Here is a 910,599-nt window from a genome sequence, read left to right as displayed (position 1 = left end):
CATCGGCCGCCCAGGCGGGGGCGTTCTGCGCCACCGTGCCCGAAGCCGACTTCTGCGGCTTGGCATCAACCGGATCGGGTTCGACCTCTTCGCCCCGCATCACCGCGTCGAATTGCGGCTCTCCTGGCAGCACTACATTGGCCAGCTTGTTCCTGGCGCGGAATTTGGGATCGGAGGGAGGCTCAACCATGATGCGGGCGACGAAGACGATGCCGTCCAATTGTTTCAAGCCCTGGATCACCCGCTTGGCCTTGGCCGCCTCGCTCATATCCTTGGGGTTGAGGCCCAGCGCGCTGTCGACCATGGCGCGGAATGATGCCTTCGAGATGTTCCAGCCCTTGCTCTGGCCCTTGTCGTCCAGCTTGCCGCCCGAGACGGTGAAGTTCTGCCAGAATTTGCGGCGCACGAACCGCCCCTCGACCACGGTGAATTCGCAATCGAGCATTTTGGCGTCGCTGTCCGCCGAGGCCTTGAGCAGGCCGGCATCCATGGGGGCCGAGCCGTTGGTGCCGCCGGGGCGGATGGTCATGCGGATCTTGGCGAAGGTGCCATCGGGGATCACTTCTCCCTGGGGCATCATCTGGGGTTGGGCATCGTTAAAATCGTAGGTCATGGGGAAATCTCCTCTCGGTCAGGCGGGGATACGGTTGATCTTGGCCAGCAAGGCGCCGAGATCGGGGGCCTCGGTCACCTCCAGGCGGCCGGAGCGGTCCTTGGCAGGCAGGCCGTAGGGATTGCCGGAGCGGCAAACGAGGCGGCGCTCGGTCGCCTTTTCGTCCAGCAGCCAGTTGCCCTCGGCATCCTGGGAGAACAGGTGCATGGAGATGACCTGATCGACGATGCCGGGCAGTTCGCGCCCCGCCTTCGATCCCTCCATCTGCGGCTGCCAACTGGTAGCGTTGAACTCGTCGGTGACCTTTTCCAGCACGCCGACGAAGATCACCGTCTTGCCGGGGGCATGCTGCAGGTGCTTCAGCGCCTGGATCACTTCGCGGCCCAGCAGGCCATAGGCGCCACGGATATCGGGCTTGCCGGTGCGATCCGAAAATGCCTCGGGTTGCTGCTTGGCGAAGGCCATGGCCTGGCGAGTGAGGTCGGTGATGGAATCGACGAAGATCACCGGCATGGTGGCGAGGAATTCCTCGACTCCCGATCCGGCATAGAGCGAGCGCACATGCTGGTGGTGCTGGGCGCTGTAGAAGGCGTTGGGATCGACCGCCGGATCGGGGCCGCCGATCAGCACCACCAGATCGCGGAAGTCGCCGAAGCTGCGCACCGGAATGCTGGCGCCGGGCCAGTCCTGCACCGACTTCATGCCGGCCTCCAGGTCGAGGCAGACGGTCTGGCCGGGCGGCAGGGTTTTCAGCAGCGAGGTCTTGCCACAACCAGGCGGGCCGAAGATGGCCACCGAGGTTTTATTGCCGGCGGACGAAAGGCGTTCATCGGCAGTGATGATGCGAATGGCCATGGGGAGATTCTCCAATTCAGAGCGGGGACGACGGGGCTTTGACCGGGCGCCGAAGGGATACCTGCCCGCCCTTGCGGTACGGGCTGCCCCGTCGTTGTCTCAGGGGGCGATGGGTTTCAGCACGAAGCTGGGCTTGCCGGTCTTCACCGTGCGGGCGGCCTGGAAGGCAGTTCGGATGTGGGCTGGCCAGGCGGCGTATTTTCGCTCCGGCACCTTGAAGGCGAGATCGACGTATTCGGCCGGATCGTCACCGGCGGCGCGGATGCGTTCGACGGTGGCCGCCAGTTGCTCCTGATCCCAGTCCACCTTCTTGGGCAGATCAACCGCCACGGTGACGGCGCCATCATCGAAACGCACCGTGCCGGTGTCCTTGCCCTCGCGGCTCCGCAACTCGGCGGCGATGGTGCCGTATTTCCTGTCCAGCGCTCCATCGAGCCGGTCCTTGACGGCCTTGGCCCGACGCAGGGACTCGTCGACCTCCTCCTGGAGCATGGCCAGCATCTCGGCCGGCAGGGTGGCGACATCACCGACCGGCATGCCGAACAGATCGCCGAGGCTGGGGCGGTTGGGGATGGTCATTGAGCGATCCTCCGGCAACCGGCACCGTCAGTGTTGTGCTTTTGTTCGGCAAGGTAATCGCGCAGGCGGACCGCCATGGCGAAGGTCAGTCGGCGGCGGCCCTGCTCGATATGGCGCAGCAGGTTGGGATCGTTGACCGCCTTCTTGCAGAACATGGTCGGCGCGGTCCCCGTTTCCGCCAGCCAGTCATCGACCTCTCGCTGGACATCGGCGATGAAGGTGCTGACGTGGTCGGCGATATCGGCTTTGCAGGTGTCCATTCGGTCCCCCTCTGTTTCGATTGAGGGAAATCTATCAAGCTTGACACAGTTAGGACGAATCCTATTTTATGGTCCCGCACAAACCCGAGGAGACTCCATGACCACGACCCTGGCCGACCGCATGCGTGCGCGGATGAAGGAACTGGAGTTACGGCCCCTGCATGTGGCCGAGGCCGCCGGCGTCGGCCGCTCTTTCGTCTACGACATCCTGCGCGGTCGTTCCGCCGACCCTTCCAGCGAGAAGCTCACCCGCGTCGCCGCCGTTCTCCAGATGCCGATCGAGGCCCTGCTCTATGACGAGGACGGTAAACAGGCTCCAGCCGTCACCACCCCGTCCAGGCGCGATTACGTCGCTGTACCGTTCGTCGACGTCGAGGCCGACATGGGAGGCGGGGCCGTGGCGGAAAGCGAGGAAGAAGGCGCTCCCTGGCACTTTCCGAAGTCCTGGCTGCGTGGCGTCCTGCGTCTCAGGCCGGCAGGGTTGAGGCTCATCCGTGTGCGCGGCGACAGCATGGAGCCGACCCTGCTTGGCGGTGACGTGGTGATGCTCGACACCACCCAGACCATCCCCAACCCCACCGGCATCTTCGTTCTGCACGACGGGTTCGGGCTGGTCGCCAAGCGGCTGGAGCGCCTTGCCGGAGGCGAAATCCCCTCTGTCCGCATCATCTCCGACAACAGCCGCTATTCCCCCTACGACCGCAGCGGCGAGGAGATCCGCATCATCGGCCGTATCGTCTGGTTTGCGCGGAATCTGTCCTGAAATTCGGATTAGACCTAATACGTGCGACTGCGCCATAAGAGAACAATCAGAAAACGTTCTCTTGTGGGTGCGCCCATGTCCATTGCCCTTCATCCCGACCACATGACCGCCGCCGAGCGCCTCGACGAAATCGCCGAGATTCTGGCGACCGGGGCCATGCGCCTGATGGCGCGGAAGTCCAGCCGTTTATCTGCTGACAGCGGAGACAGTTCCGTCGACTTCACCGCCAGCCGGAGCGTGTATGGCGTGGAGAACAAACGAAGGAACTCCCGCCCATGACGACCGCGATCCTCACCCAGGTGGCCGAATTGCCGACCTTGCCGACGCCCAAATTGAAGGCCATGTGGCGGGAGCTGACCGGCACCGAGCCGCCGCCCTACAACCGCACCTTCCTGGTCAAACGACTGGCTTACCGAATCCAGGAACTGGCCTTCGGCGGATTATCGATGCAGGCCGAACGCCGCCTCGACGATCTGGTCGATGAGCTGGACGGCAAGAAGAAGCCGAAGCCCAAGGACATGACCGCCCCCATCGTCGGCACCAAGCTGATACGGGAATGGCAGGGCGTGCTGCAGGAAGTGACCGCCCTGGCCGACGGCTTCGAATGGCAGGGCCGCCGCTACCAGAGCCTGTCGGCGGTGGCGCGCGCCATCACCGGCACCCGCTGGAATGGGCCGCTGTTCTTCGGGTTGCGCAAGCATGGCAAGCTGGAGGCCGCCCGATGACCCCGCCCAAACCCATCCGCAAGGTCCGCTGCGCCATCTATACCCGCAAGTCCTCGGAAGAGGGCCTTGAGATGGAATTCAACAGCCTCGACGCCCAGCGGGAATCCTGCGAGGCCTACATCGCCAGCCAGAAGGCCGAGGGCTGGGTGCCGGTGCCCGACCATTACGATGACGGCGGTTTCTCCGGCGGCAACCTGGAACGCCCTGCGCTGAAGCGCCTGCTGGCCGACATCGAGTCCGGCCTGATCGATGTGGTGGTGGTCTACAAGATCGACCGCTTGAGCCGCTCGTTGATGGATTTCTCCAAGCTGGTCGAGGTGTTCGACCGCAACGCCGTCACCTTCGTCTCGGTGACGCAGTCGTTCAACACCACCACCTCCATGGGGCGGCTCACGCTCAACATCCTGCTCAGCTTCGCCCAGTTCGAGCGGGAAGTGATCGGCGAACGCATCCGCGACAAATTCGCCGCCTCGCGCCGCAAGGGCATGTGGATGGGCGGGGTGCCGCCGCTCGGCTACGATGTGGTCGCCCGCAAGCTGGTGGTCAACCAGCCCGAGGCAGATCTGGTCCGCCACATCTTCGACCGCTTCCTCAAACTCGGCTCCGCCACCCTGCTGGTGAAGGAGTTGAACGCCGCAGGCCACCATACCAAGTCCTGGACCACCCAGGACGGCAAGACCCGCGATGGCATGCCTATCACCAAGAACTTCCTCTACAAGCTGCTCGACAACCGGGTCTATCTCGGCGAGGCGGTCCACAAGGGCGAAGCCCATGCTGGCGAGCATCCCGCCATCATCGACCGCGCCACCTGGGACAAGGTGGTGGCGGTGAAGACCGACAATGCGCCTCGGAAGCGGGCCAACGCGGTGCGATCCTCGACCCCGGCGCCGCTGAAGGGGCTGATCCACTGCGCCCATTGCGGTCGGGCCATGACGCCGAGCTCGACCCGCAAGAAGGGGCGGCTGTACCGCTACTATACCTGCATGAAGGCGATCCATTCCGGCCACGAGTCCTGCCCGGTACGCAGCATCGCCGCCGGTGAGATCGAGGCGGCCGTCATCGGACAAGTCCGGGCATTGTTGCGCGCCCCCGAGATCCGGGCGCGGGCCGAACGGATGGCCCCGTCCATGGCGCCCGCCGATCTGCATGTGGCACTCGACCGCTTCGAGGTACTCTGGGACGAGTTGTTCCCGGCCGAACAGGCCCGTATCCTCCAGCTTCTGGTCGAGAAAGTGGCCATCGCCCCAGACGGCGCCGAGGTCCGCCTCCGCGCCGAGGGACTGGCCAGCGTCATCGCCGACATCACCGCCCAGACCGGCGACAGGAGCGCGGCATGACCGCCGGCATCCGGATCGACACCCTGACCATCCGCGTGCCGCTGACCCTGCGGCGATATGGTGGCCGCAAACTGGTGATCGTGCCGGAGGGCGAAGGCGTTCCGGTACGCGCCAAACCCACCCCCGACGACACGCTGCTGAAGGCGTTGGCCCGCGCCCATCGCTGGAAACGCATGCTGGAATCCGGGCAGGTGGCATCCCTGAACGAATTGTCTGAAGCCGAGAAGATCAGTCCATCCTACATGACCCGAATCTACCGCCTGACCTTGCTGGCCCCCGACATCGTCGAAACCATCCTCGACGGCCGCCAGCCGCGCACCCTTCAACTGGCCGATCTGATGGACGACATGCCGGTGGAATGGCACCGGCAGCGGGAAAGATTCGGGATGGCGGCGCGGTGACCGGGCGTATGAATCCCGGCGGGACCATGCATATTGACAAAAGAACGAAATAGAAACACCCTGCGGTGGTCGCCCTTGCCGCAGGAATACCGCCATGGCCCTCGAAACCTTGTTCATCTGCCAGCCGTACATCCTCGGCAAAAGGGGTGGACTGAAACCTCAGCCCCCCATTTCCTACAAGACCGAACCACAGGCCCTGCAACGCGCCAGCCGCATGATGGAGGGTGGCAGCGTTGCCGGCGTGGATGTCGTCCGGCAGACCGCCGATCCTGAAATGGGCGATTATGACGAGCCTGAGTTTCTGCAGCGTCTGGGGTCCGTGCCGAAGGCCGAAAACTGAATTGTGATTGGCCATCCTGCCTTTGCCGGCTGGGTGGTCGTTGTATGCAATTGTTCACGGACGAGCGGACGGATGCAGTGTAGACATCAGGCGTCGTCGAGAATAGCAGACCTTGGGAGGGGCAAATGCGGGCGCAAGACTTCGGGCTTGATCGGTGGATATGGGAGCCGTCGCTGGACGATCTCCTCGACGATCCAACCATGCATGCCTTTCTGCTGCGGGATCGCCTTTCCGTCGATCATGTGCGGACCCTCGTCAGGGAAGTCAGGCAGCGTCTCGCCCGCGCGGCGTAACGGCGATGATCTGCCGGTAGAATGGGACCGGCGGTGATGAGAGTGGTAAGAGCACGGCGCTTGATTCTCCGCGCCCCACAACCGCACCTCATTGCCTCGTCTACCGCTGTTTCAACAGGCCGATTTCAATGGCGCCGGCGATCACGACATTGGCCATAGGCTCTCGCACTTCCTCCGGAAGGGTGATCGCCGTCTGCCATTCGCCATTGGGCGCACGGTAGCGCGGCAAGGCAATTTCCGTCTTGTCGCCATCGGCTCTTACCTGAACCCCGTGGATGACGAGGGCCACGCCATCTATGACGGTCTCCACATCAGCCAGGGCGAGAAGCTTGCCGGCATTCTTGATCGGGGTGATGCGCTGCACGGTAATGGTGGCGATGGTGGTATCCATGAGTGGAACAGTAGCAGAGCCGATCCAGGCACGGCACGGGAGATTGGCGCGCAAGTCCCCTTGGGCCCGTGCGACACCGCGGGGCGCCAAGACGGCTGTTGACCGCCGATTCCACTCCCAGACTCTTTCCGGCGCCAGCAAAAACTGCGAAAAGGTCAACAGCTTTTGGCGCCGCAACTCTTTGAATTACTTGCAACTTTAAAACCCGTACCGTTTGGTGACGGTCAACAGCTTCCAGAGAAACAGGGCGGGAGAGAAGAGAAAATTGGTTAAGAATGCGCAGCCACAAGACCAGAAGGTCAACAGCTACTGGCCTAAAACGGCGCAGAGCCTTGGGCTTTCGCCCAAGGCTCTATGCGTCAGAGAATCTATTCTTTGGAAGTAGTGGCGGAGGGGGTGGGATTCGAACCCACGATGAGCTTGCACCCATACCGGTTTTCGAGACCGGCGCATTCGACCACTCTGCCACCCCTCCACAGGGTCGCTGATCCCCTGGTCGGTGGGGAGGCGCGGAAAATAGCGTAAAGCCTTCCGCTCCGCAACCCGCTTTACGCGGGCGCGGAAACTAAAGTCGGAGAGCCCGGCGAAGCCTACTTCGCCGAGATCACCATGACCATCTGACGGCCTTCCATTTTGGGAACCTGCTCGACCTTGCCCAGATCTTCCAGGTCGTCGCGCACCTTCTCCAGCACCTTCATACCCAGGTCCTGGTGCGCCAGTTCGCGGCCGCGGAAGCGCAGAGTGACCTTCACCTTGTCGCCTTCCTCGAGGAACTTGCGCATGCTGCGCATCTTGACGCCGTAGTCGTGGTCATCGATGTTCGGGCGGAGCTTGATCTCCTTGACCTCGATCACCTTCTGCTTCTTGCGGGCGGCATTCTTTTTCTTCTGGTCTTCGTACTTGAACTTTCCGAAGTCCAGTATCTTACAGACGGGCGGATCGGCGTTGGGGGAGACCTCGACCAGGTCGAGCCCGGCTTCCTCGGCCATCACCAGACCCTCGCGCAGGGTCACGACTCCGATCATTTCTCCGTCGGCGCCCACCAAACGGATGGAACGCACATCGATCTCGCGGTTGACGCGCGGCCCATCGTTCTTGGGCGGCGTCTGCATCGGGGGCCTAGCTATAGAACAATCTCCATCGTTTCGAGTACACCTAGTGCCCGGGCGCGTTCAATGCGGGGCCGGGCCGTCGGTTCCATGGGCGCCCACCGTCACGCGGGCGGGGTCGCCTCTGCGGCAAGTGTAGCGACTGCTTGATCCAGCGCAACAATTTCTTGGTTTTGGCTGCCTAAGCGGCGGATAGCGACCTGGCGACTTTCTGCCTCGCGCTTACCCACCACCAGCATCACCGGCACCTTGGCCACCGAGTGTTCGCGGACCTTGTAGTTGATCTTTTCGTTGCGCAAGTCCAACTCGACCCGGATCCCGGCGGCCTTAAGTGTAGCCGCCACCTCGGTCGCGAAGACGTCTGCCTCGGACACGATGGTGGCGACCACCACCTGGACGGGGGCCAGCCACACCGGGAAGCGCCCGGCGAAATTCTCGATCAGGATGCCGAGGAAGCGCTCGAACGAACCCAGGATGGCCCGGTGCAGCATCACGGGGCGCTTCTTGGCGCCGTCCTCGGCCACATAGGCCGCGTCCAGGCGTTCGGGCAGGACGAAGTCCACCTGCAGCGTGCCGCATTGCCAGTCACGGCCGATGGCGTCTCTGAGCACGAATTCCAGCTTGGGACCATAGAAGGCGCCCTCGCCCGGATTGAGCACGGTCTCGAGACCGGCGGCCTTGGAGGCCTCCAGCAGCGCGGATTCCGCCTTGTCCCAGGTCTCGTCCGAGCCCGCCCGCTTGGCCGGACGGTCCGAGAACTTGACCCGGACATCGGTGAAGCCGAAATCGGTGTAGACCTCCTTCAGCAACTGGCAGAAAGCGATGGTTTCCGAGGTGATCTGGTCCTCGGTGCAGAAGATATGGGCGTCGTCCTGGGTGAAGGCCCTGACCCGCATGATGCCGTGCAGCGCGCCCGAGGGCTCGTAGCGGTGACACGAGCCGAACTCGGCCATGCGCAGCGGCAGATCGCGATAGCTCTTGATGCCCTGGCGGAAGATTTGCACATGGCAGGGGCAGTTCATGGGCTTGACCGCCAGATGGCGCTCGTCCTGGGTCCTGATGGTGAACATGGACTCGGAGAACTTGTCGGCGTGGCCCGACGCCTCCCACAAGGAGAAGTCCACCAGTTGCGGCGTCTTCACTTCCTGGTAGTCGTTGGCCTCGAGACGGCGGCGCATATAGGACTCGACGGCCCGATAGAGCGTCCAGCCCTTCTTGTGCCAGAACACCGAACCGGCGGCCTCTTCCTGCTGATGGAACAGTTCCATCTCGCGGCCCAGGCGGCGGTGGTCGCGCTTTTCCGCCTCTTCCAGCATGTGGAGATAGGCGTCCAGCTCCTTCTTATCGAACCAGGCGGTGCCGTAGATGCGCTGAAGCATCTCGTTCCTGGAATCGCCGCGCCAATAGGCCCCGGCCAGCTTCATCAGCTTGAAGGCCTTGCCCAGCTTGGCGGTGCTGGGCAGATGGGGGCCACGGCACAGATCGATGAAATTGCCCTGGCGGTAAAGGCCGATCTTCTGGTCGGCGGGAATGGAGGCGATGATCTCCGCCTTGTACGTCTCTCCCGCATCCAGAAAGAACTGCACCGCCGTGTCGCGGTCCCATTCCTCGCGCGTGATGGCCTCGTCGCGATCGACGATCTCGGCCATGCGCTTTTCGATCTTCTCCAGATCGTCGGGCGTGAAGGGGGTGGGACGGGCGAAGTCGTAGTAGAAGCCGTTCTCGATGGAGGGGCCGATGGTCACCTGGGTCTCGGGATACAGCTCCTTGACCGCCTCGGCCATGACGTGGGCGGCGTCGTGGCGCAGCAGTTCCAGCGCGTCGGCCCCGCTTTTGGCGGTGATGATGGACAGATTCACGTCGCGCGTGATCAGCGTGGCAAGATCCTTCATCTCGCCATCGATGGTGATGGCCAGCGCCGCCTTGGCCAGACCGGGGCCGATATCCTTGGCCACGTCCAGACCCGTCACCGGATGATCAAATTGGCGGACCTTGCCGTCGGGCAGGGTGATGGCGACCATGACGCTCTCTTTCACGCTTTGGGAACAAATCAGGGGGAGGACTCTACGGCCAAATGGCCCCAAGTCAAGCCGTGGGCAACATCCCATCCAGGGCCACCTCGACCTCGGTCTCGCCCAATTCGGCGAGCGACGGACGGCGCAACACCGTGACATTGCCGCGCGGCGCGCAAAGGGCCGGGTCGGAATCATGGGAGAACAGCACCACCGATGGGCATCCGCCCGCGACGATCAGATGCATGGGGCCGGTATCGTTGCCCAAGGCCGCCTCGGCGCGGCGCGCCAGGGCGATGATATCGGGGAAGCTGGTCTGCTCCGCCAGATCCACCGCCTGCGGGCAGGTGGCGCGGATGGAATCGATCTCGGACCGCTCCTTGTTGGTCCCCAGCAGGACCGGGGTAAAGCCGTGTCCCACCAGCCACAGAGCCAACCGCGCGAAACGTTCCACCGGCCAGCGCTTTGCCGGACGGTGTGGCGCGCCACCAGGCACCAGCAGCACGAAACGGCCAGGAATGTCGAAACGGCCCGGCACGGCCTCGGCCCAGGCCAGATCGGGCGGCGGCACCTTTGGGATACCGGCCATGGCCAGCTGCTCGCGCTGGCGCTCGATGGTGTGCATGAAATCCCGCCGCGCATTGGCATGGAGATGCGAGCAGCCCTTGGCGATGCCCGACCATTCCACCCCTTTGCCCATCAGGCGGAAATACCAGGACGAGCGGTCCGATGTCTGAAGATCATAGACCCGCTCGAAACGCCCCCCCCGCAGACGGGCGGCCAGGGCCGCCACCTTGTCCAGACGCCACAAGGGCGGCTTTTCGTCCAGCCATACCTCGTCGAACCAGGGGCAGGCCTCGGCCAGTTCGGCGAAGGGCCGGGTGGTGAGCAAGGTGATGTGGGCCGAGGCGTGATGAGCCCGGATGGCGGCGAAGGGGCCCATGGCCTGGACGAAATCGCCCAAGGCGCCGAGCTTGATGACCAGAATGCGGGAGAGACTCACCATGTCACCCCGAGCGCAAGCGAGGGATCTCCGCCTGAACCGACGTCATGACACCGGGAAGGCTCTGCCAGGATGAGATCCTTCGGTCGCAGGCTCCCTCGGGATGACAGGCAAGACCTCGCCATCCCGCCCTCTCATTCATCCGAAGCAGGTTGGGAGATTCCCAGCACCTCGCGATAGACGCCGAGAGTGCTGGCGCACATGCTCTCCTTGGAGAACCGGGAACGCACGAAATCCATGGCGTCATGGGCCATCAGGTCGCGCTCCTCGGGCGAAAGCGCCAGGAAGCGGTCCAGGGCCTGGGCCAGCGCCGCCGGATCGCCGGGCGCGGTCAGCCAGCCGGTGCGGCCGGGCAGCACCGTCTCGTCCGTGGCGCCGTGGGCGGTGGCGATCACCGGACGGCCCATGGCCTGGCCCTCGACGGCGATGCGGCCGAAGGCCTCCGGGTCGGTGGAGGCCGAAACCACCACATCGGTCAGCATATAGGCGGCGGGCATGTCGTTGCACTCGTCCACCAGATGAACCACATCGGTGAGGTCGCGCCGCTTGATCAGTTCCACCAGCTCTTCGCGATAGCCGGTCCGCCCTTGGTCCGAACCCACCAGCAGGCAGCGCACGTCGTGGCGGCCCAGCAGGGCCAGAGCCTCGATCAACACGGCTTGGCCCTTCCAGCGGGTCAGACGGCCGGGCAGCATGATGACCTGATAACCGTCGGGCAGGCGCCATTTCTGGGCCAACTGGATGATGCGTTCGGGGCTGACCCTGGTGGGGTCGAAGCGCGTCATATCGATGCCGCGATGCACCACCCGGACCCGGTCAGCATCCAATCCGTAAATGCGCCGCGCATGTTCGGCGATGAAATCGGAGATGGCGATCACCTTCTCGCCCCGTGTCATCACGGCGTTATACTTCTGCTTCAAGCCGAACCAGCCGAGATTATAGGTCCCGTGGAAGGTGGTGAGGTAATGGGCCCCGGTGGCCTGGGCGGCGATCCAGGCGCTCCAGGCCGGGGCGCGCGACCGGGCATGGACGATATCCACCCCGTGGGCGGTGATGATATCGGCCAGTTTCAGGGCATTGGCGCGGATGGTCAGCGGATTTTTGGAGGCCAGGGGCAAGGTGATGTGCTCGGCCCCGGCGCGGGTCAGTTCACGCACCATGGGACCGCCCTCGGAGACGACCAGAGCCTTCCATCCGGCTTCGGCCAGGGCGACGGCCATGTCGACCGTACCGCGCTCGACGCCGCCGGTGACCAGGGCAGGCAGCACCTGCAAGACGACCGGTTGACGAATGGCCGCCGAAGGCGCTTCGATGGGGGCAACGTGATCCATGGGTTTCCGAACAGCGATGACCAAGAATTCCGAGACAGGACATATATCCGAAGGGGGCGGGATACTAACACGCCCCGACGATGCGACAATCGCTTACCGCAGGCTGGAAGGCAAGACTCCCGGCGTCGTGTTCCTGCACGGCTTCCATTCCGATATGGAAGGGAGCAAGGCCCTGGCTCTGGAGGCGATGTGCCAGGCCCAGGGCCGTGCCTTCCTCCGCTTCGACTATTTCGGCCATGGCAAATCGTCGGGCGATGTGGCCCTTGGCACCATCGGGCGCTGGGCCGCCGACGCCGTGGCCGTCATCGGGGAACTGACCAAGGGGCCGCAGATTCTGGTGGGATCGAGCCTTGGCGGCTGGATCGCCTTGCTGGCCGCGCTGGAGATGAAGGACAAGGTGGCCGGACTGGTAGGCGTCGCCGCCGCCCCCGACTTCACAGAAGACCTCATGTGGCAGGACTTCACCTTCGAACAGCGCCGCACCCTGATGGAAACCGGCGAACTGGAACTGCCCAATTGCCATGAGCCGGACAATCCCTGGCGCATTCACCGTTCGCTGATCGAGGATGGACGCAATCATCTTCTGCTGCGCGACCTGATCCAGATCCATTGCCCGGTCTGGCTGATTCAGGGACAAAAGGACGAGGACGTGCCGTGGCAAACCGCGTTGCGTCTGGCCGACTGCCTGGCCTCGGAACAGGTGGAGATCGTCCTGGTCAAGGACGGCGATCACCGCCTGTCGCGTGACGGAGACCTGATCCGCCTGACCAATATGGTCGCCGCCATGCTGGGCATGATCCAAGAGTTATAATGTGAAAACCTTAGTTCCGTTCCAATGCAAACCGGGTTAGGCTTTCTCCGGTCTGTATCGGAAATCCCATGCGATTGCTTGTCATCCTTTCGTTGGCGCTGACCCTGGGGGCCTGCTCCCTGGTCACTCCCGACCGCAGCGCCGAGGAAGCGCGCGCCAATGCCGATATCCGGGTCGGCCTGCACACCGCCATGACACCGGCCAATGCCTGTCCGAAAGTGGCGCGCATGCTGTCGTGGTGCGCGCGCGGGCCCAACTACCATTATCGCTGCAACACCACCCCCAATGGCAGCCGTGCCGAACTGGTGGGCGAACTCGAGGCGGTGTTCCGTACCGAGACCTTCCTGGTGGTGGATTTCATCCGCAAGGGCAACGAGACCGATGTCGCCGTGCAACAGCGCCAAAGCCGCCTGATCTACGACTATCCGCCGCTGATCGAGAAGCATCTGGCTGGCAGCCTGGATTGCCGCCCCCCCTGATTCGGGCGCTGAGTCAGGCGCTGCGCCGGACGAAATTGTCGGGATCGAGCAGCATGTCCGCCGCCACCGTCATGGTGCGTCCGCTGCCCTGATCGATGAGCCGGACATGACGCGGAATATCGGCATAGTCGAAAATCCGCTCCACCATCCAGACGCTGCCATAGGTTCCAAGCTTGTGAAAAACGTCGCCGGGCTCGATCCGGGGACCGCCCTTGCCTCGCGAAAACAACATCTTTTGCCCCAACACGGCCTTATCCCCGTCCCACTCTCCCTTTACACGGGCGGAGCGGAAGAAGTCGAGCCCTCCATGCATATTTTTTGTATCGATATAACCTGATCTAACCATTTGGCCCTCGGCCCGGGGCTTGGCATGATGGGCCATGCCCAATTCATCCACAGACGCCGAATCCGCCCACCATCTCGACCTGATCGTCGAGATGACCGGCGATTTCGCCCATTCCCTGGATATCGAGGCCGCTCTGCGCCTCGGTCTGGACCGCATCGCCCAGCGGGTGGGAGCCCAGGCCGCCTCTCTCTTCCTCGTCGATGAGGAGACCGGCGAACTGGTGTGCCGGGCCAATATGGGGCCGGTGGACGTCACCGGTTTGCGCCTGCCGCCTGGCACCGGCATCGTCGGGCGCACCATCGATCTTGGCGCGCCACAACTGGTCAAGGACACCCGCAGGGACCCGGACTTCGCCCGCGCCATCGACGCCGCCACCGGCTTCGAGACCCGGTCCATCCTGTGCGCCCCCATGACGGTGCGCGGCACAAGGCTGGGTGCCATCGAGCTGTTCAACAAGAAGGACGGCAACGCCTTTTCCCAGACGGATTCCCGGCTGCTTCAGGCCCTGGCCGCCAGTTCCGCCCTGGCCCTGATCAATGCCCGCCTGGTGGCCGACATGGCGGTGCAGCAGGGCTTGAAGCGCGAACTGGAACTGGCGTCCGAGATTCAGCGGGCCATGCTGCCCGGACGCCAGCCCGACGAATCGCCCATTCACGGCATCAACCTGCCCGCCCAGGGGGTATCGGGGGATTTCTTCGAGATCATGCCCCTGGCCGATGGCCGGTTGGCTTTCGCCATCGGCGACGTGTCGGGCAAGGGCATGAAGGCCTCGCTCCTGATGTCCAAGACCGCCAGCCTGTTCCGCTGTCTGGTCAAGCGCGAAGCCGGGCCGGGACACGTCTTGGCCGCCATCAATTCCGAACTTCTGGAAACCCGCATGCCCGGCATGTTCGTCACCATGGTCGCCGGGCTGTTTCACCCCGATACGGGAAAGGTGGTGCTGGCCATCGCCGGTCACGAGCCGCCGCTTTTGCTCAAGGACGGCATCTTCATCCCCATCGAGGGCGAGATGCCGCCGCTGGGCATCGCCGTCGAACTGTTCGCCGATGGCTGCCCGGAGACCGAGATCGCCCTGGGCGGCGGCTCCCTCTATCTCTTCACCGACGGTCTGACCGAGGCCCGTACCCGCCAAGACGCCATGCTGGAGGATGCGGGCGCCCGCGCCCTGATCCAAAGCTTCACCGGCCTGCCTGCGGGTGAACGCCTGCGGGCCCTGGTCCAGTCCCTGGAAGAAAGCGGCGGCCTGCGCGACGACGTCACCGTGATGGTGATCGAGGACCGGCGGAACGCCCCGCCCGGTTTCGAGCGCCGTTATGCCGCCCGGCCCGAGGAACTGGCGGCCATCCGCGGCGCCGTGGGCGAAAACGCGCGGCTTCTTGGCTGCCCCCAAGCCGTCATCGGCGATGTGGTCCTGGCGGTGGACGAAGCCTGTCAGAACATCATCCGTCATGCCTATCAGGGAGGGGACGGCGACATCGTCCTTCAGCTTGATCGCGAGAATGATCGTCTCGTCATACGACTTATGGATTTCGCTCCCGCCGTGGATGTGGCTAAAATCCAGCCGAGGCCGCTGGACGAGGTGCGGCCCGGGGGATTGGGGACCCATCTGATGCGCTCGATCATGGATAGCGTCGAATTTCTGCCGCCACCGGCCGGAATCGGCAATCTGCTGCAAATGGTGAAACGGATCGAACCCACATGAAGATTGAAACGCGCGCCGCTGGCGCCTCCACCATCATGACCCTGTCGGGTGAGGTGGACCTGCGCCACTCACCCACTCTGCGCAAGGCGCTGATGGATCTGATGCTGGAAAAGCGCCCTGTCGCCGTGGACCTCTCGCGGGTGGAATATATCGACAGTTCGGGCATCGCGGGCCTGGTCGAGGCCTATCAGATGGCCCGCAAGAACGATACCCGCTTCGTTCTGGCCGCCATCAGCGATCCGGTGCGCCGGGTGCTGCAACTGTCCCGCCTGGACCGGGTCTTCACCATCGCCGACACCCTTGATTCGGCCCTTGAGGGATGATGCGGTGAGCGCCGAGGCCGAACCTCAGGGATTTATCGGCTTTCTCGACCGGCTGGGACGCCGGGCGGCGGCGGCAATCGCCGAGTTCGGCTTCGGCGCCACGCTGCTGGGTGAAAGCCTCTACTGGCTGGGCATGGGAAAAAAGCGCCGCCAGCCGGTGCGCCTCGCCCCCGTGGTGGCCCAGGCCATGGAAATCGGCATCGGCGCCCTGCCCATCGTCACCGTTTTGTCGGCCACCATCGGCATCATGCTGGCCATCCAGGGCATCTATACGCTGCGCCTGTTCGGCGCGGAATCCCGCGTCTCGCTGGGCGTCGCCATGAGCGTGGTGCGCGAATTCGGGCCGCTGATCACCGGTATTCTGGTGGCGGGCCGGTCGGGCTCGGCGCTGGCGGCGCGGCTGGGCACCATGCGCATCAACCAGGAGATCGACGCCCTGACCGTCATGGGCGTCTCGCCGGTGCGCTTCCTGGTGGTGCCGCCCCTGCTGGCCATGATGGTGATGCTGCCCGCCCTGACCCTGTGGTCCGATCTGGTGGGATTGTTCGCCGCCGGTCTTTACATCGCGCCGCAACTGGGCAGCTCCATGGGCGCCTATGTGGACGAGATGACCGATCTGGTGCGCCTCAATGACGTCTGGCACGGCCTGGGCAAAAGCGCCATCTTCTCCGTGCTGATCACCCTGGTGGGCGTGGTCAACGGCGCCTCGGTCACCGGGGGCGCCGAAGGGGTCGGCCGCCTGACCACCCGGTCGGTGGTGCACGCCATCTCGGCCATCGTGGTCACCGACATGATCTTCGTCTTCATGGTGACCCGCTGATGGCCGCCCCCCCCGATAGCGCCAAGGGTAACAGCATCGAGGTCAGCAACCTCGTCACCCATTACGGCAGCCGCCAGATCCTGCACAATGTGTCGCTCACCGTGGGCAAGGGCGAGATCATGGTGATCATGGGCGGCTCGGGCTCGGGCAAGACCACCTTGCTCAGCCACCTCCTGGGCCTGAAGAAGCCCAGTTCGGGCACGGTGCGCATTTTGGGTCACGACATCGCCAAGCTGTCGCCCATCGCGCTTCAGCGTCTGCGCACCCGCACCGGCGTGGCGTTCCAGTCGGGTGCCCTGTTCAGTTCCATGACCGTGGGCGATAACATCGCCCTGCCGCTGCGCGAACATACCGAACTGGACGAAACCACCATCGGCATCGTGACGCGGCTCAAGCTGGAAGTGGTCAGCCTGGCCGGGTTTGAAAACCTGAAGCCCGCCGAATTGTCGGGCGGCATGATCAAGCGCGCCGCCCTGGCGCGCGCCATCGTCATGGACCCCGATCTACTGTTCTGCGACGAGCCCTCGGCGGGGCTGGACCCGGTGGTGGCGTCCTCCATCGACGACCTGATCCTGCGCTTGCGCGACGCCATGGGCATGAGCATCGTGGTGGTGACCCATGATCTCGATTCCACCTTCAAGATCGCCGACCGCATCTGCGTTCTGGACCGGGGCCATGTCCTGGCGCTGGACACCGTGGACGCCATCCGCGCCAGCACCGATCCACGCATCCAGAACCTGCTGAACCGCCGCACCGAAGAAGCCGAGCCCGACGCAGAATCCTATCTGCGGCGGCTGACCGGCGGCCCCGCTCCCACCCAAACCCGGACCCGCAGCTCATGAAGGATTCCCGCATCAATTACGCCATGGTGGGCGGCTTCGTGCTGGCCATGCTGGTCTCGCTGGTGGTGGTGGTGGTGGTGCTGACGGGACGGACCGGCGCCACGGAAAACTACTACACCCGGCTGGCCAATGTGGCCGGCATCAAATACGGCACAAAGGTCACCTTCGAGGGCTTCCCGGTGGGGCAAGTGGAGAAGATATCGCCGGTGCACGAAGGCAATACCACCGCCTTCCGCCTGGAGGTCTCGGTGGCCAGCGACTGGCGCATCCCCAAGGATTCCCTGGCCCGCGTCGCCGCTTCGGGCCTGCTGGCGGCGGTGACGTTGGACATCAAGGGCGGCACCTCGCCCGAGATGCTGGCGCCCGGCGCGGATATCCCCTCGGGCCCCGCCGCCAATATCTTCGCCGCCATGAACGACATGGCGGGCCAGATCACCGACCTTAACCAGACGGCCTTGAAGCCGCTGCTGTTCAGCCTGACCCAGCAGGTGGGCAGCCTGGGCGTCATCATGGAAAAGCACGCCCCCGAACTGATGGCCAATCTGCTGGCGGTCACCCAGGATCTGGCCGCCAAGACGCCCAGAATCACCGCCGATGTGGAAAAGATGACCGGCACCTTGTCGGGCAAGGTGGTCACCGACGCCAATGCCGAGCGCATCAAGGAGACCTTGAACAACGCCGCCCAGTTGTCGGCGGGGCTGCAAGACAGCCGCAAGAAGGTCGATGCCATGCTGACCTCGCTGGACAAAAGCATCACCGGCAACCAGGACAATATCGATCAAAGCATCAAGGATCTGCGCCATACCCTTCAGGCGGTGTCGCGCTCCATCGATTCGGTCACCTACAATCTGGACGGCACGACCCGGAACCTGCACGAATTCTCGCGCCAGATCCGCGACAATCCCGGCGTGCTGATCGGCGGCAACAAACGGGGCGAGGACGGCCCGGGACGGAAATGAGAGCCATGGTCATGCGCAACACGGTTACGGCAGCCCTCCTACTATTCGTGCTGACCGCCTGCACCGGACCGGCGGCGCCGCCCGACGCCTTCTACCGCATCGAGGTGGCAGCGCCCGCCCAGCGCTTGCCCAAGCCGGTCCTGCCCGGAGTGCTGGAGGTCAACCGGCTGACCTCGGACGGCGTGGCGGCCGAGCGGGCCGTGGCTTTCGCCAGAACCGAAGGCGGAGCCCTGGCCCATTACAAATACGACTTCTGGAGCGAACCGCCCGGCATTCTGCTGCAGGACCGCCTGGAACATTACCTGTCCGAATCCGGTCTGGCCGGGCGGGTGGTGACGCCCGAACTCCGCGTTCTGTCCGACTGGGTGCTGCGCGGCAAGGTGCGGCGCTTCGAGCAGATCGCCGACCGCTCCGAAGTGGTTGCCGACCTGGAACTGGCGGTGGTCGGCGCCCGTGACGGACGGTTGGTCCTGCTGGAGACCTACGCCGTGCGCATTCCCGCCGCCTCGGACCGGGTGGAGGACGCCGCCCGCGCCATGGAGAAGGCAGTAAACGAGATCTTCGCCCGTTTCCTGGCCGATCTGGCCCGGGCCTCGGCCTCCATTCCGCTCCGATGAGAAAGCCCCGCAGGGCCCCGCCGCGCACCAACCGCAACACCGTTCAGCCCCGCACCGTGGAACTGGTGGTGGACTCGGTGGGAACTCGCGGCGACGGAATCGCCCGCCTGGACGGCGAAGCGGTATTCGTCCCCTTCACCGTCGCCGGGGACCGGGTCCTGGCCCGCATCGAAGCCCGACGCGGCGACGGATTGACCGCCGCGCTGATCGAGGTTCTGGAGCCGGGACCGGGCCGCGCCATGCCGCCCTGCGCCCATTACGGCCGGTGTGGCGGCTGCTCGCTTCAGCACATGGAGGATGACCTCTATGCCGCGTGGAAGCGCGATCTGCTGATCACCCAACTGGCGCGGCACGGGCTGGCCGACGCGGTAGTCGAGCCGCTGGTGCGGGTGCCCCCCGCTTCGCGCCGCCGGGCAGCCTTTGCCTTCACACGGGCCAAGGGCGCCATCGTCCTGGGCTTCAATGGACGGTCCAGCCACACCATCATCGATATCGAACGCTGCCCGCTTCTGGATCCTGCCCTGGGGGCGGCCCTTCCCGGTCTGCGCAAGATGCTGGCCGGGATCGCCGTCGAAGGCGGCGGCGATCTGATCATGACCCTGACCGAGAATGGGCTGGACGTGCTGGTGGAATCCCCCGCCCGCCTGGATCTGTTCGAACGGGAGAGCCTGGCGGCCGCCGCCGAAGGCCTGGATCTGGCCCGTCTGCACTGGCGCCGCCCCGGCATCGGCGCGGCAGGCGGTTTCATCGAGCCCATCGCCCGGCGCCGGGCAGCCCTGGTGCATTTCGGCGGCATCGCGGTGGAACCCGCCCCCGGCGCCTTCCTTCAGCCGACCAAGGGGGGTGAACTGGCCATCGCCGAGGCCATCGTCTCGGCCATACCCGAAGGGGTGCCGGTGGCCGATCTCTATTGTGGCTGCGGCAGCTTCAGCCTGCCCCTGGCACTACGCGGCCCGGTCCACGCGGTCGAGGGAGAACAAGGACCCGTGGCGGCCCTGGATGCCGCCGCCCGGCGCGAAGGCCTGGCGCTTTCCACCGAAGTGCGCGACCTGGCCCGCCGTCCCCTGGCCGTCCACGAATTGAAGGCCTACCGCGCCGTCATCCTCGACCCACCCCGCGCCGGAGCCGCCGCCCAGGCCGCCGAACTGGCCCGCCCCAATCCCGCAGGACCGGCCACCATCGCCATGGTGTCATGCAACCCGGCGACCCTGGCCCGCGATCTTCGCACCCTTTGTGATGGCGGCTGGCACATCGAACATATCGTTCCCATTGATCAGTTCCCGTGGTCCACCCATCTCGAGGCCGTCACAATCCTTCGCTTGTGACATATTAAATATGCCGATAGTATGATTATGTACCATAGGTGAAATCCCGGATACTCTCACCCATGAGCCCGACCCTCGATACAAAGCTCTCAGAGCTTCTCTGCGCCCGTCTGTGCCACGATCTTGCCAGCCCCCTGGGCGCCGCTTCGGCCGGCATGGAATTGCTGGAAGACGGCGACGACCCGGAAACCCTCGCCCTGGTCTCGGCCAGCATGGCGGCGGCCACGGCACGGCTGAAATTCCTGCGGGCCGCCCTGGGACCGGCCAATGACATGCCGCACACGCCGAAATCCCTGGGCGACCTGATCCGTGCCTATCTCAATGGAGCGGTGACCGGCGGCATCACCCTGGACTGGTCCAGCGATCGTCCGGAAATGGACGGAGAGACGGCAAGGCTGCTGCTCAATCCGGTTCTGATCGCCCGCGACGCCCTGCCGCGCGGCGGCCGGATCTCGGCCCGCTGCGAATCGTCCCAAGGGGGCGGCGACGCCGGTTTGCGGGTCATTGCCTCCGGAGAGGGCCTGGGGCTGACCGCCGAGGCCCGCCTTGTGTTGCTCGACGACGCCCCGCCTTCCGGGCCACGCGGCGCCCAGGCCTGGTTCGCCCTGCACCTCGCCCGAGGCAAGGGCTTGAAAATCAGGCTCGATCACGGGCCGATGGAGATTTCGATCATGGCCTGACAGGCAATGTGGGAAAAATCGTTTCGCAAGCGGATTTACCCTGTTCTGGGTTCTTCTAAAGACATCCTCGCCGTGCTATTAGTCGGCATGGCCTGTCCGGTTCGGATGGGGGGAGAGGTAGTTTTGGTGCCGCCTGCGCGTACTGAAACAGGACCGTATGGAGTCGATCATGGATGATCTCCTCAGTGAATTTCTGACTGAGACATCGGAAAGTCTTTCCGTTCTTGACATTGCCCTGGTGAATCTGGAGCAAAACCCCAACGACCCACAGATTCTGGGCAATATCTTTCGTCTGGTCCACACCATCAAGGGCACCTGCGGCTTCCTCGGATTGCCGCGCCTGGAACATGTGGCCCATGCGGGCGAGAACGTGCTGGGCAAGTTCCGCGATGGGGAACTGGAAGTCACCCCCGATGCCGTGACTCTGATCCTGCAGTCCATCGACCGCATCAAGCTGATCCTGGGCCATCTCGAGCAAAACGAGTGTGAGCCCGAGGGCAGCGACGAAGATCTGATCGAGCGCCTCAACGCCATGGCCGAAGGACGCGCCGTCGGCGCGCCGTCCGCTCCGCCGCCGCCCTCGCCGCCCATGCCGGAATTCGAACCGGTCTTCGCCGGAACCCCCGCCGCGCCGGAACCCGCCGCCGCCGCGCCCGCCCCGGCCCCCGAGCCCGAACCGGAACACGAGCACGAGCCGGAGCACGAGCCGGTCAAGGCCAGCGTCCCCGCCACCACGGCCCAGCCGTCGGCTCCCACCGCGCCGCCGGTTCCCGCTGGCGAGGCCAAGGAATCCGCCGTCGCCGCCCAGACCATCCGCGTCAATGTGGAGCTTCTGGAAAACCTGATGACCCTGGTGTCGGAACTGGTGCTGACCCGCAACCAGCTCCTCCAGATGGTGCGCGGCAAGGATGACAGCGAATTCGCCACGCCGCTGCAGCGCTTGAGCCACATCACCACCGACCTTCAGGAAGGTGTGATGAAGACCCGCATGCAGCCCATCGGCAATGCCTGGGCCAAGCTGCCGCGTATCGTCCGTGACCTCGCGGTCGAAATGAACAAGAAGATCGACCTCCAGATGCTCGGCGCCGAGACCGAACTGGACCGCCAGGTTCTGGAGTTGATCAAGGACCCGCTGACCCACATGGTGCGCAACTCGGCCGATCATGGTCTGGAAGGCACCGAGGAACGCAAGAAGGTCGGCAAGCCCGAAGTGGGCAAGATCGTGCTGAACGCCTTCCACGAGGGCGGCCACATCATCATCGAAATCTCCGACGATGGACGCGGCCTCAATCTGGACCGCATCAAGCAGAAGGCCATCCAGAACGGCATCGCCACCGAATCTGAACTGGATGCGCTGACGCCGCAGCAGATTTACCAGTTCATCTTCAAGGCGGGCTTCTCCACCGCCGAGAAGGTCACCAGCGTGTCGGGCCGTGGCGTCGGCATGGACGTGGTGCGCACCAATATCGAAAAGATCGGCGGCACGGTCGAGTTGAAGAGCCAGCCCGGCAAGGGCTCCTCCTTCATCATCAAGATCCCGCTGACGCTGGCCATCGTCTCGGCCCTGATCGTCGAATGCGCCGTCGAGCGCTTCGCCATTCCGCAGATCAGCGTTCTGGAACTGGTGCGCGTCACCAATAATTCCGAACACGGCATCGAGATGATCAACAACGCGCCGGTGCTGCGCCTGCGTGATCGCCTTCTGCCCCTGGTCTCGCTCAAGCGTCTGCTCAAGCTGGCCGAGAGCGAGGAGGAGCAGCAGGAAACCTTCATCGTCGTCACCCAGGTGGGCACCTACACCTTCGGCATCATCGTCGATCGGGTGTTCGACACCGAGGAAATCGTGGTCAAGCCCGTGGCGCCGATCCTGCGTCACATCTCCATGTTCTCGGGCAACACCATCCTGGGCGACGGTTCGGTGATCATGATCCTCGACCCCAACGGCATCGCTGGCGCGACCGGCGAATCGGGCATGATGGGCGCGGGCACCCGCGACGCCGAGGCCCAGACGGTGCGCGAGAGCCATGCCGATCTCAAGACCTCGCTGCTGGTGTTCCGCGCCGGTGGCGACGATCTCAAGGCGGTGCCGCTGGCCCTGGTGGCGCGCCTCGAGGAGATCGAGGTCGGCGAGATCGAACACAGCCATGGCAAGCCCATGGTCCAGTACCGTGGCCATCTGATGCCGCTGATCGCCATCGACGGCATCATGAACTTCCGCGACGAGGGCCGTCAGCCGGTGCTGGTGTTCTCGGACAAGGATCACACCATGGGCCTGGTGGTCGACGAGATCGTCGATATCGTCGAGGACCGCCTGAAGGTGGAACTCTCGGCCGACAATCCCGGCGTCATCGGAACCGCCGTCATCGCGGGCAAGGCCACCACCATCATCGATGCTGGCTACTACCTGCCGCAGGCCTTCGGCGACTGGTTCGGACGCAACGACAAGGAATACGGCAATGCCGACTTCCATCCGCCGCGCGTCCTGCTGGTGGACGACTCGCCGTTCTTCCGCAACCTGCTGACGCCGTTGCTGTCGGTGGCTGGCTACGAGGTCATCTCGGTGGACGGCGCCGACAAGGCCCTGCAACTGCGCGAGCGTGGCGACGAATTCGACGCCATCATCAGCGATATCGAGATGCCGGGCATGAGCGGCTTTGACTTCGCCACCGCGGTTCGCGCCGACGGCCGCTGGGGCACCATCCCGATGGTGGCCCTGTCGTCGCACGCCACGGAAAAGGACTTCGAGCGCGGCCGTCAGGTCGGCTTCAACGACTACATCGCCAAATTCGACCGCGATGCGTTGTTGCAGACCCTGGCTTCCACCATCGCAGCCTCCAAAGGTGCCGCATGAATCAGTTAGTTCCCGCCGGAAAGCGCCCTGGAACGGAGCTTGCCGCTCCCGAGACCCAGGACTTCGTGACCATGTTCATCGAAGGCCAGTTGTTCGGAATCCCCGTGCTGACCGTTCAGGACGTCCTGGGTCCGCAGAAGATCACCCGCATTCCCCTGGCGCCCCGCGAAGTGGCGGGGTCCTTGAATCTGCGCGGCCGCATCGTCACCGCCATCGACGTGCGGCTCCGCCTCGGCCTGAAGAAGCGGGCCGAGGACAAGAAGGGCATGAGCGTGGTGGTGGACCAGTCGGGCGAGCTATACTCCCTGATGGTCGATCAGGTGGGCGAGGTCCTGTCGCTGCCCGCGGCCAAGTTCGAGCGCAATCCGCCGACACTGGATCCCCATTGGCGCGACTTTTCCATCGGCATCTACCGTTTGGATGATAAGCTGCTGGTGGTGCTTGATGTCGGCAAGCTGCTGGATTTCACGCGGAACGAATAGTATAGGCATGGGGTAAGGGACCACGAAGGGGTGGCACCCCCCTCGAGGGGAATAAGACCGCCCTTCCATCGGAGGCAAGCTTGGGCATGAAGTCCTGTCTGATCGTTGACGACTCGAAGGTCATCCGTATGGTGGCCAAGAAGATCCTGCACGAGTTGAGTTTCAAGACCGAGGAGGCCGAGGACGGCGCCGCGGCGCTTGAAGCCTGCAAGCGCGCCATGCCGGATGCGGTGCTGCTCGACTGGAACATGCCGGTCATGAACGGCATCGAGTTCCTGCGTGCCATGCGCCAGCTTCCCGGCGGAGATCATCCCATCGTGGTGTTCTGCACCACCGAGAATGATATCGAACACATTCAGGAAGCCATCACGGCGGGCGCCAACGAGTACATCATGAAGCCCTTCGACAGCGAAATCCTTCAGGCGAAATTCTCGCAAGTCGGACTGCTGTAGCCCCTGTTCCGGTGATTTAAACCCATGGCCATTGATTCCTCCTCTCCGGCCGCCGACTCTATCCGGGTCATGCTGGTCGACGATTCCGCAGTGGTCCGCGGTCTCGTCACCCGCATCCTGGAAGGTGAAGCTGGCATTCAGGTCGTCGCCTCGGTCGGAAACGGCCAGATGGCGCTGGCCTCGCTGGAGCGCAACGAGATCGACGTGGTCATTCTCGATATCGAGATGCCGGTGATGGACGGTCTGACGGCTTTGCCCAAGCTGCTGCAGATCGACCCCGGCCTCAAAGTCATCATGCAGTCGACCCTGACGCTCAAGGGTGCCGACGTTTCCTTGCGCGCCATGCAGATGGGCGCCGCCGACTATATCCCCAAGCCCACCTCCACCCGCGATCTGGCGGGCGGCGTGGACTTCAAGTCGGAACTGGTCGGCAAGATCCGTGCCCTCGGTCAGGCGCGGCGCGCAGGCGCCCGCCCGGCCCGTCCCGGCGGCCCGCCCGCGACCCGCCCCGTCACCTCGCCCGCCACGCCGCGCAGCCCGGTCGCCATCCATCCGCCAGGACCGCTGCAATTGCGCAGCAATACCCCGGAACCGCCGGACATCATCGCCATCGGGTCCTCCACCGGCGGCCCGCAGGCCCTGTTCACCCTGCTGGGGACCATGAAGGCGGGAACCGTCCGCCAGCCCATCGTCATCACCCAGCACATGCCCGCCACCTTCACCACCATCCTGGCCGAACATATCAGCCGCGTCTCGGGCTGGGAGGCCCGCGAAGCCCAGGATGGCGAAGTGATCCACAGCGGGCGCGTCTATATCGCGCCGGGCGACTTCCACATGGTGGTCGAAACCAAGGGTACCGACAAAGTGCTGCGATTGAACAAAAATCCCCCTGAAAACTTCTGTCGTCCCGCCGTCGATCCCATGCTCCGGTCCATCGCCGCTGCCTATGGCAAGCGTGTTCTGGCCTGCATCCTGACGGGAATGGGCGCGGATGGCATGAAGGGTGGTCAGGCGGTGGTCGCCTCGGGCGGTACGGTTATCGCCCAGGACGAGCCCACCTCGGTTGTGTGGGGCATGCCGGGGGCAGCGGCGACGGCGGGCATCTGCTCGGCCGTCCTGCCGCTGCCGGAAATCGCCCCTTGGATCATGAAACTGGCGGCGAGGCGCTAAACCCATGCGGCCCGAAGATTTCGATTTCGTCGCCAAGTTGCTCAAGGACCGGTCCGGTCTGGTCATCACGCGCGACAAGGCCTATCTGCTGGAAAGCCGGCTCACCCCCGTGGCGCGCAAGCGCGGCCTGAAGGGTCTGGATGATCTCGTTTCGGGCCTGCGGTCCGCGGGCGAGGATCTGCTGCGCGAAGTTACCGAGGCCATGACGACCAACGAGTCGTTCTTCTTCCGTGACATCAAGCCCTTCGACCAGTTCAAGAATGTCGTTCTGCCCCATCTGCTGGCCACCCGCGCCGCCAAGAAGTCGTTCCGCATCTGGTCGGCGGCGTCCAGTTCGGGCCAGGAAGCCTATACCCTGGCCATGGTGCTGAAGGAAGAAGGCGCCAAGCTGGCCGGATGGAAGATCGAGATCGTCGGCACCGACATCTCCACCGAAATGCTGGAAAAGGCCAAGGCGGGCCTTTACTCCCAGTTCGAGGTGCAACGCGGCCTGCCCATCCAATTGCTGGTCAAATACTTCAAGAAGACCGCCGAGATGTGGCAGATCGACCCCGCCATCCGCGGCATGGTCCAATACCGCGAATACAACCTGCTGCACGACCTGAAGCCCTTGGGCCAGTTCGACGTGGTGTTTTGCCGCAACGTGCTGATCTATTTCGACCAGCCCACCAAGACCCGCGTCCTGGACAATATGAGCCGGGTCATGCCCGATGACGGCTTCCTGTATCTGGGCGGCGCCGAAACGGTGCTGGGCATCTCCGACAAGTTCAAGCCCATCCCCGATCAGCGCGGCGTCTACTCCACCACCCGCGCCCCGGCCGGTATCGGCACCACCAAGTAGCGCTTCGTCCCTTTGGACGGCGCAAAGCCCCTTCCGGGACACCGGGAGGGGCTTTTTCGTGGCGTGTCACCAATCCCCGGAAAGATTCACCACGAAGGCACGAAGGCATGAAGCAAAGAGACGAGATAACCTCTTCTCCGTGATCCTTCGTGCCTCCGAGCCTTCGTGGTGAATCACGCCGCCTGCCCATCAGAAACACCAAAAGGGCCCGTGGTTGCCCACGGACCCTTTCGACGTATTTACCCAGCGAAGCCTTAGGCCGCGGCGGTGTCCTGCTTGGACGCCAGAGCGCGCTCGATGCGCTTCTTCAGGCGACGAGCCTCGGCGCTCAGCTTGGTGGTCGCCACCGAGAGCAGGAAGGAGTCGATGCCGCCATTGTGCTCGATGGTCTTCAGACCATTGGTCGAGATGCGCAGGCGCACCGCGTGACCCAGAGCGTCGGACAGCAGCGAGGCTTCCTGGAGGTTGGGCAGGAACCGACGCCGGGTCTTGTTGTTGGCGTGGCTGACGTTGTTGCCGGTCAAAACGCCCTTGCCGGTGATGGCGCAGCGACGTGCCATGGTAAAATCCTCGCTTCAAGTCGTTCGCCGGATCGCCGGTTCGGCCAATGCCGAGGCTATCCGTGGAAAATTGGCCCGATCTTCCGATCGGAGGAAGCCGCGTTTTTAAGGTGGCGGAGCCCCGCCGTCAAGCGCGGAATCCGATTCGATCCAATTCCTTATGGACTCTACCTCACCCAACGCCCGAGATAGTTCTGAATCAGCTGGGCCATTTGCTGGTCGATATCCTTGGCCAGGCTTTCGCTGATGTCGTAGAGGACGCGGTCGCGCTCGTTCAGGGTCAGGCCCTCGGCCACGGTGCGCGAACGGGTGGCCCGCGCCATGGTCTCGCCCTGGACCATGCCGCGCTGGTCGAGAATCTGCAGCGCCACATCCAAGGCGGCGTCGTAGCGCAGTTCCTGTTCCTTCTTGAAGGCGCCAGACAGGCCCTTGTCGATGGCAAGAGGCACCTCCACCACCTTGGCGTCCTTGATGATCACGCGAGCCGTTCCGATGCGGCCCACCGGCTTCAGGCGGTCCTGGGCCCAGCGCTGGGCGGCGCCCTCGGGCGAGACGGGCATCAGATGCTCGATATTGGGGCTGCGGCCGGTGGCCACGAATTCCGAGACGATCTCCAACTGGCCGACATCAAGCTGGAAGGGCCGCAGATTGGCGAAGCTGATTTCAGGCAGCTTCTGCATGGGCGGCTTGGTGTTTTGGCAGGCGCTGGCCGTAAGGGCGGCGACCAGGGCCGCCACCAGGCGGAAATGCCGTGCGATCATCGGAGAAAATCCTCTTGGCTGGCAAACATCTGGGCTCAATATCGGTGCGGTATACCGGGCCGTCAAGCCGACTGCAACTCGGTCAACCGGAAGACATGGTCGGTACGGCAAAATTCGCACGTCACCACGATCTGCCCCTCCGGGTCGGCCACCGAGGCCAGTTCGGTGACGGGAAGCGACCGAAGCGTCGCCTCCACGCGATCACGGGAACAGCGGCAACGGGCCCGCATGGCCTTGGCCTCGAAGACCTGAAGCTGTTCGGCGTGGTACAGGCGGTACAGCAACTGGTCCGGGGACAGGGCGGAATCGACCAGTTCATCGCCCTTGACGCTGGCCAGCAGGATCTCGGCACGGCGCCAGGTTTCCTCGGCCTCCTCGGCTACCAGAATGGGGGCACTGCCGCTGCCTGCGGGCATGCGCTGGATCATCAGAGCGCTGGCCGCCCAGCCCTGTCCCCCGGATGGCGGGCGGATGGCGGCCTCGATGGCGGTGTCCAACTGCTCCGACTGCTTGAAATAGGCCCGCGCGCAGTCTTCGAGAGTAGGACCTTCCAACTCGACAATGCCCTGGTAACGGTCGGTGTCGGGGCCCTGATCCACGGTGAAGGCCAGATAGCCCTTGCCCAGCAGCGCAGGCACCGAGGCCCGCGACGCCACGGGCACCTGATCCAGGCGGGCGGCGTCGAAACGGGCATGGGCACGCACGTCGCCGCCACTGGTCACGTCGGCCACCAGCAGCGAGACCGGGCCGTTGCCCTGGGCCTGCAAGGTGAAGATACCGTCGAACTTCATGGAGGTGGCCAGCACGGCGGCCAGCGCCATGGTTTCGGCCAGCAGGGCGGCCACCGGCACCGGATAGGCGTGCTGGTCGCCTAAAATGGTGTCCAGCGCGCCCTCAAGCCGGGCCAGACGGCCGCGCACCGCGCCGCCCATCACCGAGAAGGGCAGGACGGAATCGGTCAAGCCAGGCACCAGGTCAGAATTCCCTTCTGGACATGCATGCGGTTTTCCGCCTCGTCCCACACCACCGACTGGTGCCCGTCCATGATGGCATCGGTCACTTCCTCTCCGCGATGGGCGGGCAGGCAGTGCATGAACAGGGCGTCGGGCGAGGCCTTGGCCATCAGCGCCTCGTTGACCTGATAGGGTTCCAGCAATTCGTGGCGATTGTCGTCCTGGCAGCCCATGGATACCCAGGTATCGGTCAGCACCAGATGGGCGCCCGCCACCGCCTCGGCCGGATGGGTGGTCAGAACCACGCTGGTGCCCCTGGCCCGCGCCCAGTCCACCGCCTTACGCGACGGCATCAGACTCTCGGGGCAGGCCAGCCGGATCTCGCAGCCGAAGTGACCGGCGGCATGTATCCAACTGGCGGCCACGTTGTTGCCGTCACCCACCCAGGCCACCACCTTGCCCTTCAAGGAACCGCGATGCTCCTCGAAGGTCATGACGTCGGCCATAACCTGGCAGGGATGGGATTCGTCGGTCAGGCCGTTGATCACCGGCACGTCGGCGTATTTGGCCAGCTCGGTCATCTTTTCCGGCAGATTGGTGCGGATCATCACCACATCGACGAAGCGCGAGAGTACGCGGGCGGTATCGGCGATGGTCTCGCCCCGGCCCAGTTGAGTGTCGCCCGCCGCCAGCATGATGACGTCGCCGCCCAGCTGCTTCATGCCCACCTCGAAGGAGACGCGGGTGCGGGTCGAGGGCTTCTCGAAGATCATGGCCAGCATCTTGCCCGCCAGGGGCGCCTTGGGTCCCTTGCCCTGCTTGTAGGCCAGCCCGAGATCCAGGATATGGCGCAGCGTCGCCGTATCGAATTCATTCAGGTCGAGGAAGTGGCGCCGCGCGCCCGTTGCGTTGACAGAGTTCATTTCACCTCGCCGAAGGTGCGGGCCAGGATGCCCACCGCTTCGTCCACTTGGGCGTCATTGATGATCAAGGGCGGCAACAGCCGCACCATATTGTCTCCGGCCCCCACACTCAGCAGGCCGTTGGCGGCCAGACGGGCCACCATGTCGGTATTGGGCATGCGGGGCTTGAAACCCAGCATCAGGCCTAAGCCGCGCACCTCCTCGATCACGTCAGGGAAGCGCGACGCGGCCTCTTCAACGCCAGTGCGCAGCTTTTGCGCCACGGCCCGGACGTGGTCCAGGAAGCCCGGCTCGGCCATGATGGTCATGACCTCGTCGGCCACCGCCATGGCCAGGGGATTGCCGCCGAAGGTGGAGCCGTGAGTGCCGGGCACCATGCCCGAGGCCGCCTTGGCCGTCGCCAGGCAGGCGCCCACCGGAAAGCCGCCGCCCAACCCCTTGGCCAGACCCATGATATCGGGAGCGATCCCCGCCTGTTCATGGGCGAACAAGGTGCCGGTGCGTCCCATTCCGGTCTGCACCTCGTCGAAAATCAGCAGCAGGCCGAACTCGTCGGCGGTGGCGCGCAGGCGCCGCAGATAGTCGGGATCGCCGGGAACGATGCCGCCCTCGCCCTGAACGGGCTCCACCAGGATGGCGGCACTCTCTTCGGTGATGGCGGCCCGCAACGCGTTGAGATTGCCGAAGGGCACATGGTCGAAACCATCCACCGCCGGGGCGAATCCTTCCAGATGCTTCTTCTGACCGCCCGCCGCCACGGTGGCCAGCGTCCGGCCGTGAAAGGCGCCCTCGGCGCAGATGATGCGGGTGCGCTGGGGGTTGCCAGCGGCGAAGTGATAGCGCCGGGCCATTTTGATGCAGCATTCCAGCGCCTCGGCGCCGGAATTGCAAAAGAACACCGTGTCGGCGAAGCTCTGCCCCACAAGCTTGGCGGCGACACTTTCCTGGCCCGGGACCCGGTAGAGATTGGAGGTGTGCCAGACCTTGGCGGCCTGCCCGGCCAGGGCCTTGACCAGACGCGGATGGCAATGCCCCAGGGCGTTGACCGCCACGCCAGATGCGAAATCCAGAAAGCGGCGACCATCCATGGTGAACAGATAAGCGCCCTCGCCCCGCTCGAAAGCGAGGTCGGAACGCGCATAGGTCGGCATCACCACTGGTATCACAAACGCTCTCCCGAGAATGCCTGGCGGTCTCGCGAATGCGAGCGAAAAGGCCAGTGCGCTCATGGAAAGCGGCAGAATATCGGTTGAAAACCCTCGAATGTCAACCCGCGAGCGGGTTTTCTCAGCTTCTGAGCTTGTAGCCACTGTCCAGCATGCGCCAGGTGATGAGCAGCAAGACCAGATCGGCCATGGCCATGGCCATCACGCCGAGAGCCACCGATCCGTCGCTCACTCCGATGAATCCGGCCCTGAACCCGTCAATCATATAGAAGAAGGGATTGGCCAGGGCCACCGTGTGAAAGGCCGGGGGCAGGCGGTCGATGGAGTAGAAGGTGCCCGACAGGAAGGACAGCGGCGTCACGATGAAATTGGTGACGGCGGCCATGTGATCGAACTTGTCGGCCCAGATGCCGCCCATCATGCCCAGCAGCGACAGCATCAGCGAACCCATTACCGCGTGATAGACGATCAGTGCGGGATTGTGCACCGGCATGGGGACGAACAGGGCCATGGCGAGTCCCACGGCGATGCCAACCGCCAGCCCGCGCGCCACACCGCCCAGGGCCACGGCGGCGGTCTGTTCGGCCCCCGTGAGCGGCGGCATCAGCATATCGACGATATTGCCCTGGACCTTGGCGATGATGATGGAGGACGAGGTATTGGCGAAGGCGTTCTGGACGATGGCCATCATGATCAGGCCGGGGGCCAGGAACTGGACGAAGGGCACGCCCTTGACCTGGGCCGCCACGGGCCCCAAAGCCAGGGCGAAGACCGAGAGGAACAGCAAGGTGGTGACCACGGGCGCGATGATGGTCTGGAAATAGACCTTGAGAAAGCGCCGCACCTCCTTCATCAGAAGGGTCCAGGCGCCCAGCCAGTTGACCCGGCCATAAGAGCGGGGGACGGGCGGCAGGATGCTTTGATCGTCTCTCATGCTACACTTGCTTTCCATGACCGACCCCATTTCCGAGACATCAAGGCGCCCCCCGCCCAAGATCACGCCAGCATACATCGAGAATGCAGCGCTGCATTATCTCGAACGCTATTCCTCGTCCAGGGCCAATCTTCGCCGGGTTCTCATGCGGAAAGTCGATCGCTCCCTGGCCCATTGGGGCGGCGAGAGGGACGAGGCCATGTCCTTGGTCGAAGCGGTGATCGGAAAACTGGCCGGTCTCGGCTATCTCGACGACGCGGCCTATGCCGAAATCAAGGTCCGCGGTTTACGGCGCAAGGGTGCCAGCACACGCCTGATTTGCGCCACCCTGGCCGCCAAAGGCGTCGAAGCCGAGACCACCGCCGCCGCCCTGTCCGAGCAGGATGGCGACGCCGAGATGAATGCCGCCCTTACCCTGGCGCGACGCCGCCGGATCGGCCCGTTCCGCGCCCAAGACAAGCGCGCAGAGTTCCGCGCCAAGGACCTTGCCACATTGGGCCGCGCGGGATTCTCATGGGAGATCGCCCGCGCGGTGGTGGAATCCGATCCCGAAATCGGCGGCTAGAGCATGATGCAATCACATTGAATCATGCTCCTGAGCCCGAGCGGCGTTTAAGCCCGGAAAAAACGGAGCTTTTTCCGCCTCAGGCCTAGCTAGACCGTTCGCGTATGAACGCGAAACGGTCTAGACCGCCACCATGCCGACCCCGAGTTTCTTCAGCCTCCGGCTCTCCTCGATCAGCATCAGGGACAGAATCGTCACATAGGGGGCCAGGGCGTCCACCCGTTCCGGAGTGAAGTATTCCGGTTCGGAAGAATTGGCGAACAGGAATCCGACCAGTAACTCCTCGTGACGTATGGGAAAGGTAAGGCTGGACCGGATGCCGCTCTTGATGAGTTCGGCGGAATGGTCGCGGGCGCCGTCGTAGACGTCGACCACGTCATCGACCCGGCGATACGAGCGTGCTTTGGCCAACTGCACCAGGGACGGCACCTGGCGTAACGGGATGGCCATGCTCTTCACGTTGAGGGAGGCGTTGTTGGAAAAGGCCAGGGTTCGGACCATGCCCGACACACCGTCATGCAGGGCCAGCGAGACCCGGCATATGGCCGCGCATTGGGGCAGAGCTTTCAGGTGGGAATGGACGAGGGCAATCCGGCTTCCCAGGCTCCCGGTCATCTCCACCACATCGAAAACTGGAAACATGGCCGTCCTCCCTGGCAAACCGGCCCTTCCGGCAATCGGATACTTCTAAGATAGGCACCACGCCCGCGCCCAACAACATTGGAGACGCGCGAAAGGCGCGTCTTATCCAGGAACGACCCTCTGGGCCTGGGGCGAGCTCATATGGATACCCGCCGCGTCGAAGCGCTGTTTCAGGCGGCGGTGGAATTCGCGGATCAAGGTGACGCGGTCGCCCGGCGTGGTCTTGATGCGGACTCTCAAGACCACCGAGGCGGAATCGAAGCGTTCGATGCCCTGCACCTCCACCGGATCAATCATCATGGCCCCCCAGACGGCCTCGCCGCGCATTTCGGCGCCGAGAGCGATGATCACCTCGGCCGCCTTGTCGGTATCCACCTCATAGGCCACCGGTACGTCCATGGCGGCGTAATTGAAGCCCCGGCTGGAATTGATCACCGTGGAGACGGCGCCGAACGGCACGGTGTGCAGCGCGCCGTTGCCGTCCCTGATCTTGATGGCGCGGATGGAGATGGCCTCCACAGTGCCCACATGCTCGCCCACCTTGACGGCATCGCCGACGGCGATGGTGTCTTCGAACAGAACGAAGGCGCCGGTGATGATGTCCTGGACCAGCTTTTGCGACCCGAAACCGATGGCGATGCCCAACACACCGGCCCCGGCCAGCAACGGGGCGATATTGACGCCTAGTTCCGACAGCACGATCAGCCCCACCGACACCACCAGAAGGAAGAACGCGGCATTGCGTACCAGGGGCAGCAAGGTGCGCACCCGGCCCGAGCGCTGCAACTGGTTGCCGTCAGAATCGGTGGCCGACAGATAGCGTTCGATGGCGGCGCGCAGGATCTCCCAGATCACCACGGCCAGGGCCAGGACCAGGATGATGTTGATCAGGCCCGAAAGGATGCGGCGGCCCCATTCCGAACCCACCACCGCCAGAGCGTCGTAAATTCCCAGCGACTGGATGATCACCAGTCCCACGGCGGCGCCCAGGCCGAACAGCAGGATGCGGCGCAGCCAGGCGAGGCGGTGACGGATGCGGTTGCGCTGTTCGTCGGAAAGCTTGCGCCCGGCGAAGCGGTGCCAAGCCCCTCGGGACAGGCGGTCGGCGCCGAACGCCACGAAAAGGGTGAGAACGACGATGACCGCCGTATGCCCCCACTGGTCGCGGCCCGAATGATCGGCCAGCTTCTGCACCACCACATCGGCGGCCTTGTCGCCGATGGCGTTGATCTGGCCGGGCAATTCGGGACTGGCAGCAACGGACGGCGGCGGCGGAGCTGTAACGGGCGGCGGTGCCGCAGTCTGGGCCAGGACGCCCCCATTCAGACTGATCAGCAACAACACGGTGGCGAGCAGGCGCCCCAAGACGCCATTATGGGCAACAGCACTCATCGTCTTTAACCGCTTTCGAAGGGTCGAGGCATGTCCGATCAGGTCACCATCTATCACAACCCGCGCTGCGGCAAGTCGCGCGATACGCTGAAGCTGATCGAGGACAAGGGGATCAGCCCGAAAATCGTGGAATACCTGAAGGAACCGCCCTCGGCCGCCGAACTCGCCCGCATCCTTGGCTTGCTGGGCAAGCGTCCCGCCGAGATCCTGCGCAAGAAGGAGGCCGCCGAGGCGGGCATCGATCCGGCCAAACTGGACGATTCGGCCCTGATCCAGGCCATGGTCGCCAACCCCATCGTCATCGAACGCCCCATCGTGGTGGCGGATGCCAAGGCGGCGCTGGGCCGTCCTCCGGAAAGCGTGCTGGCGATTCTGTAAGAGCGGCCTTCACCGAAACGCAACCCTCCGCCCCTTGGCGGACAGGTTGGAATCGGTATAGATTGCCGAAACGGGCCGTCTCCTCCTCGTCAGGGAAGACAGGCTTTGGGCGAGGGAGCCGGCCGTTTCCCCGGATGGCTCCCTCGCCTTTTATTTTTCAGCCTCAGGCCTGGGGGAAAAACTGGTCAGCCCGAGCGCCCTTGAACTATGAAGAATCGGAAGATTTTTCATATGGCATCTTGCTCTAGAATCGAATGCCCAGGGACGCGGAAATCCGTTCGTTCATATCGCTGTCACCATACAAACGCCCCATGATCGACCCCTCGGACACCCAGGCATGGCTGGCAATTTCGCCATCCAGTCGCAGGAAGATTCCCGCGATCTCGTCCTTTCCCAGGAAGTCGTACTGATAGCCAGCCCGGAGCCGCGACCCGAAATAGGAAATGCCGCGGGGGTAGAGATTGATGGAGCTGTTGGTCACGCGCACGTCATTGTCGATGCCGATATCGATGCCCGCCCCGAAATAAGCAGACCACTGCTGCCCCTTCCCCGAAAATTCGGCGTCCAGCATCATACCTCGGCTCCGGAACGTCGTATCGAACAGATAGTAGCGCCACCCTGCTCCGCATGTGTTGCAGACGAAGTAGTCGGCACCGGCATGTCCATTGACGGTCGGACGGCGGTACTTTGTGTCGAAATATCCGATGCGGAAGGAGGCATCAGTGCCGTCCGTCTTCTTCGGTACGCTCCCCGCCAGGAGATCGACGGATGCACGCACCGACTCGAAATTGGTTCGAAATGACATGGCCTGGCCGGGATTGAGCGCCGTGACCCCTCCCGTGAGTATATTTCCCTGTTGTGTCGCCCCCGCTCCAATGATGGCGATATTGCTGTGGGCCTGCGCCAAACCGAAGAAGTGCTGGAATTGATAGGACGGCTTGAAGGAGCCGATGGTCCGGAACAGATAGGGGCCGAAACCGGACTTAGCGGGCCCGAACAGCCAGTCAGCCGCAAGCCCCATATGCTTGGTCATTTCCAGGGCGACATTGAATTGCTCCATGCCTGTCGGCGACGACGTCCCGCCAGCGCGCATGAGCTCTCTTTGCCGCGACGTGCCGTCGAAAGGAGCGCGATAGCTTGCCGATAGAATGGGAGCCCCGTCCATAAGGCCGAAGCTGGCGCTCAGGCTGTACCCTTTGAAACCGGTGGTGTCGTAGTCGACGATTCTTATGCCACTCGCATTGGGCTGCCAAAAATTGGCTTCGGCTCCGGCGTCGAGTTTCAGGAACGGCCCCCAAAGACTCTGCAGAGACTTGAAGGGGGCGCAGCCATCCTTCGTCTGCCCCGAGGCATTGCTGGCGACGACATCGGACGCGATCTGGGCGGCGCAGTCCTTGGCGGTATTTCGCACCTTATCGGCGGACGGCTTGGTGTGGAATCCTCCGCCACCATCCTCACCGAATTTCCACTGACGAGGCTCTGGTGGCGTCGTGTATCGATCCAGCTTATCAACCGCGCCCTCAGCCAAAGCCGACGAAATACCCGTGATAAGGGCAACAGCAAAGACAGCAACCCCTCGGCAATAACTCATGACCCCCCCGAATTCCAGCCACTTAAGGCTATGCGCAATTGCGCATTCAATACCGTTGGGGATCATTTCATGGTTTTTAACTCGTTACGAGTCAAAATATAACGACATATTGCGCCTTTTACGTGCTTTCGATTGTTCCCCCTATGCAGCGGAAGCCGAGGAGATGCAGGTCAGTGCCTGTCGGCCAAAACGCATTCGTAAAGAAAATGGCGAAATTCGTAAAGAAAATGGCGAAAAAAGAGCGCGCGAGACAAAACCGTCCCGCGCGCCCTTTTACCCAACCTTTCCGCCTTACGCCGCCTTGGGCGAGGCGTCCAGCAGGGCGACGATGTCGCCCATGATGGCGGTGATGTCGTAATCCTTGGGCGTATAGATGCGGGCGCAGCCGGCGGCCAGCAGCACCTTCTCGTCCTCGGGCGGAATGATGCCGCCCGCCACCACCGGAATATCACCCAGACCCGCCGCCTTCATGCGCTCGAGAACTTCGGTGACCAGCGGCACATGGCTGCCCGACAGGATGCTTAGCCCCACCACATGGACGCCCTCTTCCAGGGCGGCGTTAACGATCTGGGCGGGGGTGAGGCGGATACCCTCATAGACCACTTCCATCCCGGCGTCGCGGGCGCGCACGGCGATCTGTTCGGCGCCGTTGGAATGGCCGTCCAGACCGGGCTTGCCCACCAGGATCTTGACCCGGCGGCCCAGCTTGGCGGAGACCGCCTCCACACGCTGGCGCACGGCGCCCATCTTCTCGCCCTTGATCTCGGCGGCAGCCCGCGCCACGCCGGTGGGGGCGCGGTACTCACCGAACACATCGCGCAAGGCCTGGGCCCACTCGCCGGTGGTGACGCCCGCATGGGCGCAGGCGATGGAGGGCTCCATCACATTGCGCCCCTCTTGCGCGGCCGAACGCAGATCGGCCATGGCGGCAGCGACGGCCTTGGCGTCGCGCGACGCGCGGAAGGCCGCCAAGCGCTCGATCTGCTCGGCCTCGGCCTTGGGATCGACGGTCATGATGGATCCCTCGCCGGTGGTGAGCGGGCTGGGCTCGGTCTCGGTCCACTTGTTGACGCCGACCACGATCTGCTCGCCCGATTCGATGGCGCCGATACGCCGTGCATTGGATTCCACCAGCTTCTGCTTCATGTAGCTGGATTCCACCGCCGAGACGGCGCCACCCATGGCGTCGATGCGGGCCAATTCCTCGCGGGCGCCTTCCTTGAGGGATTCGACCTTACGGGTGATCTCGTGCGAGCCGTCGAAGATGTCGCCGAATTCCAGCAGATCGGACTCGTAGGCCATGATCTGCTGCAGGCGCAGCGACCATTGCTGGTCCCAGGGACGCGGCAGGCCCAAGGCCTCGTTCCAGGCGGGAAGCTGCACGGCGCGGGCCCGCGCGTTCTTGGACAGAACCACGGCCAGCATTTCCATGACGATGCGGTAGACGTTGTTCTCGGGCTGCTGCTCGGTCAGGCCCAGCGAATTGACCTGGACGCCATAGCGGAAGCGCCGGGCCTTCTCGTCCTTGACGCCATAGCGGTTGACGCAGATCTCGTCCCACAATTCGGTGAAGGCGCGCATCTTGCACAATTCGGTGACGAAGCGGATGCCGGCATTGACGAAGAAGCTGATGCGGCTGACCACCTGCTCGAAATCGGCCGCCGGAACGGTGGGGCGCACGGTGTCGAGCACGGCGATGGCGGTGGCCAGGGCATAGGCCAGTTCCTGCTCCGGCGTGGCACCGGCTTCCTGCAGATGGTAGGAGCAGACATTCATGGGGTTCCACTTGGGAACCTCGCGATAGGTAAACGCGATGACGTCGCTGGTCAGCTTCAAGCTGGGCTGCGGCGCGAAGATATAGGTGCCGCGCGACAGATATTCCTTGATCACGTCGTTCTGGGTGGTGCCGTTCAGGACCGAACGATGGGCGCCTTGGCGTTCCGCCGCCGCGATATACAAGGACAAAAGCCAGGCCGCCGGAGCGTTGATGGTCATGGAGGTATTCATCTTTTCGAGCGGGATCCCCTCGAAAAGCGTCATCATGTCGCCAATATGACAGACGGGAACGCCCACCTTGCCCACTTCGCCCTTGGCCAGGGCATGGTCGCTGTCATAGCCGGTCTGGGTCGGCAGATCGAAGGCGATGGACAGGCCGGTCTGACCCTTGGTCAGATTGGTACGGTACAGTTTGTTGGATTCGGCCGCCGAGGAATGGCCCGAATAGGTGCGGAACAGCCAGGGCTTCTCACGCGACGGGGTGGCGGCTTCGCGGGCGGTCTTGTCGGTCATCGGGCGCTCCAGACTGAATCCATTCAAAAAAATGCAACTTTGCCAGGGCTTAGGGGTGGTCTGCGACCTAAAATTTCCCATTTCCCCAACTTCGCGAAACAAACTATCATTTTGTGCATTGCGAAGAAAGCGACAAAACGCTAAAAGGCGGTGTACCGAGCGCCGAGGCTGGCCGCGTCGGGGAAGTGTCGTCCAGTGGGTCAAGGAGTTCTAGGATGAGCGAGCAGGTGGTCAAGGATCTCTACGAGCTGGGTGAGATTCCGCCGATCGGACATGTGCCGAAGCAGATGTACGCCTGGGCGATCCGGCGCGAGCGCCATGGCAATCCCGACTCCGCCATGCAGGTGGAGGTGGTCGATACCCCCGATATCGATCCCCATGAAGTGCTGATCATGGTGATGGCGGCGGGCGTCAACTACAACGGCGTCTGGGCCTGTCTGGGCAAGCCCATCTCGCCCTTCGACTATCACAAGGCCGATTATCACATCGCCGGTTCCGACGCTTCGGGCATCATCTACAAGGTGGGCTCCAAGGTGAAGCGCTGGAAGGTCGGCGACGAGGTGGTGGTTCACTGCAACCAGACCGACGGCGACGACGAAGAGTGCAATGGCGGCGACCCCATGAACTCCGCCACCCAGCGCATCTGGGGCTATGAGACCCCCGACGGCTCCTTCGCCCAGTTCGCCCGCGTCCAGGCGCAGCAGGTCATGGCGCGCCCCAAGCACCTGACCTGGGAAGAGAGCGCCTGTTACACCCTGACGCTGGCCACCGCCTATCGCATGCTGTTCGGCCATCGTCCGCATGTGCTGCGTCCCGGCCACAACGTCCTGGTCTGGGGCGCCGCTGGCGGCCTGGGCTCCATGGCCATCCAGCTGGTGGCCGTGTCGGGCGGCAACGCCATCGGCGTGGTGTCCGAGGAGGACAAGCGTGAATTCGTCCTCGGCCTGGGCGCCAAGGGCGTCATCAACCGCAAGGACTTCGACTGCTGGGGCCAGCTGCCCGACGTGGACGGCGATCCCAAGGTCTTCAGCGACTACATGAAGAAGACCCGCGAGTTCGGCAAGGCCATCTGGGACATCACCGGCAAGGGCAACGACGTCGATTTCGTGTTCGAGCATCCCGGCGAATCCACCTTCCCGGTGTCGTGCAACGTGGTCAAGCGCGGCGGCATGGTCGTGTTCTGCGCCGGCACCACCGGCTATAACCTGACCTTCGACGCCCGCTTCGTGTGGATGCGCCAGAAGCGCATCCAGGGCAGCCACTTCGCCAACCTGCTGCAGGCCTCCCAGGCCAACCAGCTGGTTATCGAACGCCGCATCGATCCGTGCATGTCCGAGGTCTATGCCTGGAACGACATCCCGCATGCCCACATGCAGATGCTGAAGAACCTGCACAAACCCGGCAACATGGCGGTGCTGGTCCAGGCCCACAAGCCCGGCCGCTACACTGTCGAGGACTGCATCGAGGGTTAATCCTTGAGTGAAAACCCTCTCCCGGCACCGGGAGAGGGTTTTTTTCTTATTCAATCGCCTTGAGGACGCCGCCATGACCGCCATCCTGATCACCGATCTGATCCCCACCTGCGAAGCCGCACTCGCGGTTCTCGACAAGCTGCGGCTGACCGCCAAGGCCAATGTCACCGCCATGGTCAGCAAGGATGGCAAGGTCAACGGCGCCCTGTTCGACGCCAACCAGACCGCCGCCCACGGCTATGCCTGGCTGGCCACCTATGTGGCGGCGCTGCAGCAGATGCTGGGCTGGGCCAAGCGTCTTGACGCCGAGGGCAAGCTGGGCGAGCTGGAGACCCTGATGCTGCAGGCGGCCTTCGGCGAATACACCGCCCAGATCTTCGGCGGCATCCCCATGAGCCAGGGCGAGATGGTGCGCCCCGGCGATCTGGGCCTGGATTCCAAGGCGGTCCACGAATTCGCCACCACCGCCACCTCCACGCTCCGCCGTCAGGGCTGTACGGCGGCCGTGCGCGACCGCATCGCCGAACTGATCAAGGACGGCCACCATTTCGGCGAGCCGGGCCTGGAAGACGAGACCCTGATCCTCATCCGCGACCAGTTCCGCAGCTTCGCCGAGAACGAGGTCATCCCCCACGCCCATGAATGGCACCTCAAGGACGAGCTGATCCCCATCGAGGTGGTCGATCATGTGGCCGAGATGGGCGTGTTCGGTCTGACGCTCCCTGAGGAATACGGCGGGCTGGGCCTGGGCAAGATGTCCATGTGCGTGGTGACGGAAGAACTGTCGCGCGGCTATATCGGCGTGGGCTCGCTCGGCACCCGTTCCGAGATCGCTGGCGAGCTGATCCGTTTGGGCGGCACCGAAGAGCAGAAGCAGGAATGGCTGCCCAAGATCGCCTCGGGCGAGATTCTGCCCACCGCCGTGTTCACCGAGCCCAATACCGGCTCTGACCTGGGGTCCTTGCGCACCCGCGCCGTGAAACAGGGCGACGAATACGTGGTGACCGGCAACAAGACCTGGATCACCCACGCGGCGCGCACCGATGTGATGACCCTCCTGGTCCGCACCAATCCCGACACCAAGGATTGGAAGGGCCTGTCCATGATGATCGCGCCCAAGCCGCGCGGCACCGAAGCCAATCCCTTCCCCGCCGAAGGCATGACCGGCGGCGAGATCAAGGTTCTCGGCTATCGTGGCATGAAGGAATACGAGCTGGGCTTCGACGGCTTCAAGGTCCCCGCCGCCAACCTGCTGGGCGGCGTCGAGGGCCAGGGCTTCAAGCAACTGATGGAGACCTTCGAATCGGCCCGTATCCAGACCGCGGCCCGCGCCGTGGGCGTGGCCCAGTGCGCCATGGAAGTGGGCCTGAAATACGCCAATGAACGCGTCCAGTTCGGTAAGCCCATCTACCAGTTCCCCCGCGTCGGCGGCAAGATCGCCTGGATGGCGGTGGAAACCATGATCGCCCGCCAGCTCACCTATTTCTCGGCGCGCGAGAAGGACGAGGGCCACCGCTGCGACATCGAGGCTGGCATGGCCAAGCTGCTGGCGGCCCGCGTCGCCTGGGCCAATGCCGACAACGCGCTGCAGGTCCATGGCGGCAACGGCTATGCCGAGGAATACCCCATCTCGCGCATCCTGTGCGACGCCCGCATCCTCAACATCTTCGAGGGTGCCGCCGAGATCCAGGCCCAGGTCATCGCGCGCGGCCTGCTGTCGGGTGCGCGGGACTAGCGGTTGCCGAGCCGCCTTCATTTTGCCGTCACCCCCGGGCTTGTCCCGGGGGTCCATGGATGGCCGGGTCAAGCCCGGCCATGACGGCCGATGGTATGGAGCACCCGTGCTCCGCCCAGCAATTTGTTGATCTATGGTGACGAATCGCATATCAGCCTGGGCAAGTGATTGGTCTTACCTCTTCTGGAGAGCCGCCCTTGGCCGGACATTTCCGCCACCGCTTGCTGGCGTTGAAGGACGCCGAGCAGGCGTTGCGCCTCGAATTGCTGCAATCGGGCGAGCCAGTGGGCGGCTACCCCCTCGGCTTGCGCCAACTGCATGAAGCCAATGCCCGCGAACTGGAACTGATCGTCGACGACGAGGGCTGGCCCACCGTCGATGCCGCCGCCGCCGACGGGGCCGAAGCCGCCTGGCTGGTGGCCATGCATGCCGTCTCGCGCCCCAGCTTCATGCGCCGCTGTCTTGGTCTCTTGAAATCCGCCGCCAACCGCGACGAAGTGCCCAAGCGCCACGCCGCCATGCTGGAGGACCGCATCCGGGCGCTCGAAGGCCGCCCGCAGAAATACGGCACCCAATTGGATTGGCAAGGCGGCCGCCTCTCGCCGCTCCCCATCGAGGACGAAGCCGAGGTTGATGCCCGCCGCGCCGCCGTGGGCCTCTCGCCTTTGGCCGAAACCATCGCCACGGCCCGCGCCGCCGCCCAATCCGACGGCGCGCCTCCCCCTGAGGAATGGGAGGCGTCCAGTTCGGTCCTGGAAGCCTTGGCCCGTGAAGTGGGCTGGCGGACGTAACGCCAACCCACGATGACAGCCGCTCGAGACATTCAGGACCTTGGCTTGAGGGGGCGAGGGACCACAGCCCCCCGCCCCCATCCGCCCTAACGATTAAGGCGCGTTCTTCTCCACGATCCAGAACGTTCCCGTTCCGGGGCGATAGAGCGCGATATGATCGCTCTTACCGCTGTGATCGTAATCGAAGGCGAAGGCCGCATCGGCTGTGCTATGCAAATCATAGCCGCCGATCCCATTTCCCGGATCACCCTCGTTGTAGACCGGACTGAAGATACCCTTCAGGTTCCGCACGACCCAGAACGTGCCGGTTCCAGGACGGTAAAGCGCAATATGGTCCTTCTTACCGCTATTTTCGAAATCGAAGGCGAAGGCGCGGTCGTTGCCGCTATGCAGATCATAACCGCCGATGCCATTACCGGGATCGCCCTGCTGGTAGACCGGCGAGAAGGCGCCGCCGTCGTTCTTCAAAATCCAGAACGTGCCGGTGCCGGGACGGTAAAGCGCGATATGATCTTGCTTGCCGCTATGGTCGTAATCGAAGGCGAAGGCGCGGTCGTTGCCGCTATGCAGATCGTAACCGCCGATGCCATTGCCCGGATCGCCCTGCTGGTAGACCGGCGTGAAAGTGCCGCCGTTGTTCTTCAAAATCCAGAACGTGCCGGTGCCGGGACGGTAAAGCGCGATATGATCTAGCTTGCCGCTGTGGTCGTAATCGAAGGCGAAGGCGCGGTCGTTGCCGCTATGCAGATCGTAACCGCCGATGCCATTGCCCGGATCACCCTGCTGGTAGACCGGCGTGAAAGTCCCGCCGTCGTTCTTCAAAATCCAGAACGTGCCGGTGCCGGGACGGTAAAGCGCGATGTGATCTTGCTTGCCGCTATGGTCGTAATCGAAGGCGAAGGCGAGGTCGTTGCCGCTATGCAGATCGTAACCGCCGATGCCATTGCCCGGATCGCCCTGCTGGTAGACCGGCGTGAAAGTGCCGCCGTCGTTCTTCAAAATCCAGAACGTGCCGGTGGCGGGGCGGTAAAGAGCGATATGGTCCGTCTTACCGCTGTGGTCGTAATCAAAGGCGAAGGCCCGGTCGTTACCGCTATGCAGATCATAGCCGCCGATGCCGTTGCCCGGATCGCCCTGCTGATAGACGGCGTGGTAACGGGGCTTGGGGTAGATGGAGGCGGCGAAATCGGCATCCACCTTGTCAATATCCACGCCGCCGACAACGGGCTCACCGTTCTTCATGATCGAGCCTGGCAGCCAATAACACATAATGGAGGTACGATCGGCGTCAGCCGTGGCGTTCAAGTCAGCGTCTTGGAGCGGCGTCAGGACCTGACTAATGACCTTCTCACGGGTCCAACCTTGACTGGCCATGAAATAGGCGACAGCCTTCTCGAAGTCGATCTGATCGACGATTTCCTTGCGCCTATGCTCGTGGGGAAAGCCCAGCGTATGCCCGGTTTCATGACGGACCACCCGATAGAATTCCGAATCCCGAGTATTCATGGTGAATGAATCGAGATTCATGGTCGCCTTGTCAGCCCCAATGGTAAGCACGTCTGTGCCGAGATACGACCAGTAACCATCTCCGGCGGTTCGTGAGATGCGCACCTGCGGATCGACATTGCTTTCGGCAAAGTGGGTATTGGCGTAAGTGCCCCACGCATTCATATGCGCCAAGATCCGCGCGCGCAGGTCGGCGGGCGGATTGTCCAGGAAGCCCACGGTCAGCGTGACTCCGTTCTTGCCCCAGTATTTATTGGTCAGAACCGCCAAATGTTCCGGCGGAAGAACCACATCATCAGGTGCCATGGCCATGAGATGCCGAGACGGCGCGTTGGCTGGATTGATCGCGACCGCCCTGGCTGCCGCGGCGACCAGCAACGACGGATCAACGGTCTTGATCGTGCATGTGCAGGCGAGGTCATTGAGGTGATCGGTGGCATTGCAAGATGTCGCCATGTCTTTGCTCTCCTTGATCCGAAGCTGGTTCGGATGGGTTTTCGACATGGGGACGGATCTCAACACCACGTCCACTATTTATACGTGTTGTATAATTTTAATATGCATCCATCCCCTGTTTATTGGCTATCACAGCAACCTTTAGCTCAAGACTCGCATTGTAACTATTCTCTTTGTAATATGACTAGCAGCAAGAACACTTTAATAGTTTCACACCCTTCCCCCTTGCCCCCACCGGCCCCACCATGTTCTATGGGCAGCGCAACAGCAGGTGAGCCGGCATGTACAGTGACGATGATCTCGACGCGGCCAGTGCCGCCGGAATCCTGACGCCCGAAACGGCCATAGCGTTCCGGGACTTTGTCGCGAAGCGGCAGAATGCCCATGAGGCGGACGAGGAGAGCGTGCGCCTCGTCACCAGCTTCAACGATATTTTCGTCACCATCGCCGCCGTTTTGCTGCTGTGGGCCTTGGGTTGGCTGGCGGGCAAGGTCAGCCCCATTCTGGGGGGCGCCGCGGGTGCCGCCGCCGCCTGGGCCTTCGCCGAGTACTTTACCCGCAAGCGCCGCATGGCCCTGCCCAGCCTGGCCCTGTTGCTGGCCTTCGTCTGGGGCGTGTTCTCCACCGGGCTCGGCGTGGTGGGGGTGGAGGATTTCGCCAGGGGCGGCTATGGCGTCGCCGCTTCGGCCGCCATCGCCGCCCTGGCCGCCTGGGCGCACTGGCGCCGCTTCATGGTGCCCATCACCATCGCCGCCGGAGCCGTCACCGGAGCCGGAGCCGTGCTGGCCCTAGGCCTCGCCCTCGTCCCGGCACTGCGGGAGTTCTTCCTGCCATTGGTCTTCATCGCCGGGCTGGCGCTGTTTGCCCTGGCTCTACGCTGGGATGCGGGTGATCTGGCGCGCAAGACACGGCGTTCGGACGTGGCCTTCTGGCTGCATCTGGCCGCCGCCCCCATGATCGTCCACCCGGTCTTTTCCCTGCTGGGCGCCGGAGGTGCCACCATCGCCGGAGCCGTGGGAGCGGTGGTCCTCTATGCCGTCCTCGCCCTGGTGGCCCTGGCGGTAGACCGCCGCGCCCTGCTGGTTTCGGCCCTGGCCTATGTGCTGTATGCCGCCACCACCTTGTTCGAGGCGGCAGGGTCTTCGACCGCGGCCTTCGCGCTGACCGCCCTGGTGATCGGCTCGGTGCTGCTTAGCCTGTCGGCCTTCTGGCACCATGCCCGCAGGCTGGTCCTGGCGCCGCTGCCTGAAGGTTTGAAGAACAGACTGCCCGCTGCCTAGAACTGGCGGGAAAGCCTGAATAAGGATAAGGTGCGGGCCATAAGCGTTTCCTTGCCATTACAGGTCCGCCCGCCATGTCCAATGCTTCCCCCCGCCGCCCCCGTCCTGTCGTTCTGTGCATCCTGGACGGCTGGGGCTGGCGCGAAGATTCCGCCGACAACGCCATCACCCAGGCCGACACCCCCAATTGGGACCGGTTCCTGGCCAGCTATCCCCATTCGCTGCTGCAATCCTCCGGTTTGCAGGTGGGACTGCCCGATGGCCAGATGGGCAATTCCGAGGTGGGGCACATGAATCTGGGCGCTGGCCGTGTGGTGATGCAGGATCTGCCCCGCATCGACACCGCCGTGGCCGATGGTTCGCTGGCCGCCAATCCCGAACTGACCAAGGCCATCGCGGCGGTCAAGGCCAGGGGAGGCGCCATGCATCTGATGGGGCTGCTCAGCCCCGGCGGCGTGCATTCCCATCAGGATCATCTGGCTGCCCTGGCCCGGACCATCGCCGATGCGGGCGTCACGGTTCAGGTCCACGCCTTCCTCGACGGCCGCGATACGCCGCCCAGCAGCGCCAAGGGCTTCATGGAGCGCTTCCTGGCCGCCGTGAAGGGCCACGACGTTCATCTCGCCACCGTCTCGGGCCGCTATTACGCCATGGACCGCGACAAGCGCTGGGACCGCGTCTCGCTGGCCTGGAACGCCATGGTGGAGGCCAAGGGCGTGGCCGGGGCCGATCCCCTGGCCGCCATCGCCGCCTCCTATGCGGATTCCAAGACCGACGAATTCATGCTTCCCGCCGTGATCGGTTCTTACGCGGGCATGAAGGACGGCGACGGGCTCTTGATGGGCAATTTCCGCGCCGACCGGGCGCGCGAGATCCTGGACTGCCTGGTCAACCCGGCCTTCGACGGCTTTGCCCGTGCCCGTCAGGTGAGCTTCGCCGCCCGCCTGGGGCTGACCGAATATTCCAAGGACCTCAACGCCTTCCTTGGCACCCTGTTCGGGCCCGAGACCCTGGACAACATCCTGGGCGAGGTGCTGAGCCGCGCTGGACTCAAGCAGCTGCGCATCGCCGAGACCGAGAAATACGCCCATGTGACCTTCTTCTTCAATGGCGGGCGCGAGATGGTGTTTCCGGGCGAGGAGCGCATCCTGGTCCCCAGCCCCAAGGTCGCCACCTATGACCTGCAGCCGGAGATGAGCGCGGCGGAAGTCACCGACAAGCTGATCGCCGCCATCGAGGGCGGCACCTTCGACGTGATCGTCGTCAACTACGCCAATGGCGACATGGTGGGCCATACCGGCTTCATGAAGGCCGCCATCGCCGCCGCTCAGACGGTGGATGCCTGCCTGGGCCGACTGGAGACGGCCGTGAAGACGGCGGGCGGCACCATGCTGGTCACCGCCGATCACGGCAATGCCGAGCAGATGAAGGACCCCGTGACGGGCGAGCCACACACCGCCCACACCACCGGCCCGGTTCCCGCCGTGCTGGTCGCCCCGCCCGCCGGAATCGATGGCATCGGCGACGGCCGTCTGGCCGATGTGGCGCCCACCCTGCTGGCCCTGCTGGGACTGCCCCAGCCAGCCGAGATGGGCGGCCAATCCCTGCTGCGCCAGTCCCTCCGTGCGGCGGGTTAAGGGAGCCCTCTTCGCAACGGCGCTGCTCCTTGCCGGGGCGGCGCCCGCATTGGCCACCTGGGACCGTCCGGTGGATGCGGGCGAGCGTCTCAAGGAACTGGAAGGCCAACTGGAACGCTCGCGCGCCGAGCACGAGGATGTGCGGCGCAAGGCCGAGGAACTCTCCGCCGAAACGGCGCGGCTGCGCACCGACATGGTCAAGGCCGCCCGTGCCGCCCAGGAAAGCGAGGACCTGCTGTCCGACCTGGAGAGCCAGTTCGAGGAGTTGAGAAAGCGCGAGATCAGCCGCTCCGACGCCCTGGAACGGCGCTCGCGCCAGATGGTGGGCGTACTCACCGCCCTGCAACGGCTGGCCTGGCGCCCCACCGAGGCCCTGCTGGCCCAGCCGCAAAGCCCCGCCGATACGGTGCGCTCGGCCATTTTGCTGCGCGCCGCCGTGCCCCAGATCGAGCAATCAGCCCGCGAACTGCGCGTCGAGATCGACGGCGTCGCGAAACTGCGCACCGAAATCGGCGAGCAGCGCAAGCTGATCGCCAGCACCACCTCCCAGTTGGAACGCGAGCATGTCCGCATCAAGGACATGTTCGAACGCAAGTTCCAGGTCCAGAACGCCACCGAGCAGGAGCGCCGCGCCCTGGAGGCCCGCCTTCAGGATCTGGGCAGCCAGGCCGAGGATCTGCGCGATCTGCTGTCCCGCCTGGACCAGGAGCGCGAGCGCCGGATCGCCGAGGCCGCCGCCAAGGCCGCCGCCGAAAAGATCGCCCGCGAAACCGAGGCCACGGCCCGGCGCCTGGCCCGCGAAGCTGAACTGGCCGCCCAGAAAGCGGCGCGCGACGCCGAACTGGCTGCCCAAAAAGCCGCGCAACAGGCCGTCGCCGAGGCCCGTGCCCGCGACGAGGCAGCCAGCAAGGCGGCCCAGCAGGCCGCCGCCGAGGCCCGCATCCGCGAGGATGCCGCCGCCCGCGCCGCCCAGGAAGCCGAGTTGAAGGCCCAGGCCGAAGCCAAGGAAAAGCAGCTGGCAGCCGAAAAGGCCACCCATGAGGCGGAACAAGCCTCGCGCGAGGCCGCCGCCACCCGCCCGGTAAAGAACGACAAACCGTTCAGCCAGGCCCAGGGCCGCCTGCCCTATCCCGCCCGCGGCCGCATCATCGAAACCTACGGCCAGCCCAACGATGTGGGCCAGGTGGCCAAGGGCATCACCATCAACACCCGCAAGGCCGCCCAGGTCATCGCGCCCTATGACGGACATGTGGCTTTTGCCGGTCCGTTCCGGGGTTACGGCCTTCTCTTGATCATCGAACACAGCGAAGGCTATCATACGCTGCTGGCGGGAATGGCGCAGATCGATTGTACCGTCGGCCAGAAGCTGTTGACGGGCGAACCCGTCGGTGTCATGGGGCAGGACGACAGCAAGCCCAACCTTTATGTAGAGCTGCGCCGCAATGGCCAGCCGGTCAACCCGTTGCCTTGGCTCATGGCACAAAAAAGTAAGGCCAGTGGATGATTCGCAAGATCCTGATCGCGGCGGGTACCTTCGCCCTGCTGTCGACGACCGCCCTCACCCCCGTTTCCGCCGCCGAGCGCAAGGAAACCTACAAGCTTCTCGACCTGTTCGGCGAAGTGCTGGAAAAGGTGCGCAGCGAGTATGTGGAGCCCGTCAATGACGAGGACCTGATCGAGGCGGCGCTGAATGGCATGCTGGCCTCGCTGGATCCCCATTCCAGCTATCTCAACCCCAAGAACTCCAAGGACATGGACATCCAGACCCGTGGCGAGTTCGGCGGGCTGGGCCTGGAAGTGACCATGGAGAACGGCTGGGTCAAGGTGGTGTCGCCCATCGACGACACCCCGGCCTATCGCGCGGGCATGCAGCCCGGCGATTTCGTCACCCATCTGGACGGCGAGCAGGTCCAGGGTCTGTCCCTGTCGGAAGCGGTGGATCGCATGCGCGGCACCGTCAATACCGACATCAAGCTGACCGTGCGCCGCGCCGGGGTGGAACAGCCCTTCGACATCAAGCTGACCCGCGCCGTCATCAAGGTGCAGACCGTCAAGGGCCAGACCCACGGCGATATCGGCTATATCCGCATCTCCCAGTTCAGCGCCACCACCCACGCCGATCTGGTGCGCATCATGGCCCAGTTGAAGAAGGATATCGGCAAGACGCCGACCGGCTTCGTCATTGATCTGCGCAACAATCCCGGCGGCCTGCTGGACCAGGCGGTGGCGGTGTCCGACGACTTCCTGGACAAGGGCGAGATCGTATCGACCCGTTCGCGCCGTCCCGAGGATACCCAGCGCTTCAACGCCCGGCCCGGCGACATCGCCGACGGCCTGCCGCTGGTGGTGCTGATCAATGACGGCTCGGCCTCGGCCTCGGAGATCGTCGCCGGTGCGCTGCAGGATCACAAGCGCGCCGTGCTGCTGGGCACCCGCTCGTTCGGCAAGGGCTCGGTCCAGACCCTGATGCCGCTGCATGGCCACGGCTCCTTGCGTCTGACCACGGCGCGGTACTACACGCCATCGGGCCGCTCCATCCAGGCGGTGGGCATCGAACCCGACATCAAGGCCGCCCAGTCCAAGGTCGAGCCGGTGGCGGGCGCCGTGGTGGAGCGCCGCTCGGAAGCGTCCTTGCGCAAGGCCCTGCCCAATCCCAATGGGGAAAAGGCCAAGCCCGCCGAAAAGGAAAAAGCCGAGGAAACCAAGGCCCCCGAACAGCCCAAGGGCGAAGGCGGCAAGGCCGAGGCTCCGGCGCCCATCAAGTTGGGCGATCCGGCCCAGGACTACCAGCTGGCCCGCGCCCTGGATCTGTTGCGCGGCCTGTCGCTGTACCGTCCGGCCCAGCGGTAAGCGGGGCTCGGACTCCACGACATGGCTGACGATACCCACTTCGATCTCGAGGAACTGGACGAGGATCCAGTCCCCGAGATCGTCGTCGAGGAGATCAAGCCCGAACGCAAGCCACTGAACCTCAAGCCGATCCTCATCGGCCTGGGGATTTTAGTGGCGGGCGGCAGTCTGGGCGGCGTGGCCTATCTGTTCACCGCGTTTGAAACCCGCGACGTGATCGGCCTGATGGATGTGGGCGAGAATCCGCCCAAGCTGTCTTTCGATCTGCCCGGCCGGGGCGAGCCGCCCAAACCGGGGACCGGAAGCGGATTGCTCACTCCTCCCGTAGCGCCGGGCGCGGCCGTGCCCGGTAATGGCGAAATTCTCAAGGCCCTGCCCGACGACACGCCGTCGCCCGATTCTCTGCCGCCCGCACTGGCCCCCGCCAATGCCCCCGCCAATGCCAGCCTGCCCCCGGCCGAGGCCAAGCCGGACACCAAGACCGCGGCGCTGCCCCCCGGCGATTACGTGGCCGAGCCGGAATCCCCGGTCTCCAAGGCCTTCGCGCCCAAGCCGCCGCCTGCGGTGGATTCCTCGGGCATGCCCACCCAGCCCAATCCGCGCGCCGCCGACAAGCCGCCCAGCTATGAGGGGCTGCCCGAGCGCAAGGGCGAGGTCAAGGCCCTGCCGCCCGCGCCCAACAAGGAAATGCAAAAGCGCACCGCCATCGGCGATTTGCCGGTGCCGTCGCCCGACGGCAAGCAGCCGTGGCAGGTCTATGCCCGCCCGTGGTCCGGCCCCGCCGATCGCGGCAAGGTGGCCGTGGTGGTCATGGATATGGGTCTGGACAAGGTCGCCACCGAGGCCGCCATCGCCAAGCTGCCGCCCGAGGTGACCCTGGCCTTCAGCCCTTATGCCCAGGGTCTGGACAAATGGGTGAAGAAGGCCCGCGATTATGGCCATGAAGTGATGATGGTCCTGCCCGCTGATTCCAACGGCACCCAGCCCCGCGACCCCGGCCCGCTGGGCATGACCAATTCCGTGCCGCCGGAAAGCAATCTGGCCCGCCTGGAAGGCGTGATGAGCCGAGGCGCGGCCTATACCGGCCTGATCTCGCTGGGCGACAAATTCGCCGCCTCGGAACAGGTGGTCCAGATGCTGGGCCAGTTGCGCGACCGCGGTCTGCTTTACGTGGGACCGGGGGCCGCGCCCGCCGACCGCACCCCGGCCCTGGCCCCTGTCACGGCGGTGGCCGATGCCGATCTGTTCCGCGAAGCCATCGAAATGCGCCTCAATCAGGTCTCCATCGCGGCGCGGACCAAGGGCAAGGCCCTGGTGGTGATCAATCCCCGGCCGCTGTCCTTCGACCGCCTGCTGCCCTGGCTGAACGATTTCGACGGCCAGAAACTGGTGATCGTGCCGGTCTCCACCCTGGTCCAGCCCCCGCCCGCCCCCGGAAAGTCATGAGCAAGAAGAAGCACAAGGCCCCGCTGCCCTATGACCAGCGCCCCTACCGTCCCGGGATCGGGCTGGTTCTGCTCAATACCCAAGGGCTGGCCTTCGTCGCCCAGCGGGTGGACACGCCCGGCACTGCCTGGCAATTCCCCCAGGGCGGCATCGACGAGGGCGAGGACCCGCGCGCCACCGTCCTGCGCGAAATGGAGGAGGAGATCGGCACAGCCAAGGCCGAGATCATCGCCGAAAGCCGTGACTGGATTTCCTACGACCTGCCGCCCGACATCGCCGACAAGAGCTGGAAGGGACGCTTCCGCGGCCAGACCCAGAAGTGGTTCTGCGCCCGCTTCACCGGCAGTGACGCGGACATCAATCTGGAAACCGAGCACCCGGAATTTTGCCGCTGGCGCTGGATGGCGCTGGAAGAGATCCCGCCGCTGATCATTCCATTCAAGCGGGTGCTCTACGACAAGGTGGTCGCTGAATTCCTGCCCATCGCCCAGGCCATGGCGTCAAAGTGAAGCGGGGCCTTCTCGTCGCGGCCGCCACCCTGTGCGCCGTCGAACTGATTTTCGGCCAGTGGCTGGGGCCCAATTACGGCTCGCTCGGCATTCCGCGCCATTTCGACCGTCTGTTCGATGTGAGGAATCTCTACGCGAATGGCGGCATCGCCCATGTCACCACCGACGAAAACGGTCTGCGCGGGGACTTCGGCGCGCCCGACCAGATCCGCCTTCTGGTCATGGGCAACGGCACCGTCTTCGAGCAATATGTGGACGATGCCCAGACCATGCCCGCCCGGCTTGGCGCCCGTTTCGCCGAAGCCGGATGCCCCCGGCCCACCGCCGCTTCCGGATTGAACGGCCAATCCACCCGCGGCATGATCCGCCGCTTCGATGAATGGTTTCCCCTGATCCCCGGCCTAAAGCCCCAGGCCGTGCTGATCTATGTGGGCAGCAACGAGGACCTGACCGAGGCCCAGGACATGGCCGATACGGGCCGCCCGCCCACGGCCTGGAAGCGCTTCACTCAAGTACTGGCCAATAACAGCGCCTTGGCAAGATGGGGCAACACCGCCCTGCGCCATCTGCGCCCGCTCAAACCCACACCAATCGGCGAGGCTGGAAGCGCACCCCAATGGGGGGAGATTGCGGCCAAGCCGCCTCTTCCCCCCATGAACTCGGCCTATTACGCTCCGTTTGGCGCTCGCCTCGCCCAATTGGTCGAGCGGGTCAAGGCCATGGGGGCCCTGCCCATCATCGCGACCCAGCATGCGGGATGGTATTTCGAGAAGGAGGGCAAGTTGTTCGGCGTGGTCGAGAACGGCCAGCCCACCGCCCCCCGGCTGGAAGAGGCCCGCCTTCAGGCCCGCGCCACCATGGAGGCTTGCCGGACCACCGGCGCGTTGTGCATCGACGTGGTCGACGGCATGATGCCCGCTCAGGGTGACTTCTACGATCATGTGCACACCGCGCCCGCTGGCGATCAGCACATTGCCGATTTCCTGTTTCCCCGCATCCGGGGCGCCCTGGGATGCCAGGAACCTAAATAACCATCTTCAGCTTCTGACCCGGCTTGAGGGGCTGGTTTTCCGCCAGCCCGTTGAGCAGCCGGAACCGCTCGACCTTGTGGTCCTCATAGGGAAGTTGCTCGGCCAGCTTTTCCACCGTGTCACCCGCGCGGGCGGTGATGATCTTCAGTCGCAGCGGCTTCATGGCCGACTTCTCCGCCTCGGAAAGCTTGCGTAAGCTGAGGCCGGAGGTCTTGAACTCCTGGGCATGGGCATTGGTCACGCCGGGAGGGGTAAGGTAAAGGAAACGATAGGTGGACTTGCCGTTCTTGACCGCCAGAAGACGCGCATCCATGGCGCCCTTGTTGGTATTGAGCCGGGTCACGCCCGTGGCGGCGGCCAGACCGTTGATCTCCAGCGCCTCGATGGAGGACAGCCGGGCGCCCTTGGCCCATTGGCTCTGGAGGTAGTTGGTCATGTCGCCATGGGCCTCGGCGCCCATGTCGAAGCGGATCGCCGAACCGTCCTTGTGGGTCGCCATCACCGCCTTGGGACCGTTGACCAGCCGGAAGCCAGCAGGAACCTCGTAGCGGATGCCCAGCCCGGCATGGGAGAATACCCGGCCACGCACCACGCCTTCGTCGGGATCATCGCCAACCAGCAGGCCTTCCACATGGGCCAGATACTGCTCGCGCCCGATGGCGCCGCTATGGTCAGCACCCTTGGCGAGATTGGCGGCGTCCCTCACCCGGTCGATGGTGCGGGGATGGCTGGCGAACAGACTGGCCTCGTCCACCTCGTCGGGAGAACGCCCGGCCAGCACCGCGTCCAGTCGTGATTGGTCACGCAGTTTGCTCAAGAAAGTGGTCATGCCGTCGGGGTTCCAGCCGCTGGTCGTCATGTAGCGGATACCCAGTTCGTCGGCCTCGCTCTCATTCTCGCGGGAATAGCCCTGAATATAGGCCGCCGCGCCCAACTGGGCGATATCGCCCAGCCCGGACACGCCGGTCACCGCGCCCAAGACAGCCCCCAGCACCCCGGTCGCCACATTGGCGGCCATGGCCTGGCTGTAGCGCTGGGCGGTATGGCGGCCGGTGACATGGCCGATCTCGTGACCCACCACACCGGCCAGTTCCGCCTCGTCATCGGCCAGGGCCAGCAGTCCGCGCGTGACATAGACATAGCCGCCCGGCAGGGCGAAAGCGTTGACGATATGGCTGTTCAGCACCGTGAAGCGGAAGGTTGCGGCCGGCGTTTCGGTATGGCTCAACAGCCGCTTGCCCACCCCCGCCACATAGGCCTGAACCTGGGGGTCGTCATAGGTTCCGCCGAATTCCTTGAGCACGTCGGGATGGGCTTCGGCGCCCATCTTCTGCTCTTCCTCGGCCGACATGATGTTGAAGTTGCTCTTGCCCGTCCCCGGCGCCACCTGGCAGGAGGTCAGCACGGTCGAAGCCAGCAGGACGGCAAGCAAGGTGGCGGTGCGGCGCATATTTCCCTCGAAGCGAACGGAACCGTGAGGGAGAAATGATACGACGTCCACGGGTGGGAGCAAGCGTCGGCTTAAACCATCTTCTTGCCATAGCCCCGAGGCGTGTAGGTCCAAGTCTTCTGACCGGCGGCGAAACTGCGGGTCTCGCTGGAGCCCACCACCACCATGGTCAGCATGTCCACCTTGTCGGCGTCCAGATCGGCCAAACGGATCACCTCCACCGTCTCGCCCGCGCGGCCCAACTGGCGGGCCAGGATCACCGGCGTGTCGGGGCCACGGCCCGAAAGCAGGATGTCGCGGGCGCGCGGCAACTGGTCGCGGCGGCGCTGGGAGACGGGATTGTAGAAGCAGACCACGAAATCGGCCATGGCGGCGGCCTTCAGCCGGGTCTCGATGCTCTCCCACGGCGTCAGCAGGTCGGACAGCGAGATGGTGCAGAAATCGTGATTGACTGGCGCACCCGCCCGCGCGGCGGCCGCCTGCAGAGCCGAGATGCCGGGCACCACCACCACCTCCACCCGGTTCCAGTCGGCGCGCTTCTTGCGGTCCAGCAGTTCGAAGACCAGGGTGGCCAGGGCATAGATGCCGGGATCACCGGAACAGACCAGACTGACATTGCGGCCTTCGGCGGCCAGGTCCAGGGCCTTGGCGGCGCGGGCCTCCTCGGCGCCCAGCGCGCTTTCGTGGCGCGCCTTGCCGTGCACCGCATGGCCCAGCAGGTCGAGATACAGGCCATAGCCCACCAGATCGCTGCTGGCCTCGATGGCGGCCGAGGCCTCGGGCGAGCGCCACTGGGGCGTACCGGGGCCGATGCCCACCACGAACAGCTTGCCGCGTGCCCGGCCTTTGCCTTGTGCGTCGATGGCACGGGGCGAGCGGGCCAGGGCCATGGTGGTGCGCGCCCCTTTGACCTTGGGAACGATCAGGACGCCGTCGGCACCGGCCACCGCCAGGGCGGCGCCTTCCGCCACGCCATGGCAGCCCGTCTCGGCGAAGACCACATCGGAGGGACTGGCCAGACGCGGCGTCTCGGCCTCCAGTTCGGCGGCGCTGAAGAAGCGGGCGGGAACACCCAGCTCGGCGGCCAAGTCATGCACCGCCCCTTCGTCCGCCTTGAGATCGATACTGGCGACGCAGGCGATGGATTTGGGCGACAGGGCCTCCTGGGCCATCACATCCTTTACCAGACTGATCAGCTCGGCGGCCGGGGCATTGCGCTCGCAGCCCACCCCCAGAACCAGGGTCGGGGGGTGCAGCACCAGTTCGTGGTCGTCGAATTCCACCGAACGGTCGGTGATACGGATGGCGTGATCAGCCTTCTCCACGAAGGGCAGTCCGTTCAGCCATTGACCGTCGCCGGTTTCCACTTCCAGCGCCACGGGCTCCTCGGCCAGCAGGGCGGCGGTCACCGACTTGGCCGCCTGCGGATTGCCCACCCGCCAGCCGGTCGGCGGATCATCAAGCGCCACGCCCAGGGCCAGTTCCCCGGCGGTGGTAAGAGCGGGCGGCACGTCGAGGACCCGTCCGATCTCGCGCGCCAGAGCATTGCCGCCGTGATGCCCGCCCAGCAGCGGCACCACCGAGGACCCGTCCACGCCCACCGCCAGGACCGGCGGTTCGGACTGCTTGTCGCCCAGAACCGGGCCCAGGGAACGGATCAGGATTCCGGCGGCGCAGATGCCGATGATGGGCGTGCGGGCGGCGAACAAGGCGCGCAGATGGGCGCTTGTATCCAAGAAGCCCACATCGCCTTCAACCCGGCCCGCAAGGCCATGGATGGAGGCGCCGGGCAGCACGGCTTTGAGGGCGCGGGCGGTTTCCAGTCCGGCGGGGGTCACCACCACCAGGGCAATTTCTACAGCCATGCGTTTCCTCTGCGGTGCACCAGGATGAGGGAGAAATAGGGAAGCTCGGTGATGGTCGTCGGATCGTGACGTTTACGTCCCGGCAGTCCGACACGCTCGACGATACGGGCCTTTTCCCACAGGCCGAGGCGTTGCAGCACGGCTTTGACCTTGGGCAGGTGGCGGCCCACCTTCATGATCACGGCGGCATCGGAGGCAGCCAGGGCCGCCTCGATCTCGGACTCGCTGCGGGTGGCCGGAATGATCGCCACGCCGTCATCCCAGGCGCAAAGCGGCGCCTGAAGATCGGCGGCGGCGGCCATGATGGACGACACACCCGGCACCACCTCCACGCCAAAGCGCGGCGACAGCCGGGCAAAGAGATAGATGAACGAGCCGAAGAAGAACGGGTCACCCTCGCACAACACCGCCACGTCGCGGCCCGCTTCCAGATGGGCGGCAATCTCTTGCGCCGCCCGGTCATAGGCCGCCTCGGTGCCCGCCCGGTCCACGGTAAAGCCCATGCGAATGGCGATCTCGGTCTTGCCCGCAGGAATGTGCGGGGCGGCGATACTGCGCGCCAGCCCCTCGCCCTCCAACGGCGCGGGCCAGGCCAGCACCGGCACGTCGCGGATCAGACGCACCGCCTTCAAGGTCAGCAGTTCCGCGTCACCGGGGCCGATGCCGATGCCATAGAGGGTCCCGGTCACTTCTTCCACCCCACATAACGGGTCACCGGCATGGCGGGATGCCAGGCGTGGAAGCCGCCCACCCGGTCGAGATGGGCCACCGACAGCCGGGTCATCTCGCCGCCATGCAGGCCGAACAGGGCGACCAGGGCCGCCTCGCCTTCCAGGGTCACAGCATTGGCCACCAGCCGCCCGCCGCGCCCCAGCGCCGACCAGCAGATATCCAGCAGCCCGGCCTCGGAGACGCCGCCGCCCACGAAGATGGCGTCGGGGGGCTCGCGGTCGAGCGGCAGGGTATCGGGAACACGGCCCGCGATGATCTCAAGTCCGGGAACCCCCAGGCGCGCCGCGTTGCGGGCGATGCGCTCCAGGCGTTCCGGGCGGCTTTCCAGGGCGATGGCCCGGCCGCCCGCCCGCATCCACTCGATGGCGATGGAGCCGCAGCCCGCCCCCACGTCCCACAGCACCTGACCGGGCAACGGCGCAAGGGCGGCCAGGGTGGCGGCGCGGATGTCGCGCTTGGTCAACTGCCCATCATGCTCGAAGGCTTCGTCGGGCAGGCCGGGCACCGTGGAGAGAGGGCGAACACCCCGGTCCAGACGACACTCCACCGCCACGACATTGAGATCCGAGGCGCAGCCCTCGGGATCGGTGATGCGCTCTTTCGCTCCGCCCAAATTCTCCAGCACTGTAATCGTGCTGGCGCCATATCCGTGGGAACGCAGCAAAGCCGCCACATGGGCCGGACTGGTGCGATCCTCGGCCAGGATCAGCAGGCGGCGCCCCGGCGCCAGATGCAGGGCCAGGGCGTCAATGGGCCGCCCGTGAATGGTGAGGAACAGGCAATCCTGCATGGCCCAGCCCAGACGGGCGCAAGCCAGGGAGAAGGCGCCGGGATGGGGAACCACGCTCACCTTATCGGCACCGAACCAGCTTATCAGAGTGGCGGCGGCACCGAACCACAGGGGCTCGCCGCTGGCCAGGACGACAACGCGGTTAGTCGTGCGGGCCTCCAACAGGGCACGGCTGTCAGCGAAGGGCGAAGCCCATTCCAGCCGTTCGGCCCCATTGGACGGGACCATGGCCAGATGGCGGGCACCGCCCACCAGCACCTCGGCGGTATCGAGCAATGTCCGGGCGGCGGGCGACAGCCCGTCCAGACCGTCCTCGCCAATGCCGATGACGGTGATCATTTCAATCCCCCCGCCAGGGCATTGACCGCCGCCGCCGCCATGGCGCTGCCGCCGCGGCGGCCTTTCAACGCCACATGGGGCTGGCCCGAGGCGATGAGCGCGTCCTTGCTTTCCATCGCGCCGACGAAGCCCACGGCGAAGCCCAGGATCAGGGCGGGGCGGGGCGCCCCCGCTTCGATCAGTTCCAGCAGGTGGAACAGGGCAGTCGGCGCATTGCCCACCGCCACCACTGCGCCATCCAGATGGGGTAGCCACTTCTCCACGGCCAGGGCCGAACGGGTGGTCGCCGCCGCCTTGGCCTCGGCCTGGGACACCTCGTTCAGGGTGCAGATCACCCGATTGGCGGCGGGCAGATTGCGGCGGATGATGCCGTGGGCCACCATCTCGGCGTCCACCAGAATGGGAGCGCCGCGCGACAAAGCCTCGGTCCCGGTCTTGCCCGCCCCCTCGGTCCAGGCCAGATCGGCCGCGATATCGGTCATGCCGCAGGCATGGATGACGCGGACCGCCAGATCGGCCAGATCGGCGGGCATGCGCGCCAGATCAGCCTCGGCCCGGATGGTGGCGAAGCTTTGTCGGTAGATTTCGGCGGGGTCCGCGATCCAGGCGCTCACCGCACCACCTCAGTCGTGACGGTGGGGGCGGTAGGCGTGGCCGTGGTGATGACCATGATCATGACCGTGATCATGGCCGTGGTCATGGTGGTGGTGATCCTCGTCGGTGCCGATGCCGCGCACATGGTGGTGATGACCGGCCTGAACCGCACCGACAGAGGCCTCGTAGCCCACCACCTGTTCGCGGTATTTGCACAAGCTGCAGTTCATGGCGGGCGAGCCCTCGAGGATTTCCCCCACCCTTTCGACAAAGCTGTCGATCACCAGGGGATGGTCGTTGAGATAGGGAGCCTTGAGGAACTCGACGCCCGGATGGGCCGCCGCCGCCTGATCGGTCCAGTCGTAGATGCGCTTGACCAGAATGCCGGTGAACAGGAAATACGGGAAGACGATGACCCGCTTATAGCCAAGCTTGGTCACCCGCTCGAGGGCCTGATCCACCAGGGGATAGGCCACGCCGGAAAAGGCGATCTCGGCCCAGCCGAAGCCCATGCCTTCCCACAGCATGCGCGCCACCTTGGCGATGTTGGAATTGGCATCCGGGTCGTTGGTGCCGCGTCCCACCACCAGCAGCAGGGTGTCCTTGCGATCGATAGCGGCTAAGGACGCGGCCTCGGCCTCCTCGATGCGGGCGCGCGCGGCGGCCAACAGCTTGGTATCCACGGCCAGCTCACGCCCGAAGGCAATGGTCATGCCGGGATTCTCGGCGGCGAACGAATTGATCTCCCAGGGCAGGTCGTTCTTGACGTGACCGGCCGCGAACAGCATGCCCGGCACCGCCAGGATGCGCGACACGCCCTTGGCCTTCAGCGCGTCCAGGCTGGTGCGGATGATGGGCGTGGCGAATTCCAAAAAGCCCGAATCCACCTCGTATTGGGGCAGGCGCTGGGTCAGATGCCCGGCCAAAGCCTGGAATTCCCGGATGGCATCCACATCGCGGCTGCCGTGGCCGCACAACATCACACCGATCTTCTCGCTCATCTCGCCCTGGTCCTTGCCTTCGAGCCACCCGGCTGGTCCCTGCCTCCGGCCGGTTTGAAACGCGGACTATAGGCGGGAGCACCGGAATGATTCCAGCCAAATCATCCCGGTTGACGGAGCCCCCCCGTCCCGACAATCTTGCCCCCATGTTTCCGCTGTTCATGCATTCCGCGCACGCGCCCGAAGGGCTGATGCTGCTGTTCATGGCCATCGCCCTCGATGCCGCGCTGGGCGAGATGGGTCCGCTGTTTCGCATCCTGCCCCATCCGGTGGTGCTGATCGGCCGCGTCATCGGCCTGCTCGACCGCCGCCTCAACCGGGCGGAACGCACCGGTCCTGAGCGGCGGTTCAGGGGCGTGGCCGTGGCCTTGGGCCTCAGCCTGGGTGCCTTGGGAATCGGCGCGGTGATCATTTTCCTGGCCCGAACGCTTCCCCATGCCTGGCTGTTCGAAGTCTTCGTGGCCGCCACCTTGCTGGCGCAGCGCTCCTTGTTCGAGCATGTGCACGACGTGGCCAGCGCCCTGAAGGACAGCGGGTTGGAGGCCGGGCGCTATGCGGTGTCGCGCATCGTGGGCCGCGATCCCCAAAGCCTGGATTCCCATGGCGTGGTCCGCGCCGCCATCGAAAGTCTGGCCGAGAATTTCGCCGATGGTGTGGTGGCGCCGGTCTTCTGGTACGCAATCCTCGGCCTGCCCGGCCTGTTGCTCTACAAGACCATCAATACCGCCGATTCCATGATCGGCCATCTAAACGACAAATACCGGGATTTCGGCATGGCCTCGGCGCGCCTCGACGATGTCTTGAACCTTGTTCCCGCCCGTCTGGCCGGGCTGTTGCTGGTCCTGGCCGCGCCCTTCGTGCCGAAGGGCAAGCCGGTCAAAGCCCTGGTCACCATGATCCGCGATTCCGGCCACCACCGCTCCCCCAATTCCGGCTGGCCCGAAGCGGCGGCGGCAGGCGCTTTGGATCTGGCCTTAGGGGGACCGCGCAAATATCCCGGCCTCACCGTGGACGAGAAATGGCTGGGAACGGGCCGGGCGCGGGCCGAGGTCTCGGACATCCATCGGGCTCTGCACCTTTACACCGTGGCCTGCCTGATCCAGGTGGGGCTGGTCATCGGATGTCTGTGGCTACAGGCCTGACAGACCCCGCAACGCATCCATATCCAGATGCCGTTCCAGATGGTCGGCAAGGCGGTCCAGCACGCAATCCACCATGGGCTCGTATTCCAGTCCGCTGTCTTGGCCCAGCAGGGCGGCGCGGAAGGCATCGGAGCCGAACAGGCCGTGCAGATAGCAGCCCATGACGCGGCCATCCGCCGAGACCGCGCCATCGGGGCGACCTTCCAGGGTGAGGAAGGGCCGGGCGCTATCGGGACCGGTGCTGCGGCCCATATGCATTTCGTAACCCGTCACCCCATGGCCCGCGGCATCGCGGCCGGTGACACGGCGCAGCACCTTGTCGCCCTCCATCACCGTCTCCACGTCGAGCAGGCCCAGACCAGCCGCGACGCCCCCCGCAGGGCCTTCGACGCCCAGGGGATCGGAAACGCTTTTGCCCAGCATCTGGAATCCGGCACAGATGCCCAGAACCCGCCCGCCACGGCGGGCATGGGCCAGGATGTCGATGTCCCAGCCCTGGGCCCGCAGGAAATCCAGATCGGCGATGGTGGATTTGGAACCGGGCAGGATGATCAGATCGGCATCACGCGGCAAGGGGCGGCCTGGCTCCACCATGTCCAGACTGACCCCGGGCTCGGCGGCCAGGGGATCGAAATCGTCGAAATTGGCGATGCGCGACAAACGCGGCACGGCGATCTTCAAGCCCCCGCCTCCCGCCCTGCCTCGGCCCAGCGAAGCCGAATCCTCGGCGGGCAGCAGGGCAGCGTCGGCGAACCAGGGGACGATGCCGAGACAATTCAGGCCGGTCTTCTCGCGGATGATGTCCAGCGCCGGAATGAACAGCGCCGGATCGCCGCGAAAGCGGTTGATGACATAGCCCTTGAGCCTGGCCCGCTCCGCCTCGGGCAGAATGACCCAGGTGCCGATGATGGATGCGATGACACCGCCCCGGTCGATATCGGCGACCAGCACCACGGGCAGATCGGCGGCCTCGGCAAAGCCCATATTGGCGATATCGGCGGCACGCAAATTGACTTCGGCGGCGCTGCCCGCGCCTTCCACCACCATCAGATCGGCTTCGGCCGCGAGGCGGTCATAGCTTTCCAGCACGCGCGGCAACAAGGTGGGTTTGAGCCCGTGATAATCCCTGGCCGTAGCGCTGGCCACCACCTTGCCTTGGACCACCACCTGGGCGCCGGTCTCGCTTTGCGGTTTCAACAGCACAGGATTCATGTCCGAGCGGGGCTCTACCCCCGCCGCGCGGGCCTGCAGCGCCTGGGCGCGGCCGATTTCGCCGCCATCCGTCGTCACGGCGGCATTGTTGGACATGTTCTGCGGCTTGAAGGGACGGACCACCAGCCCCTGGCGCGCGAACAGACGGCACAGGCCCGCCGCCACCAGCGACTTGCCCACATCCGAGCCGGTACCTTGCAGCATGATGGCGGGTGTCTTCGTCATGGACCGGACTGTCGCAGACCCGGCGCATGGGAGCAAGACCGACACCCAACACTTGTCTCTTTCGCCCCGATCACGATATGAGGGGCCATGGCTCATGCTTTTCTTCTCCACCTCCAGGGGCGCAGCTTGCCCATCGCCATCAAGCGGTCGGGCCGGGCGCGCAATATGAGCCTGCGCCTCGATTCCGGCGGCGGATCATTGGTGGTGGTGCTGCCCGACGGCGTGCCGGAGAAGGAGGCCCTGCGCTTTGCGCAAGCCCAAAGCACCTGGATCGAAAGCCGCCTCGCCGTTCTGCCCGGCCCGGTCCCCTTCAGGGATGGCGGCGAGGTGCCCCTGCTGGGCTTGGCCCATGTCATCGCCCACCAGCCCCAGGCGCGGCGCGGCGTCTGGGCCGAGGCGGGCGTGATCCACGTCTCGGGTCAGGCCGAGCATCTGCCCCGCCGGGTGGAAGAGTTCCTGCGGGGCGAGGCCCGCGTGGTCATGGCCCATCACGCCCGAGACCTTGCCACTCAATTGGGCCGCAAGCCGGGGCGCATCTCGGTACGCGACACATCATCGCGCTGGGGCAGTTGCTCGGCCCATGGCGATCTGTCCTTTTCCTGGCGGCTGGTGATGGCGCCCGACTGGGTGGGGCGTTATGTGGCCGCCCACGAAGTCGCCCATCTAGCGGAAATGAATCACGGTCCCGATTTCTGGGCGCTGGTGGAAAAGCTGGCCGGAGATTATAAGGCTCCGCGCGCTTGGCTAAAGCGGCACGGTCCGCAATTGCATCGATATGGGGCCCCTTGTGAGTAACGAAACGCCTTCGCGGCGCATGGCGGTCCTGTTGACCCTTCTGGTGGCGTTCGGGCCGGTCTGCACCGATCTCTATCTCGCCTCGCTGCCCGACATGGCCCGCGATCTGGCCACCACCACCACCATGGTGCAGTTGACGCTGTCGGCCTTTGTCGGCGGCTTCGCGGTGATGCAGTTGGTCTATGGCCCGCTGTCCGACCGCTTCGGACGCCGCCCGCTGCTGCTGGGCGGCATCCTTATCTACGTGGCGGCCAGCATCTATTGCGTCTTCGCCCCCAGCATCGAGGCCCTGATCGCCGGACGGTTCGTCCAGGCGGTGGGAGCCTGCTGCGGCCCCGTCCTGGGCCGGGCCGTGGTGCGCGATCTGTTCGCCCGCGAGCAGGCGGCCAAGGTGATGAGCTACATGGCCTCGGCCATGGCGCTGGCGCCCTTGGTGGCGCCCACCATCGGCGGCTGGTTCCACACATGGTTCGGCTGGCGCTCCAATTTCCTTCTGCTGGCCCTGTTCGGAGTCCTGTTGCTGGCCCTGGTCTGGCGCATGCTGGGCGAGACCAACCAGCACAAGGACCCGCAAGCCATGGATCTCGGCCGCATGGCGGAGAACTACCGCGAGATCCTGACCCATCGGCTGTTCCTGGGCTATGTGCTGACCATGACGGCGGCCTTCGGCGGGCTGTTCAGCTTCATCTCGGCATCCAGCTTCGTGATGATCGACGTCATGGGGATGGAGCCCCGCTTCTTCGGTCTGGCCTTCGCCTTCGCCTCGGCGGGATTCGTGGTGGGCGGATTCGCCGGAGCCCGGATCACCCATGGCAAGGGCATCGAGCGCACCGTGTTTCTCGGCACACTGGGTTGCGCCCTGGCCGGACTGGCCCTGGCCGGGCTGGTCTGGTCGGGACTGGCCAGGCCGGGCGGTCTGGCGGGCATCGTCATGATCATGGGGCCGGTGATGGCGTTCTTCGCCTCCTGCGCCCTGATCATGCCCAATGCCACGGCGGGCGCCATCGCGCCCTTCCCACGCGCCGCCGGAGCCGCCTCCTCGGCCATGGGCTTCATCCAGATGAGCGGCGGCGCGGTGGCGGGCTGGCTGGTGGGACGGCTTTATGATGGCTCGGCGCGGCCGCTGGCCACCATGGTGGCGGTCATGGGGCTGATGTCGCTGCTGGTCTATCTCGGACTGGTGCGGCGGGCAGCCACACGGTGAAGGTCGAGCCTTCGCCCATGCGGCTATCGATGGTCAGCAGGCCGCGATGGCGGTTGACGATGTGCTTGACGATGGCCAGACCCAGACCGGTGCCGCCCATCTTGCGCGAGCGCGCCGTGTCCACCCGGTAGAAGCGCTCGGTCAGGCGAGGAATATGCTCCGCCGGAATACCCTCGCCGTGATCCTTGACCGCCAGCCGGACCACCGGACCCGCACGCAGCGCCGTCCCCGCCCCCGAGGGCGCGCTGTCGGCCAAGGCGACGCTGACTTCCACGGCACTGCCGTCATTGCCATACTTGACCGCGTTTTCCATCAAGTTCTGAAGCAACTGCGCCAGTTGGTCCGACTGGCCGGTCACCGGAGGCAGACCGTCGGCGATCTCGACAACCAGTTCCATGCCGCGCGGACTGGCCAGGGGGCGCAGCGCCTCGGCGGCACTGGTCGCCAGCCGGGCCAGATCCACCGTTTCGCCGGGCTGCGAATGTTCGTCCAGTTCGATGCGCGACAGCGACAGGAGATCGGCCACCAGCCGACTCATGCGGCCCGATTGCTCGGCCATGATGCCTAAGAACTTTTCCCGCGCTTCTTCGTCATCGCGGGCCGGGCCCTGCAAGGTCTCGATGAAGCCCGAGAGAGCCGCCAGCGGCGTGCGCAATTCGTGACTGGCATTGGCGACGAAATCGGCCCGCATGCGCTCCATGCGTCGGATGGCGGTCAGTTCGTGCAAGGTGAGCAGGGCGATGGCCGCCTCGAAGGCAGGCTGGCCGTCCAGACGTTCGATGCGCGCCGCGAAAAAGCGCTCCACCGGAATGGCCTGGGTGAACTCGCATTCGCGAAATGGCGCAGCGCCTGACACCACCGCCTGCACCGCCTCGGTAACGGTGGGATCGCGCAGCACGGCGGCCAGATCACTGCCCGCCGGATCACGGCCGAACAGGCGGGTGGCGGCCCGGTTGGCGCGGACCACCCGGCGGCCCGAATCCAGCAGGAGCAAGGGATCGGGAAGATTCTCCAGCAGGCTGGCATTCCAGCGCGCCGTCTCGGCCAGTTCGGCGGAACGGTGCTGCCACAGGCGGCGCAGCGCCGCCACCGCCGCCGCGATCTCGGCCAGAGCCATGCCGTCCTTGCCCGGAGCGGTGGCGATGTCGCCACCATGGGCCAGGGTGCGCACCCAATTGGCCAGACCCGACAACTCGCCCAGATGGGAGCGGACCAAGGGCAGCAACAGCGAGGTCACCATCACCCAGGTGCCGATGGCGGGCCAGATATCGAGACGCCCCGCCCCGGCCAGCACCACCAGCATGATGGCGGTGGGGCTGGACAGGAACAGGGCGACCAGCAGGACGCGGCGCGGGGTGACGGTTCCTCTGATCATTCCGTCCGCTCAGTATCAGCGGACGGCATCATAGCTGGCCAGGACGGCCATGTTGACGATGTCATTGGCGGTGGCATCCATGGAGGTGATCTGCACCGGCTTGGACAGGCCCACCAGAATGGGGCCGATGACGCTGACCCCGCCCAGCTTCTGCAGCAGCTTGGAGGCGATGGTGGCGGAGTAAAGACCCGGCATCACCAGCACATTGGCCGGTTCCTTCAGGCGGCAGAACGGGAAATGGCTGAGCAGATCCGGGTCAAGCGCCACATCGGCGGCCATTTCGCCGTCATAGACGAAGTCCACCTTGCGGCTGTCCAGAATGCCCACCGCCTCGCGCACCCGGTCGGCGCGCTCGTTGCTGGGATTTCCGAAATTGGAATAGCTGATCATGGCGACGCGGGGTTCGTGGCCCATCTGACGCGCCTTGTGGGCGGTCTGCACCGCGATATCGGCCAGTTGCTGCGGCGTGGGCGTTTCCATCACCGTGGTATCGGCCATGAAGACCAGCTTGCCCTTGACCACGAAGACCGTCATGCCGAACAGCAATTCGCCCGGGGTGGGGTCGATGACCTTCTTGATCTCCTCGAAGGCCTGCCAGTAATTGCGGGTGAGGCCAGTCACCATGGCGTCGGCGTCGCCCGACTGCACCATCAGCGAGCCGAAAATGTTGCGCTCCTGGTTGACCAGACGCTGGACGTCGCGATACAGCGCCCCCCGGCGCTGCAGCCGCGCATAGAGCATATCCGTATAGGCCTTGGTGCGCGGCGAGATGCGCGAATTGATGATGTCCAGCGATTCGGCCGCTGGCAGGCCGATATTCTTCATGGTCTCGCGGATGCGGTCCTCGCGCCCCAGCAAGATGGGGTGACCCAGGCCCGCATTGGCGAAGGCCACGGCGGCGCGGATCTGCTTTTCCTCCTCGCCCTCGGCGAAGACCACCCGCTTCGGGTTTGCCTTGACCGCCTCGGTGATGGTCTGCATCCCAGCGCTGGCCGGATCCAGGCGGGCGGACAATTCCCGCTTATAGGCGCCCATGTCGATGATGGGCTTTCGCGCCACGCCCGAATCCATGGCCGCCTTGGCCACGGCGGGCGGGATGGAGGCGATCAGGCGCGGATCGAAGGGCACCGGGATGATGTAGTCGGGGCCATAGCGCAGGCGGCGTCCGGAATAGGCGGCATCCACCTCGTCGGGAACATCCTCGCGGGCCAGGGCGGCGATGGCCCGGGCGGCGGCGATCTTCATGGAATCGTTGATGGTGCTGGCCCGCACGTCCAGCGCGCCCCGGAAGATATAGGGAAAGCCCAAGACATTGTTGATCTGATTGGGATAGTCCGAGCGCCCGGTGGCGACGATGGCGTCGGACCGCACCGACTTCACCTCTTCCGGCGTGATCTCGGGATCGGGATTGGCCATGGCGAAGATGATGGGCCGGGGCGCCATGGAGGCGACCATCTCGGGCGTTACCGCTCCCTTGACCGACAGGCCGTAGAACACGTCGGCGCCCTCTAAGGCCTCGGCCAGGGTGCGAGCCTTGGTGGGAACCGCATGGGCCGATTTCCACTGGTTCATGCCCTCGGTCCGGCCCTGATAGATGGTGCCCTTGGTGTCGCACAAGGTGACATTCTCGTGGCGCACGCCCATGGCCTTGGCCAGTTCGATACAGGCGATGCCCGCTGCGCCCGCGCCATTGACCACCACCTTGACCGTGGAGATGTCACGGCCCGTAAGGTCCAGCGCGTTGATCAGACCGGCCGCCGAAATGATCGCCGTACCGTGCTGGTCGTCATGGAACACCGGAATGGGCATCAGCTCGCGCAGGCGCTGCTCGATGATGAAGCATTCCGGCGCCTTGATGTCTTCCAGATTGATGCCGCCGAAGCTGGGGCCGAGATAGCGCACGGCGGCGATGAATTCCTCCACGTCGCGTGTATCGACTTCAAGATCGATGGAATCCACATCGGCGAAGCGCTTGAACAGCACCGCCTTGCCTTCCATCACCGGCTTGGACGCCAGGGCGCCGAGATCACCAAGACCCAGCACGGCGGTGCCATTGGAGATCACCGCCACCAGATTGCCCTTGGCGGTATAGTCATAGGCCAGCGAGGGATCGCGGGCGATATGCAGACAGGGAAAGGCGACGCCCGGCGAATAGGCCAGGGACAGGTCGCGCTGGGTGGCCAGCGGCTTGGTGGGGACCACCTCGATCTTGCCGGGGCGGCCCGAGGAATGCATCAGAAGGGTGTCGCGTTCCAGGGCATCGGTACCCTTGGAATCGGCGTTGCGCGATACCTCGGAGTGGAAATTGCTGGCCATGTCTTGTTGTTTCCCCTGATCTCACCGGATGGCGGGGCGTTGGCCGCCCCGTCTCGTCTTGGCATTAAAGCGTCGAGAAGTATGAACCGTCTGCCCCCGGATATCCGTCAATGACGGGTGCCTTTGGCGCGTTCGAAAATATGGATATTGCCGCCGCCCGCATCGGCCAGCAGGGCGCGGACCTTGGCCTCCTCCTCCTGGGAATCGGTGGCGACCCACAAGATCACGCTGCCCGCCGCCAAAGCCCGGACGAAACCGTCGGAATCGGGAATGGCCGCCACTTCGTCCAGCACCTCCTTGACCGCCACGCTGCCCACACCCGCGGCCACCAGACCCGCGATCACCGCGCCCACCGGACCGGCGGCCAGCGCAATCAGACCGGCCGCCACCAGGGGACCTTCGAACTTCAGCTCGCCCATCACGGCGATCAGACCGTCGCGCCATTTGCGCGCCTTGGCCCCCGCGGGCCCCTCGGCGGCGTCCAGGGAATCGTGGGAGGTCAGAACCGACAGCTTGTCGCGGCCGAATCCCTCGGCCAGCAGAGCGGAGACCGCGGCCTCGAAATGGCTGCGGTCAGCGAAGGTGCCCACCACTTCGCGAAGGGCACCGGGACGGGTTTGAAGGGCGGCTGTCATGGGATTCTCCTCGTGTCGGCCTGATGATCCCATTGTGCGCCGAAAGCGGGACTCTGCAAAGGGGGGCTGGCATTTGCGCGTGATGACGTCCGTGCTACTGTGCCGACGGTTTCCCATTGCCGCGATTGACCTGCCGTGACCGCCCCGACGCCCGCCATTCCCGATGACGCCACGCCCATGATGGCTCAATATCTGGCCATCAAGCATGCCCATCCCGATTGCCTGCTGTTCTATCGCATGGGCGATTTCTACGAGCTGTTCTTCGATGACGCGGTCAAGGCCTCCGCCGCGCTGGACATCGCGCTGACCAAGCGGGGCAAGCATGCGGGGGATGATATCCCCATGTGCGGCGTGCCCGTGCGCGCCTACGAGGCTTATCTCGCCAAGCTGGTGCGCTCGGGCTTCAAGGTGGCCATCGGCGAGCAGATGGAAGACCCCGCCGAGGCCAAGAAGCGCGGCTCCAAATCCGTGGTGGCCCGCGATGTGGTGCGCGTCATCACGGCGGGCACGCTGACCGAGGACACCCTTCTCGACGCGCGGTCCCACAATTACCTGGCGGCGGTGGCCGAGGCGCAAGGCACGCTGGGTCTGGCCTGGGTGGATGTGTCCACCGGCGATTTCGCCATGCAGGCCATTAGCCCGAAGACTCTGGCCGCCGCCCTGGCGCGCCTCGAGCCCGGCGAGTTGCTGGTCTCCGACCGCCTGCTGGGCAATGCCGAGTTTCATGAGGTCTGGGCCGAGTGGCGCAATGTTGTGTCGCCGCTGCCCACCGCCCGCTTTGATTCCGAGAATTCCAGGCGGCGCCTGGAAGCCCTGTACGGCGTCGGCGCGCTGGACGGGTTCGGGGCCTTCACGCGGGCCGAACTGGCCGCTGGCGGCGCCTTGGTGGATTACGTCGAGCTGACCCAGAAGGGAAGACTGCCCCGTCTGTCACTGCCTAAGCGCCTCGCCGAGGGCGCGGTGATGGAGATCGACGCGGCGACGCGGCGCAATCTGGAACTGACCGAGACCTTGTCGGGCGAACGCCGGGGCTCGTTGCTGGCCACCATCGACCGCACGGTGACCGGGGCGGGGGCGCGCCTGCTGGCCGCCCAACTGGCGGCGCCGTTGACCGATCCCCAGGCCATCGAATACCGCCTGGACATGGTGGGCTTCTTCGTCGAGCACGAAAGCATCCGGGATCAGTTGCGCGAGACGCTGAAGCGTTGCCCCGATGTGGAGCGCGCCCTGTCGCGCCTGTCCCTGGGGCGTGGCGGCCCGCGTGATCTGGCCAATGTCAGGGATGCCCTGAAGGAGATTCCCAGCCTTCGCACCCTGGTCACCCAATCCCATCTGGACACGCCGCCCGGCATCGGCCAATGCGCCCGCGAATTGGGCGAACATTCGGGTCTGGTGGACCGGCTGACCCGCGCGCTGGCCCCCGACCTGCCGCTCAATGCGCGGGACGGCGGCTTCATCGCCCAGGGCTTCCACGAGGGCCTGGACGAGCTGAAATCCCTAAAGACCGAGGGCAAGGGCGCGCTGATGCGCCTTCAGGTCCGTTATGCCGAGGAAACCGGCGTCACGGCGCTGAAAATCAGCCACAACAACATCATCGGCTATCATATCGAGGTCTCGTCCAAGCAGGCCGACAAGCTGGGCGAGGGCTTCATCCACCGCCAGACCATGGCGAATACGGCGCGCTATACCACCACCGACCTGATCGAGCTGGCGGGCAAGATCACCGGGGCGGACGATCGGGCCCTGGCCCTGGAAATGGAACTGCTGGCCGAGCTGATCGGCGAGGTCACGGCCAAAGCCGCCGAGATCGCCCTGGCGGCGTCGGCCCTGGCCGGTCTCGACTGCGCCTCGGCCTTGGGCGAGATGGCGTCCGCGGCACGCTGGTCGCGGCCCAGGGTGGATGACAGCACCGCCTTCGATATCAAGGGCGCACGCCACCCGGTGGTGGAAGCGGCGCTGGAGGCCGCGCATTCCGGCCCCTTCGTCGCCAATGACTGCGATCTGGCCGATGCGCAGCGGCTATGGCTGGTTACCGGCCCCAATATGGCGGGTAAAAGCACCTTCCTGCGCCAGAACGCGGTGATCGCCATCCTGGCCCAGATGGGGTCCTTCGTGCCTGCCGAATCCGTGCATATGGGCGTGGTCGACCGGCTGTTTTCCCGCGTCGGCGCCGCCGATGATCTGGCGCGCGGGCGGTCCACCTTCATGGTGGAGATGGTGGAGACCGCCGCCATCCTCAATCAGGCGGGACCTCGGGCCCTGGTGATCCTGGACGAGATCGGACGCGGCACCGCCACCTTCGACGGTCTGTCCATCGCCTGGGCGGTGGTCGAGCATCTGCACGAGGTCAACCGCTGCCGCGCCCTGTTCGCCACCCATTATCATGAGCTGACGCGGCTGACCTCGCGGCTTTCGGCCCTGTCGTGCCACATGATGCGGGTCAAGGAATGGCAGGGCGACGTGGTCTTTCTGCACGAAGTGGGGGCAGGCGCCGCCGACCGCTCCTATGGCATCCATGTGGCGCGTCTGGCCGGGCTGCCGGGCGCCGTGCTGACCCGCGCCGAGGAAGTTCTGGGCATTTTGGAAAAATCGGATCAGGCGTCGGGCATGGCGCGTCTGGCCGATGATCTGCCGCTTTTCGCGGCCCTGGCCAAGCCCAAGCCGGTAGCGGCCAGTGCCGCGCCCCAGGTATCGGCCCTGGAAGAGGCCTTGAAGGCGGTCAATCCCGACGATCTTTCGGCGCGCCAGGCCTTGGATCTGGTCTATGAACTGAAGCGATTGTTGTGAACAGCCTGATCACCATCATCCTGCCCGCCGGGCGCTCGGCCATCGAACTGTCGCTGTTCGTGCTGTTGCCGGTCATGGTGGTGATGCTGACCATCATGCGACTGCTGGAGGCCTGGGGCGTCCTGGACTGGGTGGTGGCCAAGCTTGCCCCCATCCTGCGCCCCTTCGGCCTGACCGGGCTGGGGGTCTTCGCCGCCCTGCAAGTCAGTCTGGTCAGCTTCGCCGCCCCGGTGGCGACGCTGGCCATGATGGAGCAGCGCGGCACCTCGGACCGCCATCTGGCCGCCACCTTCGCCATGGTGCTGGCCATGGCCCAGGCCAATGCCGTCTTTCCCATGGGCGCGCTCGGCCTGCATGTGGCCCCGGTGATGGGGATTTCGCTGCTGGGCGGGCTGGTGGCGGCGGCGGCCGCCTATCATCTGGCCGGGCGCTCGCTATCGGCCGACGAACACGACGTGGACGAGACGCTGCGCCATCCCGTGGCCGAGACCGCCAAGGGCGTGCTCGACGTCATCAACCGGGCCGGGGCCGAGGCCTTCAAGATCGCCGTCGGCACCATTCCCATGCTGGTCCTGGCGCTGACCGTGGTTACCGCGCTGCGCCAGGGCGGCGCCATCCAGGCGCTGACGCAAGCCCTGCCCTTCCTCGATCCCGCCCTGATCCTGCCCGCCGTCACCAAATATCTGGCGGGCGGCACCGCCATGCTGGGCGTGGTCGACGAGCAGGTTCGCAGCGGCCAGCTTCTCGCGCCCCAGCTCAATGCCTGGGCGGGGGTGCTGATCCATCCCCTGGACCTGCCGGGGGTGGCGGTGCTGATGGCCGCCGGTCCCCGGGTGGCCAGAGTGTGGAGGCCCGCCGTACTGGGTTCCCTGGCCGGTATCGCGTTAAGGAGCGTGCTGCATCTGGTGCTGGCTTAGCCCCTTAACCCCGCTTGGCGTAGGCTGCGGTCGATCCAGGCCTTGGACAGCTTTTCCGAGGCCGAATTCTGGCCCAGGCGCTCGGCCAGACTGGCGAAGTCCACCTTGTCCAGGGCTTGATCCTGGTCGAAGCAGGTGAACACCACCTTCTCCTCGCCGGTAACCGGGTCCTTGTGCTTTTGCAGGCACTGGGCGCAAACCTCTTTGAGCATGCATTGCATGGGCGAGTTGATGGAGCCGATGCCCTGATGCTCGCGCTTGATGAAGGGGGCAAGGCGGTCGTGACGGGCCTTGGCCACCGCCGCCATCATGCGGTCCGAGCCGATGGCGATGATGCGGTCCACATGGGTGATGGGAATGACCTGCTCGCCCAGGCGGCCCTCGCCATAGGCCACCATGGCCTCGACGATATTGCCGACGAAGGTCCGGTCCTGGGGACGGTTGGGGGCAAAGCCCTCGCCGCCGTCCACGCACCACACCACCACATCGGCGGCGGCCTCGATATCGGCCACCTTGAAGCGGTCATGGGCGTTCTTGTAGCCCGCGAAGTACAGCACCTTGGACCCCGCGCTTCGGAAGGCGCCGCCGATGGAGAACAGCACGGCATTGCCCAAGCCGCCACCGGCCAGCAAGACGGTCTCCGAGCCGCAGACATGGGTGGGAGCGCCCGTGGGCCCCATGAGGACCACCGGCTCGCCCGGCGTGAGATGGGCGCAAAGATCGCTTGATCCGCCCATTTCCAGGACGATCAGCCCGACCAGCCCCTGCTCCTTGTCCACCCAGGCTCCGGTCAGGGCCAAGCCTTCCATGGCCAGCGAGGTGTTGCCCAGCTTGGCCGCCAGCATCTCGAAATTCTGCAGGCGGAAGAACTGGCCGGGGCGGAATGCCTGGGCCGCCGCAGGGGCCCTCACCACCACCTCGATGATGGTCGGCGTCAGGCGGTTGACCGCATGGACGCGGGCGCGCAGCCGGTCGTTCAGGGTCTCGAACAGCTTGGCCGCCGGAACCGGATTGGCCGGGCGGCGTTCCATGGCCCGCGTCACCACCGGATGGCCCTGCTTGGCCGAGGCCATGGCCGAGACCACATTGCCCGCATAGGACGGGTGCAGGTCGCCGAAGAAGCTGATGGTGCGGTCGAAACCGTCCACATGCATCAGCACCTGGGGAATGTTGGGCTTGGCGAGGCGTTCGGGACTGACCGGCTGGCCGTCCTCGTCCACCGCCTGGAAGAACTTGCCGTCCAGGGTGATATCCGTGCGCTCGCGGGCCAAGGTTGTGTTGGGCACGGTGCCCGCCGCCACCAGCACGGCGCGGGCGGGCAGTCGGTGGGGCTGGCCGTCCCGGTCCTTGAACTGCACGCCGTTGGCCGAGCCGAAATCATCGGTCTCCACCGCCACCGGAGTGACGCCTTCGACAAAGCGGATGCCTTCCTCCAGGGCCTTGGAGATTTCCTCGTGATTGCGGTAAGCCGGGCTGTCGGTCAGGCCCCGGCGATAGGCCACGGTGGCGCCCCCCCAGGATTGCAGCAGTTCGAGGATGCGCGGCGCCCTGCCCTCGGCCCCAGCGGCGCGACGCTCGGTGCGGATGGCCTGGGCATGGGTGATGAACTCGTCGGCGATGGCGTGGTCTTCCTCGGACCAGTGGGCACGCACCGCATGCTCGCCCCGCTCGGCCACCAGAAGCTCGTAGCGCGACAGGAACTTTTCCACCTGGATGGGGTAATAGGCCATGGCCTCGGTGCAGGTGTCGATGGCAGTCAGCCCTCCGCCGATCACCACCACCGGCAGGCGAAGCTGGAGATTGGCCAGGGTGCCCGAGCGCGCCGCGCCGGTCAGTTGCAGGGCCATCAGGAAGTCCGAGGCCTGGCGCACGCCGCGCGCCAGGCTGCCCGGCATGTCGAGGATGGTGGGCTTGCCCGCCCCCGTGGCCAGGGCCACATGGTCGAAGCCCAGCTCGAACGCCTCGTCGAGCGTCAGATTGCCGCCGAAGCGCACGCCGCCGAACAGGGCGAATTCGCTTCTGCGTTCCAGCAGCAGACGGATGACGTCGAGGAAATTCTTGTCCCAGCGAACCGTGATGCCGTATTCGGCCACGCCGCCAAAGCCGCCCATGATGCGCTCGCCCAGGGGCTGCCACAGGCTGCGGATGTCGCGGACGGGACGGAAGGCCACACGCTGGCCGTGAGGGTCGATGCCCGAGAGATCGGCGGCCAGAGGCTCGATCTTCAAACCGTCCACCGCCACCACATGGTGGCCATCCTGCATCAGGTGATGGGAGAGCGTGTAGCCTGCCGGGCCCATGCCCACCACCAGCACCTTGCGCCCCGAATCGGGACGGGGCAGCGGACGGCGGATATTGGCCGGGTTCCAGCGGGTCAGCAGGGAATAGATCTCAAAGCCCCAGGGCAGTTCCAGCACATCCTTCAGGGTGCGGGTCTCGGCCTCGGGCACGTTGACCGGGTCACGGTTCTGGTTCTGGTAGACGCAGGCCGTCATGCAGTCGTTGCAGATGCGATGCCCGGTGCCCGCCGCCATGGGGTTGTCGACCACGATGATGGCCAGCGCCGCCAGGGCATGACCGGCGGCCTTGACCTCGTGCATCTCGGAGATCTTCTCTTCCAGCGGGCAGCCTTCCATGACCACGCCCAGCGCGGTCTTGGCGGTCTCGCCGGTCTTCTTGTCCTTCATGCCCTTGGAGCAGGAATCCCGGCCCTGGTGATGGCAGAGGATGCAGTAATTGATCTCGTCCAGCGCGCCCTTCAGGTCGGTGCCAGAATCGGTGAGGTTGAAACCCTCGCGGCGGCGCAGGCGTCCGGCTTCGAATTCCAGGGCGGGCACGCCGCACAGTTCGGTGGGGACCACCGGGACCTCGTGCAAGGGGTCGTGCTTGGCCGGAACCTTGAACAGCACGCCTTCGGGATGATAGGCGCTGTCATGGGCGGCCACCTTGGCGGCGGCCAGACGGGTGACCAGGGCCAGTTCTTCGCCATGGGCGGCCTCATCGTCCATCCAGGCCAGGACGCGCCGGGCAAAGCCCAATTCCGAGAAGGGCTCGCCCACCTTCAGCGCATATTCCATCTCCAGCCCGTGGGCGTCCAGGGTGGCCGCCTCTTCCGGCTTGATGGCCTTGAGTGCCCGGCGCTGCACGAACAGGCGCTTGGCCTGATAGAGCGGCGCAAGGCCGTCCTGGCGGGCTCGCAATTCGGACTGGGCGGCTCGGATGGCGAAGAGTTCGGCCAGAAAGTCGTCCAGATGGGGCGCCAGATCGACCAGTAGCGCGGCTTCATCCTTGGAAGACAATGCATCGGGCGCGGCGCGGGCGGCGCCTAGACGCGCGGCCAGGGCGCCATCGGCCTCGGTCAGGGCGGTCAGAAAAGCCCGGTCCACGCGCTCCAGGCCGGAACGCTGATACAGGTCGTTGAAGGAAAGGCCATGGCCAAGGGCCGGATGCGTCATGTCCACACTCATTGTCTGAAAAGCCTCGAGATCACCGGAAAGCCCCACTCGTCAACCTCATATGGCATTGTGTAGAATTATTCACAACGACAAATTTTTTGTGGGAAATCCGGGTAACCGCTCATTAACATGCGGCTGATATCCTGTATTCGGGGTAAAGGGCTGCAGGACGGACAGGATGGATCTTCCCGTGGAGACGCCAGCGACACCCGAGGAGCAGGAGGCCCTGTTCCAGGCCATCATCCTGAAAATGTCCAGCGTCGCCAACCCGGCCAAGTTGGAGCAGCTTTCCCTGCTGGCGCTGGACCTGATGCTGCGCCGCCCCTTCGACCAGGATCTTCGCGGCGCGCTCCGGCGCCGGGTGGGCGAGGTCATCGCCGAGGTCAAGCCCGAGCATTCTTCCGACGTCCAGCGCAACGAGATGCGTTCGGCGGCACGCGGCTGCATCGAGGTGCTGCGCGCCGCCAAGGAACAGCGTCTGCCACGCTCGGTCACCGACAATTGGGCCCAGCACAAGGACGGCAAGTTTCATTTGCCCCCCCACCATGTCACCGAAGAGGAGAAGGAGGAAGGGCGCGGCCTGAAGATCGCCGTGGCGGTTCTGGTGCTGCTGACCCTTTCGGTCGGCGGCTATATCCTGTGGACCCGCTCCCAGACTCCCGTGGAAAATACCGGCAGCGAAGCCGACCGCTTCGTGGCCCAGATAGTGGATTCCGCCCAGGGCAATCCGCCGCCCTCCCACTTGTTCGGCGGCCCCATCCGGGTCACCTCCATGAATGGCGTGCCGGTGGTGATCGCCGAGCAGGTTCCGCCGCGCATCTGCTCGGCATCGGGCATGAAGCTGGTGAAGAAGGGCCTGCTCAGCGTCAACGGCAATACCCCCACCCGCGTCTCCTCGGCCATCATCACCGAATTGTGCAACAAGGAAGGGGGCGGCGATGCCACGCTCATGTGGGCGCCGAAATAGCCTCCTCTCCTTTGTGTTTTCCCTCATCTGGATCGCGACCGCCCAGGCCCAGACCGTTCTCGGCGGCCATATGGAACAGGGCGGGCTGGTGGTGGGCCGCACCGAGCCCGGCGCCAAGGTCAGCCTCGATGACCGCCCCGTGCCGGTCGATGAGCTTGGCCGATTTCTGCTGGGCTTCGGCCGCGACGCCCCGCCCACCGCCGCGTTACGCATCATCCGCGCCAACGGAACCGAGGAAAACAGGGCCCTGGCCATATCCCGAAGGGACTGGCCCATCCAGCGCATCGAAGGCCTGCCGCGCGAAAAGACCGAGCCCGACGCCGCGTCCCTGGCCCGCCTGAAGGCCGAGACGGCCATGATCCGCGCCATCCGCGACCGCGTCAGCCTGGAACCCCATTTTCTGGACGGACTCCAGCGCCCGGCGGAAGGCCCTGTCTCGGGCGTGTTCGGCAGCCAGCGAGTCTATAACGGCAACGGCGGAGCGCCTCATTCCGGCCTGGACATTGCCGCCCCCGCGGGCGCGCCGGTCCGCGCCTGTGCCGACGGCATTGTGGTCCTGGCGGCGCCCGATCTGTTCCTCACGGGGCGCACGGTGATGATCGATCACGGCCTGGGCCTGATCTCCAGCTATGCCCATCTGTCGCGCCAGGACGTCACCGCCGGAAGCAAGATCCGCAAAGGCGATCTGATCGGCGCCATCGGCGCCACCGGACTGGCGACCGGCCCCCATCTGCACTGGGGGCTGTCGTGGCTGGATGTCCGCCTTGACCCCGAGAGAGCGGAAATTTCGCTCCGAGACTTATACCTTGGTATAGAATTGGAGAATCAGAAGTAGACTTATTACACTATAGTATGGTAATCATACCTCAAGGATAGGTGCTGTGGGGATGTCATGCATATGCAGCATACCGTCATGGGTGGAAACGGCACCTTTGACGAGGACATCGTGGACGAGTTGGAGGGCGAGGCTCTGGTGATCCTGGAGCATCCCGAGCAACACGCCGCCATCACCGTGAACATGGCCCGCAAGACGCTGGAGATCATCCGGCGCATCCGCGAGAGGCCGGTTTCGGACGCCATCGGACAGATGGCCTGAGGCTTCCCCTTCCCTGCCCCCGGAACATGGCGTAATAATCCCGCCTCCCGCTTTCGCGCGTTCCGAGGTTGCCATGAAGTCCCTGTGGTCCGATTCAGATGCCGAATCCTTCATCGCGCGCTATGCGCCGCAAGGGGTCAACCGCGACCTGGCCCTGCGTGTCTACACCACCCGGCTTTTAGGCGGAGATCCCCGCCTGGTGCTGCATGGCGGCGGCAACACATCGTGCAAGACCACCACCACCGATCTGCTGGGCGAAGCGGTCGATGTGCTGTGCGTCAAGGGTTCGGGCTGGGACATGGGCGATATCGAGCCCGCTGGCCTGCCCGCCGTGCGCCTTGCCCCCCTGCTGAAGCTGAGAGCGCTGGAGCGCCTGTCCGACGAGGACATGGTGGACTATCAGCGCGGCAATCTGATGAACTCCGCCTCGCCCAATCCGTCGGTGGAAACGCTGCTGCACGCCTTCCTGCCGCACAAATTCATCGACCACACCCATTCCACCGCCGTGCTGTCCGTGGTCGACCAGCCCGATGGCGAGGCCCTGGCGCGCGAGATCTACGGCACCCGCATGGGCTATGTGCCCTATATCATGCCCGGCTTCGCCCTGGCCAAGAAGGCGGCCGAGGTTTACGAACAGGACCCCTCGGTGGAGGGCCTGATCCTGGTCAAGCATGGCATCTTCACCTTCGGCCCCGACGTGCGGAGCGCCTATGAGCTGATGATCGAGATGGTCACCTTGGCCGAGCAGCGCCTGGAGAAGGGCCGCAAGACCCTGGTGCCCGCCAAGGGCTTGGCCCAGACCCCCGCCCCCCTGGCCGAGGTGGCGCCCGTCCTGCGCGGCCTGCTGGCCGGCGGGGGTAAGCGCCGCATCCTCGACTTCCGCACCAGCGCGGCCATCCGCGCCTATGTGGACGGGGCCGAGGTCGGTCGCTATTCCCAGCAGGGCGTGGTGACCCCGGACCACACCATCCGCACCAAGAACTGGCCGGTGGTTCTGCCCGCGCCCGAGGCCGGGAAGATGTTTTTGTGGGCCGATGCCGCCCGCGCCGCCATCGAAAATTTCGAGGCCAAGTACCACGCCTATTTCAGCCGCAACAACCAGCGCCTGGGCGGCATCAAGACCGAGCTCGATCCCAAGCCCTGCGTCGCCCTGGTTCCCGGACTGGGCCTGTTCGGTATCGGCGCCAGCGCCAAGGATGCGGCCATCGCCGCCGATATCGCCGTCAACACGGTGGAAAGCATCAGTGATGCTGAGGCCATCGGCCGCTTCGAGCCGGTGGGCGAAGCCGATCTGTTCGATCTGGAATACTGGTCCTTGGAACAGGCCAAGCTGGGCAAGGGATCGGAAAAGCCCCTGGCCCGCCAGGTGGTCGTTGTCACCGGCGGCGGCTCCGGCATCGGCGCCGCCACCGCCAAGGCCTTTGCCAAGGATGGCGCCGAAGTGGCCGTGCTCGACCGCGACGAAGACGCCGCCCTCAAATCCGCCAAGGCCTGCGGCGGCAAGGCCATCGGCGTCGCCTGCGACGTCACCGACCCGGCTTCGGTCCAGGCCGCCTTTAACCGCGTGGCCGAGCGCTTCGGCGGTGTCGACGTGGTGGTCAGCAATGCCGGGGCCGCCTGGCAGGGCGCGGTGGGAGAGGTCGACGACGCGACACTGCGCGCCTCGTTCGAATTGAACTTCTTCGGCCATCAATGCGTGGCGCAAAATGCCGTGCGCGTCTTCAAGGCCCAGGACACCGGCGGCGTTTTGCTGTTCAACGCCTCCAAGCAGGCCGTCAATCCGGGCAAGAATTTCGGCCCATATGGATTACCGAAGGCGGCAACCCTGTTCCTGATGAAGCAATACGCCCTGGATCACGGCAAGGACGGCATCCGCTCCAACGCGGTCAATGCCGACCGCATCCGCTCCGGCCTGCTCACCGACGACATGATCAAGAGCCGATCCACGGCGCGTGGCCTGACCGAACAGGACTATATGGGGGGCAATCTTTTGGGCCGGGAAGTGACGGCCGAGGATGTGGCCGACGCCTTCTTATGGCTGGCCAAGGCCTCCAAGGTCACCGCCTGCACCGTCACCGTGGACGGCGGCAATATCGAGGCGAGCCTGAGATAGGCCCCCGGGCGGGGCCGAAACCCCGCCCGGGACAAGCGCGGCTTACTTCCAGCCGGCTTCCTTCTCGCAAGCATTCATCTCGGCCTTGTGGGTCTTTTCCCAGGTGCTGATGGACTGGGTCTCGTTGTCGTCCATCTTGTTGTTCATGCAGGTGCAGTACTTGGCGACGATCTCGACGGAAACCTTGGCGTCGGAATTGTCGCTGACGCACTTGGCGACCCACTTGGTGTCGTCGGCCCCGGCGAAAGCAGCGCCGCTGACCAGAAGGGACAGAGCCATACAGGCCGCACCGATCGTAAACTTCATGGTTTTCTCCCTAATCGAGCCCCCAGATCCGACCAATCGGCCGGGCAGCCGTGGACTCAGGTTAGACCAAGCCTAAACATTCGGCGAGTCGAGTTTGTATGAATTTGGTCAACAGACCGGACAGCGGACCATGGGCAGATCGCGCTTGATCCAGCCCGGACCGGCTCCCGATCCCGCCATTCCTTCCGAAACATCGAGGATATGGGTGAAGCCCGCATCCGACAGAGCCCTGGCCGTGCTGCCCGAGCGGTTGCCAGTGCGGCAGATCAGAGCGATGGGCGCTGTGCGGTCGCCCTTGGCGGCGGCCAGAAGATCGCGCACGAACCCGGCCCCACCCTCGGGGTGGCGCATGGGAATGAGCCGGGCGCCGTCCGGCACCCCGGTCTGTTTCCATTCCTCGGGCTGACGGATATCGACCAGCACCACTTCGCCCGCCGTCACGGCCCGCAGGGCCTCGGGCGCCGAGATGGTCTTGATCTCTCCCGCCAGGGCAGGAAAGGCCAGAATCATCATCGCGGCCAGGGCAACCAGACGTGCCGTCATAATGCCGTTTCCTTCGTTCGTCCAACCAGGGCCAGGGCCTCTTCGCGCGTTTTCACCCCCAGTTCCAGCAGCAATGGCGGCTCCAGTCCGCACATGGCCAGGCCGGAACGCTGGGACAGCACCGCCCCCGCCTCGCCCTGGGCGATAACCGCACCATTTTGAAACAGCGCCACCCTCTCGGCAAAGCCATAGGCCAGATCCACGTCATGGGTGGTAAAGACCAGGGTGGTCCCTGCCCGCGCCAGGGCGTCCAGCGCCGCCAAAAGGCGCTTGGCGCCCTGATGGTCGAGACCGGCCAGCGGCTCGTCCAGCAGCAGCACCTCGGGTTCCATGGCCAGGGCTCCGGCGATGGCGACGCGCTTTTTCTGGCCGAAGGACAGCATATGGGTGGCCCGCCCTGCCAGATCGGAGATTCCCAGCGCGTCGAGCGCCGCCTCCACCCTTTGCCGGGCCTCGGCCTCGGACAGGCCAAGATTGAGCGGCCCGAAGGACACGTCCTCGGCCACCGTGGCGGCGAACAGCTGGTCGTCGGGCTCTTGCAGCACCAGCCCGACCCGCTTGCGCCAGCCGGTGAGCGCGGCGCGCGAATACCCCATGACCTCGCCGTCAAGGCGGACGGCTCCGCCCGAAGGCCGCAACGTGCCGTTCAGATGCAGCAGCAAGGTGGTCTTGCCCGCGCCATTGGGCCCCAGCACCGCCAGACGCCGCCCCCGCTCCACGGCAAGGTCGAGACCGGCCAGCGCGGCGACCCCGCCGGGATAGAAATAGTTCAGGCCCACCGCCTCGAGGATCAGGCCAGCCATAGGCTTACCCCCGCCAGCAGAATCTCGGCCCCAACGATCAGGGCCAGAACCTTGCCCGAGGCCGGACGGGCGAATGACATCATGGGCAGGGAGCCGTTAAAGCCCCTGGCCGCCAACCCCACCTCCAGCCGTCTTGCCCGCTCCATGGCGCGCGGCAGCAATTGAGCGATCAGCATTCCTAAGGACCGGATCTGCCGCCCGTGCCCAAACCAACCGAGCCGCGCCTCCTGGGCGGTGTGGATGGCGGCGGCCTGGTCTTGCAGCAGGAACAGGAAATGCCAGGACAGCAGCATGATCTCGGCAATCTCCGCCGACAGACCCAGACGGCGCAGCCCCCGCACCAGATCCGGCGCGGGCGTGGTGGCCGCCAGCAGCAGCAAGGCCGAGACGGCGGCCGAGGCGCGCAGCACCACCTGAACCGCCCGCAGACCCTGGTCGGCAGCCAGATGCAGACCCTGGGCATCCACATCCACCGCCAGGGTCAGGGCGCCGGTCAGCACGAAGCCCAAGGGCATCGCGTTGAGCCTCAGCCAATCGACCAAGGCAATCCGCGCCCCGCCCAGGGCCAAGGCCCAGGCGGCGACCAGAACCAGGGCCCCGCCCGGCCAGGGCGGCAGAACCAGGGCCAGGGCCAGCAGCCCGAAGGCAAGCACGGCCTTCTCGGCCAAGGCCCGCTCGCGCCACGGCCCCGACTGGGACAAACGATCGATGGCAAGGCTCATGGGCCTGTCATCCCGACGACCATCGGGAGGAGGGATCTCCGCCTGGGCCATTGGTGCCGGTACGGCATCACCCGTCCAAGCGGAGATTCCTCGCTGCCGCTCGGAATGACAACATTGCGGCTCATTTGCCGGAACGACCGTGCCTACGCCCGATGACATAGCCCAGCAGCCCTGCCCCAAAGGCGGCCTGAAGCGCGAAGAGCAACCCCTCCATCTCCTTGGAGGGCTGCCACAGCGGCCCGGTCCACTTCTCATAGGCGGGATGGCTGGAGGTCACCACCTCGCTGGCGGCGTCATCGGTGCCGCCGAACTGGCCGGTGGGATTGAGGATCAGCGGCGCGGCAATGATCAGCGCCGCCAGACCCAGCAGCAGGGAATTGGCGCGCGCGCTCATGCCTTGGCTCCTTCCACCTGAACGTTGCGGGCTTGCAGGGCATTCATCACCACCACGGTGACCAGCCCCTCGGCCACGGCCAGGGGCAGTTGGGTGATGGCGAAGATGCCCGCGAACTTGGCGAACGCGCCGCCAAAGCCGCTCTGGGCATCGGGGAAAGCCAGGGCCAACTGGAACGACGTCACCAGATAGGTGGAAAGATCGCCGAGAAAGGCCGACAGGAATACCGCCAGGGCAGCCGGAGCGCCAAGCCGCCCGGCCAGCTTCCACACGCCGAAGGCCACCCAAGGCCCGGCGATGGCCATGGAAAAGATATTGGCGCCCAGTGTGGACAGGCCGCCATGGGCCAGCAACAGTGCCTGGAACAACAGCACGATGGCGCCGATCACCGCCATGATGCCGGGGCCGAACTGCATGGCGCCCAAGGCCGTGCCGGTGGGATGCGAGCACGAACCGCTGACGCTGGGCAGTTTCAGGGCCGACAGCACGAAGGTGAACCCGGCCGAAGCCGCGATATTCAGGCGCGCCTCGGGCCTTTCGGCCAGGATCCGCTTCATCGAGCGGGCGCCCAGCACCACGAAGGGGGCGGACACGCAGGTCCAGGCCAGGGCATGCCCGGCGGGAAGAAAACCTTCCATGATATGCATGATAAACGGACTCCGTTCGTCGAGAGACTTTCCTCGTCGCCGCGAAACGGAAAACTGACCCGACGGCACACCCCGGCCGAACAGGCTCGCAAGCGACTCTCGATGATGGCAGGTCTCCTGACTCGCGGGTCGTTGGGTCCGGCATAGCCTTCCCAGCCCCATTTCAGGGCCAGTGGCGTCTCTAACGGCCGGAACCTCTCCGCCTACAGTTGCGGGGGCAGTCGCGGAATTGGCCCCCTTTTCGGGCGCCGCACCACGTTCCCATTTTCACCCCTTGCCCTAAGCGGACGCGGGGAACCATCACCCGGCACTATAATTTCGCCATGATTGGGATGCAATCCATTCCGGGACTTGTCTTCGGATGCCATCCCGAGGAGCATGGCGACGAGGAATGACAGGTCACTTGCAAAGGGGTTCAGCCGTGTCCCATACCATCGCCCTGGTCGATGACGACCGCAACATCCTGACTTCGGTCTCGATGGCGCTGGAGGCCGAGGGCTTCAAGGTGCGCACCTATACCGACGGGGCCGAGGCCCTGCGCGGCCTGACCAATCAGCCCGCCGACCTGGCCGTGCTCGATATCAAGATGCCGCGCATGGACGGCATGGAACTGCTGCAGCGGCTGCGCAAGCAATCGGCCATTCCGGTGATCTTCCTCACCTCCAAGGATGACGAGATCGACGAATTGCTGGGCCTGCGCATGGGCGCCGACGACTACATCAAGAAGCCCTTTTCGCAAAAGCTGCTGATCGAGCGCATCCGCACCCTGATCCGCCGCCTGGAAGCCAACGCCGAAGGCGCGGAAGGCGGCGGAGAGACCCTGGTGCGCGGCCTGCTGGTGCTTGATCCCGGCCGCCATATCTGCACCTGGAAGGGCAAGCCCGTCGACCTTACCGTCACCGAGTTCCTGCTGCTCAAATCCCTGGCGCTCCGCCCCGGCCACGTCAAGAACCGCGACCAGTTGATCGACGCCGCCTATGGCGAATCCATCTATGTGGACGACCGCACCATCGACAGCCACATCAAACGGCTGCGCAAGAAATTCCGCGAAGTGGACGATGACTTCGCCCAGATCGAAACCCTTTACGGCGTCGGCTACCGTTATCGTGACGAGTGAGGCCGCCACCCCGTCGCGACGGCGCCTGCCCCGCTGGCGGCTGCTGGCTTCGCCGCTGACCCGGCGCATCCTGGCGGTCAATCTGCTGGCCCCCGTCGTGCTGGTGGCTGGCGTGATGTATCTCGACCGCTACAAACAGGGCCTGATCCGCGCCGAACTGGACGGGCTGGGCACCCAGGCCGAGATGGTGGCGGGCGCCATCGGCGAAGGCGCCGTCTTCGAAGAGGATGCGGGCTTCTTCGAGATCAACCCGGCCATGGCCCAGCAGATGGTCCGCCGCCTGTCCGAGCCCGCCAAGTTCCGCGCCCGCCTGTTCGGTACGGTGGGCGAACTGGCCGCCGATTCCCGCGTGGTAGGCGGCGCCAAAGGCTCCATCTATATCGAGGAACTGCCACCACCCACGCCGCCGCAATGGACCGACCGTCTGGCGCGTCAATGGGACCGCTGGGCCCGCTGGATGCCCCGCGACAAGTCCCTGCCGCTCTACCGCGAACACCCCAATGCGCGGGCCGATGATTTCGAGGAAGTGATGAGCGCCATGGCAGGAAGAACCGCCTGGGCGGTGCGCTCGCGCCTGAACGGCACCTTGATGCTCTCCGTGGCCGTGCCGGTCCAGCGCTACAAGCAGGTGGTGGGCGCCCTGTTGATCACCGCCGACGGCGCCAATATCGCCCGCTCGCTGTTCCAGGTGCGCGTCGCCATCCTGGAAGCCTTCGCCATTTCCCTGGCGCTGACCATCGGCGTGTCGCTCTACATGGCGGGCACCATCGCCCGGCCCATCCGCCGCCTGGCCCTGGCCGCCGAGCGGGTGCGTCACGGCCAGGGCCGCGTCCACGCCATTCCCGACCTGTCATCGCGCAAGGACGAGATCGGCGAATTGTCCCTGGCCTTGAAGGAAATGACCGAGGCCCTGTGGCGGCGCATGGACGCCATCGAGGCCTTCGCCGCCGATGTGGCCCATGAGATCAAGAACCCGCTGACCTCGCTGCGTTCCGCCGTCGAGACCGCGGCGCGTATCGAGGACCCGGAAAAGCGCGCCCGCCTGATGGCCATCGTCCTCGACGATGTGGGGCGCTTGGACCGGCTGATCAGCGACATTTCCGATGCCTCGCGCATCGATGCCGAGATGAGCCGGGCAGAAACCGGACCCGTCGCCCTGGCCGCCATGCTCGACACCCTGGCCGAGATCTATCGCGGCACCTGCGCGGCCCAAGGTCTGGCCTTCGCGGTCGAGCGGCCCGAAGGCGACACCCTGACCATCCAGGGTATCGAATCCCGTCTGGTCCAGGTTCTGCGCAATCTGATCGCCAATGCCGCGTCTTTCAGCCCTCAGGGCGGGCTCATCCGTCTTGCCGCCCGGCGCGAGGCCGCCCGCATCACTCTGGTTGTCGAGGATCAGGGGCCGGGCATCCCGCCCAACAAGCTGGACGCCATCTTCGAGCGCTTCTATTCCGAGCGGCCCGAGGGAGAGAAGTTCGGAACCCATTCCGGCCTGGGCCTGTCCATCTCGCGACAGATCATCGAGGCCCATGGCGGCACCATCCGCGCCGAAAACCGAGACGAGGGCGGAGCGCGCTTCATCATCGATCTGCCCGCCGCCCCATGATCGCCACTCCTCGATCTTTTTTCCGCCGCAATGGCATGGCCAGATAACAAAACCGATTTCTTGGGGAGTACACCGTCATGAACAAGACCTTGATCGCCCTGATCGCCGCCCTGCCTATGCTGACCGCTTTGCCTGCATCTGCCCAGCAAGGCGATATTCGCAAGGATCACCAGGAGATCAACCGGGACAATCGCGAACTCCGCAAGGACCATCGCGAGATGCGTGAGGACCGCGAGAAGCTGCGCGAAGACCGAAAGGCTGGCGACAAGGACGCCGTCGCCAAGGACCGCGCCGAATTGCGTAAGGACCGCAAGGAGATGAAGGACGATCAGCGCGAACGCCGCCACGATCGCAAGGACCTTAATGACGACCGCAAGGAGCGCCACGAGGAGCGCCGGGACCGCTGATCACCGCGACAGAATATCCCTCAGCCTGTCGGCCTGGCGCGAATCCACGCTGCGGCTGAACAAGATGTCCTCGGGCGTCGGATTGCCGCCGTAGTAGGCGGCATTCCACGAATGGCGGGGCAGGATGCCTGCTCCGTCCAGGGTGGCGCCGCCATACAGGCCCACGGCGCGCGAGAAGGCGTAGATATCGGCGCCCACATTGGTGGTGGTGTTGGCCGAGGCGCCCGCGCCGACCACCGCCACCGCCACGCCCGCTTCGGCCCCGGCCTTGAACTGGTTTTCCACCACGGCCTTGAGGCCGCCCTCGTTCATGATGACATAGACCGCCTCGGCATCCTGCAAGCCCAGTTGCAGCCCGACGCTGCCCGCCGCGATGGAGTAGAAGGCCGGTCCGCTCCAGCGCCCAGAGCCGTCGCGCGCCAGCAGCACGCCCGTTCCATATTGGGCGCCCAGGATGAACCCGCCCTTGACCAGATCGGGCACAACCAGCACCGCCCGCGCCCGACCCAGCAGATTGGCCATCTGGGAACTGAAATTGGGATCGGCGCGCAGCCGCTCCACCACGGTGACGGCCTTGCCCACCATCATGGTCTGGTCGGTGACCTGCTGCGCCCCGGCGCCACCCGCCATAAGCAACAGCGCAACAACCATGGTGATCAGTCTCGGCATCGTGGACTCCCTTGCGAAACCGTGCCTTCACCACTCCAACCACAAACGTGGTTAGGATTTTGTTAATACTTGCCCGCCCCTTCCATTGGGGGTAAGCCTGGAAGCCTTCCAGAGGCGGAAGATGAGGTGATGGCCGATGTTCTCACTGATCATCAACGGCGAGCGGCACAAAGTGGATGCCGCCCCCGATACGCCGCTTCTTTGGGTATTGCGCGACCTGTTGGGGCTTACCGCCGTCCGCTATGGCTGCGGCCAGGGCCTGTGCGGCGCCTGTTCCATCCTGGTGGGCTCAGAGCCCGTCCGGGCCTGCCAGCTTCCCGTGTCCGAGGTGGGCGGGCGGCGCGTCGTGACGCTGACCGGCCAGGACGACGCCGTCTCCACCCAACTGCGCGCTGCCTGGATCGAATTGGACGTACCCCAGTGCGGCTATTGCCAGTCGGGCCAGCTGATCAGCGCGGGCGCCCTGCTGCGCCGCAATCCCAAGCCTTCCGACGCCGATATCGATGCCGCCATGAGCGGCAATCTCTGCCGCTGCGGCACCTATCAGCGCATCCGCGCCGCCATCCATCTGGCCGCCAGGCGGCTGCGGGGGGCGTCATGAAGCGCCGGACCTTCCTGAAGACCGCCATGGGCACCGGACTGGTTCTGGCCGTGGGCGAATCCAGGGCCGAGAGCGAAACAGGCGATGGGGTCATCAACGCCTTCGTCGCCATCGGGACCGACGGCAAGGTGACCGTGACGGTCAAGCATCTGGAAATGGGCCAGGGCGTCGCCACCGGCCTGCCGGTACTGGTGGCCGAGGAATTGGAGGTAGACCCCGCCCAGATCAGCGTGGCCTTCGCGCCCGCCGATGCCAAGCGCTACAACAATCTGCTCTGGGGTCCCAGTCAGGGAACCGGCGGCTCGACCGCCACCGCCAATTCCTGGGAGCAGTTACGACTGGCGGGCGCTGCGGCCCGCGAGATGCTGATCACGGCGGCGGCTGGAATTCTGCGGGTCGATGCCGCCACGCTCGTAGCGTTGAACGGCGGCGTGGTCCACATGCCCAGCGGGCGGCGCGTCGGCTATGGCGAACTGGTTACCGCCGCGGCAAAGCTGACGCCGCCAAAGGCACCGGCCTTGAAGCCAGCCTCGGAGTTCCGCCTGATCGGCAAGACCGGGATCAAACGCACCGATTCCCGCGCCAAAAGCGACGGCAGCATCCAATACGGTGCCGATATCCGCCTGCCCGGCATGCTGACCGCCCTGGTGGCCCGCCCGCCCGTCTGGGGGGCGCGCGTCGAATCCTATGACCGCAGGGCCGCCCTGGCCGTGCCGGGGGTGGCGGCGGTGTTTCCCATCTCTTCCGGGCTGGCCGTGGCGGCCAGTTCCTTCTGGGCGGCGGCCAAGGGCCGCGAAGCCCTGAATGTCCGCTGGGCCGAGCCAGCCGAGAAGATCTCCACCGAGTCTTTGCGGCGCGACTGGACCGCCCTTCTGGCCAAGGCGGGACGACCGGCTGCCGCGCGCGGCGATGCCGAGTCCGCCCTGGGACGCGCCCCGCAGCGCCTTGCCGCCACCTATGAGCTGCCTTATCTGGCCCATGCGCCCATGGAGCCGCTCAACTGCGTGGTGCGTCTTACTCCGTCCAAATGCGAGATCTGGACCGGCTGCCAGTTCCAGACCCATGACCAGGCCATGGCCGCCAAGGCGGCGGGATTGAAGCCCGATCAGGTGGAGATTCACACCTTGCCCGCCGGGGGCAGTTTCGGCAGGCGCGCCAATCCCGCGTCCGACTACATCGTCGAGGGCGTCGAGGTGGCCCGGCAGGCCAATGCCCCGGTACGCCTGATGTGGACGCGCGAAGACGACATCGCGGGGGGCTATTACCGCCCCATGGCGCTGCACGGATTCGAAGCGGCGCTGGACGAGAAGGGAATGCCCCTGGCCTGGCGTCACCGCATCGTCTGCCAGTCCATCTTGGACGGCGGCCCCTTCGCCGCCATGGTCAAGGACGGCATCGACCCGGTCTCGGTGGAGGGTGCGGCCAATCTTCCCTACGCCATCCCCCATCTGGCCGTGGACCTGCATTCGCCCAAAGTGCCGGTGCCGGTCCTGTGGTGGCGCTCGGTGGGGTCCAGCCACACCGCCTTCGCCACGGAATGCTTCCTGGACGAACTGGCCCAGGCGGGCGCCAAGGACCCGCTGGAGCTTCGCCGCACCCTGCTGGCCGACCAGCCCCGCCATCTGGCCGTCCTCGAACTGGCCGCCGCCAAGGCTGGTTGGGGCAGCCCGCTGCCGCCTGGCAAAGGCAGAGGCATCGCCGTGCATGAAAGCTTCCACTCCTTCGTCGCCCAGGTGGTGGAGGTGAGCATCGGGCCCAAGGGCGAGATCAAGGTGGACCGCGTGGTGTGCGCGGTGGATTGCGGCGTGGCCGTCACCCCCGACATCGTCAGGGCCCAGATGGAAGGCGGCATCGCCTTCGCCCTGTCCGCCGCCCTGTTCGGCGAGATCACGCTGAAGGACGGCCGGGCCGAACAGTCCAACTTCCACGACTACCGCTGCCTGCGCATGAACGAGATGCCGGTGGTCGAGGTTCATATCGTGCCGTCTGTTGCGCCCCCCACCGGCGTGGGCGAGCCCGGCGTGCCGCCCCTGGCGCCCGCCCTAGCCAACGCCATCTTCGCCGCGACCGGCAAACGGGTCAGGAAGTTGCCCATGGGGGAGCGTGTTGCTGTTTGACATGAACTTTTGTTCACCGTCCCTTCGTTCGACTCCGCTGGAAAAGCGGCGGGAACGGCGGTAAGAAGGGGCGCCATGCATCGCTTCGCCAATCCCGCCCGCTTCCTGCGTCTCGCCAAGGTGATCCTGCCCTGGTCCAACGCCGTCGCCGCCCTCTGTCTGGGGGCAGGTCTTTACTTCGCCCTGCTCGGCTCGCCCGCCGATTACCAGCAGGGCGACAGCGTGCGGATCATGTATGTGCACGTGCCGTCCGCCTGGATGGGCATGTTCTGCTATGTGTCCATGGCGGCGCTCTCGGCCATGGCCCTGATCTGGAAGCATCCCCTGGCCGATCTCCTGGCCAAGGCCACCGCGCCGGTGGGCGCCGCCTTCACCTTTTTGTGCCTGCTGACCGGATCCTTGTGGGGCAAGCCCATGTGGGGAACGTGGTGGGCCTGGGACGCGCGGCTGACCAGCATGCTGATCCTGCTGTTCCTTTATCTTGGCTATATGGCCCTGGTGAACGCCTTCGACGACCCCGAGCGCGGCCACAAGGCCGCCGCCATTCTGGCCCTGGTGGGTGCCGTCAACATCCCCGTCATCAAATGGTCGGTGGATTGGTGGAACACGCTGCACCAGCCCGCCAGCGTGGTGAAGATGGGCGGTCCGGCCATCGACAAGACCATGCTGATCCCGTTGCTGCTGATGGCGGTGGGCTTCAAGGCCTACTGGATCTCCATCCTGATTTTGCGGGGCCGCGCCGAGATCGCGTCCCAGAAGATCCGCGTCATCCGCATGGCGCAGATCCACGCCGCGGCCCAAGGGGAGTGACCAACGTCATGGAATCCTTCCAGGCAATGCTGCATATGGGCGGCTATGGCGGCTATGTGTGGCCCGCCTATGGCGTCGGCGTCGTCGTGCTGGCCCTGGTGCTGATCCTCTCGCTGTCGTCGGCCCACAAGGCCGAGGCCGAGTTGGAGGTGCTGCAGCAGGCCCGGCGCGCGAGGCGCGCTCGTGACTCGGAGAGCCAAGAGTGACCCGCAAGCAACGCAGGCTGTATTTCGTCCTTCTCGGCATGCTGGCGCTGGGCGGCGCCGTGGCGCTGGTGCTGACCGCCATCTCGGACAGTCTGGTCTATTTCTATTCCCCCACCGACATCGTCGGCCAGCGCATCCCGGAAGGGCGGCGCATGCGCATCGGCGGTCTGGTGGAAAACGATTCCGTGATCAAGGACGGCAAGACCGTGACCTTCAAGATCACCGATGTGACCAACACCGTCCCGGTGGTCTATACCGGCGTGCTGCCCGACCTGTTCCGCGAAGGCCAGGGCGTGGTGGTGGAAGGCCGCATGGAGGCGGCGGGCCATTTCAAGGCCTCCGAGGTGCTGGCCAAGCACGACGAGAACTACATGCCCAAGGAAGTGGCCGAGGCCCTGAAAAAATCCGGCCAGTGGAACGACGGCAAGAAGAAGTAGCGTTGTTGGGTTTGCGTCTTGCCCCGGCATGACGAGGAAAAGGACCACATCCATGATCGCCGAGATCGGCCATTTCGCCCTGGTGCTGGCTCTGTGCGTCGCCCTGGTGCAGGCGATTGTCCCGCTGATCGGGGCAAAGCGCGGCAATATGGCCTGGATGAACCTGTCCGGTCCCGCCGCCACCTTGCAGTTCCTGTTCATCGCCCTGGCCTTCGGGGCGCTGACCAACGCCTATGTGACCAGCGATTTCTCGGTCATGAACGTGGCCCAGAATAGTCACACCGACAAGCCCATGCTCTACAAGGTGGCGGGTGTCTGGGGCAATCACGAGGGCTCGCTGCTCTTGTGGATCACCATTTTGTCGCTGTTCGGTTTCGCGGTGACCCTGTTCGGGCGCAATCTGCCGCCGGGCCTCAAATCGCGCGCCCTGGCCGTGCAGTCCATGATTGCCGTGGGCTTCCTGGCCTTCATCCTTCTGACCTCCAATCCCTTCGCCCGTCTCGAGCCGCCACCGGTCAACGGCCAGGGTCTCAATCCCATGCTGCAGGACCCCGGCCTGGCCTTCCATCCGCCCTTCCTCTATCTGGGCTATGTGGGCTTCTCCATGGCCTTCTCGTTTGCCATCGCCGCCCTGCTGGAAGGCCGCGTCGACGCCGCCTGGGCCCGCTGGGTGCGTCCCTGGACCCTGGCCGCCTGGGTGTTCCTCACCTGTGGCATCGTGCTGGGCTCGTGGTGGGCCTATTACACGCTCGGCTGGGGCGGCTGGTGGTACTGGGACCCGGTGGAGAACGCCTCCTTCATGCCCTGGCTGGCGGGCACCGCGCTGCTGCATTCCGCCATCGTGGTGGAAAAGCGCGACGCGCTGAAAAGCTGGACCATCCTGCTGGCCATCGTCACCTTCGGCCTGTCGCTGCTGGGCACCTTCCTGGTGCGTTCGGGCGTTCTGACCAGCGTGCACGCCTTCGCCACCGATCCGGCCAGGGGCGTCTTCATTCTGCTGTTGCTGTGCGGCGCGGTGGGCGGTTCGCTGGCCCTGTACGCCGCCCGCGCGCCCTCCATGAAGATGGGCGGATTGTTCTCCCCCATCTCGCGCGAAGGCGCGCTTCTCCTCAACAACGTGCTGATGGCCACCGGAGCGGCCACCGTTCTGCTGGGCACGCTTTACCCCCTGATCGCCGATGCGCTCAATCTGGGCAAGGTCTCGGTGGGGCCGCCCTTCTTCAACGCGGTGTTCCTGCCCCTGATGGCGCCCATGGTCCTCGTGATGGCCACCGCGCCCATGATGAACTGGAAGCGCGGCGATCTGGCCGGGGTGCTGGGGCGGTTGAAATTCATCGGTGCCCTGGCGCTGGGCGTGGCCATGCTGGTGTGGTTCCTCCAAGGTGGTTCCGCCGGTCCGTGGTGGACCGCCGCCGGTTTTGCGCTGGCCGTGTGGCTGGGACTCGGAACCCTGTGGGATCTGGCCGAGCGCATCGGCCTGTTCGCGCGGCCCAGTCAGGCTTTGGCCCGCGCCGCCAAGCTGCCCAATTCGGCCTGGGGCATGGTGCTGGCCCATTTCGGCCTGGCGGTGTTCATCGTCGGCCTCACCGCCTCGTCGGCCTGGACCACCGAGCGCATCCAGACCCAGAAGCTGGGCGAGACGGTCATTGTGGCCGGTTACGGCATCACGCTGAAGAGCGTCGAGGAGGTTCCCGGTCCCAATTACACCGCGTCCAGGGCCACGTTCGAGATTTCCAAGGGGGGCGAGGTCATCGGCCTGATGGCCCCGGAAAAGCGCATGTACCGCCAGCCGCCGCGCCCCACCACCACGGCGGCCATCCGGTCCGGCTTCACCGGCGACCTCTACGTGGTGATCGGCGATCCCGACCCCAACAAGGGCGGCTGGGTGACCCGGCTTTACTTCAATCCCTGCATTCCCTGGCTGTGGGCCGGAGGGTTGCTGCTGGTGGTGGGCGGGCTGATAAGTTTGGCCGACCGCCGCCACCGCATTGGCGCGCCAGCGCGGGCCGCCCAATCCGCCGCCAAGGCTTGAGGCGAGGAGACGATCATGCGCCGCTTCCTCTATGTCCTTCCCGTCGCGGTCTTCGCCATCCTGGCCCTGTTCTTCCTCAAGGGGCTGACGCTCAATCCCCGCGACATTCCCTCGGTTCTCATCAACAGGCCAGTGCCCGAGATGAGCCTTGCCCCCCTGCCGGGGCGCGGCGACACATCGGGGCTTGCCACCGAGAACCTCAAGGGCCGGGTCTCCCTGGTCAATATCTACGGCTCTTGGTGCATCTCCTGCGTGCAGGAGCATCCCATCCTGATGGAGATCAAGAAGCGCGGCGACGCGCCCATCCACGCCGTGGACTGGCGCGATGATCCGGTCCTGGGCGCCGCCTGGCTGAAAAAGAACGGCGATCCTTACGAGCGCGTCGGCATCGACCCTCCGCCGGGCCGTACCGCCGTTGATTTCGGCGTCACAGGTGCGCCGGAAAGCTTCATCGTCGATAAGGCCGGCATCATCCGCTACAAGCATGTGGGCCCCATTTCCAGGGAGATCTGGGCCAAGACCCTGCTGCCCATCATCCGCGAGTTGGAGAAACAGGGATGAAGCGGCTTCTCGTTCTCCTCTTCGTCCTCGCCACCCCGGCCTTGGCGGTCAATCCCGACGAGATGCTGAAAGACCCGGCCCAGGAACACCGCGCCCGCGAACTGGGCAAGGATCTGCGCTGCCTGGTCTGCCAGAATCAGTCCATCGACGATTCCGACGCCGATCTGGCCAAGGATCTGCGCGTCATCGTGCGCGAGCGCATCGCCAAGGGCGACAGCGATGATCAGGTCAAGTCCTTCGTGGTCGATCGCTATGGCGATTACGTCCTACTGAAGCCCCCCTTCAAGGCCACCACGCTGGCCCTGTGGCTGGGGCCGCTGGCCCTGTTCGCCGGAGCCCTGTGGGCGGTGCTGGCCTTTTACCGCCGCCGCCCGGCGGAAAAGGCTGCGCCGCCCCCGCCACCTCTGTCGGCCGAGGAAAGCCGCAGGCTGGACAAGCTGTTGAAGGAGACCGAGCGGTGATCTGGATCGTTTTCGCCGCTATGGTGGCCTTGGCCCTGATGGTGCTGCTGCGTCCGCTGCTGTCCGCCCCCTTAGCCGCCGCCGACCGCTCGGACTATGATCTGATGGTCTACAAGGACCAGTTGGGGGAACTGGCCCGCGACGTGGAGCGCGGACTGGTGAACAAGGATCAGGCCGAGGCGGCGCGCACCGAGATTCAACGTCGCATGCTGGCGGCAAGCGATGGCGACAAGGGAGCCGTCGCCGCCAAGTCGGGCAAGCTTGCCCCTATCCTCATCGCCGTGCTGCTGCCGCTTTTGGCCGTGATGCTTTATCTGCCGCTGGGCGCCCCGGAATTGCCCGATCGCCCCTATGCGGGCCGTGCCGCCCAGATTGCCGAGATGCAGGACAAGGCCGCCACCATCCAGGCCATGGTCACCCGTCTGGCCGAACGCCTCCGCCAAGACCCGTCCGACGGCAAGGGCTGGGCCATGCTGGGCCGATCGTACCGGGCGCTGGGCCGGGCGGAGGAGGCCAAGGAGGCCTATCGCAAGGCCGTCACGCTGCTGCCCGCCGACACCCAGACCCGCCTCGAACTGGCGATCATGCTGCTGGAAGAGGCCGAGGGCGATTCCTTGCCCGACGAAGCCATCAGCCGCTTGGAAGAGGTTCTGGCCCTGTCCCCCGACCAGCCCGACGCCCTGTATTTCACCGGGCTGTCGGCGGCCATGAAGGGCGATAGCGCGCGTGCCAAGGCCCGCTGGAACCGCCTGCTGATGGTCCTGCCCGCCGAGTCTCCGGCCCGCGCTCAGGTGGAAAAGGACATGGCGCGCTTAGGGGGATGATTACTCCAGCGCCTGCCTGAGCGCGGCGGCGCTGGCCCAGGGTGCCAGCACCAGGGCGGCGGCCAGCATGGCCGAGAGGATCAGCAAATGGGGCTTGGCCGACATGCCCTGCACGGCGGCGTCGATGGCGCCCACCCCGAAAATCAGCACCGGCACATAAAGCGGCAGGATCAGAAGCGACAGCAGCACGCCGCCCCGCCTTGCCCCCAGCACCAGCGCAGCGCCGATTCCGCCCACCAGGGACAGGACCGGCGTGCCCAGCGCCATGGCGGCCAGCAGGGTGAGGAATCCGTCCTCGTGCATGTGCAGCAGTACGGCCAGAACAGGGGCCGCGACCATCAGCGGCAAGCCGGTGGTCAGCCAGTGGGCCAGCATCTTGGCGGCCACCACCACGCCCAAGGGCGCGGGCGTCAGCACCAGCAGCTCCAGCGAACCATCCTCGTAATCGGCCTGGAACAAACGGTCCAGCGACAGCATGGAGGCCAGCAGCGCGGTGACCATCAGTACGCCCGCCGCGACACGCTCCAACACATTGGCTTCCGGCCCGATGCCGAAGGGAAACAGCACCACGGTCAGCACGAAGAAGGTCACCACCATGACGCTGTCCGAGCCTTGGCGCAGCGCCAGACGCAGGTCGCGGCGAACCACTTCCAGGAAACGGTTCATATTCTTTGCCCCTCAATCGCCGGGCGCGGGCCTCCGCCCGCTTGGCTCCCGCGCCATAAGGCGCGCGCGCTCAACGCGCCACCTCCGAGCCATCGGCTAAGGCCGCTGGCTCGTCGAATTCCTCGGCCACCGAAAAGCGGTCCAGATGCAGTTCCTGGGCGCCGGGCATGTTGATATCAGCATGGGTGGACAACACCACCATGCCGCCATTTGCCCGATGCTCGGCCAGCACGTCTTCGAGGACCTTGATGGAGGCCTTGTCCAGGGCGGTGGTGGGCTCGTCCAGCAGCCAGAGCGGGCTGGGCGCCGCCAGCAGGCGGGCCAGATTGGTGCGGCGCTTTTGTCCCGCCGACAGCATTTTGCCGGGAATGCTGGCCAGCCGGGCCAGACCGAAGCGGGAAAGCGCCGAATCCACGGCGCGTCCGGCGCGCTCGGCATGGGGGTCATGCAGATGGGCCCAGAACCGCAAATTCTCGGCCACCGACAGCACTGGCTTCACCGCGTCGTGATGGCCGAGATAATGGGTGCGCGCCGCATGGGCCTCGGGGTCCTCGGCCAGGGCTTGGCCATTCCAGGCCAACAGGCCATGGGCGGGCTTGAGCAGCCCGGCCAGAACGCGCAGCAGCGAGGACTTGCCCGAGCCGTTGGGCCCCAAGAGGACCAGGGCACCGCCCGAGGTCAGGCTAAAGCCCAGCCCGGCGAACACCACGCGCCCGCCGCGCACACAGGCCAGTTCCTTTGCCAAGAAGGTCGAATCGCTCATGGCCCGCACCATGGCAAAAATCGACGCGCTTGACGAGGGATGATTGCCCCTTGTTTTTTCCTGCCGCCGACCGATCATGGAGAGCATGAGAGTGATCGGAAGGATGCTTTGGGGGCATGAGATCCGGCGGCGCCATGTGGTGATGGCGGCGGCGGGTGCCGTCGCCCTCGTCCTGACCATCGCCTGGGACCTTCTGCCCGAGGCGGGCTTCCGCTGGGGTGTCGCTAAGGCCCTGCGCTCGCTCGGCATGGTCGAGGTCAGTATCGACGACACCGACATCTCCTTGTTCGGCGGCCGGCTGACAGTGCGCAAGATGCTGGCGCAGCCCGCCCTGGGCAAGGCGCTGGGCATCGGGGATTTCGACCTGAAATTTCGCTGGCGTCCTTTGCTGGACCGCCGTCTGGTCCTGGACCGGGTCGCGGTCGAGGGCATCGATATCGAGCTGAAGCGCGAAGGCGATGGCTTCGTCCTCAACGGCCTGCCCCTGGCCGTGGCCGCCACGCCGCCCTCGGCCAAGGATTCCTCCGCCTCGCCGCCCTGGGGTATCGACGTGGCGGGGCTGGAACTGACCAATTCCCGCCTGCACATCACCGATGGCGATTTCATCGCCGATATCGCCGTGGAGCGGTTGCTGGTGGAGAACGTCAACAGTCTCGACCCACGCCGGGCGGTTTCCTTCACCCTCAAGGGCAGCCTGAACGGCGCCGCCATCGCCCTGTCGGGGACCATGCGCCCCTTCGCCGCCGAACCCTCCTTTGCCGCCGCCGCCCATGTGCAGAGTCTGGCCCTGGCTGATTTCACCGTCCTGGCCGCACGGGGCGGACTTACCGAATTGAGCGGACGGGCCGATCTGTCTCTTTCGGCGGAAGGATCGCTGCTTGGCACGGGACCGGCCATCAAGACAAACGGCCGCGTCACCTTCGATTCACCCAGTCTCACCGGGTTCATCGCCGCCAGGACCGCGAAGCTGGACCTGGAGATCGCCCGTCTGGCCTGGGACGGGACCAATCTCGATCTGGCCTCCACGCTCCACACCGAGGCCTTGGAGGTGAAAGCCGCGGGAGTGTCGGCCACCGCCGGGCGTCTTGACCTGGATCTGGGCAGCCTGGCCTGGGACGGCGCCAAGGCCGGGCTGACGGGTGTCAAATTCACCACGGAAGCTCTGGCGGTCAGCGCGCCGGGCGGCAAGGGCTCGGCGGGCAAGCTGTCCCTGGACCTTAAGACCCTCAATTGGGATGGCGCCAAGGCCAGTATTTCCGGCCGCTTCGATGGCGCGACCCTGGCGGGCAAGGGTGAAGGCGGCGAAGGTTCCGCCGCCGCGCTGGGCCTGGATATGGATCGCCTCGACTGGGACGGCCGCCGGATCGGCTGGCAGGGCGGGCTGAAGGGTTCGGCCATCCGCGTCGCCGTGGCGGGCCATGACGCAGCGCCCGAGGCCGTGGACTGGTCGGGCCGCTTCGACCTCGACACCGCCGATCTGGCGGGCAAGGCCGAGGGCAAGGTGGTGTTGGGGCCGCTGCGCCTGGGCGTCGGCGACATCCGCACCGCACTTCGCGCCGCCGAGGCCCAGGGCAAGGTGGCGTTCGGCAAGGCGGTGGAGGTGGACCTGTCCAAGGCCCGCATCGACGGCCTGTCGGTCCAGGACGCGGCCCATAAGAGCGATCTGGCCGCCGTGGAGCGCGTGGATGCGGAAGCGCTGCAACTGGCCCGCGATGGTGGCGTCTCGGTCGCCCATCTCAATGCCGAGGGCGTGAATGCCTTAAGGAAGGAGGGCCAGACCGGCTATCCCTGGCGCCTGGAGACCAAGCATCTTCGCCTTGACCACGCTGCCCGCGAGACCGATGGCGATGTCTCGGTGGACGAGGCGCGCATCGACGGAATGCTGGCCCGCATCAACCGCACACCCGAGGGGTTCATCGGCTTCATCTCCGAGGACAAGCCCCCCAAAGAGACCAAGCCCGCCAAACCTAAGGACGAGGACACCCCCGATATCCGCATCGGGCGTCTGGTGGTGGGCGGCGACAGCCGCATCAATCTGCGCGACCGCACCATGAGCGAGACCATGCGCATCGACGTGACGCCGCTGGATTTTTCCATCGCCAATCTGGACAGCGAAACCCCCGACCGCGATTCCCCCTTCGAGATCAAGGCCGGGGCCGGGCGCGGCCTGATCGTCGCCTCGGGCAGTATCCGTCCCTTCGCCGAAAAGATTTCCGGCCGCATCGACGGCAAGATCACCGCCTTTGAACTGCCGCCGCTGTCGCCTTATCTGGCCGAGGCCCTGGGGGTCAATCTGCAATCGGGGCATTTCGACGGCACGCTGGGTATCGGCATCGACAAGGGCAAACTGTCAGGCGCCCTGGACGTGGCGCTGTCCAATCTGTTCATCGCGCCGCCCGACCCCAATGTTCCGCCCAAGCCGGGCAAGGTGGACATGCCCATCGCCACCGTCCTCGACCTGCTGCGCGATGGCGACGACCTCATCCACCTGTCCCTGCCCATCCGGGGCGACACCGCCAATCCCGATGTGGATATCAGCGACGCGGTGGCCCAGGCGGTGGGGGGTGCGCTCAAATCCACCCTTTTCACCACATTGAAGCTGGCCTTCCCGGTGGCGGCCCTGATCGAACTGGCCATGGATGCCGACGACCAGTCCCGTCTGGCCCTGCCGCCGCTCAGCTTCGCCCCCGGCGCCGACACGCTCTCTGGCGAACAGGAGAAAACCCTGGGAAGCGTCGCCGAACTGGTCAAAGCCCGCGCCGGGCTCAAGCTCACCTTATGCGGCAAGGCCGATGACAGCGACTGGCCCGTGGTGGCCGCCAAGCGCCGCAGCGCCGACAAGCCGCTGCTGTCCAAGCTGGAATCTTTGGTCGGCTTCGAACGCCCTGCCGATTTCTACGGCCCGCCCGACCACAACCTGCTCTCCGCCCTGGCCCAGCGCCGCACCAACGCGGTGCGCGACTTCCTGGCCGACAAGGGCGGCGTGGACCCCGGCCGCCTGTTCGGCTGCCGCCCCATGGTGGAAACGGCCGAGAAGGGGCCGAGGGTCGAGTTGCTGCTGTAAGGTACACCCACAAACAAGAAGGGCGACCCGAGGGTCGCCCTTTTCGTTTAGTCGTTCTTGGCGGCGCGGTCGGCCTTCTTGCGCTCGTTGGGATCGAGCAGGCGCTTGCGCAAGCGGATGGACTTGGGCGTCACTTCCACCAGTTCATCGTCCTCGATATAGGCGATGGCCTGTTCCAGGCTCATCTTGCGCGGCGGGGTCAGCTTGACCGCCTCGTCCTTGCCAGCGGCGCGGATATTGGTGAGCTGCTTGGCCTTGAGGGCATTGACCTCGAGATCATTGGGGCGGTTGTGTTCGCCGATGATCATGCCCTCGTAGATCTTGACGTTGCCGGTGATGAACATGGAGCCGCGATCTTCCAGGTTCCACAGGGCATAGGTGACCGCATCGCCCTGACCATTGGAGATCAGAACGCCGTTGCGGCGGCCCTCGATGGCGCCCTTGTAGGGGGCATAGCCATGGAACATACGGTTCATCAGGCCGGTGCCGCGCGTATCGGTGAGGAATTCGCCGTGATAGCCGATCAGGCCGCGGGCGGGCGCCAGGAAGGTGACGCGGGTCTTGCCGCCGCCCGAGGGACGCATGCCGGTGAGTTCAGCCTTCCTGAGGCTCATCTTCTCGACCACGACGCCGGAATATTCGTCGTCCACGTCGATGAACACTTCCTCGATGGGCTCGAGGCGCTTGCCGTGTTCGTCGGTCTGGAACAAAACGCGGGGACGCGAGATGGAGAGTTCAAAGCCCTCGCGGCGCATCTGCTCGATGAGCACGCCCAACTGAAGCTCGCCACGGCCCGACACCTCGAAAGCGTCCTTGCCAGCGGTCTCGCGGATATGGATGGCGACGTTGGACTCGGCTTCACGGGCCAGACGGGCACCGATCATGCGCGACGTGACCTTGTCGCCTTCCTGGCCCGCCAGCGGGCTGTCATTGACCGAGAAGGTCATGGCCAGCGTCGGCGGATCGATGGGATTGGCCTTCAAGGGCTCGGTGACCTCGGGCACGCAGATGGTGTCGGCCACGGTGGGCTTGGTCATGCCAGCGATGGCGATGATGTCGCCCGCCTCGGCGCTTTCCACCGGAATGCGCTCGATGCCACGGAAGGCCAGCAGCTTGGACAGGCGGAACTGTTCCAGCACCTTGCCGTCATGGGACAGGCCCTTGACCTGCATGTTCAGCTTGGCGGTACCGGAATAGATGCGGCCCGTCAGAACGCGGCCCAGATAGGGATCGGCTTCCAGCGTGGTGGCCAGCATGGAGAACGGAGCGTCCAGGTCGCGCTTGGGCGGCGGCACATGGGCGACGATCAGGTCGAACAGCGCGGCCAGATCCTTGCGCGGACCCTCCAACGAATCGTCGGCCCAGCCGTCACGGCCCACGGCGAACAGAGTGGGGAAGTCCAGCTGATCGTCATCGGCATCCAGGGCGGCGAACAGGTCGAAGCATTCGTCGTGCACTTCATGGGGCCGCGCGTCGCCGCGATCCACCTTGTTGACCACCACGATGGGGCGCAGACCCAGGCCCAGCGCCTTGCCGGTGACGAACTTGGTCTGGGGCATGGGGCCCTCGGCCGCGTCCACCAGAACCACGACGCCGTCCACCATGGACAAGATGCGCTCCACCTCGCCGCCGAAATCGGCGTGGCCGGGGGTGTCGACGATATTGATGCGCACGCCCTTCCACTCGACCGAGGTGCACTTGGCCAGAATGGTGATGCCGCGTTCTTTTTCCAGATCGTTGGAATCCATCACGCGTTCAGCCACCTGCTGATTTTCGCGGAAGGTTCCGGATTGCCGCAGCATGGCATCCACCAAAGTGGTCTTGCCGTGGTCGACGTGGGCGATAATAGCGATGTTGCGCAGTTCCATGGGACTCGTCTTACCGGAGATTTTCGAGGATATGGGGACCCAGTTTGGCGCGGACCAGATCCTTGAGCGATCGCTCGGGCCGGGCGCCGTAATGGGAGATGACTTCGCCAGCGGCAATGCCGCCCAGCATGGCACAGGTGGCGAGATCACGCCCCTGGGTAAAGCCGAACAGGAAACCGGCAGCATAAAGATCGCCAGCCCCGGTGGTGTCCACCAGTTGTTCGATTTCGTCGGCGGCGACCACCTGGGTCTCGTCCTCGGTCACCACCACCGAACCCTTGTCGCCCCGCGTCACGGCGGCGACGCGGCAATGACCGCGCACGGCCCGCACCGCTTCATCGAAGGACTCGGTCTTGTACAGCGAGCACAGCTCGGACTCGTTGGCGAACAGAATGTCCACATGACCGGCGACCAGATCCAGGAAGGCGTCGCGGTGACGGTCGACGCAGAAGGGGTCGGACAGCGACAGCGAAACCAGACGTCCGGCGCCATGGGCCACGGTGGCGGCCTTGAGGAAGGCGCGCTTGGCCTCGGGCGGATCGTAGAGATAGCCTTCGAGATAGGTGATTTCGGCCCCGGTGATCAGGCCGATATCCACGTCGTCGGGCCCCAGTTCCACGCAGGCGCCCAGATAGGTGAGCATGGTGCGTTGGGCATCGGGAGTGACCAGGACGAAACAGCGCGCCGTGGACGGGCCGCCATCATCGGCTTCGGTCTCGAAATGGACGCCCATATTGCGGATGTCATGGCGGAAGACCTGGCCCAACTGGTCGCTCTTGACCTTGCCCACATAGGCGGCGCGGCCGCCCAGAGCGGCGATCCCGGCGATGGTGTTGGCCGCCGAACCGCCCGAGCATTCGATGCCGGGAGGAAGCTGGGCATAGATGGACTCGGCCTGCTCGGCATCGATCAAGGTCATCACGCCCTTGGTGAGACCGAGACGATGCAGCAGCAGGTCATCGGCATGCACCAGCACATCAACGATCGCGTTGCCGATACCGGCGACGTGGATGGTCTTGTCCGCCATGGTCGAATACGAGCCTTCTCGCAAGGAAAGTCAGCGCCCCGGCGTGCGTCCTGCGCCTAATCCGGAGGCATTTTGCGGCGCAGTATAGCCAGGAAGCCGCCATAAACAACAAAAACCGCCTTTGGCCTTGGCGAATGGCGCGGAGCATGCTTGAATCCGTGGTTTCCCCACATGCTCCATGGAGCCCCATGACCATCCCCAAAGCCCTGTTCAGGGCCTTCGCCCAACTGAGCGATCCGGGCCTGCGCCGCATTCTGCTGATCGGCATCGCGGCGGCCCTGGCCTGCTGGGGCGGGCTGGCGCTGGGCGCCGCGGCGCTGCTGCGCCAGATCCACTGGTTCGACAACCAGTTGGCCGATATCAGCACAAGCGTGATTCTGGGCGTCACCTCCATCGCGCTGCCCATCTTGTTCTTCTCGGCCCTGGCCACCTTCGTCATGAGCTTCTGGTTGGACGACGTGGCCGATGTGGTCGAGGCCCGGCACTATCCCCAACTGGGACCGGCGCGTTCCATGGGCTGGGCCGAGATCCTGAAAGGGTCGCTCCGCTTCCTGCTGGTCATGGTGCTGATCACCGCTTTGGCGGCACCGTTCTATCTGGCGCTCCTGTTCCTGGGCTTCGGCATCATTCTCAACTATGCGGTCAACGGCTATCTGCTGGGCCGGGAATATTTCGAGGTGGTGGCGGCGCGCAGGATGGAGCCCGAAGCCATGCGCCTGACGTTCCGCAACAATCTCGGGCGGCTGTGGCTGTGCGGCGCGGTGATCAATCTCGTGTTTCAGATTCCGCTGCTGAACCTCACCGCCCCGGTGGTGGCCACCTCCTTCATGGTCCACATCTTCCAGTCCCTGAGGACCCAATGATCAAGCGCCTCGCCTCGGCTTCACTCCTGCTCCTGCTGGCCGCCTGCAATGGGGCGGGGAACTCGGCCACCAGCGGCGGCGTGGCGACTGGCCCGTCCAGCCGGGGCAAGGACGAGCAGACGGCCCTGATGGCCCCTCCCGCCCCTGGCACCATGGCGCCCTCGGCGCTGAAGGGCCTGAGCGCCGCCAATGCGGAGCGCGCCCTGGGCAAGCCCGCCTTCGTGCGCCGCGATCCGCCCGCCGAGATCTGGCAGTACCGGGTCAAGGTCTGCACCCTGGACCTGTTTCTGTATGACGAGGACGGCCGCATGACCGTGTCCCATTACGCGGTGCGGACTCCAGGCGGCACCTCCATGGGCGATGCCGCCTGTCTGGATGAAGTCCTGGCGCGCCGCGACGGCACGCCGACCAGCTAGGTCATTTGTGTTGTGGGCTCCGCCCACGCCCCTTACGCCCCCGTCAGGCTTTGGGCGATGCGGCGGATATGGGCGCGGATTTCGCGTTCGGCGGTATCACCGTCGCCCCGGGCCACCGCCTCGACCATGCGGGCGTGCTCGTCCACCCGCTCGTCCATCAGAGCAGGGCGAAGATCGGGGCGGATGCACATGGCGGTGGTGCGCGCCCACAGCCGTTCGATGATCTCGACCATCACCTTATTGCCCGAGGCCTCGGCCATCATCTTGTGAAAGCGGGCCACCTCGGCGGCATAGGCCTCGCGGGCATTGCCCGCCACCGCGGCGCGCTGGGCGGCGATGGAGGCGCGCAGATCCTGCACCTCTTCGGGCGAAATCTTCTCGGCGGCCAGACGGGCGGCGGCACCTTCCAGCACCTCGCGGGTCTGCAAGATGTCCATCAGCCGCGCCTTGTCGAAGCCCACGAAGAACACGCCATGGCGCGGCCAGACCTCGACGATGCCGTCGGCCTCCAGCCGGGCGATGGCGTTCCACACCGGCGAGCGGCTGACGCCAAGCTGCCGCGCCAGATCCTCGACGCTGATCTTGTCGCCGGGCATGAAGTGCTTGCCCGCCAGCAGCATCTCGTGCAGCGCCGTATAGGCCTGATCCGCCAGATTGGTCTTTTGCAGCTTCACACCCGCCCTCCCATCTCTAATTCCGATGATGCACCAACTGGACTCTGGGGGCAAATACGAATAATGTATCACGTAACATGAAACACGAGGTGGCGTGATGAGCCTGTCCCTGTTCCGTATGCCGCTGCCCCGCGCCCTGGCCTGGGCGGCCTTGATCATCGGCGCCGCCATCGTCGTTATCGACCCCCTGCCGGGGACGGAAGGGCGCGTCTTAGGGCTGGCGGTGGCCTTCATCGGATTATGGGCCACGGCGGTGATCCCCGAGCCCATGACCGCCGTGTTCTTCTTCACCACGGCCATGCTGTTGAAGGCGGCGCCGGCGGGCACCGTGTTCGGTGGCTTCTCCTCGGCGGCCCTGTGGCTGATCTTCGGCGGGCTGATCATGGGCATCGCGTTCCGCTCCACCGGGTTGGGCGAGCGACTGGGGGCACGCCTCAGCCACGCCTTCGGCTCCAGCTATTGGGGGGTGATCAGCGGAGTGACCCTGGTCGGTCTGGCCCTGGGTTTCCTGATGCCGTCCTCAATGGGCCGCGCCATCATGCTGATGCCCATCGCCGTGGGATTGGCCGAGCGCTATGGCTTCGCGCCGGGCACCAACGGCCGGATCGGGGTGGTGCTGGCCGCCGCCTTCGGCTGCCACGTCCCCACCTTCTCCATCCTGCCCGCCAATCTGCCCAATCTGGTGCTGGTGGGCGCGGCCGAGACGCTATGGCACTACACGCCCCATTACGGCGAGTATTTCCTGCTGCATTTCCCCATCCTGGGCTTTCTCAAGACCGCCATCATGATTCCGCTGATCGTCTGGCTGTGGCCCGACACCCCCCAGCCGGAAGCCGCCACCCGTCCCCTCGGCCCCATGAAGCGCCAGGAGGGGCAGCTCGCCCTGCTGCTGGCCTGCGCCCTGGTGCTGTGGGCCACCGATTTCCTCCACCATGTCAGCCCGGCCTGGATCAGCATGGCGGCGGGCGCCCTGCTGCTGCTGCCCGGCATCGGGCTGGTGGACCGCAAGGCCTTCAACGAGCAGATCAATTACGGCTCCATGTTCTATGTGGCCGCCATCATGGGATTGGGCGCCATCGTGGACCAGTCGGGACTGGGCGCAAGGCTGGCCCATGCGGTTCTGGATGTGCTGCCGCTGTCGCCCGGCCATGCGGCCACCAATTTCGCCTCCTTGTCGGTGCTGTCCACCCTGGTCAGCCTGCTGACCACCCTGCCCGGCGCTCCGGCGGTGCTGACCCCCATGGCCGGTCAGATGGCCGAGGCCTCGGGAATGTCGGTGGAAGCGGTGCTGATGAGTCAGGTCCTGGGCTTTTCCAACCCCATCATGCCCTACCAGTCGGCCCCCATGGTGGTGGCCATGCAGTTGGGCGGCGAGCGTTTGGGCCCCGCCCAGACGCTGTGCCTGTGGCTGGCGGGCATCACCATCCTTGTCCTGCTGCCGCTGGACTTTTTGTGGTGGCGCTTGCTGGGCTGGATCTAGAACAGGGCGTACTGGTTGACCGGAAGTCCGGCCTTGCTCCGCCTTGTGCCAACAGTGGGCGGCGGCGGAGCGCTGGTGCGGCGGGGGGCCGGGTCGGCGCGCAGCACTGGCGCCGGGGCCGGAGGCGCTGCCACCGGTGGCAGGGGATGGTTGCGGTCGGCCAGACGCTCGTCCAGTTCACCCTTCAAGGCGGCGGCCACCAGACTGAGGCGGCGATTCTCGGCCTCCAGCCGGTCGGCGCGGCCCTTCAGGTTTTCGAACTGGGTGGTCAAATGCTCGACCATCTCGAAAGCCTGGGTCAGATCGGCGTGCAGGGCCTGTTCGGCCGCCTGGGCGGCATCGGCGCGGCGCTTCTCGGCGCCCAGTGTCTCGCGCAGATCGTCAAGCTCGGCTTTCAGGCGAATGGTTTGCGCCACGTCCTGGGCGGCATTTGCCAGCCCTCCCGCCGCGCCGGGGCCGGTCTGGCGCAGCTTCTCGTTTTCGGACCGCAGATGACGGATTTCGTTGCGAAGATCGAAGACGGTGTCCTCCAGATCCTCCAGCCGGGTGGAACTGACCACCGGCCCGCTTTCGGCCAGCCGGGAGGCCAGGGCGACGAAGTCCAGCCCGGCGCCTTCCAGCAGGCGCCCGGCTGTGCGTAGCGCGTGCAGCGCCTCGGAATCGTTGTCCGAAGCGGCGAGCGCCAGCACTTTGGCGAGTCGTTGAACGTCCATGAACCCTCTATCCCCCGAGAACGAGGGATTCTGTCAAAAGCCGAGTCCGGGAGCAAACCATATTTTGTGGTTCAGCTACCGACCCCCCCACCAATGCCAGCTATCTCCGCCCTTTGGTGACTTAGTCACAAGACATCGCGGCGGGCATTTAATATAGTGTCCGCCTAATATAAATTCCCGGAGACCGAAGCCATGGACACCAAGCCCGCCGTACCGGCCTTGCCGCTGCACAAAGGCGAGGTGCCGGTCTACATGGAGACCGGCAAGGCCCAGCCCCGCGCGGTGAGCGGCACGTTCCGCTCGTGGAAATGGTGGGCCATGGTGATCACCCTGGCCTGGTGGCATCTGGGACCGTTCTTGCGCTGGGACCGGGGACCGGGGGCGCCCGATCAGGCCATCCTCATCGACATGCCCGGCCGGCGGGCCTATTTCCTGTTCCTGGAGATCTGGCCGCAGGAAATCTACTACCTGACCGGTATTCTGCTGCTCTCGGCCATCTTGCTGTTTCTGATGAGCGCGGTGGCCGGGCGCGTGTGGTGCGGCTTCATCTGCTGGCAGACGGTCTATACCGACCTGTTCGTGACGGTGGAACGCCTGGTGATCGGCGACCGCAGCCAGCGCATCGCCTTCGAGCGCCAGCCCTTCTCGGTCGAAAAGCTGGCCCGCAAGGCGGCGGTCAACCTGATCTGGCTGGTCATCTCGGCGGCCTGCGGCATCGGCTTCACCCTGTGGTTTGGCGACGCCTTTCAGCAGTTGAAGGATATCTTCACCCTTGAGGCCAGTCCGCCCACCTATGTGTTCATCGCCATCCTGGGCGGCTTCTGCTTCTTGCTGGCGGGCTATGCACGCGAACGGGTCTGCGTCTATCTCTGCCCCTATTCGCGCTTTCAGTCGGCCATGTTCGACGAGCATTCCCTGATCGTCACCTACGAAGCATGGCGAGGCGAACCCGGCGGCGCGGCCCGCAAGGGGCAAAGCTTCGAAGGACGCGGCCATTGCGTCGATTGCCGGTCCTGCGTCCAGGCCTGCCCCACTGGCATCGATATCCGTCGGGGCAACCAACTGGCCTGTATCGGCTGCGCGCTGTGCATCGATGCCTGCAATCAGGTGATGGACCGCTACGGCCTGCCCCGCGGCCTGATCCGCTACGATTCCAGCCACAATATCGAGGCCCGCAAATGCGGCGCCCCCACCAGCCTGCGCATCATCCGGCCGCGCACCCTGATCTATGGCGGCATCATGGCCCTGGCCGCCTCGGTGATGCTGTTCCGCCTGACCACGCGGCCCGATGTGGACGTCAACGTTCTGCACGAGCGCGCACCGCTCTTCGTGCAGATGTCGGACGGCTCCATCCGCAACGGCTATGTCTACAAGGTGCTGAACATGAAGGCCGAAGACCGCAGCTTCGGTCTGCGCCTGGAAGGCGCCGAGGGCGCGGTCATCGACGTGGTGGGCGGAGAAAGCGGCGCGGCCACCGCCGAATTGCGCGTGCCCCGCGATTCAGTGGGCACGTTCCGGCTCTATGTCACGGTTCCGGCGGCCAAGGCGGCATCCAAGAGCATGCCGGTAACCTTCGTCCTCGACGGGTCCAGCCGTCAGGTGCGCACGCCCACCATCTTCGCCGGGCCGGAAAAGTAGGACGAGGCGTCTTACCCGTTACCGATGATCGCAACCGATCATCGGGATCGCCCTCAATCGCCGGGCGCCGCCGTGGCGGCTTGGCTCCCGCCGCATAAGCGGCGCGGCCCCTTGGGCCTAACCAAATCCCGATGAGTCCGGCTCATCGGGATTTGGCATCAGAACACGTCCTTGCGCCGCCGGAGTTCCGCGAAAACCTGGGCGGGGTCGGCGCCCGGTTCCATCCCCACGGCGCGGGCCACACTGGCCGTGTCGGCGCGCAGGAAGGGGTTGACGGCACGCTCCTCGGCCAGACGGACCGGCACGGTGGGGCGGTTGCCCGCCCGCAGACGTTCCACCTCGTCCAGCCGGGCTTTCAGCGCCTGATTGTCGCGCTCCACCAATTTGGCGAAGCGGCCATTGGCGGCGGTGTATTCATGGGCGGGATAGGCCATGGTGTCGGACGGCAGGTCGCGCAGCTTCTTCAAGCTGGCCCACATCTCCTCGGCCGAACCCTCGAACAGACGCCCGCAGCCCAACGAGAACAGGGTATCGCCACAAAACAGCACATGGCTGTCGGCGAACCAATAGGCCACATGCCCCGATGTGTGACCGGGAACGTCCAGCACCGTGACGGCGGCATGTCCCAGCATGAAGGTCTCACCGTCGGAGACCTCCAAAGTGATGCCGGGAATTCGCCCGGAATCGCGCGCAGCCCCCACCACCGCGCAACCCGTGCGCCGCGCCAGATCGAGATTGGCCCCGGTGTGGTCGCCGTGATGATGGGTGTTGAGGATATGGGTGAGCGTCCAGCCCCGCGCGGCCAGACGTTCCAGCACCGGCTCGGACACCGCCGGATCAATGGCCGCCGTGACGCCGCCCAGCGGCTCATGGGCCAGATAGACGTAATTGTCCGACAGCACCGGAATCTGCTCGACGATAATCTTGGCCATTGCCGTCTCGCCCTTTTTCTGTTGCTCCGGTTGTAGCACCAACCGCCCAAAACGCCTATCCTCGAGCCATGAACGGAGACTTGTCCTATCCCGCCATGTGGACCGATGTGGTCGATCTGCGCGACTTCTACAGCGGCAGCCTGGGCCAGACGGCCCAGCGGCTGATCCGCCGGCAGTTGCGCGCCCTGTGGCCCGATGTCACCGGCCAGCGGGTTCTGGGCCTGGGCTTCGCCACCCCTTATCTGCGCATCTTCCTGGCCGAGGCCGAACGGGTGATCGCCGCCATGCCCGCCAGCCAGGGCGTGCTGCCCTGGCCATCGGAAGGCCCCGGCCTCACCACCTTGGTGGACGAGACCGACCTGCCGCTGCCTGACCGCTCCATCGACCGCATGCTGCTGGTCCATGCCCTGGAATCCACCGAACAGGTACGCGCCATGATGCGCGAAGCCTGGCGGGTGCTAGCCGATGGCGGGCGTCTGGTGGTGGTGGCGCCCAACCGAAGAGGCATCTGGGCCCGGCTGGAACGCACCCCCTTCGGCAATGGCAGGCCTTACACAATGGGGCAGTTGAACCGCCTGCTGCGCGACAACATGTTCACCCCCGTCAACAAGGCCTCGGCCCTGTTCCTGCCGCCCACCACATCCCGGATGCTGCTGCGTTCCGCCCCGGCGGTGGAGCAGATCGGCCAGCGCTGGTTCGAGACCTTCGGCGGCGTCGTCATGGTCGAGGCTGCCAAGCAGATCTATGCGGGCAGCGCGGTGCGCGAGGCCAAGGGCAAGCGCCGTTCCTATCTGCCGGTGGCGGAAGGATTCTCGCGGGTGATGAAGTAGGCTTGACCACGTTGCGCCGGTTCGAAGAGGCGTAAATGGCTGTTGAACCACGAAGGCGCGCTTCCGGACGTCGTTCAGTGCTGCTCGCGCGTGGCGGTGAAGCGGATCTTCTCGAAATCCTGCTGGGCGCGGTTCAACTGCCAGGAATTACGCGCCAGATAGACCATGGCGCCGTCGCGGTCCTCGGCCATGTTGGACTTGTTGCCATCCATGAAGCGCTTCATCTCGGCCTCGGTCTCGGCGGCCACCCAGCGGGCGGTGACGAAGCCGCCGTCTTCAAATCCGGCCTTGATGTTGTATTCGGACTCGATGCGGGTGGTCAGCACGTCGAACTGCAACGGGCCCACCACGCCGACGATCCAGGTGGAACCGTCGAGCGGCTTGAACACCTGGGAGACGCCTTCCTCGGCCAGATCTTCCAGGGCCTTCTTCAACTGCTTGGCCTTCATGGGATCGTCGAGCCGCACCCGGCGCAGCACTTCCGGCGCGAAGGTGGGAATGCCGAGGAAGTTCATGTCCTCGGATTCAGACAGCGTGTCGCCGATGCGCAACTGGCCGTGATTGGGAATGCCCATGATGTCGCCGGGGAAGGCCTCTTCCGCCAGTTCGCGGTCGCGGGCCAGAAAGAACACCGGATTGACCAGGGCCATCACCTTGCCCGAACGCACATGTTTCAGCTTCATGCCGCGCTTGAAGCGGCCCGAACAGATGCGGAAGAAGGCGATGCGGTCACGGTGGTTGGGGTCCATATTGGCCTGGACCTTGAAGACGAAGCCGCTGACCTTGGTCTCCTCGGGTTCGACGGTGCGGGTGTCGGCCTTGCGCGAGATGGGCGGCGGCGCCAGACGGCCGATGCCTTTCAGCAATTCCGCCACGCCGAAGGTCTTCAAGGCGCTGCCAAAGAACACCGGCGTCAGGTGACCGGCCAGAAAGCTTTCCAGGTCGAATTCGGGATAGCCGCCACGGACCAGCTCCACCTCTTCACGCAGACGGTCGGCGGCGGCCTTGCCCACCGCTTCGTCCAGCTTGGGGCTGTCCAGCGAGGCGTCGACGCTGATCTCGGCGATATGATCGCCCCGGCCGGGATCGAACATGATGACGCGGTCATTGACCAGATCGTAGACGCCCTTTAAGTCCCGGCCCATGCCGATGGGCCAGGTCACGGGCGAAACGTCCAGCGCCAGGGTCTTTTCCACTTCGTGCAGCAGGTCGAAGGTCTCGCGGCCCTCGCGGTCCACCTTGTTGACGAAGGTGATGATGGGCACGTCGCGCAACCGGCAGACCTCGAACAGCTTCAAGGTCTGGGTCTCGATGCCCTTGGCGGCGTCCAGAACCATGACGGCCGAATCAACGGCGGTGAGCGTGCGGTAGGTATCTTCGGAAAAGTCCTCGTGGCCAGGCGTGTCCAGCAGGTTGAAGGACAGGCCGCCATATTCGAAGCTCATCACCGAGGCGCTGACCGAGATGCCGCGCTCCTTCTCGATGGCCATCCAGTCCGAACGGGTGCGACGCTGCTCACCCCTGGCGCGCACGGCACCCGCCATCTGGATAGCGCCGCCGAACATCAGCAGCTTCTCCGTCAGCGTGGTCTTGCCGGCGTCGGGGTGGGAGATGATGGCGAAAGTGCGCCGCAGCGCGATGGCGTCGGAGAGTATGCTCATGGGGCTGGGTTTTCGCCTCCCTTGATGCAAGAATCAAGAGGTTTGGAACGGAGTCCCTCCCAATGCGCATCGACCTCGATCTCGATCTGGCGTCCCGCCTCTATCAGGTGGCGCGGCAATTGGGCCGCGACCCGGCCGAATGCGCCCGTTCGGCCATCCTGGCTTTCGTGAAGGATTGCGAGGATGCCGCAACCTTGCGCGCCCGCCTGGGCGGCGGCGGCGACACCTGGGGCAGAGACGATGGCTGGGGCGATTGAGAGAAAATTCTGGAGTCTGTCCGACTTAGGCTGAAACACTTTGCCTCGTCATCCCGGCCTTGAGCCGGGATCCAGGGGGAGCCACATCTAGCGTCAACGCTTGTGACTCCTGGGTCCCGGCTCAAGGCCGGGATGACGATGGAATGGTGTTGATCCAGCTTGGTCCAGACAAGTTCTAGCCGCCGCAGGTGCCGCAGCAGGTGTCGCTGTCATAGGTGAGGCGCGCCACCAGATGGCGATGTCCGTCGCGGGCGGGAAAGAAATGCATGAACACCATGGCAAGGCCCTTGGGCAGCGGTGCCTTCAGACCGGTCATGCGCGCCGAGCGCGACGAACCGTAGTGATAGTCGTCGGATTCATCGCACAGGCGGAAGGCGGCGGGCAGCAGTTCGGCGCAGGCCGACAGCGAGAGCCGGTGGGCATCGACCACCGTACCCGTGGCCAGGGTCTCGATCACCGCCCCATCCCCTTCGATCCGCACCTGTACCACATTGGCATGGGCGGCAACGGCGTTTTCCAGCAGGCTCAGCATTTCAATCTGGGCATCCAGGGCGGGGGTGATCACATTCATGGCGAGGCTCCTTGGGCGAAGGGTTCATAAAAAGCAGCTTTGCGCCACCCGCCACATTGAGCCCGGTCAAGCATCCCCCCTTCCGGCCCTCCTGCAACCGTGGTTAAATATTCCCATGGAGTGTCGTCCATGACAGGTGAAACCAGCATTCGTGTCCTGATCGAAGGCCGGGTCCAGGGTGTCTGGTTCCGCGGCTGGACCGTCGAGCAGGCCACGAGCCGCAAGCTGTCGGGCTGGGTGCGCAATCTGGTGGATGGCCGCGTCGAGGCTCTGTTCCACGGCCCCTCGCATCTGGTCCGTGACATGGTCGAGGCCTGCCACAAGGGCCCGCCCGCCGCCCTGGTCACCAGGGTGGAGACCGAAGCTTCGTCGGAACATCCTTCGCCGGGCTTTCACCAACGTCCCACCGCCTGATCATGAAACTTTCCCGCCGCCAAATCCTAGCCGGAGCCGCCGCCATGACCATCGCCAAAGCAGCCGATGCCGCCCCCAAGGGCGGCCGCCAGTTCCCCAAGGATTTCTTCTGGGGGGCGTCGACCGCCGCCTACCAGATCGAAGGCGCCTATGACACCGACGGGCGCGGCATGACCATCTGGGACAAGTTCACCGCCGACGGCAAGATCATGGACGGATCCAGCGCCAAGGTGGCCTGCGATCATTACCACCGCTACCCCGAAGACATCGCCCTGATGAAGGCGGCGGGATTCAACGCCTACCGCTTTTCGCTGGCCTGGCCGCGCATCATTCCGGCAGGCACCGGGGCGATCAATCCCAAGGGCCTGGATTTCTATGACCGGCTGGTGGACAAGATCCTCGAGGCTGGCATCAAGCCCATGGCCTGTCTCTACCACTGGGACCTTCCCCAGCCCTTGGAGGACAAGGGCGGCTGGCAGGGCCGCGACATCGTCGGCCCCTTCGCCGAATACGCCCGCATCGCCACCAAGCGGTTGGGCGACCGGGTCAAGGACTGGTACATGCTGAACGAGCCCAATGTGGTGGCCATCATCGGCTACGGCATCGGCGAGCACGCGCCCGGCTATAAACTGGGCGAGGACGGCATCCTCAAGGCGCTGCACCACCAGAACCTGGCCCAGGGCACCGCGCTGCGCGCCATTCGGGCCGAGCATTCCGACGCGGTGCTAGGCACGGTGATCAACCTGCAGCCCTGCCGCTCCGAAGATGACGACCCCAAGAACCGGGCGGCGGCCATCCGCTGGGACGCGGTGTGGAACCGGGTGCCGCTGGACGGCGTCATGAGGGGCGCCATTCCCGATGTGCTGGCCGAGAAGATGAAGCATATCGTCAAGCCCGGCGATCTGGAGACCATCAAGTTCCCCATCGACATGCTGGGCATCAATTACTATTCCCGCATGACCATGAAGCACGAGGAAGGCCACCCCTTCGACGTCTTCTGGGGCGACGCCCATTGCGACCGCTGGACGGCCATGGCCTGGCCGGTGCAGCCCGACGGGCTTTACGATCTGCTGCGCGAGTTCAAGGAGCTTTACGGCAATCCGGCGGTGTTCATCGCCGAGAACGGCGCCGCCTATGACGACGTGGTTGCGCCTGACGGCCAAGTTCACGATGCCGAGCGCGTCGCCTTCCTGAAAGACCACGTCTCCGAGGTGGCCCGCGCCGTCAAGGACGGCTGCAACGTCAAGGGCTATCTGGCCTGGTCGCTGTTGGACAATTTCGAATGGGCCTATGGCCTGTCCAAGCGTTTCGGCCTGGTGCGCGTCGATTACGACACCCTGAAGCGCACGCCCAAGGACAGCTACAAATGGTTCGCCGAGGTCATCAAGTCCGGCCGGGTGGATTAGAAAGCAACGGGGCGGAGGATCATTCCTCCGCCCCGCTTGACATCAGGCGACAGCCTTATCGTCGCGCACCTCGGACAGGAAACGCCCGACCTCGGCCCGCAGATATTCCGCCTGCCGGGACAAGTCATCGGCGGATTCGTGGATCTGCTCTGCGGCGCCGCCGGTTTCGCGGGCGGCCTGTTCCACGGACACGATATTGCTGGATACTTCCGAAGTTCCGGCCGCCGCCTGTTCCACATTGCGGGCGATCTCGCTGGTGGCCGAGGTCTGCTCCTGGACGGCGGAGGCGACCGAGGCGCTGATCTCACCCATTTCGGTGATCACCTTGGTGATGGCGCTGATGGCGTTCACCGCATTGCTGGTGCCTTCCTGCACCGCCTTGATCTGCTGGGCGATCTCGTCGGTGGCCTTGGCGGTCTGGTTGGCGAGGTTCTTGACCTCGTTGGCCACCACGGCGAAGCCCTTGCCCGCTTCACCGGCCCGCGCCGCCTCGATGGTGGCGTTCAAGGCCAGCAAATTAGTCTGGGACGCAATATCGGTGATCAGGCCCAGCACGTCGCCGATCCGGCCGACATTTTCGGACAGGGTGCGGACCTGATCGGTGGTGAACTGCGCCTCCTGCTCCGCCCGGGTGGAAACCTCGCGCGAGCGCTCCACCTGACGGGCGATCTCGGAGATGGAGGACGACAATTCCTCGGTGGCGGCGGCCACGGTTTCCACATTGGCCGAGGCCTGTTGCGCGGCGGAAGCCACGGTGGTCGCCTGGGCGGCGGTTTCATGGGCGGTGCCCGCCATCTGACTCGACGCGCCCTGCAGCTGGGTCGCCGCCGAGGTCACGGTCTGCACCACCTTGCCGACGCTGGATTCGAAGGTGTCCGCCATCAGGCGCAAGGCCGCCTTGCGCTCGGCGTCGGCCTTGACCTTCTGCGCCTCCTGCTCGGCCTGCATCCGGTCCATCTTCAGGGTGTTTTGCAAAAAAATCTCCATGGCGGCGGCCATGGCGCCGATCTCGTCCTGGCGCTCGCGCGCCGGAATTTCGATGGATTTGTTGCCCTTTGACAACTCGGTCATGGCAAGCGTCATGCCCGAGAGCGGCCCGACGATGGAGCGCGCGATCAGCCAGGACAGGATCACCCCCAGGACCAGGGCGACCGCGGAACCGCTCCAGGTTGCGGTATTGCTGCGCGCCATGCCAGCCTCGGTTTCCGCCTTCTGTTGATCCATGGTCTCGTCCTGGGAATGGACGGTCTGGGCGGCGAGATCGGCGAATTGAGCGGCGATGCCCGCCATGTCCTTGAAGACCAGTTTGGCCAGATCCTGGCTTACCGCCACGACCGAGACGAAGGCGTCGCGATATTCCTTGGCGCCTTTCTCCGCATCGGCGGCCAAACGCTTGCGCTCGGGGCTCCGCAGGCGCTTGACCAGCGCCTCGGCCTCCTCGACGAATTTCGCGGCATTGGCCAGAGCTTGCTGGGCCAGGTTCTCGTTAGGCTCGGCCAGGAATTTCAGGGCGTTGATCCGGGTCAGCATCAGGGCTTCCTCGGCGATTCCGGCCAGGGCGGCGGCTTCGAAATCGCCATCCGCCATGGCGCCCTGCACCACTTCGCTCAATTCCCTGCGAGCCGAGACACCGGCCACATTCAGGCGTTTCTCGACCAAATCTTCCTTGGAATCGCGTAGGGCGGCGACCTTGTTGAAGCCGCTCATATAGGCATCGAACAACGTCTGCATCTGGGCAAGGGACGCCTTGCGGCCCGGATGGGTCGTGTGGGCAGCCGCTTCGGACAGATCCTTGCGCAGACGGGTCTCCGCCGCCTTTACCGCTTCCAGGGCCTTGTGATCGCCCATTTCGGCAAAGATCACCACATTGCGACGGATTTCGGAAAAGCCGCCATTGATCCGAAGCACCCGCTGGGCGTTATCGGAAACATCGGCATAACTCTCCATGCGCGCGCCGGAACTGCCCAACGTGCTGATCGACAACCCGGCCAACGCCACAAGCAGCAGCAGAACCAGCCCGAATCCCACATAAATTCTCGTTGAGACGCCTAAAGCGAGCATGATGAGGCTCCTTTCCGGCATATGAGCCACCAATGATTTGGTAGTACTTATACTTAGTAACGCATATGATTATACCAAGTATCATGCACTAGACTCATTGATCTAATGTCATAGGGAGCCATTCAATTTGTAATTGTGTATGACCTATTGCGATGAAGTTTGTGGCGCATCCCCCCCTGATGACCCGCGAGGGCCCGTCAAAGCGAGGCAGGCAGGTCAATGTGAAAAGGCGCCGGTTTCATCGGCGCCTTTTCACATGGTGGTGTTCGAACGTGACTATGCGGGGAAGATCGCAAGGCCAGGGGGCGGAAGGGACCGGCCTTCCGCCCCGTCAGCGTCAGGCGACGCTCTTCTTGTCCTTCAGGAAGGCCGCGATCTTGCCGTCCTCGTAGTGGATATGATCCTTCAGCCAAGTGGCGGCGAACTGGAACAACGCTCCGCTCGCCCCATCTTTTCCGGCTTCCACCGCCCGCTTGTGACTCTCGAAGGCGTCGAGGAATTCGCGGTGACGTCCGCGATGTTCGTCGATGCCGGGATAGCCACGGCGGGACATCAGATCCTCCTCCTCCTTGAAATGGGGAACGAAGGTGGTGGGAACCAGCGATAGGATGCCCTGGACGGCGACATCGCCATTGCCGCTCATCATCTCGCCGTAATAGCGGTTGACCTGATCGAACATTTCACGGTGATGCCGGTCGATGGACGACTCGCCGGTGTTCAAAGCGTTGTCCCATACCAGGATCTTCATATCGTTCTTGTCGGCACGCACCTGATGGAGGAAACGGCTGACCTCGGCGCGCAGATATTCCGCTTGGCGAGACAGGTCGGTGGCCGATTCGCTGATCTGCTCGGCGGCATGGCCGGTTTCGCGGGCCGCCTGCTCCACCGAATTGATGTTGCTGGAAACCTCGGCGGTGCCTGCGGCGGCCTGTTCCACATTGCGGGCGATTTCGCCGGTGGCGGCGGTCTGTTCCTGCACAGCGGAGGCGACCGAGGCGCTGATCTCGCCCATTTCCGAGATGACCTTGGAGATGGTGTCGATGGCCTTCACCGCATTGCCGGTGCCTTCCTGCACCGCCTTGATCTGGCTGGCGATTTCATCGGTGGCCTTGGCGGTCTGGTTGGCGAGATTCTTGACCTCGTTGGCCACCACGGCGAAGCCCTTGCCCGCATCACCGGCCCGCGCCGCCTCGATGGTGGCGTTCAAGGCCAGAAGATTGGTCTGGGCGGCGATGTCATTGATCAGCACCACCACCTCCCCGATGCGGCCCACATTCTCGGACAGGGCGCGCACTTGATTGGTGGTGTTTTCGGCCTCCTCCTCGGCGCGGTTGGCCACCACCTGCGAGCGTTCCACCTGCTTGGCGATCTCGGAAATGGAGGCGGCCAGTTCCTCGGTGGCGGCGGCCACGGTCTCCACATTGGCCGAGGCCTGGGTCGCCGCCGAGGCGACGGTGGTGGCCTGGGCGCTGGTCTCGTGCGCGGTGCTGGCCATCTGGCTGGACGCGCCCTGCAATTCGGTGGCCGCCGAGGTGACGGTCTGGACCACCTTGCCGACGCTTTCCTCGAAAGTGTCGGCCATATGGTGCAGCGCCGCCTTGCGGTCGGCCTCGGCACGAAGCTTCTGGGCTTCCTGCTCGGCCTGCAGCTTGTCCATCTTCAGGGTGTTTTCCTTGAAGATCTCCATGGCCTTTGCCATTGCGCCGATCTCGTCGGTGCGGTCGCGCGCCGGAATGTCCACGGTCTTGTTGCCCTTGGACAGTTCGGTCATAGCCCCGGTCATGGCCGAAAGCGGCGTGACGATGGAGCGCGCGATCAGCCAGGACAGCAGAACGGCCAGGCCCAGAGCGACGATGGCACCGGTCCAGGTCGCGGCGCTGCTGCGCTCCATTCCGGCTTCCGTATCGGTCTTTTGCTGGTCCATGGCCTGATCCTGGGAGTGGACGGTCTGGTCAGCCAGATCGGCGAACTGGGCGGCCTGGGCGGCCATATCCTTGAAGACCAGCTTGTCGAGGGCATGGGTCGCGGCGGCGACCTGGGCGAAGGCATCGGCATAGGCTTTGGCATTGCCCTCGGCCTCGAGCGCCAGGCGCTTGCGCTCGGGATTGCGCAGACGCTTGGTCAGGGCCTCGGACTCGGCGACGAATTGCTTGATATTGTTTTCTGTTTCCTTGGTGAAGTCGTCCGAGGGATCGGCGAGAAACTTGACGGCATTGAGGCGGGCCAGCATCAGGTTTTCCATGGCGTCGCCCGCCTGGGCGGAAGCCTCGAAGTCACCGTCGGCCTTGGCCGTCTCCATGATGGACGAAATCGCCTTGCGGGCACCAACACCCAACACGTTCATACGCTTTTCGACCAGCTCCATCTTGGTCTTGCGCAACTCGGCAACCTTGTCGAATCCGGCCATATAGGCGGTGAACAGATCCTGCATCTTGGTCAGGTTGGCCTTACGGGTAGGGTCGGTGGTGGCGGCGACAGCCTCGGGAAGGACCTTGGCGATGCGGGGCTGAATCTTGCGGATCTGCTCCAGCGCCTTGGGATCGGCACTGTCGGTGAAGATGATGACATTGCGGCGGATATTGGCGAAATCGCCCTTCAGGCTCAGCACCCGCTGGGCGTTGTCAGAAACTCCGGCATATTTGTCGATCTGGTGCTTCGATGTCCCCAGGGTAAGGATGGACTGCCCGGCGAGCACCAGCAGCAGCGCGACGATCAAGCCGAACCCGGCATAAATTCGTCCAGAGACGTTGAGATTGAACATGATCGACCCCCAAGCGGGCGCGCCTGCCGAATTGCATATGCGCGCCAAATGAAACCTAGGACTTCAGTATTAACCTTAAGGGGCGAGAGTGTAATCCGTACAACTGCATAGTTTTTGATTATTCTAATTTTGTAAAAATGGATATTCCGACCATTTTCACTTCAAGGCGCCGCTAAACGCCATCCCCGGGACCGGGTGTGCTTCAAGCGATCGAGGAGGGGGGGGGCCTTGGCCGCTATTGGCAGCCGAGACTATTCTCGGATGTCGGGCCGACCCGTTGAGACACCAAGGAGACCACGAGAACGTTCCCGTATGCCGTCATGACCGGACCTGATCCACGGCTGTCCTGTTTAAAATTCCATGAGAGCCCCGAATGGCAAAGCCAATGCGGGTTTCATCTGGTCATGGAACACGGATGGACACGGATGCCGCTTCGCGGCCACGAATGATCACGGATTATCAAAATCCCATATGGTCATCCTGGGGCCAAGGTCGGGGAAATGGCCGGAAACAAGAACGTTTCCGTATTAATCCGTGAGCGGTGCGATGCACCGCATCCGTGATATCCGTGTCTCATGACTCCACGTCTGCCGCCTCAAATTAAATCGGACAGCCGTAGACTTGATCCGGGCATCCACCGAACTCATCGCTTCCGAGGATGGTCAGACCGCGCCCAGCCGGTGGCCGGGACAAGCGCCGCCATGGCGGTGGCGGGGCACAAGGGGCGAGACCGGAGCGGCGGGCGAATTCACCGCCGCTCCGTCCCGGATCACTCCGCCGCTGGCTTGGCCTGCTGCTGTGCCTGGACGGGTTCGGTGTGATAGATCTCGGCGCCGTCATGGACGAACTTCTCGCTCATCTCGGCCATGCCCTGTTCGGCGGCGGCGAAGTCGCGCACCTCCTGGCTGATCTTCATGGAGCAGAATTTCGGCCCGCACATGGAGCAGAAATGGGCGAGCTTCGCCCCTTCCGCGGGCAGGTGCTGGTCGTGGAAGGCCAGGGCCTTTTCCGGGTCCAGCGACAGGTTGAACTGATCCTTCCAGCGGAATTCGAAGCGGGCACGCGACAGGGCGTTGTCGCGGACCTGGGCGCCGGGATGGCCCTTGGCCAGATCGGCGGCATGGGCGGCCAGCTTGTAGGTGACCACGCCTTCACGCACGTCCTGCTTGTCGGGCAGCCCCAGATGCTCCTTGGGCGTCACATAGCACAGCATCGCGGTGCCGAACCAGCCGATCATGGCGGCGCCGATGGCGCTGGTGATGTGGTCGTAGCCCGGCGCGATGTCGGTGACCAGCGGCCCGAGCGTGTAGAAGGGGGCTTCGCCGCACAGCTCGATCTGCTTCTCGACGTTCTTCTTGATCTTGTGCATGGGCACATGACCGGGGCCTTCGATGATCACCTGGCAGTCATGGGCCCAGGCCTTGTGGGTCAACTCGCCCAGGGTCTCCAACTCGCCGAACTGGGCGGCGTCGTTGGCGTCGGCGATGGAGCCGGGACGCAATCCGTCGCCCAAGCTGAAGCCCACGTCATAGGCCTTCAGCAGCTCGCAGATGTCCTCGAAATGGGTATAGAGGAAATTCTCCTTGTGGTGCGCCAGACACCACTTGGCCATGATCGAACCGCCGCGCGACACGATGCCGGTGGTCCGCTTGGCGGTCAGCGGGATATAACGCAGCAGCACGCCCGCATGGATGGTGAAATAGTCCACGCCCTGCTCGGCCTGTTCGATCAAGGTATCGCGGAAGATTTCCCAGGTCAGGTCCTCGGCCTTGCCGTCCACCTTCTCCAGCGCCTGATAGATGGGCACGGTGCCGATGGGAACGGGGCTGTTGCGGATGATCCATTCGCGCGTGGCGTGGATGTGCCGCCCGGTGGACAGATCCATGACCGTGTCGGCGCCCCAGCGGGTGGCCCACACCATCTTCTCCACCTCCTCATCCACCGAGGAGGCCACGGCGGAATTGCCGATATTGGCGTTGATCTTGGTGAGGAAGTTGCGCCCGATGATCATGGGCTCGGCTTCGGGGTGATTGACGTTGGCGGGCAGCACGGCCCGGCCGCGCGCGATCTCGGCGCGCACGAATTCGGGCGTCACCTCGTCGGGAATGTCGGCGCCGAAATCCTCGCCGTCGCGGACGATGGCGGCATGCAGTTCGGCCCGCTTCATGTTCTCGCGGATGGCCACGTATTCCATTTCGGGCGTAATGATCCCGGCGCGGGCATAGGCCAGCTGGGTCGGCGCCTTGCCCGGCTTGGCGCGCAAGGGGCGCAAGCCCTGCGCGGCGCGGTCGAACACCGGAACGCCGATCACCTCGCCCGGCTTTAAGCCGTCATCCTCGGGCTTGTGGGCGCGGCCATCGTAATGTTCCACGTCGCCACGCTCCAAGATCCACTGCTCGCGCAGGCGCGGCACGCCCTTGGTGATGTCGACTTGCATGGAAGGGTCGGTATAGGGGCCGGAACAGTCATAGACCCGCACCGGCGCCTCGCCCGAACCCGGCGTCAGATCGATTTCGCGCATGGCCACCCGCACATCGGGGCGCGAGCCCTCGACGTAAATCTTGCGCGATCCCGGCAGGGGACCGGTGGTGATCTTCAGGGTGGTCTCGGACATGGTCGTGCTTCCTCGCTCAAGCGGCGGGCAGGGTCCGGACGAAGGAAAGGCGGAAGCACCGATTGGTTCCGATCCCTTCGCCGGAATGACCCGGATCAGGTTCCAAGGGTCGCCGGCTCTGATGACCGGCCTCTCAGCCCCTCGATCGGGGCTCCCCTTCGGAAAGATGCCAAAGAGTGGGCTTTTCCTTGCCCGGAAGTCAAGCTTTGCAAGACCTTAAAAATCGAATGGCCTCAGCGGGTCCGGGACCAGCACGACATGCCCTTGGCCTGGGCCGAGGCGCAGAAGGCCTCCACCGCCTGGGCCGGTCCCACCGCCACCAGCCGGTACCACAGACCCTTGCCTTCCACCCGGTTGGCGATGATCTCGGGTGTCAGCCCTTTCAGGCGAAGCCGTTTCCACTCCTGTTCGGCGGCGGCCCGGGTGCGGTAGGAACCGATCTGCATGCGCAGGGGCGAGGGTTCCGAAACGGCGGGAGGCGCAGGTGCGGGCGGGGGCGCAGGAGCGGTCTCGGCCACGGTGGGCGCGGGGGTGGCGACGGGCGGAGCCGGCGCGGCGGCCAGACGCTCCAGTTCCGCCTTGGCAGGCGGGAAGCCCGCCTGGGCCGCCTTGCCCAGCCGCTTCAGCCCTTCATCGGGGTCGGGAGGCAGGCCGGGGCCGCCCCTCATATAGAGCATGCCCAGATTGTAGTCGGCGCTGATCACCCCCGCATCGGCGGCCACCTGATACCAGGCGGCGGCGATATGACCGTCGGCTTCGACGCCCAATCCCTGGCGGTAGAGATGGCCCAGATTACGGGCCGCCTCGCCATCGCCCAATTCGGCGGCGCGTTGCCATTGACGGGCCGCCTCGGCATGCATGTCCTCGTGGAACGCCGCCAGACCGCCATAGAAATAGTGATCGCGGATGGTCTGCTCGGCGGGAGGCGTCGCCGAGCAAGCGGCCAAGAGGCCGAGGACGATCACGGACACCATGGAGAGAACATGTCTGCGTTGTGTGCAAGGATTCACAGATGCCATCCGTTGAAAGGAATAACCTGTAATTGAGGGCCCTTTGGGACCTTCGAACGAGTTCCTAGGATGCGGCAATGCCACTAGACCTTACCGATTGGGCGACGTTGTTGGAAGTTCTCGACGGGATCAAGGCTCCGTTTCCGCCCCTGTCCGTTCTGGCGGCGGCGCACCCCCGCGCGGGCGAGAACCTCCGGGTCGTCTCCTTCATGCCCCCGCCCCCCACTCACCGGACGGCCTGCTCGGTCAGTCCCCGGTCCCAATAGGGTTCCGGACCGAACGTGGCCGCCAGATGGTCCACGAAGGCGCGGACCTTGGGCGACAGGTGGCGTCCGTGGGGGTAAACCACGTTGAGGGAGGAATCCAGCGGAACGTATTTCTCCAGCAAGGGCACCAGACGACCGGCCCGGATGCCGTCTCCGAGAAAAAAACTGGGCAGCAGCACGATGCCCAACCCGGCCATGGCCATATCGCGCAGCACATCGCCGTTATCGGAATCGAAGCGCCCCTTCACCTCCACCTGAATCGGCTTGCCGTCCTCACCGGTGAAGCGCCATTCCGAATGAACCCGGCCACCATGGGTCAGGCAGTCATGACCTGACAACTCGCTGGGATGAACGGGGGTGCCGCGCCGCGCCACATAGTCGGGCGACGCCGCCGCCAGCCGCCGGATGGGCGCCAGGCGGCGAACGATCAGGGAGGAATCCGCCAGCCGCCCGATGCGCACCGCCAGATCCCATCCCTCTTCCACCAGATCCACATGCCGGTCGGTGAAGCCCATCTCCAGTTCGATCTCGGGATAGCGCGCCAGAAAGCCGGGCAGGCTTTCCGCCAGATGGCCGATGCCGAAGGACAGCGGCGCGCTGACCCGCAGCCGCCCGCGCGGCACCGCCTGCAGGTGGCTGACCAGAAGATTGGCCTCGTCCAGATCGGCCAGGATGCGCTGGCAGCGCTCGAGATAGGCGCGCCCGGCCTCGGTGGGCGACAGCGACCGCGTGGTCCGGTGCAAAAGGCGGACCCCCAGATCGGCCTCCAGCGCCGAGACCTGACGGCTGATCATGGATTTCGACAGGTTCAAACGCCGCGCCGCTTCGGAGAAGCTGCCGGTCTCCGCCACCCGGACGAAGGCGATGATCGTATCGAAACGCGGATTCATCGATACCTCACAGACAACAATGTGTTGCGATCATCCTGCATTGTTGCGGCCGCGCCGGAAAGCGTATTCTTTCCCCCATCCAAAGGAGAGATCATGGACTTCACCACTCTGTTCCTGTCCCACGGCTCACCCATGATGGTGCTGGAGGATACGCCGACCCGGCGGTTCCTGATGGATTTGGGGCGGACCATGCCCCGTCCGCGCGCCGTGATCTGCGTATCGGCCCACTGGCAGACGGCCGATCCGGTGCTGGGCTTCGCCGCCTGGCCTGACAAGATCAACGACATCTACGGTTTCCCGCCCGAGCTTTACCAGTTGGATTATGCGCCGCCCGGCGCACCCGATGTGGCGGCCTGGGCAGCCGACCGCCTGGGCGCCACCTGCCGCCGCGATCCCGGCGCGGGCATCGACCATTCCATCTGGTCGGTGATGAGCCTGATATGGCCCGAGGCCGATGTGCCGGTGGTGCCCCTGTCGGTGCAGCCCCAGGCTGGCGCGGCGCATCACTATTTTCTGGGGCGCAGGCTGGCCCCGCTGGTGGCGGACGGAATCCTGGTGATCGGTTCGGGTGCCGCCACCCATAACCTGGGGGATTATTTCCGCCGCAAAGTGGCCGAGGCCGTCGAACCCGAAGTGGCGGAGTTCACCTCCTGGCTGGCCGAAACGGCGGAGCGGGGCGATGTGGCGGCACTTTTGGACTACCGCGCCCGCGCGCCCCATGCGGAACACAACCACCCGACCGAGGAGCATCTCCTGCCCCTCTTCACCGCGCTCGGCGCCGCCGCCCACGGCGAGGCCCGGCGGCTGCACCACGACGTGGATTCCGGCATCCTGGCCATGGATGCCTATGGGTTCCGGTAAAGACCTGATTCATGCTAGGCTTGACCGAAGTCAAACAGGGGATCTCGGCATGGCCTATCTGCAGTGGACGGAAAACTTGAGCGTCGGAATCGCGCGCATGGACGAGCATCACAAGAAGCTGGTCGATCTGATCAATCAGGTCTTTGACGCCATGAGCGGCGATGCCTCCGCCGCAGTGGACAGCGTTCTGGCCGATCTGCTGGATTACACCCGCTATCACTTCGCCGAGGAAGAAAAGCTGCTGGCCGCCTGCGCCTTTCCCGACCTGGAGGAGCACCAGGCGGTGCACCGCTCCATGGTCAAGGAAGTGATGGAGATGCGCAGCCGCCACCTTGCCGATCCCGCCTCGGTGACCGCCTCGGAAACCCTGGACTTCCTGTCCAAATGGCTGATGCGCCACATCATCGGCAAGGATCTGCGCTACCGGCCCTTCGCCGAGAACCACTCCGCCATCTGAGGGCTAGGGACGATCAGCCCTTCCCGTCCGGCTCGTAAAGCTGGCGGATGATGAACAGCGGGCGGCCCTTGACCTCGTCGAAGACCCGGCCGAGATAGTCGCCGATGATGCCCAGCGTCAGCAATTGGATGCCGCCCAGAAACAGGACCGACATCAGGGTCGATTCGTAGCCGGGCACGTCGATGCCCCAGATCATGGTGCGGATCAGACGGAAGACGATGTAAAGGAAGGCCAGCGACGAAACCGTAGCCCCGACCCAGCTCCAGACCCGCAGGGGAAAGTTGGAAAACGAGGTCAGGCCGTCGAAGGCGAAGCGCAGGAGTTTCCAGGAATTGAACTTGGTGGTCCCCGCCGCCCGCTCGCCCTGGCGATAGACGATCTCGGCATGGCGGTAACCCACCCAGGCGAAGATGCCCTTCATGAAGCGCGAACGTTCGGGCATCTGGTTGATGGTATCGACCACCTTGCGGTCCATCAGACGGAAATCGCCCACTTCGCGCGGCAAATGCACGTCGGACAGATGGTCGAACACCCAGTAAAAGGCCCTGGCGAACAGCTTTTCCGACAGGGTCTGCCCCGTACGGGCGTCGCGCCGGGCGAAGACCACCTCGAAACCTTCGCGCCACTTGGCGATCATGTCGGCGATGGCCTCGGGCGGGTGCTGCAGATCGGCATCCATGGGTACCACCGCTTGGCCCCGGCTGTGGAACAGCCCGGCCGACAGCGCCTTTTCCTTGCCGAAATTGCGTGACAGGTCGATGACCCGAAGGCACGGCTCGCCTTTTTGCACATCCAGCAGGCGGCCAAGCGTGTCGTCCTTGGACCCGTCATTGATGCAGATCACCTCGAAGGACACGTCCAGCCCGTTCAGCACGGGCAGAAGCCGGCCGAACAGCAGGGCGATATTGTCCCCTTCGTTGTAACAGGGAATGACCACCGACAGGGTGGGAAGGCTAAGCTGGCTGGAAACCGCGGTCATGGATATCCGTCCGGTGTGATCGACGCCTGTAAGCATGGCACCATGGACCGGTTCGGGCAACGCAGCTTTGCAGTAATTCCAGGCTCTGCGGACTTGCCCGCAAAGCTGGTCCGTGGCAGGGTCCGTTCCACATTCTCGACCGCTCCGGGACCTTCGTCCGATGATCAAGTCCGTGCTGTTGCCGCTGATGGTGGCCTTTGGGCTGCTTGCCGCCTCCGAGGCGCGCGCCCATGCCGTGTTGCTGGAATCCACCCCGCCCGCCGAGGCCGAGGTGGTGGGCGACAAGGTGGAGTTCCACCTGAAATACAACAGCCGCATCGATGCCCGGCGGTCCCGCCTGTCCCTCAAGGGACCCGGTGGGGACAGGACCATCGCCCCGCGGCAAGGCGGTAACGAGGCCGAACTGGTCGCCCGCGTCGAGGGTCTGGCCCCTGGCCGTTATACCTTGTTCTGGGACGTGCTGTCAGTGGACGGCCATGTCAGCCGGGGCCAGGTTCCCTTTCTCGCCATCGCGCCGTAAGGGAGGCCTTTCATGCTGACCACTCTGCCTCCCGACATCCTTGCCTTCTTCGCGGTCATCCTGCGCGGTCTTCAACTGACCGCCCAGTCGATCATCCTGGGCGGCGTGCTCTTCACCCTGGGCTTCACCCGGCCCATGGCCATGAAACTGGGCAGCCGCGCCGCTAGCCTCGAGCGCACCGGCCTCGATTGGACCGCCAAGGCGGGCCTTGCCCTGGCCGTGGTGGCGGGCCTGGCCATTTTCGCCACCCTGGCCCAACTGGTGGCGGGGCTGGAAATTCATCCCATGGAGGCCCTGGGCGCCGACTTCGTGCAGTGGACCATGATCATGGCCATAGCCGCTCTGGCCCTGGCGGCGACGGCGCATATGGGCGCCAATCCCGCCCAGGTGCCGTGCATGGCCTTGCTGGCGGTGGTGATCCTGGGCGCGTCGGTGATGTCCAGCCACGCCTTCGCCCGCGTGGAGGAGCGCGATTACTATATCCTGGCCGATGCCCTGCATCAGGCCGGGGCCTCGTTCTGGATCGGCGGCATTCCCTTCATGCTGCTGGCTCTCGCCCGTGTGAGCGAGTCCAAGGACCGCCTGATGGTGGGAATGCGCTTCTCGCATCTGTTCACCGGAGCCGTGGGCCTGTTGCTTTTGGGCGCCGCCATGCTGGCCTGGGGCTATATCGCCACGCCGGGCGCCCTGATCGGCACCGCCTACGGCATCATGACCGGGGCCAAGATCACCTTGCTTCTGGTCCTGCTGCTGTTGGCCGCCCTGAACCGCAAGTCCACCCGTTCCGAGGCCGAGGACAAGGGGCAGTTCCGCCTGCGCCGCTTTGCCGAGGTGGAAATCGGCATCGGCATCACCGTGCTGATGATCGCCGCTTCCATGGCCTCGCAGCCGCCCGCCGCCGACCAGACCCGGCATCAGGCGACCATCATGGAGATCGTCGAGCGCATGGCGCCCACCCGGCCGCCGCGCCTGGTCAGCCCGGATTCGGCCACCCTCACCCAGGTGGGCATGGAACGGTCGGGCGCCACGGAAGTGGCCGACAAGATGTGGTCCGAGTTCAACCACAACTGGGCAGGCATCTTCGTTCTGGTCATGGGCCTGGGCGCCATGGCCAACCGCATGGGCGTGAAGTCGGCCCGGCATTGGCCCTTGCTGTTTCTGGTGATCGGCGGCGCCATCATCATCCGCTCGGACCCGGAAAGCTGGCCCATCGGCCCCAATGGCTTCTTCGAGTCCCTGGCCGACCCGGAGGTGTTCCAGCACCGGGTGGTGGGGTTGCTGCTCTTTCCCTTCGGCCTGTTCGAATGGGCGGTGCGCACCGGACGCCTGAAAAGCGAGCGCGCCGCGCTGATCTTCCCCATCCTATGCGCTGTGGGGGCGGGTCTGCTGTTGGTCCACAACCACACGCTCACCGACGTCAAGGAGCGCTTCCTGATCGAGTTCAGCCATATCCCCATGGGCCTGTTCGGGGTCATGTCGGGCTGGCTGCGCTGGCTGGAGATCAGGGGCAATGGCCGCGCCCGGCAGATTGCCGGCCTGTTGTGGCCGGTCTGCTTCTCCATGGTCGGATTGCTGCTGATATTCTATCGCGAACTGCCGTAACACGGCTGGCGAGGGGCAGGCTTCATGCGCAACCGCACCAAGATTCTGCTTCTCGCCCTGCTGACCCTGGCCCTGACCGGTCTGGTGGTGGGAATGGCGGGTTATTGGTACTACAAGCCCGCCACCGTCACCATCGCCGTGGGGCCGGAAAGCTCGCCCGAACACCGCTTCGCCCGCAAGCTGGCGGAGCTTCTGGCCAATAACCGCGCCTCCATCCGTCTGCGACTGCTGACCACCGAGGCGGCGTCGCTGAATCTGTCGCGCTTCGCCCAGCATGAGGCCGATCTGGTGATCTTGCGCACCGACGAGCGCCGCATTCCATCCAGCGCCAGGGCCCTGGCCGTTCTGGAAGAAGAAGTGGTGCTGCTGATCACCCCTCCCAAGAGCAAGTTCAAATCCCTGGCCGATATGGAGCGCCGACGCACCGTGGTGGTGGGGCGAGACGGCCGCAACGAGGCCTTCGTCCGCCGCCTGTTGGAGCAGTACAAGCACGATCCCAAGCTCATCGACATCCGCACCGTGCCGCCCGGCGTGCCCCTGGCCCAGCTGCTTGGCCCTGGCGGCAGCGCGGATCTGGCGGTGGTTGTCGAGCCGCTGTCGCGCCTGTCCGGCGCCGAAGATTTCCAGGATCTGGCCCTGACCCTGAAGGGCTTCACCGTCCACACCATCGCCGATTCCAAGGCGCTGGAGCGCAAGCTGCCGGGCCTTTACGCCGAGACCATCGAAGCGGGACTGCTGGTGGGTTCGCCACGCATTCCCGAGGAGGAACTGGAGACCGTGGCGTTGCAGCGCATCCTGGTCGCCCGCGCCAAGATGCCAGAAACCCAGGTGGTGGATCTGATGAGCGCCCTGTTCGAGAACGGCCGGCAACTGGCCATCGAACAGAATTTCGCCACCCGCATCGAACCGCCCTCCACCGAAAAGGGGGCCCTGATCGCCATCCATCCCGGCGCCGACCAGTATGTGGCCAGCGAGGTGAAGACCTTCTTCGACCGCTATTCCGATCTGCTTTATGTGGGCCTGTCGGCTGCCGGTATTCTGGGCTCGGGCGCGGCGGCCCTTTACGGCACGGTGTTTCGCCGTGCCCCCATCCATGCCGGACGCCGCGCAAAGACCCTGATGGAGTTGCGCGACCGGGCCCGCACCGCCCGCGGCAAGGAGGATCTGGACGCGGTGGAGACGGAGTTGGACGCGGTTCTCGACGAGGTGCTGATCGGCCTGGCCGACGGCACCATCTCGTCACGCGGCCTGGACGCCTTCCGGCTGGCCTATGACGGGGCGCGCGAGGCGCTCAACCTGGCGCGAGGGTGGAATTACCCCACCACATAGCTGAGGCGGACCACGCCGTTGATATAGGTCTTGGCGCCCAGCAAGGTCATGCGGCCGCAACGGTCGGTGGGCTCGAACAGCTTGCGCCCCCGGCCCAGCAGAACCGGCATGACGAACAGGTCGAAATGGTCGATGGCGCCGAGATCGAGGAAGGCGCGCAGAGCCTTGGCGCCGCCCGCCACCCAGACATCCCCGGCGGTCGAGGTCTTCAAATCGGCCACCAATTGGGCCAGATCGCCCAACCAGGGCTCCACATTGTCGGGAGCCGTCTCCATGGAACGCGAGGTCACCACGATGCAGCGCTTGTCGCCATGGGGCCAACGACCCATGGCGCGCAGATGCTCGTAGGTGGTGCGCCCCATCACCACCGTGCCGATATGTTCCATGAAACCGTCAAAGCCGTAATCGACCGAATCGAAGGGCTTCATCCAGGCGATGGAGCCATCCGCATCAGCGATATAACCGTCCAGGCTGGCCGAAATATAGGCGCGAAATCCCGCAGCCATCCCCTACTGCGCCGCCTTGGGCAGATAGACCGAGATGTCCACCGCATCGACCTGATCGGGGCGCAGATACTTCTCGGCATAGTCCTTCCAGACGCCCGAGGTCAGGAACAGTTCCCACAAATCCCGGTCGATATGCTGGTCCTTGACCATGAAGGACATGATCTTGAGGGATTCCGACAGGGTCTTGGGCTTTTTGTAAGGGCGGTCGGCGGCGGTCAGGGCCTCGAAGATATCGGCCACCGCCATCATGCGGGCGGGCAGAGACATTTCGTCGCGCTTCAAGCCCTTGGGATAGCCGGTCCCATCCATCTTCTCGTGATGGCCGCCAGCCCATTCGGCGACGCGCGACAAATTCTTGGGGAAGGGCAGGGCCTTCAGCATGAAGATGGTCTGGACGATGTGGTCGTTGATCTTGAACCGGTCCTCGGCGGTCAGCGTGCCGCGTCCGATGGCCAGATTATAAAGCTCGCCCAGATTGTAGCGGTGTTCCAGGGGCTTCATCTTGAAGCCCTCGGCATCATAGCGCGCGGTGTCCACGTTGATCTCGTGGGGGATCACATGCCAGTCCTTGTCGGCCAGCAACTTTTCCACCACCGGCGGCTTGGGCTCGTCGCCCGAGCGGCGGCGGGTCTCGTCCAGGGACAGGCCCAGCGTGTCGTCCAGGGTGCGGACCCAGGTGCGACCGGCGATGGCTTTCAGCCGTTCGACCTTGTCGGGCGCCATGAATTCGCCGCCCACATTGCTCTCGGCCACGAAGGCGAAATCGGAATCCAACTGGGCGAGTTCCTCGTCCATGCGGGCCTTGAGGACTTCGGCCTTTTCCTCGCCTGCGACGAGGCCTTCCAGATAGGTGATCACGGCGTCGCGCTTGGCCACCTCGAACCGCATGCGCACTTCGTGGATACGGTTATAGATGGTCTCCAGCTTGGTGGCCTTATCGACGATGTATTCCGGCGTGGTGACCTTGCCGCAATCGTGCAGGCCGCCCGCCACTTCCAGTTCGTACCACTCATCCTCGGTCAGGCTGAAATCGGCGAAGGGACCCTCGGTCTGCTCGCAGGCCGCCTGGGCCAGCATGAAGGTGACGGCGGGGACCCGATGACAGTGGCCGCCGGTATAGGGGCTCTTGGCGTCGATGGAGCCCGCGATCACCTGAATGAAGCTCTTGAACAGGTTCTTCTGGGCTTCGATCAGGCGCTGATTGTCCAGGGCCACCGCCGCCTGGGAGGCCAGGGCCTCGATCAGCGGCGTGATGTCGGGACCAAAGGAAACAATGCGGTTGCGGCCGTCACGGGCGTTGATCAGCTGAATGACGCCGATCACCTCGCCCTCGTAATTCTTCAACGGCACGGTGAGGAAGGACTTGGAACGGTAGCCGGTCTTGGTGTCGAAGGCCTTGGTGCCGCTGAAGTCGTATTTGTCCACGTCATAGGCGTCGACGATATTGACCGTCTGGGCGGTCAGGGCGCAGGAACTGGACACGTTCTTGTGATTGGGATGGCCCTGGTCGTCGTGCAGGCGCAACGGCGGAAACGGTATGGGCTTGCCCGTGGTGCCGCCCATGGCGATGTTCAGGGTATCGTTCAGCATGATCTCGAAGCGCAGGCCGTCCTTGGCCTCGGTCATCAGGTAGAGCGTGCCGCCATCGGCGTTGCACATGCCCTTGGCGCCCTGAAGAATCTTCTCCATCAGCCGGTTGTGATTTCGCTCGGCCGAGAGCGCGATTCCAAGCTCGATCAGCGTCCGGTAGCGTTCTTCTTTCTTCTGAACCGAAGCCATAAGCCGTCATCCCCTTTCGGGACCGTCACGCGCCAACCCTACGCCGAAAACGATCCTGACCTGAAGTCAGGTGCCTATATTACAAAAGATCACAAGTACGATCGAATCTAATCTGGAATATCTCGGCCTTGACGGCAAGCCGGGTTCGTACTCCCCTGTCGGGCGTCATCACGGAGAGCGGCCATGCCCTATGAATCCCTGCGCGACTTCATCGCCCGCCTGGAAAAGGCGGGGCGGCTGAAACGGGTCAGCGCGCCGGTCTCGCCCCATCTCGAGATGACCGAGATCCAGACCCGCCTTCTGGCCGAGAATGGACCGGCGGTTCTGTTCGAGAATGTGGTGCGCCCCGACGGCTCGAAATATTCCATGCCGGTCCTGGTCAACCTGTTCGGCACGGTGGAACGCGTCGCCTGGGGCATGGACCGCGAACCCTCCCAGTTGCGCGAGGTGGGCGAGACCCTGGCCTTCCTGAAACAGCCCGAGCCGCCCGGCGGTTGGCGCGAAGCGCTGGACATGCTGCCGCTGGCACGGACCGTGATGGCCATGCGGCCCAAGACGGTGAGCAGTGCGCCTTGCCAGCAGGTGGTGCTGAAGGGCGATGACATCGACCTGTCCCAGCTTCCCATCCAAGGCTGCTGGCCGGGCGAGCCCGCGCCGCTGATCACCTGGCCGCTGGTGGTGACCCAAGGACCCAATCCCGAGGGCGACAAGCGCGACAATTTCAACCTGGGCATCTACCGCATGCAGGTGACGGGGCGGAACACCACCTTGATGCGCTGGCTGAAGCATCGAGGCGGCGCCCAGCACTTCCAGCGCTGGGGCAAGGAAAAGCGCGAACCCATGCCAGCGGCCGTGGTCATCGGTGCCGATCCCGGCACCATCATCGCCGCCGTGACCCCGGTGCCCGAGACCTTGAGCGAATACCAGTTCGCCGGTCTGCTGCGCGGCAAGAAGCTGGAATTGGTCGATTGCAAGACGGTGCCGCTCAAGGTCCCCGCCGAGGCCGAGATCGTCCTGGAAGGCCATGTCATGCTGGACGAGCACGGCCCCGAAGGCCCCTATGGCGATCACACCGGCTATTACAATTCGGTGGAGGAGTTTCCGGTCTTTCGCATCTCGGCCATCACCATGCGCCGTGACCCCATCTATCTGTCCACCTTCACAGGCCGCCCACCGGACGAGCCCAGCGTGCTGGGCGAGGCCCTGAACGAGGTGTTCATCCCGCTTTTAGCGCAGCAATTCCCCGAAATCGTCGATTTCTGGCTGCCGCCCGAGGGGTGTTCGTACCGAATTGCGGTGGTATCCATCAAGAAAGCCTATCCGGGCCATGCCAAGCGGGTGATGTTCGGCATCTGGAGCTTCTTGAAGCAGTTCATGTACACCAAATTCGTCATCGTGGTCGATGATGACATCGATGCCCGTAACTGGAAGGACGTGATGTGGGCCATCTCGACCCGCATGGACCCGGCCCGCGACATCACCGTGGTGGAGGGCACCCCCATCGACTATCTCGACTTCGCCAGCCCGGAAAGCGGCCTGGGCGGCAAGCTGGGTCTGGACGCCACCAACAAATGGCCGCCGGAAACCCACCGCGAATGGGGCGAGAAGATCAAGATGAGCGAGGAGGTGGTGGACTCGGTCACCAAACGCTGGGCCGAATACGGCCTGCCAGGATCGGGCAAGCCCATCTGGCGGTGAGAGGTTTTCGTGCCAATTGCGTATTGGATGCAATTGCATGATATGTTTCGCTATTTGATTAACGATGCCAGGATCAATTGGGGGAGATGGTTTCATGCGCCGCGCTTCGATTCTGGCGGTGTTCGCCGCTTTTTTCATGCTGGCTGGCCAGGCCTTCGCCGATTGCACTGCGCCTGATATCCGTTCCGACATCGCGGCGCAGTGGAAGGACGGCAGCGGCAATCTGCGCTGGCCGCCCAATGACGGGGCGGCGGGCGCCATCACCCCGGTGGTGTTGACGCCCGGCATGGTCATCGACCGCTATGGCTGCGAGTGGGGAAATTTCTTCAGCCCCAGAGGCGCCGCCTTCGCGGCCCGCGCCCTGCCCTATGTCTGCGCCACGTCGCCCTATTTCACCTATCGCGTTGTCCGGCCAGTGGTGGCCTGGACCGCCAAGGCCGCGCCGTGGTTCGACCAGAAAGGCGGCGCCACCCAGTTCCAAACCGATGCCAGCGTGTCCCAGCTTCTGGCCGATGGCGTGATCGAAACGGTGGCCGCCGAGCGGCCCGCCTGCGGGTAGTAAAGCCTTAGCGCCGCTCTGCGAAGAACACCCGCAGCAGTTCGGCGCTCCGGCGCTCCTCCAGCCCGCCATAGACTTCGGGCCGATGGTGGCAGGTGGCATGGTCGAAGACTTTTGATCCGTGTTCCACGCCGCCGCTCTTGGGGTCATAGGCGCCGAAATAAAGGCGGCGGATACGGGCCAGCGAAATGGCCGCCGCACACATGGGGCAAGGCTCCAAGGTGACGTAGAGGTCGCAATCCTCCAACCGCTTGTCGCCCAACACCGTCGCGGCGCGGATGGCCAGCATCTCGGCATGCGCCGTGGGATCGCCCAGTTCCTCCACCCGGTTGCCCGCCCGCGCGATGATCCGGCCATCCTGGACGACCACCGCGCCCACCGGCACTTCGCCCCGCGCGCCGGCCGCCTCGGCCTCGGCCAGAGCCTGGGCCATGAAGGCCGACATCAGCGCTTGGCCGCAACCAGATCGCTGCGCGCGATGCGGCGCAAGCTGACTTCCAGCCTGGCATCGGCCTTGGAGATTTCCATCAGGGCGTCGCGGGTGAAGTCGATATGAGCCTCGGCGGCGGCCTTGGCGGCATCGGGGTCACCGGCCATCACCGTCTGATAGACGGCGCGGTGCTGTTCCAGCAGCAATTCGCGCACGCCCTGACGCTGATACAGCTTGGCGCGGTTATAAAACACGTCCTTGCGCAGCATGTCCGATAGCGAGCGCATGATGTGCAGCATCACCAGATTGTGGGACGCCTCGTAGACCGCCAGATGGAAATCGGCATCCGCATCGGCCTCGTCGCTGGAATCGTCTTGGCCGTGGGCCGCCTCCATCTTCTCGAAGCATTCGCGGATCAGATCGCGGTCCACATCGGTGCCGCGCAGCGCCGCGAAATAGGCGGCCGAACCCTCGACGAAACGGCGGAATTCCAGATAGTCGAAGGTGGTCTCGGGCCGGGACGCCAGGGCGGAATACAAAGGCTCGGTGAACCCCTCGCCCAGCAGAGGGGCGACGAAGGTGGCCCCGCCACGGCCCGACTTCAGCAGGCCCCGCTTCTCCAGCTTCTCCAACGCCTCACGCAAGGATGGGCGCGACACGTCGAAGCGCAGCGCCAACTCACGCTCGGCCAGCAGGCGCTCGCCCGGCTTCAGGCTGCCCTCCAGGATCAATTGCTCCAGATGATCCGCGATGGTGTCCGCCAGTTTGGCGGGGCGTATGGGTTCGGTCATGGCATGCCCTCGATCTTCCTGCCCTGTCTAGCCACCCTTCCGGGTCGTGTAAAGAAGCCTGTGATGCATGGTAGCGTGACGGAGGCTGTTTACAACAGTGGTAAAAAGTTTTATCCACCGATCAGACGCCGATAAAAAGGATGACCCATGATTCCCTCCGCCCCTGGCAAGCCCCCTTTCGCCAAGCTTCTGGTCGCCAATCGCGGCGAGATCGCCATCCGCATCTGCCGCGCCGCCACCGAGCTGGGGCTGGGCACCGTGGCGGTCTATTCCACCGAGGACCGTTTTGCCCTGCACCGCTTCAAGGCCGATGAGAGCTATCTGATCGGCAAGGGAAGCGGGCCCATCGAGGCCTATTTGTCCATCGAGGAGATGATCCGGGTCGGTCTCGAGGCGGGCTGCGATGCCGTGCATCCGGGCTACGGCTTCCTGTCCGAGAATCCCGATTTCGCCGATGCGGTGCGCGCCGCGGGCATGGTCTTTGTCGGCCCCTCGTCGGACGTCATGCGTCTGCTGGGCAACAAGGTGGCTGCCCGCGCCCTGGCGGAGAAGGCCGGGGTGCCGGTGATGCCCGCCACCGGACCACTGCCCGCCGATCTGGCCGAGTGCAAGCGGCTGGCGGCTGCTGTGGGCTATCCCCTGATGCTCAAGGCCAGTTGGGGCGGTGGCGGGCGCGGCATGCGGGTGATCGAAGCCGAAAACGAGCTGGAGGAATTGCTGGCGGTGGCGCGGCGCGAAGCCAAGGCCGCTTTCGGCAATGACGAGGTCTATCTGGAAAAGCTGGTGCGCCGGGCGCGCCATGTGGAGGTGCAGATCCTGGGCGATTCCCAGGGCAATCTGGTTCATCTCTATGAACGCGACTGCTCGGTCCAGCGCCGCAATCAGAAGGTCGTCGAACGCGCGCCCGCCCCCTATCTCGGCGGCCAGCAGCGGCTTGAACTGTGCGAGACGGCGGTGCGTCTGGCCCGCGCGGCCCATTACGAGAATGCTGGCACCGTCGAATTCCTGATGGATATGGAGACCGGCTCCTTCTATTTCATCGAGGTCAATCCCCGCGTCCAGGTGGAGCACACGGTGACCGAGGTGGTCACCGGCATCGACATCGTCAAGGCGCAGATCAGGATCGCGGGCGGCGCGCCCATCGGCGCGCCCGGCTCCGACGTGCCCAAGCAGTCCGATATTCCGCTGAACGGCCACGCCATCCAGTGCCGCATCACCACCGAGGACCCGTCCAACAATTTCATTCCCGATTACGGTCGTATCACCGCCTATCGCGGCGCCGCCGGTTTCGGCATCCGCCTGGACGGCGGCACCGCATTCTCCGGCGCTCTGATCACGCGGCATTACGATTCCCTGCTGGAAAAGGTCACCGCCTGGGCCCCCACCCCGGAAGAGGCCATCTCGCGCATGGACCGTGCGCTGCGCGAATTCCGCATTCGGGGCGTGGCCACCAATCTCACCTTCCTGGAAGCGGTGATCGAGCATCCCAAATTCGTGGGCTGCGCCTATACCACCCGCTTCATCGACGAGACGCCGGAACTGTTCGCCCGCCAGGACCGCCGCGACCGCGCCACCAAGGTTCTGTCTTTCGTGGGCGACGTCATGGTCAACGGCAATTCGGATGTGGCCGGGCTGAAGCGTCCGCTCATCGGCCACCGGCCCGATCTACCGCCCGTCCCCGTGGGCGAACCGCCCGCAGGGACCAAGCAATTGCTGGATCGGCTCGGCGCGGATGGCCTGGCCAAGTGGATGCGCGAGCAAAAGCGGGTGCTGATCACCGACACCACCATGCGCGACGCCCACCAGTCGCTGTTCGCCACCCGCATGCGCAGCTACGACATGCTGGCGGCGGCACCGGCCTATGCCCGCCTGTTGCCCGGCCTGTTCTCCATGGAATGCTGGGGCGGCGCCACCTTCGACGTAGCCATGCGCTTTCTGAGAGAAGACCCCTGGGAGCGTCTGAAGGCTTTGCGCGCCGCCATGCCCAATCTGCTGCTGCAGATGCTGCTGCGTTCGGCCAATGCGGTGGGCTACACCAATTATCCCGACAATGTGGTCAAGCAGTTCGTGGCCCAGGCCGCCGCCAATGGCGTCGATGTCTTCCGGGTCTTCGACTCGCTCAACTGGGTCGGCAACATGCATGTGGCCATGGACGCGGTGAGGGAAAGCGGCAAGGTCTGCGAGGCGGCCATCTGCTATACCGGCGACATCTTCGATGCCGCCCGGCCCAAATACGATCTCAAATACTATGTCTCCATGGCGCGTGAGCTGGAGAAGGCGGGCGCCCATATCCTGGGGATCAAGGACATGGCGGGCCTCGCCCGTCCGCGCGCCATCGCCGCCCTGGTCAGCGCCTTGAAACAGGAAGTGGGTCTGCCCATCCATTTCCACACCCACGACACATCGGGCCTGTCGGCGGCCAGCGTGCTGGCGGCGGTGGATGCCGGGGTGGATGCGGTGGATGCGGCCATGGATTCCTTGAGTGGATTGACCAGTCAGCCGCCTTTGGGCTCCATCTGCGCCGCGCTTTCGGGCCATGAGCGCGATCCCGGCCTGGACCAGCCCACCCTGAACGCCATATCGCGTTACTGGGAAGGGGTCCGCGCCCTTTACGCCCCCTTCGAGGCCGATATCCGCTCGGGCACCGCCGAGGTCTATCTCCACGAAATGCCGGGCGGCCAGTACACCAATCTGCGCGCCCAGGCGCGGTCGCTGGGCGTCGAGCAGCACTGGGACTGGGTGTCACAGGCCTATGCCGACGTGAATAAGATGTTCGGCGACGTGGTCAAGGTGACGCCCACCAGCAAGGTGGTGGGCGACATGGCCCTGATGATGGTGACCAGCAATCTGTCGCCCGCCGACGTGCTTGATCCGGACAAGGAGATCGCCTTCCCCGAATCGGTGGTGTCGTTCTTCAAGGGTGATCTGGGCCAGCCCACCGGCGGCTTCCCCGAAGCGCTGCAAAAGAAGGTTTTGGGTGCGGCCAAGCCCATCACCGTGCGGCCCGGCGCGGTCCTGCCGCCCGCCGATCTGGCCGCCCTGCGCGAGGAGGCGGAGAAGAAGACCGGGCGCAAGCTGTCCGAAGCCGAACTGGCCTCCTATCTGATGTATCCCAAGGTGTTCACCGACTTCGCCGCCCATCTGCGGCAATATGGCGACGTCGAGCGGCTTCCCACCGAGGTGTTCTTCTGGGGCATGCAGCCGGGCCAGGAAATCAGCATCGACCTGGAAAAGGGCAAGAGCCTGATCGTGCGCTATCTGGCCACGGCGGAAGCCGAGGAAGACGGCTCGCGCAAGGTGTTCTTCGAACTGAACGGCCAACCGCGCACCGTGCGCGTCTTTGACCGCAAGGTGGCACCCGCCAGGGCGGCTAGGCCCAAGGCCGAAGCGGGCAATGCCGATCATGTGGGCGCGCCCATGCCCGGTCTGGTGGTTTCCGTCGCCGTCCATGCCGGACAGATAGTGGAAAAGGGCGACCTGCTGGTCTCCATCGAAGCCATGAAGATGGAAACGGCGGTCCGCGCCGAAAGGGCCGGAACCATCGCCTCGGTCGCCGTAACCCCAGGTGTCCAGGTTGAAGCAAAAGATCTACTGGTGGTTATGGCGGGATAATATCTCTCTTGCGCCCCCCCCGTTTCGTGGCACCCCCGCTCCCGAGGGCGAATCCGTTGGGAGCGGGGGAGCGGTTTTGCAAGGACACAGATTTCTGACGGGTGCCGCGCGGCGGCCCTACCGGCTGACCGTTTTGGCCCTGACGGGCCTGGCGGTGCTATTGCTCGTCTATCCCCTGGTCCGCATGTTCTGGGATTTCGAGATCGACAATACCGAGGGCTGGAATGCCTTCCTGCAATTGCGCGCCATTGCTGGACTGCCCATCTACGACACCGGTTCGCCCTATTTCTTCAATAACTATCCGCCGCTTTCCTTCTATCTGGTCGGCGCGCTGTCCAAGCTGGTGGGCGATGTCAATCTGGCGGGGCGCCTGGTGTCCTTTGCCGCCACCCTTTCCCTGTGCGGATCGGTCGCCGCCATCGTGCGGTCCAGTGGCGGCTCGCGTCTGGATTCCCTGTTTGCCGCCACCACTTGCGCCCTGTTTTTTGCCTGCCTGCTGACCGACCATATCGGCAAGAACAATCCCCAGATGCTGGCCCACGCCCTGGTGACCGGCGGCTTTGCCGTCCATCTCAGGGAGGGGCCCGCGGTCCGGCGGGCGGCGCTTTCCGCCCTGCTATTCGCCGCGGGCATTCTGGTCAAGCATAGTCTGGTTCCCCTGCTGCTGGTGGTGTCCTTCGATGTCCTGCGGCGCGGCCCCCATCCAGCGCGCATCGCCTTTTTCGGCACGGGAACCGCCATCGCCGCCCTGGCGGGCGGGTTGCTGTGGTGGCTGGCCGGGCCGGTCTTCTTCCAGCAATTGCTGGCGTCGCGCATCTGGGACATCACGCGGGCCTTCTTGTTCACGGTGGAGATCATGGGCCAGTTCCAGGCTCCGCTGGCGCTGGTGGGCCTCGGTCTGGTGGTGGCGCGGCGGACCCGCCCGGCAGCGCTGGTTCTGGCCTATCTGTTGCTGTCCCTGGCGGTCGGCGCCTTCTTCCTTGGCGGCTCGGGAACCGATCTCAACGTCTTCTTCGACGTGTTCATTGCCTTATCCATCGGAGCCGGGTTGCTGATCCATCTGGCCCCCTTTCCCCGGCTGTTGCCTGTCCTGGCCCTGACCGTCAATGCTGGCGTGATGTTCTATGCCCCCGCCGCGCTGGGCCGCATGGGCGTGGAATTGCTGGGCGAACTGGCGGGGCGCCAGACGATGTTCCATGACGACGTGGCCTATCTGCGCGCCATCGAAGGCAAGGCCCTGTGCCAGTCGCACCTGCTGTGTCTTAGGGCAGGCAAGCCCGCCTTCTACGACCCCATCAATATGCTCCAAGCCATGGCCATGGGCCGTCTGCCCGCCGATACGCTGACCGGCATGCTGCGCCGTCACGAGATCGCCGTGGTCGAACTGGTGGACCCGCCCAAGCATATGGAAGACGACAACCCCGGCGCCCTGGTCCCCCCCGCCCGCTGGCAGGATTTCCAAGACGAGGTCTTTCCGGTGCTGCTGCAGGAATACGAGTTGGACCGGGTCAGCCTGTCGGGCCGCTTCTACCGGCCGAAAAAGGGTAGCTGACTCCGGTCAGGCAAAGCCCGGCGGCGGGGGCGGTCGGGCCGCCCTTGGTGCGGTCGCAAGCCGCCAGCGCGCGGGCCATGTCGTCGGGGCTCCATTTTCCCTCGCCCACCAGCTTCAGCGTGCCGACCATGTTGCGCACTTGATGGTGCAGGAAGGAGCGCGCCTCGGCGATGATGCGAATCTCTTCGCCCACGCGCGTCACGTCCAGCACGTCCAGGGTCTTCATGGGGCTTTTCGCCTGGCATTCCGAGGCGCGGAAGGTGGTGAAGTCGTGATGGCCCAGCAGCCGCCGCGCCCCTTCGGCCATGGCCTCGGCGTCCAGCGATACCGGCACCCACCAGGCGCGGTGCTGGTCAAGGGCCAAAGGCGCGCGGCGGTTGACGATGCGGTAGAGATAGCTGCGCCCCACCGCCGAGAAGCGGGCATGGAAGTCGTCGCCGACCAGTTCGGCGGCCACCACCGCCACCGGCTTGGGCTTCATGTGGTAGTTCAGCGCGTCGCGCACCGTATCGGCGGGATAATCCCTGGGCAGATCCACATGAGCCACCTGCCCGGTGGCGTGCACCCCGGCATCGGTGCGCCCGGCCGCGTTGATGGTGCAAGGAGAGCCGGTCAGCTTCTCTACCGCCTGTTCCAGCACGCCCTGAACCGAGAGGCCCTTGTCCTGGCGCTGCCAGCCGTTGAAGGGGGTGCCGTCATATTCGACGAGAAGCCGATAGCGGGGCATCAGCCCAGCACCGTGCCCTTGGGGATGGCATGGCCGCGCAGCATTTCGCCAGTGGTCATGACGCCCTTGCCCGCCCGCTGGACCTTGAGCGGGCGTAGCGCGAACTTGCCGCAGGCCACGGTCATCTGATCGTCAAGCACGGTGCCAGGCTGACCCGAACCGGGCAGGACCGCCGCTTCCCAAACCTTGATGCGTTCGCCCGCCATTTCGAACCATACGCCGGGCCAGGGATTGAGCGCCCGGACCTTGCGGTCGAGTTCCACGGCGGATTGGCGCCAATCCAGCAGCCCCTCCTCCTTGGCCAGCTTGTGGGCATAGGTGACGCCCTCGGCGGGCTGGGGCGTGGCGGTCACAACCTCGTCGTCCGCCAGCCTGCCCAGCACCTCGGCCATCATGCGCGCCCCCATGGCGGCCAGCATGTCGTGCAGCCAGGGCGCCGTGGTATCGGGCGCCAGGACGATGCTTTCACGGGCCAGCATGGCGCCGGTATCCAGTCCGGCATCCATCTGCATGATGGTGATTCCCGTCTCGGCATCCCCGGCCAGGATGGCCCGCTGGATGGGAGCGGCGCCCCGCCAGCGCGGCAACAGCGAGGCATGGACGTTGAGACAGCCCAATCGCGGCGCGTCGAGAACCGCCTGGGGCAGGATCAGGCCATAGGCGGCGACCACGGCGATATCGGCATCCAGGGCGGCGAACTCGGCTTGAGCCTCCGGCGATTTCAGGCTTTTCGGGGTGCGCACGGCAATGCCCCGCTCATGGGCGAAGGCATGGACCGGGGTCAATTGTTCCTTGTGGCCGCGCCCGGCGGGCCGCGGCGGCTGGGAATAGACGCAAACCACCTGATGCCCGGCCTCGATCAGGGAGCCGAGAATGGGGACCGAAAAGTCCGGCGTCCCCATGAACACCAGTTTCATTCCGCTTCCTTCCGGGCCTTGAGCAGCTTGCGCAGGATCATGTTGCGCTTGAGCGACGACAGGTGGTCGATGAACAGAACGCCGTCCAGATGGTCCATCTCGTGCTGGACCACGGTGGCCAGCAGGCCCTCGGCGAGGAGTTCCTGTTTGGCGCCGGTCTCGTCGAGATAGCGGACCTTGACCGAGGCGGGACGCACCACGTTGGAATAATGCTCGGGCACCGACAGGCAACCCTCCTCGTAGGTGTTGTCTTCGTCCGACGCCCAGATGATCTCGGGATTGACCATGCGGATGGGGGCGCGGTCCTCTTCCTTGCGGCCGATATCCATGACGATCACCCGTTCCAGCACCCCGATCTGCGGGGCGGCGAGTCCGATACCGGGCGCGTGGTACATGGTTTCCAGCATGTCGGCCAGCAGGGCGCGGATGCGGTCGTCCACGGCGGCGACGGGCTTGGACTTGGATTTGAGCACCGGATCGGGCGCGGTGAGGATGGGCAGCACGGCCATGACGGAACCTTCGACGAAAATCTCGTCCGTCCGACATAGGCCGGGTCGAGGGCGAGGTCAAGCACGCTTCCCCAATGGAAGCCGTCGGCGTAAAAGGAAGCCATGAGCGACACCACGTCCCGGCCCCGTTTCCGCCTCTTCGTCGACGCCCCTCTCTCGGAGGGCGTGGCCGTGGCGCTGACCCGCGACCAGACCCATTACCTGGCCTCGGTGATGCGCGCCGAACTGGGTGAGATGGTGTTGCTGTTCAACGGAACCGACGGCGAGTGGGCGGCGCGGATCGCAGCACTGCCCAAGGCGGGCGCCGCCCTGGTGCCGGAGCGCCAGACCCGGCCCCAGGCCCCCGAACCCGATTTGTGGCTGCTGGCCGCGCCCTTGAAGAAAGACCGCACCGATCTGGTGGTGGAAAAGGCGGCGGAGCTGGGCGTGTCATTGCTTATGCCCGTCTTTACCCGGCGCACCAATGCGGGACGGGTCAATACCGACCGGCTGCGCGCCCATCTGATCGAGGCGGCCGAGCAGTGCGAGCGCCTGAGCGTGCCGCAACTGTCCGAACCCTGTCCTCTGGACAAGGTGTTGGCCGACTGGCCCACCGACCGCATTTTGCTGTTTCTGGATGAAGGTGGAAGCGGAATCCCCCTGGCCCATGTGCTGAACGGCATGCCGGGCGAAAAGCTGGCGCTGCTGGTCGGCCCCGAGGGGGGATTCGACGCGGAGGAGCGTCGCCTGATCGGCTCGAAATCCTTTGCCCGCGCCGTGGGATTGGGGCCGAGAATCCTCAGGGCCGAAACCGCCGCCATCGCCGCCCTGGCCGTGGTCCAGGCGCTGACGGGCGACTGGCAGGCCCCGCCCCGTTCTTCGCCGTGACGCCAAGTCACGGTGAATGAACTCATTCGACGCCACAAGCAATTTCAATTGATAGAATTTCTATGAACATGCAATCAAAATTGCGTGTGAACATGTCTTCCCGGTGAATTGCGGATAATAGAGTCCCATTAATGCAACAGGCGCCGCCATAACCATGGAAATATGAGATTTTGACAGAAGTATTAAATTTTCTATTCCATTGATTCTTTACGTTGAAATTTGCCTATTTTTTGATACAACCCCACCGCCTAATCCTTAGGCTTTGTATCTGATTAAATTTTGGGCGCCCGCGCGCCCACCAATGATCCCGTTCCCGGAGACCAGGAATGCCGAGTTTCGTCACGCTCAAGGGCAAGCTGACCGCCCTTGCCTTTACCATTGCCATCGTGCTGGCGGGAATTTCCCTGGCCTGGGGAATGGTCCTGGGCGAACTCAAGGTCAATGGGCCGGTTTATGGCCGCATCGTCCAGGTCAAGGATCTGGTGGCCGACATCCTTCCTCCGCCCGAATACATCCTTGAATCCTATCTGGTCGCCTCACAGGCACTGACCGCCACCCCCGCCGAACTGGCCGAGTTCAAGACGGCCATGACCCGCCTGCGCAAGGATTACGACGACCGCCATCAGTACTGGCAGGCCCAGGATCTGGATGTCTCGGTGAAGGACGGGCTGCTGGTGGAGTCCTACAAACCCGCCCTCCGCTTCTACGATCAGGTCTTCGGCACCTATTTCCCCGCCCTGGAACGGGGCGATCTGGCCGCGGCCCAGGCGTCCTTCAAAAGCCTCAGCGCCGACTACGCCGCCCATCGGGCGGCCATTGATACCGTGGTGACCCGCTCCGACGCTTTGTCCAAGGCGGTGGAAGCCCAGGCCGCCGACAGCGAAGCCACCTACAAGATCCTGGTGACGGCCATCACTCTCGTCTTCGCCCTGGCAACCATGGCCTTGGTGGCGGGCATGTCGCGGGCGATCATCGCGCCCCTGGCGCGCCTGGGCGAAGCCGTGGGCCGTTTGGGCGGCGGCGCGCTTGACGCCAAGGTGCCCGAAACCCATCGCACGGACGAGGTCGGCCCCCTGGCCCGCGCCCTGGACGGCTGGCGCCAGGGTCTGATCGAGGCCGAGGCCCGCCGCCTGGCCGAGCATGACGACCAGGCGCGGCTTCAAGCCCGCCAGCAGCGGATCGAGGCCGCCACGCGGCGCTTTGACCAGGCGGTGATCGCCATGTTGGGACGGATCAAGGAGTCCGCCGAGAAACTGCATTCCGCTTCGGAAAACCTGTCGGCCAATGCCCAGCAGACGCACGCCCAGGGCGCCGCCGTCTCGGCCGCCACCGAGCAATCGGCGGCCAGCGTGGAAAGCGTGGCCTCGGCGGGCAGCCAACTCTCCGCTTCCATCGAGGAGATTTCCTCCCAGGTCCGTCAATCCACCACCATCGTCGAAGCGGCATCGCGCGAGGCCGAGGCCGCCAATGGCCGCATCTCCGGCCTGACCGAGGCGGTGGAGCGGATCGGTCAGGTTCTCAGCCTGATCAACGATATCGCCAGCCAGACCAATCTGCTGGCCTTGAACGCCACCATCGAATCGGCCCGCGCTGGCGAGGCGGGCAAGGGATTTGCCGTGGTGGCCCACGAGGTGAAGAATCTGGCGGGCCAGACCTCGCGCGCCACCGAGGATATCGCGCGCCAGATCGCCGCCGTAAGGGAAGAAACGGGTACAGCCGTGGCCGCCCTGGCCGGAATCGCCCAGACTATCGCCCATATCAACGAGATGTCTGCTTCCATCGCGGGCGCCGTGGAGCAGCAGGGCGCCGCAGCCTCCGAGATCTCGCGCAATGTGGAACACGCCGCCGCGGGCACGCGCGAGGTGGTGCACAACATCACCGGCGTAGTGGGCGCGGCCAGCGAGACCGGCGCCATGGCCCGGACCGTATTCGCCGCCGCCGATCAGCTGCGCAGCCAAAGCAGTGAACTGGAACGGGAAGTCTCGGCCTTTCTGCGTGAAATCGCCGCCTGATCGCCAGTCTTGCGGCAAGGACTCTTGGAATCGGGGGGCGGCAGGTGCCATGATGCCGCCCCCCAATCCCCTTGAGGAGTCGACGCCCATGCCGCCCCGCGCCAATCCCTTGAAGCTCAATGCGCTGCAATTGAAGACCCTGGTCCTGTTCCAGGAACTGGCCCGCCATCCCGAGACCTCGACCCGTACCGAAAGCGGCGAGGTCTTCTTGTCGGCGCTGCCCCATCCCCATGGCAACCACTTCCACGTCGGCCGCAAGGTGGTGATGAGCAAGGACGCTTCGGGCCTGGCCAATGGCGCGGTCTGGGTGGCGCTGGAGCGCAAGGGCCTGATCCGCGCCAGCTTTCCCATGGCGGTGACCCTGACGCCTGCCGGGCTGGACTACGAGACCGGCATCACCGACGAAATTCTCCACGGCTCGGATCACTGATTTTATTAGCCCCTCGCCGGGCGGGCGCTCCCGCGCCCTTGGCCGCCGCCGCAATGGCGGCAGGAGACCGGCGGCACCAAAGGATCGCCGGTCTCATGTCCTACACCGTCCGCGAAATCTTCCACTCCTTGCAGGGCGAAGGCGTCCAGGCGGGCCGCGCGGCGGTCTTCCTGCGCTTTTCCGGCTGCAATTTGTGGAGCGGACGCCAGGAAGACCGCGCCAAGGCCGTCTGCCGTTTCTGCGACACCGACTTCGTCGGCGGCGTAAAATATTCCGATGCCCAAAGCCTGGCCGAGGCGGTGAAAGCCGTGGGCGGCTCCACCCGCTATGTGGTGGTGACCGGCGGCGAGCCGGGCCTGCAACTGGACGAGACGCTGATCCATGCGCTGCACGGCCTGGGCTTTTCGGTGGCGGTGGAAACCAACGGCACATTGGGTCTGCCCTCCGGCCTGGACTGGGTCTGCGTCAGCCCCAAGGCCGGGACAGAGCTGATGGTGACCAGGGGCGACGAGTTGAAACTGGTCTTCCCCCAGGACGGCGCGGCGCCCGAAGCTTTCGAGCATCTGGACTTCGCCCATTTCCTGCTCCAGCCCATGGACGGGCCGGATCGGGCCGCCAATACCGCCGCCGCCATCGCCCATTGCTTGACTCATCCGCGCTGGCGGCTCAGCCTGCAGACCCACAAGATCGTTGGAATACCTTAGATGTCCACCTTCCGCGTCCGCCGCCGCATCGAGATCGATGCCGGACACCGCATCATGACCCACGGCTCCAAATGCCGGAACCTGCACGGCCACCGCTATGTGATCGAGGTGGAGTGCGAGGCGTCGCACCTGCATCCCAGCGGCGAGCAGACCGACATGGTGGTGGATTTCGGCTTTCTCAAGGACGAGATGATGCGTCTCATCGACGCGCCGTGCGATCACGGCTTCATCGCCTCTTCGGCCGATGGGGAACTGTTGGCCCTGTTCGCGCCCCAAGGCGCGGTGGGGTGGGCCGAATCCATCCTGGCCGAGGTCAAGGAGAAGGGCGCGGCGCTGACCACCAGCACGCGCATGGGCACCAAGCTATATGTGGTGCCCTTCCAACCCACCGCCGAATGCCTGGCCAAGCACTGGTTCGAGGTGCTGGTCGCCCCGGTGCGCAAACGCTCCGACGCCACCGCCCGGCTGGTGGCGGTCCGCGTCTGGGAGACTCCCAACTGCATGGCGGAATACGCCCCGGCCTGACGAGGGCGCCCATGAACCTCAAACAGCTGGAATATTTCGTGCGCGTCGCCGAGCTGGGCAGCTTCAGCAAGGCGGCCATGGTGCTTGATATCGCCCAGCCCGCGCTGTCGCGCCAAGTGCGGCTGCTGGAAACCGATCTGCGCGCCAATCTGCTGCACCGTACCGGGCGCGGCGTGGCCCTGACCGAGGCCGGACAAAAGCTGTTCGACCATGCGGTGGGCATTTTGCAATCGGTGGAACGCGCCACCGAGGATCTGGAATCGGCGCGCGGCGAACCGGCGGGCCGCATCGTCATCGGATTGCCGCCCAGCATCGGACGGCGCTTGATCCTGCCTTTGGTGGAACGCTTCCGCACCACCTTGCCCAAGGCGCGTCTGGCCATCGTCGAGGGCCTGTCCACCCATGTCACCGAATGGATCGCCACTGGCCGCGTCGATCTGGGCCTGGTCCACAATCCCGAGCCCAACCCGGCCATCGAGGTGACCCGCCTCACTGACGAGCCGCTGGGTTTGGTGGGACCGGCCGACGAGAGTTCCGCCCCTCTGCGCTGGTCGGAATTGGGGGCCTATCCCCTGATCCTGCCCGAACGCGGCCACGCCATGCGCCGTCTTCTGGAGGCCCAGGCGGGTTTTGCCGGGGTGCGCCTCAAAGTGGTGATGGAAGTGTCCTCCATCCCCTCCATCCTGGATCTGGTGGCAGCTGGCTATGGCCATGCGGTGCTGACCGAGACAGCCCTGGCCTCCTGGCGCCGCGCCGGAACCTTCAGCCTGCGCCGACTGGTGGACCCTTCCGTGTCCAGCACCTTGTTCATGGCCGTTTCCGCCCACAAACCCATCACGCCGCTGGGGCGCCGCGCCATGGCCCTGTTGCAGGATCTGGTGAAAACAGAAATGGACTAAAACCATTCCAGTTATAACAATCTGCTATAGCTGAAAGTGCCCCAGGGGGGCTTGGTGAACCGGCGCGGATTTGTCACCATGACAAAGTCGAATGCTGGGAGGCCCGACGTCATGCAGACCCCGATCCCTTGCCTGTTCATGCGCGGCGGCACATCGCGCGGGCCGTTCTTTGTGGAGAGCGACCTGCCGTCCGATGTCGCCCTGCGGGACAAGGTGCTGCTGGCCGTCATGGGCTCGCCCCATGCCCGCCAGATCGACGGGTTGGGCGGGGGCCATCCCCTGACCAGCAAAGTGGGCATCGTGCGGCCCAGCACAACGGACGGAATCGATCTCGACTTCCTGTTCGCCCAGTTGCAGCCCAATTCCGACACCGTCGACACCACGCCCAATTGCGGCAATATGCTGGCCGCCGTGGTGCCCTTCGCCCTGGAGCGCGGCATCGTCAAACCTCAAGGCGAAACCACCACCCTGCGCGTGCTGACGCTTAATACCCATATGGCCTGCGACATCACGGTCCAGACCCCCGGCGGCCGCGTGAACTACGAAGGCGAGGCCCGTATCGACGGGGTGCCCGGCAGTTCTGCCCCCATCGCCATCAACTTCCTCGACACCGCCGGATCGGTCTGTTCCGGCCTGCTGCCCACGGGCCGGGTCAAGGACGTCATCGACGGGCTGGAAATCACCTGTATCGACAACGGCATGCCCATGGTGCTGTTCCGGGCCGCCGACATGGGCCGCAACGGCTCGGAAAGCGTCGAGGCCATGAATGCCGATGCCGAACTCAAGGCCCGCATCGAGACCCTGCGAATCAAGGCAGGCCACCTGATGGGCCTGGGCGACGTGACGCCCAAGAACTATCCCAAGATGTGTCTGGTGGCGCCGCCCTCGACCGGAGGCGCGGTGGGAACCCGCTGCTTCATTCCCCATGTCTGTCATGACGCCATCGGCGTGCTGGCCGCCGTTACCGTGGCCACCGCCTGTGTTCTGAAAGGCTCGGTCACCGAGGGACTGGCCAGCGTGCCCGATGGCCGCATCAAGACCGTCGCCGTCGAGCACCCCACGGGCGAGTTCAGCGTCGAGTTGGAACTGGACCCGCAAGACCCCGAGAAAGTCATTCGTGCCGCGCTGCTGCGCACCGCACGACTGTTGATGAAGGGCGAGGTGATGATCCCCGCCGCGATCTGGGAAGGAAAATCCGCATGATCATCGATATCCACGGCCATTACACCACGGCGCCCAAGGCGCTGGAGGAGTGGCGCAACCGCCAGATCGCCGGATTGAAGGACCCAAGCCAGACCCCAAAGGTCTCGGAGCTGAAGATCAGCGACGATGATCTGCGCGAGACCATCATCACCAACCAGTTGGCCAAGATGAAGGAGCGGGGTTCCGACCTCACCATCTTCTCTCCCCGCGCCAGCTTCATGGCGCATCATATCGGTGATTTCCAGACCAGTTCCACCTGGGCCGCCATCTGCAACGAGCTGTGCGCCCGCGTGGCCGGGCTGTTTCCCGACAATTTCATCGGCGCGGCCATGCTGCCGCAAAGTCCTGGCGTCGATCCCAAGACCTGTATCCCTGAGATCGAGAAGTGCGTGAAGGATTACGGCTTCGTCGCCATCAACCTCAATCCCGATCCTTCGGGCGGGCACTGGACCTCGCCGCCGCTTTCGGACCGCTCGTGGTATCCCATCTACGAGGCCATGGTGGAATACGAACTGCCCGCCATGGTGCATGTCTCCACATCGTGCAATTCATGTTTCCACACCACCGGCGCCCATTACCTCAACGCCGACACCACCGCCTTCATGCAGTGCCTGACCTCGGATCTGTTCAAAGACTTTCCGACCCTCAAGTTCATCATTCCGCACGGCGGCGGCGCGGTTCCCTATCACTGGGGCCGCTTCCGGGGGCTGGCCCAGGAACTGAAGAAGCCGTTGCTGCGCGACCATCTGCTGAACAACATCTTCTTCGACACCTGCGTCTATCACCAGCCGGGCATCGACCTGCTGACCAAGGTGATCCCGGTGGACAACATCTTGTTCGCCTCCGAGATGATCGGCGCGGTCAGGGGCATCGACCCCGAGACCGGCCACTATTACGACGACACCAAGCGCTACATCGAGGCCACGCTGAATCTCTCGGAGGAAGACCGGTTCAAGGTCTACGAGGGCAATGCGCGGCGCGTCTATCCCCGCCTGGACCGGGCGCTCAAGGCCAAGGGGCTCTGACCATGAACAATCTCGGTATCGTCAAACGCAACATCACCCGCGCCGACAAGGCCGCGGTGGACAAGCTCTCCAAATTCGGCGTCGCCACCATCCACGAGGCCATGGGCCGGGTCGGGCTGATGAAGCCCACTATGCGCCCCATCTATACCGGCGCGCATCTGTGCGGCACGGCGGTGACCGTGCTGCTGCACCCCGGCGACAACTGGATGATGCATGTGGCGGCCGAGCAGATTCAGCCCGGTGACGTGGTGATCGCGGCGGTGACCGCCGACTGCACCGACGGCTTCTTCGGCGACCTGCTGGCCACTTCGTTCCGGGCGCGGGGCGCGGTGGGTCTGGTGATCGACGCGGGCGTGAGGGACGTCAAAGACCTCACCGCCATGAACTTCCCCGTCTTCTCCAAGGCCATCAGTGCCAAGGGCACCATCAAGGCGACGCTGGGATCGGTCAATATCCCGGTCGTCTGCGCCGGAGCCCTGGTGAATCCGGGCGATGTGGTGGTGGCCGACGACGACGGCGTGGTGGTGGTCCCCGCCGCCGTGGCCCAGGCCGCCGCCGACGCGGCGCAGGCGCGGGAAGACAACGAAGCGGCCAAGCGCGCCCGCCTCGCCGCCGGTGAACTGGGCCTCGACATGTACAAGATGCGCGACGCCCTGGCCGCAGCGGGGTTGAAGTATGTGGATTAGTCCGATGATGTCACCGCCCCCCGGCTTCGTCACCCCCGCGAAAGCGGGGGGCCAGGAGTCGCGGAGAAATCGGCGACGCACCCCCTGGATCCCCGCTTTCGCGGGGATGACGGAGAAAGGCCCGTCATGACTCCGCCCGACAACCCTCTTCACTGCTCCATCGGTCTGATCGGCTATGGCGAGGTGGGCCGCATCCTCGCCGAGGATCTGCGCGCCCAAGGCGTGACCGTCGCCGCCTACGACATCAAATTGGGCGGCGCGGCCGAGAGCGAGTTGCGTGAACACGCGGCGCGCTTCGGGGTGGAACTGGTGTCGAACCACGCCGCCCTGGCCGCCATGTCGGGCCTGGTGATCTCGGCGGTGACCGCGTCCCAGGCGGTCGCGGTGGCCGGGTCTTGCGCGCCGGGGCTCAAGGCCGGGACCTGGTATCTGGATTTCAACTCGGCCTCGCCCAAGGCCAAGACTCAGGCCGCCAGTTTGGTGACCGGGGCGCAAGGGCGCTTCGTCGAGGGCGCGGTGATGACCTCGGTGCCGCCTTATCGCATCAAGGTGCCGCTGCTGCTGGGCGGCCCGGAGGCGGGCGCGCTGGAACCCTTGCTCAACGGTCTGGGCTTCGCCGCCAAACTGGCATCGGACACGCTGGGCGTGGCCTCGGCCACCAAGATGTGCCGGTCCATCATGATCAAGGGCCTGGAGTCCATGGTCATCGAAAGCTTCACCACCGCCCGGGCCTATGGCGTGGAAGACGCGGTGATCGCCTCGCTGGTGGAAACCTTTCCCGGCATGGAGTGGGAGAAGCTGGGCGCCTATTTCTTCCAGCGGGTGATCTTGCACGGGCGGCGCCGCGCCGAGGAAGTGCGCGAAGTGGCCCAGACGGTGCGCGAGGTCGGGCTTGATCCCTTCTCGGCCAGCGGCACCGCCGAGCGTCAGGCCCAGATCGCCGATTGGGCCGATGCGGGCGTCTTCGGCGCCAAATCCGCCGCCGGTTTCGCCAAATCGGGCGATTGGCGGATCGAGGCCGACCGCATCCTGGCCGCCATCAAGCAAGGGGACCCGTCATGACCTTCGAGAAGACTCCTGGCTGGCTCGACTGGTATGCCGGTCCCTCCAAACCCGCTTTCGTGCCGCCGCCCGGCGCCGTCGACGCCCATTGCCATGTCTTCGGCCCCGGCCACCTGTTCCCCTTCGCGCCCGAGCGCAAATACACCCCCTGCGACGCGTCCAAGGACCAGCTTTTCGCCCTCAGGGACCATCTGGGCTTTGCCCGCAACGTCATCGTCCAGGCCACCTGCCACGGTGCCGATAACCGCGCCATGGTCGATGCCCTGAAGGCCTCCAATGGAAAAGCGCGCGGCGTGGCCACGGTGAAGCGCTCGGTCAGCGATGCCGAACTGGCCGAGATGCATGCGGCGGGCGTACGGGGCGTGCGCTTCAATTTCGTGAAGCGTCTGGTGGACTTCACGCCTAAGGACGAGTTGATGGAGATCGCGGCCCGCATCGCGCCCTTGGGCTGGCATGTGGTGATCTATTTCGAGGCCGTCGATCTGCCCGAATTATGGGACTTCTTCACCGCCCTTCCCACCACCGTGGTGGTCGATCATATGGGCCGCCCGGACGTCACCAAGCCGGTGGATGGGCCCGAGTTCGAGCTGTTCGTCAAGTTCATGCGCGACTATCCCAATGTGTGGAGCAAGGTCAGTTGCCCCGAGCGCCTGTCGCTCAGCGGCCCCAAGGCCCTGGACGGCGAACGGGCCGCCTACCGCGACGTGGTGCCCTTCGCCAAGGCCATCGTCGAGACCTTCCCCGACCGGGTGCTGTGGGGCACCGACTGGCCCCATCCCAATCTGAAGGACCACATGCCCGATGACGGGCTGCTGGTGGATTTCATCCCCCATATCGCGTCCACGCCCGAACTGCGGCGCAAGCTGCTGGTGGACAATCCCATGCGGCTTTATTGGCCGGAAGAAAGGACCTGATCGTCATGAGCAAGCCCGTCAACATCGCCCTGATCGGTGCCGGAGCCTTCGGCGTCAAGCATCTGGACGCGCTGAAAGTGATCGATGGCGTCCAGGTGGTCTCCCTGGTCAGCCGGGCCGAAGACAAGCCCGAGGAGATCGCCGCCAAATACGGCATTGCCCATGTGGCCCATGATCTGGCCGAGTCCCTGGCCCTAGCGCAGGTGGATGCCGTCATCCTGACCACGCCCACCCAGCTTCACGCCTCCCAGGCCATGGCCTGCCTCAAGGCGGGCAAGCATGTGATGGTGGAGATCCCCATGGCCGACAATCTGGCCGATGCGGAAAGCCTGGTAATGCTGCAACAGCAGACCGGCAAGGTCGCCATGTGCGGCCATACCAGGCGCTTCAACCCCAGCCATCAATGGGTCCACAACAAGGTCACATCCGGCGCGTTCGCCATCCAGCAGATGGATGTGCAGACCTATTTCTTCCGCCGCACCAATATCAACGCCCTGGGCCAGCCGCGTTGCTGGACCGATCATCTTTTGTGGCACCACGCCGCCCATACCGTGGATCTGTTCGCCTATCAGGCAGGCGGCGAGATCGTCGCCGCCAATATCCTGCAAGGCCCCATCCACCCCGAACTGGGCATCGCCATGGATATGTCCATTCAGCTGAAGTCCAGCACCGGGGCCATCTGCACCTTGTCCTTGTCTTTCAATAACGAGGGACCGCTGGGGACCTTCTTCCGCTATATCGGCGACACGGGCACCTATATCGCCCGCTACGATGATCTGTTCGACGGCAAGGACCAGCCCATCGACGTCACCAAGGTGGACGTCTCCATGAACGGCATCGAATTGCAGGACCGCGAATTCCTGGCCGCCATCCGCGAGGGGCGCGAGCCCAATGCCAGCGTGGCCAAGGTTCTGCCCTGCTATCGGACTCTGCATCGCCTTGAACAGCAGTTGAAGCAGGCCCTGTGATGGAAAAGCGCCGCATCGGTCCCTTCAACGCCACCGCCCTCACCCTGGGCTGCATGAACTTGAGCCACGCCTACGGCACGCCCCCGGGGCGCGAAGCGGCGGAGGCCTTGCTGCGGCGTGCCCTGGAGGCGGGCGTCGATTTCTTCGACACGGCGGCGCTGTACGGCTTCGGCTCCAACGAAAGCTTGGTCGGCGCGGTGCTCAAACCTCACCGCCAGCACATCACGCTGGCCAGCAAATGCGGCATGACCGGAGTGGACGGCAAGAAGGTCATCGACGGACGGCCCGAGACCATCTTACGCACTTGCGAGGAAAGTCTGACCCGGCTGGGAACCGATGTGATCGATCTTTATTACCTGCACCGCCGCGATTTCCAGGTCCCCATCGAGGAAAGCGTCGGCGCCCTGGCCCGGCTGGTGGAACAGGGCAAGGTCAGGACCATCGGCCTGTCCGAGGTTTCCGCCGCGACGTTACGCCGCGCCCATGCCGAACACCCCATCACGGCGGTGCAAAGCGAATATTCCCTGTGGACCCGCAATCCCGAGATCGGGGTGCTGGACGCCTGCCGCGAACTGGGGGCGGCCTTTGTGGCCTTCAGTCCGCTGGCGCGCGGCTTCCTCACGGGCAATCTGACCGATCCGGCGACCCAGCTCGAACCTAAGGACATCCGTTGCCAGATGCCGCGCTTCGAGCCCGAAAATTACGCCCGCAATCTCAAATTGCTGGACGACTACAAGGCCATCGCCATTGAGACCGGCTGCACCCCCGCCCAACTGGGCCTGGCCTGGCTGCTGGCCCAGGGCGACAACATTTTCGCCCTTTTTGGCACCAAATCCATCGACCACCTGGACGAGAATCTGGGTGCCGACGGCCTCAAGCTTCCGCCGGAGACGATCTCGCGGCTGGATGATCTCATCAACCAAACCACCGTGTCGGGGGCTAGGTACAGCCCGGCCATCCAGAGCGAAATCGACACGGAAGATTATTAGACAGGAGGTATCTCGTGGCATCTAAAACCAAACGGGTCATCCCCGGCACAACCCTGTTCGACGGCGATATGGCCCGCAAAGGCTATGCCCTGAACAAAATGTGCTTCTCGTTCAACTCCGAGGAAAACCGCCAGGAATTCCTCAAGGACCCCGCCGCCTATTGCGACAAGTTCGGCCTGAACGAGCAGCAGAAGAAGGCCGTGATCAGCCTTCAGGTGCTGGACATGCTGGACGCGGGCGGCAACGCCTATTTCATCGCCAAGCTGGGCGGCATCTACAAGCTGGACATGCAAGACGTCGGCGCGCAGCAGACGGGCGTCACCAAGGCAGAATTCCAGGCGAAGCTGGTCGCCGCGGGGAGAGAGTAATCATGGCCAAGATCGTCGGCGGCATCAACGTCACCCATGTGCCCTATATCGGGCGCGCCATCGCGGGCAACCTGCAGCAGGACGCCTATTGGAAACCCTTCTTCGACGGCTTCCCCCCGGTCCATGACTGGCTGGACAAGGTCAAGCCGGACGTGGCCGTGGTGGTCTATAACGACCACGGGCTGAACTTCTTCCTCGACAAGATGCCCACCTTCTCCATCGGCGCGGCCCCCCAATACAACAATGCCGACGAGGGTTGGGGCATTCCCACCGTGGCGCCTTTCAAGGGCGACCAGGACCTGTCCTGGCACCTGATCGACCGGCTGATCGAGGCCGAGTTCGACCTGACCACCTGTCAGGAAATGCTGGTCGACCACGCTTTCACCCTGCCGCTGGAATTGCTGTGGCCCAAGCGCAACGCGGCCTTGCGCACCATTCCCATCTGCCAGAACACCGTGCAATTCCCCCTGCCCTCGGCCAAGCGTTGCCTGGCTTTCGGCCGCGCCATCGGCAAGGCCATCGAATCCTGGGACTCCGACGCCCGCGTCGTGGTGCTGGGGACCGGCGGCCTGTCGCATCAGTTGGAGGGGAAGCGGGCGGGCTTCATCAACAAGAAGTTCGACCTGGAATTCATGGACAAGCTGGTTACCGACCCCGACTGGGTGACCCAGTATTCCAACGAGGATCTGGTGGAACTGACCGGCACCCAGGGCATCGAACTGCTGAACTGGCTGACCTGCCGCGGCGCGCTTGGCGACAAGGTCAAGACGGTGCACACCAACTACCACATTCCCATCTCCAACACCGCGGCGGGCCTGATGGCCATGGAAACACTCGGATAGGGAGGGCATCAGCATGCGCGTCCAAGTCGCCATCATCGGCGCCGGTCCATCCGGACTCATCCTTGGCCAACTCCTGGCCAAGGCCGGAATCGACGCCGTCATCCTCGAGGCCCAGACCGGTGACTACGTCCTGGGCCGCATCCGGGCCGGGGTGTTGGAGCAGGTCTGCGTCGATCTGCTCGACGAGGCCGGTGTAGGGGCGCGCATGCATGCCGAGGGGCTGCCCCATGGCGGTTTCGAACTGTTGGTGGACGGCACCCGCCACCGCATCGACCTGGCGGGCCTCACCGGTGGCAAGCAGGTGATGGTCTATGGCCAGACCGAACTGACCCGCGACCTGATGCAAGCCCGCCAGGCCGCAGGCCTCAAAACCGTCTACGAGGCCAAGGACGTGGCGGTGTCGGATTACGACACCGACCACCCCCGCGTCAGCTATCTCAAGGACGGGGTACGCCATGAGATCACTTGCGACTTCATCGCCGGTTGCGACGGTTTCCACGGCGTGTGCCGCGCCTCGGTGCCCAAGGGCTCCATCCGTAATTTCGAGCGGGTCTATCCCTTCGGCTGGCTGGGCCTCTTGTCCGACACGCCGCCGGTCCATCACGAACTGATCTATGCCAAGAGCGAGGGCGGCTTCGCCCTGTGCTCCCAGCGCTCGCATACGCGGTCGCGCTATTACCTCCAGGTGCCGCTGAGCGAAAAGGTGGAGGACTGGTCCGACGAACGCTTCTGGGGCGAATTGCGCCAACGTCTCGACGGCCCGGCCAATGACGCCTTGATCACCGGCCCGTCCCTGGAAAAGAGCATCGCGCCCTTGCGCAGCTTCGTGGCCGAGCCCATGCGGTTCGGACGTCTCTTCCTGGCTGGCGACGCCGCCCATATCGTGCCGCCCACGGGGGCCAAGGGCCTCAATCTGGCGGCATCGGACGTGCGCATTCTCGGTCACGCCCTGATCGAGTTCTATGGCCGCAGCACTAAAGGCATCGACCGCTATTCCGAACGCTGCCTGCGCCGCATCTGGAAGGCCGAACGCTTCTCGTGGTGGATGACCAATCTGCTGCACCGCTTCCCTGACACGCCGCCCTTCGAGCAGCGGGCCCTGGAGGCCGAACTGGACTATGTGGTCCATTCCCTGGCCGGGCGAACCACCATCGCCGAGAATTATGTGGGGCTGCCCTTCGAGGACTGACCCCCTTTTCCGACAAGCAGTGAATTCAAGGGCCCGATAGAGGCCCAACGCCCCCCTCATGCCCGGTTTCGGGCAGAAGACTGGACGGAACCCAAGAGATGACTCAGACCAACACGCTGAATATCCAGACTTTTCTCAATGAAAGCCGATTCTCGCCCTATCAGTGGGCGGTCTTCGCGCTGTGCTTCTTCGTGGTGCTGCTGGACGGATTCGACACCGCCGCCATCGGCTATATCGCGCCCTCCCTGCTCAAGGAATGGGGGATCGCCAAGCCCGCGCTCGGCCCCGTTCTGTCCGCCGCCCTGTTCGGTCTGGCAGCAGGCGCCCTGTCCGCCGGGCCGTTGGCCGACCGCTTCGGCCGCCGTTTGGTCCTGACCGGCGCGACCCTGCTCTTCGCCTTGGCCAGCCTGGGCTCGTCCTATGCGGGCAGCCTGGACGCACTGACCGTGCTGCGCTTCGTTACCGGTATCGGTCTGGGCGCCGCCATGCCCAATGCGGTGACCTTGATCAGCGAATACTGCCCCGACCAGCGGCGCTCTCTTCTGACCAATGCCATGTTCGCGGGCTTTCCCCTGGGCGCGGCCCTGGGCGGCTTCCTCGCCGCCTGGATGATTCCGCAATGGGGCTGGCGTTCGGTGCTGGTGCTGGGCGGCATCGCGCCCCTGGCCCTGGTGGTTCTGATGCTAACGGCCTTGCCGGAATCTATCCGCTACATGGTGGCCCGCAAGAAGCCCACCGAGCATATCCGTAAAGTCCTGGCCCGCATTTCCGCCGCCGCCGCCGCCGCCCAGGACTTCGTCATGACCGAGACGGCGGCCAAGACACCCGCTGGCAAGGCCGGGCTGGGCGTGGTTCTGTCCAGGAGCTATCTGGTGGGCTCGATGATGATGTGGCTGGCCTATTTCATGGGCCTGGTCATCTTCTACGGCCTGATCAACTGGATGCCCCTGCTGCTCAAGGACGCCGGTCTCGATCCCAAGAGCGCCACACTGATCTCGGCCCTGTTCCCCTTAGGGGGCGTCGGAGCCATCTTCTTCGGATGGCTGATGGATCGCGCCAACGGCAACAAGGTGATCGCCGCGGGCTATGTCCTGACCGCCTTGCTCATCTTCGGCATCGGCCAGGCGGTGGGCAATGTGGGAATTCTGGTGGCCCTGGTCCTGGTGGCGGGCACCTTGATGAACACCGCCCAATCCTCCATGCCCGCCCTGGCCGCCGGGTTCTATCCCACCTCGGGCCGCGCCACCGGTGTGGCCTGGATGCTGGGCATGGGACGCTTCGGCGGCATCGCCGGTTCCACCTTGGTGGCGGAACTGTCGCGGCGCCAGATGAGCTTTTCCGAGATGTTCACCATCATCGCCATCCCCGGCCTGATCGCCGCGGCTGGCCTGATCATCAAGCAGATGGCCCATCCCGAGACCCCCGCCGAGCATGACGTGGCGGTGAGCGAAGCCCATGAACACGCCCAGGAAGCACAATTGGGAGGGCATTGAGACGAAAGGCGCCCGCTTCGGCGGGCGCCTTTTTAGTCCACCAGTTTCTTATCCCTGTCGAACCGCACCCGCACATCGATGCCGCGCGCCGTCAGCAGGGAATAGAGCGCCACACTGACCATGGCGCCCAGCCAGGCCCCCGCCACCGCATCCGAAAGGAAATGCACGGTGGTCAGCACCCGGCTCAAGGCCACCAGCAGGGCGATGGTGATGAAGGCCAGATCGTAGCGCGGAAAGATCAAGGCGAGCGCGGTCATGGCGGCAAAGGCCGCCTGGGAATGGCCCGAGGGGAAGGAATTGGTGAGATAGCCCCGCGTCAGGGGCACGAAGTCATAGAGATTGCTGTCGAACAGGGCGGCGGGCCTTGTCCGGCCCACCAGCATCTTGATGATGTTGCCGGCGATGCCCGAAATGGCCATGGACAGGAACAGGAAGCCCGGCACCCAGGCGGCGCGGCGCAGCCGGGCGCGTTTCTCCAGCCCCGGCGCCGCCAGGGAGGACAGGATCAGGCCGAGCGTCAGCAGACCGGCGGGAATCATCCAGACGCCGCCCAGCCCCAGATAGGTGATGGTCTTCCAGAATCCCTCGAAATCACCGCTCACATGGGCCTTCAGCCAGCGAGCCAACGGCCGGTCCAGGAGGAAATAGCCGATCACCACCGCCAGGGCACAATAAAGTGTGGCCCAGGTCCGGGGCCGCGCCATGGTGCGCGCCCATTGCCCGGCGCTGAACGATCGGAACCCGGCCAGTTCCTCCCAGATCAGGGTGATGCGGTCGCCGCCCCTGTCCCATTGGCGCAGGATGAGGTCCAGCAGCTTCATGGCGCTTTGCCCTCCACGGCATAGGCGGTCAGCGTCACCTTGCGGCCGCGCGAATAGTTGAAGCCCTTGACCATACCCACCACCACCGGCCTGACGCCCAGCGTGGCCGCGGCGGCGAAGAACTTCTCCTCCTCGCGGTCGGAGACCAGACTGAGCGCGGCGGGTCCCTTGGTCAGGTGCTGGGCCGCGTTCTCACCGCTGGTCAGCACCGTGTCAGTGCCCAGCAGGAAGACCAGACTGGGCTCGGCATAGCCCGCCACCACCACGGCGCCGCTATGGGGGCGGCTGGCCACCAGCTCGGCGGCCTGACGGCTGACGAACAGGTAATCCAGGCTGGGCAGCACGCCTTCGAACACCACCTGGAAGCTGGTCACCGCCGTCAGCACCAGGGCCATGACCGCCGGGAGCATCCGCTCCTTTACGGCCAGCCAGGCGGCGGCCAGCACCGCGCCCGCGATCATGAGGGCCGAGGGAATGCTCATGACGGGAAGGGATGGCGCGAACTGGTAGGGGACGATCACCACCGCCGCCGCCAGGGCCAGACCGATCGCGCACCACAGCCAGTACCAGATCTTGGCGGGCTTGGAGCGCAGATCGGGCGCTCGCCCCACCACGGCTACCGCCATCAACAGCGCCAGGGCGGGAAAGGTGGGCAGCACGTAATGGGGCAGCTTGGTGGGCACGATCTCGAACATCACCCAGGCCGGGATGATCCAGGCGAGGCAGAAGCGGATCTCGGGGCGCAGGCGCACCTTCCAGGCCGCACTCAACGCGGGCCACAGCAACAGCGAGCCGGGCCACAAGATCACCGCCGCCAGGGCGAGATAAGTGCCGGGCCAGCCGCCATGGCTTTCCTGGGCGCCCAGCAGCTTGGGCAGCAGGTCGCCTTTGACCGCCTCGCCGACGAAGGCGCCGCCCGTGGCGTTGGAGATGGCCACGAACCACGGCGCGGCGATGGATGCCGCCACGATCATGCCCGTGAAGGGCCGCAGGCCCACCAGCCACGCCCATTGCCGGTCGGCGAATCCCAGCGCCAGGATGGTAAGGATGGAGATGGCCGGAATCACCGGCCCCTTGACCAGGACCGAGACTCCCATGGCCACCCAGAAGACCAGAGCCACCAGGGCACCCGGTATGGCCGCCTGGCCCCTGGCGCCAAGATAGAAGCGCGCCAGGGCGCCTTGGGCCGCCACGGTGCAGGCCAGCATGATGGCGTCGGTCTTGGCCTGATGGCCTTCCGAGACCAGCATCAGCGACGAAGCCAGCAAGGCGGCGCCGATCAGCGCGGTTTGACGCCCGAACAGGTATTGCCCGAAGGCGAAGGTCATCAGCACCGCACCCCAAGCCGCCAGGGCCGAGGGCAGGCGATAGGGCCAGACCTCGCGCGTGGCCTTGTCGGACAACAGGCTGACCGAGGCGGCCTGAAGCCAATAGGCCCCCACCGGCTTCTTGGCGCGCATCTCCTGCTGGAACTGGATGCGGATGTAATCGCCGGTCTCCAGCATCTGGCGGGTGGCCTGGACAAAACGCGACTCGTCGCGGTCCATGGGCGGAAGAGCCACCAGACCCGGCAGATACAAAAACAGCGACAGCAACGACAGCAGGAGATAGGGGCGGATACCGCCGGTCAGTCTGTCCACGTTGGGGCATTCCGTGAAGGGCAAGGTAGAGGCATCAACAGCATGAAGCGGGCCGCGCGGTCAAGGCCCGGCAGGACCGAAACGGGGATCGGCGAATCCATGCGCGCGGAAATTCGGAAGCAGACATGCACAATCGCCGTCCATTCGTTTCATCTCGAATGACGCAGTGCAGCATAAGCCCGTTTAGAGTCTCTCCTGCTTCGAGGCACAGCAGAATGCGCGCCGCCATTGAATGCCCGATGCCGCCAAAGGTGGCTTGCGGGCTGGGAAAATGTCGAACGAGGAACCGCATGATGCTTGGAAACCTTAGGATCGCCGCCCGATTGATGGTTGGATTCGGGCTTCTTGTCCTTCTGATCGCAGGCTTGTCGGGCTATGGAATCTATTCGGGCAAGGCCACGGAAAAGGCCTTCTCGCGGGCTATCCGGCTGGTGAGCAACCAGGCCCTGGTCGAGCAGATTGAAAAGGAAATGTTCCAGGGGCGCATGCGGATCTGGGCCGCCCTGGCGACCGGCGACGAAGCCAAGATGACCGCCGCCCGCGCCAGCTTTGCCACGGCCCGCGAGGATCTGGGCAAATTACGCGCGCAAACCTTCGCGCCAGAGCGCATCATTCGGGTCGAGGAACTGAAGCGTCTGCTCGACGACTATGACCGCGAAATCTCCAAGGTGAAGATCGCCGACGGCCACGCCCCGTCCCTGGACAGCGCAGAAACCGCCGCCTCCGCGCCCATCGCCGCCGCCATCGCCAACAAGCTCGATGTGGCGGGGGAGGATTTGGCGACGAATTTCCGCGACATTTCCGTCGAGGTCCAGACCGGCGCCGAGCAGCAGATCAATACCGCTATCGATACCTCGATCCTGATCGGATCAGTGTCCGTAATCCTCGGGCTGATCCTGTCCTTCGTCATCAGCAGTTCCATCAGCAGGCCGGTGATCGCCATGACCGGGGCCATGGAGACCCTGGCCGGAGGCGACACTTCCATCCAGATCCCGGCCATCGGCAACAAGGACGAGATCGGCGAGATGGCCAAGGCCGTTCAGGTCTTCAAGGACAACGCCATCCGCGTCGCCGCCCTCAAAAAGGAGCAGGAGGAGGCCAAGGCCAGGACCGAGCTTGAGCGCCGCCGCGCCATGCTGGCCATGGCCGATTCCTTCGAAGCCAGCGTGATGGGCCTGGTCAAGGGCGTCTCGGCCCAGGCCACCCAGATGGAAGCCGCCTCCCAGGGCATGTCGGCCGCCGCCGAACAGTCCCAGGCCCAGGCCTCCACCATCGCTTCGGCCGCCGGGCAGGCCACCTCCAATGTGGAAACCGTCGCCGCCGCCGCCGAGGAGCTTTCTTCCTCCATCACCGAGATCAGCCGTCAGGTTACCGAAGCCGCCGCCATTTCCCGCCAGGCCGCCGAGGAGACCGAGCGCACCAACGAGATGGTGCAGGGCTTGGCGGATGCGGCGGCCCGCATCGATCAGGTGGTCGGCCTGATTACCGATATCGCATCCCAGACCAACCTGCTGGCCTTGAACGCCACCATCGAAGCGGCGCGGGCCGGTGAGGCGGGAAAAGGCTTTGCCGTGGTGGCGGGCGAGGTCAAAAATCTCGCCAACCAGACCGCCAGGGCTACCGAGGAAATCAGCACCCAGATCGGCGCCGTCCAAAACGAGACCCGCCAGGCCGTGGACGCCATCCGCAATATCGGCAAGGTGATCGATCAGGTGCGCCAGATTTCGTCGGGCATCGCCGGAGCGGTGGAGGAGCAGGGCGCCGCCACCTCAGAAATCGCCCGCAATGTCCTGGAGGCGGTACAGGGAACCCGCGAAGTCTCCACCAATGTGGCGGGCGTGTCGGAAGCGGCGGGCGCCACCGGGGCGGCATCGCGCCAGGTTCTGGCCGGAGCCGGTCAACTGGCCGACGATTCCGCCCATCTGCGCGACGAGGTGGTGCGCTTCCTCGATGGCGTTCGCGCCGGGTGAGTCAGCGGGCGGCGGGCGCATCCTCGTCCAGGGCTTCCTTGAATTGGGAGGAAGCCTTGAGACGGTCCAGATAGCGGATGTCGCGGCGGCTGGTCAGGGGAAAGGAGGTGCCGGTAAAGGTACCTCTGGCCCCGCAGCCATAGGCGCGGCAATGACCATCCTTGTCGTCGAGAATCAGCTTGCCGTCCCGGCTGCGCAGGCTGAGTTCGCACCCCTCGCCCGACCGCCCGTTGGAACGGTGCACCAGCGAGTCCCCCGCCACGTGGACGACGCCCCAGAAGCTGCAGGAATGGCCGTTGAAGAAATTCAGCGCCAGGCGGAGATAGGCGCGGTCGGGAGCGAGTTTGACAATCTCCATGATGTCCTCGCTGACATACTTGTCGCCGTCCACCGAACCGTTCTGAAATTTGTGCTTATAGACCCCGGCCAGGGAATCGATGTCGAGGTTCTGCGCCATGGCGGGCAGGGCCGTCAGCAGCACTGCGATAACGGCAGGCAATACCCTCATGACCCGTTCTCCCGATCCCACATGCGAGATCGCAAGGCTAAGTCATTCCGCCGCCGCCTGCCAGACCCCCATCTCGAAGGGCCGCAGATTGTCGAGGAATTGCAAGGTGCAGGCCTCCCAGGAGAAGGTCAGGGCATGAGCCCGGCACAGGGCCGGATCGATCCTGAGGGCGGCCTCGGCGGCAAGCCCCAGATCCTCGTCCAGCACACCAGCGGGCGAGGTGCCGATGACGTCGTTGGGGCCGGGCACCGGATAGGCCGCCACCGGAAGGCCCGAGGCCAAGGCTTCGAGCAGCACCAAACCGAATGTGTCGGTGCGCGACGGAAAGACGAAGACATCGGCGGCGGCATAGTGGCGCGCCAGATCCTCGCCGAAACGGGCCCCCGCGAAATGAACCTCGGGAAAGCGGCGCTTCATCTCGTCGGCTTGGGGCCCATCGCCCACCACGGCCTTCGAACCGGGAAGGTCCAGGGCCAGAAAGGCCTCGATGTTCTTCTCCACCGCCACCCGGCCCACATAGAGGAAAATCGGCCCGGCCAGATGGGCAAAGGGACCGTCCGCGCCCCTGACCTCGGGCCGCGGGCGGAACAGTTCGGTATCCACCCCCCGGGACCAGCGGGCGATATTGCTGAAGCCCCGCCCCGCCAGTTCACTTTCGATTCCCTGGGTCGCCACCATCACCCGCGACGAGGCGTCGTGAAAACGGCGCATCACGGCATAGGAAATGGGCAAGGGCACGCCGAAGCGGGCCTTGATGTATTCCGGGAATTTGGTGTGATAGGCGCTGGTAAAGGGAATCTTGCGGCGCAAGCAATAGCGCCGGGCGGCCCAGCCCAGGGGCCCTTCGGTGGCAATGTGGATGGCGCAGGGTTGCGCCGCCTCGATCATGGCCGCCAGTTTGCGCCCCGGCTTGAAGGCCAGGCGGATTTCCGGATAGGTCGGGCAGGGAAGACTGCGGAAGCGGTCGGGGGTGACCATCACCACCTGATGGCCGGTACGCTCCAACTCGGCCCTTAAGGTGTCGAGGGTGCGGACGACGCCGTTGACTTGAGGGAGCCATGCATCGGTGACGACGAGTATGCGCATGTGTTTTCCTCGACCTCCAGCCAGCGGATGATTTCCAAAGATCCGTCGAAATTCTCCGCCAGGGCGGTACAGCTTTCGACCCAGTCGCCGTCATTGCAGTAAAGGACACCGTTCACGTCGCGCTTCTCGGCGTGGTGGATATGGCCGCAGACCACGCCGTCGGCGCCATGGCGGCGCGCCTCCTCGGCCATGGCGTCTTCGAAACTGGCGATGTACTGGACGGCATTCTTGACCTTGTGCTTCAGATAGGCCGACAACGACCAATAGGGAAAGCCCAGGGCGCGGCGCACCACGTTCAGCCAATGGTTCAGCGCCAGCGCCATGGTATAGGCGCTGTCTCCCAGATGGGCCAGCCACCGGGCATGCTTGACCACCCCGTCGAAAGCGTCCCCGTGCAGGACCAGCAGGCGCTTGCCGTCGGCGGTGTCGTGCAGAATGGTCGTCACCACCTGGATATCGCCGAACAGCAGGCCGTGATAGTCGCGGGCGAATTCATCGTGATTGCCGGGAACGAACACGACGCGGGTCCCCTTGCGCGCCTTGCGCAACAGCTTTTGCACCACGTCGTTATGGCTTTGCGGCCAGTACCACGAGCGCCTAAGCCGCCATCCGTCGATGATGTCGCCCACCAGATAGAGGGTTTCTGACTCGGTGACTTTCAGGAATTCCAGCAGGTCGTCAGCTTTGCAGCCACGCGTGCCCAAGTGAATATCGGAAATCCAGATGGTCCTGTAACGCCTCTTGATATGGAGACTGGCGTTCATCGGGCTATCATCCGAAGAAGTGTTGATATGCTCTGATGCCTTACATATGACACTCACCAATAATATTCATGTGTATTTTAACAAACCTTCAGATATTTCATTGAACTGAAGCATAGCCGTAACAAATAATTCACCGCGCCAGGCATCCTGGCGCGCTATACACAGCCCCCATGACCGTCGATCTCGCTGCCTGCACGACCGCTACAGATCCCCTTGCCGCCATGGCGCCGCGGCGGATCTTGGTGATTCACAATCCCACCGCCGGGCGGCGGCGCATCCGGCAGTTGGAACAGGTGGTGGCCGCCGCCCAAGCCCTGGGGGCGAAGGTGACCTGCCGCGAGACGGGGCGCCGGGGCGATGCCGAAGACTTCGCCGCCCTGGCCAGCGCCGATGATTTCGATGCGGTGATCGCGGCGGGCGGCGACGGCACGGTCAACGAGGTTCTCAACGGCCTGGGCGCGGGGCGGCACAGTCTGGCGCTAGGCGTGATTCCGCTGGGCACCGCCAATGTTCTGGCCTGCGAGATCGGGCTTGATCCCGACGACGTGGATCTGGTGGCCCGCACGATTGCCTTCGGCCCGACGCGGCGCATCCATGTGGGGCTGGTCAACCGGCGGCGTTTCCTTTTGATGGCGGGCGCCGGTCTCGACGCTCATGTGGTGGAATGCGTCAGCACGGCCTTAAAGCGCCGCGCGGGCAAGCTGGCCTATGTGGTGGAAAGCCTGCGTCAGGCGGTGGGCTACGACTTCCCCAAATTGACCATCCGCGCCGATGGGGTGGAATACGAGGCCCGCATGGTGGTGGCCTGCAAGGGCCGCTTTTACGGCGGCCCCTTCATCGCCGCCCCCGACGCCGATCTGACCTCCCCCATGCTGGAATTGTGCATCCTGCCCAATGCGGGCATGGCGGGCATGTTGCGCTATGGTCTGGCCCTGCCGCTGGGCAAGTTGCCCGGACTGCCCGAAGTGCGGGTGGTCTCGGCCCGCAATATCCTGATCACCGGGCCGCGCGGCGCCCCGGTCCAGGGCGACGGCGACATCGTCGCCCGCCTGCCCGCCGAAATCTCCATCGCCGAAGAGACCGTGGACCTCATCTGCCCCTAATGGCGGCATGCGGTCCTAATCATCCAGGTCGTCGTGCTCCAGCGCCCGGCGGCGTTCTTCCGCCAGGGAATGCTGGCTGGCGAACTCACCCGCCATGTCCAGGATCAGGATGGCCCCGGCCAGCCGCCCCCAGGCCTCGGTCTGGTCGGGATTGCGCGGCCGCAGCCGGGCCCGCAGATCCACCAGCAGGCGCATCAGCGTCCGTCCCGGCATCAAGGCGATGGGAACATCGGGAAGCGCGGCGATGCCGAAAGCCTCCTGCACCGCTGAAAGTCCCGCGCGGATATAGTCCTGATCCCCCTGATCCAGGGGCAGGATGCGATCGGGGGTCTTGCGGACCAGCCGTTCACCGGCCAGATCGGTGGGAGGGGGAGCGGTCATAATTCACGGCACTCGGGGGTGTTACGGCCTGTATTCTTTCCAATATATGGTGTGCCGTGAAGTGGGGAAAGATGGGCATGAGCGAAGTTTTGGACCAGATTGCCGCCTATCACACCCGCACCAAGCATTTCAGCCGCCGCTACGCCCGTGGACCGGGATTTCTCGACTGGGAGACTCAGCCCGATCCATTCCGGTCCTTCGATGGCGCCCGACGGGTGGACCTACCGCTGCGCCTGGACGCCGAGACTCCGCCCCTCGCCGCACTGGAAGGGCGAGAACCCGCCCCCCTGACCCCCGACGGACTGGGCCTGTTCCTGGAACTGGCTTTGGGCCTGTCGGCCTGGAAGGAGGCGGGCGGCACCCGCTGGGCGCTACGCAACAATCCCAGCAGCGGCAACCTCCACCCCACCGAGGGGTGGGTGATCCTGCCGCCAGTGGACGGCGTCGGTGAGGGGCCAGGGCTTTATCACTACGCCCCGTTCCATCACGCCCTGGAAGAGCGCTGCCGGTTAGATGACCTTCCGTCCGCGTTGCCGGCCGGCGCTTTCTTGCTGGCGCTCTCCTCCATCCCCTGGCGGGAATCCTGGAAATACGGCGAGCGCGCCTATCGCTATTGCCAGCATGATTGCGGCCATGCCCTGGCCGCCGCATCCTATGCCGCCGCCTGCCTGGGCTGGCATCTGCGGGTCCTGACCGCGCCGGGCGACGAGCAATTGGCGGCGCTGCTGGGCCTGGAGCGCGCCGAGTCCTGCCATCGATACGAGCCGGAACATCCCGACCTGATCGCCGTTGTCTCACCCATCCCTCTGCCCGAGCCGGAATTACAGCCAGTGACGGGACACTGGACGGGCACGGCCAATGCGTTGAGTTCCGACCACGAGGTCTGGGAAGTGATCGGCCAGGCCCTGGCCCTATCGGAAAAGCCCGCCACCGCCCCCGCCGCGCCGCCGCCCTCGGTCGCCATGCCGCCCCTGGGGGGAAGCTCCGAGCCCACCGGGTCCATCATCCGCCGCCGCCGCAGCGCCCAGGCCATGGACGGCGTCACCGGCATGGGGCTGGACGCCTTTACGCGCCTGCTGGCCGCCACTTTGGCCGATCAGGGGAGAGTGCCCTGGCGGTCTTGGCCATGGGCTTCGCGTCTGTCGCTGATTCTGTTCGTTCACCGGGTGGAGGGACTGACGCCAGGCCTTTACGCCCTGATCCGCGACCCGCAATCCCTGGACCGGCTACGGGCCGATTGCCATACTCATTTCCTCTGGGAGAAGTCCGTCTCCAACCTGCCGCTCTTCCGCCTTGCCGAGGGGGATTTCACCTGGGCGGCCACCGAACTGTCCTGCACCCAGAACATCGCCGGACGCGGCGCCTTCAGCCTGGGCATGCTGGCCGATTTCACGCGCAGTCTGGCCGAGGACGGGGCCTGGGCCTATCGCCGCCTGTTCTGGGAAGCCGGGATGATCGGCCAGGTTCTCTATCTGGAAGCCACCGCCGCGGGCCTGTCGGGCACCGGCATCGGCTGCTACCACGATGACGAGGTGCACGACCTGCTGGGCCTGACGCCCGGCGGCGGGAACTGGCAGTCCCTCTACCACTTCACCGTAGGCGGCGCGGTGGAGGACCAGCGCATCTCCACCCTTCCGGCCTATGGACATCTGAAGCGTTGATGGGGATCACCCCGCCTTCTTGTGCTCGGGCTTCGGGCCCACCGGCCCGCCCGCTTCCTTCCAGCCCTTGAACCCGCCCTCCACATGGGCGACGGGGGCCAGGCCCATATCCTGCACCGCCTTTGTCGCCAGGGCCGAACGCCAGGCCGACTGGCAGTAGAAGACGAAGCGTTTGGCCTGGCCGAACACGTCCTTGTAATAGGGGCTGGTGGGATCGACCCAGAATTCCAGCATGCCGCGCGGCGCGTGGAAAGCGCCGGGGATCATGCCTTCACGCTCCAACTCGCGCACGTCGCGGATATCGACGAAGACCACGCCGGGATCGCCGTGAAGGGCGATGGCGTCCTGGGTGCCGATGGTGGTGATCAGGGCATTGGCCTCGTCGATCAGCTGACGGTGCGTCTTGATCAGGGTCATGTGGTTTTCCTCATCCAGCGTTTGAGCATTGCCTTCAATTCGGTGCGGCTTTGAAAGACCGGCAGCCGGGGGGCGTCGATACGGGTGGGCTCCACCGCCAGCCCGATCTCGGAGATCCGGTCGTCCCAATCCAGGGCCCGCACGATCAGTTCCACCTCGCCCAGGGCGGCGCGGTCGCCAATGCCCGGCTCGTGCCCCAGTTCGCGCACCAGCCAATTGGCCGCCGACATGTCGTAATCGGCCTCATCCACTGGCAGGCCGTAAAGCAGGGCCAGATCCTTCATATGGGCGCCGGGTTCCAGGGCGAAATCGCCGAAGAAGCGCGAATCGGCTTCGGCCGCCGGAGCCGCCGAGGCGAAGAGCCGGTCCAGATGGGGCACCCGCTCGGGCCGGGCGAACAGAAAGACCGTGTCGCCAGGCTTCAACCCCTTGGCGGCATGGTTGGAATAGGACTTCTTGTCCCTGACCACCAGGGAAGGTTCGGCCCAGCGGGGCAGGCGATGACCGCGCGCCACCAGGGAATCGGCCACGATGCGGTACGACACCAGTTCGTGGCGCGCGCCGGGAATTTCCAATTCCATGCGTTCCACCGGGCCGATGCGCTTTGGCACGATCTGGCTGAGAAAGCGGGCCACCGCGCCGATGGTCCAGCCCTGCAGACCAAGGCTGAGCAGCACCACCAGGAAGGCCAGGATGAAATAGTCCCGTCCATGGGGCAGCCCCACCACCATGGGCACGATGGACAGCAGGACCGAGACCGAACCGCGTAATCCCACCCAGGCGACGAAGGCCGTTTCATTGCGGTTGAAGCCGTAGGGAAACAGGCAGATCCAGGCGGCCAGGGGCCGCGCCACGAAGATCAGCACGGCGGCCACCATCAAGGACTGCCAGGCGAAAGCCGGAAATTCCGAGGGCGTCGCCAACAGACCCAAGGTCAGGAACATGACGATCTGGGCCAGCCAGGTCAGCCCGTCTTGAAAGCGGCGCATGGTCTCGGGCGCATTGATGCGGGCATTGCCCGCCACCAGCCCAGCGATATAGACCGCCAGAAAGCCGCTGCCGTGCAGTTCTTCCGTCGCGGCGAACAGCACCATGGCCAGGCTGATGGCTGCCAGGGGCTGCAATCCCCGCTCGAAGCCCATCTTGTTGACCGCCAGCACGATCAGTCCGCCGCCGAACATGCCAGCGGCAGCGCCGATGCCGAATTTGGTGATGAACTCCATGCCGATGGACACCGGCGAGATGGGGCCCTTGGCCACCAAAAGCCCCACCAGGGCCATGGTCAGGAAGATGGCCATGGGGTCGTTGCTGCCCGATTCCACTTCCAGGGTCGAACGCACGCGGTCGCGCACATGGATGCCGCCGACGCGCAGCAGGAAGAACACCGCCGCCGCATCGGTGGAACTGAGAATGGCGCCCATCAACCCCGCTTCCAGCCAGTCGAAGCCCAGCAGATAATGCACCGGCACAGCCACCACGGCGGTCGTCACCACCACACCGCCCGTGGCCATGGCCATGGCGGGCCACAAGGCGGCGCGGAAGGCCTTGAGGCTGGTGTGAAAGCCCGAATCGAACAGAATGATGGCCAGTGCGATGCTGCCGATCATATAGGCGGCCCGCACATCGTCGAACTTGATGCGGCCCAGGCCGTTTTCGCCCGCCACCAGCCCGACGCATAAAAACACCAGCAGCAGCGGCGCGCCGATGCGAAACGATAGCAGGCTGGAGAAGATGCTGAGCGCCACAAGCCCCGAGACGATCAGGATGGCGAAATTCATGGACTCGATCATTCCCCTAGGATAGGGACCGGTGCCGCCCACGACAACCTGCCATGTGTGGTAAAACCTTGCGCAATGCTGGACTTGAGGCGCCCAGGCCCCATATAACGCCATCATGAGCGAGAGAGCCTGGCCATTCCTGAAGATGCACGGTCTGGGGAACGACTTCGTCGTCCTCGATGCCCGCGCGCATGCCATTGACCTGACCCCCGAACGGGTGCGCGCCATCGCCTCGCGCGGCACCGGGGTGGGCTGCGACCAGTTGGTGGTGATGACCCAGGCCACCGATTCTTGCGCCGACGCCCAGATGCTGATCTACAACGCCGATGGCTCGGAAGTGGCGGCCTGCGGCAATGCGTCGCGCTGCGTCGCCTGGCTCTTGATGAAGGAAATCGCCGCCGACAAGGTGGTGTTCCAGACCAAGGCCGGGCTGCTGGACGCCGAATCGCGCGGCCCCCATCAGGTGGCCGTGGATATGGGACCGGCGCGGCTGGACTGGCGCGAGATCCCTTTGGCCGAGGCCATGGACACCTTGCATCTGGGCATTACCGCCGGGCCGCTTTCCGATCCGGTGGGGGTCAGTATGGGCAATCCCCATGCGGTATTTTTCGTAGACGACGCCGAGGCGGTGCCCCTTGCCCAATTGGGCCGGGGGCTAGAGCACCACGCCCTGTTCCCCGAACGCGCCAATATCGAGGTGGCCCAGGTCCTCAGCCCCCCCGATGCGGACATGGGCCGCATCCGCATGCGGGTGTGGGAGCGCAGCGCGGGCATCACCATGGCCTGCGGCACCGGCGCCTGCGCCACATTGGTGGCCGCCGCCCGGCGCGGCCTTAGCCCCCGCAAGGCCGAGATCATCCTGGACGGCGGCTCGCTCACCATCGAATGGCTGAAGGACGGCCATGTGCTGATGACCGGCCCGGTGGCCGTGGCCTTTACCGGGGTGCTGGATTCCAGCCTGCTTCCATGAATACCAAGCCGCCAGAGGTCCTGACCTTCGGTTGCCGACTCAATGCCTATGAGTCCGAGGTGATGAAGGAGCATGCGCGGGCCACGGAAAGCGGCGTGGAGACGGTCATCGTCAACACCTGCGCGGTCACAGCCGAGGCCGAGCGTCAGGCGCGCCAGGCCATCCGCAAGATCAGGCGCGAGCGCCCCAACGCCCGCATCGTGGTCACCGGCTGCGCCGCCCAGGCCCATCCAGAGACCTTCGACGCCATGCCGGAGATCGACCAGATCCTCGGCAATGCCGAGAAGATGCAGCCCGGCATCTTCGCCGAACCGCCCGCCCAACGCATCGTGGTGGGCGACATCATGGAGGTGCGCGAAGTCGCCTCCCATCTGGTCTCGGGCTTCGAAGGCCGGGCGCGGGCCTTTGTCGAAGTGCAGCAGGGCTGCGACCACCGCTGCACCTTCTGCATCATCCCCTTCGGGCGCGGCCCCAACCGCTCGGTGCCCATGGGCCGCATCGTCGAGCAGATCAAGGAACTGGTGGCGGGCGGCTTCAACGAAGTCGTTCTGACCGGCGTGGACGTCACCGCCTATGGCGCCGATCTGCCGGGCAAGCCGGGGCTAGGGCAACTGGTGCGCCGCCTGCTGGCCGCATTGCCGGAGCTTCCCCGTCTGCGCCTGTCGTCGCTCGACCCCGTCGAGGTGGACGAGGAATTGCTGACCGCCATGGCGTCCGAGCCGCGCCTGCTGCCCCATTTCCATCTGTCGGTTCAGGCGGGCGACGACACGATTCTAAAGCGCATGAAACGCCGCCATCTCAGGAGCGACGTTATCGCCCTGGCGGCGCGCATACGTGCGCTTCGCCCCGATGCGGTGCTGGGCGCCGACATCATCGCAGGCTTTCCCACCGAGGACGAGGCGATGTTCGGCCGTTCCCTGGAACTGGTGGATGAGGCGGGGCTCACCCATCTGCACGTCTTCCCCTTCTCGGCGCGGCCCGGTACCCCTGCGGCCCGCATGCCCAAGGTCAAGGGCGACGTGGTCAAGGAGCGCGCCGCCCGCCTGCGCGCCAAAGGCGCCGCCGCCATGGAAGCCTTCCTCGCGACCCGGATCGGAAGCGAGGAAAGCGTTCTGATCGAAAAAGACGGTAAGGGCCATTCCGCCCATTACCTTCCCGTGCGGGTGGCGGGTTGCACGGCAGAGCCGGGAACGATATTGAACGTGCGCATCACCTCGGTGGAGGGGGATGAGCTGGTGGGGGAGTTGGCATGAGCATCTTCGGTTTCGGCAAGAAGAAGGACGCGGCTCCCGCACCCGCTCCCGATCCCGTCCCCGCCGAGGAAACCGCCTCCTGGTTCGGCCGCCTCAAATCCGGTCTCGCCAAGTCGTCGTCCAAGCTGACCCAGGGCCTGGGCGACCTGTTCACCAAGCGCAAGCTGGATGACGAGGCGCTGGAAGACTTGGAAGACCTGCTGATCACCGCCGATCTGGGGGTCGCCACCGCTGCCCGCGTCACCAAGCATCTGGCCAAGACCCGCTTCGGCCAGGATGTCACCTCCGACGAGATCAAGGCGACCCTGGCCGAGGAGATCACCCGCATCCTGGCCCCCGTGGCCCGGCCCCTGGCGATCGACCCCAATCGCAAGCCCCATGTGGTGCTGGTGGTCGGCGTCAATGGCTCGGGCAAGACCACCACCATCGGCAAGATGGCCAAGACCTACAAGGATGCGGGTCTGTCCGTCACCTTGGCGGCGGGCGACACCTTCCGCGCCGCTGCCGTCGAGCAGTTGAAGGTCTGGGGCGAGCGCACCAACTGCCCCGTCATCGCGCGCGAAACCGGTGCCGATGCCGCGGGCCTCGCCTATGACGCCGTCGAGCAATCGCGGGCCAGGGGTGACGATCTGCTGTTCATCGACACCGCCGGGCGGCTGCAGAACAAGGCCGATCTCATGGCCGAACTGGCCAAGCTGGTGCGCTCCATCAAGAAGGTGGACGAGACCGCGCCCCATTCGGTGCTGCTGGTCCTCGACGCCACGGTGGGCCAGAACGCCCATTCCCAGGTGGAAATCTTCAAGGACATGGTGGCCGTCTCCGGCCTGGTCCTGACCAAGCTGGACGGCACCGCCAGGGGCGGCGTTCTGGTGGCGCTCGCCGAAAAATTCGGCCTGCCGGTCCATGCCATCGGTGTCGGCGAAAAGGCCGAGGATTTGCGGCCCTTCGAGGCAGACGCCTTCGCCAAGTCCCTGGTGGGGATGGAATAGGACGCTTTTGGCCAATTTTCACCACGAAGGCGCTAAGACACGAAGGAACACGAAGAAGAGGAAATCTCTTCTCGTTCCTTCATCCCTTCGTGCCTTCGTGTTTCAATTCACCGTTTCAGCAAGATAATCGCCTAAAGCAGAGACCCCTGCCGACCATCAGGCGTCGTCGGCTTGCGATGAGGCTTGGGCGCTGGCGGCACAGAACTGCCCTCGACCCGCACACCCACCTTGCCATCGGCGAACTCAACGGCCAGGGCCGTGCCCGGCTTGGCGGCCTCCACCGAGGTGACCGGCACGCCGTGTTCGTCCCTGACCACGGCGAAGCCGCGCTCCAGGACCTTGCGGTAGGAGAAGCTTTCCAGCAACTGACCCGCATGGGCGACGCGCTTGGCTTTTTCGTCCAGCAAACGCGGCAGGGCCTGGATCAGGCGGGCGGCCGACTGCTCCAACTGAAGCGAGCGGCGCTCATTGGCGGCACGCTCAGCCGCCGTCACCGTCTTCATGGCATGGTCGAGGCGGGTGGACAGCGCCGCCAGCCTGTGCCCCGCCTCGGCCAGTTGTTCGCGCGGATGGCGCAGCCGGGCGGCCAGACGGTCCAACTCGGCGCGGCGGCGCTCCAGCAGCAGGCGCGGCGCGTTGTGCAATCGCTCGGCCCGCTCGTCCAGACGCCTGGCGCAATCCTCCATCACCCGGCGGGGATGGGGCAGCGCCCGGAAGGTATGGCCCAGGCGATTGCGCCGTTCCTCCAGCCCGCGCTGCATGGCGCCGATCATCCGCGACCCCATCTCGGCCACGGTGGCGACCAGTTCGGCACGCACCGGGACCGCCTTCTCGGCGGCGGCGGTGGGCGTGGGGGCGCGCAGATCGGAGGCGAAGTCGATCAGCGTGGTATCGGTCTCGTGCCCCACCGCCGAGATCAGCGGAATCGCGGATTGGGCGGCGGCGCGCACCACGATTTCCTCGTTGAAGGCCATCAGGTCTTCCAGCGAACCGCCGCCCCTGGCCACGATCAGCACATCGGGGCGCGGCACCGCACCACCGGGCTCCAGGGCATTGAAGCCCCGGATGGCGGCGGCCACCTGGGCTGCCGCGCCGTCTCCTTGCACCGCCACCGGCCACAGCAGGACACGGCGGGGAAAACGCTCGGCCAGACGATGAAGGATATCGCGGATCACCGCGCCGGTGGGCGAGGTGACCACCCCGATCACCTCGGGCAGGAAGGGAATGGGGCGTTTCTTGGCCGTATCGAACAGCCCCTCGGCCATCAACCGCTTCTTGCGGTCCTCCAGCATCTTCAGCAGGGCGCCCTGGCCCGCCAGTTCCATGCGCTCGACCACCATCTGGTATTTGGAGCGTCCGGGATAGGTGGTCAGACGCCCGGTGGCCACCACCTCCATGCCGTCCTCTGGCCCAATGGAAAGCTTGCCCGCCGATCCACGCCAGCACACCGCGTCCAGCACCGCATCGGCATCCTTCAAGGCGAAATAGAGGTGCCCCGACGAATGGCGCTTGAACCCCGATATCTCGCCTCTGACGCGGACGAAGGAGAATGCGTCCTCCACGGTCTTGCGCAAGGAACCGGACAGTTCCGAGACCGAATATTCCGGGACGTTGGATGGGGCGGGGCGCTCTTCGTTCATGGCGGGATGATGGCCTTTTGCAATCACGGGCGGAAGTGCTAAAACGCCGCCAATCGAGTGACGGAGGCGGACATGAAGGTTCTGGTGGTCGGTTCGGGCGGGCGCGAGCATGCGCTGTGCTGGAAGCTCAAGTCCTCGCCCCTGCTCACCAGGCTGTGGTGCGCGCCGGGCAATGCCGGGATCGCCGATTCCGCCGAATGCGTCGCCATCGGGGCGGAGAAGGTGGACGAGCTTCTGGCCTTCGCCAAGGCCAATGCCGTGGATCTGGTGGTGGTGGGGCCTGAGGCGCCCCTCGTCCTCGGCCTCGCCGACAAGTGCCGTGCCGCCGGGATCAAGGTCTTCGGCCCCTCGGCGGCAGCCGCCGAACTCGAGGGCTCCAAAGGCTTCATGAAGGATGTGGCGGCCAAGGCCGGCATCCCCACCGCCTGGTATGGCCGCTTCACCAACATGGAGAAGGCCAAGGACTTCATCCGCCAAAAGGGCGCCCCCATCGTGGTCAAGACCGATGGGCTGGCAGCCGGCAAGGGCGTGGTGGTGGCCATGACTCTCGAGGAGGCGCTTTCCGCCGTCGACATGATGATGGGCGAGCGTGTCTTTGGTGACGCGGGCAACGAACTGGTCATCGAGGAGTTCCTGGACGGCGAGGAATGCTCGTTCTTCGCGCTGTGCGACGGAAGCACGGCGCTGCCCCTGGTGGCCGCCCAGGACCACAAGCGGGTGGGCGACGGCGATACCGGCCCCAATACGGGCGGCATGGGCGCCTATTCCCCCGCCCCCGTGGTCACCGATGCCATCCAGGCTGAGATCATGGAGCGCTCCATCCTACCCCTGGTCAAGACCATGGCCGAGATGGGCAAGCCCTATACCGGCGTGCTGTTCGCCGGAATCATGGTGACGTCGGCCGGGCCGAAGCTGCTGGAATACAATGTGCGCTTCGGCGATCCCGAATGTCAGGTCCTGATGGCGCGCCTCGACTCCGATCTGCTGCCGGTGCTGGCGGCGGGTGCCGAGGGCAAGCTGGCGGGCGTCAACCTCCAATGGTCCGACGATGTCGCCCTGGTGGTGGTCATGGCCGCCAAGGGCTATCCCGGCACTTACGAGAAGAACACGGTGATCGGCGGTCTGGACCGCGCGGCCCAGGTCGAAGGCGTCACGGTGCTGCACGCCGGAACCGCGCTGAAGGATGGCCAGGTGGTCGCCACTGGCGGCCGGGTGCTGGGCATCACCGCCAAGGGCGCCACGGTGGCCGAAGCGCGCGAACGCGCCTACAAGGCGGTGGACGCGCTGGACTGGCCGGGCGGCTTCTGCCGCCGCGACATCGCCTGGCGGGCCCTTGCCCGCGATTAGAGCCGCCGTCGCGGTCGTTTATCCCACATCGCAACCGGGATAGCGGTCGCGCAATTCCTGGTACCGCTTGGCTTCATCGGCGGTGAAGCGCTTGCGGATGACGGCCTGAGCCTTGCGCAGGGCTGGCGTGTTGAAGCGCTTGCCGCAGTCCCACATATCCCACACGTCGCCGGTCCAGGGGTTGACGGCAAAAAAGCCGAAAGTGACCGAGCCCTCTCTTTCGGAATCTGGATTAACACCTTGAAAAATATAAAATCCACTCCTTGGCGACAATTCGCCCTCGAAGCTTCCTCCCGTATTGGAGAGGGCCAGCGATGCCAGCATCGCGGCCTCCTCCTTCCCAACTTTTATCGCGGCATCCTGGGCGAAAGCCGCGTTGACGCACACGAGAAACAATACCGCCCAGGGTAAAATCGACACTCGCTGACCCCTTGTCATGATGCGCCCCGCCGCCTCGCCAATCGATTCTTGAAGCCTGTGATTGTGCCTGCGACGCCACCAACATAGCTCGGCACTTTCGAACCATCCCTGTTTATGCCAAATAGCCCGGCATTCTGAAGCCTTTTTGCAAACTCTCGCGGATCTTGGACCCCTTGAACAAGATGCCCAAATTTGTCGGCAAAGGCGTTCGCAGAAGCCGCATAATCTGGGTATTTTGCCACCTTCACAGCCCCATCGGTGGTGAGGAGATACCCGGACGCATGGGGGTCATCCTTATTGTAATGCAGTCCGAAGTAGTTGTTTCCTTCTGCCGCAAAGCGGCCATTTATGCCCCAGCCTCCCTCAAGTGCTGACAGTCCGAGAATATTCTCGACAGGAACGTTCAGCCGGTCCGCCACCTTTTGAGCGTCGGCGAGATGCTCGTCCGCAAATCTTTCCTTCATGGCCGGAGTAATCTCCTGCCGATCTCCTATGGCGCTCCCGCCACTGGACGCGACAGGAATGCGGGAGTTAAGCAGCCCCCGCATGGTGCCGGGCGACGAACCGCCACTTCTTTCGTGCGCCGCGACTTCCACCACCTGGCCATTGACGGTGCGGGTGTAGCTGCGGACCCGGATGGTGCCGTCGGCGACCTTGGTTCCATCGGAGGCATAGATATGCCCGTCGGCTCCCTGGTGCCGGTCCAGTTGGTCGGTGTGGTCGCCGCGCAAGGCGTCGTCGGGGTAAAGGGTGGCGAAGCCTTTCGACACCATATCGCGCCACGACTTGTATTCCGGGTGGCGGGAATTGGTGTAGCGCGGATCGGTCATCGCCGTCTTGAGGTTGCCCTCGGTGAGGGGAAGGGTGGACATGGCTGATCTCCTTGGACAAAAGAAAACGCCCGGAGCCTTATCCGGGCTCCGGGCGGCCTTGCGCCCGCCCTCTTGGGTGGTTATGATTCTGGCCTCCTCGCCATAAGACGAGATGATGAGGGCCGGAAAACCGGCCCCGCGCACGGGGGATTCACGGGAGGCGATGACCATGTCCTGCGACAGAGCCCAGGGGCCGCACAGCCGATGCTGATTGCCGCCGCCCTTTCCGCGCTTCTTGCCCTCGCCGTGCTTGGCGTGGCGGCTGGTGCGGAAATGTGGCGGCACAGAATGGTCTATTTCTGCTGCATGATTGCTTCCCTGGCCCTGCTGGCCGGAGGGATCAAGCATCTGGGCCAGACGCCCGGCACCGGCCCGGCCATCATCCTGCCCATCGGCCTGCCTTGGCTGGCCGCCCATTTCCGCCTGGACAACCTGTCGGCCCTGTTCATGGTGGTGGTCAATCTGGCCAGTGCCGCGGCTTCAGCCTATGGCATCGGCTATTGCTCGCATCTGCCCGAGCCGCGTCGGGTGACGCCCTTCTATCCCCTGTTCCTGTTCGGCATGAACACGGTTCTGATCGCCGATGACGCCTTCATGTTCCTGGTGGCCTGGGAGTTCATGTCACTGTCGTCCTGGCTTCTGGTCCTCGCCGACCACAAGAATGCCGAGAACCGCCGCGCCGCCTTCGTCTATCTGGTGATGGCCTGTTTCGGCACCTTTTGCCTGCTGACCTGTTTCGGCCTGATGGCCGGGGGCGAGGGGGCCTATTCCTTCTCCGCCATGCGCGCCGCCAAACTGGACGGTATCGCCGGATTCCTGGTGGTGCTGCTGGCCTTGCTGGGCGCTGGGTCCAAGGCCGGCCTGGTGCCGCTGCACGCCTGGCTGCCGCTGGCCCATCCGGCGGCGCCCAGCCATGTCTCCGCCCTGATGAGCGGCGTGATGACCAAGGTGGCGCTCTACGGCCTGATCCGCATCCTGTTCGACCTGCACGGCCATGTGAACTGGGCCTGGGGCGCGGCCATGATGGTCATCGGCGGCATCACCGCGGTGATGGGCGTGCTTTACGCCATCTTGCAAGACGACCTGAAGAAGCTGCTGGCCTATTCCACGGTGGAGAATATCGGCGTGGTGGTGATCGGCCTGGGCCTGGCCATCGCCTTCAAGGGCAGCGGCGAGAAGACCCTGGCCGCCCTGGCCCTGGTGGCCGGGCTTTACCACATCGTCAACCATTCCATCTTCAAGACCCTGTGGTTCCTGTCGGCGGGCGCGGTGATCACCGCCACCGGCGAGCGCGACCTGGGCAAGCTGGGGGGGCTGACCAAACGCATGCCCTGGAACGGCGTCGCCGCCCTGGTGGGCGCCATCGCCATCTCGGCCCTGCCGCCCTTGAACGGCTTCGTCTCGGAATGGCTGATCTTCCAGTCCCTGTTCAAGGGGCCGAGCCTGCCCCATTGGGCCATGAAGTTCGGCGTGCCGGTGGTGGGCGCCATGCTGGCCCTGGCCGCCGCCCTGGCCGCCGCCTGCTTCGTGCGTGCCTATGGCATCGCCTTTTTGGGCAGGCCCCGCTCGGAGGCCGCCGCCCAGGCCCATCAGGTCCCCGCCACCATGCGCTGGACCGTGGCCCTGCTGGCCGTGCTGTGCGTGGTGCTGGGCGCCATTCCGGTGACCATCACCGACGCCCTGTCCCATGTTGTGACGCCCCTGACCGGGGTAAGCTTCGCCGTCTCCGCCGATCTGGGCTGGCCGTGGCTGAGCCCTGTCAGTTCCACCCGCGGATCTTATTCCGGCACGGTTCTGGTGATGACCGGGGCGGGCCTGTGCGCCATCACCTTGCTGCTGGTGCACGGCTTTGGCACCACCAGGGTGCGGCGCGCCGACGCCTGGGATTGCGGCCATAAGGAAAGCATCCCGGAAAGCCAGTATACCGGGCAAAGCTTCTCGCAGCCGCTGCGGCGCGTCTTCTGCGCCTCCATCTTCGCCGCCCGGGAAAGCGTCGACATGCCCGATCCCGGCGACAACCGTCCGGCGGAGATGAAGGTCCGCATCATCGATCCCATCTGGGTCGGGCTTTACGCCGGAATCGGCCGGGTGGTGGATTTCATCGCCGATCTGGTCAACCGCATCCAGTATCTGACCGTGCGGCGCTATCTGCTGATGATGTTCGCCACTTTGGTCTTCATGCTGCTGATCGTCGCGGTGAGGCAAAATCAATGAGCGAGACGACGGCAGAATATCTGACCGGTCATCCCGACGACCATCGGGAGGAGGGATCTCGTCCTGGCGCGACGGTTCAGAACCGGCACCGTCCTGCCAAGCGGAGATTCTTCGCTTTCGCTCGGGATCACAGGCCGAGGAGAACGGCCCCATGAGCGCCATCCTCTGGCAATTGCTGCAGATCATCCTGGTGGTGGCCATCAGCCCGCTGATCACCGGCTGGGTGCGGCTGGTCAAGTCGCGGCTGAACGGGCGTATCGGCGCCTCGCCCTTCCAGCCCTATCGCGATATCTACCGGCTTTTGCAGAAAGAAGCCGTGGTCGCCCATTCCGCCTCCTGGGTGTTCCGAGTCGCGCCTTATGTCACTTTCGGCGCGGTATGGCTGGCCGCAAGCATCGTGCCCGCCTTCACTACCCATCTCTTCCTGGCCCAGGCCGCCGATCTGATCGCCCTGGTGGCGCTGTTGGGCGTGGCGCGGTTCTGGACGGCCCTGGCGGGCATGGATGTGGGGACCAGCTTCGGCGGGTTGGGGGCCAGCCGCGAGATGATGATTTCCAGTCTGGCCGAACCGGCCATGCTGATGGTCACCTTCTCCCTGTCGCTGATATCGGGGACCACGGCGCCCGCCCAGATCATCGCCTTCGTCCTGTCGGGCGGCGTGGGTATCGAAGTGTCGCTGGGTCTGGCGCTGGCCGCCCTGGTGATGGTGGCTATCGCCGAGAACGGCCGCATCCCCATCGACAATCCCGCCACCCATCTGGAACTGACCATGGTGCATGAGGCCATGGTGCTGGAATATTCCGGCCGCCATCTGGCCCTGATGGAGGGTGCGGGCATGGTGCGCCTCACCTTGTTCATGGCGCTGATCGGCGGCCTCTTCGCGCCTTGGGGCATGGCCCAGTCCGAGGGCGGCGCCCTGGCTTTAGCCGTCGGGCTGGCCGCCTTCCTGGCCAAGTGCTTTGTCCTGGCCACGGCTTTGGGCGTGTTCGAGACCTCCATCGCCAAGATGCGGGTATTCCGCTATGCCGATTTCTTAGGGGGAGCCCTGCTGCTGGGCCTGTTGGCCACCATCTTCCTCTATGTGTCGGAGGCGGTGTGATGGGCGCGCAGATTTCCTATGATATCGCCCATCTGATCGGCGCCACGGTGCTGATGGCCGGATTCCAGCTTCTGTACCAGCGCCGCCTGTTCGCCGTGCTCAACACCTTCGCCTTCCAGGCCCTGGCCCTGGCGGCGGCGGCGGCGTGGCAGGCCCATATCCAGCACGCGCCGCATCTTTACGTCACCGCCGGTATCGCCCTGGTGTTCAAGGCGATCATCGTGCCCATCGCGCTGCACTGGCTGGTGGAGCAGTTGGGCATCCATAAGAACGTCGAGACCGCCATGTCCATCGGCTGGACCATGATGGCCGGGGTCGCCCTGGTGACGCTGTCCATCCTTCTGGTCCTGCCCGTTACCGCCAATGCGGCGGCGCTCACGCGGGAAAGCCTGGCTCTGGCCATGAGCGTGGTCCTGCTGGGCCTCCTCATGATGATCACCCGGCACAATGCCGTCACCCAGGTGGTGGGTTTCATGGCGTTGGAGAACGGATTGATCCTGGCCGCCGTGTCGGCCAAGGGCATGCCCCTGGTGGTGGAGATCTCGGTGGCCTTCTCGGTGCTGGTGGCCATGACCTTGTTCGGCATCTTCTTCTTTCGCATCCGAGAGCGCTTTGACACCTTGGACCTGGCCGATCTGGAAACCCACCGGGGGGACCGCTGATGTTCGGCATAGTCTCCATGCTTCCCGGCTTCGACAATCCGCTGCTGTGGATTTTGGGCGTGCCCTTGGGCTCGGCGGGATTCCTGGCGGTGCTGAAGGACTGGCGGGTGGCGGCCTGGGTCAATGTGCTGGCCTCCGTCATCACGTTTGGCTCATCCCTGATGCTGATCCATGTGCGGCCCGAGCCGACGCGGCTGCTGTTCATCGATGATTTCAACGTCTATCTGGTGGTGCTGACCGCCTTCGTGGGGCTGAGCACTTCGATCTTCTCGGCGGCCTATATCGCGCGCGAAAGCGAGGCGCAGCGTCTCTCCGACCTGCATCTGCGCTTCTACCACTCCATGTACCAGGCCTTTCTGTTCACCATGCTGCTGGCCTTGTGCGCCAATAATACCGGCGTGATGTGGGTGGCGGTGGAGGCGGCGACGCTGACCACCGTGCTGATGGTCAGCCTCTATCGCACGCGCGAAGCCATCGAGGCGGCGTGGAAATACTTCATCCTGTGCTCGGTGGGCATTGGCCTCGCCCTGTTCGGCACCACATTGGTCTATCTGGCCGCCCAGCCGGTGATGGGCGACGGCGCCGACGCCATGGCCTGGACCCTGATGATCAAGCAGGCCCATCGCTTCCAGCCTGATCTGTTGAATCTGGCCTTCGTCTTCGTGCTGGTGGGCTATGGCACCAAGGTGGGCCTCGCGCCCCTGCATGCCTGGCTGCCCGATGCCCATGCGGAAGGTCCCACCCCCATCTCGGCGGTGCTGTCGGGCCTGCTGCTCAATGTGGCGCTCTATGCCCTGCTGCGCTTCAAGATGGTTATCGCCGCCAACGGAGCCACGCTGACGCCGGGGCCGCTGCTGATCGTCATGGGGCTGTCGAGTCTGTTCCTGTCGGCCTTCATGCTGTACCGCAGGGGCGACATCAAACGCCTCTTCGCCTATTCCTCCATCGAGCATATGGGGGTGATCACCTTCGCCTTCGGCATGGGCGGCGCGGTGGCGAATTTTGCCGGTCTGCTGCACATGACCATGCATTCCCTGACCAAGTCGGCCATCTTCTTCGCGGTCGGCATCATCAGCCAGAATCTGGGCACCAAGCGCATCGCCTCCATCAAGGGCCTCACCCAGTCCCATCCGGTTCTGGGCTGGGGCTTCGTCCTGGCGGTGCTGGCCATCGCCGGCCTGCCCCCCATGGGGGTGTTCATGAGCGAGTTCCTGGTGCTGAGCTCCACCTTCGCCCGCGCTCCGCTGCTGGCCATTCCGCTGGCCATCGGGCTGCTGCTGGCTTTCGGCGCCCTGGTGGCCCGCCTGCAAGGCATGGCCTTCGGCGAGCCGCCGCCCCACGCCCACGCCCACGGCCATGCCGGGCCGCTGTCCATGGCCCTGGCGCTGACCCCCCTTTGGGTCCATATGCTGCTGGTCTTGGTGGCGGGGCTGTATCTGCCCAAGGAACTGGTGGCCTGGTTCCAAAGCGTGGCGAGGATCCTGGGATGATGGGCGACGTCACCCTGCTGGAGTTTCTCAGCCTCGGCCAGCGGGTCGAGGGGCACCGGCCATGGCCGCGCTTCGTCCTTGATCTCAGAGGCTGGCGCCTGCTCATCGACCGCCTGCGGGTGGCGGAATGGTCGGTGATGGCCCAATGGGCCGAGCGCGACCACATCCATGTGGCGCTGAGGGACGAGACCAGCGGCGATATCGCCGTGGCGTCCCATTACTGCGACGACCGCCGCTTTCCCGCCCTAGGCAATGTGCGGCCCGGCGTCATCCGCATCGAGCGCGCCATCCACGACGTCTGGGGCCTGACCCCGGTGGGGCTGGAGGACCGGCGTCCCTGGCTCGATCATGGGCGCTGGCCGAGCCGCATGCCGCTGGCCGCCCAGCCCATGGCGCCGCCCTCCCAGCCCGATGGCTATTCCTTTCTCCAGGCCGTCGGCGAAGGCCTGCACCAGATTCCCGTGGGACCGGTCCATGCCGGAGTGATCGAGCCGGGACATTTCCGCTTTCATTGCCAGGGCGAGGCGGTGGTCCGGCTGGAAGAGCGTCTGGGCTATCAGCACAAGGGCATCGAGGGATTGCTGCAAGGCGCCCCCTTGGACAAGGCCCAGCGTATCGCCGCCAGGGTGTCGGGCGATTCCACCGTGGCCTATTCCCTGGCCTTTGCCCGCGCGGTCGAGGCGGCCACGGGCTGCGAGGTTCCGCCCCGCGCCCACTGGGTCCGGGGTTTGATGGCCGAGATGGAGCGGGTGGCCAACCACGTCTTCGATATCGGCGCGGTCTGCAACGACGCCGCCTTCGCGGTAATGCTGTCCCATATGGGCGTGCTGCGCGAAAAGATCCTGCGCGCCAACGACGCCCTGTTCGGCCATCGCCTCAACATGGACCGCATCGTGCCAGGCGGCGTTGACCGCGACCTGTCCGAGGAGGGGGCCGAGGCGCTGAAGCATCTGTTGTACGGCTTCGGCAAGATGCTCGCCAAAGGTTACAAGCTCTACGAGAACACGCCGTCGCTGTCGGACCGCACCGTATCCACCGGCATCGTCCAGACCTCCCTGATTCACCGCTTCGGCGCGGGCGGTTTTGTGGGGCGGGCTTCGGGGCGCGGTCAGGATACCCGCGAGACGCCCAGCTATCCGCCCTATGACAAGCTTGACATGACCGTGCCGGTCCTCACCGAAGGCGACGTCAACGCCCGTGTTCTGGTCCGTTTCGCCGAGGCCAAGGAATCGCTGCACCTCATCAACCGTATCCTGCATGAAATGCCCGAAGGCGCCTTCCGCGTTCCGGTCCCCGAAGTGGCGGGTGAAGGCCTGGGCGTGGTTGAAAGCTTCCGGGGCGAGGTGGTGGTCTGGCTGCGCATCAGCGCTGGCCATGTGGTGGAGCGCTGCCACACCCACGACCCGTCATGGTTCCAGTGGCCCCTTCTCGAGGCCGCCATCGAGGGCAACATCGTCGCCGACTTTCCGTTGTGCAACAAGTCGTTCAACTGCTCCTACTCAGGGCATGACCTATGATTGACCCTCGCCGGGCGCTCGCCTCCGCTCGCTTGGCCGCCGCCTCAATGGCGGCTGGAGGCCGGCGCGCCCCCATGACTGAAGGCGCCCCGGCATGATCCCGCCCATCGCCAAAATGCTGGCCCGCCATCTGCTCAAGGGCCCACACACCATGAAGGACGCTCCGCGTCCCGATCCCGACGGCGTCGCCGAACTGGCCGAGGCGCTGGGGCGGCGCGCCAGGGCAAGACTGGGTCGTTCCCTGTCCATCCGCGAGGTTGATGCGGGGTCGTGCAATGGCTGCGAGCTGGAGATTCACGCCGTCAACCACCCCATCTACGACCTGGAGCGTTTCGGCATCCGCTTTGTCGCCAGCCCGCGCCACGCCGATGTGCTGCTGGTCACCGGGCCGGTGACGCGCAACATGGAAGAGGCCCTGCGGCGCACGGTCGAAGCCACGCCCGAGCCCCGCTGGATCGTCGCCATGGGCGATTGCGGGAAGGACGGCGGCTGCTTCGCCGGGTCCTATGCGGTGGTGGGGGGAGTCTCCGACGTGGTGCCAGTGGACCTGCACATCCCCGGTTGCCCGCCCAGCCCGCGCCAAATTCTGGCCGGACTGCTGGCCCTGCTGGATGCGGCGGACGGCAGGTTAGGGTAGCAGGGCCTTGCCCCGGACCCCACCGGGAGGAAAACCTCCCGGACCCTCCTCTATTTTTGAAAATAAAGGGGGTTTGGGGCATCGCCCCAAATGGGTGCGGGCGATAGCCCGATTATGCCCTCAATGCTGTCCCGCCATGGGGCAGCCACCGCAGCCCATGGGCGTGCCGCAAGACGGCGGCGGCGTGGCCGCCGCGCGAGCCTTACCCACATTGGGGGCCATGATGGCCTTGCCCACCTCCTTGTCGCCGCATTCGGGACAGGAGAGCGCGCCCGCATCCTTCTTGGTGTCGTAATCGCCGCTGTTGTCGAACCACTCCTCGAAGTGGTGGTCGTGGGAACAGCGGAGCGTGTAGAGGATCATGTCGGGCTCTCGATAACAAGGAAACCGCCCCCGTTATAAGGGAGCGGTTTCCGCCGTTGCAATGGTATTGCGTCTAGAAACTGTCGTCGCCACCGCCCACGTCGTAGCCGGGGTCGAAATCGGCATAGCCCTGGTCGTCGGCGATGGAAGTGTCATAGCCGACCTGGGGCGCCTCGCCACCGGCTGGCGGAGTCTGCGAGCCGTAGTAATTGTTGATGGTGGTGTTCTCGGTGATGGTCTCCGAAGTGGGCTGGCCGCCGCCGCCCCAGGGCGAACCGCCCGCATGGCCGCCCGCGAACATGGAGGAGATGCCGTTGGCCAGCAGCATGCCGCCCGCCACGCCCACCGCCGCGCCCGCCGCCGTGCGCAGAAAACTGCCGCCCGCCGAGGGCTGCCCGCCCCAGGGAGAGGGCTGGGCATATTGCTGCTGGGGAGGGGGCGCGTATTGCTGTTGCTGGACCTGCTGCTGCGGGGGCTGGGTGCTGGGCACCGAGCCGCGTCCGCCGCCCCAGGGATTGCCCGGCTGACCAAAGCCGCCGCCACCACCTTGTTGCGACCGTCCGGCCAGCTGAGCCTCGAGATCGCGGATGCGGGCCTCGTTCTCCTTGATGGCCATTTCCTGCACCACCACCGCCTCCACCAGATTATAGGCGGAATCGGGCACGGCGCGCATGCGCTCGAGAATCAGGGCCTCGGCCTCGCGATCCTTGTTGCCGCCCGCCAGTTTGGCCAGACGGTCGAACACGCTTAGAATCAGGTCACGTTCAGAGGGAGTCATGGATCTTCATCCCGTACAAGAAACCGGTGCCCACTATGTAAGGGCAATTTGCGGCAAGTCCATGGCAGAATTTTATCATTACAAATCATTAAGTTGGCCGACCGCGCCCGGAAATTTCACCTGATCTTGCTTGACTCTCTCCCAGACCCCCCCTAGATGGTTGGCACTCGTCGCCGGAGAGTGCTAACAGCGCCCCGGCTGGATCGAAGCGTCTTACGGAGGTTAATTCCAAAATGAAGTTCAGACCGCTCCATGATCGCGTGCTGGTGAAGCGCCTCGACGCGGAAGAGAAGACCGCTGGCGGCATCATCATCCCCGACACCGCCAAGGAAAAGCCCATGCAGGGTGAAGTCGTGGCCGTCGGCTCCGGCACCCGTGGCGATGACGGCAAGCTGGTCGCTCTCGACGTCAAGGCCGGTGATCGCGTGCTGTTCGGCAAGTGGTCCGGCACCGAGGTCAAGATCGACGGCGTCGATCTGCTGATCATGAAGGAATCCGACATTCTCGGCATTCTCGCCTAACCCAAGAATTCTATAGAGGTTAAGACAAATGGCTGCCAAGGAAGTCAAGTTCTCCACCGACGCCCGCACCCGTATGCTGCGCGGCGTCGACATTCTCGCCGATGCGGTGAAGGTCACTTTGGGCCCCAAGGGCCGTAACGTTGTGATCGAGAAGTCGTTCGGCGCTCCGCGCATCACCAAGGACGGCGTCACCGTCGCCAAGGAGATCGAGCTGGCCGACAAGTTCGAGAACATGGGCGCCCAGATGGTGCGCGAAGTGGCCTCGAAGACCGCCGATCTGGCCGGTGACGGCACCACCACCGCCACCGTTCTGGCCCAGGCCATCGTCCGCGAGGGCGTCAAGGCTGTCGCCGCTGGCCTCAATCCGATGGATCTGAAGCGCGGCGTCGATCTGGCCGTGGCCGCCGTGGTCGCCGACGTCAAGTCGCGCTCGCGCAAGGTCGCCACCAATGCCGAGATCGCCCAGGTCGGCACCATCTCCGCCAATGGCGAGAAGGAAATCGGCGACATGATCGCCAAGGCCATGGAAAAGGTCGGCAACGAGGGTGTCATCACCGTCGAGGAAGCCAAGGGCCTGGACACCGAGCTGGACGTGGTCGAGGGCATGCAGTTCGACCGTGGCTATACCAGCCCGTATTTCGTGACCAATGCCGAGAAGATGACCGTCGAGCTGGATAACCCCTATATCCTGCTGCACGAGAAGAAGCTGTCGGGTCTGCAGCCCCTGCTGCCGGTGCTCGAGCAGGTGGTCCAGTCGGGCCGTCCGCTGGTGATCATCGCCGAGGATATCGAGGGCGAGGCCCTGGCCACCCTGGTGGTCAACAAGCTGCGCGGCGGCCTGAAGGTCGCGGCCGTGAAGGCTCCGGGCTTCGGCGATCGCCGCAAGGCCATGCTGGAAGACATCGCCATCCTGACCGGTGGCCAGGTCATCAGCGAAGACCTGGGCATCAAGCTGGAAAGCGTCAACCTGGAGATGCTGGGCACGTCCAAGCGCATCACCATCACCAAGGAAGACACCACCATCGTCGACGGCTCGGGCGACAAGTCCGCCATCGACGCCCGCTGCAAGCAGATCCGCGCGCAGGTCGAGGAAACCACCTCGGACTACGACCGCGAGAAGCTGCAGGAGCGTCTGGCCAAGCTGGCTGGCGGCGTGGCCGTCATCAAGGTCGGCGGCGCCTCCGAGATCGAGGTGAAGGAGCGCAAGGATCGCGTCGATGACGCCCTGCACGCCACCCGCGCCGCGGTCGAGGAAGGCATCATCCCGGGCGGCGGCGTCGCCCTGCTGCATGCCGTCAAGGCCCTGGAAGGCCTGAAGTCCGGCAATGCCGATCAGGAAGTCGGCATCAGCATCGTGCGTCGCGCCCTGCAGGCCCCCGTGCGTCAGATCGCCGAAAACGCCGGTCATGACGGCGCCGTGGTTGCTGGCAAGATCGGCGAGTCCAAGGATCTGGCCTTCGGCTTCGACGCTCAGACCGGCGTCTATACCGACATGATCAAGGCCGGCATCATCGACCCGACCAAGGTCGTGCGTACCGCCCTGCAGGACGCCGCTTCGGTGGCCGGTCTGCTGATCACCACCGAAGCCATGATCGCCGAGCGTCCCAAGAAGGACGCCGGTGGCATGCCCGGCGGCGACATGGGCGGCATGGGCGGCATGGGTGGCATGGGCGGCATGGACTTCTAAGTCCCGCCAACCAACGCTTACCTGCGTTAAAGGAAACCCCTCTCCCGGCAACGGGAGGGGGTTTTTCTTTTGGGCCGACTCCCCCCTTGCACCCCCGCCCCGCACCCGCTACGCTTAACCACACAACGCCACCGTATTTTTTTGAGGCTTCACAGTGCTGGATGGCAGGCGGGTTCTTCTCATCATCTCGGGCGGCATCGCCGCCTATAAGTCGCTGGAGCTGATCCGCCGCCTCAAGGACCGGGGCTGTTCGGTGCGCAGCATCCTGACCAAGGGCGGGGCCAATTTCGTGACGCCGCTTTCCGTCGCGGCGCTTTCGGGCGACAAGGTCTATCAGGAGACCTTCTCGCTGACCGACGAGGCCGAGATGGGCCATATCCGCCTATCGCGCGAGGCCGATCTGGTTGTGGTCGCGCCCGCCACCGCCAATCTCCTGGCCAAGATGGCGGCCGGTATCGCCGATGATCTGGCCTCGACCGCGCTACTGGCCACCGACAAACCGGTCCTGGTGGCGCCCGCCATGAACACCATGATGTGGGAGCATCCCGCCACAAGGGCCAACATGGCGACGCTGGAAGCGCGCGGCGTGACGCGTATCGGCCCTGGCGCTGGGGATCTGGCCTGCGGCGAGGTGGGTGCGGGCCGCATGGCCGAACCCGCCGAGATCCTGGCCGCCATCGAATCCCAGCTCTCCGACGGCCCCTTGAAGGGGGTGAAGGCCATCGTCACCAGCGGCCCGACCCGTGAGGCCATCGACCCGGTGCGCTTCATCGCCAACCGTTCCTCGGGCAAGCAGGGCCACGCCATCGCCTCGGCCCTGGCGGCGCTGGGCGCCGAGGTCACCCTGGTCAGCGGCCCCGTATCCATTCCCGATCCAACCGGCCTCGCCGTGGTCAAGGTGGAAAGCGCCGTGCAGATGCTGAACGCGGTGCGGTCCCGCCTGCCCGCCCATGTGGTGGTCTGCGCGGCGGCCGTGGCCGACTGGACGGTGGCCAACCGCGCAACCGAGAAGCGCAAGAAAAAGGTGGGCGACCCGCCGCCCACCATCGAACTGACTCCCAATCCCGATATCCTGATGACCGTCTCCAAGGCCGAAGGCCCCTTGCGCCCCACTCTGGTGGTGGGCTTCGCCGCCGAGACGGAAAAGCTGATGGAACACGCCGCCGACAAGCTGGCGCGAAAGGGCTGCGACTGGATCGTCGCCAACGATGTGTCCGAGGGAACCGGCACATTCGGCGGCGACGCCAATACGGTGCATGTCTTAGATAGCGACGGAGTCGAATCCTGGCCCGCCATGGGCAAGGAGGAGGTGGCGCGCAAACTGGCCGAACGCATCGCCAAGGCCTTGGGGAAAGCATGATGGCCGAAGTTCTGATAAAGCGCCTGGACCACGCCGCCGACCTGCCCCTGCCCGCCTATGAGACGGCGCATGCGGCGGGCATGGACCTGATGGCCTGTCTTCCCGCCGATATCCTGATGGCGCCGGGCGAGCGCGCCCTGGTTCCCACCGGCTTTTCCATCGCCCTGCCCGAGGGTTATGAGGCGCAGGTGCGGCCCCGGTCGGGACTGGCCATCAAACACGGCATCACCGTGCTGAACGCGCCAGGCACCATCGACGCCGATTACCGCGGCGAGGTGGGCGTGATCCTCATCAATCTGGGCCAGACCGCCTTCGCCATTTCGCGCGGCATGCGCATCGCCCAGATGGTGATCGCCCCCGTGGCGCGGGCCGTCTGGCGCGAGACGGACAGTTTGGACGACACCCAAAGGGGGACCGGGGGCTTTGGCTCCACGGGAACGGGAAAGAAGGGCTAGACCACATGCTTCGGCCTTCCAAGAAAATGCTGTTCGCCATCGAGGCGGTTCTCGACATCGCCTATCACGCTGGCGGCGAACCGGTGCAAAGCCGCGAGATCACACGCCGCCAGGGCATTCCGCGCCGCTATCTGGAACAGACCCTGCAGCAGATGGTCCGGGCCGGTATCCTGGTGGGCGTGCGCGGGCCCCGGGGCGGCTATCGCCTGGCCCGCGAGCGCCGCCGCATTTCGGTGGGCGAGGTGGTCCGCGTTGTCCGCGCCCTGGAAACCGCCGAGGATCCTTATCAGGACATGCCCGCCTCGGAACTGGGCAAGCAGGTCATCCGCCCCATGTGGGGCGATCTCACCGAGGAAATCATGGCCCGCCTGGACGCCATCTCCATCGACGAGCTGTGCATGCGCGCCTACAAGGACGGCATCCCCAGCGAGGCGCATCAGAAGTTGGACTTCATCATCTAACCTTGATACTATGTAGTTATGCGATGTACTACAAACTTTTTGTGGGGAATATGAGATGAGCGCTTCCACCCCCGCTTTCCGCGGCAAGATTTACGACAGCATCATCGACACGATCGGCGCCACGCCGTTGGTGCGCTTCAAGCGCCTGGCCGCTGAATCCGGTGCCAAGGCCGATATCCTGGGCAAGCTGGAATTCTTCAATCCGCTGGCCTCGGTCAAGGACCGCATCGGCTTTGCCATGATCGAGGCGGCCGAGCAGTCGGGCCAGTTGAAGCCGGGCGGCACCATCATTGAGCCGACCTCGGGCAATACCGGCATCGCCCTGGCCTTCGTGGCCGCCGCCAAGGGCTACAAGCTGATCCTCTGCATGCCCGAAAGCATGTCGCTGGAGCGCCGCAAGATGCTGCAGCTCCTGGGCGCCGAAATCGTGCTGACCCCGGCGTCCAAGGGCATGACCGGCGCGGTGCGCCAGGCGGAAGAGCTTCTGGCCTCCACGCCGGGCGCCATCATGCCGCAGCAGTTCAAGAATGCCGCCAACCCGGCCATCCACGAGCGCACCACCGCCGAGGAGATCTGGAACGACACCGACGGCAAGGTGGATATCATCGTCTCGGGCGTCGGCACCGGCGGCACCATTTCCGGCATCGGCCGCGTTCTGAAGGCCCGCAAGCCCGGCCTCAAGATGGTGGCCGTCGAGCCCGAGGACAGCCCCGTGCTTTCCGGCGGCGCCCCCGGCCCCCACAAGATCCAGGGCATCGGCGCGGGCTTCGTGCCCGACATCCTGGACCGTGGCGTGATCGACGAAATCCTGCAGATCGGCAACGAGACGGCGCTGTCCACGGCGCGCAAGGCCGCCAAGCTGGAAGGCGTTCCGGTGGGCATCTCCTCGGGTGCGGCCATCGCCGCCGCCCTGGAACTGGGCTCGCGTCCCGAGAATGCGGGCAAGGTGATCGTCGCCATTATCCCCAGCTTCGCCGAGCGCTATCTGTCGACTGCCCTGTTCGATCAGGTCTAGGGCTGGGGCGGTACCTTCTTGTATATTCGTCACCCCCGGATCATCTCCGGGGGTGACTTTTATTTAGGGACCACCTTATGGACTTCACCGAGGAGCAGATCCACCGATACGCCCGCCACATCATCCTGCCGGAGGTGGGCGGTATCGGACAGGCCAAGCTTCTCGGCTCCTCCGCCCTGGTGATCGGGGCGGGCGGTTTGGGCTCGCCGGTGATCCTCTATCTGGCCGCCGCCGGAGTGGGCACCATCGGGGTGATCGACGACGACGACGTGGAACTGTCCAACCTGCAGCGCCAGATTATCCACCGCACCTCTAACGTCGGAATGGCCAAGGTGGCCAGTGCGGCATCGGCCGTGGCTGACATCAATCCCGATGTGCGTGTGGTGCCCATCCGGGCGCGCCTCGACAAGGATAATGCGCGGGAAATCTTCCGCGACTTCCAGGTGGTGGCCGACGGCTCCGACAACTTCCCCACCCGCTTCCTGGTCAACGATGCGGCGCGGCTGGAGGGCAAGACCCTGGTCTCGGCGGCCATCCTTCGCTTTGACGGACAGCTTGCCACCTACAAGCCGGGGGGGCCCTGCTATCGCTGCATCTACCGCGAAGCCCCGCCCGAAGGCCATGTGCCCACCTGTTCCAGCGCCGGTGTCCTGGGCGCCATCGCTGGCACAATGGGGGCCATGCAGGCCACCGAGGTGATCAAGGAATTGCTGGGCATCGGCGAGTCGCTGGCGGGCAAGCTGGTGATCTACGACGCCTTGTCGGTGGCATGGCGCACGGTGCGGGTGCCGCGTGATCCGGGCTGCCCCTTATGCGGCGACCACCCCACCATCACCGATTTGTCGGCCCATGGGAGCACCAGTAATGTCTGCGGCTGAGCGCAATTCGCCTGACAAGCTGTCCATCGTGGTGTTTTCCGGCGATTTCGACCGTATCCACTACGCCCTGGTGATGGCGGCCGCGGCCATTGCGTCGAATACGCCCGTGACCTTGTTCTTCACCATGTGGGCGGGCCGCGCCCTGGAAAAGCCCCTTCCCGACTCCCAGCCCGCCTGGACGCGGCTCAAATGCTCGGATGGGCGCGCCGCCAAATGGGTCGACGACAGCTTCAAGGCCAAGGGTGTGGGCCGCTTCGAGGAATTGCTGGAAGCCTGCGTGGCGTTGGGCGTCACTTTCATGGTCTGCGAAATGGGTCTGAAGGCCCTGGGCATGGACCCCGACGGATTGCGCCCCGATGTGCCGGTGACCAAGGGCGGCGTGGTCACCTTCCTGGCCGATGCGTCCAAGACCGGAGCCATGCTGTTCATCTAACCGTCACGACCCTCCCCACGATCACGGGTTAGACTTCTGTCCTTACCGTAAGGGGGCGCCATGACCCGAGTGCTGCTTCTCGTCTTCGCCATCCTGGCCGCCGTTCCGGCCCAGGCGGCTTCCGGGGGCGTGGAGAAGATCAACCACATCGTGGTGATCTATCTGGAAAACCGCAGCTTCGACAACATGTTCGGACGCTTCCCCGGCGCCGATGGACTGGAGGCCGCCAAAGGCGCCCCTGTTCAGGTCGACAGAGAGGGCAAGCCCTATACCGTGCTCCCCCCCATTCTGGACGAAAAGACCAAACAGCCCGACCCGCGCTTTCCCGCCCAAATAGCCAACGCCCCGTTCGACATCGGGCCCCATGTGGGGCAGAGCGAAAAGCACAGGGATCTGGTCCACCGCTTCTACCAGAACATGGAACAGATCAATGGCGGCCGGAACGACAAATTCGCCGCCTGGTCCGATGCCGGTGGCCTGGTTATGGGCACTTACGACACCTCGAACACCCGGCTATGGGCACTGGCCCGCGAGTTCACCCTGGCCGACAATTTCTTTCAGGCGGCCTTCGGCGGTTCGTTCCTGAACCACTTCTGGCTGATCTGCGCCTGCACCCCGCAATATGAGGCGGCTCCGGCCTCCATCCGCGCCCAACTCGATGGCGACGGCCATCTGGTCAAAGACGGCGCGGTTACCCCCGACGGCTATCCGGTCAACACTATCTTCTCGTTCTATCCGCCCTATCCGCCTTCGGCCACCGATCTTGCCAAGCGCCTGCCGCCCCAAACCGCCCCCAATATCGGCGACCGGCTGAGCGGCAAGAATGTGTCATGGGCCTGGTATTCCGGCGGCTATGCTGCCGCCCTGGAAGGGCGCAACCAAGGCAACTTCCAGTACCATCACCAGCCCTTCGTCTATTTCGCCAGCACCGGCGAGGGAACCAAAGCCAAGGCCAGGCACCTGAAGGACGAGGCCCCTTTGTTCGAATCCGTCGCCGCGGGCAGACTGGAAAGCGTCGTCTTCTACAAGCCGGTGGGCGATGAGAACCAGCATCCCGGTTATGCCGATCTGGCCAGCGGCGATGCCAAGGCGGCCCGTCTGGTGGACGCCATCCGCGCCAGTGCCTTGTGGAAGGACACCGCCATCATCATCACCTATGACGAGAATGGCGGATTCTGGGACCATGTGGCCCCGCCCAAGGGGGACCGTTGGGGTCCCGGCACCCGCATCCCCGCCCTCATCATTTCGCCCTATGCAAAACGCGGCTTCGTCGATCACACCGTCTACGACACCACCTCGATCCTCAAGCTGATCGAGACCCGCTTCGGGCTGCCCCCCCTGGGCCGCCGCGATGCGGTAGCCAACGACCTGACCGCTGCCTTCGATTTCACCTCGGAGCGGCGGTAACGTTACCCTCTGTTACCAAGAGCCCGACCAAGCGACATTCTGGAGTTACCCGGCCCCTGTAGAACGGAGTCATTGCAATTCACCCGTTCACAGGTGCCCCATGAGCCGCATTACCATTCTGACCGCATCCGTCGCCATCGCACTTGGCCTTGCCGCCCTGGTGAACGTGGCGCGCGCCGCCGATCCCGCACCGCGTTCCACCGCCGTCGAGCGCATGAGCAGCCTGTGCGGCGACATGGACGCCCGTATGGCGGCCCATATGGCCTATACCGAAGCGAAGCTGAAGCTCTCCGAATCCCAGAAGACCGAGTTCAAGCAACTGACCGAGACCTTGAAGGAAGCATCCCTTCCCATGCGCAAGGTCTGTGACGACAAGACCGATCCGTCAAAGCTGTCCACCATGCCCGAGCGCATGGGCCGCATGCAGCAGGTCGCCGAGGCCCGCGCCGATGTCTTGCGCAAAATGGTCCCGGCCATGACCGCCTTCTACGCCTCGCTCAGCCTGGAACAGCAGAAGATCGCCGACGATCTGATGCCCGGAATGGGCGGCAGGAGCGGCCATGGCCCCATGACCATGCATCACTGAAGATCCGGTTTTCATGAAAAACCCCCCGAAGCCGCGGCTTCGGGGGGGTTCTGCTTGAGACCTGTCTAGGCATGCCTGGGGCGGATACTCCGCTTTCTCAGGGCTCCACCCCGATATTGTCGATCAGCCGGGTCTTGCCCAGGCGGGCGGCGGCAAGAATGCGAAGAGGGCGGTCCAGGAGATCGGCGGGCCCCAGGGTGGCGGCGTCGCGCACTTCGATGTAATCCACCGAATCGAACCCTGCCCTGAGCAGCCCCGAGGCGGCCATGGGGCAGAGATCCTCGGCCTTGGCCCCGGCCCTCAGGCCGTCGGCGATACCGGTCAAGGCCCGGATCAGCCAAGGGGCGATGGTGCGCTGTTCCGGCGACATATAGGCGTTGCGCGACGACATGGCGAGGCCGTCATCCTCGCGCAGCGTGGGCACGCCCTCGATGCGCACGGGAATGTCGAGATCGCGGGCAAAGCGGCGGATCACCGCCAGTTGCTGGTAGTCCTTCTCGCCGAACAACGCCACATCGGGTAGGCATTGCAGCAACAGCTTGGTCACCACCGTGGCCACACCGGCGAAGTGGCCGGGGCGCACCGCGCCGCACAGCCCTTCCGAGACGCCGCTCACCGAAACCGTGGTGGCGAAGCCTTCCGGGTACATTTCGGCCACATCGGGTGCGAACAGCAAATGGCATCCGGCCGAGGTCAGGGCGGCGGCGTCCAGTTCCTCCTGGCGGGGATAGCGGGCGAAATCCTCGTTGGGACCGAACTGAGTGGGATTGACGAAGACCGAGGCGACGACGCGGTCAGCCAGTTCCAGTCCGCGCCGGACCAGGGACAGATGCCCCTCGTGCAGCGCCCCCATGGTGGGAACCAGGGCGACCGAGAGTTTCTGGTCGCGCCAGCCGCCCATCTGGGCGCGCAAGGCCGCGACGCTACGGACGATGGTCACGGGCGCTTTCATTTCTTCGGCATTCCAAAGCAGTGCTCAGGGCCGGGAAAGCTGCGGGCCTTGACCTCGGCGGCATAGCGCTGGGCCGCCTCGGTGATGAGGGGCCGCAGATCGGCATAGCGCTTGACGAATTTAGGGGTGAAGTCGTCGAACAGCCCTACCAGATCGTCGATGACCAGCACCTGCCCGTCACAGGCGGGCGAGGCGCCGATGCCGATGGTGGGAATGCTGATTTCCGCCGACAGGGCGCGCGATACAGGCTCGACCGTGCCCTCCACCACCACGGCGAAAGCACCGGCCTCGGTGATGGCGCGGGCATCGTCGCGGATGGCCTCGGCCTCGGCTTCCAGGCGGCCCTGGGCACGGAAACCGCCCGCGGCATGCACAGCCTGGGGCTTGAGGCCGATATGGGCCAACACCGGAATGCCCCGATCCACCAGAAAGCGGATGGTCTCGGCCAGTTCGCGGCCACCTTCCAGCTTGACGGCGGCGCAGCCCGTTTCCGCCATCACCCGCGCGCAATTGCGGAAGGCCTGTTCCCGGCTCTCCTGGTAGGAGCCGAAGGGCATGTCCACCACCACGCAGGCCTTGGACGACGAGCGCACCACGGCGGCGCCGTGATTGATCATCATGTCGAGCGTGACGCCCAGCGTGGTCTCCATGCCGTAAACCACCATGCCGAGCGAATCGCCCACCAGCAAGATATCGCAGATGGGATCAAGCAGCCGGGCGATGGGGGCGGTATAAGCGGTCAGCACCACCAGCGGCTCGGCCCCCTTGCGGGCGCGGATGTCGCGCGTGGTGATGCGTTTGATCCTGACTTCGGTGCTCACCGGAGGGCCTCTTTCGCTTGGGGGCAGTGTAAAGGATAGGTGGGGGCTCAGCCGCCTTCGGCCAACTCGCGCAGCGCTTCCCAGTCATTGACGATGCAATGACCCGATGCTGGCAATCCGATGATGCCGTCGCGCTTGAGCTGAGTGAAGGTGCGGCTGACCGTTTCGATGGTCAGGCCGAGATAATCGGCGATGTCGGCACGGCTCATGGGCAGCGCCACCGGGCTGGGCGGCAAGCCCATCTGAATGGAACGCCGCGACAGCCGCAGCAGGAAGGTGGCGACCTTTTCCCGCGCCGTCTTGCGCCCCAGCAACAGCATCTGGTCCTGGGCCGAGACGAGATCCTTGACCGCCATGGTGAACATGCGGCGCTCGAGCCTCGGGATCTCGGCGATCAGGGAATCCAACTTGCGGTGGGTGAAGCGGCACAGATGGGTCGGTGTGATGGTCTCGGCGGTGTAGCAATAGCCGCCATCGATGCCTAAGCCGAACAGGTCGCCCGAAAACAGGAAGCCGATAATCTGGCGCCGTCCGTCGGGCATCAGCTTGTACAGCTTCACCGCCCCGGCGGAGATGGAATAAACGTGATCGACCTCGTCGCCTTCACGGAACACCGTGAAGCTGGCGGGCAGCGCCGCATGACATCGCACGGTGGCCAGACGCTTGACCTCGTCCGGGGAGAGATCGGCGCAAAAGGCGATCTCGCGCACGATGTCGCAGTTGCGGCACTGGGGCGAGCGCAAGTCGGCGATATGCGGTGTCTTTTGGGCGTCGAAGTCGAGGGGCGGCATGTTCAGGCTACCCATTCCCCTCAGGCCCCGGTCTTGGGCTGTTCGTCGTCATCGAAAAGAATGCGGTGCGCCGCCCCGTCCAGGTCATCGAACTGACCAGACTTCAAAGCCCACAGGAATCCGAGCAACCCCACGAAGCCCAAACCCAGGGCCACGGGAATCAGCATCAACAGATTGTCCACTAACCTCTCCGGCGCGAAAGACGCAGGGCGTTTCCAATTACTACCAGTGACGAGGTGGACATGGCAATCGCGGCGATGAGCGGCGTCACCAATCCGGCCACGGCCAGGGGCACGGTGAAGAGGTTATAGCCCAGCGCCAGTACGAAATTCTGCTTCACCAGAATGCGCGACAGGCGGGCCACCTCAAGGGTTTCAATGACCGGAGCCAGGCGTCCGCCCTGAAACACCACGTCGGCGGCGGTCTGGCTGACATCCACGGCCGAGGACGGCGACATGGAGACATGGGCGGCGGCCAGGGCCGGTGCATCGTTGAGACCGTCGCCGATCATCAGGACCTTGCGGCCCTGCTCCGCCAATTCGGCCAGACGGGTGCATTTGTCGCCCGGCGTGCATCCCGCCCGCCATTCGGTCAGACCCAAGGCCTCGGCCACTTTGGCGGCAGCCGCCGGGCGGTCGCCCGACAGCAGTTCCAGGGACAGCCCCATACGGCGCAGTTCGGCCACCACGGCAACGGCATCGGCGCGCAAGGCGTCGGAGAAGGAAAAGCGCACCGGCGCCCGACCCGGACGCGACAGCCACAATTCCGGGCCGTCCCCGGCAGCATCGTCAGCCACACCCACGAATTTGCGGCTGCCCAGGCGGATGCCTTGGGCCGGGACCTCTAGCCCCATGCCGGGCACTTCCAGCACGCCTTCGGCCAGTGGGGCGGTGGGGCAGGCCGCCGTGATGGCGCGGGCCAAGGGATGACGGGAGGCGGGCGTCAGACCGGCTGCCGCCGCCAGATCATCGCGGGTCCAGGCGCCGTCCTCGGTCAGGCTGGGCTTGCCCAGGGTCAGGGTGCCGGTCTTGTCGAACACCACCGTGTCCACATCGGCAAAGCGTTCCAGCGCGGTGGCCGATTTAACCAGCACACCCTGGCGCATGAGACGGCCCGAGGCGATGACCTGGACCACCGGAACGGCCAGGGCCAGGGCGCAGGGACAGGTGATGATCAGCACCGCCACGGCATAAAGCAAGGCTTCCTGCCAGGGCGTATTGGTGAAGACGGTCCAGCCGGTGAAGGTCAGCAGGGCGGCCACATGCACCACGGGGGCGTACCAGCGCGACACCCGGTCGGCCAGGGCGACATAACGGGCGCGGCCCTGTTCGGCCACCTCCATCATGCGCACGATCTCGGCCAGCAAGGTGCGCTCGCCCACCGCCGAGACTTCCAGGCGCAGTGGGGCCGACAGATTGATGGTCCCGGCGAAGACCTGGGCACCCACCGTAACCGGCACGGGCAAGCTCTCGCCGGTCAGCAGGCTGGTATCCACATCCGAGCGGCCGTCATAGATGCGGCCATCGACGCCGATTCGCTCGCCCGCAGTCACCAGAATCTTGGAGCCGGGCGCCACTTTATGCGGCGGCAGCATGCGCTGGCTGCCGTCGGGTTCCAGCACGGTGACCGCCACGGCGTCCAGCGCCAGCAGATGCTCCACCGTGGTCCGCGCCTTGCCCCGCGCCCTGGAATCCAGATAGCGGCCGATCAGCAGGAAGAACAGCAAGGTGATGGCCGAGTCGAAATAGGCGTATTCGCCGCTGTGAATGGTCTCCCACAGGCTCATCAAACTGGCGAGCGTCACACCGATGGTGATGGGCACATCCATATTGGTGCGCCCGGCCCGAAGCGCGGCAACGGCCGAGCGGGCGAAGGGCCGCACGCACCAGGCCACGGCGGGCAGGACGATCAGCGCGGAGATCCAGTGCATCAGGTCGCGGGTCGCCGGACCCATATAGGAAAAGTGCCCGGCCCAGACCGAGACCGACAGCAGCATGACGTTGCTGGCGGCAAAGCCGGCAATGGCCATGGCGCGCAGCAATTCCTTTTCCTGGCGCTGGGTTTCCAGACCCAATCGCTCGGGATCGAAAGGCACCAGGCGATAGCCCACGCCGATCACCGGGGCCAGAAGGGTGCCGGGCTCGGTCTCATCGGGCCGCCAGCGCACCACCAGGCGCCGGGTGGTCATGTTGACCCGCGCCCAGGTCACGCCCTTTTGCTTGTTCAGCAGGGATTCGATCAGCCAGATGCAGGCGCCGCAATGCAGCCCCTCGATCATCAGATGAAGGCCAGCCTCGCCCTTGGCCTCGTCGAAGCTGACATGGGCGGAAAAGTCGTGGTAGTTCCCGGCGTCATCGTCGGGACGCAGGGGCCGCGCCGCCGGATCGGTGCTTCGGCGGGCGTAATACTGTTCGAGCCCCAGGCCTTCGACCAGATGATAGGCGCCCTCACAGCCCCGGCAGCAGAACGCCCCGGCCAAATCGGCTGGCATGGGTCCCCCGCAATGGCGACAAAGCGCAGCCTCGGTCACGGCACCACGATACGGCGCAGGATCGAGTAGGGGATCTCCTTGCCAGTGGCCAGCAGGGTCAGATCCCAGACCCCGGCCAGGGGCAGTTCCTGATGGGTGGCATAGGTGCCGGGCCCCACGGGCGCAAGGCGCACCTCGCGGTCATGGCCCTTGGCGGTGGGACGCACGAACAGGGCCTTCACCTCCATGCCGTCGATGCCATGACCGGCGGCGTCCTTATAGGTGATGGTGATATGGGCGCCGTGATTGGCGGCGGGCTCCACCTGCACATCGACCGCCCAGTTCAGCGCTTCTTGCTTGCGGGCCATTTCCAGGGTCTGGTTGAAGGCCAGACCCTTTTCATAGGGCCGCTCGGTGGAGATGCCCGAGAAGGTGCTGTTGGCGAAATAGGCCATGGTGAGATTCACCATCAGCACCACCATGAAGCCGCCGACGAAGATATAGGGGTACCACCAGCCGGGCTTACGCTGTTCGGTCATGTCCATCTATCTCTCCGGGCTGGCGAACAGGGATTCGAGACGGTTGGAGCCACCCTTGGCCGTCTCGCGCAGGATAAAGTACAGTGGGGTGCGCTTGGCCTGCAACTTGTCTGCGGGGATGGTCACGAAGATGTTATAGGTGCCCACCGCATCGGGGTCCACCTTGAGGGTGGCCTTGCCGCCCGAGGCCGCGCCGCCGACAACGTCGAGGGACGCGCCGTCGATGCCCGACAGGCTCAGTTCAAACTCGCGGTTCTCACGCACCATGTTGAGGATCTTGACGGTATAGCCGTTGCGGATGGAACCGTTCGACAACTGGACGAAGAGCGGCGCGCGTTCGTGCAAGACATTGATATCGAACGTCTTGCGCGACGACAGACCGAAGATCATCAGCGCGCCGACAGCAGAAAGAATGGCCATATAGACGATGGTGCGCGGGCGGATCAGACGGATACGGGTCTTGTCACCCTTGGCGCGCGCTTCGAGATTGGCCGAAGAATCCCAGGTCACCAAGCCGCGCGGCAGCTTGTACTTGTCCATCATGGTGTCGCAGGCATCGATGCACAGCGCACAGCCGATACAGGCCATCTGGATGCCGTCGCGGATGTCGATGCCGGTGGGGCAGGCGGCGACGCACATCCTGCAGTCGATGCAGTGGCCGCGGCCCTCGAAGCTTTCACCCTTGCGGATGGGCTTCCTCGGTTCGCCGCGCCATTCCTCATAGGTGATGATCAGCGAATGTTCGTCGAACATGGCCGACTGGAAGCGCGAATAGGGGCACATATACAGGCAGACCTGCTCGCGGGCATAACCGGCCAGCAGGAAACAGCCGCCGCCGACCACGGCGATGGCGCCATAGACGGCGGTGCTTTCCCGACCGGCGAAAATGTCGCGCAGCATGGTGGGCGCATCGCCGAAATACAGGGTGAAGCCGATGCCGCAGGACGCGGCGATCACCAGCCAGACGGCGTTGATGATGGTCTTCTTGACCAGCTTGTCACCGCTCCACTTGGCGCGGTCGAGCGCCATGCGCTTGGCCCGATCGCCCACCACCAGACGTTCGACGAACATGAACAGGTCGGTATAGACCGTCTGGAAGCAGAAAAATCCGCACCAGATACGGCCCGCCAGCGAGCTCATGAAGAACAGGGCGATGGCCGCCATGAACAGCAGGCCGGTGATGTAGTAGACCTCCTGCGGCCAGATCTCCAGGAAGAAGAAGTAACCGCGCCGCCCGGCCATGTCGGCCAGAATGGCCTGGCTGGGTGCGTCGGGCCCGCGATCCCAGCGCAGGAAAGGCGCGATGTGATAGACCGCCAGCAAGACGACCATGGCCGCCCATTTCCAGTTCCTGAAAACGCCCTTCACCGTTCGCGGATGAATCATCACCGTCTCGGCATAGGCCGGGCCGTCGCCGTCACCGGCGGTTGTCTTCAGGGTCGGATCAATCTTCGGGGAGGCCATGATATGCAAACGCTCTACTGCGAAAGGGGCCAGACGGCGGGGTGAGGGGCGTGGTTCACGACCGCTCCCCCTGGTGCGGCCATTCTGATGTTTCCAGCATATTGGGAACTTCAGAATAGCCGCACGATTCAATTACTTAGCAGCCTGCTTATGCTCTTGATCCATGGCTTGGATTGCAAGGGCAGGTCACTACGCGGCTGTGATACTCCAAAATCGTCGAATCTAGAATGCTTGTTTTGTCACGCTTACCCTGCGTCTCCGCAGGTGGGTCGAACCGGGAGCCAGATATGCCGATGGGGTGCGCACCTGTTTCCAGGCACACACCCCATCAGTCCCCCCACTTACACTCTTACTTGCCGCCGCCCAGATTGTGGACGTAGACAGCCAGCATCTTGATGGTGCTGGCATCCAGGCGCTCGGACCAAGCGGGCATGGAGCCGTGCTTGGGCTTGGTCACCTGGGCGACAATGGCGTCCTTGGTCCCCTTGTACAACCAGATCTGGTTGTTCAGGGCAGGAGCACCCACCGCGGCCATACCCGAGCCATCCTCGGCGTGGCAAACGGCGCAGTTTTCAGCGTAGACGGTCTCGCCCGCCGAGCCCTTGGCCGGAGCCTTGGACGCCAGCGACAGCACGTAGTCGGCGACGGAAGAGATCTGCTCGGGCTTGAGCACACCGTCGACACCGAACTTCGGCATCTCGCTCTGACGCGAGTTGGCGTTGGCGTTACGGACACCGAACTTGATGGTCTGTTCGATGTCGGCCAGGGTACCGCCCCACAGCCATTCATCGTCGGCCAGGGTCGGATAGCCATAGGCACCGACGCCGCCGACACCGTGGCAAGCACCGCAGTTCTCGTTGAACGCGATCTTGCCGCCGGCCATGGCATAGCGCAGCAGGTCCTTGTCCTTTTCGATGACGGCCACGTCGGACGCCTCGATCTTGGACAGCCAGGCCGAACGGCTCTTCTTCTGAGCCGCCAGCTCGTTGTCGAGCTCACCGCGGGACGAATAGCCCAGCAAGCCCTTGGTGAAACCGTTGGCCAGCGGCCAAGCCGGGTAAGCCACCCAGTAGCCGACGGCCCACACGACGGTGGCCCAGAAAACGTAGACCCACCACTTCGGCAGAGGAGTATTCAACTCCTTGATGCCGTCCCACTCGTGACCGGTAGTGTTCTGACCGGACACCGAGTCCTTTTCAATGGTCGCCATTGTTAGCGCTCCTCATTGTCGTCCCTCAACGGGATGTTTCCGTAGTCTTCAAGCCGACTTTTGTTCTTCGGCCAGTAGGCATAGAAAACAACCCCGGTGAAGATCATCATCACCCACAAGACCCAGAAGGGCCGGAGTATATTGTCGACGAAAGCGACGAACAAACTCCGTACTCCTCTAGCGGCGGATTGCCTCGGGCTTCACGGTCGAGAAATCGACCATGGTACCCAGCACTTGCAGATAGGCGACCAAGGCGTCCATTTCGGTGACCTTGGCATTCCCGGTGGCCGAACCAATCTTGGCCTTGGGATAGCTGGCGGCAACGGCCGGCTTGGCAGCCGGATCCGCAAACACCTGCTCTTCCAGGTCCTTCTTGGCGTTGGCGATCTGCGCGTCCGTATAGGGCACGCCGACAACTCGCAGAGCCTTCATGTTGGCCTGGATGTCGGAGTAGTCCAGCGGACGAGCCAAGTGCCTATAGCCCGGCATGATGGATCCGGGGACCACGTCACGCGGGTTGGTGAGGTGACGGACCTGCCAATCGTCGGTGTACTTGCCACCCACGCGGGCCAGATCGGGACCGGTACGCTTCGAGCCCCACTGGAAGGGGTGATCGTACTTGGACTCGGCCGCGAGGCTGTAATGGCCATAGCGTTCGACCTCGTCCTTGAACGGACGGATCATCTGGCTGTGGCAGTTGTAGCAGCCTTCGCGGATATAGATGTCGCGGCCCTTCTGCTCCAGGGGAGAATAGGGACGGACGCCATCCACCTTCTCGATCGTCGATTCGATCGAGAACAGCGGCACGACTTCAACCAGGCCACCGACGACGATCGTGAGAAGGATGCCGACAGCCAGGAAGAAGATGTTGGTTTCGAGCTTTGCGTGATGCTTGAACATGGGTCGGGTCTCCTCAACGAGCCGCGCCGGCGGGGGAGGCAACAGCCTCGTCCGCAGCGACGTCACCCTTGATGGTCTTGATAACGTTGTAGACCATCACCAGCGAGCCGAGGACGAAGAGCAAGCCGCCCAGAGCACGGATCATGTAGTACGGACGCATGGCCTCGACAGTCTCGATGAACGAGTACTGCAAGAAACCGAGGCTGTCGTACGCACGCCACATGAGGCCCTGCATGATGCCGGAGATCCACATGGCAGTGATGTAGAAGACGATACCCACGGTAGCGATCCAGAAATGGACGCCCACCAGCTTCAGCGAGTACAGCTCCTTACGGCCCCACAGCTTGGGAACCAGATAGTACAGAGCGCCGAAGGAAACGAAGGCAACCCAGCCCAGAGCACCAGAGTGCACATGGCCAATGCCCCAGTCGGTGTAGTGCGACAGCGAGTTCACCGCCTTGATCGACATCATCGGACCTTCGAAGGTCGACATGCCGTAGAACGCCACCGAGGAGACCAGGAAGCGCATGACCGGGTCGGTCCGGAGCTTGTCCCAGGCGCCCGAGAGCGTCATCAGGCCGTTGATCATGCCGCTCCAGGAGGGCATCCACAGCATCACCGAGAAGGTCATGCCCAGAGTCTGCGCCCAATCGGGCAGAGCGGTGTAGTGCAGGTGGTGCGGACCAGCCCAGATATACAGGAAGATCAGCGCCCAGAAGTGCACGATGGACAGACGGTAGGAGTAGACCGGACGCTCGGCCCGCTTCGGCACGAAGTAGTACATGATGCCGAGGAAGCCGGCGGTCAGGAAGAAGCCCACCGCATTATGGCCGTACCACCACTGGGTCATGGCGTTCTGAACGCCACCGAAGACGTTGTAGCTCTTCATCCAGCTGCCGCCGAAGATGACGGCGGGAACGGCAATGTTGTTGCCCAGATGCAGCATCGCGATGGTCAGGATCATGGCGAAGAAGAACCAGTTGGCCACATAAATGTGGGGTTCCTTCCGCTTCATGATGGTGCCGGCGAAAGCGATCAGATAGGCCACCCAAATGACGGTGAGCCACAGATCGATCCACCACTCCGGCTCCGCATATTCCTGACCCTGGCTGAAGCCCAGCACATAGGTCAGAGCGGCGACGACGATCAGCGCCTGGAAGTTGAAGAAAATGAAGTTGCCCAAGCCAGCGCCGCCAAACAGGCTGGCACGGCAGGTGCGCTGCACGATGTACAGGGAAGTGGAGAAAAGAACGTTACCGCCGAACGCGAAGATCACGGCAGACGTGTGAACGGGACGCAGGCGCCCGAACGAGGTCCACTCGAGATCGAGGTTCAGAACGGGAAAGGCCAACTGCAGGGCGATGAAATCGCCCGCCAGGAAGCCCACGACGCCCCAGAAAATCGCGGCGATCGTGAACTTCTTGATCACGTCGTCGCGATAGGGCGTGGCTTCAGTGTTGATGCTCATGCCGAACTCCTGTTTCGACCGGAAAAGGGTCCACCCGAAGCATCCGGCCGGTCCATGGCAACACCATGCCCCCGGGGCCGATGGCGGCCGGTTGGTTCTTTGCTTCAAGTGTGCGCACTATGCCGACGGACGACAGGGCCGCCATTGACATATATCAAAGTATGGCGATTTTCAGGTGGTCCAAGCCCTTGGCTATAACGATTCCCGGACGTAGAGTGCCCGCCATGACACAAATTCATCCCGACCAGCCCGCCGCCCGTCCCGTGATCCGCCTGGCCAAGGGGCGCTCGAAGCGCCTACGGGCCGGTCATCCCTGGGTCTTTTCCAACGAGATCGAGATGGGCGCCGAGGCCAAGGCGCTGCCGCCCGGCAGCCTCGTCACCCTGATGGATGCGGGCGACGAGCGCCTGGGCGTGGCCACCTTCAACCCCCATTCGCTGATCGCCGCGCGCGTGCTGTCGCGCCGGGCCGCCGACACGGTGGATTCCTTGTTTCTGGCCGAACGGCTGAGCGCCGCCCTGGCCTTGCGCCAGAGCCTGTTCGAGACCCCCCATTACCGGCTGGTCCATTCCGAGGCCGACCGGCTGCCCGGCCTCATTATCGACCGCTACGGCGATGTGTTGGCGGTGCAGACCAATACCGCGGGCATGGAGAGTCTGCTGCCCGCTTTGCTCGACGCCCTGAAGACGGTCTTGGCGCCTCGCGCCGTGGTCCTGGTCAATGACAGCCCGGTGCGCAAGCTCGAAGGCCTGGAACAGCATCACGAGGTCGTCCTCGGCCAGGTGGATGGTCCGGTGGAACTGATGGAAAACGGCTGCCGCTTCGTCGCCGACCTGACCGGCGGCCAGAAGACCGGATGGTTCTTCGACCAGCGCGACAACCGCGCCTTTGTCGCCCGTCTGGCCAAAGGCCGCCGGGTACTCGACGTCTATACTTATGCGGGCGGCTTCGCCGTGCAGGCGGCCATGGCCGGTGCGGCCGAGACCGTCGCCGTGGACCGTTCCGAGCATTCCCTGGCCCTGGCCGATCAGGCGGCGCGCCTTAATGGTGTTGAAGTCCGCACCGTGCGCGCCGAGGCCTTCGCCGAAATGGAACGCATGGCCCTGGCGGGCGAGCGTTTCGGAGTAGTGGTCGCCGACCCGCCCGCCTTCGTCAAATCGCGCAAGGATCTAGGCGCCGGAGCCAAGGGCTACCGCAAGATGGCCCGCCTGGCCGCCGCCCTGGTGGAACCGGGCGGCTTCCTTCTCTGCGCCTCCTGCTCCCACCATATGCCAGCGGACACCTTCGCCGAGGAAATCGGCCATGGGCTGCATCTGGCCGGACGATCGGGCCGCATCCTGCGCAGTGCCGGAGCCGCCCCCGATCATCCCGTCCATCCCTGGCTACCCGAAAGCGCCTATCTCAAGGCTCAGCTTTTCCAGTTGGATTGAATAGCAGCGACCCAAAGCAAATAGCCAGCAGGCCTAACCTTAAGGCATACAGTAACCTTATCAATCGAAATCGGATGCCAAAGGGTGGGTTTAGAGCACATCCATTGGGTCTTCCCAGCACAGCCACCTCCAAACGGTTGTCAAATAGATAGAGTTTGAATCCGGGTGTGTGTATGTCGGGCTTACTTGTTGGTTTTTCCATTATTTCGGGCGATCTTTCCCCCTTGCCTTTGTGAAATTACTAGAGCAAGTATTGGGCGCTTCATGGATCAGAGGGAAACATGCCGCGCAGAAAGGCAAATCGAGGCCGCACACCGGCCGGGGCGCCCAATCCGATTGATGTCCATGTGGGCTCTCGCATGCGCCTGCGCCGGACGTTGCTGGGTCTCAGCCAGGAAAAACTTGGCGAGATGATCGGTCTTACCTTCCAGCAGGTGCAGAAATACGAACGCGGTGCCAATCGGATCAGCTGTTCGCGACTGTTCGATCTGTCGCGCTCGCTCGAGGTGACGATTTCCTATTTCTTCGAAGACATGGCCGAGGAGACCAAGGGGTTGTCGCCCGTGCAGATGGTGCGCGAGCCTCCCAAGGAGGAGCCCGCCGCCGCCGAGGCCGATCCCCGCCTGCGCCGCGAAACCCTGGAACTGGTGCGCAATTACTACAGCATCACTGATCCCGACGTGCGCCGCCGCATCTATGATCTGGCCAAGGCCCTATCCGATCGCGGCGGTTCAGAAGAGTAACCGTCAGCCGCCGCCCGCCGGATCCTGGATGGGCAGCGGATAGATCGCCCGAGGCGGCAGGCGGTGAATCAGCACGGCCACCGCCACCAAGGTGACCGCCCCGGCCAGCACCGGCAAAAGCAGAAATCCCCATCCCGGATGGCTCAGCATGACCACCAGCGGGTCGGCACCGGCTGGCGGATGGGTCAGCCGCAGGCCTGCCAGCACCACCATCACCACCGCCACCGAAAAGACCATGCTGATCCAGCCGCCCGGCAGGAATTGATCGAACAGCAATCCGATGGACGTGGCGATCAGGTGGCTGCCGATCACGCTGGCGGGTTGCGACAACGGTGATTCCGGCATTCCGAAGACCAGCACCGCCGAAGCGCCCAATGGGGCGGCCAGAAGCGGAGCCCCGCCCGCCTGATCCAGAAAGGCCACCACTCCCAAGGCCAGGACCACACCCAGACCGGCCTTGGCCCAACAGGGCAGGCACTGACGCGACTGATGGCGATGGATGAAGCGACGGGGCATGGGGTCTCCCTCTGGCCGGTTCGAAAAAGAGGGGCGAAAATACAACTTTATTCCCGAACTCTTCCATGATGAGGGTCAAGGGTGATGTCGATTCCGGAAAGCAAGGGATATGGAACCATGCTGGAACGCCTGTTTCATCTGTCCGGGCACCGGACCAGTCTTCGCACCGAGGCGCTGGCCGGGGCGACGACCTTTCTGACCATGGCCTATATCATCTTCGTCAATCCGGCCATGCTGGCCGAGACGGGTATGGACAAGGGGGCGGTCTTCGTCGCGACCTGTCTGGCGGCGGCGCTGGGCAGCATAGCCATGGGGCTACTGGCCAATTACCCCATCGCCCTGGCGCCTGGCATGGGGCTCAATGCCTATTTCACCTATGGCGTGGTCATCGGCATGGGCGTGCCCTGGCCGGTGGCGCTGGGCGCGGTCTTCGTCTCGGGCGTTCTGTTCCTGATCCTGGCGCTGACCAAGGTGCGCGAAGCCATCATCAATGCCGTGCCGCAATCCCTGAAACTGGCCATCTCGGCGGGAATCGGCCTGTTCCTGGGGCTGATCGCCTTTGAGAATGCGGGGCTGATCGAGGGCCATAAGGCAACGCTGATCACGCTGGGCCATCTCAACCGGCCCGAGCCCTTGCTAGCGGTGTGTGGCTTTATGGTGATGGTGGGTCTCGAGGCCCGCAAGGTGCCGGGCGCCATCATGATCGGCATTCTGGGCACGGCCGCGGCGGGCATGGCGCTGGGGGTCACGCCGTTCGGCGGCATCGCCGCCTGGCCGCCTTCCCTGGCCCCCACCTTCCTCAAGATGGATGTGGCGGGCGCGTTGAATCTGGGGCTGGTGACCATCGTCTTCGCCCTTCTGTTCGTGGATCTGTTCGACAATGCCGGAACCCTGATCGGCCTGGCCCATCGGGCGGGCATGCTGGACGAGCGGGGAAGGCTTCCACGCCTGGGCCGCGCCCTGATCGCCGATTCACTGGCGGCCATGGCGGGCGGGATCCTCGGCACCTCGACGACGACCAGCTATATCGAAAGCGCTTCGGGGATCAATGCCGGAGGCCGCTCCGGGCTTGCCGCCGTGGTCACGGGCCTCTTCTTCGTGGCCGCCCTGTTCCTGGCCCCCTTGGCGGCGGCCATTCCGGCCTATGCCACCGCACCGGCCCTGCTGTTCGTGGCCTGCCTGATGGCCCGTTCCCTGGCCGATATCGCCTGGGACGACATCACCGAGGCGGTGCCCGCCCTGGTAACGGCCCTGGCCATGCCCTTCACCTTTTCCATCGCCCACGGCATCAGTTTCGGCTTCATCACCTATGCGGCGGTCAAACTTCTGGGCGGCAAAGCGCGCGATGTCGGCCCGGCTGTATGGCTGCTGGCTGGGGCTTTCGTGCTGAAGTTCGTGCTGCTGGGCAGCGTTTAGGGATTATTCATGGAACACGGATGGACTCGGAGGCCGCTACGCGGCAGCACGGATGAACACGGACTTTTGAATAATCCTGTTCATCCGTGACGGCGCGATAGCGCCGCCTCCGTGTCCATCCGTGTGAATTGACGCGACCTAAGCCGTTCCGCCTCACCCAGCCTTGATCAGCGTGCCCACGCCGTGGGGGGTGAACAGTTCCAGCAAGATGGCGTGAGGAACACGCCCGTCCAGGATGACGGCGCCGTCCACGCCCTGATTGACCGCGTCCAGGCAGGTCTCCACCTTGGGGATCATGCCGCCCGAAATGGTGCCGTCGGCGATATAGGCATGGACCTGGGCGGCGGTCATTTCCGGGATCAGATTGCCCGACTTGTCCAGCACGCCCGCCACGTCGGTCAGCATGAGGAGACGCTTGGCGTTGGTGGCGCCCGCAATGGCGCCAGCGGCGGTGTCGGCGTTGATGTTATAGGTCTCGCCCGCGCCGCCCATGCCCACCGGAGCGATCACCGGGATGGTGTCGGACGTCTTGAACTGGTTGAGGATATGGGGATTGATCTCGGCGGGCTCACCCACAAAGCCCAGATCCAGGACCTTCTCGATATTGGAATCCGGGTCCTTCTTGGTGCGGCGCAGCTTGCGCGCCCGGATCAGATGACCATCCTTGCCCGACAGGCCCACGGCGAAACCGCCCGCCTCGTTGATGGCCGAGACGATCTGCTTGTTGATCTTGCCCGCCAGGATCATCTCCACCACCTCGACGGTGGCCTCGTCGGTATAGCGCAGGCCATCGACACGCGGCGTCTGGATATTCAGGCGCTTGAGCATGGCGTCGATCTGCGGACCGCCACCATGGACCACCACCGGATTGATGCCCACCTGCTTCAACAGCACCACGTCACGGGCGAAGAGGCGCGCCAGGTCGTCGGATTCCATGGCATGGCCGCCGAACTTGATGACCAGGGTCTCGTCATTGAACTGGCGCATGAAGGGCAGCGCCTCGGACAAGGTCTTGGCGCGGTCCAGCCAGGCCTTGCGGTCATGCAGGATATCGGCGGAGTCGGTGGTGCTCATGGAATCTGGCTCCTCAGGCGAGAGAGGCGAGTTCGGCGCGCAGTTCGGGGATGCCGGTTCCTTTTTCCGAACTGGTGACGATCAGGGAGGGATGGGCGGCGACGCGGGACTTGATTTCCTCGAGCGTCCTGGCCTGGACGGCGTCCAATTCGGAGGCCTTCAGCTTGTCGGCCTTGGTCAGGACCACCTGATAGACCACGGCGGCCTTGTCGAGCATCTTCATCATGTCGCGGTCGCTGTCTTTGAGCCCGTGGCGGGAATCCACCAGCACCACGGCGCGGCGTAGGACCGAGCGGCCCTTGAGGAAACCGTTGACCAGCCGGGTCCACTTCTCCACCAGCCCCTTGGGCGCCTGGGCGAAGCCATAGCCCGGCATGTCCACCAGCACCAGCCGTCCGCCCAGATTGAAGAAGTTCAGTTCCTGGGTGCGGCCCGGCGTGTTGGAGGTCCGCGCCAGGGTATTGCGGCCCGTGAGCGCGTTGATCAGCGAGGACTTGCCCACATTGGAGCGCCCGGCGAAGGCCACTTCGGTCAGCGTGGCGGCGGGAAGATGATCCAGGCCCGACGCACCCTGCATGAAGGTGCATTCACGCGCGAACAGCAAGCGGCCAGCCTCGATGAGGCTGGCCTTCTCGTTGTCGTCGCTGATGAGAGCGTCGCTCAGGGCTATTTCTCCTCGGCGCGCTTCATGATCACCCATTGCTGGAGGATCGACAGCGTATTGCTCCATGCCCAGTAGATCACCAGACCCGAGGCGAAATTGGCCAGCAGGAAGGTGAAGATCAGGGGCAGGAACTGCATCATCTTGGCCTGCACCGGATCGGTGGGCTGGGGATTGAGCTTCTGCTGCAAATACATGGTGATGCCCATGATCAGCGGCCAGACGCCCAGATGCATGATGTGGGGCGGCGTCCAGGGAATCAGGCCGAACAGGGTGAAGATGTTGGTGGGATCCTGGGCCGACAGGTCGCTGATCCAGCCGTAGAACGGCGCGTGGCGCATCTCGATGGTGACGAACAGCACCTTGTACAGCGCGAAGAACACCGGAATCTGCACCATGATGGGCAGGCAGCCCGAGACGGGATTGACCTTCTCGGCCTTATAAAGCGCCATCATCTCCTGCTGCAGACGCATCTTGTCGTCGGCGTAGCGGGCCTGGAGTTCCTGCACCTTGGGCTGCAGCTTCTTCATCTTGCCCATGGCCACATAGGACTTGTTGGCCAGCGGGAACATGGCGAGCTTCAAGATCACGGTCAGCGCCAGAATGGCCAGCCCCATATTGCCCAGCGCGCTGTGCAGCATCTGGAGCAGATAGAAGAAGGGCTTGGTCAGGAAGTAGAACCAGCCGAAATCGATGGCGAGGTCGAAACGGTCGATGCCGAACTTTTCGCCATAACCGTCCAGCAGGCTGACCTGCTTGGCGCCCGTGAACAGATGGAACCCGGCTTCCTCGGTCTTGCCCGCCTCGATCACGCGGGCCGGAGCCAGATAATCCACCTGATAGCGGTCGGCATTGCCCAGACGCTGATGCACGAAACGGCCAGTGATTTCGGTCTTGGCCGGGGGCACCAGGGCGGTCAGCCAGTACTTGTCGGTGATGCCCGCCCAGCCGCCGGTGGTCTTGTAGCGGGCCGAGCCTTCCTTCTTGAGGTCGTCGTACTTCATCTCCTTCAAGGTGCCGTCGAACACGCCGAGCGGGCCTTCGTGAAGGATATACATGCCCGCCACATGCGGCGTGCCGGTGCGGGCCAGCAGGGCATAAGGGTGAAGCGACGCCGCCTTGGTGCCGTAATTCTCGACGCGCTGGGTGACGCCGAACATATAGTTCTCGTCCACGGTATAGGTACGCACGAAGCGCAGTCCCTCGCCGTTGTCCCAGGTCAGAACCACGGGCGAAGCCTGGGTCAGCGGACCAGTGCCCTGGGCCTGCCACACGGATTCGGGCCCCGGAACCTTGACATTGGCATCGGTGGCGACCCAGCCGAACTCGGCCCAGTAGGGCTCGGGCGATTCGGCGGGCGACATCAGGTCGATCTCGGCGGAATCGGCGGCCGGGGTCTCGCGGTACTTGACCAGGGTGATGTCGTCGATGCGCGCGCCGGTCAGCGCGATGGAGCCATGCATGGACGGGGTCTGGATGGCGATGCGGCGGCTCTTGCCCAGCGCCTCGTTGCGCGAGGCGCCGGTCTGGGCGGCGGCGGCGGGCGTACCGGGCACCTGGGCCGGGCTGGATGCCGTGGCCGGGCTGGGCACATTGGCCGGAGCCGAAGCCTTGACCTCGGCGGCCTGCTGTTGCGCGGCCTGCTCCACCGGCGGCTTGGCCGTCGGGAAGAAGTACTGCCAGCCGATCAGGATGGCGACCGAAATGGCGATGGCGACGAAGAGATTGCGCTGGTCGTTCATGTCATCCTATTCCGGCAGTCGCGACGGACACAAAGTGCCGCCTCTTTCGGTATGAGCGGGAGGAACGGGGTCATAGCCGCCGTCGTTCCAGGGGTGGCAGCGGCAGATACGTTTCAGGCCAAGCCAGGAGCCGCCCACGGGTCCGTGGTCACGGATGGCCTGCATAGCATAGGCGGAGCATGACGGCGTGAACCGGCAGCTGGCCGGCAGCACCGGGCTCAGCAGCAGCTGGTACAGGCGGATCAGGCCGCGCATCACCAGACCGATGGGGTTCATGTTTCCGCCTGCTCTGTTACGGGCGCCACTTTTTGCAGCGCGCCGACACGTTTTAACGCCGCCAGCAAATCCTGCAAGAGAAGAGAATATGGCCGTTCCAGCGTCTCCTTGCGCCCGATCACCACGTAATCGAGGCCAGCAACGGCATGAGCCGGAAAAACCTGGGCCACCGCTTCCCGAAGCCTGCGTCTGGCCCGGTTACGGCATACCGAATTGCCCACCTTCTTGGAAACGGTGAAGCCGACCCTGATCGAGTCGGCTTGCAGATCCGTTCCGGATGCGGGCGCGGCCTGAAGAATCAGACCCGGCGCCGCCCACTTTCGTCTCAAGGCCGCGACACGCAGGAAATCGGCCCGTTTCTTCAGCCGATCAAGCCGCGCGGCCATGTAAGACCTAAGCAGACAGCTTCTTGCGGCCCTGGCGGCGGCGGTTGGCGATGACCTTGCGGCCACCGACAGTGGCCATACGAGCGCGGAAGCCGTGGCGGCGGGCGCGGACGAGCTTGCTCGGCTGATAGGTACGCTTCACGGGAGGTACTCCAAACTGAACGGACTTGAAAATGAGCGGACGTGTATAAGCTGGGCGAACCGAAGAGTCAACGCCGGGTTTGTACCGGTTGAAGTGGCCGCGCATCCCGCTACACTGCTGGGGTTCGGAAATGCAGGAGCAGCCGCCATGGCCTGGGACCCCGCCATTTATTCCGCCTTCGCCCAGCCACGCCTGCGCCCGGCGCTCGACCTGATGGCGCGCATCGATCTGGCCGATGCGCGCCGCGTGGTGGATCTGGGCTGCGGCACCGGCAATGTGACCCGCATCCTCAAGGAGCGCTGGGCCGAAGCCGATGTCATCGGCATCGATTCCTCACCCGAAATGCTGATGACGGCGCGCGATCACGGCGGCGCGGTGCGCTATCTCCTCACCGACGCCGCATCCTGGGCGGACAGTGGCGGCGAGGTGGATATCCTGTTCTCCAACGCCGCTCTGCACTGGCTGGACGGGCACGAGACCCTGTTTCCCAAGCTGATGGAACGGGTGAGTCCGGGCGGCGTGCTGGCGGTGCAGATGCCGCACAACCACTACGCCGCGTCGCACACCATCATGGCCGAGGCCGCCGCCGCCGGGCCATGGGCCGAGACGTTGGCTCCTCTCGCCGCCCGCTTTCCCGTGGGCGAGCCCTCCTTTTATTACGACCTGCTGGCCCCTCATTCAGCCCAGATCGACATCTGGGAGACCGAGTATCTGCATGTGCTCGAAGGCGACAACCCGGTGGTGACCTGGACCAAGGGCACCGCGCTGCGCCCGCTGATGGATGCCGTGGAGGGCGCCTGGGCCACCGGCTTTCTGGCCGAATACGCCAAACGTATCCAGGCCGCCTATCCGCCGCGCGCCGACGGCCGGACCCTTCTGCCCTTCCGCCGCCTGTTCATGGTGGCGCATAAGGGCTAAGGCGATGGGTTTTGCCGTGTTCCCGCCCCGGCTGGTCGCCAATTATTTCCCCCCGAACCCCGCCAGGGCACGAACCTCGTGCGGCGTGCGGCCTGCCTCGCGCAGGGCCTTCAGCGTCAGCGAACGGTCGCGCTTGGCATAGCGCCGCCCGCTCTCGTCGGTAAGCAGGCGGTGATGGCGATAGTCGGGCACGGCCAGACCGAGCAGAGACTGCAGCAGCCGGTGCACATGGGTGGCCTCGAACAGATCCTGGCCCCGCGTCACCAGGGTGACCCCTTGCAGTGCATCGTCCACGGTCACCGCCAGATGATAGCTGGCCGGAATGTCCTTGCGCGCCAGCACCACATCGCCGAACAACTCTGGCCGGGCGATCTGCTCGCCCTGGTCCCGATCATGCCAGACCAGGGGCCCGGCACGGCGCACCGCCTCGGCCATGTCCAAGCGCAGGGCGAAGGATTGCCCCGATTCCCGCCGCGCCGTCCGCTCGGCTTGGGAAAGAAGGCGGCAATGACCGGGATAGAGCGGGCCATCGGGGCCGTGGGGGGCGTTACCGGCGCCTTCGACCTCGCGGGCGATGTCCTTGCGCGTGCAAAAGCAGGGATAGAGCAGACCCATGGCGTCGATTCGGTCCAGGGCGGCGCGATAGTCCTCGAAATGCTCTGACTGAATACGCACCGGCTCTTCCCAGTCCAGGCCCAGCCAGGAAAGATCGGCGCGGATTGCTTGGGTGAATTCGGGGCGGCAGCGGGTGCGGTCGATATCTTCGATGCGCAACAAGAATCGTCCCCTCGCTCCCTGTGCCTCGGCGAAGGCGAACAGGGCGGAATGGGCGTGGCCCAGATGCAGTTCTCCGGTGGGAGAGGGGGCGAAGCGGGTAATGGTCACACTAAGGCGTCAGCTTTGACGGGACAGTTGCGGTGAACCATACCATAATGACTCCAAATCGTGACGTCAGGAGCCAATATGTCCAGTCCGTCTCCCGTGAAACTGTCCGGTCCCTCGGTGGAGCCCGCCTCGGGCGGACCCGCCGCCCAGCTGGTGGTCCTGTTGCATGGCGTGGGGGTCGATGGTTCCGACCTCATTGAACTGGCGCCGTTCTTCGCCACCATCCTGCCCGATGCGGCTTTCGTGGCTCCCGACGCGCCCTTCGCCTTTGACATGGCGCCGTTCGGCCGCCAGTGGTTCAGCCTTCAGGACCGCGCCATTCCCGCCATTTCGGCTGGCGTCCGGGCCACCGCCCCCATCCTCGAAGCCTATATCGACGAACAGACCGCCCTGTGGGGCGTGCAGCCCTCGGACGTGGCGCTGATCGGCTTCAGCCAGGGGACCATGATGGCGTTGCATGTCGCGCTGCGCCGCGCCGTTGCCCCTGCGGCGGTGGTGGGCTTCTCCGGCGCCCTGGTCGATCCCGACACCCTGGCCAAGGAGATCACCGCCCGGCCCCGCACCCTGCTGATTCACGGCGAGGATGACGAGGTGGTCAATCCCAACTGTCTGAAGGCCGCCGAACAGGCCCTGGCCGCCGTCGGCGTGCCAGTCCTGACCGAGTTGCGGCCCGGTTTGGGCCACGGCATCGATGGTCCCGGCGCCCAGATGGCGCTGGGCTTCCTGGGCCAGGTCTTCGGCATTTCCTGAACACCTACGTAACCCAACCATCACGAAAAGGGGTATGGAACAACAATAGCGGATACTATATTTTGTGAATGTCTCTCGTTGAAAGGGAGAAGGGTTTGCTTGCTTTTGACAGCCATCCTTCCCTGACGCCCGCGGCTCCCCGCCGGGGAGGTTCACCGTGAGCCATCTCGGCCTGCCTGGGTTGAAGACCCTTGTCCTCAACGCCGATATGCAGCCCCTGAGCTGGGGACCGCTGTCGGTGTGGTCGTGGCAGGATGCCCTGGTCGCCGTCCTCAAGGACCGCGTCCATCAGGTCTGCGCCTATGAACTGGTGGTGAGATCGGCCAGCCGGTCGTTCCAGATCCCCTCGGTGGTGGCGCTCAAGGATTATCATCGCCGCAAAAGCGTCTCGTTCACGCGCTATCACGTCTTTCTGAGGGACGGATTTCGCTGTCAGTACTGCGGCAAGGTCTTCGATACCCGCGACCTCACCTTCGACCATGTGATCCCCCGGTCCAAGGGCGGCAAGACCACCTGGGACAACATCGTCACCTGCTGCGCCGCCGACAATCTGCGCAAGGGCGCCAAATCCCTGCGCGAGGCGGGCATGCATCTGAACCGCAGGCCCTTCACCCCCACGCCCTACCAGATGGATGTGGCGGCCAAGCACTGCGCCCATGTGAAGGACGAGCTTCACGAGACCTGGATGGATTTCCTCTACTGGGACGCGGCCCTCGAGGAATAGGGCCTGAAGGCCAATGCCCTCAATCGCCGGGCGCGCCCTCCGGGTCGCTTGGCTTCCGCCGCATAAGCGGCGCGGCCCTTTGGGCCTATCCGACCTGCGATGAGTTTCACTCATCTCAAGTCGGCCTCAGGGCACCGCGAATTGCCAGCCGAACCAGCGCCAGCGCCCCTCCAGGGCGGGAACGGTGCAGTTCAGCCGCCCCCGGCCCGAGGGAATGGGCTTGGACATGCGCACTTCCACGCGCGGCCCCAGGCGCTCCACCTTGACCTGACCCTGATGGGAGGCAAAGCACGACAGCCCGTCGATGCCGGGCACGTCCTCGGCCAGGGTAAAGCCGAAGGCGGGCGGATTGACCTTGATGGCGGGATCTTCCGGGGTGATGTCCACCGCGGGCAGGGGCAGCGAGCGCACCGACAGCCGGAAGCGCTGCATATCGCCATAGGCCGAGCTTTGGACGAAGCGCGGCAGGAAGAACGGATCGCCCTTGGCCCAGGCGGCGCCCGAATGCTGGCCGAAGGCAGCGGCGATGCCAGAGCGGCGCAGCACATCCTCGGCCTCGGCGCTGGCCTCGCCCCAGGGCCAGGCGAACAGTTCGGTGGACTTGCCCAGTTCCTTGTCCAGGCGGGCCTTGGCGCGGACCAGATCGGCGGAGATCTGTTCGCTTGAAACCTTGGACATGCGCAGCCGCGCCGCGCCCTGCACGCCGATCTCCACGCCAGCCGCCGCGAGGTCGCGAATTTGACCCCAGGTCATCACCTCGGGCCCGCCGCGATCCACCTCGTCAGTGGCCAGGAACAAGGTGACGGGCAGACCCGCCTTCTTCAGCAGCGGCCATGCCCCGGCATAAAACCCCGCCGAAGCTTCGTCCACGGTAATGGCCACCGCCTTGTCCGGCAGGGCGCGGCCAGCGCGCAGGGCCGAGACCATCTCGGCCAGGGGCAGCACCGCATAGCCTCCGGATTTCAACTCGGCCACATGGGCGGCCAACAACTCGGTGGTGGTGTTCAGCGCCGGGACCCGGTCGTCGTCAAAGCGGTGATAGGCCAGCACCACGGCGGACTCGGCCGCCCTTGCGGCGGAATTGGGAACCAGCGATGCCAGGCACAGCAACAACGCCAAGACAACAGACTGTTTCAAAATAACCCCCTGTTTGGCCCCCCTCTCGGAGCCTACATTGTGGATGTTTGCCCCATTCGCGGGTGAAACTTCAAGAGGAGAGGCGGATATGAGCGGTGATCTCGATCAGGCGACCATGGACAGGCTGTTCGCCAAGGCCCGCACCTACTCGAAATTCACGAAGGCTCCGGTCTCCGACGATCTGCTGCGCCAAGCCTGGGATCTGGCCCGCATGGGGCCCACCAGCGTCAACTGCCAGCCCATGCGTGTCGTCTTCGTGCGCTCATCCGCAGCCAAGGAACGGCTGAAGCCCGCCCTGGCGCCCGGCAATCTGGACAAGACCATGGCCGCTCCGGTCACCGCCATCATCGCCCATGACATGGAGTTCTACGAGCAACTCCCCAAGCTGTTCCCCCATGCGGATGCGCGGGCGTGGTTCGTGGGCAACGAGGCCATGATCCAGTCCACCGCCTTCCGGAATGGAACATTGCAGGGCGCCTATTTCATCCTGGCGCTGCGCGCAATCGGCCTGGATTGCGGCCCCATGAGCGGCTTCGACAACGCCAAGCTGGACGAAGCCTTCTTCAAGGGCACCACACTGCGCTCCAACTTCCTGGTCAATATCGGCCATGGCGATGCCGCCGGACTGTATCCCAGGGGCCCGCGCCTGGATTTCGACGAGGCATGCCGGGTGGAGTGAACGGCGCGAACCGTCTGCGGCTCAGCCCAAAGGAGAGACAAGCGCTAAGGCGCCAGATAGCCTCGCCGCACCGCCTCGTCCACCAGGGCGCGGGCATAGGCGCCCAATCTCTTTGAGCCTGCCTCGATGCGGGGCAGAAGCTTGTCCACCTTGGCCCGCGTGACGCCATGGGGCTTCCAGGTGCCGCCCTCGGTCTCGAAATTGTGAAGCAGCGGCTGGAGACGGTCCAGCGCGTCGGCGAAGCGGGCATCCGCCGTCTCCCGCGCTTCGTATTCCTGCCACAGGGCAGAGTATTCGGCGGCCTGATCGGGGGGCAGCAGGCCGAACAGGCGCGCTGCCGCCTTGCGCTCCCGCTCCTCCTTGTCCTCATTCCCGGCCTCGTCATGAATAAAGGTGTCGCCGGCATCGATCTCGACGATGTCGTGGATCAGCAGCATGCGGGCCACCCGGCCGATCTGCACTGCCTCGTCGGCATATTCGGCCAACAGGAAGGCCATGGTGGCGATGTGCCAGGAATGCTCGGCATCGTTTTCCCTGCGCGACGAATCGGTGAGAAGGGTCTGGCGCAGGATGGTCTTCAGCTTGTCGATCTCGACCACGAAGCTCATCTGGGCGGCAAGGCGGGACTCGGGGAAAGGGATCATGCTCCGCTCCGGGGCAATTCGAACTTCAGCAAGGCGGGAAAGCGCCACGCCCACAGCCCCGCCACCACCAGGCAACCCACGCCGCCCAATACCACGGCGGGCACGGTGCCCAGCAGGGCGGCGGCCACACCGGATTCGAACTCGCCCAGTTCGTTGGAGGCGGTGATGAAGACCAGATTGACGGCGCTGACCCGGCCGCGCATGTCGTCGGGGGTGTTGATCTGCACCAAGGTCTGACGCAGCACCACGCTGACCATATCGGCGGCGCCCAACACTGCCAGGGCAGCCATGGACAGCGGAAAACTGGTGGACAGGCCGAAGACCACGGTGCCCAGCCCGAACAGCGCCACGGCGATGAACAGCTTGTGCCCCGCATGGCGTTCGGGCGGGCGATGGGCCAGCCAGAGGGCGGAGAGCGCCGCCCCCGCCGCCGGGGCGCTGCGCAACAGGCCCAGGCCCAGCGGCCCGGTCATCAATATGTCGCGGGCATAGATGGGCAGCAAGGCGGTGGCGCCGCCCAGCAGCACGGCGAACAGGTCCAGCGAGATGGAGCCCAGAATCTCGGGACGGCTTTTCACGAAGCGGATGCCGTCGAAGATATGGCTCCGCTCGCCCCTTTCCTGCGCGGGCATGGGATCGAGCAGAAAGGCGGCGATGCTGGCCCCGGCCAGCAGGAGGGTGGCGGTGGCGAACACCGCCGCCGGGCCCAGGGCGTAAAGCAGGCCGCCGATGGCCGGGCCGACGATCACCGAGATCTGCCAGACCGTGGAGTTCAGCGCCACGGCGCGGCTGAGCAGGTGGCGGTCGACCAGCATGGCGGTCATGGATTGGCCCGCCGGAGCCCAGAAGGCCCGCACCGCGCCCAGCAGGGCCATCACAGCGAAGATGGCATGCAGGCCGGGCCTGCCCGAAAGGCTGAGTGCCAATAGACCACCCATGGCCAGCATGGTGAGCAACGTGGCCGAGAGCAGGATAAGGCGGCGGTCAACCCGGTCGGCCAGATGGCCGCCGGGCAAGGTGAGCCCCAGGGCGGGAACGAACTGGGCCAGTCCGACCAGACCCAGTTGCAGCGGATCGTTGGAAATATCATAGACCAGCCATCCCACCGCCACCGTGGCCATCTGCTGGGCCAGGGACGATAACAGCCGGGCCAAGAGGAACCACCGGAACCGCCTCAGCGCCAGGACGTCGCGCGCCGACCCCGTCATCGCGGACGGCTGAAATCGAAGGGTGGGAAGGCAAGAGTCATGGGCTCGACCTTAAATCAGCGGAACGAAAGGAGTCTAGATACCCTTGCCAACCGGGCGCAACCGGTGTAAACGACCCGCTTCCGCGTGGCACCCCTGGAGGCCGCGCTCATATACGTTTGTCAGGAGAGAACAATGTCCGAAGCAATCGCCATCGCCGCCGAGCTGCGCGACGGAAGCGGAAAGGGGGCCGCCCGTGCCACTCGTCGTGCCGGTAAGGTTCCCGGTGTCATCTATGGTGACAAGAAGGCCGCCATCTGCATTCAGATGGACCCCCGCGTGGTTTGGGCCCAGATCAGCAAGACTGGTTTCTTCACCCAGCTGTTCAATGTCGATCTCGGCAAGGACGGCAAGCATCTGTGCCTGGCCCGCGACGTCCAGATGCATCCGGTGTCCGACCAGCCGATCCATGTGGACTTCATGCGCGTCTCGGCTGACCACGCCATCCATGTGAAGGTGCCGGTCCACTTCACCAACGAAGCCAAGTCCCCGGGCATCAAGAAGGGCGGCGTGCTGAACGTCGAGCTGCACGAAATCGAGATTACCTGCAGCCCCGAAGACATCCCGCACGAGATCCTCATCGATCTCGACGGCATGGAGATCGGCGCTTCGGTCCATCTGAAGGATCTGAAGCTGCCCGCCGGCGCCAAGCCCTACCATGTGGCGAGCGGCGCCACCGTGGCCTCTATCGCGGCTCCCACCGTTGCCCGCGCCGAGACCACCGAGACCGAGGCTGCCGACTAAATGATCCTGCTGGTCGGACTGGGCAATCCCGGCTCCGACTATGCCAGGAATCGGCACAATATCGGGTTCATGGCGGCGGACGTGATCGTCCGCCGCCATTCCTTTGGGCCGTGGCGCGCCAAGTTTCAGGGCGAAGTGGCCGAAGGAGTCATCGAAGGCCGGAAGGTCATCGCCTTGAAGCCCCAGACCTATATGAATCTGTCGGGCCAGTCGGTGGCGGCGGCTTCGCGCTTTCTCAAGGTGCCGGTGGATGACATCGTCGTGCTACATGACGAGCTGGACATCGCGCCGGGCCGTCTCAAGGTCAAGCGCGGCGGCGGCGCGGGCGGCCATAACGGGCTGAAAAGCATCGACTCCCATCTGGGGCAGAATTACCGCCGGGTCCGCATGGGCATCGGCCATCCCGGCGACCGCGATCTGGTGTCGGGTTACGTCCTGCACGACTTTGCCAAGGCGGACGAGGCCTGGTTGATCCCCGTTCTCGACGCGGTGGCCGATACATTTCCCATGCTGGTCTCGGGCGACGATACCGGCTTCATGACCCGCGTGGCCCATCTCACCGCGCCGCCCAAACCGAAAAAGGAAAAGCCCGCCGCCGAGGCGGCGCCTGCCTCCGCTCCGGCATCCGTTTCCCCCCCGCCGTCCGCAGGCAGCCTCGCCGAGGCGCTGAAGGCGGCCATGATCAAGATCACCAGGAAGGACTGAGTCCATGGGTTTCAATTGCGGTATCGTCGGCCTGCCCAATGTGGGCAAGAGCACCTTGTTCAACGCGCTGACCTCCACGGCGGCGGCGCAGGCGGCCAACTACCCCTTCTGCACCATCGAGCCCAATGTGGGCCGCGTGGCGGTGCCCGATCCCCGCCTGGACCGGCTGGTGGTCATCGGCAAGAGCCAGAAGGAAATCCCCACCCAACTGGAATTCGTCGATATCGCCGGTCTGGTGCGCGGCGCCTCCAAGGGCGAAGGCCTGGGCAACCAGTTCCTGGCCAATATCCGCGAGGTGGACGCCATCGTCCATGTGCTGCGCTGTTTCGAAGACGGCGACATCACCCATGTGGAAGGCAGCGTCGATCCGGTCAGGGATGCCGAGACCATCGAGACCGAGCTGATGCTGGCCGATCTCGACAGCCTGGAGCGCCGTATCGTTCCCCTGGAAAAGAAGGCCAAGAACGGCGACAAGGAAGCCAAGGCCCAGGTCGATGTCATGGCCCCGCTGCTGGCCGTATTGCGTGAGGGCAAGCCCGCCCGCACCGTCACCTTCGACTCGGAAGAAGAGCGCCGCATCGCCAAGACGCTGGGCCTGATGACCGTCAAGCCGGTGGTCTATGCCTGTAACGTGGACGAGGCCAGCGCCGCCACCGGCAACAAGTTCTCCGAAGCCGTGGCCAAGTTCGCCGCCGCCGAGGGCAACAGCTCGGTGGTGATCTCGGCCGCCATCGAATCCGAAGTGGCCCAGCTAGCCTCGGAAGACGAGCGCAAGGAATTCCTCGAAACCCTGGGCCTGGAGGAGACGGGCCTGGCCCGCGTCATCCGCGCCGGTTACGAGCTTCTCCACCTCATCACCTTCTTCACCGTCGGGCCCAAGGAGGCCCGCGCCTGGACGCTCCAGAAGGGTTGCAAGGCCCCCCAGGCCGCAGGCGTCATCCACACCGATTTCGAACGCGGCTTCATCCGCGCCGAGACCATCGCCTATGACGACTTCATCGCCTGTAACGGCGAAGCGGGCGCCAAGGAAGCGGGCAAGATGCGCCTGGAGGGCAAGGAATACGTCGTCAATGACGGCGATATCTTCCACTTCCTGTTCAACGTGTAATTCGGGATTGCGGATATAGGGCTATCGCCCAAACCTATCCGGGGCGAATGCCCCGGACCCCCTTTTGATTCATAAATAACGGGTGGGTTCGGGAGGCCGGGCCTCCCGATTGGGGCCCGGGGCGAAAGCCCCGCCTATCCCAGGAACGCCGCCCCCGCCAGGCTCAGTCCCCCCAGCAGGTGAATCCCCAGCGTGATGCGGATGGCGGCCAACTGGCCCGCCCGTCCGCCCGCCATCAGCAAGGTGGCGGCCAGGGCGGCCAGCATGGCCAGCAAGGGCGGCACCACCACCCAGGGCGGCAACTGCGCCAGCCAGCCCAGCGCCAGCATCAGGGCCGAAGCCACCGCCTGGACAGAGAGATAGAGCGAGGGCGCTCCCTTGATCCCCAAGCGCACCACCAGAGTGCGCTTGCCCGCCTGGGCGTCGGCGGCCAGATCGGGCACCTCGTTGACGATCAGGATGGCGGCGGTCCAGCCGCCGGTGATGGCCGAACACAGCAGCGCCTCCAACCCGATTCCGCCGCTTTGCAGCCAGACACAGGCGGCTACCGGCAGGCCGAAGCCCAGCGCCACCGCCACCTCGCCCAGTCCGCGCGATGCCAGGCTGAACGGCGGAAGGGAATAAGCCAGGGCCAGGGTGCAGCCCACCAGCCCGAAGGCCAGGACTCCCTGGCCCTTGGTCAGGCTGAGAACGCCGCCCAGCCCGCCCGCCGCCAGCAGCAGCACCACACCCCAGACCGCCATGGCCTTAAGGCCGAGACTGCCGTCCTGAATAAAGCGAGAGCCGCCGGTGAAGGGGGCGATGCGGTCGTGATTGAGGCGGTCGGCGCCATTCAGCTCGTCGCCCACGTCGTTGATCACATTGGCGCCCGCATGCAGACAGGCCATGGCCATCGCCGCCAGGGCCAGGGCCGCAGGATCGAGGGAATGGGCGCGGTGCACGCCCCATGCGCTTCCCACCACCACCGGAATCAGAGCAGCGGGCAGGAACATGGGCCGGGTGGCGAGAAACAGGGTTCGGGGCAGGCCGGACATGGACCCAACCTGACTCTTGGGATCATCCGTCGCGTTGACGCGGGTCAAGACGGGGACCTCCTACCCATCCAGGGACACGGGAGCACACGATACGCAGTTTCCGGCCAATGATCCATGGATGGCTGAAACTGGTCCGAAGCCCGTTCCTGTGGTACCAGTAGGGCGTGGCAAGTGTGAGGTTCCATGCGTGATCTGGTTGCGAAAGTGATGGATTCCCGGCTGTCCGACCTGCTGGCTCTGTGGCGCAAGCACGAGACGGCGGGCGGCGATCCAGCCCTGCGTTTCGCTCCCCATGCCGATCATCTGCTGGTTATCGAGGCCGAAGACGGCGCCAACCGCTATGCCCATTATGGCCGGGCCTTCGCCGCTTGCTTCGGCCAGGACCTGACGGGCGAGGTCATCGACCTGCTGCCCGCCCATATCCTGCCCGCCGACCGGCGTTTCATGCTGGAATTCGAATACGGCTTCGTGCGCCGCACCAACCGCCCCCTGTGGCGCTCCTACACCGCCCTGTTCGGCCAGGACCTGCCCCAGACCTGGCAGCGTCTGGTCCTGCCCGCCAAAGATGGCCGCCTGGTGGTGGGAGCCTATCCAGTGGACTCTCCGCCACCCGCCCAAGGGCCCGAGGCGCTGCTGCGTCTGGTCATCGACCGGGTGCCCGTGGTGCTGGCGCCCGATGGCGGTATCGAGGATCTGGCCCTGTCGCTGGGCGCCTTCTGCGATACCAGCCGCCATATGGCCGAGCTGGAGGAACTGGCCAGCCGCGACTCTCTGACCCAAACCGCCAATCGCCGCCATTTCGAGCATCTGGCCGGGCTGGAACTGGACCATGCCAGGCGCATGGGCCGCTCCTTCGCCCTGCTGGCGCTCGATATCGATCATTTCAAGCGCATCAACGACACCTGGGGCCATGCCGCAGGCGACGAGGCCCTTAAGGCCTTCGCCAATGCCTGCCGTCTATCCTTGCGCGAATACGACATCCTGGGCCGCATCGGCGGCGAGGAATTCGCCGTGGCCCTGCCCAATACCGGCCCCGACGGCGCCCGCGTCATCGCCGAACGCCTGCGCGCCGCCGTCGCGGAACTGGTGGTCCGCCCCGCCAAGGGCGAACTGTTCGAGCTCACCGTCAGCATCGGCGTCGCCCAATTGCGCGAAGGCGATCTGACCATCGACACCCTGCTGGAACGCGCCGATCAGGCCCTCTACCGCGCCAAACACGCGGGCCGGAATCGGGTGGTGGCGGAGGAATAGGGATGCGCGAAGGGACGAGTCCCTTCGCACTTTTCCTTCACTTTACCCCAGCAACCCTTTTTCCATGACCGACACCATGCGCCGGGCGAAGGCGGCCGGGTCGGCGGGGGGTTCACCTTCGATGATGCGGGCCTGATCGAGCAGCAGGAAGGCGGCGTCTTCCAGGCCGGAATCGGTGCCGCCGGTCTTGACGCGGGCGGCGAGGCCCTTGATCAGGGCGTGGCGGGGGTTGATTTCCAGGATGCGGGGACGTTCGCCCGGCGACTGGTTGTGGGCGCGCAGCATCTTTTCCAGATGCATGCTCATCTCGCCTTCGGCGGCCACCAGGCAGACGGCGGATTCGGTCAGGCGTTCAGACGCCCGCACATCCTTGATGCGTTCGCCCAGGGCCAGCTTGACCGCCTCGATCAAGGTGGTGAGTTCGTCGGCGGGGGCTTCGTCTTCCTTCTTGTCCTCCGCGCCCTCGGGCGCCTTGACCTTGGAGAGATCGGCGCCCGCGGCGGCCACCGAGCGGAACTCCTTCTCGGCATAGGCGTGCACCGCCGAGACCCAGAACTCGTCGATGGGATCGGTAAGCAGCAGCACCTCGACGCCCTTGGCCTTGAAGCCTTCCAGCTGCGGGCTCTTCTTCAACTGCTCGAGATCGTCGCCGGTGATGGTGTAGATGGCGTCCTGGCCTTCCTTCATGCGGGCCACGTAATCGGCGAGCGTGGTCAGGCCCTCGCCATGGGTGGAGCGGAAGCGGCACAGTTCCAGGATATCGGTCTTGCGCTCGAAATCCTCGTAGATGCCTTCCTTCAGCACCGGGCCGAAGGCGGCCCAGAACTCGTCATACTTGCCGTCCGCATCCTCGGACTTCTTCTTCAGCTCGCCCAGGATGCGCTTGACCAGACCGCTGCGGATCTTGGACAGGACGGGATTGTGCTGCAGCATCTCGCGGCTGACGTTCAGGGGCAGGTCCTGGCTGTCCACCACGCCACGGACGAAACGTAGGTAAGGGGGCAGCAATTCCTCGCAATCATCGGTGATGAAGACGCGGCGCACATAAAGCTTCACATGCTGCTTGCGGTCAGGGTGGAAGATGTCCATGGGCTTGGACGACGGGATGAACAACAGGCCGGTATATTCGATGGCGCCTTCGGCCTTGTAGTGCAGGGTGCTCCACGGCTCGTCGAAGGCATGGGCGACGTGGTGGTAGAATTCCTTGTACTGCTCCGGGGTGATCTCAGATTTGGAGCGCGTCCAGAGCGCGCTGGCCGCGTTGATGGTCTCCTCGACCTTTTCGCCGTCCTTCAGGCTCACCGGAATGGCGATGTGGTCGGAGTAGCGTTTGACGATGGATTTGAGGCGGAAGGCGTCGAGGAACTCCGTCTCGCCGTCGCGCAGCTTGAGGGTCAGCGAAGCGCCGCGCGGCGCGTCGTCGGCGGGCGAGACGGTGAATTCGCCCTTGCCGTCGGACACCCATTTCCAGCCCTTGGCCTCGCCAGCCTTGCGCGAGATGACGGTGACCTCCTCGGCGACCATGAAGGCGGAATAGAAGCCGACGCCGAACTGGCCGATCAGGCTGACATCCTTCTTGGCGTCGCCGGTCAGGCGCGACAGGAATTCCGACGTGCCCGACTTGGCGATGGTGCCCAGATTGGCGATCAGCTCATCGTGGCTCATGCCAAGGCCGTTATCGACGATGGTGAGCGTGCCCGCGTCCTTATTGGGGATCAGGCGGATGCGGAATTCGGAGTCTCCGGCCATCAGATCGGGCTCGGTGATGGCGGCATAGCGCAGCCGATCGCATGAATCCGAGGCGTTGGAGATCAGCTCGCGCAGGAAAATCTCCTTGTTGGAGTAGAGCGAGTGAACAACGATGTCGAGCAGCTTGCCGACTTCTGCCTGGAATTGACGCTTTTCTTCGGCCATGACGGTTCCATCTCCCGGAAGTGAGGGGTTGCATGAATGGGCGCTCTGATATGAGGGGAGCTGCGCCAGCTTGCAAGTGCCGCGATTCTCCGAGACAATGAAGGTTCGCTCCGGACGTTGCCAAGGCCATTGTAAATGGCTATGTATGGCGCCCCGAGCTTCAAGGTCCCGCCCAGACGGCGGGATTTATAAAGGAACCGAGTCGCCCGGCCGCCGCCCATAAAGCCCGGCAAGGGCGAACCGAGAGAATGGAGACGTTGATGCAGATTCCCCTCCAGATCACCTTTCACGGTGTCGATCATTCCGATGCTGTCGAAACCCGCATCCGCGAAAAGGTGGCCAAACTGGAGCATCTCTTCGATCGCATCACCAGCTGCCGCGTGGTGATCGAGCAGCACCACAAGAACACCTCGAACCTGCACCACAAGGGCGAGCCCTTCCATATCCGTCTCGCCCTGACGGTCCCCGGTGACGAACTGGTGGTGAAGCGCGATCCCAAGGACAGCCATGTCAATGAGGATATCTATGTGGCGCTGCGCGAGGCGTTTGCCGGCATGGAGCGCCAGTTGAAGGAATATGTCGACCGCAGCCGCGGTAACGTCAAGGCTCGGGCGAACGCCTAAGCCATTCCTGCCTGCATGGGTGGGCGATCCCCACCCATGCATCAAACTTTCCGATTACAGACCGCGAGCTAGTTGAACTTCTCGCGCGGTTCAGATAAAACGCTGCCATCTATTGCAGTGCAGCATCGTGCTGCCCTCGTTCCGGCCGCACTATGAATATCGATCTCGCCCGCACCTTCCTGGAAATCGTCGACACCGGCAACTTCAACAAGGCCGCCGAACGCCTCTCGGTGACCCAGTCGACGGTCAGCATGCGCATCAAGGCGCTGGAAGACGAATTGGGGCGGCCTTTGTTCGTGCGTTCCAAGTCGGGCACCCAGTTGACCGCCGCTGGCATGCAGTTTCGCCGCTACGCCACCACCATGGTCCGGGTCTGGGAACAGGCGCGCCAGGAACTGGCACTGCCCGCGGGCTTTCGCACCGTGCTGAATGTGGGCGGCCAGTTCTCCTTGTGGGACCGCCTGCTGGTCCAGTGGATTCCGTGGATGCGTACCGCCATGCCCGACGTGGCGCTGAAGGCCGAGGTGGGAAGCTCGGATCAGCTGATGCGCCAGTTGATCGAGGGTATGCTCGATCTGGGCGTCATGTATTCGCCCCTGTCGCGGCCCGGCCTGCATATCGAAAAGCTGCTGGAAGAGCGCTTGGTCCTGGTCTCGACCCGGCGCCGCGCCGTATCGGATTGGGACGAGGATTATGTGCTCGTGGATTGGGGTCCGGAATTCCGCGCCGCCCACAGCCAAGCCTTTCCCGATATGAAAACGCCTGCCGTCCAGGTGGGGCTGGGGGCCTTGGGGCTGCAGCATGTCCTGGCCTATGGCGGCACCGGCTATTTCCCCATGCGGGTGGTGCGTTCCTATCTGTCGGCGGGCCGCCTGTTCGAAGTGACCGGAGCGCCGGAATTCCGCCGCCCGGCCTATCTGGTCCATGCCGAGGACGAAACCCGCGAAGACTGGTTCGACACCGCGCTGGACGGGTTGCGCTACGTCGCCTCGTTGGAAAACGAGGACTAAGTCCAAACCCCATCAATGCTCGTGATCATGACCGCCGAGCTCGTCATCGGCGTGCTTGTGCTCGTGCGGCTTCCAGGCGTGCTTGGCAGGCTCGTGATCGTGGCCGTGGCTACCGTCAACCTCATGCCCATGGGGATGGGAGTGCTGGTGCAGGTGTTCATGCGCATGGCTATGGGCGTGCGCATGGCTATGGGTCACGTCCGCGTGGGAATGGGGATGAGCATGAACGTGACTGTGTTCGTGGGCATGCTGATGTTTGTGCTCATGCCCGCGGTCGTCGTCGTGATGATGGCCGCCGTGCATCTGCCTCTCCCGCTGCTGTGACGAGCCCCCATTCTACTCCGTCGCGCTGAGAATCGGAACGGCGGACGGGAAATTATAGGAAGCATAAATAATAAAATTAGATAAAATTTTATTCAAACTTTGTGTCATGTATTCATAAAATTATCGCCCAACATACCTAAGGGATATTAATTATCATCCAATTAAGTTGGTTGAAATTGCATGATTATGAGCGTAGCGTGAACCGAATGTGAATGTATTGACTTGAGATGTGAACGATATGTCTGGGCGCAAAGAGACGAGCAAAGGGAATTCCAGCCCCAGTACGCAGTGGTCCAATGCCGATCCTGGCATCGAGGCCATTCGGGCCGCGCTGGAAGGACCGGTCATCGGCGTTCTGCGCAATGAAGTCCTGGCGCTCAAGGGACTGCCGCGCAACGCCGCCTATGACAAGGCCATGAACGATCCCAAGATGCTGGACGAGTGCCTGCGCCTGTTCAGAACCCGCCCCGAACTGTTCGCCCATGTGGTCACCGACGCCCAAAAGCGGCCCATCACCCAGGATAAGGACGTCCTGGCCTGCGGCCGCACCCTGGCCGAGGCGGTGGCCTTGGTGGTGCGGGCCTCGGCGCGCCGCTATTTCCGCGCCAAGCTGGACTTCCGCGCCAGGTTCCAGATTCCGCCGCCCAAGCAATCGGTCATGAATCGCATGGCCGTCGCCCTGGGGCTGGCCCATCCGCCGCCGCCGAAAAAGCCCGCGGCCAAGCCCCACGCCCGGTCCGAAGCCCTGTACCAGGTCATCCGCGATTATCTGCGCTTTGATTGGCAGGTGATGCTGATCCCCCATTACACGCCCATGAGCCCCTCGGTAGTCAGCGATCTGGGCTCGCGCCTGCTCGATATCCGCGAGGCCGCCGAGTTGCAGGCGCTGAGCGCGCCAGGCAACATCCCGCGCGATGGGCGGGTGCCGCTGCTGCTCGACGACGCCAGACGCCTGCTGGTGGCTGGCAAGGATGAGGTGGAGCCCGAGATGCTGTGGCGGGTGGTCCAGCAGATGGATCTGGCCCGTCTGTTCCCCAAATCTGAAACGTCCCAGGTTCGCCGCGCCGTTTCTCAGGTGGCGGCCACCCATGTGGACGTGATCCGCGCGCTGCTGCCGGTGCTGGGCGGCGATATCCGCCGCTTCACCGCCTTCCTGATGATCGCCTTCACCACTTTGGGCGAACAGCGCTTCAAACAGGATTTCTGCCAGAGCGGCCAGGTCCACGCCGCCCGCAAGCTGGCCGACCGCCTGACCAACGCGGAAACGCCGCCCCCTTGCCTGGATGACATGAAGCGGGTCTATTCCGCCTTGCTGTCCACCGCCTATGTGGGCGGCGTCGAGGCCGGAGCGGCGCGCCTCGACTCGCAGCCCCGCCTGAAGAAGGCGTTGGACGCTCTGGGCCCGACCTCCAAGCCGGTTTCCATTTCAGGTTAGAATCCCACGCTCCAGGCTCACCCGCCGCGTGGCCAGATGCTCGATCACCTCGCGGTCGTGGGAGACGATGACCATGGCCTGGGGCAGCCCGGCCAGGATGTCGAGCAGCCTTGCCCGCGTCGCCTCGTCCAAAGCATTGGTCGGCTCGTCCAGCAGCAAGGCCTCGGGCTCCATGGCCAGCACGGCGGCCAGGGAAACCAGACGCTTTTGCCCACCCGACAATTTGTGGGTGACCCGGTTCTCCAGGGCCGCAAGGCCCAGCTGGTCGAGTACCGCATGGACGATATGGCGCGCCTCGGCCTTGCTCTTGCCCAGATTGAGCGGACCGAAGGCCACGTCCTCGGCCACGGTGGGGCAGAACAACTGGTCGTCGGCATCTTGGAACAACAGCCCGGCCTTGGCGCGGACCTCGACGAAATCGGATTCGGCGCGGCGTTCGCGCCCAAAGGCATGAACCCGCCCGGATTGGGGCCGGATCAGACCGACCATGACATGCAAAAGCGTGGTCTTGCCGCTGCCATTGGCGCCCAGCAAAGCCACCCTCTCCCCGGAATCCAGGGAGAAATCCACGCCGTCCAGCACCGGATGGGCTGCGTCGAAGGCATGCGAAACAGTTTCGAGACGGATCAGCGTCACACCATCCCCACGGCGATGACCAGGGCCAGCCCAACCGCCGATGCCGCACCGAAGCCCAGATCCACACGGCCCGGCCCCGCCTCGACATCGTCCTCCAGGGTGGGAAAGCGGCCCGTGAATCCTCGGCACCGCATGGCGGCATCGATACGCTCGGCCCGCTCAAGGGACCGCACCATCAGCATGCCGAACAGATAGCCGATGGAGCGCCAGCAATGCAGGCCCGTGCGCGGGCGAAAGGCCCTGGCCCGCATGGCAAGGCGCAGACGGCGGTATTCCTCCTCCATCACCGACAAATAGCGGGTGGTGAACAAGAACAGATGGACGAAACGCCCGCTCACTCCCAGACGGCCAAGCGCGCGGCCCAGGACCGGCATCTCCATGGCGCCCAGAAGGGCGAACAGCGCCACCGCCACGGCATTGGCCTTGATGGCGATCCCGGCGGCACGGAGCAGCCCCTCTTGCGACGCGTCCAGCCCCCACAGGCTGAATAGCGGCTGGCCCGGCACCGTGAAAGGCAGCATAACCAGCGCCACGGCCATGAAGCCTTCCAGGCCGAGCAGACGGCGCAGGGTGGCGCCCAAAGGCAGGCGCGCCGCCAGGGCGGCGGTCACGGCCAGCCCCAATCCGGCGCATTGGGCCGCCAGGGAAGGCACCAGAACCTCTGCCAAGGCGAAGAGCAGGGCCGCCACCAGACGGGTGCGGGGATCGAGGCGTTCCATCAGGCTCATGATCCCCTCCGCCGCGATTGCAGCCAGGCCCAGCAGCCGAACAGGCCGAAAATCATGCCGATTCCGCCCATCACGTCATGCAGGCGGGTCCGCGATTCATAAGCGTCCAACTGCTCGCGCAAGGGACGGATCTGCCGAGCGATGGCCGCTTCAATCTGGGACGTCTCGGGCAGCGCGGCCATCAGCTTGCCCTCGGGCAGGGAGGGCGGCAAGTCCTCGGCGCGGATGATGAACCGGGCGGCATGGCCGTCCTCGGATTCCACCGAGATGGTGTGATCCATGCGCGCCATCACGCCCAGGCGAAAGCCGCCGTCGGGTCCGGTGGTAAAGGCCAGCGGCGGCGATCCGTCGGCACCCTCGATGCGGCCGGGAACACCGGCGGCCTTATCACCGCCGACGAAATAGGCCGAGCCGACGATGTCGTTTCCTTCCACCGAGGCGAAGAGCTTCAGCTTGTGGGCCTGGGAGGGCGCGGCCCAAAGCAGCAGAACGAGAATGGCGGCCAGTCTTCTCATGCCAGCGCCTCCGGCTTGACCCGCGCCAAGAGGCCGATGGCGGCGGAGGCAAAGACCGCCTCGATCCCCATCACCGGCAGATGGGACAACACCACCAGCCGCGCCGCGGCCTCGAATTCGCGACCCGAAGCCGCCAGGGACCCCGCCACCATCACGCCCGTCAGCAGCACGGCCCCGCCCGAGCATAGGGCGGCGATCATGGCGATTCGGCGCGTCGACGCATCCTTGGCCAAGCGGCGGAAGATCAGCCCGGCCAGGACGGCGGGCGCCGCCATGTTAACCGTGTTGACGCCCAGCACCAGCAAGCCGCCGAACCCGAACAGCACCGCCTGCAACAGCAAGGCGGCCAGCAGGGCGGGAAAGGCGGCCCAGCCCAGCATGATCCCAGCCATACCGTTGAGCAGCAGATGCACCGAGGCCGGACCGGCGGGCAGATGGATCAGCGAGGCCACGAACATCACCGCCGAGAGCATGGCCACCTTGGGAATCCGCTCCGGCTCCAATTCCTTCAGCCCGCGCGCCACCCCGACCGCGGCAAGGATTCCCCCCGCCACCAGCACCGGACCGGACAACACGCCATCGGGAATATGGGCCAAGTGTTGGTTTCTCCCCTACTTCATATCCTGGGCGCGCACCCAGATCAGGCCGCCCAGTTCGGTCTTGGCGGGCTTGCCCTCTGGGCTCTTGGCCGGTTTCTCGCTTTCCACCAGGGCCGCGAAGCCCCACCATCCGGCGCGCGGCAGGCCATAGGCGAACTGGCCCGAGGCATCGGCCTTGATCACCTGCGTGATGAAGGGATCGGACGGGGCCTTGACCGAACCGTCATTGCGCCACTCCACCTCGATTTCAGCGAAGGGAACGGGCTTGCCGTTCCTGCGCACGATTCCCCGGAACAAATTGCCGGTCCACAGGCCATAGGGCCGGACCAGGGGCTCGATCTCCACCGGCAGCCCGACCAGCTTGTCCCAGCCGCCGCCGCCCGCGAAATCCACCACCACCTTGGCGTAATGGATGATCCACTTGCCCTCCGCCTTTTCCCAATAGGGTGCGGGCTCCACATAGAAGACATGATCACCGGGCTGTTCGAAACGGAACTCGGCCCCGAATACCGTCTTGCCATCCCGCTTGGCGGGCTTGAGATCCGCTTTTAGATCGCGGGCCTTGCCGCCGCTCAAGACGCCGAACCGCACCGGCAGCGCCATCTCCATCACCGGCCCCATCTCCATGGGGTGGGTGAAGGCCAGGTCCAGGCGGATGTCGCGGGAGCCCTGCTCTGCCACGATGTCGGAAGACGGAATCAGCTCCTGGAAATGGGCCCCGGCCCCCGTGGGAAGACATCCCAGGGCACAGGCGATCACCATGGCGGAAAAGGGCTTTGGCACTACTCCCTCCGACAAAAGATTATGCGACTTCGTTGTGTCTCAGCCAGAGCATACGCGGGCCAGGCCGGTGGGCCAAGGAGATTGTGTCTATTTCCCGCCGCGTCTGAGCACGTAAAGCCCGGACCCCACGACCACCAGGGCGCCGGTCAGGGTGTTGAGGCTTGGAATCTCAGCGAAAAGCAACCAGCCCAGGCTGGCCGACATGATGATGTGGAAATAGTCGAAGGGCGCCACCACCGAGGCCGGGGCCAGACGCACGGCACGGGCCATCAGCAGTTGGGCCACGCCGCCCAGGATTCCGGCTGCGGCGAACAGGCCCCAGGCCTGGGCGTCGGGCGCCCGCCACACCAGGGGAAGCGCCGCCCCCGTCAGCACAATGGTCAGGATGGAGAACCAGAATACCGTGGTTACCGCCGCCTCGGTGCGCCCCATATCGCGCATCAGCACCATGGCCAGGGCGTAGAGAAAGGTCCCGGCCAAGGCCAGCGCCGCCCCGGCCCCCAGCAGATCTCCGCTCCAGGCATCGGGACCGGCCACAATGAGAATACCGCCAAATCCCACCGCCACCGCCAGCCAGTGGCCGAGGGCGACGCGCTCCTTCAGAAGCGGAACCGAAAGCGCGGTGATCAGCAACGGCGCGGCAAAGCCGATGGCGGTGACCTGGGCCAGGGGCAAACGGTGAATGGCCAGAAAGAAGCAGCTGACCGCCACCAGGGCGATGCCCGACCGCGCCACATGCGCCCAGGGCCGGGCGGTGACGATGACGCCCATGCCGCCGCGCCACAAAAGGGGTATCAGCGCAATCAAGCCGAATCCGGCCCGGAAAAACAGCACCTGAATAACCGAATACTCGGCCATCAGCAGCTTGGCCATCGCATCCATGCCGGCAAACAGCGAGGTGGCGGCCAGCATGGCGGCGATACCGGCCCCGTGATGGGAGCGCGCAAGGCCGGGACTGTTAAAATCCGATGACACCGTGACCGCACCTTCTTGATAACCCGAGCGCGCCATCCCATATGATGTGCTTCTGGATCAGTCCATATCAGATAGTTATTGCGCCGCAGCAATACTTGCCGCACTGCGATCGTTTACATAAAAGTAAAATAATTGATACCAAAGTGACTCTGTAAATTCTTCGGCAACTACTGTATAGTCCGTCTTGTGTTGAAATCCGGAAATAGGGGGCTGCCATGCTGTCAGGCGCGTACAGATCCACCCCGCAACCGGCCGAGTTCCGTGGCGTGCGCCGTCTTGGCCCCGCGCCCGGCGGTCGCTCCGCCCTTGCCATCGCCTATTACGAAGGCTGCGCGGAACCGACCTTGGACGAAGTCATGGCCGACCCCATCATCCATCGCCTGATGGATCGCGACGGCGTGGCCCTCGAATCCCTGACAACCTTGATCGCCGAGGTGCGCGGACGCCTCTTATAAGGCTGGCACATCTTGGCCGATTGCGAAAAGCCCCCCTTTGGGGGCTTTTTTGCTGCGCCGTCTCAGCGCTTGGGCGGAGGCAGTTGTTCCGAACGGATCGAGCTTGAAGGCGCCGAGCGCGGTGCCGGGGCAGATTCAAAGCTTCCGCCGCCATCCGATTGCTTGGGCGCCACCGTGACCGAAACCAGGGAACCGTAAACGGTGCGCCGTTCCACCTGCACGGTTGCGGCACGGTCGCCGCGCACATAGGTCAGCACGCTGGTCTCGGCGGTGACGCTCATCATGGGCTGCCAGCCGAAATTGGGCATCTGCTGCTGGTAGAAGGCGGTGACTTCATTGGCGGAATTGTACAGCGTCATCACCACCCGACCGGTCCATCGGTCGCGGTCCGACAGGATCAGCGAGCGCTCGTTATCCATGGTGGCGCCCGAGGGAATGGGAATATCGGTGACCAGCTGAAAATTGGCGGGCTGCTCGCCATTGGCATTGGCCGCCGAGGAGGGCGGCAATTGCGTGCCGCGCGTACAGGCCGCCGCCCCGAGAGCGACGGCAAGGCACAGCGCAATGCGGAAAGGCGATCCGATCATGGCTTTGAAAATACTGTGAAGACTGGCCTTGAACAAGGGAATGTTTGCGTTTTGCCACTTCGACCCAAGATGTGGGCCTACCCCAGGGGGTAATGTTCCAAGGCATCGTAATGGGCACCCTGACGGCCAAGGGTCGAGCGGAACAGGGTGAACCGCTCCACCGCCACCAGCTCTTCACGGAAAGGACCGCTGGCGTCGATGAAATCCTGGAGGCGTCCCGACGGGGTGTCTTTCAGGCGGGCCAGGGTGACATGGGGATTGAATTTGCGCGGCTCGGGCGAGGCACCCGCCCGAACCACGGCGGATTCGATACGCGAGGCCAGGCGAGACAGGGCGTCCGAGCGCTCCACCCCCACCCACAGCGTGTGGGCCCGATGGCGGTCGCCGAACAGGCCCAGCCCGCTCAGAGTCAAGGCGAAGGGCGGTTCGGCCAGGGCGGCGAGTCCCAGGTGAATTTCCTCGGCCAGATCCTCGGCCACCTCGCCGATGAAGCGCAGCGTCAGATGCAGATCGGCGGGATCGACCCAACGCGCACCCGGCAGGCCCCGCTGCAAGGCGGCCATACGCGCGCTCAGTTCCTCGTCGAACCCGATCCCCACGAACAGGCGGATCACGGTCTGGGTCCCGGAAGCAGGGTCAGCACGCCGGTGAAACCATAGAGATGGTCGCGGCTGATCTCGCCATTTGCGAAAAAGCCGATCAGGGGGAAATCGCCCAGCACCTCGTGCAGCAATTCCGGTTCGGCGTCCTTATGGCCGAACATGTATTCGCCGCGCCCGGTGCACGAGACGTAAAGCCCCGCCCGGATGGGGCGGCCGTCCAGCCGCTCCTTCAGACCGATCAGCATGCGGCGCAGATCGGCGCGGGCGGCGTTGGCGTCACGGCGCACGAAGATCAGTCGGCCGCCTTCCTCCACATGCTCGCCGATGGCGATCCAGCCCTGGCCGGGATCGATGCCGATCAGGGTGCGGACCTGATAATCATGGCTGTCGTCGCCCTCGGCGGGCAGGCCCACATGGATGTAGCCCGCGATGCGGCGCAGATCGCGGGCCAGCAATTCGCCCACCTCCTCCTTCAGCACGTCAAGCGCCGGGCGGCCGTCCAGGGCCATGACCACGCCCTGCCAGGATTCGGTGACGGTGTGAACTTCCCCTAAGGGCGAGCAGCCCTGGGTCATACCGGTCAGCACCTCTATCCCTGAACCCAGAAGCACACCGGCCAGACCGCCATCGGTGGCGATCCCGGCCAGTTGGGCGGCCGGGCCCGATGCCGACATCAGGCCCCCGGCCAGAAAACCGGCCTCGGCGGCCAGATCGGTGACGGCCTTGGGGACATCCGGGTCGCGCGGATCGCCATGGACCAGCCCGACACAGGGAAAATGGCGCTTGGCCCAATCGGCGGCATCGCCGATGAAGACGCGGAACTGGTCGGGGGGAAGATGGCCGATCATGGCGGCCACGGCGCCTTCATCGCGGATCTCCGCATCCTCGACGCATAGGCCGGGCGCCACACCGCCCACCCAATGCTCGATACGGGTGGTCTCGCGCAGGAAGGTCAGCATGGAGGAGAGATTGAGGGCGAAGGCCTCGGTGGCGTAGAGAAAGCCAAAATTGGCGCCCGGCGGAATCGGTGTCAAACGGTCGAGGCAGGCCTTGGCGGCGATGCCCCAATGATCGGCCTTGGCGTAGGCGACGCGGAAGGGATCGGCGGGATCGGCAGTCACGGCTTTACCCTTTCCAGCAATTTGCGCACCGAGGGAAGGATGCGCTCGACGATGAGATCGACGCCCCTGGCATTGGGATGCAAGCCGTCGGGCAGGCAAAGACGCGCCTCGCCCGCCACGCCGTCCAGGAAGAAAGGGTAGAAGACCACGTCATGGGAGGCGGCCAGATGGGTGAAGACCGATTTGAACTCGGCCTCAAAAGTCTTGCCGTAATTGGGCGGGGCCAGCATGCCAGCCAACAGAACCGGAATCCCCGCCGCCTCCAGACGCTTCAAGATGAAATCGAGATTGGCCCGCGTCAGGGCGGGATCGAGACGGCGCAGCCCGTCATTGGCCCCCAGTTCAAGGATGGCCAGATCGGGCTTGGCGGCCAGGGCCCAGTCCAGACGGGCCTTGCCCCCCGCCGTGGTGTCGCCCGAGACACCGGCATTGATCAGGGTGACGTCGCGGCCCTCGGCCCGCAAGGCGCGCTCCAGCCGGGCGGGAAAGGCCTCTTCGGGGGCCAGGCCGAACCCGGCGGTGAGCGAATCTCCCAGGGCCAGGATGCGTTTTGTGGTCGCGGCACGGGCCATGGCGCCTCCTCCCAGTAGATTGACAAGAGTCAGGACGGCCCCATATCGCAAGACCCAGCGCCTGTTGCGGTTTATTCTGCCCAACTTGCCCCGATTGCCCAAGAGAGTCGCCCCCGCATGCATCAGCGTCCCATCAACGGCCTTCCCCTGGTTTCGCTGGAGGCCATCAGTCTCAACTTGGCGAGCCTGGCGGGCGAGGTCAATGTCCTCGATGCCATCGACCTGCAGGTGGCGGCGGGCGAGACCCTGGGCGTGGTCGGCCCCTCGGGCTCGGGCAAGTCCACCTTGCTGATGATCATGGCCGGGCTGGAACGCCCCTCTTCCGGCAAGGTGGTGGTGGAAGGCCAGGATTTCGGCCCCATGGACGAGGACGCTCTGGCGCGCTTTCGCCGTGATACGATCGGCATCGTCTTTCAAAGCTTTCACCTGATTCCCACCATGACCGCCCTGGAGAATGTGGCGGTGCCCCTGGAACTGGCCGGACATGCCGATCCTTTCGGGGCGGCGGCGGAAGAACTGGGCCGGGTCGGACTGGCACATAGGACAACCCACTATCCCGGCCAGCTATCGGGCGGCGAGCAGCAGCGCGTCGCCCTGGCCCGCGCCTTCGCGCCACGTCCCAAACTGCTGCTGGCCGACGAGCCCACCGGCAATCTGGACGGCGTCACGGGCCGCGCCGTGATGGATCTATTGTTCGATCTCAACGCCCGCTTCGGCACCGCCCTGGTGCTGGTCACCCATGACGACACCCTGGCGGCGCGGTGCTCGCGGGTGGTCCGGGTCGAGGACGGGAAGATCAAGCCGTGATCCGTCTTGCGCTAACCTTTGCGCGGCGGGAATTGCGCGGCGGGTTGAAGGGCTTCCGGGTGCTGGTCGCCTGTCTCGCCCTGGGGGTGGCGGCCATTGCCGGAGCAGGCAGCTTGCGCGCCGCCTTCGATGCGGCGCTGGCCGAGGACTCCCGCGCCATGCTGGGCGGTGATCTGGATATCCGCCAGACGCACCAGCCCTTTGCTCCCGACATGCTGGAGGTTCTTTCGGGCCTGGGAAAGGTCACCCAAGGACTCGAGATGCGGGCCATGATTCAGGTGGACGGCAATACGCGCCGCTCCCTGGTGGAACTGAAGGGCGTCGATGAAACCTATCCCCTGGTGGGGAGATTGGAGTTGGCCCCCTCCCCCCCGCTGCGCGGGTCCCTCCCTCCCCCAGCAGAGCTGGAGGAGGGGCGGGGTGAGGGCATCTTCGCTTTCCACGACGGCGCATGGGGTGCTGCGGCCGAGGCCAATCTGCTGGACCGCCTGGGGCTGAAGCTTGGCGACCGGGTTGCTGTGGGTGATGCCGTCTTTCGCATCACCGCCGTCATCGTCAAGGAACCCGATCGCATCGCCACGGCCCTGTCCTTCGGCCCCCGGCTGATGGTGGACAAGCGGGCGGTGGAGGCCACCGGCCTGATCCGCCCCGGCTCCCTGGTGCGTTACACCTTGCGCCTTCTCCTGCCCGATCCGAGCGGGACGCCCGCCGCAAAGGCCGAACTGGCCCGGCGCTTTCCCGAGGCGCCCTGGCAGATGCGCGACGCCGCCGAGGCCGCGCCGGGCGTGGGCCGCTTCCTCGATATCCTGGCGTCCTTCCTGGCCCTGGTGGGGCTGACCGCCCTACTGGTGGGCGGGATCGGCGTGGCCAATGCGGTCAAAGCCTATCTGGACGGGCGTATCGGCACCATCGCCACCCTGAAATGCCTGGGCGCGCCGTCCAATCTGATCTTCGCCACCTATTTCCTGCTGGTGGGCCTGCTGGCCGCGATCGGTATCCTGCTGGGGCTGGCGGCGGGTGCCGGTTTGGTGCCCCTGGTGGCGGAACTAGGCGCCGAGCGCATTCCCCTGGCACTCAAGGTCGGGCTTTATCCCCGCCCGCTGATGATCGCCGCCGGGTTCGGTGCGCTCTCCGCCCTGGTCTTCACCCTGTGGCCCCTGGCGCGTGCCAAGGCAATTCCGGCGGCCGTGCTGTTCCGCCGTCTGGTGGCGCCCGAGCCGGGACGGATCGGCAAACCCGTCCTGGCCGCGCTGGTCCTGGCCGCAGGCGGGCTGGCCGGGCTGGCGGTTGTGTCGGCCGCCAACCGCCCCCTGGCCGCTTGGTTCGTGGGCGCGGCGGCGGCCACATTGGTGCTGTTTCGCGCCCTGGCCTGGGCCTTGTCCAAGGCGGCGGCGGTCCTGGCGGCCCGGCATGGAAAGAAAGCCGGACCCACCTGGCGCATGGCCCTGGCCAATCTGCACCGCCCCGGTTCGGCGGTGGTGGGCATGGTGTTGTCCCTGGGTCTGGGGCTTTCCGTGCTGGTGACCATCGCCCTGGTGGAGGGCAATCTGGCCGCCCAGTTCGGCGAAAGACTGCCTGAACAGGCGCCGTCCTTCTATTTCATCGATATCCAGCCCGATCAGATCGACATGTTGGAGCGGGTGGTGAGCCAGACCGATCCGGCCTCAATCCTGTCCAAGGCCGCCTTGGTGCGGGGCCGCATTTCCTCCATTGGCGGCGTACCGGTGGGACAGGCGAGTATCGCGCCCGAGACGCAGTGGGCGGCCAGGGGCGATCGCGGCCTGTCCATGGCGGCATCACCTCCCCCCGGCGCGCGCATCGTGGCGGGCCAGTGGTGGCCCGAGGATTACCGGGGCGCGCCGCTGGCCTCGGTGGACGCCGCCGTGGCCAAGGGCTTTGGGCTCAAGGTTGGCGACCGGCTGGGGCTCAATGTGCTGGGCCGCGAGATCGAGGTTGAGGTCGCCAATCTGCGCCAGATCGACTGGTCCAACCTCACCATGAACTTCGCCTTCCTGCTGTCGCCGGGCACCCTGGAGGGCGCGCCCCACACCTACATCGCCAGCCTGCGTACCGCCCCCGACATGGATTCCATGGTGGAAAAGGCGGTCACCGACCATTTGCCCAATGTTTCCTCCATCCGGGTCAAGGAGGTGCTGGACGCCGCCAAGTCCATCATCGCCGAGGCCGATCTGGCGGTGCGCCTTGCCGGTCTGGTGACCCTGGCGGCGGGGGCCCTGGTGCTGGCAGGCGCCGTGATGGCCGGGCACCGCCGCCGGGTGTGGGAAGCGGTGGTCCTCAAAGTGCTGGGCGCCACCCGCGGCCAGCTATGGCGGGCCCATCTGGCCGAATTCGCCCTGATCGGCCTGGTCACCGGTCTGGCCGCCGCCCTGGTGGGGTCCATGGCGGCGCGCGCCATTTTGCTCTACGTCATGAAGACCGATTGGGTGTTCCTGCCCGGCGCCACGGCGGCGACGCTGGCGGCCTGCGTCACCGCCAGTCTGCTGGCAGGCTTCATCGGGACCTGGAAGGCGTTGGGGGCCAAGGCGGCGCCGTTGCTAAGAAACGAGTGAAAATCCGGTAACTTGATTCTTTCGGGAACTGCCTCATATTGGTGGGCAGGTTCAACTGAGTGTTCAAAGGAACGACCATGGCTTTCGGATCAGACCGTAGATACATGAGTGCCGCCCAGGCGGAGGCGTCTCAGATCGACGTGGGTCTGCGGCAGTACATGCTGAGTGTGTACAACTACATGGCCTCGGCCCTGGCTCTCACCGGCATCGTCGCCTGGGTGATCGCCAGCGTTCCTGCCCTGACCGCCATCGCCGTCTACTCGCCACTCAAATGGGTGTTCATGCTGGCTCCGCTGGGTCTGGTGTTCTTCATGAGCGCCAAGATCGACAGCATGCGCGCTTCGACCGCCTCGACCCTGTTCTGGGTCTATGCCGGTCTGATGGGTGCTTCGCTGGCTTCGGTGTTCCTGGTGTTCACCGGCGCCTCGGTGGCCCGCGTGTTCTTCATCACCGCGGCGGCCTTCGCGGGCCTCAGCCTCTATGGCTACACCACCAAGAAGGACCTGTCGGGCTTCGGCAGCTTCCTGATCATGGGCGTGTGGGGCCTGATGATCGCCGGCATCGTCAACATCTTCCTGGCCAGCCCCATGCTGCACTTCGTGATGAGTGCCGCGGGCGTGCTGATCTTCGCGGGTCTCACCGCCTACGACACCCAGAACATCAAGCAGATGTACTGGGAGGGCGACGACAGCGAAGTCGCCTCGAAGAAGGCGGTGTTCGGCGCCTTGCAGCTCTACATGGACTTCATCAATCTGTTCATGTTCTTGCTGCAGTTCATGGGCGTGCGCCGCGACGAGTAGCCGCCGGCCACGATGAAACGAACGAGCCCGCCCCCAGAAGGGGCGGGCTTTTTCATGATGAGCAGCCTTGGGTCTTAATCCGCCAGCACTTCCATGGCCTGGTTGAGCTGGCTCATGCGGTGGTGATTGCCGTGATTGCTGTCCGGATGGTGGATGGTGGCCAGCATGCGGAACTTGGCCCGCACCATGCGCCGGTCAGGGGTTGCGCCGGGCGGGAAGCCCAGGATGTGAAGCGCGTCGGCCCGCGTCATCACGCCGCCCGGCAAGGGCTCGAAAGACAGCACGTTGATGATGGCGCGCAGGCGCTCGATTTCCTCGTTGGCGCTGGCGATGGCGGTGGCCTGCTCGCGCACGCCCCGGCGGCGTTCCACCTTGGGAAAGGCGGGCTCGGCCTGGGAAGGCGGCGGCGGCGGAGGAGGAGGAGGAGGAGGAGGAGGAGGAGCGGCAGTGACCTCTTCGCCCGGCCGTTCGACTCTCAACCGCACATCGCCCTGGGCCAAGGCCAGGGCCATGGCCAGGGCCCGGCGAATGGCCTCGACACTGTAGCCCGGCGCCATGCGCACCTGAAGACGGGGCTTGCGCCGCCAGGGGCGTCCCTCGGCCGGACCGGATTTGAGGATGACGGTCTCGCGGTCCTCGGGCTCGGGCTCGCCGGGATCGGGATAGGCGGCGATGGTCTCGGGTGGCACCACCAGCAGGACCGAGCGGGCGATATCGCCCACATTGACCCGCCGACGCAGGGCAAGCTTGTCCACCGCGTCGCGGAAAGCGCTGGCGCAGGGGATGGTGTAGGAATGCTTCACCGGATTGGCGGCGGCGGTCGCGCTATGATCTTTCATGGCCCGGATTCGACGGTCGGAACGGGTGCCCTCACCCACCCGAAATGAATAGGGCGAAACGATCAATTCCGTCAACTGCCAATGTTGGCCGTTGATAAGATGCACGAGGTAGTGTGCCGTATCTATCTGAAATTATGACGTTTCTAAGATCTAAGCGTCAACGGTAAGACGCTCCGGATTCGGCATCTTCAGACGCCGCCCCTCGGCCAGCAGGGCGCGCATGCCCTCGGCGGGCAGTGGGCGGCTGAAGAAATAACCCTGGATCTGGTCGCATCCCAGATTGCGCAGGAAATCCAGATGCGCCTGATGCTCGACGCCTTCGGCCACCACTTTGAGCCGCAGCGCCTTGGCCATGGCGATGATGGCGTCGACGATGGCGGCGTCGTTGGGGTCGGTGGTGACGTCCAGAACGAAGGAACGGTCGATCTTCAGCTTGGCGATGGGAAAACGCTTCAGGACCGAGAGCGAGGAATAGCCGGTGCCGAAATCGTCGATGGAGCAGGCGATGCCCATCTCCTTCAGCTGATTGACCACGACGATGGCGTTGTCGGCGTCGCGCATGGCTGAGCTTTCGGTCAGTTCCACTTCCAGCCAGCGGCTGTCCAGATGGTTATCCACCAGGGCCCTCTCGCAGGCCGACAGCAGGCGCCGGGCATACTGGAACTGCCGGCCCGAGACGTTGACCGCCACGGGGATGGCCGACAATCCCTCGGTCTGCCATTGCTTGTTCTGGCGCGTGCATTCCCACAGCATGAATTCGCAGATGCCGTCGATCAGGCCGGATTCCTCGGCCACCGGGATGAAATCGACGGGCGAGACCATACCCAGATCCGGACTGTTCCAGCGGACCAGGGCCTCCATGCCCACCACATTACCGCCCGCCAGGTCCACCTGGGGCTGGTAATGGGCGGTCAGCTCGCCATGCTCGATGGCGCGGCGCAGGCGGGTCTGCAGCGACAGGGTCTTGGCGGCTCGCGCGCTGATTTCCTTGGTGAACATCTGAAAAGAGGCTGGTCCCTGCGCCTTGGCCAATTGCAGGGCGGCATCGGCGTTCTTGATCAGGGTCTCGGGATCCTCGCCGTCTCGGGGATAGAGCGCCGCACCCATGGCGGCGGAAACATCGAAATCCTGTCCGGCCGCAGCCACCGTGGCATGGGCCGAGCCCCGCAGGCGGTCCAGGGCGTCCATGGCCTCGCGCTTGGAGCCCAGCCCGGTGATCAGCACCAAGAAGCGGTCGCCCGAAGTCCGAGCGATGACGTCGTTGGGCGACAGGGCGGCACGCAGCAGATCGCCTGCCGCCATCAGCACCTGATCACCGATGCCGTGGCCCATGGTGGCGTTGATGATGCCCAGCCGATCGAGGCCGACGCTGACCACGGCCAGCATGGTCTGGTCGCGGGCGGCGGTTTCGCGGGCGGCGGCGAAGCGCTCCAGGAAGGCGGTGCGGTTGGGCAGCCGGGTCAGGGGATCGAAATAGGCCAGGAAGGACAGACGCTGTTCCGCCAGCTTGCTGTCGGTGACGTCCAGCATCACCCCATCCCAGACCACATTGCCGCCGGCCCGCAGGGTCGGGCGCGACTGGCCGCGCAGCCAGCGGCGGCGGCCATCGCTTCCGGGGACGGCCATTTCCTCGTCGAAAGGCTCCATGGTCCGGGCCGAGCGGCCCAGCCCGGCATAAAAGCTTTGCCGCTCGTCCTCGGGAATCAGCGCCAGAAACAACTGCGGATTGTCCATCAACTGTTCTGGTCCCAGGCCTAAGATGGCGCGGCAGCCCTCGCTCACATAGGAGAAGGAAAGACTACCATCGGGGCGCAGCTCTCGCTGAAAGACCATGCCGGGGACATTGGCGGCGATGGCGCGCAGCCTTTCCTCGGATTCGCGCAGCGCCGCCTCGGTCAATTTGCGCTCGGTGATGTCGCGGCCGATGCCGATGAACAGGCGCTGGCCTTCCAGCCGGACCTCGGTGGTGGACAGTTCCAGGGGGAAGGTGGAGCCGTCCTTGCGCAATCCCATGAGTTCGCGCGCGCCGCCGCCCACAATACCGCCCGCCGAAACCTCGGCGGATTCCAGCAGATCGTCGTGATGCAGCGATTGCGGCAGCAAGGTGTTGAAGGGGCGGCCCGCCAGCTCCGCCATGGTCCAGCCGAACAAGGCCTCGGCGGCGGCATTGACGCTGTCGATGGTGCCGTCGGTTTCCACCACGATGAGCGAATCACCGGCATGGTCCATCAGCATTTCCAGGCGCAGCTCGGCGCGGCGTCCGTCGGTGACATCCACCATCACCCCGTCCCAGAGGACGGAACCGTCCTCCTGACGCCGGGGTTCGGCGGCGCCTTTCAGCCAGCGGACCTCGCCATGGGCGGTAATGGCGCGGAATTCCTCGCGGCAAGTGTCCAGATCCGCGGCGGAACGGCGGATCTCGGCCAGATGGGCATCGCGGTCGGCCCAATGGACGGCATGCAGGCAGCCCTGGGAATTGACGCCCATGGCCTCGGCGGCAAAGCCCAGCACCGCCCGGATGCTGGCGCTGAACCAGGGATAGTGTATGGCCCCATCGCTGGAAAGAATGCGCTGGAAGGCGAAGCCGGGCAGGTTGGCGGTCAATCCGTCCAGGCGCGCCTCGGCCTCGGCCAGGCGCGGCAGCGCCTCACTCGGAGCGCAGGGCGCCCGATCGGCCAAACCCCCATCTTGGGCCGAGTCCTTGCTTTTCGTCACCCCAGGTCCCTCTTTTCGGACGGGAATATGCAAAACATGTATTCGCCGCAATGGTATAGGGGGTTTCGGCCGCGGTCAAAACCCAAATGCCTCGGCCAAGGTTACTCGGAATTAAGGGTTCGGGGCGTGGACTCGCGGCCCGAATCCCGTACATTCCCTTCAGTCCAAGCAATCTCGAGGATGATCATGATCATGGCCTGGATCTCGGATCCCGAAATATGGATCAGTCTGACGACCCTGGCGCTGCTCGAAATCGTGCTGGGCATCGACAATCTGGTCTATCTGGCCATCATCTCCAACCGCCTGCCCGAGCATCAGCGTCCCCTGGGGCGGCGCCTCGGCCTGGCCTTCGCGGTCCTGACCCGCCTGGGACTTCTGGCCTCGCTCAGCTGGATCGTCGGGCTGGTCGATCCGGTCTTCATGGTCTGGGATCACCCGGTCAGCTGGCGCGACATCATCCTGATCGGCGGCGGCACCTTCCTGGTGGCCAAGGCCACCCACGAAATCCACGGCAGCCTGGAAGGCGAGGAGCAGCATGCCCCGTCCGATGGCGCGGCGACGGCTTCGGCGGGCCTGGCGGCGGTGATCGCCCAGATCGCCGTTCTCGACATCGTCTTCTCTCTGGACTCGGTGATCACCGCCGTGGGCATGGCCCGCGACCTGTGGGTGATGGTGGCCGCCGTCATCCTGGCCTCGGTGGTGATGGTGGCGTCCGCCAATCCGCTGTCGGCCCTGATCGCGCGCCATCCCACCATCAAGATGCTGGCGCTGTCCTTCCTGCTGCTGATCGGCGCGACCCTGGTGGCCGACGGTACGGGCTTCCACATGCCCAAGGGCTATATCTACTTCGCCATGGCCTTTTCCCTAGGGATCGAGATCCTCAACCTCATTGCCCGGCGCGGCAAGCGGACGCCGGTCAGGCTGCGCAATCCGGTTCCGTGAAATGACCCTAGCCCCGCCAGGGTTGAGCCTGGAGGGTGACTGTGATATCGCTTCCGCCGGATTTTGTTCCGCCGCAGGCAATCCTTGCCCGCCGCATCACGGTTTCAAGGGATATTGGAGAACGACATGGCTTACGTCGTCACCGAGAATTGCATCAAGTGCAAGTATCAGGACTGCGTCGAAGTTTGCCCGGTGGATTGCTTCTACGAGGGTGAGAACTTCCTGGTGATCAACCCCGACGAATGCATCGACTGCGGCGTCTGCGAGCCGGAATGCCCGGCCGAGGCCATTTTCCCGGATTCCGATCCCGCCGCCGCCGCCTGGACCGACACCAATCGCCAGTATTCCAGCGAATGGCCCAACATCACCCGCAAGGGCGATGCTCCCGCCGATGCCGACGACTGGAAGGGCAAGCCCGACAAGGCCAAGCTGCTGTCGCCCAAGCCGGGCCGCTGATCCTCTTCGCAAGATATTGTAGCGGGCGCCGCGCCAAGACCCAGAGGGTCGTGGCGCGGCGTTTGCGCATGGAGAGACGGCGCAAACGCAGGCCTTTGGGGAATTTTCCTGTTCTTCACGGAAGGCGCCTGTGCTATAAGGGCAAGTCCGTCGAACTGTGCCGACGGACACCTTATTGGCAAAGCCATCGGGGCGGGAGTTCGCCCACCAAGACAAGCTGCGAGATTTGAACCAGCCCGTCAAGGGCGAGGCTGGCGAACATCTTTCGTCTCTGTGTGGGCGTATCGGGCGCTTTTGCCGGATCCGGACCTTCTGTCGAGGGAATTGTTGAAGATGACGATCGTTTCTTTCACCCAGGGCGACTATGTGGTTTACCCCACCCACGGCGTGGGCCAGGTGGTGGCCGTTGAGACCCAGGAAATCGGCGGCATGAAGCTGCAATTGTTCGTCATTACCTTCGACCGCGACCGCATGACGCTGCGCGTGCCGGTGACCAAGGCCCAGAAGTCGGGCCTGCGCAAGCTGTCTTCGCGCTCGGTCATGGATACCGCGCTCTCCACCCTCAAGGGCCGCGCCAAGGTCAAGCGCACCATGTGGAGCCGCCGCGCCCAGGAATACGAGGCCAAGATCAATTCCGGCGATCCCGTTTCCATCGCCGAGGTGGTCCGCGACCTGCACCGCAATGCCAACCAGCCCGACCAGTCCTATTCCGAGCGCCAGATTTACGAGGCCGCGCTCGAACGGCTGGCGTCGGAACTGGCGGCGGTGGAGCGCATCGACACCCAGGCGGCGACCGAGAAGCTGCAGGGCCTGCTCGAAGCGGCTTGATGTTTGCCTCGGTGACTGCGACCATGTCGTCCGGTTGCAAAACCCGAGCGGATATATGAACGTCGAAGCCGACCGGCCGTCCACGACTCTGGCTGATTCCAACGTCTTCGCCACCTTGCGGGGCGGCGCCCGTATCTGGGCCGTCGCCGCCGTCAGGGGCGAGCATGCCCGGCTGTGCGCCCTTCATGCCCGCCTTGCCCAGGAAATGCGGCCGGGGGACCAGTTGGTCTATCTCGGCGATTACCTGGGCTGCGGTGCCCCGGTGCTGCAGACCATCGACGAATTGCTGACCTTCCGCCGCTCCTTCATCGCCCAGCCCGGCGTCGAGGTCGAGGATGTGGTCTATCTGCGCGGCACCCAGGAAGAGATGTGGCAGAAGCTGCTGCAATTGCAGTTCGCCCCCAATCCCGCGGAAGTACTGCGCTGGATGGTCGATCACGGCATCGCGCCCACCATCGCCGCCTATGGCGGCTCGGTGGAAGAGGGCAGCAACGCCATCCGCGAGGGCATCCTGGCGCTGACCCGCTGGACCAGCCAGTTGCGCCAGACCATGCGTAATTACGACGGCCACACCACGCTGATGAGCGTGCTGAAGCATGCCGCCTTCACCGACGACAACGTGCTGTTGTTCACCCATGCCGGTCTCGATCCCACAAGGCCGCTTTCGGCCCAGGTGGACGCCTTCTGGTGGGGCTCCAGCCTGTTCGCCGGTCTGGACGAGCCTTATTCCGGCTTCAAACTGGTGGTGCGCGGCGCCGACCGCCGCAAGGGCGGCGCGACCTTCGGTCCCTTCTCCGCCACCCTTGATTCCGGTTCAGGCCAGGGGGGCACCCTGACCGCCGCCTGCTTCGGTGCCGACGGCACCATCTTGCAAATTCTGGAGGCCTGAGAATGAGCCCGTTCGCCAAGACCGCGTGCATGACTGCCGCGGCCGTGATGTTTTGCGCCTCCCCGGCCCTCGCCCAGGGCAGCCTGATGGATATGGGCAAGGGCCTGGTCAAGCAGGAGTTGGAACAACGGGTGGGAGGCTCGTCCGCTTCGTCCGGCGCCACGGCGGGCTCGTCGCTGTCCACCTCGGAGATCGGTTCGGGCCTCAAGGAGGCGCTGCGCGTCGCCGCCGACAAGGTCACCGGCCAATTGGGGCGCTCCGACGGCTTCAACAGCGATCCGGCGGTCCATATTCCGCTGCCCGACACACTGGCCAAGGTCCGCCAAGGCCTGGCCCTGGTGGGCAAGTCGCAGATGGCCGACGATCTGGAACTGAAGCTCAACCGCGCCGCCGAGGCCGCCACGCCCAAGGCCAAGCAGATTTTCTGGGACGCGGTGCAGAAGATGACGCTCGATGATGCCCGGGGCATCCTGAACGGCCCCCAGGACGCCGCCACCTCGTACTTCAAGCGCAGCATGACCCCCGATCTGCGCACCGCCATGCGCCCTGTGGTGGACAATACCGTGTCGCAATCAGGTGCGGTGCAGTCCTATTCCAACATGGCCGGAGCCGCCCAGACCCTGCCCATGGTGGGCGATGCGCTGAAATCCGGCCCGTCCATGTTGACCGACCATGTGCTCGATTACGCGCTGTCGGGCATCTTCAAATATCTCGGCCAGGAAGAGGCCGCCATCCGCACCAACCCGGCCAGCCGCTCCACCGATCTTCTCAAGAAGGTCTTCGGCGGCTGAGGATTCCGGGGCGGCGGCTAAGCGCTCCTGGTTGAAAAACCTCCGTCCCTGGTCCTGGCCGGGCATTGCCCGGCCATTCACGGACTCAGGAATCAAACCCGAGGGTGCCAAGACGAAAGATTGATTTCCGCCAAAGCCGGAAATTTCAATCCTACGCCAACCCCTCGGCCTTCAGCACCGCCTGGGTGGCGGGACGGGTTCTGATACGCTCGCACAAAGCCGCCACATGGGGCCAGGCCGCCGTGTCGATTTTCAGGCGCGGCAGCCACGAGAACACCGTGAACAGGTAGAAATCCGCCACGGTGATGCGCTCGCCCATCAGGAATGGCCCCTTGCCCAGAGCCTTGTCGAGATAGTCGAGACGGCGGCCCAGGATGGTCTTCAGCACGGCCTTGCCGTCCTCGGGCATGGCCGGATTGAACTGGGTGCCGGCGGGCTTGTGCAGTTCGGTGGCGATGAACACCAGCCATTCCACCAGCTTCATGTAATCCTGGGTGCCCACCGCCGGAGCCAGGCCCTTTTCCGGCGCCATGGCGGCGATGCGCAGCAAAATGGCCACACCCTCGGTCAGCACCACGCCGTCATCAATGACCAGGGCGGGGATATAGCCCTTGGGATTGATGGCCAGGAAATCGCTGCCCGATTCGGTCTTCTTGGCCACCAGATCGACGGCCTCCACCGCATAGGGGATACCGGCCTCTTCCAAGGCGATGTGCGACGCCAGCGAGCAGGCGCCCGCCTTGTAATAGAGCTTCATGGGTAATCTCCTTAAGCGTCCGGCGGCAACTCGTTGAGCGAATCGCAACCGGCACAACGGTAGACCAGATTGACCTTCATGGTCCGGATGGGAACCTCGTGCATCATCTCACGGCCACAGACGCCGCAGTGAACATTGTCTCCCCCCAACCCCATCATGAGGACACCCGTATCCATGACCTCGCGCCCGTTGATGCGGTCCTCGGGAACGTGTTTCAGCACAATGGTACCCATCTGATCCTGATCCTCTCGTCAAAATGCCGCCACCACGCCATCGGCGCGGGGATCGGCGGCTCCTTCCAGCAGGCCGTCGGCGCGGCGCAGCACCGCGCCAGCATGGCCCAGCAGCGAATTCCAGTCTCCCACCATTTGGACAGAGTGACCCACCTCTTCAAGGCGGCGGATCACCTGGGGATCGACGCGGCTTTCCACTTGAATCCCGGCAGGAGCGGCAGAACCGTCCAGGGCGCGGGCCAGACACCAGCGCGGCGCCGAGACCGCCTGTTGCAACCCCTGGCCGTAGAGCGCCACACGGGTAAAGACTTCCGCCTGGACCAGGGGCTGGGCGTCGCCGCCCATGGTCCCGTAGACCATGGTGCGGCCATCCTTGAGGCGCGCCAGACCAGGCGACAGGGTGTGGAAGGGCCGCCGCCGGGGCTCGAGCGCGTTGCGGTGCTCCGGGTCCAGGCTGAAGGAACAGCCCCGGTTCTGCCAGACCAGCCCCACCTCGGGCAGGACCACGCCGGAGCCGAAGGCGTGAAACAGGCTCTGGATGAAGCTGACGGCGCGGCCCTGGCCGTCGATCACCCCCAGCCAGACCGTATCGCCCTCGGCGCCCGCACCGGGTAGCGGACTGGCCTTGGCCTTGTCGATCTCCCAGGCCATGCGGTCGAGAATGCCGTCCGACAGATAGGTGGTGGCGTGAATGGACATGCGCGCCGGATCGGTAACATGGGCATCGCGGATGCGATAGGCCAGCTTGGCGGCCTCCACCAGACCGTGGATATGATCGAAACCGTCGGCCTCGGCGACCTCAAGGCGCTGATACAGCCCCAGCAGGATCAGCGAGGCCAGCCCCTGGGTGGGCGGCGCGGTGTTGAACAGATGCCCGCAAGGCAGGTTGAGGGATAAGGGCCGGCGGCGCATGCCGCGATGGCGCGCCATGTCCTCGGCGCGCAGGGGCGAACCCGCCGCCTGCAGTCCGGCGGCCACGGCGCGGGCCACCTCGCCGCGATAGAAATCGTCCAGCCCGGCATTGGCAAGACGCTCCAGCGTATCGGCCAGGGCGGGCAGGCGCAGCATCGCGCCGGGAACAGGCGCCTTGCGCTTGGCCAGAAAGGTCTCGGCAAAGCCCGGCTCACGCTTCAGATCGTTCAACCCGCGCAAAGTGGCGGCGGCCTGGTGCCCTGTCACGGCAAAACCTTCGCGCGCCGCGAAAACCGCATCCTCGAACAGACGGCGCAGCGGCAGACGCCCCCCCCAATGGCCCGATACGTCCAGCGCCAGTTGCCAGCTGGACACGGCGCCCGCCACCGTATTGGCGGCAAGGGGGCCGCGCGTCGGGATGCGTTTGTGGCCCGCCTTGCGATAAAGCTCCAAATCCACCTTGGCCCCGGCGGCGCCCGACCCGTCGATGGAAACGGGCGGCTTGCCCGGCTCGGCGATCAGCCAGAAAGCGTCGCCGCCCAATCCGGTCATATGGGGATAGACCACGCCGAGCATGGCGGCGGTGGCAATGGCCGCCTCGATGGCGGTGCCGCCCTCGCGCAGGACCGCGAGCCCCGCCTGGGAGGCGAGGTGGTGGGGCGAGGTGACCATGCCCCGGCGGGCCATGGGAGAATTGAGCATCGGGCGGCTGATCCTAAAGGTGGCTGGGCGATTGTTGCGAAAATGCCGCCCGCCGTCCAGAGTGGCGACACCACTCACCACGCGATCAATGCCCGATGACCCTCGATCCCGCCTTTTCCCACACCCGTTCCCTGTCCTGGGACGAAATTCATGCCGTCACGCGGCAACTGGCCCGGCGCCTTCAAGGCAAAGGCCCCTTCGACGGCATCATCGCCATCGCCCGGGGCGGGCTGGTCCCCGCCGCCATCCTGGCCATCGAACTGAACATCCGCAAAGTGGACACCGTGTGCATCGCCGGTTACGACGAAAGCACCCGCCACGACCTGGAAGTCCTGAAGCGCATTTCCGGCGACGGGGCGGGCTGGCTGGTGGTCGATGATCTGGTCGATACCGGGCGCACCGCCCAGGTGGTGCGCGACATGCTGCCCGGCGGCCATTACGCCACTCTCTACGCCAAGCCCTCGGGGCGGCCCATGGTTCATACCCATGTGGAAGACGTGGAGCAGGAGACCTGGCTGATCTTTCCCTGGGAAGCCGTCGAACAGATTTGAGCGATATATGCCCCCGCTCAAGATGAGCTATGGAAACCTGTAATGGGCATAACCATGTATGGGATATGGATCTTATGGCTAAGTCCTTAATACCAAAGCCCTAACTCCCATAAAATGTGGTGTTAAGGACTTTGTTTTTCGAACGACTCCATGTTAGCGTTGCGCTGGATCAATTTGACCCTCTCACACCCCGAAATGGCGGCTGCCACCATGACCACGATCACCGTTCGCCCCTACAGCCACGCCTTGGACCGGCTTCGCGCCGTGGGCCTTCGCCCCACCCGCCAGCGCCTGGCCCTGGCCCGCCTGCTGTTCGATGGCTGCGACCGTCACATCTCGGCCGAGCAACTGCACACCGAGGCGCTGTCGACCAGCATCCGGGTCTCCCTGGCCACGGTCTACAACACGCTGCACCAGTTCACCGATGCGGGCCTGCTGCGCGAGATCGTGGTGGATGCCGGCCGGTCCTATTTCGACACCAATACCAGCGACCACCACCACTTCTTCTATGAGAAGAGCGGCAAGCTGTGCGACATCCCCGCCGATCTGATCGCCGTCTCCAAGGTGCCCAATGCGCCCGAGGGGCTGAACATCAGCCGGGTCGAGGTGATCGTCCGGGTGGACGGCTGAGTGTCTTTTTGAACGTCCCTCGTCTCGAAGGGAACGAACCGGCTCAGGGCCGCTTTCTTCAAAGAAAGCGGCCCTGAGTCGTTTTCCGAGGATTGGGGCGGCTCAGATGATGCCCTTGGCGCCCAACCGCCCCAGTTCATCGGTGTCGAGACCCAGCAACGTGGTCAGCACTTCGGAGCTGTCCGCTCCCAGACTGGGCGGCGCCCGGTCATAGGCCACCGGGGTTTCGGACATCTTGATGGGATTGGCCACCAAGGTGACCTCGCCCGCCTGGGGATGCGCCATATTGACCGCCATGCCGCGATGGCGGACCTGGGGATCGGCGAAGACCTGATCCAGGGTGTTGATGGGCCCGCAGGGCACGCCCGCCTGCTCCAGCTCATCGATCCAACGGGCGCTGGGGCGCTGGGCGATCAGTTCTTCCAGAATGGGAACCAGTTGGGCGCGGTTGCGCACCCGGTCCACATTGGCCGCAAAGAGGGGATCGGTCCCCAGTTCGGGCCGTCCCGCCACCTGGGTGAAACGGCGGAACTGGCCGTCATTGCCCACCGCCAGAATGATATGCCCGTCTTTGGTGGCGAAGGCCTGATAGGGCACGATGTTGGGATGGGCATTGCCCAACCGGTTGGGCACCTTGCCTCCCACCAGATAATTGGTCGCCTGATTGGCCAGAACCGCCACCTGCACGTCCAGCAGGGACAGATCGATATGCTGCCCCACGCCGGTGCGGTCGCGATGGGCCAGGGCGGCCAGCACCGCCGTCGAAGCATACATGCCGGTGAAGATATCGGTGAGCGCCACGCCCACCTTCATGGGCTGGCCGCCGGGCTCTCCGGTCAGGCTCATCAGCCCACCCATGCCCTGGATCAGGAAGTCGTATCCCGCCCGCTGGGCATAGGGGCCGTCCTGGCCAAAGCCGGTGATGGAGCAATAGATGATGTCGGGCTTGACCGCCTTCAGCCCGGCATAGTCCAGGCCGTATTTGGCCAGGCCACCCAACTTGAAATTCTCCAGCACGATGTCGGACTTGGCGGCCAGACGGCGCACCAGTTCCTGGCCCTCGGGCTGGGTGAAGTCGATGGTGACAGAGCGCTTGCCCCGGTTGGTGGAGAGGTAATAGGCGCTCTCGGCGGTGTCCTTGCCGTCCTTGTCCTTGAGGAAGGGCGGCCCCCAGCCCCGCGTGTCGTCGCCCTCGCCGGGGCGCTCCACCTTGATGACCTCGGCGCCCAGATCGGCCAGCAATTGACCGGACCACGGACCGGCCAGAACCCGGCTGAGATCGAGGACGCGAAGATGGGACAAGGGACCGGCCATGGTGTTTCCTCTATGCAATGGACTGATGAGAACCGATCGGTTCGGCCTTGGACAGGCGGGGTTTGCTCACTGCGCCGCCTCCTTGATGCCGCCCAGGCAGAGATATTTGATCTCGAGGAAATCCTCGATTCCATATTTGCTGCCTTCGCGGCCGATGCCGGATTCCTTGACGCCGCCGAAGGGCGCCACTTCGGTGGAGATGATGCCGTCATTGATGCCGACCATACCGTATTCCAGCTTCTCCGCCACCCGCCAGACGCGGGCGATATTGCCAGCATAGAAATAGGCGGCCAGTCCGAATTCCGTGTCATTGGCCATGGCGATGGCCTCGGCTTCGGTCTTGAAGCGGAACAGCGGCGCCACGGGGCCGAAAATCTCTTCGCGCGCCATGGACATAGTGGACGTGACATTGGTGACGATGGTGGGCTCGAAGAAGGTGCGGCCGAGCGCGTGACGCTTGCCGCCGCAGACGATGGTGGCCCCCTTGGACACGGCGTCGGCCAGCATGCGCTCGACCTTCTCCACCGCCTTGGCATTGATCAAGGGGCCCTGATTGGCGTCACTGGCCAGGCCGTCGCCGACTTTCAGCTGCGACACCGCCTTGGCCAAACGGCGGGCGAACTCGTCATAGACGCCGTCTTGGACCAGCATCCGGTTGGCGCAGACACAGGTCTGACCGGCATTGCGGTATTTGGACGCCATGGCGCCCGCCACGGCGGCATCCAGATCGGCGTCGTCAAAGACGATGAAGGGCGCGTTGCCGCCCAGTTCCAGGCTGACCTTCTTCACCGTGGCGGCGCACTGGCTCATCAGCAGCTTGCCCACCTGGGTGGAGCCGGTGAAGGACAGCTTGCGCACCAGCGGATTGCCGCTCAACTCGCCGCCCACCAACGCGCCGTGACGCGCCGTGACGATGTTGAAGATGCCCGCCGGAATACCGGCGCGGACGGCCAGTTCGGCCAGGGCCAGGGCGGAGAGCGGCGTGTCCTCGGCAGGCTTGACCACCACCGGGCAGCCCACCGCCAGGGCGGGGGCGCATTTGCGGGTAATCATGGCATTGGGGAAATTCCAGGGCGTTATCGCCGCCACCACGCCGATGGGCTCCTTGACCACCACGATGCGCTTGTCGGGGGCATGGCCGGGAATGGTGTCGCCATAGACCCGCTTGGCCTCTTCCGCGAACCATTCGATGAAGCTGGCGCCATAGGCGATCTCGCCGCGGGCCTCGGCCAGGGGCTTGCCCTGCTCGGCGGTCAAGAGGACTGCCAGATCCTCCTGATGGGCCATGATCAGGTTGAACCAGTTGCGCAAGATGGCGCCCCGTTCCTTGCCGGTCTTGGCCTTCCAGGCGGGCCAGGCGGCATTGGCCGCCTCGATGGCGCGCCGCGCCTCGGCGGCGCCCATATCGGGAACCGAGGCAAGGATTTCGCCGGTGGCGGGGTTGAGGACGTCGAAGGTGGCGCCGTTATCGGCATCCGTCCAGGCGCCGTTCACGAAGGCCCGCGACTTGAGCAGGGAGGAATCTTTCAAGATCATGGCGGCAGGCCCTTTTCGAGTCGGGATTGTTGATCGGCAGATGCCGCTCCTTCATGCCGTCTCCGCCCATCATGGGCAAGCCCTTCTCGGAAATTTTCCGTGTCCGGCCGCCGTTGCTTCACAGGTATTCCTGCTTCATCTGGCGTCCTGCCACCCGCCGCGGCACGGCTCGTCATGCGGATTAGGCTGGAATTTTCGCGCCGCCAACCTTATGACTTGCGCCCCCTCGGGCCCATGGCACACAGGACCTCCCCATGTTCGTCGGAATGGATTTCGGCACCACCAACAGCGCCGTCGCCCTGGCTGGCGCCGATGGAAGCGTGGAGGTGCTGAACTTCGCCGCCGCCACCGGCGCAGCTTCGACGCTGCGCTCGGTCCTGGCCTTCGAGAACGCCCGGCGCGACGCCCAGCGGCGCATCCTGCCCCTGGCCGGTCACGAGGCCATCGAGGCCTATCTGCACGGTGACGGGGACTGCCGCTTCCTGCAATCCTTCAAGTCCTATCTGACCAGCCGCTCGTTTACCAGCACCGCCATCTATGGGGCGCCCTACTCCCTGGAAGAACTGGTGGCCCTCATCATCGCCCAATTGCGCCGCACCGCAGAGGCGGCGGGCGCCAAGGTCGAGCGGGTGGTGGCGGGCCGCCCGGTGCGCTTCGTCGCCGAGGGCGGCGAGGAAGAGGATGCCTATGCCACCGGGCGTCTGGTCGAGGCCTTCGCCAAGGCCGGAATCACCGATGTGGTGTTCGAATACGAACCCATCGCCGCCGCCTATTATTATGAAAGCACGCTCACCCGCGACCAGACCGTGCTGGTGGCCGATTTCGGCGGCGGCACCAGTGATTTCTGCCTGATCCGCCTGGGGCCGGGACGCGCCGGACTGGCCCGGCCCGAAGACGCCATCATCGGCACCGCCGGTGTGGGCATCGCGGGCGACGCCTTCGACCGCCGCATTGTCGAGCACGGCCTGTCCGGGCATTTTGGCAAGTACACCACCTATGTCAGCGACGGCAAGGTCCTGCCCATGCCCGCCTGGGTCTATGCCAAGCTGGAACGCTGGCACCACGTCGCCTTCCTCAACACGCCCTCGACCATGCGCCTGCTGCGCGATCTGCTGCGCCAGGTGGAGCACCCCGATCAGGTGGAGCAGCTGCTGGCGCTGATCGAGCACAATCTCGGCTACCACCTCTATCGCGCGGTGGAACAGGCCAAGCGCGACCTGTCCTCTGCGGACGAAACCGTGCTGCGCTTCGACCACGACCCCGTCGTGGTGGAACGCCGCGTCACCCGCGCCGAGTTCGAAAGCTGGATCGGCAAGGAGCTGAGCGCCATCGAATCTTGCGTCGATGGCTTGCTGGACGGCACCGGCACCGCACTGGCCCAGGTGGACCGGGTCTTCCTCACCGGCGGCTCGTCCCTGGTGCCAGCGGTGCGCGCCATTTTCGCCAACCGCTTCGGCGAGGATCGCCTGAGTGCTGGCGGCGAGTTCATCTCGGTCGCCACCGGCCTTGCCCAACGCGCCCGTGAGATGGGGTGAATGAGCCGCATGGCGGGCTACCGCCCGCGCCCGCTCGGGGCGGACCCCGAACCCCCTTTGATTTTATAGATGGAAATAATGAAGGGCCGGGGCGATAGCCCCGTTCACCCCCGCTTGCGCCGCACCATGCCCCGGATCTCGCCCAGGCTGAGCGCGCCCAGCATCTGGGCCGCCGCCAGGAAGGCTATGGCTCCCAGGACCACCAGTCCGGCCAGAATCCCCACCGCCATCAACTGCCCCTGGGCCAGGGGCCACAGAGCCAGCTTGCCCCCCCACAGCACGCCACCCATGACGGCGCAGGCGGCAAGGATGCGGGGCGCCTTGGATTTCAGGCGCTCATCCATCGTGAAATAGCCGCGCCGAGCCAGCAGCACGGCTAAGATGGCCACATTGGCCCAGGCGGCGATGGCGGTGGCCAGCGCCATGCCCACATGGCCCAACGGCTTGGCCAGGGACAGATTGAGGACCACGTTCAGCACCATTGCCACGCCCGCCACCTTGACCGGCGTGCCAGTATCCTCGCGAGCAAAAAAGCCGGGGACCAGAACCTTGACCAGCACATAGGCGGGCAGGCCGATGGCGAAGGCCACCAGGGCGGACGCCGTGGCCGCCGTCTCGTTAGGCCCGAAGGAACCGCGCTCGAACAGCACCCGGATCACCGGAGCGGCGATAACCATCAGGGCGACGGCGGCGGGCAGGGTCAGCGCCAGACCAAGCTCCATGGCGCGGTTCTGGCTGGTGCGCGCCGCATCGGCCTCGCCCGCCTTCAACTGTCGGGAAAGCGTGGGCAGCAAGGCGGTGCCGATGGCGATGCCCACCACACCCAGCGGCAATTGGTTCACCCGGTCGGCGTAATTGAGATAGCTGACCGCGCCGTCGGCCACGGTCGAGGCGATCATGGTGTTGATCACCAGATTGACCTGATAGACCCCGGCGCCCACCGCGCCCGGCACGATGCGCTTGAACAGCAGCCTGACCTCGGGCGTAAGCTTGGGGGCCACCAGACCCAGCCCCATTCCGGCGCGCCGCGCCGAACGGGCCAGCCAGGTGAACTGCACCACCCCGGCGGCGAAGGTGCCCCAGGCCATGGCGTGACCGGCGGTCTCGGTATAGGGCACCAGGAACCATAGCCCGGCCATGGATGTGAGGTTGAGCAGGACCGGCGTGGCGGCGGCCGCCGCGAAACGCCCCATCGAATTCAGCACCCCGGCCTGCAGGCTGACCAGGGAGATGAACAGCAGATAGGGAAAGCAGATGCGCGAGAATTCGGTGGCCAGGGCCATCTTGCCCGGCACCGACTCGAAGCCCGGCGCCAGGCCGTAGATGGCCCAAGGCATGGCCAGTTCCATCACCGCCACGAACAGGGCGAGCGCCAGACCCAGCACGGCGAAGGCCTGCTCGGCGAAGCGCCGCGCCGCCTCGGTCCCCTCGGCGGTCATCTTGCCGGTAAACAGCGGCACGAAGGCGGCATTGAAGGCGCCTTCGGCGAACAGCGAGCGGAACAGATTGGGAAAGCGGAAGGCCACGAAGAAGGCGTCGGCCACGGCGCCCGCGCCCAGGAAATGGGCGATCATCATCTCGCGCATCAGGCCGGTGACGCGCGAAGCCATGGTGAAGCCGCCGACCGTGGCGATGGAACGAAACAAACTCATGGCGGCACTATTGAGGCAAGCCTTCGCCGACGCAAGGGGATCCGGCAAGCTGCAGCTGAAAGCATTGCTCGGTCACCGGCTTGCCCCAGGTCTCGCCGGTCATTTCCTGGGTCAGCACGAAGCCCCTGGCCTCGTAGAGCCGCCGGGCCGCATGCAGCCCGGCGAAGGTCCACAGATGGACCGAGGCGAACCCCTTTTCGCGGCAAAACGCCAGGGCACCGTCCAGCAGGCGCGAGCCCGCCCCCATGCCCTGGCGGTTGGGATCGACCATGAACCAGCGCAGATGCGCCCCGGCCTGGAGTCCCTTGGCGCCGTCGATGGCCGCCGAGCCCACCATGCGGTCACGGGAATCCACGGCGCACCACAACTGGCTTTCGAAGCGATGGCGGTCGCGCACGAAACCCGCCAGTTCCGAGGCCAGCTTGGCCTCGAAATAGGGTCCGAAATTCCAGTGAAGGGCGAAATATCGTGAATGCATGGCCACGATGTCGCCGATGGCGCCTGGCTGCCATCCCGCGATAATGCCAACCTCGTCACGCATGCCATTCCTCCCGCCGTGCCAGACGATTCTGGCACGGCGGAACGGTGATGACTACAAAAGCAGAAGGCCGAGAAGCCAGTAGCTGCTGCCGGGCAGGGCCGCGATCAAAAGATTCGTGGACAGACTGTTCATGGCCGCCTCCATGATACGGGTCGAAAGACCACATTCTAGCTGCGGTTATTTAGCACCCTCAGCCGCTCGAAATGCCATGGCTCATCCGTATTAAGGTGTTTACCGGGCGATGATCACACCCTTGGCCGTGGCCTCGTGGTATTCGCCGACAAAGGGGTATTCGCCGGGTTCGACCTTGCCCAGGACCACTCTGATCTCGGTGCCGGGAAAGACGATCTTCTCGCGGCGCAGCGGCACGCATTCGAATTCCTCGGCCTCGGCATCCTCGTTCCTGACCAGAAGGATCACCTTGGTCCTGGCCGGGATCTCCAGCCGATCGGGGGTGAAGCGATGATCCTTGATGGTCAACTTGACCAATACCTCCTCGGCGGCCTTGGCGGGCGGACTGCACAGGGCAAGGAAGATGGCGGCAAGGCTCAGACGGAGAAGGGCGGACATGGTGATCCTTTCAGTATGAGAACGTTTATCATTCTCATACGCAAGATCTAGCCCTTTGTCCAGACCGGGATTGTGGGAATAATGGTTACATCCCATAACTAACTGTTTTCATTCTTGTTTTACAGATTTTTAGACCGGGCTGGGGCAGGGGGCGAGAACCCGTGATTAAATTGTGGCTGTTGACAGGAGCGTGCGAAATGGCTAGGACTGCTATTGCGAGTCACTTGCATTTGCATCCATTCTCCCCTCAGAGGCCCCCATGATCAATCGCCAGACCCTACTTCCCACCCTCGGCCTCCTGGCCGGATTCTCCGCCGCCTGCGGCCCCGCCCTGGCGGTGGAATATCCCATCGGCGCCCCGGAAAGCCGTTACGGCATGGAAATCGGCGCCGTCTATCTTCAGGCGGTGCGCATGGAGCCGGACGGCATGATGGCCCAGCCCGAGCAGTCGGACATCCATATTGAAGCCGATATCAAGGCGTTGCAGGGCAATCCCAACGGCTATCCCGAAGGATCGTGGATTCCCTATCTGCTGGTCGGCTACGAACTGGTCAAGGTCGATACCGGCGAAGTGATCAAGGGCGAGATGATGCCCATGGTCGCCAATGACGGCCCCCATTACGGCGACAACGTCAAGATGAAGGGACCCGGCAAGTACAAGGTCACCTACACCATCTATCCGCCCAATGCCCCCGAGAACGCGTCGGGCAAGCATTACGGCCGCCACACCGACCGCGCCACGGGCGTGCGTCCCTGGTTCCCCGCCTTCAAGCTGAATTACGAATTCGTCTTCGCCGGAGTGGGCAAGAAGGGCGGCTACTGATGCGCGCCCGTTCCGTGATCTCGGTGGCGGCCATCGGCTTGCTGGCCGCCAGCCCCGTCCTCGCCGCCGCCCCCAAGGAGCCCGGCACCGCCGAACTTCTCGCCGAGATCCGCCGCCTGGCCAGCCGGGTGGAAGAGCTCGAGCGCGCCAAGACGGCCCAGGCCCCCATCGAGCAGCGCATCGAGAAGCTGGAAAACCATAACGCCGCCATGGAAAAGGCCATGGACCAGGACACGATCAGCGAGACCGAGCCTCAGATCGCCGCCCGCCTGAAGGCGGCCGAGAACGATATCTTGTCCTACAAGAAGGGCTCCAAGACCATCGACGTGCTGGGCGGTATCAAGGTGGGCGCGGGCATGACCGTGGTCGGCCAGAACCTGATCGGCCAGTCGCAGGAAAAGGACGGCCAGCTCAACTGGCGCGGCGACGTCACCCTGACCATCCCCGCGGGCACCGTCGGCGACAACCGGGGCACCATCTTCACCCATCTGCGCATGGGCCAGGGCCGGGGCTTAAGCAATGTCAGCAACTCCTTGGCCTCGGTCAACGGGACGGCCTTCCAGCGTTCCGGCGCCGACAATACCGACGCCGCCATCGGTCTGGTGGAAGCCTGGTACCAGTTGGACGTGCCGTTCGGCGGCGACATGAAGACGGCCAAGCATCACATGGAGATCACCGCGGGCAAGATGGATCCCTTCGGCTTCTTCGACAAGAACGCCGTGGCCAATGACGAGACCATCTATTTCATGAACTCCACCCTGGTCCATAACGCGCTGCTGGACGCGGGCGGTGATGTGGGAGTCGACCCCTTCGGCTTCTCGCCCGGTTTGCGTCTTGCCTATGTCAGCGATGCCGACAAGTGGAAGGTGCAGGCCGCCGTCTTCGAAACCGGTACCGGGGCGTCGTTTCAGGGTTCCAACGAATTCCCCTTCCGCATCGTTCAGGCCGAGACCACCGAACGCTTCTTCGACGGACTGGAAGGCACGTACCGCGTCTATGGCTGGACCAACGACCGGGCGACGGACTTCGACAACAAGCGGGGCAGACATGCCGGTGTCGGACTGTCCCTGGACCAGAAGGTGGATGATTACGTCACCCTGTTCGGCCGCTACGGCTATCAGTTGAAGGGCAAGACCCGCTTTGACCAGAGTGTCAGCGCGGGCGGCGAGGTCAACGGCTCGTACTGGGGACGTGGGGCCGACGGACTGGGTCTCGGTCTGGTGGCCAACCATGTGTCCAAGACGTACCGCGACAAATCGGCGAGACTCGACAACGACAATGACGGCACCCCCGACCTGGGCTACAAGGCGACCGCCTTCGAGCAAAGTGCCGAGCTATACTACCGCTATCGCGTCATGCCCCGCTTCGACCTCACACCCGATTTCCAACTTATCCGCCATCCCGGTGGAAATCCGTCGGGCGAGGTGGCCTATGCCTTGGGGCTGAGGGGGCAATTGACATATTGATGGATGCGAATAACTCTGCGTTGCAATATTAATAACAGCCATGCCCCGCCCTCGTGGGGCATGGTTGCGTCCCTTGAGGTTTGCCATGACCGCCATGCTTTTGCGCTTTCATCCGCTCGCCTCCGCCGGTCACTGGCTGGCGCGCCATTCCCGGCCGATCCAGGCGGCACAGTGGCTGATGGTGGTCATCTATCTTTTCCTGGTCACCGCCCCGGCCTTTCTGCCGGTCCCCGATGATTCCAAACATATCTGGGACGATCTGGTGCTGTTTGCCCAATTCGCTTTCTGGGGGGTGTGGTGGCCCTTCGTCATGGTCAGCATGGTGGTAATGGGCCGGGCCTGGTGCGGGCTGTTCTGTCCCGAAGGCACCATGACCGAATGGGTCAGCCGCCACGGCCTGGGCCGCGCCATTCCCGCCTGGCTGCGCTGGAAGGGCTGGCCCTTCGTGGCCTTCGTCTGCACCACAATCTACGGCCAGATGATCACCGTCTATGAATACCCCAAGGCGGCCTTGCTGATCCTTGGCGCCTCCACCGTGATGGCGCTGGGCATCGGTTTGGTCTATGGCCGGGGCAAGCGGGTGTGGTGCCGCTATCTCTGCCCGGCCAGCGGCGTATTCTCGCTGCTGTCGCGTCTGGCGCCCGTCCATTTCCGGGTCGATGCCGAGACCTGGAAGACGGCGCCGCGCGCCCATGCGGTCAACTGCGCCACCTTGGTGGATGTGCGCGCCATGACCGGCGGCGGCTCGTGCCATATGTGCGGCCGCTGTTCCGGCCACCGAGGCGCGGTGGAGCTGGCGCCGCGCCTGCCCGGCGCCGAGATCGCCGCCCTGCCCGCCCGCGAAGTCTCGCCCTGGGACATCGTCTTGCTGCTGTTCGGGGTGATGGGGGTGGCCAGCGGAGCCTTCCAGTGGTCGGCCTCGCCGGTGTTCATCGCGCTCAAGCAGGGGCTGGCGGCCATGCTGGTGGAGGCTGGCATCACCTTTCCCATGACCGAGACCCTGCCCTGGTGGCTGCTGACCAATTCCGACGAGACCGGCGAAGTGTTCACCTTGCTCGATGGCTTTTGCATCCTGGCCTATATGGGCGGCGCGTCGCTGCTGTTCGGTGGAATCGGGCTGGCCGGACTGGCCGCCGCCGCACGTCTCCTGGGCCAGCCCCGCCTGTTGTGGCGGCTGGGCTATGGGCTGGTGCCCGCCGGGGCGGTGGGGCTGATCATCGGCCTGTCGGCCATGACGCTGACCCAACTCACCGCCGAGGGCGTGTTTCTGGCCTGGGTTCCCGACGCCCGCGCCGGGCTGCTGATCCTGGGCCTGGTCTGGAGCGCGGTGCTGATGTGGCGCTCGCTGCCTGGTGCCGTCCTGGCCCGCCGCCTGGGGGCCTGGCTTCTGGGGCTGGCTGGCGCTTTCGCCCAGATCGGCATGTGGGGGGTGTTCTTCTTCATCTGGTAGGGTATAGGATTCCACCCCTGAGCATGATGGTTTCAGGGGGAGATGGAGATGGTGCATCCGGTTGGGCTTCCCGCCTGGAAGGATTTGGCAGCGCTGGCCGCCACCACCGGGCAAAAGCCCATGCGCGATATGTTCGCCGCCGATCCCGGCCGTTTCGGCCGCTTCTCGGCCCGTCTGGGCGATCTCTTGCTGGACTACTCCAAGAACCGCATCGACGCCGAGGTGATGGCCGCCCTGATCCGCCTCGCCCGACAGGCTGGTCTGGCGGAGGCCCGCGACGCCATGTTCGGCGGCGAGACATTCAATATCACCGAGCGCCGCGCCGTGCTGCACACCGCGCTGAGAAACCGTTCCGAGCGGCCGGTGATGGTGGACGGCCAGGACGTGATGCCCGAGATCCGTGCCGTGTTGGCCCGCATGAAGACATTCGCCGAGCAGGTGCGCTCTGGGGAATGGAAGGGCGCCACCGGGCGGGCCATCCAAAGCGTGGTCAATATCGGCATCGGCGGCTCGGATCTGGGACCGGTCATGGTCACCGAGGCCTTGAAGCCCTATCAGCGGGACGACCTTGCCGTCCGCTTCATCTCCAATGTGGACGGCAGCCACGCCGCCGAGGTGCTGAAGCTCTGCGATCCCGAGACCACCTTGTTCATCGTGGCGTCCAAGACCTTCACCACCCAGGAAACCATCGCCAATGCCAAGACTTGCCGGGCTTGGACGGTTGACAAACTGGGCGAGGCCGCCATTCCCAACCACTTCGTGGCCCTGTCCACCAATGCCCGTGCGGTGGCCGATTTCGGCATCGACACCGCCAATATGTTCGAGTTCTGGGATTGGGTGGGGGGGCGCTATTCCCTGTGGTCGGCCATCGGCCTGTCCATCGCCGTGGCGGTGGGTTTCGGGCGGTTCGAAGAGCTCTTGGCTGGCGGGCACGCCATGGACGAGCACTTCCGCGAGAGCCCGCTGGAAGCCAATCTGCCGGTGATCCTGGCCCTGATCGGTATCTGGAACGCCAACTTCCTGGGCGCCGATGCCTATGCGGTGCTGCCCTACGACCAGTATCTGCACCGCCTGCCCGCCTATCTCCAGCAGTTGGACATGGAAAGCAACGGCAAGGGAACCGCCAGGGATGGCGCCATGGTCGGCTGGGGCACCGGCCCCATGGTCTTCGGCGAGCCCGGCACCAACGGCCAACACGCCTTCTACCAGTTGATCCACCAGGGAACCCGCCTGATTCCCTGCGACTTCCTGGCTGCCGCCCAGACCCACAACCCCTTGGGCGAGCACCACCTGATGCTGCTGTCCAACGTCTTTGCCCAGGCCGAGGCCCTGATGAGGGGCAAGACCGAGGCCGAGGCCCGCGCCGAGCTGGAAAAGGCGGGGATGAGCACGGCCGAGATCGCGTTCCAGCTACCCCACCGGGTGTTCCCCGGCAACCGCCCCAGCAATACCCTGCTTTACCCCCGCCTCGACCCCTTCATGCTGGGCCAGTTGATCGCGCTCTACGAACACAAGGTCTTCGTCCAGGGCGTGATCTGGGACGTCAACAGCTTCGACCAATGGGGCGTCGAACTTGGCAAGGTGCTGGCCAAGGCCATCTTGCCGGAATTGTCGTCGTCCGCGCCCGTCACCAATCATGATTCCTCCACCACCGGGCTGATCGAGGCGGTGCGGGCGCTGCGCCGGTAATTTTTCGATCACTTCCACGGTGTGACTGGCATGATCCCCTGCAAATGGCTATACCCATAATTAAGCCTTGAGATGGGGATCTCAGGGGCTCCACCCTGGTACAGGTGTGCATCATGGGGTCGCGGGAAACGCCAGCCGAACGTCGGCGCAAGGGGCCGAGATTCGGCGCCAATTTCATGAGCGTGCTGGAAGTCTCGCGCGAGCTCGTCTGCCTGTGCGGTGAAGGGCTGGTCATCGACATCAACAGCGCGGGCATCGCCATGCTGGGCGCCGAGAATGGCGAACAGGTGGTTGGCCGCGCCTTTCGCAATCTGGTGGGCGGCGATTACGCCGGGGTCATCGACGACCTGCTGCACCTCAAGGAAATCGAGGATTCGGCCTTCCCCATCAAGATCGTCCATCTGGACGGCGGCACCTTCGAAGCCGAGCTTCAGATCCACCCCGCCCGCGAACTGGGTCCGGCCTATGCCGTGGTCACGGCGCGCGACATTTCCCGCCAGGGCCACCTCGCCCGCACCGCCCGCCACAGCGAGGACCGTTTCCAGGCTTTGGTCGAGCGGTCCATGCATCTGGTCCTGCTCTGCCATGGCGGACGCATCGGCTATATCAATGCCACCGGCGTAAAGGTGCTGGGCGGCAATGATCCCAGCCAGTTCGTCGGCATTCCCGTCTCCGAGATCTTCGCTGGCGAATACCGCGAGATCGTCGCCTCGGACCTGCCCGCCCTGCTGGACGAGGGCGGGGTCGTGCCCATGCGCCTCGCCCGTCTGGACGGCTCGGCCTTCGACGCCCAGATCAAGGCCACCCCATTGCCGTCGCGGGGCGCGGCGCCGGAATACATGGTTGAAGCCCGCGACATCACCGGCCAGATCCGGGCCGTGGCGGCACTGCGCCACATGAACGACACCCTGGAACAGCAGGTGGTGGCCCGCACCCACGAACTGGCCGAGGAACGTTTCCGCGCCGTCGAGGCCCGCGCCTTCGTGGAAAGCCTGCTGGAGGCCGTGCCCAACCCCCTGTGGTGGAAGGATATCGACGGCCGCTATCTCGGCTATAACGGCGCCTTTCGCGAGCTTCATCAGATCAGCGCCACCGACTGGGTGGGGCGTACCACCGCCGAAATGGTCAATGCCGAATTCGCCGCCATATCGGCCAAGGCCGATGTGAAGGCTCTGGCCGATACCGGGCGCATCCAGTTCGAGGCCCATCTGGAAGTCGCGCCGGAAAAGGCCCTGGACGTGGTGGTCAACAAGACCGTCTGGCGCGCCCGCGACAAACGGCCAGAAGGCGTGATCGGCGTCATGCTCGACATCACCGAGCGTAAGCGCATGGAGGCCGAACTGCGCCGTCTGGCCACCACCGACGTGCTGACCGGCATCTTCAACCGCCGCCATTTCATGGAAATGGCACGCAACGAAGTGGACCGGGCGCGCCGCCATGGCCGGCCCATGGTGGCGCTGATGCTCGATATCGACCATTTCAAGCGCATCAACGACACTTACGGCCATCCGGTGGGAGATGTGGCCATCAAGGCCCTGGCCGATGTCTGCACCGAAATCGTCCGTCACGAGGATGTGCTGGGCCGCTTAGGTGGCGAGGAATTCGCCATCGTCCTGACCGAGACCGATCTGGACGGCGCCCTTTTGGTCGCCGAGCGTCTGCGTCTGGCGGTGGCCGCCATCCGCATTCCGGCCGAACAGGGAATCGTCGCCTTCACCACCAGTATCGGCGTCGCCGAACGCCTGGAGACCGACACCACCATCGATTCCATGCTGTCGCGGGCCGATATGGCGCTTTATTCCGCCAAGCGGTCGGGCCGCAACAAGGTCGCGGTGGGCTGACGCGGCCACGCATGTCCATCCGCCTCCTCCCCCCCACCCTGGTCAACCAGATCGCCGCTGGCGAGGTCGTGGAGCGTCCCGCTTCGGCGGTCAAGGAACTGGTGGAAAACGCCATTGATGCCGGGGCGACGCGCATCGACGTGGTGCTGGCCGAAGGCGGCCAATCGCTGATCGCGGTCAGCGATGACGGCTGCGGCATGGCGCCTGACGAGATGATGCTGGCGGTCGAGCGCCACGCCACCTCCAAGCTGCCCGATGACGATCTGGTCCGCATCAACTTCCTGGGCTTTCGCGGCGAGGCGCTGCCCTCCATCGGCTCGGTGGCGCGCCTGACGCTGACCAGCCGCCCCAGGGGCGCCGAATCCGCCTGGAGCCTAAGCGTCGAAGGCGGCGTCAAGGGGCGACCGGTCCCCGCCGCCCATCCCTTTGGGACCCGCATCGAGGTGCGCGACCTGTTCTACGCCACCCCGGCCCGCCTCAAATTCCTCAAGGCGGCCCGCACCGAACTTGCCCATGCCTGCGATGTGATCGAGCGTCTTGGCATGGCCCATCCCGGTATCGCCTTCTCCCTGTCCGACGGCGGACGCAAGGTGCTGGATCTGGCGGCCAAACGGGGCGAACCGGAAGCCGCCCGCCTGGCCCGCATCGCCCAGGTGGTGGGACGCGAATTCGAGCCCAATGCCCTGGCCCTGGACGCCCTTCGCGACGGGGTCAGGCTGACCGGCTGGGCCGGGTTGCCCACCTATAACCGCGCCACCTCGGCGGCCCAGTATCTCTACGTCAATGGCCGCCCGGTGAAGGATCGCCTGGTGATCGGCGCGGTGCGGGGCGCCTATCAGGACGTGCTGGCCCGCGACCGCCATCCGGTGGTGGCGCTGTTCCTTGATCTGGAGCCCGATCAGGTGGACGTCAACGTCCATCCCGCCAAGGCCGAAGTGCGTTTCCGCGATTCCGGGCTGGTGCGCGGGTTGATCGTCGGCGCCATCCGCCACGCCCTGGCCGGAGCCGGGCACCGCGCCAGTTCCACTCTGACCGGCGTAGCCTTGGGCGCGCTGGGCAGTCCGTCTCAGCCCCCCTCCTCCTTCTTCGGCCATCATCCGCCGCCGCGTCCGTCACTCCCGCTGGTCCGCGCCGCCATTGAGGCCCAATCCCCCTTCGGTCTGGCCGAGCAGAGCCTCAGCCTCGACCTGCCGCCTGCTGCTCCCGTAACCGAGACCGAAGAATTCACCACCGACTATCCCCTGGGCGCCGCCAAGGCCCAGCTGCACGACACCTATATCGTCGCCGAGACCAAAGACGGATTGGTGATCGTCGACCAGCACGCCGCTCACGAGCGTCTGGTCTTCGAGCGCCTGAAACTGGGCCTGGAGGACGGCAGGGTGGCACGCCAGGGCCTGCTGCTGCCCGAAGTTGTGGATTTGGGCGAGGCCGGGGCCGCCCGTGTCGCCGAACGGGCCCCGGATCTCGCCCGCCTGGGTCTGGTGGTCGAGCCCTTCGGCCCCGGCGCCGTGGTGGTGCGCGAGGTTCCCGCCCTGCTGGGCGAAGGCGATGTCCAGGGGCTGGTGCGCGATCTTGCCGACGAACTGGCCGAATGGGGGGCCAGTACGGCGCTGGAGGAACGCCTGCTGCATGTCTGCGCCACCATGGCCTGCCATGGCTCGGTGCGGGCGGGCCGCCGCTTGGGCATCCCCGAAATGAACGCCCTGCTGCGCCGCATGGAGGCCACGCCTCTGTCAGGCCAGTGCAATCACGGGCGGCCGACCCATATAAGCCTCAGCCTCGCCGATATCGAGAAGCTGTTCGGACGGCGCTGATACGCTGGACGGCCCCGGCTTGATCACCGTCAAGTACCATAGCTCGTTACTTGGTTATTCTTGTCTCAGATGAGAGATAGCAAGGAATATAGCCATGCGCAAGACTGAGCATTTCCGTAAACACCACGACGATCTGCGGCGCATCGTGTCCCGATTGGAGCCCATGCTGGACCCCAAAAGCGTTGCCGCCGATCCGGCCTCGGTGTCCCGGGTGGTCCTCGACCTGTTCGGCAAATTCTCCATCCATCTGGCCATCGAGGATGGAACGCTCTACCCCAAATGCGCCGCCCATGCCGACCCGGCCTTGCGGCGCACCGCCGCCGAATTTCAGTCGGAAATGGGCAGCCTTTCCCTGCGCTTCGATACCTACAAGAAGGCCTGGGCCGGGCCGCTGGCCATCGGTCGCGACCCCGGCGGCTTCGTGACGGCGACGCGGGAAATTCTCGGCCTGCTGAAAGCACGGGTGGAGCGCGAGGAAGGCCGTCTCTACGACCTGTTCGACAAGGCGGCGTGAGGGGGGCTCCCCCCTCATTCCCCGTAGCGGATGGCCACAACCTCGATCATTTCGGTCCCGGAAGGGGTGCGGACGGGCACGGTATCGCCCTCGGACGCCTTCAGCAGGGCGCGGGCCACGGGCGAGATCCAGCTGATCAGGCCACGCTCCAGATCGGCCTCGTCGATGCCGACGATGGTGACGGTGATCTCCTCGTCCCTGGCATTGGCATAGGTGACGGTGGCGCCGAAGAACACTTGATCGCGGTTCTTCTGCTGGTCGGGATCGACCACATGGGCCGATTCCATGCGCTTGGTGAGAAAGCGGATGCGGCGGTCGATCTCGCGCAGGCGCTTCTTGCCATAGAGGTAATCACCGTTTTCCGAGCGGTCGCCATTGCCCGCCGCCCAGGACACCACCTCGACCACTTTGGGCCGCTCCACCTTGTGCAGATGGGACAGTTCGGCCTTCAGCGCCGCGAAGCCCTGGGGCCGCATATAGTTCTTGGCGCCCGGCGGCAGGCCCTGGGGCAGGTCTTCCGCGTCCTCGTCGCCGTCGGATTCCTTGGTGAAGGCCTTGCTCACGCCTTGGCTCCCTTACGCGCATTGGGATCCAGGGGCCAGCGCGGACGCGGCGCGAAGGAAAGATCGTCGCATTGGCCCAGGCGCAGACGCTCGATCCCCGCCCAGGCGATCATGGCGGCATTGTCGGTGCACAGCTTCAGCGGCGGAGCAAGAAATTCAAGCCCCGTTTCGGCTCCGATCCGAACCAGGATCTGGCGCAGCGCCGTATTGGCGGCGACACCGCCCGCCACCACCAGATGGCGGGTAGCAGGCCAGCGGGTCTTCATCTCGCGCACGCCCCGGCGCACCCGGTCGGCCATGGAATCGGCCACCGCGTCCTGAAAGGCGCGGGCCACGTCGGCCTGATCTTGCGCCGAAAGCGGCTGGGGCAGGCTTTCGATCAGCAGGCGGGCGGCATTCTTCAGGCCTGAAAAGCTGAAATCACAGCCGGGCTTGCCCTTCAGGGGCCGGGGCAGGGTAAAGCGGGCCGGATCGCCACCGGCGGCCGCGGCTTCCACCGCCGGACCGCCGGGATAGCCGAGCGCGGCCATCTTGGCCAGCTTGTCAAAGGCCTCGCCCGCCGCGTCGTCGATGGTGGTGCCGAGACGGGTGTATTGACCCACCCCTTCCACCGCCAGCAACTGGCAATGCCCGCCCGAGGCCAGCAGCAGCAGATAGGGAAAGGCGATGTCGTGGGTGAGACGCGCCGTCAGCGCATGGCCTTCCAGATGGTTGATGGCCAGAAAGGGCTTGCCCGAGGCCAGCGCAATGGCCTTGCCGGTCATCACGCCCACCATGACGCCGCCGATCAGGCCGGGGCCGCCGGTGGCCGCCACCGCGTCGAGATCGGCAAAGCCCGCACCGGCCCGGCGCATGGCCTCGGCCACCAGCCGGTCCAGATGGGTGAGATGGGAGCGCGCGGCGATTTCCGGCACCACACCGCCAAAGGGGCGGTGCTCGTCCAGTTGCGACAAGACCACCTCGCCCAGGATCTCGCGATGGTCGTTGACCAATGCGGCGGCGGTTTCGTCACAGGAGCTTTCGATGCCCAAAACAAGCAAAATACAAATCCCTTTGCAGAGCGGCGTCCGACTTACTACAACAACCGGACCATGACCGCAAAACTTCCCATCCTTCGCATCGGCACCCGCGGCTCGCCCCTGGCCCTGGCCCAGACCCATGAGACCCGCGACCGCCTCGCCGCCGCCTGGGCCCCTTTGGGCCAAGAGGGCGCCATCGACATCGAGGTCATCAAGACCACCGGCGACCTGATCCAGGACCGCCCGCTGGCCGAGATCGGCGGCAAGGGCCTGTTCACCAAGGAACTGGACGAGGCCATGCTTTCGGGCCGCATCCATCTGGCCGTCCATTCCATGAAGGATGTGCCGACCCTGTTGCCCGACGGCATCGTCCTGCCCTGCATTCTGCCACGCGAGGATGTGCGCGACGCCTTCATCAGCCTCAAGGCGGCCTCGCTCGCCGATCTGCCCCAGGGCGCGGTGGTGGGAACCTCGTCCTTGCGCCGTGGTGCCCAGATCCTGCACCGGCGCCCCGATCTCAAGGTGGTGAATTTCCGCGGCAACGTCCAGACCCGGCTGCGAAAGCTGGACGAAGGCGTGGTGGACGCCACCATGCTGGCCATGGCCGGGCTGCGGCGTCTAGGGCTGGCGGGCCACGTCACCTCGGCGCTGTCCGAAGACGACATGCTGCCCGCCGTGGCCCAGGGCGCCATCGGCATCACCTGCCGCGCCGATGACGAGGCGGCCCATGCTTTTCTCGCGGCGCTCAACTGCCCGGATTCCTTCGTCCGCGTCGCGGCGGAACGGGCCTTTCTCACCCGCCTGGACGGTTCGTGCCGCACCCCCATCGCCGCCCTGGCCGTGTTGGACGGCGATCATTTGTCGTTCCGCGGCCTGATCGTCAGCCCCGACGGCACGGCCATCCATGCCACGTCGCGCAGCGGCAGCCGCTCCGACGCCGAAGCCATGGGCAAGGATGCCGCCGAGGAACTGATCAAGGTGGCCGGGCCGGGCTTCTTCGACCTCATCAAGCCGCACTGAGCCATGCGCGCCCTGGTCACCCGCCCCAAGGAGGATTCCGAAGGCGTGGCACGGGCCTTGGGCCAGCGCGGCCTTGACGTCATGATCGAGCCGCTGCTCGACATCGCAGCCGTCGAGGACGCCCAGGTGGAGACCGAGGGCGCCCAGGGCATCTTAGTGACCAGCGCCAACGGCATCCGCGCCCTGGCCCGTCTATGCCCCCGCCGGGATCTGGCGGTGTGGGCGGTGGGCGATTCCTCGGCGCGGGCGGCGCGCGAGATGGGCTTTTCCGCCGTGGAAAGCGCCGGGGGCGATGTGGACTCCCTGGCCGAACTGGTGGCGGCCCGCGTCAATCCCCAATCTGGTGCCCTGCTGCATGCCGCTGGAACGGTGGTTGCGGGCGATTTGTCGGGACGTCTCGAAGCCAAGGGATTCCAGGTGCGGCGTCAGGTCCTGTATCAGGCGGTAACCGCCACCCGCCTGTCCGACGGGCTCTGCCGGGCGCTCGTGGACGGCACCATCCATCTGGCCCTGTTTTTCTCTCCCCGCACCGCCAAAACCTTTGCTACCTTGGCGGTCGAAGCGGGAGTGCAGGACCAACTTCGCACCATCGCCGCCTATGGTCTGTCGGCCAATGTTTCGGCCGAACTGGCGCGGGTGCCCTGGCGGGTGCTGCGCCAGGCCTTTGAACCGACCCAGGCCGCCTTGCTGGCCGCCATCGACGACGATCTCAACCGGGGATTTTAGCCCATGACGTCAGAGCCCGCGCCCATGCCCGCCCCCGCCCCGGAGGCGCCGACCCAGGGAGCGCCCAGCCGATCATCGGGCCGCCTGATGCTCATCCTCGCCCTGCTGGCGCTGGGCGGCGGGGCCTATGGCAGCTTTCCCCTGTGGCGCGCCCAGATCGGAATGCCCGTGGCGTCCGAAGGCTTCGAGGTGGAGAATTTGCGGGCCGAACTGTCGGCGGCCACCAATCGCATCGCCCAGTTGGAGGCCAAGGGACCGACCAGCAATCCCGACGCCGCCCGCCTGGAACGGTTGGAGGAGACGGTAAAAGCCGCCCCGGCCCATGCAAGCGCCCCCATGGCCGAGATCGAATCGCTGGCAAAACAGATTGCCGAGCTCAAGCGCAGCTCGGCCGAGGCCAGCGCCGTCCTGCGCCTTTCCGAGCGTCTGGAGCAATTGGACCAGAATGTGCGCGAGCTTCAGTCCAAGCGCTCCTCGGCCGCCGCCCTCCTTCTGGCCGTCGGACAGTTGCGCGAAGCCGCCGCCGCCGGGCGGAGCTTCGAGTCCGAATGGCGCGCCGCCCGCGTCCTGGCGGGCGAGGACAGCGAAAGCCTCGCCCTGCTCGACGGGCTGAAGCCCTTTGCGGGCACGGGCATCGCCAGCCGCGCCACCCTGGCGCAACGCTTCGAGACCCTGGCCCCCGCCCTGATCCGCGCCGAAATCCTGCCCGAAGGCGACGGCTGGTGGCGTCGTACCCTGGACCGGCTGCTGTCTCTGGTCACCATCCGCCGCGAGGACGGCGCGGCCCTGGGCCAGAACGCCGCCGCCATCATCGGCCGCGCCCAGGCGGCCATCAGCCGCGACGATCCGGCCGGTGCCCTGGCCGAGCTGGAAGGCTTGAGCGCAGGCCCGGCCCAGGCCGCTCAAAGCTGGATCACCGAGGCGCGGGCGCGCCAGAGTGCCGACAAGGCCCTGTCGCAATTGACCGCCCAGGCTTTGGCCCTGGCCGGAGCCAAGCCATGAGGCGCTTCCTCGCCTTCCTGGTCCTCACCGGGCTGGCGGTGGCCGGTGCCGTCTGGCTGGCCGACCGGCCGGGCGAGGTCACCATCCGCTGGCAGGGCTGGCGCGCCGACACCTCCGTTCCGGTGCTGCTGGCCGTTCTCGCCCTGCTGCTGCTGGCGCTCTCGGTCCTGATTCGCCTGATCCGGCTGGTGTTCGGCGCGCCCAAGCGCTGGCTGGCGGCACTGCGGTTGAGCCGTCAGCGCAAGGGCTATGCGGCGCTGTCCGATGGACTGGCCGCGGCCGCGTCGGGCGATGCGGCCCGCGCCGCCAAGCTCGCGCGCAAGGCCGACAAGTTGCTGCACGACCCAGCCATCACCGGATTACTGAGTTCCCAGGCCGCCCGTCTCAGCGGCGATGACCATCAACTGGCCGAGCGTTTCCGCGCCATGACCGAACGCAAGGAAACCGCCTTCCTGGGCCATCAGGGGCTGGCCGAACTGGCCGTGAAGGCCGGGGACCGGACCACCGCCCGCGCCGAGGCCGCCAAGGCCTTCGATATTTCGCCCACCGCCCCGGATCTGTCCGTCCTGCTGCTGGACCTGCATATGGAAGCGGGAGCCTGGGCCGAGGCCGAGCAGGTCGCCCGTCTGGCGCGCCGCCACGGCAGCCTGTCCGAGGCGGATTTCACCCGCCGCCGCGCCCTGATCCTGCTGGGCCGGGCCGAGGACTCCATGGCGGCCGGTGACGAGGCCCAGGCCCTGGACTGGGCCCAGGATTCCCGCGATGCCGACCCGCAGTTTACCCCCGCCGTGGCGCTCGCCGCCGATCTTCTGCGCCGACGCGGCAAGGGGCGCAAGGCGGCCTCCTTGCTCAAATCCGCTTTCAAGACCCATGCCCATCCATTGCTGATCGCCAAATGGCTGACGCTGGGCGAGGGCGAGAGCGCGCTGGACCGGGTCAAGCGCCTTCAGGACCTGTCCCAGGCCAATCCCGCCTCGCCCGAGGGCCATGTGGCCCTGGCCGAAGCCGCCCTGGCCGCCCAGTTATGGGGACTGGCCCGCAGCCATCTGGAAAAGGCCCTGACCCAGCGGCCCACCCGCACAGTGTTCCAGCTTCTGGCCCAGGTCGAGCGCGACGAGCGCAAGGACGAGACCGCCGCCCATGGCTGGCTGATGAAGGCCGGAACCGATTCGGTACCGGAACCAGCCTGGGTCTGCGGCGGCTGCGGCCACCACAGCCCGGACTTTGCCCTGTGCTGCCCCGCCTGCGGCGCAGCGGGGCGTCTGGAGTGGACATGACCAGACTGGGCGTCGCCCTGGCCATTCTGGCTGGCTTTTCCGCCGCCCAGGCCCTGGCCGATGACGGCAAGGCGCTGTTCGCCGCCAAGGGCTGCACCGCCTGCCATGGCGAAAGCGGCGCCAAGCCCATTGCCGGTTCTCCCGTTCTTGCCAGCCAGAACGCCGACTATCTGGCCCGCCAGATGACCGAGATCGCCGATGGCACCCGCGCCTCCGGCCCGGTCAAGGTGATGAAACCGGTCATCGCCAAGACCAGCCCCGAGGAGCGCAAGGCCCTGGCCCAATGGCTGGCCGGGCAAAAGCCCGCCGATCCCCAGACCGGCGACAAGGCCAAGGCGGAAAAAGGCGCTGATCTGTTCGAGGAAAACGGCTGTATCGGCTGCCACGGCGCCGATGGCCTGAAGCCCTTGGCCGACTATCCCTTCCTGGCCGCCCAACGCCGGGATTACCTGATGGTCCAGATCAAGGCCATCCGCGACGAAATCCGCTCGACCCGGCGTGCCCGGTTGATGGTCGCCAATGTGCGCAAGCTCTCCGATGCCCAGATCGAGCAGGTCGCCGAGTTTCTTTCGCAAACAAAACGGAAATAGGCCGCAGGGATGAACGCACTTCCCCCCTCCACACTGGTCCTGGGCGGTGCCCGCTCGGGCAAATCCGCCTATGCCGAATCCCTGTTCGGCGAGGCTCCGGCCCTCTATCTCGCCACCGGCCAGGCGCTCGACGGTGAAATGGCCGAGCGCATCGACCATCACCGCCGCAGGCGGGGAGCGGGCTGGAGCACGCTGGAAGAGCCTCTGGATCTGGCCGACGCCCTGGACAACGTCATGCGCCCCGACCGGCCAGTCCTGGTGGATTGCCTGACCATGTGGCTGTCCAACCTGATGCATGCGGGCCGCGACATCGACCGCTGCCTCGACCGGCTGTGCGAGGTTCTGTCCGCCCCCAACGGGCCGGTTGTGCTGGTCTCCAACGAGGTGGGCATGGGGCTGGTGCCGGAAACCAGCCTGGGCCGCGCTTTTCGCGACCATCAGGGCCGGGTCAACCAACGGGTCGCCGCCCAATGCCGCCGGGTGGTGTTCGTCGCCGCCGGTCTTCCCCTGATTCTCAAGGACGTTTCCTGATATGCGCAAGATTCCCGTCACCGTCATCACCGGCTTTCTGGGCGCGGGCAAGACCACCCTGGTCCGCCATCTCCTGGCCCATAACCAGGGACGGCGCATCGCGCTGATCGTCAACGAATTCGGCGATATCGGGGTGGACGGCCAATTGCTGGCCGCCTGCGGCGTGGCGGGATGTACCGAAGACGACATCATCGAACTGGCCAATGGCTGCCTGTGCTGCACCGTGGCCGACGAGTTCCTGCCCACCATGCAGGCCTTGCTGGACCGGCCCAACCCTCCCGACCATATCGTCATCGAGACCTCGGGTCTGGCCCTGCCCAAACCCCTGGTCAAGGCCTTCCACTGGCCGGAAATCCGCTCGCGCGTCACCGTGGACGGCGTGGTGGCGGTGGTGGATGCCCCGGCTGCCGCGGCGGGCCGCTTCGCCTCCACGCCGGAGGAAATGGCCCGGCCCGACCACGACAATCCCTTGGAGGAAGTGTTCGAGGACCAGTTGGCCTGCGCCGATCTGATCCTTTTGAACAAATCTGACCTGCTGGAGACGGGCGCGCTTGAGGCCCTGCGGGCCGGTATCGCGGCGCGCCTGCGCCCCGGCGTCAAGACCTTGGCCACCCATATGTCGGCGGTGGACCCGCTGGTGGTCCTCGGCCTTTCGGCCGCCGCCGAGGAAGACCTGGCGGCGCGCCCCTCCCACCACGATGCCGAGGACGGCCACGACCACGACGATTTCGAAAGCTTCGCATTGCATCTGCCCATGGTCGACGACCCGGCCATGGTGGAGTCCCGCGCCGTGGCCGCCATCGCCGCCCACGACATTTTACGCCTCAAAGGCTTCCTGGCGGTGACGGGAAAGCCCGCCCGCCATGTGATCCAGGCGGTCGGTACGAGGGTGGAACGATATTTCGACCGCCCCTGGAAGGCCGATGAGGAGCGTGTCGGCACCCTGGTGGTGATCGGCCGCACCGGCCTCGACCGCGCGGCGATCGAGGCTGCGATCAAGGGCCTCTGATGCACCTTCTCGCCGCCCAGCCCGGCACCATTTCCGACGGCACCGAGGCCGTGGATCTTTGCCAGAGCCCCGCCGATCTGGTGGTGCTGTCGGCGGCCGATACGGAACTGGCCGCCCTGGCCGCCGCCTATGGCACTTGGGGAGATGCGCCGGTCGGCCTGCGTCTGGCCAATCTCACCCGTCTGGCCCATCACATGTCGGTGGACCTCTATGTGGAGCAGGTCATCGCCCATGCCCGGCTGGTGGTGGTGCGGCTGCTGGGCGGACGCTCCTACTGGCCCTATGGCATCGAGCAGATCGTGGATGCCTGCCGCCGCTTTGGCATTGCCCTGGCCCTGCTGCCCGGCGCCGATCAGCCCGATCCCGATCTGATGGCCGATTCCACCGTGGAGCCCCAATCGGTCGAACGGCTGTGGGCCTATCTGCTGCATGGTGGGCCGGAGAATTGCCGCTCCTTCCTGGCCCATGCCGCCAATCTTCTTGGTCATGGCACCGAATGGCTGGAACCCCGGCCGCTGCCCCAGGCAGGCCTCTACGGCGAGGCCGATGCCGGGGACGGACGGCCTCAAGCCCTGGTGGTGTTCTACCGCGCCCTGGTCCTGGCTGGCGACACCGCCCCGGTGGATGCCCTGATAGCTGGGCTGCGCGGGCAAGGGCTGGCGGCTTCGGCCCTGTTCGTCCACAGCCTGAAGGACCCGGTCAGCGCGGCGCTCACCCGCACCCTGCTGACCGAGACGCCGCCCGACGTGATCGTCAACGCCACCGGTTTCGCAGTCTCTTCGCCGGGAAAGGCCGAGACCGGCCCCTTCGACGCCGCCGATTGCCCGGTGCTGCAGGTGATCCTGGCCTCGGGCACCGAGGAGGCCTGGAAAGCGGGCACCCAAGGTCTGGGCCCGCGCGATATCGCCATGAATGTGGCCCTGCCCGAGGTGGACGGGCGCATCATCACCCGCGCCATTTCCTTCAAGCAGGCAAGGCGCGACGCGGCCACCCAATGCGATCTGGCCATACACGCCCCCGTGGCGGACCGTATCCAGTTCGTCACAAGGCTTGCCGCCAACTGGGCGAAACTGCGCCGCAAGGCGCCGGAACAGCGGCGCATCGCCCTGGTCCTGGCCAATTACCCCAACCGCGACGGCCGCATCGGCAACGGCGTCGGCCTGGACACCCCTGCCGCGACCATTCAAGTGCTACGGGCTCTTGACGCGGCGGGCTATGGGGTCGGCGATATCCCCGAAAGCGGCAACGCGCTGATCGAGTTAATTCAGGCGGGCGCTACCAATGACTGGCGGGCGCTGGCCCATCGGGAAAGGCGTGAAACCCTGGCCCTGCCCGATTACCTCGCCTGGTTCCAGTCCCAGCCCCGCGCCCTGCAAGACAAGGTGACGGCCCGCTGGGGCGCGCCCGAGGCAGATCCCTTTTTCGCCAAGGGCGAACTGACCTGCGGCGATTTCATCCTGCCCGCCACCCGTTTCGGTTTCGTTACGGTGGCTGTGCAGCCTGCGCGCGGCTATAATATCGACCCGGCCAGCAGCTATCACGACCCCGATCTGGTGCCGCCCCATAATTACCTCGCCTTCTATGCCTGGATGCAGGACGGCTTTCGGGCTGACGCCGTTGTCCATATGGGCAAGCACGGCAATCTGGAATGGCTGCCGGGCAAGGCCCTGGCGCTCTCGGCGGAGTGCTTTTCCGAAGCGGCGCTCGGGCCGCTACCCCATCTTTATCCCTTCATCGTCAATGATCCGGGCGAGGGAACGCAGGCCAAGCGCCGCGCAAGCGCCGTGATCATCGACCACCTGACCCCGCCGCTGACCCGGGCCGAAAGCTATGGCCCCCTGCGAGAGCTGGAGCGTCTGGTGGACGAATATTACGAAGCGGCGGGCGTCGATCCCCGCCGCCTTGGCCTGCTGCGGCGCGAGATCCTGACCCTGTCGGCGGCGGCCGGGCTGGACGAGGATCTGGGCATCAGTCGCGACGACGCGCCGGACGAGGCCCTGAAAAAGCTGGACAACCATCTGTGCGAGCTGAAGGAGTTGCAGATCCGCGACGGGCTGCACATTTTCGGCCTCTCGCCCATGGGCGACCAGCTGACCGATCTGCTGGTGGCCCTGGCCCGCGTGCCCAGGGGAAGTGCCCCGGAAGGCGCCTCCCTGCCGCGCGCCCTGGCCGGTGATCTGGGCCTCGATTTCGATCCCTTGGACTGCGTGCCGGGCGATGATTGGACCGGCCCCCGCCCGCAAGCCTTGGGCGGCGACGCCCCGTGGCGCAGCCATGGCGACGCGGTCGAGCGCCTCGAAGTCCTGTCGCGCGCCCTGATCGCCGGGGAACGCCAGCCCGAGCCCGGCTGGGCCAAGACGATTCCGGTGCTGCAATGGATCGAAACCCATCTGCGGCCCACGGTCGAGGCCTGTGGCGGGGCCGAGATCCAAGGACTGCTCAAGGGCCTTGCCGGGCACTTCGTTGCCCCCGGTCCTTCGGGCGCGCCCACGCGGGGTCGTCCCGACGTGCTGCCCACCGGGCGCAATTTCTATTCCGTCGATACCAGAGCGGTGCCGACGCCCGCGGCCTGGAGCCTGGGCTGGAAATCGGCGCAATTGCTGCTGGAACGCCATCTGCAGGAGCATGGCGACTGGCCCAAGGCCCTGGCGCTGACCGCCTGGGGCACCTCCAATATGCGGACGGGGGGCGACGACATCGCCCAAGGCCTGGCCCTGATGGGGGTGAAGCCCCGCTGGGATGTGGGCTCCAACCGGGTGTCAGGGTTCGAGATCCTGCCCGCCACGGTGTTGGACCGCCCCCGAATCGATGTGACGCTCAGGGTCTCGGGTTTCTTCCGCGACGCCTTCCCCGGCCTGATCGATCTGTTCGATTCGGCGTCGCGCGCCGTGGCCGCCCTGGACGAGCCCGCCGAGATCAATCCCCTGGCTGAACGCGTCCGGGCCGAACGCACCCGGCTGGAAGGCGAGGGCGCTTCGCCGGAACAGGCGGCGCGTCAGGCGGGGTTTAGGGTCTTCGGCTCCATGCCGGGAGCCTATGGCGCCGGGCTCCAGGCCCTGATCGACGAGAAGGGCTGGGCGACGCGGGCCGATCTGGCCGAATCCTACATGGCCTGGGGCGGCTGGGCCTATGGCGCGGGCGCCGAGGGCGAGGCCGGACACGGCCTGTTCCGCCAGCGCCTGTCCAAGGTGGAAGCCGTGGTCCAGAACCAGGACAACCGCGAGCACGACCTGCTGGATTCCGACGATTACTACCAGTTCGAAGGCGGTCTTGCGGCGGCGGTGGAAACCGCCTCGGGCCGTGCACCCACCGTCTGGCACGCCGATCATTCCCGACCCGAAACGCCCCGCATCCGCACTCTGGATGACGAGATCGCCCGCATCGTCCGTGCCCGGGTGGTCAATCCCAAATGGATCAAGGGCGTCATGCGCCACGGCTATAAGGGCGCCTTCGAGATGGCGGCCAGCGTGGATTACCTGTTCGCCTTCGCCGCCACTACCAAGGCGGTCAAGGACCATCACTTCGATCTGGTGGCCGAGGCCTATCTGGGCGACGAGGAGGTGCTGGACTTCCTCGAGGCCAACAACCCCGCCGCCCTGGCTGATATCCGCACCCGGCTCAACGAGGCCATCGAACGCGGCCTGTGGCAGCCGCGCCGCAACTCCACCCACCGTCTCCTGGAGGCCGACCCGAAATGATGAGCCGACGCGCCCTTATCCTGGCGCTTCTCGCCTTTGTGGGAACCGTCGGAAGCTATCTGCTGTCGCGGGGTCTTCTCTTACACTGAGATTCCCACGTTGCACGCTTCCCATACCGCCCTATATAACGCCGATGGGACGGATTTGGGTCGTTCCCTAACATTTGATGGATGCAACCCGAATGGGGATCCCTTGGGCCGGCTGCTGAAGCTTCAGGGCCGCCGGGATCTGCCGAACAGGAAAGAGGACAGTCATGAGCAAGGTTATCGGCATCGACCTGGGCACCACGAATTCGTGCGTCGCCGTGATGGAAGGCAAGAACGCCAAGGTCATCGAAAACGCCGAAGGCATGCGGACCACGCCCTCCATGACGGCGTTCACCGAATCGGGCGAGCGTCTGGTCGGCCAGCCGGCCAAGCGCCAGGCGGTGACCAATCCCACCAGCACCCTGTTCGCCATCAAGCGCCTGATCGGGCGCCGCTTCGACGACCCGATCACCAAGAAGGACATGAACCTCGTCCCCTACCACATCGTGGCGGGCGACAACGGCGACGCCTGGGTCGAGGCCCGCGACGCCAAGTACAGCCCCAGCCAAGTCTCGGCCTTCATCCTGCAGAAGATGAAGGAAACCGCCGAAGGCTATCTGGGCGAGAAGGTCACCCAGGCGGTGATCACCGTCCCGGCCTATTTCAACGACGCCCAGCGTCAGGCCACCAAGGACGCGGGCCGCATCGCCGGTCTGGAGGTGCTGCGCATCATCAACGAGCCCACCGCGGCCGCCCTGGCCTATGGCCTGGAGAAGAAGAGCGCAGGCACCATCGCCGTCTATGACCTGGGCGGCGGCACCTTCGACGTCTCGGTGCTGGAAATCGGCGACGGCGTGTTCGAGGTGAAGTCCACCAACGGCGACACCTTCCTGGGCGGCGAAGACTTTGACGCCCGCATCATGGATTACCTGGCCGACGAGTTCAAAAAGGAGCAGGGCATCGACCTGCGCAAGGACCGTCTGGCCCTGCAGCGCCTGAAGGAAGCCGCCGAGAAGGCCAAGATCGAGCTGTCGTCCTCCATGCAGACCGAGGTGAACCTGCCGTTCATCACCGCCGACGCCTCGGGGCCCAAGCACCTCAACATCAAGCTGACCCGCTCCAAGCTGGAAGCCCTGGTCGAGGATCTGGTCGCCCGCACCGTCGAGCCCTGCAAGGCGGCCTTGAAGGACGCCGGCGTCAAGGCCAGCGAAATCGACGAAGTCATTCTGGTGGGCGGCATGACCCGCATGCCCAAGATCCAGGAAGTGGTGAAGGAATTCTTCGGCCGCGAGCCCCATAAGGGCGTCAACCCCGATGAAGTGGTCGCCATCGGCGCCGCCATCCAGGGCGGCGTGCTGAAGGGCGAGGTCAAGGACGTCCTGCTGCTCGACGTCACCCCGCTCTCGCTCGGCATCGAGACCCTGGGCGGCGTCTTCACCCGCCTGATCGACCGCAACACCACCATCCCCACCCGCAAGTCCCAGGTGTTCTCCACCGCCGAGGATAACCAGACCGCCGTCACCATCCGCGTCTTCCAGGGCGAGCGCGAAATGGCCGCCGACAACAAGGTGCTGGGCCAGTTCGATCTGGTGGGCATTCCCCCGGCGCCGCGCGGCGTGCCCCAGGTGGAAGTGACCTTCGACATCGACGCCAACGGCCTGGTCAATGTCAGCGCCAAGGACAAGGCCACCGGCAAGGAGCAGCAGATCCGCATCCAGGCCTCGGGCGGCCTGTCCGATACCGACATCGAGAAGATGGTCAAGGAAGCCGAGATCCACGCCGCCGAGGACAAGAAGCGCAAGGAGCTGATCGAGGCGCGCAACCACGCCGACGGCCTGATCCACACCACGGAAAAGAGCCTCAAGGAATTCGGCGACAAGGCCGGGGCCGAGCTCACCGGCGCCATCGAAAAGGAAATCACGGCCCTCAAGGCCGTCATGGAAAAGGACGATGTCGAGGCCATCAAGGCCAAGACCGAAGACCTGATGCAGGCCTCCATGAAGCTGGGCGAGGCCATGTACAAGGCCCAGGAAGCCGCTGGCGGCTCCGAAGCCGAGGCTGCGGCCGGTGGCGGTGCCCATGGCGGAGCCTCGGGCGGCCATGACGACAAGGTGGTCGACGCCGACTTCGAGGAAGTCGACGGCGACAAGAAGGGCAAGTAACAGCCCCTGTTTGTTGATCCAGGGACCGGCGGCGATCACTCGCCGCCGGCCTCATGTGGGATGCTAGACGCATGAGCAAGCAGGACTATTACGATCTTCTGGGGGTCGAAAAGGGCGCCTCGCCCGACGACATCAAGAAGGCCTACCGCAAACAGGCCATGCAGTTCCATCCGGACCGCAATCCTGGCAATGCCGAGGCCGAGCAGAAGTTCAAGGAAATCAACGAAGCCTACGACGTCCTCAAGGACGAGCAGAAGCGCGCCGCCTATGACCGCTTCGGCCACGCCGCCTTCGAACAGGGCGGCCCCGGCGGCGGGGGCGGCGGCGGTTTCGGCGGCTTTGGCGGCGGCGGCTTCTCCGACATCTTCGACGAGATGTTCGGCGAGTTCATGGGCGGCGGACGCCGGGGCCAGTCAACGGGCCGCGGCGCCGATCTGCGCTACAACATGGATATCAGCCTGGAAGACGCCTTCGCGGGCAAGACCACCACGGTCAAGGTGCCCTCGTCGGCGCCTTGCGAGGATTGCAAGGGCACCGGCGGCAAGGACGGCGCCGCCCCGGTCACCTGCTCGGCCTGCCACGGCCACGGCAAGATCCGCCAGCAGCAGGGCTTCTTCACCATCGAACGCACCTGCCCCACCTGCCAGGGCATGGGCAAGATCATCAAGGACCCATGCCGGTCTTGCGGCGGATCGGGCCGCACCCGCAAGGAAAAGACCCTCCAGGTCAATATCCCCGCCGGTGTCGAGGACGGAACCCGTATCCGCCTGGCGGGGGAGGGCGAGGCCGGAATGCGCGGCGCGCCACCGGGCGACCTCTATATCTTCCTGTCCATCGCCGCGCACCGCATCTTCCAGCGCGACGGCGCCAATATCTTCTGCCGCGTGCCCATCCCCATGACCACGGCGGTCCTCGGCGGCACCATCGAGGTCCCCACCATCGACGGCTCCAAGGCCAAGGTCACCATCCCCGAAGGCACCCAGACCGGAAACCAGTTCCGCCTGCGGAGCAAAGGCATGAGCGTTCTGCGTTCCCCCGCCCGCGGCGACATGTTCATCCAGGCCGTGGTCGAAACCCCCGTCAACCTCACCAAGCGCCAAAAAGAACTCCTCCACGAGTTCAACGAAGCCGGCGAAGGCGAAAAAGCCAAGAATTCCCCGGAAAGCCAAGGCTTCTTCGCCAAGGTCAAGGAACTCTGGGAAGACTTGAAGGAAGGCTGACAGCCTCTCCGATCCCTCACCCCGCCCCTCTCCCGCTTGCGGGAGAGGGGCGGGGTGAGGGCCTTTTTTGCGAAGGGACTCGTCCCTTCGCGCATCCCTGTTCCCTTAAATCGTGTGGTTGTTGGTCGATATGTCGACCAAAGACCGATATCAAGATATAGTCATTGCACTGAATGGCTTCGCTGAGCGTCGAGATGGATAAGCCGAAACGGGCAAAACCGAAGGCCGAAAAACTTCTTTCGATGGCACAATCCCAATCTCTGTCACGAGGTTTGTCGGCTGCCGCCGCTGAATTGATAACCAAGGCCTTGGCCCCAGCCGCCAGCCATCTTGGAAGTCTGCTCGGTGACCAGATGGCACATTTCCGTGCACGCAATTTGAACAGATTGGCAGACTATTGGCGTGATGAAGTCCAGAGGCGCGAGGTAAACCCCGATGCCCTGGCAGCACTCCCGTTCGCGAAGGCCCATCGTCTATTCGATGATGCGTCGATGGAAGATGATGATGATGTCCTGAAACTCTGGGCGGCTTTACTGGCGGGTGCGATGACCCCCGGAATAGACATCCAGGCGCACAAGATGCTTTGCGGAATATTGAAGGATCTTGAGGGGCCAGATGCTATTTTACTTGAATTGCTATGGAGCAGTTATCGGTATCGGCAAAAAAATAATTCAGAGGTAAATTATAATGTCGATATTTCAATAGCTGCCAGTTGGGAAAATTTAAATAATTTTGCCCGCAAGACCGCCGTCCTCAATGTAATCCGGCTGGGATGTGCAGCGCTACCAAGCGATTCACTTAGCAATTACGGCCTAGATTTTGTTCGAGGCATTCAACTATCCCCAATGTCAAATTTCCCAAATCCCCCCCCAGATCCTCTGGTGCGAGCATTGGATTTGGTCGAGCGCGGCATTTCCTCTGCCATAAACCTTTCTAAGGGCGTACACACCCCGGTTACCTTCCATAGCAGAGGGTCGACAACCGACTTCCGATGTGCGCAGGACATCCTTACTCTGACATTACTTGGGCGAACTTTGATGGAAACTTGCCGAGCGCCTAGCTGACAAGGCAGACCTTACCGTCAGCATGACCAAGCGACCAGGGATGCGCGAAGGGACGAGTCCCTTCGCAAAGAAGGGCCCTCACCCCAACCCTCTCCCGCTCGCGGGAGAGGGAGTTACCGGGGGGAGCAGCCCCGCCACGGGTTGCCCCGTCGTCCAAGCCGTGTCATCTTCGGGCGGTTCGGGAGGAGCACCGTGCGGCATCGCCCTCGTGGGGAAAACATCATCCGGTTCGACAGTGTCGGGCTGCGCTACGGGCTTGGGCCCGAAGTCTTGCAGGACGTCACCTTCAAGCTGCCGGCCGGGTCTTTTCATTTCCTGACCGGGCCCTCGGGCGCGGGCAAATCCTCTTTGCTGCGTTTGATGTATCTGGGCCTGCGCCCCACGCGCGGGCGGGTCGTGCTGTTCGACCGCGACATCGCCGCGACCAAGCGTTACGAGCTTCCGGCGCTGCGCCGTCGTATCGGGGTGGTGTTCCAGGATTTCCGCCTGCTTGACCACATGACCGCCTTGGACAATGTGGCGCTGCCCTTGCGGGTGCGCGGCGTCAAGGAATCCGAGATCCGGCGCCATGTGCCGGAACTATTGTCCTGGGTGGGTCTGGCCGACCATCTGGGGGCCAAGCCTTCGACGCTCTCGGGCGGGCAGAAGCAGCGCGTGGCCATCGCGCGGGCGGTGATCGGGCGTCCCGACCTTCTTCTCGCCGACGAGCCCACCGGTAACGTGGACGATCACATCGCCATGCGGCTGATGTATCTGTTCGAGGAGTTGAACAAGCTGGGCACCACCATCGTGGTGGCGACCCACAACGAGCTGCTGGTGCGGCGCTTCGCCCATCTTCCCCGCCTGCATATCGAGCACGGCATGGTGACGACCTTGCACCATGAACCGGCGGCGGACGATCTGGAGACGGAGTGATGCTGTTTCGCCGCCGCCATTCCGATCTGCCCCTGGCCGGTGACGCCACGTCACGGTTTTTGCCCTGGCTGGTGGCGCTGATGGTGTTTCTGTCCTCCATGGCGGTGGCCGGGGCCTTTGTCATTGGCTCGGTGATGGAGCGCTGGGACCGCGACGTGTCGGGCACGCTGACCGTTCAGGTTCTTCCGGCGGGCGGCGAAAATGCCGATGCGGTGACCGAGGAGCGGGTTCATTCGGCCATCGACGTGATGCGCAAGGTGCCGGGCGTGCTGGCGGTCAAGGCCTTCGACAAGAAGCGCACCCTGGCGCTGTTGGAGCCCTGGCTGGGCAATACCGAGATGGTCCAGGACATGCCGCTGCCCCGCCTGATCGACGTCACCATCGACCCGGAATCGCGCATCGATTTAACCGAGGTGGCGCTGCGTCTGTCGCGCGCCGTGCCCGGCGCCTCGCTGGACGATCACCGGGTCTGGCTGTCACGTCTGATCAATCTGTCGCGCACCATGCAATGGCTGGCCATTCTGGTGGTTGTGCTGATCGGCATGGTGACCTCGGCCACGGTGGTCTATGCCACCCGCACCGGCATGGCGGTGCATCACGGCATCATCGAGGTTTTGCATCTGATCGGCGCCCATGACGATTACGTGGCCCGGCAATTCGCCGATCGCGCCTTTGCCTTGGGCATCGGCGGCGGGCTGATGGGGCTGGGGCTGGCGGTGCCTGCGCTGACGGCCATCGGCTGGGCGGCCAAGAGGCTGGAAGGCGGCTTTCTGCCCAGCCTCAGCCTGCCGGTTCTGGGCTATGTGGCCATCGGCCTGCTGCCGTTGCTGGCCGCGCTTCTTGCCATGCTGACGGCGCGGCTCACCGTCCACGGCACCCTGGCCAAGATGCCATGAGCCGGGCCGCGTTGCGCCGCCTGGCCATCGGATTCATGGTGGCGGCGGGCACCCTGTTCGGTGCCTGGGGCGGTGGGCTGATTTGGTTCGCCGCCGATCTGGGCATCAGGGCGGAGGACGACGCCACCGTCACCGATGCGGTTGTGGTGCTGACCGGAGGGGCCGAGCGGCTGAATTCCGGCCTGGCGCTTCTTGAGGCGGGCCGGGGCCGCATGCTGTTCGTCTCGGGCGTGCACAAGGGCGTCGATCTGGCCGATTTGCTGCGTCAGGCCCATGTTTCGCCCGAGCGGGTGCGGTGCTGCATCACCTTGGGGCATGCCGCCGACGACACGGTGGGCAATGCCGTCGAGACCGCCGCGTGGATGCGGCGTGAGGGGTTCTCGTCGCTGCGGCTGGTGACGGCGGCCTATCACATGCGCCGAGCCTTGCTGGAACTGCGCCGCGCCCTGCCCGAGGCCCAGATCATCGCCCACCCGGTCTTTCCCGACGCCTTCAAGCGCGACCAGTGGTGGCGCTGGCCCGGCACCGCCCATCTGCTGGCGGTGGAATACACCAAATATCTGGCGGCGCTGGCCCGGCCGCTGTTTATCCCTAAGAAATCCGAGAGGAAGCCGTGACCGTTCTCCGCTCCGCCCTGTTCATCCTCTTCACCTGGGTCTGGACCCTGGTTCTGTCCCTGCTCTACCTGCCGCTGCTGGCCATGCCCCGCAAGGCCATGCGACCGGCGGTGCGCCTGTGGCTCAAGGGCATGCTCGGCGCGCTGCGCCTGATCGCTGGCCTGTCCTGGGAGCTGCGCGGTGCGGGGAACCTGCCCACGGGACCGCTGATCATCGCGTCCAAGCACCAGTCGGCCTTCGAGACCTTCGTTTTCCACCTGCTGCTGAACGACCCGGCCTATATCCTCAAGCGCGAGCTGTTGTGGATACCTTTCTTCGGCTGGTACCTGGGCAAGTCGGGCGTGATCGCCATCGACCGCTCGGCGGGCACCAAGGCGCTGAAGGCCATGGTCAAGGGCGCCGAGGAGGCGGTGGCCGAAGGCCGCCCGGTGGTGATCTTCCCCGAAGGCACCCGCGCCGCCCCGGGCGCCAAGCTGCCCTACCATTCGGGCGTGGCCATGCTGTATGGCGCGCTGAAGGTACCGGTCATACCAATTGCCTTGAATTCCGGGCTGTTCTGGCGCCGCCGCGGCTTTGCCAAGAAGCCCGGCACATTGACCCTGGAGGCGCTGGAACCCATCGCGCCGGGCATGGACCGCAAGGCCTTCATGGCCGAGCTGGAGAGCCGCATCGAGACCGCCAGCGACCGCCTGATCGCCGAGGCGCGGGAACGCCATCCCGGCCTGTGACCCACAAGACCGGGGGGAGGGAAAGTCCCGCCCTCTGTGGATAAGTCTGTGGATGGGGATGAGGCTGAAAATCAGCCCCCAGGCCGTGTCTCTGTGCATAACGGGGATAAGTGCCGCCACAGCCAGCATTGCTTGATCTGACGGGGCGCGGCATCGGGATAAGCCTGTTAGTACAAAAAAAGAACGCTTTCCATTGATTCCCCCCGCCCCGAAGCCCTAAAATCAGCGCGGTGAGCCCTGATAAAAGGGCGGGAGAGGAAAGACGGGTCCATGACGCAGGTGGCATCCATTTCCCAGCAGATCTGGGACATGAAGTATCGGTTGAAGTCCGCCGAGGGAACGGCGCTGGACGGCACCATCGAGGACACCTGGCGGCGCGTGGCGCGCAGTCTGGCGGCGACCGAGGCCGAGCCCGCCGTCTGGGAACAGCGCTTCTTCGAATCCATGGAGGATTTCAAGGTCCTGCCCGCTGGCCGCATCATCTCGGGCGCGGGGACCGACCGCAAGGTGACGCTGTTCAACTGCTTCGTCATGGGCGACATCCCCGACGACATGGCGGGCATCTTCGAGCACCTGAAAGAGGCCGCCCTGACCATGCAGCAGGGCGGCGGCATCGGTTACGACTTCTCGACGCTGCGTCCCAAGGGCGCTCCGGTCAAGGGCGTGGGCGCCGACGCCTCGGGCCCGCTCTCCTTCATGGATGTGTGGGACGCCATGTGCCGCACCATCATGAGCGCGGGCTCGCGCCGCGGCGCCATGATGGCCACCATGCGCTGCGACCATCCCGATATCGAGGCCTTCATCGACGCCAAGCGCGAAGCCGGGCGGCTTCGCATGTTCAACCTCTCGGTCCTGGTCACCGACCCCTTCATGCAGGCGGTCAAGGAAGACGGCCCGTGGGAGCTGACCTTCAAGGGCGTCACCTATAAAAGCCTGCCAGCGCGCGAACTGTGGAACAAGATCATGCGCGCCACCTATTCCTATGCCGAGCCGGGCGTGATCTTCATCGACCGCATCAACCGGCTGAACAATCTCTCCTATTGCGAGGACATCCACGCCACCAATCCTTGCGGCGAACAGCCCCTTCCCGCCTATGGCGTCTGCCTGCTGGGCTCGCTCAATCTGGCCCGCCTGGTGGACCGGCCCTTCGAGGACGGGGCAAGGCTGGATCTCGATAAGCTGGACCGGCTGGTGCGCGTTGCCGTGCGCATGATGGACAACGTCATCGACGTGTCCAACTACCCCCTCGATCGTCACCGTCACGAAGCCTTGTCCAAGCGCCGCATCGGGCTGGGCATCACCGGTCTGGCCGATGCCCTGATTCTGTGCGGAGCGCGTTATGGCGGGCGCGAAGCCATCCGCCTGACCGAGACCTGGATGGCGGCCATCCGCCGCTCGGCCTATCTGGCTTCGGCCGAACTGGCGCGTGAGAAGGGCGCCTTCCCGCTTTATGATGCCGAGAAGTATCTGGCGGGCGAGACCATCCAGGGGCTGGATTCCGATGTCATCGAGGCCATCCGCACCCATGGCATCCGTAACGCCCTGCTGACCTCCATCGCGCCCACCGGCACCATCTCGCTATTCGCCGACAATGTGTCGTCGGGCCTCGAGCCGGTCTTCGCCTTCACCTATACCCGCGGCGTGCTGCAGCGTGACGGCACGCGACGCGAGGAGGAGGTCAGCGACTACGCCTATCGCCTGTTCCGCCGTCTGCGGGGCGAGAACGCGCCGCTGCCCACCTATTTCGTCGACGCCCTGTCACTCACCCCCGGCGATCATGTGGTGATGCAGGCCGCCGTGCAGAAATACGTGGACTCCTCCATCTCCAAGACCATCAACGTGCCCGAGGATATCTCCTTCGACGCCTTCAAGGACGTCTACACCCAGGCCTATGAACTGGGCTGCAAGGGCTGCACCACCTACCGCCCCAACGACATCACCGGCTCGGTGCTGGAGGTCAAGAAGGAGGCCAGGCCCGAGGACGATGCCGAGCCCGAACTGCCGCTGGAGAAGACCCGCACCCGCTACACCGATCCCCTGGATTCCGGCATCGTCCACCTGACCCAGCCGCTCGACCGGCCCGAGGCGCTGCCCGGCTCCACCTACAAGGTGCGCTGGCCCGATTCCGACCATGCCATGTACATCACGCTGAACGACATCATCCAGGACGGACGGCGGCGGCCCTTCGAGGTGTTCATCAATTCCAAGAACATGGAGCACTTCGCCTGGACGGTGGCGCTGACCCGCATGATCTCGGCGGTGTTCCGCAGGGGCGGCGACGTGGCTTTCGTGGTCGAGGAACTGAAGGCGGTGTTCGATCCCAGAGGCGGCCAATGGGTGGGCGGACGCTATGTCCCCTCGCTGCTGGCCGCCATCGGCGAAGTCATCGAGCGCCACATGATCGCCATCGGCTTCCTGCCCGACCCCAAGGCGGCGCGCGAACCGGTAGAGGCCCGCGACGACCGCTATGGCGAGGAGCGCAAGGTGGTCAACGGCGAGACGCGGCTGCGCCACTGCCCCAAATGCAACCAGCCCGCCCTGCTGCGCTCGGAAGGCTGCGATACCTGCACATCCTGCGGCTATTCCAAGTGCGGATGAGGACGAGATGCGGGGCTCCCGCCCCGCGGCCCCGGTTGGAGGCGATGCCTCCAAACCTCCCTTTTGATTAAAAGGGGCGTCTGGATGGAAACCTCCATCCGCCTCGACAAATGGCTGTTCTTCTGCCGTTTCTTCAAGTCGCGCGCTCTGGCTGCAAACGTGGTTGAGAGCGGCGCGGTGCGCCTCAACGGCGCTCCTGTCACCAAGCCCGCCCATGGGGTCAGGCCCGGCGACCGGGTGGCCTTTCCCGCAGGACCCTATATCCGCACCGTGGAGGTGCTGGCTCCGGGCACCCGCCGCGGCCCCGCCCCCGAAGCGCAGGGGCTTTACCGGGATCTGGGGAAGGAAAGGGCGCCGGAAGAGTAACGGGGCTTTCGCCCCGACCCCAACCGGGAGGCAGAAGCCTCCCGGACCCTCCATCACTTCATTGACATTTAAAATGGTGGTTCGGAGGCTTTTGCCTCCGATGGGTGCGGGCCAAGCCCGCTCGCGCAGCGAAATCTACCCGAACAGCAGCCTGGACGCCGCCGCTGGACCGGCACCGGCCTTGACCTTGTCGCCCAACACGCCTTCCAGGGCGGTAAGGCAGGTGATGACGTGTTTGGGAGTGGCGCTTTGGCCCATCAGGCCGATGCGCCACACCTTACCCGCAAGGGCGCCGAGGCCCGCGCCGATTTCCAGGCCGAAGCGAGCCAGCAATTGGGCACGCACAGTGGCCTCGTCCACGCCGTCTGGCACGGTGACGGCGTTGAGCTGGGGCAGACGGGATTTTTCGGCGACCAGCAGGCCCAGACCCATGGCCTCGAGCCCCGCGCGCAGGGCCTCGTGCATGGCGCGGTGACGCGCCCAGGCGGCGTCGAGGCCTTCCTCGTGCAGCATGACCAGGGATTCGTGCAGACCGTAGAGCGCATTGACCGGGGCGGTATGGTGATAGGTCCTCTTAGCCCCGCCGCCCCAATAGGCGGTGAGCAGGGTAAGATCGAGGAACCAGCTTTGCACCTTGGTCTTGCGCGCCTTCAGCGCTTCGACGGCGCGGGGCGAGAAGGTGACCGGCGACAGGCCGGGCGGCGCCGACAGGCATTTCTGGCTGCCGGAATAGACGGCATCGGCGCCCCACTGGTCCACCAGGACCGGAATACCGCCCAGCGAGGTGACGGCATCGACGATGGTCAGGGCCCCATGGGCATGGGCCAGGGCGCACAGAATGGCCGCGTCGGATTCGACGCCGGTGGAAGTTTCGGCATGCACGAAGGCCAGGGCCTTGGCGCCTGGATTGGCGGCGAGGGCCTCTTCCACCTTGCCCGCATCGACGGGGGTGCCCCAGGCATCCTCGACCACCACGGCGCGGGCGCCGCAGCGTTCCACATTCTCCTTCATGCGCCCGCCGAACACGCCATTGACGCAGACCACCACCGTGTCGCCCGGCTCGATCAGATTGACGAAGCAGGCCTCCATGCCCGCCGAACCGGGGCCGGACACCGCGAAGGTCATCTCGTTGGCAGTGCGAAAGGCGGCCTGCAACAGGCCCTTCAGTTCATCCATCATGCCGACGAAGGCGGGATCGAGATGGCCGATGGTGGGACGCGCCTGGGCGGCCAGCACCCTGGGATGGACGTCGGAGGGGCCGGGCCCCATCAGGATGCGCAAGGGGGGCTGAAACGACTGGACGGGCAGATTGCTCATGGGGGCGGGGCTCCGGGTCCGGGGGGAGTGATGGGCAAGGGCGGCAGCCGGAGAAGCTTTACCTGCCCGGCATAGAGATCGCCATCTTGCACCGTGACGGAAAGGGTCAGGGTGGGGCGTCCCTGGGGATCGGGACGCGCCAGAATGGCCAGAAGGATTTCAGCGGCCGAGGCCATGCCCGGCTCCATCAGCTTGGCTTCCACCAGGCGGCTCACCACCTCTTTCCAGCCGCGGATGCGGGCCGTGGTGGCGATGAGAGGCTGAAGCATGGGGTCGAAGGCGAAGGTCCCGTCGGCTTCCAGGCTGAGCGGCGCCCAGTCCACCGCCAGCTTGTCCAGTTCCACGGTGCCGCCAGCATTGCTCCAGGCGGCCAGGGCGGAAAGCGGGGCCGTATCGGGAATGGTGCCCATGATGCGCCCCTCCACCCGCACCAGATCCAGGCGGCGGTTGAAGGGCAGATCGGCGGGCAGGCCCATCTCCACGCCCTGGGCGTTCAGGGCGAAACCGGCCGAGGGTTTCTCATGGCCGGGATCGGGAGGGTTCAGCCATTCATAGCGAATGGCAAGACGCTCGGCCGTCAACGGCCCCGCGCCGGGCTGTTCCAGCGCCAGGCGGCCCGCCTCGAATGCGAAATCGTGCAGATCGCCGTCGCCATCCACCCGAAGCCGCACCGTCGCCCCGGTGGTGGTGACGATGCCGCGCCACTCGTTTCCCATGGCCAGAGTATGGCTGGTCCCCAGATCCAGAACCGGCCCCATCGGGTCGAGGCCGGGCAGCCGCAGACGCACGCCGTCGCTGCTCCAGGCCAGCCCGGAAGGCGTGGAGAGATTGAGCGCGCCCAAATCCAGACCGATCTGGCCGGGAAAGCCGAACAGCGCGACGGGGCCGTAATCCAGATGCCAGCCATCGGCGCGGCGCGATGCGGCGAAGTCCTCTATCCCCTTGCGCAACTGCCCCGCCACATGGAACCAATAGGCCGTATAGCCGCCGCACCCGGCCAGGGCCAGGAATGCGGCGATCAGGGCGGCAAGACGGAAACGGACGGGCATGGGCATCGCGACTCCAGAACCGGTCACAAGGTCTAACCCGACAGCGGGCTGGAGGCAAGGCACCGACCTATGGGTCTTCGCCTATGGCTCGCTCATGTGGAACCCGGACTTCGAACACGAGGAAACCCGCACCGCCCAAATTTCGGGCTATCACCGCGCCATGTGCATCTTGTCCTTTCTCTGGCGCGGCACGGCGGAAAGGCCCGGTCTGGTCATGGGCCTGGACCGGGGCGGGTCGTGCCGGGGCCGGGCCTTCCGGGTGGCGGCCATCAAGGTGCCCGAGGTCATGGCCCGCATCTATTCGCGCGAAATGCCCACAGGCGTCTACGAGCCCCGCTTCCTTCCCGCCGTCCTGGACGATAGACGCAAGGTCCAAGCTTGGGCCTTCGTCGCCCGGCGCGACCATCCCCAATACCTGGCCCAAGCCACGCCAGATCAACGCGCCGCCCTGATCCGCCAGGGCCACGGCACCGCTGGCCCCTGCCGCGACTATCTGGCCAATACCATCACCCAGTTGGAGATGCTGGGCCTGGGCAGCGAGGGGCTGAAGCGCCTGCTGGCGCTGGTGGATGAGGGGTAACAGGTTTGCGAAGTGACTCGTCCCTTCGCGCATCCCTGATCCATGGAAATGCGCCCCGGTTTTGCCGTAATCGGAACAAAACTCCGCCGTTTTGGGGCGCGATGATCCCCGTCATCGCAACCTCTCTCTTGAAGAGACCCCGAAATGATCCGCAAAGCCGTTCTTCCCGTTGCCGGTATGGGCACCCGCGTTCTGCCCGCCACCAAGGTGCTGCCCAAGGAATTGCTGCCGGTGGTGGACAAGCCCTTGATCCAGTATGCCGTGGAGGAAGCCGCCGAGGCGGGCATCACCGAGATCGTCCTGGTCACCGCCCGTGGCAAGGAGATGCTGGCCGACCATTTCGACCGCAATGCCGAGCTGGAGCGCTCGCTGGAGGCCCGGGGCAAGACCGAGCTGCTGGACATCGCGCGCGGCACCTGCCCCAAGGGGGTGAGCATCACCTGCGTGCGCCAGCCCGCGCCGCTGGGCCTCGGTCATGCGGTGCTGTGCGCCCGCCCCGTCATCGGTGACGAACCCTTCGCCGTCTTGCTGCCCGACGACCTGATCCTCGGCAAGCCCGGCTGCCTGAAGCAGCTGGTGGATGTGTGGAGCGAAACCCGGGGCCATGTGATCGCCGTGGAAAACGTTCCCGCCGATCAGGTGGACCGCTACGGCATCCTGGACGTCATCGAGGAAAAGGGCCGTCTGATCCGGGCGCGGGGCATGGTGGAAAAGCCCAAACCCGCCGAGGCGCCCTCCACCTTGTCGGTGATCGGCCGCTATATCCTCGACGCCTCGGTCTTCGATGCCCTGGAGCGCAGAGAACGCGGCGCGGGCGGCGAGATCCAGCTGACCGACGCCATCGCCCGGACTTTGGGAGAGGTAAGCCTGCACGGCGCCCGTTTCCTCGGCACCCGCTACGACTGCGGAAATAAGGCCGGTTATGTGGCGGCGATCATCGACGCCGCCCTGGCACATCCGGAAACTGCCTCCGCCGTTCTTGCCCATCTTGAGGCCTTGTCCGGACGCCGGGCGGCCTGAGCAGCAATACGAGAAAAACTTTTGGCCAAACCGTCTTTTGTGGCGGCGCGGCCAAAAGTATACAACTTTCATGAATTGCAAAGATCGCGGCGAAACTGCACCATCAGTGGATAATTTATTCTCGATGAGGTTCGTCGATGATCATCAAAAGATTATTTTTTCTCGTATTCGCTGCTGTCGCCTTGGCAGCCGCGAATTTTTCCGCCCATGCCGAACCCCTGGCCTGCAAGGGCCAGGGCGGGGTCAAGGAACTGCCCTATGAAACGGCGGTTCCCGCCGGTTATGACCATGACCGCTTCGCCACCTGGCCGCGCAGCCTGATGTTTTCCTATGGCGCCTTCACCTCGTCCTTCGAGACCAGGCAGGACCACGACACGCCCGATTCCCCCTATAAGGGCATTCCCAAATGGGTGTCCTACGAGATGCACGCCATGATGGGCGCCGACGGCAAGCCCATCCATCCCCAGGGCGCCAAGCGCCCGGTCAAATGGTACGAGTTGGAAGCCACCGACTTCTTGTGGACCGAGCCCAAGCTGAAGCCCGGCATCGACGCGTCGTACCGGGGCTTCGCCGTCCTGTGGAACCGGGGCCATATGGCGGCGCGCAACCATGCCAACCGCATCTCGTGGCAGGAGGGCTGCAACACCCACACCTTCATCAATGCCCTGCCGCAATTCGCCGATATGAATCAGGGCGACTGGCTGGCACTGGAGAATTACGCCATCGCGGCGGCCAACAAATTCGGGCGCGTCTGGACCATCGCAGGCCCGGTCTTCGAGCCCGAGCGCGAAATCGACACCATCGGCAAGGAGGGCGTCACCGTGCCCGTGGCCATTCCCCACGCCCTGTTCAAGATCCTGGTGATCGAGACCAAGGGTAAGGTGGAAGCTCGCGCCTTCCTCTTCCATCAGGCCGATGAGGACCAGCGGGGCGGCTACCGCAAATGCGCCGGCACGCCCCAGTCCAAATACGACCTGACCATTTATTCCACCTCCCTTACGGCGTTGGAAAAGGCCACGGGGCTGAAATTCCTCACCAATCTTTCGGATTCTGACCGCAAGGCGGCGGATGCGGTCTCGGCCAAGGCGCCCTGGCCCATCGAGGCCAAATACTGGGACGACAAGTGCGGCGGCGATGACGAAGAGGATGACGTCTAAATCCTGATCCCTACTTTACGCCGAAGCCAAAGACGGCTTGGATAGGGGGCATGGAATCGGGCGAAGCGGATATCATCTGGACTCAGTTCATCCTGGCGGCGGCGCTGACCCGCGTCGCCCACCGGGTGGCGGAGACGCATGACGAGGAGGCGGAAGCGCCGCGCTTCTCCTATGCCGATACCCATGCGGGCGGCGGCAGACTTTTACCGCCCGCCCTCTTGCCCGCCGTCCTGGCCCATAGAGGCGAATTCCACTCCCGAAGCTGGCTTGACGCCGTGGTGGCCGGGAAGAGCTATCCCGGTTCGTGGGTCCTGGCCGGACGGGTCATCAATGCCCTGGGCGGCCTGGATTTCGAAGCCGACGTCAACGATATCGACCTCGGCGTCATCGAGGCGGCCAAGGGCAACCGCGAGGGCGGCTGGGTTCGGTTCTGGAGCCATGACTGGTTCTCCTTCCTGCGCCATCGCTTCGTGCTGGAGCCCCGGCCCCATTTCGTCTTCATCGATCCGCCGCCCGATGATCCGCGCGGCCCCGGCTATGCCATGGACGCGGCCATCCTGCTCGACACACTCGACACGCCCTATATGGTTTCCTATCCGGTGGACCACACGTCCCAGAACGTCATCGACCAGATCGGGCGGTCTGGGCTGGAATTACGGGGCGGCGGATTGGGGCGGGGCGTCTTGCTGGGCGGCGGTGCCGAGACGGTGGTCCTTGATATCCTTGCCGATCTGCGCCTGTTGGCCGGATTGTTGGGGGGCGAGCTTTCGGTCCGGCTGCCCCGCGCCCCTGTCGACGATTACTGCATCTAGATCATGGCGCGCCATGATCTAGCTTTATGTTTGTCCCTCGCCGGGCGCGACCGTCCGGTCGCTTGGCCGCCGCCTCAATGGCGGCTGATCGCGGCATACGCCGGGTTTGGGGCATGCCGCTCTAAATTAAAGGGGTTCTTTCCATGAGCAACGCCGCTTCTATCGGCGATCTGGCGAAACGGGCGCGGTGGCGCATTCCGGGCTTCGCCTTCGGTTTCCTGGACGGCGGTTCGGGCGAAGAGGACGGATTGCGCCGCAATCGGGACCGCCTGGAAGCGGTGATCCTGGCGCCCAAGGCCTGCACCGGGGCCAAGCCCGACACCACGGCCACATTGTTCGGCCGGGACTACCGGCTGCCCTTCGGCGCCGCCCCGGTGGGCATGGGCAATCTGCTGTGGCCGGGCGCCGATCTGATGGTGGCGCGCCAAGCGGCGCGGCTGGGCTTTCCCGTGGTGGCATCGACCGTCGCCACCACCGCCCTGGAAGACATCGCAAAGGCCGCCGACGGCAACGCCTGGTTCCAGCTTTACGTCTCGCGCGAGGAGCGCATCAACCGCGACCTGCTGGCGCGGGCCTGGGCGGCAGGAATCCGCGAATTGGTGGTCACCGTGGATGTACCGGTGGCGGGCGACCGCCGCCGCGACCTGCGCAACCGCTTCGTCCTGCCCTTCAAGCCGGGGGCGCGCTTTGTCGCCCAACTGGCCATGGCGCCGTTCTGGGCGCTGTCCACGCTGAAACACGGCTCACCCGGCTTTCCCAATCTGGCCCGCTATGTGGGCGAGGTGGATGGAAAGACCCTGGCCGGATTCATCTCGTCCCAGATCAAGGACGACCTTACCTGGGACGACCTCAAATCCTTGCGCGACCAGTGGCAGGGCAGAATGCTGGTCAAGGGAATCATGACCGCCTCCGATGCCAAGACGGCGCTTGGGCTAGGCGCCGATGGCATCTGGGTGTCCAATCACGGCGGCCGCCAGTTGGACAGCGCGCCTGCGGCCATCGATTCGCTCTCCGCCATCCGCGCCGCGCTTGGGCCCGATCCTGTGGTGGTCATGGATGGCGGCATCCGCTCGGGAGAAGACGTGGTCCGCGCCGGGGCCACGGGCGCCGATTTCGTCTTCTGCGGCCGCGCCTTCTATTACGGCGCGGCGGCGGCGGGCGAAGCGGGAGCGGCGCGCGCCGCCGATCTGCTGGCCGCTGACCTCAAACGCACTCTCATTCAGATCGGCTGTCCGTCATGGTCGGTATTGGATGACGGGTGGCTGTGGCGATAAATCGGGCTGCCGCCCGAACCCGCCCGGAGGCTTGCGCCTCCGGATCTCCCCTGATTTTATCGATGGAATCAATGGGGGTCTGGGGCCATGGCCCCAGATAGGTTTGGGCGATAGCCCAAAAGGGCCTCAACCCATCATCCTGTCCGCCCCCAGCACCGTATCGGACAGCAGGGGAAAGCGGGCCGCGTCATGCATCTGGTAGTGCCACCACTCATTGCCATAGAAGTCCCAGCCCGCCGCGTTCATCAGCCCCAACAGCAGCAGACGGTTGCGCTGCGCCTCGACGCTAACCCCGGTAACCCCATGATGAGACAGCGGCGTGAAGGCGTCGAAGGCGGTGCCCATGTCCAGCGCCACGCCCGTGGCCGCATCCAGCAGGTCCAGGTCCAACGCCACGCCGCGCGAATGGGTGGAGCCCCGGCGCGGATCGGCGAGGAATTCAGGATCAGGCGTGTGGTTCCACAATGCCCATTGCGCCTCGGTTGGGCGATAGGCGTCGAGGATTCGCAAGGTGAGCCCCAGGGGCCGGGCCAGTTCCACCGCTTTCTTCAGCAGCGGCGCGGCTTGGGCGTGCAGCCAGCAACCGGCGGCGGGCGCGTAGACCGGACGATTCGTGAAATTGTCGGGGGTGGCATAGGCCAGAAGAATCTCGACGCCGAAGCCTTCGGCGGTCACGGGAATCAGGGGATGCATCTTCCTGCTTTCATTTCCATCGGCAGGGAAGTATAGCGGCGAGATGATTGTTCTCGCCATGGATAGCTCGACCTCCGCCTGTTCCGCCGCTCTGTGGTCGGATGGGCACGTATTGGCGCACCGCCTGTCGGTCATGGTTCGCGGCCAGAGCGAGGCGCTGATGCCCATGGTGGCCGAGGTGATGGCCGAGGCTGGGCTCGCCTTCGCCGATCTCGGCCTGCTGGCGGTCACCGTGGGACCGGGCGCTTTCACCGGCCTGCGCATCGGTCTGGCGGCGGCGCGCGGCCTGGCCCTGGCCAGCGGCCTGCCCCTGGCTGGCGTGACCACCACCGCGGCGGTGGCGGCGGGCGTAACCGAGGCCGAGCGGCAAGGCCGCAATATTCTGGTCGCCGTGGACTCGCGCCGCGACGAGAAATGGCTGCAACTCTTCAATTCCGCCCCGGCCCCTCTGTCCGAAATCCGCGCCTTGCGTCCCGATCAGGCCGGAGAGCTGGGCCAAGGCCCGGTGGTGGTGGCGGGCGACGCCGCCCCCGACATTCTGCCCCATCTGCCCGAAGCGATTCTTGCCGCCGCGGCCGGTTTTCCCGATGCCGCCCTGGTGGCCGCCCTGGCCGCCCATGGTTGGAGCCGGGGGCAATGCCTGCCGCCCGAGCCCCTCTATCTTCGGGACGCCGACGTCACCATGCCGGGAAAACGGGTGTGATCGACCTGATCCCCGCCGGGCTGGTCCATGCCGATTTGCTGGGCGGCATGCACCGCATCTGCTTCGCCGAACCCTGGAATCCCAAGTCCATGGCCGAAGTCCTGGCCTTGGCCGGAACCGAGGGGCTGATTGCCGTGGACGGAAAATCCCTCGCCCCCGCCACTGAACCGCCAGGACCGGCCGGGCTGATTTTGTGGCGGCGGATTTTCGACGAGGCGGAGATTCTCACCATCGCCGTCCTACCCCCCTGGCGCCGCCGGGGTGTCGGGGCTCGCCTGTTGGATGCCGCCATGGAGAACGCGGCCCGCGCCGGGGCCCTGACCATGTTCCTGGAAGCCGCCGCCGACAACGAAGCGGCCCTGGCCCTCTATGAATCCCGAAAATTTAACCGCGTTGGGCTGCGTAAGGGCTATTACGGAGCTATTGACGGCGTCACCATGAGTTGCCGACTGGACGAAACTTCAGTCTCGTCGTGAACTACGCCAATATCCATACTCGATAAGTGGACTTATTTCTTACGCACGACAAGGTGATGAATACCCGTCGTTCCTTCACCGGGCTCTGGCCGGAGCGAGAGGATTTCATGCCCCAGCTCGGCGAGAGAACGCGGCACGTTTCCCAGAGGTTCCGCACCTTTCAGCCGCACTTCAACGATCTCTCCCGACGCCATGCGCTCCACAAGTAACTTGGTTTTGACGAAGGTCATCGGACAGACTTCGCCGGTTATGTCAAGGCTGTAGTTAGGCTTCTCAGTCATGCGAATTGTGTCACTTTCATTTGTTGCAATGGATATTGCCAGCTTTGTACGAAGGATTTATATAAGGGCCCACTGAATAAAATTGGAGGGCTGCTCTCTATGTCGGAGCATTCGAACAGCGGCGACCTGCTGGGCCTGACCACGGAAATCGTGGCTGCGCATGTCGCCAATAATAGCGTCGCGGTTGCCGATCTTCCTCATCTGATTCAGGAAGTCTACCGCACCCTGGCCTCGGTCGGCAGCGCGCCCGCCGCGCCTGAGCGTCCTCAGCCCGCCGTGAACGTGAAGAAGTCGGTCACCCCCGACTACATCATCTGCCTCGAGGACGGCAAGAAGCTGAAGATGCTGAAGCGCCATCTCAAGACGGCGTACAATATGAGCCCCGAGGAATACCGGGACCGTTGGGGTCTCCCGGCTGATTACCCCATGGTGGCTCCCAATTACGCGCAGCACCGCTCCAGCCTGGCCAAGAAGATCGGCCTGGGCACCAAGCCGCGCAAGCGCAAGCGCACCGTCTGAGGACGCCCAACCGTCAGGTAAGACTCGTCTTCTCGACAAGTGAGGGAGTTCCGGGCATGATCCCGGAATCCCGGCCTGACGGGGCGCCATCAGCGTCCCATTCGCGGCGGGACCCGTCGGCTACCGGATCGCGGCAATGATTTCACGCATCGAGCAACGCTGCATCGACAAGAGCATGAAGATGACCGACCAGCGTCGGGTTATCGCGCGTGTTCTGTCCGAATCCTCCGACCACCCCGATGTGGAAGAGGTCTATCGCCGCGCCACCGCCATCGATCCCCATATTTCCATCGCCACCGTCTACCGCACCGTGCGGCTGTTCGAGGAAGCCGATATCCTGGAACGCCACGATTTCGGCGACGGCCGCGCCCGTTACGAGGAATCGGCGGGGGACCATCACGATCACCTGATCGACATGCAGTCGGGCAATGTGATCGAGTTCACCAGCACCGAAATCGAAGCCCTGCAGCGCGAGATCGCGCGGCGCTATGGCTACCGTCTGGTGGGGCATCGCCTTGAACTTTATGGAGTTCCGTTGACTTCCGGTGATAAACCGGAAGACAAATAGGCTTTGCGGTCGAACCCGCGCCGCAAAGGACGGAACCAGAGGGATCATGCAATCCGTGTCCGAGACACGCGAGCTCAGCGACAGGCTTGAGGTCCGCCTTGCCGAAAGCGCGGCCGAGATCGCCGCCGCCCAGGCCTTGCGCTATCGCGTCTTCTATCAGGAGATGGGGGCCAAGCCCACCCAGGCCATGCGTGACCGCCTGGCCGATTTCGACGATTTCGATCCCGTCTGCGATCATCTGCTGGTCATCGACCGGACGCAGGGCGCCGGAGCGGCTGGCGTGGTTGGAACCTACCGTCTGATGCGCCGCGCGCCGGGCGAGGCCTTCGGCCGGTTCTACACCGCGGGCGAATACGACATTTCCAAGATCCTGGCCAATGGCGGCCGTTTCATGGAACTGGGCCGTTCCTGCGTCGATTCCGGTTACCGCAACGGCGGCACCATGAAGAAGCTGTGGGACGGCATCGCCGCCTATGTCTTTGAAAACGGCGTCGAGCTGATGTTCGGCTGCGCCAGCCTGCCCGGCACCGATATCGAGGCTCTGGCCGGTCATCTGTCCTATCTCTACCACCATCATCTGGCGCCCGAATCCCTGCGTCCCCGCGCCCTGCCCCATCTGCGCGTCGACATGGCGCTCCGGCCCAAGGATGCACTCCAGCCGCGCCGGGCCATGGCCGAATTGCCGCCCCTGATCAAAGGTTACCTGCGTCTGGGCGGTTTTGTCGGAGACGGCGCGGTGATCGACCACCAGTTCAACACCACCGATGTTTGCGTCATGGTCAAAACCGACTTGGTCACCGCCAAGTACCGGGCTCATTACGACCGCACCATTCCCGGCTGGTCCGAGGAATAGGCCCCCATGATCTCCACTCCCATCGCCATTTTGCGCTTCCTCGGCTTCGTGCTGTGGACCCTGCTCCTGCTGCCGCCCTTTCTGGTGCTGCGCCTTGCGGCGCGTCCGCGCATGCCGACTTACACCCGCTTCTACTGGAAGGGAGTCATGGCCATCATCGGCTATGACGTGGTGGTCCATGGCCGCCCGCTGGAAGACGGATCACCGGTGCTTTACGTGGCCAACCACGCCAGCTATCTCGACATCATCGTGTTGGGCAGCCTGCTGCATGCCTATTTCGTCGCCAAGAACGAGGTTGCGGGCTGGGCCGGTTTCGGCTTCCTGGCCCGCATTTCGCGCACCGTGTTCATCGAGCGCAGCCGCGGCGCCACGGCGCGGGAAAAGAACGGCCTGCTCGACCGCTTTGATCTGGGCGAGTCGCTGATCCTGTTCGCCGAGGGCACGTCGAACGACGGCAATCACGTCATGCCGTTCAAAAGCTCGTTCTTCTCGGTGGCAGAAGGCGAGGTGCGGGGCGCCGACGGGATGCCGCGCGCCGTTTCGGTGCAGCCAGTCTCGGTGGCCTATGCCAGGCTGGACGGCCTGCCCATCACCCGCGCGCTTCGCCCCTTTCTGGCCTGGTACGGCGATATGACCCTGGCCGGGCATCTGGTGGGCGCGCTGGGCATGGGACGCATCACCGTGGAGGTGGAGTTCCATCCGCCGGTCACCGTAGCCGAATTCGGCTCGCGCAAGGTGCTGTCGGCCCATTGCCACAAGGTGATCAGCCACGGTGTGACCCGCCTTCTGGCCGGGCGCCCTGCTGCGAATCCTTGACTCGTGACGCCCGGCTCCCTGACCATGAATTTCCTGGACGCGTAAGACATTGGCAAAGCGACTTTTCGTCAAAACCTATGGCTGTCAGATGAATGTCTATGACTCCGCCCGCATGGCGGATGTCCTGGCGCCGCTGGGTTACGGCCCGGCCGATCACGCCGAGGAGGCCGACATGGTCATCCTCAACACCTGCCATATCCGTGAAAAGGCCGCCGAGAAGGTGTTCTCCGAACTGGGCCGCTTGCGCAAGATCAAGACCGCGAGGGCCGAAGCCGGGCAGCGCATGATCCTGGCGGTGGCCGGTTGCGTCGCCCAGGCCGAGGGCGAGGAGATCCTGCGCCGCGCTCCCTTCGTCGACATCGTGCTGGGGCCCCAGACCTATCACCGCCTGCCCGAGATGGTGGCCCAGGCAGCCCGCGCGGGCGGCGCCGTGCTCGATACCGAATTTCCGGCAGAGCCCAAATTCGACTTCCTGCCCGAACCCCTGGCCCAGGGCTCCAGCGCCTTCCTTTCGGTGCAGGAGGGCTGCGACAAGTTCTGCACCTTCTGCGTGGTGCCCTATACCCGAGGCGCCGAGTATTCGCGGCCCGCCACCGCCATCCTGGCCGAGGCCGCCAAGCTGGCCCAAGGCGGCGTGCGCGAGATCACCCTGCTGGGCCAGAACGTCAATGGCTGGCACGGGGATGAAGGCTGGGGTTTGGGCCGCCTGATCCGCGCCCTGGCCGAGGTTCCGGGCGTCGAGCGTCTGCGCTACACCACGTCGCATCCCCGCGACATGGATGACGAACTGATCCGCGCCCATGCCGAACTGCCCCAGCTGATGCCCTTCCTGCATCTGCCGGTGCAATCGGGCTCGGACCGCATCCTGGCCGCCATGAATCGCGGCCATGACCGCGATACCTATCTGCGGCTGGTGGACCGCTTGAAGAGCGTCTGTCCCGATCTGGCCCTGTCCTCGGACTTCATCGTGGGCTTTCCCGGCGAAAGCGATGCCGATTTCGAGGCCAGCATGGACCTGATCCGCCAGGTGGGCTTCGTGCAGACCTATTCCTTCAAATACAGCCCGCGCCCCGGCACGCCTGCCGCCGCCATGGACCAGCAGGTCCCCGAACCGGTGAAGGACGAGCGTCTGGCCCAGGTCCAGGCGTTGCTGATGGAGCAAACCACCCGCTTCAACCATTCTTGCGTCGGGCGCGAGATGCGCGTCCTGCTGGACCGTCCCGGCCGCCATGCCGGTCAGTTGCTGGGCCGCTCGCCCTATATGCAGCCGGTCCATGTCAAGGCCGCCGCCCATCTGATCGGCACCGTGGTCAACTTGCGCATCACCAAGGTACATCCCAACAGCCTGGAGGCCATACCCGCGTGAGCCCCGGCGACACCTCGATCGTGCGCGAATTTCCCGACAACGCCCTGGCCCAGGTGCTGTTCGGCCCCCACAACGCCAATCTCGACCGGATCGAGGGCCATCTGGGCGTGGCGCTCGATGTGCGCGGCAATACGGTGACCGTTTCGGGCACCCCGGATTCCGCCGCCGAAGCCGCCCGCATTCTCGACAGCCTCTATCAGACGACCAAGCGCCAGGGCCATCTCGAGACCGCCGACGTGGATAGCGCGGTTCGCATGGTGCGGCACGAGGATTCGGCCGGGGATCTGGTCATCCGCACCCGCAAGCGCCACATCGCGGCGCGCACCCCCGTTCAGGCCGCGTATATCCGGGCCATGGGCGAGGCGCCACTGACCTTCGGCCTTGGCCCCGCGGGCACCGGCAAGACCTATCTGGCGGTGGCAAAGGCGGTCTCCATGATGGTGGCGGGCGAGGTGGACCGCATCATTTTGTCGCGACCTGCGGTGGAGGCGGGCGAGCGCTTAGGGTTTCTGCCCGGCGATCTCAAGGACAAGGTGGACCCTTATCTGCGGCCGCTCTACGACGCGCTTCACGACATGCTGCCCGGCGATCAGGTGGCCAAGAAGCTGTTGGGCGGCGAGATCGAGGTGGCGCCGCTGGCCTTCATGCGCGGACGCACCCTGGCCAATTCCTTCATCATCCTCGACGAGGCCCAGAACACCACCGCCATGCAGATGCGCATGTTCCTCACCCGCATGGGCGAGAATTCCCGCATGGTGGTGACCGGCGATGTCAGCCAGATCGACCTGCCGCCCGGCACACGTTCGGGGCTGGTGGACGCCGTCCACATCCTGGACGGCGTCGAGGGCGTGCGTTTCGTGCGTTTTAGCGACAAGGACGTGGTACGCCACGATCTGGTGACCCGCATCGTGCGCGCCTATGACAAGGCCGACCGCGAATCCAAGGAAAAGAAGGCCGAGTCATGACCGTAACCATCGACATCGCCGTCGACATTCAATACCCGGCCTGGACTGACGTCCTGCCCGATGCCGAGGCCCGCTGCGGGCGTCTGGCCGCCACCGCGCTGGGTGCCGTCGATCTGCCCGAAGGCGTGGTGGAATTGTCCATCGTGCTGGCCGACGATGCCACGGTGCAGGGTCTCAATCGCGACTGGCGCGGCAAGGACCAGCCCACCAACGTTCTGTCTTTCGCCTCCCTGGACGACGAGGACGCGCCACTGGTGCCCGGCGCGCCGCTGCTCTTGGGCGACGTCATCCTGGCCTATGAGACCTGCGCCGCCGAGGCCAAGGATCAGGGCAAGACTCTCGCCGATCATTTTGGTCATCTTGTTGTCCATGGCGTCCTGCATCTGTTGGGTTATGATCACATGGACGATGAGGAGGCCGCCGAGATGGAATCCTTGGAAACCACCCTGCTGGCGGCGCTCGGCATCGCCGACCCTTATGGAGAGCAATAAAGGTCCATGAACGACCCTGGCAGTAGCCCGCCCCGCGAAGGCGGGGCAAACACCAAGAGATCGGGCGAAAGCCCGCCCCGCGACGGCGGGGCAACTCAGCGCAAGGCAGGCGATGATTCGCTGTTCGGTGCCATGCGCGGCTGGCTGAAGGGCCGCCGCCGCCCCAAGGGCGCCGAGACCGTGCGCGACGCCCTGGAAGAGCTGATCGAGGATCGCGACAGCGCCGAAATCCCCATCGACGAACACGAGCGCCAGCTGCTCGGCAACATCTTGCATCTGCGCGACGTCACCGCCTACGACGTCATGGTGCCGCGCGCCGATATCGTGGCGGTGGAAGCCAAGATATCCCTGGAAGGGCTGATCGCCCTGTTCATCGATTGCGGCCATTCCCGCCTGCCGGTCTATCGCCGGTCGCTGGACGACGTCATCGGCATGATCCACATCAAGGATCTGCTGGAGGTGATGGGAGAGGGCAAGGCGTTCAACCTGCCCCGCCTGGCGCGCCGCGTCCAGTTCGTGGCGCCCAGCATGCGGGTCACCGATCTATTGCTTGAGATGCGGCTCAAACGTTCGCATCTGGCTCTGGTGGTGGATGAATACGGCGGCATCGACGGTCTGGTCACCATCGAGGATCTGGTGGAACAGATCGTCGGCGAGATCGAGGACGAACACGACCAGGACGAAGAGCCGGAACTGACGCTCTGCGACGACGGCACCGTCGAGGCCGACGGCCGCACCCCCATCGCCGAATTCGAGGACCGCATGGGCGCGGTGCTGACCGAGGAAGAGCGCGAAGAGGTGGAAACCTTGGGCGGTCTGGTCTCCTTCGTGGCCGGACGGGTGCCGTCGCGCGGCGAGCTGATCACCCATTCCGCCGGACTGGAATTCGAGGTCCTGGACGCCGATCCGCGCCGGGTCAAGCGGGTAAGGGTGCGCCGGGTGGCAAGCCTGGAGCCAGCGGCCACGGAATAATATCTTGCCCCTCTCCCGCCTGCGGGAGAGGGTGGCGAGCCTTTAGCGAGCCGGGTGAGGGTGCGTCCGTGGCCGTCACCCCCCTCACCTCGACCCTCTCCCCCCGCAAGCGGGTGGCGAGGGAGAATCAAAGAAGCACAAGCCCATGACCTTGATCTGCGTGCATTCCCTGTCCAGCCGTTTCCAGGCGCTCACTGGCTGGCGGCGGCGATTTGCCCTCATGGCTGCGGGAATCCTGGCGGCCAGCGCCCTGCCGCCCACCCATGTGCTGCCCGTTCTGCTGATCGCCTTTCCCGCCATGGCCTGGAGCCTGGATAGTGCAGCCACGCGGCGCGAAGCCTTCGGCGCCGGATTCTGGTGGTCCACCGGCTGGTTTGCCGTGGGGCTTTACTGGATTTCCAACGCCCTGCTGGTGGATGCGCTCCGCTTCGGCTGGATGATCCCCTTCGCGGTGTTCGGCCTGTCCTCGTTGCTGGCCGCCTTCAACGGTCTGGCCACTTTGGCCGTGCACATGGCCCGCCTGGGCCGGATCGCCCGCATACCCGCCCTGGCCGCGACGCTGACCCTGTCGGAATGGCTGCGCTCCTGGGTGATGAGCGGCCTGCCCTGGAACCCGGTCGGGTCGGTCTGGGATATCAGTCTACCCATGCTGCAATTCGGGGCGTTGGGCGGCATTTGGGGCCTGTCCCTGCTGACCTATCTGGTGGTGCTGGCCCCGGCCCTGGTCACCCGGCCCGGCCAGGGCCGCACGGTGGCCGCCCTGGTCCTGGGCCTGCCCGCCCTGATATGGATCGGCGGCACCTGGCGGCTGGCCCTGAACCCTGAGGCCAATGTCCCCGATGTCACCTTACGCCTTGTCCAGGCCGCCGTGCCCCAGGGCAACAAATGGCGCGACGAACAGCGCGAAGCCCATCTGCGCGACCATGTGACACTGTCGCGGGGACCGGGTTTCGAAAAGATCAGTGCCGTGATCTGGCCGGAAACCGCCGTGGCCTATTTCCTCGATCTCGACCGTCTGCACCGCCAGATGGCGGCGGCGGCGGTGCCGCCGGGCGGGCTGCTGCTGACCGGCGCGCCGCGCATCACGCCCAGGGGCGTCGAGCCCTTCCAGATCTGGAACTCGCTGATGGTGGTCACCGGATCGTCGGAAATCGCGGCCATCTATGACAAGGTCCATCTGGTGCCCTGGGGCGAATACGTGCCCCTACGCTCCATCCTGCCCATCGACAAGATCACCCATGGCAGCACCGACTTTTCGGCGGGACCGGGACCGGTCACCCTGGCCCTGCCCGGCTTGCCCGCCATGGCGCCCATGATCTGCTACGAGGCGATCTTTCCCGGCGCCTTCCTGGCCAAGGACCAGCCCCGTCCCGGCTGGATCGTCAATGTCACCAATGACGGCTGGTTCGGAATTTCCTCGGGACCGCATCAGCATCTGGCGGCGGCGCGCATGCGTTCCATCGAGGAGGGCTTGCCCCAGGCCCGTGCCGCCAATACCGGCATCTCGGCGGTCGTGGATCCGGTGGGCCGCGTCATTGCCCACCTGCCCCTGGGAGAGAGGGGAATCCTCGACGCCCCTCTGCCCCAGTCCCTGCCCGGCACGGTTTATGGCCGATTGGGCGATCTGGTTCCCGGACTGATGATCCTGTTGACCTGTATCGCAGTTTTTTTTCTGCGTCGGTTGAATTAGAAATTTACCAACCATACATTAGGTATATGATAATAGTGCTATGCGCCTCCCGTGTAGCGTGTTGACTGTATGCAATCACGCCCCTATGGTAACGACACAACTGTCGGTACTTTTACTCCGCCCACCTAAGACCTATTAGGACGCAGCCATGGTCAAGAGCAAACGCACTTCCGCCCCTACCCACCGCGGCTCGTCCAGAGGCCGCCTCCCCTCTGGCCTTCCCAATCCGGTGGATATTCATGTGGGTGGACGGGTCCGGCTGCGCCGCACCCTGATGGGGATGAGCCAGGAGAAGCTGGGAGAGTCCATCGGGCTGACCTTCCAGCAGGTGCAGAAATACGAGCGCGGCGCCAACCGGATCGGCGCCTCGCGCCTCTTCGACCTGTCGCGCGTTCTGGACGTGCCCGTGTCGTTCTTCTTCGACGACATGGCCGAAACCGTCCAGGAGCAAAGCCCGGTGGCGGTTTCGCGCGGTGCCTCCGGCCTCTCCGAGGAGCCCGCCAGTTTCGAGGCCGATCCCATGACCAAGCGCGAAACGCTGGAACTGGTCCGGGCTTATTACGCCATCATCGACCCTCAGGTCCGCCGCCGTGTCTATGACTTGGCCAAGGCCCTGGCCGCGACCGGCGAAACCAAGAAATAACCCTTTGAAATCCAGGATTTTAGCCGAGGGGCGATTCGTCTTGACGAGTCGCCCCTCGGCCTGTCAGAAGAACGACCCGGAGGGGTGTTGCCGCTCCCGTGGAGATTTTGACCGCTTGCCGCCACGCTGATTTCGGCTAAGTGGGTGCATCACGATGGCGCTGTTCTCGCGTGCTGATGCCCCAGGTCCCAATTTTGGTTGGATCTAGGAGGGTAAGCCCCGTGTCCAAAAAGAATTTCCTCTTCACCAGTGAATCCGTGTCCGAAGGCCATCCCGACAAGGTTGCCGACCGGATCTCCGATGCCGTCGTCGATGCGTTCCTTGGCGCCGATCCCTATGCCCGCGTGGCGGTGGAGACCCTGGTCACCACCAACCTGATCGTCATGGCCGGCGAAGTGCGCGGCCCGGCCTCGGTCAACGCCGCCCTGATGGACGAGTTGGCCCGCCACGCCGTCAAGGATATCGGCTACGAGCAGGAAGGCTTCCACTGGAAGCATGCCGAGATCATCAACCGCGTCCATGCCCAGTCGGCCGACATCGCCCAGGGCGTCGATTCCGGCGCCGACAAGGATGAAGGCGCGGGCGACCAGGGCATCATGTTCGGCTATGCCTGCAACGAGACCCCGGTCCTCATGCCGGCGCCCATCTACTACTCGCACGAGATCCTGAAAAGCCTGGCCGAGGCCCGCCATTCCGGCGCCGCTCCTCAGCTACTGCCCGATTCCAAGAGCCAGGTCACCCTGGAATACCGCGACGGCAAGCCGGTCCGCGCCACCTCCGTGGTGGTCTCGCACCAGCATGTGGACGGCCTCACCCAGGCCGACATCAAGGAAATCGTCCGCCCGCATGTGAAGAACGTGCTGCCCGAGGGCTGGTTCCCGCCCGAGGATCAGTTCTACGTCAACCCCACCGGCCGTTTCGTCATCGGCGGTCCCGACGGCGATACCGGCCTGACGGGCCGCAAGATCATCGTCGACACCTATGGTGGCGCTGCGCCCCATGGCGGCGGTGCCTTCTCGGGCAAGGACCCGACCAAGGTTGACCGTTCGGCCGCCTATGCGTCGCGCTATCTGGCCAAGAACGTGGTCGCCGCCGGTTTGGCCGACAAATGCGTGATCCAGCTTTCCTACGCCATCGGCGTGTCCAAGCCCCTGTCGGTCTATGTGGACACTTCGGGCACCTGCAAGGTGGACGAGGACAAGCTGGCCCTGGTGCTGCAGCAGCTGGTGGATCTTTCCCCCCGCGGCATCCGCACCCATCTGGGCCTCAACAAGCCCATCTATGCCCGCACCGCGGCTTATGGCCATTTCGGCCGCAGCCCGGACGCCGATGGCGGCTTCTCCTGGGAGAAGACCGACCTGGTGGAGCAGCTCAAGAAGGCCTTCTAAGCTTTTCATGAGCAAACATGCTGAAAAGGGAAACGCGGCCGCCGAGCGGCCGCGTTTTTTCGGTCGGCGCAAGGGCAAGGCCCTGCGCCGCAACGCCCTTGGGCTGATCGAGGACTTGCTGCCCCGGCTGAGCCTGGCGATCCCGCAGCCGGGCGAAATCCTTGAACCCGGCCTCCTGTTTCCCGGCGCGGTCCGCTCGGTCTGGCTGGAAGTGGGATTCGGCGGCGGCGAGCATCTGGCCGAACTGGCCGAAACCAATCCCGATCTCGGCCTGATCGGCTGCGAAGTGTTCAAGAACGGCATCGCCAGCCTGCTGGGCCATGTTCAGACCCGGCACTTGGGCAATGTGCGGATCTTCCCCGAGGATGCGCGCCTGTTGCTGCCCGCCCTGCCCGACGGCGCGCTGGGGCGGGCCTTCGTGCTGTTTCCCGATCCCTGGCCCAAGACCCGGCACGCCTATCGCCGCTTCATCTCGCCCGAGAATTTGGACGCCCTGGCCCGTGTGCTGGAAGACGGCGGAGAACTGCGGGTGGCCAGCGATGATCCCGTCTATGTGGCCTGGGCCGCCCACCAGTTGGACGCCCATCCGGATTTCGAGAAGGTCCTGGCCACCACCGACCGGGCAGGGGTGCCCGCCGACTGGCCTGCCACCCGCTACGAGCAGAAATGCATCACCGGACGGGCCCCCACCTTTTTCCTGTACCGCCGGCGGGCTAGGTAGTCTCCCGACTCGATACGGCGTGTCATCTTTCAGTCACATGTGCTATTGAGGCGGCGAAAGTCGTAACTGCCCAAAGGTTCCCCCATGTTTTTCCGCATGTTCCGTGCCTTGATGCCCAAGGAAGAGGAATTCGTCGGGCTGTTCGCCCAGCACGCGGAGAAGATTCACGCGGCCGCCAAGGAATTGGAGGCCATGATGGGCGACGGCGCCGACATCGATCTGCATTTCAAGCAGATCTGCCTCTATGAGGGCGAGGCCGACCTCATCACCCGCGAGACGCTGCAGGCGCTGCACCGCTCGTTCATCACGCCTTTCGACCGCGACCAGATCCATCGGCTGATCACCACCATGGACGACGCGGTGGACACCATCGAGGAGGTTGCCCAGCGGGTCGACCTTTATGGCGTCAAGGAATTCTCCCCCGATATGCGGGCCCTGGCCACTGGCATCACCGAATGCGCCCATCTGCTGACCAAGGCCATTCCCATGATGCGCGAGGTCACCCGCAACGCGGCGGCCATCAACGAACTGTGCGACGCCATCGGCCGCCAGGAAAGCGCCGCCGACAAGCGCCAGCATGAAGGCCTGCGCGCCCTGTTCGCCACCGAGAAGGACCCGGTCAAGCTGATCACCCGCAAGGAGATCTATCAGCGGCTGGAAAAGGTCTCCGACCGCTTCGACGACGTGGCCAACGTCATCGAGACGGTGGTCATCGAACAGGTTTAGGACCCCCCGATGGAATCCGTCGCCTTTCCCATCATCGTCGCCCTGGTTATCACGGCGCTGGTGTTCGACTTCCTGAACGGCCTGCACGACGCCGCCAATTCCATCGCCACGGTGGTGTCGACCCGCGTGCTGTCGCCCAAATACGCGGTGGCCTGGGCGGCGTTCTTCAACACCATCGCCCTGGTCTTCTTCACCACCAGCGTGGCCAAGACCATTGGCACCGGCATCGTCGAACCCGGATTGGTGGACACCCATGTGATCTTCGGCGCCCTGATGGGGGCCATCGCCTGGAACGTCATCACCTGGGGCCTCGGCATTCCCTCGTCCAGTTCCCACGCTCTGATCGGCGGCATCGCCGGAGCGGGCATCGCCAAGGGCGGCCTGTCCGCCCTGGTCCCCGCCGGGTTCATCAAGACCGGCTCGGCCATCGTGCTGTCGCCGATGATCGGTCTGGTCCTGGCCATGAGCCTGATCCTGGTGGTGTCGTGGATGTGCCGACGCACCGCGCCCTTCACCGTCGACCGGCGCTTCCGCATCTTGCAATTCTTCTCGGCGGCCATGTATTCCCTGGGCCATGGCGGCAACGACGCCCAAAAGACCATGGGCATCATCACCGCCCTGCTGTTCAGCCAGGGCATGTTGGGCGGCGAGTTCCACGTTCCCATCTGGGTGGCCGTGCTGTGCCAGATCGCCATGGGCCTGGGCACATTGTTCGGCGGCTGGCGTATCGTCAAGACCATGGGATCGCGCATCACCGACATGAAGCAGATCGACGGCTTTTGCGCCAACGCCGCCGGTGCCGCCACGCTGTTCGGAGCCACATGGCTGGGTATTCCGGTCTCGACCACCCACACCATCACCGGCGCCATCATCGGCGTCGGCTCGGCGCGCAAGGTGTCCGGCGTGCGCTGGGGCATCGCTGGCAACATCATCGTCGCCTGGGTGATCACCATTCCGGCGGCGGGTTCGGTCGCCGCCCTGTTCTACGGACTGTCCACCTATTTCTGGTAGGCGGTGGCCGTCTCCTACTGCGGATCGGCGCCCACCAGGGATGAATCGTCCTTCTTGACCCGCTCTTGCAGACCGGCTCGGCCAAGAATACGGAAATGGGCCAGTTCGGCGATATTGGTGGCGTGGTCGCCGATGCGTTCGAGATTCTTGGCGATGAACATCAGGTGCGAACAGGGCGTGATGTTGCGCGGGTCCTCCATCATATAGGTGAGGATTTCGCGAAACAGCGAGGCATAGACGTCGTCCAGCTCCTGATCGCGGTCGCGCGCCGCCAGGGCTCGCCCGGCGTCATGGGCCAGATGGGCGTCCATCACTTCCTTGACCAGCCCCAGGGCCAGCCTGCCCAGACGCAGCAGCGAGCGCATGGGCTCCACCGGCGGCAGGCGGTTCAGGACCAGAGAACGCTTGGCGGCATTGGCGGCCAGATCGGCAATGCGTTCGATCTCGCCCGCGATTTTCAGCGCCGCCACAACGGTGCGCAGATCATCGGCGACGGGGGCGCGTAGCGCCAGGACGCGGACGGTCTGCTCGTTGATGAAGGCCTCAAGCTCGTCGACCTTGACGTCGGCCCCCACCACCTTGGCGGCCAGATCGCTGTCGCGCCGCTCCAGGGCGTCCAGCGCCGAAACCAGCTGGGCCTCGGCCAGACCGCCCATACGGGCCAGGGAATCGTCCAGACGGGCCAGTTCGGAATCGTAGGACTTGACGATATGGGGCTCGCCGATGGTGGTCATAGCGGTAACTCCTCTTTCATACTGCCCCTCAAGCGCCGGGCGGCGGACCTCGGGTCCGCCTTGGCTTCCACCGCATAAGCGGCGCGGCCCCTTGGGCCTAGCCGAGCCTGAAAGGAGGCTCGGCCTCAGCCGAACCGGCCGGTGATATAGCCCTGGGTCAGCGCATTGGCGGGTGCGGTGAATATCTGTTCGGTAGCGCCCACCTCGATGATCTCGCCCAGATGGAAGAAGGCGGTGGTCTGCGACACGCGGGCCGCCTGCTGCATGGAATGGGTGACGATGACGATGGTGAAGGCCTCGCAGAGCTCGTCGATCAGCTCCTCGATGCGCGCCGTGGCGATGGGGTCCAGCGCCGAACAGGGCTCGTCCATCAAGATCACTTCGGGGCTGACCGCGATGGCGCGGGCGATGCACAGGCGTTGCTGCTGGCCGCCCGACAGGCCGGTACCCTGGCCGTCCAGCACATCCTTGACCTCTTTCCACAACCCGGCCCGCTCGAGACTGCGGCGGACCAGCGTATCCATCTCGTCGCCCTCGGCCGCCAAGCCGTGCAGGCGGGGCCCGAAGGCCACATTGTCGTAGATGGATTTGGGAAAGGGATTGGGACGCTGGAACACCATGCCCACCCGGGCGCGCAGCAGCACCGGATCCATACCCGCGGGGCCGTAGAGTTCTTCCCCATCCAGGGAGACGCTTCCGCTGACACGGGCGGCGGGAATGGTGTCGTTCATGCGGTTGAGACAGCGCAGAAAGGTGGACTTGCCGCAGCCAGACGGACCGATCAGCGCGGTGACTTCGCCTGCCGCCACATCCAGATCGACGCCCTTCAGGGCTGGCTTGCCGCCATAATGGACGGCCAAGGCCCGGGCCGTCATTTTTGGCTGGACCGGTTGTTCTGCCATGTCACCCTTCCAATGATCCGCAGGGCTTATACCCCTGGACGCCGAGTCAAAAACGTGAAGGATTTGTTTCAGTCTTGAAGCCTGGACCCCCGACGCCATCTATGGCGGACCCCCGCTTCTTGCCGGAGAGATCATGACCGAAGAAAACGACCAGCGCCACCGCGAGAAAATGGCCAAGAAAAAGGCCTCCCGCGACAAGATGATGGCCAGGAAGACCGGCGCGCGCGGCGTGGTGATCGTCCATACCGGCGCGGGCAAGGGCAAGTCCACCGCCGCTTTCGGCATGGCTATCCGCTGCGTCGGCCACGGCATGAAGGTGGGCATCGTCCAGTTCATCAAGGGCGCCTGGGATACCGCCGAGCGCCGGGTGATGGAAGGCTTCGGCGATCTGGTCACCTTCCGCGCCATGGGCGAGGGCTTCACCTGGGAAACCCAGGACCGCGCCCGCGACGTCGCCGCCGCCGCGCGGGCCTGGGACCTGGCCGCCGCCATGTTGGCCGACCCTGACTACAAGATGGTCATTCTCGACGAGATCAACGTGGCGCTGCGCTACGACTATCTGCCCCTGGATAAGGTTCTCGACGCCGTCAAGGCGAGGCCAGAGGGCCAGCACGCGGTGCTGACGGGCCGCAACGCCCTGCCCCCCCTGATCGAAGCCGCCGATCTGGTCACCGAGATGACCATGGTGAAGCATCCCTTCAAGGACGGCATCAAGGCCCAGGCAGGGGTGGAGTTTTGATGCCCATTTGACAGGCAGTCCGGTCCGCATGCCCAATCCGCATCCGAAGGGACTGGCGGCGGGCCGCTTCCGGCCTCTATAATCTCCGCCTCGATTTCCTGCGGTGACGGCACCCGACCATGAGCAAGATCAAAGGCCAGCGCGCCATCATCAACCGCAAGGCGATTATCGCCCGGCTGGACGAACTTGCGGACGAGGACTTGCCCAAGAACAAGCGGCGCATGAAGGCGTTGGACGTCTTCAAGCAGGTCCTGGCCTCGGGGCGCGCCGAAGTGCGGGCCCGCTTCGACGTCCACGGCGATGGCACCAGTACGGTGCAGGAAAACTGCTTCCTGATCGACCAGCTGGTCCGCCTGGTCCACGACTATGCCTGCGACCGCGAATTTCCCCAAGGTGTGCGCACCTCGGGCGAGACCATGAGTCTGGTGGCGGTGGGCGGCTATGGTCGTGGCGAATTGTCGCCTCATTCCGATATCGATCTGTTATTCCTGCTGCCCTATAAGCGCATGCCCTATCACGAACAGGTGGTGGAGTTCATCCTCTACATGCTGTGGGACATGGGCCTCAAAGTGGGCCATTCCACCCGCTCGGCCGAGGATTGCATCCGCAACGCCAAGGCCGACCTGACCATCCGTACGGCATTGCTGGAAATGCGCTGGCTGTGGGGCGACCGGGCGCTGTTCGACGATCTGTGGACCCGCTACACGGCCGAGATCATGACCGGCACCGCCGAAGCCTTCGTGGAATCCAAGTTGGCCGAGCGCGATTCCCGGCATTCGAGCATGGGCGATTCCCGCTATGTGCTGGAACCCAATGTCAAGGAGGGCAAGGGGGGCTTGCGGGACCTGCACACCCTCTACTGGATCGCCAAATACGTCTACCGGGTCGAGGACGTGGCCGAACTGGCGGAAAAAGGCATCATCTCGCGCCCGGCGGCGCGGCGTTTCGCCAAGGCCCAGGCCTTCTTATGGGCGGTGCGCTGCCACCTGCACTACCTGACCGACCGGCCCGAGGACCGCCTCACCTTCGACGTCCAGCCCGAGATCGCCGTGCGCATGCATTACGCCGACCGCGCCTGTTCCAGGGGTGTCGAGCGCTTCATGAAGCACTATTTCCTCATCGCCAAGGATGTGGGCGACCTGACCCGGCTGTTCTGCGCGCTGAGCGAGGAGACCTTCAAGAGCAAGCCGAGACGGCTGCAACTGGGCCGCCTGTTCTCGCGCCGCACGCAAGTGGCCGGATTCTCGCTGGAAGGCGGCCGTCTCGACGTCGCCACCCCCGACCAGTTCGAGACCGATCCGGTGGCCATGATCCGCCTGTTCCATACGGCCCTGGCGCAGGGTGTGGATATCCACCCCCACGCGCTCGATCTGGTGCATCGCAACTTGAAGCGCATCGACAAGCCGCTGCGCGAAGATCCCACCGCCAACCGGCTGTTCGTGGAGATGCTGACCAGCCGCAAGAATCCGGAAGTGGCGCTGCGCCACATGAACGAGGCCGGAGTGCTGGGCCGCTTCATCCCCGATTTCGGCCGCGTCGTCGCCCAGATGCAATACGACATGTACCATGTCTATACCGTCGACGAGCACACGGTGCAGGCCCTGGGCATCCTGCATGCCATCGAACACGGCGACCTCAAGGAAGAAGCGCCGACCTCGTCCGAGGTGATCCATCAGGTGGTGTCGCGCCGCGCCTTGTTCGTCGCCACCTTCTGCCACGATATCGCCAAGGGCCGCGGCGGCGATCACTCCTCCTTGGGCGCCGATGTGGTGATGAAGCTGGGACCGCGCTTCGGCCTGACCGACGAGGAGACCGAATCCGCCGCCTGGCTGGTGCGCGAACACCTGTCCATGAGCCGGGTGGCCTTCAAGCGCGACATCGACGATTCCAAGACCATTTCCGACTTTGTCGCCCTGGTCCAGTCGCCCGAGCGCCTTCGTCTGCTGTTGTGCCTCACCGTGGCCGATATCCGCGCCGTGGGGCCCACCGTATGGAATGCCTGGAAGGCCGGTCTGCTGCGCGAATTATATTCCCGCGCCCTGGAAGTGATGACCGGCGGCCTGTCGGGCACGGCGCGCGCCGCCCGCGTCAAGGCCGCCCAGGACGCGCTGCGCTCGGAACTGTTCAAGCTGTCCTGGCCGCCCGAGGATATCGAGGCCCATGTGGCGCGGGGCTATTCCACCTATTGGACCACCTTCGACACGCCCATCCATCTGCGCCACGCCCGCCTGGTGCGCGAGGCCGAAGCGGTCGGCGCGCCGCTCACCGTCGAGCCCAGGGTGGACAGCCACCGCGCCGTCACCGAGATCATCGTCTATACCGGCGACCATCCCGGCCTGTTCTCCCAGATCGCCGGGGCCATGGCCGTCTCGGGCGCCAATATCGTCGATGCCAAGATCATTACGCTCGCCAACGGCATGGCGTTGGACACCTTCTGCATTCAGGATTCCGACGGTGGCGCCTTCGACAGCCCGGCCAAGCTGGCCAAGCTGTCGAGCTGCGTCGAACAGGTCCTGTCCGGGCGCACACGCCTCGACCGCGAACTGGCCGCCCGGAAAGGCAAGCTGCCGTCGCGCGCCCATGTCTTCAAGGTGCCGCCCCGCGTCCTGGTCGATAACGTGCCGTCGCGCTCCCACACCGTGGTCGAGGTCAATGGCCGCGACCGGCCGGGCCTGCTTTACGACATCACCAGCGCCATGACCAATGTGGGGCTGCAGATCTCCTCGGCCCATATCTCCACCTATGGCGAGCGGGTGGTGGACGTGTTCTACGTCAAGGATGTGTTCGGCCATAAGGTCGAACACGGTCGCAAGCTCGAGCAGATCAAGGCCGCCCTCCTGGCCGCCCTGGAAGACCCCGCCGCCAAGGCCGCCGGGACCAAGGCGGCGGAGTAGAGCGGTTAGCGGGGCTTCCGCCCCGGTCCCCGATCGGGAGGTACGCCTCCCGAACCCTCTTCTTTATTTTCAATAAAATGGAGGTTCGGAGGCTTCCTCCGAGTGGGTATGGGCGGCAGCCCGTTCGCGCAAGCGAGATTATCCCACCAGTTCGCGCACCACCGCCCATACCGCATCGGTAGAAATGTCGGCGACGCAGGGGAAGGCATCCTGGGGACCGGCTCGCTTGGGGCAGCGCCACAGGCAGTGGTAGCACTCCATGGGAGTGTTGAGGAACCGAACCCTTGGCGGGCGGATTTCCTCGGGGTAGGGCACGAAGCAACCGAAATGGCCGCCGCCCGCCAGCAGCAGGGTCGGCGCCCCCACGCCGATGGCCAGATGGCCGGGGCCGGAATCATTGCCGACCACGCAGGCCGCGTGCTTCATCACATCCACGGTCTGGCCCAGCTTCAGCGCGCCGATGGCGTCGATCAGTCCCGGATGGCCGATTTCCGCCAGAATCGGCTTGGCATAGGCCTCTTGCGGCCCGCCCACGAACACCACCCGCAGACCCGTCTCGAGGGCTTGTTTCGCAACGATAATGAATTTTTCCAGGGGCCAGCGCCGCCCCGGCTCGTTAGAGCCGATGAACATCACCACATAAGGCGCGCCCTCGGGCAGGGCGGGCTTGCGGTCGGGCCAGGCAATGGCGGGAATTTCCGCTGGCATGCGGGTGCCCGACAGGGCCTGGAGAAAGGTGAAGTGGCGCAGCCCCTCATGGGTGGGGTAGGGGCCGGTATCGATCACCCGCGTGGCCTTAGCCAGATACCAGGCGTATTCCGCTTTGGTCCGCTCGGTGATGAAGGGTGTGCAAACGATGCGCTCAGGCGCCCGGCTGGCCCAGACCAGGGTGTCGGCGGTCAGCGTCTTTCGCATAAACATGTCGCACAGAGCCGTCTTGAAGCCCCGGCGGCGGATCCACAGCGCGATCTTCAGGCGATAAAACCACTTCTTCTCGAAGGCGTGTTCGTCGATGGTCACCACGGTGAAGCCGTCGAACACCTCGTCGATGACCGCTTTCCAGGAATGGCAGCCCAGAACGGTAATCTCGGATTTGGGCAGGCCCAGCACCGCCGGATAATGTTCCAGGGCGGCGCGGAACATCACCATGTCGCCAATGCCGTCCATGCGCACCACCACGGCGCCCTTCGGGATGCGGGGGGCGGGCCACAGGGCGATCAGGGCGTCGATGGGACGAAACATCCACCAACGCCGCCGCATGCCGCGTGGAAACAGGGTCGACAGCAGGCTCATGAAAGATGGTCTTCCCACTCGGCCACCGACATCGTCGGATCAACGATGGTCTTTCACCACGAAGGCGCGAAGGCACGAAGGAAATAGGGAAATCCCTTCTTCCCTTCACTTCGTGCCTTCGTGCCTTCGTGGTGAATCATTTGATTTCTAGAAAACGCCCCGGGCCACCGAGTCGCGCACGAAGGCCAGCACCTGATCGGTGTCGATTTCGTTGACGCATTTGTACATGCCGTCTTCCAGCGGGAACTTGCAGCGGCCGAGACAGCCCTGGCATTCCATGGGGATGTAGACGAACTGCACATTGCCGGGAACCACCCGCTCGTCATAGGGCACACCGGCGCCCACATAGGCGGCGCTGGCCATGCACAGGGTGGGTGCCCCCAGCAGCACCGCCAGATGCAAACCGGCGGTATCGACGCCAATGACCAGCTTGGAGCCCAGCAGGATGGAGGCCAGCCTTTCGAATCCGGAGGTTTCCATCCTGACATTGGGCTGGGTCAGCAGGGACATGTAGTCGGGATGCTTGTCGAAGTCGTTCTTATGCCCGGCCACCAGCACCTGCCAGTTGGGCGGCACCAGATCGGCCAGTTGGCGCCAGACCTCGGCGGGCAGCATGCGCTGCTTCACGCCCGAGAAAGGCAGCAGCACGATGGTCGGCGCGGCCAGGGCCTCGGCATTGGGCAGCTGGCTGTCTTCCAGCAAAGCCAGGACGGGGGGCTGGCGGTCGTCCAAGACCTCGTCGGCAAAGCGCGACCAGCGGACGATCTTGTCCTGGCGCACTGGCCCTGAATCGAACAGCAGGTCGAAGACTTTTTCGCTCTCTTCCAGGCGCTGATGAAAGTTGCGCTTGAAGGGCGGCGGCACCATGCCCGCCGTCTCCGCCGGATCGGCGGTGATGATCAGGGCCTCGTCCTGGTCATGCTCGCGCACATAGTCCAAGGAGACGATCAGGCGGTAATGTTGGGAGAACAGGTCGGTAAAGGCGCTCCAGCGATATTCCAGCTCGTCGAGACGGCGGAAATCAATGCGGCGCAGCTTCAGCGTACGGGGAAACAGGAAGGCCATGCCCGCCGCATCGGCGCGGCACAGCAGGGTGACGCTCTCGTCCAGCTTGGCCAGGCGCATGAAGCGGGGCAGCACGGCCGACAGGAAGACCATCTCGGCCGGTCCGCGTGAACTGACCAGCAACACGCCTTCGGCCCGCCGCCGGCGCTTCTTATAGCGCAGCAGCAGCCGCAACACCGGGTCCAGCAGGGCGGCGATCCTCATGATCTTCCCTCCACCATCCTGGCAATGTCCGTCAAAATCGCGTCGGAGTCGAGAGCCGCCACGCAAGGAAACATGGAATTCACGGTTGGAATGCGGCAATCGCCCAGGCAGCCCGCGCAATCCATGGGCTGGTACAACACTTTGAGGTTGCCGGGCATCACGTCCTCGGCATAGGGCACGATCTCACCGACAAAGCCCGCCGAAGCAAGGCACAGGGTGGGAACCCCCAGGGCCGCTGCCAGATGCATGCAGGCCGTATCCACCGAGACCACCAGGACGGCCCCGCGCAGAATACCCGCCAGTTCCGAAAATGGCGCGGGCTCGAACGAAACATTGGGCAGGTCCAACAGCGCCCGGTAATCGGGGTTCTTATCCAGATCGCTGGGATGGCCTGCAATACGCATGCTCCAGCCCGACGGAAGAGATGCCGCGATGCGGCCATAGAGCGCGGGTGGACTCTGCTTTTCGCGCACCGCCGAGAAGGGCTGGACGATCACCGTGGGGCCGGGCAGCTTGACTGGCGGCGGCATCTGGGCGGAAGACAGCGCCACGCGGGGCGGGGCCACGTTCCGGCCCGTCAGTTCGTTAGCGAAACGAGACCAGCGCACCACCTTGTCCTGCAGCGCGGCGCCACTATCGACCAGCTTTGTCCAGCGCTTTGCATTGGCATCGAGGCGGCTTTGATATTTGGCCCAGGGCCGGGCGGCCATGGCGGCGGATTCGGGCGCCGCGCAGGCGAAGGCCAGGGCCTCGTCCAGATCGGGATGGCGCTTGAAGTCCGTAGAGACCACCAAACGGTAATGGGCGCGGAAAAGATCGTCGAACACGGTGCCGCGATAGGCCGTATCCTTGCCCAGACGGCCGAAATCCACCTTGATCACAGCGATTTCAGGGGGAAAGAGAAAGGCCATCTTCGCGCCATCGGAGCGCAGCAGCACCGTGACCTTTTCCCCACCCTGGGCCAATTCCATGAAGCGCGGCAGAACCAGGGCGAACAGCACGGTATCACCCAGCCCGCCCGCCGAAATCAGCAGGACGCCCGAGGCCTTCCCTGGCCGAGGCGGTCGGGGCCGCAGGCGGCGCAGGCCATCAAAGATCAGGCGCTTGAGCTTCACGGCGTCCTCACCCTTATCGAATCCCGATGACCGTAACCGATCATCGGGATCGCCCTCAGGCGGCGGGCGGGCGCTGTGCGCCCTTGCCTTCCGCGGCACAAGCCGCGCGTCGCCTTGCTCCTAACCAAATGCCGATGAAATCCTTTCATCTGCATTTGGTATTAGTAGGGAGCGTACGACTTTTCCTCGATCAATGCCGAGCCCAACAGGTCGTTGACCTTGCGTTTGGCCGCCGCCCGCTCGTCATTGGTGAAGTAGACGGCGCGGGCCAGTTCCACGAATTTCGGCCCGAAATCCTTGGCGCGCTCGCAATCGCGGATATCGTCCTCGATCACCCAAAGCTTTTCATTGATGGCCTTGAGCTCGGCCGACAAGGCCGCCAGACCGGCATGACGCGGAAATTCACGCTCGCGCACCGCGACCAGTTCGTCCAGTTCCTTGGTGACATTGGCGATCTTGGCGGCGTCGGCCAGACGCTCGGCCTTGATCTCGAGAATGGTGATCTTGTCGATGATCTCGCCCCATGACTGGGGAACCAGAACGGACATGGCAAACCTTCATCTAGCGGGAAACCCTGCCGGTCTTAACAGATTTATCCGATCAGCGCATCTCGATCGTGACCAGTCCCGGCAGGTCGGCGAAATCCACCAGGATGCGCCGGACCCTTTCCTGCCAAAGCCCGGCGAAGCGGGCATGATCTTCCCCATCCCGGCTGCCGGCCAGGACGCGTTGCAGCCTTTCGCGCATCTCGGGATCGGCGGGCACCAGTTCCGGATGATAACGGGCCAGGGCCTCCGCGCCGGTATCGACGCGGCGAAGGGCCAGTTCTGCGCCAATTCCGGCTTCGAAGCGCAGCAGATCCTTGCGGCCGAACCGCCCCGCTATCCCTTTGAACCCGCCCGGCCCGGCAGCGCCGGTGACCAGACCGGCGACGGCGGCCATGACGCCGGTGACGCCGTCATCCTGGGACTCGTCCATCAAAAGAAGGCAGGCTCCGCGCTCGGGCATGGAATCGGGCCACAGTCGGCGCAGCGCCTTGATGGTCATCAGCCAGGCTCCGGCCACGGTGGGGCAGGAATGACCGGCCAGACGCACCGCATCTTCGTAGCGATAGGTGATCATGCCGTCGTAAGGCGCGCCCAGAAATCCCGCCAGAGGATCTTGCAGCGTGATGGCGGGGGCATCGGCAAAGAAGGCGGGAAACGGCATGGCGGCATCCTGTCACGGCGAAAACCGTACTGTGCCCCGCGCCGGAAAAAGCGATCCTTGAGCTTGGTCAGGTGAAAATATGTCCCATCTGTAAATGAGTTCACAGATTGCTCATCATTTGGCCGCTAGGGTCGATGTTAAGACAGTCTGTCCACCCACCGGGGATTATCGGGTGATATCATGATGTTCGCCTCACGCCTGCTATGTTTCATCGCGATTGTGGTCATGTGCGCCGCACCGCTGGCCGCCGAGGAGATCGGCAGCGTTTCCACGGTGTTCAAGGCGTTGGGGCCCAACGACAAGATCGTGGTGGAGGCCTTCGACGATCCCAAGGTGGCAGGCGTCACCTGCTATCTGTCGCGGGCCAAGACCGGCGGCATCAAGGGCGGCGTCGGACTGGCGGAAGACACTTCGGACGCTTCAGTGGCCTGCCGCCAAGTAGGGCCCATCCATATAGATGGAAAATTGAAGGACGGAGAGGTCGTATTCAAAAAGGACCTATCCATGGACTTCAAGACCATGCAGGTGGTGCGCTTTCACGACCGCAAGCGAGATGTGCTGGTCTATCTGGTCTACAGCGACAAGATCATCGACGGCTCGCCCAAGAATTCGGTCTCGGCGGTGGCCATCGAGAAGAATTGGAAGCCGTGATGAACGCCCCCCTCCCCGCCGACCAGCGCCTGCTTCTCGACGATGTCCTGTCCCGGCTGGCCAAGGTGGAGGATTCCCCCGGTCTGCTGCGTTTCATGGCCGGGATGCTGAAGACCTTGCTGCGCCGCCAGGGCGATGCCCAATTCCTGGCCACAATTCAAGACGCCTTCGCCGCCGGGCTGCCCGGTTTGGATTTCACCGGGCAGAAGGAACTGGCCGCCGAGGTTCTTCAGGTGGTCATCACCAAGCGGCCCGAAATCGCCCTGGCCTGGCAAAAGATCCATGGCGCGCCCCCCCGGCCCGCCCCGGTTCAAGCCCCGGTTCCCGAACCGGCGGCCCCGCCCCATCGCCGGGCCGCCGATCTGCCCATGGAGATGCCGCCGCCCCTGCCCCCCGAAGCCGATGATTACGCCTTCGCCGAGGCCGAGGCCTTCATCGCCACCCAAATGGGCGAGGCCCTGGACAAGCGTCTTGCCCTGATGCGCGTGCCGCTGCCTGCCATTCCCTCGGTGGCCTGGTGCCTGGATCAGCCCTTCTTCCTGTTCGTGCCGCAATTCGCCGCCATCGCCAAGGCCTTCATCACCGGCCCCATCCTGCGCCGCTGCCGCGACGGGCTGGAAAAGCGGGTCCTGTCGCGTGTCGATTACGAGATCCTGACCAAACCGGATCGCCAGGCCGCCTTCTGGGGTGACGTGCGTGAACTGGTGCTCAAGGCGGTGGACGAGTCCCTGACCAAGCTGGCCACCCATCTCAAGACGGCCGAAGCCAAGCAGGCGGCCATCGCGCGCACCGGCAACGAGGGCAAGGAAGGCTTCAAGCTGGTCAATAAGGCGGTCACCAAGCCGCGCAACTACAACATTCTCGGCGTCGAATTCGCCCTGGGCCAGGTCACCACCACCGAACAGGTGAAGGTCAAGGTGCCGCCGCCCTATAAGCTGGAGCCCAATGAGATCGAGGCCCAGGAACTGATGGGGAAATTCCGCACCGGTGCCGCCCATGCCGGGGTGAAACTGCCCGATTCCGCCGATTTCCAGTTCCTGCGCACCTTGCTGAATTTCAATACCCGCCTGTTCATTCAAAGCCGCGACGAATTGATCGGTCTGGCCGCCCATGAAGACACCACCGCCGGTTTCCTGAGCGAGCGTCTGCGGGCCGCCGACAAATCCTTCACCAATTACCTCACCGATGTCCTGGTGATGATGATGTTCACCCGGTGCGGCGACACCAGCTTCCGTCTGGCCCAGTTCCATGCGGTCTGCGTCGGTTCGGCGCGCGACAAGAGCGCCATGGTCGCCATGCGCCCGTTTATTCCCGCGGAACTGGCGCGCCGTCCCCATGAACTGGCGGTACAGGTGCGCGAAGCCCTGCGCCGCCGACTTCACCTGGACGCCGTCCTGGGTTCGGTGGAACGTCTGCTCGATTGCTACAAGGTGATGGGCCGCAACCTGTTCGGGCACGAACTGGAAGAGGCCAGGGCGGTGATCGCCGCCTTCCCCATGGTCTTCGCCGCCGATGGAGAGGTTGCCGCCTATTCCACCATCGCCAAGCTGATCCTGGCCACCATCTCGGGCGAACAGCCCGACCGCTCCATCTGCCTGATGCGGGTCGGCCAGGCCTATGACCGCATCGGCCGCAAAGCGGCGGCGACGGCTTAAAGTGTGATGCCTTAAATATGCATCACGCTTTAGTTTCATTTGTTTTGCCCTCTGCCTTAGCGGGCGACTCCGCGCCCTTGGCCGCTCGCTCAATGCTCGCATCAGCGCCGCGCCTCATATTTGAGGCTCGGCACTCTAAAAACAAAACCGCCGCCCCCGGACAAGTCCGAGGGCGGCGGCGATGCCGGGCCGTCTTGCCCTATTTCTTCTTCGGCTTGGCCGCGATGGCGCGGTCGATGGATTCCTGGATGATCTGGCCGGCGCGCTCGGGCCCGCCCCAGCCCTTCAGCTGGACCCACTTGCCCACTTCCAGGTCCTTGTAGTGGACGAAGAAGTGCTCGATCTGCTGCACCAGGATCTTGGGCAGGTCCTCGTAGCTGTTCACGCCGTCATAGAACGGATGCAGCTTGGCATGGGGAACGGCCAGGATCTTCTCGTCCATGCCGGCCTCGTCTTCCATCAGCAGAACGCCAATGGGACGCGAGCGCATCACCGAGCCCACCGCCACCGGAATGCGGCCCACCACCATGACGTCCACGGGATCACCGTCGGCCGACAAGGTGTGCGGCACGAAGCCGTAATTGACCGGATAGTACATGGCGGTGTTAAGGAAGCGGTCCACGAACATGGCCCCCGATTCCTTACAGATCTCGTACTTCACCGGATCGCCGCGCAGCGGAATTTCGATGACGACGTTGACGTCGCGGGGCGGGTTCTTACCGATTGGGATCTTCTTGAGGTCCATTTTTGCTTTGTTTCCCTTATGGAGAAGATAGGGCTGTCTCGGGCGCCACATGGGCATATCCGAGGTCCCGGGCCACGGCGGCGTGGGTGACGCTGCCATGGTGAATGTTGAGACCCGCGCGGAAATGCGGATCGATGGACAGTGCCTGGACCAGACCCTTGTCGGCCAGGGCCAGCACGAATGGCAGCGTGGCGTTGTTCAACGCGAAGGCCGAGGTGCGCGCCACCGCGCCCGGCATATTGGTGACGCAGTAATGTACCACACCTTGCTCGAGATAGGTGGGAGCGGCATGGGTGGTCGGACGCGCCGTGGCGATACAGCCCCCCTGGTCGATGGCCACATCCACCACCACCGAACCGGGGCGCATGGCGCCCACCAGTTCGCGGCTGACCAGACGGGGCGCGGAGGCGCCCGGCACCAGCACGGCGCCGATCAGCAGATCGGCTTCCAGCACATGGTGCTCGATATTATCCATGGTGGCGTAGGCGGTTTCCACCGTATTGAGCAGCAATTCGTCGATCTGGGCCAGACGGGTGAGCGAGCGGTCGAGAACCACCACCCGCGCTCCCAGACCCACCGCCATGCGCGTCGCGTTGGAGCCGACCACGCCGCCGCCCAGCACCACCACCTTGGCCGGGGCCACGCCGGGCACGCCGCCCAGCAGCACGCCCGATCCGCCCTGCTCCTTTTCCAGGCAATGGGCGCCCACCTGGATGGACATGCGCCCCGCTACCTCGGACATGGGCGCCAGCAAGGGCAGCCGGCCATTGGCATCGGTCACCGTCTCATAGGCAATGGCCGAAACGCCCGAATCCACCAGCGCCCTGGTCTGTTCGGGATCGGGCGCCAGATGAAGATAGGTGAAGAGGATTTGGCCCGCGCGCAGCAGGGGGAACTCCACCGGTTGGGGCTCCTTGACCTTGACCACCAGATCGGCGAAGGCGAAAACCTCGGCGGCCGAGGTGGCGATCTCGGCCCCGGCGGCGCGGTAGGCGGCATCGGAACAACCGATTCCCATCCCGGCCCCCGTCTCCACCAGCACCTGATGGCCGTGATGGACGAGCTCGCGCGCCGAGCCGGGCGTCAGCCCAACCCGGTATTCATGGCTTTTGATTTCCTTGGGAACGCCGATGCGCATTCCACCCTCAACCCTTGGAACCATTCCTAAAAGCTGACAATGAGGCTTTGGCCGTACAGTTTCAACAGGGCTTGGACGCAACCCGGCCCTGCTGCTTCATGATCCAGGGCAGAATCAGCAGGGCGGGCAGGGTCACCACCGTGGTCAGCAGGAAAAAATCCACCCACCCCAACGCATCGGCCAGCCAGCCGCTGGTGGAGGCGAAGACCGTGCGGCCCAGGGCGGTCAGCGACGACAGCAGGGCATATTGGGTGGCGGTATAGGCCTGGTTGCACAGGCCCGACAGATAGGTCACCAGGGCCGAGGCCGCCATGCCCGCCGTCAGATTCTCGGCCGCCACGCACAGCGCCAGGGCCCAAAGGTCGTGACCGGCCACGGCCTGCCAGACATAGGCGAGATTGCCTAAGGACTGCAGCACGCCGAACAACAGCAGCGCCCGCATGACGCCCAGCCGCGTCACCAGCGCTCCGCCCGCCAGGATACCGATCATGGTGGCGCCAAAGCCGAAGATCTTGCTGACATAGGCGATCTCGGCCAGGGAAAAGCCCATCTTGATGTAAAGGGGATTGGCCATGGCGCCCGCCATGGCCTCACCCATCTTGTAGCCGATGATGAACAGCAGCACCGCCCACCAGACCGGCCGCGTCATGAAATCAGCGAAGGGGCAGACCACGGCTCCGTAAAGCCAGGCCACCACCTTGGCCCGCATCCCTCCCAGATGGGGCCGCGCCGCCAGATAGTCCGCGGCCCGGCGCTCGCGCTCCTGGGTGGCGGCCGAGACCTTGACCTGGGGCTCGGGCCCCAGCAGCAGCACCACCATGCCCAGACCCAGCAAGGCCGCCATCAGCCCATAGGCCGCGAACCAGCCGAAACTCTGGGCGCACAGCATGGCGCCTGCCCCCGAGGCCAGCATGGCCAAACGATAGCCCGCCTGCACCGCCCCGGCGCCCGGCCCCTGCTGGTCATCGTCGAGGATCTCCACCCGGTAGGCATCGAGCACGATGTCCTGACTGGCCGAGAGAAAAGCCACCGCCAAGGCCAAGGCGGCGGTCAACCCGATCTCACGCACCGGATCGGTGGAGCCCAAGCCGAGAATGGCGGCGATCAGCAAAGCCTGTATCAGCACCCCCCAGGACCGCCGCCGCCCCAATAGCCGGGTAAGACCGGGAAGCGGCAGCCGGTCGATCAAGGGCGACCACAGGAATTTGAGGGCGTAAGGCGTGCCCACCAGGGCGAACAGACCGATGGCCTTGCGGCTGATCCCTTCGGCCGCCAGCCAGGCCGACAGCGTGGAAAAGGTCAGCGCCAAGGGCAAGCCGCTGGCAAAGCCCAGCAACAACACCATCACCACCCGCCTCTCGGCATAGGCTTTGAACCCGGACACCCAGGAAGACGTCATGAACAGGCCATGGTGTTGGAGAGGGACATGGGGGACCACAAGATGTTGAGGTATTCGCACTCTACCCCTTGATTGCGCCCCCGACAAAGCCCTGTTCTCTTCCAGCCCCGGCCCGAAGGGTGTAGGTTGGCGCGGTTTTCTTCACTCGCGCAGTCACCAGGGCTTTCATGACCGACACCAACCAGACCAAGGCCGCATCCTCCATGTGGGGTGGGCGGTTCGCGGGCGGCCCCGCCGCCATCATGCAGCGGATCAACGCCTCCATCGATTTTGATAAGCGGCTTTATGCCCAGGATATCCGAGGCTCCAAGGCCCATTGCCGCATGCTGGTCAAGCAGGCGATCCTAACGCAAGCCGATGGCGCGTTGATCCTGGATGGTCTGGACAAGGTGCTGGCCGAGATCGAGGCGGGCGACTTCCCCTTCAGCCACGCGCTGGAAGACATCCACATGAATGTGGAATCCCGTCTGGCCGAGCTGATCGGCGAGGCGGCGGGGCGTCTGCATACGGCCCGGTCCAGAAACGATCAGGTCGCCACCGATTTCCGCCTGTGGGTGCGTGACGCCGTCGACGGCATGGAGACCGCCCTTAAGGACTTGGTCGCCGCCCTGCTGGACCGCGCCGAGGAGCACGCCGCCACGGTGATGCCCGGCTTCACCCATCTGCAGACCGCCCAGCCGGTGACCTTCGGTCATCACATGATGGCCTATGTGGAGATGATTTCGCGCGACCGTTCGCGTCTGGCCGATGCGCGTCGGCGCCTCAACGAATGCCCGCTGGGCTCGGCCGCCCTGGCCGGGACCTCGTTTCCCATCGACCGCGAGGCCACGGCCAAGGATCTGGGCTTCGCCGGTCCCATGCGCAATTCCCTGGACGGCGTGTCGGACCGCGATTTCGCCCTGGAATTCATGTCGGCCAGCGCCATCTGCGCCGTGCATCTGTCGCGCCTGGCCGAGGAGCTGGTGATCTGGACCTCGTCCCAGTTCCGCTTCATTACCCTGTCGGACGCCTTCACCACCGGCTCGTCCATCATGCCGCAGAAGCGCAACCCCGACGCCGCCGAGCTGATCCGCGCCAAGACTGGACGGGTGATCGGTGATCTCAACGCCCTGCTGATCGTCATGAAGGGCCTGCCGCTGGCCTATTCCAAGGACATGCAGGACGACAAGGAACCGGTTTTCGAGGTGGCCGACACCATGGAACTGGCCATCGCCGCCATGACCGGCATGGTTCAGGACATGAAGGTCAATGTCGAGATCCTGCGCGCCGCCGCCGGGGCGGGCTATACCACCGCCACCGACATCGCCGATTGGTGCGTGCGCACCCTCAAAATGCCCTTCCGCCGCGCCCACCATGTGGCGGGCTCTCTGGTCAAGCTGGCCGAGGGCAAGGCTTGCGGCCTGGAGGACCTGAGTCTGGCCGAAATGCAGGAAATCGAGCCGGGCATCACCGAGGAAGCCCGCTCCGTCCTGTCGGTGGATTCCTCGGTCAACAGCCGCACCAGCCTGGGCGGCACGGCCCCAGTCCGGGTCCGCGAAGCGGTCGCGGCGGCCCGTAACCGCCTGAAGGAGGGCGTCTCATGATGATCCGCTCCATCCTAGTCCTGGCCCTGGTTCTGGGCGTTGCCGCCTGCGGCCGCAAGGGTATGCCCGAATGGCCCGATGACGTGATCTATCCCCGCGACTATCCCTATACGCCGCTGCCGAACGAGCCGAAGGCGAAGAAGCCCGATCTGAACACCAATTCCGGCTACTGACCGGCATCCAGGATCCAGCATGAACCACTTCCACTATTCGAACGGCACGCTGTTCGCCGAGGACGTCGCCATCGCCCGCATCGCCCGCGAGGTCGGCACACCGTTCTACTGCTACTCCACCGCCACCTTGGAGCGGCATTACACCGTGTTCGCCGAGGCTCTGAAGTCGGCCGGGCTGGACGCCACCATCTGCTTCGCGGCCAAGGCCAATCCCAATATGGCGGTGATCCGCACCTTCGCCCAATTGGGAGCCGGTGCCGACGTGGTCAGCGAAGGCGAACTGCGCCAGGCCCTGGCCGCCGGCGTGCCTGCCGCCCGCATCGTCTTTTCCGGCGTGGGCAAGACCCGCCACGAACTGGAATTCGCCGTGGCCAAGGGCATCTTCCAGATCAATGTGGAATCCGAGCCGGAACTGGAAATGCTGTCCGAGGTGGCGGCGGCGCGCGGGCTGGTCATGCCCATCGCCATCCGGGTCAATCCGGACGTGGATGCCGGAACCCACGCCAAGATCACCACCGGCAAGAAAGAGAACAAGTTCGGCATCGAATGGACGCGGGCCCGCGAGGTCTATGCCCGGGCCAAGGCGCTGCCCGGTGTCGAGCCGGTGTCCATCGCCTGCCATATCGGCTCGCAGTTGACCGAGCTTGACCCTTTCCGTGAGGCCTTCCTCAGGGTGCGCGATCTGGTGGCCATGCTGCGCGCCGACGGCATCGACATTCGCCGCCTGGATCTGGGCGGCGGTCTGGGCGTGCCCTATGACGACGAGACCCCGCCCGAGCCCAAGGCCTATGCCGAGGTGATCAAGGCCAGTCTGGGTGATCTGGGCTGCCGCTTCATCTTCGAGCCTGGCCGCCTGCTGGTGGGCAATGCCGGTATCCTGGTTTCCTCCATCATCCGGGTGAAGGAGGGCAGCACGCGCACCTTCCTCATCGTCGATGCCGCCATGAACGATTTGGCGCGGCCCTCGCTCTACGACGCCTATCATTCCATCTTCCCGGTGGCCGAGCCTAAGGCGGGCGCGCCCCTGGCCGAGGTGGACGTGGTGGGCCCGGTCTGCGAGACCGGCGACACCTTCGCGCGCCAGCGCCGCCTGCCGCCCATGCGGGCCGGTGACCTGTTGGCGCTCGGCACCGCCGGGGCCTATGGTGCCGCCATGTCGTCCACCTACAACACCCGGCCGCTGATTCCGGAAGTCCTCGTCAAGGGCGCCGACTATGCCGTCATCCGCGCCCGACCCAGTTACGAGGATATGCGGTCGTTGGAGAGTCTTCCCGGCTGGCTGAGTGATGACTGATTGGGCTGCCGCCCCAATTTTCAAAAGAAGGGAGGGCTCGGGAGGCCCCGCCTCCCGATTGGGGTCTGGGGCGAAAGCCCCGATGGCCGCCTAACCATGCTCGCCCTCTCCCACAAGCTGCGCCTGACGTGCCTCGCGCTGCTGTGGGAGAGAGCGTGGCCGCCTTTGGCTGCGGCTTTATCCCTGCTGGCCCTGTTCCTGGCGCTGGCCCTGTTCGATGCGGCTCCGCTGCTGCCCTTCTGGCTGCATGCCGCCCTTGCGCCGGTTTTCGCATTGGCCATTGCCGTCCTGCTGTGGAAAGCCTGGAGGGTGGAGCGCCCCTCCGCCGAAGAGGTGGCGCGGCGGCTGGAACGGGACTCCCACGTCGCTCACCGCCCCCTGGCCATGCTGGCCGATCGTCTGGCGACCGGCGACGGGACCCTGTGGCAGGCTCACCGCGCCCGCATGGAGCGCGAAGCCCTGGGCCTGCGCCCCGGTTGGCCCGACCCGGTCCTTCCCGCCCGTGATCCCCTGGGCCTGCGCTTCGCCGTGCTGCTGCTGCTGATCATCGCCGCAGCCGGGGCAAGGTCTGATCTGTCCGAACGGCTGGCCCGCGCCGTCGATCCCTATTCCCATCGCCCGGCTCTCGACTCCGACACTCTCGAAGTGTGGATCGTGCCCCCCGCTTATACCGGTTTGGGCCAGACCCTGCTGAAACCCGGCCAGGGCGCCGTCACCGTCCCGGCAGGCAGCCGGGCCCGTGCCGTCACCTCGTGGCGCGGCTGGACCGGCTCGGCCCTGTCGGCGGGCGGCGACGCCGCGCTGTTCGCCGAGGATGGCCGCGCCGAACTGGTCCTGAAATCGGGTCCCAGCCTGGATGTGCGCCTTGGTCTGCGCATGGCCGCCTCCTGGCCCATCACGCTGCAAGCCGATCAGCCACCCTCCATCGCCATCACCCAGCCGCCCAAGGGCGACGAGCGGGGCCGTCTGCTGGCCGAGGTGGAAGCCAGCGACGATTATGGACTGACGCGGGCCTGGATCGAAATTCTCCCCGTCGAAGGCCGGGCCGAGCCGCTGCGCCTCGACCTCACCCTTCCCCGCGACAGACCGCGACAGGCCCGGCTGAGCTTGCGCGCCGATCTGGCCGACCACGACTGGGCGGGCGCCAAGGTGCGCCTGACGTTCAAGGCCGAAGACGGCGCGGGCCAGGTGGGCGAGACCGCCCCGGTGGAGACCGTCCTGCCCGAGCGAGAATTCCGCAATGTTCTGGCCCGCGCCCTGATCTCCTGGCGCAAGCAATTGAGCGCCGCGCCGCGCCAAGGGCCGGAAATCGCCGAGGAACTGCGCCAGATCCTTGGCCAGCCCGACGCCTTCGGCGGCGATGAGCGGGTCTTCCTTGCCCTCTCGGTCACCCGCCACATGCTGATGGGAGACGATTTCGAGCGCGACCGCATGCGGTCCCTGCTGTGGTACGCCGCCACCCGTTTGGAAGACGGCGGCCTGCCCGCCGCCGAGAAGACTCTGGAGGAAGCCCGCGACCGTCTGGATCGCGCCCTGGCCGACAAGGCCGATCCGGCCGAACTGGCGCGTCTGGTGGAGCAATTGCGGGCCGCCATGGAACAGTGGATGGAGGCCCTGGCCGAACTGGGCCTGGAGGAGTCGATCATACCGCCCGATGGCGGTACCCCCGCCGCCGATCTGGCCGAGATGCTCGACCATCTGCGCGGTCTGGCCGAGACTGGCAACCGCGAGGGCCTGCGCCACAGGCTGGAACAGCTGTCGCGGATGCTGGCCGAGATGGGCACGCCCCGCAAAGGCCGGGGCGCCGACCCGGCCGCCGCCGAAGCCATGCGCCGCCTGCGTGATCTCACCCAGCGCCAGCAGGATCTGCTGGACCGCAGTTTCCGCAAGGCCCCCCCGCCCGACGATCAGATGGCGCCCGACGAGGATATGCCCATGCCTCGACGCAAGCCATCGGCCCGCGAAACCGCCGAAGCCCGCAAGGACGCGGCCGAGCAAAAGGCGCTGCGTCAGGCTCTTGAACAGCTGGCCAAATCCATGCCCCAGCCCCCCGATTCCCTTGCAGAAGCGCAACGATCCATGCGGGGCGCCGAATCCAGTCTGTCCGAAGGGGAATGGGGCGATGCCGCCGAGCAGCAGGCCGAGGCGGTCAAGCGTCTGCAGGATGGCGCCCGCCAGATGATGGAACGCATGGAAGCCGCCCAGGGCAAGGGCTCTCCCGGCCTTGTGCCCCGCGATCCCTTCGGCCGGGCCCTTAACGGCTCCAGCTTCGCCGATGACGGCCGCACCAAGGTGCCGGGCCGATCCGACACCATGCGGGCGCGGGAAATCTTGCAGGAATTGCGGCGCAGATCCGGCGACACCGGCCGGCCGGAACCGGAGCGCGATTACCTCAAACGTCTGCTCAAGCCGTACTGAGGCCGACTACTTGGCCGCAGCGGGCGGCGGGGCCGGAGCCGCGGGGGAAGCAACCGGGGCAGCCGAAGGCGCGGGAGGCGCGGTCTCGGCAGGCACAGCCGGAATTGCGGGCGCGGGCGGAACGGCAGCAGGCGCTTCGACGACGGGAGCCGCCGGAGCCGGAGCGGGCGGCGGAGCCGGAGCCATGGGGACCGGCGGAGGGACGGCGGCCGATTTGGCCTCGCCCACATCCACGAAGACCACCACCACCTCGACGGCGTTGGGATCGGGCCGTTCCAGCATGATCTTGAAGCTGGCCGTGCCGTTGGGGGCCAGTTCGGCCACCGGCGCCTGGGACAGCTTTTCCTGCACCGCCTGCTTGTTGCGGTCCATGAGCACCAGCTTCATGGTCGGAACCGGGCGAGTGCGGTCGGTGATATTGGCAATGATGCCGCGCACCACCAGCACGTCGGTATCGTTGTGAACGAAGCGTTCCGGCGTTCCGGCCTTGCGCAGTTCCAGCCCGGCACCGGGCTTTTCCCGGCGAAGCCCGGCCTGGCCCAGCAATTCCCCGGCCTCGGGCACCGCCTCGACCAGTTGGTCCTGGAAGTAATATCCGGCACCGCCCAATCCGCCAAGAATCAGCAGAACCAGCAGGACCCACAGGACACCGGTCCCCTTCTTGCCCTCATGGGATGCCGTGGAGAACAGGTCGGGCACCGGCTGGGGCTCGTCGTCCATCAAATCGATTTCGCTGGGCCGCTCCATGCCCTCTTCGGGCGGCATGCGGTTGGCGAAGGTGGGAACCGGCGGCGCATCCAGATCGAAATCGTCGTCCGCGGCGGTGGGCGCGGGCGCGCGGGCGGCGGGGCGCGGCGCGTCGAAGACCGAATCGTCGCGGACGGGATTGAATCCCGACACCTTGCTGAAATCGGGAATTTCCGGCCCGGGCGGCGCGAAGGACGGCCCGGCCAGATCCAGGTCGGTATCGTCGTCATCCTCCGGCAGCAGCGGCGCCTGAAACCACTTATGGGCGCATTTGGCGCATTTCAGCTTGCGCCCAGTGGCTCCGAGCGCGCTGTCGGGGATGGAGAAGTTGGTTCCACAGGCGGGACAGGTGATCAGCATGGTCTGCAAGCACCGGAAAAGATTTACTTCTTATAGGCTGGAGCCGGGATCAACACAAGCGGCTACAGATTCCGGTGTTTAAGACGTTGGAACCGCGTGCGTCAAATCTGACGCGCGTCGTGACTTGCGGCCATTGAGGCCGCGGCCAAGCAGGCGAAGCCTGCGCCCGGCAAGGGCAAAACCAAGGTTTAGAACGTGATGCGGATTGTCTGCATCGCGTTCTAAAGACGGATCAATCCTTCCGGATTGGAGAGCAATGCGGCGAAGGTGGCGGCATTGACCGGACGCGAGAACAGGAAACCCTGCATCACCGGACAGCCGCGCGCCGCCAGGAAGGCAGCCTGATCGCGGGTTTCCACCCCTTCGGCGATAACCGAAAAGCCCAGATTGCCCGCCAGGGCGATGACCGAGGCGATGATGGCGCCATCCTTGGCATTGCCGGGCAATTCCGTGACGAAGGCGCGGTCGATCTTCAGCGTGGAGACGGGAAACAGCTTGAGATAGGCCAAAGAGGAATAGCCGGTGCCGAAATCGTCCAGCGACACCCGCACGCCCAGCGCACTCAGCTGGCCCAGAATCTCAATGGCCCGGTCCACATCGCTGGCCATCATGGTCTCGGTGATCTCGAGTTCGAGAACCGAGGGCGACAGGCCCGAATCGGCCAGCGCCGCCTTGACCTTGTCCTTCAACCGCCCGTCATGGAACTGGGCGGGCGACAGATTGACGCTGATGGACGGCAGATTCAGCCCCGCCGCCCGCCATTCGGCCACCTGACGGCAGGCTTCCACCAGAACCCAATCGTCGATGGCCCCGATCAGCCCGGCGCGCTCGGCCACGGGAATGAACAGACCGGGCGAGACATCGGACCGCATCGGATGACGCCAGCGGATCAGCGCCTCGGCGCCCACGATGGCACCCGACAGGGCATCGACCTTGGGCTGGTAGACCAGACGGAACTGATCCTCGCCCAAAGCCAGGCGCAGATCGTTCTCCAGACTGACCCGCTCGGCCACCTGGCGGTCCATTTCTATATCGAAACAGCTATAGGGCAGTCCGCCGCGCTTGGCGTGGTACATGGCGGCATCGGCCCGCGACAGCAGGCTTTCGGCCCCGTCGGCATCGTCGGGATATAAGGCGATGCCGATGCTGGTTCCGGCGAAGAGTTGCAGCCCTTCCATGTCGAAAGGCTCGGCGAAGGCATAAAGCACCTTGTTGGCGCAGGCCTGGGCCGCCGAATGATCGCCGACACTGGGCAGCAGCATGACGAATTCGTCGCCGCCCAGGCGGCCGATGACGTCGCTGGCCCGCACGCAGGATTTCAGACGCCTGGCCACCTGGCGCAGCAACTCGTCGCCCACGCCATGGCCGTAGCTGTCGTTGATATCCTTGAAGCGGTTGACGTCGAGATACAGAACGGCCAGGCGTTCGCCGGTCTGATCCGCCCGGACGATGGACTCGCCCAAGGCTTCCATCACCGTATGGCGGTTGGGCAGGCGGGTCAGGGCGTCGTGGCTGGCATGAAAGCGGATGCGCTGCTCGTCACGGCGCTTGCGGGTGATGTCGCGCAGCAGCAGCACGAAGCGCCCATCAATCCCCTGGTCCACCGCGGTCAGGGCCAGGGCGGCGGGAAAGGGCTCGGATTCCTTGCGGCGCGTCCAGGTCTCACCCGACCACTGGCCGGTCCCGGCGGCCAGTCGCCACATCTCGTCCACCTCGCGCAGGCCGATCATCTCGACGGCCAGCAGATCGCAGGATTGGCCGACCATTTCGGCGGCGCTCCATCCGGTCATGCGTTCGAAGGCGTCATTGACCGCCAGGATACGCCGCTGGCCATCGGTGACAACGATGGCCTCGCCCACCGTCTCGAACACCGTGGCGGCCAGACGCAGGGATTCCTCGGCCTGCTTGCGTGCCGTAATGTTCTGGACCGTGCCTTCGTAACAGACCAGACGGTCGCGGCCGTCAGTGACGGCCCGCGCATTCTCGGCGATCCAGATGATCTCACCGCTGCGCGTCCTGACCCTGGCTTCGAAATTGCTCACCACCGAGTCGCGGGCCAGAATCTCGCGGAACCGGTCGCGGTCGGCAGGATCGACGTAAAGCCCACGGGCGATATCGGTCAGTCCGGCGATCAGTTCCGCCGGGTCCTTGTAGCCGTAGATGCGGGCCAGGGCCGGATTGGCGTCCAGGTAACGCCCGTCGGGCGTGGTGCGGTAGATGCCCTCGACCGCGTTCTCGAACAGCGAGCGATAGCCGCCGAGATCGTCGTTCTTTCGGGCCATCACCAGCACATCTCCACTCATGGCGTCCGAATCCGTTGGACCACTTCCAACTGGGACAGTGCCACTGTCAGTTTATGCACCGCAACACAATCCGGTGCTCACCTGACTTTTGTCTCTCTATGCTGGATTTCCCGGCACCGTGACCTTATGAAGATAGGCCAGTTTTGAAAAGGGATCAGGCCATGAGGATCGGAATCGTCGGGTGCAATGGGCGCATGGGCCGGATGCTGATGGAGGCGGTGCTGGCCGCCGGAGGCTGCACCCTGTCGGGCGGCACGGAACGGGCCGGGGCCGAGGTCCTGGGCCGTGATCTCGGCACCCTGCTGGGCCGCGAGCCGGTGGGCGCCCTGGTGGGCGCCGATGCGCGGGCCCTGTTCCAGGCTTCCGATGCGGTCATCGACTTCACCGCGCCCGCCGCCACCCTGGCCCACGCCGCCATGGCCGCCGAAACGGGCAAGGTTCTGGTGGTGGGCACCACCGGCCTGTCCAAGGACGACGAGGCCAGGCTGGCCGAGGCCGCCAAGGCCGCCCCCATGGTCTACGCCCCCAATTTCAGCGTCGGCGTCAATCTGCTGATGGCGCTGACCGAGCGCGCCGCCGCCATTCTGGGCGAGGATTACGATATCGAAATCGTCGAGATGCATCATCGCCACAAGGTGGATGCGCCCAGCGGCACGGCGCTCGGCCTGGGCCGCTCCGCCGCTTTGGGGCGTCAGGTGGCCCTGGACAGCCGGTGGTGCAAGAGCCGCGACGGCCATACCGGGGCGCGCCCCAAGGGCGAGATCGGTTTCGCGACCTTACGCGGCGGCGATGTGGTGGGCGACCATACGGTGATGTTCGCAGCCGAAGGCGAGCGGGTGGAACTGACCCACAAGGCATCGTCGCGCACCGTCTTCGCCAAGGGCGCGGTGCGCGCCGCCCAGTGGGCCGCGACGCAAAGCCCGGGGCTTTATTCCATGCGCGACGTCCTGGGGCTGTGATCCATGAGCGATGAACACCACCAGCCCGCGCCACCCCCCACCGGCCGCCGCTACAAGGCCTGGGAGCACAGCTCGCCCGAGGAAGTGGCGTTCTCGCGCAAGATTTTCTACGGCATGATGATCGCCCTGGCCATCTTGCTGGGTGCGCTGACCTATGGGGCCCTAAGATAGCTTATTGGGCTATCGCCCAAACCCATCCGGGGCGAACCCCGGCCCCCCTTTCTTTTTATGGATAAAATAAAGGGAGGTTTGGAGGTTCACCTCCAACCGGGGCCGGGGCGGGAACCCCGCGTCGATGACCCGCCTGACTTAGACGTTGGTGTCCACGTTACCGCCGCCGCCCTTGGGGCCGCCCTTGGCGACACCCACCAAAGCAGGGCGCAGCAGACGGTCATGCAGGGTGTAGCCCGCCTGCATGACCAGCACCACGGTGCCCTCGATCTGGCTGGGATCTTCCATTTCCATCATGGCCTGATGCAGGTTGGGGTCGAACTTGGCGCCCTGCGCCTCCACCATCTTGATGCCGTAGCGTTCGAAGGTGGCCAGCAATTCGCGCTCGGTCATCTCGACGCCGGTGGTCAACGCGGTGAGCGATTCATTGCCTTCCCGGGCCGCCTGGGGCACGGAATCCAGGGCGCGGCGCAGATTGTCGGCCACGCCCAGCACATCCTTGGCGATATTGGAGATGGCGTATTTGCCGCGATCCTCGGCCTGCTGCTCCAGGCGGCGGCGCGTATTCTCGGTCTCGGCCTTGGCATAGAGCACGTCGTTCTTGAGTTTGGCGATTTCCGCCTCCAGCTCCTTGATGCGCTCGGATTCGGCGGGTGCCGCGGCGGCGGATTCGGCGGCCGGGCCCTGATCGGCGCTTTGATCGGCGCTTTCGGCGGCGGGCGTCTGCTCGGCGGTCTGATCCTGGGTCATAATAAGGCTCTCTCGATATCTTGAGGTTAGGGTCAGGCGGGCGGCCCGATCAGGCGGCCGATGACCTTGGCGGTATAATCGACCATGGGAATGATGCGGGCGTAATTGATGCGTTGCGGGCCGATCACGCCGATGGCGCCGATGATGCGTTCGCGCGCGTCGCGATAAGGCGCCACCACCATGGAACAGCCGGTGACGCCGAACAGATCGCTTTCGGCGCCGATGAAGATCTGCACCCCGTCGGCCACCTGGGTGAGATCCACCAGACGGAGGAACTGCTCGGAGGTCTCCAGCGCCTCGAACAGGCCCCGGATGCGCTCCAAGTCCTCAACGGCGGTGACGTCTTCCAAGAGATGGGACTGGCCGCGCACGATGAGGGCGGAATGATTGTCGCCCCCCGCCCAAGTGGCCAGCCCGGCCTCGATCACCCGCTTGGTCAGCGAATCCAGCAGGCTGCGTTGCTGCTCCAGCTCGGCGGTGATGACGTCCTTGACCTCGTCCAGCGAGCGCCCGGCCAGACGGGCGTTAAGGTAATTGCCCGCCTCGACCAGGGTGGACATCTCGACGCCATCGGGCAGATCAAGCAGGCGGTTTTCCACCATGCCGTCCTCGGTGACCAGCACCACCAGGGCGCGGTTGCGGCCCAGCCAGACGAATTCCACATGTTTGAGCATGCGCTGAATCTTGGGCGCCACCACCACGCCGGCGCAGCGGCTCAACCCCGACAGAGCGCCCAGCGCCTCGCCCAGCACCTGTTCCATGGAGCGTCCCGCCGCCCGGCATTGGGCATCGATGGCCGAGCGCTCCTCTTCGGCCATGCGGCCCACTTCCAGCAATCCGTTGACGAACAGGCGCATGCCCGCCTGGGTGGGCAGCCGCCCGGCCGAGGTGTGGGGCGCGTAAAGCAGGCCGAAATCTTCCAGATCGGCCATGACGTTGCGGATGGTGGCGGGCGAGAGCGACAAGGTCAGGCGCCGCGACAGGGTGCGCGAGCCGATGGGCTCGCCCGTTTCCACATAGGCTTCCACGATCTGGCGGAAGATTTCCCGCGATCTCTCATTCAGCTCGGTGATGACGGGACCCTTGGTCCGAGGCATATGGCATTCTCCGGTGCGGCGAAAATCTAGTGGCGCCTTGCCCCCTCGTCAATGTCGGGGGGTCGAGATTGTGGACGGCACCCACCATATGGAGGTAGCTTGCCGCCTCTTCACCTTCGAGAGGACCATATTAAGCATGAGACCGTCCGGCCGCGCCCCCGACCAGCTTCGCACCGTCATTTTGGAAACCGGCGTGTCGCGCCATGCCGAGGGCTCGTGCATCGCCAAATTCGGCGACACCCATGTGCTGTGCACCGCCTCGGTGGAAGAGAAGGTGCCGCCCTTCCTGCGCAATACCGGCAAGGGCTGGGTCACCGCCGAATACGGCATGCTGCCGCGCTCGACCCATACCCGCACCGACCGCGAAGCCGCCAAGGGCAAGCAATCGGGCCGCACCCACGAGATTCAGCGCCTGATCGGTCGTTCGTTGCGTTCGGTCACCGACCTTGTCGCCATGGGCGAGCGCCAGATCAAGATCGATTGCGACGTGTTGCAGGCCGATGGCGGCACGCGCACCGCCTCCATCACCGGCGCCTTCGTGGCCCTGCATCTGGCCTTCCAGCGTCTGGTACGGCTGGAACTGTTGAAGGCGATTCCGCTGACCGACCATGTCGCCGCCATTTCCTGCGGCATCTATGAGGGCACCGCCGTCCTTGATCTCGATTACCCGGAAGATTCCAACGCCCAGGCCGATGCCAATTTCGTCATGACCGGCAACGGCGGCATCGTCGAGATTCAAGGCACCGCCGAGGAGCGCCCCTTCTCGCGCGCTCAGTTCCTGGAACTCACCGATCTGGCCGAAGCGGGCATCCGCCAACTGGTCGAGGCCCAGAAGAAAGCCCTGGGGCTGTCATGACCGCGCGCCGGTTCCAGGGTGGCCGTCTGGTCATCGCCAGCCACAATGCCGGCAAGGTCCGCGAGATCGGCGAATTGTTGGCCCCCTTCGGCACCGAAGTGGTCTCGGCTGGCGCATTGGGCCTGCCCGAACCCGAAGAAACCGGCGACACCTTCGTCGCCAATGCCGAGCTGAAGGCCCGCGCGGCGGCCGCCGCCTCGGGCCTGCCGTCGCTGGCCGACGATTCTGGTCTGGCGGTAAATGCCCTGGCGGGCGCGCCCGGCATCTATTCCGCCCGCTGGGCCGGGCAAGCCAAGGATTTCGCCTTTGCCATGGCCAAGGTCCAGTCGGCGCTGGGCGAGGAAAAGGACCGCAGCGCCCGCTTCGTCTGCGCCCTGGCTCTGGCATGGCCCGACGGCCATTGCGAGACCTTCGAAGGCGTGGTGGAAGGCGATATCGTCTGGCCGCCCAAGGGCGAGAACGGCTTCGGCTACGATCCCATCTTCCTGCCCAAGGACGGAATCCTCACCTTCGGCGAGATGGATGCGGCGGCCAAGCACGCCATCAGCCATCGGGCCGATGCCTTCACCAAGCTGGTCGCGGCGTGTTTCGGGGTTGGGAACTAATTGGGCACTCGCCCATGACCTCTCCCGGCTTCGGCATCTATATCCACTGGCCGTTCTGCCTGTCCAAATGCCCTTATTGCGACTTCAACAGCCATGCGGGCCTCGCCGTGGATCATGGGCGCTGGCGCAAGGCCCTGTTGGCCGAACTGGATCATTTCGCAGCCCAAACGCCTGACCGCACCCCCACCAGCGTGTTTTTCGGCGGCGGCACGCCGTCGCTGATGGAGCCTGAAACGGCGGGCGCCCTGATCGCCATGGTGAAAAGCCGCTGGGCCTCAGGCCCCGATCTGGAAGTGACGCTGGAGGCCAATCCCACCAGCGTGGAGGCCGACCGCTTCCGCGCTTTCCGCGACGCAGGCGTCAACCGTCTGTCCTTGGGGATTCAGGCGCTGGACCCGGAGTCCCTGGCCTTTTTAGGGCGGCGCCATTCGGTGGACGAGGCCCTGGCGGCCTTGAGCCTGGCCCAAGCCACCTTTCCCCGCGTCTCCTTCGACCTGATCTATTCGCGCCCCGGCCAGACGCAAGCGCAGTGGCGGGCCGAGCTGGCCCGCGCCCTCGATCTGGCGGGCGAGCATCTGTCGCTCTACCAGCTGACCATCGAGGACGGCACCGCCTTTGCCCCCCTTCATGCCCGTGGCGGTTTCGCCCTGCCCGACGAGGACGAGGCCACGGCCCAGTTCGAACTCACCCAGGAGATGTGCGAACGGGCCGGGCTGCCCGCCTATGAGATCTCCAACCACGCCCGAGCGAACGCCCAATGCCGCCATAACCTCACCTATTGGCAGGGCGGCGCGTGGCTGGGCATCGGCCCCGGCGCCCATGGCCGCTTTGGCGGCGAGGCTTTGGCCCAAACCCGTTCGCCCGGTCCCTGGCTGGCCCAGGTGGAGTCGCAAGGCCACGCCACCGAAACCCGCTACGTCCTCGACCCCGCCGAGCGGCTGTCCGAACTGGTGCTGATGGGATTACGGCTGCGAAACGGCCTTGGGCCCGCCTTGCTGGCCGAGGTGCGTCAGGTATTGGATGCCGAAGGCCTGGCCCGCATGATCGCGGACGGCTTCCTGGTGCAAGACGCACGGGGCCTGCGCACCACCGACCGAGGACGGCTGGTGCTCAATGCCGTCTTGGGCCAGCTACTGGCCTGAGCTACTGAAACGAACTCGGCGCCGCGCCCACTTCGCGCGATCCGGTGGGCGCGATCTCCTTGATGGTCAGGCCGCGTTCGGCGATGCCGTTGGCGCCCAGGCGGAAGATCCCATCCACCCCGGCAAAGCCGCTGGGGCTTTGCAGCCGGGCCGAGCCATAATCGCCGGTGCCGTTGCGGGCCAGGGCGGCGGCGAGCGCGGTGGAATCATAGGCGATGCCCGCAAGACCGCTGAGGCGGGGCGGCAGGGCGCCGAAGGCCTTGGCATAGCGCTGCTCGAACTCCATATGCGCGGCCGCGGGCGGCGCGGGATACCAACCCCCGGCCAGGGCGGGCTCGGAGGCCAGCTTGGGATCGTCCCACAGCAAGGTGCCCAGCAGGCGCGGCACCTGGGCCCCGCCTTCGCTCATATAGTAAGACAGCAGCGACGCGATATTCCTGAGCCGCACCCCGTCATCGGGCAGCAGCACCGCGTCATAGGCCGAGCCGGTGACGCCCTTGGAGCTGATCCCCTTGCGCGCCGAGAAGCGCTTGACCACCTGGGTGAAGTCGGTGGCGGCGGGGTCGTAATACTCCACGGCCACCAGTTCCAGGCCCTGAAGCGCGGTAGCCTCCTTGGCGGCATCGGCCACGGCGCGGCCGTAATCGTCGGAGCGGGCCAATACGCCGATGCGGCGCAGTCCCTGTTCGCGGGCATGGGCCAGGACACGCGCCACCTGGGGACCGGGCAGGAAACCCAGGGCATAGACCCCGGACCCGGCCACGCTGCGGTCGGTGGTATAGGCCAGGAGCGGAATGGCTTGATCCCGCAGCACCGGAGCCACCGCCTTGACCTCATAGCTGAACACCGGGCCCAGCACGATATCGGCGCCTTGGGTCATGGCCGTCTGGGCCGCCGCCGCGGCACCCTCGGCAGTTCCCTTGGTGTCGAGCGGAATCAGATTGAACTTGGCATCGGATATTTCGAACAGCGCCAGCTGGGCGGCATTGGACAGCGCCTGGCCGATGGCCCCTTGCGGTCCCGACAGGGGCAGCAGCAGGGCGGCGCGCACCTCGCCCTGATGGGACGATTTGGCCGGAGCGGCGCCGTGCATCGCCTCGGCGGCGGGAGGCAGAGTGGCGGTCTGGGCCTGCGGCTCGGCGGCGGGAGCGGGAGCAGGGGCCGGGACAGGGGTGGGTGCGGCAACCGGCGCAGCGGCCGGAGCCGGAGCGGGCTTGGGGGCCGGAACCGCCTTGGCCGAAGCCGAAGCCGGAGGAGGAGGCGAGGGCAAAGGCGCGGGCTGCGCCTGGGGAGCGGGCTTGGTTCCGCCCGCCCAAGGTGGTAACTCTGACGCTTGTTGACAGCCCGACACCATCAGCATGGCGGCAAGCAATGGCAGGACAACGGCACAGTGCCGGAAAGAGCCGCGACGGCGCAAGGGAACCCTCCTCCTCGGACGATGGCCCCGGAGCCATGGAGCCCGGCGGCGAGACCGACGCAAAAAGTAGACCTTGGGCACGCGGAAGTAAACCAAGCGCCGGGCTTTATCTGGTCGCCACCCCCATCGGCAATCTGGGCGACATCACGCTGCGCGCCCTGGAGGTGCTGGGCCATGCCGATCTGGTGGCCTGCGAGGATACCCGCGTCACCGGCCGCCTGATGCAGCTTCTCGGGCTCAAAAGCCCGCTTACGCCCTATCATGACCACAATGCCGACAAGGCGCGGCCCGCCCTGCTGGCCCGCCTGGGCCGGGGCGAGGTGGTGGCCCTGGTTTCCGATGCCGGGACCCCCATGGTCTCCGATCCCGGATTCAAGCTGGTTCGGGATTGTATCGAATCGAATATCCCGGTCACCGCCCTGCCGGGTGCCTCGGCGGTGCTGACGGCTTTGCAACTATCAGGCATTGCCGCCGAGCGTTTCCTGTTCGCGGGCTTCCTGCCCTCCAAGGGCACCGCCCGCCGGGCCGCGCTGCAGGAACTGGCCCAGGTCCCGGCCAGTCTGGTCTTTTACGAATCCCCCCATCGAACGGGCGAGTCCCTGGCCGACATGCTCACCGTATTGGGGAATCGCGAAGCGGCCGTCACCCGTGAACTGACCAAGCTGCATGAAGAGGTGGTCCGGGGCGTCTTGTCCGATCTTGCCCCCCGCTTTGCCCAAACGCCGCCCAGGGGCGAGGTGGCCATCGTGGTCGGCGCCCCCGGCAACACTGCCGGCACGCCCCAGGATATCGAGGGCAGATTACGCGCCGAAAGAGAAAATGGTCTTTCCGTCAAGGATGCCAGCGCCCTGGTGGCGGCGGAAACCGGTCATCCCAGGCGCGATGTCTATGCCACGGCGCTGCGACTGTTCCGAGGGGGCAACGAGGAATGAATGCCTATGGCCCCTCGGCCTCCCGTCAGGCGGCTCAACGGCGCGGTAAGGCGGCGGAGAGACTGGCGGCCTTTTGGCTGCGACTCAAAGGTTATGTAATCCTGGCCCAAGGGCTGAAATCCGGCCGGGGATCGGGGGCGGGTGAGGTGGATCTGGTGGCAAGGCGCGGCGATCTGGTGGCCTTTGTCGAGGTCAAGAGCCGTGCGACCATGGACCAAGCCATTGAATCCCTTAGCCCTTTCCAAAGACAGAGGATCGAGCGCAGCGCCGCTGCCTTCCTGGCGCGGCGCCCCGAACTGTCCGGCTGCGGCATGCGCTTCGATATGGTGCTGATCGCCCCTTGGCGTCTGCCCCGCCATATCCCCGACGCTTGGAGAATTGATTAGAGAGTCTTCTCGGCCTTACACTGCCGCAGACATATCGCCGTCTTGAGAGGGAGTTACCCGTGCGTCCGCTGCTCAATGTCCTGATCCTGGCCGCCATGGGCGGCCTGATGTCCGGCTGCGCCGCCACCGTGGTGGGCGCGGGCGCCTCGGCGGGTGTGGCCGCCGCCGAGGAGCGCGGCCTCGACGGCGCTGTCGACGACCTGAAGATCCGCACAGAAATCAATCACTTGTGGTTCCAGAAGGATGTGGAGATGTACCGCAAGGTCAATCTCAACATCTCGGAAGGCCGGGTGATGCTGACCGGCGTGGTCGCCACGGATCAGGCCCGCGCCGATGCGGTGCGCCTGTCCTGGCAGGCCACCGGGGTCAAGGAAGTCCTGAACGAGATCCAGGTGGTCGCAGCGGGCGAGTCGGGCTGGGATCAGGCCAATGATCTTTGGATTCAGAACAAGCTCAAGGCCCGCCTGCTCACCGATTCCGACGTGAGGAACATCAACTACGTCATCGACGTCACCGATTCCGTGGTCTATCTGCTGGGCATCGCCCAGAGCAGCGCCGAGCTTGACCGGGTCATCGCCCATGCCCGCGACGTCAGCGGGGTGAAACGGGTGATCAACCATGTGCGCCTGAAGACCGATCCCAGGCGGAACGGGGGCTGATCCATGAGCGAAGCCGCCATCTTGGTCCGCGACCGCCTGACGGCCCTTGGCCGGATGGAGGATTGTGACCTGGACCCGGCGGAATCTCTGCTGTTGCTGGCCGCCCTAGGGCGGGCGGGCAGCAGCAGCCTTCTCGATGTCACCCCCTATCTCGCCCGGCTGGACGGCATGGCCGCTGAATTACGGGCCGAGGCCATGGATTGCCCCGACGCGGCAAGTCTGGCGGCCAGGCTGTTCCATCTGCTGGGCCGCCGCCACCGTTTTCAGGGCGACGAGCGCGACGACGACGATCTTGGCGATCTCGACCTGCTGACCGTCATGGATCAACGGCGCGGCGGCAACGACGCGCTGGGCCTACTGGCGCTGACCATTGCCCGGCGGGCCGGGATGGTGGCCGAGGGCCTGGCCTTTCCCGCCCATTTCCTGCTGCGTCTTGGCCTTCCCAGCGGAAGCCGGGCCATCGTCGATCCCCTGGGCGGCGGCCTGGTCCTCACCCCTCCCGATCTGCGCGCCATGCTGAAAGCCGCGGCCGGACTGGAAGCCGAACTGGAACCCGCCCATTACACCGCCATGAGCAACCGCGATCTGCTGCTGCGTCTGGGCAATGCCGCCAAATTGCGGCTGCTGCGCCTGGGCCATGTGGAACGCGCCCTGTCCATGGTTGAATCCCTGCTGCTGGTGGCGCCCGACACCTGCCTGCTGTGGCGGGAAGCCGGGCTGATGCACATGCGCCTAGACCACACGGCCCAGGCGGTGGCGGCCCTGGAACAATTCCTCGGCCGCACACCCAACGCCCAGGCCAAGGCCCGCACCCTGGCCCTGTTGGCCGAGCTGAAACGCCGGATACACTGAACAAAGGTCCCCCCGATGAGCCTTAACGTCGCCATTCAGATGGATCCCATCGAGTCCATCGACATCGATGCCGATTCCACCTTCGTCCTGGCGCTGGAGGCCCAGAAGCGCGGCCATACCCTGTTCCATTACCTGCCCAGGGATCTGGCGCTGCGCAATGGCCGCGTCCTGGCCCGTATCAGGCCGCTCAGCGTGCGGCGCGCCAAAGGGGATCACTTCACGCTCGGAGAGGCCCGGCTGGTGGATCTGGCCAGCATGGACGTGGTGTTGATGCGCCAGGACCCGCCCTTCGACATGGCCTATATCACCGCCACCCATCTTCTGGACCACATCCATCCCCACACCCTGGTGGTCAACGACCCCACCCATGTGCGCAATTCGCCGGAAAAGCTGCTGGTCACCCATTTCGGCGATCTGATGCCGCCCACCCTGATCACCTCGGACCGCGAGCAGATCATGGATTTCCGGGAAGAGCACAAGGACATCATCGTCAAGCCGCTGTTCGGCAATGGCGGGGCGGGCGTCTTCCATCTGGTTCCGGGCGACGAGAATCTCAATTCCCTGCTGGAGATGTTCACCCAGATCTACCGCGAGCCGGTGATGGTCCAGCGCTATCTCCCCGAAGTGCGCCAAGGCGACAAGCGCATCATTCTTGTGGACGGCGTGGCGGTGGGCGCGGTCAACCGCGTCCCGGCCGAAGGCGAGGCCCGCTCCAACCTTCATGTGGGCGGCACCGCCAAACCTTCGACCCTGACCGAGCGCGAGCGCGAGATTTGCGCCGCCATCGGCCCGACGCTCAAGGAGCGCGGCCTGATTTTCGTGGGTATCGACGTCATCGGCGACTACCTCACCGAGATCAACGTGACCTCACCCACCGGTATCCAGCAGATCGATCGGTTCGATGGCGTGTGTATCGAGGGTCTGATCTGGGACGCCATCGAGCTTCGCAGAGCGGTTTAGCACTGTCGGACAACAGGCTGAGAATCCTTTATTTATCCTGAAAGGCACCAACAAATGCAGTTGCGGCGCACCGTGTCGGCCGTCTGCGACTGCATTTGTGGTTGGGAGATTCGCCCCTCGCGCCCCACTCAACTGCATTTGCGGTTGGGGCCGCCGGGACATTTTCCCCTGGCATTTCTTCGACCCAAACACGGTTGAAGGCTCCTTGCCCAGCTAGCGGTATAATTTCCTACTCTCCATGCCCGCCCGGTCCAAAAGGCACGTCTGGCATCGGCAAGGATGAAACCTCGCCATAAAGGCCGCGATCGGAGCGCCACTTCTTTTCGGCGATCGAAGGGATTTTTGGGTAGGCGACCTCTGCGCGCCGGTGCGTCCCAAAGCCTTGTCCCATCGCCCTGTCACGACCCCTCCTGGTCCCGAGGCCGGACGTGACTGGCCAGGAAAGCCCATGACGCCTGCCCGCCTGGCTTGAATAGTGTGGCCCCTGACCACCGCGGCCAGGTGGTCGCTGGCTCTCTACTTCCGAACGAAGCTTTAAAAGCGGTCCGGCCCGACCTTTCGAGACTGCTGCGCGGAGGGATAAAGACCCCCATCCGCCCATCCGGACTTCCCCTGATCCCGCGGGCGAAATGAACCTGCCGTCCAGACGTACCGACCAGTCGGTCAAGTTAATGCACTCGCCGACAGGTTGTCTTCGGATCAATCCGCGCTTAGGAGAAGAGCTTGCCGCTCGGCAAGGCGTGCGGGGCGACTGCCACCTCGCCATGCTCGCCCACCACCGGACCTGAGAACAGCTCGAACCCTAAATCCACCGCCCGCTTGACGTTGTTGGGCACCGTGGAATTCCACAGGCAGTGTTGAAATCCCAGGCCACGGGTCTCGTGGGCGAAGACGGTGGCGAGAGCCAGAATGGCCGAAGGCGTCAGGCCCGCCATGCGGATCTGCGCCACGTTGAGACAGAGGAAATTCACACCGCACTTGGCCAGGAATTTGGCGGTGTCCACGTCGGGCACGGTTCGCACCGCCACCTTGGCGCCGCAATCCAGGATCGTGGCGATGGTTTGCCGCAAACGCCCGTGAGCGATGGAAGCGACCGCACCGGCCAGTTCGATGACCAGAGGCCCCTTGCGCAACTCGACCATGGGCCGGATCTGGGCGGCAATCTGGACGACGTCGGTCATGGCGTGATCGTTGATGGCCTGGGGAAGAAACAGCACCCCGCCGATCCTGGCCAGATGACTGGCCGAGCGAAGCAGAACCGCATCGCCGTCCACGGCCAGGGGATCTTGCTCTCCACCGAACAGCACGGCGTTCTCGAACATGTCCTGACCATTGAAATGACGCCGGATGCGGGCCCGGTTCCCGACGACTTCCTGCCGGGACGCGCTCCATACCGGCTGATACACAACGTCAAGATCGATGCCGTTATGAAGGCTATGCCGGGTCAGCACATTGTCCATCGCCTCGGCGGCGGTGACGGCGCCGCGTTGTTGGAGACGGGTCAGGGGAAGCACCTTGGCCGTGACATCGATCCCGCCGCCGGTTTCACCGAACAGGCGTCCCTTGATCTCGCTGGCGATAGCAACGGCACGGACCAGCCCTTCCTGCTCGGACATGCTGGGAAACAGCATCATGTACTGTCCCTGTCCGATTTTTAGGCAGACATCATCGTGGGAAAGCCGCGAGCCGATGATGCTTTCCGCGATCATGGCGGCCTTGGGCAGGATGCGCGCCCATTCGGCCTCATTATCGCCGTGATCGACGGTCACCACATGCAGCTTGCCGAAACTGCCCGATGGATTGGATTTCAGTAATGAGGCCGCCAAGGTCTCGAAAGCGTGACGATCCGTGAAGATGCTCTTGCTCATCCGCGCCCGACTGCCTCTCAGATCGCGGCCGCTTTCATTTGCCGCCCAAGGTATCGGGGCGAAGGGCCGTTACTCTTATGGCACTAAATAGGCAATTTAGATACGGGTACTAGTTGCAGTAAATACCTACAAGCCCCCAGCCCACCTTGTAAGACGACAGAAACGAGAGCGGGCGGCAGAGTACGATTTTTCCATCCCAACCCCGCACGCGGCCCTTCCTCGGCTTGCCGGTTGCGGCGGGTTGTGGCACTTCGGGTGTCCTTGTCTCCCGCAACAGGGGGTCTCCCGCAACAGGGGGATCATCCCGAGGTCACGTCATGAAGATCGAAGGCAATGTCGTCGTCACCTTACGCTTGAAGGTCACCAGCCTGGATGGTGTCATTCTCGACCAAGGGGCCGAGCCCATACGCTATCTGCATGGCGGACACGGCGGACTCTTACCCAAGCTGGAAGCGGCCCTCGACGGCAAGAGTGTCGGCGAGTGCATTCAGGTGACGCTGGCACCCGAGGACGGTTTCGGAACCTATGACGCCGCCCTGGTCACGGCCGTGTCGCCAGATTGCGTCGAGGCGCCTGCCAAGGTCGGCGAAACGCTGGAGCGAGAGTATGAGGGCGTCGCCCTGCCATACCGTGTGATCGCGGTCGATGACCGGAACATCCAGTTGGACGCCAATCATCCCTTGGCGGGCAAGACATTGGTCTTTTCCGCGACGGTGATGGACGTGCGCTCGGCCACCCCCGAAGAGATCGCCGCCGAAATCGCTGCCCTGAACCAGGCCATGCGGGACGTGATGGTGAAGAACCGGGCCATCGCCCAATCCAAGGCCGAAGCGGAAAGCGCGGCGGAAGCGGCCATCCTGGCCGAGGCCGAAGCCGCGGGTTTGGTCGAAAGTACCTATCTGCCTCAGCTCGGCACCCGTCTGCGCTTCGTCTTCCGTTCCCAGACCCACAAGCTGTGCTGGCTGGCACCCTTGTTCCTGTTACCCGCCGTCGCGGCTTGGCTTGGCTATCACGGCTGGGAGATAAGCTGCGGCGTCATCGTCGCGCTGTGGATCGCCTGGAGCTTCGCCGCGCCATCGGTCATCGGCAAGGCGATCAAACGCTGGGGTTACCAATTCCTGTTCTTCGACTTTTCGCCCAATCTGAATCCCAGCCGCCTTGAAAACGCCATTTCCTTCGGCGGTGGGCTCCTTTCGGTCCTCGCGGTCCTCGTCTATACCGTGGTCGCCCTGTTTCACATGGAGCGCCTGTCCGATCTGTTGACGATCATAGGCTTGGATTTGGCGATTCTCTTCGCCCTGGGCATCCCGCTGATGGTTTTGTTGCCCTTCCTGGTGATGGTCCTGACCGCATTCCGGGTCCGACCGGTCGTCGACAAGGATCTGAAAGGTCTGTCCTTATCGCCAGAAGCCGGGAAATAGCAGGGTCGGGGCCTCGTAACTGAATTGCCCGGCCCCGCCGAACCCGGTGGCAGCCATTGCATACAAAGGGTATGATCCCCTGCTCTTTTTGGGGGAAGCTGCCTGCTTATGACCACCCGTACCAATACGGTCGCCTTTTCCGGCATCGACTGCCTGGACATCGACGTCCAGGTGCAGGTGGCCGCGGGCCTGCCCGCCTTCACCCTGGTGGGGCTGCCCGATAAGGCGGTGGGAGAAAGCCGCGAGCGGGTGCGGGCCGCCTTCAACGCCATCGGGCTGGCTCTGCCGCCAAAGCGCATCACCGTCAATCTGGCGCCCGCCGATCTGTTGAAGGAAGGCAGCCATTTCGATCTGCCCATCGCGCTGGGGCTGCTGGGGGCCATGGGGGTTCTGCCCGCCGACGAGCTCATGGGTTATGTGGCGCTGGGCGAGTTGGGCCTGGACGGCTCCATCGCCCCCGTGGCCGGGGTTCTGCCCGCCGCCATCGCCGCCAATGCCTCGGATCGCGGCCTGATCTGCCCCCAGTCCCAGGGCTCCGAAGCCGCCTGGGCAGGCGAGGTGGAGGTGTTGGCCGCCCCTTCCCTGTTGGGCCTGATCAATCACTTCAAGGGCAGCCAGATCCTGGCCCGTCCCGCCCCCCGGCGCATGGAGGACGAGGGCAAGCTGCTGGACTTGATGGACATCAAGGGCCAGGAATCCGCCAAGCGCGCCCTGGAAGTGGCCGCCGCCGGGGCCCATAACCTGTTGATGATGGGCCCGCCCGGCTCGGGCAAGTCCATGCTAGCCGCCCGCCTGCCCGGATTGCTGCCGCCGCTCGAGCCCGCCGAGGCCCTGGAGGTCAGCATGATCCACTCGGTGGCGGGGCAACTGGCTGAGGGCCGCCTGCTGACCCGGCGCCCTTTTCGTGACCCTCATCATTCCGCTTCCGTACCATCCCTGGTGGGCGGCGGGCTGCGTGCCCGTCCGGGCGAGGTCTCCCTTGCTCATAACGGCGTTCTGTTCCTCGACGAATTGCCCGAATTCCAGCGCGGCGCCCTGGAAGCGCTGCGCCAGCCCCTGGAATCAGGGCGCGCCGTGGTGGCGCGCGCCAATGCCCATGTCACCTATCCCGCCCGCATCCAGCTGGTGGCGGCCATGAATCCCTGCCGCTGCGGTCATCTGGGCGACCCGGCCCTGGCCTGCAACAAGGCGCCCAAATGCGGCCAGGATTATCAGTCCAAGATCTCCGGCCCCCTTTTCGACCGCATCGACCTGCATGTGGAGGTCCCGGCGGTCAGTCCCGCCGATCTCTCCTTGCCGCCGCCCGCCGAGGGCAGCGCCGAGGTGGCGGCCCGCGTCGCCGCCGCCCGTGCCCTGCAGCTGGATCGCTACCGCGACACCAATATCCGCACCAATGCCGAGGCCGATGGCGAATTGCTGATGCAGGTAGCCTCTCCCGACGAAGCTGGGCGCCGCTTATTGACCGAGGCGGCCGAGCGCATGCGCCTGTCGGCGCGCGGCTGGCACCGGGTGCTGCGCGTCGCCCGCACCCTGGCCGACCTTCAGGGGGTGGAAACCATCGGGCGCTTGCAGGTGGCCGAGGCCCTCTCATACCGACGGCTGATGCCGGGTCGTCCGGGCTGAGACTTATAGCCCTATGACTTCTGTGGGTATTGCGCCTTTTGCGTGCCCGGCCCCATGCTCCAACAGCCGGTGGGAAATGGGGTTAAGACCCGATGAATGCCTGTGCGCAATCCAGGGATAAGCGGCGTTGCCATGACATGGCGATGATCGTCACCGATGTGATCATGACCTTGGCCCGGGAAAAGGCCGAGGATGACCGTGTTTCGCTGCATGATCTTGAACGCATCGCCGCCCTGATCTGTGGCGGCAGCATGGTTCTGGACGCCGCCTATATCCGCCAGGAAGAATCCTGCCGTAAATTCCACCAGCTGCCCAAGGGCAATGTGGGAGCCCGCTCGAACCCTTTCCACCGCCTGATGGTCCGGCCCTTCGAGCATTTGCTGACCGGCGACGGCATGGTGCTGCAGCGCGACTACCTGCCCAACTATTTCGAATTCCTGGGCCATGCCCTGGAAAAGCGTCTGGATGCCTTCGAGCGCCATTGCCGCACCATCATCCAGGCCCTGATGGTGGTGCACGGCAACAATCTGACCTGGGACCAGTTCTATGCCGATCTGCGCACCGTCAAGACCCTTCAAGGCGCGCTGAAACTGCTGCGCGCCTATCTGGAAGGCCCCGAGGGCCAGCGGGTCTGGCACGGCTGCATGATGCGGCCCGTGGGCGATCTGCCCCAGCCCTCGGTCGGCCAGGTCAATCATATCCGCCAGGTCCTTCTGGAAACGGCGCGCGGTCTGGAAGCGGCGGAATAACTGGCTCGTTTCGGTTTGATATATGGGCTGCCGCCCATTCCCGCCCGGAGGCAAGCCTCCGGACCCCCCCCCCTTGTTTCTTAAAATAAAAAGAGGGTTCGGGAGGCATGCCTCCCGATGGGGCCGGGGCAAAGCCCCGTATCGGCCCTTAAGCCCCGGTGCGGGGCAGCATATGGCCCAGCTTGCAGCCGCCGAAGATATGGATGTGCAGATGGGGCACTTCCTGATGGCCGTTCTCGCCGATATTGCTCAGCATGCGCCAGCCATCGGCGGTAACCCCGGCCATTTCAGCCACCTTGCCCACGGCGCGAACCAGACCGGCGATCTCGGCATCACTGGCGCGGGCCGAGAAATCGTTCATGGAGACATAGGCGCCCTTGGGGATCACCAGGATATGAACCGGCGCCTGGGGATTGATGTCGTGGAAGGCCAGGGTATGGTCGTCCTCGTGCACCTTCTTGCAGGGAATTTCGCCCCGGAGAATGCGGGCGAAGATATTGTTGGAATCGTAGGCCATGGCTTTCTCCCTCGCAGGAAAGGTCACTTCTTGGCGCGCGACTTCTTTTCGTCAATGCCAGAAGTCCCGGTGCGCCGGGCCAGTTCCGCCCAGACCTTGGCTGGCTCGACGCCGCAATCGGCCCATAGCACCAGCAGATGATAGAGGGTATCGGCGCTTTCGCCCACCAGCTCGTCCTTGCCCTCGGACAAGGCGGCGACCACGGTTTCCACCGCCTCCTCGCCGAACTTCTGGGCGATCTTGCCGCGCCCGCGGGCGAACAGCTTGGCGGTATAGGACTTGTCGGGATCGGTGCCCTTGCGGCTGGCGATCACCGTGTACAGTTCCTCGAGAATATTGCTGTCCTGCGCCACGGCACCCTCTCTTTATAAAGCTTCCAGACCGTCATCTTTCCTGGGGGTGGTACTAGCAGATGGACACCGGCCTGTCACGCCCTTCACGGACGGACGGGAATTCCCGCAGCCCGCATATGGGCCTTGGCCTCGGCGATGGTATAGGTTCCGAAATGAAAGATGGAGGCGGCCAGCACGGCGGTGGCGTGGCCGTCGCGGATGCCCTCCACCAGATGATCGAGATTGCCCACCCCGCCCGAGGCGATCACCGGCACGGTGACGGCATCGGCCACGGCGCGGGTCAGCGCGATGTTGAAGCCCTGCTTGGTCCCGTCACGGTCCATGGATGTGAGCAGGATTTCGCCTGCCCCGTACTCGGTCATGCGCTTTGCCCATTCCACCGCGTCGATGCCGGTGGGATTGCGGCCGCCATGGGTGAAGATTTCGAACTTGTCGGGACCCGTCTGCTTGGCGTCGATGGCCACGACGATGCACTGCCGGCCGAACTTCTCGGCCGCCTCGCTGACGAATTCGGGACGGTGCACGGCCGCCGTATTGATGGAGACCTTGTCGGCCCCGGCCAGCAACAGCTTGCGGATATCCTCATTGACCCGCACCCCGCCGCCCACGGTCAGCGGCATGAAGCATTGCTCCGCCGTGCGGCGCACCACGTCATAGATGGTGTCGCGGTTATCAACACTGGCGGTGATGTCGAGGAAGGTCAGTTCGTCGGCTCCGGCCCGGTCATAAAGCTTGGCCTGCTCCACCGGATCACCGGCATCGATGAGATCGACGAAGTTGACTCCCTTGACCACGCGGCCGTCCTTGACGTCCAGGCAGGGGATGATGCGCATCTTGAGCATGGGCTCAGGCCTTCAACAGGGCGATGGCCTGGGCCACGTCGATGCGCCCGTCATAGATGGCGCGGCCCGAGATGACGCCTTCCAGCTTGGGGTAAGCCTTCAGCGCCCGCAAATCGTCCAGGCTCGACACCCCGCCCGAGGCGATCACCGGAATGGAAATGGCATCGGCCAGGGCGGCGGTGGCCGCCACATTGGGTCCGGCCAGAACGCCATCACGGTCGATATCGGTGTAGATCAGGGCGGCGACGCCGCAATCTTCGAATTTGCGCGCCAATTCCAGCACGGTGAGATCCGAGGTCTCGGCCCAACCTTCCACCGCCACCTTGCCGCCCTTGGCGTCGATGCCCACAGCCACCCGGCCGGGAAAGCACTTGCAGGCCTCCTTGACCAGGGCCGGGTTCTTCAGCGCCACGGTGCCGAGGATCACCCGGCGGATGCCGCGCGCCAGCCAATCCTCGATGGTGGCCATCTCGCGGATGCCGCCGCCCAACTGAACCGGAACCGAAACGGATTTGAGGATGCTGTCCACTGCGGCGCCGTTGACCGGCTTGCCAGCGAAGGCGCCGTTGAGATCGACCACATGGATCCACTCGGCACCGGCAGCGGCGAAGTCGCGGGCCTGGGCGCCAGGATCGGTGTTAAACACCGTGGACTCTTCCATCAAGCCCAGTTTGAGCCGGACACAGGCGCCGTCCTTGAGGTCGATGGCGGGGAACAGAAACATCTTATGGCTTCCACGTCAGGAAGTTGGAAATCACCTTGAGCCCCGTGATCTGGGACTTCTCGGGATGGAATTGGGTGCCGACCATATTGTCGCGCCCGACCACGGCGGTCACCGCTCCGCCATAGTCCACATGGGCGAGGCGATGGGCCGGATTGGCGGTCTCGAACTTGTAGGAATGGACGAAATAGGCATGGGACTCGGATTCCAGCCCCGCCAGCAGCGGATGGGACAATCCGTCGGGAACCAACTGGTTCCAGCCCATATGCGGCACTTTGAGGCCCTGGGATTCAACGCCCAGCGGCACCACCTCGCCCGCGATCCAGCCCAATCCGGCATGCAGGCCATGCTCGCGCCCGATACTGGCCATCAGCTGCATGCCGACACAGATGCCGAAGAACGGCGTGCCCTGAGCCAGCACCCGCTCGGTCAGCGTCTCGGCCATGCCCGGCAGGGCCAGAAGACCGGCGCGGCAATCGGCGAAGGCGCCGACGCCGGGCAGAACGATGCGATCGGCGCTTTCCACCACCTTGGGATCATTGGTGACGGCCACCTCGAGATTGAGGCTGGCCTCGGCCACCACCCGCTCGAAGGCCTTGGCCGCCGAGCGCAGATTGCCCGAGCCGTAATCGATGATGGCGACGATGCCGCTCACAAAGATCCTCCCCCGCGACGCGACGCGGCGCTCAAAGCGAGCCTCCCAGCGTCCCCTTGGTGGACGGCACGGCATCGGCCTTGCGCGGGTCGATCTCCACCGCCTCGCGAAGCGCGCGGGCCAGGGCCTTGAAACAGCTTTCCACGATATGGTGGTCGTTATCGCCGTACAGGCTTTCCACATGCAAGGTCGCGCCCGCCGCCTGAGCGAAAGCCTGGAACCATTCCTTGAACAGCTCGGTGTCCATGGTGCCCAGCTTGTCGCCGCCGAAGGCCACCTTCCAGATCAGATAGGGACGGTTGGACAGATCCAGCGCCACGCGGGTCAGCGCCTCGTCCATGGGCACATAGGCCGAACCATAGCGGCGGATGCCCTTGCGGTCGCCCAAAGCCTGGGCTACGGCCTGGCCGATACTGATCCCCACATCCTCGGTGGTGTGATGGGCATCGATGTGCAGGTCGCCCTTGGCCTCCACCTCCAGATCCATCAGGGAATGCCGGGACAGTTGCTCCAGCATGTGGTCGAGGAAACCCACCCCGGTCTTCACGGCGTATTTGCCGCTGCCGTCCAGATCGACGGCAACCTTGATGCTGGTCTCGGTGGTATTGCGCGTGATGGCAGCCTTGCGCATGGGAGCCTCCATAATCTGCCCCGTTTAGTATCAGGAATGCGGCCCGCATGCCAGTGCGAGCGTCCGCAAGCAATAAGACTTCCCGGCGGGTATAACTTCCGCCTCGGATTGCCGAATACCCGCCTCGCCTGTAAGATGTCAGCATTCGTTCTTGTGATCGGATGCAGGGGGCATCGTTATGAAACTTGGATTCCGTATGACCGCCATCATGATGGTGGCGGCGCTGGGCGCTTGCGCCACGCCCGACTATCCTAAAACCGCCGCCGAGGCCCCAGCCGCTCCGGCCGTTCAGCGCCAGGCCCAGCAGCAGCAAGCCGCGCCGACCGAGTCCGCGAAAGTCTTGAAGCGCAAGATCGCCATCGGCCGTTTCAGCAACGAGACCCGCTATGGCCGCACTTTCGTGCGCAGCGATAACGGCGATCCCTTGGGCAAACAAACATCCGACATGCTGGCGGCCCGACTGGTGGAGTCCGGCTCCTTCCTGGTGTTCGAGCGCCCCGACCTCGACAAATTGGTCAAGGAACAGGCCTTGAGCGGCGGCGGCGATATTGTCGGCGTCGATACCTTGATCCTCGGCTCATTGACCGAGTTCGGCCGCTCCACCGTGACGCGGGGCGGTCTGCTCAGTTCCACCAAGCAGCAAAAAGTGGATGCCAAGGTGGAGATCCGTCTGGCCGATCCCAAGACCGGTCACGTCTTCTTCTCGGCCTCGGGCCGAGGCAGCAGTTCGTCGGAAGCCGGTGAGGTCTTCGGCTTCGGCTCCCAAGCCGATTACGATGCCAGTCTCAACGACAAGGCCATCGGCGCCGCCGTTTCCGACGTGATGAACGCCCTGGTGGTCAAATTGAAGGAGCGGCCCTGGCGCACGGATATCCTCAAAGTCGAGGGTTCGCGCCTGTTCATCAGCGGAGGCGCCCGTCAGGGTCTCAAGATCGGCGACCTTTTGACGGTCATGCGACCGGGCGAAAAGATCAAAAGCGGCCAGTCCGGCTTCAACATCTCCCTGCCCTCCGCCGAAATCGCCACCATCCGGGTGATCGCCCAATTCGGCGAGAGCGAGACCGACGAAGGCTCGGTGGCCGAACTGGTATCGGGTTCTCTGGCTGGCCAGTCCGCGGCCTCGCTGTTCATTTCCGAACGCAAGGGGGGCTGAGCTATGAGGCGCTTACTTTCCGTCCTCGCCATGGCCGCCATGGTCGCAGCCTGCGCACCGGCCGAACGCACCGAGACCGTCGACGACCGCCCCTCCCTGGAAGTGGTGGGCGCCGTCTCCGGGGCGCGATTGTTCATCGACGGCCTCGACATGGGTGTGGTGGATCAGCCTCTATTGCTGGAACCCGGCACCCATGTGGTGAAGGTGGTCGGACCCAAGGGTGGCATTTATACAGAGAAGGTCTTCGTCAGCGGCCGTGGTCTGCGCAAACTGGCCGTACCGGCGGGAGCGGCACAATGAAACGACTCTCGCCTTGTGCCGCCCTGGCAGCGATTTGCACCCTGACCGCTTGCGTCCAGCCACAGGGAACCTTCGAGTGGGGGACTTATGATCAGTCCCTGCTGGAGTACTACGAGGATTCCGGCAACATGGACAAGCTGGTCAGCGAACTGGAACGTCTGTCCGTCGCCTATGGTGATGCCAATGTCCCCGAATTGGGTGAGGTGCTGACGCGGGCATCGTCGGATGACCGCGACACCCGCCGCCGGGCGGTGTTCGAGGCGGAACAGGCCTTCAAGCCGTTGGATGTGGGACCTGTTTCCCGGCTTGCTCCAGGTTTGATCGCCGAACTGGGATATCTCTACCTGCAGGCGGGCAATCCCGAAAAAGCGCTTACCCTGTTCAAGCGGGAAAAGCGCAACTGGCCCGAATCCGCCTATTTCATGGATGTGATGATCCGCGTCGCGGAAGGACCGAAGAAGGACGAAAAGGGGGATTCCAAGGCCATCGAAACGGAAGCCGCCCGTCTGCGCGATGCCGAAAAAGCCCGAGGAGCCCGCAAATGATCCGCCGCCTCGCCTCCGCCCTGGTGTTGATGATTGGCCTGTCCGCCTGCGCGGTGCCCCCGCCCAAGAACTATGATGCCTTCGGCGCGGCCCAACCCTATTCCATTCTGGTGCCGCCTCCCATCAACCGCAGCACCGATGCCCTGGCCGGGGAATATCTGTCAACCACCATCGCCAAACCCCTGGCCAATCGCGGATACTACGTCTTCCCCATCAATCTGGTCCGCAGAGTGCTGGAGGATGACGGCCTGCCCGATCCGGAAATGGTTCATGCCGCGGACCCGACCCATCTGGGCCAGTTGTTCGGCGCCGATACCATTCTCTACGTCACCATCGAGAAATGGGCCGCCGAGTATATCGTGCTCGATACCATCGTGACGGTGGACGTCTCCTATATCTTGAAGGAAACGGCGGGAGGAACCACCATCTGGGAACACCGGCAGCAGGCCAAGTATAATGCCAATGCTGGCGACGCTGGCGGAGGGGGGATCGCTGGACTTCTCGTCAAGGTGGTCGCCGCAGCCATCACCAAGGCCAAACCCGATTACATCCGCATGTCGCGCCAAGCCAATACGGCCGCCTTCGGAACGCCACAGCAAGGTCTGCCCCCCGGTCCCCATTTCCGTGACCGGGCGACCGAAAAGGATCTGAGCAAGCCCTGAATTTTACGACTCGGCGTGGGGCGGGCCTTTGCTATGATGCCCGCCCCTCGTCTGTCCGGGTCCGCTTCATGTCCGAATCCTCCCTTCCTTCCTGGCACGGCACCACCATTTTATGCCTGCGCAAATCGGGCCGCGTCGTCATCGCTGGCGACGGCCAGGTCAGCCTGGGTGCCACCGTGATCAAGGGCAATGCCCGCAAGGTGCGCAAGGTGGGCAATGATTCCATCCTGGTGGGTTTCGCCGGGGCCACCGCCGACGCCTTCACCCTGCTGGAACGCCTGGAAGCCAAGCTGGAAAAGCATCCCGGCCAATTGACCCGGGCCTGCGTGGAACTGGCCAAGGACTGGCGCACCGACCGCTATCTGCGGCGCCTGGAAGCCATGATGGCGGTGGCCGACAAGGACGTGTCTCTGGTCCTGACCGGCCAGGGCGACGTGCTGGAGCCCGAGGATGGCATCATCGGCATCGGTTCGGGTGGCAATTATGCCCTGGCCGCCGCCCGCGCCCTCATTGACATCGAAGGCCTGGATGCCGAAACCATCGCCCGCAAGGCCATGGCGATCGCAGCGGGCATCTGCGTCTACACCAATGGCAACATGATCGTGGAAAGCCTATGAGCGCCGCCGCCTTTTCCCCCCGCGAGATCGTTTCCGAACTGGACCGCTTCATCGTCGGCCAGAATGACGCCAAGCGCGCCGTGGCCATCGCGCTCAGGAACCGTTGGCGCCGTCAGCAGTTGTCCGAGTCCTTGCGCGAAGAAGTCCTGCCCAAGAATATCCTGATGATCGGGCCCACCGGCGTGGGCAAGACCGAGATCGCAAGGCGCCTCGCCCGCCTCGCCCAGGCTCCTTTCCTCAAGGTGGAGGCCACCAAGTTCACCGAAGTGGGCTATGTGGGCCGCGACGTGGAGCAGATCGTCCGCGATCTGGTGGAAGTGGCCATCCTCATGACCCGCGAACGCCTGCGCAAACAGGTCACCGCCAAGGCCGAGATCAATGCCGAAGAGCGCCTGCTCGACGCCCTGGTCGGTGAAACCGCCGCAGCCGAGACCCGCCAGAAGTTCCGCAAGATGCTCAGAGAAGGCGCCCTGGATTCCAAGGAAGTTGAGATCCAGGTGGCCGATACCGGCGGCGCGGGCCTGCCCAGCTTCGACATTCCCGGTATGCCCGGCTCCCAGGTCGGCATGATCAATCTCTCGGACATGCTGGGCAAGGCCCTGGGCGGCGGGCGAACCAAGCCCCGCAAACTGCCGGTTCCCGAAGCCTTGGCGGCCCTGACCGCCGAGGAATCCGACAAGCTGCTGGACCAGGACAAGGTGGTCAAGGACGCCATCTGGGCGGTGGAAAATCACGGCATCGTCTTCATCGACGAGATCGACAAGATCTGCGCCCGCTCCTCCGAGCACCATGTGGGCGGCGATGTCTCGCGCGAAGGGGTGCAGCGCGACCTGCTGCCCCTCATCGAGGGCACCACGGTGGCCACCAAGCACGGCTCGGTGAAGACCGACCATGTGCTGTTCATCGCGTCCGGCGCCTTCCATCTGGCCAAGCCATCGGATCTGCTGCCCGAGCTTCAGGGCCGCCTGCCCATCCGCGTCGAGCTGAAGGCGCTGTCGCGCGACGATTTGGTGCGCATCCTCACCGAGCCCGAAGCCAGCCTGCTGAAGCAATACGAGGCCCTGCTGGCCACCGAGGAGGTGATCCTCGATTTCGAGCCCGGCTCGGTCGAGGCCATCGCCGATCTGGCCGCCGAGATCAACTCCACCGTGGAGAATATCGGCGCGCGGCGCCTGCAAACCGTCATGGAGCGCCTGCTGGAAGACATCAGCTTCACCGCCCCCGACCAGCCCCCCGGCACCAAGGTGACCATTACCGCCGAGATGGTGCGCGACAGGGTCGGCGCCCTGGCCAAGACGGCGGATTTGGCCAAGTTCATTCTGTAGGGATTATTGGGCTGCCGCCCAAGCCCGCCCGGAGGGGACCTCCGGACCTCCCTTTGTTTTTTCCATATGCTATGATTCTGATCATAGTATGAGGGAGGGTTATGGAAGACTGGACTAGGATTCTCGGCGGCATCCGCGCCGCCAGCCGCGACCTGAAAACCGGCGAAGCCCTGTTTCGCGAAGGCGACGAGGCCCGTGCCATATTCCAGGTGGAACGGGGGCGGATACGTCTTGGCTGCCATGGCGTCACCTCGCATCTGGCCCAGGCCGGTTCGCTGTGCGCGGAAACCTCTCTCTTCGCCTCCCATTATCCCTGTGACGCCGTGGCGGAAACGCCCAGCCGGGTGCGGGTATTCCCCAAGGCGGCGGTACTGCTGTTCTTGCGCGCCCACCCGGATCTCAACTTGGCTTTCTCCGCCGCCCTCGCCCGCGAAGTGCAAACTCTGCGCAGTGGCCAGGAGGTGATGCGGCTGCCCGGCGCACGCGACCGGGTGGTGGCCTGGCTGACCCTGTTGGGCGCCGCCGATGGCGCCGTCACCCTGGACCAGCCGCTTTCAGCCGCGGCCCATGATATGGGCCTGACCCACGAGGCGCTTTACCGCAGTCTGGCCGCCCTGGTGAAGGAGGGACGGCTGGACCGGCCAGCGAAGCGAACATTTCGATTGAAATAAAGGGAGGGTTCGGGAGGTTCTCCTCCCGATGGGGTGCGGGGCAAAGCCCCGCTATTTCTCCCCCAACACCTCCAGCAACCGCGCCACCCTCTCATCGGACAGATCACGGATAGCGCGGCCCAGGCGATTGGCCAATTCCGTATGGGCGGGGGTAAGGCCCGACGTGTCCAAGGTCACCTTGGGCTGCGACAGCTCGGCCAGAGCCTTCAGCTCCTCGGCCTCGTCCCAGATACAGCCCAGATAACCGCAGATCTGCATGACCAGACCGGGTGCCGGGCGGCCGCGATGGCCATGCTCCATGGCCGAGAGATAAGCGGCGGAAATATGCAGATCGGCGGCCATCTGGCGCAACTGAATGCCCTTGGCGTCGCGCAGCGCCCGTATCCGCGCGCCGAACGGGGTCATGCGCGCTGCCTGCGGATCAACACATACAAGGCCCCGTCACCGCCATGGCGCGGCTGGGCATAGGAAAAGCCCAGGATACGTTCGCGCAAGGGGGACTGGTTCAGCCAGCGCGGCACCTGGGCGCGGAGAATGCCGAAGCCCTGGGCGCCCTTGCCGGTGACCACCACCACGCAGCGCCGCTGGGCGATCCAGCAGCGCTGGATGAAGGCGATCAGCCGGGCGTGGGCCATGTCCTGGGTCAGGCCGTGCAGGTCCAAGGTGGCCTCGATCTCCATCTCGCCCTTCTTCAACCGTTCGGCGGAGCGACGGTCCAGGCCGGGAGAATTGCCGTGATGCAGCTCACCGTGACCGGTACGGGGCGGCGTGGGAGGATGGGCCGAAGGACGCACCGGCGGCTTGCCGGGCGGCGGCGGCGGCGAGGACACCGGTTCGGGAAGCGCGGCGGTTTCAGGAGAGGGATCGGCGGGCGGCAAGCGGCCGGGCAGTGGCTTGGCCTCGGCCACCACCGCCTTCCAAACCCGGATCTCATCGGCACTCACCACCCGGCGTCGGGGCTGGCGCGGCTCGATCAGACGGGCTCGGCTCATGATTTGGGCCAGCTCATGACTTGGGCAAGACCTCGTCGTGCGGGACCTCTTCATCGGCGATGGAGGCCCAGCGATCACCCGGCTTGGGGCTGGGCGGAGCCATCATGATCTCGCTTTCCGGCTCGGCGACAGGAGGTGGCGGTGGTGGTGGCGCGGGCTGCAGCGCGTCGGCCAGGGGGGCGGTCTCCATGACCACCGGGGCCGCAACCGGCTCGGGCTGCACAGGGGGCGGCGGGGCGACGGGCTGGGCCGGGGGCGCGGTCATGCGCGGACCGGCGGGAACCGGGGCATTAGCCATGGACTGGGCCGGGGATTCGCCTTCGCCCAGATTGCGGCGGATGAATTTGCGCCAATCGCCCTTGGGCGCCAGGCAGGGCGCCTCGTTGACCCCCTTGATCACCAGGGCGATGCCGCCCAGCTGCCACAGGGTGACGAATTGCGTATAGCCCGTGGTAAGATAGGCATGGGCGCGCATCTTCAGGCGCCAGGCCACGTAATATTTATTGCCGTAAAGATGAGCCAGCACGCACAGCGTCATGGCGACGATGCCGGTGGCGATGCCCGTGGCCAGCAGGATGATCAGCGCCAGGGTCGCCTCGACGGTCAACGGCAACAGATGGTCCCAGTGCTGGTGCACGGGCGAGCCTTGGAAATCCAGCAGGCGGGGATCGGTATAGACCTGGACCTGTCCGGCACGAACGGCGGCGCAGAGCTGCTCGTGCAGCTGCTCCTCCTCGCGTCCCTTGCGTTCCTTCCATTCGGCCAGCAACCGGCTCATCGCCGCCATCCAATCCACATCAGAGGTGTAATGGAACGGAGCATGGACAAGAGGGGCGCAGAAGGCAACCCCTACCTCTCGGCCAGCCTGGGCGAACGGGCCCTGGGCAGGAAGATCACCAAGCGGCCGGGGCTTTTCATCTTGCCCGCGATCTGAAAGGCGGATTCGCCCGCTCCCCAGAACACATCGCCGCGCACCGGGCCCTTGATGGCGGCGCCGGTATCCTGGGCCATCATCAGACGGCGCAGCGGCTTGCCCGAGGGATCGGCGCTATCCACCCAGACCGGCGCACCCAGCGGCACGAAACGCGGGTCCACGGCCAGGGAACGCTCGGGCGTCAGCGCCACGCCCTCGGTGCCCATGGGCCCGTCCGTGCCCGCATTGACGCCATAGAAGATATAGCGGGGATTGCGGCCCAGCAGGGTGCGGCCCTCTTCGGGATGGGCTTTGAGCCAAGAGCGGATGGCGGGCATGGAGGTATCGGCGCCCAGTTTGCCCTCGTCCTTCAGCACCTTGCCGATGCCGACGAATTTGTGGCCGTTGCTGCCCGCCACGCCCAGGCGGATCACCGAGCCATCATCCAGGCGGACCCGGCCCGACCCTTGTATCTGCATGATGGCCAGATCCACCGCGTCATCGGTCCAGGCCAATATGGCGGCCTTGCCGTCCAGGGCGCCCTTATCGATTTCGGCACGGCTGTGATAGGGAACCAGACGGCCGTTTTCCACCCGCCCAACCAGTTGCTCGGGGGCGAGATCGGGGCGGAACTTGCCCAGATCGGCGATGACCAGATCATTGGGCTTGCCGAAGATGGGTTGGGTATAGGGCCCCCTGCGCAGGCGCGAGCCCTTGATCTCCGGCTCGAAATAACCGGTGAACATGCCGTCGGCCCGGCCGTCATTGGTGACCTGCCAGGGGGTGAACCAGGTCTCGAACAGATCCCGCACCGCCTTATGGTCACCTTCGGGCACCCGCGATGCGGCGGCACAGGGCGCATACCAGTCGGCGGCGGTGCCGCCCACGCCCTCGAAGCCCACCGATTTGTCCAGCAGCAGTTTGGCGATTCGGCCGCAAGATTTCAGCAAAGCGGGCAGCACCTGGGCCGAGTCGTCCTCGGACCAGCCAGCCAATTGGCTGAAGGTCAGGGGCTGCAGCACCATGTGGTCGGGTCCGCCTGGTGCGGGCGCCGGTTCCGGGGTGGCGCAGGCGGCCAGCGAAGCGGCCACCAATAGGGCGGCGGCTTTGATCCTCATGGGTCGGGCGTATGGGTGGCGGTCAGCGCCCAGTTGGGATCAGGGGAGCGGGTATCGCGGCGGAACGTCCACAGGTCGATCACATCGATCACCCGTTCGGGATTGCCTTCCACCACTTCGCCCTTGGCATCGCGCAGCGCGTTCACCTGCTCGCTGACAAATTTGATGGTCAAGGCGGCAAAGCGGCCGTCCATCCCCGCTTCCACCAATTCGGCGGAGCGGATGCCCACCAGTTCGGTCTGCAGCGTCTCGCCATGCTGACGGCGCGCATCGATGGCTTCGCTGAAGTGACGATAGACGTCGGGGGCCAGAAGCGGCTGCAGCGTCGCCTTGTCACCATGGGCGAAGGCGATGACGATCATTTCGAACGCCGCCTTGGCGCCGCCCAGAAAGCCGTCCAGGTCAAACCCCCGGTCGGCGGCGCGGATAGCGGCCAGACCCTGACCCAGGGGCGTCTCGGCGGGAGGCTCGGACGCCGAGCGGCGGACGCTTTGCAGATCCACCACATTATCGGCGGGGGCCTCGACCGGGCTCCATTTCTCGGGCGGACGCTCGGTTCCGGTGCGCTTGCCCAGCACGCTGCGCAGCCGCAACACCAGGAAGGCGGCGACCATGGCGAAAAAAACGATGTCGAGAAAATGATAGCCGTCGTTCATCGGGCCAGTCCAAGGTAGGCTGCTTGTCCAGTCAAAGACATAAGACGGGTTGGGAGAAAGAGCAAGCATGGCATGGGCATTCCTGGTTGGCCTGCTGACATTGCCGGTGGCAGAGATCATGGTGTGGATCAAGGTATCTGAGTCCATTGGCGGGCTGGCCACCGTGGGCCTCACCATCCTGGCCATTCTGGCGGGCTCGGCCCTGCTGCGCCATGGACGGCTGGGCGTGGCGCTGGACCTCAAATCCAGGCTGGAGCGGGGCGACCCGCCCGGCCCGGCGGTCTTCGACGGAATCTGCCTGACCCTGGCCGGTGTCTTGCTGATGCTGCCCGGCTTCATCAGCGATGGTTTCGCGTTGCTGCTGCTGCTGCCCCCGGTGCGCGCCCTGCTGCTGCAAGCCATCGTCGCACGCGCCGTGGTGATCGGCGCCCAGGCTCCGGCCTCTTCATCCGGCCCCACCGTCATCGACGGGGATTACCAGATCATCACGCCCGAATCCGAGCCCAAGCCGCCCACGGATCACAAGCGGCTTGAGCCGTGAAGGTGTCCGTGCTACGCCCCTTACCAGCTTTTAATAGATGTCTTCCCACCCGGAGAACACCATGACCGACGCCCAGACGCCCGCCGAGGACCTGCCCCAGTTGCAGGTCAACATGCAGTATATCAAGGACCTGTCCTTCGAGATTCCGGGCGCGCCCCATTCCTTCATCGAAATGCAGGGCAAGAACCCCGAGATTCCGATCCATGTGGACGTCAATGTGGGCAATGTGGGCGCCAACGCCTATGAAGTGGTCCTCCACCTCAAGGTCGAGGCCCTGCTGGAAGGCAAGGCCCTGTTCATCCTGGAACTGGCCTATGCTGGCGTCTTCACCCTGAACCTGCCGGAAGAGCAGATCCATCCGGTGCTGCTCATCGAGTGCCCGCGCCTGCTGTTCCCCTTCGCCCGCAATATCGTTGCCGACATGACCCGCGACGGCGGCCTGCCGCCGCTGCTGCTCCAGCCCCTGGACTTCGTCGAGCTCTACCGTGCCCGCGCGGCCGAGATGAGCGCCCAGCAGGGTCAGGCGTAAGTCCTTCGAAATATTGATGGGCTGCCGCCCACACCCGCTTGGGGCCATAGGCCCCAAACCCCGTTAATTGAAAAGGGGGTCCGGGGCATTTGCCCCGGATGGGTTTGGGCGATAGCCCAATCTGGTATTTCTACTCCCGCAGCCACACGGCGTTCTTGAGCTTGGCCACGAAGGCCGTGTGAGCGGCGGTTTCCTCCTCGGTCGGTCCGTGGGGCCGGGGCTCGCGGAAATCCCGCTTCACCTCTTGGGTCGAGGCACTGGCGGCGCTGCCAGCGCCATTGCCCTTGCCGCCGCCCAGTTCCAAGCCCGGCTGACGCCCGCCGATGAGCTGCAGATAGACTTCGGCCAGCAATTCGGAATCCAGCAATGCCCCGTGCTTGGTGCGGTGCGTGTTGTCGATCTCGAAGCGGCGGCACAGCGCATCCAGATTGGCCTGGGCGCCGGGAAACTTCTTGCGCGCCATCATCACCGTGTCGATGGACCGGCTCATGGGCAAAGCGGGAAAGCCCAGCCGCGCCAGTTCGGCATTGATAAAGCGCATGTCGAATTCAGCGTTGTGGATGACCAGCGGCGCATCGCCGATGAACTCCAGAAAGTCGGCGACGATCTCGGCGAAGAGCGGCTTGTCCGACAGGAACTCCACCGACAGGCCGTGCACCTTGAAGGCCTCTTCCGGCATGTCGCGCTCGGGGTTGCAGTAGCGGTGAAACACCTCGCCGGTGGGCAGGTGATTGAACAGCTCGACACAGCCGATTTCCACCAGTCGGTGGCCGCTCAACGGATCAAAGCCGGTCGTTTCCGTATCAAGCACGATCTCGCGCATGGGAACTGCCTTTCCAAGCAAATCATGGGCTATCGCCCAAACCCATCTGGGGCTTATGCCCCAGACCCCCTTTTTATTCATCAATAAAAGGGAGGGCGGGGGCCCCGCATTTTCTGAACCAAGGCCTTGAGCCGCTTCAATGCCGGGCCCTTCCCCAATCCGGTGGGAATCACCACATCGGCTTTGCGCCGCTTTTGCCCGTCGGGCATCTGCTTGGCCAGCACCGCCTCCAGGCGCGCCCGCGTCATGCCGGGCCGGGCCAGCACACGGGCCGCCTGAAGGAAGGAAGGCGCGCTGACCACCGCCACCAGATCGCAGCGCTTCTCGCCCTGGGTCTCGAAGAGAAGGGGGATATCGAGTACCACCAGGGGCGTATGGGCGCGGCGATGGCGGGCGAGGAAATCGCGCTCGGCGGCGCGCACCAGGGGATGGACGATGGCTTCCAGACGCTTCAGCGCCGCGTCGTCGCCAAACACCTGGGCGCCCAGGGCGGTGCGATCCACCGCACCGTCCTTGACCACGCCGGGAAAGGCGGCCTCCACCGGGGCCGCCGCCTTGCCGCCGGGGCCGAACAGGGCATGCACCGTGGCATCGGCATCGTGCACCGGCACGCCCAGGCGGCGCAGCATGGCGGCCGCCGTGCTTTTGCCCATGCCGATGGAGCCGGTAAGACCCAGGATCTTCATGACAGGACGAAGGCCCTCAATTCATGGGAAACCTGGGGCTTTTGGCCGAACCAGGCCTCGAAGCCGGGTACCGCCTGATGTAGCAGCATGCCCAAACCGTCGACGGTTGCATTGCCCCGCGCCCTGGCGCGGACCAGCAGATCAGTTTCCAGCGGCACATAGACGATGTCGTTAACCACGGCCGTGGTTGGCAAGGCGGCCAGGTCCAAATCCAAGTCCGACTGACCGGTCATCCCCAGCGTGGTGGTGTTGACCAGCAGGGCGCAGCCGTCGAGCATTCCGGCGCGTTCGGACCACTCCACCACCTTGACCGGACCGCCCAGATCGGCGGCCAGAGCTTCGGCCCGCTCACGCGACCGGTTGGCCAGCCTGATCTCGGGCACGCCCGCATCGGCCAGGGCCGCCACCACGGCGCGCGCCGCGCCGCCCGCGCCGATCACCGCGGCCGGACCGGACGAGGCTGTCCACGCCGGGCAGCCCTGACGCAGATTCTCGAAAAAGCCGTAAGCGTCGGTATTGCGGCCTTCCAGCGATCCGTCGTCCCTCACCACCAGGGTATTGACCGCGCCGATCCGCCGGGCCAGGGGATCGAGATGGTCCACCAGCCTCATCACCGCCTCCTTATGGGGCACGGTGACATTGGCGCCACGAAAGCCCATACGGGGCAGGGCGCGGATGACGCATTCCAGATTCTCGGGCGCCACGGCCAGGGGCAGATAGGCGCCGTCGATTCCCCATTGCTTCAGCCAGAAGCCGTGCAGGCGGGGCGAGCGGGAATGGGATACCGGCCAGCCCAGCACCCCGGCCAGCCTGGCTTTACCGGACACGATCATGGAACCAGCTCTCCGTTTTCACGCAGGAAGTCCATCAGAGCCAACAATGGCAGGCCCAGAATGGTGAAGAAGTCCCCTTCGACGGTAAGGAACAATTGGGCGCCCAGGCCTTCCAGTTGATAGGCGCCCACCGAGGACAAGACCGCATCACCCGCCTGATCCAGGTAGCGGTCCAGGAAAGCGTCGGAGAAATTGCGCATGGTAAGCAGCGCCGATTGGTTATGGTGCCACAGCCGGATTCCGTCACGGACCACCACCACGGCGCTGGTCAGTCGATGGGTCTTGTGCCGCAGTGACTGTAACTGCCGCCGCGCTTCGTCACGGCTGGCGGGCTTGTCGAACCACCGCCCGTCCTGGTCCAGCATCTGATCGGCCCCGACCACCAAGGTGCCGGGATGATGGGCCGAGACGCGCACCGCCTTCAACTCGGCCAGGATCTCGGCGACGCGGGCGGGATTGCGGGTTTCGGCGGCCAGGGATTGCTTGACCGCCGCTTCGTCCACGGCGGCCACCCGGACGGTGAAAGAAACTCCCGCCTGCTCCAGCATTTGGGCCCTGGCGGCGCTGCCCGAAGCCAGCACGATCATGACGGCGTGGTCTCCGCCTTGAGCCCGCGCTTTTCCAGATGGCGTTCATAAAGCTGGATGATGGTGGCCGAGGCCTCCTCGATGGAACGGCGCGTCACGTCCACCACCGGCCAGCCCAGACGCGAGAAGATGCGCCGTGCCTGCTGCACCTCTTCCTTGACCTTCTCGAACTGGGCGTAATCGGCTTCCTCTTCCTGATTCAACAGGCGCAGCCGGGCCCGGCGAATATCGGACAAGCTCTTTGGGTCCTTGGTCAGTCCGACGATCAGCGGCTTTTTCGCCCGTTCCAGTTCGGGCGGCAAAGGCACGCCTGGCACCAGGGGATAATTGGCGCATTTGATGCCGCGATTGGCGATATACATGCTGGTGGGAGTCTTGGACGACCGCGATACGCCCACCAGCACGACATCGGCCTGATCCACCAGTTCGATCAACTGGCCGTCGTCATGGGCCAGGGTGAATTGCATGGCGTCGATACGGCGGAAATACTCGGCATCCAGCTGATACTGGCGGCCGGGCAGGGCGCTGACCTCCACATTGAGGAAAGCCGACAGCCCGGCCATCACCGGGTCCAGCAGCGAGATGCAGGGAATGTTGCGATGGCGGCAGGCCTCTTCCAGCAGACCGCGCACCGCGCCGTCCACCAGGGTAAAGAACACCAGGCCGGGATTGTCCTCGATTCCGGCGATGACCCGTTCCACTTGGCCCTGGGTGCGCACCAGCCACCAGTTATGCTGGATGGGCTGCACGCCTTCGAACTGGACGAGACAGGCCCGTGCCACCGAGGTGACCGTCTCGCCGGTGGCGTCGGAGACGAGATGAAGGTGAAAATTCTTCATTCCTGTGGATAACCCGCAAGTCCGTGGATAAAGGGGGGGTCGGACGAAGGGGGTGAATTTCGCTCCCCACTGACCCCAATTCCATGGAGGCACATCCCCCCATGTCCAAAACTTTTCCGCTGATCCCAACAATAGCGTGAATCATCGCCCGCCACATCCGATTTCCCCATTTTCCCCAGGAGATGAAGGCGTGAAAAAACAACGCTCTGACCCGGTTCCGTCCCGATCATCCACAAGCGGGTGTCCGAGACGCGAAGGTCCGGACAAGCCTGTGGAGGATTTCGCCAAAACCTCCAATCCCCGTTTTCCACAGGCACCCTCTAACCACAGCAACCTTTTCTCTAAACCTTAAAGTCTGTAAGAGAGAGCCATCCCCAGCCTGCGAGGCAACATCCGTGTCCAGCCCGTCCAAGCCTTTCCTCCGCGCCCTCGCCGGCGAGACTCTCACTCCCCCGCCCTTCTGGCTGATGCGCCAGGCCGGACGCTATCTGCCCGAATACCGCGCCACCCGCGCCGAAGCGGGAAGCTTCCTCGATCTGTGCTACAATTCCGATCTGGCCTGTGAAGTCACCCTGCAGCCTCTCCGGCGCTATGGCTTCGACGCTGCCATCTTGTTTTCCGACATTCTGGTGGTTCCCGACGCGTTGCGGCAGCATGTTGCCTTCAAGGAAGGCGAAGGTCCGGTATTGACGCCCATTCGCTCAGCAGAGGATCTGAGTGGTCTCGACATCTCGGGCCTGCACGATCATCTCGCGCCGGTCTACGACACGGTCAAGAAACTGTCCGCCGCCATCCCCAAGACCACCGCATTGATCGGTTTTGCCGGTGCGCCCTGGACGGTGGCCACCTATATGATCGAGGGCAGCGGATCCAAGGACTTCGCCAAGGCCAAGACCATGATGTTCGGCCAGCCGGAGCTGTTCGCCCGCCTGATGGATCTCTTGGTCCGGGCCACCGGGGATTATCTCATCCGCCAGATCGATAACGGCGCCGAGGCCATCCAGATTTTCGACACCTGGGCCGGGGCCCTGCCCGAGGACATGTTCGAGCGCTGGGTCATCGGCCCGACGCGGGCCCTGGTGGAGCGCATCCGCGCCGAGCGCCCCGGCATTCCGGTGATCGGTTTTCCCCGTGGGGCCGGTATTCTCTACAAGCGCTATGTCACCGAGACCAAGGTCAGCGGCGTTTCGCTCGACCCCTCGGTGCCGCTGGATTGGGCGGCCGCCGAGTTGCAGCCGCTCTGCACGGTCCAGGGCAATCTTGATCCGCTGCTGCTGGTGGCGGGCGGCGAGGCGCTGGATTCTGGTATCGATCGGATCTTGAAGGTGCTGTCCAAGGGGCCGTTCATCTTCAATCTCGGCCATGGCATCACGCCGCCCACACCGCCGGACAACGTGGCGCGGTTGGCCGAGCGGGTGAAGGGCTGGAAGGGATAATTTCCACCATGAGCAAGACGGGAACCACCAAAACCGCCGTCGTGCTGTTCAATCTGGGCGGGCCCGATTCGCTGGACGCGGTGAAGCCATTCCTGTTCAACCTGTTTTCCGATCCGGCCATCCTTGGGGTTCCGGCCCCTATCCGCTGGTTTTTGGCCCGCTATATTTCGGCCAAGCGGGCGCCCACGGCGCGTGGCATCTACCAGTTGTTGGGCGGGCGTTCGCCCCTGGTTCCCGAGACCGAGGCCCAGGGCCGCGCCCTGGAACATGTGTTGGGTCATGGTTTCAAATGCTTTATCGCCATGCGCTACTGGCATCCCTTCACCCGTGAAGCGGTGGCTGCCATCAAGGAATGGGGCGCCGATGAAGTGATTCTGCTGCCGCTCTATCCGCAGTTTTCCACCACCACCACCGGCTCGTCGCTCAAAGAATGGCACAAGCAGGCCAAGGCGCTGGGCCTGACCGTGCCGACCCGTTTCGCCTGCTGCTATCCCACCGAGCCGGGCCTGATTGCCGCTATGGCCGATCTGGCCAAGGCGGGATATGACGAGGCACGGGCGGCGGGCAAGCCGCGCATCCTGTTTTCCGCCCATGGCTTGCCCAAATCGGTGATCGACAAGGGTGATCCCTATCAGGCTCAGATCGAACTGACCGCATCCAGCGTGGCGCGGGAAACCGGTATCGGGGATCTGGACTGGGCCATCTGCTATCAAAGCCGGGTCGGCCCTCAGGAATGGATCGGTCCCAGCACCGAGGACGAACTGGACCGCGCCGCCCGGGATGGGGTGCCGGTGGTGATCGTGCCGGTGGCCTTCGTTTCCGAACATTCGGAAACCCTGGTGGAACTGGATATCGAATATCGCCACAAGGCCGATCAGTTGGGCATTCCGGCTTATGTCCGGGTTCCGGCGCTGGGCTGTCATCCCGCCTTCATCCGGGGGCTGGCCGATGTGGTTCACCGGCCCCAGGCCTTTACGGGGCAAGCCTGTAAGCTTTTAGGGCGGAGTTGTTCGGCATGCTGAGCGGAACGGCCTATCTGTGGGTCAAGGCGGTGCATGTCATCGCCATCATCTCGTGGATGGCGGGATTGCTCTATCTGCCCCGGCTGTTCGTTTATCACTGCACGGTCAAGCCGCGCTCCGAGGCGTCGGAAACCTTCAAGATCATGGAACGCCGCCTGATCAAGGCCATCATGACTCCGGCCATGGTGCTGGCTTGGGGCTTAGGATTGTTCATGGCGGTGGAAGGCGGGTTGTTTTCCCATGGCTGGTTCCACATCAAGCTAACCGGCGCGGTTGCCATGACTGGCGCTCACTTTTTTCTGGCGCGGTGCAAGGATGACTTCGCCGGAGATCGCAATACCCGGTCGGAGAAGTTCTATCGCGTCATCAATGAAGTCCCCACCCTGCTGATGATCGTCATGGTCATCGTGGTGATCGTGAAGCCGTTTTGAAGTTGAGGTTTGACAGCGCCCCCGGCTTTGGCTAATGCTCTAGCGAAATTCCCGACGGCGGCCAATACGCCCGATTCCCACCATCCCCCTCCCGCGCCGGATCATTCGCATCCGTTCCTGATCGGCAGCCGGTCCGACTTTCAGTTCGGACCCGTCCTACCTTCAAGCCGATCGATAGCGCTGGATATCCATCTGTACGGATCTCTCCCATGCATTTGCAGGACCTGAAGAAGAAGACCCCGGCCGAACTCCTGGCCTTTGCCGAAGAGCTGGAAGTGGAAAACGCCAGCACGTTGCGCAAGCAGGACATGATGTTCGCCATCCTGAAGCAGCTGGCCGACAACGATACGCCCATCTATGGCGACGGCGTGCTGGAGATCCTGCAAGACGGGTTCGGCTTCCTCAGAAGCCCCGAGGCCAATTATCTTCCCGGTCCCGACGACATCTATGTCAGCCCCAGCCAGGTGCGGCGCTTCGGCCTGCGCACCGGCGACACGGTGGACGGCCAGATCTGCTCGCCCAAGGACGGCGAACGCTATTTCGCCCTGCTCAAGGTCAACAACATCAATTTCGAAGACCCGGAAAAGGTCCGTCACCGCATCAACTTCGACAATCTGACGCCGCTTTATCCCGACGAGAAGCTGAAGCTGGAGATCGAGGACCCCACCCGCAAGGATCTCACCACCCGCGTGATCGATCTGGTGGCGCCCATCGGCAAAGGCCAGCGCGCTTTGATCGTCGCTCCGCCGCGCACCGGCAAGACCGTGATGCTGCAGAACATGGCCCACGCCATTTCTCTCAATCACCCCGAGGTCTATCTGATCGTCCTGCTCATCGACGAGCGGCCCGAGGAAGTGACCGACATGGCCCGCTCGGTGAAGGGCGAAGTCATCAGCTCCACCTTCGACGAGCCGGCCTCGCGCCACGTCCAGGTCACCGAGATGGTGCTGGAGAAGGCCAAGCGTCTGGTCGAGCATAAGCGCGACGTGGTCATCTTGCTGGATTCCATTACCCGTCTGGCGCGCGCCTACAACACCGTGGTGCCCTCCTCGGGCAAGGTGCTGACCGGCGGCGTGGACGCCAATGCCCTGCAGCGCCCCAAGCGCTTCTTCGGCGCGGCCCGCAATATCGAAGAGGGCGGCTCGCTGTCCATCATCGCCACCGCCCTGATCGATACCGGCTCGCGCATGGACGAAGTGATCTTCGAAGAGTTCAAGGGCACCGGCAATTCGGAAATCATCCTGGACCGCAAGCTGTCGGACAAGCGCACCTTCCCGGCCATCGACATCACCAAGTCGGGCACCCGCAAGGAAGAACTGTTGGTCGACAAGGGCATTCTGTCCAAGATGTGGGTACTGCGCCGCATCCTGATGCCCATGGGCGTGGTCGATGCCATGGAATTCCTGGTGGACAAGCTGAAGCACTCGAAGAACAACGGCGATTTCTTCGAAGCGATGAATTCCTAAGGGGAATCAAGGCGAAGGGACTTGTCCCTTCGCGCATCCCTTATCCCATTGAATCTAAAAGGGGGTCCGGGGCAAAAGCTCCGGGCGGGGGTTTGGGGGCGAAGGCCCCCAATATCTTCAATTATGCCCAGACGTCCGGCGCCGGTGATGGCGGCGATGGCTTTGGCTCAGCAGATCATCGGACGGGCTGTCGTCATAAGACCGGCGGCGCCACAGATGGATGCCGCCCGCCAGCAGCATGGGCGGCACCACCACGATGGCGATGCGGCCCAGCATGTTGAAGAAGGAATTGCGGTCGGTATCGATGACCACCTGATTCTTGCATTCATAGCGCTGCTTGAAAGTACCCGAGCAATCGCGCAGCCGTTCCTTGACCGTATCCGAGGAATGGTTTTCCACCGTTCCGTCCGGAAGATTGGCGAACTGGTTCCAGCCCGCCCAGGCCATCCAGACCAGACTGACCGTCGTCACCATTACACTGCCGATCTTGGACAAAGCCTTCCTCCGACCCGGGTCCGCTCTTGATCCGAGAATCCAATATTCTTTCGGATGAGGCTCTACGGCAAGAGAAGAGTCGAACCGGTGGTCTTGCGGGCTTCCAGATCACGATGGGCCTGGGCAGCGTCCTTCAAGGAATAGGTCTGGTTGATCTCTACCTTGACCACGCCCTTACCCACCACCTCGAACAATTCACTGGCCGAGGCGACCATGTCCGAACGCTTGGCGGTATAGGCCATCAGGCTGGGACGGGTGAGAAACAGCGAGCCCTTGGCGCCCAGCAATCCGGTATCGAAAGGCTCGACCTTGCCCGAGCTTTGGCCGAACAACACCATCATGCCCAGTGGGCGCAGGCAGTCGAGCGAGTTCAGGAAGGTGTCCTTGCCCACGGAATCATAGACCACCGGCACGCCTTCGCCCTTGGTGATCTCCTTCACGCGAGCCACGAAATCCTCGGATTTGTAGAGGATGGTGTGGTCGCAGCCATGGGCCTTGGCCAGCGCCGCCTTTTCCTCGGAGCCCACCGTACCGATCACGGTGGCGCCCAGATGCTTAGCCCACTGGCAGACCAGCAGTCCGACACCGCCAGCGGCGGCGTGAATGAGGATGGTATCGCCAGGCTGCACGCGGTAGGTCCGCCGCAACAGATACTGGGCGGTCATGCCCTGGAGCATCATGGCGGCGGCAGTGCGGTCATGAATGTGATCGGGAAGCTTGACCAGCCGGTCGGCAGGCATGAGGCGCGATACTGAATAGGCGCCCAGCGGCGGATTGGCATAGGCCACCCGGTCGCCTGCTTTGAGTTCGGTCACGCCATCGCCCACCGCTTCGACGATTCCGGCGCCTTCCAGGCCGGGCGTGAAAGGCAGGGGGGCGGGATAAAGTCCGGTGCGGTGATAGACATCGATATAGTTGAGCCCCACGGCGGTGTGGCGCAGCAGCACCTGACCGGCACCGGGGGCGGCAAGATCGACCTCTTCCCAGACCATGACCTCGGGGCCGCCGGGCTGGTGGATGCGGATGGCGTTGGTCTTCACTTGGAAAGCACTCCCTTAGAAAATTGTCCCTCAAGCGGCGGGCGGGCGCGAGCGCCCTTGCCTTCCGCCGCATAAGCGGCGCGGCCCTTTGGGCCTAGCCATTCCATGGAAATCATGGAATGGCGACTCCTTCATGACGCAGCAGGAATTCCTTGGTCTCGATTCCGTCGATGCCGGAATAGCCGCCCATGGCTCCCTTGGCGCCCAGCACACGGTGGCAGGGGATGATCACCGGAATGGGATTGCGGCCGCAAGCACCGCCCAGAGCGCGCGGCGCGGTGCCCAATTGCTCGGCCAGTTCGCCATAGCTTTTGGTCTGGCCGAAGGGAATCTTGGCCAGGGCGGCCCAGACTTTCTGCTGGAAGGCGGTACCGTGAGGAGCCAGGGGCAGGTCGAAGCTGGTGCGCTTGCCGTCGAAATACTCCTCCAGCTGATCGCGGGCTTTGAGCAGCAAAGGCGTCTCGTCGTTTTCGGGCAGGAATCCCCAATCAAGCGCGACGATGGCGCCATCGGCCTCGAACAGGGCCAGCGGCCCGATGGGGGAATTGAAGGCAAGCTGCGGCATGGCAATGGTTACTTTTCGCAAAGCTGGGCCATCAGCCGGTCCGAATCCGTGACCGGCGCCCGGCAGGTGGAGCCTCGGCAAATATAGGCCGCCGCACATCCATCCACCAGAGACTTGCCATGGGCGGGATGCCCCACGGGTAGGGCGTTGCCGTCTTGCACCCGCAGCAGGGAGGCGGGAGGCAGGCTGGTGGCGGCGAAGGCCCGCAGCAGGGCCAGACCACCCGGATCATCCAGGGGGCCGACGATCACCACCTGCAATGGCTCGGCCAGGATGGCGAAGGCGTCCAGCAGCGAGGTCATATGGGGAATCTGTTCCGGCATGGCGGCACCAAAGGCGTCGATCACCGCCTGGGCTCTTTCCCTCCATCTTTCCTCGCCGGTGACCAGCCATAGCCGGGCCAGAACCTCGGCCATGACACCATTGCCGCTGGGAACCGCCGAATCGAAGGCGGGCTTGGTGCGAATCACCACATCGGTGGCGTCGTCGGCCGAGAGGAAATAGCCGCCGCCCTGTCCGTCCCAATGATGGGCATGAACCTGTTCGGCCCAGGCGATGGCCTGGTCCAGATATTCCGGCCCGGTGGTGGTCTCGTACAGGGTCAGCGCCGCAAATATTGCCCAGGCATAATCGTCGAGGACGGCATTGGTCTCGGCCCGGCCCCGGCACAGGGAATGGGCAGGGCGGCCGTCGGGACGGACCATACGGGTGGTGATGACCTGGAAGGCATGTTCGGCGGCGGCCAGCCAGTCGGGACGGTCGAAGGTCAGCGCCGCCTCGGCCAGGGCGGTGATCATCATGGCGTTCCAATCGGCCAGCACCTTGTCGTCGCGGCCCGGCCAGATGCGCTTGTCGCGCTCGGCCAGCAGCACCATTTTGGCTTCGGCCAGATCGTGATCGTCACCGCCGCCCCTTGGATGGTTGCGGTGAAGGATGTTGCGCCCCTCCCAATTGCCGTGGGCCTGCACGCCGTAGAGATGGCCGAAGCGGGTGGCGGTCTCGATGTCCAGCAGGGCGGAGAGTTCCTCCGAGGTCCAGGTATAGAACAGGCCTTCCTCGCCCTCGCTGTCGGCGTCCAGCGCCGCGGCGAAGGCGCCGCCTTCGGCCATCATGTCGCGCAGCAGCCAGCCCACCGTCTCGAAGATGCGGGCGCGGTAAAGGGGCGAACCCGTCTGCTTCCACACCTTGGTCAGCAGCGATACCAGCTGGGCATTGTCGTAGAGCATCTTCTCGAAATGGGGCACCAGCCAGGTCTCATCGGTGGAATAACGCATGAAGCCGCCACCCAGATGATCATAGATGCCGCCCTGGCAGATATGGTCCAGGGTCACGGTGACCGCGTCCTTGAGGCTGGAATTGCCGGTGCGCAAGTAAGAATGCCACAGGAAGCGGAACAGACCGGGCTGGGGGAATTTGGGCGCGCCCACCGTGCCGCCATCCTCGAAATCGATCAGGCGCAGGCATTGGGCGGCGCCCAGATCGACCACTTCCATATCCAAACTCAGGGGTCCGGGCGAGCGCGCCATCTGTTCCAGGCTTTCCCTGATGCGCGCCACGTTATGGCCGATCTTGTCCGGGTCCTTGTGGAAGGAATGGGAAATGCCTTCCAGCACATCGGGGAAGGCGGCCCGGCCATAGCGCGCCTGGGCGGGAAAATAGGTGCCGCCCCAGAAGGGCTCGGCGTCGGGGGTGAGGAACATGGTCAGCGGCCAGCCGCCATGCTGGCCTATCAGGCCCAGGGCGTTCTGATAGAGCGCATCCAGATCGGGTCGTTCCTCGCGGTCGACCTTGATGTTGATGAACAGATCGTTCATCAACCCGGCGATGCCCTCGTCTTCGAAACTCTCATGGGCCATGACGTGGCACCAATGGCAGGCGGAATACCCCACCGACAGCAGGATCGGCTTGTTGGCGGCCTTGGCCGCGGCCAGGGCCTCGGGCCCCCAGGCCCACCAATGAACCGGATTATGGGCGTGCTGCAGCAGATAGGGGCTGGTCTCGGCGGCCAGTCGATTGTGGGACATTCCCTTGATCCTTCGGCGGAACGTTGCGTCATGCGGGGCTAAAGCTTAGTTTGGGTGAGTAAGGGCTCAGCGCAAGGCGAGGACAGCATGAAGATTACCGTGGATGTGGACTGTACCCCGGACGAGGCCCGGACCTTTCTCGGCCTGCCCGACGTCAAGCCCATGCAGCAAGCCATGATGAAGCAGATTCAGGACCAGATGGCCGCCAATCTGCACGCCATGGAGCCGGAAACCATGTTGAAGGTCTGGCTGCCTGCCGGTGTCCAGGGCATGGAGCATTTGCAAAAGATGTTCTGGTCCCAGTTCGCGTCGGGCGCCAGCCGTCCCAAGGAGAAGTGATTTTGAGCCGCCTGCCCAGCGATCCCCCCGATTATTTTCGGGTTCATGTGTTCATCTGCACCAACCGTCGCCCCGACGACAACAAGCGCGGCTCCTGCGCTCAGAAGGGGTCCGAGGCGTTGCGCGAGCATATGAAGGATGCGCAAAAACGTCTGGGTCTCAAGGATGTGCGCATCAATTCCGCGGGCTGTCTCGATCGCTGCGGCAAAGGTCCGGTGATGGTGATCTATCCCGAGGGCGTCTGGTACAGCTTTCATAGCGTTGCCGATATCGACGAGATTCTTGATACCCATATCGTCAAGGGGGGCCGGGTCGATCGCCTGATGCTCGCCCCCGACGCCTGATCTTCCTTCCATGGCCGAGACCATCTATGCCCTCGCCAGTGCCGCCGGTCGGTCGGGCGTAGCCGTGTGGCGGCTGTCGGGGGAGGGGAGCGCCGCCGCTCTGACCGCGCTTACCGGCCAGCTCTTGCCCGAACCCCGCAAGGCGGTCCGGGCCCGTCTGCGCGATGGAATTGGCGAGGTCATCGACGACGGTCTGGTCCTGTGGTTTCCCGCGCCCCATTCCTTTACCGGAGAGGACGTGGCCGAACTGCACCTGCATGGAGGCCGCGCGGTGGCCGCCGCCCTGACCGCAAGGCTGGGCGAACTGGGTCTGCGTCCGGCCGAACCCGGCGAGTTTTCCCGCCGCGCCTTTCTCAATGGCAAGCTGGACCTGACGCGGGCCGAGGCCATCGCCGATCTGGTGGATGCCGAGACCTCTGCCCAGCGGCGTCAGGCCTTGCGGCAACTGGACGGCGGTCTGGCCGGACTGGTGGAGACCTGGCGCACTGGCCTCATCCGCGCCATGGCTCATCTGGAAGCGGTGATCGACTTCGCCGACGAGGATATTCCCGACACTTTGCTGGACCAGTCGGTGGCCGAAGTTCGATCGCTTCGGGCCGAGATGGGCGGCCATCTGGACGAGAGGCGCAGCGGCGAGCGGCTGAGGGACGGCATCCACATGGCCATCCTGGGCGCGCCCAATGCCGGTAAGTCGAGTCTCTTGAACCGGCTGGCCGGGCGCGACGCCGCCATCGTCTCGTCCCAGGCGGGAACCACCCGCGACGTGATCGAGGTGCATCTGGATCTGGCGGGCTGGCCGGTGATCCTGGCCGACACCGCCGGGCTGCGCGATAGCCATTGCGAAATCGAGAGCGAAGGGGTGCGCCGCGCCGAGGCCAGGGCTGCCCAAGCCGATCTCAGGCTCTGTGTCTTCGACGGGGCGCTTTACCCAAATCTGGACGCGGCGACGCGGGAGATGATAGACGACGCCAGTCTGGTGGTGCTGAACAAGCGCGATCTGATGGGGCCGGATATTCCCGACACCATCATGGGCCGTCCGGTTTTGGCCCTGTCGGCCAAGGGCGGTGAGGGTATGGATGATCTGGTCGCCGCACTGCAGGCGATGGTGGAGAGCCGCTTTGCCGTGGGGGCCGCTCCGGTGCTGACCCGCGAACGCCATAGGGTGGCGGTGGCCGAGGCGGTGCTTGCCTTGACCCGCTTCGACCCTGGTATGGGAGTGGAGATGGCGGCCGAGGACCTCCGCCTTGCTGCCCGCTCTTTGGGCCGCATCACCGGGCGGGTCGATGTGGATGAAATTCTGGACGTCATCTTCCACGAGTTCTGTATCGGAAAATGAGTCCCCCAACATATGGTATGTTTCACGTGAAACAGACAAGCTCTTGCGATGTGGTGGTGATCGGGGCGGGCCATGCTGGCTGTGAAGCGGCGGCGGCGGCGGCGCGCTTCGGGGCGCGCACCGTGCTGGTTACCCAGCGTCTGGAAACCATTGGCGAGATGTCGTGCAACCCGGCCATCGGTGGTCTGGCCAAGGGTCAGCTGGTGCGTGAGATCGATGCTCTGGACGGGCTGATGGGCCGGGTCATCGACCGCGCCGGTATTCAGTTCCGCATCCTCAACCGCAGCAAGGGACCGGCGGTGCAGGGGCCGCGGGCCCAGGCCGACCGCAAGCTCTATCGTCTGGCCATGCGGGCCGCGCTGGACGAGACCGAGACTCTGACATTGCTGGAAGGCTCGGCCGAGGATCTGGTGATCGAGGACGGGCGGGTCGCCGGGGTGGTTCTGGCCGACGGGTCGACGCTCACCTGCGGGGCCGTGGTCATCACCACCGGCACCTTTCTGCGCGGCCTGATCCATCTGGGCGAGAAGACATGGCCGGCGGGAAGGGTGGGGGATGCGCCCTCATTGGGCCTGTCCCTGGCGCTGGAACGGGCGGGGCTTCCCTTGGGCCGTCTCAAGACCGGCACCCCGGCTCGTCTCGACGGGCGCACCATCGACTGGGAGTCGCTCGACCGGCAGGATGGCGACGACCCGCCGGTGCCGTTTTCGTATTTGACGCACAGCATTACCACGCCGCAGGTGGCCTGCGGCATCACCGCCACCACGCCCGAAACCCATGCCATCATCCGCGCCAATCTGGAACGCGCCCCCATGTATTCGGGCCAGATCCAGAGCACCGGGCCGCGCTATTGCCCCAGCATCGAGGACAAGGTGGTGCGCTTCGCCGACCGCGAGCGCCACCAGATTTTCCTCGAGCCCGAGGGGCTGGACGACGACACGGTCTATCCCAACGGCATCTCCACCTCGTTGCCCGAGGATGTGCAGCGGGCCATGATCGCCACCATCCCCGGCCTGGAACACTGCCGGGTGATCCGTCCCGGCTATGCCATCGAATATGACTTCGTGGATCCCCGCGCGCTGAATCGGTCCCTGGAGACCAAGATAGTGGGCGGGCTGTTCCTGGCAGGCCAGATCAACGGCACCACTGGCTATGAGGAAGCGGGGGGCCAAGGCCTGATGGCCGGACTCAACGCGGCGCGCAAATGCGCGGGTTCGGCGCCGCTGATCCTGGATCGGGCCGATGCCTATCTCGGCGTGATGATCGACGATCTGGTCAGCCTGGGCACCACCGAGCCCTACCGCATGTTCACCTCGCGGGCCGAGTACCGGCTGCTGCTGCGCGCCGACAATGCCGATACCCGCCTTAGCCCTAAGGGCCGGGAAGCGGGATGCGTGGGTTCGGAGCGCTGGGCATCCTTCGTGGTCAAGGCCGCCGGGTTGGAGCGGGGGAGGGTGCTGCTGCAATCGCTGAAAGGCTCGCCTGACATGCTGCGGCGCCATGGGCTGGAGATCAACCGTGACGGGGTGGTGCGCTCGGCCTGGGACTTGCTGTCCTATCCCGACCTTGATCTGAAGCGCTTGTCAGATGTTTGGCCCGAGCTTGGCGGACTGAGCGGAGCGGTGGCGGAGCAGTTGCAGATCGAGGGCAAGTATGCCAGCTATCTCGACCGGCAAGAGGCCGATATCCGCGACTATCGCCGGGAAGAGGGGCTGGCCCTGCCCATGGATCTGGACTATGACGCCATCGGCTCGTTGTCCAATGAAGTGCGGCAGAAGTTCAAGACGGTGCGCCCCGAGACTCTGGCGGCGGCGGCCCGCATTCCCGGCATCACCCCGGCAGCGGTGACCGCGCTGTTGGGGCATGTGAAGCGGACCGCCTAGATTTGGTGTTTCACGTGAAACAAACCACAGGATGGAGAGTCTGATTGTGGGCCCGGAAGAGTTCCTAACAAAATCTGGTGTTTCACGTGAAACATTGGACCGTCTGCGCCTTTATGCCGATCTGCTGGTCAAATGGCAGGCGCGCATCAATCTGGTCGGTCCCGATACGCTGCCCGATTTGTGGTCGCGGCATTTTCTCGATTCCGCCCAGCTCTTTCCTCTGATCAAACCGAGGGCTAAGCGGCTGGTGGATCTGGGCAGCGGGGCCGGTTTTCCCGGTCTGGTCCTGGCCATCATGGGCGCGCCCGATGTCCATCTGGTGGAGAGCGATTCGCGCAAATGCGCCTTCCTGCGGGAAGTGGCGCGGGTCGCCGAAACCCGGGTTACGGTGGTCAACAAGCGCATCGAACAGCTGGCCCCTTTGGCCGCCGATGTGGTGACGGCCCGCGCCCTGGCGCCGCTTGATCGGTTGTTGGGATGGGCCACTCCCCACCTCGCGCCGGGGGGAGAATGTCTCTTCCTGAAGGGTAGGGGGGCGGAAGACGAATTGACCGCAAGTGCGAAAGAATGGAATATCACGGCGAGCCGGGTTTCCTCCCTGTCCGATCCCGGCGGTCTTGTCCTTCATCTGCGTGAGGTATCCCGTGGCCGAGCCCAGCCGTAGCAGCGCCCGCGTCATCGCCGTCGCCAACCAGAAGGGCGGTGTGGGCAAGACCACCACCGCCATCAATCTGGCCACCGCCATGGCGGCGACCAAGAAGACCGTGCTGATCATCGATCTCGACCCCCAGGGCAATGCCAGCACCGGGCTGGGCATCGACCGGGGCGCGCGCGAGGTCAATTCCTATCATGTGATGCTGGGCGAGGCTGCCCTGGCCGACGCGGTGATCAGCACCTCCATTCCCGGCCTGTCCGTGGTGCCGTCGGGCGTCGACCTGTCGGGCGCCGAGATCGAGCTGGTGGAGTTCGAGCGCCGCGAGCATCGCCTCAAGGAATCCCTGGTGGGGTCCCTGGGCGCCTATGACTATGTGCTGATCGACTGCCCGCCTTCGCTGAACCTGCTGACGCTCAACGCCCTGGTGGCGGCCCATGCGGTGATGGTGCCGCTGCAGTGCGAGTTCTTCGCCCTGGAAGGCGTCAGCCATCTGATCAAGACCATCGAGCGGGTGCGGCAGGCCTTCAATCCCGGTCTGGAATTGCAGGGCATCATCCTCACCATGTTCGACAAGCGCAATAACCTGTCCGATCAGGTGGCCGCCGATGTGCGCGAGTATTTCGGCGACAAGGTCTACAAGACGGTGATTCCGCGCAATGTCCGGGTATCCGAGGCCCCCAGCCACGGCAAGCCGGTCTTGCTCTATGACATGAAGTGCACGGGGGCCGAGGCCTATATCAATCTGGCCTCGGAAGTGCTGAAACGCGAACGGCAGTTGAGGGCCTAAAAATTGGCTGAAGAAAAGAAGAAGGGCCTGGGGCGCGGACTGTCCGCCTTGCTGGGCGATCATGCGGCTTCGGCCATCGCGGCGGTGACCAGCGCGGCGGCAGCCGGGCCGGAAGGCCAGGCGGCCATCAAGGGTCTGCGCATCATGCCGCTGGAACATCTCCAGCCGGGCAAGTTCCAGCCGCGCCGTACCTTCGACGAGGACCGCATCGCCGATCTGGTGGAATCGGTGCGCGAAAAGGGCATCCTCCAGCCGCTGCTGGTGCGTCCTCTGCCCGACAATCCCAATCGCTTCGAGATCATCGCCGGCGAGCGGCGCTGGCGGGCGGCCCAGGGCGCCAAGCTGCACGAAGTGCCGGTCATCGTCCGCGAGCTTTCCGACCGCGAGGCCCTGGAAGTGGCCCTGGTCGAGAACCTTCAGCGCCAGGACCTGTCGCCTTTGGAAGAGGCCGACGGTTATCGCCGCCTGATGGACGAGTTTTCCCACACCCAGGAGGAACTGGCCAAGGCGGTGGGCAAGTCCCGTTCCCATGTGGCCAATATGATCCGTCTGCTGGCCCTGCCCGATCCGGTGAAGGTCATGCTGGAAAAGGGCGAGCTGACCGCCGGTCACGCCCGCGCTTTGCTGACGGCGGCCGATCCGCTGCGTCTGGCCCGCGACGTGGTGTCGCGCGCGCTCAACGTGCGCCAGACGGAAAAGCTGGTCAATGACGAGGGCAAGGCCAAGCCCACCAATGGCGGCCGCCCGGCAGGCGGCGGCAAGGACCCGGATATCGCGGCCCTGGAACGCGACCTCACCTCGCAATTGGGCTGCAAGGTGGGCATCCGTTCCCTGGGCAAGGGGGGCGAGCTGACCATTTCCTATGGCTCGCTGGAGCAGCTGGATGACATCCTGGCGCGGCTGTCGCGTAATCCCGACCGCACGATCGAGGATCTGGACACGGTGTAAGCGGGCTTTCGGGAGGAAACAGACTCCCTCTATGAAGGACACGCCCTCCTTTGTACAATAACGGCGGGTGGCTGGAAGTATCCGTGCCCTGACCGGGGGATAGAGGATGGCGAATACCGAAGAGAATGCATCGCTCGACGCATTGCTGGCCAATTTACCTGATGACGTGATCGAGTCGTTCACGCCCGATCAGCGGGCCGCGCTGTGGAATGCCGCCAAACCGGTGAGCTGGCGCAAGCACCCCATCAATATCCGCATCACCTTTCCCTTTTTCGGTGGGCGGCATTTCGTCACCATCGTGGGCGGATACGAGCGCCGCTCGCTGGAGCGCATCGATCGCGACCGCCACATGCATCCCTTGCGCACCGCGGGCAATATCTTGTTCATGCTGGGCGTGGGCGGCGCTTTCTATCTTGCCGCCGTGGTCGGCATCTTCACCTTCTCCAACCTGATCGAGTTCTGAATGACCCTTTGTCCCTGTGGCTCCGGCCAGCCTTACGATTCCTGCTGCGAACCCTTCATTTCGGGCAAGGCCGTGGCGCCCACGCCCGAAGCGCTGATGCGCTCGCGCTATGCCGCCTTCACGGTGGCGGCCATCGATTATCTGCACGACACCCTGGCCCCTGACGAGCGCGGCGACTTTCATCGCGAAGAGACGGAAAAATGGGCGAAGTCGTCCCAGTGGCTGGGTCTGACCATTCACGCCACCAGCGGCGGCGGGGATGGCGATGACGAAGGCACGGTGGACTTCACCGCCCGTTTTCGCATGGACAACAAGAACGAGGCCCATCGCGAACTCTCCACCTTCCGTCGCGAAGAGGGCCGTTGGTACTACGTGGCGGGCCGCATCGGCGGGGCTCCGGTGGAACAGCGCCGCGTCGCCGTCAAGGCGGGGCGCAACGATCCCTGTCCCTGCGGTTCGGGCAAGAAATTCAAGAAGTGCTGCGGCGGCTGAACGGAGCCGCGGATGGGGCCTGAACGATTCAGGCCCCTTTTCCCCGATTCACTCTGAATCATAAGCGCCCTTCGCCCCTGGAATTGGAGAAGGAAGCGCCCAATTTAGGTGAGGAGATTTTTTCGTCGGGGGGATAAGCATGCAGTTCCACAAAAACGGGTTTCATCCCGGCGATCCCCGTTTCGCCGATCCCCAGGACAGGGTGATACCGCCGCCCATCAAACGCCCCCTGCCCGCGGAAGTGGACGTGATGATCGTCGGCTGCGGCCCGGCCGGGCTCAATCTCGCCGCCCAATTATCGAAGTTTCCCAAGATCAGGACCTGCATCGCCGATATGAAGGATGATCGGCTGCTGGTGGGCCAAGCCGACGGCATGGCTTGCCGCACCCTGGAGATGTTTCAGGCCTACGGCTTCGCCGATCAGATCATCCAGGAAGCCTATGGCGTGAACGAGGTCACCTTCTGGAAGCCCAATCCCCAAGCGCCGACGGAAATCATGCGCAGCGACCGCATCCAGGATGTGGAGGATGATCTGTCGGAAATGCCGCATGTCATCATCAATCAAGCGCGCGTTCATGATATGTTTCTTGACGTCATGCGCCAGGGCCCGGCCAAGATCGAACCATTTTATTCACGGCGGCTGGCCGGTCTGAGCGTGGATCGGAGCGAACCGGATTACCCGGTGAGCTTGACTTTCGAGCGGGCCGTTACCCATTCCCAGACCTCCAAGACCCTGGAAACCGTCCGGACCCGCTATGTGGTGGGCTGCGATGGTGCGCGCAGCACGGTGCGCCAGGCCATCGGGCGGGAATTGGTCGGCGATGCGCTCAACCAGGCCTGGGGCGTGATGGATGTGCTGGTGGTGACCGACTTTCCCGATATCCGGCTGAAGGCGGTGATTCACTCCAATAACGAGGGCAACATGCTCATCATTCCGCGTGAGGGCGGATACATGGTGCGCCTCTATATCGAACTGGACAAACTGAAGGAAAATCAGCGCATTTCACGCGACGACATATCGTCGGACTATCTGATCGCGGCGGCCAAACGCATCATCGCGCCCTATGATCTGGACGTGAAGGAAGTGGCCTGGTGGAGCGTCTACGAGATCGGCCAGCGTCTGACCACGGCCTTCGATGATTCCGAGCCGGGCCGGGCACCGCGCGTGTTTCTCGCCGGCGATGCCTGCCATACCCACAGCCCCAAGGCGGGGCAGGGCCTGAACACTTCGGTCAACGACACCTGGAATCTCGGCTGGAAATTGGCCCATGTGCTGGACGGGCGCGCCCCTGCCGAGTTGTTGCTCTCCTATTCGTCCGAGCGCCAGGACATCGCCAGACAGCTCATCGATTTTGACCGCGAACTGGCTCGGATGTTCAGCGCCAAGCCCAAATCACCGGACAATCCCGACGGCGTCGACCCGGCCGAATTTCAGCGCTACTTCACCCAATTCGGTCGTTTCACTGCCGGAACGGCCATCCGCTATCAGCCCTCCGCCCTGGTGGGGGAGGGAAAGCATCAGGATCTCGCCAAGGGCCAGGTGCTCGGCATGCGCTTTCATTCGGCCCCGGTCATCCGGCTGGCCGATGCCAAACCCATGCAATTGGGCCATTGCATTGAGGCCGATGGCCGCTGGCATGTCTTTGCCTTCGCCGGCCAAGCCGCGCCCATGTCCTCGGACTGCGGTATCCGTGCCTTGTGCAACGTCCTGGACGGCCACGAGGCCTCGCCCCTTCGGCGCCACACCCCCGAGGGCAGCGACATCGACGCCGTCATCGATCTGCGCGCCGTGTTTCAGACTCCCCATCGGGATATGCGGCTTGAAACCCTTCACCCCCTGCTGGTTCCGCCCAAGGGCCGGTACGGCCTGAAGGATTACGAGAAAGTGTTCTGTCCCGATTTCAAAGGCGCCAGACATATCTACGACATGCGGGGAATCGACCGGGCTCGGGGCTGCCTGATCGTGGTTCGTCCCGATCAGTATGTGGCCGAGATCCTGCCCTTGGATGATCACGAAGGACTCAGCCGGTTCTTTGCCCGCGTGCTGAAAACCGTCTGAGCATTTCGTCGTTGGCCGGGAAAAGCAAAAAGCCGCGGTTTCCCGCGGCTTTTTGGCTGGTCCGATTGGAGCGGGCGAAGGGATTCGAACCCTCGACCCCAACCTTGGCAAGGTTGTGCTCTACCCCTGAGCTACGCCCGCTCTGATCGGCGTTTCCGCTGCCTCTCGGCTGCGGAGGCCCGGATAATACGAAAAGAATTGGCCGACGCAAGCACTTTTTCGCATGGTTTCTCCCCGACCGTTTTCCGGTGGGGTTTGGACTTGCCAGACAAGCGGCAACGGTCCATCTATTGCGGGTCAAAACCGCGACCATCGGGACGGAAACTGCCATGGACCTGATCTTCAATTCCGGCGCCAAAGGAGCCCCCGGCGCCGCCCAGGGCGTGCCGGGCGAACTGATCAAGGACACCACCACCGCCACCTTCGTGGCCGATGTCATCGAGATGTCCCAGAAGGTGCCGGTGATCGTCGATTTCTGGGCGACCTGGTGCGGCCCCTGCAAGACTCTGGGTCCCGCCCTGGAAAAGGTGGTGCGCGAGGCCCGGGGCGCGGTGCGCATGGTCAAGGTGGATGTGGACAAGAACCAGGACCTGGCGGCGCAGTTGCGCATCCAGTCGGTTCCCACCGTCTATGCCTTCAAGGGCGGCCGACCCGTGGACGCCTTCACCGGCGCCCAGCCGGAAAGCCAGCTTAAGTCCTTCGTCAAGAAGCTGATCGCCGGTGGCAATGCCGGGCCGACCATCGACGACTATATCGCCGAGGCCAGGCAGGTGCTGGAAGAGGGCGACCCCCAGACCGCCGCCGGAATCTTCAATCAGATTTTGCAAGAAGCCCCCGACAACGCTTCGGCCATGGCCGGGCTGCTGCGCTGCCTGATCGCGGTGGGACAGACCGAGCAGGCGGAATCCATGCTGAAGCGGCTGGCTCCCGAAATCGCGCGGCATGCGGATATCATGGCCGTGGCCACCGCTCTGGAACTGGCCCGTCATGCCGGTGGAGTGGGCGAGGCCGCCGAGCTGCGCCGCCGTCTGGCCGCCAATGCCGACGATCATCAGGCGCGCTATGACCTGGCCCTGGCCTATTACGCCGGGGGCGAGACCGAGGCGGCGGTGGACGAGCTTCTGGACCTGTTCAAGCGCGACCGCGCCTGGAACGAGGACGCGGCGCGCAAGCAGCTGGTCAAGATCTTCGAGGTCCTGGGATTTGCCCATCCCCTGGCCAAGTCGGGCCGCGCCCGGCTGTCCACCTTGCTGTTTTCCTAAACGCCTGGCCATGCAATCCGACCGCAAGCTGCGCATGGACGATCTGCCCCGCGACCTGCCGGTCTTCGCGGTGTCGGGGGCCATCTTGCTGCCCAAGGGCAGCAGCCCGTTCATGGTGTTCGAGCCGCGCTATCTGGCCATGGTCGATGATGCGCTGGGCATGGGCCGCATGTTCGCCCTGGTCCAGCCCAGGGATGAGAGGGATAAGAGCGGAACGGTCAAGGGGCTCTACGATGTCGGGTGCCTGGGACGGATCACCGCTTTCGGCGAAACCGGCGATGGCCGCTACCTGATCACCGCCGCGGGTGTTTGCCGCTTCCGCCTGTCGGGCGAGATGGAAGGCCGCGCCGGGTATCGCCGGGTCAGGGCCGATTACACGCCCTTTAGCGCCGATCTGGATGGCAGTGATTGCGGCCCGGTGGACCGCCGGGGTCTGTTGTCCATCGTTCGCGCCTATCTGGGGGGGCTTGGCATGAGCGCCGACATTGCCCAATTGGAAAAGGCCGACGACGCCGATCTCACAGTGCGTCTGGCCATGGCCTGCCCCTTTGCTCCGGCCGAGAAGCAGGCCCTGCTCGAAGCGGCCAGTCATGCCGAGCGCTGTCAGCTGATGACTGGCTTGATACAACGGGAATTGCTGAACGAAACCGGCGGTTCCTCCATTCACTAGGAGTGGTTTTCCATGCCCGAGCGTGTTTCGGCCTTCGATACCAAGCTGCTGGACATCCTGGTGGCGCCCGGCACCCACGCACCCTTGCGCTATGACGCGGCCGCCCAGGAGTTGGTGGACGACAAGGGCGGTCTGGCCTATCCCATCCGCGACGGCATTCCCATCATGCTGGCGGACGAGGCCCGCTCCATCGAGGGAGACCGGTCATGAGCCTGCCCGCCGAGCGGCCCTGGCCCGAGGAGATCAAGGTGGACAAGGCGGCCCGTACGCTGCGCGTCGCCTTCTCCGACGGCAAGACCTTCGTCCTTCCCGCCGAATTGCTGCGGGTGGAAAGCCCCTCGGCCGAGGTTCAGGGTCACTCTCCCGACCAAAGACAGGTGGTCTCGGGCCGCATGCATGTGGGAATCATCGGCGTCGAGCCGGTGGGCAATTACGCCATCAAGCTGGTCTTCGACGATCTGCATGACAGCGGCATCTATTCATGGGACTACCTCTATGGCCTGGGCGCCAACCAGGACGCCATCTGGGCCGATTATCTCGCCGAGTTGGAAGCCCTGGGCCTGTCGCGCGACCCGGCTCTGACCAAGGCTCCGGCCCCCAAGGCCCATGGTTGCGGCGGCGGTGGCGGGGCCAAGTCGGGCGGCTGCGGCTGTAGCTGACCACCATGTCCAAGACGACGCGGGCAACCCAAGCCCTGGACAAGGCAGGCGTTGCCTATGAAACATGCACCTATGCCTATGATCCGGATGCCGACAAAATAGGCATGCAGGCTGCCCAGTCCCTGGGCGTCAGCCCTTCCATGGTGCTGAAGACCCTGATGGTCCTGGCCGATTCCAAGCCCGCCTGCGTGGTGGTGCCCTCCGATTGCGAGGTCTCCATGAAGAAACTGGCCGCCGCCCTGGCGGCCAAATCGGCCCAGATGATGAAACCCGCCGATGCCGAGCGCCTGACCGGCTTCGTGGTGGGCGGCATCTCGCCCTTCGGCCAGAAGCGCGCCGTTCCCACTGTGATGGAACAAGCCGCCCTGGCCCATCCCCAAGTGTTCATCAATGGCGGCCAGCGGGGCTTGCAGGTCAAGCTGGCTCCCGCCGATGCCCTGAAGGCCCTGGGCGCCAAGGCTGCCGCCGTGGTGGCGTGATGCGCCTCTGGAATTCGATTCACCACGAAGGCACGAAGCAAAAGAAGGTAAGGGAAGGAGGAAGGCCTTTCTTCGCGAGCCTTCGTGCCTTCGAGCCTTCGTGGTGAAATTCGGCGTGATGCCGCCGATCTACAGCGCCTCGCCTTTCATCAGGCGGGGCAGATCGCCCACCAGGCCCATGGCGTGGCGCATGAAGAAGCGCTTGGTGTGGCCCAGCTGGTGGACGCCCGCCAAGCCGAGGCGCCGCGCATGCTTCAGCAGTTCCACATCATTGGAGAACAGCCTGTCCAGCCCGTCGGTGAGGCCCAGCATCAGCATGGTGTCGAAGCGGCGCCAGCGCTGGTAGCGCTCCAGCACGTCCGGCCCGCCGGGATCGAGGCCGAGCCGCAGGGCATCGGCGATCACCTCGGCCAGGGCGGCCACGTCGCGGATGCCCATATTCATGCCTTGACCGGCTATTGGGTGCATGCCGTGGGCGGCGTCGCCGATCAGGGCGAGGCGGTGGTCGATCATGGTTTCGGCGAATTGCAGGGTGAGCGGGTGGTGAAAGCGCGGACCCTCGACATGGATCTCGCCCAGGAAACCGCCCACTTTGGCGGCCAGCTCGGCGCGGAAGGCCTCGTCATCCTGGGCGCAGATGGCGGCGGCCACATGGTTGCTCTCGGTCCATACGATGCCGCTGCGGTTTCCCGCCAGGGGCAGGATGGCGAAGGGTCCGGCGGGCAGGAAGCGCTCATGGGCAATGCCCTGATGGGGCTTTTCATGCGCCATGATGCAGACGATGCCGCTCTCATGGTAGTCGCGCCGCGTCACCTTGATGCCCGCCTGTTGCCGCAGGACCGAGCCGCGCCCGTCGGCGGCCACCGCCAGGGCGGCGTGGATGACGCGGCCGTCTTCCAGTTCCGCCTCGACCCGGTGGGGCAGGCGCTCGAGCCGCTTCAATCGGGCAGGCGCCAGCAAGGTAACATCCGGCACCCGCGCCAGGGCACCCAGCAATTCGCGGCGGATGGCGGGATTGGGGACGATCCAGCCCAGGGGCTCGTCGCCGATATCCTGGTGGTCATAGTGCAAGAACAGGGGCGAACCGTCGTCGGTGACGCGGATCTCAAGGATTTCGCCCGCCTCGTCCTTCATACCCTCCCAGGCCCCGGTGGCGGCGATGACCTTGCGCGCCGTATAGGCGATGGCGATGGCCCTGGCATCCGAACCGGGGCGGGCGAGAATCTCGGGCGGGGCCGTCTCGATCACCGCCACGCGGATTCCGACCCGGCCCAGAAGCGTGGCCAGCAGAGCGCCGACCGGGCCGCCACCATTGATCAAGACATCGACGCGCAGGGGGGAAGGGCTGTTCATGAGACCTGTTCTGCCACCCTTGGCCGGTGGGTGCAAGCGGGGTATGCCCATAAGAATCGCCGAGGAAACAGGCAAATGAGGGTAAAAGGCGCTCAAGATTCGTGCGGATGATTTGAGGTGGCCCGCCCCAACACCTTGGGAAAGCGGCATTTTCCACTTATTTCAGATGAGGGCCTGATTTCGGCATGCCGCTTGAATGGGAAAGGGCAGCGGAACATTCGCAAGAAGGCTTGCGACCGATCAACTGTGATCCGTCTTTCGGCCCGCCTCAGGTATCGGCGGACTCCGCACCGGGACGACGGATCCCTGGAATTGCATGGGGACCCCAAGATGAAGCTGATCATGGCCATCATCAAGCCCTTCAAGCTCGACGAGGTTCGCGAGGCCCTGACGCCGTTGGGCGTCCAAGGCCTGACCGTGAGCGAAGTCAAGGGCTTCGGCCGCCAGAAGGGACAAACCGAAATCTATCGCGGCGCCGAATACGTGGTGAACTTCCTGCCCAAGGTGAAGATCGAGGTCGCCGTCAACGACGATCTGGTCGACCGCGTGGTGGAAGCCATCCAGACCGCTGCCCGCACCGGCAAGATCGGTGACGGCAAGGTGTTCGTCACCGAGATCCAGCAGGCCTACCGCATCCGCACCGGCGAAAGCAACGCGGAAGCGCTCTGACATTCTGCTTGGGCGATCCTCCCCAGACGCTTGGGTTCCAAGCGTCTGGATCAGGGGATCCGCCGCCAGCGGTGCAAGCCCTCAAGCCCGGAAGACCAAGGTCTTCCGGGCTTTTGTTTTGTCCGTTTTCACGTCCTTCACCTGGCGATTCTTCGGCGATAGGAGTATTTCCGGCACAATATTGGCCCAGCACAAAATTTGACCATGCCCTGATTTTGCTGCCCAAAACTTCATCATGGCGACGGCCATCCGAGGATCATCCTTGCTCCCTGGAAAAGGGAATCGCGTAAATCCGCGCCTTTGCGGCACTTGGCACGGTTCTTGTTAATGAACAGGCAGCCGATCGTGCCGAGGATCATAAATGGCCGGTCACATTCATTCGCTGAGCCGCTTCGGGGGTAAACATGAGCAATCGTTTGAAGTCCGTTCTGTTAAGCGTAGGCCCCGCGCTCGGCCTTACGCTTCTCGCCTCGGTGGCGGGTGCTGAAGAGGCCGCCGCTCCGGCCGCCGCGGCCGCTCCGGTGGTGCTCGATACCGGCGCCACCGCCTGGATGCTCACCTCCACCGCCCTGGTGCTGATGATGACCATCCCCGGCCTGGCCCTGTTCTATGCTGGCATGGTTCGCAAGAAGAACGTGCTGGGCACCATGATGCAGAGCTTCGCCATCACCTGCGTCGTCACCCTGCTGTGGGTGATCATCGGTTACTCCCTGGCCTTCACCGGCGAGGGTCCGTTCATCGGCGGTCTGGACCGCTTTCTGCTGAACGGTCTGGACAAGGCCGCCCTGGCCCTGCCGAACCCGGTTCCCGAATCGGTGTTCATGATGTTCCAGATGACCTTTGCCATCATCACCCCGGCCCTGATCACCGGCGCTTTCGCCGACCGCATGAAGTTCTCCTCCATGCTGGTGTTCATGAGCCTGTGGCTGCTGGTCGTCTACGCGCCCATCTGCCATTGGGTGTGGATGCTCGACGAGAAGGGTGGCGCCGTTGGTTTCCTGGCCAAGCTGGGCGTGCTCGACTTCGCTGGCGGCACCGTGGTGCACATCAATGCCGGTATCGCCGGTCTGGTCGCCTGCTTGATCCTGGGGCCGCGCAAGGGCTATGGCACCGACAACATGGCTCCCCATAACCTGTCGCTGTCCATCATCGGCGCCTCGCTGCTGTGGGTGGGCTGGTTCGGCTTCAACGCCGGTTCCGCCGTGGCCGCCGATGGCCGTGCGGGCATGGCCATGGCCGTGACCCAGGTGGGTGCCGCCGCCGCCGCCGTCTCCTGGATGCTGGCCGAGTGGGTGCTGCGCAAGAAGCCCTCCGCTCTGGGCATCATCTCGGGTGCCGTGGCCGGTCTGGTCGCCATCACTCCCGCTTCCGGCTTCGTGGACGTCAAGGGCGCCCTGGTCATCGGCCTGGTTGCTGGCGTGCTCTGCTACTGGGGCGCCACTGGCCTCAAGCATGCCCTGAAGTACGACGACTCCCTGGACGCCTTCGGCGTGCACGGTATCGGCGGCATCATCGGCGCCATCCTGACCGGTGTCTTCGCGGTCGAGAAGATCGGCGGCACCGCCGGTCTGCTGGAAGGCAACGGCGCTCAGGTCATGACCCAGGTCTATGGCGTGCTGACCACCCTGGTCTACACCGCCGTGGTGTCGTTCATCCTGCTCAAGGCCATCGACATGGTCATGGGTCTGCGGGTCACCGCCGAGGAAGAGCGTGAAGGTCTGGACATCGCCCTGCACGGCGAAACCGTCCACTGATCTTAAAAAGGCCTCGACCCGTCGCCGCGGGAGAGAGGTTGAGGAGAGCGTCGGGGAAACCCGGCGCTCTTTTCTTTTATGTGTCCCTCAGTCGCCGGGCGGGTTTCCGGCGAAACCCTTGGCTCTCGCGGCATAAGCCGCGCGGCCCCTTGGGCCTAACCGGCCCTGGGCAGGCCGGTGGATTGTTCTTGTCCCTCAGTCGCCGGGCGCGGATGTCGGGCCAACGAAAGTTTCTTGTGGGCTCCGCCCTGCGGCATAAGCGGCGCGGTTCAACTTCCCCCTGGGGCGAGAGCGGGGAATAGGGTAATACTCCAATGTTCTGCCAACGTTTGCCTCGGCCCGCGCAAAAGACATGACCATCGCTCCCCATCTCGACGCCCGTCTCGACGGTCTGCCCGACTATCCCTTCGCCCGTTTGGCCAAGCTGCTGGGCGGTCCCGCCCGGCCCGATTCCATCGTCATGTCCATCGGCGAGCCCCAGCACCGCCCGCCCGCCCTGGTGGCCGAGGTCCTGGCGGCCAATGCCTCGCTGTGGGGCAAATATCCCCCGGCCAACGGCCCGGCCGAACTGCGCCAAGCGGTGGCGGACTGGGCCGGGCGCCGTTACGGCCTGCCCCAAGGGTTGATCGATCCGGAAAAGGCGGTCCTGCCAGTGGCTGGCACCCGCGAGGCCCTGTATCTGATCGCCCAGACCGTGTGCGGCGACCGTGGCGGCCAACGGCCCCTGGTGCTGCTGCCCAATCCCTTCTATCAGGTCTATGCCGGTGCGGCGGTGATGGCGGGCGCCGATCCCGTCTTCGTGCCCGGCGCCGATGGCCCGGCCAGCCAGCCCGACTTTTCCACTCTGCCCCCCGATATCCTGGACCGCACCGCCCTGGCCTATGTGTGCAGTCCGGCCAATCCCCAAGGCTCGGTGGCCGATGCCGCTCTGCTGGAGCGTCAGGTTCAGACCGCACGGCGCCACGGTTTCGTCCTGGCGGTGGACGAGTGCTATTCCGAGATCTGGGACAAGGCACCGCCGCCCGGAGTTCTGTCCATCTGCGCCGCCCTGGGCGAGGGGCTCGGCAATGTCTTGATGTTCAATTCACTATCGAAACGGTCAAGCGTGCCTGGGCTGCGCTCTGGGATCGTGGTCGGGGATGAAAAGGTCATCCACGCCTTTGCCCGCCTGCGCTCCTATGGCGGGGCCGCCACGCCGCTGCCCATCGCCGCCGTTGCCGCCGCTTTGTGGCGCGACGAAGCCCATGTGAGGGAGAGCGGCGATCTTTACCGCGCCAAGCTGGATGTGGCCGAGCGTATCCTTGGCCAGCGTTTCGGTTTTTACCGCCCGGCTGGCGGCTTTTTCCTGTGGCTGGATGTGGGCGACGGCGAGGCGGCGGCGGTCAAGCTGTGGCGAGAGGGCGATATGCGGGTCCTGCCCGGCGCCTATCTGGCGGCCGAGGATTCCGAAGAGGGCAATCCGGGCAGCCGGTTCATCCGCGTTGCCCTGGTCCATGATCTGGCCACCACCGAGGCGGCGCTGGCCCGCCTTGCGGCCATTTTGGGGGGTTAAACGGAAAGATGGCGGCTCCATCGCGCAAAACCATGCCGTCGGGCGGGTTCCTGCCGCGCGGAACCGTGGATTTTCTGCGCCGCCGCCTGACCCAGTTGGGCGGTCTGGCCATGCTGGCCTTAGGCGCGGCCGGTCTGGCCGCCCTGGTTACCGCCGACCCCCATGATTCCAGTTTCGATACCGTCACCAGCGATCCGGTGATCAACGCCCTGGGCCGTCCTGGGGCCTGGTTCGCCGATTTTCTGTTCCAGGCGGTGGGCTGGGGCGGGGCCATTCTGGCCCTGACCTGGGTGGTCTGGGGTCTATTGGTGCTGATCAGGGTACGTCTGCCCGGTCGCTGGGCGCTGCGCCTGATGATATTGCCGCCCACCATGGTGGTTTGGGGGCTGGCCCTGGCGGCCCTGCCGCTTCCGGCCATGCCATCGCTTCCCGCCGGTCCCGGCGGTGCCTTGGGGCAGATTCTGGTCAAGGGCCTGGGTCTGGTGCTGCCGCCCGAATTCGCCTGGATCGCCGGTCCCGCCGCCCTGCTGGCCGGTCTGGGGGCCAGTGTCTTCGTGCTGGGCCTGACGGCTGCCGAATGGGCCGGATTGGGGCGGCGTTCCCTGGATATGGCCAGCGCTGCCGGTCAAGCGGCCTCGGCCCTGCGCGCCCATCCCTTCGCCGAGCAAGAGCCGGGCATCCGCCGCGTGGATCCGGTGCTGCGCCCGGTTCCGGCGCGGGCGCAGCCGGTGCCCATGCCGCCGCTGGCCGACGAGGACGAGGATGACGACGATCCCTTCGTCCCGCCACCCCTGGACTCCATGGCCGAGCCGCCGCCGCCCGCCGGTTCCCTGGTCCAGCCCAAGCGGCCGCCGGTGACGCCGGGCAAGCGCGAGCGCGCCGCCCGCCAGGGCACGCTGGATCTCGGGGCGCCGCCACCCGGTTCGGGCTATCAAGTGCCGCCGCTCACTCTGCTGGCGCCTGCGCCAGAGCAGGGCCAGACGCGCATCAACCAGGACGGCCTGGCCCAGAACGCCCGCCTTCTGGAAGAGGTGCTGTCCGATTTCGGCGTCAACGGCAAGGTGGTGAAGGTCCGGCCCGGCCCGGTGGTGACGCTTTACGAGCTGGAACCGGCGCCGGGGACCAAGACCAGCCGGGTGATCGGTCTGGCCGATGATATCGCGCGGTCCATGAGCGCGCTCTCGGTGCGCATCGCCACGGTTCCGGGGCGCAGCGTCATCGGCATCGAATTGCCCAACCAGAAGCGGGAAACGGTCTATTTGCGCGAGCTTTTGGCCGCCGAGCAGTTCGAGAAGGCCTCGGCCAAGCTGACTCTCGTGCTGGGCAAGGATATCGGCGGCGCGCCGGTGATGGTCGATCTGGCCCGCATGCCCCATCTGCTGATCGCTGGCACCACCGGCTCGGGCAAGTCGGTGGCCATCAACACCATGATCCTGTCCCTGCTCTACCGCCTGACGCCGGAAGAGTGCCGGATCATCATGATCGATCCCAAGATGCTGGAACTCTCCGTCTATGACGGCATTCCCCATCTGCTGGCCCCGGTGGTCACCGAGCCGGGCAAGGCGGTGGTGGCCCTGAAATGGGCGGTGCGCGAGATGGAAGACCGCTACCGCGCCATGAGCCAGTTGGGCGTGCGTAACATCGCTGGCTACAACCACCGTCTGGCCGAGGCCCGCGACCGGGGCGAGGTGCTGACCCGTACGGTGCAGACCGGCTTTGACCCCGATACCGGCAAGCCGCTCTACGAGGAACAGACCCTGGCGCTGGAGCCGCTGCCCTTCATCGTGGTCATCGTCGATGAGATGGCCGATCTGATGCTGGTGGCGGGCAAGGATATCGAAGCCGCCGTTCAGCGTCTGGCCCAGATGGCGCGCGCCGCCGGAATTCATATCCTGATGGCCACCCAGCGCCCCTCGGTGGATGTCATCACCGGCACCATCAAGGCCAATTTCCCCACCCGCATCTCCTTCCAGGTAACCAGCAAGATCGACAGCCGCACCATTCTGGGCGAGCAGGGCGCCGAGCAGCTGCTGGGTCAGGGCGACATGCTGTACATGGCCTCGGGCGGCCGCGTGACCCGCGTTCACGGCCCCTTTGTCTCCGACGACGAGGTGGAGAAGGTGGTCGAACATCTGCGCTCCCAGGGCGAGCCGTCCTATGTGGAGGCGGTGACCGAGGAAGAGCAGACGGAATTCGGCCAAGGCGGCGGCGAAGGCGGCGGGTCGGGCGATGATCTCTATGATCAGGCCGTGGCCCTGGTCTGCCGCGAGAACAAGGCGTCCACCTCCTTCGTGCAGCGTCATCTTCAGATCGGCTATAACCGCGCCGCCCGCCTGATCGAGCGCATGGAATCGGAAGGCGTGGTGGGCAAGCCCAATCATGTGGGCAAACGCGAAGTCCTGGCCCGCACCGGGGTCGAGTATTAAAAAATTTTCACCCCGAAGGCGCGAAGGCACGAAGGGAAGAACGAAGACCATATTTCTTCCATATTCTTCGTGCCTTCGTGGCGACTCACGATGACGGCGGCACAGGACTGAATGGGAACGAGAGACGATGGGTGGATTTAGATTCAGCGTGGCTGCGGTGTTGTGCAGCCTTCTTCTGACCACGGCCCAGGCCGCCCAACCGGCGCGCCTGCCCCTGTCCGCCCAGGACAAGGCCGATATCGAGCGGGCCGAGGACTATCTCAACGGCGTCACCACCTTGAAGGCCCGCTTTCTTCAGGTCTCGCCCAACGGCGCCTCGGTGGAGGGCGATGCCTATCTGTCGCGGCCGGGCAAGTTGCGGCTGCAATATGATCCGCCCAGCCCGCTGCTGGTGGTGGCCGATGGCAGCTTTCTCATCGTCCATGACCAGCAATTGGGCGAGCCCAGCTATATCCCGCTGGGCTCCACCCCGGCTGGTATCCTGGTGCGGCCCAATGTCCGGCTGAACGGTGGCGACGTGGCGGTGACCCGGGTGGTCCGCCTGCCCGGCGTGGTGCGCATCTCGGTGGTGGAAGCCGAAGACCCGGCCTCGGGTGAGATCACCCTGGTCTTCTCCGACAAGCCCTTCGCGCTGCGCCAGTGGCAGGTCAAGGATGCCCAGCATCAGGTGACCACGGTTTCGCTTTATCAGGCGCAAAGCGGCCTGACCCTGGATGCCAAGCTGTTCGAGTTCAAGAATCCCAAGTTCACCGCGCCGACTCTCAATACCGGCAACTGAGACATGCTTGTAGCGCATGGCGGCCATGCGTTACTGGCGCCTGTGAAGGGGGAAACGACTCCCCAGATTCCATGGAGCGCGGCCGAGACTGCAATGGTCCGGCCCTCGCGGGGTTGGTTTCCCCTGCCACCCCGCCGCTCCACACGGAGCAATAGGGCGCCCGGTTACCCCCCTGACCGGGCGCCCTTTTCGTTTGCTATGTCCCTCAGTCGCCGGGCGCGGCCTTGCAGGCCGCTTGGCTTTCGCGCCATAAGGCGCGACGGCCCTTGGCCTTGCCTCCTCGCCTCAAGGGCTCGTCGGAATTCATCTCATCCGTCTAAACCGGAGTAGCCTCGATTGCGCCTCGTCACCTGGAACATCAATTCAATCCGCCTTCGCATCGATCTCCTGAGCCAGGTGGCGTCGGTGATGAATCCCGATATCATCTGCTTGCAGGAGATCAAGGTCGACGACCCCTTATTCCCCTTGGACCAATGCCGGGAGATGGGGTTCGGGCACATCGCCTTCCACGGTATGAAGGGCTATAACGGCGTGGCCATCCTGTCGCGCCTGCCCATCGCCGAGTGGCGGCCAATGTCGCGCTGCGGCCGCGACGACCGCCGCCATTTGATGGCGCGCCTGGAAAACGGTGTGCAAATCCATTGCCTCTATATCCCGGCTGGCGGCGACATCCCCGATCCCGAGACCAATGACAAATTTGCGCACAAGCTGGACTTCGTGCGCGAAATCACCGCCTGGGCCGCCGCCGAAATCAGGCCCGAGGACAAGGTGATCCTGGCTGGCGACTTCAACATCGCACCGCTGGAGAACGATGTCTGGTCGCACAAGCAGATGCTGAAGGTGATCAGCCATACGCCAGCCGAGGTGGATCTGCTCAACGCCTTCCTGGCTTCGGTGCCCTTCGTCGATGCCATGCGCCATTTCGTGCCGCCCGAGGACAAGCTGTACACCTGGTGGAGCTACCGCTCTCCCGACTGGCAGAAGAACGACCGGGGCCGCCGCCTCGACCATGTCTGGGTCACTCCCGCCCTGGCGCCCAGTCTGCGCGGCATGCTGGTGGCGCGCGAGGCCCGCGCCTGGACCCAGCCCTCCGATCATGTGCCGGTGATGGTGGATTTCGATCTGTAGGACGCCAGCTTATCCCGATGACAGCCGGTAGCCGCCGCTCTCGCTGAGCAGCACACCGGCCCCCAGTTTGCGCCGCAGCTTGTAGATATGGGTTTCCAGGGTGTGGGTATCGATGCCCGCGCCATAGCCCCATACTTCGTCCAGCAAGGTCTCGCGCGCCACCACCTGCCCGGTGGCGCCGTGAAGACGCGATAGAATGGCTGATTCCTTGGCGGTCAGGCGGAGCAGGGCCCCCCCCTCGCCATCGAGGACCGAGCGCGTTTCATCGAAACGCCAGCGGCCGATCCTGACGCCTTGGGCGGCGCGGGCGAGGATCTCTTGAATGCGCGATGCCAGGGCGGGCAGCCGCAGCGGCTTGGTTACCACCCCTTCCACGCCGCAGCAGCGCGGAAGGGTCAGCGGACCCAGCAGAAGCATGGGCAGGACGATTCCATCAGCGCGCAGGTTGAGGCACAGGGCGGGGCCGTCCAGGGATTCATCCACGACCGCCAGATCCTGGCCGGGTGCGCTTTTCCTCGCCTCCGCCAGATCGGCGGCCTCGGTCACCGTCCAATTGGCGGTACCGCGCAGATGATCGGCGACGCTCCGGCGCAGGGGAGCATCGGCAATGGCGAGGAGAATGCGGGGCGGTGCGTTCATGTTCGGCCTTTCCGATAGCCACCCTATATCACACGGCAATGTGTTCTGGCGATGAAGGCAAAGGGGCGGAACTGTGGCGGGGGATGAACACAACGGCTTTTCCTTTTTCCAGGCGGAAAAAAGGCTGTATGGTCCCAGCCGGTCGAAAAACAAAGCCTGTCCATGACCCGAAGTCTCGATACCACGCCCAAGCCGGAAGCCTTGGCCACCCCGTCCCTCGTCGCCGTCGATCGCGCCATCGCGGAACTGCGCCGTGGCGGGCTGGTGCTGGTCGGGCATGCCGAGGGTGCGGCGCTGATGATGGCGGCCGAGGCGGTGTCCGATGAAAGCCTGGCTCAATTGGCGGCGGCGGCGGGATCGCCGACCCTGTTGGCGCTTACCGGGCGGCGCGCCGGTGTGCTGGGCCTGGGCGACACCGAAAGCGGGGTGTTCCGGGTGAGTTCCGGGCATGGTTTTGACGGCGAAACAATCGCATGGCTGGCCGATCCCGGTGCCCGCTCTCTGCCCATGCCGGTGTTTTCCGGCCTGGATGCCCGCCGCGCTGGCGGTCTGGACGAAGCCTGTGTCGCCCTGGCCAAGCTGGCCCGTCTGCTGCCCGCGGCGGTGCTGGCCCTGGTCGTGTCGGCCGCTCCTGAAGCGGTGCGGGTGGAGGCCGCCCAGATCACCGGCTATCAGGAAAACGCCGCCCGTTCCCTGCGCCAGGTCAGCGCCGCCCGCGTGCCGTTGGAGAATGCCGAGAACGCCCGCATCGTGGCCTTCCGGCCCTCAGATGGCGGAATCGAGCATCTGGCCATCGTCATCGGCGACCCCGATCCTGACCAGCCGGTCCTGGCCCGTCTGCATTCCGAGTGTTTTACCGGCGATCTGCTGGGCAGTCTTCGTTGCGATTGCGGCGACCAGTTGCGGGGCGCCATCGCCGAGATCGCCCAGACCGGCAGCGGCGTCCTGCTCTATCTCGCCCAGGAGGGGCGTGGCATCGGCCTGGTCAACAAACTGCGGGCCTATGAGCTGCAAGATTCCGGCTTCGACACCCTGGACGCCAATCTCCAGCTGGGATTCGACGATGACGAGCGCATCTATCTGCCTGCCGCCCAGATGCTGCGGCTATTGGGCATCAGCCGGGTCCGGCTGCTGACCAACAATCCGCTCAAGGTCGATGCCCTGGCGCGTCACGGGATCGAAGTGACCGAGCGCGTGCCGCACGTCTTTCCCTCCAATGACCACAATCAGGGTTATCTGCGCACCAAAGCGACACGAAGCGGCCATCTGTTCTAATGGGCAGAATTTGCCGTCCGGTTTTTGCCGCAAGACCGGTTCTGCCGGGCGCGCCAATTAAATTCTTTAAATAAATCAACATGATAAAACTGGCACCATGGTTGCAGTGATGAAGGCGTTCTTCATCCGAGGTGCGCCATGTCGCTTTCCGCCGTGTCTTCCTACCAGCTTTCGGCCATGCCCGATTCGCTGGTGCCGACGCTTCCCACCGAAAATGCGGTGACGGCGGCGGAAGCCTCGAAGGCTGCAAAATCGTCCCCGGATGTGAAGCAGCTCAGCATGTTCGCCGAGGGCGATGACGCGCCGTCCTTCTGGGACCTGCTCGATGTGATCAACCCGCTGCAGCACATTCCGATCATCAACAATCTCTACCGCGAAGCCACCGGCGACAAGATCGGCGTGGCCGCCCGTCTGGTGGGGGGAACCCTGTTCGGCGGGCCGATCGGTCTGATCGCCTCGGCGGCCAATTGCATCTTGGAAGAATCCACGGGCGAGGATGCGGGTGGGCATGTGCTGGCCCTGTTCCGCGACGATGATCCCGCCAAGGGAACCGGTACGGCGCTGGCTTCGGCCGAGGAGAAGGCGCCTGCCGCCGACGCTCAATTGGCGCGGATGGAGGAGTCCCCGGTGCAGCAGAGCCAGATCCTGGCTGCTGCCGCCGCGGCCAAGGCTCCCGAGCCAAAATTGCCCGAACCCAAATCCGCCGACGATGCCAAGGCTCAGCCGCTGATCATGGGCGATCTGGTGGGCGGCGATACTCCGGCTTCGGCTCCGGTGGTCAAGCCGGTGGCCTCCCCGTCCGCCGCCGCTCCGGTCCCGACCGCCACCGAACAGGTGGCGTCAGCTGCCAACCGTCCCATGCCCCTGGGCCGTGAACCCCGCCTGATGCCCATTCCGGGTCGTAACACGCCCTTGGCCACCCAATCGCCGCCCGCCATCGGCACCACCGTGTCCAGCAATGGCTTCCGCTCCAATGCCCCGGTCACGGGATATCGCCCCAGCGCACAGCGGGCCGCCGCCGCCGCCACGGCTCAGCAAATGGCCGCCGCCCAGGCCGAAAGCTCGGGCGCCCTGACGACTCCCGGCCTTTCCGGGGGGCAGTCGGGCGACTGGTTCTCGGCCTCCATGATGCAAGCCATGGACAAATACGAGAAAAGCTCGCGCCTGGGAACGGGCGGAGCCTCAACCGTTACGGCCCAGTAATCATTAGAGTGCCGAGCCTCAAATATGAGGCGCGGTGCTGATGCGAACATTGAGCGAGCGGTCAAGGGCGCGGAGGCGCCTGCTAAGGCAGAGGGCAAAACAAATAAAGCTAAAGCGTGATGCATATTTAAGGCATCACGCTTTAGACACGATGGCCGAAAATGGCCGATCCCACCCGCACATGGGTGGCGCCCTCGGTGATGGCCGTCTCGAAATCGCCGCTCATTCCCATGCTGATCACGTCCAGGCCATGACGCCGCGCCATGTCGGCCAGCAGGCGGAAATGGGGCGCGGGGTCGTCCTCGGCCGGGGGAATGCACATCAAACCGGCCAGGGGCAGCTTGTACTCATTGCGGCAGATGGCGACCATGGCGTCCAACTGGTCGGGGTCCACACCGGCCTTTTGAGCTTCGCGGCCGGTATTGACCTGGATCAGAATGCGGGGACGCCGTCCCGTGCGTTCCATTTCATCGGCCAGGGCGCGGGCCAGTTTGGGGCGGTCGACGGTTTCGATGACGTCGAACAGGGCGATCGCGTCCCGCACCTTGTTGGTCTGCAATGGACCGATCAGGTGAAGCTCCAAGTCAGGATAGCCGCCCCGTAAATCGGGGAACTTGGCCTTGGCCTCCTGCACCCGGTTCTCGCCGAACACCCGCTGTCCGGCGGCCAGGGCTTGGGCCACGGCTTCGGCGGAGTGGGTCTTACTGACCGCCACCAGGGTGACGGATCGCTCCGGTGATGCGGCGCGAATGCGGGCGAGAATGGCGCTAAGGCCTGCGGCGATGGCGGACAAAGGGGGGGAGACTCCGTTAGAATGCGGCCATGACCCTAGCAAACCGCCGCGTTCGACTCAACAAACCGCCCCGAGCGGCGCAGCCCTGGCTGGTGCTGGTCAGCGACGAGGCGCGCCTGCCCGATCCGCGGGAGGCCATGGGCCGACTGCCGCCGGGTGCAGGGGTCATCCTGCGTCATTACGGGTCCGAGAAGCGTCAGCCCCTGGCCAAGGCGGTGGCCGCGCTGGCGCGGCAGCGCCGTCTCGTCCTGCTGGTGGCGGGGGATTGGCGTCTGGCGGCGGAGTTGGGGGCTGACGGCCTGCATCTTCCCGAGGGAATGGCCCGGCACGGGCTGTTGGCCGGAGCCTTGGGCTGGGTCTGGCGGCGCAAACGGCTGTTGCTGGTGGCCTGTCACGGCACCATGGCCTTGGGACGGGCACAAGATCTCGGCGCCCATGGGGCCTTGCTGTCGCCGGTTTTTCCCACCGCCAGCCATCCGGGGGCCGCGACCATCGGACCTGTGCGTTTTCGGCTGTGGGCCAGGCGGTCCCGAGTGCCGGTCATTGCTTTGGGCGGCATGACGCGGCATCGCCTGCGCCATCTGCCGGGCGCGGCGGGGATGGCGGCGATCGGGTCTCTGATGCCATAAAGCGGGCTGCTGCCCGCACCCGCCCGGGGCCAATGCCCCGGATCCCATTTTCATTTGAAAATGAAATGGAGGTTTGGAGGCATAGCCTCCAACCAGGGCATGGGGCGGGAGCCCCATGATGGGTCACAACTGACCTATAGCCTTGACGATCGCCGCCGCCACCGGGCGCCAATCGCCCACGGCGGGCTGGCGGAACAGGCGTGCCGTCGGGTACCAGGGCGAATCCTCGCGCCGGTCCAGCCAGCGCCATTCGGGATAGGCCGAGGCCATCAGCCAGAGGGGGCAGCCCAAGGCGCCTGCCAGATGGGCGGTGGAGGTGTCCGACGAAATCACCAGATCGCAGGCCTTCATCAGGGCGGCCGTGCCGAGAAATGCGCCGCCCGCATCGCAATCCTTGGGCAAGGGATTGAGGGGGAAGGGGGCTTCTTCCACCCGTTCGTCGCCGCCGTGGACGCTGAAGAAATCCACCCGATCGGCCAGTTCGGCCAGGGGTGCCAGATGGGCGATGGGCACCGAGCGGAAATGATCCAGATCATAACCCGGATTGCCCTGCCAGTTGATGGCCACCGCCAGCCTGCCGGGGCGGCGGATCCGGCCGCGCCAATCCTCCACTGCGGCCTCTGGCGCTCGAAGATAGGGAACGCGCCCGGCGCCGAAGGGTTCGGTGGGCCAGAGCAGCAGGGGCAGGCTGGCGATGCCCACCTTATGGTCATGGGCGGGTTCGGGCGTGCCCAGGGCGTGGTACGCAAGCCGCGGATGGGAGACGAAGCACACACGCAGCATGGCGTTCAGACGGGCGGGCAGCGAAAGGATGATACGGGCGCCACGCTCCAGAAGGGGCAGAACGAAGCGAATATATTGGAACGTATCGCCTGCGTATTGATCCTGGTCGACCAGGATGGTGGTCCCTTCCAGACGCTCGGGCAGGGTGGCGAAGCTCCTGTCGTGACGGGCCTCGTAATCGGCCCAGCCGATGGCGAAATCCTCGGCCCGCAGGGCGGCGAAACCACGATTGAAGCGGGCCAGCTTGTTGTCGGGGGCCAGCGCCACCGCCTGATCGAGGGCGGCACGGGCGGCGGCGACGTCGCCTTTCAGCAAATTGGCGTTGCCCCGGTTGATCCAGGCGCCCACATGGCCGGGATTGGCGGCCAGAACCTGATCGCACAGGGACAGGGCCTGGTCGGCTTCGCCCGCCAGATGCAGGGCTGAGGCCAGGGTGGCGGCGATGTCGGGATGGGCGGGAGCAAGGGCCAAAGCCTGGCGCAATTCGGCAACCGCCTCGGGGTAACGTCGGTCAGCCTGAAGAATCTCGGCCAGGGTCAGGCGGAAGGACAGATCATTTGGTCCGGCGGCGATGGCGCAGCGGATGGATGCTTCCGCGTCCTTTCGTTCGGCGGCACTGTTCTTGGCCAGCAGCGCACGGGCAAGATTGGCATGGGTGGCGGGATTGGAGGCGTCGAGGGAGACCGAGTGACGGATCGTCCGAATGGCCTCATCCACCTGGCCCAGCTGAAGACGGGCGCAGCCCAGCAGATGCCAAAGGCGGGCATTTCCCGGCTGGGTGGACAGCAGTGCTTCGGCGGTCCCGGCGGCGTCGGCCGGGCGGCCTTGGCTCATGAACTGCACGGCCTGTTCGAAACTGGGCTGAGTCATCATGGGCTCGCAAAAAGAAAGAGGGCGGCCGAAGCCGCCCTCCCCATGTCGAGATATCGACGACCTATTAGAAGGTCAGCGACAGACCGGTCATGGCAGTCCAACCGGAGTTGGAGTACATGCTGTTCTGGTTGGCGGTCAGGCCAGCCAGACCATCGCGCTGGTCCTTGTACTCGATCCAGCCAACCGAAGCCAGAACGTCCACGCCCGGGCCGAGGTTGTACTTGCCCGAAACCTGGTAGGCCTCGATGGTGTCGTCCTTGCCGTTACGCAGGGTGGTGTTGGACAGACCAACGACCGACGACTTGAAGTAAGCCAGCGACACGGCATACGGGCCGGAAGCGTACTGCAGACCCACGTCATAGGCGATACCGCCGAAGTCGAGGTCGCCGCCCGAACCGCCCTTGCCGCCGTAGGTGCCGGCCTGCGAGGTGCCGGACAGCACGGCGCTGGTCACGCCGCCCTGCTTGCGGTCGTCAGAGGCGCGCTGCACCGAACCACCCAGGGTGAAGCCAGCATAGGACAGCTGAGCGCCGTAGGTCTGCTGGGTCAGGGCCTTCTCGGCGCCGCCAGTGGCGGTCAGGTCGACCCACACATAGCCGGCCGAAGCCTTCACGCCCACCGGGCCGAAGGTGTTGGCGTACAGAGCACCACCGCCCCAAGCGCCGAGACGATCGGTACCGTTGGCACGGCTGTGAGCGCCGAGGCTGGTGGCGCCGACGCCGGCACCGGTACGAACGACGTTCGGGATGTACGAAGCGCCGAGGGTCAAACCGTAGAAGGACGGAGCAACGTAGGTCAGCTTCTCAGCCTTGTCGTCGGCCAGAGCCTGAGTGGAGTTGGCCGAAACGGTGTAACCAACGCGCTGGTTCATGCCCATCACGCCAGCCGGCTTGGTGATGGCCCAGTTGCCCAGCATCACGCCGCCGGAACCGAAGTTGTTGGCGGCATCGGGAGCCTGCACATGCAGCAGGGCGGTGCCGTTGTTGTGGATACCGGCCAGAACCTTACCGAAACCACCCTCGACCCAGGCGAAGCTGTTGTCGATGACGTCGGTGACGCTGTCGGAGTGACCACCGGCCATGACGGTGAACATGACGCCGACCTTCAGGCCGTTGTCCAGAGCGGTCGAACCAGAGAATTCGAGCTGGTTGAAGCCCTTGACGTCGACGTTCTGACGCTGGGAACCGGCAGCGCTCGCGCCGTTGGCGGAGGCGCCGATGGTGCCGGTGGTGCCGTTCTGGAAGCCCTTGTCCTGCCAGGCACCGACGACCCACCACTTGGAGAAGCCGCCGACATTGATCTTGATCTTCTCAGCAGCGGAGGCGGCGCCGGCGCTCAGCATGCCGGCGGCGACCAGCGCGGTGCTGGTCATAAGAATCTTCTTCATGGTATCTCCTCTCTTTGGCCTTGCGAAGACGACCCCCAATGGCCGCAACCGCTATCCAAATGAACGAACGGACGACATCAAGCCATGAGGGACGGCTAGGGTCAAGCGAGGGAGGCAGGGTCTTGTATCGAAAACCCCGCACTGTGGCACGGATGCAACACAATGGGGTTCCAGGGGCGTTCGACGGCACATCGGCGTTACCGCTTGCAGGGGACGCGCCTCTCGTAGCATTGTTGCCTGTCACGACGGCGGGTCCCTGCCGTCGGAGATATTTGGCGTGCCAACAGGCCGTATGTCGGCGTGGCGGGGTGAAGACGGTGATGACGAGGAAAATTTCGGTTGGCGCCCTGGGCGCCCTGATGCTGATGGGCGCGACCCTGGTGATGTCCGGTTGCAGCGAGACGCAGGCGGTCTATCCCACCAAGGATAAGGGCGAATCGGCGCCGCGCATGTCTAACGAAAAGCGCGAAACCATCTTCGGGCCGGAAGGTCTGTTCGGCAAGTCCAAGCCCGAGGGCGAGGGCGTGGGCATCGGCGTTAACGCCTTCTTGTGGCGGGCCTCGCTCGACACTGTCTCCTTCATGCCCATCACCACCGCCGACGCGTTCGGGGGCACCATCATCACCGACTGGTATCAGCTGCCCGAGACCCCCAGCGAGCGATACAAGGTCAATGTGTTCATCCTGGACCGCACCCTGCGGGCCGATGGCGTCAAGGTCTCGCTGTTCAAACAGGTCCGCGACGGCTCGGGCAATTGGGTGGATGTGCGCGTCGATCCCAAGATGACGGCCGATATGGAAAATTCGATCCTGACCCGCGCCCGCCAGCTGCGGATCGTCTCGACCGAATAAATCCGGTGTCCGGGCGGCCCAGAACTGCCGCCCGGCTCCAACCCTTGAAGATTCCACCTCAAAGCAATGGACGGCCCCATGTCGCGCCCGGATGGCATCAGCGGCGACCGCTACAACGTCAAGGAAACCGAAGCCCGCTGGCAGCAGGTCTGGGAGGAGAAGCGCTGCTTCGAGGCCGAGATCGCGCCGGGCAAGCCCAAATACTATGTCCTGGAGATGTTCCCCTATCCGTCGGGGCGCATCCATATGGGCCATGTGCGCAACTATACCCTGGGCGACGTGGTGGCGCGCTATAAGCGGGCCAAGGGTTTCAACGTCCTGCATCCCATGGGCTGGGACGCTTTCGGCCTGCCCGCCGAGAACGCCGCCATCTCCAACAACGTGCACCCGGCCAAATGGACGCGCGAGAACATCGCCGCCATGCGCGAGCAGCTCAAATCCATGGGCCTGTCTTATGACTGGCGCCGCGAAGTGGCCACCTGCGAGCCCCAATATTACCGCCACGAACAGAAGATGTTCCTGGATTTCCTTAAAAACGGGCTGGTCTACCGCAAGGAATCCTGGGTCAACTGGGACCCGGTGGAAAACACCGTCCTGGCCAACGAGCAGGTGATCGACGGCCACGGCTGGCGCTCGGGCGCCCTGGTGGAAAAGCGCCTGCTCTCCCAGTGGTTCCTCAAGATCACCGCCTATGCCCAGGATCTGCTGGACAGTCTGGCGACACTGGAGCGCTGGCCCGAGCGGGTCCGCCTGATGCAGGAGAACTGGATCGGCCGGTCCGAGGGCGCGCGGCTGATGTTCGATCTGGCAGGCCGTTCCGATCAGCTCGAGATCTTCACCACCCGTCCCGACACCTTGTTCGGCGCCAAATTCGTGGCCATCGCCGCCAACCATCCCCTGGCCGCCGAATTGGCGGCGGGCAATGCGGGTCTGGCCGAGTTCATCGGTGAATGCAACCGCATGGGCACGTCGGAAGCCGCCATCGAGACCGCCGAGAAGAAGGGTTTCGACACCGGTCTGAAGGCCGTGCATCCCTTCGATCCCACCTGGACGCTGCCTATCTATGTGGCCAATTTCGTACTGATGGATTACGGCTCGGGCGCCATTTTCGGCTGTCCCGCCCATGATCAGCGCGATCTGGATTTCGCCAACAAATACGGCTTGGGCTGGACTCAGGTGGTCGAAGCGGCCGCTGACCGCGAGGCGGTGACCGCCGCCATCGCCAAGGGCGAGGCCTATACCGGCGACGGCAAGGCCATCAATTCCCAGTTTCTCGACGGTCTGGCCGTGGACGAGGCCAAGGCCGAGGCCATCCGCCGCATCGAGGCGATGGGCCGCGGCGAGCGCACCATCAATTACCGCCTGCGTGACTGGGGCGTGTCGCGCCAGCGCTATTGGGGCTGTCCCATCCCGGTGATCCATTGCGAGTCCTGTGGCACCGTCCCAGTGCCCGCCGAGCAATTGCCCGTGGAACTGCCCGAGGATGTCAGCTTCGACAAGCCCGGCAATCCGCTGGACCACCATCCCACCTGGAAGCACGTGAACTGCCCGGTCTGCGGCAAGCCCGCCCGGCGCGAGACCGATACCTTCGACACCTTCTTCGAATCCAGCTGGTATTTCGCCCGCTATACCTCGCCCGACCGCCAAGATGTGGCTTTCGACCGCGCGGCGGCGGATTACTGGATGAGCGTCGACCAATATATCGGCGGCATCGAGCATGCGGTCCTGCACCTGCTCTATTCCCGCTTCTTCACCCGCGCGCTGAAGGATTGCGGCTATCTCGGGGTCAAGGAGCCTTTCGCCGGTCTGCTGACCCAGGGCATGATCTGCCACGAGACCTACAAGTCGGCGGACGGTGCCTGGCTGTTTCCCACCGATGTGGTTTCCGGTCCCGATGGCAAGCTGGTCCATGCCGTGACCGGGGCGCCGGTCACCGGTGGCCGTTCCGAGAAGATGAGCAAGTCCAAGAAGAACGTGGTGGACCCGGCAGGGATCATCGACGGCTACGGGGCCGACACGGCGCGGCTGTTCATGCTGTCGGATTCTCCGCCCGAGCGCGACCTGGACTGGACCGAGGCCGGTATCGACGGCGCCTGGCGCTATGTCAACCGGCTGTGGCGCATGGTGGCCTCGGCGGAGTTGCCCGCCGCTGGCACGCCCATGCCGGAACTGTCGACGGAGACTCTCAAGATCCGTCGTCTGCTGCACAAGACCATTGCCCAGGTGGGCGAGGATCTGGAGCGTTTCCACTTCAACAAGGCGGTGGCTCGTATCCGCGAGATGACCAACGGCCTGGGCGAACTGCCCGCCGGTGACGCGGGGGCCGCCTGGGTGCTGCGCGAGGGCCTTGAAGCCACCGCCCGGCTGATCGGGCCCATGATGCCCCATCTGGCCGAGGAGATGTGGCAGACCTTAGGCGGCGCCGGATTGCTGGCCGAAGCGTCCTGGCCGGTGGCCGACCCCGCCCTTCTGGTCGAAGACAGCGTCACCGTCGCGGTCCAGGTCAATGGCAAGCTGCGCGCCACTATCGAACTGCCCAAGGATGCCGATGCGGCCCTGGCGGAACAGACAGCCCTTGCGCAACCCCCGGTGATTTCGGCAATGTCAGGCAAACCCGCGCGCAAGGTCGTGGTCGTACCCAATCGGATCGTCAATGTGGTGGTCTAGAGCGCTTCTCCTGTTCGTTGTGATGACGCTGGGCCCGGCGGGCTGCGGCTTCAGGCCCATGTACGGCACGCCCAGCGGCGCGGCGACCGGCATGGACGCCGATCTGGCCGCCATCCGCATCGAACCCATCAAGGACAGAATCGGCCAACAGCTTCGTAACGCCATGTTGCAGCGCCTGTCGCCGCGGGGCGAAGCGGCCGACTACACCTACCGGCTTGAGATCAAATTGACCGAATCCGTCAGCAATCTGGGATTCCGCAAGGATACCTTTGCCACGGTCGCCAATCTTTCCATGTCCGCCCAGGTCTTGCTGGGTACCAATGGGGCATCGATTCTGGCGGATAATGTCACGACCACCGTCTATTTCGACCATTTGGGGCCGCGTTATGCCAGTGTCGCCGCCGAGCGCGATGCCGAGGAGCGGGCACTCAACCAGTTGGCCGACGACATCCGTAATCGTATCGCCGTAGCGATTCAGCGCTATCAGGCCAATCCCAATGACGAGCGTTACCGCCAGCGGCGCTCCATCTTCAGGGACGATCGCGTCGAGGACCGCCAGTGAAGCTGACCGGGTCGAGGATCGAGGCCTTCCTCAAGGCCCCTGATCCGGCCATGCGCGCCGTTCTGGTCTTTGGTCCCGATCTGGGGCTGGTGCGCGAAAGGGTACAGCGGCTTATCCGCTCGGTAGTGCCCGACACTTCCGATCCCTTCCGGGTTGCTGAATTGACTCCTGCCGCGCTGAAGGACATTCCGTCCCGTCTTGCCGATGAAGCCGCCGCCATGGCACTGGGTGGCGGGCGGCGCGTGGTGGTGCTGCGCGATGCCGGTGACGGCCAGAGCGGCGCGGTGTCATCCTTTCTGGCGCGGCCCATGGGCGATGCCCTGGTGGTGATCGAAGGCGGTGAATTGGGGCCGCGCTCCTCCTTGCGCAAACTGTTCGAAGGCGCCGACAACGCCGCCGCCCTGGCCTGTTATGGCGACGAGGGCGGCTCGTTGGCCGGGGTCATCCAGGAGGAATTGAAGTCTGCCGGGCTGATGGCCGAGCCCGATGCCATGGCCTATCTCACCGAACATCTGGGCGGCGATCGTCGTCTGACCAGGGCCGAGCTGGGCAAGCTGGCCCTCTATATGGGCGGGCCGGGCCGGGTGCATCTGGAGGATGCGGTGGCTTGCGTCGGCGATACCGCCGCTTTGGGCCTGGACGATCTGGCCCTGTCCACCGCCGATGGCGACCATGCCGGAGCGCAACGGGTGCTGGACCGTCTGCTGCGCGAGGGTAGTCAGCCAGTGGGCATGCTGCGCTCGGTGGCGCGGCATTTCCAGCGCCTGCATCTGGCGGCCGGGCTGATGGCCCAGGGCAAGTCCACCGATCAGGCCATGGCGGCCTTGAAGCCGCCGGTAATCTTCAAGGCCGCCGACCGCTTCAAGCGCCAGCTGTCGCGCTGGCCCGCCGACCGGCTGGGCAAGGCGCTGGACCTGCTGACGGAGGCCGAGGTGGATTGCAAGACAACAGGCATGCCCGCGGCCGAAATCGCCTCGCGGGCCTTGATGATGATCGCCCGCGCGGCGGCGAGACGATGATGACTGATAGCGGCCAACCTTTGAAACGACTCGTTGGCCGGTATCTGGCCGCCATTGCGGCGGCGGCCAAGCGGGCGGAGGCCCGCGCCCGGCGAGGGACAATAAAACAGGTCAATTCATTGGCCGGTTGGTATGACATGGCGGCGCGGCGATGATCAGAATTCTCGGAATTAATGCGGCTATCCTGCTGGCGGGGCTGGTCATCGCCGAGCTGATCTTCGGCAGCTGGATCTTCGGCCCCAGCTGGGGAACCATGAACATTCCCCGCGACGTGCGGCGGATTTTCGATGTCAGCGGCCTCTATGGCGGACCCCAGGATGCCGTCTATACCCGCGACCACTGGGGGTTGCGCGGGTCCTACAAGGATCTCGGCGCCATCGACATCCTGACCATCGGCGGCTCCACCACCGATCAGCGCTTTGTCGGCGACGGCCAGACCTGGCAGGACTACCTGGCCCAAGATCTGGGCGGTAAGGTGGTGGTCAATGCCGGTATCGACGGTCAGTCGACCGTGGGCCATCTCAGAGCGTTCGATCGCTGGCTGTCACAGATTCCGGGCCTCAAGCCCCGCTTCGTCCTGGCCTATATCGGCGTCAACGACGCTCATCTCCAGGGTCAGCAGCAGTGGGACGACATGGCCTCGCCCTCCCTGGGGCGCCGGGTGGAACGCTACATCACCAATCATTCCGCCCTGGTGCAGGTGGTCTCCACCATCCAGGGGACGCTCAAGGCCCATAAGGCCCATGTGGTTCATGGCGGGACCGATGTGCCGCGCGGCCCCTGGATCGCCGGTCATCCTCCCGCTCTGGACAAGACAGGCGATGTTGCCTTGCTGGACGCCTATGAGCAGCGGGTCGCGGCCCTGATGGGGCGTATCCGGGCCATGGGCGCCCAGGCCGTCATCGTGACCCAAAGCCGCTCGGACTATCGGGTGACCAGCACGGGCGAGCCCTTGGGCCGGGGAGCCTCGCCGCAATCGGTGGATTTCGGGTCCTGGGCCATGCAGACGGCCTTTAATCACCGTGCCATGGCGGCCTGCCGCCGCGAAGGCGGCATTTGCCTCGACCTGGGCAGCGGGCTCACCTTCGAGGACGGGGATTTCTACGACTGGGTGCACACCACGCCTCCGGGAAATCGCCGCATCGCCGCCTGGCTGGCGCCACGTCTGGCGCCGGTAGTGGGGCAGTAATCGCCTGAGGCCGAAGACTATTTGCACCCATCCCTGTCTTGTATAAGTCGGGGAACGGCCCCATTCTCCCTTGGGTAAGGCATGCACAGACATTGCCGTTGGAGGGGGCTGGGCCATGGAAATCTCCGCATATCTGGACCGGCGCATCGCCGAACTGTCCGAACCCTTGGCTAAGGCGGGGGCGGAACGCCTGATCCGCGCCTATGCCGCCGGTATTCCTCTGGCGGACCTGGCCGAGGCCGATCCGGAACTGGTCTACGGCGCGGCGCTGGGCCTCTTGGCCTTCATGCGCGAGCGCAAGCCCGGCACCCCTTCGATCCGGGTATTCGATCCCGATCTCGATCGCCACGGCTGGGTTTCCAGCCATTCGGTGGTGGAGATCATCAACGACGACATGCCGTTTCTGGTGGATTCGGTGGCCATGGAACTGGCACGCCGTGGCATCAAGGTGCATCTGCTGGTCCATCCCGTGGTGCGGGTGGACCGCGAGGAGTCCGGAACCCTGGGCCAGATCGCGGCCAATGGGGGCGGCTCTTCGCAAGAATCGGTCATGCATGTGGAGATCGACCGACAGCCCGCCGAGATCCAGGCGCAGCTGGCCGATTCCCTTGCCCAAATCTTAGGGCAGGTGCGCCATGCGGTGGCCGACTGGCGGCGCATGCTGGAAACCCTGTGGGCGGGGGTCACCGAATTCGAAGGCGCGTCCACCAAGGTCGCGGCTGAGGAGAAGCAGGAGACCCTGGCTTTTCTCGAATGGCTGGCCGACAACCACTTCACCTTTCTGGGCTATCGCCGCTTCGACCTGTCCAAGGGGGTGGTGGCCGATCCGGCCAGCAGCCTGGGCATCTTGTCCGACGCCCAGGCCCATGTGTTCGACGACACCGTGACCCTGGCCGACATGCCCGCCGAGTTGCGCGCCTTCGTGAGCCGCCCCGATCCCCTGATGGTCACCAAATCGGCCCGTCATTCGGTGATCCATCGCCCGGTGCGCATGGATATCATCGGGTTGAAGCAATTCGACGCCAAGGGACGGGTGGTGGGGCTGCACGCCTTTCTCGGCCTGTTCACCTCGTCGGCTTATAACGACCGCCCGGCCCAGATCCCCCTGCTGCGCCGCAAGATCGCCCAGGTGGAGGCGCGCGCCGGTTTCAACAAGTCGGGCCACGACGCCAAGGCCTTGGTCAATATCTTGGAGACCTATCCCAGGGACGAGCTATTCCAGGTCTCCGAGGATGCCTTGTTCGAGACCAGTATCGGCATCCTGCATCTCCAGGACCGCCAGCGGGTGGCGGTTTTTCTCAGAAATGACGAGTTCGAGCGCTTCGTCTCCTGTCTGGTCTTCGTGCCGCGCGACCGCTACGACACGCCGCTGCGCTTGAGCATCACCATTATGCTGGAAGAAGCCCTGGGCGGAACCCTGGACGCCTTCTACACCCAGGTGGCGGATCTGCCGCTGGCCCGGCTGCATTTCATCATCCGCACCACGCCTGGCCATTTGCCCAAGGTGGATGCCCCCGCGCTGGAAGCGCGCATCGCCGATGTGGCGCGGACCTGGTACGAGCATTTGCAAGATGCCCTGATCCAGACCCATGGCGAGGCGGCGGGGCTGGCCCTGGCGCGGCGCTGGGGCAAGGGCTTTCCCGTCTCCTACCGCGAGGGCCACAGCGCCCTGGCGGCGGTGGCCGATGTGGGGCGCATCCAGACGGCGTCGGGCGGCGATATCGTGCTCAACCTTTACCGGCCGGTGGAGGCCGAGCCCCATCAGGGCCGCCTGAAGCTTTACCGTTCGGGCCATCCGGTGCCGCTGTCGGGCATCCTGCCCATGTTGGAGGCCATGGGACTGGTGGTCATCGCCGAGGTCCCCTACGAGATCACGCCTGAATCCGGTGATGGAACGGTGTGGATTCACGATTTCGAGGTGGAAAGCGCCGATGGCTCCGCCCTGGATGTGGCGGAGCGGCGCGAGTTGTTCCACGACGCCCTGGCGGCGGTATGGCGGGGCGATTCGGAAAGCGACGGCTTCAACCGGCTGGTCCTGTCGGCGGGATTGTCCTGGCGCGAGATCATGGTGCTTCGCGCCTATACCAAATATCTTCGCCAGACCGGCATCACCTATTCCCAGGCCTATATCGAGCAGGCCCTGGGCGGCAATGCCCAGATGGCGGCCTGTCTGGTACGCCTGTTTCTGGCCAGTTTCGACCCTGACGCAACCTTCAGCGAGGCCAATACCGCCGAGGCGGGGTTGCTGGCGGGACTGGACAAGGTGGTCAGCGCCGATGACGACCGTATCTTGCGCCGTTTCCTCAATCTGGTCCGTTCCACTTTGCGAACGAATTATTTTCAGACCGATGCGGCGGGTAAGCCCAAGGCCTATCTATCCTTCAAGCTGGATTCCAAACAGGTGGATGACCTGCCTGCGCCTCGGCCCATGGTCGAGGTCTTCGTCTACAGCCCGCGGGTGGAGGCCATCCATTTGCGCGGCGGCAAGGTGGCGCGTGGCGGCATCCGCTGGTCCGACCGGCGCGAGGATTTCCGCACCGAGATCCTGGGTCTGATGAAGGCCCAGATGGTGAAGAACGCGGTGATCGTGCCAGTGGGCGCCAAGGGCGGCTTTGTGGTGAAACGGCCGCCCACCACCGGCGGGCGCGAGGCTTATCTGGCCGAAGGCATCGAGTGCTACAAGATTCTGATGCGCGGCTTGTTGGATCTTACCGACAATCTCACCCCTGAAGGGGTCAAGCCGCCTCGCGCCGTGCTGCGTCGGGACGGCGACGACGCCTATCTGGTGGTAGCCGCCGACAAGGGCACCGCCACCTTCTCCGACATCGCCAATTCGGTCTCGCTGGATTACGGCCACTGGCTGGGCGATGCCTTTGCCTCGGGCGGGTCCCAGGGTTACGACCACAAGAAGATGGGCATCACCGCCAAGGGCGCCTGGGTGGCGGTGGAGCGTCATTTCCGCGAAATGGGCATCGATACCCGCACCGAGGCATTCACGGTGATCGGGGTGGGCGACATGTCGGGCGACGTGTTCGGCAACGGCCTGCTGCGCTCGCCCCATGCCAGGCTGGTGGCCGCCTTCAACCACGCCCACATCTTCCTCGATCCCGATCCCGACCCGGCTAAGACATTCGCCGAGCGCGAAAGGCTGTTTAATGCGGTCAAGGCCTGGCCCGATTACGACACCTCCACCATCTCCAAGGGCGGCGGCATTTGGCCGCGCACCGCCAAGACCATTCCCATCAGCCCGCAAGCCAAGGCCCGTTTCGGTATCGAAGCGGATACCTTGACGCCCACCGAACTGATCCGCACCCTTTTGAAGGCGCAGGTGGATCTGCTGTTCCTGGGCGGTATCGGTACTTATGTGAAGGCATCGACCGAAAGCAACGCCGATGCCGGTGACCGCGCCAACGATTCCTTGCGCATCAACGGCTCGGAGATTGGGGCCAAGGTGGTGGGCGAGGGCGCCAATCTGGGCTTTACCCAACTGGGCCGCATCGAATACGCCCTCAGTGGGGCGGGGGGCGCAGGCGGGCGTATCGACACCGACGCCATCGACAATTCCGCCGGGGTGGATTGCTCGGATCACGAGGTCAATATCAAGATCCTGGTCAACGATCTGGTGGCGGCGGGCGATCTTACGCCCAAGCAACGCGACAAACTTTTGGCCGAGATGACCGAGGAAGTGGGCGCCCTGGTCTTACGAGACAATTACCTCCAGACCCAGGCCATCTCCATGCTTCAGGCCCAGGGCGCCGATCTTCTGGACGCCGAGGCGCGCTTCATGCGCCTGTTGGAAAAGAGCGGCCGCCTGGACCGGGCCATCGAATTCCTGCCCACCGACGAGACCCTGACCGAACGCGCCGCCAGGAAGCAGGGCTTCACCCGGCCTGAACTGGCGGTGCTGCTGGCCTATGGCAAGATCTGGCTCTATGACCACATCCTGGCCTCGGAACTGCCCGATGACCCCTTCATGGCCATCGACCTCACCAACTATTTTCCCACCCAATTGCGAGACCGTTTCGGAAGTGAAATACAACGTCACCGGCTGCGGCGAGAGATCATCGCCACGGTGGTGACCAATTCCATCGTCAATAGGGTGGGCGGAGCCTTCGTCTCGGAACTGATGGAGACCACAGGCCATCCCCCGGCCCAGGTGGCCAGGGCCTATATCGTGGCGCGCGATGCTTTTCGTATGCGCGAAGTTTGGCGAGCCATCGAGGAACTGGATGGCAAGGTCTCGGCCACGGCCCAGACCGCCATGCAGAACGAGGCCAACCGGCTGGTGGAACGCGCTACCTTGTGGGTGTTGCGCTCCATGCCCTCGCCCTTCGCCCTGGGGGCGGGAATCGCCGAATTGTCGCCGGGGGTGCGTGCCCTGGAAGGTGCGGTGCCCGGCATTCTGCCGCCCGATGCGGCGGCGGCCGTGCTGGCGCGCATCGAGCATTTCGTCGGCCAGGGCGTGCCCCACGATCTGGCCCAGCGGGTGGGCAATCTGATCGTTTTAGCCTCGGCCGCCGATATCTTGCGCATCGCCACCCGCCAGGACATGTCCATCGAGGCAGCCGGGCGGCTGTATTTCGCCGTGGGGGCCCGCTTCTCGCTGGGCTGGCTGCGGGCTTCGGCGGAAAAGCTGTCGGGGCGCGGCCATTGGCTGAAGCTCGCGGCGGCGGCGGCCATCGAGGATCTCTACGGCCATCAGCGCGACATCACCAGCGTGGTGGCGGCGTCCTATCCCGGCCTGGATTCCGATGCGGCGGTGCAATCCTGGCTGGAGGCCAACCGGGCGGCGGTGGAGCGTGCCGAGACCCTGCTGGCCGAGTTGAAGGCGGCGTCCCATATCGACCTGTCCATGATCATGGTTGCCAACCGGCAATTGCGCACGCTCACCGAGTCGGGTGTTGCGGCGGCGGGCGGGAACGGATAAGGAGGTTCATTCCACCGTGAGGACCGCGCCATGAAATACGCCGCCTTTCTCGATCATCAGATCGCGGAACATGCCGAGACCCTGGCCGTGACCGGAGCGGCGGTGCGCGAGCCATTCCAACGTCTGGTCCAGGCCTGTGTCGAGTCCCTGGCGGCGGGCGGCAAGATCTTGTTCTTCGGCAATGGCGGGTCCGCCGCCGACGCCCAGCATCTGGCCGCCGAACTGGTGATTCGCTACCGCTATAACCGCAAGGCCCTGGCGGCCCTGGCTCTCACCACCGACACCTCGACGCTGACCGCCTGCGCCAACGACTTCTCCTATGAAGAGATTTTCTCGCGCCAGATCGAGGCCCTGGGCCGACCGGGGGATGTCGCCATCGGCATCACCACCTCGGGCAATAGCCCGAATGTGTTGACCGCCCTGGCCGTGGCCCGCGACATGGGTCTGGTGGCGGCGGGCTTCTCGGGCCGCGATGGCGGCAAGATGGTGGGGCTGGCCGATCCGCTACTGATCGTGCCGTCCAATGTCACCGCCCGAGTCCAGGAGATGCACATCCTGATCGGCCATGCGCTTTGCGATCAGGTGGAAGCCGTGGCGGCGCCCCGGTCTGAGTGATTTGCCCCGACGGCATTGGCTATGGTAGAAGTCCGGCAACTTTTATCGAGCGGATCAGAATTCCGGTATGAGCAAGTCACAGGGAGCCATCGACGGCGGGTCACATGCCCGCAAGGTCGAGATGGGGTCGGACCGGTCCTTCGGTTTGGTCTTCGCGGCGGTCTTCGCCATCGTCGCACTTCTGCCGCTGAAGGATGGCGGCGAGCCCCGGCTGTGGGCGGGGGTGGTCGCCGCATTGTTTCTGCTGGTGGCCTTTGTCTATCCCAAGGCTTTGAAGCCGCTCAACAAGCTGTGGTTCCTGGTCGGCATGGCGCTGCACCATGTGGTGACGCCGCTGGTCATGGGGCTGCTGTTCTTTCTGACCGTGACGCCAATTGCGCTGATCATGCGCGCTCTGGGCAAGGATCCGCTGGGCCTGAAGCGCGACGATGCCTGCGCCAGCTATTGGATCGTCCGCACACCGCCGGGCCCCGCGCCCGAAAGCATGCGGCGCCAGTTCTAGGAGATCGAGTTTTGAGCTTTCTGATCGAACTTTGGCAATTCCTGCGCGAGCGCAAGAAGTTCTGGCTGCTGCCCATCCTGATCATGATGGTGGTGTTCGGCGGCCTGATCGTGCTGTCTCAGGGGTCCGCTGTGGCGCCCTTCATCTACACTCTGTTCTAAAGGCTCAGCCCTTGCGCATCCTCGGCCTTTCCGCCCTGTACCACGACAGCGCCGCCGCCCTGGTCGAGGACGGCCGCATCGTCGCGGCGGCCCAAGAAGAGCGCTTCACCCGCAAGAAGCACGACGCCGCGTTTCCCGAAAACGCCATCGCCTATTGTTTGGCGCAAGCGGGAATCGGTCTGAATGACGTGGACTTCGTGGTGTTCTACGACAAGCCGTTCCTCAAATTCGAGCGGCTGCTGGAAACCTATGTGTCCTTCGCGCCCAAGGGTTTCTCGTCGTTTAAGACAGCCATTCCGGTCTGGCTGAAGGAAAAGCTGTTCCAGAAGGACCTGCTGGCCCGCGAGTTCAAGCGCTTCACGCCTGATTTCGACTGGATGAACAAGCTGCTGTTCGCCGAGCACCATCTCAGCCACGCGGCCAGCGCCTTCTTTCCGTCTCCCTTCGAGGATGCGGCGGTGCTGACCATGGACGGCGTGGGCGAGTGGACCACCACGTCGCTGGCCATGGGCTCGGGCAACCGGCTTGAAATCCACAAGGAATTGCACTTCCCCCATTCCCTGGGGCTGCTCTATTCCGCCTTCACCTACTATACCGGCTTCAAGGTCAATTCCGGCGAGTACAAGCTGATGGGCCTGGCGCCCTATGGCGAGCCGAAATACACCAAGCTGATTCTCGACAATCTGGTGGATCTGAAGGAAGACGGCTCCTTCCGCCTGGACCAGTCCTATTTCGACTACTGCACCGGGCTCACCATGACCAACGACCGCTTCGCGGCGTTGTTCGGTCAGCCCGTGCGAAGGGCGGACAAGGACCAGCTGACCCAGTTCCACATGGATATCGCGGCGTCCATTCAGGACGTCACCGAGATTATCGTTTCCAAGCTGTGCCACGGCATCAAGAAGGAGACGGGGGCGAAGAATCTCTGTCTGGCGGGTGGCGTGGCGCTCAACTGCGTGTCCAACGGCAAGATTTTGCGCGAAGGCATCTTCGACAATATCTGGATCCAGCCTGCGGCTGGCGATGCCGGTGGCGCCCTGGGCGCCGCCCTGGCGGGCTATCACATCCATAAGGGCCAGCCGCGGCATGTGACCCCGGGCAAGGATGCCATGAAGGGCTCCTATCTGGGACCAGTGTTCGAGCAGGCCGATATCGAGTCCCGCTTGGCCGCGGCCGGTGCCAAGTTCGAGGTGATGGGCCCAGAGGCCATGATCGAGGCCACCGCTCAGGCCCTGGCCGAGGAGAAGGCGGTGGGCTGGATGCAGGGCCGCATGGAATTCGGGCCGCGCGCTCTGGGCGGCCGTTCCATCCTGGGCGATCCCCGTTCGCCCTCCATGCAAAAGACGCTCAACCTCAAGGTCAAGTACCGGGAAAGCTTCCGCCCCTTCGCGCCCAGCGTGTTGCGCGAAGACGTGGCCGAGTGGTTCGATCTGGACGGCGATTCGCCCTATATGCTTTTGGTGGCTCCGGTCTCGGAATCGCGGCGCCGCGCCATGACCGCCGATGAGGAAAAGCTGTTTGGCATCGAGAAGCTGAACGTGCCGCGCTCAAGCATTCCGGCGGTGACCCATGTGGATTACTCGGCGCGCGTCCAGACCATCCATGCCGACACCAATCCGCGCTATCACGCCCTGATCTCGGCGTTCAAGGCGCGGACGGGCTGTGGCGTGGTGGTCAATACCAGCTTCAATGTGCGTGGCGAGCCCATCGTCTGCACCCCGGAAGACGCCTTCCGCTGCTTCATGGGCAGCGAGATCGAGGTCCTGGTGGTGGGCAACTGCTTCTTGCGCAAAGAGGAGCAGGACCCCGCGCTGAAACTGGATTATAAGAACGCCTTCGAACTGGATTAGCCGTGGGCGGGGGGTCCGCTGCGGTCCGGTGATCTGATCGGGCTTTGATCCTTCATGCTGACATCCCTTGTCCGCAAGGCACGTCAATTGGCCGCCGATCCGGTGCTGCGCCGCTGGATCGTGCTTCGCGCGCTTCGCCTGACCCCCGGCGAGCCGCCCTATGACGCCCATCGCCCGCCTTATCTGGGGGGCGGATGGTCAAGCCTTCCCGCAGAAACGCCCCGTGCAACATTTGCCGCAGCCCCGCCCGGTGCGCCCTCCGGGCCGCTAAGGCTCCGTCTGGCGGGGCAAACCGTCACCCTCGAGCCGGGCGGCGAGGCGGAGCTGATCGTCCGAAACTTTGGCGATATCGAGACCCAGCTCAGCCTGCACCGCTTCGCCTGGGTGCCGCTGATGGGGAAGAATGACGATCCCCGCTGGGTGGATGCGGTGTGGTCGGCCTGGATGGAGCGCTTCGGCACGCCCGATTCATCCTGGGCCTGGCATCCCTATACGGCCGCCGAGCGGGCCATCAATCTTCTGGCCTTCGCGCGGCGCCATGGCCTGCCGAAAGCCGCCGCGGAATGCCTGGCAGCCCATGCTCCAGCCATTGCCGCCAGTCTGGAATATTTCGGCGATCACCACAGCTCCAACCACTTGGCCAATAACGGCCGGGGGCTGTATCTGCTGGGTCTGGCCTTAGGCTTGCCCCAGGCCACCGAAACGGGCGCTCGCATTCTGGTGGAGGAGGGGCGGCGCATCTTCCGGCCTTGCGGAGTACTGCGCGAAGGCTCGACCCATTACCATCTGCTGTTGACCCGCTCCTGGGCGGAAGTCTGGCTGGCGGCCCATGCCGCTGGGCGGCCCGAGGCGGAAGAGTTCGGGCGGGTGCTCGATTGCGCCCTAAGCGTGCTGCCCCATTTCGCCTTGGCCGGGCGCTTTCCCCTGATGGGCGACGTGTCGCCTGATTGTCCGCCGTCGGATCTGTTCGGCCTGCTGCCGGGGGCAAGCCGTGAAACGGGGTGGATGGGGCGTCTGGAGGCCTCGGACCGCGATCTGTTGCTGGCTCGGCTGGGTGGGGCGGTTGACGGGGAGGTCCTGGCCGCCGACGGCTGGCGTCGGTTCGACCTGGGAGACTGGAGTGGGCTGTGGCATGCCGATCCCGATGGATTCAGCCATATGCCCGGTCACGGGCACCAAGATTGCGGCTCGTTCGAGCTGCATTACCGCTCCCGGCCTCTGTTCATCGATCCGGGGCGGGGCTCCTATGCCATCGCTGGGGAGGCGGAGGAGTATGTTTCCGCCCGCGCCCATAACGGTCTGACGGTTGACGGGGCCGACCCTTACGCCGCCAACAAGCCCTATTTCGCCCCCGCCTTCCGCCGCCGCATGGCGGGGCCGCCGCCCCGGCTGGAGCGGCGTGACGACGGGCTTATACTGGAAAGCCACGGCTTTGTCCGCCTGGGCGGCGTAGGAATCTGGCGGCGGAGCTGGAGCTTTACCGGGCCGCGATTGATCCTGGGCGATGAAATTGCCGGGCGGGGCCGCCACCGGGTCGTGCGCCGTCTGCAAACCACCATGGAAGTTGAGCGGAACGGGGAGGGCCTGATCCTGCGTGGCGCTGACGGTTCACGAGTTTTGGTGACGGCGCCCGGTGCCCAGGTGAGCGTGGTTCCGGCCTTGTCCTGGCAGGCCTATGGCGAGGGCGAGCCCGCGTCACGCATCGAGATCAGTGTCGAGACGGCTTTGCCCTGGCGGGGCGAGATCACGGTGGAGGGGCTCTGAGATGACCGGTTTCGCCGATGTCTCGGTGGTAATGCCCGCCTTCAACAACGCAGACACGGTGGGCCGTGCCCTGGCCTCCATCGCCGCTCAGACTCTGCGGCCCATGGAAGTCATCGTGGTCGATGACGGTTCCACCGATGAAACGGCCCAGGCAGTACGGGCCATGGCGGGAAGGATGAACGGCATCCGTCTGCGCCTGTTCCGCCAGCCCAACCAGGGGGCGGGCGCGGCGCGCAACAGGGCGGTGGCGGCGGCGCAAAGCACCTGGCTGGCCTTTCTCGATGCCGATGACGAGTGGCTGAGTCCCAAGATCGAGCGGTCCATGGCGGTGCTGGCGGCGGGCGATCTGGTCATGTGTTCCCACAACCTGTTCAATGTGGGGCCCGAGAGCGAGGTCTTGAACGACAGCCGGGCGCGCTGGCTGCGCAACCCCGCCGATCCTTACCGGTCCTTGTTCCTGCGCGGTTTCATTTCGTCCTCCACCGTGGTGGTGCGCCGTGACGCGGTCCTGGCGGTGGGCGGTTTCGACGTAGATCTGCGCTCGGCTCAGGATTACGAATTGTGGCTGGCGGTGCTGGCCCAGGCGGGGGGGCGGTTCGAGACCTTCGCCGATCCGCTGCTGCGCTATACCCTGGCGCCCGAGGGCATCACCAGCCGTATTGGCCGCAAAGTGGCCTGTTCACTGGCTATCCTGCGTCGCCATATGGGAATCCTGCGCCATTTGCCCGGCCCTGTCCTGGGGCTGGTGGTGCTGCGCACCATCATCATCCATTATGAGGCGGTGATGGGACACAAGGCGCGCGGAGAGTGGAGCGCGGCGCTGGGCCAGGGGGTATTGCTGCCGCTGCGGCTGGCCGAGATGTTGGTTCGTCTGCCGTTCAGCACCGGCAAGCGGCCCGATTTCATTGCTCGGCTGGGTCCGGCGGCCGAGGAGAGTTTGTGATGGGAGATGGAATCAGGTCCAACGGCAAGATCCGGGTGATCATCAACGCCTTGCACGCCAAGAGCGGAGGCGGCGTCACGTATTTGCGCAACATCCTGGCGCCACTGGTGAAGGCCGAGGATCTGGAGTTTCATCTCTTCTTGCATGTGGACCAGTACGAGCTGTTCGGCGAGCCGCCCGAGGGTATCCGGCTCCATTTGCTGGATTTCAGGGCCACCTTCTTGCGTCTGCTGGCCTGGGAGCAGATCGCGCTGCCCGTCCTGGCCCATGAGATGGGTGCCGATGTCACCTTTTCGCCCGCCAATTACGGTCCGCTGCTGGCACCCAATCCGGTGATCGTGCTGCGCAATTCCCTGGCGGTGGTCCAGCGCGAGCGGCGCATGGCCAAGCGTCTGTATTGGGTCGGGCTGGCCCTGGCCACCATGGTGTCGCTGTTGGGCTGCCGTCGGGCGGTGGCGGTGTCGGATTATGCCCGTAAGGCGCTCGGCTTCGGCCTACCCGGTTGGTTTGGCCGCAAGATTGAAGTGATTCACCACGGTGTGGACGTCCGCTTCACCCCCGACCCGTCCGTGCGCCGGGTGCCGGGCAAGCTTCTGGCGGTATCCGACGTCTATGTGCAGAAGAACCTCCACACCCTGATCGCCGCCCTTCCGGCCATTCGCGCCGTCTATCCCGAGGTGCGTCTGGTGGTGGCGGGGCGGCTGGTGGATGCGGAGTATCATGGCGAACTGATGGAGGTTATCCGCCGTCATGGCCTGGAAGACGCGGTAGAATTCCTGGGTGGGGTGTCGCCGTCCCGGCTAGTGGAATTGTATCGCTGCTGCTCGTTGTTCGTCTTTCCGTCCACGGTGGAAACCTTCGGCAATCCGCTGGTGGAAGCCATGGCCTGCGGCGCGCCGGTGCTCTGCTCCAATATCGCGGCCATGCCCGAAGTGGCGGGAGATGGCGTCCAGTATTTCGCCCCCCTGGACGTGGACGCCATGGCCCAGAGGGTGATCACCTTGCTGGGTGACGAGGCGGCGCGTGATGACCTGGGACGGCGGGGTTTGGCGCGGGCTGGGAATTTCTCGTGGGATATCACAGCGAAGCGGACCGCCGATCTCTTACGCGAGGCGGCCCGATGATACCAGCGGTCGAAACCTTCGACCGCTGGACGGTCGCAAGCGCGGCCGCGCGCCTTATGGCACGGGAGCCAAGGGCGCTCGCGCCCGCCCGGCGATTGAGGGCGCCATCATGAGTCTTCCAGTCCGCCTTTTGTATCTCGTCAGTCATCCCATTCAGTACCAAGCGCCGCTGCTCGCCCGCCTGGCTGCCGAACCCGGCATCGCGCTGAGGGTGGTGTTCGGGCGGACCGACACCGAGGGCGGATATTTCGATTCCGGGTTCGGGGTGCGGTTGGCCTGGGACGTTCCGTTGCGCCAGGGTTATGACAGTGTCGCCCTGGCCGAGACCGATCTTCGGACGGAAATCCTCAAGGCCGATGTGGTCTGGTTGCACGGTTGGGGCTCGTCCATGCTGTTGCGTGCCCTGGCCCTGGCCAAGGTGGAAGGCCGCCCGGTGCTGATGCGCGGCGAGAACCAGGATCAGGCCATGCCCGATGGCAAAGGGTTACGCGGCTGGGCCAAGCGGCGCTTCCTGAATTGGGTGTTTGCGCGCACGGCGGCTTTTCTCGCCATCGGTTCGGCCAACCGCGACTATTATCTGCGGCGTGGTGTGGCGCCCGAGCAGGTGTTTCACGTTCCCTATGCCGTGGATAACGCGGCCTTCGCCGCCGGTGCTGCGGCGGCTGACCTTGCCGGGTTGCGCCGTGAGTTGGGCATTCCCGAGGATTCCCAGGTGGTGTTGTTCGCGGGCAAGTTCCAGCGGCGCAAGCGTCCCGATCTGTTGCTGGACGCCTGGGAAAGGATGGCTGCTCCCCGTCCGGTTTTGCTGATGGTGGGCGATGGCGAGATGCGGGCCGAGCTGGAGGCGCGCCGCGCCACGGGGATCGTCTTCGCTGGCTTTCGCAACCAGAGTGAATTGCCAGCGCTTTATGCCATGGCCGATGCCTTCGTCCTGCCGTCGGAATCCGAGCCCTGGGGCCTGGCGGTCAACGAGGCCATGGCCTGCGGCACCGCAATCGTGGTCAGCGATCAGGTGGGCGCCGCCCGCGATCTGGTGGATGCGGGCTGCGGCGCGGTGTTTCCTGCCGGTGACGCCCAAGCCTTGGCCCAGGCGTTGAGCCGGGTTCTGGCGCACTCCCAGGAGATGGGCCGCGCGGCGGCGTCGCGCATTGCCACCTGGGATTTCGAAGCCGATCTGGCCGGTCTGCGCGAGGCATTGGCCCATGTGCGCTGAGATCATCCTGGTGGGCCAGACCATCACCGGCAGCCGTACGCCCCAGCGGGCCCGCGCTCTATCCGAACTGGGCCACCGGGTGACCATGATCCCCATCAACCGGCCAGGCGCCACCTATGAGGACCGGCCCAGCCTGATGGATCGCCTGCGTTACCGCCTGCGCCGTCCCGCCGATCCGGTCGACGCGAATAAGGGCCTTGTGCGGGCCGCGGAGCGGGGCTGCGACGTGGTGTGGATCGAGGCCGCGCCCATGATCACGGCGTCCACCTTACGGCGGGTCAAAGCGGTTTGCGCCTCGGCCCGGCTGGTCTGGTATGCCGAGGACGACATGATGAACCCGGTGCACCGCTCGCGGCAGATCGAGGGCGCGCTGCCCCTGTTCGACCTGTGGGTCACCACCAAGAGCTTCAACGCCCGCCCCGAGGAGATGCCCTCCCTGGGGGTGGGCCGTATCCTGTTCGTGGACAATTCCTTCGATCCCCATCTCCATCGCCCCATGGATCTGTCCGAGGACGAGCGACGGGCATTTAAAGCCGATATCGCCTTTGTCGGCACCTATGAGGGGCCGCGCGCCCAAAGCCTGCTGGCCCTGGCCCAGGTTGGACTGGAGGTTCGGGTGTGGGGCAATGGCTGGCAGGGTCTGGCCGGAGCCCATGCCAATCTCAAGGTCGAGGCCCGCCCGGTCTATGACGAAGACTATGCCCGCGTTGTCTCGGCCAGCCGCATCAATCTGGGCTTTCTGCGCAAGGGTAACCGCGACCTGCAGACTTGCCGCACGGTGGAGATTCCCGCCTGCGGCGGGTTTATGCTGCACGAACGCTCGGCCGAGGCGGAGCGCCTGCTGGCCCCCGATCACCAGGCGGCGTTCTTCTCCGATGATGGGGAACTGATCGCCCAGTGCCGTCGATGGTTGGCGGACGAATCCGCCCGCTCCGCCGCCGCCGCCGCTGGACGCCGCCGGGTTCTGGCCGATGGCCATGACCATCCGACCCGCCTGAAGACCATTCTCGGCCATCTGGCCGGGCAGGAGCCGACCCCATGAAGATTCTGGTCAACGCCATTTCGGCCCGCATGGGCGGCATCGTCACCTATACCCGCAATCTGCTGGCCAGTTTCAACGAGCGGCGGGTGAAGTCCACTTTCGCGGTCTCGGCCCGTTTTCCCGATGAGGGGCCGGGGGTGTTGCGTCTGGCCGCCTCGGATCTCAGGCCACTGCGGCGCTTCGCCTGGGAACAGACCATTTGGCGCGAGACGGTTCGGCGCATTGCGCCCGACGTCTTGTTCTCCTCGGCTAATTTCGGTCTGTTCCGCTCGCCGGTGCCCCAGGTTCTGCTGGTGCGCGAAGGCGGGCTGTTCGATCCCTTCTATCTGGCCAATTGCACACCGGAACAGGGACCGGTGGCCGGATTTCAGCGCGGCATCCGCCGCCGCCTGATCATCGGCTCGGCGCGCAGTTCTGATCTGGTGATCACGCCCACCGCCACCATGCGCGACATGCTGCTGGCCTGGGCGCCCGACCTGGAGGGCAAGGTCGAGGTCAATTCCTACGGAACATTGAGCGATGCTTTCGCGCCGCCCTGTGGGGCATCTCGGCCGTGGCGCGGTGACGGTACTCTTCGGCTGCTCTATGTGTCGGTCTATTATCCCCACAAGCAGCCCGGCTTGGTCTGCCAAGCGGTGCGCGGCCTGCTGGCCGAGGGAATCGAGACACGGGCGACCATTACCATGTCGCGGGCCGAGACCCGCGACTTTCTGGGCGGCATCCACGACCATATCCTCCTGGAACAGGCCGAAACCGACGGTTTGGTGGAGTTGGGACGGCGGCGCTATGAGGATCTGCCGGGCCTTTATCACGGCCATGACGTTTTCGTCTTTCCCTCCATCTCCGAGACCTTCGGCCATCCCATGGTGGAGGCGCTGAGCAGCGGCCTTCCGGTGGTCGCCGCCGACACCCCGGTCAATCGGGAAGTGTGCGGCGATGCGGCGCTGTATTTCGATCCCCTGCGCCCTTCGGCCTTGGTAGAGTGCATCCGGCGTCTCGACGGCGATGCGGAACTGCGGGGCAAGATGGTGCGGATGGGGCGCGAGAGGGTGGTGCAGGCCTTTACCTGGGCATCCCATGTGGATCGTCTGATCGGCATGTTCGAGCGCGTGGCGGCCGGGCGGCGCCCATGAGGCTGTGGCGGACGCTTCAGTATCTGCGGCTTTCCCAGGTGGCGTACCGCCTGTGGTACCGGGCCCGGCTGCCCTGGTTTTGCACCTCTCTTGCCTCGGCGCGCCTGGGTGACGGCAGTGGCGCCCCCATTTGGGCGCCGCCGCCGCCCAAAACCGGCGATAGCGGCAATGGCGGGCTGATCCTGAGCGGCCGTATCCGGCTGGTGGGGATTGAGGGCCCCGCCGAAGGCTGGGCGGATGCCTCGATGCCCCTGCTGTGGCGCTTTACCTTGCACTATTTCGAGTGGCTGGCCGACCTGGAGGCTTTGGGCGGCGAGGGGCGGGAACCGGCCCGTACCCTGGTGGCCCGGTGGCTGGCCCGCTTCGAGCGCTTTGATCCGGTGGCCTGGCATCCCTATCCTCTGTCGCTGCGTCTGGTGTCATGGCTGGCCCATGCCCGGTTCTTGTGCGAGGGCGCATCGCCGGATTTCGTCTCGGCCTTCCATCGCTCCTTGCACCGTCAGGCCCGCCATCTGAATCGGGTGTGGGAACGTGACGTGGGCGGCAACCATCTGATCAAGAATCTCAAGGCCGCCATCGCCTGTGCCCTGTGCCTACCTGGCCACGAAACGGGATTGGACCGCGCGCTGACGGAACTGGACCGGCAGTTGAACCGCCAGATCCTGTCCGATGGCTGCCATTACGAGCGTTCGCCCAGCTACCATTTCCAGGTTCTGTCCGACCTGGAAGAGCTTTGCGTGCTGTTCAGCGAAGCCGGGAAAGTGGTTCCGGGCTTCCTGTCGGACGCGGTGGAGCGCATGCGTCCGGCGGCGGCCTTCTTTCTGATGGCTCCCGGCAAGCTGGCCCAGTTCAACGATGGCACCGTCGATGGGCCTGAACGAGTAGAGGCGGTGGCGCCGCCCGCCCTGCCTCGTGCGGGATACTGGCGGCTGGAGGCGGGAAGCGCCCGGCTGATGGTCGATTGCGGCCCTTGTTGCCCCGACGATCTGCCCGCCCATGCCCATGCCGATACCTTGTCGTTCGAGCTTTACGACGGGGGGGTGCCGCTGATCGCCAATTGCGGCACCTATGCCTATCAGGATCTTGATTGGCGCAACCGCTTCCGGGGGACGGCCTTCCACTCCACCCTGACGGTGGATGATCAAGACAGTGCCGAGGTTTATGGCGCCTTCCGTCTGGGTCGGCGGCCCCGGCATTTCGCGGCGTCCGTGGAAAAGGGGCGGTTTCGCGGCGAGTTCGACGGCTGGACGCGCTTTGGGCTGATCCATCGCCGCTCGCTGGAATTGGGGGCTTCCGGTCTGGCCGGGCGGGACGAGGTGGCGCGCGCCGCACCCGGCCCCCGCCACGGCCTTGCCATCCGCTTTCACCTGCATCCTTCGGTGACGGCTGTTGCCGAGGGCGAGGGGGTGCGTCTTTCCTTGCCGGGAAGGGCTGTCTGGCGGTTCAAGGCCCAGGGCCTGACGGTGAGCCTGGACGATTCCGTCTATTCTCCCCGCTTTCACGAGATGTGTCCGACCCGTTGTCTTAAGGTGGAGGCCCCTTTGAGCGGGGAACGGATGACGCTGGACTGGCGCTTCGAGAGGATCACCTGAGATGGCCGGGCTGCGGCAGCTCTCTCTCAGCGGCGCCTATCTGGTGGGCGGAACCATCATCCAAGCGCTGATCGCCTTTGCCGCCAATCTGGTCCTGGTCCGCCATCTCGATCCCGCTGATTTCGGCCGTTTCGCCGTGGTCCAGGCGGGGGCCGGGCTGGTGCTGTCGCTGATCTCGCTCAGGGTCGGCACCCAGGTGCTGGGCGCGCCCGAGGCCGAGATGACCCTGGAAGTTCGCCGCCGCCTGTTCTCGGTTCTGGGCATCGAGACCCTGGCGGCGGGGCTGATCACCGTGCTGTGGCTGGCTACCAACGATGTCTGGCATTGGTCGGACCTGTTGCTGGTGGCGGCGGTGCTGATCGTGCATTGGAGCACCCATGACCGCACCTTCTTCGAACGCTCCATGCGCTATGGCCTCCTGGCCCTGATCGAGACCGGCACCAGCGTGGCCGGGCATGTGTTGGCCATCGCCCTCGTCTTGGGCGGAGCCGGGGTGGCGACAATCTATATCCGCGAGCTGTTCATCGCCCTGGCTGGCCTTGCCGTTCTTGGCGGTATGGGAACGCTGAGCTTCTATCGCCCTCATTGGCCGTCCTGGATGGAGTGGCGTCAGGTGCTGCGCAATGTGCGGGGCATCTGGCTGGACAGCGTGCTGGAAGGCAGCTTCCAGCGCCTCGTCCTGCTGGTGGTCAGCGCGGTCGGCGGGCTGACCGGCGCGGGGCTGTTCTATCAGGCCAACCGTCTGGCGGTGGTACCGCAGCAATTCCTTCAGCCCGTGACCTCGCGGGTGCTGTTCACCTGGCTGGCGCGCCAGGACGATGAGAGTGTGCGCCGGGCGGGATGCCGCAAGGCCCTGCTGTTGTTGGCGTTGCCACTCGGCGTGGCGGCGCTGGTGGTCTGGCTGTGGGCCGATCCCCTGGTTCCCATGATCTTCGGTCCCGCCTGGGCGCCCGCCGCCGCCATCCTGGCCGCCCTGGTCGGGGTCATCCTGGCGGTGTTGCCCTTCGAGGTCCTGCGCTCCTATGCGGTGGCGGCGCGCCGGGTGCGGCTGCTGCTGGTGGCGCGTCTGGTTCAGTATGCGGCATTCCTGCTGCCCTTAGCGCCGTTCTGGTGGAGCGGGGCTTGGGAGGTGCAGCCGGTGGCTTGGGCGCTGTCGGCGTCCTGCGTGGCCGCTTTTCTGGCCCTGGCCGTCCTGGTCCTGCGGCGGAGGGGCTGAGATGCGGGTCACAATCGCCGTGCACGGGCGCTTTCATGGCTTTGATCTGGCCCGCGAATTATGGGGCAGGGGCCGGTTGGAGCGGCTGATCACCACCTATCCCGCCTTTGCCGTTCGCCGGTTTCTGCCCGCCGATCTGCCGGTGCGGACCATTGCTTGGCTGGAGGCCTTGCGGCGTCTGCCCCTTGTTCCGTCGCCCGATCTCTTTATCGGCAAGGCCTTCGCCCGTTTCGTTGCCGCCAATCTGCCCGAGGAGCCGGGCATCCTGGTGGGTTGGAGCGGCGCCACCCTGGAAGCCATGGACCCGGCGCGCGCACGGGGGTTCCGGGTGGTGATCGAGCGTGGCTCCAGCCATATCCGCCATCAGGCCGAGGTTCTTGCGGCGGAGGCGAAACGCTTTGGCTTGGCCTCGGCCGGGGTCGATCCCCGCATGATCGAGCGCGAGGAGGCGGAATACGTCCTTGCCGATCTGATCTCGGTTCCGACCGGCTTTGCCCGCGATACCTTTCTGGCGCGAGGAGTGGCGGCGGAAAAGCTGGTGGTCAATCCCTACGGGGTCGATCTGGCGGGCTTTGCCCCTGCGGCCCATCGTCGGGAGTCCGAGGCGCCCCGCATCCTGTTCGTCGGCCGGGTGGGCCTGCGCAAGGGCGTCCCCACTCTGCTGGAGGCCGGGCGGCGGCTGAAAGGCGCCTGCGAAGTGCGTCTTGTGGGGCCTGTGGAGGCGGGCATGGACACCTTACTTGGTGCAGGCGGCGCCCATGTGGCGGGGCCGAAGCCGGGTGCGGCGCTTCCCGGCGAATACGCCGAGGCCGACATCTTCTGCCTGCCGTCACTGGAGGAAGGGCTGCCGTTGACCCTCTTGCAGGCCATGGCCTCTGGCCTTCCGGTGGTGGCGACACCCGAGACCGGGGCTGCCGACCTGATCACCCACGGTGTCGAGGGACTGATCGTGCCGTCGCATGACCCGGAGGCGTTGACGGCGGCATTGCGGGGCCTGGCCGCCGATCCCGAACGCCGCCGCGCCATGGGCGAAGCGGCCCGGCGACGGGTGGAGGCCGGATTCGGCTGGTCCGACTATGGAGAGCGGGCGGTGGCGGCCTATGACCGCTTGGTTCAGCGCCCGTAATCGTCCTCGACGCGGACGATATCGTCCTCGCCCACATATTCGCCCGACTGCACTTCGATCAGACGCAGCGGCACCTTGCCTGGGTTTTCCAGCCGGTGATTGGTGCCAGCGGGGATGAAGGTGGATTCGTTTTCGCGCAGCACGAAGGACGTGTCGCCGCAGGTGACCAGCGCCGTTCCCTTGACCACCACCCAGTGTTCCGAGCGGTGCCAGTGCTTTTGCAGGGAAAGTTTCGCCCCCGGATCGACGTGGATCTGCTTCACCTTGAAGCGCTCGCCCTGCTCGATGGTCTTGTACCAGCCCCAGGGACGCCAGCCGCGCGTGCCTTGGGTCGCCTCGGGGCGGCCCTCGCGCTTCAAGGCTTCGACCACCGCCTTGACCTCCTGGTCGCGGCTTTTGTCGGCCACCAGCACGGCATCGTCGGTGGCGATGACCACAAGGTTGCTCACCCCCACCGTGGCCACCAGATGGTCCTGGCTGCGCAGATAGCAATCGGTGGAATCCACCGCCAGCACATCGCCCAGGATGACGTTGCCGTCGGCATTGCGCGGGCTTTCCTGCCACAGCGCCGACCACGAGCCGATATCGGACCAGCCCATGTCGACGGGGACTACGGCTACTTTGTCCGAGGGCTCCATCACCGCGTAATCGATGGAGCGGCCCTCGATAGCGGCAAAGGTCGTCTCGTCCAAGCGGAAGAAGAACAGGTCGCGCTGGCCCTTGGCCAGGGCTTCGGCAGAGCCCGTCTTGATTCCGGGGGCGAATCGATCAAGTTCGGCCAGAAACAGGCCGACGGGCAGCAGGAAGATGCCGCTGTTCCAGGTGTACTTGCCAGAGGCCACATAGCTTTCCGCAGTGGCCAGATCGGGCTTTTCGACAAAGCGCTCGACCATGAAGCCGCCGTCCAGAGCCGCCCCGCGCTTGATGTAGCCGTAACCGGTATTGGGGCCGGTGGGCGTGATGCCGAAGGTCACCATGCACCCCTGGCGGGCCAGCGGCACGGCGATATCCACCGCGCGGCGGAAGGCCCCGGTATCGGCGATCAGGTGGTCCGACGGCATCAGCAGCATCAGGGCGTCGGGGTCACTTTCCGCCAGCATCAGGGCGGCCACCGCCGCTGCCGGGGCGGTGTTGCGGCCCACCGGCTCGATCACCACGGCACGGGGCTCGATGCCTTCTTCCCGCAACTGCTCGGCGACGATGAAGCGGTGCTCGAAATTGCACACCACCACCGGGGGGGCGCCTAGGCGCAGCGCGGTCTCCTGCAACAACGTGCGCTCACCCGTCAACTTGAGCAATTGCTTGGGCATCAGCTCGCGCGACAGAGGCCACAGGCGCGTCCCCGCGCCGCCGGACAGAATCACCGGAATGGGGCCGCTCATGAGGTTTTCTCCTTGTTGCGCCACCAATGGGCGGTGGCGTCCAGTCCCTCGTCCAGGGTCATGGGCGCCGACCAGCCGATCATAGCGGCCATAGTGCCGGACTCCACCTCCAACGAGGCGGTCAGGCGCTGTACGGCGGAGGTCTTGCCGGCCAGTCTTCCGGCGAAACGCATCAGGCCGACCGGAACGGGCAGCAGCCGGGCGGGACGCCCCAGGGCGCGGGCCAGGCGGCGGACCAGATCGGGCGAGGATAAGGCTTCGCCGTCGGCCAGGGTGAAGACCCGGCACTGCCCGGCGCCCGGAGGCTGGTCCAGGCAGGCGCGGATGGCGTCGGTGAGGTTGCCCAGTCCGATCAGCGAGCGGCGGTTATGGATGGCGCCCAGGGGCAGGGGAACGCCCCTGTCCACCAGCCCGATCAGGGAACGGAAATTGCCTTTTACCCCCGGCCCATAGACCAGGGGAGGACGCAGCACCGTCACCGCCAGACCGGTGCGCGCCGCGATCTCGGCCAACCCCCGCTCGGCTTCCAGTTTGGAGATGCCGTAGGGGTCCACCGGCGCGGCATTGTCGGGGCCGAAGGGGGTGCCGAAGGTTTCCTCGCCATTGGCCTTGATGGACGACAGGAACACCAGATGGCCGAGCCCCGCCGCCGCCGCCTGCTCGGCCAGACGCAGGGTTCCCGCCACATTGGCTGCACGGAACTCGGCTAGGGGATCGGTCGAGGTGTCGTGCATGACGTGAACGCGGGCCGCCAGATGGACCACGGCCTCGCAGCCGGTCACGGCGGGGTTCCAGTCCCCCGATGCCGACAAATGGGCAGCGGGCCGCGCCTCGATCCCCGGCGCCAGAGGGGCATTGGGCCGAATCGCTCCGCAGACGCAATGACCTGCCTCCAGCAGACGCAGGCCCAAAGCCTTACCGACGAAACCATTGGCGCCGGTGATCAGGACCTTCATCGCACAATGCCTCCGGCCCAGCGGGTGAACAGGGTCAAAAGCCCGCCGACCACCAGGATGGCCATCAGGCTTGCCGCCATTGGAAGCCCTGCCGCCGCCAGACAGGCGCAGCCGATCAGCAGCAGATTGCAAATCGCCACGGCGCTCGACACATGGGCGTGGCTTTTCCCGCCGCGCACGGCGCGCTGGTAGAAATGGCGGCGATGGGCCTGCCAAATCTTTTCGCCGTCTTTCAGGCGCCAAAGCAAAGTGATGGTGGCGTCGGCGAGATAATAGCCGGGCAGGATCAGGGCGGCGGCCAACTGGCCTTGCGCAGCCAGAGACAGAAGCAGCCCGCCCAGCACGAAACCGAGCGGAATGGACCCCGAATCGCCCATGAAGATCTTGGCCGGATGCCAGTTCCACACCAAAAAGCCCAACCCGCATGCCGCCACGATCAGGGCGGGGGGAATCAGGGCGCCATCGCCGGTGATGGCGGCCACCAGGGCCAGCCCCAGGCCGATTCCGGCGCTTTCCACGCCCGTTATGCCGTCGATGCCGTCCATGAAATTGTAGAGATTGACGAACCACAGCCAAGCCAACCCCACCAGAACCCGATCGGCCCATAGGGGCAGGGGCAGGATCACCGTGCCGCCCAAGCCCATCAGGGCGGCGGCGATAACGGCGGCCTGGACGGCGAAGCGGGGGCCGGGCGCTAGGCCCTTGCGGTCATCCAGCCAGGAGATGGCCATCAGGATCAGGGCGCCGGCGGCCAGCAGCACGGTCTCGCCGGGCACCGCATAGGCCACCATGATCAGGGCCAGGGCCAGAACCGGGGTCAGGCCGATCCCGCCGCCACGCGGCGTGGGCAGGCTATGACTGGACCGCTCATTGGGATGGTCGAGGATCTGCTTGTGGCGCAGCCAGGCCAGGACCAGCCGGGTGGAGGCGATACTGGCCGCGAATGTGGCCAGACCGGCCACCATTCCCGCCTGCCACGCCTCGGCCATATCCTAGTCCTCCAGGCTGATCCGCCGGCCCTCGGCCAGCGAATCCAGCACGGCGATGGTGGCCAGGGAGGTCTCGATCAGTTCGGCCTCGTCAACGGGGGCGGCGCCGCCCGAAGCCACGGCGCCCACGAAGGCGGCCAGTTCGGCCCGGTGGCCCTTGTCCTGCCCCAGGCTCTTTTCCACCTTTGTGGCGCCGCCCTTGGTGGTGGACAGCGACAGAAAATTATCGATGGTGACGATAGTTCCGCCAGCGAAACACTCGAAGCGTTCCTTGGACAGGGAGGTGTCGCCCTGGGCGGTGTAGATGATGGTGGCCAGAGATCCATCTGCGAAGGTCAGCGATACGGAGAGATCGTCGCAGACCCCGTGGGTGACGCGGGCGGCATCGGCCTGCACCGTCTTGATGGGCGCGCCGATCAGGGCACGGGCCAGATCCACGAAGTGGCAGACCTCGCCCAGGATGCGCCCGCCGCCCTCTTCGGCGGCATTGACCCAGCTTTCGGCGGGCAGGGCCCCGGCATTGACGCGCAGCACCGCCACTTTGGGGCCAAGATGGCGGGCCAGATGGGCGGCGGCCTTTTGGGCCATGGGGGCGAAGCGGCGGTTGAAGCCGACGGTGAAGAAGCCGTTGGAGGCTTGCCGCGCCGTGATCACCTGATTCAATTGGGCGCGGTCCAGCGCCAGGGGCTTTTCCACCAGCACCGATTTGCCAGCGGAAAGGCACCGCGCCACCATCTCGGCATGGTTGCCGTGGCGGGTGGCCACCAGCACCGCGTTGATGGACGTGTCGTTCAGCACGGCGTCCACGTCGGTGGTGGCATTGGCGAAGCCGAAGGTCTGCTGCCCGTGCTCAGCGGTCTGGCCGCGCTGGGTGCAGATGGTGCGCATCTCCACGCCGGGCAGCCGGGCCAGTTCGGGCAGCAGAACGGTGCGGGCGAAATTACCGGCGCCGATAACGCCCAGCACGCATTTGCCCGTGGCGGCGGCGGCAGGAGCGGCGAAAGCGGGGGCGGTGCAAACCCGCTCGGCATAATGCAGCACCACGCCCAGGGAGGGTTGCTGGCCGCCGGTGACCAGAGCATAGGCCTCCTCGGCCTGATCGAAATCGAAGCGGTGGCTGATCAGGGCGCCCACATCCAGGCGACGGGGCAGGGACGGGCTCATCAGGCGGACCACTTCGCGCAAGTTTTCGGTCTCGGTCCAACGCACCCAGCCCACCGGGTATTTGACGCCGCGTCCTTCGAATTCCTCGTCATAGCGGCCAGGGCCATAGGAGCGCGACACCGAAAGGGTCAGCTCCTTCTTCATATAGGCAGCGTAGTCGAATTCGGTGCCGGTCTTGCCAACCAGCACCACGCGGGCGCGGTCGCGGGCCAGTTCGGCGGCCAGGGCCAGTGGCTCGGAGGAATCGGTGGCCGCCGCGATCAGCACGGAATCGCAGCCCACGCCGCCCGACAGGGCGGCAACCGCCTCGGTAAGGCCGGGCTCGCCCAAGGTCCAGGTGAGTTCGGCGCCCATGGATTTGGCCAGGGCCAGGCGGTCGGGATTGACGTCCAGGGCGATGACCCGGGCCCCTTGCAAGGCCAGCAACTGCACCGCCATCTGGCCCACCAGCCCGACGCCCAGCACGGCGACCAGATCGCCCAACTGCGCGCCCAAGGACCGCACACCGGCCAGGGCGATGGCGCCCACCGTGCCGAAGGCCGCTTCCTCGTCGGGGACATCGTCGGGGATGGGCGCGGCCAGATTGCGCGGCACCACATTGAGCTCGGCATGATTGGCCAGACCGGCTCCGGCCATGGCGACCCGCTGGCCCATGGTGAAGGTGCCTTCCAGGCCACCGCCCACGGCGCTCACCGTTCCGGCAGCGGAATAACCCAGGGGCAGCGGCTCGTCGAGGCGCGCCATCACCGCCTTGAAGGTAGCCAGGATGCCGTCGCGCCGCGCCTTGTCCACCACCTTGCGCACCAGATCGGGCCGCGCCTTGGCCTTGGCGGCCAGACTCTTCTTGGCGAAATCGATGACCATGCGCTCGGTCCCGGCGCTGATCAGCGAGGCGCGGGTGGCGACCAGAAGGTGGCCGGTGCGCACGCGGGGCTCGGGGACCTGTTTCAGCGACAGCTTGCCGGATTTGGCGCTTTGGATGATCTGCTTCATGGCTTCTTCTTAACTCCGATCGGCCATGGCGTCGAGTATGCGCCGCTGCTTGCGGTACAAGACGTCGAGACCGCCCTCGACCGCCAGCCCCCGCCAGGCCTCGCCAGTCCCCAGATCGATATTGTCTCCGCGCAGGGCGAGCGGCGGCGTTGCCTTACTGTTGGGGCCCCGAACACCAGAGCGGCAATAGCGGTGATGCCGTCCGATCTCGGCCAGACTGGCGGCATCGATGGAGTCGATATCGCCGAAGGTGTAGGCGAACCAGTCCGGAATCTTGCCTAGCCGTTCGGTCAGGAGACGGGCGGCCCCGCCGATCTCCTCGGCGCGCTGATCGGGCGACAGCGTGGTCAGGCGCAGATGATGGCTGGTATGGCTGCCCATGGTGTGGCCCAGCGCCGCCAGCCGTTCGATGCCGTCCCAGCCCAGCAGCGGCTCGGGCGCCGGTCTTTGTCCGCGCAGGATATTGGCGGTGGCGGCGGCCGCGCGGGCCTCGGGTTCCAGCCCGATCAGGCCGGGGCAGACGAAGAACAGCGCCTTGATCCCCAGGGGGGCCAGGATGGTCTCGGCCACATCCAGATTGGAGGCGAAGCCATCGTCGAAGCTGAGCAGAACCGGCGATGGGCCCGGCGGCACCGGCCCACCGGCCAGGATGGCTTCGGCCTCGACTGGGGTGATCAGGCGTCGGGCCATGGTCAGATTCTGGACGAGGCGGGCAAAGACATCTCGTTTCGAGGTGGGAACGTCATGGAGAAGCAGGATGCGGAAGGTGTTCTCTTCGCCCAGGACTGGCCGAACCAACCGCCAGCCGGCCAGGGCCAGGGGGGCGATGGCGTCACGCAGGCTCACGGCTTGCGCCCCCAGGCCAGACCGGGGGCGGAAGCGACCTCGTCAACGCCCAGGCCGCGCAGCAGATCCGCCACTTCCCGGTGGTCCTGGCAGATCTCGTAATGGGGATTGAGCCAGTCGAAGGTATCCAACACCGTCCACTCGTATTGCTGTTCGGTGGTCAGTTCGGGTGGATGGGTGGCGCAGATGGGGGCGAAGCGGGTGAAGAAGCGGACCTTGGGAATGCGGCTCATCCAACGGGTCAGCGGGAAGAACAGCTTCACCAGGGTCTCGCACAGGGCCAGCAGCCGCTTTTGCTCCCAGCCGGGAGTGATGCGGCGCAGCGCGTATTTCACCACTTCCAGGCGGCGCAGCGGGTTCTTCTCGTAGAAATTATAGGCCAGCCGCCCCCCGGATTTGAGCAAGGGGGGAAGGGCGCGCATCACCGCGGGCGGATCGGGGGTGTGCTGGATTACCCCCATGCAATAGACCGCGTCGAAGACGCCGGGGCGGAATGGCAGGTTCAGCAGGTTGGCCTGGACCCAGGCCACTTCGCCGCGCTCGGGGGCCTTGCCCTGGGGCTCGTCGCAATTGGCGTGACAGGCGTCGATGGCGCGGCTTAAGTCACAGGCCACCACGCGGGCCCCCAATTGCGCCGCCACATCGGTGAAGCGACCCGCGCCGCAACCGGCGTCCAGGATCAGCTTGCCCTTGATCCAGGCGGGGTCCCAGCGGGAATCGGCCAGAAAGCGGCGCTCGGACAGGGGATGCCCCGCCAGCCGATCCACCTGCAGAGCGCGCCAGCGCGTCCATTGCCAGCCGAAACCCTCGGCATAGTTCTCGGAGGCCGCAACGAAACGGGGGATGCCGTTGACCACCGGCACCGACTGGCCGCAAGCAGGGCAGGCTAGGCCATCACCCTCGTGAACCAGCCTCGACTCGGCGTGACAGGAGGGGCATTGCAGCAAGTCAAGCAGCCAGGGCGTCATCACAGGGTCTCTTCGCAAAGGGCGGCATGGACCCGCTTGGCCCAGCCGCGCAAGGAGCTCTCGCCCAGCCATTGGGCCACGGGCACGAAAAAGCCGGTCTTGGGCCGCTCGAGGATGGCGGTGGGCAGGCCGGGATCGGCGCATGCCGCCATGTCTGCCTTACCCGGAGTCCTTCCTGCGGCGCGTAGGTCCAGCACGGCGTCCAGCAGATGCGTATCCACCAGGGGCACCCGGATTTCCAGGGAATGGGCCATGCCCGCCCAATCGGCGTCGCGCAGCAGCTGGTTGCGCATGTAGAACTGCATCTCCAGGGCGGAGATGGCGGCAACATCGTCGCCCAGACCGGCGGCGGCCCGTTTCAAATGCAGGCGAGGCGCCAGAGCTTCCAGGCCAATGCGCGCCATGTCCGCATCCATCACCTGGGGCAGTTCCCAAGGCATGAACAGACCGCGCCGCAACAGATAGGCGTCGGGTAGGGTGGTGCCAAGCTCCAGCAATCCGGCCAGTTTGGGCCGCACGAAATGACCGGCCAGCGCTCTGAAGCCCCGACCAAGGCCGGGAATGGCCCCTGACGGACCCAACACGGACACTATACGGGGAATGGTGGTGAAATTGTCGTAGCCAGCGAACAATTCGTCGCCGCCCAGGCCCGACAGCGCCACTTTCAGCCCCGATTCCCGCGCCGCACGGGCCACGAACCACACATTGACCCCGTCGATGGTCGGCTGATCCATGTCAGCCAGGATCTGATCGCGACACGCCGCGAAATCACCGCCCGGAATGCGCCGGGTGATGTGTTCGGTTGCGTAATGACGCGCGGCCAGCTCGGCCAGGGGGGCCTCGTCCTTGGGCGTTCCGGCGAATTCCTCGAAAGCCAGGGTGACGCTTTTGACTTTTCCCGTGCCCAGTTTGGCTGCCATGGCGGCGAGCGTGGTGGAATCGCGGCCAGCCGACAGGAAGACCCCCACCGGCACATCAGCCACTAGATGATGGGCCACGGAGTCTTCCAAGGCGGATTTGAGATCGGCGCGGGGGGCTTGGCGCGGGCGGCGCAGTTCGGCGCCCAAATCAAAGAAAGCGCCCGAATCTCGGCGGCCATCCAGGCCCCACCTCTCCCAGGTGCCGGGCTTTAAGGCCCGGATGGAGCGGTAGAGGGTGTGGGGTTCGGGCACATGGCCCCACAGGAAGAATCCAGCATGCCCGGCCGGGTCGGGGGCGGTCTCGATGCCGCCACCGGCCAGCAGGGCCTTGACCTGGGAGGCGAGGCGCACTGTCCGCCCGTCATCGGCAACATACAGTGGTTTGATGCCCAGCCCGTCGCGAGCCGCCAGTATGCCACCCCGTTCCCCATCCCAGATCGCCAGGGCGAACATACCTCGCAATTGGGCAAGAATGTCCGGCCCCAGAAGGCGGTAGCCCTCCAGGATCACTTCAGTATCGGAATGGGAGCGCAAGCGGACGCCCTGCTGCTCGAGGCGCAGGCGCAGTGCACGGTAGTTATAGATCTCGCCGTTGAAGACGATGGCGGTCTTGCCGTCATCGGCAATCATGGGTTGGGCGCCGGGCTCTCCCAGCTCGATGATGGACAGGCGGCGGTGGCCCAGCCGGACCCGCCCTTCTGCTCCGCTCCACACGCCCTCGCCATCGGGGCCGCGCCGGGTCATGGCGCCGGTCATGCGTGCCAGTTCGGCCGCGTCCGGGGGTGGCGCGTCGGCTCGGTAACTGAAAAGCGCGGCCAGACCACACATTGCTTCGAAGGTTCCGCTAATGAGATGCCGCCAGTCCTAGCCGATTTTTGATTCTTGTTCCAGGGCGGCAAGACAAGCTTTCGGCTTGGAGCGGCGGGCCGCGTCGGCTAAGTATGGGGCACATCTGGCAAGCCCGAGCGGGGAATGAAGGAAAAGCTGTCGCGCGCCCATATCGCTTTCGTCCATGACGTGGTCATGGCGGCGGTCTCATTCTGGGCGGCGCTCAACCTGCGTCTCGGCGAAGACATGTGGCTGCTATGGAAAAGCGGCGATCTGGCGGCCGGAACCATCCTGTTCGTGGCTATCGCCATTCCTGTGTTCATTTCCCAGCGCCTCTACCGTGGCGTCTGGCGCTATGCCTCGGTCAACGACATGGCTGCCCTGGTGCGGGCCAGCACGCTGACCGTGCTGATTTTCATGGCTCTGCTGTTCCTGATCACCCGGCTCGAGGCCCTGCCGCGTTCGGTTCTGATCATCAACTGGTTCGTGCTGTTGGCCCTGCTGGGTGGGCCGCGCTTCCTTTACCGGACCTTCAAGGACAAGGTGCAGGCCAGCCGCCTGCTGCGCAGCGACGCCATTCCGGTCCTGCTGGTGGGCGCCGGTGACGAGGCGGAGTTGTTCATCCGCGCCACTCGCTCGACCGATGCCGAATATCGCGCCGTCGGCTTGGTCAGTGAACGCGGCGGTCGGGTGGGCCGCAACATCCACGGCATCGATGTGCTGGGGTCCACCGATGAGCTGGAACAGGTGGTGGCTGCGCTGAAATCCAGGGGCGAGGCGCCGCAGCGCCTGATCATCACCGATCACCGCCTGGACGGCTCGGTGGTGCGCGAGATGCTGGACGCCGCCGATCGTTTGGGCATGACCCTGGCCCGTATTCCCCGTCTGACCGACCTCAAGGACGGGTTGGCCGAGCATCTGACGCTCCGGCCCATTGCCGTCGAGGATCTCCTGGGACGGCCGCAGATGGCGCTCGACCGCGCCGGAATGGAGGCCCTGATCAAGGGCCGCCGGGTGATGGTTACCGGGGCGGGTGGTTCCATCGGCTCGGAACTGGTGCGCCAGATCGCCGATTTCGGACCGTCGCTGCTGGTGCTGTTCGAGGCCTGCGAGTTCAACCTGTATTCCATCGACCAGGAACTATCCCAGCGCGATGGCGGCCCCGAGCATGTGCCGGTCCTGGGCGATGTGCGCGACGCGGTGCGGGTGCGTTCGGTGATGGCGATCCACCAGCCGGAACTGGTGTTCCACGCCGCCGCGCTGAAGCATGTGCCCATGGTCGAGTACAACCCGGAGGAAGGTGTTCTCACCAATGCCGTGGGCACCCGGATCGTCGTCGACGCCTGCATCGAGGCGGGTGTGGCGCTGATGGTGCAGATCTCCACTGATAAGGCAGTCAATCCCACCAATGTCATGGGCGCGTCCAAGCGGGTGGCCGAGATGTATGCCCAGGCCCTTGATCTGGCCGCAGGCGCAAGGGAAGACGGCACGCGCTTTGTCACGGTGCGTTTCGGTAATGTGCTGGGCTCCACCGGCTCGGTGGTGCCGCTATTTCAGAAGCAACTGGCGGCTGGCGGCCCCATCACCGTCACCCATCCCGACATGACCCGGTACTTCATGACGGTCAGGGAAGCGGTGGAACTGGTGCTGCAGGCCTCGGCCTTCGGGGTCGGACATCCCGATTACCGCGGCAAGATCTTCGTTCTCGACATGGGCGAACCGGTGAAGATCGTCCATTTGGCCCGACAGATGATCCGTCTGGCCGGTCTGCGTCCCGACAAGGATGTGGAGATCGTCTTCACTGGCCTCAGGCCCGGCGAAAAGTTGTTCGAGGAAATCTTTCACGGTGCCGAGCCGCCGGTGCAGACCGGCCAGCCCGGCGTGCTGGTCGCGGCGCCCCGGGCCGTTGACGCAGAGGAGTTGGGGATTGCCATCGCCGATCTGGCAGAGGCATGCCGCGCCCACCAACCCGAGCGGGCAATGGCCGTTGTGCGTCGTCTGGTGCCGGAGTATTCCCCGGCAAGCTGAGCTTTAGAATTTTCGGGCGGTGATCAAGTCACGGCTCATGCGGCCCATTCGAACGAATTGGGCCAGGACGTGCATCAAGGATTGGTGCACATCCTCGATCACCCCATAATTATCGGAAGTCACATGCAGGCTCACATCGGCCAGTCTGGACGAGCGGCCGCCGGAAAAGCCGGTCATGGCGAGGGTGCGGACTCCGTTGTCCTTGGCCCATTGAATGGCGCGGACCACGTTTTCGGAATCGCCTGACGAGCTGATGGTGATCAGAAGGTCGCCGGGGCGCGCAAAGCTCTGCAACTGGTAACAAAAGACCTCGGCATAGGAGATGTCATTGGCGATGGCCGTGATCATCTCGATGGTGGAAGAGAGAGAATGGACGCGGGGCTTGAAGTCGGTATCCGTCTGGATGCCCTTCACATGGTCGCAAACCAAATGATTGGAGATGGCCGCCGATCCGCCATTGCCGCAGCAATACACATGCGCGTCGGCCTCAACCGCTTCGCGCAGAAGGATTTCGGCGGCGGCAAGGGCGCTTCTGGGAACCGAGGCCATGGCCTTTCCCACCTGTTCCGCATAGGCTTCGAAATAGGTCGTGATGCTGCCGAATGGCTTATCGGGAAACGACATGGCTGTCCTTGGAGCTTTAGTAAACTGGGTCGTTGTAGCGTCTAGCCCTGACGATTTCCATCAGGTTCGACAATATCGCTGTGGCCTGCGGCCACTGCCATGGCCAAGGCCGCCGCAAGCCACACGGAACAAAGCCACCAGCTCTGCCAGACACCGTAGCTGACACTGGACACCACAATCCCGACGACGATGCCCTGGGCGGTGACCGCTGCATCCAGCGGGTTTCGGACGGTGGTGATCCTGCGGGCCAAAACAATGATCAGGCTGCAAAGCATGACAACTCCAACGGCACCCAGCTCAAGCCAAATCTGACCTGGACCCGAATGAGGATGGAGCGGAAGCAGCTGTTCGTTCAAAGGTACCCCATCAGGACCGGCGCCGTAGGGGACATTAAACCGACGCATCACCAGCACGTTCTCCTCCGCGCCGGGGATGTTGCGCGAGCCGTCCAAACCCCATCCACGCAGCGGATGCTCGAGAATCCTGGTCGCGGTAAAGTTCCATATGGTCAGGCGATGATGGGCCGAGTTGGGCAACAAGGACAGCCGGTCCATGGTTTCCTGCGGAGGCGGAACCATGGAAAGCAAGGGGAAGGCCAAAATTACCGCAATACTTCCGCCCATGGTAAGTCGGGCGCAGAGTCCAGGGTTGCGGATCACTCCCCATATGACCAGGGGGGCCAGTAGAATCGGCAGTTTGGCGGCCAGGGAATGGCCGCCGAAGATGGCGAAGGCCGCCAACAAGGCCATGGCGATGGTCAGACGGGGCCGTCCAAGCCGCCAAGCGGCAATCAAGGCTGGCCCGATTAGCAGGGCCGAAACGGTCAATCCCCGGCTGATGCGGCCGTTGAAGGCTTGGTCCAGGTGGCTGCGCTGGGGATGGAGAAAGCTCCCCGGTCCGATCTTGATCACTTCCGCCGCGGCAAGGCCGAGCCCGACGAGCACTCCCAGCACCAGGGCGATGCGGACACGCTTGCGCCCGGCGTCGTCCAATCGGCCAGCGGCGGCAACGACCAACGGCCCTCCGGAAAACAGCAGGATCAAACCCGTCAGGGTCTTCAGGGCTTGCAAGACATCAAGCGCCCAAAGCAATCCGATGGTCATCCAGATCAGCGCGCAACCAAGAATCAGCAATCCCGGCCGCCATACCGCGGTCCAAGGCTTGCTGCGCCATTCCAGAACCAGGACCGCTACGCCGACCAGGATGAAGAGCGGCGCCATGCCAAGGGGAGCATAGATCGCCACGGTCGGCGCGAAGATGGCCCCGAAAGCAAGCGCATGGGACGCATTGATCGATTTCATGTCTCAGGAAAACCTTTCCAGGACAGCGACGATTCGTTTGGCCGCCTGTCCATCCCACATCTCGGGGATTCGCCCGGCCTTGCCACCTGTTGTGCCGATCTCGCGGACCAAAGCGAGAATCCGCCCGGGATCACGACCGACCAGGGTATTGGTGCCACATTCGACAGTGATGGGCCGTTCGGTGTTGTCGCGCAGGGTCAGGCAGGGCACGCCGAGCGCGGTGGTCTCCTCTTGAATGCCGCCGGAATCGGTCAGGACCAGCTTGGCCGACTTCATCATGCCGAGCATGGACAGGTAGCCCAACGGCCCCAGCGGCAGAATCAGCCGGTTGTCGAGCATGCCCGAGAGCCCGGCCGCCTCGATACGGGCTCGGGTGCGCGGGTGCAAGGGCATGACGACCGGCAGATCCCGGCCGATTTCCGCAAGGCATCCCAGAAGCGTGGCCAGCATGCCGGGCTCGTCCACATTGGATGGTCGGTGCAAGGTGGCCAAAGAAAAGCGCTCCGGCAATTCCAGTCCCGCCTCGGCCAGGGTGACGCTTGGCTGGATGGCGCGCGGCAAATTGGCCATCAGCGTGTCGATCATCACATTGCCGACGAAATGAACCCGCTCGGCGGCGATCCCCTCCGCCGTCAGATTGCCCAGCGCGGAGCGTTCGGTGGTGAACAGCAGATCGGAAATCTGGTCGGTGAGGACCCGGTTGATTTCCTCGGGCATGGTGCGGTCGCGCGATCGCAGGCCCGCCTCCACATGCACCACCGGAATGCCTTTCTTGGCGGCCACCAAGGCACAGGCTATGGTTGAGTTCACATCGCCGACCACCAGCACGATGGGGGCGATGGCCTGATCCAAGACAGGCTCGAAACGGATCATCACCTGAGCGGTCTGCACGGCGTGGCTGGCGGAGCCGACTTCGAGATTGGCATCGGGGGCGGGCATGCCCAGTTCCGAGAAGAACCGCTCGTTCATATCCGGATCATAGTGCTGGCCGGTATGGATCAGCACAGGGGACAGACAGGACGAACGGCCAAGCTCCGCCGCGATGGGCGCGACCTTCATATAGTTGGGCCGGGCGCCGACAACGCATACGACCGTTCTCAGGCGATGATTCATCGGGGCGGCGTTCTTTCGGAGAGGAATGGCACCGAATATATAGCCGCCGGACATTCCTTAATCCAGCGATGAAATTGGGACCTTTCCTGGGGCTTCGGCTGTGCTATATCCCCCTGGAAATCCTGATCAGACGGAGAGCCCGATCCATGTCCGACCTGTCCCCTATCCGCCGCGCCCTGTTTTCCGTTTCGGACAAGACGGGACTGGTCGAGTTCGGCCGTTTCCTGGCTGGCAAGGGCGTCGAAATCCTGTCTACGGGCGGTACCTGTAAGGCACTGCGCGATGCCGGCATCAAGGTTACCGAAGTGGCGGATCACACCGGTTTTCCCGAGATGCTTGATGGCCGCGTCAAGACTCTGCACCCCAAGGTTCATGGCGGGCTGCTGGGTATCCGCGGCAATGCCGAGCACGAGAAGGCCATGGCCGAGCACGGTATCGCCCCCATCGATCTGCTGGTGGTCAACCTCTATCCGTTCGAGAGCACGGTGGCCAAGGGCGCCGAGTACGACGACTGTGTCGAGAACATCGACATCGGCGGCCCCGCCATGATCCGCGCTGCCTCCAAGAATCACGCCGCCGTCGCCGTGGTGGTGGATGTGGAGGATTATGCCGTGGTCCAAGCCGAGATGGAGGCCAATAACGGCGCCACCACCTTGGCCCTCAGGAAGCGTTTGGCCGCCACGGCCTATGCCCGCACCGGCGCCTATGACGCCGCCATCAGCCAGTGGTTCGCGCGTGAACTGGGCGACACCTTCCCGCGCCGCGTCGTGGTGGCGGGCGAGTTGAAGCAGTCGCTGCGCTATGGCGAGAACCCGCATCAGGCCGCAGCCTTCTATGTCACAGGTCACCAGCGCCCCGGCGTCTCCTCCGCACGCCAGCTTCAGGGCAAGGAACTCAGCTACAACAACCTCAACGACACCGACGCCGCCTATGAGCTGGTGGCCGAGTTCGACGAACCCGCCGTGGCCATCATCAAGCACGCCAACCCTTGTGGCGTGGCGGTGGGCAAGGACATCGTCTCGGCTTACAAGGCGGCGCTGGCCACCGATCCGGTCTCGGCCTTCGGCGGCATCGTCGCCATCAACCGCAAGCTGGACGGCGCCACCGCCGAGGAAATCGCCAAGCTCTTCACCGAAGTTGTGATCGCCCCGGAAGCTGATGACGCTGCCGTGGCCGCCTTCGCCGCCAAGAAGAATTTGCGCCTGCTGGTCACCGGCGGCATGCCCGACCCCTCGGAAGCCGGGATGACGTTGCGCCCGGTGGCGGGCGGCTATCTCTTCCAGACCAAGGATAACGGCCGCATCATGCTGCCCGACCTCAAGGTGGTGACCAAGCGCGCCCCCACCGAGCAGGAGCTCAAAGACCTGCTGCTGGCCTTCCGCATCTGCAAGCACGTCAAGTCCAACGCCATCATCTATGTGAAGGACGGGGCCACTGTCGGCATCGGTGCCGGCCAGATGAGCCGCGTGGACAGTTCGCGCATCGCCGCCTGGAAGTCGCAGGAGGCGGCGACCGCCGCCGGTCTGGCCCAGCCGGGCACCATCGGCTCGGTGGTGGCCTCGGACGCCTTTTTCCCCTTCGCGGACGGATTGCTGGCGGCGGCGGCGGCGGGCGCCACGGCGGTGATTCAGCCAGGCGGCTCCATGCGTGACGCAGAGGTGATCGCCGCTGCCGACGAGAAGGGGCTGGCCATGGTGTTCACCGGAATGCGTCACTTCCGGCATTAGAAGGGGAGCGTCGGGCCGACGGCTCGGCCCGACGCTTTCAATTTCCGGCTCTCAGATAGATGTCGAGGCCCGCGCAGCCGCGCCGGTCGAGGCGGTAGCGTTCCGCAAGGGGCGTGCCATCTATTTCGGCGGGCATGCCCGTTGGAAGAACAACGGAGGCGAAGTAGCCCTCTCCCACCAGCCCGCCTATACCGCCGCGTTCGAAGCTTCGCCCGGCGGCACGCTCCATGGCGTATTGGTAGGCCAGAACGAAATACGGCCCGTCGGCATGCATCCAGGGCAGCGCCAGATAGGGGTCGAAGGCATACATGGGCGATGGCAGTTGGGCGACGCAGGGGCGTTGCTCGCCATAGCGCCGATCCAGGTGGGAAACGCCGTTAGAGCCTGTCACGCCGCCGATGACCAGGGCGCAGGCGACCATCTCGGCGCCCCAGGCCGCCGCCAGGACCAGGCTGGGCAGCCGGGGCCAGTGACGCCGGTCCAGCTCCGCCACGCCGCGCGCTCCGAGAAGAGCGAGGAAAAAGACCAGCGGAAAGAAATAGTTCTCGGCGGCGCCGACCTTGGCCGCCGCGGGGATGATCGGGGCCGTGGCGATCAGGCCGCACAGCCCTAGAAGCAGAGGCGTGTCGGCTGCCAAGGCCCGCCGGTTCAGCATCAGCGGCGCGGCCAAGGCCGCCGCAACGGCCACTGGCAGGATTTTCACTCCGACATTGAGCAGGTTCCGGCTCAACTGCCAAAGGGCGAAATCCGAACCCCGCCAGGCCAGCATCATGGCCCGGTATTCCGGACTGCCGAAACCCAGTGTTGCCGCGAGTCCCGCCAGATGCAGGACGACAGCCAAGGCGATGCCGCGCCAATCGCGGCGAATCAGCAGGAACAACCCCATGGCCATGGGGGCGAAGATATAGGACTGCTTGAAACTCCAGGCCGCCAGGGAGAGCAGGCTGGCGGCCGCCACCGCTCCCAGCCGGTTGCGCTCATAGGCGATCATCATCACCAGCATGGCGGCCATGGTGCACAGATGGGCCCAGAGTTCGACATTGATGGAGATCGCCCAGTAGCCGACCAGCGGACCGATACTCAGCCATGCCGTCAGCGCGGCATTGTGCAGGCGGACCGGCACCGAACAGCCGGGAGCCACGCGGGTGATGGCGGCGCTCGCGACCAGACCGCAGGCGAAGGTGGCGAGCAGGCTGAGGAACCGTCCCGCCGTGGTCGCCCAGTCGATGCCCAGGCCGAACATGGCCAAGACCATCCGGATGAAGGCGGCATAAAGGTCGTAGAACGCCCAATTATAGTAGGTTGCCGCGAACGGGATGCGGGCGGTGTCCACATAGGCCTGGCCGTCCATGGCCCGCAAGACGCCCAGGATGGCCTCCTCCTCGGCACCGCTGGTCACCACCAGCAGGGGCCGGGCGAGCGAAATGGCGGATTCCACTCTCAGGCCCAGCAATACCGCCGCCGCCGCCGCGGCAAAAGCGGCGGCCACGGTCGGAATGACTGCCTGTCGGTTCACCGACCGGCCTTGCGCAGGTAGTCGCCGCGCGACAACAGCTTCTCGATCAGGCAGTAGAGCACGATAAAGAGATATCGTGAGCCCATCTCGCGGATTTTCAGCTTGGAGACGCCGGTCTTGCGGTTATGCCAGGAGATGGGCACCACGGCATAGGAATAGCCCCGTATGATGGCCTTCAGCGGCAGTTCCACCGTCAGATTGAAATGGTGGGCGAGGAAGGGCTGCACTCCGGCGATCACATCGCGGCGAAAGCATTTGAAGGCGTTGGTGGTGTCGTTGAGACCCAGCCCGAACAGCACCCTTATGAACGTGTTGGCCAGCCGGTTCAGGGCAAGCTTATGGGGCGGGTAATCGACCACTTTGCCGCCCTTGATGAAGCGGGAACCGAAGACGCAGTCGTAGCCCTCGTTCAGCTTGTGCCAGTACCGCACCAGATCGTCGGGTGAATCGGAAAGGTCCGCCATGACGATGGCCACCGCCTCTCCCTTGAATTCGGCCAGTCCGCGCCTGACGGCAAAACCGAATCCGTTGGGCGGCGTGTTGTCCACATGGCGCAGTTTGGGGAAGCGGGCTTCGAGCCCCCGCAACTCGGCCACGGTGCCGTCGGTGGAATTGTCATTGACCACCACGATCTCGTAATCGATTCCGGCCGCTTCCAGAGCGGCGACCAGGGCAGGGACCGTCTCGATGAGGTTACCTTCCTCGTTATGGGCGGGAATCACCACGCTTAGCAGGCCCGGAATGCCGGCTTCGACCCAATCGGCCAGAGAGCGCAAGGGGGATTCGCTCACCGGCCGAACCTCTTGGTCATGGCGTCGTGAATCTCGGCCAGAATGGCGCGCATGTCGTAGCGATAGGACCATTCGGGATAGTGGGACCGGAAACGGCGCACATCGCTGATCCACCAGATGTGGTCGCCAGCCCGGTTGCCTTCGGCATAGCTCCAGTTCATGGGCCGCCCGGTCAGCTCCTCGCAGACCGCGATGGCTTCCAGCATGGAACAATTGGAGTGGCGCGATCCGCCCATATTATAGACCTCGGCCGAACGCGGTTTCTGAAACACATGCCAGAAGGCGTTGACCAGATCCCAGGCGTGGATGTTGTCCCTGACCTGCTTGCCCTTGTAGCCGAACACCGTATAGGCGTCACCGGTCACCGCACATTTGACCAGATAGCTGAGAAAGCCGTGCAACTGGGCGCCCGAGTGATTGGGCCCCGTCAGGCAGCCGCCCCGGAAGCAGGCGGTCTTCATACCGAAATAGCGGCCGTATTCCTGCACCATCAGGTCCGAGGACGCCTTTGACACCCCGAACAGGGAATGCATGCAGCCGTCGATGCTCATGCTTTCATCGATGCCGTGCTCGGCATAGGGATGGGACGGATCCAACTCCCAACGGCTCTCGCGCTCCACCAGCGGCAGCCGGTTCGGTGTGTCGCCATAGACCTTGTTGGTGGAGCAGTGAATGAAGGGCGCGTCGGGGCAATATTTGCGCGCCGCCTCAAGCAGCGCCAGGGTGCCGTTGGCGTTGACCGTGAAGTCGGTGTGGGGATCGCTGGCCGCCCAATCATGGGAGGGCTGCGCCGCCGTGTGGATCACCACGGCAATGGACTTGCCATAGCGGGCGAACAACGATTCGACTGCACCGATATCGCGGATGTCCAGGCTCTCGTGGCGGTAATTGGGCAGATCGCGGGCCAGTTCGCCCACCGACCAGGCGGTGCTGGCCCCTTCCCCGAAGAACGTCTTGCGCATGTCGTTGTCGATGCCGACCACGTCCAGCCCCTTGGCGTGGAAAAAGCGGGCGGCTTCGGACCCGATGAGACCGGCCGAACCGGTGACGATGGCGACGCTCATGACCAATCCTTAGCGTAAAACAGGTTCAAGCCTGGCCCGGTTGTCGGCCAGCCAACGACAGATATCATCCACCAGTCCGGGGACTCCTCGCTTCGGAGCCCAGCCGGTGGCGGCGGTGACCCGGCCGTTGTCGGTCACGTAATAGGGAATATCGGCATCGCGGGTTTCCGGCGTGCTGCCCATGACGACGGTCTTGCCGGTGGCGGCCTCGCACAACGCGGTCAGTTCGCGCAAGCTGACCGCGTTGGCGGCACCGCCGCCCGCATTGAACAGCGACCCGTTCCAGCGGTCGAGATCGCCCAGTTGCAGAGCCAGAAGCTCGTAAAAATCATCCACATGAAGCACGTCTCGGACCTGATGCCCGTGGCCGCCGAAGCCCATATAGCCAAGACTGCCGCCATAAAGGTGACGGGCGGCCCACAAGACCAAGAAGCCCTGGTCCACCTTGCCCATCTGCCACGGTCCAGCCAGCACACCGCAACGATAGGTCAGCGTCTTGATGCCATAGGTGGCCCGATACTCCTCCACCAGCAACTCGGAGGCCAGCTTGGTGGTGCCGTAAAGGGACCGGGCGCCGGTCAGTGGGAAGTCCTCGGAAATGCCCGCTTCGGACCAGCCGGGGCCAGCGGCGCCTGCCGGCAGCACAAGGCGATCACCCGAAGGTGAAAGCGGCAGGGCGCGCAAGGCGGCGATGGGATAGACCCGGCTGGTGGAAATGAAGGCAAAGGCCGCCCCGTGCCGCCGGGCGTGCTCCAGGCAGTTCAGGGTGCCCATCAGGTTGGTGTTGATCAGATAGGCTGGCGAGCCGCCATAGCCAGCGTGGACACTGGGCTCCGCCGAACATTCCAAGATGAGGTCACAGGGTCCTGCGGCATCCAGGTCCTCGGCACTACGAATGTCGCCGTGGACGAAATCGACCCCTCCGGCGCGCAACCGCTCCAGCGCCAACTCGCTACCGCGGCGCTTTAGGTTGTCGACGGCGACGATAGCCCGATCCGGGTGGTCGCGTTTCATGGACAAGGCGAGGGACGACCCGACGAAGCCGGCGCCTCCGGTGACGATGACCTTTCCTGCCAAGATCCTTGCTCCGGGTTCGGGTGGATGGCGCTACCCATTAGTTCAAATCGGCTAGGGGCGCAACAGTCAAGGGATTGGCAGGGCTGTCAAGGCTGGGCTATGTTGACCCCGGCAATGGGTCCCAGGTGGTTCAGTCGAATGCGGATGCCTTTACAGGGGCGGGGAAACCTCCGCCGCGGGGTGGCGGTCATCGTGGCGGCCGTCATCGGGTCGGGAGTGCTTCTGGCCCTGCGTTCCGAGCGTCTTACCCTTGAAGGCGCGCTGTGTGCCTGCGCAGCCCTGATTGTCGCGGTATTGCCGATGGCGGCCCGTCTGGCGGAGGACCGGCCCGGGCCGCTTCCCATCCTGCCGCTGGCCGCGCTGTTCTACGTTCCCTTCTTCATTCTGCCGCCCCTGCTGCTTGACGTGACCTGGCCGAACGGACAGCCGATCCGGCTTTACAGCGACGCCCCGGAGCTGGAATTCATCGGCGCCGGTACCACCGGCACCATTCTCGCCGGGCTCATCATGCTGGTGGCGGGCATGGCGCTGTCGCGGCGGTTCCGGCCCGTGGACGCCGTCCGATTGCCCACGTCATCGCCCCGGCGTCTGGCCATGATCGCTTATGGCGCAATGGCGGTGCACGCTGTCTTGCTGCTTTATCCGCCCTTGGCCGGGGCGGCGTCGGTCGGTCAATTGCTGCGCCCCACTGGCCTGCTTGCCGGGTCCCTGGCTGTCGCCGCCATGGTTTCCGGGGGTTTCAGTCGGCTGGAGATCGTCCTGATTTTGCTGGTGCTGCTTCCCGCCCGCCTGGTTGCCGGTCTTGCCACCGGGTCCCTCAACAACAGCCTGATCCTTGTCGCCTGCATCGCCCTCGTTCTTGCCGCTCTTCGGCGCCGGGCTATCTTGCCCATGCTGGCCGTCGTCGCAGTGGCCGCCTGCCTCTATACGCCGATGCAGTATTTCCGGATGGTGACCTGGGGACCCAAATCCGAGTCTCTCAATCTCAGGGATAAGGTGGCTGCTTTCGCCGAGGGTTTTAGCAGGAACCAGTTTCAGCCTGGGGGATTGTGGGGCGCCGCGACATCCAATGCCCAATGGCACCCCTATAGCAACACACTGGGCCAACTGGTATGGCCCCTTCTGAAGAGGGTGGATCAGGCATCGATTCTGGCCGTTGTGGTACAGCGGACTCCCGGCGAAATCCCGTCGTGGGACGGCCATTCCCTGAAGCATCTGCCTCTGGCCTCCGTTCCGCGCGCCCTTTGGCGGGACAAGCCGGAGGAGCGGTTCGGAAACGAATTCGGCCGCCGCTACCAGATCCTGCAGCCGGGCGACACGACCATGTCGGTGAACCTGCCATGGTTGACCGAACTGTATGCCAACTTTCTGATGCCTGGAGTGGTCGTCGGCATGTTCCTTGTGGGGCTGGGGTTGGGCCTGATCGAGATATCCCTCAACCGCCCCGATGCCCGTCCCGCGGAGGTCGCCCTATGCGCCACCTTGCTGGTTCCCTTGCTGGTTCCCGAGTCCAATATCACCCTCATGATCGGCAATCTGCCGACCATGGGGCTGGTCCTATGGGGCGGCCTCCGGCTTGGGCTATGGGGTGGTTCGGCCTCTTTCATTGACAAATCCGCCAAAATTCAATAACCGGAGCGGGCCTTCAGGTCGGAGGCGCCAACCCGCGAGGACCCCCAAGTGGCCGATAACATCCCTCTCGTCGATCTCAAGGCTCAGTTCCGCTCCATCGAGGCGGATGTCAACGCCGCCATCGCCGCCGTGCTGGCGCGGGGCGATTTCATTCTGGGCAAGGACGTTGACGGTTTTGAGAAGGAATTCGCGGCATTTTCGGGGGCGTCCCACTCGGTGGGCTGCGCCAACGGCACCGATGCGCTGCAGCTGGCCATGATGGCGCTGGATATCGGTCCGGGCGACGAGGTGATCGTTCCGGCCATGACCTTCATCGCCACCGCGCTGGGCGTCAGTCTGGCGGGAGCCACGCCGGTTCTGGTGGACGTGGAGGCCGAGACCGGCCTGCTGGACCCAGCCAAGGCCGAGGCGGCCATCACGCCGAAGACCAAGGCCATCCTGCCGGTGCACCTGTTCGGCCAGATGGCAAATCTCAAGGCGCTGAAGGCTATCTGCGACAAGCATAAGCTGTATCTGGTGGAAGATGCGGCGCAAGCCCATGGCGCCAGCCGTGACGGGCTGAAGGCTGGCACGGTGGGGTCCATCGGCTGCTTCTCGTTCTATCCCGGCAAGAATCTCGGCGCCTATGGTGATGCCGGTGGTCTGCTGACCAACGACCCTGCCCTGGCCCAGAAGCTTTTCCTGCTGCGCCATTTGGGTTCATCCAAGAAGTACCACCACGAGATCATCGGCCCCAATTCGCGCCTGGACACCATCCAGGCCGCCATTCTGCGGGTCAAGCTGCCCCATCTGGCTGGCTGGAACGACGCGCGCCGCAAGCATGCCAAGCGTTACGACGCGGCCCTGGCCGACATCAAGGGTGTGCGCCTGACCAAGAGCGATCCGGGCAGCGTCTATCATCTTTACGTTATCCGCGTGGAAGAGCGCGACCGGGTGCTGAAGGCCCTGAACGAAGCTGGCATCGGCGCGGGCATCCACTATCCCTTCGCCCTGCACGAGCTGGAGGCCTATGCTTCCCTGGGCCATAAGCCCGGCGCCTTCCCCATGGCCGAGGACTGGGCGCACCACTGCATCAGCCTGCCCATCTACGCCGAACTGCCCGATGATGCCGCTTCGCGCGCTGCCGCCGTGCTGCGCCAGGTGATCTGAGATGATCGATGTCGCACTGATCGGCACCGGCTATTGGGGTCCCAACGTCGCCAATTCCTTCGTCGCCACCGAGAAGGCCCGAGTCGCCGGGCTGTGCGATCTGGACCCGGCGCGCCTCACCGCGTTCTCCCAGCGCTATCCCCAGGCCAAGGCCACCAACCGGCTGGCCGACATCCTGGAAGACAAGTCCATTACCGCGGTGGCGGTTGCCACCCCCACCAACACCCATTTCGCCATCGCCAAGGCCGCCCTGGAGGCGGGCAAGCATGTGCTGGTGGAAAAGCCGCTGACGCTCACCACGGCGGAAAGCTTGGAACTGGGCGCGCTCGCCGACAAGATGGGCCGGGTTCTGATGGTCGGCCACGTCTTCCTTTACAACAACACCATCCGGGTGTTGAAAGACCTGATCGACAAGGGCGAGTTGGGCGACGTCCACGCCATGAGCTTCGTACGCACCAATCTGGGTCCGGTGCGCACCGATGTGAACGCGCTGTGGGATCTGGCCACCCACGACATCTCCATCATGAGTTATCTGATGGACGCCGAGCCGGTCTCGGTGTCGGCGGTGGGCCAGAGCTTCCTCAACAAGGGCGTGGAAGACGTGGTCTTCGCCACCTTCACCTTCCCCAATGGCGCCCTGGCCAATGTTCATGCCAGCTGGCTGAACCCTCAGAAGGTCCGCACGCTGACCATCACCGGCAGTCAGAAGATGGCCGTGTGGAACGATCTCGAGATCAAGGAGCCGGTGCTGGTCTATGACAAGCGAGTCGATCTGCCCAGCGCCCAGGAGCTCAAGGGCGACTTCATGGAATACAAGACGCTGTGCGTCGATGGCGGCCACGCCTCGGTACCGGTCAAGCTGAACCGCCCGCTGCAAAGCGAGTGCGAGCACTTCCTCGACTGCATCGCGACGGGCTCCCGCCCGCTGACCGATGCCGCCAACGGCGCCGCCGTGGTGCGTGCCCTGGAAGCCGCCACCCGCTCCATCGCCCAGGGCGGCACGCCGGTCGAGATCCGCTGACATGGCCGAAGCCGCCAACGTCTTCGTCCATCCCAACGCCCTGTGCGAAAGCACCGAGATCGGCGCTGGCACCCGTGTCTGGGCCTTCGCCCATGTGATGAAGGGAGCCCGGATCGGTTCGGGCTGCAATATCGGCGACCATGCCTTCATCGAGGGCGGCGCGGTGTTGGGCGACCGGGTCACCGTCAAGAATCAGGTGATGGTGTGGGAAGGAGTCACGGTCGGCGACGACGTTTTCCTCGGTCCCGGCATGGCCTTCACCAATGACCGCCATCCGCGCAGCCCGCGCATGGAAGGCGTGGCGGCCGTGGCGGCGCGCTATGCCGACAAGGCCGGTTGGCTGGCCTCCACCGTGGTCGAGAAGGGTGTGTCCATCGGCGCCCGCGCGGTGATCTGCCCCGGCATTTCCATTGGCGCCTATGCCATGGTGGCCGCCGGAGCGGTGGTGACCCGCGACGTGCCCGCCCATGCCATGGTGGCTGGTAATCCCGCCGAGCAGAAGAGCTGGGTCTGCTCCTGCGGGCGGCCCATGGAATCCAAGCCCGCCAACGGCGTTTCCTGCACCTGCGCAAAGGGCTGAGGCCATGTATAAGGGCCGCCGCGTCATCCTGATCGCTCCCGCCTATAACGAGGAGGTCAAGATCGCCGAGGTGGTGCGCCGGGCGCCGCGCGACATCATCGACACCGTGCTGGTGGTCGATGACGGCTCTACCGACGGCACCGCGAGCGCGGCGCGCGACAAGGGCGCCGTGGTGATCAGCCTGGGCGCCGTGCTGGGCGTGGGCGCGGCCATCCGTACCGGCTTCGACAAGGCCAAAGCCGAGGGCTTCGACATCGCCGTGGTCATCGCCGGCAACAACAAGGACGCGCCGGAAGAGATCACCCGCCTGCTGGACCCCATCTGCGACGACAACATGGACTTCGTCATGGGCTCACGCTGGCGCGAAGGCGGGCGTCACGGCGGCGACATGCCCTTCTACCGCAAGATTGCCACCCGCCTGCATCCCATGCTGGTGGGCTTCTTTTGTGGAAAGCGCATCACGGAAAGCACCAATGGCTACCGCGCCATGAAGGTCTCGGTACTGGACGACAAGCGCATCGATTTGCGCCAGGCTTGGCTGGACCGCTACGAGTTGGAGGTCTATCTGCTGATGAAGGTGCTGCGCCTGGGCTATCGCTGTACCGAAGTGCCAGTCAGCAAGATCTATCCCCCCAAGGCCATCGGTAACACCAAGATGAAGCCGGGCATCGACTGGTGGCGCATGCTGCGCCCCATCTTCCTTATCGGCCTGGGTCTGAGGAAATAAGCCACATGCGCCACGCCGAGGCGATCCTGTCCTGGCTGTGGGCGGTGCTGGCCCTGGCGGCGTTCCTCTATCAGTTCAGATCCCTGATCGGGCCGATCCTGGCCCGGGTTGGTCTGGCATGACGACGACTCTCGTCCTCGCCCTGATGGGTGGCGGCATGCTCGGCTGGGGATTGATGCTTGATCGTCTGCTGGGCTGCGGCGGTTTGGCGGCCGAGCGACTGAGCCGCTCCCTGGTGTTGGGATTCGGCGTTCTGGGTTGGCTGGCCTTTTTTCCCGCGCTTTTTCATCATCTGGACGCTGTCGTTCTGGCAGCCGTGCCGGGTGCGGGCCTGCCGGGTCTGTGGCTATTGCGCGGCTTTTCTCCGCCAAAGGGGGAGCGCCTTACGGTCTGGACCTGGACCCTGGGGGGCCTGATCGCCGCCTTGGCCTTTGGGGATTTTCTGGAGGGGCTGTCGCCGCCCGCCGACGCCGATTCCTTGGCCTATCATTTCGCAAACCCCAAGTTATTCCTCGAAAATGGCGGAATGGTCTTCATTCCCCGCGCTTCGGACGGCGCCGCGCCGCTCTTGCCGCAGATGACATATATGCTGGCGCTCGGTCTGGGCGGCGAGCGGGCCTTGACCCTGTGGTGCATGCTGACCGGCTGGTTGTTGCCCATTGCGGTTTTTGGAGTCGCCAGACGGTATCTCGACCGCGATTGGTCTTTGGCGGCGGGCGCCCTGACCCTGTCGCTTCCCACCATTATCTATTCCGCTGGCACCGGTCAGGTGGAGGTAAGAACCGCGGCCTTCGTCCTGGTGGCGGCGTCGGCCGCCGCGGACAGCCTGGGAAAGCGTTCCCTGCGTGCCGCCGGGCTGGCGGGCATCGCCGCCGGTCTGTTTCTGGGGTCCAAATACACCGCCCTGATGTTTATCGCCGCCATGGGATTGGTCCTGCTGGCCGGGCGGGGCTGGTTCCTGCGGTGTGCCGTTTTCGGTCTGGCGACACTGGCCGCCGGCGGTCAATGGTATCTGTGGAACTACTGGAATACCGGCGACCCGGTCTATCCCATGCTGTTCAGCCTCTTGCCCTATCGTGACGGGGTTCCGTGGAGCGCGGCTCAGGCCGCCTATATGCGCGAGGCGTTCTTCGGCAGCGAGATCCTTCTGCCCCAAACGCTGTGGTGGTGGCTGGCCTATCCTTTCCGGGTTCTGGTGGATGGCCATCCGGGCTTCGAGGCGGGTCGAACCGGCCTGGGGCCCTTTCCCCTGCTGGCCTTGCCCTTTGCCATCGCCGGTGCCTGGCGGCAGCGCCGGTCTCTGGCGGCTTCGCCGCTGACACCGATGCTGGCCATCGCGGCGCTGTTTTATGCCGCGTGGTTCTTCTTCGGAACATCGCAGCGCATCCGCCATTACGTTCCCATCGTACCGATTGTGCTCATTGTTCTGATGGTGGCTTCGGAAAGAGCCACCCGGGGGCGCTCGTCCCGTTTGGCCCTGGGCGCGGGCCTCGCCATGTCCTTGATTCTCCAACTGGGAGCCCAGGGGCTGGTGGCGTCCAATCACGCCAGACGGCTGCTGACCGGGGAAGGCCGGGACGCCTTCCTGCTGCGCAATACCCCCGCCTTCGGTGCCGTGCAGTGGGTGGATGGCATGCTGCGGCCCACGGACAAGGTCCTGACTCTTCGTCGGGAGCTGATCTACCTGTTCGAAACCCCGGTATTCTACGCCCATCCCCATGTGGAAGCGCGGGTAGAAACCCGGCCGGACAACGACGATCCGGCCCATTATCTCGCCCAATTGCGGCGTCAGGGCGTGACGCATATCCTGGTGGGACCCAGCAGCGTGAAAACCTATTCGGCCGACAGCAGCGGCATGATGGCCGAGGCTTTGATCAGTCGTGGCTGTGCTCGTGAACTGGGCATGCACCGGACCGGGTCGCTATACGGTTCGCGCACCTTGGACGGCCCCAGTCCCACCATCTCCTGGTACTGGTATCTGATTGCGATAGCACCGGCGCCTTGCCCCCTGGACCCATGACACGCAACCCCCCTGCCTTGTCCGGAGAGATCGTGATATGAGTATGGCCGCCCCTGGACCCGGATCGGTGAAGACGCCCATGAGCCCCAAAAAGATCCTCGTGACCGGCGCCGACGGCTTCATCGGTTCTCATCTGACCGAGGCGCTGGTTCGCCGGGGTCACGATGTCCGGGCCATGGTGTGCTACAACTCCTTCAATTCCTGGGGCTGGCTTGATCACTCCGAGCCGGAGATCAAGCGTTCGCTCGACGTCTTTTCAGGTGATATCCGCGACCCGTTCGGCGTGCGCGAGGCAGTCAAGGGATGTGACGCCGTGTTGCATCTGGCGGCGCTGATCGCCATTCCGTTCTCGTATCACTCGCCCGCCACCTATGTGGACACCAATGTGACCGGGACTCTCAACGTATTGCAGGCGGTGCGTGACCTCGGCGTGGGGCGGCTGGTTCACACCTCCACCAGCGAGGTTTACGGGACGGCCCGCTTCGTGCCCATCACGGAAGACCACCCGCTGGTCGGGCAGTCTCCCTATTCGGCGAGCAAGATCGGTGCGGACCAGATGGCCGAGGCGTTCTGGCGTTCTTTCGCAACTCCGGTCACCATCTTGCGGCCGTTCAACACATTCGGCCCCCGGCAATCGGCGCGGGCGGTGATTCCCACCATCATCACCCAGCTTCTGGCCGGACGGAGAAAGATCAAGCTGGGCGCCGTCCATCCCACCCGCGACTTCAATTACGTCGCCGATACCGTGCGGGCCTTCATTGCCGCCATGGAGGCCGAGGGCATCGAGGGCGAGACCATCAATGCGGCGTCGAATTTCGAAATTTCCATCGGCGATACGGCGCGGGCCATCGCACGGGCGGTTGGCTGCGACGTGGAGATCGAATGCGAGGAGGCGCGCCTGCGCCCGGAAAAGAGCGAGGTCGAACGGTTGTGGGGTGACAATGCCAAGGCGGCCCGGCTGCTGGGCTGGTCACCGCGATACGGCGGTGGCGACGGTTTTGATCGTGCCCTGGCCGAAACGGTGGAGTGGTTCCGCGATCCGGCCAATCTCGGTTTCTACAAAGCCGACCGTTACAATATCTGAGCGCCATGCATAACGAGATCATCTGCCGCCTTGAAGCCGTATGGCGCCGGACCCTACGGGTTGACGGCCCGGTGCCCTTGCATGCTCCGGTCTTCGAGGGCCACGAATGGGAGTACGTCAAGGACTGCCTCGACACTGGCTGGGTGTCGTCGGTGGGGGCCTATGTCGATCGCTTCGAGGCCATGCTGGCCGACATCACCGGGGCGCACCATGCGGTCGCCACGGTCAACGGGAGCGCCGCGCTGGAGGTCTGCCTGCATCTGGCTGGCGTTGGGGCGGGTGATGACGTCGTCTTACCGTCCCTCACCTTCATCGCCACAGCCAATGCGGTCAGCCATCTCGGCGCCTCCTGCCGGTTCGTGGATGTGGATGAGGCGACCCTGGGTCTCGACCCGGCCCGGCTTGACGATCATCTCGCGCGCCATGGGGACCGGCCGATCAAGGCGGTGGTGGTCATGCACACATTCGGCCATGCCGCCGACCTGGATGGTCTGATGCAGGTTTGCGCCCGGCATGGGGTTCCCCTGATCGAGGATGCCGCAGAATCCCTGGGCAGTTATAGCGGCGGTCGCCACACGGGAACGAGCGGTCTGCTGTCGGCGCTTAGTTTCAACGGCAATAAGATCGTCACCACCGGCGGCGGCGGAGCCGTCTTGACCAACGATCCCGACCTGGCGCGTCGGGCCAAGCATCTGACCACCACGGCCAAGCTTTCCCACCCCTATCGCTTCGACCATGACGAGGTGGGCTGGAACTATCGTCTTCCCAACCTGAACGCGGCCCTGGGCTGCGCGCAATTGGAAGCCCTGCCCGCCTATCTCGGCCGCAAGCGTAGGCTGGCCAGCCTCTACCAGGAGGCCTTTGCCGATTTGCCCGGCGTGAAGGTGGTGGCGGACCGCGCCGGATGCGCCGGGAATTTCTGGCTGAATGCCTTGATCCTCGATCGGCCAGACCGCGATCTTGTGGCGCAAGTGATCGAGGGAGCCGCCGCTCGGGGTCTTCAGTGTCGGCCCATCTGGACGCCCATGCACCGCCTGCCCATGTATCGGTACTGTCCGCGCGACGATCTGGCGGTGACCGAGGCACTGGAAGACCGGCTGATCAATATTCCATCCAGCCCAAGCCCGGTTCTTGACGCCGTCATATCCGCCGGGGCGGGATTATGACCGGTCGGTCTGCTTTTTCGCCCCTGCCACTGGATGCGCCTTTGCCAGCGGGTGGGTTCAAGACCCTGGTTCTGCTGTCGCATCCCCGCCATATTGCCGCCGCCCGGCGGGTCGAGGGTGCGCTTGTCGTCTCCACCGACTGGATGGTGTGGCAGGACCTTGCCCGAGCCGATTGTCCGGCTGTGTTCATCGATCAGTTCCTGCTAGATGATTTCCGCCCGCCCGCCGACGTCTATGTCCGCTACGGCAACTGGTGTAGGGATCTGCCCCCCGATCTGGCCGAGATTGCCGCGACTTTCAATCGTGAACTGGAAATCCTGCTGTTCGGCGTGGATCGGCTGAGCCATGCCCTTGAAAGTCTGTGCCGCCGCTACCCGGTGGAGCGCATCGTCTTGCTCGATGCGCGCACCGAGTACGGCTTGCTTGATGACGAGAGCAAGCAGATCGTGGTGCGCGATGCGGCGCGGCGTCACGGTGCGGTGTTCGAGAACCAACTGGATTCTCCGAGCCGCGATGACCCTTATTTTCCCGATGAACTGGGCTATGGCCGTGCTCCCAAGACCCCGCCCAGGTTCAGGTCGCTGATAATCCGGCTGGCCTGCGCCATCGCCGAGGGCATTACTTGCCTGGCCACGGCCCGGACGGTTCATCGGGTCTTGCTGTTTCTCAATCCCATGATGGAGCAGGGCCTGATCGCCCATAATCGGCCTGGCGATACTCCCGTGCTGATCGTTGGGCGGTCGCCAAAGACGCCGGCCTTCGTGCTGAAGTGTCTGCGCCGGGGTGTTCGCCTGGGCGGCCTTCGCGCCGCCCGATCGACTGCGCTCGAAATCGCCCGCGTGGATGCGGCCATCACGGAATTGCGCAGCCGATGGAGAGCCGTGCCGCCCGCCGACGTCACTGATGCGGTGCGACGCCATTATGTGGAGAACTCGGTTCTGGGTCGCGGGCGGCTGCATGCGGCCTTGGCCGAATTCGCGGCGTTATGCCTCTTGCTCCGTCGCAACCGTATCGTCAAGGTTGTGGTCGGCGACGCCACCAATCCCACCGCGCGGCTGTTGTCTCTGGCGGCTCGCCGGGAGGGGGCGGAGGTGGACGAGCTGCTGAACGGCATGTTTGTTCACGACTACGTCTCCGACACCCGTTGTGCCGTGGAGGGTCAGCGGCCGGGCGTTGATCGAATGTTGACCTGGGGTCGGCAGCAGGAGCTATGGCTACGGGCCATTGGGTCGCCACTTCCCTGTGTCAGGGTCGGCTATCCCGGACTGGATCCCATTTCCGTCCGGGGCGACCATAGACCCTACGGTCTGCCGCCCGTCGGCTCGGGCAACGTCCTGCTCTTGCCCATCGTACCTGCCGGCGGGAATTTGCGTGCCATCAAGAGCCAGGCCTATCCTGCCATCGTGGCGGTGGCCAGGATGCTGGCCGGTCTGGGCTATGGCCGGATTCGGCTGAAGCTGCATCCGGGCTATTCTCCCAACTATTATCACCGCCTGAATGCCGAATTCGGACTTGGTCTGGAGATCGTCGAGGCCGGGCTGGTTCCGGATCATCTGTCCTGGGCGGATCTGGTCATAGGTCCCGTCGACTCGGGAGCCCTGGTGGAGACACTGGCATTTGGCCGTCCTTATTTCGCCCTGGCGCCGCGGCCCCATTCCCTGGTCATGGACTGCATCGGTCCGCTTTGCGTCTATAGTGACGCCGAGGCGTTGGGGGCGGATCTGGCGGCGGGGCGGGCTCCTGACAGGGAGGCAATTCTCGATCACTTTTGTGGCGGTGGATGGCCCGGTGCCGCCTCGGAAACATTCTGGCGGCGGACCGGCGCCTCAGCGGAGGCCGAGGATTGAATTCGATCCTCAGCTCGGCTATGGGTTAGGTCATGAAGAACTGGGACCAGATCCTGGTTGGCCCAACGGTGCCGATCCTGGACGTCATCAAGATTCTCGACCGCTTCGCCGCCCAGATCGTCCTGGTGGTGGATTCCGACCGCAGGTTGCTTGGAACCATCACCGACGGCGATATCAGGCGCGGCATTCTGCGCGGCCTGGTGCTGGACGAGCCGGCCACGGCGATCATGAACCCCAAGCCGCTGACCGCTCTGCCCTCTTCCTCGCCGCAGGAGAGGCTGGCACTGATCCGCAGCAGGCGTCTTCGTCACCTTCCGGTGGTGGATGCGGGCGGCGTGCTTGTCGGCCTGGAGACCGAGAGTGAACTGCTGGCCGGGGAGGAACTGCCCAACTGGGTGATTCTGATGGTCGGAGGGCTGGGTGAGCGGTTGCGGCCGCTGACCGCGACGACACCCAAACCTTTGCTGCCGGTGGGCGGGCGTCCCCTACTGGAGACCATTCTGCTGCAACTGGCCGCAAGCGGATTTCGCCGCGTGTTCCTGGCGGTCAACTACATGGCCGAGAAGTTCGAGGAAGCCTTCGGGGACGGCTCGCGTTTGGGCCTCGACATCCGCTATCTGCGTGAAGACGGCAAGTTGGGCACCGCGGGCGCGCTGGGTCTGCTGCCCGAGATGCCGTCAGGTCCGGTCGTCGTGATGAACGGCGATGTCCTGACCTCCGTCAACTACAGGGCTTTGCTCGATTTCCACGCCGAGCAAGCCGCCGCCGCGACCATGTGCGTGCGCGAATACGATATCGAGGTGCCCTATGGGGTGGTCGAAGTGGAGAATTCGCGGGTGCGCGGCTTGAAGGAAAAGCCCGTTTTGACCCATTTCATCAATGCGGGCATCTATGTCCTCGATCCGGTGGTGCTCGGCCATCTGGAGACCGGCCAGCCTTGCGACATGCCGGGCCTGCTCACCAAGATGATGGCGCAAGAGCGGCCGGTCGTCGCCTTCCCCATCCGTGAATACTGGCTCGACATTGGGCGGCTGGACGATTTCGCCAAGGCCAATGGCGATTATGATCATGTTTTCCGAGGCACCGATGGCTGATCCCCGTCCGGTTCTCATCGCCGGCGGGGCGGGCTATATCGGCAGTCATGTGGCCCTGGCGCTGGCCGATGCTGGCCGTCCCGTGGTGATTCTCGACGATCTGTCCACGGGCAGGCAAGCCCTGGTGCCGGAGGGTGCCGTCTTCGTGCGGGGCGATATGGGTGACCGCGCCCTGGTCCGCCGTCTTCTGGCCGAACATGGCTGTAGCGGCGTGATGATGTTCGCCGGTTCCATCATCGTTTCCGAATCCTTCCGCGAGCCCCTGCCCTACTGGCGCAACAATGCCGGAAGCGGACTTGCCTTTGTGGAAACATGTGTCGAAGCCGGAATCCGACATTTCGTCTATTCCTCGACCGCTGCCGTATACGGCACGCCAGACACGCTGCCCATCTCGGAAAGCGCGGCCCTGCGCCCCATCAGCCCCTATGGGCGTTCCAAGCTGGCGGTGGAGTGGGCGCTGTCCGACATCTGTGAAACGGCGCCCACGCGGTTTGCGGCGCTGCGTTACTTCAATGTGGCTGGGGCGGATCATCGGGGGCGTAGCGGCCAGGTCTCTCCCGTGGCGACTCACCTGATCAAGATCGCCGTCGAGGCGGCATTGGGCCGCCGAGAGGGCATGGCCATCTATGGCGACGATTATCCGACCGCCGACGGGACCTGTATCCGCGACTACATCCACGTCACCGATCTGGCGGAAGCCCATGTTCTGGCGCTTGCCCATCTGGAACGGGGGGGAGAGTCGCTGATCGCCAATTGCGGCTACGGTCACGGCTTTTCCGTGCGCGAGGTCATCGACGTCGTCCGCCGCGTGTCGGGGCGCGACTTCCCCGTTCACAGTTCCGAGCGCCGGCGTGGCGACCCTCCGGCATTGGTGGCGGATTCCGGCCTGCTGAAGGCAAAACTCGGTTGGGTGGCACGGCGCGACGATCTGGAACTGATGGTTCGTTCGGCGCTGGAATGGGAAGCTAAGCAGCAGCCATGATCAGGCGCTTCGACCTGACCCTTCCTTTCGGCGCCGGTGTGCCCGCCTGGCCCGGCGAGCCTCTTCCCATCCTTACCCGCCTTTCCGACATGGATAATGGGGACGCCTGCAACGTCACGCGTCTGAATTTCGCCGTGCATTACGGCACCCATCTGGACGCGCCGATTCATTTTATTCGAGACGGCGCCGATGTTGCCTCCCTTGCCCTTGATGTTCTGATGGGGCCTTGCTCGGTCGTCCATGTGCCCGACCATGTCGCCGAGATCGGCCCGGCGGAGCTTGAGGCGCTGGCCGTTCCGCCCGGTTGCGAGCGTTTGCTGCTTGCCACGCGCAATTCCGCCCTGTGGAATCAGCCCAACCATCCCTTCTTCACCGATTTCATCGCATTTACTCCGGCGGGGGCGCAATGGTTGGTGGAGCGTGGGATCAAGTTGGTTGGAATCGACTATCTGTCGGTGCAACGATTCGCCGATGCCGAACCGACCACTCATCGCGTTTTGCTGGGGGCCGGAATCGTGGCGGTCGAGGGTCTGGACATGCGTGGCATCGATCCCGGTGAATACGAACTGGTCTGCCTGCCGTTGAAGCTGATCGGCGCCGACGGCTCGCCGTGCCGGGTGGTGCTGACGCGCAATTCTTGACGCACGGGCGCCAAAGGGCGAGAAAGACGGGCACGACCGTCGCTTCGGAGTCACCATGACCTGGCAAGTCCTGATTAGCGCCCCCTACATGATCCCGGTGATCGACCGCTTCCGCCCCTGGTTCGCCGAGCACGACATCGAGATCACCGTGGCCGATGTGCAGGAGCGCCTGGAAGAGGCCGACCTGCTGCCGATCATCGCCAAGTACCATGGCATCGTCTGCGGCGACGACCGCATCACCAAGACGGTGATCGATGCGGCCGCCAATCTCAAGGTCATCTCCAAATGGGGCACCGGCATCGATTCCATCGATTCCGCCTATGCCGCCACCAAGGGCATCCCCACGGGGCGCACGCTCGACGCCTTCACCCAGCCGGTGGCCGACACGGCACTGGGCTACATTTTGTCCTTCGCCCGCAATCTGCCGTGGATGGACAAGATGATGAAGGCCGGTATCTGGGACAAGATCCCCGGTCGCGCCTTGAACGAATCCACCATCGGCGTGGTGGGCGTGGGCTGCATGGGCTCGGCCGTGCTGCGCCGGGCCAAGCCCTTCGGGGCGCGGCTGCTGGGCAACGACATCCGCACCATCGACCCGGCCTTCGTCGCCGAAGTGGGTGTGGAGATGATGGACCTGGACTCGCTGCTGGAGCAGTCGGACTTTGTCTCGGTATGCTGTGATCTCAACCCCACCTCCTATCTGCTGTTCAACGACGAGCGCTTCAAGCGCATGAAGGCGGGTTCGGTGCTGGTCAACACGGCGCGCGGCCCGGTGGTGCAGGAAGAGGCCCTGGTGCGCGCCCTGCAATCGGGCAAGATCGTTGGCTGCGCACTCGACGTCTTCGAGCACGAGCCGCTGCCCAAGACCAGCGCTCTGCTGGGTATGGACAACGTCATGCTGGCGCCCCACAACAGCAATTCCAGCCCCAAGGCCTGGGAGCGCATCCACCATTCCACCTTGAAGAATCTGTTGGACGGTCTGCGTGGCTGAGCCTTCGAGCGTCGAAACCTCGGTCATCATCCGCTGTTTCAACGAGCAGAAATACCTGCCCGGCCTGTTCGACGCGCTGGACCGCCAGAGCTACCGCGATTTCGAGGTGATCATCGTCGATTCCGGTTCTTTCGACCGCACGCGCGAGATCGCCGAGGCCCGTGCCGATCAGGTGCTGCGCATCTCCAGCCACGACTTCACCTTCGGCTATTCCCTTAACGCGGGTATCCGTGAAGCAAGGGGCCGGTTCATCGCCATCGCCTCGGCCCATACGGAACCCTGCGACGAGCATTGGCTCGCCAATCTGGTCGAGCCGCTCAGGGACGACACGGTGGCCATGAGCTATGGCCGCCAATTGGGCAAGGCCTGCTCCAAGTTCTCCGAGGCCGAGGATTTCGATCGGACCTTTGGCCCCCATGGCCGCGAGGAAAGCCCGGCACGCTGGTGCGTCAACAACGCCAATTCGGCCATCCGCAAGGATCTGTGGGAACAGTATGGCTTCGACGAGGAATTGACGGGCCTGGAGGATATCGGCTGGGCGCGTCATTGGATGGACAAGGGCTTTCGCGTGGTCTACCGCCCTGATGCCCGGCTTTATCACCTGCATGAGGAAAGCTGGCGCCAGATCCGGCGGCGCTATTACCGCGAAGCGGTGGCGGCGCGGCGCATGGGGATCAAGGGGCCCAATACGGTGCTGGGCGAGACATGGGCGGAGTTACGCAACACCGCCAGCGATCTGATCAATGCCTTCAACCCCAAAGACAATCCAGTGGCGGCGCGGCTCACACTGGGCCAGCGCTTGCGCGAAGTGGTCTATTTCCGCGTCAACCGCAATATCGGCACCTTCAAGGGTCTGCTGGAGGCCCATCCTCTGGAGACCCGCCAGGAGCAGGAGGACGCCCTGTTCGACCGCTCCACCCGTGCCGTGGTGATCCACGGCCCCGGCAAGGTGGCGCTGGAAGAGATGGAAATGCCCGAGTGCAAGCCCGGCGACGTGGTCATCGCCACGGCCCATGTGGGCGTCTGCGCCACCGATCTGGAAATTCTTTCGGGGGCGCTGGGCTATTACAAGAACGGCATGGCCAAGTACCCCATCGTGCCCGGCCACGAATTCTCGGGCCACGTCGTGTCCATGGGCCAGAACGTCACCGCCTTCAAGGAAGGCGATCCGGTGGTGGTGGAGTGCATTCAAAGCTGCGGCAGCTGCGCCGAGTGCCGGGCCGGCAATTTCATCGGCTGCGCCGAGCGCACCGAGCTGGGGGTGTTCCGCCGAAACGGCGCCTATGCCGATTTCGTCACCGTTCCCGCCCGCTTCGTCCACAAGCTGGCCGCGGGCACCGACATGGCCCAGGCCGCTCTGTGCGAGCCCCTGGCCGTGGTGCTGAAGGGCATGCGCCGTCTGATGCCCGCCCTGGCCGCCGCACCCGGCGGGGCCAAGCGCGCCGCCGTGACGGGGGCGGGCTGTATCGGCCATATCTGCGCTGTGGAACTGGCGCGGCGCGGCTTCCCCGTCACCATTTTTGACCGCAATCAGTCCCGGCTGGACGTATTCAAAGGCCGCGACAGTATCGAGACCAGCACCGACCTGGACCGCCTGGGCGAGTTCAATGTGGTGGTCGAGGCCACCGGCCACCCGGAAGTTCTGGACAAGGCGCTGCATGCCGCCCCGGCGGGCGCTACTTTGCTGCTGCTCGGGCTGCCCTATGCCCGCAAGGAATTCTCCTTCGAGGCCATCGCCGCCTATGACAAGACCGTGGTGGGCTCGGTGGGCTCCACCGCCGAGGATTTCGAAGAAGCCATCCGCCTGATGCCGTCGCTTGACCTGTCGCCGCTCTTGGCCTGCCACCTGCCGCTGGAGCGCTTCGCGGAAGGCTGGGAGCTGGCGCGCGGCGGCTCTAGGCTCAAGATCATCCTTGATGTCGGGGATCACCCATGACCCCGGCCTTGAAAATCTACCTGGGCGATCTGCGCTATTTTACCGGCGGGACCTGCTTTCCCCTGGGGATCGGCTATCTTGCTGCCTATGCTCGCCAGCGCTTCGGCGCCCGGGTCGAGATCTCCATGTTCATCGATCCGACCGAACTGGCCGAAACCATCCGGCGGGCGCCCCCCGACCTTCTCGGTTTGGCCAATTATTCCTGGAACCGCAACATCAACATTCAGCTTGCGGCGCATGCGCGAGAGTGCTCGCCCGAGAGCGTGGTCGTTATGGGCGGGCCATGCTTCGCCCGCGACGATCAGCCCTGGCTGGACGAGTTCTTCGCGCGGGCCGCAGGCATGGATGCCTATGTCGCGGGAGCTGGCGAGTTCGCCTTTGCCGAATTGATCGAGCTGATGTTGGCATCGGCTCCTGGCACCTGTCGTCAGGCCGTGTACGAAGGCGCCTTTCCCGGATTGTTCATCCGTACTCCCGCCGGTGTGCGGGAAGGCGGGCGGACGGTGGACGCCCTGCTGCGCCGGTCGAAGGACCTGGACGAATTGCCGTCTCCCTATCTGACCGGCCTGATGGATCCCTATTTCAAGATCGCCAATCTGGGGCCCATGGTGGAGACGGTTCGCGGTTGTCCCTATGCCTGCACTTTCTGCTGCTGGGGCAGCCGTCTGCTCAACAAGGTCAGCAGCTTCTCCGTCGGCCGGGCCATCGCCGAGATCGACTATATCGCCCAGCGGTCCGCCAATTCGTCCCGCCTGTTCTTCGGCGACGCCAATTTCGGTTTGCTGCCCCGGGACGTGGAGATCGCCCGGCATGTCCACGACATGCGCGAGCGCACCGGATGGCCCGACAAGCTCTATCTCTACTTCGCCAAGAATTCCGGTGACCGGGTGATCGACGTCGCCCGCCTGCTGCGCGATATGACCAAGGTCTCCTTAGCCCGCCAGTCCATGACCGAGGCGGTGCTGGCCAACACCAAGCGGGCCAATCTCGACGATGAGACATATGCCCGGATACAAGTCGAATTGGGGGCTGGCAACGTCGAGTCGATGGTGGAGATCATCTATCCCCTGCCGGGCGAGACCCGGCAGAGTTTCATCCAGGGTCTGGACCGCATCTTCCGCCAGGCCGACCCGCTGCGGACCGAGATCCGCCTCTATCCCACCGAATTGCTGCCTGGATCGGAGCTGGCCTCGACGGAGAGTCGGGAAAAATACGGCCTCAAGACCGGCTGGCGCCGGTTGTGGGGCCAGTCGGGGATCTTCGCTGGCATCCCCGCCTGCGAGTATCAGGAAATCGTGGTGGCAACCGATGATTTCACCATGGAAGACCAGGCCTATGTGCGGAAGCTGCATTTCCTGGTCGGCGTCTTCCTGACCTATCGTCTGTTCGACGATGTCACCGTCCTCTATGACCGGGTCTGCGGGGATCGCGGCATCATGGCCCTGTTCGACCGCCTGGCCGAGATGGACGATCCCGATTTGCGGCCCCTGCTGCAGGCTTTCGAGCACGATACCGCCGGGGAGTTCGTCTTTGGTCCCCAGCCTTCCGCCGATGGGCGGCGCATGGGCACGGACGGCAGGCCCGAAGGCGACAGTCTGGCGGGATCCATCGACCAGCAAAAGCGCTACAATATCCATTACGCCATCGCACTGTTCTTTGAGCGTGGAGGGATTTACCGAGCGGCCATGGGTCGGGCGTTGCGGCGGATCATGGTTGAAGAGATGGGTGTCGCCGCCACCGTTTTCGATGCCGCCCTGGCCGCGGTCGAGGCCAAGATCATCGACTATCCCGCCATCGCGGCGGCCTTGGGCTCCCATACCGATCTCCAGGAGACGCGGCGTCATCCCGCCATCGATGCCTTCGTCGAAAATTATGACGGCGACGTCGTATCAAGCCTCTACGGAATTTATGGTTCGGTTGGGGCGGGCAGCCTCGATGCTCTTCTGCTCGACCGGACCCGGGCCGCTTCGCCGCCCGCCACCCCTCCCCACCTTTCTTGACCTTGGACGCCGAGGACAGCAGATGACTCTCCGCACCATCGCCATCGTTCCCGCCCGCATGAATTCCGGCCGCTTTCCCGGCAAGCCGCTGAAGACCATCGACGGCATGTCCATGGTGGGCCATTGCACTCTGCGCACCCGCCTGTGCAAGACGCTCACCAAGGTGGTGGTCGCCACCCCCAATGAGGAGGTGGCCGCCGACATTCGCTCCTTGGGTGGCGAGGTGGTTGTTACGCCTGAATTCGACATGTGCAACGACCGCATCGCCTGGGCCTATGAAGAGGTGGCCAAGACCGATGGTCCCTATGACTTGGTGATCAACGTCCAGGGCGACCAGCCGCTGGTCCACCCCGACATGCTGGATCAGATCATCGCCGCCCATGCCGCCGATCCGGGGCTGGAATCCTCGACCCTGGTGGAGCCCCTGACCCTGATCGAAGAGTTTCACGACCTCAACCGCGTCAAGGTGCTGTTCCGCGATAGCGACGGCGGACTGATCTACATGTCGCGCGCCCCCATCCCCAGCCCCAAGAAGCACGGCGTACTGCCCGAGCGCGTGTACAAGCATACGGCCATCATCGCCTTCAAGCCCGCCTTCCTGAAGGAGTTCCTGGCCTTCGGCATGACCTATAACGAAGAGGTCGAGGGCATCGACTATAACCGGGTCATCGAGATGGGCCGTTCCATGAAAGTGCTGGTTACCCCCATCGTCTCGGACACCGTGGACAATGCCGAGGATCTGGCCCGGGTCACCAAGACCATGGCGACCGATCCTCTCTGGAACGCCAAGGCTTATGGGCGCTCCTGATCGCCAGTGCCGCAAATCATCACGATGCTGCTGAAGGGAATGCGCAGCAGGTCGTGAAGAATCTCCACCGTTACCGCTGGCAGGGCGGTCTCGGCCAGGCTGCGGTAACCCTCGGGGCTGCGCACGAACCGGCCCCGGTCATTGGCGGCGATCCAGCGGGCCATGGCCGACTGGCCATCGACGAAGACCGGATCAAGCGTGATCAGCCGCCCGCCCGGTCGCAGCCGCTGGCTGACCGCCGTCATTACGGCACGGGCGCCATCGTCGTCCACATGGTGAAGCAGGCCGAATGCCATCACCAGATCGAAGCTCCGCTCGGCCGCGGGCAGGTCGGTGACGTCCTGCTCCAGAAAGGTCCCGCGCGAGCCGTAGCGGCGCCGCGCCTCCTCGATGTAGCTGGAATTGCGGTCGAGACCCAGATAGGACACGCCCTCGGGCATGACGTCGAGGATGGTGCCCGGCCCGCAGCCGATATCGAGGATCGCCGCTCCGGGCCATGGCCGCACATAGCGATCGACCATCCGGCTCCAGGTGTCCGGGCGGTTGGCCAAGGCCTGATAGAGTCTGTAGACCCAGGGGGCTCCTAGGATGCGGCGCAGGCCGCCGGTTCGCTCGCTCATGTCCACTCTCGTCGGAAATTCGCCGCCATAATCGGGGAGTGAGCGCCCTTCGGCAAGGCTCCTTGAGGAAAGTGACGAGGGTTGTATCGGAATTGCCCTGCGTATACTCTGCCGCCCGGTCGTGGGCGTTCCAAACCATGACGGCATCAACCAGGGCGACGAAGGCATGGACGCTACTATCCGCCGCGAGACGGCTATCCTTGCCGCGGTGCCGGCGCTTGCCGGTCTCTTCGGTTTCGTCCTCCTGATCCTTACCATCCGATACGGATTCTTCTTCTTCAGTGATGAAGCCTGGTATCTGTGGGGGATCAATCACCCGGAATCACTGATGCTGCCCACCGGCATGAGCTGGGTAATCAGGCCTTTCATGGAGCTGTTCGCTGGCAGTGCGCTGCTGCCCCGGGTGATGTCGCTGGTCCTGCATGCGGCAGGGTCGTACTGCCTTGCCCGCGGTGTCCATCGCTTCGTGACGGAGCGGATCGGTTGGCCCGCCAGTCTGCCCGCCCTTTTCGGCTTCGCTCTGGCGGGGGCGGTCTACAGCTTCACCGGCAAGAATGTTCTGACCCTCAATTATTATCTGATGTGCGCGGTCGCCATCAACGTGGCGGCGGGTGGGGCGTTGATGGCTTCGGTCGCGTCATCTCGTGTCCAGGGGCTTGCCCATGCGGGCTTGGCAGGACTCGGAATCGCGGCGGGTGTGGCCGCGCGATTGCCCAGCGGGCTGGTCTGCCTTGGCATTGCCAGCGCCATCTTGCTATTGGGCAGGCCCTGGTCGCAGAGGGGAGAAATCGTCCGCCAATGGGGTGTGATGCTGGCCGTCGCCCTGGCGGTGCCCGCTGCCTGGGGAGCGGTGTTCGGTGATTTCAGCCGTTATCGCACGGTCATGGGGATCGTTATCGACAGCGCTCCGTTCCACTCGGTGGTCTTTCAGCTTTTCGTCCAGGGGGCGGCCTGGGTGGATTTTCTTTGGCATGCGGTGCGCAGCAAGCTGTTCTGGCTGGTCATGCCGCTGCTGCCCTTCACGCTGCTTCTGGCCTGGCGGCCGCGCAGTTGGTCCTGGCCACTGTGGGGAGCCGTCGGAATTCTGGGAATCGGCGCTCTCGCCCATCTGGGTGTGGTGAGCTATGCCCGCGATCTCTACATGCAGCAGATCATCGCCGTGGCTCTCCTGGCCGGGCTGCTTGTTTGGGCCCGATATGGTCGGGCCGTTGCCGCCAACGGCCGGAATTGGCTTTTGCTGACGGTTCTGCTGGTGGTCATGCCCTGCGTCACCGAGGCGGGATCACTGGGATCGTGGATCCAGTTCGCCGCCAACAATATCGGTCCCTGGATGGTTCTTCTGGGGGCGGTCTTCGGCCTCTTTTCGTTGGAATCGTCTCTCGGTCTGCGGCGGGCAGGTATGGTTGCCACGGCTCTGTTCGCCATGGTGCCCGTTGCCAGTCTGACCATGAACCGGATCCCATTTCTGGCGGATCGTTTTTCGCCCAGGGGGGACTTCGCCGATTTCGAAGGCATTCCCGCCCTTCAGGGTCTGCGCCCCGTCCTGGCGGAGAAGCTTTATGCCGATGGCTTGCGCGACCTGTTGCGGCAGGGCGACATTGCCAGCGCTCCCAACCGGCGGATTTTCGCCTATCGCACCATGGCTGGAGAGGCTCTGATTGCCGGGGTGCCTGGTTTCGGAGAAATGTTCCAGTTCCCCACCTTCGTGATCAAGAACAAGTACGAGGCGGTTCTGGACTACACCCGCTCCAACGATGATGCCACCTGCCGGTATTTTCCGCTGAACCCGCTGCAACCGGGCGAACGGCTTATTGTTCTGGCCAATGCTGGTTTCTCTGAAGCCCTGACGGCTTGCCTCAAGCCATACGGCGTCTTCTTTCCCGAGGGATTCACCAAAGTCGGCGAGGTGCCGTCGGTCATGTGGCGCAGCGCGGACGATTACGTGAAGGCCCGGGCGGATGGCCGGGACGCTCCAGGTGTGGGGACTCCCCGGATGCGTAATGTCGGCGTCTATCTGCAGCGGTGACGGTATCGGTCATCCAGGTCCGATCGGGGAAATTGCCATGTCCGTCATCCTTGAAACCCGGAATATGATCCTTCGTCCCTTCGACCCATCGGTCGATGTGGCGGTGTTCCAGCGCATCTATGGCGATCCAGTGACCATGGAACACATGAACGGCGCCAAATCCGCCGAGGCGGCACGGCTGTCGGTGGAGCGCAAGGCGGCCAAGTGGGCCAGCCAGGGCTACGGTCTGTGGTGTGTCATCGACCGGGCCAGCGGTGCGGCCATCGGCCATTGTGGTCTCGACCTGCTGGAACCTCTGGGCGAGGTGGAGGTGGCCTATCTCATCGACCGCCCGTTCTGGGGCCGGGGTCTGGCCACCGAGGCGGTTCGGGCCTCCATCGAATGGGGTTTCGCCCAACTCGGGCTTGATCATATCATCGCCATCTCCGAGCCCGAGAACCCCGCCTCCATGGCGGTTATGGCCAAGGCTGGCATGCGCCGCGCCAATCAGGTCACGGTCTGGGGCCGTCCATTCATCCGTTGGGTCATTACGTCGAAAGAGGAAGCGCAATCGTGAATCCGTCCGTCGCTCTCGTTACCGGTGCCGCTGGCTTTCTCGGCAGCCACACTATCGAGGCCCTGTTGGCCCAAGGCCATCGGGTTCGGGGCCTCGATCTGCCCGGCGCCCGGTTTGAAGACAGCCTGGGCGCGCTGCTCGATCATCCCGGCCTGTCCCTGGATAAGCGCGACCTGCTCGACATTCCCGCCGACGATCCCATCTTCGCCGGGGTGGATGTCATCTATCACTGCGCTGGGATCGCCGACCATGTGCCCTCACTGCAGGTGCCCGAGCGCTACATGCAGGCCAATGTGATGGCGGTGGTCCGGGTGCTGGAGGCGGCCCGCCATCACAAGGTGCGCAAGGTGATCAACGCTTCGTCGGCGGCGGTCTATGGCATCGCGGCGGCTCCGACCGCCGAGGATCATCCCATCAATCCGGTCAATCCCTACGGCCTGACCAAGTGGATGGCCGAGGAGGCATGCGCCCACTGGTCCAAGGTGTTCGGCGTGGCGACCTTGAGCTTCCGTATCTTCAATTGCTATGGCCCGCGCGCCACCGCCAGTGGCCCCATCGGCTTCTTCCTGAAGAAGGCTGCCGCTGGCGAGGCGCTGACCGTGACCGGTGACGGCACCCAGGAGCGCGACTTCATTCATGTGAGCGACGTGGTCGCCGCCTTTCTGGCCGGGGCGGCGAGCGAGAAGAGCAGCGCCGCCTACAATCTCGGGTCGGGTCGGCCCGAGACCGTCAACCGCCTGGCCGAGCTGGTGGGGGGCGCCATCACCTATATTCCCGCCCGACCGGGCGAGCCCAAGGTCATTCTGGCCGACACCACCCGCATCCGGGCCGAACTCGGCTGGGAGCCCAAGGTCTCCCTGGCCGCGGGGATCGCCGCCCTGAAGACGGTGGGTTAACCCGCCGTCTTCCAGCCCGAAGCGGTACTTTCGAACACCGCGACGAAATCATCAAGGACCCGGCCCAGTTGGGCCTCGGTGATGATATAGCCCGGGGTGAAGGAAACCCTGTGCCACTTGGCATTGATGACGGTGGCGTGCTCGTCCAGCATGCGCTTCGCCAGGGTCATACCGAAACCGTTCTTGTCCGCGCAATCGTATTCGAAGCTTTGCAGCAGACCGCGGCCGCGCACTTCCTTGAAGAAGGGATGGCCGCCCAGCCGGGTGGTGATGGTATCGACGATCTGGCGGCCACGCGCCTGGATATGGTCGAGCATGGCATCGGTGTGGACGATCCTCTGCACCGCCAGGGCGGCGGCGACGCCAAGGGAATAGCCCTGGTGGGTGTGGCCGTGCTGGATGCGGCCCTGGCCCTTGGCGATGATGTCCTCGACCCGGTGGTTGGTGACCACCGCCGACAGAGGAGCATGGCCAGCGGCCAAATTCTTACCGATGCACACGAAGTCCGGGACGATTCCATCCCAGTCGCAGCAATAGATCCGCCCCGAGCGACCCAAGCCGCAATAGATCTCGTCCAGGATCAGATGGACGTCATAGCGGTCGCAGACCTCGCGGATCAGTTTCCAATAACCCGGTGCCGGGGGCACGTCGCCCACCAGGGAGCCCAGCATGGTCTCGCCGATGAAAGCGCCGACCTTGTCGGGGCCGATTTCCAGGATCTTGTCCTCCAGTTCCTTGGCCGAGCGCCTGGCGTAGTCCTCCATGGACTCGCCGGGCAGGCGGTTGAGGGACGGATTGTGCTGGGCGATCTTGGACCGGCCATCGGGCAGCAAAGGCTCGTAGAAGGCCAGGATGGGAAGTTCGGAGATGGAGATGCCGTGCAGGGTGGCGCCGTGAAAGCTTTGCAGCCGGGCGATGTAATGGGTCTTGCCCGGTTTGCCCGAATCGTGATGGACGTGATAGCTGAGCTTCATGGCCGCTTCCATGGCCTCCGAGCCCGAATTGCCCGGAAAATAGACCTTGTCCAGGCCCCTGGGCGCCCGCGACAGAAGCAGGGCCGCGAGTTCTTCCAGATTGGGATCGACCCAGGTGTTGTAATCGATGTGGCAGAACTTCCCCATCTGCGCCTGCATGGCCGCCAGGACTTCGGGGTGGCTGTAGCCCAACACGCCGAAGGTGGTGGTGCCCGCCGTCATGTCCAGCAGCTTGCGGCCGTCTTCTGTGTGGATGTAAAGCCCCTCGGCCTTGACGACGCGTGGCTTGGCCGGATCGTTGGGGAACTTGCGCAGGATGTGGGACATGGTCCGGTTTCTCCTCGGAATCAACCTTCGATGAGGTGACGGTATTTCAATGCGAAGCGGCCCCCGATATCGGGCATCAGGGCCATGTCGGGAACATGGGAGAAGAAGCGCGCCTTGTAGTGCGCTTGAAGCCGGGCGGCCTCGGGGTCGGGGGCGATGCCGTCGAGGCGGTCGAACATGTCGCGGCACAGATCGAGGATGTCGTCCTCGCCATTCTCTTGCAGGTGCAGCCCCTGGCGTTCGAGATTGCCGGGATATTGCCACAGCTTCAGCGCGGCAGGGTCGGTATAGCTGTAGCCTCCCAGGGCCTGGCAGCGGCTGAAGCTCAGCACCGGCCCGCCCTCGCCTTCGCGGATCAGCTTGGGAATGTAAAGCCCGTTGGCGCCCACCGGGGTGGGGCGCAGCGGCATCATATTGGCCTTGGCCACCGGTATGCCGAACAGCGGCGGCACGGATTCGGTGCCGGTGCCGCAGGCAAGGAGGAAGCGGCACTTTCCCAGCAGGTAAATATCGCCGAAATCGCTGCGATGGCGAGCGGCGTAATCGATGACATGGGGATCACCGTTTGCTGGCAGAGGGCGTTCGACCGCCGCGCCCATGCGCAGCGCCCAGCCGCCGCGGGCGGTCACCCAGGCTGCCGCCGCCAGATAGTTCTCGACCCGGCAATTGCGGTGGGCGCCGCTGTCGCCGAAGCCGCGGGTTTCGTGATAGAGGGGATCGCGGGCCTGGAAGCAGATCCACCAATCCGCCGGACTCATGCCCATCTCGGCCAACAGCCCGGCACCGCGGGCTTCATCCTCGGCATTGAAGGATAGTACCGGTTGGACGTGGATGGCCCGATGATTGTCGAACTCGTCGGGAATCGGGGCGAAAAAACGGCGACTGCTTAAGGTCGTGCCGCAATAGTGATAGAAGGCCGACAAGGCCCGGCTCTCGACGATGGGCAGCACCCGCTTCCACATGGCGAAAAGCTGGCAATTGGCTGGCTGGGCGCCGAAAAACAGCCGGGTGGTGCGCCGTTCCGGTCCTTCGAGGCGGCGCTTTGCCACCCACAAATGGGTGCTGTAGGCCAGTGGGCCGAAGCGGGCGCACCACAGATGGGTAAAACGCAGTCGCCAGAACGGCTCGACCAGCCAGAGCACCGCCATCAGGCCAAGGGCGACAAATTTGCAGGCGATACGCAGGCCCAGACGAAGCATCTCTCTGATCACCACAGGGGATAGAGATCGTCGTCCACCCGGCCCTTGCTACGGATTCGGCGGGTCAGCGCCATGATCTCCGCCGGGTGGCGCAGGAAGCGCAGGGCCAGGGGCAACAGCCATCGCGCTAGCGAGGGCTGTTGCCCGGCCTGGGGAAAGGCTGCTGTGATCAGGGCGCGGAGCATGAAGCTTCCTTTACATCCGTGGCGCCAGCTGGGCGACAAGAGCCTGGGCGATGCGATCGGCCATAGCCCGCGTGTAATGGCATACGTCGAGATAAGCCACTGCGTCCAGCCCCTTTCCCGCCTCGCTGAGATCGACGAAATCAGGGGCGTCGCCCATGCCGGGAAAACCGTTGGTATGCAGCCAGTGATAGACCGGGGCGCAAAAGGCTCCGGCCCGGAACAGGCGGTGCAGCGGGTCGAGAATGCGTTGGCCGGGCTCGGTGGCGAAGAATGGCACCGGCTGCCAGGCGAAGACAACCGGAATCCGATGGCGCAAGGCGGCGGCGCGGATCATGGCGACGCTGTCGCCGTAGCGGTCCCACACTAGTCCGGCGACCCGGGCGCCGGGCGCGCCAAAAGCGGTGTCATCGGCTGGGCGGCTGCTGGCCGCCAACGCCGCCTCGACCGCGTCCCAGGTGATCAGGGGCGCGGCAAAGGCGCTATCGCCAGCGGAATAGTCTGCGACCGACGGCATCCGGCCCGAGCGGACCGTCCGGGCCTCGCGCCAATAATCCGCGACGGCGCTCAGCAGGCCCATCCGGCGCCGGCGCTTTTCCCCCTGGTACAGGCCGTCCAGGGCCTCCACCAGCCGGGGATTGCCGAAGGCGTAGAAGGAATCGTTGTAACCGTCGAGGAACAGGGCCATGTCCGGTCTGATACCCTGGTCCAGCAGAGCCAGGAAGCGCAACATCTCGTGGCGACTTGTGTAGCTGCCGCTGCCGAAATTGTAGACCTCCCAGCCGTCGAGCCCGGCCTCGCTCAGCCGTGCCCCCAGGCGGGCGGGCACGGTATCGCCATCGGACACATTGAAGCCGAAGGTGGTGGAGCCGCCGAACACGAATAGCCGCCGGATGCCGTCCCGATTCGGCCATGCTTGGCCGCTGCCGTCGTCGCGAAAGCCTGCGGGGTGGACGTTGAGGGTGGCGGTGCGGCAGGGGTGCACGCCCAGCAGGCCATAGGCCATCACCGGCCTGCTGAGCGCCAGGGCGCCGTCCCGCAGGACCTCGTCGATTTGCTCCGCGCTCAGTCCGGGATAGGCGGGCAGAAGATCATCGAGCCGGGCGCCGACTGCCTCGATCTGGCCGACCAGGGTGTTGGGATGGCCACTCACGGGGCTGGCGGGTCCCGATAACAGGAGTTGCAGACTTCGGGAATCCGCCCCTCCAGATGGGCGCGGCGGAATTCGGCCATGCGCTCTCCCGTCCACACGCCGGTGAGGTCGCGGGCATCGCCCATGTCCAGCACGTCCGGGTTGGCGATCATGCAGCAGGGCACCACCCGCATGTCCGAAGCGATATAGGCGCGTTCGAACGGCCATGGGCAGAGCTTGGCGGGGTCGGACCAGTCATATTTGGAATCGATGGCCCAGAAGGTGACCTCGACGCCCAGACGCTTGCCCTCCTCGACCAGGGCCCAGGCCTTTTCCACTGGCAGCAGGTCGTGGGCATCCAGCGCTTCGTTGTTGCGCTCCCAGGTCTCTTGGCCCCAGGAGGTCAGGTCCAGCGACAGGGTCAGGCGTTTGAAGCCCATCTCGGCCGCGGCTTTGGGCAGCAGGTCGAGATCGGCCAGATTACCCTGCTGCACCACGACCCACATGCGGGTGCGCTCGCGCCCGTCCTGGGCGGCATGGGCGTTGAGCAGGCGGCAATTTTCGGCCACGCGTTCGAATTTGCCGCCACGGCGGATAGCCTCGTAGGTCTCGGGCCGGGCACCGTCGATGGAAACCTGGATCTCGCAGATGTCGGATTCCACCAGACCCTTATAATTCTCCTTGATATGGAGCAGGGAGCCGTTGGTGGTGGCCCGCACCCAGATGTGCCGCTCTCGGGCGTGGCGGATCATCTCGAAGAACGATTCGGCGGCCAGCAGCGGCTCGCCCATGCCCTGAAGCTTGATCTCGACCACGCCGATCTGCTGTTCCAGCAGGGATTTGAAGTCGCCCACGGTCATGTCGGCGGCCCGCGTCATCTTCGGCCAGTCGCTGACCTGGCACATCGTGCAGCGGTAGTTGCAGCGGCTGACATGCTCGACGTCGAGCTTGACCGGCAGGTAGTCGAGCCGCTCGCCCCGCTGGGCCGCCTTGAAGCGGCGCCAATTGGCCAGCCGCTCGGGAAAGGCGGTGAAGCCCGCCTCCATGATCGACTGGTAGAGCGCCGTATCGGCGCTGGGGGCGGGAAGCCCGTGGACTGTCACTTCAGTTTCTCCACCGAGTCCATGGCCTGGGCGATGCAGTCGTCCACGTCCACCCGATACTGATAGCTGCCGCAGCGGCCGATGGAGAACACGTTCTCGCCCATGGCGTCGAAATACTTCTGGGCCCGCTCGTATTCCGTCTTGAGCGGCAGCGGGTAGTAGCGGCCGTTCTTGGACGGGATCTCCATGCCGATGATGGTCGATTCGGCGTCGTAATTGATTCGGGTGAACTGCTTGTATTCCACCAGGCGGGTGAAGGGCTCGTCGCTGGCGTAGTACAGGAAGTACACGTCCTTGGGGAAGGCATGGGCGATGGGCAGCACGAATTTGATGAAATCACGGCCGATATAGGGCAGCTCGCCAAAGGCGTTGTCCATGACCAGATCGGGCGAGGCGGTATTGATGATGGCGTCGTAGGTCCGCTTCTCGCCGTCGATCACCACCGTCTTGTTGGGCAGATCGTACTGCTCGATCGTGGTCCACAGGACCTTGACGCCCTCGGCCCTGGTGGCGATCTCGAAATAGTCGTCATAGCCGTTGGGGGCGATGGGATAGGCCGAGATGGCGGTATCCCAGGCCTGGCGCGGACCTTCCTTCAGGGCGACGCCCTTGGGCGACCAGGAGAAATCGTCCATCACCTTGTTGTCGTCCAACATCCACATTTTCTTGGAGTAGGTGTTGACGAACTTGTCGTAGAGGGTGCGGCCGATGGAGGCCAGCCAATATTCCTCGAAATCCTTGGCGGCACCGGCACCGTTGAGTTGCTTGGCCTCGGTCAGTTCCTTGTTGATCTGATCCTTTTCCGGCATACGGGCGACGTCGTCGATGTGGATCGGATAATTATAGAACTGAGCGTCCTTTTCCACATAGGTCAGGAACACATGGTCGTTGCAGCGGCGCAGCGGGCAGTACTTGTTGAGGTAGTCGAATACGGGCACGTTCTGGGTCAGGAAGTGCCGCGGTCCGAAAGTGTAGGGATGGCCGCCATACCACAGGGTCTTGCAGCCGCCACCCAGCCAGGGACCACTTTCGACCACGGTGATGTCCCAGCCGCCCTGCAGCGACAATAGATGGGCCGCGCTGCATCCGGCGAAGCCGCCGCCGATGACCAGAGCCTTCTTCATACTGGCAAAACTCCCGAAAACTCAGCGACCGACCAGCTTCAGCAGGCCGTCGCGAAACTTCAAATAGGCCTCCTTGTCGTCGGCGGGCGGCGAAAAGGGGGCGAAGGTGTGATCCGACTTGCCGAGGAACGGCCCCAGCGTGCTCTCGTGATGCACGACATAAGGGGTGAGCGGCACGTCGGTGTGGAAGAGATTGGCGCCGACCCGATAGATCAGGTTAGTGGTGGTGTTGACGATCTGGGCGTCGATCACCTCGCCGTCATCGGCGAAGACGAATACCGCCATCTCACCCTCGATCATATGGAACGACTTGGGGCGGATATGCTTTTTCGGCCGGTAGTACTGATCCCGATGCTGGAAGATGATCATCTCGTGGAAGTCATCCTCGGGGCCGGTATGCAGCGACAGCCGGCAATTGACCCCGCTGTCCAGGGCGGTGCGCTTGATCTGTTCGACCACGTCGCGGGTCAGGCAGATCTGCTGGTGCCTGGCGAAAAAACCCGTGGATTTTGCGTTGGGATCTTTCCAGCAGGTTTCGGGGTCGTCGAGGGAAACATAGGAGGCGGAACGGGTCATCGACTTCCTCTGAAACGCGGGTCACCGTGGGCCGGGAGGGTGCCTGAAATCACCGGTAAAGTCCACCAGTACCGCCCGCGATCAGCCCTCTCCGCCCCTTAAATCGGCGGGTTCGGCCTTGCCCGCGGTGTCCTCGACGATGTAGCGGGGGCGGCGGCGGCCTTCGTCCAGTGTCCGCCAGAGATATTCTCCCAAGATGCCCAGCATCATCATCTGCATTCCGCCGAGCACCAGCACGACGAACATCAGCGAGGACCATCCCGGGACAACGCGGTCGAACAGGCTCATGACGAAAACCAGACCGGCGTATAGAAATCCGCCGCAGGCGACTCCAACCCCGATCAGGGACATCCAGCGGATGGGGACGTAACTGAACGACGTCACCGAATCGATGGCCAGCTTGATCTTCTTGGCCAGGGTCCAGCCCGAGCTTCCATGGTGGCGGGGCTGCTTGTCATAGACCATGAAGGCCTGGTCGAATCCCATCCAAAGCAGCAGGGCGATCACGTTGAGATTGCGCTCGGGAAAGCGGGCCAGGGCGTCCAATACGACGCGGTCGGCCAGGAAGCAGTCGGTACCGCTGGCTGGCATTTCCTTCATGCCCATGACGTGGCGGAGAATGAAGTAGAACGCTCCGGCAAAGAACAAGGTCGAGCGGGTTTGAGCCAGCCGCCGGCCGCGGACGCCCCAGACGATCTTGGCCTTATCCTCGCGCCACTTGGCCACCAGTTGCGGAACCAGTTCGGGCGGATCCTCCAGGTCGGCGGCCAGGACGACGGCACATTCGCCCCGGGCGTGGTGCAGGCCGCACAGGATGGCGGTATGCGAGCCCTGGTTACGGGCGAAGCGCAGGCCTCGCACCCGAGGATCGCGGGCGGCCAGTTCCGAAACCACGGCAAAGGTTTCGTCGATGGAGCGGTCATCGACGATGATCAGTTCCCATTCTCCGTCCAAAGGTTCCATTGCCGCGCTGAGGCGACGATGGAATTCACCGATATTGCCCGCCTCGCAATAGGCGGGCACGACGATGGAATAGGTTATGGTTCCGGCAAGCTCGGTGTGCATCACGACCTCAAGGCTTTGATCCGGTGCTGTTTGTGCCGCTTTTTGGGGCAGGTCGTCAACCATCGGCCGGGATCAGCAGCCGAGACAGTCCTTCACGTAGATCGATCCGTGGAGCCCAATTCAGTCGGCGGCAACTGGCCTCGACCTCGCCCGCGTGCCGGGGGTCGGGCGGAGCGCCCGAGGAATGCAGCAATGGCGTGCGCCCACATAATTCACCTGCCAGCCGCAAGAGCGCGCCGAGGCGGAGGAATTCCCGGCCGCCCAGGTTGAACAGGCCGGTCTGCTCGCCTTCCGCCAGCCGGGCGATCGCCTGGCCGAGATCGTCGATCCAAATGGGGTTGACGAGGATGCCGTCGGTTCCTTCCAGGCGGATTTCCTCGCCCGCCTCGACCTTGCGTAAAAGACGGTTGATCAGGAACCGCTCTCCGTTGGGGCCGTAGGGGTGATAGATGCGTAAGATCGCGGGAGACAAAATGTCGCCATAGGCCTGGGTCAGAACTTCGGCGCAAATTTTGCTGCTGCCGTAGAAATTCCGGGGGGCGTAACCGGTGTCGCCATCAGGGGCCAGTTCAGATTCAGGCGCCAGGACGTCACCGGTCGAAGCCAGTAGGAAGCGGCGGACGCCGTGGCGGCGGGACGCTTCGAGCAAGGCGAAGGTCGCTTGGACATTGACGGCATAAAGTGCCGCCGCCCGATCCGGAAAGGGGGAAAGCTGGCGCGGGACGGCCAGATGGCAAACGGCATCGATGCCGTCCCACTCCATTGGGGGAAGCGTCGTCGTCTCGGCGTCCCAGCCCACCCAGTCCAGACCCTCAGCGGTCAGGGGTGGCGTGCCGGGACGGGTGGTGGTGGCGGTCACCCGGCGACCAGCGGCCAGCAGGGCCTTGACCGCGGCCAGTCCGACAAAACCGGATCCCCCGGTCACCAGCACGCGGGGCGATACGCTCATGATTCAATCCCCCTCGGCGATGAGGAAGCGAAAGCCGTCCACGTCTTCCACTTCCCGATAACGGGCCAGAAGGCCGGAGATGGGCGGGTTTGTCAGGAAGCGGGTCAATTCAGGCTCCTCGTCGCGGCGCAGTACCGCCAGACGGGGACGATATCGCTGAAAATCCTCGACGACCGCCTGTTCCAATGCCCGGTGGACGGAGCCCTCGACCGGACCTCGGCGCGCTTCCACCGCCGCCAGTGAATCGATGAACCAGAAGGTGTTGAAACGCGACGCATAAATCAGGCCGGTCCGCACCAGGATGGGGTAAAGCGGCCAATGATCCGTCGAGACAAGCAGAAACGGACGATCACCCGCATGGCGCAGAACGGCGGCTTCCAGTTGTCGGATCTGGTTCAGTGCCGCATGCTCGTCGCGCAGCTTGGTCTGGCCACGCCAGCCCGCCAGGACGATGAAGGCAGCCACCAGCAGCGCGGTCGCGGTCCGTCGGCGGCCTGGGGGAGAAACGCCAGCGGCGTGCACTGAGGCCAGCAGGGCGAAGGCGGTTGCCGGCAGAAAGTGGTAATCCACTCCCTTTTGCTGCACCAAGGCGGCGCCGAGGGCTCCAAGCCAGAGAATCGGCCAGAGATCGGTGCCGAAATCAGTCCGTCTGAAGAGCCGTGCCGTCATCCAGGCCCCCGCCGTTCCCACCCAGAGAAGGCTGTACTTGCGAAAGATCATCTCGCTGAATGGATGGTAGAAGTATGCCTGATTGAGCTGAACCGCCAATTGCCGGTTGGGATCGGAGGCCATGGTGGACAGGGCCCAGCCGTAATAGGCCGACGAGGTGATGGCGATGGCCAGGACCACGCGGTTGAACGGTGCCCGCCACTTGCCTTCGCGCCAGGCGGCGACAATTTCAGCGGCGGCTGGCGCGAAGACGAAATGGGGCTTGATCAGAATGGCAAGGACGGTGCAGGCGATCACCGCCGGGGAAGCAAAGGCGGCATCCGGCCCGTCCAGCCGTTTCATCATGTACACGGCATAGGGGACCAGCAGCAGGAAGAAGAAGTGTTCCCGCTGGCCGAACATGTCGATGGGAAAGACGAACGCCATGACGGCCAGGGCGCTGGTCATGGCCATGGCCAGGGGCTGCCGCCCGGTTTGGCTGTAGTGGCGGTACAGAGCCAAGCCCGCGGGAGCGAACATGGCGAAAACATAGGTGAAGAGGGCTGCCTGGGCATTCACCCCCATGGCGACCAGGGCGGAAACCGGCGCGTAGAGGATGAAGTTCGATACCATCAGGCCGGTGAAATAAAGCGGGGCATCGGCTCCCACCACCTGCTGTCCGGCCAGCATGCGCGCGTTGTTGTAGATGAAATAGGCGATGTCGCGGCTGATGGCGACCTGGGATTGCAGGGCGGCGCCGGTCACAATGACCAAGGCCACCGCCGCGAATGTGGCAAAGCGAAAGGATGGCGCCTGATGGCTCATCCGGCGGGCTGCTCGAAGCGGGCCCGCTCGGTCCGCCACCAGTCCACCAGGCCGCGAAGGCCGTCTTCGAGGTTGACGCGAGGTTCAAAGCCCAGCAGGGCCCGGGCCTTGGAGATATCGGCCAGGCGGCGCGGCACGGGATTGACAGAGCGTTCTGGGCCGTATTCGGGCTCGAGACCTTCGCGTCCCATGACCTTGCACAGCAGATCGGCCAATTGGCGCAGGCTGGTCTCGGTCTGGCTGGCGACGTTGAAGGCGTCCTCGACGCAGTCGGACTTGGCGGCCAGGATATTGGCCCTGGCGATGTCGTCCACATGAACGAAGTCCATGGTTTGGAGCCCGTCGCCGAAGATCAGCGGCTTTTGCCCGCCGTCGATGCGTTCCATCCAGCGGATCAGCACTTCGGTATATTTGCCGTGAATGTCCATGCGCGGGCCATAGGCGTTGAAATAACGCATGGCGCAATACCGGATGCCGTACATATCGGCGAACGACTTGAGCAGACCTTCATTGAAGGCCTTGGCGGCGCCGTAGAGGGTGCGGTTGTCGTAGGGGTTTTCCGCCTCGGTGGTGGGGAAGTGCGAGGCCAGACCGTAGATGGAGGCCGACGAGGCCGCCACGATCTTTTCGACCTTGTGCTTGACCGCCAGTTCCAGCAGGTCGAAGACCGAATCCACCATCACTTCCAGCGCCAGCCTCGGTTCGGCGGCGCAATGGGTGATGCGCAGGGCGGCCATGTGGAAGATCAGGTCGCTTCCCGCCACCAGACCATCCATCAGGGAGCGGTCGCGGATATCGCCGTCCACCAGCCGGACATTGCCGCGCGCCAGGGCCGCGTCAAGGTTCTCCTTCCTGCCGCGCACGAAATTATCCACCGCCACGATCTCAGAGCAGCCTTCGGTCGCCAGTTGATCGATAATGGCCGAGCCGATGAAGCCGGCTCCTCCCGTGACCAGGATGCGCTTGCCCGCCAGATCCATATTCAATGCTCTCCTACAGATCGACCGGCTGGCCGCGCAATGCCATGGACTGACTGGCGGCGGCAAGGATTTCTACGACTCCGAGGCCCATGGCGCCATCGGTGACGGGCTGGGTCTTGCCCTTGATGCAATCGATGAAGTGGCGGGTTTCAAGGGACAGTGCCTCGGTTCCGGCCAGTTGGGGAGCCCACATGTCGCCCGAGCGGTAGCCGACCAGCATCTGGTAGATCTGCTCCGGGCTGGGTGTGGTGGTAATACCCTTGTCGTAGACCTTGAGCTTCTCGGACGGCTCCAAATCATCATAGACCGCCATCTTGCGGCTGCCGCCCAACAGGGTCTTGCGCACCTTCACCGGGGCCAGCCAGTTGACGTTGACATGGGCGATGAACGGGCTGTCGTAGAAGACGGTGATATAGGCGAGGTTCTCGGGTGTTCCGGGGACATGGCTCATGCCGACCGCCGAAACGGCAAGGGGCTTGTGCGGCACCACGAATTCCAGGATCGACAGGTCGTGCACCGCCAGATCCCAGATGACGTTGACGTCATGCTGGAACAGGCCAAGATTGACCCGCAGGGAATCATAATAATAGAGGTCGCCCAGTTCGCCCGTCTCGACCATCTCCTTCATTTTCCGGACGGCGCCGGTGTAGCAGAAGGTGTGGTCGACCATCAGGGTCAGGCCGCGCTTTTCGGCCTCTTCGATCAGGTGGCGGGCCTGGGCGGCATCGGCCGTCATGGGCTTTTCCACCAAGACATGCTTTCCCGCCCGCAGGGCCGCCAGGGCCAGTTCGTAGTGGGAGCCCACCGGGGTGGCGATGGCCACGGCGTCGATATCGGTGGCGGCGAAGATCTCGCGGGCGTCGCGAGTGGCGCGGATTCCGGGATAGCGACGCTCGACCAAGGCGCGCTTGTCGTCGCGAAGGTCGCTGACGGCTACCAATTGAGCTCCAGGGGTTTCCGCGAAATTCCGGACGATGTTGGGTCCCCAATAGCCGTAACCCACTACACCGATCTTGACCGTCATGACGCTACTCCCTGGGAACCGCGGGCGGGCGGCCTGTTGGCTTGGGGGCCGACCGCGGATGGGCGACCGGAACCGGGCCTACGTTGTAAACCTGTCCAGAGGCAGGCGGCAAGGGCTGGTATGCGGGCTGGCCGTCAGTCGCTTCCGCGTCGCGGCTCGCTGTAAAGCAGAGTGCATTCGCCGCAGCCCTTGAGGAGGGCTTTGCGTCCGGCCAGATGCAGCCGCCGCATGGCCCGCAGGCGTTCGGAATTGAAGACCTGAATGGGGTCCTGGTCACCGATCTTGCCGAAGCCGTAAGCGGGCTCCAGGATATCCTCGGAGCACAGCGGAATGGAGCCGTCGGCCAGGATCGTCAGCTTGTCGAAGGCATGGTGGCAGGGCAGGCGCTCCACCATCTCGTCGCGCTGTTGTTCGCCGCCGATGACATCGTCCTTGTTGGCCACCTGGCCGCCCCAGGTATGCATGTCGTAAGACGTCACCACGTCGTTGCGGTCGGGGGAAATCCGGCTGGACCAGAAGGCCTTGTACTCTTCCCACTCATGTCGGTTCTTGGCCTGGCGAACGAAGCGGACCACGAAGCGTGTCTTAAAGTCGCCCTGGTCGCGTTCGCGGATGACCGCCTGAACATTTTCCATGACCTTGTCGAAATTCACGCGTTCGCGGATGGATTCGTGGGTGGCCTTGGTAATGCCGTCGATGCTGAAAATGACGGTGTCGATGCCGCTTTCCAAGAGGTCGCGGCGCTTGGCGGCGGTCAGGAGATGGGCGTTGGTGGCAAAGGCCAAACGGCGGAATCCCTTGGCCTTGACATAGCGGATACGTTCGAACAGATGGGTATCGATCAGGGGTTCGCCGAGGGCGAAGAAATCCATCATCTCGATACGATCCCGGTAGGGGACTAGTTTATCGACGATCGCCTTGAACTGCTCCAAGGGCATGGTGCCCTTGGGGCGTTCGGTGGGCTGATCGATGACGCACATGCCGCAGCGCGCGTTGCAGCCGAACACGGTTTCGATGGTCACCCTCTTGGGAATAACCAGATCGGCGGCGAAGCCGGGGTTATCGCGCAAGAAATCCTGCACCACGCTTTCGCTGGAAATCTCCAAGGTCTTGGCGATTTCGAACCAGTCCTCGCCGGTAACGGTGACGGGGCGTCGGGCGGAAACCTGGTTCACGGCAAGCTCCACGCGGCGTGAGCGGGAGGTGGGGACGGCGCCGCGACCGTCTTGTACATGACCAGATCGTCATTGAGGTTCTGGCGATAGGCCGGAGTGACGGGCAGGGCGCGGGTTTCCTTGCCGACGTCGGAAATCAGGGCGTAATAGTGCTTGAGCAGTTCGTCGGGCATGTTGGTCATGTTGACCATCAGCTCCCAATATAGATTGCCCAAGGTGCGGACATATTCGAATTCGGGCTTGCCTAGCTTGTTGCGGCTCTTGGCGTCTTCATAAAGGCGGGTGGCGGGCAGCGGGGTCAGATATGACAGCTTCACCGTGCCGCGCAGGTCGTTGCGTTCGATGAATTCGAGCATGGCCTTATAATCGTCCTCGCTCTCCCACTCGAATCCGATGATCAGGTTCACATGGGGGCGGATGCCGTACTGACGCAGAAGCTTGACCGCCCGCTCGGCATCCTCGATGTCGATACGTTTGTCGATGGCGTTCAGCGTCGCCTGGTTGACCGATTCAACGCCGGTGGTCAGCGCGGTCAGTCCGTGTTCCTTGGCGATGCTGATGCGTTCTTCATCAATCTCATCGATGCGCGATGAGGCGATAAACGTAAAGTTTAGGCCGCGGTTTTTCTTCTCCTCAAGGAAAGAGTAGAAGTACTTCTTGATCTGCATGAAATTTTCGTCAACGAAGTAAAACTTCGTGATGCCGTAATTTTCCATGATGTACTGGATTTCATCCAGTACCTCGCCGACCTCACGCAGGCCGATGCCGTCACCCATGAATTTGTAGCAGAACGAGCAGTGGGCCTTGCAGCCGCGCGAGGCCATGATTTCCCAGCTCAGGCCCACTTCCTTGAAGTAGCCGGAATAGAAATCCATGTCGAACAGGCTGTAATTCTGGCGCGAAAGGTGATCAAGCCGGCGCATGCGCTTGGCCTTTGTGCCGACCACTTGACCGTCGGCGCCCTTGTAAAAGATGCCGGGACCTTCGGGGAAGCTCTCCCCCTCGCGCAGGGCCTTGACGAAGGCCGGGAACACCACCTCGCCCTCGCCATGGATGACAAAGTCGCACTCGCAGTTTTCGACCAGCAGTTCGGGGACCGACGAGGGCAGTGATCCGCCATAGACCACGATGCTGTCGGGGCTGTGCTCCTTGATCAGGCGGGCATAATGCTCGGCATGATCAAGGTGGAAATTGCCGATCATCATGCTGAAGCCGTAAATGGCGGGCTCCTTCGGCATGGTGCGCAAAAAGTAGTCGATTCGCTGGTCGGGCATGACCGGGATCAGGTCGATGATCTGGGGCGTGATGTCGTGGTGCAGCAGGGCGTTCGCAACCACGCTCAACCCCATGGGGAACGAGATTGCATTGGTATTGCGCGATACATTGACCAGAACGACGGGATAGGTCATAGGCTTGCCCTTCCTTTCAGGGAGCTTTCCGGGTGGCGGCGGAAAGTCCGGGAACTTCAATGCGCGTGGGGAGGCGCAGACTTGGCCGGAGATATTGGCCGAACTTTATAATGCGAATTGATCGCAAATTACCAGAACTCCAACCACTGATCGGTTCTTTTCTGGTCCAGCCCCGTCCAGACCTTGGTAAAATCGGCAGATGGTCCCTGATGGTGGCTTTGCCAAGGGTTTGCCGCCGATTTCTTGGCGCAGGCCGAGTCCGTCATGTCAATCTCCCCCGGCCACGGCGATGATCTGGCCGGTGATGAAGCCGCCGTCACCAGACGCCAAATGGGTCACCATGGCGGCGATCTCGTCGGGGCGTCCAGCCCGGCCCAAGGGGACCAGCGCCGTGCGTTTGGCGTAGCGTTCCTCGGTATAGCCAGCGATCTTGCGGTAATTGCCGGTATCGGTCAGTCCCGGCCGGACGACGTTGACCAGGATGTTGTGCCGGGCACCTTCCTTGGCCAGGGTCAGGCTCATGGTTTCCAGGGCTGCCTTTGCCGCCACATAGTGGATTCCGTTGACGCTGCCGCCATATCCCACCGCGGCGGAACTGATGTTGATAATGCGTCCCGACCGGGCCTCGACCATGGCAGGCCAGACGGCCCGAATCAGCCATAGAGGGGCCTGAGCGTTGACGGTCATGGCCTGGTTCCAGGATTCCTCGGTCAGATCCAGGAAGTCCGGGTAATCTCCGATCCCTCCGGCATTGTTGACCAGGATATCGATTCCGCCGACGGCCTCCAGGAATTCGCGGCCCAGACGGGTGACCTGGGTCGGATCGGCCAAATCAGCCTTGAAGCACAGGGCGCGCGAGCCAGAGGCCTCGATCTCGGCGGCGACGGCCAGCACCTTGTCGGGCTCTCCCCGGTGATGCAGCCCGACCAGCGCTCCCTGACGACCGAAGGCACTGGCGATGGCCGCTCCGATCCCCGACCCTGCGCCTGTCACCAGGACCCGCTTATGCCGCAGCGAAGGTATGATCGATTCTGTCACTCTGCGCGGTTTTCAGTACATCGAGGGTGGCGCACGGAAGAGGCGCCCAGGAAAACGCGGCGTACACTAGCGAGATTTTCCGAAAATGTCACCAAAATCGGCCTCAAGCCGAGGCCTTGGCCAGGACCATCAGGGTGTAGTGGCCGCGAATGGTGCGGATTCTCGCCAGTTGCAGTGCCTCGAAACCGGTCCGGGCCAGCAGCGCCAGCAGGCTGACCGGGTCGAACAGCCACAAATGGCAGGAATTGAAGATATCGTCCTCGGCCGGTTTGCGGCCAAAGGCCAGGGCGTCGGGCACTTCGATGAAGACCAGACCGTCGGGTGCCAGGCCCGAGGCGACATCGCGCAGCGCCTGTTCCGGGTCGCGCAGATGTTCAAGCACATAGACAAGGCTGGCCATCTGCACCGGCGCGTCCAGCAGACCGGCCCGGAAAGGAGCTTGGATATAAGGGATGCCGTAGGCTTCGACGAAGCGGCCTTCGGGCGCCGGATCGACCACATGGGGCAGCCATTGGGAATCGCGGAACTCGTAGGCCATGATGCCGGTGGCGCCGCCCACATCGACCATGCGCCATGGCGCGGCCGGCCAGTGGATCAGGTCGGCCCCTTGGGCCTGGGCGATGCCCTGCTTGATCCAGCGGATACGGGCGCGGGTCTCGGACTGGTCGTCGGGCAGGGCGATGACCTTGCGGAAGACCTCTTCGGTGGTGGCGCCGCGCCAGGCGGCGGCGGCATCGCGATAGCCATCCTCGTAGAGGCGGTCCAGGATCTGAGGATCGCGGGAATAACGCGAATAATGAAAGCCACAGCCGGTACAGCGAACCCAGGCGCGGGCAAAGCCATCCTCCGTCACCCCGACCCGTCTTTCGTAGGAATCAGGCTGGTCGGCGGCCAGGAGCAGTTGCGCATCGGGTGCGCCGCAGATCAGGCAGCGATCGGGTCGGGTCATGGCGATTCTCCGTCATTTCCGGAGGACTTCGGAAGGGACTCGGCGGCAAGCAGTTCGGCCAGGCGGAAATCCAGGGCGGTATCGATATCCACCGAACGCTCAGCGGGCATGACATGGCCGACGCTGCCCTCGCCGAGAAATTTCCGCTGCTCCAGCAACCAGGGAACGCGGACGGCATAAACGGCGCCGTTGGCGACGAACACCTTGGGCAGGTCCTGACGCCGGCTGGCATCCAGCGGCTCGAGCAATCGGGTCAGGGTACCGGCCTCATCCATGCGCAGCATCCACCATGGCGATTTGGCCGCTTCGCACACCGAGACGCAGGACGGCGCCCGGTTGTCCACCAGCTGGCGCAGGCAGGCGTCGATATCGGCGGTATGACGGAGCGGCGATGTGGGCTGCAAGAGCACCAGGATGTCATATGCGCCATCGATGGCCTCCAGGGCATGAACAGCCACCTCAACCGAAGAGGCGGTGTCCGAGGCCAGCTCCGCGGGGCGTATGAACGGCGCCTCGCAGCCCGCGGCCGTGGCGGCCTGGACGATCTCGGGATCGTCGGACGAGATCACCACCCGGTCGACCAGGGCCGAGGCCCGCGCCTGCGCCACGCTCCAGGCCACCAGGGGCCGGCCCGCCAGCGGTCGGACATTCTTGCCCGGCAGCCCCTTGGAGCCACCCCGCGCGGTGATCAGCGCCAGAACCGAAAGACCGTCGATCATGTCCGATACCTGTAGCACAAAAGGCGGCGGCCGAACCGTTCCACCAGATGGGGAAAGCGCAGCGACCATTCGGCGCGGATCGCCTCATGGCGTGCGCCGTCGGCAATGAAGGTGCCGAAGCGAAAGCAGGCCCGTTCGGGGGAATAGCCAGCTTTGAAGCGGAGCAGGCTGTCGGCCGGGTCGCCGCTGAGGCCTCCACCGTAATGCAGGCGCTCCCGGCCGCTGTTCAGAAGGTCCATGGTCACCGCGTGACGAAGCAGGTTGTTGGGCGCCAGGGCGGCATGGGCCCGCAATGACGATGACAGATGGTAATGGGCGAAGCGCCGTGACAGCAGCACCAGGGCGCCGCCAATGTCCATTCCGTCGTACTGGGCCAGATAGACCCGCCAATTGCCATCCCCCAAAGTCTGAATGGCATTGAAATAGTCTTCGCCAAAAAGGTAGTCCTCGTGGGCACCCAATTCGGCCATATGCTCCGCATAGAGGTGGGCGAAGCGTTCGAGCCCGTTGCAATCGGTGCGAACCGCGACATTGACACCGGTCTTTTCCGCCTTGCGCACCTTGTTTCGGGTCTCGCGGGCATAGGCGGTGGTTACGCTTTCCGGGGATTGACCCAGGCTCAGGACGACGGTCTGGCGGTCATCCACCACACCAACCAGGGAGGGATCGGCCCAGCGATGGTTATCCAGCAGAGGATGGAAACGCAAGAATCCGCAGATGATACCCCGCTGGCGGCAATGCTCGGTCAAAGCCTCCCACGCGGCGGTGATGAAGGCGGGGTCGTCGCTGGTGCTGAGTGGGCCGCCATAGCCGTAGGGGGTTTCGAAATCGAAGGCGGGTCCTCCCGGTGTGTCGGTCTCGATGGCCCGAACCACCCAGGGCAACAGGAAGATCTGATCATCGTGCTCGAAGGTGAAGGCCTCGATCGAGTCGCCCGGCCGGGCGTAAAGCGCGGCATAGGCCGGACGGAAATAGATGTCGTCGAGGCCGAAAGCATCCAGTCGCTTCAGCAAAACGGTCCAGGCCGCCGTATCGGTGACGGCGGTGGAGGTCATTTTACGTCGTCCCAGGACAACGGCTCGTCTTCCGCCAGATCGCGGCGGAGGGTAAAGCCGGCCAAGCGGTCGAGATCTTCGGGTTCGATGCCGCCGCCGGGGCGTTTGCAGACCAGCATCGTGGTGTCGAGAATGGTTCCGGCGGCAAGATTACGGGCCGCGACCACCCCCCGGCGGATCCCGTTCATATTGGCCAGTTCGGTAGCGGTCGGCCGTTTGATTTGGTCGCCCAGCATGGCCTCGACCCGGCGGATGGCGGCGACGAAGGCGGCCAGCCCCTGGGGATCGAGCGAGGCTTGGTGATCGGGGCCGGGCAGCGAGCGGTCCAGGGTGAAGTGCTTCTCGATGATCACCGCGCCTAACGCGATGGCGGCCAGGGCCGCCTCTCCCCCCAGGGAATGGTCGGATAGTCCCACCGGCAGGCCGAAGGCTCGGCCCAGGGTGGTCATGGCCCGCAGATTCATCTGAGAATCGGGGGCGGGATATTCCGAGGTGCAATGAAGCAGGGCCAGAGGCCCGACCCCGCCACGGCGCAGCGCCGCCACCGCCTTTTCCACCTCGCCCAGAGTGGACAGTCCGGTGGACAGGATGGCCGGGCGGCCAGTCCGGCCGATGGCTTCCAGATATTGGGGGTGGGTGACCTCGGTGGAGCCGATCTTGACGATGGGCATGTCCAATTCGCCGACCAGAAAGGCCAGACTGTCAAAACCGTCCGGGGTGGACAGGAACAAAATTCCCCGTGCCTCGCAATGGCTTTTCAGTTCCCGGAACACCGGATAGGGCAGGGCCAGACGGCACGACAGTTCATAGCGGCTTTCCGCCTGCTCGGTGGTGGCTTCGAGATAATTGACCTTGTAGGCGAAGCGGCCGGTGATCTCGCCTGGGCGCCAAGTCTGGAACTTGACCGCGTCGGCCTGGGCTTCGGCCGCCACGTCGATCAGACGCTTGGCCCGTTGGATATCGCCGTCGTGGTTGACACCAGCTTCGGCGATGATGAAGGCGCGGCCCGGCTGGGCATAGGGCAGAATCTGGGTCATGGCAGGTCCACGAAGCCTTTGCGGATGAGGCCGTCCAGGGGGTGTGCGGCGAGTACGTCCAAGATCCGCTCCGAGGCATGGCCATCACCGAACGGATTAACCACGCTCCGTGCCATGGCCTGGAATTCGGGCGACAGCAGCCGGGTCAGGGCGTCGGCGATGGACTCGGCGAGGATGGGGCAATCGATGATGCTGGCGGCGCGCAGGCGCCCCTTCTGGCGATCACCGATATTGACGGTGCCGATGCCGAAGGACGGCACCTCGATCAGCCCCGACGAGGAATTGCCCACCACGCCTTGGACCTGGGCCAGGGCGGAAAGATAGCCCTGCTGCCCGAGGGAAGCCACCAAGACGGAACGACCGGGACGCCTGGCGACGAACTCCTCCACCGCCCGGGTGATGGCGCGGCCGCCGGCATCGGCATTGGCCATGGTGAAGATCAGGCGGACATCGTCGTCGAGCCCGCCCAAGGCGCTCAGCATCTCGGTGATCTGGGCTTCGGGCGGCAACGGCGACAGGGTCTCGGGATGGAAGGTGACCATCAGCGAGCGCTCACCCAGGGTCATGCCCAGCCGGGCCTCGACTTCGGCGCGGCCAAGGCGCGGGCGCAGGCGGATGGCGTCGAGGCCGGTGGAGCCGACGGTGAACACCCGCTCCGGCGCCTCGCCCAGTTGCAGGATGCGGCGGCGGTAGGGTTCGATGGCGGTGAAGTGCAGATGGGCCAGCTTGGTGATGGCGTGGCGGATGGCATCGTCCACCGCGCCTTCGGTCAATTGACCTCCCGCGATATGGGCGAGAGGCAGCCTGAGCGCCATGGCGGCACTGGCTGCGGCCAGCATCTCGTACCGATCGCCGAAAACCACGACCAGGTCGGGCTTTTGCCGCCCCAGGGCTTCGGCCAGACCGATCACCGCCAAACCCAGCGACTTGGCCATGCCCAGGCCACTATCGTCGGCCTGCACGCACTCAACCCGTTCGGCGATGGCGACGCCGTCGGCCTCGATCTCGCCCACGGTCAGTCCGAAATCCGCCACCAGATGGCTGCCGGTCACAATCAGGCGGGGTTCGGTCCGAGGGTCATCCGCCAACAGCTGGATCAACCGGGACTGCAGACCGTAATCGGCCCGTGACCCGGTAATCACGCAGATGCGGCGGGGCTTGGTCATCGGAACGATACCAGCTCTTTCACGTCCAGACGCTGATCAAGATAGCGGTGCTTTCCGATCTTGGTCTTGGGAATGTCGTCGACCAGGGTAATAGAAATACGGAATCCGGCCAGGATGGCGCCGATACGCTGCTCCAGCACGGCCTTGGAGCCAGCGGGATCGGCGGCCAACTCGGCTTCGAGGACGATCAGGATGGTCAATTCGCCGGGCGTGTCCTGGATGACCTTGAACTCCTTGATGCCCTTCCAGTCCATGTCGTTGTAATTGAACACGGCGGGTGCCAGTGGAGTCGGGTTGCCAGCGGCATCTATGACATAATCCTGCAGTCGGCCCTCGATGCCCTTCAGCATTTGATAGTGGCGGCCGCAGCGGCAACCACCTTCGCCCAGATAGGCGACGTCGCCGGTGCGGTAGCGGATCAGCGGCATCACCGGGTTGTTGAAGCCGGTGACCACCAGTTCGCCGCGTCCGCCGGGCTCGGTGACGTCCCGTCCCTGCTCGTCCAGCAACTCGGTGACGCCCACCTGGGGCATCAGGTGCAGCCCGTCGGAATGATGGCAGGGATGGCCGACAACGCAGGCCTCGGTATGGCCGTAGATGTTGTAGAGCCGTCCCTGGAAGGCGCGCTCGATGACGGCGCGCTGGCCGTCGGTGAGATACTCGCCGTCACTGACGATGGTGCGGATGGGATCGAGCGCCAGACCGTCTTGCAAGATGTACTTGGCCAGGGGCAGGATCGAGGACGGCCGGGTATGGATGTAGCGCGGGCGGAAACGGTTGAGCTCGGCCACGTAGGCCGGCGCGGTTTCGTGGGTGATGTGATAGCACGACATCACCAGCCTGCGGCCGTCCACCAGCTTCCAATAGCGCCCGGTATCGGTGATCTCGGGATCGATCTTGTCACCGTAGAGCCGGATGGACTTCCAGGTGAAAATGTCGAGGCCGATGGCCCGCATGTAATGTTCGGTATTGGCCTTATCGCGGGCCAGAAGGTCGCCGTCGAACCACACGGTGAGCGGCGTGCCGGTGCTGCCTCCGGTGGTGCGGTGGAGCAAGGTGGCGCGGTCGCTGCCATCGGCGAGGAAGGCCTCCGGCTGGGCCTGGATCACTTTCTTGTCGATGATGGGAAAGCGCTTGATATCCTCGATGGAGAGGATGTCCTCGGGGCGGATTCCCGAGGCTGCCATGAAGTCGCGGTAGAACGGGACATGGGCGGCGACGTGGTGGACCAGGCGTCTGAGCGAGCGCAGCTGATAGACGGCGTGGCGCTCCGCCGGCCAGTACTGGCTTGATTCCAGGAATTCGACCCGTTCGCTGAAGAGGGGATTTTCGAACCACTGCATAACGCTATCTCTCGGATGGAGTGCCGATGAGCCGGGGTCACACGCCGCCGGAGGTGGGCGCTTCACGCCCTCGCGGCGAAACGGTGGTGCGTTCCCAGTCGATGATGAAAGTCGGACGCATCATGCCGTTCTTATAAATCCGAGCCATGTAGATGGAGAGGAAAATCACGGCATAGACCAGCAAGCTCTGATTGGCGATGGCCAGGGCGCCGGAAGCGCCCGGTCCCCAGGGCGAGACCAGACCGGCAAGCAGGCAGATCATATTGACGAGAAGCAAAGGTACACCGACATAGCCCACGACCCGGAGCGGGAAGGTTGAAGCGGTCAGGATGAATGCGACGGCACCGGCGAACAGCGACAGCGCATTGTAATGGGTCTGGCCCGCGATGCGGGGTTCGCGGGTATAGGGAATGCCCTTGCGGCTGAAGCCAACATAGGCGATGTCGTTGCGGATGAACGGAAAGGAGTTGGCGATCTTGATGACTTCATCGCGGACTCTGCGGGTCATCAGCAGGAATTCCGCCATGTCGAGAATGAAGTCGTTGTCGGCGATCAGTCGAGTGAAGCGATAAAACGCCTTGCGCCCCTTGACCAGAATATCGGGTTCCGCCCGCTTGTCGCGCAGGCCATAGACCACGTCGTAACCTTCTTCCCATCCCTCGATGAAACGGGCGATCAGTTCCGGCGGGTCCTCGCCATCGGAATCGATGTTGATCACCGCATCGCCGCGGGCATGGGTGAGGCCCGACAGCACCGAAGCCACATAGCCGAAATTGCGGGTCAGGGTGATCAGATGGATGTTGGGATCGCTTTCGCGCCAGCCCAGGATCAACTCACGGGTGCGGTCGGTGGAGCAGTTGTTGGTGAAAATGAATTCGATGTCGTAGCGTTCGCGCGCTGGCGCTACCGCCTTTTGCAGGCGCTCGAAGAAGATCGGCAGGACCTCCTGCTCATTATAGACCGGGACGATGATGCTGATGAGCTTGCGGGCGGAGCTGGTCATTGCTTGTGGCATTCCATCAGATGCACGCTCACTGGCAGGAACCAGAGATCGTGGCGAACGGCGTGATCGACCTTGGTGAAGGCCGAGGTGGCCAGGGTCATATAGGCATCCGGAGTACGCACCGCATCGCCACGGTCCCAATCGCCGATCTTGCGCGCGAACCAGTGCTGGCCCTCGGCATAGCAGGGATCAAAGGTGATGTAACGGCCACCGGGCTTCAACATGGCCGAGGCCATTTCGAAGACGTGGCGGCAACGATCATCGTCGATGTGGTGCAGCATTCCGAAGGAATAGATGATGTCGAAGGTCTCGCCGGTGGCGCAGAGCGAGGCCGCATCCATCACCTGGAACCGCCCCCTGTCGCCGTAATTGGCCTTGGCGCTGGCGATATAATCCGGGGACAGATCGATACCGGTGTAATCGATGTCGCGCGGCAGCATTTCGATCAGGCTTGCCGGACCGCAACCGAGATCAAGAATACGGGCGCCAGCGAAGGGGCGGACATAATCCTTGATGAACACGCGGCGCATATGGCCGGTTCCCAGCAGGGTCTGCAGCAGCTCATACGCCCAGGGCTGGCTGAGAATGGCGCGAAGGCCGGTGGTCGTCTGGGCCATGGGATGAACCCCCTTGGGTCAAAGGCCGAGTTTGCCCCGAACGGCGGCGAAAGGCGGGGCATCACGATGTTCCGCCTTCATCACCACCTCGGTGTCGGCCAGCAGCGGCCAGTCGATGGCGAAGGTCGGGTCGTTCCAGGCGATGCTGACACCGTGGTCGGGCGAATAGTCGTTATCGGCGCAGATGAGAAGATTGACGTGGTCGCTCAGCGTCAGGCAGCCATGGGCGAAGCCACGGGAAACGTAGAGCGAATTGCGCTTGTCGGCATCGAGAACGGCACCGCCCCATTGGCCGAATGTCGGGCTTTCATGGCGCAGATCCACCGACACCCAGAAGCAACGCCCCTCGATGGGGGCGATCAGCTTGGCCTCCAGAAAGGGCTCCGCCTGATGGTGGAGACCCTTCAGGGTGTTCTTATGCTCGGTGAACTGGACGATCACCTGCCGCCACTCGGCCGTCAAACCGGCGGCTGCGAACGGGCGGGCGTCGAAGGGCTTGATCAACCAGCCGCGATGATCGGCGGCCGGATCAAGCTCGACGTCGAAGATCCCCTTGATCGCCCGTTCGGTGATGCGCATCAGACGATCTTGACCTCCGGCACCGGCAGGATGAACTTGCCGCCGCGGGCGCGGTACTCGGCCTGCTCCACCAGGATTTCATCGGCGAAGTTCCAGGCCAGAAGCAAGACGTAATCGGGCTGGTCGGCCAGCAGGCGCTCGGGCCCCACCACTGGAATATGGGTGCCGGGGGTGACGCGGCCTTGCTTCAAAGGGCTCTTGTCGGCGATATAGGCCAACTGCTCGGGACCGAAGCCGATATAGCTGAGCAGGGTGTTGCCCTTGGCCGGGGCGCCATAGCCCACCACGGTTTTGCCAGCCGCCTTGAAACCGGCGAAGGCGGCGTGCAGCTCTTCGCGAATGGCCTCGACCCGCTTGGCGAAGGCGCGATAGCACTCGATGCCGGTCATGCCGCGCTTGACCTCTTCGGCCAGCAGGGTGGCGACGGCGGCGGTGGGCTGACCCTCGCCCTTGCGCATGGCGAACAGGCGCAACTGGCCGTGATGGATGGGCAGGCGCTGGATGTCCACCACTTCGAAGCCATGGCGCTGGAACATGTATTGGGCGGCGTGCAGCGACCAGTACGAGCAGTGCTCGTGATAAACGGTGTCGAAGGCGCAGGCGTCGAGCAGGTCGCCCAGGTAATGGGCTTCGGCGACAAACACGCCGCCGGGCTTGAGCACCACGTCCAGACCCTTGACCAGATCGTCCAGCACCGGAATATGCGGGAAGACGTTGGTGGCGGTGACCACCGAGGCCTTGCCGTGCTCGGCCACCACCTTGGCGGCGGTTTCGGTGCCGAAGAAGGCGACCAGGGTATCGACTCCGTTCTTCTTGGCCAGCGGCGCCAGATTCTTGGCCGGATCGATGCCCAGGATGCGCACGCCGCGCCGCTTGGCCTCCGACAGCAAGGTGCCGTCGTTGCAGCCCACGTCGATGAACAGATCGTCGGCGCCCAGCTTGAAGCGTTCGATCACCGTGGCGGCCAGTCCGTGCAGGTGGCCGACCAGGGTCTTGGACAGCGAGGAGATGTAGAGGTAATCCTCGAACATCGCCGCAGGCGGCACCAGATGGGTCAGCTGCACATGACTGCATTCGGGGCAGAAGCCGACCACCAGGGGATGGCGGGGCTCCACCGCCCCGATTTCCTCGGGGGCCAGGAACTTATTGGCCAGGGTGGTTTCGTGCAGGTCCAGGAAGGGTTCGACCTTGGTCGAACCGCAGGCGATGCAAACGGTCATCGGAAAGCTTTCTCACGTCAGGTCAGGCGGCGCGCCAAATCGGCATTGGTGGTAAACCAGCCGACTGTGCGCGTCAATCCTTCCCTGAGGGAAGTGGTGGGCTGCCAGCCGAATTCGGCCTTGGCGCGCGAGATGTCGGCGGTCATCTCCATGATCTCGTCGGGGCGGGTGGGAATGGCGCCGAACAGCCCTTCCACCGGATTGCCCATCAGCTCCAGCACCGTCGAGACGATGGTGCGCACCGGCACGCCTTCGCCCGCTCCGGCATTATAGGCGCGCCAGCCGTCCCGGGGCTTGTCCACCGCCAGCTCCAGCAGATCGATCAGATCGTCGGCATAGAGATAATCGCGGGTCTGACGGCCCTCGGTGGTGCGGATGGGCTTGCCGTCCAGCGCCGAGAAGATGATCTGGGGGATCAGCCGGGTGATGCGCTCCCAGGGGCCGAAAGGGGTGTAGATACGGAACTCGGTGATGGGCCTGCCGGTCATGCGGGCATGGGCGGCGAACAGCAGCGAGGCGGATGCCTTGCTGGCCCCCAGCCAGGTGGCGGGGGCCGGCGCCTGATCCTCGGGGGCACGGTTGGCGTTGCCGTAGATGGCGGCGGTGCTGGCATAGATGATCTGGGTACGGGGCAGGGCTTCCAGCGCTTCGATCAGATTGGCGGCGCCCGACACATTGGTCGACAGATGGGTTGCCAGGGTCGGCGGCGGGTTGAACACCGAACTGGACAGGTGAAAGACCACGTCGGGCCGGGCCGCCTCGACCGCCGCCTTGAGAGAGGCGGCATCGGAGACGTCGGCTTCCAGCCGGGTGATGCGATCGCCCAGATCCTCCAGCCGCAGGGCATGGCCGCCCCGGCGCACCAGCGAAAACACTCGGTGCCCCTGATCGGCGAGACGGCGGGCCAGCAGGCTGCCGAGATGGCCGGCGCCGCCGGTCAGCAGGAACGACTTGGTCATGATCAATGTCCCAGGGGAATGAGGACGCGGGTGCCGGAGGCTTCGTAGCGGACCGGCAGGCGGTCGAGTTCGGCCAGCGCCTCGGCCACAGCCGGTTGCCGCTCGGGCGGCACGATCAGCAGCAGGAAGCCGCCGCCGCCAGCCCCGGCGATCTTGCCGCCGGTCGCACCCGCCGCCATGGCGGCGTCATACCACTGGTCGATCTGGCCGTTGCTGATGGCGTCGGTGATGCTGCGCTTTTGCTGCCAGGTCTGGTCCAGCACTTCACCCAGGGCGGCGGGGTTGAAATCGCCGTTGAGCAGGCGGCGGACCTCTTCGCAATGGCCCTTGATGGCGCGCAGATTGGCCATGCGCTCGTCGATGGCCTGGCGCTGCTTGGTCAAAATCTCGGTGGCCGAGCGGGTGGTGTTGGTCCAAAACAGCATCAGGTGGTCGAATAGGGTGCGGATCTTCTCGGCGGAGATCACCTGGGGCTCCAACACCACCCGGCCGTCGGTCTCGAACCGCATGCAGTTCATGCCGCCGAACGCCGCCGCATACTGGTCCTGCTTGCCGATGGGCTGCTTCAGGACGTTGATCTCGATATGGCAGGCCTCTTCCGCCAGTTGGCCCAGCGATACCCGGTCGCCGCGCATGACATGCAGAGCATGCAGCAGCCCAACCGCGAAGGAACTGGACGAGCCAAGCCCCGAAGATGACGGAACGTCGGCCACGGTGCTGACGTAAAGCGGCGGCTCCACCGGCACCAGGCGCAGGCATTCGCGCATGATGTCGTTGCGGATGCTGTCGAGATCGGGGGCATGCTCCGCGTTGTAATAGTTGAGCCGATAGGGCTCGCGGTACAGCGTTCCATGCTGCTTGACCGTGACATAGACGAATTTATCGATGGTGGTGCTGAGAACGGCCCCGCCTTCCTTGAGATAGTAATCGGCGATGTCGGTACCTCCGCCCGCGAAGGACAGGCGCAGGGGCACGGCGGTCATCACGATTCGGGGCGTGTTGCTCAGTCTGGGCATTTTCCAGTCACCGGATTCGAGTGATCGGCCGCAAGCAGATCGTGGACGGCGTCGAGCAGACTATAGCTCTCGGTCACCTGAAGGAAGGGCGCGCCTGCCGCTTGGGCCGCCTCTCCGTCCCGGTCGTCGTCGCCAATGAAGGTCACCCGCGACAGGTCCAGATGAAAGTCGCGCTGCGCTTGGAATAGCATGCCGGGCCGCGGCTTGCGGCAATCACAGCCCTCGTCCCAATTATGCGGGCAGTAATAGATGTGATCGATTCGCCCGCCAGCGGCTTGCGTTTCCTCGATCATGCGCCCATGGATGGCATCCAGAGCCGCCTGATCCAGGGCGCCGCGGGCCAGGCCGGGCTGGTTAGTGATCAAGATGATGCGATAATCGGCGCGCGCCAGTTCCGCCAGGGCCTCACGGGCGCCAGGCAGCCACTGCCAGTCGGCCCAGGAGCGGACGTATTCGGCCCTCGGCATGCGAAGGTTCAAGGTGCCGTCGCGGTCGAGCAGCACCGTCTTGTTGCGGGCCAGGAAGGCCTCGGTCAGGGGCAGGCGCTCATGGCTGCCGACGCTGTAATAGCGATGGTCGGTCTCGAACGCGGCCAACTGCCTGCGTTCCACCAGCACGGGATAGACCGACTTCTCGAAGGAGGGATTGCCGCCCTCGGGAATGAGGTCGATGACCGCGCGGGTCAGAATGAAAAAGCCGATATCGACGCCAGCCAGACCAGGCGCTGTGCGCGACTTGTCGTAAAGGGCCAGCAGGCCGTCGTCATCCACCCGCAGATTGTCGCGGGTATAGCCGTCGCGGTTGCGGTAAACGGTGACCATGGCCTCGACGCCCAGGCGGCAATACCGTTCCCACATGGCCGCGAAGGGCATGGGCCAGTAATTGTCGCAATAGAGCAGGACGAAGATGTCGTCGAGACGGTCCTTGACCCGGCGCAACCGGGTGCCGGTCTCGTCCTCGACCGGAGAGACGGCGTACTCGATCTCGACGCCAAAGCGCGAGCCGTCGCCGAAATGCTCCGTCACCTTGTCGGGGAGATAGCCCAACAGGAAGAGAATACGGCGGAACCCCTGGCCGCGCAGCATCTCGACCAGATATTCGGCGAAGGGCCGGTCATGAAAGGGAATCATCGGTTTGGGCGTGTGGTCGGTCAGGGGGCGCAGCCGCGTCCCCTGACCCCCAGCAAGAATAACCGCCTGTCGCGGTCGGTCCACCCTGTCCGCCATCAACCGTGCTTCACATCCCAATTATAGGGAATGTCGTTATTGAAGGGATCGATATAGATCAGCTCGTTGGGATCGTGGGGCATGGAGGCGCAATTGACCAGCATGGCCAGCTTGTCGCCATAGGCCTTGTAGCCGTTGCTGATGCCCGGCGGAATCTTGACCTGGATGTAGTTATCCTCGCCCATGAAGCATTCCATCAGGTTGCCCTTGGTCGGCGAGCCGTCGCGGCCATCGAACAACACCAGCTTCATCATGCCGACGATGCAGGTGTTGTTGAGGGTCATTTCCTTGTGGATATGCCAGGCCTTGACGATGCCGGGATAGCCCGAGGAGATGTAGACCTCGCCGAATTCGGTGAATTGCGGGTCGGTCTTCTTCATCAGGTGCATGATCTTGCCGCGCTCGTCGCAGATGCGGCGCATGGGAGTCACGGTGACGCCCTCGATCCAGTTGCCCTTGATGCCGTCGATACGGGGAGTGCTCATCGTTCGCTTTCCTCAGGCGGTGCCGAGACGGACGCGCTCGCGCCAGTAGTCGAGCGTTTCGGACAGAATGGTTTGGAACGAAATCTTCGGTTCCCAGCCGGTGTCGTCGCGGAATTTCTTGGTGTCGGCGATCAGGCGGGGCACCTGGGTCGGGCGCACATACTGGGGGTCGGTCTCGTGGCGGATGCCCTTGACCGTGGACATGCCGATCAGCATCTCGAGGGCCTGGCGGAAGGTGTAGATGGTTTCCGGGGCCTCGGACCCGACCAGATACAGCTCGCCCGGCCGGCACTTGGTGCTGGCGATCCAATAGGCCTCGACCATGTCGCGGACATGGGTGAAGTTGCGTCGGTCGTCGATATGGCCGACCTTCAGCAGCGGGTCCATCTTGCCAGCCTCGACCATGGCTACCTGATAGGCATACCACGGAATGCCGAACACCTTGTCGCGGCGCGGCCCTTCGTGATTGAAGGCGCGGGTGCGGATGACGTTGATGCCGTAGGACTTGTGGTAGACGAAGCCGATCAGATCCTGGGCGATCTTGGTCACCGCGTAAGGATTGACCGGCAGCAGCACGGTTTCCGGGGTGATGGGCAGCTTGTCCTCGGGGATGTCGCCGTATTCCTCACCCGAACCGGGGATATGGAAGGGTGCGCTCGACTTGTTCTGATGCAGCCAGTCCAGAAGATTGACGGTGGCGTTGTAGTTCATCGCCATGTAGCGCTGCGGATTCTTCCACGACGGGCTGACGAAGCTTTCGGCGGCACAGTGGAAGATACGGTCGGGCTTGGCGATGTTCATCATCTCGCGCGTCGAGATGGGATCGGTCAGATCGCAATCGATCCAGGTGATGCGGTCCTGGATGTGGCGGACATTGTCCATGCGCGACAGATGCCAGCGCTTGGTGCCGATCACCTGATACTTGCCGTCCAGGGATAAGACGTAATCCGCAAGGTGCGAACCCACAAAGCCGGTGATGCCCGTGATCAGGATGCGCTCAGACATTCGCGAACTCTCTTTCGGTAGTTGGCGGCCCCTGATCGGGAACGCCGCATTGCTCGGCAGTGATTACACGTCCAGGCGATCAGGGTCAAACCTTCGATACGCCCTGCCGCTACGCAAGGCCTAGCTCGGCCAGAACTCGGCCGGGCTCGACCGCCAGCATGTCGGGATTGGGCGAGAGCATGTCCAGGGTGAAGTCCCGGCAGACCCGCGACACCTTGATGTCGCCGAGGCTGCGATAGGCCTCCAGCAGCAGCCGGTCGCTGCTGCGGTTTTCGCTCTTGGAATCGTCGATGATCACCAGCCGCCGCGTCCGGGCCAGATCGGCCAGGATCAGATCCCAATCGGTCGGCAGGATGGCGGGCACCGAGAACAGCGAGGACTTGCGGCCGCCCAGGCCCAGGGAGGCCCACAGTCCTTGGGCCTGGGGAAAGGCGAAGTTGAAGGCGACGACGGTGGCGTCGTTGCCCTCGGCATAGCGGAGAATGTCGCCGGACCGATCGGGGCTCGCCGTCAGGTCCTCGCCCAGCAGTTCGGTGCCGAACAAGCGCTGGGATACCCCGATCAGGCGGCAACCCGGTGCCACCAGATGGCGGCCGATCACAAGATCGGCATCGTGGCGATTGGTGATGGCGTAGCCCGGCAGGTGGGCCATGGAGCAGAAGTCGCTGAAATTGTTGAGGCTGGATTGCGGCCCCTCGAATCCGCTGTCGACGATGATGCTGACCACCGAGAACGAGGCGGTGGGATCGGTCCGCCGCACCAGATTATAGGTATTGACCAGATGATCGAGGCCCAGCAGCAGAAAATCCTGCTGCTTCATGAAATAGATGGCGTTGATGCCTCGCAGCATCATGCCGAACCCGGCGCCGACCAGGGTGTTTTCCACATTGGGGGTATCGATGATCCGCCCGTCCGGGCCACAGGTCAGGCCGCGGGTCAGACCCGACAGGCACGAACCGGCGGTGATGTTCTGGCCATAGGTGACCAGCCGGGGGGTCGCGGCGATTTTGGCCCGGATCAGGCCGTTGACATAGCCGATATAGTTCACGCCAGTTCCTCCCTGAGCGAGGTCAGCAGGGCGGCGGATTGGCCCCTGAGCCAGTCGGCATCGTGGCGCTGCGTCAAGACGAAGACCGGGTCCTCGGCATTATCGCGGATGACCGGCCAGTCGCTGGGCGTTACCTCGGGGGCGGCTCCGTGGTGGTAGTTGATGTACTTTCCGGCGGGAAAATCCGGGTGCGGCATCAGCCAGTCGCCCAAGGTGGCCAGATCCACTTCGACCACCACCGGGCGGCGCCGGGCCAGTGCCTCGCCGCGCAGACGGATCAGCTCGGCGGCGTAGGTGGCGACGTCGTTGCCGCTCAACCGGCCATAGGGCAGGTCGAAAGCGGCGGCCACCCGGTCCACATGGATGGGGCAACGCCGTTCCTCGATGCGGGTGGCCAAGGACCAGCCGTTGTTTTCCACCACCACAACCAGGGGGGCGTCGCCGCTGCGGGCCAGTTCCAGGCTCTCGAAAAACACGCCTTCCTCGAGGGCGCCGTCGCCGGTGACCACGAAAGGCACCGCGCCCGAGCCCAGAACCGTCTCGGCCATGGCGGCACCGGCGGCGACGCACAAATCATTGCCGAGGATGCTGGAGGTATAGATCAGCCCCCGTCCGGGATTGCTCATATTCATGGAGCCGAGGCGGCCGCCAGCCAGGCCGTCGGGGCGCAGCGCCAGTTCGGACACCTCGGCGGCCAGGGATGTGGCCCGCGCGATGTTGTAGTGGATGTTGCGATGGGTGAGGAACAGGCTGTCGCCCTCGGCCATGGCGGCTCCAACCGCCACGGCGATGGCTTCATGCCCCAGGGCCAGATGTACCGGCACCCGGAACTTCTTGGCCTTCAGCGCTTCGTTGATCAGCATCTGGGCAAGGCGGACCCGAAGCACCTGGCGTGCCAGCGCCTCGGCGGTATTGTCGCGGCCATCGGTCATTTGCGTGGGATTCCCAGGAAGTCGATGATGCCGCTCAGGCCCTGGTCCAGGGTGATGCGCGGCCGCCAGCCCAACAGACGGGCGGCCTTCTCGCCGGAGACGGAGCGGATGGAGGGTTCGGCGGGATTGGTCTCTTCCACGGTGACGCTCCGGCCCAGCAGGCGTGCCGAACAGTCCACCACCTCGCCCAAGGAGATCAGGCTGGCACCCTGGATGTTGATGATCTCATAGCCGGGCAGGCCGACCGAAGCCAGAATGGCCTCGGCGATATCACTGACATGGATGAAGCGCCGCGCCGTGGCGCGGGCGCCGATCTTCACCGTCTCTCCCTTGGCGACGGTGTTCAGCAAGGCTTCCACCGCCGACCAGTTGCCGGGGCGCGGGCCGTAAATGATGCCGAAGCGCAGGCAGGTCGTCGGAGCATGGCCGTGGCTCACCCTCTGGCGCAGGGCGTTTTCGGCCACCAGCTTGGACAGGGCGTATTCCGAACTCAGGCGGGCGAGGTCGATGACGTCGTCCTCGGTCTTTTCCTGGCCAGGGGGGAAGCTGTCATAGACCCATTCGCTCGAGGCGAAAATGAACTGCTTGGCCCCACGCAGGTCCCCGGCTTCGGCCAGATTCAGGGTCCCCATGACATTGGCGTCGAAACAGGCATGCGCCTTGTCCCGGCAATCGGGGTCCCGCGACAGAGCCGCCAGATGGATGATCGCGTCGCAGCCCTCGGGGATCAGCCGGGCCACGTCCGTGTCGCGGATGTCGGCCACATGACAGTCGGGGCGGTCCACCGGCACCATATCGATGCCGGTGACGGTGATGCCGCGCTGATCCAACAGCCGAATCAGTTCCTTGCCGATGAAGCTGGCGGCGCCGGTGACGAACAGGTGCACGGGATATTCCTCTCGTTAGGAGCGGCTCAGGCCAGCGCGGTGCGTACCGTCGTGGCGATCTGCTCGGCCTTGAGGCCATAGGTCTCGAACATGGAATCCTGCGAGCCGTATTCCTTGGTGAAGGAATCGGGCAGGCCCAGGCGCTTGACCTTGGGCAAAGTGACGCCGCAATCCACCAGGCATTCCAGGATGGCCGAACCCAGGCCACCCGCCAGCAGATGCTCTTCCACCGTAACCAGCAGGTCGCGGCCCGGCACCAGGGCCTTCAAGGCCTCGCAATCCAGCGGCTTGACCGTATGCATGTGCAACACACCGGCAGTGATGCCCGCTTCGGCCAGGATATCGGCGGCCTTGAGGCAGCGCTCGGTGGTGGCCCCCGTCGACACCATCAGCACCCGGCCGGGTTCGCGGCGCAGGATGGCCTTGCCGATCTTGAAGTCGTCGGTGGGCTGGGAAATAACCGGATCACCGCCCTTGGCCAGACGGATATAGATGGGGCCCTTCCAATCGAGGGAAGCATCCATCAGGCGCTTCATCTCCTCGGCATCGGACACCGCCACCACCGCCATATTGGGCAGGGCCCGCATGATGGCGAAATCCTCGATGGCCAGATGGGTCGGGCCCAGGGGCGCATAGACCACGCCGCCGCCATTGGCGATGAGGCGGACCGGCAGGTTGTGGACGCAGACATCCACCGCCACTTGTTCGTAGCAGCGCCGGGTGATGAAGGGGGCGATGGTGTTGACGTAGGGGATCAGGCCGTCCATGGCCATTCCGGCGGCCATGCCGATGACGTTCTGCTCGGCGACGCCTTCCATGAAGAAGCGTTCGGGCATCTCGGCCTTCATGGCTTTCAGCGTGCCGACGCCCAGGTCGGAGCCGATGAACACCACGCGGGAATCCTTTTGGGCCAGCTCATGGACCTTATTCAGGCTGGTATTGCGCATCAGGCATCCTCCAGCGCGGCGGCAATGGCGCGCACTTCCTCGTCGGTGAACTTGTTCTTGTGGTGCCAGGACGGCTGGTGCTCGGCAAACGGCACGCCGCGCCCCTTGACGGTGTGGGCGATGATGGCGGTGGGCTTGTCGCCGTCATAGCGCAGCTCGCGGAACAGCTTGGACAGCGCCTCGACGTCGTGGCCGTCCACCTCGATGGCGTCAAAGCCGAAAGCCGCCCATTTCTCCGGCAGGGGATCCAGCGGCTGGACCTCGTCGGTGAAGGCGTAGGACTGGATCTTGTTGTAATCGACGATGGCCACCAGATTGCTTAAGCGATGCTTGCCAGCGCTCATGGCCGCTTCCCAGACGCTGCCCTCGTTGATTTCGCCGTCGCCCATGACCACGAAGACGCGGGAGTCGCGCTTTTGCACCCTGGCCGCCAGGGCCATGCCGACGCCGATGGACAATCCGTGGCCCAATGCGCCGGTGGAGGCCTCGACGCCGGGAATCTTGTTGGCTTCCGGGTGGCCGCCCAGGATGGAGTCCTTCTTGCAGAAGGTGCCCAGGGTCTCGCGGGCGATAAAGCCCTTGTCCACCAGCAGGGCGTATTGGGCCAGACAGCCATGGCCCTTGGACAGGATGAAGCGGTCGCGCCCGGTCCATTTGGGCTGGGCCGGATCGAAGCGCATCACCTCGTCATAAAGCACCCGCAGGATCTCGATGGGCGACATGCTTGATCCGATATGGCCGCGCCCGCCGCCCAGCAGGCCTTCGACCACCAGCCGCCGCAGATGTTTCGAGCGGTTGTCAAGGGGCCGGGCCTCGGCCTGACGTGCCGCCTGTCGGATTGCGGACTCTTGGCTCATCACTCACTCACCTTTCCCAGCAGAATGCGGGCCTTGTCCAGTTGCCGCAGCCGGGCGGCCCCGGCATCGGTCTCTCCCGCCGCCGCCCGTCGCGCCCAGCGCTCGGGCAGGAACTCGTTCAGCACGATCAGCGCCCAGCGCGCCGCCAGCAGCGGCCGCAAAGCCGTCCACCGGGCCGCGAATCCGGGCACGTCCTCATACACCGCCTTGATACCCTCGCGCCAGTGCGTCGAGAGGGGCGGGGACAGGCTCATGCCCGGATGAAGATCGAACTCGGCGGCCAGCTTGACCGGATCGTCCCAGCCGAAATACTCGAAATCGATGAAGACCAGACCGCCGCCAGCCATACGCAGCGCATTATGAAAGCCGAAATCGGCGGGTGACAGGGTGCGTTGGTCTTTGGCCAGTTCACCGATGGCCGCAGCGCGGGCGCGGCAGGCTTCGATGGCGGCGGCGATGGCGTCCAGAACCTCGGCCAAGCCATCATGATCGGCGGCCACCTGCCGCAGGCGGGCCAGTCGCTGATCCACCTGCCGCAACATCTCAGACCCTGAAGTGCAGGCTTCCGAGGCCCAGGCCAGACTTTCCGCCCCTTCCGCGTGCCGCAGCCCATGCAGCCGGGCGGCGAAGGCGATGGCCGCGTCCAGATCGGCGGGAGTGGGGTCGGCTACCGCCTCGCCCTCGATCCACTGATACAGCGCGTGGTCGCCCTCATGGGCCAGTGCCGCCGGAACCTCGGCCACGCCGTGGCGGGCCAGGAAGGCCAGCGCCGCGAATTCGGCGCCCAGGCGGTCGCGGGTATCATTGGGGGTACGGGGATAGGATTTCAGCGCGAAGACCGCGCCATCCTCGCATTCCACCCGATAGAGACGGTTATTGCCGCCCCGGCCCCCCGGCGTGACGGAGCGTACCGGAATGCGGGCCAGGCGGGCGGCCAGTTCAGCCCAGGCGCTGGAGCAGGTCTCGGCCAAGGCTTTGCCAATCGCTGAAGGGAAGGAAATCGCCACGGGGCAGCGGCGTGCCGGGGTGATAGAGGTAGCGGGCCACGCCCTCGGGAAAGCCCGGCTCGTTGAACACTTCCTCCAGATCGTCGACGAAGGCGGCACAATCGAGTTCGGCGATCTTGGCGATCTTCTCGGCACGGGTGGCGCGGAAATGAACGTCGGCGCGGTCGAGACCGAATCCGGTGGCGGAAAAGAAGCCTTTGGCCTCCATCCAGTCCAGCGCCGCGTCACGCAGATTGATGCCCAGGGGATCGTAGGGCGCCGTTTCGGTCTTGTGGCTGACGATGCTGATCGTCCAGTTGCGGCGGCGGCATTCGGCCAGGAATTCGGCAACGCCGCCGATCAGTTCGGCCTCGGGCATGCGCCTCGCATAGACCTCGGCCTGAAGCCGCTGCCAGGCGATGTCGCCCTCGGCCGAGAGGCGCACCAGATCGCGCACCTCCTTCTTGGTGGGTGCGCGGGCGGCCTCGGCGAACCCCGCCGTCAGGGCCGCGTCGCGAAAGACGCGGTCGTAGCCGGCCAGGGTGTTGTCGAAGTCGAGGCCGATGCGCACCTGGCGCGCCCTCTTAAGTGAGCTTTACCTGCTGCATCAACTTGATATTGAAGTAGTCGGGATTGTTCAGCGGATCCTTGAGCTTGCCCGACTTCATGGCGTCGGCCAGACCGCGCACCGCGTCCTCGATGGTGTATTTCAGCTCGAAGCCGATCTCTTCCCGGATCTTGCGGCCCGACACCTGATATGAGCGCGGATCGTTGGTGGGAACCGTCTCGATCTCCACATGCTCGCCCACCACTTTGCGGACGATCTCGGCCAGCTGGCTGATGGGATAGTTGGTGTCGCCAGCATTCCAGATCTTGCCGTCAATGGCGGAATCTTCTTGGCTCAACAGGTGCTGATAGACGCGGACCATGTCCTGGATATGGATGTTGGGACGCTTCTGCGGCCCGCCGGTGACGCGGATCTTGCCGTTGTTCACCGCCTGATTGGTGAAGATGTTGACCACCACGTCCAGGCGCTGGCGACGGCCATAGCCGCAGACGGTGGAGGGACGGATGGTGCAGACGGTGAAGCCCGGCGCGCGCTCGGCCAGCAGTTCCTGCTCGCACAGGGCCTTGAACTTGGAATAGTCGGTGAGCGGCTCCAGGCTCAGATCCTCGTGGACCTCGGGGTCATCCTTGACGCCGTAGACCGAGGACGACGAGGCATAGATGAAGCGCTTCACCCCGGCGGCCTTGGAGGCGCGCACCAGGGGCAGGAAGGCGTCGTGATTGATGGACTTGCCCAGCGCCGGATCGAGATCGTAGCTGGGATCGTTGGAGATGCAGGCCAGGTGGATGACGCAGTCGCAGCCCGAAAGCGCGTCCTTGACCACCTTGATGTCGCGCAGGTCGCCCTTGACCTCGCGCAGATTGGCATTGCCCTTCAGATCCTCGAACACCTCGCCGTAGAGATAGAGGTCGAGCACGGTGACCTTGTGGCCCTCGGCGATCAGAGCGGGGATCAGTTCGCTGCCCACATAACCGGCGCCGCCGGTGACCAGGACATTCCAGAGCTTCTTGGCCAAGGCCGATCTCCTACTTCAGCAGGGTGGTGATGAACTTCATGAGGGCGACCTTGTCCACCGACGAGCGGTGGCCGATGATGCCGACCTTGATGGCGCCAGCGGCATTGCCGACGAAACCCACCTGATGCATGGGACAGCCAGCGGCGACCAGCGGAGCCGTCACCGCCAGCAAGGCGTCGCCGGCGCCGACCGTGTCCACCACCTGTTTGGTGAAGGCCGGCACCCTCTGGACCGAACCCCCGCGCTCATAGGACAGGCAGCCGTGGAAGCCGGAGGTGACGATCAGCTTCTCGCAGTCGATCAGGGCCGGAATCTTCTCGCCCACCAGGACGGCGACGTCGGAATACTTGTCGGCGGTGGTGAAGCGGGCCTCGCGGTGATCGATGCACAGATAGTCGGCTCGCCGGTATTTGGTGGCGAAATTGAAGCCCAGATTGCCAGCATTGGTCTGGGTATTGACCGTCAGGAACTTTGAACGTTCTTGCAGCAGGTTGATGGTGCTGGGGGTCAGCATGCCGTGACCGAAATCGGTCACCACGACCACGTCGGCCTCGGGCAGACGCTCGGCCAGGACGGAATCGAGGCGCTCCACCACATCGGCGGCGTAGGGCCGGTCATCCATGTGGTAGACCTCGAACAGCTTGCGCACATAGGTGGGCTCAATGAAGCGGGTCTTGCGGGTGGTCGGCGCCTCGGGGCGATAAAGGATGGTCAGCTTGACGTTGGGTTTGACGCTGGCGCGCACCAGATCTTCCCAGGTGTCGTCCTCGCCCAGCACGGTGACGACCTCGACCTCGCGCACCAGATCGGCGACGTGGTTGGCGGTGGCGATGATGCCGCCAGCGAAGACTTCGCGGCTCTTGAACAGGGTTGCGACCAACTGCTCCTTGGACGAGCGCTCCATGCCTTCGACGTAATTGTATTCGTCGATGATGGTGTCGCCGACCATCAGGATCTTGTAGTCCTTGATCTTGTCCAGATAGGCGGCGATGGAGGCGCCAGCGTCCTCCTGACGCAGCTCGTCCAGGAAATCTCTGAGCGGCGGATCATAGACGTCGAGGTAACGGTTGATCAGGGTGGACGAGCTGAAGGTGATGTCCTTGGTGAACACCAGCTTGCCGCCGTGCTTCTCCACCGCGTCCTTTTCGGCGCGGATCTTGCCGGTGATGTCCTCTTCCGGGTTCTCGTAGTCGGAACCCTTGACATAGACCGACGGGCGCACGGTATCGAGCACGTTCTCGGCGGTCGGCGCGTGGTTGACGGCCACCCAATCCACATACTGGCAGGCGGCCAGCATCTCGGCGCGAAGGCCCTCGGGAAAGATGGGGCGCCCCGGCCCCTTATTGACGAAGCGGTCGCCGGTCAGCGTCACGCACAGCTTGGTGCCTTCGCGCCGCGCCGCTTCCAGATGGCGGACATGGCCCATATGCAGCAGATCGAAGACGCCATGACACAGCACCACCTGCTCGCCCGCCTCGCGCGCCTCGCGCACGATCTCGCCCATGGCGTCAAGCGTGACGATCTTGTCCCGCGCGGTCGGAAACTCGCCGCCGTTCTCCGCCGAACTCATTTGCCATCGGCTCCCAGATACTTGAACCAATCCTTGGTGGCATCGGCGATGGAATCGGGCGTCCACACGGGGGCCTCGCGCCAATAGTCGATATTGTCCAGGATGATCTTCACCCCCTCCTCCAGGCTGACCTTGGCCTTCCAGCCCAGCAGGTCATGGATGCGAGTGGTATCGGCGAAGGTGATGTCGGGCTCGCCTGGGCGCTTTGGGATATAGGTTTTGTCGCCGCCCAGCAGTTCGACCAGCCGGTTGACGCTATAATGCCCGCCCGAGCCCACATTCATGACCACATTCGTGAGATTGGATTCCGATGCGGTGAAGAAGGCGTCGGCCACATCGGTGACGAAGGTGAAGTCGCGGCTTTGGTTGCCATCGCCGACGATGGTGTAGGGCTTGCCCGCCAGCTTCTGGGCCAGGAACACCCCGAACACGGCGCCATAGGTCCCCGAGGTGCGCGACCGTGGGCCATAGACGTTGAACAGGCGCAAGGACACCACGGGCAGGCCGTAACATTGAGCCCAATGCATGGCGTAGAACTCGCCAGCCATCTTGGTCAGGGCATAAGGATACATCGGCCGCATCTCGGCCGTTTCCGGTGTCGGGGTGACGTCGGGGATACCGTAACAGGACGACGACGCCGTGTAGATGAAGCGCTTCACTCCGGCGTGGCGCGCCGCCTCCAGCACCGCGAAGGTTCCGTCCACATTGGCGTGGTGGTAGTCGGTGGCGTTTTGGATGGATGGCACGATGTCCGCCAGCGCGGCCAGATGGAATACCCGGTCAACACCCTGAAACAGCGGTCCGATGGCATCGCGGTCGTTGATGTCGAGCCAATGGGCCGACAACATCGGATGACCCTTGACGTGATCCAAATTCTGCGGCCGTCCGGTTGAGCAATTGTCGATAACGGTAACCCGGTGGCCTTCGGCCAGGAGGCGATCAACCAGATGGCTGCCGATGAAACCGGCGCCGCCGGTAATCAGGCTATGAGTGGGGGTCACTGTCATGTGCGCTACCGCGATCCTGAAATGCAAACTCGGAGGCCAAAGGGAACTCGAGCCTCTTCCGAAAACCGGACACTAGTGGCCCGTGGAGGTGGGGTCAATGACGGTGTTGTCATGGGCTGTTGCCATGACGGCGAAGCGATTGTATTCCGCCCGCAGCAGCCTGTTATAGGCCCGGCCCAGGGGGTCGTCGGCCACCGTGGTGGTCCCGGCATGGGCCGCGATCTTGGATTCCAGCCAGGCTTCGTCGGCAATGCCCGCCAGGGGGCTATCCGGTGCCCTGGCCATGGCCAGGGTCATGCGCATATAGGTCACCTCGCCACCATGGACCGCGTCGTAGAACTCCCGATCATCGAGGGAGACCGTGGCGGGATCGTGAAAGTCGAAAAAAATGCCGGGGAACTGCTCGCTCATGGCCCTGCGCCAGGCTTCCACATAGGCGAAGGCTTGGGGGTGGCGGCGCATGGCGGCCATGGCGGCATGGGAAACTGGCGGAGCCACCAGTATCACCGGGATGCCCTCGGCCCGCATGCGCTCGACGAAGGCATGGGTTTCCAGCATGGCCTGACGGTTGAGGGTGCCGCCATAAGTGTAGGTTCCGGCATCGATCCCCGCGACGATCTCGGCGGAGCGCTCGGATGGGTCTTGTCGCAGCAGAGCGGGCAGAGCGCCGAAGTTGTAATAGGAGCCGTCAGGCCCAAAGCCGAGGTCACGCAAGACGGCGGTGAGTCCGATCCGGGGCACGCCTTCCACATCGGCTGCGATCGCGCCAGACGCCAGGGCGACGGCCTCCGCCCAGCTGATGCGGCCGTCGCCGAGCAGGTGCAGCGCCAGGGTCAGGCGGTTGACCCCGCCCAGCCCGGCATGGCCGCCGAAGGGGCGCAGCCGGGGCTCGGGCTCATTGGGCAATTCACGCCGGAAATTCCAATAATCGAGATTAAGGATGACCAGCTTGGGCTTTTCCGCCAGCAACAGCCGGTCGGCCAGAGCCAGGGCCTGGGCCGGCGACACGATCAGGCCGCCCAGATTGTAGAATGACCGGGTGAAGAAATGGGCGCGGTAGGGAAACGAGCGCGAGGTTCCCAACACGGCGACCTCCGGCCGCACGGCGCGGTAGCGGGCGTATTTGTACTCGGCCAGGCTTTGGCCCAAGGCGTTGTAGAGCCCGTGACCGGCCAGCTGGCGCTCGATCATGGCGTCAAGCGTCCCGTTTTCGCCCGCGCCGCGCATGACCAGCAGATTGGCCAGCAGCAGCAGGCAACCTGCCGCGAAGCCAGCGGCGAACAACAAGGTGAAGCGGCGATATGCGGGAGAGGGCGGGCGCATCAGAACTGGAAATAGATGAATTGAACGGTATTGGCCTGGCGATCCACCGCCCAGGCCGTCAGCAGAACCAGCGCTGCCGACCATAGCAGGGCTGGCTTCCAGCGCAACCAGCCGGGCAGGCCCATGGCCATGGCCGGAGTCCAGGTCAGCGCCGGAAGCGGGCGACCGATCCACTGATAGACGTTGGGTGCCGTGGCGGCGATGATGACCGCCGCCGCCAGCCAGCCGAAGGCCGAGCCGCCCGCCCCTTCCATCAGGGCGATCAGCGCCTGGCTGCCGACGGTGATACCCGCTTGCCGCAATATCTCGCCCAGCGGTCCCAACAGGGTCAGCAGACCGGCGGGCAGGGCCAGCCCGTTGACCCCGGCCAGGGCGGCCCAGATCTCCACGGTCCCCGACAGACTGGCGGCGCGGAACGGCACCCAGGCCAGCAGGACCGCCAGCATGGTCAGGGGCCAGGCCAGACCGCCGGGCAGGCGCAATCCCCGGGCGCGCCACAGATGATTCGCCACCAGGCACAGCCCGTGAATACCGCCCCAGGTCACGAAGGTCCAGCCAGCCCCGTGCCACAATCCGCCCAGGAGCATCACCACCACCAGATTGGCGTATTTGAAGGCAGCGCCCCGGCGATTGCCGCCCAGCGGGATGTAGAGATAGTCACGCAGGAAGAATGACAAGGTGATGTGCCAGCGCCGCCAGAACTCGATGATGCTGCGCGACTTGTAGGGTGAAAAGAAATTGATGGGCAGCACCAGACCGAACATCCGCGCCAGTCCCACCGCCATGTCGCAATAGCCCGAGAAGTCGAAATAGATCTGCATTGTGTAGGCCAGGGCGCCGATCCAGGCTTCGAGCATGGCGACCTTGGCCCCGCCATCGGCGGCGTCGAAGACCGGATCGGCCAGGGGTCCGACGGAATCGGCGATCAGGATCTTCTTGCCCAGGCCGACGGCGAAGATGGTGATGCCAACGGCGAGATCGACCCAGACCCGCTGCGGGCGATAGCGCAGGCGCTCGCTTTGGGGGACCAGATCGCGCCAATGCAGGATCGGCCCGGCGATCAGTTGGGGGAAGAACACCACGAACAGGCTGTAATCCAGCAGCGAGCATTTCTTCGCCCGACCGGAATGACAATCGACCAGATAGGCGATCTTCTGGAAGGTGATGAAGGAAATGCCCAGGGGCAGCACGACTGAAATGGCGGTGTGGGGGCCGCCGAACAGGGCCTCCAGATTGGCCAGCAGGAAGTTGGTGTACTTGAAATAGGCCAGGGCCGCCAAGTTGAGGCTGATGCCCAGCGCCAGCAGCCCCCTAGACTTGTCCGTCAAAAGCCGCTGGCCGATCATGTAGTTGCCGGCGATGGTGACGATGATGACGTAGAGATTGCGGGGCTCGTACCAACCGTAAAAGAACAGACAGGCCGCGACCAGCCAGCTCAGTGCGGCCCGGCGCCCGGCCAGGGCCATGGCGGCATGGAACACCACCAGGGTTACCGGCAGAAAGGCGAACAGGAATACCGTCGATTGGAACAGCATTCAAAGCTCCCTACGCCACAGCGGCGACCGGCGGCACCGGCAGGCCCATGCCTTGGCAGACCTGATCGTAATAGGGCTGGCGGGTGAGTGCCACAAGGGCGGAGAAGCGGCTGGGGTCGTAGGATTCCTCGCCCGAAATCCAGCGCCGCAATTGGGCGACGGTTTCTTCGGCCGACGAGACGCAAAGACCGGGGAATTCGTGGAAGATGGAGGTCTTGGTATCGGGCATGATATCGAGGTTAAGCACCGGCGTGCCCAACTGGATGGTCTCGACCACGATGGTCGAGGGATCGGAAATGACATAGTCGGCCCTGGAAATCAGGTCGTAAACCGGCTCGGTGGTATAGACCACATTGGCCAGTCCGTGACTGCATTCCTCGATAAAGGCGGCGATCTGGGCGTCATGGGGATAGCCGCGCTTGATCTGGACCAAAATGGTGCGCTCGGGAAAGGCCTCGGCCGTCATGCGTACGGTGCGGACGAATTCCGGGTTGCCGATGACGAAGCGGGCCATGATCAGGATATCGCGTGAGCTGCGGTGCTGTCGCGCCAGGTATTCGCGGGTGAAGGCGAAGGCGCCGATGGAACGCAGTTCCATGTCGGCGGGCCAGCTATCACGGTAATGGCGGTGAAAAGCGGTGCCGATGGTGTAATAGACATCCATGGAAACCCAGCGCAAATGGGGCACCACGATGCCGATGCCCTGGGCGGCGTGGTTGAGGCCGTGCTGCTGGGCGCCAAAGCGGTGCAGTTCCTGACGACGAAGAACATGCTCGACGTTGTAGTCGTCGCGCGACCAGAAATAGCGGGGCCGCCAACGGTTGAACAGGGCGCGCTGCACCAGCCGCCGCCAGGGCAGCAAGGCGACGGTGGCGTACAGGCTGGGGGCCAAAACGCCCCAGCGCCGCCAGATGGCCCAGCTGTCCCTGATGGCCTGGGCGGCGGCCTGGAGTGCGTCGGCGGGATCGAATACCCCATCCCCAGGCAGGCATTGACGCCAAGTCTTGCCCCGCTTGGCGGCGTCCTTGCGGATCTCGGCGTTGCGCATCACCACCACCAGTTCGCCACCCTGGCCCAAGGCCTCGTAAAGGGCGTCATCGCGCCAGTCGCCGTTATGATCGGCCATGACGAAGACCGGTTCGCGCGGCGCATGGCGGCGCAGGCGGGTGAGGGTGAAGACCAGCGCCGCCGCCAGACCGAACAGGGCGACGGCCACATTGATCAGGCGATTGGGTCGCCATCTCGCGGTCACGCCCGCCAAGGTGTCGGGTCCGTACCATGCACGGGTCAGGCCGAGGATTTCCGGGGGAATCTCCAGGTCCTCGGGCTTGACCGCCGGGTCGGCGGCATGCCGGTGAAGCAGGAAAGCCGAGGAATAGCGGAAATAGGTGTGCATGGTGGCCAACAGCTTGACCGCGAAGCCGTAATCGGAATCCCCGTCGGCCAAATCGAAGCGATGATGGCTGTTTTGCCAGGGTTCGATGATGGTGAAGAGATCGGTGGTCATCAGCAGTTTGGGATAGGCCCATTCGGCGGCGCATTCGGGATGGTCGTCGATGAGTTCGGCGGCGCCGCGACCCTTGGCCCAGGCCAGCAGCTTTTCCAACGGGCGTTTCAGCGGCGGCAGGATGGGATCGACCAGCAGTACCCGCGGTGTTTCGCCTCTCCAGGTTCGCCAGACCAGCAATGGGGCCGACAGTTCATCGAGAATTATCACGCGCGGGGACATGGGAAGCCGATTTTGTGGTGTCGAAGGGGCGGCAACGTAGCACAGGCGGACGTCCTGGGCTATAAACGCTGCTGGTTCCGCCCGATACAGGACTGCCCGCGTGAAGTTCGCCGTTTCCAATATCGCTCTTCCGGCCTTTGACCATCTTTCCGCCTTCCCCGTCCTGCGTGGATATGGATTTACCGGGTTGGAGGTGGCCCCCAGCCGCGTTTGGCACGGAAGCTGGGATGCTGCCGGTGTCGCGGCCTATCGCCGCGCGGCGGAGTCGGCGGGCCTCGCCGTCGTCGGGCTGCACTCCTTGTTTTTCGACCGGCCGGAATTGGGGCTGTTCAAGCCCGCCGAGACCCGATTGGCCACTCTCGACTTCATGACGGGTCTCTCGGCCCTGTGCCGTGATCTCGGCGGTCGCACCCTGATCTATGGCGGCGGGCGGCGGCGCGGCGAGATGCCGGTGGCGCAGGCCATGGACGAGACGCGGAGATTCTTATCCGAATTGCTGCCTCGCATGGAGGCGCACGGCACCATGCTCTGTTTCGAGCCACTCGGCCCCAAGGACAGCGATTTCCTTAATTCTGCCGCCGAATGCCGGGCTTTGGCCGACGAGTTCGCCCATCCCGCCCTGGGGCTGCAGCTGGATGCCAAGGCCCTGGTGGAAAACGGCGAAACGGGCGAGGAAACCTTCCGGGCGGTCAAGGGACGGCTGGCCCATTTTCACGCCAATGATCCCGGCCTGGTCGTTCCCGGAAGTACGGGGATTGTAGATCACGCCGTTTTGGGGGCGCGGCTGCGCGCTATCGGCTATGACGGTTGGGTTTCCTCCGAACAGCGCATGCTGTCCGAAGCCGGGGCGCTGGCCGATGCCGAGGCCGGAGGCCGAACCCTGCTGCGCTGCTACGGATCCTAGATGCTGTTCAACAGCTACATCTTTTTGTTCGCCTACCTGCCGGTGGTCTGGGCCGGGTTTTTCGTCCTTGGCCGCCGCTCTCCGCCAGTGGCCGCGGCATGGCTGGCCGTTGCGTCTGTCGTTTTCTATGGCTGGTGGAACTGGGCTTTCGTGCCCTTGCTGCTGGTCTCGGCGGCGTTCAACTACGGCATGGGCCTCGTCATCGTCCGTAGCGATCAGGCGCGGCGCGGGATCGTTCTGGGCCTTGGCGTCGGCGTCAACCTCGCCTTGCTGGGCTATTTCAAATATGCGGGTTTTCTGGTGGGCAACGCCGATGCTCTGTTCGGCACGACCTGGACGATTCCCGATATCGTTCTGCCCATCGGCATTTCGTTCTTCACCTTCACTCAGATCGCCTTCCTGGTGGATTGCAGGCGTGGCCTCGCGCGCGAGGTCCATGCGGTCCATTACCTTCTGTTCGTCAGCTATTTCCCCCATCTGATCGCCGGCCCGGTCATTCATCACGCGGACCTGATGCCTCAATTCGCCTTGCGCGAGATCTATCGGCCGCAATGGGAGAACGTGGCGCGTGGCTTGACCCTGCTGTCGCTGGGGCTGTTCAAGAAATGCATCATCGCCGATTCCCTGGCCGGAACCGCCGATGCGACCTTCGCCGCCGCCGCCGCCGGTGCCCCGGTTGGAGGCTTGGCCGCCTGGGGTGGGGCGCTGGCTTATACCTTCCAGATCTATTTCGATTTTTCCGGATATTCCGATATGGCCCTGGGGTTGTCCTGGATGTTCGGCATCCGCCTGCCGGTGAATTTCAATTCACCGTATCAGGCGGTCGGCGTGATCGATTTCTGGCGGCGCTGGCACATGACGCTGTCGCGGTTTCTCCGCGATTACCTCTATATCCCCCTGGGGGGAAACCGCAGGGGGAGTATGCGGCGGCACCTCAATCTGCTGATTACCATGGTGCTGGGTGGGCTGTGGCATGGGGCGAACTGGACCTTCGTCGCCTGGGGGGCGTTGCACGGTCTTTATCTCGGCATCAATCATTTCTGGCACTGGCTGCTGCCAGCCCTGGGGATCAGGCGTTCTTTCGGTTGGCCCGGCCGCCTCTGCGCCCAGGCCCTGACCTTTGCCGCGGTGGTTGTCGCCTGGGTTTTCTTCCGGGCGGCCGATATGGATGCGGCTTTGCGGGTGCTGCGCGGCATGGCGGGGTGGAACGGAGCGGGGGTCTCGCCCGGAACCGTGCCGGCGGCGATCATTCTTGTTGCCGCCGTGATTGCGTTCCTGCTTCCCAACGCCAACCGGATCGTCGGGATTTGCGGGCCGTTGCCAAGATGGCGCATTCTGGTCTGGCAGATCAGTCCGGCCTGGGCCGCCTTCGGCGCCGGGGCGTTGGTTGCCGCGTTGATGGCCATGCAGCGGCCATCGGCATTCCTTTACTTCAACTTCTGAGCCGGGCGAGGAATGAACGACCGTCGCTACCTCGTCTGGTTTCTGATTTCCGCGCTGGTCTGGGGCGTCATGGCCCTGGCGGTGGTCGAGGCCTATGATCCCTATGGCGAGAACGCGTCAAGGATCTGGTCGGACAAGCCCCGCTATGCCGTGCGCGTGCTGACGGCTCGCCGTCTGGCCGCCAAGCTGGAGGAAGGTCCCTATGACATTGTGTTCGGCACGTCGCGCTCGGCCATGCTGTCACGGGACGCGACCGATCGGCCGACCCTGAATTTCTATCCCGTCTACGGCAATCCCCGCATGGTGATGGATGTGCTCGAGCATCTCGGGCCTCGCCAGGCGGGTCATGTGGGAACCATCTACTACGCCCTTGATCTGCCGACCTTCTGCGAGAGCTGCGGCGTCGAGGATACACGATGGCGCTCCGACATCTGGACGGCGGTGTATAAGCTGGCCCATCTGCCCGAGGCGGTTTCCCGCCTGCCGCTGGACGTGGTCCGCAACCTGCGGGGCAATACCGGAACCTGGGTGGATAACGGGGCGGTGCTGGATTTGCGGCCCGAATCCGGGAACGGTGCCTGGCTGGACCGCGGTGCGGTCGCTCCCATGGTGATGCCCGTCGAAGACGCCACTCTTGACAGGCTGGCCGTGCTGGACCGCCTGATCAGACAGAAAGGGTGGCGGGTCGAGTATTTCACTCCGCCGTTACCGGTGGCGACCCTGGCGGTCAGTGACCGCGCCGTTCTCGCCGACCTCAAGCGCAGGCTGTTGGAGCGCATTCCCCAACTGCATGATTTGACCTATCTGCCGGGCGTTTCGGAGAATCCTCGTCTGTTCGCCGATGCGACGCATCTCAACCCGCGGGGCGGCCGGGCGGCGATCTGCGCCATCCGCAGCCGGTTATACCTTGTCGGGGCTGAAAATTCCGTGTCCCAGGATCCCGCCCTGGGGCACCCCGTCAATCGGCCCCCCCTGCCCGAAGACTGCCTGACCTCGCCACCGGAGAGAACGCCATGACCGAGCCCAGAAGCCCTTTCATCCGTCCGGATTGGCAGCCAAGCGTGCCCAAGGGGCAGCGAATCCTGATCACCGGGGCGACGGGGGGCTTGGGGCGCGCCCTGGTCGCCATGCTGCGCGAGGCTTCCGACTGTGTCATCGGAGCCCATGGGGCAGGCCAATCCTACGAGGCGGGCGATGGCTTGATCCCCATCCGCCGCAGCTTCGAGGGCGACGCTGACTGCCGCGCCGTGGTCGATGAGTTTGCCCAGCGTGCCGGAGGTATCGACGCGCTGGTGGTGCTGTCCGGCTCCATCCTCTATACCGGCCACTGGAAGGATATCGGCGAGGCCGAATGGCGGCGTGAGCAGGCGGTCAACCTGGATCAGCCCTTTTTTCTCGCCAGGGCCGCCATGGAGCGGATGACGGCGCAGGGCGGAGGGGGGCGAATCCTGCTCACCGGAACCGAATCGGCCATCCATGGCGGCTCCCCGACCTCGTTTCCCTATGCGGTGGCCAAGCGTGGCACGGAATGCATGGTCCAGGGTCTGGCGCGGGAGGGCGCGCCTCATTCCATTCTGGTCAACGGGCTGCGATTCGGATTCATCGAATCGGGCTTTCATCAGCGATGGCATAACCGCTCGCAGGCCCAGATGGAAGAGCGCGCCGCCCTGGTGCCCTTGAAGCGCGGCGGACATGTGGATGAGGCGGCGGCACTGATGATCTGGCTGCTCTCAGGCTGGTCGTCCTTCATGACCGGGCAGATGATTCCGCTCACCGGCGGCGATTGGCTCTGAAGCCCAATCCGACCTTGGCGAGGCGTGGGAATTTGATTAGGTTGGCGCCGCAGCTGGGCTACGAAATGTCATGATCCCCAAGACCTATTGCCTGATCTTCGCCGCGTGTTTGGGCGCTTTGGTTTCGGTTAACGCGTTCTCCGTTCCGGTCTTCGATCCGGCCGGATCCGCCACCATGTGCAACGGCGCCTCCATCGGGTTCGAGTCAAAGCTGCGCCATATCGCCGAGAATCCGTCGGTGGATGTCATGCTGTTCGGCAATAGCCGGATCATCGCCGTCGGGACCGAGGAGATCGGCCTGCCGGGGGTGACGGTGTTCAATACCGGTTCAGGCGGCACCTCATTCCGTCAGAGCGTGGCGACGCTGGAACGGGTTATCGCCACCGGCAAGCCGCCCAAGGTGGCGGTGCTGTCCTTTGACCACGTTTCGCTTCTCTATGCCCAGGGAGCGGTGGACTGGCCGCCAGCACCCGCGCGCTGGCCATTGGTCGCTGGCGATGCCCTGGCCTTGATCTCCGCGCCCTACCGGGTGGGGCCAGATATCAGAGCCTTCAGCAAAGCCGTGTTCGGCGCCGAGCTCAATCATGTGGCGAAACTGGCCAACGTCAAACTTCTGTGGTCGCGTCTCAAGGTCATGGCGGGCGAGATGGCGCCGTGTCAGGCCGGTTATCGCGCCGATGGCAGCCGTCCTTGGTCGAAGCCCGCCAAGATCGACCTCAACGGCAGCGCGCTTCCCGTCTACACTCCCCTGGATGCGCGGTATCCGTTGCTGGAACACGATCTCGACCGGTTGGCGGCGATTCAGGCCAAAGGAGTCAAGGTGGTGGTCTATGAAAGTCCCCTGCATCCCAGGCTGGACGAGGTGGTGGAGCCTCTGTTGCCCGATGAGCAGAGGCGTCAGCGGGTGCGGTTGCGCGACGGCGCTCTCGCCCGGGGCCTGACCTATCACGCCGCTCCGGTCATCTGGGGATCGGAGCGCGATGGATTCTGGCACGACCCTGACCATGCCCCGGCGCGGGCACTGGGGCGCTTTATCGCCGGTTTGGTCGCCCCCCTGTTGTCGCCACCGCCGAGGTCCGCGTCATGATTTTCAATTCACCCGGCTTTCTCCTGGTGTTCTTTCCGGTGGCGATGTTGCTGTTTCTCAGCGCCCGCCTGCGGCCGTGGCGTCTTTTGTTGTTGCTGGTGGGATCCCTGGTCTTTTACCAGCTTTCCGCGGGAAGCGGCCAACTGGTGCTGCTGCTGCTTTGTATCGGCTGGGTGCATTTCTGGTCCGGGGCGCCTGCGGCGGTGGGCAACGGCCGCCGTCTGGCGCTATCCATGGCGGTTCCGGCCATGGTGCTCATTTATTTCAAGTACGCGGCCTTCCTGCTGTCCAGCGTCGGCCTTGATGGGCGCCTGCCGACCTTCAAGGGGGGGTTGCCGGCCGGCATCTCCTTCTACGTCTTTCACATGATATCCTTCGCCATCGACCGCTATCGCGGCGATCTGCCCCTGGTGCCGTCCCGTCTGCAATTCGCCACCTATGTGGCCTATTTTCCGCAATTGGTCGCAGGCCCCATCACCCGCTTTCGCCAGGTGGGCGACAGCATCCGCCGGATCACCGATTTCCGGCCGACCGAGGGGTCGGTTTGGTCGGGGCTATCCATGCTGTCCGTGGGATTGGCCGCCAAACTACTGTTGGCCGATCCGCTGGCCGAGCTTCTCGCCCCGCTGCTCAAATCGGCGACCAGCCTGGATCGGGCTTCGGCCGCCTATGTGTTCCTGGCCTACAGCTTCCGCATCTATTTCGATTTCTATGGCTACTCGATGATGGCCATGGGCCTTGGAACCCTGTTCGGCATCGTCTTGCCGCGCAATTTCGACCGCCCCTATCTGTCGCTCAATCCCAAGGAATTCTGGCGGCGCTGGCACATGACGCTGTCATTTTGGATTCGCGACTACCTGTATCTGCCGCTGGGCGGGAACCGCCACTATGTGCGCAACATCCTGATCGTCTTCGGCGCCTGCGGCCTGTGGCATGGCGCGGGCTGGAACTTCGTGGTCTGGGGCCTGTATCACGGCGTGCTGATCCTGCTTTATTCGGCGACGCGCGGAGCCTGGGACCGGTTGCCGAAGGGGGCGTGCATCGCCCTTACCTTCCTGCTGGTCACGGCCGGGTGGCCGCTCTTCGCCCTGGACCTCACGTCCTTTGCCGCCATGACGGCCAATCTGATCCAAGGCGGCGGCGTGGCGGCGGATATCCCGACGGTGGGCTGGGGGCTGGTGGCGCTGGCGGCCGTGGTGACCTTCGGCGTCGATACCGACAAGGTCACCGAGGTCAGCGTTCCGCAACAGCCTTGGTATCGCCTGCGCCAAGCCATTCTGGCGGTTCTCGCCGTGGCCGCGGTGTCCATGGTCGAGGGCAGCCAGCCCTTCATCTATTTCCAATTCTAGCCGAGGAGCCTGCCATGCCGGTGACCGAAGACGTCGTTCTGGGCCGTGACGTGCGGATCTTCCAGAAGGATCTGGTCAATATCTACGGCTGCACCATCGGTGACGAGACCAAGGTGGGCGCCTTCGTCGAAATCCAGCGCGGCGCGGTGATCGGGGCACGCTGCAAGGTGTCGTCGCATAGCTTCATCTGCGACGGCGTCACCCTTGAAGACGGAGTCTTCGTCGGCCACGGGGTGATGTTCACCAACGATCTCTACCCTCGCGCCGTCAATGCCGATGGTTCGCTTCAAGGTGCCGAAGACTGGGTGACGGTACCGACCCTGGTCAAGGCGCGCGCCTCCATCGGCAGCAACGCCACCATCGTCTGCGGCATCACCATCGGCGAAGGCGCCATGATCGCTGCCGGTGCCGTGGTCACCCGCGACGTCCCCGACCACGCCCTGGTGGCCGGGGTGCCCGCCCGGGTGGTGGGCGATTGCCGCGACCGCTGATCTAAAGACCAGCCTTCTTGTAGACGGCGTAATAGTCGCCCTGGAACTTGAAGATTTCCACCACGGTACGGCCCGCTTCCAGCATCACCTGGTGGCGGCCGGGCGCCGAGGCGTTTTCATCGACGTTCCAGATGACGAAATCGGCGTTCGTGTCGGGAATGTCCATGTCGTACATGACGGTCTGGGGGAACAGCACCATCAATGTCGGCGGCATCAGCACGGTATGGCCAGCGGTCATGGTCCGGATGCGCTCCATCTGGGCGCGGTAGGGGGTGTTGGCCCCGGTCACGGTCTGGACCGCCTGCATGAAGGCGTTGCTTTGCCCGAACACCGACTTGGCCAGTACACTTTCCTGGATCAAGACCAGCATGGCCAGCGCCGCCACCACCGCGCTGGCTTGGCGGGCGTAATGGCATAGGGCGGCGGCGGTGAGGAGAATCAGCGGCGGGAAATAGACGCTGGTATAGACCGGCCATTTAGAGGGATAGAACAGCAGCATCAGAGCCAGCGTGGCTGGCACCACCAGCAGGAAGCGCCGGGCCGGGGCGGGCAGGGCGGCGCGGGTGCCGGGCAGCAGGGCCGCCCCGGCCATGGCCAGCAGCGACCAGAAGAACAGCGGATTGGTGCGGAACAAGAACCAATAGCGATTGAGCTCATAGGCGATGCCGCGCGAATGCTCGACATCGATCTCCGACCAGTGGCGCTGCAGGGCGAGGAACTCGGACGGGCTCAGATTCCAGATCAGCAGCCGCAGACCGATGGCGGTGGCGACCGCGCCGATGGCGATGCCGAGCGCAATGGTGCGGCGGTCAAGCCGGGGCAGCACGAAAATCAGGGCGATTACATAAACCAGCACGGCGGCGACAACCATGTGGTGGTTGGGCATCAACAGCGGCACCAGACCGGTGACCAAGAGCAGCGGCCGGGCATCTTGGCGCAGCAGGACCGCCAGGGCGGCATAAATGACCGCCGTCTCGGCCAGGACATAAATGACGTCGAACCGAGCCCAGACCATGTAGCTGGCGGCCAGCATGACGAAGAGCAGCGCCGTCGCCGCCATGGCCGCTGGCCGACCCAGGCCCAGCATCAAGACGCTGCGCGACAGGAACCACCAGGCCGCCACGGCCATCAGCGTCGAGGGCAGGCGCAGCAGGACATAGAGCGCGCCCTGGCGGGTCAGGGGATAGATCTGGGCATGGACCCACATCAGCGGCTTCATGAAGGTGATTTCCAGGTCGCCGAGATGGAAGCCCAGGCTGAAGCGATGCTTGGCGAAGGAGTGGATCAGCATGTAGAGCTGCCAGCCCTCATCAAGGAAGAATGGTGTCAGGGCCATGGCCGCCAGCAGTGCGGCGATGACGGCCACGTCCACCACCGACTGACGGCCGCATAAGCGGGCGGCAAGGCCTGGGGCTTGGTGGTCTTGGGGTTCGCGCATGGGATCGACCTTGCCTATGAAACCTTGTTGCGGATTGGCGAGCGTGCTAAATGGAACCCGTCGCCGGAGCGCAATATGGCGCCGCGCCCGGCTCGTTCCAAGCGCTATATACTGGGAAGGGTCCATCCGTGTCCCCGGAGATTTCTCCCGTGCGGTCGCCTGTCGCCACCATGACCGACTCCTTGCTGTTGTCCTTGCTGCGTTGTCCGAGAAGCGGTGAGCCCCTGCGTGCCGAGGGCGAGACAGCCCTGGTGGCCGAGCCCTCGGGCCGGCGCTATCGCGTTTCCGGCGGGGTGCCGCTGCTGGCCGAGGACGGAATCGGACACGATGCCCAGGTCCAGCAGCAGCATTACGATGGTGTCGCCGCCGCCTATGTGGAGAATCTGTCCTATCCCCATACCCAGGAATATCTGGCCTATCTCGACCAGATGCTGGAGACGGTGGTCGAAGGGCGGCCCATCGGCATCGCCGCCGAGATCTGCTGCGGCAGCGGTGAGGCCTTCCGCCAGTTCGGCGAGCGCATGGCCCAGGGCATCGGCATCGATATTTCCGCCAATATGCTGGGCGCGGCCCGGGCCAGCTTTCCCGATCCCCGCTTTCTGTTCGTTCAGGGTGACGCCAACCGCTTGCCCCTGGCCGATTCCTGCCTCGACACCGTGTTCATGGTCGGCGGCGTCCACCACATCAACGACCGTCGCGCCCTGTTTTCGGAAATCCATAGGGTGCTCAAGCCCGGCGGGCGCTTCTATTGGCGCGAGCCGGTGAGCGATTTCCTGCCCTGGCGCATGATCCGCTGGGTGATCTACCGCCTTGCTCCGGCCCTGGACCATCTTACCGAGCGGCCTTTGCGTTATCACGATACCGTGCCTTTGCTGAAAGAGCTGGGCTTCGGGGTCGAGGCCTGGAAGACGTGCGGGTTTCTCGGATTTTGCTTCCTGATGAACAGCGACGTGCTGGTGTTTAATCGGCTGTTCCGCTTCCTGCCCAATATCCGGGATCTGTCGCGGGCCCTGATTCGTCTGGATCACGCCATGACGTCGACACGGTTGTTGAGCCGTCAGGGGCTGATCGTGGTCGGTGCCGCCGCCAAGCCCGAGGGATCGTCATGACCGAGAGCCACAAGTCCGAGCGCATCCGTCCGCTGGTTCAGGTGATTGGCGAGGTTCCCGCCTCGACCGGTCCCAAGGCCAAGGTCGCCCTGGTGCGCGGCCCGGTGGTGATGACCGCCAATGCGCTGAACAACGAGGCCGTGCCCGCCCTCGGCCTGGCCTATGTTGCTGGTTTCCTGCGCGCCCATGGCTATGATCCCTTGTTCCTCGACGGTATCGCCGAGGGACTGAACCGTACCTATCCTCTGGATAATTATCCCGGTTATTGGGCCCAGGGCCTGACCATCGACGAGATCGTGGCGCGGATTCCCGAAGATACGGAGGTCATCGGCTTCTCGGTGATGTTCTCGGGCGAGTGGCCGGTGCAGCGCGATCTGATTCGCGCCGTCCGCATCCGTTTCCCTCACGCCTTCCTGGTGGGCGGTGGCGAGCACATCACCGCGCTTACCGAATATTCCATCCGTGATTCGGGTCTCGACGCCTGCGTTCTGGGCGAGGGCGAGTTCACCTTCTATCGCCTGCTGGAGGCTCGCTCTGCCGGTGAGGATCTTTCGGTGGTGGGCTCCATTGCCTATCTTGATGCCGAGGGCCGTTTCGTCGTCACCTCCGAGCCGACCCGGGTGCGTGATATCGACAATATCCCCTGGCCCTGGTGGCCCGAGGGTTATCTCGAGGGCTTTTGGACGGCGGGCAAGTCCTATGGCGTCCAGACCGCCCGCGACATGCCGATGATGATTTCGCGCGGCTGTCCGTTCCAGTGCACCTTCTGCTCCAATCCCCGCATGTGGACCACCCGTTATTCCTTGCGTGCTGTGGACGATGTCATCGCCGAGATGAAGCACTATATCGCCCATTACGGCGCTACCGCCTTCCAGCTTTACGACCTCACCGCCATCGTCAAGAAGGATTGGGCGGTGGATCTGTGCCAGCGGATGATCGACGAGGGCATCGCGGTCAAATGGTCGCTGCCGTCGGGTACCCGCAGCGAGGCGCTGGATGAGGAGGTCTTGACCCTGTTGCGCCAGACCGGTTGCAACTATCTGGTCTATGCCCCGGAGAGCGGTTCACCACGCACGCTGGAGCGGATCAAGAAGAAGATCTCGCTCGATAAGCTGACGGAGTCGGCCCTGATTGCCAAGAAGGTGGGGCTGGTCATCCGTTGCAACCTGATCATCGGGTTTCCGCACGAGACCCGGCGCGACGTGTTCGATACCGTGCGCTACGGCCTCTATCTGGCGTTCAAGGGTGCCGACGAGGTCTCCATCAACATCTTCTCGCCCTATCCCGGCAGCGAACTGTTCCGCGAATTGGATGAGGCCGGGCGGATGATTGTCAATGACGGCTATTTTCTGTCGCTGACCTCGCTCAACAGCGACTACACCCGCTTCAACCCGCTGACCTTCAACACCAATATGGGGGCGGCCGAGCTGGCGCTGTACCGCATCACCTTCATGCTGGGCAATTATATCGTCGGCTATCTTCGCCATCCGTCGCGCATCTGGCGGACCATCCGCAATGCCTTTCTCGGCAAGGGCACCAGCACCACCGTGCTGGAACACCGGCTGAAAGACGCCATGGCCCGGCGCCGCGCCCGCAAGCAGGCTGAACGCGGCTAGAGGCTCTTCGGGGGCGGGTTCGGGCGATCGCCGGAAGCCGCTCAATTCACCGTGGAAAAACGCCGTTCCAGCGCCAGCCAGCACCACAGGCCATGGCGGCAATCCTGGCGCTTGGTCCGATGGCGCTCCCAGCGCTGACGCAGCCAGGCATCGTCGAGCAGGGGCGTGCCCGCGGTGGGCGGATCCATATCGCGCAGCCAGCGGGCCAGGGGAATGCCGAAGCCTTTCTTGGGCCGGTCGATCAACGCGTCGGGGACCAGTCCGCGCACGGCCTTCTTCAGCAGCACCTTGCGCTGTCCACCCGCGACCTTGAAGCGGCTGGGCAGGCGGCGGGCGAAATCGGCGACGTCGTTGTCGAGGAAAGGGGCGCGCACCTCCAGGGCGACCTGCATGCTGGCGCGGTCTGACTTGGTCAAGATGCCGTCCTGGAGATAAAAGGCGGTGAAATAGTCCAGAGCCCGGTCGATGGGGTCGGGGGAGGCGCAGGCTTCCCAGCGCTCGATGGCCTCGCTGTAGAGCTCTTCCGGGGCGAGGCGCGAGCCGAACACCTGGTCGATCTCGGAGGGTGACAGGGCGCCCATCCAGCCGGGCAGCCACATGGAGGGTTCCCGGCCGACGCCGCGCAACCAGCGCTGAATCTTGAAATCCAGGCTCATATTGGCGTCCGATGGTGGCAAAAGCCCGGCCAGGGCCTCGATGGCGGGATGGACAGCACCCGGCACCAGGGCGCGATAGCGTCGCGAGGCGGCCAAGGCGGTCAGAGGATCGTATCCGCCGAACAATTCGTCGCCGCCGTCGCCACTGAGCGCCACCGTCACCGAACGCCGGGCGAAGCGGCAGAGCAGGCTGGTCGGCAGGATGGAAGGATCGCCGCTGGGCTCGTCCAGCCGGGCGAGCAGGTCGGGAAGGTCGCGCCGCGCCGCGTCCAGGTCGCAGGTCTCCACATGGTGGCGGCAGCCCACTTCGGCGGCCATGCGGCGCGCAAAGGCGCTTTCGTCGAAGGAGGCCTCGGTGAACCCGATGGAGAATCCGTCAAGGCTGGCGGCGGGGCGATGGCGGGCGGCCAGGGCCAGCATGGCGCTGGAATCAATGCCGCCCGAAAGGAAGATGCCCAGCGGCACGTCGCTTTCCAACCGGTCGCGGACGGAGGCGTCCAGCAGGGCGCGCAGTTCCTCGGCCAGTTCGGTCTCGCTCCGGCCGGTTTCCTCCGGCTCGATGGCGAAGCGCCAATAGCAGCCGCGCTCGGTGGTCAGGCCGGACAGCGAAAGTTCCAGCCAATGGCCAGCTGGCAATTTGGCGATGGCCTTGAACGGCGTATGGGGGGCGGGGAACAGGCAATAGGCGAAGAATTTGCGGATTGCCAGCGCATCGGCCTCGGCTGGCACGCCGGGATGGCGCAGCAGGGCGGAAATCTCCGAGGCGAAGGCGAACAGGCCGGGTCGCTCGACCACATAAAGCGGCTTCTCGCCAAAGCGGTCGCGGGCCAGGAACAGGCTGCCCCGTTCGCGGTCGTGAATGGCGAAGGCGAACATGCCGTTCAGCCGCCCCGGCAGGTCACGGCCCCATTGCCGCCAGCCATGAATCAGGACCTCGGTGTCGGAATGATCGGAGGCGAAGACGTGGCCCAGGGACTCCAAATCGCGGCGAAGGGCGCGGTGGTTGTAGATCTCACCGTTGAAGACCACGCCGATGCGGCCGTCGCCGCTCCACATGGGCTGGGCGCCGCCTTCGAGATCGATTACCGCCAACCGGCGATGGGCAAGATGGACCGCCCGCTCGGGGTCGATCCACAATCCTTCGCCGTCGGGGCCGCGATGGGCGATGGCCCCGGCCATGGCGGCCAGGATGTCCCTATCGCCGTCGCCGACAAAGCCGGCGATGCCGCACATCAGCTATCCTCGTCGAGGTTCAGCTTCTCGCGGATGAAATAGGTAGGCCGGTCCTGGGATTCGTAATAGACCCGCACCATCATTTCGGCCAGCAGTCCCAGTAATACGCACATGATGCCGGTAACAAAAGTCATCACCGACAGCAGCGGCAACGGGGTCTGGATCAGATAGATGCCTTCGAACAGCTTCAGCCACAGGGCGAACAGTCCGCTGGCCATGGATACCGCGATGCACAGGGCGCCAAACAGGCCGAAGACGTAAATGGGCTTGGTGTTGTAGTCCTCGAGGAACTTCACCACGATCAGGTCCAGCACCACCTTCAGGATACGGTTGAGGCCGTATTTGGACTTGCCGTGGATGCGGGCGTGGTGGCGAACCGGGATCTCGGTGACATTGGCGCCGTGCCAGCTGGCATAGATAGGGATGAAGCGGTGCATCTCGCCGTAAAGGCGGACATCCTCGATCACCGAGCGGCGATAGGCCTTCATGGTGCAGCCGTAGTCGTGCAGGTGCACCCCGGAGATGTGGGAGATCAGGCGGTTGGCGATGATGCTGGGCAGGCGGCGGCGCAGGGCGGCATCCTGGCGTTCCACCCGCCAGCCCGAGACCACGCTGTAGCCTTCTTCCAGCTTGGCGACCAGTTTGGGGATGTCGCCTGGCTCGTTTTGCAGATCGCCGTCCATGGGCACGATGATCTCGCCCTTGGCGTGGTCGAAGCCAGCCATGATCGCGGCGGTCTGGCCGTGATTGCGGCGGAAGCTGATGACCTTGATCCGCGTGTCGGCGGCGGCGATTCCGGCCAGTCGCGCCTGGGTGCCGTCACGGCTGCCGTCATTGACGCAGATGACTTCGAAGGGGCGTCCGAACTCGACAAGGACCGGAACGAGGCGGTCGATCAGCGGTGCGACGTTGTCTTCCTCATTGTAGAATGGGATGACCACGGAAATGGCGATTTCGACCGTCATGCGACTGACTTCCTTGACCTGGGATCTGGGCGAGCATTACCCCAGATCGCCATTCGGTTCAATGCTGGCCTACGTCTTCGCCGCGGCCAAGAAGGTCAGGCCAGGGCCTTGCGGAGCAAGACATCGATGGCGTCTTCCGGGTTCATCATGGTCATGCCGGTGGCGGCGATCAGCTTTTCGGCGCGCATGGAGACATCCTTGGGTCGGCGTTCCGGCAGGTTGAAGTCGTCGATGGAGCAAGGCTCCACGGCAATGCGCGGGTAGCCTCGCCGCACCAGGGCGGCCAGGGTCATTTCCAGCAATTCCAGGCGATTAAAACGCTGGTTGCCCGAAAGATGGTAGATACCCCCGAGATCGCGTTCGGCTACTCGCAGAATCGCCTCGCCCACATCGCCCACATGAACGGGCGAGAACACCTGATCGGCGGCGCAGCGCATGGCTGTGGCGCCACCCAGGGCCTGAGCGATCCAGGCGCTGAACAAGGTGCCGTCGCCGGGCTCGGTGCCGTAGACCTTGGCGAAGCGCAGAATGGCGTGAGGCTTGCCCGATGCCAGGAGGAAATCCTCCACCTCCTTCTTCTGGCGGCCGTAAAGCAGGATGGGCCGCGCCTCGTCGGTCTCCACATAGTCGCCCTTGACCCCGTCGAAGACGAATTCGGTGGAGGCGAAGATGGGGGTGATGCCCAGGCCCCACAAATCCTCCACCAGCCGGGTCATGGCGACGACGTTGAGCCGGTGTGAGACCTGCGGGTCCTTGACGCAGGAATCGGGCTGGGGATCGGCCAGCAGGATGACGGCATGGCTGGACTCGCCCGGGCGAATCACTTGGGCGATGGATTGGGTCACCGAATCAAAGCGACGGCCACCGGCCAGTTCATGCGAGCGATAGGTGCCGATGGCCTGATCCGGTCCCAGCCGGGTCCAGAGATGGCGACCGACCGAGGAAGAGGCGCCGAGGATGAGGAGCTTGGTCATTGGAAATAGATGAATCCGTGATCGCCGGTATAACCGGCTTGGTCATACACCCACCGCCAGCCTTCGGGCCGGTGGAAGCTCTCGCAGGTTAACTGCCAGTACAGCAGGTTGGCCTTCTCGCTTTCGTCGCGATAGGACTCGACGCAGATATAGCCGCGCCCCGTGCTCACCCGCTGCATCTCGCGCACCGCCTGATCCAATTCGTGAATCTGCAGATTGTGGAAGGTGTTGATGGAGATCACCAGATCGAAATGGCGGTCGGGCCAAGGCAGGCGGGTGGCGTTGCCGAGAGTCAGGAATGGCCGTACCTCCTCCTTGGCATTGTTGATGCCGTATTCGGAGATGTCGAGACCGGCGACGGTCAAACCGGGACAGGCGCGGGTCATTTCGTAGAGCAGGAACGCCTTGCCGCAGCCGATATCGAGAACCTTGTCTCCGGCCTTGAGCCCATAATGGCGGACCAGATCCTCGGCCAGGGGCAGCCAGCGGCCATCATAGCGCATGCCGCCAAAACCATGGCGGCGGTCACCATCCCAGTAATCGAAGCCCCATTGCTTGGCGGTCGCGGCGCATTCGGCTTTGTCGTACTCCACCACCCGCTGGACATAATCCCGCTTGGTGGCGTTGTGGTAGCGCCCGATGAAATCGATCTCGGCCATTATCCCTCCCCTGCGGTCGCCGACGGTAATTGCGACAATTCGGTCATGCGGCGGAAATCATCATTGCCGCTGATCATGTCGTCATAGCTGCCCCGTCCGGCCACCACTCCGTCCTTGAGCAGGATGATCTCCGAGCATTTGTGCAGTGTGCTCAGCCGGTGGGCGATCAGGATGACGGTTTTTTCTCCACTCAGCGCCTCGATGGCGCGCGAGACCTCTCGCTCGGTTTCGGAATCCAGCGACGAGGTCGCCTCGTCGAAGATCAGCAGTTCCGGTTCGTTGTAGAGAGCGCGGGCGACGCCGATACGCTGGCGCTGGCCCCCCGACAGATTGATGCCGCGCTCGCCCAGGCGGGTGTCGAGCCCCTGGGGCAGTACCGCCACGACATCGTCGAGCTGGGCCAGGGATATTGCCCGACGAATGCACTCGTCGTCGATTTCACCATCGGGTATGCCCAGCGCGATATTGCGGCGCAAGGTGTCGTCGGTGAGGTAGATCACCTGAGGCACATAGCCGATCTTACGCTGCCAGGCGCGAGGGTCCGCCGCAATGTCGACGCCGTCCACCAGCACCCGACCGCCGGTCGGAGACAGCAGGCCCAGCACCACGTCGATCAGCGTGCTTTTGCCTGCACCGGTGGTCCCGGCAATGCCGATGGAGGAGCCGCGCCGGACGGTCAGCGTCACCCCTTTGAGGATTTCACGGTCGCCGCCAGGATAAGTGTAGCGCACCGCGTCCAGCTCAAGCTGGCGGGTGAAGTCCAGCGGCGCCGGATGGCTGAGTGGCGCCGCGGCAAGCCGCAGCCTTTGCCAGTCGCCGCTGATGCTCTGGGTTGCCGCCGCCCCCTTGCGGATGTTGTTGAAGTACAAGACGATACGGTTGAGCGAAGGCTGCAGCCGGAAGCCTGCATAGCCGAACAGGGCCAGGGTCGGCAGCACCGCTTCGCGTCGGTCGGCGCCCAGCACCACCAAGGTGATGACCAGGACCATCCCCGCGACCATCAGGGTCTCCATGGCCAGACGCGGCATCTGCTGCAGGACCGAGGCGCGGCAGAGATATTGGCTTCTCTCCCGGTACAGGCCGCCATAGCGATCGGCGAAGAAATCCTCGCGCCCCAGGACCTTGGCCTCCTTGACCGCGCCCAGGGCCTGTTGCATGGCCTGGATCACCTGGGCCTGCAAAACTTGGATCCGGGCGCCCATGGCCGAGAAGGCCCTGCGCGTCGCCGTCAAGGTGCCCAGCATCAGCAGGCCAAGAACCAGGGCGGTCACCAGTGAGATTTTGGGCTCGCTGACCAGGAGGACCGTGACGATGCCCATGGCCACGAGTATTTCCGACACCATGATCACCGCTGACAGCAAGGCGCTGCGGAAACTGTCATCGACGGCATATTCCAGGGTCTGGATCAACTGGGCGGAATTGCGCCGGAAATGGAAGGTGTAATCCACCTGGAGATAGCCGCGCAGCAAGGTATCGGAAACAATGCTCGTGGTGTCGAAGCCGGTCTTTTCCTGATTGTAGATCTGAAAATACAAATAGCAGTTCTTGGCCACGAAAAAGACGACCACGGCAAGGCCAAGCACCACCAGGGTCATGGCCTGATTTTGGCGGGCCAATTCGGACAGCTGCGGCCCCAGGACGGGGAGGCGGGCAAGGATTTCGATGTCGTTGACGACGCTGATCAGGCCGAACACGACGCCGGTGCCGATGGTTTCCAACAGGGCGGCCCCTGCCGCCAGCACCACCAGCCCGGCCCAGCGCAGCCGCAGCGGCGGGTCCAGCATGGCGATGCAGGCGCGTATGGTGGTCCAGGGCAAGGCGTTCATACAAAAAGGCCGTGCTCGGAATCGATGGACAGATACTGCATTATGGCCTGATTCTTCGAATGCGAAACGCAGTGATGCCGACATAGCCGCGAGGGATCGAATTCGGCCATGCGCTGCCGGTTCTCCTCGGAGAACCAGTAGTCCCGGAACGAGCGCCCGCGGATGGAGCCCAAGGTGCCTTCCTTGGTATAGGCCTTGTCCTGGCAGGTGTAGACGGTCTGGTCCGCCCCGATCACCGTGAGGAACTGAAGGAAGGGGCAGCGGTGATAGTCCTTCTCGAAGCGGCTTTCCATTTCATGGAAATGGTCGAGGACGGAAAAGCCATCACCGCTCAGCGCCTTGGCCCGCTCGATCTCCGCCCTGGCCCCTTCGGCGAATTCACGGTGATAGCGGTTGTTCTCGTCCACGGAATTGCCGACCACGGCGGCCGAAAGCTTGACGTGATTGACTCCGATCGCCTTGAAGCGGGCGCAAACCTCGCTCAGGCGGTGGTAATTGTCCTTGCCTGCAATGAAAGAGACGCCCAGCACGCATTTGGTGCCGGTTTCAACGAAGGCCTTCATGTTCTCCAGCAGCTTGGTGAACTCGCCAGCCTTGGCGCCCCGGCTGCTGACATAGGAGTCGTCGTCCCAGGCATCGACCGAGACCCGCACCCAGGTGGCGTGACGGGCCAGGGACTGTGCCACCTTGCCCTTGAGATTGGCGCCATTGGTCAAGGTCGCCACCCGGACTCCGCCAGCCGCCAGGCGGTCGATCACTTCGGGCAGGGGCTTATAGAGCAGCGGCTCGCCGCCGCCGGAAAAGGTCACCGCCTTGACTCCCATGGCGACAATGTCGTCGGCGATCTCCATCATCTTGGCTTCGGGGATCAGGTCGGACTCGTCCATGTCCTCGCCCAGCTTCAAATCATCGGTGCGATAGGCGCAGTACCAGCACTTGTGATTGCAGCGGTTGGTCGGCTTGATGCGGATGTGGACAGGCGGAGCGACCGTACCTCCGGCCAGGGCGTCGAGCTGGTCCTTGAACCGCAGGAATTTGAGATTGGAATACAGAACGGCGCTCATGAAAGCTCTTTCGGGCAGAATGGCAGGGCCTGGCGCACCAGGGTGATGTCTTCCCAGCGGCGGAGATCGTCGCCGCTGGCCAATTTCAGGTCTTCCAACGCGGCATGGAGAACGCCGCCGCTGGCCAGCGCCCGCTCCAGAATATCACGGCGCCGGGCGCGGTCATCGGGCAATTGGGCCAGGGAATACAAGATGGCGCCGCCAAGCCCGGCCATCTCGTCGAGCACCTGTTCCAGCATCATGGTGCAGTCGGGCATGGCATATTCAGTGGCCGACAACAGGAAATCCAGCCCTCGGCGCCGAGCATAGTCGCGGACTGTCAGATTCTGTACCGCCTGCGGCACCCGGTCGCCGCCGATGGGGCGCGAACTGATATAGCCGCGATAGCCGAAGCGGAGTTCGGTCATGGCGGGTTTCCGCCTGGCAGGCGATACTCCAGGCCGACACGGCTGGCAGGACGGAGCGTGATGGGCTCGAAGAATTCGCCGATTCGTTTGTCCGCATAGGGAGTGAACACGCCCTTGAAACGGCAATTCATGGACCAGCGGGTCTCGGCCTCGGCATTGACGCGATTACCGTGCATCAGGGTCTGGTTGAAGACCAGGACTTGGCCGTAGGAAATGTCGAGGAAGGAGAGATCGGTCCGGGCGGCCTGGAAGAGTTCCTCGGTGGAGCGGAACTCGGCCAGGCGCGGCGCCCAACGGATATTGGCCTCGGGCGAGGCGATGAACATGGACTTGGTCGCTCGGCAATCCACCAAGGGCAGCCAGACCACCACCTCATAGGGCGAATCGCCCGACCACACGTCGGAATGCAGAGGCAACAGTGACGAGGCATCGCCGGGGAGCTGGATCGACAGGTTGAGACGGCGCTGCATGGCCAGTTCGCTGCCCACCAGGGCGTAGAGCGCGGACCGCGCCAGCCGGAAATAGAGCGGTCGCGACCAGGGTGCGGCATTAACCGCATCGATTGCCGCCAACCGCAGGTCGTTCAGCCGGGCGGGATCGACGTGGTTGTGGACGGAATCGAGAAAAACGCCAGCCTCGCTGGGGGCTGGCAGGCCGAGATGGGCGGCGGCGGCCAGGGCGATGTGACTGCGCAGCCGATCAAGCCCTTCACGGTCTTCGACTGGCAGCACAACCCGCCCCTGGACCAGGAAGTGTTGGGCCAGATCATGTTCCTCGGCGGTCAAGAAGTCGGAGGACACCCCGTTAATTCTCCCGGAATCAGGCCGCCTTAAAGCGCTTGCGCACCATGAACAGGATATAGGACAGCACCCGGCCGATACCGTAATACCGGGCGAAATAGACGATCGATGACGGCTTGCGCAGGTAGAGATAAATCTGTTCGCGCAAGGCCAGCAGGTTGAGGTTCACGTCCTTCAGGGTCGCGGGGGTATAGGTCCCCAGCCCGGCTTCCGAGGCGGTGACGTATTCGAACACTTGGCCGGGGATGTGATCGGCGGAAATCTCGCCATCCGCCACCATCTGATTGAAGATGGGGGTGCCGGGAATGGGCAGGAAACGGCCGATATTAAAGGTATCGAAATCGCATCTGCGGATCAGGCCGATGGTCTCGTCGATATCTTCCCGTGTCTCGCCGGGAAAGCCGAAGATGAAGAATCCGCGCACGCCCAGGCCGGCGGCCTTGATGCGGCGGACCACGTCGGGGACGATATCGGGATCGAGCGACTTCTTGATTTGCTTGAGCACCCGGCGCGAGCCGCTTTCCGGGGCAATGGTCAGACCCTGCCAGCCAGCTTCCTTCATCAGCCGCAGCAACTCGTCGTCGAGCTTTTCCATGCGGGTGCCGTTGGGCGAGGTGAAATAGATCGGCTCGGCCCAATGGCCCTTGCGGCGCAGATCGATGATGGTGCGGCAGAATTGCTTCGGAATGTCCGGAAATACGGTCAGGCCATCATCGATGAAGGCGAACTGGCGGATACCGTACTGGTGATAGAGATGGTCGATCCATTCCACCATGTAATCCATGGAATGGTGACGCACTTTCTTTCCGGTGATCAGATAGGCCGAGCAGAAGGTGCAGGCGAAGGGGCAGCCGCGCGTGAACCAGATGGGCGCGCTACGACCGTAAAGACCGCCGTAGCTATAGTCATGGGCGATGTATTTTTCCAACCCCATGACGTCGTAATCGGGCCTGCGCAGGGTGTCGAGCTCGGCATTCAGGTCCAGCGGGTTTTTGACGATGTCGTCGCCCCGTCGATAGACCAGACCGGCGACGTCTTCGAATCCGGTGCCGTCGGCAAGGGCATCGACGAAGCGTGGAAACGAGCGCTCGGCCTCGCCGCACATCAGGTAGTCGATCTCGCGATCGGTGGTGATGATGCGGTCGGGATAGATGCTGGGATGGGCGCCGCCCATGATCGTGATGATGTCTGGCGACACCGCCTTTGCGGTCTTCAGCGCCATGACCGCGTAGTTATAGGTCACATAGGTGGCGCTGGAACCCACCATATCGGGGGCGAAATCGCGGATGATCTGGCGAAATTCCTCCGAATCTTCCGGGATTTGGTCGGCAGAGCAGTCCACCACCTTGACGGTATGTCGTTCCGAAAGATTGGCGGCGAGATAGGCTAGGCTGATCGGCAAAACGTAGAAGGGCATGTTGCCCCTCGGCCAAACCAAGAGAATTCGCATGTCCCTCAAAGCCTCCGCCGCGCGATCCAGCCGGAACTTTCGGCGGCGTTTGCCACCGGATACCGCCAGATGTGGGCTCGCCATCGAGCCGGATCAAGCACTCGTGCACGCAATACACCAGCCTCGTCGCAACGGTCAAGCAAAGGAGGCTCAAGGGGCCAGCAGTGGCCGGGCTAGGTCAGCGATAAACCGTCCTAGGGCCGGAGCCGGAGCATGATTGGTGTCGTTCCAGTAGCCGTCGGCGGGATTGCCAGCCAGGACAGGGGCGCGATGGCACCGCAATCTCCGTTCGATACAGCCTTCCATCAGACGGCGACGCTGGGTCCGGTGCTCTTCGGTCAGCAGGGGCTCTATCGCCTCGGTCATGGCGGGCAGGAGCGGGCTTTCATAGACCACTATGTTAACCCCTCGATCTTGCATTGATTTCAAGCGATCGAGATCGTGTTCGAGCAAGGGGTAGCGTGCCTCGGTAACGGCATAGGGGGGCAGAGGGCCACCCCCCAGATCAGCCTTCGGCGGCGCCGACCAGGGGCGGCTGCCATCGGGGCGATAGCCTTTTTGACAGGGATGTTCCTGTCCGAAGATGACCATCAGACGCGGCCACAGCAGCTTTATATTGGCCAGCTTGGCAGTGAAGCTGATTTCCTGATCCAGCAGGCCCAGATTGTAAGAGCGCAGGTCGGCGCGGATGCGGTGTGGCGCGGTCGGCAGGGCCAGGATATCGCGCAGGGTGATAGCCCAGCGAGCCGGGGCCGGGGGCCAGTCGATACCGTTCTGAGCGTAAGCCAGCGTGACGTTGTCGAAGGACAGGACCGCTACTTTGGGCGCCTTGCCCGCCGCCAGGACCTGTTCCAGCACAGTCACGCTTTGGCGAAACGACGTGCCGCCCGAGCCAGTGTTGAAGACCGTGACGCCGGGCAGACCGATCTCCTCGGTTCCGACTGCGATGATCCGGCTGTTGCCGAACAGCATGATGTCCACCGGCGGAATTTCGGCGATATGGCGCATCTTGGATTCGAACCCGATGGAAGCCCCGTTGCACATGGTGGCGGGGCCGGCGGGGTCGAAGGATGGAACCGGGATGGCATTGACGGACAGCAATGCACCAAGGCAGATGGCAAAGGTCAGGCAGTAGACTCTTGGCAATATGAGGTTCCGTTGGCGGCCGGGGCGCAGGCGGCTCGGGAGGTGCGTCCCCATCATGCTTGGGCGATGGCACTATGCCACAAGCATCGAGATACTGACCATCCCGCTTCGCGCTGATGATATGCTTGCTCTCCGGCTAGTCGGCCTTTATTACCGGTCGGATGACTCCCTTTACGGGTGGCGATGGGCCGCAGGAGCCGACATGTCTTTGAAATCCAGCCTTTTGGAACTGCTGAACCACCCGGTGATCGGCCGGGCCGCGGGTTTGCTTGGTGGTTTTACCGCGGGGCAGGAAAAGTTGGGTGGACTGACCAACCCATTCTACGTGGCTGATTATCTGGTCGAGAACGACGACGGCATCGCCTATCACGCCCCGGCCGGATCCTACCTCGCCACCCGCACCCGGCCGCGCCGCCGTGTTGGCTTCATCTCGCGCGAATACGAGCCCGAGGTGCAGTTCCTGATGCGCAAGCTGGTGCGCCCCGATCACATCGTTCTCGACATCGGCGCCAATGTGGGGGTGCACACCACCCTGCTGGCCCGCCTGGCCCATCAGGGGCACGTCTACGCCTTCGAGCCGGTGGACGAGATGGCCGAGCGCAATTCGCTCAATTGCTCTCTCAACGGTATCCGCAATGTCACCCTGGTGCGCTGCGGCCTGGGCGACACCGACGGCGAGTTGGAGATGAACGTCAACGTGTCGGGGGGCGGTTACGAGGGAACCTCGAGCTTCCTGGCCACCTCGCACATAGCGGAGCGGCCCGCCGATTATGTGTCGCGCAAGTTGCCGGTCCGTCGTCTGGACGATGTGGTCGCCGAACTGGGCATCACCGGGCGGATCGGCTTCATCAAGATGGATACCGAGGGTTTCGAGCCGCTGATCATCGATGGCGGCCGCCGAACCCTGGCGGAACATCGACCCGCTCTGATCGTCGAGGCTCATTCGACCCGGTTGGCGCGGTTGGGCCGCAGCTTCGGCTGGTACCGCGAGGTCTTTCCGGACTATCACATTCTTCTGGCGCCGGAGCCCACACCCGCCAACCCCTCTCTCCAACTGATTCCGCTGGATGGCGAGCCTCCCGAGACTTGCGTCAATCTGCTGTTATTGCCGCGCATCCCCTCGGTGATTCCGGCCGCCCCGTGAGCCTGCTGCTGCGCATCTCGGCCGACCGACCTGCCGTAAATGCCTGGCGGTGGTGGCTGGCCGTCACCGATACCGCTGCCGATGGTCTTGATCCCACCGCCCGTTTGCCCGATCTGGCCCATCGTCTGGAGCAGGCCTTCGACCAGAGCCGGGACGATTGGTGGGAGACGGCGCGCCGGTTGGGCGGCACGCCATCGGCGGAGTTGTCCCACAGCGTGGCCTGCGGAGCCTTCGGATCCGATTTCGGTCTGATGCTGGCCTGGCGCCGTCTGGCGGCGGAACTGGCGGCGGGGTCCGAGTCTGTGCTGATGCTGTGCGACGACCCCTGGCTGTTCCGCGAGATCGCCGGGCTGCCCGGAGTCGAGGCCGGAAAGCCTCCGGGCCTGCTGAAGCCGACCCTGCGGCTTGGCCTGCGCGGTCTGGCGGCGCGCTGCGCGCTGGCGCTTCGTCTGGTCCGGGCGGTCCTGGCGACCCGTCGCCTGAAGACCAATATTCCCGCCGAAGCGCCGATCCTGCTGGTCTATGGCCATCCCCAGAGCAGGCCCGACGGCACCGATGCCTATTTCGGTTCTCTGATGAAGGCCTTGCCGCAGCTGCGCCGCCTGCTGCATGCCGACGCCCCTCCGACAAGGGCTTCTGAACTGGCCGCCGACGGACGCAGCGCCTCCATCCATGCCTGGGGCTCGGCCCTGTTCGCCCTGACCTTGCCCCTGGTGGCGTGGCGGCCCAGTCCGGCCGAAAAGGGCGGCCGGTTCGGCATGCTGATCCGCCGGGCGGCCGTAAACGAGAACGGCGGCGGCGGTCCGGCCATGAACCGTTGGCAGATCCATTGCCAGCGCCGCTTTCTGGCCGAGCGGCGGCCGTCGGTGATGTGCTGGCCATGGGAGAACCATTGCTGGGAAAAGGATCTGTGCCGCGCCGCCACTGCGGCCGGAATCGCGACAATCGGTTACCAGCATACTGTGGTGGGGCGCCATCAGATCAACCAGTCACCCCGTGCCAACCCCGATGGGCTTGCCGCCATTCCCTGGGTGATGGTCGCCAATGGCCCCGAATATCGTCAGCAGATGATCGACTGGGACATCCCCGAGCAACGCATCGTTACCGGCGGAGCGTTCCGCCTGACCGAGCCGAAGGGGCGGCCCTATGACCAGACTGCGCCAGTCTTCGTGCCGCTATCGGCCAATCCATCCATCGCGGCATTGCAACTGGACGCCGCGCGGCGTATTGCCGCCACCGGGCGGCGGGTTCTGGTCAAGGACCATCCCATGTATCCTCAGGCTTTCACCGAGGGCGGCGGGCTGGAACGAACTCAAGTCCCCATGACCGAGCAACCAGCCCTGTCGGCGGTGGTCTATTCCACCGGCACCACCGGGCTGGAGGGGTTGCTGCTGGGCCTGCCCACCTTCCGTCTGCTGCCCGAGGACCGGGTTGCCATCGAAATCCTGCCCGATGCCGTCCGGCCTGTCACCGTGACGCTTGACGAACTGGTGCCAGCCATGGACCGCATCGAGCCGCCGTCCCGGTTGCCCTTCGGACGCCTGTTCTCTCCCGTGGATATGGGAGTCTGGAAAAACCTGCTGATCGGTGGTATTGAGCGCCCAGCCACGGATGGGGAAGAATCGCCTTGCGCACCAACACCGTAAAAGTCGCCCTGGTGGGCTGTGGCCGCATCGCCGGGCACCATGCCCGCTCCATCGTCGCCACCGACGGAGTCCAATTGGCCGCCGTCTGCGATCTGGCCGAGGACAAGGCCCTGGCCTATTCCAATGAATTCGGCGTCCCCAGCTATACCGATTATCGGCGTATGCTGGCGGAACATCCCGAGATTTCCGTGGTGGCGGTGATCACGCCGTCGGGCATGCATTCCGAACACGGACTGGAGATGATGGAGCGCTTCGGCAAGCACATCATCTTGGAAAAGCCCACCATGATGCGGCCGGAACAACTGGTGCACGCCTGGGGCGTGGCCGACCGGCTGAATCTCTCCATCTTCCCGGTGTTCCAGAATCGCCACAACAAGGCGGTGACACGGGTGCGTCAGGCTCTGGCTGCCGGTGAACTGGGCGAGATTCGTATCATGAGCGTGCGGGTGCGCTGGTGCCGCCCGCAGCGATACTACGATCTGGCGCCCTGGCGCGGCACCTTTAGTCACGATGGCGGGGCACTCACCAATCAGGGCATCCACCATGTGGACCTGCTGCGCCATCTGGGCGGCGAGGTGGATCAGGTCTCGGCCACCATGCGCACGCTGGGTGCCGATATCGAGGTGGAGGACACCGTGGTCGCCACCATGCGCTATCGCAGCCAGGCGGTTGGCGTCCTGGAAGTGACCACGGCGGCGCGGCCCGACGATTTCGAGGCCTCCATCTCCATCGTCGGCGAGAAGGGTCTGGCTCAGATCGGTGGCATCGCCGTCAACGAGCTGCAGGTCTTCACCCCCGACCCTGCCGCTTGCGCCGCCAATTCCGAGGACTTCAAGAGCTTCGAAGGGAACGGCGCCGTTTACGGCTTCGGCCATTCCCAGATGTACCGGGACATCGCCGCCCACTTCCATCAGGGCAAGGCCTATCCGGTCAGCCGCGAGGATTGCCTGGGCACGCTGAAGCTGCTGCACGCCTTCTACCGCTCGGACGAGGCGGCGGGCGGTTGGGTGGACGTGGATTCGCCCGAGCAGTCCACTCGGCTGGGTCGTCCCGACGATGCCATCTCCAACCTCTACCGGACGCCGCTTCATGGCTGAACCGCTGCGCGTCGGCATCGCCGGCTACGGCGTGGTGGGAAGCCGACGCCGTCAGGTGATCGATCAGCATCCCGATCTGGTGGCGGTGGGGGTATGCGACCGCCGTCTGGACGGCGAAGGGGTGTTCGCCGACGGCGTGCGCCACTATCAGACCTATCAGCGTCTGCTGGAGGCTGAGGCGCTGGATGTTCTGTTCGTCTGCCTGACCAACGATATCGCCGCCGAGGTGACCATCGCAGGCTTGGACAAAGGCCTGCACGTCTTCTGCGAAAAGCCGCCGGGGCGTGACGTGGCCGATATCGCCCGCGTCATCGCCTGCGAGAGGACTCATCCGGGCCTGAAGCTCAAATACGGCTTCAACCATCGCTATCATGATTCGGTGCGGGATGCCCTGGCCTTGGTGCAGTCCGGCGAGTTGGGGCGGGTGCTGAATTTGCGCGGCGTGTACGGCAAGTCCACCATCATCGACTTCCGCTCTCCGGATCATTGGCGGACCAACCGCGCCGTGGCTGGCGGCGGCATCCTACTGGACCAGGGCATCCACATGGTGGACCTGATCCGGCTGTTCGGCGGTGAATTCGACGAGGTGCATGCCTTCATCTCCAACGACTTCTGGCATCACGACGTGGAAGACAACGCCTATGCGCTGATGCGGTCCAAGGCGGGCGTGGTGGCCATGCTGCACTCGACAGCCACCCAATGGCGGCACCGCTTCAATCTGGAGATCACCCTGTCCAAGGGCATGATCGTGTTGTCGGGCATTCTGTCGGGCTCAAAATCCTATGGCGCCGAGACCCTGACCGTGGCCTGGGCCGATCCCCATGACGGCGGCGATCCCAAGGAGCAGACCACCCGCTACAACCAGGACCCCAGTTGGTCGGATGAAGTGGCGGAATTTGTCGAGGCGGTGCGTTCCGGCAAGCCCATCGTCAACGGTTCGTCGGACGAGGCGCTGAAGACCATGGAGATGGTCTATCGCATCTACTGCGCCGATCCAGCCTGGCGGCGGCAGTGGAACTTGTCCGATCAGGCCTTGGCCGAGGTTTAGTATGGCTCCGGTTCCGCCCGACCTTTCCTCAACGCCCATGAACCAGGAGCTCCGCCAATGACCCGCATCGTCGGCCTCGTCCCTGCCCGTATGGCGGCCAGCCGTTTTCCCGGAAAGCCGCTGTTTCCCCTGTGTGGGCGGCCCATGCTGGAACATTGCTTCCTCAGGGGCCGGATGTTTCCCCATTGGGACGCCCTGGCGGTGTGCACCTGTGATGCCGAGATCAGGGACTTCGCCGTATCCAAGGGCTGGCCGGTAATCTGGACCAAGGACACCCATACCAGGGCTCTCGACCGCGTGGCCGAGGCCGCTGGCAAATGCGGCATCGAGCTTGCCGATGACGACATCGTGGTCTGCGTCCAGGGCGACGAGCCCATGCTGCATCCCGACATGATCAAGGCGGTGGTGGCGCCGTTCAGTCAGGAGCCGGAGGTCAAGGGCACCATGCTGGGCGTGCACATCACCGACGAGGCCATGTGGCGGAACCCGGATATCGTTAAGATCATCTCCGACCTGAAGGGCAACGTGCTCTACACGTCGCGGGCGCCGATCCCCTACGCCAAGACCTTTTCCCCTGAACTTGGGGCACGCCGGGTGGGCGGCATCTTCGCATTTCGCTGGGCGGCGCTGCGCTGGTTCACCGAGACGCCGGAATCGCCGTTGGAGAAAAAGGAATCCTGCGATTCCAACCGCATTCCTGATAATGGCTGGTTCCAGCGCCTGGCCCCTTATCCGGCGGTGACCTACTATTCTGTGGACAGCCCCGCCGATGCCGGACTGGTGGAAGCGGCCATGAAGGCCGATCCCCTGTGGGGCAAGTATTAGAGATGGCGCTGGCCGTCGTCTTCGACCTGGATGGAACCCTGATCGACAGCGCTCCCGATGTGCGCGCCGCCCTGAACCGCTTGCTGGCGGAGGAGGGGCGGCCGCAATTGACGCTTCCCCAGGTCCAGGAATTGGTGGGGGAGGGTGCCAGGCCCTTGATCGAACGCGCCTGGGCCGCCACCGGCGAATCGGCGGCGGCGGATGCTGTGTCCGGGCTAATCGAGCGTTATCTCGGCCATTACCGCGCCCATCCCGCCGATCATACCCATATCTATGACGGCGTGGTCGCCTTGCTGGAGGGGCTGCGGGCCCAGGGTGCCCTGTTGGGCATCTGCACCAACAAGCCCAGCGGCATGACCGGCATCGTTCTGGACGCACTCGATCTTACCCGGCATTTCCGGGCGGTGGTCGGCGGCGACCACCCCCGGCGCAAGCCCGACGGCGATCATATCCTCGAGACATTGCGGCGGATGGATGCGAAGCCTGAAGACGCCGTCTATGTGGGCGATTCCATCACCGACGTCCAGGCGGCCCGCCATGCAGGCATTCCAGTGGTGGCGGTGGACTGGGGCTATGCCCGCATGCCTGTGGAGAAGTTGAGAGCGGACAGGCTGATCAGCCATTTCCGCGACCTGACGGCCGCTATTGGGGAGTTGCGCCCATGAAGATTGCCGTGGCCTCCCGCTCGTTCTCCAAGCATCCGGTGCTGCGCGCCGAGTTGTTGGAGCGCTTTTCCGACGCGACCTTCAATGACGCCGGCGTCAGCCTGTCGGGCGAGGCGCTTGTCGCCTTCCTTGATGGTCACGACGGCGCCATTACCGCGCTGGAGCGCCTGGACGGCCCCCTATTCGATGCTTTGCCGCGTCTCAAGCTGATTGGCAAATACGGGGTGGGCCTCGACATGCTCGATCTCGAAGCCATGAGAAGCCGGGGTGTTCGTCTGGGCTGGACGGGAGGCGTCAACCGGCGCTCGGTGTCGGAGTTGGTGATCTGCATGGCCATAGCCCTGCTGCGCCATGTGCCCAAGGGCAATCTGGAGGTTCGGGCCGGTGGTTGGCGCCAGTTGCAGGGCCGCCATCTCTCGGAGCGAACGGTCGGTATCATCGGCTGCGGCCATATCGGCAAGGATCTGACTTTGCTGCTGAAGGCGTTCGGCTGCCGGGTGCTGGCTCATGATATCCGCGATTTCTCCGAATTCTATGCCGCCCACGGGGTGGAAAAGGTGGGGCTGGAGGATCTGCTGGCCCAGGCCGACGTGGTAACCCTGCATCTGCCCTTCGACGCGACCACGGCCAATATCTTGTCGGCCGAGCGACTTGCCCTCATGCGCCCCGATGCCGTGCTGATCAATTGCGCCCGGGGTGGACTGGTGGACGAGGCGGCTTTGAAGGCCATGCTGACCGAGGGCAGGCTGGCCGCGGCCGGGCTCGACGTTTTCAATGGCGAGCCCCCTACCGACCGCGAATTGTTGAATTTGCCCAACTTCCTGGCCACGCCCCATATCGGTGGCAGCGCCGAGGAGGCGGTTCTGGCCATGGGCCGCGCCGCCATCGCCGGATTGTCCCAGGCCGAAATCCCCGAGGCGGGTTCAGAGGTTTGGCGGGCGGCGGGGTTGGCCTGATGTGCGGCCTCGCCGGACTGTTTCTGCCCCGTCATGCGGCGCTCGCCGAGGCCGACATTGCCGCCATGCTACGGGTGATGCGCCATCGCGGCCCCGACGGGACGGGCATCCATCTTTCTGACGATCGCCGCTTCCAGGCGGGATTTACCCGGCTGGCCATCATTGATCTGGCTACCGGCGACCAGCCGCTGGTCAGGAATGGCGGCGAGACCGTGCTGCTGGGCAATGGCGAGGTCTATAACTACCGCGAATTGCGCGCCGAACTGGCCGCCAAGGGCCACACGTTCCTCACCCAGGGCGACATGGAAGCCGCGCTGGAAAGCTTCATGGCCAAGGGCCGCGACTTCGTCCATGACCTCAACGGCATGTATGCCCTGGCCATCCTTGAGCGCGACGACCATCGTCTGACCCTGGTGCTCGACCGCTTAGGCATCAAGCCGCTCTATTGGGCGCGCCTGGGCAATGGCGGGATCCTGTTCGCCTCGGAGATCAAGGCGCTGTTCGCCTCGGGCCTGCTGCGGCCCCTGGTAGACGAGGTATCGGTGGCCGCCTATCTCGCCCATGGCTATGTTCCGGCGCCCGCCACGCTTTACAAGGGCGTTTCCAAGCTGCCGCCCGGCTCGATCATGAGCGTGGACGCGAGCGGCGAGGTGCAAATCGAACGCTATTGGCGCGCCGCCGCCGCCACGGATCTTCCCGGCGACGAGGCGGGCATCCGCGCCCATCTGGTCAGCATCCTCGACGATGCGGTGGGGCTGCAATTGCGTTCGGACGTGCCGGTGGGGGCCATGCTGTCGGGCGGCCTGGATTCCGGCCTGCTGGTGGCTCTGGCGGCCCGGCGTCTGGATCGGCCACTCAAGACCTATACGGTACGTTTCCTGGGCGCTCGGGTGGACGAGACGCCGCTGGCCGCCCAGGTGGCTGAGCGCTACGGCACCGACCACACCGTGTTCGAGCTGGAAACCGGCAGCGCGGCCCAGTTACTGCCCCGGCTGGTCTGGCATGCGGACGAGCCCCTGGCCGACGCCTCGCTGTTGCCCAATCACCTGATCAATGAGGTGATCGGCAAGGAAACTCGGGTGGTGCTGAATGGCACCGGCGGCGACGAGCTGTTCGGCGGCTATGGCCGCTATTTCCAATTGCCGGTGGAGGCCCGCTGGCTGAGGCTGCCACGCCCCTTGCGCAAGGCGGCCGAAGCCATGATCGGCCTGGGCAACCCCTTCCTGGCCTGGCAACTGGCCCGCGCCGAAAAGTTCGGGCGCGATAGGGGCGGCTATCTCCACGACCATTGCGCCCTGTTCCCGCCGCCCATGGCCAAGCTGCTGGGCTGTACTCTGCCTTGGCCCATCCCGGCGCAAGCCGCCTTCGCCGACGAGTATGCCGGGCCTCTGGACAGCGCCGCGCTTTATGCCGAGCTGAACACCTATTTGCCGGAAGACCTGCTGACCCTTCTGGACCGAACCACCATGGCCCATTCGGTGGAAGGCCGGGTGCCGTTGCTGGATCACCGCATGGTGGAGGCGGCCTTGGCCGTGCCGCCCCATATCCGCAATCCCGGCGGGCGGCAAAAGGCGCTGGAGCGGGCCATCGCCGCCGAATATCTGCCCGATTCGCTGCTCTCGGCGCCCAAGCAGGGCTTCGCCTCGCCGGTGCCCGCCTGGTTCGAGAGTGGTGGGCTGGCGCCCCTGGCGCGGCGTCTGCTGACCTCGCGCCGGGCTCTTGAGCGCGGCTGGTGGAGCCGAGAGGGTGTCGAGCGCCTGCTGGCCCAGCCCGGTCGCCATGCCTTCCGCCTGTACTCGTTGCTGGTGCTGGAACTGACCGTGCGCATCCATGTGGAAGGCGCCTTCGCCGAGGCCCCCGCTTTCGGTCTGGCCGAGATGGCCGAGGGGGAGGATGCGCCATGTGCGGCATAGCCGGCCTGTCGGCGGCCAGGCCGGAGATCCTGGATGAGATGGTCCGCCGCCTCGCCCATCGCGGCCCCGACGGCCACGGTACTTTCGTGTGCGAGCGCACCGGATTCGGCCTCGCCCATGCCCGGCTGGCGGTGATCGACCTGACCGAGGGCGGACGCCAGCCCATGCATTCGCCCTGCGGCCGCTGGACCATCGCCTTCAACGGCGAGATCTACAACCACGCCGAACTACGTTTGGAGTTGGAAGGGCGCGGCCACACTTTCCGCTCGTCCAGCGATACCGAGGTGTTGCTGGCCCTGCTGGCGGAAAAGGGTGAGGCGGCGCTGGAGCGGCTGGTGGGCATGTTCGCTCTGGCGCTGTTGGATCGTGCCGACGGCTCGGTGCTGCTGGCCCGCGACCGGGTGGGGATCAAGCCCCTGGTCTGGGCCGGGCTGCCCGGCGGCGGGCTGGCCTTCGCCTCGGAGATCAAGGCGCTGAAGGCGGTGCCGGGTGTCGACCTTTCCCTCGACCGCGAAGCCCTGTCCCAGTTTCTGGCCTGCCTCTATGTCCCGGCGCCCTATTCCATCCATGCCGGAATCCGCAAACTGGCGCCCGGCCATCTGCTGCGCTGGAAGCCGGGTGCCGCGCCCGAGATCGCCTGCTGGTGGCGGCCCGCCTTTACGGCGGAGCGGGCGCTGTCGGTGGACGACGCCACCGAGGAACTGATGCCCGCCCTGCGGGACGCGGTGCGGTCCTGCATGGTGGCCGATGTGCCGGTGGGCTGCTTTTTGTCGGGTGGCATCGATTCCTCGGTGATCGCCGCCCTGATGGCCGAGGCGCGCCGCGAGCAAGGCGCTTCGGCGCCGGCCAGCTTCACCATGACCTTCGATGAAGCCGCTTATGACGAGCGCGTAGCGGCCCGCGCCGTCTCTGATCATGTGGGAACGCTCCATACCGAGCTTCCCGCCTCGGCCCGGCTGGTGGATGGGCTGGAGCGCATGATCGCCGCCTTCGGCGAGCCCTTCGGCAACCCCACCGCCCTGCTGATCGGCGATCTGTCGGCCAAGGCCCGCCAACACGTCACCGTGGCCCTGGTGGGCGATGGCGGCGACGAGGTGTTCGGCGGCTATCCCCGCTATCAGGGCGGGTTGCTGGCGGCCAAATGGCGCAAGATTCCGGCTTTCCTGCGCAATGGACTGATCGAGCCCATTGTGGCGCTGTTGCCGGAAAGCACGTCGGGCCGCCACACTTGGCGGCGCATCCGCGAATTCGTGGCCGGAGCCGGGCTGTCCGACGCCGAGATGTATGCCTCCTGGGTGGAGTATTTCGATCCCGCCCAGCGCCGCGCCCTCTTGGGGGGAGGCACGCCGCCCCGGCCCGTGGCCGACATCTACCGCGCCACCGGGCGGGTCCATCCCCTGGACGCCATGCAGGAGACGGATCTTCTGTCTTTCCTGCCCGGCAATCTCATGGCCTATGGCGATGCCATGAGCATGATGCATGCCCTGGAGCTGCGCCTGCCGCTGCTGGACCACCGCCTGATCGAGCGGGTTCAGGCCATCAGCGCCGCCACCCGTTTCCAGGCGGGCAAGAAGACCCTGCTGAAGGCGGCGGCGCGGCGTCTGCTGCCCGCCGAGATCGTCGACCGGCCTAAGCTGGGCTTCAACCCGCCCATGGGGTTGTGGCTGAAGAACGAACTGGCCCCTATGGTGGCCGAGCGCCTCATTCCCGCCCGCATGGCCGATCTCGGCCTGGAGTGGAAAGGGGTCGAGGCCTTGCTGGCCGAACACCGGGCCGGGCGGCGTGACCTATCGCTGCCGGTCTGGGCGCTGCTGGTGCTGGAACGCTGGCAAGGATTGGAGGCGTCGGCATGATCACCACCGCGCCCCTGCCCTGTTGGAGTCATCTGCTCCGCGCCCTGTGGGCCGACCCGGTGGGCAATGTGTCGCCCTGGCTGCGACCTTGGGATACGGGTTGGGTCATGGGGCGCTCGGCTTGGTCCCTGGCCGCCGTCGCCCAGGCCGTGGCCAAGGCCAAGGGCCGCGCGCCGAGGGTGCTGCTGCCCGGCTGGATCTGCAACCAGTCCCTCTGGCCCTTGCGGCAGTTGGGGGCCGAACTGGTCTTCCTGCCGGTCGGCATCGACGGCCATGTGGAATGGCGCAAGGCCCCCGCTCTGGGGCCGGTGGATATGGTGGTGGTGGTCCACAGCTTTGGCCGTCCCGCGCCCCTGGCCGAAGCCCGCGCCTTGGCCGATAAACACGGCGCCTTGCTGGTGGAGGATGCCGCCCATGCCCTGGCGCCGGTGCCGGGTATCGGCGAGGCGGGCGACGTCGTTCTTTATTCCCCTCACAAGCTGCTGGCCCTGCCCGATGGCGCGGTGGTGGTGGTGCGCCCACGCGCCGAGGAGGATTGGGCGGCGGAGATCTTCGCCGCCCGGGCGGACTCGCCCCAGCATGCCGGGAAATGGCTGGCGCGGCGTCTGATCCAGAAGCTTCTGCCCGATGGCTTGCGCCCTCTCCTGCCCCAGGGCGGACAGGTGGACTTCCTCTCCGACCCGTCCAGCGGAGCGCTGCCACCGCCCTGCCGTCCGACCGCCTTGTCGCGGCGCCTGATGGGCTCGGCCGATCTGACTGAGGAGGCTAAGCGGCGCAAGGCCAATTTCGCCGCCCTGGCCAGACTGGCGCCTGCCTGGTTCGAACCGGGTGAGGCGGCCCCCTACCGTTTCGTCTTCGCCCCCGAACGGCCTGCAGAGGTCTATGCCCGCATCCGCGCCGCCCGTCTGCCGGTGGAAAGCTGGCCCGACCTGCCGCCCGAGGTGATGGCCGATCCGGGTCATGCCGAAGGCGCCGTGGCCTTGCGGCGCTCGCTGCTGCTGTTGCCGGTGCACGGGGCGTTGGAGTCCGCCGCCTTGGCGCGCGCCTATGCCAAGGTGCTGTCATGAGCCCGGTCGTTACCTGGGACGGCATGACCCGCGAGGAGTGGGAAACCGCCTTCGCGTCCGCCGGGCGTTCCACCCTGGTGCAAAGCTGGGCCTATGGTGAGGCCAAGCGCGCCGAGGGCGGCTGGGTGCCGCGCCGTGCCGTGATTTCCCAGGAGGGCAAGCTGGTGGCTCTGGCCCAGGTGCTGGAAAAGCGGATCGGCGGCCTCGTGCGGGTGGGACGGCTCAACCGGGGGCCGGTCTGGCTGGCGGAACTGTCTCTCGACCAGAAACTGGCGGTGATCGCCGCCCTGCGCTCCCCCTGGCGGGTCTGGCGGCTGGGGGCCTTGTCCCTGGCTCCCGAACTGTCCGAGGGCAGTGCCGTGCCCGGCTTTTTCGCCCGCAAGGCCGATCATTGGTGCTCGGCCTGGGTGGATCTGTCCTTTGGGGCGGAAGTCTTGCGCAAGCGGTTGGACGGCAAGTGGCGCAACATGCTGAACGCTTCGGAGCGGGCCGGGCTGACCATCGAGGCCTCGCCCGATCTGCTGCCCTGGATGTTGGATCGTTACCGCTCCTTGCTGGCCGAGCGCGGCTTCGGCGCCACGCCGCCCGAGCTGGTTCAGGCCCTGGCCGATCAGGCTTTCCGTCCCGACGATCTGCTGGTGCTGCGTGCCGTTGCCGAGAGCGGAGAGGCGGTGGCCGGCATTCTGACCGCCCGCCACGGCGATGCCGCCACCTATCTGATCGGCTGGAACGGCGACGAGGGGCGCAAGCGCAAGGCCAACAACGCCCTGTTATGGGCCGCCATGGTGGAATTGCCCCGCCGCGGCGTGCGGTTCCTCGATCTGGGTGGCATCGACGACCGCCTGACGCCCGGCATCGCCGCCTTCAAGCGCGGCATCAACGGCGAGGAATACCGGCTGGCAGGCGAATTTCTATCGGCCTGAAGACACCAAGGCATTCTCTCAGTGGCCGACACGCTCGCGGAAATAGGCGATGGTCCGTGCCAAACCCTCTTCGAGAGGAATGGTCGGCTGCCAGCCCAGCACCTGCTTCGCCAGGGTGATGTTGGGCTGACGCTGCTTCGGATCGTCGGCGGGCAGGGGCATGAAGACCAGCTTGGACTTGGAACCGGTCAGGCGCAGCACCGTCTCGGCCAGTTCCAGCATGGTGAACTCGCCGGGATTGCCCAGATTGATGGGGCCGGTGACGTCGTCGCCCGAATTCATCAGGCGGATGAAGCCCTCGATCAGGTCGGAGCAGAAGCAGAACGAGCGGGTCTGGCTGCCATCGCCATAGATGGTAATGTCGCGGCCTTCCAGGGCCTGGACGATGAAGTTGGACACGACGCGCCCGTCATTGGGATGCATGCGCGGGCCATAGGTGTTGAAGATGCGGGCCACCTTGATGCGCAAGGCATGCTGGCGCCAGTAGTCGAAGAACAAGGTCTCGGCGCAGCGCTTGCCTTCGTCATAGCAGGCGCGCGGGCCGATCGTGTTGACGGAGCCGCGGTAATCCTCGGGCTGGGGATGGACTTCCGGGTCGCCATAGACCTCGGAGGTGGAGGCCTGGAAAATCTTGGCGCCGACGCGCTTGGCCAGGCCCAGCATGTTTATGGCGCCGTGCACGGAGGTCTTGGTGGTCTGGACGGGATCGCGCTGATAGTGGATGGGCGACGCCGGACAGGCCAGATTGAAGATCTCGTCCACCTCCACATAAAGCGGGAAGGTGACGTCGTGGCGGATCAGCTCGAAATAGGGATTGCCGATCAGATGCGCGATATTCTCCTTCGTGCCGGTGAAGAAGTTGTCCACGCACAAGACGTCGCAATTTTCGGCCAGCAGGCGTTCGCACAGATGCGATCCCAGGAATCCGGCTCCGCCCGTCACCAGTACCCGCTTGCGACCATAGCTCATGAAACTCGTCCTTGGCTGTTCTGCCGTTCCCAGTGAGGCGGCGGATGTAGATGACAACAAACGGGCCCTAGCTGCAAGCCCCCAAAACCCTGACCACCCGAAGGCCTAATTCCAGCGGGCTCGGCCCCGGCTCTGGCTGGCGCACGGCCCCGGCGAACAGGCGGACGGCGCGGGTCAGCGGCATCTCGTCTGTCACCGTCAGCGCATGGCCCTGCCCGACGGGCCAATTCCCGTCCGGTTGCGGAGGATGGAGGGTGAGCTTGTCCGTCGCCCGGTCGTCCATGACCAGAGTTCCGGCCTCGCCGAATACCGCCAAGCGGCGGCACTTATCCATGGTATTGCACAGGCGGATATGCGCTTCTACGGTGCTGAATGCCAGAGTCAGGGTGACGTCTCCGGCCTCGCCGCCGTCTTTCTCGCCCCGTGCCGCCCAACTGGCGGAGGTGGAATCTGGATCGCGGCCCATCAGGTCCAGCACCATGGAAACGTCATGCGCCCCCCAATCCCATAACATGGGAACGCCGCCCGGCCGATAAGGGCCGTGATTGCCCGCTTCCGAGCGGACGGCCAGGATGGGGCCGATGGAGGTAAGATCGGCCTTCAGCGCTTCCCAGGCCGGATTGAACAGCTGGGTATGCTCGACCCAGACCATCACGCCCGTGGCCTTGGCGGCGGCGGCAACGGCCTCGGCTTCGGCCAGATCCAGTGTCAGAGGCTTTTCCACCAGCACCGCCTTGCCCGAGGCGATGGCGGCCAGGGTGATTTCGGCATGGGTGGCGGGGGGTGTGGCGATGATCACCGCTTCCACCTCAGGGGCGGAGACGACCGAGCGCCAGTCACTTTCGATCACGCAACCGGGCGGCACCAGGGCAAGGTTGTCCGGGTTGGAACTGGCCAGCCGCACCAGCGCCGCGCCGGGCAGCCCGGCGATGGTGCGGATGTAATTCTTCCCCCAGCGCCCGGCCCCGATCAGGGCGAGGCGGACGGGGCTATTGTTCGCCGGTATAGACACCGTCGGCCCATGTCAGGAAGCGGCGCAGGCCTTCGTTCAACTCGACACTGGGCTCGAACTTGAGCTGCAGCTTGGCCTTGCGGATGTCGGGGCAGCGGCGGTTGGGCTCGTCGGCGGGATAGGAATCCGGGTATTCGATGATGTTGTGGTTGACCGGCTTGCCGATGACCTCGGAGATGCGGTTGACCAGATCCACCATGGAGATTTCCGGCTTGGGATTGCCGATATTGTAGGCCTCGCCCGGCACGCCGCGCAAAATCACCAACAGGAAGCCGACCATGGCGTCGGTGATGTAGCAGAAGGTTCGCGTCTGATTGCCCGAGCCATAGACATTGAGCGGATGGCCGCCCTTGATGCGGTTGGCGAAGTTGGGCAGGACGCGGTAATCAGTCTCCTGCATGCCGGGGCCGAAGACGTTGAAGGGGCGGATGGTGTTGGTCTTGGTGCCGTGCTCGCCGTGGAAGATGTAGCAGAGCGTCTCGCCGACCCGCTTGGACTCGTCATAGCAGGCGCGCGGTCCCTGGCAAGATACATGGCCGCGATAGCTTTCCGGGGTGGGAACATGCTTGGGATCGGGATCGCCGTAGATCTCCGAGCTTGAGAAGAAGGTGAAACGGGCGCCGTGCTCCTGGGCCAGTTCCAGCATGCGCCGCGTGCCGGTGATGGCCACCTCCAGCGTGGCCAGGGGATGGGCGCGGTAATAGAACGGGCTGGCGATACCGGCGGCGTGGATGACGTAGTCGAGCCCGCCCTTCCACTTCAGGGGCTGGATGACGTCGTGATTGAGGAAGGTGGTGTGCGGATATTCGGTGATCTGCGCCCCTTCCTTGCCCGCCGTGATCAGGTTGTCGGCGGCCACCAGCTTGACCGGCTTCTTCAGGACATGCTGGTTGAGATGGGCGAAGATCTCCATGAAATAGCGGCCGAGAAAGCCGCGCCCGCCGGTCAGCAGCACGGTCTTGCCAGCGAAGTCCTGGGCGGTGTCGCCCAGGCGCTCGCAGATTTCAGCGATATCGGATTTCAGCAGAAACTCGGCCATCAGACGACCTCGACCTTAGGGATAGGGATGATGAACTTGCCGCCCGCGTCACGGAAGGCGGCGTTCTTATCGACGATGGCCTTGGCGAAGTTCCAGGCCAGGATCACCAGATAATCGGGCTTTTGGGCAAAGCCGTCGGCCGAGGACACCACCGGAATATGCATGCCGGGCGAATAGAGGCCCTGCTTCAGCGGGCTGTCGTCGATGATGAAATCCACCAGATCCGGCCCGATGCCGAAATGGTACATCAGCGTGGTGGCCTTGGCAGGCGCCCCGAAACCGCCGATACGCTTGCCCTGGGCTTTGAGTGTCTTCAACAGCCCGTTCAACTCGGCGCCCAGCGCCTCGATATCGGCGGCGAATTTGGCGAGTGTGGCGGCCTTGTCCAGGCCCAGCTTTTGCTCCAAGGCCAGTGCCTCGGCCACCGAGGACCCCACCTTGTGCGGACCATTCTTCAATTGGGCGATGCCGCGCAAGGACCCGCCGTGGGAGCCCACCCGGATGGCCTCCACCAGTTCCATTCCCTTGGCGGCGAAGAAACGGACCAGGGGACCCACCGAGTGATAATCCAGATGCTCGTGATAGATGGTGTCGAACAGGGTGTTCTCGAACACATCCACCAGATAGGACACCTCGAAGACGAAGACGCCGCTGGGGCTCAGCAATCCGCGCACTCCGTCCACCACGCCCGACAGATCGTCGATATGGGCGAAGACGTTGTTGGCGGTAATCACCTCGGTCTTGCCGTGGCTGGCCGCGATTTCTGCGCCCTTATCGGCCCCGAAGAAGCCGCAGATGGTGGGGATGCCACGCGACGTGGCCTCGGCCGAGATTTCCTGGGCGGGATCGATGCCCAGCACCCGCATGCCCGCCTTTTGGAAGAAGGACAAAAGCGTGCCGTCATTGGATCCGATATCCAGGACCAGTCCGCCGGAAACGGGCTTGAAGCGCTCCATGACGAAGGCGGCGTAATCCTCGAAATGCTTCACGAAGACCGGCGACGTGCCCGAGACATAGACGTAATGCTCGAACAGAACCCGAGGATCGACCACGTCGAGCAACTGCACATGGGCGCAGTCCTCGCAGAAGAACACGTCGAGGGGAAAGCGCTCCTGCGCCGTGTCCAGCTCCAAGGCGGGAACGAAGGCGTTGGCGGGCGGCGTGGGGGCCAGCTTGACCACTTCGGTCAGATGCGCTGACCCGCACAGACGGCAAGTGTCGCGGCGATGGTGGGACCCGGCCATGATCTTACTTGTCGCCCGGTTTCCAAGACGTCAGGCCGTCGGTGGCCAGCAGGTCGATGCGCACCACATCGGCCTCGTAGGCCGCCTGATCGCGGGAATTGCGCGACAGAGTCAGGAAGGTGCAGTCCTCGGGAAAGACCATGCCGTGATCGACCATGGGGGGCGTGAACATCATCTCGCCCGCCTTGACGATCATGCGGGTGGGCTCCTCGGTGCTGCCCGTGGGGCGGTGCCAGTATTCGATGGAGCCTGACACCACATAGCAATAATGCCAGTCGGTCTTGTGATAGTGGTTGGCGCGAAGGCTGCCCTTCTTGGACTCGATCAGCACCGCGCTCTTCATCAGGCGATCGACCAGGGGCTGGATGGTGCCGCGGGCATCGGTGAAGGCCTTCTCCAGCTTGACCACGCGATCGAAGGCGGGCCAGGTCAGCTTCTCTTCCTCGGTCACCGGTTCGATGTCGTGGTAGTGGTCGTGGGACATGCAATCGGTCTCCTTAGCGGACGAAGCGTTCGCGGATGATGGTGGCGAACACGGCGATGATGTGGTGGGCCTTGATCTTCTTGCCCTCGGCATAGGTGCGGCCGTGATACGAGATGGGGGTCTCGTAGAAGACGGTTCCCGCCGCCACGGCCTTGGACAAGATCTCGGCATGCTGCTCCCAGCCCTGGGTGCGCAAGCCGCTGCCGTCCACCAGCGAGCGGCGGTAGCACAGATAGCAGGAATAGATGTCGGAAAACGTAGTGTTGTTCAACACGTTGAACAGGAAGGTGATCGCCCAGTTGCCGATCTTGTGCCAGAAATAGAACACCCTGGTGTATTCCGGCGCGGCAAAGCGCGAACCCATCACCACATCGGCGCCGAAGTCGCGGATGGGCTTTAACAGGCGGGCGTAATCATCGGGGTCGTATTCCAGATCGGCATCCTGGAACAGCACGAAATCGCCGGTTGCCGCACCGAGCGCCGTCTTGACCGCCGCGCCCTTACCGCCGTTTTCCTGATGGACCACCCGGTCGTAAAGCTCGGGCCGGGCATCGAGTATCTCGCGCGTGCGGTCTCGGGAGCCGTCATTGACCACGACGATTTCCAGCTCGATGCCGGGGATGGCTTGGGCGCGCACCCGCTCGAGCACCTGGGCGATGGTCTTCTCTTCGTTATAGGCGGGAACGACGACGCTGACCCGAATGGGGGCGGAGGGCTCGGACAAGGAATACCTCTGGCGACAATAGGGTCGGCGGACGGCCCTTCTAAGCCACAGGTGGTGCGCGAATGCAAGCGGTTAGGGCTCTTCGCCCCAACACTCGGCCCAGGCCTGGGAAAGAATGGCCGCGAATTTCTGGTGGGAATAGCGGCTCTCGGCCAGTCTGCGGGCATTGGCGCCAAGCTGGGCGCGCAAGGGACGATCAGCGGCGAGGCGGGCCAAGATCGCCGCCATCTCCGCCGCGTCGTCTGCCAAAAAGCCGGTCTCGCCGGGGGTGACGTAATCCTCGGGGCCGCCGCAGCGGGTGGAGACCACTGGCAGGCCAGACGCCATAGCCTCCATGCCGACGATGCCGAAGCCTTCCTGGTGCGACGGGATGGCGAAGAGATCGAGACCGGCATAAAAGCCGGGCAATTGGTCCAGGGACAATTCGCCCGCCAACTCCACCCGACCCTTTAGCCGGGGATCATTCAGCCGCGCCGCCAGTTCGCCCTGCGGCGTGTCTCCGGCCAAGCGCAGGCGCAGATCGGCGCCGCCGGCCACGGCGTCGATCAAGAGGCCGAGATTCTTGCGTGGGTCGTTGAGGCGAGCGGCAAAGCCCACCACACCGGCCGGGGCGGGCTGGGCGGGCGGGCGAAACCGCTCGCAATCCACGGGAATGGGCATCACCGGGCAAGGCCCGGCGCCCATGGATTGGAACAGCCGCGCCGTGTGGCCGCTGACCGGGCGGATACGGCCTTGGTCCGCCAGGATGAGGCGTTCCATGCGCGCCTGAACCGGGCCGATCAAGCCTTGGTCCACCAGACGGCGCGGCCAGGGCATGGCGCGGCGGCGGTCCTGGCGGTCCTCGATCATGGTGGCGGCGCACCAGGTGATGTGCGGCACCCCGGCCACCACCAGGGGATAGGAGGCCAGCACGGTGCCGCCCACCGCGATGTGGCGGTCATGGGCCTTGATCAGGCGGGTCCAGCGTTCCGACGGCAGATAATAGGGAAACTCAAGTTCGGGGAAGCGGCAGCCCACCGCCACGGCGGGAACGCCGTTCCAGATGGTTCGCTCCAGGGTGCTGGGGCGGCGCCAGGGCTTCCATGAGGGTGCCACCAGATCGGGATGGTCGGACAGGGTGGCGTAATAGGCCACCGTCACCTCGTGGCCTTTGGAGCGCAGATGGTCGACCAGGATGCGGCACTTGGCGGGCACCCCTCCGGCGAAGGGGGGAAGGGTGATGACCAGGACGCGGCTCATGCCCGGCCTCCGGCCATGAGGCCAGCGGCGGCTTCGGCCACCTTGTCCACGTCCAGGTCGAGCATCAGACAGTCGGGGCGGCGATGGTTGAAATCGGGGGCGTGGCAGATGTCTTCGAAGCTGCGGGCCCCGCGCACCGCGGCGCAAAGGGGGCCGAAGGGGCCGTAGAACACTTCCGATGACGGGCCGAACAGGCCCAGCGTGGGGACATGCGATGCGGCGGCGATGTGCATCAGGCCGGAATCATTGCCCACATACAGGCTGGCCCGCTTGAGGCAGGCGTGAATTGTGGCCAGATCGACGCGCCCGATCAGGTCAAGACGCCTTTCGATCGGAACGGCCTCGATCAGCGCATGAAGGGAGGGCCGTTCGCTCTCGGCTCCGAACAGCGCCACCTTGGCTCCAGCCAGGATGCCGCCGTCACCGGTCAGCCGCCCGGCCAACTGGGCGAAGCGTTCGGCGGGCCATTGCTTGGGCGTCCAATTGGCGCCGGGGCCGAGCGCCAGGATGGGGCCCTCGCCCATCAGCCGCGCCGCTTGCGCCTCCTGGTCGGGGGTGGACCACAGAACGGGGGGCAACGGGTGGTCGAGGCCCAGCAGGGCGGACAGATGCAACAGCCGGTGCTTGGGTTCCCACGAGGATTTGATGATCTTGCGGCTCATGGTCGGCACCAGCCAGCCCAGGGCGGAGCCGCGCAGATCGATCACCTGATGCCAGAATATGCCGGCGGTCTGGCGCCACAACTCGATCCAGTGGCCGGCGCGCCTGCGCTTGACCATGGGGATGACCTTGTCCACGAAGGGGGCCGATTGGAACAATCCCGCCGCCGCTTGTCCGCAGGCCACCGTGAAGCGGGCCTTGGGGTATCTCTCCGCCAGATGGGCCAGCAGACCGGTGGACAGTACCGCATCACCGATGCGGCTGGCGGTGACGAACAGGATGCGCAATGGGGCTACAACCGCCAGAGGCGCAGAGATTCGGGAATATCCATGCCGCGCCACATGCCCTTGACGTCGGCCACCAGCCCGCCGTCGCGGACCAAGGTGGTGAAGTTCTCGCCCGAGAAGGCCACATAGGACTGGTGGGGCACGGCGCCCAGCAGGCAGTCATAGCCACGCGCTCCGTCCAGGCTGGGCATCAGGGTCTCGGAATATTCGTGCGCCGCCTCGGCCGGGTCGGCGAAGGGGTCGTGAACATCCACGGTATGGCCCCTGTTGCGCAACGCCCGAATCACGTCCACCACCTTGGAATTTCTGAGATCCGGGACGTTCTCCTTGAAGGTCAGGCCCAGAACCAGGATGCGCGAGCCTGCCGTCAACTGGGCCGAGACCCGGTCGGCGATCCATTCGCCCATGCCGTCGTTGATGCGTCGTCCCGACAGGATGATTTCCGGATGGTGGCCGTTATCCTGGGCGCATTGGGCCAGATAGAAGGGATCAACGCCGATGCAGTGGCCGCCCACCAGACCTGGCTTGAAATTGAGGAAGTTCCACTTGGTGGACGAGGCGTCCAGCACGTCGTAGACCGAGATCCCCAGCTTCTGGAAGATCATGGTGATCTCGTTGATGAAGGCGATGTTGATGTCGCGCTGGGCGTTCTCGATCACCTTGGCGGCTTCGGCCACCCGGATGGAGGCGGCGGGAAAGACGCCGCCCGTGGTCACCGAGCCGTAGACGCGGGTCAGCAGGGCCGTCACTTCGGGGGTCTGACCGGCGATCACCTTGGTGATGCGGTCCACGGTGTGTTCGCGGTCGCCGGGATTGATGCGCTCGGGGCTGTAGCCCAGGAAGAAGTCGGTGCCGCATTTAAGGCCGGAATGCTTTTCCAGCTCGGGCCCGCAGATATCTTCGGTAACGCCGGGATAGACGGTGCTTTCGAACACCACCACGGCGCCCTTCTTCATGGCCTGGCCGACGCTGCGGCAGGCCGACAGGACGGGCTTGAGGTCCGGGCGGTTATCGGAATCCACCGGGGTGGGCACGGTGACGATGTAGACGTCCTGGCCGATGATGTCCTCGGCCTTGGCCGACAGGCGCATGGTGCTGGCTCTGAGGCGCGACGCCTCCACCTCGCCGGTGCGGTCGAAGCCCTTGTGCAACTCGCCGATGCGGCCCTGATCGATGTCGAACCCGATGGTGGGGAAGTGGCGGGCGATGGCCACGGCCAGCGGCAGGCCGACATAGCCCAGGCCGATGACGGCGATCCGCGACGACGGGGTGGACATGGAACGAGGCTCCTCAAACACTTGCCAGGGGGTTGTGGACAAAGCCGCCCCTCCCCGTCAACGAAAAGATGATGGGCTCAGCCCTCGATGGCGCCAGCTTCGGTGGGGCCGCGCCCGGCAACCACCTTTTCCAGCACTTGGATGAACAGTTCCGCCTGACGCTGGCGGGTATGGGACGAGGCGGCGGCCAGACTGGCTACGGCCAGGGTCTTGCGCTCCTCGACCTCATCGGCCATACGCCGCGCGGCAGCGGCCAGGGCGTCCGGGTCGGCGGCGGGGACGAACAGCCCGGCCCTGTCGGCCTCGACGATATGCGACGCCTCGCCCCTGGGTGCGACCAGCAGCAGGGGCAGGCCCATTCCCATGGCCTCGAACATCTTGGACGGGATCACCTCGGCGAAGGCGGGGGAATCCTTCAGATGGATCAGCGCCACATCGCACAGCGACCATACGGCGGGCATGCGCTCCTTGGGCTGGGAGGGGCCGAACACCACATTGGTGAGGTCACGGCGCCCCGCATCTTGCATCAGCATCTGGCGCTCGGCGCCGTTGCCCACCAGAAGAAAGCGGATATGGGGCGCGGTCTCTTTCAGGCGTTCCGCCGCGTCCAGCACATTGATCAGGCCATGGGCCATGCCGTGGGTGCCCACATAGCCGATGACGAACTTATCCTTGAGCCCCCATTCGGCCTCCAAGGCCTCGTCGCGCGGCCTTGGCGCATAGCGGGGCAGGTCGACGCCGTTGATCACCACGGCGATCTTTTCGCCCGGAATGCGGCGCGCGATAAGGTCGGCCTTGAAGGCCCGGGTCAGCGCCACCACGGCGGCCGAGCGGCGGTAGAGGAACAGTTCCAATGCCTCGATGGCGCGGATGACGGGGCTGTCCTTCATGGCGCCCACGGCGGTGATGGAGCGCGGCCACAGATCGCCCAGTTCGAAGACGAAGGGAACGCGGCGCGCGGCGGCCAGGGCCCAGCCGCCCACGGCGGCAAAGAATTGCGGGCTGGTGGAGACCACCACGTCGGGCCGCGCTTCGAACAGTCCGGCGACGAAGGCCGAAACCATGAAGGACAGGAAGTCGAGGATGCGCTTGGCGAAGCCCTCATTGGGGGCGATATAGGTCTTGACGCGGACCACCCGGATGCCGTCCACCTCCGAGACTTGGCGCCAGGAATTGCGCCAGCCGTCGAACAGCTTGCCGCCGGGGAAATTGGGGGCCGAGGTCAGCACCGTGACCTGATGCCCGGCCTTGATCCAATAGGCCGCGCGCTCGGACACACGGGTGGCGGCGGCATTGGTTTCCGGCGGATAGTTTTCGGTCAGGAAGAGGATGCGCATGCCAGCAGCTTCTCGATGACGGCGACGGCCTGGGGCAGGTCGTCGACCACGTAATCGGCCTTGGTGCCTTCGACGAATTTGGGGCCGTGGCCGGTGCGCACCAGGATGCTGACGGCGCCCACCGCATGGCCCAGTTCCACGTCCACTTCCTTGTCGCCGATCATGAAGGATTGGGCCGGGTCGAAATGATGCTCGGCCACCGCCTGGCTCACCATGCCCGGCAGCGGCTTGCGGCAGGCGCAGTCGTCGTCGGGGCCATGCGGACAGATATAAAGCCCGTCCACCATGGCGCCCTCGGACTCCAGAAGCGTGTAGAGGCGGTTGTGAATCTGGTCGAGACGTTCCAGATCGAAATAGCCGCGCGCGATGCCGGACTGATTGGTGACCACGGCCACGCCGAGGCCCAGCATGTTCAGCCGCCGGATGGCGCGGCCCACGCCGGGATAAAGCTCCAACTGGTCCGGATCGGACAGGTAATGCTTTTCGACGTTGATGGTGCCGTCGCGGTCGATGAGGACGAAGCGCTTCATGACATCTTCTCCAAACGCGCCGCGAAGAATGCATCCATGCCGCCCAGTTCGGCAAGATGGCAGGGCAGGGTGCGCAGATCGCCGTCAGCGGTGATCAGTTGGGCGAGCCCGCCCACCTCCTCGGCCCGGATGGGAACGCGCTTGAGCGGTGCGCCCTCGGCCAGCAGGGCGGCGATCTGCTCCGGCCCTTCCTCGGGCTCCAGGGAACAGGTGCAGTAGACCAGGGTGCCGCCCGGTTTGAGCATGGGCAGCGCGGCGCGCAGCAGGCGGGCCTGAACCCCGGCCAGCTTCATCACCTCGGCGGGGTTCTTGTGGCGCGCCACATCGGGGTGGCGGCGCAGCGTGCCGGTGGCCGAACACGGCGCGTCCAGCAGAATGGCGTCGAAAGGCGCGGGTGGACTCCAGGCCCCGGCATCGGCTTCCACCACCTTGGCCTTCAGGCCCAGACGCTTCAGGTTATCGGTGAATCGCACCAGCCGCTTGGCCGAACGGTCGAGCGCAGTGAGCTCGGCTCCCGCCACGGCCAATTGCAGCGCCTTGCCGCCCGGTGCGGCGCACAGATCGGCCACGGCCTTGCCCCTGACGTCGCCCAGCAGGCGGGCGGGCAGGGCGGCGGCGGCGTCTTGAATCCACCACGCCGCCTCGTTGAAACCGGGGAGTGCGGCGATGGAGCCGCCGCCCGCGCGGCGCAGCGAGCCGGTGGCCAAGATGGAGGCCTCCAGCCGCTCGGCCCACAAAGCGGGATCGGCGGCCACGGTGATATCCACGGGCGCCTCGATGAGATGGGCCTGGGCGATGGCCCGCGCGCCGTCTTCGCCATAGGCCCGGACCCAGGAGCGCCACAGCCATTCCGGTGTGTTGAGCAGCCCGGCATCCTGCTCGGTCACCAGTTCGCGGCCTTCACGGTCCAGGCGGCGCAGCACGGCGTTCAACAGCTTGGCGAAACCGGCCAGCTTGGAGCCCTTGACCAGATCCACCGTGGTGGAAATGGCGGCATGGGGCGCCACGTCGAGGAACAGCAACTGGCAGATTCCTAGGCGCAGCGCATGTTCCGCCCCGGCGGCCCCGGCTCGCATGGGTTTTTCCACGCAATGCTCGATCAGGGCGTCGATCTGGCCCAGGCGCCTCAGCGTGGTGCCCAGCAGCATGCGCACGAAGCCCCGGTCGCGCTCTTCCAGCTTCGACAGGCGAGAATCGTCGAGCACGTCGTCGAGCAGGCGGGCCTTGTCCAACACCATGGACAGCAGGTCGACGGCGATGGCGCGGGGGTTGTCGGTATGGGCGGCGCGTTTCATGGCCCAACCCTTACCCCATCCCCGCTCTGGGGGCAATTGGAAGGCCGCTTGCGCCGTTCAGGGGGCTGGAGTACATGGGACCTTACGGCAACGGGGATGGCGTTAGCAGATGTGCGGTATCGCAGGCATTGTCGCCGACCGGCCGGTGAGTCCCGGAGCCGTCGAGGCCATGACCGGTCGTCTGGTCCACCGGGGACCCGACGACCAGGGAATCTGGCGCTCCGATGACGGCTGCGCCGTGCTGGGCCACCGGCGGCTGTCCATCCTCGACACTTCCGCCGCGGGCCATCAGCCCATGGAGCGGGACGGCCTGGTCACCGTCTTCAATGGCGAGATCTATAACTTCGTCGAGGTGCGGGCCGAACTGGTGGGGCTGGGCGAGGTCTTTCACACCAACAGCGACACCGAGGTGCTGCTGGCCGCCTATGATCGTTGGGGGCCAGAGTGCTTCGCCCGCTTCAACGGCATGTTCGCCCTGGCCATCCTTGACCGCCGCCGCAAGGTCCTGGTCTGCGCCCGCGACCGTTTCGGGGAAAAGCCCTTTCTGTTCGCCGCGCGGCCCGGCCTGTTCGCCTTTGCCTCGGAATACAAGGCATTGCTGGCCATGGCCGAGATCGGGCGCGATTTCGATCCGGTGCCGCTGCTGCGTTTTGCCCATCGGCCCGCCACCGGCCTGGACGACGAACGCGCCACCTTGTTTCCCGCCATCCTTCAATTGCTGCCGGGCGAGCGCCTGGAACTGGACCTGTCCACTTTGGACACCCGCATCGACCGCTATTGGACTTTGGCGCGCGATCCGGCCTTGGGCGCGCTTGGCATGGGCGAGGCGGCGGAGCGGTTCCGCGATCTCTTGACCGATTCCATCCGCCTGCGGCTGCGGTCCGACGTTGCGGTGGGGTCGTGCCTGTCGGGCGGGCTGGATTCGGGCTCGATCATCATGCTGGCCCGGCGCCTGCTGGGTGATGACGCGCCCTATCATGTGTTCACCGGGCGCTTTCCCGGCACCAGGGCCGATGAGTGGGACTATGCCCGCCATACATCGCAAGCGGCGGGCGCCATCGTCCATCAGGTGGAGCCCAGTGCCGCCGGGCTGCTGGCCGATCTGCCCGACTTTCTGTGGGCCAACGAATTGCCGGTGGGCAGCGCCAGCCAGTATGCCCAGTACTGCGTCTTCCGTCTGGCCAAGGAGCAAGGGGTCACCGTGCTGCTGGACGGCCAGGGCGCCGACGAGATCCTGGGTGGTTACGAGCAATATTTCGCCCGCTATCTCGCCGGTTTGCCAGGGCCTGAGCGCGGGGCCGAGGAGGCGGCCATCCGCGCCCGCTATCCCGGCGCTCTGGATAGCCCGCGTCAGGCCCTGTCCAAGGCCTTGCCTCCCCGCCTGCGCCATTGGCTGGCGCAGATCAGCGGCAAAGGCAGCGATCTTTTGTTCGGCCTCTCCCCCGATCTGGCCGAACAGGTGGCGAAGGCCAATGCCCCGCCGGTGGTGCCCCAGGGCTGGTCGCCCCTGGCCGCCGAACTGATGCGTGATTCGTTTTCCACCCATCTGCCAGTGCTGCTGCGCTATGGCGACCGCAATTCCATGGCCCATTCGCGCGAGGTGCGGCTGCCGTTCTGCGATCACCGCATCGCCGAATTCGCCCTGTCGCTGGATCCGAAACTGCTGATGGGCGAGGCCCAGACCAAGCGGCTGCTGCGCGAAGCGGTGAAGGGCATCTTGCCGGAACAAGTGCGCACCCGCTGGAACAAGCAGGGCTTCTTGCCGCCCCAGGACATCTGGTTCGCTCAGGGGCTGATCGACGAGGCGGAACGGGTGATCGAGGACCCGTCCTTCGCCAGGGCCGGTTACTGGAATGTCTCGTGGTGGCGCTGCGCCATCCGCCGCTTCCGGGCGGGTGAGACTCATCTGGGCTGGGTGCTGTGGCGGCCCTTGATGCTGGAATCCTGGCGCAGGCATTTCCTGGAGCGCATCACGGCCCAACCGGGTGTGGAGGCGCTTCCCTGATGCGCGCCGTCCTGGTCAACCACTGCCATCCCGACACGCCCCATGTCTGCGCCACCCGCATGGCCCGCTTCGCCGAAGCCCTGGCGGCGCGGGGGCATCAGGTGGTGCTGCTGACAGAGACGCTGGAGGGCCATCCCGCCGATTACCGGCCCGAGGATCTGGCGGCGGCGCTGGGGCGTCATGACTGGGCCTCGCCCTTCCGGCTGGCCATCGCGCCGCGCCGCGACCGCCTGCTTTCGGCCTTTCGCGAAGGGCATCTGCCCGCCGTTTTGCGCAAGGCGGTGGCGGCGGGCTATTACCTTATCCGTGGCGGGGTGTTCAGTGATTGGCGCGACGGCAGCCGCCCCTTCTGGCCCGTGCTGGCAAAAGCCTTCCGCCCCCAAGTGGTGTGGGCGACCTTCGGCAATACCGATGCCCTGGCCATCGGGCGCGGCATCGCCGCCTTGGCCGGTTGCCCCTGGGTGATGGATGTCAAGGATCCGTGGAGCGTCTTTATTCCGGCGCCCATCCGGGGTCTGCTGGCCCGGCGCTTCGGCGATTTCGCAGCGCTGACCGCGCTTTCGCCCGATCATGCCGAGGATGCGGTGCCCTGGTTCGGGACGGGGGCCAGGGTTGTTCACAGCGGTATCGGCGACGGTCTGCTGGCCCCCATGCCGCCAGCGGGCGACGAGCGCCGCCTGCTGCTGCTGGGCGGGCTGTATGGTCAGGCGGAACTGGAGGAATTGCTGGCGGGCGTGGGGCGCTGGCAGGCGGGGCGACCGCTGACCCTGACCTATGCCGGGTCCGAGACGGCGCGGTTTCTCGACGCTGCAGGGCGGCTGGTCCCCGGTGCCGTGCTGGAGGCGCCGGGCTGGCGCACCTTAGGCGAGATCAGGGACATGGCGGCCAGGTCCTGGGCGACCCTTTACGTGCGCACGCCGCGCGCCCTGTTCCAGCACAAACTATTCGAACTGATCGCCCTGGCCCGGCCCATGATCTGCCTGCCGCCCGAAGGGGGTGATGCGCAACGTCTCGCGGCCCGATTGGGCGGGGTGCTGCTGGGATGTTCGAGCGCGCAAGAGGTGGCGGCGGCGCTGGAGACCTGCCCGCAAGGCTGCGCCCCCGATCTTGGCCGTCTGGCCCAGTATGGCTGGGGCGGCCAAGCGGCGGTGCTGGAAACCCTATTTCAGGAACAGATTGAGCGCTGAGCGGCCATAGGTCCACAGCAGCCGCAGATGACGCACCACCGATTGGCGCCAGACCATGCGGCCAAAGGCCTTCGACGCTTCGGCCACCAGGGGTTCGGGCGGCTGGCCCAGCCAGGCGGCGACGGCGGGGCGCGACAGAATGGCAAGCCCCGTATCGAAGAAACCATGGGCCATGGCCAGCATGGCCAGGTGGAACAGACGCTGGGGCTCGGCGATGGTGTCGGGATCGCGCAGGAACAGATAGTCGCCCTGCATCAGCCGTCCCCGGCTATAGGGCACGGCGCCCTCTCCCGCCTGGGGATGGATGACATAGCCCTGGATGCGCCAGCGGCGGGGCGAGATGAAGTCCAGAAGTTCGAATCCCTGGCCGCGCAGGAACAACTCGATCTCGGCGGCGATGGGCTGGTCATGGCGAAAGCGCAGAAAGCCCACCTCGGCCTTGATGGCCAGCAGCGAGGCCAGGGTGGCGGGCGCGGCCTTTAAGATGTCCAGCTCGGCCCCTTCCACATCGATCTTGAGATAGGCGGGGTCGGAAACCCCCGCTTCGGCCAGGGCGGAATCGAGGGTGCGGCAGGCAACCGGCACCTCGCGCACCACTTCGAAGAATTGCGGCTTGGCGAAGGCCTCGCCGATGGAGGGATCAGGGCGCAACAGCGAGGTGGAGACCGGGTCGCGGGTGATGTGCAGCATCTGCGGGCCATCCTTGGCCCCGATGGCACTGGGCAGATGGCGCAGCGAACGCCATGCTCCCTTGGGCTGGTCACCCAGCCGGGCGAAGGCCTCGGGCTCGGGCTCGAAACCGATGGCGTCCACGGCGAAGGCTATGGGCATTAGATCGGGCTCGAACCCGCCGCGCGATCCGATGTCGAGGCCGGTCATGGGATGGCGATCGAGGATGGTTCCCAGGCCCAGGGGGCGAAATAGATTTGCGGACAAGGACATGGCGGCGCGTCATTCCCGGCTGAGAAAGGTGTGGAACTGCTCCAGGCTCATATGGCCCAGGGGCGAGGCATTCCTGATCCGGCGGTCATAGATGCTGCGATAGAACGAGCAGCCCCGGCAGGTCTGGGGAAAGTCGCCTTTCTGCTGGCGTTCGATCAGGCCGGTATAGGCGGGGTTGCGGGCCGACAGGATGGTCTTGAGATCGTCTTGGCGCAGATCGCCGATGATCAGATCCTCGCCCACCGAGCGGCAGGCGCAGGCATTGACCCGTCCATCGGCCAGGATCTGGACGTTGTAGAAGGGCTCGATACAGGCGCCGTTCTTGGGGATCAGGCGGCCCCGGATCAGGGGCATGTCCAGACCGTCCAGATCGGTCTCAGCCACCAGTCCGCCCCAATCGTCGAGGCAGGATTGCACCGAGACGGGGATGCCGAGGCTGATCAGGCGACGCAACAGGACATGAAGCTCGCCCGAGGCTTCGTCCTCCAGGCGGTAATGGCGCTCGGTGCGCACGCAGATGCTCAGGGCCTGGGGCACTACGCCTTGGGCGACCAGATCGGCGATGGTCTCCAGATTGGCCAACAGGCGGCGGAACTGGACCTGGCCGCGTCCGGTGATGCGTCGGAAGGTCTCGAAATCGTGGCCGTAGATGCTGACCTGGAACATCTTCAGGCGGGCCAGGGCGAGGATCTCGCCCAATTGCTCCGCCGAGGCGCCGATCAGATTGGTGTAGAGGATGATGCCGGGACCATCCTTCAGGCGATCGAGCAGACGCAGCTTGTCGAGGATGGTCCGGTCCATGAACACATCACCGTTGATGGGAGTCAGGACCATGTCGGCGAAGCCCATGGCTCTCGCCTGGGCGACATAATCTTCGAACCGCTCCATGTCCAGGGTCAGCCGGGGATGCCGGTCAAGGCGATAGGTGCAGAAGCTGCATTCCAGGTTGCAATGGCTGGTGGGCTCGATGAACAGCATGGTGCGCGGATGGGGGACGTAACTGCGTCCCTTCACGCGCCCGGCAAGGGTGTGAACCGCCGTTGACAAGGCGAGGCGTAAGGTCAGGTAAAGATCGAGGAGTCTCATCCGGATTCGCGCAGCCTTGGGCGGGGCCGTATCCTAGATCGGAACAGGGATGATTTCATCCTTGTTGTCTGGCCGGGGGCGTTGCTGGACGCTTTGGGCATTATGTGTTAGCCAACCTCTCTTTAAGACGCGGGGAAAATCGGCGCGATGGTCAGGGCTGGGGTTTCGACGATGATGGCTGAGTGCTGGTCCGCCTTGAAGGGCGGAACCCAGGGCTTCATGGCCTTCATTCTGTTCGGAATCGCCTTGGCCATGATTCCGCTGCTGGCCTATGTCAATCGCGGGACCGTGGTTCTGCTGATCATCGTGGCCGTGGCCGGTTTGTGGAGCCTGTTGCGCAGCGGGACGTTCTCTTGGCCCCTGGGACGCGGCATCGCCATCGCCTTCATGGTCTTCATCGTCTGGGGCGGACTCAGCCGGTGGTGGGAAGTAACGCCGGGGCTGGCCCTGCCGCGCGCCGGACAGATCGCCGCCCTGATCGGGGCCGGGATCATTTCCCTGGCGGCGGCTTCGCACCTTAACGCGGCGGGTCGCCGCTGGGTCGCATGGGGTCTTACGGCGGCCATGGTGGTCTTTTTCGCCGTGATCCTGGCAGATCTGCTGAGCAGGGGAGCCGTGGATGACTTCGTCATGCGTCTTCGGGGGCAGCCTCCGTCCAAATTCCACGTCATGAGCCATTTCAAGATCGGCATTTCCATCTTCGGCATCCTGCTGGCGCCGCTGTTGGTCTGGTACTGGCGGCAGAGGAATTGGGCGGCTGTGGTCCTGCTGCCCCTGGCCCTGGTTGGGTGTGGCGTGGTGGTGGGCAGCAATACCGGGTTGGTGGCCTTCGCCCTGGCGGGGCTTGTCCTGGCGGTGGCTTCGTGGCGGCGCAAGCCGGTGGCGGCCATCCTGGCCGTGGTGCTGGCGGCAGGTTTTCTGGTGACGCCGGTGGTCATCGCAAATATGCCGCCGCTGTTCGAACTGGCGGCCAAGACCCGCTTCCTGCCCAATTCCATGTTTCACCGTTTCGCCATCTGGAAGTTCACCTCCGAGCGGATCGCCGAGCGTCCCGTCCTCGGCTGGGGGCTGGACGGTTCGCGGGAATTGCCGGGGGGCAATTCCTATCTCAAGCTTCCGGCCTGGGGCGGCGACGTGGTCATGGATGTGGAGGGCCTGGCCCTGCCGCTGCATCCCCACAATCTGTTCCTGCAGGTCTGGGTTGAGATCGGCGGCGTGGGCGCGCTGATCATGCTGGCCGGAGCGCTGGTTCTGGTCATGAGGTTGTCGCGCTCGGCCCGCAGCGGCCCGGCCGGGTTGGCCATGCTGGCGGGAGCGCTGGTGGTGGGAGCGTCGAGCTTTGGCGCCTGGCAGGCCTGGTGGCTGGCCTGCCAGTGGCTGTTCGCCGTCTATTGCGTGGCGCTGACCGGCGATGACGAGGCCAAATCGCCGATGCGTTCGAATTCGGCCGCCGCCTGATCCCAGCGCCAGGAGCGCTGTTTCTCCAGACAGGCCAGATGCATCCGCCGCCACAGGGAATCGTCGGTGAGGATGCGGATCCCCGCTTCGGCGAAGGCATCGTCGCCTTTGAGGCAATGGCCGGTTTCACCCTCGATCACCCGCTCGTTCATGCAGGCGATGTCGCCCAGCACGGCGGGCACGCCCATGGCCTGGGCCTCGGCCACCGCCGAGCAGAAGGTCTCGCCGATATCACCGCGATAGAGCAGGGCGCGGGCGGCAGCCAGTTCGTCCACCAATTGGGTCTTGGGGACGGGGCCGCGCAGCACCACGCCCCTATCGGACATGGCGGCGGCCTTGTCCAGAACCACGCCCATGCGGCCCGCCTTGGCCGCGCCCGCCGCGCCATAGGTGGCGGTTCCAGCGAAGACGTGCAGTTCGGCATTGGGCACGGCGGGACGGATGCGCCGTTCCCAGATGTCGAGCAGCCAGTCGAGGCCGCGCATGGGATTGGAGGTGAAGACCACGCGGGGCGGCGGCGCTTGGTCGCGCGGGTTTGCGTGGCAGAACAGGTCGGTGAGGCCGTAAGGCACGGTTTCCCGCCCGCCCGCGAAACCCCAAGCGGGATAGGTGGAGGCGTGGCTGGCCCCGGAAAAGACGATGACCGGGCGGCGAAGCGCCAGCTTCCACTGATAGCGCCACTTCAAGAGATAGCCGGCTGGATTGTGAATCCAGAAGATGGTGCGCCTGGCATTGGGGCACAGGCGGATCAGCCTGTCGCCCCGATTGGGGATGTACAGATCGGCACTCTCGGGCACGCCCTGGGAAAGCGGCCTCCAGGTGACGCCCTTATGGACCCGTTCGGCCTCGCATTTGTTGCAGACCAGCACCTCGTGCCCGCGTGCCGCCAGCGCGTTGGCCATCTCGATGAACGAGGTCTCGGCTCCCCCTAAGGGCCGCTCCTCCAAGGTGGCGCCGTCGAAGACAATGCCGTCGTCGGTCATGACGATGCGGGCCATGGGCGCTATTCCTTTCCGTCCGCTTGGCGTCCGTGGCGGATATCGATGATTTCCGGCGCTCCGCCCTTGAGGCGGACGGTCAGGACATAGGAGCCGACCACCATCCGCCGGGTGCCGGGAATGAGGCCCGGTGGCCCGATATTGGGGTGTTCGGCCAGGGTTTTCCGGGCGGCGCGGATGCGCCTTGCCACTTTTTCAGCCGCCAGAGCGTTGCGTTCGGCTAGGTAGGCGATTTCGGCGAGATACCAGGCGCTGGCTTCCGGCGATAGAATCGCAAGGCGGCGAGAGGTCATCCAGCCTTCCTTGTCTGGCGTGCCATGGCTTCGGCAATGATGGCGTCGGCCTCATCCATCACCTGATCGAAGTCCACGCCTTCCCCGCGGTCGAGGGCGGCGATGCCTTCGAGCTCGCGCAGGACATCGGCGCCCTCGGTCTCCAGATATTGCTTGAGAGCGCGCAGCATCACCCAGGACCGGTCGCGCTCCATGCCTTTGGCGATGGCGTCGAAGGCCTCCACCAAATCGGCGGGGACGCGCAGCGAAATCTGGGTCTTGGCGGCGGGTTCGGTCATGGCGGCCTCCTGGGATGCGGCGTCATTCAGCGTAACACGGTGAATGACGGCGGCGCTATTCCTTCTCGTATTTCGCCTTGAAGTGGGACAGCAGGGGATAAAGCCCGGCGCAGATGGCGATGATCAGGCCGTAGCCGCCTTCCCGCCAGCCGCCGCGCCGCACATAGCATTTGAAGAAGCGTGAGACCAGGCGGCGGATATTGGAGGCGGTGGAGCCCCAGGTCTCGCCCCGGTCGCGCAGGTCGCGGGCCTTGGCGCTGCTATAGGAGTCCAGGCGCCGGATCATGTCCGAAATATTCTTGTCCACGTAATGGTTCAGCCGGTTTTGCAGCATGGGGCCTTTTTGGCCCCGCCAGACCAGCGAGGGATGGACGCGGTCGCGGCCCCAGGTCTTGGCGGATTTGCGGAACAGGCCGGGATAGGCGGCCTTGCCGTAGCTTGCCCCCCAGCCGTGGCGCACCAGCCGCTCGCCGATGTAATTGTCCACCAAGATCTCGTGCCAGTCGAAGGGGGTGGTGGCGATGGTGCGGCGGATTTCCTCGGCCAGGGCGGGCGGCACATGCTCGTCGGCGTCCACCTCCAGCACCCATTCGGTGTCGCAGGCGGCAATGCCGGTATTGCGGCGATCGCCTTCCAGATCCCAGCGCCCCTCGACGATCTGGGCTCCGAAGGCCAGGGCGATGTCCTTGGTGCTGTCGGTGCACTTGTCGAGGACCACCACCACCTTGTCGGCGAAGGAGAGCTTTTCCAGACAGGCAGGCAGGCGCTTTTCCTCGTTGCAGACAACGACAAGAGCCGAAAGGGAGGTCATGCGCCGACTCCCCTGAACTTGGGCAGGAAACGTTTGCGGGCATGGGCCTGGGCGGTGCGGTAGACCTCCAGGGTCTGGTTCATGCGATTGTCGAAGCGCATGTCCTTTTCCGCCATCTGCCGGGCATTGGCGGCCATGCGGGCCGTAGCGTCATGATCGGTCATGATTCGGGCCATGGCTTCGGCCAGGCGGGCGGGATCGGCGGCGGGAACCAGAAGGCCGGTTTCGCCGTCGAAGACGATTTCCGGCACGCCGCCCACCGCACTGGCCACCACCGGCTTGCCCACGGCGAAGGCCTGGACGGCGACGCGGGGCTGGGCCTCGGTCAGGGAGGGAATCACCACCGCGTCGCCCATCTGCATCAGTTCCGACACGTCCTCGCGATAGCCGGTAAAGACCACCTGCCCGGCAAGCCCTGCGGCGCTCAACTGCGCGTGTAGACCGCGCTCGTAATCGGCGCATTCGCTGGTGGCCGAGCCGACGATCGTCAACATGGGTGACAGGCCTCTGGCTTTGAGCAGGGCTAACGCTGCCAGCAGATGGTCCTGGCCCTTGTCGGGGCGGATCATGCCGACGCAGACCCAGGCATAGGCTTCGGCGGGGATATTCAATTCCGCGCGCAGTCTGGCGCGGGTGGCGACAGGGTCGGGCAGGTCGAAGAAGCGCTCGTCCGCCCAGCCGCCGATGGAGACCGAGCGTTTGGCATCGGCAAGGCCGACGCCCAGCAATTGGCTCCGCGTGCATTCGGCCACGGTGATGATGTGGTCGGCGCCCATGCGCCATTGCAGGCGGCGGATGGCGCCGCCCTTCAAGGGCTGGTTGACATGGCGCGACCGCACCACGGCCACCAGATCCAGGCAGGCGCAGGCGGTCTTGGCGTCGCGGGTGACATGGGTGTCAACCACCTCGACACTCTTTTCGATGAGCAGCTTGCGGAAGCTTCGCACCGTGGCGGGCTTCCACGGGCGGTCGAAGTCGAAATCCACCACCGGCATCCCGGCGGCCTGGGCGCGCTTATAGGACTCGCCGTCTTGGGGCGAGGCCAGCCAGACGTCGTGGCCGTGGGATTTCAGCCAGCGCACCTGTTCCAGGGTGCGATGCTCCATGCCGCCCCAATTGCGTCCCGGAATGGTGTGGAGAATGCGCAAGGATGATCCCTCTCTCAGACCAGGATGAAGCGTTGCCACCACGCCTGAGGCGGGGGCGGCGGCAAGGTGACGCAGCGCAAGGATTGGGCGCTCAGGCCTTCCAGCAGCAGCCGCAGCATGGTGATGGTGACGGCGGGTTTGAACTCGGCCCCGGGGCGCTCGTTGATGGGCTGGTCGTGCATCAAAAGGATGCCACCGGGCAGCCGGGGATCGGCCAGCAGGCGGTCCACATCCTTGCGGCACTCGACCTCCACATCATCGGCACAGGTGCAGCGGGTCGAGGTCATGTGATCCTCAGTGCTGGGGCCCCAGTGGACCAGGGCGCAGCCGGGGCGCCACTGGGCCAGTGCCCGGTGAATGCGGGCCGAGCGCCGCCCGCCGTTATAGGGCAGACGCACCAGATAGGGTTCAGGCGTCGGGCGGTGGCGGGCCAGCAGCGCCTCGCAGCGCTCCATGTCGCCCCGCAGGCGCGACGTGGGCTCGCGGTCGAGGCGCACATGGTCCCAGCCATGGGCATAGATTGCGTGGCCACGCTTCACCGTCTCGGCGATCACGTCTTCGGCGCTCTCCGCGCGGCAGCCGCTCATGAAGAAGGTGGCCTTGGCCCCGAAACGGTCCAGCAGGTCGAGCATCGCTGGCGTGGTGTCGGGCATGGGGGCGTCGTCGATGGTGATGGCCACCGTCGAGGCATCCTCCATCTGCCGCATCATCGGCCGCCAAGCCCCCAGTGACCAGGAAATCCGCAATCGCTCTCTGCCCGCTTGTTGTGGCGATCGAAGTATCAGGAATCCGCCATCTCGAACAGTGCGATCATGGCGCGGCACGCCGGATGGTGGCTTGGCGGCCATGGCGCTTCAGATCCTTAGCCCCGCCGCCCTCGGTCACGGCGCGGGCCATGCCGTCGGGGTCGGTGGCGATCAGGCCGGAACTGACCTCGATTCCATAGCTGGTCAGGCGGTCGGTGAGCGGTGCGCCCGGCCCCACCATGGCGACGCGGGCGAAACGGGCCAGGCGCAGCAGGCGGGGCGCCGAGCGGTTGGCCAGGGTCGAGGCGGTCATGATCACCGCTTCGGCTGCGGGCAGCAGCCATTCGGTCGCGGCCTCGGGGTATTGGCCGGGACCCGGCTTGCGGTCGATGACCTTGGCACCCGGCAGACGCTCGGCAATGCCGGGAAAGGCTCCGATCACCACGGTGCCGCCGCCCTTGACCCCAAAGCTTTCCAGTCCGTTGCCGTCGGGAAGGTCCAGATCAAAGCGGTTGTAATGGGCGTTGCAGGCGGCCATCCCTAAGGCCTGATCGAAGGCATTGGTGGAATGAACCAGTCCGGCCAGGGCCTTCAGACCCGCCTCGCTCCGCCGTCCCGCATCGGGGGCGGCGTTGCATCCCGGCGTGCCGCGCTCCGGCGTCTGGGCCAGACCCAGGCCGGTTTCGGTCTCCACCATGGTCCAGTTGAGGCCGACCACCACCCGCTTGACCGGGGCGTCCTCGACGCCGTTGGCCAGATCGGCGTAAAGCCGCTCGGGCCCCCACCAGCGCCACAGGGCGGCAAGGCTGGGCGCGATCAGTTCGGTCTGGCCGCCGGTGAACGCTGTCCATTCCTCGATCAGCACGCCGGGCACGGCGGTCAGCACCGGCACGCCCTCGGCCACGGCGGCCAGCATGTCGCCAGCCAGCCCCTCGCCCTCCATCTCGGATTTGGAGAATTTGTTGATGAACAGCAGGTCGGCATGGCTCTCGATGGCGCGGCGCACAGAGCCCGAGGCCTCGGCCAGGGCCTGGGAATCCAGGATGCAGGATTTGGCATCCTTGCCCAGGCTTTGGCCGATGGACAATTTGCGGCCCGTATCGATCTCGGTCACCGTCATGTTCGTCTTGCGGCCCGAGGCATCGCGCAGTGTGTCTTGCAGCAATCCGCCCAGCCGGAATCCGCGCTCGGTCAATTGGGCGGCGAACCGGGCCAGCAGGGCCTCGGGCGGCTTGCCCGGCGGATAGATCACCGCGCCGATGGCCGGGGGGCAGGATTGCGGAGCGGGGGGCATGGGACTCTCTCCTACCTTTTGCCAATGCCTTGACCAACGCCAAGACTCGTTTTTGGCCGGTGCAGCATATATATCATTACAGCAAGCCCCCGCCGAGGGGCATGGAGGATGCGTCATGATCGATCCGTTTGGACGCAAGGTCAGCTATCTGCGCGTGTCGGTGACCGACCGCTGCGATCTGCGCTGCGTCTATTGCATGGCCGAGGACATGCATTTCCTGCCCAAGGCCGACATCTTGTCGCTGGAGGAATTGGAGAGGCTGTGCGGCGCCTTTGTCCGCCAGGGCGTGCGCAAGTTGCGTCTGACCGGTGGCGAGCCTCTGGTCCGGCGCAATATCATGAGCCTGATCACCAATCTGGGCCGCCTGGTCAAGTCGGGGGATCTGGACGAACTGACGCTGACCACCAACGCCACCCAACTGGCCAAATACGCCGAAGGTCTGGCGGCGGCGGGTGTGCGGCGGCTCAATGTCTCGCTGGACAGTCTGGACGCGGCCAAATTCGAGGCCATCACCCGCTGGGGCAAGCTCGATCAGGTCTTGGAAGGCATCATGGCCGCCAAGGCAGCCGGTCTGGCGGTCAAGATCAATACCGTGGCGCTGAAAGGCGGCAACGAGGACGAGCACGAACATCTGGTGGAATGGTGCGGGAGCCACGGCTTCGACCTCACCTTCATCGAGACCATGCCCATGGGCGATATCCACTCCGACCGCACCGAGCAGTACCTGCCCCTTTCCCTGGTGCGCTCACGGCTGGAACAGCGCTTTTCGCTGTCCGATATCGATTACCGTACCGGCGGCCCGGCCCGCTATGTGAGGGTGGCCGAGACCGGGGGGCGGATCGGCTTCATCACCCCCATGACCCATAATTTCTGCGAGACCTGCAACCGCGTGCGGGTGACCTGCACCGGCACGCTGTATATGTGTCTGGGCCAGGAGGACGCCGCCGATCTGCGCACGCCTTTGCGGGCCAGCGAGGGCGACCAGTTGCTGGAGGCGGCCATCGCCGAGGCCATCGCCAGAAAGCCCAAGGGCCACGACTTCATCATCGACCGCGACGCCCACCCCGCCGTGGGCCGGCATATGAGCGTCACCGGCGGCTGATACCGGTGCGCTCGGCCAGGGCCTTGACCTCGGCCACCTCGTCCGCGTGGGTTTGGGCATAGAGGGTCCGCTCGGCCCGGATGCGGTTGATCACCGCTTCCACATTGTCGGGCGACAGGCGGATGCCGAAGGATTCGTCGCCTAGGCCTGCGATGATCCGCTCCAGGATCGCATTGCCCGCCGCCTTGGTGAAATGCGACCCGTCCCAGTACCAGCGCATGCGGATCTCGGGATTGCGGGAAATGTCCTCGGTGGTGATGGGATTATAGCCGCTGAAATCCCACAACTCGGCCTTGGTGGTGGCCACCGTCGTTGCAAGATCGCGCTTCCACTGCTCCCAGGCGGGCAGCAGCCCGGCGGCGGCCTTGGCCTCCAGCAGTTTGGCGTGGATAGGGCTGATGAACAGCACCACCCGCGTGGTTCCGTTATCGAAGGCGGCCAGAAGGCGTTTCAAGTCCTCCATGCGCTCGGGCGCATAGGCGAATCCGCCATAGGTCTTGGCCGTGGCGGGAAAGACCAGTTGCGAGCGCAGCACGCTGTCCATTTCGGCGCGGTGGTCGAAGCTCTTCTTGCGCGCCCCGATATCGTAGGTGCCATCCTTGGCGAAGGATTGGCGCAGTCCCTTGACCGAACTGAACAGCACCCAGCCGGAATCGTCGAAGGCCTGTAAGGACAGCAGGCGGCGGGCATAGACCGGCCAGGGCGAGGCCCCGGCGAAGCCCGAACGCTCGAAATCGCCGCTGGTGGCGGTGCGGGCGCCGAACATCATCAGGTCGAGGGCCACCACCACCAGCTTGGGCGACTGGTGGCGGGCGGCGTATTGGGCCGCGCGGGACAACTCCGCGATGTTGGTGTCGGACAGCGAAGCGTTGAAGGCCTTTGCGCCGCCCAAGGCCGGTGATTGCGGGTCCAGCCCCATCTCGCCCCGCGATGTGCCGTAGAACAGCACGTCGAACTTGGTGTGGCCCAGGATCAGTGCCTTGTTCACCCGCCCGCCGTCGCGGCGGAGCGTCTTCTGGTCGTTGAGCCCCTTGATGTCGCTCCAGCGGAAGCTGGCATAGGGATCGACGGCGAAGTTGAACAGAGCGCCCAGGCCCAGCACCACCATCACCCCACCCAGGAGAGTGAGGAGGAAACGGCGGGGGGAAAGGGTCGCGGGCTGGGTCATGTCAGAACTGGTAATAGAGGAATTCGCTGGTCCGCCACAGGGTCATGACGGAACAGGCCAGCATGGCGGCCAAAGCCCAGGCCCAGCCGGTGGTGGGTTTCCAGGCGAAACGCTCCGGTCTGGCTACGGGTTCCAGCCCCGGCTCGGTGGCCTGCATGATCTCCTGGCTGTTGGGGGCCAGCACGCAGACCGCCATCAGGGCCAGCGACAGGAACAACCCGTCCCAGGCCACCTTGACCTCGCCGCCTGTAAGGCCGCTCAAGCCCGCCATGCCCTTCAGCACGATCAGGGCCGAGGCAAAATTGGGGGCGCGGAAGAACACCCAGGCGACGACCACCAGAATCTGGGTCAGCACCCAACCGGCGATAACCTCGCTCCGCCCTGGCCCGCTGGGGCGCACCTCCCGCCATAGATGGTTGGCCACCAGCATCAGCCCATGCAGGCAGCCCCAGGCGACGAAGGTCCAGGCCGCGCCGTGCCACAGCCCGCCCAGCGCCATGACGATCATCAGATTGACGTGGCGGCGCACAGGCCCGCAGCGTCCTCCCCCTAAGGGGAAATAGAGGTAGTCGCGCAGGAATCGCGACAGCGTCATATGCCAGCGCCGCCAGAACTCGATGATGCTGGTGGACTTGTAGGGCGAGTTGAAATTGACCGGCAGGTCGATGCCGAACAGGCGCGCTAAGCCCACCGCCATGTCGGAATAGCCCGAGAAGTCGAAATAGATCTGTACCGTATAGGCCAAGGCGCAGCCCCAGGCGGCCAGCAGGTTCAATTCCTGACCCGACGCGGCGGCGCCGAAACCCGGCGCGACATAGGACGCCACCCAATCGGCGATCACCGCCTTCTTGAACAGTCCGATGGCGAAGAGCGACAGCCCGGCCACCAGATTTTCCGATGCCGAGGTCTGGCGCCGGGGCTGGCGGAACTGGGGCATCATCTCCTTGTGGTGGATGATGGGCCCGGCGATCAGATGGGGAAAGAAGGTGACGAACAAAGTGTAGCTGAGCGCGTCGCCGTCCTGGGCCAGCTTGCGCCTGACATCCACCAGATAGGCGATCTGGGTGAAGGTGAAGAACGATACGCCGAGCGGCAGATCCAGCCGGTGCGATTCGATTATCAAACCCAGCAAGGGGGCTACGGACTCGGCGAAGAAGCGCTCGTATTTGAAAACACCGAGAAAGGCCAGATTGGCGGCCACGCCGAGCGCCAGGACGGCACCGCCCCAGGCTGTCTCGCGGGTCCGGGCGATGGCTTGGCCGAAGGCGAAGTTGGCGATGATGGAAACCGCCAGCGGCCAGGCATAGGCCGGATTCCACCAGGCGTAAAAGACGATGGAGGCGAGCGTCAGGAAGGCCATGGCCGGACGCCATCCCATCCGCCGGGCCAATGCGAACCCGGCCAGGACCAGGGGCAGGAAGGCGAAGAGGAAGGGCGCCGAATTGAACAGCATCAGGTGGACGCGGCGGCGGCCCGCTCGGCGATGAAGGCGTCCAGATCGTCGGGCGTGCCCAGTCCATGCATGGCGGTCTGGGCGATCTCCCACACGCCGACCCTGGCCCCCGTCTCGAGGAGATAGTTGTAGACCGGGCAGGTGTAGAACTCGTTGTTCACCCGGTCATTGGCGGCAATCATCGCCAGGGCCGCCTGACGGAAGGCCCTGGCCGACTTGAAGTAGTAAAGGCCCACCGTGGCCCATTCGCTGATGGGGTCCTTTTCCGCCACACGCTCCACCAATCCGTCAGGCCCCATCTTGGCATAGGACCATTTGGGGTGGGGCTCGGACTTGAACACCATGATGGAGCCGTCGAGATCGCGGGCCAGGGCGTCGTCCAGCATGGCCGCCGCGCCGCCATCCACGAACTGGTCGGAATTGGCCACCAGGATCGGGCTGTCGGGGTCCATCTTGTCATAGGCGGCCAGCAAGGTGCAGGCGGTGCCCTCGGTCAACCCATCCAGCAGATGAAAGCGGATGCCCGCCGCCTTCAATTCGTCCACCACGCCGGGTTCGGCCTCGCAATGGGCCTTGCGCGCGATGAGCAGGGTGTCAGCCCCCGGATAGGCCACATTGTCGATGACGTGGCGGATCATGGGGCGGCCCAGCACGTCGATGAACGGCTTGGGCTTGGCATAGCCCGCCTGGGCGAAGCGCGAGCCTTCGCCCGCCATGGGAATGACGATTGTGAGATTTTGGGTCATTGATCGAGCGGCGAGGTCTGGTAGTGATCGAGGAAGTGCGACACGTCCTCGGGGATACCCAGCGGATGGAACTCGGCATTGGGGATCTTGTACTGGCCGACGCGCGCCCCTTCCAGGATCAGCTGGTTGATGGAGGGTACGATGAAGAACTGGTTGTTGACCAATGTGTTCTTCAAAAGCGACTTCTCGGCGCTGCGGATGAACATGTCGCCTTCGCGGTAGTAATAGGCGCCCACCGTGGCGTGGTTGCTGATGGGGTTCTTCTCGGCGGTTTCCACTACCATGCCATCCTCGTCGGTACGCACGAAGGACCAGCGCGGATGCATGGAGGTGAAGGTCACGATGCCCACATCCAGATCGCGGGTGCGGAACTCGTCCAAGGCGGGCTGAATGCCCCGATTCACCCACTGGTCGCCGTTGCACACCAAAAGCGGCGCGGCGCGGTCGATATGGTCGACGGCCAGCAAAGCGGTGCACAGCGCGCCGCCGGTGGGCTTTTCCGTCTGGACGATGGTGCAGCCGGGCGCCAGCAGCTTGAGGACCGAATCCAGGTGGAATTCCTGGCGGTCGGCGGCGTTGGTGACGAAGATGAAACGATGGTCGCCAGCGGGCCGGGATGAGCGGATGGCGTATTCCACCATGGGGTGGCCCAGCACTTCGATCAGCGGCTTGGGGAATTTCTGACCCATTTCGTGGAAGGGCCTGGCCGAACCGGCGATGGGCATGAGGATCTGGATCATGACGCGGCCTCCACCTGGCGGATTCGGCTGCGGATATTCCAGTAGGTCACCTCGCTTGGATCGGCCACCCGCAGGACATGGGCGCCCGAAGCGGTGGCTGCCTGCACGCCGTAATCATTGTCCTCGACGATCACCGTCTCGGCGGGCGCCACGCCCAGGCGGCTCATGGCGGTGACATAGATGTCGGGATCGGGCTTGGGCCGGGCGCAATCCTGGTTGGACAAAGTGGTATCGAAATAGTCCAGCAGTCCCGACTGGCCCAGCATCATGTCGCAAGTCTCGCGGATGGAATTGGTGCAGACCGCCAGCTTGTAATTCTCGGTCTTGAGACGCGACACCGCGTATTCGATGTGGAACACGGGGAAGCAGTGGGTGGCGATCAACTGCTTGGTATAGACCTGCTTCAGCTCGTTGATCACCCCGGCCAGGCCCTTGGGGAATCCCCGATGCTCGTGGAGATAGGCCAGCTTCTTGCGGGTGGGCAATCCGTCGAAGGTGGTCAGATGCTCTTCGCGGCCGATCTCATAGCCGAACAGGCGCAGCGCCTGATTCAGCGCCTCCCAGTGCCACTCGCGGGCATCCACCAGGACGCCGTCGAGGTCGAACAGAACGGCGCGGATGGGGCTCAACGCAAGAACTCCTGCAATTCTTCGGGAAGATCGGTGCAGATCAAGACGCGGTCGTCATGGCGGAAATGCCGGGCCAGATCCCAGATGGGCGCCTTATCCCGGCGGTGCAATTCGCCCGAGACCAGGGCGACCTTCTTGCCGGCATCCAAATGGGCCGAGATATCGGTGGCGGTGATCCATTCCCGCTCCAACTCGTCCATCCATACCCCGGCGCTGGCCGCGTAATAGGCGGGCGACGGTTCGGCATCGGAATGGCGCGTGAAGGTAGTCAGGCCCAGGCGCAGATAGTGGCGCATATCGGGAACCGACATGTCGAAGAAGAAGTAGTCCGAGGCCCGGCCCGCCACCAGCGGGGCCATGATCTCGGCCAGACCGTCGGCCTTGACGTTGAGCGCCAGAACGCGCTCGGGCGAGGCCAGGTCCATCCACTCGGTCCAGCACACGTCCAGGGCGGGGGCGTCCGCGCCGGGCATGTCGTGGGAGACCACCACGGCGCCCAATCGGTCGCGCAGATCGGTCTCGATCCCGAACCCGGCCCGCAGAGCATGGCCGAGGCGGTCGGGGCGGTTCTGTTCGGCCTTTTGCTTCCAGGCTCCGCGATGAGCCAGAATCCGCGCGCCCATGGGACCTCGGAATTAGGATTGACCTTTATGCCGCCATCGCGGCAAATCGATTGGCGGGAAAACCGCTGGGTTTGGATAGCAAATTCCCTGTTCCTCCGCAACCCGACCGTCCCCTGTCAGAGCCGCCGCCGTGATCATCGACAGTATCGACAGCCTCGTCAAAGCCAAGCATTGCCGCGATCTGGACGCGGTCGAGGTCCGCACCGCGCGCTTCAAGTGCCGCAATCTTTTGCCCCATGCGCTGAAATACGCCCTGTGGGCCTTGAAGCCGGGTGGAAGACTGGTGGTGCAAGATGACGGCCCCGCTCTGGCCGAGACCTGGGAAATGCCCTTCGCCCAGGTGCGCCGTCTGGTGTTCAAGGTGCTGGCGGGCGATGCCGCCCTGGTGGAGATGGACGCGAAAGCCTTCCGCTTCACCTTCACCCGCACCCGTCCGCTCCCCGCACCCGGCTGGTCGGCGGGACTGATCTTTTCGGGCAATGACGGAGAATTGGCGGCCGTCGCCAAATGCCTGGAAGGGCTGCACGCCCAGCCGGAACTGACGGGAGACAGTGGCGAGATCCTGGTCTGCGGGCCCAAGCGCGATCTGGGCTTTCTGGCGCCCTGGCCCCATGTGCGCTATGTGGAATTCGAGACGCCGCCCGGTCCGCGCTTTCTGATCTCGGCCAAGAAGAACTTCCTGGCCACCCAATTCCGCTTCGATAAGGTCTTGGTGCTGCATGCCCGCATCAGCCTGGAGCCTGGCTGTCTGGCGGCGCTGCCGCGCGAATTCGACGTGGTGACGCCTGCGGTCTCCACCCTGGTCAAGGGGCGGCCTTGCGCCTATCTGGACTATGTCATCTCGGATGCCACCGATCCCAATCGCATGGCGACGCGCTTCAACGTGCCTATCGACTATCCCCGGCGGCGCTATCATGAGTTCCTGAATCGGGGTGAGCCCTATATCGATGGCGGGCTGTTCGTGGCCCGGCGCGATATTCTGCTGTCGGTGCCGCTCGACGGCAATCTGGGCTGGTCCGAGGGCGAGGATTCCGACTGGTGCCGCCGGGTGCGGGCCAATGGCTTCCTGGTGGATCTGGCTCATGAGGCCAAGGCCACCACCGACAACAACAAGATGGGCCGCTCGGTGGCGCCCAGCACCTGGGACCTGATCCGCCGCCCCATCCGCCGTCCCTTGCGGGCGCTGTCAGCCTGGGCGCGCTATCTGGGCAAGCGTCTGAACGGGGAGCGGTGACGCCGATGACCTTCAACTCCATCGCTTTCGTCGCCGCCGAGACCGAGGCCGCCAAGGCGGCATTGACCCGTCTTCAGGCCCGCTATCCCCATGTGCCGCCCGAAGAGGCCGATTTGATCGTCGCCCTGGGCGGTGATGGATTCATGCTGGAAACCCTGCACCGTTTCGTGGAGCGCCGGGTGCCCATCTACGGCATGAACCGGGGCAGCGTCGGCTTCCTGATGAACGTCTACCGCGAGCATGGGCTGATCGAGCGCCTGTCCAAGGCGGAAGAGGTGATTTTGCACCCCTTGCGCATGAAGGCACGGACCTCCTCGGGCGAGGAGGTGGAGGCGCTGGCCATCAACGAAGTGTCGTTGCTGCGCGAGACCCGTCAGGCGGCCAAGCTGCGCATCCGTATCGACGGCAAGATCCGCATGGACGAACTGATCTGTGACGGCATTCTGCTGTCCACTCCGGCGGGCAGCACCGCCTATAATCTTTCGGCCCATGGGCCGATCATTCCCTTGGGCGCGGGCATCGCGGCGCTGACCCCCATATCCGCCTTCCGGCCCCGGCGCTGGCGTGGCGCCCTGCTGCCCCATACCGCCAAGGTGGTGTTCGAGATTCTGGAAAGCGACAAGCGCCCGGTCAGCGCCGTGGCCGATTACACCGAGGCCCGCGACGTGGTCGAGGTGGAGGTGCGCGAGGACCGCTCCTGCGACCTGTTCATGCTGTTCGACCCCGAGCACAATCTGGAGGAACGCATCATCACCGAGCAGTTTCTGCCGTGATGATGCCTTTTTGCCCCTCAGTCGCCGGGCGGACCGCTCGCGCGGTCCTTGGCTTTGTCCGCTGCGCGTTCCCTTCGGTTCGCGCCATAAGGCGCGGCGGCCTTTGGCCTTGCCTCAGAGGACGCGAATGAATTCACCTCCAATTCGCTGGCTTACCGCCCTTGGCCTGGGCGCCGTGGGCGGCGGACTCTTCGCGGCACTTGATCTGCCGCTGCCCTGGATGCTGGGCGCACTGACCGCCACCACCCTGGCTTCGCTTGGCGGGATCAGGCCCGAGGTTCCCGTCCAGTTGCGCAGCGTGATGATCGCCGTGCTGGGTCTGATGCTGGGCAGCGCCTTTTCCCCCGAATTGCTGGGCCGGGTCGGGCGGTGGAGCGATTCCCTGCTGGTCTTGCTGTTGGCCACCGCCGCCAGTGGTCTGCTGGTCACCGTCTATCTTCAACGGAAATCGGACATGAGCCGGGTCACCGCCTTTTTTGCCGCCGCGCCGGGTGGCATCAACGAGATGGTGGTGACCGGCGGCGCCATGGGCGGCGACGAGAGGACCATCGCGCTGTCCCATTCCTTGCGCATTCTGCTGATCGTCTTCACGGTGCCCTTCGGCTATCGCCTGATCGCCCATGTCCATTCCGTGCCCATGGCCGACAGCATGGGGCTTTTGACCGATCTGGGCGCAAGGGATGCGCTTGTCATGGCGGGTTCGGCTCTGGTCGGATCCTTGTTGGCCCGGCTGATCCGTCTGCCAGCCTGGATGCTGACCGGTCCCATGCTGGCTAGCGCGGGTCTGCATCTGTCCGGGCTGACCGCCTTTCGTCCGCCCGCCGAACTGGTGGTGCTGGCCCAGGTGGTGACGGGCGCCTCAATCGGCTGCCGCTTCCGGGGTTTGTCCTGGGCCGAGATGGCGGCGATGGCCCGCCCGGCGCTGGGCGCCACCGCCATCATGCTGGTCCTGTCGGCGGGCGCCGCCGCCTTGCTGGCCATGGGCGGGCATTCGTCCTTCGGGGTTCTGCTGCTGGCCTTCGTGCCCGGCGGCATCGCGGAGATGTGTCTGGTGGCGCTGGCGCTGGGCCAGGATGTGGCCTTCGTTTCCACCCATCATGTGGTGCGGGTGGTGATGGTGATCATGCTGGCGCCGCCCCTCTTCAAACTGCTGGAACAACGGGGGAGGCGGTCATGAAGCTTATCCATTCACGGGACCTGGCCGAACTGAGCGCCCAGGCCGCCATGGGGCCACGGCGGCGGCTCAATATCAACCTGCACCCGGATGCCTCGGACCCGGTCCAGCGCATGGTGATCGCCTTCGAGCCAGAGACCTATATCCGTCCCCATCGCCATCCTGTTCAGTTCGAGACCTTCATCTGGCTGGGGGGCTGGGCGCGCCTGTTGTCATTCACCGATGACGGCCGGGTGGACGCGATCATTGATCTGGCCGGGGACGCGGCGCGCGTGGTGGAAATTCCGCCCGGCACCTGGCATTCGTTGGTGTCGCTGGCCGAGGGAACCCGGATGGTCGAGGTCAAACCCGGCCCCTACCGGCCCACCATGGAGGCGGACTTCGCCGCCTGGGCCCCGCCCGAAGGGCATGGGGAGGCGTCGGCATGCCGCGACTGGATGTCGGCATGTCTTGCCGGGCAAGCCCACAATTACAGGGCGTAATATTGTTGCGGCGCAACGGAACCCGGCTTGTGAATGTTTCATTCCGTCAAGGCAACCCGCTTTCCATTGCCGGATTCTATGCCATACTTCTGCCGGTTACCGCGTAGGGACTGACTAAAGTCGTGCCGATACGGCCTAAGTCACTGGGCGCGGGACAGGCAATGTGAGGAGGGGTCGATGAAGAAGTGGATTGCTTCGACGGTTGTCGCTTTGGCGGCTCTGTTCGCGTTTGGCAACGAGGCCCGCGCCGATGGCGGCGTGGTGTTGGGTATTCTGACCTGCAGCAAGACTGGAACCGGCACCACCTATGTGGTCCATTCCAGCAATCCGGTCGCCTGCGAATATAACGGCGTCGGTGGTCCGTCCAAATATACCGGCACCAGCGGCATCCTGTTCGGCATCGATCTCGAGATCGAGCACATTGAGGGCATGGGCTATCTGGTCATCGGCGGCACCATGACCAACAAGGACAGCCTGGCCGGATATTATATCGGCGCCAAGGCCTCGATCACCTTCGGTCTCGGCCTTGCCGCGCAGGCCGGTTTGGCCGGTATCGGCAACGACATCGTCCTGGTTCCGGTCGGCCTGGGCGGCCAGATCGGCATCGGTGCCACCGCCGGTCTTTCCTATGCGGATCTGAAGGGCGCCAAGTAACGCTCTTCGTCGCGACGAGAAAGGGCGGAACGGGCAACCGTTCCGCCCTTCTTTATTTTCACGGCCATTGCTTGGGAATGACGCGGCCGGGATAGGGGAAGGCCTCTGCCACATGCCAGCTATTGCCCTCGCGGTGCACCAGCAAGGCGCCCTCGGTCGCGGGCAGGTTCAGCCGCTCCTGGCCTGACAGAACGATGGCCCAATCGGTGGGGGCGCCGTTCAGCCAGACCAGGGGATCGGCGACGCTGAAGGCGGAGAAGCCGCGGCTGAAACGCTTGCGATCGTTCCACTCATAAATGGCCATCACCTGGGACAGGCCACTGCCATGGGGGTCCATCACCTCGATGGTGGCGGTGGGCGGCACCATGGCGGGCAATTGCCGCAGAGTCTGGCGGTAGTGGATCTTCATGGGATCGAGGTCGAAGCGGATATACCAGGCGGTGGCCAGGGGTCCGGCCAGGGTCAGGAAGACGGCGGCGATGCCCAGCCCCCTCATCCATGTCCGCCCCGCAAAGCGTCCCAGATAGCGCCCGGCCAGCATGGCGGCGGGCAGGGTGACCGCCAGCCCCACATGGGTATTGTAGCGCCAGAAGGACATGACGTTCAGGCCGTCCTGGGCGCCGAATACCGCCACATAAGTGGTCAGCAGGAACAGGTTGTAGCCCACGAACAGCATGCCGACGACGGCGGACAGACGGTCCAGGCGGTCGCGGCAGCGGATCAATCCCATCAGCCCGAACGCCGATACCGCAAGGCCCAGGCCGAAATGCCCGCCTTTCTGGCTGGCGACGCTGCCCATGGCCTGAATGATGGCCGGGATCAGATGGATGTTCCAATCGGCGAAGGGGCGGACCCCCATTTCCTGGCCGCTGAGATATTGGCTCACATGCCAGCGCCATAATCCGGCGCAGAGCAGGGGCAGGATCAAAGCGGGCAGCCACTCCCGGCCGAGCAGGGCGCGCGGGCCCCGATTACGCACCGTCATCAGCACCGCCGCCCCGAAGGCGCAACCGAACAGCGCGGCATTACCGGGCTTGACCGCCAGAAGCGCCCCGCCGATCAGGCCGAAGGCCAGACCCCAGCGCCAATTGCTCTCGCCATCCTCCTTGGTGCTCAGCCGCTCGGCGGCGACCACCAGGGTGGCGACCAGGAAGGCGGTGATCACATCGGCATAGGCCGAGAAGGCCAGCTTGGGCACGAAGGACGGCGATAAAAGCGTGGCGAACAGCAGGGCCGTCGCCCACAGGCCGGGGCCGGGGCGATTGATGCCCGCCGCTTCGGCTGCCAGCTTTCCCAGAAGGATGGCGAAGAGGCCGAGCACCATTGTGTTGAGCAAGGCCGGGATGGCCTCGGAAAAGCCGATTAGGGCCATGGCCGCTTCGCCCACCATGGGCCAGGCATAGGGATAGGCGGCGCAGCAACTGGCGATGGTCGGGGCATCCGGCCCGCCGGGAAGCTGGTGATAGCTGGCCAGATACCGGAAGGCGTGCAGCCAGTGGCTGAACTCGTCCCACTCCGACCCATGCCGGTCGGACAGCAGCAAAAGCAGCGGCAACAACAGCGCCAGGCCGATTCCCGCCGGACGGGCCCAATGGGCCAGTTCCCCGCGTCGGACCCAGGCGGCTCCGGCGGCAAGGATTGTGGCCGCCGCGATCCCGATCCTCAGGCTGATTCCCGCCACGCCCAAAGCGGTGAGCAACAGGACATAGGCCCCCATGCCAGCGGCGAAGGCGGTAGCCGGGTCGCCGCGGCGCAGCAGGCCGAGGCCCAACAGGACGCCGCCAGTGATGACCACCAGCCCGGTGATCACGGGAAGTGGAGAAACGACCACCCCGGACAGAGTGTCCAAGGTGAGCGGCGCGATCTTGGCGATGCTCATGATTGATCCAGCCCGATGGAAGGAAGACGGCCGAGGATGTCCTCGGCGAAGAGGGAAAGGGTGTCGTCCCTGGCCCCCATGATGACGATGCGGTCGCCGGGCCGGGCCATCTTGACCAGGGCGTCGCCGCAGGCGGCGCGTTCGGGGATCGCCAGGGCCTTATGGCCCCGCGCAGTGACGGCTTCGGCGATATGATCGCTGGTCACCGAACGGTCGACCGTGCCGCCGAAATAGACCGGGTCGGGCATGATCAGAACGTCGTCCGGCCCTAGCTTCCCGGCGAAGCAGGCGACGAATTCGTCCTTCATCAGGCGCAGCGGCCCGAACCCATGGGGCTGGAACATGACCAGCAGGCGTCCCGGCCAGTCGTGCAGGGTGGCCAGGGTTGCGGCGATCTTGTCGGGGTTGTGGGCGAAGTCGTCGATGACCGTCACGCCGCCCCTGCTGCCCACGGTCTCCAGGCGGCGGCGCACGCCGGAAAATTCGCCCAGCGCCCTTGCCGACTCCTCCAGGCCAAGCCCGGCGGCCCGCGCGGCAGCCAGGGCGGCCAGGGCGTTAGCGACGTTGTGGCGACCAGGGACCAACAGCTTGACCGCTACGGCTTGGCCATTCTTTTCTCGCGCCGTGAAACCGATGCCATCGGGGGCGGGCGTGATGTCCTCGGCCCGAAGATCGGCGCCCGTGTCGTTCAGGCTGTAAGTGCGCAGCCTGTCGGCAGGCAAGGTGGCGGCCAGGGCCGCCGTCTCGTCATTGTCCAGATTGAGAACCGCTATCCGCGCCTTGGCGGTGAAGTCGGCGAACAGGCGGCGCAACTCGTCCATGGATTTGTGGTCGAGCGCGATATTGTTCACCAGGGCGATCTGGGGCGTGTAATTGGCGATGGAGCCGTCGCTCTCGTCCACCTCGGCCACGAAGGCCGGGCCCGCTCCCACCAATGCGCTGGAAAAGGGCGAGTCGGGGCGGACGAAATTCTTCATCACCGCGCCGTTCATCACCGTGGGCCGCTGGCCGCATCGCTCTAACACCCATCCCAGCATGCCGGTGGTGGTGGATTTGCCGCTGGTGCCTGCGATGCCGATGGGAAGCGTTGAGGCGTTGAACAACCGGGCCAGCAATTGCGGCCGGGTCAGCATGGGGGCGCCCTGCGCGCGGGCCGCCACCACGTCGGGCACCGTGTCTTCCACCGCCGCCGAGGTGACCAGGACCTGGGCCGGGTCGGTGATGCCGCTGCCATCCTGGGGGAACAGGCGGATGCCTAACCCTTGCAGATATTCGAATTTGGGCGCCAAGCGCCCCTGGTCCAGGGATCGGTCGGACCCGGCCACTTTGTGGCCGCGGGCATGGACGATCAGCGCCAGGGGAAGCATGCCGCTGCCGCCGATGCCGCAAAAGAAATAGGGGGTGTCTCGCTCCATGGGCGGAGGCTACAATTCGCCGACCGGTACGGCAAGGGGATCGACGTAGATGGCGGTGGGCAAGACCAGGATCGGCATCGTCGCGCCGGGAACGGCCATCGATCGCGACATCTCCGGGCGGGTGGCGGCCCTGGCGGAGCGTCTTTACCCCGATGGCCGGGTGGACCTGATCTTCCACCCCCAATGCTTCGAGACCTGGGGCCATTTCGCCGGAAACGACGAGGCGCGGACCGGGGCGCTTGTCCAATACGCCAATGATGACAGCCTGGACGCTGTGTGGTTCGCCCGTGGCGGCTATGGCGCCTGCCGCCTGATCGAGGGGCTGTTGCCGTCCTTAAGCGAGGCGGCGCGGCGCAAGGTCTATATGGGCTATTCCGACGCAGGCTCGCTACTGGGCGCGCTTTACGGGCGCGGCTTTCATCATCTGGCCCACGGTCCCATGCCGGTGGACATCATCCGGCCGGGGGGAGAGGCGGCGGTGGCCCGCGCCCTGTCCTTCCTGGTGGAGCGCAAGATCGAGGCGTTGGAGCCCTCCCTGTCGGCGGAAGTTCCGGCGGCGGCTTTCAATCTCACCATTTTGTGCCATCTGCTGGGCACGCCCTGGCAGCCCGATCTGTCGGACCATGTGCTGATGGTCGAGGAAGTGTCGGAATACATGTACCGCATCGACCGCGATCTCTTCCAACTGACCAGCAATCCCGCCCTGCGCCGTGTGGTCGGGCTGAAACTGGGCCGCTGCTCCGACATTCCGCCCAACCAGCCCGATTTCGGACAAAGCGAGGAACAGGTGGCGCGCGCCTGGTGCAAACGGTCCGGCATCGCCTATCTGGGCCGCGCCGATATCGGCCACGATGTGGGCAACAAGGTGGTGCCGTTTGGATTGTGGCGGGTTTGAACGCTATTTGTGCACCATAGTGCAGGTCCGGGCTAGCCAATCGGGAAAAGCCGTGCTTCACTGACTGCCGGGCAACAGGATTTCGGGCACGGGGGATCATGGTCGAACAGGCGGAATTCGCCGTTCTTTCCAGGCGGTTGGGCGATCGGGTCAAGGCATTCCGCGCCCGGCGCGGCATGTCGCGCAAGGATCTGTCCAGCCATGCCGGTATTTCCGAGCGCTATCTCGCCCAACTGGAGGGCGGCCAGGCCAATGTCAGCGTCAATATCCTGTGGCTGCTGGCCCAGGCCATGGATACCGCCATCACCGACCTGATCGAGGCGGAATCCGAGACCGGCCATCCCGATCTGCCGCTGGCCAAGAAGTTCCTGGATCAGCTGAACCCCGATCAGCAATCCGAGGCTTATGTCCTGCTGCGCCAGAACTTCAAGCGCGGCCTGAAGCTCAAGCGCCGGGTGGCGCTGATCGGCCTGCGGGGCGCGGGCAAGACCACGCTGGGCCAGGCGGTGGCCGAGCGTTTTGCCTCCCCCTTCGTGCGCATCACCTCGGTGATCGAGCAGATGGCGGGCATGGACATGACCGAGATTTTGCTGTCCACCGGTCAGAAGGGCTATCGCAAGCTGGAATATTCCGCCCTGGAGAACACGGTGGAGGCTCAGCCCTCCATGGTGCTGGAGGCGGGCGGCTCGCTGGTCTCCGAGCCCAGAACCTTCGAATTGCTGCTGCAGTCGTGCTTTACCGTCTGGGTCCAGGCGACGCCCGAGGACCATATGCGCCGCGTCATGGGCCAGGGCGATCTGCGCCCCATCGCCGGGCAGCAAATGGCCGCCATGGAAGACCTTCGGGCCATTCTCGATGCCCGGCGCCATCTCTATGGCCGGGCCGACGCGGTGCTCAACACGTCGGGCCGCAGTATCGCCGACAGCACCGAGGAATTATCGCGGCTTTGCGCCCCCCATCTGGGGCTGTGATTTTTCAGCCTGATGCACTATAGTGCAGTCCATGAGCGCCACCCCCCGCACCCATCGCCGTCTCGGTCCCCCCGCCGCCTCGCCCGAATGCGTGGCCGAAGTGGAGGCCCTGCTGCCCGACGATTTCCGCCGCCGCGATCTGCTGATCGAGAATCTGCACGCGTTGCAGGACCGTTTCGGCGGGCTGTTCCGCCGCCATCTTACCGCTCTGGCCGAGGAGATGCGGCTTAGTCCCGCCGAAGTGCAGGAGGTGGCCAGCTTCTATGCCCATTTCCGCCTGCTGGATGACGACGAGGCCGCGCCTGGGGCCGTCTTACGCCGCTGTACCGGCCCGGCCTGCGCCATGCGGATGCCGGAGCGAGTGCCCGAGGGTGTCGTGGTCGAGGAGGCGCCTTGCATGGGGCTGTGCGATCACGCCCCGGCCAGCCTGCCGGGTAAGGGTGTGGTGTCCGATGCGATCCTCCACGAGGATTACCCTGTTCTCGCCCGCTGCCGGTCGGGGGAGCTGCCTCGCGACGAGGTGCTGGCCGAGTTGGAGCGGGCGGGTCTGCGCGGCATGGGGGGCGCGGGCTTTCCCACGGCGCGCAAGTGGCGCGCCGTGGCGGCCCGGCCCGGTCCCCGGCTGGTGGTGGTCAATGCCGATGAGGGCGAGCCCGGCACTTTCAAGGACCGCTGGTTCCTGCAAACCAACGCCGCCCGCGTGCTGGAAGGCGCCCTGATCGCCGCCTGGGCGGTGGAGGCGGACGAGGTCTATCTCTATCTGCGCGACGAGTATGCCGACCTGCATAAGCTGCTGACGGTCCTGATCCGGGCCTTGCCCGGTTCGGTGCCCGTCCATCTGCGGCGCGGCGCCGGGGCCTATGTCTGTGGCGAGGAATCGGCGCTGATCGAAAGCCTGGAGGGCAAGCGCGGCCTGCCGCGCCAGCGTCCGCCCTATGTGGCCGAGGTCGGACTGTTCGGGCGGCCCACCGTGGTCAATAACGTCGAGACCCTGTATTGGGTAAGCCGCATCCTGGCCGAGGGGGCGGAGCTGTTCACCGATGAGGGCCGCAACGGGCACCGGGGCTTGCGCACCTATTCCGTTTCCGGAAGAGTTCGCCTGCCCGGCGTCAAGATCGCCCCCAACGGCATCACCATCACCGAACTGATCGAGGAATTCTGCGGCGGCATGGAGGACGGGCACCAGCTTCGCGCCTATCTGCCGGGCGGGGCCTCGGGCGGGTTCCTGCCCGCCCATGTCACGCCGCCCCTGGCCTTCGGCGCCATCGAGGAGCATGGCGGCTTTATCGGTTCGGCGGCGGTGGTGGTGTTCTCGCAAGAGGACGATCTTCGGGCGCATGCGCTGAACCTCGCCCGCTTTTTCGCCCATGAAAGTTGCGGCCAGTGCACGCCGTGCCGGGTGGGAACGGCCAAGGCGGCGGATCTGTTGGCCAGCCCCCGCTGGGACGAGGATCTGCTGAATGATCTGGCCCAGGTGATGCGCGACGCCTCCATCTGCGGCCTGGGCCAGGCGGCGCCCAATGTCTGGCAGAGCCTGCTGCGCCATTTCCCCGAGGTGGTGACATGATCCGCTTCGTCCTGGACGGCGCCGAGGTCGAGGCCAAGGAGGGCGAGACCATCTGGCAGGTGTCAAAGCGCTTAGGCACCACGATCCCTCATCTCTGTCACACTGACCGGCCGGGCTTCGAGCCAGAGGGCAATTGCCGCGCCTGCGTGGTGGAAATCAAGGGCGAGCGCGTCCTGGTGGCGTCTTGCCGACGCCTTCCCACCCCCGGCATGGTGGTGGAGAGCCGGGGCGAGCGGGTGGAGAAGTCCCGCCGACTGGTCTTCGAACTGCTGCTGGCCGATCATGTCTCGCCCGACCTGGACTCCGCCTTTCTCGGCTGGGCCAAGGCGGTGGGGGTGGAACAAAGCCGTTTCGCCCCCAGGACGGCGTCTTGCGCGCCCGACACCTCCCACCCCGCCATGGCGGTGCGCCTGGATGCCTGCATCCACTGCGCGCTGTGCCTTCGGGCCTGCCGCGATGTTCAGGTCAACGACGTCATCGGCATGAGTGGCCGGGGGGCGCACAGCCGCATCAGTTTCGACTTTGCTGATCCCATGGGGGCCAGTTCCTGCGTCGGCTGCGGCGAATGCGTCCAGGCCTGCCCCACCGGAGCCTTGGCTCTGGCGGGTGGGCCGGTCAGGGCGGAGCGGATGGTGGACAGCCTGTGCCCCTATTGCGGCGTGGGATGTCAGCTCACCTATCATGTGACGGGCGATGCCATCATCGCCGCCACGGGGCGTGACGGTCAGGCCAATCACGAGCGCCTATGCGTCAAGGGCCGTTTCGGCTTTGATTATTCCCGCCATCCCCAGCGCCTGACCGTACCGCTGATCCGAAAGGACGGCGTGCCCAAGGAGCCGCTCGACCCCGCCGATCCCTTCACCCATTTCCGCCCCGCCTCTTGGGAAGAGGCGCTGGATCGGGCGGCGCAAGGGTTCAAACGCCTGCCCAAATCGGCTCTGGCCGGGCTGGGCTCGGCCAAGGGCTCCAACGAGGAGGCCTATCTGTTCCAAAAGCTGGTGCGCACCGGTTTCGGCACCAACAATGTGGATCACTGTACGCGGCTGTGCCATGCCTCCTCGGTGGCGGCGCTGCTGGAGGGCATCGGTTCGGGCGCGGTCACCGCGCCGGTGGCCGAGGTGGCCAATGCCGATCTGATCATCCTGATCGGCGCCAATCCTTCGGCCAATCATCCGGTGGCGGCCAGCTTCATCAAGAATGCGGTAAAACGGGGCGCGCAACTGGTGATCCTCGATCCCAGGGGCCAGGCGCTGACCCGTTTCGCCAGCCATCATCTCAAATTCAAGAACGGTACGGATGTGGCGCTCTTGAACGCCATGCTGCACACCATCGTTGCCGAGGAGATCTACGACCGCGACTTCGTGGCGGCGCGCACCACCGGGTTTGCCCAGCTGGCCGAACATCTAAAGTCCTATTCCCCCGAAGCCATGGCGCCGCTTTGCGGCATCGATGCCGGGACCATACGAATGGTGGCCAGAGCCTATGCCCGGGCCGGATCCGCCATGATCTTGTGGGGCATGGGCGTGTCGCAGCACAGCCACGGCACCGACAATTCGCGGGCTCTCATCGCCCTGGCCCTGCTCTGTGGTCAGCTGGGCAAGAAGGGCAGCGGCCTGCATCCGTTACGAGGTCAAAATAATGTCCAGGGCGCCTCGGATGCCGGGCTGATTCCCATGATGCTGCCCGATTACGGACGGGTGGGGATCGAGGCGGCGCGAAGCCGGTTCGAGGCCGGTTGGAGCGTCGATCTCGACCCCAATCCCGGTCTTACCGTTGTCGAAATGATGGATGCGGCGGCGGCCGGAACCTTGCGCGGTATGTATATCGAGGGCGAGAATCCGGCCATGTCCGACCCCGACCTCGCCCATGCCCGCGAGGCCCTGGCGGGTCTGGATCATCTGGTGGTGCAGGATATTTTCCTAACGGAAACCGCCATGCTGGCCGATGTGGTTCTGCCCGCGTCCAGCTTCTTCGAGAAGACCGGCAGTTTCACCAATACGGACCGCCATATTCAGATGGGGCGCCAGGTGATCGATCCGCCGGGCGAGGCGCGGCCCGATCTGTGGATCATCACGGAAATGGCCAAACGCCTGGGTCTGGACTGGACCTATACCGGGCCGGACGAGGTGTTCGACGAGATGTGCGGCCTGATGGGCTCGTTGTCGGGCATCACCTGGAAGCGGCTGGATGCCGAGGGCGGCATCACCACGCCGGGCGGCAAGGCCATCTTGTTCGGCGAGAGCTTTCCCACAGAGGACGGCAAGGCACGGCTGGTCCCGGCCAAGGGCCTGTCTGCGGCGGAAAATCCGGATTCCGATTATCCCTTCGTGCTGTCCACGGGCAGAGTGCTGGAGCACTGGCATACGGGCTCCATGACGAGGCGGTCGGGCGTATTGGACCGTCTTCAGGGCTTGCCCGCCGTCAATGTCAGCCCGGCCGACATGGAACGGCTGGGCCTGACCGAGGGTGCAAGGGTGCGCCTTGAAAGCCGACGGGGCAGCGTGGAGGCGGCGGTTGCGGCGGATTCCAGGCTGTCGCCGGGGGCCTTGTTCCTGCCCTTCTGCTTCACCGAGGCGGCGGCCAATTGGCTGACCAATCCGGTACTGGACCCGGTGGGCAAGATTCCCGAACTGAAAGTCTCGGCCGTGCGGCTGGTCCCTCTTCGTCATCCCGGATAGCGCTACGCTTTGGCCGGGATGACGGGAGAGGAAAATGATCATGCATTATAATGCTTCTAAGATGGAAAATGCGGTGATATAGTTCCGAAACTTCGCCGTTTCGGGAGCATCGAGCCGTGTCCAAGTCCGCATTCAAGGCGCTGGTGGCGCAGGTAACCTCTTCCATTGCCGGACTGCCGGTCGATGCCTCCTTGGGCGCGGTGCTGAACGCGCGGTTCCCCGAGGACGGCGAGTTGTTCAAATCCATCGAGGCGGCCTGTCACAAAGCCATCGGCGAAGGCTGGATGTGCGAGAACGAGCATGGCGGCATCCGCTATGGCCGGGTCGCCGAGGCCGACAGCGAACTGTCGGGCTTTTCCATCGATGTGGTCCATATGAAGGATGTGGCGGGGCCGCGCCATCGCCACCCCTTGGGCGAGATCGACATGATCATGTCCATCGACCCAGCGGCCAAGTTCGACGGAGCGCCGCGCGGCTGGCTGGTCTATGGCCCCGATTCGGTTCATCGCCCGACGCTCACCGAAGGCGCGGCCTTGGTGCTTTATCTTCTGCCTGACGGGCAGATCGATTTCTCGCGGCCCAAGTGAGGGCTGGCTCATGTGGCGCGAGCATCAGCACGGCCTGATCGACCTGGGCGACCAACGCCTGGAATACCGCTGGGTCCATCCGCACAGGCCGGGCCTGCCCAGTTTGGTCTTCCTGCACGAGGGACTGGGATCGGTGGGCATCTGGCGGGATTTTCCCGATAAGGTGGCCGAGGCCACGGGATGCGGGGTGTTCCTCTATTCCCGCGCGGGCTATGGCCGCTCCAGCCCCGTGGATCTGCCCCGGCCGCTGACCTACATGCATCACGAAGGCCTGGACGTTCTGCCACGCCTGCTGGCCCATCTGGACTTAGGGCCAGTGGTGCTGATCGGTCATTCCGATGGCGCGTCCATCGCCTTGATCCATGCGGGGGGTACGCCTGCCCCCGATATCAAGGGCGTGGTCTGTCTGGCACCCCATGTGATGAATGAGGAGATCTGCGTCGCCTCCATCCGCGACGCCAAGACCGCCTATGAGAGCGGCGATCTGCGGGCGCGGCTGATGAAGCTGCATCACGACAACGTGGATTGCGCCTTTTGGGGCTGGAACGGCGCCTGGCTCGATCCCGATTTCATGAAATGGAACCTGGAGGAATTCCTGCCCGGCATCACGGTGCCGGTGATGGTGATCCAGGGCCGTGACGACGAATACGGCAGCGCCGTTCAGTACGATTCCATCAAAGCCAAGGCCGGAGCGGGCGCCGAAGTGGTGCTGCTCGAATCCTGCCGCCATTCCCCCCACAAGGACCAGCCGGAAGCGGTGCTTGCCGCCATCACGCGCTTTGTCCAATCCGTAGGATGACTCCATGATCCGTTTGCAGAGCTACCTGGCCGGGCGTTGGCAGGATGGTGCCGGTTCGGGCGCGCAATTGAAGGACCCGGTGAGCGGCGAGGTGCTGGCCACCGCTTCCGGCGACGGTCTGGACATGGCCGAAGCCCTGGCCCATGCCCGGACCAAGGGCGGACCGGTGCTGCGTGCCCTGTCATTCGCCGCCCGTGCCGGGCTGATCAATGCGGTGGCAGGCGTGCTGGCCGAGAATCGCGAGCGTTACAATTCCATCGCGCTGGCCAATTCCGGCAATACGGCGCTGGATGCGGCCCTGGACGTGGATGGCGGCATCGGAACGCTGAAATACTACGCCTCCATCGGGCGCAAGCTGGGCGAGGCCCATCTGCTGGCCGAGGCCACCGACGACCAACTGACCAAGGACGAGGCCTTTCGTGGCCGCCATATCTGGACCACCATCCAGGGTGTGGCGGTGCATATCAACGCCTTCAACTTCCCCTCCTGGGGGCTGTGGGAGAAGGCGGCGGTAAGCCTGTTGGCCGGTGTGCCGTTCCTGGCCAAGCCCGCAACGGCGACCTGCCTTCTGGCCTATGAGATGGTCAAGGATGTGGTCGAAGCGGGCGTGCTGCCCGAGGGCGCCCTATCGCTGCTGTGCGGCGGTGGGCGTGATCTGATGGATCATCTGCAGCCGGGCGACGTGGTGGCCTTTACCGGGTCGGCCGATACGGCGGCTCAACTGCGTTCGAATCCCAATGTCATCGCCGCCAATATCCGCTTCGCGGTGGAGGCGGATTCCTTGAACCTTTGCGCCCTTGGGCCGGACGCCAAACCGGACGGGGCCGAGTTCGCCGCCTTCATCAAGGAAGTCTCGCGCGAGATGACGGTCAAGGCGGGGCAGAAATGCACCGCCATCCGCCGAATCCTGGTTCCCCGTGACCGGATGGACGCCGTGGTCGATGGGCTGAAAGCCGCTCTGGCCAAGGCTTTGATGGGTGATCCCCGCACCGAGGGCGTGCGCATGGGGCCGCTGGTCAGCCGCGCCCAGGCGATGGCCGCCTGGGGCGGATTGGAGACTTTGAAGGCCGAAACCCAGGTGGTGGCGGGCGGCGGCAACGACGATGGTGGTTGTTTCGTGCCGCCGACGTTGCTGCTGTGCAACAATCCCCTGGCGGCGACGGCGGTGCATGAGGTCGAGGTCTTCGGACCCGTCGCCACCTTGATGCCCTATGACAGCGTGGAACAGGCGGTGGAATTGGCGCGCAGGGGCGGCGGTTCCCTGGCGGCCTCAGTCTTTTCCGGCGATTGCGCCTTCCTGGCCGATTTCGTTCCCGCCATCGCGACCAGTCATGGCCGCGTCCTGGTGGTGGACGGTTCGGTGGCCGCCAGCCATTCCGGCCATGGCGTGGTCATGCCCCACTGCACCCATGGCGGCCCAAGCCGCGCTGGTGGCGGCGAGGAACTGGGCGGCTTGAGGGGCCTGCGCTTCTACATGCAGCGCAGCGCCGTTCAGGGCAGCCGGGCCATGCTGGATGCCATGACCCAAGGCGCGGCGGTGGTCGCACTTTAAGAAGGCCCTCACCCTCCCGGTCTGACGGCCGGGTCCCTCCCTCTCCCGCGCGCGGGAGAGGGTTGAAGGCGGCGTCCGCCTCCCCACATGCACGATAATGCACGTGAATCGGCAAAGCGGTACTTTAATACCAAATTGCTCTTGCGAATAATTCCAAACGTGCATTATAGTGCATTCAGTCATTCCAACCGAGGCGGCACGCCCATGATCAACTTTCAAACCTCCCCCGAGAGCTACCGTCACTGGAAGCTGTCCTTCGACGGTCCGGTGGCGACGCTGACCATGGATGTGGACCCGGCATCCACGCTGGCGCCGGGCTACGAGCTGAAGATGAATTCCTACGATCTGGGCGTTGATATCGAGCTCTACGACGCGGTGCAGCGTCTGCGCTTCGAGCACCCCGAGGTGCGCGCCGTGGTCATGGCCTCCGCCAACCCCAAGATTTTCTGCGCGGGCGCCAATATCAAGATGCTGGGTGTCTCCAGCCATGGTCACAAGGTCAACTTCTGCAAGTTCACCAACGAGACCCGCAATTCCATCGAGGACGCCACCGACAATTCGCGCCAGACCTATTTGTGCGCGGTGACCGGCACGGCCGCCGGCGGCGGCTACGAACTGGCTCTGGCCACCGACTACATCATGATGGTCGATGACGGCAATACGGCGGTGTCCCTGCCGGAAGTGCCCCTGCTGGCCGTGCTGCCCGGCACCGGCGGCCTGACCCGCGTGGTGGACAAGCGAAGAGTGCGCCGCGATCTGGCCGACATCTTCTGCTCCATCGAGGAAGGCGTGAAGGGCAAGCGCGCCGTGGAATGGCGTCTGGTGGACGAGGTGGTTCCGTCCTCGGCCTTCAAGGCGGCCCTGGCCAAGAAGGCCGCCGAACTGGCCGCCAAATCCGACCGTCCCACTTCCGAGAAGGGCGTGGTGCTCTCCCAGGTGTCGCGCGTCATCGGCACCGACAGCGTCACCTATCCCCACATCGACATTACTTTCGACCGCTCGACGCGGGCCGCCAATATCACGCTGAAGGGGCCCAAGGCCGCCTGTCCCGCCGATCTGGCCGGGATCAAGGCCCAAGGCGTGGACTTCTACCCCCTGGCGCTCGCCCGCGAGTTGGACGACGCCATCTTGCACCTGCGCGCCAACGAGACCACCGTCGCCACCTGGGTGTTCCGCGCCGAAGGCGATTCCGATCTGGTCATGGGTTATGACGCCGCGTTGCAAAAGTTCGGCGCCTCGGACTGGCTGGTGCGGGAAGTCCTTCTTTACTGGAAGCGCACACTCAAGCGTCTGGACGTCACCAGCCGCACCCTCTTCGCCCTGGTGGAGCCCGGTTCTTGCTTTGCCGGTTTCGTCGCCGAGATCCTGTTCGCCGTGGACCGCTCCTTCATGTTGGACGGTACCTTCGAGGACTCGACCCTGCCTCCCGCCGCCATTCGGCTTTCGGGCCTCAATTTCGACGGCCTGCCCATGGGCAACGGCATCTCGCGTCTGGCCACCCGCTTCCTGGGCGAGCCCGACAGCGTGGGCAAGGCGCGTGACGCCATCGGCCAGGATCTGGACGCAGGCGAATGCGCCAAGCTTGGTCTGGTCACCGGAACCCCCGACGACATCGATTGGGAGGACGAGATCCGCCTGATGATCGAAGAGCGGGCCTCCTTCTCCCCCGATTCTCTGACCGGCATGGAAGCCAATCTGCGCTTCGCCGGTCCCGAAACCATGGAAACCAAGATCTTCGGCCGCCTGACCGCCTGGCAGAACTGGATCTTCCAGCGCCCCAATGCCGTCGGCGACGGCGGAGCCTTGAAGCTCTACGGCACCGGCAAGCGCGCCGCCTACAATCAGGAAAGGGTGTAACCGTCATGTCCTCGATCAATTACGCCGAAAAGATCCCCAACAACGTCAACCTGTCCGAGGACCGGAAGCTGCAGCGCGCCCTGGAATCCTGGCAGCCCCATTATATCGACTGGTGGAAGGAGATGGGCCCCGAGGGCACGTCGACCTCCGAGATCTATCTGCGCACCGCCATTTCCGCCGAGCCCGATGGCTGGGCCCAGTTCGGCCATGTGAAGATGGAGGATTACCGCTGGGGTATCTTCCTGGCGCCGCCGGAGAAGGATCGCAAGGTCAATTTCGGCGCCCATAAGGGCGAGGCCGCCTGGCAGGAAGTGCCCGGCGAGTACCGCTCCATGCTGCGCCGCCTGATCACCGTCCAGGGCGATACCGAACCGGCCTCGGTGGAGCAGCAGCGCCTGTTGGGCAAGTGCTGCCCGTCGCTCTACGACCTCAGAAACCTGTTCCAGGTCAATGTGGAGGAAGGCCGCCATCTGTGGGCGATGGTCTATCTGCTGCACGCCCATTTCGGCAAGGATGGCCGCGAAGAGGCCGAGGAGATGCTGGCCCGGCGCTCGGGCGATGCCGACAAGCCGCGCATCCTGGGCGCCTTCAACGAGAAGACCGCCGATTGGCTGGCCTTCTTCATGTTCACCTTCATCACCGACCGCGACGGCAAGTACCAGCTTTGCGCCCTGGCGGAATCGGGCTTCGATCCCCTGTCGCGCTCCTGCCGCTTCATGCTGACCGAGGAAGCCCACCATATGTTCGTGGGGGAAAGTGGCGTGGGCCGCATCATCGAGCGCGCCTGCCAGGTGATGAAGGAGAACCGCACCGACGATGTCCGGAAATTCGGCGTCATCGACCTGCCCACCATCCAGCGCTACCTCAACTTCCACTACTCGGTGACGTCGGATCTCTACGGCGCCGAAGTCTCCACCAATGCCGCCACCTCGTACAATATGGGCATCAAGGGCCGCTATGAGGAAACCAAGATCGGCGACGATCACCAGTTGGAGAACACCACCTATTCGGTGCTGCATCCGGTGAACGGCGGTTTCCAGGCCATCGAGGTTCCGGCCTTGAACGCGCTCAACGAGCGTCTGCGTCTGGATTGGGCCGAGGACGTGGCCAAGGGCGTGGAGCGCTGGAACAAGATCATCGCCAAGCACGGCATCGACTTCAAGCTGACGCTGCCCCATCTGGCCTTCAACCGCGCCATCGGCCACTTCTCCGATATCGCGGTGGACCCCAGCGGTAAGGTCATTTCCACGGAAGAATTCGCGCGTCGCCGTGACGAGTGGCTGCCGTCGGAATCCGATCTCGCCTATGTGCTTTCGCTCATGGGCAGCGCGGTGACCAAGCCCGGCCAGTTCGCCAACTGGATCGCGCCTCCGGCCCGTGGCATCAACAATCAGGCGGTGGATTTCGACTACGTGCGGTTCGCTTAACGTCTGTTCCGTCATGGCCGGGCTTGACCCGGCCATCCATGGACCCCCGGGCCAAGCCCGGGGGTGACGAAAGAACAAAGGATCCGGGCCATGGAACTCAAGCGACAGCATCTCATCGACCCGGTGGTCTGCATCCGCTGCAATACCTGCGAGGAAGCCTGTCCGGTTGATGCCATCACCCATGACGGCACCAATTACGTGGTGTCATTCGACAAGTGCACCGGCTGTCGCACCTGCGTCTCGCCGTGTCCCACCGGAGCCATCGACAACTGGCTGCTGGTGGACCAGCCCTGGAGCATTGACGACCAGTTCGGCTGGGATGAACTGCCCCTGGGTCAGACCGGTCCCGGCCCGGCCGAGCCCGCCCCCTTGCCCCCCGGCGAGGTGAGCGATCTGCTGGCCGCGGCCACTTCCACCACCGGCCCATCCGTGCCGCCACCGGCCAGCGCGTCCAAGCCCTATTTCAACCTCTATTCCCGCGACAAGCCGGTGACGGCGCGCGTGGCGGGCAATATGCGCATCACCGGCGAGGGCGCCGAATCCGACATCCACCATGTGGTGCTGGATTTCTCGCACAACGCCTTTCCTTTTCTCGAGGGCCAGAGCATCGGCATCGTGCCGCCCGGCGTTGACGCCAAGGGCCGCGCCCACAATATCCGCCTCTACTCCATCGCCTCGCCCAGGGAAGGCGAGCGGTCGGGCTGCAACAATCTGGCGCTGACGGTGAAACGGGTGGCGGGCGGCGTCGGCTCCAATTATGTCTGCGACCTGAAGAAGGGCGACGAGGTAAGCGTGGCCGGTCCCTTCGGCCAGGCCTTCCTGATGCCCGACGACCCACACGCCAATATCATCATGATCTGCACCGGCACCGGCTCGGCGCCGTTTCGCGCCTTCACCGAGCGCCGCCGCAGGAATGCCGCCGACGCGCCGGGCAAGCTGATGCTGTTCTTCGGGGCGCGCACGCCGGAGGAGCTTCCCTATTTCGGCCCGCTGATGAAGCTGCCCAAAAGCCTGATCGACGTGAATCTGGCCTTCTCGCGCGTGGCGGATCAGCCCAAGCAATACGTCCAGGACAAGCTGCGCGAGCGCGCCGACGATCTGGCCGCCCTGCTGGCTTCGCCCCAAACCCACATCTTCATCTGCGGCCTGAAGGGCATGGAGCAGGGCAGCGACGAGGCCTTCGCCGATATCTGCCGTCTGCATGGCCTGGACTGGGCGGGCCTGCGCCCCAAGATGCGCGAAGAAGGGCGCTATCATGTCGAAACCTATTGAGCTGGAAGAGATTGAGGCCATCGAAGGCGGCGTGTTCATTCACCGCCGCCGGGTCCATTTCGGCGATTCCGACGCGGCGCGCATCGTCTATACGCCCCGCTTCCTGGAATACGCCATGGAGGCGCTGGAGGTCTTCATGGCCGATGTCATCGGCTATGACTGGTACACCATCAACAAGGAACACGGCTTCGGCACGCCCTTCGTCAAGATCGGCATGGAGATCAAATCGCCGCTTCGGCCCGGCGACCGGGTGGATATCTCGGTCCTGGTGGACAGGGTGGGGGGCTCTTCCATTCATTTCCGCACCATCGGCGCGCGGGGTGACGGCGTGGTGGCCTTCGAGACCAGTTTCGTCTGTGTCGTCGCCGATCAGGAAAAGGTGAAGGCGGTTCCCATGCCCGGTCCCATGCGCGAACGCCTGGAAGCCTATCGCACCCGGCTGGTGGAGGTTGCGGCCCAATGAGCGAGACCATCCTGGTCGCCCGCAGCGGCGACGTCACCACCATCACCTTGAACCGGCCCGAACGCATCAACGCCTTCAATGTGGAGATGCATGGGGCCTTGGCCGCCGCCATCGCCCATGTGGCCGAAGACGGCACCCGCTGTCTGGTGCTGACCGGGGCGGGCAAGGGGTTCTGCGCTGGCCAAGACCTTTCCGACCGGGTGTCCAAGCCCGGCGATCCGCCGCCCGATCTGGGGGCGTCGCTGGATGCGCGCTATAATCCGCTGATCCGCTCCTTGAAGGCGCTGTCCATGCCGGTGGTGGCCGCCGTCAACGGCATCGCCGCCGGAGCCGGGGCCAATCTGGCTTTGGCCTGCGACATTGTCGTCGCGGCCAAATCCGCCGCCTTCGTCCAAAGCTTCTGCAAGGTGGGGCTGATCCCCGATTCCGGAGGAACCTGGACCCTGCCGCGTTTGGTGGGGGCGGCGCGTGCCACCGCCCTGATGATGCTGGGCGATAAAGTGAGCGCCGAACAGGCGGTCCAGTGGGGCATGATCTGGGCCTTTGTCGAGGACGATCAGTTGCTGACCACCGTTTTGGCCATGGCCGCCCAACTGGCGGCCCAGCCCACACAGGGACTGGCCCTGATGAAGAAGGCCCTAGCCCGCTCGGGGGCCAACACGCTTGATGCTCAACTTGACCTGGAACGCGATCTCCAGGCCGAGGCCGGGCGGACCCAGGACTATTCTGAAGGGGTGCGGGCCTTCATGGAAAAGCGCGCCCCCAAGTTCCTGGGGCGATGATTCTTAGATGTATCATTCCTACATGTAACGGGAATGACTTCAGGAGGGCGGCATGGCCGAACGGTCGTTCCAGCATGAAATCGGTTTGCTGCGCTTGGGCGAAGGCGAGACCTTCCGGGGTGAGGGCATCCTGGCGGTCACCAAGGCCCTGCTTCAATCGGGTGTCACCTACGTTGGTGGTTACCAAGGCGCACCCGTCTCCCACCTGATGGATGTGCTGATCGACGCCGAGGATCTCTTGGCCGAGTTGGGCGTGCATGTGGAGGCCGCCACCAACGAAGCGGGCGCCGCCGCTCTGCTGGCCGCCTCACTTGCCTATCCGGTCCGGGGTGCCGTCACCTGGAAGTCGGTGGTGGGCACCAATGTAGCCTCGGATGCGCTGTCCAATCTGGCCTCGCCCGGGGTGATCGGCGGCGCGCTGATCATCATCGGCGAGGATTACGGCGACGGGGCCAGCGTCATTCAGGAGCGCAGCCACGCCTTCGCCATGAAGTCGTCCCTGTGGCTGTTGGACCCGCGTCCCCATCTGCCCAGCATAGTGCGCATGGTAGAGAAAGGCTTCGAACTGTCCGAAGCCTCCAACACGCCGGTCATGGTGGAACTGCGCATCAAGGCCTGCCACGTCACCGGCAGCTTCGAGACCAAGGCCAACAAGGCGGGAGCCGGATTGCAAACCCCCGCCGCCTTCGATTATGGGCGGCTCTCCCATCCGCCATCGACCTTCGCCCACGAAGCCGCCAAGGTGGAGCACCGGCTGCCCGCCGCGCGTGCCTTTATCCGGGAAAACAAGCTGAACGAGCTTTTCCCCGGCACAAGGTCGGATGTGGGCATCATCGTCCAGGGTGGCCTCTATAATTCCCTGATGCGGGCACTTTCCAAGCTGGGTCTCGCCGATGCCCTGGGGAATTCCCAGATTCCCATCTATTGCCTCAACGTCACTTGGCCCCTGGTGCCGGAGGAAGTTTCGGACTTCTGCGCGGGCAAAGAGGCCGTGCTGATGGTCGAGGAGGGCACGCCGGAATATCTGGAACAGACCCTGTCGCTGATGATGCGCCAAGCCGACATCCAAACCCGGCTTTCGGGCAAGGACTGCCTGCCTCAGGCGGGCGAATACACCGCCGATGTGCTGGCCGCCGGGTTGGCCAAATTCTTAGGCTCGGAGCCCGCCCAGGCCATCGTCAATGCGGTTGACGCCCATGGCAAGGCGGCGGCGGCCCTGCTGGACAAGGATCTGCCGGGCCGTCCGCCGGGCTTTTGCACCGGCTGCCCTGAACGCCCGGTGTTCAGCGCGCTGAAACTGGCGCAAAAGGAGATCGGCCAGACCCATGTTTCCGCCGATATCGGCTGTCATTCCTTCGGCACCCTGCCGCCCTTTTCCATGGGCAATTCCATTCTGGGCTTCGGCATGAGCCTGGCCTCGGCGGCGGCCATCAGTTCGGTGACCGGCAAGCGTCCGGTGGCGGTGATGGGCGATGGCGGCTTCTGGCATAACGGCATCATCTCAGGGGTCGCAGGCTCGCTGTTCAACAAGGGTGACGGCGTGCTGGTCATCTTGCAGAACGGCTATACCTCGGCGACGGGGCAGCAATTCATGCCGTCGACCCTGGCCGAGGGGCACCGCAACGAGACTCCCATGGATATCGAGGCGACGCTGAAGGTCATGGGGGTGAAGTGGCTGAAGAAGGTGCGCTCCTACTCGGTCGCCACCATGCGCGAGACGTTGAAGGACGCCATCAAGGGCGCGGGCAAGGGCCTGCGCGTCATCATCGCCGACGGCGAGTGCCAACTGGCCCGCCAACGTCGTGTGAAGGCCGAGGACGCGGCAAAACTGAAAGCAGGCGAGCGGGTGGTCCGGGTGCGCTATGGCGTCGACGACGATATCTGCTCCGGCGACCACGCCTGCATCCGCCTGTCGGGCTGCCCGTCGCTCACCATCAAGCCCAATCCCGACCCCTTAAGAGACGACCCCGTGGCCTCGGTGATCCCGTCTTGCGTCGGCTGCGGCTTGTGCGGCGAGGTGGCCCATGCCGCGGCGCTCTGTCCCTCCTTCTGGCGGGCCGAAGTGATTCAGAACCCCAACCGCTTCGATCTCTGGCTGGACGGGCTGCGCCGCCGGGTCATCGGCTGGATGCAGAAAGGAGCGCGCGCATGAGCCCGGTTTCGCGGCCCATCTGCATCGTCGTGGCCGCCATGGGCGGCGAGGGCGGCGGTGTTCTCACCGACTGGATCGTCGAGGCAGCCCATGCCTCGGGCCTGGCGGTGCAAAGCACTTCGGTGCCGGGCGTGGCCCAGCGCACCGGGGCCACCACCTATTACGTGGAGATCTTCCCCACGCCCCTGGCCGAACTGGGCGAGGCCAGGCCGATTCTGGCCCTGTCGCCGTCCTTGGGCGAGGTGGACCTGATCGTCGCCACCGAGTTGATGGAGGCGGCGCGCAGCGTGGCGCGCGGCTGGGCCGACCCCACGCGCACTCACCTTATCGCGTCCAGCCACCGGGTCCATGCGGTGGCCGAGAAGATGGAGATGGGCGATGGCCGTTATGACCTTGATCACCTGAAATCCGCCATCATGGCGGGAAGCCGGGACCAACTGCTGTTCGACATGGAGCAGGCGGCGAGGCAAGCGGGCTGCATCGTCAATGCCGTGCTGCTGGGCGCCGTGGCGGGCAGCGGAGTGCTGCCCATATCGCCCGAGGTTTTCGAAGCGCAGATCGTGGCTTCGGCCAAGATGGTGGAGAGCAATCTTCGTGGCTTCCGCTTGGGATTCCAGGCGGCGCGGGGCGAGATTCCCGCCGAGGAGGCCGGCTCCCACAAGCGTCCCCATGCCCAGGTGGCGGGCGCGGAACTGGTGGCGGCCCGGCTGGGCTTCCTGCCCGACGAGGCCCGTGTTCTGGCCGAGGAAGGGGTGAAGCGCCTGGCCGCCTATCAGGATGCCCGCTATGCCGGGCTGTATGTGGAACGCCTGCGCACCCTGTCTGCCGCCAGTACCGATCCGGCCCTGTTGGCCCGCATGGCCAGGCATCTGGCGGTGCGCATGTCCTTCGAGGATGTGATCCATGTGGCACGGCTGAAGACCGATCCCGCCCGCATGCAGCGCATCCGCGACGAAATCTCCGCCCGTCCCGGCCAGCCGGTGGTGGTGAAGGATTTCCTCAAGCCCGGCCTGGAGGAGGTTTGTGCCCTACTGCCCGGCTTCCTGGCGCGAAGAATCCTCGATGCCGCTCATCAAGGCGGTTGGGCGGGTAAGGCGGCCTGGGGGCGGCAAATCAACGCCAATGGAATCTTCGGTTTCGCCACGCTTCGCCTTCTGGCGGCCATGAAGCCCTGGCGCCGCCATTCCTACCGCTTTGCCCAGGAACAGGCGGGGATCGAGGATTGGCTGGCGGCGGTGAGTGATGCCGCTCGCCGCTCGCCCGCTTTGGGCCTCGAAGTGGCCGAATGCGCCCGCCTGATCAAGGGCTATGGCGAGACCTGGGTGCGCGGCACCGCCAATTTCCTACGTATCCGCGCCCAGGTGATCGCACCCGCCGCCAACGGTCTGTGGCCGCTGGACTTCGCCCTGGACGCCATCGCCAATGCGCGTGCCGCCGCCCTGGCCGACCCGGAGGGCAAGGGGCTGGAGCGTACATTGATGGCCATCGCGGAAAAGGCGGCGGCATAGGACGGTGTTCAAGCGAAGGATGAGGGTGTATTTTTCTCGTCATTGCCGGGCTTGACCCGGCAATCCATGGATGCCCGGATCAAGTCCGGGCATGACGCAGAAAAGTTACTCCGTCGTGCGGACATTCCTCCCAGTCTTTGCCCTCTGCCTGCTTCCCGCCCTGGCTTTGGCCGAGCCGCTTCGGCTGCAAGGCTATGTGGAGGGGGACTATGTGCGCGTCGCGCCCACCGGGGCCGGGACCTTGGCCAAGGTCATGGTGCGCGAGGGCGACACGGTCGCCGAGGCGGCTCCGCTTTTCGCCCTGGATACGGTGATCGAACTGGCGGCGCGCGATCAGGCCCAGGCCGATCTGGACCGCGCCGAGGCGCAACTGGCCGATCTGCACAAGGGCAAGCGGCCCGACGAGTTGAAATCCATCGCCGAGCAGAAGGCCCAGGCCGACGCCGCCCTTCGCCTGTCCGAGGTGACCTTAACGCGCCAGGATGTTCTGGCCCGCAATGACTATGCCTCGCGCGCCCGTCTGGACGAGGCCAGGGCGGCGCTGGACCGCGACCGTGCCCAGGTGCGCAGGCTGGAGGCCGAATATCGCACGGCCCTGCTGGGCGCGCGCCCCGACGAGATCGCGGCGCAAGAGGCCCTGGTGGGGCAAAAGCGCCTGGAACTGGCCAAGGCCGACAAGCGTCTGGCCGACCTCGCCCCCAAGGCGCCCGCCGAGTCCCTGGTGGAGAAAGTCTATTACCGCGTGGGTGAGTTCGTCGCCGCCGGTCAGCCGGTGGTGTCGCTGCTGCCGCCCGGCAATGTCAAACTGGTGTTCTTCCTGCCCGAACCTCGGTTGGGGGCGCTGAAGCCCGGCGATCGCGTTTCCTATACCTGCGACCGCTGTGCGCCGGGCGAGGCGCGGGTGTCGTTCATTTCCACCCAGGCGGAATACACGCCTCCAGTGATCTATTCGGTGGAAAGCCGCGACAAGCTGGTCTTTCGCGTCGAGGCCAGGGGAGGCGCGCCCTTGGCCCTCAATCCCGGCCAGCCGGTGGACATCGTGGTGCCGGAAAAGTGACCACGGCAGCGGCCATCGACGTGGTGGGGCTGGAAAAGCGCTTTTTGGGCCGCGCCGTGGTCCGCAACTTTTCCATCCGGGTGCCCAGGGGGCGCATCTTCGGCTTTTTAGGGCCCAACGGATCGGGCAAGACCACCACCATCCGCATGCTGTGCGGGCTCTTGACCCCCGATGCGGGGCGCGGCACCTGCCTCGGCCTCGATATCCGCACCCAGGCCACCGAGATCAAGCGGCGCGTCGGCTACATGACCCAGCGCTTCTCGTTCTACGAGGACCTGACCATCGCCGAGAATCTGGATTTCGTCGCCCATGTCTATGGCCTCGACCAGCGCAAGCGGCGGGTGGACGAGGCGCTGGAGGAACTGGGCCTGGCCCAGCGCCGCCGTCAGTTGGCGGGCACCTTGTCGGGAGGCTGGAAGCAGCGTCTGGCTCTGGCGGCTTGCGTGCTGCACGAGCCCGAGCTTCTGCTGCTCGACGAGCCCACCGCCGGGGTGGACCCCAAGGCGCGGCGTGATTTCTGGGACCATATCCACCGGCTGGCGGCGGGCGGCATGACCGTGCTGGTCAGCACCCATTACATGGACGAGGCCGAGCGCTGCCACGAAATCAGCTATCTGGCCTATGGCCGCCTGATGGTGCGTGGCACGGTGGCCGAGGTCATCAAGGGCTCGGGCCTGATCACCTGGCTGGTGGAAGGCGACGGCGCCGACCGGCTGGCATCAAGCATGGAGGGGAGGCCCGGTATCGCCATGGCGGCGCCGTTCGGCAATGCGCTGCATGTGAGCGGTACCGACGCGGCCGCGCTGGAAGCGGCCATCGCGCCCTGGCGCCACCAACCGGCTTTGGTGTGGAGCCGCACCGAACCCAGTCTGGAGGATGTCTTCATCCACCTGATGGGGCAGGCGGAGGACAATTACCGATGAGCGGCGCTTCCTCCTTCTCCTGGTCGCGCCTTCATGCGGTGATGATCAAGGAGGTCATCCAGATGCGCCGCGACCGTCTCACCTTCGCCATGATGGTGCTGGTGCCGCTGTTGCAATTGGTGCTGTTCGGTTATGCCATCAATTCCGATCCCAAGGGCCTGCCCACCCTGGTCCAGGTCCAGGAGAACGGCCCCTTCGCCCGCGCCCTGGTGGCGGGGCTGCGCAACTCGTCCTATTTCCGCATTGTCGGCGAGGTTCATTCCGATGCCGAGGCGGAAAAGGGTCTGGCCACAGGCGATGCCCAGTTCGTGGTGACCATTCCGGCGGGTTTCGAGGCCGCCCTGGTGCGGGGAGAGCGTCCCACTCTGTTGCTGGAGGCCGATGCCACCGACCCGGCGGCGGCGTCCAACGCGGTGGCGGCGGCGGGCGCTCTGATGCGCAACGTGCTGGATTCCGAGTTGACCGGGCCGCTTGCCCATATGAAGGGCCAGCCCGATCCGGTCGATCTCAGGGTCCACCGGCGCTATAACCCGGAAGGCATCACCCAGTACAATATCGTGCCCGGCCTGATGGGGGTGATCCTCACCATGACCATGGTCATGATGACCGCCCTGGCGGTGACGCGCGAACGCGAGCGCGGTACCATGGAAAACCTCCTGGCCATGCCGGTGCGGCCCGCCGAAGTGATGGTGGGCAAGATCCTGCCCTATATCGGGGTGGGCTATGTGCAGGTGGTGGTGATCGTCGCCTCGGCCCGCTGGCTGTTCGGAGTGCCGCTGGTGGGCAGTCTGACCTTGCTGTCGGTGGCGCTTTTGCTGTTCATCGCGTCTAATCTGACGGTGGGGTTCACCTTTTCCACCGTGGCCAAGAACCAGCTTCAGGCCATGCAGATGAGCTTCTTTTTCTTCCTGCCGTCCATTTTGCTGTCGGGCTTCATGTTCCCGTTCCGGGGCATGCCGGTCTGGGCCCAATGGGTGGGCGAGATCTTTCCGCTGACCCATTTCCTGCGGGTGGTGCGCGGCATTTTGCTCAAAGGCAACGGCGTCGCGGAAATCTGGCCCGAGATGTGGCCGATCATCGCCTTCGTGGGCTTGAGCGCCGCCCTGGCCATGAAGCAGTACCGGCAGACCTTGGACTAACCAGCCCTACCGCACCTTGCTGACATAGGCGTTGACCTCGGCGTTCAGCTCTTCCACCACCTTGGAGAGCGCGCGGGCGCTCCAGATGACGCGCACCGTGCCGCCGCAGGCCTGGGCGGTGGATTGCGACAGATGGGCCACGTTCTCGGAGACTTCCGAGGCCTTGGCCGCAACTTCGTCGATATGGGCGGAGATGTCGCGGGTCACCGCTTCCTGCTCCTGCACCGCGCCCGCGATGGCCGAGGCGATGCCGTCGATGGTGCGGATGGTGGCGACCACGCCTTCCACGCCAGCGGCGGCGGCCTGGGCGGCACCCTGGACGGCGCCCACCTGGCGCGAGATGTCCTCGGTGGCCTTGGCGGTCTGGTTTGCCAGATGCTTGACCTCGTTGGCCACCACGGCGAAGCCCTTGCCCGCCTCGCCCGCGCGGGCCGCCTCGATGGTGGCGTTCAAGGCCAGGAGATTGGTCTGGGCGGCGATGTCGTTGATCAGTTGCACCACCACGCCGATCTGGCTGACCGAATCGGCAAGGCCGTTCATGCGTTCCACCGTCTCGCCGATATCGGCGACGGCGTTCTGGGCGACCGAGGCCGATTGGGTCACCTGCTGGGCGATCTCGTTGATGGCCTGGGCCAACTGGCGGGTGGAATCCGAGACGGCCGAGGCCAGTTGGGTGGTGGTCTCCGCCGCCTCGCCCACGGTGATGGAACGCCCGCCGGCGCTTTCCGAGCGGCCCGCCATGGTCTGGGCGGTGCGGCCGATTCCGGTGGTGGCGCTGGCCACCTGGGAGACCATGTCGTGGACGTTCTTTTCGAAGGCGTGGGTTTCCTGGTCGCGGGCGTCCATATCGCCCAGCACCTTGTTGATCATCTCGGCATAGGTGCTGTAATCGCCGCGCAGTCCCTGAAGGGGGATATAGCGGAAATACTCCTTGGCGCCCGCCCGCTTCATGGCGGCGCCGGTATCCTTGGCGAATTCCTCGGTGAGGTCGAGCACATGGTTGAGGCCGTTCAGCATGCGGCCCAGCTCGTCCTTGCGGCCGATGCGCAGCACCCGGATATTGAGATCGCCCTTGGCGGCCTGTTGCGCCGTGGCGGCGCCGCGTTCGATCAGGCCAAGCACTGTGAAGACTTCGCGCAGAACCAGTACCGACACCACGGCCAGTAAGGCCCCGGCCAGGATCAGCGCCACCAGGGCGCCCACAGCGAAACCGGTCGCGCCCTCCGAGGCGAGCAGGCGCCAAAGGGCGGCGATCGCCACCAGCCCGATGACGGCCACGGCGGCGCCCACCATGAATGCGGCGGTATTGGTCCGGCCACGCAAGCTCGGATTGGACATGCCTTAATCTCCTACCGGCTGATGGTCATGACCAGACGGTCATAGCTGTCGAATCCGAGATCACCGATGGTCTTGACCAGGGCGGCGAAGCTCTGTTCCACGCCCTGCTTGCGGTCAGCAGCGCTGTTTTCGATTCCCAGCAGGGTCTCGTAGAGCGGCTTGACGGTGGCGATGGCCTCGGGCTTGGGGACGCGGCGGTTGGAATGATAGCCCACCATCTTGCCGGTCTGATCGTAGCAGGGCGTCACATGGGCGAAGACCCAATAATGATCGCCGTTCTTGGCCCGGTTGATCACATAGGCGAAGACCTCGTGGCCCAGGGCGATGCGGTCCCACAGAAACTTGAAGACGCAGCGCGGCATGGCCGGATGGCGTAAGATGGAATGCGGCGCGCCCAGCAGTTCTTCCTCGGTATAGCCGCTGATCCCCAGGAACACGTCGTTGGCGTAGGTGATCTTTCCCGTCAGATCAGTCTTGGAGACGATGACGTCATCCCACTGAAAGGTTCGCTCCACGTTGGAGAGCGATCGGTCGATGGCCATGGTGGCGCCTTCCGTCCCTGAAAATTATTATGATCGTATTCTTTCAGCGAAGATAAGGCCAACCGGTGCGTGCGGCAAGCTCAGCCTCCGCCTCCGCCGTCGCCAACCAGAGAAAACGGCGCCCAGAACGTGGGATGGGCATAGGAGAACTGCTCCTTGCCCGCTCCATCCAGGGGGCCGGGCCCGTCCATCAGGGCCAGCATGGCCTGACGCAGGGCCTGGGCCCGCGTCAGGGCCGGATCACCGGCCTGGCGGCGGAACAGATCGGTGGTGAGCATGCGGGCCGAGGTGGTTTCCACCGGCCAGTTGCTGACCAGCAGGGCGCGGGTCCCGGCATAGAAGAAGGCGCGGCCCAGCCCCGAGACCGCCTCGGCCCCGGCGCCCTCTCCGGCGGCGGTGTTGCAGGCCGACAGAACCACCCAGTCGGCGTCCAGCTTCAGCCCCATGATCCGCTCCATGGTCAACACGCCAGCCGAGCCGTCCCCGCTCACCTCGGGCGAGGTCAGCGCCAGGGCGGGCTGGTCCAGGCCCACAAGGTCGCCGGGGATCAGCCCATGGGTGGCGAACATGACGATCCGCCATTGGGAGAGGTCGAGGCTGCGGACCCTGGCTTCGCTGGCGCGGGTCTGCAGGAAGATGTCGCGCTCGGGATCGGCGCCCAGGACGCGGGCGATGCTCGACACTTCCTCGGCGGTATCGGGCAGGCGGGGCAGCTGCGCCAGTTCGGCGGTGAAGTCCGGTCCCGGCTTGGGCGCCGAGCGGCGCTTGACGCCCCGTTGGGTGGCGGCGGCGGGCGGGGCCTCATCCATCTGATCCTTGGCGAACAGGGGGTCGCCGAAGGCGATGAAGGCGCGGCGCGGCGTCTTGCGCTCGGGCAGGGCGCGCAAGGTGGTCAGCGCGCCCGCCGAGGGCAACTGGGCGATGGCCACTTTGCGCGCCAGCCAGGGCACGTCGCGGTATTTGGCGAAAAGCGGCCCACCCGCTTTACCGCCCACCTTGGGCGGGGAGGCGGTGGGCAGCAGGGCCAGGGGCAATTGCCCCAGCGGCCCATGGGGGACGGTGAACAGGGTGGTGGCCTTGGCCCAGGCGGGCTCGGTGGGGGCGATGGACGCCGCATAAAGCTTCCAGGCGCTGTCCAGGTCGAAATCGGGAATCTCGTCGATGCCGCTGATGGACAGGTCCAGGGCTCGGCGCAAGGCCTTGACCTGGGCCTCGAGGGCGACGCGGCCCAGGGGCGTTGCGGCCATGCGGGTCTCGCCCGAGGCCGGGACCGCCCAGACATAGAGCCGGTCGTCGGCGCTATAGAAGGCCAGCATGGCCTCGTCGGAGCGCAGGCGGGCCTGAACATCGGCCACGGTGGTGGGAGGGGCGTTCAGCATCCGTGCGTATTCAGGAAATTTTGCGGCCATCCGGCGAAGACCGTCGGCGCGATCGCTGCGGAGGTCCTTGATCCGCTTTTTCAGGGATGAGATGGCGTCGGAATCCAAATCCTCGGCCCGCGCGCTGATGGCATTGGCCAGCATTCCGTTCAGGGCCGAGATCTGCTTTTCCGCATCCTGGGCGTGCCGCGCCAGTTGGGCCAGGGCCGGGTCGGCCGCGGCGGCCCGCACCGCCGAGGCGGCCAGGGCCCGCTGGACCGAACGGCCGCGCGCCGCATCGGCCAGACGGAAGCTTTCCGCGATGGCCTCGGCGCCTCCACTCTTGAGCAGCAGGGCCATATCGGCTTCGAGGATCAGGCGCAGCTTCTGATCGCGGGCCTGATTGCCGGTTTCCTCGTCTTCGTCGTCGCGGCCTTCCACCAGCCGCGGAATCGCCTTGGCGAAATGCTCTTTCGCCTCGCCGTCGCGGCCCAGCGCCGCCAGGGACGCCGCCATGAAGCCCCGCGCCTGGGCGGTGTCGTAATGCTCGTCGCCCAGGCGCTTGGCAAAGGATTCCCATGTGCGCGAGAACAGCCGCAGCGCCTCCTCGGCGCCGCCGGTCTTGAGCATGGCCAGGGCATAGTTGGAATTCTGGGTGATGAAGGCCTCCAACCCTTCCGGATCTTCGGCATAGGCTTCGCGCATAGTGTCGAATTCCGTGCGGGCCTCGGCCCAGCGGTATTGGGAGGCCAGGATGTCGGCCAGCACGCCGCGCGATCCCCCCTTGCCCGCCACGCCAGCGGCCTGGGTGACGTCGAGTCCCTTACGGGCCAGGGCCTCGCCCTCCTTCAGCCGCCCTTGCTCGGCGATGATGCGGCCTAGGGAAACAAGGCCGAATCCGGTGCGCTGCGAGGTGACACCCACGGTGCTTTGAAAGATGTTGAGTGCGATGCGGGCTTCGTTTTCCGCCTCGGCCAGACGGCCTTGCTGGCGCAGATTCTCTGCCAGTTGGGCGTGGCGGTTGCCGACGATATAGGTCCCCCTGGTGTTGGGAGCGTCTTCGTAATTGGCGATGACCCGGCGGATCTTGGGTTCGGCCTCGGCCAGCTTGCCTTCGGCCACGGATACGGCGATGTCGCAGCGCAGTTCGTTGACTTGGCGCCAGGTGGCGGCATTCAGATTGCGCTCGGATCGTTCCGTCGCCGCCCGGCCCGAGGCGATACGGCATTCGTCTCGAGTCTGGCGCGCACCGTCGGCATTGCCCAGCTTGGCGTAGCCCTCGGCGATCAGGGCCAGGTTGCGCACCACCAGATTGGTGGAGTCTGTGCTCTTGATGGCTTCGCGATACGAGGCGATGGAGGGGGCGATGCGGCCCAGATTACCCTCGGCCTGGGCCAGATTGTAGAAGATATCCGCCCTGAGATTGCCGTTGGGGGCGACCAGATGAGAGGCTTTGCGGTAGTTTTTCAGCGCCTCCAACTGGCGGCCCAGCTCGGTGGCGGCATTGCCGCGCTGGTAATAGATCTCGGCCTGGGTGGCAGGGTCCTGGCCATCCGGCTCGGGCTCGGCCAGTTTGGCGGCGGCGCGGGCCCGTCTTTCGGGATTGCTGAGCAGGGAATCGTCGAGAAGCCTGTCGGCCGAGGCCTCTGTGGCCTTGCGCTGCATGTGGCCGCCCTCATCCGACTGCGCCTGGGCGGACAGGCCCGGCAAGACGGCCAGTACGAAAGCGGCCATGAGAAAGAGCCGTGACGTCATCTCAGCTTTCCTTCTGCCAGATCGGCGGCCCTCGTCTGGTGCTATGTTGTCACGATCCGCCACGAACGCAACGGGCCGTGTTGTAGATTCGGAGTACATCGCCCTGGGGACCTGCGCCGCGGGGCAGGCGGGATTCGTCTCCACTCTTGGGGCTGCTGCGTTGGGCTCCGGCCCCATGTACGTCCAGAAGGCGCATCTCCCCTTGTTCCTCCGGGCCGGGTCTGCCGAAGCCGGGGCCGCCCATGGGGGCACCTCCGGGTGGGGGACCAAATCCTCCGCCCCCAGGTCCGCCTCGCCGCCCCATCCATCCGCCGGCGCGTCCAAAGGCGATGTAGACGGCGAAATCACCCATCACCCGTCCGTCCAGATGGGTCGTCGACGTCCAGGCATAGGGCCAGTCTCGCCGACCGAGGTCATCGGTCATGGCGGTTATGGCGAAAACCTGAGCGATGGCGGCCGAGTTGGTGACGTCGGGGGCACGGGAATAATCGACGATGGAGTGGAGTTCCTTGGCGGTGGGCAGCCGCCAATCGGTGCGCCCTGCGAAATTCAGCCCGGAACAGAACGCCAGTGCTTCGCGCCAGTCGAGGCGGCCGTCCCGCCGGGCCGTTCCGGCCATCGCATCGCGGAACACCCCGTCACCGCTGTCCGCCTGTGTCCAGGTCAGGCCGGTGGCGCGGTCGCTGACGGTGCCATCGCCGTTGTCGGCGAAATCATTGCGGCCGTAATCAGGATTTCCGCGCACGAAGCGGGCGTACCAGACACGCCGCCCCGGTCCGCCGTTCTGGGGATAGCCCTTGATGCGGCCGTCGGCGAAATTGACTCCGAAAAAGGCTTTCTCGCCGCCCATCACCGTCCCCACATAGGCTGTACGGGTCAGGTATTGAGCGTCGATGAAGCGTCCCTGGGCTGGATATTCGAAAGCAAAGGCGCGGGTGTCCAGATAGGGCCTGGCATCGGCGGGAGCCCCGGTCTGCCCGGGCCAGCCCCTGCCGGTGGAGCCATCGAAGCGGATCAGCGAGTACAGTTCCTTGATGGTGGGAACCCGCCAATCGGCATGGCCGCCGGTTCGTGCCTTGGCGGCCTCGGCCTCGGCCTCGGCAAAGCCCAGCTTGCGGAATCCCTTTTCCCACATCAGGCCGGTGACCGGGTCAAAGACGGTTCCGTCGCCATTGTCGCGGTAGGACGGGGCCGATGATGGGCGCTGGCCATCTTGTCCCCAAAAGGGCGCTTCCTTGGCAAGGGGGCAGGAGGCCGCGCCGTGATTGTCGTAACAGCCCGTCTGGCCGGTGCCGGCAATGGAATAGGGGCGCTCTCCGGCCCAGGCCGACCCCAGGAAAATTCCGCTCAGAATGGCGGTCGAGATGAGGTGGCGCATGAAGAACCCTCCCTGGTCCGCCGGACTCCCCCGGCCATGGTGTCACGATCCGCCGCGAACGCAACGGGGGAACGCAATGCCATCATCTAGCCATTGACGGATTGTCGGGCATGGGGTCCCATTCAACGTTTGGTGAATGCCGGTATTGAGGTGGAAATGCGCCGCATCTGGATGTTGTCGCTGCTGCTCGCCCTGCCCGTGAATGCGCGGGAGGTGACGGTGGGGGTCGGCCTGTCCCTCTCACCCTATGTGATTCCCGAACAATTGCGCGGCATGGAATACGACATCGCCAAAGGGGCTCTGGCCCTGGAAGGCCATGAGATGAAGCCGGTCTTTCTGCCGCTTGGGCGGGTGGCCAAGGCCCTGGACGGCGGCCAGATGGACGCCGCCATGACCCAGCGCCCCGGAACCCTGGCGGGCTTGGTCTATTCCGAGGTCTATATCACCTACCGCAATTACGCCATCACCCTTGCATCCCGCGCCTTGAGCATCGAGCGCCTTGAGGATCTGGCGGGAAAGTCGGTCCTGGCCTTCCAGCGGGCGACGGCGTATCTCGGGCCGGAATTCAAGGCGGTGGCGGATGCCAATCCCAGCTACCGCGAAGAATCCAATCAGGTGATCCAGCCTCTGCTGCTCTATAAGGGACGGGTGGATGTGGTGGTGGCCGACCGCAATATCTTCGACTGGTTCGCCAATCAGCCCGAGGTCAGGGACAAGGTCGATACCGGCCAGAAGGTGGTCTATCACCCGCTGTTTCCGCCGACCGATTACCGGATGGCCTTTCGCGACCCAACCCTGCGCGACGCTTTCAATCACGGACTGGCGCGGCTTAAGGCCGAGGGCGAATACGACCGTATCGTCGCCCGCTATTCCAAGGCCGCGGTAAAATAGCCTTGGGAGTCAAATAGCCTTGGGGCGGATGGCGATGAAGGTCATATCGTCGCGGCAGGGCTGATCGCCGCGCCAGGCATCCAGGGTGGCGAACAGCTTTTCCTTCTGCTCATCCAGCGGCAGCCCGGCCAGATGGCCCAGGGTCTCCTGCAGCCGCTTGCGGCCGAACAGGCGGCAATTGGGGCCGCCCATATGGTCGATCAGTCCGTCGGTGTAAAGATAGAAGATGGCGCCCGGCGTAATGGGAACTTCGTGGCTGGCGAAGGTGGCGTCGGGGGGGCTGTCGCGGTAGCCAAGGCTGCGGCGGTCGCCCCGGATCACCTTCATGTGTCCGTCGCTCCACACCATCAGGGGCAGATTGGCCCCGGCGAAAGTGGCGATGCCCTGCTTCTGGTCGAAGACGCAGATGGCGGCGTCCAATCCGTCATCGGCGGGGGCGTCGGCCCGGTCCTGGCGCAGCGCCGACTTCACCAGGAAGTTGAGCAGGGCCAGGATCACCGCCGGGTCGTCATGACCGTGATGATGAAGGATGCGGGCCAAGATGGACGACACCACGGCGGTCATGAAGGCCCCGGGGACGCCGTGGCCGGTGCAGTCCATCACCGCCACCACCGTCTTGTCGCCGAAGGTGCCGGTCCAGTAATAATCGCCGCCGACGATGTCGAAGGGCCGCCAGCCGATGGTGAATTCGGCCACCGCGCCGTCCAGCGCCGTTGTATCGGGCAACAGGGCCGTCTGGATGCGGCTGGCATAGCGAATGCCGTCGGAGATGAAGCGGTTGGCCTTTTCCAGTTCGGCATTGGCCCGTTCAACACCGGCCTTTTGCTGTTCCAGTTCGTGGGTCCGTTCCTGGACGCGTAATTCCAGGTTGCGGGCCAGGGCGGCCAGGGCGCCCTCGGCGGTGTCGCGGCCGTCCAGACCGCGCTGGGATTCGGCCAGAAGGGCATTGACGTTGCGCACCAGCATGCCCAGCTCGTCGCCCTCATGACGCCGCGGCAATTCGATCAGGGAATCGCCGGGGCGGGCGGGGTTCACCTTGGCGACGGCAAGGCCGATCTTCAGCAATGGCTTGGTGATCAGTCCGTAGAACACCGCCACCACCAACAGGCACAGGATCACCGTGCGCGCCACTCCCGAGGCGGCGCTGGCCGCCACGTGGTCGAGATAGCGGTTGAGCATCAGGGCCGGGTCGAGGTGCAGTTCCAGCTTGCCCACATCGCTGGCATTGTCCTTCGAGCGGGTCTGGAGAAAAAGCGAATGCTGGGCGATATCGCCGAACAACCGCTCGGCCAGGGCGGGAAAGGCCGTGACTCCCGGTGGCCGGTGGGTCTCGCCCAGAACGTCGCCGAAATTATCGGCCAGCCGCACCTCGGCGACGATGGGGTCCAGCGCCAGACCGCTGACCACCTCGCCGGCCAGATCGTGGCTCAGCATATAGGCCGCTTCCACCGCCGTACCGCGCACCAGGGCCATATCGGACTTGATGCTTTCCACAACCTGAAGGCGCATGCGCTGGTAATCGGCGGAAAGCTCCCAGACCCCCGAGGCGGCGCCCAGGCCGAGCGCGATGACCAGAGTTGCCACCGCCTGCTTGAAGGACAGGCCGCGGAAGGTTCCGATATCGCGGATCTGCGGAGGGGAGGGAGGCGTAGGGACGTTCACCGGACGGGCTCTTGGGGAAGGCGAAGTTGGCTCCATGATAACCGAGGCGAGGCCTCTGTCACGCGCATTCGCGCGGTGTTGCTTTCTCGGACAGGCTGACTGCCAGCCCGCCCTCGGGAGTGCGGCCAAAGGACAGGCCGAGGCCCCCCAGCGCCGCCAGATCGGCGACGATGGCCAGACCGAGCCCGGAGCCCGGCACGCTTTCATCCAGACGGGTGCCGCGCCGCGCCGCCGCTGCGGCCTGATCGGGCGACAGGCCCGGTCCGTCGTCTTCCACCCGGATCAGGCCGGGTTCGGCCACGACCTGGACGCGCGTCCTGGCCCATTTGCAGGCATTGTCCATCAGATTGCCCATCATTTCGGCCAGATCGTCGGTCTCGGCGGCGAAATCGGCGTCGGGTGGGCACAAGATGGCGATGTTCAGGCGGCGTTCGGCATGGACCTTGCGCATGGCCGCGGCCAGTTCGGCCAGCAGCGGGGCCAGGGCCGTGCGCCGCCCCACGGCGCGGGCCGAGGAGGTTTCCGACCCGGCGCGGGCCAGATGCAGGTCGATCAGGCGGGTGACGCGCTCGATCTGGGGGGCGGCTTGGGGGATGGTACCGCATTCGGCGCGCAGCACCGCCAGGGGGGTTTTCAGGGCATGGGCCAGATTGCCCAGATGGTTGCGGGCATGGCGGATCAGCGTCTCGTCATGGTCCAGCACCCGGTTCATGGCTTCGACCAGCGGGGCGATCTCGCGGGGATAGCGGCCGCCCAGACGGGGCGCGCCACGGGTCAACTGCCCCAGTTCCTCCTCCAGCCGCCCCAGCGGCTTCAGGCCATAGCCCACCTGCACCGCCACCGCCGCCAGCAGCCCCAGCCCCAGTCCGCCCAGGGACAGGGTCAGCAGCAGGCGGAAGCGGGCGATTTCCGCTTCCACCTCGGCGCGGTCGGCGGCCACGGCCACATGCAGCCGCCGCCCGTTCTCGCCCAGCAACAGGTCGCGTTCCAGCAGTTCCAGCCTTTGGCCGCGCGGCCCGTCATCGCGGCGCATCTGGACGGCGCCCGGTTCGCTGTCGGGGGCGATTCCGAGGACCGCATCCCACAGCGAACGCGAACGCACCAAGATGGCGGCACCGTCGGAGACCTGCCAGTACCAGCCGGAATAAGGTTGTTCGAAGCGGGGTTCGCCCACCGGGCGCCCCACGGTGACGGCGCCGCTGTCGCTGGCCTCCACCGCCGCCAGCAGGGTGCGCAGATGGGTCTCCAGGCGGTGGCGGAGGGCCTGTTCGGCGCTGTCGGCGAAGGCGTGGCCCAGCACCCAGCCGCCGACGCTCAACGCCAGGAGAACCCAGGCCCCCGCCCCCAGGATCAGGCGGCGGCGCAGCGAGTCATTGCCCGTCACCAGGGGCCTCCATGCGCCAGCCCTGGCCGCGCAGGGTGTGGATCACGTCGACGCCCAGCTTGCGGCGGATGCGCGCCACCAGGACGTCCAGAACGTTGGAATCCGGGTCGGCGTCGCGGTCATAAACGTGTTCCACCAGTTCCGAGCGGCTGATCACGCGGCTCTGGTGATGGGCGAGGTAGGAGAGGATGCGGAACTCCTGGGCAGTCAGCGCGATGGGCAGGCCCGCGCGGCTGACGCGACCGCCCATGGTGTCGATCGCCAAGGGTCCGCAGGTGATCTCGGGCGCGGCATGGCCTGCGGCGCGGCGGATCAGGGCGCGGATGCGGGTGACGACCTCCTCCATCTCGAAGGGCTTGGTGACGTAGTCGTCGGCCCCGGCATTGAAGGCCAGGGACTTCTCGGCCCAGCGGGCGCGGGCCGTCAGCACCATCACCGGCATGGCCCGCCCGCTTTCCCGCCAGCGGCTCAGCACGGTGATGCCGTCGATCTTGGGCAGGCCGAGGTCGAGAATCACCGCGTCATAGTTTTCCGTATCACCCAGATGCCAGCCGTCCTCGCCGTCATAGGCCTTGTCCACCGCGAAACCCGCCGCCTCGAAGGCGCGTTCCAGGGCCAGGGTCAATTGCGGTTCGTCTTCGACAACCAGGACTCTCATCGCCTTTCCTTCACCTTCAGCCGGGTGCCGTCGGCGGCGTCGTAGTAAAGCTTCAAGAGCCGTCCGTCGCGGGTCAAGCGTTTGATCTCGTAGACCGGGCGTCCGTGCTTCTCTTCCAATTCGGCCTCGATCAGATCGCCGGGATAGTCGCGGTCCACCTGCTCGAGGATACGGTCCAGCGGCAGAATTTCTCCCGCCAGCACCGAGCGGCGGATGCGGTCGTGGTCTTCGCCGCCAAAGGCGGGGAAGGCCAGGAGAAGCAGGAGGGCGATCAGCGCTTTCATATCCGAAATCATCGTCTTCGCCGCATGAACGGCGGATGAACCAGCGGGTCACGTCCGGTTCAGGGGCCTTGCTCCATCCTGTCCCCAGATGAATGCACCCACAAGGAGTTCCCTCCATGCTGACCCGTATGATTATCCACGGTCTGTTGGCCGCCATGATCGTTGCCGGGGGCGCCTATGCCTATGCCTCCACCGTGCAGCCGGTGTCCATTTCCTTTCACCAGGAGCGCCACTGATGAACGCGCGCTGGGAATTCCGCCTGCTTCGCCTGTGGCATGCCGCCCTGGCCGGAGGCTTTCTGGTGGCCTATGTCACCGCGGACGAGGACACCTATGCCATGCATGTGTTCGCGGGCTATTGGGTTGTGGGCGCCATCCTTTTGCGTCTGGCTCTGGCCATGATCGGCTCGGCCACCGGGCCGCTGGCGATTCATAAGCCCCGCCTCGCTTGGGCCAAGCCTGGCCGCAACCCCCTATTCGCCTGGATGGCCGCCGTTCTGCTGGTGGGCATGGTGGTGGCCGGAGTGACCGGCATTGCAGCCGACGCTCTTCCGGCGTTGGAGGATCTGCATGAAGGTCTGGCCGAGGCCTCGCTGTGGCTGGTCCTGGCCCATGCCGCCATCATCGCCTGGATCTTTCAGGGGCGCCGGGTGCGCGAACTGCTCAAGGGCTCCGCCGCCGCTCTTCTGGTGATCATTCTGCTGGCGGTTCCGGCGGCCTTCGCCGCCGATGCCGCCCGCGACGTGATCAAGGCCGGTTATGCCCGCCAGGCGGGGCCGGGCTTTTCCGGGTTCTCGGCGGAGCGGGGCCGGGCGCTGTTCGAGTCCAAGAATACCGCCAGTCCCGATTACGCCTCGTGCACCACCTGCCACACCAGCGATCCCACCCGCTATGGTCAGCACGCCAAGACCGGCCGCTCCATTCAGCCCGTGGCGGTCTCGGCCAATCCCAAGCGCTTCACCGACGCGGCCAAGGTCGAGGAACGCTTCGACCGCGACTGCCAGACCGTGCTGGGCCGGGCCTGCTCGGCTACCGAGAAGGGCGATTACATCGCCTATATGGAGAGCAAGTGATGAAGCGCCTGATCCTGGCGGCGGCGCTTTGCCTGGCATCCCTTCCCGTCCGGGCCGATCATGTCCGCCCGCTTACCGATCCCGAGACGGTCAAGGCCTGCTCAGAGTGCCATATGGCCTTCCAGCCCGCCTTCCTGCCCGCCCGGTCGTGGACCCGCATGATGGGCCAACTCTCGGATCACTTCGGCGACAACGCCTCCATGGCACCCGACAAGGCCGAGCGCATCCGTCAGGTGCTGGTGGTGGGCGCCGCCGATACCGGGGGCGGCAAGGCCGGGTCCAAGGCGATGCGGGGCGTGGGATTCAACGACGTGCCCTTGCGCATCACCGAACTGCCGCGTTTCCGGCACAAGCACGACAGGATTTCCGAGCGGGAATGGAAGCGGCCAGAGGTGATGACCAAATCCAACTGTCCGGCCTGCCACAAGAGCGCGGATATGGGGTCTTACGAGGACGAGTGATCGGGGCGAGGACGCGTGATCGGGCGCCTGCCCCGCCTTACCCCCTGGGGCGGGCGACCGGCGGGGGCGATGTTCGGGGAGGGATGAGCCCTTCGGACATCGTCCCCCGCTACTCGATCCATTCGCCCTTATAGACGCCCCAGATCTCGTCGCGTTTGAACCAGCCCTGAATCTGGTTGATCTCGACGCGGCAGAAATCGCGGTTGCGCGGGCATTGCAGCAGGCGGCCCAGCACGCCGGGCTCCACCTGGGCCAGGGCGTCTGCATTATCGGAATCAGAGGCGCGCAAGGTGCGCTGGCTGCCCATCACCACCATCATGCGCCGCCCCGACAGCATGGATTGGTGCAGCCAGCCCTCGGTGCCCTGCCAGTCGCGGATCTTGCGCCAGGCCTCGAACTCGGCGATGACCTCGACGGGCAGGTCCTTGCGCGAATAGATCCAGTCGATGGGATAGCGCTGTCCCGGCCCGGCCCGCAGATTGACCTCGTCCGAGCGAAGAGAGACGAAACGGGGCAGCGGCAGGCCGCTGGCCTCGCCCGCCAGCGCGGTCGGCGCCCAAACGGCCGACACGAGGCCCAGCAGCAGGGCCGCCAGGGCGCTCGTCCCCCATTTACGCATCTCGGCTATCCCCCAACGACGGCAGTCCATTTTCCCTCCGGCGGCGTATTATAAGGTCGGCTCGCCCGACCCGGTCAAGGCGGGTGGATGTTTGCGTTTTAAAGAAGGTCCAATTGGGCTCTGGACAAGGGGTCCCCGAGTTGCTAGGTCGATAGGGAAACGTTCCGGGAGGAGACAACAAATGCCCAATAAGAAACCCGTCGTCGTGGTCAGCCGCAAGCTGCCCGACGTCATCGAAACCCGGATGATGGAATTGTTCGACACCCGGCTGAATGTCGATGATCACCCCATGAGCAAGATGGAGCTGATCGAGGCCGTCAAGATCGCCGACGTGCTGGTCCCCACCGTCACCGACCGCATCGACGCGGGCGTCTTGTCCCAGGCCGGTCCCAATCTGAAGCTGATCGCCAATTTCGGCACCGGCGTCGATCACATCGATCTGGCGACCGCGCGCAGCCGGGGCATCATCGTCACCAACACGCCCGGCGTGCTGACCGAGGATACCGCCGACATGGCCATGGCCCTGATCATGTCGGTGCCGCGCCGCATCGCCGAGGGCGAGCGCCTGATCCGTTCCGGCGACTGGAAGGGCTGGAGCCCGACCTTCATGCTGGGACACCGCATTTGGGGCAAGCGTCTGGGCATCATCGGCATGGGCCGCATCGGCCAGGCCGTGGCGCGCCGCGCCAAGGCCTTCGGCATGTCCATCCACTATCACAACCGCAAGCGCGTCCATCCCGATATCGAGACCGAGCTGGAAGCCACCTATTGGGAAAGCCTGGACCAGATGCTGGCCCGCATGGACGTGATCACCGTCCATTGCCCGCATACTCCGGCCACCTTCCATCTGCTCTCGGCCCGGCGTCTGGAACTGCTGCCCAAGCACGCCTATGTGGTCAACACGGCGCGCGGCGAGATCGTCGACGAGAACGCCCTTACCCGCATGTTGATCCGTGGCGATCTGGCTGGCGCCGGTCTCGACGTGTTCGAGCACGAACCGGCGGTGAATCCCAAGCTGCTGGCCTTGGACAATGTGGTGCTGCTGCCCCATCTGGGCTCGGCCACCATCGAGGGCCGTGTCGATATGGGCGAGAAGGTGCTGGTCAACATCAAGACCTTCGCCGACGGCCACCAGCCGCCGGATCGCGTCCTGGCCTCGATGTTCTAGAGGATGAGCGGCGGCGCTCGACCGTTTCGCGTTCACACGCGAACGGTCTAGCGTCCCGCCACCATCAGCCCGTCGATGCGCAGGGTCGGCGAGTCGATGCCGTGGCGTAACGTCAGATCATTGGCCGGGGTGATGTTGAGGAACATGTCCTTGAGATTGCCTGCCACGGTCACTTCGTTGACGGCGAAGGCCAGCTCGCCGCCCTTGATCCAGAAGCCCGAGGCCCCGCGCGAGTAGTCGCCGGTGACGCCGTTGACGCCCTGGCCCGACAGATCGGTGATGTAGAAGCCTTCCGAGATGTCGTGGATCATCTCGGCAGGCGTGACATGCCCGGCCTCCATGTAAAAATTGCTGGCCGAGGGCGAAGGTGGCGAGGATGTGCCGCGGCTGGCATGTCCGGTGGAGCGCATGCCCAATTGCCGGGCCGAGCGCAGGTCCAGCAGCCAGGTGGTCAGCACCCCGTCTTCGACGATGGCACGGGGCTGGGTGGCGATGCCCTCGCCGTCGCAAGGCCGCGAGCGCAGGCCGCGCCTGCGGTGGGGATCGTCCATGATGCGGATGCCGCGGGGAAAGATGACCTGGCCCAGTTTGTCTTTGAGGAAACTGGTGCCCCGCGCCACACCGGCGCCGTTGATGGCGCCCGCCAGACTGGAGACCAGACCGCGCGCCACGCGGGGATCAAAGATTACCGGCACCTGTTTGGTGGGAACCTTGCGCGCTCCTAAGCGGCGGACGGCGCGGCGTCCGGCTTCGTGGCCGATCTCCTCGGCGGCGCGCAGATCGGCCAGGAACACCGCCGAGGAATAATCGTAGTCGCGCTCCATGCCCTGGTCGTTGGTGCCCGCCAGAACCGAGACCGACAGAGAGGAGGAGGTGACGGAATAGGCATGGGAAAAGCCGTTGGAGGCGACGATGGCCACGCCCGAACGTCCCCAGCCCGCCTCGGCTCCTTCGGAATTGGTGACGCCGCTGACAGAGCGGGCCGCGTCCTCGGCGCTGCGCACCATGCCGATCAGGGTTTCCGCATCAGGCTCTTGCGGGTCGCAGACGTCCAGATCGGGAAACGCGGTGGCCAGTTCGGCCGGATCGGCCAGGCCGCAGAAGGGGTCTTCGGGGATGGCCCGCGCCATGGCCACGGCGCGCTCCACCAACTGGGCCAGGGCCGCCTTGGAGCGGTCGGAGGAGGAGACGAAGGCCTGTCGCTTGCCGATCAGAACGCGCAGACCCACATCGCCGGATTCGGCCCGCTCCAGCCGCTCCAACGCGCCAAGCCGCATGCCCACCGACAAGGAAGCGGAATCGATCAGCACCGCATCGGCGGCTTCAGCTCCGGCCTTGCGGGCGTCGGCGACCAAATCACTCAGCAGATCGAGGGGGGACAACCCGGACATGGCGGCGGCTCCAAGGAGGGGGCAATCAGGCTGCCCCGATTCTCGTCCGCCGTAAAGGGCCATCACGGCAGGGGGCTCAGTCCGATCACCATGGGGTGCAGCCACAAGAGAACGGGATAGAGCGCCAGCCCGCCCAGGATGCGTTTCCAGCCAAGCTCGGTCAGCAGGGCATGAGGTTCGAATATGGCCAAATCCGCCATCGCGCGCCAATGGGCCTCGCCCAGGGATCTGCGGCGTTTGGCGTCCAAGATGCGTGCCCCCATCAGGCAGAGCAGGAACAGGGGCGTGAACAGCAGCAGTCCGGCCAGATGGCCGTTGGGCAGGATATGGGCGCCGCTCCACAGGCCCAATCCCCAGATGATGGGATGACGCGTCAGGCGGACAATGCCGGGCCGCGCCGGATCATAGCCCGCGCCGCCCAATCCGATGGAGAAGGGATTGGGCTGGGCCAGGCCCAGGACCCAGAACAGGCAGGCCACGGGCATGACCAGCGGCGGCACCCAGCGCATCCAGGGCTGCTGCTCCCACACCACCACGGTGGGAGAATTGAGCGCGGCGGCGATCACCCAGACCAGCAGGGCGGTGGAGACTACCGAATAGCCCAGATAAAAGCCCTGCTTGCCATACCGGGCCTCGATGGGGGCGCGCAACGGCTTCCAGTTGGAAAGCGAATGGGCGCCCAGGAAGGCCGCCACCGAAACGATCAGATGGCCGACGTCTCCCATCAACCTCACCTAGAACTCCACCTCGGGGAGATGGTGCAGCCGCGCGCAGGCCACCACGGTGTTGCGCAGCAGGCAGGCGATGGTCATGGGGCCGACGCCGCCCGGCACGGGCGTGATGGCGCCCGCCACCTTGACCGCCGAGGCGAAATCCACGTCGCCGACCAGCTTGGTCTTGCCCTCGGGCAATTCAATGCGGTTGATGCCCACGTCGATGACCGTGGCGCCCGGCTTGATCCAGTCGCCCTTGATCATCTCGGGCCTGCCCACGGCGGCGATGACGATATCGGCGCGGCGCACCACGGACGGAAGGTCCTTGGTCTGGGAATGGGCCACGGTGACGGTGCAGCTTTCCTTGATCAACAATTGGGCCATGGGCTTGCCCACGATGTTGGAGCGCCCGATCACCACCGCGTCGAGACCGCCCAGCTTGCCCAGGGTATCCTTGAGTAGCAGCAGCGAGCCCAGGGGCGTGCAGGGCACCATGGCGTCCATGCCCGCCGCCAGACGTCCCACATTGACGGGATGAAAGCCGTCCACATCCTTGGCCGGGTCGATGGCCTCGATCACCTTCTGGGTGTCGATATGCTTAGGGACAGGCAATTGCACCAGGATGCCGTGCACATCGGGGTCCTTGTTCAGGCTTTCGATCAGCAGCAGCAGCGCGTCTTCGGGCGTATCGGCGGGCAGCTTGTGCTCGAAGGAGCGCATGCCAGCCTCGATGGTGCGCTTGCCCTTGGTGCGCACATAGACCTGGCTGGCCGGGTCTTCGCCCACCAGCACCACCGCCAGTCCGGGGGTGACCCGGTGCTTTTCCTTCATCTCGGCCACGCGGGCGGCGATGGTCTCGCGCAGTTTGCCGGAAAACAGATTGCCGTCGATCAGCTTTGCGTCAGTCATGGTTGCTTGCCATCCACTCGTCGAGGCGTTTCCGCAAAACCTCGGAATCGCCGGAAATCAGGATCACCTTGCGCCGGTCGGTGGCGCCCAGGACGATGTCCATATCGGACTTGGGGATCTTCCAAGCCTTGGACAAAAGTTTGAGCAGCGCCGCATTGGCCTTGCCGTCCTCGGGCACGGTGGTGACCTGCGCCTTGAGGACCACCGAGCCGTCCGCCTCGGGCGCGGCGCCCATGATGCGGTCGCGCGACGCCTTTGGGGTGAGGCGGACAGCCACTTTCAGGCCAGCCGCGCAGGCCGTGAAGGGCGAGGGGCTCAAATGCTGAACCGCACCTGCTCCAGCACCCGGATGAAGAAATAGAGAATCAGCCAGAGGGCGACCGGCGACAGGTCCACATTGCCGAAATCGGGCAGGACGCGGCGGATGGGCCGCAGCGCCGGTTCGGTCAGGCGATAGATCACGTCCAGGATGGTCCGTACCGTGGGATTGTAGGTGTTGATCACGCCGAAAGTGACCAGCCAGCCGACGATTACCGACGCCAGGATGACGTACCAGTAAAGGTTCAGGGCGATCAGGATCACTTCGATCAGCGTATTGAGGATCACATGCATCGGCGGCACCTGAGAGGCTGGTTCGAATCGCGCCCAAACCTATCCTCGCCGGCCTTGTGGCGCAAGGCCGGCGATGCCATGTTTGAAGGCAGTTTTCTTCCGGGAGGGATGGTAATGAAAGACGACCTCAAGAGTCTCAGCCCCAAGATCGACATGACCCGGCGCGGCTTCGTGTCGGCGGCCGTGCTGGCCACCGGCTATGCCCTGGCGGTCAGTCCCGCTGCCGCCGGCGCCATCAGTACCGATACCCAGGGTCTTAGCGCCGGGGCGGTGATGATCCCCACCTCGGGCGGTCATTCCATGCCAGCCTATTCCGCCATGCCTGCGGGCAAAGGGCCATTTCCCACTATTCTGGTGATCCAGGAGATCTTCGGGGTCCACGAGCATATCAGGGACGTCTGCCGCCGCTTCGCCAAGCTGGGCTATCTGGCCGTGGCACCCGAGCTGTATTTCCGCCAGGGCGATCCTTCAGTCCTGACCGATATTCCCACCATTTTGTCGACCATCGTGGCCAAGGTGCCCGATGCCCAGGTTTTGGCCGATCTGGATGCCTGCGCCGCCTGGGCGCAAGCCAATGGCGGCGATGCCGAGCGGCTGGCCGTCACCGGCTTTTGCTGGGGTGGCCGTGCCACCTGGCTGTATGCCGCCCATAATCCCAAGCTGAAGGCGGCGGTGGCCTGGTATGGCAAGCTGGCTGGCGCTCCGACTCCGGAAACGCCGAAGCAGCCCCTGGATTTGGCCGCCGATCTCTACGCGCCGGTGCTGGGACTTTATGGCGGCGCCGATCAGGGTATTCCCCTTGATACCGTCGAGAAAATGAAGGCGGCGGTGAAGACGGCGCGGGTCAAGGTGGAGTTCGTGGTCTATCCCGACACGCCCCACGCCTTCCATGCCGATTACCGCCCTTCCTACCGTGAGGCGCAGGCCAAGGACGGCTGGTCCAAGGCTTTGGCCTGGTTTAAGGCGAACGGAGTTTAAGGGGATCAGGCTTTCTGCTTGATCAGGGTGCGCAGCGTCGCCTCCAGCCCATCGGCCAGCGCCCGCTGGAGTTCCGGGGGTTGGGCGGCGATGGCGGCGGCGATGCCGCCCAGGGGGTCGCCTTGCAGCAATTCATGCCCAGACGAGGTCAGTTCCAGGCGGTTGCGGCGGCGATCGCCCGGTTCGGGCAGGCGTTCCACCAGCCCCTTGCGCACCAGGGCGGCCACGGTTTGGCTGGCTGTGCCGCTGGTGGTGGCGTGGTACTGGGCGAAATCGGTGACGGTGCGGGCCTCGGGCACGGTATCGGCCAGATAGCGCAAGGCGCTCCATTGGGCGGGGTTCAAGCCACCGGAGAAAGCCGCTCCGTTGGCCAGCCGCAGAATCTGCGACATGGCCTCGGCGGCGACCCGAGCGGAATAACGAAAGCCGGTATTACCATCCATCATATTTCATCATCGCACGTCATCTTGTGCGGTGCAAACAGGGCAAGAGGTTATTCGCTGCTAATTCGTTCAACACAGCCTTTTGACATAAAGAATAATACGTTCTGGGGTGAGTCTCCCCGCATGGCCTCGTCGGGGTCGAGTCCGGCATAGAGCCCGCGCAGCACCCGTCCGGCGATGCCGTGGCTGACGGCGATGACCTTGTCGCCGGGCGCCAGATCCGCCAGCCAATGGGCGAGGCGGTTGGTTACGTCCTGATGGCTTTCGCCGCCAGGGCAGCGGAACACCCAGTGATTCAGCCCTTCACAGTCAAGTATGCCGGGATGGCGCGCCGCCAGTTCAGCCTTGGGCAGGCCCGACCACTGGCCGGTATGAACCTCGCGCAGGCGGTCGTCGAAACGGATGGAACGGAAATCCAGTCCGGCCGTCTCGCACAGGATGCCGGTGGTCTGGGCGCAGCGGCCCAGGGGACTGGAGACCACCCGCCAATCCCCGTCACCATTCAGCATGCCCCGCAGCCGCAGGCCATAGGCCCGCGCCTGAGCCGCGCCCTTGGGCGTCAGTGGCGAATCGCCGTGGCCCTGGACGCGGCCCTCGCGGTTCCAGCGGGTCTCGCCGTGGCGGACCAGAATGATGGTCGGCACCGCTTGGGATCAGCCCCGAAGTTCGCCGCCGGTGGCCTTGGCCACGGCCGCGACGATCTTCGCGCCCACCGCCTCGATCTCTTCATCGGTCAGCGTCTTGTCGGTGGGCTGCAAGGTGACGGTGATGGCCAGGGACTTCTTGCCCGCCGCCATCTTGTCGCCCTCGTAAAGGTCGAACACCGCCACATCGGTGATCAGGGCCTTGTCGACGTTCTTCGCCGCGCGCACCACCGTATCGGCGGCCACGCCCGTATCCAGGGTGAAGGCGAAGTCGCGGTCCAGGGGCTGCAGCGCCGAGGCCTTGAGCAGGGGCTTAGCCTTGGTGGCCTTGGCCTTTTGCGCGGGCAGGGCTTCGAGGAACAGCTCGAACGCCACCACCGGGCCCTTGACGTCCAGCTTGGCGAGGATGCCGGGATGGATCTCGCCGAAGAAGCCCACCGGCTTGTTGCCAAGCTTGAGCGTGCCGGAACGGCCGGGGTGGTACCAGACGGGGGCCTCGGCCGCGACCTGAAGGGAATCGGGATTGGCTCCGGCGGCCGAGACCGCGGCCAGGATATCGGCCTTGGCGTCGAAGGCGTCCACATTGCGGGCCGGATCGGCCCAATGACGGCCGCGCGCGCGACCGGCGCGGATACCCGCCGCCACCTGACGTTGTTGGCTGGGCTCGGGCCCGTCGAATTGCGGACCAAGCTCGAACAGCGCCACGTCCTTCATGCCGCGATCGGCATTGCGCCCGGCGGCGGTGATCAGATTGGGCAGGACCGAGGGACGCATGACGTCGAGATCGGCGGAGATGGGATTGGCCAGATGCATCTCGGGCGCGCCGCCGCCGAACATGACGGCCTGGGCTTCCGGCAGGAACGACCAGGTCACCGTCTCCACCAGACCACGACTGGCCAACTGGCGCCGCACCCAGCCTGCGCGGCGCTGGCCCGGCGTCAGCACGGGCTTCGGGCTGGCGGGACGCGGCATGGGGGTGGCGGGAATGTTGTCATAGCCGTTGATGCGGATGACCTCTTCCACCAGATCATGCTCGGCGGTGATGTCGCCGCGCCAGGACGGCGGATTGACGAGAAGACCGTCCGCATGCTCGGCCACGGCGCAGCCCAGATCGTTGAGAATGGTCTCCATGCGCTGGGTCGAGACCTCGACGCCGCCCAGTTCGGCCACGCGGTTGGGGCGCAGCACGATGGACTTCTGCCAGTCGGGCTCGGTCCCGGCGATCACCGCTTCCGAGGCTTCGCCGCCGCACAGATCGAGGATCATGCGGGTGGCCAGTTCCATGGAGGGCACCACGAAGGCCGGGTCGACGCCGCGCTCGAAGCGGAAGCGGGCGTCCGACAGAATGTCCAGCTTGCGCCCGGTGGCGGCGGTGCGGATGGGGTCGAAATAGGCGGCTTCCAGGAAGACCTCGGTGGTGGCTTCGGTGCAGCCCGAATGCTCGCCGCCCAGGATACCGGCCAGGGCCTCGGGGCCGTTCTCGTCGGCGATGACCGTCATGCCCGCTTCCAGGGCGTAGGTCTTGCCGTTGAGACCCGCCAAAGTCTCGCCGTCACGGGCCAGACGGGCGCGGATGTCGCCCTTGACCTTGGCGGCGTCGAAGACGTGCAGCGGGCGGCACAGGTCGTAGGCGAAGAAATTGGTGATGTCCACCAGGGCCGAGATGGGGCGCAGCCCAATGGCGGTGAGCCTGTCCTTCAGCCATTGCGGCGACTCGCCGTTCTTGACGCCTTTGATCAGGCGGCCAGCGAAGAGCGGGCAGGCGGCGGAATCCTCGGGCGCGAAGTCCAGGCGCACGCCGATGGGGCTCTTGAAGGAACCGGGCACCGGCTCGACCTTCAAGGGCTTGAGATTGCCGAGACCAAAGGCCGCCAGATCGCGGGCGATGCCGCGCACGCCCAGGCAGTCGACCCGGTTGGGGGTGACCGAGATCTCGATCATGGGATCGAAGCTCATGATGTCGAGCAGGCTGGCGCCCACCGTGAGCGTGACGTCCAGTTCGGCGATGCCCTCGTGGTCCTCGCCCAGCTTCAACTCGCGCCACGAACACATCATGCCCTGGCTTTCCACGCCCCGGACCTTGCCCTTCTTCAGAACGTCGCCGGTGATGGGGATATAGGTTCCCGGCTGGGCCAGGATGACTTTCAGTCCAGCGCGCGCATTGGGAGCGCCGCACACCACCTGAAGGATGCCCGATCCGCTGTCCACCTTGCACAGCTTCAGCTTGTCGGCGTCGGGGTGCTTCTCGGCTTCGAGAATATGACCGACCACGAAGCCGCCCAGATGCTTGGAAGGATCGTCGATGCCTTCCACCTCGAGGCCGATGGCGGTGAGGCCCACCTCGATCTCGGCCAAGGTCGCTTCGGTGTCGAGATGGCTCTTCAGCCAGTCCAGCGTGAACTTCATCGGGTCAGCCCTCCCGAGAGCGTGGGAACGTCCAAGGGCACGAAGCCGTAATGCTTCAGCCACCTGAGATCGGAATCAAAGAAGGTGCGCAGATCGGGAATACCGTATTTCAGCATGGCCATGCGTTCGACGCCCATGCCGAAGGCGAAGCCCTGGTAGCGGTCGGGATCGATGCCGCAGTTGCGCAGCACGTTGGGGTGCACCATGCCCGAGCCGCCGATTTCCAGCCAGCCCGCGCCGGGTCCGATCTTCAACTCGCCGCCTTCGCGCGAACAGCCGATATCCACCTCGGCCGAGGGCTCCGTGAAGGGGAAGAAGCTGGGGCGGAACCGCACCGGCACATCGTCGACTTCGAAGAAGGCGCGGACGAATTCCAGCAGACAGCCCTTGAGATGACCCATATGGGTGACCTCGTCGATGACCAGGCCTTCGATCTGATGGAACATGGGCGTGTGGGTCATGTCCGAGTCGCAGCGATAGGTGCGGCCCGGCGCGATGATGCGGATGGGGGGCTTGTTGGCCAGCATGGTGCGGATCTGCACCGGGCTGGTATGGGTGCGCAGGAGGTGACGCCCGCCATCGGCCTTCTCGCCGAAATAGAAAGTGTCGTGCATCTGGCGGGCCGGATGCTCAGGGGGAATGTTCAGCGCGTTGAAATTGTGGAAGTCGTCCTCGATATCGGGACCTTCCGCCACATCGAAGCCCATCTGGGCGAAGATGGTGCTCATCTCGTCCATGACCTGGGAAATGGGATGGATGCGCCCCACGGCCTCGGGCCGCGACGGCAGGGTCACGTCGATGCGTTCACGCGCCAGACGCTCGTCCAGGGCCTTGGCCTCCAGACCGGCCTTGGCGGCGGCAAGCGCGCCTTCGATCTCGCCCCGCGCCGCGTTCAGCGCCGCACCGGCAGCCTTGCGTTCATCGGGGCCCATGCCGCCCAGGGACTTCATCAGGCCGGTAATGGTGCCCTTCTTGCCCAGCGCGGCGACGCGGGCGGCTTCCAACTGGTCCAGAGTCGTGGCGGCGGCCACGTCGGACAAGGCCTGCGAGCGGAGTTGATCGAGGTCGTGCATGTCTCTTGTTCCCCAAGACGCGAAAAGGGGCCGCCCCGATCGGGCCGGCCCCTCTCCAACACATTTCTTCCCGGCGGGAAGCCTACTGGAGGGCGGCCTGAGCCTTTTCCACCAGCGACTTAAACGCATCGGGCTCGCGGATGGCGATATCGGACAGCACCTTGCGGTCGAGCGCGATGCCAGCCTTCTTCAAGCCGTCCATGAAACGCGAATACGGCAGGCCGTAGGCGCGCGAACCGGCGTTGATACGCTGAATCCACAGAGCGCGGAAATTGCGCTTCTTGGCGCGGCGGTCGCGATAGGCATACCGCAGGGCCTTCTCGACCTTCTGGATCGCAACGCGGAAGCAGGTGCTGGACCGGCCGCGATAACCCTTGGCGAGCTTGAGAATCTTCTTATGACGGGCGTGCGTGGTGACGCCCCGCTTGACGCGAGCCATTTATCAGCCTCCGTTCGGCAGGAAGTACTTCTTGACGTTGTCGCTGTCCGTCTTGAACAGCATGAAGGTGCCGCGCGCCTGGCGCTTCATCTTCTGGGACTTCGCCGAGAGGCAGTGACGCTTGAACGCCACGTTGCCCTTCACCTTGCCGGTGCCGGTGAGCTTGAACCGCTTTTTGGCGGAGCTCTTGGTCTTCATCTTGGGCATTTGCGCTTATCCTTAGTCTGAATGGTTCAGCGACGAGGAACGGCAAGGCAGCCCTAACAGCCTTGTCCGCTCAGGAAGGGGAAGCTTATAGCTTGGGCGATCCATGATTGCAAGCGGATGGAATCGCTTATCCCACAGTCCTGATCCAATGATTCAGGTCGAGCCCCCCTTGCCCCGAAAGCCGCTTGGCCCCAAACTCGCCGTCATGCGCGCACTCCTCTTCGCCCTTGCTCTGCTGCTTTGCCCCGCCGTCCGTGCCGAGACTGTGGCGCCGGTCCATGGGTTGGCCATGCATGGCACGCCCAAATACGGGCCGGGCTTCAAACATTTCGACTATGTCAATCCCAACGCCCCCAAGGGCGGCGAGATGAAGATGGCCGAGATCGGCGGCTGGGATTCGCTCAACCCTTTCATCGTCAAGGGCGAGGCGCCCAATGCCGCCGATCTGCCCTTCGAGACGCTGATGGTGTCTTCGGCCGACGAGGCCTTCTCGGAATATGGCCTGATCGCCGAAAGCGTCGAGGTTCCCGCCGACCGTTCCTGGGTGGTGTTCAATCTGCGGCCCAAGGCCCGCTGGCACGATGGCAAGCCCATCACCGCCGATGATGTTGTGTTCTCCTTCGAGATCCTGAAGGCGAAGGGCCATCCCCGTTACCGCTTCTATTACGCCGCCGTGGACAAGGTGGAGAGGCTGGCCGAGCGCCGGGTGCGCTTTTCCTTCAAGCCGGGTGACAACCGGGAACTGCCGCTGATCATCGGGCAACTGCCCATCCTTCCCAAGCACTACTGGCAGGGCCGCGATTTCGCCACCACCACCTTGGAGCCGCCGCTGGGCAGCGGTCCTTATAAGGTGGCCGGTTTCGAGACCCAGCGCAGCATCACCTATGAGCGGGTCAAGGATTACTGGGGCGCCGATCTGGCGGTACGCCGGGGCGAGCACAATTTCGACCGCCTCCGTTATGATTCCTACCGCGATACCACCGTGGCCCTGGAGGCGTTCAAGGCCGGTGAATATGACTGGCGGCTCGAGAACGAGGCCAAGAAATGGGCCACCGCCTATGAGGACTGGTCGGGGCTCAAGGACAAGCGCGGCAGGAAGCAGGCCTTCGCCAATCAGCGCCCGGCGGGAATGCAGGGCTATGCCTTCAATCTGCGCCGATCGCTGTTCGCCGATGTGCGGGTGCGGCGCGCCCTTGGGCTGGCCTTCGATTTCGAATGGACCAACAAGACCCTGTTCTACAGCCAGTACAAGCGTACCGCGTCCTACTTCGCCAATTCGGAATTGGCCTCGACCGGTCTGCCGTCGCCCCTGGAACTCAAAGTGCTGGAACCCTTGCGCGACAAGGTTCCGCCCGAGGTCTTCACCACCGAGTTCAGGCCCCCCGCCACGCAAGGCGACGGCAATATCCGTCCCAATCTGCGCGCCGCCATGAAATTGCTGGAAGAGGCGGGTTGGCAGGTGGTGGACGGCAAGCTGGTGGATGGATCGGGCAAGCCTTTCTCCTTCGAGATCCTGCTGGTTCAGCCCGCCTGGGAGCGCATCACCCTGCCTTTCGCCCGCAATCTGTCTCGGCTGGGCATCGAGGCCAGCGTGCGTACCGTCGATACCGCCCAGTACAAGAACCGCATCGATCACTACGACTTCGACATGGTGGTCCATGTCTGGGGCCAGTCCCAATCGCCGGGCAATGAACAACTGGGATTCTGGGGCTCTGAATCCGCCGATGAGCCGGGCGGACAGAATCTGGCCGGGATCAAGAATCCGGCGGTGGACGCCCTGGTGGAGCAGGTGATCTCGGCCCCCGACCGCGAAACCCTGGTGGCGCGGACCAGGGCCTTGGACCGGGTGCTGCTGTGGAACCACTATGTCATCCCCCAATGGCATCTGGGTCTTGACCGGCTGGTGTGGTGGGACAAATTCGCCATGCCCGAAATCACCCCCGCCAATGGGGTGCAGCCCATGACATGGTGGATGAAACCATGATCGCCTACACGCTGCGCCGTCTGCTGCTGATCCCGCTGACTCTGTTCGGCATCATGGTGATCAATTTCTCCGTGGTGCAGTTCGCTCCTGGCGGGCCAGTGGAACTGATGATCTCCCGGCTGCAGGGAACGGCGGTGGATGCCGCCGCCCGCGTCTCGGGCTCGGGCTCGGGAGAAACCGCCCAGATCAAGCCGCCGCCCGGCCAGGGCAATCAGGGGGCCTATCGCGGGGCCCAAGGCCTGCCGCCCGACTTCATCAAGGAAATCGAGAAGCAGTTCGGCTTTGATCGCCCGGCCCATGAACGCTTCTGGTTGATGATGACCCAGTATGCCCGCTTCGATTTCGGCAAAAGCTTTTACCGCGACACATCGGTGGTGGGTCTCGTCATCGAGAAGATGCCCACCTCCATCTCACTGGGGCTATGGAGCACGCTGATCATCTATCTGGTCTCCATTCCGCTTGGCATCATGAAGGCGACGCGCGACGGGTCGCGCCTGGACGTGGTGTCGTCCTGGGCGGTGATCATCGGCTATGCCGTGCCCGGCTTTTTGTTCGCCATCGCCCTGATCGTCCTCTTCGCTGGCGGCCAGTATTTCGCGTGGTTCCCTCTGCGCGGCCTGACCTCGCCCGGTATGGAAGGCGCCTCCTTCGCGGCGCGCGCCCTGGATTACTTCTGGCATCTGACGCTGCCCGTAACAGCATTGGTGGTTGGAGGATTCGCGGGCCTCACCATGCTGACCAAGAACTCCTTCCTGGAGGAGATCAACAAGCAGTATGTGGTCACCGCGCGCGCCAAGGGTTTGAGCGAGAGCCGCATCCTTTACGGCCACATCTTCAGGAATGCCATGCTGCTGATCGTGGCGGGCTTTCCCCGCGCCCTGGTGGGGATTCTCTTCACCGGCTCGGTGCTGGTGGAGATCATCTTCTCGCTGGACGGTATCGGCCTGTTGGGCTTCGAGGCGGTGAGCAACCGCGACTATCCGGTGATGTTCGGCACGCTTTACGCCTTCTCGCTGCTGGGCCTGGTGCTCAATCTGGTCAGCGACCTCACCTATCACTGGGTCGATCCCCGCATCGATTTCGAGGGGAGGGGGGGATGAGGAGAATGCAGCGACACAGCCCCTCTCCCGCGTGGCGGCCTGTTCGGACGGTGGAATTCACCACGAAGGCGCGAAGGCACGAAGACAAGGGAAGAAGAATAATCTTCGAGTCCCCTTCGCGCCTTCGTGCCTTCGTGGTTCAACTGCCAGGACACCGTTCATGCGCCTGACGCCCCTGGACCGCCGCCGTATCGATGCCTTTTGCCGCAACCGGCGGGGGTTCTGGAGCCTGTGGCTGTTCCTGATCCTGTTCGCAATCACCCTGGTGGCCGAACTGGTGGCCAACGACCGGCCCATCATGGTGCGCTATGACGGCGCGACATACTTCCCCATGGTCAAGGACTACCCGGAAGTGACCTTCGGGGGAGATTTCAAGACCTATGCCGATTACCGCGATGCCTATCTGGTGGAAAAGATCAATGAGAAGGGCTGGGCGCTTTGGCCGCCCATTCCCTATGACTACCGCGCCATCAATTACGACCCGTTGATGAAGCATCCCTCGCCGCCCTCGCCCCGGAACTGGCTGGGCACCGATGATCAGGGCCGCGATGTGCTGGCCCGCCTGATCTACGGCCTGCGGCTGTCCATCTGCTTCGGGCTGGCCCTGACCCTGGTGTCCACAGTGGTCGGCGTGGCCGCCGGCGCGGTGCAGGGTTATTTCGGCGGCAAGGTGGATCTGGTCTTCCAGCGCTTCCTGGAAATCTGGGGCGGGTTGCCGGAATTGCTGATCCTGATCATCATCGCGTCGATCATCAAGCCGGGCTTCTGGACCCTGTTGCTGGTCCTTGTCTTGTTTTCCTGGACCAATCTGGTGGGCGTGGTCCGGGCCGAGTTTCTGCGCGCCCGTAATTTCGACTATGTACGCGCGGCGCGCACGCTCGGCATGAGCGACAGGCGCATCATGGCCCGCCATATCCTGCCCAACGCCATGGTGGCCACCGTGACCTTCATGCCGTTCATCCTGAATTCCTCCATCGTGTCGCTGACCGCTCTCGACTTCCTCGGCCTTGGCCTGCCGCCCGGCTCGGCCTCGCTGGGCGATCTGCTGCGCCAGGGCAAGGAGAACCTGCAGGCCCCCTGGCTGGGCCTGACCGGCTTCGTGGTGGTGGCGACTTTGCTGTCGCTGCTGGTCTTTGTCGGTGAAGCGGTGCGCGATGCCTTTGATCCCAGGAAAACAACATGATGGATGGGAAGACTCCTCTGCTGGTCGTCGATGATCTGGCGGTGAACTTTGGCCCTGTGCAGGCGGTCAAGGGCGTGTCCTTCACCCTGGACAAGGGCGAGACCCTGGCCCTGGTGGGCGAAAGCGGCTCGGGCAAGTCGGTGACGGCGCTGTCCATCCTGCAATTGCTGCCCTATCCCCGCGCGTCGCACCCTAAGGGGTCCATCCGCCTGGATGGGGGCGAACTGGTGGGGACGCCCGAACCGGCCTTGCGCAAGGTGCGCGGCGGACGCATCGCCATGGTGTTCCAAGAACCCATGACGTCGCTCAACCCGCTGCATTCCATCGAGAAACAGGTGGGCGAGGTGCTGGAGCTGCATCTGGGCCTGCGGGGAAGCCAATTGCGGGCCCGCGTGCTGGAATTGCTGTCCCTGGTGGGCATCCCCGAGCCGGAAAAGCGCCTGGGCGCGCTGCCCCACGAATTGTCGGGCGGTCAGCGCCAACGGGTGATGATCGCCATGGCTTTGGGTGGCGAGCCCGATATCCTGATCGCCGACGAGCCCACCACGGCCCTGGACGTCACCATCCAAGCGCAGATCCTGGCCCTGCTGAAGGACCTGCAAAGGCGTTTGGGCATGGCCTTGCTGTTCATCACCCATGATCTGGGCATCGTGCGCAAGATGGCCGATCGGGTTTGCGTGATGAATGGTGGCGAGATCGTCGAAAGCGGGCCCCTGCCCCAGGTCTTCGACGCTCCGTCTCATCCCTATACCCAGCGCCTGCTGGCCGCCGAGCCCAAGGGCAAGCCCCATCGGCCTGCGGAAGGCGAGCCGGTGGTGATCAAGGTCGGCGATCTCAAAGTCTGGTTCCCCTTGAAGGCTGGGATCTGGCGCAAGACCATCGGCCATATCAAGGCGGTGGACGGGATCAGTCTGGAACTGAAGCGCGGCCACACCATCGGCGTGGTGGGTGAAAGCGGTTCGGGCAAGACCACCCTGGGCCTGGCCCTGCTGCGCCTTTTGGACTCCGAGGGCGAGATCAGTTTCGGCGGCACACCGATCCAGTCCATGAGCGCCGGAAGCTTACGTCCGCTGCGCCGCCAGATGCAGATGGTCTTCCAGGACCCCTATGGCTCGCTCAGTCCCCGCATGTCGGTGGGCCAGATCGTCGGAGAGGGCCTCGAGGTGCACGAACCCGCCATGCCGGGGCCAGAGCGCGACCGCCTGATCGCCGAGGCCCTGGCCGAGGTGGGGCTCGACCCGGCGACGCAGGATCGCTATCCCCACGAATTCTCCGGTGGCCAGCGCCAGCGCATCGCCATCGCCCGCGCTCTGGTGCTCAAACCCAAATTCATCGTGCTGGACGAGCCCACCAGCGCGCTGGACGTCTCGGTCCAGGCCCAGATCGTCGATTTGCTGCGCGATCTTCAGGCGCGCCACAGCCTGGCCTATCTCTTCATCAGCCATGATCTGCGGGTGGTGCGCGCCCTGGCCGACGACCTGATGGTCATGAAGGACGGCCGTGTGGTGGAAGCGGGCCGCGCCGGAGACCTGTTCAGCGCCCCCAAGACCGATTACACCCGCGCCCTGATGGCGGCGGCTTTCAATCTGGAGGTGGCGTGATCTCCCCTCCTCAACGCCACTCTCATCTCGATGCCCTGGCCATGACTCTGATGGTCGGTTTGTGCGCCCTGTGGGGGCTCAATCAGGTGGCGGCCAAGCTGGCCAATGCCGGAATCTCGCCGGTCTTGCAGGCGGGCTTGCGGTCGGGCGGCTCGACACTCTTGCTGATGATCTGGTGCCGGTTCCGGGGGGTGCGGCTGTTCGATGCCGATCGATCCCTGAAGGCGGGACTGGCGGCGGGCGCCATGTTCAGCGCCGAGTTCGCCCTGATCTATTGGGGGCTGGAATACACGCCCGCCTCGCGGGCCGTGGTCTTTCTTTACACCGCCCCTTTCGTGGTGGCCTTAGGCGTGCACTGGCTGGTGCCGTCCGAACGCCTGAGCCGTGTCCAGAGTTTGGGGCTGGCCTGTGCCTTTGGCGGTATTCTGCTGGCCTTCGGCGACAATCTGTCCCTGCCCGATCACCGCCAGATGATCGGCGACGCCATGCTGCTGGCGGCGGCGGGGCTGTGGGGCGGCACCACCGTGCTGGTGCGCAGCTCGCGCCTTGCCGCCATCCGTCCCGCCAAGACCCTGTTCTATCAGCTGGGCGTCTCGGCCGTGGCCTTGCCGGTGGCGTCGCTGCTGCTGGGGGAGCAAGGCATCATCGGCCAGCCCTCCGCCCTGGTTTGGGCTTCGCTGGCCGGGCAGATCGTCATCGTCGCCTTCGCCTCCTATCTGACGTGGTTCTGGCTGATCTCGCGCTATCCCGCCACAAGGCTGTCGGCCTTCTCCTTCCTTACCCCGCTGTTCGGCATGATGTTCGGGGCCGTGCTGCTGGGTGAGCGCATCACCTGGGGCTTAAGCGGCGCCATGGCCCTGGTGGCGGCGGGAATCTGGCTGGTCAACCGGAAGTGAATTACTTGGCCATGAACGGCGGAACCCGGCCCAGCAGAGCCTCCAGCATGACCAGTTCCTCGTCGGTGTGGTTGATCACCTTATAGGGCTCCATCACCGGATCGTGACCGGCGGGGAAGAACTGGCGGGGCGCGTCATGGTGGCGGGTCCGGACCTCCTCGGCCCTGTCGGGCGCGGCTTTGGGCACCATTACCGCATGGCCGTAGCACACACAGATATTGGTCGAAGCCGAATGGGCCTCCAGATAGGCGGCGGTGCCGCGGATGCCCACATTGGCGTGGGGCGTGCGAAGGGTGATGACCTTAGGCCCGAAGACCGAGAGCAGGCGGCCGCTTTCCAGATCCACCTGACGCTCCCCCTGGCGGTCGGTGATGCTGACGGCGCCTTGGGCGCGCAGCAGGAACCCGTCGTCGCCCAGGGTGAACACCGCCTCGGCCTCGGCGCCTGCGGTCACCATGTCGCCATTGGCGATGGGCGTTCCCACACCGGCCGGTTTGCCGTTGACCGTCACGGCGCCGCTCACCCGGTGCAAGGAGCTGGGTGGTGTCATGGCCGCGGCCGGACGCATGGCCCCGAAGGCGGCCAGGGCGGCCATGCCGGTCAACAGACGGCGGCGGTTGGGTCCGGTCTTGCCACAGATGCACATGGTCGGCTCTCTCCCAAGAAAAAACCCCCTCCCGTCGCCGGAAGGGGGTTCCATCAGCTCGGACGAGCAGTCTAGTACCGATAGGTCTCGGGCTTGAAGGGGCCTTCGACGGCGACGCCGATATAATCGGACTGCTTCTTGTTCAACTGGGTCAGGGTGGCGCCCAGCTTGGCGAGATGCAGCTTGGCGACCTTCTCGTCCAGGGTCTTGGGCAGGACGTAGACCTTCTTCTCGTACTTGCCGGGATTGGTGAAGATCTCGATCTGGGCCATCACCTGATTGGTGAAGGAGGCGCTCATCACGAAGCTGGGGTGGCCGGTGGCGCAGCCCAGATTGACCAGGCGGCCCTCGGCCAGCAGCAGGATGCGGTTGCCGCCCGGGAACTTGATCTCGTCCACCTGCGGCTTGATGTTGGTCCACTGGAAGTTCTTGAGGCCAGCGACCTGAATTTCCGAATCGAAGTGGCCGATATTGCAGACGATGGCGCGGTCCTTCATGGCGCGCATGTGATCGACGGTGATCACGTCCACATTGCCGGTGGTGGTGACGAAGATGTCGCCGCGGGGCGCGGCCTCTTCCATGGTGGCGACCTCATAGCCTTCCATGCAGGCCTGAAGGGCGCAGATGGGGTCGATCTCGGTGACGATGACGCGGCAGCCCTGGGACGCCAGCGATTCGGCCGAGCCCTTGCCCACATCGCCGAAACCGGCGACCACGGCGACCTTACCGGCCAGCATCACGTCGGTGGCGCGGCGGATGCCGTCCACCAGGGATTCGCGGCAGCCATACTTGTTGTCGAACTTGGACTTGGTCACCGAGTCGTTGACGTTGATGGCGGGCCACAGCAGGGTGCCCTTCTTCTCCATCTCGTAGAGACGGTGCACGCCGGTGGTGGTCTCCTCGGTCACGCCCTTAATGGCGGTGCCGTTGCGGGTATAGAAGGTCTTGTCGGTGGCCAGCTTCTTCTTGATGGACGCGAACAGGACGTCCTCTTCCTCGCAGGTCGGGTTGTTCAGCACCGACAGGTCCTTTTCGGCGCGCATGCCCAGATGGATCAGCAGAGTGGCGTCGCCGCCATCGTCCAGGATCATGTTGGGGCAGCCGCCGTCAGCCCATTCGAAGATGCGGTGGGTGTAGTCCCAATACTCTTCCAGGTTCTCGCCCTTGATGGCGAAGACCGGGATGCCAGCGGCGGCGATGGCGGCGGCGGCGTGATCCTGGGTCGAGAAGATGTTGCAAGACGCCCAGCGGATGTCGGCGCCCAAAGCCTTCAGGGTCTCGATCAGCACGCCGGTCTGAATGGTCATGTGGAGCGAACCGGCGATGCGCGCGCCCTTCAGCGGCTGGGTCGGGCCGAATTCCTCGCGGGTGGCCATCAGGCCGGGCATCTCGCTCTCGGCGATGTCCAGTTCCTTGCGGCCCCAAGCGGCCAGGGAAATGTCGGCAACCTTGTAATCGGTGAAGGCGGTCATGATGGTTCCTCGGACAGGAGTGTTCCAGTTGCCGCCTGTGTACCAGCCCTCGCCGCAAAACGCAACAGGATATAAAGATATCTTTATGTGGGCATGGGATTCGTTTGGCCGGACTCGCTTTGGCGGGCCCTCTGTCGAAAAAGAGCGCGGCGCTCGCCCCGTTTATCGACTTAACGGGCCAGGAAAGCGTCCAGCAACTGCCCGATCCTGCCGGAATCCGTCTGTTCCATGATGGTGCGGGCCAGCCCCTCGGCGGCGGCCAATTCGAGGGCGCGGATACGGCTTTTCACCACCGGCAGATTGGAGGTGGTCATGGACAGATCGCGCAGGCCGAGGCCCAGCAGCAAGGGAGCATAGCGGGGGTCTCCCGCCATCTCGCCGCAGACGCTGACCGGAATATTGGCCCGGTGGGCGGCCTGGGCGGTGAACTGGATCAGGCGCAGCACCGCCGGGTGTAGCGGATTGTACAGATGGGCCACCGCCTCGTCGGAGCGGTCGATGGCCAGGGTGTACTGCACCAGATCATTGGTGCCGATGGCGAAGAAATCCGCGTGCCAGGCGATGGAATCCGCCGACAGCGCCGCGCCGGGGATCTCGATCATGGCGCCTAGTTTGGGCAGGGGATCGGGCAGGGCCACACCGGATTTGCGCAGGCGGCGGATCACCCGGTTCATCACCTCGCGGGTGGCGCGCAACTCGCCCACCGTGGCGATCATGGGGATCAGGATGCGTACCGGGCCATGGGCGGAGGCGCGCAGTATGGCGGCCAGCTGCGCCTCTAGAAGATCCTGGCGGGCCAGGCCCAAGCGGATGGCGCGCAGGCCCAGGGACGGATTGGGGCCGATGGTGCATCCCAATGCCGGAGCCAGCTTGTCGCCCCCGGCATCAAAGGTGCGCACCGTGACGGGACGGCCTCCCATGCGCTCGACCACGTCCTTGAGGATGAGATACTGCTCGTCCTCGCTCGGCACGTCGTCGCGGTTCATATAGAGGAATTCGCTGCGCAGCAGGCCGATGCCCTCGGCCCCCGATTCCAGCACCGCGCCCACTTCGCCCGGCAGTTCCATATTGGCCTGAAGTGTGATGCGCGCGGCGTCCCGCGTCACGGCGGGCACGTCCTTGAGGCGGCCCAGAATCCGCCGGGCCTTGAGGAAGGCGGCGCGTTCCTTGCGATAGAAGGCCAGAGTCTCGGGCCGGGGATTGATCACCACCAGTCCGCTGGTGCCGTCGACGATGATCTGCTCGCCGCCCTTTACGCCCACCAGCAGTTCGGCCATGCCCAGCACCGAAGGCAGACCGAGCGAGCGCGCCATGATGGCGGTGTGACCTTCACTGCCGCCCACCACGGTGGCCAGTCCCGCCACCAGGGCGGGGTCGAGCAGGGCGGTATCGGCCGGGGTCATCTCCTCGGCGACGATGACCGCATTCTTGGGCAGGGCGGTGAAGGGGCGATAGGCGGTGTTGGTCAGGGCGCGCAGCAGTCGCCGCCCGATATCCTTGATATCGGCCACGCGGGCGGCAAGATAGGAATCGTCCATGGCCTCGAAGCCTCGGACGATTTCGTTGATCTCCTGCTGGACGGCGGCCTCGGCATTGATGCGGTCATTGCGGATGCGGGCTTCCACGCCGCGCACCAGGCGCGAGCCGTGCAGCATCTGGCGGTAGGCGTCGAGAAGATAACCCAGTTCCTCGCCCGCCGAGCCGCCCAGGCGCCCGGCTTTGTCTTGCAACTGCTCCACCTGATGACCGGCATTGGCGGCGGCTTCGTTGAAGCGGGCGCATTCAGCGTCGAGGCGGGCGGCGGGGATGCGCAGTTCGGGAACGGTGATGGTCCCGGCATCGTGCAGATAGACGGTCCCGATGGCGATGCCGCGCGATACGCCAAGGCCGTCACGCACCAGTTCTGGACCGGTGTGAGGTACCGCCTTGCTCCGTCCGACAATCTTACTGCCGCCGCGCGTCGTCATGACCGCCGCTTCAGTCTTCGTCGAACTTGCGGTCGACGAGGTCGAAGAGGGCGTCCATGGCCTCGGTGGCCTGGGCTCCCGTCACCTTCAGTTCGATGGAACAGCCCGGCGCCGCAGCCAGCATCATCAGCCCCATGATGGACAGGCCCGAGACTTCGGTGCCGCGATGGCTGACGGTGATCTGGGCGTCGAAGGTGGCGGCCAGTTTGACGAATTTGGCGGCGGCACGGGCATGCAGGCCGCGCCGGTTGGAAATGAGGGCGGTGCGGACCAGTTCCGCGCCGGTTTCGCCCGAGGTTCCGATCACGTCCGGCATTACTTGCGATCCTGGGTCAGCAGCTTGGAGGCAACGTTGATATATTTGCGCCCGGCTTCCTGGGCGCTGGCCACGGCATCGGCCAGGACTTCGGAGTGGCGCACGCTGGCCAGCTTGATCAGCATGGGCAGATTGACGCCAGCGATCACTTCGACCTTGGCCTTGTCCATGATGGAGATGGCCAGATTGGACGGCGTCCCGCCGAACATGTCGGTCAGCACCACCACGCCCGCGCCGTCATCACAGCGCGCCACGCTGGACAAGATGTCGTTGCGGCGCCGTTCCATGTCGTCGTCGGGCCCGATGCATACCGCGCCCACATTGGGTTGCGGCCCGACCACATGCTCGAGCGCGGCGACGAGTTCGTCGGCGAGCCGGCCGTGGGTGACGAGTACCAGTCCGATCATCTCAATTCCCCTTGGACGGGCAAGAGGCCGGCCCCACCGGCTCCGATCCCGCGCGTCTTGCACAGTGACATCAAGAACCCCCTTCGTCGAGTTCGCGATGGCGAAGCTCGACCCTTCCCGCGCGGCGTTTCATCCACCCGGCAAGGTATTCGGCGATGGCGACGGACCGGTGGCGGCCACCGGTACAGCCTATGGCAACGGTCAGATAGCTCTTTCCCTCGGCAGCGAAGCGCGGCAGCAGCGGCTCCAGCAAGCGGGTCAGTGATTCGACGAAGGGGCCGAAGGCCGGATCGGCGGCCACGTATTCGGCCACCGCCGGGTCACGCCCGGTCAGGGGCTTCAATTCCGGCACGTAATGGGGATTGGCGAGGAAGCGGGCGTCGAAGACCAGATCGGCCTCGCGCGGCAATCCGTTGCGATAGGCGAAGGATGTGACGAACACGCCCAGCCCGCCATCGCGTTCCAGCCCAAAATGCCCGGCCAGCAGCCGCTTGAATTCGGCGGGCGGCTGGTTGGTGGTGTCGATCATCACATCGGCCCGGCGCTTGAGCGGCGAGACCAGGGCGCGTTCGTGACGGATGCCGTCCAACAGAGGGCGGTCCACCGCCATGGGATGGCGCCGCCGCGTTTCGGTGAAGCGGCGACACAGAACATCATCCTCGCAATCGAGGAACAGCAGCCGCACATCCAGGCCGCTTTCGCTCATCAGCCGGTCCAGCGCGGCCAGAACGGGCTCCACCCCGAAATCGCGGGTGCGGATGTCCACGCCTAAGGCCAGGGGCCGCGACGTGCCGCTGCCCGATCGGACCAGGCTGGCCACCAGCGACAAGGGCAGATTGTCCACCGCCTCCCAGCCCATGTCCTCCAGCGCCTTCAAGGCCATGGTCTTGCCCGCGCCCGACATGCCGGTGACGATGACCACGCCGTTACCGCCCTCGGCATGGGCCGATGCGGGGGGCTGGTCTGTCGGGCTGGAGTGCATGTCGCTCATCACAGCGGCATTATATCTCGCGTTGAAGCGCGCATCGCAAGGCGAACCTTCGCGGCCGCCGAGTCCTCGAAGGGGGAAAGGCGCAGATGCCGGATGGCCAATCCCAGCAATTCCAAGGCGTTCGGTTCCGGCAGCCGCTCCACCTCGGATGGCGTCACCAGATCGATCACCAGATCCAGCGGCGCCTGGTCCAGATGAGGTGTGCGGACCAGGCCCAGGCCGCGCACTTCCAGCCACCCGGCGATGGTCGCGGGCGGGCGGGCGATCAGGGCATTGCCCTCGCGCTCCAGATGGGTCTGGTCGTCGGCCACCAGCACGGCTCCGCCATCAATCAGGCGAAGCGCCAGATCCGACTTTCCGCCGCCCGAAGGACCGCGCAGCAGAACGCCGCGCCCGTCAATGGCCACACATGTGCCGTGAACCAGGGTCATGGACGAAGGGTGACGACGCCACCCGCCGGAGTCAAGACAACCGGATCAGGGATCAGCGCGATACCTTCAGAGCCTTCGCATGGACCGGGTCCTGGCCGGTATAGAGCGGCCATTCGCCCGCCGCCACGGCATCCAGAGTGTCGGATTTCTGGCCCAGGCGGCTTTGATAGATCCAGTAGCCGGTCATCACCCTTTGCACGAAGGCGCGGGTCTGGCGGGCGGGAATACTTTCCACCAGCAGCAACGGGTCGTCGTTGTGGCGGATATTGGAGAGCCAACGGCTCAGATTGCCGGGTCCGGCATTATAGGCCGCCGTCATCAACAGGAGGTTGCCGTTGACCGGCTCCTCCTCCAGCAGCTTGATCACATAGCGCTGGCCGAGACCCAGATTGTGCTCGGGATCGGAGAGGCGGGCATTGGCGCCCCGGCCGCCGATGGCGGCGGCGGTGGCGGGCATCAACTGCATCAGCCCCGCCGCTCCGGCGCCCGAGCGGGCATGGGGGTTGAAGGCGGATTCCTGACGGACCAGGGCGAAGACCAGGGCCTTGTCCACCTGCCAGCCACCCTTGGGCGTCCAGTCGGGCACCGGGAAGGCGGCGGCATCGTGCAGGCGGCCGTTCTCGCGCGGCAGGGAGCCGCCCAGGCTGACCGCCAAAGCAGGCATCTGACCGGCATAGGCCATGACCAGCATGGACTGGCGCAATCCCTTGCTGGCGCTGGGATAAAGCTTGCGCAGCTCTTCCTCGGCGCCGTTATGGTCGCCCAGTTGCAGCAGGCCCAGGGCGCGGCGCGCGGCGGGAACGCGCATCAACAGATCGGCATCGCCCTCGGTGAAGGGCGGAACCTCCCACGAGAACTCGGACTCATGGCCCAGTTCGGCACGGGCCAGCAGGCCGTAATAGGTGCGCGACGAGGTGGCGGCCAGTTCCAGCCAGTGATTGACCGCCTCGGGACGCTTTGTCACCAGATTGGCCCGCGCCGCCCAGAAGGCACCGGCGGCGGACAGCCATTCCTGGCCATCGGAATATTTGGCCACTTCCTCGAAATGGCGGCGCGCCACGTCGGGCTTGCCCATGCGCCACTGGGCCAGGCCGGCGATCCAGTGGGCGGCGGGAAGCTGCTCGCCCGAGCGCTCGGCCGCGGGACCGGCCAGGGCAAAGGCGGGTTCATCGCGGCCACCGGCGAAATGATCGGCGGCGACCATCAGGCGCAGGCGGTCGAAATCCAGGGAAGACAGGGACTGGGCCTCGGACGAGGCCAGCAGGGCCTCGACCTTGGCGGGTTCCTCGTCCCGCAGGGACTGGCGCAGCCTGGTCTTGAGCGCCCTGGCCTTGGCCGAGGAGCCATCCACGTCATAGGCCACCTCTTCCCAAGTGGCGCCGTCGGCCTCGGTATCGATGCCGGTGCCCTTGAGGCCGCCCTTGGCCGGGGAGCGCAATGCGCCGCCGCCCTTGCCGCCCTTGAGACCCTTGGCCAGTTTGTGGATGGATTCCGCCTGGGGCAGGTCGGCGTAATCAGCCAGCCAGGCCCGGATTTCTTGGAATTTGGGCTTGGCGCCCGGCGCCGTCAGGCGTTGGGCCAGCACATAGCCCTTCAGCAATTCGTCGCGGATCTTGCCCATCTCGCGGTCGGCGGCGGCAAACTGCCCCGAGGCCTGCAGCGCCATCACCCGCTTGTAGAGTTCCACATCACCGGCCGACAGGGGCTTGGGCAAGGGGGCCACGCGGGCTTCGCGGTTGGAACCGGGGAGAATGGCGGCCGTCTGGGGGCCGTCCGCGGCTGCGACTCGCACTTTGTCCGACGTGACGGATTCGCCCGCCAGGGCCGGGGAGGTCGCTGCCATGATCGCCAGCATCACTGCCGGGAGGAGCCTGTCGCGCAAGGCTGTTCTCCTCTATATCGCTGTCGGTCCGATTCGCCCGCCGCTCGCGGATCGCGCGCCGGGATCGGACCACGGGGGTTATCGACAAAACCAATCGCGGTCCCCGGTTTTATAAATGACACCCCCCGCCAGAGCAACGAAAAACGACTCGCGATTCATGAACAGAATGTAAAAATACATTATAGAACAATGGCTTGCTTAAACACGTCGAGTCCTGGTGGCAGGACCCGCCGCTAAGTTCCATAATGGCGAAATGATCATCTCGGCCAGCTATCGCACCGATATTCCCGCCTTTTACGGCCGCTGGTTCCTCAACAGGTTCCGGGCGGGATGGGCCAAGGCGGTCAATCCCTATGGCCGCCAGATCTCCACCATCGCGTTGCGCTCCGGTGTGGACGGTTTCGTGTTCTGGACGCGCAATCCCGGTCCCTTTCGCGACGCTCTGGACGAGATTCGCCGGGCCCAATTGCCGTTTGTCGTCCAATGCACCCTGACCGGCTATCCCCGCGCCCTGGAAAGTTCGGTGATCGAGGTGGAGCGATCCCTGGCCCTGATGGCGGAACTGGCCGGGCGCCACGGCCCAAGGGTGGTGGTGTGGCGCTATGATCCCATTGTCGCCACTTCGCTCACTCCGCTGGACTGGCACGAGGCGAATTTCGCCAGGCTGGCGGAGCGTCTCGAAGGCGTCACCGACGAGGTATCGGTATCCTTCGCGACCCTTTACCGCAAGACCGGACGCAATCTGGAGGTGGCGGCCCGCGCTCATCATTTCGGCTGGGGTGATCCATCCCCCGATGATAAGCGTGCGCTGCTGCGACGCCTGGGAGAACGGGCGGCAGGCCACGGCATCCGCCTGACGCTTTGTTCCCAGCCCGATCTGGTGGGGCCGGGGACCCTGCCATCGTCCTGCATCGATGCCCGCAGGCTGGAAGACGTGGCGGCCGGATGGGGGCTGGACCGCCGCATCAGCGCCAAGGTCAAGGGCAACCGCCCCGGCTGCCAGTGCTTTGAAAGCCGCGACATCGGCGAATACGACACCTGCCCCCACGGCTGTGTCTATTGCTACGCGGTGGGCACCCGCTCCCTGGCCAAGCGCCGCTACGCCGAGCATGACCCGGATAGCGAATTCCTGCTGCCGCCGCCTTGGTTGGAGCAGGCAGAGGCTCCGCCGACATTGTTGTGACGAAAACGCCGTGATTTGCCAGGCAAATCACGGATAGGCCCAAAGGGCCGCGCCGCTTATGCGGCGGGAGCCAAGCCGCCACGGGCGGCGCCCGGCGATTGAGGGGCCTGGAAAATAAATGCGGCGGCCGGTGCCAGGGGGGGGGAAGCACCGACCGCCGCGTCTGGCCGGCGTGCCGCCGAAGAGGGGACGGGGGCGGCAGCCTTGAGTGGGGGCCATGTCGGGGATCATCAAGGCCAATTGTGGCGATTTCATGGACGCCATGCGGGGCGCGGAAAGAATTTGTCTTTTCCCCAGGCCGGGGATGGGGGTAGTTTTCTTCCGCTTGAACCCCCACTTAAGGGTGGTATCCTGCGCGCCGGACACCGGGGACCTCGGCAACAGCCAAGGTCGCGGCGTTTGCGCGCGTCCAACGGATCGGCCGAACCACCCGGAAGTGGGGCCGCAACCTTGATCGAGAGGATTACGCCGTGCTTGAAGCCTATCGCCAGCATGTCGCCGAACGCGCCGCGCTCGGGATTCCCCCCCTGCCGTTGTCGGCGGAGCAGACCGAGGCCCTGGTGGGCCTGCTGCTGAACCCGCCCAAGGGCGAGGAACAAACCCTCGTCGATCTGATCACCTATCGCGTTCCCGCCGGTGTGGACGACGCCGCCAAGATCAAGGCCGAGTTCCTGGACAAGGTGGCCAAGGGCACCGTCGCTTGCGCGCTGATCAGCCGCGAGAAGGCCGCCGAACTGCTGGGCACCATGCTGGGCGGCTTCAACGTCAAGCCGCTGATCGAGCTGCTGGCCGATGCCAAGGTGGGCGGTGTCGCCGCCGAGGGTCTGAAGAAGACCCTGCTGGTGTTCGACTTCTTCCATGATGTCAAGGAACTGGCCGACAAGGGCAACGCCAATGCCAAGGCGGTGATCCAGTCCTGGGCCGATGCCGAGTGGTTCACGTCCCGCCCGGAAGTGCCGAAGTCGCTGACCGTCACCATCTTCAAGGTGACCGGCGAGACCAACACCGACGATCTGTCGCCCGCTCCCGACGCCTGGAGCCGCCCCGACATCCCCTTGCATGCGCTTGCCATGCTGAAGAATCCCCGCCCCGGCATCGAAGCCGACGAGCCCGGCAATCGCGGCCCCTTGAAGCAGCTGGAAGGCCTGGCCAAGAAGGGCAATCTGGTGGCCTATGTGGGCGACGTGGTGGGCACCGGCTCGTCGCGCAAATCCGCCACCAATTCGGTGCTGTGGTTCACCGGCGAGGACATCCCCTTCGTGCCGAACAAGCGCTTCGGCGGCGTCTGTCTGGGCACCAAGATCGCTCCCATCTTCTACAACACCATGGAAGATGCCGGTGCTCTGCCCATCGAGCTGGACGTCAACCAGATGAACATGGGCGACGTGGTCGAACTGCGTCCCTATGAGGGCAAGGCGCTCAAGGACGGCAAGGTCATCGCCGAGTTCAAGGTGAAGTCGGACGTGATCTTCGACGAAGTGCGCGCCGGTGGCCGCATTCCGCTGATCATTGGCCGGGGCCTGACCGCCAAGGCCCGCGAGGCCCTGGGTCTGCCGGTCTCCACCCTGTTCCGCCTGCCGGCCGTGCCCAAGGACACCGGCAAGGGCTTCTCGCTCGCCCAGAAGATGGTCGGCCGCGCCTGTGGCCTGCCCGAGGGCAAGGGCATGCGTCCGGGCACCTATTGCGAGCCCAAGATGACCACCGTGGGTTCCCAGGACACCACCGGTCCCATGACCCGTGACGAGTTGAAGGATCTGGCCTGTCTCGGCTTCTCCGCCGATATGGTGATGCAGTCCTTCTGCCACACCGCCGCCTATCCGAAGCTGGTGGACGTCAAGACCCACCGCGAGCTGCCGGGCTTCATCTCGACCCGCGGCGGCGTGGCTCTGCGCCCCGGCGACGGCGTCATCCATTCCTGGCTGAACCGTCTGCTGCTGCCCGACACCGTGGGCACCGGCGGCGATTCCCACACCCGCTTCCCCATCGGCATCTCCTTCCCGGCCGGTTCCGGTCTGGTGGCCTTCGCCGCCGCGACCGGCGTCATGCCGCTCGACATGCCGGAATCGGTGCTGGTGCGCTTCAAGGGTAAAATGCAGCCCGGCGTCACGCTGCGTGACCTGGTCAACGCCATCCCCCTTTACGCCATCCGCGCCGGTCTGCTGACCGTGGAGAAGAAGGGCAAGAAGAACGTCTTCTCCGGCCGCATCCTGGAGATCGAGGGACTGCCCGACCTCAAGGTCGAGCAGGCGTTCGAACTCTCCGACGCCGCCGCCGAGCGTTCGGCCGCCGCCTGCTCGGTGCGTCTGGATAAGGCTCCGATCATCGAGTACATGACGTCCAACATCACTCTGATGAAGTGGATGATCGCCAACGGCTACGAGGATCCGCGCACGCTGGGCCGCCGCATCAAGGCCATGGAAGCCTGGATCAAGAAGCCCGATCTGCTGGCCCCCGATGCGGACGCCGAATACGCCGCCGTGATCGAGATCGATCTGGCCGATGTCAAGGAACCCATCGTCGCTTGCCCCAACGATCCCGACGACGTCAAGCTGCTGTCGGAAGTGGCGGGCGCCAAGATCGACGAGGTGTTCATCGGGTCCTGCATGACCAATATCGGTCACTTCCGCGCCGCCGGTAAGGTGCTGGAAGGCAAGTCCGACATCCCGACGCGCCTGTGGATCGCTCCGCCCACCAAGATGGACGCCCTGATCCTCAACGAGGAAGGCTACTACTCCATCCTGGGCAAGTCGGGCGCGCGCATGGAAATGCCGGGCTGCTCGCTGTGCATGGGCAATCAGGCGCAGATCCGCAAGGGTTCCACCGCCATGTCCACCTCGACGCGCAACTTCCCCAACCGTCTGGGCATCGACACCAACGTCTATCTCGGCTCCGCCGAGCTGGCCGCCGTCTGCGCCCTGATGGGCAAGATCCCGACCGTGGCGGAGTATCTGGAACAGGTGAACGTGGTCAACGCCAAGGCCGCCGACGTCTACCGCTACATGAACTTCGACAAGATCGCCGCCTTCAGCGACGTGGCCGACAAGGTCGCCGTCTGATCCAAGGCGTCTTGCGCTAAAAGAAAGCCCCCGTCGGGAAACCGGCGGGGGCTTTTGCATGTCGGGTCCAATTGAGGGACAATGGCCTCCATGAGCCCTGTCTTCACCATTGTGCCCGGCGCGGCCTTTGTCGACACCCTGGCGGCCCATCTGCTGGCCGAGGCGGAGGGAGATCCGCTGGCCCTGGCCGATATGGAGATCCTGCTGCCGACCCGGCGCGCCTGCCGGGCCATGAGCGACGCCTTTCTGCGCCTGTCGGGGGGGCGGCCCTTGCTGCTGCCCCGGCTGCGGCCGCTGGGCGACATGGACGAGGAGGAGCTGGATCTGGCGGGCGCCGATCCGCTGGATATCGCGCCTGCGGTCACTCCCACCGAGCGGGTGCTGATTCTGGCCCGTCTCATCCTGACGGCGGCCCAGGCCCAAGGCGGCCATGTTCCCAGTCCCGATCAGGCGGTGCGTCTGGCCTCGGAACTGGCCAAGCTGCTGGACGCGGTGCAGGTGGAGCGCCTGGATTTCGCCGATCTGGCCAAGCTGGTGCCCGAGGAATACGCCGAGCATTGGCAGGTGACCCTGAAATTCCTCGCCATCCTGACCGAGGCCTGGCCCGGCATCCTGGCCGAGCGCGGCGTTCTGGACCCCGAGGACCGGCTGAACCGGGTGATGGCGGCCCAGATCGAGGCCTGGCGGGCCAGACCGCCCCGCCACAAGATCATTGCCGCCGGGTCCACCGGTTCGCGCCCGGCCACCGCCGATCTGCTGGCGGCGGTGGCGGGTCTGCCGTCGGGCCGCGTGGTGCTGGCCGGTCTCGACAAGGCGATGGACGAGGAGTCCTGGGCGGTGCTGGACCCCGCCCATCCGCAATACGGACTAAAGGCCCTGCTGGACCGCCTGGGGGTGGAGCGCCATCGGGTGCGGCCGCTGACCAATGATGTGGATCTGCGCCAGGACCGCGTCCGCCTGCTGGCCGAGGCCCTGCGTCCCGCCGCCACCTGCGAGGCATGGCGCGATCTGCCCACCCTCGACCCTCGGGTTCTGGATGGGGTTTGGCGCCTGGACGCCCCCACGCCCCGGGAAGAAGCCGGGGCCATCGCCCTGATGATGCGCCGCGAGTTGGACCGTACGGGCCACACCGCCGCCCTGGTCACCCCCGATCGCGGCCTGGCCCGCCGCGTGGCGGGCGAGTTGGAGCGCTGGGGCATCCGCATCGATGATTCCGCCGGTCGGAGTTTGGGTCTTTCCGAGCCGGGTGCCTTCTTGCGCCTCGTGGCCGAGATGGTGGCCGAGGACTTCGCGCCCCATGCCGTGCTGGCCTGCCTGAAGCATCCCCTGGCGGCGGGGGGGCTGGAGACGGGGGCCTTCCGTGCCCTGGTCCGTAGGCTGGAGCGCCTGGCCCTTCGCGGTCCCCGTCCGGCCCCCGGCGTGGCGGGTTTGCGCCAGGGGGTAAAGGACTCCCGTCTGGCTGGTTGGCTGGCCGATCTGGAAACCATGGCCGCCCCCCTGGCCGATCGGCTGAAGGCGGAAGAGGGCACCCTGGCCGACCTGCTGCGCGCCCATATGGAATTCGCCGAATGGCTGGCCACCGATGATCAGTTGCCCGGCCCGGCCCGGCTGTGGCGGGGTGAGGCGGGGGAGACGGCGGCGCGCTTCGCCGCCGATCTGGCCGCCGCCGCGCCAGCCCTTGGCGTCATGGCCGGGCGCTGCTATCCGGCCTTGTTTGATGAGTTGATGGCTGGCGTGGCGGTACGTTCGGCCTGGGACCACCATCCCCGCCTGTTTATCTGGGGGCCGCTGGAAGCCCGCTTGCAGCACGCCGATCTTCTGATCCTGGGGGGGCTCAACGAGGGAACTTGGCCCGCGCCGCCCGAAGCCGATCCCTGGATGAGCCGTCCCATGCAGGCCGCTTTCGGCCTCGCTCCGCCCGAACGGCGCATCGGCCTTGCCGCCCACGACTTCGCCCAGGGTTTCGCCGCGCCCCGGGTGGTTCTCACCCGCTCGTCTAGGGTGGACGGCACGCCCACCGTGCCGTCGCGCTGGCTAATGCGTCTGGATGCGGTGATGAAAGGGAGTGGTCTGGCCTTCGACCAGGACGCGGCGCAATGGCTGGAATGGCACGCGCTTCTCGACCGGCCCGACCGATGGAAGCGCCCGGAAATCCCGGCGCCCGCGCCCCCGGTCTCGGCCCGGCCCCGGCGTTTGTCGGTGACCGAGATCGAGACCTGGATGCGTGACCCCTACGCCATCTATGCCAAGCATGTGCTGCGGCTCAAGGCGCTAAAGCCCATCGACGCCGATCCCGGGGCGGCCGAATACGGCAGCATGGTGCACGAGGCGCTGGAACTGTTCCTCAAGGCTTGGCCCGCTCACCTCCCTTCCGATCCGCAAGGCGAATTGCTGCGCATCGGACGCGAGGTCTTCGAGGCCAAGGTGACGTCACCCGCCCTGTGGGCCTTCTGGTGGCCGCGCTTCGAATCCGTGGCCCGCTGGGTGGCGGCCAAGGAGATGGGCCGCCGCCACGCGGTGCGCCGCGTCCATGCCGAGGCGGGCGGCGCCCTGGAGATCGAGGCCCCCGCCGGGCCCTTCACCCTGACCGCCAAGGCCGACCGCATCGACGAGGGGCAGGACGGCACGCTGGCCCTGATCGACTACAAGACCGGCACGCCGCCCAAGGCCCGCGAAGTGGCGGCCGGGTTCGCGCCGCAATTGCCCTTGGAAGCCGTGATCGCCCGCCATGGCGGCTTTGGGGGCGTGAAGGCGGCGCCGGTCTCGGAACTGCTCTACTGGCATCTCAAGGGCGGGGCCGATGGCGGTTTCGAGCGCGAGGCGGGCGGCGACGCCACCACCCTGGCCGCCGAGGCGCTGGAAGGACTGCACGCCCTGGTCTCGGTCTTCGACGATCCGGCCACGCCCTATGCGGCCCGGCCCCATCCCGAACATGCTCCCAAATATTCCGACTACCTGCATCTGGCCCGCGTGCGCGAATGGGCCAGCGGCGGCGATGGGGAGGAGTAATACCAAGGCTCGATGAGCGGGACTCATTGAGCCTTGGTTAGGCCCAAGGGGCCGCGCGCCTTATGGCGCGGAAGCCAAGCGACCCGGAGGGCGCGCTTAGGCGGATTGAGGGCCCCATTGATAATGGGCGGTTCAGCCCATCTTCAGCCGATAGCCGACGCCAGGATCGGTGACGATCAGCGTGGGGCGGGCAGGGTCGTCTTCCAGTTTCTGGCGAAGCTGGTTGATGTAGACCCGCAGATAGGCGGTGTCCTCCACATGGGCCGGTCCCCACACTTCCCGCAGGATGTTCTTGTGGGTAGCCACATGATCGGGACGCTTGGCCAGAAAGAGCAGCAGGTCCCATTCCTTCTTGGACAGATGGATCTCGACGCCTTTGCGGGTGACGGTGCGCCGGGCGCAATCGATGCCGAGATCACCGACGGCCAGCACCTCTTCCTTGGGGGAGCGGGGGCGCAACGCGGCCCGCACGCGGGCCATCAGTTCACCCACGCCGAAGGGCTTGACCACATAATCATTGGCCCCGCGATCCAGCGCCTCGACCTTGTCCAATTCGTCGGCGCGCACCGAGAGGATGATGATCGGCACATCCCATGTGGCGCGCACCTGGGAGATGACGTCCTGGCCGTCCATGTCGGGCAGGCCGAGGTCAAGGATCAGCAGGTCGGGCGGCGCGCCCAGGGCCAGCGCCGCCAGTCCCGCCTCTCCGCTTTCGGCCTCGGTCACCTCGTGGCCGTTGGCCGCCAGCGAGATGCGCAGGAACTTGCGGATCTGCGGTTCGTCGTCGACCACCAGGATGCGGCTCATGCCCCATCTCCTTGCCGGTGATCCAAGGTGGCATCGTTGATCATGATCGTCAGCATGGCGCGGCCCGGCCTCGGCATCAAGGCCCCTTCCAGATGCCGACCATGACGCCCCTCGCATCAAGGTTCCATGGGAAAGAACGGGCCGGTCTTTATGGCGCGTTTATTCCCATATCAGGGCCCCCTTTTGCGAGGCCGTGAATGAGACTATCTTCATGAGCAAGCGAGGCGGCCAAGCCGTCCGAACAAGAACGAGACGTTACAGGAAGGCCGCCCAAGCGCCATCCAAGAGCGCCCGTGGCCGAAACGCCGTTGGGAGGACTTGAAACATGAAGATCAGCCGCCGTCAGGCGCTCGCTGGGCTTGCGGGTGCGCCTGCCCTTTTGTCGTTCGGCCGCAAGGGCTGGGCGCAATCGACCACCACCTTGAAAATCTCGCATCAGTTCCCCGGAGGCACCATCGAGCAGGGCGATTTCCGCGACCGCCTGTGCCGCCTATTCGCCCGCGAGGTGGAAAAGCGCACCAACGGCGCCCTCAAATTCGAGATCTACGCCAATTCCTCGCTGATGAAGACCAATGCCCAGTTCTCGGCCCTGCGCAAGGGCGCGCTGGATATGTCGCTGTACCCCATTCCCTATGCCGGGGGCGAGGTGCATGCCTGCAATCTGGGGCTGATGCCCTGTCTGGTCACCAGCTATGAGCAGGGTGCGCGCTGGAAAACCGCTCCCATCGGCAAGGCCTTTTCCAAGCTGCTGGAGGACAAGGGCGTCAAGTTTATCGCCTGGGTCTGGCAGGCGGGCGGCATCGCGTCGCGCCGAACGCCGGTCCTGGGACCCGCCGATGTCAAGGGGCTGACCATCCGGGGCGGCTCGCGCGAGACCGACATGATGTTCGCCGCCGCCGGGGCCAAGGTCTCCACCATGCCCTCCAACGAGATCTATATCGGCATGCAGACCAGTGCGCTCGACGCCGCCGTCACCTCGTCCACCAGCCTGATCTCGTTCCGGCTGGAAGAGCTGGCCAAATCATTGACCGCGCCGCGCAAGGGCTCGTTCTGGTTCATGCTGGAGCCGCTTTTGATGTCCAAGGCGGTTTTCGACACTCTCCCGGCGGCCCAGCAGCAGGTGCTGCTGGAGGTTGGCAGCGAGATGGAAGCTTGGGGCATGGCCGAGGCCAAGAAGGATGACGAACAGGTGGCCGCCGTCTATGGCGCCAAGGGCTGTCAGGTGGTGGATTTCACCAATGACCATCTGGCCCAATGGCGCAAGATTGCCGAGGAAAGCGCCTGGGCCGACTATGCCGCCAAATCGCCCGAGGCCGCGGAACTTCTCAAACTGGCCCGGGATGTGACCTGAGATGTCGGGCGGGGCCGAGCACGACGCCATTCTCGCCACCGAAGCCTTACCCGTCAGGACCATCCGCAACCCGGCCATCGCCCTGTTCGAAATGGTCATGGAGGGTGCCTTCAAGCTCTCGGCGCTGGCCCTCTTGGCCGCCGCCGGGGTCCTGACCTTCGGGGTGGTGATGGGCCACCTCACCGGGCGCGGGCTGTTGTGGCAGGACGAGGTCACGATCTTTCTAATCTCGGGCGCGGTCTTCCTGTCGGCGGCCAGCGTCCAGGCCCGGCGCGGCCATGTGGCCATCGACGTTCTCGACCACGCATTCCCCTACGCCAAGAATTTGCGACATGGCGTGGTGGAGGCAGGTGTCCTGGCCTTCTGCCTGATTTTCGCCTGGAAGTCGGGACTGCTCCTGGCCGAGGCGGTGGAGGAGGGCCAAACCTCCCAATCCGCCTGGGGGCCGCCTTTGTGGATTCCCTATTCGACCCTGACATTGGGCATGGGCCTGCTGGCCCTGCAGATGATGCTTCAGGTGGGGCGGCGCTCGGTCTGGCTGTTGGCCCTGGTGGTGCTGGGGGTCGCCGCCTTTCTGCTGGCGACGCCGCCGGTCAAGCCGCTGATTTCCGGCCTGCCCCATTGGGTGACCGGCATCGCCTATGGCATTGTCACCCTGCTGGCCATGTTTTCGGGCATGCCCATCGCCTTCGCCCTGGGGGTGGTGGCGCTGATCTTCATGCTGCTGTTCCTGCCTGCGGCATCGGTAAATACCATCGCCCAGAACTTCTACGAGGAACTGGCCAATGTCATCATCCTGGCCATTCCGCTGTTCATCTTAAAGGGCGCCACCATCGGACGGTCCAATGCGGGCAAGGATCTGTACCTTGCCCTGCATGCCTGGCTGCACCGCATTCCTGGCGGGCTGGGGGTGGCCAACACCATCGCCTGCGGGTTGTTCGCCGCCATGGCCGGGTCCTCGCCCGCCACCTGCTCGGCCATCGGCTCGGCGGGCATTCCCGAGATGCGGGCCAGAGGCTATTCGCCGGGCTTTGCCGCCGGAATCATCGCCGCCGGGGGGACGCTGGGTATCTTGCTGCCGCCCTCGGTGACCATGCTGCTTTACGCGGTGGCCGCCGAAGTGTCGCTGGGCCGTCTGTTCCTGGCCGGAATCGGCCCCGGTCTGTTGCTGATCACCCTGTTCGCCGCCTATTCCGTCCTCCGCTATCGCCATGAATACCGTCTGGCGGAACGGGCGGCGGCCGCGCATGGCACTCATTCGGCCCTGCTGGCCGGTGAGCATTACGGTTTGGGCGAAAAGATCCGCATGGTGGTCTGGGTCGCCCCTTTCGTCACCATTCTGGCGGGTGTGATGGTGGTGCTCTATGCCGGTTGGGCCACGCCGTCGGAAACCGCCGGAGTGGGGGCCGTGCTGGCCTTGGCTGTCATCGGCATGATGTACGGCATCTGGCGGCCCCGGCTCTTGATGCCCATTCTGACCGGAACTTTGCGCGAATCCACCATGCTGCTGATGATCATCGGCATGTCGCTGCTGTATGCCTATGTGATGAGCTACCTTCACATTTCCCAGGCCGCCGCCGATTGGATCATCGGTCTTGCCCTGTCGAAATGGTTCCTGTTGGCGGCGGTTCTGCTGTTTACCGTGGTGCTGGGCTTTTTCCTGCCACCCGTCTCCATCATTCTGATGACCGCGCCCATCATTTTGCCGCCGCTGAAAGCCGCCGGGTTCGACCTGATCTGGTTCGGTGTGGTGATGACCATCGTGATGGAGATGGGGCTGATTCACCCGCCTGTGGGGCTCAACATCTTTGTCATCAAGAACATCGCGCCCGATATCCCCTTGAGGGACATCATCTGGGGAACCATCCCCTTCGTGCTGATCATGATGGTGGCAGTGGTGCTGTGCTCTGTCTTGCCCGGTATTGCCACCTGGCTGCCCGCTGCGGTGATGGGCTGAGGAGTCCCGCCACCGCCCCGAAAGGCGATGGCGGGGAAAACCCTCTTTAGGCCACGCTCATGGCGAAGATGGTCATGGCCGCGTAGATGACGATAGCGGCGATCATGGCGCCGATGCTGAGGCGCTTGTTCCAGAGTTTGGCGACGTCCTTCTGACCCGCCGATTGCAGGGTCTGGATGAAGATGATGTTGAAGATCATCGACACCACGAAGGCGTAGGCCACCAGGAAGTAGTAGTCGGCGCTCATGGTATAGCCGACCTTGGGAAACGAGTTCTTCTGGGACATGTGATAGACCAGCACACCGATCAGGCCGGAGATGGTGGCATTGATGCGCGGCGCGAACTGGTCCAGCGGCACCCACAAGATGATGAGGATGATGCCCAGGATGATCAGCAGCGGCAGGAAGAAGGTGAAGAGATAGGGCTTCAGGATTCTCTTGATGCCGATCTCCAGATTGACCGTGGAGAAATAGACCGGGCTCTTATAGCCGGTGCCCATGCGGTAATCGGGATCGCCGAAGGTGGAATCGTAGCGGTAGAGATCCGAGAAGACGCTGCGCCCCGTATAGGTCCATTCCTGCGGCTTGATGTCCTTGACCGGCACCGTCTCCATATGGCGGGTGTCGGGCACCAGCATCACATGGGTGGAGTTCTTGTTGGTGTGGGCGATCTCCAGCGGCAGGGTCTGGGAATCGAACGGGAAGTTCGACAGATCATAAGGCGCGGTCAGGGTCAGGCGCTTGCGGTAGGCGCGGTATTTGGTGCCGTGGGTCAGATCCTCCTTGAAGATCGCCGAGGTTTCCTTGACCGCGTTGATGGCGGAGATCTTCTCGATATCCTTGACGTCGAGACGGCCACCCGACCATTTGAACCACATGAAGACGTCCACGTCCCACTGCATGTCCTTGATGCTGACATCGTTGATGCGGATCACGTCCACACCGACCGAGATCACGTCGACGATGTGATAGGGCGTGCCGTCCACCAGGGTCACCTGACCCTTGGCGATGCGTTCACCCATTTCCTTCAGCACGTATTCCTCGTGCGGGATCAGGAGCTGGACCGGGGCGGTCTTGAAGCGGCCGTCCTTCATCACCGAGACATAGACGTCGCGGTAGGAGGCCTGGACAACGGCGCTTCCCGTCGCGGGCGGCGGCGCGGTCTCGCCTTTGGCCTGGAGATACTTGCCCACATATTCGGCGGTCATGTCCCGGCCGTTCTTGTAGAACAGATTGCCGGTCACCCCTTCGACGAAGCCATGCCATTCGATGCCCGCCACATAGTCGCGGATGGAAGCCCGTGTGGGGGCGCCCTTTTCCGCCGCCCCGATGGCCTTGGCGATCAGATTGACGGCATCGAAGGACATGGCGGCGGCCACCGAGGGCCGCGCCCCAAAACGCTTGGTATAGGCATTGGCGAAGGCCGAGGCCTTCTGGTTGGCGATTTCCCACAGGAAGGCCGAGGCGAGATAGACGTTGGCCGTATATTTCTCGTCCAGTTCGGTGAGGAATTTCGGATTCGACCAGGTGTTGGGCGCCATGACCGGTGCCTTGATCCCGGCATCGCGCAGCTGGGGCAGGAAGGACAGACCGGATTCTGAGTGGGTCAGGGTGGCGATGATACCGAAATTCTGGTTCTCGGTGGCATCGGGCAGATTGGTGGCGGCCCAATCCTTGGCCACCGGCCCGACCTCCACCGGCAGGGTCTTCAGCACCTTGAGACCCAGACGCTCGGCCTTGGCGACGAAGGCGTCGCGCAACGAGGAGCCGAAGGGATCGGTGTTGTAGATCACCAGGATATTGTCCTTCTTCAGGACTTCCTTGATGTAGACCGCCAGGAACGCGCCCTGGACGCTGTCGGGCATGTTCAGGGTGAAAGCCCATTTGTTGTCGGCGAAAGCGGCCGGGCTGCTGACATTGGGAGACAGGAAGGGGATCTTGGCATCGGCGAAGATCTTGCCGGTGGCCAGTGCCACGCCGGGATAATAGTGCCCGACCACGGCCAGCAGGGATTCGTCCTTCACCATCTCGGCCGCGGCGGCGCGCGCCTTGTCGGGATCGTCGAAATCGTCGCGCACCACCAGTTCGAGACGGTTGCCCTCGGATTCGGGGGCGGCGTTGAACTGCTCGACGAAGAGTTCGGCGGCATTCTTGAGGGGGATGCCCTTTTCCGCCGAAGGACCGGTCAGGGGGACCAGCACGCCGATCTTGTAGGTCTTCGCATAAGCCCCACCGGACAGCAGAACCATCAGGAGCGCGAGAAGGACACTCGAGAAACGACGCATACTATGTTCTCCAAAATTTTCCGCGGTGCCGCGATGCCTAGGCCGTCTTGAGAGCGGCCCGCACCAGATCGTCACCGAACGCCTCGGGGGCCTTGCCCGTGGAGGTGAACAGATAGACCCCGGCCAGGAAAATCATTCCCAGGACCGAGGACACCAGCATCACGATGCCGATATAGGCGATTCCCACGCCGATCAGAACCCCCAGATAGGCTTGCGCCGCGTCCTGGAGGAGATAGACGACGCCACCGACGGCCACGCCGGGCAACAAGATGGCCAGAAACGTCAGCAGGCCGAGCATGGATTGCCCGCCCAGGACATCGCCCCAATGGGCTTTGATCAACTGGGTGGAGCGCCGCACGGCGTTGATGGGGCCCACCCCCTCGACCACGAGAACGGGAAGGGTGAAATAACTGGCTGCCAGCCAAAGACCGTAAAGACCGGCGGTCAGCAGCTTGACCACGAAGGCGACGACGGCGCCGAATTCCTTGCGGGCCAGCCGGGTCAGGGTCTCGCCGATGACCCGCAGGATCAGGCCGATGGTCCCGGCGATAAGGGCCCAGATCAGGATGGGAAGCGCCCGGCGTCCGGCTGCGGCCAGCCCCTCGCCCAGGGTTGTGGCCCCGGTCTCGAAATAGCGGATCGCGCAAAAGATCAGGGCCGCGTTGAAGAACAGCATGGCGAAGTAGCAGGCGATATAGGCGCCAAAAAACGTCAGATAGACGATGGTGTCATTGACGTTCTCCGCCTCGGACTGGTCGGTAAAGACCGCCAGCAGCGGCACGGTCAGGGCGATGATGGCAAGCATGGCGATGCCGGAGCAGATGGGCAGGACCATCAGCTTGGGTTGGGCACGCAGAACGCCCAGGCTTGCCTTGGCGATATTCCAGCCCCGGAAAAATCCGTTCATTGCTGCGTCCCCCCTACCCTTGAAATGAGCCCTCAGCCTATTCGGCGGCGGGCTGGTGCTGCGCGTGTCCCGAAGCATGTCCATGGCTGGCATGGGGAGCGTGGGGCGCCGATTCCATCATCTTGTTCAAAAAGCCCAGCATGACCGCCGAGACGATGAACAGGGTGTGGATGATGCACTGCCACATGACCACATTTTCCTGCATGTGATGCTCGGCATTAACGAAGGTCTTCAGCAGGTGGATCGACGAGATGCCGATCAGGGCCATGGCCAATTTGGTCTTCATGGTATTGGCATTCACATGGCTCAGCCATTCAGGACAGTCCGGATGGCCTTCCACGCGCAACCGCGAGACAAAGGTTTCATAGCCACCGATGATCACCATGATCAGCAGGTTGGAGATCATGACCACGTCGATCAGCCCCAGGACCAGCAGCACGGCGGCGCTTTCATCCATGGCAGGGTGATGGAAGATTTCGGCGATCTCGAGGAAGAACCGGTAGACGTAATAGGTCTGGGCCACGATCAGGCCCATATAGAGCGGGGCCTGAAGCCAGCGGCTCAGGAAGACGAGGCGGGCGATGCCGCGGGTGAAGGAATCCTGACCCGCATGGCCGTACATCTGGTGGCTCATCTCAACTCCTGTCCTCTTGTCGCCATTCCGACGGAGAGATTAACCCTCCAGCTATATATCGAAAAGTCAGAAGAATCCGCCGAAGGGTCTTTTTTGCGCCTGTTTTGATGTATTCAGGGTAACGGTTTTGTGGCGTCATCGGCGGCGCCCGCGCGATTATCTCCTATTTCCCGGTGTCCCGCCGGGCCTGAACGCCGGGATGCAAGGCCAGAGAGCGGCCTGCCGCCTGACCCGCCTCGAACGCTTGGGCCTCCACCTTCTTGCCCGAGGCACGGCCCTTGCGGAGATTGAGATTCAGTTTTTCATACTCGGCATCGACGATGGCGTGACGGACGAGGACGAGGTCGCGGCCCGAGCTTCGCCGGTTGGCCTCGTCCCGGTCCTGTTTCATCTCGGTCAGCTTTCCGGCGATGGAGACGGCCATTCCGAACAAAAACGAGCCTTTCTCGTCGTGCCGATGGCGAACGAATCTCTGGCTGCGGATGTAGCTGTCCCAGCCGCCTTGCATGGCCTGCGCGATCACGTCATGGACGTAACGGGCCATCTCGATGCTGGGCCGAAGCCCGAAGAAGACATAACGGATGCCGCCCTCATCCTTTTCCAGCCAGACCTTGCAGTCACAATAATCGGCGATGGCCGGGATGCAGGCGGAAATGGGCTGGCGCTGCTTACGTCGGGTTTCGATGGCCGATTGCTCGCATTGTTCCTGGCGCAGTTCCAGGTCGCTGATGGACAGATCGTGCTGGTCCAGGAGCTGGGCGACCTTGGCCGCCGCCGCCAGGGCCTCCTCCTCGGTGCAGCCGTTGGCGATGGTCTTCGCCCGCAACGCCTGCAGGCGGCCCTTCAGTTTGTCGAGGTCGGTGGCCATGCTGATGCTAGGTAGGTGTTGACGCGGCGATGCGCGCCAGGGCCACGGCGCCGTCCTTTGACCGTGCGCCGCAGACGAACCGGGCCGGATGGCAGAAGGTGGCGTCGGGAACGCCGGTCAGGGCGGCGATGGCCTCGTCCCGAAGACCTCCCCAGGCCTCGGGCAGGGGATGGCGCTGGGCGAAGGAGCCGCGCTCGGGCGGAACGGCGCTGCAGGTCCAGGCCGCCCCCGCCGGGCGGACCACATAGAGAGTCTGGTCCAGTCCCAGATCATAAACCGCATCCTCCCAAGGCACGCGGCTGTCCAGGACGAGGATCCTGGGGTCGGAGGAATTCCGGGCGGCTTCGGCCACGGTGGCCTCGGCCTGAACCGAGGCCCAGGCCCTGGCGCAAGTCCGCTGCAGCACGGAGGAGGCCATGTCCGCGGCCTGCATGAAGGTGGCGGTCTCATCGCGCCCAATCTCGGAAAAAGTGGAATTGAAGGCCTCGATCACCGTGGAAAAGTGTCCGGGCGTAGGCGTCATGGCCCCATTATCCATGAGGTCCACGTCGCGGACCAATCCGCAATCGACCATCTCAAGCACGCGCAGGACGGCCTGCGGGGAAATGCCGGGCAGGAGGTGGGCGATGGCCGCCTCGCCGAAATCGCGCCAGACCAGGCCCGCCGAACTGTAGGGCTCTGCGTTGGGCCGCAGTGGCTTATCACGCATATGATGGTCGTAGCGGCGGTTGACCGGATCGTAGGTGCCACCCACGTCGAAGACGACCTCCGCCGCATCCAGGGCCTGCTGATCCCGAGAGCGAACCAACTCGATGTGTCCGGCCGAGGCCGCGCGAAGAATCGCGAAGGCGAAAACATCGTCGGCGTGAAACGTTCCGTTATGGGTGGCAACCTTCAGCATCGGGGCTCGATCCATGGAATTATCAGGAAAAGTCGGGGCCGAGGGTACCCCCGTCGGCATAAGTGCGGCAATGGGGCTCTAAGGTTCCAACACTAACCCTTCTGGCGAAGAACAGTTTGTAAATGGCTCTATCTTAAGGAAGCTTCATATACGCATGCCCCAGTGCCCACAGTTTTTTCATGGGATAAGCTGGAACAGTGAAAAGGGGGAACGCGCCACAGGCCGTTCCCCCTTTATTGTCCAGTGAGGTTGTATTGATGGTTAAAGTTGGTCCCAAGGATGGCCCGTGTGGCTGGGAAAAACGTCCAGTTGCCCTGGATGTGGATGAGTTGCATCAGATCCTGAACTGCGCCTCGGCGCGGGGATGCAGCCAGTGTGTGAAATGCAGCGAGCTTGCCTTGGAGAAAATCCTGATACGGGCTCGGCAAAGCGGGCGCGGTGTCCTTACCGGGCTTGAGCGGCTTGAACTCGATCAGGAATTGGTTGGCGCCTTCGGCCTATAGGCCGTCATTCACGAAATCCTTCAGCTTTTCCAGGCACTGGTTACGGTCGGGACGGTAATCGCGCTCTTCCCACCAATCCTCCAAGGCGGCCAGAAGGCCGCCGATCCGGGGGCCGTGCGGAACCCCCCTTTCCATCAGATCGCGCCCCTTGACCGGCAGTTCCACCGGCACCCAGTCGCGGGCGGCGTCCAGAAGGGCGATCCAGCGTTCGGATTCGGCGGCATCGGGCCGCGCTTCCAGCGAGCGTCGCCCCGCCCAGGCCACCAGGGTCAGATCCCGGAACTCGTCACTTCCCACCTTGCGCAGCGCCCGGCGGGCGGCCTGCGCGTCCATGGTGAAATCCACCGTCACGCGGGGTGCCGCCATGGCAGCCACCCGCTTGGCCTGGACACCGGAAAGTTTCAGCCGCTCGCCCAGGGCCATGGCGCCATTCCGGTCGGTGGCGATCAGGGCCGCCAGACGCCGCATGGCATCGGGCCGGATTTCAGCGCGCGCCAGACCCCGGCGTTCCAGCCAGGCCAGGGTGCGCAGCCGTCCGAACTCCTTCGCTTCGGGCAGGACATGGGCCAGGATGCCGCGGCTGTGCATCACCAGCAGGGACGGCGTGGGGTCGTCGGCCAGCAGCAGACGGACCAATTCTCCCGCCACCCGTTCGCCCGACAGGTTCTTCAAACGGCCAGCCATGCGGCGGCAGGCATGCAGCGCACGAGCCTCCATGGCGGTGCCCCGGCCGTAGTGGGCGTGGAAACGGAAATACCGCAGCAGGCGTAGCGCATCCTCCTCGATGCGCTTTTCCGGTTCGCCCACGAAGCGCACCCGTCCTGCCGCCATATCGGCGATGCCGTCGAAGGGGTCGTAGACATTGCCCTCGGGGTCAGCCGACAGGGCGTTCATGGTGAAGTCGCGGCGCGAGGCATCCACCCGCCAGTCGTCGGTGTACTGGATGCGGGCGTGGCGGCCGAAGCTCTCCACGTCCACCCGCAGCGTGGTGATCTCGTAATGGGCTTTGCCGATCACCGCCGTGACCGTGCCGTGGTCGATGCCGGTGGGGATGGCGTGGATGCCCGCATCGTCCAACAGGGCCAGCACCCGCTCGGGCGGGTCGGGCGTGGCGATGTCGATATCCTTGATGGGGCGCTTCAAGAGCGCGTCGCGCACGCAGCCACCCACGAAGCGCACCTGGGCGCCGTCGGCCTGCAGCGCAGCCAACACGGCGCGGGTTTCGGCGGCGTCCATCCAGTCCTGCGGACCCAGAAGGCCGATGGGGTCGCCGGGATTGAGGTGGAGGCGGGTGTTACTCACGGGGCGCCAAAACCTCGGACAGATTGACCAGGATGCCCGCCGTGGCGCCCCAGATCAGCCGGTCTTGCCAGGTCAGGGCCCAGAAGGGCCGCTGAAAGCCCTTGATTTCGCGGCTTTGCAGTTGATGGTTGGCTTGGTCGAGCACAAAACTCAGCGGCACTTCGAAAACCTCGGCCACCTCGAAGGAATCCGGAGCCAAGGTAAAGGGCGGATCGATGACGCCGACCAAGGGGGTGATGACGAAGCCGGTGCCGGTGGCGTAATTGTCCAGGCGGCCCAGCAGGCGCACCAGATGACGGTCGAGACCGGTTTCCTCTTCGGTCTCGCGCAGCGCGCAGGTGGTGAAGTCACCCTTGTCCTCGGGCTCCAGCCGCCCGCCGGGAAAGCTGATCTGGCCAGGATGGTGCGCCAGATGGGCGGTGCGCTTGGTCAGCATCACCGTGAGGCCCTCGGGACGTTCCACCAGCGGCACCAGGACGGCGGCCGGGGTCAGGGTGTCGTCGTCGATGGGATCGCCGGGGCGGATGGCGCCACCCATGACCATGGCCTCCAGGGCCGAGTCCGAGCGTCCGCGCGGGTCAAACCCGTCGGCCAGCCGCCGCGCGATGACATCGCGCGTCAGTCGGGAAGGTCCAGCCTCCCCAATGGAAAAAAGCTCCCGCTGCTCCATAGTCCGTAAACCGTCTCTCCCTCCCGGTCCTCCTCCCAACCCAAGGCGACCAGTTCGTAATAGACGGAGCGGGTGAGGCGCGCCTCGATCCCGGTCCGCACGGTTACGTAGGGCGATGGCTCCCCCGAGCCTTCGCCTTCCGCGATTCTCAGCGGATGGTCGCCGTCGACGGTGACCATCTCGTCCATATTGGTGCGGAAGCTGACCACCATGTCGCGCCCCGCGCCGCAGGTGAACATCTCGACCGCCAGGAAGGGGACGTCATCGACCTCGATACGGCCCATCTCGCCCGGCGTGATCAGCAGGTAGCCGCCATCCTTGGACCGGTACAAGACCGAAGCGAAGAGGCAGACCATCTCTTTGCGATTGATCGGCGAGCCATGGTAGAACCAACGTCCCTGCCGGTCGATGCGGATACCGAGATCGCCGCAATATTCGGGCAACCGGCCCGGGTAGTCCACATCCGGAGGGGCTTCGGTCAATGGCTGAGTCACTCGGCCGCTCCTTCGAGTCTTCTTCCCCTGCGAGGCATCAGCTCCATGACACCGCACCCCAGTTCCGCCGCCCCGCAGGACGAGATCAGCAGCCTCGAATCCCGTCTGGGCGAGGCCCGCGCCGCCATCGGCCGCGTCATCTTCGGGCAGGACCAAGTCATCGATCAGAGTCTTATCACGCTGCTGGCGGGGGGTCACGCCCTGTTGATCGGCCTGCCCGGCCTGGCCAAGACCCGGCTGGTGCACACGCTGGGCATCGTTCTCGGCCTGGATGACAAGCGGGTGCAGTTCACCCCCGATCTGATGCCCGCCGACATCCTGGGCTCGGAAGTGCTGGAGGAAAGCGCTGGCGGCGGCCGCGCCTTCCGCTTCATCAAGGGGCCGGTTTTTTGCCAGTTGCTGATGGCCGACGAGATCAACCGCGCGGGCCCTCGCACCCAGTCGGCCTTGCTGCAGGCCATGCAGGAGCATCACGTCAGCGTGGCGGGCAGCCGTCAGGACCTGCCCCGGCCCTTCCACGTCCTGGCCACCCAGAATCCGCTGGAGCAGGAGGGCACCTATCCTCTGCCCGAGGCCCAGCTGGACCGCTTTCTCATGCAAATCGACGTGGGCTATCCCGATTTCGACGCCGAACGCCGCATGCTGATCGACACAACCGGCGCCCTGGCGGCCGAGCCGGTCCGGGTCATGGGGGCCGACGACCTGCTGGCCGCCCAGGCCCTGGTGCGGCGCATTCCGGTGGGAGACGCGGTGGTCGATGCCATCCTCACCCTGGTGCGGCAGGGCCGCCCGGAAAGCACGTCGCTGGATCTGGTCCGCCGGGCAGTGGCCTGGGGGCCGGGGCCGCGCGCCGCCCAGGCGCTGATGCTGGCGACCCGGGCCCGTGCCTTGTTGCAAGGCCGCCTGTCGCCTTCGGTGGATGACATCCGCGCCCTGGCCGCCCCGGTGCTGCGCCACCGCATGGCGCTGGGCTTTGCCGCCCGCGCCGACGGCATCACCCTGGCTCAGGTGATCGAGGCCCTGGAAGGCACCCTATGACGGAAGTCTCGGCGCTCTCCCAGGACGCCGATCGGCGGCAGCGCCGCGCCGCCGACCCCACGGCCAGCGTCTGGGTGGCGGCCAGCGCCGGGACCGGCAAGACCAAGGTGCTGACCGACCGGGTGCTGACCCTGCTGCTGGCCGGGACGCCGCCCCACAAGATTCTCTGCCTGACCTTCACCAAGGCCGCCGCCGCCGAGATGTCCAATCGCATCGCCGGGCGGCTGGGCCAATGGGCCACGGCGCGGGATCAGGATCTGGCCGGTGATCTCGAACGCCTGCTGGGCCGTCCGCCCGCCGTGGGCGAGATGATCGGAGCGCGGCGTCTGTTCGCCAGCCTGCTGGATGCGCCCGGCGGCATGCATATGGAGACCATCCACGCCTTCTGCCAGTCGCTGCTGCGGCGTTTTCCCCTGGAAGCGGGCATCGCGCCCCATTTCCAGGTGATGGATGACCGCGATGCGGGCGAATTGCTGGAATCCGCCAAGCTGGAGGTTCTGTCCCACGCCCGCATGGGCGACGGTGCCTTGGGGCGCGCCCTGGCCCTGGTGACGGCCCGCGTGCACGAGACCGCCTTTCCCGATCTGATGGGCGAACTGACCGCCGAACGTGGGCGGTTGGAGCGGCTTTTGGACCGCCATGGCGGGGTGGAGGGGGCCTTGTCGGCGCTGCGCGCCCGGCTGGGTCTGGAGGCGGGAGATTCGCCCGTCTCCCTGCTGGCCTGGGCGGTGGACGAGGCCCATTTCGATGCCCCGGCCTTGCGCGCCGCCGTCGAGGCCATGCTGGGCGGCAGCGACAGCGATGCCAAGCGCGCGGCCGACATGGCGCGGTTCCTGGCTGAACCCGAGCGGCGGGCCGATCTGTTCGAGGAGTGGTGCGCGGTGTTCATCACCGACAAGGGCACCATCCGCAAGACCCTGGCCACCAAGGCCGTGTACAAGGCCCTGCCCACGGCGGAACCAGTCCTGGCGGCAGAGGCCGAGCGCCTGCTGAGGCTGACGGAAAAGCTCAAGGCCGCCCGCATCCTCGAAGCCACCCAGGCGCTGCTGACGCTCGGCGGTGCCCTGTTGCAGTCCTATCGCCGCGCCAAGTCCATCCGCGCCCTGATGGATTACGACGACCTGATCCTCGGCGCCCGTGACCTGCTGGCCCAGCCCGGCGTGGCGCCCTGGGTGCTGTACAAGCTGGATGGCGGCATCGACCATGTCCTCATCGACGAGGCACAGGACACCAATCCCGATCAATGGGCGGTGGTCGAGAAACTGACCGAGGAATTCTTCGCCGGACGCGGCGCGCGCGAAAGCTTGCGCACCGTCTTCGCCGTGGGCGACGCCAAGCAGTCCATCTATTCATTCCAGCGCGCCGATCCGCGCGAATTCGAGCGCATGCGCCAGGCCTTCGCCGCCCATGTGCCCGCCGCGGGCGGCAAGTGGGATGTGGTGGACCTCAATCTGTCCTTCCGCTCGGCGCCATCGGTGCTGGACGCGGTCAATGCCGTCTTCGCCCCCGGTCAGCCGGGGCGCGACGGGGTGGCGGGTGATGAGGACATCACCCATCTGCCCCATCGCGGCGGTCAGGCCGGAAGGGTGGAGGTGTGGCCAGCCGTCGAACCCCGTCCCACCGACGAGCCGCCCGCCTGGAAGCCGCCGGTGGAGCGCATCAGAGGCGATTCGCCCCGCACCCGGCTGGCCCGGCTGGTGGCGTCGCGCATCCGCGCCATGATCGACGGCGAGATGCTGGAGTCCAAGGCCCGCCCGGTGCGGGCCGGTGACGTGCTGGTCCTGGTGCGCCGCCGGGGCGGCTTCGTCGAGGATCTGGTGCGCGAACTGAAAAGCCGCAAGGTGGAGGTGGCGGGCGCCGACCGCATGGTGCTGACCGAGCAGATGGCGGTCATGGATCTGATGGCGCTGGGCAATTTTCTGCTGCTGCCCGAAGACGACCTGACGCTGGCCACCGTGCTGAAAGGGCCGCTGGTGGGGCTCACCGAGGAGCAGCTGTTCACCCTGGCCCATCATCGCGGCGAGGATGTGGGGCTGTGGGAGGCCTTGCGCCGGGGCGTCGCCCATGAGGGCGGCGTTTTCGAGATGGCCTTTCGCCAGCTTTCTCAGTTGCTGGCCCAGGCCGACCATGTCTCGCCCCATACGCTTTACGCGCGGGTGCTGGGGCCGCTGGGCGGGCGGCGGAACCTGCTGGCCAGGCTGGGGTTGGAGGCCGAGGATGCCATCGACGAGTTCATGTCGCTGACGCTGGCCTTCGAACGCGCCCATCCGCCTTCGCTGCAAGGCTTCCTCCACTGGCTGGAGGCCGGTGCGCTGGAGATCAAGCGCGACCTGGAGCAAGGGGGGCGTGACGCGGTGCGCATCATGACCGTGCACGGGTCCAAGGGCCTGCAGGCACCCATCGTCTTCCTGCCCGACACCATGCAGGTGCCGACCCGCTCGCCCCGGCTGTTATGGCTGGGCGAGGGCGAGGAGGAGCTGCCCGCCTGGCCGCCGCGCGCCGAGGATATGGACGCGGTCTGCCGCCGGGGCGCGGAGGCGCGCAAGCTGTCGCGGGAAAGGGAATATCGCCGCCTGCTCTATGTGGCCATGACGCGGGCCGAGGACCGGCTGATCCTGTGCGGCTGGCGGGGCCTGAAGGCGGCGCCCGAGACTTGCTGGCACGCCCTGGTCCAAGGCGCCCTGGCCGCCACCGCCGCGGAATTCGACGACCCCTTCCTGGTCCAAGCGGGGGAGACCGCCGAAGCGCCGGTTCTGGTCCTGGCCAATGCCCAGACCGCGCCCGCCGAGACGGGTTCCGCCGCCGGGCCGGGCGAAAGGCCCGCCGCCGCTCTGCCCGACTGGGCTTCACTTTCGGCCGAGCCCGAGCCGGTGCCGCCCCGGCCGCTGGCGCCGTCGCGGCCCGAAGGCGACGAGCCCACCGTGCGTTCGCCACTCGCCGAGGCCGACGGCAAGCCGCGCTGGCAGCGGGGCAAGCTCATTCACCGGCTGTTGCAGACCGTCCCCGAACTGCCGGGGCCCGAACGCTCGCGCGCCATGCTGCGCTTCCTGGGCCGCCCGGCCTGGGGGCTGGAGACCGCCGAGCAACTGGCCATCGCCAATGAAGTCTCGGACATTCTCGACCATCCGGGGCTGGCCGGGCTGTTCGGTCCCGGATCCAAGGCCGAGGTGCCGCTGGTGGGACGCATCGGCGACCGGGTGGTCTCGGGCCGGGTCGACCGTCTGGTGGTCAGCGAGTCCGAAGTGGTGGTGGCCGATTACAAGACCAATCGCCGCCCGCCCGCCACGCCCGACGAGGTGCCTGATCTCTATGTCCGCCAGATGGCCGCCTATCGTCTGGCCCTGGCCTGCATCTATCCCCATCACCGGATACGCTGCGTTCTGGTGTGGACCGACGGCCCTCGCCTCACCGAGATCACCTCGGCCCGCCTGGACGATGCCCTGGCTGGACTGGTGGAATAAAAACGGACGGGCTTCCTCCTTTTCCGTGAATCCGGCTATGATCCGGCCAGGACGCAGGCTGGTTCGGGGGACGCTTGCCTATTCATACGGTGTTCGATCTGCTGGCCTGGGGCGGCGGCGGCCTTCTGGGGCTGGCGGTGCGGCGGTGCTGGCTGGCCGGGGCGGCCACACCCGATCCCATCCGTCACCCCTGGTGGTACGCCTCGGCCATCCTGGGCGCGGTGGCGGGCGCGGTGGCTTTGGGCACTCTCAACATCCATCTGGCAGGATTGCCCGGCATGGGAAAGAGCGTGGTCGGCGCCCTGGCCGGAGCCATCGCCGCCGTCGAGGCGTACAAGCATTTCACCGGTCTGAGCGGTTCCACCGGTCTTGGCGTGGTGGCGCCGCTGGCCTTCGGCATCGCCGTCGGGCGGATCGGCTGTCTGCTGTCGGGGCTGGAGGATTTCACCTATGGCACGCCCACCGCCCTGCCCTGGGGCATGGATTTCGGCGACGGGATTGCCCGGCACCCGGTGCAGCTTTACGAAAGTCTGGCCATGGCCGCCTTTCTGGTCTGGTTTCTGGCGGCGCTGGCGCTTGGGCACGAGATGCCTCGGCGCCATGGTTTCGCCCTGTTGGTGGCCGTCTATGCTGGGCAGCGCTTCTGCTGGGAATTCCTCAAGCCCTATCCGGACGTGATCGGGCCGTTCAACCTGTTTCATCTTACCTGCCTGGGGCTGCTGGCCTATGGACTGGTGATGATCCGCCGCCGAAGGGACCGCCATGCCCACGCCTAGGCCCTGGCTCTATCTGGGCACCACCCATGCCCTGTGCGAGGACTGTCTGGCGCTGATTCCGGCCAAGGTGGTGGCCGAGGACGGCTGCGTCTGGCACCTCAAACGCTGTCCCGCCCACGGGCCTCAGCGCACCATGATCTCCAGCGATTACGCCTATTGGCGCGAAGCCCGCGACTTCATCAAGCCGGGCGACCTGCCCGCCCACTTCCACACCCAGGTGGACAAGGGCTGTCCCCATGATTGCGGATTGTGTCCCGACCACGAGCAGCATTCCTGTCTGGCCCTGGTGGAGGTCACCGATTCCTGCGGCCTGGACTGCCCCACCTGCTTCGCCCAGTCGCGGCCCGGGCGCGGCCATCGCAGCCTGGCTGAGGTCGAGGCGATGCTCGACGCGGTGGTGCGAAGCGAGGGCGGCAGCCCGGACATCGTCCAGATTTCCGGGGGCGAGCCCGCCGATCATCCCCAGATCCTGGAGATTCTGCGGGCGGCCAAGGCGCGCCCCATCCGCCATGTGATGCTCAACACCAACGGCGTGCGTCTGGCCCGCGACCCGGACTTTGCCACCGCCCTGGCCGGGCTGGGTCCGGGTTTCGAGGTCTATCTGCAATGGGATAGCCTGGAGCCCGAGGCGCTCAGCGTTCTGCGGGGCGCCGATCTTCGCGAGGTGCGTAAGGGGGCTTTGGCGGCGCTCGATCGCCACGGCATCTCCACCACCCTGGTCTGCGTCATGGCCAAGGGAGTCAATGACGGGGAGGTTGGGGCGATCATCGACCATGCCCTGGCTGTGGCTTGCGTGCGCGGCGTCAGCTTCCAGCCCCTGCAAGACGCCGGGCGCAGCCCCGGTCTGGGCAAGGACAGCCGCATGCTGCCCTCGGATATCCGCCGGGCCATCATCGAGCAGTCCAACGGCCTGTTCGGCCCGGCCGATCTGGTGCCGCTGCCTTGCAATCCGGAAAGCATCACCATCGCCTATGCCCTGCGCCACGGGAACCGGGCGACGGCGGTAACCGGGCTGGTGCCCAGAGATCTGCTGCTGTCGGCGGTGCCCAACGCGCTCACCTTCGACGCGGTGCCGGGCCTCAAGGACAGCCTGATGCGGCTGTTGTCCATGTCCTGCGCGGGGGAGGATACCGCCGTCCAGATGGGCAAGCTGCTGTGCTGTTTGCCCGGAATCCAGGCCCCGGCATCCTTGACCTATGACAAGGTCTTTCGCCTGTCCATCGTCCAGTTCCTCGACCGCTACAGCTTCTGCCTGGGTCAGGTCAAACGCGCCTGCGTCCATGTGGCCCAGCCCGACGGCAAGATGATTCCCATCGACACCTTCAACCTGTTCCACCGGAGTAATAACCATGACTGAGCCACGACGACGGCTTCCGGTCGGAGCGATCGCCGCCGGTATTGTGACCTTGCTCGGCATCGTGGTTCTTGCCGGTTCGGGACTGTGCGTGATGATGGACCCGGTTGGCTGGATCGGCCTTGCCGCCGCCGGAGTGATCCTGGTCTTAGGCCGGGGCATTTCCGAGTATTACCGCAAGAAATTGGCGGATGATTCCGCCGCTACCGCTCGGCCCTCGCCCATGGCCTATTGGACGGCAGTCACCCTGGCCGGTTCCGGCTGGCTGACGGTGGTGACCGCAGTCTACGACTTCGTCGATTCCGTCCTTATGTCCAAGAATTTCGAGCGCCGTTTGGCCGACATGGACTATGTGCTTCCGCTCCTGGCCACGCTGTTGATGGGAATCGGCTTGATTCGGCTGGGCGGATGGCTGTCGCGCCGGTCCGGGGCTAAGCCAAATTCCCCTTCCCAAAACTGAACTGATTGGTTTAGTTTTGGGCCGTGGAGGAGCCATGACCATGACCCGGACCCGGTCCAAACCCTCGGCCAAGCGCGAGGCCATCCTGGATGCCGCCCAACGGCTGTTCCTGGTGGAGGGCTATGCCGCCACCAGCATGGATGCGGTGGCCGCCGGGGCGGAAGTTTCCAAGGCGACCATCTACGCCCATTTCGAGGGCAAGGATCAGCTGTTTGCCGCCATCATGCACCGCCGTTGCGAGGCATCCTTCGCCTTTGCGTCGCCGGACGAAAGTTTCGACGCGGAGCGCACGTTCACGACGTATGCGGAACGGCTGCTGGGTCTGCTGATGACGCCCGACGCCATGGCCCTTTACCGGGTGGTGGTGGCCGAATCGGCGCGGACCCCCGAACTGGCCCAGGCCTTCTACGAGACCGGACCCATCCGGGGCAAGGCGGCCATCGCCGCCTCGGTCGCCTGCCTTCAGGCACGAGGTGAACTGGCCACCGACATCGATCCCCTGGTGATCGCCGATCAGTTCATCGGCATGCTGCGGGCCGAAACCTATCATCGCGCCTTGCTGGGCCTGCCCGAAGGACGCTCTGTGGCAAAGACCATAGCCGCGGCCGTTCAGACCCTGATGCGGGCCTACGGCAAGCGCTAAAGCCCGTCATCCCCATCGGAGGCGAACTCATCCTCGGCGGCGGGGTGGTCGATGTCGCGACGCACTTCCGGCGAATTGAGAATGGAATCGATTCGGGATGCGGTATCGAAGGTAGTGTCTTCCTGGAACCACAGATCGGGCACGGCGCGCAATTCGACCATGCGCGAGATTTCGTGGCGCAGGAAGGCCTTGGCGCGCTTCAGGCCCGCCAGGATGGGGGCCACGTCGCCACCGCCCAGCGGCACCACGAAGACCGTGGCGTTGCGCAGGTCAGGACTGACCCGGACTTCGGTAACGGTGATGGCGCGGCCCAGAAGGTCGGGGTCGCGGAACTCGCCCCGCTCGATCACCATGGCGATGGCGTGGCGCAGTTCCTCGCCGACGCGAAGCTGGCGCTGGGACGGTGGCTTGGCACCCCGGCTCATGGCAATGACTCCGCCGCGAGAGGCACGGTCACCCCGTTACAGGGTGACCGCGATCTCCTCGATCTCGAAGCATTCGATGACGTCGCCGACCCGGATGTCTTCGTAATTGGTGAAGGACATGCCGCACTCGTAACCCTCGCGGACGTCCTTGACGTCGTCCTTGAAGCGCTTGAGCTGGCCCAGATCGCCGGTGTGGATGACCACGTTGTCGCGCAGCAGGCGCACCTTGGCGCCGCGCTTGACGGTGCCTTCGGTGATCATGCAGCCCGCCACCTTGCCGACCTTGGTGATGTTGAACACCTCGCGGATGGAAGCGTAGCCCAGGAAGCGCTCGCGCAGTTCCGGCGCCAACATGCCCGACAGCATCTTCTTCAGATCGTCGGTGACGTCGTAGATGATGGAGTAGTAGCGGATGTCCACGCCGTCGCGGCGCGCCATGTCGCGGGCCTGGGGATTGGCGCGGACATTGAAGCCGATCAGCAGGCCGTTGGAGGCCTTGGCCAGCGTGATATCCGACTCGTTGATGGCGCCCACGGCGGCATGCAGGATGCGCACCCGGACGTTTTCGTTGCCCATCTTTTCCAAGGTGGACGAGATGGCCTCGATGGAGCCCTGCACGTCGCCCTTGATGACCACGGGCAGTTCCTGGGCCTCGCCCGACTTGATGGCCGAGAACATCTGTTCCAGGGTGCCGCGCTGAACCAGCTTGGCCTTGGCCTCGCGATCCATGCGGCTCCGATAGCCGGCGATTTCACGGGCGCGGCCTTCGTCATCGACGGTGACGAAGTCGTCACCGGCGGCAGGCGTGCCCTGCAGGCCGAGAACCTCGACCGGGGTGGAGGGACCGGCTTCCTTGATGGAATTGCCATGATCGTCCACCAGGGCGCGGACCCGGCCCCATTCGGCGCCAGCCACGAAGACGTCGCCGACCTTGATGGTGCCCTTTTGCACCAGGACGGTGGCCACCGAGCCCCGGCCCTTTTCCATCTTGGCCTCGACCACCACGCCTTGGGCGGCGCGGTCGGGATTGGCCTTGAGGTCGAGGATTTCGGCCTGGAGCAGAATGGCCTCTTCCAGCTTTTCCAGGTTCAGGCGCTTCTTGGCGGACACTTCGATGGCCAGGACGTCGCCGCCCAGTTCCTCGGTGACCAGCTCGTGCTGCAGCAGTTCCTGGCGGACCTTCTCGGTATTGGCGCCCGGCTTGTCGATCTTGTTGATGGCGACGATGATCGGCACGCCAGCGGCCTTGGCATGGCGGATGGCTTCCACCGTCTGGGGCATGATGCCGTCATCGGCGGCCACCACCAGAACCACGATATCGGTCACCTTGGCGCCGCGGGCGCGCATGGCGGTGAAGGCTTCATGGCCGGGGGTGTCGATGAAGGTGATCTTGTCGCCCGAGCTCATGGTCACCTGATAGGCGCCGATATGCTGGGTGATGCCGCCCGCTTCGCCCGACACCACGTCGGTGGCGCGCAAGGCGTCCAGCAGCGAGGTTTTGCCGTGATCGACGTGACCCATGACGGTGACCACCGGCGGACGGGAGAACAGCACCTCGTCGGTGTCGACCTCGCCCTCCAGGCCGACCAGGACGTCGGCTTCGGACACGCGCTTCATGTTATGGCCGAATTCGGTCACCACCAGTTCGGCGGTATCGGCATCGATATTCTGGTTGATGGTGGCCATCACGCCCAGGCGCATCAGGCACTTGATCACGTCGGCGCCACGCACGGCCATACGGTTGGCCAGCTCCTGCACCGTGATGCTTTCGGGCACGATCACCTCGCGGATGACCTTTTCCGAACCCTTCTGCATGTGCTTGAGGCGCTCGCGTTCGCGCGCACGCTTGACGGCGGCCAGCGACCGGCCGCGTTCCGAGCGGTCGTCGTCGGTCAGCGCGTCGGTGATGGTCAGCTTGCCGGTGCGGCGACGCGGTTCGGTGCGCTTGACCGGGGCGGGCTTGTGGGCGGCGGCGCGCTTCTTGGCGCGCTCCTCCTCTTCTTCCTCTTCCTCGGTGCGGGCGCGCGGCGCGGCTGCCGTGGCGTCGGCCACCGGAGCGGCGGGCGCGGCTACGGGCTTGGGCTGGGCCGGGGCTGCTGCGACGGGGGCGGCGACAGCCGGAGCGGGCGGGGCGGGGGCCTCTTCTTCCGGCTCGGGCTGAGGCTCGGCGGCGCGCTGGCTCGCCTCTTCCTCGGCGAGACGCTGGGCCTCTTCCTCGGCGGCGCGGATGGCCTCGTCCTCGATGGCGCGGCGCACGGCCTCTTCCTCGGCGCGGGCGCGGACCTCTTCCTGATGATGGAGAGCGTCCTGCAGCGCCTTGGCGCGGGCGGCCTTCTCGTTATTGGTCAGATCATGGGCGCTGGCGGCGCGGGTGGCGGCTTCCACCTTGGCCACGGCGGCGGCGAGATCGGCCTCGGCGGCGGAATGGGCGCCTTCCTTGATCTCGTGCATGGCGCCACCGGCGCTGGTGAAGGTGCGCTTCTTGCGAACCTCGACCGTCACCACCTTGGACCGGCCATGGGAGAAGCTTTGGCGGACCTGTCCGGTCTCGACGGTCTTCTTCAGCTCCAGCTTGCCCGGCTGGGTCAGCTTCAGCGGGGCCTTACGGTCTTGATCCTGGGAATCGCTCATGTACGACTTCGTCTCTTCTGCAAAAAATCATCCACGGAAACCGGCAAGCAACGCCGCGCCATCCTTGAGACGCTGCGCCAGCCTGCCCGGAAGCACGCAGACATGAACGGCCGCATCGCGGCCAAAAACGGCGCCCAACTCGGCCCCGTCGAAAAGCTCGATCACCGGCACACCGGGTGCCATCGCCTGGACCTTGGCGCGCCCGTCGCGGGCGGCGTCCCTGGCCCCTAATACCAAGGCGGCGCGGCGGGATTTAATCTCGGCGCTCACCTTTTCGAACCCACAGACCGCCTGACCGGCGCGGCGCGCCAGACCCAGGATATCCAGGCAACGGCGCGCCAGAAGCGCTTCCATCCGGTCGGCCAGATCTTCCGATACCACCACCGGACGGCGGGCCGCCCGGGCGAAAGACCGCTTGGCCACGGCCGTATTTACCACATCCCGGCTGGCGCTCAACCAGATTCCCCGACCGGGCAACTCATGGCCGGGGTCCGGAAACAGCGTACCATCAGGGGCCACGGCGAACCGCAGCAATTCCGACTTGGGCCGGACCTGACCGGTGACGACGCACCGGCGCTCGGGTCCGACCTCTTCTTCTTCTTCCAAATCAGGGGTATCGGCCACGCCGTCCCCCTCTTACTTACCGTCCTCGAACCAATGAGCCAGCGGCTTCGCCGCCATACCGATACGATAGTGCCCATTGGTTCGGAGACGGCTGGTGCCAAAACGCATTACTTTTCCTCGAACCAATGAGCACGGGCCGCCATGATGACCGCGTTGGCCTCGTCCTCGCTCATGGCATCCTTGCCCAGGATGTCGAGCAGTTCGTCACCGGCCAGATCGCCCAGGTCGTCCAGGGTCTTGATGCCCTTGTCGCCCAGCTTGACCAGCATGGACGGAGCCAGCCCCTCGATGGCGGCCATCTCGTCGGCGACGCCCATGTCCTTGCGCATCTGGTCGTAGCGCTCGTCCTGCTCGGCCAGGAAGTTGCGCGCACGGGTCTGAAGCTCCTCGGCGACGTTCTCGTCAAAGCCCTCGATATCGGCGATATCCTCGCTGGGGACGTAGGCCACCTCTTCGACGGAGGAGAAGCCCTCGGTCACCAGCAGATGGGCAATGACGTCGTCCACGTCCAGGGCCTGGATGAACATATTGGAGCGCGAGCGGAATTCCTCGGTGCGGCGCTCGGATTCCTCGGCCTCGGTGAGGATGTCGATATTCCACTGGGTCAGCTGGCTGGCCAGACGCACATTCTGGCCGCGCCGCCCGATGGCGAGCGACAGCTGGTCGTCGGGAACCACCACCTCGATGCGGCCGGCTTCCTCGTCCAGCACCACCTTGGTGACCTCGGCGGGAGCCAGGCCGTTCACCACGAAGGTGGCGACGTCGGGCGACCACTGGATGATGTCGATCTTCTCGCCCTGCAGCTCGGCCACCACCGCCTGAACACGGCTCCCTCGCATGCCGACGCAGGCGCCGACGGGATCGATGGAGGAATCGTGGGACTGCACGGCGATCTTGGCGCGCGAGCCGGGATCACGGGCCACAGCCTTGATCTCGATGATGCCGTCATAGATCTCCGGCACTTCCTGGGCGAACAGCTTGGCCATGAAGATGGGATGGGTGCGCGACAGGAAGATCTGCGGGCCACGCGGCTCCTGGCGGACGTCGTAGATATAAGCGCGCACGCGGTCGCCAGTGCGGAAAGTCTCGCGCGGGATCAACTCGTCGCGGCGCAGCAGCGCCTCGGCCCGACCCAGATCGACGATGACATTGCCGAACTCGACGCGCTTGACCAGACCGTTGCTGATCTCGCCGACGCGGTCCTTGTATTCGTTGAACTGGCGCTGACGCTCGGCGTCGCGGACCTTCTGGACGATGACCTGCTTGGCGGTTTGCGCTGCGATGCGGCCAAAATCGATGGGCGGCAGCGGATCGACCAGGAAGTCGCCGACCTGGGCGTCCGGCTTCTTCTTCAGCACCTGCTTCAAGGTCTGCTGGGTGGCTTCGTTTTCCACCTCCTCGACCACTTCGATATAGCGGGCAAGCTGAATTTCGCCGGTCTTGCGGTCGATATGGGCGCGAATATCGTGCTCGTGGCCATATTTGGAGCGACCGGCCTTCTGAATGGCCTGCTCCATGGCTTCGAGAACCTCGTCGCGGTCGATGCCTTTATCGCGGGCGACGGCGTCTGCCACCTGAAGAAGTTCGGGGCGGGGAAGTGCGGCGATCCGTTCCATGGTCCTAATTCGTCCTCACTCTTCCTGATCTTTAACGGTCGCGGCGATCAGTTCGTCGGTCAGCACCAGCTTGGCGCCACGAACATCGGCCAGCGGAATGGAAACCTCTCCGGTCTCGACGGCCAGGCGCACATGGGCGCCCGTCTCATCCAGACCCAGCAGCTTGCCCCGGAACCGCTTGCGCCCGTCGATGGGCTGGCACGATTCCATCTTGGCTTCGAACCCCGCCCAAGCGGCGAAGTCCTTGGCCCGGGTCAGCGGACGATCGATGCCGGGCGAACTGACCTCCAATGTGTAGGCCGCCGAAATGGGGTCCTCCACATCGAGCAAGGCAGACACCGAACGGCTGATATCGGCACAATCATCCACGGCCATCATCACGCCGTCCTTGCGGTCCGCCATGATCTGAAGCGTGAGCCTCTGCTTTCCCTGCAGCTGCACCCGCACCAGCTCGTACCCCATGGCGTCCAGTGACGGCGCGATCAGGGCCTCCAAACGGCTTTGAAGATCCATAACCCTGTCGCCTTGCGACCTTAACGTTGGTCCCTAAAAACGAAAAAAGTGGGCCACTGGCCCACCCTCACAATCCCGTCTGACGGGAATACAAGAATGTGTCTTGGCGTCAATATAGCCAAATCGGCGCTTGAGGCAAGAAGCTTGTGGCATCCGCCCTACTTCTTCAGGATCCTCGGCACCGAATTGAGGCGCAGCCGGAAGGCGTCGGGCATGCCCGATCCCAAGAGCGGCCGCAGATACATGCGGAAGGAATCGGTGACATCCGTGCCGGATTCGGCGATGAAGTGATCCTCCATCACCCTGGTCTTGCCAGCGACCGCCGCCAGCGGCAGCAACTTGTAATCCACCGAGTAAAAACCGGTGCGCTGGATGGTCACCGAGCCGTCCTGATCGCCCCACATGGCGAACTGCACCGCCTTTTCCCCCACTTCGCGGGCCTCGCGCTGGTCGACATCGGAAACGCAGCCGATGAACGAGCGCTGGAGATAGCCGAACGTGTCGCCTCTGACCCGTTTGATGCCCAGCTTGCCCTTGATCTCCTCGCACAAAAGGTCTGACAGCGCCCCGGTCCCAGAAAGCTGGATATTGCCGTGGGCGTCTTTTTCCGTGGCTTTGGACAGTTTGGTGATGATCGGCGCTCCGTCCTCGTCGTGAATGCCTTCCGACAGGGCCACCACGCAGCGACCGTATTTGTCATAGGTGGCCTTCACGTCGGTGAGGAAGCTGTCCACCCGAAAGGTTCGCTCGGGGATATAGATAAGGTGGGGGCCGTCTTCAGGAAACTTCTTGCCCAGGGCCGAGGCCGCCGTCAGGAACCCGGCATGGCGCCCCATCACAACGGCGAGATAGATGCCGCGCAGCGCCGCATTGTCCAGATTGACCCCCATGAAGGCCTGGGCCACGAAGCGGGCCGCCGAGGGAAAGCCCGGCGTGTGGTCGTTTAGGACCAGATCATTGTCGATGGTCTTTGGGATATGGATGCAGCGCAGTGGATAGCCCGCCTTGCGCGCCTCTTCCGAGACGATGCGCACCGTGTCCGAGGAATCGTTGCCGCCGATATAGAAGAAATAGGCGATGCCGTGCGCCTTTAAGACCTCGAAGATCTCGTGACAGTATTTGAGGTCCGGCTTGTCGCGCGTCGAGCCCAGGCCCGATGAGGGAGTCTGCGCCACCATTTCCAGGTTGTGGCTGGTCTCCTGGGTCAGGTCGAGGAAATCCTCGTTGACGATGCCCCGCACCCCGTGATGGGCGCCGTAGACCAGATCCACATTGCGGAATTTCCGCGATTCGAGGACCGCGCCGACCATGGATTGATTGATCACCGCCGTCGGGCCGCCGCCCTGGGCCACCAGAACCTTGCCATGCAGCATGGAACCCTCCCTTTTGGTGCGAAATCAGGATAGCCCCTTTTTGCGGCCTCGCCAGCGACCAATATGAGGGGGAGATACCCGCCTCGAAAGGATAGGCCTTGCCCGCGCCAACGCTTCAGATCTTCAATTCGCCCTGCAAATCCGTCTGTCGTATGGACGACAGGTTCGGCTGGTGCGTGGGCTGTCGCCGGACGCGGGCCGAGATCAAGGCCTGGTCGACGGCCACGGACGGCGAGAAGATGGCCATTCTGGCCCGCCTGCCCGAGCGCGCCGCCGCCGAGACCCGGCTGCTGTCCGAGGGCGGTTCCTAGCAATCGGAATCGCTTAGCCGGGGTTCTTGCGAATCTGATTCAGATAGCCGTTGACTCTGCCCTGGGGGTGAGTATATTTCGGCCCTCTCGCGCTAGGCCCAAACCTTGCGCGCCACTATTTCTTTTGCTCAGGTAGAATCGTCATGTTCGCAGTCATTCAGACCGGCGGTAAGCAGTACAAGGTCGCTTCTGGCGACGTGATCCGCGTCGAGAAGCTGGCCGGTGAGGCCGGTTCGGAAGTCGTGCTCGATCAGGTGCTGATGGTCGGCGAAAAGATCGGCGCTCCCGTCGTGTCGGGTGCCAGCGTGAAGGCCACCGTGGTGGCCCAGGCCCGTGGCGAGAAGATCATCGTCTTCAAGAAGCGCCGCCGCCAGAATTCGCGCCGCAAGAACGGCCACCGCCAGGACCTGACGATCCTGCGCATCACCGATATCTCCGCCGGCTGATTGCCCGAGCGGATACCAGGAGACTAGGACAATGGCTCATAAAAAGGCTGGCGGTTCGTCCCGCAACGGTCGCGACTCCGCGGGTCAGCGGCTCGGCGTCAAGAAGTTCGGTGGCGAGCTGGTCATTCCCGGCAACATCATCGTGCGTCAGCGCGGCACCAAGTTCTACCCCGGCACCAATGTGGGCATGGGCAAGGATCACACCTTGTTCGCCACCGCCATGGGCAAGGTGAGCTTCAAGCACAAGGCCGAGGGCCGCACCTTCGTGGTGGTGGAGCCCCTGCCGGAGGCCGCCGAATAAGGCCGTTCCCGGACGCTTGCGTTTTTAAGAAAGGGGAACGGTTCGCCGTTCCCCTTTTGCTTTATATCCGCCCGATCCTGGGCACTACGAGCGAGCCGCAGGCGAGCGCGGGCGCATTGAGCGCCCCGGAGCGAAGCGGAGGAAAGCCAAGCGCGCGGAGGCGCGCGCCCGGCGTTTGAGGGCGATGAAGCAATGAAGTTCCTCGATCAGGCCAAGATTTTCGTGAAGTCGGGCGACGGCGGCGCCGGGTGCTGCTCGTTTAGGCGCGAAAAGCACATCGAATTCGGCGGGCCTGACGGCGGCGACGGCGGGCGGGGCGGCGACGTCATTTTGGAATGCGTGGCCAATCTCAACACCCTGATCGATTACCGCTATCAACAGCATTTCAAGGCCAAGATCGGCAATCACGGCCAGGGCCGCAACAAGACCGGTGGTAAGGGCGACGATGTGGTGCTCAAGGTTCCCGTGGGCACCCAGGTTCTGGACGAGGACAAGGAGACCGTGCTGGCCGATCTGACTGCGGCCGGGCAGACCATGGTGCTGATGCGGGGCGGCGACGGCGGTTTCGGCAATATGCATTACAAGTCATCGACCAATCAGGCGCCCAGGCGCGCCGACGAAGGCTGGCCGGGCGAGGAGCGCTGGATATGGCTGCGCCTCAAGATGATCGCCGATGCCGGTCTGGTGGGGCTGCCCAATGCGGGCAAGTCCACCTTCCTGGCCGCCGTGACCAGAGCGCGGCCCAAGATCGCCGACTATCCCTTCACCACGCTGCATCCCAATCTGGGCGTGGTCACCTTGGGCGAGGAAGAATTCGTCATCGCCGATATTCCCGGCCTGATCGAGGGCGCCCATGAGGGTGCGGGCATCGGCGACCGCTTTCTCGGCCATATCGAACGCTGCCGCGTCCTGCTGCATCTGATCGACGGCACCGAGGACGACGTGGCCGAGGCCTACCGCGTGGTGCGTCACGAACTGGCCGCCTATGGCGGCGGGTTGGACGAGAAGCCGGAAGTGGTGGCGCTGAATAAGTGCGATTCGCTCACCGCCGACGACATCGAGCTGAAGCTGATGGAACTGACCGAGGCCTGCGGCCAGGAGGTTCTGCCCCTGTCCGGCGTCTCGGGCGTGGGCTTGAAGCCCATTCTGGCCCGCCTCTTCGTCCATATCAAAGAGGCCCGCGAAGAAGAGCCCGAAGTGCCCGCCGCCTCGGCCATCTTCGGCGCGGGCAAGCGCGGCGCGCCCACCTTCCAACAGCGTAAGCGCAAGCAGGAAGCCGAGGACGACGAATTCGCGGGCGGCCATTGGGGCGCTGACGGCGAATGGATCTGGCACGATTCCGAGGACGGGGACGACGACGAGGATTACGAGGACGAGGCCCTGGACGACGAAGGGGACGAGGAAGAAGAGGACGACCAAGAGGAATGAACCAACTGGCCGCCGCCAAACGCCTGATCGTCAAGATCGGCTCCTCGCTGCTGGTGGATGAATCCACCGGTCAGGTGAGGCGCGGCTGGCTGGAGACCGTGGCCGCCGACATCGCCGCCTGCAAGGCGCGCGGCCAAGAGGTGATCGTGGTGTCCTCGGGGGCCGTGGCGGTGGGTCGGCGCAAGCTGGGCCTGACCCCGCCCCTCAAATTGGAAGAAAAGCAGGCCGCCGCCGCGACGGGGCAGATCCGGCTGGCCCATGCCTGGCAGGATGCCCTGGCTCATCACTCCATCACCGTGGCCCAGGTGCTCCTCACGCTCGACGATTCCGAGAACAGGCGGCGTTACCTCAATGCGCGCTCGACGCTGGAGACCCTGCTGCGCCTTGGGGCCGTGCCGGTGATCAACGAGAACGACACGGTGGCCACCGCCGAAATCCGGGTCGGCGACAATGACCGGCTGGCGGCGCGCGTGGCCCAGATGGTTTCCGCCGACGCCCTGGTGCTGTTCTCCGATATCGACGGACTCTATACCAATGATCCGCGCAAGGACCCGACGGCCCGTTTCATTCCCGAGGTGCACGAACTGACGCCCGAGATCGAGGCCATGGCGGGCGATCCCGGCTCGGCCTATGGCTCGGGCGGCATGGTCACCAAGCTGGTGGCGGCGCGCATCTGCCTGTCGGCGGGCTGCCGCATGGCCATCACCAGGGGCGAGCCCATGCACCCCTTGAAGACCATGGAAGAGGGGGGGCGCTGCACCTGGTTCCTGCCCAATTCCGAGCCCCGTACGGCGCGCAAGCAGTGGATTTTCGGCTCCATGAAGCCCACCGGCACATTGGTGCTGGACACAGGCGCGGCCCGCGCGCTGGCCCAGGGCCGCTCGCTGCTGCCCGCCGGAATCACCGAAATCGCTGGAAGCTTCGAGCGCGGCGATTGCGTGCTGGTCAAGGACGCGGACGGCAAGGTGCTGGGCCGTGGCCTGGTGGCCTATTCCGCCGAGGACGCCCGCGCCATCATGGGCCGCAAATCGGGCGAGATCGAAGCCATCTTAGGCTTTCGCGGCCGCGACGAACTGATCCACCGCGACGATCTGGTGATGGAGGGATGAGATGCGCCTGTTCTGCCTTCTCCTCCTCGTGCTGCTGCCCCAGCCTGTTCTGGCTGGCTGCCTGATCGCCCTTGATGTCGGCCATTACCAGGAGGCGCCGGGCGAGATCAGCGCGCGCGGCGTGCCGGAACTTGTCTTCAACACGGAACTGGCCCGCCGGGTGGGTTGGGAACTGGACCGGCACGGCATCGCCTGGACCCTGATCAACGGCGAGGGCGATATCGCGGATCTGGCCGAACGCCCCCGCCGCGCCGCCCAAGCCGGTGCCAGCCTGTTCCTCTCCCTGCATCATGATTCGGTGCAAGACATCTATAAGACCGACTGGGTCTGGCAGGGCGTGACGCGGGCTCATTCCGAGGTGTTTTCCGGCTTCGGACTGTTCGTCTCGGCGGCCAATCCTCGGCTGGAGGAAAGCCTGCGCGTGGCCCAGGGGATCGCCGACAGTCTGCTGGTGCAAGGTCTTGCGCCCAGCCTGCACCATGGCCTGCCGGTCGATGGCGAGAACCGGCCCCTTTTGGATTCGGCGCGCGGCATCTATCGCTTCGACGGTCTGGCGGTCCTACGCCAAGCGGTCATGCCCGCCGTGCTGATCGAGGCGGGAATCATCGTCAACCGGGACGATGAAGTCCTGATCGCCTCCGAGCCCTACCGCGCCGCCTTCGCCCGCGCTATCACGGCGGCCGCGGCCGCCCATTGCCAAGGCCTGAACTGATTGAGTACCGTGAGGACATGATGAGCAGCACCGATCTCGACGCCGTGATGACCGAATTGGGCGAACGCGCCCGCGCCGCGTCCCGCATTCTTGCCTTGACCCCGTCGGCGGCCAAGGACAAGGCGCTGCGCGCCGCGGCCCAGGCCATCCGCATCGACGCCAAGCTGATCCTGGCGGCCAATGCCCAGGATATGGAGGCGGGTACGGCCAAGGGTCTCTCGGCCTCCATGCTCGACCGCTTGATGCTCAATTCGGCGCGCATCGAGGCCATGGCCAAGGGGTTGGAGGATATCGCCCGGCTGCCCGATCCGGTGGGCCGCTCCCTGGCGGAATGGACCCGGCCCAACGGCATCCATATTTCGCGCGTCGCCGTGCCCTTGGGGGTGATCGGCATCATCTATGAGAGCCGCCCCAACGTCACCGCCGACGCCGCCGCCCTTTGCCTGAAATCGGGCAACGCCACCATTTTGCGCGGCGGCTCGGAAAGCTTTCACTCGTCCCAGGCCATCCTGAGGGCGCTGAAGGGCGGCTTCACCGCCTGCGGCCTGCCCGCCGATGCGGTACAGATGGTGCCCACCACCGACCGGGAAGCGGTGGGAGTCATGCTGCGCTTGTCCGACTATATCGACGTCATCGTGCCCAGGGGCGGCAAGTCGCTGGTGGAACGCGTGGTGGCCGAAAGCCGCATTCCCCTGTTCCAGCATCTGGAAGGCATCTGCCACACCTATGTGGACGGCTCCGCCGATCTGGAGATGGCCAAGGCCGTGGTTCTCAACGCCAAGATGCGCCGCACCGGCATCTGTGGCGCCACCGAGACGCTGCTGGTGGACGCGGCCTGCGCCAAGACACACCTCGCGCCCCTGGTCGCCATGCTGATCGATGCGGGCTGCGAGGTGAGGGGCGATCAACAGGCGATGCAGGCCGATGGCCGGGTGCTGCCCGCCGCCGAGGCCGACTGGAGCACCGAATATCTGGACGCCATCATCTCGGTCAAAGTGGTGGATGGAGTCAAAGCGGCGGTGGACCACATCAACACCTATGGCTCGCACCACACCGAGGCGATCCTCGCCGAGGATGCGGGCGCCGCCGAGGCCTTCCTCAACGGCTGCGATTCGGCCATCGTCTTGTGGAACGCCTCGACCCAGTTCGCCGATGGCGGCGAATTCGGCATGGGCGCCGAGATCGGCATCTCGACCGGCAAGATGCATGCGCGCGGCCCCGTGGGCGTCGAGCAGCTCTGCACCTTCAAATATGTGGTGCGGGGCAGCGGCCAGGTCCGGCCTGGGTGAGGTCTTTCCAGGGAACACGGATGAACACGGATTGCGCTTCGCGCTCACGGATGGACACGGATCAGGAGGGGAAATGGGCCGTGGCCGATTTCTTCTCCCCGTCCATCCGTGGCTGGCGCAGCCCGCATCCGTGTTTATCCGTGTCTCTTGATATGTCGGAACCATGGTGACCCGCCCGCCGTTGAACCGTTGGGGCGAGCGCCGACGGGCGCGGGTCGGGCTGCTGGGTGGTTCGTTCAACCCGGCCCATGACGGGCACCGGCATATCGCCCTGCTGGCCCTGCGGCTTCTGAAGCTGGACGAGGTCTGGCTGCTGGTCAGTCCGCAGAATCCCTTGAAGCCGGTCGCGGGCATGGCGCCGCTTGCCCAACGTCTCGCCTCGGCCCAAGCCATGGCGGCCGGTCATCCCCATCTGCGTCCCACCAAGATCGAGACCCAATGGGGCACATGTTACACCGCCGACACCCTGACGGTGTTGCGCCAGCGCTTTCCCCACATCCGCTTCGTCTGGCTGATGGGCGCCGATAATCTGGCCGGTTTTCATCGCTGGTTGCGCTGGGACGACATCTTCCGGTCGGTCCCCGTTGCGATTCTGGCGCGGGGTCCCTATTCTGCGCGAATCCTGGGCAGCCGGGCGGCTCATCGCTTCAAGGCCAGCCGCCTGCCGTCGTCCAGGGCCAGATTTTTGTGGCAAGGACAGCCGCCCGCCTGGGTGTTTCTGCACATCCGGCGTCACGCCGCCTCGTCCACCGCCATCCGCAACAGGAGAGAACCATAGCCCGCAAACCCGCCGCCAAGGCCGAACCCGCCCCCGCTCCCGCTCCTACCCTGGCGGAACTGGTCGCGGCCACCCTGGACGACCACAAGGCCGAGGACGTGATCGTCCTGGACCTCAAGGGCCGCACCTCCATCACCGATACCATGATCATCGCCACCGGCAAGTCCCAGCGCCAAGTGGGTGCCATGGCCGACCATGTGGAAAAGGCCCTGAAACAGGCCGGGCAGAAGGTCACCATCGAGGGCATGCCCCAATGCGACTGGGTGCTGGTGGATGGCGGCGACATCATCGTCCATCTGTTCCGCCCCGAAGTGCGCGCCTTCTACAATCTGGAAAAGATGTGGGGCGCGCTGGAAGCCAAGGCCGATGCGCCGACCGCCTCGGCGGTGCGCGCCAAGGCCATCGAACAGGGCTGATGCGTCTTCTCATCGCCGCCGTGGGCAAGGCCAAGGCCGGGCCGGAGCAGGAGCTGTTCCGCCAATATTGCCGCCGCCTGACGCCGCCGCCCATCCTCAAGGAGGTCGAGGAGAAGCGCCCGCTTTCCGGCGCCCAGTTGAAGGCGCGCGAGGCCGAGCTTCTGCTGGCCGTGATCCCCGACGGCGCCAAAGTGGTGGCCCTGGACGAGCGGGGCCGCGACCTGGGCTCGGTGGAGTTCGCCGGGAAATTGCGGGATTGGCGCGACGGCGGGGCCCAGGACATCGCCTTTGTGATCGGCGGCGCCGATGGTCATGGCGACGCGGTGCGCGACCGCGCCGATCTGTTGCTGTCCTTTGGCCGCCTGACCTGGCCGCACATGCTGGTCCGCGCCCTGCTGGCCGAACAGTTGTGGCGGGCCCATTCCATTCTGACCGGGCATCCCTATCATCGGGCATAGGACCAAGCGCTCTTGAAATTCTCCCTCTCATAGCGCAAGGATGGGGCCGGGGAGTTGGTAGGATTCCAAGGAGGGGTGGTGACGGAATCAGATATTCCGCCGGAAGAGCGGGTGGCATTCGAGGAATACGTCGCCAGAGTCGAGGGCACCAATATCAGCGCCCAGACTCTGCTTGCCACCGATTACCTCAACCATTTCAATGAAATCGTCATGCTGCTCGACATGATTCCGGACATGCCGGACATGATCGAGGAATGCAAGATGTGGGCTCCCAAGAGCTATCAGGAGCATTTCGCCGATTCCACCTTCAAGGACAAGCAGCTGGCGGTGGAGGCCTATGAGCGCGTCCCCACCAAGTTCCGCCGTCCCTTCGAGGAAACCATCAACCATCTGAACACGCTGATCCTCGGTGGCGTGGTCAAGCTGGAAGAGGAAATCGTCGCGGGCGCCGATCCGGGCCTGACCACCGAACACGTCAAGGCCATCTCGCGCGCCGCCCAGGCCCTGATGGACTGTGCCAACGCCATCATCCACGGCTCGGACCGCGCCATGGCCCAGGTGGAAATCGACGGTCTGTTGGGCGGGACCTAGCGTCGTGCCTTTAATCTGAACCAAGCTGTCACCCTTGAGGCAAAGCCCACGGCTGCCCGGTTTAATTTGAGGCGGCAGAGGTGGAGTCATGAGACACGGATGTCACGGATACGGTGCTTCGCACCGCTCACGGATAAACACGGAAATGCTTTCGTTTTCGGCCACTTCCCCGACCTTGGCCCCAGGATGACCCTACGGGATTTTTATAATCCGTGTCCATCCGTGTTCCATAACCAGATGAAACCCGCATTGGCTCTGCCTTTTGGGTCTCTCATGGAAATTTAAACCGGACAACCGTGGGCAAAACCGAAGGGGCTTTCACGAGAGAACGTCTGCCGTTTCTGCGTGAAAGATCCTTCGCTTGTACTCAGGATGACTGCGCGCCTCACATTTTGGGCTCGCCGCTAAACCTTCCTAGACACCCAACCGCCAAAGCACAGCGCGCGGAAATAGGGTTCCGGCGGGCCGAAGCCGGTTTCGGCCAGAAGAGCGGTGAGCCGCGCTTCGGGCAGCGGGAAGATGTCGCGGTCCACATGGCGGAAACCCTTGTCCACCTCGACCTCGGGAATTCCCGCCGCCAGTTGCAGGTGACGCCACCAGACGCGCAACTGCTGCTGCCAGGCATCATCCCAGGTACCGAACAGATCGGCCAGGACCAGCGGAGCGCCGGGCTTCAGATGGGCGGCGATTTCTTCCAGAAGGGATTTCTTGGCCCCGTCATCGGGCAGGAAATGCATGACCAGCAGCAAGGTGGCGGCGTCGAAGGGCTCGAATTTGGGCAGATCGCCCACCTTGGAAGGGTAGAGCCGCACCCGGCTGGTCAGGTTGTGCTCCCTCACCTTGACCTCGGCATGTTCCAGCATGTCCTTGGAAGGGTCGACGCCCACGACCGATAGATTGGGGCAGCTTTGGGCCAGGGCCACGCATTCCGCGCCGGTGCCCGCGCCGATCACCAGGGCGCGGCCCTTGCCGCCGGTGGTCTCGGCGACGATCTGGCACGACAGCACATGCAATGCGTCATAGCCGGGGATGGCCTCGCGCACCCGGTTGTCATAGGCCGCGGCGCGGTCGGTGTCCCAATGCTTGACGGTATCGCTGCTCATGCTCGTCAGTCCCCCTCCTCGGGAAAACCATCCAGACGCCGCAACGCCTCGGCGGTGGCGATGGCGGCGGCCAGCGCCACGTTGAGCGACCGTGCCCCCGCTCGCATGGGGATGCGAATTCGCGCCCCGGCCCGGTCGAACACCTCAGTGGGCACGCCACAGCTTTCCCGTCCGACCATGATGGTATCTCCGGGCGCGAAAGGAAAGCGGTCATGACGGTCCGCGCCCCCCGTCGTCAGCAGCACCAGACGGCGTCCGCCGGAGGCCAGGGTGGCGGCGAAGGCGTCCCAGGAGACGTGGCGAATGTAGCTGGCCTGATGAATATAATCCATTCCCGCCCGGCGGACCTTGCGTTCGTCAAGAACGAAGCCGCAAGGTTCGATAATATCGACGCCGACCCCCAGGCATGCGGACAGGCGCAGCAATGTTCCGGCATTCTGCGGTATATCCGGCTGAAAAAGGGCGAGTCGAAGGCGTTCCAACGGCTGTCTCGGTGACAAAAATTTGTGCGGTGCGGCAGCGCTTAGCCCTGTAGCATATTAGGTAACGCGCATGGACGTCGAGACGGCTGTTGAAACGACTCGGACGATGTGGTTAATAGTCGCGCTTCCGCGGGCCAACAAGAGGATTAATCATGGCTGATCAGGCACACAATGCCCAGCCCTCGTCGGTGGACGGGCAGACACGGCGGGATTTCCTGCTGTACGCCACGGCCGGCGTCGGTGCGATTGGGACTGGCTTGGCACTTTGGCCGTTCGTGCACAGCATGAACCCGGCCGCCGATACTTTGGCGCTTTCGACCACCGATGTGGACATCTCGGCCATCAAGCCGGGCCAGGCCGTCACAGTGGTGTGGCGCGGCAAGCCGGTTTTCGTCCGAAATCGTCTGCCTGAAGAAATTTCCGCCGCCGAACAGGCGGCCGTCGCCGATCTGCGCGATCCGCAGAAGGACAGCGACCGGGTCAAGAAGCCCGAATGGCTGATCCTGGTCGGCGTCTGCACCCATCTGGGCTGTGTGCCGCTGGGCCAGAAGCCCGCCGACCCCAGGGGTGAGTTCGGTGGCTGGTTCTGCCCGTGCCACGGGTCGCACTACGACACGTCCGGTCGCATCCGCAAGGGCCCGGCTCCCGCCAACCTGCCGGTGCCGCCTTATCAGTTCACCAGCGACACCACCGTCCGGATCGGCTGAGGGGACCCGTCATGAGCGACTTCAAGAGCAACAACAAGGTGGTCAACTGGATCGAAGAGCGCCTGCCCATCTTCTCGATGGTGCAGCATAGCGCGATCGAATATCCGACCCCTCGCAATCTGAACTACTGGTGGAACTTCGGTTCGCTGGCCGCGGTGATGCTGATCATCATGATCCTCACCGGTCTTTTCCTGGCCATGAACTATTCCTCCCACACCTCGCTGGCCTTCGACTCGGTCGAGCGCATCATGCGTGACGTGAATTACGGCTGGCTGCTGCGTTATCTGCACGCCAACGGCGCCTCGATGTTCTTCATCTTGGTGTATATCCACATCTTCCGCGGCCTCTATTACGGTTCGTACAAGTCCCCGCGCGAGATTCTGTGGTTCGTTGGCATCGCCATCTATCTGGCGATGATGGCCACCGGCTTCATGGGCTATGTGCTGCCCTGGGGCCAGATGTCCTTCTGGGGCGCCACGGTGATCACCAACCTGTTCTCGGCCTTCCCCGTGGTGGGCGAGTTCATCGTCACCCTGCTGTGGGGCGGCTTCTCGGTGGACAATCCCACGCTGAACCGCTTCTTCGCTCTGCACTTCCTGCTGCCCTTCATCATCCTGGGCCTGGTCGTGGTGCATGTGTGGGCGCTGCATACGGTGAAGTCGAACAACCCGCTGGGCATCGACATGAAGGGGCCGCAGGATTCCATCCCCTTCCACCCCTTCTACACGGTCAAGGATCTGTACGGCATCGGCCTGTTCCTGATGTTCTACCTGGCCTTCGTGTTCTGGGCGCCCAACTTCTTCGGCGAGCCCGATAACTACATTCCGGCCAATCCCATGGTGACGCCGCCGCACATCGTGCCCGAATGGTATTATCTGCCGTTCTACGCGATCCTGCGCGCCTTCACCTTCGATCTGCCCTTCCTGCCTGCCAAGCTGCAGGGCGTGCTGGCCATGTTCTCGGCCATCCTGATCCTGTTCGCTCTGCCCTGGCTGGATACCTCCAAGGTGCGTTCGGCCAAGTTCCGGCCGCTGTACCGCCAGTTCTTCTGGCTGTTCTTCGCCAACGCCATGATCCTGGGCTATGTGGGTGGAAAGCCGGCGGAAGGCATCCTGGTCAAGATCGGCCAGTTCTGCACCGCCTACTACTTCGCCCACTTCCTGATCATCCTGCCAATCCTCGGCAAGATCGAGAAGCCCAAGGCTCTGCCGGCGTCCATCGCCCAGCCGGTGGTCAAGGCCGCCGCCCTGATCATTATGCTGATGGTCGGTCTGGCCGGTTTCGGCTCCGAGGCCAGCGCCAACACCGCTGGTCCCGAGCTGAAGAAGCCCGCCACTGCCTTTTCCTGGGAAGGCTTGTTTGGCAAGCATGATCAGGCGGCGCTGAAGCGCGGCTGGCAGGTGTTTCATGACGTGTGCTCCAATTGCCACTCCATGAAGCTGGTCGCCTATCGCAGCCTGGCCGATATCGGCTTCACCGCGGACGAGATCAAGGCCTTCGCGGCCGAGAAGGAAGTCCCGGATCAGCCCAACGACGAAGGCGTGGTGGTCAACCGTCCCGCCCGCGCGTCGGACAAGATCGTGCCGCCGTTCGCCAACGAAAAGGCCGCCGCTGCGGCCAATGGCGGCGCCGCGCCGCCCGATCTTTCGCTGATGAACAAGGCCCGCAACAACGGTCCCTACTACGTCTACTCGCTGCTGCTGGGGTATGAGGACGCCGCTCCCGAGGGTCATCCGATCCCCGAGGGCAAGTTCTTCAACCACTACTTCCCCGGCAACGCCATCAGCATGCCGGCGCCCATCATGGACGACATCGTCTCTTATGCCGACGGCACCAAGGCGACCAAGGAGCAGGTGGCCTACGACATCGTGACCTTCCTCAACTGGGCCGCCGAGCCCGAGTTGAACGCCCGCAAGTCCATGGGCGTCAAGGTGATGGTGTTCCTGACCCTGCTGACCGCCCTGCTCTACGCGCTGAAGCGTCAGATCTGGAAGGACGTGCACTGAGGGGGCTGGCCCGCACCTGACGTGGCATATCCATAAGCGAAGGGACGGCCGCCGTTGGCAACAACGGCGGCCGTTTCGTTTGTTTGCCCCTCGGCCTCAGCGTTCGCTCCGCTCGCTTGGCCGCGGCCGCAATGGCCGCCGTTTCGTTTGGATGGCGCGGGCGGGCGTGATATGGTCCGCCCGCATGTGCGGACAGGGGTCGTCAATCCGTTGAGCAAGCAGAAGATTTCCTTCGATCATTCCACCTGGGTGCTGGTGCGCCGCCTGTTCAACGAGGGCATGCGCCCCTATATGGGCAAGGTCACGGCAGCGGTGTTCTGCATGGTGGTGGGCGCCGCCGCCAATGCGGGCTATGCCCTGCTCATGGACCCGGTGGTCAACAAGATCTTCACCGAGAAGCGGCCCGAATTCCTGGTCCCCCTGGCGGCGGCCGTTCTGGCCACCTTTGCCGTCAAGTCCGTGTGCAATTACGGCGAGGCGGTGTTCCTGTCCAAGGTGGGCCTCAGGGTCATCGCCGATATGCAGGCGCGTCTCTTCGCCCATCTGATGCGGCTCGACATCGCCTTCTTTCATGCCAATTCCACCGGGCGCATCCTGTCGCGGCTGACCAACGACATCTCGCAGATGCGTTTCGCGGTGTCCGACGCCCTGACCGGGGCGGGCAAGGATGCCTCGTCGGTGATCTTCCTGATCGGCGCCATGTTCTATCAGGACTGGCGGCTGTCGGCCTGGACCTTCTTCATCTTCCCCATCGCCATTCTGCCCATCCGCAAGCTGGGCCGGCGCATGCGCAAGGTGACCGCCAACACCCAGGAGCATATGGGCCAGCTCACCACCTATCTGGAGCAGGCGGTCCAGGGCATCAGGGTGGTCAAGGCCTATGGCATGGAGGACTACGAGAAGCGCAAGGTCGGCGCCCTGGTGGAGATGCTTCAGGACCTGATCTACAAGGCGGCCCGTGTGCGCTCCGCCTCCTCGCCCATCATGGAACTGCTGGGGGGCATCGCCATCACCGTGGTGATCCTCTATGGCGGCACGCGGGTGGTGGAGGGCGAAACCACGCCCGGCGCCTTCTTCTCGTTCATCACCGCCCTGATGCTGGCCTATCGCCCCATCAAGTCTCTGGCCGCCATGAACACCAATCTGCAGGAAGGTCTGGCGGCGGCGGCCCGCACCTTCTCGGTGCTCGACACCCAGCCCACCATCTTCGAAAAAGACGGCGCTCCCGATCTGGTGGTGCTGGAGGGCAATGTCAGCTTCGAGGGCGTGTTCTTCACCTATGACGGCGCCAAGGCGGTGCTGGACGGCATCGATCTGGCCGTGCCGGGCGGCAAGACCGTGGCCCTGGTAGGGCCGTCGGGGGCGGGCAAGTCCACGGTGCTGAACCTGCTGCCCCGCTTCTACGATGTCACCGACGGCCATGTCCTGGTGGACGGCCAGGATGTGCGCGGCGTCAGTCTGGCGTCCCTGCGCTCCAAGATCGCCCTGGTCAGCCAGGAGATCACCCTGTTCGACGATACGATTCGGGCCAATATCGCCTATGGCCGCTTTGGCGCCACCGACGAGGAGATCGAGGCCGCCGCCCGTTCGGCCGCCGCCCATGACTTCATCGTCAGCCTGCCCGAAGGCTACGACACTCTGGTGGGCGAGCGCGGCCTGAACCTGTCGGGCGGTCAGCGCCAGCGTCTGGCCATCGCGCGCGCCATGCTGAAGAACGCCCCCATCTTGCTGCTGGACGAAGCCACCAGCGCGCTCGACACCGAATCCGAGCGTCAGGTGCAGACCGCCCTGGAACTGCTGATGCGGGGCCGCACCACCATCGTCATCGCCCACCGTCTGTCCACCGTGGTCAATGCCGACCTGATCCATGTGCTGGACAAGGGCAGGGTGATCGAATCAGGCGACCACAACGCGCTCATCGCCAGGGACGGAACCTATGCCCGTCTCTATGCCATGCAGTTCGCCGAGGAAGCCACCAAGGTCACCGGAGGCTGAGCCCATGGGCCCTATACGATGAGCTGGGCCAAGCGCATCGGAAAGAGCGAGGGCTTGCGCGGGCTGCTGTGCTGGCTGGGCTCGCTCTACATCCGCTTGGTCTATCTCACGGGCCGCTGGAGCGTGGTCAATGGCGGCCATGCCCAGGCGCTGTGGGACCAGGGAAAGCCTTTCATCCTGGCCTTCTGGCATGGCCGCATCCTGATGATGCCCAAGTCGTGGCGGCCAAGCGTTCCCATCCACATGCTGATCAGCCAGCACCGCGACGGCCAACTGATCGCGCGCACCGTGTCGCATTTCGGCATCGACACCGTGCAGGGCTCGACCACGCGGGGCGGCAGCGCGGCGCTGCGCTCCATGCTGAAATTCCTCAAATCCGGTCAATGCGTCGGCATCACCCCCGACGGCCCCAAGGGGCCGCGCATGCGGGCCAGCGACGGTATCGTGGCGGTGGCGAAACTGGCGGGTGTTCCCATCCTGCCCGCCACCTTCGCCACAAGCCGCCGCACCTTGCTGGGTAGTTGGGACCGTTTTGCCGTGGCCTGGCCGTTCTCTCGGGGCGTCTTTGTCTGGGGCGATCCCATCGTTGTGCCCAAGGATGCCGACGAGGCGGCCATGGAGGCGGCGCGCCAGGCGGTGGAGGACAGCCTCAACGCCATCACCCGCGACGCCGATGCCAGGATGGGCCAAGAAACGCCGGAGCCGGACACGGCCGAGGGGGCGGCATGATCTACCGCCTGTACCGGGGCCTCACCACCATGGGCGGGCCGCTGATTTCCGCCTATCTGGAGCGGCGCAAGGAGCGCGGCAAGGAAGACGGCGTGCGCTTTCCCGAGCGCCTGGGCCATCCCGGAAGCGCGCGGCCCATGGGGCCGTTGGTGTGGATGCATGGCGCCTCGGTGGGCGAGGCCCTGTCCATGCTGCCCCTGGTGGAGCGGTTGATCGCTCGTGGCCTCTCGGTACTGATGACCACGGGCACCGTCACCTCGGCACGCCTGCTGGCCGAGCGCCTGCCCAAGGGCGCGGTGCATCAATACGTACCGGTGGACCGCATCGCCTATGTGCGGGCCTTCCTCAATCACTGGCGGCCCGATCTGGCCCTGTGGGCGGAATCGGAATTCTGGCCCAATCTGCTGGCCGAGACCCGCCATCGCGGCATTCCCCAGGTGCTGATCCAGGGCCGCATGTCGGCCAAATCCTTCGCCGCCTGGAAGAAGGTTCCCGGCTTCATCCATAAGATGCTGTCGGGTTTCGCGCTGTGCCTGGCCCAGACCGAATCCGACGCCGGACGGCTGCGGGCCCTGGGCGCGCGCGAGGTGCGCTGCCTGGGCAATCTTAAATACGCGGTGGCGCCCCTGCCTTGCGACCAAGCGGCGCTGGAGCGGGTGAAGGACCAGATCGCCGGACGGCCCCTGTGGCTGGCGGCCAGCACCCATCCGGGCGAGGAGGCCCTTGCCGGGCGGGTCCATGCCGTCTTGGGGCTTTCCGGCCTGCTGACCATCATCGCGCCCCGCCATCATACGCGGGGCAAGGAGGTGGCGGACGAGTTGCGGGCCCAGGGTCTGACCGTATCATTGCGCTCGGCGGGCGAGGCCATCACGCCGGAAACGGCGGTCTATGTGGCCGACACCATGGGGGAGCTGGGCCTGTTCTACCGCCTGGGCGGGCCGGTCTTCGTAGGCAAGAGCCTGTGCGTCGGCGGCGGGCAGAATCCGTTCGAGCCCGCCCTTCTCGGCGCCGCCGTGCTGTTCGGTCCCCTGATGGACAATTTCCCCGACATGGCGCCCTCCATGCTGGCAGCAGGGGCCGCCTTGCGGGTCAGGGACGAGGGTGAACTGGCCGTGACCCTGCGCGCCCTGCTGGCCGACGTCCAAGGCTTGCAGGCGGCGGGTGCGGCTGCCAAGGCTTGGGCCGATGGCGAAGCGGGGGTGCTTGATCAGGTGGAAGACGCCCTGGCGCCCTACCTGGCCCCCTTGGAGGCCGGTCATGCGCGCTCCTGACTTCTGGCGCAGGGATAATGCGGTTTCCCGCCTGTTGTCCCCCCTGGGCTCGGTCTACGGCTGGGTGGTGCGCCACCGCCTGGAGCGGGCCGAGGAATACCGTCCCGCCATTCCGGTGATTTGCGTCGGCAATATCGTGGCGGGCGGAGCAGGCAAGACGCCGGTGGGTATCGCCCTGGCCCGGCGCCTGATCACTGCCGGGGTCAAGCCGCATTTCCTGACGCGGGGCTATGGCGGCACCGAGGTGGGGCCGCGCGCCGTGGATCTCGACCGCCACGACTTCGCACGCGTTGGTGACGAGGCCCTTCTGCTGGCCCGTGAAGCGCCCACCTGGGTGGCGCGCTGGCGGCCCGATGGGGCCGTGGCCGCCGCCGAGATGGGGGCCGAGGTGATCATCATGGATGACGGCTTCCAGAACGGCTCCATCGCCAAGGACCTGTCGCTGGTGGTCGTCGATGGCAGTTACGGCTTCGGCAATGGCCGCACCATGCCGGCCGGGCCGTGCCGCGAGCCGCCCGATCAGGGGCTGGCCCGCGCCGACGCCATGGTGGTGATCGGCAAGGATCGCCGGGGGCTGGCGGAACTGGCCCGCGCCCACGATATCCCGTTGCTGGCGGCCCGTCTGGTGCCCGGCGCCGAGGGCGCCGAGTTGAAGGGCCGCAAAGTGGTGGCCTTCGCCGGAATCGGGCGGCCGGAAAAGTTCTTCGCTTCCCTAAAGCAGTGCGGGGCGCGGCTGACCGCCGATCATTCCTTCCCCGACCACCACCCCTTCGCCCGCGCCGATATCGAGGCTCTGCTGGCCGAGGCCGAGTCCAACGAGGCCCTTCTGGTCACCACCGCCAAGGACCGGGTGCGCCTGCCCGCCGATCTGCGCGCCCGTGTGTCGGTTCTGAGCGTATCGCTGGACTGGGAGGACCCGTCTTTGCTAACACCCCTGTTCGATCGAATCGGAGTGCGGGCATGACGAAAAAGGAACTGCGCCAGCGCCTGGAAGCCCTGGGGGCGCGGGCCATTTGGGCGCTGTTCGCGGCACTTCCCCTGGACGCCGCCTCGGGTCTGGGCGGCTGGCTGGGCCGCTCGATCGGGCCGCTGCTGGGCGGTGTCAACCGCACGGCGCGCAAGAATCTCAAATCCGCCTTCCCCGAGAAGAGCGATGCCGAGATCAAGGCCATCATCCGCGCCATGTGGGACAATATCGGCCGGGTGGCGGGCGAGTTCCCCCACCTGCACCAGATCGCCACCCAAAGGGTGGAACTGGTCGGCACGGAATATATCGACCTGCTGCGCGATGACGGGCGGCCGGGCATCTTCATTTCGGGCCATGTGGGCAATTGGGAGATCAACGGCGCCGTGGCGGCGCTTCACGGCCTGCCGCTGCATCTGGTCTATCGCGCCGCCAACAATCCTTATGTGGAGGAGCTCTACCGCAAGGGCCGGGCGAGCGTCGCCACCACCATGATCCAGAAAGGGCCTGAAGGGGCGCGTCAGGCGCTGATCACCCTGAAGAAGGGCGGCCATCTCGGCATGCTGGTGGATCAGAAGATGAATGACGGGGTGCCCGTTCCTTTCTTCGGCCGCGATGCCATGACCGCCCCGGCCCAGGCGGCCTTCGCCACCAAGTTCAAATGCCCGCTGGTGCCTGCAAGGGTGGAAAGGCTGGGCGGCGCCCATTTCCGGGTCACGGTCTATGCCCCCATGGACTTCCCCCATACCAGCGACAATCACGAGGATAACCGCCTGCTTCTGGTCCGCATCAATGCCCTGCTGGAGGAGTGGATCCGCGAGCGGCCCGACCAGTGGCTGTGGGTCCACCGGCGTTGGCCGGAATGAGCGGCGAATTCACCGCCTATCTGGCCGCCGCCGGGTTCGAGGACGATCTGCGGGCCGAACTGGGCGAAGTTACCGCCGAATACGGCCGCCTGATGCTGTCGCCCGGCCCGCCTAAGCCCGCCGCTTGGGCGCAGAATATCTGGGCCGAGCCCCGGATGTTGGAGGTGGCCTCCATCGGCGAGGCGGCCAAGGCGCTGAAATCCATCCAACGCAACTGGTGGCCCTACGAGTTCCATCTGCACCGCCGTACCGCCCTTCTGGCCGAGAAGCTGCCCAAGGTCTCGGCCAGGCCGCTGGTCTTCGGCACGGCCGCGCCCGCCGCTCCTCTGGGCTCGTTCACCTGGATCGACGAGGGCCATATCCTGGCCTCGGCCCAATGCTCCAGCCCCTTTCCCAATGGCGAGGCCGCCTTCGTCGAGGATCGCGAGACGCCGCCCAGCCGCGCCTATCTCAAGCTGTGGGAGGCCTTGACCCTGGCCGGAGAAATGCCCGGTCCGGGTCAGACCTGCATCGATCTCGGCGCCTGTCCGGGGGGCTGGACCTGGGTTCTGGCCGCCACCGGGGCAAGGGTGATCAGCGTGGACAAAGCGCCGCTGGCCCCCAATGTGGCCGCCATGCCCAATGTGGACTACCGCCAGGGCAGCGCCTTCGGTCTGGAGCCCGCCGAGATCGGCAGGGTGGACTGGCTGTGCTCGGACGTCATCTGCTACCCCGAGCGGCTGTTGCGGCTGGTGGAGCGCTGGCTGGAAAGCGGGCTGGCGCGTAATTTCATATGCACCCTTAAATTCCAGGGTGAAACCGACCACGAGACGGCGCGGGCCTTTGCCGCCATTCCCGGCTCGCGGCTTATGCATCTGGCCCACAACAAGCACGAGTTGACCTGGATGCGGCTTGCCTCCCTATACCCTTCGGAGTAAACCAGTAGGTCCGGGGAACATTTACCAGGACCTACCGCCTCATGTCCGTCGCCAAGCTTCCACCTCCGGTGGAGATCGATACCGAGACCAAGAAGGGCGTCATCGAGGGGCTGAAGAAGGTGCTGGCCACCTTCCAGCAGGCCGGTCTGGTGGAGCCTGCCGTCACCTACCAACAGGTGATCTCGGACCCTGACATTCTCCAGTTTTTCATCAAGACCTTCCAGGCCAAGCGCGACATGGTCGACGACATCGTCCGCGCCAAGGAAGGCAAGGACCCGGTCCGCGACGAAAGCACCCCCCTGGTTTGCGGAATCAGCCTGGGCCAGATCCAGCAATTGCTGGTTCGGACCTGCGCCAAGAAGATCTTCGAGGCCGACAAGCCCATGGAGACCATCACCGAGACCGTGACGACGAAAAGCATGTTCGGCCTGATCAAGAAGACCGAACAGGTGGAGCGTCAGGCGGTGGATCCGGTCGAGGAACGCAAGGTGCGCGAATTGTCGCGCTATATCGCCTTCGGCTGGCAATTGCCGTTGCTGGAGGTCTACCGGAGCAAGCTCAGCTATCCCCAGATCATCGAGATCGGCGAGGATATCGTGGCCCTGCCCACCGCGGCCCATATCGAGGCGGTGGCCAAGTTCGAGCCCGACAAGCTGAAGAAGGTCAAAGCCGCCGTCGGTTCTGATTTCGGTGCCGTTCTCGCCGAGCGCCCACAGGCCATCGGCGGCATCTCGGTGTGGAACCGCGATATGTTCGAGTTCTTCAGGAAGACGCTGGGCGATCACGCCTGGACCTTCTTTGCCCGTGACCAGGCTTTCTTCAATGTCTGTGCCGCCCTGGACAAGTCGGTGGCCAAGATCTTCGGCGACATGCTGTGCTATATCGCCGCCGAGAATCTGCAGGAGATTCAGCGCCTCAACATCGACAAGGTCGAGGTGATGGTGCATTCGCTCAAAACCGGGTTCGGCCCCCGTGCCGAGGAAATCCTGGCCATTCCCGCCTTCGCCAAGGATATCCTGCGCAAGGTGGTGGACAACCTGCTGCACATGACCCAGGAGAAGGACAAGCTGATGCTGGCCTTCGGTCTGTCCATCAAGGCCATGGTGCCCGCCGTGGACGAATGGCTGGCCAAACGGCATTGAGACCGGTCGGCGTATTGGCATGACGGGCCAGGGACTCATCGGCATCTTAGGTCTGGTGGGGCTGGCCCTTCTGCTGTCCGAGGACCGCCGCGCCGTGTCCTGGCGGGTGGTCGCCGCAGGTCTGGCCGTGCAACTGAGCCTGGCCCTTCTGCTGCTCAAGGTTCCCGCCGCCAAGCTGCTGTTCCTTGGCCTCGACCGGGCGGTGGATGCGTTGCAGACCGCCACGCGGGCGGGGACCAGCTTTGTCTTCGGCTATGTGGGTGGCGGGCCCGCGCCCTGGACTGCCGCCAATCCGGCCTCGGGCTTCATCCTTGCCTTCCAGGCCTTGCCCCTGGTTCTGCTGATGAGCGCGCTATCGGCCCTGCTCTATCATTGGCGCATTCTGCCGGTGGTGGTGCGGGCCGCCTCGCGTCTGCTGGAAGCATCCATGGGGGTGGGCGGCGCAGTCGGCGTGTCGGCCTCGGCCACCGCCTTCCTCGGCATGATCGAGGCGCCGCTCCTGATCCGTCCCTATGTGGGCAAGCTGTCGCGGGGCGAGCTGTTCCTGGTGATGACGGCGGGCATGTCCACCATCGCCGGGACGGTGATGGTGCTTTACGCCACCTTCCTGGAGGGCGTCATTCCGGACGCCATCGGCCATCTGCTCACCGCCTCGCTGATCTCGGTGCCCGCGGGGCTGATGATCGGCCGGGTCATGGTGCCCGATCGCGCCATGACCGGGGCGGGACAACTGGGCGACGGCCACGGATATGCCGGGTCCATGGATGCCGTCGTCCAGGGAACCATGGACGGCGTCCGCCTGCTGGTGGGCATTGTCGCCATGCTGGTGGTCCTGGTCGCCCTGGTCAGCTTGGCCAATGCCGGTCTCGGCCTGCTGCCTGACGTGGCGGGCGCGCCGGTCACCCTGCAGCGGGGTCTGGGCTGGGTCATGGCTCCGGTGGCCTGGGCCATGGGAATTCCCGCGGCCGAGATGGTGACGGCGGGCGCCTTGATGGGGACCAAGACGGTGCTGAACGAGCTTCTGGCCTTCCTCGATCTGGCGCATCTGCCGCCCGAGGCCTTGTCGCCGCGATCCAGGCTGATCATGACCTATGGCCTGTGCGGCTTCGCCAATCTGGGCTCGCTGGGCATCCTGATCGCAGGATTGTCGGTGATGGCGCCCGAGCGCCGCGCAGAGATCGTCGGCCTGGGCGGGCGCTCAATCATTGCGGGTACGATGGCCAGTTGCCTCACCGGAAGCATGGTGGGGCTGCTGCTGTGATCCGGGCCATTCGCGGATTGTTTACAATAGGCCCGGGATGTTGCATGGTCGATCTATCATGAGTTCGGGCTCCGACCATCTGCGACTGTTGATTATCGAGGACAACCCTGGCGACCAGAGGTTGATCGAGATCGAATTGGCCGATGCCCAGCCCAACTGGAAGGTGTCGTGTCGATCCTCGTTGGGCGAGTCCTTGAAGGACGCGCCCTTCAGCGCTTTCGATTGCATTCTTTCTGATCTCGGCTTGCCCGATGCCTCCGGGATCGAATCTGTACTGCGGCTGAAGTCCTGGGCGCCCGACAAGGCCTTGGTGGTGCTGACCAGCCTGGACGACGAAAGGGTGGCTCAGGAGGCCATCCGGGCCGGGGCCCAGGATTATGTGGTCAAATCCGATGCGGGCCTTACCCTGTTGCCGCGCGTCATCCGCCACGCCATCGAGCGCCAGGAGGGCCAGGCGGCGCTGGAGGCGTCGCACCGCACCTCCCAGGCTCTTCTGGACGCCAGCCACGATATCGCCATGCTGCTGGATGCCGAGGGGCATATCCTGACACTGAACACGGAGGCCGAGCAGTATCTGAACGCGCCTCCCGACGCGGTGATCGGCCAATCCATCTTCGACCTGCTGCCCCTGACCCTGGCCGAACACCGCCGTTCGTTCCTGGCTGAGGCCTTGGAAAGCGGGCGGACCGTCCAGTTCGAAGATACCGACGGTATCCATTGGTTCGCCAACCGCCTGTTGGCCGTGGCGGGGGTCGAGGCGGGCGAACACCGTTTCGCCATCTTCTCGCGCGATATCACGGGCGAGCGCGCCAATGCCGCTACCCTGGCCGAGGCCAAGGAAGAGGCCGATTTCGCCAACCGCGCCAAGACCGAGTTCATGGGGCGCATGAGCCGCGACATCCGCACCCCCTTGAACGACGTCATCGGCTTTGCCGAGCTGATCTCCACCGAGATGCTGGGTCCGCTCGCCCAGGCGGGTTACCGGGAATATGCCGAGGCCATTCTCAATTCCGGCAGCCAGATCCTGAAGCTGCTGGACCGCATCACCGATGTTTCCATGCTGGAATCGGCGCTGCTCAAGGACCAGGCCTCGTATCGCGATCTGGTGGAACTGTCGCCCGACCTGATCTGTGTCTGTGTCGATGGAATCATCGAACGCATCAACGCCGCCGGTCTCGGCATGCTGCGGGCGCCCTCGGTCTCGGCCTGTGAGGGCAAGCATTTCTCCGAGTTCATCCATCCTGACTACCGCGCCATCTTCGAGGGCGGTCTCGACACTCTCTATGAGGAGGGCCATCCCCTGCCGGTCAAGGTGGTGACCTTCGCTGGCCGGGTTAGAGACGTGGAAGTGTCGGCGGTGCCGCTCCGGCGCGAGGCCCGCAACGCCACGCTGCTGGTGGGGCGCGATACCACCGAGGTGACGGCCGCCATGCGGGCGGTGGCGGCGCGCGAACACCGTATCCGTGCCATCATGGATACGGTTCTGGACGGTATCGTGACCATCGACGAGGACGGGACCATCCTGAACGCCAATCTGTCGGTGGAGCGCATTTTCGGGCACTCCCTGTCGGAGCTGATCGGGGCCAATGTCTCGATCCTGATGCCCGAGCCCGATGCGGGCCACCATGACGGCTATATCAAGAACTATCTCAGCACCGGAATCGGCGCCATCATCGGCATTGGCCGCGAGGTGATGGGCAAGCGCAAGGACGGGTCATTGTTTCCCGTTCACCTGTCCATCTCGGAATTGCGGGTGGAAAAGCGCCGCCTGTTCACCGGCACCATCCGTGATCTCACCGAAAACAAGCAGTTGGCCCAGCGTGTCGCCTATCTGGCCAATCACGATCCGCTCACCGACCTGCCCAACCGCTCCTTGCTGACCGACCGGCTGGGCCAGGCTGTCGCCATGGCGCGCAGTGCGGGTCTGCTGGTGGCCATCATCACCGTCGATTTGGACGGCTTTACCACCATCAATGATTCCATGGGCCACGACGTGGGCAATTCCCTGCTGCGCGAGACGGCCCGGCGTCTGGCCCAGGCGGTGGGGGCGGGCGGAACGGCGGCGCGGCTGGCTGGCGACGAATTCGCCGTGGTGGTCCCCCAGACGTCCGAGATGGCCGAGATCACCGCCCAGGTGACCCAGATCCACGACATCCTCAACAAGCCCTACACCATTCACGGCACCGAGATGGTGGTGCCGGTGGATATGGGCGTATCGGTCTTTCCCAGGGATGGCGACGACGCGCAGGAGCTTTTGCGCAATGCCGAGATGGCCCTGCACAACGTCAAGCGGCGCACCGATCTGCGCATGGGCTTCTTCGACGCGGCCATGTCCTTCGCGGTGACGGAGCGCATGACCCTGGAGCGATCGGTCAAGGATGCGCTGCGCTCGGGCCAGTTCGAACTGTTCTACCAGCCCCAGGTCCGCCTTTCCGACTATGCCCTGATCGGGGCCGAGGCCCTGATCCGCTGGCGCCACCCCGAACTGGGCATCATCACGCCGGACAAATTCATTCCCGTGGCCGAGGAAACCGGCCTGATCGTTCCCTTGGGCACCTGGGTGCTGCATCAGGCCTGCGATCAGCTGCGCCGCTGGAACGATCTGGGGCTGACCGGGCTGCGCCTGGGCGTCAACATTTCCGGTCGCCAGTTCCGCGAGGCCGATCTGGCCGACATCGTCGCCGACTGTATCGCGGAATCCGGGGTCAGCCCCGGGGATCTGGACCTGGAACTGACCGAGAGCATGCTGATGACCGATGGCGAGGGCACGCTGAAGCTGCTGCGCTCTCTCGCCAAGCTGGGCGTCACGCTGTCCATCGACGATTTCGGCACCGGCTATTCATCCCTGGCCTATCTCAAGCGATTCCCGGTTGATACCGTGAAGATCGATCGCGCCTTCGTGCGCGATCTTGACCAGGACGAGGATGGCCGCGTCCTGGTCAACGCCATCATTTCACTGGCCCATTCGCTGTCGCTCAAGACCATCGCCGAGGGCGTCGAGACCGAGTCTCAGGCCTCCTTGCTGGCCCGCCACGGCTGCGACGAGATTCAGGGCTATATGATCGGGCGGCCGATGCCGGTTGCCGATTTTGCCGAATTCGCCAAAAGTTACTGCCCACGCGGCCCGGAGAAGGCTACGGTACTACGGGCAGGGCAAAGTTGAATGACTGAGAGGATCGGGGCATGACCGGTACCGTCGTCGTTGTTGAAGACAACGCGATGAATATGAAGCTCCTGGAACAGGCGCTGACCATCGCGGGCTATACCACCGTCAAGTCGTCGGACGGGGACGGCTTGGTCGATTTGACTGCCGGCAGCGGAGCGGGCGTCATCTTGATGGATATCCAGCTGCCCAAATATTCGGGCATCGATCTCTTAAAGCAGCTTCGCGCCGATGACCGCACCAAGGATGTGCCGGTGGTGGCGGTGACCGCCTTCGCCGATCCCGATTCCGTGGCGGGCTTTTTGGAAGAGGGCTTCAACCAAGTCATCACCAAGCCCATTTCCATCCGCAAGCTGCTGGACGAAGTGGCGCGCTATTGCGGCGGGCAGTGAGAAGGCGGGCAGGATGCCCGCGCTCTGAGGCATGATCTTCCGTGGGGCGCGGCCATCCCGGCCGGATCACTGGGCGGTGAACTGCTTTTCCACGTCCTTGATCAGATCGATACCCTGAACCATCTCGCTCATGATGAAGTCTGCGCGCTTGATGGGGCCGCCCGAATTGGGGCGGGGGAACATCTTGGCGAAGGAACTCATCTTCACGGTCAGGCCGCACAACGCCGCGCCGATGGTGACGTGATAGCGCTCGATCATTCCCTTCACCGAGCGGAATTCGTCCTGGGAGATGTTCTCCCACATTTCGCGGGTGCGCTTGTCGAACACTTCCAGCCGGCCTGAAATGGAGGCGGAGATCGAGTTGATCACCTCCTCGACCATGTCGCAGGTCTTCATCAGATTGACGTTCTGCTTCAACTGGAAGTGAGAGCGGATGGGCGCCAGTGCCTGGACGCTGGCGGTGAAATAGGGCTCCAGCCGGTCGAGGCAGTGGCGGAAATAAGACAGCGACATGAAGGTGTCGCCGTAATCTTCGAGGAAGCGCGGCACGTCGAAGATATCGATGTTGAGGCTTTGCGCCATGGTTTCCAGGCGCTGGCGCGCCTTCTTGATATCGGGGTCGCGGAACAGCTTCAGCAGATCGTCATAGCTGTCGATATGCACATCCTCGCCCGAATAGATCATCTTCATCAGCGGGCGGGTGAACATGATCATGTAGCGGGTCAGTTCCGCCGCCTTCTCCGGCGACAGCTTGAGCGCCGCGTAATCGTTCACCGGGATGCCATGCTCACGCAAGGAGATGCGCAAGGAATAGACATCGTAGCTGGGCAGCAGCGCCAGGCGGCGCAGGATGCCGAGGTCGGGGTGGATCTGCTCGGTCGGCCAGCCGAACATGGCGGGCAGCGATTCCACATCCACCTGGCCTGAACCGGTCTGGACGTCGGAAAACAGCTCGACGGCGCTGCGCAGCCGCACGTTCTTGATCAGCTTGGCGCTTTGCAAGGCCGGGGTCTGAAGCGGGATGATCGACAGCGGCAAAACGAACATGGAATCCATGTCGCTGTCATTGATTGGTTTAAGTCCGTCGTCGTCAGCCATGATACTCTCGGTCCCCATCCCGAACGGCCATTGTGCCTGCTTTGCCGCCATGCGCAATGGGGAACATGAATCCAAATCCGACGGAATGCGTCACTTACATGAGGATTTTATCATATTTGTCATGTATCCTCATCGCCCGATGCGTCGTTTCCATGGGGGGAAAGCTGCCGTGCCTGCCAGAAAGCCACACCGTTCCGTCCTGATCGCGGCTTTGCTGTTGTGCTTCGGCGCTGGACTGGCGGCGGCGCAGGATATCCGCTTTTTCCAGATCGGCACCGGCCCGACGGGGGAAACCCGCTTTGCCTTCGGTGGCCTGATCGCCAATGCCATCAGCAATCCCCCAGGCTCGCGCGAATGCGACAAGGGGGGCTCGTGCGGGGTGCCGGGCATGGTCGCCGTGGCCAAGTCCACCGGGGGCGCCATCGCCAATATCGAGGCCATCGCGGCCAAGCGCCTCGACGCCGCCCTGGTCCAGGCCGATATCGCCTATTGGGCCTATCATGGCACCGGCATCTACAAGGGCCGGGGCGCGGTGCAGAATCTGCGGGCCATCGCCTTGCTTTATCCCGAAAGCCTCCATCTGGTGGCCCGCAAGGATTCCAAGATCCATTCGGTCAAGGATCTGCGGGGCAAGCGGGTCTCGCTGGGCGACAAGGATTCTGGCGAACTGGTCCATGGCCGCCTGCTGCTTACCGCCTTCGGCATGAATGAGAGCCAGATCAAGCAAAGCTTCCTCAAACCCGGTCCCGCCGCCGACGCCATCGCCGCTGGCCAGTTGGACGCCATGCTGGTGGTGGACGGATTGCCCGTGCCCATCATCGCCGAGCTGGCCCAGCGCTCCGACATCGTGCTGGTCCCCCTGGCCGGGCCGGAAGTGGACAAGATGCGGGCGACCTATCCTTTCTTTTCCGCCTCGACCATCCCCGCCGACAGCTATCGCGGCACCAGTTCGGATGTGAAGACCCTGGATGTGGGCGTCGTCATGGTCACCGGGGCCGAACAGCCCAACGACCTGATCTATGGCGTCACCCGCGCCCTCTGGCATCCCAGTACCCAGAAGCTGCTGACCGAAAGCCATCCGCGCGGCAAGCTGGTCAACCTCTCGGCCGCGGGTCTGGACAAGCTGGGCATCCAGTTGCATGGCGGCGCCTCGGCCTATTATTTCGACGCCGGCGTGACCAACTGATATCGGCGCCGTTCCACGGCGGCTCTGGCATGATTCGATTGCCCGTACTATCTTGGCCCCCATGAGCGAGACCCCCGCCCCCACGCCCTATCGCGTCCTGGCCCGCAAATACCGGCCGACCGACTTTGCCGGTCTGATCGGGCAGGAGGCCATGGTCCGCACCCTGTCAAACGCCATCAAGACCGGGCGCCTGGCCCATGCCTTCGTGCTGACCGGCGTGCGCGGGGTGGGCAAGACCACCACCGCCCGCATCATCGCCCGCGCGCTGAACTGTGTCGGCACCGATGGCAAGGGCGGCCCCACCATCGATCCTTGCGGTGTCTGCGAGCATTGCCGCGCCATCGCCGAGGATCGCCATGTGGACATCCTGGAGATGGATGCCGCCAGCCGTACCGGCGTCAACGACATCCGCGAGATCATCGAGGGCGTGCGCTATCGCCCCACTTCGGCGCGCTTCAAGGTCTATATCATCGACGAAGTTCACATGCTGTCCACGGCGGCGTTCAACGCCCTGCTGAAGACGCTGGAGGAACCGCCGGAACACGTGAAATTCATCTTCGCCACCACCGAGATCCGCAAGATCCCCGTCACCGTCCTGTCGCGCTGCCAGCGTTTCGACCTGCGCCGGGTGGAGATGGAGGTGCTGTCCCGGCATTTCGAGGCCATCGCCGCCAAGGAAGGCGCGGAGATCGAACCGGCAGCCTTGAAGCTGATCGCGCGCGCCGCCGACGGCTCGGTGCGCGACGGGTTGTCGCTGCTGGATCAGGCCATCAGCCACGGCGCCGGGGCGGTCACCGAGACCCAGGTGCGCGACATGCTGGGTCTGGCCGACCGGGCCCGCGTCTTCGATCTTCTCGATGCCGTCATGAAGGGCGACGTGCCCACGGCACTGGACCAGATCACCGATCAGTATGCCGCTGGCGCCGATCCGGCGGTGGTGTTGCAAGACATGCTGGAACTGGTCCACTGGCTGACGCGGCTCAAGGTGACGCCCGACGCCGCCGACCAGTTGGGCGCGCCCGAGACCGAGCGGGTCAAGGGCGCCGAGATGGCCAAGACCCTGTCTCTGGCCGCTCTGACGCGGGCTTGGCAGATGCTGTTGAAGGGGCTGACTGAGACCCGCAATGCCCCCAATCCCTTGCAGGCCGCCGAGATGGCGGTGGTGCGGCTGGCCTATGCCGCCGAACTGCCCACTCCGGCCGAACTGGTTGAGCAGTTGCGCGCCAATCCCCCGCCGCCGCCCGCACCGCGCGGCCCTGGTGGGGGAGGGGGCGGATCCGGCTTTGGCGGCGGTGGTGGCGCCGATGCGGTCTCTGTCCATCATGTGGGCGGCGGCCCGGTGCATGGCCCCGCCACCGCGCTGAAACTTCAGCCCGCGCCCATGGCCGAGACGGTGGTCCTGCCTGCCATGCCCGCCGATTTCGCGGCCATGGTGGCGCTGTTCTCCGAGCGCCGCGAAGGGCTGATCGCCGTGCAACTGCGCACCCAAGTCAATCCGGTGTCCTTTGCCCCCGGCCGCATCGAATGGCGCCAGAACAGCAGTGTCGGCTCGGACCTTGCGCCCAAGGTGGCGCGGATGCTGTCGGAATGGACGGGGCGGCGCTGGACGGTCTCGGTCAATTCCACCGATCCGGCCCAGCCGACCCTGGCCGAGCAGGAGGCCAACGCCGAACTGCGCCGCCGCGCCGATGCCGCCGAACATCCCCTGGTCAAGGCGGTGCTGGCCGCCTTCCCCGGCGCCACCATCGAGGCGGTGCGCGATCTGGGAGCCGAGGACCTGCCCGAGGCTCCGCCCATCGAGGACCCGGAAAACATCCCGGACGACGAAATGCTCCCTGGAGAGGAAGACCTATGAAGAACCTTGGCAACCTGATGAAGCAGGCCCAGCAGATGCAGTCCAAGATGGCCGAGATGCAGGCCACCATGGCCGAGATGGAAGTGACCGGCTCGGCTGGGGCGGGAATGCTGCAGGTGACGCTGAACGGCAAATACGAGTTGAAGAAGGTCAAGATCGACCCGTCCCTGGTGGACCCCAATGACGTGGAAGTGCTGGAAGACCTGCTGCTGGCCGCCTTCAACGACGCCAAGACCAAGGCCGAGACCGCCATGGCCGAGGAAATGGCCAAGATGACCGGCGGGCTGAACCTGCCGCCCGGCTTCAAGCTGCCGTTCTGATTGTTGTCGGGGCGAACCGGAATTTGGTTCGCCCTTCGCCCCTCAATCGCCGGGCGGCGGACCTCCGTCCGCCTTGGCTCCCGCGCCAAAGGGCGCGCCGGGCCTTGCCCGCAACTCCTCGCCACCGGCCAGGGCCGGCGGCTCGTCGATGAACTCTGTTACGGCTGGGCAATGGTCGGACCCGAGATCGAGCGCCTGATACAACTCCTTTCGCGGTTGCCCGGACTGGGGCCGCGCTCGGCGCGGCGTGCCGCCCTGCGTCTGGTGGAAAAGCGCGAATCCCTGCTGATTCCCTTGGGCCAGGCCATGGCCGAGGCGGCGGCCAAAGTGCGCACCTGCTCGGTCTGCGGCAATTTCGACACCATCGATCCTTGCGCCATCTGCGCCGATCACCGGCGCGATCCCTCCATGCTCTGCGTGGTCGAGGACGTGGCCGGGCTGTGGGCCATGGAGCGCACCGGCAGCTTCAAGGGCCGCTATGCCGTCCTCGGCGGTCTGCTCTCGGCCCTGGACGGGATCGGGCCGGAGGATCTGGGCATCGATTCCCTTGTGGCCCGCGCGGCGGATGACACCGTCACCGAGGTGATTCTGGCCACCCCCGCTACGGTGGAGGGCCAGACCACCGCCCATTACCTGGCCGAGCGTCTGGCCCCGTGCAACGTCACCGTCTCGGGCCTCGCCCATGGCGTGCCGGTGGGCGGCGAACTGGACCATCTGGACGACGGCACCATCACCGCAGCACTGCGGGCAAGGCGGGTGTTCTAGAATTCACATTGGGCTATCGCCCAAGCCCATTCGGGCCGCCCTTACCCCGCCAATTTGGCTTCCATGATCCAGGCCTGCATGGCCGGGTGGGCCATGATGGCGTCGCAATAGGCCTCCGACACCGCGCCCACCGGCAGGGCGTAGGTGCGGATGCGGGTGACCACGGGGGCATACATGGCGTCGGCATTGGAGAAGACGCCGAACAGGAAGGGGCCGCCCTGGCCGAATCGGTTGCGGCATTCGGTCCAGATGGCGTCGATGCGCGCCACATCGGCCTTCACGTCATCGGGGATTTCGGCCATGGGATGGTCTTCGGCCAAATCCATGGGGCAGGCCGAGCGCAAGGGCACGAAGCCCGCATGCATTTCGGCCGAGACCGAGCGGGCCAGGGCGCGGGCTTCGCGGCCCTCGGGCCACAGCCCCGCCTCGGGGAAACGTTCGGCCAGATATTCGCAGATGGCCAGAGAGTCCCAGACCTTGAGCCCATCATCGTCCAGCATGGGAACCTTGCCTGAGGGCGAGTATTCCAGGATCTTGGCCTTGGTTTCGGGCTGGCGCAGTTCGACCAGAACCTGACGGAAGGGCGCTCCGGTCGCGCTAAGCGCCATCCAGGGACGCAGCGACCACGAGGACCAACGCTTGGTGCCGACGACGAGAGTGAGTGACATGACGCTTCCCAAACGGTGAGTGGTCCATGATCATGGGAGCAAGCGCGGGATGTCTTCAACAGGCAATTAATGGAGAAACGGGTGCTGGAGCAACTGGTCGAGGCCGATGACGCGGCGACGGATCTGATCGTCTTGCGCAAGGGCGAATTGCCCGCATGGCTGGGCGGCCAGCCCGATTCCGTGCGCCGGTGGGTCGAACAGACCGGCTTCAAGGCCGAGCCCGGCACCGTCTGCCTGTTGCCCGGCGAGGGCGGGGCTCTGGCCGGGGCCCTGGCCGGACTGCCTGATGAGGACGATCCCTGGGCCTTCGCCCATTTTGCACCCAAATTGCCCGTGCGGACGTTCCGTCTGGCCGCGTCTTTGCCCGCCATCCAGGCCGATCGCGCCGCCACGGCCTGGGCGCTGGCCGCCTATGCCTTCGACCGCTACAAGGGCCGTAAGGCCAATGATCTGCCCCGTCTGGTCTGGCCCGAGACCGCCGACCGCGCCCGTGTGACCCGCGAGGTCGAGGCCATCGCTCTGGTCCGCGACCTGATCAATACTCCGGCCTCCAATATGGGGCCGGCGGAACTGGCCTCGGCCGCCGATGCCCTGGCGGCGCGCTTCGGCGCCAAATGCCGGGTCATCGTGGGCGACGGATTGGAGGTCGAGAATTACCCCGCTATTTTCGCCGTGGGCCGCGCCGCCGCCCAGAACCGCCGACCCCGCCTGATCGACCTGCGCTGGGGCGACGAGATGGCCCCCAAACTGACCCTGGTGGGCAAGGGGGTTTGCTTCGATACCGGTGGCCTGGATCTGAAGCCGTCGTCGAATATGAAGCTGATGAAGAAGGATATGGGCGGCGCCGCCCATGTTCTGGGCCTGGCCTCCATGATCATGGCAGCCGGGCTGCGGCTGCGGCTGCGTGTACTGATCCCTGCGGTGGAGAATTCCGTCTCGGGCGAGGCCATGCGGCCCTTGGACGTGCTGGCCACCCGCAAGGGCCTGACCGTCGAGGTGGGCAATACCGATGCCGAGGGCCGCCTGATCCTGTGCGACGCCCTGGCCGAGGCGTCTTCGGAAAAGCCCGCCCTCTTGATCGACATGGCGACCCTGACCGGGGCGGCGCGCAGCGCGCTGGGCACCGATCTGCCCGCCCTGTTTTGCAATGACGACGGGCTGGCGGCACAAATACTCGAGCAGGGCGAGGCCGAGGGCGAGCCGCTATGGCGTCTGCCGCTGCACAAGCCCTATCGCCGCATGATCGATTCCAAGGTGGCTGACCTCACCAATGCCACGGATTCCCCCCATGCCGGGGCCATCACCGCCGCCCTGTTCTTGCAGGAATTCGTTGGCCCTCAGATCCCCTGGGCCCATCTGGACATCATGGCCTGGAACGGCGCGGCGCGTCCCGGACGGCCCGAAGGCGGCGAGGCTTTGGCGCTGCGGGCCCTGTTCGCCACCATCGCCCAGCGGGTCGGCGGCTAAGACAGGGCTTTACAGCGGCGGCGAATCCTTCCATGAGTCGGTTCTCCTTAGGGGAAAGATGACTTGATCGATTTTCGGCCGGTTCTCTTCGTCAACGGCTTCCTGCTGCTGGTGCTGGCTGCGGCCATGGGCATTCCGGCGGTGGTCGATCTGTTGGCTGGCGACGTGGACTGGAAGGTGTTCGCCGTCTCGGCCATGGTCACCGCCTTTTCCTCCATGGCGCTGATCTTCGGCACCCATTCCAAGGGCAAGCCCGCGCTCTCGGCGCGCCAGGCCTTCATGCTGACCACGCTGGCCTGGATCAGCACGGCGGGATTCGCGGCACTGCCCTTCGCCTTCGGCAATCTGCACCTGAGCCTCACCGACGCGGTGTTCGAGGCCATGAGTGGCCTGACCACCACCGGGGCCACGGTGATCATCGGACTGGACACCGCCCCGCGCGGCATCCTGATCTGGCGGGCCTTGCTCAACTGGCTGGGCGGTGAAGGCATCATCATCATGGCCATCGCCATCCTGCCTTTGCTGCGCATCGGCGGCATGCAGGTGTTCCGCATGGAGACCTCGGACAAGACGGAGGCCATCAAGCCGCGCATCACCCAGGTGGCCACCTCCATCACCTTGGTCTATGTGGTGTTCACCGTATTGGCCGCCCTGGCTTTCTGGGCGGCGGGAATGGGCCGTTTCGACGCCATCTGCCACGCCATGGCCGCCATTTCCACCGGCGGCTTTTCCACTTCGGACACCAAGCTGGCCCACTGGAACACCGCCGTGCAGTGGGTGGCGGTCTTCGCCATGATGGTGGGAGGCTCGTCCTTCGTGCTGTGGACCGGGCCGTGGCGCCGTGGCCGCCCGCCCATCATGGATGACGCCCAGGCCCACTGGTACCTGATGTTCGTCGGCACCGCCGCTGGTGTGATGGCGCTCTGGCAATGGGCGGTCAACGACATGAGCTTTGGCATCGCCGTGCGCCACGCCACCTTCAACGTGGTCTCCACCGTGACCACCACCGGATTCGTCTCCACCGATTACGGCGCCTGGGGCGGCTTTGCCCATGTGGTGTTCTTCATCCTGGTGTTCATCGGCGGCTGTACCGGTTCCACCGGTGGCGGCGTCAAGATCTTCCGATGGGAATTGCTGTTCGCCCTGGCGGGCATCCATTTGAAGCGTCTGTTGCATCCCCACGGCATCTTCGTCATCCACTACAACCAGCGCCCCATCGCCGCCTCCATCTTGGATTCGGTGCAGGGCTTCGTGGTGATGTATTTCTTCACCTTCGCGCTGTTCGCCTTGGCCTTAAGCGTGGTGGGGCTGGATTTCATGACGGCGCTGTCGGGGTCGGCGGCGGCGCTTGCCAATGCGGGACCGGGAATCGGAGAGGTCATCGGCCCGTTCGGCAGCTATCGTCCCCTGCCCGACGCCGCCAAATGGATTCTGGCCGCCGAGATGATGCTAGGCCGCCTGGAACTGTTCACCGTGGCGGTGCTGTTCTCACGCAGCTATTGGCGGGAGTAGCGGCAGCCATGATCGATATTCGCCCAGTCCTTTCCATCGTCGGCACCCTGGTCTGCATCCTGGCGGCCGCCATGTGGCTGCCCGCCGTGATCGATTTCCGCGATGGGCACGAGGAATGGCGGGTCTTCGCCACGTCGTCGGGCATGACCTTGTTCTTCGGCCTGGCCCTGTTGCTGGGGACCCGCACGCCCCAGCAAAAGCGCAGCGTCCGCCAGACCTATCTGTCGGCCACCTTCGGCTTTGCGGTGCCCGCCCTGTTCGCCGCCCTTCCCCTGATCTACGGCCCGCTGCAATTGTCGGTGATGGATGCGGTGTTCGAGGCCACCGCCGGACTGACCACCACCAGCGCCACCGTGATCAAGGGCCTGGACGTCCTGCCGCGTGGTTTGCTGCTGTGGCGGGCTCTGCTGGGCTGGCTGGGTGGTATCGGCGTCATCGCCCTGGCCATCGCCGTTCTCCCCGATCTGGCGGTGGGCGGCATGCAGATGTTCCGTGTGGAAGTGCCGGGTCCGGCCGAACGCGCCACCTCGCGCGGGCGGCGCATCGCGCTTTCCATCCTGGCGGGCTATTGCGGCGCCACCGGATTGCTGGCCCTGGCCCTGTGGGTGGCGGGAATGAGCGGGTTCGAGGCCCTGGTCCACGCCATGGGCACCATTTCCACCTCGGGCGCGTCGACCTCGGACGCCTCCATCGGCCATTTCGACAGCGGCGCCATTACCGTGCTGATCACCTTCGGCATGATCCTGGGCGGCATGCCCTTCCTGCTGTTCTTCCATTTCCTGCGCGGCAACCGCAAAGTGGTGCTGCGTGATCATCAGCTGCGCTGGTATTTCGCCCTGCTGGCCCTGGGTACCCTGGGCGTATCATCCTGGCTGGTGACCAGCCGGGGGCTGGCGCCGTTGGACGCGTTGCGTCATGGAGCGCTGACCGTGGTGTCGGTGATGACCGGGACCGGCCATTTCACCCTGGAATACGGCAATTGGGGCGGCATGCCCGCCGCCATCCTGTTCTTCCTGGCCTTTGTCGGAGGCTGTGCCGGTTCGACCAGCGGCGGCATCAAGGTCTTCCGCTTCCAGTTCCTGTTCGCCGACGCCTTGATGCAGATCCGCCGCTTGCTGCGGCCCCATGCGGTGCTGATCGCCACCTTCAACCGGCGCACCATTCCCGAAGGCGTGCTGGGCTCGGTGATGGGATTCCTGTTCGTCTATGCGCTGAGCTTCGCCATGCTGGCCATGTCGCTGGCCTTCCTGGGGCTCGATTTCGTCACGGCGGTATCGGGGGCGGCCTCGGCCCTGGCCAATCTGGGGCCGGGCCTGGGGCCGGAAATCGGTCCCGGGGGGTCCTATGCCGGATTGCCCGACCTGGCCAAGGCCTTGCTGTGCCTGGGCATGCTGGTGGGACGTCTGGAACTGTTCACCGTGCTGGTGCTGTTTGTCCCCGCCTTTTGGCGGCAGTAGGTTTGGAAAGCCTTAGCCGAACAGCTTGTCGATGGCGTCCTGGCCCAGCATGCGGTCCACATCGGCCTGGGACACGCCCTGGCCGGGCAGCTGGGGCCCGTGCAGCAGCGCCTTGTCGGGATCGACCTCTTCCTTCTTGATCTCCACCACCACCTTGGTCAGCTCGTCCTTGCCCCAGGTAAGGATGACGGCCTTGATGCGGTCCTCGACGAATTTCATGGAGTTGACGATCTTGGAGATGCGCTGGCCGGTGATGTCTTGGAACGAGCAGGCCTCGAACACCTGATTGACCCGGTCTTCCACCTTGTCGAAGACCTGGGTCAGCGGCTGGTTATCGACGGCGGCGGCGCGGGCCTCGCACATCAGCTCGCTGATGGTCTCCATGCTTTCCATAATCGTATTGGTGGCGCTTTCCGTGGCGCCGACGATGGCGTCCAACTGTTCCGACATGCTGCCGAAATGGTCGGTGGCACCTGGCGGATTGAGGGCGGCCAGTTCGGTTCGAATTTTCTGGAGGTGGCCGAACAGCCCCACCAACTCCCTCTTGAGGAGGCCGCTCTCGGAGATCGGTGCCCGCATGTTCATTCCGTTACCTTCATACTGAACCCAGAGGATAGCCTGTTTATCGCGACGACGCCAAGGCCCATCCCTGTGACATAGAGTGACGTCAGCGTTGTCCGCGGAAGGTGCGGACCAGTTGGCGGGCCGCCGAGCCCGGCGCCATGCGCCCGGCGGCGACGCCACGTTCCATCTCGGGCAGCATCAATTCGACCCTGGGATCGTCGCGCAAGGATTGAAGCAGGGTCTCGGACACTTCGTTCCACATCCAGGCATGGGCCTGGGCGGCGCGGCGTTCGGCCAGGGCCCCGGCCTTGTCCATGGTGTCGTGGTGAGATGCGATGGTGGCCCACACCTCGTCAATTCCCGACCGCGCCAGGGCCGAGCAGGTCAGCACCGGCACGGTCCAATGGGGCGAGGCGGGCGCCAGCAGGTGCAGGGCGTTCTTGTAGTCGCGGGCGGCCCGGGCCGCAGCGGCGGCCAAGTCGCCATCGGCCTTGTTGACGATGATGGCGTCGGCCAATTCGACGATGCCCTTCTTGATGCCCTGCAATTCATCGCCGCCGCCCGGCACCAGGACGAGGAGGAACATGTCCACCATATCGGCCACCGCCGTCTCGGATTGGCCGACGCCCACGGTCTCGACCACGATGACATCGAAGCCCGCCGCCTCGCAGACCAGCATGGCCTCGCGGGTGCGGCGCGCCACGCCGCCCAGCGTGCAGCCCGACGGGCTGGGGCGGATGAAGGCGCGGGCATCCTTGGACAGATCCTCCATGCGGGTCTTGTCGCCCAGGATGGAGCCGCCCGAGCGGGGGCTGGACGGGTCGACGGCCAGAACGGCCGGGCGCTTGCCCATCTCCAGCACATGCAGGCCGAAGCTTTCGATGAAGGTGCTCTTGCCAGCCCCCGGCACGCCGGTGATGCCGATGCGCACCGAGCGTCCCGTATGGGGCAGCAGTTCGTGCATCAGCGCCTCGGCCGCCTCGCGGTGGTCGGGCCGGGTGGATTCGATCAAGGTGATGGCGCGGGCCAGGGCGCGGCGCTCGCCAGCCAGCACGCCGGAGGCCAAGGCCTTGGGATCGGGGGAAGTGCTCACGGGAGGACTTATCTCTTCTTGTCGTCGGGCTCGCGGCCCTGGTTGAGAAAGGTGAGGATGGCCATGCTCACCAGCTTGGCGCGGTCCTCGTCCGACAGATGGTCGAGGATCTTGCGCTTGGCCCGGTGGACCTCCTGGGCGCGCTTGAGCAGTTCGGCGCGTTCGGAGCCGGGGGCGGGTTTGGTCATGGGTTTGGGCGCCGCGGCCGATTTCGGCTTGGCCTTGGGCTTGGATTTTTCCTCGGCGAACAGGGATTTGAGGAAGCCGAACATCACGAACTTTCCCCCAGCAGCGCCTTCAGCGCCACCTGATTGAGCTTGGCCCGCTCCTCGTCGGAAAGATTGGCCAGCACCGATTGCCGCGCCCGGTGCACCAGCATGGCCGAGCGGATCAACTGGGCCTTTTCCGGCGGCAGGCGCTTCATGCGTTCCTCCGCCTCGGCCAAGGCGGTGGCGGGGTCGCGTTCCTTTGCCCTGGGGGTGGATGCCTTCGGGCGCGCCACAGCATTGGACGCCGGGCGTTTCAACGCCTCGCGCGCCCGCTTGTCCAGGACCAGACGGGACAGCCAGCCGAGCATGGGCTTGAGTCTACTCCAAAGTGGTCAACCCAGATAGCGCCGCCGCAGATGGGCCTCGAACACCGCAGGGTCGAGGGGGCGTCCGGTGGCCTGGATCATCAGGTCGCGCGTCGACAGCTTTGAGCCCTTGGAATGGACATTGGCGCGCAGCCAGCCCAGCAGCGGCCGGAAATCACCCCCCGCCAGACCCTTCATCACTTCCGGGTCGGCATTGCGGGCCGTGTCGAACAACTGGGCGGCGGTCATGGCGCCCAGCGTATAGGTGGGGAAATAGCCCCAGGCGCCGCCATACCAGTGGATATCCTGAAGACAGCCCAGCCGGTCGTCGGGGGGCGTAATGCCCAGCAGCCGCTCATACCCCTCGTTCCAAGCCGACGGCAGGTCCTCCAACTCCATCCGCCCCTCGATCAGCGCCTTTTCCAGGCGATAGCGGATGATGACATGGGCGGGATAGGTGACCTCGTCGGCCTCCACCCGGATGAAACCGCGGCTGACCCTCTTGCCGCGCCGGTAGATGTTGTCGGGCTCCCAGGCCGGGCCCTCGGTGCCGAAGGTGCTTTTGAGCAGGGGCGAGAGGAAGCCCGCGAATTCCTCGGAGCGGCAGGCCTGCATCTCCATGAGCAGGCTTTGCGATTCGTGCACCACCATGCCGCGCGAACGTCCCACCGGCTGGGGCCGCCAATGGCCCGAAGGCAGGCCGAACTCGTAAAGCGCATGGCCGGTCTCGTGCAGCACGCCCATCATGGCCGGGGCGAAGTCGTCCTCGTTATAGCGGGTGGTGACCCGGATATCGCCGGGATAGCCGCCGCAGAACGGATGATGCGACACGTCCAGACGGCCGTGGCGGAAGTCAAAACCCAGAACCTCCATCAGGCGGATGCCCAGGGCCTTCTGCCGGTCGGTGGGGAAGGGGCCGTCCGCCGCGATGACCGGCGGGCGGGAATTCTGGACGTCCAGAACCTCGCCGATAAAGCCGGGTAGGAACTTTTCCAGCGGATCGAAGACCGCGTCGATTTCCGCCGAACGGCCCAGGGGCTCGTACTGGTCCAAGAGCGCGTCGTAGATGGAAACGCCCAGCGCGTCCGCCTTGACGTGGCCGACTTCGCGCACCAGACCCAGCAGGACCTTCATGGCGGGCAGCACGGCCTTGAAATCGCCCGCCGGGCGGGCCTGGCGCCAGACCATCTCGCAGGCGGATTCGGCCCGCGCCTGGGCATCGACCAGATCGGCGGGCAGGGCGCTTGCGTGAATCCAGTCGCGGCGCATCTCGCGCAGATTGGCCGCCTGCCACTCATCCAGCGGCTTGGCCGCCGCGCTTTCCAGGAGTTCGCCCATATCGGGCGCGGTGATCTGTTCGTGATTGATGCCGCGCAGGGTGGCGACTTGCTCGGCGCGCATCTCGGCGCCGCCCTCGGGCATCATGGTCGCCATGTCCCAAGACAGGACCGACAGCGCCTCGGCGACGGAGTTCATCTTGCGGAAGCGGGCTTCCAGGGTGGCGTAGGCCGGGTTGGTGCTCATGGGACTCACTTGGTGTCGAGGGAAAGGAAACGATAGACCATGGCCCTTGCCTTGGGGAATCGTATAATAACGAGGAAATTTCCGTGGGAGGAAAAGGAACCATCATGACCGCCAAACCCCGCTTCGCCGTCGTCCTTTCCGGCTGCGGCGTCTATGACGGCGCCGAGATCCACGAAGCCGTGCTGACCCTGCTGGCCATCGACCGACTGGGTGGCGTCTATCAGTGCTTCGCCCCCGACCGCGCCCAGATGCATGTGGTCAATCACCTGACGGGCCAGGAAGCCGCCGGAGAAAGCCGCAACGTCCTGGTGGAATCGGCGCGCATCGCGCGCGGCAATATCAAGGCGCTGAGCGAATTCGATCCGGCCGAATACGACGCCCTGATCTTTCCCGGCGGTTTCGGCGCGGCCAAGAATCTCTGCACCTTCGCCACTCAAGGTCCCGATTGCGCCGTGGATTCCGATACCGACAAGGCGGTCAGGGCCATGCACAAGGCGGGCAAGCCCATGGGTGCGCTGTGCATCGCCCCGGCCCTGATGGCCAAGATCTTTGGGCAAGGCATCGACGTCACCATCGGCAATGACCAGGGCACCGCCCAGGCTATCGAGGCCATGGGGGCACGTCATACCCAGGCCGGTCACGGCGGCGTGGTGGTGGACAAGGCACGCAAGGTGGTGACCTCGCCCTGCTATATGCTGGATTCCTCCATCTCCCAGATCGCCGACGGCGCCGAGAACACGGTCAAGGCCCTGCTGACGCTGATGGGCCGCTAAGGAAAATCGGGGCTTTCGCCCCGCACCCCGACCGGGAGGCCGAGGCCTCCCGGACCCTCCGCTTTTTTGAAAACGAATGGGGTTTGGGGCCTTAAGGCCCCAAGCAGGTTCGGGCGGCAGCCCGCAAGTCCCAAACACCGGAAGGAAAGTTTGCTCCATGGCCCGCAAGCGCAAGGGCGATCCCGTCGATGGCTGGCTGGCCATCGACAAGCCCTTAGGAATCGGCTCCACCCAGGTGGTAGCCAAGGTCAAGCGCATCCTCAACGCCGCCAAGGTCGGCCATGGCGGCACCCTGGACCCCTTGGCGTCGGGCATCCTGCCCATCGCGCTGGGCGAGGCCACCAAGACGGTGCAATACGTCATGGATGGGGCCAAGACCTACCGCTTCCAGCTGCGCTGGGGCGAGGCCACGGCCAGTTGCGACAAAGAAAGCGAGGTGATCGAGACGTCGCCGGTTCGCCCCAGTGCCGAGGCCATTCAGGCGGCTCTGCCCGGCTTTGTGGGCGAGATCGACCAGATCCCGCCCGCCTTTTCCGCCATCAAGATCGACGGCCAGCGTGCCTATGATCTGGCCCGCGCCGGGCAAGAGGTGGAGATCAAGCCCCGCCGGGTCGCCATCCACTCCTTCACCCTGCTGGGCCAGCCCGATTCCGATCATGCCGATTTCCAGGTCCATTGCGGCAAGGGCACCTATGTGCGTTCGCTCGCCCGCGATCTGGCCCTGGCGCTCGGCACTGTCGGGCATGTCTCGGTTCTGCGGCGTACCGCCTGCGGCCCGTTTACGGAGCAAAACGCGATTTCCCTTGAATCCCTGGAGGAGTTGAGTCAAGTTCCCGCCCCTTGGACCTTTCTGCTTCCCATCGAGACCGCGCTGGACGACATCCCGGCGCTGGCCCTGACGGAAAGCGAGGCCCGCCGCCTCCGAAGCGGTAATCCCGTGTCAATCTCGCACGTGGTTTCCCGGCACCCGCAGGCTGAACTCGTCGAAGGCACAGTGTGCCGGGCGATGCAGGCAGAGCGGCTGGTGGCGTTGGTTCGCATCGAATGCGGAGAAATCCGTCCGGTGCGGGTCATGAATCTCACCGAAGAATAGGAGTATACGATGTCGATCACCGCTGAGCGTACCCAGGAACTCGTCAAGGAATATGCGACCAAGGAAGGTGACACCGGCTCCGCCGAGGTCCAGGTCGCCATTCTGTCGGAGCGCATCCGCAACCTGACCGAGCACCTGAAGTCTCACAAGAAGGATTTCCATTCGCGTCGCGGCCTGCTGATCATGGTCGGCCAGCGTCGCCGCATGCTCGACTACCTGAAGGCCAAGGACAACAAGCGCTACGAGAGCCTCATTGGCCGCCTCGGACTGCGCAAGTAATCCCCGCCAGCAGACGATACGAAGGCCGGGCGTCGCCTGGAATGCACCCGCGCGGGGATGGCTCCGCGCGGGTGTCCGTATTTGAGCCGTTTGAAGATCGGCCAGTACGAGAAATTGACGCCGGGACCGACCGCAATCCGGCGGCGGTCCTAAACATAAGGAAGTGACTTACATGTCCATGTTCAATGTCCACCGCAAGGAAATCACCTGGGGCGGCCGCAAGCTGGTTCTGGAGACCGGCAAGATCGCCCGTCAGGCCGATGGCGCCGTGCTGGTCACTTATGGCGAAACCTCGGTTCTGTGCACCGTGGTCGGCGCCAAGAGCCAGAAGCCCGGCATCGACTTCTTCCCGCTGACGGTGAACTACCAGGAGAAGGCCTTTGCCGCGGGCAAGATCCCCGGCGGCTTCTTCAAGCGCGAGGGCCGTCCGAGCGAGAAGGAGACCCTGGTCTCCCGTCTGATCGACCGCCCCATCCGCCCGCTCTTCGCCGATGGCTTCCGCAACGAAGTGCAGGTTGTCTGCACCGTGCTCTCCCATGACCTCGAGAACGATCCCGATATCGCCGCCCTGGTCGGCACCTCGGCCGCTCTGACCATTTCCGGCCTGCCCTTCATGGGCCCGGTGGGCGCGGCCCGCGTCGGCTATGTGAATGGCGAATACGTGCTGAATCCGCTGGTCGGCGATCTGCCCAAGAGCGATCTCGATCTGGTGGTCGCGGGCACCGTCGAAGGCGTGCTGATGGTCGAATCCGAAGCCAAGCAACTGTCGGAAGACATCATGCTGGGCGCCGTGATGTTCGGCCACCGCTCGTTCCAGGCGGTGATCCAGGCCATCATCGAACTGGCCGAGGAATGCGCCAAGGATCCGTGGGATCTGCCCGAGCCCCCCGCCGAGGTGGCGGTGGTCACCGGTAAGTTCAACGATGCGGGCGTGCCCGCCGAACTGGCCGAAGCCTATAAGATCATCAAGAAGCAGGACCGTTACGCCGCCGTCGGCGCCATCAAGAAGAAGGCTCTGGCTCTGCTGACCGAGGCGGCCGAGATCGCCGTGGCCGGTGGCATCCTGAAGCACCTGGAAGCCGATGTGGTCCGTGGCAACATCCTGAAGACCGGCGTGCGCATCGACGGCCGCGACACCAAGACGGTGCGCGCCATCGAGGTCGAGGTCGGCGTTCTGCCCCGCGCCCACGGTTCCGCCCTGTTCACCCGTGGCGAGACCCAGGCCCTGGTGGTCGCCACGCTCGGCACCGGCCAGGACGAGCAGATCAGCGACCAGCTGGCGGGCGAATACCGCGAGCATTTCATGCTGCACTACAACTTCCCCCCCTATTCGGTGGGTGAAGCTGGCCGCATGGGCTCGCCCGGCCGCCGCGAGATCGGTCACGGCAAGCTGGCCTGGCGCGCCATGCGTCCGACCCTGCCGACCAAGGAAAGCTTCCCTTACACCATGCGCGTGGTCTCCGAGATCACCGAGTCCAACGGCTCCTCTTCCATGGCGACCGTTTGCGGTTCGTCGCTGGCCATGATGGATGCCGGTGTGCCCCTGCCCAAGCCTGTGGCCGGTATCGCCATGGGCCTGATCAAGGAAGGCAACGACTTCGCCGTGCTGTCCGACATCCTGGGTGACGAAGATCACCTGGGCGACATGGACTTCAAGGTGGCCGGTACCGTCGACGGCGTCACCGCGCTGCAGATGGACATCAAGATCACCTCCATCACCGAGGAGATCATGAAGATCGCCCTGGGTCAGGCCAAGGACGGCCGTATCCACATCCTGGGCGAGATGAACAAGGGCCTGGATCACGCCCGTGATTCGGTGTCGGGCAATGCTCCGCGCATCACCACCATCTCCATCCCCAAGGAGAAGATCCGCGAAGTCATCGGCACTGGCGGTAAGGTCATCCGCGAGATCTGCGAGCAGACCGGCGCCAAGATCGATATCGACGACGACGGCACCATCAAGGTCGCCTCGGTGGACGCCGATGCCGCCCAGCGCGCCATCGACTGGATCCGCGGCATCGTCGCCGAGCCCGAGCTGGGCGTGATCTACAACGGCAAGGTCGTGAAGGTCGTCGATTTCGGCGCTTTCGTGAACTTCTTAGGGTCGCGCGACGGCCTGGTCCACATCTCGGAACTGGCCCGCGAGCGCGTCGCCAAGACCGCCGATGTGGTCAAGCAGGGCGATGTGGTCAAGGTCAAGGTCCTGGGCTTCGACGATCGCGGCAAGGTGAAGCTGTCCATGAAGCAGGTGGATCAGACCACCGGCGAGGACATCTCCGCCCAGCTGGAAGCCGAGCGCGCCGCTTCCAAGCGCGAGCGTCACCACGAGGATTGATCCTCGCGGTAAGCTTTGAGGGAAAGGGCGCGGTTCCGACAGGGGCCGCGCTTTTTTCTTGGGCGCCTCCGCCCTACATTAAAGGCGAAGGAGAGAGCCCATGAGCGACAAAGTGGTGAAGACCGAGGCCGAGTGGCAGGCCCAGTTGACCCCTGGCCAATACGCCGTGACCCGGCAAAAGGGAACGGAGCGACCCTTCTCCGGCCAATACGACCATCATTTCAAGCCGGGCAAATACGCCTGCGTCTGCTGTGGTCAGGAGTTATTCCTGTCTGAGGCCAAATTCAATTCCGGCTGCGGCTGGCCCGCCTTCTCCATGCCCGCCTCTCCGCAAGCGGTCGCGGAAGAGAAGGACCGCACCCACGGCATGATCCGCACCGAGGTCCTGTGCGCCAAATGCGACGCCCATCTCGGCCACGTCTTCGACGATGGGCCGGGACCGACGGGGCTGCGCTATTGCATCAACTCGCTGTCGCTGAAGTTCGAGACGCCCTGAGCTTCAGGTAAAGCTCCTCCACCTTCTGCCGCGCCCAGGGGGTCTGGCGCAGGAATTTCAGGCTGGATTTGATGCTGGGATTGTTGAAGAAGCACTGCAGATTGATCTGCTGGCACAATCCGGCCCAGCCGTAATGCCGGACCAGGGTGGTCAGCACGGTTTCCAAGGTGATGCCGTGCAGTGGATTCTTGGGCTGTTGGCTGGTCATGGCCGCAGCATAATGCGTGCTGGTCGCATCCGTCCAATTGCATCCGCACCGATTTTGTCCTAACACGTCTCGGTGATCATCGTGGCGAAAGGGCCTTTTCCATGGCGGACGGACATTCCACTCCCGTGTTGGGCATCATCGGCGGTTCGGGCGTCTATGACATCGACGGGCTGACCAACAAGGAATGGCGGCGGGTGGAAAGCCCCTTCGGCCCCACCTCGGACGAGTTCCTGTTCGGCGAACTCAACGGCCAGAAGCTGGTTTTCCTGCCCCGCCACGGGCGCGGCCATCGCATTCCTCCGTCGGAACTGAACTTCCGAGCCAATATCGACGCCATGAAGCGGGCGGGTGTCACCGAGATCCTGTCGGTCTCCGCCGTGGGGTCGTTGAAGGAAGAACTGCCGCCCGGCACCTTCGTCATCGTCGACCAGTTCATCGACCGCACCTTCGCGCGCACCAAGAGCTTTTTCGAAAGCGGTCTGGTGGCCCATATCTCCATGGCGCACCCCACTTGCGGCCGTCTCGGCGATCTGGTGGAGGCGGCGGCCAAGGAAGCGGGCATCATCGCCGTGCGCGGCGGCACCTATCTGGTCATGGAAGGCCCGCAATTCTCCACCCTGGCGGAAAGCAATCTCTATCGCCAGTGGGGCTGTGACGTCATCGGCATGACCAATATGCCCGAGGCCAAATTGGCCCGCGAGGCGGAGATGTGCTACGCCAGCGTCGCCATGGTCACCGATTACGATTGCTGGCATCCCGACCATGACGCGGTCACCGTGGACGCCATCGTCAAGGTGCTGCTGGCCAATGCCGATCGCGCCCGCTCCCTGGTCAAATCCGTTGCCCCCAAGGTGACGGGGCGAAGCGCTCCCTGTGCCAAGGGCTGCCACACCGCGCTCGACAACGCCATCATCACCCATGGCGAGGTCCGCGACGCGTCCGTGGTGGGCAAGCTCGACGCCGTGGCGGGTCGGGTGCTGAAGGGTTAGGCATCGCCTAACCCCTAGGAGCAACGCGACGCGCGCCTTATGGCGCGAAAAGCCAAGCGGCCCTTCGGGGCCGCGCCCGGCGCTTGAGGGACGAAAAGGACTTATCATGAAGATCAACGGAACCTCTTACCGCACCATCTGGCTGGGCGCCGATGGCCGTGTGGTCGAGATCATCGACCAGACCCGCCTGCCCCATGAATTCGTGACGGTGGGGCTGACATCCCTCGACGACGCCGCCAAGGCCATCAAGGATATGTGGGTCAGAGGCGCGCCGCTGATCGGGGCCACGGCGGCCTACGGCATGGCGCTGGCCTGCCTGGAAGACGCCTCCGACAAGGGGTTGGCGCGGGCCTATGAGGTGCTGCACGTCACCCGGCCCACCGCCATCAACCTCAAATGGGCCTTGGACGAGATGATGGCGGTGCTGGCGCCGCTGGCGGTCAAGGACCGGGTCGACGCCGCCTACGGGCGCGCCGCCGAAATCTGCGACGAGGATTCCGAGCAGAACGCCCGCCTGGGCGCCTTTGGTGCCAAGATCATCGCCGAGCATCACAAGGCAAAGGGGCGCACCATCAACATCCTCACCCATTGCAATGCCGGCTGGCTGGCCACGGTGGATTGGGGCACGGCGCTGGCGCCCATCTACAAGGCCTTCGACGCAGGCATTCCCGTTCATGTCTGGGTGGACGAGACCCGGCCCAGGAATCAGGGCGCCAGCCTGACGGCGCGCGAGCTGAACTGGCACGGCGTGCCCCACACGGTGATCGCCGACAATACCGGCGGACATCTCATGCAGCACGGCATGGTGGATCTGTGCATCGTCGGCACCGACCGCACCACGCGCAACGGCGATGTCTGCAACAAGATCGGCACCTATCTCAAGGCCCTGGCCGCCAAGGACAACAACGTGCCCTTCTATGTGGGCCTGCCCAGCCCCACCATCGACTGGACCGTCGCCGACGGGGTCAAGGAGATCCCCATCGAGACCCGTTCAGCCCGCGAGCAGACCCATATCTTCGGCAAGACCGAGGACGGGGCGGTTTGCGAGGTGCAGGTCACTCCCGACGGCTCGGCGGCGGTCAATTACGGCTTCGATGTCACGCCGGCCCGTCTGGTCACCGGCCTGATCACCGAGCGCGGCGTGTGCGAGGCGTCGCCGGAAGGGTTGAGGGGGTTGTTTCCCGAGCGGGCCTGACTTTGGCGTCAGGCCTCGCCGGGGGATGCCCGCCTAGCGGACGGACGGAGCCAGAGCCCAATCAGAGAAGCCGCCCGAGGCCACGGGGGTGCGGCAAAAGGTGATGTCCCAGCCATAGGTGGAGATCCGGGGGTGGGTGGTGTCGAAGATGAAGGCGCCGTCCTTGATCACCGGCACGCCCTCCGAGGCGGTCAGGACGACCTTGTTGTCCACGCATTCCCGCGCTTCGGTGGTCTCGTGCCGGGTGGTGCGGACGACGGCCTTGTAATTGGCGTTGCGGTCCTCGAAGGCGGAGTCCGAGGACTTGCCGGGGAGGCTGTCTTCCAGATTGCTCATACGATGTCGGATGGCCTTGAGGGCCAGTTCCTTGACCATGCCGCTGACCATGCGGTTGGCGGGAGCGGCGGGGGCTGCGAAAAAGCTGTCCACGGCCGACAGGGTGCTTTCCACCACCGGGACCGGCAGCTTCATCTCGCGCCCCACATCCGAGGCGTCGCTGGCCTGGGACGGATGGGGCAGGCTGACGGCGAGGGCAAGGCCGAGGGCCAGGGGCAGAGTGGCTTTAAACGAGGGGGTCATGGGTCAATTCCTGCAGGTTGGTCATGGCCGCCAGGCGCCAAACGGGCCGCGGCACCATGGAAGATCGGCGCGAAGCGTGGCGACAATATGGCAAACCTCATTCCACGTTAACCCGGCGTTATAACCACCTCTGCTATTGGGTGAAGATTACGGCTTTCCCGAACTGGAATTGCTGCGCCGTGGTTTCCGCCGTCTCGTTTCTGACCCCCACCCAGATTTCCGCCCTGTCCGTCTCGGCGGTGCAGTCGCTGTCGTCCACGTCGCTGACCGCGCTGAGCGCCACTCAGGTCAAGGCCTTCACGGTCACCAGCATCCAGGCGCTGTCCTCCACCCAGATCAGCCAGTTGGGAACCACCCAGGCGGCGGCGCTGTCGACCACCCAGATTCAGGCGCTGTCCACCGTCCAGATGACCTTTTCCGCCACCCAGCTGGCGGTCTTGAGCGCGGCCCAGGTCGATGCCTTCCAGGCTGCCGAGATCTCGGTGCTGTCCACCTTGCAGATCCGCGGCCTGACCGTGACCGAGGTTGGCGCGCTGAATACCACCCAGGTGGGGGTCCTGGCCTCGTCGCAACTGGGGGCCTTGACCGCCACACAGGTGCGCGGCCTCAGCACGACCCAGTTGAATACGGTCACCACCACTCAGATGGCTGGGTTTTCCACCACCCAGCTTGCCGCCTTGTCCACCACCCAGATCACCGCGCTGGCGACCACCAATCTCGCCGGGCTCTCCACCACCCAGGTGACCGGCCTGTCGTCGGCCGGCGTGGCCGGATTGTCCACCACCCAGTTGAACGCCCTGGCCTCGACCCAGTTGTCCCAGATGACCGTCAGCCAGGTTGCCGGGCTGTCCACCACCCAGGTGGCGGCCATGGACACCACCCATCTGAACGCCCTGACCGCGACCCAGATCGGCGGGCTGAGCGTGACTCAGGTCCGCTCGCTGACGACCACCGTGGTTGCGGATTTGACCTCGACCCAGGTGGCGTCCCTGTCGGCGGCCCAGATCGTCGCGCTGACCACCACCCAGGTGGCGGGCATGGAGACCACCGATCTGGCGGCCCTGACCACCACCCAGGTGGCGGCGCTGGAGCGCACCGATCTGGGGGCCGTCACCACCACCCAGATTACCAGCCTGACCACCACGCAACTGGGCGCGCTGACCGCCACCAATGTGACCGGCCTGTCCACCACGCAGATCACCGCGCTATCGACCACCCAGCTCGGTGGTCTGGGCAGCACCCAGATCGGCGCATTGACCGCCACCCAGATCGGCGGGCTGACCACCACGGGGATGGGGGGGCTGTCGACCACCCAGGTCAACCAATTGTCGGGGACGGCGCTGCAGGCCTTGTCCACCACCCAGGTAAACAATTTCACCACCACCCAGATGGCGGGGCTGAACATCTCGCAGGTGGCGACATTGACCACCACCCAGCTGGCCGCCGTCACCACCACCCAGTTGTCGGCTCTGACCACCACCCAGATGGTGCGGCTGACCTTGACTCAGATGGCGGGTCTTTCCACCACGGATGTGGCGCAGCTTTCCACCACCCAGTTGGGAGCGCTGAGCGCCACGGCCATCGTGGGCCTTTCCACCGCCCAGTTGGGCCAGATTTCCACCACCCAGGTCAACAACCTGACCATCACCCAGATCGGCAGCCTGACGGTGACGCAACTGAGCGGGCTTTCCACCACGCAGTTGTCGGCGGTCTCCACCACCCAGTTGGCCCGCCTCAGCGTCAGCCAGATGCGTGGGCTGAACACCACCGACATGGGGGCGCTCAGCACCACGCAGCTGAGCGGGCTGACAGCAACCCAGATGAGCAGTCTGACGTCCAGCCAGGTGGGGGCGCTGTCCACCACCAATCTGGGGGCATTGTCCACAACCCAGTTGGGCGGACTGGCCTCGGGCGTGTTGGTGGGCATGACCTCGACCCAGCTGACCTCCCTGACCTCGACCCAGATGATCGGGCTGTCCACCACCCAGGTCCGGGGGTTCACCGCCACCCAGCTGGGGCAGTTCACCACCACCCAGGTCGCCGCTCTGTCCACCACGCAGGTGGCGGGACTGACCACCACCCAGATCAACGGCCTGGGCACCACCACTCTCAACACCTTATCGACGACCCAGTTGCTGGCACTCAGCGTCCTGCAGGTGGCGGCGCTGTCGTCCTCGGGTCTGGCGGGATTGAGCACCACGGATCTGGGGGCGCTGTCGACCACCCAGATGACCGGGCTGGAGACCACGGATATCGCCGCCCTGGCATCCACCCAGCTCACGGCGCTGTCCACCACCCAATTGGGGGCGCTGACCGCCACCCAGTTCGGCGGTCTGGTCACCTCGGCCATCACGGCGCTGTCGACCACCCAGATCAATGCCCTGACCGTGACCCAACTGGGCGCCTTGACCTCGACCCAGACCGCGGTTCTGGACACCACCGATCTGGCCCAGCTTTCCACCACCCAGATCTCCAGGCTGAGCGCGACCTCGGCCGCGGCCATGACCACGACGCAGTTGAGCGGGCTCACCTCGACCCAGATGGGCGGATTGGCGGCCCTGTCCTTCGCGGCGCTGTCGACCACCGATCTGGGGTCGCTGTCCACCACCCAGATCAGCGGCGTCGCCGCCTATCAGCTGGCGGCGCTGACCACCACCCAGGCTCCCGGCCTGTCGACCACGGCGCTTGGCGTCTTCAGCACCAGCCAGATGGCGGGATTGTCGGCCGCTGGTCTGGCGGCGCTTTCCTCGACACAATTGAACGCCGCCTCCACGACCCAGCTGGCGGCTCTGTCGTCGACCCAGACAGCGCGGCTGACCACCACGCAGGTGGCGGCTCTGAACACGACGGGTCTGGCGGCTTTGACCACCACTCAGGTGGCGGCGCTGTCCACCACCCAGGCCGCCGCCATCACCACCACCGGTCTGGTCGAGCTTTCGACCACTCAGCTGGGCAGCCTGAAGACGGCGGCCATCAGCCTCCTGGCCACCACCAAGGTGGCGGCACTGTCCACCACCCAGGTGGCGGGGCTCTCCACCGCCACCTTGGCGGTTCTGAGCGCCAGCGGCATCGGAGCGCTGTCGACGACCCAGGTCAGCCTGCTTTCCACCACCCAGTTGGCGGCTATCCCCGTGGGCACGATACGCGGCTTCACCTCCACCGAACTGGCGGCGCTGACCACCACCCAGGTGGGCGGCATGGCTACGACCATGCTGGGTGCGCTCAGCGGAAGCCAGATCAACGGGCTGTCCACCACCGCCGTGGCGACGCTCTCCACCACCCAGTTGGGCGGATTGGTCACCGCCCAGTTGTCGGCCCTGTCCACCACCTTGCTGAGCGGCCTGTCCAGCACGGGGATCGGGGCCTTGACGGCGACCCAGATCCGGGGTCTGTCGACCACCAATCTCGGCACCCTGTCCACCACCCAGCTGGCGGTGCTATCGACCACCCAGATGGCGTCGCTGTCCACCACCCAGGTTCTGGGACTGTCGACCACCACCTTGGGGCTGCTGAGCACCACCCAGGTGTCGGGGCTCAGCCAGGGGGCCTTGACCGCTCTGACCACCACTCAACTGACCGGTGTGACCTCCACGGCCATCGGGGCGATTTCCACGACGGGAATCGCCCAGTTGAGCTCGTCGGTGGTCAGTGCCCTGACCACGACCCAGGTGTCGGGATTGTCCACGACCCAGCTGTCGAAAATATCCACCACCTCCATCCAGGCATTGACCACCACGTCGCTGACCGGTCTTTCCACCACCCAACTGGGCGGACTGACCGCTACGCAGACCGCGATTCTGAGCACGACCCAGGTGGGCGGGCTGACTTCGACCGAGATCTCGGCGCTCAGTACGACCCAGATGATCGCCTTGACCGCGACCAGCCTTTCCGCGCTTTCCACCACCCAATGGCGCGCCCTGTCCACCACCCAGATTGCCACCCTCTCGGCCGCCCAGGCCCGCGGTCTGGATTCCACCGATCTCGCCGCCTTGTCCACGACCCAGATGGGCGGACTGACCTCCACCGCCCTGGGCTTCTTGTTGTCCACCGCCGTGGCGGGCCTGAGCTCGACCGCCCTGGGCAGCCTGTCCACCACCCAGATTTCGGGGCTGTCGGCCAGCACCATGGTGGCGCTTGGCACGACTCAGCTGCAGGGAATTTCCACCACCCAGCTGGGGGCGCTTTCCACCACTCAGGTGAGAAGCCTGAGTTCCACCGGAATTGCGGGGCTGTCCACCACCCAGTTCGGCGGGGTCACTTCGGCACAGTTGGGAACGCTGACCACCACCCAGTTGGGGGCGCTTGGCACGACCAGCGTGGTGGGGCTGACCACCAGTCAGATGGATGGATTGACCGCCACCCAGATGACGGCCATCGCCACCACCGGCGTGGCCCTGCTCAGCACTACCCAGATTCTATCCCTGAACGCCACCCAGGCAGGGGCCTTCACCTCGGCCCAGGTGGCGGCCATGAGCACGACCCAGATTGACAGTCTAGTGTCGCTGTTCTAGCGAACCGATACGCGGTCGACCACCCATTTGACGCCGTCGAAGCCGCGCACGAAATCGGCGGCCTTTTCCGCATCCGCCCTGGAACGGGTGGTACCTTGCAAGAAGGCGACGCCGTTGACCATGCGGATCACATAGGCTCCGCTGATGCCGTCGTCACCAAGCAGCCCGGCATAGATGCGCTGTTCCAGATTGGCATCGGGCACGTAATTGGGATGGCCGGGATTTTCGGTCAGGACCAGATCGTCAAAGACCTGGGAGACGCCTTCGACACTCCGGGCCGTCTCGGCGGCGCGGCGGCGCTGGTCGGGCTTGGCGACGGCGCCGGTCAGCAGCACGCCGCCATCCCAGGCGCGGACGGACACGCCCTTGAAGGCTTCGCGGTCCGATTGGATCAGCAGGGACTGAACCTTCTTTCCCACCGAATCGTCCCAATTGCGTTCGGCCCTGGGGCGCACCACCCGGCCCTGGGCGTCCACGCTGACATCGCCGCCGCGCGGCGGGGCGCTCACGGTCGGGCCGCCCTGATCGGGCGTACAGGCGATCAGGCCCAGCAGGCCGAAGCAAAGGCAAAGGGCTTTAGCGGGTCTGTTCATTGGTTGCCTCGCCATCGTCTTCGATGACCGCCTCGGTGGCGGCGTCCAGATGCCTGCCGTGGCGGAAGCGGCGGAACAGCCATACACCCATCACCCCGGAGGTGACGAACAATACCACGCTGGCTCCGATGCGGAACACTGGATCCACCTGGATACCGCTGCCCAGCAGCGCGAAGACGACGGTCTGGGGCAGGTAGCCCAGCATGGACCCTAGAAAAAATGGCATCGGCCGGACCCCCGCCACGCCAGCGGCCAGATTGGTGACCAGATTGCTGCCCACCGGCAGCAGACGGATCAACAGCGTCATGGCGAAAGCGTTGCCAGCCAGAAAGGCGTCGAGGCGCGCCACGCGCTCGGGGTAGCGGGTGGTGACGAAGTTGCGGCCCATCAGGCGGGCATAGAAAAAGGTGATGACGCAGCCGATCAGGGAGGCCAGGCTGGACCACAAGAGCCCCTCGGCGAAGCCGAAGGCATAGCCTGCCAGAAAGCAGACCCCCTGACGCGGCAGGCCGACACAAACGGCCAGGGCGCCGATCAGGACGAACAGGACGTCGCCCCGCAGGCCCTGACCCTTGACCTCGGAATCAATCCAGTGGGTGTCGAGCGCATCGCGCAGACCCAGATGGTCCAGCACGAAGCCGATCACCGCGAAGGTCGCGATCAGCACCAGCCCCTTGGCCATGGCGCGGGGATTGAGCAGCGGGTGTGCGTGGCGGGAAGCGTTAGTCAAGGGTCTCGACCACCGGGTTACGCGCCCGGCGCATCAGCCACATGACCCCGAACAGATCGACGATGCCCACCCACAGGCGGTTCCACACCCCGTATTTGGAGGTGCCGCGCTCGCGCGGGCGGTGATTGACCTTGACCACCTCGACACTGCCGCCCGAGCGGATCACCAGGGCGGCCATGAAGCGGTGCATATGGTCGAAGCGCGGCAGATCCAGGAACAAATCGCGCGGCAGCAGCTTGATGCCGCTGCCCGAATCCGGGGTGCGGTCCTTGAGAAGCTTGGAGCGGATGGCATTGGCCAGCTTGGAGGACAGGCGGCGGATGCCGTCGTCGCGGCGATTGGCCCTCCAGCCGGTGACCATCAGCCCGGCCCGGACATGGTCGGGTTGCGAACGCCAATGGGCCAGCATGGCGGGCAGGTCGGCCGGATCGTTCTGGCCGTCGCCGTCCAGGGTACCGATCAGCTTGCCCGAGGCAAAACGCACGCCGGTGGCGACCGCCTGGCTTTGGCCGCAACTGGTCTTGTGGCGGACGACCTTGAGGCGGGGATGGACGGCCTTGGCCTGATCCAGCACCTGGAACGTGGCGTCGTCCGAGCCGTCATCCACATAGACCACCTCGAACTCCACCTTGCCCTGAAGGGCCATGTGGATCTCGTCGAGCAATGGCAGGATATTCTCGGCCTCGTTCTTGACCGGGACGACCACCGACAATTCCGGCACGGTTAGGCTGGTCACGACAGGCCCGCCCGCCCCATCTCCAGGAATTTATCGCGGCGCCGTGCCCGCAACACGCCGCCTTCGACGCCGGACAGGTCGCGAAGCGCCGAGTCCAGGGCCATGGACAGGGTCTGCATCATCAGGTCGGGATTGCGGTGAGCGCCGCCCATGGGTTCGGGCACCACGGAATCGATGATGCCCAGCTTGTGCAGGTCCTGGGCGGTCAGGCGAAGCTGTTCGGCCGCGTCCTTGGCGTTCTCGGCCGAGCGCCACAGAATCGAGGCGCAGCCCTCGGGGCTGATCACCGAATAGATGGCGTGTTCGAGCATCAACACGGTATTGCCGGTGGCCAGGGCGATGGCGCCGCCCGATCCGCCCTCGCCGATGATCACCGAGATCAGCGGCACACGCACATTCAGGCAGGTCTCGATGGAGCGTGCGATGGCCTCGGCCTGACCGCGCGCCTCGGCATCGACGCCGGGATAGGCGCCAGCGGTGTCCACCAGGGTGATGATGGGCACCTGGAAATGGTCGGCCATCTCCATCAGGCGCTTGGCCTTGCGATAGCCCTCGGGCTTGGCCATGCCGAAATTGTGCTTCAGGCGGCTTTCGGTGTCGTGGCCCTTTTCATGGCCGATGACCATCACCGAGCGCCCCCGCAACCGTCCCAGCCCGCCGATGATCGCCTGATCCTCGGCGAAGGCGCGATCACCCGCCAAGGGGGTGAAGTCCTCGATCAGCGTCGAGATATAGGCCAGCGTGTGCGGACGCTCGGGGTGGCGGGCCACCTGCGTCTTTTGCCACGGCGTGAGCTTGGCGTAGGTCGAGCGCAGCAGCTTGTCGACCTTTGCCTGGAGCTTGGACACCTCGTCGGCGATGTTGACGTCGCCGCCATCGGACAGGTGCCGCAGCTCCTCAATCTTGCCCTCGAGCTCGGCGATGGGCTTTTCGAATTCAAGGATATGCATGGAGGAAACTCATACAGGCAGAGGGGCTTCGGAGCAAGGGCTCAAGAAACTACAAGGCACGTCGCGCGATGAAGTCCAGAATCTTCTTGGACGCGCCATGCTCCCACAAATCGTTGTGGCCCGCTTCGGGAAGGAAAAGCCCTTCCTTGATGGTGTCGGCGGCATTCAGTACCGCGTGGCCCATGATCACTGGCACGAGTGTATCCTTGCCGCCATGGACCACCAGCAGCGGCACGCGCAGGCTGGGCGCCTTGATCAGGTTGTCGTAACGGTCCCAGGTCAGCAACTGGGCCAGCGGGGGCAGCACATAGGCGGGCGCCAGATCGGCCAGCGAGGTGAAGGGGCTTTCCAGCACCACCATCATCACCTCGTACCGGATGGCCATTTCCATGGCGATGCCCGAGCCCAGGGATTCTCCGTAAAGGACCAGGCGGCGCGAGGAGACGCCCTGGCCGATCAGCCAGCGCATGGCCGCCTCGGCATCGGCGTAAAGCCCCCTTTCGCTGGGGCGTCCGGCATTGCCGCCATAGCCCCGGTATTCGACCAGAAGAACTCCCATCCCGGCGTCGAGAAAGGCGCGGGCCTTGTGTGCGCGGTCGGCCAGGGTGCCGGAATTTCCGTGAAAGAAGACCACGGTCGGGCGGCCCGGGGACCTGGGGGCGGCATACCAGCTCGTGGCGATCCAGCCATCGGCGGATTTGATGGGGACCGGCACCATCTCGGGCAGCCCGGCTTCGTCGGGGCGGGTGCGGGTCTTGCCGGGATGGTAGATCATGTCGCGCTGCATCAGGGCGACGAAACCGACCAGCAGCAGGTACACCCCGCCCAGGCCCAGCACCGTCTTGACCATGATCATCAGCACGAAGCGTATCCTTTCCCAAGAAGGGCGGGCCCCAAAAAGGTTGGGGCCCGCGAACGGCTTCGCGGGCCCCGGTCTTCCCACTTAACGTGGAGTATTAGCCGCGATTCATGCGGCTGTCGATGAGGTCATCGACCACCGTCGGATCGGCCAGCGTCGAGGTGTCGCCCAGCGAGCCGAAATCGTTCTCGGCGATCTTGCGCAGGATGCGGCGCATGATCTTGCCCGAACGGGTCTTGGGCAGGCCCGGCGACCACTGGATCAGGTCGGGGCTGGCGATGGGGCCGATTTCCTTGCGGACCCAGTTGACCAGTTCCTTACGCAGATCCTCGGACGGCTCCTCGCCCTGAATCAGGGTGACATAGGCATAGATGCCCTGGCCCTTGATGTCGTGCGGATAGCCGACCACGGCGGCCTCGGCCACCTTGGGATGGGCGACCAGGGCGGATTCCACCTCGGCGGTGCCCATGCGGTGACCGGACACGTTGATCACGTCGTCGACGCGGCCGGTGATCCAGTAATAGCCGTCCTCGTCGCGTCGCGCGCCGTCACCGGTGAAGTACATGCCCTTATAAGTGGCGAAGTACGACTGGATGAAGCGGTCGTGATCGCCCCACAGGGTGCGCATCTGGCCGGGCCAGCCGGGCTCGGCCAGGCAGAGGTTGCCCTCGGTGGCGCCTTCCAGGGTCTTGCCCTCGGCATCGACCATCACCGGCTTGACGCCGAAGAACGGGCGGGTCGCCGAACCGGGCTTGAGCGCGGTGGCGCCCGGCAGCGGGGTGATCAGGATGCCGCCGGTCTCGGTCTGCCACCAGGTATCCACGATGGGGCAGCGGTTGTCGCCCACCACGCGGTGGTACCAGGTCCAGGCTTCCGGATTGATGGGCTCGCCCACCGAACCCAGCAGACGCAGGGACTTGCGGCTGGTCTTCTTGACCGGCTCCTCGCCTTCGCGCATCAGCGAGCGGATGGCGGTGGGCGCGGTGTAGAAGATGTTGACCTTGTGCTTGTCGACCACATCCCAGAAGCGCGACACGGTCGGGTAGTTGGGAATGCCCTCGAACATCAGGGTGATGGCGCCGTTGGCCAGCGGACCATAGACGATGTAGGAGTGACCCGTGACCCAGCCCACATCGGCGGTGCACCAGTAGACCTCGCCCTCGTGATAGTCGAAGACGTATTGATGGGTCATGGAGGCATAGACCAGATAGCCGCCGGTGGTGTGAACCACGCCCTTGGGCTTGCCGGTCGAGCCCGAGGTGTAGAGCAGGAACAGCGGGTCTTCCGCGCTCATCTCGACGGGGGTATGGGTCGGCGAGGCCTTGGCGACGATGTCGTGGTACCAATGGTCACGCCCCGTAACCATGTGGACGTCGCCACCGGTACGCTTGACCACGATGACGGACTTGCACGACCAGCAGGTCTCCAGCGCCTTGTCGGCATTGACCTTCAGCGGAACCTTGCGGCCGCCGCGCAGACCTTCGTCGGCGGTGATCAGCAGCGAGGAATCGCAATCCTGGATGCGGCCGGCCAGGGCGTCGGGCGAGAAGCCGCCGAACACGATGGAATGGACCGCGCCGACGCGGGCGCAGGCCAGCATGGCCACCGCGGCTTCGGGGATCATGGGCAGATAGATGGTGACGCGGTCACCCTTCTTCACGCCCAGATCGGTCATGGCATTGGCCAGACGGCAGACGCGCTCGTGCAGATCGCCATAGGTGATGTGGGCGGACTCGTTGGGGTCGTCGCCTTCCCAGATGATGGCGGTCTGGTCCCGGCGCTTGGCCAGGTGGCGGTCCAGGCAGTTGGCCGACACGTTCAGGGTGCCGTCCTCGAACCACTTGATGCTGACGTCGCCGGAATAGGAGACGTTCTTCACCTTGGTGTAGGGCTTGATCCAGTCGATGCGCTTGCCATGCTCGCCCCAGAACCCGTCAGGGTCCTTCACCGAGCGCTCATACCATGCATTGTACTTATCATTATCGATGAGAGCGTTCTTCGCGGTCTCAGCGGGCACAGGATAGACCTCGGACATCTTGGGGGTGTCTCCCTTTTCTGATTGACCCGCGTCCATTTGTTGGCTGGCGCGGGATGTTTCCCCAGGTAAGCAGGCTGACGATTATGTTCGAGTCGCCACGACGACACAAGCCCGCTCAAAGGGGTAGGTGCCATGCCGTTGTGGAATTACAATTATTCCAATTGAATAACCTGCTCATCCCTGACCTCGACGGGAAAGGGCTGAAGCGAGCGGCCATTGCAGGGGCCGCGCGTACACATCCCGCTGTCGATCTCGAACAGGGCGAAATGGTTGGCGCAGACGATGGAGGTCTGGAAGAGATCCAGGAACTTGTTGTCCTCAAGGTTGAGCGGCGCCCCGATATGGGGGCAGGAATTGACATATCCGAACACCTGCCCACCCCGGCGCACCACAAAGACCCGGCGCTTCTCGCCATCCACCATGGCCCGGAACTCGCGCGCGCCGGGATCGGGGATGGAGTCGAGGGAGCAGAGGGCTTTCATAATGGTGAATCCGCATCCAGAATGACAAGTCATCAAGGCAATGTAACGAATTCAGATCAATGAGGGCGAGTCATTCAATCCTTGCCGAGTCAATTCTTCCTATTGTAGCAATTCCTATTGTGGCCATATAAATGTAGTGTTCGCCAGCGGGAGGAACGCCCTTGATGGGGTTGCCCCCTGAATTTGGCGGAACACATTGGTGTTGACGGGCTGTTTGTTTCATGCCAGAACCCGCCCCTTCCGAATGCTCGAAAGGCCGCTCCATGACGTACAGAATTCCGGATGGTCGTGACTGGCTTCAGGTCGATGCATCCAAAATCACGGAATTAGCTTCGCGCATGACCAACTCCCACCTGATGCGCTCTGAGCCGAATAACTCCGGCTGCACGTTTGAGGTTGCATGCGATGTGCTGCGGCGTGTTGCTGAGCGACCTGATGATGTTTCGGACATATTCCCGGATCATCTTGAATAATTTTTTTGCCTCAAGTTTCCCGCATTAAAGGTTTATGCTGTGTCGGATGTGTCTAACGATCAGCCTAATGATGATGCCCGCAGATGGATGCCCGCAGATGGATGCGCGCAATTGACTTGAATAAGGCCATCCACGCAGGGCTGGATGCGTTGCAGGTTCATGCCAGCGTATCAATGATGCGCTTGTTTGATGTTGCGCAGCGGTGGGAGCATGACGCAAAACGCTTAGGGGAAAAGCATAAGAATGGCTTCTCCCCTATCAAATACATATCCTATCAGGCCTTCTGGATTCGAAAATTAAAGCCGATCAGTAATGCATACCTCATAAAGCACCTTGAAGCTGAGGGCGACAGTATTTCCCCAGAAATGGAGATACATGACATTAATGAGCGCATTGCAATCCGCATCGCAGGCCGAAATTTGCTGGAGTTTGCAGAACGCGGGTTTTACCCGACGGAGCATGGCGACGGAACTGGTCATACCACTGCCGTTGATGCCAAAATTCTGCGAGAATATCTCAGGGCCTATATGAATTTCCCGTCCCAGCGGGATGCTGGACCCCAGCATGAGGCTGACAAGGGCTCGACATACGAGAACCTTATTTATAATCAGCGCTATCGGACCTTCGGCCCGCATCATTTAGTACATATATTAGACCAAGCCGTGTTCGGCGCACTTAGGCTGCAGGCCTGCAAGAAATGAAACATTGGGAGGGGTTTCACACCTTCACCCCTCCCAGGTCGCAGATCAGCCGCCACGCATCCGCGTCCACGGGGCAGACCGACAGGCGGCTCTGGCGCAGTAGCGGCAGTTCCGCCAGACGGGGATCAGCCTTGATCTCGGCCAGGGTGATCGGCCGGGCCAGGGGCGCCACCGCTTTCAAGTCCGGGCACATCCAGCGGGGATCCTCGGCGGTGGGGTCGGGATAGGCTTCGCGCACCACCTCGACCACGCCGACGATGCGCTTTTCGTCCACCGAGTGATAGAAGAACGCCTTATCGCCCAGCTTCATGGCCTTCAGGTTGTTGCAGGCCTGGTAGTTGCGCACCCCGGTCCAGGCGGTCACGCCGTCGCGCATCTGGTCGTCCCACGACCAGGCGCCGGGTTCGGACTTGACCAGCCAGAAGGCCATCAGGGCAGAACCTTCTTGTAGCGGATGACGGTGACGCTTTCGAACAGACCGGCCTTGGCGTAGGGATCATTGACCAGGAAGGCGTCCAGTTCGGCGCGGTCGTCGGTATCGAACACGAAGGCACTGCCGATCATGCCTTGGCCGTCATCGGTCAGCAGCGGGCCGCCGATGACGATCTTGGCGCCAAAGCCCTTGGCGTATTCCAGATGGGCGGCGCGGTTGTCGAGGCGGGTCTGAAGATGACCGGGCTTGTCCTTGCACTGGACCATGAACATACTCTGGTACTCCGAATTCGGTTATGAAGACACAAGGTAACGGAAAAAAGGCCGGTCATGGAAGCCCACGAGACGCACGAGACCATCCACGAGGTCGCCCATCACGACCACCATGAAGAACACGCCCACAAGGAAGGCAAGGCCAGCCGCAACAAGAAGATCGCGGTACTGATCAGCGTTCTCGCCGCCTTGCTGGCCATCATGGAGGCAGGTGGCAAAAGCGCCCAGAACACCTCGCTGGCGGCCAATATTCACGCCAACGACCTGTGGGCCTTCTATCAGGCCAAGCATATCCGCTCGACCATGCTGCGCACCTCGGCGGATGCGCTGGAGCTTTCGGTTCCGCCATCCGAGGGCGTGACCAAGAAGGTCGCCGAGTGGCGCGCCACCGCGACCCGCTATGATTCCGAGCCTGAAACCGGCGAGGGCCGCAAGGAACTGGCCGCCAAGGCCAAGGCCGAAGAGGCGCGGCGCGACACGGCGCTTTCGGCCTATCACATGTTCGAATACGGCGCAGCCGCCCTGCAGATCGCCATCGTCCTGGCCTCGGCCTCGGTGGTGACCGGCATGCTGGTCCTGTCCTTCGTGTCGGGCGGATTGGGGGCGCTGGGCATCGCCTTCGGCCTGCTGGGCTGGCTGGCGCCGACGCTCATTCATCTTTGATCCCTGGCATCTGTGATCCTTGGGCGCCGGGAGATGCGACCATCATCCGGCTTTCCCCCTCTCCCCGCCTCGGGTACAGTCCTTGTCGGGAGTTCGGGTATCGACCGGGAGGGGTCTGATGTCAATCGCCTGGAGTGAGGCGCTGGCGGTCGGCGATCCGAGCATCGATGCCGACCATCGGCGGATGATCGAGCTGATCGCCCAGTTGGAAGCGGCGGTCTGTTCCGAGATCGACTGCGCCGCCGTCGGGCGGACGCTTCAGGACCTGGCCGATCTATGCCGCCTACACTTCGCCCGCGAGGAGGAGTTGCAGGCCTCGGTGGGCTTCCCCGAGACCGAATCCCACCGCACCGCCCATGAAATGCTGCTCAAGCGCCTGGATGCCATCCTGGCCCATTTCGCCGATGGCTGCGACGAGGTGCGGACCGGCATCATCCGCACCCTGGGCGATTCTCTGGCCACCTGGCTGGTCAGCCATATCGTCAACAACGATATGGAATTCAAACCCTATGTGGCCGGCAGGCGTTAAAGGGCTTCCTTGCCCTCGAAGGCGCACAGATCCCTGACCGCGCAAGCCCCGCATTCGGGCTTTCGGGCCTTGCAGGTATAGCGGCCGTGCAGGATCAGCCAGTGATGGGCGTGTTGCAGCCATTTCGCCGGAGTCGCCTTCATCAGCGCCTGTTCCACCAGTTCCACAGTCTTGCCCGGCGCCAGGCCTGTGCGGTTGGCGACCCGGAAGCAATGGGTGTCCACGGCGATGGTGGGTTCACCGAAGGCGATGTTGAGCACCACATTGGCGGTCTTGCGCCCGACGCCCGGCAGGGCTTCCAGCGCGGCGCGGTCATGGGGAACCTGACCGCCGTGAAGGGCGAGCAGGCGGCGAGACAGTTCGATGACGTTCTTCGCCTTGGTCTTGTACAGACCGATGGTGCGGATGGATTGGGCCAGCCCCTCCTCGCCCAATTCCACCATGGCCTGGGGTGTGGCGACGCGGGCGAAGAGCGGAGCCGTGGCCTTGTTGACCCCGGCATCGGTGGCCTGGGCCGACAGCACCACCGCCACCAGCAGGGTGTAGGGATCGGAATATTGCAGATCGCTCTTGGGCTCGGGGTTGCGTTCGGCCAGACGGGCGAAAAACAGATCGGCCTGTTTGGGGGTCATTGGTTGAGAACCCTCAAAGCCTCCGCATGCAGACGCGCATCGCCCGCCGCGCAGACCCGGCCGTCCGAGTGGATGGAAAGCGGCTTGCCCGACCAGTCGGTCATGATGCCGCCCGCTCCTTCCACCACCGGCACCAGGGCGGCGAAGTCGTAGGGCTTTAATCCCGCCTCCACCACCAGATCGCAAAAGCCCGAGGACAGCAGGGCATAGGCGTAACAGTCACAGCCATAGCGGGGCCGCTTGCAGGCCTTGGCGATGCGGTCCCAGCCGGGCCGGGTCGCCTCGCAAAACAGTTCCGGCGCCGTGGTGAAGGCATAGGCATGGGCCAGATCGGGACAGGCCCGCACCCGCGCGGGCTGGCCGTTCAGTGTGGTGGGCCGCCCCATGGCGCCCAGCCAGCGCTCATGGGTGAAGGCTTGGTCGATGAGGCCCAGGATGGGCTTGCCGTTATGGGCAAGACTGATCAGGGTGCCGAAGCTGGGCTTGCCGGTGATGAAGGCCGCCGTGCCGTCGATGGGGTCCAGGACCCAGACATATTCGGCGTCGCAATGTTCCGCCCCATGCTCTTCGCCCAGGATGCCGTGGCTGGGGACCTCGGCGGCCAGGATGGCGCGCATGGCCGCTTCCACCTCGCGGTCGGCGATGGTCACCGGGCTGGCATCTGCCTTGTCGTCCACCGCCACGGGGGTGCGGAAATATTTCTTCACCACCGGACGGGCGGCATCGGCCAGTTTCTCGGCCAGGGCGATGAATGGGGCGGGACAGGCGGTCATGTTTGAAGGTTTCCGTGCCGTTGCGACGCGCCCGAGTGTGGCGCGAAACCCGAGGCATGAACAGAGCCTTGCCGACAAGGGCGACCTGTTCCGATTCGGCGAAGGCTGCTACAACCGGGGCCAGCCATCAGCTTTCGTGGATATTCATGCCCGTACCCCTCCATATCCTGAAAACGGTCTTCGGCTTTCCCGCCTTTCGCGGCCAGCAGGAAGAGGTGATCCGCCATGTGGTGGAGGGCGGCGACGCCCTGGTCCTGATGCCCACCGGCGCGGGCAAGTCGCTGTGCTATCAGGTTCCGGCCCTGTGCCGCGACGGTGTGGCCATCGTGGTCTCGCCGCTGATCGCCCTGATGCAAAATCAGGTGGAGGCCCTGAATCAGCTGGGCGTGCGCGCCGCCGCTCTCAACTCGGCCCGCAGTCCAGACGAGGCGCGTGTCATCGAACGCCGCATGCAGGCGGGAGAGCTGGATCTGGTCTATGTGGCGCCCGAGCGCCTGGTCCTGCCCGGCTTCCTGGCGCTGCTCGAAGACTGCCGCATCGCCCTGTTCGCCATCGACGAGGCCCATTGCGTGTCGCAGTGGGGACACGATTTCCGCCCGGAATATCTGCAGCTTGCCTTGCTGCACGAACGCTTCCCCTCCGTGCCGCGCATCGCCCTGACCGCCACCGCCGATGGTCCCACCCGCAAGGATATCGCCGAGCGTCTCAATCTTCAGGAGGGGCGGCAATTCATCGCCGGATTCGACCGGCCCAATATCCGCTACCGCATCGCCACCAAGAACAACGCCCGCGAGCAATTGGCCCGCTTCCTGGAGGCCGAGCACGGCGGGCCGGGGGCGGAATCGGGCATCGTCTACTGCCTGTCTCGGGCCAAGGTGGAGGAGACCGCCTCCTGGCTGGCGGGTAAGGGCTATACCGCCCTGGCCTATCATGCCGGGCTGGACCAGCCGGTGCGGGCCGCCAACCAGCAGCGCTTCTTGCGCGAAGAGGGCATCGTGATGGTGGCGACCATCGCCTTCGGCATGGGGATCGACAAGCCCGATGTGCGCTTTGTCGCCCATCTGGATCTGCCCAAGAGTCTGGAAGCCTATTACCAGGAAACCGGCCGTGCCGGGCGCGACGGCCTGCCCGCCGATGCCTGGATGGCCTATGGCCTGGAAGACGTGGGCAAGCTGGGCCAGTTCATCGCGTCGAGTCAGGCTTCGGACGCCCAGAAGCGCATCGAGCGCCAGAAGCTCAACGCCCTGCTGGGCCTGTGCGAGACCACCCGCTGTCGCCGTCAGGTGCTGCTGGAATATTTCGGCGAGATGGGGCATCCCCCTTGCGGCAATTGCGATACCTGCCTGGAGCCGGTGGCCTCGTTCGACGGCACGGAACTGGCGCGCAAGGCGCTGTCATGCGTCTATCGCACTGGGGAAAGCTTCGGCGGCGGCCATGTCATCGACGTGCTGCTGGGCAAGGACAACGAAAAGATCCGGCGCTTCGGCCATGACAAGCTCAGCACCTATGGTATCGGCACCGAACTGCCCGCCGATCAGTGGCGCTCCGTGCTGCGGCAATTGGTGGCGGCGGGGCTGCTGTCCATCGACACCGAAGGCCATGGAGCCTTCAAGCTGACCGAGACCTGCCGCCCTGTCCTGCGCGGCGAAATGCGCGTGGATCTGCGGCGCGATCCCCTGCCGGTCAAGGGCAAGTCCAAGACCTCGGCGGGCAAAAAATCCGCCGCGCCGCTCAGCGATCCGGCCGACGAGGCCCTGTTCCAGCATCTGCGGGCCGCGCGCATGGCCCTGGCCAAGGCTCAGGGGGTTCCGCCCTATGTCATCTGGCACGATTCCACCTTGCTCGACATCGCCCGCCAACGGCCCCGCCAGATGGAGGATCTGGCCGCCATCGCCGGATTGGGCGAGGCCAAGCGCGAGCGCTATGGCCAGATCCTGCTGGACGCGGTGGCGGGTTTCGAGGGGCAATAGAACCTTGTCATCCCGAGCGATTGCGAGGGATCTCCGCCTGGACCATTGGTGCAGGTTTTAGAAAAGCCGTGCCAGGATGAGATCCCTCGGCCCAAGGCGTCGGGATGACAAGCCAAACCGCTATTTCCGCTTCATCTCCGAGCGGGAGTAATTGCTGAAATGCCCCTCACGGGCGGCGCGGGCGCGGGCCTGGCTGACCACGCCGGGGGTCTTGGCGGCGGGTGCCGTGGCGCCCATCTGGCGCTCCAGGGCCTCGCTGGCGCATTGGGGGCAGGTGGGGGTGTCGGACGACCGGACCAGGGTCTCGAACACGGTGTCGCAGCCGGTGCAGCGAAAGGTGTAGTAGGGCATCGGGTTCCTCGAAGCGGCAAAGCGAAGGCGGCGGCGGCCGAGATTACCATCCCGTCCGGGGGGAACGAAAAAAAATGTTGTGGACGGGTAGGTCGTCCCACCCGAGCCCCCACCCTCGTTTTGGCGCGCAGCCACGCGTTCAGCGCATGAAGGATAATTCGATCTCCTCCCCCGAATGGGCAGGACTCGTCTTGCAACGCAAAACTCTATGTGCTAGTTAACCGACGCGCCGTCAGGGGGGTAAATCCTGTAGGCGCCAGAATTATGTTGCCTTTCAATAGGTTACGGCTGCCGGTTCGACCCTATCCAAGGACTTGCCCAGGTGCCTTCCGAAACTATTGGCGTGATCGCCGACCGCTATGCCACCGCTCTCTTCGAGTTGGCCGATTCTTCAGGCTCGCTTGATCAGGTTGCCGGTGATCTCAAGACGCTCCAGGCCATGCTGCGCGAAAGCGCTGACCTGCGCCGCGTCGTCGACAGCCCCGTGCTGAGCCGTACCGACCAGGGCAAGGCGATCTCCGCCGTTGCCAAGGCCGCCGGTTTTTCCGAGCTGACGAACAAATTTCTAGGTCTGGCGGCGCAAAACCGCCGGCTGCACACCCTTCCGGGGGTGATTGCATCCTATCTTGGCCGGTTGGCGGCCCGTCGCGGGGAAAAGTCCGCGACGGTAGCTTCCGCCGTGGCTCTCACGCCGGCCCAGCAAGACGCCCTTACCACCGCTCTCAAGGCGGCCTTCGGCGGCAATGTTGCCGTTGAAGTCAAGGTTGATCCCAGCTTGCTGGGCGGCCTGGTGGTTCAGGTCGGTTCCCGCATGGTTGACAGCTCGCTCAAGACGAAGCTGCAGCATCTCAAGCTCGCTATGAAAGGGGTTGGATAATGGAAATCCGCGCCGCGGAAATCTCCGCAATCCTCAAGCAACAGATCGCCACCTTCGGGACCGAGGCGGAAGTTGCCGAGGTCGGTCAGGTGCTGTCTGTCGGTGACGGTATCGCCCGCGTGCACGGCCTCGACAAGGTCCAGGCCGGCGAGATGGTCGAATTCCCGGGTGGCATCAAGGGTATGGCGCTGAACCTCGAGACCGACAATGTCGGTGTCGTGATCTTCGGCGACGACCGCAACATCAAGGAAGGCGACGTCGTCAAGCGTACCGGCTCCATCGTGGACGTGCCCGTGGGCAAGGGTCTGCTGGGCCGCGTCGTTGACGCTCTGGGCAATCCCATCGACGGCAAGGGCCCCATCGAGGCGGCTTCGCGTCAGCGCGTCGACGTCAAGGCGCCGGGCATCATTCCGCGTAAGTCGGTGCACGAGCCCATGTCCACCGGCATCAAGGCCGTGGACGCCCTGATCCCCATCGGCCGCGGTCAGCGCGAGCTGGTCATCGGTGACCGCCAGACCGGCAAGACCGCCATCCTGGTCGACACCATCATCAATCAGAAGCGCTGGCACGACGCCAACGACGAGAAGGCGAAGCTGTTCTGCATCTACGTCGCCGTCGGTCAGAAGCGCTCCACCGTCGCCCAGATCGTCAAGACCCTGACCGATTACGGCGCCATGGACTACACCATCGTGGTGGCCGCGACCGCGTCGGAGCCCGCTCCGCTGCAGTTCATCGCTCCCTATGCCGGCTGCACCATGGGCGAGTATTTCCGTGACAACGGCATGCATGCCCTGATCATTTATGATGATCTCTCCAAGCAGGCCGTCGCCTATCGTCAGATGTCGCTGCTGCTGCGCCGTCCGCCGGGCCGCGAAGCCTATCCGGGCGACGTGTTCTATCTGCACTCGCGTCTGCTCGAGCGCGCCGCCAAGATGGGCGACGCCGCCGGTGCCGGTTCGCTGACCGCTCTGCCGGTCATCGAGACCCAGGCCAACGACGTGTCCGCCTACATCCCCACCAACGTGATCTCGATCACCGACGGCCAGATCTTCCTGGAAACCGAACTGTTCTATAAGGGCATCCGCCCCGCCGTGAACGTCGGTCTGTCGGTGTCGCGCGTCGGCTCCGCCGCCCAGATCAAGGCGATGAAGCAGGTTGCGGGCTCCATCAAGCTGGAACTGGCCCAGTATCGTGAAATGGCTGCCTTCGCGCAGTTCGCTTCCGACCTGGATCCGGCCACCCAGAAGCTGCTGGCCCGTGGCGCGCGTCTGACCGAGCTGCTGAAGCAGCCGCAGTTCTCGCCCATGGCCACCGAAGAGGAAGTCATTTCCATCTACGCCGGTGTGAAGGGCTATCTGGACAAGATCGATGTGCGCCAGGTTGGCCGCTTCGAGTCGTCCCTGCTGTCGGAAATCAAGTCGAAGGCTCCGGAGATCCTCTCCACCATCGCCACCGAGAAGCAGATCAGCGCCCAGACCGAAGAGAAGCTCAAGGCGTTCCTCGACGCGTTCTCCAAGACTTTCGCTTAACCGTCCCAAGGGAGTTTAGGTTATGGCGAGTCTCAAGGACCTACGGACGAAGATCGTAAGCGTCAAATCGACGCGTAAGATCACGTCCGCCATGAAGATGGTCGCTGCCTCGAAGCTCCGCCGCGCGCAAACCGCGGCGGAAGCGGCACGGCCCTTCGCCGAGCGCATGGAGCGCATGTTGGGCACCCTGGCCGCCAGCTTGGCTGGCCAGTCGGGTGCGCCCCGCATGCTCACCGGCACCGGAACCGACAAGGTGCATCTGCTCGTCGCCGTGACCGCCGATCGCGGTCTGTGTGGCGGCTTCAACTCCTCCATCGTCCGCGCCACCAAGGCGATGGCGGCGGATCTGCTGAAGCAGGGCAAGGTCGTCAAGATCATGCCGGTGGGCCGCAAGGCCCGCGAGCAGCTGCGTCGCGATTACGGCCAGTACATGATCGAAGGTTTCGAGCAGCTGGGCCGCAAGGGCATCGTCTTCGCCGAGGCCGATCAGGTCGCGTCGCAGATCTCCGCCATGTTCGATGGCGAAGAATTCGATGTCTGCACCGTGATCTATAACAAGTTCAAATCGGCGATCGCCCAGGAAGTGACCCGTCAGCAGGTCATCCCCTTCCCGGTGCCCGAACAGGCCGCCAAGTCCGACACCGGACCCAAGGCCATCTACGAGTTCGAGCCCAGCGAAGAGGAAATCCTGGCCGAGATCCTGCCGCGCAATCTGGCTACCCAGATGTTCCGTGCCTTGCTGGAAAGCCAGGCCTCGGAGCAGGGCGCGCGCATGACCGCGATGGACAACGCGACGCGCAATGCGGGCGACATGATCAATGCCTTGGCGATCAAGTACAACCGGTCGCGCCAGGCCCAGATCACCAAGGAACTGATCGAAATCATCTCCGGCGCTGAAGCGCTGTGACGGAAGACTAGGAGCACACCATGGCAAACAAGAACGTCGGCACGATTACCCAGGTCCTGGGCGCCGTCGTGGACGTGCGCTTCGACGGCCAGCTGCCGGCCATCCTCAGCGCGCTTCACCTGGAACATCAGGGTAAGAAGCTGGTTCTCGAAGTCGCTCAGCATCTGGGCGAGTCCACCGTGCGTACCATCGCCATGGACTCCACGGACGGCCTGACGCGGGGCACCGAAGTGGTGGACACCGGCGCCGCCATCCAGATGCCCGTCGGCCCCGAGACCCTGGGCCGTATCATCAACGTGATCGGCGAGCCCATCGACGAGCGCGGCCCCATCGGCAACAAGACCACCCTGCCGATCCATGCGGACGCCCCGGACTTCGTGGACCAGTCCACCGAGACCGAGATCCTGGTCACCGGCATCAAGGTCATCGACCTGCTGGCTCCCTACTGCAAGGGCGGCAAGATCGGCCTGTTCGGCGGCGCCGGCGTGGGCAAGACCGTGCTGATCATGGAGCTGATCAACAACATCGCCAAGGCGCACGGTGGTTACTCCGTGTTCGCCGGTGTGGGCGAGCGTACCCGCGAAGGCAACGACCTCTATCACGAAATGATCGAGTCGGGCGTTATCAAGCTGGACGGCCCGGGCTCCAAGGTGGCCCTGGTCTATGGCCAGATGAACGAGCCCCCGGGCGCCCGTGCCCGCGTCGCCCTGTCGGGTCTGACCGTCGCCGAGTATTTCCGCGACGTGGAAGGCCAGGACGTGCTGTTCTTCGTGGACAACATCTTCCGCTTCACCCAGGCCGGTTCCGAAGTGTCCGCTCTGCTGGGCCGCATCCCGTCGGCGGTGGGCTATCAGCCCACTCTCGCCACCGACATGGGCGCTCTGCAGGAACGCATCACCTCGACCAAGAAGGGCTCGATCACCTCGGTGCAGGCCATTTACGTGCCCGCCGACGATCTCACCGACCCGGCTCCGGCCACGTCCTTCGCCCACTTGGACGCCACCACCGTGCTGAATCGTCAGATCGCCGAGCTGGGCATCTACCCGGCCGTGGATCCGCTCGACTCCACGTCGCGCGTTCTGGACCCCCGCGTGGTCGGCAACGACCACTACCAGACCGCCCGCGACGTGCAGCGCATCCTGCAGACCTACAAGTCGCTGCAGGACATCATCGCCATTCTGGGCATGGATGAGCTGTCGGAAGAGGACAAGCTGGTGGTGACCCGCGCTCGTAAGATCCAGCGCTTCCTGTCCCAGCCCTTCCATGTGGCCGAAATCTTCACCGGCTCGCCGGGCAAGCTGGTGGCCATCGAAGACACCATCAAGGGCTTCAAGGCCATCGTGGCTGGCGAATACGATCATCTGCCCGAGGCTGCCTTCTACATGGTCGGCGGCATCGACGAAGTGATCGAGAAGGCCAAGAAGATGGCCGCCGAAGCGGCCTAAGGCTTTCGGGAATAATTAGGGGCGGGTGTCCTTGGACGCCCGCCGCTAAAACGTTGAAGGACTCGCGGCATGGCCGAGAAGATTCAGTTCGAATTGGTGTCCCCGGCGAAGCTGTTGGTTTCGTCCAAGGTGGACATGGTCGTGGTGCCTGGTTCCGAAGGCGACTTCGGTGCCCTGGCTCTGCACGCCCCCATGATCACCACCGTGCGTCCGGGTGTCATCGACATCCATGACGGCGGCAAGGTTTCGTCCTCCATCTTCGTGGCTGGCGGTTTCGCCGAGGTCAACGAGGAGCGCATCACGGTTCTGGCCGAGGAGGCTATTCCGGTGGCCGAACTGACCGCCGAGTTGGCCGAGGCCCGCAAGAAGGCCGCCAAGGATGCCCTGGACGACGCCAAGTCGGAGCGGGAAAAGGCCAGCGCCAGCCGCCTGATGCTGGTGGCCGAAGCCATGGCTGCCGCTGTCGCCTGATCGGCGAACGACACGATAGCGAAAGGGCCGCTCCCGTCGGGGGCGGCCCTTTTGTCTTGAAAATCCCCTTTCTTGCCACAGAATGGGGGCTTCAAGAGGAGTGGACATGCGGGTCAGAAAGGGCTGGAGCGCGGAAGACATCGCCTGGGACCGCTTCGACCCCAGGCTGGTGGAGCCCGATATCCTCAAGGTCGTCAAGGCCGCCGCCATGGTCGAGCGCAATGCCGCCGACTACACTGTCTATCTTGGCCGGGTCTTCCGGCACGACCCTGGCTTTGTGGCTCTTCTGGACCAATGGCGGGCCGAGGAAGTCCGCCATGGCGATGCCCTGGGCCGTTATGCGGAACTGGCCGATCCCGGCTTCGATTTCGCGGCCCGTTTCAAGCGCTTCACCGACGGCTACCGCATCCCCCTGGACGCCGAGTCTTCGGTGCGCGGATCGGTCACCGGCGAATTGCTGGCCCGGTGCATCGTCGAGACCGGCACCTCGTCCTTCTATTCCGCGATCCGCGATGCCAGCCGTGAACCCGTCCTGCGCGAGCTTTGCCATCGGATCGCCGGCGACGAATTCCGGCATTTCAAGCTGTTCTACACCGCCATGCGCGATTGCCAGGCCCGCGACCGGTTGCCGGTCTGGCGAAGAGCCCTGGTGGCGGTGGGGAGAATTCGTGAAAGCGACGACGACGAACTGGCCTATGCTTGGCACGCCGCCAACGAGCCGGAGGATTTGGCCTATGATCGGGGGCGCTGTAACCAGGCCTATGCCCTGCGTGCCTATGCCCTGTATGGCAAGGTGCATGCCGAGCGCGCCGCCAGCATGGTGGTGAAGGCTGTGGGACTGGACCCCAGGGGCTGGCTGGGACGCCGCGCCCGTGACTTCGCCTGGGTCAAGATGCAGCAGCGCTCGCGACAGTCGGGCCTGGCTTCGGGAGTATAAGGATTGATGAGCCGCGTTCTTTCCACCCTGGCTGTAGGCTTTGCCCTGGCGGCCTCCTGCGTCGAAGCTGCCGAGCCGCCCCGGAGCGTGGCCGAGATCGCCTCGGCCACCTTCGTGTTCGGTTGCGCCGCCCATGTGGGCGCGCTGGACAAACTGCACGACCGGCTTCAGCAGGGCGGCGACCTGTATCTACCCCGCCTGCCCGACGCCGCGGCCAAGCCGTTTCTCCAGGGTCGTCCAGGCGAGGCCTATCTTCGCGAGGAAGCCGGGGTGACACTGGCTCTGCTCACCAAGGACGAGCAATGCGCGGTCTTCGTGCGCCGGGTGCCCAGCGCGGCCATCAACGCCCAGGTGGAAAAGGACTTGAAGGCGGCGGTGGGGCGCTATTTCAACGTCCAGCCCGGCGGGCGCGAGGCGAACGGGCCTTTGACATCGCGCTTTCTCGACCTGCTTCCTTCTGCGGCCTACCGCGATGAACTGGTCAAGCGCCATGGTTCGGAGCCTACCGGGCTGCGGGTGATCGTCACCACCTCGGAAAACGCCAATCCCGATTTGCAGGCCATCATCACCATCGGCGTGAGGCAGCCATGAGCCGTATCACCCTTGCCTTGATTCTCGTCCTTCTCGCCCTGCCGGTGGCCGGGCATGCCCAGTCGGCGGGTGGGCTGGCCACCCGCGACGAGACCTCGCGGCTAGCGGTCGCCGTGCTGGGCCGTATCTGCGTGCTCAATATCGGCGATTACAACGCCACCATCACCTCTGCCGCACCGACGGGCGAGTTCGGTTTCGCCGATGTGACGCCCGATGTGGCGGAGACCTTCCTGAAGGGCCGTTCGGGTCTGGTCCGCGTGCTTCGCCGTCCCGGACTGGGGGCCATCACCCTGGTGATGGGCCAGGACGGCATCTGTACCGTTTGGTCGGAATATGGCGACGCCACCTCGCTGCAGCGGCACCTGCTGTCCATGGTGGAGCGCGGTGGGCTGAAGGGGGGTGCGCAGTTGCTGGCCCTTGATGCTCGGGACGAGAGCGGCCAAACGATCAGCGATTACTACCTGATGCCCGCCGATTGGTTCGCCCGCGACCTGGGGCGGCGCACGGGCGAGGACGGCAGCCAGCCCCTGGCCCTGGTCACCTCGGTCTCCGCCCCCGGCCGCCGACCCATGGAAGCCATGCTGTCGGTCAGCCGGATCCTGAAGAAGTAGCCGAACCGATCTACCGGCACTTGGAAAAGTCGGGCGCCCGCTTTTCCTTGAAGGCGGCGACCGCCTCGGTCAGGGCTTCGCCCTTCAGGCAGGCATCGAAGATTCGCGCCTCGCGTGTCAGGCGGTCCATGATGGGTTCGGGCGGAGTCTTCATCAGCGTCTTGATCTGCATCAGGATGGAACGCGGCTTGGCCGCCAGCTTGCGCGCCGCCGCCATGGCGGTCTCTTCCAGATCCTCTCCCGGCACCACGCCGTTGATCAGGCCCACGGCCTCGGCGGTTTCCACGCCGAACGGCTCGCCCAGCATCAGCATCTCGGCGGCGCGGCGGTGCCCGGCCAACAACGGCATGGTTTGGCTGGACCCGGCTTCGGGCACGATGCCCAGATTGATGAAGGGCATGTGGAAACGGGTGCCGGGCGCGGCATAGACCAGATCGCAATGGGGCAGCAGGGTCGAGCCGATGCCGACGGCCGCGCCGCGCACGGCGGCGACCACGGGTTTCTTCGCCCCGGCCACCGCACGGATGAACCGGTCGGCCACCGAGCCCGATAACGCCTCCCAGCTCAGGAAGTCGGGAAGATCGTTGCCGGCGGAAAAGTCGGTCTGGCTGCCGAGAATCAGGAAGACGCCGACCTCGTCATCGGCCTCGCCCTTGGCGAAAGCCTCGGCCAGGGCGGCGTACATCTCGCCGATCAGGGCGTTCTTCTTGTCCGGGCGGTTCATGCGGACCACCTGAACGCCGCATTCCACATGGGTCAGTACCAACTCGCTCATTCCCGCCTCTCCTTGCGCATTTATTTGCAGGAGAGGCTGGCATGAGCGCTCAGTGTGAGCAAGCCCCTAGCGTGTCGCCCGATCCAGCAAATAGACGATGGAGCGGTACGGCACATCCGCATGATCGGCCAAGCCGATCTCGCAGGTGCGGTTGGAGGAATAGCCTGCCTCGCAACCCGCCGGCACCTGGGGGGCCAGATGGCGCAGCGCATGATCGTTGAGTTCGGGCGTGGTGAAGCCCTTGTCACCGGCAAAGCCGCAGCAGCCGACGGCCTCGGGCACGATGGCGGTCTTGGCGCAGGCCTTGGCCAGGCCGACCATCTTGTCGTCGAGGCCCTGTTTGCGGGCGCCGCAATTGACATGGACCAGGACGGGAGCGTCCTGGGGCCTGGGCGACAGACGGGGCAGGACGGCATCGTGGAGGAATTCCACCGAATCCAGCACTTTGAGGCGCTTGCCCAGATAGGTCTTCATGCGCCAGGTACAGGCCGAGGCATCCATGACGATGGGCAGTTTGCCATGGTCCGAGGCCTTGAACAGGGCGGCTTCCAACTCGGCGGCCTTGGCATCGGCGGTGGCCTGCAATCCCTTGCTCTCGAAGGCTTGGCCGCAGCACAGATTGTCCAGGCCTTCGGGCATCACGACTCCGAATCCGGCGCGCTGAAGCACGCGGGTCATGACCGTGGGCAGGGAGTCCGTTTCCGGGTCGCCCGAGGCGGGACCCATGGAGCGGGCGGCGCAGGTGGGGAAATAGACCACTCGCTCGCCCGTCTGGGCATTGACCGGGGGCGTGAACGACGCGGCGGTGGGCAGATGTTCCCCGATCTTGGGGCTCAGCCCGCCCGACAATTTGCGCAATCCATTGGCCATGGCGGCCATGGCGCCCGGCCCGGCCACTTTCGAAACCAGGGCGGCGGCACCCAGGCCAAAGCGGGTGGCGCTCATGGCGGCGCCGTAATGTCGGGCCGTCCACTGGCCGATGGCATGGGCGCCCGAACCCAGACGGCGTCCGCGCAGGCTCTTGGTCAAACGTCCGGTCTCGATGCCCACCGGGCAGGAGGTGGCGCACAGCCCGCAGGCGGCGCAGGTGTCGATGCCCTGATAGCCGTAAAGACGCCGGAGTTCGTCGGCATTCTCGTTGGCGGCGGCGCGGCGCGAGATCTCGCGCCACGAGGTGATGCGCTGGCGGGGCGAAAGCGTCAGGCCGTGGCTGGGGCACATGCGCTCGCAGAAACCGCATTCGATGCAGGTATCGACCAGCGCGTCGGCGGCGGGCAGCGGCTTTAAGTTGTTCAGATGGGCATGGGGGTCCCTGTCCAGCAGAACGCCGGGATTGAGCAGCCCCTGGGGATCAAGCAGATGCTTGATGTCCCACATCAGCCCCGTGGCCTCGGCGCCCCATTCCATCTCCACGAAGGGGGCCATGTTGCGGCCCGTGCCGTGCTCGGCCTTTAACGAGCCGTCATATTTCCTGACGACGAGTTCGGCGACCTCGTCCATGAAGCGGGCGTAGCGCTCCACCTCGGCCTTGATGCCGAAATCCTGGGTGAAGACGAAGTGCAGATTGCCGTCCAGGGCATGGCCGAAGATGATGGCCTCGTCATAGCCGTGCTTGCGGCACAGATGTTCGAGATCGACGGTGGCGGCGGCGAGCGACGCGATGGGGAAGGCCACATCCTCGATGATCACCGTGGTGCCCACCGGGCGCACCGCGCCGACCGCCGGGAACAGGCCCTTTCGGATCTTCCACAGCTTGCCGTATTCGTAAGGATCATCGGTGAAGGCGGGCGGGAACACGGTGGTGACGCCGGCCAGCACCGAGGCGATTTCGGCCAGATTGACGGCCAGATCTTCGGCCGTCTCGCCGCGCGCCTCCACCAGCAGGGCGGTGACGCCATCGGCCAGCCCCCGGATCTGGGCGGGCATGCCGGGCTTGTCCTCGACACAGCGCAGACTGGCGCGGTCCATCAGCTCCACGGCGGAAACCGGGGCCTGCTTCAACAGCGCCACGGTACGGCAAGCCTCGGCGATGTCGGGGAACAGCAGCAGGGCGCTGGCCTTGTGGGCATGTTCCGGGACGGTGCGGTAGGTGATCTCGGCAATGAAGCCCAGCGTGCCCTCGGACCCGATCATCAGATGGGTCAGGATATCCAGCGGATCGGTGAAGTCGACCAGGGCATTCAGGGAATATCCCGTGGTGTTTTTGATGGCGAATTTGTGCCGGATGCGCCCCGCCAGGGTCTCGTCGCCCCGCACCCGTTTGCCCATGGCGTCCAGCTTGGCCAGCAATTCGGAATGGGAGGCGCGGAAGGCGGCGACGCTGTCGGCATTGCCCGTATCCACCAGGGTGCCGTCGGCCAGGACCAGACGCATGGACATCAGGGTCTGGTAGGAATTATCCGAGGTGCCGCAGCACATGCCGCTGGCATTGTTAGCGGCGATGCCGCCGATCTTGCACGAATCGATGCTGGCCGGGTCGGGTCCGATCTTGCGGGCGAAGGCGGCCAGGCGGCGGTTGGCCTCGGCGCCGATGACGCCGGGCTGCAGGCGGATGCGTTTGCCTTCGTCCTCGACCACGGCCTGGGTCCAGCCGGTCCCTAAGATCATCAGCACGGAATCGCTGACCGCCTGACCCGAGAGCGAGGTTCCGGCGGCGCGGAAGGTGACGGGGGCACAAAAGCGGCGGCAGGCGGCCAGCACGCCCTTGACCTCGGCCTCGTCCCTGACTTCGGCCACCACCTGGGGCACCAGGCGGTAGAAGCTGGCATCGGTGCCATAGGCCAGACGGCGCAGCGGATCGGTGATCAGGCGTTCCACCGGCATCACGCCGACGAGGTCCTGAAGCAGGGCGGAATAGTCTGGGGCGGTACGGCTCACGGAGACACACTCCCGATCAGCAAGACGATCAGTTCCTTGGGGCCATGGACGCCATAGGCCAGGGTCTGTTCGATATCGGCGGTCTTGGATGGACCCGACACCAGCACGGCATTGGTGGGCATTTGCCCGGCCCAGCCCTGGGCGCGGATGGTCTCGGCCAGACTGTCGGTAAGGCTGGCCTCTTCCACCAGGGCCACATGGATGGGCGGCAGCAGGCTCATCAGCCGGGGCTCGTCGGGCGTGGGCCACAGGACCAGCGATCCGGTCTGGGCGATGCCGCCCTTTGTGGTGGTAAAGCCCGCATCGGCCCTGGAGACCAGCACGTCCTTGAAGTCCTCCACCGGACGGTCATAGGCCACCAATCGGGTGGGGCTGTCGCCCCAGCTCCCGGCCAGCAGCTTGCCCGCATCGGTGCCGGGGGCATAGATCATGGTGCCGACGCCCTTATTGGCCAGGATGGTCTTCAGCCGTTCGGGCCAGTCGGTGGCGCTCACCTCGTGCACGTCGGCGTGGGAGGCCTCCAGCATGGATTTGAACCGGGCCTTGCGCGTCGCGGCATCATAGGCGGGCGGCGTCCAGTCGGGGCGGAGCGGCGCGGCCGCCTTGGGCGCGGCCTTCAGGCGGGCGAGGATGCGTTCACGCGGGCTATTCATCACAGAACCCCTTCTCGCGGGCCAGTTCATGCAGGCTCTTGGGCGCGAATTTCGGCTTGGTGCGCACAGAGGTCCATTGTTTGAGCATGGGTGCCGAGGACGGCATCAGATTGCCGAACCAGCCCAGCATCCTGGTGCCGATGCGATAGACCAGGGGCGAGGCGTAAAGCAGGGTCCAGCCCTTCCAGCCCAGGGTCTCGGTGGCGGAGGTGGCCGAACCGGCCCCCTTGACGGCACCGGGGCTGGTGGGGCGCACCGATTCGGTCCGAAGGCGGACCAGCAGGTCGGGAATGGGGATCTTCACCGGGCAGACATCGGCGCAGGCCCGGCACAGCGTCGAGGCATGGGGCTGGTCGCCCGCGCAGTCGAGGCCTTCCAACTGCGGGGTCAGCAGCTTTCCGATGGGGCCGGGATAGGTGAAGCTGTAAGTGTGGCCGCCGACCCTGGTATAGACCGGGCAGTGGTTCATGCAGGCGGCGCAGCGGATGCAGCGGAGCGTGTCGCGCAGTTCGGTATCGCCGTGGACCCGGGACCGCCCATTGTCCAGCAGGACCAGATGCACCGCCTTGGGCCCGTCCTTCTCGCCCTCCTTGCGGGGCGAGGAGATCATGTTGACATAGGTGGTGATGGGCTGGCCGGTGGCCGAGCGGGGCAGCAAGGACAACAAGGGCGGCACGTCGTCGAGCTTTTCCAAAACCTTCTCGATGCCGGTCACCGCGATATGCAGCGGCGGCAAGGTGGTGGACAGCCGTCCATTGCCCTCGTTCTCGATCAGCACCAATGTGCCGGTCTCGGCCACCGCGAAATTGACGCCCGAGATGCCCGCATCGGCGCCCGCGAAAGCGCCGCGCAGCGCGGCGCGGGCGGCCGCCGTCAATTCGTCCACATTCTCGGTATAGGCCTGACCTGCGATCTTGTCGTGGAACAGTTCGGCGATCTCGGCCTTGTTCTTGTGGATGCAGGGCATGACGATATGGCTGGGCGCCTCGCCCGCCAGCTGGATGATGTATTCGCCCAGATCGGATTCCACCGGGGTGATGCCGTGTTTTTCCAGATGGGCGTTGAGGTGCATCTCCTCGGTGACCATGGACTTGCCCTTGATCACCGTCTTGGCGCCCGCCGCTTCTAAGATGCCCAGGACGATGGCATTGGCCTCGGCGGTGGTTTCGGCCCAGTGCACCTGAATGCCGTTCTTGCGGCAATTGGCTTCCAACTGCTCCAGCAATTCGGGCAGCTTGGCCAGAGCATTGGCGCGCACCGCCGCGCCTCGGGCGCGCAAGGAGGTCCACTCCGCCACATCGGCGAACTGAGCGGCCCGCTTGGTCATCAATCCGTCCATGGCGCGGCGGAAATTGGCGCGCAGCTTGGGGTCGTTCAGCGCCACATGGGCCTTGGCGCCGAATTCCAGTTTCTTGGTTTCAGCCACCATGACAGCGCTCCAGGATGAACTCGGCGATGTGGCGGCCCTTGAAGCCCTTCTTGGCCTTCTCGGCGGCGCCGGTGATGTTCATCAGGCAGCCGCAATCGCCCGACACAACGCTGGTGGCGCCGGTCTCTTCGATGGAGGCCACCTTGTCGGTGACCATGGCCGCCGAGATCTCGGCCTGACGCACCGCGAAGGCGCCGCCGAAGCCGCAGCATTCCTTTTCGCGCGGGTTCTCGATCAGGGTGACGTTGGACAATTGCCGCAGCAGGGATTTGGGCTGTTCCACCACACCGGCTTCGCGCTGGGAATGGCAGGAGGGGTGCCAGGTGATGGTCACCGGCTGGCCCTTGTCCTCAAGCTTGACGCCCAGGACATCCACCAGGAACTCGGTCAGTTCGAACACCCGCGCCGAGAAGGCCTGCGCCCGGTCGTGATCGGGAGTGCCTTCGAACATCTCGGGATAATGGGTCTTCATCATGCCCGCGCAGGAGCCCGACGGCACCACGATGGGCCAGTCGCCGGGGAAAGAGTCCAGTTGCAGCCGGGCGACCTTGCGGGCCTCGTCCTGATAGCCGTTGTTGCGGGCGGGCTGGCCGCAGCAGGTCTGCTTGGGTGGAAACACCACCTTGAGACCCTCGCGCTTCAAAAGCTCCATCCCGGCCAGTCCGGCAGCGGGGTAAAACAGGTCAATCAGGCAGGTTCCGAAGAAGTAGACGCTTTCCGGGCGAGGCTGCTTGGACATGGGCGTTCCACCAGAGATTGTTTTGGCAGTGCTTGCTTGGCCGGAGGTCGAGCCCCGGCGTCACCATGGTTACAGCATTTTTACCAATCGCGTAAAGTGGTAAAATTATTTTGCCAATTTCAGCGCGGACGTCCGGTCAGATCCGAGCCCGCGCGGCGGCGCAGCGCCACATCGCGCCGTGAATTGGCGAATTGCGCCTCGCGCAGCGCTTCTTCCGTGGAGTTGATGTGGGCCTCGGCGGCGATACGCGCCGCTTCGGGATTCCCCGCGACGATGGCTTGCCAGATGGCCTGATGCTGGCGCAGGAAGGCGTCGCGCACGCCGCGTCGGCGGTAAAGGTCGATACGGTCATAGAAGACGCCGACCTTCAGCATGTCGAAGACCCGCCCCATCACCTGGCTCATGACCAGATTATGGGCGGACTGATAGATGGCCAGATGGAACTCGGCATCGGTGGCGGCCTCCTGGGCGGGATCGTCCAGGGCATGGGCCTTCTCCATGGCCTCCATGCAGGCGCGCAGATGGGCCAGATCCTCGGGCGTGGCGCGCTCGGCGGCCAGGGCGGCGGCGCTGCCCGCCATCACCCGACGGAATTCGAAATAATCGAAAACCGTCTCCGGGTGCGCCTGAAGCAGGCGGGACAGGGGATCGGAAGCTGGCTCGCCAGCGTTCCTCAAGGTCGGTTTTGGGGCGGCGTGCATCATGGGATCAGGATAGGCCTGCACAGGGCCGTATCCAACCATGGAATTATGGCATGGCAACTTTTCCATTTACACCCGGAGACGAAATGAGTTATCCACGCTAATCATCTGGTCAAATTTTGTTACCACGTTCAAGAAACGCCCAACGTCAACACCTCACCGGCATCTCGAGCGGATGCACGGTCGAACCTTCGGGGAGGCACCATGCAAGCCTGGATGCAAGTCTACGACCCGGCCGGTAATCTGTGGCTGTCGTCACTGATCGCGGCTATTCCGATCATTTTCTTCTTCGTCGCCCTGACCATTCTCAAGCTGAAGGGCCATGTGGCGGGCACCATCACGGTGCTGCTGTCCATCGCGGTCGCCATCTTGTTCTACAAGATGCCTGTGGCCAGCGCCTTCATGGCCGGTGTCCAGGGCTTCCTGTTCGGCCTGTGGCCCATCGCCTGGATCATCATCGGCGCCGTGTTCCTCTATAAGGTCACGGTCAAGACCGGACAGTTCGAGATCATCCGCTCCTCGGTGGTGTCCATCACCGCCGACCAGCGTCTGCAGATGCTGATGATCGGCTTTTCCTTCGGCGCCTTCCTCGAAGGTGCTGCGGGCTTCGGCGCGCCGGTGGCCATCACCGCCGCCTTGCTGGTGGGTCTGGGCTTTAATCCGCTCTATGCCGCCGGTCTGTGCCTGATCGCCAATACCGCTCCGGTGGCCTTCGGCGCCATGGGTATTCCGATTATCGTCGCCGGTCAGGTCTCAGGGCTCGACGCCTTCAAGATCGGCGCCATGGCGGGCCGTCAGTTGCCGCTGTTGGCCGTCTTCGTGCCGTTCTGGATCATCTTCATCATGGACGGCTTCAAAGGCGTGCGCGAGACCTGGCCCGCCATTCTGGTGGCCGGTGGCTCCTTTGCCTTTGGCGTGTGGTTCACCTCCAACTATATCGGGCCGGAACTGCCCGACATCACCTCGGCCCTGATCAGCCTGGTGTGCATCACGGTGTTCCTCAAGTTCTGGCAGCCCAAGAACATCTTCCGCTTCAAGGAAGAGGGCGCCGAGGAGAAGCACTCCCACGACTACACCGCTGGTCAGGTGGCGCGGGCCTGGGCGCCCTTCCTGATCCTCACCGCCGTGGTGACGGTGTGGAGCCTGAAGTCCTTCAAGGCCATGTTCGCCAAGGGTGGCGAGATGGTGTTCACCAATATCAACTGGGAAGTGCCCTATCTGCACAACCTTGTCGCCAAGGTGCCGCCCATCGTCGCCGCCGCCAAGGCCGTGCCCGCCGTCTACACCCTGAATCTGGTCTCGGCCACCGGCACCGCCATCCTGATCTCGGCCATCATCACCATCATCATGCTGGGGATGAAGGGCTCGGAAGGCTTGAAGACCTTCGGCGAGACCCTGAACGAACTGAAGCGTCCCATCTACACCATCGGCACGGTTCTGGCCTTCGCCTATGTGGCCAATGCCTCGGGCCTGTCCACCACCCTGGCCCTGCTGCTGACCGGTGCGGGCGATGTCTATCCGTTCTTCGCCCCGATTCTGGGGTGGCTGGGCGTGTTCCTGACCGGCTCGGACACCTCGTCCAACGCCCTGTTCGGCGCGCTTCAGGCCACCACGGCCCACCAGTTGGGGGTCAGCGACATCCTGATGGTCGCCGCCAACACCACCGGCGGCGTCACCGGCAAGATGATCTCGCCCCAGTCCATCGCGGTGGCCTGCGCCGCCGTGGGCCTGGTCGGCCACGAGTCGAATCTGTTCCGCTTCACCTTGAAGCACAGCATTTTCTTCGTGTGCATCATCGGCGTGATCACCACGCTCCAGGCCTATGTGCTGACCTGGATGATCCCTTAACCCTCCCGCATCCCCTGATGCCGGACAAACTGGCCCGGGCGCTTTCGCCCGGGCCTTTCTTCTTTGGCGCGGCAAGGGTATAGACAGGGCATGAACGCCAAGCCCCCTCTCATCGGCATTACCTTGGACAGCGAGGACCCCGGCGGCTATTCCCGCATGCCCTGGTATGCCCTGCGTCGCAATTACGCCGAGACGGTGGCCCGCGCTGGCGGCCTGCCCATGCTGCTGCCCCACGAGCCCCCTCTGGCCGCGTCCTTTCTGGACCGGATCGACGGGCTGATCGTCACCGGCGGGGCCTTCGACATCGACCCGGCCCTGTTCGGCGCCGAGGCTCGCGCCGGTCTGGTCTTAAAGCGGGGACGGACCCAGTTCGAACTGGCCATGGTGCAAGGCGCTCTGGAGCGCGGCATGCCCATTCTTGGCATCTGCGGCGGCCAGCAATTGCTCAACGTCGCCCTGGGCGGAACCCTGATCCAGCATATTCCCGACGAGGTCGAGGGCGCGCTGACCCACGAACAGCCGGGTCCCCGCACCGAGCCCGGCCACTGGGTGGAGATCGCCTCGGGGACCCGGCTGGCCGGGATCGTCGGCGAGACGCGCATTCCGGTGAACTCGGCCCATCATCAGGCGGTGCGCGACGTGGCGCCTGGCTGCGTGATCAATGCCATCGCTCCCGATGGGGTGATCGAGGGCATCGAGGCCACCGGCCACCCCTTCTGCATCGGGGTGCAGTGGCATCCGGAATATGACATCAGCCCGGCGGATTCCGCCCTGCTGCGAGCCTTTGTTGGAGCGTGCCGAACATGACCGAGGAAAAGGGCGAACGCATCGCCAAAAGGCTGGCCCGCGCAGGTCTGTGCTCGCGCCGCGAGGCCGAACGCTGGATCGAGATGGGCCGCGTTTCCGTCAACGGCAAGACGCTGGATAGTCCCGCCTGCGTGGTCGGCCCCGGCGATATCATTCTTGTCGATGGCACGCCGCTTTCCGAACCGGAGAAGACCCGGCTGTGGCGTTATCACAAGCCCGCCGGTCTGGTCACCACCCACAAGGACCCCGAGGGGCGGCCCACCGTGTTCGACCATCTGCCCGAAGGCATGCCCAGGGTGATCTCGGTGGGAAGGCTCGATCTCAATTCCGAGGGGCTATTGCTGCTGACCAATGACGGCGAACTGGCGCGCAAGCTGGAACTGCCCTCCAACGCCTGGCTGCGGCGCTATCGGGTGCGCGTCCATGGCGAAGTGTCCGAAGACGCCCTGGCCCGGCTGGAGAACGGCATCACCATCGACGGCATGGCCTATGGCCCCATCAGCGCGACGCTGGATCGCCGCCAGGGCGCCAATGCATGGCTGAGCGTCAGCTTGCGCGAGGGTAAGAACCGCGAAATCCGCCGCGTGATGGAGTTTCTCGGCTGGCCGGTTTCCCGCCTGATCCGTGTCTCCTACGGCCCCTTCCAACTGGGCACCCTGGAAGAGGGCGCCGCCGACGAGGTGGCGGGCAAGGTCCTGCGCGAGCAGATGGGCGAGGGCAAAGCGGTCCTGAAGCCCAGACCTGAGAACAAATCAGCAGGCGAGCGGGAAAAGGAACAGCGCGTCGCCGCCAAGGCCCGCAAGCAGAAGCTGGCCGACGACAAGCACGCCGCCAGTGCCAAGAAGGCCAAGTCCGATGCGCATCGTCGCCGGTCTTCATAAGGGCCGCCGCCTGGAGGCACCCTCGGGCCGCGATACGCGGCCCACCGCCGACCGGGTGCGCCAGGCCCTGTTCGACATGCTGATGCATTCCGATCGGGTGGAGATGGAGGGCGCCCGCGTGGTGGACGCCTTCGCCGGGTCGGGCGCGTTGGGCCTCGAAGCCCTGTCGCGCGGCGCGGACCATGCCTGTTTCCTCGAACTGGCGGCCCAGCCTCTGGCCGCCATCTACGCCAATATCAAGACCCTGAAGGTGGAGGGCCAAACCAAGGTGGTGCGCGCCGATGCCGCCAAGCCGCCCGTTGCCCCCCATGCCTGCACCCTGGCCTTCCTCGATCCGCCCTATCATTCGGGCCTCGCCGTGCCCTGCCTCGAAGGCCTCGCCGCCAAGGGTTGGCTGGAGGACGGCGCCCTGGTGGTGGTGGAAGTGGCCGCCGACGAAGCCTTTGCCCCGCCTGCCGGTTTCGATGCGGTGGAGGAAAGGCCGCGCGGCGCCGCAAGGCTGGTGTTTTTGCTCTTTCGTTCGGAGTGATCCAAGGGCGGGGCTTCCGCCCCGATCCCCGATTGGAGGCAAGCCTCCAAACCTCCCCTTAATCTTATCGATAAAAACAAAATGGGGTCCGGGGCATGGCCCCGGGTGGGTTTGGGCAACAACCCAATAGGAGCTGTTTGTTTCCTCGCAAAACCGTGCTACAAGGCAGTCGTTCCCGTAATGTTCGGACGGTCGCCATGGATTTTGCCCTGATCTCCGCCGCTTTGTCCCTGGCCGCTTTGGGGGGCGTGGTGGTCCTGCTGCTGCGCAAAAAGGAGGATCTCTCCGAGCGTCTCGACCGGCTGGAACGGGTGCTGCGCGACGAGGCTCGCCAGGACCGGCGCGAGACCGCCGAGATGATCCGCACGTTCCAGGGCGATTCCGCTTCCGCCGCCGACAAGAACCACACCGAGTTGCGCATTCTGGTGGAGACCAAGCTGGCCGAGTTCCGTTCGGATCAGGCCACCCAGTCCCGCGCGCTTCGTGAAGAGGTGCTGGGCGGCATCAAGCAGTTGGGCGAGGGCATCGGCAAGACGGTGTCGGAACAGACCCGCGTGGTCTCCGAGCACCTTGAAAAACTGAGGGGCGAGAATACCGCCAAGTTGGAACAGATGCGCCAGACCGTGGACGAGAAGCTTCAGGGAACCTTGGAAAAGCGCCTGGGCGAATCCTTCAAGCTGGTCAGCGACCGGCTGGAGCAGGTGCACAAGGGCCTGGGCGAGATGCAAAGTCTGGCCAGCGGGGTGGGGGATCTCAAACGCGTTCTTACCAATGTCAAGACGCGCGGCACCTGGGGTGAAGTGCAACTGGGCGCGCTGCTGGAACAGATCTTCCGCGCTGACCAGTACATGCGTGAGGCCAATTGCAAGAAGGGCAGCCTGGAACGGGTCGACTTCGCCATCCGCCTGCCGGGCAAGGGCGACCATGAGCCGGAGGTCCTGCTGCCCATCGATTCCAAATTCCCCAACGAGGATTACGAGCGCCTGCAACTGGCTGTCGAGCGCGCCGACGCCGAAGCCGTGGAGGCCGCCGCCAAGGCGCTGGAACTGCGCGTCAAGAGCTTTGCCCGCGATATCCGCGACAAATACGTCAATCCGCCCACCACCACCGACTTCGCCATTCTGTTCCTGCCTACCGAGGGGCTTTACGCCGAGGTGCTGCGCCGCCCCGGTCTGGTGGATCTGATCCAGCGCGACTACAAGGTGATCGCCGCCGGGCCGACCACGCTGGGCGCCATCCTCAATGCCATCCAGATGGGCTTCAAGACCATGGCCATCGAGAAGCGGTCAAGCGAGGTCTGGGAGATCCTGGGCGCGGTCAAGACCGAGTTCGGCAAGTATGGCGACGTGCTCGACAAGGTGCAGAAGAAGCTGCAGGAGGCGTCGAAGACCATCGATGACGTGGCGGTGCGAAAGCGCGCCATCGACCGGCAATTGCGCAAGGTGGAAGCCATCCCCGATGCGGGCGTCGAGGCCCTGCTGGCGCTCGGTGCTTCGGCCATCGAGGATTCGGGCGAGGACGAGGCTTAAACTACTGCCCGCCGCCCTGCTGCTTCATGCGGAAGGGATGGCGGGGATAGACGCCCAGGATGCGGACCTCGTGGCTGAAGAAGTCCAGTTCCTCCAGGGCCAGGCGCAGATTGCGTTGGGTGGGATGGCCTTCCACATCGGCGTAGAACTGGGTGGCGGCGAACTCGCCGCCCACCATGTAGCTTTCCAGCCGGGTCATATTGATGCCGTTGGTGGCGAAGCCGCCCAGCGCCTTGTACAGCGCGGCGGCCACGTTGCGCACCCGAAAGACGAAGGTGGTGACGCAGGGCTGGTTGGGGTTGGGCTCCAGGGCCTCGCGGGCCAGGACCACGAAACGGGTGGTGTTGTGCTCGGCGTCCTCGATGCCCGCCTTCAGCGATACCAGGCCATAGGCCTCGGCGGCCAGTTCCGAGGCGATGGCCGCCATGGTGGGGTCCTGGCGTTCGGCCAGTTCGGCCGCCGCCCCGGCGGTATCGGTGCCGACGATGACTTTCAGGCCCAGCTCGCGGATCAGGTTGCGGCACTGGCCCAGGGCATGGACATGGCTTTTCACCGATTTGATGGTCGCCAGAGTGGCGCCCGGCACGGCCAGCAGGTGGTGGCTGATGCGTTCGAAATGCTCGGCGATGATGTGCAGACCGGCATAGGGCATCAGGTGATGCACGTCGGCGACCCGGCCCGCCACCGAATTGTCGATGGGGATCATGGCATAGCGGGCGCGGCCCTCGCGCACGGCGGCGAAGGTGTCCTCGAAAGTGGCGCAGGGCAGCGGCTGCATGCCGGGATAGGCATTGCGGCAGGCCAGATGGGAATAGGCGCCGGGTTCGCCCTGGAAGGCGATGGAGCTATCGGGTGTGGGCTGGTCGGTCATGGGGGCTCAGGCTTTCAGCAGGGCGCGCGCCCTTTCAAGGTCGGCGGGAGTATCGACACCCAGCGGAACCGTGTCAACCAAGGCGCAATCGATGCGCATGCCGTTCTCCAGCGCGCGCAGCTGTTCGAGCTTCTCGCGCCGCTCCAGCACCCCTTGCGGCAAGGAAACAAAACGCCGAAGCGAGTCCCGCCGATAGGCGTAAAGGCCGATATGGTGGTAGTGGGGGCCGTCATTGGCGGGCACGGTGGCGCGGCTGAAATAGAGCGCGCGCGCCACGCGTTGGCCGGACTCGAAGCCGACCACCGCCTTGACCACGTTGGGATTGGTGCGCTCCTCCTCCACGGTGATCTCGGTCACCAAGGTGGAGACATCGACGCCCGGCTCGGCCAAGGGGGCGAAGACGGCGCGGATGATCTGGGGCTCCAGGGTGGGCAGGTCGCCCTGGACATTGACGATGGCGTCGAAGGCGCCGTCGGGATCCACATTCATCACCGCCTCCCACACCCGGTCCGAGCCCGAAGGGTGGTTGGGATCGGTCATCACCGCCTTGCCGCCATGGGCGTGGACGGCGTCGAAAACCTCGGTCTCGGAACAGGCGACCACCACGGGACCCAGCCCGGTCTGCACGGCCCGGCGCCAGACATGGATGATCATCGGCTCGCCATGGATGTCGGCCAGGGGCTTGCCCGGCAGCCTGGTGGCATGCATGCGGGCGGGGATGACGATGATGGGATTGAGATCGGCCATGGGACAAGATCCGAGCTGCGAGACGGAGGCGAGCGTCATAGAGACACCGCCCTTGCCGCCCGTCAATGCCCGCCAGCATGACGGGTGGGCCAGGGCCAGCCGGCCGGATGAGCGAAGACGGCAACCCAGCCCTACCACCCGGCCTGCTTGACGCTGACGCGGGGGCTTTCTACAGTGGACGTCCCCCGTGCGAGGACCGTCGCGCGGGGTGACGGACCTGGGGACGTGTCTGCCCCGTCCGCCGTTGGAATTCGACAAGGAACCTGCCTATGAAGATTGTGACCGATTCCTCGTTCGAGGCCGAGGTGCTGAAGGCTCCCGGCCCGGTTCTGGTGGATTTTTGGGCCGAATGGTGCGGCCCCTGCCGCCAGATCGCCCCGGCGCTTGAGGAACTCTCCAAGGACAGGGCCGACAAGATCACCATCGCCAAGATCAATATCGATGAGAATCCCGGCACCCCCGGCAAGTACGGCGTGCGTGGCATTCCCACCCTGATGATCTTCAAGAACGGCCAGGTCGCCGCCACCAAGATCGGCGCGCTGCCCAAGAGCAAGCTCTACGAATGGGTGGATTCCAGCCTTTAAGGGGCGGGACCGTCCTTCGCCGGATATTCGAGCCCCGCATCGGCGGGGCTCGAAGTGCTTCTTGAGAGACATCATGGCAAGCTTCGACGAACAAAGCCGCCAGCGGCTGTTCGACTATCTCCAGCAATCCTTCGACGACGATAACGCCGCCGATCTGGAGACCTTTGCCCAGAACTTCCTGCACAATGGCGCACTGTGGGATCGGCTGGCCGATCTGTTCCCCAACGCCTCGGCGACCGCGCTCAGGACCGTCATGACCGAGGCCTTCGCCGAATGGCGCAAGCTGCGCGACCGGGTGCACTGAGTTCCACCTCTTCAAATCGGTATCGCAATACCGGATTGACGGCGAAGGCCCCACCCGATAGGGTTGGTGCAGACCTTCCCTGACGAGAGGCGATAATGGGCTATACTCTGGCAGAATTCCTTGCGCACGCCATTGCTTTGGAGACCGAGGCCGCTGAGCGGTATGTTGAGCTGGCCGACATGATGGAAGCCCACAACAATCTCGATACCGCCACGGTTTTCCGGGACATGGCGCGCTTTTCCACCCTTCACGGCGACGAGATCAAGCAGCGTTCCCGCGCGCTGGAACTGCCCAAGCTGATGAGCTGGCAGTATCGCTGGAAGACCCCGCCGGAGGTGGGCGACGAGAACGACATCCACTATCTGATGACGCCCTACCATGCGCTGCGCTATGCCCGCGACAACGAGATCCGCGGCATGGAGTACTACAAGGAGGCCGCCGCCAATTCCGCCGATCCCGAGGTCAAGCGCCTGGGCGCCGATTTCGCGGCGGAAGAGGCCGAGCATGTGGTGGCCCTGGACAAGTGGATCGAGAAGACGCCACGTCCCTCCATCACCTGGAGCGAAGACGCCGACCCGGCCCAGTGTGTGGACTGAGGTCCGGGCTTGAGAGACTGGGAAAAGGGGGCCTTTCGGCCCCCTTTTTTTTTGGTTCTTCACTGTTTCGCGGGATGGCCTGGCAAAGAGCTTCGTCACCCCGGACAAGCGAAGCGCGATCCGGGGGCCATGGTGCCGCTGGAACCGTGGATGCCGGGTCAAACCCACTGCTGTCCGTTTTAATTTGAGACGGCTGGCGTGGAGTTACGAGACACGGATAACACGGATGCGGTGCTTCGCACCTTTCACGGATAAACACGGAAATGTGCTCTTTTCCGTATCCCCACCCGAGCTTGCCCCAGGATGACGACACGGAATTTTTCTTATCCGTGATCATCCGTGGCCGCGAAGCGGCATCCGTGTCTATCCGTGTCCATGAACGGTTGGAGCCCGCATCGGCTCTGCCATTCGGGCTCCTCGTTGAAATTTAAGCCCGACAGCAGTGGGTCAAACCCGGCATGACGAGTCTGAGGGTATCCATCCTCGGAATTCAGTGAAGAACCTTTTTATGGCTGCCGCAGGGCCTTGTCCTGGCTGCGCTTGACCACGGCGACGCCCAGCACGCCGAGCGCGATGCCCCAGATGGGCGAGGTGTTGACCAGGGCGGCGATGATGGAGGGTGCCTGGGCCGGCTCGGTGATGATGGCCCAGGAGACGGCCCCCATGGTGGCGGTCCAGGTGAGCGCCACCGCATAGCCGAATGTGGGCCGCCAGCGGCGGACATAATTGTCCTCGGAGGCGGCCTCGGCCCGCATGGTGGCGTTGATCTCGGCCAGTTGCCGGGTTTCTTCCCGCGACAATTCGATCTCGTGGGCCATCCAGGCCTGCTGAAGCTGCAGGGCCAGGGCGGGGTCGGCCTTGACGGCGGCCAGGGCATCCTCGCCGCCGGACTTGCCGGTGACGGTGCGGGCCACGCCGACCACCTGATCGGCGACCTTGGCGGCCTTTTCCGCGTCCTCGCCACCGATCCAGCGGATCAGGCCGGGTACGAACTGGGCCAGACCCAGGGCGATGGTGATGGGGTCCATGATGAAGGTCTCCTTTTAACGGGAGCAGGCCTGGCAGCCGTCCAGCTTGCCCTCGATACGGACAAGATGCTCGGTCAGGCGTTGCTCCACGTCCTTTCGACGGCGGAGTGATCGACGTTCATCACCGGCACCTTGCCGTGGCGGGCCTTGGTGCTGGCGGTGCCCTTGCCGACCTTCTGGAAGACGGCGATGGCGCCCTTGACGTTGTTGCGGCTGCGCACCGTGTTGCGGAGCTTGGTGCCCATGCGCTGATAGGCGGCATGAACCTCGTGGCCGTACTGCTTGGAGTAGGCGTTGATAACAGAAGTGGACATGTTTTGTTCCTTTGGTGGGTTGCGGTAACACGGGCCTCTTCCTCTGGTTCTGCCCGGCCGTGCGCGCCAGCAGCCGGGCGCCATGGGGATGACGCCGGATATCCCTCGGGCCGGACCGCGAAGGGCCCGGTTGTCCAAGGGAGGCAAAGGTAAGGATTAGGACCGACACCCTTGCGCTGGACGCAATTCGGGTGTTGATGGGAATTTATATATCGGCAGATAGGAACGAAGTCAACATCTTTTTTCATGCCGCCGAGAAACGTCACGAGCCGTGACTGGACCTGTCCTTCGATCTGCGGGAAAATGCATATACAGGTAATAGAGGCTGGAGGGCTTCATGCTGATCTGGCGCGATGCCATGGCCATTGGCCAAGCCGATATCGATCACGCCCGCAAGCATGTGATCGGGCGGATCAACGATTTCGAACGGGCCCTGGGCGCCCATGGGGCCCATACGGCCATGGGGCTGTTCCTCACCGGTCTTTACGAGGAAACCAGCACCGCCTTTGGCCGGGAAGAGAAAATCCAGCGCGAATGTTCCTTCCCCTTTACCGAACCCCATCACAGAGAACATGCCGCCATCTTGGAAAAGCTCGAGCTTCTCAAGGAGCGGTATGACGAGACCGATGCGAGAGGTGACTTCACCCCCTTGCTGCGCGACCTGGCGGGGTTGGCCAAGGAGTGGATCACGGTCCATATCGTCCAGAGTGATCTCAAGCTCCGTCCCTATTGGCTGAACCACAATGGGATCTATCTGAGGGGGCAGCATTAGGCTCCAAGAGTAAGGGCTCTGGAAAAGCAAAAGGCCCGGTCATCGCTGACCGGGCCTTCGCTATTTTGGTGGAGCTAGACGGAATCGAACCGACGACCTCTTGAATGCCATTCAAGCGCTCTCCCAACTGAGCTATAGCCCCGAAACTTGTTACCTGCGGGCTTGGGGCCCCGCCGGTGGAGGCGGAACATATGGTTTCCCGGATGGCCTTGCAAGCGAAAAATTCGCACTTGGCCAAAGACGGGAAATCAGACCTCGTCCCCGATCTCCTCGTCCATATGTTCCATGACCTCGGCCATGTCGTCGTCGTCTTCGCCCAGATCGGAGGCATCCTCGATCAGGCCGCTTTCATCGTCGTCGGCGCTTTCGCTTTCGCCATCGATGACGGCATCCTCGTCGTCGACCACCGCCAGATCATCGGCATCGATGGCGGCCGCGGCGGGAATCGCCGCCGCCACGGGAGCCGCCTTCTCGGCCGCGGCCGCACTGCCGCGACGCACCTTGAAGGGCATGTCGGGTTCGACCGTCGCCCCGCACTTCGGGCAGACGATGGGAGTGCGCGTCAGGTCATAGAAACGGCATCCGCAGCTTTGGCAGGTGCGCTTCTGTCCCCATTCCGGCTTTGCCACCTTCGTCCTCCTTCAAAGTGTCACGCGAACCTCTGTAAAGGGGCCATTTGCCATGTTCCCCACCCTGTGTCAAAACGAAAAAGCGTGGGCGGTGCAGCATGGAACGCAGGTCTATGACGCGAAGGGCGCCTGTGATAGAGCTTCGGCGGGCAGCTTTCTGCCTTGCCGCTGGTTATCAGGAGTGATCATGGCCAAGCCGCTTTCTTCCCGTAAGGCCGCACCGTTGGCCGGTTCGGCGCGAGTTCCGGGCGACAAATCCATCTCGCACCGCGCCTTGATGCTGGGCGCGCTGGCGGTGGGCGAAAGCGTGGTGACCGGCCTTTTGGAAGGCGACGATGTTTTACGCACGGCTGCCTGCATGCGAGCCTTGGGGGCCGAGGTGGAGCGTCAGGCCGACGGGTCGTGGCGGCTGTTCGGCAGGGGCGTCGGTGGGCTGATGGAGCCAGCCGACATTCTCGACATGGGCAATTCCGGGACGGGAGCGCGCCTGCTGATGGGGCTGGTGGCGACCCATCCCTTCACATGTTTCTTTACCGGCGATGGCTCGCTGCGGTCACGGCCCATGCGCCGGGTGATCGAGCCCCTGTCGCGCATGGGAGCGCGCTTCGTCAGCCGCGACGGCGGGCGCCTGCCCCTGGCGGTGACCGGCACCTCCCAGCCCACCCCCATCACTTACGAGCTTCCCGTGGCCTCGGCCCAGGTGAAGTCGGCCATCATGCTGGCTGGCCTCAATACCGCTGGCGAGACCACGGTGATCGAGCGCGAGGCCACCCGTGACCACACCGAACTGATGCTCAGGAATTTCGGCGCTACCGTGCGGGTCGAGGATGCCGAAGGCGGCGGCCGGGCCGTCACCGTGGTGGGCTTTCCCGAACTGACCGGCCGCCCGGTGGTGGTGCCCGCCGACCCGTCCTCGGCCGCCTTCCCGGTGGTGGCCGCCCTGCTGGTGGAGGGCTCGGAAATCCGCCTGCCCGGCGTGGGCACCAATCCCTTGCGCACCGGCCTGTACCAGACCCTGCTGGAAATGGGCGCCGATATCCGCTTCGACAATCCCCGCGATCAGGCGGGCGAGCCGGTGGCCGATCTGGTGGTGCGTGCTTCAAGGCTGAAAGGCGTCGACGTCCCTGCCGAGCGGGCGCCCTCCATGATCGACGAATACCCCATCCTGGCCGTGGCCGCCGCCTTCGCCGAGGGCACCACCCGCATGCGGGGGCTGGCCGAGCTTCGGGTCAAGGAAAGCGACCGCCTGGCCGCCATGGCGCGCGGACTGGCCGCCTGCGGCGTGGCGGTGGAGGAGGAGAAGGATTCCCTCATCGTTCACGGCACGGGACGCATTCCCGACGGCGACGCCACGGTGACCACCCATTTCGACCATCGCATCGCCATGTCCTTCCTGGTCATGGGCATGGCCTCGGCCCGGCCCGTGGCGGTGGACGACGCCGAAGCCATCGAGACCAGCTTCCCCATCTTCGTCGAACTGATGAATGGGTTGGGGGCGAAGATCGAGGCGATGGGGTGAATTCACCACGAAGGCGCGAAGGCACGAAGAATCACGAAGAGAATTCAATGCTCCTTCCCTTTTCCTTCGTGCCTTCGAGCCTTCGTGGTTAAACCAGCGTCTCAACGACGGAAGATCCCAAAACAATGACCATCATCGCCATCGACGGGCCGGCCGCCGCCGGCAAGGGGACCCTGGCGCGGCGCCTTGCCGCCGAGCTTGGCTTCGACTATCTCGATACCGGCCTGATCTACCGCGCCGTGGGCATGAAGCTGGCCCGCGCCGGGCTGGATCCCGCCGATGTGGCCTTGGCCGAGCGGGCGGCCCAGGATCTGTCGCCCACCGATCTGGCCGCCACGGATCTGCGCATCGACGAGGCGGCCCAGGCGGCCTCGAAAGTGGCCTCCATTCCCGGCGTGCGCGCCGCTTTGCTGGACTTCCAGCGCCGCTTTGCAAGCACCCCTCCGGGCGGCAAGGGAGCCGTCCTCGATGGCCGCGATATCGGGACAGTGGTCTGTCCCGAGGCGGGCGTGAAGCTGTTCGTCACGGCCAGTGTGGAAAAAAGGGCGGAGCGACGGCTGAAAGAGTTGCAGGAAAAGGGCTTGGGGGCTATATACGGCACCGTCCTGGCCGATATGCGGGAACGTGACGAGCGCGATACCAACCGCGCGGTCGCCCCGCTGGTTCCGGCCCAGGATGCCGCCGTACTGGATACTTCCGACCTCGATGCCGATCAGGCCTTTGCCGCCGCCCTCGAGATCATCCGCTCCAAACGGTAGCTTTTAGAACATGTTGACGCCGCCCGGGCAGGCCTGGGCGGTGGTTTTGTTTTTTTGAGAAACGTCCTTTTTCACGCAAAGACCGTCGGATTCAACCGGCTGGCCGGAAAGACACGATACGAAAGGAACTATCCCTACAATGACCAATACCGCTACTGCGCAGGCCGTCGACGATTTCGCCGCCCTGCTGGACGAGACCCTCGGTGTGGGCGGCTCGTTCGAAGGCTCCGTGATCACCGGTACCATCGTCGAGATCGACGGTGACGTCGCCGTGATCGACGTGGGCCTCAAGTCCGAGGGCCGCGTCCCTCTGAAGGAATTTGCGACCGCAGGCCGCGCCACCGACATCAAGGCTGGCGATCAGGTCGACGTGTTCGTCGAGCGCTATGAAGACCGCAACGGCGAGGTTGTCCTTAGCCGCGAGAAGGCCAAGCGCGAGGAAGCCTGGACCCTGCTGGAGAAGTCGTTCGAGGCGCAGCAGCGCGTCACCGGCGTGATCTTCGGCCGCGTCAAGGGCGGTTTCACCGTCGATCTGTCGGGCGCCGTGGCGTTCCTGCCGGGCAGCCAGGTCGATATCCGCCCCGTGCGCGACATCACCCCGCTGCTGGGCACCCCCCAGCCCTTCCAGATCCTCAAGATGGACCGTTCGCGCGGCAATATCGTGGTGTCTCGCCGCGCCGTGCTGGAAGAGACCCGCGCCGAGCAGCGCTCCGAGCTGATCGAGAACCTCAAGGAAGGCCAGATCCTCGAGGGCGTGGTCAAGAACATCACCGATTACGGTGCGTTTGTGGACCTGGGCGGCGTCGACGGCCTGCTGCACGTCACCGACATCGCCTGGAAGCGCATCAACCACCCGTCCGAGGCGCTGCATATCGGCCAGACCGTCAAGGTCCAGGTCATCCGCTTCAACTCCGAGACCCAGCGCATCTCGCTCGGCATCAAGCAGCTTGACGCCGATCCGTGGGAGGGTGTCGAGGCCAAGTATCCGGTGGACGCCAAGTTCTCCGGCCGCGTCACCAACATCACCGACTACGGCGCGTTCGTCGAGCTCGAGCCTGGTGTCGAAGGTCTGGTGCACGTCTCCGAGATGTCTTGGACCAAGAAGAACGTCCATCCCGGCAAGATCGTCTCCACCTCTCAGGAGGTTGAGGTCATGGTGCTGGACGTGGATCCCCAGAAGCGCCGCATCTCGCTGGGTCTCAAGCAGACCATGAACAATCCGTGGGAAGGCTTCCTGGATCGCTTCCCCCAGGGCACCCTGGTCGAAGGCGAGATCAAGAACATCACCGAGTTCGGCCTGTTCATCGGCCTGCCCGGCGATATCGACGGCATGGTCCATCTGTCGGATCTGGATTGGGCGACTCCCGGCGAGCAGGCCATCCAGAACTTCAAGAAGGGCGACGTCGTCAAGGCCAAGGTCCTGGACGTCGATGTCGAGAAGGAGCGTATCAGCCTCGGCATCAAGCAGCTGGGCGCCGACCCCTATCAGGACGCCGTGGCGTCCATCAAGAAGGGCGACGTGGTCACCTGCACCGTGACCCAGGTCACCGAGAACGGCCTGGAAGTCACCGTCGAGGGCATGACCGGCTTCATCCGCAAGTCCGAGCTGTCGCGTGAGCGGTCCGAGCAGCGCCCCGAGCGCTTCGCGGTCGGCGAGAAGCTCGACGCCAAGATCACCGCCTTCGAGAAGGCGGCGCGCAAGATCACCCTGTCGGTGAAGGCGCGCGAGGTCGAGGAAGAGAAGCAGGCCATGGCCGAGTACGGTTCGTCCGACTCGGGCGCCTCGCTGGGCGACATCCTGGGTGCCGCCATGCGCAAGGCCCAGGAGAAGGAGTAATCCTCCTCATCCAGGCTTAGCCGTTAAAGGGAAGGCCCGGTACCGCAAGGTGCCGGGCCTTTTCCTTTTGCGCGACGGACGCGAGCCATTGCCCATAGGCGCCAAGATAAGGCGGCGTCATCCCGGACAAGCGAAAGCGCGATCCGGGATCCAGGGGGGCACCTCCAGCCTTTCCGCGACTCCTGGATCCCGGCTCGAGGCCGGGATGACGAGAGAAAACTGAGGCGATAAGCCCCTACGGGTGGGGAGGCCCAAGCAGCGCGGTCCTACCGTCCGTAAACCTCGCGGACGCGGTTACGGAAATTCTGCACCACCTTGTGCTCCATGGCGGGCAAGGTCATGGCGGCCATGGACTGCAGCATGGGCGAGCGCAGCTCCATCTTGTACTCGGCCTCCACCCGGCAGCCATCGCCTTGGGCCGAGAAGGCCCAGATCAGGCGAAAGCGGCGGAATGGGCCGTCCTGGGAGGTTATGGTCAGCCTCTCGGGTGGTTCCTGGTGGGCCTGGGAGATGAAGCGGGCCTGCATGGGGCCCAGGCCGAACAGATTGTCCACCTCGAGATGGTCGCCGTCACGGCTGCGCACGCGGGCTTTTTGGCACCAGGGCAGAAAGCGGGGATAGGATTCGATGTCGGCCGCCAGGGCATAAAGCTCGGCGGGGGTATGGCCGGGAACGTCCAGCCCCCAGCCGCCGGTCAGGGCATGCATGACAGGCTCAGCGGGTCAGGTTGCGGATGTTGCGCACGAAGATGTTGAGCAGGCCGCGGATGAACGGATCGGCCTTGGCCAGCTTCTCGCGGAAGGTATCGCGCGAGATGATGATGCAAGACACGTCCGTCAATGCCTTGGCCGTGGCCATGCGCGGCTGATCATCCACCAGGGCCATCTCGCCGAACAACTCGCCCTTGCCGATGGTGGCAAGGGTCATGCCATGCTTGATGATCTCCACCTGTCCGTCCTGGATCAGATAGGCGCGGTCGCCGCTGTCGCCTTCGTTGAAGATCTTCGCACCAGCATAAAAGACTTTGCGTTCCAGAATCCTGTCGTTACGCATGCCTGCCACCCCAGCTTTTCGCTATGACTTTATTCGTCTTCGGGCCGCGAGTCACTCTCGAACGCGCATGTCGGGTGATCACCTCGCCATTACCTCGCCTTCGCCATCGACAGAAGGGCGGGGCCGGGCATAAACTTGCCGCGATGATTTCGAGGGCTCGCCATGAATAACGACGATCGCGCCAGGGGGCTGGCCCGCCTTAGGGCGCTGATGGCCATGACCACCGCCAACGGCTGCACCGAGGAGGAGGAGTTGTCGGCGGCGCGCATGGTCGCCAAGGCCGTCGAGCAACTGGATGGAAATCCGGCGGCTCAGCCCGCCACCGACCCGTCCTGGGCGGCGCGCGAGCGCGACAATCCGCAATATCAGTTGCTGCTGGAAAAGAACACCCTCGAAGGCATGCTGAAGACCACGTTGCAGGAACTGGCCCTGGCCCATATCAACACCATCTCTCCGGCCAAGCGCAATCTGCGCGGTCAGCCGGTGGAATGGGTGCGGACCACCGAATTGATGCTGCCCTATTTCAACATGATGCTGGGCAGTTCGGGTGCGTCGCGTCTGGCGCGCGGCATCGTCGATGGCATGGTGGAGGAACTGATCCTCGACGGATTGCTGCCCGACGCCCTGGCCATGCCGCGGGATTAGACCATCGATCCCTAAATGTGAGACACGCTGTCATCCTGAGCACCGCGAAGGATCTTTCAGGCAGACGCGGTAGACGTTCTGTCGTGAAAGCCCCTTCGGCTTTGCCCACTGCTGTCGGGCTTAAATTTCAACGAGGAGCCCGAATGGCAGAGCCAATGCGGGCTCCAACTGTTCATGGACACGGATAGACACGGATGCCGCTTCGCGGCCACGGATGATCACGGATATTAAAAATTCCGTGTCGTCATCCTGGGGCAAGTTCGGGTGGGGAGCCGGAAAAGAGCACATTTCCGTGTTTATCCGTGAAAGGTGCGAAGCACCGCATCCGCGTTATCCGCGTCTCGTGACTCCACGCCAGCCGTCTCAAATTAAACCGGACACCAGTGGGCTTTGCCTCAGGGTGACAGTTTGGTTCAGATTAAAGGCGCGACGGTCTGGCACTCAGCCTGGACAGCCCACAAAACAAAAAGCCCCGGACCGAAGTCCGGGGCTTTCGTCTTGTCCGAAGAAACCGGCTTAGCGCACGAAGACCTGAACCTCACCGCCAGCCACGGCCGGGCTGGTGGTGGAAGAGGTCCGCACGCGGCTGGCGGGCAGGTTCATATTGGTCAGCGACCGCAGCACCGAATCGGCGTTACGCTTGGCATTGGTGGCGGCCAGGGCCTGGGTGCCGGGCGTGTTGCCCACCGGCGACACGGCGACCACGTCGAAGGTGGCGCTGGGGCGGCGGTCAAGGGCGCTCTTGATGGCGGCGTAAAGGGCCGGTTCGTAATTCACGTTGGGCCGGTCGAAGCGGATGGTGACCAGCGGCGTCTCTCCGCCAGCCATGGCGCGGGCCGGAGCGGCGTCATAGCTGGCGTTGATGCGGTTGCTGCTCAGGCCGCCAGCGAACAGGGCGCCGTTCTTGATGCCCAGAGCCAGGGTGTTGAGGTTCTGCTTCTCCGAGGCGACATACTGCTGCTGACGGATGGAATCATTGGTCAGTTCCGACAGCAGACGCTCGACCATCACCACGGTGCGGTTGGTCTCGTCCTCGAGGATGCGCAGCTGGCGGTGATCCTCGTCCACGGCGCCCGAGAGCGACCGGGCCGAGCGGACCGAGTCCAGCAGGAAGCCCGCCATGGTCGACGACGCGGTCACGTCGTTGGTCAGGCGGTTCATTTTCAGAACGTCGTCGGTGATGCGGTCCAACTCGCCCTGAGCGGCGTTCCACTGCTGGGTCAGCACCGGATTGCCCGGCGTGGTACCGACCTGGAGGCGGGCGTTGATGGCGGCGACGGTGCCATGATAGCGCTGCGAGTCCTGAACGGTCTCGTTGCGGATCTGCTGCAGCGCCTGGTTCTGACGCGCCAGGGTCGATTGCAGGGCCTGCAGGTCGCCGCGGAGCGCTACGACCTTACCTCCGACGAAGGTCCCGGTGGGCGAGCCGGCGGTGACGCCGATGGGCTCGTAATTTCCGGTTCCCATGGCGGGCGGCACCTCGGCCGGAGCCTCGGTGCTGGAGGCGACGGTTCCCGATGTCGGAAACAGCGCATCCTCGGCAAACGAGCATCCACTCGCCAGGAGGACCGCGCACAGGGCGGCGGCATGGGTCTTTTTCAGGGCCATGGGGATTGCTGATCCTTTGGGTCGCCAGTTCGGACAAGTACCGGCGGGAGCGGACGTCTGTATCCACGAGTGAATGTCAGATTGCCCCCGCAAACTTTGGGGCGGATTCTACGCAAATGACCAAGCGGCCACAAGTACGCATTTCGATAAGTGACACATTCCTATGCCCCGTGTCCCCTTGGTTTGGCCGATTTTGCCGCCAGGCAAATTCCCGCTTGCGGCCCCCGAGGTGTTTGTGTATGGTCCGCGTCCTCGCCGGGGGGCATCCCCGACGGCCAGTGCGCCCGTAGCTCAATTGGATAGAGCACCAGACTACGAATCTGGGGGCTGGAGGTTCGAGTCCTTCCGGGCGCGCCATTCTTTTCAACGGGTTACAGAGAATTCTGTAGCCCTTTTATTTTGCCAAAATTGCTTGCGGACCCGATGCGGACCCCGCCAACAAAAAGTTCCCGCAGCTTCGCGCGAGGGCTCATGGTGGCGATGCCGCCGATGATCAGGGCTCTTGGGGGCGATCCTGCCCAAGGATTTCGAAGATTTCTTGGGCAAGATGGGATCGAAGGAGCAAACCGATCATGACCGACGCGAAGACTGATCTCATCAGCCCCGGCAACATCGCCAAGGAACTGGGGGTGTCGGACGGCAAGGTAAAGAAGGCGATCAAGGAATTGGGATTGGAACCTGCGGCAAAGAAGGGCGTTTGCAGCTTCTTTTTCCGCGATGCCGTTGCAAAGATCAAAGCGTCGGTCGGCGCCTGAATGGCGAAGTCCTGCACACTACCCGAGGGTGGCTCACTGGAACGTGTCGTCCACAGAGCATTCGCTGACGCCCGTGCGGCGGGCCTAGATGACCTTGGGGCGACACAGAGGGCTACGCAGGCGGTTCTGTCGGTTCGGCCTGACATGACGCCCAGAGAGGCCATGAGGTTGGTGGAGCGGGTTCGGGACTAAAGCAGCTAACCAAACCGGCAATTCGGCACATCAATGAACGTGCATGGCCGTGGCATGGCCGGTCAATCCCCACCCAAATTCTGAAATCGGCCACACATTTTTCTGCCGGAAAGTGGCCTCGCCTTGGCGGATGGAATCGGCTGCGGGGTGGGTTGCGCCCTGGTCGTTATCAAGCTGGTGGCTCATGCGGGGCCGTGCCCTGGATGTTTTTCCAGCGAGAAAGCCGAACGCTCTGCCCTCGAGAACCGCCACTCGGGGCGAAGGTCTGCTATGCCGGGTCAGTGCCAGTTGCGGTCATTCCCCCTGGGCGCGCCGCAGATAGCACTGTGAAGTGGAACGTTGATCCTTCACTGGGTATTGACTCCACCCAAATGCGCCCGCGATGACGCTCAACGATCTTCTTGCAAACGGCCAGCCCAATACCTGTTCCTTCGTATTTCTCTCTCGTGTGGAGGCGCTGGAAAATGCCGAAGACGCGCTCAAAATACTCCGAGGCAATACCTATGCCGTTGTCGCCAACACTGAACTGCCAATAACCATCTAGGTGTCGACCACCAATTTGAATAACTGGGTCAGCGTCAGGCTTTCGGTATTTGAGTGAGTTACCAATCAGGTTTTGGAAAAGTCTCATGATTTGAGTGGGATCGCCCAACACCCAGGAATGTTGGATTGCGTCGTCGGTGGTTATGATCGCCGAGTTGTCCTTAATCGTCATCCCCAGATTGGTGAGAGCCAATTGCACCGAAGGCATAATCGGCATGGGAACGATTGGGTCGCCCTTGCGCTCGATACGGGACAGATCGAGCAAATCAAGCACAAGATGGTCCATGCGCTTGGCGCCGTCGCGGGCGAAGCCAATGAACTCCAAGCCATCTCCATCGAGACGGTCACCGTAGCGCCTTTCTAGCAAGGACAGATAGCTGCTGATCATGCGCAGGGGTTCACGAAGGTCGTGGCTCGCGACGTAGGCAAACTGCTCCAGTTCAGCGTTTGAGCGAACCAGTTCCTCTGTCTGGGACGCAAGGGCGGCATTGGCCGCCGCCAGTTCTGCTTCCTTGGATTCGCTTTCGGCCAAGGCGGCGGTAACCTTCTGCTGATGGGCGCTTGCGGCGGTCAGGGAATTGCCGATGGCATTGAGTTCAGAAACGGAGCTGTTGTTGATGCTCGGCTGGGCACCCAACCCGAGCGCGATGGAGGCTCCGGATGCGAGGCGCAGTTGGTTGTTGAGGTGGCGTGCCACCCAGAAGGCGATCAACAGCCCTGCCCAAGCGGCGGCGATGCCGCCTACAGAATATATGATCAAGGATCTTCTTGTTCCGGAGATCAGATCGTCCAACGGTGCGCCGACGGCGACGTATAGGTTGAACTTTGATATTTTCTGAAGCTTGGCCTTAACGGGATCACCGCTCATCGTGTACGCATCAAATGGGCCGTCAATACCGTCGGCCAGGGCATCCAGAACACTTTGCGTGATCTTCGTCCCAATGAATTTCTCAGGCTCCCGGTTTCTTCCGATGATTGTTCCTGTCGAATCGATGAGGGAAAACGTCCAGCCTTTCGGTGCGTTCTGGGCGGACATAATGCTATTGAACGCGCTTGGACGGATCGTAAGCCTGAGAATGCAATCACCATATTCTGGAATTTTCGTAGGATAATTTATGGCAATGACCGGTGCTTTAGTGACTGATCCCAAAAACATATCGGAGACCGACGGGCTCCCCGTCCTGACGGAACTTTTAAAGCTGTCGATAGCCCCGATCCTAGGTAATTCCTTTCCAAAATCGACGTTAGTATTGAATATGTTTTCACCATCTTTGCAGATAAACACTATCGCATTCGCGTCTGTGAAGTTTCCGGCCAGCCTACGGGATTGAGCGTGCAGTGCTTGAATATTCCCGGACAGCGCGGCATCGGAAAGGGCCAATGCGTGCAATGTGGCCAATGCGGTTTCGATTCGCTGATCCACCTGCGTCGCGGTGATCCTCGCCTGCACCCCGAGAAAATCATAAACGGCGTCCCGCTGCTTCACCTCCAAGAGATGCAGTGTGAAAGCTGAGAAGATGATGATCGGAATGGCGGAAGCTGCCGAGATCAACATTAGCCAAGCCCGGAAACTGAGACGAAATTGGCTGATCATCCGGAAGTCTCCCCCCGCACCGGAACCGGTGTCACGTACTGCCGAGCCGGATCAGGCTTGGATATTTCGACGTTCTTGCCCCAACTGGCCCCGGAACGGTTCATCCCATTCTCAATGCCAGTCTCCTGTTATGCCGAATAGGCTAATCAGTCACAGGTCATACCACCAGTGAGGAATTGTTATTAAGTGGAATTGGCGGTGTGAATTTCCGCTGTCTTCATCACGACCCAGTCCGGTACGCCCAAGGCGGTGGAGATCACGGTCGGGGTGATCCGTCGCTTCGACGAGTACGAGAGCGCCGCGGGTCCGGCGCGGCCAAATCGGACAGGATTTGATCGGCCCCTGCCTTCGCGTCATTAACTGTCAAAAAGCAAAGCGTGGTCGGCAGCCTATCGCTTCCGCGCAACGCGATTTCCATCGTTACGACGCGGTGGCGGTTGCGGATGACAGCGGCATAATCCCCGAGGACCTTAATGCAGGCAATACCGCCCACGCCAACATGAAGCCAGTTCTTCTCCACGCTTAGGCGCCTCCAATCTGATCCATGAGATTAGCAGAGGGTGCATATACTGCGAATAGCATATGTCAATTGGTTGGTCCAGAGCTTCTAAAATCAGTGAAATTTTTGGAAGCCGTCCGGCATCGGAAGTTGCGCGCTCAGCGGCACTAGCCCAGGGGCAGGGAGGGTGGGCACTTACCGGGATGATCAGGCCGTCCTTGAGCGGCACAACGCTGCGGTGGCGCTGCTGGCCGACAAGCTGGGCGTCGATCTCGCCGGGCTAGCTGACTGGTATGGGATTGCGTGACATCAACGGTCACCGTCTGATCCAGGCTTGCTGAAGGCCCCTGCCGCGAGGTGGGGGCTTTTGGTATTGTGGCATCGATATCATGTGGAAACGCCATTCGGAGGAGCGAAGTTGAACAACGCGGTGATTGTGACTTTTACGGCTCGTGAACACTCGGGGAAGACCACGCTCGAGGCTGCGTTTGCCAAGCTGTTGGGTGAGCATGGCATCTCAGTGCGGATGCCGCCAGATGCGCAGCGGGACGAAAAGATGGAAATGTCCATGGTCGAATTGCTAGAGCGTTTCAAGGCCAAGGGCGTCACGGTTCTGATGATGGAAAGCAATGCCACCTAAAGCAGGCGCGGCATGACCATCCTGCCACCTCGCCCAACCCTGTCGCCTACCATGCGCCGCCGCCGTCGCCGTGAGCGGGTGATCCTAGCCTGGCTGGTTGCGCTGGTCACAGCTGTCTGGTGGTGGGTGCGCTGATGCTCTCAGCCATCAAATGGATAGGCACCGTCGCCGGGATCATCGGAGCGGGCCTCCTGGCGCTGAACGTGCAGGGGAGCGGCTGGGGCTTCGCCTTCTTCTTCGTGTCATCTGTGGCCTGGGCCTGGGTGGGCATCAAGACCCGCGACCATGCGCTGACGGCCCTGCAGGGCGTCTTCGTCGTCATCGACGTGCTGGGGATTTACCGATGGCTGCTGTAACCGATCCAGACATCTGGCGCTCTGCCGCCCTGCTGATCCAAAGCCACCGCAAGGAAGCTCCGACCTACGCTGCCGAGCGCGCTCAAGGGTTCAAGGCCGAGGGCGATATGGCGGGGTGGTCCATCTGGAGCCAGATCAGTCTCGCTGCTGCGGAACTGCTGCGCTCAGAGCCTGGGCCGGATGATCGGGTGAATTAGCCGACGACGATTTATGCCATTCCGTAAGCCAGAGATCGGCGCTTATCGTGAGAGATTGATCTGACCCTTCATTTTTAGATCGACCTTCAAGATGTGATCAACCAGCCAGCGACGAAGAAATTCGGTCATCTTGTCGGTAGCCACCTTGCCCGGACCCAGTTTTCCCTCACTAAACTTCACGATGAAGTCATTGAGGCTATCCAGCAGCAGGACGTGCTGAATTCGATTTTCGGCCATCCCTGCATATTGAGCCTTCCCCTGCATTTTCTCTTCGCGGGCAAAGTGATCTCGGGCGTATTGCTGCAATCGCCGCAGGGTCGTGCGCATATTATCATCCGGCACTTGCCCGGCGCCTCGTTGGGCAGAAGCCTCGAAATCATTGATGATATCGATCAGACGGCGGTGGTCGCTGTCCACCTCCTCTATGCCAACACTCATCTGCTCTCGCCATGTGATCGGCACGGAAACTACCTCAAGCTAAACGGATCGGGCTTGGCAGTCTGTACCACATCCGTCAACGGGCAAAGATTGATCGCAGGGCAGCAGACTTGCCCTACGCGGCAATCCCGCACTCAACCTCGTCAGCGTCAGGCATCAGCCCCTTGGCAATGCGGCGAGCCACCAAGTAGGGCATTTCAGCATCGGTTTGCTGAATGGCGTGAGCGGCGAAGTCCAACGCAATGCCGCGTGACATACCGCCAGCCTTGGCAGCTTCGACGGCATCAGCGATGAGTTCGAGCAGAGAGTTGTTCATGGCCTTCGATCTTTGGACAGATGTAACCCCAGCAACCTGACCCTACATCGTGGCTGGTTAATGGCGGTTAAATCTCAGGGCTCCAGATTGGAGCGAATTGAAACGGATTGCCACGCTTCCACCTTCTGGTTGGGAAAGTGACGCCTTCTATCTGACGATCAGCCCGGCGTATTCCATTGCCTTCTCACATTCTTCGCTGGCGCAATCGCCCCGGCAGACATCAAGAAGCCGCCGCGCCATCTCGACGGATGACGGCAAGTGTTTTTCAGGAGAGGTGAGGACGGCCTTCGCAGCAAGCGCCATCCGGCAGAACTTCTTGGGCATGAGGTGGAGCCTCAGCGTTGTCCGAGCTCAATATGGCAGTACCATACTTTCGATAGAATAGCCATATGACATATAGGTTAGAAAGCTAACCCCCGTGTTCTTTCGGGGGGTGACACCGGGGCCGGTGTGTACTTCCTGCGCAGAATTGGGCATTTGGGGCGCATGAAGCAGTTAGTGCTGTTCGGCACTCTTTGCCCGAGGATGGGGCGCCAAATCGCCACTATCGCCCACAAAATTTTATCTGAATTGAGGGCCGGGTTCTTTCCAGAAGGGGGTACCCCCGAAATCCCACCGGTATCAAAAATTTCTGGACTGGCCTCTGCGCACGAGCGTGAGGCCGTGTCGGCGGGTGGGTTGGGGGTGGCCCCCCTCCTGATGCCCCCAGGGCCTGCCGGGCCGAGCCTTGGGCTGCCTGCCACCGCGATCTCGCCGCCGGTCTGTTCGGCGAGGCTCCACTCGCCACCTTGGTTCCATCCGAGGCGTAGATGTGTCCATCGGCGCCTTGGAAGCGGGGGAGGGCGTCGGTGTGGTCACCGCGCAGGGTCTGGTCGGGGTAGAGAGTGGCGAAGCCCTGGGACACCATGCCGCGCCAGGACAGGAATTCCGGGTGGCGGGAATTGGTGTAACGCGGGTCGGTCAAGCGAGGGTCAAGGCCGAAAAGCGTCTATCAGAGAAGCCTGGACTGAAGGCTGTTGAGCTAGAGCTTGCCTGTATCAATGAGCGGATAAAGGCCCTTGGGGGCCGGTGAGGAGGTAGCAGCATGGCGAAGAAGATTAGGCCGTTGAACCTGCGCAAGCTGGACAGGTTGATCGCTAAGGCTGAACGGTAAGAACAGAAACAGAAACCGTATGACGTAAACGTGTGACGTATTTCTGGATAATACGCTGCTTAAGCCCTTGAATTCCTTGATTTCTGGGGGTTGGCGGAGGGAGAGGGATTCGAACCCTCGATACGGCTCAACACCGTATACACACTTTCCAGGCGTGCGCCTTCAACCGCTCGGCCACCCCTCCGCAACACACGAACCCGGCGCGCCGGGTTCGGGGAAGGGCGGGAAGATACACGAGCACCGGGATGGGTGCAAGCCCTCAAGAGATTTACAGATTTCTGCCGAAAAGTGGTTGAATTTCAGATAACTTGGGCGCAAACCTATATTCATCCGTGAGATAAGGGCTTTAATCGTCGGGGGCATACATGTTCTTCGGGCGTGTGATGGGTTGGCTGTTGATCGGCGTCGCCGTGATCATGGCGTCAGCCGATGCTGTTCTGGCCTTGGGCCCCGCCGAATACGCCAGTATCGTGACCGCCGACGTGGTTACGCTGATTTCGGGTCATGCGCCGGACACCACGGATGCTGGCCGTTCGGCGTTCAGCGCTTTTGCAGCCACTGTTCTCGACATGCCGGCATGGATTGCCGTTGGCCTGATGGGACTTGGCCTGTCCATCGCCTGCCGCCAGCGCCAGCGCCAGCGCCGTTTCGTCTTCCGCCGCTGACGCAAGTCTGGCATGAGGGTGGCGCTCGGCGCTTCTCACGCGTCGGGCAATGATCTATTTTACACTCCGTTTTTCCCTTCCGTTGCGGGGGGCGGCCCGCCTCACTTGGATTTCGGTTAGTATCTGGCGCCATGCGAGTACAGTTTGCCATTGCCGCCATCCTCGGAATCGGCGGCCTGATAGCTTTGACGCTGGCCCAGGACATTGGCCGCCTGGGGGAAGCTTTCTCCATGCTTGGCCCGGCCATTGCGGCCGTCTGCTTTTTCCGCGCCATTCCCATCGCCGCCCATACCCTGGGTTGGCGCGCCGTCATGGCGCCCGGAGACCGGCCGGGTTTCGGCTCCATGCTGGTCATGCGCTGGATCGGCGAATCCATCAATACCCTGTTGCCGGTGGGCCAGGTCGGCGGCGATGTGGCGCGGGCCCGGCTGATGGCGGCGTCCGGCGTCCGGACGCAGACGGCCGGAGCGCAGGTGGCCGTGGATTTCCTTCTGGGCATCGTCTCCCAGGCGGCGTTCGCCCTGATGGGGGTGGGCGCCCTGCTGCTGACCGCGCCTGGAATTGCCGCCAGTTTCCAGGCCGTGGCGGGAACATTGGTTCTGGTTCTGCTGGCCGGGTTGCTGGCCGCCCTTCAGCGCAAGGGGTTCTTCGGCGGCCTGTCGGGCATTGCGAAAAAGGTGATGGGGGAGGAGACCTCGTCCCGTCTGGCCAGGGGGGCGGCCGAGTTGGACCGGGAGGTGGCGTCGATCCTTGGGGACCGGCCGCGGATGCTGGCCGGTTTCGGCTGGCGGCTGGCCGGGTGGCTGACCCATGTGGGCGAGGCCTGGATCCTGCTGTCGGCCCTTGGTCTGCCTACCAATCTGGAGACCGCTCTGGCGCTGGAGAGTCTGACCTGGGCGATCCGTAGCGCCGCATTCCTGATACCGGGCGCCATCGGCGCGCAGGAGGGCGCGATCGTGGCGGTGGGGCTTTTGCTGGGTGTGCCTGCAGAATCCGCTCTGGCCCTGGCTTTGGCCAAGCGCGCCCGCGAAATCCTGGTCTGCGGTCCTGGCCTGCTGGTCTGGCTGTTTACCGAACGCCGGGGGATCAAGGGTCTGTTGGCTCCGGAGAGGCAGAATTGAGCGGCTTGCCCATCCTGTCCGTGGCGGCCCTGGTCGACCTCGAGCAACGCCAGGGGGCCGGAGGTCATGTGAAGTGCTGGGAGCGGCTGGCCGAGGCTGCGCTTCGCCAGCCCGAAAGCTTGGAACTGACGGTCTTCATGTCGGGAGAGGCCGAGCGGACCACCGAATTGGGCGCCAATGTCCGCTGCGTCACCCTGCCGCCCGTCTTCAGTACGCGGCGCTTGCAGGCCTTGACCGGTCCGCTGCCCGATCATACCGATCTGTCGCCCTGGCATCCCCTGCTGGCCCGAAGGTTGAGCGAGGGCCGCTTCAACATGCTGCACACCACCGACGCCTTCTTCGCCTTTTCCCGAACGGCGGAGCGGGTGGCGGCGCGGACCGGGCTGCCCCTGGTCAATTCCATTCACACCGCCACCCCGGAACTGACCCGACTGTTCGCCGAGCAGTCCATCCACAAGATTTGCGGCCATGGCTGGCTGGGGCGGTTGCTGACCCAGGACCTGGATCTGCCCGAACGGTTCAAGCGGACCAAGCTGGCCCGTCTGGCCCGTCATCAGTCCCGCTGCGCCTATGCGCTGGTGTCCAAGGCTGACGAAGTCCGGCTGGCCTCCGAGGTCTTGCCTCCCGACAGGGTGCGGATGCTGCGGCGCGGTCTCAACCACAATGTCTTCGCTCCGGAAAAGCGCGACCGCGCCTGGCTTTCTGCCCGTTTCGGCATTCCCGAGACCATGTCCGTCGCGCTGTTCGTCGGCCGTCTGGACCCCAGCAAAAATCTGGCCCCCCTGGTGGAAGCGATCCGGCAGGTCAACGGGCGCGGCGTCGGCCTTCATCTGTTCTGCGCCGGTGACGGCCGTGAGAAGGCGGCCATTCTCGGGCGGCTTGGTTCCTCGGTGACCTGTCCCGGCCAGTTGGGCGAGGAGGATCTGTCGCGGGTTTACGCCTGCGCCGATCTGCTGGTCATGCCCTCGGAGATCGAAGTGGTCAGCAATGTCGTTCTCGAAGGTTTGGCGTCGGGCCTGCCGGTGGTCGTCTCCGCCGCCGGAGGAATGAGCCATTATGTTCAGCCGGGGCTAACCGGCGAAGTGGTCGGCGACAGTTCCGCCCGCAAATGGGCCGAGGTTCTCGAGGCCCTGGCTGGCAATCCGGGGCATCTGGCGGAGATGCGCCAGGCGGTGACGTCCAGCACCAGCCATGCCCTGCCCAGCTGGGATCAGGTCCTGGTCGAGGATTTGCTGCCGGTCTGGCGCGCCGCCGTTGAAGAGGCCGAAGCCGTTGCCATGGGGCAGAAGCTGGAAGCCGCCTGCCGGTCATGACCGCGTCCATTCTGGTCCTCGCGCCTCATCCCGATGACGAGGTCGTCGGCTTTTCGGCGATGATCGGGCGGGCCAGGGCAAGCGGGTCGCGGGTCGCGGTTCTGTGGCTGACCGACGGCATTCCGGCGGCGGAACTGCTCTGGCCCTGGCAGCGCAGTGGGCGTTCCCGGCGTGTCGCCGTCCGAACCGCCGAGGCCGTGGCGGCGGCGAAGCTTCTGGGGGCCGAGGCCATCGGTCCGCTTCCCATCCCGACCCGCAGGCTGAAGGATGAGTTCGCCGTGGCGCGCCGCGCCGTCCTTGACGCTCTCGACCGTCTGGGGGCCGACGCCTTGTGGGTCCCGGCCTATGAAGGCGGACATCAGGACCACGACGTGGCCAGCTTTCTGGCGAGGGGATTGCGCCATCGGGTGGAGGTCTTCGAGGCGCCGCTCTACAACTTCGCCGCAGGCCGGGTGAACAGCCAGTGCTTTATCGGCGGAGTCGCGGGGCAGGTGATCGCCCTGACGCCCGACGAGCAGGTGGCCAAGAGACTCCAACTGGCCGTCTATGGCAGTGAAAGCGGCAATCTGGATTATGTCCAAAGCGCGCGCGAGGCGCTGCGGCCCCAGGCGGAGTACGACTATTCGCGCCCTCCCCATCCGGGGCTGACCTTCTACCAGAGATTCCAGTGGGTTCCGTTTCGCCATCCGCGCATCGACTTCACCACCCCGGCGGAAGTCTGCGATGCCCTGGCGAAATTGGGCAAAGAGGATCTGTAACGCGCGAAAACCGTCAGGCGACTTGCTGGCGCAAGGCGTCCAGTTGTTCGCGGATTTCGTCGAGCCGCAGCACCAAGGCGACGATGCCCAACTGCTCTTCCACCTGATTACGCTCCTCCATCAGGGCCTGACGGGCGGCGGGATCAGCGGTTTGCCAGCGGACATTCATGCCTTCTTCGTACTCGGCGAAGGTGTGAAGGGCGGTGTCCAACTCGGCATCGAGCCGTTTTTTCTCTTCGGCAAGTGATTCGGTCATGGTCTTTACGTCGTCCACGCTGGCGTCGTCGCCGTCCGCTAGGCGGCGAGCCTCTTTCTGGGATCTAGCATCTCGACCTCGGCACGGGCGGCGGCGTCCTCGACCCCGGTGACCGCCGCCAGCAGCATGGCTGCCGCGGTGAGGCCCTCCGTATGGGCGACACCATCGCCATGCCCCGAAGCAAGTGCATCCTGAACGGTTTCGTCGTAGGCGGTCAACACCATCTCCAACGTCGCTGCATCCATGATACCTCCTTCAGGCCATCGCCTGGCAACTGTGTCCCGCCAGGGAGACGGGAGACTCTTCTAGGTCGATAGTATGTCGGCGGGATTTCGGCCCGCAATAGAATAATGTCCGCATTACAAATATGAGTATTGTAATGGCGTCAAATTTATTGCGGCTTTTCATTAAACATCATGTAAACAGCCTGTAACAAGCAATTCTGCATAATCGCCATTTCGCGCGCAAGTTACCATGGCGGAGGTATGTGCCCGCATCGGCTGTCCGCATTGTGGTGGCGATGGAGTTGGGATGAGCGCCTTGGGGACGAGTCCCTTGGCGTATCCCCTCAGTGGGCCGCGTCCCAGCTGTCTGCGATTCCAGCTTCCACCAGCAGGGGGACGGAAAGGGTGGCGGCGGCTTCCATGACGCGCTTCACCACCCGGACGGTGGCCTCGGTCTCGTCCTCGGGGGCTTCGAGCACCAGTTCGTCATGGACCTGGAGCAGCAGGCGGGCCTTGAGCCCCTCCGCCACCAGAGCGGCAGGCAGGCGGATCATGGCCCGCTTGATGATGTCGGCAGCACCGCCCTGGATGGGGCCGTTGATGGCGGCGCGCTCGGCGAAGGCGCGCATGGCCCCGTTCTTGTCCTTGATGCCCGGCGTGAAAACCTTGCGCCCGAACAAGGTGGTGACGAATCCCTTCTCCCGCGCCTCCTCCTTGGTCCGTTCCATGAAGGTGCGGATTTCGGGGTAGCGGGCGAAATAGGCTTCGATATAGGCCTTGGCTTCGCCCTGGGGGATGCCCAGTTGAGCGGCCAGACCGAAGGGGCTGATGCCGTAGATGATGCCGAAATTGATGGCCTTGGCCCGGCGGCGCAGGGCGGAATCCATGCCGTCCAACGGCACGCCGAAGACCTGCGACGCGGTGATGGCGTGGATGTCGGCGCCGTCGGCGAAGGCGTCGCGCAGGCCCTCGATCTCCGCCACATGGGCGACGAGGCGCAACTCGATCTGGGAATAGTCGGCGCTGATCAGTCTCTTGCCCGGCTCGGCCACGAAGGCGTGGCGGATCTTGCGGCCTTCCTCGGTGCGGATGGGGATGTTCTGCAGATTGGGGTCGCTAGACGATAACCGCCCGGTGGTGGTGGCCGCCAAGGCATAGGAGGTGTGGACGCGGCCCGTGGCCGGATTGATCTGGGCCACCAGGGCGTCGGTATAGGTGCCCTTCAGCTTGGATAATTGCCGCCAGTCCAGCAGACGGGCGGGAAGGGGATGGAGATGGGCCAGGTCCTCCAGAACATCGGCGCCGGTGGCCCATTGGCCGGTCTTGGTCTTCTTGCCGCCGGGGAGATTAAGGGTCTCGAACAGGACCTTGCCCAATTGCTGCGGCGAGCCCAGGTTGAAGGCCTCGCCGTTATTGAGCGCCACCACCTCGGTCTCCAACTCGGTCAGGCGGCGACCGAAATCCTCGGAAAGCGCCATCAGTTGGGGGCGGTCCACCTTGATGCCGTCGCGCTCCATGGCGGCGATCACCGGCACCAGCGGGCGTTCCAGGGTCTCGTAGACGCTGACCATGCGTTCAAGCAAAAGGCGCGGCTTGAGCAGGCCGTGCAGCCTGAGCGTCATATCCGCGTCCTCGGCGGCATAGGCGCAGGCCTTGTCCAGGGGCACACGGTCGAAGGTCACCTGATTGCGCCCCGAACCGCAGACTTCCGCGAAGCTGATATTCCTGTGGCCGAGATGGAGCAGGCACAATTCGTCCAGCCCATGGCCGTGGCTGGCCCCGTCCAGCACATAGGACAGCAGCATGGTGTCGTCGAAGGATTGGATGGCAAGGCCCAGCCCCGCCATCACCTGCATGTCGTATTTGATGTTGTGCCCGACCTTAAGGACCGCCGGATCGGCCAGCAAGGGCTTCAACCGCGCCAAGATGTCGGCGGCGGGAATCAGCTTGGGCGCATCCGCCGACGGGCCGCCCAGCAGATCGCCCTGGGCCTCGCCCGAGGAATGCATCACGGGGATATAGCAGGCCCGCCCCGGCGCCAGGGCCAGGGACACGCCCACCAGCTTGGCGCGCAGCGGGTCGAGGCCGGTCGTCTCGGTATCAAAGCCCACCAGCCCGGCCTTGCTAGCCTGGGCAACCCAGCGGTCCAGGGCGGCCAAGTCGGTGACCAACTCGTAATCACTCTCCACCTTGGGCGGCAGGGAGGGCGCCTCGGCCGAAGCCGTGTCCACGATGGCGCGGGTGGCGGTCGGTGCCGTGGTGGGAATCTTGGCGTTGAGGCGGCCCATGAGCGAGCGGAAGCCCTGGGCGGCACAGAAGGCGGCCAGCTTTTCCGGAGCGGGCGGCTTGACGTCCAGATCGGCCAGCGGCACCGGCACCGGCGCGTCGGTGCGCAGGCGCACCAACTGGCGCGAGATGCGGGCCAGTTCGGCATGTTCGATCAGGCTTTCGCGGCGCTTGGGCTGCTTGATCTCCGAGGCCCTGGCCAGCAGGGTGTCGAGATCGCCGTATTCCTCGATCAGTTGAGCGGCGGTCTTGACGCCGATACCCGGTACGCCCGGCACGTTGTCGGAGGAATCGCCGCACAGCGCCTGGACATCGACCACCTTGTCCGGGGCCACGCCGAACTTCTCGCGCACCTCGGCCTCGCCGATGGCGCGGTTCTTCATGGGGTCGTACATATCGACCCCCGGCCCCACCAACTGCATCAGATCCTTGTCCGACGACACGATGGTGACGCTGGCCCCGGCCTCGACGGCCAAGCGGGCATAGGTGGCGATCAGGTCATCGGCCTCGAAGCCCTCCAACTCGATGGCGGGCAGGTCGAAGGCCCTGGTGGCTTCGCGCACCAGGGGGAACTGAGGCACCAGTTCGTCGGGCGCGGGCGGGCGGTGGGCCTTGTATTCGGGATAGATCTCGCTGCGGAAGGTCTTGCGCGAGGAGTCAAAGATCACCGCCACATGATCCGACTGGCTGTCGGCCAAGAGCTTCATCAGCATGGTGGTGAAGCCGTAGACGGCGTTCACCGGCGTGCCGTCGGGCCGCGTCATGGGCGGCAGGCCGTGAAAGGCCCGGAAGATGAAGCCCGAGCCGTCGATCAGGGTGACATGGCGAGGAGCGGTCAATGGTGACCGATCTTGGCGCCCTCGGCCAGAACATAGGTCCGCGAGCAATAGGGGCACACGATCTTGCCCTCGGCCGTCAGGTCGAGGAAGACGCGGGGATGACCGAGGCCGTTGGCCACGTCGCCGTCACAGGCGACCGAGGCGGCGGAAACGGTGACGGTGTCGAAAGCGGGCTGGGTGGAAGCGGAAGACATGGGTGCTCCGTTGACCGAGGTGTTGGCCGGATGATACCCATTGGCGGCCATGGTTCAATCACTCTCTCACACCAGCTTGCCCGAATCGGCGGTCGAAGCCCACTGTCTGGTCAAGGTCTATCAGGGCCGGGGCGGGGAAAAGCGCGCATTGGACGGCGTTTCGCTGTCGGTGCCACGCGGCTCGTTCTTCGGCCTGCTGGGCCCCAACGGGGCGGGAAAGAGTACTTTCATCAACATCATGGCCGGTCTGGTGCGCAAGACCGAGGGCCGGGTAAGGATCTGGGACCGCGATATCGACACCGACAGCCGCGGCGCCAAGGCCGCCATCGGGGTCGTGCCGCAGGAACTGAATCTGGACCCCTTCTTCACCCCGCGTGAATTGCTGGACGTGCAGGCGGGCATGTATGGCGTGCCCAAATCCGAACGCCGCACCATGGAAATTCTCGAAGCGGTGGGGCTGGCCGACAAGGCGGGGGCTTATGCCCGCACCCTGTCGGGCGGCATGCGCCGCCGTCTGCTGGTGGCCAAGGCCATGGTGCACGCGCCGCCCGTCCTGGTCCTCGACGAACCAACAGCCGGTGTCGATATCGAATTGCGCCAACAGCTCTGGGCCTATGTGCGCCAGTTGAACGAGCACGGCACCACCATTTTGCTCACCACCCATTACCTGGAAGAGGCGGAGCAGCTTTGCGACCGCATCGCCATCATCAATCACGGCAAGCTGGTGGCCTGCGATTCCACGCCCAATCTTTTGAAGCGCATCGATGGCAAGGCGTTGACCATTACCCTCGACGCCGATCTGGCGGAGATACCGGCTGAACTGGTTCCCTTTGGGCCGGAACGGCTGGACGGGCGGCGGCTTTTGTTGCGCTATCGTCCTTCGGCCACGCCCATGGGCCGCATTCTGGACGCCTTCGCCGCCGCCAAGCTGGGCATCGCAGACCTGTCCACCGAGGAAACCGATCTCGAGGATATCTTCCTGCAACTGACATCGGCGAAATAATGCGCGCCCGTGTCACGGGATTCTTGGGGAGCCTGCTGATGGTTCTGCTGCTTTGCGCCTGCTCCGCCGTCACCCAGCCAGCCGGTCCCTCGATCCGCCAGCCAGCCCTGGAGAGCAAAAGCCTGATCATGGCCGATGGGGCGGTTCTGCCCCTGCGCTCATGGCTGCCCGAGGCCGAGCCCAAGGCGGCGATCATCGCCGCCCATGGCATGAACGATTATTCCAATGCCTTCGACGGGCCGGGCAAGGGGTTGGCGGCCAAGGGGATCGCCGTCTACGCCTATGACCAGCGGGGCTTTGGCCAGGCGCCCCATCCCGGCTGGTGGTCGTCCACCGAGACCATGGCCGAGGACCTGCGCACGGCATCGCGCCTGATCGCCGCCCGCCACCCGCAAACGCCCCTCTATCTGCTGGGCGAGAGCATGGGGGGCGCCGTGGTGATCGAGACCGGAGCCCATGCGCCGCCGCCCGAGATACGGGGCCTTATCCTCTCGGCGCCCGCGGTATGGGGGCGCGCTTCCATGCCCTGGTACCAGCGCGCCGCCCTGTGGCTGTCCTACAAGGTCGCGCCGGGCTGGGTGCTGACCGGGCGCGGACTGAAGATCAGGCCTTCCGACAATATCGAGATGCTGCGCGCCCTGTCCAAGGACCCCCTGGTCATCAAGGAGACGCGGGTGGATGCCATTCACGGCATGGTCGACCTGATGGATGCGGCGCAAGAGGCCGCTCCCCATCTGGAACTGCCCTTGCTGCTGCTTTACGGCGCCCATGACGAGATCATTCCGCCCGAGCCCACCTGGGCGGCGGTGGCCGGTCTTCCCCATCTGGGCACCCGCCAGCGCGCGGCGCTGTACGAGAATGGCTGGCACATGCTGCTGCGCGATCTTCAGGCCCAGGTGGTAATCGACGATATCGCCGCCTGGGTGGAGGATCAGTCGGCTCCACTGCCTTCGGGTGCCGACAGGGCTGCGTCAGGAAAGCTTGAGACCCTTGCGTCGGAGACCCGATGACGGCGGCCATGTCCCCATGTCATACTTCGCGGGTGCACAACATGCAGGGGAGTTTCATGGCTTCTTGTTCCCGGCTCTGGACACTGGCGATGGTGCTGATTGCCGCATGGGGGCCGGCCATGGCCGACCCAAAGGTGGTCCGCGCCCTGGGCGAAGGCCTGCCCCAGCCCGGAGCCCAGATGGAAGACGTGCGCGCCATGAAGCTTGCGCCCGACCGCCGCATCGTCTGTGAGTCCGATGTGGAGAAGCCCCGGCTGGCCAATCCCGGTCTGATGCAGGCGCAGCGTTCGCGAGGCGCCGACCATGTGCGGCGCTGCGCGGTCTTCGTCGATGACGGCAAGGGAGTCTGGTCGCTGGCAGGCGTGCCGACGGTATTCGGTGATGCGCGGCTGTGGCTGATCTTCGTGGAGCAGGGCTCGCAGGGGCGATACCGCCTGGCGCAGTTCAGCCTGTGGGGCCGTAATTCGGAATGGGACAAGGCGGCGGGCCTGCTGGGCTCCATGCTGGGCGAACCCGCCACCCAGGCCGATCGCATGCTGGGCTGGAAGGACGAGCAGCACGAGACCCTGATGTTCATCGACGACAAATATCCCGATGAATTCGCCATCGCCGTGGGCGATGTCCGTCTGCGCAAGCTGATGCGATCCCCCGGAACCTCCAATCGCGAGTAGTTGCCATGCGTCTTGCCGCCCTGCTGGGCTTTCTTCTGCTCAGCCTGCCCGCCTGGGCCGCCGACACCACCCGCCCCTTGGAGCTGGGCCCGGCCCAATTGGGCATGCGGGCCAATCAGCTGCGCTATGCGGCCCTTCCCGCCAATACCCGCATGATCTGCGGCTGGGATGCCGACAAGCCGCCGGGGGTGGAGAAAACTCCGCTGATGATGGTGGGCGCCATGGTCACCGCCAAGGTGGACCGCTGCGCCATCTTCGCCGATGACGGCAAGAACAACTGGGCCCCCAAGCCCACTTCGGTGGGCGGGGTGCCCACCGAATTGTGGTTCATGACCATTGAGGACGAGACGGGGGTTCAACGCATCTTCCAGATCGTCGGCCGCCAGGACCCGGACAAGTTCCCCACCACCTTCGCCTTCCTGTCCGACCGCTGGGGGGCGCCAGTGCAGAAAGTGCCCTATTACGTCCGCTGGCTGAACGGCACCAATGAAGGCCAGATGAAGGAAAGCGAAGAGGGCATCATGCTGTGGCTGTTCGACACCAAGCTCTTCGCCCTGATGGAATCGCGCATGCCCAGGGGCAAGTCCAAGAAGTAGCAGCCCGGATCAGGGACAGCCGCGCAGCGAGCTTTCCCGGTTGATGGAGGCCAGGCGCCTTTCTCCCAGATCGAGGGCCTTGACTGCGGCCCGCCGATGGTCGAGCAACTCGCATTCCGCGGCGCTCAGAATTTTCTGATCCGATTTGGTGAGGATAGCGTGATATCGCCTGGCTGACGCGTCGCCCTGGGACTTGGCCGCCAGATAGGCCTGATGCCACTTGGCGTACTGGCCGTTGCCCACCAGCGAGATGACGACCTCGGCGGCGGACAGGCTGCCGGGCTTTAAGGGGAAGCGGATATATCCGCCGGGAATGTCCGGCGACTGCATGGTGTAGATTCCGATCGTGTTGTCGACGACCGCATTGGTCTGTTTGTCCGCGGAGATCGGCTGACAGCGCAGGTCCTTGACCTCGGCGCTCAGGGCCCGCTGCTTGGGGGCCAGTTCCGCCGTCATGTCGATGGCCTTGCGCAGCAGTGCCACGCATTCCGACGCCTGTTCACCCGCTCCAATCTGGATTTTCCTCCCCTTGTACTCTACCGCCTGAGGCGCGGCCTCGGCGCCCAGCGCCGTCACGAGTCCCAATGCGGCGACCCATCCCACTGCCTTCATGTCGATCCCCCCAAGTTGGCGCCGCCTTTCCCTCCCCAGAGAAAGTTACGACGAAGAACGAATGATGAAGGACGGCGAATGGACGATCAATCGCACCAATAGGCCTACTCATGATTGTTCAGAAAGACATATATTCCGCCTTCATGCCGCCGTAATTCTTTGGCACGAATATGCGTATGAGCAAGGAAGCCGCCCTTTTCGCCCTGACCCGTTTCGGGATGGGCGCCGCCCCCGGCGAGGTTGCCGCCATCGCCGCCGATCCCCGCGCCTGGGTGCTTGAGCGATTGGAGCACCCGTCCGTACCGGCGGAACTGTCCGGTTTGCCCGACCATGCCACCACGCTTCGGCGCATGGAGGAGATCAAGAAAGCCCAAAAGGCCAATCCCGAATTGGGCAAGGACGAGATGCGCCGCCTGTTCGTCACCGAGGCGGCGGCCCGCATCCGCGCGGGTGTGACCTCGCCCAGCCCGGTGGTGGAGCGGCTGGTCCGGTTTTGGAGCAACCATTTCACCGTTTCGGCCCAGCGCCATAATGTGGCCCCTATCATCGGCGCTTTCGAGCGCGAGGCCATCCGTCCCCAGGTCCTGGGCCACTTTCACGACATGCTGCGCGCCGTGGTGCGCCATCCCGCCATGCTGGGCTACCTGGACAACGCCCAGTCCATCGGCCCCAACTCTCCCGCTGGGCAAAAGCAGCGCAAGGGGCTGAACGAGAATCTGGCGCGCGAGATTTTGGAACTGCACACCCTGGGCGTGGATGGTGGCTATGGCCAGGCCGATGTGGAGGCCTTTGCCGGAATCTTGACCGGCTGGACCATCGATCCAGCGGGGGGATTTTTCCGCTATGTGCCCAACCGTCACGAACCGGGGCCCAAGCGCCTGCTGGGCCAGGTCTTCGACGGCGGCGAGATGGAAGCCGAACGTGCCCTCTTGATCCTGTCGCGGGAAAAATCCACGGCCCGCTTTGTCGCCACCAAGCTGGCGCGACACTTCGCTGCCGACGAGCCGCCGCCCGCCCTGATCGACGCGCTGGCCCGGACCTTCCTCGACACCGATGGCGACCTGCTGGCCGTGACCCGCCTGCTGGTCATGCGGGGCGAGACCTGGAGCCAGCCCCTGGCCAAGTTGCGCAGTCCCGACGATCTGGTCATCGCCGCCCTGCGGCTGACCGGCGCCGAGAGTGGAGAGGATGCCGACCGCCGTCTGGTTCAGTCCCTCAATCTGCTGGGCCAGCCCGTCTGGTCGGCGCCGTCCCCGGCGGGATGGACCGACCGGGCCGAAGGCTGGATGGCCCCGGAAGCGCTGATGCTGCGGCTGGAATGGCTGAAGGCCCTGGCCGACCGCAAGGGCAAGGGATTTACCCCTGCCCAGGCCGAACAGGTGATTGCCGCCGGTCCCGCCACCCGTCAGGCCCTGAGCGGGGCCGGTGGACCCGAAGGGCTGTTCCTTCTTCTGGCCAGCCGGGAGTTTCAGAGGAGATGAGCATGGACCTCTCCCGCCGCGCCTTTCTCGGCGCTTCTGCCGCGCTCGGTTTCGTTCCCGCCGCCTGGGCCGCGCCCCTGGCCGAGCGCCGTCTGGTGGTGATCGTCCTGCGCGGTGGCATGGACGGGCTGCACGCCGTGCCGCCGCTGGGCGATCCCGCGTATGAGGCGGCGCGGGGTGGTCTTGCCCTCAAGGCCGAGGGCGGCGCGCCGCGTCTTGATTCCACCTTCGCCCTGCATCCCGCCCTGTCCCCCTTGCTGCCCCTGTGGCAGGCCCGCGAACTGGCCTTGGTGCATGCGGTGGCCTCGCCCTATCGCGAGCGGTCCCATTTCGACGGCCAGGACGTGCTGGAATCGGGGGCAACGCGCCCCCATGCTCTCAAGGACGGCTGGCTCAACCGGGCCGTGGCGGCGCTGGGCAATGCACCCGCCCTGGCGGTGAGCCAGTCCCTGCCGCTGCTGCTGCGCGGACCGGCCAAGGCCTCATCCTGGGCGCCGTCGCCGCTGCCCGGTCTGCCGCCCGCGCGCCTGGCCGCGCTGCGGGCGCTTTTTGCCGGTGATCCGCTCTTGTCCATGGCCTTCGAGGAAGGGGTGCAGATGGACACCCTGGCTACCGAGGCCCTGGCCGCCGAACCGGGCATGGCGGGCGGAGCCCGCAAGGTCGCCAATGCCTTTCCCGCCCTGGCCGGTGCCGCGGGCAGTCTGATGGCCGCGCCCGCCGGCCCCCGGCTGGCCGTGATGGAACTGGGCGGCTGGGATACCCATAGCGGCCAGTTGGGTCGCATGAACCAACCACTCGGGCAATTGGCCGAGGGCATCAATGCCCTGGCCCGTGCCCTCGGCCCCGCCTGGAAAACCACCATTGTGGTTGCCGCGTCCGAATTCGGCCGCACCGTGGCCGAGAACGGCACGGGGGGCAGCGATCACGGCACCGGCGGCGCCATGATTCTAGCCGGTGGCGCCGTGGCGGGCGGAAAAGTCTTCACCGACTGGCCCGGCCTGGACAAAGCCCGGCTCTACCAGAGCCGCGACCTGCTTCCCACCCTGGACAGCCGCGCCGTCTTCAAGGCCATCCTGCGTGATCATCTGGGAGTAACGCCCAAGGTCCTCGACGGCGCCGTCTTTCCCGATAGCGCCGCCGTGCGCCCGGTGGAGGGGTTGGTCAGGGCCTAAACGTTCGACAGCCCACCCGAATGCTGGTTGTGGATCAGCGCCATGAATTCGCGGCGCGTGGCGGGGTCGTCGCGGAAGGCGCCCAGCATGCGGCTGGTGACCATGGTGACGCCGGGCTTGTGAATGCCTCTGGTGGTCATGCACTGGTGGGCGGCTTCGATGACCACGGCGACGCCCTTGGGCTGCAGCACGTCATTAATGGTATTGGCGATCTGGGCGGTCAGCTTTTCCTGAATCTGCAGGCGGCGCGCATAGATTTCCACCACGCGGGCCAGCTTGGAGATGCCTACCACCCGGCGGTTGGGCAGATAGGCCACATGGGCCTTGCCGATGATGGGGACCACATGGTGTTCGCAATGGGATTCCAGGCGGATATCGCGCAGCAGCACCATCTCGTCGTAACCGTCGGTTTCCTCAAAGGTGCGGTGCAGGATCTCGGTGGGGTCCAGGTCGTAGCCGGAGAAAAACTCCTCGTAGGCGCGCACCACCCGGTCGGGGGTGCCCACCAGGCCTTCGCGGTCGGGATCGTCGCCGGCCCAGCGCAGCAGGGTGCGCACCGCTTCCTCGGCCTCTTCGCGCGAGGGCTTTGCCAGGCGGTGGGCCTGGGCGGGAAGCAGTTCCTTGGGCAGGGTGAGGGAGGCGGAGTCGTTGCTCACGGCGGCGTTCCTTTCGCTTTGATCACGATCCGGCATGTGGAGGCGCTTCCCAGAAAATACAAGCCCGACTAATTCAGTCTGGGTTTCTCATGGGGGCTGTCGAGGGAAAAAGCGGGGATGGCGATGTCGAAGGCCGAGCCGTCCTCGTCCTCCATCTCGTAGGTGCCGACCATGATGCCGGACGGCGTGGGCAAGGGCGTGCCGGACGTGTATTCATAGGCATCGCCGGGGCGCAGAACGGGCTGTTCGCCCACCACTCCCGGTCCCTTGACTTCCTGTACCCGGCCGATGGCGTCGGTGATGACCCAGTGGCGGCGCATGAGCTGGACGGTACGGGTCCCCTTGTTGATGATGCGCACGCGATAGGCCCAGACGAAGTGATTGTCTTCGGGCGAGGACTGGTCGTCCAGGTAGAAGGGCTTGACGCTGACCTCGACGTCTCGGGTGGTCTGGCTGTACATGAAACTCCCCGTCCGGAACAAGACCGATCCCCATCATATCAGGGGGAGATCGGCCTTTGTCCACCGGCAGAATCGAAAGAGTCTAGCTTTCCAGCGCCTGGGCGATGTCGTCGGCCAGATCGTCGCCGTCCTCCAGGCCCACCGACAGGCGCAGCAACCCCTCGGTAATGCCCATGGACAGCTTGTCCTCAGGGCTCAGGCGCTGATGGGTGGTGGTCCAGGGATGGGTGATCAGGCTCTTGGCATCGCCCAGATTGTTGGAGATGTCGATCAGGTCCAGGCCGTTCAGCAGATCATAGGCCGCCTGTTTGCCGCCTTTGAGCTCAAGGGCCACGATGCTGCCCCAGCCGCGCATCTGGCGCTTGGCCAGATCGTGCTGGGGGTGGCTTTCCAGGCCGGGATAAAGGACGCGGGCCACTTCCCCACGGGTCTCCAGGAAGCGGGCCAGTTTCAGGGCATTGGAACAGTGGCGTTCCATGCGCAGATCCAGCGTCTCGAGGCCTTTCAGCAGGACCCAGGCGTTGAAGGGCGACATGCAGGGTCCGGTATTGCGCAGGAAGGGCCCCAGGATATCGGCGCAAAATTCGGTAGAGCCCAGAACGGCACCTCCCAGGCAGCGGCCCTGGCCGTCAATATGCTTGGTGGCGGAATAGACGACGATGTCGGCACCCAGTTCCAGCGGGCTTTGCAAGATGGGGGTGGCGAAGACGTTGTCCACCACCACCTTGGCCCCGGCCTTGTGGGCAAGATCGCATACGGCGGCCAGATCGATGATCTCCAGCGTCGGATTGGAGGGCGTCTCCAGGAAGACGCAGGCGGTGGGACGGGACAGGGCGGCTTCCCAGGACTTGAGATCGGTGCCGTCGACGAAGACCCGCTCGATGCCGTAGCGCGGCAGCAATTCGTTGATGATCCAGTGGCACGAGCCGAACAGCGCATTCGAAGCCACGACGCGGTCTCCGGCCTTCAACTGGCAGAGCAGGGCGGCATGGACGGCGGCCATGCCCGAAGCGGTGGCGCGGCAGGCGGGCGCGCCCTCGATTTCGGCCAGGCGCTGTTCGAAGACGGCGATGGTCGGATTCTTGAAGCGGGAATAGACCATGCGGTCCAAGGTGCCGTCGAAACTGGCCTCGGCCTCCTCGGCGCTGTCATAGACATAGCCGGAATTCATGAACATGGCTTCCGAGGTCTCGCGAAAATTGGTGCGCGACAACCCGCCGCGCACCGCTTGAGTGCGGGGGCGCCAGGTGCGGGCAGGCTTGGAATCGCTATTGCTCATGGGAACCTCCGAAGACAAAAGCCCCGACCATGGTGCGGGCCGGGGCTCGACTAGCGGAGCGCTCGGACCTCTTTAGCGGGATGTTTAACGTGGCCGCAATCCGGTCGGACAAATCACCACGGACCAAGACATAGCGCCGGGCACGCCCGAGCGTCAAGCTCATTGGCGTTTCATTGAACACTCAATGTTTTCCGAATATTACGGTTGTGCGAAATGCAGGGCACGGCTGGTCATACCGCTTGAAGAAATAAGGAGTGGGGGTCTATGCTGCGTCGCAGCAATGCATATTGGAGAGTTTGTCATCATGACCATCGACGTGAATGCCGCTCCGGCGCCGCTGAAGCTTCTCGATCTGCGCGGCAAGAAGGGATTGATCATCGGTATCGCCAATGACCAGTCCATCGCATATGGCATCGCCAAGCACTGCCACGCCTATGGTGCCGAACTGGCCATCACCTATCTCAACGAGAAGGGCGACAAATACGTCCGCCCCCTGGCCGAGGGCCTGTTTGCCCCCATCTACCTGCCTTGCGACGTGCGCGAGGATGGTCAGCTGGAAGCGGTGTTCAAGGCCATCGAGGAGAAGTGGGGCCGTCTGGACTTCGTCATCCACTCCATCGCCTATGCCAATCGTGACGATCTTCATGGCCGCGTGACCGATTGCTCGCGCGAGGGTTTCGCCCTGGCCATGGATGTGTCGTGCTTCTCCTTCGTTCGCTGCGCCAAGCTGGCCGAGCCGCTGATGAAGAATGGCGGCGCCCTGATCACCGTGTCGTTCTATGGCGGCCGCAAGGTGGTCGAGCACTACAACGTCATGGGTCCGGTCAAGGCGGCGCTGGAAAGCACCACCAAGTATCTGGCGCACGAGCTTGGCCCCAAGGGTATCCGCGTCCTGGCCCTGTCGCCCGGACCGCTGAAGACCCGCGCCGCCTCGGGCATCGACCGCTTCGACGAACTGATGGACGCCGCCGCCCAGAAGGCGCCGACCCATCAGTTGGCCGATATCAATGATTGCGGTTCCTTCGCCGCCTATCTGGTCAGCGATCTGGCCAAGTCGGTGACCGGCACCACCTTGTATATCGACGGCGGCGCCCACATCGTCGGGTAGCCCTACTTTGCCAGGAGCGCCGCCCAGGCGGCGCCCTGGTCACGGTAGAATCTCAGCCTTGCCTGATCGCGCGGCGATATTGCGTCGTCGGCCAGGGTCGGTACGGTCAGGCATTGCCGCCGTCGCGAGATATCCTCGCGCTGCTCGGCGGCCAGCCGCTGGAACAGCCGCGCCCGCGCCCTTCCCGATGGCGGGGCGGCGGGGTCGGCGGGCGGAATGGGGCCGTCATGGCGCCGCTCCGCCGCATCCATTTGCCCAAAGGCAAAGCGGACGGGCATTTCCCGGTCTCCTCTGATTCAGGAAATTATTGGCTGGACCACAGAATCCGGGCGATCCAGGCCACCTCCTCGGTGGCCAGGGAACGGCCGGGATGGGCCGGATTGATGGAGGCCAGTTCGATGCGCTTGGCGGTCTGGCGCACCAACTGCTTGACCATCACTTCGCCCTCGGTGGTGCGCACCACCACGCGGTCGCCGCGCCGAACGCCCGCGGCGGGGGAAACGATCACCACGTCGCCGTCGCGGTAGAGGGGTTCCATGGAATCGCCGCTGACCTCCAGTGCATAGGCATGGGGGTCGCCGATCTCGGGGAAGGGGATCTCATCCCAGCTGCCGCCCACCGGATAACCGGCATCGTCGAAATAACCGCAGTCACCCGCCTGGGCGAATCCGATCAGGGGGATGGTGTTGGCCGTCTGGCGCGCTTGGGCCGTATCCTCGATATAACCGACGAAGGCGGTCATGGTGGCCCCGGTGGCCTCCAGAACCTTGGCGACGCTTTCCGTCGACGGCCAGCGGGGCTTGCCCTCGCGGGTGACGCGTTTGCTCTTGTTGAAGGTGGTGGGGTCCAGCCCGGCCTTGCGGGCAAGGGCAGACGCCGTCAGCCCGTGGTCACGGGCAAGCGCATCAATGGCGGCCCAGATGTCGGCGTGCTTCAGCATGGGAAGATGGTCCCGCAATTTTGCCTCCGGTTCTACAGGAACATAAACCTTTTTCTTGACTCTATTCCGGGGCGTGACGCAATGTCAATGGCATATGGTCCTATAAGTGGAGAACAAAGATGGCTGCTATGCGAAACATTAAGGGAACCTATGATGCTCGGGAGGGCGAGCCCTTCGCCACGCCGGAGGATGCCTGGATCTGGTATGCCCACTGCCAGATGGCCCGCGACGAGGGGGCGCGGTTTCAGGCAGGGCTTGGGGATATTGCCAGGCCTTGCGTCCCCGACGACATCGCGCGCGAGGTTCGGCGCCTCTATCGCCATCGCGTCCTTCGGGGTGCCCATTTGCGGGTCCTGGTGCGGTTTGGGGACGAAGCCGCCAGGACGGTCGGGGACGATGGCGGCGAGACCCGCCTGTGGCGCGAGGCGCTGGACCGGCTGGCGGTACCGTTACGGGCCAAGGGGATCATCGCATGAATCCGTCTTCCCGGGCCCTGGTGGTGTTCTCGGGCAAGGCCGATTTAGCCTGGTTGCGCCTGTTGCGGCCGGGATTTCGTCATTGTTTCGTCCTGCTGGAATTGGATGGCGCTTGGGTCTGCATCAATCCCCTGGCGCATCGGACCTCGGTGGAGGTCTGGTCGCCGGGAGGCGGCCTCGATCTCCTCGCCTGGCTGCGATCGCAGGACGGGCTGACCGTGGTCGAGACCGCCGTGCGCCACCCGCCCCGCCGCCCCAGTCCGATCGGTCTATATTCCTGCGTCGAGGCGGTGAAGCGGGTGTTGGGGCTGCAAGAGCGGTGGGTGCTGACGCCAGGCCAGTTGTATGACTATCTTGCTAGTAACGGAAAAAAGTCCTTTACAGATGTAAAAATTAGGTCTATGGTCAGGAAATCAACACCCGAACTCTGTCCGGACCAACCCCTCGCCACCAGCGAGGCGGATGGCTTCGGCTGCGGACGGGAACAAAACATGATCAATTCGTAAGGAGATATGCCATGGGTGGTTTCTTTGCTCCCGATCCGCCGTCCCCGCCTGCGCCGGTGGTCCTGCCTGCGACGCCCAGCCCTGAGGATGCGGCGGCCAGTGAACGTCTCGATGCCATCAACCGCAACCGGCGCGGCCTGCTGGGCACCATCGCCACCTCGGAGACCGGGGTTCTGCAATCGGCGGGCTCGGGCAATCGCACGGGCAAGACCTTGCTGGGAGAATAGACATGGACGGTACCGAAACCCGCCGCCGCAAGGATGGCGAGGAAAAGGCCGCCTTGGGCGAGGCCCTGTTGGGCGTCGAGGGGGATGACCCTTCGGTTTTGCTGCGGCGTTACCGCAAGGCCAAGGAACGCCGCTCCACCTGGGAATCCCACTGGCAGGAATGCTACGACTACGCCCTGCCCCTGCGCGACGGCATGTTCCACGCCGGTGTGCCGGGCGAACGCAAGGCCGACCGGCTGTTCGACGGCACGGCTCCCGACTGCGTCGATCAACTGGCCGCCAGCCTATTGTCGGAACTGACTCCGCCCTGGGCGCAATGGTTCGGGCTGACCGCTGGCGATCAGATGCCCGAGGCCGAACGCGATCAGGTGGCTCCGCTCCTGGAGCGGGTGGCCGCCGTGATGCAGTCCCATTTCGATCGCTCCAACTTCGCCATCGAAATGCACCAGTGCTATCTGGATGCGGTCACCGGCGGCACCGCCTCGCTGTTGTTCGAGGAGGCCGCACCCGGCGAGGCCTCCGCCTTCCGCTTCACCTCGGTTCCCTTGGGCCAGGTGGTGCTGGAGGAGGGGCCCGCCGGGCGTCTGGACGTCACCTTCCGCCGCAGCGAAATGTCCGTGGCGGCGCTGAAGGCGCGCTTTGCCCGCGCCGTCCTGTCCGGCCATCTGATCAAGGCGGCGGCCGATGATCCTGATTTGCGCCTGGGTGTGGTCGAAGCGGTGATTCCGGTGCGTGGCGGCTATTCCTATGCCGCAGTGCTCGACGACGAATCCTCGGATGTGGTTTTGGGGCGTGGGTCGTTTTCCAGTTCGCCCTTTCTCAATTTCCGCTGGCTGAAGGCTCCGGGCGAGGTTTATGGCCGCTCTCCGGTCATGAAGGCCCTGCCCGACATCAAGACCGCCAACAAAGTGGTGGAACTGGTGCTGAAGAACGCCACCATCGCGGTGACCGGCATCTGGCAGGCCGATGACGACGGGGTGCTCAATCCCGCCAATATCAAGCTGGTTCCCGGCACCATCATTCCAAAGGCGGTGGGGTCGGCCGGGTTGCAGCCGCTGACCGCGCCGGGGCGCTTCGACACCTCGCAACTGGTGCTCGACGATCTCAGGGGCCGCATCCGCCACGCCCTGATGGGCGACAAGCTGAGCCAGCCCGCCTCTCCGTCGCTCACCGCCACCGAGGTGTTGCAGCGTTCCGACGACATGGCCCGGCTGCTGGGTGCGACTTATGGCCGCTTGCAAAGCGAACTGCTGACCCCGCTGATCATGCGCGCCATCCATATCCTGCGCAGGCGGGGCGAAATTCCCCCGCTGTCGGTGGATGGGCGCGTTTTCGATCTGCAATACCGCTCGCCATTGGCTCAGAATCAGGGACGTCGCGACGCCCGCAACGTGCTGAGCTGGCTGGGTGCCCTGTCCAGTCTGGGCCCTGCGGCCCTGGCCACCGTCGATGCGGCAGCCGCCGCCCGCTGGCTGGGCCGGGCCTTCAACGTTCCGTCGGAACTGGTCCGTCCCGCCTCGGAGCAACAGGCAGGCGCCATGGATCCCGACCCGGCCGCCCTCGACTCGCTCATCAGGGGCCTTGATGCGCCGGGCGGGCACAAGCCCAAGGGAGGCTTCCATGCCCCCGGGTGATTCCGGCTGGACCTGGTTGGACCACGCCGCGGCGTCCTCGCACGGCGACGACGCGGTTCAGTTGTTGTCCCGGCAGGCCGCCCGGCTGTTCGCCACCCCCGATGGCGAGGCCGTTCTGCACCACCTGAAATCCATGACCATCGATCGCTGTCTCGGACCTGAGTCCGGCGACAACGCGCTGCGCCATCTGGAAGGCCAGCGTCATCTGGTCCTGCATCTCCTTGCCCTGGCCGCCCGTGGCCGGACGGGGATGTAGGGCGCCCTGATACAACTTCAAAGGAGTTTACAATGATGTCCCAAGCCGCTTTTTCGCCTTCCGCCGACACTGTCGGCGAGACCGCCCGCCCCGAGAACGTGCCCGCCAAGTTCTGGGATTCCGCCACCGGCCAGGTGCGGACCGACGCCCTGTTGCGGGCCTATCGCGATCTCGAACGCCGCGCCTCGTCCATGGTCCGGGTTCCCGGTCCCCAGTCCGGGGCCGACGAGGTCGGCACCTTCCGCCGGGCCGTTGGCGTTCCGCCCAGCCCTGATCAGTACAGCATCAATGCCTCTCACCCCGCCCTGGCCAGCGATCCCGGTGTGAACCAGCGCCTGCATCAGGCCGGCTTCACCCAGGAACAGGCCCAGATGGTTTATGATCTGGCCCATGAATGCCTGCTGCCCCTGATCAATGACCTGGCCGCCAGCCAGGATCAGGCCAGCCAGATCGAACATCTGAAGGGCCATTTCGGCGGCGAGGTCCAGTGGCAGGAAAGTGCGCGCCAGATCAAGGCCTGGGGCAAGGCCAATCTGCCCAAGGCGGCCTATGACGCCCTGGCCTCCACCGCCGACGGGGTCAAGACCATGCATCGTCTGATGCTGTCCGATGAACCGTCGCTGGGCGCAGCGCCGTCGGCCGGAGCCGATGGCCGCACCGAGGAGCAATTGAAGAAGATGATCAACGATCCCCGCTACTGGAAGACCAAGGACCCGGCCTTCATCGCCAAGGTCAGTGACGGCTTCCGCCGCCTTTACGGGGAATAGGCATGAAAAAGCCCCCTCCCCACGGGGAGGGGGCTTTGATGCGGCTGCTTACCGGTTCATGGCGGCGACGCCGCTGCCGATATCGAGACCGGCGAACCAATCGATGAAGCGCTTGACGTCGTCACCCTTGAACACCAGGCCGTGCTGCGGCGCCAAGATGTCGATCTCCAGCTTGGACACCTGGGCGCACCAGGCGTCACGGGCGCGGGTCGAGGCCAGCCAGCGGCGGTGGAACCCATCCATGTACTGCACATGGGAGGCGAAGTCGGTGACGAACATGGAGCCGCTGGCCTTGTCCCTAGGGACCAGCGCGGCGCCCACATCGCCCGAGAACAAGACCTTCGCCTTGGGGTCGTAGACGTTGAAATTGCCCGAGGAATGAAGGTAATGGGCCGGGATGAAGCGCAAGCGGAGGCTGGGCGACAGCGATATTTCCATTCCCTCGTCGGGAATGGTGGTGAAGGTGGCGTCGCGGTCGAAATGGGCGGTGAAACTGGACCACAGCCAGGACAGATAGACCTTGATGTCGGGCTCGCAGACCCGGCGCCACAGCGGCAGGGACGAGCCGATATCCGGGTCCTGATGTGACAGGAACAGCGCCTTGAGATTGGACACCGGTATTTCGCGCGTCAGCGCCGCCAGCATGGCCGGAAACACCTCCATCCCGCCCGGATCGAGCAGGATGGCGTTGTCGCCCGACCGGACCAGATACTGGTTGGTGTCGACGATGGCGTCAGGCCTGTCCGGGTCCTGGCCGAATATTTGCCAGCAGTGATCATCCTCGCGGTACAGCGTAACGCACTTCATGGCTTGGGTCCTGACTGGCTATGAGTTGCGATGGAGTTCATCAAGGGCGTCGAGGCCGACGCGCCGCAACGCCACCCCCTTCTCGGCGGCACGGCGCACCGCGTCCGACGCTTCGTCGATCATCTGGCGCAGGTCGTCCACATAAAGCCGCATCGTGTCCGAGACCGTGCGGAACTCCTTCTCGTGGACACCGGCGGCGGCGGCCTCGATGGCGATGTTGGTGGCGATGGAATCGGACTGACTGACCACTTCTTCCACGCCGTGGGTGCGACGCGTCAGATCGCTCACGGCATTGGCCATGCCGTCCAGGGTATCGACCAGCATGGTCATCAGATCGGCGAAAGCCCGCTTGGCGCAATCATTCGATTGTCTGTCGGCCGGATCGTTGTCGATCAGCTGGTTGGCGCGCTCGAACAGGCGAAGCTGCATCAGCGCCCGTAAGATGGTGGACGAGAAGGCGAAAGTGCGCCCGCGCAAGGAATGCATCTCGCCCTGTATCTGGGCCAGACGGTTGACCAGTTCGCGGGTGTATTGGGTGAGTGCCCTGACCGCCTTGCCCTTGTCCCCCGCCCGGCCCGCCGCCAGTTCGGCGTTGAGCGACAAGATGCGCAGATTTTCCGCCAGTTCGTCCAGATCGCCGAAGGCATGAAAGGCGCGGCGGCAATCGCCCAGCAGGCCGTTGGCCCGCGCCTCGATGCGGTCGGTACGGTGGGTATGTGTCCGTGTGTTCGTCGAAACCTGGCTCATGTCCGCCTATCCGGCAAAGACCCCATTAGCAGGGATGATAATGGGTTTTTCGCCGCCCGGAAGGGGGAAACTTGTCGCGGTCAAACAAAGATCTCAAAGAGCAACCGGTGATCTGATCACGGGCTTTGCTCTTCATCGTAAGGTTCTCAGGCGGTGCCGGGAGCCCCTATTCACAGGAGAAAGATATGTCAGGATTCGAGACGATTGTTCCCGTGGTGGCCAGCGCCGCCATGAGTGTGGCCGGTCAGGCCAGCCGCGCCTCGGCGGCAAATGAGGCCGCTGCGGCCCAGGCGGATGCGCAAGCCCGGCAGAACCAGCTGATCCTTCAGCGTCAGGCCGCCGACCAGCAGCAGCAACGCGACCTTTTGGAAAAGGCTTCCGCCACCCAAAGAGCGCGGATGGCGGCATCGGGAATGGACGGTTCGGGCGGTTCCGCCGATGCCATCCTGGCGGGAATGAGCCAGGATACGGCCGATTCCATCAACGCCTCGGCCCAGACCGCCCAGCTCAAACTGCGAAATCCATCATCAGGATCGAGCATGGGGTCCAATCTTTTGGATTTGACCACCGGAGGAAACGCCGGTCTCTCGGTCTTGAAGAGTTTCTATGATTCCATGGAGTGAACGAAAATGGGCGGGAAGTCGCCTTCCCGCCCATGGGCAATCAGATCCTTAACGCCCGAAATCAGGCGGCCTGTCCCCGCTTCTTCAGCAGTTCCAGGATCTCGGCGGCGGCCTTGGGGATATTGGTGCCGGGGCCGTAGACCGCGGCCACGCCCGCCTTGTACAGGAAGTCGTAGTCCTGGGTGGGGATGACGCCGCCCGTGACCACCAGAATGTCGCCCGCGCCCTGGGCCTTCAACTCGGCGATGAGGGACGGAACCAGGGTCTTGTGACCGGCGGCCAGGCTGGAGGCGGCGACGATATGCACGTCGTTCTCCACCGCCTGACGGGCGGCCTCTTCCGGGGTCTGGAACAGCGGGCCGATATCCACGTCGAAGCCCAGATCGGCAAAGGCGGTGGCGATGACCTTGGCGCCGCGGTCATGGCCGTCCTGGCCCATCTTGCAGACCAGCATGCGGGGACGGCGGCCCTCGGTCTTGGCGAAGGCCGCGATATCGGCCTTCAGCTTGGCAAAGCCCGCGTCATCCTTGTACACGCCGCCATAGACGCCCGAAATGGTGCGGTTGACGGCGCGGTGACGGGTGAAGGACTTCTCCAGGGCGTCCGAAATCTCGCCCACGGTGGCGCGCGCCCGTGTCGCCTCGACGGCCAGGGCCAGCAGGTTGCCTTCGCCCGATTCGCCCGCCTTGGCCAGCGCGACCAGGGCGGCCTCTACCTTGGCCTGATCGCGGGTGGTCTTGATCTGCTTGAGGCGCGCGATCTGGGAGTCACGCACTTTGGCGTTGTCAACGTCGAGGATCTCGATGGGGGTTTCCTCGGCGGGCTGGTACTTGTTGACGCCGACCACCACTTCCTCGCCCCGATCGATGCGGGCCTGACGCCGGGCGGCGGCCTCCTCGATCTTCATCTTGGGCATGCCCGATTCCACGGCCTTGGTCATGCCGCCCAGTTCCTCGACTTCCTGGATCAGCTTCCAGGCTTCCTCGGCCAGGGCGTTGGTCAGGCTTTCCACGTAGTAGGAGCCCGCCAGAGGATCGACCACATGGGGAATGCCGGTCTCTTCCTGAATAATCAGCTGGGTGTTGCGCGCGATGCGGGCCGAGAACGGCGTGGGCAGCGCGATGGCTTCGTCCAGGGCATTGGTGTGCAGCGACTGGGTCCCGCCCAGCACGGCGGCCATGGCTTCGATGGTGGTGCGGATGACGTTGTTGTAGGCGTCCTTTTCCGTCAGCGACACGCCCGAGGTCTGGCAGTGGGTGCGCAGCGCCATGGACGAGGGCTTTTGCGGGTCGAACTGCTTGATGATGCGCGCCCACAACAGGCGGCCCGCGCGCATCTTGGCGATCTCCATGAAGAAGTTCATGCCGATGGCCCAGAAGAAGGACAGGCGGCCAGCGAATTCGTCGATCTTGAGCCCGGTGCCGAGCGCGGCGCGCACATATTCCAGACCGTCGGCCAGGGTGAAAGCCAGTTCCTGCACCGCCGTCGCCCCGGCTTCCTGCATGTGGTAGCCGGAGATGGAGATGGAGTTGAACTTGGGCATGTTCTTGGACGTATAGGAGATGATGTCCGCGATGATGCGCATGGAAGGCGCGGGCGGATAGATATAGGTGTTGCGGACCATGAACTCCTTCAGAATGTCGTTCTGAATGGTGCCCGACAGTTGGTCCTGGGAGACGCCCTGTTCTTCCGCCGCGACGATATAGCCCGCCAGAACCGGCAGCACGGCGCCGTTCATGGTCATGGACACGCTCATCTTATCGAGCGGGATGCCGTCGAACAGGATCTTCATGTCCTCGACGGAATCGATGGCGACACCGGCCTTGCCCACATCGCCCACCACGCGGGGGTGATCGGAATCATAGCCGCGATGGGTGGCCAGATCGAAGGCCACGGAAATGCCCTGCTGACCGGCGGCGAGATTCTTGCGGTAGAAGGCGTTGGATTCCTCGGCGGTGGAGAAACCCGCGTATTGGCGCACCGTCCACGGCTTGGCGGCATACATGGTGGCGCGGGGGCCCCGGGTGAAGGGCGGGAAGCCGGGCAAGCTGCCCAGATGCTCCAGGCCTTCCAGATCGGCACTGGTGTAGAGCGGCTTGACCGTGATGCCTTCCGGGGTTTCCCAGTCCAGGGTCGAGGGCGCAGCGCCCTTCAGGTCCTTCGACGCCAGGGCATCCCAATCAGCAACGCTCTTCTTCGGGAACTCGCTCATCGACCTTCTCCCACTTTTCTTTAAAACGCCGCGCCACGCATCAGATAGGACGCGCCCAATTCATCCAGGGATTTCAAGCCCGTCACCACCGGCCCCAGGGTCCGGACCATGCCGTCGGTCAGGCCGTAGACCCAGGAATGCACTTCCAGTTGCTGTCCGCGCTGCCAGGCGTCCTGGATCACGGGCGAGCGGCACAGGTTGCGCACCTGGGCCATGACGTTCAGCTCGCACAGCCGGTCCACCTGGGCCGCCTCGTTGGGCAGCATGTCCAGTTCGTGGCGGTGGCACTCGCAAATATCGCGCACCGGACGGATCCAGTACTCGGTGACGCCCAGACGGGAATCCTGCAGCGCGGCCCGCACGCCGCCGCAGCCGTAATGGCCGCAGACGATGATGTGTTCCACCTTGAGTACGTCGATGGCGTATTGCAACACCGACAGACAGTTCATATCCGCATGATGGACCTGATTGGCCACATTGCGGTGGACGAAAACCTCACCGGGTTCCAGGCCGACGATCTCGTTGGCCGGAACCCGCGAATCAGCACAGCCGATCCAAAGATATCCCGGGGTCTGCTGCTCTGCCAGATGGGCGAAGAAGCCGGGCTTGGTACGCTCCGTCTCCTCCGCCCAGACCTTGTTATTGGCCAGCAGGCGGTCGATCCCCGGGACTTTGCTCACGAGGCGAACTCGATGATCTTCTGATCGACCGCCAGGGAATCGCCGGACTTGGCGTGCACCTTGGCGATCTTGGCATCGCGCTCGGCCTTGAGGATGTTTTCCATCTTCATGGCCTCGACCACGGCCAGCGGCTCACCGGCCTTGACCTCCTGGCCTTCCTCGACCAGCAGCTTGGCCAGCAGGCCGGGCATGGGCGAGAGCAGATACTTGCTCATATCCGGCGGCGCCTTGAAGGGCATCAGCTTGTGCAGCTTGGCGGTGGGCCGTGTCAGGACCCAAACCTCGGCCTGGACCCCGGAATGGGACAGGCGGAAGGAAACGCCGGTGCGGTCCACCTGGACGCAAACCATGCGGTCGTCGACCTTGGCGCGGATCAGCGGATCGCCGATCTGCCAGTCGGTCTTGACCTCGACGGCCTCGCCTTCGACCACCACGGCATAGCCGCCGGGAGCGGGGTGGACATCCACCTCGTGATAGGTGCCGCCGATCAGCACGGTCCACTCGGTGGGGGCCTTCATCTCATGGCCGGGGAACTGGCCCGAGATCTGGATATTGCGCTCGACGATGCGGCGCTTCATGGCCGCCGCCACGGCGATCAGGGTGGTGGGATCGTCCGAGGGCAGATCCGAGGAGGTGAAGCCGTTGGGATATTCCTCGGCGATGAAATTGGTGGTCAGGTTGCCCTTGACGAAGCGTTCCTTGGAGAACAGCGAGGCCAGGAACGGGATGTTATGGGACAGGCCGCGGATATGGTACTCGTCCAAGGCCTGGCGCATATGGGCGATGGCGGTCTCGCGGGTCGGGCCATAGGTGATCAGCTTGGCGATCATGGGATCGTAGAACATGCTGATCTCGCCGCCCTCATAGACGCCGGTATCGACGCGCACATGCTGGCTTTCGGCCGGGGGCTGATAACGGGTCAGGCGGCCGGTGGAGGGCAGGAAGTTACGGAAGGGGTCCTCGGCATAGACGCGGGCTTCCATGGACCAGCCCTGAAGCTTGACGTCGTCCTGGGTGATCTTCAGCTTCTCGCCATAGGCCACGCGGATCATCTGCTCGACCAGATCGAGGCCGGTGATCATCTCGGTGACCGGATGCTCCACCTGCAGACGGGTATTCATTTCCAGGAAGTAGAACTCGCCGGTGGCGCCGCCGACGATGAACTCCACCGTGCCGGCCGACTTGTAATTGACGATGCGGGCCAGGGCGCAGGCCTGCTCGCCCATGGCCTTGCGGGTCTCAGGGGTCAGGAAGGGCGAGGGCGCCTCTTCGATGACCTTCTGGTGACGACGCTGGATCGAGCATTCGCGCTCGCCCAGATAGAGCACCGTGCCCTGGCCGTCGGCCAGAACCTGGATCTCGATGTGGCGGGGCTGCTCGATGAACTTTTCCACGAAGACGCGGTCGTCGCCGAAGCTGGTCTTGGCCTCGTTGGTGGCGCTGGTGAAGCCCTCATGGGCCTCGGCGTCGTTCCAGGCCAGACGCATGCCCTTGCCGCCACCGCCGGCCGAGGCCTTCAGCATGACGGGATAGCCGATTTCACGAGCAATCTTCACCGCCTCGTCGGCGTCCTTGATCACGCCGAGATAGCCCGGCACGGTGTTGACGCCAGCTTCGCGGGCCAGCTTCTTGGACTCGATCTTGTCGCCCATGGCGAAGATGGCGTGGGCGTCGGGGCCGATGAAGGCGATGCCCGCCTTGCCCAGGGCCTCCTGGAACTCGCGCTTTTCCGACAGGAAGCCATAGCCGGGATGAACGGCCTGGGCCCCGGTCTTCTTGCAGGCCTCGACGATCTTGTCGATCACCAGATAGGACTGGGCCGAGGCCGCCGGGCCGATATGCACGGCCTCGTCGGCCATGGAAACGTGGAGCGCATCCTTGTCGGCGTCGGAATAGACCGCCACCGTCTTGATGCCCATCTTGCGTGCGGTCTTGATGACCCGGCAGGCGATTTCGCCGCGGTTGGCGATCAGAATCTTAGTGAACATGTGATCGTCCCCCTTACAGCGGAATGTTGCCGTGCTTGCGCCACGGATTCTTCACGTCCTTGTCCTTCAACATGGCCAGGGAGCGGCAGATACGCTTTCTGGTGTTTCTGGGCATGATGACGTCGTCGATGAAGCCGCGATGACCGGCAATGAAGGGATTGGCGAACTTCTGGCGGTATTCCTCGGTCCTGGCCGCGATCTTCTCGGCATCGCCGATATCGGAGCGGAAGATGATCTCCACCGCGCCCTTGGGGCCCATCACCGCGATTTCGGCGGTGGGCCAGGCGAAGTTCACGTCGCCGCGCAGGTGCTTGGAGCTCATCACGTCATAGGCGCCGCCATAGGCCTTGCGGGTGATGACGGTGATCTTGGGCACCGTGCACTCGGCATAGGCATAGAGCAGCTTGGCGCCGTGCTTGATGATGCCGCCGTATTCCTGCGACGTGCCGGGCAGGAAGCCGGGCACGTCCACGAAGGTGACCACGGGAATGTTGAAGGCATCGCAGAAGCGCACGAAGCGGGCGCCCTTGATGGAGGACGAGATGTCCAGGCAACCGGCCAGCACCATGGGCTGGTTGGCGACGATACCCACCGTGCGGCCTTCCATGCGGGCGAAGCCGACGATGATGTTGCCAGCATAGCCCGGCTGCACCTCGAAGAAATCGCCCTCGTCCACGACCTTGAGGATCAGCTCCTTCATGTCGTAGGGCTTGTTGGGATTGTCGGGGATCAGGGTGTCGAGGCTGGCCTCGATGCGCTCGGGCCCGTCATTGGTTGGGCGGACCGGGGGCTTCTCGCGGTTGGAGCTGGGCAGGAAGTCCATGAAGCGGCGCAACTGCAGCAGCGCCTCCACGTCGTTCTCGAAGGCCAGATCGGCGACGCCCGACTTGGTGGAGTGGGTCACCGCGCCGCCCAGTTCCTCGGCGGTCACCGTCTCGTGGGTCACGGTCTTGACCACGTCCGGGCCGGTCACGAACATGTAGGAGCTGTCCTTGACCATGAAGATGTAGTCGGTCATGGCCGGGCTGTACACGGCGCCACCGGCGCACGGGCCCATGATCATGGAGATCTGGGGCACCACACCGGACGCCATGACGTTGCGCTGGAATACCTCGGCATAGCCAGCGAGCGAAGCGACACCTTCCTGGATACGGGCGCCGCCCGAATCGTTGAGGCCGATGACGGGGGCGCCGACCTGGACCGCCTTGTCCATGATCTTACAGATCTTCTCGGCATGGGCTTCCGACAGCGAGCCGCCGAACACGGTGAAGTCCTGGCTGAACACGAAGACCAGACGGCCATTGATGGTGCCGTAGCCGGTGACCACGCCGTCGCCGGGGATCATGTTCTCGTCCGAGTCCATGCCGAAATCGGTGCAGCGATGCTCCTTGAACATGTCCCACTCCTCGAAGGAATCGGGATCGAGCAGAAGCTCGATACGTTCACGGGCGGTAAGCTTGCCGCGCTTGTGTTGGGCGGCGATACGCTTCTCGCCACCGCCCATACGGGCGCCTTCCCTCTTTTCCTCGAGCTGCTGAATGATTTCGTGCATGGACGCGGGCCTCCGGCGGGCAGAGTGACATTGGCGTCGGGTGTATTCGCAAAGCCCTATGGCTGGCAACAGGAGTCGCGGGGAAAAGGGCGGTGTTGCGAAGGGCTTCGCAAACTTCCCCTGTGAAGTTGCTAAGGTTGCGAAGGTCCTTCGGGGCGGCTATAACCTATGGTCATGAACAAGAAGCTGTTCCTGGGTTACAAACTCCGGCGTCTGCGCGAGGGCAAGAAACTGTCCCAGGCGGCGCTTGCCGCGCTGCTGGAAGTGTCGCCCAGCTACCTTAATCAGATCGAGAACAACCAGCGTCCGCTGACCGTGCCGGTCCTGCTGCGCATCGCCAAGGTGCTGGACGTGGATCTGGCCACCCTGGTGGAAGACGAGGAATCCCGGCTGGTCGCCGATCTGCGCGAAGCCTTGAACGACCCGGTCTTCGGCTCGGGCTCCATCGGGCTGTCGGAGCTGAGGAACGCCGCGTCCGCCTCGCCGGAACTGGCGAAAAGGGTGCTGACCCTTTACCAGACCTTCCGCCAATTGGACGAGCGCATGCAGTCGCTGACCGAGAATCTGTCCTCGGCCACGGGGGAGGCCAATGGGGAGGATCGCGGCGGCCATGCCCATTTCCCCTATGAGGAGGTCCGGGACTTCTTCTACTACTGCAACAACTATTTCGGTCCCCTGGACGAGGCCGCCGAGGCCCTGGTGGAGGCCGAGGGCTTCCGCCTTGGCCAGATGCACAACGATCTGGTGGCCTATCTGGAGAACCGCCACGGCGTGCGGGTGCGCATCGTCGCCGAGGACGACACGGCGGGCATGCGCACCTTCGAGCCCGGTGCCGGGGCGCTGTCGCTTTCGGCCTTGCTGTCGGTGCCATCCCGCACCTTCCAACTGGCCCATCAGATAGCCTTGCTGGCCTATCACGAACTGATCGAGGAGGTGGTGGGCGGGGCCAAGCTGTCGTCGGACGACGCGCGCTCCATCTGCCGCGTCGGGCTGGCCAATTACTTCGCGGGCGCTCTGGTGATGCCCTATATGGCCTTCGCCACGCAAGCCAAGGCGCTGCGCCACGATATCGAGCAGTTGCAAAGCCGCTTCGGCGCCAGCTTCGAACAGGTGGCCCACCGCCTGTCCACCCTGCAAAGGCCTGGAGCGCGGGGCGTGCCGTTCTATTTCGTGCGCGTCGATATGGCGGGCAACATCACCAAGCGCCACTCGGCGACCCGCTTTCACTTCACCCGCTTCGGCGGAGCCTGTCCCTTATGGAACGTGCATGAGGCCTTTGCCCAGCCGGGCAAGATCCTGGTGCAACTGGCCCGCATGCCCGATTCCATCTCCTATATCTGCGTGGCGCGCACCGTGTCCAAGCGCGGCGGGTCCTTCCTGCGTCCCGACCGCCAGTTCGCCGTGGGCCTGGGCTGCGAGACGGCCTATGCCTCCGAGGTGGTCTATTCCGCCGGACTCGACCTGGCCTCCGAACAGGCCGCGGTGCCCATCGGCGTCAACTGCCGCATCTGCGAGCGCGACGATTGCCGCCAGCGCGCCTTCCCGCCCATCGGCAGCCATATCAGCGTCGACGAGAACAACCGGTCCTTCGTGCCGTATCTGTTTGCGTGAGGCCCCTGGCGGGGCTTTCGAACCCTCCACTCTTTCTCTCGTCATCCCGGCCTTGAGCCGGGATCCAGGAGTCGCGGAAAGGCTGGAGTCGCCCCCCCTGGATCCCGGATAGCGCTATCGCGCTTCCGGGATGACGAAAGATAATGGCTAGCGGGGCCTTTTCAGCACGGCAAACGGCGAATCCGAGGGCTTTTCCGGCCGAACCTTGCGCCGGGGTTTCCGGCCCGTCCTGAAGCCATCCTCCGCCCGCACATAGCCCAGAGCCTCCAGCACGGATTCCGTCGCCTCGACGCCGAGACCTAAGGCCGAGTGCATCTCGTGGCTGGGCTGGAAAGCGCCGTGATGGGCGCTGGCGCGGGCCAGGGCGGCGAAGCGTTCAGCCACGTCGCGGCGCACCGCCACCTTGCCCAATACCCCATAGCCCACCGCCTCGTAAAAGACGTTCGGCGCGCCTGGGGCCACCATCACCGCCGGGCGGTGGCCGGGGATTTCCGGCGCAGGCAGGCCCGCATGGATGCTCCACAGCAGGGCGCGTAAGCCTTGCGCCTTGGGCTTGAACAGGGCGGGGATGTAGAGGCCATGCCGCCCGACGCGGACATCCAGGCGGGCCAGCGCCAAAGAGTCGTCCTTGGTCAGCGTCCGCACCAGGCTTTCGTCGCAGGGCATGGAGCCCAACCCCTCGGCCAGTTGGTGGGCCAATCCCCGCGCCGCGCCCGCCAGCGGCGCCTTGGCCAGACGGAGCAGGGAGGGCAGGCGGGCGGCAAGGAGGGCCTGGACCACCTCGTTCAGGCGGTTGCGCAACCTTTCTCGCCCCAGAGGTGGCAGCAGGTCGCCATGGGGGGGCTCCACCTTGGGATGCAGTGGGTCACTTCCGGCCGACAGGCGGGCCAAGGGCTCGCCCCGCCAGAACAGGCCCTCGGGGCCCAACTCAAAAGCCTCGGGCGGATCGGACAGGGCTTGGGCCAGACGGCGTTCCACCTCCGGCCCCAAGGCGCGGGTGGCGGCGGCCAGCATGGTCCGCGCGGCGGCCCCGGTCTCGGTTTTGTCGGCCTCGAAGCGGAACCCCTTGAGGCGCCCCACGAATTCGCCTTCCACCCGCACCTCGCCTTCGGGGCGGATATCGGCGTCCATGGCGCTGTCGTCGCGCATGCGCCGCACCAGGACGGCGGTGCGCTTGTCGACAAAGCGGTTGGTCAGGCGCTGGTGCAGGGCGTCGGACAGGCGGTCCTCGACACCCCTTGTCACCTCTTGCCAGTGGGCACAGTCGGGCACCCAGTCGGCCCGGTGCGACACATAGGTCCAGGTGCGGATATGGGCGATCCTTTGAACGATGGCGTCCAGTTCCCCATCGGTGCGGTCGATGCGCTTGATGTTCTCGGCCAGCCAGTCGATGGGCAGACGGCCCGCAGGCGCGGCGAGATGGCGGAAGATTCGGCCCAGCAACCGGGTATGGGACTCGTCCATCACCTTGCGGAAATCGGGAATGCGGCAGACCTCCCACAGCAACCGGACCCGTTCCGGGTGGTTGGCAAGGCGGAGGATCTCCTCGTCCTGGGAAAGCGCCGCCAGGGCCAGTTGATCATCGGCATCCCTGGCGCGCAGTAGTCCCACCTTGTCCGGCGCCCGGTCCAGGCTGGCCAGCAGGGCGGCGGGGGAGGCGAAGCGCAGATCGGCATTGCGCCAGTAGAGCGCCTTCAGGGGATCGAAGCGGTGGTTCTCCACCTGCTCCACGATCTCCGAGGCGATGGTCCCGGCATCCAATGTGGTGCCGAAGGTGCCGTCATTCATGTGCCGCCCGGCGCGGCCCGCGATCTGGGCGATTTCGGTGGGTTCCAGCGGACGGGGGCTGCGGCCATCGAACTTGCGCAAGGACGCGAAGGCCACATGGTCCACGTCCATGTTAAGCCCCATGCCGATGGCGTCGGTGGCGACGATGTAATCCACCTCGCCCGCCTGATACATGCCCACCTGGGCGTTGCGGGTGCGGGGGCTGAGCGCGCCCAGCACCACAGCCGCCCCGCCCCGAGACCGGCGGACGAATTCGGCCATGGCATAGACTTCGGCGGCGGAAAAGGCCACCAGCACCGAACGCGGCGGCAGGCGGCCCAGCTTCTTCGCCCCCACATGGGTCAGTTGGGAAAAGCGCGGGCGGCTCATGAATTCGACGCCCGGCACCAGACGGCGGATCAGCGGCTTGATGGTCTCGGCGCCCAGGAACAGGGTCTCGGTCTCACCCCTGGCGTGGAGCAGGCGGTCGGTGAAGATGTGGCCGCGTTCGGGGTCGGCGCAAAGCTGGATCTCGTCCACGGCCAGAAACGCTACGCGGCGGTCCAGGGGCATGGATTCCACCGTGCAGACCAGCCAGCGGGGATGGGGCGGGATGATTTTCTCTTCGCCGGTGATCAGCGCCACTTGGGCCGCGCCCTTGATCTTGACGATACGGTCGTAGTTTTCCCGCGCCAGCAGCCGCAGGGGAAAGCCGATCATGCCGCTGGCATGGGCCAGCATGCGCTCCATGGCGAAGTGGGTTTTTCCGGTATTGGTGGGGCCGAGCACGGCGAGGATGCGGGTCATGACTCGAATCGGCCTTGCAATGGGGAGGCGGTTGCTCTTATGGTCCGCGCCGGGAGATCGGCATGGACGGACCCGTCGCCAACCCGGTCAGGTCCGGAAGGAAGCAGCCGTAACGATTTCCGGTCCGGGTCGTGTCCGGTCTCCCACCCTTCCAAATAATCTGCTCCGTCATCCCGGGCAAGCGAAGCGCGACCCGGGACCCAGGAGCCGTTTCCCCCTGGATCCCGGCTCAAGGCCAGGATGACGATGGAACGGTATCGCCTCAGCCCGCCTCGGCGGCTTCCGAACCGGCGGTGACGATGATATCGCCGAATTCGCGCAGAAAGACCGAGCCCTTGACCGTGCGCTGAATCAGTACCGAGCGGCGATCCTGGTCGTCCACCTTGCGCTTGACCAGACCGAACTCGGTCAGGCGATCGAGCGCGCGGGTGATGGCGGGCTTGGAGATGTTCAGCGTCTCCGCCAGACCGCGCACCGTATGGGGCGGCGGAATGAGATAGACGGTCAGCAGCAACGCCATCTGGCGGGCCGACAGATCGGGGGCGTCACGCCGCACGCTTTCGACGATGGCTCCGCGCCAAAGGTCGAGAGCCTGCACCGGTTTCAAGGTAACGCCCATCATCTGCCCATTCGTTGCGACGACGAAATCTTTTAGCCGAGCTAGAGGCCGGGGGCAATGGCTCATATGGCCCCCCGCCGAATTGTCATACCTGTGACTGTGCCAACAGACGCTCCACCTCGGGCAGGGCTTGCGGGGTGCCCACATGGTACCAGTTGCCGTCATGGACCAGTCCGAACAGGCGCCGTTGCTCTGCCGCCCGGTCGTAGAGGACGTTCAGGGAGAACTTCCCCTCGGGCGCGCCTTCGAACAGTCGGTGGTGCAGAACCTGGACGCCGGAGAACAGATGAGGCGCCGATGGGGCCTCGCCCCGTCGGTGGGGCACGTCGGCACCGTCGAGGAAGAAGTCGCCCTTGCCCTCATAGCCCACGGCACGCTCCACCGGCTGGAGAAGCAGCAGAGCGTCCATGCGGTCGGGGTTCCACATGCGCGCCAGTCGGGTCAGTGCGGGAACCTTGCCGTCGGTCCAGATGATGTCGCTGTTGACCACATAGAACGAGCCGTGGCCGAGATGGGATAGCGCCTTGGCGACGCCGCCGCCGGTCTCCAGCAGATCGGGCTCGTGGGACAAGGTGATCTCACCCCGGCCCGCCAGATGCTCGACCACCTTGTCGGCCAGCCAATGGGTGTTGACCACGATATCGTCGATACCGGCCCGCTCCACATGATCTAGGGCCCGGTCCAGCATAGTGCGCCCGGCGACGCTGACCAGTGGCTTCGGCGTCGTCAGTGTGATGGGCCGCATCCTGAGGCCCAGTCCGGCAGCCAGGACCATGGCGTGGGTGATATGGGCGCTCACGGGCTGGGCACTCCACGGCTTTCCTTGGGGATATGGCGGTCGAGCCAGCGGCCGAGCCCGGCCAGGACCGGATGGCGGCAGGCGGATTCCAGCAGGCGCCACAGGCGGGGGATGTGGACCAGATAGCCGGGCTTGCCGTCGCGTTTGCACAGCCGGGTGAAGATGCCGATCACCTTGGCATGGCGCTGCGCGGCCATCACCGACCAGGAAGCCTCGAACACGGCGCGGTCGAGATGGGGGAAACGCTTCAGCCAGCGCCCCTTCATGATCTCGATCATCACCGGGTCGATATCGCGGCGCGCATCCTCCAGCAGGCTCATCAGGTCATAGGTGGCCGGGCCGATCACCGCGTCCTGGAAGTCCAGCAAGCCGCAGGCCGCCAGGCCGGGCCGGTCCAGCAGCATCAGATTGTCCACATGGAAATCGCGCAGCACCAGGGTATCGGGGACCATGCGGGCAATGGGGAATAACTGCGTCCAGATCTCCACATACTCCGCCCGCGCTGCCGCATCGGTATCCCGGCCGGTCATGGCGGGCATGTACCAGTCGGTGAGCAGGGTCGCCTCGGTCAGCAATTTCTCGTCGTCATAGGGCGGCGTGCCCTTCAAGATCGCATCCGGCCGTGCGGCGATCTCGGCCAGGACATCGGTGGCCAGGGCGTAAAGCGCCGTCTCGTCATGCCCGGCGGCCAGCAGCTTGGTATAGGTGCCGTCGCCCAGATCTTCCAGCAGCAGCAACCCGTTCACCTCGTCCACCGCCAGCAGGGCGGGCGATGACAGGCCCAGCGCCGTCAGGTGCCGGGCGATGCGCACGAAGGGCCGCACGTCTTCCTTAGGCGGTGGGGCATCCATCAGCACGGCGGGGCGGCCATCGAGCACCAGCCGGTCGTAATGGCGGAAGCTGGCGTCACCGGCCAGACGTCCGCGCTGGGCAGTGCCCCAACCGGCCTTGGCCAGAAAGTCTTGAATCAGGCTCTCGCGCTTAACCATGCGCCAACTCTCCGATACGTTCGGCCCAGGGGCCATAGGCGGTCAATGTGGCGTGGCGGCCCAGGCCTGCCTCGCCTTGTTGCAGCAGCACGTCGAGGCGCTTGCGCGGCAGATGGGGGCCCAATTGCTCGGGCCATTCGATCAGGCTGATGCCCTCGGCGAAGGCTTCTTCGATGTCGAGTTCCAGGGCGTCGTCGGGTTTTTCCAGCCGGTAGAGGTCGAAATGCCAGATCAGCCCGGCGTCGGACTCGTATTGCTGCACCAGGGTGAATGTGGGGCTGGGCACCTCTTCCTCCGGGTCGGTGAGCGCCCGGATCAGGGCGCGCGCCAGGGTGCTCTTGCCGGTGCCCAGCGTCCCCGACAGCGCGATGACGTCGCCGGGGCGGACCAGGGCCGCCAGCCTATGCCCTAAGCGGATGGTGTCGGCCTCGACGGGCAGATCGAAGGAGATGACCAGACTCATGCCTTGGCCCTCGGATGGGCGTCACGATAGACGCGGGTGAGACGCGCCGCATCCACCTCGGTATAGCGCTGGGTGGTCGACAGCGAGGAATGGCCCAGCAATTCCTGGATGGTCCGAAGATCGCCGCCCCCGGCCAGCAGATGGGTGGCGAAGGAATGCCGGAGCGCATGGGGCGTTGCCGTATCGGGCAGGCCCATCACTTGGCGCAACCGCCGCATCTGGCGCTGCACCACGCCGGGATTGAGCGGCCCGCCCCGCGCGCCCAAGAAGACGGGATCGGTGGATTCTGACGGAAAGGGCAGGCGCTTCAGGTAATCGGCGATGGCATCCCTGACCACGGGCAGGACGGGGACCACGCGCTGCTTGTTGCCCTTGCCGGTAATCACCATGGTGTCGCCCTTGGGCAGATCGCGGCGCAACAGTGACAGGGCCTCGCCCAGACGCAGCCCGGCCCCGTAGAGCAAGGAGAACAACGCCACGTCGCGGGCCGCCAGCCAAGGCTCGTCATGCAGCTCGCCTGCGCTGGACAGGGCCTCCAGCGCCTCGTCGGGGGCTAAGGGCTTCGGGATGGATTTCGGCGGACGCGGCGACTTCACCGCCTTGATGGCCGGGTTGTGAACCAGGCCGTGCCGGTCTAGAAACTTGAAGAAGCCGCGAAGCGTGGACATCAGCCGGGCCAGGGACGAGCGGCCCAACCCGTCCTGGGTGCGGCGCGCCAGAAAAGCGCGGAAGTCTCCTGGCCCCAAGGCCGCCAGGGCGGCCAGATCGGGCTCGGCGGCCAGATGCTCGGTCAGGAAGGTAAGGAAGGCGGCCAGATCGCGGCCATAGCCGTCCAGCGTATGGGCCGAGGCCCGTTTTTCCGATCCCAGCCATTGCCGCCACGATTCCACCGCGCGGGCCAGATCGGCCTTTGCCGCGAAATGGATGGGAATGGGAGGCATGGGAAACGACGCTCCGAAAAGCGAGTGCCGTCACCCTTTGGCCGGGCCTCGGGGTGACGGAATTCGAAAAAGCTTAGGCAGCACCCGCCAGCGGATCGTCGCCGAAACGGTTGGCGCCTTCGGTGCCGCGCTTGCAGAACCAGATCAGCATCAAGATGAAGCCGATGACCGGAACCAGGAAGATCAGCATCCACCAGCCCGACTTGTCCACGTCGTGCAGGCGGCGCACCGATACGGCCAATGACGGCACGAACAGACCGATCATCAGGACAACCGGCAGAACAGACAGCGCCCCATCGCTGGCCCCCGCGATCACCGAGGCGATCAGGCTGATGATGAAATAGAACAGGTTGAAGAACCAGTATTCCGACCGGGGCGCGCGGCCCTGGAACGTGGCGTATTTGCCCAGGCAGGTTTTGACGGCAGTGACGAAATCCATGTCTTCCCCCTCGTTAGTAAAAACTACCCCACAAATCTCCGCACCGATCCTTCGACCACGCGGGCCAGGAAGGTGATCAGTTCGGTGGCCTGACCGGCATGGAAGGTGCGGCCATGGCGCGACCCCAGCGCCATGACGCCGTCCGGTGATTTTCCCCCCGGCGAGAGCCGCACCACGGCGGAGGACTGAACCAGCCCCGCGCCATCGCCGAACAGGGCGGGGTCGCCGGGCATCTCCTCGGTGAGCGCGCAGTCGCGGTCGGCGCCGCCCATGATCTGGGCGACGGTGCCCCCCGGCAGGGTCAGGATTCCGGGCGCCAGCAGATCGGGCAACGCCTCTTCGGATTTCTCGAAACACAAGGTTGCCACATCCACGTCCAGCAAAGCGGGCAGATCGTCGGAGATGGCCTCCACTAGTTCCGCCATGCTTTCGGCGCCCAGGATGGACAACACGGCGCGGTGGGTGCGGGTCTGGATGGACATGTTGGAGCGGGACGTGTGGATCAGGTGTTCGGCGGCGCCCCTGACCCGCTCCACCTCGTCGCGCAAGCGGTCGATCATGAAGACCTGCATGTCCAGCACGCCGTCATCGTCAGCCCAGCGCGACGGCGGCGACAAGGACAGCAGCAGGTCGGGATGGCGGACCAGAAAGTCGGGATGGGCTTGCAAAAAGGCCGTGACCTGCCGTTCTTCCGGCAGCGGCAGATGCAAGGCTGCGTCGTCGCGCTTTCGCGCCATAACCAATATCCCTTCCCTGGTTCTCCCGAGTTCCGTAGCTTATGCACGCCATGAACGACCTTTCAACCCCCTGCCTGTTCAAACCTGGGCAACGCGTCGCGGTGATGCTGCCCCTGCCGCTGGGCGGCGCCTACGACTATGCGGTCGGCGATCAGCCCTTGCGCTCCGGTGATTTCGTCGAGGTGCCCCTGGCCGGGCGTCTGGTGGCGGGCGTGGTCTGGGGAATGGGCGACGGCAAGGTGGATGGCGCGAAGCTGCGGCCCGTGGCGCGCAAGCTTGCCGCGCCTTCCCTGCCCGAGGTGTCGCGCCGCTTTATCGACTGGGTGGCGTCCTACACCATGGCGCCGCCCGGCGCGGTCCTCAAGATGGCCATGAGCGTGGCTTCCGCCCTGGAAGCCGCTCCGCCGATCCATGCTCTGCGGCTTGCCCCCGCCATCCCCGAATTCAAGGAGACCGCCGCCCGGCGCAAGGTCATGGAGACCGCGCTAAGGCTGCCTCCTCTGTCCGCCGCCGATCTGGCCCGCGAGGCGGGTGTCGGCCCGGCGGTGGTCAAGGGGCTGGTCGAGGCTGGCGCGCTGGAGAGTGTGGAACTGCCCGCCCCGCCCGCCTTCGCCCCCCCCGATCTGACCGCGCCGCGTGCCGAATTATCGCCGGGCCAGCAGGCGGGGGCCGATACCCTGGTTGCCGCCTTGGACGGCGGCTTCTCGGTGATCGTGATCGACGGCGTCACGGGCTCGGGCAAGACCGAGGTCTATTTCGAGGCGGTGGCCGCCGCCTTGGGGCTCGGCAAGCAGGTTCTGGTCCTGCTGCCCGAGATCGCCCTGTCGGCCCAGTGGCTGGACCGCTTCCGCCGCCGCTTTGGCGTCAAACCGGCCCTGTGGCATTCCGATCTGGGCGATGCAACGCGGCGAAAGACCTGGCGTGCCGTGGCCTCGGGCGAGGCCGCCATCGTGGTCGGCGCCCGTTCCGGCCTGTTCCTGCCGTTCCAAAATCTCGGCCTGATCGTGGTGGACGAGGAGCACGATCAGGCTTTCAAGCAAGAAGACCATGTCTGTTACCACGCCCGCGACATGGCGGTGGTGCGCGCCAGGCTGGGGGATTTCCCCGCCGTGCTGGCCTCGGCAACGCCGTCCTTGGAAAGTCTGGCCAATGTCCAGGCCGGGCGCTATGGCCTGGTCCATCTGCCCGACCGCCATGCAGGCGCCGTGCTGCCCGACATCGTGCCGGTGGATCTGCGCCGTCACCCGCCGCCCAAGGGCCGCTGGCTATCGCCCCTGCTGGTTACCGCTTTGGAAGAGGTTCTGGCGGCGGGCGAGCAGGCCATGCTCTATCTCAATCGCCGGGGCTACGCGCCGCTGACGCTCTGCCGGACCTGCGGCCACCGGCTGCAATGCCCCCATTGCACCGCCTGGCTGGTGGAGCATCGATCGGCCGGAAGGCTGATTTGCCATCATTGCGGCCACTTCATCCGCCTGCCGCCCAAATGCCCGGAATGCGAGGCGGAGGGCAGCTTTGCGGCTTGCGGCCCCGGCGTGGAACGGGTGGCGGAAGAGGCCGCCCTGCTGTTCCCCAATGCCCGTGTGGCGGTGATGACCTCGGATACCTGTTCCGGCCCCCATGCGGCGGAGGAATTCGTCCGCCGGGTCTCGGACCACGAGATCGACCTGCTGGTGGGAACCCAGATCGTCGCCAAGGGCTATCACTTTCCCCTGCTGACCCTGGTGGGCGTGGTGGATGCCGATCTGGGCCTGGACGGCGGCGATTTGCGGGCGGGCGAGCGCACCCATCAACTCCTATCTCAGGTGGCGGGCCGCGCGGGCCGGGCCGAGCGACCGGGGCGTGTCCTGCTTCAGACCTATCAGCCGGACCATCCGGTGCTGGGCGCGCTGCGCTCGGGCCAGCGCGACGCCTTCATCGCGCGTGAGGCCGAGGCCCGCCGCGATACCGGCATGCCGCCCTATGGCCGCCTTGCCGCCCTGATCCTGTCGGGTCCCGATGTAAGCGTGGTGGAGGCCTATGCCCGCTCCCTGGCCAAGGCGGCGCCCCGCGCTGAGGGCGTGCAGGTCTTGGGTCCGGCGCTTGCTCCCATGGCTTTGCTGCGCGGCAAGCACCGCCGCCGTTTCCTGGTGCAAAGCGCCCGCTCGGTGAACCTTCAGGCCCTGATCCGCGACTGGCTGGCCCGATGCGCCCCGCCCAAAAGCGTACGCGTCCAGGTGGACGTGGATCCCTACAGCTTCATGTGATCAAGAGCTTGGCTGGGGCGCCAGGATTCGAACCTGGGAATGCCGGTACCAAAAACCGGTGCCTTACCGCTTGGCGACGCCCCATCAGCGCGGGCGGGCAACATAGCTCGACCCGCCGAGACTTTCAACGGCCTCAAGACAGCAATTGCGCGGGCGCGATCCACCAGCCGGGATGGGCGGCGATAAGTTGGGCGGCGGCGAGCCGGGCCTGGGCTTCCTGGGCATAAAGGCCGAAGCAGGTGGCCCCTGAACCCGACATGCGCGGCAGCAGGCAATCGGCGGTGGTGGCGATGGCGGCCAGGACTTCACCCACCACCGGCTCGATGGTGATGGCCGGCGGCGTCAGGTCGTTGCGCCTGGCGGCCAGGGCCAGGGCCAGGGCCTTCGCATCACCGGGGCTTTCGCGCAAGGGATCGGCGGATGAGAAGGGGCCGGTGCGGGCCTTGAAAACCGGCGGCGTGTGCAGCGGCACCATGGGATTGACCAGGACAAGCCAAGCGGGCGGCAAGGCGGGGGCGGGTTCGAGCACTTCGCCTACTCCCATCATGCGCATGGGCGTTCCGGCCAAGCAGACCGGCACGTCGGCGCCGATGGACAGGGCCAGATTGCGCAAGGCTTCGGGGGCCAGGGAAACATCCCACAAGCGCATCAGGCCTTTCAGCGCCGCAGCGGCATCGGCCGAGCCGCCGCCGATTCCGGCGGCCACCGGCAGGCGCTTGGTCAGGCGGATGGCGCCACCCTTGCTCACGCCCGTGGCCTCGGCCAGCAGGCGGGCGGCCTTGAGGATGATGTTCTCGCCTTCGGTGGGGATCTGGCTTGCCGTAGGGCCGCTGACGTCCAGGCTCAAGGTGCCCGACGGGCTGAATTCCAGGGTGTCGCCCACGCCGGCAAAGGCCACCAGGGAATCCAGCAGGTGATAGCCGTCCTCGCGCTTGCCGACCACATGGAGGGTCAGATTGACCTTGGCTGGCGCCTCGATCGTGAAGCTGGTCATGGTGGTCCTGCCGTCTATTTGAGCGGAATGCCGGGCAACCGGCCAGTGGAGATCTTGGCCTTTAAGGGCTCGATCTGCTCGGGTTCGGGGTCGAGGCCCATGGCGCGTTTCCATTGGTAACGGGCCTCGGTCTCGCGTCCCACCCGCCAGAAGGCGTCGCCCAGATGCTCGTTGACGGTGGCGTCCTCGGGCTTGAGCTCGGAGGCGCGTTCGAGATATTTCACCGCCGCCTGGAATTCGCCCATGCGATAGAGCGCCCAGCCCAGCGAATCGACGATGGCCCCGTCATTGGGCCGCAGTTCCACGGCGCGCTCGATCAGCTTGCGGCCCTTCTCCACATTGATGCCCTGGTCCACCCAGGTATAGCCCAGGTAGTTGAGGACGTCGGGCTGGTCGGGGCTGAGGCGCAGCGCTTCGAGCATATCGGGCTCGGCCTTGGACCACTGTTTGGCCCGCTCATAGGCGATGCCGCGGGCGTAATACAGCGCCCAGTTGCGCGGTTCCTTGGCTCCATTATTACGGGCCAGGGCCGTGCCATAGGCATCGGCGGCCTCGGAATAACGCTTGTGGCGGCGCAGGATGTCGCCCAGGGTCATCATGGCTTCGGGGGAATCCGGCCACTCTGCCGCCAGGGATTTCAATTCGGCGATGGCGGCGTCGGTCTGCTTCAACTCGTCCAGATTCACCGCCAGCTTGAGCCGGGCGAAGGCTCCCGGCTGGCTGGCGCGGTTCATGGAGCGGTAGAGCGTGTTGGCATCCTCCAGCCGCCCCTGGGCCATCATGGCATCGGCGAGCAGAAGCTGGGCCAGGGGGAAGTCGGGTCGCAGGCTGAGCGCCAGGCGCGAGAAGACCAGGGACAATTCCTGGGCATTGCCCTGGCGCACCAGGGACGAGGTGTCGAACAGCGCCTCGGCCAGACCCTCGGTGGCGCTCGTCACCACGCGGGGCAGGGCGGCGCCCGCCGCCAACTGGCGGCGGCCGTCCAGCAGCGAGCGGTCGCCATGCTCGGCATGATAGCGTTCGTAGAGCGCCTTGGCTTCGTCCATGCGGCCCGCCCGCTGATACCAAGTGCCCGCGGCCTCCACGGTGCGCACGCTGGTCTGATTGGCCAGGGCCGCCTTGAAATGGGCCTCGGCCACATCCGGCCGACCGGCCAGATCGCCCATCAGCCCGGCGTGATATTCCCAGATGGGAGCAAAGCCTGCGGTATCGGCGCGGGGCGACAGGGTGGCGAGACCCTCATCGAACTGGCCCTGGGCGGCGCGGCTCCAGGCGGTCAGCAGCGGGCCGAGAAAACCATTGATGCCCTTGGCGGGCAGGGCGGAGAAACGCTTTTCCGCCAGGTCGAAGCGGCCGGCGCGCGCCTCCTGCACCCCCATCACCAGGGTGGGCAGGGGGGAATCGTCGTCGATGACCAGCAGACGCTGGGCGATGAGCCCGGCCTCGTCCAGGCGGCCCTCGGCCAGCAGCAGGGCAAAGCTGCGCTGCTGAATGTCGATATTGTCGGGGTCGCGCCGGGCGGCGATGGAATAATATTCGGCCGCCGCCTGGGTGTCGCCGCGCGCATGGGCGAAACGCCCGGCCAGATAGGCGCCCAGGCCCGTCCCATTGCCACTTCCGACACTGTCATTGGCGGACATATCGGGCCGCGGCGCACAGGCTGCCAGCCCGGCCCCGATCGCCGCCGCCATCACAAGAATCCCGAACCGCTTCACGCCCAACACCTTAGGTCAAAAGGAAACCGGGGCGCCCGATTTTCAACTGGCGCCCCGGATACTCTTACATGTTGGGATAGTTCGGTCCACCGCCACCTTCGGGAACCACCCAATTGATGTTCTGGGTGGGGTCCTTGATGTCGCAGGTCTTGCAGTGCAGGCAGTTCTGCGCGTTGATCTGCAGTCTCGGATTGGAGCCGTCATCGGCCCGCACGATCTCATAGACGCCAGCCGGGCAGTAGCGCTGCTCGGGGGCGTCGTAATGCTCGAGATTGATGGCGATGGGCACCGCCGCATCACGCAGTTTCAGATGGGCGGGCTGGTTTTCCTCGTGATTGGTGCTCGAGATGAACACCGAGGACAGCTTGTCGAAGCTGACCACGCCGTCGGGCTTGGGGTAAGTGATCTTCGGGCATTCCGAGGCCCGCTTCAGGGCCAGGTGGTCGGGCTGGTGGTGGAGCGTCCAGGGCATCTTGCCCCTGAACAGATAGGTCTCAAGCGCCGAATAGGCGATGCCGCCCCACAGGCCCCAGTGGAAGCTGGGACGGATGTTGCGCACGGTGTGCAGTTCCGACCATACCCAGCTCTTCTTCAGATGCTCGGCATAGGCGGTCACTTCGTGCGACCCGCCCTCATGACCCAGGGCCTCGGCCACGGCCTCGGCGGCGACCATGGCCGACTTCATTGCGGTGTGGGTGCCCTTGATCTTGGGCACGTTGAGGAAGCCCGCCGTATCGCCCACCAGCACGCCGCCGGGGAAGGACAGCTTGGGAATGGACTGGAAGCCGCCTTCCGACAGGGCGCGGGCGCCGTAGGAGATTCGGCGGCCGCCCTCGAACAGGGGGCGGATGGCCGGATGGGTCTTGAAGCGCTGGAATTCGTCGAAGGGCGACAGATGGGGATTGGCGTAGTCCAGGCCGACCACGAAGCCCACCGCCACCTGATTGTTCTCCAGGTGATAGAGGAACGAGCCGCCATAGGTCTGGGTATCGAGCGGCCAGCCGACGGTGTGCAGAATGGTGCCGGGCTTGTGCTTGGCCGGATCGACCTCCCACAATTCCTTAATGCCGATGCCGTAGGTCTGGTCCTCGCACTCGGCGCGCAGGTCGAATTTCTCGAACAGCGTCTTGGTGAGGCTACCGCGGCAACCCTCGGAGAAGATGGTCTGGCGGGCCCAAAGCTCGACGCCCGGGGTAAAGTTGTGGGTGGGTTGGCCGTCCTTGCCGATGCCCATATCGCCGGTGGCCACGCCCTTGACCGAGCCGTCCTCGTGATACAGGACCTCGGCGGCGGCGAAACCGGCGAAAATCTCCACACCCAAAGCCTCGGCCTGTTGGCCCAGCCAGCGGGTGAAGTTGCCGAGCGACACGATGAAATTGCCGTGATTGTTCATCTGCGGCGGAGTCATCAGGCGGATGGCCTTGGACTCGGTCAGGAACATGAAGCGGTCGTCGCTGGCCGGAGTCAGCAGCGGGGCCTCACGCTCTTTCCAGTCGGGAAATAGCTCCGCCAGGGCGCGGGTCTCGATCACCGCGCCCGACAGGATATGGGCGCCCACTTCCGAGCCCTTCTCCAGAACGCAGACGTTCAGTTCGGGATTGATCTGCTTAAGACGGATCGCGGCCGTCAGACCCGAAGGCCCACCACCCACCACGACGACGTCAAATTCCATGGATTCACGTTCCATTAGACCTGCTACTCCCCTTGCGTCACCCGTTCCACTGGTTAACGCCCGATACGGACCTCTGGATGCCTCTATAGCACAGCGGATGGGATCGATTCGATTCCTTATGGGCATATTTAAGGAAAGAATGTGTCTCAAATATTTCCCCGCCTTTCGTCGGGGCTGCTAAAATCGCCGCCATGACCACCGTTTCCGCCACTCCCAATCCTTACGACATCCTGCGCTGGTATCTGGAAGCCGGTGTGGATGAGTCCATGGGCGAAGAGCCGGTGGACCGCTACGCCACGTCGCGCCGCGCGGTGGAAAGCCGCGCCGCTGCTGCCGCGCCCGCCGTCGCTCCGCCGCGTCATTCCCCCCGGCAGGCCGAGCCCATGGCCGCCCCGACCGGGGCCTCGTTATCGGCTTCGGCGCTGCCCGGCACCGCCGCCCATCTGGCGGCGTCGTGTGCGGACCTGCAGGCGCTCCGCCATGCCATGGAGGGATTCGAGGGGCTGCCGCTGAAGCAGGCGGCCAGTTCCACCGTGTTCGGCGACGGCAACCCGGAGGCCTCGGTCATGTGCATCGGCGAAGCGCCGGGCCAGGAGGAGGACCGGCGCGGCCTGCCCTTCGTGGGCCCCAGCGGCAAGTTGCTGGACCGCATGCTGGCCTCCATCGGGCTGGATCGGACCAGTTGTTACATCACCAATGTGGTGCCCTGGCGTCCGCCCGCCAACCGCAAGCCTACCCCCGACGAAGTGGCGGTATGCATGCCCTTCCTCACTCGCCATATCGAACTAGTGGACCCCCAGGTGTTGATCCTGCTGGGGGGCGCGGCGGCGGCTGCGGTCCTGGCCAAGGCCGACGGCATCAACCGGCTTCGGGGCCAATGGTTCGAGTTCAACTCGCCCGGTCTGCCCCGGCCCATCCCGGCTCTCGCCACCTTCCACCCCGCCTATCTGCTGCGCACCCCCGACGCCAAGCGCGATGCCTGGCGCGACCTCTTGATGATCGCCAAGAAGCTGGCATCGGCGCGGCATTGATTCTCTTAAGACGCGTTCGCACCAAATCCCGATGAGCCATGCTCAATGGGATTTGGCTAGGCCCAAGGGGCCGCGCCGCTTATGCGGGGGGAGCCAAGCCGCCACAGGCGGCGCCCGGCGATTGAGGGGCCTGGTATCACACCGCCAGATGGAAGTTGGTCTGGTCCAGCGCGCTGGTGTTGACGTTGTTCAGCGTCGCCATCAGGTGGGAATTGGTGTTGTCGGCGGCGGCCATGTTGGTGGTGTGCCACACTTCCACATTGGCTCCGTTCTGGATGGCCACCACGCCGTCGGTGCCGGAACCGAAATTCTGGGCGGCGCCGGAGATGGTGGTGGTACCCTCGGCGTAATTGACGCCGTTATTCAGCGTCCCGCTGCTGCCCAGGCCGAAACTGGCGTTGGACAGGGTGACATTGTCGGCTGCCGTATTGAAGTCGGTGATGACGGCGGTGCTGGTTGCCCCCGCATCGAGGACGAAGGTATCCGAGCCGCTTCCGCCGCTTAGGGTGTTGGTGCCAGCTCCGCCCGCCAGGGTATCGTCGCCTGCGCCGCCCACCAGGGTGTCGTTGCCGGTGGTGCCGGTGATGTCGAACTGCAAATCCACGGCATGGATGGCGTTGGTGCTGCCGATGACATAGTCGCCGCTGCCGACGGCCGAGGTCGTGCCCTGGGTATAGATATAGAAGGCCGCGTCGCCGCTGGAATAGAAGCCGTCGCCGACCACGCCGCCCAGCATCAGGGTGGCCTGCCCGCCGTTATAGCTTCCCGCGCTGTCGTTGAAGGTCGACACATCCACATGGGTCCCGGTCAGGGACAGTTTGATGTGGTCGGTGCCGGTGGTGAAATCACTGATGATGTCGCGGGCCGAAAGGCTGTCCTGGGACTGGGCCGCCGCGGTGTAGACGAAAGTGTCCGCGCCGAGCCCGCCAGTCAGTTGGTCGGCGCCCACACCGCCGAAGAAGGTGTCGTTGCCCGCCCCGCCGGAGAAGGTGTCGTTGCCGGTTCCGCCGGTGAAGACGTCGTCGTAGCCGGAGCCTACCAGGACCTCCACATGGGTGATGGCGTCGGTTCCCCCGGAATGCACGACACTGGCCGAGGTGCCGGTGACGGTGGCGGTGATGCCTGCGCCCATGGCCGAATAATCCATGGTGTCGACGCCACTCCCGCCATCGACGGTTACCCCCGCCGAGGCCGACGCGACCGAGAAGGTGTCGGCATAGTTGGAGCCCTGCAGGATCGCTACATTCGTCAAGCTGTCGGTGCCGGTGGAATGGGTGATGGTGGCCGATGTGCCGTCGATGGAGGCGGTAATTCCACTGGTCATGGAGCCATAGCTCACCGTGTCGGTTCCCCCGCCACCATCCATGGAGTTGGTGCCGCCGCCGCCGGTGATGGTGTCGTTACCAAGGCTGCCCAAGAATTGGTCGTTGCCTGCGCCGCCAATCAGAGTCAGGCCGGTCGTTCGCGGTGCCGCATTGATATAGACGCCCCCGGTGGCGGCCGAGGCATCAATGACCGTGACCTCGGAATTTACCCCGTCCGAGCCGAGATTCACCGTCTGAGAGGTGGTATTGGTAGAAGACAGGGTCAACATCTCGACGCCGGAAAGAGCTGCGAGTTGAACGGACCCGACCGAGGCGGTGTCACTGATCTTCAGTTGGTCAAGCCCCGCCCCACCCAGAATCGACAGCCCGGCACTCAGCGTCGCCATGTCGGTAATGACTTCGTTGGTGCCGCTTCCCATAACCACTTCCGTGATCCCACTTCCCACCGTCAGGGTGCTCGACGAGCCCAGGGCGGTCAGGGTGGTCCCCGAGGCCGATACGGTGAATGAGCCGTCGGTGAAGGCCAGGGTCTCCATGCCGGATAATTTGTCGGTGCCGTCGGTGCCGCTTTGGGCGGCCACGGTCAGCGTGCCGCCGCTGGCGGTGACGGCGTAGTTGGCCATGGCGCCCGTGAACACGGCCACGTCGGTTCCCGCTCCACCCAAGATGGTGTCGTTGCCCTGGCCGCCGGCGATGGTGTCGTTGCCCTGATCGCCCCAGAGAAATTCCCCGGCATTGCCACCATTGATGATGTCGTTGCCCTGGCTGCCCTGGACCGTCACGTTGGCGGAACTGGTTACATTGATGGTGAAGCCATCACTCTGGTCATCAAACTTGAACCACTGCCCCGCCGTTGTCGCATTGGTGATGTTGATGGTCTCGATATTGACGATCTGGCCGTTATTGCCGAGCCCGTCATCGAAATTGACGGCGTCCACGGACAGCACATCCGCCGTTCCCGCCCCACCATCGATCAGAGCGTCGTTGCTGGCCGCGTGGATGACATCGTTGCCGCCGCCGCCCACGAAGGAATCGGCCCCCGAACCACCGGTGAAGGTGTCGGCACCGCTGCCGCCGCTGATGCTGACGGCGGTGGAATAGGCCGAGGCGTTGACGGTCACGCCGCCGGTATTGGCGACCCCTCCCGAGGCACCCGACGCGTCAATCCTCGTGACACCCGCCGAGGCCGCATAGGCGTCCAGCGTCACGCTCTGGGTTCCCGTGGCCACCTCAAAAACCAGGGTATCGGCTCCGGAGATACCGAAGAAATCCGTATCCACCACATTGCTGGCGCTGGTCGAATGCAGCACCGTGCCCACTTGCGTCAGAACAGAGGTGGGAGTGATCACACCTGTCGAGGCGCTGTCGGCGACGGTGCCGCCATGGCCGTCGGTGACGGTATAGGTGAAATTGACGGGGCCGGTATAATTGGTGGCGGGCGTGTAGGTGTAGGTCCCGTTTCCATTGTCCACCAGCGTACCGCTGTCGGCGGTCAGGCCGGTGATGTCCAGAGTGTCGCCCTCCGCATCGGCGGCATTGGCCAGCAATTCAGCCTTGGTGATGGTCCGGGCCATGTTCTGGTAGCCGTCCAACAGCAAGACGCTCCCCCACGTCAAGAAGGGCGCATCGTTGACCGGGGTATAGACGATGGTGGCCTGTCCCGTGGTGGTGCCGCCATGGCCGTCGTCGATGGTGGCGGTCAGGGTGGCGGTGCCGTTGAAGTCGGCATCGGGAACGAAGGTATAGCTTCCGTCTCCCAACAGGGACAGGTTGCCATGATTGGCGGTGATGTTGGTCACCGTCAAAGTGTCGCCGTCGGCGTCGGTGGCATTGGTGGTGAACTGCGATTTCAGCCAGGAACCGGCGATATTGACCGACGTGTCCTCGGCCAGGGTGAGCAGCGTCGGAGTGGCATTGCTGACCGGGGCGTGATTGGCGGAAGCCCCCACCGAGATGGTGGCGTAATCGGTCACCGTGCCGCCGTGGCCGTCATCGACCGTATAGGTGAGCGTCAGCACTCCGCTGCTAGACGGCGTGTAGACGATGTTGGACCCGCTTATGACGGCGGTGCCGTTGCTGGCGCTGACTGCCGAGATGGTGAGAGCATCCGACTCTGCATCTGTGGCGTTGGATACCAATGAGGCAATGGAAATGGTCGTCGCCGCCCCGGCAATGGGAGAGCCCGCCATGGCTACGGTGCCCGATCCGGTGAGGGTGGGCGCATCGTTGGTGCCGGTAATGTCGATGCCAATACTGGCGGTCACGGAATGGCCCTGGGAATCGCTGACCACCACGCTGGCGCTATCGGAGGCGGTCGCCCCTGCCGCCAGGGCCGCTGCGGCTGCGTTAGGCGTGAAGGTATAGGTGCCCGCTTTGGTGTCCAGCGTGATGGTCCCGTGGCTGGTCACCTTGGCGTCGTGGGTCGCGTCCAGCGCGCTGCCGCCAGCGACAAAGTGATAGGTGAGCTTGCCCGTATCCACCGGATCGGGATCGCTGGCCAAGATTGAGCCAGTGCTCAGGCCGCTATGGTCGCTGGAGGTGGCGTTGCTGACGCTATCCACCTTGGGCGCGTTGGATGGCGGTGGTGGCGGGGCCGACACGGGAGGCGGCGGCGGCGGCGGCGGCGGCGGCGGGGGAGGAGGAGGAGGAGGAGGTGGTGGGGGGGGCGGCGGCGGTGGCGGTGGCGGTGGAGGCGGCGCCTCGACGGCAACCTGCACGGCCGCTTCGCCACCGCCCGTATTTCCACCGGTCTTGCCGCCCGTTCCCCCCGTCCCCGAAGGAGCGGCAGGCAGCGGGGGCGCCACGGCGGGCGGCGGGGCGGGGGCTGGCATGCTGGCGGCGATGGCGGCGCTCGCATTGGCCGAGACCGACCACGAGCCGCCGGACGACGCGCCGACGATGCCCGAACCGGCGGAGTTCAGGGTAAAGCTCTGGCCGCCGCCGCCGAGTGCTGCGACCGAGACCTCGCCCACGAAATTGGAGCCGGGATCTGGGAACAGGGCCACCGAGGTATTGCCGTCGGCGGCCACCGAGCCGCCCACCGTGGTGCCGCGGATGCCCATGGTCATCACCGGGGTGGCGAGGCGCGCCGCGTCGGGCTGGGTTTTGGCGATGTCGCCCGACACGAAGGAGAAGCCGCCCTGGGCCACCAGGAAGCTTTCCTTGCCGGTCTTGGTGGCGGGGTCATAGGAGAATTCGTCCAGCCCGACCAGGCCCTTGTCCTTCAGGACGAAGGTGGTGCGGTCGGCGAAGACCAGGGAAATCTGGGCGCCTTGGGCGGTCTCGACGGAATCGCCCTGCATCAGCGCCGCGCCGATCTTGGCGGGCACTTTCTGGCCGTCGTGGATAACCCAGGCGTCGCCCTGGAGCTTGTCCACCTTGCCGATCACCACGGCGGCGGATTTGTCCGCGCCCGCGTCCTTGGTGTCGGCGACCGGAGTGGCGAGGTTCTTCGCCGCCGGAAGCTGTGACGGGTCAATGTGCATGGCAGCACTTCTCCCGAAGACCGGACATCACGGCCCCCCACTCCCTGTTCTGGGAGAATCGGACCGTACCGGCCAATTCAGTTTGAACGAATTCAGCGAAAAAATCATGTCATTGCGCAGCAGCGGGTCGAGAACCATACGTAAGATGGACTTGGCCCCGATGACGATGGAGGCGGTTCCCGCCATGCCGGAGCGCACCGGCCAGGCCACGCCCTTGCCGTCCAGCAGTTCGGCCTTGTCGGCGTGAATCAGCACCTTGTAATAGGTGGCGGTGGTGACGCCCTTGGTTTCCTCGAAGGAATCGGCACCCACCATCACCACGCGGCCGGGCAGGGCGCCGAAGCGGAACTGGTCATAGGCCGACAGACGCACCGAGGCGGCAAGACCGGGGCGCAGATGGCCGATATCCTGGGGCGGAACCTTGGCCTCCACCACCAGTGTGTCGTCCACGGGCACGATATCCATCAAGGTGTCGCCTGGCTTGGCCACCTGGCCCACGCTGGCGATGGCGCTCATCTTGACGATGCCACGCACGGGCGAGCGGATTTCCGAGCGGGATTCCCGGTCGGTCGCCACCTCCATGGTGGCTTTCAGCGCCGCCAATTCGGCCTCCACCTTGCCGGTTTCGTCCAGAACCCCGGCGCGCCAGCCCTTTTCGAACTCGGAAAGCCGGGCCTCGGCCTCGCTCATCTGGGCCTTGAGGCGCGAGATGGAGTCGCGCGCCGTGGAGACTTCGGTGTCGAGCATCAACTGCTCGCGCTCCAGCTTGACGATCTCCTGATTGCCCACCACGCCGGAATCATAGGCCTTTTTCTTGATGCGCATCTCCTCGCCGCCCTTGGCCTGGGCGCGGGACAATCCGGTGACCTTGGTCTCGGTCTCCACCACTTCGCGGCGCCGCCGCTCGATCTCGCGCATGATCACCGTGGCCTGCTGGGCGCGGTGGGAGAGGCGCTCAGCATGAATGGCCGTCTCGCGTTTTCTGGTCTCGGCATCGATGTCGATGTCGCGCGGCCATTTGATGTCGGTGATGTTATCCAGATCGGCGCGCAGCCGGGCGGCGCGGGCATGGAAGGCCGACCAGCGGGCCCGCTTGTCGGCCAGATCGCCCGCCCCCTGGCTGTTGATCAGGCGGACCAGGACGTCGCCCTCGGCCACCAAGGTTCCCTCATGGACCAGCACCTCTGAGATGGTGCCGCCCTCGAAATGCTGGACATGGCGCACTTGGCTGGAGGGCTCGATGCGCGCCGGGGCCGTCACCACCTCGTCGATCTCCAGCACGGCCGATCCCCCCACCAGAACGGCGAAGGCCAGGGCCGACCACACCAGCAGCCAGGAGGCGGACGGCGGCGTCAGCTTGGGCGCGATGCCGTGGATAGGCGAGCGGAAACTGTCCATGGGGGGCGAGGCCATCTCAGGAGCCTCCCGCCGGGGCCGCCTGTCGGCGACTGACATCGAGAAGCTTTCCCCGGTCGAGGCGGGCCACCTTGGCGGCCAGGGCCACCACGGCGGGCCGATGCGAGATGACCACCAGGGAGCGGTTGCCCACGGCCTGATGGATTCCGGCGATGGCCCGCTTCTCCGACATTTCGTCGAGGAAGGCGGTGGGTTCGTCCAAGATGGTGACCGCCGCGCCGCGCAAAAGGGTGCGGGCCAGGGCGACGATCTGGCGTTGGCCGCCCGACAGGTTGCGGCCACCTTCGACCACCTGGAAGTCCAGCCCCATGCCCATGGGCATGATTCCGCCCGCTCCCAGCATGTTCATCATGGCGATCATCTGTTCGTCCGAGATCAGCCCGTCGAAGCACAGATTGTTGCGAAGCGTCCCGGAATAAAGCGGCGGAGTCTGGGGGCAGACCGCCATATGGCGGCGCAGGTCCGAAGGATCGATCAGGGTGATGTCAACGCCGTCCAGCAGCACCCGGCCCGATGCGGGGCGGATGATGCCTGACAGCACCTTTTCCAAGGTGGTCTTGCCCGAACCCGAAGGTCCGATCACCGCCAGACGCGATCCCGGCTCCAGATCCAGGGTGATGGCATCCAGGGCGGGATTGAAGGCGCCGGGATAGCGCGCGGTCACCGCCTCGATGACCAGACCGCCGCGCGAAACGGGACGGTGAATGAGCGACGACCCGGCGGGCCGCTCGGTGGGCCGCCCGGTGACGGTGCGCAAGGCCTCCAGCGAAGCCACCGCCGACAGGGCCTGGGGCACCACCGACACCATCTGCATGGCCGCGCCGGTAAAGCGGGTGGCCAGCATGGTGGCGGCCAGGATCACACCGGCGCTCATGCCGCCGTCCACCGCCCGCCATGCCCCCAGACCCACCGCCAGCAGCAGAGCCATGTTCTGGGCCAGCATGGAGATATTGCCGCGCGCCGCCGAAAGGGTACGGATGGCGCGCGCCGTGGCGGCGTAAAGGGCGGTGCCGTGTCGGAACTTTGCCTGGAGATAGGCGCTGGCGCCGACGCGCCGCACGGTTTCGGGATCGGAGAAGGATTCCTGCGCCGCCTGGGCGCGCTGGCTGGCGGCGCCCGACAATTCCTTGTACAGCAGCTTCTGGCGGTGAATGGCCAGCAAGGTGCCCAAAGCCACCAGCAGATTGAGACCCAGGACCGAAAGCGCGATCACCGGATCGCACAGAAACAGGCCCAGCAAGAACAGCAGCATGAAAGGCAGATCAGCCAGCAGCGATACCGCCGCCGCGCCCAAGCCGTCGCGGATGGAATCGAAATCCTGGAGCATGCGCATCAGATGGCCCGAAGGCGCCGCCGCGCCGTCGAAGCGGGTTTCCAGGATGCGCCGGTGCATGTCCATGGCCAGGCGGATATTGCCTTCGTGCAGCGCGTCTTCCACGAACAGGGCGCGCAGGCGGCGGAACACCTGCTCGAACAGGGCTGCGCCCAGGAACATCAGCACCATCACCGCCAGGGAATTGAGCAATCCGTGGGGCAGAACCCGGTCATAGACCTGGGCGGAAAAGATGGGCGCGGCCAGGGCCAGCATATTGGCCAGCATTCCCGCCAGTCCGGCGCGCACCACCATGGGCTTCCAAGAGGCCAGCATGGCGGTCCACGAGGTGGGCAGCGCCGAATCCTCGCGGTCCAGGCGGGGCCGGATGAAGAGAACCCGGCAGGCTTGGCTCTCGACGGGCCGCATGATCAGGGAGCGTGGCTCGCCGGGCCCAAGGACCACGCAGGGAAAGAGATCGGCGGACAATTTGGCGGGATTGACCCCGTCTTCCACATGGGCGGCGAAGCCATAGCGCGACAGCGCGGTGATCCACGGCGCCTCGGCGGCGTCGGCACTGGCCATCTGGTAGGAATCCTTGAGCGCGGTCGCCGCCACCGCATGGCCCATGGAACGCAGGCAGGCGGAAACGGCCGCGGCCTTGTCGTCGAGGCCTTCCAGTTCAACCGGCCTGAGGGGCAGCATCGGCGGTGGTCTCTGGCGGCGGGGTGTCGGTGAAGGTCTCGGAAGGCGGGGCGTGGTCGATGCCCTGGGCCGCCTTGAGGCGTGCCTTGGCGCCTTGCAGATCGGAATAGAGGATGAAACGGCGCAGCGTGGACAGCATGCCCGCCGCTTCCGCCTTGATCTCCTCCATGGCGCTGCCGCTGCCCGCCTGTTTGGACTTGGCGGCCAGGCCGGTGATTCGGCGGTCGATGGCGGCCATCTGCTCGGTCAGGCGGTATTCCTTCAAGGCATGACGATACTGGATATCGGCCACATGCACCTGGGTCAGCACCGCCATGCCCATGGCCAGACGCCGGGCCCGCGTGGTCTCGGCGGTGTTCTTGGCATTGGCGACGCGCTTGGGCGCGGTCAAGATATCCACCAGATTCCAGGCCATATGAGTCCCGGCATCGGCCCAGGCATTGTACTTGATGAAGCTGTTGGAATCGTAGTGGCCGCCCATGAAGGGGCCGATGCCCGGAAGCGTCTTCAGCAATTCGGTGCGGATATCGTTGCGGTCGATGCGGAACTGCACCTCCTCGCTCTTCAACTCGGGGCGGTTGGCCAGCGCCACGGCCTCCATGGCCTCGACGTTTTGCTCCGGGTCTTCCGCCGACAGGAAGGAATCGTCCTTCAACTCGGCCAGCTCGAAAGCCGAGGAGGACGGCACGCCCATGAACCCGGCCAGATCGGCCTTGGCGGTGGAGGTCTGGCGTTGCAGTTCGGCGATCTGGCGCATGGTATCGACGATGGCGCGCTGATGCCCCAGCATCTGCATGGGGTCGCCCACCTTGGTGCGCTCGGCGGTCTCGGCGTCTTCCACCGACTTGACCAGCCGGGATTCCAGGGAATGGTATTTGCGGTTGGCGAATTCGTTGATCACCGCCTTCCAATAGGCGGCCTGCACGTCCTGGATCAGCAGATGCTGGGCGCGGCGACGCTTTTCCGCCGCCAGGATCATCTTGTCCTCTTCCTGATCGGCGCGGACCAGGGCGATGCCGAAATCCACCAGATTCCATGACGCGGTCAGATCGCCGGTGCGGCTGATGGAATCCTCGCCGGTGCTGTAATTGGCCACGGTTCCGGTGGACAGGTCCTTGGACGTGGTGGCCTTCTTGGGATTGCGCTTGGACCAATTCCCCTTGGCGGCCAGTTCGGGCAGCATGGCGAAGAGCGACAGATCGGCCTTGCCCGCCGCCAGCACCTCCTCCAGTTCCTTGACCCTGGCGTCGAGATTATGGGCGACGGCCAGTTTCATGGCGTCCTCGACGGAGAGAGGCCGTTTCAGCACGTCCTGGGGTAGGGATTCGGCGTGGCGGTTGATATCGGCGCGGATCTCGGCCAGATCCTCGGGCATGACGGAACACGCCGACAGCAAAGCCGCCGCGCTCACCCCCAGAACCGCGTTGCGAAACACTATCCTACCGGACAAAGCATGCCCCCTCACGCCAAACGCATTGGCTCACCTTGGCACTATCGCAGACAGAGTCTGAAAGTTTAGTGAAGGAGTGAGGCCTATAACATTGTAATTACTCTATTGATCGCCCATCCATCCGAGGGTGCAGGGCTGGGCTGCCCCCAGGGCGGATCGATATTCTTGAGCACGCAAGGACGAATCGTGATATCTGACCGCGTCGCTTTGCGCCCATCGGCGCAAAGCACGGGATATCAGCCCCCATCCAGGCCGGGCCTCCCCCTATTTTCGAAGAAAGCACCCCCCTCTCCATGGATTTCTTTCCCGCGGGTCATCCGCTGCTCAAGGCTCTGACCGAGCGCGACTACACCGATCCCACCGACGTTCAAGAAGCGGTCCTCGAACCCGGCGCCATGGGGCGCGATCTGCTGGTCTCGGCCCAGACCGGCTCGGGCAAGACGGTGGCCTATGGCCTGGCCATGGCCGATACCTTGCTGGGCGACGCCTTCACGCTGGAGCCTGCGGCCGAGCCTCTGGCCCTGATCGTGGCCCCCACCCGCGAACTGGCGCTTCAGGTTCATCGCGAGCTTTCCTGGCTGTACGAACATGCCGGTGCCCGCGTCGTCTCCTGCGTCGGCGGCATGGATCCCCGGGCCGAGCAGCGCTCACTGGGCCAGGGCGCTCATATCGTGGTGGGCACCCCCGGTCGTCTGCGCGACCATCTCGAGCGCGGAGGCTTGCGCATCAACCGTCTGAAGGCGGTGGTGCTGGACGAAGCCGATGAGATGCTGGACCTCGGCTTTCGCGAGGATCTTGAATTCATCCTGGAAGCCACGCCCCAGGAGCGGCGCACCCTTCTCTTTTCGGCGACGCTTCCCCACGGCATCGTCGCCATGGCCAAGCGCTATCAGCGCAATGCCTGGCGTATCGCCGTCTCGGCGGGAACCCAGGGTCATGCCGATATCGAATATCGCGCCGTGCGCGTGGCGCCCAACGAGATCGAGCATGCGGTGGTCAATCTGCTGCGCTATTTCGAGTCGCCCACCGCCATGGTGTTTTGCAACACCCGCGATTCCGTGCGCCATCTTCAGGCCATCTTGCTGGAACGCGGCTTTGCCGCCGTGGCTCTGTCGGGCGAGTTGGGCCAGAACGAGCGCAACAACGCGCTTCAGGCGCTGCGCGACGGCCGCGCCCGTGTGTGTGTCGCGACCGATGTGGCGGCGCGCGGTATCGATCTGCCCAATCTGGGGCTGGTCATCCATGCCGAACTGCCCCAGAACGCCCAGACCCTGCAGCATCGCTCGGGCCGAACGGGGCGCGCTGGCAAGAAGGGCGTCAGCGTCCTGCTCGTGCTGCTGTCCCGGCGGCGCAAGGCCGACATGCTGTTGCAGACCGCCGGCGTCCAGGCCATCTGGAGCGGCGCGCCCTCGGCCGACGACATCCGCAAGCTGGACCAGGAGCGCCTGCTGACCAGCCCCTTGCTGGCCGAGGAGAATACCGAGGACGATCTGGCCATGGCCCGCGCCCTGCTGGCCGAACGCCCGGCCGAGGACATTGCCGCCGCATTGGTGCGCATGTACCGGTCCCACCTGCCCGCAGCGGAAGAAGTGTTCGATCCCGGCCCCGGCTCGCCCACGCGTGAGCCGAGAGAGCACCGCGAGCGCGAACCGCGTCCGCCGCGCGAGGGCAAGGGTCCCGGACTGCCCGGCGGCTCGGTGTGGTTCCGCATGAATATCGGGCGGCAAAAGAATGCCGATCCGCGCTGGCTGATCCCCATGATCTGCCGCCAGGGCAAGGTCACCAAGGCCGAGATCGGCGCCATCCGCATCTTCGAGCGCGAAACCCGCTTCGAGATCGACGCCGCCCATGCCGACCGCTTCGCCATCGCGCTGCGCCAGATCGAGAAGGCCGAAGTGCGCATCGAACGTCTGGCCGAGCATTCCGCCGAGCCCGCCGCCGGTCCCAAGCCTGCCCGCCCCGACGACCGCCCCCGTCCTCCCGCCGGGGTCAAGCCCTTGGGGCAAAAGCCCAAGGCGCCCTGGAAGGATAAGAAGGACGGCCACCGCAAGGGCAAGCCCGAGCGGGCCTAATTCCGTCGTCATCCCGGCCTTGAGCCGGGATCCAGGAGTCGCGGAACCGACGTTTCCGTGGTCCCGGCCCCCGGCTTAAAGAGCCGGGGTGACGAGGTGAGGATGCATCTCCTGTTGACTCTTGTGCCTGCATCGGACTAAAACCCCACCCTCTTCAGATTTCTGGAGATTCCCGCCTCCGAGGAGGCCCGCTGGTCCGCGAGTGTCGCGCACCGGCGTGTAATCGTTTATGGACGGATCATGTTCGAGAGCTTGAGCTCAAGACTGGGTAAGGTGTTCGAGAAGCTGACGGGCCGTGGCGCCCTGTCGGAAGCCGACGTCACCGATGCCCTGCGCGAGGTCCGCGTCGCCCTGCTCGAGGCCGACGTTGCGCTCTCCGTGGTCAAGGAGTTCATCGGCCGGGTCAAGGCCCGCGCTGTCGGCGCCGAGGTGATCAAGTCGGTCTCTCCCGGCCAGATGGTGGTCAAGATCGTCCATGACGAGCTGATCGCCACTTTGGGCACCAAGGGCACCGAGCTTAACCTCAATGCCGTGCCGCCCGTGGTCATCCTGATGGTCGGCCTTCAGGGGTCGGGCAAGACCACCACTTCGGCCAAGATCGCGCTGAAGCTCAAGAAAGAGAAGAAGAAGGTCCTGTTGGCCTCGCTGGACGTCTACCGTCCCGCCGCTCAGCAGCAATTGCAGATTCTGGCCGGACAGGCCGAAGTGGGCAGCTTGCCCATCGTCATGGGCGAGATGCCGGTGGCCATCTCCAAGCGGGCGCTCGATGTGGGCCGCAAGGAAGGCTACGACGTCGTCATCCTCGATACCGCTGGCCGCCTGCATATCGATCAGGAGCTGATGGCCGAGGTCGCCGCCGTGCGCGACGCCGCCAAGCCCACCGAGACCCTGCTGGTCACCGATGCCATGGTCGGCCAGGACGCCGTTACCCTGGCGCGCGAATTCAACGAGAAGGTCGGTGTCACCGGCATCGTTCTCACCCGTATCGACGGCGACGCCCGTGGCGGCGCGGCGCTGTCCATGCGCGCCATCACCGGGCGGCCCATCAAGTTCCTGGGCGCCGGTGAAAAGCTCGACGCGCTGGAAGTCTTCCACCCGGATCGCATCGCCGGGCGCATTCTCGGCATGGGCGACGTGGTCGGCCTGGTCGAGAAGGCCATGGAGACCCTGGACCAGGAAGAAGCCGAACGCCTTGCCAAGCGCATGGAGAAGGGCAAGTTCGACCTGGACGACATGCGCAAGCAATTCGCCCAGGTGCGCAAGATGGGTGACTTGAAGGGCATCCTCGGCATGCTGCCCGGCATCGGCAAGATGGCCGGAGCCCTGAAGGACGCCAATATCGACAACAAGATGGTCGCCCGTCAGGAAGCGATCATCACGTCCATGACCAAGGCCGAGCGCAAGAACCCCGACCTGATCAAGGCGTCGCGCAAGAAGCGCATCGCCGCCGGTGCCGGGGTCGAGGTCCAGGACGTCAACAAGCTGCTCAAGCAGTATCAGCAGATGGCCGACATGATGAAAAAGGTCGGCAAGCTGGGTCAGAAGGGGCTGATGCGTCACGGCATCGGCGGCCTTTTGCCCCCCGGTATGAAGTTCGGGCGCTAACCGGCGCCTAAAGGTAATTCGACGAGCCGATGAATGCTTTCATCGGCGAGGAGTTGCGGGCAAGGCCCGGCGCGGCTTATGCCGCGAAAGCCAAGGGTGGCGTAGCCACCCGCCCGGTGATTGAGGGAATTTAGGCGGACCCCGCAGGGGAACGCCGATATGGATCAAGTTTCGAACAGAGGAAGACCAAAGAATGGCTCTGAAGATTCGTCTTTCCCGCGGCGGCGCCAAGAAGCGTCCGTTCTACAAGATCGTTGTCGCCGACGCCCGTGCGCCGCGCGATGGCCGCTTCATCGAGAAGGTGGGCACCTACAATCCCATGCTCCCCAACGACAACGGCCAGCGTTGGATCCTCGACGAGGACCGCGTCAAGCATTGGCTGTCCGTCGGCGCCCAGCCGACCGACCGTCTGGTCCGTTTCTTCGCCGACAAGGGCCTGGTCGCCAAGCCCGTGCGGGCCGAGCAGACCAAGCAGCCCAAGCCCAAGGCCAAGGCGCAGCAGCGCGCCAAGGACCAGGCCGAGCGTGACGCGGCTGCCGCCGCCGAAGCCGCGGCGGGCGAGTAAGTCCCCATGGGACCTCGTGTCCGCGTCGGCGTGATTGTCGGCGTCCATGGGGTCCGGGGTGCGGTCCGTATCAAGAGCTTTACCGAGGATCCGGCCGATATCGGCTTTTATTCCCCGGTGGAGAACGAGGCGGGCGGCACCAAGTTCCGGCTGAAGGTGACGGGCGAGGTCAAGGGCCTGGTCATCGCCACGCTGGAAGGGGTTTGCGACCGCGACGCCGCCGAGGCGCTGAAAGGCACCGAGCTATGGGTTGCCCGCGAGCGTCTGCCCAGATTGGCCGAGGACGAGTTCCTCTACACCGATCTGATCGGGCTGGTGGCTTACGGGGTCGATGGCAAGCGGTTGGGCATCGTGAAAGCGGTGGCCGATTACGGGGCCGGTGACGTGCTGGACATCAAGTTGGAGCCGAAAGGCGACATGATGGTGCCCTTCACCAAGGACTCGGTGCCGGAAGTCGATATTGCGGGTGCTCGGCTGGTGGTGATTCCGCCGGTCTATGCGCCCGATGAGAACGAGGAGAAGAGTGGTGGAGCATAAGGACCCCTGGCGGGCCACATTGCTCACCATCTTCCCAGAGATGTTTCCGGGGCCCCTGGGCCTGTCATTGGCAGGCCGGGCGTTGGAAGAGGGCAAGTGGGCTCTCGACACGGTGGATATTCGTGGCTTTGCCACGGACAAGCACCGGTCGGTGGACGACTCGCCCTTCGGCGGTGGAGCCGGAATGGTGATGCGTCCCGACGTGCTGGACGCCGCCATACACGGCACGCCAGCGCCGGGGCCTCTGGTCTATATGACGCCACGCGGCCGGCTGTTGAACCAGGAACTGGTTCGCGAGTTGGCGGCGGGGCCGGGTGTGAGGGTTCTGTGCGGGCGTTTCGAAGGGGTGGATCAGCGGTTGCTGGAAGCTCACGGAGCGCTCGAGGTCAGTGCCGGCGATTTCGTCCTTTCGGGCGGCGAACCGGCGGCACTGGTGATGTTGGACGCCATCGTCCGCCTGCTTCCCGGCGTGATCGGGAAGGAGGAATCGCTGGCGGAAGAGAGCTTCGAATGGGGATTGCTGGAATATCCCCATTATACCCGCCCCCAGATCTGGGACGGGAGAACGGTGCCGGAGGTTCTGCTTTCCGGTCACCACGAAAAGATACGCGCCTGGCGGAAACGTCAGGCGGAGGACATAACCCGGCAGCGCCGGCCCGATCTGTGGGATCGGTACGTCGCCGCCAAGAACCTGAGTGAGGGTTGAGCCATGGTTAACATCATTGAGCAGCTCGAGAAGGAGCAGATCGAGAAGCTGACCGCCGATCGCGGCGTCCCCAGCTTTGCTCCGGGCGATACGGTGAAGGTCAACGTGAAGGTGATCGAAGGCAACCGCGAGCGCGTCCAGGCCTATGAGGGCGTCTGCATCGCCCGCAAGAATGACGGCCTGAATTCGTCCTTCGTGGTCCGCAAGATCTCCTACGGCGAAGGCGTCGAGCGTATCTTCCCGCTGTACTCGCCCAACATCGCCTCCATCGAGGTGGTGCGCCGCGGCGATGTGCGCCGCGCCAAGCTGTACTATCTGCGCGACCGTCGCGGCAAGTCGGCCCGTATCGCCGAGCAGACCACCGGCCATTCCGGCAAGGTGTCCGCCGCCGAGCGTGCTGACGCCGCCGCCGCCAAGGCCGCCAAGGTCGCCGCCGCCAAGGTCGAGTAGTCTCGTCCTTTCCGGTTCCTTGGGTTCCGCTCTTCCGATCAGCCTCCTCCCCGTTTGGGGAGGGGGGTGTTTCGGGGAGAGGTTGGTGCGACCTCTTGCGCCGGGGCGTCCGCGTCCCGAGATATCAGGCCGCCCGAGTGCTGCTTCATTTCTAGGGATTCGACGATGGCCAAGCTGCGCACGTTGTTCGACAAGATCTGGGACGCCCATCTGGTGGATGTCCAAGACGACGGTACCTGCCTGATCTATATCGACCGTCACATGGTCCACGAGGTCACCAGCCCGCAGGCCTTCGAGGGTCTGGAAATGTCGGGCCGCAAGGTGCGCCATCCCGAGCTGACGCTCGCCGTCGCCGATCACAACGTGCCGACCACCGACCGTTCCAAGGGCATCGAGAACGAGGAAAGCCGCATCCAGGTGGAAACCCTGGAAGCCAATGCCAAGAAGTTCGGTGTCGAATACCTGCGCATGGACGATATCCGCCAGGGCGTTGTCCACATCGTCGGGCCGGAACAGGGCTTCACCCTGCCCGGCACCACCATCGTGTGCGGCGATTCCCACACCGCCACCCACGGCGCTTTCGGTTCGCTGGCCTTTGGCATCGGCACCTCCGAGGTCGAGCATGTGCTGGCCACCCAGACCCTGGTGCAAAAGCCCGCCAAGAACATGCGCATCACCGTGACCGGCAAGCCCGGCCCCGGCGTGACCGCCAAGGACATCGTTCTGGCCATCATCGGCAAGATCGGCACCGCTGGCGGCACCGGCTATGTGGTGGAATTCGCGGGCGAAGCCATCCGCGACCTGTCCATGGAAGGCCGCATGACGGTCTGCAACATGACCATCGAGGCGGGTGCGCGCGCCGGTCTGGTGGCGCCCGACGAGAAGACCTTCGCCTATATCGCTGGCAAGCCCCGCTCGCCCAAGGGCGCCGCCTTCGAGGCCGCGGTCAATTACTGGAAGACCCTGTTCACCGACGAGGGCGCCCATTTCGACGCCGAGGTGACTCTGGACGCCTCCACCCTGGTGCCGCAGATCACCTGGGGCACCAGCCCCGAAGACGTCATCGCCATCACCGGCACCGTGCCCAACCCCGCCGATATCAAGGACGAGGCCAAGCGCAAGGCCGTCGAGCGCTCGCTCGACTATATGGGCCTCACCGCGGGCATGAAGGCCACCGACATCGCCATCGACGTGGTGTTCATCGGGTCTTGCACCAATGGCCGTATCGAGGATTTCCGCGCCGCCGCCGAAATCTTCAAGGGCCGCAAGGTCGCCGCCAATGTGCAGGCGCTGATCGTCCCCGGTTCCGGTCTGGTCAAGGAACAGGCCGAGGAAGAGGGTCTGGACAAGATCTTCATCGAGGCGGGCGCCGAATGGCGCGAGCCCGGCTGCTCCATGTGTCTGGCCATGAATGCCGACCAGTTGAAGCCCGGCCAGCGTTCGGCTTCGACCTCGAACCGCAATTTCGAGGGCCGTCAGGGCCGCGGTGGGCGCACCCATCTGGTCAGCCCCGCCATGGCCGCCGCCGCCGCCATTACCGGCAAGCTCACCGACGTTCGCTCGCTGTAAGGGGACTTGGGATATGGAAAAGTTCACCACGCTCACCGGCGTCGCGGCGCCGCTGCCCATGATCAATGTCGACACCGACATGATCATTCCCAAGCAGTTCCTGAAGACCATCAAGCGTACGGGTCTGGGCAAGAATCTGTTCGACGAGATGCGCTATACCCAGGACGGCAAGGAAGTTCCCGACTTCGTGCTGAACAAGCCCGCCTATCGCTCCGCCAAGATCTTAGTGGCCGGGGCCAATTTCGGCTGTGGCTCGTCGCGTGAGCATGCGCCCTGGGCCATCGGCGATTTCGGCATCCGCTGCGTCATCGCGCCCAGCTTCGCCGACATCTTCTTCAACAACTGCTTCAAGAACGGCATCCTGCCCATCAAGCTGCCGCAGGAGCAGGTGGACAAGCTGCTGGACGACGCGTCGCGTGGTTCCAACGCCATCGTCACCGTGGACCTGGAAAAGCAGGTCATCACCGGCCCGGACGGCGGCTCCATCAGCTTTGAGGTCGATCCCTTCCGCAAGCATTGCCTGTTGAACGGCCTGGACGACATCGGTTTGACGCTTCAGCGCGAAGATAAGATCGCGGCGTTTGAAGAGACCCGCAAGGCGTCCTCGCCCTGGCTGTAACGCAGGCGTTTTAGCGCGTTCCATGACTTGACGGAGCCTCGCCCAGGGGTTAGGCACTAATCCGTTAGACATATATCTGTTTCGGGAGACTAGTATGGCCGCCAAGAAGCTTTTGATCCTTCCCGGTGATGGCATCGGCGTCGAAGTGATGGCGCAGGTCCGCCGGATCATCGATTGGATGGCCCGCAAGCGGAAGGTCGAGTTCGAGATCACCGAGGGTCTGCTGGGCGGCGCCGCCTATGACGTGCACGGCACTCCCTATCCGGCCGAGACGCTGGAGGCCGCCCTGGCCGCCGACGCCGTGCTGCTGGGCGCGGTGGGTGGCCCCAAGTGGGACGACCTGCCCTTCGACAAGAAGCCCGAGCGCGGCCTGCTGGGCATCCGCAAGGATATGGGCCTGTTCGCCAATCTGCGCCCCGCCACCGTTCTGGACGCCCTGGCCGACGCCTCGACGCTGAAGAACGAAGTGGTCTCCGGCCTGGACATCATGATCCTGCGCGAGCTGACCGGCGGTCTGTATTTCGGCCAGCCGCGCGGCATCGACACGCTGCCCGACGGCACCCGCAAGGGCTACAACACCCTGGTCTACACCACGCCCGAGATCGTGCGCATCGGCCGCGTCGCCTTCGATCTGGCGCGCAAGCGCAACAAGAAGCTGTGCTCGGTGGACAAGGCCAATGTGCTGGAATGCACCGTGCTGTGGCGCGAAGAGATGATCAAGCTGCAGAAGGAAGAGTATCCCGACGTGGAGCTCTCCCACATGTATGTGGACAATGCCGCCATGCAGCTGGTCCGCAACCCCAAGCAGTTCGACGTCATGGTCACCGAGAACATGTTCGGCGACATCCTGTCCGATTGCGCCGCCATGCTGACCGGCTCGCTGGGCATGCTGCCCTCGGCCTCGCTGGGTGAGGCCGATGCCAATGGCAAGCGCAAGGCGCTGTACGAGCCCGTCCATGGCTCGGCCCCCGACATCGCTGGCAAGGACATGGCCAATCCGCTGGCCACCATAATGTCGTTCGCCATGTGCCTGCGCTATTCCTTCGACATGGTCGCCGAAGCCGATCTGATCGAGACCGCGGTCAAGAACGTGCTGAAGGGTGGCCTGCGCACCGCCGACATCATGCAGCCCGGCAAGGCCAAGGTTTCCACCACCGTCATGGGTGAGGCCGTGGTCCGCGAACTGGACAAGCTGAACTCCTGATCGGTTCGCCGGTCCAGCGACGAAACAAAGGCGGCGGTCCCCTCGGGGCCGCCGTTTTGTTTCGTAAGGACGCGATGCGTTCCTATTTCATCCGGACGCGATAGCGCAGCACGGCCTCTCCCTTGGCCGGGACCTGAATGACCCAGCGGATCAGGGTGGGGCTTTCCCTGGTGTGGGGCGCGCTTTCGTCGAGGATCAGCCAATCGGGGCGGAAGGCCTCGCGGATGGTGATGGCGGAGGCTTGTTCTGCTCCATTGGCCAGCTTCACCTCCCAGGCGGTTTCCGTGACCTCGGCCGAGACCTTCTGGAAGTCGGTCTGGACGCGGCGCGCCGTGACGTCGAAGGATTGGCCCAGGTTCAACCGTGCCTCGGCCCCTTCAGGCAGGGCGGGCAGCATGTCCTCGCCCAACAGGACCGGGTCGCCGCCGGGGCCGCGCATGGTCACCCGGATGGGGCCCGCGGGAACGGGCTTGCCCAGGCCTGCCTTGGCGGTATTGCTGAAGGCAAGGCGCAGCACCGGATGAACGGGCCGGGCATCGAGGGAGCGCGACAGGAAGAGGTGCATGCCCTGCGGGTCCAGCGCCAGCTCACGGCTGACCGTCACCACTGCGGGGGGGATCAGCGGAACCTGCCGGTTCTCGCCATCGCGCAGGGTGACCGGACGGGGCAGGGTATAGACATGATAGGGCCCGACGGCGTCCCGGATCGGCAGGGACGGCGACTCGGCCATGGGCCGTGCCGCCATCATCATCTTGGGGGCGCCGCCACCGGCCTGGGTTGTTCCGGCCACCAGACGCAGGGTGGCATCGTTGAAGTCGGCGCCGCTGGCATTGCTGAGATTGGCCCAGACGGAAAGCGCCAGATGATCGCCCTTCAACTCTGCGCTGGCCAGGCTGGACCAGCCCAGGCCGTCGGCGGAATAGGACAGTTCCAGTTCCCGCCGTCCGGAGCTTTCCGTCTCCACCTGGGCGCGGAACGAGGGGCGCGAGGCCAATCCCGGCCCTAATCCGTCATAGACGATGCGCTGGGGCTGGCCCGCCACGACTTTGCCCTCGGCTTCGAACAGCGGCGTTCCCTCGGAGGATAGAACCTTGGCCGTCTGCGCCGGGCCGCCACCGTCCCAGATCACCGAGACGGTGCGCCCGATATGGGCCGCCAATTGCCGTTCCGCGGACAGGGCACCGCCATCGATCCAATGCTCGGCGACACTGAGCCCTGGCGCTTCGATAGCGGCGCTGCCCGGCCGGATGGTCCGGGGAATGCCGTCCAGGATCAGGGTGGAGGTTCCCCTCTCCAGCGTGGCGGGGCGCCGGTCGCGGATCAGGGCCGGGCCGTCCTGATGCAGGGTGAGGGAGAGGGTCGAGCGCTCTTCGAATGGAACGGCGATCTCGGTGGCCGAGGTGGTCACCGGGATGGTCAGGGCGAGCAGCAGGGCAAGGCGACGCGACATGGGGCGGACTCCAGGGTCAACCCGCTAACCCTGGTGCCCGAATGCGGCGAAACGATGGTCGGCGCAGGAATCTAATTGGACTTGGTGGCGTCCTTGTTGAAGGACTGCATCTCGGCGATCTTGGTCCGCAGAGCGTTCAGAAGGCCATCGACCTTGCCGCCATTGGACTGGATCACCGACGAATATTCATTGCGGTAGGTGATGGCCATGGAGGCGCCTTCGACCACCAGATCGACGACCCGGAAGTCCTGCTCGCCCTTCTTCAGCTTCCACTGCAGATTGATGGGCGTCTGGTGGTCGCGTTCGACCTTGGAATCGACCACGACCCCCCGTTCGCCATCGGCTGCGGCATTGGTCACCAAATGGCGCAGATCGCCGCCGTAATCCTTGAACCGGGTGGCCCAGGTCAGGACCACGATATCCTCGAAGGCCTTGAGGAATTCCTGCTGCTGTTCGGGGGTGGCGGCGCGCCAATGGCGGCCCAGGACGAACTTGCCGATCTCGGCCAGGTCCACATCCGTGGTGAATTGAGTGCGGAAACGCTGGGCGCGCTCGGCATCAGGAATCCCCTTGGCCGTCATGGTCTCCATGGCCTTGGCGGCCAGCTGGGTGACGAAGGCCTTGGGATCGGCCTCGGCGGAGGCAACGGAGCCGGAGGCGAGGCCGAGGAAGGCCCCGACCAGGGCGGTGAGAAGGAAACGACGGGAAATCATTGTCTTGTCCGGCCTATGCTCTGTCACTGCGCCGACTGGGAAAGCTCGTCGCCCTTACCGGCTCGCGTAAAACCAGGGGCCGGGATCTTTTCTCCGCCGCCACGGCCATTCTTGATCTCGGACGCCCGATGCTGGCGATAGAGCGAGCGGATCGACGCGTAGTAGTCAAGCGACGTACGCTCGATCTCGTCCAGGGTGTCGAGCAGATCCTCGCGCTTGTCCAGGCCGGTCATGCCCATGCGGGCATAGCTGATATATTCCTTGCCCACGCTGGCCATGGCCCAATCGAAGGGGTCGGCGAACATCTCGGCCACCAGGCCCACGGTATCGCGGGGATTGGACGGCCCGAAGATGGGCAGCATCAGGAAGGGACCCTCGCCCACCCCCCAGACCGCCAGGGTCTGGCCAAAGTCTTCCTCATGGGGAGGAATACCGGCGGGGGTCGCGATGTCGATGAAGCCGGCCAGGCCGAAAGTGCTGTTCAGCATGGCGCGGAAGAAGGTCTGCACCGCGCGGTCGGTTTCGCCCTGCAGCACGTCGTTGACGAAGGTCAGCGGGCTGTTCAGGTTGGTGAGAATGTTGTGCACCCGCTCGCGCCCGAATTTCGGCATGACGTAGCGATAGCCCTGGGCCGCTGGCTTGATGGCGTATTTGTCGGCGAAGAGGTTGAAATCGAAAATCGCCCGGTTCATGGGCTCCAGCGGATCGTTGACTTGTTCCCATTCAGCGACCGCTTCCTTGTCGTTGGCAGGAGGCGGTGTCGCACAACCGGCGACAAGCGCCAGGGCAAACACGGGAGCAACGAGGCGGGCGATGGTCCGGCGCGTGGCATTCATGGGCTGCGTACCTTCTGTACCTTTGGTCAAGATAACGAGCGCACGACAGCACGCCCCCTTGGACGGGAGCCACTCCGCCCCCAATATTCCGAGGTATCATAGTCCAGACCTAATGGCTAGAGGGGAAGGGGAGTTTTGCCGAAGCTAAGGCGATTCCTGTGGCAAAAGCGCACCATGGAGTGAACACCCGAGGGACTGTCCGCAATCAAGGCTTCATATCCGCATAAAGATATGTTTATATGTTTTTGGATATGAAGGGGAGTCCTCGTGGTGGAAACCTTGCTGACGGGATTGCGGGCCGCCGCCGAGCCGACCAGGCTTCGGCTGCTGCATCTGCTTGCCCAGGGCGAGCTGACCGTGACCGAGATCACCCAGATTCTGGGCCAGAGCCAGCCGCGCGTATCGCGTCACCTGAAGCTCATGTGCGAGGCCGGATTGCTTGACCGCTTTCCCGAGGGCGCCTGGGTCTTCTATCGTCTGGCCGCCAATAAGGGCCGGGGCGGGGCCGTGGCCCGGCGACTGCTGGACCTGCTGCCCGAGGCCGATCAGACCCTGACGCTGGATCAGCAGCGCCTCTCGGCCATCCGCGCGGTGCGCGCCGACCGGGCCCAGGCCTATTTCCGCGACAATGCGTCGCGCTGGAACGAGATCCGGTCGCTGCAGGTGGACGAGGCCGAAGTGGAAAAGGCCCTGATGGCCGTGTTCGCCGGGCGTCGCGTCCATGATCTGGTGGATATGGGCACCGGCACCGGCCGGGTGCTGGAGGTGCTGGGCCCCCATGTGGAGCGCGCCATCGGCATCGATCTGTCGCGCGAGATGCTGTCCGTCGCCCGCACCAACCTGGAGCGGCTTTCCTTGAGCAACTGCATGGTGCGCCAGGGCGATATCGCCCAACTTCCCCTGCCCGCCGCCAGTGCCGATGCGGTGACCATTCATCAGGTGCTGCATTACGCTGCCGACCCTGCCGCCCTGGTGGCCGAGGCCGCCCGCGTGCTGGAACCGGGCGGCAGACTGGCCGTGGTCGACTTCGCTCCCCATGGCGAGGAAGCCTTGCGCGATCAGCATGCCCATCGCCGTCTCGGCTTCGAGGATGCCGAGGTGGAGGGCTGGGTGCGCGCCGCCGGGCTGGAACCCGGCCCAGTGTCGCGCCTGCCCGGCAAGCCCTTGACCGTGGTGGTCTGGACCGCCCAAAAACCCCAACCGACTTTAAAGTCCACAGGAGCGACGCGTTGAGCCTCCCCCGTTCCGAACTGCCTATCGCCGCCGCAAGCCGCAAGCCGGTCAGCGTCTCCTTCGAGTTCTTTCCTCCGAAGACCGAAAAGATGCAGGTCTCGTTGTGGGAATGCGTCCAGCGTCTGGCGCCGCTGGCGCCGCAATTCGTCTCGGTGACCTATGGCGCTGGCGGCACGACGCGCGAACGCACCCACGAGACCGTGGTGCGCATCGCCCGCGAAACCAATCTGAAGCCCGCCGCCCATCTCACCTGCGTCGGCCATGCCAAGGGCGAGGTGGACGACATCGCGCGCCGTTATTGGGACGAGGGCATCCGCCACATCGTGGCCCTGCGCGGCGACATGCCGGACGGTCAGGCCTATGCCGCCCACCCCCAGGGCTATGCCTATGCCGCCGATCTGGTGGCGGGCTTGAAGCGCATCGCCGATTTCGAGATTTCGGTGGCCGCCTATCCTGAGAAGCATCCCGATGCGCCCTCGGCCGATTTCGATCTCGACAATCTGAAGCGCAAGATCGATGCGGGCGCCAACCGGGCCATCAGCCAGTACTTCTTCGACCCGGCGGTCTTCCTGTCCTTCCGCGAGCGCGCCGCCAAGGCGGGCATCACCGTGCCGATCCTGCCCGGCATCCTGCCGGTGACCAATTTCGCCCAGGTGCAGAAATTCTCGGCCGCCTGCGGGGCCAGCATTCCCGGCTGGATGGCCGATCTGTTCGAAGGCCTGGACGACGACCCCGAGACGCGCCGTCTGGTCGCCGCCACCATGGCCGCCGAGCAATGCCGCATCCTGGCCGCCGAGGGGGTGGAGCAGTTTCACTTTTACACCCTGAACCGCGCCGATCTGGCCTATGCCATCAGCCACATCCTGGGCGTTCGGCCGAAGGGCTAAATGACTTGAACCACGAAGGCACGAAGACACGAAGATGAAGAGAAGGAGGTTTCTCCTTGGATTTCTTCGTGACACTTCGGGCCTTCGTGTCTTCGTGGTGAATTTGTCGAAGCCAGCCTTCGGCTATCGTTAGGGACCAAGACCGATGACCAATATTCTCGACCATCTCAAGGACCACGTTCTTCTGTGCGACGGCGGTACCGGCGCCCTGGTTCAGGCCATGAACCTCTCCGTGGAGAAGGATTTCCAGGGGCTGGAGAATTGCACTGAGATTCTGGTCAAGTCGCGGCCCGACGTGATCCGTGGCATCCATGCCCGTTACTTCGAGGCGGGCGCCGACATGGTGGAGGCCGACACCTTCGGCGCCTCGCCCATCACCTTGGCCGAATTCGGCATCGCCGAACGCGCCCATGAACTCAATCAGGCCGCCATCGAACTGGCCTGGGAAGCCGCCGAGCAGTTCAAGGGCGATGGCCGCGCCCGCTTTGTGCTGGGCGCCATCGGGCCGGGCACCAAGCTGCCGTCCTTAGGCCATATCGCCTATGACGAGCTGGAGGCTGCCTATGTGATCCAGGCGGCGGGCCAGATCGCGGGCGGCGTCTCGGCCTTCCTGGTGGAGACCTGCCAGGACCCCTTGCAGATCAAGGCCGCCGTCAATGGCTGCAAGATCGCCAATGCGAGCGCCGGGACCGATGTTCCCGTCTTCGTCCAGGTGACGGTGGAGACCACCGGCACCATGCTGGTCGGCGCCGATATCGCGGCCGCCGCCACGGTGGTGCAGTCGCTTGGCGTGCCGCTGATGGGGCTCAACTGCGCCGCCGGGCCGCAGGAAATGGGCGAGCATTTCAAATGGCTGATCGACAACTGGACCGGCTTCGTCTCCATCCAGCCCAATGCCGGTCTGCCGGAACTGGTAGACGGCCAGACCCGCTATCCCTTGCTGCCCGCCGAACTGGCCGTGTGGCACGAGCGTTTCGTGGCCGCGGGCGCCAATCTGCTGGGCGGCTGCTGCGGCACCACGCCGCCGCACATTGCCGCCACCAACGAGATGCTCAAGCGCATCGGGAATGGGCACCGCCCCACTCCGGTCAAGCGCTCGGTCCATTGGGTTCCCTCGGTGGCGTCCCTTTACACCCAGGTGCCGTTGCGCCAGGAAAACGCCTTCCTGTCCATCGGCGAGCGCTGCAACGCCAACGGCTCCAAGAAATTCCGCGATCTTCAGGATGCCGAGGACTGGGACGGCATCACCGCCATCGCCCGCGAGCAAGTCAAGGAAGGCAGCCACACGCTGGACGTCTGCACCGCCTTTGTCGGCCGCAACGAGGTCGCCGACATGACCGAGGTGGTCTCGCGCCTCAGAGGTGCCGTCACTACGCCGCTGGTCATCGATTCAACCGAACTGCCGGTTCTCGAGGCTGGTCTCAAGCTCTATGGCGGCAAGGCCATCCTCAACTCCATCAATTTCGAGAATGGCGAGAAGGATGCCGCCGACCGGCTGGTCCTGGCCCGCAAGTTCGGCGCGGCGGTGGTGGCGCTCACCATCGACGAAGAGGGCATGGCCAAGGACGCGGCGTCGAAGCTGCGCATCGCCAAGCGCCTGTATGATTTCGCGGTGAACCAGCACGGCCTGCCCGCCTCCGACCTGCTGTTCGATCCCCTGACCTTCACCATCTGCACCGGCAACGAGGACGACCGCAAGCTGGCGGTCGAAACCCTCGACGCTATCGAGATGATCACGCGCGAGATGCCCGAATGCGGCATCGTGCTGGGCCTGTCCAATGTGTCCTTTGGCCTAAAGCCCGCGGCGCGTCAGGTGCTGAACTCGGTGTTCATCGATCACGCCATCAAGCGCGGCATGACGGGGGCCATCGTCCATGTCTCCAAGATCGTGCCGCTGCATACCCTGCCCGAGGAAGAGGTCAAGGCCGCCGAGGATTTGATTTACGACCGCGACCCCCAGGCCCTTTCGCGCTACATCGCCCTGTTCGGTGACCGCAAGGCCGCCGAGGTCAAGAAGGAGCGTCCGGCCAAGGCCGAGGATCGCCTCAAGCAACGCATCATCGACGGCGACCGCACCGGGCTGGAAGACGATCTGGCCCAGGTGATGGCCGAGGGGTGGAAGCCTCTGGACATCATCAACACCTTGCTGCTGGACGGCATGAAGGTGGTGGGCGAGTTGTTCGGTTCGGGCAAGATGCAGCTTCCCTTCGTGCTGCAATCGGCCGAAACCATGAAGGCCTCGGTGGCCTTTCTCGAACCCCATATGGAAAAGGCCGACGGTCAGCAAAAGGCCACCATGGTCCTGGCCACGGTGAAGGGCGACGTCCACGATATCGGCAAGAATCTGGTGGACATCATCCTCACCAATAACGGCTACAAGGTGATCAATATCGGCATCAAGCAGCCGGTGGCCGAGATCATCAAGGCCGCCAAGGAGCACAAGGCCGACGCCATCGGCATGTCTGGCCTCTTGGTCAAGTCCACGGTGATCATGCGCGAGAATCTCGAAGAGATGACGGCGGCCGGTCTCGACGTTCCCGTCCTGCTGGGTGGTGCGGCGCTGACCCGCAAATATGTGGAGGAGGATTGCGTCAAGGCCTATGGCGCGGGCCGGGTGGCCTATGCGCGGGACGCCTTCGACGGTTTGGATCTGATGGCCAAGGTGGCCGATGGCAGTTTCGATGCCCATGTGGCGGCCAAGGCGGCCAATCCGCACCGCCCCGGCTCGCCGTCCCGCACCCTGGGCGAGGCGGCCCAACCGGCCACCCGTCCGGTGGATTGGGACGAGATCAATATCCGCCGCGCCGAACTGCACAAGGACGTGCCCGCTCCGGTGCCGCCCTTCTGGGGGGCGCGCGTCATCGAATCGGCCCCTTTGCAGAACCTGATCCCCTTCCTCAACGAGACCATGCTCTACCAATTCCACTGGGGCTACCGGAAGCAGGGCAAGTCCATCGAGGAGTTCAAGGCCTGGGCGCATAAGGACCTGAAGCCCATTGCTCTCGATATGCTCAAGCGCTGCGCCAAGGAAGAAATCCTGCGGCCCCAGGCGGCCTACGGCTACTGGAAGGCGGCCAGCGACGGCGATTCCGTTGTTCTCTTCGCCGAGGACGGCACCACCGAGGTGGCCCGTTTTCCCTTCCCGCGCCAGGCCAAAGAGGGCGGCTTGTGCATCGCCGACTTTTTCCGCCCCGTCTCGGACCCGATCCGCGACGTCATCGGCCTGCAGGTGGTGACCATGGGCAAGCGCGCGACGGAAGTGGCGAGCGACTGGTTCAAGGCCGACAAGTACCAGGACTACCTCTATCTCCACGGCCTGTCGGTGGAGATGGCCGAGGCCATGGCCGAATACGTCCACAAACGCATCCGCTCGGAACTGGGCTTCGCCGCCGAGGATTCCGCCGACATGGACAAGCTCTTGAAGCAGAATTATCGCGGCTCGCGCTTTTCCTTCGGCTATCCCGCCTGCCCGCGCATCGAGGACCAGACCCAGTTGCTGTCGCTGCTGGGCGCCGAGCGAATCGGCGTGACCCTGTCCGAGGAGTTCCAACTGGAGCCGGAGCAATCCACCTCGGCCATCGTCACCGTTCATCCGCAGGCGAAATATTTCAGCGTCTAGGCAATGACGGAGGGCGGGAATTCCATTGACCCGTCCTCCGCACTCGCTATGATCCCGCCACCATTCTTGCGGTGCCCCAGTGGCGGAATGGTAGACGCGGCAGACTCAAAATCTGTTGCCGGCAACGGCGTGCTGGTTCGAGTCCGGCCTGGGGCACCAACAAATTCAAGCAGTTACGGCAGATACTCGGCGACACCCATCAAGGTGGCGATGCCCCTTGGCTGATTCTGCCCTGCTCACAGCAAAGGCCGGTTGGGTTGCCCCAACCGGCCTTTGGCTAAGCTCTTGTTAAACAAGGGTAAAAATGGTGCCGGCGAAAGGATTCGAACCCTCGGCCCGCGCATTACGAATGTATGTTCCAAAAATAATCACTTGAAATAATACGCTAAAATACGCCAAATGCGAAATGTGAAAAGACTGTTAAATGAACCGCGCAAAACATTAGAAAAATATCATAACGATATGTAGCGGTAACGTCTCGCTAAACTGCCAACATATAGCACTGTGGCGTGCGGTTCGCGCCGAAAAATGCGCGGGTCTGCACAGACACAGTTCTGTGTTTGTTCTTGGCGGTTCTGCGGTTGGCCGCGTATGCTATAATGGGAAATCTGACTGGATGGTTCGGCCCAGGCGGCAGGTCGGTTGTCGTGTAACACGACAGCGAAGCGGGAAACTTGTTGGGAGGCCCGACAAGCCCCCGATACAGAAATTTTACATCTCATTCACGCCCGATTTGAGACTTCGCCACCATCAACATGTCATAAGCTTACTCTATACATTTAGCATTATGCCAAGTTGGGCAGAGGAACAGAAAATGACAGGGTCAATAATCTGGCGCGACGATATGTCCGTCGGAAATTCCGATCTGGACCATCAGCACAGAAGGCTGATTGACACGGCCAATATGGTTCGCGGCCTGTCTGGCGATGAGGACGCGGAGATCATTCAGGCGGCCCTTGAGGAGGTCGTTGAATACATACTGCACCATCTTGATTTTGAAGAAGAGTTGCTTGAAAAGTGCGCATTTGAAAACATCGACAGCCACAAGGCGCTACACAATGAAATAAGAGATGGTGTGTTAACAATATCGCAAAACAATAAAATTGCTACTAGTGCAATACTTGTTGGGATGATGGACCAGATCATTAATCACATATTCTGTGTTGATCAAGAGTATAATGGAAAAATTTGAATTATCTGGCGTTCGAGCCCTAGTTATAGATGATGATCTGACGTCACGTACTTTGCTTGTGCGCTTGTTGACCGTCAGGGGGGCAAGTCAAGTGCAGGAAGCAAGCGAAGGTGGTGAAGGGGTTCGCTTGGCATTTTCCGATCCCAAGCCCCATTTTGTAATTTGCGACGTGAACATGATGCCTGTTGATGGCTTGGCCGTGCTGGGAGCTATTCGCGGCTCACAAAACAAAGATGTCATGGCTATTCCCGTTATTATATTCACCGCGTCTAATGACGAAAAAACAATGAGGCATGCGATGTCCCTAGGCGCTACAGGAGCGCTTCAGAAGCCATTTAATCCAAATGAATTGTCTGAATTCATCTGCCATATTGTTCGGACCCATGTAAAGCTTCCAAAGTCTGGACGAATGCCGTAAAAAGCCATGATTTTCTTCGTGACTGTGTCTATGTGATTGGCGCAAAAAATTATAGTACCGCCTAAAATGCTGACAGACATAATGGATAAATTTATCGATCACATTACGCACGAAGATAAAGAATATATTGGCAACGTGTGATGCGCGGATTTGTTGGTGTATTATTATTCATTTTTTGATCATATCAAATTTTTTAGTATCTATTGGAGGCCGTAGCTATGGATACAAATCATGCATAAACTTCTTGAGAAACAGCTAAGGCAAGCATCTAGAAATTCGGCGAATGGAACCGTTGATATCAACGTTCTGATTGATTTGGTTGATCAGGCCTATTGTCAAAATGACACTGACATGCGGAGAGAAAAAAGATCAAATGTAGAAACTGAAAAGGACCTCGTAAAAGCTTACGACATGCTCAAGCTGAATGCGGATGAACAATTTAAAAAAATATTTGAAACTGTTAGCGACGGAATTATTCTATTTGATAAAAATGGCAAAATAGTAACTGCAAATAACGCAATATACAAAATGTTTCTGCACAAAAAGCCGAGCTTGAATGGGCGGCATGTGAAATTTTTATTCTGCGGAAATGAATGTGTAAAGGAGTCGTGTTCACTAGTCGATATAAAATACTGCATGGATCGTGGCATTGTGACCGCAGAAAGCATGGATGGGAAAAAATTACATCTTTCGCTCTCATATGGAAGCCTGATAAGTGTTGGGACTGAGCTGTATTTTTATATAGTTAGTAATTTGACGGAGGTTATAGAACGCGAAATAATGCTTGAAGATGCGAATATTTTATTAATGCAGTCAAATGAAGACCTGCGACAATTTGCTTATGTAGCATCTCATGACTTACAAACGCCTCTGCGGAATATTGTTAGTTACTCACAATTGCTTGCGCGGAGGTTTTCTGGAAAGTTTGGTAGTGACGCGGACGAGTTTATAAATTTTATAGTCAACTACTCAAAACAAATGTCTTCGCTAATTGGAGGGCTGCTTGAATACGCTCAGACGAGCGATCAGTGCAAAATGCTTCAGCCGACATGCGCTGATCAAGCTGTGTCCGCCGCGTTGGCAAATTTAAAGTTGGAGATCGAAGAGTCTGGGGCCGATATTCACGTTGGGCAGTTGCCTGATGTAATGGCAGAAAAGTTATATCTCACCAGTCTTTTTCACAACCTAATTGACAACTCAATAAAGTACAGAAGTAATGACCGCGACCTTATTGTTAGAATTTATGCGCAAAGGAAAGATGGCAATAGTTACCAGTTCGTCATTGAGGACAATGGCACAGGAATAGATAGCCAGTACTTCGATAAAATATTCATTATGTTCCAAAGACTTTCAACGTCACTAGAATCTCCTGGAATAGGGATAGGGCTGGCAATTTGCCGTCGCATTGTTCATCGATTTGGTGGCGACATATGGGTTGAATCTACTCCGAATGTAGGGACAAAGTTTCTATTTACGCTTCGTGAAGCTGCCGATAACTCGTCGGCGAAACATTTTTCGCCAGACGAAGAGTCTCGTCCCCGATCTGCTCTAAAATGATAGCCAGCCGAATGCAGTTGGCCCGCTCAATCTCGGTCGTCGCCACGGCGGCGTATTTGGCCGAGATCGATGTAAGCCGCTGCGACAGCCGCATCAGCACCAGCAATGACGGTTGCCGCTTTCGGGCCTTGGCACAGGACATATAGCTGCGCGACTGGCCGAGCCAAAACCGAGAAAACTCGTACTGGCTCTCGACCATCCACATATCCCGCAATTCCCCATAGATGACATTCAGCAGCATGGCCGTTCCTCCCAAGCGTTTCCGACCAGCTATTTAGCCCTGGCGCTAAATACGCTTGCGGAGCAGCGCCACGATGGACGCTGCCGCAAGGAGGAGAAACCGCCATGAACAGACTGACCTATTTGCCAAGGGGCTACTGCGAGATCGGATTTGACCACGAGATCGTGCTGATCGAAGAAGCCGTACATCAGGCCATCATCGCTACGCTGCTAAGGATGACGGCTCGGCGGTTGCCTTGAACTGAGGCGCTTTCGCGTTCGGGCTGCGGGTCGCCTGTAGCTCGAACTGCCAAGTCGTGTCATTGATCTGCACGATGCACCGTGACGGCACTTCGCCGCGATAGCTCAGGAAGGCAAAGCCGCCAACCAGGCCAATTTGTTGGCAATGCGTGTCACTGACTTCATGGACGGCGCTGGCGACATGATTTTGGGGTAGCCTGCCGCTGGCCGCATCCGCCTTGGCCTGCAAGCTGGGAATGAGATGGCCGCTGATGGCCTCGTACCACTGCCGTGCTTCCGCGCCCTGGGCCTGCTCCACATAGATCAATTCCTCGGCACGTCGCAGAGTGCGGAAGTTCAGGCGGAACTCTTTATCTCCGACTTCCAGTCGGCCACGCACATGGCTGCGTGAGCCGCCATCGACCCAAAGCGATATATTGGCCTTTTGGGAATTGGCCTTCACCTGACCCATTGGCCGATTGGCCTTTGCTCCCATGGGCCAATTGGCATTGGCTGTCTTTGGGTCTTTCCCTTGATGAAATGGCTCGTCCGATTTGGCGGCGAAGCCACGAAGTGGCGAAGCCGCATCGTCGATCACATTGGTGTTCACCGCGATGGGCAAGGTAGCCTCGGTGATCTGGTGGCGAGCAACAGGCGAGCCGCCATCGACTTGGGCTGAAAGGCCATCGGTCTTGGCCGGAGGCCTTGAGAACGCCAACGGCGCATCGATTAGTTTTAGCAATAGTCTAGCAATAGTGACTGGATAAGTCATTGCAGAAACTGACGAATTAGCGCCTTTGGTGTGGAAACCATGTGGGAAAGATGTGGAAACGGTGTGAAAAGCATGTGGGAAACGCCCATGCAGATAGGCCATACGGCCACTTGATGCATTTGTGTTTGTCCAATCCACTGCCTGTCTGATTGGCCGACGCTGTTCCTTTGTCAGCTGTATTGCGCCTTGATGTGCCACCTGGATGCCGTAATGCATGTCCAACTGCCTGACCAGCCAATCGCCCTGCTTGTCGGACGAGCGACCCTTGGCGTGAAATGCCGCGATGCAGCCGATGAGCATGTCGTCAAACCGCGCATCACCGCGCAGGTCGCAAAGTCTGTTGATGTAACGGTTCCATTGAATATCAGCCATTTTCGTTTTCTCCCTTGAGCGTTTTCGGTTGAAACGCTGGGGCTGCCTGGAAAACGCAATGAAAGAGGCTGTCACTGATCCCGTCGGACGCAGCTAAGCCCCAGCATTGTATTTATGATGGTCGGCGGCCTATCTGCGGTTGATCTGTGAAATAATTTTGCCGCGATTGTCACGGTTTGCTCCATTGCTGCATGGTGCAAACCAGCACATTCATAATTCGTTGATTATGCTGCTGAAATTCGGTGGATTATCGCCTTGTCGTGTTACACGACACTCGTCCCTGTAGGTTTAACCTACGCATGGCCCACTTCACTCCTGGCCATATCGCCCATCTGTCGGTTTTCCCTGCGCCGGATTCCTGTCGTGCTACACGACACGTATGCGGCCGAGTGCGGCGCAACGATACGTCATAAATTGAAAAACTATGTGGGTGTCCACGCCTTGCAGATGAAGCGTAAGGTAATCGTGAATGACTGGCGAAGTCGGAATTTATCCGTCTGGAAAATGACGGAGGTGAAAATGGCATTTGGCACTGAACGGCGTGAACGCCATTGCATCGCCAAGCGAGTAGCGGCGATGGTCAGTTTGCAGCGGTCATCGAGCAATCCGCTGCTACAGGAACTCGTGGATGTTGGCTGCCGTTGTGCCAACCTACACCACTGCGAATTGGCCGATGCATGCGGGGCAATTCATCGTGCATTTGCCCCGATGAATCCAGCTTCTCACGCCCAACCCTCTGTCGTGTAACACGACAACTTCCGGCCGCGCACCATCCGTTATGGCTACTCGTCACCAACCTCAAGAGATTTGAGCTTCGTGACGGTGTCCACCTGAAGATCTCTGATCGCCCTCACTCTTTCTATTGAAAGGCGGAACTCCTCATCTGCTCGATCAAGATCAGCAATGGCAGATGGGGTTAGCTGCCCAATTGTTTGAAGGCGATGACGAATCAAAATCACGTCGCGCCTTGCAGTGGCCAACTGGTTTAGCAGAGTGCTAGCACCTTCGGTGAGCCTCTCTACGGAAACAATACCATCCGTACACATCGTAGCACGTCCAATGTCATCAATTACAATCTATGAATTAATGGCTTTTCGAAAAACAAAACATTTAATTAACAAGGGTCTCCAGGCTCATTATGGCAATACGGGCATCATCAATAGAGAGTACATCCTCGCTTGAAAGCCCTTCTCCTCCGTTAACATACTTTCCAATATATGCAGCTTCTTCAAGCAGCTCTAGCGCACTTGATGCGCACCATTTATTGACAGAGTATTTGCCGCGGGCAGCAGTCCTCGCTTCATCAACAACATCATGAACTCGCTCTAGAATGAATTTAACAACAGAATCGCCGATATCCTTATGCATATCCACCATTACGGCGTGCGCGTTGTTTGAGTAATTGGTTACCATACTTTGATCAATTCTGGATTCCTGAAGGCAGTCAAGATTATATAGGCGTTCGATTGCGCTAACGACATCACGCTTGACGTCATTGTGCCTCCTGCATTCGCTTGGTAACTGCTTGAGGAGCGCGATATCGGACGCAATTTCGCCTGCGACATTCCGAATGGCTTTGAGAACCAGATTGGATTGCTGATCTGAGGCGGACATGGCAATTATCCAGCTGGTTGTCTAAATCGCGACCAGAATGTTCTTGGTCGTGCCTTTATACACGCAAACGTTCAATGAATTTTGCTGTCAGGGAAAACGAAATGTGAATGAAATGGCGGAGTGCCGCTACTTTCTGCCTATGGCCTGTGAAAGTTTTGCATAACGGCCTGCCTGTCCGATTTCTTCAGGCCAGCAACTTGTCGGGAAACCCGACAAGTTGTCCGCGCCCATAAATACAGTCGGAGAAACCGACAGCAGGAGGGCGCCGATGCGGATGTGGGAAATCGTGGCCGAGGAGATCAAGGCCAACACCATCGGGGATAATTTGAAGAAGCAGGCCGATGCGAAGGCCGAACAAGCCAAGAAGCTCAAACAAGCCGCTTCCGTTCAGAAGAAGCGCGAGCAGGTCAGCAACACAAAAGCGTCCATGCTGAAAAAGCAAGGTGATCTGACCAAGCTTATTGCGGCTGTAAATCAGCCATGAGCAAAACATAATAAAACAAGCATTTCATTATGTTTGCAGTTAATGCCTTGATTATCAACGAAGATAATCACCGTAGCGATATCGGCGATTTCACTCATATAATTTTTTACCTAATGCGATAACTTTTCATTAGGTAAAGCGATGAAACAGGCAAAGGTACTCAGCGAAGCGGAACTGAAGCGCGTGCTGTCCGTGATCACCAATCAGCGCCATGCTGCACGCAACCGCATGGCGGTCATGTTGAGCTTCTACGCAGGAATGCGCGTCGGAGAGATCGCCCATTTGAAACTCGGCGATGTCCTTGATGGCGATGGCCGCGTGAAGGACCAGATCACGCTGTTGGCCCATTACACCAAGACCGCCGAAGCCAGAGCGGTGTTCGTCAGTGGCAAGCTGCGCCGCGAGTTGGAACGCTACGTGTCGTGTAACACGACAACAGATCGCGCTGCACCGTTTCTCGTGACCCAAAAGGCCACGGCGTTCTCGGCCAACACGCTGTGCCAGCTTTTCGGACAGATTTACGCACTGGCCGGAATTGATGGTGCGAGCAGCCACAGCGGTCGGCGGTGGTTTATCACCCAGTTGGCCCACAGCGGCGTGTCCGCGAAGGTCATCATGACGCTGGCCGGTCATCGCCACTTGTCCACCACGCAGCGTTATATCGAGGTCAACGACCAGATGATGAAAGCTGCCGTGGAGGTTCTGTCGCTGATAGCTCGTTAGCTAATGGCGTCCCTGCCTTGACGAGGGTGAATTTGAAAGTCGCGCCACTTCCTGGTTCAGCCTCTACGAATATGTTGCCTCGGTGACGTTCAATAATCTTCTTGCAGACGGCCAATCCAATTCCATTTCCATCGATTGCCTGCCGCGTGTGTAGTCGCTGAAATAGACCAAATATTCTGTCATAAAACTCTGATAAAATGCCAATCCCATTGTCACCAATCCGAAATTCCACCATGTCGCCAAGATCTGCGTATTCAACAAGAACATGTGGCCGAACATCGTTGCGCCGATACTTAATAGAATTTCCAATAATATTTTGAAAAACCCTTGTTATTTGAGATTTATCTCCCATTACATCGGGGCAATAGGAAATGTTAGTCTCCACACTCGCTTGAGATTCGTCGATTGCGGCTTGAAGATTCAGGAGAGCTATTCGCACGATCTCGCATGGTGAAATTTGCCGAATGGGGTCTCCACGACGATCGATCCGTGAGTACGCAAGCAAGCCGAGAACCATTTGGTCCAGCCGTTGGGCGCCCTCTCGGATGTAGCCAAGGAATTCGTGTCCATCAGCATCAAAGCTACCTGAGTAGCGTCTTTCAATCAGAGACGCATAACCACTGATCATTCGCAAAGGCTCACGAAGGTCATGCGATGCGACATAGGCGAATTGCTCAAGCTCTGAGTTTGAGTGCTCTAGATTCTTGAATGCTTTCTCAAGTTCAAACTCAGATAATTTCTGATCATTTATATCAACGATAACTCCGACAAACCCAATTACATTATTATTTCCATCATAAACCCTTTCAACACTCAACAGACCCCAAAATTCAGTCTTATCACTTCGAACGTAGATGCGCTCAACCTCGAGCTTTCCTTCATGATCAAGCAAATCAGCAAGATTTTTTTCTGCATCCTCGATGCAAGAGCGATGCAGATGTGAAAAATAATCAGAGCCAACAATCTCGCCAACCGAGCACAAAAACATTTCTGCCATTCTGCGATTGGCTTGGGTTATTTTTCCATCAACACCAAAATGAAAAATTGAAACACTTGATGAGTCGTAAATCGCCCTTAGTTCAATCTCTTTTTCACGAGCAGATTCTTCGCTCTTATATCTGTCTGTTATGTCAAAACAGTATCCAACATATCCTATAAATTCGCCGTCATTACTGTGAACAGGAACGCCATAATCTGCAATCCAGCCGTACTCGCCGTTTGCCATTAATATCCTGTACTCCATGTCAAACTTTCTGCGAGCGCCAAACGCCTCAAGATAAATCTTTAGGCAGCGGTCAAAATCATCTGGGTGAACACCTTCAGCCCAGCCGTTGCCAATTTCCTGTTCCATTTTGCGTCCGCGGTATTCCAACCACGCGGTGTTGAACCAGTTGCACATTGCATCCAATCCAGCACGCCATATTAAAATGGGGGCCGCTTCAAGGAGCGAAAGATCTGGCCAGTTTGGGTCGCTCTGCTGCATGTGCGCCTCAAAAAACTGGGGACACAACTCCTATTGTAATTAAGGAGCTTCAGTTAAAGCCTGACACAATCTTGTGACCTAGGTCATGGAGCATATTGTTACAGATTGTTCTTTAGCTCGCGGCCGCCTTCTCCTTCAAAATCCCAATTTCCATGGCCGCTGCAATCACAGCGTCACCCATCGGCCCACGCACTTCATCGGGCAAAGTGATGGCGGTTCGCCATGAACCGTCTGGTGCTCGGTAATTGGGAAGGGTGATTTCCGTCTTGGCAGCGTCGGCGCGGACCTGAACGCCGTGGATGACGATGGACACGCCATCGAGGACCAATTCCACATCGGCCAGTGCCAACACGCGGCCAGCATTTATGGCCGTGACCTGAATGACGCTAATCGTGGCCGTGCTGGTTTCCATGCCGCCATCATAGCATGTGGAAATTGAAGCGGGCAGTCGGCGAGAGCGCAACTTGTCCGGATTCCGGACAACTTGACCGAGCCACAACATACATCATGTATGTTCATCGGCATGTCGTTTTACACGACACGGCACTCGTAGGTTTTTCCTACACGAGCCTCCCGTCGGAAAAACCTACAGGACATTCCGCTCGGCTGTCGTGTTACACGACATGGCCATGCGTAGGTTTAACCTACACACCAACTTGTCGGGCCTCCCGACAAGTTTCCCCCGTCTGTCTTTTCGTTGTGATCCGTTTCAATCATCCATACCGTGTTCGCAGTACGTTCCCATTTGGAGAATTGGAAATGAGCACGTTGGACAAGCTGAAGCTGATGGAAATCACCCGCAGGGCGGCGGCCAGCGCGCCCGAAGGACATTTGCGAAACAGGATGGTTGAGGCCATCAACCAGCAGATCGCTGCTGCGGAAGCGATGCAGACCGGCGAAAGCTTTCAGCTTCGTCGTCGGCATTGGGTGAAAGGCGCTGGTGGTGAGAAAACCCTACAGGAAAAGCTGATCCGCTTTCGTCCCTGGTACTGGCAGGAAATCAATGGAGCGTTCATGCTGGAAGTGCGCTACGGCAACAAGGTGATCGAGATTAAGCCGAAGAAGACGGCCATCGAGGTCGGCGCGGTGGCCGAACTGGTTCCGACTTTGACGCTGCTGCGTGATGCCGTTGTCGCTGGCGAACTGGACAAGCAGTTGGCCGCCGCAAAAGGCCGTTTCGGCAAGAAGCTCGCGTAAGAAGCTTTTCCAGCCCCATACAAGCGGGGCTGGATTCATGAGTGCCGCACTACACGGTTCCCGGCTTTGAAGCGTGTATGGGGGCTGGCAGCGCGAAAGCCGCTGCGGTCCATATATAAGGTGTGCGCCAGTTCTGAAAGATCACCGCTTCTTTTTCGAATTGGGCGGCAGCTTCGTCCGCTTCATTTTCTCGGCATCCAGCGTCAACCAATCAATGTCCGTGTTGAATTCGTTGGCCCTGCTCACCGACGTGTCGTGTCCGTAATAGCGGTGGATCATGTCTGGGCTAGTACCCATGTTTATGGCTACCAACCGATCAGGCACGCCCTCGTTCAACTTCAGCGTGGCATAGGTATGGCGCAAGCTGTACGGCGTGAAGTGGTCGCCATGCATGTCAGTTTCCATTCCCAGCGCCTTCAGCATGGTGTTGAACTGCCGCTTGAACGACGCGACTGCCTCGCCGGTTTCCTGATCGGCCAAGACGTAATCGTCATCGCCATTGAACTTGCTGATGTAGCGGAAACCATCAAGCATCGGCCACACGAAGCTGTCGCAGCGCACTGGTCTCGTGCCTGTCTTCGTATTTTTCATGATGGTCAAATAGGCGTGCTGTACGTCATCAACGACCTTGATGGAAAAATGCTTCCACTTGATCGGCACATGCTCTTTTCCTGGCCGTAGTCCAGTGCCGAGAACGAGGTGGATGAATGCGCTGAACACCTGCCGCTCGTCGATGAGCTTTTGGGAATGGACGTCGGGGAAGCTGTTGCAGTAGTCCAATATGGCCTTGGCCTGTTCCTTCGTGAACGCTGGACGTCGGTTCACAGCGCCGTTTTCGCCCTTTGTCGTCTTCTGCCCGATGATCGGCATTCGTGAGCCATCAAGGTAATCGTGGCTGACCGCGAATTTGAAGATTTGCCGCAGCACCGTGTCTTCCGCGTCGCCCTTGCCCTTGCTCGTGACCTTTTTGTCGCGCGTGTATGATGTGCCGTCGCGCTTGCGGATAGTCTCTTCTCGCTGCTGCGCGCCAGGGCCAGTCTGCCAATATGCCGCTCGCCAAATCTCGTATTCGCTCAGGGTCTTTTGCGTTATCTGCGTGATCCTGTGCTTGCCGAAATATGGGATGTGGTAGCGGTTGACGATCTTCGTGTAGTCGCTGACCTTGCGGGGCTTGTTGGTTGGATCGCGGCCAATCGCAGCAAGCCAAAGCTCGGCCACCGACTTGAAGGACTTGGTGGTCGGATCAAGGCCTTGTTCCGTCAGCACCTCGGCCCGCATCTTCTCCTTGCGTGCCCAAGCGATGGCCTTGTCGAAGTTTCGCTCGCCTGTGCTTCGTACAAAAGCCTTGCCGTCTTCCTTGACGATCCGCGTCTGCCACAAGCTGCTGTTGGGCCTCTGGTAGATCGCTATCGTGTTGTCGTCGAAGTAGAAATAGTCTGTTTTCTTCTCACGGGCCATTTCCCACCGTAACAACAAATAGTTGCTGATAATTCTCACGCACTCGCTGCGAGCTTATGTGAAATGACTGTTAAATGCAAAAGGCCGCTTTTCAGCGGCCAGTTGGCATTGATTTTATTGAGGAAAATGGTGCCGGCGAAAGGATTCGAACCCTCGGCCCGCGCATTACGAATGCGCTGCTCTACCAACTGAGCTACGCCGGCCCACTGTCGCGATCCGCCCGCGAGGGGCAATCGAGGGGCGGAAAATAGCGCCGCCCCGGGGGATTTGCAAGTCCCTGTCGCCAAATGTCCTGGCGGTCAGGCGTGAACCGGCAGGATGGCGAAGCGGGCCATGGCGCCGCGTTCGATGGCGGCGGCGGCCAGGCGGTCGATATCCAGGCGGTGGCGGAATAGCTCAAGCAGGCGCATGACTTCGCGATGGGGATCGCGGTCGGCGGCGGCCACGTCGCAGGCCAGAGCGTAGGCGGTCTCGCGCAGTTTGGGCGGAAGCGAGGCCTTGATGACATCCAAGATACGGTTCAGGCCGTCATCCGAATCCAGAATTTCGGCACAGGCCGCGGTGGTGCGGGTCAACAGTTCCGGGTCGTAATCACGGAAGATGGGCAGGAAATTGACGATCTCGCCGATCATGCGCAATTCCGGGTCGGTCATGTTGCCGTCGGCGGCCGAAACCATGACCATGACGTAAATGAGGGCTGCGTGGTGACTGATCATCATGGTGCTCTCCCGCGCCAAGCCGTGACCAGGACTTTACCCTTGCGGCGCGGCAAGGCGTCAAGCATAGATTTGTAAGACCCCAGGGACCTCTCCGGAGCACAGTCATGACGAGCCGCACCGTGCTACCGCTCGACGACAGCCACGGCACGCTGGCCGCCCGTGCGGCACGCGGGATCGGGAGATGATATCCAGATGAACGGGATGGCGTTCGACCCATTCTTGAGTTCCCTGACCGATGCGGCGGAAATGGGTCTCGTCCTGCTTGACGGCGAGGGCCGCGCCGTTCTGTGGAACGCCTGGCTGGCCGAGGCGTCGGGTATTCCCGCCGCCGCCGCCGTGGGGCGCACCATTGCCGAGATATTTCCGTCTCTGTCCGAAGGGAGCGTCGCCGAGGCCATCGGCCTGGCGCTGGACGGCGGTCTGCCCCCCATGCTGTCCTCCTCGGCGGACAGCATGCTTTTTCCTTTGACACGAAGCGGATCTCGGCCGGACCGGCGCGTGGACATGCACCAGATCGTGGTGATAAAGCCACTGGAAGCCGGAGGGCGGCGGGCCGGGCTGGTGCAGATCTTCGACGTCACCAGCATGGCTTCGCGGGAAACGCAGTTGCGTCAGCAAGCCCTCACCATGGAGGCGCTGGCCGAGAATTACCGGCTGTCGGAATTGCACAACCGGGCCATCGTCGACAACACCGCCGATGCCATCGTGACCTTCAGCGAGGACGGGGCCATCGGGACCTATAATCCTTCGGCTGAGCGCATATTCGGCTATGCCCCGCCCGAGATCGTCGGTAAGCCAATCGCCCTGCTGATCCCGGAACTGGTGAGGCCAGACCCCTTCCTCGACCACCGTACCGAGGTGATCGGCGTGCGCAAGACCCGCGCGCACTTCCCGTTGGAACTATCGCTGGCGGCCATGGAACTGGGCGGGCAGCGCCTGTTCGTCGCCATCGGCCACGACATCACTCTGCGCAAGGCCAATGAAGCAGAACTGCTGAACCAGAGGGAATGGCTGACCACCCTGATCAATGCGCTGCCCGATCTGATTTGTTTCAAGGACGGTAAGGGCCGATGGCTGGTGGCCAACCAGTTCTACCTGGATCTGGTCGGGCTGGCGGGCGTGGACTATGTGGGACGGACGGGGCCGGAACTGGCGCGGCTGTCGCACAATTTTCAGGAATTCCTGACCTCGGCGAAAGAGACCGACGAACGGGCCTGGAAAGAGGGCAAGGCGCTCAGCTACGAGAAGACCATGGAGACGCCCAGCCGCGGCACCAAGGTTTTCGACATGCTGAAGATTCCGCTGTTCCATGCGGATGGAAAACGCCGCGGTCTGGTCCTGGTCGGACGCGATGTCACCGAACGCAAAATGACGGCGGCGCGGATCCAGCGCCTGGCCCATCACGATTCGCTGACCGATCTGCCCAACCGCGTTCTGTTCCAGGAGCGCCTGCGCCAAAGCCTGGCCCAGGCCAAGCGGTCGGGCTGGAAGCTGGCGTTGATGTTCCTCGACCTCGACAAGTTCAAGGACGTCAACGACACGCTGGGCCACCATGTGGGCGACTTGCTGCTGCGCGCCGTGGCCAAGCGCCTGATCCGCTGCGTGCGCGAGACCGATACCGTGGCCCGCCTGGGTGGCGACGAATTCGCGGTGCTTCTCACCAATCTCGATGATCTGGAAGGCGCCTCGCGGGTGGCGGAGACCATCATTGCCGGAATCAGCGACCCCTTCGGATTGGAGGAACACGAGGTCAGGACCAGCACCTCCATCGGCATCACCATCTATCCAGACGATTCCTCCGATGCCGAGCAATTGCTGAAGAATGCCGATCTGGCCATGTTCCGCTCCAAGGCCGAGGGGCGGAACAACTATCACTTCTATGTGGCCCAGATGGACGCCGAAGTCCGCGCCCGCAAGCTTGTCGAACACGATCTGCGTCTGGCGCTGGGGACCGAGCAACTGGAACTGCACTACCAGCCCCTGGTGGAGATGAGTACGCGGCGTATCGTGGGCTGCGAGGCCTTGCTGCGATGGAACCACCCGACGCGGGGATGGATGCCCCCCGGCGAGTTCATTCCCATCATCGAGCGCTCGGACCTGATCGGCCCGCTGGGGCGCTGGATTTTGCACCGCGCCTGCCAACAGGGCCGCGAATGGCAGAAGGATGGGCTGGAGCCCATGAAGATCGCCGTCAATCTGTCGCCCGCCCAGTTCAAGCAGACTCAGTCCATCATCTCCATGGTGGCCGATATTCTGGACCAGACCGGCTTTGCCCCCGATCAGCTCCAACTGGAGATCACCGAGGGCATCGCCATGCAGAACGTGGACGCCACCATCGAGGTGCTTCAGGGCCTGCGCGCCATGGGGGTGTTGATCTCCATCGACGATTTCGGCACTGGCTATTCCTCGCTGAACTATCTGAAGCGCTTTCCCGTGGACAAGCTGAAGATCGACCGCTCCTTCGTGGTGGATATCGGCCAGCATCCCGACAATGCCGCCGTGGTCCAGGCCATCGTCAATCTGGGCCATTCGCTGAGGACGCGGGTCAATGTCGAAGGCATCGAGACCCAGGAGCAGTTGGACTTCCTCCAGGCCCACAAAGTGGACGAGGCCCAGGGCTTCTATTTCAGCAAGGCGGTCCCCGCCGACCAGTTCGCCGAGCTGGTGCGCACCAAGAGCCCCTGGCCGCTGTAATGCGGGCAAGATGCCCGCGCTCCAAGTCCACCACTCATGGAGCGCGGCCGTCTCGGCCGCATCTGTTCTCTCACTCCCCCGTGTGGCTCAGCGCCTTTCTCAGGCGCCGCACGCCCAGCCAGACGGCGGCGGCCACCACGGGCAGGCCGATCAGTCCCGCCAGATCGTAATCCACCGGCAGCCCCACCGACTTCAGGCCCTTGGCGAGATAGCCGATCAGGCCCAGCAGATAGTAGCTGATGGCCACCACCGAGAGCCCTTCCACCGTCTCTTGCAGGCGCAGTTGCAACTCGGCGCGGCGGTTCATGGAGTTCAGCAGGTCGCGGTTCTTTTCTTCCAGGGCGATATCCACCCGGGTGCGCAGCAGGTCGCCGGCCCGCGATACCCGTGTGGCCAGCAATTGCTGGCGCTCGCTGACGGATTCGCAGGTCTTCATGGCCGGGCCTAGGCGCCGGTCGACGAATTCGGCGAAGGTTTGCAGGCCGGGGATGCGGTCTTCGCGCAATTCCTCGATGCGGCGGCAGACGATGGCGTAATAGGCCTTGGCCGCCGACAGGCGGAAGCTGGTGGCGGCGTCCAGGCGCTCGGCCTCGGCGGCCAGCCGGGTGAGGTGTTCCAGAAGGTCCCGGTCGTTCTGCTGCACAGCCGGGTCGGCCAGTTGGCTGACGATACCGGCCAGTTCGCGGTCGATGCGGGCGACTTCGGGGGCGGATTGGCGGGCCAGGGGAAAGGCCAGCAGCGCCATCATGCGATAGGTCTCGATCTCCAGAAGACGCTGGACCAGTCGCCCGGTCTGGCCCCGCGTCAGACCGCAATCCTTGAGCACCACGCGGGAAAAGCCGTCGGCATGCAGGCGGAAATCGGTCCAGGCCTCGCCCGCGCCCCACAGGACCTTGGCGCCCACCAGGGAATTGCCGTCGAACAGTGGTCCCAGATCGTCGGGCAGATCTTTGGCGACCAGCACATGGACGGCGGTCATGGCTTCGCCCGGCAGGGTCTCCATCCAATCGGCGGGGATCAGGTCCAGCGCCGTATGGGCAAAGCCGTCGTCGAACGGGTCGAAGCGCATCACCGTATAGGTGGAAAATTCCGAATGCCGTTCCCAGCGCAGGCGGAAGCCACCCAGATCGCGGATGAAGTAGCCCGCGCCGTCACCGGGGGGCTCGGCGCCGTGGCTGGCCAGCAAGCGGGCCAGATGGGCGCGCTCATGGTCGGGACTGGCGCCCACCATGGCCAGTTGCGAGGCCCGCACCGGGGCGGTCAGCAGTTCGTAGGGCCGGGCGTGGACCTCGCCAGCCAAGCTTCGCCTTTGGGCGTGTTCATTGAGCCTGATTGGCAAGCCGTCGGCCATTGCCCATATGTCTCCGATAAGAGATGCTGCTGTCTTCAGGTTTACACCACCCAGCCCCTTTCCGTCAGGAGCCTTTATGTCCAACCTCGCCGTGGCCCAGGATCTGTTCTTTACCCAAACCGGCCTGGATGCGGATGGCTTGCGCCGCGTCGTCGCCGAAGCCCTAATGGGCGCCGATGACGGCGAACTGTTCCTGGAATACCGGCAATCGGAATCCCTGGTCCTCGATGACGGCCAGATCAAGAGCGCCAGTTTCGACACCACCCAGGGCTTCGGCCTGCGCGCCGTGGCGGGCGAGGCGCACGGCTACGCCCATGGCTCGGACCTGTCCCTCGATGCCGTCCGCCGGGCGGCCCAGACGGTGCGCGCCGTGCGCTCGGGCCATGCGGGCACCATGGCCCAGGCCCCCGTGGGTGGGGCCAAGGCGCTGTATACCGAGGTCAATCCCCTGGCTCAAGTGCCCTTCGAAGACAAGGTTCGCCTGCTCGAAGAGATCGATTCCTATACCCGCTCCAAGGATAATCGGGTGCGGCAAGTGACGGCCTCCCTGGCCGGGTCGTGGCAGGCGGTGGCCATCTTGCGGGCCGACGGAACCCTGGCCGCCGATATCCGCCCCATGGTGCGGCTTGGCGTCAACGTGGTCCTGGCCGAGGGTGACCGCATGGAAACCGGCGGGCACGGCATGGGCGGGCGGATCGGCTATGGCGGCGTCATGGGTCTGGCCGACTGGCATCACTGTGCCGACGAGGCCTTGCGCCAGGCCTCGGTCAATCTCGGTTCCATCCCCGCTCCGGCGGGCGAGATGCCCGTGGTGCTGGGGCCCGGCTGGCCCGGCGTCATGCTGCACGAGGCTGTGGGGCATGGTCTGGAAGGCGATTTCAACCGCAAGTCCACTTCGGCCTTCACCGGCAAGATCGGCACCCGTGTCGCCTCGCCCGGCGTCACCGTGGTCGATGACGGCACCATTCCCGACCGGCGCGGCTCGCTGTCCATCGACGACGAGGGCACGGCCAGCTCGCGCACCGTGCTGATCGAGGACGGCATTCTGGTCGGCTATCTTCAGGACCGCATGAATGCCCGCCTGATGGGCGTGCCCGCCACCGGCAACGGGCGGCGCCAGTCCTATGCCCATGCCCCCATCCCGCGCATGACCAATACTTTCATGTTGGGAGGCGATAAGGACCCGGCCGAGATCATCGCCTCGGTGCCCAGGGGCATCTACGCCGTCAATTTCGGCGGCGGTCAGGTGGATATCACCAACGGAAAGTTCGTGTTTTCCGCCTCGGAAGCCTATCTCATCGAGAACGGCAAGGTGGGACCCGCGGTCAAGGGCGCCACCCTGATCGGCAACGGCCCGGATGCCATGACCCGCGTCACCCTGATCGGCAATGATCTGGCCCTTGACCCCGGTATCGGCACCTGCGGCAAGGACGGCCAGGGCGTTCCCGTCGGCGTGGGGCAGCCCACGCTGCGCATGGACGGGCTGACCGTGGGCGGAACGGCGGCCTGAGCCGGCTAGCCTCGGCGGGCCTGTAGCCTGCCGAGGCGGGCCTGATCGTAGCGCACCAGATCGTTGCGGCGGATCAGGGTGCGGATGGTCTGCACATAGGCATCGCCGCGCTCGGAATAGGTGGCCAGCGCCGCCGCCAGGGTATGGCCATCGGGGCGCGCCCCTTCGGCACGGGTCTGGGCGCGGACCCTGCGCAATCCGTCATAGGCCCGGTGGGTGTTGAGGTTGTGCACATAGGCGCGCACCGCCTCGTAGAGCGTGGTGAAGTTACGCATGCCGGTACCGTCGGCCGAGACTTCCACCGTATGGCCGAACAGATTGCGCGAGCGGCGCACCAGCTTCGACGTTCCCCAGCCCGATTCCTCGGCCGATTGGGCGAGCGCCAGGGAGGGCGGGACCACATCGACGCGGGACAGCAGCTTGCGCAGATTGCCGTCCTCCACATCGTAGCGTTGGGCAAGGTCGGCCAGCCAGGCCTGATCCGAGGCGGGAATATGCAGGCGGTTGGCCTTGCGGTTCATGATGTCGAGCAGACGCGACCGCTCGGCGGCGATTTCCTCGTCCACCACCAGAACCAGGGGCAGCATGACGCGCAGGAACACCGCCTTCTTGCCCTCGATATCGGGCAGGTCGTCGATGTCGCCGGGAACATTGGGCAGGAACAGCGGGGGCACATCCGACTGGCCCGCGGCGACCGCATCCAGGCGATAGCCCATGCGATCCAGTGCCAGATTGAGGCGGACGGCGCTGTTGACATCATCCCCGGTCAGTCCGGCCGCCTGCTGCGAAGCGGCGGCCTGGGCCTGGGGACGGGCCACCGCGACGGGCGCGGCGGTATCATGAAGTGCTATCCAGTAAAGACCGCCGACCGCGCCGAGAATGGCTGCGAAACTAAGGGCGGAAAATACTCGGGATCCGATCGACCCGATTCGCATATGGGGCTGCCTCCGTTTTGTTGCAGTGCAATATCGACGACGACCATAACCGAGGCGTTTGAGGTAAATCAACCAAAAACCGCCCGGCATACGAACATAAACGGAACACGCCCCGAGCCGGAGGCTCGGGGCGTGCCGCAAAAAACGAGACGGAAGAGACGGTTAATCGACGGCCTGCACGGCCATCACTTCGGGAACATAATACTTCAGCATGTTCTCGATACCGTGCTTCAGGGTGGCGCTGGACGAGGGGCAACCCGAACAGGCGCCCTGAAGGTGCAGGTAGACGATGCCGTCCTCGAAGGCGCGGAAGATGATATCGCCGCCGTCCTGGGCCACGGCCGGGCGCACGCGGGTGTCCAGCAGTTCCTTGATCTGCATGACGATGCCGTCATCGTCGCCCGAGGCGGAGGCGGCTTCCGAGCCGGGGTTGATGACGGGATCGCCGGAATTGTAGTGGTCCATGATGGCCGCCAGCACCTGGGGCTTGACCACCTGCCAGTCGGCGGAATCCGCCTTGGCCACGGTGATGAAGTCGGTGCCGAGAAACACGCTGCCCACGCCTTCGATGGCGAACAGGCGGGTGGCCAGAGGCGAGCCAGAGGCGCGCGAGGCCTCGGCGAAATCGGCGGTACCCTGTCCCATCACCACGGTGCCGGGGAGGAATTTCAGGGTGGCGGGATTGGGGGTGGGTTCGGTCTGGATGAACATGGGGGTCCTTACGCTTCGGAGCACGAAAACTGCTCCTAGTAGATGGCGAGCCCTATCTCCGAGTCAAGGAGTAGGATGAAACACACCGGCGCCCCGGCAACACCGGGGCGCCCGGCGATTGGGGGAAAATCCTCAGGTAATGGCGTCGATCTGATCGGGCGTCAGGCTGCCGGGCACCAGGGTCAGAGGTACGCGCAGCTTGCCGATATATTTGCCCGTCAGCGCCGTCACCAACGGGCCCGGCCCGCCCGGCCCGGTATCGGCGGCCAGCACCAGCACTGAGATGGACGGCTCTTCGCTGATCAGGGCGATGAGTTCGTCCCTGGGATTGCCTTCGCGCACGTGAAGCACCGGCAGATGGCCCGACATCTGATTGACGTCGCCCGCCAGACGGTTGAGCAATTCCTCGGCCGCCTCGCGCGCTTCGGCCCGCATCAGATTGCCGATGGAGGCGAAGTGTTCGTATTCGGTGGGTTCGATCACCCGCAACAGAGCCACCTGCCCATCCGAGGATTTGGCCCGGCGGCAGGCGAAACGAAGCGCCGCCTGCATCTCGGGCGAGTCGTCCACTACCACCAGGAACACGCGATTGGTCGGCATGATATCCTCCCCGGAAATTATCAGGCTTTCTTGAAGACCACCGCCGCCAGCCAGCCCGCCAGGGCGGCCAGCGCGATGGCGATGAGGCCGTAGGCCGCCGCCTGATGATGGGCGAAATCGAAGACATCGGCACCGATGCCGATCTTGCTGACCACCAGCGGCGTGGTTTGGGCGCTGATCACCTGTCCGCCAGCCATCAGATAGACTTCGACCATGTAGACGCCCACCGGCACATTGGCGGGGAAATGCACATCGGTGCGGAACAGGCGCTGGCTCAGCATGCCGATGTCCAGCACCTTGTCGCCGTACAGCCCCTTCTTCTGGTTCAGGCGGAACAGGGCCTGGCGGTACTGATCGGTGTCGGCGCCGCCGTCCTTGACCCGGATATCCAGGTCCAGATGGTCCAGCCCGATCTGGTGACGGTCCAGGATGGCGGGCGGGGCCAACTGGTCCAAGGGGCGGGTCGAGGCCACCTGATAGAAGGATGGAGCGTTATCCACCTTGGCGATGCCGGAATTGATCCAGATCCCGGCGGTGCGGTCCTTGCGCCGCAGGGTCTCGCCCTTGTGGGGACCGCGCACCACCACCACCACGTCGCCAGACTTGCCGCCGTCCATTTCCTCGATGGCGCCGAACAGCAGCACGTCGGTGCCCGCGAAGCCGGTGGTGATGGCCACCAGATGCTTGGACAAATCGGCGACCAGCGGTTCTACGGCACTTGCGGGGCCAAGCGGCAACAGCACCAACAGGGCAAGAAGCAGCTTTTTCATCAGTGCTTCCCCCCCGTCCCGGCGGCGAACAGCTCGCTCGGCACGGTGACCATGTCGAACAGCAGCTTGACGCAGACGGCCAGAACCATCAAGGCCAGCAGCGAGCGCAATTGCTCGCCCTTGAGCTTGACGCCGAAGCGGGCGCCGATCTGGGCCCCGATCACGCCGCCCAGCAGCAGCAGCAGGGCCAGCACCACATCCACCGTGTGGTTCATGGTCGATTGCAAGAAAGTGGCGTTGGCGGTGACGAAGATGATCTGGAACAGCGAGGTTCCCACCACCACTGCGGTCGGCATGCCCAGCAGATAGATCATGGCGGGCACCATGATGAATCCGCCGCCCACGCCCATCAGGGCCGCCAGGATGCCCACCAGCAGGCCGATGGCGGCCGGAACGATGGCGCTGATATAGAGCTGCGAACGGCGAAAGCGCATCTTGAAGGGCAGGCCGTGCATCCAGCTGTGTTGGTGCTTCTTACGCACCGGAACGGTGCCGCCATTGCGCTTGCTGGCCATCAGGGCCTGGATGCTTTCCACCAGCATCAGCGAGCCGACGATGCCGAGAAAAACGATGTAAAGCAGCGAGATGACCAGATCGATCTGGCCCAGGCCGCGCAGCCATTTGAAGACATAGACGCCCAAGGTCGAGCCGACGAAGCCGCCCAGCGTCAGGATCAGCCCCATCTTCACGTCAACATTGCCGCGCCGCCAATGGGCCAGCACGCCCGACACCGACGAGGCGACGATCTGGTTGGCCTCGGTCCCCACCGCCACGGTGGGCGGTACGCCCAGGAAAATCAGCAGCGGAGTCATCAGAAATCCGCCGCCGACCCCGAACAGGCCCGACATGAATCCCACTCCGCCGCCCAATCCAAGGATGACGAAGATGTTCACCGACATTTCGGCGATGGGAAGGTAGATCTGCATTCCTTCCGCCCCCTCTGCCCCTTGCACTCTCAACCGGCGCTTACGGGGCTCCTTGGTTGTCGCTCCAACCGGGGTATCATGGCAATAGGAATTTTACGTTTTTCTAATGTTAGCCCTATTTCAGCGCGGCCAACAACTCGGCGGCCTGCATGCGCACCCGAAGCGTGGCATAGCCTTGAGAGGCCAGATGGTTGGGCAGGAAGCTGGAATCGGGGGCGGCGCTCCACACCAGCCAGGGACGCAGGCGCGCCGCTCCGGCCAGTTGATCGACCATGCGGGTCCAGGCCTCGGTCTGACGGCGGTCGCTCAGCACCTTCTCGAAGTCGCGGCCCAATTCGCGCAGTACGATGGAATAGGCGTAAAGCCGCCCCTTATTGCCATAGAATACGCCGTCCACGCTGAAATCCAGCAGGACCGGGCGCTTATCCGCCAGATGGTGGTCGATGGCCTCGGTGACCTCGTCCAGATCGCGGATCAGCGCCTCGACCAATGCGGCCAGAGCTTCGGGCTTGCGCTCGAACGCGGCGGTTCCAGCGGCGACCATGTCGTTATAGAGGTCCAGCGAGCGCTGGGCGTTGCGGTACTGCTTTTCCGCCGAGGCGGTGGGCAGCCAGGATTTATGGGTGTCGAACTTCCACACCGTGCCGGGATATTTCAGCAGCCCGGCGGCGTGGTTGAGATTGACGTCGGTGCCGTTGGGACCGAAGGCCACGCCCTTCTCGGAATTCAGCGCGCCGACCACGCGCGCCAGTCCGCCCACCAGGCCAAGCTGGAAGGCGGGCATGTCGCGCAGCCAGGCGCCCGGCATGAAGAACGGGTCGTTGGCGTGCCACTTGTTGCTGTCCAACTCGCGGGTGATCAGGGCGGCGGCCACCGCCACACCGCGCGAGCGGGGCGCGGTCACGGTCGCGGACGTGAAGTCGGGATTGTCGTCCACCTTGCTGATCACCATCATGGCGATGGGAAAGACCAGCACCACGGTGATGGCGAAGGCCCACAGCACGAAGCGGCGCGACGGATGGCGCAGAACGGCCGCGATGCCAGCCAGGGCGGCGGCGACGGCGTTGAGCATGGATTCGGCGAAGCGCTGGGTCACGGCCGCAGGAACCCCACGATGTCGTAGACCTCGCGGATGATGGGGGCCGCGATGGCATCGGCCCGCTCGGCGCCCGAGCGCAGCACGGCATCGATATGATTGGTGTCGGTCATCAGACGCTTCATCTCGGTATTGATGGGGCCCAGCACCGAAACGGCCAGATCCACCAGTTCCTTCTTGAAGTCCGAGAACTGCTTGCCTTCGAATTGGGTCACCACCTGGATCTTCTCCTTGCCCGACAGCGCGGCGTAGATCCCCAGAAGGTTGGAGGCCTCGGGGCGGCCTTCAAGCCCCTCGAGAGTGGCGGGCAGGGGTTCGAGATCGGTCTTGGCCTTGCGGATCTTCAGGGCGATGGTGTCGGCGTCGTCGGTCATGTTGATGCGCGAGTAATCGCTTTCGTCCGACTTGCTCATCTTCTTGGCGCCGTCGCGCAGGCTCATGATGCGCGCGGCTTCCGGCGGAATGATGGGCTCGGGCAGGGGGAAGAACTCGACGCCGAAGTCGTTGTTGAACTTCTGGGCGGTGTCGCGGGCCAGTTCCAGATGCTGCTTCTGATCCTCGCCCACCGGTACATGGGTGGCCTTGTAGGTCAGGATGTCGGCGCTCATCAGATTGGGATAGGCGAACAGGCCGACCGAGGCATTCTCCTTGTGCTTGCCCGCCTTGTCCTTGAACTGGGTCATGCGGTTGAGCCAGCCCATGCGCGCCACGCAATTGAAGATCCAGGCCAACTGGGCATGGGCCGGAACCATGGACTGGTTGAAGACGATATGCTTGGCCGGGTCCACGCCCGCGGCGATCATGCCCGCGGTGACTTCGCGGATGTTGCGGGTCAGTTCTTTAGGGTCCTGCCACAAGGTGATGGCATGCATGTCGACGATGCAGAAGATGCACTCGTACTCATCTTGAAGCCGCACCCAGTTACGGATGGCGCCCAGGTAATTGCCGAGATGGAGGTTACCGGTGGGCTGGACGCCGGAAAAGATGCGCTTCATGACGAGGAATGACTCCGGGAATGGAATTTCAGGGGGTTAGGTATACTCCTGTCGGCGCACCGGTCAAGAACGCTGGCATGACAAGGATTGTCGCGGCGGGAGGCGGGTTGCCAAAGCGGGTCCGATCTGGCATCTATCCGGCCCTGGCCGATTTTACCTTGCGTTCCCGATCTTGGGTTGCCGGGCAATGCGCTGGTCGGCTAGGATCGTGATGTTGGAGTTAAAGTCCGCGTAGCTCAGCTGGATAGAGCACAAGTTTCCTCGTTTTATAAAACTGGGCGTTGCGACCGGAAACGACGCAACGGATTCGCTCAAAGTCGGGGAACGCTAGACGTACTTTCGTCTTGCCAATCCCGAGCCAAGCCCCGCAAGGGGAAGGTGTAGAGACTGGACGGGCGACACCTAAGGACTTTGGTCTATGGTGAAGGGACAGTCCAGACCACGAACGCCGAAAGGCGGCGGCGAAAGCCGAAGTGGTATGAAACTTGGGGCCGGGGGTTCGAGTCCCTCCGCGGACGCCAACAGCACTTCACCCGTTACATTACGACCGGCTATCCCGCTAGACGCTGGGAGGTCATGACGCGTTCGTTCCGCCCCATGTGGTCGAACCAGCGCCGCGCCAGATTGATCAGCGCGCGGCGTTCGATAGCGCCGGGGGCGCGGCTCTGCCAGGAAGTCAGCAGGCGGCGGGCCGACATGATGATGGCGGCATGTTCCCGCTGGGGGGGCTGGTCGCCGGCAAAATGGGATTCGATGGACCGCACCAGGGTTTCCAGGGCCTTGCCGATCACCTCGGGCGGAGCGCCCACCGAGCGGGCCACGTCGATCTCGTTGAGAAGGCTGATCACCTGCCGGTGTTCGGCATCGGCCAGGGCGTTGCCCACCGTATATCGATTGTCCCAGATGGCGATCATGTCCGAACCTTACGCTGCACTGCCTCCAAAGAGTGCCGCAGAAAGTCTTCAATGTTGATATGGGTAAACGGGTAGGGGGCGGTCCGGCCGGAGGAGGGAAAGCCTCACTCCGGCTAGGCCTTATTATGCTTCCGGTTATTCGGCGGCGGCGTTGCGGTCGCGGCCCACCGGATGGGTAAGGCGCGACAGCATCTCCTTCGGCACGACCTGCCAGAAGCGCGGTACTTCGCGGTCCCAATCGGCCAGCAGGGATTCCGCCCAGGCCGAGCCGGTGACGGCGGCATGTTCCTGCACCAGGGATTTCAGCACGCCTTCCCAGTGGGGCGTCTCCAGGCGTTGCCAGATGACGCTTTCCGGGTTGACGCGTTTAGCGAAGCTTTGATCCGAGTCATAGACGAAGGCCATTCCGCCCGTCATGCCCGCGGCGAAGTTGGCGCCCACCGGCCCCAAGATCACGGCGGTGCCGCCGGTCATGTATTCGCAGCCATTGGAGCCGCAGCCCTCGATCACCGTCTCGGCGCCGGAATTACGCACAGCGAAGCGCTCGCCCGCCTGACCGGCGGCGAAGAGCTTTCCCGCTGTAGCGCCGTACAGCACCGTGTTGCCGATGATGGTGTTCTGGTTGCTTTTCAGGTTGGAGGCCACGGGCGGGCGCACGATGATGGTGCCGCCCGACAGGCCCTTGCCCACATAGTCGTTGGAATCGCCGAACACTTCGAGCGTCAGGCCCTGCACCGCGAAGGCCCCCAGGCTTTGCCCCGCCGAGCCGCGCAAGCGCACGGTGACATGGCCGGGTTCCAGCCCCGTCATGCCGTGGCGCTTGAAGATCTTGTGGGACAGCTTGGTGCCGATGGCGCGCTGGACGTTTCGCACATTGTAGTCCAGCTGCATCTTCTCGCCGTCTTCCAGGGCGGGCTTGGCGTCGATGATCATCTGGGCGTCCAAGGTCTCGGGCACTTCCTGGGTCTTGTCCTCGACGCAATAGCGGGGGAATCCGCCCGTATCGGCCTGGGCCAGCAGCGGGTTCAAGTCCAGATCGTCCAGATGGCTGGCGCCTCGGCTGACCTGATGCAGCATGTCGGCGCGGCCGATGATCTCGGCCAGCGAACGCACACCCAGCGAGGCGAGGATTTCGCGGACCTCCTCGGCGATGAAGCTGAACAGGTTGACCACCTTCTCCGGGCTGCCAGTGAACTTCTCGCGCAAGGAGAGGTCCTGGGTGCAGACGCCGACGGGGCAGGTGTTGGAATGGCACTGGCGCACCATGATGCAGCCCATGGCCACCAGCGAGCTGGTGCCGATGCCGAACTCCTCGGCGCCCAGCATGGCGGCGATGACGATGTCGCGGCCGGTCTTGAGGCCGCCGTCGGTGCGCAGCTTCACGCGATGGCGCAGACGGTTCAGCGTCAGGACCTGATGGGCCTCGGACAGGCCCAGTTCCCAGGGCAGGCCCGCGAATTTGATGGAGGTCTGGGGCGAGGCGCCCGTGCCGCCCACATGGCCGGAGACCAAAATGGTGTCGGCCTTGGCCTTGGCCACGCCAGCCGCCACCGTGCCGATGCCGGAACGGCTCACCAGCTTCACCGTGACGCGGGCCTGGGGATTGATCTGCTTCAGGTCGTAGATGAGCTGGGCCAGATCCTCGATGGAATAGATGTCGTGGTGGGGCGGCGGGCTGATCAGCATGACGCCGGGCGTGGCATGGCGCAGCTTGGCGATTTCCACCGTCACCTTGAAGCCGGGAAGCTGGCCGCCCTCGCCGGGCTTGGCGCCCTGGGCCACCTTGATCTCGATCTCGCGGCACATATTGAGGTATTCGGCGGTGACTCCGAACCGGCCGGACGCGATCTGCTTGACCGCCGAATTGGCGTTGTCGCCGTTGGGGCGCGGGCGGTAACGCTCGCGGTCCTCGCCGCCCTCGCCCGACACCGACTTGGCGCCGATACGGTTCATGGCGATATTCAGCGTTCCGTGGGCCTCGGGGCTCAGCGCGCCGAGCGACATGCCCGGCGTCAGGAAGCGCTTCCTGATCTCGGTGATGCTTTCCACCTCGTCCAGGCTGATGGGCGCGCCAGCGGGCTTTAAGTCCAAAAGATCGCGGATGGTGATGGGCGGCAAGCGGCGCATGCCGTCCGAGTACTTCTTGTAGGTGGCGTAGGAATCGCTGGCCACCGCCGTTTGCAGCAGGTGGATCAGCGTGCCGTCGAAGGAATGGGCCTCCGAGCCGCGCCGCACCCGATAGAAGCCGCCGATGGGCAGGGCGGGGGCGGGGCCGGTGAAGCCGGTAGCGTGCTGTTCGACCGTCTTCTTCTGGATACCGGAGAGGCCGATGCCGGAGATGCGGCTGGTCATGCCGGGGAAGAACTCGGCCACCAGGGTGCGCGACAGGCCAACCGCTTCGAAATTATAGCCTCCGCGATAGGAACTGACGATGGAGATGCCCATCTTGGCCATGATCTTGAGCAGCCCCTGGTCCAGGGCGTACTTGTAGCGCCGCACACATTCCTCCAGCGGCATGGAGCCGAACAGGCCTCTGCGCTGGCGCTCGGCGATGGCTTCCTGGGCCAGATAGGCGTTCACCGTGGTGGCGCCCACGCCGATCAGCACGGCGAAGTAATGCACGTCCAGGCACTCGCCCGAGCGCACATTGAGCGAGGTCCAGGTGCGCAAGGAAAGGCGCACCAGATGGGAGTGCACGCCGCCCGCGGCCAAAATCATCGGGATGGCGGCGCGTGATTCGCCGATCCCCTCGTCGGTGAGGATCAGATGGGTGCAGCCGCCCCTGACGGCTTCTTCGGATTCGCGGCGCACGCGGGCCAGGGCATCACGCAGAGCCTCGATGCCGCCCTTGGGATCAAAGGTGCAGTCGATGGCCGCCGCCGCCTCGCCCATATATTTGCGCATGGCGGCGAACTCAGCGTTGGACAGGACGGGGCTTTCCAACTGCAGCAGATCGCACTGGCTCTCATCCTCGTCGAGGATGTTGCCCAGATTGCCCAGCCGGGTGCGCAAGGACATCACCCGGGATTCGCGAAGTGAATCGATGGGCGGATTGGTGACTTGGCTGAAGTTCTGCTTGAAGAAGTGGTGCAGGCCGCGATAGCCCGCCGACAGCACCGCCAGCGGCGTGTCGTCGCCCATGGAGCCGATGGCCTCCTTGGCGTCCTCGACCATGGGGTGGAGAATCAGCTCCATGTCTTCCATGGTCATGCCATAGGCGGCCTGACGGCGGCGCAATTCGTCCGAGGACAGTTCGGCCGGTTCGGGCGCCCCGGTCTTGACCAGGCTGTCCAGTTCGGTGATGCGCTTGATCCAGGCGGAATAGTTGCGGCGCGACGCCAGCAGATCCTTGATCTCGGTGTCGCGGTAGAACTTACCCGCGTCCAGGTCGATGGCGATGCTTTGGCCCGGTCCGACCCGGCCTTTCTCCACCACGTCGCAATCCTTGACCTTCACCATGCCGGTCTCGGAGCCCAGGATCAGCAAGCCGGTCTTGGTGATGGTGAAGCGCATGGGGCGCAGCCCATTGCGGTCGACACCCGCCACCGCCCAGGACCCGTCGGTGGCGCAGATGGCCGCCGGGCCGTCCCAGGGCTCGATCACCGAGTTGCAATAGCCGAAGAAGGTGCGGTGCGCCTCGGGCATCAGGGCGTTGGAGCCCAGGCTTTCCGGGATCAACATCTGCTTGACCAGGGGCGCGGGGCGGCCAGCGCGGCACATGACCTCGAAGACATTGTCGAGAGCGGCGGAATCCGAGCCGCCCGGCTGCACCACGGGCTTGAGGTCGTCCATGGAGGCGCCGAACACTTCGTGTTCCATGCGCGGCTCGTGGGCCTTCATCCAGTTGATGTTGCCGGTGAGAGTGTTGATCTCGCCGTTATGGGCCAGCATGCGGAAGGGCTGGGCCAGACGCCAGGTGGGGAAGGTGTTGGTGGAATAGCGCTGGTGATAGATGGCAAAGCGCGACACGAAGCGCTTGTCCAGCAGATCGGGATAGAAGCTGGTCAACTGTTCGGCCAGGAACATGCCCTTGTAGATGATGGAGCGGCACGACAGCGAGCAGATGTAGAAATCGGTGATGTGATTGCCCAGAACCCGCTTCTCGATGCGCCTCCGGATGACGAACAGATCGGCCTCGAACCGCTCCTCCGACTTGCCCAGCGTGTTGGCGATCATGATCTGCTCGATCTCGGGCCGGGTGGCATTGGCCTTCTCGCCGATGATGGAGACGTCCACCGGCACCTGACGCCAGCCATAGATGGAATAGCCGAAATTCAGGATCTCGGTCTCGACGATGCAGCGGCAATTCTCCTGGGCGCCCAGATCGGTCTTGGGCAGGAAGACCATGCCCACCGCCAGGCGTCCGGCGGCTACCGCATGCCCGGAATTGGCCACATGTTCCTTGAAGAAATCCTGGGGGATTTCCACATGGATGCCCGCGCCGTCGCCGGTCTTGCCGTCGGCGTCCACCGCGCCTCGATGGAACAGCACGGACAGGGCCTGGATACCGGCTTCGACCACGTCACGCCGGGGCTTGCCGTCCAGCGCCGCCACCATGCCGACGCCGCAGGCGTCGTGCGGGCTTGTGTCGATACCGGCGGATTCCAGGATCTCCTGGTTGGCGAGGTATTGGGCGACGAAATCGGACATAGTGCTCTCCTCGGCCTCGGCGGCCTGTCCCAAACGGTGTTTTCACCACGAAGGCTCGAAGACACGAAGAAAAGCGGAAGAAAACTTTTCTTCTTTAACCTTCGCGCCTTCGTGCCTTCGTGGTTAATCCCAATCTACTCGGCGGCCTTCATCGCCACGCCCGAGACGTAGCGGTGAATGCTTTCCGCGGCGTCGCGGCCGTCCTTGATGGCCCAGACCACCAGCGAGGCGCCGCGCACGATGTCGCCCGCGCCGAACACGCCGGGAAGGCTGGCCATCAAGTCGCCATCGGTCTCGACGGTGCCCCATTTGGAGACCTTGAGTTCGGGCGCGCCGAACAGGGCGGGGACGTCCTCGGGATCAAATCCCAATGCGGCGATGACCATGTCGGCGGGAAGCTGAAAGCCCGACCCCTCGATGGCCACCGGGCTTTGGCGGCCCGAAGCATCGGGCATGCCCAGATGCATGCGGACAGCCTTGACGCCCTCGGCCTTGGCCTTGCCGTTCACCATTTCGGGAGCGGCCATCCAGACGAATTCGACGCCCTCCTCCTCGGCATGGGCCACTTCGCGCTTGGAGCCGGGCATGTTGGCCCGGTCACGGCGATAGAGGCACTTCACCGACTTGGCGCCCTGGCGGATGGCGGTGCGCACGCAATCCATGGCGGTGTCGCCGCCGCCGATGACGACGACATTCTTGCCCTTGGCGTCGAGGCTTTCGACCGTGTCGCCCAGGTCGCGGCGATTCTGGGCGATAAGATAATCGAGCGCGGCATGCACGCCGGGCAGGTCCGAGCCGGGTATGCCCAGCGGCTTGGCCTTGTAGACGCCGGTGGCGATCAGCACCGCGTCATGGCGCTTGCGCAGCTCGGCGAAGCTCACGGTCTTGCCGATCTCCACGCCGGTTTCGAATTTGACGCCCGCCTCGGCCAGCAGGCGGATGCGGCGCTCGACCACGTCCTTTTCCAGCTTGAAGCCGGGAATGCCATAGATCAGCAACCCGCCCATGCGGTCATGACGGTCATAGACGGTGACGGAATGGCCCTTGCGGCGCAAGCTTTCAGCCGCCGCCAGACCGGCCGGGCCGCCGCCGATGATTCCGACCGAACGGCCCGATTCGACACCGGCCAGCACCGGCTTGACCCATCCTTGGGCGAAGGCGGTTTCGGTGATGTGCTTCTCCACCGCGCCGATGGTGACATTGCCGTGGGTCGACTGCTCCAGCACGCAATTGCCCTCGCACAGGCGGTCCTGGGGGCAAATGCGGCCACAGATCTCGGGAAAGGTGTTGGTGGAGGATGAGACGGCATAGGCCTCCTCCATCCGGTCCTGCGCCACCAGCATCAGCCAGTCAGGCACATTGTTGCCCAGGGGACAGTGGATGGAGCAGAACGGGATGCCGCATTGCTCGCAGCGCGATGCCTGTTCAGCCGCCCTCTCGGTTTCGAAGGCGGTGCTGATCTCGCCGAAATCCTTGCGGCGTTCGGCGGCGCCGCGCTTGTCGGGCTGGCGCTGATGAAGATGGGTGAATTGCAGCATCTTGCGGGGCATGGCGATTCCTCGATCCCTGGAGGTCGTGGCGGGGAAAATACGGCATAATCCATGACCAATCAACGAGAATCGCAACAAATGGTCAGCATAACTGTCTTAAAAACGGCGAGAGCAGGTGCGAATGGGTGGTTTCTTGCCGGGATGGCGGCGAAGCGGCGCAAGAAATAGTACCGTATCGGCCCTTTCTCCATCCCTTCCGACTCGGCGGGTCCGGTGCTATAACGGAACAGCCGTATACGGGGGATACCCGAGTGACGTTCCTGGAAGTCCTGGTCGTGGCCCTGATTCAGGGGCTGGGAGAGGTGTTGCCTCTCGGTGCCGCCGGTTCGCTGGCGGCGCTGCCTCGTCTGGCGGCCGCGCCCGAGGGGCGGGCGGCGCTTTCGGTGGCCGCCCATGCCGGGACTTTGCTTGCCCTGATGGCCTATTTCTGGCGCGACGTCCTGGCCATGAGCGTCGGCCTGTGGCGACTGGCCAAGGGCAAGCCCGATTACGGCTCCCATCTCTTGCTGCATGTTCTGGCCGGGACCATCCCCGCCGCCGTCATCGGATGGATGGTGCTGGATCGTTCTCACGGTCTGGTGGGCCAAAGTGGCGCGGCCATCATTCTGGTCATTGGCGGCGTTCTGCTCTGGGGCTGCGACAAACTGGGCGTCACGGTGCGCCGGGTCGAGCATATCACTTGGCTGGGCGCCATCGGATTGGGGGCCTTGCAGATCCTGTCCCTGATTCCCGGTGTGTCGCGCACCGGCATCACCATCACCGTGGCCCGTCTGTTGGGTTGGGAGCGCCAGTCGGCGATCCGCCTTTCCATGCTGCTGGCCATGCCGCTGATCCTGGGGCATGGGATCAAGACATTCTGGAGCCTGGCCCATCAGACGCAACTGGTGTTATCCAGCGATCTGCTGATGGCCATGGCGACCGCTGGTCTGACCTCGTTCCTGGGTCTTGCGGGAATGATGGCCTGGGTGGCGCGCAACACCTTCGCGCCCTTCGCCGTGGTTCGAATCGGTTTCGGGCTGGCGGTGCTGGTGCTTGTCTATTTCGGATAAGTGGGCTTGTCACCCTGAGGCTTGTCCCTCGGCTGTCCGGTTTAAATTTCCATGACAGACCCGAATGGCAAAGCCAATGCGGGTTTCATCTGGTCATGGAACACGGATGCCGCTTCGCGGCCACGGATTATCAAAATCCCATATGGTCATCCTGGGCCAAGGTCGGGGAGATGGCCGGAAACAAGAGGTTATCCGTGAGCGGTGCGATGCACCGCATCCGTGACCTCCGTGTCTCGTGACTCCACGTCTGCCGACTCAAATTTTACCGGACAGCCGTAGGCAGAGCCGAAGGGTCTTTCAGGCTGAAAGATCCTTCGCTTCGCGCGCCATGACAGGGTTCAGCGCCCGAAGATCCCCTTGAGCAGATCATCGATGGCGCCGCCGATACCGCGCGCCGCGTCGCCTGCCGCCTGGGCGGCGCCGGCCACGAAATCGCCGACGCCTGTCTCCGCGCCGGGTTCGGTGGGAATCTCCGGGGTGCGCAAGGGCCGGGCGGGAAGACCGCGATGGGCGGCGACCATAACCTGCTTCCACAACTGGGCGGGCAGTCCGCCGCCGGTGACCTTCTTCATCTCGATGCGGTAATCGTCATTGCCGAGCCAGACACCAGTCACGTAATCGGCGGTAAAGCCCATGAACCAGGCGTCGCGGTAATCCTGGGTCGTGCCGGTCTTGCCCGCGGCGGGACGGTCAAGCCTTGCCGCCTTGCCCGAGCCCTGATTGATGACGGCGCTC

Annotated in this window: 861 protein-coding genes, 8 tRNA genes, 1 other RNA gene, 2 pseudogenes and 3 riboswitches (2 of these 875 cut by a window edge); of the genes and pseudogenes, 462 read left to right on the top strand and 410 right to left on the bottom strand. The window is 64.6% G+C overall.

Going from position 1 to position 910,599, the window contains the following annotated elements:
• The 4 genes from CCC_RS18745 to CCC_RS18730 all read right to left on the bottom strand — a co-directional run.
• Positions 1-613 carry the 5' portion of a hypothetical protein gene (locus CCC_RS18745; protein ID WP_009870826.1) on the bottom strand. 137 nt of this gene lie to the left of the window's left edge, so only the first 613 of its 750 coding nucleotides appear in the window; it begins with the start codon at positions 611-613; its stop codon lies off the left edge, out of view.
• Between the two features lie 18 nt (positions 614-631).
• Positions 632-1,468, bottom strand: coding sequence for an ATP-binding protein (locus tag CCC_RS18740; protein ID WP_009870827.1), 837 nt, complete (start codon positions 1,466-1,468; stop codon positions 632-634).
• Positions 1,469-1,567: 99 nt separating this feature from the next.
• Positions 1,568-2,047 carry a hypothetical protein gene (locus CCC_RS18735; protein ID WP_009870828.1) on the bottom strand — a complete coding sequence of 160 codons (480 nt, stop codon included), beginning with the start codon at positions 2,045-2,047 and terminating at the stop codon, positions 1,568-1,570.
• The gene (locus CCC_RS18730; RefSeq protein WP_009870829.1) at positions 2,044-2,307 is read right to left on the bottom strand and encodes a hypothetical protein; all 264 of its coding nucleotides are present in this window, start codon (positions 2,305-2,307) and stop codon (positions 2,044-2,046) included. The genes CCC_RS18735 and CCC_RS18730 overlap by 4 nt, the downstream gene beginning before the upstream one ends.
• 97 nt (positions 2,308-2,404) lie before the next feature.
• Here CCC_RS18730 and CCC_RS18725 point away from each other — a divergent pair, with 97 nt between their 5' ends.
• The 6 genes from CCC_RS18725 to CCC_RS18700 all read left to right on the top strand — a co-directional run bounded on the left by CCC_RS18725 (position 2,405) and on the right by CCC_RS18700 (position 5,873).
• A complete protein-coding gene (locus tag CCC_RS18725) occupies positions 2,405-3,070 on the top strand; it encodes an XRE family transcriptional regulator (protein ID WP_009870830.1) in 666 nt (221 codons plus the stop codon).
• Between the two features lie 75 nt (positions 3,071-3,145).
• Positions 3,146-3,349 carry a hypothetical protein gene (locus tag CCC_RS18720; protein WP_041042311.1) on the top strand — a complete coding sequence of 68 codons (204 nt, stop codon included), beginning with the start codon at positions 3,146-3,148 and terminating at the stop codon, positions 3,347-3,349.
• Entirely contained in the window at positions 3,346-3,795 is a 450-nt protein-coding gene (locus CCC_RS18715; protein WP_009870831.1) for a DUF2924 domain-containing protein, read from the top strand. Before CCC_RS18720 ends, CCC_RS18715 begins: the two co-directional genes overlap by 4 nt.
• A complete protein-coding gene (locus CCC_RS18710; protein ID WP_009870832.1) occupies positions 3,792-5,132 on the top strand; it encodes a recombinase family protein in 1,341 nt (446 codons plus the stop codon). Before CCC_RS18715 ends, CCC_RS18710 begins: the two co-directional genes overlap by 4 nt.
• Positions 5,129-5,533, top strand: a complete 405-nt coding sequence (locus tag CCC_RS18705; protein WP_009870833.1) for a hypothetical protein — start codon at positions 5,129-5,131, stop codon at positions 5,531-5,533. The genes CCC_RS18710 and CCC_RS18705 overlap by 4 nt, the downstream gene beginning before the upstream one ends.
• Positions 5,534-5,627: 94 nt before the next feature.
• On the top strand, positions 5,628-5,873 hold the full coding sequence (locus CCC_RS18700) for a hypothetical protein (RefSeq protein ID WP_008615258.1): 246 nt from the start codon (positions 5,628-5,630) through the stop codon (positions 5,871-5,873).
• 86 nt (positions 5,874-5,959) lie between these two features.
• Here CCC_RS18700 and CCC_RS22500 read toward each other — a convergent pair whose 3' ends face one another.
• The 7 genes from CCC_RS22500 to CCC_RS18670 form a co-directional block, all read right to left on the bottom strand.
• Positions 5,960-6,115, bottom strand: coding sequence for a hypothetical protein (locus CCC_RS22500; RefSeq protein ID WP_160295546.1), 156 nt, complete (start codon positions 6,113-6,115; stop codon positions 5,960-5,962).
• Positions 6,116-6,266: 151 nt separating this feature from the next.
• The gene (locus tag CCC_RS18695; RefSeq protein WP_009868642.1) at positions 6,267-6,557 is read right to left on the bottom strand and encodes an Uncharacterized protein, involved in the regulation of septum location; all 291 of its coding nucleotides are present in this window, start codon (positions 6,555-6,557) and stop codon (positions 6,267-6,269) included.
• Between the two features lie 385 nt (positions 6,558-6,942).
• Positions 6,943-7,032, bottom strand: a tRNA-Ser gene (locus CCC_RS18690).
• A 115-nt stretch (positions 7,033-7,147) separates the two neighbouring features.
• Entirely contained in the window at positions 7,148-7,669 is a 522-nt protein-coding gene (gene infC, locus CCC_RS18685; RefSeq protein WP_009870834.1) for a translation initiation factor IF-3, read from the bottom strand.
• A 101-nt stretch (positions 7,670-7,770) separates the two neighbouring features.
• Complete coding sequence (thrS, locus tag CCC_RS18680; protein WP_041042308.1) at positions 7,771-9,687, bottom strand: threonine--tRNA ligase; 1,917 nt, start codon at positions 9,685-9,687, stop codon at positions 7,771-7,773.
• Positions 9,688-9,751: 64 nt separating this feature from the next.
• Positions 9,752-10,684: a glycosyltransferase family 9 protein gene (locus tag CCC_RS18675; RefSeq protein ID WP_009870836.1), complete on the bottom strand. Its 933-nt coding sequence runs from the start codon at positions 10,682-10,684 to the stop codon at positions 9,752-9,754.
• A 131-nt stretch (positions 10,685-10,815) separates the two neighbouring features.
• The gene (locus CCC_RS18670; RefSeq protein ID WP_009870837.1) at positions 10,816-12,012 is read right to left on the bottom strand and encodes a glycosyltransferase family 4 protein; all 1,197 of its coding nucleotides are present in this window, start codon (positions 12,010-12,012) and stop codon (positions 10,816-10,818) included.
• A 16-nt stretch (positions 12,013-12,028) separates the two neighbouring features.
• On the opposite strand from CCC_RS18670, the gene CCC_RS18665 reads away from it, so the two are divergent.
• Positions 12,029-12,823: an alpha/beta hydrolase gene (locus CCC_RS18665; RefSeq protein WP_052473314.1), complete on the top strand. Its 795-nt coding sequence runs from the start codon at positions 12,029-12,031 to the stop codon at positions 12,821-12,823.
• Positions 12,824-12,891: 68 nt separating this feature from the next.
• Positions 12,892-13,302: a hypothetical protein gene (locus CCC_RS18660; protein ID WP_041042306.1), complete on the top strand. Its 411-nt coding sequence runs from the start codon at positions 12,892-12,894 to the stop codon at positions 13,300-13,302.
• A 13-nt stretch (positions 13,303-13,315) separates the two neighbouring features.
• Here CCC_RS18660 and CCC_RS18655 read toward each other — a convergent pair whose 3' ends face one another.
• Complete coding sequence (locus tag CCC_RS18655; RefSeq protein WP_041042304.1) at positions 13,316-13,684, bottom strand: hypothetical protein; 369 nt, start codon at positions 13,682-13,684, stop codon at positions 13,316-13,318.
• Here CCC_RS18655 and CCC_RS18650 point away from each other — a divergent pair.
• From CCC_RS18650 to CCC_RS18590, 13 genes are all read left to right on the top strand, one after another.
• A complete protein-coding gene (locus CCC_RS18650) occupies positions 13,683-15,350 on the top strand; it encodes a SpoIIE family protein phosphatase (protein WP_009870841.1) in 1,668 nt (555 codons plus the stop codon). The two genes, CCC_RS18655 and CCC_RS18650, sit on opposite strands and share 2 nt — an antisense overlap.
• Positions 15,347-15,673 (top strand): STAS domain-containing protein, encoded by a 327-nt coding sequence (locus CCC_RS18645; RefSeq protein WP_009870842.1) that lies wholly within the window; start codon positions 15,347-15,349, stop codon positions 15,671-15,673. The genes CCC_RS18650 and CCC_RS18645 overlap by 4 nt, the downstream gene beginning before the upstream one ends.
• Positions 15,674-15,677: 4 nt before the next feature.
• On the top strand, positions 15,678-16,493 hold the full coding sequence (locus tag CCC_RS18640) for an MlaE family ABC transporter permease (protein WP_009870843.1): 816 nt from the start codon (positions 15,678-15,680) through the stop codon (positions 16,491-16,493).
• Positions 16,493-17,335, top strand: a complete 843-nt coding sequence (locus CCC_RS18635) for an ABC transporter ATP-binding protein (RefSeq protein WP_009870844.1) — start codon at positions 16,493-16,495, stop codon at positions 17,333-17,335. Before CCC_RS18640 ends, CCC_RS18635 begins: the two co-directional genes overlap by 1 nt.
• Positions 17,332-18,294 (top strand): MlaD family protein, encoded by a 963-nt coding sequence (locus CCC_RS18630; protein WP_009870845.1) that lies wholly within the window; start codon positions 17,332-17,334, stop codon positions 18,292-18,294. Before CCC_RS18635 ends, CCC_RS18630 begins: the two co-directional genes overlap by 4 nt.
• An 11-nt stretch (positions 18,295-18,305) precedes the next feature.
• Positions 18,306-18,911, top strand: coding sequence for an ABC-type transport auxiliary lipoprotein family protein (locus CCC_RS18625; RefSeq protein WP_236686411.1), 606 nt, complete (start codon positions 18,306-18,308; stop codon positions 18,909-18,911).
• A complete protein-coding gene (locus CCC_RS18620) occupies positions 18,908-20,236 on the top strand; it encodes a class I SAM-dependent RNA methyltransferase (RefSeq protein ID WP_052473312.1) in 1,329 nt (442 codons plus the stop codon). Before CCC_RS18625 ends, CCC_RS18620 begins: the two co-directional genes overlap by 4 nt.
• 62 nt (positions 20,237-20,298) lie before the next feature.
• Entirely contained in the window at positions 20,299-20,916 is a 618-nt protein-coding gene (locus tag CCC_RS18615) for a histidine phosphotransferase family protein (RefSeq protein WP_041042302.1), read from the top strand.
• 169 nt (positions 20,917-21,085) lie between these two features.
• Positions 21,086-23,767 (top strand): hybrid sensor histidine kinase/response regulator, encoded by a 2,682-nt coding sequence (locus CCC_RS18610; protein WP_041042629.1) that lies wholly within the window; start codon positions 21,086-21,088, stop codon positions 23,765-23,767.
• Positions 23,764-24,249 carry a chemotaxis protein CheW gene (locus tag CCC_RS18605; protein WP_009870851.1) on the top strand — a complete coding sequence of 162 codons (486 nt, stop codon included), beginning with the start codon at positions 23,764-23,766 and terminating at the stop codon, positions 24,247-24,249. The genes CCC_RS18610 and CCC_RS18605 overlap by 4 nt, the downstream gene beginning before the upstream one ends.
• An 86-nt stretch (positions 24,250-24,335) precedes the next feature.
• Positions 24,336-24,701, top strand: coding sequence for a response regulator (locus CCC_RS18600; protein WP_009870852.1), 366 nt, complete (start codon positions 24,336-24,338; stop codon positions 24,699-24,701).
• Between the two features lie 24 nt (positions 24,702-24,725).
• The gene (locus CCC_RS18595) at positions 24,726-25,871 is read left to right on the top strand and encodes a protein-glutamate methylesterase/protein-glutamine glutaminase (RefSeq protein WP_009870853.1); all 1,146 of its coding nucleotides are present in this window, start codon (positions 24,726-24,728) and stop codon (positions 25,869-25,871) included.
• A gap of 4 nt (positions 25,872-25,875) precedes the next feature.
• A complete protein-coding gene (locus CCC_RS18590; protein WP_009870854.1) occupies positions 25,876-26,712 on the top strand; it encodes a CheR family methyltransferase in 837 nt (278 codons plus the stop codon).
• 254 nt (positions 26,713-26,966) lie between these two features.
• Here CCC_RS18590 and rpmB read toward each other — a convergent pair whose 3' ends face one another.
• From rpmB to CCC_RS18560, 6 genes are all read right to left on the bottom strand, one after another.
• Positions 26,967-27,272, bottom strand: a complete 306-nt coding sequence (rpmB, locus tag CCC_RS18585) for a 50S ribosomal protein L28 (RefSeq protein WP_009870855.1) — start codon at positions 27,270-27,272, stop codon at positions 26,967-26,969.
• A gap of 167 nt (positions 27,273-27,439) precedes the next feature.
• Entirely contained in the window at positions 27,440-28,033 is a 594-nt protein-coding gene (locus tag CCC_RS18580) for a hypothetical protein (protein WP_009870856.1), read from the bottom strand.
• Between the two features lie 62 nt (positions 28,034-28,095).
• Positions 28,096-28,995 (bottom strand): Hsp33 family molecular chaperone HslO, encoded by a 900-nt coding sequence (gene hslO / locus CCC_RS18575; RefSeq protein WP_009870857.1) that lies wholly within the window; start codon positions 28,993-28,995, stop codon positions 28,096-28,098.
• A complete protein-coding gene (argF, locus tag CCC_RS18570; RefSeq protein WP_009870858.1) occupies positions 28,992-29,909 on the bottom strand; it encodes an ornithine carbamoyltransferase in 918 nt (305 codons plus the stop codon). Before argF ends, hslO begins: the two co-directional genes overlap by 4 nt.
• Positions 29,906-31,060 carry an aspartate aminotransferase family protein gene (locus tag CCC_RS18565; protein WP_082036670.1) on the bottom strand — a complete coding sequence of 385 codons (1,155 nt, stop codon included), beginning with the start codon at positions 31,058-31,060 and terminating at the stop codon, positions 29,906-29,908. Before CCC_RS18565 ends, argF begins: the two co-directional genes overlap by 4 nt.
• Before the next feature lie 136 nt (positions 31,061-31,196).
• A complete protein-coding gene (locus CCC_RS18560; protein ID WP_041042627.1) occupies positions 31,197-32,009 on the bottom strand; it encodes an ABC transporter permease in 813 nt (270 codons plus the stop codon).
• Between CCC_RS18560 and CCC_RS18555 the strand changes: the two genes are divergently transcribed.
• On the top strand, positions 32,008-32,574 hold the full coding sequence (locus CCC_RS18555) for a regulatory protein RecX (RefSeq protein ID WP_236686410.1): 567 nt from the start codon (positions 32,008-32,010) through the stop codon (positions 32,572-32,574). The two genes, CCC_RS18560 and CCC_RS18555, sit on opposite strands and share 2 nt — an antisense overlap.
• 120 nt (positions 32,575-32,694) lie before the next feature.
• Here CCC_RS18555 and CCC_RS18550 read toward each other — a convergent pair whose 3' ends face one another.
• Together CCC_RS18550 and CCC_RS18545 are read right to left on the bottom strand one after the other, a co-directional pair.
• Positions 32,695-33,216, bottom strand: coding sequence for a GAF domain-containing protein (locus CCC_RS18550; RefSeq protein ID WP_041042297.1), 522 nt, complete (start codon positions 33,214-33,216; stop codon positions 32,695-32,697).
• Positions 33,217-33,318: 102 nt separating this feature from the next.
• Positions 33,319-34,608, bottom strand: a complete 1,290-nt coding sequence (locus CCC_RS18545; protein ID WP_041042295.1) for a mechanosensitive ion channel family protein — start codon at positions 34,606-34,608, stop codon at positions 33,319-33,321.
• A gap of 30 nt (positions 34,609-34,638) precedes the next feature.
• Between CCC_RS18545 and arsC the strand changes: the two genes are divergently transcribed.
• Complete coding sequence (gene arsC, locus CCC_RS18540) at positions 34,639-34,986, top strand: arsenate reductase (glutaredoxin) (protein ID WP_009870864.1); 348 nt, start codon at positions 34,639-34,641, stop codon at positions 34,984-34,986.
• A gap of 244 nt (positions 34,987-35,230) precedes the next feature.
• On the opposite strand, the gene CCC_RS18535 is transcribed toward arsC, so the two are convergent.
• A complete protein-coding gene (locus tag CCC_RS18535; RefSeq protein ID WP_041042293.1) occupies positions 35,231-36,643 on the bottom strand; it encodes a hypothetical protein in 1,413 nt (470 codons plus the stop codon).
• A 225-nt stretch (positions 36,644-36,868) separates the two neighbouring features.
• On the bottom strand, positions 36,869-38,866 hold the full coding sequence (locus CCC_RS18530) for a protein meaA (RefSeq protein WP_041042291.1): 1,998 nt from the start codon (positions 38,864-38,866) through the stop codon (positions 36,869-36,871).
• A gap of 215 nt (positions 38,867-39,081) precedes the next feature.
• On the opposite strand from CCC_RS18530, the gene ccrA reads away from it, so the two are divergent.
• The 3 genes from ccrA to CCC_RS18515 all read left to right on the top strand — a co-directional run bounded on the left by ccrA (position 39,082) and on the right by CCC_RS18515 (position 42,864).
• Positions 39,082-40,338 carry a crotonyl-CoA carboxylase/reductase gene (gene ccrA / locus CCC_RS18525; protein ID WP_009869541.1) on the top strand — a complete coding sequence of 419 codons (1,257 nt, stop codon included), beginning with the start codon at positions 39,082-39,084 and terminating at the stop codon, positions 40,336-40,338.
• 73 nt (positions 40,339-40,411) lie between these two features.
• Positions 40,412-42,073 carry an acyl-CoA dehydrogenase family protein gene (locus CCC_RS18520; protein WP_009869542.1) on the top strand — a complete coding sequence of 554 codons (1,662 nt, stop codon included), beginning with the start codon at positions 40,412-40,414 and terminating at the stop codon, positions 42,071-42,073.
• Between the two features lie 197 nt (positions 42,074-42,270).
• Positions 42,271-42,864 (top strand): DUF6624 domain-containing protein, encoded by a 594-nt coding sequence (locus CCC_RS18515; RefSeq protein WP_041042289.1) that lies wholly within the window; start codon positions 42,271-42,273, stop codon positions 42,862-42,864.
• 93 nt (positions 42,865-42,957) lie between these two features.
• Here the strand turns inward: CCC_RS18515 and CCC_RS21350 are convergent, their stop codons facing one another.
• On the bottom strand, positions 42,958-44,874 hold the full coding sequence (locus tag CCC_RS21350) for a M12 family metallopeptidase (protein WP_152619800.1): 1,917 nt from the start codon (positions 44,872-44,874) through the stop codon (positions 42,958-42,960).
• A 233-nt stretch (positions 44,875-45,107) separates the two neighbouring features.
• Between CCC_RS21350 and CCC_RS18505 the strand changes: the two genes are divergently transcribed.
• The 7 genes from CCC_RS18505 (at position 45,108) to CCC_RS18475 (ending at position 53,579) form a co-directional block, all read left to right on the top strand.
• Positions 45,108-46,106 carry a hypothetical protein gene (locus tag CCC_RS18505; protein ID WP_009869545.1) on the top strand — a complete coding sequence of 333 codons (999 nt, stop codon included), beginning with the start codon at positions 45,108-45,110 and terminating at the stop codon, positions 46,104-46,106.
• A gap of 74 nt (positions 46,107-46,180) precedes the next feature.
• Entirely contained in the window at positions 46,181-47,743 is a 1,563-nt protein-coding gene (gpmI, locus tag CCC_RS18500; RefSeq protein WP_009869546.1) for a 2,3-bisphosphoglycerate-independent phosphoglycerate mutase, read from the top strand.
• Positions 47,730-49,247: a peptidoglycan DD-metalloendopeptidase family protein gene (locus tag CCC_RS18495; RefSeq protein WP_041042287.1), complete on the top strand. Its 1,518-nt coding sequence runs from the start codon at positions 47,730-47,732 to the stop codon at positions 49,245-49,247. Before gpmI ends, CCC_RS18495 begins: the two co-directional genes overlap by 14 nt.
• Positions 49,244-50,593, top strand: coding sequence for a S41 family peptidase (locus CCC_RS18490; RefSeq protein WP_009869548.1), 1,350 nt, complete (start codon positions 49,244-49,246; stop codon positions 50,591-50,593). The genes CCC_RS18495 and CCC_RS18490 overlap by 4 nt, the downstream gene beginning before the upstream one ends.
• Before the next feature lie 21 nt (positions 50,594-50,614).
• Positions 50,615-52,039, top strand: coding sequence for a divergent polysaccharide deacetylase family protein (locus tag CCC_RS18485; protein ID WP_009869549.1), 1,425 nt, complete (start codon positions 50,615-50,617; stop codon positions 52,037-52,039).
• The gene (locus CCC_RS18480; protein WP_009869550.1) at positions 52,036-52,548 is read left to right on the top strand and encodes an RNA pyrophosphohydrolase; all 513 of its coding nucleotides are present in this window, start codon (positions 52,036-52,038) and stop codon (positions 52,546-52,548) included. Before CCC_RS18485 ends, CCC_RS18480 begins: the two co-directional genes overlap by 4 nt.
• Positions 52,545-53,579, top strand: coding sequence for an SGNH/GDSL hydrolase family protein (locus CCC_RS18475; RefSeq protein WP_009869551.1), 1,035 nt, complete (start codon positions 52,545-52,547; stop codon positions 53,577-53,579). Before CCC_RS18480 ends, CCC_RS18475 begins: the two co-directional genes overlap by 4 nt.
• On the opposite strand, the gene CCC_RS18470 is transcribed toward CCC_RS18475, so the two are convergent.
• The 6 genes from CCC_RS18470 to CCC_RS18445 form a co-directional block, all read right to left on the bottom strand.
• Entirely contained in the window at positions 53,572-55,029 is a 1,458-nt protein-coding gene (locus tag CCC_RS18470; protein ID WP_009869552.1) for a M48 family metalloprotease, read from the bottom strand. The genes CCC_RS18475 and CCC_RS18470 overlap by 8 nt on opposite strands.
• A 71-nt stretch (positions 55,030-55,100) precedes the next feature.
• Positions 55,101-56,894 carry a precorrin-3B C(17)-methyltransferase gene (cobJ, locus tag CCC_RS18465; RefSeq protein ID WP_041042285.1) on the bottom strand — a complete coding sequence of 598 codons (1,794 nt, stop codon included), beginning with the start codon at positions 56,892-56,894 and terminating at the stop codon, positions 55,101-55,103.
• Positions 56,885-57,583: a precorrin-2 C(20)-methyltransferase gene (gene cobI, locus CCC_RS18460; RefSeq protein WP_009869554.1), complete on the bottom strand. Its 699-nt coding sequence runs from the start codon at positions 57,581-57,583 to the stop codon at positions 56,885-56,887. Before cobI ends, cobJ begins: the two co-directional genes overlap by 10 nt.
• Positions 57,580-58,755 (bottom strand): bifunctional cobalt-precorrin-7 (C(5))-methyltransferase/cobalt-precorrin-6B (C(15))-methyltransferase, encoded by a 1,176-nt coding sequence (locus CCC_RS18455; RefSeq protein WP_009869555.1) that lies wholly within the window; start codon positions 58,753-58,755, stop codon positions 57,580-57,582. The genes cobI and CCC_RS18455 overlap by 4 nt, the downstream gene beginning before the upstream one ends.
• Complete coding sequence (locus CCC_RS18450) at positions 58,752-59,369, bottom strand: precorrin-8X methylmutase (protein WP_009869556.1); 618 nt, start codon at positions 59,367-59,369, stop codon at positions 58,752-58,754. The genes CCC_RS18455 and CCC_RS18450 overlap by 4 nt, the downstream gene beginning before the upstream one ends.
• A 9-nt stretch (positions 59,370-59,378) precedes the next feature.
• Positions 59,379-60,350, bottom strand: a complete 972-nt coding sequence (locus tag CCC_RS18445) for a sirohydrochlorin chelatase (RefSeq protein WP_009869557.1) — start codon at positions 60,348-60,350, stop codon at positions 59,379-59,381.
• 146 nt (positions 60,351-60,496) lie between these two features.
• Between CCC_RS18445 and cbiB the strand changes: the two genes are divergently transcribed.
• Positions 60,497-61,492: an adenosylcobinamide-phosphate synthase CbiB gene (gene cbiB / locus CCC_RS18440; RefSeq protein WP_009869558.1), complete on the top strand. Its 996-nt coding sequence runs from the start codon at positions 60,497-60,499 to the stop codon at positions 61,490-61,492.
• Here the strand turns inward: cbiB and CCC_RS18435 are convergent.
• Positions 61,481-62,929 (bottom strand): cobyric acid synthase, encoded by a 1,449-nt coding sequence (locus tag CCC_RS18435; RefSeq protein WP_041042282.1) that lies wholly within the window; start codon positions 62,927-62,929, stop codon positions 61,481-61,483. The genes cbiB and CCC_RS18435 overlap by 12 nt on opposite strands.
• A gap of 87 nt (positions 62,930-63,016) precedes the next feature.
• Here CCC_RS18435 and CCC_RS18430 point away from each other — a divergent pair, with 87 nt between their 5' ends.
• On the top strand, positions 63,017-63,724 hold the full coding sequence (locus tag CCC_RS18430) for a M48 family metallopeptidase (protein WP_009870868.1): 708 nt from the start codon (positions 63,017-63,019) through the stop codon (positions 63,722-63,724).
• Positions 63,717-64,928, top strand: coding sequence for a multidrug effflux MFS transporter (locus CCC_RS18425; RefSeq protein ID WP_322097225.1), 1,212 nt, complete (start codon positions 63,717-63,719; stop codon positions 64,926-64,928). Before CCC_RS18430 ends, CCC_RS18425 begins: the two co-directional genes overlap by 8 nt.
• On the opposite strand, the gene CCC_RS18420 is transcribed toward CCC_RS18425, so the two are convergent.
• From CCC_RS18420 to CCC_RS18410, 3 genes are all read right to left on the bottom strand, one after another.
• On the bottom strand, positions 64,867-66,303 hold the full coding sequence (locus CCC_RS18420) for a sensor histidine kinase (protein WP_009870870.1): 1,437 nt from the start codon (positions 66,301-66,303) through the stop codon (positions 64,867-64,869). The two genes, CCC_RS18425 and CCC_RS18420, sit on opposite strands and share 62 nt — an antisense overlap.
• 15 nt (positions 66,304-66,318) lie before the next feature.
• A complete protein-coding gene (locus tag CCC_RS18415; RefSeq protein WP_009870871.1) occupies positions 66,319-68,619 on the bottom strand; it encodes an NADP-dependent malic enzyme in 2,301 nt (766 codons plus the stop codon).
• 107 nt (positions 68,620-68,726) lie between these two features.
• Entirely contained in the window at positions 68,727-69,254 is a 528-nt protein-coding gene (locus CCC_RS18410) for a hypothetical protein (protein ID WP_041042280.1), read from the bottom strand.
• Between the two features lie 177 nt (positions 69,255-69,431).
• On the opposite strand from CCC_RS18410, the gene mutS reads away from it, so the two are divergent.
• Both mutS and CCC_RS18400 read left to right on the top strand, forming a co-directional pair.
• Entirely contained in the window at positions 69,432-72,041 is a 2,610-nt protein-coding gene (mutS, locus tag CCC_RS18405) for a DNA mismatch repair protein MutS (RefSeq protein ID WP_052473309.1), read from the top strand.
• Positions 72,038-72,958: a nucleoside recognition domain-containing protein gene (locus CCC_RS18400; protein ID WP_009870874.1), complete on the top strand. Its 921-nt coding sequence runs from the start codon at positions 72,038-72,040 to the stop codon at positions 72,956-72,958. The genes mutS and CCC_RS18400 overlap by 4 nt, the downstream gene beginning before the upstream one ends.
• Here CCC_RS18400 and CCC_RS18395 read toward each other — a convergent pair.
• Positions 72,955-76,413 carry an FAD-dependent oxidoreductase gene (locus tag CCC_RS18395; protein ID WP_236686409.1) on the bottom strand — a complete coding sequence of 1,153 codons (3,459 nt, stop codon included), beginning with the start codon at positions 76,411-76,413 and terminating at the stop codon, positions 72,955-72,957. The two genes, CCC_RS18400 and CCC_RS18395, sit on opposite strands and share 4 nt — an antisense overlap.
• 178 nt (positions 76,414-76,591) lie before the next feature.
• Between CCC_RS18395 and CCC_RS18390 the strand changes: the two genes are divergently transcribed.
• The 4 genes from CCC_RS18390 to CCC_RS18375 all read left to right on the top strand — a co-directional run bounded on the left by CCC_RS18390 (position 76,592) and on the right by CCC_RS18375 (position 80,589).
• The gene (locus CCC_RS18390; RefSeq protein ID WP_009870876.1) at positions 76,592-77,380 is read left to right on the top strand and encodes a hypothetical protein; all 789 of its coding nucleotides are present in this window, start codon (positions 76,592-76,594) and stop codon (positions 77,378-77,380) included.
• A 13-nt stretch (positions 77,381-77,393) separates the two neighbouring features.
• Positions 77,394-78,215 (top strand): M23 family metallopeptidase, encoded by an 822-nt coding sequence (locus tag CCC_RS18385; RefSeq protein ID WP_009870877.1) that lies wholly within the window; start codon positions 77,394-77,396, stop codon positions 78,213-78,215.
• 63 nt (positions 78,216-78,278) lie between these two features.
• On the top strand, positions 78,279-78,476 hold the full coding sequence (locus CCC_RS18380) for a hypothetical protein (protein WP_236686408.1): 198 nt from the start codon (positions 78,279-78,281) through the stop codon (positions 78,474-78,476).
• Positions 78,477-78,549: 73 nt separating this feature from the next.
• Positions 78,550-80,589, top strand: coding sequence for a bifunctional aldolase/short-chain dehydrogenase (locus CCC_RS18375; protein ID WP_009870879.1), 2,040 nt, complete (start codon positions 78,550-78,552; stop codon positions 80,587-80,589).
• 42 nt (positions 80,590-80,631) lie between these two features.
• Here CCC_RS18375 and CCC_RS18370 read toward each other — a convergent pair whose 3' ends face one another.
• The 6 genes from CCC_RS18370 to CCC_RS18345 form a co-directional block, all read right to left on the bottom strand.
• The gene (locus tag CCC_RS18370; protein ID WP_041042276.1) at positions 80,632-80,895 is read right to left on the bottom strand and encodes a hypothetical protein; all 264 of its coding nucleotides are present in this window, start codon (positions 80,893-80,895) and stop codon (positions 80,632-80,634) included.
• A 108-nt stretch (positions 80,896-81,003) separates the two neighbouring features.
• Entirely contained in the window at positions 81,004-81,438 is a 435-nt protein-coding gene (locus CCC_RS18365; RefSeq protein ID WP_009870881.1) for a rhodanese-like domain-containing protein, read from the bottom strand.
• Positions 81,435-82,241, bottom strand: coding sequence for an energy-coupling factor ABC transporter ATP-binding protein (locus tag CCC_RS18360; RefSeq protein ID WP_009870882.1), 807 nt, complete (start codon positions 82,239-82,241; stop codon positions 81,435-81,437). The genes CCC_RS18365 and CCC_RS18360 overlap by 4 nt, the downstream gene beginning before the upstream one ends.
• Entirely contained in the window at positions 82,229-82,963 is a 735-nt protein-coding gene (gene cbiQ / locus CCC_RS18355; protein ID WP_009870883.1) for a cobalt ECF transporter T component CbiQ, read from the bottom strand. Before cbiQ (CCC_RS18355) ends, CCC_RS18360 begins: the two co-directional genes overlap by 13 nt.
• Positions 82,964-83,084: 121 nt before the next feature.
• Positions 83,085-83,357, bottom strand: coding sequence for an energy-coupling factor ABC transporter substrate-binding protein (locus tag CCC_RS18350; RefSeq protein ID WP_009870884.1), 273 nt, complete (start codon positions 83,355-83,357; stop codon positions 83,085-83,087).
• A complete protein-coding gene (locus CCC_RS18345) occupies positions 83,354-84,004 on the bottom strand; it encodes an energy-coupling factor ABC transporter permease (protein WP_009870885.1) in 651 nt (216 codons plus the stop codon). The genes CCC_RS18350 and CCC_RS18345 overlap by 4 nt, the downstream gene beginning before the upstream one ends.
• A 90-nt stretch (positions 84,005-84,094) precedes the next feature.
• Positions 84,095-84,321, bottom strand: a riboswitch (cobalamin riboswitch).
• 104 nt (positions 84,322-84,425) lie between these two features.
• Here CCC_RS18345 and CCC_RS18340 point away from each other — a divergent pair.
• From CCC_RS18340 to CCC_RS18330, 3 genes are all read left to right on the top strand, one after another.
• On the top strand, positions 84,426-85,121 hold the full coding sequence (locus CCC_RS18340; RefSeq protein WP_009870886.1) for a response regulator transcription factor: 696 nt from the start codon (positions 84,426-84,428) through the stop codon (positions 85,119-85,121).
• The gene (locus tag CCC_RS18335; RefSeq protein ID WP_009870887.1) at positions 85,111-86,727 is read left to right on the top strand and encodes a stimulus-sensing domain-containing protein; all 1,617 of its coding nucleotides are present in this window, start codon (positions 85,111-85,113) and stop codon (positions 86,725-86,727) included. The genes CCC_RS18340 and CCC_RS18335 overlap by 11 nt, the downstream gene beginning before the upstream one ends.
• 77 nt (positions 86,728-86,804) lie before the next feature.
• A complete protein-coding gene (locus CCC_RS18330) occupies positions 86,805-87,134 on the top strand; it encodes an EMC3/TMCO1 family protein (RefSeq protein ID WP_009870888.1) in 330 nt (109 codons plus the stop codon).
• On the opposite strand, the gene CCC_RS18325 is transcribed toward CCC_RS18330, so the two are convergent.
• Positions 87,135-87,803, bottom strand: coding sequence for a lipid-binding SYLF domain-containing protein (locus tag CCC_RS18325; protein WP_041042274.1), 669 nt, complete (start codon positions 87,801-87,803; stop codon positions 87,135-87,137).
• Positions 87,804-87,939: 136 nt separating this feature from the next.
• On the opposite strand from CCC_RS18325, the gene CCC_RS18320 reads away from it, so the two are divergent.
• The 9 genes from CCC_RS18320 to ccmI all read left to right on the top strand — a co-directional run bounded on the left by CCC_RS18320 (position 87,940) and on the right by ccmI (position 95,852).
• Positions 87,940-88,404, top strand: a complete 465-nt coding sequence (locus CCC_RS18320; protein WP_009870890.1) for a (2Fe-2S)-binding protein — start codon at positions 87,940-87,942, stop codon at positions 88,402-88,404.
• A complete protein-coding gene (locus tag CCC_RS18315; protein WP_009870891.1) occupies positions 88,401-90,521 on the top strand; it encodes a xanthine dehydrogenase family protein molybdopterin-binding subunit in 2,121 nt (706 codons plus the stop codon). The genes CCC_RS18320 and CCC_RS18315 overlap by 4 nt, the downstream gene beginning before the upstream one ends.
• 75 nt (positions 90,522-90,596) lie before the next feature.
• Complete coding sequence (locus CCC_RS18310) at positions 90,597-91,331, top strand: heme ABC transporter permease (RefSeq protein WP_009870892.1); 735 nt, start codon at positions 90,597-90,599, stop codon at positions 91,329-91,331.
• 8 nt (positions 91,332-91,339) lie between these two features.
• Positions 91,340-91,537 carry a heme exporter protein CcmD gene (gene ccmD / locus CCC_RS18305; protein WP_236686407.1) on the top strand — a complete coding sequence of 66 codons (198 nt, stop codon included), beginning with the start codon at positions 91,340-91,342 and terminating at the stop codon, positions 91,535-91,537.
• Positions 91,534-91,974, top strand: a complete 441-nt coding sequence (ccmE, locus tag CCC_RS18300) for a cytochrome c maturation protein CcmE (protein ID WP_009870894.1) — start codon at positions 91,534-91,536, stop codon at positions 91,972-91,974. The genes ccmD and ccmE overlap by 4 nt, the downstream gene beginning before the upstream one ends.
• Before the next feature lie 52 nt (positions 91,975-92,026).
• Positions 92,027-94,006 carry a heme lyase CcmF/NrfE family subunit gene (locus tag CCC_RS18295; RefSeq protein WP_009870895.1) on the top strand — a complete coding sequence of 660 codons (1,980 nt, stop codon included), beginning with the start codon at positions 92,027-92,029 and terminating at the stop codon, positions 94,004-94,006.
• A 15-nt stretch (positions 94,007-94,021) separates the two neighbouring features.
• The gene (locus tag CCC_RS18290; RefSeq protein ID WP_009870896.1) at positions 94,022-94,567 is read left to right on the top strand and encodes a DsbE family thiol:disulfide interchange protein; all 546 of its coding nucleotides are present in this window, start codon (positions 94,022-94,024) and stop codon (positions 94,565-94,567) included.
• Positions 94,564-95,028, top strand: a complete 465-nt coding sequence (locus CCC_RS18285) for a cytochrome c-type biogenesis protein (protein WP_009870897.1) — start codon at positions 94,564-94,566, stop codon at positions 95,026-95,028. The genes CCC_RS18290 and CCC_RS18285 overlap by 4 nt, the downstream gene beginning before the upstream one ends.
• Positions 95,025-95,852, top strand: coding sequence for a c-type cytochrome biogenesis protein CcmI (ccmI, locus tag CCC_RS18280; protein WP_009870898.1), 828 nt, complete (start codon positions 95,025-95,027; stop codon positions 95,850-95,852). The genes CCC_RS18285 and ccmI overlap by 4 nt, the downstream gene beginning before the upstream one ends.
• Here ccmI and ccmB read toward each other — a convergent pair whose 3' ends face one another.
• Complete coding sequence (ccmB, locus tag CCC_RS18275) at positions 95,853-96,518, bottom strand: heme exporter protein CcmB (RefSeq protein WP_009870899.1); 666 nt, start codon at positions 96,516-96,518, stop codon at positions 95,853-95,855.
• Between the two features lie 70 nt (positions 96,519-96,588).
• Positions 96,589-97,281: a heme ABC exporter ATP-binding protein CcmA gene (gene ccmA / locus CCC_RS18270; protein ID WP_052473347.1), complete on the bottom strand. Its 693-nt coding sequence runs from the start codon at positions 97,279-97,281 to the stop codon at positions 96,589-96,591.
• Between the two features lie 85 nt (positions 97,282-97,366).
• Between ccmA and CCC_RS18265 the strand changes: the two genes are divergently transcribed.
• Positions 97,367-100,345, top strand: a complete 2,979-nt coding sequence (locus tag CCC_RS18265; RefSeq protein WP_052473345.1) for a DUF748 domain-containing protein — start codon at positions 97,367-97,369, stop codon at positions 100,343-100,345.
• A gap of 47 nt (positions 100,346-100,392) precedes the next feature.
• On the opposite strand, the gene typA is transcribed toward CCC_RS18265, so the two are convergent.
• Positions 100,393-102,213: a translational GTPase TypA gene (gene typA / locus CCC_RS18260; RefSeq protein WP_009870902.1), complete on the bottom strand. Its 1,821-nt coding sequence runs from the start codon at positions 102,211-102,213 to the stop codon at positions 100,393-100,395.
• Positions 102,214-102,223: 10 nt separating this feature from the next.
• On the bottom strand, positions 102,224-103,240 hold the full coding sequence (locus tag CCC_RS18255) for an adenosine kinase (RefSeq protein WP_009870903.1): 1,017 nt from the start codon (positions 103,238-103,240) through the stop codon (positions 102,224-102,226).
• 188 nt (positions 103,241-103,428) lie between these two features.
• Between CCC_RS18255 and CCC_RS18250 the strand changes: the two genes are divergently transcribed.
• Both CCC_RS18250 and CCC_RS22495 read left to right on the top strand, forming a co-directional pair.
• Entirely contained in the window at positions 103,429-104,103 is a 675-nt protein-coding gene (locus CCC_RS18250; RefSeq protein WP_009870904.1) for an EI24 domain-containing protein, read from the top strand.
• Positions 104,100-104,519 (top strand): hypothetical protein, encoded by a 420-nt coding sequence (locus CCC_RS22495; protein WP_009870905.1) that lies wholly within the window; start codon positions 104,100-104,102, stop codon positions 104,517-104,519. The genes CCC_RS18250 and CCC_RS22495 overlap by 4 nt, the downstream gene beginning before the upstream one ends.
• Positions 104,520-104,551: 32 nt before the next feature.
• Here CCC_RS22495 and CCC_RS18240 read toward each other — a convergent pair whose 3' ends face one another.
• The gene (locus tag CCC_RS18240; protein ID WP_009870906.1) at positions 104,552-105,193 is read right to left on the bottom strand and encodes a GntR family transcriptional regulator; all 642 of its coding nucleotides are present in this window, start codon (positions 105,191-105,193) and stop codon (positions 104,552-104,554) included.
• A 97-nt stretch (positions 105,194-105,290) separates the two neighbouring features.
• Between CCC_RS18240 and CCC_RS18235 the strand changes: the two genes are divergently transcribed.
• Positions 105,291-106,673: an SLC13 family permease gene (locus CCC_RS18235; protein ID WP_041042269.1), complete on the top strand. Its 1,383-nt coding sequence runs from the start codon at positions 105,291-105,293 to the stop codon at positions 106,671-106,673.
• Here CCC_RS18235 and CCC_RS18230 read toward each other — a convergent pair.
• Entirely contained in the window at positions 106,670-107,386 is a 717-nt protein-coding gene (locus tag CCC_RS18230) for a hypothetical protein (protein WP_009870908.1), read from the bottom strand. The genes CCC_RS18235 and CCC_RS18230 overlap by 4 nt on opposite strands.
• Positions 107,387-107,578: 192 nt before the next feature.
• On the opposite strand from CCC_RS18230, the gene ccoG (CCC_RS18225) reads away from it, so the two are divergent.
• Entirely contained in the window at positions 107,579-109,024 is a 1,446-nt protein-coding gene (gene ccoG, locus CCC_RS18225; protein ID WP_009870909.1) for a cytochrome c oxidase accessory protein CcoG, read from the top strand.
• A gap of 158 nt (positions 109,025-109,182) precedes the next feature.
• On the opposite strand, the gene gloB is transcribed toward ccoG (CCC_RS18225), so the two are convergent.
• Entirely contained in the window at positions 109,183-109,956 is a 774-nt protein-coding gene (gene gloB, locus CCC_RS18220; RefSeq protein WP_009870910.1) for a hydroxyacylglutathione hydrolase, read from the bottom strand.
• A 95-nt stretch (positions 109,957-110,051) separates the two neighbouring features.
• On the opposite strand from gloB, the gene CCC_RS18215 reads away from it, so the two are divergent.
• Positions 110,052-110,786, top strand: coding sequence for a class I SAM-dependent methyltransferase (locus CCC_RS18215; RefSeq protein WP_041042617.1), 735 nt, complete (start codon positions 110,052-110,054; stop codon positions 110,784-110,786).
• A 74-nt stretch (positions 110,787-110,860) separates the two neighbouring features.
• Here the strand turns inward: CCC_RS18215 and CCC_RS18210 are convergent, their stop codons facing one another.
• Positions 110,861-112,447 carry a peptide chain release factor 3 gene (locus CCC_RS18210; protein WP_009870912.1) on the bottom strand — a complete coding sequence of 529 codons (1,587 nt, stop codon included), beginning with the start codon at positions 112,445-112,447 and terminating at the stop codon, positions 110,861-110,863.
• Between the two features lie 62 nt (positions 112,448-112,509).
• Between CCC_RS18210 and CCC_RS18205 the strand changes: the two genes are divergently transcribed.
• Positions 112,510-112,704 carry a hypothetical protein gene (locus CCC_RS18205; RefSeq protein ID WP_009870913.1) on the top strand — a complete coding sequence of 65 codons (195 nt, stop codon included), beginning with the start codon at positions 112,510-112,512 and terminating at the stop codon, positions 112,702-112,704.
• A 175-nt stretch (positions 112,705-112,879) separates the two neighbouring features.
• Here the strand turns inward: CCC_RS18205 and CCC_RS18200 are convergent, their stop codons facing one another.
• Positions 112,880-113,275, bottom strand: coding sequence for a hypothetical protein (locus CCC_RS18200; protein ID WP_009870914.1), 396 nt, complete (start codon positions 113,273-113,275; stop codon positions 112,880-112,882).
• 129 nt (positions 113,276-113,404) lie between these two features.
• Here CCC_RS18200 and CCC_RS18195 point away from each other — a divergent pair, with 129 nt between their 5' ends.
• On the top strand, positions 113,405-113,689 hold the full coding sequence (locus CCC_RS18195; RefSeq protein WP_041042267.1) for an acylphosphatase: 285 nt from the start codon (positions 113,405-113,407) through the stop codon (positions 113,687-113,689).
• Positions 113,690-113,733: 44 nt separating this feature from the next.
• Complete coding sequence (locus CCC_RS18190) at positions 113,734-115,095, top strand: GH1 family beta-glucosidase (RefSeq protein ID WP_009870916.1); 1,362 nt, start codon at positions 113,734-113,736, stop codon at positions 115,093-115,095.
• Positions 115,096-115,137: 42 nt separating this feature from the next.
• On the opposite strand, the gene CCC_RS18185 is transcribed toward CCC_RS18190, so the two are convergent.
• From CCC_RS18185 to CCC_RS18165, 5 genes are all read right to left on the bottom strand, one after another.
• Entirely contained in the window at positions 115,138-117,156 is a 2,019-nt protein-coding gene (locus CCC_RS18185) for a methyl-accepting chemotaxis protein (protein ID WP_082036667.1), read from the bottom strand.
• 337 nt (positions 117,157-117,493) lie between these two features.
• A complete protein-coding gene (locus CCC_RS18180) occupies positions 117,494-119,917 on the bottom strand; it encodes a bacteriohemerythrin (RefSeq protein ID WP_009870918.1) in 2,424 nt (807 codons plus the stop codon).
• 769 nt (positions 119,918-120,686) lie between these two features.
• Positions 120,687-122,531 (bottom strand): phosphomethylpyrimidine synthase ThiC, encoded by a 1,845-nt coding sequence (gene thiC, locus CCC_RS18175; protein WP_009870919.1) that lies wholly within the window; start codon positions 122,529-122,531, stop codon positions 120,687-120,689.
• 55 nt (positions 122,532-122,586) lie between these two features.
• Positions 122,587-122,699, bottom strand: a riboswitch (TPP riboswitch).
• Between the two features lie 65 nt (positions 122,700-122,764).
• Positions 122,765-123,505 carry an SPOR domain-containing protein gene (locus CCC_RS18170; RefSeq protein WP_009870920.1) on the bottom strand — a complete coding sequence of 247 codons (741 nt, stop codon included), beginning with the start codon at positions 123,503-123,505 and terminating at the stop codon, positions 122,765-122,767.
• Positions 123,506-123,767: 262 nt separating this feature from the next.
• Positions 123,768-124,697, bottom strand: a complete 930-nt coding sequence (locus CCC_RS18165) for a LysR family transcriptional regulator (protein ID WP_009870921.1) — start codon at positions 124,695-124,697, stop codon at positions 123,768-123,770.
• 93 nt (positions 124,698-124,790) lie between these two features.
• Here CCC_RS18165 and CCC_RS18160 point away from each other — a divergent pair, with 93 nt between their 5' ends.
• The gene (locus CCC_RS18160) at positions 124,791-125,558 is read left to right on the top strand and encodes a DODA-type extradiol aromatic ring-opening family dioxygenase (protein ID WP_009870922.1); all 768 of its coding nucleotides are present in this window, start codon (positions 124,791-124,793) and stop codon (positions 125,556-125,558) included.
• A 49-nt stretch (positions 125,559-125,607) separates the two neighbouring features.
• Entirely contained in the window at positions 125,608-126,015 is a 408-nt protein-coding gene (locus CCC_RS18155; protein WP_009870923.1) for a bacteriohemerythrin, read from the top strand.
• A 13-nt stretch (positions 126,016-126,028) separates the two neighbouring features.
• Here CCC_RS18155 and CCC_RS18150 read toward each other — a convergent pair whose 3' ends face one another.
• The gene (locus tag CCC_RS18150; RefSeq protein ID WP_009870924.1) at positions 126,029-126,994 is read right to left on the bottom strand and encodes a glycosyltransferase family 2 protein; all 966 of its coding nucleotides are present in this window, start codon (positions 126,992-126,994) and stop codon (positions 126,029-126,031) included.
• A 160-nt stretch (positions 126,995-127,154) separates the two neighbouring features.
• Here CCC_RS18150 and CCC_RS18145 point away from each other — a divergent pair, with 160 nt between their 5' ends.
• The 3 genes from CCC_RS18145 to CCC_RS18135 are packed head-to-tail and all read left to right on the top strand — an operon-like array spanning position 127,155 to position 130,445.
• Positions 127,155-127,514 carry a copper resistance CopC family protein gene (locus CCC_RS18145; RefSeq protein ID WP_009870925.1) on the top strand — a complete coding sequence of 120 codons (360 nt, stop codon included), beginning with the start codon at positions 127,155-127,157 and terminating at the stop codon, positions 127,512-127,514.
• 12 nt (positions 127,515-127,526) lie between these two features.
• Complete coding sequence (locus CCC_RS18140) at positions 127,527-129,116, top strand: copper resistance D family protein (RefSeq protein ID WP_009870926.1); 1,590 nt, start codon at positions 127,527-127,529, stop codon at positions 129,114-129,116.
• A 24-nt stretch (positions 129,117-129,140) separates the two neighbouring features.
• A complete protein-coding gene (locus tag CCC_RS18135; protein ID WP_009870927.1) occupies positions 129,141-130,445 on the top strand; it encodes a TAXI family TRAP transporter solute-binding subunit in 1,305 nt (434 codons plus the stop codon).
• Here CCC_RS18135 and CCC_RS18130 read toward each other — a convergent pair.
• Positions 130,430-130,951: a dihydrofolate reductase family protein gene (locus CCC_RS18130; RefSeq protein WP_009870928.1), complete on the bottom strand. Its 522-nt coding sequence runs from the start codon at positions 130,949-130,951 to the stop codon at positions 130,430-130,432. The genes CCC_RS18135 and CCC_RS18130 overlap by 16 nt on opposite strands.
• Positions 130,952-130,954: 3 nt before the next feature.
• Positions 130,955-132,730: an HD family phosphohydrolase gene (locus CCC_RS18125; protein WP_009870929.1), complete on the bottom strand. Its 1,776-nt coding sequence runs from the start codon at positions 132,728-132,730 to the stop codon at positions 130,955-130,957.
• A 183-nt stretch (positions 132,731-132,913) separates the two neighbouring features.
• On the opposite strand from CCC_RS18125, the gene CCC_RS18120 reads away from it, so the two are divergent.
• Positions 132,914-134,428 (top strand): UbiD family decarboxylase, encoded by a 1,515-nt coding sequence (locus CCC_RS18120; protein ID WP_009870930.1) that lies wholly within the window; start codon positions 132,914-132,916, stop codon positions 134,426-134,428.
• 94 nt (positions 134,429-134,522) lie between these two features.
• On the top strand, positions 134,523-134,987 hold the full coding sequence (locus CCC_RS18115; protein WP_009870931.1) for a TNT domain-containing protein: 465 nt from the start codon (positions 134,523-134,525) through the stop codon (positions 134,985-134,987).
• 7 nt (positions 134,988-134,994) lie between these two features.
• Here the strand turns inward: CCC_RS18115 and CCC_RS18110 are convergent, their stop codons facing one another.
• Both CCC_RS18110 and CCC_RS18105 read right to left on the bottom strand, forming a co-directional pair.
• Positions 134,995-135,432 carry a nucleoside deaminase gene (locus CCC_RS18110; protein WP_009870932.1) on the bottom strand — a complete coding sequence of 146 codons (438 nt, stop codon included), beginning with the start codon at positions 135,430-135,432 and terminating at the stop codon, positions 134,995-134,997.
• Entirely contained in the window at positions 135,432-136,208 is a 777-nt protein-coding gene (locus CCC_RS18105) for an FCD domain-containing protein (RefSeq protein ID WP_009870933.1), read from the bottom strand. Before CCC_RS18105 ends, CCC_RS18110 begins: the two co-directional genes overlap by 1 nt.
• Positions 136,209-136,355: 147 nt before the next feature.
• On the opposite strand from CCC_RS18105, the gene CCC_RS18100 reads away from it, so the two are divergent.
• Together CCC_RS18100 and CCC_RS18095 are read left to right on the top strand one after the other, a co-directional pair.
• Positions 136,356-139,820 (top strand): pyruvate carboxylase, encoded by a 3,465-nt coding sequence (locus CCC_RS18100; RefSeq protein ID WP_009870934.1) that lies wholly within the window; start codon positions 136,356-136,358, stop codon positions 139,818-139,820.
• Between the two features lie 76 nt (positions 139,821-139,896).
• Entirely contained in the window at positions 139,897-141,372 is a 1,476-nt protein-coding gene (locus CCC_RS18095) for a glycosyltransferase family 39 protein (protein ID WP_052473307.1), read from the top strand.
• Here CCC_RS18095 and truA read toward each other — a convergent pair.
• Genes truA through def form a run of 3 tightly spaced genes read right to left on the bottom strand, consistent with a single transcriptional unit; the run spans position 141,329 to position 143,525 of the window.
• A complete protein-coding gene (gene truA / locus CCC_RS18090; RefSeq protein ID WP_009870936.1) occupies positions 141,329-142,099 on the bottom strand; it encodes a tRNA pseudouridine(38-40) synthase TruA in 771 nt (256 codons plus the stop codon). The genes CCC_RS18095 and truA overlap by 44 nt on opposite strands.
• Positions 142,099-143,016 carry a methionyl-tRNA formyltransferase gene (gene fmt / locus CCC_RS18085; protein ID WP_009870937.1) on the bottom strand — a complete coding sequence of 306 codons (918 nt, stop codon included), beginning with the start codon at positions 143,014-143,016 and terminating at the stop codon, positions 142,099-142,101. The genes truA and fmt overlap by 1 nt, the downstream gene beginning before the upstream one ends.
• Positions 143,013-143,525, bottom strand: coding sequence for a peptide deformylase (gene def, locus CCC_RS18080; protein WP_009870938.1), 513 nt, complete (start codon positions 143,523-143,525; stop codon positions 143,013-143,015). Before def ends, fmt begins: the two co-directional genes overlap by 4 nt.
• A 102-nt stretch (positions 143,526-143,627) precedes the next feature.
• Between def and CCC_RS18075 the strand changes: the two genes are divergently transcribed.
• From CCC_RS18075 to CCC_RS17995, 17 genes are all read left to right on the top strand, one after another.
• The gene (locus CCC_RS18075) at positions 143,628-144,392 is read left to right on the top strand and encodes a 16S rRNA (uracil(1498)-N(3))-methyltransferase (protein WP_009870939.1); all 765 of its coding nucleotides are present in this window, start codon (positions 143,628-143,630) and stop codon (positions 144,390-144,392) included.
• 326 nt (positions 144,393-144,718) lie between these two features.
• Positions 144,719-146,404 carry a methyl-accepting chemotaxis protein gene (locus CCC_RS18070; RefSeq protein WP_009870940.1) on the top strand — a complete coding sequence of 562 codons (1,686 nt, stop codon included), beginning with the start codon at positions 144,719-144,721 and terminating at the stop codon, positions 146,402-146,404.
• An 88-nt stretch (positions 146,405-146,492) separates the two neighbouring features.
• On the top strand, positions 146,493-146,834 hold the full coding sequence (locus tag CCC_RS18065; RefSeq protein ID WP_041042606.1) for a hypothetical protein: 342 nt from the start codon (positions 146,493-146,495) through the stop codon (positions 146,832-146,834).
• 95 nt (positions 146,835-146,929) lie between these two features.
• Positions 146,930-147,538, top strand: a complete 609-nt coding sequence (queE, locus tag CCC_RS18060) for a 7-carboxy-7-deazaguanine synthase (protein WP_009870942.1) — start codon at positions 146,930-146,932, stop codon at positions 147,536-147,538.
• Positions 147,539-148,063, top strand: coding sequence for a 6-pyruvoyl trahydropterin synthase family protein (locus CCC_RS18055; protein WP_009870943.1), 525 nt, complete (start codon positions 147,539-147,541; stop codon positions 148,061-148,063).
• 11 nt (positions 148,064-148,074) lie between these two features.
• A complete protein-coding gene (locus tag CCC_RS18050; protein WP_009870944.1) occupies positions 148,075-148,962 on the top strand; it encodes a LysR family transcriptional regulator in 888 nt (295 codons plus the stop codon).
• A 111-nt stretch (positions 148,963-149,073) separates the two neighbouring features.
• The gene (locus tag CCC_RS18045) at positions 149,074-150,165 is read left to right on the top strand and encodes a 4-oxalomesaconate tautomerase (protein ID WP_009870945.1); all 1,092 of its coding nucleotides are present in this window, start codon (positions 149,074-149,076) and stop codon (positions 150,163-150,165) included.
• Positions 150,162-151,190, top strand: coding sequence for an amidohydrolase family protein (locus CCC_RS18040; RefSeq protein ID WP_009870946.1), 1,029 nt, complete (start codon positions 150,162-150,164; stop codon positions 151,188-151,190). The genes CCC_RS18045 and CCC_RS18040 overlap by 4 nt, the downstream gene beginning before the upstream one ends.
• Positions 151,191-151,192: 2 nt before the next feature.
• On the top strand, positions 151,193-151,876 hold the full coding sequence (ligK, locus tag CCC_RS18035) for a 4-carboxy-4-hydroxy-2-oxoadipate aldolase/oxaloacetate decarboxylase (RefSeq protein WP_009870947.1): 684 nt from the start codon (positions 151,193-151,195) through the stop codon (positions 151,874-151,876).
• Between the two features lie 126 nt (positions 151,877-152,002).
• Positions 152,003-152,938 carry an NAD(P)-dependent oxidoreductase gene (locus tag CCC_RS18030; protein WP_009870948.1) on the top strand — a complete coding sequence of 312 codons (936 nt, stop codon included), beginning with the start codon at positions 152,003-152,005 and terminating at the stop codon, positions 152,936-152,938.
• Positions 152,935-153,852, top strand: a complete 918-nt coding sequence (locus tag CCC_RS18025) for an amidohydrolase family protein (RefSeq protein ID WP_009870949.1) — start codon at positions 152,935-152,937, stop codon at positions 153,850-153,852. The genes CCC_RS18030 and CCC_RS18025 overlap by 4 nt, the downstream gene beginning before the upstream one ends.
• Before the next feature lie 5 nt (positions 153,853-153,857).
• Positions 153,858-154,820 (top strand): Gfo/Idh/MocA family oxidoreductase, encoded by a 963-nt coding sequence (locus tag CCC_RS18020; protein ID WP_009870950.1) that lies wholly within the window; start codon positions 153,858-153,860, stop codon positions 154,818-154,820.
• Complete coding sequence (locus CCC_RS18015) at positions 154,820-155,809, top strand: aldo/keto reductase (protein WP_041042263.1); 990 nt, start codon at positions 154,820-154,822, stop codon at positions 155,807-155,809. The genes CCC_RS18020 and CCC_RS18015 overlap by 1 nt, the downstream gene beginning before the upstream one ends.
• A gap of 14 nt (positions 155,810-155,823) precedes the next feature.
• Positions 155,824-156,177, top strand: coding sequence for a protocatechuate 4,5-dioxygenase subunit alpha (locus CCC_RS18010; RefSeq protein ID WP_041042261.1), 354 nt, complete (start codon positions 155,824-155,826; stop codon positions 156,175-156,177).
• A gap of 2 nt (positions 156,178-156,179) precedes the next feature.
• A complete protein-coding gene (locus CCC_RS18005) occupies positions 156,180-157,019 on the top strand; it encodes a class III extradiol dioxygenase family protein (protein WP_009869938.1) in 840 nt (279 codons plus the stop codon).
• Between the two features lie 13 nt (positions 157,020-157,032).
• Positions 157,033-158,208, top strand: a complete 1,176-nt coding sequence (gene pobA, locus CCC_RS18000) for a 4-hydroxybenzoate 3-monooxygenase (protein ID WP_009869937.1) — start codon at positions 157,033-157,035, stop codon at positions 158,206-158,208.
• A gap of 98 nt (positions 158,209-158,306) precedes the next feature.
• Positions 158,307-159,701 carry an MFS transporter gene (locus CCC_RS17995; protein WP_009869936.1) on the top strand — a complete coding sequence of 465 codons (1,395 nt, stop codon included), beginning with the start codon at positions 158,307-158,309 and terminating at the stop codon, positions 159,699-159,701.
• 32 nt (positions 159,702-159,733) lie between these two features.
• Here CCC_RS17995 and CCC_RS17990 read toward each other — a convergent pair whose 3' ends face one another.
• Positions 159,734-160,522, bottom strand: coding sequence for a phosphatase PAP2 family protein (locus CCC_RS17990; protein ID WP_009869935.1), 789 nt, complete (start codon positions 160,520-160,522; stop codon positions 159,734-159,736).
• Positions 160,519-162,162, bottom strand: a complete 1,644-nt coding sequence (locus tag CCC_RS17985; RefSeq protein ID WP_009869934.1) for an ArnT family glycosyltransferase — start codon at positions 162,160-162,162, stop codon at positions 160,519-160,521. The genes CCC_RS17990 and CCC_RS17985 overlap by 4 nt, the downstream gene beginning before the upstream one ends.
• A gap of 290 nt (positions 162,163-162,452) precedes the next feature.
• Here CCC_RS17985 and CCC_RS17980 point away from each other — a divergent pair, with 290 nt between their 5' ends.
• The gene (locus CCC_RS17980) at positions 162,453-164,132 is read left to right on the top strand and encodes a methyl-accepting chemotaxis protein (RefSeq protein ID WP_052473306.1); all 1,680 of its coding nucleotides are present in this window, start codon (positions 162,453-162,455) and stop codon (positions 164,130-164,132) included.
• Position 164,133: 1 nt separating this feature from the next.
• Here the strand turns inward: CCC_RS17980 and CCC_RS17975 are convergent, their stop codons facing one another.
• The 3 genes from CCC_RS17975 to CCC_RS17965 are packed head-to-tail and all read right to left on the bottom strand — an operon-like array spanning position 164,134 to position 166,490.
• Positions 164,134-164,640 carry a hypothetical protein gene (locus CCC_RS17975; RefSeq protein WP_152619799.1) on the bottom strand — a complete coding sequence of 169 codons (507 nt, stop codon included), beginning with the start codon at positions 164,638-164,640 and terminating at the stop codon, positions 164,134-164,136.
• 42 nt (positions 164,641-164,682) lie between these two features.
• The gene (locus CCC_RS17970; RefSeq protein WP_041042259.1) at positions 164,683-165,726 is read right to left on the bottom strand and encodes a glycosyltransferase family 4 protein; all 1,044 of its coding nucleotides are present in this window, start codon (positions 165,724-165,726) and stop codon (positions 164,683-164,685) included.
• Positions 165,654-166,490 carry a UDP-2,3-diacylglucosamine diphosphatase gene (locus CCC_RS17965; RefSeq protein ID WP_009869930.1) on the bottom strand — a complete coding sequence of 279 codons (837 nt, stop codon included), beginning with the start codon at positions 166,488-166,490 and terminating at the stop codon, positions 165,654-165,656. Before CCC_RS17965 ends, CCC_RS17970 begins: the two co-directional genes overlap by 73 nt.
• A gap of 170 nt (positions 166,491-166,660) precedes the next feature.
• Here CCC_RS17965 and CCC_RS17960 point away from each other — a divergent pair, with 170 nt between their 5' ends.
• Complete coding sequence (locus tag CCC_RS17960; protein WP_009869929.1) at positions 166,661-167,593, top strand: diacylglycerol/lipid kinase family protein; 933 nt, start codon at positions 166,661-166,663, stop codon at positions 167,591-167,593.
• A 15-nt stretch (positions 167,594-167,608) separates the two neighbouring features.
• Here CCC_RS17960 and CCC_RS17955 read toward each other — a convergent pair whose 3' ends face one another.
• Positions 167,609-167,974 (bottom strand): hypothetical protein, encoded by a 366-nt coding sequence (locus CCC_RS17955; RefSeq protein WP_009869928.1) that lies wholly within the window; start codon positions 167,972-167,974, stop codon positions 167,609-167,611.
• A 77-nt stretch (positions 167,975-168,051) separates the two neighbouring features.
• Between CCC_RS17955 and CCC_RS17950 the strand changes: the two genes are divergently transcribed.
• Positions 168,052-169,635 (top strand): SagB/ThcOx family dehydrogenase, encoded by a 1,584-nt coding sequence (locus CCC_RS17950; protein ID WP_041042600.1) that lies wholly within the window; start codon positions 168,052-168,054, stop codon positions 169,633-169,635.
• 6 nt (positions 169,636-169,641) lie between these two features.
• On the opposite strand, the gene CCC_RS17945 is transcribed toward CCC_RS17950, so the two are convergent.
• Together CCC_RS17945 and CCC_RS17940 are read right to left on the bottom strand one after the other, a co-directional pair.
• Positions 169,642-170,052, bottom strand: coding sequence for a rhodanese-like domain-containing protein (locus CCC_RS17945; protein WP_009869926.1), 411 nt, complete (start codon positions 170,050-170,052; stop codon positions 169,642-169,644).
• Positions 170,049-171,830, bottom strand: a complete 1,782-nt coding sequence (locus CCC_RS17940) for a potassium/proton antiporter (protein WP_236686406.1) — start codon at positions 171,828-171,830, stop codon at positions 170,049-170,051. Before CCC_RS17940 ends, CCC_RS17945 begins: the two co-directional genes overlap by 4 nt.
• Before the next feature lie 115 nt (positions 171,831-171,945).
• On the opposite strand from CCC_RS17940, the gene dapF reads away from it, so the two are divergent.
• The 3 genes from dapF to ftsY are packed head-to-tail and all read left to right on the top strand — an operon-like array spanning position 171,946 to position 175,042.
• Positions 171,946-172,800 carry a diaminopimelate epimerase gene (gene dapF / locus CCC_RS17935; protein WP_009869924.1) on the top strand — a complete coding sequence of 285 codons (855 nt, stop codon included), beginning with the start codon at positions 171,946-171,948 and terminating at the stop codon, positions 172,798-172,800.
• Complete coding sequence (gene mtaB / locus CCC_RS17930) at positions 172,797-174,053, top strand: tRNA (N(6)-L-threonylcarbamoyladenosine(37)-C(2))-methylthiotransferase MtaB (RefSeq protein WP_009869923.1); 1,257 nt, start codon at positions 172,797-172,799, stop codon at positions 174,051-174,053. Before dapF ends, mtaB begins: the two co-directional genes overlap by 4 nt.
• Positions 174,050-175,042, top strand: a complete 993-nt coding sequence (gene ftsY / locus CCC_RS17925; protein ID WP_009869922.1) for a signal recognition particle-docking protein FtsY — start codon at positions 174,050-174,052, stop codon at positions 175,040-175,042. The genes mtaB and ftsY overlap by 4 nt, the downstream gene beginning before the upstream one ends.
• Positions 175,043-175,173: 131 nt before the next feature.
• Here the strand turns inward: ftsY and xseA are convergent, their stop codons facing one another.
• Positions 175,174-176,682 (bottom strand): exodeoxyribonuclease VII large subunit, encoded by a 1,509-nt coding sequence (xseA, locus tag CCC_RS17920; protein WP_041042257.1) that lies wholly within the window; start codon positions 176,680-176,682, stop codon positions 175,174-175,176.
• 72 nt (positions 176,683-176,754) lie between these two features.
• Here xseA and purD point away from each other — a divergent pair, with 72 nt between their 5' ends.
• Entirely contained in the window at positions 176,755-178,029 is a 1,275-nt protein-coding gene (gene purD, locus CCC_RS17915) for a phosphoribosylamine--glycine ligase (RefSeq protein ID WP_041042255.1), read from the top strand.
• A gap of 18 nt (positions 178,030-178,047) precedes the next feature.
• Here purD and CCC_RS17910 read toward each other — a convergent pair whose 3' ends face one another.
• Both CCC_RS17910 and CCC_RS21340 read right to left on the bottom strand, forming a co-directional pair.
• Entirely contained in the window at positions 178,048-178,449 is a 402-nt protein-coding gene (locus CCC_RS17910; RefSeq protein ID WP_152619798.1) for a hypothetical protein, read from the bottom strand.
• Between the two features lie 14 nt (positions 178,450-178,463).
• Positions 178,464-179,321 (bottom strand): glucosaminidase domain-containing protein, encoded by an 858-nt coding sequence (locus CCC_RS21340; protein ID WP_160295545.1) that lies wholly within the window; start codon positions 179,319-179,321, stop codon positions 178,464-178,466.
• 204 nt (positions 179,322-179,525) lie between these two features.
• Here CCC_RS21340 and hyfB point away from each other — a divergent pair, with 204 nt between their 5' ends.
• The 6 genes from hyfB to CCC_RS17875 all read left to right on the top strand — a co-directional run bounded on the left by hyfB (position 179,526) and on the right by CCC_RS17875 (position 186,940).
• Positions 179,526-181,535 carry a hydrogenase 4 subunit B gene (gene hyfB / locus CCC_RS17900; protein WP_041042252.1) on the top strand — a complete coding sequence of 670 codons (2,010 nt, stop codon included), beginning with the start codon at positions 179,526-179,528 and terminating at the stop codon, positions 181,533-181,535.
• A 151-nt stretch (positions 181,536-181,686) separates the two neighbouring features.
• Complete coding sequence (locus CCC_RS17895) at positions 181,687-182,634, top strand: respiratory chain complex I subunit 1 family protein (protein WP_041042250.1); 948 nt, start codon at positions 181,687-181,689, stop codon at positions 182,632-182,634.
• Positions 182,634-183,296, top strand: a complete 663-nt coding sequence (locus CCC_RS17890) for a hydrogenase 4 membrane component (E) (RefSeq protein ID WP_009869915.1) — start codon at positions 182,634-182,636, stop codon at positions 183,294-183,296. The genes CCC_RS17895 and CCC_RS17890 overlap by 1 nt, the downstream gene beginning before the upstream one ends.
• On the top strand, positions 183,296-184,786 hold the full coding sequence (locus tag CCC_RS17885) for a hydrogenase 4 subunit F (protein WP_009869914.1): 1,491 nt from the start codon (positions 183,296-183,298) through the stop codon (positions 184,784-184,786). Before CCC_RS17890 ends, CCC_RS17885 begins: the two co-directional genes overlap by 1 nt.
• Positions 184,783-186,303 (top strand): hydrogenase large subunit, encoded by a 1,521-nt coding sequence (locus CCC_RS17880; protein WP_236686405.1) that lies wholly within the window; start codon positions 184,783-184,785, stop codon positions 186,301-186,303. The genes CCC_RS17885 and CCC_RS17880 overlap by 4 nt, the downstream gene beginning before the upstream one ends.
• A gap of 94 nt (positions 186,304-186,397) precedes the next feature.
• The gene (locus tag CCC_RS17875) at positions 186,398-186,940 is read left to right on the top strand and encodes an NADH-quinone oxidoreductase subunit B family protein (protein ID WP_009869912.1); all 543 of its coding nucleotides are present in this window, start codon (positions 186,398-186,400) and stop codon (positions 186,938-186,940) included.
• 120 nt (positions 186,941-187,060) lie between these two features.
• On the opposite strand, the gene CCC_RS17870 is transcribed toward CCC_RS17875, so the two are convergent.
• The gene (locus tag CCC_RS17870; protein ID WP_009869911.1) at positions 187,061-187,303 is read right to left on the bottom strand and encodes a DUF1178 family protein; all 243 of its coding nucleotides are present in this window, start codon (positions 187,301-187,303) and stop codon (positions 187,061-187,063) included.
• A gap of 73 nt (positions 187,304-187,376) precedes the next feature.
• Positions 187,377-188,081 (bottom strand): DUF2076 domain-containing protein, encoded by a 705-nt coding sequence (locus CCC_RS17865; RefSeq protein WP_041042248.1) that lies wholly within the window; start codon positions 188,079-188,081, stop codon positions 187,377-187,379.
• 233 nt (positions 188,082-188,314) lie between these two features.
• Here CCC_RS17865 and groES point away from each other — a divergent pair, with 233 nt between their 5' ends.
• The 10 genes from groES (at position 188,315) to CCC_RS17815 (ending at position 196,884) form a co-directional block, all read left to right on the top strand.
• Complete coding sequence (groES, locus tag CCC_RS17860; RefSeq protein ID WP_008613804.1) at positions 188,315-188,602, top strand: co-chaperone GroES; 288 nt, start codon at positions 188,315-188,317, stop codon at positions 188,600-188,602.
• A gap of 28 nt (positions 188,603-188,630) precedes the next feature.
• Positions 188,631-190,289: a chaperonin GroEL gene (groL, locus tag CCC_RS17855; RefSeq protein WP_041042245.1), complete on the top strand. Its 1,659-nt coding sequence runs from the start codon at positions 188,631-188,633 to the stop codon at positions 190,287-190,289.
• Positions 190,290-190,443: 154 nt separating this feature from the next.
• Positions 190,444-191,649, top strand: coding sequence for a bifunctional phosphopantothenoylcysteine decarboxylase/phosphopantothenate--cysteine ligase CoaBC (gene coaBC / locus CCC_RS17850; RefSeq protein ID WP_009869908.1), 1,206 nt, complete (start codon positions 190,444-190,446; stop codon positions 191,647-191,649).
• A complete protein-coding gene (gene dut, locus CCC_RS17845) occupies positions 191,649-192,104 on the top strand; it encodes a dUTP diphosphatase (RefSeq protein ID WP_009869907.1) in 456 nt (151 codons plus the stop codon). Before coaBC ends, dut begins: the two co-directional genes overlap by 1 nt.
• Before the next feature lie 5 nt (positions 192,105-192,109).
• A complete protein-coding gene (locus CCC_RS17840; RefSeq protein WP_041042242.1) occupies positions 192,110-192,565 on the top strand; it encodes an RrF2 family transcriptional regulator in 456 nt (151 codons plus the stop codon).
• 55 nt (positions 192,566-192,620) lie between these two features.
• Positions 192,621-193,580, top strand: coding sequence for a cysteine synthase A (cysK, locus tag CCC_RS17835; RefSeq protein WP_041042240.1), 960 nt, complete (start codon positions 192,621-192,623; stop codon positions 193,578-193,580).
• Between the two features lie 77 nt (positions 193,581-193,657).
• Positions 193,658-194,458 carry a HesA/MoeB/ThiF family protein gene (locus tag CCC_RS17830; protein WP_009870360.1) on the top strand — a complete coding sequence of 267 codons (801 nt, stop codon included), beginning with the start codon at positions 193,658-193,660 and terminating at the stop codon, positions 194,456-194,458.
• Entirely contained in the window at positions 194,445-194,891 is a 447-nt protein-coding gene (locus CCC_RS17825; protein ID WP_009870361.1) for a DsrE/DsrF/DrsH-like family protein, read from the top strand. Before CCC_RS17830 ends, CCC_RS17825 begins: the two co-directional genes overlap by 14 nt.
• Positions 194,892-194,951: 60 nt before the next feature.
• Positions 194,952-196,298 carry an alkaline phosphatase family protein gene (locus CCC_RS17820; RefSeq protein WP_041042238.1) on the top strand — a complete coding sequence of 449 codons (1,347 nt, stop codon included), beginning with the start codon at positions 194,952-194,954 and terminating at the stop codon, positions 196,296-196,298.
• Positions 196,299-196,398: 100 nt separating this feature from the next.
• Positions 196,399-196,884, top strand: a complete 486-nt coding sequence (locus CCC_RS17815) for a Spy/CpxP family protein refolding chaperone (RefSeq protein ID WP_009870363.1) — start codon at positions 196,399-196,401, stop codon at positions 196,882-196,884.
• A 97-nt stretch (positions 196,885-196,981) separates the two neighbouring features.
• Here CCC_RS17815 and panC read toward each other — a convergent pair whose 3' ends face one another.
• The 11 genes from panC to ccoN form a co-directional block, all read right to left on the bottom strand.
• A complete protein-coding gene (panC, locus tag CCC_RS17810; protein ID WP_009870364.1) occupies positions 196,982-197,836 on the bottom strand; it encodes a pantoate--beta-alanine ligase in 855 nt (284 codons plus the stop codon).
• Entirely contained in the window at positions 197,833-198,657 is an 825-nt protein-coding gene (gene panB / locus CCC_RS17805; protein ID WP_009870365.1) for a 3-methyl-2-oxobutanoate hydroxymethyltransferase, read from the bottom strand. Before panB ends, panC begins: the two co-directional genes overlap by 4 nt.
• Positions 198,658-198,704: 47 nt before the next feature.
• Complete coding sequence (locus CCC_RS17800) at positions 198,705-199,448, bottom strand: helix-turn-helix domain-containing protein (RefSeq protein ID WP_041042594.1); 744 nt, start codon at positions 199,446-199,448, stop codon at positions 198,705-198,707.
• 20 nt (positions 199,449-199,468) lie between these two features.
• Positions 199,469-199,630 carry a cbb3-type cytochrome oxidase assembly protein CcoS gene (ccoS, locus tag CCC_RS17795; protein WP_009870367.1) on the bottom strand — a complete coding sequence of 54 codons (162 nt, stop codon included), beginning with the start codon at positions 199,628-199,630 and terminating at the stop codon, positions 199,469-199,471.
• Positions 199,630-201,939, bottom strand: a complete 2,310-nt coding sequence (locus CCC_RS17790) for a heavy metal translocating P-type ATPase metal-binding domain-containing protein (RefSeq protein WP_009870368.1) — start codon at positions 201,937-201,939, stop codon at positions 199,630-199,632. The genes ccoS and CCC_RS17790 overlap by 1 nt, the downstream gene beginning before the upstream one ends.
• Positions 201,940-201,974: 35 nt before the next feature.
• Complete coding sequence (locus tag CCC_RS17785; protein WP_009870369.1) at positions 201,975-202,463, bottom strand: FixH family protein; 489 nt, start codon at positions 202,461-202,463, stop codon at positions 201,975-201,977.
• A complete protein-coding gene (ccoG, locus tag CCC_RS17780) occupies positions 202,464-203,921 on the bottom strand; it encodes a cytochrome c oxidase accessory protein CcoG (RefSeq protein WP_009870370.1) in 1,458 nt (485 codons plus the stop codon).
• Between the two features lie 349 nt (positions 203,922-204,270).
• Positions 204,271-205,131, bottom strand: coding sequence for a cytochrome-c oxidase, cbb3-type subunit III (ccoP, locus tag CCC_RS17775; protein ID WP_009870371.1), 861 nt, complete (start codon positions 205,129-205,131; stop codon positions 204,271-204,273).
• Between the two features lie 2 nt (positions 205,132-205,133).
• Positions 205,134-205,250 carry a cbb3-type cytochrome oxidase subunit 3 gene (locus CCC_RS22845; protein ID WP_407636045.1) on the bottom strand — a complete coding sequence of 39 codons (117 nt, stop codon included), beginning with the start codon at positions 205,248-205,250 and terminating at the stop codon, positions 205,134-205,136.
• 58 nt (positions 205,251-205,308) lie between these two features.
• Entirely contained in the window at positions 205,309-206,031 is a 723-nt protein-coding gene (ccoO, locus tag CCC_RS17770) for a cytochrome-c oxidase, cbb3-type subunit II (RefSeq protein WP_009870372.1), read from the bottom strand.
• 13 nt (positions 206,032-206,044) lie between these two features.
• Positions 206,045-207,499: a cytochrome-c oxidase, cbb3-type subunit I gene (ccoN, locus tag CCC_RS17765; protein WP_052473298.1), complete on the bottom strand. Its 1,455-nt coding sequence runs from the start codon at positions 207,497-207,499 to the stop codon at positions 206,045-206,047.
• A gap of 224 nt (positions 207,500-207,723) precedes the next feature.
• On the opposite strand from ccoN, the gene CCC_RS17760 reads away from it, so the two are divergent.
• Entirely contained in the window at positions 207,724-208,929 is a 1,206-nt protein-coding gene (locus CCC_RS17760) for a class I SAM-dependent rRNA methyltransferase (RefSeq protein ID WP_052473296.1), read from the top strand.
• A gap of 281 nt (positions 208,930-209,210) precedes the next feature.
• Complete coding sequence (locus tag CCC_RS17755; protein WP_041042234.1) at positions 209,211-209,672, top strand: helix-turn-helix domain-containing protein; 462 nt, start codon at positions 209,211-209,213, stop codon at positions 209,670-209,672.
• 3 nt (positions 209,673-209,675) lie between these two features.
• Here the strand turns inward: CCC_RS17755 and CCC_RS17750 are convergent, their stop codons facing one another.
• Positions 209,676-210,188 carry an HPP family protein gene (locus tag CCC_RS17750; protein WP_009870376.1) on the bottom strand — a complete coding sequence of 171 codons (513 nt, stop codon included), beginning with the start codon at positions 210,186-210,188 and terminating at the stop codon, positions 209,676-209,678.
• 84 nt (positions 210,189-210,272) lie between these two features.
• Between CCC_RS17750 and CCC_RS17745 the strand changes: the two genes are divergently transcribed.
• Positions 210,273-211,604 carry an NCS2 family permease gene (locus CCC_RS17745; protein WP_456095278.1) on the top strand — a complete coding sequence of 444 codons (1,332 nt, stop codon included), beginning with the start codon at positions 210,273-210,275 and terminating at the stop codon, positions 211,602-211,604.
• A 153-nt stretch (positions 211,605-211,757) separates the two neighbouring features.
• On the opposite strand, the gene argB is transcribed toward CCC_RS17745, so the two are convergent.
• From argB to rpmH, 6 genes are read right to left on the bottom strand one after another with little or no spacing between them, the layout of a single operon-like run.
• On the bottom strand, positions 211,758-212,678 hold the full coding sequence (argB, locus tag CCC_RS17740) for an acetylglutamate kinase (RefSeq protein ID WP_009870378.1): 921 nt from the start codon (positions 212,676-212,678) through the stop codon (positions 211,758-211,760).
• A 13-nt stretch (positions 212,679-212,691) separates the two neighbouring features.
• Positions 212,692-213,378, bottom strand: a complete 687-nt coding sequence (gene yihA, locus CCC_RS17735) for a ribosome biogenesis GTP-binding protein YihA/YsxC (protein WP_009870379.1) — start codon at positions 213,376-213,378, stop codon at positions 212,692-212,694.
• Positions 213,345-215,081: a membrane protein insertase YidC gene (yidC, locus tag CCC_RS17730; RefSeq protein ID WP_009870380.1), complete on the bottom strand. Its 1,737-nt coding sequence runs from the start codon at positions 215,079-215,081 to the stop codon at positions 213,345-213,347. The genes yihA and yidC overlap by 34 nt, the downstream gene beginning before the upstream one ends.
• Positions 215,082-215,087: 6 nt before the next feature.
• Positions 215,088-215,357, bottom strand: a complete 270-nt coding sequence (gene yidD / locus CCC_RS17725; protein WP_009870381.1) for a membrane protein insertion efficiency factor YidD — start codon at positions 215,355-215,357, stop codon at positions 215,088-215,090.
• Positions 215,354-215,743 carry a ribonuclease P protein component gene (gene rnpA, locus CCC_RS17720; protein ID WP_041042232.1) on the bottom strand — a complete coding sequence of 130 codons (390 nt, stop codon included), beginning with the start codon at positions 215,741-215,743 and terminating at the stop codon, positions 215,354-215,356. Before rnpA ends, yidD begins: the two co-directional genes overlap by 4 nt.
• Positions 215,744-215,750: 7 nt before the next feature.
• The gene (rpmH, locus tag CCC_RS17715) at positions 215,751-215,885 is read right to left on the bottom strand and encodes a 50S ribosomal protein L34 (RefSeq protein ID WP_008619694.1); all 135 of its coding nucleotides are present in this window, start codon (positions 215,883-215,885) and stop codon (positions 215,751-215,753) included.
• Between the two features lie 147 nt (positions 215,886-216,032).
• Between rpmH and CCC_RS17710 the strand changes: the two genes are divergently transcribed.
• On the top strand, positions 216,033-216,803 hold the full coding sequence (locus CCC_RS17710; RefSeq protein ID WP_009870382.1) for a methyltransferase domain-containing protein: 771 nt from the start codon (positions 216,033-216,035) through the stop codon (positions 216,801-216,803).
• Positions 216,804-216,845: 42 nt separating this feature from the next.
• Here CCC_RS17710 and gluQRS read toward each other — a convergent pair whose 3' ends face one another.
• The gene (gene gluQRS / locus CCC_RS17705; protein WP_009870383.1) at positions 216,846-217,688 is read right to left on the bottom strand and encodes a tRNA glutamyl-Q(34) synthetase GluQRS; all 843 of its coding nucleotides are present in this window, start codon (positions 217,686-217,688) and stop codon (positions 216,846-216,848) included.
• 78 nt (positions 217,689-217,766) lie between these two features.
• Between gluQRS and CCC_RS17700 the strand changes: the two genes are divergently transcribed.
• Positions 217,767-218,438, top strand: coding sequence for an alpha/beta hydrolase (locus CCC_RS17700; RefSeq protein ID WP_041042230.1), 672 nt, complete (start codon positions 217,767-217,769; stop codon positions 218,436-218,438).
• A 157-nt stretch (positions 218,439-218,595) separates the two neighbouring features.
• Positions 218,596-219,162: an HNH endonuclease gene (locus CCC_RS17695; RefSeq protein WP_009870385.1), complete on the top strand. Its 567-nt coding sequence runs from the start codon at positions 218,596-218,598 to the stop codon at positions 219,160-219,162.
• Between the two features lie 126 nt (positions 219,163-219,288).
• On the opposite strand, the gene CCC_RS17690 is transcribed toward CCC_RS17695, so the two are convergent.
• Entirely contained in the window at positions 219,289-220,299 is a 1,011-nt protein-coding gene (locus CCC_RS17690) for a polysaccharide deacetylase family protein (RefSeq protein WP_052473294.1), read from the bottom strand.
• 88 nt (positions 220,300-220,387) lie between these two features.
• Here CCC_RS17690 and CCC_RS17685 point away from each other — a divergent pair, with 88 nt between their 5' ends.
• Complete coding sequence (locus CCC_RS17685; protein WP_009870387.1) at positions 220,388-220,978, top strand: malonic semialdehyde reductase; 591 nt, start codon at positions 220,388-220,390, stop codon at positions 220,976-220,978.
• A 44-nt stretch (positions 220,979-221,022) separates the two neighbouring features.
• Here CCC_RS17685 and CCC_RS17680 read toward each other — a convergent pair whose 3' ends face one another.
• Both CCC_RS17680 and CCC_RS17675 read right to left on the bottom strand, forming a co-directional pair.
• Positions 221,023-221,622 (bottom strand): HD domain-containing protein, encoded by a 600-nt coding sequence (locus CCC_RS17680; protein ID WP_009870388.1) that lies wholly within the window; start codon positions 221,620-221,622, stop codon positions 221,023-221,025.
• The gene (locus CCC_RS17675; protein WP_009870389.1) at positions 221,619-222,830 is read right to left on the bottom strand and encodes an MFS transporter; all 1,212 of its coding nucleotides are present in this window, start codon (positions 222,828-222,830) and stop codon (positions 221,619-221,621) included. Before CCC_RS17675 ends, CCC_RS17680 begins: the two co-directional genes overlap by 4 nt.
• A 174-nt stretch (positions 222,831-223,004) precedes the next feature.
• On the opposite strand from CCC_RS17675, the gene CCC_RS17670 reads away from it, so the two are divergent.
• Genes CCC_RS17670 through ychF form a run of 3 tightly spaced genes read left to right on the top strand, consistent with a single transcriptional unit; the run spans position 223,005 to position 225,426 of the window.
• On the top strand, positions 223,005-223,613 hold the full coding sequence (locus tag CCC_RS17670) for a 50S ribosomal protein L25/general stress protein Ctc (RefSeq protein ID WP_009870390.1): 609 nt from the start codon (positions 223,005-223,007) through the stop codon (positions 223,611-223,613).
• Positions 223,614-224,318 (top strand): aminoacyl-tRNA hydrolase, encoded by a 705-nt coding sequence (gene pth / locus CCC_RS17665; protein WP_041042226.1) that lies wholly within the window; start codon positions 223,614-223,616, stop codon positions 224,316-224,318.
• A 4-nt stretch (positions 224,319-224,322) separates the two neighbouring features.
• Positions 224,323-225,426, top strand: a complete 1,104-nt coding sequence (gene ychF, locus CCC_RS17660; protein WP_009870392.1) for a redox-regulated ATPase YchF — start codon at positions 224,323-224,325, stop codon at positions 225,424-225,426.
• Positions 225,427-225,560: 134 nt separating this feature from the next.
• Here ychF and CCC_RS17655 read toward each other — a convergent pair whose 3' ends face one another.
• Complete coding sequence (locus CCC_RS17655) at positions 225,561-226,508, bottom strand: prenyltransferase (RefSeq protein WP_041042225.1); 948 nt, start codon at positions 226,506-226,508, stop codon at positions 225,561-225,563.
• 135 nt (positions 226,509-226,643) lie between these two features.
• On the opposite strand from CCC_RS17655, the gene CCC_RS17650 reads away from it, so the two are divergent.
• Positions 226,644-227,711: a GGDEF domain-containing protein gene (locus tag CCC_RS17650; RefSeq protein WP_041042223.1), complete on the top strand. Its 1,068-nt coding sequence runs from the start codon at positions 226,644-226,646 to the stop codon at positions 227,709-227,711.
• Between the two features lie 42 nt (positions 227,712-227,753).
• Here the strand turns inward: CCC_RS17650 and htpG are convergent, their stop codons facing one another.
• Entirely contained in the window at positions 227,754-229,625 is a 1,872-nt protein-coding gene (gene htpG / locus CCC_RS17645) for a molecular chaperone HtpG (RefSeq protein WP_009870395.1), read from the bottom strand.
• A 260-nt stretch (positions 229,626-229,885) separates the two neighbouring features.
• Between htpG and CCC_RS17640 the strand changes: the two genes are divergently transcribed.
• From CCC_RS17640 to CCC_RS17625, 4 genes are all read left to right on the top strand, one after another.
• Positions 229,886-230,248, top strand: a complete 363-nt coding sequence (locus CCC_RS17640; RefSeq protein ID WP_041042221.1) for an HPF/RaiA family ribosome-associated protein — start codon at positions 229,886-229,888, stop codon at positions 230,246-230,248.
• Between the two features lie 152 nt (positions 230,249-230,400).
• A complete protein-coding gene (locus tag CCC_RS17635; protein ID WP_009870397.1) occupies positions 230,401-231,258 on the top strand; it encodes a LysR family transcriptional regulator in 858 nt (285 codons plus the stop codon).
• 27 nt (positions 231,259-231,285) lie between these two features.
• The gene (locus CCC_RS22490; RefSeq protein ID WP_160295544.1) at positions 231,286-231,582 is read left to right on the top strand and encodes a hypothetical protein; all 297 of its coding nucleotides are present in this window, start codon (positions 231,286-231,288) and stop codon (positions 231,580-231,582) included.
• Between the two features lie 238 nt (positions 231,583-231,820).
• Positions 231,821-233,017 (top strand): hypothetical protein, encoded by a 1,197-nt coding sequence (locus CCC_RS17625; RefSeq protein WP_009870399.1) that lies wholly within the window; start codon positions 231,821-231,823, stop codon positions 233,015-233,017.
• Here the strand turns inward: CCC_RS17625 and CCC_RS17620 are convergent.
• From CCC_RS17620 to CCC_RS17595, 6 genes are all read right to left on the bottom strand, one after another.
• On the bottom strand, positions 233,009-233,653 hold the full coding sequence (locus CCC_RS17620) for an energy-coupling factor ABC transporter ATP-binding protein (RefSeq protein WP_009870400.1): 645 nt from the start codon (positions 233,651-233,653) through the stop codon (positions 233,009-233,011). The two genes, CCC_RS17625 and CCC_RS17620, sit on opposite strands and share 9 nt — an antisense overlap.
• Positions 233,650-234,381 carry a cobalt ECF transporter T component CbiQ gene (cbiQ, locus tag CCC_RS17615; RefSeq protein WP_009870401.1) on the bottom strand — a complete coding sequence of 244 codons (732 nt, stop codon included), beginning with the start codon at positions 234,379-234,381 and terminating at the stop codon, positions 233,650-233,652. The genes CCC_RS17620 and cbiQ (CCC_RS17615) overlap by 4 nt, the downstream gene beginning before the upstream one ends.
• The gene (locus CCC_RS17610) at positions 234,378-234,896 is read right to left on the bottom strand and encodes a hypothetical protein (protein WP_009870402.1); all 519 of its coding nucleotides are present in this window, start codon (positions 234,894-234,896) and stop codon (positions 234,378-234,380) included. Before CCC_RS17610 ends, cbiQ (CCC_RS17615) begins: the two co-directional genes overlap by 4 nt.
• Positions 234,893-235,492 carry a cobalt transporter CbiM gene (gene cbiM / locus CCC_RS17605; RefSeq protein WP_009870403.1) on the bottom strand — a complete coding sequence of 200 codons (600 nt, stop codon included), beginning with the start codon at positions 235,490-235,492 and terminating at the stop codon, positions 234,893-234,895. The genes CCC_RS17610 and cbiM overlap by 4 nt, the downstream gene beginning before the upstream one ends.
• Before the next feature lie 15 nt (positions 235,493-235,507).
• Positions 235,508-236,278: a DUF4198 domain-containing protein gene (locus tag CCC_RS17600; RefSeq protein WP_041042219.1), complete on the bottom strand. Its 771-nt coding sequence runs from the start codon at positions 236,276-236,278 to the stop codon at positions 235,508-235,510.
• 87 nt (positions 236,279-236,365) lie between these two features.
• Positions 236,366-237,253, bottom strand: coding sequence for a DMT family transporter (locus CCC_RS17595; RefSeq protein WP_041042586.1), 888 nt, complete (start codon positions 237,251-237,253; stop codon positions 236,366-236,368).
• Positions 237,254-237,468: 215 nt separating this feature from the next.
• On the opposite strand from CCC_RS17595, the gene CCC_RS17590 reads away from it, so the two are divergent.
• Positions 237,469-237,708: a hypothetical protein gene (locus CCC_RS17590; RefSeq protein ID WP_009870406.1), complete on the top strand. Its 240-nt coding sequence runs from the start codon at positions 237,469-237,471 to the stop codon at positions 237,706-237,708.
• Positions 237,709-237,770: 62 nt separating this feature from the next.
• On the opposite strand, the gene CCC_RS17585 is transcribed toward CCC_RS17590, so the two are convergent.
• The 4 genes from CCC_RS17585 to CCC_RS17570 form a co-directional block, all read right to left on the bottom strand.
• The gene (locus tag CCC_RS17585; protein WP_009870407.1) at positions 237,771-238,295 is read right to left on the bottom strand and encodes a hypothetical protein; all 525 of its coding nucleotides are present in this window, start codon (positions 238,293-238,295) and stop codon (positions 237,771-237,773) included.
• Positions 238,296-238,372: 77 nt separating this feature from the next.
• Positions 238,373-238,909, bottom strand: coding sequence for an RNA 2',3'-cyclic phosphodiesterase (thpR, locus tag CCC_RS17580; RefSeq protein ID WP_009870408.1), 537 nt, complete (start codon positions 238,907-238,909; stop codon positions 238,373-238,375).
• A complete protein-coding gene (locus tag CCC_RS17575) occupies positions 238,906-240,018 on the bottom strand; it encodes an FIST signal transduction protein (RefSeq protein WP_009870409.1) in 1,113 nt (370 codons plus the stop codon). Before CCC_RS17575 ends, thpR begins: the two co-directional genes overlap by 4 nt.
• Positions 240,015-240,590: an arylesterase gene (locus CCC_RS17570; RefSeq protein WP_009870410.1), complete on the bottom strand. Its 576-nt coding sequence runs from the start codon at positions 240,588-240,590 to the stop codon at positions 240,015-240,017. Before CCC_RS17570 ends, CCC_RS17575 begins: the two co-directional genes overlap by 4 nt.
• Before the next feature lie 117 nt (positions 240,591-240,707).
• On the opposite strand from CCC_RS17570, the gene CCC_RS17565 reads away from it, so the two are divergent.
• The 3 genes from CCC_RS17565 to CCC_RS17555 all read left to right on the top strand — a co-directional run bounded on the left by CCC_RS17565 (position 240,708) and on the right by CCC_RS17555 (position 244,767).
• Positions 240,708-241,397 carry an ABC transporter ATP-binding protein gene (locus CCC_RS17565; RefSeq protein WP_041042215.1) on the top strand — a complete coding sequence of 230 codons (690 nt, stop codon included), beginning with the start codon at positions 240,708-240,710 and terminating at the stop codon, positions 241,395-241,397.
• Entirely contained in the window at positions 241,394-243,967 is a 2,574-nt protein-coding gene (locus CCC_RS17560) for an ABC transporter permease (RefSeq protein WP_041042213.1), read from the top strand. Before CCC_RS17565 ends, CCC_RS17560 begins: the two co-directional genes overlap by 4 nt.
• A 77-nt stretch (positions 243,968-244,044) precedes the next feature.
• Positions 244,045-244,767 carry a Bax inhibitor-1/YccA family protein gene (locus CCC_RS17555; protein WP_041042211.1) on the top strand — a complete coding sequence of 241 codons (723 nt, stop codon included), beginning with the start codon at positions 244,045-244,047 and terminating at the stop codon, positions 244,765-244,767.
• A gap of 74 nt (positions 244,768-244,841) precedes the next feature.
• Here CCC_RS17555 and CCC_RS17550 read toward each other — a convergent pair whose 3' ends face one another.
• Together CCC_RS17550 and CCC_RS17545 are read right to left on the bottom strand one after the other, a co-directional pair.
• Positions 244,842-245,606, bottom strand: coding sequence for a J domain-containing protein (locus tag CCC_RS17550; RefSeq protein WP_052473341.1), 765 nt, complete (start codon positions 245,604-245,606; stop codon positions 244,842-244,844).
• 150 nt (positions 245,607-245,756) lie between these two features.
• On the bottom strand, positions 245,757-248,321 hold the full coding sequence (locus CCC_RS17545) for a sensor domain-containing protein (protein ID WP_236686404.1): 2,565 nt from the start codon (positions 248,319-248,321) through the stop codon (positions 245,757-245,759).
• 186 nt (positions 248,322-248,507) lie between these two features.
• Here CCC_RS17545 and CCC_RS17540 point away from each other — a divergent pair, with 186 nt between their 5' ends.
• The 5 genes from CCC_RS17540 to CCC_RS17520 all read left to right on the top strand — a co-directional run bounded on the left by CCC_RS17540 (position 248,508) and on the right by CCC_RS17520 (position 252,227).
• The gene (locus tag CCC_RS17540) at positions 248,508-249,263 is read left to right on the top strand and encodes a TerC family protein (RefSeq protein WP_236686403.1); all 756 of its coding nucleotides are present in this window, start codon (positions 248,508-248,510) and stop codon (positions 249,261-249,263) included.
• A gap of 126 nt (positions 249,264-249,389) precedes the next feature.
• Entirely contained in the window at positions 249,390-249,719 is a 330-nt protein-coding gene (gene fdxA / locus CCC_RS17535) for a ferredoxin FdxA (protein WP_009869199.1), read from the top strand.
• Between the two features lie 333 nt (positions 249,720-250,052).
• Positions 250,053-250,547 carry a CarD family transcriptional regulator gene (locus CCC_RS17530; RefSeq protein ID WP_008618419.1) on the top strand — a complete coding sequence of 165 codons (495 nt, stop codon included), beginning with the start codon at positions 250,053-250,055 and terminating at the stop codon, positions 250,545-250,547.
• Positions 250,548-250,602: 55 nt separating this feature from the next.
• Positions 250,603-251,436, top strand: a complete 834-nt coding sequence (locus CCC_RS17525) for a diadenosine tetraphosphatase and related serine/threonine protein phosphatase (protein ID WP_009869200.1) — start codon at positions 250,603-250,605, stop codon at positions 251,434-251,436.
• Positions 251,437-251,438: 2 nt separating this feature from the next.
• Positions 251,439-252,227 carry a DUF4197 domain-containing protein gene (locus CCC_RS17520; RefSeq protein WP_009869201.1) on the top strand — a complete coding sequence of 263 codons (789 nt, stop codon included), beginning with the start codon at positions 251,439-251,441 and terminating at the stop codon, positions 252,225-252,227.
• Positions 252,228-252,378: 151 nt separating this feature from the next.
• Here CCC_RS17520 and gstA read toward each other — a convergent pair whose 3' ends face one another.
• From gstA to CCC_RS17505, 3 genes are read right to left on the bottom strand one after another with little or no spacing between them, the layout of a single operon-like run.
• Positions 252,379-252,984, bottom strand: coding sequence for a glutathione transferase GstA (gene gstA, locus CCC_RS17515; RefSeq protein ID WP_009869202.1), 606 nt, complete (start codon positions 252,982-252,984; stop codon positions 252,379-252,381).
• Between the two features lie 11 nt (positions 252,985-252,995).
• On the bottom strand, positions 252,996-253,217 hold the full coding sequence (locus tag CCC_RS17510) for a hypothetical protein (protein ID WP_009869203.1): 222 nt from the start codon (positions 253,215-253,217) through the stop codon (positions 252,996-252,998).
• 18 nt (positions 253,218-253,235) lie between these two features.
• Positions 253,236-254,831 carry a gamma-glutamyltransferase family protein gene (locus tag CCC_RS17505; RefSeq protein ID WP_009869204.1) on the bottom strand — a complete coding sequence of 532 codons (1,596 nt, stop codon included), beginning with the start codon at positions 254,829-254,831 and terminating at the stop codon, positions 253,236-253,238.
• Between the two features lie 95 nt (positions 254,832-254,926).
• Between CCC_RS17505 and gpt the strand changes: the two genes are divergently transcribed.
• Positions 254,927-255,382, top strand: a complete 456-nt coding sequence (gene gpt, locus CCC_RS17500; RefSeq protein ID WP_041042208.1) for a xanthine phosphoribosyltransferase — start codon at positions 254,927-254,929, stop codon at positions 255,380-255,382.
• Between the two features lie 210 nt (positions 255,383-255,592).
• Complete coding sequence (gene irrA / locus CCC_RS17495; protein WP_041042580.1) at positions 255,593-256,012, top strand: iron response transcriptional regulator IrrA; 420 nt, start codon at positions 255,593-255,595, stop codon at positions 256,010-256,012.
• A gap of 102 nt (positions 256,013-256,114) precedes the next feature.
• On the opposite strand, the gene CCC_RS17490 is transcribed toward irrA, so the two are convergent.
• Both CCC_RS17490 and CCC_RS17485 read right to left on the bottom strand, forming a co-directional pair.
• Positions 256,115-257,326, bottom strand: coding sequence for a CaiB/BaiF CoA transferase family protein (locus CCC_RS17490; RefSeq protein WP_009869207.1), 1,212 nt, complete (start codon positions 257,324-257,326; stop codon positions 256,115-256,117).
• 66 nt (positions 257,327-257,392) lie between these two features.
• Positions 257,393-258,862 carry an NAD-dependent succinate-semialdehyde dehydrogenase gene (locus CCC_RS17485; RefSeq protein ID WP_009869208.1) on the bottom strand — a complete coding sequence of 490 codons (1,470 nt, stop codon included), beginning with the start codon at positions 258,860-258,862 and terminating at the stop codon, positions 257,393-257,395.
• Between the two features lie 254 nt (positions 258,863-259,116).
• Here CCC_RS17485 and CCC_RS17480 point away from each other — a divergent pair, with 254 nt between their 5' ends.
• Positions 259,117-260,397 carry an Hsp70 family protein gene (locus tag CCC_RS17480; protein WP_009869209.1) on the top strand — a complete coding sequence of 427 codons (1,281 nt, stop codon included), beginning with the start codon at positions 259,117-259,119 and terminating at the stop codon, positions 260,395-260,397.
• A 104-nt stretch (positions 260,398-260,501) separates the two neighbouring features.
• Here the strand turns inward: CCC_RS17480 and murJ are convergent, their stop codons facing one another.
• From murJ to CCC_RS17465, 3 genes are all read right to left on the bottom strand, one after another.
• Positions 260,502-262,049: a murein biosynthesis integral membrane protein MurJ gene (murJ, locus tag CCC_RS17475; RefSeq protein WP_009869210.1), complete on the bottom strand. Its 1,548-nt coding sequence runs from the start codon at positions 262,047-262,049 to the stop codon at positions 260,502-260,504.
• Between the two features lie 7 nt (positions 262,050-262,056).
• On the bottom strand, positions 262,057-262,590 hold the full coding sequence (locus tag CCC_RS17470; RefSeq protein ID WP_009869211.1) for a GNAT family N-acetyltransferase: 534 nt from the start codon (positions 262,588-262,590) through the stop codon (positions 262,057-262,059).
• A 231-nt stretch (positions 262,591-262,821) separates the two neighbouring features.
• A complete protein-coding gene (locus CCC_RS17465) occupies positions 262,822-263,160 on the bottom strand; it encodes a cupredoxin domain-containing protein (RefSeq protein WP_009869212.1) in 339 nt (112 codons plus the stop codon).
• Positions 263,161-263,419: 259 nt separating this feature from the next.
• Between CCC_RS17465 and CCC_RS17460 the strand changes: the two genes are divergently transcribed.
• The 7 genes from CCC_RS17460 to CCC_RS17430 all read left to right on the top strand — a co-directional run bounded on the left by CCC_RS17460 (position 263,420) and on the right by CCC_RS17430 (position 272,757).
• Complete coding sequence (locus tag CCC_RS17460; protein WP_041042206.1) at positions 263,420-263,983, top strand: iron transporter; 564 nt, start codon at positions 263,420-263,422, stop codon at positions 263,981-263,983.
• Positions 263,983-265,449: a carbohydrate porin gene (locus tag CCC_RS17455; protein WP_041042204.1), complete on the top strand. Its 1,467-nt coding sequence runs from the start codon at positions 263,983-263,985 to the stop codon at positions 265,447-265,449. The genes CCC_RS17460 and CCC_RS17455 overlap by 1 nt, the downstream gene beginning before the upstream one ends.
• A gap of 85 nt (positions 265,450-265,534) precedes the next feature.
• Positions 265,535-266,899 (top strand): 4Fe-4S binding protein, encoded by a 1,365-nt coding sequence (locus CCC_RS17450; RefSeq protein WP_009869962.1) that lies wholly within the window; start codon positions 265,535-265,537, stop codon positions 266,897-266,899.
• Positions 266,900-266,947: 48 nt separating this feature from the next.
• Positions 266,948-268,588: a glucose-6-phosphate isomerase gene (pgi, locus tag CCC_RS17445; RefSeq protein ID WP_041042576.1), complete on the top strand. Its 1,641-nt coding sequence runs from the start codon at positions 266,948-266,950 to the stop codon at positions 268,586-268,588.
• 113 nt (positions 268,589-268,701) lie between these two features.
• Positions 268,702-270,429: a sensor domain-containing diguanylate cyclase gene (locus CCC_RS21335; RefSeq protein ID WP_082036664.1), complete on the top strand. Its 1,728-nt coding sequence runs from the start codon at positions 268,702-268,704 to the stop codon at positions 270,427-270,429.
• An 11-nt stretch (positions 270,430-270,440) separates the two neighbouring features.
• The gene (gene mutL, locus CCC_RS17435) at positions 270,441-272,243 is read left to right on the top strand and encodes a DNA mismatch repair endonuclease MutL (protein ID WP_009869959.1); all 1,803 of its coding nucleotides are present in this window, start codon (positions 270,441-270,443) and stop codon (positions 272,241-272,243) included.
• Between the two features lie 94 nt (positions 272,244-272,337).
• The gene (locus CCC_RS17430) at positions 272,338-272,757 is read left to right on the top strand and encodes a hemerythrin domain-containing protein (protein ID WP_009869958.1); all 420 of its coding nucleotides are present in this window, start codon (positions 272,338-272,340) and stop codon (positions 272,755-272,757) included.
• Positions 272,758-272,771: 14 nt separating this feature from the next.
• On the opposite strand, the gene greB is transcribed toward CCC_RS17430, so the two are convergent.
• Together greB and tsaD are read right to left on the bottom strand one after the other, a co-directional pair.
• Positions 272,772-273,320 carry a transcription elongation factor GreB gene (gene greB / locus CCC_RS17425; RefSeq protein WP_009869957.1) on the bottom strand — a complete coding sequence of 183 codons (549 nt, stop codon included), beginning with the start codon at positions 273,318-273,320 and terminating at the stop codon, positions 272,772-272,774.
• Positions 273,317-274,360, bottom strand: a complete 1,044-nt coding sequence (gene tsaD / locus CCC_RS17420) for a tRNA (adenosine(37)-N6)-threonylcarbamoyltransferase complex transferase subunit TsaD (protein ID WP_041042202.1) — start codon at positions 274,358-274,360, stop codon at positions 273,317-273,319. Before tsaD ends, greB begins: the two co-directional genes overlap by 4 nt.
• A gap of 51 nt (positions 274,361-274,411) precedes the next feature.
• On the opposite strand from tsaD, the gene hemC reads away from it, so the two are divergent.
• From hemC to CCC_RS17340, 17 genes are all read left to right on the top strand, one after another.
• Positions 274,412-275,359, top strand: coding sequence for a hydroxymethylbilane synthase (hemC, locus tag CCC_RS17415; RefSeq protein WP_009869955.1), 948 nt, complete (start codon positions 274,412-274,414; stop codon positions 275,357-275,359).
• A gap of 3 nt (positions 275,360-275,362) precedes the next feature.
• The gene (locus tag CCC_RS17410) at positions 275,363-276,085 is read left to right on the top strand and encodes a uroporphyrinogen-III synthase (protein ID WP_009869954.1); all 723 of its coding nucleotides are present in this window, start codon (positions 275,363-275,365) and stop codon (positions 276,083-276,085) included.
• A 3-nt stretch (positions 276,086-276,088) separates the two neighbouring features.
• On the top strand, positions 276,089-277,087 hold the full coding sequence (locus CCC_RS17405) for a COG4223 family protein (RefSeq protein ID WP_041042200.1): 999 nt from the start codon (positions 276,089-276,091) through the stop codon (positions 277,085-277,087).
• Entirely contained in the window at positions 277,084-278,364 is a 1,281-nt protein-coding gene (locus CCC_RS17400; protein WP_009869952.1) for a heme biosynthesis protein HemY, read from the top strand. The genes CCC_RS17405 and CCC_RS17400 overlap by 4 nt, the downstream gene beginning before the upstream one ends.
• A complete protein-coding gene (locus tag CCC_RS17395) occupies positions 278,361-278,954 on the top strand; it encodes a c-type cytochrome (RefSeq protein ID WP_009869951.1) in 594 nt (197 codons plus the stop codon). The genes CCC_RS17400 and CCC_RS17395 overlap by 4 nt, the downstream gene beginning before the upstream one ends.
• Before the next feature lie 9 nt (positions 278,955-278,963).
• On the top strand, positions 278,964-279,485 hold the full coding sequence (cobU, locus tag CCC_RS17390) for a bifunctional adenosylcobinamide kinase/adenosylcobinamide-phosphate guanylyltransferase (protein ID WP_009869950.1): 522 nt from the start codon (positions 278,964-278,966) through the stop codon (positions 279,483-279,485).
• Position 279,486: 1 nt separating this feature from the next.
• The gene (gene cobW / locus CCC_RS17385; RefSeq protein WP_009869949.1) at positions 279,487-280,494 is read left to right on the top strand and encodes a cobalamin biosynthesis protein CobW; all 1,008 of its coding nucleotides are present in this window, start codon (positions 279,487-279,489) and stop codon (positions 280,492-280,494) included.
• The gene (cobN, locus tag CCC_RS17380) at positions 280,494-284,192 is read left to right on the top strand and encodes a cobaltochelatase subunit CobN (protein ID WP_041042198.1); all 3,699 of its coding nucleotides are present in this window, start codon (positions 280,494-280,496) and stop codon (positions 284,190-284,192) included. Before cobW ends, cobN begins: the two co-directional genes overlap by 1 nt.
• Before the next feature lie 253 nt (positions 284,193-284,445).
• A complete protein-coding gene (dnaK, locus tag CCC_RS17375) occupies positions 284,446-286,380 on the top strand; it encodes a molecular chaperone DnaK (protein ID WP_009869947.1) in 1,935 nt (644 codons plus the stop codon).
• A gap of 71 nt (positions 286,381-286,451) precedes the next feature.
• Entirely contained in the window at positions 286,452-287,600 is a 1,149-nt protein-coding gene (gene dnaJ, locus CCC_RS17370) for a molecular chaperone DnaJ (protein ID WP_009869946.1), read from the top strand.
• A gap of 194 nt (positions 287,601-287,794) precedes the next feature.
• Positions 287,795-288,664 carry an Abi-alpha family protein gene (locus tag CCC_RS22230; protein ID WP_152619796.1) on the top strand — a complete coding sequence of 290 codons (870 nt, stop codon included), beginning with the start codon at positions 287,795-287,797 and terminating at the stop codon, positions 288,662-288,664.
• A 192-nt stretch (positions 288,665-288,856) separates the two neighbouring features.
• Complete coding sequence (gene ftsE / locus CCC_RS17365; protein WP_041042197.1) at positions 288,857-289,579, top strand: cell division ATP-binding protein FtsE; 723 nt, start codon at positions 288,857-288,859, stop codon at positions 289,577-289,579.
• Positions 289,579-290,475 carry a cell division protein FtsX gene (locus tag CCC_RS17360; protein WP_009869944.1) on the top strand — a complete coding sequence of 299 codons (897 nt, stop codon included), beginning with the start codon at positions 289,579-289,581 and terminating at the stop codon, positions 290,473-290,475. Before ftsE ends, CCC_RS17360 begins: the two co-directional genes overlap by 1 nt.
• Positions 290,472-291,092 (top strand): YdcF family protein, encoded by a 621-nt coding sequence (locus tag CCC_RS17355; RefSeq protein WP_041042195.1) that lies wholly within the window; start codon positions 290,472-290,474, stop codon positions 291,090-291,092. The genes CCC_RS17360 and CCC_RS17355 overlap by 4 nt, the downstream gene beginning before the upstream one ends.
• Complete coding sequence (locus CCC_RS17350; RefSeq protein ID WP_009869942.1) at positions 291,089-291,820, top strand: lysophospholipid acyltransferase family protein; 732 nt, start codon at positions 291,089-291,091, stop codon at positions 291,818-291,820. Before CCC_RS17355 ends, CCC_RS17350 begins: the two co-directional genes overlap by 4 nt.
• Positions 291,821-292,090: 270 nt before the next feature.
• A complete protein-coding gene (locus CCC_RS17345) occupies positions 292,091-294,418 on the top strand; it encodes an adenosylcobalamin-dependent ribonucleoside-diphosphate reductase (protein ID WP_009869941.1) in 2,328 nt (775 codons plus the stop codon).
• An 84-nt stretch (positions 294,419-294,502) separates the two neighbouring features.
• On the top strand, positions 294,503-294,784 hold the full coding sequence (locus CCC_RS17340; RefSeq protein WP_041042193.1) for an RNA-binding S4 domain-containing protein: 282 nt from the start codon (positions 294,503-294,505) through the stop codon (positions 294,782-294,784).
• A 135-nt stretch (positions 294,785-294,919) separates the two neighbouring features.
• On the opposite strand, the gene CCC_RS17335 is transcribed toward CCC_RS17340, so the two are convergent.
• Positions 294,920-296,101 carry a pyridoxal-phosphate-dependent aminotransferase family protein gene (locus tag CCC_RS17335; RefSeq protein ID WP_009869839.1) on the bottom strand — a complete coding sequence of 394 codons (1,182 nt, stop codon included), beginning with the start codon at positions 296,099-296,101 and terminating at the stop codon, positions 294,920-294,922.
• A complete protein-coding gene (locus CCC_RS17330) occupies positions 296,098-297,156 on the bottom strand; it encodes a DUF2125 domain-containing protein (RefSeq protein ID WP_009869838.1) in 1,059 nt (352 codons plus the stop codon). Before CCC_RS17330 ends, CCC_RS17335 begins: the two co-directional genes overlap by 4 nt.
• Here CCC_RS17330 and CCC_RS17325 point away from each other — a divergent pair.
• The 5 genes from CCC_RS17325 to CCC_RS17305 all read left to right on the top strand — a co-directional run bounded on the left by CCC_RS17325 (position 297,149) and on the right by CCC_RS17305 (position 301,993).
• Positions 297,149-297,730: a gamma-glutamylcyclotransferase gene (locus CCC_RS17325; RefSeq protein WP_041042191.1), complete on the top strand. Its 582-nt coding sequence runs from the start codon at positions 297,149-297,151 to the stop codon at positions 297,728-297,730. The two genes, CCC_RS17330 and CCC_RS17325, sit on opposite strands and share 8 nt — an antisense overlap.
• Positions 297,731-297,874: 144 nt before the next feature.
• Positions 297,875-298,750, top strand: a complete 876-nt coding sequence (gene galU / locus CCC_RS17320; protein ID WP_041042190.1) for a UTP--glucose-1-phosphate uridylyltransferase GalU — start codon at positions 297,875-297,877, stop codon at positions 298,748-298,750.
• Between the two features lie 182 nt (positions 298,751-298,932).
• On the top strand, positions 298,933-299,907 hold the full coding sequence (locus CCC_RS17315) for a DNA/RNA non-specific endonuclease (RefSeq protein WP_009869835.1): 975 nt from the start codon (positions 298,933-298,935) through the stop codon (positions 299,905-299,907).
• Positions 299,908-299,957: 50 nt separating this feature from the next.
• Positions 299,958-300,719 (top strand): hypothetical protein, encoded by a 762-nt coding sequence (locus tag CCC_RS17310; RefSeq protein WP_009869834.1) that lies wholly within the window; start codon positions 299,958-299,960, stop codon positions 300,717-300,719.
• A gap of 143 nt (positions 300,720-300,862) precedes the next feature.
• Positions 300,863-301,993 carry an alpha-hydroxy acid oxidase gene (locus CCC_RS17305; RefSeq protein ID WP_009869833.1) on the top strand — a complete coding sequence of 377 codons (1,131 nt, stop codon included), beginning with the start codon at positions 300,863-300,865 and terminating at the stop codon, positions 301,991-301,993.
• A 126-nt stretch (positions 301,994-302,119) separates the two neighbouring features.
• On the opposite strand, the gene ddpX is transcribed toward CCC_RS17305, so the two are convergent.
• Positions 302,120-302,686 (bottom strand): D-alanyl-D-alanine dipeptidase, encoded by a 567-nt coding sequence (ddpX, locus tag CCC_RS17300; RefSeq protein WP_009869832.1) that lies wholly within the window; start codon positions 302,684-302,686, stop codon positions 302,120-302,122.
• Positions 302,687-302,744: 58 nt separating this feature from the next.
• Between ddpX and tsaB the strand changes: the two genes are divergently transcribed.
• Both tsaB and CCC_RS17290 read left to right on the top strand, forming a co-directional pair.
• Entirely contained in the window at positions 302,745-303,389 is a 645-nt protein-coding gene (gene tsaB / locus CCC_RS17295) for a tRNA (adenosine(37)-N6)-threonylcarbamoyltransferase complex dimerization subunit type 1 TsaB (RefSeq protein WP_009869831.1), read from the top strand.
• Positions 303,386-303,865 carry a GNAT family N-acetyltransferase gene (locus CCC_RS17290; protein ID WP_009869830.1) on the top strand — a complete coding sequence of 160 codons (480 nt, stop codon included), beginning with the start codon at positions 303,386-303,388 and terminating at the stop codon, positions 303,863-303,865. The genes tsaB and CCC_RS17290 overlap by 4 nt, the downstream gene beginning before the upstream one ends.
• 32 nt (positions 303,866-303,897) lie before the next feature.
• Here the strand turns inward: CCC_RS17290 and CCC_RS17285 are convergent, their stop codons facing one another.
• Positions 303,898-304,146, bottom strand: a complete 249-nt coding sequence (locus CCC_RS17285; protein WP_041042184.1) for a sulfurtransferase TusA family protein — start codon at positions 304,144-304,146, stop codon at positions 303,898-303,900.
• Positions 304,147-304,245: 99 nt separating this feature from the next.
• Between CCC_RS17285 and CCC_RS17280 the strand changes: the two genes are divergently transcribed.
• From CCC_RS17280 to CCC_RS17215, 14 genes are all read left to right on the top strand, one after another.
• On the top strand, positions 304,246-304,665 hold the full coding sequence (locus CCC_RS17280) for a MucR family transcriptional regulator (protein WP_009869829.1): 420 nt from the start codon (positions 304,246-304,248) through the stop codon (positions 304,663-304,665).
• Between the two features lie 136 nt (positions 304,666-304,801).
• On the top strand, positions 304,802-305,233 hold the full coding sequence (locus CCC_RS17275) for a Fur family transcriptional regulator (RefSeq protein ID WP_009869828.1): 432 nt from the start codon (positions 304,802-304,804) through the stop codon (positions 305,231-305,233).
• A 46-nt stretch (positions 305,234-305,279) separates the two neighbouring features.
• Positions 305,280-306,086: a GNAT family N-acetyltransferase gene (locus tag CCC_RS17270; RefSeq protein ID WP_009869827.1), complete on the top strand. Its 807-nt coding sequence runs from the start codon at positions 305,280-305,282 to the stop codon at positions 306,084-306,086.
• Positions 306,087-306,092: 6 nt separating this feature from the next.
• Positions 306,093-306,902 carry a lysophospholipid acyltransferase family protein gene (locus CCC_RS17265; protein ID WP_009869826.1) on the top strand — a complete coding sequence of 270 codons (810 nt, stop codon included), beginning with the start codon at positions 306,093-306,095 and terminating at the stop codon, positions 306,900-306,902.
• Between the two features lie 49 nt (positions 306,903-306,951).
• Positions 306,952-308,268, top strand: a complete 1,317-nt coding sequence (gene miaB, locus CCC_RS17260) for a tRNA (N6-isopentenyl adenosine(37)-C2)-methylthiotransferase MiaB (protein ID WP_041042182.1) — start codon at positions 306,952-306,954, stop codon at positions 308,266-308,268.
• A complete protein-coding gene (locus CCC_RS17255) occupies positions 308,265-309,233 on the top strand; it encodes a PhoH family protein (protein ID WP_009869824.1) in 969 nt (322 codons plus the stop codon). Before miaB ends, CCC_RS17255 begins: the two co-directional genes overlap by 4 nt.
• The gene (ybeY, locus tag CCC_RS17250; RefSeq protein ID WP_009869823.1) at positions 309,230-309,724 is read left to right on the top strand and encodes an rRNA maturation RNase YbeY; all 495 of its coding nucleotides are present in this window, start codon (positions 309,230-309,232) and stop codon (positions 309,722-309,724) included. The genes CCC_RS17255 and ybeY overlap by 4 nt, the downstream gene beginning before the upstream one ends.
• A 6-nt stretch (positions 309,725-309,730) precedes the next feature.
• Positions 309,731-310,696, top strand: coding sequence for a hemolysin family protein (locus CCC_RS17245; RefSeq protein ID WP_082036663.1), 966 nt, complete (start codon positions 309,731-309,733; stop codon positions 310,694-310,696).
• Positions 310,697-310,841: 145 nt separating this feature from the next.
• Positions 310,842-312,386: an apolipoprotein N-acyltransferase gene (gene lnt, locus CCC_RS17240; RefSeq protein WP_009869821.1), complete on the top strand. Its 1,545-nt coding sequence runs from the start codon at positions 310,842-310,844 to the stop codon at positions 312,384-312,386.
• A gap of 148 nt (positions 312,387-312,534) precedes the next feature.
• Positions 312,535-313,029, top strand: coding sequence for a helix-turn-helix domain-containing protein (locus tag CCC_RS17235; RefSeq protein WP_041042180.1), 495 nt, complete (start codon positions 312,535-312,537; stop codon positions 313,027-313,029).
• Positions 313,030-313,205: 176 nt separating this feature from the next.
• On the top strand, positions 313,206-314,417 hold the full coding sequence (gene metK, locus CCC_RS17230; RefSeq protein ID WP_407668858.1) for a methionine adenosyltransferase: 1,212 nt from the start codon (positions 313,206-313,208) through the stop codon (positions 314,415-314,417).
• A 7-nt stretch (positions 314,418-314,424) separates the two neighbouring features.
• Positions 314,425-315,138 carry a tRNA (guanosine(46)-N7)-methyltransferase TrmB gene (trmB, locus tag CCC_RS17225; RefSeq protein ID WP_009869818.1) on the top strand — a complete coding sequence of 238 codons (714 nt, stop codon included), beginning with the start codon at positions 314,425-314,427 and terminating at the stop codon, positions 315,136-315,138.
• Positions 315,139-315,222: 84 nt separating this feature from the next.
• Complete coding sequence (locus CCC_RS17220) at positions 315,223-315,864, top strand: DUF47 domain-containing protein (protein WP_041042178.1); 642 nt, start codon at positions 315,223-315,225, stop codon at positions 315,862-315,864.
• Positions 315,865-315,873: 9 nt separating this feature from the next.
• Positions 315,874-316,875 carry an inorganic phosphate transporter gene (locus tag CCC_RS17215; protein ID WP_009869816.1) on the top strand — a complete coding sequence of 334 codons (1,002 nt, stop codon included), beginning with the start codon at positions 315,874-315,876 and terminating at the stop codon, positions 316,873-316,875.
• 14 nt (positions 316,876-316,889) lie between these two features.
• Here CCC_RS17215 and phoU read toward each other — a convergent pair whose 3' ends face one another.
• Positions 316,890-317,609 (bottom strand): phosphate signaling complex protein PhoU, encoded by a 720-nt coding sequence (gene phoU / locus CCC_RS17210; RefSeq protein WP_009869815.1) that lies wholly within the window; start codon positions 317,607-317,609, stop codon positions 316,890-316,892.
• Between the two features lie 125 nt (positions 317,610-317,734).
• Positions 317,735-318,511: a phosphate ABC transporter ATP-binding protein PstB gene (gene pstB / locus CCC_RS17205; RefSeq protein WP_041042176.1), complete on the bottom strand. Its 777-nt coding sequence runs from the start codon at positions 318,509-318,511 to the stop codon at positions 317,735-317,737.
• 133 nt (positions 318,512-318,644) lie between these two features.
• Between pstB and cobO the strand changes: the two genes are divergently transcribed.
• Both cobO and CCC_RS17195 read left to right on the top strand, forming a co-directional pair.
• The gene (gene cobO / locus CCC_RS17200; RefSeq protein WP_009869813.1) at positions 318,645-319,250 is read left to right on the top strand and encodes a cob(I)yrinic acid a,c-diamide adenosyltransferase; all 606 of its coding nucleotides are present in this window, start codon (positions 318,645-318,647) and stop codon (positions 319,248-319,250) included.
• 119 nt (positions 319,251-319,369) lie between these two features.
• Positions 319,370-322,144 (top strand): [protein-PII] uridylyltransferase, encoded by a 2,775-nt coding sequence (locus tag CCC_RS17195; RefSeq protein ID WP_009869812.1) that lies wholly within the window; start codon positions 319,370-319,372, stop codon positions 322,142-322,144.
• 138 nt (positions 322,145-322,282) lie between these two features.
• On the opposite strand, the gene CCC_RS17190 is transcribed toward CCC_RS17195, so the two are convergent.
• From CCC_RS17190 to CCC_RS17170, 5 genes are all read right to left on the bottom strand, one after another.
• On the bottom strand, positions 322,283-323,437 hold the full coding sequence (locus CCC_RS17190) for a glycosyltransferase family 9 protein (RefSeq protein ID WP_009869811.1): 1,155 nt from the start codon (positions 323,435-323,437) through the stop codon (positions 322,283-322,285).
• Positions 323,438-323,584: 147 nt separating this feature from the next.
• Entirely contained in the window at positions 323,585-324,706 is a 1,122-nt protein-coding gene (locus CCC_RS17185; protein WP_009869810.1) for a glycosyltransferase family 9 protein, read from the bottom strand.
• A complete protein-coding gene (locus CCC_RS17180) occupies positions 324,703-325,821 on the bottom strand; it encodes a glycosyltransferase family 9 protein (protein ID WP_041042174.1) in 1,119 nt (372 codons plus the stop codon). Before CCC_RS17180 ends, CCC_RS17185 begins: the two co-directional genes overlap by 4 nt.
• A 161-nt stretch (positions 325,822-325,982) precedes the next feature.
• Positions 325,983-326,369 (bottom strand): DUF6165 family protein, encoded by a 387-nt coding sequence (locus tag CCC_RS17175; RefSeq protein WP_009870211.1) that lies wholly within the window; start codon positions 326,367-326,369, stop codon positions 325,983-325,985.
• Positions 326,370-326,421: 52 nt separating this feature from the next.
• Positions 326,422-327,030, bottom strand: coding sequence for a hypothetical protein (locus tag CCC_RS17170; protein ID WP_009870212.1), 609 nt, complete (start codon positions 327,028-327,030; stop codon positions 326,422-326,424).
• Positions 327,031-327,213: 183 nt separating this feature from the next.
• Here CCC_RS17170 and CCC_RS17165 point away from each other — a divergent pair, with 183 nt between their 5' ends.
• Positions 327,214-327,681, top strand: a complete 468-nt coding sequence (locus CCC_RS17165) for a CreA family protein (RefSeq protein WP_407668860.1) — start codon at positions 327,214-327,216, stop codon at positions 327,679-327,681.
• Positions 327,681-329,336, top strand: a complete 1,656-nt coding sequence (locus tag CCC_RS17160) for a hypothetical protein (RefSeq protein WP_041042173.1) — start codon at positions 327,681-327,683, stop codon at positions 329,334-329,336. The genes CCC_RS17165 and CCC_RS17160 overlap by 1 nt, the downstream gene beginning before the upstream one ends.
• A gap of 199 nt (positions 329,337-329,535) precedes the next feature.
• Here the strand turns inward: CCC_RS17160 and ppa are convergent, their stop codons facing one another.
• The 3 genes from ppa to CCC_RS17145 all read right to left on the bottom strand — a co-directional run bounded on the left by ppa (position 329,536) and on the right by CCC_RS17145 (position 332,618).
• Entirely contained in the window at positions 329,536-330,081 is a 546-nt protein-coding gene (ppa, locus tag CCC_RS17155; RefSeq protein WP_009870216.1) for an inorganic diphosphatase, read from the bottom strand.
• Between the two features lie 16 nt (positions 330,082-330,097).
• Positions 330,098-331,219 carry an alanine dehydrogenase gene (ald, locus tag CCC_RS17150; RefSeq protein ID WP_009870217.1) on the bottom strand — a complete coding sequence of 374 codons (1,122 nt, stop codon included), beginning with the start codon at positions 331,217-331,219 and terminating at the stop codon, positions 330,098-330,100.
• A gap of 61 nt (positions 331,220-331,280) precedes the next feature.
• Positions 331,281-332,618 carry an AmpG family muropeptide MFS transporter gene (locus CCC_RS17145; protein WP_041042171.1) on the bottom strand — a complete coding sequence of 446 codons (1,338 nt, stop codon included), beginning with the start codon at positions 332,616-332,618 and terminating at the stop codon, positions 331,281-331,283.
• Positions 332,619-332,785: 167 nt separating this feature from the next.
• Here CCC_RS17145 and argH point away from each other — a divergent pair, with 167 nt between their 5' ends.
• The 4 genes from argH to CCC_RS17130 all read left to right on the top strand — a co-directional run bounded on the left by argH (position 332,786) and on the right by CCC_RS17130 (position 338,086).
• Complete coding sequence (gene argH, locus CCC_RS17140) at positions 332,786-334,201, top strand: argininosuccinate lyase (RefSeq protein ID WP_009870219.1); 1,416 nt, start codon at positions 332,786-332,788, stop codon at positions 334,199-334,201.
• Entirely contained in the window at positions 334,198-334,374 is a 177-nt protein-coding gene (locus tag CCC_RS22225; RefSeq protein WP_009870220.1) for a lipoprotein, read from the top strand. The genes argH and CCC_RS22225 overlap by 4 nt, the downstream gene beginning before the upstream one ends.
• Before the next feature lie 19 nt (positions 334,375-334,393).
• On the top strand, positions 334,394-335,668 hold the full coding sequence (lysA, locus tag CCC_RS17135; RefSeq protein WP_009870221.1) for a diaminopimelate decarboxylase: 1,275 nt from the start codon (positions 334,394-334,396) through the stop codon (positions 335,666-335,668).
• A gap of 96 nt (positions 335,669-335,764) precedes the next feature.
• Positions 335,765-338,086, top strand: a complete 2,322-nt coding sequence (locus CCC_RS17130; RefSeq protein ID WP_009870222.1) for a DUF4175 domain-containing protein — start codon at positions 335,765-335,767, stop codon at positions 338,084-338,086.
• Positions 338,087-338,092: 6 nt separating this feature from the next.
• Here the strand turns inward: CCC_RS17130 and CCC_RS17125 are convergent, their stop codons facing one another.
• Positions 338,093-339,193, bottom strand: a complete 1,101-nt coding sequence (locus CCC_RS17125; protein ID WP_009870223.1) for a DUF3426 domain-containing protein — start codon at positions 339,191-339,193, stop codon at positions 338,093-338,095.
• A gap of 221 nt (positions 339,194-339,414) precedes the next feature.
• Complete coding sequence (locus CCC_RS17120) at positions 339,415-341,496, bottom strand: putative bifunctional diguanylate cyclase/phosphodiesterase (protein ID WP_041042169.1); 2,082 nt, start codon at positions 341,494-341,496, stop codon at positions 339,415-339,417.
• Positions 341,497-341,657: 161 nt separating this feature from the next.
• Here CCC_RS17120 and dapB point away from each other — a divergent pair, with 161 nt between their 5' ends.
• Both dapB and CCC_RS22580 read left to right on the top strand, forming a co-directional pair.
• Positions 341,658-342,455, top strand: a complete 798-nt coding sequence (dapB, locus tag CCC_RS17115; protein WP_041042167.1) for a 4-hydroxy-tetrahydrodipicolinate reductase — start codon at positions 341,658-341,660, stop codon at positions 342,453-342,455.
• Between the two features lie 3 nt (positions 342,456-342,458).
• Positions 342,459-342,626, top strand: coding sequence for a hypothetical protein (locus CCC_RS22580; RefSeq protein ID WP_009870226.1), 168 nt, complete (start codon positions 342,459-342,461; stop codon positions 342,624-342,626).
• 138 nt (positions 342,627-342,764) lie between these two features.
• Here CCC_RS22580 and grpE read toward each other — a convergent pair whose 3' ends face one another.
• Positions 342,765-343,376, bottom strand: coding sequence for a nucleotide exchange factor GrpE (grpE, locus tag CCC_RS17110; protein WP_009870227.1), 612 nt, complete (start codon positions 343,374-343,376; stop codon positions 342,765-342,767).
• 32 nt (positions 343,377-343,408) lie between these two features.
• Positions 343,409-344,473: a heat-inducible transcriptional repressor HrcA gene (gene hrcA, locus CCC_RS17105; protein WP_009870228.1), complete on the bottom strand. Its 1,065-nt coding sequence runs from the start codon at positions 344,471-344,473 to the stop codon at positions 343,409-343,411.
• Positions 344,474-344,609: 136 nt separating this feature from the next.
• Here hrcA and rph point away from each other — a divergent pair, with 136 nt between their 5' ends.
• Genes rph through hemW form a run of 3 tightly spaced genes read left to right on the top strand, consistent with a single transcriptional unit; the run spans position 344,610 to position 347,076 of the window.
• A complete protein-coding gene (rph, locus tag CCC_RS17100) occupies positions 344,610-345,329 on the top strand; it encodes a ribonuclease PH (RefSeq protein ID WP_009870229.1) in 720 nt (239 codons plus the stop codon).
• Complete coding sequence (rdgB, locus tag CCC_RS17095) at positions 345,326-345,934, top strand: RdgB/HAM1 family non-canonical purine NTP pyrophosphatase (RefSeq protein ID WP_009870230.1); 609 nt, start codon at positions 345,326-345,328, stop codon at positions 345,932-345,934. The genes rph and rdgB overlap by 4 nt, the downstream gene beginning before the upstream one ends.
• A gap of 14 nt (positions 345,935-345,948) precedes the next feature.
• Positions 345,949-347,076 (top strand): radical SAM family heme chaperone HemW, encoded by a 1,128-nt coding sequence (hemW, locus tag CCC_RS17090; protein ID WP_009870231.1) that lies wholly within the window; start codon positions 345,949-345,951, stop codon positions 347,074-347,076.
• A gap of 1 nt (position 347,077) precedes the next feature.
• On the opposite strand, the gene CCC_RS17085 is transcribed toward hemW, so the two are convergent.
• A complete protein-coding gene (locus CCC_RS17085) occupies positions 347,078-348,493 on the bottom strand; it encodes a penicillin-binding protein activator (protein WP_041042165.1) in 1,416 nt (471 codons plus the stop codon).
• A gap of 35 nt (positions 348,494-348,528) precedes the next feature.
• On the opposite strand from CCC_RS17085, the gene rsmI reads away from it, so the two are divergent.
• The 5 genes from rsmI to gshB are packed head-to-tail and all read left to right on the top strand — an operon-like array spanning position 348,529 to position 352,282.
• Positions 348,529-349,425 (top strand): 16S rRNA (cytidine(1402)-2'-O)-methyltransferase, encoded by an 897-nt coding sequence (gene rsmI / locus CCC_RS17080; protein WP_009870233.1) that lies wholly within the window; start codon positions 348,529-348,531, stop codon positions 349,423-349,425.
• Complete coding sequence (locus CCC_RS17075; RefSeq protein ID WP_009870234.1) at positions 349,422-349,811, top strand: YraN family protein; 390 nt, start codon at positions 349,422-349,424, stop codon at positions 349,809-349,811. The genes rsmI and CCC_RS17075 overlap by 4 nt, the downstream gene beginning before the upstream one ends.
• A gap of 59 nt (positions 349,812-349,870) precedes the next feature.
• Complete coding sequence (locus CCC_RS17070; protein WP_009870235.1) at positions 349,871-350,470, top strand: BON domain-containing protein; 600 nt, start codon at positions 349,871-349,873, stop codon at positions 350,468-350,470.
• Positions 350,471-350,473: 3 nt separating this feature from the next.
• Positions 350,474-351,322 carry a SirB1 family protein gene (locus CCC_RS17065; protein ID WP_009870236.1) on the top strand — a complete coding sequence of 283 codons (849 nt, stop codon included), beginning with the start codon at positions 350,474-350,476 and terminating at the stop codon, positions 351,320-351,322.
• 15 nt (positions 351,323-351,337) lie between these two features.
• Positions 351,338-352,282: a glutathione synthase gene (gshB, locus tag CCC_RS17060; protein ID WP_009870237.1), complete on the top strand. Its 945-nt coding sequence runs from the start codon at positions 351,338-351,340 to the stop codon at positions 352,280-352,282.
• Between the two features lie 710 nt (positions 352,283-352,992).
• On the opposite strand, the gene CCC_RS17055 is transcribed toward gshB, so the two are convergent.
• Positions 352,993-354,150 carry a hypothetical protein gene (locus CCC_RS17055; RefSeq protein ID WP_009870238.1) on the bottom strand — a complete coding sequence of 386 codons (1,158 nt, stop codon included), beginning with the start codon at positions 354,148-354,150 and terminating at the stop codon, positions 352,993-352,995.
• Between the two features lie 317 nt (positions 354,151-354,467).
• Between CCC_RS17055 and CCC_RS21330 the strand changes: the two genes are divergently transcribed.
• From CCC_RS21330 to CCC_RS17040, 3 genes are all read left to right on the top strand, one after another.
• Positions 354,468-355,571 (top strand): FKBP-type peptidyl-prolyl cis-trans isomerase, encoded by a 1,104-nt coding sequence (locus CCC_RS21330; protein ID WP_009870239.1) that lies wholly within the window; start codon positions 354,468-354,470, stop codon positions 355,569-355,571.
• Between the two features lie 108 nt (positions 355,572-355,679).
• Complete coding sequence (locus CCC_RS17045; RefSeq protein WP_009870240.1) at positions 355,680-357,194, top strand: YifB family Mg chelatase-like AAA ATPase; 1,515 nt, start codon at positions 355,680-355,682, stop codon at positions 357,192-357,194.
• Positions 357,195-357,331: 137 nt separating this feature from the next.
• Entirely contained in the window at positions 357,332-357,943 is a 612-nt protein-coding gene (locus tag CCC_RS17040) for a hypothetical protein (protein ID WP_009870241.1), read from the top strand.
• Between the two features lie 148 nt (positions 357,944-358,091).
• On the opposite strand, the gene CCC_RS17035 is transcribed toward CCC_RS17040, so the two are convergent.
• The 6 genes from CCC_RS17035 to hisB all read right to left on the bottom strand — a co-directional run bounded on the left by CCC_RS17035 (position 358,092) and on the right by hisB (position 361,662).
• Complete coding sequence (locus CCC_RS17035) at positions 358,092-358,460, bottom strand: histidine triad nucleotide-binding protein (RefSeq protein ID WP_009870242.1); 369 nt, start codon at positions 358,458-358,460, stop codon at positions 358,092-358,094.
• 23 nt (positions 358,461-358,483) lie between these two features.
• Positions 358,484-358,813 (bottom strand): phosphoribosyl-ATP diphosphatase, encoded by a 330-nt coding sequence (locus CCC_RS17030; protein WP_009870243.1) that lies wholly within the window; start codon positions 358,811-358,813, stop codon positions 358,484-358,486.
• Positions 358,814-358,896: 83 nt separating this feature from the next.
• On the bottom strand, positions 358,897-359,655 hold the full coding sequence (hisF, locus tag CCC_RS17025) for an imidazole glycerol phosphate synthase subunit HisF (RefSeq protein WP_009870244.1): 759 nt from the start codon (positions 359,653-359,655) through the stop codon (positions 358,897-358,899).
• Positions 359,656-359,659: 4 nt separating this feature from the next.
• Entirely contained in the window at positions 359,660-360,379 is a 720-nt protein-coding gene (gene hisA, locus CCC_RS17020) for a 1-(5-phosphoribosyl)-5-[(5-phosphoribosylamino)methylideneamino]imidazole-4-carboxamide isomerase (protein ID WP_041042161.1), read from the bottom strand.
• 1 nt (position 360,380) lies between these two features.
• A complete protein-coding gene (gene hisH / locus CCC_RS17015) occupies positions 360,381-361,031 on the bottom strand; it encodes an imidazole glycerol phosphate synthase subunit HisH (protein WP_009870247.1) in 651 nt (216 codons plus the stop codon).
• 31 nt (positions 361,032-361,062) lie between these two features.
• The gene (gene hisB, locus CCC_RS17010; RefSeq protein WP_041042159.1) at positions 361,063-361,662 is read right to left on the bottom strand and encodes an imidazoleglycerol-phosphate dehydratase HisB; all 600 of its coding nucleotides are present in this window, start codon (positions 361,660-361,662) and stop codon (positions 361,063-361,065) included.
• Between the two features lie 178 nt (positions 361,663-361,840).
• On the opposite strand from hisB, the gene CCC_RS17005 reads away from it, so the two are divergent.
• From CCC_RS17005 to CCC_RS16975, 7 genes are all read left to right on the top strand, one after another.
• Positions 361,841-362,815 (top strand): CsgG/HfaB family protein, encoded by a 975-nt coding sequence (locus tag CCC_RS17005; protein ID WP_041042157.1) that lies wholly within the window; start codon positions 361,841-361,843, stop codon positions 362,813-362,815.
• Between the two features lie 3 nt (positions 362,816-362,818).
• Positions 362,819-363,115, top strand: a complete 297-nt coding sequence (locus CCC_RS17000) for a hypothetical protein (protein ID WP_041042155.1) — start codon at positions 362,819-362,821, stop codon at positions 363,113-363,115.
• Positions 363,112-363,660 (top strand): DUF4810 domain-containing protein, encoded by a 549-nt coding sequence (locus CCC_RS16995; protein WP_082036662.1) that lies wholly within the window; start codon positions 363,112-363,114, stop codon positions 363,658-363,660. Before CCC_RS17000 ends, CCC_RS16995 begins: the two co-directional genes overlap by 4 nt.
• Positions 363,657-364,322, top strand: a complete 666-nt coding sequence (locus tag CCC_RS16990) for a GNA1162 family protein (RefSeq protein ID WP_009869173.1) — start codon at positions 363,657-363,659, stop codon at positions 364,320-364,322. The genes CCC_RS16995 and CCC_RS16990 overlap by 4 nt, the downstream gene beginning before the upstream one ends.
• Before the next feature lie 68 nt (positions 364,323-364,390).
• Positions 364,391-364,939 carry an ATP-dependent protease subunit HslV gene (gene hslV, locus CCC_RS16985; protein WP_009869174.1) on the top strand — a complete coding sequence of 183 codons (549 nt, stop codon included), beginning with the start codon at positions 364,391-364,393 and terminating at the stop codon, positions 364,937-364,939.
• Positions 364,936-366,264, top strand: coding sequence for an ATP-dependent protease ATPase subunit HslU (gene hslU, locus CCC_RS16980; RefSeq protein WP_009869175.1), 1,329 nt, complete (start codon positions 364,936-364,938; stop codon positions 366,262-366,264). Before hslV ends, hslU begins: the two co-directional genes overlap by 4 nt.
• 101 nt (positions 366,265-366,365) lie before the next feature.
• A complete protein-coding gene (locus CCC_RS16975; protein WP_009869176.1) occupies positions 366,366-366,935 on the top strand; it encodes a Crp/Fnr family transcriptional regulator in 570 nt (189 codons plus the stop codon).
• 51 nt (positions 366,936-366,986) lie between these two features.
• Here CCC_RS16975 and CCC_RS16970 read toward each other — a convergent pair whose 3' ends face one another.
• The 5 genes from CCC_RS16970 to CCC_RS16950 form a co-directional block, all read right to left on the bottom strand.
• Positions 366,987-367,340 carry a helix-turn-helix domain-containing protein gene (locus tag CCC_RS16970; protein ID WP_009869177.1) on the bottom strand — a complete coding sequence of 118 codons (354 nt, stop codon included), beginning with the start codon at positions 367,338-367,340 and terminating at the stop codon, positions 366,987-366,989.
• Positions 367,337-367,927: a Smr/MutS family protein gene (locus tag CCC_RS16965; RefSeq protein WP_009869178.1), complete on the bottom strand. Its 591-nt coding sequence runs from the start codon at positions 367,925-367,927 to the stop codon at positions 367,337-367,339. Before CCC_RS16965 ends, CCC_RS16970 begins: the two co-directional genes overlap by 4 nt.
• A 13-nt stretch (positions 367,928-367,940) precedes the next feature.
• Positions 367,941-368,705: a hypothetical protein gene (locus CCC_RS16960; protein ID WP_041042151.1), complete on the bottom strand. Its 765-nt coding sequence runs from the start codon at positions 368,703-368,705 to the stop codon at positions 367,941-367,943.
• A 71-nt stretch (positions 368,706-368,776) separates the two neighbouring features.
• Positions 368,777-369,958, bottom strand: coding sequence for a murein transglycosylase A (mltA, locus tag CCC_RS16955; RefSeq protein WP_009869180.1), 1,182 nt, complete (start codon positions 369,956-369,958; stop codon positions 368,777-368,779).
• Positions 369,955-370,614 carry a Tim44/TimA family putative adaptor protein gene (locus CCC_RS16950; RefSeq protein ID WP_009869181.1) on the bottom strand — a complete coding sequence of 220 codons (660 nt, stop codon included), beginning with the start codon at positions 370,612-370,614 and terminating at the stop codon, positions 369,955-369,957. The genes mltA and CCC_RS16950 overlap by 4 nt, the downstream gene beginning before the upstream one ends.
• A gap of 67 nt (positions 370,615-370,681) precedes the next feature.
• Between CCC_RS16950 and CCC_RS16945 the strand changes: the two genes are divergently transcribed.
• A complete protein-coding gene (locus CCC_RS16945) occupies positions 370,682-371,155 on the top strand; it encodes an FxsA family protein (RefSeq protein ID WP_009869182.1) in 474 nt (157 codons plus the stop codon).
• Between the two features lie 61 nt (positions 371,156-371,216).
• Positions 371,217-371,684 carry a protein-export chaperone SecB gene (gene secB / locus CCC_RS16940; RefSeq protein ID WP_009869183.1) on the top strand — a complete coding sequence of 156 codons (468 nt, stop codon included), beginning with the start codon at positions 371,217-371,219 and terminating at the stop codon, positions 371,682-371,684.
• A gap of 130 nt (positions 371,685-371,814) precedes the next feature.
• On the opposite strand, the gene dnaQ is transcribed toward secB, so the two are convergent.
• The 5 genes from dnaQ to CCC_RS16915 all read right to left on the bottom strand — a co-directional run bounded on the left by dnaQ (position 371,815) and on the right by CCC_RS16915 (position 375,452).
• Entirely contained in the window at positions 371,815-372,507 is a 693-nt protein-coding gene (gene dnaQ / locus CCC_RS16935; protein WP_009869184.1) for a DNA polymerase III subunit epsilon, read from the bottom strand.
• Positions 372,508-372,587: 80 nt separating this feature from the next.
• Entirely contained in the window at positions 372,588-373,193 is a 606-nt protein-coding gene (gene coaE, locus CCC_RS16930; protein WP_009869185.1) for a dephospho-CoA kinase, read from the bottom strand.
• The gene (locus CCC_RS16925) at positions 373,190-374,026 is read right to left on the bottom strand and encodes a shikimate dehydrogenase (protein ID WP_009869186.1); all 837 of its coding nucleotides are present in this window, start codon (positions 374,024-374,026) and stop codon (positions 373,190-373,192) included. Before CCC_RS16925 ends, coaE begins: the two co-directional genes overlap by 4 nt.
• Positions 374,023-374,613 (bottom strand): Maf family protein, encoded by a 591-nt coding sequence (locus CCC_RS16920; protein ID WP_009869187.1) that lies wholly within the window; start codon positions 374,611-374,613, stop codon positions 374,023-374,025. Before CCC_RS16920 ends, CCC_RS16925 begins: the two co-directional genes overlap by 4 nt.
• Positions 374,610-375,452, bottom strand: coding sequence for a pyruvate, water dikinase regulatory protein (locus tag CCC_RS16915; protein ID WP_009869188.1), 843 nt, complete (start codon positions 375,450-375,452; stop codon positions 374,610-374,612). Before CCC_RS16915 ends, CCC_RS16920 begins: the two co-directional genes overlap by 4 nt.
• A gap of 395 nt (positions 375,453-375,847) precedes the next feature.
• Here CCC_RS16915 and hemE point away from each other — a divergent pair, with 395 nt between their 5' ends.
• The 4 genes from hemE to rho all read left to right on the top strand — a co-directional run bounded on the left by hemE (position 375,848) and on the right by rho (position 379,807).
• A complete protein-coding gene (gene hemE, locus CCC_RS16910; protein WP_009869189.1) occupies positions 375,848-376,888 on the top strand; it encodes a uroporphyrinogen decarboxylase in 1,041 nt (346 codons plus the stop codon).
• An 8-nt stretch (positions 376,889-376,896) separates the two neighbouring features.
• The gene (gene hemH / locus CCC_RS16905; protein ID WP_009869190.1) at positions 376,897-377,910 is read left to right on the top strand and encodes a ferrochelatase; all 1,014 of its coding nucleotides are present in this window, start codon (positions 376,897-376,899) and stop codon (positions 377,908-377,910) included.
• Positions 377,904-378,341 (top strand): protoporphyrinogen oxidase HemJ, encoded by a 438-nt coding sequence (gene hemJ / locus CCC_RS16900; RefSeq protein WP_009869191.1) that lies wholly within the window; start codon positions 377,904-377,906, stop codon positions 378,339-378,341. Before hemH ends, hemJ begins: the two co-directional genes overlap by 7 nt.
• Positions 378,342-378,550: 209 nt before the next feature.
• Positions 378,551-379,807: a transcription termination factor Rho gene (gene rho / locus CCC_RS16895; protein ID WP_041042148.1), complete on the top strand. Its 1,257-nt coding sequence runs from the start codon at positions 378,551-378,553 to the stop codon at positions 379,805-379,807.
• Between the two features lie 117 nt (positions 379,808-379,924).
• On the opposite strand, the gene CCC_RS16890 is transcribed toward rho, so the two are convergent.
• From CCC_RS16890 to CCC_RS16875, 4 genes are all read right to left on the bottom strand, one after another.
• Positions 379,925-380,302: a hypothetical protein gene (locus CCC_RS16890; RefSeq protein WP_041042146.1), complete on the bottom strand. Its 378-nt coding sequence runs from the start codon at positions 380,300-380,302 to the stop codon at positions 379,925-379,927.
• Between the two features lie 62 nt (positions 380,303-380,364).
• Positions 380,365-381,342 carry a quinone oxidoreductase family protein gene (locus CCC_RS16885; protein ID WP_009869194.1) on the bottom strand — a complete coding sequence of 326 codons (978 nt, stop codon included), beginning with the start codon at positions 381,340-381,342 and terminating at the stop codon, positions 380,365-380,367.
• A 112-nt stretch (positions 381,343-381,454) separates the two neighbouring features.
• Positions 381,455-381,907, bottom strand: a complete 453-nt coding sequence (locus CCC_RS16880; RefSeq protein ID WP_009869195.1) for a methylated-DNA--[protein]-cysteine S-methyltransferase — start codon at positions 381,905-381,907, stop codon at positions 381,455-381,457.
• 8 nt (positions 381,908-381,915) lie between these two features.
• Positions 381,916-383,931 carry a thioredoxin domain-containing protein gene (locus CCC_RS16875; protein WP_009869196.1) on the bottom strand — a complete coding sequence of 672 codons (2,016 nt, stop codon included), beginning with the start codon at positions 383,929-383,931 and terminating at the stop codon, positions 381,916-381,918.
• Positions 383,932-384,018: 87 nt separating this feature from the next.
• Here CCC_RS16875 and CCC_RS16870 point away from each other — a divergent pair, with 87 nt between their 5' ends.
• From CCC_RS16870 to CCC_RS16825, 10 genes are all read left to right on the top strand, one after another.
• Entirely contained in the window at positions 384,019-384,270 is a 252-nt protein-coding gene (locus tag CCC_RS16870; RefSeq protein WP_041042142.1) for a DUF6489 family protein, read from the top strand.
• A gap of 2 nt (positions 384,271-384,272) precedes the next feature.
• Positions 384,273-384,614 carry a (2Fe-2S) ferredoxin domain-containing protein gene (locus CCC_RS16865; RefSeq protein WP_041042140.1) on the top strand — a complete coding sequence of 114 codons (342 nt, stop codon included), beginning with the start codon at positions 384,273-384,275 and terminating at the stop codon, positions 384,612-384,614.
• Between the two features lie 10 nt (positions 384,615-384,624).
• Complete coding sequence (mnmE, locus tag CCC_RS16860; protein ID WP_041042138.1) at positions 384,625-385,950, top strand: tRNA uridine-5-carboxymethylaminomethyl(34) synthesis GTPase MnmE; 1,326 nt, start codon at positions 384,625-384,627, stop codon at positions 385,948-385,950.
• A 17-nt stretch (positions 385,951-385,967) separates the two neighbouring features.
• A complete protein-coding gene (mnmG, locus tag CCC_RS16855) occupies positions 385,968-387,833 on the top strand; it encodes a tRNA uridine-5-carboxymethylaminomethyl(34) synthesis enzyme MnmG (RefSeq protein ID WP_041042136.1) in 1,866 nt (621 codons plus the stop codon).
• A gap of 46 nt (positions 387,834-387,879) precedes the next feature.
• The gene (gene rsmG, locus CCC_RS16850) at positions 387,880-388,497 is read left to right on the top strand and encodes a 16S rRNA (guanine(527)-N(7))-methyltransferase RsmG (protein WP_041042559.1); all 618 of its coding nucleotides are present in this window, start codon (positions 387,880-387,882) and stop codon (positions 388,495-388,497) included.
• A complete protein-coding gene (locus CCC_RS16845; RefSeq protein ID WP_041042134.1) occupies positions 388,478-389,275 on the top strand; it encodes a ParA family protein in 798 nt (265 codons plus the stop codon). The genes rsmG and CCC_RS16845 overlap by 20 nt, the downstream gene beginning before the upstream one ends.
• 3 nt (positions 389,276-389,278) lie before the next feature.
• A complete protein-coding gene (locus CCC_RS16840; protein WP_041042132.1) occupies positions 389,279-390,223 on the top strand; it encodes a ParB/RepB/Spo0J family partition protein in 945 nt (314 codons plus the stop codon).
• 106 nt (positions 390,224-390,329) lie between these two features.
• A complete protein-coding gene (locus CCC_RS16835) occupies positions 390,330-390,686 on the top strand; it encodes a hypothetical protein (RefSeq protein WP_009866216.1) in 357 nt (118 codons plus the stop codon).
• Positions 390,687-391,178, top strand: a complete 492-nt coding sequence (locus CCC_RS16830; protein WP_041042130.1) for a YchJ family protein — start codon at positions 390,687-390,689, stop codon at positions 391,176-391,178.
• 139 nt (positions 391,179-391,317) lie between these two features.
• On the top strand, positions 391,318-393,237 hold the full coding sequence (locus CCC_RS16825; RefSeq protein WP_041042128.1) for an FAD-binding monooxygenase: 1,920 nt from the start codon (positions 391,318-391,320) through the stop codon (positions 393,235-393,237).
• 66 nt (positions 393,238-393,303) lie between these two features.
• Here the strand turns inward: CCC_RS16825 and CCC_RS16820 are convergent.
• Positions 393,304-393,378 (bottom strand) — tRNA-Gly (locus CCC_RS16820).
• A gap of 188 nt (positions 393,379-393,566) precedes the next feature.
• Here CCC_RS16820 and trxA (CCC_RS16815) point away from each other — a divergent pair.
• Genes trxA (CCC_RS16815) through ybaK form a run of 5 tightly spaced genes read left to right on the top strand, consistent with a single transcriptional unit; the run spans position 393,567 to position 396,307 of the window.
• Positions 393,567-394,499, top strand: a complete 933-nt coding sequence (gene trxA, locus CCC_RS16815; RefSeq protein ID WP_009870416.1) for a thioredoxin — start codon at positions 393,567-393,569, stop codon at positions 394,497-394,499.
• A 10-nt stretch (positions 394,500-394,509) separates the two neighbouring features.
• Positions 394,510-395,169 carry an LON peptidase substrate-binding domain-containing protein gene (locus CCC_RS16810; protein ID WP_009870417.1) on the top strand — a complete coding sequence of 220 codons (660 nt, stop codon included), beginning with the start codon at positions 394,510-394,512 and terminating at the stop codon, positions 395,167-395,169.
• A gap of 12 nt (positions 395,170-395,181) precedes the next feature.
• Complete coding sequence (locus tag CCC_RS16805; protein ID WP_009870418.1) at positions 395,182-395,379, top strand: Trm112 family protein; 198 nt, start codon at positions 395,182-395,184, stop codon at positions 395,377-395,379.
• Positions 395,376-395,828 carry a gamma-butyrobetaine hydroxylase-like domain-containing protein gene (locus CCC_RS16800; protein WP_009870419.1) on the top strand — a complete coding sequence of 151 codons (453 nt, stop codon included), beginning with the start codon at positions 395,376-395,378 and terminating at the stop codon, positions 395,826-395,828. Before CCC_RS16805 ends, CCC_RS16800 begins: the two co-directional genes overlap by 4 nt.
• A 5-nt stretch (positions 395,829-395,833) precedes the next feature.
• On the top strand, positions 395,834-396,307 hold the full coding sequence (ybaK, locus tag CCC_RS16795) for a Cys-tRNA(Pro) deacylase (protein ID WP_009870420.1): 474 nt from the start codon (positions 395,834-395,836) through the stop codon (positions 396,305-396,307).
• A gap of 129 nt (positions 396,308-396,436) precedes the next feature.
• Here ybaK and CCC_RS16790 read toward each other — a convergent pair whose 3' ends face one another.
• Positions 396,437-397,660, bottom strand: a complete 1,224-nt coding sequence (locus CCC_RS16790) for a UbiH/UbiF/VisC/COQ6 family ubiquinone biosynthesis hydroxylase (RefSeq protein ID WP_009870421.1) — start codon at positions 397,658-397,660, stop codon at positions 396,437-396,439.
• A gap of 330 nt (positions 397,661-397,990) precedes the next feature.
• Here CCC_RS16790 and CCC_RS16785 point away from each other — a divergent pair, with 330 nt between their 5' ends.
• Complete coding sequence (locus CCC_RS16785; RefSeq protein ID WP_008621271.1) at positions 397,991-398,329, top strand: P-II family nitrogen regulator; 339 nt, start codon at positions 397,991-397,993, stop codon at positions 398,327-398,329.
• A gap of 81 nt (positions 398,330-398,410) precedes the next feature.
• Here CCC_RS16785 and CCC_RS22485 read toward each other — a convergent pair whose 3' ends face one another.
• Positions 398,411-398,578 (bottom strand): hypothetical protein, encoded by a 168-nt coding sequence (locus CCC_RS22485; RefSeq protein WP_160295543.1) that lies wholly within the window; start codon positions 398,576-398,578, stop codon positions 398,411-398,413.
• 155 nt (positions 398,579-398,733) lie between these two features.
• Here CCC_RS22485 and CCC_RS16780 point away from each other — a divergent pair, with 155 nt between their 5' ends.
• The 5 genes from CCC_RS16780 to CCC_RS16760 all read left to right on the top strand — a co-directional run bounded on the left by CCC_RS16780 (position 398,734) and on the right by CCC_RS16760 (position 405,967).
• On the top strand, positions 398,734-400,083 hold the full coding sequence (locus CCC_RS16780) for an ammonium transporter (RefSeq protein WP_041042126.1): 1,350 nt from the start codon (positions 398,734-398,736) through the stop codon (positions 400,081-400,083).
• A gap of 352 nt (positions 400,084-400,435) precedes the next feature.
• Positions 400,436-401,635 (top strand): aminotransferase class I/II-fold pyridoxal phosphate-dependent enzyme, encoded by a 1,200-nt coding sequence (locus CCC_RS16775; protein WP_041042124.1) that lies wholly within the window; start codon positions 400,436-400,438, stop codon positions 401,633-401,635.
• 8 nt (positions 401,636-401,643) lie between these two features.
• Positions 401,644-404,061, top strand: a complete 2,418-nt coding sequence (locus CCC_RS16770; protein ID WP_041042122.1) for an FtsK/SpoIIIE family DNA translocase — start codon at positions 401,644-401,646, stop codon at positions 404,059-404,061.
• A 127-nt stretch (positions 404,062-404,188) separates the two neighbouring features.
• On the top strand, positions 404,189-404,839 hold the full coding sequence (locus CCC_RS16765) for a LolA family protein (protein WP_041042120.1): 651 nt from the start codon (positions 404,189-404,191) through the stop codon (positions 404,837-404,839).
• A 336-nt stretch (positions 404,840-405,175) separates the two neighbouring features.
• On the top strand, positions 405,176-405,967 hold the full coding sequence (locus CCC_RS16760) for an exodeoxyribonuclease III (protein WP_009870426.1): 792 nt from the start codon (positions 405,176-405,178) through the stop codon (positions 405,965-405,967).
• A gap of 9 nt (positions 405,968-405,976) precedes the next feature.
• Here CCC_RS16760 and CCC_RS16755 read toward each other — a convergent pair whose 3' ends face one another.
• Positions 405,977-406,606, bottom strand: coding sequence for a response regulator transcription factor (locus tag CCC_RS16755; protein WP_009870427.1), 630 nt, complete (start codon positions 406,604-406,606; stop codon positions 405,977-405,979).
• A gap of 162 nt (positions 406,607-406,768) precedes the next feature.
• On the opposite strand from CCC_RS16755, the gene ribA reads away from it, so the two are divergent.
• Together ribA and CCC_RS16745 are read left to right on the top strand one after the other, a co-directional pair.
• On the top strand, positions 406,769-407,881 hold the full coding sequence (gene ribA, locus CCC_RS16750; protein ID WP_009870428.1) for a GTP cyclohydrolase II: 1,113 nt from the start codon (positions 406,769-406,771) through the stop codon (positions 407,879-407,881).
• A gap of 138 nt (positions 407,882-408,019) precedes the next feature.
• On the top strand, positions 408,020-409,084 hold the full coding sequence (locus tag CCC_RS16745) for a hypothetical protein (RefSeq protein WP_009870429.1): 1,065 nt from the start codon (positions 408,020-408,022) through the stop codon (positions 409,082-409,084).
• A gap of 142 nt (positions 409,085-409,226) precedes the next feature.
• Here CCC_RS16745 and CCC_RS16740 read toward each other — a convergent pair whose 3' ends face one another.
• Positions 409,227-409,877, bottom strand: a complete 651-nt coding sequence (locus CCC_RS16740) for a YggS family pyridoxal phosphate-dependent enzyme (protein ID WP_041042118.1) — start codon at positions 409,875-409,877, stop codon at positions 409,227-409,229.
• 29 nt (positions 409,878-409,906) lie between these two features.
• Between CCC_RS16740 and CCC_RS16735 the strand changes: the two genes are divergently transcribed.
• Positions 409,907-410,506, top strand: a complete 600-nt coding sequence (locus CCC_RS16735; protein WP_041042116.1) for a thiamine phosphate synthase — start codon at positions 409,907-409,909, stop codon at positions 410,504-410,506.
• 123 nt (positions 410,507-410,629) lie between these two features.
• Here the strand turns inward: CCC_RS16735 and CCC_RS16730 are convergent, their stop codons facing one another.
• The gene (locus CCC_RS16730; RefSeq protein WP_009870432.1) at positions 410,630-412,162 is read right to left on the bottom strand and encodes a tetratricopeptide repeat protein; all 1,533 of its coding nucleotides are present in this window, start codon (positions 412,160-412,162) and stop codon (positions 410,630-410,632) included.
• 64 nt (positions 412,163-412,226) lie between these two features.
• Positions 412,227-413,549 (bottom strand): porin, encoded by a 1,323-nt coding sequence (locus CCC_RS16725; RefSeq protein ID WP_041042114.1) that lies wholly within the window; start codon positions 413,547-413,549, stop codon positions 412,227-412,229.
• Between the two features lie 320 nt (positions 413,550-413,869).
• Between CCC_RS16725 and CCC_RS16720 the strand changes: the two genes are divergently transcribed.
• From CCC_RS16720 to CCC_RS16635, 19 genes are all read left to right on the top strand, one after another.
• Positions 413,870-414,400, top strand: coding sequence for a DUF3576 domain-containing protein (locus CCC_RS16720; protein WP_041042112.1), 531 nt, complete (start codon positions 413,870-413,872; stop codon positions 414,398-414,400).
• 78 nt (positions 414,401-414,478) lie between these two features.
• Positions 414,479-417,067, top strand: coding sequence for a leucine--tRNA ligase (gene leuS / locus CCC_RS16715; protein WP_041042555.1), 2,589 nt, complete (start codon positions 414,479-414,481; stop codon positions 417,065-417,067).
• Entirely contained in the window at positions 417,054-417,629 is a 576-nt protein-coding gene (lptE, locus tag CCC_RS16710; protein ID WP_041042110.1) for an LPS assembly lipoprotein LptE, read from the top strand. Before leuS ends, lptE begins: the two co-directional genes overlap by 14 nt.
• Positions 417,626-418,648 (top strand): DNA polymerase III subunit delta, encoded by a 1,023-nt coding sequence (gene holA / locus CCC_RS16705; RefSeq protein ID WP_009870437.1) that lies wholly within the window; start codon positions 417,626-417,628, stop codon positions 418,646-418,648. Before lptE ends, holA begins: the two co-directional genes overlap by 4 nt.
• 151 nt (positions 418,649-418,799) lie before the next feature.
• Complete coding sequence (locus tag CCC_RS16700) at positions 418,800-419,837, top strand: SGNH/GDSL hydrolase family protein (protein WP_009870438.1); 1,038 nt, start codon at positions 418,800-418,802, stop codon at positions 419,835-419,837.
• Positions 419,838-419,952: 115 nt separating this feature from the next.
• Positions 419,953-424,764: an NAD-glutamate dehydrogenase gene (locus tag CCC_RS16695; protein ID WP_009870439.1), complete on the top strand. Its 4,812-nt coding sequence runs from the start codon at positions 419,953-419,955 to the stop codon at positions 424,762-424,764.
• 30 nt (positions 424,765-424,794) lie between these two features.
• On the top strand, positions 424,795-425,379 hold the full coding sequence (locus CCC_RS16690) for a D-sedoheptulose 7-phosphate isomerase (protein WP_009870440.1): 585 nt from the start codon (positions 424,795-424,797) through the stop codon (positions 425,377-425,379).
• Positions 425,380-425,446: 67 nt separating this feature from the next.
• Complete coding sequence (locus CCC_RS16685) at positions 425,447-425,881, top strand: SxtJ family membrane protein (RefSeq protein WP_009870441.1); 435 nt, start codon at positions 425,447-425,449, stop codon at positions 425,879-425,881.
• 11 nt (positions 425,882-425,892) lie between these two features.
• Complete coding sequence (locus CCC_RS22575) at positions 425,893-426,042, top strand: DUF5989 family protein (RefSeq protein WP_008616124.1); 150 nt, start codon at positions 425,893-425,895, stop codon at positions 426,040-426,042.
• A gap of 11 nt (positions 426,043-426,053) precedes the next feature.
• Positions 426,054-427,892 (top strand): carbamoyltransferase family protein, encoded by a 1,839-nt coding sequence (locus tag CCC_RS16680; protein WP_009870442.1) that lies wholly within the window; start codon positions 426,054-426,056, stop codon positions 427,890-427,892.
• Between the two features lie 54 nt (positions 427,893-427,946).
• Complete coding sequence (locus CCC_RS16675; protein WP_041042108.1) at positions 427,947-429,656, top strand: heparinase II/III domain-containing protein; 1,710 nt, start codon at positions 427,947-427,949, stop codon at positions 429,654-429,656.
• A gap of 1 nt (position 429,657) precedes the next feature.
• On the top strand, positions 429,658-430,599 hold the full coding sequence (locus CCC_RS21325; protein WP_009870444.1) for a glycosyltransferase family 2 protein: 942 nt from the start codon (positions 429,658-429,660) through the stop codon (positions 430,597-430,599).
• Positions 430,599-431,723, top strand: coding sequence for a glycosyltransferase family 4 protein (locus CCC_RS16665; protein WP_009870445.1), 1,125 nt, complete (start codon positions 430,599-430,601; stop codon positions 431,721-431,723). Before CCC_RS21325 ends, CCC_RS16665 begins: the two co-directional genes overlap by 1 nt.
• Before the next feature lie 109 nt (positions 431,724-431,832).
• Complete coding sequence (locus tag CCC_RS16660; RefSeq protein WP_041042106.1) at positions 431,833-432,936, top strand: glycosyltransferase family 4 protein; 1,104 nt, start codon at positions 431,833-431,835, stop codon at positions 432,934-432,936.
• A complete protein-coding gene (locus CCC_RS16655) occupies positions 432,926-433,978 on the top strand; it encodes a CgeB family protein (protein ID WP_009870447.1) in 1,053 nt (350 codons plus the stop codon). The genes CCC_RS16660 and CCC_RS16655 overlap by 11 nt, the downstream gene beginning before the upstream one ends.
• Positions 433,975-435,111 carry a glycosyltransferase family 4 protein gene (locus CCC_RS16650; RefSeq protein ID WP_009870448.1) on the top strand — a complete coding sequence of 379 codons (1,137 nt, stop codon included), beginning with the start codon at positions 433,975-433,977 and terminating at the stop codon, positions 435,109-435,111. The genes CCC_RS16655 and CCC_RS16650 overlap by 4 nt, the downstream gene beginning before the upstream one ends.
• Complete coding sequence (locus tag CCC_RS16645) at positions 435,108-436,703, top strand: heparinase II/III family protein (protein ID WP_009870449.1); 1,596 nt, start codon at positions 435,108-435,110, stop codon at positions 436,701-436,703. The genes CCC_RS16650 and CCC_RS16645 overlap by 4 nt, the downstream gene beginning before the upstream one ends.
• 1 nt (position 436,704) lies before the next feature.
• The gene (locus CCC_RS16640) at positions 436,705-437,919 is read left to right on the top strand and encodes an oligosaccharide flippase family protein (protein WP_009870450.1); all 1,215 of its coding nucleotides are present in this window, start codon (positions 436,705-436,707) and stop codon (positions 437,917-437,919) included.
• 1 nt (position 437,920) lies between these two features.
• A complete protein-coding gene (locus tag CCC_RS16635; RefSeq protein ID WP_041042104.1) occupies positions 437,921-439,045 on the top strand; it encodes a glycosyltransferase family 4 protein in 1,125 nt (374 codons plus the stop codon).
• On the opposite strand, the gene CCC_RS16630 is transcribed toward CCC_RS16635, so the two are convergent.
• The 7 genes from CCC_RS16630 to asnB (CCC_RS16600) are packed head-to-tail and all read right to left on the bottom strand — an operon-like array spanning position 439,033 to position 448,091.
• A complete protein-coding gene (locus CCC_RS16630; protein WP_009870452.1) occupies positions 439,033-440,427 on the bottom strand; it encodes a mannose-1-phosphate guanylyltransferase/mannose-6-phosphate isomerase in 1,395 nt (464 codons plus the stop codon). The genes CCC_RS16635 and CCC_RS16630 overlap by 13 nt on opposite strands.
• Positions 440,424-441,383: a UDP-glucose 4-epimerase family protein gene (locus CCC_RS16625; protein ID WP_009870453.1), complete on the bottom strand. Its 960-nt coding sequence runs from the start codon at positions 441,381-441,383 to the stop codon at positions 440,424-440,426. The genes CCC_RS16630 and CCC_RS16625 overlap by 4 nt, the downstream gene beginning before the upstream one ends.
• A complete protein-coding gene (locus tag CCC_RS16620; protein WP_009870454.1) occupies positions 441,380-442,372 on the bottom strand; it encodes an MraY family glycosyltransferase in 993 nt (330 codons plus the stop codon). The genes CCC_RS16625 and CCC_RS16620 overlap by 4 nt, the downstream gene beginning before the upstream one ends.
• 3 nt (positions 442,373-442,375) lie before the next feature.
• Positions 442,376-444,529: a bi-domain-containing oxidoreductase gene (locus CCC_RS16615; protein WP_009870455.1), complete on the bottom strand. Its 2,154-nt coding sequence runs from the start codon at positions 444,527-444,529 to the stop codon at positions 442,376-442,378.
• A 9-nt stretch (positions 444,530-444,538) separates the two neighbouring features.
• Positions 444,539-445,375, bottom strand: coding sequence for a polysaccharide deacetylase family protein (locus CCC_RS16610; protein WP_009870456.1), 837 nt, complete (start codon positions 445,373-445,375; stop codon positions 444,539-444,541).
• Entirely contained in the window at positions 445,372-446,343 is a 972-nt protein-coding gene (locus tag CCC_RS16605; protein WP_041042102.1) for a methyltransferase domain-containing protein, read from the bottom strand. Before CCC_RS16605 ends, CCC_RS16610 begins: the two co-directional genes overlap by 4 nt.
• Positions 446,343-448,091, bottom strand: a complete 1,749-nt coding sequence (asnB, locus tag CCC_RS16600; protein WP_009870458.1) for an asparagine synthase (glutamine-hydrolyzing) — start codon at positions 448,089-448,091, stop codon at positions 446,343-446,345. Before asnB (CCC_RS16600) ends, CCC_RS16605 begins: the two co-directional genes overlap by 1 nt.
• A 144-nt stretch (positions 448,092-448,235) precedes the next feature.
• On the opposite strand from asnB (CCC_RS16600), the gene CCC_RS16595 reads away from it, so the two are divergent.
• The gene (locus CCC_RS16595) at positions 448,236-450,119 is read left to right on the top strand and encodes a polysaccharide biosynthesis protein (protein WP_041042100.1); all 1,884 of its coding nucleotides are present in this window, start codon (positions 448,236-448,238) and stop codon (positions 450,117-450,119) included.
• 3 nt (positions 450,120-450,122) lie between these two features.
• Here the strand turns inward: CCC_RS16595 and CCC_RS16590 are convergent, their stop codons facing one another.
• Genes CCC_RS16590 through wecB form a run of 3 tightly spaced genes read right to left on the bottom strand, consistent with a single transcriptional unit; the run spans position 450,123 to position 453,157 of the window.
• On the bottom strand, positions 450,123-450,743 hold the full coding sequence (locus CCC_RS16590) for an SIS domain-containing protein (protein ID WP_009870461.1): 621 nt from the start codon (positions 450,741-450,743) through the stop codon (positions 450,123-450,125).
• Positions 450,744-450,784: 41 nt separating this feature from the next.
• Complete coding sequence (locus CCC_RS16585; protein ID WP_041042098.1) at positions 450,785-452,044, bottom strand: O-antigen ligase family protein; 1,260 nt, start codon at positions 452,042-452,044, stop codon at positions 450,785-450,787.
• A gap of 3 nt (positions 452,045-452,047) precedes the next feature.
• Positions 452,048-453,157 carry a non-hydrolyzing UDP-N-acetylglucosamine 2-epimerase gene (gene wecB / locus CCC_RS16580; protein WP_041042547.1) on the bottom strand — a complete coding sequence of 370 codons (1,110 nt, stop codon included), beginning with the start codon at positions 453,155-453,157 and terminating at the stop codon, positions 452,048-452,050.
• A gap of 146 nt (positions 453,158-453,303) precedes the next feature.
• On the opposite strand from wecB, the gene purH reads away from it, so the two are divergent.
• Positions 453,304-454,884, top strand: a complete 1,581-nt coding sequence (purH, locus tag CCC_RS16575) for a bifunctional phosphoribosylaminoimidazolecarboxamide formyltransferase/IMP cyclohydrolase (RefSeq protein ID WP_041042096.1) — start codon at positions 453,304-453,306, stop codon at positions 454,882-454,884.
• Positions 454,885-454,921: 37 nt separating this feature from the next.
• Here purH and CCC_RS16570 read toward each other — a convergent pair whose 3' ends face one another.
• From CCC_RS16570 to CCC_RS16555, 4 genes are read right to left on the bottom strand one after another with little or no spacing between them, the layout of a single operon-like run.
• The gene (locus tag CCC_RS16570) at positions 454,922-456,400 is read right to left on the bottom strand and encodes a hypothetical protein (protein WP_152619793.1); all 1,479 of its coding nucleotides are present in this window, start codon (positions 456,398-456,400) and stop codon (positions 454,922-454,924) included.
• A complete protein-coding gene (locus tag CCC_RS16565) occupies positions 456,397-457,191 on the bottom strand; it encodes a glycosyltransferase family 2 protein (RefSeq protein ID WP_009867197.1) in 795 nt (264 codons plus the stop codon). Before CCC_RS16565 ends, CCC_RS16570 begins: the two co-directional genes overlap by 4 nt.
• On the bottom strand, positions 457,188-458,255 hold the full coding sequence (locus tag CCC_RS16560; RefSeq protein ID WP_009867198.1) for an NAD-dependent epimerase/dehydratase family protein: 1,068 nt from the start codon (positions 458,253-458,255) through the stop codon (positions 457,188-457,190). Before CCC_RS16560 ends, CCC_RS16565 begins: the two co-directional genes overlap by 4 nt.
• Positions 458,256-458,264: 9 nt before the next feature.
• A complete protein-coding gene (locus CCC_RS16555) occupies positions 458,265-459,332 on the bottom strand; it encodes an NAD-dependent epimerase/dehydratase family protein (protein ID WP_041042093.1) in 1,068 nt (355 codons plus the stop codon).
• Positions 459,333-459,524: 192 nt separating this feature from the next.
• Between CCC_RS16555 and CCC_RS16550 the strand changes: the two genes are divergently transcribed.
• The 16 genes from CCC_RS16550 (at position 459,525) to CCC_RS22480 (ending at position 479,010) form a co-directional block, all read left to right on the top strand.
• On the top strand, positions 459,525-460,964 hold the full coding sequence (locus CCC_RS16550) for a hypothetical protein (protein WP_152619792.1): 1,440 nt from the start codon (positions 459,525-459,527) through the stop codon (positions 460,962-460,964).
• Positions 460,965-461,012: 48 nt separating this feature from the next.
• The gene (locus tag CCC_RS16545; protein WP_009871316.1) at positions 461,013-462,113 is read left to right on the top strand and encodes a DegT/DnrJ/EryC1/StrS family aminotransferase; all 1,101 of its coding nucleotides are present in this window, start codon (positions 461,013-461,015) and stop codon (positions 462,111-462,113) included.
• Between the two features lies 1 nt (position 462,114).
• Positions 462,115-463,134 carry a Gfo/Idh/MocA family protein gene (locus tag CCC_RS16540; RefSeq protein WP_009871315.1) on the top strand — a complete coding sequence of 340 codons (1,020 nt, stop codon included), beginning with the start codon at positions 462,115-462,117 and terminating at the stop codon, positions 463,132-463,134.
• Between the two features lies 1 nt (position 463,135).
• Positions 463,136-463,714 (top strand): acyltransferase, encoded by a 579-nt coding sequence (locus CCC_RS16535; RefSeq protein ID WP_009871314.1) that lies wholly within the window; start codon positions 463,136-463,138, stop codon positions 463,712-463,714.
• A gap of 4 nt (positions 463,715-463,718) precedes the next feature.
• The gene (locus CCC_RS16530) at positions 463,719-464,441 is read left to right on the top strand and encodes a glycosyltransferase family 2 protein (protein WP_009871313.1); all 723 of its coding nucleotides are present in this window, start codon (positions 463,719-463,721) and stop codon (positions 464,439-464,441) included.
• Between the two features lie 118 nt (positions 464,442-464,559).
• A complete protein-coding gene (locus CCC_RS16525; protein WP_009871312.1) occupies positions 464,560-466,461 on the top strand; it encodes a glycosyltransferase family 39 protein in 1,902 nt (633 codons plus the stop codon).
• A 79-nt stretch (positions 466,462-466,540) separates the two neighbouring features.
• Positions 466,541-467,545 (top strand): NAD-dependent 4,6-dehydratase LegB, encoded by a 1,005-nt coding sequence (locus CCC_RS16520; protein WP_041042089.1) that lies wholly within the window; start codon positions 466,541-466,543, stop codon positions 467,543-467,545.
• A gap of 5 nt (positions 467,546-467,550) precedes the next feature.
• Complete coding sequence (locus CCC_RS16515) at positions 467,551-468,711, top strand: LegC family aminotransferase (RefSeq protein WP_009871310.1); 1,161 nt, start codon at positions 467,551-467,553, stop codon at positions 468,709-468,711.
• Complete coding sequence (locus tag CCC_RS16510; protein WP_041042087.1) at positions 468,708-470,558, top strand: hypothetical protein; 1,851 nt, start codon at positions 468,708-468,710, stop codon at positions 470,556-470,558. Before CCC_RS16515 ends, CCC_RS16510 begins: the two co-directional genes overlap by 4 nt.
• Positions 470,559-470,590: 32 nt before the next feature.
• Positions 470,591-471,652, top strand: a complete 1,062-nt coding sequence (locus CCC_RS16505; protein ID WP_009871308.1) for a nucleotidyltransferase family protein — start codon at positions 470,591-470,593, stop codon at positions 471,650-471,652.
• The gene (galE, locus tag CCC_RS16500; protein ID WP_009871307.1) at positions 471,645-472,634 is read left to right on the top strand and encodes a UDP-glucose 4-epimerase GalE; all 990 of its coding nucleotides are present in this window, start codon (positions 471,645-471,647) and stop codon (positions 472,632-472,634) included. Before CCC_RS16505 ends, galE begins: the two co-directional genes overlap by 8 nt.
• A complete protein-coding gene (locus tag CCC_RS16495; RefSeq protein ID WP_009871306.1) occupies positions 472,631-473,275 on the top strand; it encodes a cyclase family protein in 645 nt (214 codons plus the stop codon). The genes galE and CCC_RS16495 overlap by 4 nt, the downstream gene beginning before the upstream one ends.
• Positions 473,276-473,330: 55 nt before the next feature.
• Positions 473,331-474,266: an NAD(P)-dependent oxidoreductase gene (locus CCC_RS16490; RefSeq protein ID WP_009871305.1), complete on the top strand. Its 936-nt coding sequence runs from the start codon at positions 473,331-473,333 to the stop codon at positions 474,264-474,266.
• On the top strand, positions 474,259-476,202 hold the full coding sequence (locus CCC_RS21320; protein ID WP_009871304.1) for an alcohol dehydrogenase catalytic domain-containing protein: 1,944 nt from the start codon (positions 474,259-474,261) through the stop codon (positions 476,200-476,202). Before CCC_RS16490 ends, CCC_RS21320 begins: the two co-directional genes overlap by 8 nt.
• Positions 476,199-478,202 carry a B12-binding domain-containing radical SAM protein gene (locus CCC_RS16480; RefSeq protein ID WP_009871303.1) on the top strand — a complete coding sequence of 668 codons (2,004 nt, stop codon included), beginning with the start codon at positions 476,199-476,201 and terminating at the stop codon, positions 478,200-478,202. The genes CCC_RS21320 and CCC_RS16480 overlap by 4 nt, the downstream gene beginning before the upstream one ends.
• A gap of 22 nt (positions 478,203-478,224) precedes the next feature.
• Positions 478,225-479,010, top strand: a complete 786-nt coding sequence (locus CCC_RS22480; RefSeq protein WP_009871302.1) for a 3-deoxy-manno-octulosonate cytidylyltransferase — start codon at positions 478,225-478,227, stop codon at positions 479,008-479,010.
• Here the strand turns inward: CCC_RS22480 and CCC_RS16470 are convergent.
• Positions 478,995-479,630, bottom strand: coding sequence for a class I SAM-dependent methyltransferase (locus CCC_RS16470; RefSeq protein WP_041042084.1), 636 nt, complete (start codon positions 479,628-479,630; stop codon positions 478,995-478,997). The two genes, CCC_RS22480 and CCC_RS16470, sit on opposite strands and share 16 nt — an antisense overlap.
• Positions 479,631-479,796: 166 nt before the next feature.
• Here CCC_RS16470 and CCC_RS16465 point away from each other — a divergent pair, with 166 nt between their 5' ends.
• The 3 genes from CCC_RS16465 to CCC_RS16455 are packed head-to-tail and all read left to right on the top strand — an operon-like array spanning position 479,797 to position 483,108.
• The gene (locus tag CCC_RS16465; RefSeq protein ID WP_160295542.1) at positions 479,797-481,656 is read left to right on the top strand and encodes a hypothetical protein; all 1,860 of its coding nucleotides are present in this window, start codon (positions 479,797-479,799) and stop codon (positions 481,654-481,656) included.
• Between the two features lie 37 nt (positions 481,657-481,693).
• Positions 481,694-482,212 carry a GNAT family N-acetyltransferase gene (locus tag CCC_RS16460; RefSeq protein WP_052473286.1) on the top strand — a complete coding sequence of 173 codons (519 nt, stop codon included), beginning with the start codon at positions 481,694-481,696 and terminating at the stop codon, positions 482,210-482,212.
• Complete coding sequence (locus CCC_RS16455) at positions 482,209-483,108, top strand: NAD-dependent epimerase/dehydratase family protein (protein WP_009871298.1); 900 nt, start codon at positions 482,209-482,211, stop codon at positions 483,106-483,108. Before CCC_RS16460 ends, CCC_RS16455 begins: the two co-directional genes overlap by 4 nt.
• Here CCC_RS16455 and CCC_RS16450 read toward each other — a convergent pair.
• The 44 genes from CCC_RS16450 to CCC_RS16245 form a co-directional block, all read right to left on the bottom strand.
• Complete coding sequence (locus CCC_RS16450; RefSeq protein ID WP_009871297.1) at positions 483,105-484,409, bottom strand: aminotransferase class III-fold pyridoxal phosphate-dependent enzyme; 1,305 nt, start codon at positions 484,407-484,409, stop codon at positions 483,105-483,107. The genes CCC_RS16455 and CCC_RS16450 overlap by 4 nt on opposite strands.
• A gap of 20 nt (positions 484,410-484,429) precedes the next feature.
• Positions 484,430-485,608: a TIGR04372 family glycosyltransferase gene (locus CCC_RS16445; protein ID WP_009871296.1), complete on the bottom strand. Its 1,179-nt coding sequence runs from the start codon at positions 485,606-485,608 to the stop codon at positions 484,430-484,432.
• Between the two features lie 8 nt (positions 485,609-485,616).
• Positions 485,617-485,793 carry a hypothetical protein gene (locus tag CCC_RS22475; RefSeq protein WP_009871295.1) on the bottom strand — a complete coding sequence of 59 codons (177 nt, stop codon included), beginning with the start codon at positions 485,791-485,793 and terminating at the stop codon, positions 485,617-485,619.
• 10 nt (positions 485,794-485,803) lie between these two features.
• Entirely contained in the window at positions 485,804-486,943 is a 1,140-nt protein-coding gene (locus CCC_RS16440) for an SGNH/GDSL hydrolase family protein (protein WP_009871294.1), read from the bottom strand.
• On the bottom strand, positions 486,940-488,025 hold the full coding sequence (locus tag CCC_RS16435; RefSeq protein ID WP_009871293.1) for a radical SAM protein: 1,086 nt from the start codon (positions 488,023-488,025) through the stop codon (positions 486,940-486,942). The genes CCC_RS16440 and CCC_RS16435 overlap by 4 nt, the downstream gene beginning before the upstream one ends.
• Positions 488,022-489,149: an FAD-dependent oxidoreductase gene (locus CCC_RS16430; protein WP_009871292.1), complete on the bottom strand. Its 1,128-nt coding sequence runs from the start codon at positions 489,147-489,149 to the stop codon at positions 488,022-488,024. Before CCC_RS16430 ends, CCC_RS16435 begins: the two co-directional genes overlap by 4 nt.
• A gap of 21 nt (positions 489,150-489,170) precedes the next feature.
• Entirely contained in the window at positions 489,171-489,725 is a 555-nt protein-coding gene (locus tag CCC_RS16425; RefSeq protein WP_009871291.1) for a WbuC family cupin fold metalloprotein, read from the bottom strand.
• Between the two features lie 81 nt (positions 489,726-489,806).
• Entirely contained in the window at positions 489,807-490,790 is a 984-nt protein-coding gene (locus CCC_RS16420; RefSeq protein WP_009871290.1) for a glycosyltransferase family 2 protein, read from the bottom strand.
• 55 nt (positions 490,791-490,845) lie between these two features.
• Positions 490,846-491,739 carry an NAD-dependent epimerase/dehydratase family protein gene (locus tag CCC_RS21315; protein ID WP_052473284.1) on the bottom strand — a complete coding sequence of 298 codons (894 nt, stop codon included), beginning with the start codon at positions 491,737-491,739 and terminating at the stop codon, positions 490,846-490,848.
• A gap of 3 nt (positions 491,740-491,742) precedes the next feature.
• The gene (locus CCC_RS16410) at positions 491,743-493,212 is read right to left on the bottom strand and encodes a hypothetical protein (RefSeq protein WP_041042082.1); all 1,470 of its coding nucleotides are present in this window, start codon (positions 493,210-493,212) and stop codon (positions 491,743-491,745) included.
• On the bottom strand, positions 493,209-494,192 hold the full coding sequence (locus CCC_RS16405) for an SDR family NAD(P)-dependent oxidoreductase (RefSeq protein WP_009871286.1): 984 nt from the start codon (positions 494,190-494,192) through the stop codon (positions 493,209-493,211). Before CCC_RS16405 ends, CCC_RS16410 begins: the two co-directional genes overlap by 4 nt.
• Before the next feature lie 13 nt (positions 494,193-494,205).
• Entirely contained in the window at positions 494,206-495,216 is a 1,011-nt protein-coding gene (locus CCC_RS16400) for a Gfo/Idh/MocA family protein (protein WP_009871285.1), read from the bottom strand.
• A 134-nt stretch (positions 495,217-495,350) separates the two neighbouring features.
• Positions 495,351-496,391, bottom strand: coding sequence for a radical SAM/SPASM domain-containing protein (locus CCC_RS16395; protein ID WP_009871284.1), 1,041 nt, complete (start codon positions 496,389-496,391; stop codon positions 495,351-495,353).
• Positions 496,388-497,800: a B12-binding domain-containing radical SAM protein gene (locus tag CCC_RS16390; protein ID WP_009871283.1), complete on the bottom strand. Its 1,413-nt coding sequence runs from the start codon at positions 497,798-497,800 to the stop codon at positions 496,388-496,390. The genes CCC_RS16395 and CCC_RS16390 overlap by 4 nt, the downstream gene beginning before the upstream one ends.
• Before the next feature lie 128 nt (positions 497,801-497,928).
• Positions 497,929-498,066: a hypothetical protein gene (locus tag CCC_RS22470; RefSeq protein WP_160295541.1), complete on the bottom strand. Its 138-nt coding sequence runs from the start codon at positions 498,064-498,066 to the stop codon at positions 497,929-497,931.
• Between the two features lies 1 nt (position 498,067).
• On the bottom strand, positions 498,068-498,838 hold the full coding sequence (locus tag CCC_RS16385; RefSeq protein WP_052473282.1) for an SDR family NAD(P)-dependent oxidoreductase: 771 nt from the start codon (positions 498,836-498,838) through the stop codon (positions 498,068-498,070).
• 103 nt (positions 498,839-498,941) lie between these two features.
• Positions 498,942-499,787, bottom strand: coding sequence for a class I SAM-dependent methyltransferase (locus CCC_RS16380; protein ID WP_009871281.1), 846 nt, complete (start codon positions 499,785-499,787; stop codon positions 498,942-498,944).
• Positions 499,784-500,506 carry an acylneuraminate cytidylyltransferase family protein gene (locus CCC_RS16375; RefSeq protein WP_009871280.1) on the bottom strand — a complete coding sequence of 241 codons (723 nt, stop codon included), beginning with the start codon at positions 500,504-500,506 and terminating at the stop codon, positions 499,784-499,786. Before CCC_RS16375 ends, CCC_RS16380 begins: the two co-directional genes overlap by 4 nt.
• Complete coding sequence (locus tag CCC_RS16370; RefSeq protein ID WP_009871279.1) at positions 500,503-501,561, bottom strand: GNAT family N-acetyltransferase; 1,059 nt, start codon at positions 501,559-501,561, stop codon at positions 500,503-500,505. Before CCC_RS16370 ends, CCC_RS16375 begins: the two co-directional genes overlap by 4 nt.
• Positions 501,558-502,598, bottom strand: a complete 1,041-nt coding sequence (locus tag CCC_RS16365) for an N-acetylneuraminate synthase (RefSeq protein WP_009871278.1) — start codon at positions 502,596-502,598, stop codon at positions 501,558-501,560. Before CCC_RS16365 ends, CCC_RS16370 begins: the two co-directional genes overlap by 4 nt.
• Entirely contained in the window at positions 502,595-503,764 is a 1,170-nt protein-coding gene (gene neuC / locus CCC_RS16360) for a UDP-N-acetylglucosamine 2-epimerase (RefSeq protein ID WP_009871277.1), read from the bottom strand. Before neuC ends, CCC_RS16365 begins: the two co-directional genes overlap by 4 nt.
• Entirely contained in the window at positions 503,761-505,107 is a 1,347-nt protein-coding gene (locus CCC_RS16355; RefSeq protein WP_009871276.1) for a phenylacetate--CoA ligase family protein, read from the bottom strand. Before CCC_RS16355 ends, neuC begins: the two co-directional genes overlap by 4 nt.
• Before the next feature lie 37 nt (positions 505,108-505,144).
• The gene (locus CCC_RS16350) at positions 505,145-506,110 is read right to left on the bottom strand and encodes a glycosyltransferase family 2 protein (protein WP_009871275.1); all 966 of its coding nucleotides are present in this window, start codon (positions 506,108-506,110) and stop codon (positions 505,145-505,147) included.
• A complete protein-coding gene (locus tag CCC_RS16345) occupies positions 506,107-506,727 on the bottom strand; it encodes a class I SAM-dependent methyltransferase (RefSeq protein ID WP_009871274.1) in 621 nt (206 codons plus the stop codon). The genes CCC_RS16350 and CCC_RS16345 overlap by 4 nt, the downstream gene beginning before the upstream one ends.
• A gap of 18 nt (positions 506,728-506,745) precedes the next feature.
• A complete protein-coding gene (locus CCC_RS16340) occupies positions 506,746-507,306 on the bottom strand; it encodes a dTDP-4-dehydrorhamnose 3,5-epimerase family protein (RefSeq protein ID WP_009871273.1) in 561 nt (186 codons plus the stop codon).
• Complete coding sequence (locus tag CCC_RS16335) at positions 507,306-508,526, bottom strand: class I SAM-dependent methyltransferase (RefSeq protein WP_009871272.1); 1,221 nt, start codon at positions 508,524-508,526, stop codon at positions 507,306-507,308. The genes CCC_RS16340 and CCC_RS16335 overlap by 1 nt, the downstream gene beginning before the upstream one ends.
• Positions 508,527-508,543: 17 nt before the next feature.
• A complete protein-coding gene (locus CCC_RS16330) occupies positions 508,544-509,485 on the bottom strand; it encodes an NAD-dependent epimerase/dehydratase family protein (RefSeq protein ID WP_041042080.1) in 942 nt (313 codons plus the stop codon).
• 2 nt (positions 509,486-509,487) lie between these two features.
• Positions 509,488-510,501: a GHMP family kinase ATP-binding protein gene (locus CCC_RS16325; protein ID WP_082036653.1), complete on the bottom strand. Its 1,014-nt coding sequence runs from the start codon at positions 510,499-510,501 to the stop codon at positions 509,488-509,490.
• Positions 510,489-511,727, bottom strand: coding sequence for an HAD-IIIA family hydrolase (locus CCC_RS16320; protein WP_052473279.1), 1,239 nt, complete (start codon positions 511,725-511,727; stop codon positions 510,489-510,491). Before CCC_RS16320 ends, CCC_RS16325 begins: the two co-directional genes overlap by 13 nt.
• Entirely contained in the window at positions 511,727-512,212 is a 486-nt protein-coding gene (locus CCC_RS16315) for a dTDP-4-dehydrorhamnose 3,5-epimerase family protein (RefSeq protein ID WP_009871268.1), read from the bottom strand. Before CCC_RS16315 ends, CCC_RS16320 begins: the two co-directional genes overlap by 1 nt.
• Positions 512,213-512,224: 12 nt before the next feature.
• Complete coding sequence (locus CCC_RS16310) at positions 512,225-513,217, bottom strand: GDP-mannose 4,6-dehydratase (protein ID WP_009871267.1); 993 nt, start codon at positions 513,215-513,217, stop codon at positions 512,225-512,227.
• A 109-nt stretch (positions 513,218-513,326) separates the two neighbouring features.
• Entirely contained in the window at positions 513,327-514,265 is a 939-nt protein-coding gene (locus CCC_RS16305; protein WP_009871266.1) for a Pyruvate/2-oxoglutarate dehydrogenase complex, dehydrogenase (E1) component, eukaryotic type, subunit beta, read from the bottom strand.
• Entirely contained in the window at positions 514,262-515,197 is a 936-nt protein-coding gene (locus tag CCC_RS16300) for a thiamine pyrophosphate-dependent enzyme (RefSeq protein ID WP_009871265.1), read from the bottom strand. Before CCC_RS16300 ends, CCC_RS16305 begins: the two co-directional genes overlap by 4 nt.
• Entirely contained in the window at positions 515,194-516,084 is an 891-nt protein-coding gene (locus tag CCC_RS16295; RefSeq protein ID WP_009871264.1) for an NAD-dependent epimerase/dehydratase family protein, read from the bottom strand. Before CCC_RS16295 ends, CCC_RS16300 begins: the two co-directional genes overlap by 4 nt.
• A gap of 26 nt (positions 516,085-516,110) precedes the next feature.
• Complete coding sequence (locus CCC_RS16290) at positions 516,111-517,031, bottom strand: transketolase family protein (RefSeq protein WP_009871263.1); 921 nt, start codon at positions 517,029-517,031, stop codon at positions 516,111-516,113.
• The gene (locus CCC_RS16285) at positions 517,031-517,888 is read right to left on the bottom strand and encodes a transketolase (RefSeq protein WP_009871262.1); all 858 of its coding nucleotides are present in this window, start codon (positions 517,886-517,888) and stop codon (positions 517,031-517,033) included. The genes CCC_RS16290 and CCC_RS16285 overlap by 1 nt, the downstream gene beginning before the upstream one ends.
• A complete protein-coding gene (locus CCC_RS16280; RefSeq protein WP_009871261.1) occupies positions 517,888-518,859 on the bottom strand; it encodes a phosphotransferase in 972 nt (323 codons plus the stop codon). Before CCC_RS16280 ends, CCC_RS16285 begins: the two co-directional genes overlap by 1 nt.
• Positions 518,828-519,445 (bottom strand): HAD family hydrolase, encoded by a 618-nt coding sequence (locus CCC_RS16275; protein ID WP_009871260.1) that lies wholly within the window; start codon positions 519,443-519,445, stop codon positions 518,828-518,830. The genes CCC_RS16280 and CCC_RS16275 overlap by 32 nt, the downstream gene beginning before the upstream one ends.
• Before the next feature lie 13 nt (positions 519,446-519,458).
• Positions 519,459-520,457, bottom strand: a complete 999-nt coding sequence (locus CCC_RS16270) for an NAD-dependent epimerase/dehydratase family protein (RefSeq protein ID WP_009871259.1) — start codon at positions 520,455-520,457, stop codon at positions 519,459-519,461.
• Between the two features lie 10 nt (positions 520,458-520,467).
• On the bottom strand, positions 520,468-522,027 hold the full coding sequence (locus tag CCC_RS16265; protein ID WP_009871258.1) for a bifunctional sugar kinase/adenylyltransferase: 1,560 nt from the start codon (positions 522,025-522,027) through the stop codon (positions 520,468-520,470).
• Positions 522,024-523,034: an SDR family oxidoreductase gene (locus tag CCC_RS16260; RefSeq protein ID WP_041042078.1), complete on the bottom strand. Its 1,011-nt coding sequence runs from the start codon at positions 523,032-523,034 to the stop codon at positions 522,024-522,026. Before CCC_RS16260 ends, CCC_RS16265 begins: the two co-directional genes overlap by 4 nt.
• Before the next feature lie 72 nt (positions 523,035-523,106).
• Entirely contained in the window at positions 523,107-524,357 is a 1,251-nt protein-coding gene (locus CCC_RS16255; RefSeq protein WP_009871256.1) for a hypothetical protein, read from the bottom strand.
• Positions 524,357-525,892, bottom strand: coding sequence for an MBOAT family O-acyltransferase (locus CCC_RS16250; RefSeq protein ID WP_009871255.1), 1,536 nt, complete (start codon positions 525,890-525,892; stop codon positions 524,357-524,359). Before CCC_RS16250 ends, CCC_RS16255 begins: the two co-directional genes overlap by 1 nt.
• A gap of 10 nt (positions 525,893-525,902) precedes the next feature.
• Positions 525,903-527,621 carry a hypothetical protein gene (locus CCC_RS16245; RefSeq protein ID WP_009871254.1) on the bottom strand — a complete coding sequence of 573 codons (1,719 nt, stop codon included), beginning with the start codon at positions 527,619-527,621 and terminating at the stop codon, positions 525,903-525,905.
• Between the two features lie 100 nt (positions 527,622-527,721).
• Between CCC_RS16245 and CCC_RS16240 the strand changes: the two genes are divergently transcribed.
• From CCC_RS16240 to CCC_RS16210, 7 genes are all read left to right on the top strand, one after another.
• Positions 527,722-528,525 carry a sugar phosphate isomerase/epimerase family protein gene (locus CCC_RS16240; protein WP_041042075.1) on the top strand — a complete coding sequence of 268 codons (804 nt, stop codon included), beginning with the start codon at positions 527,722-527,724 and terminating at the stop codon, positions 528,523-528,525.
• On the top strand, positions 528,526-529,968 hold the full coding sequence (locus CCC_RS16235) for an MBOAT family O-acyltransferase (protein ID WP_009871252.1): 1,443 nt from the start codon (positions 528,526-528,528) through the stop codon (positions 529,966-529,968).
• Between the two features lie 12 nt (positions 529,969-529,980).
• On the top strand, positions 529,981-530,985 hold the full coding sequence (locus CCC_RS16230; protein ID WP_009871251.1) for a hypothetical protein: 1,005 nt from the start codon (positions 529,981-529,983) through the stop codon (positions 530,983-530,985).
• Positions 530,982-531,761: an SDR family NAD(P)-dependent oxidoreductase gene (locus tag CCC_RS16225; RefSeq protein WP_041042073.1), complete on the top strand. Its 780-nt coding sequence runs from the start codon at positions 530,982-530,984 to the stop codon at positions 531,759-531,761. The genes CCC_RS16230 and CCC_RS16225 overlap by 4 nt, the downstream gene beginning before the upstream one ends.
• Before the next feature lie 70 nt (positions 531,762-531,831).
• Positions 531,832-532,848: a hypothetical protein gene (locus tag CCC_RS16220; RefSeq protein ID WP_009871249.1), complete on the top strand. Its 1,017-nt coding sequence runs from the start codon at positions 531,832-531,834 to the stop codon at positions 532,846-532,848.
• On the top strand, positions 532,845-534,197 hold the full coding sequence (locus CCC_RS16215) for an MBOAT family O-acyltransferase (protein WP_009871248.1): 1,353 nt from the start codon (positions 532,845-532,847) through the stop codon (positions 534,195-534,197). Before CCC_RS16220 ends, CCC_RS16215 begins: the two co-directional genes overlap by 4 nt.
• 14 nt (positions 534,198-534,211) lie before the next feature.
• On the top strand, positions 534,212-534,688 hold the full coding sequence (locus CCC_RS16210) for an acyltransferase (RefSeq protein WP_009871247.1): 477 nt from the start codon (positions 534,212-534,214) through the stop codon (positions 534,686-534,688).
• Between the two features lies 1 nt (position 534,689).
• On the opposite strand, the gene CCC_RS16205 is transcribed toward CCC_RS16210, so the two are convergent.
• Positions 534,690-536,126 (bottom strand): hypothetical protein, encoded by a 1,437-nt coding sequence (locus CCC_RS16205; RefSeq protein WP_041042071.1) that lies wholly within the window; start codon positions 536,124-536,126, stop codon positions 534,690-534,692.
• A gap of 149 nt (positions 536,127-536,275) precedes the next feature.
• Between CCC_RS16205 and CCC_RS16200 the strand changes: the two genes are divergently transcribed.
• Both CCC_RS16200 and CCC_RS16195 read left to right on the top strand, forming a co-directional pair.
• Complete coding sequence (locus tag CCC_RS16200) at positions 536,276-537,235, top strand: class I SAM-dependent methyltransferase (protein WP_201773314.1); 960 nt, start codon at positions 536,276-536,278, stop codon at positions 537,233-537,235.
• Positions 537,232-538,851 (top strand): B12-binding domain-containing radical SAM protein, encoded by a 1,620-nt coding sequence (locus tag CCC_RS16195; protein WP_082036650.1) that lies wholly within the window; start codon positions 537,232-537,234, stop codon positions 538,849-538,851. The genes CCC_RS16200 and CCC_RS16195 overlap by 4 nt, the downstream gene beginning before the upstream one ends.
• Before the next feature lie 41 nt (positions 538,852-538,892).
• Here the strand turns inward: CCC_RS16195 and asnB (CCC_RS16190) are convergent, their stop codons facing one another.
• From asnB (CCC_RS16190) to CCC_RS16145, 10 genes are all read right to left on the bottom strand, one after another.
• Complete coding sequence (gene asnB, locus CCC_RS16190) at positions 538,893-540,740, bottom strand: asparagine synthase (glutamine-hydrolyzing) (protein ID WP_009871242.1); 1,848 nt, start codon at positions 540,738-540,740, stop codon at positions 538,893-538,895.
• Entirely contained in the window at positions 540,740-541,705 is a 966-nt protein-coding gene (locus CCC_RS16185; RefSeq protein ID WP_009871241.1) for a glycosyltransferase family 2 protein, read from the bottom strand. Before CCC_RS16185 ends, asnB (CCC_RS16190) begins: the two co-directional genes overlap by 1 nt.
• A 95-nt stretch (positions 541,706-541,800) precedes the next feature.
• Positions 541,801-542,679: an SDR family oxidoreductase gene (locus tag CCC_RS16180; RefSeq protein WP_009871240.1), complete on the bottom strand. Its 879-nt coding sequence runs from the start codon at positions 542,677-542,679 to the stop codon at positions 541,801-541,803.
• The gene (locus CCC_RS16175) at positions 542,676-543,338 is read right to left on the bottom strand and encodes a class I SAM-dependent methyltransferase (protein ID WP_009871239.1); all 663 of its coding nucleotides are present in this window, start codon (positions 543,336-543,338) and stop codon (positions 542,676-542,678) included. The genes CCC_RS16180 and CCC_RS16175 overlap by 4 nt, the downstream gene beginning before the upstream one ends.
• Complete coding sequence (locus tag CCC_RS16170; RefSeq protein ID WP_052473277.1) at positions 543,338-545,164, bottom strand: ABC transporter ATP-binding protein; 1,827 nt, start codon at positions 545,162-545,164, stop codon at positions 543,338-543,340. The genes CCC_RS16175 and CCC_RS16170 overlap by 1 nt, the downstream gene beginning before the upstream one ends.
• Positions 545,161-546,228 (bottom strand): radical SAM protein, encoded by a 1,068-nt coding sequence (locus CCC_RS16165; protein ID WP_009871237.1) that lies wholly within the window; start codon positions 546,226-546,228, stop codon positions 545,161-545,163. Before CCC_RS16165 ends, CCC_RS16170 begins: the two co-directional genes overlap by 4 nt.
• Positions 546,225-546,635, bottom strand: coding sequence for an LIC12192 family sporadic carbohydrate cluster protein (locus CCC_RS16160; RefSeq protein ID WP_009871236.1), 411 nt, complete (start codon positions 546,633-546,635; stop codon positions 546,225-546,227). The genes CCC_RS16165 and CCC_RS16160 overlap by 4 nt, the downstream gene beginning before the upstream one ends.
• Entirely contained in the window at positions 546,632-547,435 is an 804-nt protein-coding gene (locus CCC_RS16155) for a sporadic carbohydrate cluster 2OG-Fe(II) oxygenase (protein WP_009871235.1), read from the bottom strand. Before CCC_RS16155 ends, CCC_RS16160 begins: the two co-directional genes overlap by 4 nt.
• A gap of 19 nt (positions 547,436-547,454) precedes the next feature.
• Positions 547,455-548,852: a B12-binding domain-containing radical SAM protein gene (locus CCC_RS16150; protein ID WP_009871234.1), complete on the bottom strand. Its 1,398-nt coding sequence runs from the start codon at positions 548,850-548,852 to the stop codon at positions 547,455-547,457.
• A 183-nt stretch (positions 548,853-549,035) separates the two neighbouring features.
• Positions 549,036-550,031 (bottom strand): hypothetical protein, encoded by a 996-nt coding sequence (locus CCC_RS16145; RefSeq protein WP_082036646.1) that lies wholly within the window; start codon positions 550,029-550,031, stop codon positions 549,036-549,038.
• 202 nt (positions 550,032-550,233) lie between these two features.
• On the opposite strand from CCC_RS16145, the gene CCC_RS21310 reads away from it, so the two are divergent.
• Genes CCC_RS21310 through CCC_RS16090 form a run of 11 tightly spaced genes read left to right on the top strand, consistent with a single transcriptional unit; the run spans position 550,234 to position 563,168 of the window.
• Positions 550,234-551,175 (top strand): FkbM family methyltransferase, encoded by a 942-nt coding sequence (locus CCC_RS21310; protein WP_052473275.1) that lies wholly within the window; start codon positions 550,234-550,236, stop codon positions 551,173-551,175.
• Positions 551,172-552,821 (top strand): hypothetical protein, encoded by a 1,650-nt coding sequence (locus CCC_RS16135; protein ID WP_009871231.1) that lies wholly within the window; start codon positions 551,172-551,174, stop codon positions 552,819-552,821. The genes CCC_RS21310 and CCC_RS16135 overlap by 4 nt, the downstream gene beginning before the upstream one ends.
• Positions 552,803-553,918, top strand: a complete 1,116-nt coding sequence (locus CCC_RS16130; protein WP_201773313.1) for a Gfo/Idh/MocA family protein — start codon at positions 552,803-552,805, stop codon at positions 553,916-553,918. Before CCC_RS16135 ends, CCC_RS16130 begins: the two co-directional genes overlap by 19 nt.
• On the top strand, positions 553,911-554,966 hold the full coding sequence (locus CCC_RS16125) for a Gfo/Idh/MocA family protein (protein ID WP_009871229.1): 1,056 nt from the start codon (positions 553,911-553,913) through the stop codon (positions 554,964-554,966). The genes CCC_RS16130 and CCC_RS16125 overlap by 8 nt, the downstream gene beginning before the upstream one ends.
• A 57-nt stretch (positions 554,967-555,023) precedes the next feature.
• Positions 555,024-555,791 (top strand): 3-deoxy-manno-octulosonate cytidylyltransferase, encoded by a 768-nt coding sequence (locus CCC_RS16120; RefSeq protein WP_009871228.1) that lies wholly within the window; start codon positions 555,024-555,026, stop codon positions 555,789-555,791.
• A 2-nt stretch (positions 555,792-555,793) separates the two neighbouring features.
• Positions 555,794-556,456 carry a phosphoglycolate phosphatase gene (gene gph / locus CCC_RS16115; protein ID WP_009871227.1) on the top strand — a complete coding sequence of 221 codons (663 nt, stop codon included), beginning with the start codon at positions 555,794-555,796 and terminating at the stop codon, positions 556,454-556,456.
• Positions 556,453-557,412 carry a phosphoglycerate dehydrogenase gene (locus tag CCC_RS16110; protein ID WP_009871226.1) on the top strand — a complete coding sequence of 320 codons (960 nt, stop codon included), beginning with the start codon at positions 556,453-556,455 and terminating at the stop codon, positions 557,410-557,412. Before gph ends, CCC_RS16110 begins: the two co-directional genes overlap by 4 nt.
• Entirely contained in the window at positions 557,412-559,325 is a 1,914-nt protein-coding gene (gene asnB, locus CCC_RS16105; protein ID WP_009871225.1) for an asparagine synthase (glutamine-hydrolyzing), read from the top strand. Before CCC_RS16110 ends, asnB (CCC_RS16105) begins: the two co-directional genes overlap by 1 nt.
• Complete coding sequence (gene asnB, locus CCC_RS16100; RefSeq protein ID WP_009871224.1) at positions 559,313-561,178, top strand: asparagine synthase (glutamine-hydrolyzing); 1,866 nt, start codon at positions 559,313-559,315, stop codon at positions 561,176-561,178. Before asnB (CCC_RS16105) ends, asnB (CCC_RS16100) begins: the two co-directional genes overlap by 13 nt.
• Positions 561,175-562,245, top strand: coding sequence for a DegT/DnrJ/EryC1/StrS family aminotransferase (locus CCC_RS16095; protein WP_009871223.1), 1,071 nt, complete (start codon positions 561,175-561,177; stop codon positions 562,243-562,245). The genes asnB (CCC_RS16100) and CCC_RS16095 overlap by 4 nt, the downstream gene beginning before the upstream one ends.
• Complete coding sequence (locus CCC_RS16090) at positions 562,242-563,168, top strand: lipid II:glycine glycyltransferase FemX (protein ID WP_009871222.1); 927 nt, start codon at positions 562,242-562,244, stop codon at positions 563,166-563,168. The genes CCC_RS16095 and CCC_RS16090 overlap by 4 nt, the downstream gene beginning before the upstream one ends.
• An 18-nt stretch (positions 563,169-563,186) precedes the next feature.
• On the opposite strand, the gene CCC_RS16085 is transcribed toward CCC_RS16090, so the two are convergent.
• The 12 genes from CCC_RS16085 to CCC_RS16030 form a co-directional block, all read right to left on the bottom strand.
• Complete coding sequence (locus tag CCC_RS16085; protein ID WP_009871221.1) at positions 563,187-564,137, bottom strand: UDP-glucuronic acid decarboxylase family protein; 951 nt, start codon at positions 564,135-564,137, stop codon at positions 563,187-563,189.
• A 67-nt stretch (positions 564,138-564,204) separates the two neighbouring features.
• Positions 564,205-565,149: a Gfo/Idh/MocA family protein gene (locus CCC_RS16080; protein WP_009871220.1), complete on the bottom strand. Its 945-nt coding sequence runs from the start codon at positions 565,147-565,149 to the stop codon at positions 564,205-564,207.
• The gene (locus CCC_RS16075) at positions 565,127-566,188 is read right to left on the bottom strand and encodes an NAD-dependent epimerase/dehydratase family protein (RefSeq protein WP_009871219.1); all 1,062 of its coding nucleotides are present in this window, start codon (positions 566,186-566,188) and stop codon (positions 565,127-565,129) included. The genes CCC_RS16080 and CCC_RS16075 overlap by 23 nt, the downstream gene beginning before the upstream one ends.
• Entirely contained in the window at positions 566,188-567,432 is a 1,245-nt protein-coding gene (locus CCC_RS16070; protein WP_041042064.1) for a class I SAM-dependent methyltransferase, read from the bottom strand. The genes CCC_RS16075 and CCC_RS16070 overlap by 1 nt, the downstream gene beginning before the upstream one ends.
• A 4-nt stretch (positions 567,433-567,436) precedes the next feature.
• On the bottom strand, positions 567,437-567,916 hold the full coding sequence (locus CCC_RS16065) for a cupin domain-containing protein (RefSeq protein WP_009871217.1): 480 nt from the start codon (positions 567,914-567,916) through the stop codon (positions 567,437-567,439).
• 13 nt (positions 567,917-567,929) lie between these two features.
• Positions 567,930-568,640, bottom strand: coding sequence for a glycosyltransferase family 2 protein (locus tag CCC_RS16060; RefSeq protein WP_009871216.1), 711 nt, complete (start codon positions 568,638-568,640; stop codon positions 567,930-567,932).
• Between the two features lie 72 nt (positions 568,641-568,712).
• Entirely contained in the window at positions 568,713-569,879 is a 1,167-nt protein-coding gene (locus CCC_RS21305) for a glycosyltransferase family 4 protein (protein WP_009871215.1), read from the bottom strand.
• Positions 569,876-570,826 (bottom strand): glycosyltransferase family 9 protein, encoded by a 951-nt coding sequence (locus CCC_RS16050; protein WP_009871214.1) that lies wholly within the window; start codon positions 570,824-570,826, stop codon positions 569,876-569,878. The genes CCC_RS21305 and CCC_RS16050 overlap by 4 nt, the downstream gene beginning before the upstream one ends.
• 5 nt (positions 570,827-570,831) lie before the next feature.
• Positions 570,832-572,103 carry a nucleotide sugar dehydrogenase gene (locus CCC_RS16045; protein ID WP_009871213.1) on the bottom strand — a complete coding sequence of 424 codons (1,272 nt, stop codon included), beginning with the start codon at positions 572,101-572,103 and terminating at the stop codon, positions 570,832-570,834.
• 77 nt (positions 572,104-572,180) lie between these two features.
• Positions 572,181-573,440: a glycosyltransferase family 4 protein gene (locus CCC_RS16040; RefSeq protein WP_009871212.1), complete on the bottom strand. Its 1,260-nt coding sequence runs from the start codon at positions 573,438-573,440 to the stop codon at positions 572,181-572,183.
• On the bottom strand, positions 573,422-573,970 hold the full coding sequence (gene gmhB, locus CCC_RS16035; protein ID WP_009871211.1) for a D-glycero-beta-D-manno-heptose 1,7-bisphosphate 7-phosphatase: 549 nt from the start codon (positions 573,968-573,970) through the stop codon (positions 573,422-573,424). The genes CCC_RS16040 and gmhB overlap by 19 nt, the downstream gene beginning before the upstream one ends.
• On the bottom strand, positions 573,967-575,265 hold the full coding sequence (locus CCC_RS16030; RefSeq protein WP_009871210.1) for an RsmB/NOP family class I SAM-dependent RNA methyltransferase: 1,299 nt from the start codon (positions 575,263-575,265) through the stop codon (positions 573,967-573,969). The genes gmhB and CCC_RS16030 overlap by 4 nt, the downstream gene beginning before the upstream one ends.
• 109 nt (positions 575,266-575,374) lie before the next feature.
• Between CCC_RS16030 and asnB (CCC_RS16025) the strand changes: the two genes are divergently transcribed.
• Both asnB (CCC_RS16025) and CCC_RS21300 read left to right on the top strand, forming a co-directional pair.
• The gene (asnB, locus tag CCC_RS16025) at positions 575,375-577,270 is read left to right on the top strand and encodes an asparagine synthase (glutamine-hydrolyzing) (protein ID WP_009871209.1); all 1,896 of its coding nucleotides are present in this window, start codon (positions 575,375-575,377) and stop codon (positions 577,268-577,270) included.
• Complete coding sequence (locus CCC_RS21300; protein WP_009871208.1) at positions 577,270-578,457, top strand: glycosyltransferase family protein; 1,188 nt, start codon at positions 577,270-577,272, stop codon at positions 578,455-578,457. Before asnB (CCC_RS16025) ends, CCC_RS21300 begins: the two co-directional genes overlap by 1 nt.
• Here CCC_RS21300 and CCC_RS16010 read toward each other — a convergent pair.
• Positions 578,431-579,399: an FkbM family methyltransferase gene (locus CCC_RS16010; RefSeq protein ID WP_009871207.1), complete on the bottom strand. Its 969-nt coding sequence runs from the start codon at positions 579,397-579,399 to the stop codon at positions 578,431-578,433. The two genes, CCC_RS21300 and CCC_RS16010, sit on opposite strands and share 27 nt — an antisense overlap.
• 9 nt (positions 579,400-579,408) lie before the next feature.
• Positions 579,409-580,485: a radical SAM/SPASM domain-containing protein gene (locus CCC_RS16005; RefSeq protein ID WP_009871206.1), complete on the bottom strand. Its 1,077-nt coding sequence runs from the start codon at positions 580,483-580,485 to the stop codon at positions 579,409-579,411.
• Positions 580,486-580,656: 171 nt separating this feature from the next.
• Between CCC_RS16005 and CCC_RS21295 the strand changes: the two genes are divergently transcribed.
• On the top strand, positions 580,657-581,943 hold the full coding sequence (locus tag CCC_RS21295) for an O-antigen ligase family protein (protein WP_009871205.1): 1,287 nt from the start codon (positions 580,657-580,659) through the stop codon (positions 581,941-581,943).
• On the opposite strand, the gene CCC_RS15995 is transcribed toward CCC_RS21295, so the two are convergent.
• The 7 genes from CCC_RS15995 to CCC_RS15965 form a co-directional block, all read right to left on the bottom strand.
• The gene (locus CCC_RS15995; RefSeq protein WP_009871204.1) at positions 581,874-582,941 is read right to left on the bottom strand and encodes a glycosyltransferase; all 1,068 of its coding nucleotides are present in this window, start codon (positions 582,939-582,941) and stop codon (positions 581,874-581,876) included. The two genes, CCC_RS21295 and CCC_RS15995, sit on opposite strands and share 70 nt — an antisense overlap.
• A 5-nt stretch (positions 582,942-582,946) precedes the next feature.
• Positions 582,947-583,234, bottom strand: coding sequence for a type II toxin-antitoxin system RelE/ParE family toxin (locus CCC_RS15990; protein WP_009871203.1), 288 nt, complete (start codon positions 583,232-583,234; stop codon positions 582,947-582,949).
• Positions 583,231-583,512: a CopG family ribbon-helix-helix protein gene (locus CCC_RS15985; RefSeq protein ID WP_009871202.1), complete on the bottom strand. Its 282-nt coding sequence runs from the start codon at positions 583,510-583,512 to the stop codon at positions 583,231-583,233. Before CCC_RS15985 ends, CCC_RS15990 begins: the two co-directional genes overlap by 4 nt.
• Positions 583,513-583,567: 55 nt before the next feature.
• Positions 583,568-584,323: a glycosyltransferase family 2 protein gene (locus CCC_RS15980; protein WP_009871201.1), complete on the bottom strand. Its 756-nt coding sequence runs from the start codon at positions 584,321-584,323 to the stop codon at positions 583,568-583,570.
• Positions 584,320-585,471 (bottom strand): glycosyltransferase family 4 protein, encoded by a 1,152-nt coding sequence (locus tag CCC_RS15975; RefSeq protein WP_041042056.1) that lies wholly within the window; start codon positions 585,469-585,471, stop codon positions 584,320-584,322. The genes CCC_RS15980 and CCC_RS15975 overlap by 4 nt, the downstream gene beginning before the upstream one ends.
• Before the next feature lie 14 nt (positions 585,472-585,485).
• Complete coding sequence (locus CCC_RS15970) at positions 585,486-586,181, bottom strand: polysaccharide deacetylase family protein (RefSeq protein WP_009871199.1); 696 nt, start codon at positions 586,179-586,181, stop codon at positions 585,486-585,488.
• Between the two features lie 100 nt (positions 586,182-586,281).
• On the bottom strand, positions 586,282-587,511 hold the full coding sequence (locus CCC_RS15965; protein WP_009871198.1) for a DUF2478 domain-containing protein: 1,230 nt from the start codon (positions 587,509-587,511) through the stop codon (positions 586,282-586,284).
• A gap of 115 nt (positions 587,512-587,626) precedes the next feature.
• Between CCC_RS15965 and moaA the strand changes: the two genes are divergently transcribed.
• Positions 587,627-588,613: a GTP 3',8-cyclase MoaA gene (moaA, locus tag CCC_RS15960; RefSeq protein WP_009871197.1), complete on the top strand. Its 987-nt coding sequence runs from the start codon at positions 587,627-587,629 to the stop codon at positions 588,611-588,613.
• On the opposite strand, the gene CCC_RS15955 is transcribed toward moaA, so the two are convergent.
• From CCC_RS15955 to CCC_RS15930, 6 genes are read right to left on the bottom strand one after another with little or no spacing between them, the layout of a single operon-like run.
• Positions 588,600-589,781: a hypothetical protein gene (locus tag CCC_RS15955; protein WP_009871196.1), complete on the bottom strand. Its 1,182-nt coding sequence runs from the start codon at positions 589,779-589,781 to the stop codon at positions 588,600-588,602. The two genes, moaA and CCC_RS15955, sit on opposite strands and share 14 nt — an antisense overlap.
• Before the next feature lies 1 nt (position 589,782).
• The gene (locus CCC_RS15950) at positions 589,783-591,234 is read right to left on the bottom strand and encodes an MBOAT family O-acyltransferase (RefSeq protein WP_009871195.1); all 1,452 of its coding nucleotides are present in this window, start codon (positions 591,232-591,234) and stop codon (positions 589,783-589,785) included.
• Positions 591,234-591,980 (bottom strand): glycosyltransferase family 2 protein, encoded by a 747-nt coding sequence (locus tag CCC_RS15945; protein WP_041042052.1) that lies wholly within the window; start codon positions 591,978-591,980, stop codon positions 591,234-591,236. Before CCC_RS15945 ends, CCC_RS15950 begins: the two co-directional genes overlap by 1 nt.
• Positions 591,977-592,720 (bottom strand): glycosyltransferase, encoded by a 744-nt coding sequence (locus tag CCC_RS15940; RefSeq protein WP_009871193.1) that lies wholly within the window; start codon positions 592,718-592,720, stop codon positions 591,977-591,979. The genes CCC_RS15945 and CCC_RS15940 overlap by 4 nt, the downstream gene beginning before the upstream one ends.
• Positions 592,717-593,349, bottom strand: a complete 633-nt coding sequence (locus CCC_RS15935; RefSeq protein ID WP_009871192.1) for an HAD family hydrolase — start codon at positions 593,347-593,349, stop codon at positions 592,717-592,719. The genes CCC_RS15940 and CCC_RS15935 overlap by 4 nt, the downstream gene beginning before the upstream one ends.
• Positions 593,346-593,972 (bottom strand): PI-PLC domain-containing protein, encoded by a 627-nt coding sequence (locus tag CCC_RS15930; RefSeq protein WP_009871191.1) that lies wholly within the window; start codon positions 593,970-593,972, stop codon positions 593,346-593,348. The genes CCC_RS15935 and CCC_RS15930 overlap by 4 nt, the downstream gene beginning before the upstream one ends.
• Positions 593,973-594,102: 130 nt before the next feature.
• On the opposite strand from CCC_RS15930, the gene CCC_RS15925 reads away from it, so the two are divergent.
• From CCC_RS15925 to CCC_RS15905, 5 genes are all read left to right on the top strand, one after another.
• Positions 594,103-595,206: a hypothetical protein gene (locus CCC_RS15925; RefSeq protein WP_009871190.1), complete on the top strand. Its 1,104-nt coding sequence runs from the start codon at positions 594,103-594,105 to the stop codon at positions 595,204-595,206.
• A 5-nt stretch (positions 595,207-595,211) separates the two neighbouring features.
• Entirely contained in the window at positions 595,212-595,979 is a 768-nt protein-coding gene (locus CCC_RS15920) for an NAD kinase (RefSeq protein WP_009871189.1), read from the top strand.
• Positions 595,980-596,106: 127 nt separating this feature from the next.
• Entirely contained in the window at positions 596,107-597,156 is a 1,050-nt protein-coding gene (locus CCC_RS15915) for an AbrB family transcriptional regulator (RefSeq protein WP_041042050.1), read from the top strand.
• Positions 597,153-597,635, top strand: a complete 483-nt coding sequence (locus CCC_RS15910; RefSeq protein WP_009871187.1) for a WbuC family cupin fold metalloprotein — start codon at positions 597,153-597,155, stop codon at positions 597,633-597,635. Before CCC_RS15915 ends, CCC_RS15910 begins: the two co-directional genes overlap by 4 nt.
• 177 nt (positions 597,636-597,812) lie before the next feature.
• The gene (locus tag CCC_RS15905) at positions 597,813-598,289 is read left to right on the top strand and encodes a DUF992 domain-containing protein (RefSeq protein ID WP_041042048.1); all 477 of its coding nucleotides are present in this window, start codon (positions 597,813-597,815) and stop codon (positions 598,287-598,289) included.
• A 58-nt stretch (positions 598,290-598,347) separates the two neighbouring features.
• Here the strand turns inward: CCC_RS15905 and CCC_RS15900 are convergent, their stop codons facing one another.
• Positions 598,348-600,168, bottom strand: coding sequence for a hypothetical protein (locus tag CCC_RS15900; protein ID WP_009871185.1), 1,821 nt, complete (start codon positions 600,166-600,168; stop codon positions 598,348-598,350).
• On the bottom strand, positions 600,165-601,583 hold the full coding sequence (locus CCC_RS15895) for a UDP-N-acetylmuramate--L-alanine ligase (protein WP_009871184.1): 1,419 nt from the start codon (positions 601,581-601,583) through the stop codon (positions 600,165-600,167). Before CCC_RS15895 ends, CCC_RS15900 begins: the two co-directional genes overlap by 4 nt.
• Before the next feature lie 49 nt (positions 601,584-601,632).
• Here CCC_RS15895 and CCC_RS15890 point away from each other — a divergent pair, with 49 nt between their 5' ends.
• The 17 genes from CCC_RS15890 (at position 601,633) to CCC_RS15810 (ending at position 623,212) form a co-directional block, all read left to right on the top strand.
• Positions 601,633-602,478: an LD-carboxypeptidase gene (locus CCC_RS15890; RefSeq protein WP_009871183.1), complete on the top strand. Its 846-nt coding sequence runs from the start codon at positions 601,633-601,635 to the stop codon at positions 602,476-602,478.
• Positions 602,479-602,576: 98 nt separating this feature from the next.
• Positions 602,577-603,449: a helix-turn-helix transcriptional regulator gene (locus CCC_RS15885; RefSeq protein WP_009871182.1), complete on the top strand. Its 873-nt coding sequence runs from the start codon at positions 602,577-602,579 to the stop codon at positions 603,447-603,449.
• Positions 603,450-603,480: 31 nt separating this feature from the next.
• Positions 603,481-605,016: an NADH-ubiquinone oxidoreductase-F iron-sulfur binding region domain-containing protein gene (locus CCC_RS15880; RefSeq protein ID WP_041042046.1), complete on the top strand. Its 1,536-nt coding sequence runs from the start codon at positions 603,481-603,483 to the stop codon at positions 605,014-605,016.
• On the top strand, positions 605,013-607,694 hold the full coding sequence (gene fdhF, locus CCC_RS15875; protein WP_009871180.1) for a formate dehydrogenase subunit alpha: 2,682 nt from the start codon (positions 605,013-605,015) through the stop codon (positions 607,692-607,694). The genes CCC_RS15880 and fdhF overlap by 4 nt, the downstream gene beginning before the upstream one ends.
• A 116-nt stretch (positions 607,695-607,810) precedes the next feature.
• Entirely contained in the window at positions 607,811-608,281 is a 471-nt protein-coding gene (locus CCC_RS15870) for a 4-hydroxylaminobenzoate lyase (RefSeq protein ID WP_009871179.1), read from the top strand.
• Between the two features lie 10 nt (positions 608,282-608,291).
• Positions 608,292-609,080: an alpha/beta fold hydrolase gene (locus tag CCC_RS15865; protein WP_009871178.1), complete on the top strand. Its 789-nt coding sequence runs from the start codon at positions 608,292-608,294 to the stop codon at positions 609,078-609,080.
• A gap of 4 nt (positions 609,081-609,084) precedes the next feature.
• A complete protein-coding gene (locus tag CCC_RS15860) occupies positions 609,085-610,632 on the top strand; it encodes a 3,4-dehydroadipyl-CoA semialdehyde dehydrogenase (protein WP_009871177.1) in 1,548 nt (515 codons plus the stop codon).
• Positions 610,633-610,836: 204 nt separating this feature from the next.
• Positions 610,837-612,489, top strand: a complete 1,653-nt coding sequence (boxC, locus tag CCC_RS15855) for a 2,3-epoxybenzoyl-CoA dihydrolase (protein ID WP_009871176.1) — start codon at positions 610,837-610,839, stop codon at positions 612,487-612,489.
• Positions 612,490-612,494: 5 nt separating this feature from the next.
• Positions 612,495-613,916 carry a benzoyl-CoA 2,3-epoxidase subunit BoxB gene (gene boxB / locus CCC_RS15850; protein ID WP_009871175.1) on the top strand — a complete coding sequence of 474 codons (1,422 nt, stop codon included), beginning with the start codon at positions 612,495-612,497 and terminating at the stop codon, positions 613,914-613,916.
• 90 nt (positions 613,917-614,006) lie between these two features.
• Entirely contained in the window at positions 614,007-615,188 is a 1,182-nt protein-coding gene (gene boxA, locus CCC_RS15845; protein ID WP_009871174.1) for a benzoyl-CoA 2,3-epoxidase subunit BoxA, read from the top strand.
• Positions 615,172-615,651 carry an acyl-CoA thioesterase gene (locus CCC_RS15840; protein WP_052473273.1) on the top strand — a complete coding sequence of 160 codons (480 nt, stop codon included), beginning with the start codon at positions 615,172-615,174 and terminating at the stop codon, positions 615,649-615,651. Before boxA ends, CCC_RS15840 begins: the two co-directional genes overlap by 17 nt.
• Positions 615,648-616,433 carry a 2-(1,2-epoxy-1,2-dihydrophenyl)acetyl-CoA isomerase PaaG gene (gene paaG, locus CCC_RS15835; RefSeq protein ID WP_009871172.1) on the top strand — a complete coding sequence of 262 codons (786 nt, stop codon included), beginning with the start codon at positions 615,648-615,650 and terminating at the stop codon, positions 616,431-616,433. The genes CCC_RS15840 and paaG overlap by 4 nt, the downstream gene beginning before the upstream one ends.
• 52 nt (positions 616,434-616,485) lie before the next feature.
• On the top strand, positions 616,486-618,585 hold the full coding sequence (locus CCC_RS15830; protein WP_009871171.1) for a thiamine pyrophosphate-dependent enzyme: 2,100 nt from the start codon (positions 616,486-616,488) through the stop codon (positions 618,583-618,585).
• Positions 618,582-620,093 (top strand): indolepyruvate oxidoreductase subunit beta family protein, encoded by a 1,512-nt coding sequence (locus CCC_RS15825; protein WP_009871170.1) that lies wholly within the window; start codon positions 618,582-618,584, stop codon positions 620,091-620,093. The genes CCC_RS15830 and CCC_RS15825 overlap by 4 nt, the downstream gene beginning before the upstream one ends.
• Positions 620,094-620,208: 115 nt before the next feature.
• Positions 620,209-621,150, top strand: a complete 942-nt coding sequence (locus CCC_RS15820) for an HlyD family secretion protein (protein WP_236686402.1) — start codon at positions 620,209-620,211, stop codon at positions 621,148-621,150.
• Positions 621,147-622,073 carry an ABC transporter ATP-binding protein gene (locus tag CCC_RS15815; protein ID WP_009871168.1) on the top strand — a complete coding sequence of 309 codons (927 nt, stop codon included), beginning with the start codon at positions 621,147-621,149 and terminating at the stop codon, positions 622,071-622,073. Before CCC_RS15820 ends, CCC_RS15815 begins: the two co-directional genes overlap by 4 nt.
• Entirely contained in the window at positions 622,070-623,212 is a 1,143-nt protein-coding gene (locus CCC_RS15810; protein ID WP_009871167.1) for an ABC transporter permease, read from the top strand. Before CCC_RS15815 ends, CCC_RS15810 begins: the two co-directional genes overlap by 4 nt.
• 6 nt (positions 623,213-623,218) lie before the next feature.
• On the opposite strand, the gene CCC_RS15805 is transcribed toward CCC_RS15810, so the two are convergent.
• The 4 genes from CCC_RS15805 to CCC_RS15790 all read right to left on the bottom strand — a co-directional run bounded on the left by CCC_RS15805 (position 623,219) and on the right by CCC_RS15790 (position 629,583).
• The gene (locus tag CCC_RS15805) at positions 623,219-624,550 is read right to left on the bottom strand and encodes a methyl-accepting chemotaxis protein (protein WP_041042043.1); all 1,332 of its coding nucleotides are present in this window, start codon (positions 624,548-624,550) and stop codon (positions 623,219-623,221) included.
• 11 nt (positions 624,551-624,561) lie between these two features.
• Complete coding sequence (locus CCC_RS15800) at positions 624,562-625,092, bottom strand: PAS domain-containing protein (protein WP_009869586.1); 531 nt, start codon at positions 625,090-625,092, stop codon at positions 624,562-624,564.
• Between the two features lie 80 nt (positions 625,093-625,172).
• Positions 625,173-628,205 (bottom strand): CHAT domain-containing protein, encoded by a 3,033-nt coding sequence (locus CCC_RS15795; RefSeq protein WP_152619790.1) that lies wholly within the window; start codon positions 628,203-628,205, stop codon positions 625,173-625,175.
• Positions 628,206-628,254: 49 nt separating this feature from the next.
• Positions 628,255-629,583, bottom strand: coding sequence for an Lcl C-terminal domain-containing protein (locus CCC_RS15790; RefSeq protein ID WP_009869584.1), 1,329 nt, complete (start codon positions 629,581-629,583; stop codon positions 628,255-628,257).
• 156 nt (positions 629,584-629,739) lie between these two features.
• On the opposite strand from CCC_RS15790, the gene CCC_RS15785 reads away from it, so the two are divergent.
• Positions 629,740-630,474, top strand: a complete 735-nt coding sequence (locus CCC_RS15785) for a substrate-binding periplasmic protein (protein WP_152619789.1) — start codon at positions 629,740-629,742, stop codon at positions 630,472-630,474.
• A 9-nt stretch (positions 630,475-630,483) separates the two neighbouring features.
• Here the strand turns inward: CCC_RS15785 and CCC_RS15780 are convergent, their stop codons facing one another.
• The 4 genes from CCC_RS15780 to CCC_RS15765 are packed head-to-tail and all read right to left on the bottom strand — an operon-like array spanning position 630,484 to position 634,462.
• A complete protein-coding gene (locus tag CCC_RS15780; protein WP_009869582.1) occupies positions 630,484-632,136 on the bottom strand; it encodes a SpoIIE family protein phosphatase in 1,653 nt (550 codons plus the stop codon).
• 58 nt (positions 632,137-632,194) lie between these two features.
• Entirely contained in the window at positions 632,195-633,520 is a 1,326-nt protein-coding gene (locus CCC_RS15775) for an ATP-binding protein (RefSeq protein WP_009869581.1), read from the bottom strand.
• On the bottom strand, positions 633,507-634,178 hold the full coding sequence (locus tag CCC_RS15770; RefSeq protein WP_009869580.1) for a response regulator transcription factor: 672 nt from the start codon (positions 634,176-634,178) through the stop codon (positions 633,507-633,509). Before CCC_RS15770 ends, CCC_RS15775 begins: the two co-directional genes overlap by 14 nt.
• Positions 634,175-634,462, bottom strand: coding sequence for a PepSY domain-containing protein (locus CCC_RS15765; protein WP_009869579.1), 288 nt, complete (start codon positions 634,460-634,462; stop codon positions 634,175-634,177). Before CCC_RS15765 ends, CCC_RS15770 begins: the two co-directional genes overlap by 4 nt.
• A 235-nt stretch (positions 634,463-634,697) precedes the next feature.
• Between CCC_RS15765 and CCC_RS15760 the strand changes: the two genes are divergently transcribed.
• Both CCC_RS15760 and CCC_RS15755 read left to right on the top strand, forming a co-directional pair.
• Complete coding sequence (locus CCC_RS15760) at positions 634,698-635,534, top strand: DUF1924 domain-containing protein (protein WP_009869578.1); 837 nt, start codon at positions 634,698-634,700, stop codon at positions 635,532-635,534.
• Entirely contained in the window at positions 635,534-635,995 is a 462-nt protein-coding gene (locus CCC_RS15755; protein WP_009869577.1) for a diheme cytochrome c, read from the top strand. The genes CCC_RS15760 and CCC_RS15755 overlap by 1 nt, the downstream gene beginning before the upstream one ends.
• Positions 635,996-636,104: 109 nt before the next feature.
• On the opposite strand, the gene CCC_RS15750 is transcribed toward CCC_RS15755, so the two are convergent.
• Positions 636,105-636,614 (bottom strand): SH3 domain-containing protein, encoded by a 510-nt coding sequence (locus CCC_RS15750; protein ID WP_009869576.1) that lies wholly within the window; start codon positions 636,612-636,614, stop codon positions 636,105-636,107.
• Between the two features lie 181 nt (positions 636,615-636,795).
• Here CCC_RS15750 and CCC_RS15745 point away from each other — a divergent pair, with 181 nt between their 5' ends.
• Entirely contained in the window at positions 636,796-637,782 is a 987-nt protein-coding gene (locus tag CCC_RS15745; RefSeq protein WP_009869575.1) for a 2-hydroxyacid dehydrogenase, read from the top strand.
• Positions 637,783-637,829: 47 nt separating this feature from the next.
• Here CCC_RS15745 and CCC_RS15740 read toward each other — a convergent pair whose 3' ends face one another.
• The 5 genes from CCC_RS15740 to CCC_RS15720 all read right to left on the bottom strand — a co-directional run bounded on the left by CCC_RS15740 (position 637,830) and on the right by CCC_RS15720 (position 641,407).
• Positions 637,830-639,173 (bottom strand): TldD/PmbA family protein, encoded by a 1,344-nt coding sequence (locus tag CCC_RS15740; protein WP_041042041.1) that lies wholly within the window; start codon positions 639,171-639,173, stop codon positions 637,830-637,832.
• A gap of 62 nt (positions 639,174-639,235) precedes the next feature.
• A complete protein-coding gene (locus CCC_RS15735; RefSeq protein ID WP_009869572.1) occupies positions 639,236-639,898 on the bottom strand; it encodes an NnrU family protein in 663 nt (220 codons plus the stop codon).
• A gap of 9 nt (positions 639,899-639,907) precedes the next feature.
• A complete protein-coding gene (gene folD / locus CCC_RS15730; protein ID WP_009869571.1) occupies positions 639,908-640,795 on the bottom strand; it encodes a bifunctional methylenetetrahydrofolate dehydrogenase/methenyltetrahydrofolate cyclohydrolase FolD in 888 nt (295 codons plus the stop codon).
• On the bottom strand, positions 640,788-641,114 hold the full coding sequence (locus CCC_RS15725) for a DUF167 domain-containing protein (protein WP_041042039.1): 327 nt from the start codon (positions 641,112-641,114) through the stop codon (positions 640,788-640,790). The genes folD and CCC_RS15725 overlap by 8 nt, the downstream gene beginning before the upstream one ends.
• Positions 641,111-641,407 carry a YggT family protein gene (locus tag CCC_RS15720; RefSeq protein ID WP_009869569.1) on the bottom strand — a complete coding sequence of 99 codons (297 nt, stop codon included), beginning with the start codon at positions 641,405-641,407 and terminating at the stop codon, positions 641,111-641,113. Before CCC_RS15720 ends, CCC_RS15725 begins: the two co-directional genes overlap by 4 nt.
• Positions 641,408-641,521: 114 nt before the next feature.
• Here CCC_RS15720 and CCC_RS15715 point away from each other — a divergent pair, with 114 nt between their 5' ends.
• Positions 641,522-642,385 (top strand): dienelactone hydrolase family protein, encoded by an 864-nt coding sequence (locus tag CCC_RS15715; RefSeq protein WP_009869568.1) that lies wholly within the window; start codon positions 641,522-641,524, stop codon positions 642,383-642,385.
• 5 nt (positions 642,386-642,390) lie between these two features.
• On the opposite strand, the gene CCC_RS15710 is transcribed toward CCC_RS15715, so the two are convergent.
• The 6 genes from CCC_RS15710 to rpmI all read right to left on the bottom strand — a co-directional run bounded on the left by CCC_RS15710 (position 642,391) and on the right by rpmI (position 647,597).
• Positions 642,391-642,831, bottom strand: a complete 441-nt coding sequence (locus CCC_RS15710) for a MarR family winged helix-turn-helix transcriptional regulator (RefSeq protein WP_009869567.1) — start codon at positions 642,829-642,831, stop codon at positions 642,391-642,393.
• Positions 642,832-642,878: 47 nt separating this feature from the next.
• Positions 642,879-643,472: a histidine phosphatase family protein gene (locus tag CCC_RS15705; RefSeq protein WP_009869566.1), complete on the bottom strand. Its 594-nt coding sequence runs from the start codon at positions 643,470-643,472 to the stop codon at positions 642,879-642,881.
• 9 nt (positions 643,473-643,481) lie between these two features.
• Positions 643,482-645,878, bottom strand: coding sequence for a phenylalanine--tRNA ligase subunit beta (gene pheT, locus CCC_RS15700; RefSeq protein ID WP_009869565.1), 2,397 nt, complete (start codon positions 645,876-645,878; stop codon positions 643,482-643,484).
• Positions 645,875-646,951, bottom strand: a complete 1,077-nt coding sequence (pheS, locus tag CCC_RS15695; RefSeq protein ID WP_041042036.1) for a phenylalanine--tRNA ligase subunit alpha — start codon at positions 646,949-646,951, stop codon at positions 645,875-645,877. Before pheS ends, pheT begins: the two co-directional genes overlap by 4 nt.
• Positions 646,952-647,033: 82 nt before the next feature.
• Positions 647,034-647,390: a 50S ribosomal protein L20 gene (gene rplT / locus CCC_RS15690; RefSeq protein WP_009869562.1), complete on the bottom strand. Its 357-nt coding sequence runs from the start codon at positions 647,388-647,390 to the stop codon at positions 647,034-647,036.
• A gap of 3 nt (positions 647,391-647,393) precedes the next feature.
• Positions 647,394-647,597 carry a 50S ribosomal protein L35 gene (rpmI, locus tag CCC_RS15685; protein WP_009869561.1) on the bottom strand — a complete coding sequence of 68 codons (204 nt, stop codon included), beginning with the start codon at positions 647,595-647,597 and terminating at the stop codon, positions 647,394-647,396.
• Positions 647,598-647,802: 205 nt separating this feature from the next.
• Here rpmI and CCC_RS15680 point away from each other — a divergent pair, with 205 nt between their 5' ends.
• The 5 genes from CCC_RS15680 (at position 647,803) to CCC_RS15660 (ending at position 654,361) form a co-directional block, all read left to right on the top strand.
• Entirely contained in the window at positions 647,803-649,581 is a 1,779-nt protein-coding gene (locus tag CCC_RS15680; protein WP_041042484.1) for an extracellular solute-binding protein, read from the top strand.
• Entirely contained in the window at positions 649,578-650,681 is a 1,104-nt protein-coding gene (locus tag CCC_RS15675) for a microcin C ABC transporter permease YejB (protein WP_009869470.1), read from the top strand. Before CCC_RS15680 ends, CCC_RS15675 begins: the two co-directional genes overlap by 4 nt.
• 160 nt (positions 650,682-650,841) lie before the next feature.
• Positions 650,842-651,864, top strand: a complete 1,023-nt coding sequence (locus tag CCC_RS15670; RefSeq protein WP_009869471.1) for an ABC transporter permease — start codon at positions 650,842-650,844, stop codon at positions 651,862-651,864.
• Positions 651,864-653,465, top strand: coding sequence for an ABC transporter ATP-binding protein (locus CCC_RS15665; protein ID WP_009869472.1), 1,602 nt, complete (start codon positions 651,864-651,866; stop codon positions 653,463-653,465). Before CCC_RS15670 ends, CCC_RS15665 begins: the two co-directional genes overlap by 1 nt.
• Positions 653,462-654,361, top strand: a complete 900-nt coding sequence (locus CCC_RS15660; protein WP_236686401.1) for a DMT family transporter — start codon at positions 653,462-653,464, stop codon at positions 654,359-654,361. Before CCC_RS15665 ends, CCC_RS15660 begins: the two co-directional genes overlap by 4 nt.
• A gap of 1 nt (position 654,362) precedes the next feature.
• On the opposite strand, the gene CCC_RS15655 is transcribed toward CCC_RS15660, so the two are convergent.
• From CCC_RS15655 to CCC_RS15620, 8 genes are all read right to left on the bottom strand, one after another.
• On the bottom strand, positions 654,363-655,007 hold the full coding sequence (locus CCC_RS15655) for a hypothetical protein (RefSeq protein ID WP_009869474.1): 645 nt from the start codon (positions 655,005-655,007) through the stop codon (positions 654,363-654,365).
• Between the two features lie 71 nt (positions 655,008-655,078).
• On the bottom strand, positions 655,079-656,479 hold the full coding sequence (gene ahcY / locus CCC_RS15650; protein WP_009869475.1) for an adenosylhomocysteinase: 1,401 nt from the start codon (positions 656,477-656,479) through the stop codon (positions 655,079-655,081).
• A gap of 170 nt (positions 656,480-656,649) precedes the next feature.
• Complete coding sequence (ptsP, locus tag CCC_RS15645; RefSeq protein WP_041042034.1) at positions 656,650-658,446, bottom strand: phosphoenolpyruvate--protein phosphotransferase; 1,797 nt, start codon at positions 658,444-658,446, stop codon at positions 656,650-656,652.
• Positions 658,447-658,456: 10 nt separating this feature from the next.
• Complete coding sequence (locus CCC_RS15640; RefSeq protein WP_009869477.1) at positions 658,457-658,762, bottom strand: HPr family phosphocarrier protein; 306 nt, start codon at positions 658,760-658,762, stop codon at positions 658,457-658,459.
• Positions 658,762-659,169, bottom strand: coding sequence for a PTS sugar transporter subunit IIA (locus tag CCC_RS15635; RefSeq protein ID WP_009869478.1), 408 nt, complete (start codon positions 659,167-659,169; stop codon positions 658,762-658,764). The genes CCC_RS15640 and CCC_RS15635 overlap by 1 nt, the downstream gene beginning before the upstream one ends.
• Positions 659,170-659,239: 70 nt before the next feature.
• Complete coding sequence (rapZ, locus tag CCC_RS15630) at positions 659,240-660,160, bottom strand: RNase adapter RapZ (RefSeq protein ID WP_009869479.1); 921 nt, start codon at positions 660,158-660,160, stop codon at positions 659,240-659,242.
• Entirely contained in the window at positions 660,160-660,591 is a 432-nt protein-coding gene (locus CCC_RS15625) for an HPr kinase/phosphorylase (RefSeq protein ID WP_009869480.1), read from the bottom strand. The genes rapZ and CCC_RS15625 overlap by 1 nt, the downstream gene beginning before the upstream one ends.
• Positions 660,592-660,643: 52 nt before the next feature.
• Positions 660,644-662,473, bottom strand: a complete 1,830-nt coding sequence (locus CCC_RS15620) for a lytic transglycosylase domain-containing protein (protein ID WP_041042032.1) — start codon at positions 662,471-662,473, stop codon at positions 660,644-660,646.
• 253 nt (positions 662,474-662,726) lie between these two features.
• Between CCC_RS15620 and CCC_RS15615 the strand changes: the two genes are divergently transcribed.
• From CCC_RS15615 to addB, 3 genes are all read left to right on the top strand, one after another.
• Positions 662,727-663,656, top strand: coding sequence for a DUF1848 domain-containing protein (locus CCC_RS15615; protein ID WP_009869482.1), 930 nt, complete (start codon positions 662,727-662,729; stop codon positions 663,654-663,656).
• A gap of 470 nt (positions 663,657-664,126) precedes the next feature.
• Complete coding sequence (gene acnB, locus CCC_RS15610) at positions 664,127-666,712, top strand: bifunctional aconitate hydratase 2/2-methylisocitrate dehydratase (RefSeq protein ID WP_009869483.1); 2,586 nt, start codon at positions 664,127-664,129, stop codon at positions 666,710-666,712.
• A 90-nt stretch (positions 666,713-666,802) separates the two neighbouring features.
• The gene (gene addB, locus CCC_RS15605) at positions 666,803-669,721 is read left to right on the top strand and encodes a double-strand break repair protein AddB (protein ID WP_041042480.1); all 2,919 of its coding nucleotides are present in this window, start codon (positions 666,803-666,805) and stop codon (positions 669,719-669,721) included.
• Between the two features lie 132 nt (positions 669,722-669,853).
• Here addB and CCC_RS15600 read toward each other — a convergent pair whose 3' ends face one another.
• The gene (locus CCC_RS15600; RefSeq protein ID WP_009869485.1) at positions 669,854-670,528 is read right to left on the bottom strand and encodes a response regulator; all 675 of its coding nucleotides are present in this window, start codon (positions 670,526-670,528) and stop codon (positions 669,854-669,856) included.
• 325 nt (positions 670,529-670,853) lie between these two features.
• Between CCC_RS15600 and dctP the strand changes: the two genes are divergently transcribed.
• Both dctP and CCC_RS15590 read left to right on the top strand, forming a co-directional pair.
• Positions 670,854-671,879, top strand: a complete 1,026-nt coding sequence (gene dctP, locus CCC_RS15595; RefSeq protein WP_009869486.1) for a TRAP transporter substrate-binding protein DctP — start codon at positions 670,854-670,856, stop codon at positions 671,877-671,879.
• Position 671,880: 1 nt separating this feature from the next.
• On the top strand, positions 671,881-673,836 hold the full coding sequence (locus tag CCC_RS15590; RefSeq protein ID WP_082036639.1) for a TRAP transporter large permease: 1,956 nt from the start codon (positions 671,881-671,883) through the stop codon (positions 673,834-673,836).
• A gap of 46 nt (positions 673,837-673,882) precedes the next feature.
• Here CCC_RS15590 and CCC_RS15585 read toward each other — a convergent pair whose 3' ends face one another.
• The 8 genes from CCC_RS15585 to CCC_RS15545 form a co-directional block, all read right to left on the bottom strand.
• A complete protein-coding gene (locus tag CCC_RS15585) occupies positions 673,883-676,120 on the bottom strand; it encodes an ABC transporter substrate-binding protein (protein WP_041042030.1) in 2,238 nt (745 codons plus the stop codon).
• A gap of 37 nt (positions 676,121-676,157) precedes the next feature.
• Positions 676,158-677,027: a DUF6159 family protein gene (locus CCC_RS15580; protein WP_009870526.1), complete on the bottom strand. Its 870-nt coding sequence runs from the start codon at positions 677,025-677,027 to the stop codon at positions 676,158-676,160.
• A 37-nt stretch (positions 677,028-677,064) separates the two neighbouring features.
• Entirely contained in the window at positions 677,065-677,661 is a 597-nt protein-coding gene (locus tag CCC_RS15575; RefSeq protein ID WP_009870525.1) for a TIGR00645 family protein, read from the bottom strand.
• Between the two features lie 163 nt (positions 677,662-677,824).
• Positions 677,825-678,529: a DUF7168 domain-containing protein gene (locus CCC_RS15570; protein ID WP_009870524.1), complete on the bottom strand. Its 705-nt coding sequence runs from the start codon at positions 678,527-678,529 to the stop codon at positions 677,825-677,827.
• Positions 678,530-678,536: 7 nt separating this feature from the next.
• Positions 678,537-679,430, bottom strand: coding sequence for an MYG1 family protein (locus CCC_RS15565; protein ID WP_009870523.1), 894 nt, complete (start codon positions 679,428-679,430; stop codon positions 678,537-678,539).
• A gap of 497 nt (positions 679,431-679,927) precedes the next feature.
• Complete coding sequence (locus CCC_RS15555; RefSeq protein WP_009870522.1) at positions 679,928-681,235, bottom strand: CCA tRNA nucleotidyltransferase; 1,308 nt, start codon at positions 681,233-681,235, stop codon at positions 679,928-679,930.
• Entirely contained in the window at positions 681,228-681,905 is a 678-nt protein-coding gene (locus tag CCC_RS15550) for an NUDIX hydrolase (protein ID WP_041042026.1), read from the bottom strand. Before CCC_RS15550 ends, CCC_RS15555 begins: the two co-directional genes overlap by 8 nt.
• Complete coding sequence (locus CCC_RS15545) at positions 681,854-682,399, bottom strand: DUF1285 domain-containing protein (protein WP_236686400.1); 546 nt, start codon at positions 682,397-682,399, stop codon at positions 681,854-681,856. Before CCC_RS15545 ends, CCC_RS15550 begins: the two co-directional genes overlap by 52 nt.
• Positions 682,400-682,444: 45 nt before the next feature.
• Here CCC_RS15545 and CCC_RS15540 point away from each other — a divergent pair, with 45 nt between their 5' ends.
• From CCC_RS15540 to CCC_RS15515, 6 genes are all read left to right on the top strand, one after another.
• The gene (locus CCC_RS15540; RefSeq protein WP_009870519.1) at positions 682,445-683,437 is read left to right on the top strand and encodes an AAA family ATPase; all 993 of its coding nucleotides are present in this window, start codon (positions 682,445-682,447) and stop codon (positions 683,435-683,437) included.
• On the top strand, positions 683,434-686,898 hold the full coding sequence (gene addA, locus CCC_RS15535; RefSeq protein ID WP_009870518.1) for a double-strand break repair helicase AddA: 3,465 nt from the start codon (positions 683,434-683,436) through the stop codon (positions 686,896-686,898). Before CCC_RS15540 ends, addA begins: the two co-directional genes overlap by 4 nt.
• A gap of 74 nt (positions 686,899-686,972) precedes the next feature.
• Positions 686,973-687,674 (top strand): prolipoprotein diacylglyceryl transferase, encoded by a 702-nt coding sequence (locus CCC_RS15530; RefSeq protein ID WP_041042022.1) that lies wholly within the window; start codon positions 686,973-686,975, stop codon positions 687,672-687,674.
• Entirely contained in the window at positions 687,661-689,031 is a 1,371-nt protein-coding gene (locus CCC_RS15525) for a radical SAM protein (protein WP_009870516.1), read from the top strand. Before CCC_RS15530 ends, CCC_RS15525 begins: the two co-directional genes overlap by 14 nt.
• Positions 689,024-689,488: a hypothetical protein gene (locus CCC_RS15520; RefSeq protein ID WP_152619788.1), complete on the top strand. Its 465-nt coding sequence runs from the start codon at positions 689,024-689,026 to the stop codon at positions 689,486-689,488. The genes CCC_RS15525 and CCC_RS15520 overlap by 8 nt, the downstream gene beginning before the upstream one ends.
• Before the next feature lie 34 nt (positions 689,489-689,522).
• Entirely contained in the window at positions 689,523-690,131 is a 609-nt protein-coding gene (locus CCC_RS15515; RefSeq protein WP_009870514.1) for a TetR/AcrR family transcriptional regulator, read from the top strand.
• Here CCC_RS15515 and rbfA read toward each other — a convergent pair.
• The 6 genes from rbfA to CCC_RS15485 form a co-directional block, all read right to left on the bottom strand.
• Entirely contained in the window at positions 690,128-690,556 is a 429-nt protein-coding gene (rbfA, locus tag CCC_RS15510; protein WP_009870513.1) for a 30S ribosome-binding factor RbfA, read from the bottom strand. The two genes, CCC_RS15515 and rbfA, sit on opposite strands and share 4 nt — an antisense overlap.
• 36 nt (positions 690,557-690,592) lie before the next feature.
• Positions 690,593-693,187 (bottom strand): translation initiation factor IF-2, encoded by a 2,595-nt coding sequence (gene infB, locus CCC_RS15505; RefSeq protein WP_041042020.1) that lies wholly within the window; start codon positions 693,185-693,187, stop codon positions 690,593-690,595.
• A 27-nt stretch (positions 693,188-693,214) separates the two neighbouring features.
• The gene (locus CCC_RS15500) at positions 693,215-693,811 is read right to left on the bottom strand and encodes an RNA-binding protein (RefSeq protein WP_009870510.1); all 597 of its coding nucleotides are present in this window, start codon (positions 693,809-693,811) and stop codon (positions 693,215-693,217) included.
• A gap of 107 nt (positions 693,812-693,918) precedes the next feature.
• Positions 693,919-695,427, bottom strand: a complete 1,509-nt coding sequence (nusA, locus tag CCC_RS15495) for a transcription termination factor NusA (RefSeq protein WP_009870509.1) — start codon at positions 695,425-695,427, stop codon at positions 693,919-693,921.
• Between the two features lie 15 nt (positions 695,428-695,442).
• Complete coding sequence (gene rimP, locus CCC_RS15490) at positions 695,443-695,940, bottom strand: ribosome maturation factor RimP (RefSeq protein ID WP_009870508.1); 498 nt, start codon at positions 695,938-695,940, stop codon at positions 695,443-695,445.
• Positions 695,941-696,098: 158 nt separating this feature from the next.
• Positions 696,099-697,313 carry a 6-phosphofructokinase gene (locus CCC_RS15485; RefSeq protein WP_009870507.1) on the bottom strand — a complete coding sequence of 405 codons (1,215 nt, stop codon included), beginning with the start codon at positions 697,311-697,313 and terminating at the stop codon, positions 696,099-696,101.
• 98 nt (positions 697,314-697,411) lie between these two features.
• Here CCC_RS15485 and CCC_RS15480 point away from each other — a divergent pair, with 98 nt between their 5' ends.
• From CCC_RS15480 to CCC_RS15430, 11 genes are all read left to right on the top strand, one after another.
• Complete coding sequence (locus tag CCC_RS15480) at positions 697,412-697,624, top strand: DUF1289 domain-containing protein (RefSeq protein WP_041042018.1); 213 nt, start codon at positions 697,412-697,414, stop codon at positions 697,622-697,624.
• A gap of 143 nt (positions 697,625-697,767) precedes the next feature.
• Positions 697,768-698,070 (top strand): 50S ribosomal protein L21, encoded by a 303-nt coding sequence (gene rplU, locus CCC_RS15475; RefSeq protein ID WP_009870505.1) that lies wholly within the window; start codon positions 697,768-697,770, stop codon positions 698,068-698,070.
• Between the two features lie 31 nt (positions 698,071-698,101).
• Positions 698,102-698,371 (top strand): 50S ribosomal protein L27, encoded by a 270-nt coding sequence (gene rpmA, locus CCC_RS15470; protein ID WP_009870504.1) that lies wholly within the window; start codon positions 698,102-698,104, stop codon positions 698,369-698,371.
• Positions 698,372-698,563: 192 nt separating this feature from the next.
• Complete coding sequence (obgE, locus tag CCC_RS15465; protein WP_009870503.1) at positions 698,564-699,799, top strand: GTPase ObgE; 1,236 nt, start codon at positions 698,564-698,566, stop codon at positions 699,797-699,799.
• The gene (gene proB / locus CCC_RS15460) at positions 699,796-700,908 is read left to right on the top strand and encodes a glutamate 5-kinase (protein ID WP_009870502.1); all 1,113 of its coding nucleotides are present in this window, start codon (positions 699,796-699,798) and stop codon (positions 700,906-700,908) included. The genes obgE and proB overlap by 4 nt, the downstream gene beginning before the upstream one ends.
• 1 nt (position 700,909) lies before the next feature.
• Positions 700,910-701,620 (top strand): N-acetylmuramoyl-L-alanine amidase, encoded by a 711-nt coding sequence (locus CCC_RS15455; protein ID WP_009870501.1) that lies wholly within the window; start codon positions 700,910-700,912, stop codon positions 701,618-701,620.
• 17 nt (positions 701,621-701,637) lie between these two features.
• Positions 701,638-702,909, top strand: coding sequence for a glutamate-5-semialdehyde dehydrogenase (locus CCC_RS15450; protein ID WP_009870500.1), 1,272 nt, complete (start codon positions 701,638-701,640; stop codon positions 702,907-702,909).
• A gap of 163 nt (positions 702,910-703,072) precedes the next feature.
• A complete protein-coding gene (locus tag CCC_RS15445; RefSeq protein WP_009870499.1) occupies positions 703,073-703,687 on the top strand; it encodes a nicotinate-nucleotide adenylyltransferase in 615 nt (204 codons plus the stop codon).
• Entirely contained in the window at positions 703,597-704,103 is a 507-nt protein-coding gene (gene rsfS / locus CCC_RS15440) for a ribosome silencing factor (RefSeq protein ID WP_322097216.1), read from the top strand. The genes CCC_RS15445 and rsfS overlap by 91 nt, the downstream gene beginning before the upstream one ends.
• Positions 704,103-704,561, top strand: coding sequence for a 23S rRNA (pseudouridine(1915)-N(3))-methyltransferase RlmH (rlmH, locus tag CCC_RS15435; RefSeq protein ID WP_009870497.1), 459 nt, complete (start codon positions 704,103-704,105; stop codon positions 704,559-704,561). Before rsfS ends, rlmH begins: the two co-directional genes overlap by 1 nt.
• 75 nt (positions 704,562-704,636) lie before the next feature.
• The gene (locus tag CCC_RS15430) at positions 704,637-705,152 is read left to right on the top strand and encodes a hypothetical protein (protein ID WP_009870496.1); all 516 of its coding nucleotides are present in this window, start codon (positions 704,637-704,639) and stop codon (positions 705,150-705,152) included.
• A 404-nt stretch (positions 705,153-705,556) separates the two neighbouring features.
• Here CCC_RS15430 and CCC_RS15425 read toward each other — a convergent pair whose 3' ends face one another.
• Positions 705,557-706,255 carry a class I SAM-dependent methyltransferase gene (locus CCC_RS15425; RefSeq protein ID WP_009870495.1) on the bottom strand — a complete coding sequence of 233 codons (699 nt, stop codon included), beginning with the start codon at positions 706,253-706,255 and terminating at the stop codon, positions 705,557-705,559.
• Between the two features lie 5 nt (positions 706,256-706,260).
• Positions 706,261-706,737 (bottom strand): tRNA (cytidine(34)-2'-O)-methyltransferase, encoded by a 477-nt coding sequence (locus tag CCC_RS15420; RefSeq protein ID WP_041042016.1) that lies wholly within the window; start codon positions 706,735-706,737, stop codon positions 706,261-706,263.
• A 152-nt stretch (positions 706,738-706,889) separates the two neighbouring features.
• Here CCC_RS15420 and petA point away from each other — a divergent pair, with 152 nt between their 5' ends.
• The 13 genes and pseudogenes from petA to CCC_RS15360 all read left to right on the top strand — a co-directional run bounded on the left by petA (position 706,890) and on the right by CCC_RS15360 (position 722,150).
• Positions 706,890-707,444: a ubiquinol-cytochrome c reductase iron-sulfur subunit gene (gene petA, locus CCC_RS15415; RefSeq protein WP_009870493.1), complete on the top strand. Its 555-nt coding sequence runs from the start codon at positions 706,890-706,892 to the stop codon at positions 707,442-707,444.
• An 11-nt stretch (positions 707,445-707,455) separates the two neighbouring features.
• Positions 707,456-708,688 (top strand): annotated as a pseudogene (locus CCC_RS22840) (cytochrome b); the annotation flags it as partial.
• A gap of 12 nt (positions 708,689-708,700) precedes the next feature.
• Positions 708,701-709,450 carry a cytochrome c1 gene (locus tag CCC_RS22835; protein ID WP_322097228.1) on the top strand — a complete coding sequence of 250 codons (750 nt, stop codon included), beginning with the start codon at positions 708,701-708,703 and terminating at the stop codon, positions 709,448-709,450.
• Positions 709,451-709,660: 210 nt separating this feature from the next.
• Entirely contained in the window at positions 709,661-711,445 is a 1,785-nt protein-coding gene (gene msbA, locus CCC_RS15405; protein ID WP_041042014.1) for a lipid A export permease/ATP-binding protein MsbA, read from the top strand.
• A gap of 18 nt (positions 711,446-711,463) precedes the next feature.
• Entirely contained in the window at positions 711,464-712,174 is a 711-nt protein-coding gene (locus tag CCC_RS15400) for a lysophospholipid acyltransferase family protein (RefSeq protein WP_009870490.1), read from the top strand.
• Positions 712,171-713,445, top strand: a complete 1,275-nt coding sequence (locus CCC_RS15395; RefSeq protein ID WP_009870489.1) for a 3-deoxy-D-manno-octulosonic acid transferase — start codon at positions 712,171-712,173, stop codon at positions 713,443-713,445. Before CCC_RS15400 ends, CCC_RS15395 begins: the two co-directional genes overlap by 4 nt.
• Entirely contained in the window at positions 713,432-714,409 is a 978-nt protein-coding gene (lpxK, locus tag CCC_RS15390; RefSeq protein WP_041042012.1) for a tetraacyldisaccharide 4'-kinase, read from the top strand. Before CCC_RS15395 ends, lpxK begins: the two co-directional genes overlap by 14 nt.
• On the top strand, positions 714,406-715,275 hold the full coding sequence (locus CCC_RS15385) for a lysophospholipid acyltransferase family protein (protein ID WP_009870487.1): 870 nt from the start codon (positions 714,406-714,408) through the stop codon (positions 715,273-715,275). The genes lpxK and CCC_RS15385 overlap by 4 nt, the downstream gene beginning before the upstream one ends.
• Positions 715,272-716,192 carry an SAM-dependent methyltransferase gene (locus tag CCC_RS15380; protein WP_009870486.1) on the top strand — a complete coding sequence of 307 codons (921 nt, stop codon included), beginning with the start codon at positions 715,272-715,274 and terminating at the stop codon, positions 716,190-716,192. The genes CCC_RS15385 and CCC_RS15380 overlap by 4 nt, the downstream gene beginning before the upstream one ends.
• A 41-nt stretch (positions 716,193-716,233) precedes the next feature.
• Positions 716,234-717,334 (top strand): hypothetical protein, encoded by a 1,101-nt coding sequence (locus tag CCC_RS15375; protein WP_009870485.1) that lies wholly within the window; start codon positions 716,234-716,236, stop codon positions 717,332-717,334.
• A 19-nt stretch (positions 717,335-717,353) separates the two neighbouring features.
• Entirely contained in the window at positions 717,354-718,595 is a 1,242-nt protein-coding gene (locus CCC_RS15370) for a NupC/NupG family nucleoside CNT transporter (protein WP_009870484.1), read from the top strand.
• Positions 718,596-718,653: 58 nt separating this feature from the next.
• On the top strand, positions 718,654-721,758 hold the full coding sequence (locus CCC_RS15365; RefSeq protein WP_009870483.1) for an EAL domain-containing protein: 3,105 nt from the start codon (positions 718,654-718,656) through the stop codon (positions 721,756-721,758).
• Positions 721,759-721,778: 20 nt separating this feature from the next.
• Positions 721,779-722,150, top strand: coding sequence for a response regulator (locus tag CCC_RS15360; protein WP_009870482.1), 372 nt, complete (start codon positions 721,779-721,781; stop codon positions 722,148-722,150).
• A gap of 66 nt (positions 722,151-722,216) precedes the next feature.
• On the opposite strand, the gene CCC_RS15355 is transcribed toward CCC_RS15360, so the two are convergent.
• The gene (locus CCC_RS15355) at positions 722,217-723,248 is read right to left on the bottom strand and encodes a hypothetical protein (protein ID WP_082036681.1); all 1,032 of its coding nucleotides are present in this window, start codon (positions 723,246-723,248) and stop codon (positions 722,217-722,219) included.
• Positions 723,249-723,417: 169 nt separating this feature from the next.
• Between CCC_RS15355 and CCC_RS15350 the strand changes: the two genes are divergently transcribed.
• The 4 genes from CCC_RS15350 to recR all read left to right on the top strand — a co-directional run bounded on the left by CCC_RS15350 (position 723,418) and on the right by recR (position 727,374).
• Positions 723,418-724,434 carry a TAXI family TRAP transporter solute-binding subunit gene (locus CCC_RS15350; protein ID WP_236686399.1) on the top strand — a complete coding sequence of 339 codons (1,017 nt, stop codon included), beginning with the start codon at positions 723,418-723,420 and terminating at the stop codon, positions 724,432-724,434.
• A 61-nt stretch (positions 724,435-724,495) separates the two neighbouring features.
• On the top strand, positions 724,496-726,289 hold the full coding sequence (locus tag CCC_RS15345) for a DNA polymerase III subunit gamma/tau (RefSeq protein ID WP_009870479.1): 1,794 nt from the start codon (positions 724,496-724,498) through the stop codon (positions 726,287-726,289).
• On the top strand, positions 726,286-726,609 hold the full coding sequence (locus CCC_RS15340; protein ID WP_009870478.1) for a YbaB/EbfC family nucleoid-associated protein: 324 nt from the start codon (positions 726,286-726,288) through the stop codon (positions 726,607-726,609). Before CCC_RS15345 ends, CCC_RS15340 begins: the two co-directional genes overlap by 4 nt.
• Before the next feature lie 171 nt (positions 726,610-726,780).
• Entirely contained in the window at positions 726,781-727,374 is a 594-nt protein-coding gene (gene recR, locus CCC_RS15335) for a recombination mediator RecR (RefSeq protein ID WP_009870477.1), read from the top strand.
• Between the two features lie 41 nt (positions 727,375-727,415).
• Here the strand turns inward: recR and CCC_RS15330 are convergent, their stop codons facing one another.
• Positions 727,416-728,042: a glutathione S-transferase family protein gene (locus tag CCC_RS15330; protein ID WP_009870476.1), complete on the bottom strand. Its 627-nt coding sequence runs from the start codon at positions 728,040-728,042 to the stop codon at positions 727,416-727,418.
• Positions 728,043-728,123: 81 nt separating this feature from the next.
• Here CCC_RS15330 and CCC_RS15325 point away from each other — a divergent pair, with 81 nt between their 5' ends.
• From CCC_RS15325 to CCC_RS15315, 3 genes are all read left to right on the top strand, one after another.
• Complete coding sequence (locus CCC_RS15325; RefSeq protein WP_236686398.1) at positions 728,124-729,509, top strand: leucyl aminopeptidase family protein; 1,386 nt, start codon at positions 728,124-728,126, stop codon at positions 729,507-729,509.
• A gap of 63 nt (positions 729,510-729,572) precedes the next feature.
• Positions 729,573-731,021 (top strand): TrkH family potassium uptake protein, encoded by a 1,449-nt coding sequence (locus CCC_RS15320; protein WP_009870474.1) that lies wholly within the window; start codon positions 729,573-729,575, stop codon positions 731,019-731,021.
• A gap of 8 nt (positions 731,022-731,029) precedes the next feature.
• Positions 731,030-732,478, top strand: coding sequence for a TrkH family potassium uptake protein (locus CCC_RS15315; protein ID WP_009870473.1), 1,449 nt, complete (start codon positions 731,030-731,032; stop codon positions 732,476-732,478).
• Between the two features lie 12 nt (positions 732,479-732,490).
• Here the strand turns inward: CCC_RS15315 and CCC_RS15310 are convergent, their stop codons facing one another.
• The 5 genes from CCC_RS15310 to CCC_RS15290 all read right to left on the bottom strand — a co-directional run bounded on the left by CCC_RS15310 (position 732,491) and on the right by CCC_RS15290 (position 736,233).
• Complete coding sequence (locus CCC_RS15310; RefSeq protein WP_041042464.1) at positions 732,491-733,057, bottom strand: protein phosphatase CheZ; 567 nt, start codon at positions 733,055-733,057, stop codon at positions 732,491-732,493.
• An 88-nt stretch (positions 733,058-733,145) separates the two neighbouring features.
• A complete protein-coding gene (meaB, locus tag CCC_RS15305) occupies positions 733,146-734,135 on the bottom strand; it encodes a methylmalonyl Co-A mutase-associated GTPase MeaB (protein WP_009870471.1) in 990 nt (329 codons plus the stop codon).
• Positions 734,136-734,143: 8 nt separating this feature from the next.
• Positions 734,144-734,407 carry a hypothetical protein gene (locus tag CCC_RS15300; protein ID WP_009870470.1) on the bottom strand — a complete coding sequence of 88 codons (264 nt, stop codon included), beginning with the start codon at positions 734,405-734,407 and terminating at the stop codon, positions 734,144-734,146.
• Positions 734,407-734,712, bottom strand: coding sequence for a hypothetical protein (locus CCC_RS15295; protein ID WP_009870469.1), 306 nt, complete (start codon positions 734,710-734,712; stop codon positions 734,407-734,409). The genes CCC_RS15300 and CCC_RS15295 overlap by 1 nt, the downstream gene beginning before the upstream one ends.
• Before the next feature lie 24 nt (positions 734,713-734,736).
• Positions 734,737-736,233 (bottom strand): carboxypeptidase M32, encoded by a 1,497-nt coding sequence (locus CCC_RS15290; protein ID WP_009870468.1) that lies wholly within the window; start codon positions 736,231-736,233, stop codon positions 734,737-734,739.
• A 104-nt stretch (positions 736,234-736,337) separates the two neighbouring features.
• Between CCC_RS15290 and elbB the strand changes: the two genes are divergently transcribed.
• The 5 genes from elbB to msrB all read left to right on the top strand — a co-directional run bounded on the left by elbB (position 736,338) and on the right by msrB (position 741,209).
• Positions 736,338-737,006 carry an isoprenoid biosynthesis glyoxalase ElbB gene (elbB, locus tag CCC_RS15285; protein ID WP_009870467.1) on the top strand — a complete coding sequence of 223 codons (669 nt, stop codon included), beginning with the start codon at positions 736,338-736,340 and terminating at the stop codon, positions 737,004-737,006.
• A 157-nt stretch (positions 737,007-737,163) separates the two neighbouring features.
• Entirely contained in the window at positions 737,164-738,099 is a 936-nt protein-coding gene (gene truB, locus CCC_RS15280) for a tRNA pseudouridine(55) synthase TruB (RefSeq protein ID WP_009870466.1), read from the top strand.
• Between the two features lie 9 nt (positions 738,100-738,108).
• Entirely contained in the window at positions 738,109-738,378 is a 270-nt protein-coding gene (gene rpsO, locus CCC_RS15275; protein ID WP_009870465.1) for a 30S ribosomal protein S15, read from the top strand.
• 172 nt (positions 738,379-738,550) lie between these two features.
• Complete coding sequence (gene pnp / locus CCC_RS15270; protein ID WP_041042005.1) at positions 738,551-740,713, top strand: polyribonucleotide nucleotidyltransferase; 2,163 nt, start codon at positions 738,551-738,553, stop codon at positions 740,711-740,713.
• 100 nt (positions 740,714-740,813) lie between these two features.
• On the top strand, positions 740,814-741,209 hold the full coding sequence (msrB, locus tag CCC_RS15265) for a peptide-methionine (R)-S-oxide reductase MsrB (protein WP_041042003.1): 396 nt from the start codon (positions 740,814-740,816) through the stop codon (positions 741,207-741,209).
• On the opposite strand, the gene CCC_RS15260 is transcribed toward msrB, so the two are convergent.
• The gene (locus CCC_RS15260; protein ID WP_041042001.1) at positions 741,175-741,417 is read right to left on the bottom strand and encodes a VF530 family protein; all 243 of its coding nucleotides are present in this window, start codon (positions 741,415-741,417) and stop codon (positions 741,175-741,177) included. The genes msrB and CCC_RS15260 overlap by 35 nt on opposite strands.
• A 101-nt stretch (positions 741,418-741,518) precedes the next feature.
• On the opposite strand from CCC_RS15260, the gene CCC_RS15255 reads away from it, so the two are divergent.
• Together CCC_RS15255 and mtnA are read left to right on the top strand one after the other, a co-directional pair.
• On the top strand, positions 741,519-742,406 hold the full coding sequence (locus tag CCC_RS15255; protein ID WP_041041999.1) for an S-methyl-5'-thioadenosine phosphorylase: 888 nt from the start codon (positions 741,519-741,521) through the stop codon (positions 742,404-742,406).
• A 106-nt stretch (positions 742,407-742,512) separates the two neighbouring features.
• Positions 742,513-743,601: an S-methyl-5-thioribose-1-phosphate isomerase gene (mtnA, locus tag CCC_RS15250; RefSeq protein WP_009869874.1), complete on the top strand. Its 1,089-nt coding sequence runs from the start codon at positions 742,513-742,515 to the stop codon at positions 743,599-743,601.
• 33 nt (positions 743,602-743,634) lie between these two features.
• Here mtnA and CCC_RS15245 read toward each other — a convergent pair whose 3' ends face one another.
• Positions 743,635-744,180 carry a hypothetical protein gene (locus CCC_RS15245; protein ID WP_041041997.1) on the bottom strand — a complete coding sequence of 182 codons (546 nt, stop codon included), beginning with the start codon at positions 744,178-744,180 and terminating at the stop codon, positions 743,635-743,637.
• 179 nt (positions 744,181-744,359) lie between these two features.
• Here CCC_RS15245 and CCC_RS15240 point away from each other — a divergent pair, with 179 nt between their 5' ends.
• On the top strand, positions 744,360-748,691 hold the full coding sequence (locus CCC_RS15240) for a beta strand repeat-containing protein (protein ID WP_009869876.1): 4,332 nt from the start codon (positions 744,360-744,362) through the stop codon (positions 748,689-748,691).
• On the opposite strand, the gene CCC_RS15235 is transcribed toward CCC_RS15240, so the two are convergent.
• The 7 genes from CCC_RS15235 to CCC_RS15205 form a co-directional block, all read right to left on the bottom strand.
• Positions 748,688-749,284: a BON domain-containing protein gene (locus CCC_RS15235; RefSeq protein ID WP_041041994.1), complete on the bottom strand. Its 597-nt coding sequence runs from the start codon at positions 749,282-749,284 to the stop codon at positions 748,688-748,690. The genes CCC_RS15240 and CCC_RS15235 overlap by 4 nt on opposite strands.
• Positions 749,268-750,014, bottom strand: coding sequence for a TVP38/TMEM64 family protein (locus CCC_RS15230; protein ID WP_236686397.1), 747 nt, complete (start codon positions 750,012-750,014; stop codon positions 749,268-749,270). The genes CCC_RS15235 and CCC_RS15230 overlap by 17 nt, the downstream gene beginning before the upstream one ends.
• Positions 750,007-750,750, bottom strand: coding sequence for a glycosyltransferase family 2 protein (locus CCC_RS15225; RefSeq protein ID WP_009869880.1), 744 nt, complete (start codon positions 750,748-750,750; stop codon positions 750,007-750,009). Before CCC_RS15225 ends, CCC_RS15230 begins: the two co-directional genes overlap by 8 nt.
• Positions 750,747-751,700, bottom strand: coding sequence for an acetyl-CoA carboxylase carboxyltransferase subunit alpha (locus CCC_RS15220; protein ID WP_009869881.1), 954 nt, complete (start codon positions 751,698-751,700; stop codon positions 750,747-750,749). Before CCC_RS15220 ends, CCC_RS15225 begins: the two co-directional genes overlap by 4 nt.
• A 49-nt stretch (positions 751,701-751,749) precedes the next feature.
• Positions 751,750-752,556, bottom strand: coding sequence for an alpha/beta hydrolase (locus CCC_RS15215; protein WP_236686419.1), 807 nt, complete (start codon positions 752,554-752,556; stop codon positions 751,750-751,752).
• A 100-nt stretch (positions 752,557-752,656) separates the two neighbouring features.
• Positions 752,657-754,594 (bottom strand): acetate--CoA ligase, encoded by a 1,938-nt coding sequence (gene acs, locus CCC_RS15210; RefSeq protein ID WP_009869883.1) that lies wholly within the window; start codon positions 754,592-754,594, stop codon positions 752,657-752,659.
• Between the two features lie 155 nt (positions 754,595-754,749).
• The gene (locus tag CCC_RS15205; RefSeq protein WP_009869884.1) at positions 754,750-755,079 is read right to left on the bottom strand and encodes a Rieske (2Fe-2S) protein; all 330 of its coding nucleotides are present in this window, start codon (positions 755,077-755,079) and stop codon (positions 754,750-754,752) included.
• A gap of 556 nt (positions 755,080-755,635) precedes the next feature.
• Here CCC_RS15205 and CCC_RS15200 point away from each other — a divergent pair.
• On the top strand, positions 755,636-756,253 hold the full coding sequence (locus CCC_RS15200) for a hypothetical protein (RefSeq protein ID WP_041041992.1): 618 nt from the start codon (positions 755,636-755,638) through the stop codon (positions 756,251-756,253).
• A 16-nt stretch (positions 756,254-756,269) separates the two neighbouring features.
• Here CCC_RS15200 and CCC_RS15195 read toward each other — a convergent pair whose 3' ends face one another.
• Positions 756,270-756,683, bottom strand: a complete 414-nt coding sequence (locus CCC_RS15195; protein ID WP_009869885.1) for an EVE domain-containing protein — start codon at positions 756,681-756,683, stop codon at positions 756,270-756,272.
• Positions 756,683-756,958: a YciI family protein gene (locus tag CCC_RS15190; RefSeq protein WP_009869886.1), complete on the bottom strand. Its 276-nt coding sequence runs from the start codon at positions 756,956-756,958 to the stop codon at positions 756,683-756,685. Before CCC_RS15190 ends, CCC_RS15195 begins: the two co-directional genes overlap by 1 nt.
• 57 nt (positions 756,959-757,015) lie before the next feature.
• Between CCC_RS15190 and CCC_RS15185 the strand changes: the two genes are divergently transcribed.
• Both CCC_RS15185 and CCC_RS15180 read left to right on the top strand, forming a co-directional pair.
• A complete protein-coding gene (locus CCC_RS15185) occupies positions 757,016-757,621 on the top strand; it encodes a DUF4337 domain-containing protein (RefSeq protein ID WP_009869887.1) in 606 nt (201 codons plus the stop codon).
• A gap of 118 nt (positions 757,622-757,739) precedes the next feature.
• Positions 757,740-758,150 (top strand): bacteriohemerythrin, encoded by a 411-nt coding sequence (locus tag CCC_RS15180; protein WP_009869888.1) that lies wholly within the window; start codon positions 757,740-757,742, stop codon positions 758,148-758,150.
• Here CCC_RS15180 and nth read toward each other — a convergent pair.
• Together nth and hisN are read right to left on the bottom strand one after the other, a co-directional pair.
• On the bottom strand, positions 758,147-758,782 hold the full coding sequence (nth, locus tag CCC_RS15175) for an endonuclease III (protein ID WP_009869889.1): 636 nt from the start codon (positions 758,780-758,782) through the stop codon (positions 758,147-758,149). The genes CCC_RS15180 and nth overlap by 4 nt on opposite strands.
• The gene (hisN, locus tag CCC_RS15170) at positions 758,779-759,555 is read right to left on the bottom strand and encodes a histidinol-phosphatase (RefSeq protein ID WP_009869890.1); all 777 of its coding nucleotides are present in this window, start codon (positions 759,553-759,555) and stop codon (positions 758,779-758,781) included. The genes nth and hisN overlap by 4 nt, the downstream gene beginning before the upstream one ends.
• A 146-nt stretch (positions 759,556-759,701) precedes the next feature.
• Between hisN and recQ the strand changes: the two genes are divergently transcribed.
• Positions 759,702-761,525: a DNA helicase RecQ gene (gene recQ / locus CCC_RS15165; protein WP_009869891.1), complete on the top strand. Its 1,824-nt coding sequence runs from the start codon at positions 759,702-759,704 to the stop codon at positions 761,523-761,525.
• 120 nt (positions 761,526-761,645) lie between these two features.
• Here the strand turns inward: recQ and CCC_RS15160 are convergent, their stop codons facing one another.
• Positions 761,646-761,876: an FmdB family zinc ribbon protein gene (locus CCC_RS15160; protein ID WP_009869892.1), complete on the bottom strand. Its 231-nt coding sequence runs from the start codon at positions 761,874-761,876 to the stop codon at positions 761,646-761,648.
• 322 nt (positions 761,877-762,198) lie between these two features.
• On the opposite strand from CCC_RS15160, the gene CCC_RS15155 reads away from it, so the two are divergent.
• The 8 genes from CCC_RS15155 to CCC_RS15120 all read left to right on the top strand — a co-directional run bounded on the left by CCC_RS15155 (position 762,199) and on the right by CCC_RS15120 (position 769,244).
• Positions 762,199-762,753 (top strand): F0F1 ATP synthase subunit delta, encoded by a 555-nt coding sequence (locus CCC_RS15155; RefSeq protein ID WP_041041990.1) that lies wholly within the window; start codon positions 762,199-762,201, stop codon positions 762,751-762,753.
• Positions 762,753-764,282 carry a F0F1 ATP synthase subunit alpha gene (atpA, locus tag CCC_RS15150; protein ID WP_009869894.1) on the top strand — a complete coding sequence of 510 codons (1,530 nt, stop codon included), beginning with the start codon at positions 762,753-762,755 and terminating at the stop codon, positions 764,280-764,282. Before CCC_RS15155 ends, atpA begins: the two co-directional genes overlap by 1 nt.
• 22 nt (positions 764,283-764,304) lie before the next feature.
• Positions 764,305-765,189, top strand: coding sequence for a F0F1 ATP synthase subunit gamma (locus tag CCC_RS15145; protein ID WP_041041988.1), 885 nt, complete (start codon positions 764,305-764,307; stop codon positions 765,187-765,189).
• A gap of 20 nt (positions 765,190-765,209) precedes the next feature.
• Positions 765,210-766,634 carry a F0F1 ATP synthase subunit beta gene (gene atpD / locus CCC_RS15140; protein WP_009869896.1) on the top strand — a complete coding sequence of 475 codons (1,425 nt, stop codon included), beginning with the start codon at positions 765,210-765,212 and terminating at the stop codon, positions 766,632-766,634.
• A 69-nt stretch (positions 766,635-766,703) separates the two neighbouring features.
• On the top strand, positions 766,704-767,105 hold the full coding sequence (locus tag CCC_RS15135; protein WP_009869897.1) for a F0F1 ATP synthase subunit epsilon: 402 nt from the start codon (positions 766,704-766,706) through the stop codon (positions 767,103-767,105).
• Between the two features lie 106 nt (positions 767,106-767,211).
• The gene (locus CCC_RS15130) at positions 767,212-768,042 is read left to right on the top strand and encodes an acyl-ACP desaturase (protein WP_041041986.1); all 831 of its coding nucleotides are present in this window, start codon (positions 767,212-767,214) and stop codon (positions 768,040-768,042) included.
• A 6-nt stretch (positions 768,043-768,048) separates the two neighbouring features.
• Positions 768,049-768,633 carry an NMCC_0638 family (lipo)protein gene (locus CCC_RS15125; protein ID WP_009869899.1) on the top strand — a complete coding sequence of 195 codons (585 nt, stop codon included), beginning with the start codon at positions 768,049-768,051 and terminating at the stop codon, positions 768,631-768,633.
• Positions 768,630-769,244 carry an NMCC_0638 family (lipo)protein gene (locus CCC_RS15120; protein ID WP_009869900.1) on the top strand — a complete coding sequence of 205 codons (615 nt, stop codon included), beginning with the start codon at positions 768,630-768,632 and terminating at the stop codon, positions 769,242-769,244. Before CCC_RS15125 ends, CCC_RS15120 begins: the two co-directional genes overlap by 4 nt.
• 10 nt (positions 769,245-769,254) lie before the next feature.
• Here the strand turns inward: CCC_RS15120 and CCC_RS15115 are convergent, their stop codons facing one another.
• From CCC_RS15115 to CCC_RS15090, 6 genes are all read right to left on the bottom strand, one after another.
• Positions 769,255-770,019, bottom strand: a complete 765-nt coding sequence (locus CCC_RS15115) for an enoyl-CoA hydratase-related protein (protein WP_009869901.1) — start codon at positions 770,017-770,019, stop codon at positions 769,255-769,257.
• A gap of 66 nt (positions 770,020-770,085) precedes the next feature.
• The gene (locus CCC_RS15110) at positions 770,086-772,842 is read right to left on the bottom strand and encodes an FAD-binding and (Fe-S)-binding domain-containing protein (RefSeq protein WP_236686418.1); all 2,757 of its coding nucleotides are present in this window, start codon (positions 772,840-772,842) and stop codon (positions 770,086-770,088) included.
• A gap of 50 nt (positions 772,843-772,892) precedes the next feature.
• Positions 772,893-773,549: a LutC/YkgG family protein gene (locus CCC_RS15105; protein ID WP_009869903.1), complete on the bottom strand. Its 657-nt coding sequence runs from the start codon at positions 773,547-773,549 to the stop codon at positions 772,893-772,895.
• On the bottom strand, positions 773,542-774,978 hold the full coding sequence (locus CCC_RS15100; RefSeq protein WP_009869904.1) for a LutB/LldF family L-lactate oxidation iron-sulfur protein: 1,437 nt from the start codon (positions 774,976-774,978) through the stop codon (positions 773,542-773,544). Before CCC_RS15100 ends, CCC_RS15105 begins: the two co-directional genes overlap by 8 nt.
• The gene (locus CCC_RS15095; protein ID WP_041041980.1) at positions 774,968-775,717 is read right to left on the bottom strand and encodes a (Fe-S)-binding protein; all 750 of its coding nucleotides are present in this window, start codon (positions 775,715-775,717) and stop codon (positions 774,968-774,970) included. Before CCC_RS15095 ends, CCC_RS15100 begins: the two co-directional genes overlap by 11 nt.
• A 119-nt stretch (positions 775,718-775,836) precedes the next feature.
• Positions 775,837-776,442 carry an FCD domain-containing protein gene (locus CCC_RS15090; protein WP_009870117.1) on the bottom strand — a complete coding sequence of 202 codons (606 nt, stop codon included), beginning with the start codon at positions 776,440-776,442 and terminating at the stop codon, positions 775,837-775,839.
• Positions 776,443-776,622: 180 nt separating this feature from the next.
• Here CCC_RS15090 and CCC_RS15085 point away from each other — a divergent pair, with 180 nt between their 5' ends.
• The 5 genes from CCC_RS15085 (at position 776,623) to CCC_RS15065 (ending at position 782,012) form a co-directional block, all read left to right on the top strand.
• Entirely contained in the window at positions 776,623-778,266 is a 1,644-nt protein-coding gene (locus CCC_RS15085; RefSeq protein ID WP_009870118.1) for a lactate permease LctP family transporter, read from the top strand.
• Positions 778,267-778,356: 90 nt separating this feature from the next.
• Positions 778,357-779,073: a gamma-glutamyl-gamma-aminobutyrate hydrolase family protein gene (locus CCC_RS15080; RefSeq protein WP_009870119.1), complete on the top strand. Its 717-nt coding sequence runs from the start codon at positions 778,357-778,359 to the stop codon at positions 779,071-779,073.
• Positions 779,070-779,954, top strand: a complete 885-nt coding sequence (locus CCC_RS15075) for a pseudouridine synthase (protein WP_009870120.1) — start codon at positions 779,070-779,072, stop codon at positions 779,952-779,954. Before CCC_RS15080 ends, CCC_RS15075 begins: the two co-directional genes overlap by 4 nt.
• The gene (gene rsmD, locus CCC_RS15070; protein WP_009870121.1) at positions 779,929-780,483 is read left to right on the top strand and encodes a 16S rRNA (guanine(966)-N(2))-methyltransferase RsmD; all 555 of its coding nucleotides are present in this window, start codon (positions 779,929-779,931) and stop codon (positions 780,481-780,483) included. Before CCC_RS15075 ends, rsmD begins: the two co-directional genes overlap by 26 nt.
• Before the next feature lie 197 nt (positions 780,484-780,680).
• A complete protein-coding gene (locus CCC_RS15065; protein ID WP_009870122.1) occupies positions 780,681-782,012 on the top strand; it encodes a DNA recombination protein RmuC in 1,332 nt (443 codons plus the stop codon).
• A gap of 1 nt (position 782,013) precedes the next feature.
• Here CCC_RS15065 and CCC_RS15060 read toward each other — a convergent pair whose 3' ends face one another.
• Together CCC_RS15060 and CCC_RS15055 are read right to left on the bottom strand one after the other, a co-directional pair.
• A complete protein-coding gene (locus CCC_RS15060; protein ID WP_009870123.1) occupies positions 782,014-782,883 on the bottom strand; it encodes a prephenate dehydratase in 870 nt (289 codons plus the stop codon).
• 6 nt (positions 782,884-782,889) lie between these two features.
• Positions 782,890-783,630, bottom strand: a complete 741-nt coding sequence (locus tag CCC_RS15055) for a 3-deoxy-manno-octulosonate cytidylyltransferase (protein WP_009870124.1) — start codon at positions 783,628-783,630, stop codon at positions 782,890-782,892.
• A gap of 269 nt (positions 783,631-783,899) precedes the next feature.
• Between CCC_RS15055 and trxA (CCC_RS15050) the strand changes: the two genes are divergently transcribed.
• From trxA (CCC_RS15050) to CCC_RS15040, 3 genes are all read left to right on the top strand, one after another.
• Positions 783,900-784,214 carry a thioredoxin TrxA gene (trxA, locus tag CCC_RS15050; RefSeq protein WP_009870125.1) on the top strand — a complete coding sequence of 105 codons (315 nt, stop codon included), beginning with the start codon at positions 783,900-783,902 and terminating at the stop codon, positions 784,212-784,214.
• Between the two features lie 73 nt (positions 784,215-784,287).
• On the top strand, positions 784,288-784,518 hold the full coding sequence (locus CCC_RS15045; protein WP_009870126.1) for a hypothetical protein: 231 nt from the start codon (positions 784,288-784,290) through the stop codon (positions 784,516-784,518).
• Positions 784,519-784,613: 95 nt separating this feature from the next.
• A complete protein-coding gene (locus CCC_RS15040) occupies positions 784,614-785,114 on the top strand; it encodes a ferritin-like domain-containing protein (RefSeq protein WP_009870127.1) in 501 nt (166 codons plus the stop codon).
• A gap of 506 nt (positions 785,115-785,620) precedes the next feature.
• Here CCC_RS15040 and CCC_RS15035 read toward each other — a convergent pair.
• Positions 785,621-786,142 carry a holin family protein gene (locus CCC_RS15035; protein ID WP_009870128.1) on the bottom strand — a complete coding sequence of 174 codons (522 nt, stop codon included), beginning with the start codon at positions 786,140-786,142 and terminating at the stop codon, positions 785,621-785,623.
• A 95-nt stretch (positions 786,143-786,237) separates the two neighbouring features.
• A pseudogene (locus CCC_RS15030) lies at positions 786,238-786,456 on the bottom strand (phage capsid protein); the annotation flags it as partial.
• Positions 786,457-786,793: 337 nt separating this feature from the next.
• On the opposite strand from CCC_RS15030, the gene CCC_RS15025 reads away from it, so the two are divergent.
• Positions 786,794-787,228, top strand: a complete 435-nt coding sequence (locus CCC_RS15025; protein ID WP_009870130.1) for a bacteriohemerythrin — start codon at positions 786,794-786,796, stop codon at positions 787,226-787,228.
• A gap of 66 nt (positions 787,229-787,294) precedes the next feature.
• Here CCC_RS15025 and CCC_RS15020 read toward each other — a convergent pair.
• Positions 787,295-787,370, bottom strand: a tRNA-Ala gene (locus CCC_RS15020).
• Positions 787,371-787,476: 106 nt separating this feature from the next.
• Positions 787,477-787,857 carry a TIGR02300 family protein gene (locus tag CCC_RS15015; RefSeq protein ID WP_009870131.1) on the bottom strand — a complete coding sequence of 127 codons (381 nt, stop codon included), beginning with the start codon at positions 787,855-787,857 and terminating at the stop codon, positions 787,477-787,479.
• A gap of 187 nt (positions 787,858-788,044) precedes the next feature.
• Between CCC_RS15015 and aroA the strand changes: the two genes are divergently transcribed.
• The 3 genes from aroA (at position 788,045) to rpsA (ending at position 791,971) form a co-directional block, all read left to right on the top strand.
• On the top strand, positions 788,045-789,376 hold the full coding sequence (gene aroA / locus CCC_RS15010) for a 3-phosphoshikimate 1-carboxyvinyltransferase (protein WP_041041977.1): 1,332 nt from the start codon (positions 788,045-788,047) through the stop codon (positions 789,374-789,376).
• 125 nt (positions 789,377-789,501) lie between these two features.
• Positions 789,502-790,134 carry a (d)CMP kinase gene (gene cmk / locus CCC_RS15005; RefSeq protein ID WP_009870133.1) on the top strand — a complete coding sequence of 211 codons (633 nt, stop codon included), beginning with the start codon at positions 789,502-789,504 and terminating at the stop codon, positions 790,132-790,134.
• Between the two features lie 139 nt (positions 790,135-790,273).
• A complete protein-coding gene (rpsA, locus tag CCC_RS15000; protein WP_009870134.1) occupies positions 790,274-791,971 on the top strand; it encodes a 30S ribosomal protein S1 in 1,698 nt (565 codons plus the stop codon).
• 266 nt (positions 791,972-792,237) lie between these two features.
• Here rpsA and CCC_RS14995 read toward each other — a convergent pair whose 3' ends face one another.
• Both CCC_RS14995 and CCC_RS14990 read right to left on the bottom strand, forming a co-directional pair.
• Positions 792,238-792,678, bottom strand: a complete 441-nt coding sequence (locus tag CCC_RS14995) for a type II toxin-antitoxin system RatA family toxin (RefSeq protein WP_009870135.1) — start codon at positions 792,676-792,678, stop codon at positions 792,238-792,240.
• Between the two features lie 7 nt (positions 792,679-792,685).
• Positions 792,686-793,024 carry a cyclic nucleotide-binding domain-containing protein gene (locus CCC_RS14990; RefSeq protein ID WP_009870136.1) on the bottom strand — a complete coding sequence of 113 codons (339 nt, stop codon included), beginning with the start codon at positions 793,022-793,024 and terminating at the stop codon, positions 792,686-792,688.
• 162 nt (positions 793,025-793,186) lie between these two features.
• Here CCC_RS14990 and CCC_RS14985 point away from each other — a divergent pair, with 162 nt between their 5' ends.
• Positions 793,187-793,669 carry a hypothetical protein gene (locus CCC_RS14985; RefSeq protein ID WP_009870137.1) on the top strand — a complete coding sequence of 161 codons (483 nt, stop codon included), beginning with the start codon at positions 793,187-793,189 and terminating at the stop codon, positions 793,667-793,669.
• Positions 793,670-794,185: 516 nt separating this feature from the next.
• Here CCC_RS14985 and CCC_RS14980 read toward each other — a convergent pair.
• Positions 794,186-795,277: a hypothetical protein gene (locus tag CCC_RS14980; RefSeq protein ID WP_009870138.1), complete on the bottom strand. Its 1,092-nt coding sequence runs from the start codon at positions 795,275-795,277 to the stop codon at positions 794,186-794,188.
• Between the two features lie 280 nt (positions 795,278-795,557).
• Between CCC_RS14980 and CCC_RS14975 the strand changes: the two genes are divergently transcribed.
• Both CCC_RS14975 and CCC_RS14970 read left to right on the top strand, forming a co-directional pair.
• A tRNA-Arg gene (locus CCC_RS14975) sits at positions 795,558-795,634 on the top strand.
• Between the two features lie 215 nt (positions 795,635-795,849).
• On the top strand, positions 795,850-796,032 hold the full coding sequence (locus CCC_RS14970; RefSeq protein ID WP_009870139.1) for a hypothetical protein: 183 nt from the start codon (positions 795,850-795,852) through the stop codon (positions 796,030-796,032).
• 222 nt (positions 796,033-796,254) lie between these two features.
• Here the strand turns inward: CCC_RS14970 and CCC_RS22465 are convergent, their stop codons facing one another.
• On the bottom strand, positions 796,255-796,410 hold the full coding sequence (locus CCC_RS22465; RefSeq protein WP_160295540.1) for a hypothetical protein: 156 nt from the start codon (positions 796,408-796,410) through the stop codon (positions 796,255-796,257).
• Positions 796,411-796,492: 82 nt separating this feature from the next.
• Positions 796,493-798,361: a sensor histidine kinase gene (locus CCC_RS22830; protein ID WP_236686396.1), complete on the bottom strand. Its 1,869-nt coding sequence runs from the start codon at positions 798,359-798,361 to the stop codon at positions 796,493-796,495.
• Positions 798,362-799,278: 917 nt separating this feature from the next.
• On the opposite strand from CCC_RS22830, the gene CCC_RS14955 reads away from it, so the two are divergent.
• From CCC_RS14955 to CCC_RS14945, 3 genes are all read left to right on the top strand, one after another.
• Complete coding sequence (locus CCC_RS14955) at positions 799,279-799,500, top strand: hypothetical protein (protein ID WP_041041972.1); 222 nt, start codon at positions 799,279-799,281, stop codon at positions 799,498-799,500.
• A 134-nt stretch (positions 799,501-799,634) separates the two neighbouring features.
• Entirely contained in the window at positions 799,635-799,856 is a 222-nt protein-coding gene (locus CCC_RS14950) for a nicotinamide mononucleotide transporter (protein WP_052473261.1), read from the top strand.
• Positions 799,844-800,053, top strand: coding sequence for a hypothetical protein (locus tag CCC_RS14945; protein WP_041041971.1), 210 nt, complete (start codon positions 799,844-799,846; stop codon positions 800,051-800,053). Before CCC_RS14950 ends, CCC_RS14945 begins: the two co-directional genes overlap by 13 nt.
• Positions 800,054-800,095: 42 nt before the next feature.
• Here the strand turns inward: CCC_RS14945 and CCC_RS14940 are convergent, their stop codons facing one another.
• From CCC_RS14940 to CCC_RS14930, 4 genes are all read right to left on the bottom strand, one after another.
• On the bottom strand, positions 800,096-800,515 hold the full coding sequence (locus CCC_RS14940; RefSeq protein WP_041041970.1) for a bacteriohemerythrin: 420 nt from the start codon (positions 800,513-800,515) through the stop codon (positions 800,096-800,098).
• Between the two features lie 91 nt (positions 800,516-800,606).
• Positions 800,607-800,807, bottom strand: a complete 201-nt coding sequence (locus CCC_RS14935) for a hypothetical protein (protein WP_009870141.1) — start codon at positions 800,805-800,807, stop codon at positions 800,607-800,609.
• 147 nt (positions 800,808-800,954) lie between these two features.
• Positions 800,955-801,131, bottom strand: a complete 177-nt coding sequence (locus tag CCC_RS22460; protein WP_160295539.1) for a hypothetical protein — start codon at positions 801,129-801,131, stop codon at positions 800,955-800,957.
• 920 nt (positions 801,132-802,051) lie between these two features.
• Positions 802,052-802,144, bottom strand: a tRNA-Ser gene (locus CCC_RS14930).
• Positions 802,145-802,325: 181 nt separating this feature from the next.
• On the opposite strand from CCC_RS14930, the gene CCC_RS14925 reads away from it, so the two are divergent.
• The 4 genes from CCC_RS14925 to CCC_RS14910 all read left to right on the top strand — a co-directional run bounded on the left by CCC_RS14925 (position 802,326) and on the right by CCC_RS14910 (position 805,817).
• Positions 802,326-802,625 carry a hypothetical protein gene (locus tag CCC_RS14925; RefSeq protein ID WP_009870142.1) on the top strand — a complete coding sequence of 100 codons (300 nt, stop codon included), beginning with the start codon at positions 802,326-802,328 and terminating at the stop codon, positions 802,623-802,625.
• A 131-nt stretch (positions 802,626-802,756) separates the two neighbouring features.
• Positions 802,757-803,746, top strand: a complete 990-nt coding sequence (locus CCC_RS14920) for a flippase-like domain-containing protein (RefSeq protein WP_009870143.1) — start codon at positions 802,757-802,759, stop codon at positions 803,744-803,746.
• Complete coding sequence (locus CCC_RS14915; protein ID WP_009870144.1) at positions 803,743-805,059, top strand: glycosyltransferase; 1,317 nt, start codon at positions 803,743-803,745, stop codon at positions 805,057-805,059. The genes CCC_RS14920 and CCC_RS14915 overlap by 4 nt, the downstream gene beginning before the upstream one ends.
• Complete coding sequence (locus tag CCC_RS14910) at positions 805,056-805,817, top strand: PIG-L family deacetylase (protein ID WP_009870145.1); 762 nt, start codon at positions 805,056-805,058, stop codon at positions 805,815-805,817. The genes CCC_RS14915 and CCC_RS14910 overlap by 4 nt, the downstream gene beginning before the upstream one ends.
• Before the next feature lie 13 nt (positions 805,818-805,830).
• Here the strand turns inward: CCC_RS14910 and CCC_RS14905 are convergent, their stop codons facing one another.
• The 4 genes from CCC_RS14905 to CCC_RS14890 all read right to left on the bottom strand — a co-directional run bounded on the left by CCC_RS14905 (position 805,831) and on the right by CCC_RS14890 (position 809,667).
• Positions 805,831-806,073 carry a hypothetical protein gene (locus CCC_RS14905; RefSeq protein ID WP_041042447.1) on the bottom strand — a complete coding sequence of 81 codons (243 nt, stop codon included), beginning with the start codon at positions 806,071-806,073 and terminating at the stop codon, positions 805,831-805,833.
• Between the two features lie 38 nt (positions 806,074-806,111).
• Entirely contained in the window at positions 806,112-806,318 is a 207-nt protein-coding gene (locus tag CCC_RS14900) for a hypothetical protein (protein ID WP_009870147.1), read from the bottom strand.
• A 323-nt stretch (positions 806,319-806,641) separates the two neighbouring features.
• On the bottom strand, positions 806,642-809,422 hold the full coding sequence (polA, locus tag CCC_RS14895; RefSeq protein WP_009870148.1) for a DNA polymerase I: 2,781 nt from the start codon (positions 809,420-809,422) through the stop codon (positions 806,642-806,644).
• Complete coding sequence (locus CCC_RS14890) at positions 809,419-809,667, bottom strand: zinc-finger domain-containing protein (protein ID WP_009870149.1); 249 nt, start codon at positions 809,665-809,667, stop codon at positions 809,419-809,421. The genes polA and CCC_RS14890 overlap by 4 nt, the downstream gene beginning before the upstream one ends.
• Between CCC_RS14890 and CCC_RS14885 the strand changes: the two genes are divergently transcribed.
• From CCC_RS14885 to CCC_RS14870, 4 genes are all read left to right on the top strand, one after another.
• Positions 809,666-810,619 (top strand): ABC transporter ATP-binding protein, encoded by a 954-nt coding sequence (locus CCC_RS14885; protein WP_009870150.1) that lies wholly within the window; start codon positions 809,666-809,668, stop codon positions 810,617-810,619. The genes CCC_RS14890 and CCC_RS14885 overlap by 2 nt on opposite strands.
• A gap of 38 nt (positions 810,620-810,657) precedes the next feature.
• Positions 810,658-811,629, top strand: coding sequence for an alpha/beta hydrolase (locus tag CCC_RS14880; protein ID WP_322097205.1), 972 nt, complete (start codon positions 810,658-810,660; stop codon positions 811,627-811,629).
• Positions 811,630-811,748: 119 nt separating this feature from the next.
• The gene (locus CCC_RS14875) at positions 811,749-812,300 is read left to right on the top strand and encodes a hypothetical protein (RefSeq protein ID WP_236686395.1); all 552 of its coding nucleotides are present in this window, start codon (positions 811,749-811,751) and stop codon (positions 812,298-812,300) included.
• A gap of 5 nt (positions 812,301-812,305) precedes the next feature.
• On the top strand, positions 812,306-812,896 hold the full coding sequence (locus CCC_RS14870; protein WP_009870153.1) for a hypothetical protein: 591 nt from the start codon (positions 812,306-812,308) through the stop codon (positions 812,894-812,896).
• 9 nt (positions 812,897-812,905) lie between these two features.
• On the opposite strand, the gene CCC_RS14865 is transcribed toward CCC_RS14870, so the two are convergent.
• A complete protein-coding gene (locus CCC_RS14865) occupies positions 812,906-813,508 on the bottom strand; it encodes a hypothetical protein (protein WP_009870154.1) in 603 nt (200 codons plus the stop codon).
• Between the two features lie 176 nt (positions 813,509-813,684).
• Here CCC_RS14865 and CCC_RS14860 point away from each other — a divergent pair, with 176 nt between their 5' ends.
• On the top strand, positions 813,685-814,989 hold the full coding sequence (locus CCC_RS14860) for a DUF1800 domain-containing protein (RefSeq protein ID WP_052473255.1): 1,305 nt from the start codon (positions 813,685-813,687) through the stop codon (positions 814,987-814,989).
• A 2-nt stretch (positions 814,990-814,991) separates the two neighbouring features.
• Entirely contained in the window at positions 814,992-816,161 is a 1,170-nt protein-coding gene (locus CCC_RS14855) for a DUF1501 domain-containing protein (protein ID WP_052473253.1), read from the top strand.
• Here CCC_RS14855 and folE read toward each other — a convergent pair.
• The 3 genes from folE to metZ form a co-directional block, all read right to left on the bottom strand.
• Positions 816,158-816,817, bottom strand: coding sequence for a GTP cyclohydrolase I FolE (gene folE, locus CCC_RS14850; RefSeq protein WP_009870157.1), 660 nt, complete (start codon positions 816,815-816,817; stop codon positions 816,158-816,160). The genes CCC_RS14855 and folE overlap by 4 nt on opposite strands.
• A gap of 68 nt (positions 816,818-816,885) precedes the next feature.
• On the bottom strand, positions 816,886-817,278 hold the full coding sequence (apaG, locus tag CCC_RS14845; protein WP_009870158.1) for a Co2+/Mg2+ efflux protein ApaG: 393 nt from the start codon (positions 817,276-817,278) through the stop codon (positions 816,886-816,888).
• 82 nt (positions 817,279-817,360) lie between these two features.
• On the bottom strand, positions 817,361-818,557 hold the full coding sequence (metZ, locus tag CCC_RS14840) for an O-succinylhomoserine sulfhydrylase (protein WP_009870159.1): 1,197 nt from the start codon (positions 818,555-818,557) through the stop codon (positions 817,361-817,363).
• Between the two features lie 51 nt (positions 818,558-818,608).
• Positions 818,609-818,687: riboswitch (SAM riboswitch) on the bottom strand.
• Positions 818,688-818,861: 174 nt separating this feature from the next.
• On the opposite strand from metZ, the gene fabI reads away from it, so the two are divergent.
• The gene (gene fabI, locus CCC_RS14835; RefSeq protein ID WP_009870160.1) at positions 818,862-819,665 is read left to right on the top strand and encodes an enoyl-ACP reductase FabI; all 804 of its coding nucleotides are present in this window, start codon (positions 818,862-818,864) and stop codon (positions 819,663-819,665) included.
• A 2-nt stretch (positions 819,666-819,667) separates the two neighbouring features.
• Here fabI and CCC_RS14830 read toward each other — a convergent pair whose 3' ends face one another.
• A complete protein-coding gene (locus CCC_RS14830; protein ID WP_041041967.1) occupies positions 819,668-819,943 on the bottom strand; it encodes a hypothetical protein in 276 nt (91 codons plus the stop codon).
• Between the two features lie 26 nt (positions 819,944-819,969).
• Entirely contained in the window at positions 819,970-820,605 is a 636-nt protein-coding gene (locus tag CCC_RS14825) for a S24 family peptidase (protein WP_009870162.1), read from the bottom strand.
• 128 nt (positions 820,606-820,733) lie between these two features.
• On the opposite strand from CCC_RS14825, the gene CCC_RS14820 reads away from it, so the two are divergent.
• The 6 genes from CCC_RS14820 to CCC_RS14795 are packed head-to-tail and all read left to right on the top strand — an operon-like array spanning position 820,734 to position 824,471.
• Positions 820,734-821,081, top strand: a complete 348-nt coding sequence (locus CCC_RS14820) for a hypothetical protein (RefSeq protein ID WP_009870163.1) — start codon at positions 820,734-820,736, stop codon at positions 821,079-821,081.
• The gene (locus CCC_RS14815; protein WP_052473250.1) at positions 821,078-821,587 is read left to right on the top strand and encodes a hypothetical protein; all 510 of its coding nucleotides are present in this window, start codon (positions 821,078-821,080) and stop codon (positions 821,585-821,587) included. Before CCC_RS14820 ends, CCC_RS14815 begins: the two co-directional genes overlap by 4 nt.
• An 11-nt stretch (positions 821,588-821,598) precedes the next feature.
• A complete protein-coding gene (locus CCC_RS14810; protein ID WP_041041965.1) occupies positions 821,599-821,814 on the top strand; it encodes a hypothetical protein in 216 nt (71 codons plus the stop codon).
• Positions 821,815-821,816: 2 nt separating this feature from the next.
• Complete coding sequence (locus CCC_RS14805) at positions 821,817-823,448, top strand: portal protein (RefSeq protein ID WP_009870165.1); 1,632 nt, start codon at positions 821,817-821,819, stop codon at positions 823,446-823,448.
• Positions 823,435-823,704, top strand: coding sequence for a Bbp19 family protein (locus CCC_RS14800; protein ID WP_041041964.1), 270 nt, complete (start codon positions 823,435-823,437; stop codon positions 823,702-823,704). Before CCC_RS14805 ends, CCC_RS14800 begins: the two co-directional genes overlap by 14 nt.
• Positions 823,705-823,736: 32 nt before the next feature.
• Positions 823,737-824,471 (top strand): capsid assembly protein, encoded by a 735-nt coding sequence (locus CCC_RS14795; protein ID WP_009868574.1) that lies wholly within the window; start codon positions 823,737-823,739, stop codon positions 824,469-824,471.
• A gap of 48 nt (positions 824,472-824,519) precedes the next feature.
• Here CCC_RS14795 and CCC_RS14790 read toward each other — a convergent pair whose 3' ends face one another.
• Both CCC_RS14790 and CCC_RS14785 read right to left on the bottom strand, forming a co-directional pair.
• Positions 824,520-825,278 (bottom strand): oxygen-binding di-iron domain-containing protein, encoded by a 759-nt coding sequence (locus CCC_RS14790; protein WP_009868575.1) that lies wholly within the window; start codon positions 825,276-825,278, stop codon positions 824,520-824,522.
• Positions 825,279-825,296: 18 nt separating this feature from the next.
• Positions 825,297-826,025, bottom strand: coding sequence for a methyl-accepting chemotaxis protein (locus tag CCC_RS14785; RefSeq protein WP_009868576.1), 729 nt, complete (start codon positions 826,023-826,025; stop codon positions 825,297-825,299).
• Positions 826,026-826,210: 185 nt separating this feature from the next.
• Here CCC_RS14785 and CCC_RS14780 point away from each other — a divergent pair, with 185 nt between their 5' ends.
• Positions 826,211-826,648 carry a hypothetical protein gene (locus CCC_RS14780; protein ID WP_236686394.1) on the top strand — a complete coding sequence of 146 codons (438 nt, stop codon included), beginning with the start codon at positions 826,211-826,213 and terminating at the stop codon, positions 826,646-826,648.
• Between the two features lie 61 nt (positions 826,649-826,709).
• Here the strand turns inward: CCC_RS14780 and scpA are convergent, their stop codons facing one another.
• Genes scpA through CCC_RS14760 form a run of 4 tightly spaced genes read right to left on the bottom strand, consistent with a single transcriptional unit; the run spans position 826,710 to position 833,080 of the window.
• Positions 826,710-828,860, bottom strand: a complete 2,151-nt coding sequence (scpA, locus tag CCC_RS14775; protein ID WP_009868578.1) for a methylmalonyl-CoA mutase — start codon at positions 828,858-828,860, stop codon at positions 826,710-826,712.
• Positions 828,861-828,880: 20 nt separating this feature from the next.
• A complete protein-coding gene (gene can / locus CCC_RS14770) occupies positions 828,881-829,540 on the bottom strand; it encodes a carbonate dehydratase (protein WP_009868579.1) in 660 nt (219 codons plus the stop codon).
• Entirely contained in the window at positions 829,537-831,528 is a 1,992-nt protein-coding gene (gene accC / locus CCC_RS14765; protein WP_041041963.1) for an acetyl-CoA carboxylase biotin carboxylase subunit, read from the bottom strand. Before accC ends, can begins: the two co-directional genes overlap by 4 nt.
• A gap of 13 nt (positions 831,529-831,541) precedes the next feature.
• Entirely contained in the window at positions 831,542-833,080 is a 1,539-nt protein-coding gene (locus CCC_RS14760; protein ID WP_009868582.1) for an acyl-CoA carboxylase subunit beta, read from the bottom strand.
• 168 nt (positions 833,081-833,248) lie between these two features.
• On the opposite strand from CCC_RS14760, the gene CCC_RS14755 reads away from it, so the two are divergent.
• Positions 833,249-834,691, top strand: coding sequence for a helix-turn-helix domain-containing protein (locus CCC_RS14755; RefSeq protein WP_009868583.1), 1,443 nt, complete (start codon positions 833,249-833,251; stop codon positions 834,689-834,691).
• 147 nt (positions 834,692-834,838) lie between these two features.
• On the opposite strand, the gene CCC_RS14750 is transcribed toward CCC_RS14755, so the two are convergent.
• Positions 834,839-837,265 carry a helicase-related protein gene (locus tag CCC_RS14750; RefSeq protein ID WP_041041962.1) on the bottom strand — a complete coding sequence of 809 codons (2,427 nt, stop codon included), beginning with the start codon at positions 837,263-837,265 and terminating at the stop codon, positions 834,839-834,841.
• Between the two features lie 50 nt (positions 837,266-837,315).
• On the opposite strand from CCC_RS14750, the gene ffs reads away from it, so the two are divergent.
• An RNA gene (ffs, locus tag CCC_RS21805) (signal recognition particle sRNA small type) lies at positions 837,316-837,414 on the top strand.
• A gap of 113 nt (positions 837,415-837,527) precedes the next feature.
• On the opposite strand, the gene CCC_RS14745 is transcribed toward ffs, so the two are convergent.
• From CCC_RS14745 to CCC_RS14715, 7 genes are all read right to left on the bottom strand, one after another.
• A complete protein-coding gene (locus CCC_RS14745) occupies positions 837,528-837,884 on the bottom strand; it encodes a MarR family transcriptional regulator (RefSeq protein WP_041042435.1) in 357 nt (118 codons plus the stop codon).
• Between the two features lie 85 nt (positions 837,885-837,969).
• Positions 837,970-838,683 carry a nucleotidyltransferase family protein gene (locus CCC_RS14740; protein WP_009869260.1) on the bottom strand — a complete coding sequence of 238 codons (714 nt, stop codon included), beginning with the start codon at positions 838,681-838,683 and terminating at the stop codon, positions 837,970-837,972.
• Positions 838,680-839,672, bottom strand: a complete 993-nt coding sequence (locus CCC_RS14735) for an aminoglycoside phosphotransferase family protein (protein ID WP_009869261.1) — start codon at positions 839,670-839,672, stop codon at positions 838,680-838,682. The genes CCC_RS14740 and CCC_RS14735 overlap by 4 nt, the downstream gene beginning before the upstream one ends.
• The gene (gene tsaE / locus CCC_RS14730; protein ID WP_009869262.1) at positions 839,665-840,135 is read right to left on the bottom strand and encodes a tRNA (adenosine(37)-N6)-threonylcarbamoyltransferase complex ATPase subunit type 1 TsaE; all 471 of its coding nucleotides are present in this window, start codon (positions 840,133-840,135) and stop codon (positions 839,665-839,667) included. Before tsaE ends, CCC_RS14735 begins: the two co-directional genes overlap by 8 nt.
• A complete protein-coding gene (locus CCC_RS14725) occupies positions 840,132-841,076 on the bottom strand; it encodes a tyrosine recombinase XerC (protein ID WP_009869263.1) in 945 nt (314 codons plus the stop codon). Before CCC_RS14725 ends, tsaE begins: the two co-directional genes overlap by 4 nt.
• 73 nt (positions 841,077-841,149) lie before the next feature.
• Positions 841,150-841,515, bottom strand: a complete 366-nt coding sequence (locus CCC_RS14720) for a DUF805 domain-containing protein (protein ID WP_009869264.1) — start codon at positions 841,513-841,515, stop codon at positions 841,150-841,152.
• A gap of 23 nt (positions 841,516-841,538) precedes the next feature.
• Positions 841,539-842,252, bottom strand: coding sequence for a DUF484 family protein (locus tag CCC_RS14715; protein ID WP_009869265.1), 714 nt, complete (start codon positions 842,250-842,252; stop codon positions 841,539-841,541).
• A 50-nt stretch (positions 842,253-842,302) separates the two neighbouring features.
• Between CCC_RS14715 and CCC_RS14710 the strand changes: the two genes are divergently transcribed.
• On the top strand, positions 842,303-844,495 hold the full coding sequence (locus CCC_RS14710) for a primosomal protein N' (RefSeq protein ID WP_052473326.1): 2,193 nt from the start codon (positions 842,303-842,305) through the stop codon (positions 844,493-844,495).
• A 9-nt stretch (positions 844,496-844,504) separates the two neighbouring features.
• On the opposite strand, the gene CCC_RS14705 is transcribed toward CCC_RS14710, so the two are convergent.
• The 4 genes from CCC_RS14705 to CCC_RS14690 form a co-directional block, all read right to left on the bottom strand.
• Positions 844,505-844,579 (bottom strand) — tRNA-Gln (locus tag CCC_RS14705).
• A gap of 49 nt (positions 844,580-844,628) precedes the next feature.
• The gene (locus CCC_RS14700; RefSeq protein WP_009869267.1) at positions 844,629-845,489 is read right to left on the bottom strand and encodes a 4-(cytidine 5'-diphospho)-2-C-methyl-D-erythritol kinase; all 861 of its coding nucleotides are present in this window, start codon (positions 845,487-845,489) and stop codon (positions 844,629-844,631) included.
• 14 nt (positions 845,490-845,503) lie between these two features.
• Positions 845,504-847,180 (bottom strand): tetratricopeptide repeat protein, encoded by a 1,677-nt coding sequence (locus tag CCC_RS14695; protein WP_082036638.1) that lies wholly within the window; start codon positions 847,178-847,180, stop codon positions 845,504-845,506.
• Positions 847,181-847,268: 88 nt separating this feature from the next.
• Positions 847,269-848,891 (bottom strand): electron transfer flavoprotein-ubiquinone oxidoreductase, encoded by a 1,623-nt coding sequence (locus CCC_RS14690; protein ID WP_009869269.1) that lies wholly within the window; start codon positions 848,889-848,891, stop codon positions 847,269-847,271.
• Between the two features lie 176 nt (positions 848,892-849,067).
• Between CCC_RS14690 and CCC_RS14685 the strand changes: the two genes are divergently transcribed.
• Complete coding sequence (locus CCC_RS14685) at positions 849,068-849,907, top strand: uracil-DNA glycosylase (protein ID WP_009869270.1); 840 nt, start codon at positions 849,068-849,070, stop codon at positions 849,905-849,907.
• 136 nt (positions 849,908-850,043) lie between these two features.
• On the opposite strand, the gene CCC_RS14680 is transcribed toward CCC_RS14685, so the two are convergent.
• Genes CCC_RS14680 through CCC_RS14665 form a run of 4 tightly spaced genes read right to left on the bottom strand, consistent with a single transcriptional unit; the run spans position 850,044 to position 859,600 of the window.
• Positions 850,044-854,717 (bottom strand): beta strand repeat-containing protein, encoded by a 4,674-nt coding sequence (locus CCC_RS14680; protein WP_041041961.1) that lies wholly within the window; start codon positions 854,715-854,717, stop codon positions 850,044-850,046.
• Positions 854,718-854,744: 27 nt separating this feature from the next.
• Positions 854,745-856,130: an HlyD family type I secretion periplasmic adaptor subunit gene (locus tag CCC_RS14675; protein WP_041041960.1), complete on the bottom strand. Its 1,386-nt coding sequence runs from the start codon at positions 856,128-856,130 to the stop codon at positions 854,745-854,747.
• Between the two features lies 1 nt (position 856,131).
• Positions 856,132-858,150 carry a peptidase domain-containing ABC transporter gene (locus CCC_RS14670; RefSeq protein WP_041041959.1) on the bottom strand — a complete coding sequence of 673 codons (2,019 nt, stop codon included), beginning with the start codon at positions 858,148-858,150 and terminating at the stop codon, positions 856,132-856,134.
• Positions 858,128-859,600, bottom strand: coding sequence for a TolC family protein (locus tag CCC_RS14665; RefSeq protein WP_236686393.1), 1,473 nt, complete (start codon positions 859,598-859,600; stop codon positions 858,128-858,130). The genes CCC_RS14670 and CCC_RS14665 overlap by 23 nt, the downstream gene beginning before the upstream one ends.
• Before the next feature lie 293 nt (positions 859,601-859,893).
• On the opposite strand from CCC_RS14665, the gene CCC_RS14660 reads away from it, so the two are divergent.
• From CCC_RS14660 to leuB, 9 genes are all read left to right on the top strand, one after another.
• Positions 859,894-861,672, top strand: coding sequence for a DEAD/DEAH box helicase (locus tag CCC_RS14660; protein WP_009869318.1), 1,779 nt, complete (start codon positions 859,894-859,896; stop codon positions 861,670-861,672).
• Between the two features lie 240 nt (positions 861,673-861,912).
• Entirely contained in the window at positions 861,913-863,277 is a 1,365-nt protein-coding gene (ffh, locus tag CCC_RS14655) for a signal recognition particle protein (RefSeq protein ID WP_009869317.1), read from the top strand.
• A 193-nt stretch (positions 863,278-863,470) separates the two neighbouring features.
• Positions 863,471-863,842: a 30S ribosomal protein S16 gene (rpsP, locus tag CCC_RS14650; RefSeq protein ID WP_009869316.1), complete on the top strand. Its 372-nt coding sequence runs from the start codon at positions 863,471-863,473 to the stop codon at positions 863,840-863,842.
• A 6-nt stretch (positions 863,843-863,848) separates the two neighbouring features.
• Entirely contained in the window at positions 863,849-864,379 is a 531-nt protein-coding gene (gene rimM, locus CCC_RS14645) for a ribosome maturation factor RimM (RefSeq protein WP_041041958.1), read from the top strand.
• Positions 864,348-865,085, top strand: coding sequence for a tRNA (guanosine(37)-N1)-methyltransferase TrmD (gene trmD, locus CCC_RS14640; protein ID WP_052473325.1), 738 nt, complete (start codon positions 864,348-864,350; stop codon positions 865,083-865,085). Before rimM ends, trmD begins: the two co-directional genes overlap by 32 nt.
• A 3-nt stretch (positions 865,086-865,088) precedes the next feature.
• Positions 865,089-865,535, top strand: coding sequence for a 50S ribosomal protein L19 (gene rplS, locus CCC_RS14635; RefSeq protein ID WP_009869313.1), 447 nt, complete (start codon positions 865,089-865,091; stop codon positions 865,533-865,535).
• Between the two features lie 165 nt (positions 865,536-865,700).
• Positions 865,701-867,104: a 3-isopropylmalate dehydratase large subunit gene (gene leuC / locus CCC_RS14630; RefSeq protein ID WP_041041956.1), complete on the top strand. Its 1,404-nt coding sequence runs from the start codon at positions 865,701-865,703 to the stop codon at positions 867,102-867,104.
• Between the two features lie 13 nt (positions 867,105-867,117).
• Positions 867,118-867,723, top strand: coding sequence for a 3-isopropylmalate dehydratase small subunit (leuD, locus tag CCC_RS14625; RefSeq protein ID WP_009869310.1), 606 nt, complete (start codon positions 867,118-867,120; stop codon positions 867,721-867,723).
• 94 nt (positions 867,724-867,817) lie between these two features.
• Complete coding sequence (gene leuB, locus CCC_RS14620) at positions 867,818-868,927, top strand: 3-isopropylmalate dehydrogenase (RefSeq protein ID WP_009869309.1); 1,110 nt, start codon at positions 867,818-867,820, stop codon at positions 868,925-868,927.
• 82 nt (positions 868,928-869,009) lie between these two features.
• Here the strand turns inward: leuB and CCC_RS14615 are convergent, their stop codons facing one another.
• The 3 genes from CCC_RS14615 to CCC_RS14605 all read right to left on the bottom strand — a co-directional run bounded on the left by CCC_RS14615 (position 869,010) and on the right by CCC_RS14605 (position 871,926).
• Entirely contained in the window at positions 869,010-870,377 is a 1,368-nt protein-coding gene (locus CCC_RS14615) for a DUF4139 domain-containing protein (protein WP_009869308.1), read from the bottom strand.
• A 71-nt stretch (positions 870,378-870,448) separates the two neighbouring features.
• Positions 870,449-871,090, bottom strand: a complete 642-nt coding sequence (locus CCC_RS14610; RefSeq protein WP_009869307.1) for an MlaC/ttg2D family ABC transporter substrate-binding protein — start codon at positions 871,088-871,090, stop codon at positions 870,449-870,451.
• Between the two features lie 23 nt (positions 871,091-871,113).
• Positions 871,114-871,926: an MlaA family lipoprotein gene (locus tag CCC_RS14605; RefSeq protein ID WP_041041955.1), complete on the bottom strand. Its 813-nt coding sequence runs from the start codon at positions 871,924-871,926 to the stop codon at positions 871,114-871,116.
• A 270-nt stretch (positions 871,927-872,196) separates the two neighbouring features.
• On the opposite strand from CCC_RS14605, the gene CCC_RS14600 reads away from it, so the two are divergent.
• The 7 genes from CCC_RS14600 to CCC_RS21790 all read left to right on the top strand — a co-directional run bounded on the left by CCC_RS14600 (position 872,197) and on the right by CCC_RS21790 (position 880,832).
• The gene (locus CCC_RS14600) at positions 872,197-873,159 is read left to right on the top strand and encodes an ArsR/SmtB family transcription factor (RefSeq protein WP_041042425.1); all 963 of its coding nucleotides are present in this window, start codon (positions 872,197-872,199) and stop codon (positions 873,157-873,159) included.
• Complete coding sequence (gene metF / locus CCC_RS14595; RefSeq protein ID WP_009869304.1) at positions 873,156-874,046, top strand: methylenetetrahydrofolate reductase; 891 nt, start codon at positions 873,156-873,158, stop codon at positions 874,044-874,046. The genes CCC_RS14600 and metF overlap by 4 nt, the downstream gene beginning before the upstream one ends.
• 145 nt (positions 874,047-874,191) lie before the next feature.
• Positions 874,192-877,665, top strand: coding sequence for a methionine synthase (metH, locus tag CCC_RS14590; RefSeq protein ID WP_041041954.1), 3,474 nt, complete (start codon positions 874,192-874,194; stop codon positions 877,663-877,665).
• Positions 877,666-877,738: 73 nt separating this feature from the next.
• Positions 877,739-877,824, top strand: a tRNA-Leu gene (locus CCC_RS14585).
• Positions 877,825-878,479: 655 nt separating this feature from the next.
• Positions 878,480-878,857, top strand: coding sequence for a bacteriohemerythrin (locus CCC_RS14580; protein WP_041041953.1), 378 nt, complete (start codon positions 878,480-878,482; stop codon positions 878,855-878,857).
• Positions 878,844-879,275 (top strand): response regulator, encoded by a 432-nt coding sequence (locus CCC_RS21795; RefSeq protein WP_082036635.1) that lies wholly within the window; start codon positions 878,844-878,846, stop codon positions 879,273-879,275. The genes CCC_RS14580 and CCC_RS21795 overlap by 14 nt, the downstream gene beginning before the upstream one ends.
• Before the next feature lie 231 nt (positions 879,276-879,506).
• Complete coding sequence (locus CCC_RS21790; RefSeq protein WP_082036634.1) at positions 879,507-880,832, top strand: PAS domain-containing sensor histidine kinase; 1,326 nt, start codon at positions 879,507-879,509, stop codon at positions 880,830-880,832.
• Here the strand turns inward: CCC_RS21790 and CCC_RS14575 are convergent.
• From CCC_RS14575 to CCC_RS14560, 3 genes are all read right to left on the bottom strand, one after another.
• Complete coding sequence (locus CCC_RS14575) at positions 880,747-881,073, bottom strand: DUF6626 family protein (protein WP_052473247.1); 327 nt, start codon at positions 881,071-881,073, stop codon at positions 880,747-880,749. The two genes, CCC_RS21790 and CCC_RS14575, sit on opposite strands and share 86 nt — an antisense overlap.
• Positions 881,074-881,274: 201 nt before the next feature.
• On the bottom strand, positions 881,275-882,435 hold the full coding sequence (locus CCC_RS22215) for a hypothetical protein (protein WP_152619786.1): 1,161 nt from the start codon (positions 882,433-882,435) through the stop codon (positions 881,275-881,277).
• A 1,110-nt stretch (positions 882,436-883,545) separates the two neighbouring features.
• Positions 883,546-884,049: a hypothetical protein gene (locus CCC_RS14560; RefSeq protein ID WP_041041950.1), complete on the bottom strand. Its 504-nt coding sequence runs from the start codon at positions 884,047-884,049 to the stop codon at positions 883,546-883,548.
• A gap of 268 nt (positions 884,050-884,317) precedes the next feature.
• Between CCC_RS14560 and CCC_RS14555 the strand changes: the two genes are divergently transcribed.
• A complete protein-coding gene (locus CCC_RS14555; protein ID WP_041041949.1) occupies positions 884,318-884,533 on the top strand; it encodes a hypothetical protein in 216 nt (71 codons plus the stop codon).
• Between the two features lie 141 nt (positions 884,534-884,674).
• A complete protein-coding gene (locus tag CCC_RS14550) occupies positions 884,675-885,256 on the top strand; it encodes a tyrosine-type recombinase/integrase (protein ID WP_009867401.1) in 582 nt (193 codons plus the stop codon).
• Here the strand turns inward: CCC_RS14550 and CCC_RS21785 are convergent.
• Together CCC_RS21785 and CCC_RS14540 are read right to left on the bottom strand one after the other, a co-directional pair.
• Positions 885,201-886,739: a sensor histidine kinase gene (locus tag CCC_RS21785; RefSeq protein ID WP_082036633.1), complete on the bottom strand. Its 1,539-nt coding sequence runs from the start codon at positions 886,737-886,739 to the stop codon at positions 885,201-885,203. The genes CCC_RS14550 and CCC_RS21785 overlap by 56 nt on opposite strands.
• Positions 886,740-886,851: 112 nt before the next feature.
• Positions 886,852-887,151 carry a hypothetical protein gene (locus CCC_RS14540; protein ID WP_041041947.1) on the bottom strand — a complete coding sequence of 100 codons (300 nt, stop codon included), beginning with the start codon at positions 887,149-887,151 and terminating at the stop codon, positions 886,852-886,854.
• A gap of 347 nt (positions 887,152-887,498) precedes the next feature.
• Between CCC_RS14540 and CCC_RS14535 the strand changes: the two genes are divergently transcribed.
• Positions 887,499-887,936 (top strand): DUF6641 family protein, encoded by a 438-nt coding sequence (locus tag CCC_RS14535; RefSeq protein WP_009868743.1) that lies wholly within the window; start codon positions 887,499-887,501, stop codon positions 887,934-887,936.
• 141 nt (positions 887,937-888,077) lie between these two features.
• Here CCC_RS14535 and CCC_RS14530 read toward each other — a convergent pair whose 3' ends face one another.
• From CCC_RS14530 to CCC_RS14520, 3 genes are all read right to left on the bottom strand, one after another.
• Complete coding sequence (locus tag CCC_RS14530) at positions 888,078-889,394, bottom strand: tyrosine-type recombinase/integrase (RefSeq protein WP_009868744.1); 1,317 nt, start codon at positions 889,392-889,394, stop codon at positions 888,078-888,080.
• A 127-nt stretch (positions 889,395-889,521) separates the two neighbouring features.
• A tRNA-Thr gene (locus CCC_RS14525) sits at positions 889,522-889,597 on the bottom strand.
• A gap of 96 nt (positions 889,598-889,693) precedes the next feature.
• Positions 889,694-890,113, bottom strand: coding sequence for a tellurite resistance TerB family protein (locus CCC_RS14520; RefSeq protein WP_041041946.1), 420 nt, complete (start codon positions 890,111-890,113; stop codon positions 889,694-889,696).
• 192 nt (positions 890,114-890,305) lie between these two features.
• On the opposite strand from CCC_RS14520, the gene CCC_RS14515 reads away from it, so the two are divergent.
• The gene (locus tag CCC_RS14515; RefSeq protein WP_009868746.1) at positions 890,306-892,807 is read left to right on the top strand and encodes a sensor domain-containing protein; all 2,502 of its coding nucleotides are present in this window, start codon (positions 890,306-890,308) and stop codon (positions 892,805-892,807) included.
• A gap of 70 nt (positions 892,808-892,877) precedes the next feature.
• Here the strand turns inward: CCC_RS14515 and CCC_RS14510 are convergent, their stop codons facing one another.
• Positions 892,878-894,158, bottom strand: a complete 1,281-nt coding sequence (locus CCC_RS14510) for a DUF3422 family protein (protein ID WP_041041945.1) — start codon at positions 894,156-894,158, stop codon at positions 892,878-892,880.
• Positions 894,159-894,234: 76 nt separating this feature from the next.
• On the opposite strand from CCC_RS14510, the gene tldD reads away from it, so the two are divergent.
• Positions 894,235-895,668 (top strand): metalloprotease TldD, encoded by a 1,434-nt coding sequence (gene tldD / locus CCC_RS14505; RefSeq protein ID WP_009868748.1) that lies wholly within the window; start codon positions 894,235-894,237, stop codon positions 895,666-895,668.
• Between the two features lie 5 nt (positions 895,669-895,673).
• Here tldD and CCC_RS14500 read toward each other — a convergent pair whose 3' ends face one another.
• From CCC_RS14500 to CCC_RS14455, 10 genes are all read right to left on the bottom strand, one after another.
• A complete protein-coding gene (locus CCC_RS14500) occupies positions 895,674-896,603 on the bottom strand; it encodes a glucosaminidase domain-containing protein (protein WP_236686392.1) in 930 nt (309 codons plus the stop codon).
• A gap of 162 nt (positions 896,604-896,765) precedes the next feature.
• Positions 896,766-897,314 carry a NifU family protein gene (locus CCC_RS14495; protein ID WP_009868750.1) on the bottom strand — a complete coding sequence of 183 codons (549 nt, stop codon included), beginning with the start codon at positions 897,312-897,314 and terminating at the stop codon, positions 896,766-896,768.
• 132 nt (positions 897,315-897,446) lie between these two features.
• Entirely contained in the window at positions 897,447-897,914 is a 468-nt protein-coding gene (locus CCC_RS14490) for a universal stress protein (protein ID WP_009868751.1), read from the bottom strand.
• Between the two features lie 20 nt (positions 897,915-897,934).
• Positions 897,935-898,684, bottom strand: a complete 750-nt coding sequence (locus CCC_RS14485) for a TIGR02186 family protein (protein ID WP_009868752.1) — start codon at positions 898,682-898,684, stop codon at positions 897,935-897,937.
• Positions 898,684-899,610 (bottom strand): sulfite exporter TauE/SafE family protein, encoded by a 927-nt coding sequence (locus tag CCC_RS14480; RefSeq protein WP_009868753.1) that lies wholly within the window; start codon positions 899,608-899,610, stop codon positions 898,684-898,686. Before CCC_RS14480 ends, CCC_RS14485 begins: the two co-directional genes overlap by 1 nt.
• 115 nt (positions 899,611-899,725) lie before the next feature.
• Positions 899,726-900,706 (bottom strand): DUF2333 family protein, encoded by a 981-nt coding sequence (locus tag CCC_RS14475; RefSeq protein ID WP_041041944.1) that lies wholly within the window; start codon positions 900,704-900,706, stop codon positions 899,726-899,728.
• Positions 900,703-901,701, bottom strand: coding sequence for a tryptophan--tRNA ligase (gene trpS / locus CCC_RS14470; protein ID WP_009868528.1), 999 nt, complete (start codon positions 901,699-901,701; stop codon positions 900,703-900,705). Before trpS ends, CCC_RS14475 begins: the two co-directional genes overlap by 4 nt.
• Positions 901,702-902,252: 551 nt before the next feature.
• On the bottom strand, positions 902,253-902,615 hold the full coding sequence (locus CCC_RS14465; protein ID WP_009868527.1) for a hemerythrin domain-containing protein: 363 nt from the start codon (positions 902,613-902,615) through the stop codon (positions 902,253-902,255).
• Between the two features lie 135 nt (positions 902,616-902,750).
• A complete protein-coding gene (gene gltB / locus CCC_RS14460; protein WP_152619785.1) occupies positions 902,751-907,265 on the bottom strand; it encodes a glutamate synthase large subunit in 4,515 nt (1,504 codons plus the stop codon).
• A 134-nt stretch (positions 907,266-907,399) separates the two neighbouring features.
• Positions 907,400-908,815: an NAD(P)-dependent oxidoreductase gene (locus CCC_RS14455; RefSeq protein WP_009868525.1), complete on the bottom strand. Its 1,416-nt coding sequence runs from the start codon at positions 908,813-908,815 to the stop codon at positions 907,400-907,402.
• Between the two features lie 251 nt (positions 908,816-909,066).
• Here CCC_RS14455 and CCC_RS14450 point away from each other — a divergent pair, with 251 nt between their 5' ends.
• The gene (locus CCC_RS14450) at positions 909,067-909,864 is read left to right on the top strand and encodes an undecaprenyl-diphosphate phosphatase (protein WP_009868524.1); all 798 of its coding nucleotides are present in this window, start codon (positions 909,067-909,069) and stop codon (positions 909,862-909,864) included.
• Positions 909,865-910,202: 338 nt separating this feature from the next.
• On the opposite strand, the gene CCC_RS14445 is transcribed toward CCC_RS14450, so the two are convergent.
• Positions 910,203-910,599, bottom strand: the final stretch of a protein-coding gene (locus CCC_RS14445; protein ID WP_041041943.1) for a transglycosylase domain-containing protein. It continues 1,724 nt past the right edge of the window; only the last 397 of its 2,121 coding nucleotides appear in the window; its start codon lies beyond the right edge, outside the window; its stop codon occupies positions 910,203-910,205.

The organism is Paramagnetospirillum magnetotacticum MS-1, assembly GCF_000829825.1.
GTDB classification, from domain to species: domain Bacteria; phylum Pseudomonadota; class Alphaproteobacteria; order Rhodospirillales; family Magnetospirillaceae; genus Phaeospirillum; species Phaeospirillum magnetotacticum.
Note: the sequence above shows the minus strand (reverse complement) of the source record. Positions and strands in the feature narration are given on the sequence as shown.

Excerpts from the sequence above, each read along its gene's own strand:
- CCC_RS15130 (WP_041041986.1), top strand. The coding sequence starts at position 767,212 with ATGCGGGTCAGAAAGGGCTGGAGCGCGGAAGACATCGCCTGGGACCGC.
- hisA (WP_041042161.1), bottom strand. The coding sequence starts at position 360,379 with ATGTTTCTGTTCCCCGCCATCGACCTCAAGGACGGCGCCTGTGTCCGG.
- CCC_RS18190 (WP_009870916.1), top strand. The coding sequence starts at position 113,734 with ATGACCATCGCCAAAGCAGCCGATGCCGCCCCCAAGGGCGGCCGCCAG.
- xseA (WP_041042257.1), bottom strand. The coding sequence starts at position 176,682 with ATGAACGAAGAGCGCCCCGCCCCATCCAACGTCCCGGAATATTCGGTC.
- CCC_RS22480 (WP_009871302.1), top strand. The coding sequence starts at position 478,225 with ATGACTCTCCGCACCATCGCCATCGTTCCCGCCCGCATGAATTCCGGC.
- CCC_RS15105 (WP_009869903.1), bottom strand. The coding sequence starts at position 773,549 with ATGAATAGCCCGCGTGAACGCATCCTCGCCCGCCTGAAGGCCGCGCCC.
- CCC_RS16970 (WP_009869177.1), bottom strand. The coding sequence starts at position 367,340 with ATGACCCCGTTCGGCGCGCGGATACGGGCGCTGCGCGACGCCAAGGGC.
- CCC_RS14530 (WP_009868744.1), bottom strand. The coding sequence starts at position 889,394 with ATGGCCCGTGAGAAGAAAACAGACTATTTCTACTTCGACGACAACACG.
- recQ (WP_009869891.1), top strand. The coding sequence starts at position 759,702 with ATGCCCGTACCCCTCCATATCCTGAAAACGGTCTTCGGCTTTCCCGCC.
- CCC_RS21325 (WP_009870444.1), top strand. The coding sequence starts at position 429,658 with ATGACCGGTTTCGCCGATGTCTCGGTGGTAATGCCCGCCTTCAACAAC.
- CCC_RS16810 (WP_009870417.1), top strand. The coding sequence starts at position 394,510 with ATGCAATCCGACCGCAAGCTGCGCATGGACGATCTGCCCCGCGACCTG.
- CCC_RS17825 (WP_009870361.1), top strand. The coding sequence starts at position 194,445 with ATGTCTGCGGCTGAGCGCAATTCGCCTGACAAGCTGTCCATCGTGGTG.
- pth (WP_041042226.1), top strand. The coding sequence starts at position 223,614 with ATGATCCTGCTGGTCGGACTGGGCAATCCCGGCTCCGACTATGCCAGG.
- dapB (WP_041042167.1), top strand. The coding sequence starts at position 341,658 with ATGAGGATCGGAATCGTCGGGTGCAATGGGCGCATGGGCCGGATGCTG.
- CCC_RS18205 (WP_009870913.1), top strand. The coding sequence starts at position 112,510 with ATGCGCATCGACCTCGATCTCGATCTGGCGTCCCGCCTCTATCAGGTG.
- CCC_RS15300 (WP_009870470.1), bottom strand. The coding sequence starts at position 734,407 with ATGTTCGGCTTCCTCAAATCCCTGTTCGCCGAGGAAAAATCCAAGCCC.
- purH (WP_041042096.1), top strand. The coding sequence starts at position 453,304 with ATGTCCGACCTGTCCCCTATCCGCCGCGCCCTGTTTTCCGTTTCGGAC.
- yidD (WP_009870381.1), bottom strand. The coding sequence starts at position 215,357 with ATGAACCCCATCGGTCTGGTGATGCGCGGCCTGATCCGCCTGTACCAG.
- CCC_RS14485 (WP_009868752.1), bottom strand. The coding sequence starts at position 898,684 with ATGAAAAAGCTGCTTCTTGCCCTGTTGGTGCTGTTGCCGCTTGGCCCC.
- CCC_RS18490 (WP_009869548.1), top strand. The coding sequence starts at position 49,244 with ATGATTCGCAAGATCCTGATCGCGGCGGGTACCTTCGCCCTGCTGTCG.
- CCC_RS14820 (WP_009870163.1), top strand. The coding sequence starts at position 820,734 with ATGCGAAACATTAAGGGAACCTATGATGCTCGGGAGGGCGAGCCCTTC.
- CCC_RS18170 (WP_009870920.1), bottom strand. The coding sequence starts at position 123,505 with ATGGTGTCCGTGATCGTCCTCGGCCTCTTGGCCGCTTGCTCGGCGACG.
- arsC (WP_009870864.1), top strand. The coding sequence starts at position 34,639 with ATGTCCGATCAGGTCACCATCTATCACAACCCGCGCTGCGGCAAGTCG.
- CCC_RS15575 (WP_009870525.1), bottom strand. The coding sequence starts at position 677,661 with ATGAGCCACCAGATGTACGGCCATGCGGGTCAGGATTCCTTCACCCGC.
- CCC_RS16730 (WP_009870432.1), bottom strand. The coding sequence starts at position 412,162 with ATGATGACTCAGCCCAGTTTCGAACAGGCCGTGCAGTTCATGAGCCAA.
- leuS (WP_041042555.1), top strand. The coding sequence starts at position 414,479 with ATGTCGCGCCCGGATGGCATCAGCGGCGACCGCTACAACGTCAAGGAA.
- CCC_RS17885 (WP_009869914.1), top strand. The coding sequence starts at position 183,296 with ATGTTCGGCATAGTCTCCATGCTTCCCGGCTTCGACAATCCGCTGCTG.
- CCC_RS15590 (WP_082036639.1), top strand. The coding sequence starts at position 671,881 with ATGTCGGGCGGGGCCGAGCACGACGCCATTCTCGCCACCGAAGCCTTA.
- tsaB (WP_009869831.1), top strand. The coding sequence starts at position 302,745 with ATGGATAGCTCGACCTCCGCCTGTTCCGCCGCTCTGTGGTCGGATGGG.
- CCC_RS18045 (WP_009870945.1), top strand. The coding sequence starts at position 149,074 with ATGCAGACCCCGATCCCTTGCCTGTTCATGCGCGGCGGCACATCGCGC.
- CCC_RS14805 (WP_009870165.1), top strand. The coding sequence starts at position 821,817 with ATGGACGGTACCGAAACCCGCCGCCGCAAGGATGGCGAGGAAAAGGCC.
- CCC_RS18370 (WP_041042276.1), bottom strand. The coding sequence starts at position 80,895 with ATGAAGTTTACGATCGGTGCGGCCTGTATGGCTCTGTCCCTTCTGGTC.
- CCC_RS16790 (WP_009870421.1), bottom strand. The coding sequence starts at position 397,660 with ATGAACAGCCCTTCCCCCCTGCGCGTCGATGTCTTGATCAATGGTGGC.
- CCC_RS18535 (WP_041042293.1), bottom strand. The coding sequence starts at position 36,643 with ATGATCCCCAACGGTATTGAATGCGCAATTGCGCATAGCCTTAAGTGG.
- CCC_RS16320 (WP_052473279.1), bottom strand. The coding sequence starts at position 511,727 with ATGGCGGACAGGGTGGACCGACCGCGACAGGCGGTTATTCTTGCTGGG.
- CCC_RS15355 (WP_082036681.1), bottom strand. The coding sequence starts at position 723,248 with ATGGCTGACGACGACGGACTTAAACCAATCAATGACAGCGACATGGAT.
- CCC_RS18315 (WP_009870891.1), top strand. The coding sequence starts at position 88,401 with ATGAAGCGCCGGACCTTCCTGAAGACCGCCATGGGCACCGGACTGGTT.
- CCC_RS18345 (WP_009870885.1), bottom strand. The coding sequence starts at position 84,004 with ATGCATATCATGGAAGGTTTTCTTCCCGCCGGGCATGCCCTGGCCTGG.
- CCC_RS18720 (WP_041042311.1), top strand. The coding sequence starts at position 3,146 with ATGTCCATTGCCCTTCATCCCGACCACATGACCGCCGCCGAGCGCCTC.
- CCC_RS18620 (WP_052473312.1), top strand. The coding sequence starts at position 18,908 with ATGAGAAAGCCCCGCAGGGCCCCGCCGCGCACCAACCGCAACACCGTT.
- CCC_RS15770 (WP_009869580.1), bottom strand. The coding sequence starts at position 634,178 with ATGAGAGTCCTGGTTGTCGAAGACGAACCGCAATTGACCCTGGCCCTG.
- lnt (WP_009869821.1), top strand. The coding sequence starts at position 310,842 with ATGACCTTGATCTGCGTGCATTCCCTGTCCAGCCGTTTCCAGGCGCTC.
- asnB (WP_009871224.1), top strand. The coding sequence starts at position 559,313 with ATGTGCGGCATAGCCGGCCTGTCGGCGGCCAGGCCGGAGATCCTGGAT.
- CCC_RS14970 (WP_009870139.1), top strand. The coding sequence starts at position 795,850 with ATGACCGACGCGAAGACTGATCTCATCAGCCCCGGCAACATCGCCAAG.
- CCC_RS21330 (WP_009870239.1), top strand. The coding sequence starts at position 354,468 with ATGAAGATCGAAGGCAATGTCGTCGTCACCTTACGCTTGAAGGTCACC.
- CCC_RS16290 (WP_009871263.1), bottom strand. The coding sequence starts at position 517,031 with ATGCGCAATACCAGCCTGAATAAGGTCCATGAGCTGGCCCAAAAGGAT.
- CCC_RS15255 (WP_041041999.1), top strand. The coding sequence starts at position 741,519 with ATGGCGGACGGACATTCCACTCCCGTGTTGGGCATCATCGGCGGTTCG.
- CCC_RS18070 (WP_009870940.1), top strand. The coding sequence starts at position 144,719 with ATGCCGAGTTTCGTCACGCTCAAGGGCAAGCTGACCGCCCTTGCCTTT.
- CCC_RS15525 (WP_009870516.1), top strand. The coding sequence starts at position 687,661 with ATGCCCACGCCTAGGCCCTGGCTCTATCTGGGCACCACCCATGCCCTG.
- CCC_RS15945 (WP_041042052.1), bottom strand. The coding sequence starts at position 591,980 with ATGACCCAAAATCTCACAATCGTCATTCCCATGGCGGGCGAAGGCTCG.
- CCC_RS17410 (WP_009869954.1), top strand. The coding sequence starts at position 275,363 with ATGCGCGCCCTGGTCACCCGCCCCAAGGAGGATTCCGAAGGCGTGGCA.
- CCC_RS16470 (WP_041042084.1), bottom strand. The coding sequence starts at position 479,630 with ATGAGCGAGCGAACCGGCGGCCTGCGCCGCATCCTAGGAGCCCCCTGG.
- ccmB (WP_009870899.1), bottom strand. The coding sequence starts at position 96,518 with ATGAACCGTTTCCTGGAAGTGGTTCGCCGCGACCTGCGTCTGGCGCTG.
- CCC_RS15760 (WP_009869578.1), top strand. The coding sequence starts at position 634,698 with ATGAACGCGCGCTGGGAATTCCGCCTGCTTCGCCTGTGGCATGCCGCC.
- CCC_RS16660 (WP_041042106.1), top strand. The coding sequence starts at position 431,833 with ATGAGTCTTCCAGTCCGCCTTTTGTATCTCGTCAGTCATCCCATTCAG.
- CCC_RS14735 (WP_009869261.1), bottom strand. The coding sequence starts at position 839,672 with ATGGTTAAGCGCGAGAGCCTGATTCAAGACTTTCTGGCCAAGGCCGGT.
- ccoP (WP_009870371.1), bottom strand. The coding sequence starts at position 205,131 with ATGGCGACCATTGAAAAGGACTCGGTGTCCGGTCAGAACACTACCGGT.
- CCC_RS17995 (WP_009869936.1), top strand. The coding sequence starts at position 158,307 with ATGACTCAGACCAACACGCTGAATATCCAGACTTTTCTCAATGAAAGC.
- argH (WP_009870219.1), top strand. The coding sequence starts at position 332,786 with ATGACCGACACCAACCAGACCAAGGCCGCATCCTCCATGTGGGGTGGG.
- CCC_RS18710 (WP_009870832.1), top strand. The coding sequence starts at position 3,792 with ATGACCCCGCCCAAACCCATCCGCAAGGTCCGCTGCGCCATCTATACC.
- rdgB (WP_009870230.1), top strand. The coding sequence starts at position 345,326 with ATGACCGCGCGCCGGTTCCAGGGTGGCCGTCTGGTCATCGCCAGCCAC.
- CCC_RS18380 (WP_236686408.1), top strand. The coding sequence starts at position 78,279 with ATGCAGCATACCGTCATGGGTGGAAACGGCACCTTTGACGAGGACATC.
- CCC_RS15880 (WP_041042046.1), top strand. The coding sequence starts at position 603,481 with ATGAGCGCCACCCCCCGCACCCATCGCCGTCTCGGTCCCCCCGCCGCC.
- CCC_RS17625 (WP_009870399.1), top strand. The coding sequence starts at position 231,821 with ATGTCTGGGCGCAAAGAGACGAGCAAAGGGAATTCCAGCCCCAGTACG.
- CCC_RS16230 (WP_009871251.1), top strand. The coding sequence starts at position 529,981 with ATGAACGACCGTCGCTACCTCGTCTGGTTTCTGATTTCCGCGCTGGTC.
- CCC_RS17285 (WP_041042184.1), bottom strand. The coding sequence starts at position 304,146 with ATGACTGAGAAGCCTAACTACAGCCTTGACATAACCGGCGAAGTCTGT.
- hemJ (WP_009869191.1), top strand. The coding sequence starts at position 377,904 with ATGCTGAGCGGAACGGCCTATCTGTGGGTCAAGGCGGTGCATGTCATC.
- CCC_RS18555 (WP_236686410.1), top strand. The coding sequence starts at position 32,008 with ATGCTACACTTGCTTTCCATGACCGACCCCATTTCCGAGACATCAAGG.
- addB (WP_041042480.1), top strand. The coding sequence starts at position 666,803 with ATGAGCCCTGTCTTCACCATTGTGCCCGGCGCGGCCTTTGTCGACACC.
- CCC_RS18255 (WP_009870903.1), bottom strand. The coding sequence starts at position 103,240 with ATGGCGGACAAGACCATCCACGTCGCCGGTATCGGCAACGCGATCGTT.
- CCC_RS15370 (WP_009870484.1), top strand. The coding sequence starts at position 717,354 with ATGACGGGCCAGGGACTCATCGGCATCTTAGGTCTGGTGGGGCTGGCC.
- CCC_RS16425 (WP_009871291.1), bottom strand. The coding sequence starts at position 489,725 with ATGACCCGTTCCGCCTCCTATGTTTCCCTCGACGACCCCGAAACCTGC.
- CCC_RS18135 (WP_009870927.1), top strand. The coding sequence starts at position 129,141 with ATGCGCAACCGCACCAAGATTCTGCTTCTCGCCCTGCTGACCCTGGCC.
- CCC_RS14555 (WP_041041949.1), top strand. The coding sequence starts at position 884,318 with ATGCGGATGTGGGAAATCGTGGCCGAGGAGATCAAGGCCAACACCATC.
- CCC_RS14715 (WP_009869265.1), bottom strand. The coding sequence starts at position 842,252 with ATGGCGCGAAAGCGCGACGACGCAGCCTTGCATCTGCCGCTGCCGGAA.
- CCC_RS16505 (WP_009871308.1), top strand. The coding sequence starts at position 470,591 with ATGAAGAACTGGGACCAGATCCTGGTTGGCCCAACGGTGCCGATCCTG.
- obgE (WP_009870503.1), top strand. The coding sequence starts at position 698,564 with ATGAAGTTCCTCGATCAGGCCAAGATTTTCGTGAAGTCGGGCGACGGC.
- CCC_RS16770 (WP_041042122.1), top strand. The coding sequence starts at position 401,644 with ATGGCGGCTCCATCGCGCAAAACCATGCCGTCGGGCGGGTTCCTGCCG.
- CCC_RS22230 (WP_152619796.1), top strand. The coding sequence starts at position 287,795 with ATGGATAAGCCGAAACGGGCAAAACCGAAGGCCGAAAAACTTCTTTCG.
- dnaJ (WP_009869946.1), top strand. The coding sequence starts at position 286,452 with ATGAGCAAGCAGGACTATTACGATCTTCTGGGGGTCGAAAAGGGCGCC.
- pheS (WP_041042036.1), bottom strand. The coding sequence starts at position 646,951 with ATGCACGACCTCGATCAACTCCGCTCGCAGGCCTTGTCCGACGTGGCC.
- CCC_RS18110 (WP_009870932.1), bottom strand. The coding sequence starts at position 135,432 with ATGTCGGCCTTCATGGCCCAGGCTCTGGCCGAGGCCGAGGCGGCCGGC.
- ftsY (WP_009869922.1), top strand. The coding sequence starts at position 174,050 with ATGAGCATCTTCGGTTTCGGCAAGAAGAAGGACGCGGCTCCCGCACCC.
- CCC_RS18320 (WP_009870890.1), top strand. The coding sequence starts at position 87,940 with ATGTTCTCACTGATCATCAACGGCGAGCGGCACAAAGTGGATGCCGCC.
- CCC_RS16185 (WP_009871241.1), bottom strand. The coding sequence starts at position 541,705 with ATGACGGTCGAAATCGCCATTTCCGTGGTCATCCCATTCTACAATGAG.
- boxC (WP_009871176.1), top strand. The coding sequence starts at position 610,837 with ATGATCAACTTTCAAACCTCCCCCGAGAGCTACCGTCACTGGAAGCTG.
- CCC_RS15735 (WP_009869572.1), bottom strand. The coding sequence starts at position 639,898 with ATGGGAGACGTCGGCCATCTGATCGTTTCGGTGGCGGCCTTCCTGGGC.
- CCC_RS14610 (WP_009869307.1), bottom strand. The coding sequence starts at position 871,090 with ATGATTTCCCGTCGTTTCCTTCTCACCGCCCTGGTCGGGGCCTTCCTC.
- CCC_RS15565 (WP_009870523.1), bottom strand. The coding sequence starts at position 679,430 with ATGCTGAAGGTTGCCACCCATAACGGAACGTTTCACGCCGACGATGTT.
- CCC_RS15890 (WP_009871183.1), top strand. The coding sequence starts at position 601,633 with ATGGCGGTGGGCAAGACCAGGATCGGCATCGTCGCGCCGGGAACGGCC.
- apaG (WP_009870158.1), bottom strand. The coding sequence starts at position 817,278 with ATGTACAGCCAGACCACCCGAGACGTCGAGGTCAGCGTCAAGCCCTTC.
- CCC_RS16260 (WP_041042078.1), bottom strand. The coding sequence starts at position 523,034 with ATGACAGTGACCCCCACTCATAGCCTGATTACCGGCGGCGCCGGTTTC.
- CCC_RS15450 (WP_009870500.1), top strand. The coding sequence starts at position 701,638 with ATGATGAGCAGCACCGATCTCGACGCCGTGATGACCGAATTGGGCGAA.
- CCC_RS17280 (WP_009869829.1), top strand. The coding sequence starts at position 304,246 with ATGTCGGAGCATTCGAACAGCGGCGACCTGCTGGGCCTGACCACGGAA.
- rplU (WP_009870505.1), top strand. The coding sequence starts at position 697,768 with ATGTTCGCAGTCATTCAGACCGGCGGTAAGCAGTACAAGGTCGCTTCT.
- CCC_RS16765 (WP_041042120.1), top strand. The coding sequence starts at position 404,189 with ATGGGTGGATTTAGATTCAGCGTGGCTGCGGTGTTGTGCAGCCTTCTT.
- CCC_RS16495 (WP_009871306.1), top strand. The coding sequence starts at position 472,631 with ATGATCAGGCGCTTCGACCTGACCCTTCCTTTCGGCGCCGGTGTGCCC.
- CCC_RS14980 (WP_009870138.1), bottom strand. The coding sequence starts at position 795,277 with ATGGCCCTGAAAAAGACCCATGCCGCCGCCCTGTGCGCGGTCCTCCTG.
- CCC_RS18295 (WP_009870895.1), top strand. The coding sequence starts at position 92,027 with ATGATCGCCGAGATCGGCCATTTCGCCCTGGTGCTGGCTCTGTGCGTC.
- CCC_RS17685 (WP_009870387.1), top strand. The coding sequence starts at position 220,388 with ATGAGCGGTGATCTCGATCAGGCGACCATGGACAGGCTGTTCGCCAAG.
- CCC_RS18660 (WP_041042306.1), top strand. The coding sequence starts at position 12,892 with ATGCGATTGCTTGTCATCCTTTCGTTGGCGCTGACCCTGGGGGCCTGC.
- CCC_RS16225 (WP_041042073.1), top strand. The coding sequence starts at position 530,982 with ATGACCGAGCCCAGAAGCCCTTTCATCCGTCCGGATTGGCAGCCAAGC.
- CCC_RS18725 (WP_009870830.1), top strand. The coding sequence starts at position 2,405 with ATGACCACGACCCTGGCCGACCGCATGCGTGCGCGGATGAAGGAACTG.
- thrS (WP_041042308.1), bottom strand. The coding sequence starts at position 9,687 with ATGGTCGCCATCACCCTGCCCGACGGCAAGGTCCGCCAATTTGATCAT.
- CCC_RS15385 (WP_009870487.1), top strand. The coding sequence starts at position 714,406 with ATGACGAAAAAGGAACTGCGCCAGCGCCTGGAAGCCCTGGGGGCGCGG.
- CCC_RS16250 (WP_009871255.1), bottom strand. The coding sequence starts at position 525,892 with ATGCTGTTCCAATCGACGGTATTCCTGTTCGCCTTTCTGCCGGTAACC.
- CCC_RS16350 (WP_009871275.1), bottom strand. The coding sequence starts at position 506,110 with ATGACCAGCTCCGCCCGCAAGCTCATCAGCATCATCGTCCCGGTCTAT.
- CCC_RS16315 (WP_009871268.1), bottom strand. The coding sequence starts at position 512,212 with ATGAGCACTCCCCGTATCGACGGCATCAAGGGCAACTGGATCGAGGGC.
- CCC_RS15995 (WP_009871204.1), bottom strand. The coding sequence starts at position 582,941 with ATGGCCCGCATCGTCATGACCGACGACGGCATTGTCTTCGACGGCGCC.
- cobU (WP_009869950.1), top strand. The coding sequence starts at position 278,964 with ATGAACGCACTTCCCCCCTCCACACTGGTCCTGGGCGGTGCCCGCTCG.
- CCC_RS16030 (WP_009871210.1), bottom strand. The coding sequence starts at position 575,265 with ATGAAACGCGCCGCCCATACCGACAACCCCCGCGCCATCGCCGTCGAC.
- CCC_RS16300 (WP_009871265.1), bottom strand. The coding sequence starts at position 515,197 with ATGACCGATGGCCGCGACAATACCGCCGAGGCGCTGGCACGCCAGGTG.
- cmk (WP_009870133.1), top strand. The coding sequence starts at position 789,502 with ATGACCATCATCGCCATCGACGGGCCGGCCGCCGCCGGCAAGGGGACC.
- scpA (WP_009868578.1), bottom strand. The coding sequence starts at position 828,860 with ATGAGCGAGTTCCCGAAGAAGAGCGTTGCTGATTGGGATGCCCTGGCG.
- CCC_RS15065 (WP_009870122.1), top strand. The coding sequence starts at position 780,681 with ATGGATTTTGCCCTGATCTCCGCCGCTTTGTCCCTGGCCGCTTTGGGG.
- CCC_RS17760 (WP_052473296.1), top strand. The coding sequence starts at position 207,724 with ATGACACAAATTCATCCCGACCAGCCCGCCGCCCGTCCCGTGATCCGC.
- CCC_RS17970 (WP_041042259.1), bottom strand. The coding sequence starts at position 165,726 with ATGCGCATACTCGTCGTCACCGATGCATGGCTCCCTCAAGTCAACGGC.
- CCC_RS16835 (WP_009866216.1), top strand. The coding sequence starts at position 390,330 with ATGGCGAATACCGAAGAGAATGCATCGCTCGACGCATTGCTGGCCAAT.
- CCC_RS15720 (WP_009869569.1), bottom strand. The coding sequence starts at position 641,407 with ATGCATGTGATCCTCAATACGCTGATCGAAGTGATCCTGATCGCCCTG.
- CCC_RS17430 (WP_009869958.1), top strand. The coding sequence starts at position 272,338 with ATGCGCAAGACTGAGCATTTCCGTAAACACCACGACGATCTGCGGCGC.
- CCC_RS15615 (WP_009869482.1), top strand. The coding sequence starts at position 662,727 with ATGATCATCTCGGCCAGCTATCGCACCGATATTCCCGCCTTTTACGGC.
- CCC_RS17955 (WP_009869928.1), bottom strand. The coding sequence starts at position 167,974 with ATGACCGCTCCCCCTCCCACCGATCTGGCCGGTGAACGGCTGGTCCGC.
- CCC_RS14900 (WP_009870147.1), bottom strand. The coding sequence starts at position 806,318 with ATGGATGCAGCGACGTTGGAGATGGTGTTGACCGCCTACGACGAAACC.
- CCC_RS14985 (WP_009870137.1), top strand. The coding sequence starts at position 793,187 with ATGAATAACGACGATCGCGCCAGGGGGCTGGCCCGCCTTAGGGCGCTG.
- CCC_RS14540 (WP_041041947.1), bottom strand. The coding sequence starts at position 887,151 with ATGGAAACCAGCACGGCCACGATTAGCGTCATTCAGGTCACGGCCATA.
- trpS (WP_009868528.1), bottom strand. The coding sequence starts at position 901,701 with ATGAAGCGCATCTTTTCCGGCGTCCAGCCCACCGGTAACCTCCATCTC.
- CCC_RS18470 (WP_009869552.1), bottom strand. The coding sequence starts at position 55,029 with ATGCGCCGCACCGCCACCTTGCTTGCCGTCCTGCTGGCTTCGACCGTG.
- cobJ (WP_041042285.1), bottom strand. The coding sequence starts at position 56,894 with ATGGCTGTAGAAATTGCCCTGGTGGTGGTGACCCCCGCCGGACTGGAA.
- CCC_RS16585 (WP_041042098.1), bottom strand. The coding sequence starts at position 452,044 with ATGAAATCGATCAATGCGTCCCATGCGCTTGCTTTCGGGGCCATCTTC.
- CCC_RS18705 (WP_009870833.1), top strand. The coding sequence starts at position 5,129 with ATGACCGCCGGCATCCGGATCGACACCCTGACCATCCGCGTGCCGCTG.
- gshB (WP_009870237.1), top strand. The coding sequence starts at position 351,338 with ATGAGCCTTAACGTCGCCATTCAGATGGATCCCATCGAGTCCATCGAC.
- CCC_RS14575 (WP_052473247.1), bottom strand. The coding sequence starts at position 881,073 with ATGCTGCTGAATGTCATCTATGGGGAATTGCGGGATATGTGGATGGTC.
- CCC_RS17360 (WP_009869944.1), top strand. The coding sequence starts at position 289,579 with ATGCTGTTTCGCCGCCGCCATTCCGATCTGCCCCTGGCCGGTGACGCC.
- dctP (WP_009869486.1), top strand. The coding sequence starts at position 670,854 with ATGAAGATCAGCCGCCGTCAGGCGCTCGCTGGGCTTGCGGGTGCGCCT.
- CCC_RS16630 (WP_009870452.1), bottom strand. The coding sequence starts at position 440,427 with ATGAGCGGCCCCATTCCGGTGATTCTGTCCGGCGGCGCGGGGACGCGC.
- ybaK (WP_009870420.1), top strand. The coding sequence starts at position 395,834 with ATGTCCAAGACGACGCGGGCAACCCAAGCCCTGGACAAGGCAGGCGTT.
- secB (WP_009869183.1), top strand. The coding sequence starts at position 371,217 with ATGACCGACGCCCAGACGCCCGCCGAGGACCTGCCCCAGTTGCAGGTC.
- ccoG (WP_009870370.1), bottom strand. The coding sequence starts at position 203,921 with ATGGCCTCCCCGAAGATTGATCCGACCCTGAAGACAACCGCCGGTGAC.
- CCC_RS22215 (WP_152619786.1), bottom strand. The coding sequence starts at position 882,435 with ATGGCTGATATTCAATGGAACCGTTACATCAACAGACTTTGCGACCTG.
- CCC_RS18020 (WP_009870950.1), top strand. The coding sequence starts at position 153,858 with ATGAGCAAGCCCGTCAACATCGCCCTGATCGGTGCCGGAGCCTTCGGC.
- asnB (WP_009871209.1), top strand. The coding sequence starts at position 575,375 with ATGTGCGGTATCGCAGGCATTGTCGCCGACCGGCCGGTGAGTCCCGGA.
- CCC_RS16410 (WP_041042082.1), bottom strand. The coding sequence starts at position 493,212 with ATGAGCCATCAGGCGCCATCCTTTCGCTTTGCCACATTCGCGGCGGTG.
- CCC_RS17485 (WP_009869208.1), bottom strand. The coding sequence starts at position 258,862 with ATGATCTTGAAAGATTCCTCCCTGCTCAAGTCGCGGGCCTTCGTGAAC.
- CCC_RS16345 (WP_009871274.1), bottom strand. The coding sequence starts at position 506,727 with ATGGCCCAGACGACCACCGGCCTTCGCGCCATTCTCAGCCAGCCCTGG.
- CCC_RS18530 (WP_041042291.1), bottom strand. The coding sequence starts at position 38,866 with ATGACCGACAAGACCGCCCGCGAAGCCGCCACCCCGTCGCGTGAGAAG.
- CCC_RS15825 (WP_009871170.1), top strand. The coding sequence starts at position 618,582 with ATGAGCCCGGTTTCGCGGCCCATCTGCATCGTCGTGGCCGCCATGGGC.
- trmD (WP_052473325.1), top strand. The coding sequence starts at position 864,348 with ATGAGAACGAGGAGAAGAGTGGTGGAGCATAAGGACCCCTGGCGGGCC.
- CCC_RS18445 (WP_009869557.1), bottom strand. The coding sequence starts at position 60,350 with ATGAGCGAGAAGATCGGTGTGATGTTGTGCGGCCACGGCAGCCGCGAT.
- CCC_RS17340 (WP_041042193.1), top strand. The coding sequence starts at position 294,503 with ATGGAAACCTCCATCCGCCTCGACAAATGGCTGTTCTTCTGCCGTTTC.
- CCC_RS15520 (WP_152619788.1), top strand. The coding sequence starts at position 689,024 with ATGACTGAGCCACGACGACGGCTTCCGGTCGGAGCGATCGCCGCCGGT.
- CCC_RS17750 (WP_009870376.1), bottom strand. The coding sequence starts at position 210,188 with ATGCCCCGTCGCTTCATCCATCGCCATCAGTCGCGTCAGTGCCTGCCC.
- rpsP (WP_009869316.1), top strand. The coding sequence starts at position 863,471 with ATGGCTCTGAAGATTCGTCTTTCCCGCGGCGGCGCCAAGAAGCGTCCG.
- dnaQ (WP_009869184.1), bottom strand. The coding sequence starts at position 372,507 with ATGCGCGAGATCGTGCTTGATACGGAAACGACCGGCTTTGATCCGTTG.
- CCC_RS14950 (WP_052473261.1), top strand. The coding sequence starts at position 799,635 with ATGCTCTCAGCCATCAAATGGATAGGCACCGTCGCCGGGATCATCGGA.
- purD (WP_041042255.1), top strand. The coding sequence starts at position 176,755 with ATGAAGGTTCTGGTGGTCGGTTCGGGCGGGCGCGAGCATGCGCTGTGC.
- CCC_RS16700 (WP_009870438.1), top strand. The coding sequence starts at position 418,800 with ATGATCAGAATTCTCGGAATTAATGCGGCTATCCTGCTGGCGGGGCTG.
- CCC_RS16950 (WP_009869181.1), bottom strand. The coding sequence starts at position 370,614 with ATGAACGACGGCTATCATTTTCTCGACATCGTTTTTTTCGCCATGGTC.
- CCC_RS14795 (WP_009868574.1), top strand. The coding sequence starts at position 823,737 with ATGATGTCCCAAGCCGCTTTTTCGCCTTCCGCCGACACTGTCGGCGAG.
- CCC_RS14690 (WP_009869269.1), bottom strand. The coding sequence starts at position 848,891 with ATGGAACGTGAATCCATGGAATTTGACGTCGTCGTGGTGGGTGGTGGG.
- CCC_RS16990 (WP_009869173.1), top strand. The coding sequence starts at position 363,657 with ATGATCCGCCGCCTCGCCTCCGCCCTGGTGTTGATGATTGGCCTGTCC.
- CCC_RS15080 (WP_009870119.1), top strand. The coding sequence starts at position 778,357 with ATGAACGCCAAGCCCCCTCTCATCGGCATTACCTTGGACAGCGAGGAC.
- cbiB (WP_009869558.1), top strand. The coding sequence starts at position 60,497 with ATGTTTCCGCTGTTCATGCATTCCGCGCACGCGCCCGAAGGGCTGATG.
- CCC_RS14510 (WP_041041945.1), bottom strand. The coding sequence starts at position 894,158 with ATGGCCGACGGCTTGCCAATCAGGCTCAATGAACACGCCCAAAGGCGA.
- CCC_RS17195 (WP_009869812.1), top strand. The coding sequence starts at position 319,370 with ATGAGCAAGATCAAAGGCCAGCGCGCCATCATCAACCGCAAGGCGATT.
- CCC_RS22460 (WP_160295539.1), bottom strand. The coding sequence starts at position 801,131 with ATGCCCAAGAAGTTCTGCCGGATGGCGCTTGCTGCGAAGGCCGTCCTC.
- leuC (WP_041041956.1), top strand. The coding sequence starts at position 865,701 with ATGGCCAAGCTGCGCACGTTGTTCGACAAGATCTGGGACGCCCATCTG.
- ccoG (WP_009870909.1), top strand. The coding sequence starts at position 107,579 with ATGGACACCAAGCCCGCCGTACCGGCCTTGCCGCTGCACAAAGGCGAG.
- CCC_RS17310 (WP_009869834.1), top strand. The coding sequence starts at position 299,958 with ATGGAATCGGGCGAAGCGGATATCATCTGGACTCAGTTCATCCTGGCG.
- cysK (WP_041042240.1), top strand. The coding sequence starts at position 192,621 with ATGAGCGCTTCCACCCCCGCTTTCCGCGGCAAGATTTACGACAGCATC.
- hemC (WP_009869955.1), top strand. The coding sequence starts at position 274,412 with ATGACCGCAAAACTTCCCATCCTTCGCATCGGCACCCGCGGCTCGCCC.
- CCC_RS15260 (WP_041042001.1), bottom strand. The coding sequence starts at position 741,417 with ATGACCAGCCAACAGCCCAAGAATCCACTGCACGGCATCACCTTGGAA.
- CCC_RS16745 (WP_009870429.1), top strand. The coding sequence starts at position 408,020 with ATGTCGCTTTCCGCCGTGTCTTCCTACCAGCTTTCGGCCATGCCCGAT.
- CCC_RS15120 (WP_009869900.1), top strand. The coding sequence starts at position 768,630 with ATGAGCCGTATCACCCTTGCCTTGATTCTCGTCCTTCTCGCCCTGCCG.
- CCC_RS16175 (WP_009871239.1), bottom strand. The coding sequence starts at position 543,338 with ATGGCCGAGATCGATTTCATCGGGCGCTACCACAACGCCACCAAGCGG.
- cbiQ (WP_009870883.1), bottom strand. The coding sequence starts at position 82,963 with ATGAGCCTTGCCATCGATCGTTTGTCCCAGTCGGGGCCGTGGCGCGAG.
- CCC_RS17590 (WP_009870406.1), top strand. The coding sequence starts at position 237,469 with ATGCTGTCAGGCGCGTACAGATCCACCCCGCAACCGGCCGAGTTCCGT.
- CCC_RS14745 (WP_041042435.1), bottom strand. The coding sequence starts at position 837,884 with ATGGGCGTTACCTTGAAACCGGTGCAGGCTCTCGACCTTTGGCGCGGA.
- lptE (WP_041042110.1), top strand. The coding sequence starts at position 417,054 with ATGTGGTGGTCTAGAGCGCTTCTCCTGTTCGTTGTGATGACGCTGGGC.
- CCC_RS16210 (WP_009871247.1), top strand. The coding sequence starts at position 534,212 with ATGCCGGTGACCGAAGACGTCGTTCTGGGCCGTGACGTGCGGATCTTC.
- CCC_RS15990 (WP_009871203.1), bottom strand. The coding sequence starts at position 583,234 with ATGACCTCTCGCCGCCTTGCGATTCTATCGCCGGAAGCCAGCGCCTGG.
- metK (WP_407668858.1), top strand. The coding sequence starts at position 313,206 with ATGCCCCAGGTCCCAATTTTGGTTGGATCTAGGAGGGTAAGCCCCGTG.
- CCC_RS21315 (WP_052473284.1), bottom strand. The coding sequence starts at position 491,739 with ATGAGCGTATCGCCCCGCGTGCTGGTGACCGGGGGATCCGGTTTTGTC.
- CCC_RS18325 (WP_041042274.1), bottom strand. The coding sequence starts at position 87,803 with ATGCCGAGACTGATCACCATGGTTGTTGCGCTGTTGCTTATGGCGGGT.
- CCC_RS14725 (WP_009869263.1), bottom strand. The coding sequence starts at position 841,076 with ATGCCTCCCATTCCCATCCATTTCGCGGCAAAGGCCGATCTGGCCCGC.
- CCC_RS18670 (WP_009870837.1), bottom strand. The coding sequence starts at position 12,012 with ATGGATCACGTTGCCCCCATCGAAGCGCCTTCGGCGGCCATTCGTCAA.
- CCC_RS18610 (WP_041042629.1), top strand. The coding sequence starts at position 21,086 with ATGGATGATCTCCTCAGTGAATTTCTGACTGAGACATCGGAAAGTCTT.
- CCC_RS15445 (WP_009870499.1), top strand. The coding sequence starts at position 703,073 with ATGGTGACCCGCCCGCCGTTGAACCGTTGGGGCGAGCGCCGACGGGCG.
- gstA (WP_009869202.1), bottom strand. The coding sequence starts at position 252,984 with ATGAAGCTCTATTACAAGGCGGGCGCCTGCTCGCTGGCGTCGCACATC.
- CCC_RS14455 (WP_009868525.1), bottom strand. The coding sequence starts at position 908,815 with ATGCCCCGCAAGATGCTGCAATTCACCCATCTTCATCAGCGCCAGCCC.
- CCC_RS16825 (WP_041042128.1), top strand. The coding sequence starts at position 391,318 with ATGCAGTTCCACAAAAACGGGTTTCATCCCGGCGATCCCCGTTTCGCC.
- CCC_RS15180 (WP_009869888.1), top strand. The coding sequence starts at position 757,740 with ATGTCAATCGCCTGGAGTGAGGCGCTGGCGGTCGGCGATCCGAGCATC.
- CCC_RS16310 (WP_009871267.1), bottom strand. The coding sequence starts at position 513,217 with ATGTCTGAGCGCATCCTGATCACGGGCATCACCGGCTTTGTGGGTTCG.
- CCC_RS21295 (WP_009871205.1), top strand. The coding sequence starts at position 580,657 with ATGATGGCTGAGTGCTGGTCCGCCTTGAAGGGCGGAACCCAGGGCTTC.
- CCC_RS21305 (WP_009871215.1), bottom strand. The coding sequence starts at position 569,879 with ATGAGCCGCGTCCTGGTCATCACCCTTCCCCCCTTCGCCGGAGGGGTG.
- CCC_RS18560 (WP_041042627.1), bottom strand. The coding sequence starts at position 32,009 with ATGAGAGACGATCAAAGCATCCTGCCGCCCGTCCCCCGCTCTTATGGC.
- CCC_RS16220 (WP_009871249.1), top strand. The coding sequence starts at position 531,832 with ATGATCCCCAAGACCTATTGCCTGATCTTCGCCGCGTGTTTGGGCGCT.
- CCC_RS16515 (WP_009871310.1), top strand. The coding sequence starts at position 467,551 with ATGCATAACGAGATCATCTGCCGCCTTGAAGCCGTATGGCGCCGGACC.
- CCC_RS17450 (WP_009869962.1), top strand. The coding sequence starts at position 265,535 with ATGACCGCCATGCTTTTGCGCTTTCATCCGCTCGCCTCCGCCGGTCAC.
- CCC_RS17875 (WP_009869912.1), top strand. The coding sequence starts at position 186,398 with ATGATCCCGCCCATCGCCAAAATGCTGGCCCGCCATCTGCTCAAGGGC.
- CCC_RS18590 (WP_009870854.1), top strand. The coding sequence starts at position 25,876 with ATGCGGCCCGAAGATTTCGATTTCGTCGCCAAGTTGCTCAAGGACCGG.
- CCC_RS15195 (WP_009869885.1), bottom strand. The coding sequence starts at position 756,683 with ATGGCCTTCTGGCTGGTCAAGTCCGAACCCGGCGCCTGGTCGTGGGAC.
- CCC_RS14890 (WP_009870149.1), bottom strand. The coding sequence starts at position 809,667 with ATGGCCGCCAATGGGTATCATCCGGCCAACACCTCGGTCAACGGAGCA.
- CCC_RS15190 (WP_009869886.1), bottom strand. The coding sequence starts at position 756,958 with ATGTTCATGGTCCAGTGCAAGGACAAGCCCGGTCATCTTCAGACCCGC.
- dapF (WP_009869924.1), top strand. The coding sequence starts at position 171,946 with ATGAGCGAGAGAGCCTGGCCATTCCTGAAGATGCACGGTCTGGGGAAC.
- paaG (WP_009871172.1), top strand. The coding sequence starts at position 615,648 with ATGAGCGAGACCATCCTGGTCGCCCGCAGCGGCGACGTCACCACCATC.
- hslU (WP_009869175.1), top strand. The coding sequence starts at position 364,936 with ATGAGCGCCGCCGCCTTTTCCCCCCGCGAGATCGTTTCCGAACTGGAC.
- CCC_RS14535 (WP_009868743.1), top strand. The coding sequence starts at position 887,499 with ATGAGCACGTTGGACAAGCTGAAGCTGATGGAAATCACCCGCAGGGCG.
- hemH (WP_009869190.1), top strand. The coding sequence starts at position 376,897 with ATGAGCAAGACGGGAACCACCAAAACCGCCGTCGTGCTGTTCAATCTG.
- CCC_RS17965 (WP_009869930.1), bottom strand. The coding sequence starts at position 166,490 with ATGAACGCCAGTCTCCATATCAAGAGGCGTTACAGGACCATCTGGATT.
- CCC_RS14905 (WP_041042447.1), bottom strand. The coding sequence starts at position 806,073 with ATGACCGAATCACTTGCCGAAGAGAAAAAACGGCTCGATGCCGAGTTG.
- CCC_RS16235 (WP_009871252.1), top strand. The coding sequence starts at position 528,526 with ATGCTGTTCAACAGCTACATCTTTTTGTTCGCCTACCTGCCGGTGGTC.
- CCC_RS16965 (WP_009869178.1), bottom strand. The coding sequence starts at position 367,927 with ATGAGCCGAGCCCGTCTGATCGAGCCGCGCCAGCCCCGACGCCGGGTG.
- CCC_RS17160 (WP_041042173.1), top strand. The coding sequence starts at position 327,681 with ATGAACGCCCCCCTCCCCGCCGACCAGCGCCTGCTTCTCGACGATGTC.
- CCC_RS15600 (WP_009869485.1), bottom strand. The coding sequence starts at position 670,528 with ATGAGCCGCATCCTGGTGGTCGACGACGAACCGCAGATCCGCAAGTTC.
- CCC_RS22500 (WP_160295546.1), bottom strand. The coding sequence starts at position 6,115 with ATGATCGACGGAAAGGCGATCCCGCAGCAGAAAGGCATGCATGGTTGG.
- CCC_RS16450 (WP_009871297.1), bottom strand. The coding sequence starts at position 484,409 with ATGTCCCACATCCTGCGCAAGTTCCCCAACGATCCGGCCAAGCCACGC.
- CCC_RS16490 (WP_009871305.1), top strand. The coding sequence starts at position 473,331 with ATGACCTGGCAAGTCCTGATTAGCGCCCCCTACATGATCCCGGTGATC.
- CCC_RS18435 (WP_041042282.1), bottom strand. The coding sequence starts at position 62,929 with ATGACGAAGACACCCGCCATCATGCTGCAAGGTACCGGCTCGGATGTG.
- CCC_RS15805 (WP_041042043.1), bottom strand. The coding sequence starts at position 624,550 with ATGTCCAATCCGAGCTTGCGTGGCCGGACCAATACCGCCGCATTCATG.
- elbB (WP_009870467.1), top strand. The coding sequence starts at position 736,338 with ATGACCGCCAAACCCCGCTTCGCCGTCGTCCTTTCCGGCTGCGGCGTC.
- CCC_RS16095 (WP_009871223.1), top strand. The coding sequence starts at position 561,175 with ATGATCACCACCGCGCCCCTGCCCTGTTGGAGTCATCTGCTCCGCGCC.
- CCC_RS16620 (WP_009870454.1), bottom strand. The coding sequence starts at position 442,372 with ATGGCCGAGGCGTGGCAGGCGGGAATGGTGGCCGGTCTGGCCACATTC.
- CCC_RS18410 (WP_041042280.1), bottom strand. The coding sequence starts at position 69,254 with ATGACAGCCGCCCTTCAAACCCGTCCCGGTGCCCTTCGCGAAGTGGTG.
- CCC_RS15025 (WP_009870130.1), top strand. The coding sequence starts at position 786,794 with ATGCTGATCTGGCGCGATGCCATGGCCATTGGCCAAGCCGATATCGAT.
- CCC_RS16150 (WP_009871234.1), bottom strand. The coding sequence starts at position 548,852 with ATGCCCTTCTACGTTTTGCCGATCAGCCTAGCCTATCTCGCCGCCAAT.
- CCC_RS16685 (WP_009870441.1), top strand. The coding sequence starts at position 425,447 with ATGAGCAAGTCACAGGGAGCCATCGACGGCGGGTCACATGCCCGCAAG.
- CCC_RS16920 (WP_009869187.1), bottom strand. The coding sequence starts at position 374,613 with ATGATCGTGCTGGCTTCGGGCAGCGCCGCCAGGGCCCAAATGCTGGAG.
- CCC_RS15365 (WP_009870483.1), top strand. The coding sequence starts at position 718,654 with ATGAGTTCGGGCTCCGACCATCTGCGACTGTTGATTATCGAGGACAAC.
- CCC_RS16255 (WP_009871256.1), bottom strand. The coding sequence starts at position 524,357 with ATGCGCCCGCCCTCTCCCGCATATCGCCGCTTCACCTTGTTGTTCGCC.
- CCC_RS17395 (WP_009869951.1), top strand. The coding sequence starts at position 278,361 with ATGACCAGACTGGGCGTCGCCCTGGCCATTCTGGCTGGCTTTTCCGCC.
- CCC_RS18375 (WP_009870879.1), top strand. The coding sequence starts at position 78,550 with ATGAAGTCCCTGTGGTCCGATTCAGATGCCGAATCCTTCATCGCGCGC.
- CCC_RS18125 (WP_009870929.1), bottom strand. The coding sequence starts at position 132,730 with ATGGCTTCGGTTCAGAAGAAAGAAGAACGCTACCGGACGCTGATCGAG.
- CCC_RS17790 (WP_009870368.1), bottom strand. The coding sequence starts at position 201,939 with ATGCCAGCCGATTTGGCCGGGGCGTTCTGCTGCCGGGGCTGTGAGGGC.
- CCC_RS18200 (WP_009870914.1), bottom strand. The coding sequence starts at position 113,275 with ATGAATGTGATCACCCCCGCCCTGGATGCCCAGATTGAAATGCTGAGC.
- gltB (WP_152619785.1), bottom strand. The coding sequence starts at position 907,265 with ATGTCCGATTTCGTCGCCCAATACCTCGCCAACCAGGAGATCCTGGAA.
- CCC_RS15485 (WP_009870507.1), bottom strand. The coding sequence starts at position 697,313 with ATGCTGCATGGCAAGGTTCTGGTGGCCCAGGGCGGCGGCCCGACGGCG.
- CCC_RS17650 (WP_041042223.1), top strand. The coding sequence starts at position 226,644 with ATGCGTGATCTGGTTGCGAAAGTGATGGATTCCCGGCTGTCCGACCTG.
- CCC_RS21785 (WP_082036633.1), bottom strand. The coding sequence starts at position 886,739 with ATGCAGCAGAGCGACCCAAACTGGCCAGATCTTTCGCTCCTTGAAGCG.
- rimP (WP_009870508.1), bottom strand. The coding sequence starts at position 695,940 with ATGGATCTTCAAAGCCGTTTGGAGGCCCTGATCGCGCCGTCACTGGAC.
- CCC_RS15940 (WP_009871193.1), bottom strand. The coding sequence starts at position 592,720 with ATGATCCAGATCCTCATGCCCATCGCCGGTTCGGCCAGGCCCTTCCAC.
- CCC_RS18600 (WP_009870852.1), top strand. The coding sequence starts at position 24,336 with ATGAAGTCCTGTCTGATCGTTGACGACTCGAAGGTCATCCGTATGGTG.
- CCC_RS16615 (WP_009870455.1), bottom strand. The coding sequence starts at position 444,529 with ATGAAGCAGATCATCCAAAGCGCCAAATCCGGCAAGCTGTCGCTGAAA.
- CCC_RS22475 (WP_009871295.1), bottom strand. The coding sequence starts at position 485,793 with ATGCTCCGCGCCCTGATCACAGCAGCCTTTCCCCAGGCCGGGCAACAG.
- CCC_RS18030 (WP_009870948.1), top strand. The coding sequence starts at position 152,003 with ATGACTCCGCCCGACAACCCTCTTCACTGCTCCATCGGTCTGATCGGC.
- CCC_RS15625 (WP_009869480.1), bottom strand. The coding sequence starts at position 660,591 with ATGACCCTGGTTCACGGCACATGTGTGGCCATTGACGGGCGCGGCGTT.
- CCC_RS15715 (WP_009869568.1), top strand. The coding sequence starts at position 641,522 with ATGAAAGACGACCTCAAGAGTCTCAGCCCCAAGATCGACATGACCCGG.
- CCC_RS22830 (WP_236686396.1), bottom strand. The coding sequence starts at position 798,361 with ATGATCAGCCAATTTCGTCTCAGTTTCCGGGCTTGGCTAATGTTGATC.
- CCC_RS14870 (WP_009870153.1), top strand. The coding sequence starts at position 812,306 with ATGCGTCTTGCCGCCCTGCTGGGCTTTCTTCTGCTCAGCCTGCCCGCC.
- CCC_RS16640 (WP_009870450.1), top strand. The coding sequence starts at position 436,705 with ATGGCCGGGCTGCGGCAGCTCTCTCTCAGCGGCGCCTATCTGGTGGGC.
- CCC_RS14500 (WP_236686392.1), bottom strand. The coding sequence starts at position 896,603 with ATGCGAATCGGGTCGATCGGATCCCGAGTATTTTCCGCCCTTAGTTTC.
- CCC_RS18730 (WP_009870829.1), bottom strand. The coding sequence starts at position 2,307 with ATGGACACCTGCAAAGCCGATATCGCCGACCACGTCAGCACCTTCATC.
- CCC_RS14780 (WP_236686394.1), top strand. The coding sequence starts at position 826,211 with ATGTCAGGATTCGAGACGATTGTTCCCGTGGTGGCCAGCGCCGCCATG.
- CCC_RS18480 (WP_009869550.1), top strand. The coding sequence starts at position 52,036 with ATGAGCAAGAAGAAGCACAAGGCCCCGCTGCCCTATGACCAGCGCCCC.
- CCC_RS15745 (WP_009869575.1), top strand. The coding sequence starts at position 636,796 with ATGCCCAATAAGAAACCCGTCGTCGTGGTCAGCCGCAAGCTGCCCGAC.
- CCC_RS15765 (WP_009869579.1), bottom strand. The coding sequence starts at position 634,462 with ATGAAAGCGCTGATCGCCCTCCTGCTTCTCCTGGCCTTCCCCGCCTTT.
- CCC_RS16375 (WP_009871280.1), bottom strand. The coding sequence starts at position 500,506 with ATGATCGACGGTCTTTCGGTTCTGGCGCTGATCACCGCGCGGGGTGGC.
- CCC_RS15750 (WP_009869576.1), bottom strand. The coding sequence starts at position 636,614 with ATGCGTAAATGGGGGACGAGCGCCCTGGCGGCCCTGCTGCTGGGCCTC.
- hisN (WP_009869890.1), bottom strand. The coding sequence starts at position 759,555 with ATGACCGCCTGTCCCGCCCCATTCATCGCCCTGGCCGAGAAACTGGCC.
- CCC_RS15040 (WP_009870127.1), top strand. The coding sequence starts at position 784,614 with ATGGGCTATACTCTGGCAGAATTCCTTGCGCACGCCATTGCTTTGGAG.
- rpsA (WP_009870134.1), top strand. The coding sequence starts at position 790,274 with ATGACCAATACCGCTACTGCGCAGGCCGTCGACGATTTCGCCGCCCTG.
- CCC_RS17355 (WP_041042195.1), top strand. The coding sequence starts at position 290,472 with ATGAGCCGGGCCGCGTTGCGCCGCCTGGCCATCGGATTCATGGTGGCG.
- CCC_RS14910 (WP_009870145.1), top strand. The coding sequence starts at position 805,056 with ATGACCGCGTCCATTCTGGTCCTCGCGCCTCATCCCGATGACGAGGTC.
- CCC_RS21340 (WP_160295545.1), bottom strand. The coding sequence starts at position 179,321 with ATGTCCACCCTTCCCCTCACCGAGGGCAACCTCAAGACGGCGATGACC.
- CCC_RS15740 (WP_041042041.1), bottom strand. The coding sequence starts at position 639,173 with ATGTCCGGGTTGTCCCCCCTCGATCTGCTGAGTGATTTGGTCGCCGAC.
- CCC_RS14580 (WP_041041953.1), top strand. The coding sequence starts at position 878,480 with ATGACAGGGTCAATAATCTGGCGCGACGATATGTCCGTCGGAAATTCC.
- CCC_RS18715 (WP_009870831.1), top strand. The coding sequence starts at position 3,346 with ATGACGACCGCGATCCTCACCCAGGTGGCCGAATTGCCGACCTTGCCG.
- CCC_RS18285 (WP_009870897.1), top strand. The coding sequence starts at position 94,564 with ATGAAGCGGCTTCTCGTTCTCCTCTTCGTCCTCGCCACCCCGGCCTTG.
- CCC_RS16125 (WP_009871229.1), top strand. The coding sequence starts at position 553,911 with ATGGCTGAACCGCTGCGCGTCGGCATCGCCGGCTACGGCGTGGTGGGA.
- CCC_RS14925 (WP_009870142.1), top strand. The coding sequence starts at position 802,326 with ATGTTCTTCGGGCGTGTGATGGGTTGGCTGTTGATCGGCGTCGCCGTG.
- CCC_RS15360 (WP_009870482.1), top strand. The coding sequence starts at position 721,779 with ATGACCGGTACCGTCGTCGTTGTTGAAGACAACGCGATGAATATGAAG.
- CCC_RS18365 (WP_009870881.1), bottom strand. The coding sequence starts at position 81,438 with ATGACGGCACGTCTGGTTGCCCTGGCCGCGATGATGATTCTGGCCTTT.
- CCC_RS14695 (WP_082036638.1), bottom strand. The coding sequence starts at position 847,180 with ATGGCGGCGGCGATCGGGGCCGGGCTGGCAGCCTGTGCGCCGCGGCCC.
- CCC_RS22485 (WP_160295543.1), bottom strand. The coding sequence starts at position 398,578 with ATGGCCGTCGCCATGATGAAGTTTTGGGCAGCAAAATCAGGGCATGGT.
- addA (WP_009870518.1), top strand. The coding sequence starts at position 683,434 with ATGACGGAAGTCTCGGCGCTCTCCCAGGACGCCGATCGGCGGCAGCGC.
- thiC (WP_009870919.1), bottom strand. The coding sequence starts at position 122,531 with ATGTCCGAGACCACCCTGAAGATCACCACCGGTCCCCTGCCGGGATCG.
- CCC_RS15515 (WP_009870514.1), top strand. The coding sequence starts at position 689,523 with ATGACCATGACCCGGACCCGGTCCAAACCCTCGGCCAAGCGCGAGGCC.
- CCC_RS18160 (WP_009870922.1), top strand. The coding sequence starts at position 124,791 with ATGGACTTCACCACTCTGTTCCTGTCCCACGGCTCACCCATGATGGTG.
- acs (WP_009869883.1), bottom strand. The coding sequence starts at position 754,594 with ATGTCCGAGGTCTATCCTGTGCCCGCTGAGACCGCGAAGAACGCTCTC.
- tldD (WP_009868748.1), top strand. The coding sequence starts at position 894,235 with ATGTCCAACCTCGCCGTGGCCCAGGATCTGTTCTTTACCCAAACCGGC.
- rpsO (WP_009870465.1), top strand. The coding sequence starts at position 738,109 with ATGTCGATCACCGCTGAGCGTACCCAGGAACTCGTCAAGGAATATGCG.
- CCC_RS18310 (WP_009870892.1), top strand. The coding sequence starts at position 90,597 with ATGCATCGCTTCGCCAATCCCGCCCGCTTCCTGCGTCTCGCCAAGGTG.
- CCC_RS15235 (WP_041041994.1), bottom strand. The coding sequence starts at position 749,284 with ATGAACAGACCCGCTAAAGCCCTTTGCCTTTGCTTCGGCCTGCTGGGC.
- CCC_RS14885 (WP_009870150.1), top strand. The coding sequence starts at position 809,666 with ATGGTTCAATCACTCTCTCACACCAGCTTGCCCGAATCGGCGGTCGAA.
- CCC_RS15950 (WP_009871195.1), bottom strand. The coding sequence starts at position 591,234 with ATGCTGTTCAATTCGGCGCCCTTCCTCTTCGCCTTCCTGCCCCTGGTC.
- CCC_RS17055 (WP_009870238.1), bottom strand. The coding sequence starts at position 354,150 with ATGAGCAAGAGCATCTTCACGGATCGTCACGCTTTCGAGACCTTGGCG.
- galU (WP_041042190.1), top strand. The coding sequence starts at position 297,875 with ATGATCCGCAAAGCCGTTCTTCCCGTTGCCGGTATGGGCACCCGCGTT.
- CCC_RS16725 (WP_041042114.1), bottom strand. The coding sequence starts at position 413,549 with ATGAAGAAGATTCTTATGACCAGCACCGCGCTGGTCGCCGCCGGCATG.
- CCC_RS17305 (WP_009869833.1), top strand. The coding sequence starts at position 300,863 with ATGAGCAACGCCGCTTCTATCGGCGATCTGGCGAAACGGGCGCGGTGG.
- CCC_RS17570 (WP_009870410.1), bottom strand. The coding sequence starts at position 240,590 with ATGGCCCGTGCCGCGACCACAAAACGCATCCTGGCCCTGGGAGATTCG.
- rapZ (WP_009869479.1), bottom strand. The coding sequence starts at position 660,160 with ATGAGCGACATGCACTCCAGCCCGACAGACCAGCCCCCCGCATCGGCC.
- CCC_RS18235 (WP_041042269.1), top strand. The coding sequence starts at position 105,291 with ATGAGCCTGTCCCTGTTCCGTATGCCGCTGCCCCGCGCCCTGGCCTGG.
- ffh (WP_009869317.1), top strand. The coding sequence starts at position 861,913 with ATGTTCGAGAGCTTGAGCTCAAGACTGGGTAAGGTGTTCGAGAAGCTG.
- CCC_RS18120 (WP_009870930.1), top strand. The coding sequence starts at position 132,914 with ATGCCCTATGAATCCCTGCGCGACTTCATCGCCCGCCTGGAAAAGGCG.
- CCC_RS15375 (WP_009870485.1), top strand. The coding sequence starts at position 716,234 with ATGTCCGTCGCCAAGCTTCCACCTCCGGTGGAGATCGATACCGAGACC.
- CCC_RS17880 (WP_236686405.1), top strand. The coding sequence starts at position 184,783 with ATGATGGGCGACGTCACCCTGCTGGAGTTTCTCAGCCTCGGCCAGCGG.
- CCC_RS15885 (WP_009871182.1), top strand. The coding sequence starts at position 602,577 with ATGGTCGAACAGGCGGAATTCGCCGTTCTTTCCAGGCGGTTGGGCGAT.
- asnB (WP_009871225.1), top strand. The coding sequence starts at position 557,412 with ATGTGCGGCCTCGCCGGACTGTTTCTGCCCCGTCATGCGGCGCTCGCC.
- fabI (WP_009870160.1), top strand. The coding sequence starts at position 818,862 with ATGACCATCGACGTGAATGCCGCTCCGGCGCCGCTGAAGCTTCTCGAT.
- CCC_RS15710 (WP_009869567.1), bottom strand. The coding sequence starts at position 642,831 with ATGATGGATGGTAATACCGGCTTTCGTTATTCCGCTCGGGTCGCCGCC.
- CCC_RS16830 (WP_041042130.1), top strand. The coding sequence starts at position 390,687 with ATGACCCTTTGTCCCTGTGGCTCCGGCCAGCCTTACGATTCCTGCTGC.
- CCC_RS16045 (WP_009871213.1), bottom strand. The coding sequence starts at position 572,103 with ATGTCCACCCCGTCGTCGCGGATCGCCGTCATCGGCCTGGGCTATGTC.
- CCC_RS16265 (WP_009871258.1), bottom strand. The coding sequence starts at position 522,027 with ATGAGTTCGGCGGAGAACGGCGGCGAGTTTCCGACCGCGCGGGACAAG.
- lysA (WP_009870221.1), top strand. The coding sequence starts at position 334,394 with ATGAACCACTTCCACTATTCGAACGGCACGCTGTTCGCCGAGGACGTC.
- CCC_RS15115 (WP_009869901.1), bottom strand. The coding sequence starts at position 770,019 with ATGAGCGAGTTGGTACTGACCCATGTGGAATGCGGCGTTCAGGTGGTC.
- mltA (WP_009869180.1), bottom strand. The coding sequence starts at position 369,958 with ATGAGGATCAAAGCCGCCGCCCTATTGGTGGCCGCTTCGCTGGCCGCC.
- CCC_RS17555 (WP_041042211.1), top strand. The coding sequence starts at position 244,045 with ATGGCTTTCGGATCAGACCGTAGATACATGAGTGCCGCCCAGGCGGAG.
- proB (WP_009870502.1), top strand. The coding sequence starts at position 699,796 with ATGAACCAACTGGCCGCCGCCAAACGCCTGATCGTCAAGATCGGCTCC.
- CCC_RS15085 (WP_009870118.1), top strand. The coding sequence starts at position 776,623 with ATGCAAGCCTGGATGCAAGTCTACGACCCGGCCGGTAATCTGTGGCTG.
- CCC_RS16120 (WP_009871228.1), top strand. The coding sequence starts at position 555,024 with ATGACCCGCATCGTCGGCCTCGTCCCTGCCCGTATGGCGGCCAGCCGT.
- CCC_RS17065 (WP_009870236.1), top strand. The coding sequence starts at position 350,474 with ATGAGCGAAGCCGCCATCTTGGTCCGCGACCGCCTGACGGCCCTTGGC.
- rpmI (WP_009869561.1), bottom strand. The coding sequence starts at position 647,597 with ATGCCCAAGATGAAGACCAAGAGCTCCGCCAAAAAGCGGTTCAAGCTC.
- CCC_RS17585 (WP_009870407.1), bottom strand. The coding sequence starts at position 238,295 with ATGATCGGATCGCCTTTCCGCATTGCGCTGTGCCTTGCCGTCGCTCTC.
- infC (WP_009870834.1), bottom strand. The coding sequence starts at position 7,669 with ATGCAGACGCCGCCCAAGAACGATGGGCCGCGCGTCAACCGCGAGATC.
- CCC_RS18265 (WP_052473345.1), top strand. The coding sequence starts at position 97,367 with ATGAGAGTGATCGGAAGGATGCTTTGGGGGCATGAGATCCGGCGGCGC.
- mutL (WP_009869959.1), top strand. The coding sequence starts at position 270,441 with ATGTCCATCCGCCTCCTCCCCCCCACCCTGGTCAACCAGATCGCCGCT.
- CCC_RS15310 (WP_041042464.1), bottom strand. The coding sequence starts at position 733,057 with ATGCGGGCACCGATCTCCGAGAGCGGCCTCCTCAAGAGGGAGTTGGTG.
- CCC_RS17265 (WP_009869826.1), top strand. The coding sequence starts at position 306,093 with ATGATCTCCACTCCCATCGCCATTTTGCGCTTCCTCGGCTTCGTGCTG.
- CCC_RS18390 (WP_009870876.1), top strand. The coding sequence starts at position 76,592 with ATGGATCTTCCCGTGGAGACGCCAGCGACACCCGAGGAGCAGGAGGCC.
- panC (WP_009870364.1), bottom strand. The coding sequence starts at position 197,836 with ATGAAAGCGCCCGTGACCATCGTCCGTAGCGTCGCGGCCTTGCGCGCC.
- CCC_RS17470 (WP_009869211.1), bottom strand. The coding sequence starts at position 262,590 with ATGCGTGACGAGGTTGGCATTATCGCGGGATGGCAGCCAGGCGCCATC.
- CCC_RS17215 (WP_009869816.1), top strand. The coding sequence starts at position 315,874 with ATGGAATCCGTCGCCTTTCCCATCATCGTCGCCCTGGTTATCACGGCG.
- metH (WP_041041954.1), top strand. The coding sequence starts at position 874,192 with ATGACCAATATTCTCGACCATCTCAAGGACCACGTTCTTCTGTGCGAC.
- CCC_RS18015 (WP_041042263.1), top strand. The coding sequence starts at position 154,820 with ATGGAAAAGCGCCGCATCGGTCCCTTCAACGCCACCGCCCTCACCCTG.
- CCC_RS17005 (WP_041042157.1), top strand. The coding sequence starts at position 361,841 with ATGAAACTTGGATTCCGTATGACCGCCATCATGATGGTGGCGGCGCTG.
- fdhF (WP_009871180.1), top strand. The coding sequence starts at position 605,013 with ATGATCCGCTTCGTCCTGGACGGCGCCGAGGTCGAGGCCAAGGAGGGC.
- murJ (WP_009869210.1), bottom strand. The coding sequence starts at position 262,049 with ATGAGTTTGTTTCGTTCCATCGCCACGGTCGGCGGCTTCACCATGGCT.
- CCC_RS17800 (WP_041042594.1), bottom strand. The coding sequence starts at position 199,448 with ATGCCGCCCCTCGACTTCGACGCCCAAAAGACACCGCATATCGCCGAC.
- CCC_RS17270 (WP_009869827.1), top strand. The coding sequence starts at position 305,280 with ATGCAATCCGTGTCCGAGACACGCGAGCTCAGCGACAGGCTTGAGGTC.
- ahcY (WP_009869475.1), bottom strand. The coding sequence starts at position 656,479 with ATGACCGCCTTCACCGATTACAAGGTTGCCGACATTTCCCTGGCCGCT.
- rbfA (WP_009870513.1), bottom strand. The coding sequence starts at position 690,556 with ATGAGCCGGGGTGCCAAGCCACCGTCCCAGCGCCAGCTTCGCGTCGGC.
- CCC_RS17565 (WP_041042215.1), top strand. The coding sequence starts at position 240,708 with ATGCATCAGCGTCCCATCAACGGCCTTCCCCTGGTTTCGCTGGAGGCC.
- CCC_RS18740 (WP_009870827.1), bottom strand. The coding sequence starts at position 1,468 with ATGGCCATTCGCATCATCACTGCCGATGAACGCCTTTCGTCCGCCGGC.
- CCC_RS18195 (WP_041042267.1), top strand. The coding sequence starts at position 113,405 with ATGACAGGTGAAACCAGCATTCGTGTCCTGATCGAAGGCCGGGTCCAG.
- CCC_RS17170 (WP_009870212.1), bottom strand. The coding sequence starts at position 327,030 with ATGCCGTTTCCCGCCTTCTTTGCCGATGCCCCCGCCATCACGCTGCAA.
- mtnA (WP_009869874.1), top strand. The coding sequence starts at position 742,513 with ATGAAGATCAACGGAACCTCTTACCGCACCATCTGGCTGGGCGCCGAT.
- ychF (WP_009870392.1), top strand. The coding sequence starts at position 224,323 with ATGGGTTTCAATTGCGGTATCGTCGGCCTGCCCAATGTGGGCAAGAGC.
- CCC_RS16785 (WP_008621271.1), top strand. The coding sequence starts at position 397,991 with ATGAAGCTGATCATGGCCATCATCAAGCCCTTCAAGCTCGACGAGGTT.
- leuD (WP_009869310.1), top strand. The coding sequence starts at position 867,118 with ATGGAAAAGTTCACCACGCTCACCGGCGTCGCGGCGCCGCTGCCCATG.
- CCC_RS16420 (WP_009871290.1), bottom strand. The coding sequence starts at position 490,790 with ATGCACACCGAGCTTGCCGGAACCATAACCTATTCCATCGTCGTGCCC.
- CCC_RS15550 (WP_041042026.1), bottom strand. The coding sequence starts at position 681,905 with ATGGAGCAGCGGGAGCTTTTTTCCATTGGGGAGGCTGGACCTTCCCGA.
- CCC_RS16780 (WP_041042126.1), top strand. The coding sequence starts at position 398,734 with ATGAGCAATCGTTTGAAGTCCGTTCTGTTAAGCGTAGGCCCCGCGCTC.
- ccoO (WP_009870372.1), bottom strand. The coding sequence starts at position 206,031 with ATGTTCAAGCATCACGCAAAGCTCGAAACCAACATCTTCTTCCTGGCT.
- rsmD (WP_009870121.1), top strand. The coding sequence starts at position 779,929 with ATGCGCATCGTCGCCGGTCTTCATAAGGGCCGCCGCCTGGAGGCACCC.
- CCC_RS17130 (WP_009870222.1), top strand. The coding sequence starts at position 335,765 with ATGCTCGCCCTCTCCCACAAGCTGCGCCTGACGTGCCTCGCGCTGCTG.
- CCC_RS17550 (WP_052473341.1), bottom strand. The coding sequence starts at position 245,606 with ATGAAAGATCATAGCGCGACCGCCGCCGCCAATCCGGTGAAGCATTCC.
- queE (WP_009870942.1), top strand. The coding sequence starts at position 146,930 with ATGTCCTACACCGTCCGCGAAATCTTCCACTCCTTGCAGGGCGAAGGC.
- CCC_RS15200 (WP_041041992.1), top strand. The coding sequence starts at position 755,636 with ATGGATGCCCGCAGATGGATGCGCGCAATTGACTTGAATAAGGCCATC.
- CCC_RS16005 (WP_009871206.1), bottom strand. The coding sequence starts at position 580,485 with ATGAGACTCCTCGATCTTTACCTGACCTTACGCCTCGCCTTGTCAACG.
- CCC_RS17640 (WP_041042221.1), top strand. The coding sequence starts at position 229,886 with ATGCAGATTCCCCTCCAGATCACCTTTCACGGTGTCGATCATTCCGAT.
- CCC_RS22580 (WP_009870226.1), top strand. The coding sequence starts at position 342,459 with ATGAGCGATGAACACCACCAGCCCGCGCCACCCCCCACCGGCCGCCGC.
- CCC_RS16180 (WP_009871240.1), bottom strand. The coding sequence starts at position 542,679 with ATGACCAAGCTCCTCATCCTCGGCGCCTCTTCCTCGGTCGGTCGCCAT.
- CCC_RS15670 (WP_009869471.1), top strand. The coding sequence starts at position 650,842 with ATGCGCCTGACGCCCCTGGACCGCCGCCGTATCGATGCCTTTTGCCGC.
- CCC_RS17510 (WP_009869203.1), bottom strand. The coding sequence starts at position 253,217 with ATGGGTACCATTGTGCTGAAACACGTTCCCGAGGACCGCATCAACGGG.
- CCC_RS14815 (WP_052473250.1), top strand. The coding sequence starts at position 821,078 with ATGAATCCGTCTTCCCGGGCCCTGGTGGTGTTCTCGGGCAAGGCCGAT.
- CCC_RS16325 (WP_082036653.1), bottom strand. The coding sequence starts at position 510,501 with ATGCCCAGACTGAGCAACACGCCCCGAATCGTGATGACCGCCGTGCCC.
- ccmA (WP_052473347.1), bottom strand. The coding sequence starts at position 97,281 with ATGAGCGATTCGACCTTCTTGGCAAAGGAACTGGCCTGTGTGCGCGGC.
- hyfB (WP_041042252.1), top strand. The coding sequence starts at position 179,526 with ATGCTGATTGCCGCCGCCCTTTCCGCGCTTCTTGCCCTCGCCGTGCTT.
- gpt (WP_041042208.1), top strand. The coding sequence starts at position 254,927 with ATGACCCTCGATCCCGCCTTTTCCCACACCCGTTCCCTGTCCTGGGAC.
- rho (WP_041042148.1), top strand. The coding sequence starts at position 378,551 with ATGCATTTGCAGGACCTGAAGAAGAAGACCCCGGCCGAACTCCTGGCC.
- CCC_RS16090 (WP_009871222.1), top strand. The coding sequence starts at position 562,242 with ATGAGCCCGGTCGTTACCTGGGACGGCATGACCCGCGAGGAGTGGGAA.
- CCC_RS15955 (WP_009871196.1), bottom strand. The coding sequence starts at position 589,781 with ATGACCCAGCCCGCGACCCTTTCCCCCCGCCGTTTCCTCCTCACTCTC.
- CCC_RS15100 (WP_009869904.1), bottom strand. The coding sequence starts at position 774,978 with ATGGTGGCTGAAACCAAGAAACTGGAATTCGGCGCCAAGGCCCATGTG.
- CCC_RS14935 (WP_009870141.1), bottom strand. The coding sequence starts at position 800,807 with ATGAACAACTCTCTGCTCGAACTCATCGCTGATGCCGTCGAAGCTGCC.
- cobO (WP_009869813.1), top strand. The coding sequence starts at position 318,645 with ATGACCGAAGAAAACGACCAGCGCCACCGCGAGAAAATGGCCAAGAAA.
- CCC_RS18650 (WP_009870841.1), top strand. The coding sequence starts at position 13,683 with ATGCCCAATTCATCCACAGACGCCGAATCCGCCCACCATCTCGACCTG.
- rsmI (WP_009870233.1), top strand. The coding sequence starts at position 348,529 with ATGGAGCCCGGCGGCGAGACCGACGCAAAAAGTAGACCTTGGGCACGC.
- CCC_RS15425 (WP_009870495.1), bottom strand. The coding sequence starts at position 706,255 with ATGAGCAGCGATACCGTCAAGCATTGGGACACCGACCGCGCCGCGGCC.
- hslV (WP_009869174.1), top strand. The coding sequence starts at position 364,391 with ATGTCCGAATCCTCCCTTCCTTCCTGGCACGGCACCACCATTTTATGC.
- CCC_RS15830 (WP_009871171.1), top strand. The coding sequence starts at position 616,486 with ATGGCCGAACGGTCGTTCCAGCATGAAATCGGTTTGCTGCGCTTGGGC.
- pstB (WP_041042176.1), bottom strand. The coding sequence starts at position 318,511 with ATGGCAGAACAACCGGTCCAGCCAAAAATGACGGCCCGGGCCTTGGCC.
- CCC_RS17235 (WP_041042180.1), top strand. The coding sequence starts at position 312,535 with ATGGTCAAGAGCAAACGCACTTCCGCCCCTACCCACCGCGGCTCGTCC.
- trmB (WP_009869818.1), top strand. The coding sequence starts at position 314,425 with ATGAGCAAACATGCTGAAAAGGGAAACGCGGCCGCCGAGCGGCCGCGT.
- rplT (WP_009869562.1), bottom strand. The coding sequence starts at position 647,390 with ATGGCTCGCGTCAAGCGGGGCGTCACCACGCACGCCCGTCATAAGAAG.
- CCC_RS17700 (WP_041042230.1), top strand. The coding sequence starts at position 217,767 with ATGTCCAGTCCGTCTCCCGTGAAACTGTCCGGTCCCTCGGTGGAGCCC.
- CCC_RS15860 (WP_009871177.1), top strand. The coding sequence starts at position 609,085 with ATGATCCGTTTGCAGAGCTACCTGGCCGGGCGTTGGCAGGATGGTGCC.
- ligK (WP_009870947.1), top strand. The coding sequence starts at position 151,193 with ATGAACAATCTCGGTATCGTCAAACGCAACATCACCCGCGCCGACAAG.
- CCC_RS18350 (WP_009870884.1), bottom strand. The coding sequence starts at position 83,357 with ATGAGCGCGCGCGCCAATTCCCTGCTGCTGGGTCTGGCGGCGCTGATC.
- CCC_RS16170 (WP_052473277.1), bottom strand. The coding sequence starts at position 545,164 with ATGAACGCCTTGCCCTGGACCACCATACGCGCCTGCATCGCCATGCTG.
- CCC_RS14825 (WP_009870162.1), bottom strand. The coding sequence starts at position 820,605 with ATGCTGAAGCACGCCGACATCTGGGCCGCCATTGATGCGCTTGCCCGT.
- CCC_RS14605 (WP_041041955.1), bottom strand. The coding sequence starts at position 871,926 with ATGAATGCCACGCGCCGGACCATCGCCCGCCTCGTTGCTCCCGTGTTT.
- CCC_RS16975 (WP_009869176.1), top strand. The coding sequence starts at position 366,366 with ATGGAAGACTGGACTAGGATTCTCGGCGGCATCCGCGCCGCCAGCCGC.
- CCC_RS14480 (WP_009868753.1), bottom strand. The coding sequence starts at position 899,610 with ATGCAGATCTACCTTCCCATCGCCGAAATGTCGGTGAACATCTTCGTC.
- CCC_RS16335 (WP_009871272.1), bottom strand. The coding sequence starts at position 508,526 with ATGACCGTTTGCATCGCCTGCGGTTCGACCAAGGTCGAACCCTTCCTG.
- CCC_RS17145 (WP_041042171.1), bottom strand. The coding sequence starts at position 332,618 with ATGACGTCTTCCTGGGTGTCCGGGTTCAAAGCCTATGCCGAGAGGCGG.
- CCC_RS15315 (WP_009870473.1), top strand. The coding sequence starts at position 731,030 with ATGATCGATATTCGCCCAGTCCTTTCCATCGTCGGCACCCTGGTCTGC.
- groES (WP_008613804.1), top strand. The coding sequence starts at position 188,315 with ATGAAGTTCAGACCGCTCCATGATCGCGTGCTGGTGAAGCGCCTCGAC.
- rlmH (WP_009870497.1), top strand. The coding sequence starts at position 704,103 with ATGCGTCTTCTCATCGCCGCCGTGGGCAAGGCCAAGGCCGGGCCGGAG.
- CCC_RS17670 (WP_009870390.1), top strand. The coding sequence starts at position 223,005 with ATGTCCGAAGCAATCGCCATCGCCGCCGAGCTGCGCGACGGAAGCGGA.
- CCC_RS16880 (WP_009869195.1), bottom strand. The coding sequence starts at position 381,907 with ATGCCGCAGCTTGCCTTCAATTCCCCCATCGGGCCGCTGGCCCTGTTC.
- CCC_RS17890 (WP_009869915.1), top strand. The coding sequence starts at position 182,634 with ATGGGCGCGCAGATTTCCTATGATATCGCCCATCTGATCGGCGCCACG.
- CCC_RS17975 (WP_152619799.1), bottom strand. The coding sequence starts at position 164,640 with ATGAGGGTATTGCCTGCCGTTATCGCAGTGCTGCTGACGGCCCTGCCC.
- CCC_RS22495 (WP_009870905.1), top strand. The coding sequence starts at position 104,100 with ATGATCAAGCGCCTCGCCTCGGCTTCACTCCTGCTCCTGCTGGCCGCC.
- CCC_RS16075 (WP_009871219.1), bottom strand. The coding sequence starts at position 566,188 with ATGGCCGAGTTTCTGCTGAAATCCGATATCGCTGAAATCTGCGAGCGC.
- CCC_RS18360 (WP_009870882.1), bottom strand. The coding sequence starts at position 82,241 with ATGGCTGGCCTGATCCTCGAGGCGGTGGGCCTGAACTATTTCTATCCC.
- ccmD (WP_236686407.1), top strand. The coding sequence starts at position 91,340 with ATGGAATCCTTCCAGGCAATGCTGCATATGGGCGGCTATGGCGGCTAT.
- CCC_RS15795 (WP_152619790.1), bottom strand. The coding sequence starts at position 628,205 with ATGACGTCACGGCTCTTTCTCATGGCCGCTTTCGTACTGGCCGTCTTG.
- CCC_RS16040 (WP_009871212.1), bottom strand. The coding sequence starts at position 573,440 with ATGCGCATCCTCTTCCTGACCGAAAACTATCCGCCGGAAACCAATGCC.
- CCC_RS14810 (WP_041041965.1), top strand. The coding sequence starts at position 821,599 with ATGGGTGGTTTCTTTGCTCCCGATCCGCCGTCCCCGCCTGCGCCGGTG.
- CCC_RS15800 (WP_009869586.1), bottom strand. The coding sequence starts at position 625,092 with ATGGCCATCGACCGATCGCTCTCCAACGTGGAGCGAACCTTTCAGTGG.
- CCC_RS17480 (WP_009869209.1), top strand. The coding sequence starts at position 259,117 with ATGTTCGTCGGAATGGATTTCGGCACCACCAACAGCGCCGTCGCCCTG.
- CCC_RS15810 (WP_009871167.1), top strand. The coding sequence starts at position 622,070 with ATGAGCGGCGCTTCCTCCTTCTCCTGGTCGCGCCTTCATGCGGTGATG.
- CCC_RS16530 (WP_009871313.1), top strand. The coding sequence starts at position 463,719 with ATGTATAAGGGCCGCCGCGTCATCCTGATCGCTCCCGCCTATAACGAG.
- CCC_RS22225 (WP_009870220.1), top strand. The coding sequence starts at position 334,198 with ATGATGATCCGCTCCATCCTAGTCCTGGCCCTGGTTCTGGGCGTTGCC.
- CCC_RS14550 (WP_009867401.1), top strand. The coding sequence starts at position 884,675 with ATGAAACAGGCAAAGGTACTCAGCGAAGCGGAACTGAAGCGCGTGCTG.
- CCC_RS14515 (WP_009868746.1), top strand. The coding sequence starts at position 890,306 with ATGAACGGGATGGCGTTCGACCCATTCTTGAGTTCCCTGACCGATGCG.
- CCC_RS15035 (WP_009870128.1), bottom strand. The coding sequence starts at position 786,142 with ATGGACCCCATCACCATCGCCCTGGGTCTGGCCCAGTTCGTACCCGGC.
- CCC_RS17540 (WP_236686403.1), top strand. The coding sequence starts at position 248,508 with ATGATCATGGCCTGGATCTCGGATCCCGAAATATGGATCAGTCTGACG.
- CCC_RS18695 (WP_009868642.1), bottom strand. The coding sequence starts at position 6,557 with ATGGATACCACCATCGCCACCATTACCGTGCAGCGCATCACCCCGATC.
- CCC_RS15290 (WP_009870468.1), bottom strand. The coding sequence starts at position 736,233 with ATGAGCACCAACCCGGCCTACGCCACCCTGGAAGCCCGCTTCCGCAAG.
- pheT (WP_009869565.1), bottom strand. The coding sequence starts at position 645,878 with ATGAAGTTCACGCTGGACTGGCTGAAGAGCCATCTCGACACCGAAGCG.
- CCC_RS17120 (WP_041042169.1), bottom strand. The coding sequence starts at position 341,496 with ATGAGTGGAGATGTGCTGGTGATGGCCCGAAAGAACGACGATCTCGGC.
- metZ (WP_009870159.1), bottom strand. The coding sequence starts at position 818,557 with ATGAGCAATAGCGATTCCAAGCCTGCCCGCACCTGGCGCCCCCGCACT.
- phoU (WP_009869815.1), bottom strand. The coding sequence starts at position 317,609 with ATGACCACCATCGGCGAGCCCCATATCGTCAAGTCCTACGATTCCGAA.
- CCC_RS17185 (WP_009869810.1), bottom strand. The coding sequence starts at position 324,706 with ATGAGGATCGCCGCCCTGCTGGACCCGGTGTTGCGGCTGCTGCTGCGC.
- CCC_RS17980 (WP_052473306.1), top strand. The coding sequence starts at position 162,453 with ATGATGCTTGGAAACCTTAGGATCGCCGCCCGATTGATGGTTGGATTC.
- CCC_RS18675 (WP_009870836.1), bottom strand. The coding sequence starts at position 10,684 with ATGGTGAGTCTCTCCCGCATTCTGGTCATCAAGCTCGGCGCCTTGGGC.
- CCC_RS16380 (WP_009871281.1), bottom strand. The coding sequence starts at position 499,787 with ATGACCCGACCCGATCGCTGCCTGATCTGCGGCGCACCCGATGCGCAA.
- CCC_RS14855 (WP_052473253.1), top strand. The coding sequence starts at position 814,992 with ATGGACCTCTCCCGCCGCGCCTTTCTCGGCGCTTCTGCCGCGCTCGGT.
- CCC_RS14660 (WP_009869318.1), top strand. The coding sequence starts at position 859,894 with ATGGATTTCTTTCCCGCGGGTCATCCGCTGCTCAAGGCTCTGACCGAG.
- CCC_RS17610 (WP_009870402.1), bottom strand. The coding sequence starts at position 234,896 with ATGAGAAGACTGGCCGCCATTCTCGTTCTGCTGCTTTGGGCCGCGCCC.
- CCC_RS15665 (WP_009869472.1), top strand. The coding sequence starts at position 651,864 with ATGGATGGGAAGACTCCTCTGCTGGTCGTCGATGATCTGGCGGTGAAC.
- CCC_RS14995 (WP_009870135.1), bottom strand. The coding sequence starts at position 792,678 with ATGCATGCCCTGACCGGCGGCTGGGGGCTGGACGTTCCCGGCCATACC.
- CCC_RS17035 (WP_009870242.1), bottom strand. The coding sequence starts at position 358,460 with ATGGCCTACGATTCCAACAATATCTTCGCCCGCATTCTCCGGGGCGAA.
- CCC_RS15060 (WP_009870123.1), bottom strand. The coding sequence starts at position 782,883 with ATGACCGACCAGCCCACACCCGATAGCTCCATCGCCTTCCAGGGCGAA.
- CCC_RS17175 (WP_009870211.1), bottom strand. The coding sequence starts at position 326,369 with ATGTCCGTTCTGGTTCCCCAGTCATGGGGCGAGATCATCGACAAGATC.
- CCC_RS15895 (WP_009871184.1), bottom strand. The coding sequence starts at position 601,583 with ATGGAGCGAGACACCCCCTATTTCTTTTGCGGCATCGGCGGCAGCGGC.
- CCC_RS15110 (WP_236686418.1), bottom strand. The coding sequence starts at position 772,842 with ATGCCGGTGGAACGCCTGATCACCGATCCGCTGCGCCGTCTGGCCTAT.
- CCC_RS16245 (WP_009871254.1), bottom strand. The coding sequence starts at position 527,621 with ATGTCCCCGCGCGTGATAATTCTCGATGAACTGTCGGCCCCATTGCTG.
- CCC_RS16875 (WP_009869196.1), bottom strand. The coding sequence starts at position 383,931 with ATGTCCCACAATCGACTGGCCGCCGAGACCAGCCCCTATCTGCTGCAG.
- CCC_RS17165 (WP_407668860.1), top strand. The coding sequence starts at position 327,214 with ATGTTCGCCTCACGCCTGCTATGTTTCATCGCGATTGTGGTCATGTGC.
- CCC_RS16870 (WP_041042142.1), top strand. The coding sequence starts at position 384,019 with ATGAAGATTACCGTGGATGTGGACTGTACCCCGGACGAGGCCCGGACC.
- CCC_RS18520 (WP_009869542.1), top strand. The coding sequence starts at position 40,412 with ATGACCGCCATCCTGATCACCGATCTGATCCCCACCTGCGAAGCCGCA.
- CCC_RS16625 (WP_009870453.1), bottom strand. The coding sequence starts at position 441,383 with ATGAAGGTCCTGATCACCGGCGCCAATGGTTTCGTCGGTAAGGCTTTG.
- gloB (WP_009870910.1), bottom strand. The coding sequence starts at position 109,956 with ATGGCCAAGATTATCGTCGAGCAGATTCCGGTGCTGTCGGACAATTAC.
- CCC_RS15145 (WP_041041988.1), top strand. The coding sequence starts at position 764,305 with ATGGCGAGTCTCAAGGACCTACGGACGAAGATCGTAAGCGTCAAATCG.
- CCC_RS21310 (WP_052473275.1), top strand. The coding sequence starts at position 550,234 with ATGTCTTTGAAATCCAGCCTTTTGGAACTGCTGAACCACCCGGTGATC.
- CCC_RS15160 (WP_009869892.1), bottom strand. The coding sequence starts at position 761,876 with ATGCCCTACTACACCTTTCGCTGCACCGGCTGCGACACCGTGTTCGAG.
- CCC_RS16460 (WP_052473286.1), top strand. The coding sequence starts at position 481,694 with ATGTCCGTCATCCTTGAAACCCGGAATATGATCCTTCGTCCCTTCGAC.
- CCC_RS16165 (WP_009871237.1), bottom strand. The coding sequence starts at position 546,228 with ATGAGCGCCGTTCTGTATTCCAATCTCAAATTCCTGCGGTTCAAGGAC.
- CCC_RS15920 (WP_009871189.1), top strand. The coding sequence starts at position 595,212 with ATGACCTTCAACTCCATCGCTTTCGTCGCCGCCGAGACCGAGGCCGCC.
- CCC_RS15380 (WP_009870486.1), top strand. The coding sequence starts at position 715,272 with ATGAGCGGCGAATTCACCGCCTATCTGGCCGCCGCCGGGTTCGAGGAC.
- neuC (WP_009871277.1), bottom strand. The coding sequence starts at position 503,764 with ATGACCAAGCCCCGCCGCATCTGCGTGATTACCGGGTCACGGGCCGAT.
- CCC_RS16110 (WP_009871226.1), top strand. The coding sequence starts at position 556,453 with ATGAAGATTGCCGTGGCCTCCCGCTCGTTCTCCAAGCATCCGGTGCTG.
- CCC_RS15215 (WP_236686419.1), bottom strand. The coding sequence starts at position 752,556 with ATGATCATGGTCAAGACGGTGCTGGGCCTGGGCGGGGTGTACCTGCTG.
- CCC_RS16675 (WP_041042108.1), top strand. The coding sequence starts at position 427,947 with ATGCTGACATCCCTTGTCCGCAAGGCACGTCAATTGGCCGCCGATCCG.
- CCC_RS16650 (WP_009870448.1), top strand. The coding sequence starts at position 433,975 with ATGAAGATTCTGGTCAACGCCATTTCGGCCCGCATGGGCGGCATCGTC.
- ptsP (WP_041042034.1), bottom strand. The coding sequence starts at position 658,446 with ATGACGACGCGCGGCGGCAGTAAGATTGTCGGACGGAGCAAGGCGGTA.
- CCC_RS17190 (WP_009869811.1), bottom strand. The coding sequence starts at position 323,437 with ATGAGCCTGCTGTCGACCCTGTTTCCACGCGGCATGCGGCGGCGTTGG.
- CCC_RS17960 (WP_009869929.1), top strand. The coding sequence starts at position 166,661 with ATGACCGTCGATCTCGCTGCCTGCACGACCGCTACAGATCCCCTTGCC.
- CCC_RS16285 (WP_009871262.1), bottom strand. The coding sequence starts at position 517,888 with ATGAGCCAAGAGTCCGCAATCCGACAGGCGGCACGTCAGGCCGAGGCC.
- typA (WP_009870902.1), bottom strand. The coding sequence starts at position 102,213 with ATGGAACTGCGCAACATCGCTATTATCGCCCACGTCGACCACGGCAAG.
- CCC_RS15910 (WP_009871187.1), top strand. The coding sequence starts at position 597,153 with ATGAAGCTTATCCATTCACGGGACCTGGCCGAACTGAGCGCCCAGGCC.
- htpG (WP_009870395.1), bottom strand. The coding sequence starts at position 229,625 with ATGGCCGAAGAAAAGCGTCAATTCCAGGCAGAAGTCGGCAAGCTGCTC.
- CCC_RS14560 (WP_041041950.1), bottom strand. The coding sequence starts at position 884,049 with ATGTCCGCCTCAGATCAGCAATCCAATCTGGTTCTCAAAGCCATTCGG.
- CCC_RS14465 (WP_009868527.1), bottom strand. The coding sequence starts at position 902,615 with ATGATCGCCATCTGGGACAATCGATATACGGTGGGCAACGCCCTGGCC.
- pobA (WP_009869937.1), top strand. The coding sequence starts at position 157,033 with ATGCGCGTCCAAGTCGCCATCATCGGCGCCGGTCCATCCGGACTCATC.
- CCC_RS17870 (WP_009869911.1), bottom strand. The coding sequence starts at position 187,303 with ATGATCCTCTACACGCTCCGCTGTTCCCACGACCACCACTTCGAGGAG.
- CCC_RS17785 (WP_009870369.1), bottom strand. The coding sequence starts at position 202,463 with ATGGACATGACCGAACAGCGTAAGCCCGGCTGGTGGTACCCCTATATC.
- CCC_RS15635 (WP_009869478.1), bottom strand. The coding sequence starts at position 659,169 with ATGATCGGACTGGTACTCGTCACCCACGGCCGGCTCGCCGACGAACTC.
- ppa (WP_009870216.1), bottom strand. The coding sequence starts at position 330,081 with ATGGACCTCAAGAAGATCCCAATCGGTAAGAACCCGCCCCGCGACGTC.
- CCC_RS18100 (WP_009870934.1), top strand. The coding sequence starts at position 136,356 with ATGATTCCCTCCGCCCCTGGCAAGCCCCCTTTCGCCAAGCTTCTGGTC.
- CCC_RS17840 (WP_041042242.1), top strand. The coding sequence starts at position 192,110 with ATGCTTCGGCCTTCCAAGAAAATGCTGTTCGCCATCGAGGCGGTTCTC.
- CCC_RS15970 (WP_009871199.1), bottom strand. The coding sequence starts at position 586,181 with ATGATGCGGCAGATGGAGGATGCCTCGACGGTGGCCATCACCATCGAC.
- CCC_RS15985 (WP_009871202.1), bottom strand. The coding sequence starts at position 583,512 with ATGACCGAACCCGCCGCCAAGACCCAGATTTCGCTGCGCGTCCCCGCC.
- CCC_RS18580 (WP_009870856.1), bottom strand. The coding sequence starts at position 28,033 with ATGATCGCACGGCATTTCCGCCTGGTGGCGGCCCTGGTCGCCGCCCTT.
- CCC_RS16945 (WP_009869182.1), top strand. The coding sequence starts at position 370,682 with ATGGCATGGGCATTCCTGGTTGGCCTGCTGACATTGCCGGTGGCAGAG.
- CCC_RS15905 (WP_041042048.1), top strand. The coding sequence starts at position 597,813 with ATGAAGAAGTGGATTGCTTCGACGGTTGTCGCTTTGGCGGCTCTGTTC.
- CCC_RS15220 (WP_009869881.1), bottom strand. The coding sequence starts at position 751,700 with ATGCATATCCTTGAATTCGAAAAGCCCATCGCCGAGCTCGAGGGCAAG.
- CCC_RS18215 (WP_041042617.1), top strand. The coding sequence starts at position 110,052 with ATGTGGACCGATGTGGTCGATCTGCGCGACTTCTACAGCGGCAGCCTG.
- CCC_RS18145 (WP_009870925.1), top strand. The coding sequence starts at position 127,155 with ATGATCAAGTCCGTGCTGTTGCCGCTGATGGTGGCCTTTGGGCTGCTT.
- CCC_RS15125 (WP_009869899.1), top strand. The coding sequence starts at position 768,049 with ATGAGCCGCGTTCTTTCCACCCTGGCTGTAGGCTTTGCCCTGGCGGCC.
- rpmA (WP_009870504.1), top strand. The coding sequence starts at position 698,102 with ATGGCTCATAAAAAGGCTGGCGGTTCGTCCCGCAACGGTCGCGACTCC.
- CCC_RS14670 (WP_041041959.1), bottom strand. The coding sequence starts at position 858,150 with ATGCTGCCCCTCAGGCCGGTTGAACTGGAAGGCCTCGACGACAAGGCC.
- CCC_RS15045 (WP_009870126.1), top strand. The coding sequence starts at position 784,288 with ATGGCAAGCTTCGACGAACAAAGCCGCCAGCGGCTGTTCGACTATCTC.
- CCC_RS18615 (WP_041042302.1), top strand. The coding sequence starts at position 20,299 with ATGAGCCCGACCCTCGATACAAAGCTCTCAGAGCTTCTCTGCGCCCGT.
- CCC_RS15965 (WP_009871198.1), bottom strand. The coding sequence starts at position 587,511 with ATGCCCCCCGCTCCGCAATCCTGCCCCCCGGCCATCGGCGCGGTGATC.
- CCC_RS16330 (WP_041042080.1), bottom strand. The coding sequence starts at position 509,485 with ATGACCAAGTCGTTCCTGCTGACCGGCGGCGCCGGCCATCTCGGCAGC.
- cbiQ (WP_009870401.1), bottom strand. The coding sequence starts at position 234,381 with ATGAGCCTGATGGAACGCCTCGATCCCCGCACCCGTCTGGTGGCGGCC.
- fdxA (WP_009869199.1), top strand. The coding sequence starts at position 249,390 with ATGGCTTACGTCGTCACCGAGAATTGCATCAAGTGCAAGTATCAGGAC.
- argB (WP_009870378.1), bottom strand. The coding sequence starts at position 212,678 with ATGAGCACCACCGACTCCGCCGATATCCTGCATGACCGCAAGGCCTGG.
- CCC_RS15840 (WP_052473273.1), top strand. The coding sequence starts at position 615,172 with ATGTCGAAACCTATTGAGCTGGAAGAGATTGAGGCCATCGAAGGCGGC.
- CCC_RS17465 (WP_009869212.1), bottom strand. The coding sequence starts at position 263,160 with ATGTCCGCCCTTCTCCGTCTGAGCCTTGCCGCCATCTTCCTTGCCCTG.
- truA (WP_009870936.1), bottom strand. The coding sequence starts at position 142,099 with ATGCCCCGCTATCGGCTTCTCGTCGAATATGACGGCACCCCCTTCAAC.
- CCC_RS15185 (WP_009869887.1), top strand. The coding sequence starts at position 757,016 with ATGGAAGCCCACGAGACGCACGAGACCATCCACGAGGTCGCCCATCAC.
- CCC_RS15900 (WP_009871185.1), bottom strand. The coding sequence starts at position 600,168 with ATGAGCATCGCCAAGATCGCGCCGCTCACCTTGGACACTCTGTCCGGG.
- CCC_RS18455 (WP_009869555.1), bottom strand. The coding sequence starts at position 58,755 with ATGATCACCGTCATCGGCATTGGCGAGGACGGTCTGGACGGGCTGTCG.
- CCC_RS15455 (WP_009870501.1), top strand. The coding sequence starts at position 700,910 with ATGCGCCTGTTCTGCCTTCTCCTCCTCGTGCTGCTGCCCCAGCCTGTT.
- CCC_RS17345 (WP_009869941.1), top strand. The coding sequence starts at position 292,091 with ATGACGCAGGTGGCATCCATTTCCCAGCAGATCTGGGACATGAAGTAT.
- CCC_RS18115 (WP_009870931.1), top strand. The coding sequence starts at position 134,523 with ATGCGCCGCGCTTCGATTCTGGCGGTGTTCGCCGCTTTTTTCATGCTG.
- CCC_RS14990 (WP_009870136.1), bottom strand. The coding sequence starts at position 793,024 with ATGCGTAACGACAGGATTCTGGAACGCAAAGTCTTTTATGCTGGTGCG.
- pgi (WP_041042576.1), top strand. The coding sequence starts at position 266,948 with ATGGTGCATCCGGTTGGGCTTCCCGCCTGGAAGGATTTGGCAGCGCTG.
- CCC_RS16755 (WP_009870427.1), bottom strand. The coding sequence starts at position 406,606 with ATGAACGCACCGCCCCGCATTCTCCTCGCCATTGCCGATGCTCCCCTG.
- CCC_RS14755 (WP_009868583.1), top strand. The coding sequence starts at position 833,249 with ATGGTCATGAACAAGAAGCTGTTCCTGGGTTACAAACTCCGGCGTCTG.
- CCC_RS22835 (WP_322097228.1), top strand. The coding sequence starts at position 708,701 with ATGCTGATGGTCGGTCTGGCCGGTTTCGGCTCCGAGGCCAGCGCCAAC.
- CCC_RS15095 (WP_041041980.1), bottom strand. The coding sequence starts at position 775,717 with ATGTCCAAGCAGCCTCGCCCGGAAAGCGTCTACTTCTTCGGAACCTGC.
- CCC_RS18665 (WP_052473314.1), top strand. The coding sequence starts at position 12,029 with ATGACCAAGAATTCCGAGACAGGACATATATCCGAAGGGGGCGGGATA.
- CCC_RS14680 (WP_041041961.1), bottom strand. The coding sequence starts at position 854,717 with ATGCACATTGACCCGTCACAGCTTCCGGCGGCGAAGAACCTCGCCACT.
- leuB (WP_009869309.1), top strand. The coding sequence starts at position 867,818 with ATGGCCGCCAAGAAGCTTTTGATCCTTCCCGGTGATGGCATCGGCGTC.
- CCC_RS15790 (WP_009869584.1), bottom strand. The coding sequence starts at position 629,583 with ATGCGCCACCTCATCTCGACCGCCATTCTGAGCGGAATTTTCCTGGGG.
- CCC_RS18645 (WP_009870842.1), top strand. The coding sequence starts at position 15,347 with ATGAAGATTGAAACGCGCGCCGCTGGCGCCTCCACCATCATGACCCTG.
- def (WP_009870938.1), bottom strand. The coding sequence starts at position 143,525 with ATGGCCGTGCTGCCCATCCTCACCGCGCCCGATCCGGTGCTCAAATCC.
- CCC_RS17040 (WP_009870241.1), top strand. The coding sequence starts at position 357,332 with ATGGCGATGATCGTCACCGATGTGATCATGACCTTGGCCCGGGAAAAG.
- CCC_RS17530 (WP_008618419.1), top strand. The coding sequence starts at position 250,053 with ATGACGATCGTTTCTTTCACCCAGGGCGACTATGTGGTTTACCCCACC.
- CCC_RS18395 (WP_236686409.1), bottom strand. The coding sequence starts at position 76,413 with ATGACGCATCCGGCCCTTGGCCATGGCCTTTCCTTCAACGACCTGTAT.
- CCC_RS16520 (WP_041042089.1), top strand. The coding sequence starts at position 466,541 with ATGAGCCCCAAAAAGATCCTCGTGACCGGCGCCGACGGCTTCATCGGT.
- ybeY (WP_009869823.1), top strand. The coding sequence starts at position 309,230 with ATGACCGTAACCATCGACATCGCCGTCGACATTCAATACCCGGCCTGG.
- CCC_RS14880 (WP_322097205.1), top strand. The coding sequence starts at position 810,658 with ATGGTTCTGCTGCTTTGCGCCTGCTCCGCCGTCACCCAGCCAGCCGGT.
- CCC_RS17220 (WP_041042178.1), top strand. The coding sequence starts at position 315,223 with ATGTTTTTCCGCATGTTCCGTGCCTTGATGCCCAAGGAAGAGGAATTC.
- CCC_RS16195 (WP_082036650.1), top strand. The coding sequence starts at position 537,232 with ATGACCGAGAGCCACAAGTCCGAGCGCATCCGTCCGCTGGTTCAGGTG.
- CCC_RS14750 (WP_041041962.1), bottom strand. The coding sequence starts at position 837,265 with ATGACCCGCATCCTCGCCGTGCTCGGCCCCACCAATACCGGAAAAACC.
- CCC_RS15785 (WP_152619789.1), top strand. The coding sequence starts at position 629,740 with ATGCGCCGCATCTGGATGTTGTCGCTGCTGCTCGCCCTGCCCGTGAAT.
- CCC_RS15395 (WP_009870489.1), top strand. The coding sequence starts at position 712,171 with ATGATCTACCGCCTGTACCGGGGCCTCACCACCATGGGCGGGCCGCTG.
- rph (WP_009870229.1), top strand. The coding sequence starts at position 344,610 with ATGAGACCGTCCGGCCGCGCCCCCGACCAGCTTCGCACCGTCATTTTG.
- CCC_RS17045 (WP_009870240.1), top strand. The coding sequence starts at position 355,680 with ATGACCACCCGTACCAATACGGTCGCCTTTTCCGGCATCGACTGCCTG.
- mnmE (WP_041042138.1), top strand. The coding sequence starts at position 384,625 with ATGGCCGAGACCATCTATGCCCTCGCCAGTGCCGCCGGTCGGTCGGGC.
- moaA (WP_009871197.1), top strand. The coding sequence starts at position 587,627 with ATGATCGATCCGTTTGGACGCAAGGTCAGCTATCTGCGCGTGTCGGTG.
- CCC_RS16340 (WP_009871273.1), bottom strand. The coding sequence starts at position 507,306 with ATGCGCATCACCGAACGGGCGATCAAGGGGATCTTCGACGTCGAGCTT.
- CCC_RS15585 (WP_041042030.1), bottom strand. The coding sequence starts at position 676,120 with ATGCGTCGTTTCTCGAGTGTCCTTCTCGCGCTCCTGATGGTTCTGCTG.
- CCC_RS15205 (WP_009869884.1), bottom strand. The coding sequence starts at position 755,079 with ATGAAAGCCCTCTGCTCCCTCGACTCCATCCCCGATCCCGGCGCGCGC.
- CCC_RS14945 (WP_041041971.1), top strand. The coding sequence starts at position 799,844 with ATGGCTGCTGTAACCGATCCAGACATCTGGCGCTCTGCCGCCCTGCTG.
- irrA (WP_041042580.1), top strand. The coding sequence starts at position 255,593 with ATGACCACGATCACCGTTCGCCCCTACAGCCACGCCTTGGACCGGCTT.
- CCC_RS14760 (WP_009868582.1), bottom strand. The coding sequence starts at position 833,080 with ATGCACGAAATCATTCAGCAGCTCGAGGAAAAGAGGGAAGGCGCCCGT.
- CCC_RS15930 (WP_009871191.1), bottom strand. The coding sequence starts at position 593,972 with ATGGGCGCGCGGATTCTGGCTCATCGCGGAGCCTGGAAGCAAAAGGCC.
- gmhB (WP_009871211.1), bottom strand. The coding sequence starts at position 573,970 with ATGAAGCGCTTCGTCCTCATCGACCGCGACGGCACCATCAACGTCGAA.
- CCC_RS16560 (WP_009867198.1), bottom strand. The coding sequence starts at position 458,255 with ATGAGCGTCGCCATCGTCACCGGTTCGGCCGGTCTCATCGGGTCCGAA.
- fmt (WP_009870937.1), bottom strand. The coding sequence starts at position 143,016 with ATGAAACTGGTGTTCATGGGGACGCCGGACTTTTCGGTCCCCATTCTC.
- CCC_RS18005 (WP_009869938.1), top strand. The coding sequence starts at position 156,180 with ATGGCCAAGATCGTCGGCGGCATCAACGTCACCCATGTGCCCTATATC.
- atpD (WP_009869896.1), top strand. The coding sequence starts at position 765,210 with ATGGCAAACAAGAACGTCGGCACGATTACCCAGGTCCTGGGCGCCGTC.
- CCC_RS18655 (WP_041042304.1), bottom strand. The coding sequence starts at position 13,684 with ATGGCCCATCATGCCAAGCCCCGGGCCGAGGGCCAAATGGTTAGATCA.
- CCC_RS18595 (WP_009870853.1), top strand. The coding sequence starts at position 24,726 with ATGGCCATTGATTCCTCCTCTCCGGCCGCCGACTCTATCCGGGTCATG.
- CCC_RS16390 (WP_009871283.1), bottom strand. The coding sequence starts at position 497,800 with ATGACCTATCCCGTCGTTCTGGTCAATGTATCGCGCAATACCAATGCA.
- CCC_RS15075 (WP_009870120.1), top strand. The coding sequence starts at position 779,070 with ATGACCGAGGAAAAGGGCGAACGCATCGCCAAAAGGCTGGCCCGCGCA.
- CCC_RS14720 (WP_009869264.1), bottom strand. The coding sequence starts at position 841,515 with ATGGATTTCGTCACTGCCGTCAAAACCTGCCTGGGCAAATACGCCACG.
- CCC_RS14615 (WP_009869308.1), bottom strand. The coding sequence starts at position 870,377 with ATGTCGCGTCGCCTTGCCCTGCTGCTCGCCCTGACCATCCCGGTGACC.
- CCC_RS16085 (WP_009871221.1), bottom strand. The coding sequence starts at position 564,137 with ATGAGCTATGGTCGCAAGCGGGTACTGGTGACGGGCGGAGCCGGATTC.
- CCC_RS18630 (WP_009870845.1), top strand. The coding sequence starts at position 17,332 with ATGAAGGATTCCCGCATCAATTACGCCATGGTGGGCGGCTTCGTGCTG.
- CCC_RS18625 (WP_236686411.1), top strand. The coding sequence starts at position 18,306 with ATGCGCAACACGGTTACGGCAGCCCTCCTACTATTCGTGCTGACCGCC.
- CCC_RS16995 (WP_082036662.1), top strand. The coding sequence starts at position 363,112 with ATGAAACGACTCTCGCCTTGTGCCGCCCTGGCAGCGATTTGCACCCTG.
- CCC_RS21350 (WP_152619800.1), bottom strand. The coding sequence starts at position 44,874 with ATGTCGAAAACCCATCCGAACCAGCTTCGGATCAAGGAGAGCAAAGAC.
- CCC_RS22470 (WP_160295541.1), bottom strand. The coding sequence starts at position 498,066 with ATGACGGACTCGGCCTGCGCCAAGAAATCGGCGGCAAACCCTTGGCAA.
- CCC_RS17075 (WP_009870234.1), top strand. The coding sequence starts at position 349,422 with ATGAATGCCTATGGCCCCTCGGCCTCCCGTCAGGCGGCTCAACGGCGC.
- CCC_RS17990 (WP_009869935.1), bottom strand. The coding sequence starts at position 160,522 with ATGAAGCTGCTGGACCTCATCCTGCGCCAATGGGACAGGGGCGGCGAC.
- mutS (WP_052473309.1), top strand. The coding sequence starts at position 69,432 with ATGATGGCTCAATATCTGGCCATCAAGCATGCCCATCCCGATTGCCTG.
- CCC_RS16445 (WP_009871296.1), bottom strand. The coding sequence starts at position 485,608 with ATGCTTCGTCTGGGCCTGCGTATCGCCTGCAAATTTGTCGCCCTTGGC.
- hisB (WP_041042159.1), bottom strand. The coding sequence starts at position 361,662 with ATGCGCAAGGCTGCCATCACGCGCAATACCACCGAGACCAGCATCAAG.
- CCC_RS16070 (WP_041042064.1), bottom strand. The coding sequence starts at position 567,432 with ATGGCCGGGTCCCACCATCGCCGCGACACTTGCCGTCTGTGCGGGTCA.
- grpE (WP_009870227.1), bottom strand. The coding sequence starts at position 343,376 with ATGACCCAGGATCAGACCGCCGAGCAGACGCCCGCCGCCGAAAGCGCC.
- nth (WP_009869889.1), bottom strand. The coding sequence starts at position 758,782 with ATGACCCCCAAACAGGCCGATCTGTTTTTCGCCCGTCTGGCCGAACGC.
- CCC_RS17400 (WP_009869952.1), top strand. The coding sequence starts at position 277,084 with ATGAGGCGCTTCCTCGCCTTCCTGGTCCTCACCGGGCTGGCGGTGGCC.
- CCC_RS14875 (WP_236686395.1), top strand. The coding sequence starts at position 811,749 with ATGGCCGACCCAAAGGTGGTCCGCGCCCTGGGCGAAGGCCTGCCCCAG.
- CCC_RS15540 (WP_009870519.1), top strand. The coding sequence starts at position 682,445 with ATGACACCGCACCCCAGTTCCGCCGCCCCGCAGGACGAGATCAGCAGC.
- CCC_RS17505 (WP_009869204.1), bottom strand. The coding sequence starts at position 254,831 with ATGCTCAATTCTCCCATGGCCCGCCGGGGCATGGTCACCTCGCCCCAC.
- CCC_RS15980 (WP_009871201.1), bottom strand. The coding sequence starts at position 584,323 with ATGACCTCCCTTTCGGCTCTTGTCGTTGTCTGCAACGAGGAAAAGCGC.
- coaE (WP_009869185.1), bottom strand. The coding sequence starts at position 373,193 with ATGAAGATCCTGGGTCTTACCGGCTCCATCGGCATGGGCAAAAGCACG.
- CCC_RS18140 (WP_009870926.1), top strand. The coding sequence starts at position 127,527 with ATGCTGACCACTCTGCCTCCCGACATCCTTGCCTTCTTCGCGGTCATC.
- CCC_RS18290 (WP_009870896.1), top strand. The coding sequence starts at position 94,022 with ATGCGCCGCTTCCTCTATGTCCTTCCCGTCGCGGTCTTCGCCATCCTG.
- lpxK (WP_041042012.1), top strand. The coding sequence starts at position 713,432 with ATGCGCGCTCCTGACTTCTGGCGCAGGGATAATGCGGTTTCCCGCCTG.
- CCC_RS18505 (WP_009869545.1), top strand. The coding sequence starts at position 45,108 with ATGTACAGTGACGATGATCTCGACGCGGCCAGTGCCGCCGGAATCCTG.
- mtaB (WP_009869923.1), top strand. The coding sequence starts at position 172,797 with ATGAATACCAAGCCGCCAGAGGTCCTGACCTTCGGTTGCCGACTCAAT.
- CCC_RS17950 (WP_041042600.1), top strand. The coding sequence starts at position 168,052 with ATGAGCGAAGTTTTGGACCAGATTGCCGCCTATCACACCCGCACCAAG.
- CCC_RS17830 (WP_009870360.1), top strand. The coding sequence starts at position 193,658 with ATGGACTTCACCGAGGAGCAGATCCACCGATACGCCCGCCACATCATC.
- asnB (WP_009870458.1), bottom strand. The coding sequence starts at position 448,091 with ATGTGTGGTCTGGCCGCGCTTTTCAGTTACCGAGCCGACGCGCCACCC.
- CCC_RS14495 (WP_009868750.1), bottom strand. The coding sequence starts at position 897,314 with ATGTTCATCCAGACCGAACCCACCCCCAATCCCGCCACCCTGAAATTC.
- mnmG (WP_041042136.1), top strand. The coding sequence starts at position 385,968 with ATGTTTCACGTGAAACAGACAAGCTCTTGCGATGTGGTGGTGATCGGG.
- CCC_RS18210 (WP_009870912.1), bottom strand. The coding sequence starts at position 112,447 with ATGAGCATACTCTCCGACGCCATCGCGCTGCGGCGCACTTTCGCCATC.
- CCC_RS18330 (WP_009870888.1), top strand. The coding sequence starts at position 86,805 with ATGAACAAGACCTTGATCGCCCTGATCGCCGCCCTGCCTATGCTGACC.
- CCC_RS16065 (WP_009871217.1), bottom strand. The coding sequence starts at position 567,916 with ATGTCCCACGACCACTACCACGACATCGAACCGGTGACCGAGGAAGAG.
- CCC_RS16205 (WP_041042071.1), bottom strand. The coding sequence starts at position 536,126 with ATGCGCGAACCCCAAGACCACCAAGCCCCAGGCCTTGCCGCCCGCTTA.
- CCC_RS21790 (WP_082036634.1), top strand. The coding sequence starts at position 879,507 with ATGCATAAACTTCTTGAGAAACAGCTAAGGCAAGCATCTAGAAATTCG.
- truB (WP_009870466.1), top strand. The coding sequence starts at position 737,164 with ATGGCCCGCAAGCGCAAGGGCGATCCCGTCGATGGCTGGCTGGCCATC.
- CCC_RS15655 (WP_009869474.1), bottom strand. The coding sequence starts at position 655,007 with ATGTGCATCTGTGGCAAGACCGGACCCAACCGCCGCCGTCTGTTGACC.
- CCC_RS22465 (WP_160295540.1), bottom strand. The coding sequence starts at position 796,410 with ATGAGCCACCAGCTTGATAACGACCAGGGCGCAACCCACCCCGCAGCC.
- ald (WP_009870217.1), bottom strand. The coding sequence starts at position 331,219 with ATGCGCATCGGCGTTCCCAAGGAAATCAAAAGCCATGAATACCGGGTT.
- CCC_RS15675 (WP_009869470.1), top strand. The coding sequence starts at position 649,578 with ATGATCGCCTACACGCTGCGCCGTCTGCTGCTGATCCCGCTGACTCTG.
- CCC_RS14920 (WP_009870143.1), top strand. The coding sequence starts at position 802,757 with ATGCGAGTACAGTTTGCCATTGCCGCCATCCTCGGAATCGGCGGCCTG.
- CCC_RS18185 (WP_082036667.1), bottom strand. The coding sequence starts at position 117,156 with ATGCTCGCTTTAGGCGTCTCAACGAGAATTTATGTGGGATTCGGGCTG.
- CCC_RS16525 (WP_009871312.1), top strand. The coding sequence starts at position 464,560 with ATGACGACGACTCTCGTCCTCGCCCTGATGGGTGGCGGCATGCTCGGC.
- gpmI (WP_009869546.1), top strand. The coding sequence starts at position 46,181 with ATGTCCAATGCTTCCCCCCGCCGCCCCCGTCCTGTCGTTCTGTGCATC.
- gph (WP_009871227.1), top strand. The coding sequence starts at position 555,794 with ATGGCGCTGGCCGTCGTCTTCGACCTGGATGGAACCCTGATCGACAGC.
- CCC_RS16540 (WP_009871315.1), top strand. The coding sequence starts at position 462,115 with ATGATCGATGTCGCACTGATCGGCACCGGCTATTGGGGTCCCAACGTC.
- CCC_RS21795 (WP_082036635.1), top strand. The coding sequence starts at position 878,844 with ATGGAAAAATTTGAATTATCTGGCGTTCGAGCCCTAGTTATAGATGAT.
- CCC_RS21300 (WP_009871208.1), top strand. The coding sequence starts at position 577,270 with ATGCGCGCCGTCCTGGTCAACCACTGCCATCCCGACACGCCCCATGTC.
- trxA (WP_009870416.1), top strand. The coding sequence starts at position 393,567 with ATGGACCTGATCTTCAATTCCGGCGCCAAAGGAGCCCCCGGCGCCGCC.
- CCC_RS15245 (WP_041041997.1), bottom strand. The coding sequence starts at position 744,180 with ATGACCCCCTCGTTTAAAGCCACTCTGCCCCTGGCCCTCGGCCTTGCC.
- CCC_RS17275 (WP_009869828.1), top strand. The coding sequence starts at position 304,802 with ATGATTTCACGCATCGAGCAACGCTGCATCGACAAGAGCATGAAGATG.
- CCC_RS15915 (WP_041042050.1), top strand. The coding sequence starts at position 596,107 with ATGAATTCACCTCCAATTCGCTGGCTTACCGCCCTTGGCCTGGGCGCC.
- CCC_RS18065 (WP_041042606.1), top strand. The coding sequence starts at position 146,493 with ATGCCGCCCCGCGCCAATCCCTTGAAGCTCAATGCGCTGCAATTGAAG.
- CCC_RS16510 (WP_041042087.1), top strand. The coding sequence starts at position 468,708 with ATGACCGGTCGGTCTGCTTTTTCGCCCCTGCCACTGGATGCGCCTTTG.
- CCC_RS18155 (WP_009870923.1), top strand. The coding sequence starts at position 125,608 with ATGGCCTATCTGCAGTGGACGGAAAACTTGAGCGTCGGAATCGCGCGC.
- asnB (WP_009871242.1), bottom strand. The coding sequence starts at position 540,740 with ATGTGCGGCATCGCCGGCTTTGTCGGCGACGGCGATAGGGACATCCTG.
- wecB (WP_041042547.1), bottom strand. The coding sequence starts at position 453,157 with ATGAATCATCGCCTGAGAACGGTCGTATGCGTTGTCGGCGCCCGGCCC.
- CCC_RS16690 (WP_009870440.1), top strand. The coding sequence starts at position 424,795 with ATGAAATACGCCGCCTTTCTCGATCATCAGATCGCGGAACATGCCGAG.
- CCC_RS14785 (WP_009868576.1), bottom strand. The coding sequence starts at position 826,025 with ATGAGCCAGGTTTCGACGAACACACGGACACATACCCACCGTACCGAC.
- CCC_RS16590 (WP_009870461.1), bottom strand. The coding sequence starts at position 450,743 with ATGTCGTTTCCCGATAAGCCATTCGGCAGCATCACGACCTATTTCGAA.
- CCC_RS17755 (WP_041042234.1), top strand. The coding sequence starts at position 209,211 with ATGCCGCGCAGAAAGGCAAATCGAGGCCGCACACCGGCCGGGGCGCCC.
- CCC_RS17490 (WP_009869207.1), bottom strand. The coding sequence starts at position 257,326 with ATGGCCGGTCCCTTGTCCCATCTTCGCGTCCTCGATCTCAGCCGGGTT.
- CCC_RS17635 (WP_009870397.1), top strand. The coding sequence starts at position 230,401 with ATGAATATCGATCTCGCCCGCACCTTCCTGGAAATCGTCGACACCGGC.
- CCC_RS17745 (WP_456095278.1), top strand. The coding sequence starts at position 210,273 with ATGTCGATTCCGGAAAGCAAGGGATATGGAACCATGCTGGAACGCCTG.
- CCC_RS15580 (WP_009870526.1), bottom strand. The coding sequence starts at position 677,027 with ATGAACGGATTTTTCCGGGGCTGGAATATCGCCAAGGCAAGCCTGGGC.
- CCC_RS16480 (WP_009871303.1), top strand. The coding sequence starts at position 476,199 with ATGACCCCGGCCTTGAAAATCTACCTGGGCGATCTGCGCTATTTTACC.
- CCC_RS22490 (WP_160295544.1), top strand. The coding sequence starts at position 231,286 with ATGACCGCCGAGCTCGTCATCGGCGTGCTTGTGCTCGTGCGGCTTCCA.
- CCC_RS18550 (WP_041042297.1), bottom strand. The coding sequence starts at position 33,216 with ATGTTTCCAGTTTTCGATGTGGTGGAGATGACCGGGAGCCTGGGAAGC.
- CCC_RS14865 (WP_009870154.1), bottom strand. The coding sequence starts at position 813,508 with ATGAAGGCAGTGGGATGGGTCGCCGCATTGGGACTCGTGACGGCGCTG.
- CCC_RS15680 (WP_041042484.1), top strand. The coding sequence starts at position 647,803 with ATGCGCGCACTCCTCTTCGCCCTTGCTCTGCTGCTTTGCCCCGCCGTC.
- CCC_RS18430 (WP_009870868.1), top strand. The coding sequence starts at position 63,017 with ATGGCTCATGCTTTTCTTCTCCACCTCCAGGGGCGCAGCTTGCCCATC.
- CCC_RS16430 (WP_009871292.1), bottom strand. The coding sequence starts at position 489,149 with ATGAAGAAGGCTCTGGTCATCGGCGGCGGCTTCGCCGGATGCAGCGCG.
- CCC_RS17330 (WP_009869838.1), bottom strand. The coding sequence starts at position 297,156 with ATGCCCATGCCCGTCCGTTTCCGTCTTGCCGCCCTGATCGCCGCATTC.
- CCC_RS17675 (WP_009870389.1), bottom strand. The coding sequence starts at position 222,830 with ATGACGGGGTCGGCGCGCGACGTCCTGGCGCTGAGGCGGTTCCGGTGG.
- CCC_RS14860 (WP_052473255.1), top strand. The coding sequence starts at position 813,685 with ATGAGCAAGGAAGCCGCCCTTTTCGCCCTGACCCGTTTCGGGATGGGC.
- CCC_RS18415 (WP_009870871.1), bottom strand. The coding sequence starts at position 68,619 with ATGGCCAGCAATTTCCACTCCGAGGTATCGCGCAACGCCGATTCCAAG.
- CCC_RS17865 (WP_041042248.1), bottom strand. The coding sequence starts at position 188,081 with ATGACTCCCTCTGAACGTGACCTGATTCTAAGCGTGTTCGACCGTCTG.
- CCC_RS16635 (WP_041042104.1), top strand. The coding sequence starts at position 437,921 with ATGCGGGTCACAATCGCCGTGCACGGGCGCTTTCATGGCTTTGATCTG.
- CCC_RS18250 (WP_009870904.1), top strand. The coding sequence starts at position 103,429 with ATGACCATCCCCAAAGCCCTGTTCAGGGCCTTCGCCCAACTGAGCGAT.
- CCC_RS15400 (WP_009870490.1), top strand. The coding sequence starts at position 711,464 with ATGAGCTGGGCCAAGCGCATCGGAAAGAGCGAGGGCTTGCGCGGGCTG.
- folD (WP_009869571.1), bottom strand. The coding sequence starts at position 640,795 with ATGACTGACGCAAAGCTGATCGACGGCAATCTGTTTTCCGGCAAACTG.
- CCC_RS16960 (WP_041042151.1), bottom strand. The coding sequence starts at position 368,705 with ATGAGCCGGTTGCTGGCCGAATGGAAGGAACGCAAGGGACGCGAGGAG.
- CCC_RS14490 (WP_009868751.1), bottom strand. The coding sequence starts at position 897,914 with ATGCCGACCAATCGCGTGTTCCTGGTGGTAGTGGACGACTCGCCCGAG.
- CCC_RS17245 (WP_082036663.1), top strand. The coding sequence starts at position 309,731 with ATGAACGACCCTGGCAGTAGCCCGCCCCGCGAAGGCGGGGCAAACACC.
- CCC_RS16925 (WP_009869186.1), bottom strand. The coding sequence starts at position 374,026 with ATGATCGTGTCCGGTAAAGCCAGGCTGGCCGGGGTGCTGGGCTGGCCG.
- hemW (WP_009870231.1), top strand. The coding sequence starts at position 345,949 with ATGACCTCTCCCGGCTTCGGCATCTATATCCACTGGCCGTTCTGCCTG.
- CCC_RS14675 (WP_041041960.1), bottom strand. The coding sequence starts at position 856,130 with ATGGCCTCGCCCCCCATGGACAGTTTCCGCTCGCCTATCCACGGCATC.
- CCC_RS15330 (WP_009870476.1), bottom strand. The coding sequence starts at position 728,042 with ATGTCACTCACTCTCGTCGTCGGCACCAAGCGTTGGTCCTCGTGGTCG.
- pnp (WP_041042005.1), top strand. The coding sequence starts at position 738,551 with ATGTCCATGTTCAATGTCCACCGCAAGGAAATCACCTGGGGCGGCCGC.
- CCC_RS14800 (WP_041041964.1), top strand. The coding sequence starts at position 823,435 with ATGCCCCCGGGTGATTCCGGCTGGACCTGGTTGGACCACGCCGCGGCG.
- CCC_RS15755 (WP_009869577.1), top strand. The coding sequence starts at position 635,534 with ATGAAGCGCCTGATCCTGGCGGCGGCGCTTTGCCTGGCATCCCTTCCC.
- CCC_RS17945 (WP_009869926.1), bottom strand. The coding sequence starts at position 170,052 with ATGACCCTGATCAAGACGCACCGTCAGCTGATCGACGAGGCCAATGCC.
- CCC_RS16465 (WP_160295542.1), top strand. The coding sequence starts at position 479,797 with ATGGACGCTACTATCCGCCGCGAGACGGCTATCCTTGCCGCGGTGCCG.
- CCC_RS18635 (WP_009870844.1), top strand. The coding sequence starts at position 16,493 with ATGGCCGCCCCCCCCGATAGCGCCAAGGGTAACAGCATCGAGGTCAGC.
- aroA (WP_041041977.1), top strand. The coding sequence starts at position 788,045 with ATGGCCAAGCCGCTTTCTTCCCGTAAGGCCGCACCGTTGGCCGGTTCG.
- CCC_RS16665 (WP_009870445.1), top strand. The coding sequence starts at position 430,599 with ATGGGAGATGGAATCAGGTCCAACGGCAAGATCCGGGTGATCATCAAC.
- ccrA (WP_009869541.1), top strand. The coding sequence starts at position 39,082 with ATGAGCGAGCAGGTGGTCAAGGATCTCTACGAGCTGGGTGAGATTCCG.
- CCC_RS17125 (WP_009870223.1), bottom strand. The coding sequence starts at position 339,193 with ATGCTGATCACCTGTCCCGCCTGTGGAACCAACTTCTCCATCCCCGAC.
- CCC_RS15640 (WP_009869477.1), bottom strand. The coding sequence starts at position 658,762 with ATGCCGGACGTGATCGGAACCTCGGGCGAAACCGGCGCGGAACTGGTC.
- CCC_RS18075 (WP_009870939.1), top strand. The coding sequence starts at position 143,628 with ATGAGCGACACCACGTCCCGGCCCCGTTTCCGCCTCTTCGTCGACGCC.
- infB (WP_041042020.1), bottom strand. The coding sequence starts at position 693,187 with ATGAGCGATTCCCAGGATCAAGACCGTAAGGCCCCGCTGAAGCTGACC.
- rpmB (WP_009870855.1), bottom strand. The coding sequence starts at position 27,272 with ATGGCACGTCGCTGCGCCATCACCGGCAAGGGCGTTTTGACCGGCAAC.
- CCC_RS15295 (WP_009870469.1), bottom strand. The coding sequence starts at position 734,712 with ATGCTCGGCTGGCTGTCCCGTCTGGTCCTGGACAAGCGGGCGCGCGAG.
- CCC_RS18700 (WP_008615258.1), top strand. The coding sequence starts at position 5,628 with ATGGCCCTCGAAACCTTGTTCATCTGCCAGCCGTACATCCTCGGCAAA.
- CCC_RS15865 (WP_009871178.1), top strand. The coding sequence starts at position 608,292 with ATGTGGCGCGAGCATCAGCACGGCCTGATCGACCTGGGCGACCAACGC.
- CCC_RS17325 (WP_041042191.1), top strand. The coding sequence starts at position 297,149 with ATGGGCATCGCGACTCCAGAACCGGTCACAAGGTCTAACCCGACAGCG.
- argF (WP_009870858.1), bottom strand. The coding sequence starts at position 29,909 with ATGAACTCTGTCAACGCAACGGGCGCGCGGCGCCACTTCCTCGACCTG.
- CCC_RS18485 (WP_009869549.1), top strand. The coding sequence starts at position 50,615 with ATGGCTGACGATACCCACTTCGATCTCGAGGAACTGGACGAGGATCCA.
- CCC_RS15135 (WP_009869897.1), top strand. The coding sequence starts at position 766,704 with ATGGCCGAGAAGATTCAGTTCGAATTGGTGTCCCCGGCGAAGCTGTTG.
- CCC_RS16595 (WP_041042100.1), top strand. The coding sequence starts at position 448,236 with ATGAAGGAAAAGCTGTCGCGCGCCCATATCGCTTTCGTCCATGACGTG.
- CCC_RS16160 (WP_009871236.1), bottom strand. The coding sequence starts at position 546,635 with ATGACCGAACTCCGCTTCGGCTATCGCGGCTATATCAGTTCGCGCCCC.
- recR (WP_009870477.1), top strand. The coding sequence starts at position 726,781 with ATGGTCGGACCCGAGATCGAGCGCCTGATACAACTCCTTTCGCGGTTG.
- CCC_RS18565 (WP_082036670.1), bottom strand. The coding sequence starts at position 31,060 with ATGCCGACCTATGCGCGTTCCGACCTCGCTTTCGAGCGGGGCGAGGGC.
- CCC_RS15340 (WP_009870478.1), top strand. The coding sequence starts at position 726,286 with ATGAAGAACCTTGGCAACCTGATGAAGCAGGCCCAGCAGATGCAGTCC.
- CCC_RS18040 (WP_009870946.1), top strand. The coding sequence starts at position 150,162 with ATGATCATCGATATCCACGGCCATTACACCACGGCGCCCAAGGCGCTG.
- nusA (WP_009870509.1), bottom strand. The coding sequence starts at position 695,427 with ATGGAACGGATCGCCGCACTTCCCCGCCCCGAACTTCTTCAGGTGGCA.
- CCC_RS14790 (WP_009868575.1), bottom strand. The coding sequence starts at position 825,278 with ATGAAGTGCGTTACGCTGTACCGCGAGGATGATCACTGCTGGCAAATA.
- CCC_RS18150 (WP_009870924.1), bottom strand. The coding sequence starts at position 126,994 with ATGACCGCGGTTTCCAGCCAGCTTAGCCTTCCCACCCTGTCGGTGGTC.
- CCC_RS16215 (WP_009871248.1), top strand. The coding sequence starts at position 532,845 with ATGATTTTCAATTCACCCGGCTTTCTCCTGGTGTTCTTTCCGGTGGCG.
- CCC_RS15570 (WP_009870524.1), bottom strand. The coding sequence starts at position 678,529 with ATGGCCACCGACCTCGACAAACTGAAGGGCCGCCTGCAGGCGTTGCGG.
- CCC_RS16365 (WP_009871278.1), bottom strand. The coding sequence starts at position 502,598 with ATGACCCAGATTCTGCCCTATGCCCAGCCGGGCCGCGCCTTCATCATC.
- CCC_RS16775 (WP_041042124.1), top strand. The coding sequence starts at position 400,436 with ATGACCATCGCTCCCCATCTCGACGCCCGTCTCGACGGTCTGCCCGAC.
- CCC_RS18545 (WP_041042295.1), bottom strand. The coding sequence starts at position 34,608 with ATGAGTGCTGTTGCCCATAATGGCGTCTTGGGGCGCCTGCTCGCCACC.
- groL (WP_041042245.1), top strand. The coding sequence starts at position 188,631 with ATGGCTGCCAAGGAAGTCAAGTTCTCCACCGACGCCCGCACCCGTATG.
- CCC_RS16370 (WP_009871279.1), bottom strand. The coding sequence starts at position 501,561 with ATGACCTCCACCGCCGTCACCGATACGGCGGCCTGGACCGTTTTGCTG.
- CCC_RS15345 (WP_009870479.1), top strand. The coding sequence starts at position 724,496 with ATGAGCGAGACCCCCGCCCCCACGCCCTATCGCGTCCTGGCCCGCAAA.
- CCC_RS14520 (WP_041041946.1), bottom strand. The coding sequence starts at position 890,113 with ATGATGATCAGTCACCACGCAGCCCTCATTTACGTCATGGTCATGGTT.
- dut (WP_009869907.1), top strand. The coding sequence starts at position 191,649 with ATGGCCGAAGTTCTGATAAAGCGCCTGGACCACGCCGCCGACCTGCCC.
- CCC_RS17710 (WP_009870382.1), top strand. The coding sequence starts at position 216,033 with ATGGCCTGGGACCCCGCCATTTATTCCGCCTTCGCCCAGCCACGCCTG.
- boxA (WP_009871174.1), top strand. The coding sequence starts at position 614,007 with ATGGAACTCAAGCGACAGCATCTCATCGACCCGGTGGTCTGCATCCGC.
- galE (WP_009871307.1), top strand. The coding sequence starts at position 471,645 with ATGGCTGATCCCCGTCCGGTTCTCATCGCCGGCGGGGCGGGCTATATC.
- CCC_RS16655 (WP_009870447.1), top strand. The coding sequence starts at position 432,926 with ATGTGCGCTGAGATCATCCTGGTGGGCCAGACCATCACCGGCAGCCGT.
- accC (WP_041041963.1), bottom strand. The coding sequence starts at position 831,528 with ATGTTCACTAAGATTCTGATCGCCAACCGCGGCGAAATCGCCTGCCGG.
- CCC_RS15055 (WP_009870124.1), bottom strand. The coding sequence starts at position 783,630 with ATGGCCGATCTCAATCCCATCATCGTCATCCCCGCCCGCATGCATGCC.
- CCC_RS14685 (WP_009869270.1), top strand. The coding sequence starts at position 849,068 with ATGACCACCGTTTCCGCCACTCCCAATCCTTACGACATCCTGCGCTGG.
- CCC_RS16010 (WP_009871207.1), bottom strand. The coding sequence starts at position 579,399 with ATGTCCTTGTCCGCAAATCTATTTCGCCCCCTGGGCCTGGGAACCATC.
- CCC_RS18605 (WP_009870851.1), top strand. The coding sequence starts at position 23,764 with ATGAATCAGTTAGTTCCCGCCGGAAAGCGCCCTGGAACGGAGCTTGCC.
- CCC_RS17455 (WP_041042204.1), top strand. The coding sequence starts at position 263,983 with ATGCGCGCCCGTTCCGTGATCTCGGTGGCGGCCATCGGCTTGCTGGCC.
- CCC_RS17525 (WP_009869200.1), top strand. The coding sequence starts at position 250,603 with ATGAACGTCGAAGCCGACCGGCCGTCCACGACTCTGGCTGATTCCAAC.
- CCC_RS17520 (WP_009869201.1), top strand. The coding sequence starts at position 251,439 with ATGAGCCCGTTCGCCAAGACCGCGTGCATGACTGCCGCGGCCGTGATG.
- CCC_RS16720 (WP_041042112.1), top strand. The coding sequence starts at position 413,870 with ATGACGAGGAAAATTTCGGTTGGCGCCCTGGGCGCCCTGATGCTGATG.
- rimM (WP_041041958.1), top strand. The coding sequence starts at position 863,849 with ATGGGACCTCGTGTCCGCGTCGGCGTGATTGTCGGCGTCCATGGGGTC.
- dnaK (WP_009869947.1), top strand. The coding sequence starts at position 284,446 with ATGAGCAAGGTTATCGGCATCGACCTGGGCACCACGAATTCGTGCGTC.
- ddpX (WP_009869832.1), bottom strand. The coding sequence starts at position 302,686 with ATGCATCCCCTGATTCCCGTGACCGCCGAAGGCTTCGGCGTCGAGATT.
- CCC_RS17820 (WP_041042238.1), top strand. The coding sequence starts at position 194,952 with ATGACCCGAGTGCTGCTTCTCGTCTTCGCCATCCTGGCCGCCGTTCCG.
- msrB (WP_041042003.1), top strand. The coding sequence starts at position 740,814 with ATGAGCGACAAAGTGGTGAAGACCGAGGCCGAGTGGCAGGCCCAGTTG.
- trxA (WP_009870125.1), top strand. The coding sequence starts at position 783,900 with ATGAAGATTGTGACCGATTCCTCGTTCGAGGCCGAGGTGCTGAAGGCT.
- CCC_RS17405 (WP_041042200.1), top strand. The coding sequence starts at position 276,089 with ATGACGTCAGAGCCCGCGCCCATGCCCGCCCCCGCCCCGGAGGCGCCG.
- CCC_RS18025 (WP_009870949.1), top strand. The coding sequence starts at position 152,935 with ATGACCTTCGAGAAGACTCCTGGCTGGCTCGACTGGTATGCCGGTCCC.
- tsaE (WP_009869262.1), bottom strand. The coding sequence starts at position 840,135 with ATGAGTCTGGTCATCTCCTTCGATCTGCCCGTCGAGGCCGACACCATC.
- CCC_RS17335 (WP_009869839.1), bottom strand. The coding sequence starts at position 296,101 with ATGAGCAATCTGCCCGTCCAGTCGTTTCAGCCCCCCTTGCGCATCCTG.
- CCC_RS16405 (WP_009871286.1), bottom strand. The coding sequence starts at position 494,192 with ATGGATCTGGCGGGCAAGCGCATCCTGGTCACGGGAGGAGCCGGCTTC.
- ribA (WP_009870428.1), top strand. The coding sequence starts at position 406,769 with ATGACCCGAAGTCTCGATACCACGCCCAAGCCGGAAGCCTTGGCCACC.
- cobN (WP_041042198.1), top strand. The coding sequence starts at position 280,494 with ATGCACCTTCTCGCCGCCCAGCCCGGCACCATTTCCGACGGCACCGAG.
- CCC_RS21335 (WP_082036664.1), top strand. The coding sequence starts at position 268,702 with ATGGGGTCGCGGGAAACGCCAGCCGAACGTCGGCGCAAGGGGCCGAGA.
- CCC_RS16645 (WP_009870449.1), top strand. The coding sequence starts at position 435,108 with ATGAGGCTGTGGCGGACGCTTCAGTATCTGCGGCTTTCCCAGGTGGCG.
- CCC_RS18230 (WP_009870908.1), bottom strand. The coding sequence starts at position 107,386 with ATGGACGTTCAACGACTCGCCAAAGTGCTGGCGCTCGCCGCTTCGGAC.
- rplS (WP_009869313.1), top strand. The coding sequence starts at position 865,089 with ATGGTTAACATCATTGAGCAGCTCGAGAAGGAGCAGATCGAGAAGCTG.
- CCC_RS18420 (WP_009870870.1), bottom strand. The coding sequence starts at position 66,303 with ATGATCAGAGGAACCGTCACCCCGCGCCGCGTCCTGCTGGTCGCCCTG.
- ccoN (WP_052473298.1), bottom strand. The coding sequence starts at position 207,499 with ATGAGCATCAACACTGAAGCCACGCCCTATCGCGACGACGTGATCAAG.
- CCC_RS16735 (WP_041042116.1), top strand. The coding sequence starts at position 409,907 with ATGACCCTAGCAAACCGCCGCGTTCGACTCAACAAACCGCCCCGAGCG.
- CCC_RS16915 (WP_009869188.1), bottom strand. The coding sequence starts at position 375,452 with ATGAAGAATTTTCACCTTCATCTCGTCTCCGACGCCACCGGCGAGACG.
- CCC_RS17000 (WP_041042155.1), top strand. The coding sequence starts at position 362,819 with ATGAGGCGCTTACTTTCCGTCCTCGCCATGGCCGCCATGGTCGCAGCC.
- hrcA (WP_009870228.1), bottom strand. The coding sequence starts at position 344,473 with ATGCCTCGGACCAAGGGTCCCGTCATCACCGAGCTGAATGAGAGATCG.
- rnpA (WP_041042232.1), bottom strand. The coding sequence starts at position 215,743 with ATGGCCGCGCGGCTTGATCGGCTGAAGAAACGGGCCGATTTCCTGCGT.
- CCC_RS18130 (WP_009870928.1), bottom strand. The coding sequence starts at position 130,951 with ATGGCTGCGGGATTTCGCGCCTATATTTCGGCCAGCCTGGACGGTTAT.
- petA (WP_009870493.1), top strand. The coding sequence starts at position 706,890 with ATGGCTGATCAGGCACACAATGCCCAGCCCTCGTCGGTGGACGGGCAG.
- CCC_RS17815 (WP_009870363.1), top strand. The coding sequence starts at position 196,399 with ATGAGCCGCATTACCATTCTGACCGCATCCGTCGCCATCGCACTTGGC.
- CCC_RS17680 (WP_009870388.1), bottom strand. The coding sequence starts at position 221,622 with ATGATCCCTTTCCCCGAGTCCCGCCTTGCCGCCCAGATGAGCTTCGTG.
- CCC_RS16355 (WP_009871276.1), bottom strand. The coding sequence starts at position 505,107 with ATGCAGTGGTTCGAAAATCCCCTCTTCAGCGAACGGGTCGAATTCCTG.
- CCC_RS14830 (WP_041041967.1), bottom strand. The coding sequence starts at position 819,943 with ATGCCCGTCCGCTTTGCCTTTGGGCAAATGGATGCGGCGGAGCGGCGC.
- CCC_RS16800 (WP_009870419.1), top strand. The coding sequence starts at position 395,376 with ATGAGCCTGCCCGCCGAGCGGCCCTGGCCCGAGGAGATCAAGGTGGAC.
- CCC_RS17895 (WP_041042250.1), top strand. The coding sequence starts at position 181,687 with ATGAGCGCCATCCTCTGGCAATTGCTGCAGATCATCCTGGTGGTGGCC.
- CCC_RS18165 (WP_009870921.1), bottom strand. The coding sequence starts at position 124,697 with ATGAATCCGCGTTTCGATACGATCATCGCCTTCGTCCGGGTGGCGGAG.
- CCC_RS16535 (WP_009871314.1), top strand. The coding sequence starts at position 463,136 with ATGGCCGAAGCCGCCAACGTCTTCGTCCATCCCAACGCCCTGTGCGAA.
- CCC_RS18105 (WP_009870933.1), bottom strand. The coding sequence starts at position 136,208 with ATGACCGAACCCATACGCCCCGCCAAACTGGCGGACACCATCGCGGAT.
- CCC_RS16400 (WP_009871285.1), bottom strand. The coding sequence starts at position 495,216 with ATGACGGTCAAGATCGGTGTAGTGGGTTACGGCTATTGGGGACCCAAC.
- CCC_RS16605 (WP_041042102.1), bottom strand. The coding sequence starts at position 446,343 with ATGACGCCCTGGCTGCTTGACTTGCTGCAATGCCCCTCCTGTCACGCC.
- cobW (WP_009869949.1), top strand. The coding sequence starts at position 279,487 with ATGCGCAAGATTCCCGTCACCGTCATCACCGGCTTTCTGGGCGCGGGC.
- yidC (WP_009870380.1), bottom strand. The coding sequence starts at position 215,081 with ATGAACGACCAGCGCAATCTCTTCGTCGCCATCGCCATTTCGGTCGCC.
- CCC_RS14700 (WP_009869267.1), bottom strand. The coding sequence starts at position 845,489 with ATGACCAGCTTCACGATCGAGGCGCCAGCCAAGGTCAATCTGACCCTC.
- CCC_RS18180 (WP_009870918.1), bottom strand. The coding sequence starts at position 119,917 with ATGTTCAATCTCAACGTCTCTGGACGAATTTATGCCGGGTTCGGCTTG.
- yihA (WP_009870379.1), bottom strand. The coding sequence starts at position 213,378 with ATGGGTGATCATGAAGCGCGCCGAGGAGAAATAGCCCTGAGCGACGCT.
- boxB (WP_009871175.1), top strand. The coding sequence starts at position 612,495 with ATGTCCTCGATCAATTACGCCGAAAAGATCCCCAACAACGTCAACCTG.
- CCC_RS14710 (WP_052473326.1), top strand. The coding sequence starts at position 842,303 with ATGAACGACCTTTCAACCCCCTGCCTGTTCAAACCTGGGCAACGCGTC.
- CCC_RS18735 (WP_009870828.1), bottom strand. The coding sequence starts at position 2,047 with ATGACCATCCCCAACCGCCCCAGCCTCGGCGATCTGTTCGGCATGCCG.
- CCC_RS17460 (WP_041042206.1), top strand. The coding sequence starts at position 263,420 with ATGATCAATCGCCAGACCCTACTTCCCACCCTCGGCCTCCTGGCCGGA.
- atpA (WP_009869894.1), top strand. The coding sequence starts at position 762,753 with ATGGAAATCCGCGCCGCGGAAATCTCCGCAATCCTCAAGCAACAGATC.
- CCC_RS18055 (WP_009870943.1), top strand. The coding sequence starts at position 147,539 with ATGTCCACCTTCCGCGTCCGCCGCCGCATCGAGATCGATGCCGGACAC.
- CCC_RS16695 (WP_009870439.1), top strand. The coding sequence starts at position 419,953 with ATGGAAATCTCCGCATATCTGGACCGGCGCATCGCCGAACTGTCCGAA.
- CCC_RS18050 (WP_009870944.1), top strand. The coding sequence starts at position 148,075 with ATGAACCTCAAACAGCTGGAATATTTCGTGCGCGTCGCCGAGCTGGGC.
- CCC_RS17940 (WP_236686406.1), bottom strand. The coding sequence starts at position 171,830 with ATGAATTTCGCCATCCTGATCGTCTCGGGGCTTGTGGCGCTCAGCATC.
- hisF (WP_009870244.1), bottom strand. The coding sequence starts at position 359,655 with ATGCTCAAGATGCGCATCATCCCCTGCCTGGACGTCAAGGACGGCCGC.
- CCC_RS16805 (WP_009870418.1), top strand. The coding sequence starts at position 395,182 with ATGCCCGAGCGTGTTTCGGCCTTCGATACCAAGCTGCTGGACATCCTG.